This is a genomic window from Microbacterium telephonicum (assembly GCF_003651225.1).
Taxonomy (GTDB): domain Bacteria; phylum Actinomycetota; class Actinomycetes; order Actinomycetales; family Microbacteriaceae; genus Microbacterium; species Microbacterium telephonicum.
In genome coordinates this window covers 127,259-850,239 of the sequence record NZ_RCDB01000003.1, presented here as the reverse complement: position 1 = coordinate 850,239, position 722,981 = coordinate 127,259, and the positions used below count along the sequence as shown (strand labels likewise).

At 70.7% G+C, this 722,981-nt stretch carries 661 protein-coding genes, 5 tRNA genes, 1 other RNA gene, 7 pseudogenes and 2 riboswitches; of the genes and pseudogenes, 416 read left to right on the top strand and 258 right to left on the bottom strand.

From position 1 onward, the window contains the following. From C7474_RS13470 to C7474_RS13420, 11 genes are all read left to right on the top strand, one after another. On the top strand, window positions 1-988 hold a 988-nt coding region (locus C7474_RS13470), incomplete at its 5' end, for an HNH endonuclease signature motif containing protein (protein WP_241965250.1). Window positions 989-1,367: 379 nt separating this feature from the next. After that, a complete protein-coding gene (locus C7474_RS13465; RefSeq protein ID WP_121060666.1) occupies window positions 1,368-3,731 on the top strand; it encodes a glycoside hydrolase family 3 N-terminal domain-containing protein in 2,364 nt (787 codons plus the stop codon). A gap of 126 nt (window positions 3,732-3,857) precedes the next feature. Next, complete coding sequence (locus C7474_RS13460; RefSeq protein WP_121060664.1) at window positions 3,858-4,292, top strand: hypothetical protein; 435 nt, start codon at window positions 3,858-3,860, stop codon at window positions 4,290-4,292. Between the two features lie 135 nt (window positions 4,293-4,427). After that, window positions 4,428-7,391 (top strand): glycoside hydrolase family 3 protein, encoded by a 2,964-nt coding sequence (locus C7474_RS13455; protein WP_241965249.1) that lies wholly within the window; start codon window positions 4,428-4,430, stop codon window positions 7,389-7,391. 237 nt (window positions 7,392-7,628) lie between these two features. Continuing rightward, window positions 7,629-10,058, top strand: a complete 2,430-nt coding sequence (locus C7474_RS13450) for a glycoside hydrolase family 3 C-terminal domain-containing protein (RefSeq protein WP_241965248.1) — start codon at window positions 7,629-7,631, stop codon at window positions 10,056-10,058. Beyond that, on the top strand, window positions 10,058-10,705 hold the full coding sequence (locus C7474_RS13445; RefSeq protein WP_121060658.1) for a hypothetical protein: 648 nt from the start codon (window positions 10,058-10,060) through the stop codon (window positions 10,703-10,705). The genes C7474_RS13450 and C7474_RS13445 overlap by 1 nt, the downstream gene beginning before the upstream one ends. Before the next feature lie 17 nt (window positions 10,706-10,722). Then, complete coding sequence (locus tag C7474_RS13440; protein ID WP_121060798.1) at window positions 10,723-11,757, top strand: glycosyltransferase family 2 protein; 1,035 nt, start codon at window positions 10,723-10,725, stop codon at window positions 11,755-11,757. Window positions 11,758-11,775: 18 nt separating this feature from the next. Further along, on the top strand, window positions 11,776-12,498 hold the full coding sequence (locus C7474_RS13435) for a LytR/AlgR family response regulator transcription factor (RefSeq protein ID WP_121060656.1): 723 nt from the start codon (window positions 11,776-11,778) through the stop codon (window positions 12,496-12,498). Then, entirely contained in the window at window positions 12,495-13,847 is a 1,353-nt protein-coding gene (locus C7474_RS13430; RefSeq protein ID WP_121060654.1) for a sensor histidine kinase, read from the top strand. Before C7474_RS13435 ends, C7474_RS13430 begins: the two co-directional genes overlap by 4 nt. 96 nt (window positions 13,848-13,943) lie before the next feature. After that, window positions 13,944-14,246: a DUF1540 domain-containing protein gene (locus C7474_RS13425; RefSeq protein ID WP_121060652.1), complete on the top strand. Its 303-nt coding sequence runs from the start codon at window positions 13,944-13,946 to the stop codon at window positions 14,244-14,246. Between the two features lie 70 nt (window positions 14,247-14,316). Continuing rightward, on the top strand, window positions 14,317-15,048 hold the full coding sequence (locus C7474_RS13420; RefSeq protein ID WP_121060650.1) for an EI24 domain-containing protein: 732 nt from the start codon (window positions 14,317-14,319) through the stop codon (window positions 15,046-15,048). A gap of 141 nt (window positions 15,049-15,189) precedes the next feature. Here C7474_RS13420 and C7474_RS13415 read toward each other — a convergent pair whose 3' ends face one another. Genes C7474_RS13415 through C7474_RS13390 form a run of 6 tightly spaced genes read right to left on the bottom strand, consistent with a single transcriptional unit; the run spans window position 15,190 to window position 21,710 of the window. Further along, window positions 15,190-15,993, bottom strand: coding sequence for an HpcH/HpaI aldolase family protein (locus tag C7474_RS13415; protein ID WP_121060648.1), 804 nt, complete (start codon window positions 15,991-15,993; stop codon window positions 15,190-15,192). Next, window positions 15,978-16,763, bottom strand: a complete 786-nt coding sequence (locus C7474_RS13410; RefSeq protein ID WP_121060646.1) for a 2-keto-4-pentenoate hydratase — start codon at window positions 16,761-16,763, stop codon at window positions 15,978-15,980. Before C7474_RS13410 ends, C7474_RS13415 begins: the two co-directional genes overlap by 16 nt. Before the next feature lie 55 nt (window positions 16,764-16,818). Next, the gene (hpaD, locus tag C7474_RS13405; RefSeq protein ID WP_121060644.1) at window positions 16,819-17,988 is read right to left on the bottom strand and encodes a 3,4-dihydroxyphenylacetate 2,3-dioxygenase; all 1,170 of its coding nucleotides are present in this window, start codon (window positions 17,986-17,988) and stop codon (window positions 16,819-16,821) included. Between the two features lie 31 nt (window positions 17,989-18,019). Then, window positions 18,020-19,534, bottom strand: a complete 1,515-nt coding sequence (hpaE, locus tag C7474_RS13400) for a 5-carboxymethyl-2-hydroxymuconate semialdehyde dehydrogenase (RefSeq protein WP_121060642.1) — start codon at window positions 19,532-19,534, stop codon at window positions 18,020-18,022. After that, the gene (locus tag C7474_RS13395) at window positions 19,531-20,220 is read right to left on the bottom strand and encodes a GntR family transcriptional regulator (protein WP_121060640.1); all 690 of its coding nucleotides are present in this window, start codon (window positions 20,218-20,220) and stop codon (window positions 19,531-19,533) included. The genes hpaE and C7474_RS13395 overlap by 4 nt, the downstream gene beginning before the upstream one ends. Next, window positions 20,217-21,710: a fumarylacetoacetate hydrolase family protein gene (locus C7474_RS13390; protein ID WP_121060638.1), complete on the bottom strand. Its 1,494-nt coding sequence runs from the start codon at window positions 21,708-21,710 to the stop codon at window positions 20,217-20,219. The genes C7474_RS13395 and C7474_RS13390 overlap by 4 nt, the downstream gene beginning before the upstream one ends. Window positions 21,711-21,822: 112 nt before the next feature. On the opposite strand from C7474_RS13390, the gene C7474_RS13385 reads away from it, so the two are divergent. Both C7474_RS13385 and C7474_RS13380 read left to right on the top strand, forming a co-directional pair. Beyond that, a complete protein-coding gene (locus C7474_RS13385) occupies window positions 21,823-23,217 on the top strand; it encodes an MFS transporter (RefSeq protein WP_121060636.1) in 1,395 nt (464 codons plus the stop codon). A gap of 19 nt (window positions 23,218-23,236) precedes the next feature. After that, window positions 23,237-25,135: an FAD-dependent monooxygenase gene (locus C7474_RS13380; protein ID WP_121060634.1), complete on the top strand. Its 1,899-nt coding sequence runs from the start codon at window positions 23,237-23,239 to the stop codon at window positions 25,133-25,135. 200 nt (window positions 25,136-25,335) lie between these two features. Here the strand turns inward: C7474_RS13380 and C7474_RS13375 are convergent, their stop codons facing one another. Beyond that, window positions 25,336-27,084: a thiamine pyrophosphate-binding protein gene (locus tag C7474_RS13375; RefSeq protein ID WP_121060632.1), complete on the bottom strand. Its 1,749-nt coding sequence runs from the start codon at window positions 27,082-27,084 to the stop codon at window positions 25,336-25,338. A 278-nt stretch (window positions 27,085-27,362) separates the two neighbouring features. Here C7474_RS13375 and C7474_RS13370 point away from each other — a divergent pair, with 278 nt between their 5' ends. After that, complete coding sequence (locus tag C7474_RS13370; protein WP_121060796.1) at window positions 27,363-29,243, top strand: DEAD/DEAH box helicase; 1,881 nt, start codon at window positions 27,363-27,365, stop codon at window positions 29,241-29,243. Window positions 29,244-29,301: 58 nt separating this feature from the next. Here the strand turns inward: C7474_RS13370 and C7474_RS13365 are convergent, their stop codons facing one another. Next, window positions 29,302-30,690 (bottom strand): serine hydrolase domain-containing protein, encoded by a 1,389-nt coding sequence (locus C7474_RS13365; RefSeq protein WP_121060631.1) that lies wholly within the window; start codon window positions 30,688-30,690, stop codon window positions 29,302-29,304. A gap of 175 nt (window positions 30,691-30,865) precedes the next feature. On the opposite strand from C7474_RS13365, the gene C7474_RS13360 reads away from it, so the two are divergent. From C7474_RS13360 to C7474_RS13325, 8 genes are all read left to right on the top strand, one after another. Next, entirely contained in the window at window positions 30,866-32,416 is a 1,551-nt protein-coding gene (locus tag C7474_RS13360) for an APC family permease (RefSeq protein ID WP_121060629.1), read from the top strand. A gap of 87 nt (window positions 32,417-32,503) precedes the next feature. Beyond that, entirely contained in the window at window positions 32,504-33,199 is a 696-nt protein-coding gene (locus C7474_RS13355) for an SDR family oxidoreductase (protein WP_121060627.1), read from the top strand. Between the two features lie 63 nt (window positions 33,200-33,262). Then, window positions 33,263-34,453: a cation:proton antiporter gene (locus C7474_RS13350; protein ID WP_241965247.1), complete on the top strand. Its 1,191-nt coding sequence runs from the start codon at window positions 33,263-33,265 to the stop codon at window positions 34,451-34,453. Next, window positions 34,453-34,923: a glutaminase gene (locus C7474_RS13345; RefSeq protein ID WP_121060623.1), complete on the top strand. Its 471-nt coding sequence runs from the start codon at window positions 34,453-34,455 to the stop codon at window positions 34,921-34,923. Before C7474_RS13350 ends, C7474_RS13345 begins: the two co-directional genes overlap by 1 nt. A gap of 92 nt (window positions 34,924-35,015) precedes the next feature. Further along, on the top strand, window positions 35,016-37,220 hold the full coding sequence (gene glgX, locus C7474_RS13340) for a glycogen debranching protein GlgX (protein ID WP_121060621.1): 2,205 nt from the start codon (window positions 35,016-35,018) through the stop codon (window positions 37,218-37,220). Between the two features lies 1 nt (window position 37,221). Next, a complete protein-coding gene (treY, locus tag C7474_RS13335) occupies window positions 37,222-39,510 on the top strand; it encodes a malto-oligosyltrehalose synthase (RefSeq protein WP_121060619.1) in 2,289 nt (762 codons plus the stop codon). A 109-nt stretch (window positions 39,511-39,619) separates the two neighbouring features. Further along, window positions 39,620-41,404, top strand: a complete 1,785-nt coding sequence (treZ, locus tag C7474_RS13330) for a malto-oligosyltrehalose trehalohydrolase (protein WP_121060617.1) — start codon at window positions 39,620-39,622, stop codon at window positions 41,402-41,404. 4 nt (window positions 41,405-41,408) lie between these two features. Continuing rightward, on the top strand, window positions 41,409-42,242 hold the full coding sequence (locus C7474_RS13325) for a tryptophan-rich sensory protein (RefSeq protein ID WP_241965246.1): 834 nt from the start codon (window positions 41,409-41,411) through the stop codon (window positions 42,240-42,242). 44 nt (window positions 42,243-42,286) lie between these two features. Here the strand turns inward: C7474_RS13325 and C7474_RS13320 are convergent, their stop codons facing one another. Continuing rightward, entirely contained in the window at window positions 42,287-43,012 is a 726-nt protein-coding gene (locus C7474_RS13320) for a glutamine amidotransferase-related protein (RefSeq protein ID WP_121060615.1), read from the bottom strand. A gap of 118 nt (window positions 43,013-43,130) precedes the next feature. Here C7474_RS13320 and C7474_RS13315 point away from each other — a divergent pair, with 118 nt between their 5' ends. The 4 genes from C7474_RS13315 to C7474_RS13300 are packed head-to-tail and all read left to right on the top strand — an operon-like array spanning window position 43,131 to window position 48,517. Next, entirely contained in the window at window positions 43,131-43,781 is a 651-nt protein-coding gene (locus tag C7474_RS13315; RefSeq protein WP_121060613.1) for an RNA polymerase sigma factor, read from the top strand. Beyond that, window positions 43,771-44,241, top strand: a complete 471-nt coding sequence (locus C7474_RS13310; protein ID WP_121060611.1) for a hypothetical protein — start codon at window positions 43,771-43,773, stop codon at window positions 44,239-44,241. Before C7474_RS13315 ends, C7474_RS13310 begins: the two co-directional genes overlap by 11 nt. 53 nt (window positions 44,242-44,294) lie before the next feature. Continuing rightward, a complete protein-coding gene (locus C7474_RS13305; RefSeq protein WP_121060609.1) occupies window positions 44,295-45,971 on the top strand; it encodes a S8/S53 family peptidase in 1,677 nt (558 codons plus the stop codon). A gap of 44 nt (window positions 45,972-46,015) precedes the next feature. Then, window positions 46,016-48,517 (top strand): CHAT domain-containing protein, encoded by a 2,502-nt coding sequence (locus tag C7474_RS13300; protein ID WP_121060792.1) that lies wholly within the window; start codon window positions 46,016-46,018, stop codon window positions 48,515-48,517. 401 nt (window positions 48,518-48,918) lie between these two features. Here the strand turns inward: C7474_RS13300 and C7474_RS13295 are convergent, their stop codons facing one another. Beyond that, window positions 48,919-49,614: a LysR family substrate-binding domain-containing protein gene (locus C7474_RS13295; protein ID WP_121060607.1), complete on the bottom strand. Its 696-nt coding sequence runs from the start codon at window positions 49,612-49,614 to the stop codon at window positions 48,919-48,921. Between the two features lie 50 nt (window positions 49,615-49,664). After that, window positions 49,665-50,723 carry a tRNA-dihydrouridine synthase gene (locus C7474_RS13290; RefSeq protein ID WP_199692456.1) on the bottom strand — a complete coding sequence of 353 codons (1,059 nt, stop codon included), beginning with the start codon at window positions 50,721-50,723 and terminating at the stop codon, window positions 49,665-49,667. 71 nt (window positions 50,724-50,794) lie between these two features. Between C7474_RS13290 and C7474_RS13285 the strand changes: the two genes are divergently transcribed. After that, window positions 50,795-51,184, top strand: coding sequence for a DUF1304 domain-containing protein (locus C7474_RS13285; protein ID WP_199692455.1), 390 nt, complete (start codon window positions 50,795-50,797; stop codon window positions 51,182-51,184). A gap of 25 nt (window positions 51,185-51,209) precedes the next feature. Here C7474_RS13285 and C7474_RS13280 read toward each other — a convergent pair whose 3' ends face one another. After that, the gene (locus tag C7474_RS13280; protein ID WP_121060605.1) at window positions 51,210-51,617 is read right to left on the bottom strand and encodes a transferase; all 408 of its coding nucleotides are present in this window, start codon (window positions 51,615-51,617) and stop codon (window positions 51,210-51,212) included. A gap of 94 nt (window positions 51,618-51,711) precedes the next feature. Here C7474_RS13280 and C7474_RS13275 point away from each other — a divergent pair, with 94 nt between their 5' ends. Then, window positions 51,712-52,359, top strand: a complete 648-nt coding sequence (locus C7474_RS13275; protein ID WP_121060603.1) for a YitT family protein — start codon at window positions 51,712-51,714, stop codon at window positions 52,357-52,359. A 20-nt stretch (window positions 52,360-52,379) separates the two neighbouring features. On the opposite strand, the gene C7474_RS13270 is transcribed toward C7474_RS13275, so the two are convergent. From C7474_RS13270 to C7474_RS13255, 4 genes are read right to left on the bottom strand one after another with little or no spacing between them, the layout of a single operon-like run. Then, on the bottom strand, window positions 52,380-53,162 hold the full coding sequence (locus tag C7474_RS13270; protein WP_121060601.1) for a DNA-formamidopyrimidine glycosylase family protein: 783 nt from the start codon (window positions 53,160-53,162) through the stop codon (window positions 52,380-52,382). Beyond that, on the bottom strand, window positions 53,162-57,901 hold the full coding sequence (locus tag C7474_RS13265; RefSeq protein ID WP_121060599.1) for an ATP-dependent helicase: 4,740 nt from the start codon (window positions 57,899-57,901) through the stop codon (window positions 53,162-53,164). Before C7474_RS13265 ends, C7474_RS13270 begins: the two co-directional genes overlap by 1 nt. A gap of 55 nt (window positions 57,902-57,956) precedes the next feature. Next, complete coding sequence (locus tag C7474_RS13260) at window positions 57,957-59,399, bottom strand: outer membrane protein assembly factor BamB family protein (protein ID WP_121060597.1); 1,443 nt, start codon at window positions 59,397-59,399, stop codon at window positions 57,957-57,959. A gap of 48 nt (window positions 59,400-59,447) precedes the next feature. Then, on the bottom strand, window positions 59,448-61,148 hold the full coding sequence (locus tag C7474_RS13255; RefSeq protein ID WP_121060595.1) for an ABC-F family ATP-binding cassette domain-containing protein: 1,701 nt from the start codon (window positions 61,146-61,148) through the stop codon (window positions 59,448-59,450). A gap of 350 nt (window positions 61,149-61,498) precedes the next feature. On the opposite strand from C7474_RS13255, the gene C7474_RS13250 reads away from it, so the two are divergent. Continuing rightward, the gene (locus C7474_RS13250) at window positions 61,499-62,566 is read left to right on the top strand and encodes a heparan-alpha-glucosaminide N-acetyltransferase domain-containing protein (RefSeq protein ID WP_158597352.1); all 1,068 of its coding nucleotides are present in this window, start codon (window positions 61,499-61,501) and stop codon (window positions 62,564-62,566) included. A gap of 7 nt (window positions 62,567-62,573) precedes the next feature. Here C7474_RS13250 and C7474_RS13245 read toward each other — a convergent pair whose 3' ends face one another. Beyond that, the gene (locus C7474_RS13245; protein ID WP_121060590.1) at window positions 62,574-63,230 is read right to left on the bottom strand and encodes an alpha/beta hydrolase; all 657 of its coding nucleotides are present in this window, start codon (window positions 63,228-63,230) and stop codon (window positions 62,574-62,576) included. A 104-nt stretch (window positions 63,231-63,334) separates the two neighbouring features. Between C7474_RS13245 and C7474_RS13240 the strand changes: the two genes are divergently transcribed. The 4 genes from C7474_RS13240 to C7474_RS13225 all read left to right on the top strand — a co-directional run bounded on the left by C7474_RS13240 (window position 63,335) and on the right by C7474_RS13225 (window position 68,241). Then, on the top strand, window positions 63,335-64,009 hold the full coding sequence (locus C7474_RS13240) for a DUF4916 domain-containing protein (RefSeq protein ID WP_121060588.1): 675 nt from the start codon (window positions 63,335-63,337) through the stop codon (window positions 64,007-64,009). Beyond that, window positions 64,009-64,824 (top strand): AlbA family DNA-binding domain-containing protein, encoded by an 816-nt coding sequence (locus C7474_RS13235; RefSeq protein ID WP_121060586.1) that lies wholly within the window; start codon window positions 64,009-64,011, stop codon window positions 64,822-64,824. Before C7474_RS13240 ends, C7474_RS13235 begins: the two co-directional genes overlap by 1 nt. 66 nt (window positions 64,825-64,890) lie before the next feature. Continuing rightward, window positions 64,891-66,807: a M3 family metallopeptidase gene (locus C7474_RS13230; protein ID WP_121060584.1), complete on the top strand. Its 1,917-nt coding sequence runs from the start codon at window positions 64,891-64,893 to the stop codon at window positions 66,805-66,807. Between the two features lie 99 nt (window positions 66,808-66,906). After that, on the top strand, window positions 66,907-68,241 hold the full coding sequence (locus C7474_RS13225) for a coiled-coil domain-containing protein (protein ID WP_147436726.1): 1,335 nt from the start codon (window positions 66,907-66,909) through the stop codon (window positions 68,239-68,241). 147 nt (window positions 68,242-68,388) lie between these two features. On the opposite strand, the gene C7474_RS13220 is transcribed toward C7474_RS13225, so the two are convergent. Both C7474_RS13220 and C7474_RS13215 read right to left on the bottom strand, forming a co-directional pair. Next, complete coding sequence (locus tag C7474_RS13220) at window positions 68,389-69,459, bottom strand: threonine aldolase family protein (RefSeq protein WP_121060580.1); 1,071 nt, start codon at window positions 69,457-69,459, stop codon at window positions 68,389-68,391. An 11-nt stretch (window positions 69,460-69,470) separates the two neighbouring features. Then, complete coding sequence (locus tag C7474_RS13215) at window positions 69,471-70,175, bottom strand: SDR family NAD(P)-dependent oxidoreductase (protein WP_121060579.1); 705 nt, start codon at window positions 70,173-70,175, stop codon at window positions 69,471-69,473. A 56-nt stretch (window positions 70,176-70,231) separates the two neighbouring features. Here C7474_RS13215 and C7474_RS13210 point away from each other — a divergent pair, with 56 nt between their 5' ends. Next, the gene (locus C7474_RS13210) at window positions 70,232-71,701 is read left to right on the top strand and encodes an MFS transporter (RefSeq protein WP_121060576.1); all 1,470 of its coding nucleotides are present in this window, start codon (window positions 70,232-70,234) and stop codon (window positions 71,699-71,701) included. Window positions 71,702-71,713: 12 nt separating this feature from the next. Here C7474_RS13210 and C7474_RS13205 read toward each other — a convergent pair whose 3' ends face one another. Further along, on the bottom strand, window positions 71,714-73,141 hold the full coding sequence (locus C7474_RS13205; protein WP_121060574.1) for a DUF6421 family protein: 1,428 nt from the start codon (window positions 73,139-73,141) through the stop codon (window positions 71,714-71,716). Window positions 73,142-73,227: 86 nt separating this feature from the next. Here C7474_RS13205 and C7474_RS13200 point away from each other — a divergent pair, with 86 nt between their 5' ends. The 5 genes from C7474_RS13200 to C7474_RS13180 all read left to right on the top strand — a co-directional run bounded on the left by C7474_RS13200 (window position 73,228) and on the right by C7474_RS13180 (window position 78,086). Then, on the top strand, window positions 73,228-73,686 hold the full coding sequence (locus C7474_RS13200; protein ID WP_121060572.1) for an Lrp/AsnC family transcriptional regulator: 459 nt from the start codon (window positions 73,228-73,230) through the stop codon (window positions 73,684-73,686). A gap of 71 nt (window positions 73,687-73,757) precedes the next feature. Further along, window positions 73,758-74,921, top strand: coding sequence for a sensor histidine kinase (locus C7474_RS13195; protein ID WP_241965245.1), 1,164 nt, complete (start codon window positions 73,758-73,760; stop codon window positions 74,919-74,921). Further along, on the top strand, window positions 74,918-75,562 hold the full coding sequence (locus C7474_RS13190; RefSeq protein ID WP_121060570.1) for a response regulator: 645 nt from the start codon (window positions 74,918-74,920) through the stop codon (window positions 75,560-75,562). The genes C7474_RS13195 and C7474_RS13190 overlap by 4 nt, the downstream gene beginning before the upstream one ends. Window positions 75,563-75,798: 236 nt before the next feature. Beyond that, a complete protein-coding gene (locus tag C7474_RS13185) occupies window positions 75,799-76,599 on the top strand; it encodes an ABC transporter ATP-binding protein (RefSeq protein WP_121060568.1) in 801 nt (266 codons plus the stop codon). Next, on the top strand, window positions 76,596-78,086 hold the full coding sequence (locus C7474_RS13180; protein ID WP_121060566.1) for an ABC transporter permease: 1,491 nt from the start codon (window positions 76,596-76,598) through the stop codon (window positions 78,084-78,086). Before C7474_RS13185 ends, C7474_RS13180 begins: the two co-directional genes overlap by 4 nt. Window positions 78,087-78,272: 186 nt before the next feature. On the opposite strand, the gene C7474_RS13175 is transcribed toward C7474_RS13180, so the two are convergent. Then, on the bottom strand, window positions 78,273-78,797 hold the full coding sequence (locus tag C7474_RS13175; RefSeq protein WP_121060564.1) for a hypothetical protein: 525 nt from the start codon (window positions 78,795-78,797) through the stop codon (window positions 78,273-78,275). Between the two features lie 71 nt (window positions 78,798-78,868). On the opposite strand from C7474_RS13175, the gene C7474_RS13170 reads away from it, so the two are divergent. Continuing rightward, entirely contained in the window at window positions 78,869-81,373 is a 2,505-nt protein-coding gene (locus C7474_RS13170) for a glycoside hydrolase family 3 C-terminal domain-containing protein (protein WP_241965244.1), read from the top strand. A gap of 64 nt (window positions 81,374-81,437) precedes the next feature. Further along, window positions 81,438-82,073 (top strand): 2-phosphosulfolactate phosphatase, encoded by a 636-nt coding sequence (locus C7474_RS13165; protein ID WP_121060562.1) that lies wholly within the window; start codon window positions 81,438-81,440, stop codon window positions 82,071-82,073. A 62-nt stretch (window positions 82,074-82,135) separates the two neighbouring features. Here the strand turns inward: C7474_RS13165 and C7474_RS13160 are convergent, their stop codons facing one another. The 3 genes from C7474_RS13160 to C7474_RS13150 all read right to left on the bottom strand — a co-directional run bounded on the left by C7474_RS13160 (window position 82,136) and on the right by C7474_RS13150 (window position 84,141). Further along, a complete protein-coding gene (locus C7474_RS13160) occupies window positions 82,136-82,624 on the bottom strand; it encodes a SprT-like domain-containing protein (protein ID WP_121060560.1) in 489 nt (162 codons plus the stop codon). A gap of 30 nt (window positions 82,625-82,654) precedes the next feature. Next, on the bottom strand, window positions 82,655-83,176 hold the full coding sequence (locus C7474_RS13155) for a hypothetical protein (RefSeq protein ID WP_121060781.1): 522 nt from the start codon (window positions 83,174-83,176) through the stop codon (window positions 82,655-82,657). A 101-nt stretch (window positions 83,177-83,277) separates the two neighbouring features. Continuing rightward, complete coding sequence (locus C7474_RS13150) at window positions 83,278-84,141, bottom strand: spermidine synthase (protein WP_121060558.1); 864 nt, start codon at window positions 84,139-84,141, stop codon at window positions 83,278-83,280. Between the two features lie 242 nt (window positions 84,142-84,383). Here C7474_RS13150 and C7474_RS13145 point away from each other — a divergent pair, with 242 nt between their 5' ends. From C7474_RS13145 to C7474_RS13125, 5 genes are all read left to right on the top strand, one after another. After that, a complete protein-coding gene (locus tag C7474_RS13145; protein WP_121060556.1) occupies window positions 84,384-85,139 on the top strand; it encodes a 5-oxoprolinase subunit PxpA in 756 nt (251 codons plus the stop codon). Between the two features lie 5 nt (window positions 85,140-85,144). Beyond that, window positions 85,145-86,791, top strand: coding sequence for a 5-oxoprolinase subunit B/C family protein (locus C7474_RS13140; RefSeq protein WP_199692453.1), 1,647 nt, complete (start codon window positions 85,145-85,147; stop codon window positions 86,789-86,791). A 235-nt stretch (window positions 86,792-87,026) separates the two neighbouring features. Beyond that, a complete protein-coding gene (gene rpoB / locus C7474_RS13135; protein WP_121060554.1) occupies window positions 87,027-90,527 on the top strand; it encodes a DNA-directed RNA polymerase subunit beta in 3,501 nt (1,166 codons plus the stop codon). Between the two features lie 47 nt (window positions 90,528-90,574). Beyond that, window positions 90,575-94,444: a DNA-directed RNA polymerase subunit beta' gene (locus tag C7474_RS13130; RefSeq protein ID WP_121060552.1), complete on the top strand. Its 3,870-nt coding sequence runs from the start codon at window positions 90,575-90,577 to the stop codon at window positions 94,442-94,444. Between the two features lie 148 nt (window positions 94,445-94,592). Continuing rightward, window positions 94,593-95,186, top strand: a complete 594-nt coding sequence (locus tag C7474_RS13125; protein ID WP_121060550.1) for a hypothetical protein — start codon at window positions 94,593-94,595, stop codon at window positions 95,184-95,186. A gap of 33 nt (window positions 95,187-95,219) precedes the next feature. Here the strand turns inward: C7474_RS13125 and C7474_RS13120 are convergent, their stop codons facing one another. Then, a complete protein-coding gene (locus tag C7474_RS13120; RefSeq protein WP_121060548.1) occupies window positions 95,220-95,855 on the bottom strand; it encodes a hypothetical protein in 636 nt (211 codons plus the stop codon). A gap of 126 nt (window positions 95,856-95,981) precedes the next feature. Between C7474_RS13120 and C7474_RS13115 the strand changes: the two genes are divergently transcribed. From C7474_RS13115 to C7474_RS15325, 42 genes are all read left to right on the top strand, one after another. Beyond that, window positions 95,982-96,980, top strand: a complete 999-nt coding sequence (locus C7474_RS13115) for an ABC transporter (protein ID WP_121060546.1) — start codon at window positions 95,982-95,984, stop codon at window positions 96,978-96,980. Between the two features lie 31 nt (window positions 96,981-97,011). After that, the gene (locus C7474_RS13110; protein WP_241965243.1) at window positions 97,012-97,464 is read left to right on the top strand and encodes a DUF6121 family protein; all 453 of its coding nucleotides are present in this window, start codon (window positions 97,012-97,014) and stop codon (window positions 97,462-97,464) included. Between the two features lie 57 nt (window positions 97,465-97,521). Further along, window positions 97,522-98,187 carry a spermidine/putrescine ABC transporter substrate-binding protein gene (locus C7474_RS13105; RefSeq protein ID WP_121060542.1) on the top strand — a complete coding sequence of 222 codons (666 nt, stop codon included), beginning with the start codon at window positions 97,522-97,524 and terminating at the stop codon, window positions 98,185-98,187. 37 nt (window positions 98,188-98,224) lie between these two features. Next, complete coding sequence (locus tag C7474_RS13100; RefSeq protein WP_241965242.1) at window positions 98,225-99,772, top strand: DUF5684 domain-containing protein; 1,548 nt, start codon at window positions 98,225-98,227, stop codon at window positions 99,770-99,772. Window positions 99,773-100,027: 255 nt separating this feature from the next. After that, on the top strand, window positions 100,028-100,396 hold the full coding sequence (gene rpsL, locus C7474_RS13095) for a 30S ribosomal protein S12 (RefSeq protein WP_018187369.1): 369 nt from the start codon (window positions 100,028-100,030) through the stop codon (window positions 100,394-100,396). 5 nt (window positions 100,397-100,401) lie between these two features. Next, entirely contained in the window at window positions 100,402-100,872 is a 471-nt protein-coding gene (gene rpsG, locus C7474_RS13090) for a 30S ribosomal protein S7 (protein ID WP_018187368.1), read from the top strand. Between the two features lie 90 nt (window positions 100,873-100,962). Then, the gene (gene fusA, locus C7474_RS13085; RefSeq protein ID WP_121060540.1) at window positions 100,963-103,077 is read left to right on the top strand and encodes an elongation factor G; all 2,115 of its coding nucleotides are present in this window, start codon (window positions 100,963-100,965) and stop codon (window positions 103,075-103,077) included. Window positions 103,078-103,228: 151 nt separating this feature from the next. After that, on the top strand, window positions 103,229-104,422 hold the full coding sequence (gene tuf / locus C7474_RS13080; RefSeq protein WP_121060537.1) for an elongation factor Tu: 1,194 nt from the start codon (window positions 103,229-103,231) through the stop codon (window positions 104,420-104,422). Between the two features lie 107 nt (window positions 104,423-104,529). Beyond that, window positions 104,530-104,745 (top strand): Rv0909 family putative TA system antitoxin, encoded by a 216-nt coding sequence (locus C7474_RS13075; protein WP_121060535.1) that lies wholly within the window; start codon window positions 104,530-104,532, stop codon window positions 104,743-104,745. A gap of 200 nt (window positions 104,746-104,945) precedes the next feature. After that, entirely contained in the window at window positions 104,946-105,893 is a 948-nt protein-coding gene (locus tag C7474_RS13070) for a hypothetical protein (protein ID WP_121060533.1), read from the top strand. A 454-nt stretch (window positions 105,894-106,347) separates the two neighbouring features. Continuing rightward, window positions 106,348-106,656: a 30S ribosomal protein S10 gene (rpsJ, locus tag C7474_RS13065; protein ID WP_005050520.1), complete on the top strand. Its 309-nt coding sequence runs from the start codon at window positions 106,348-106,350 to the stop codon at window positions 106,654-106,656. Window positions 106,657-106,664: 8 nt separating this feature from the next. Beyond that, window positions 106,665-107,324 (top strand): 50S ribosomal protein L3, encoded by a 660-nt coding sequence (gene rplC / locus C7474_RS13060; RefSeq protein WP_121060531.1) that lies wholly within the window; start codon window positions 106,665-106,667, stop codon window positions 107,322-107,324. Window positions 107,325-107,326: 2 nt separating this feature from the next. Beyond that, window positions 107,327-107,986, top strand: coding sequence for a 50S ribosomal protein L4 (rplD, locus tag C7474_RS13055; protein ID WP_121060529.1), 660 nt, complete (start codon window positions 107,327-107,329; stop codon window positions 107,984-107,986). After that, window positions 107,983-108,294, top strand: coding sequence for a 50S ribosomal protein L23 (gene rplW, locus C7474_RS13050; protein WP_121060527.1), 312 nt, complete (start codon window positions 107,983-107,985; stop codon window positions 108,292-108,294). The genes rplD and rplW overlap by 4 nt, the downstream gene beginning before the upstream one ends. Before the next feature lie 24 nt (window positions 108,295-108,318). Further along, window positions 108,319-109,158, top strand: coding sequence for a 50S ribosomal protein L2 (gene rplB / locus C7474_RS13045; protein WP_121060525.1), 840 nt, complete (start codon window positions 108,319-108,321; stop codon window positions 109,156-109,158). 12 nt (window positions 109,159-109,170) lie between these two features. Beyond that, window positions 109,171-109,452 carry a 30S ribosomal protein S19 gene (gene rpsS / locus C7474_RS13040; RefSeq protein ID WP_045275479.1) on the top strand — a complete coding sequence of 94 codons (282 nt, stop codon included), beginning with the start codon at window positions 109,171-109,173 and terminating at the stop codon, window positions 109,450-109,452. Window positions 109,453-109,490: 38 nt separating this feature from the next. Then, complete coding sequence (gene rplV / locus C7474_RS13035) at window positions 109,491-109,886, top strand: 50S ribosomal protein L22 (RefSeq protein WP_121060523.1); 396 nt, start codon at window positions 109,491-109,493, stop codon at window positions 109,884-109,886. Further along, window positions 109,886-110,650, top strand: a complete 765-nt coding sequence (gene rpsC, locus C7474_RS13030) for a 30S ribosomal protein S3 (RefSeq protein ID WP_121060521.1) — start codon at window positions 109,886-109,888, stop codon at window positions 110,648-110,650. Before rplV ends, rpsC begins: the two co-directional genes overlap by 1 nt. Then, window positions 110,650-111,069: a 50S ribosomal protein L16 gene (gene rplP / locus C7474_RS13025; RefSeq protein WP_045275476.1), complete on the top strand. Its 420-nt coding sequence runs from the start codon at window positions 110,650-110,652 to the stop codon at window positions 111,067-111,069. The genes rpsC and rplP overlap by 1 nt, the downstream gene beginning before the upstream one ends. Beyond that, window positions 111,069-111,383 (top strand): 50S ribosomal protein L29, encoded by a 315-nt coding sequence (gene rpmC / locus C7474_RS13020; protein WP_121060519.1) that lies wholly within the window; start codon window positions 111,069-111,071, stop codon window positions 111,381-111,383. The genes rplP and rpmC overlap by 1 nt, the downstream gene beginning before the upstream one ends. Further along, window positions 111,383-111,700, top strand: a complete 318-nt coding sequence (rpsQ, locus tag C7474_RS13015) for a 30S ribosomal protein S17 (RefSeq protein WP_121060517.1) — start codon at window positions 111,383-111,385, stop codon at window positions 111,698-111,700. Before rpmC ends, rpsQ begins: the two co-directional genes overlap by 1 nt. Before the next feature lie 3 nt (window positions 111,701-111,703). Continuing rightward, on the top strand, window positions 111,704-112,072 hold the full coding sequence (gene rplN / locus C7474_RS13010) for a 50S ribosomal protein L14 (protein ID WP_121060515.1): 369 nt from the start codon (window positions 111,704-111,706) through the stop codon (window positions 112,070-112,072). A gap of 4 nt (window positions 112,073-112,076) precedes the next feature. After that, entirely contained in the window at window positions 112,077-112,436 is a 360-nt protein-coding gene (gene rplX / locus C7474_RS13005) for a 50S ribosomal protein L24 (RefSeq protein ID WP_121060512.1), read from the top strand. Between the two features lie 2 nt (window positions 112,437-112,438). Continuing rightward, window positions 112,439-113,026, top strand: a complete 588-nt coding sequence (rplE, locus tag C7474_RS13000; protein ID WP_121060510.1) for a 50S ribosomal protein L5 — start codon at window positions 112,439-112,441, stop codon at window positions 113,024-113,026. A 118-nt stretch (window positions 113,027-113,144) separates the two neighbouring features. Next, window positions 113,145-113,543: a 30S ribosomal protein S8 gene (gene rpsH, locus C7474_RS12995; protein ID WP_121060508.1), complete on the top strand. Its 399-nt coding sequence runs from the start codon at window positions 113,145-113,147 to the stop codon at window positions 113,541-113,543. A 6-nt stretch (window positions 113,544-113,549) separates the two neighbouring features. Then, the gene (gene rplF / locus C7474_RS12990; protein ID WP_121060506.1) at window positions 113,550-114,086 is read left to right on the top strand and encodes a 50S ribosomal protein L6; all 537 of its coding nucleotides are present in this window, start codon (window positions 113,550-113,552) and stop codon (window positions 114,084-114,086) included. A gap of 2 nt (window positions 114,087-114,088) precedes the next feature. Continuing rightward, a complete protein-coding gene (rplR, locus tag C7474_RS12985; RefSeq protein ID WP_121060504.1) occupies window positions 114,089-114,448 on the top strand; it encodes a 50S ribosomal protein L18 in 360 nt (119 codons plus the stop codon). Beyond that, window positions 114,445-115,128 (top strand): 30S ribosomal protein S5, encoded by a 684-nt coding sequence (gene rpsE / locus C7474_RS12980; protein ID WP_121060502.1) that lies wholly within the window; start codon window positions 114,445-114,447, stop codon window positions 115,126-115,128. Before rplR ends, rpsE begins: the two co-directional genes overlap by 4 nt. Next, window positions 115,128-115,313 (top strand): 50S ribosomal protein L30, encoded by a 186-nt coding sequence (rpmD, locus tag C7474_RS12975; RefSeq protein WP_023954062.1) that lies wholly within the window; start codon window positions 115,128-115,130, stop codon window positions 115,311-115,313. The genes rpsE and rpmD overlap by 1 nt, the downstream gene beginning before the upstream one ends. Next, on the top strand, window positions 115,313-115,876 hold the full coding sequence (gene rplO / locus C7474_RS12970) for a 50S ribosomal protein L15 (protein ID WP_121060500.1): 564 nt from the start codon (window positions 115,313-115,315) through the stop codon (window positions 115,874-115,876). Before rpmD ends, rplO begins: the two co-directional genes overlap by 1 nt. 100 nt (window positions 115,877-115,976) lie before the next feature. Beyond that, window positions 115,977-117,302 carry a preprotein translocase subunit SecY gene (gene secY / locus C7474_RS12965; RefSeq protein ID WP_121060498.1) on the top strand — a complete coding sequence of 442 codons (1,326 nt, stop codon included), beginning with the start codon at window positions 115,977-115,979 and terminating at the stop codon, window positions 117,300-117,302. After that, window positions 117,299-117,886 carry an adenylate kinase gene (locus C7474_RS12960; RefSeq protein ID WP_121060496.1) on the top strand — a complete coding sequence of 196 codons (588 nt, stop codon included), beginning with the start codon at window positions 117,299-117,301 and terminating at the stop codon, window positions 117,884-117,886. Before secY ends, C7474_RS12960 begins: the two co-directional genes overlap by 4 nt. Continuing rightward, window positions 117,886-118,719: a type I methionyl aminopeptidase gene (gene map / locus C7474_RS12955; RefSeq protein ID WP_121060494.1), complete on the top strand. Its 834-nt coding sequence runs from the start codon at window positions 117,886-117,888 to the stop codon at window positions 118,717-118,719. The genes C7474_RS12960 and map overlap by 1 nt, the downstream gene beginning before the upstream one ends. Before the next feature lie 90 nt (window positions 118,720-118,809). After that, window positions 118,810-119,490, top strand: coding sequence for a DsbA family protein (locus C7474_RS12950; RefSeq protein WP_121060493.1), 681 nt, complete (start codon window positions 118,810-118,812; stop codon window positions 119,488-119,490). A gap of 169 nt (window positions 119,491-119,659) precedes the next feature. Continuing rightward, window positions 119,660-119,881: a translation initiation factor IF-1 gene (gene infA / locus C7474_RS12945; RefSeq protein ID WP_028496510.1), complete on the top strand. Its 222-nt coding sequence runs from the start codon at window positions 119,660-119,662 to the stop codon at window positions 119,879-119,881. A gap of 66 nt (window positions 119,882-119,947) precedes the next feature. Next, on the top strand, window positions 119,948-120,064 hold the full coding sequence (rpmJ, locus tag C7474_RS12940; RefSeq protein WP_005050492.1) for a 50S ribosomal protein L36: 117 nt from the start codon (window positions 119,948-119,950) through the stop codon (window positions 120,062-120,064). 207 nt (window positions 120,065-120,271) lie between these two features. After that, window positions 120,272-120,646 carry a 30S ribosomal protein S13 gene (rpsM, locus tag C7474_RS12935; protein ID WP_121060491.1) on the top strand — a complete coding sequence of 125 codons (375 nt, stop codon included), beginning with the start codon at window positions 120,272-120,274 and terminating at the stop codon, window positions 120,644-120,646. Window positions 120,647-120,677: 31 nt separating this feature from the next. Continuing rightward, entirely contained in the window at window positions 120,678-121,076 is a 399-nt protein-coding gene (gene rpsK / locus C7474_RS12930; protein ID WP_047544506.1) for a 30S ribosomal protein S11, read from the top strand. Between the two features lie 126 nt (window positions 121,077-121,202). Then, window positions 121,203-122,192, top strand: coding sequence for a DNA-directed RNA polymerase subunit alpha (locus C7474_RS12925; RefSeq protein WP_121060489.1), 990 nt, complete (start codon window positions 121,203-121,205; stop codon window positions 122,190-122,192). Window positions 122,193-122,231: 39 nt separating this feature from the next. Further along, on the top strand, window positions 122,232-122,807 hold the full coding sequence (rplQ, locus tag C7474_RS12920; protein WP_121060487.1) for a 50S ribosomal protein L17: 576 nt from the start codon (window positions 122,232-122,234) through the stop codon (window positions 122,805-122,807). Between the two features lie 955 nt (window positions 122,808-123,762). After that, complete coding sequence (locus C7474_RS15330; protein WP_241965241.1) at window positions 123,763-124,302, top strand: GNAT family N-acetyltransferase; 540 nt, start codon at window positions 123,763-123,765, stop codon at window positions 124,300-124,302. Between the two features lie 21 nt (window positions 124,303-124,323). Beyond that, complete coding sequence (locus tag C7474_RS15325; RefSeq protein ID WP_241965240.1) at window positions 124,324-124,818, top strand: GNAT family N-acetyltransferase; 495 nt, start codon at window positions 124,324-124,326, stop codon at window positions 124,816-124,818. Between the two features lies 1 nt (window position 124,819). Here C7474_RS15325 and C7474_RS12910 read toward each other — a convergent pair whose 3' ends face one another. Further along, complete coding sequence (locus C7474_RS12910; RefSeq protein WP_121060485.1) at window positions 124,820-126,814, bottom strand: acyltransferase family protein; 1,995 nt, start codon at window positions 126,812-126,814, stop codon at window positions 124,820-124,822. Window positions 126,815-126,935: 121 nt separating this feature from the next. Here C7474_RS12910 and C7474_RS12905 point away from each other — a divergent pair, with 121 nt between their 5' ends. The 3 genes from C7474_RS12905 (at window position 126,936) to C7474_RS12895 (ending at window position 129,458) form a co-directional block, all read left to right on the top strand. Then, a complete protein-coding gene (locus C7474_RS12905) occupies window positions 126,936-127,838 on the top strand; it encodes a carbohydrate kinase family protein (RefSeq protein ID WP_121060483.1) in 903 nt (300 codons plus the stop codon). Window positions 127,839-127,847: 9 nt separating this feature from the next. Continuing rightward, a complete protein-coding gene (gene truA, locus C7474_RS12900) occupies window positions 127,848-128,690 on the top strand; it encodes a tRNA pseudouridine(38-40) synthase TruA (RefSeq protein WP_121060481.1) in 843 nt (280 codons plus the stop codon). A 72-nt stretch (window positions 128,691-128,762) separates the two neighbouring features. Next, a complete protein-coding gene (locus C7474_RS12895; protein WP_121060479.1) occupies window positions 128,763-129,458 on the top strand; it encodes an endonuclease/exonuclease/phosphatase family protein in 696 nt (231 codons plus the stop codon). Window positions 129,459-129,470: 12 nt separating this feature from the next. Here the strand turns inward: C7474_RS12895 and C7474_RS12890 are convergent, their stop codons facing one another. From C7474_RS12890 to C7474_RS12880, 3 genes are read right to left on the bottom strand one after another with little or no spacing between them, the layout of a single operon-like run. Beyond that, the gene (locus C7474_RS12890; RefSeq protein ID WP_121060477.1) at window positions 129,471-130,013 is read right to left on the bottom strand and encodes an LPXTG cell wall anchor domain-containing protein; all 543 of its coding nucleotides are present in this window, start codon (window positions 130,011-130,013) and stop codon (window positions 129,471-129,473) included. A gap of 58 nt (window positions 130,014-130,071) precedes the next feature. Continuing rightward, complete coding sequence (locus C7474_RS12885; RefSeq protein WP_241965239.1) at window positions 130,072-131,871, bottom strand: DUF4012 domain-containing protein; 1,800 nt, start codon at window positions 131,869-131,871, stop codon at window positions 130,072-130,074. A 9-nt stretch (window positions 131,872-131,880) separates the two neighbouring features. Next, window positions 131,881-133,362: a tyrosine-protein kinase domain-containing protein gene (locus tag C7474_RS12880; protein WP_121060475.1), complete on the bottom strand. Its 1,482-nt coding sequence runs from the start codon at window positions 133,360-133,362 to the stop codon at window positions 131,881-131,883. Window positions 133,363-133,404: 42 nt separating this feature from the next. Between C7474_RS12880 and C7474_RS12875 the strand changes: the two genes are divergently transcribed. Further along, window positions 133,405-134,721, top strand: coding sequence for a hypothetical protein (locus tag C7474_RS12875; protein WP_147436725.1), 1,317 nt, complete (start codon window positions 133,405-133,407; stop codon window positions 134,719-134,721). A 9-nt stretch (window positions 134,722-134,730) separates the two neighbouring features. Here C7474_RS12875 and C7474_RS12870 read toward each other — a convergent pair whose 3' ends face one another. The 8 genes from C7474_RS12870 to C7474_RS12835 all read right to left on the bottom strand — a co-directional run bounded on the left by C7474_RS12870 (window position 134,731) and on the right by C7474_RS12835 (window position 143,461). Continuing rightward, window positions 134,731-135,303: a hypothetical protein gene (locus tag C7474_RS12870; protein WP_121060470.1), complete on the bottom strand. Its 573-nt coding sequence runs from the start codon at window positions 135,301-135,303 to the stop codon at window positions 134,731-134,733. A gap of 195 nt (window positions 135,304-135,498) precedes the next feature. Next, a complete protein-coding gene (locus C7474_RS12865) occupies window positions 135,499-136,626 on the bottom strand; it encodes a hypothetical protein (RefSeq protein ID WP_121060468.1) in 1,128 nt (375 codons plus the stop codon). Further along, window positions 136,623-138,266, bottom strand: a complete 1,644-nt coding sequence (locus C7474_RS12860; RefSeq protein WP_121060465.1) for a sensor histidine kinase — start codon at window positions 138,264-138,266, stop codon at window positions 136,623-136,625. The genes C7474_RS12865 and C7474_RS12860 overlap by 4 nt, the downstream gene beginning before the upstream one ends. A gap of 4 nt (window positions 138,267-138,270) precedes the next feature. Beyond that, on the bottom strand, window positions 138,271-139,002 hold the full coding sequence (locus C7474_RS12855; protein WP_121060463.1) for a response regulator transcription factor: 732 nt from the start codon (window positions 139,000-139,002) through the stop codon (window positions 138,271-138,273). Window positions 139,003-139,080: 78 nt separating this feature from the next. Then, a complete protein-coding gene (locus C7474_RS12850) occupies window positions 139,081-139,998 on the bottom strand; it encodes a nucleotidyltransferase family protein (protein ID WP_158597351.1) in 918 nt (305 codons plus the stop codon). A gap of 5 nt (window positions 139,999-140,003) precedes the next feature. Beyond that, window positions 140,004-140,615 (bottom strand): hypothetical protein, encoded by a 612-nt coding sequence (locus tag C7474_RS12845; RefSeq protein WP_121060461.1) that lies wholly within the window; start codon window positions 140,613-140,615, stop codon window positions 140,004-140,006. A gap of 60 nt (window positions 140,616-140,675) precedes the next feature. Continuing rightward, on the bottom strand, window positions 140,676-141,779 hold the full coding sequence (locus C7474_RS12840) for a hypothetical protein (protein WP_121060459.1): 1,104 nt from the start codon (window positions 141,777-141,779) through the stop codon (window positions 140,676-140,678). Continuing rightward, the gene (locus C7474_RS12835; protein ID WP_121060457.1) at window positions 141,776-143,461 is read right to left on the bottom strand and encodes a sensor histidine kinase; all 1,686 of its coding nucleotides are present in this window, start codon (window positions 143,459-143,461) and stop codon (window positions 141,776-141,778) included. The genes C7474_RS12840 and C7474_RS12835 overlap by 4 nt, the downstream gene beginning before the upstream one ends. A 126-nt stretch (window positions 143,462-143,587) precedes the next feature. Here C7474_RS12835 and C7474_RS12830 point away from each other — a divergent pair, with 126 nt between their 5' ends. Then, a complete protein-coding gene (locus C7474_RS12830; protein WP_121060455.1) occupies window positions 143,588-145,045 on the top strand; it encodes a glycosyltransferase family 2 protein in 1,458 nt (485 codons plus the stop codon). A 187-nt stretch (window positions 145,046-145,232) separates the two neighbouring features. On the opposite strand, the gene C7474_RS12825 is transcribed toward C7474_RS12830, so the two are convergent. After that, window positions 145,233-146,156: a hypothetical protein gene (locus C7474_RS12825; protein ID WP_121060453.1), complete on the bottom strand. Its 924-nt coding sequence runs from the start codon at window positions 146,154-146,156 to the stop codon at window positions 145,233-145,235. A 174-nt stretch (window positions 146,157-146,330) separates the two neighbouring features. On the opposite strand from C7474_RS12825, the gene C7474_RS12820 reads away from it, so the two are divergent. The 3 genes from C7474_RS12820 (at window position 146,331) to C7474_RS12810 (ending at window position 149,355) form a co-directional block, all read left to right on the top strand. After that, entirely contained in the window at window positions 146,331-147,359 is a 1,029-nt protein-coding gene (locus C7474_RS12820) for a glycoside hydrolase family 6 protein (RefSeq protein ID WP_241965238.1), read from the top strand. A 53-nt stretch (window positions 147,360-147,412) separates the two neighbouring features. Further along, window positions 147,413-148,327, top strand: coding sequence for a response regulator transcription factor (locus tag C7474_RS12815; RefSeq protein ID WP_121060450.1), 915 nt, complete (start codon window positions 147,413-147,415; stop codon window positions 148,325-148,327). A 179-nt stretch (window positions 148,328-148,506) separates the two neighbouring features. Then, window positions 148,507-149,355: a universal stress protein gene (locus C7474_RS12810; RefSeq protein ID WP_121060448.1), complete on the top strand. Its 849-nt coding sequence runs from the start codon at window positions 148,507-148,509 to the stop codon at window positions 149,353-149,355. Window positions 149,356-149,365: 10 nt separating this feature from the next. On the opposite strand, the gene C7474_RS12805 is transcribed toward C7474_RS12810, so the two are convergent. Next, window positions 149,366-151,036, bottom strand: coding sequence for a sensor histidine kinase (locus tag C7474_RS12805; protein ID WP_158597350.1), 1,671 nt, complete (start codon window positions 151,034-151,036; stop codon window positions 149,366-149,368). Window positions 151,037-151,113: 77 nt separating this feature from the next. Between C7474_RS12805 and C7474_RS12800 the strand changes: the two genes are divergently transcribed. Beyond that, window positions 151,114-151,476: a response regulator transcription factor gene (locus tag C7474_RS12800; protein ID WP_121060769.1), complete on the top strand. Its 363-nt coding sequence runs from the start codon at window positions 151,114-151,116 to the stop codon at window positions 151,474-151,476. Window positions 151,477-151,541: 65 nt separating this feature from the next. Beyond that, window positions 151,542-151,976, top strand: coding sequence for a VanZ family protein (locus tag C7474_RS12795; protein ID WP_121060444.1), 435 nt, complete (start codon window positions 151,542-151,544; stop codon window positions 151,974-151,976). Here the strand turns inward: C7474_RS12795 and C7474_RS12790 are convergent. From C7474_RS12790 to C7474_RS12745, 10 genes are all read right to left on the bottom strand, one after another. Next, the gene (locus C7474_RS12790; RefSeq protein WP_121060442.1) at window positions 151,955-153,295 is read right to left on the bottom strand and encodes a UDP-glucose dehydrogenase family protein; all 1,341 of its coding nucleotides are present in this window, start codon (window positions 153,293-153,295) and stop codon (window positions 151,955-151,957) included. The genes C7474_RS12795 and C7474_RS12790 overlap by 22 nt on opposite strands. Before the next feature lie 186 nt (window positions 153,296-153,481). After that, entirely contained in the window at window positions 153,482-154,900 is a 1,419-nt protein-coding gene (locus C7474_RS12785) for a UDP-glucose dehydrogenase family protein (protein WP_277870605.1), read from the bottom strand. A 96-nt stretch (window positions 154,901-154,996) separates the two neighbouring features. Then, window positions 154,997-156,160 (bottom strand): right-handed parallel beta-helix repeat-containing protein, encoded by a 1,164-nt coding sequence (locus tag C7474_RS12780; RefSeq protein WP_199692452.1) that lies wholly within the window; start codon window positions 156,158-156,160, stop codon window positions 154,997-154,999. After that, window positions 156,157-158,019, bottom strand: a complete 1,863-nt coding sequence (locus tag C7474_RS12775) for a right-handed parallel beta-helix repeat-containing protein (RefSeq protein ID WP_158597349.1) — start codon at window positions 158,017-158,019, stop codon at window positions 156,157-156,159. The genes C7474_RS12780 and C7474_RS12775 overlap by 4 nt, the downstream gene beginning before the upstream one ends. A gap of 11 nt (window positions 158,020-158,030) precedes the next feature. Further along, a complete protein-coding gene (locus tag C7474_RS12770; protein WP_121060438.1) occupies window positions 158,031-159,329 on the bottom strand; it encodes a glycosyltransferase in 1,299 nt (432 codons plus the stop codon). A gap of 449 nt (window positions 159,330-159,778) precedes the next feature. Further along, window positions 159,779-161,119 carry an HNH endonuclease gene (locus tag C7474_RS12765; RefSeq protein WP_121060436.1) on the bottom strand — a complete coding sequence of 447 codons (1,341 nt, stop codon included), beginning with the start codon at window positions 161,117-161,119 and terminating at the stop codon, window positions 159,779-159,781. Between the two features lie 147 nt (window positions 161,120-161,266). After that, complete coding sequence (locus C7474_RS12760; protein ID WP_121060435.1) at window positions 161,267-161,491, bottom strand: hypothetical protein; 225 nt, start codon at window positions 161,489-161,491, stop codon at window positions 161,267-161,269. A gap of 98 nt (window positions 161,492-161,589) precedes the next feature. Then, a complete protein-coding gene (locus C7474_RS12755; RefSeq protein WP_121060433.1) occupies window positions 161,590-163,437 on the bottom strand; it encodes an amidase family protein in 1,848 nt (615 codons plus the stop codon). Next, window positions 163,434-164,213 carry a cohesin domain-containing protein gene (locus C7474_RS12750; RefSeq protein ID WP_158597348.1) on the bottom strand — a complete coding sequence of 260 codons (780 nt, stop codon included), beginning with the start codon at window positions 164,211-164,213 and terminating at the stop codon, window positions 163,434-163,436. The genes C7474_RS12755 and C7474_RS12750 overlap by 4 nt, the downstream gene beginning before the upstream one ends. Window positions 164,214-164,812: 599 nt before the next feature. After that, complete coding sequence (locus tag C7474_RS12745; protein WP_147436723.1) at window positions 164,813-166,138, bottom strand: hypothetical protein; 1,326 nt, start codon at window positions 166,136-166,138, stop codon at window positions 164,813-164,815. Between the two features lie 298 nt (window positions 166,139-166,436). Here C7474_RS12745 and C7474_RS15510 point away from each other — a divergent pair. The 4 genes and pseudogenes from C7474_RS15510 to C7474_RS15085 form a co-directional block, all read left to right on the top strand. Then, window positions 166,437-166,736: pseudogene (locus C7474_RS15510) on the top strand (acyltransferase family protein); the annotation flags it as partial. Between the two features lie 50 nt (window positions 166,737-166,786). Next, window positions 166,787-167,539 carry an acyltransferase family protein gene (locus C7474_RS12735; protein WP_121060426.1) on the top strand — a complete coding sequence of 251 codons (753 nt, stop codon included), beginning with the start codon at window positions 166,787-166,789 and terminating at the stop codon, window positions 167,537-167,539. A 101-nt stretch (window positions 167,540-167,640) separates the two neighbouring features. After that, window positions 167,641-167,955 carry a transposase gene (locus C7474_RS12730; RefSeq protein WP_158597347.1) on the top strand — a complete coding sequence of 105 codons (315 nt, stop codon included), beginning with the start codon at window positions 167,641-167,643 and terminating at the stop codon, window positions 167,953-167,955. A gap of 1 nt (window position 167,956) precedes the next feature. Beyond that, entirely contained in the window at window positions 167,957-168,169 is a 213-nt protein-coding gene (locus tag C7474_RS15085; RefSeq protein WP_158597346.1) for a hypothetical protein, read from the top strand. Between the two features lie 19 nt (window positions 168,170-168,188). Here C7474_RS15085 and C7474_RS12725 read toward each other — a convergent pair. From C7474_RS12725 to C7474_RS12710, 4 genes and pseudogenes are all read right to left on the bottom strand, one after another. Continuing rightward, window positions 168,189-168,455, bottom strand: a pseudogene (locus tag C7474_RS12725) (integrase core domain-containing protein); the annotation flags it as partial. Window positions 168,456-168,513: 58 nt separating this feature from the next. After that, window positions 168,514-169,863 carry an IS30 family transposase gene (locus tag C7474_RS12720; protein WP_422385806.1) on the bottom strand — a complete coding sequence of 450 codons (1,350 nt, stop codon included), beginning with the start codon at window positions 169,861-169,863 and terminating at the stop codon, window positions 168,514-168,516. Further along, window positions 169,841-170,614, bottom strand: a complete 774-nt coding sequence (locus tag C7474_RS12715) for an IS3 family transposase (protein ID WP_121060420.1) — start codon at window positions 170,612-170,614, stop codon at window positions 169,841-169,843. The genes C7474_RS12720 and C7474_RS12715 overlap by 23 nt, the downstream gene beginning before the upstream one ends. A 5-nt stretch (window positions 170,615-170,619) precedes the next feature. Further along, window positions 170,620-170,925, bottom strand: a complete 306-nt coding sequence (locus tag C7474_RS12710) for a transposase (protein ID WP_121060418.1) — start codon at window positions 170,923-170,925, stop codon at window positions 170,620-170,622. Window positions 170,926-171,149: 224 nt separating this feature from the next. Here C7474_RS12710 and C7474_RS15420 point away from each other — a divergent pair, with 224 nt between their 5' ends. From C7474_RS15420 to C7474_RS12695, 3 genes are read left to right on the top strand one after another with little or no spacing between them, the layout of a single operon-like run. Further along, a complete protein-coding gene (locus C7474_RS15420) occupies window positions 171,150-171,572 on the top strand; it encodes an acyltransferase (protein WP_277870604.1) in 423 nt (140 codons plus the stop codon). Between the two features lie 45 nt (window positions 171,573-171,617). Then, on the top strand, window positions 171,618-172,877 hold the full coding sequence (locus tag C7474_RS14940) for a lipopolysaccharide biosynthesis protein (RefSeq protein ID WP_147436721.1): 1,260 nt from the start codon (window positions 171,618-171,620) through the stop codon (window positions 172,875-172,877). 28 nt (window positions 172,878-172,905) lie between these two features. Next, window positions 172,906-173,718, top strand: coding sequence for a glycosyltransferase domain-containing protein (locus C7474_RS12695; RefSeq protein ID WP_158597345.1), 813 nt, complete (start codon window positions 172,906-172,908; stop codon window positions 173,716-173,718). A gap of 25 nt (window positions 173,719-173,743) precedes the next feature. Here C7474_RS12695 and C7474_RS15080 read toward each other — a convergent pair whose 3' ends face one another. The 8 genes from C7474_RS15080 to C7474_RS12660 form a co-directional block, all read right to left on the bottom strand. Next, entirely contained in the window at window positions 173,744-174,316 is a 573-nt protein-coding gene (locus tag C7474_RS15080) for a glycosyltransferase family 4 protein (protein WP_158597344.1), read from the bottom strand. 475 nt (window positions 174,317-174,791) lie between these two features. Beyond that, the gene (locus C7474_RS14935; RefSeq protein WP_147436720.1) at window positions 174,792-175,538 is read right to left on the bottom strand and encodes a hypothetical protein; all 747 of its coding nucleotides are present in this window, start codon (window positions 175,536-175,538) and stop codon (window positions 174,792-174,794) included. Between the two features lie 309 nt (window positions 175,539-175,847). Continuing rightward, complete coding sequence (locus C7474_RS12685) at window positions 175,848-176,711, bottom strand: glycosyltransferase family 2 protein (RefSeq protein WP_158597343.1); 864 nt, start codon at window positions 176,709-176,711, stop codon at window positions 175,848-175,850. 31 nt (window positions 176,712-176,742) lie between these two features. After that, window positions 176,743-177,864: a glycosyltransferase gene (locus C7474_RS12680; RefSeq protein ID WP_121060406.1), complete on the bottom strand. Its 1,122-nt coding sequence runs from the start codon at window positions 177,862-177,864 to the stop codon at window positions 176,743-176,745. 28 nt (window positions 177,865-177,892) lie between these two features. After that, the gene (locus C7474_RS12675; RefSeq protein ID WP_422385805.1) at window positions 177,893-179,395 is read right to left on the bottom strand and encodes a sugar transferase; all 1,503 of its coding nucleotides are present in this window, start codon (window positions 179,393-179,395) and stop codon (window positions 177,893-177,895) included. A gap of 352 nt (window positions 179,396-179,747) precedes the next feature. Further along, entirely contained in the window at window positions 179,748-180,641 is an 894-nt protein-coding gene (locus C7474_RS12670) for a hypothetical protein (protein ID WP_121060402.1), read from the bottom strand. Window positions 180,642-180,647: 6 nt separating this feature from the next. Further along, window positions 180,648-182,396, bottom strand: a complete 1,749-nt coding sequence (locus C7474_RS12665) for a tyrosine-protein kinase domain-containing protein (RefSeq protein ID WP_241965237.1) — start codon at window positions 182,394-182,396, stop codon at window positions 180,648-180,650. 91 nt (window positions 182,397-182,487) lie between these two features. Further along, window positions 182,488-183,078: an arsenate reductase/protein-tyrosine-phosphatase family protein gene (locus tag C7474_RS12660; RefSeq protein WP_121060400.1), complete on the bottom strand. Its 591-nt coding sequence runs from the start codon at window positions 183,076-183,078 to the stop codon at window positions 182,488-182,490. A 25-nt stretch (window positions 183,079-183,103) separates the two neighbouring features. Here C7474_RS12660 and C7474_RS12655 point away from each other — a divergent pair, with 25 nt between their 5' ends. The 7 genes from C7474_RS12655 (at window position 183,104) to C7474_RS15075 (ending at window position 189,456) form a co-directional block, all read left to right on the top strand. Then, entirely contained in the window at window positions 183,104-183,892 is a 789-nt protein-coding gene (locus C7474_RS12655; protein ID WP_121060398.1) for a CPBP family intramembrane glutamic endopeptidase, read from the top strand. A gap of 180 nt (window positions 183,893-184,072) precedes the next feature. Next, on the top strand, window positions 184,073-184,615 hold the full coding sequence (locus C7474_RS12650; RefSeq protein WP_121060397.1) for a hypothetical protein: 543 nt from the start codon (window positions 184,073-184,075) through the stop codon (window positions 184,613-184,615). Window positions 184,616-184,634: 19 nt separating this feature from the next. Then, the gene (locus tag C7474_RS12645) at window positions 184,635-185,369 is read left to right on the top strand and encodes a type II CAAX endopeptidase family protein (protein WP_121060396.1); all 735 of its coding nucleotides are present in this window, start codon (window positions 184,635-184,637) and stop codon (window positions 185,367-185,369) included. Between the two features lie 406 nt (window positions 185,370-185,775). Further along, a complete protein-coding gene (gene rplM, locus C7474_RS12640; protein WP_121060395.1) occupies window positions 185,776-186,222 on the top strand; it encodes a 50S ribosomal protein L13 in 447 nt (148 codons plus the stop codon). Between the two features lie 29 nt (window positions 186,223-186,251). Beyond that, window positions 186,252-186,737, top strand: a complete 486-nt coding sequence (gene rpsI, locus C7474_RS12635) for a 30S ribosomal protein S9 (RefSeq protein ID WP_121060394.1) — start codon at window positions 186,252-186,254, stop codon at window positions 186,735-186,737. A gap of 7 nt (window positions 186,738-186,744) precedes the next feature. Further along, window positions 186,745-188,103 (top strand): phosphoglucosamine mutase, encoded by a 1,359-nt coding sequence (gene glmM / locus C7474_RS12630; RefSeq protein ID WP_121060393.1) that lies wholly within the window; start codon window positions 186,745-186,747, stop codon window positions 188,101-188,103. Between the two features lie 60 nt (window positions 188,104-188,163). Next, a complete protein-coding gene (locus C7474_RS15075; protein WP_158597342.1) occupies window positions 188,164-189,456 on the top strand; it encodes a prealbumin-like fold domain-containing protein in 1,293 nt (430 codons plus the stop codon). Between the two features lie 129 nt (window positions 189,457-189,585). Here the strand turns inward: C7474_RS15075 and C7474_RS12620 are convergent, their stop codons facing one another. Continuing rightward, window positions 189,586-190,527: a Ppx/GppA phosphatase family protein gene (locus tag C7474_RS12620; protein WP_121060392.1), complete on the bottom strand. Its 942-nt coding sequence runs from the start codon at window positions 190,525-190,527 to the stop codon at window positions 189,586-189,588. A 167-nt stretch (window positions 190,528-190,694) separates the two neighbouring features. On the opposite strand from C7474_RS12620, the gene coaA reads away from it, so the two are divergent. After that, on the top strand, window positions 190,695-191,648 hold the full coding sequence (gene coaA / locus C7474_RS12615; protein WP_121060391.1) for a type I pantothenate kinase: 954 nt from the start codon (window positions 190,695-190,697) through the stop codon (window positions 191,646-191,648). 6 nt (window positions 191,649-191,654) lie between these two features. On the opposite strand, the gene C7474_RS12610 is transcribed toward coaA, so the two are convergent. Continuing rightward, a complete protein-coding gene (locus C7474_RS12610) occupies window positions 191,655-192,278 on the bottom strand; it encodes an acyltransferase (RefSeq protein ID WP_121060390.1) in 624 nt (207 codons plus the stop codon). Window positions 192,279-192,479: 201 nt separating this feature from the next. On the opposite strand from C7474_RS12610, the gene C7474_RS12605 reads away from it, so the two are divergent. The 9 genes from C7474_RS12605 (at window position 192,480) to C7474_RS12565 (ending at window position 206,972) form a co-directional block, all read left to right on the top strand. Then, window positions 192,480-198,167 carry a DUF4082 domain-containing protein gene (locus tag C7474_RS12605; RefSeq protein WP_121060389.1) on the top strand — a complete coding sequence of 1,896 codons (5,688 nt, stop codon included), beginning with the start codon at window positions 192,480-192,482 and terminating at the stop codon, window positions 198,165-198,167. A 41-nt stretch (window positions 198,168-198,208) separates the two neighbouring features. Continuing rightward, window positions 198,209-199,291 carry a Gfo/Idh/MocA family protein gene (locus C7474_RS12600; protein WP_241965236.1) on the top strand — a complete coding sequence of 361 codons (1,083 nt, stop codon included), beginning with the start codon at window positions 198,209-198,211 and terminating at the stop codon, window positions 199,289-199,291. Then, complete coding sequence (locus tag C7474_RS12595; protein ID WP_121060387.1) at window positions 199,288-200,286, top strand: NAD-dependent epimerase/dehydratase family protein; 999 nt, start codon at window positions 199,288-199,290, stop codon at window positions 200,284-200,286. The genes C7474_RS12600 and C7474_RS12595 overlap by 4 nt, the downstream gene beginning before the upstream one ends. Then, complete coding sequence (locus C7474_RS12590; RefSeq protein WP_241965235.1) at window positions 200,283-201,425, top strand: DegT/DnrJ/EryC1/StrS family aminotransferase; 1,143 nt, start codon at window positions 200,283-200,285, stop codon at window positions 201,423-201,425. Before C7474_RS12595 ends, C7474_RS12590 begins: the two co-directional genes overlap by 4 nt. Continuing rightward, window positions 201,422-202,084, top strand: coding sequence for a NeuD/PglB/VioB family sugar acetyltransferase (locus tag C7474_RS12585; protein WP_121060385.1), 663 nt, complete (start codon window positions 201,422-201,424; stop codon window positions 202,082-202,084). Before C7474_RS12590 ends, C7474_RS12585 begins: the two co-directional genes overlap by 4 nt. Further along, window positions 202,081-203,205 (top strand): DegT/DnrJ/EryC1/StrS family aminotransferase, encoded by a 1,125-nt coding sequence (locus tag C7474_RS12580; protein ID WP_121060384.1) that lies wholly within the window; start codon window positions 202,081-202,083, stop codon window positions 203,203-203,205. The genes C7474_RS12585 and C7474_RS12580 overlap by 4 nt, the downstream gene beginning before the upstream one ends. Window positions 203,206-203,275: 70 nt before the next feature. Beyond that, complete coding sequence (locus C7474_RS12575) at window positions 203,276-204,646, top strand: oligosaccharide flippase family protein (RefSeq protein WP_199692450.1); 1,371 nt, start codon at window positions 203,276-203,278, stop codon at window positions 204,644-204,646. Continuing rightward, window positions 204,643-205,896, top strand: a complete 1,254-nt coding sequence (locus C7474_RS12570; protein WP_121060382.1) for a glycosyltransferase — start codon at window positions 204,643-204,645, stop codon at window positions 205,894-205,896. Before C7474_RS12575 ends, C7474_RS12570 begins: the two co-directional genes overlap by 4 nt. Then, complete coding sequence (locus C7474_RS12565) at window positions 205,893-206,972, top strand: glycosyltransferase (RefSeq protein WP_121060381.1); 1,080 nt, start codon at window positions 205,893-205,895, stop codon at window positions 206,970-206,972. The genes C7474_RS12570 and C7474_RS12565 overlap by 4 nt, the downstream gene beginning before the upstream one ends. Before the next feature lie 10 nt (window positions 206,973-206,982). On the opposite strand, the gene C7474_RS12560 is transcribed toward C7474_RS12565, so the two are convergent. Then, entirely contained in the window at window positions 206,983-208,917 is a 1,935-nt protein-coding gene (locus C7474_RS12560) for a DUF4082 domain-containing protein (protein WP_158597341.1), read from the bottom strand. Window positions 208,918-209,044: 127 nt separating this feature from the next. Between C7474_RS12560 and C7474_RS12555 the strand changes: the two genes are divergently transcribed. From C7474_RS12555 to C7474_RS12545, 3 genes are read left to right on the top strand one after another with little or no spacing between them, the layout of a single operon-like run. Further along, on the top strand, window positions 209,045-209,863 hold the full coding sequence (locus C7474_RS12555) for a hypothetical protein (RefSeq protein WP_121060379.1): 819 nt from the start codon (window positions 209,045-209,047) through the stop codon (window positions 209,861-209,863). Continuing rightward, window positions 209,758-210,768 carry a YveK family protein gene (locus C7474_RS12550; RefSeq protein WP_147436719.1) on the top strand — a complete coding sequence of 337 codons (1,011 nt, stop codon included), beginning with the start codon at window positions 209,758-209,760 and terminating at the stop codon, window positions 210,766-210,768. The genes C7474_RS12555 and C7474_RS12550 overlap by 106 nt, the downstream gene beginning before the upstream one ends. Before the next feature lie 11 nt (window positions 210,769-210,779). Further along, complete coding sequence (locus tag C7474_RS12545) at window positions 210,780-212,150, top strand: O-antigen ligase family protein (RefSeq protein ID WP_121060377.1); 1,371 nt, start codon at window positions 210,780-210,782, stop codon at window positions 212,148-212,150. A 35-nt stretch (window positions 212,151-212,185) separates the two neighbouring features. Here C7474_RS12545 and C7474_RS12540 read toward each other — a convergent pair whose 3' ends face one another. Further along, window positions 212,186-214,879 carry a glycosyltransferase gene (locus C7474_RS12540; protein WP_121060376.1) on the bottom strand — a complete coding sequence of 898 codons (2,694 nt, stop codon included), beginning with the start codon at window positions 214,877-214,879 and terminating at the stop codon, window positions 212,186-212,188. A 45-nt stretch (window positions 214,880-214,924) separates the two neighbouring features. Between C7474_RS12540 and C7474_RS12535 the strand changes: the two genes are divergently transcribed. Then, entirely contained in the window at window positions 214,925-215,350 is a 426-nt protein-coding gene (locus C7474_RS12535) for a VanZ family protein (protein WP_158597340.1), read from the top strand. Here the strand turns inward: C7474_RS12535 and C7474_RS12530 are convergent. The 5 genes from C7474_RS12530 to C7474_RS12505 all read right to left on the bottom strand — a co-directional run bounded on the left by C7474_RS12530 (window position 215,295) and on the right by C7474_RS12505 (window position 220,843). Beyond that, window positions 215,295-216,332 (bottom strand): TolB-like translocation protein, encoded by a 1,038-nt coding sequence (locus tag C7474_RS12530; protein WP_121060374.1) that lies wholly within the window; start codon window positions 216,330-216,332, stop codon window positions 215,295-215,297. The two genes, C7474_RS12535 and C7474_RS12530, sit on opposite strands and share 56 nt — an antisense overlap. Beyond that, window positions 216,329-217,612, bottom strand: a complete 1,284-nt coding sequence (locus C7474_RS12525; protein ID WP_241965234.1) for an MFS transporter — start codon at window positions 217,610-217,612, stop codon at window positions 216,329-216,331. The genes C7474_RS12530 and C7474_RS12525 overlap by 4 nt, the downstream gene beginning before the upstream one ends. Window positions 217,613-217,615: 3 nt before the next feature. Continuing rightward, window positions 217,616-218,206 (bottom strand): hypothetical protein, encoded by a 591-nt coding sequence (locus C7474_RS15070; RefSeq protein WP_158597339.1) that lies wholly within the window; start codon window positions 218,204-218,206, stop codon window positions 217,616-217,618. Between the two features lie 286 nt (window positions 218,207-218,492). Then, complete coding sequence (locus C7474_RS12510; RefSeq protein ID WP_147436718.1) at window positions 218,493-219,377, bottom strand: WecB/TagA/CpsF family glycosyltransferase; 885 nt, start codon at window positions 219,375-219,377, stop codon at window positions 218,493-218,495. After that, window positions 219,377-220,843, bottom strand: a complete 1,467-nt coding sequence (locus C7474_RS12505; RefSeq protein ID WP_147436717.1) for a sugar transferase — start codon at window positions 220,841-220,843, stop codon at window positions 219,377-219,379. The genes C7474_RS12510 and C7474_RS12505 overlap by 1 nt, the downstream gene beginning before the upstream one ends. A gap of 582 nt (window positions 220,844-221,425) precedes the next feature. On the opposite strand from C7474_RS12505, the gene glmS reads away from it, so the two are divergent. The 8 genes from glmS to C7474_RS12465 all read left to right on the top strand — a co-directional run bounded on the left by glmS (window position 221,426) and on the right by C7474_RS12465 (window position 228,433). Then, on the top strand, window positions 221,426-223,276 hold the full coding sequence (gene glmS / locus C7474_RS12500; protein ID WP_121060369.1) for a glutamine--fructose-6-phosphate transaminase (isomerizing): 1,851 nt from the start codon (window positions 221,426-221,428) through the stop codon (window positions 223,274-223,276). A gap of 158 nt (window positions 223,277-223,434) precedes the next feature. Continuing rightward, window positions 223,435-223,845: a holo-ACP synthase gene (locus C7474_RS12495; RefSeq protein WP_121060368.1), complete on the top strand. Its 411-nt coding sequence runs from the start codon at window positions 223,435-223,437 to the stop codon at window positions 223,843-223,845. 5 nt (window positions 223,846-223,850) lie between these two features. After that, window positions 223,851-224,966, top strand: coding sequence for an alanine racemase (alr, locus tag C7474_RS12490; RefSeq protein WP_121060367.1), 1,116 nt, complete (start codon window positions 223,851-223,853; stop codon window positions 224,964-224,966). 124 nt (window positions 224,967-225,090) lie between these two features. Beyond that, window positions 225,091-225,594, top strand: a complete 504-nt coding sequence (gene tsaE / locus C7474_RS12485; RefSeq protein WP_121060366.1) for a tRNA (adenosine(37)-N6)-threonylcarbamoyltransferase complex ATPase subunit type 1 TsaE — start codon at window positions 225,091-225,093, stop codon at window positions 225,592-225,594. A gap of 64 nt (window positions 225,595-225,658) precedes the next feature. Beyond that, on the top strand, window positions 225,659-226,327 hold the full coding sequence (tsaB, locus tag C7474_RS12480; RefSeq protein ID WP_121060365.1) for a tRNA (adenosine(37)-N6)-threonylcarbamoyltransferase complex dimerization subunit type 1 TsaB: 669 nt from the start codon (window positions 225,659-225,661) through the stop codon (window positions 226,325-226,327). After that, window positions 226,324-226,812 (top strand): ribosomal protein S18-alanine N-acetyltransferase, encoded by a 489-nt coding sequence (gene rimI / locus C7474_RS12475; RefSeq protein ID WP_121060364.1) that lies wholly within the window; start codon window positions 226,324-226,326, stop codon window positions 226,810-226,812. The genes tsaB and rimI overlap by 4 nt, the downstream gene beginning before the upstream one ends. Continuing rightward, window positions 226,812-227,873, top strand: a complete 1,062-nt coding sequence (gene tsaD, locus C7474_RS12470) for a tRNA (adenosine(37)-N6)-threonylcarbamoyltransferase complex transferase subunit TsaD (RefSeq protein ID WP_121060363.1) — start codon at window positions 226,812-226,814, stop codon at window positions 227,871-227,873. Before rimI ends, tsaD begins: the two co-directional genes overlap by 1 nt. After that, complete coding sequence (locus tag C7474_RS12465; protein WP_241965233.1) at window positions 227,870-228,433, top strand: hypothetical protein; 564 nt, start codon at window positions 227,870-227,872, stop codon at window positions 228,431-228,433. Before tsaD ends, C7474_RS12465 begins: the two co-directional genes overlap by 4 nt. Before the next feature lie 32 nt (window positions 228,434-228,465). Here C7474_RS12465 and C7474_RS12460 read toward each other — a convergent pair whose 3' ends face one another. Continuing rightward, window positions 228,466-229,653, bottom strand: coding sequence for a THUMP-like domain-containing protein (locus C7474_RS12460; protein WP_121060362.1), 1,188 nt, complete (start codon window positions 229,651-229,653; stop codon window positions 228,466-228,468). A 165-nt stretch (window positions 229,654-229,818) separates the two neighbouring features. On the opposite strand from C7474_RS12460, the gene C7474_RS15180 reads away from it, so the two are divergent. The 3 genes from C7474_RS15180 to C7474_RS12445 all read left to right on the top strand — a co-directional run bounded on the left by C7474_RS15180 (window position 229,819) and on the right by C7474_RS12445 (window position 234,849). Beyond that, a complete protein-coding gene (locus tag C7474_RS15180) occupies window positions 229,819-231,048 on the top strand; it encodes a hypothetical protein (protein WP_199692449.1) in 1,230 nt (409 codons plus the stop codon). A gap of 145 nt (window positions 231,049-231,193) precedes the next feature. Continuing rightward, window positions 231,194-233,098, top strand: coding sequence for a dynamin family protein (locus tag C7474_RS12450; RefSeq protein ID WP_121060361.1), 1,905 nt, complete (start codon window positions 231,194-231,196; stop codon window positions 233,096-233,098). Continuing rightward, window positions 233,095-234,849, top strand: coding sequence for a dynamin family protein (locus tag C7474_RS12445; protein ID WP_121060360.1), 1,755 nt, complete (start codon window positions 233,095-233,097; stop codon window positions 234,847-234,849). Before C7474_RS12450 ends, C7474_RS12445 begins: the two co-directional genes overlap by 4 nt. Window positions 234,850-235,186: 337 nt before the next feature. Here the strand turns inward: C7474_RS12445 and C7474_RS12440 are convergent, their stop codons facing one another. From C7474_RS12440 to C7474_RS15065, 3 genes are all read right to left on the bottom strand, one after another. Further along, on the bottom strand, window positions 235,187-235,897 hold the full coding sequence (locus tag C7474_RS12440) for an IniB N-terminal domain-containing protein (RefSeq protein WP_121060359.1): 711 nt from the start codon (window positions 235,895-235,897) through the stop codon (window positions 235,187-235,189). 112 nt (window positions 235,898-236,009) lie between these two features. Next, the gene (locus C7474_RS12435; protein ID WP_147436716.1) at window positions 236,010-238,493 is read right to left on the bottom strand and encodes a helix-turn-helix transcriptional regulator; all 2,484 of its coding nucleotides are present in this window, start codon (window positions 238,491-238,493) and stop codon (window positions 236,010-236,012) included. 24 nt (window positions 238,494-238,517) lie between these two features. Beyond that, on the bottom strand, window positions 238,518-240,317 hold the full coding sequence (locus C7474_RS15065) for an Hsp70 family protein (protein WP_158597338.1): 1,800 nt from the start codon (window positions 240,315-240,317) through the stop codon (window positions 238,518-238,520). Window positions 240,318-240,692: 375 nt separating this feature from the next. On the opposite strand from C7474_RS15065, the gene groES reads away from it, so the two are divergent. From groES to C7474_RS12405, 3 genes are all read left to right on the top strand, one after another. Continuing rightward, window positions 240,693-240,989 (top strand): co-chaperone GroES, encoded by a 297-nt coding sequence (gene groES / locus C7474_RS12415; RefSeq protein ID WP_005050391.1) that lies wholly within the window; start codon window positions 240,693-240,695, stop codon window positions 240,987-240,989. Between the two features lie 160 nt (window positions 240,990-241,149). Then, window positions 241,150-242,073 (top strand): EamA family transporter RarD, encoded by a 924-nt coding sequence (rarD, locus tag C7474_RS12410; RefSeq protein WP_121060357.1) that lies wholly within the window; start codon window positions 241,150-241,152, stop codon window positions 242,071-242,073. 117 nt (window positions 242,074-242,190) lie between these two features. Beyond that, the gene (locus C7474_RS12405; RefSeq protein WP_121060356.1) at window positions 242,191-243,456 is read left to right on the top strand and encodes an ABC transporter substrate-binding protein; all 1,266 of its coding nucleotides are present in this window, start codon (window positions 242,191-242,193) and stop codon (window positions 243,454-243,456) included. A 260-nt stretch (window positions 243,457-243,716) separates the two neighbouring features. Here the strand turns inward: C7474_RS12405 and C7474_RS12400 are convergent, their stop codons facing one another. Genes C7474_RS12400 through C7474_RS12385 form a run of 4 tightly spaced genes read right to left on the bottom strand, consistent with a single transcriptional unit; the run spans window position 243,717 to window position 247,870 of the window. Next, a complete protein-coding gene (locus C7474_RS12400; protein ID WP_121060755.1) occupies window positions 243,717-244,436 on the bottom strand; it encodes an ABC transporter ATP-binding protein in 720 nt (239 codons plus the stop codon). A gap of 50 nt (window positions 244,437-244,486) precedes the next feature. Beyond that, window positions 244,487-245,527 carry an ABC transporter ATP-binding protein gene (locus C7474_RS12395; RefSeq protein WP_241965232.1) on the bottom strand — a complete coding sequence of 347 codons (1,041 nt, stop codon included), beginning with the start codon at window positions 245,525-245,527 and terminating at the stop codon, window positions 244,487-244,489. Further along, window positions 245,517-246,506, bottom strand: a complete 990-nt coding sequence (locus tag C7474_RS12390; protein ID WP_121060753.1) for a branched-chain amino acid ABC transporter permease — start codon at window positions 246,504-246,506, stop codon at window positions 245,517-245,519. Before C7474_RS12390 ends, C7474_RS12395 begins: the two co-directional genes overlap by 11 nt. 5 nt (window positions 246,507-246,511) lie before the next feature. Next, the gene (locus C7474_RS12385) at window positions 246,512-247,870 is read right to left on the bottom strand and encodes a branched-chain amino acid ABC transporter permease (RefSeq protein WP_241965231.1); all 1,359 of its coding nucleotides are present in this window, start codon (window positions 247,868-247,870) and stop codon (window positions 246,512-246,514) included. A 220-nt stretch (window positions 247,871-248,090) separates the two neighbouring features. Between C7474_RS12385 and guaB the strand changes: the two genes are divergently transcribed. Continuing rightward, complete coding sequence (gene guaB / locus C7474_RS12380) at window positions 248,091-249,593, top strand: IMP dehydrogenase (RefSeq protein WP_121060354.1); 1,503 nt, start codon at window positions 248,091-248,093, stop codon at window positions 249,591-249,593. A gap of 204 nt (window positions 249,594-249,797) precedes the next feature. Next, window positions 249,798-250,652 carry an endonuclease domain-containing protein gene (locus C7474_RS12375; protein WP_121060353.1) on the top strand — a complete coding sequence of 285 codons (855 nt, stop codon included), beginning with the start codon at window positions 249,798-249,800 and terminating at the stop codon, window positions 250,650-250,652. 210 nt (window positions 250,653-250,862) lie between these two features. Here C7474_RS12375 and C7474_RS15315 read toward each other — a convergent pair. The 3 genes and pseudogenes from C7474_RS15315 to C7474_RS14930 form a co-directional block, all read right to left on the bottom strand. Continuing rightward, window positions 250,863-250,907 (bottom strand): annotated as a pseudogene (locus C7474_RS15315) (hypothetical protein); the annotation flags it as partial. 103 nt (window positions 250,908-251,010) lie between these two features. After that, a complete protein-coding gene (locus C7474_RS12365; RefSeq protein ID WP_121060352.1) occupies window positions 251,011-252,156 on the bottom strand; it encodes an FAD-dependent oxidoreductase in 1,146 nt (381 codons plus the stop codon). Then, entirely contained in the window at window positions 252,153-254,048 is a 1,896-nt protein-coding gene (locus C7474_RS14930) for an FAD/NAD(P)-binding protein (protein WP_147436715.1), read from the bottom strand. The genes C7474_RS12365 and C7474_RS14930 overlap by 4 nt, the downstream gene beginning before the upstream one ends. 162 nt (window positions 254,049-254,210) lie before the next feature. On the opposite strand from C7474_RS14930, the gene C7474_RS12345 reads away from it, so the two are divergent. From C7474_RS12345 to guaA, 10 genes are all read left to right on the top strand, one after another. Then, a complete protein-coding gene (locus C7474_RS12345; RefSeq protein WP_158597337.1) occupies window positions 254,211-255,380 on the top strand; it encodes an ABC transporter substrate-binding protein in 1,170 nt (389 codons plus the stop codon). Window positions 255,381-255,453: 73 nt separating this feature from the next. Further along, the gene (locus C7474_RS12340; RefSeq protein ID WP_199692447.1) at window positions 255,454-257,319 is read left to right on the top strand and encodes an ABC transporter permease; all 1,866 of its coding nucleotides are present in this window, start codon (window positions 255,454-255,456) and stop codon (window positions 257,317-257,319) included. Then, window positions 257,316-258,167: an ABC transporter ATP-binding protein gene (locus C7474_RS15175; protein WP_199692446.1), complete on the top strand. Its 852-nt coding sequence runs from the start codon at window positions 257,316-257,318 to the stop codon at window positions 258,165-258,167. The genes C7474_RS12340 and C7474_RS15175 overlap by 4 nt, the downstream gene beginning before the upstream one ends. Beyond that, window positions 258,160-258,987 (top strand): ABC transporter ATP-binding protein, encoded by an 828-nt coding sequence (locus tag C7474_RS15170; RefSeq protein ID WP_199692445.1) that lies wholly within the window; start codon window positions 258,160-258,162, stop codon window positions 258,985-258,987. The genes C7474_RS15175 and C7474_RS15170 overlap by 8 nt, the downstream gene beginning before the upstream one ends. Continuing rightward, window positions 258,980-259,501 carry a hypothetical protein gene (locus tag C7474_RS12330; RefSeq protein WP_121060347.1) on the top strand — a complete coding sequence of 174 codons (522 nt, stop codon included), beginning with the start codon at window positions 258,980-258,982 and terminating at the stop codon, window positions 259,499-259,501. Before C7474_RS15170 ends, C7474_RS12330 begins: the two co-directional genes overlap by 8 nt. Beyond that, on the top strand, window positions 259,498-260,124 hold the full coding sequence (locus tag C7474_RS12325) for a peroxidase-related enzyme (protein ID WP_121060346.1): 627 nt from the start codon (window positions 259,498-259,500) through the stop codon (window positions 260,122-260,124). The genes C7474_RS12330 and C7474_RS12325 overlap by 4 nt, the downstream gene beginning before the upstream one ends. Window positions 260,125-260,211: 87 nt before the next feature. Beyond that, window positions 260,212-261,327 (top strand): GuaB3 family IMP dehydrogenase-related protein, encoded by a 1,116-nt coding sequence (locus tag C7474_RS12320; protein ID WP_121060345.1) that lies wholly within the window; start codon window positions 260,212-260,214, stop codon window positions 261,325-261,327. A 5-nt stretch (window positions 261,328-261,332) separates the two neighbouring features. Further along, complete coding sequence (locus C7474_RS12315) at window positions 261,333-262,178, top strand: SURF1 family cytochrome oxidase biogenesis protein (RefSeq protein WP_422385804.1); 846 nt, start codon at window positions 261,333-261,335, stop codon at window positions 262,176-262,178. Between the two features lie 10 nt (window positions 262,179-262,188). Then, window positions 262,189-262,677 (top strand): DUF3817 domain-containing protein, encoded by a 489-nt coding sequence (locus C7474_RS12310; RefSeq protein ID WP_121060344.1) that lies wholly within the window; start codon window positions 262,189-262,191, stop codon window positions 262,675-262,677. Then, window positions 262,674-264,254: a glutamine-hydrolyzing GMP synthase gene (gene guaA, locus C7474_RS12305; RefSeq protein WP_121060343.1), complete on the top strand. Its 1,581-nt coding sequence runs from the start codon at window positions 262,674-262,676 to the stop codon at window positions 264,252-264,254. The genes C7474_RS12310 and guaA overlap by 4 nt, the downstream gene beginning before the upstream one ends. 167 nt (window positions 264,255-264,421) lie before the next feature. Here guaA and C7474_RS12300 read toward each other — a convergent pair whose 3' ends face one another. After that, complete coding sequence (locus C7474_RS12300) at window positions 264,422-265,324, bottom strand: Bax inhibitor-1/YccA family protein (protein ID WP_121060342.1); 903 nt, start codon at window positions 265,322-265,324, stop codon at window positions 264,422-264,424. Between the two features lie 140 nt (window positions 265,325-265,464). Between C7474_RS12300 and C7474_RS12295 the strand changes: the two genes are divergently transcribed. The 3 genes from C7474_RS12295 (at window position 265,465) to C7474_RS12285 (ending at window position 268,593) form a co-directional block, all read left to right on the top strand. Then, window positions 265,465-266,472 (top strand): glycerophosphodiester phosphodiesterase family protein, encoded by a 1,008-nt coding sequence (locus tag C7474_RS12295; RefSeq protein WP_121060341.1) that lies wholly within the window; start codon window positions 265,465-265,467, stop codon window positions 266,470-266,472. 79 nt (window positions 266,473-266,551) lie between these two features. After that, window positions 266,552-267,514 (top strand): ABC transporter ATP-binding protein, encoded by a 963-nt coding sequence (locus tag C7474_RS12290; RefSeq protein WP_121060340.1) that lies wholly within the window; start codon window positions 266,552-266,554, stop codon window positions 267,512-267,514. Beyond that, the gene (locus C7474_RS12285; RefSeq protein ID WP_121060339.1) at window positions 267,511-268,593 is read left to right on the top strand and encodes an ABC transporter permease; all 1,083 of its coding nucleotides are present in this window, start codon (window positions 267,511-267,513) and stop codon (window positions 268,591-268,593) included. The genes C7474_RS12290 and C7474_RS12285 overlap by 4 nt, the downstream gene beginning before the upstream one ends. Before the next feature lie 15 nt (window positions 268,594-268,608). Here the strand turns inward: C7474_RS12285 and C7474_RS12280 are convergent, their stop codons facing one another. After that, window positions 268,609-269,751, bottom strand: coding sequence for an enterochelin esterase domain-containing protein (locus C7474_RS12280; RefSeq protein WP_121060338.1), 1,143 nt, complete (start codon window positions 269,749-269,751; stop codon window positions 268,609-268,611). A 153-nt stretch (window positions 269,752-269,904) separates the two neighbouring features. On the opposite strand from C7474_RS12280, the gene C7474_RS12275 reads away from it, so the two are divergent. Further along, window positions 269,905-273,030 (top strand): S8 family peptidase, encoded by a 3,126-nt coding sequence (locus C7474_RS12275; RefSeq protein ID WP_121060337.1) that lies wholly within the window; start codon window positions 269,905-269,907, stop codon window positions 273,028-273,030. Window positions 273,031-273,493: 463 nt separating this feature from the next. Here the strand turns inward: C7474_RS12275 and C7474_RS12270 are convergent, their stop codons facing one another. Then, the gene (locus tag C7474_RS12270; protein ID WP_121060336.1) at window positions 273,494-273,907 is read right to left on the bottom strand and encodes a hypothetical protein; all 414 of its coding nucleotides are present in this window, start codon (window positions 273,905-273,907) and stop codon (window positions 273,494-273,496) included. 86 nt (window positions 273,908-273,993) lie between these two features. Next, window positions 273,994-274,335 carry a phage baseplate assembly protein V gene (locus tag C7474_RS12265; protein WP_121060335.1) on the bottom strand — a complete coding sequence of 114 codons (342 nt, stop codon included), beginning with the start codon at window positions 274,333-274,335 and terminating at the stop codon, window positions 273,994-273,996. 92 nt (window positions 274,336-274,427) lie between these two features. On the opposite strand from C7474_RS12265, the gene C7474_RS12260 reads away from it, so the two are divergent. Continuing rightward, window positions 274,428-275,099, top strand: coding sequence for a Type 1 glutamine amidotransferase-like domain-containing protein (locus C7474_RS12260; RefSeq protein WP_121060334.1), 672 nt, complete (start codon window positions 274,428-274,430; stop codon window positions 275,097-275,099). A gap of 7 nt (window positions 275,100-275,106) precedes the next feature. Here C7474_RS12260 and C7474_RS15060 read toward each other — a convergent pair. Continuing rightward, window positions 275,107-275,182, bottom strand: a tRNA-Met gene (locus C7474_RS15060). Between the two features lie 320 nt (window positions 275,183-275,502). On the opposite strand from C7474_RS15060, the gene C7474_RS12255 reads away from it, so the two are divergent. The 3 genes from C7474_RS12255 to C7474_RS12245 all read left to right on the top strand — a co-directional run bounded on the left by C7474_RS12255 (window position 275,503) and on the right by C7474_RS12245 (window position 278,724). Continuing rightward, window positions 275,503-276,339: a shikimate 5-dehydrogenase gene (locus C7474_RS12255; RefSeq protein WP_422385803.1), complete on the top strand. Its 837-nt coding sequence runs from the start codon at window positions 275,503-275,505 to the stop codon at window positions 276,337-276,339. Between the two features lie 40 nt (window positions 276,340-276,379). Further along, window positions 276,380-277,141, top strand: a complete 762-nt coding sequence (locus C7474_RS12250; RefSeq protein WP_121060332.1) for a DeoR/GlpR family DNA-binding transcription regulator — start codon at window positions 276,380-276,382, stop codon at window positions 277,139-277,141. A 68-nt stretch (window positions 277,142-277,209) separates the two neighbouring features. Beyond that, a complete protein-coding gene (locus C7474_RS12245) occupies window positions 277,210-278,724 on the top strand; it encodes a PTS fructose transporter subunit IIC (protein ID WP_121060331.1) in 1,515 nt (504 codons plus the stop codon). Between the two features lie 61 nt (window positions 278,725-278,785). On the opposite strand, the gene C7474_RS12240 is transcribed toward C7474_RS12245, so the two are convergent. The 3 genes from C7474_RS12240 to C7474_RS12230 are packed head-to-tail and all read right to left on the bottom strand — an operon-like array spanning window position 278,786 to window position 281,178. After that, on the bottom strand, window positions 278,786-279,175 hold the full coding sequence (locus C7474_RS12240) for a YccF domain-containing protein (RefSeq protein WP_121060330.1): 390 nt from the start codon (window positions 279,173-279,175) through the stop codon (window positions 278,786-278,788). A 33-nt stretch (window positions 279,176-279,208) separates the two neighbouring features. After that, a complete protein-coding gene (locus tag C7474_RS12235) occupies window positions 279,209-279,571 on the bottom strand; it encodes a hypothetical protein (RefSeq protein ID WP_121060329.1) in 363 nt (120 codons plus the stop codon). After that, the gene (locus C7474_RS12230) at window positions 279,568-281,178 is read right to left on the bottom strand and encodes a PspC domain-containing protein (RefSeq protein WP_121060328.1); all 1,611 of its coding nucleotides are present in this window, start codon (window positions 281,176-281,178) and stop codon (window positions 279,568-279,570) included. Before C7474_RS12230 ends, C7474_RS12235 begins: the two co-directional genes overlap by 4 nt. A gap of 114 nt (window positions 281,179-281,292) precedes the next feature. On the opposite strand from C7474_RS12230, the gene C7474_RS12225 reads away from it, so the two are divergent. From C7474_RS12225 to ligD, 5 genes are all read left to right on the top strand, one after another. After that, the gene (locus C7474_RS12225; RefSeq protein ID WP_121060327.1) at window positions 281,293-282,597 is read left to right on the top strand and encodes an ATP-binding protein; all 1,305 of its coding nucleotides are present in this window, start codon (window positions 281,293-281,295) and stop codon (window positions 282,595-282,597) included. Further along, window positions 282,590-283,249, top strand: coding sequence for a LuxR C-terminal-related transcriptional regulator (locus C7474_RS12220; RefSeq protein ID WP_121060326.1), 660 nt, complete (start codon window positions 282,590-282,592; stop codon window positions 283,247-283,249). The genes C7474_RS12225 and C7474_RS12220 overlap by 8 nt, the downstream gene beginning before the upstream one ends. Window positions 283,250-283,295: 46 nt before the next feature. Further along, on the top strand, window positions 283,296-285,764 hold the full coding sequence (locus C7474_RS12215) for an ATP-dependent helicase (RefSeq protein WP_121060325.1): 2,469 nt from the start codon (window positions 283,296-283,298) through the stop codon (window positions 285,762-285,764). A 39-nt stretch (window positions 285,765-285,803) separates the two neighbouring features. After that, window positions 285,804-286,826, top strand: a complete 1,023-nt coding sequence (locus C7474_RS12210) for an SseB family protein (protein WP_121060324.1) — start codon at window positions 285,804-285,806, stop codon at window positions 286,824-286,826. A gap of 182 nt (window positions 286,827-287,008) precedes the next feature. Beyond that, complete coding sequence (gene ligD, locus C7474_RS12205) at window positions 287,009-288,022, top strand: non-homologous end-joining DNA ligase (RefSeq protein ID WP_121060323.1); 1,014 nt, start codon at window positions 287,009-287,011, stop codon at window positions 288,020-288,022. On the opposite strand, the gene C7474_RS12200 is transcribed toward ligD, so the two are convergent. The 6 genes from C7474_RS12200 to C7474_RS12175 form a co-directional block, all read right to left on the bottom strand. Continuing rightward, entirely contained in the window at window positions 288,023-289,339 is a 1,317-nt protein-coding gene (locus tag C7474_RS12200) for a threonine/serine exporter family protein (RefSeq protein ID WP_121060322.1), read from the bottom strand. Between the two features lie 229 nt (window positions 289,340-289,568). Then, window positions 289,569-290,600, bottom strand: a complete 1,032-nt coding sequence (locus C7474_RS12195; protein ID WP_121060321.1) for an ATP-dependent DNA ligase — start codon at window positions 290,598-290,600, stop codon at window positions 289,569-289,571. Between the two features lie 156 nt (window positions 290,601-290,756). Then, complete coding sequence (locus C7474_RS12190) at window positions 290,757-291,914, bottom strand: AI-2E family transporter (RefSeq protein ID WP_121060320.1); 1,158 nt, start codon at window positions 291,912-291,914, stop codon at window positions 290,757-290,759. Between the two features lie 89 nt (window positions 291,915-292,003). Further along, window positions 292,004-293,230, bottom strand: coding sequence for an acyl-CoA dehydrogenase family protein (locus tag C7474_RS12185; protein WP_121060319.1), 1,227 nt, complete (start codon window positions 293,228-293,230; stop codon window positions 292,004-292,006). A 264-nt stretch (window positions 293,231-293,494) separates the two neighbouring features. Beyond that, entirely contained in the window at window positions 293,495-294,163 is a 669-nt protein-coding gene (locus C7474_RS12180; protein ID WP_121060318.1) for a TetR/AcrR family transcriptional regulator, read from the bottom strand. A 20-nt stretch (window positions 294,164-294,183) separates the two neighbouring features. Next, a complete protein-coding gene (locus tag C7474_RS12175; protein ID WP_121060317.1) occupies window positions 294,184-294,702 on the bottom strand; it encodes a small multidrug efflux protein in 519 nt (172 codons plus the stop codon). Between the two features lie 145 nt (window positions 294,703-294,847). Here C7474_RS12175 and C7474_RS12170 point away from each other — a divergent pair, with 145 nt between their 5' ends. From C7474_RS12170 to sucD, 5 genes are all read left to right on the top strand, one after another. Continuing rightward, window positions 294,848-296,101, top strand: a complete 1,254-nt coding sequence (locus C7474_RS12170; protein WP_241965230.1) for a sensor histidine kinase — start codon at window positions 294,848-294,850, stop codon at window positions 296,099-296,101. Next, window positions 296,098-296,700 carry a response regulator transcription factor gene (locus tag C7474_RS12165; RefSeq protein ID WP_121060316.1) on the top strand — a complete coding sequence of 201 codons (603 nt, stop codon included), beginning with the start codon at window positions 296,098-296,100 and terminating at the stop codon, window positions 296,698-296,700. Before C7474_RS12170 ends, C7474_RS12165 begins: the two co-directional genes overlap by 4 nt. Before the next feature lie 91 nt (window positions 296,701-296,791). Further along, window positions 296,792-298,324 carry an FAD-dependent oxidoreductase gene (locus C7474_RS12160; protein WP_121060315.1) on the top strand — a complete coding sequence of 511 codons (1,533 nt, stop codon included), beginning with the start codon at window positions 296,792-296,794 and terminating at the stop codon, window positions 298,322-298,324. Window positions 298,325-298,439: 115 nt separating this feature from the next. Continuing rightward, window positions 298,440-299,606 carry an ADP-forming succinate--CoA ligase subunit beta gene (sucC, locus tag C7474_RS12155; RefSeq protein ID WP_121060314.1) on the top strand — a complete coding sequence of 389 codons (1,167 nt, stop codon included), beginning with the start codon at window positions 298,440-298,442 and terminating at the stop codon, window positions 299,604-299,606. 40 nt (window positions 299,607-299,646) lie between these two features. Next, on the top strand, window positions 299,647-300,549 hold the full coding sequence (gene sucD / locus C7474_RS12150) for a succinate--CoA ligase subunit alpha (protein WP_121060313.1): 903 nt from the start codon (window positions 299,647-299,649) through the stop codon (window positions 300,547-300,549). A gap of 67 nt (window positions 300,550-300,616) precedes the next feature. On the opposite strand, the gene C7474_RS12145 is transcribed toward sucD, so the two are convergent. Continuing rightward, the gene (locus tag C7474_RS12145; protein WP_121060312.1) at window positions 300,617-302,029 is read right to left on the bottom strand and encodes an NCS2 family permease; all 1,413 of its coding nucleotides are present in this window, start codon (window positions 302,027-302,029) and stop codon (window positions 300,617-300,619) included. Between the two features lie 35 nt (window positions 302,030-302,064). Here C7474_RS12145 and C7474_RS12140 point away from each other — a divergent pair, with 35 nt between their 5' ends. The 7 genes from C7474_RS12140 to C7474_RS12110 all read left to right on the top strand — a co-directional run bounded on the left by C7474_RS12140 (window position 302,065) and on the right by C7474_RS12110 (window position 312,173). Next, entirely contained in the window at window positions 302,065-303,582 is a 1,518-nt protein-coding gene (locus C7474_RS12140; RefSeq protein ID WP_199692443.1) for a cell division protein PerM, read from the top strand. An 87-nt stretch (window positions 303,583-303,669) separates the two neighbouring features. Next, window positions 303,670-304,275, top strand: a complete 606-nt coding sequence (gene purN, locus C7474_RS12135) for a phosphoribosylglycinamide formyltransferase (protein WP_121060311.1) — start codon at window positions 303,670-303,672, stop codon at window positions 304,273-304,275. Window positions 304,276-304,317: 42 nt separating this feature from the next. After that, window positions 304,318-305,925 carry a bifunctional phosphoribosylaminoimidazolecarboxamide formyltransferase/IMP cyclohydrolase gene (gene purH / locus C7474_RS12130; protein ID WP_121060310.1) on the top strand — a complete coding sequence of 536 codons (1,608 nt, stop codon included), beginning with the start codon at window positions 304,318-304,320 and terminating at the stop codon, window positions 305,923-305,925. A 190-nt stretch (window positions 305,926-306,115) separates the two neighbouring features. Next, the gene (locus C7474_RS12125) at window positions 306,116-307,720 is read left to right on the top strand and encodes an AlkA N-terminal domain-containing protein (RefSeq protein WP_121060309.1); all 1,605 of its coding nucleotides are present in this window, start codon (window positions 306,116-306,118) and stop codon (window positions 307,718-307,720) included. After that, window positions 307,717-308,214 (top strand): methylated-DNA--[protein]-cysteine S-methyltransferase, encoded by a 498-nt coding sequence (locus tag C7474_RS12120; RefSeq protein WP_121060308.1) that lies wholly within the window; start codon window positions 307,717-307,719, stop codon window positions 308,212-308,214. Before C7474_RS12125 ends, C7474_RS12120 begins: the two co-directional genes overlap by 4 nt. A gap of 318 nt (window positions 308,215-308,532) precedes the next feature. Beyond that, window positions 308,533-310,368, top strand: a complete 1,836-nt coding sequence (locus C7474_RS12115; protein WP_121060307.1) for an ABC transporter ATP-binding protein — start codon at window positions 308,533-308,535, stop codon at window positions 310,366-310,368. Then, the gene (locus C7474_RS12110; protein WP_121060306.1) at window positions 310,365-312,173 is read left to right on the top strand and encodes an ABC transporter ATP-binding protein; all 1,809 of its coding nucleotides are present in this window, start codon (window positions 310,365-310,367) and stop codon (window positions 312,171-312,173) included. Before C7474_RS12115 ends, C7474_RS12110 begins: the two co-directional genes overlap by 4 nt. A 140-nt stretch (window positions 312,174-312,313) precedes the next feature. Here C7474_RS12110 and C7474_RS12105 read toward each other — a convergent pair whose 3' ends face one another. From C7474_RS12105 to C7474_RS12065, 9 genes are all read right to left on the bottom strand, one after another. Continuing rightward, window positions 312,314-313,153, bottom strand: coding sequence for a type IV toxin-antitoxin system AbiEi family antitoxin domain-containing protein (locus tag C7474_RS12105; protein WP_121060305.1), 840 nt, complete (start codon window positions 313,151-313,153; stop codon window positions 312,314-312,316). 250 nt (window positions 313,154-313,403) lie between these two features. Next, on the bottom strand, window positions 313,404-313,856 hold the full coding sequence (locus C7474_RS12100) for a GNAT family N-acetyltransferase (protein WP_121060304.1): 453 nt from the start codon (window positions 313,854-313,856) through the stop codon (window positions 313,404-313,406). Window positions 313,857-313,907: 51 nt separating this feature from the next. Next, on the bottom strand, window positions 313,908-315,710 hold the full coding sequence (locus tag C7474_RS12095) for an ABC transporter ATP-binding protein (RefSeq protein WP_121060303.1): 1,803 nt from the start codon (window positions 315,708-315,710) through the stop codon (window positions 313,908-313,910). After that, the gene (locus tag C7474_RS12090) at window positions 315,710-316,642 is read right to left on the bottom strand and encodes an N-acetylglucosamine kinase (protein ID WP_121060302.1); all 933 of its coding nucleotides are present in this window, start codon (window positions 316,640-316,642) and stop codon (window positions 315,710-315,712) included. Before C7474_RS12090 ends, C7474_RS12095 begins: the two co-directional genes overlap by 1 nt. Then, a complete protein-coding gene (locus C7474_RS12085; protein WP_422385802.1) occupies window positions 316,639-317,598 on the bottom strand; it encodes a glycoside hydrolase family 113 in 960 nt (319 codons plus the stop codon). Before C7474_RS12085 ends, C7474_RS12090 begins: the two co-directional genes overlap by 4 nt. Then, window positions 317,595-320,105, bottom strand: a complete 2,511-nt coding sequence (locus C7474_RS12080) for a glycoside hydrolase family 2 protein (protein WP_121060301.1) — start codon at window positions 320,103-320,105, stop codon at window positions 317,595-317,597. Before C7474_RS12080 ends, C7474_RS12085 begins: the two co-directional genes overlap by 4 nt. Continuing rightward, entirely contained in the window at window positions 320,102-320,977 is an 876-nt protein-coding gene (locus C7474_RS12075) for a carbohydrate ABC transporter permease (protein WP_121060300.1), read from the bottom strand. The genes C7474_RS12080 and C7474_RS12075 overlap by 4 nt, the downstream gene beginning before the upstream one ends. Next, window positions 320,974-321,966, bottom strand: a complete 993-nt coding sequence (locus C7474_RS12070) for a carbohydrate ABC transporter permease (RefSeq protein ID WP_121060299.1) — start codon at window positions 321,964-321,966, stop codon at window positions 320,974-320,976. Before C7474_RS12070 ends, C7474_RS12075 begins: the two co-directional genes overlap by 4 nt. Window positions 321,967-321,997: 31 nt before the next feature. Then, window positions 321,998-323,317 (bottom strand): ABC transporter substrate-binding protein, encoded by a 1,320-nt coding sequence (locus tag C7474_RS12065; protein WP_121060298.1) that lies wholly within the window; start codon window positions 323,315-323,317, stop codon window positions 321,998-322,000. A gap of 287 nt (window positions 323,318-323,604) precedes the next feature. Here C7474_RS12065 and C7474_RS12060 point away from each other — a divergent pair, with 287 nt between their 5' ends. From C7474_RS12060 to C7474_RS12050, 3 genes are all read left to right on the top strand, one after another. Continuing rightward, window positions 323,605-324,633: a LacI family DNA-binding transcriptional regulator gene (locus tag C7474_RS12060; protein ID WP_121060297.1), complete on the top strand. Its 1,029-nt coding sequence runs from the start codon at window positions 323,605-323,607 to the stop codon at window positions 324,631-324,633. Beyond that, window positions 324,630-326,765, top strand: a complete 2,136-nt coding sequence (locus C7474_RS12055) for an alpha-galactosidase (RefSeq protein ID WP_121060296.1) — start codon at window positions 324,630-324,632, stop codon at window positions 326,763-326,765. Before C7474_RS12060 ends, C7474_RS12055 begins: the two co-directional genes overlap by 4 nt. Window positions 326,766-326,907: 142 nt before the next feature. Beyond that, window positions 326,908-329,130 carry an NADP-dependent isocitrate dehydrogenase gene (locus tag C7474_RS12050; RefSeq protein WP_121060295.1) on the top strand — a complete coding sequence of 741 codons (2,223 nt, stop codon included), beginning with the start codon at window positions 326,908-326,910 and terminating at the stop codon, window positions 329,128-329,130. 78 nt (window positions 329,131-329,208) lie between these two features. Here C7474_RS12050 and C7474_RS12045 read toward each other — a convergent pair whose 3' ends face one another. The 3 genes from C7474_RS12045 to C7474_RS12035 all read right to left on the bottom strand — a co-directional run bounded on the left by C7474_RS12045 (window position 329,209) and on the right by C7474_RS12035 (window position 332,337). Further along, complete coding sequence (locus C7474_RS12045) at window positions 329,209-330,177, bottom strand: acetylxylan esterase (protein WP_121060294.1); 969 nt, start codon at window positions 330,175-330,177, stop codon at window positions 329,209-329,211. Between the two features lie 123 nt (window positions 330,178-330,300). Then, on the bottom strand, window positions 330,301-331,743 hold the full coding sequence (locus C7474_RS12040; RefSeq protein ID WP_241965229.1) for a L,D-transpeptidase family protein: 1,443 nt from the start codon (window positions 331,741-331,743) through the stop codon (window positions 330,301-330,303). Between the two features lie 147 nt (window positions 331,744-331,890). Then, window positions 331,891-332,337: a hypothetical protein gene (locus tag C7474_RS12035; protein WP_121060292.1), complete on the bottom strand. Its 447-nt coding sequence runs from the start codon at window positions 332,335-332,337 to the stop codon at window positions 331,891-331,893. A 184-nt stretch (window positions 332,338-332,521) separates the two neighbouring features. Between C7474_RS12035 and C7474_RS12030 the strand changes: the two genes are divergently transcribed. The 3 genes from C7474_RS12030 to C7474_RS12020 are packed head-to-tail and all read left to right on the top strand — an operon-like array spanning window position 332,522 to window position 335,430. Further along, complete coding sequence (locus tag C7474_RS12030) at window positions 332,522-333,643, top strand: ROK family transcriptional regulator (RefSeq protein ID WP_121060291.1); 1,122 nt, start codon at window positions 332,522-332,524, stop codon at window positions 333,641-333,643. A gap of 58 nt (window positions 333,644-333,701) precedes the next feature. Further along, window positions 333,702-334,658 carry an ROK family protein gene (locus tag C7474_RS12025; RefSeq protein ID WP_241965228.1) on the top strand — a complete coding sequence of 319 codons (957 nt, stop codon included), beginning with the start codon at window positions 333,702-333,704 and terminating at the stop codon, window positions 334,656-334,658. Continuing rightward, window positions 334,651-335,430, top strand: a complete 780-nt coding sequence (locus C7474_RS12020; RefSeq protein ID WP_121060290.1) for a glucosamine-6-phosphate deaminase — start codon at window positions 334,651-334,653, stop codon at window positions 335,428-335,430. Before C7474_RS12025 ends, C7474_RS12020 begins: the two co-directional genes overlap by 8 nt. An 88-nt stretch (window positions 335,431-335,518) precedes the next feature. Here the strand turns inward: C7474_RS12020 and C7474_RS12015 are convergent, their stop codons facing one another. Genes C7474_RS12015 through C7474_RS12000 form a run of 4 tightly spaced genes read right to left on the bottom strand, consistent with a single transcriptional unit; the run spans window position 335,519 to window position 340,042 of the window. Then, window positions 335,519-336,883 carry an FAD-binding oxidoreductase gene (locus tag C7474_RS12015; protein ID WP_121060289.1) on the bottom strand — a complete coding sequence of 455 codons (1,365 nt, stop codon included), beginning with the start codon at window positions 336,881-336,883 and terminating at the stop codon, window positions 335,519-335,521. Window positions 336,884-336,887: 4 nt separating this feature from the next. Then, the gene (locus tag C7474_RS12010) at window positions 336,888-337,292 is read right to left on the bottom strand and encodes a YrdB family protein (protein ID WP_121060288.1); all 405 of its coding nucleotides are present in this window, start codon (window positions 337,290-337,292) and stop codon (window positions 336,888-336,890) included. A 33-nt stretch (window positions 337,293-337,325) separates the two neighbouring features. Next, complete coding sequence (nagA, locus tag C7474_RS12005; protein WP_121060287.1) at window positions 337,326-338,462, bottom strand: N-acetylglucosamine-6-phosphate deacetylase; 1,137 nt, start codon at window positions 338,460-338,462, stop codon at window positions 337,326-337,328. Between the two features lie 41 nt (window positions 338,463-338,503). Continuing rightward, a complete protein-coding gene (locus C7474_RS12000) occupies window positions 338,504-340,042 on the bottom strand; it encodes a beta-N-acetylhexosaminidase (RefSeq protein ID WP_121060286.1) in 1,539 nt (512 codons plus the stop codon). Between the two features lie 89 nt (window positions 340,043-340,131). Continuing rightward, a riboswitch (ZMP/ZTP riboswitch) is annotated at window positions 340,132-340,215 on the top strand. Window positions 340,216-340,271: 56 nt separating this feature from the next. On the opposite strand from C7474_RS12000, the gene glyA reads away from it, so the two are divergent. Continuing rightward, window positions 340,272-341,546 carry a serine hydroxymethyltransferase gene (gene glyA / locus C7474_RS11995; protein WP_121060285.1) on the top strand — a complete coding sequence of 425 codons (1,275 nt, stop codon included), beginning with the start codon at window positions 340,272-340,274 and terminating at the stop codon, window positions 341,544-341,546. A gap of 140 nt (window positions 341,547-341,686) precedes the next feature. Further along, window positions 341,687-342,568: a bifunctional methylenetetrahydrofolate dehydrogenase/methenyltetrahydrofolate cyclohydrolase gene (locus C7474_RS11990; protein WP_121060284.1), complete on the top strand. Its 882-nt coding sequence runs from the start codon at window positions 341,687-341,689 to the stop codon at window positions 342,566-342,568. Between the two features lie 154 nt (window positions 342,569-342,722). Here C7474_RS11990 and C7474_RS11985 read toward each other — a convergent pair whose 3' ends face one another. The 7 genes from C7474_RS11985 to C7474_RS11955 form a co-directional block, all read right to left on the bottom strand. Next, window positions 342,723-343,457: an amino acid ABC transporter ATP-binding protein gene (locus C7474_RS11985; protein ID WP_121060283.1), complete on the bottom strand. Its 735-nt coding sequence runs from the start codon at window positions 343,455-343,457 to the stop codon at window positions 342,723-342,725. Continuing rightward, the gene (locus C7474_RS11980; RefSeq protein ID WP_241965227.1) at window positions 343,454-344,329 is read right to left on the bottom strand and encodes an amino acid ABC transporter permease; all 876 of its coding nucleotides are present in this window, start codon (window positions 344,327-344,329) and stop codon (window positions 343,454-343,456) included. The genes C7474_RS11985 and C7474_RS11980 overlap by 4 nt, the downstream gene beginning before the upstream one ends. Window positions 344,330-344,387: 58 nt before the next feature. Next, the gene (locus C7474_RS11975; RefSeq protein WP_121060282.1) at window positions 344,388-345,239 is read right to left on the bottom strand and encodes an ABC transporter substrate-binding protein; all 852 of its coding nucleotides are present in this window, start codon (window positions 345,237-345,239) and stop codon (window positions 344,388-344,390) included. Between the two features lie 154 nt (window positions 345,240-345,393). After that, window positions 345,394-345,987, bottom strand: coding sequence for a hypothetical protein (locus C7474_RS11970; protein ID WP_121060281.1), 594 nt, complete (start codon window positions 345,985-345,987; stop codon window positions 345,394-345,396). A 38-nt stretch (window positions 345,988-346,025) separates the two neighbouring features. After that, window positions 346,026-346,664, bottom strand: a complete 639-nt coding sequence (locus tag C7474_RS11965; protein ID WP_121060280.1) for an NAD(P)H-dependent oxidoreductase — start codon at window positions 346,662-346,664, stop codon at window positions 346,026-346,028. Beyond that, window positions 346,661-347,107 (bottom strand): MarR family winged helix-turn-helix transcriptional regulator, encoded by a 447-nt coding sequence (locus C7474_RS11960; RefSeq protein WP_121060279.1) that lies wholly within the window; start codon window positions 347,105-347,107, stop codon window positions 346,661-346,663. The genes C7474_RS11965 and C7474_RS11960 overlap by 4 nt, the downstream gene beginning before the upstream one ends. Window positions 347,108-347,162: 55 nt before the next feature. Further along, entirely contained in the window at window positions 347,163-347,960 is a 798-nt protein-coding gene (locus tag C7474_RS11955) for a transglutaminase-like domain-containing protein (protein ID WP_121060278.1), read from the bottom strand. A 70-nt stretch (window positions 347,961-348,030) separates the two neighbouring features. On the opposite strand from C7474_RS11955, the gene C7474_RS11950 reads away from it, so the two are divergent. Next, window positions 348,031-349,116 carry a DNA glycosylase AlkZ-like family protein gene (locus C7474_RS11950; protein ID WP_121060277.1) on the top strand — a complete coding sequence of 362 codons (1,086 nt, stop codon included), beginning with the start codon at window positions 348,031-348,033 and terminating at the stop codon, window positions 349,114-349,116. A gap of 16 nt (window positions 349,117-349,132) precedes the next feature. On the opposite strand, the gene C7474_RS11945 is transcribed toward C7474_RS11950, so the two are convergent. Beyond that, window positions 349,133-350,578: an XRE family transcriptional regulator gene (locus C7474_RS11945; protein ID WP_121060276.1), complete on the bottom strand. Its 1,446-nt coding sequence runs from the start codon at window positions 350,576-350,578 to the stop codon at window positions 349,133-349,135. A gap of 119 nt (window positions 350,579-350,697) precedes the next feature. Here C7474_RS11945 and C7474_RS11940 point away from each other — a divergent pair, with 119 nt between their 5' ends. Continuing rightward, the gene (locus tag C7474_RS11940) at window positions 350,698-352,581 is read left to right on the top strand and encodes a phosphoenolpyruvate carboxykinase (GTP) (protein ID WP_121060275.1); all 1,884 of its coding nucleotides are present in this window, start codon (window positions 350,698-350,700) and stop codon (window positions 352,579-352,581) included. Window positions 352,582-352,750: 169 nt separating this feature from the next. Here C7474_RS11940 and C7474_RS11935 read toward each other — a convergent pair whose 3' ends face one another. Together C7474_RS11935 and C7474_RS15415 are read right to left on the bottom strand one after the other, a co-directional pair. Beyond that, window positions 352,751-354,700 carry an ABC transporter ATP-binding protein gene (locus C7474_RS11935; RefSeq protein WP_121060274.1) on the bottom strand — a complete coding sequence of 650 codons (1,950 nt, stop codon included), beginning with the start codon at window positions 354,698-354,700 and terminating at the stop codon, window positions 352,751-352,753. A gap of 48 nt (window positions 354,701-354,748) precedes the next feature. After that, on the bottom strand, window positions 354,749-354,883 hold the full coding sequence (locus C7474_RS15415) for a hypothetical protein (RefSeq protein WP_277870600.1): 135 nt from the start codon (window positions 354,881-354,883) through the stop codon (window positions 354,749-354,751). Window positions 354,884-354,923: 40 nt separating this feature from the next. On the opposite strand from C7474_RS15415, the gene C7474_RS11925 reads away from it, so the two are divergent. Genes C7474_RS11925 through C7474_RS11915 form a run of 3 tightly spaced genes read left to right on the top strand, consistent with a single transcriptional unit; the run spans window position 354,924 to window position 357,588 of the window. Further along, window positions 354,924-355,865 (top strand): ABC transporter ATP-binding protein, encoded by a 942-nt coding sequence (locus C7474_RS11925; protein WP_121060272.1) that lies wholly within the window; start codon window positions 354,924-354,926, stop codon window positions 355,863-355,865. Then, a complete protein-coding gene (locus tag C7474_RS11920) occupies window positions 355,862-356,752 on the top strand; it encodes an ABC transporter permease (protein ID WP_121060271.1) in 891 nt (296 codons plus the stop codon). Before C7474_RS11925 ends, C7474_RS11920 begins: the two co-directional genes overlap by 4 nt. Then, window positions 356,749-357,588: an ABC transporter permease gene (locus tag C7474_RS11915; RefSeq protein ID WP_241965226.1), complete on the top strand. Its 840-nt coding sequence runs from the start codon at window positions 356,749-356,751 to the stop codon at window positions 357,586-357,588. The genes C7474_RS11920 and C7474_RS11915 overlap by 4 nt, the downstream gene beginning before the upstream one ends. A gap of 190 nt (window positions 357,589-357,778) precedes the next feature. On the opposite strand, the gene C7474_RS11910 is transcribed toward C7474_RS11915, so the two are convergent. From C7474_RS11910 to ribD, 6 genes are all read right to left on the bottom strand, one after another. Then, the gene (locus tag C7474_RS11910; protein ID WP_121060270.1) at window positions 357,779-359,242 is read right to left on the bottom strand and encodes an MFS transporter; all 1,464 of its coding nucleotides are present in this window, start codon (window positions 359,240-359,242) and stop codon (window positions 357,779-357,781) included. A gap of 188 nt (window positions 359,243-359,430) precedes the next feature. Continuing rightward, window positions 359,431-359,781 (bottom strand): Fe-S protein, encoded by a 351-nt coding sequence (locus tag C7474_RS11905; protein WP_121060269.1) that lies wholly within the window; start codon window positions 359,779-359,781, stop codon window positions 359,431-359,433. A 164-nt stretch (window positions 359,782-359,945) separates the two neighbouring features. Beyond that, window positions 359,946-360,419 carry a 6,7-dimethyl-8-ribityllumazine synthase gene (gene ribH / locus C7474_RS11900; protein WP_121060268.1) on the bottom strand — a complete coding sequence of 158 codons (474 nt, stop codon included), beginning with the start codon at window positions 360,417-360,419 and terminating at the stop codon, window positions 359,946-359,948. Then, a complete protein-coding gene (gene ribA / locus C7474_RS11895; protein WP_121060267.1) occupies window positions 360,416-361,690 on the bottom strand; it encodes a GTP cyclohydrolase II in 1,275 nt (424 codons plus the stop codon). The genes ribH and ribA overlap by 4 nt, the downstream gene beginning before the upstream one ends. Continuing rightward, complete coding sequence (locus C7474_RS11890) at window positions 361,687-362,316, bottom strand: riboflavin synthase (RefSeq protein WP_121060266.1); 630 nt, start codon at window positions 362,314-362,316, stop codon at window positions 361,687-361,689. The genes ribA and C7474_RS11890 overlap by 4 nt, the downstream gene beginning before the upstream one ends. Beyond that, window positions 362,316-363,341 carry a bifunctional diaminohydroxyphosphoribosylaminopyrimidine deaminase/5-amino-6-(5-phosphoribosylamino)uracil reductase RibD gene (ribD, locus tag C7474_RS11885; RefSeq protein ID WP_121060265.1) on the bottom strand — a complete coding sequence of 342 codons (1,026 nt, stop codon included), beginning with the start codon at window positions 363,339-363,341 and terminating at the stop codon, window positions 362,316-362,318. The genes C7474_RS11890 and ribD overlap by 1 nt, the downstream gene beginning before the upstream one ends. Window positions 363,342-363,396: 55 nt before the next feature. Then, window positions 363,397-363,549: riboswitch (FMN riboswitch) on the bottom strand. 123 nt (window positions 363,550-363,672) lie between these two features. Between ribD and C7474_RS11880 the strand changes: the two genes are divergently transcribed. Beyond that, complete coding sequence (locus C7474_RS11880; RefSeq protein WP_121060264.1) at window positions 363,673-365,367, top strand: glycerol-3-phosphate dehydrogenase/oxidase; 1,695 nt, start codon at window positions 363,673-363,675, stop codon at window positions 365,365-365,367. Between the two features lie 52 nt (window positions 365,368-365,419). Next, window positions 365,420-366,955, top strand: coding sequence for a glycerol kinase GlpK (gene glpK, locus C7474_RS11875; protein WP_121060263.1), 1,536 nt, complete (start codon window positions 365,420-365,422; stop codon window positions 366,953-366,955). Between the two features lie 97 nt (window positions 366,956-367,052). Here the strand turns inward: glpK and C7474_RS11870 are convergent, their stop codons facing one another. The 9 genes from C7474_RS11870 to sdhC all read right to left on the bottom strand — a co-directional run bounded on the left by C7474_RS11870 (window position 367,053) and on the right by sdhC (window position 375,455). Next, the gene (locus tag C7474_RS11870; RefSeq protein ID WP_121060262.1) at window positions 367,053-367,916 is read right to left on the bottom strand and encodes an Fpg/Nei family DNA glycosylase; all 864 of its coding nucleotides are present in this window, start codon (window positions 367,914-367,916) and stop codon (window positions 367,053-367,055) included. Window positions 367,917-367,928: 12 nt separating this feature from the next. Continuing rightward, on the bottom strand, window positions 367,929-368,504 hold the full coding sequence (locus tag C7474_RS11865; protein ID WP_121060261.1) for a GNAT family N-acetyltransferase: 576 nt from the start codon (window positions 368,502-368,504) through the stop codon (window positions 367,929-367,931). Window positions 368,505-368,690: 186 nt separating this feature from the next. Next, window positions 368,691-369,695, bottom strand: a complete 1,005-nt coding sequence (gene trpS, locus C7474_RS11860; protein ID WP_121060260.1) for a tryptophan--tRNA ligase — start codon at window positions 369,693-369,695, stop codon at window positions 368,691-368,693. Between the two features lie 55 nt (window positions 369,696-369,750). Beyond that, entirely contained in the window at window positions 369,751-370,584 is an 834-nt protein-coding gene (locus C7474_RS11855) for an exodeoxyribonuclease III (RefSeq protein WP_121060259.1), read from the bottom strand. 53 nt (window positions 370,585-370,637) lie between these two features. Next, complete coding sequence (locus C7474_RS11850; RefSeq protein WP_199692442.1) at window positions 370,638-371,858, bottom strand: YihY/virulence factor BrkB family protein; 1,221 nt, start codon at window positions 371,856-371,858, stop codon at window positions 370,638-370,640. Between the two features lie 46 nt (window positions 371,859-371,904). Further along, window positions 371,905-372,675 (bottom strand): succinate dehydrogenase iron-sulfur subunit, encoded by a 771-nt coding sequence (locus C7474_RS11845; RefSeq protein WP_121060258.1) that lies wholly within the window; start codon window positions 372,673-372,675, stop codon window positions 371,905-371,907. Continuing rightward, window positions 372,675-374,498: a succinate dehydrogenase flavoprotein subunit gene (gene sdhA / locus C7474_RS11840; protein ID WP_121060257.1), complete on the bottom strand. Its 1,824-nt coding sequence runs from the start codon at window positions 374,496-374,498 to the stop codon at window positions 372,675-372,677. The genes C7474_RS11845 and sdhA overlap by 1 nt, the downstream gene beginning before the upstream one ends. A gap of 67 nt (window positions 374,499-374,565) precedes the next feature. Further along, window positions 374,566-375,021, bottom strand: coding sequence for a succinate dehydrogenase hydrophobic membrane anchor subunit (locus C7474_RS11835; protein ID WP_121060256.1), 456 nt, complete (start codon window positions 375,019-375,021; stop codon window positions 374,566-374,568). Then, window positions 375,021-375,455: a succinate dehydrogenase, cytochrome b556 subunit gene (gene sdhC, locus C7474_RS11830; RefSeq protein WP_121060254.1), complete on the bottom strand. Its 435-nt coding sequence runs from the start codon at window positions 375,453-375,455 to the stop codon at window positions 375,021-375,023. Before sdhC ends, C7474_RS11835 begins: the two co-directional genes overlap by 1 nt. A gap of 234 nt (window positions 375,456-375,689) precedes the next feature. Here sdhC and C7474_RS11825 point away from each other — a divergent pair, with 234 nt between their 5' ends. The 8 genes from C7474_RS11825 to C7474_RS11790 all read left to right on the top strand — a co-directional run bounded on the left by C7474_RS11825 (window position 375,690) and on the right by C7474_RS11790 (window position 385,154). After that, window positions 375,690-376,805 carry a mannose-1-phosphate guanylyltransferase gene (locus tag C7474_RS11825; RefSeq protein ID WP_121060253.1) on the top strand — a complete coding sequence of 372 codons (1,116 nt, stop codon included), beginning with the start codon at window positions 375,690-375,692 and terminating at the stop codon, window positions 376,803-376,805. A 175-nt stretch (window positions 376,806-376,980) separates the two neighbouring features. After that, entirely contained in the window at window positions 376,981-378,081 is a 1,101-nt protein-coding gene (locus C7474_RS11820; protein WP_241965225.1) for a BMP family lipoprotein, read from the top strand. Window positions 378,082-378,177: 96 nt separating this feature from the next. After that, window positions 378,178-379,698: an ABC transporter ATP-binding protein gene (locus C7474_RS11815; RefSeq protein ID WP_121060251.1), complete on the top strand. Its 1,521-nt coding sequence runs from the start codon at window positions 378,178-378,180 to the stop codon at window positions 379,696-379,698. Then, window positions 379,695-380,984, top strand: coding sequence for an ABC transporter permease (locus C7474_RS11810; RefSeq protein ID WP_422385801.1), 1,290 nt, complete (start codon window positions 379,695-379,697; stop codon window positions 380,982-380,984). The genes C7474_RS11815 and C7474_RS11810 overlap by 4 nt, the downstream gene beginning before the upstream one ends. Next, window positions 380,981-382,264, top strand: coding sequence for an ABC transporter permease (locus C7474_RS11805; protein WP_121060249.1), 1,284 nt, complete (start codon window positions 380,981-380,983; stop codon window positions 382,262-382,264). The genes C7474_RS11810 and C7474_RS11805 overlap by 4 nt, the downstream gene beginning before the upstream one ends. 42 nt (window positions 382,265-382,306) lie before the next feature. Then, entirely contained in the window at window positions 382,307-382,708 is a 402-nt protein-coding gene (locus C7474_RS11800) for a cytidine deaminase (protein ID WP_121060247.1), read from the top strand. Continuing rightward, window positions 382,705-384,012: a thymidine phosphorylase gene (locus C7474_RS11795; RefSeq protein WP_121060245.1), complete on the top strand. Its 1,308-nt coding sequence runs from the start codon at window positions 382,705-382,707 to the stop codon at window positions 384,010-384,012. Before C7474_RS11800 ends, C7474_RS11795 begins: the two co-directional genes overlap by 4 nt. A gap of 26 nt (window positions 384,013-384,038) precedes the next feature. Continuing rightward, on the top strand, window positions 384,039-385,154 hold the full coding sequence (locus C7474_RS11790) for an adenosine deaminase (protein ID WP_121060243.1): 1,116 nt from the start codon (window positions 384,039-384,041) through the stop codon (window positions 385,152-385,154). Window positions 385,155-385,417: 263 nt separating this feature from the next. Here C7474_RS11790 and C7474_RS11785 read toward each other — a convergent pair whose 3' ends face one another. From C7474_RS11785 to C7474_RS11745, 9 genes are all read right to left on the bottom strand, one after another. Further along, window positions 385,418-386,281, bottom strand: coding sequence for an endonuclease domain-containing protein (locus tag C7474_RS11785; protein ID WP_121060732.1), 864 nt, complete (start codon window positions 386,279-386,281; stop codon window positions 385,418-385,420). A 365-nt stretch (window positions 386,282-386,646) separates the two neighbouring features. After that, window positions 386,647-387,372, bottom strand: a complete 726-nt coding sequence (locus C7474_RS11780; RefSeq protein ID WP_121060241.1) for a TSUP family transporter — start codon at window positions 387,370-387,372, stop codon at window positions 386,647-386,649. Window positions 387,373-387,409: 37 nt separating this feature from the next. Then, on the bottom strand, window positions 387,410-388,192 hold the full coding sequence (locus tag C7474_RS11775; RefSeq protein WP_121060239.1) for an alpha/beta hydrolase: 783 nt from the start codon (window positions 388,190-388,192) through the stop codon (window positions 387,410-387,412). Window positions 388,193-388,201: 9 nt separating this feature from the next. After that, on the bottom strand, window positions 388,202-389,356 hold the full coding sequence (locus C7474_RS11770) for a mannitol-1-phosphate 5-dehydrogenase (protein WP_121060237.1): 1,155 nt from the start codon (window positions 389,354-389,356) through the stop codon (window positions 388,202-388,204). Next, a complete protein-coding gene (locus C7474_RS11765) occupies window positions 389,356-389,793 on the bottom strand; it encodes a PTS mannitol transporter subunit IIA (protein ID WP_121060235.1) in 438 nt (145 codons plus the stop codon). Before C7474_RS11765 ends, C7474_RS11770 begins: the two co-directional genes overlap by 1 nt. An 85-nt stretch (window positions 389,794-389,878) precedes the next feature. After that, complete coding sequence (locus C7474_RS11760; RefSeq protein WP_121060233.1) at window positions 389,879-391,564, bottom strand: PTS mannitol transporter subunit IIBC; 1,686 nt, start codon at window positions 391,562-391,564, stop codon at window positions 389,879-389,881. 34 nt (window positions 391,565-391,598) lie between these two features. Next, a complete protein-coding gene (gene ptsP, locus C7474_RS11755; RefSeq protein ID WP_121060231.1) occupies window positions 391,599-393,260 on the bottom strand; it encodes a phosphoenolpyruvate--protein phosphotransferase in 1,662 nt (553 codons plus the stop codon). Between the two features lie 43 nt (window positions 393,261-393,303). After that, window positions 393,304-393,576: an HPr family phosphocarrier protein gene (locus C7474_RS11750; RefSeq protein ID WP_121060229.1), complete on the bottom strand. Its 273-nt coding sequence runs from the start codon at window positions 393,574-393,576 to the stop codon at window positions 393,304-393,306. Further along, window positions 393,573-393,932 carry a PTS sugar transporter subunit IIB gene (locus C7474_RS11745; protein WP_121060227.1) on the bottom strand — a complete coding sequence of 120 codons (360 nt, stop codon included), beginning with the start codon at window positions 393,930-393,932 and terminating at the stop codon, window positions 393,573-393,575. The genes C7474_RS11750 and C7474_RS11745 overlap by 4 nt, the downstream gene beginning before the upstream one ends. A gap of 108 nt (window positions 393,933-394,040) precedes the next feature. Here C7474_RS11745 and C7474_RS11740 point away from each other — a divergent pair, with 108 nt between their 5' ends. Beyond that, window positions 394,041-395,969: a BglG family transcription antiterminator gene (locus C7474_RS11740; RefSeq protein WP_199692441.1), complete on the top strand. Its 1,929-nt coding sequence runs from the start codon at window positions 394,041-394,043 to the stop codon at window positions 395,967-395,969. A gap of 51 nt (window positions 395,970-396,020) precedes the next feature. Here C7474_RS11740 and C7474_RS11735 read toward each other — a convergent pair whose 3' ends face one another. The 3 genes from C7474_RS11735 to C7474_RS11725 all read right to left on the bottom strand — a co-directional run bounded on the left by C7474_RS11735 (window position 396,021) and on the right by C7474_RS11725 (window position 399,242). After that, the gene (locus C7474_RS11735) at window positions 396,021-396,593 is read right to left on the bottom strand and encodes a GNAT family N-acetyltransferase (RefSeq protein WP_121060225.1); all 573 of its coding nucleotides are present in this window, start codon (window positions 396,591-396,593) and stop codon (window positions 396,021-396,023) included. A gap of 154 nt (window positions 396,594-396,747) precedes the next feature. Continuing rightward, complete coding sequence (locus C7474_RS11730) at window positions 396,748-398,409, bottom strand: phospho-sugar mutase (RefSeq protein ID WP_121060224.1); 1,662 nt, start codon at window positions 398,407-398,409, stop codon at window positions 396,748-396,750. Beyond that, window positions 398,409-399,242 (bottom strand): purine-nucleoside phosphorylase, encoded by an 834-nt coding sequence (locus tag C7474_RS11725; RefSeq protein ID WP_121060223.1) that lies wholly within the window; start codon window positions 399,240-399,242, stop codon window positions 398,409-398,411. Before C7474_RS11725 ends, C7474_RS11730 begins: the two co-directional genes overlap by 1 nt. A 70-nt stretch (window positions 399,243-399,312) precedes the next feature. Here C7474_RS11725 and C7474_RS11720 point away from each other — a divergent pair, with 70 nt between their 5' ends. Next, window positions 399,313-400,767 carry an NAD(P)H-quinone dehydrogenase gene (locus C7474_RS11720; protein WP_422385800.1) on the top strand — a complete coding sequence of 485 codons (1,455 nt, stop codon included), beginning with the start codon at window positions 399,313-399,315 and terminating at the stop codon, window positions 400,765-400,767. A gap of 26 nt (window positions 400,768-400,793) precedes the next feature. On the opposite strand, the gene C7474_RS11715 is transcribed toward C7474_RS11720, so the two are convergent. Together C7474_RS11715 and C7474_RS11710 are read right to left on the bottom strand one after the other, a co-directional pair. Then, complete coding sequence (locus C7474_RS11715; protein ID WP_121060221.1) at window positions 400,794-402,575, bottom strand: acetyl/propionyl/methylcrotonyl-CoA carboxylase subunit alpha; 1,782 nt, start codon at window positions 402,573-402,575, stop codon at window positions 400,794-400,796. A 78-nt stretch (window positions 402,576-402,653) separates the two neighbouring features. Then, complete coding sequence (locus C7474_RS11710; RefSeq protein ID WP_121060220.1) at window positions 402,654-403,310, bottom strand: Maf family protein; 657 nt, start codon at window positions 403,308-403,310, stop codon at window positions 402,654-402,656. 164 nt (window positions 403,311-403,474) lie between these two features. Here C7474_RS11710 and C7474_RS11705 point away from each other — a divergent pair, with 164 nt between their 5' ends. Genes C7474_RS11705 through C7474_RS11690 form a run of 4 tightly spaced genes read left to right on the top strand, consistent with a single transcriptional unit; the run spans window position 403,475 to window position 407,834 of the window. Then, window positions 403,475-404,821, top strand: a complete 1,347-nt coding sequence (locus C7474_RS11705) for a class I SAM-dependent RNA methyltransferase (RefSeq protein ID WP_121060218.1) — start codon at window positions 403,475-403,477, stop codon at window positions 404,819-404,821. 10 nt (window positions 404,822-404,831) lie between these two features. Further along, the gene (locus C7474_RS11700) at window positions 404,832-405,488 is read left to right on the top strand and encodes a response regulator (protein ID WP_121060216.1); all 657 of its coding nucleotides are present in this window, start codon (window positions 404,832-404,834) and stop codon (window positions 405,486-405,488) included. Next, entirely contained in the window at window positions 405,478-406,713 is a 1,236-nt protein-coding gene (locus tag C7474_RS11695) for a sensor histidine kinase (RefSeq protein ID WP_121060213.1), read from the top strand. Before C7474_RS11700 ends, C7474_RS11695 begins: the two co-directional genes overlap by 11 nt. Continuing rightward, a complete protein-coding gene (locus tag C7474_RS11690) occupies window positions 406,710-407,834 on the top strand; it encodes a hypothetical protein (protein ID WP_241965224.1) in 1,125 nt (374 codons plus the stop codon). Before C7474_RS11695 ends, C7474_RS11690 begins: the two co-directional genes overlap by 4 nt. A 398-nt stretch (window positions 407,835-408,232) precedes the next feature. Here the strand turns inward: C7474_RS11690 and C7474_RS11685 are convergent, their stop codons facing one another. Both C7474_RS11685 and C7474_RS11680 read right to left on the bottom strand, forming a co-directional pair. Then, window positions 408,233-408,460: an acyl-CoA carboxylase epsilon subunit gene (locus C7474_RS11685; protein WP_147436714.1), complete on the bottom strand. Its 228-nt coding sequence runs from the start codon at window positions 408,458-408,460 to the stop codon at window positions 408,233-408,235. Next, window positions 408,457-410,028 (bottom strand): acyl-CoA carboxylase subunit beta, encoded by a 1,572-nt coding sequence (locus C7474_RS11680; RefSeq protein ID WP_121060730.1) that lies wholly within the window; start codon window positions 410,026-410,028, stop codon window positions 408,457-408,459. The genes C7474_RS11685 and C7474_RS11680 overlap by 4 nt, the downstream gene beginning before the upstream one ends. Before the next feature lie 300 nt (window positions 410,029-410,328). Between C7474_RS11680 and C7474_RS11675 the strand changes: the two genes are divergently transcribed. From C7474_RS11675 to C7474_RS11635, 9 genes are all read left to right on the top strand, one after another. After that, window positions 410,329-411,126, top strand: coding sequence for a biotin--[acetyl-CoA-carboxylase] ligase (locus tag C7474_RS11675; protein WP_121060209.1), 798 nt, complete (start codon window positions 410,329-410,331; stop codon window positions 411,124-411,126). A gap of 51 nt (window positions 411,127-411,177) precedes the next feature. Beyond that, a complete protein-coding gene (locus tag C7474_RS11670) occupies window positions 411,178-411,732 on the top strand; it encodes a PH domain-containing protein (RefSeq protein WP_121060207.1) in 555 nt (184 codons plus the stop codon). 140 nt (window positions 411,733-411,872) lie between these two features. After that, window positions 411,873-413,000 (top strand): 5-(carboxyamino)imidazole ribonucleotide synthase, encoded by a 1,128-nt coding sequence (locus C7474_RS11665; RefSeq protein ID WP_121060205.1) that lies wholly within the window; start codon window positions 411,873-411,875, stop codon window positions 412,998-413,000. A gap of 96 nt (window positions 413,001-413,096) precedes the next feature. Then, on the top strand, window positions 413,097-413,564 hold the full coding sequence (gene purE / locus C7474_RS11660) for a 5-(carboxyamino)imidazole ribonucleotide mutase (RefSeq protein WP_121060726.1): 468 nt from the start codon (window positions 413,097-413,099) through the stop codon (window positions 413,562-413,564). Continuing rightward, the gene (locus C7474_RS11655) at window positions 413,561-415,066 is read left to right on the top strand and encodes an LCP family protein (RefSeq protein ID WP_422385799.1); all 1,506 of its coding nucleotides are present in this window, start codon (window positions 413,561-413,563) and stop codon (window positions 415,064-415,066) included. Before purE ends, C7474_RS11655 begins: the two co-directional genes overlap by 4 nt. Further along, window positions 415,063-416,175 carry a glycosyltransferase gene (locus C7474_RS11650; protein ID WP_121060203.1) on the top strand — a complete coding sequence of 371 codons (1,113 nt, stop codon included), beginning with the start codon at window positions 415,063-415,065 and terminating at the stop codon, window positions 416,173-416,175. Before C7474_RS11655 ends, C7474_RS11650 begins: the two co-directional genes overlap by 4 nt. Before the next feature lie 83 nt (window positions 416,176-416,258). Then, a complete protein-coding gene (locus C7474_RS11645) occupies window positions 416,259-418,754 on the top strand; it encodes a hypothetical protein (RefSeq protein WP_147436713.1) in 2,496 nt (831 codons plus the stop codon). Between the two features lie 17 nt (window positions 418,755-418,771). Then, the gene (locus C7474_RS11640) at window positions 418,772-419,086 is read left to right on the top strand and encodes a DUF2142 domain-containing protein (protein WP_158597336.1); all 315 of its coding nucleotides are present in this window, start codon (window positions 418,772-418,774) and stop codon (window positions 419,084-419,086) included. Further along, a complete protein-coding gene (locus C7474_RS11635) occupies window positions 419,062-420,201 on the top strand; it encodes a DUF2142 domain-containing protein (RefSeq protein ID WP_158597335.1) in 1,140 nt (379 codons plus the stop codon). Before C7474_RS11640 ends, C7474_RS11635 begins: the two co-directional genes overlap by 25 nt. On the opposite strand, the gene C7474_RS11630 is transcribed toward C7474_RS11635, so the two are convergent. Together C7474_RS11630 and rfbB are read right to left on the bottom strand one after the other, a co-directional pair. Next, complete coding sequence (locus C7474_RS11630; protein WP_241965223.1) at window positions 420,198-421,610, bottom strand: sugar nucleotide-binding protein; 1,413 nt, start codon at window positions 421,608-421,610, stop codon at window positions 420,198-420,200. The genes C7474_RS11635 and C7474_RS11630 overlap by 4 nt on opposite strands. A gap of 4 nt (window positions 421,611-421,614) precedes the next feature. Continuing rightward, window positions 421,615-422,613, bottom strand: coding sequence for a dTDP-glucose 4,6-dehydratase (gene rfbB / locus C7474_RS11625; protein ID WP_121060193.1), 999 nt, complete (start codon window positions 422,611-422,613; stop codon window positions 421,615-421,617). Window positions 422,614-422,703: 90 nt separating this feature from the next. On the opposite strand from rfbB, the gene rfbA reads away from it, so the two are divergent. Then, complete coding sequence (gene rfbA / locus C7474_RS11620) at window positions 422,704-423,576, top strand: glucose-1-phosphate thymidylyltransferase RfbA (RefSeq protein ID WP_121060191.1); 873 nt, start codon at window positions 422,704-422,706, stop codon at window positions 423,574-423,576. 65 nt (window positions 423,577-423,641) lie between these two features. On the opposite strand, the gene C7474_RS11615 is transcribed toward rfbA, so the two are convergent. Both C7474_RS11615 and C7474_RS11610 read right to left on the bottom strand, forming a co-directional pair. Then, a complete protein-coding gene (locus C7474_RS11615; protein WP_121060189.1) occupies window positions 423,642-425,522 on the bottom strand; it encodes a DUF7657 domain-containing protein in 1,881 nt (626 codons plus the stop codon). A 67-nt stretch (window positions 425,523-425,589) separates the two neighbouring features. Beyond that, window positions 425,590-426,546: a glycosyltransferase gene (locus C7474_RS11610; RefSeq protein WP_241965222.1), complete on the bottom strand. Its 957-nt coding sequence runs from the start codon at window positions 426,544-426,546 to the stop codon at window positions 425,590-425,592. 44 nt (window positions 426,547-426,590) lie between these two features. On the opposite strand from C7474_RS11610, the gene C7474_RS11605 reads away from it, so the two are divergent. Continuing rightward, window positions 426,591-427,121: a GtrA family protein gene (locus tag C7474_RS11605; protein WP_121060185.1), complete on the top strand. Its 531-nt coding sequence runs from the start codon at window positions 426,591-426,593 to the stop codon at window positions 427,119-427,121. A gap of 6 nt (window positions 427,122-427,127) precedes the next feature. On the opposite strand, the gene C7474_RS15055 is transcribed toward C7474_RS11605, so the two are convergent. Beyond that, a complete protein-coding gene (locus C7474_RS15055) occupies window positions 427,128-427,922 on the bottom strand; it encodes a hypothetical protein (RefSeq protein ID WP_158597334.1) in 795 nt (264 codons plus the stop codon). Here C7474_RS15055 and C7474_RS11600 point away from each other — a divergent pair. The 8 genes from C7474_RS11600 (at window position 427,896) to C7474_RS11565 (ending at window position 440,529) form a co-directional block, all read left to right on the top strand. Continuing rightward, a complete protein-coding gene (locus tag C7474_RS11600; RefSeq protein WP_158597333.1) occupies window positions 427,896-430,157 on the top strand; it encodes a rhamnan synthesis F family protein in 2,262 nt (753 codons plus the stop codon). The genes C7474_RS15055 and C7474_RS11600 overlap by 27 nt on opposite strands. Further along, entirely contained in the window at window positions 430,144-432,114 is a 1,971-nt protein-coding gene (locus C7474_RS11595) for a rhamnan synthesis F family protein (protein ID WP_121060180.1), read from the top strand. The genes C7474_RS11600 and C7474_RS11595 overlap by 14 nt, the downstream gene beginning before the upstream one ends. Further along, the gene (gene glf / locus C7474_RS11590) at window positions 432,111-433,259 is read left to right on the top strand and encodes a UDP-galactopyranose mutase (protein WP_121060178.1); all 1,149 of its coding nucleotides are present in this window, start codon (window positions 432,111-432,113) and stop codon (window positions 433,257-433,259) included. The genes C7474_RS11595 and glf overlap by 4 nt, the downstream gene beginning before the upstream one ends. Window position 433,260: 1 nt before the next feature. Next, complete coding sequence (locus C7474_RS11585) at window positions 433,261-435,096, top strand: glycosyltransferase (protein WP_121060176.1); 1,836 nt, start codon at window positions 433,261-433,263, stop codon at window positions 435,094-435,096. Further along, window positions 435,093-437,111 (top strand): DUF6541 family protein, encoded by a 2,019-nt coding sequence (locus C7474_RS11580; RefSeq protein WP_121060174.1) that lies wholly within the window; start codon window positions 435,093-435,095, stop codon window positions 437,109-437,111. Before C7474_RS11585 ends, C7474_RS11580 begins: the two co-directional genes overlap by 4 nt. A gap of 220 nt (window positions 437,112-437,331) precedes the next feature. Then, window positions 437,332-438,123: an ABC transporter permease gene (locus tag C7474_RS11575; RefSeq protein ID WP_241965220.1), complete on the top strand. Its 792-nt coding sequence runs from the start codon at window positions 437,332-437,334 to the stop codon at window positions 438,121-438,123. Between the two features lie 32 nt (window positions 438,124-438,155). Further along, a complete protein-coding gene (locus C7474_RS11570; protein ID WP_158597331.1) occupies window positions 438,156-439,334 on the top strand; it encodes an ATP-binding cassette domain-containing protein in 1,179 nt (392 codons plus the stop codon). A gap of 37 nt (window positions 439,335-439,371) precedes the next feature. Next, window positions 439,372-440,529, top strand: coding sequence for a glycosyltransferase family 2 protein (locus tag C7474_RS11565; protein WP_121060170.1), 1,158 nt, complete (start codon window positions 439,372-439,374; stop codon window positions 440,527-440,529). A 5-nt stretch (window positions 440,530-440,534) separates the two neighbouring features. Here C7474_RS11565 and C7474_RS11560 read toward each other — a convergent pair whose 3' ends face one another. Continuing rightward, window positions 440,535-441,962 (bottom strand): glycosyltransferase family 4 protein, encoded by a 1,428-nt coding sequence (locus tag C7474_RS11560; RefSeq protein ID WP_241965219.1) that lies wholly within the window; start codon window positions 441,960-441,962, stop codon window positions 440,535-440,537. Between the two features lie 60 nt (window positions 441,963-442,022). Here C7474_RS11560 and C7474_RS11555 point away from each other — a divergent pair, with 60 nt between their 5' ends. Together C7474_RS11555 and C7474_RS11550 are read left to right on the top strand one after the other, a co-directional pair. After that, window positions 442,023-442,817, top strand: coding sequence for an ABC transporter permease (locus C7474_RS11555; protein WP_121060168.1), 795 nt, complete (start codon window positions 442,023-442,025; stop codon window positions 442,815-442,817). A gap of 2 nt (window positions 442,818-442,819) precedes the next feature. Further along, window positions 442,820-443,566: an ABC transporter ATP-binding protein gene (locus C7474_RS11550; RefSeq protein ID WP_422385798.1), complete on the top strand. Its 747-nt coding sequence runs from the start codon at window positions 442,820-442,822 to the stop codon at window positions 443,564-443,566. A gap of 19 nt (window positions 443,567-443,585) precedes the next feature. Here the strand turns inward: C7474_RS11550 and C7474_RS11545 are convergent, their stop codons facing one another. From C7474_RS11545 to C7474_RS11535, 3 genes are read right to left on the bottom strand one after another with little or no spacing between them, the layout of a single operon-like run. Then, entirely contained in the window at window positions 443,586-444,581 is a 996-nt protein-coding gene (locus C7474_RS11545) for a glycosyltransferase (protein WP_121060164.1), read from the bottom strand. 12 nt (window positions 444,582-444,593) lie between these two features. Continuing rightward, window positions 444,594-445,901, bottom strand: coding sequence for an O-antigen ligase family protein (locus C7474_RS11540; RefSeq protein ID WP_121060161.1), 1,308 nt, complete (start codon window positions 445,899-445,901; stop codon window positions 444,594-444,596). Continuing rightward, the gene (locus C7474_RS11535; RefSeq protein WP_121060159.1) at window positions 445,898-447,304 is read right to left on the bottom strand and encodes an O-antigen ligase family protein; all 1,407 of its coding nucleotides are present in this window, start codon (window positions 447,302-447,304) and stop codon (window positions 445,898-445,900) included. The genes C7474_RS11540 and C7474_RS11535 overlap by 4 nt, the downstream gene beginning before the upstream one ends. Window positions 447,305-447,398: 94 nt before the next feature. On the opposite strand from C7474_RS11535, the gene manA reads away from it, so the two are divergent. The 7 genes from manA (at window position 447,399) to ahcY (ending at window position 455,676) form a co-directional block, all read left to right on the top strand. Next, complete coding sequence (gene manA, locus C7474_RS11530; RefSeq protein ID WP_121060157.1) at window positions 447,399-448,547, top strand: mannose-6-phosphate isomerase, class I; 1,149 nt, start codon at window positions 447,399-447,401, stop codon at window positions 448,545-448,547. 127 nt (window positions 448,548-448,674) lie between these two features. Then, a complete protein-coding gene (locus C7474_RS11525; protein ID WP_121060155.1) occupies window positions 448,675-448,995 on the top strand; it encodes a WhiB family transcriptional regulator in 321 nt (106 codons plus the stop codon). A gap of 133 nt (window positions 448,996-449,128) precedes the next feature. Continuing rightward, entirely contained in the window at window positions 449,129-451,915 is a 2,787-nt protein-coding gene (locus tag C7474_RS11520) for a glycosyltransferase (RefSeq protein WP_121060153.1), read from the top strand. After that, window positions 451,912-453,306, top strand: a complete 1,395-nt coding sequence (locus C7474_RS11515) for a DUF5719 family protein (protein ID WP_121060151.1) — start codon at window positions 451,912-451,914, stop codon at window positions 453,304-453,306. Before C7474_RS11520 ends, C7474_RS11515 begins: the two co-directional genes overlap by 4 nt. Before the next feature lie 148 nt (window positions 453,307-453,454). After that, a complete protein-coding gene (locus tag C7474_RS11510) occupies window positions 453,455-453,886 on the top strand; it encodes a metallopeptidase family protein (RefSeq protein ID WP_199692439.1) in 432 nt (143 codons plus the stop codon). Between the two features lie 84 nt (window positions 453,887-453,970). Beyond that, complete coding sequence (locus C7474_RS11505) at window positions 453,971-454,177, top strand: DUF3499 family protein (protein ID WP_121060149.1); 207 nt, start codon at window positions 453,971-453,973, stop codon at window positions 454,175-454,177. Between the two features lie 41 nt (window positions 454,178-454,218). After that, window positions 454,219-455,676 (top strand): adenosylhomocysteinase, encoded by a 1,458-nt coding sequence (gene ahcY / locus C7474_RS11500; protein ID WP_121060147.1) that lies wholly within the window; start codon window positions 454,219-454,221, stop codon window positions 455,674-455,676. An 18-nt stretch (window positions 455,677-455,694) separates the two neighbouring features. Here ahcY and C7474_RS11495 read toward each other — a convergent pair whose 3' ends face one another. After that, window positions 455,695-456,567, bottom strand: coding sequence for an RDD family protein (locus C7474_RS11495; RefSeq protein WP_121060145.1), 873 nt, complete (start codon window positions 456,565-456,567; stop codon window positions 455,695-455,697). A 16-nt stretch (window positions 456,568-456,583) separates the two neighbouring features. Here C7474_RS11495 and C7474_RS11490 point away from each other — a divergent pair, with 16 nt between their 5' ends. From C7474_RS11490 to katG, 3 genes are all read left to right on the top strand, one after another. Then, window positions 456,584-457,579, top strand: a complete 996-nt coding sequence (locus C7474_RS11490) for a stage II sporulation protein M (protein WP_121060143.1) — start codon at window positions 456,584-456,586, stop codon at window positions 457,577-457,579. A 67-nt stretch (window positions 457,580-457,646) separates the two neighbouring features. After that, window positions 457,647-458,078 carry a Fur family transcriptional regulator gene (locus tag C7474_RS11485; protein WP_121060141.1) on the top strand — a complete coding sequence of 144 codons (432 nt, stop codon included), beginning with the start codon at window positions 457,647-457,649 and terminating at the stop codon, window positions 458,076-458,078. A gap of 48 nt (window positions 458,079-458,126) precedes the next feature. After that, window positions 458,127-460,448, top strand: coding sequence for a catalase/peroxidase HPI (gene katG, locus C7474_RS11480; RefSeq protein ID WP_121060139.1), 2,322 nt, complete (start codon window positions 458,127-458,129; stop codon window positions 460,446-460,448). Between the two features lie 69 nt (window positions 460,449-460,517). Here the strand turns inward: katG and C7474_RS11475 are convergent, their stop codons facing one another. The 6 genes from C7474_RS11475 to C7474_RS11450 form a co-directional block, all read right to left on the bottom strand. Beyond that, on the bottom strand, window positions 460,518-461,339 hold the full coding sequence (locus C7474_RS11475) for an aquaporin (RefSeq protein WP_121060137.1): 822 nt from the start codon (window positions 461,337-461,339) through the stop codon (window positions 460,518-460,520). Window positions 461,340-461,569: 230 nt separating this feature from the next. Beyond that, window positions 461,570-462,871 carry a DUF58 domain-containing protein gene (locus C7474_RS11470; RefSeq protein ID WP_121060135.1) on the bottom strand — a complete coding sequence of 434 codons (1,302 nt, stop codon included), beginning with the start codon at window positions 462,869-462,871 and terminating at the stop codon, window positions 461,570-461,572. A gap of 11 nt (window positions 462,872-462,882) precedes the next feature. Further along, entirely contained in the window at window positions 462,883-463,869 is a 987-nt protein-coding gene (locus C7474_RS11465) for an AAA family ATPase (RefSeq protein ID WP_121060133.1), read from the bottom strand. Next, complete coding sequence (locus C7474_RS11460) at window positions 463,866-465,017, bottom strand: DUF4350 domain-containing protein (protein ID WP_241965218.1); 1,152 nt, start codon at window positions 465,015-465,017, stop codon at window positions 463,866-463,868. Before C7474_RS11460 ends, C7474_RS11465 begins: the two co-directional genes overlap by 4 nt. Continuing rightward, window positions 465,014-465,673: a DUF4129 domain-containing protein gene (locus tag C7474_RS11455; RefSeq protein WP_147436710.1), complete on the bottom strand. Its 660-nt coding sequence runs from the start codon at window positions 465,671-465,673 to the stop codon at window positions 465,014-465,016. Before C7474_RS11455 ends, C7474_RS11460 begins: the two co-directional genes overlap by 4 nt. Continuing rightward, complete coding sequence (locus tag C7474_RS11450) at window positions 465,670-466,971, bottom strand: DUF7847 domain-containing protein (RefSeq protein ID WP_121060129.1); 1,302 nt, start codon at window positions 466,969-466,971, stop codon at window positions 465,670-465,672. Before C7474_RS11450 ends, C7474_RS11455 begins: the two co-directional genes overlap by 4 nt. Before the next feature lie 166 nt (window positions 466,972-467,137). Here C7474_RS11450 and mtrA point away from each other — a divergent pair, with 166 nt between their 5' ends. The 5 genes from mtrA to hpf all read left to right on the top strand — a co-directional run bounded on the left by mtrA (window position 467,138) and on the right by hpf (window position 472,738). Beyond that, on the top strand, window positions 467,138-467,818 hold the full coding sequence (gene mtrA / locus C7474_RS11445) for an MtrAB system response regulator MtrA (RefSeq protein WP_121060127.1): 681 nt from the start codon (window positions 467,138-467,140) through the stop codon (window positions 467,816-467,818). Window positions 467,819-467,824: 6 nt separating this feature from the next. After that, window positions 467,825-469,489 carry an MtrAB system histidine kinase MtrB gene (gene mtrB / locus C7474_RS11440; protein ID WP_121060125.1) on the top strand — a complete coding sequence of 555 codons (1,665 nt, stop codon included), beginning with the start codon at window positions 467,825-467,827 and terminating at the stop codon, window positions 469,487-469,489. Continuing rightward, a complete protein-coding gene (locus tag C7474_RS11435) occupies window positions 469,486-471,174 on the top strand; it encodes an LpqB family beta-propeller domain-containing protein (RefSeq protein WP_121060123.1) in 1,689 nt (562 codons plus the stop codon). Before mtrB ends, C7474_RS11435 begins: the two co-directional genes overlap by 4 nt. A 101-nt stretch (window positions 471,175-471,275) precedes the next feature. Then, window positions 471,276-471,986, top strand: coding sequence for a ComF family protein (locus C7474_RS11430; protein WP_121060121.1), 711 nt, complete (start codon window positions 471,276-471,278; stop codon window positions 471,984-471,986). A gap of 89 nt (window positions 471,987-472,075) precedes the next feature. Further along, the gene (hpf, locus tag C7474_RS11425; protein ID WP_121060119.1) at window positions 472,076-472,738 is read left to right on the top strand and encodes a ribosome hibernation-promoting factor, HPF/YfiA family; all 663 of its coding nucleotides are present in this window, start codon (window positions 472,076-472,078) and stop codon (window positions 472,736-472,738) included. Between the two features lie 55 nt (window positions 472,739-472,793). Here the strand turns inward: hpf and C7474_RS11420 are convergent, their stop codons facing one another. From C7474_RS11420 to C7474_RS11405, 4 genes are all read right to left on the bottom strand, one after another. Further along, complete coding sequence (locus tag C7474_RS11420; protein WP_121060117.1) at window positions 472,794-474,029, bottom strand: ABC transporter permease; 1,236 nt, start codon at window positions 474,027-474,029, stop codon at window positions 472,794-472,796. Next, entirely contained in the window at window positions 474,026-474,799 is a 774-nt protein-coding gene (locus C7474_RS11415) for an ABC transporter ATP-binding protein (protein ID WP_121060115.1), read from the bottom strand. Before C7474_RS11415 ends, C7474_RS11420 begins: the two co-directional genes overlap by 4 nt. After that, window positions 474,796-475,722 (bottom strand): efflux RND transporter periplasmic adaptor subunit, encoded by a 927-nt coding sequence (locus C7474_RS11410; protein ID WP_121060113.1) that lies wholly within the window; start codon window positions 475,720-475,722, stop codon window positions 474,796-474,798. Before C7474_RS11410 ends, C7474_RS11415 begins: the two co-directional genes overlap by 4 nt. A gap of 152 nt (window positions 475,723-475,874) precedes the next feature. Beyond that, window positions 475,875-477,212, bottom strand: coding sequence for a coiled-coil domain-containing protein (locus C7474_RS11405; RefSeq protein ID WP_121060111.1), 1,338 nt, complete (start codon window positions 477,210-477,212; stop codon window positions 475,875-475,877). A 160-nt stretch (window positions 477,213-477,372) separates the two neighbouring features. Between C7474_RS11405 and secA the strand changes: the two genes are divergently transcribed. Further along, window positions 477,373-480,171 carry a preprotein translocase subunit SecA gene (gene secA / locus C7474_RS11400; protein ID WP_121060109.1) on the top strand — a complete coding sequence of 933 codons (2,799 nt, stop codon included), beginning with the start codon at window positions 477,373-477,375 and terminating at the stop codon, window positions 480,169-480,171. Between the two features lie 148 nt (window positions 480,172-480,319). Next, window positions 480,320-481,543, top strand: a complete 1,224-nt coding sequence (locus C7474_RS11395; protein ID WP_121060107.1) for a pyridoxal phosphate-dependent aminotransferase — start codon at window positions 480,320-480,322, stop codon at window positions 481,541-481,543. 159 nt (window positions 481,544-481,702) lie between these two features. Here C7474_RS11395 and C7474_RS11390 read toward each other — a convergent pair whose 3' ends face one another. Further along, entirely contained in the window at window positions 481,703-482,089 is a 387-nt protein-coding gene (locus C7474_RS11390) for an Rv3235 family protein (protein ID WP_199692463.1), read from the bottom strand. 273 nt (window positions 482,090-482,362) lie between these two features. Between C7474_RS11390 and C7474_RS11385 the strand changes: the two genes are divergently transcribed. After that, the gene (locus C7474_RS11385) at window positions 482,363-482,953 is read left to right on the top strand and encodes a hypothetical protein (RefSeq protein WP_121060103.1); all 591 of its coding nucleotides are present in this window, start codon (window positions 482,363-482,365) and stop codon (window positions 482,951-482,953) included. Window positions 482,954-483,014: 61 nt separating this feature from the next. Here C7474_RS11385 and C7474_RS11380 read toward each other — a convergent pair whose 3' ends face one another. Next, window positions 483,015-483,296: a helix-turn-helix domain-containing protein gene (locus tag C7474_RS11380; protein WP_121060101.1), complete on the bottom strand. Its 282-nt coding sequence runs from the start codon at window positions 483,294-483,296 to the stop codon at window positions 483,015-483,017. A gap of 89 nt (window positions 483,297-483,385) precedes the next feature. Here C7474_RS11380 and C7474_RS11375 point away from each other — a divergent pair, with 89 nt between their 5' ends. From C7474_RS11375 to C7474_RS11365, 3 genes are read left to right on the top strand one after another with little or no spacing between them, the layout of a single operon-like run. After that, window positions 483,386-484,051: an SAF domain-containing protein gene (locus C7474_RS11375; RefSeq protein WP_121060099.1), complete on the top strand. Its 666-nt coding sequence runs from the start codon at window positions 483,386-483,388 to the stop codon at window positions 484,049-484,051. Next, window positions 484,048-485,286 carry a CpaE/TadZ family protein gene (locus C7474_RS11370; RefSeq protein ID WP_121060097.1) on the top strand — a complete coding sequence of 413 codons (1,239 nt, stop codon included), beginning with the start codon at window positions 484,048-484,050 and terminating at the stop codon, window positions 485,284-485,286. The genes C7474_RS11375 and C7474_RS11370 overlap by 4 nt, the downstream gene beginning before the upstream one ends. Before the next feature lie 24 nt (window positions 485,287-485,310). Next, window positions 485,311-486,804, top strand: coding sequence for a sensor histidine kinase (locus C7474_RS11365; RefSeq protein WP_121060095.1), 1,494 nt, complete (start codon window positions 485,311-485,313; stop codon window positions 486,802-486,804). 180 nt (window positions 486,805-486,984) lie between these two features. On the opposite strand, the gene C7474_RS11360 is transcribed toward C7474_RS11365, so the two are convergent. Next, a complete protein-coding gene (locus C7474_RS11360) occupies window positions 486,985-487,233 on the bottom strand; it encodes a WhiB family transcriptional regulator (RefSeq protein ID WP_121060093.1) in 249 nt (82 codons plus the stop codon). Window positions 487,234-487,487: 254 nt separating this feature from the next. Between C7474_RS11360 and C7474_RS11355 the strand changes: the two genes are divergently transcribed. Beyond that, window positions 487,488-487,886: a histidine kinase gene (locus C7474_RS11355; RefSeq protein ID WP_121060091.1), complete on the top strand. Its 399-nt coding sequence runs from the start codon at window positions 487,488-487,490 to the stop codon at window positions 487,884-487,886. A 9-nt stretch (window positions 487,887-487,895) separates the two neighbouring features. On the opposite strand, the gene bcp is transcribed toward C7474_RS11355, so the two are convergent. The 3 genes from bcp to aroA are packed head-to-tail and all read right to left on the bottom strand — an operon-like array spanning window position 487,896 to window position 490,816. Beyond that, entirely contained in the window at window positions 487,896-488,363 is a 468-nt protein-coding gene (bcp, locus tag C7474_RS11350) for a thioredoxin-dependent thiol peroxidase (RefSeq protein WP_121060089.1), read from the bottom strand. Window positions 488,364-488,412: 49 nt separating this feature from the next. Further along, window positions 488,413-489,453, bottom strand: coding sequence for a ribosome small subunit-dependent GTPase A (gene rsgA / locus C7474_RS11345; protein ID WP_121060087.1), 1,041 nt, complete (start codon window positions 489,451-489,453; stop codon window positions 488,413-488,415). Between the two features lie 25 nt (window positions 489,454-489,478). Next, window positions 489,479-490,816 (bottom strand): 3-phosphoshikimate 1-carboxyvinyltransferase, encoded by a 1,338-nt coding sequence (gene aroA, locus C7474_RS11340; protein ID WP_121060085.1) that lies wholly within the window; start codon window positions 490,814-490,816, stop codon window positions 489,479-489,481. Window positions 490,817-490,903: 87 nt separating this feature from the next. Here aroA and C7474_RS11335 point away from each other — a divergent pair, with 87 nt between their 5' ends. After that, window positions 490,904-491,581 (top strand): sigma-70 family RNA polymerase sigma factor, encoded by a 678-nt coding sequence (locus C7474_RS11335; RefSeq protein WP_121060083.1) that lies wholly within the window; start codon window positions 490,904-490,906, stop codon window positions 491,579-491,581. Then, a complete protein-coding gene (locus tag C7474_RS11330) occupies window positions 491,578-491,823 on the top strand; it encodes a zf-HC2 domain-containing protein (protein WP_121060081.1) in 246 nt (81 codons plus the stop codon). Before C7474_RS11335 ends, C7474_RS11330 begins: the two co-directional genes overlap by 4 nt. Before the next feature lie 34 nt (window positions 491,824-491,857). Here C7474_RS11330 and C7474_RS11325 read toward each other — a convergent pair whose 3' ends face one another. Together C7474_RS11325 and C7474_RS11320 are read right to left on the bottom strand one after the other, a co-directional pair. After that, on the bottom strand, window positions 491,858-492,787 hold the full coding sequence (locus C7474_RS11325) for a diacylglycerol kinase (protein WP_121060716.1): 930 nt from the start codon (window positions 492,785-492,787) through the stop codon (window positions 491,858-491,860). After that, a complete protein-coding gene (locus tag C7474_RS11320; RefSeq protein WP_199692462.1) occupies window positions 492,784-496,539 on the bottom strand; it encodes a multifunctional oxoglutarate decarboxylase/oxoglutarate dehydrogenase thiamine pyrophosphate-binding subunit/dihydrolipoyllysine-residue succinyltransferase subunit in 3,756 nt (1,251 codons plus the stop codon). The genes C7474_RS11325 and C7474_RS11320 overlap by 4 nt, the downstream gene beginning before the upstream one ends. A gap of 166 nt (window positions 496,540-496,705) precedes the next feature. Between C7474_RS11320 and guaB1 the strand changes: the two genes are divergently transcribed. The 3 genes from guaB1 to C7474_RS11305 all read left to right on the top strand — a co-directional run bounded on the left by guaB1 (window position 496,706) and on the right by C7474_RS11305 (window position 500,763). Beyond that, window positions 496,706-498,163: a GMP reductase gene (gene guaB1, locus C7474_RS11315; RefSeq protein ID WP_121060077.1), complete on the top strand. Its 1,458-nt coding sequence runs from the start codon at window positions 496,706-496,708 to the stop codon at window positions 498,161-498,163. A gap of 219 nt (window positions 498,164-498,382) precedes the next feature. Then, a complete protein-coding gene (locus C7474_RS11310) occupies window positions 498,383-499,711 on the top strand; it encodes a hemolysin family protein (RefSeq protein WP_121060075.1) in 1,329 nt (442 codons plus the stop codon). After that, window positions 499,708-500,763 carry a hemolysin family protein gene (locus C7474_RS11305; RefSeq protein WP_121060073.1) on the top strand — a complete coding sequence of 352 codons (1,056 nt, stop codon included), beginning with the start codon at window positions 499,708-499,710 and terminating at the stop codon, window positions 500,761-500,763. The genes C7474_RS11310 and C7474_RS11305 overlap by 4 nt, the downstream gene beginning before the upstream one ends. Before the next feature lie 81 nt (window positions 500,764-500,844). Here the strand turns inward: C7474_RS11305 and C7474_RS11300 are convergent, their stop codons facing one another. After that, window positions 500,845-501,921 carry an NADH:flavin oxidoreductase/NADH oxidase gene (locus tag C7474_RS11300; RefSeq protein ID WP_121060071.1) on the bottom strand — a complete coding sequence of 359 codons (1,077 nt, stop codon included), beginning with the start codon at window positions 501,919-501,921 and terminating at the stop codon, window positions 500,845-500,847. Window positions 501,922-502,011: 90 nt separating this feature from the next. Here C7474_RS11300 and C7474_RS11295 point away from each other — a divergent pair, with 90 nt between their 5' ends. Genes C7474_RS11295 through C7474_RS11280 form a run of 4 tightly spaced genes read left to right on the top strand, consistent with a single transcriptional unit; the run spans window position 502,012 to window position 505,735 of the window. Next, the gene (locus C7474_RS11295; protein ID WP_121060069.1) at window positions 502,012-502,866 is read left to right on the top strand and encodes an ADP-dependent NAD(P)H-hydrate dehydratase; all 855 of its coding nucleotides are present in this window, start codon (window positions 502,012-502,014) and stop codon (window positions 502,864-502,866) included. A gap of 41 nt (window positions 502,867-502,907) precedes the next feature. Then, complete coding sequence (locus tag C7474_RS11290) at window positions 502,908-504,164, top strand: hypothetical protein (protein WP_241965216.1); 1,257 nt, start codon at window positions 502,908-502,910, stop codon at window positions 504,162-504,164. Between the two features lie 11 nt (window positions 504,165-504,175). Then, the gene (locus tag C7474_RS11285) at window positions 504,176-504,499 is read left to right on the top strand and encodes a thiamine-binding protein (protein WP_121060067.1); all 324 of its coding nucleotides are present in this window, start codon (window positions 504,176-504,178) and stop codon (window positions 504,497-504,499) included. An 18-nt stretch (window positions 504,500-504,517) separates the two neighbouring features. Then, window positions 504,518-505,735 carry an MFS transporter gene (locus C7474_RS11280; RefSeq protein ID WP_422385797.1) on the top strand — a complete coding sequence of 406 codons (1,218 nt, stop codon included), beginning with the start codon at window positions 504,518-504,520 and terminating at the stop codon, window positions 505,733-505,735. A gap of 30 nt (window positions 505,736-505,765) precedes the next feature. Here C7474_RS11280 and metX read toward each other — a convergent pair whose 3' ends face one another. Beyond that, the gene (gene metX / locus C7474_RS11275; RefSeq protein ID WP_121060065.1) at window positions 505,766-506,968 is read right to left on the bottom strand and encodes a homoserine O-acetyltransferase MetX; all 1,203 of its coding nucleotides are present in this window, start codon (window positions 506,966-506,968) and stop codon (window positions 505,766-505,768) included. Window positions 506,969-507,121: 153 nt separating this feature from the next. Further along, complete coding sequence (locus tag C7474_RS11270; protein ID WP_121060710.1) at window positions 507,122-508,444, bottom strand: bifunctional o-acetylhomoserine/o-acetylserine sulfhydrylase; 1,323 nt, start codon at window positions 508,442-508,444, stop codon at window positions 507,122-507,124. Window positions 508,445-508,638: 194 nt separating this feature from the next. On the opposite strand from C7474_RS11270, the gene C7474_RS11265 reads away from it, so the two are divergent. Continuing rightward, a complete protein-coding gene (locus C7474_RS11265; protein WP_199692438.1) occupies window positions 508,639-509,418 on the top strand; it encodes an SDR family oxidoreductase in 780 nt (259 codons plus the stop codon). A gap of 16 nt (window positions 509,419-509,434) precedes the next feature. On the opposite strand, the gene C7474_RS11260 is transcribed toward C7474_RS11265, so the two are convergent. Continuing rightward, on the bottom strand, window positions 509,435-510,910 hold the full coding sequence (locus C7474_RS11260) for an MFS transporter (RefSeq protein ID WP_241965215.1): 1,476 nt from the start codon (window positions 510,908-510,910) through the stop codon (window positions 509,435-509,437). Window positions 510,911-511,028: 118 nt separating this feature from the next. Here C7474_RS11260 and C7474_RS11255 point away from each other — a divergent pair, with 118 nt between their 5' ends. The 3 genes from C7474_RS11255 to C7474_RS11245 are packed head-to-tail and all read left to right on the top strand — an operon-like array spanning window position 511,029 to window position 512,879. Further along, window positions 511,029-511,529, top strand: coding sequence for a phosphoribosyltransferase (locus C7474_RS11255; RefSeq protein ID WP_121060063.1), 501 nt, complete (start codon window positions 511,029-511,031; stop codon window positions 511,527-511,529). A gap of 32 nt (window positions 511,530-511,561) precedes the next feature. Further along, complete coding sequence (locus C7474_RS11250) at window positions 511,562-512,254, top strand: uracil-DNA glycosylase (RefSeq protein ID WP_121060061.1); 693 nt, start codon at window positions 511,562-511,564, stop codon at window positions 512,252-512,254. Between the two features lie 10 nt (window positions 512,255-512,264). Further along, entirely contained in the window at window positions 512,265-512,879 is a 615-nt protein-coding gene (locus C7474_RS11245) for a GNAT family N-acetyltransferase (RefSeq protein ID WP_121060059.1), read from the top strand. An 87-nt stretch (window positions 512,880-512,966) separates the two neighbouring features. Here the strand turns inward: C7474_RS11245 and C7474_RS11240 are convergent, their stop codons facing one another. The 8 genes from C7474_RS11240 to C7474_RS11205 all read right to left on the bottom strand — a co-directional run bounded on the left by C7474_RS11240 (window position 512,967) and on the right by C7474_RS11205 (window position 520,523). Further along, the gene (locus C7474_RS11240) at window positions 512,967-513,395 is read right to left on the bottom strand and encodes a hypothetical protein (RefSeq protein WP_121060057.1); all 429 of its coding nucleotides are present in this window, start codon (window positions 513,393-513,395) and stop codon (window positions 512,967-512,969) included. Next, window positions 513,379-514,437: a M4 family metallopeptidase gene (locus C7474_RS11235; protein WP_121060055.1), complete on the bottom strand. Its 1,059-nt coding sequence runs from the start codon at window positions 514,435-514,437 to the stop codon at window positions 513,379-513,381. Before C7474_RS11235 ends, C7474_RS11240 begins: the two co-directional genes overlap by 17 nt. A 64-nt stretch (window positions 514,438-514,501) precedes the next feature. Beyond that, the gene (locus C7474_RS11230; RefSeq protein ID WP_422385808.1) at window positions 514,502-515,299 is read right to left on the bottom strand and encodes an ABC transporter ATP-binding protein; all 798 of its coding nucleotides are present in this window, start codon (window positions 515,297-515,299) and stop codon (window positions 514,502-514,504) included. 5 nt (window positions 515,300-515,304) lie between these two features. Continuing rightward, a complete protein-coding gene (locus C7474_RS11225; protein WP_121060053.1) occupies window positions 515,305-516,093 on the bottom strand; it encodes an ABC transporter ATP-binding protein in 789 nt (262 codons plus the stop codon). Then, window positions 516,090-516,986, bottom strand: coding sequence for an ABC transporter permease (locus tag C7474_RS11220; protein ID WP_121060051.1), 897 nt, complete (start codon window positions 516,984-516,986; stop codon window positions 516,090-516,092). Before C7474_RS11220 ends, C7474_RS11225 begins: the two co-directional genes overlap by 4 nt. After that, entirely contained in the window at window positions 516,983-517,933 is a 951-nt protein-coding gene (locus C7474_RS11215) for an ABC transporter permease (RefSeq protein ID WP_121060049.1), read from the bottom strand. Before C7474_RS11215 ends, C7474_RS11220 begins: the two co-directional genes overlap by 4 nt. Further along, window positions 517,930-519,441: an ABC transporter substrate-binding protein gene (locus C7474_RS11210; RefSeq protein WP_121060047.1), complete on the bottom strand. Its 1,512-nt coding sequence runs from the start codon at window positions 519,439-519,441 to the stop codon at window positions 517,930-517,932. Before C7474_RS11210 ends, C7474_RS11215 begins: the two co-directional genes overlap by 4 nt. A gap of 164 nt (window positions 519,442-519,605) precedes the next feature. Further along, entirely contained in the window at window positions 519,606-520,523 is a 918-nt protein-coding gene (locus C7474_RS11205) for an alpha/beta fold hydrolase (RefSeq protein WP_121060045.1), read from the bottom strand. 48 nt (window positions 520,524-520,571) lie between these two features. On the opposite strand from C7474_RS11205, the gene C7474_RS11200 reads away from it, so the two are divergent. Genes C7474_RS11200 through C7474_RS11190 form a run of 3 tightly spaced genes read left to right on the top strand, consistent with a single transcriptional unit; the run spans window position 520,572 to window position 522,298 of the window. Continuing rightward, complete coding sequence (locus C7474_RS11200; protein WP_121060043.1) at window positions 520,572-521,045, top strand: carboxymuconolactone decarboxylase family protein; 474 nt, start codon at window positions 520,572-520,574, stop codon at window positions 521,043-521,045. Further along, window positions 521,042-521,779 (top strand): tyrosine-protein phosphatase, encoded by a 738-nt coding sequence (locus C7474_RS11195; protein ID WP_121060041.1) that lies wholly within the window; start codon window positions 521,042-521,044, stop codon window positions 521,777-521,779. The genes C7474_RS11200 and C7474_RS11195 overlap by 4 nt, the downstream gene beginning before the upstream one ends. Before the next feature lie 51 nt (window positions 521,780-521,830). Further along, entirely contained in the window at window positions 521,831-522,298 is a 468-nt protein-coding gene (locus C7474_RS11190; RefSeq protein WP_121060039.1) for an SIP domain-containing protein, read from the top strand. 21 nt (window positions 522,299-522,319) lie between these two features. On the opposite strand, the gene C7474_RS11185 is transcribed toward C7474_RS11190, so the two are convergent. The 4 genes from C7474_RS11185 to C7474_RS11170 form a co-directional block, all read right to left on the bottom strand. Then, window positions 522,320-522,760 (bottom strand): Fe-S oxidoreductase, encoded by a 441-nt coding sequence (locus C7474_RS11185; RefSeq protein WP_121060037.1) that lies wholly within the window; start codon window positions 522,758-522,760, stop codon window positions 522,320-522,322. Between the two features lie 46 nt (window positions 522,761-522,806). After that, window positions 522,807-523,616, bottom strand: a complete 810-nt coding sequence (locus tag C7474_RS11180; protein ID WP_121060035.1) for an arginase family protein — start codon at window positions 523,614-523,616, stop codon at window positions 522,807-522,809. A 124-nt stretch (window positions 523,617-523,740) separates the two neighbouring features. After that, the gene (locus tag C7474_RS11175) at window positions 523,741-524,475 is read right to left on the bottom strand and encodes a PspA/IM30 family protein (protein ID WP_121060033.1); all 735 of its coding nucleotides are present in this window, start codon (window positions 524,473-524,475) and stop codon (window positions 523,741-523,743) included. Between the two features lie 62 nt (window positions 524,476-524,537). After that, entirely contained in the window at window positions 524,538-526,556 is a 2,019-nt protein-coding gene (locus tag C7474_RS11170) for a TPM domain-containing protein (protein ID WP_121060031.1), read from the bottom strand. Between the two features lie 203 nt (window positions 526,557-526,759). Between C7474_RS11170 and C7474_RS11165 the strand changes: the two genes are divergently transcribed. The 4 genes from C7474_RS11165 (at window position 526,760) to C7474_RS11150 (ending at window position 530,927) form a co-directional block, all read left to right on the top strand. After that, window positions 526,760-527,599: a DUF3097 domain-containing protein gene (locus C7474_RS11165; RefSeq protein WP_121060029.1), complete on the top strand. Its 840-nt coding sequence runs from the start codon at window positions 526,760-526,762 to the stop codon at window positions 527,597-527,599. Window positions 527,600-527,706: 107 nt separating this feature from the next. Further along, entirely contained in the window at window positions 527,707-528,468 is a 762-nt protein-coding gene (trmB, locus tag C7474_RS11160; RefSeq protein ID WP_121060027.1) for a tRNA (guanosine(46)-N7)-methyltransferase TrmB, read from the top strand. Further along, window positions 528,465-529,316 (top strand): CPBP family intramembrane glutamic endopeptidase, encoded by an 852-nt coding sequence (locus C7474_RS11155; protein ID WP_121060025.1) that lies wholly within the window; start codon window positions 528,465-528,467, stop codon window positions 529,314-529,316. Before trmB ends, C7474_RS11155 begins: the two co-directional genes overlap by 4 nt. A 135-nt stretch (window positions 529,317-529,451) precedes the next feature. Next, window positions 529,452-530,927 (top strand): serine/threonine-protein kinase, encoded by a 1,476-nt coding sequence (locus C7474_RS11150; protein WP_121060023.1) that lies wholly within the window; start codon window positions 529,452-529,454, stop codon window positions 530,925-530,927. A gap of 45 nt (window positions 530,928-530,972) precedes the next feature. Here C7474_RS11150 and C7474_RS11145 read toward each other — a convergent pair whose 3' ends face one another. Further along, a complete protein-coding gene (locus C7474_RS11145; RefSeq protein WP_121060021.1) occupies window positions 530,973-531,179 on the bottom strand; it encodes a hypothetical protein in 207 nt (68 codons plus the stop codon). Window positions 531,180-531,305: 126 nt separating this feature from the next. Between C7474_RS11145 and C7474_RS11140 the strand changes: the two genes are divergently transcribed. Genes C7474_RS11140 through C7474_RS15445 form a run of 3 tightly spaced genes read left to right on the top strand, consistent with a single transcriptional unit; the run spans window position 531,306 to window position 533,353 of the window. Then, window positions 531,306-532,391 carry an FUSC family protein gene (locus tag C7474_RS11140; RefSeq protein WP_241965214.1) on the top strand — a complete coding sequence of 362 codons (1,086 nt, stop codon included), beginning with the start codon at window positions 531,306-531,308 and terminating at the stop codon, window positions 532,389-532,391. A 42-nt stretch (window positions 532,392-532,433) separates the two neighbouring features. Next, entirely contained in the window at window positions 532,434-533,144 is a 711-nt protein-coding gene (locus C7474_RS11135; protein ID WP_241965213.1) for a lysophospholipid acyltransferase family protein, read from the top strand. After that, a complete protein-coding gene (locus C7474_RS15445) occupies window positions 533,132-533,353 on the top strand; it encodes a VOC family protein (protein WP_338418405.1) in 222 nt (73 codons plus the stop codon). The genes C7474_RS11135 and C7474_RS15445 overlap by 13 nt, the downstream gene beginning before the upstream one ends. Before the next feature lie 6 nt (window positions 533,354-533,359). Here C7474_RS15445 and C7474_RS11130 read toward each other — a convergent pair whose 3' ends face one another. The 4 genes from C7474_RS11130 to C7474_RS15040 all read right to left on the bottom strand — a co-directional run bounded on the left by C7474_RS11130 (window position 533,360) and on the right by C7474_RS15040 (window position 534,879). Continuing rightward, window positions 533,360-533,779: a hypothetical protein gene (locus tag C7474_RS11130; RefSeq protein WP_121060018.1), complete on the bottom strand. Its 420-nt coding sequence runs from the start codon at window positions 533,777-533,779 to the stop codon at window positions 533,360-533,362. Window positions 533,780-533,876: 97 nt separating this feature from the next. Then, on the bottom strand, window positions 533,877-534,041 hold the full coding sequence (locus C7474_RS15045) for a hypothetical protein (RefSeq protein WP_158597329.1): 165 nt from the start codon (window positions 534,039-534,041) through the stop codon (window positions 533,877-533,879). Between the two features lie 122 nt (window positions 534,042-534,163). Next, window positions 534,164-534,544, bottom strand: a complete 381-nt coding sequence (locus C7474_RS11120; protein ID WP_121060014.1) for a DUF6345 domain-containing protein — start codon at window positions 534,542-534,544, stop codon at window positions 534,164-534,166. Between the two features lie 268 nt (window positions 534,545-534,812). Next, window positions 534,813-534,879, bottom strand: a tRNA-Arg gene (locus tag C7474_RS15040). 107 nt (window positions 534,880-534,986) lie between these two features. Between C7474_RS15040 and C7474_RS11115 the strand changes: the two genes are divergently transcribed. From C7474_RS11115 to C7474_RS11095, 6 genes are all read left to right on the top strand, one after another. After that, window positions 534,987-535,460: a hypothetical protein gene (locus C7474_RS11115; RefSeq protein ID WP_121060011.1), complete on the top strand. Its 474-nt coding sequence runs from the start codon at window positions 534,987-534,989 to the stop codon at window positions 535,458-535,460. Continuing rightward, a complete protein-coding gene (locus C7474_RS11110; protein ID WP_121060009.1) occupies window positions 535,457-535,681 on the top strand; it encodes a hypothetical protein in 225 nt (74 codons plus the stop codon). The genes C7474_RS11115 and C7474_RS11110 overlap by 4 nt, the downstream gene beginning before the upstream one ends. A 117-nt stretch (window positions 535,682-535,798) precedes the next feature. Continuing rightward, the gene (locus C7474_RS15035; RefSeq protein WP_158597328.1) at window positions 535,799-535,969 is read left to right on the top strand and encodes a hypothetical protein; all 171 of its coding nucleotides are present in this window, start codon (window positions 535,799-535,801) and stop codon (window positions 535,967-535,969) included. Beyond that, complete coding sequence (locus C7474_RS11105; protein ID WP_147436709.1) at window positions 535,969-536,325, top strand: hypothetical protein; 357 nt, start codon at window positions 535,969-535,971, stop codon at window positions 536,323-536,325. The genes C7474_RS15035 and C7474_RS11105 overlap by 1 nt, the downstream gene beginning before the upstream one ends. Before the next feature lie 12 nt (window positions 536,326-536,337). Then, window positions 536,338-536,739, top strand: a complete 402-nt coding sequence (locus tag C7474_RS11100) for a hypothetical protein (protein WP_147436708.1) — start codon at window positions 536,338-536,340, stop codon at window positions 536,737-536,739. Further along, complete coding sequence (locus C7474_RS11095) at window positions 536,740-538,008, top strand: tyrosine-type recombinase/integrase (RefSeq protein ID WP_121060003.1); 1,269 nt, start codon at window positions 536,740-536,742, stop codon at window positions 538,006-538,008. On the opposite strand, the gene C7474_RS15505 is transcribed toward C7474_RS11095, so the two are convergent. Next, window positions 537,974-538,357 (bottom strand): ImmA/IrrE family metallo-endopeptidase, encoded by a 384-nt coding sequence (locus C7474_RS15505; RefSeq protein ID WP_422385807.1) that lies wholly within the window; start codon window positions 538,355-538,357, stop codon window positions 537,974-537,976. The two genes, C7474_RS11095 and C7474_RS15505, sit on opposite strands and share 35 nt — an antisense overlap. Next, on the bottom strand, window positions 538,329-538,712 hold the full coding sequence (locus C7474_RS11085) for a helix-turn-helix domain-containing protein (RefSeq protein ID WP_147436707.1): 384 nt from the start codon (window positions 538,710-538,712) through the stop codon (window positions 538,329-538,331). Before C7474_RS11085 ends, C7474_RS15505 begins: the two co-directional genes overlap by 29 nt. A gap of 93 nt (window positions 538,713-538,805) precedes the next feature. Here C7474_RS11085 and C7474_RS11080 point away from each other — a divergent pair, with 93 nt between their 5' ends. From C7474_RS11080 to C7474_RS10930, 34 genes and pseudogenes are all read left to right on the top strand, one after another. Beyond that, window positions 538,806-539,021, top strand: coding sequence for a hypothetical protein (locus C7474_RS11080; protein WP_121059997.1), 216 nt, complete (start codon window positions 538,806-538,808; stop codon window positions 539,019-539,021). Continuing rightward, window positions 539,018-539,209, top strand: a complete 192-nt coding sequence (locus C7474_RS11075) for a helix-turn-helix transcriptional regulator (RefSeq protein ID WP_121059995.1) — start codon at window positions 539,018-539,020, stop codon at window positions 539,207-539,209. Before C7474_RS11080 ends, C7474_RS11075 begins: the two co-directional genes overlap by 4 nt. 60 nt (window positions 539,210-539,269) lie before the next feature. Further along, complete coding sequence (locus tag C7474_RS11070; RefSeq protein WP_121059993.1) at window positions 539,270-539,521, top strand: hypothetical protein; 252 nt, start codon at window positions 539,270-539,272, stop codon at window positions 539,519-539,521. A 328-nt stretch (window positions 539,522-539,849) separates the two neighbouring features. Continuing rightward, complete coding sequence (locus C7474_RS11065; RefSeq protein ID WP_121059991.1) at window positions 539,850-540,089, top strand: hypothetical protein; 240 nt, start codon at window positions 539,850-539,852, stop codon at window positions 540,087-540,089. Next, window positions 540,086-540,466 (top strand): hypothetical protein, encoded by a 381-nt coding sequence (locus tag C7474_RS11060; RefSeq protein ID WP_121059989.1) that lies wholly within the window; start codon window positions 540,086-540,088, stop codon window positions 540,464-540,466. The genes C7474_RS11065 and C7474_RS11060 overlap by 4 nt, the downstream gene beginning before the upstream one ends. 2 nt (window positions 540,467-540,468) lie before the next feature. Then, a complete protein-coding gene (locus C7474_RS11055; protein ID WP_121059987.1) occupies window positions 540,469-541,083 on the top strand; it encodes an ERF family protein in 615 nt (204 codons plus the stop codon). Beyond that, window positions 541,080-541,226: a hypothetical protein gene (locus C7474_RS15030; protein WP_158597327.1), complete on the top strand. Its 147-nt coding sequence runs from the start codon at window positions 541,080-541,082 to the stop codon at window positions 541,224-541,226. The genes C7474_RS11055 and C7474_RS15030 overlap by 4 nt, the downstream gene beginning before the upstream one ends. 145 nt (window positions 541,227-541,371) lie before the next feature. Further along, window positions 541,372-541,749 (top strand): hypothetical protein, encoded by a 378-nt coding sequence (locus C7474_RS11050; RefSeq protein ID WP_121059985.1) that lies wholly within the window; start codon window positions 541,372-541,374, stop codon window positions 541,747-541,749. Then, window positions 541,746-542,045 carry a glutaredoxin family protein gene (locus C7474_RS11045; protein WP_121059983.1) on the top strand — a complete coding sequence of 100 codons (300 nt, stop codon included), beginning with the start codon at window positions 541,746-541,748 and terminating at the stop codon, window positions 542,043-542,045. Before C7474_RS11050 ends, C7474_RS11045 begins: the two co-directional genes overlap by 4 nt. After that, window positions 542,042-542,176: a hypothetical protein gene (locus C7474_RS15410; RefSeq protein WP_277870599.1), complete on the top strand. Its 135-nt coding sequence runs from the start codon at window positions 542,042-542,044 to the stop codon at window positions 542,174-542,176. The genes C7474_RS11045 and C7474_RS15410 overlap by 4 nt, the downstream gene beginning before the upstream one ends. Continuing rightward, window positions 542,173-543,312: a DNA cytosine methyltransferase gene (locus C7474_RS11040; RefSeq protein ID WP_121059981.1), complete on the top strand. Its 1,140-nt coding sequence runs from the start codon at window positions 542,173-542,175 to the stop codon at window positions 543,310-543,312. Before C7474_RS15410 ends, C7474_RS11040 begins: the two co-directional genes overlap by 4 nt. 62 nt (window positions 543,313-543,374) lie before the next feature. After that, window positions 543,375-543,587, top strand: a pseudogene (locus C7474_RS11035) (WhiB family transcriptional regulator); the annotation flags it as partial. Next, window positions 543,584-543,994 carry a RusA family crossover junction endodeoxyribonuclease gene (locus C7474_RS11030; RefSeq protein WP_121059978.1) on the top strand — a complete coding sequence of 137 codons (411 nt, stop codon included), beginning with the start codon at window positions 543,584-543,586 and terminating at the stop codon, window positions 543,992-543,994. The pseudogene C7474_RS11035 and the gene C7474_RS11030, both read left to right, overlap by 4 nt. 64 nt (window positions 543,995-544,058) lie before the next feature. Continuing rightward, window positions 544,059-544,880 carry a hypothetical protein gene (locus C7474_RS11025; RefSeq protein ID WP_147436706.1) on the top strand — a complete coding sequence of 274 codons (822 nt, stop codon included), beginning with the start codon at window positions 544,059-544,061 and terminating at the stop codon, window positions 544,878-544,880. Then, window positions 544,877-545,158: a hypothetical protein gene (locus C7474_RS14925; RefSeq protein WP_147436705.1), complete on the top strand. Its 282-nt coding sequence runs from the start codon at window positions 544,877-544,879 to the stop codon at window positions 545,156-545,158. The genes C7474_RS11025 and C7474_RS14925 overlap by 4 nt, the downstream gene beginning before the upstream one ends. Beyond that, window positions 545,155-545,526 carry a hypothetical protein gene (locus C7474_RS11020; protein ID WP_121059974.1) on the top strand — a complete coding sequence of 124 codons (372 nt, stop codon included), beginning with the start codon at window positions 545,155-545,157 and terminating at the stop codon, window positions 545,524-545,526. The genes C7474_RS14925 and C7474_RS11020 overlap by 4 nt, the downstream gene beginning before the upstream one ends. Continuing rightward, window positions 545,519-545,995 (top strand): single-stranded DNA-binding protein, encoded by a 477-nt coding sequence (locus tag C7474_RS11015; RefSeq protein WP_121059972.1) that lies wholly within the window; start codon window positions 545,519-545,521, stop codon window positions 545,993-545,995. The genes C7474_RS11020 and C7474_RS11015 overlap by 8 nt, the downstream gene beginning before the upstream one ends. A 304-nt stretch (window positions 545,996-546,299) precedes the next feature. Continuing rightward, entirely contained in the window at window positions 546,300-546,968 is a 669-nt protein-coding gene (locus C7474_RS11010) for a DUF7341 domain-containing protein (RefSeq protein WP_121059970.1), read from the top strand. 30 nt (window positions 546,969-546,998) lie between these two features. Further along, window positions 546,999-547,367 (top strand): hypothetical protein, encoded by a 369-nt coding sequence (locus C7474_RS11005; RefSeq protein WP_121059968.1) that lies wholly within the window; start codon window positions 546,999-547,001, stop codon window positions 547,365-547,367. 26 nt (window positions 547,368-547,393) lie between these two features. Further along, complete coding sequence (locus C7474_RS11000; RefSeq protein WP_147436704.1) at window positions 547,394-547,585, top strand: hypothetical protein; 192 nt, start codon at window positions 547,394-547,396, stop codon at window positions 547,583-547,585. Between the two features lie 677 nt (window positions 547,586-548,262). Continuing rightward, entirely contained in the window at window positions 548,263-548,814 is a 552-nt protein-coding gene (locus tag C7474_RS15500) for an HNH endonuclease signature motif containing protein (RefSeq protein ID WP_422385796.1), read from the top strand. 1,288 nt (window positions 548,815-550,102) lie between these two features. Continuing rightward, window positions 550,103-550,585: a phage terminase small subunit gene (locus C7474_RS10985; protein WP_147436703.1), complete on the top strand. Its 483-nt coding sequence runs from the start codon at window positions 550,103-550,105 to the stop codon at window positions 550,583-550,585. A 62-nt stretch (window positions 550,586-550,647) separates the two neighbouring features. Then, a complete protein-coding gene (locus tag C7474_RS10980) occupies window positions 550,648-552,273 on the top strand; it encodes a terminase (protein WP_121059958.1) in 1,626 nt (541 codons plus the stop codon). Between the two features lie 9 nt (window positions 552,274-552,282). Beyond that, window positions 552,283-553,617, top strand: coding sequence for a phage portal protein (locus C7474_RS10975; RefSeq protein WP_121059956.1), 1,335 nt, complete (start codon window positions 552,283-552,285; stop codon window positions 553,615-553,617). After that, window positions 553,598-554,431 carry a hypothetical protein gene (locus tag C7474_RS10970; RefSeq protein ID WP_121059954.1) on the top strand — a complete coding sequence of 278 codons (834 nt, stop codon included), beginning with the start codon at window positions 553,598-553,600 and terminating at the stop codon, window positions 554,429-554,431. The genes C7474_RS10975 and C7474_RS10970 overlap by 20 nt, the downstream gene beginning before the upstream one ends. 73 nt (window positions 554,432-554,504) lie before the next feature. Further along, window positions 554,505-554,984, top strand: coding sequence for a hypothetical protein (locus C7474_RS10965; RefSeq protein WP_121059952.1), 480 nt, complete (start codon window positions 554,505-554,507; stop codon window positions 554,982-554,984). 64 nt (window positions 554,985-555,048) lie between these two features. Then, window positions 555,049-556,293: a hypothetical protein gene (locus C7474_RS10960; RefSeq protein ID WP_158597325.1), complete on the top strand. Its 1,245-nt coding sequence runs from the start codon at window positions 555,049-555,051 to the stop codon at window positions 556,291-556,293. A gap of 64 nt (window positions 556,294-556,357) precedes the next feature. Then, window positions 556,358-556,894, top strand: a complete 537-nt coding sequence (locus tag C7474_RS10955) for a hypothetical protein (protein WP_121059948.1) — start codon at window positions 556,358-556,360, stop codon at window positions 556,892-556,894. Then, entirely contained in the window at window positions 556,891-557,214 is a 324-nt protein-coding gene (locus C7474_RS10950) for a hypothetical protein (protein ID WP_121059946.1), read from the top strand. Before C7474_RS10955 ends, C7474_RS10950 begins: the two co-directional genes overlap by 4 nt. Next, the gene (locus C7474_RS14920) at window positions 557,207-557,449 is read left to right on the top strand and encodes a hypothetical protein (protein WP_147436702.1); all 243 of its coding nucleotides are present in this window, start codon (window positions 557,207-557,209) and stop codon (window positions 557,447-557,449) included. Before C7474_RS10950 ends, C7474_RS14920 begins: the two co-directional genes overlap by 8 nt. Next, window positions 557,446-557,814 (top strand): hypothetical protein, encoded by a 369-nt coding sequence (locus tag C7474_RS10945; protein WP_121059944.1) that lies wholly within the window; start codon window positions 557,446-557,448, stop codon window positions 557,812-557,814. The genes C7474_RS14920 and C7474_RS10945 overlap by 4 nt, the downstream gene beginning before the upstream one ends. Before the next feature lie 90 nt (window positions 557,815-557,904). After that, entirely contained in the window at window positions 557,905-558,468 is a 564-nt protein-coding gene (locus C7474_RS10940) for a phage tail tube protein (RefSeq protein ID WP_121059942.1), read from the top strand. A gap of 76 nt (window positions 558,469-558,544) precedes the next feature. Further along, a complete protein-coding gene (locus C7474_RS10935) occupies window positions 558,545-558,886 on the top strand; it encodes a hypothetical protein (RefSeq protein WP_121059940.1) in 342 nt (113 codons plus the stop codon). Window positions 558,887-558,894: 8 nt separating this feature from the next. Beyond that, complete coding sequence (locus C7474_RS10930) at window positions 558,895-559,248, top strand: hypothetical protein (protein ID WP_121059938.1); 354 nt, start codon at window positions 558,895-558,897, stop codon at window positions 559,246-559,248. Here C7474_RS10930 and C7474_RS10925 read toward each other — a convergent pair. Beyond that, window positions 559,232-559,576, bottom strand: a complete 345-nt coding sequence (locus C7474_RS10925) for a DUF4429 domain-containing protein (protein WP_121059936.1) — start codon at window positions 559,574-559,576, stop codon at window positions 559,232-559,234. The genes C7474_RS10930 and C7474_RS10925 overlap by 17 nt on opposite strands. Before the next feature lie 35 nt (window positions 559,577-559,611). On the opposite strand from C7474_RS10925, the gene C7474_RS10920 reads away from it, so the two are divergent. The 11 genes from C7474_RS10920 (at window position 559,612) to C7474_RS15405 (ending at window position 568,938) form a co-directional block, all read left to right on the top strand. Then, window positions 559,612-561,342 carry a tape measure protein gene (locus tag C7474_RS10920; protein ID WP_199692436.1) on the top strand — a complete coding sequence of 577 codons (1,731 nt, stop codon included), beginning with the start codon at window positions 559,612-559,614 and terminating at the stop codon, window positions 561,340-561,342. Continuing rightward, window positions 561,339-562,301: a hypothetical protein gene (locus C7474_RS10915; RefSeq protein ID WP_121059934.1), complete on the top strand. Its 963-nt coding sequence runs from the start codon at window positions 561,339-561,341 to the stop codon at window positions 562,299-562,301. The genes C7474_RS10920 and C7474_RS10915 overlap by 4 nt, the downstream gene beginning before the upstream one ends. A gap of 215 nt (window positions 562,302-562,516) precedes the next feature. After that, on the top strand, window positions 562,517-563,389 hold the full coding sequence (locus C7474_RS10910) for a hypothetical protein (RefSeq protein ID WP_147436701.1): 873 nt from the start codon (window positions 562,517-562,519) through the stop codon (window positions 563,387-563,389). 169 nt (window positions 563,390-563,558) lie between these two features. Continuing rightward, complete coding sequence (locus C7474_RS10905) at window positions 563,559-564,278, top strand: hypothetical protein (protein ID WP_147436700.1); 720 nt, start codon at window positions 563,559-563,561, stop codon at window positions 564,276-564,278. A 3-nt stretch (window positions 564,279-564,281) separates the two neighbouring features. Next, window positions 564,282-564,761: a hypothetical protein gene (locus tag C7474_RS10900; protein ID WP_121059928.1), complete on the top strand. Its 480-nt coding sequence runs from the start codon at window positions 564,282-564,284 to the stop codon at window positions 564,759-564,761. A 9-nt stretch (window positions 564,762-564,770) separates the two neighbouring features. Then, window positions 564,771-565,724, top strand: a complete 954-nt coding sequence (locus C7474_RS10895; protein ID WP_121059926.1) for a M23 family metallopeptidase — start codon at window positions 564,771-564,773, stop codon at window positions 565,722-565,724. Continuing rightward, entirely contained in the window at window positions 565,724-566,173 is a 450-nt protein-coding gene (locus C7474_RS10890; protein WP_121059924.1) for a hypothetical protein, read from the top strand. Before C7474_RS10895 ends, C7474_RS10890 begins: the two co-directional genes overlap by 1 nt. Beyond that, window positions 566,170-566,565 carry a DUF3450 domain-containing protein gene (locus tag C7474_RS10885; RefSeq protein WP_121059922.1) on the top strand — a complete coding sequence of 132 codons (396 nt, stop codon included), beginning with the start codon at window positions 566,170-566,172 and terminating at the stop codon, window positions 566,563-566,565. Before C7474_RS10890 ends, C7474_RS10885 begins: the two co-directional genes overlap by 4 nt. Next, complete coding sequence (locus C7474_RS10880; protein WP_121059920.1) at window positions 566,562-566,825, top strand: hypothetical protein; 264 nt, start codon at window positions 566,562-566,564, stop codon at window positions 566,823-566,825. Before C7474_RS10885 ends, C7474_RS10880 begins: the two co-directional genes overlap by 4 nt. A 32-nt stretch (window positions 566,826-566,857) precedes the next feature. Beyond that, window positions 566,858-568,810 carry a hyaluronate lyase N-terminal domain-containing protein gene (locus C7474_RS10875; protein ID WP_121059918.1) on the top strand — a complete coding sequence of 651 codons (1,953 nt, stop codon included), beginning with the start codon at window positions 566,858-566,860 and terminating at the stop codon, window positions 568,808-568,810. Next, window positions 568,810-568,938 (top strand): hypothetical protein, encoded by a 129-nt coding sequence (locus tag C7474_RS15405; RefSeq protein WP_277870598.1) that lies wholly within the window; start codon window positions 568,810-568,812, stop codon window positions 568,936-568,938. The genes C7474_RS10875 and C7474_RS15405 overlap by 1 nt, the downstream gene beginning before the upstream one ends. Here the strand turns inward: C7474_RS15405 and C7474_RS10870 are convergent. Next, window positions 568,910-570,022 carry an acyltransferase family protein gene (locus tag C7474_RS10870; protein WP_121059916.1) on the bottom strand — a complete coding sequence of 371 codons (1,113 nt, stop codon included), beginning with the start codon at window positions 570,020-570,022 and terminating at the stop codon, window positions 568,910-568,912. The genes C7474_RS15405 and C7474_RS10870 overlap by 29 nt on opposite strands. Window positions 570,023-570,384: 362 nt before the next feature. On the opposite strand from C7474_RS10870, the gene C7474_RS10865 reads away from it, so the two are divergent. Further along, window positions 570,385-570,666 carry a hypothetical protein gene (locus tag C7474_RS10865; protein WP_121059914.1) on the top strand — a complete coding sequence of 94 codons (282 nt, stop codon included), beginning with the start codon at window positions 570,385-570,387 and terminating at the stop codon, window positions 570,664-570,666. A gap of 60 nt (window positions 570,667-570,726) precedes the next feature. Here C7474_RS10865 and C7474_RS15025 read toward each other — a convergent pair whose 3' ends face one another. The 3 genes from C7474_RS15025 to C7474_RS10855 all read right to left on the bottom strand — a co-directional run bounded on the left by C7474_RS15025 (window position 570,727) and on the right by C7474_RS10855 (window position 571,748). Next, the gene (locus C7474_RS15025) at window positions 570,727-570,888 is read right to left on the bottom strand and encodes a hypothetical protein (RefSeq protein ID WP_158597324.1); all 162 of its coding nucleotides are present in this window, start codon (window positions 570,886-570,888) and stop codon (window positions 570,727-570,729) included. Window positions 570,889-571,075: 187 nt separating this feature from the next. Next, the gene (locus C7474_RS10860) at window positions 571,076-571,474 is read right to left on the bottom strand and encodes an HIT family protein (protein WP_121059912.1); all 399 of its coding nucleotides are present in this window, start codon (window positions 571,472-571,474) and stop codon (window positions 571,076-571,078) included. Between the two features lie 19 nt (window positions 571,475-571,493). Next, the gene (locus C7474_RS10855) at window positions 571,494-571,748 is read right to left on the bottom strand and encodes a hypothetical protein (RefSeq protein WP_147436698.1); all 255 of its coding nucleotides are present in this window, start codon (window positions 571,746-571,748) and stop codon (window positions 571,494-571,496) included. Between the two features lie 77 nt (window positions 571,749-571,825). Between C7474_RS10855 and C7474_RS10850 the strand changes: the two genes are divergently transcribed. Next, window positions 571,826-572,221, top strand: coding sequence for an HNH endonuclease signature motif containing protein (locus C7474_RS10850; protein ID WP_121059908.1), 396 nt, complete (start codon window positions 571,826-571,828; stop codon window positions 572,219-572,221). A 1-nt stretch (window position 572,222) separates the two neighbouring features. Here C7474_RS10850 and C7474_RS10845 read toward each other — a convergent pair. Both C7474_RS10845 and C7474_RS10840 read right to left on the bottom strand, forming a co-directional pair. Continuing rightward, window positions 572,223-572,295: transfer RNA gene (locus tag C7474_RS10845), tRNA-Arg, on the bottom strand. 129 nt (window positions 572,296-572,424) lie between these two features. Further along, a complete protein-coding gene (locus C7474_RS10840) occupies window positions 572,425-573,183 on the bottom strand; it encodes an SGNH/GDSL hydrolase family protein (RefSeq protein WP_121059906.1) in 759 nt (252 codons plus the stop codon). 138 nt (window positions 573,184-573,321) lie between these two features. Between C7474_RS10840 and C7474_RS10835 the strand changes: the two genes are divergently transcribed. The 10 genes from C7474_RS10835 (at window position 573,322) to C7474_RS10790 (ending at window position 585,291) form a co-directional block, all read left to right on the top strand. Continuing rightward, window positions 573,322-574,167, top strand: coding sequence for a transglutaminase-like domain-containing protein (locus C7474_RS10835; protein ID WP_121059904.1), 846 nt, complete (start codon window positions 573,322-573,324; stop codon window positions 574,165-574,167). 74 nt (window positions 574,168-574,241) lie between these two features. After that, window positions 574,242-575,909, top strand: coding sequence for an arginine--tRNA ligase (locus C7474_RS10830; RefSeq protein WP_121059902.1), 1,668 nt, complete (start codon window positions 574,242-574,244; stop codon window positions 575,907-575,909). A 6-nt stretch (window positions 575,910-575,915) separates the two neighbouring features. Then, window positions 575,916-576,746: a DUF2993 domain-containing protein gene (locus tag C7474_RS10825; RefSeq protein WP_241965212.1), complete on the top strand. Its 831-nt coding sequence runs from the start codon at window positions 575,916-575,918 to the stop codon at window positions 576,744-576,746. A 171-nt stretch (window positions 576,747-576,917) separates the two neighbouring features. After that, on the top strand, window positions 576,918-578,348 hold the full coding sequence (lysA, locus tag C7474_RS10820; RefSeq protein ID WP_121059900.1) for a diaminopimelate decarboxylase: 1,431 nt from the start codon (window positions 576,918-576,920) through the stop codon (window positions 578,346-578,348). Next, on the top strand, window positions 578,341-579,648 hold the full coding sequence (locus tag C7474_RS10815; RefSeq protein ID WP_121059898.1) for a homoserine dehydrogenase: 1,308 nt from the start codon (window positions 578,341-578,343) through the stop codon (window positions 579,646-579,648). Before lysA ends, C7474_RS10815 begins: the two co-directional genes overlap by 8 nt. 1 nt (window position 579,649) lies before the next feature. After that, window positions 579,650-580,729, top strand: coding sequence for a threonine synthase (gene thrC, locus C7474_RS10810; RefSeq protein WP_121059896.1), 1,080 nt, complete (start codon window positions 579,650-579,652; stop codon window positions 580,727-580,729). Next, window positions 580,726-581,655, top strand: coding sequence for a homoserine kinase (gene thrB, locus C7474_RS10805; RefSeq protein ID WP_121059894.1), 930 nt, complete (start codon window positions 580,726-580,728; stop codon window positions 581,653-581,655). Before thrC ends, thrB begins: the two co-directional genes overlap by 4 nt. Before the next feature lie 178 nt (window positions 581,656-581,833). Then, window positions 581,834-583,792: a transcription termination factor Rho gene (gene rho / locus C7474_RS10800; protein WP_241965211.1), complete on the top strand. Its 1,959-nt coding sequence runs from the start codon at window positions 581,834-581,836 to the stop codon at window positions 583,790-583,792. A gap of 7 nt (window positions 583,793-583,799) precedes the next feature. Beyond that, a complete protein-coding gene (gene prfA / locus C7474_RS10795; protein ID WP_121059892.1) occupies window positions 583,800-584,870 on the top strand; it encodes a peptide chain release factor 1 in 1,071 nt (356 codons plus the stop codon). Window positions 584,871-584,892: 22 nt separating this feature from the next. Next, on the top strand, window positions 584,893-585,291 hold the full coding sequence (locus C7474_RS10790) for a phage holin family protein (protein WP_121059890.1): 399 nt from the start codon (window positions 584,893-584,895) through the stop codon (window positions 585,289-585,291). A 124-nt stretch (window positions 585,292-585,415) separates the two neighbouring features. Here the strand turns inward: C7474_RS10790 and epsC are convergent, their stop codons facing one another. Beyond that, window positions 585,416-585,985, bottom strand: coding sequence for a serine O-acetyltransferase EpsC (gene epsC / locus C7474_RS10785; RefSeq protein WP_121059888.1), 570 nt, complete (start codon window positions 585,983-585,985; stop codon window positions 585,416-585,418). An 8-nt stretch (window positions 585,986-585,993) separates the two neighbouring features. Continuing rightward, window positions 585,994-586,944, bottom strand: a complete 951-nt coding sequence (cysK, locus tag C7474_RS10780; protein WP_121059886.1) for a cysteine synthase A — start codon at window positions 586,942-586,944, stop codon at window positions 585,994-585,996. Window positions 586,945-587,068: 124 nt separating this feature from the next. Here cysK and prmC point away from each other — a divergent pair, with 124 nt between their 5' ends. The 13 genes from prmC to C7474_RS10715 all read left to right on the top strand — a co-directional run bounded on the left by prmC (window position 587,069) and on the right by C7474_RS10715 (window position 598,186). After that, window positions 587,069-587,965, top strand: a complete 897-nt coding sequence (gene prmC / locus C7474_RS10775; protein WP_121059884.1) for a peptide chain release factor N(5)-glutamine methyltransferase — start codon at window positions 587,069-587,071, stop codon at window positions 587,963-587,965. Between the two features lie 39 nt (window positions 587,966-588,004). Beyond that, window positions 588,005-588,751 (top strand): L-threonylcarbamoyladenylate synthase, encoded by a 747-nt coding sequence (locus C7474_RS10770; protein ID WP_121059882.1) that lies wholly within the window; start codon window positions 588,005-588,007, stop codon window positions 588,749-588,751. After that, on the top strand, window positions 588,748-589,899 hold the full coding sequence (locus C7474_RS10765; protein ID WP_121059880.1) for an MraY family glycosyltransferase: 1,152 nt from the start codon (window positions 588,748-588,750) through the stop codon (window positions 589,897-589,899). Before C7474_RS10770 ends, C7474_RS10765 begins: the two co-directional genes overlap by 4 nt. Next, complete coding sequence (locus C7474_RS10760; protein ID WP_121059878.1) at window positions 589,896-590,402, top strand: Cg1360 family ATP-synthase-associated protein; 507 nt, start codon at window positions 589,896-589,898, stop codon at window positions 590,400-590,402. The genes C7474_RS10765 and C7474_RS10760 overlap by 4 nt, the downstream gene beginning before the upstream one ends. 93 nt (window positions 590,403-590,495) lie before the next feature. Next, window positions 590,496-591,320, top strand: coding sequence for a F0F1 ATP synthase subunit A (gene atpB / locus C7474_RS10755; protein WP_121059876.1), 825 nt, complete (start codon window positions 590,496-590,498; stop codon window positions 591,318-591,320). Between the two features lie 43 nt (window positions 591,321-591,363). Beyond that, entirely contained in the window at window positions 591,364-591,600 is a 237-nt protein-coding gene (gene atpE / locus C7474_RS10750; RefSeq protein WP_121059874.1) for an ATP synthase F0 subunit C, read from the top strand. A 28-nt stretch (window positions 591,601-591,628) separates the two neighbouring features. Continuing rightward, window positions 591,629-592,177: a F0F1 ATP synthase subunit B gene (locus tag C7474_RS10745; RefSeq protein WP_121059872.1), complete on the top strand. Its 549-nt coding sequence runs from the start codon at window positions 591,629-591,631 to the stop codon at window positions 592,175-592,177. Further along, window positions 592,177-592,968, top strand: a complete 792-nt coding sequence (locus tag C7474_RS10740; protein ID WP_121059870.1) for a F0F1 ATP synthase subunit delta — start codon at window positions 592,177-592,179, stop codon at window positions 592,966-592,968. Before C7474_RS10745 ends, C7474_RS10740 begins: the two co-directional genes overlap by 1 nt. A gap of 71 nt (window positions 592,969-593,039) precedes the next feature. Further along, complete coding sequence (gene atpA / locus C7474_RS10735) at window positions 593,040-594,680, top strand: F0F1 ATP synthase subunit alpha (protein WP_121059868.1); 1,641 nt, start codon at window positions 593,040-593,042, stop codon at window positions 594,678-594,680. Window positions 594,681-594,700: 20 nt separating this feature from the next. Continuing rightward, window positions 594,701-595,606: a F0F1 ATP synthase subunit gamma gene (locus C7474_RS10730; RefSeq protein ID WP_121059866.1), complete on the top strand. Its 906-nt coding sequence runs from the start codon at window positions 594,701-594,703 to the stop codon at window positions 595,604-595,606. A gap of 22 nt (window positions 595,607-595,628) precedes the next feature. Beyond that, window positions 595,629-597,077, top strand: a complete 1,449-nt coding sequence (gene atpD / locus C7474_RS10725) for a F0F1 ATP synthase subunit beta (protein ID WP_121059864.1) — start codon at window positions 595,629-595,631, stop codon at window positions 597,075-597,077. Between the two features lies 1 nt (window position 597,078). After that, on the top strand, window positions 597,079-597,339 hold the full coding sequence (locus tag C7474_RS10720; RefSeq protein WP_121059862.1) for a F0F1 ATP synthase subunit epsilon: 261 nt from the start codon (window positions 597,079-597,081) through the stop codon (window positions 597,337-597,339). Between the two features lie 97 nt (window positions 597,340-597,436). Further along, window positions 597,437-598,186 carry a YaaA family protein gene (locus tag C7474_RS10715; protein ID WP_121059860.1) on the top strand — a complete coding sequence of 250 codons (750 nt, stop codon included), beginning with the start codon at window positions 597,437-597,439 and terminating at the stop codon, window positions 598,184-598,186. A 9-nt stretch (window positions 598,187-598,195) separates the two neighbouring features. Here C7474_RS10715 and C7474_RS10710 read toward each other — a convergent pair whose 3' ends face one another. Beyond that, on the bottom strand, window positions 598,196-598,696 hold the full coding sequence (locus C7474_RS10710) for a DUF4282 domain-containing protein (protein WP_121059858.1): 501 nt from the start codon (window positions 598,694-598,696) through the stop codon (window positions 598,196-598,198). A gap of 121 nt (window positions 598,697-598,817) precedes the next feature. Here C7474_RS10710 and C7474_RS15310 point away from each other — a divergent pair. The 4 genes and pseudogenes from C7474_RS15310 to C7474_RS10695 form a co-directional block, all read left to right on the top strand. Continuing rightward, window positions 598,818-599,555 (top strand): annotated as a pseudogene (locus C7474_RS15310) (ABC transporter permease); the annotation flags it as partial. Between the two features lie 2 nt (window positions 599,556-599,557). Then, a pseudogene (locus tag C7474_RS15305) lies at window positions 599,558-600,073 on the top strand (ATP-binding cassette domain-containing protein); the annotation flags it as partial. A 62-nt stretch (window positions 600,074-600,135) separates the two neighbouring features. Beyond that, on the top strand, window positions 600,136-600,924 hold the full coding sequence (locus tag C7474_RS10700; RefSeq protein ID WP_121059856.1) for a PP2C family protein-serine/threonine phosphatase: 789 nt from the start codon (window positions 600,136-600,138) through the stop codon (window positions 600,922-600,924). A gap of 161 nt (window positions 600,925-601,085) precedes the next feature. Then, window positions 601,086-603,803 (top strand): FtsK/SpoIIIE domain-containing protein, encoded by a 2,718-nt coding sequence (locus C7474_RS10695; RefSeq protein ID WP_241965210.1) that lies wholly within the window; start codon window positions 601,086-601,088, stop codon window positions 603,801-603,803. A gap of 175 nt (window positions 603,804-603,978) precedes the next feature. Here the strand turns inward: C7474_RS10695 and C7474_RS10690 are convergent, their stop codons facing one another. Beyond that, window positions 603,979-604,968: an asparaginase gene (locus C7474_RS10690; RefSeq protein ID WP_121059852.1), complete on the bottom strand. Its 990-nt coding sequence runs from the start codon at window positions 604,966-604,968 to the stop codon at window positions 603,979-603,981. A gap of 63 nt (window positions 604,969-605,031) precedes the next feature. Between C7474_RS10690 and C7474_RS10685 the strand changes: the two genes are divergently transcribed. Then, window positions 605,032-605,508, top strand: a complete 477-nt coding sequence (locus C7474_RS10685) for an OsmC family protein (RefSeq protein WP_121059850.1) — start codon at window positions 605,032-605,034, stop codon at window positions 605,506-605,508. Between the two features lie 58 nt (window positions 605,509-605,566). Here C7474_RS10685 and C7474_RS10680 read toward each other — a convergent pair whose 3' ends face one another. Beyond that, window positions 605,567-606,346 (bottom strand): lysophospholipid acyltransferase family protein, encoded by a 780-nt coding sequence (locus C7474_RS10680; RefSeq protein WP_241965209.1) that lies wholly within the window; start codon window positions 606,344-606,346, stop codon window positions 605,567-605,569. Between the two features lie 131 nt (window positions 606,347-606,477). Here C7474_RS10680 and C7474_RS10675 point away from each other — a divergent pair, with 131 nt between their 5' ends. Together C7474_RS10675 and C7474_RS10670 are read left to right on the top strand one after the other, a co-directional pair. Beyond that, window positions 606,478-607,455 carry an FKBP-type peptidyl-prolyl cis-trans isomerase gene (locus C7474_RS10675; RefSeq protein WP_121059846.1) on the top strand — a complete coding sequence of 326 codons (978 nt, stop codon included), beginning with the start codon at window positions 606,478-606,480 and terminating at the stop codon, window positions 607,453-607,455. Between the two features lie 52 nt (window positions 607,456-607,507). Further along, entirely contained in the window at window positions 607,508-608,587 is a 1,080-nt protein-coding gene (locus tag C7474_RS10670; RefSeq protein ID WP_121059844.1) for a 1-deoxy-D-xylulose-5-phosphate reductoisomerase, read from the top strand. A gap of 108 nt (window positions 608,588-608,695) precedes the next feature. Here C7474_RS10670 and pflA read toward each other — a convergent pair whose 3' ends face one another. The 5 genes from pflA to C7474_RS10645 all read right to left on the bottom strand — a co-directional run bounded on the left by pflA (window position 608,696) and on the right by C7474_RS10645 (window position 615,258). Further along, complete coding sequence (gene pflA / locus C7474_RS10665) at window positions 608,696-609,622, bottom strand: pyruvate formate-lyase-activating protein (protein ID WP_121059842.1); 927 nt, start codon at window positions 609,620-609,622, stop codon at window positions 608,696-608,698. A 29-nt stretch (window positions 609,623-609,651) separates the two neighbouring features. Continuing rightward, window positions 609,652-611,913: a formate C-acetyltransferase gene (gene pflB / locus C7474_RS10660; RefSeq protein WP_121059840.1), complete on the bottom strand. Its 2,262-nt coding sequence runs from the start codon at window positions 611,911-611,913 to the stop codon at window positions 609,652-609,654. 155 nt (window positions 611,914-612,068) lie between these two features. Then, entirely contained in the window at window positions 612,069-613,712 is a 1,644-nt protein-coding gene (locus C7474_RS10655; RefSeq protein WP_121059838.1) for a Mur ligase family protein, read from the bottom strand. A 128-nt stretch (window positions 613,713-613,840) separates the two neighbouring features. Then, window positions 613,841-614,536: a DUF1775 domain-containing protein gene (locus C7474_RS10650; protein ID WP_121059836.1), complete on the bottom strand. Its 696-nt coding sequence runs from the start codon at window positions 614,534-614,536 to the stop codon at window positions 613,841-613,843. A gap of 122 nt (window positions 614,537-614,658) precedes the next feature. Continuing rightward, window positions 614,659-615,258, bottom strand: coding sequence for a hypothetical protein (locus C7474_RS10645; protein ID WP_241965208.1), 600 nt, complete (start codon window positions 615,256-615,258; stop codon window positions 614,659-614,661). A gap of 86 nt (window positions 615,259-615,344) precedes the next feature. On the opposite strand from C7474_RS10645, the gene C7474_RS10640 reads away from it, so the two are divergent. The 3 genes from C7474_RS10640 (at window position 615,345) to C7474_RS10630 (ending at window position 618,403) form a co-directional block, all read left to right on the top strand. Further along, on the top strand, window positions 615,345-616,679 hold the full coding sequence (locus tag C7474_RS10640; RefSeq protein ID WP_121059834.1) for a M50 family metallopeptidase: 1,335 nt from the start codon (window positions 615,345-615,347) through the stop codon (window positions 616,677-616,679). 106 nt (window positions 616,680-616,785) lie between these two features. After that, window positions 616,786-617,145 (top strand): YciI family protein, encoded by a 360-nt coding sequence (locus C7474_RS10635; protein WP_121059832.1) that lies wholly within the window; start codon window positions 616,786-616,788, stop codon window positions 617,143-617,145. A gap of 7 nt (window positions 617,146-617,152) precedes the next feature. Further along, window positions 617,153-618,403: an RNA polymerase sigma factor gene (locus C7474_RS10630; RefSeq protein WP_121059830.1), complete on the top strand. Its 1,251-nt coding sequence runs from the start codon at window positions 617,153-617,155 to the stop codon at window positions 618,401-618,403. Between the two features lie 14 nt (window positions 618,404-618,417). Here the strand turns inward: C7474_RS10630 and C7474_RS10625 are convergent, their stop codons facing one another. Further along, a complete protein-coding gene (locus tag C7474_RS10625; protein WP_121059828.1) occupies window positions 618,418-620,325 on the bottom strand; it encodes an anthranilate synthase family protein in 1,908 nt (635 codons plus the stop codon). A gap of 215 nt (window positions 620,326-620,540) precedes the next feature. Here C7474_RS10625 and ispG point away from each other — a divergent pair, with 215 nt between their 5' ends. Next, window positions 620,541-621,692: a flavodoxin-dependent (E)-4-hydroxy-3-methylbut-2-enyl-diphosphate synthase gene (ispG, locus tag C7474_RS10620; RefSeq protein WP_199692434.1), complete on the top strand. Its 1,152-nt coding sequence runs from the start codon at window positions 620,541-620,543 to the stop codon at window positions 621,690-621,692. A gap of 14 nt (window positions 621,693-621,706) precedes the next feature. Here the strand turns inward: ispG and C7474_RS10615 are convergent, their stop codons facing one another. From C7474_RS10615 to C7474_RS10590, 6 genes are all read right to left on the bottom strand, one after another. Continuing rightward, window positions 621,707-623,143: a maltokinase N-terminal cap-like domain-containing protein gene (locus C7474_RS10615; RefSeq protein ID WP_199692433.1), complete on the bottom strand. Its 1,437-nt coding sequence runs from the start codon at window positions 623,141-623,143 to the stop codon at window positions 621,707-621,709. Beyond that, complete coding sequence (gene treS / locus C7474_RS10610) at window positions 623,140-624,906, bottom strand: maltose alpha-D-glucosyltransferase (protein ID WP_121059824.1); 1,767 nt, start codon at window positions 624,904-624,906, stop codon at window positions 623,140-623,142. The genes C7474_RS10615 and treS overlap by 4 nt, the downstream gene beginning before the upstream one ends. A 67-nt stretch (window positions 624,907-624,973) precedes the next feature. Beyond that, entirely contained in the window at window positions 624,974-625,993 is a 1,020-nt protein-coding gene (locus tag C7474_RS10605; RefSeq protein ID WP_121059822.1) for a 1-aminocyclopropane-1-carboxylate deaminase, read from the bottom strand. Then, on the bottom strand, window positions 625,990-626,673 hold the full coding sequence (locus tag C7474_RS10600) for a GntR family transcriptional regulator (RefSeq protein ID WP_422385795.1): 684 nt from the start codon (window positions 626,671-626,673) through the stop codon (window positions 625,990-625,992). The genes C7474_RS10605 and C7474_RS10600 overlap by 4 nt, the downstream gene beginning before the upstream one ends. A 211-nt stretch (window positions 626,674-626,884) precedes the next feature. Next, the gene (gene pcp / locus C7474_RS10595; RefSeq protein ID WP_199692432.1) at window positions 626,885-627,520 is read right to left on the bottom strand and encodes a pyroglutamyl-peptidase I; all 636 of its coding nucleotides are present in this window, start codon (window positions 627,518-627,520) and stop codon (window positions 626,885-626,887) included. Between the two features lie 20 nt (window positions 627,521-627,540). Next, the gene (locus C7474_RS10590; RefSeq protein WP_199692431.1) at window positions 627,541-628,965 is read right to left on the bottom strand and encodes an RNB domain-containing ribonuclease; all 1,425 of its coding nucleotides are present in this window, start codon (window positions 628,963-628,965) and stop codon (window positions 627,541-627,543) included. A 72-nt stretch (window positions 628,966-629,037) separates the two neighbouring features. Between C7474_RS10590 and C7474_RS10585 the strand changes: the two genes are divergently transcribed. Then, window positions 629,038-630,807: a proline--tRNA ligase gene (locus C7474_RS10585; RefSeq protein WP_121059816.1), complete on the top strand. Its 1,770-nt coding sequence runs from the start codon at window positions 629,038-629,040 to the stop codon at window positions 630,805-630,807. A 25-nt stretch (window positions 630,808-630,832) separates the two neighbouring features. On the opposite strand, the gene C7474_RS10580 is transcribed toward C7474_RS10585, so the two are convergent. Continuing rightward, the gene (locus tag C7474_RS10580; RefSeq protein ID WP_121059814.1) at window positions 630,833-631,342 is read right to left on the bottom strand and encodes a pyridoxamine 5'-phosphate oxidase family protein; all 510 of its coding nucleotides are present in this window, start codon (window positions 631,340-631,342) and stop codon (window positions 630,833-630,835) included. 113 nt (window positions 631,343-631,455) lie between these two features. Between C7474_RS10580 and C7474_RS10575 the strand changes: the two genes are divergently transcribed. Then, the gene (locus C7474_RS10575; protein WP_121059812.1) at window positions 631,456-632,499 is read left to right on the top strand and encodes an LOG family protein; all 1,044 of its coding nucleotides are present in this window, start codon (window positions 631,456-631,458) and stop codon (window positions 632,497-632,499) included. 30 nt (window positions 632,500-632,529) lie between these two features. On the opposite strand, the gene C7474_RS10570 is transcribed toward C7474_RS10575, so the two are convergent. From C7474_RS10570 to C7474_RS10560, 3 genes are read right to left on the bottom strand one after another with little or no spacing between them, the layout of a single operon-like run. Then, window positions 632,530-633,330, bottom strand: coding sequence for a DUF1206 domain-containing protein (locus C7474_RS10570; protein WP_121059810.1), 801 nt, complete (start codon window positions 633,328-633,330; stop codon window positions 632,530-632,532). A 7-nt stretch (window positions 633,331-633,337) separates the two neighbouring features. Then, the gene (locus tag C7474_RS10565; RefSeq protein WP_121059808.1) at window positions 633,338-633,943 is read right to left on the bottom strand and encodes an acetate uptake transporter family protein; all 606 of its coding nucleotides are present in this window, start codon (window positions 633,941-633,943) and stop codon (window positions 633,338-633,340) included. Continuing rightward, the gene (locus C7474_RS10560) at window positions 633,940-635,442 is read right to left on the bottom strand and encodes an alanine/glycine:cation symporter family protein (RefSeq protein WP_121059806.1); all 1,503 of its coding nucleotides are present in this window, start codon (window positions 635,440-635,442) and stop codon (window positions 633,940-633,942) included. The genes C7474_RS10565 and C7474_RS10560 overlap by 4 nt, the downstream gene beginning before the upstream one ends. A 141-nt stretch (window positions 635,443-635,583) precedes the next feature. On the opposite strand from C7474_RS10560, the gene nusA reads away from it, so the two are divergent. The 4 genes from nusA to rbfA all read left to right on the top strand — a co-directional run bounded on the left by nusA (window position 635,584) and on the right by rbfA (window position 640,306). After that, window positions 635,584-636,570, top strand: a complete 987-nt coding sequence (nusA, locus tag C7474_RS10555) for a transcription termination factor NusA (RefSeq protein ID WP_121059804.1) — start codon at window positions 635,584-635,586, stop codon at window positions 636,568-636,570. 113 nt (window positions 636,571-636,683) lie between these two features. After that, window positions 636,684-636,935, top strand: coding sequence for a YlxR family protein (locus C7474_RS10550; protein ID WP_121059802.1), 252 nt, complete (start codon window positions 636,684-636,686; stop codon window positions 636,933-636,935). A gap of 92 nt (window positions 636,936-637,027) precedes the next feature. After that, window positions 637,028-639,787, top strand: a complete 2,760-nt coding sequence (gene infB / locus C7474_RS10545) for a translation initiation factor IF-2 (protein WP_199692429.1) — start codon at window positions 637,028-637,030, stop codon at window positions 639,785-639,787. A 69-nt stretch (window positions 639,788-639,856) separates the two neighbouring features. Beyond that, window positions 639,857-640,306: a 30S ribosome-binding factor RbfA gene (gene rbfA / locus C7474_RS10540; RefSeq protein ID WP_121059798.1), complete on the top strand. Its 450-nt coding sequence runs from the start codon at window positions 639,857-639,859 to the stop codon at window positions 640,304-640,306. A gap of 161 nt (window positions 640,307-640,467) precedes the next feature. Here rbfA and C7474_RS10535 read toward each other — a convergent pair whose 3' ends face one another. Beyond that, entirely contained in the window at window positions 640,468-641,334 is an 867-nt protein-coding gene (locus tag C7474_RS10535; RefSeq protein ID WP_121059796.1) for an HhH-GPD family protein, read from the bottom strand. Window positions 641,335-641,390: 56 nt separating this feature from the next. Here C7474_RS10535 and truB point away from each other — a divergent pair, with 56 nt between their 5' ends. The 4 genes from truB to C7474_RS10515 are packed head-to-tail and all read left to right on the top strand — an operon-like array spanning window position 641,391 to window position 644,067. After that, complete coding sequence (gene truB, locus C7474_RS10530; RefSeq protein ID WP_121059794.1) at window positions 641,391-642,272, top strand: tRNA pseudouridine(55) synthase TruB; 882 nt, start codon at window positions 641,391-641,393, stop codon at window positions 642,270-642,272. Then, on the top strand, window positions 642,269-642,637 hold the full coding sequence (locus tag C7474_RS10525; protein ID WP_121059792.1) for a hypothetical protein: 369 nt from the start codon (window positions 642,269-642,271) through the stop codon (window positions 642,635-642,637). The genes truB and C7474_RS10525 overlap by 4 nt, the downstream gene beginning before the upstream one ends. Window positions 642,638-642,649: 12 nt before the next feature. Next, on the top strand, window positions 642,650-643,114 hold the full coding sequence (locus tag C7474_RS10520; protein WP_121059790.1) for a hypothetical protein: 465 nt from the start codon (window positions 642,650-642,652) through the stop codon (window positions 643,112-643,114). Next, a complete protein-coding gene (locus tag C7474_RS10515; protein WP_121059788.1) occupies window positions 643,111-644,067 on the top strand; it encodes a bifunctional riboflavin kinase/FAD synthetase in 957 nt (318 codons plus the stop codon). The genes C7474_RS10520 and C7474_RS10515 overlap by 4 nt, the downstream gene beginning before the upstream one ends. Here C7474_RS10515 and C7474_RS10510 read toward each other — a convergent pair. Next, entirely contained in the window at window positions 644,064-645,065 is a 1,002-nt protein-coding gene (locus C7474_RS10510; RefSeq protein WP_121059786.1) for an IS481 family transposase, read from the bottom strand. The two genes, C7474_RS10515 and C7474_RS10510, sit on opposite strands and share 4 nt — an antisense overlap. 177 nt (window positions 645,066-645,242) lie before the next feature. Beyond that, the gene (gene deoC / locus C7474_RS10505) at window positions 645,243-645,959 is read right to left on the bottom strand and encodes a deoxyribose-phosphate aldolase (RefSeq protein ID WP_121059784.1); all 717 of its coding nucleotides are present in this window, start codon (window positions 645,957-645,959) and stop codon (window positions 645,243-645,245) included. A 120-nt stretch (window positions 645,960-646,079) separates the two neighbouring features. Between deoC and C7474_RS10500 the strand changes: the two genes are divergently transcribed. The 5 genes from C7474_RS10500 (at window position 646,080) to C7474_RS10480 (ending at window position 653,030) form a co-directional block, all read left to right on the top strand. Continuing rightward, complete coding sequence (locus C7474_RS10500) at window positions 646,080-646,964, top strand: glycerophosphodiester phosphodiesterase (RefSeq protein ID WP_121059782.1); 885 nt, start codon at window positions 646,080-646,082, stop codon at window positions 646,962-646,964. 82 nt (window positions 646,965-647,046) lie between these two features. After that, the gene (locus tag C7474_RS10495; protein WP_121059780.1) at window positions 647,047-647,259 is read left to right on the top strand and encodes a heavy-metal-associated domain-containing protein; all 213 of its coding nucleotides are present in this window, start codon (window positions 647,047-647,049) and stop codon (window positions 647,257-647,259) included. A 4-nt stretch (window positions 647,260-647,263) separates the two neighbouring features. Beyond that, the gene (locus C7474_RS10490) at window positions 647,264-649,519 is read left to right on the top strand and encodes a heavy metal translocating P-type ATPase (protein WP_121059777.1); all 2,256 of its coding nucleotides are present in this window, start codon (window positions 647,264-647,266) and stop codon (window positions 649,517-649,519) included. Window positions 649,520-649,690: 171 nt separating this feature from the next. Then, a complete protein-coding gene (locus C7474_RS10485) occupies window positions 649,691-651,844 on the top strand; it encodes a DEAD/DEAH box helicase (RefSeq protein ID WP_121059775.1) in 2,154 nt (717 codons plus the stop codon). A gap of 157 nt (window positions 651,845-652,001) precedes the next feature. Further along, the gene (locus tag C7474_RS10480; protein ID WP_121059774.1) at window positions 652,002-653,030 is read left to right on the top strand and encodes a 6-phosphofructokinase; all 1,029 of its coding nucleotides are present in this window, start codon (window positions 652,002-652,004) and stop codon (window positions 653,028-653,030) included. A 393-nt stretch (window positions 653,031-653,423) separates the two neighbouring features. Here C7474_RS10480 and C7474_RS10475 read toward each other — a convergent pair whose 3' ends face one another. Together C7474_RS10475 and C7474_RS10470 are read right to left on the bottom strand one after the other, a co-directional pair. Further along, window positions 653,424-654,395, bottom strand: coding sequence for a hypothetical protein (locus C7474_RS10475; protein WP_121059772.1), 972 nt, complete (start codon window positions 654,393-654,395; stop codon window positions 653,424-653,426). Between the two features lie 569 nt (window positions 654,396-654,964). Beyond that, window positions 654,965-657,076, bottom strand: a complete 2,112-nt coding sequence (locus C7474_RS10470) for a S9 family peptidase (protein ID WP_121059770.1) — start codon at window positions 657,074-657,076, stop codon at window positions 654,965-654,967. 204 nt (window positions 657,077-657,280) lie between these two features. On the opposite strand from C7474_RS10470, the gene C7474_RS10465 reads away from it, so the two are divergent. From C7474_RS10465 to C7474_RS10420, 10 genes are all read left to right on the top strand, one after another. Next, window positions 657,281-658,516, top strand: a complete 1,236-nt coding sequence (locus tag C7474_RS10465) for an inorganic phosphate transporter (protein ID WP_121059768.1) — start codon at window positions 657,281-657,283, stop codon at window positions 658,514-658,516. Further along, window positions 658,513-658,848, top strand: a complete 336-nt coding sequence (locus tag C7474_RS10460; RefSeq protein WP_121059766.1) for a peptidase — start codon at window positions 658,513-658,515, stop codon at window positions 658,846-658,848. The genes C7474_RS10465 and C7474_RS10460 overlap by 4 nt, the downstream gene beginning before the upstream one ends. A gap of 47 nt (window positions 658,849-658,895) precedes the next feature. Further along, the gene (locus C7474_RS10455) at window positions 658,896-659,804 is read left to right on the top strand and encodes a phosphodiesterase (protein ID WP_121059764.1); all 909 of its coding nucleotides are present in this window, start codon (window positions 658,896-658,898) and stop codon (window positions 659,802-659,804) included. Between the two features lie 56 nt (window positions 659,805-659,860). Continuing rightward, a complete protein-coding gene (locus C7474_RS10450; protein WP_121059761.1) occupies window positions 659,861-660,244 on the top strand; it encodes a MerR family transcriptional regulator in 384 nt (127 codons plus the stop codon). After that, window positions 660,241-661,239, top strand: coding sequence for an aldo/keto reductase (locus C7474_RS10445; RefSeq protein WP_121059759.1), 999 nt, complete (start codon window positions 660,241-660,243; stop codon window positions 661,237-661,239). Before C7474_RS10450 ends, C7474_RS10445 begins: the two co-directional genes overlap by 4 nt. 152 nt (window positions 661,240-661,391) lie before the next feature. Next, a complete protein-coding gene (locus C7474_RS10440; RefSeq protein WP_121059757.1) occupies window positions 661,392-662,849 on the top strand; it encodes an aspartate ammonia-lyase in 1,458 nt (485 codons plus the stop codon). Window positions 662,850-662,966: 117 nt separating this feature from the next. After that, complete coding sequence (locus C7474_RS10435) at window positions 662,967-663,515, top strand: DUF4190 domain-containing protein (RefSeq protein WP_241965207.1); 549 nt, start codon at window positions 662,967-662,969, stop codon at window positions 663,513-663,515. 102 nt (window positions 663,516-663,617) lie between these two features. Then, the gene (locus tag C7474_RS10430; protein ID WP_121059755.1) at window positions 663,618-664,763 is read left to right on the top strand and encodes a PrsW family intramembrane metalloprotease; all 1,146 of its coding nucleotides are present in this window, start codon (window positions 663,618-663,620) and stop codon (window positions 664,761-664,763) included. 170 nt (window positions 664,764-664,933) lie between these two features. Further along, window positions 664,934-665,302 carry an FKBP-type peptidyl-prolyl cis-trans isomerase gene (locus C7474_RS10425; RefSeq protein WP_121059753.1) on the top strand — a complete coding sequence of 123 codons (369 nt, stop codon included), beginning with the start codon at window positions 664,934-664,936 and terminating at the stop codon, window positions 665,300-665,302. Between the two features lie 138 nt (window positions 665,303-665,440). Continuing rightward, window positions 665,441-666,001 (top strand): YceI family protein, encoded by a 561-nt coding sequence (locus C7474_RS10420; protein WP_121059751.1) that lies wholly within the window; start codon window positions 665,441-665,443, stop codon window positions 665,999-666,001. A gap of 62 nt (window positions 666,002-666,063) precedes the next feature. Here C7474_RS10420 and C7474_RS10415 read toward each other — a convergent pair whose 3' ends face one another. Next, window positions 666,064-666,711 (bottom strand): NAD(P)-dependent oxidoreductase, encoded by a 648-nt coding sequence (locus tag C7474_RS10415; protein ID WP_121059749.1) that lies wholly within the window; start codon window positions 666,709-666,711, stop codon window positions 666,064-666,066. A gap of 100 nt (window positions 666,712-666,811) precedes the next feature. Between C7474_RS10415 and C7474_RS10410 the strand changes: the two genes are divergently transcribed. Beyond that, window positions 666,812-667,756, top strand: a complete 945-nt coding sequence (locus tag C7474_RS10410; RefSeq protein ID WP_121059747.1) for an AraC family transcriptional regulator — start codon at window positions 666,812-666,814, stop codon at window positions 667,754-667,756. A gap of 2 nt (window positions 667,757-667,758) precedes the next feature. Here C7474_RS10410 and C7474_RS10405 read toward each other — a convergent pair whose 3' ends face one another. Both C7474_RS10405 and C7474_RS10400 read right to left on the bottom strand, forming a co-directional pair. Beyond that, window positions 667,759-668,697 (bottom strand): DMT family transporter, encoded by a 939-nt coding sequence (locus C7474_RS10405; protein ID WP_121059745.1) that lies wholly within the window; start codon window positions 668,695-668,697, stop codon window positions 667,759-667,761. A gap of 132 nt (window positions 668,698-668,829) precedes the next feature. Continuing rightward, on the bottom strand, window positions 668,830-670,128 hold the full coding sequence (locus tag C7474_RS10400; protein WP_121060685.1) for an MFS transporter: 1,299 nt from the start codon (window positions 670,126-670,128) through the stop codon (window positions 668,830-668,832). A gap of 189 nt (window positions 670,129-670,317) precedes the next feature. On the opposite strand from C7474_RS10400, the gene rpsO reads away from it, so the two are divergent. Further along, complete coding sequence (rpsO, locus tag C7474_RS10395; RefSeq protein ID WP_018187174.1) at window positions 670,318-670,587, top strand: 30S ribosomal protein S15; 270 nt, start codon at window positions 670,318-670,320, stop codon at window positions 670,585-670,587. Window positions 670,588-670,685: 98 nt separating this feature from the next. On the opposite strand, the gene C7474_RS10390 is transcribed toward rpsO, so the two are convergent. The 3 genes from C7474_RS10390 to C7474_RS10380 form a co-directional block, all read right to left on the bottom strand. Continuing rightward, on the bottom strand, window positions 670,686-671,696 hold the full coding sequence (locus C7474_RS10390; RefSeq protein WP_121059743.1) for an isopenicillin N synthase family dioxygenase: 1,011 nt from the start codon (window positions 671,694-671,696) through the stop codon (window positions 670,686-670,688). 76 nt (window positions 671,697-671,772) lie between these two features. Further along, window positions 671,773-672,894 carry an acyltransferase family protein gene (locus C7474_RS10385; RefSeq protein WP_121059741.1) on the bottom strand — a complete coding sequence of 374 codons (1,122 nt, stop codon included), beginning with the start codon at window positions 672,892-672,894 and terminating at the stop codon, window positions 671,773-671,775. A gap of 88 nt (window positions 672,895-672,982) precedes the next feature. Further along, window positions 672,983-674,206, bottom strand: a complete 1,224-nt coding sequence (locus C7474_RS10380; RefSeq protein WP_121059739.1) for an oxygenase MpaB family protein — start codon at window positions 674,204-674,206, stop codon at window positions 672,983-672,985. A gap of 322 nt (window positions 674,207-674,528) precedes the next feature. Between C7474_RS10380 and C7474_RS10375 the strand changes: the two genes are divergently transcribed. The 3 genes from C7474_RS10375 (at window position 674,529) to C7474_RS10365 (ending at window position 677,904) form a co-directional block, all read left to right on the top strand. After that, a complete protein-coding gene (locus C7474_RS10375; protein ID WP_121060683.1) occupies window positions 674,529-675,725 on the top strand; it encodes an LLM class flavin-dependent oxidoreductase in 1,197 nt (398 codons plus the stop codon). Then, window positions 675,722-676,366, top strand: coding sequence for an FMN reductase (locus C7474_RS10370; protein WP_121059737.1), 645 nt, complete (start codon window positions 675,722-675,724; stop codon window positions 676,364-676,366). Before C7474_RS10375 ends, C7474_RS10370 begins: the two co-directional genes overlap by 4 nt. A 227-nt stretch (window positions 676,367-676,593) precedes the next feature. Then, a complete protein-coding gene (locus tag C7474_RS10365; protein ID WP_121059735.1) occupies window positions 676,594-677,904 on the top strand; it encodes an HNH endonuclease signature motif containing protein in 1,311 nt (436 codons plus the stop codon). A gap of 290 nt (window positions 677,905-678,194) precedes the next feature. Here C7474_RS10365 and C7474_RS10360 read toward each other — a convergent pair whose 3' ends face one another. After that, window positions 678,195-678,965 carry a siderophore-interacting protein gene (locus tag C7474_RS10360; RefSeq protein ID WP_121059733.1) on the bottom strand — a complete coding sequence of 257 codons (771 nt, stop codon included), beginning with the start codon at window positions 678,963-678,965 and terminating at the stop codon, window positions 678,195-678,197. 94 nt (window positions 678,966-679,059) lie between these two features. Here C7474_RS10360 and C7474_RS10355 point away from each other — a divergent pair, with 94 nt between their 5' ends. The 7 genes from C7474_RS10355 (at window position 679,060) to C7474_RS10325 (ending at window position 685,676) form a co-directional block, all read left to right on the top strand. Next, window positions 679,060-679,614, top strand: coding sequence for an NYN domain-containing protein (locus tag C7474_RS10355; protein WP_121059731.1), 555 nt, complete (start codon window positions 679,060-679,062; stop codon window positions 679,612-679,614). Continuing rightward, window positions 679,614-680,402 carry an SDR family NAD(P)-dependent oxidoreductase gene (locus tag C7474_RS10350; protein WP_121059729.1) on the top strand — a complete coding sequence of 263 codons (789 nt, stop codon included), beginning with the start codon at window positions 679,614-679,616 and terminating at the stop codon, window positions 680,400-680,402. The genes C7474_RS10355 and C7474_RS10350 overlap by 1 nt, the downstream gene beginning before the upstream one ends. Window positions 680,403-680,548: 146 nt before the next feature. After that, window positions 680,549-682,111, top strand: coding sequence for an ABC transporter substrate-binding protein (locus C7474_RS10345; RefSeq protein ID WP_121059727.1), 1,563 nt, complete (start codon window positions 680,549-680,551; stop codon window positions 682,109-682,111). A gap of 79 nt (window positions 682,112-682,190) precedes the next feature. Further along, window positions 682,191-683,150 (top strand): ABC transporter permease, encoded by a 960-nt coding sequence (locus C7474_RS10340; RefSeq protein ID WP_121059725.1) that lies wholly within the window; start codon window positions 682,191-682,193, stop codon window positions 683,148-683,150. Further along, window positions 683,147-684,013, top strand: a complete 867-nt coding sequence (locus tag C7474_RS10335) for an ABC transporter permease (RefSeq protein ID WP_121059723.1) — start codon at window positions 683,147-683,149, stop codon at window positions 684,011-684,013. Before C7474_RS10340 ends, C7474_RS10335 begins: the two co-directional genes overlap by 4 nt. Next, window positions 684,010-684,789 (top strand): ABC transporter ATP-binding protein, encoded by a 780-nt coding sequence (locus C7474_RS10330; protein ID WP_121059721.1) that lies wholly within the window; start codon window positions 684,010-684,012, stop codon window positions 684,787-684,789. Before C7474_RS10335 ends, C7474_RS10330 begins: the two co-directional genes overlap by 4 nt. After that, entirely contained in the window at window positions 684,786-685,676 is an 891-nt protein-coding gene (locus tag C7474_RS10325; RefSeq protein WP_121059719.1) for an ATP-binding cassette domain-containing protein, read from the top strand. The genes C7474_RS10330 and C7474_RS10325 overlap by 4 nt, the downstream gene beginning before the upstream one ends. 29 nt (window positions 685,677-685,705) lie before the next feature. On the opposite strand, the gene C7474_RS10320 is transcribed toward C7474_RS10325, so the two are convergent. Further along, window positions 685,706-686,443, bottom strand: coding sequence for a DUF1684 domain-containing protein (locus C7474_RS10320; RefSeq protein ID WP_121059717.1), 738 nt, complete (start codon window positions 686,441-686,443; stop codon window positions 685,706-685,708). A 37-nt stretch (window positions 686,444-686,480) separates the two neighbouring features. On the opposite strand from C7474_RS10320, the gene C7474_RS10315 reads away from it, so the two are divergent. Next, entirely contained in the window at window positions 686,481-686,663 is a 183-nt protein-coding gene (locus C7474_RS10315; protein ID WP_121059715.1) for a hypothetical protein, read from the top strand. Between the two features lie 14 nt (window positions 686,664-686,677). Continuing rightward, window positions 686,678-686,769, top strand: a tRNA-Ser gene (locus tag C7474_RS10310). 83 nt (window positions 686,770-686,852) lie between these two features. Here C7474_RS10310 and C7474_RS10305 read toward each other — a convergent pair. From C7474_RS10305 to C7474_RS10295, 3 genes are read right to left on the bottom strand one after another with little or no spacing between them, the layout of a single operon-like run. Further along, the gene (locus C7474_RS10305; RefSeq protein ID WP_121059713.1) at window positions 686,853-689,147 is read right to left on the bottom strand and encodes a transglutaminase TgpA family protein; all 2,295 of its coding nucleotides are present in this window, start codon (window positions 689,145-689,147) and stop codon (window positions 686,853-686,855) included. Beyond that, window positions 689,134-690,378 (bottom strand): DUF58 domain-containing protein, encoded by a 1,245-nt coding sequence (locus tag C7474_RS10300; RefSeq protein ID WP_121059711.1) that lies wholly within the window; start codon window positions 690,376-690,378, stop codon window positions 689,134-689,136. Before C7474_RS10300 ends, C7474_RS10305 begins: the two co-directional genes overlap by 14 nt. A 13-nt stretch (window positions 690,379-690,391) precedes the next feature. Next, window positions 690,392-691,384, bottom strand: a complete 993-nt coding sequence (locus tag C7474_RS10295) for an AAA family ATPase (protein WP_121059709.1) — start codon at window positions 691,382-691,384, stop codon at window positions 690,392-690,394. A gap of 114 nt (window positions 691,385-691,498) precedes the next feature. Here C7474_RS10295 and ffs point away from each other — a divergent pair. The 5 genes from ffs to C7474_RS10270 all read left to right on the top strand — a co-directional run bounded on the left by ffs (window position 691,499) and on the right by C7474_RS10270 (window position 698,435). Continuing rightward, an RNA gene (gene ffs / locus C7474_RS10290) (signal recognition particle sRNA small type) lies at window positions 691,499-691,595 on the top strand. A gap of 130 nt (window positions 691,596-691,725) precedes the next feature. Further along, a complete protein-coding gene (gene pta / locus C7474_RS10285; protein ID WP_121059707.1) occupies window positions 691,726-693,870 on the top strand; it encodes a phosphate acetyltransferase in 2,145 nt (714 codons plus the stop codon). Beyond that, window positions 693,867-695,066, top strand: a complete 1,200-nt coding sequence (locus C7474_RS10280; RefSeq protein ID WP_121059705.1) for an acetate/propionate family kinase — start codon at window positions 693,867-693,869, stop codon at window positions 695,064-695,066. The genes pta and C7474_RS10280 overlap by 4 nt, the downstream gene beginning before the upstream one ends. A gap of 61 nt (window positions 695,067-695,127) precedes the next feature. Then, window positions 695,128-695,856, top strand: coding sequence for an HAD family hydrolase (locus tag C7474_RS10275; protein WP_121059703.1), 729 nt, complete (start codon window positions 695,128-695,130; stop codon window positions 695,854-695,856). Between the two features lie 29 nt (window positions 695,857-695,885). After that, window positions 695,886-698,435, top strand: coding sequence for a glycoside hydrolase family 65 protein (locus tag C7474_RS10270; RefSeq protein WP_121059701.1), 2,550 nt, complete (start codon window positions 695,886-695,888; stop codon window positions 698,433-698,435). 21 nt (window positions 698,436-698,456) lie between these two features. Here the strand turns inward: C7474_RS10270 and C7474_RS10265 are convergent, their stop codons facing one another. Further along, window positions 698,457-699,542, bottom strand: coding sequence for an FAD-dependent oxidoreductase (locus C7474_RS10265; protein ID WP_121059699.1), 1,086 nt, complete (start codon window positions 699,540-699,542; stop codon window positions 698,457-698,459). Between the two features lie 92 nt (window positions 699,543-699,634). Here C7474_RS10265 and C7474_RS10260 point away from each other — a divergent pair, with 92 nt between their 5' ends. The 3 genes from C7474_RS10260 to C7474_RS10250 are packed head-to-tail and all read left to right on the top strand — an operon-like array spanning window position 699,635 to window position 703,402. Beyond that, window positions 699,635-701,785 carry a DNA polymerase III subunit gamma and tau gene (locus tag C7474_RS10260; RefSeq protein WP_199692428.1) on the top strand — a complete coding sequence of 717 codons (2,151 nt, stop codon included), beginning with the start codon at window positions 699,635-699,637 and terminating at the stop codon, window positions 701,783-701,785. A gap of 2 nt (window positions 701,786-701,787) precedes the next feature. Continuing rightward, entirely contained in the window at window positions 701,788-702,381 is a 594-nt protein-coding gene (gene recR / locus C7474_RS10255) for a recombination mediator RecR (RefSeq protein ID WP_121059695.1), read from the top strand. Window positions 702,382-702,385: 4 nt separating this feature from the next. Beyond that, a complete protein-coding gene (locus tag C7474_RS10250) occupies window positions 702,386-703,402 on the top strand; it encodes a DMT family transporter (RefSeq protein ID WP_241965206.1) in 1,017 nt (338 codons plus the stop codon). Between the two features lie 376 nt (window positions 703,403-703,778). Here the strand turns inward: C7474_RS10250 and C7474_RS10240 are convergent, their stop codons facing one another. Next, window positions 703,779-705,170, bottom strand: coding sequence for a threonine/serine exporter family protein (locus C7474_RS10240; protein WP_121059691.1), 1,392 nt, complete (start codon window positions 705,168-705,170; stop codon window positions 703,779-703,781). Between the two features lie 173 nt (window positions 705,171-705,343). Between C7474_RS10240 and C7474_RS10235 the strand changes: the two genes are divergently transcribed. Then, a complete protein-coding gene (locus C7474_RS10235; protein WP_121059689.1) occupies window positions 705,344-706,630 on the top strand; it encodes an aspartate kinase in 1,287 nt (428 codons plus the stop codon). Between the two features lie 18 nt (window positions 706,631-706,648). Here C7474_RS10235 and C7474_RS10230 read toward each other — a convergent pair whose 3' ends face one another. Further along, on the bottom strand, window positions 706,649-707,392 hold the full coding sequence (locus C7474_RS10230; RefSeq protein WP_121059687.1) for an SDR family oxidoreductase: 744 nt from the start codon (window positions 707,390-707,392) through the stop codon (window positions 706,649-706,651). A gap of 84 nt (window positions 707,393-707,476) precedes the next feature. Here C7474_RS10230 and sigJ point away from each other — a divergent pair, with 84 nt between their 5' ends. The 6 genes from sigJ to C7474_RS10200 all read left to right on the top strand — a co-directional run bounded on the left by sigJ (window position 707,477) and on the right by C7474_RS10200 (window position 713,823). Further along, window positions 707,477-708,361, top strand: coding sequence for an RNA polymerase sigma factor SigJ (gene sigJ / locus C7474_RS10225; protein ID WP_241965205.1), 885 nt, complete (start codon window positions 707,477-707,479; stop codon window positions 708,359-708,361). A gap of 113 nt (window positions 708,362-708,474) precedes the next feature. Further along, on the top strand, window positions 708,475-709,548 hold the full coding sequence (locus C7474_RS10220; protein WP_121059683.1) for an aspartate-semialdehyde dehydrogenase: 1,074 nt from the start codon (window positions 708,475-708,477) through the stop codon (window positions 709,546-709,548). A 110-nt stretch (window positions 709,549-709,658) separates the two neighbouring features. Then, window positions 709,659-711,134 carry a malate:quinone oxidoreductase gene (locus tag C7474_RS10215; protein WP_422385794.1) on the top strand — a complete coding sequence of 492 codons (1,476 nt, stop codon included), beginning with the start codon at window positions 709,659-709,661 and terminating at the stop codon, window positions 711,132-711,134. Window positions 711,135-711,149: 15 nt separating this feature from the next. Beyond that, window positions 711,150-711,749: a thymidine kinase gene (locus tag C7474_RS10210; RefSeq protein ID WP_121059681.1), complete on the top strand. Its 600-nt coding sequence runs from the start codon at window positions 711,150-711,152 to the stop codon at window positions 711,747-711,749. Between the two features lie 68 nt (window positions 711,750-711,817). Continuing rightward, complete coding sequence (locus C7474_RS10205; RefSeq protein WP_121059679.1) at window positions 711,818-712,540, top strand: FadR/GntR family transcriptional regulator; 723 nt, start codon at window positions 711,818-711,820, stop codon at window positions 712,538-712,540. 11 nt (window positions 712,541-712,551) lie between these two features. Continuing rightward, window positions 712,552-713,823, top strand: coding sequence for an alpha-hydroxy acid oxidase (locus C7474_RS10200; protein WP_121059677.1), 1,272 nt, complete (start codon window positions 712,552-712,554; stop codon window positions 713,821-713,823). Between the two features lie 31 nt (window positions 713,824-713,854). Here the strand turns inward: C7474_RS10200 and C7474_RS10195 are convergent, their stop codons facing one another. From C7474_RS10195 to C7474_RS10180, 4 genes are all read right to left on the bottom strand, one after another. Then, a complete protein-coding gene (locus tag C7474_RS10195; RefSeq protein WP_121059675.1) occupies window positions 713,855-714,622 on the bottom strand; it encodes an HAD-IIB family hydrolase in 768 nt (255 codons plus the stop codon). A 63-nt stretch (window positions 714,623-714,685) separates the two neighbouring features. Continuing rightward, a tRNA-Pro gene (locus tag C7474_RS10190) sits at window positions 714,686-714,759 on the bottom strand. A 55-nt stretch (window positions 714,760-714,814) separates the two neighbouring features. After that, window positions 714,815-715,774, bottom strand: coding sequence for a metallophosphoesterase (locus C7474_RS10185; protein WP_121059673.1), 960 nt, complete (start codon window positions 715,772-715,774; stop codon window positions 714,815-714,817). Between the two features lie 2 nt (window positions 715,775-715,776). Then, window positions 715,777-718,380: a transglycosylase domain-containing protein gene (locus C7474_RS10180; RefSeq protein ID WP_121059671.1), complete on the bottom strand. Its 2,604-nt coding sequence runs from the start codon at window positions 718,378-718,380 to the stop codon at window positions 715,777-715,779. A gap of 74 nt (window positions 718,381-718,454) precedes the next feature. On the opposite strand from C7474_RS10180, the gene C7474_RS10175 reads away from it, so the two are divergent. Both C7474_RS10175 and C7474_RS10170 read left to right on the top strand, forming a co-directional pair. After that, window positions 718,455-718,670, top strand: a complete 216-nt coding sequence (locus C7474_RS10175) for a Sp36 family protein (RefSeq protein ID WP_121059669.1) — start codon at window positions 718,455-718,457, stop codon at window positions 718,668-718,670. Next, the gene (locus C7474_RS10170) at window positions 718,670-719,143 is read left to right on the top strand and encodes a RidA family protein (RefSeq protein ID WP_121059667.1); all 474 of its coding nucleotides are present in this window, start codon (window positions 718,670-718,672) and stop codon (window positions 719,141-719,143) included. Before C7474_RS10175 ends, C7474_RS10170 begins: the two co-directional genes overlap by 1 nt. A gap of 107 nt (window positions 719,144-719,250) precedes the next feature. On the opposite strand, the pseudogene C7474_RS10165 reads toward C7474_RS10170, so the two are convergent. Beyond that, a pseudogene (locus C7474_RS10165) lies at window positions 719,251-719,535 on the bottom strand (AMP-binding enzyme); the annotation flags it as partial. Window positions 719,536-720,051: 516 nt separating this feature from the next. Further along, a complete protein-coding gene (locus C7474_RS15165; protein WP_199692427.1) occupies window positions 720,052-721,941 on the bottom strand; it encodes a hypothetical protein in 1,890 nt (629 codons plus the stop codon). A gap of 132 nt (window positions 721,942-722,073) precedes the next feature. On the opposite strand from C7474_RS15165, the gene C7474_RS10145 reads away from it, so the two are divergent. After that, entirely contained in the window at window positions 722,074-722,664 is a 591-nt protein-coding gene (locus C7474_RS10145) for a TetR family transcriptional regulator (RefSeq protein WP_158597323.1), read from the top strand. Window positions 722,665-722,707: 43 nt separating this feature from the next. Here the strand turns inward: C7474_RS10145 and C7474_RS10140 are convergent. After that, a partial coding sequence (locus tag C7474_RS10140; RefSeq protein ID WP_422385793.1) for an AMP-binding enzyme occupies window positions 722,708-722,981 on the bottom strand: 274 nt, incomplete at its 5' end.

Below are 722,981 nucleotides of genomic sequence, written 5' to 3'. Positions count from 1 at the left end.
TGGCCGGATCACGAAGGGCCAGGTTCAGGTCATCACGGATGCCGGTGACGTCGTCCCCACTCATCGTCGGGCCGAGTTCGAGGCTGAAGCGATCGAGAAGTGTGAGGGCCGCACCCCGAACCGGCTCCGCCCGATCCTGCAGCTCCTCGCGGAACGGTTCACCGACCGCAGCTTCACCGAACGCCATCAAGATGCGGCCGCCGGGCGGTGCGTGCGTGTGTTTCCGGGGCGGGATGGGATGTGCGACGTGGTCGCGACCGTCCCGACGGTGATCGGGGACGGGATCCTCGACCGGCTGACTCAGCAGGCGCAGGCCGTGATCGACGCCCGCGACCCGGAAGACGGGGATGAGCGCGGGATCGACGCGGTCCGCGCCGACGTGCTCACCGACCTGCTCCTCGCCGGGACGCCCGCCCTCGACCCGACCGCGACCGGTGATCAGCCCGGCACCCTCGGGTCGATCCGCGCCCAGGTGCAAGTGGTCGTCCCGGCGCTCACGTTGGTGGGTGTGGATGAGGGTCCGGCTGATCTGGTGGGTCGTTCCCCGATCGACGCAGACTCCGCCCGATGCCTCGCACAACAGTCCCCGTCGTTGACGCGGTTGTTGACGGACCCGGTGCGTGGGTCGGTGATCGCGATCGACGCGTACCGTCCCGCCTGGTCGCAACGCCGGTTCCTTCGGGCGAGGGATCAGCATTGCCGGTTCCCGGGGTGCCGGAGGGCGGCGATCCGGTGCGAGATCGACCACACCATCGACCACGCCCTCGGCGGCCCCACCACCCTCGGCAACCTCGCCCACCTGTGCCAACGACACCACTCGATGAAGCAATTCACGAGGTGGCGGGTCCGACAACACCCGGGTGGTGTCCTGGAATGGACCTCACCCCTCGGCAGGACCTACCGCGAAGACGCCCCCATGCCTCCCGTGACCTTCACCCCTGCCACCCCACCCGCCAGCGCAGAATCCCTCGAGCCGGCACCCTTCTGACGCCCCGCACCCAACGGTGGTTGAGTAGCGCGCACAGCGCGCGTATCGAAACCCGCGCACCCCACATCGGTGCCGGGCTCGGCGCGTTTCGACTCGTCGCTACGCTCCTCGCTCAACGACCGGGGGCGCGCGCAGCCTCCCTCTCGTGCAGGTCACGGAAAGGTCACGGAACCCGGGGATTTCCGGGTGCGGGTGACAGAACATGCGACGGAAACGACCGATCGTGCGGTCGGCCCGGAGCCGGATCGGCCCGGGCGGAACCATCGATTCAGCACCAACCGTCCCCCGTGGACGGTCGAGGCGACGGCCCCAGAGGCGGGGCCAGCATCCACACGCATGGCGCGTGCGGGTGTCACTCGATGAGGAAAGGGATAGGCCAATGAAGGCCCTGCCAAAGAAGTGGATCGCGGTCGTGACCGGCTTCGGTCTCGCGATCACCCTGGCCGGTTGCACCGGCGCGGATGAAGCAGCCACCTACACGACCCGCGACGCGTCGGACGGTTCGACCGACTTCGTGATCGTCGAGAACCCGAACGGCGGGGCGACGCTGTCCTACGCCGCCGACGGTGCGATGGAGGTCATCGAGGTCAAGGACGGGAACGACACGCTCGCGTTCAAGGACCTCGACGCCGACGGCGAACTCGACCCCTTCGAGGACTGGCGCCTGGAGGCGACCGAGCGTGCCGCCGCGTATGCGAAGACCCTCACTGCCGAGCAGATCTCCGGTCTCATGCTCTTCAGCTCCCACGAACGCTCGCCCGGCGACGGTCTCACCGACGCCCAGAAGACGTACCTCGACGAGTCGAACCTGCGCAACGTGCTCAACGCCGGCGGTTCCGACGTCGACGAGAACGTCACGTGGGTCAACGCGATGCAGGCCTACGTCGAGACGCTCGCGAGCGAGGACCGTCCCTACATCCCCGCGAACTTCTCCTCCGACCCGCGCTCCGAGGCCCAGTCCGGCTCGGACTACACGGGTGCGGCGTCGGGAGTGTCGCTCTGGCCGTCGGTGCTGGGCCTCGCCTCCACCTTCTCCGAGGAGACCGTCGAGGAGTTCGGTCGCGTCGCCTCCGAGGAGTACCGTGCCCTCGGCATCTCGAACGCCCTCAGCCCGCAGATCGACCTCGCGAGCGAGCCGCGCTGGCTGCGCGTCTCGGGCACACTCGGCGAGAACGCCGAGCTGGCCCAGAAGCTCGCCGCCGCGTACGTGACGGGCTTCCAGAGCACCTACGACGAGGACGGCAAGAACCTCGGTTGGGGCCTGGAATCGGTGCCGACGACCATCAAGCACGCGCCGGGTGACGGTGCGGGCGAAGGCGGCCGCGAGTCGCACACGGCCGTGGGCAAGTACGGTGTGTTCCCCGGCGACAACCTCGACGAGCACGCCTCGGTCTTCACGGCCGCGAAGGACTCGCTCGGCATGATGACGAACTACTCGATCCAGCTCGACGGCGAAGGCAACCCGCTCTTCGGCGACGAGGCGGTCGGCACGGCGTACAACGAGGAGACGCTCTCGTACATCCGCGACGAGATCGGCTTCGAAGGCGCCATCGTCACCGACTGGGGTGTCATGTCGGCTCCCGGCGACGAAGGAGCATTCATCGCGACCGGCTGGGGCGCCGAGGGAACCGACCCCGCCGAGCGCTACTACACCGTGCTCAAGAACGGCGTCGACATGTTCGGCGGCGTGAACGACGCGACCCACATCAACGAGGCGTACGCCCTGTGGAACGAGCGCTTCGCCGCCGGTGAGGTGGACGTGGATGCCGACACCCGCTGGCAGGAGTCCGGCGCCCGCATCCTGACCGCCTACTTCGCGCCGGGCCTGTTCGACAGCCCCTTCATCGACCTCGAGCACTCGAAGGAGGTCGTCGGCAGCGCGGAGAACGTGAAGGCGGGCTTCGACGCGCAGCTCGACTCGGTCGTGATGGTCAAGAACGACGGCACCGTGTCGGCCGACGCGGACTGGTCCGACAAGACCGTCTACATCCCGCACACCTTCGACGTGGGCACCTCGGGTCTGTTCGGCCCGCCGGAGTACACCGAGAACGACACGCTCAGCGTGGACGCCGCCAAGGAGATCTTCGGCGAGGTGCTCACCGACACCGTCGAGCTCGACGCGGACGGCAAGGTCGTCTCGATGACCGCGCCCGACCTCACCGGCGTCGACGCCGTGCTCGTCGGCCTGCGTTCGCCGAACAACGGCAACCCGTTCTCGGCGGCCGGCAAGGATGCGGACACGGGCCAGTGGTACCCGTTCTCGCTGCAGTGGGCTCCCTACACGGCCGACGGTGACAACGTCCGGAAGACCTCGATCGGCGGCGACACCCTCGCCGACGGCACGAAGGAGAACCGCTCGTACTTCGGCAACACCTCGCGCATCTCGAACGAAGCCGACATCGACGCCTTCAACCGGGCGATCGAGGCCGTCGAGGCCGCGGGCGGCGACATCCCCGTCATCACGATCGTCAAGGCCAACAACCCGGTCGTCCCGGCCGAGTTCGAGGCGAAGTCGAACGCCGTGCTCATCGGCTTCGGCGTGAGCGACCAGGCCACGCTGACCGTCGCCTCGGGCGCCCACGAGCCCCAGGGCCGTCTGCCCATCGGCTTCCCGCTCGACATGGATGCCGTCGAGGCGCAGCAGGAGGACGTCGGCGAGGACATGATCACGTGGGTCGACTCCGCCGGCAACGACTGGAAGTTCGGCTTCGGCCTCAACTTCTCGGGCGTGATCTCCGAGTGACCCCACCGGCCCGGTCGTGGTCGGCATCCGCCGCCACGACCGGGCCGCACCGGCGCCTCGTGCGCCGCCACCCCCCCGCACTTCGGTCGGCCGCGCCCGAACCGAGACAATAAAGGAGCAGAAACCATGAACAGCAACAAGATCCGCGCCGGCATCCTCGCCGCCGTCGTGTTCGCCTCGGGCACCTTCGGCCTCGCCGGGTGCGCATCCGACACCTCCGCGAACTCCGGCAGCTCGACCGGCTCGACAAGCTCGGAGGGCTCGAGCGTGCAGTCGAGCGAGAGCGACGTGACCACCGACCTCGAGGCCGCCCGCCAGGCCGTCGTCGACGGCCTCGAAGCCAAGCCCGGCTCCACGCAGATCATGCTCGCCGCCGACGTCAAGCAGCCCACCGAGAAGTACGGCATGCTCGTCATGCCGTTCGTCAAGTCGGATGCCGCCAAGCGCGTCACCGGCACCGTCAACATCGACGGCACCGCGTACGTCATCGAGGCGGAGTCGGCCGAGACCGGCCAGACCTGGCAGATCGACCAGGACGGGAACATCACCGAAGTCAAGTGACCCCGTGCCGCCGGATCGTGTGAGCGCACCGCGCCACGATCCGGCGGCTCCGCCTTCCCGGCATCCCGCCGCAGCAGCAGCACGCCGCCGCAGCATCCGCAGCACCTGCATTCACATCACCGAAGGAGACGAGACGTGAACGCCCGAAAGCCCAAGGACAGGGCCCGCGCCAAAGCGCCGATGTCCAACAAGAAGTACCTCGCGATCTGGATCCCCGTGCTCGCGCTCGTGACGGTCATCACCGTCGTCGCGAACGTCGCGATGAACGTCGCGACCGGGTGGATCGCCTCCCAGCTCGGCTCGGGCACGTACACGTTCACCAACTCCGAGGCGTCCGAGGACTGGGACACCGACTACTACGAGGCCGACTACGACAGCCTCGAAGACGTCGACGCGGCCTCGCTCGACCTCGTCGAGCAGATCGGCGCCGGCGGCATCGTCCTGGCGAAGAACACGGATGCGGCGCTGCCGCTGAGCTCCGGCGCGCAGCTGACGATGCTCGGTCGCGCCGCCGCCGACCCCGTCTACGGCGGCTCCGGTTCTGGCTCGGTCGACACCAACTCGGCCGTCACGGCCCGTGTCGGCCTGGAGAACGCCGGCTTCACGGTCAACGACCCGACCTACGCCGCGATCGAGGCGTTCGCCGCCGAGAACCCGCGCGGCTACATCGAGATGGACCGCCCCGACATCTCCACCTACAACATCGGCGAGATGCCCGTGGCCGGGTACGAGGCGCAGGCCTCGACGTTCTCGCAGTTCGGCGACGCCGCGGTGATCTTCATCGGCCGTCCCGGCGGCGAGGGCGGCGACCTGACGCAGGACATGACCGGCTGGGACGACAACGCCGCCCCCGGGCAGCACCAGCTCGAGCTCAACAAGGACGAGCGCGACCTGCTGGAGCTCGCGAAGCAGAACTTCGAGAAGGTCGTCGTCGTCATCAACGCGTCGACGACGCTCGAGCTCGGCGACCTGCAGAACGACGCCGGCGTCGACGCGATCCTGCTCGCGGGTTCCCCCGGTGCCACCGCGTTCAACGGGCTCGGCCGCATCCTCAACGGTGACGTGAACCCGTCGGGCCGCACCGTCGACACGTGGGCGGCGGACTTCACCGCCGACCCGACGTTCGTCAACTTCGGGAACTTCCTCTACGAGAACGTGAACCCGAGCTACCCGGTGGCCATCACCGAGTCGGCCACGTCGAACGCGACCGTCACCGACGAGGCGCCGTTCGTGAACTACGCCGAAGGCATCTACTTCGGCTACCGCTACTACGAGACGGCCGCCGTCGAGGGCTTCATCGACTACGACCAGGCCGTCGTGTACCCGTTCGGCTACGGCCTGAGCTACACCGACTTCGCCTGGGCGGTCTCGGACACGCAGCTCGGCGACACCGACGGCACGATCGCCGTCACGGTCGACGTCACCAACACCGGTGCCGTCGCAGGCCGCGACGTCGTGCAGCTGTACTACTCCGCCCCGTACACCCCCGGCGGCATCGAGAAGTCGGCCGTCGTGCTCGGCGGGTTCGCCAAGACCGGCGAGATCGCGCCCGGCGCGACCGAGTCGGTCACGATCGAGGTCGCCGTCGAGGACATGGCCTCGTACGACTACCTCGACGAGCAGGCGTACGTGCTCGAGGCCGGAGACTACGAACTGAGCGTCCGCGACGACTCGCACACGATCGCCGCCGGCACCGCCCCGATCACCTACACGGTGGCCGAGGACGTCGTCTACGCCGGCGACGACCACCGCGCGAGCGACGTCGAGGCCGTCACGAACCAGTTCGACGACGTGTCGGCGCAGTTCACGACGACCGATGAGGCGGGCAAGATCCCGGTGTTCTCCCGCGCCGACTTCGCCGGCACCTTCCCGACCGCGCCCACCGGCGACATGCTCGTCGCCGACGACGCGGTGGCCGAAGGCTTCGCGGTCTGGGACCACGAGGGGGAGGCCGCGGCGTTCGAGGGTGAGATGCCCACGACCGGCGCCGGCAGCGACCTGTCGCTCATCGACATGCGCGGCCTGCCGAAGGACGACCCGAAGTGGGACGAGATCCTCGACTCGCTCAGCGTCGGCGACATGACCGCGATGCTGCTCAACGGCGCCTACCAGACCGCCGCGATCGGGTCGATCGGCAAGCCGCAGACCCTCGAGCCGGACGGCCCCGCCGGGTTCTCGTCGTTCATCAACTCCGAGATCAACGGCACCGCCTACCCGTCCGAGGTGCTCATCGCGCAGACGTGGGATGTCGACCTCGGCACGCAGATGGGCATCATGCTCGGCAACGAGGCGATGTTCAAGAACATCAACGGCTGGTACGCCCCCGCGGTGAACCTGCACCGGTCGCCGTTCGCGGGCCGCAACTTCGAGTACTACTCGGAAGACCCGCTGCTGTCGGGCAAGATGCTCACCGCCGTCGCCAACGGCGTCGGAACCAAGGGCGTCTACACGATGATCAAGCACTATGCGCTCAACGAGCAGGAGACGAACCGCGTCAACAACGGCATCGCCACCTGGGCCACCGAGCAGACCCTCCGCGAGGTCTACCTGAAGCCCTTCGAGATCGCCGTCAAGAACATCTCGATGGATGTGAAGTACCTCTCGGACACCGAGGGCACCGTCTCGGAGACGACGATCGGCGCCGCCGGGATCATGAGCTCGTTCAACCGCATCGGTGCCACGTGGGCCGGTGGATCGGTCGCCCTCATGGACACCGTGCTGCGCGGCGAGTGGGGCTTCGAGGGCTTCGGCATCACCGACTTCAACCTGTACCCGTACATGAACCCCAACGAGGGCATCAACGCGGGTTCGGACCTGATGCTGACCTTCCAGCCGTCGAAGTCGTTCAACGACTCCTCCTCGGCCAAGGCGGTCACCGACATCCGCACCGCGACCCACAACATCCTGTTCACGGTCGCCAACTCCAACGCGATGGACGGGCTCGCCCCCGGCGCCACGGTCTCGTACACGCCCCCGGCATGGGTCGTGTGGCAGATCATCATCACCTCGGTGGTGGGACTGCTGATCGTCGGCGGCATCGTGATGGTGATCCTGCGCGTGCGACGTCACAACGCCCGCAGCACGGTCACCCTGCGGTAAGCCGTGGTCCCGGGCGGACGTCTGCTCGCCGGCCCGGGGTCCACATCGCGAGGCCCTCCCTGCTCCAACGAGCGGGGAGGGCCTCGCCCCTTCCGGGTCCGCAGAATGTCCAGGCAAACCGACAGGTTGCGCAGTCCGGCCATGCGGCCCCGCACGACCGGCTGGAATGAACATGACGATCGGAATGAGCCGAGTCGTCGGCCCCGATGGCGGGGCCCTCCCGCAGAGAGACCCATCGTGAAAGACACCCCCGCGATCGTCGCGAGCCTCAGCCTCATCGAGAAGGCGGCGCTGCTCAGTGGCGCGAACACCTGGCAGACGCGCGCCGTCGAGCGCGCCGGCATCCCCGCCGTCTGGCTCGCCGACGGTCCGCACGGCGTGCGCAAGCAGGTCGGCTCGGCCGACCACCTCGGCATCAACGGCTCGGAGCCGGCGACCTGCTTCCCGACCGCGGCCACCGTCGCCGGCAGCTGGGACGACGCACTCGCCGAGGAGATCGGCGCCGCCCTCGGCCGCGAGGCCTCCTCGCAGGGCGTCGGCGTGCTGCTCGGCCCCGGCCTGAACATCAAGCGCAGCCCGCTCGGCGGACGCAGCTTCGAGTACTTCTCCGAAGACCCCGAGCTGTCGGGCCGCCTCGCCGCCGCGTATGTGCGCGGCATCCAGTCGGAGGGCGTCGCCGCCACCCCCAAGCACTTCGCGGTCAACAGCCAGGAGCTGCGCCGCATGGTCAGCGACTCCGTCGTCGACGAGCGCACCCTGCGCGAGATCTACCTCACCGCCTTCGAGATCGTCGTACGCGAGGCGGCCCCGTGGGCGATCATGTCGTCGTACAACCTCGTCAACGGCACGTACGCCCACGAGCACCCGCACCTGCTGCTCGACATCCTGCGGGGCGAATGGGGCTTCGACGGCGCCGTCATCTCGGACTGGGGCGGCAGCAACGACGCCGTCGCGGCCGTCGCCGCCGGCGGCACGCTCGAGATGCCCTCGCCCGGATTCGACTCGGTGCGCCAGATCGTCGCCGCCGTCGAGTCGGGCGCGCTCGCCGTCGCCGACCTCGACGCCCGTGTGGCCGAGCTGGTCGACCTCGTCCGCCGTGTGACCGCCGCGCCGCGCGCGAGCGTCGACCTCGACGCCCACCACGCCCTCGCCCGCCGCGCGGCCGCCGAATCGGCCGTGCTGCTGCGCAACGAGGCCGACCTCCTGCCGCTGGCCGCCGGCACCTCCGTCGCGCTCATCGGCGCCTTCGCGACGGTGCCCCGGTTCCAGGGCGCCGGCTCGTCGCTGGTCAACGCGACCCGTGTGCCGACGCTCGAGGTCGCGGTGCGCGCCTCGGGCCTCACCCTCACCGGTGTCGCCGAGGGCTTCCGCCGCGACGGTGTGCGCGACGACACGCTCCACCTCGAGGCCGTCGCGCTCGCCGCCCGCGCCGACGTCGCCGTGCTCGCGCTGGGCTTGCCCGAGATCGCCGAGTCGGAGGGGCTCGATCGGTCCGACCTCGCCCTCCCCGCCGAGCAGGTGCGCCTGCTGCACGAGGTGCGCAAGGCCAACCCGCAGACCGTCGTCGTCCTCAGCGCCGGCGGCGTCGTCGAGACGCCCTGGGCGATGGATGCGGCCGCCCTCCTGCACGCGTACCTCGGCGGCCAGGCCGGTGCCGAGGCGATCGTCGACGTGCTCACCGGCGCCGTCGAGCCCGGCGGTCGCCTGGCAGAGACCATGCCGGTCGCCCTGGCCGACACCCCCGCCGCCGGCGTCTTCCCGAGCGTCGCGCGCACCGCCGAGTACCGCGAGGGCCCGTACGTCGGATACCGCTACTACGAGACCGCCGACGTACCCGTCGCCTTCCCCTTCGGCTTCGGCCTCGGGTACACGTCGTTCGCGTACTCCGACCTCGTCGTGGACGAGACCGGCGCCCACGTGACGGTGACCAACATCGGCGAGCGCGACGGCGCCGACGTCGTGCAGCTGTACATCGCCCGCGTCAGCCCCGCCGCGCTCGCCCGCCCGGTGCGCGAGCTCAAGGGCTACGCGAAGGTGCGACTCGCCGCCGGCGCCGCACAGCGCGTCACGCTGCCGTTCACCGATCGCACGTTCCGCTCCTTCGACACCGTCGCCGACGCCTGGCAGGTGGAGGCGGGCGACTACGAGGTCGTCATCGGCTCCGACGCCCGCACCGACCGCCTGCGGGCGGTCGTCACCCGAGACGGGGTCACCCTAGCCGAGACGTCCGACGCCGCCGCGGTCGCCGTGCCCGCGGCTGCGGTGGGGGACGCCGACTTCGCACGGATGCTGGGACGCGCCGTTCCGGCATCCGGATGGGGGAGTGGACCCCTCGGCGAGAACGACCCCATGGACAGGCTGTCGGAGGCGCGCAGCGCGCTCGCGCGGTTCGCGTTCCGCATCCTCGACGGCCGTCGCCGCAGGGCCGAGGCCGCCGGAAAGCCCGACCTGAACATCCTGTTCCTGCTGAACGGGCCGTTCCGGGTCATCTCGAAGATGAGCGGGGGGCTCGCCACGAGCCGGCTCACCGCCGCCGTCCTCACCCTCGTCAACGGCCGTACGTTCCGCGGGCTCGGCGCCGTCGTCGCCGCCTACTTCGGCGGCCGGCGCGAGGAGAAGGCGACCAAGAAGGCGTTCGACGCCGCTGCCACGAACAGGAGTGCCTGATGTTCACCAAGATCGCGACCTGGTGGGCCGGGTTCCAGCAGAAGCACCCCGAGCTCTCGAAGTTCGGCATGTTCTTCCTGCTCTCCAACGGCGTCACCGTGCTGCAGCTCGCGCTCATGCCGATCTTCCGCTGGGCGTTCGCGACCTTCACCGAGCTCACCGACGTCGGCTTCCAGGTGCTGCCGGTCGGCTCCAACGTCGACGGCAGCCAGTACTACATGTTCGACTACGCCGCCGGTCCCCTCCCCGGAGGCGGCGGCGGCCTGGCCTACTTCCTCGCGGTGCAGATCACGCTGCTGATCGCCCAGGTGATCAACTTCTTCCTGCAGCGCAACATCACGTTCAAGTCGAACACGTCGATCTGGGTCGCCGCCTTCTGGTACGCGATCGCCTACGTCGTGATCACCTTCATCGCCGCCGCCGCGCAGGGCTTCTACAAGGCGCCGATCTACGACTTCTTCATGGAGACCCTCGGCTGGGGCGCCACCGGCTCGGTCGTCGCCGACGTCATCACGATGATCATCAACTCGGCGATCTCGTTCTGGGTCTTCTACCCGATCTTCAAGGTCATCTTCCGGCAGGTCCCCGCCGCCCCGCTCGCCGAGGCGGAGGTCGCCGAATCCCCGGCCGAGAGCGCCGGGAAGTGACCGCCGTGCCTGCGACGATGGAGGACGTGCCCCTGCTGTCGATCGTCGTGCCCGCCTACAACGCCGAGGGGTACCTCGGCCGGGCGCTCGACGAGCTCGGTACGGTCGCGGGCGTCGAGGTGATCGTCGTCGACGACGGCTCGACCGACCGCACCCGCGAGGTCGCCGAACAGTGGGCGGCGCAGTCGCCCGAGCGCATCCGCGTCGTCCACCAGGACAACCGCGGCCACGGCGGTGCGATCAACACCGGCCTCGCCGCCGCCCGGGGCGAGTTCCTCAAGGTGCTCGACGCCGACGACTGGCTCGACATCCGCTCGCTGCGCGCGCTGCTCGCGCACCTGGGCATGCTGCGGCTGACCGGTCAGACGGCGGATGCGGTCTTCACCGACTTCGTCCACGAGCGTGCCGGCAAGACGCCGAAGATCGCGCGGTTCGACTCGGTCTTCCCCGAGGGGCGCGTCTTCGACTGGTCCGAGACCGAGCGCTTCGGCCGTCGGCAGGTGCTGATGATGCACGCGATCGTCTTCCGCACCCAGGTGCTGCGCGACGCCGACCTCGTGCTGCCCGAGCACACCTTCTACGTCGACAACCTGTTCGTCGTGCAGCCGCTCGCCCACGTGCGCCGGATGAGCTACCTGCCGGTGCCGCTGTACCGCTACTTCATCGGCCGCGACGGCCAGTCCGTCGCCCCCGAGGTGATGGTGCGCCGAGTCGACCAGCAGCTGCGCGTCAACCGGCTCGCCCTCGCGGCCCTCCCCGCCCAGGCCGACGTGGCCCGTGGCGATGTGCCCCGCCAGCTCGCCCGCGCGCTGCTGCACCACCTCGAGGGCGTGTGCGCCGTCACGAGCGCGACGCTCGCCCGCGGCGGCACGCCGATGCACCTGCGCCTGCGCGACGAGTTCTGGCGCGAGGTGCGCGCCGAGAACCCGTGGCTGTACACGCGGATGCGGCGGAGCCTGCTCGGAGCGACGAGCAATCTCCCGGGCCAGGCGGGAAGGCGGGCGACGAACCTCGCCTACCATGTCGCACGGAGAGTCGTCGGCTTCAGCTGACACCGAGAGGAGGCGGGGATGATCCGGATCGGGATCGTCGAGGATGACCAGGCCGCCATCGAGCGGCTGCTCTCGCACCTCGACCGCTTCCAGCGCGACCACGGCGAGCGCTTCCACATCGGCGCGTTCCGCGACGGCGCCGACGTGATCTCCGACTACCGTCCCGACTGGGACGTGCTGCTGCTGGATGTGCAGATGCCGCGGGTCGACGGGATGACGGCGGCGCGCCGCATCCGCGAGGTCGACTCCGAGGTGATCATCGTCTTCATCACGAGTTCGCCGCACTACGCCGTCAGCGGTTACGAAGTCGACGCGCTGAGCTACCTGCTCAAGCCCGTCGCCTACGCGTCGTTCGAGCAGGAGATGTCGCGTATCCTGCTGCGCCTGCAGCGCCGGCCGCGACGCGAGCTGCTGTTCACCGCCACCGACGGCGCCCATCACCGCATCGCCGTCGACGACATCCGCTACGTCGAGTCGGTGCGCCACCGCGTCGACCTCTACACGCTCGACGAGACCTTCAGCATCGCGACGACGCTGAAGGCCATGGATGCGGAACTCGCCGAGCAGGGATTCCTGCGCTGCCACAGCGGACTGCTCGTCAACCTGCGGCACGTCACCGGCATCGACGGCAACGACTGCCGCATCCGAGGCGGCGGGCGCCTGCCGATCAGCCGGCCCCGCAAGCGCGAGTTCTACGCGGCGCTCGCCGAGTACGTCGGCTCCCGCGGGATCTCCGCGTGAACGACGTCGCCGGACCCGTCCTCGCCGAGATCCCCCGCTACCTCACCGCGATCGCGGAGTGGGGCGCGTGCGTCGTGTACATCGTCGTCGCACGCCGCCGCTTCCGCGTGCCCGGCACCGTCGCGATCTGCCTGCTGGCCCTCGTCGCCCTGCTCGGCGTGCAGTGGTGGGCGGGCACGCTGCCGATCGCCTGGTGGATCCCCGGGATGCTGGTCGCCGCCGGCACGATGTACGGCTTCGTCTTCGCCGGGCTGGATGCCACCGCCCGCGGCGCCGGGTTCGTGCTCGCGCGCACCTTCGTGCTCGCCGAGCTCGCCGCATCCGGGTACTGGCAGATGGACCGGTTCTACAGCAGCCGCACCGAGCCGGTGACGGACCTGCTGTCGGCCGCCGCCCTGTACGCGGTGGTGTTCGCCGTCGTCGGGTACGCGGAGCGCCGGCAGTTCCGCCGCGACGAGCGCTTCGACGTCGGGGGCGCGCAGCTGGTGGGCGCCATGGCGATCGCGGCGGCGACCTTCGGCATCTCCAACCTCAGCTTCGTCAGTGCCGACACGCCCTTCAGCGGCCGGTTCGGCAGCGAGATCCTCTACATCCGCACGCTCGTCGACCTCTGCGGCTTCATCGCGCTGCACGTGCAGTTGCGCATCCACCGGGAGGCGGTGGCGCGCCGCGACACGGAGGCGATGGCGCAGCTGCTGCGCAGTCAGCACGACCAGTACGAGATCACGCGGCGCACGATCGACGAGGTCAACCGCAAGCACCACGACATGAAGCACCACCTCGATGCGATCCGCTCCGAGCAGGACGCGTCGGCCCGATCGCGCATGCTCGACGACCTCGAGGAGTCGATCCGTCGCTACGGCGCGGTCGTGCGCACCGGCAACCACGTGCTCGATGCGATCGTCACCGCGAAGCTCTCCCGCGCGCATGAGCGCGACATCGAGGTCTCGGTCGTCGCCGACGGCGCGCTGCTGTCGTTCATGCGGCCGCTCGAACTCACCTCGCTCGTCGGCAACGCCCTCGACAACGCCATCGAGGGGGCGGCGCGCGTGGCGACGGGCAAGCTGCGCATGATCAAGTTCGCGGTGTTCGCTCAGGACGACTTCGTGATGGTGCGCGTCGAGAACACCTTCGACGGCGTCGTGCTGCGCGACGGCGACCGCATCGTGACCCGACAGCAGGGGCCGGGCCACGGCTACGGTCTGCGCAACATCGAGACGGCGGCCGCCGCGTACGGCGGAGCCGTCTCGGTGCACTCCGACGAACGGTGGTTCTCGTTGCGCGTGCTGTTCCCGGTGCGTGAGGATGCGCGGGGCGGCGTGCATGCAGGGAAGGCAACCCTAACCTGATTTTCAGGTCTGACCAGGGATAAAACACGGCCGTAGGGGTTACGCCGACGCGTCGATCGGCGTACCGTCGGCGGCAGACGAACCCTGGAGGCTCCCATGAGCATGACCCTCGACGACCTGTCCCGCATCTCCGAGTGCTCGGTGGCGGGCTGCTCGTACAACGACCACTCGCACTGCCACGCCGCCGCCGTCACGATCGGCAAGGATGCCGGCGACGTCGAGTGTGCGACCTTCGTGCCGCTGGGCACCAAGGGTGGCCTCGACAAGGTCGTGACGCACGTGGGCGCCTGCAAGCGCGCCGACTGCGTGCACAACGAGTCGCTCGAGTGCACCGCCGCCGCCGTGCGCATCGGCCCCGGCGCCGACGCCGCCGACTGCCTCACCTTCGCCCAGGCCTGAGCCCGCCGCGCACGCTGAGGCCCCGGTCCACGGCTCCGGCGATCCCCTCCCGCGCCGTAGGCTGAGGGCGATGCGTGCGTTCGTCGGGGGGATGGCCGTGCTCGGCCGCGGCTTCGGCTACTGGCGGCGGCTGCCGGGGCCCATGGCGCTCGGGATCATCCCGGCCGCGATCGCCGGTGCGCTGCTGCTGACCGCCCTCGTCGCCCTCGGCGTCTCGCTGCCGGCGCTGACGGATGCCGTCACCCCGTTCGCCGACGGCTGGCCCGGATTCTGGGCCACGGTGCTGCGCGTCGCGATCGGCACCGCGATGCTCGGGGCGGCCATCGTGCTGGCGGCGGTCTCGTTCACGGCGCTCACCCTCATCATCGGCGACCCGTTCTACGAGCGCATCTGGCGCGCCGTCGAGGCCGACCTCGGCAGCCCCGACATCGCCGACATCTCCGGCTTCTGGCGCTCGGTGCGCGACGGGCTCGTGCTCGTCGTGCGCGGCATCGTGTTCGCCCTCATCGCCGCGCTGCTCGGGCTCATCCCCGTCGTCGGCGGCGCGGTCAGCGCGGTGGTCGCGGTGCTGTGCACGGGTTGGCTGCTCGCCGACGAGCTCACCGCGCGCGGGCTCGCCGCCCGAGGCGTACGGGCGCCCGAGCGGCGGCGCCTGCGCCGCGCGCACCGCGCCCGCGTGCTGGGGTTCGGCGTCGCCACGCAGCTGTGCTTCCTCGTGCCGCTCGGCGCCGTGATCACGATGCCGGCCGCCGTCGCCGGCGCCACCGTGCTCAGCCGCGAACTGCACGGCGACCCGGTGTGAGCCGCCTGCCTGTTCACTTCTCAGGACGGATGGCGGTCAGACGGCCCGGGGTGCGCGGGAATCCGGCGGCCGGCGGCCGGGACCGCGGGCAGCCATCCTGAGAACTGAACGGCGCGACAGCCCGCCCGACGTGCGCCGGCCTCAATACGAGGCGCGTCCCCCGTCGTCGGATGCGGGCACCCAGCGCTGCGCCAGGCTCTCCGTCGCCCGGGCGAGCAGGGCGACGTCCGCCCCGACGAGCAGGAACGACGCGCCCGCGTCGACGTAGGCCTGTGCGACGGCCGGGTCGAACGCGTTGACGCCGACGGGCTTGCCGGCCGTGCGGACGGCGGCAAACGCACGCAGCACCGCGGCGGTGACGTCGGGGTGCGTCTGCTGCCCGAGCACGCCCATCGACGCAGCGAGGTCGCTCGGTCCGACGAACACGCCGTCGACGCCGTCGACCGCCGCGATCGCGGCCGCGTTCTCGACGCCCTCGACGGTCTCGATCTGCACGAACAGCGACACGTGCGCGTCGGCGTTCTGCAGGTAGTCGTCGACGCGGTTCCAGCGTGCCGAGCGCGCCAGCGCCGATCCGACGCCGCGACGTCCGCGCGGCGGGTAGCGCACGGCCGCGACGACCTCTTCGGCCTGCGCCGCCGAGGAGACCATCGGCACGAGCAGGTTCTGCGCGCCCAGGTCGAGCACCTGCTTGATCGTCACGACATCGCCGAACGGCACCCGCACGACGGGGGTCGTGGGGTAGCCGGCCGCGACCTGCAGCTGCGCGAGCACCGACTCGAGGCCGAGCGGCGAATGCTCCATGTCGATCAGCAGCCAGTCCAGACCCGCACCCGCGACGATCTCGGTCACCAGCGGCGAGCCCGTGCACGCCCAGGCGCCGGCGAGCGGGCGGCCTGACGCCGCGAGCGCGTCACGGAAGGTGGGGGTCAGACGAATCGGCATGTGATGGTCCCCATCGGTCCGTAGTCGCAGTGGACGGTGTCGCCGCGCGAGACCCACATCGGCCGGGTGAACGACCCCGCCAGGATGATCTCGCCCGCCTCGAGTCTGTCACCGTGCTGGTGCAGCTTGTTCGCGAGCCACGCGACGCCACTCGCCGGGTGCCCGAGCACCCCGGCCGCGACGCCCGTCTCCTCGATCTCGCCGTTGCGGCTGAGCACGCCCGGCACCCACGGCAGGTCGACCTCGTCGACCCGTCGCCGCGTCGAGCCCAGCACCATCGCCCCGTAGGCCGCGTTGTCGCTGATGGTGTCGACGATCGTGCGGCCCTCCAGCTCGATGTGCGAGTTCAGCACCTCCAGCGCCGGCACGACCTGGTCGACGGCGGCGAGCACGTCCGCAAGCGTGCAGTCGGGCCCTTCGAGCGGGGAAGCGAGCACGAACGCGAGCTCCACCTCGATGCGCACGTTCGAGAACAGGTCGACCGGGATCTCGGCGCCGTCGTCGTACACGGTGTCGTCGAACATGACTCCGTAGTCGGGCTCGGTGATGCCCGTCGCCTGCTGCATCGCCTTCGAGGTGAGCCCGATCTTGCGACCGACCAGGCGCCTCCCGGATGCCGTCATCCGGTCGCGCCAGACCGCCTGGATCGCGTACGCATCCTCGACCGTGGCATCCGGGTGGCGTGCCGTGATGCGCGGGATGACGGTGTGCGCGCGATCGGCCTCGGCGAGCTCGTCGGCGAGGGAGGCGATCGCCTCGGGTGTCAGCATGGGGAGTCCATTCGGTCGTTGAGCGAGCGGAGCGAGTCGAAACGCGCGGGCAGGCTCACAGCTGGTGCCCGAGCTTGTACTCGCCCTGCTTGTACTCCGGCATCGACGACTCGCCCTCGTCGCGGCGCGTGTAGCTGAAACCGTCGGCGCCGATCGTCACGGCCATCTCCGACGCGTCGGTGCGGGCGCGCACCGGCTGCGGGTTGCCGTCGAGGTCGAGCACGAGCGAAGCTTCGGTGTACCACGACGGGACGACGGGGTTGCCCCACCAGTCGCGGCGCTGGTTGTCGTGCACGTCCCACGTGACGACCGGGTTGTCGGGATCGCCGGTGTAGTAGTCCTGCGTGTAGATCTCCACGCGGTGCCCGTCGGGGTCGCGCAGATACAGGTAGAACGCGTTCGAGACCCCGTGGCGGCCGGGGCCGCGCTCGATCGCGTCCGAGCGGCGCAGCGCCCCGAGCTTGTCGCAGATCGCGAGGATGTTGTGCTTCTCGTGCGTCGCGAAGGCGACGTGGTGCATCCGCGGCCCGTCGCCGCCGGTCGCCGCGGTGTCGTGCACGGTGGGCTTGCGCCGCATCCACGCCGCGTAGACGGTGCCGTCCTCGTCCTGGATGTCCTCGGTGACCCGGAACCCGAGATCCTGGTAGTGGCGCACGGCCCGCGGCACGTCGGGTGTGACCTGGTTGAAGTGGTCGAGACGCACGAGCTCGCCGGGGGTGTGCAGGTCGTAGCGCCAGCTCAGGCGCTCGACGTGCGTCGTCTCGAAGAAGAACTCGTACGGGAACCCGAGCGGGTCCTCGACGCGCACCGAATCGCCGATGCCCTTCACGAAGCCCTCCGCACGCCGTTCCACGCGGCAGCCGAGCTCGGTGTAGAACGCGACTGCGCGGTCGAGGTCCTCCGCCGAGCGGACGCGGTAGCTGAAGGCGGCGACGGCGGCGATCGGCCCGCGGCGCAGCACGAGATTGTGGTGGATGAACTCCTCGGTCGAGCGCAGGTAGACCGCGTCGTCGTCCTCGGCGGTGACGTACAGGCCGAGCACGTCGACGTAGAACTCCCGCGACGCGGCGAGGTCGGTGACGACGAGCTCCATGTAGGCGCAGCGCAGGATGTCGGGCGGCGCCGACTGCGGGGTGGCGACGGGGTTCTCGGCGTGGATCGGGGCCTCGGGGGAGACGTAGTAGCCCGAGGAGGTGAGGGTCATCTGATCGCGGTGGGAAGTCATGTCAGCGTCCTTGCTGGTCGGTCTGCGGAGGTCAGTGCTTGCCGAAGGTGGGGTTGTGCACCTCGCCGAGCGTGATGTGCACGGCCTGCTGGTCGGTGTAGAAGTCGATCGAGCGGTAGCCGCCCTCGTGCCCGAGGCCGGAGGCCTTGACGCCGCCGAACGGGGTGCGCAGGTCGCGCACGTTGTTCGAGTTGAGCCACACCATGCCCGCCTCGATCGCCTGCGAGAAGTTGTGCGCGCGCTTCAGGTCGTTCGTCCACACGTAGGCGGCCAGGCCGTACTTCGTGTCGTTGGCGAGCGCGAGCGCCTCGTCGTCGGTGTCGAACGGGGTGATGGCGACGACCGGGCCGAAGATCTCCTCCTGGAAGATCCTCGCGTCGGGAGAGACGTCGGCGAACACCGTCGGGGCGACGAAGTTGCCGAACGCGAAGCCGTCGGGCTGACCGCCGCCGGCGACCAGGCGTCCCTCGGTCTTGCCGATCTCGACGTACGACATGACCTTGGCGAAGTGCTCGGGGTGCACGAGCGCGCCGACCTCGGTCGCGGGGTCGTGCGGGTAGCCGACCCTCACGCGCCGCGCCTGCGCCGCGTAGCGCTCGACGAACTCGGCGTAGACCTCGCGCTGCACCAGGATGCGGCTGCCGGCCGTGCAGCGTTCGCCGTTGAGCGAGAACACCCCGAAGATCGTCGCGTCGATCGCCGCGTCGAGGTCGGCGTCGGCGAACACGATCGCGGGAGACTTCCCGCCCAGCTCCATCGACAGTCCCTTCAGGTGCGGGGCCGCGTTGGCGAAGATGAGCTTGCCGGTCGAGGATTCGCCGGTGAACGAGATGAGGGGCACGTCGGGATGCTTCACGAGCGCGTCGCCGGCCTCCTCGCCGAGGCCGTTGACGAGGTTGAACACGCCCTGAGGCAGCCCCGCCTCCTCGAAGATCTCCGCCCACAGCGACGCCGACAGCGGTGTGAACTCCGCCGGCTTGAGCACGACGGTGTTGCCGGTGGCCAGCGCCGGTCCGAGCTTCCACGACTCGAGCATGAACGGCGTGTTCCAGGGCGTGATGAGCCCCGCGACGCCGATGGGCTTGCGGTTGACGTAGTTGATCTGCCGACCCGGCACCTTGAAGGTGTCGTCGGCCTGCGCGACGACGAGATCGGCGAAGAAGCGGAAGTTCTCGGCGGCCCGGCGGGCCTGCCCGAGCGCCTGCGTGATCGGCAGCCCCGAGTCGAACGACTCGAGCTCGGCGAGGCGGGCATCGCGTGACTCGACGATGTCCGCGATGCGGTGCAGCACCCGGGAGCGCTCGCGCGGCAGCATCCGCGGCCACGGTCCGTCGGTGAACGCGTGACGTGCGGCGGCGACGGCGAGATCGATGTCGGCCTTCTTGCCGGCCGCGGCCTGCACGTACACCTCGTTGCTCACCGGCTCGAGCACGTCGAACGTGTCGCCGTCCTGCGAGTCGACGAAGGCGCCGTCGATGTAGTGGCGGATGCGGTCCGGCAGCGCTGCCGGAACATGACGCGCGTCGAGCGCGGGGGCGGTGGTCATGTCGTCTCCGATCGGTGGGCGGTCTCCGGATGCCGCGCGTCGAGGAACGCGTCGAGCGTGCGCAGTCGGTGGTTGCGGGTCGTGAGTTCGAGCTCGGTGGGGTCGGCGCCGTCGCGGATGAGGTCGAGGATGCGGTCGTGCTCCTCGACGGAGTGGCGGGGCCGGTGCGGGATGAGCGAGAACGACGTGTCACGCAGACCCGCCAGGCGCCCCCACGTGCGCTCGACCAGGTCCCGCACATCGGGATTCGGGCAGCGGTCGAACAGCACGGCGTGGAAGCGCTGGTTGAGCTGGGTGTACACGTGCGGGTCGAAGTCGTCGATCAGCCGGTGCATGCGGGCGTTGATCTCGGCGGCGTGGGCGAGGTCGTCGGCGGTCAGGTGGGGGGCCGCCAGCCGGGTCGCGTAGCCCTCGAGCAGTCCGAGGGTCTGCATCGTGTGGACGTACTGGTCTTCGTCGACGACCGAGACGCGGGCGCCGACGTTCTTCTCGAACGTCACCAGGTGTTCGGCTTCGAGACGCCGGATGGCCTCGCGGACGGGGACGACGCTCATGTCGAGCTCGGCGGCGATCGCCCCGAGTACGAGGCGGTAGCCGGGGCCGAACTCGTGGCGCGCGATGCGCTCGCGGATCCAGTCGTAGGCCACCTGCGACTTGCTGCCGGCCGCGACCTGGGGAGTGGTCATCGGCCGGTCTCCTCGATGTAGCGGGCGCGCCAGGCGGCGTCCATCGGGAAGAGCCCCTCGATCGGATGCCCCTCCGCTACGCGGGCGGCGACCCACGCGTCCTCGACCTCCTGCGCGAGCGCGGCATCCGCGACCTCGTCGGCGAGCGCGGGCGGGATGACGATGACGCCGTCGGCGTCGCCGACGATGATGTCGCCGGGCTGCACGGTGGCGCCGCCGCACGCGATCGTGAGGTCGTGGTCCCACGGCACGTGCCGCCGCCCGAGCACGGCCGGGTGGGCGCCGGTCGTGTAGACCGGGATGCCGACCGCCGCGACCGCGTCGAGGTCGCGCACGCCACCGTCGGTGACGATGCCGGCGGCGCCGCGGGCATGGGCACGGATGGCGAGGACGTCGCCGAGGGTGCCCGATCCGGCCTCGCCGCGGGCCTCGATGACGATGACCTCGCCCTCTGAGACGGCGTCGAAGGTGCGCTTCTGCGCGTTGTAGCCGCCGCCGTGGGAGGCGAACAGGTCTTCGCGGTTCGGCACGAACCGCAGGGTGCGGGCCGTGCCGACGAGCTTCGCGTCGGGGTGCAGCGGCCGCACGCCGTCGATGGAGACGTTGTCGAGGCCGCGCCTGCGCAGCTGCTGCGAGAGCCCGGCGACGGGCGCCTCGGCGAGCTTGGCACGCAGCGCGGGGGTGAGCGTGACGGGTTCGGACTCGGACTCCGGCGCCAGGCCCGCGGCGGCGCGGGATCCCCACGCCTCTTCGCGCTGCGTGTCGTCGACGGCGGGGAGCGATCCGAGGGCGGCATCGAAGCCGGCATCCGGACCCTCGACGACCGTCGTCACGAGACGTCCACTGGTGGCGCCGGTCGCGGGACTGTCGACTTCGACCTCGACGACGTCGCCGGGGACGACGACCGACGAGCCGGCGGGCGTGCCGGTGAGGATGACGTCGCCCGTCTCGAGCGTGAAGTGCTGCGACAGGTCTGCGACGATCCGGGCCAGCGGGAAGAGAAGCCCGGCGGTCGTGTCGTCCTGCGCGAGCGTGCCGTTGACCCACGTGCGCACGCGGAGCGCGCCCGGGTCGACCGTGCGCGCGTCGATGAGGTCGGGCCCGATCGGCGTGAAGCCGTCGCCGCCCTTGGACCGCACGTTCGAGCCCTTGTCGTTCGCCCGCAGGTCGTACAGACCGAGGTCGTCGGATGCCGTCACCCACGCGACGTGGTCCCACGCGGTGTCCTCGCCCACCCGACGCGCGGGCGCGCCGATCACGAGCGCGATCTCGCCCTCGAAGGCGAGCAGCTCGGTGCCGGCGGGGCGCTCCACGGTGCCGCCGGAGGCGGCGACCGAGCTCGACGCCTTGAAGAAGTACGACGGGGCCTCGGGGGTGCGACCGCGCTGGGCGGCGCGCGAGGCGTAGCTGAGGTGGACCGCGACGATCTTGCCCGGGCGGCCGGGAAGGCCGGCGAAGCGTGGATCGGCGCTGGTGTGGTCGATGGTCATGAGCTCCCTCGCTCTTGCGTCGTATCTGAAATCGTATATTATCGGTCTCGAGCGGGCAAGCGCCACCGTCCCGCTCGACGAAGACGTCGGATCGACATAGGAGTCAACGACCATGAGCGCACCCGCCTCCCGCAGAGTCCCGGAGGGCTTCACCCCCACCGGCACGATCGCCACCCACGCCGATCGCCGACGCGTCGTGTTCGCGACGGTCGTCGGCACCACCGTCGAGTGGTACGACTTCTTCATCTACGCCTCGGCCGCCGGCCTCGTGTTCGGTCAGCTGTTCTTCGCCCCGGCCGGCGAGGGATTCGCGCAGATCCTGTCGTTCATCACGGTCGGCATCAGCTTCCTCTTCCGCCCCTTCGGCGCCTTCCTCGCGGGGCACCTCGGCGACAAGTACGGCCGCCGCCTCGTGCTGATGCTCACCCTCGTCCTGATGGGCGTCGCGACGACGCTGGTCGGTCTGCTGCCGACGTATGCCGCGATCGGCATGGCCGCGCCGATCCTGCTGATCACGCTCCGCATCCTGCAGGGCATCTCCGCCGGCGGCGAGTGGGGCGGCGCCGTGCTGATGGCCGTCGAGCACGCCCCCAAGACCAAGCGTGGGCTGTTCGGCGCCTCGCCGCAGATCGGCGTGCCCCTCGGCCTGCTGCTGGCCTCCGGCGTCATGGGGCTGATGGCGCTCATCGCCCCCGGCGACGCGTTCCTCGCGTGGGGCTGGCGCGTGCCGTTCCTGCTGTCGGTCGTGCTCATCCTCGTCGGCTACTACATCCGCCGCCGCGTCGAGGAGAGCCCGGTGTTCACCGAGCTCGCCGAGCGCAAGGAAGAGACCCGGATGCCGATCGTGCAGCTGTTCCGTAAGCACGCGCTGCTGGTGGTCATCGCCGCGTTCGTCTTCGCCGGCAACAACGCCGTCGGCTACATGACCACCGGCGGCTACATCCAGCGCTACGCGACCGACCCGAACGGGCCGGTCGGTCTCACCACCGCCGACGTGCTCGGCGCCGTCACCCTCTCGGCCGTCTCGTGGCTCGTGTTCACGTGGATCGCCGGCTGGCTCTCCGACCGCATCGGCCGCCGCACCACCTACATCATCGGCTGGGTGCTGCAGCTGGCGGGCGTGTTCCTGCTGTTCCCGCTCGTCAACTCGGGCTCGATCGTGAACCTCACCCTGGGCCTGGTCGTGCTCACCGTCGGTCTCGGATTCACCTACGGGCCGCAGGCCGCGCTGTACTCCGAGCTCTTCCCCGCCTCGATCCGCTTCTCGGGCGTCTCGATCTCGTACGCGATCGGGGCGATCCTCGGCGGCGCCTTCGCGCCGACCATCGCCCAGGCGATCGTGCAGGCGACCGGCTCGACCATGGGCGTCACCTGGTACCTCGCGGGCATGACGGTGCTCGGCCTCGTCGCGACGCTGCTGCTCAAGGACCGCAGCGGCATCCCGCTCGGCCCCGACCACGAGGCCGAGCAGGAGAAGAGCCCCGTCTACGGGCTCGCCAAGGCCTGATCACCGGAAGGGCCACGCGATGCAGTTCCACCACCACGGCTACGTGTCGGGCGACCCGCGGGTGCTCCCGGCATCCGACACCGGCACGGAGCGCCCGGCCGACCTCCCCGACCGCACCGATGTGCTCATCGTCGGGTCGGGGCCGGCGGGGATGCTGCTGGCCGCGCAGATGTCGCAGTTCCCGCAGGTGACGACGCGCATCATCGAGCGGCGCGACGGACGACTTGTGCGCGGTCAGGCCGACGGCATCCAGCCGCGCAGCGTCGAGACGTTCCAGGCGTTCGGGTTCGCGGAGCGCATCGTCGCCGAGGCGTACAACATCGCGTACATGAACTTCTGGGGCCCCGACCCGGAGCACCCCGAGAACATCGTGCGCACCGCCCGCACGGAGGACTACGCGCTGCAGATCAGCGAGTTCCCGCACCTCATCGTCAACCAGGCGCGCGTGCTCGACTACTTCGCCGAAGCCGCGGCATACGGGCCCGGCCGCATCGAGCCGGACTACGGCGTCGAATTCCTGGGGCTCACCGTCGGCGAGGGCGAATACCCCGTCGCCGTGCGCGTGCGGCACGTCGCGGGGCCGCGCGCCGGCGAGGAGCGCACGATCCACGCGAAGTACGTCGCCGGCTGCGACGGGGCCCGCAGCGGCGTGCGCGAGGCGATCGGACGTGTGCACGTCGGCGGCGTCTCCCTGCACGCCTGGGGCGTGATGGACGTGCTCGTCGAGACCGACTTCCCCGACTGGCGCACCAAATGCGCCATCAACTCCTCGGCGGGCAACATCCTGCACATCCCGCGCGAAGGCGGCTACCTCAGCCGCATGTACATCGACCTCGGCGCCGTCGCCGAAGACGACGCGCACCGGGTGCGGCAGACCCCGCTCGACGAGGTCATCCGCCGCGCGAACGAGATCCTGCACCCCTACACGGTCGAGGTGAAGGAGGTGGCGTGGCACAGCGTGTACGAGGTCGGTCATCGGGTCACCGACGGCTTCGACGACGTCGATGCGGGGGAGCGCCGGCATCCGCGGGTCTTCCTCACCGGCGACGCCTGCCACACCCACAGTGCGAAGGCCGGTCAGGGCATGAACGTGTCGATGCAGGACGGGTTCAACCTCGGCTGGAAGCTCGGCCACGTGCTCACCGGCCTCGCCGATCCGGACCTGCTGGCGACCTACGCGGCCGAGCGCCGGCCCGTCGCACAGCAGCTCATCGACTTCGACCGCGAATGGTCGGCGCTCATGGCGCGCAAACCCGAGGAGATCTCCGATCCCGGCGAGCTCGCGACCTACTACCTCGCGACCGCCGAATTCCCGTCGGGATTCATGACGCAGTACGGGCCGTCGGCGATCGTCGGCGGTGCCGAGCATCAGCACCTCGCGGGAGGCTTCCCTCTCGGCAAGCGGTTCCAGAGCGCGACGGTGTCCCTGGTCGCCGACGGCAACGCCGTGCACCTCGGGCACCATGCGAAGGCCGACGGCCGCTGGCGGGTGTACGCGTTCGCCGACGCCGCCGCGCCCGGGGTGCCCTCGGCGCTCGCGGACTGGGCCGCGTGGGCGGGCTCCGAGGAGGGTTTCGTCGCGCGGCACACGCCGGCGGGCGCCGACGTCGACGCCGTCTTCGACGTCAAGGTCGTCTACCAGCAGGCGCACGAAGACGTCGACGTCGCGCGGGTGCCGGCCCTGTTCCGACCCCGCAGCGGTCCGCTCGGCCTCGTCGACTGGGAGAAGGTGTTCGCCGCCGCCCCGAGCGCCTGGAACCGCGTCGACATCTTCGACGAGCGCGCGCTGTCGCGGGACGGCGTGGTCGTCGTGGTGCGGCCCGACCAGTACGTGGCGGCCGTGCTGCCGCTGACGGCGACCGACGAGCTCGCCGCGTTCTTCGCCGGGGCGCTGCGCCCGGCATCCGCCGCCCGCTGAGCCCGGGGTGCGCGGGCCGGCGCGTTCACAACTCCGGAGATCCGGCCGGCGCCCGCGCCGCAACTCCTCCACTCCGTCGACCGCGCGGCCCGTCCTCCCCGGAATCACGGGCGTCGCCGGGCGGCCGCCACCCGAAGTGGAGGAGTTCGGTCGGGCCGTGCATCCGGCCCGACCTCGGAACTCCGGAGTTGTGAACGGCGTCAGGAGTTCACACGCAGGATCTCGTCCTGGTACGGGGCGCGCACGGCGCCGCTGATGCGGAGGTCCAGCAGCAGGAACCGGCGGTCGGACACGGGGGTCGCCGCCCAGCGCTCGAGCGCCGCGAGGTCGTCGAGGGTGCGCACGACGACGCCGTCGGCACCGACCGCGGCGGCGAGCCCTGCGAAGTCGACCTCGGGGATGAGCATCGGCTCGCGGGCGAGGCCCTGCGCGCCGTACAGGTGGATCTCGGCGCCGTAGGCGTTGTCGTTCCACACCACCGCGAGCCCGCGGCCGGCGGCCACCCGCACCGCCGTCTCGAGGTCGGCGAGCGCCATGAGCCCGCCGCCGTCGCCGGTGGTGAGCACGACCGTCGACTCCGGTCGGGCCAGCGCCGCACCGGCGACGGAGGGGAATCCGAGGCCGATCGACTGGTAGGCCGTGCCGATCATCATCATCCGGTCGGGCGAGGCGACCGGCCAGTACATGTTCGCCCAGCCGATGAAGTGACCACCGTCGGAGACGACCACCCGGTCGTCGGGGAGCAGCTGCCCGAGGCGTGCTGCCGCCGAGCGCGGGTCGAGGCGCCCGTCGGATGCCGCCCGCTCCCCGGCCGCGTAGCCGCGCGCCGTCGCCACGTCGTCGGCGCTGCACCACCGCTCGCGAGAAACCACTCCCGTCGCGAGACTCACGTCGTGCGTTGGTTTCTCGGTGCCGGAGTGGTTTCTCGAGGCCGACGCGTCCGAGGCCGACGCGCGCGCGGCGGCGAGGCGCGCGGCCAGGCGCTCGACGAGCGCGGCGGCGGCGACGGCGGCATCCGCCCGCAGGTAGGTGCCGACGTGCGGATGGGTCGCGGCGGGGGCGGTGTCGACCTGCACGATGCGCGTGCCGGGGGAGAAGAGCGCGCCGAAGCGCATCGTGAACTGGTTGAGCGAGGCGCCGAACACGACGGCGACGTCGGCGCGCGCGATGAGCTCCATGGCTCCGTCGGCGCCGAAGCCGCCGGTCACCCCGAGGTCGTACTCGCCGCGTGAGAAGACGCCGCGGCCGAGCGCGGTCGTGGCGGTGAGGGCGCCGGTCGCGTCGGCGAGGGCGTCGAGGGCGGAGCCCGCTCCGGCCAGCCATGCGCCGCGGCCGGCGATGAGCATCGGACGCCGCGCACTCGCGAGGGCGTCGGCGATGCCGTCGAGGGTCGCGACGGCGAAGGGCGAGACCGGGGTGAGCGGGGCCGGCACGCGCGGTTCGGGCGCCTCGGGCACCGCGCCCGCCTCGAGCTTCGCGACGTCGTAGGGGATCGCGAGCACCGTCGGCACGCGGTAGGCGAGGGCGTGCTCGATGGCGATGACCGTCGTCGCGGCGGCGTCGGCCCGGCCGACCGTGTAGGTGCGTGCGCCGACGGCCGACGCGAGCGCGATCTGGTCGACGTCCCACGGGCGCGGACCCGACGTCGGCTCGTCGCCGACGACGAGGATGAGCGGCACGTGCGCCTGCACCGCCTCGGCGAGGGCGGTCAGCGTGTTGGTGAAGCCGGCGCCGTAGGTGGCGGTCGCCGCCGCGAGCCCGCCGCCCGCGCGGAAGTGGGCGTCGGCGGCGACGACACCGCCGGCTTCGTGGCGCACGGCGGTGTAGTGCACGTCGGTGGCACGCTCGAGCGCGTCGAGGAAGTGGGCGTTGCCGTTGCCCATCACCCCGAAGACGTGGTCGATGTGACGGGCGAGGGTGAGGGCGACGTGTGCGGACACGGTGGGCATGGGGACTCCGAAACGGACGGGTGGACGGATGCCGTATGTGTCTCGCGTCCGCGGCGATGCGGTGGCTGCGTGCCCCTTTTGCGGGCACCGGCGGCGGTCGTCGCGGCCGGACGTCCTGAGTATACCCGCGGACGGCGCGATCGTATACGATCATCGCCCACGGATGCCGACCCCCGATTCTCAGGCGGGGCGGGCTACCCTGAGACGTGACTTCCGACGAATCCGCCCCGCAGGACCCGACGACCGACGACTTCGCAGACGACACCGCCGAGGCTCCCGTGGAGGCATCCGTCGATGCCCCGGTCGAGGAGCCGGCCGGCCCGACCTTCGCCGACCTGGGGCTCGAGGGCGCCGTGCTCAAGGCACTCGACGACGTCGGCTACGAGACGCCGTCGGCGATCCAGGCGGCGACGATCCCGCCGCTGCTGGCAGGTCGCGACGTCGTCGGCATGGCCCAGACCGGCACCGGAAAGACGGCGGCGTTCGCGCTGCCGGTGCTCGCGCAGCTCGACGTGACGCAGAAGACCCCGCAGGCCCTCGTGCTCGCCCCGACGCGCGAGCTCGCGCTGCAGGTGTGCGAGGCGTTCGAGAAGTACGCCTCGCGGATGAAGGGCGTGCACATCCTCCCCGTCTACGGTGGGCAGGGCTACGGCGTGCAGCTGTCGGCGCTGCGCCGCGGTGTGCACATCGTCGTCGGCACCCCCGGCCGCATCATGGACCACCTCGACAAGGGCACCCTCGACCTGTCGGAGCTGAAGTTCCTCGTGCTCGACGAGGCCGACGAGATGCTGCAGATGGGCTTCGCGGAGGACGTCGAGACGATCCTCGCCGACACCCCCGACACCAAGCAGGTCGCGCTGTTCTCCGCGACGATGCCGCCCGCCATCCGCCGCATGTCGCAGCAGTACCTGAACATGCCCGAGGAGATCACGGTCAAGGCGAAGACGCAGACCTCCGCGAACATCCGCCAGCGGTACCTCGTCGTCTCGTTCCAGCAGAAGGTCGACGCCCTCACCCGCATCCTCGAGGTCGAGAACTTCGAGGGGATGATCATCTTCGTGCGCACCAAGAGCATCACCGAGGAGCTCGCCGAGAAACTGCGCGCCCGCGGGTACTCGGCCGCCGCGATCAGCGGCGACGTCGCGCAGGCCCAGCGCGAGCGCACCGTCAACCAGCTGAAGTCGGGCAAGCTCGACATCCTCGTCGCGACCGACGTCGCCGCGCGCGGACTCGACGTCGACCGCATCAGCCACGTGGTCAACTTCGACATCCCCACCGACAGCGAGCCGTACGTGCACCGCATCGGCCGCACCGGGCGCGCCGGCCGCACCGGCGACGCGATCAGCTTCGTCACCCCGCGCGAGCGGGGGCTCCTCGCCCGCATCGAGAAGGCCACGCGCCAGCCGATGGAGCAGATGCAGCTGCCGACCGCGGATGACGTCAACGTCACGCGTCTGGCCCGCTTCGACGACCGCATCACCGAGGCGCTGTCGCAGACCGACCGCGTCGAGCGTTTCCGCGACATCATCGCCCACTACGTGCGTCACCACGACGTGCCCGAGGCCGACGTCGCCGCCGCGCTCGCCGTCGTCGCGCAGGGCGAGTCGCCGCTGCTGCTCGAGCCCGACCCCGAGCCCGCCGCGCGTGACCGGTTCGACCGCGGAGACCGCGGCGACCGCAGCGACCGCTTCGACCGGAACGACCGCAGTGACCGCGACGACCGTCCGCGTCGCCCGCGCGACAGCCGCCTCGCGACGTACCGCATCGCCGTGGGCCGCCGTCAGCGCGTCGAGCCGCGCCAGATCGTCGGCGCCCTCGCGAACGAGGGGGGTCTGCGCCGCGACGACTTCGGCGCGATCCAGATCCGCCCCGACTTCTCGCTCGTCGAGCTGCCCGCCGACCTGTCCGCCGAGACGCTCGAACGGCTGAAGGACACCCGCATCTCGGGTCAGCTCATCGACCTGCGCCTCGACACCGGGGCTCCCCGTCGCCGCGACCGCGACGGCGGCGGCTACCAGGGCCGTGACGACCGGCCGCGCCGGGACTACGGCGACCGTCCCCGCCGGGACCACGACGACCGTCCGCGTCGCGACTACGGCGACCGGCCGCGTCAGGACCGCGACGACCGGCCGCCGCGCAAGCCCCGCCACCGCGACTGACACCGCGACTGACACCGGGCCGGCCGGGCCGGCGACGGCCGCGACGGCGACCCGCCGATCAGGCGGGGACGCGCAGGATGCCGAGCCGCCGCTCCTGCAGCGGCACGGTGTGCCAGGCGGCGGTGATCGTGCCGTCGTCGGCGGCGTCCACGAGGATGCGGTGCGGTGAGGTCGTGCTCACGACGTGCACGCGCACGCCGCCGTCGGGGCGGCGCTCGCCGCGTGCGGCGACGTGCACGGCGCGCCCGGGCGCGGTCGCCGGGCCGGGCACCGGCTGCGGGCGGTCGTCGACCTCGGGACGGTCGTCTGTGAGCACGGTGCGGGCCCAGTCGTCGGGGGCGACGGCGATCGCGCCGAGCTCCGGCATCGTGAGCGTCCAGCCCACGGCGGCCTCATCGAGGCTCCAGCCGGCCGCCTCGGCCATCGCGCCGTCGGGCGCCGGCACGAGCCGGTCGCGGGACTCCCAGCTGTCGCGCACGACCTCGTCCGGACGCACGATCCCGGCCGCGGGATCGAACGCCGCGCCGGCAGCCGCGACCGCGTCCACCAGCTCCCAGAACGCGCGCAGTGTCGCCTGCGTCGTCATCGTCGCGCCCTGGTAGGCGATGACGAGGTCGAGGTCGGGTACGACGAGTCCGAACTGCCCGTACGCACCGTCGAGGCGGAATCCGTGGGTGCTCCGCCACACCTGGTAGCCGTAGCCGAGGGTCCAGTCGTCGTCGGGGGCGCGGTCCTCGTGCGCCGACGTGTCCGACCAGGCGTGCGCGAGTTCGTCGAGGAACTCCCGCGAGACCAGACGGCGACCGTCGCGGACACCGCCGTCGCACAGCAGCGTGCCGACCCGGGCGAGGTCGTGCACGGTGAGGTGGTACCCGGAGTACCCCTGCTCGAGGCCGCGCCACGGCGCCATCCAGCGCGCGCCGATGCCGAGCGGGTCGAGCAGGCGGGGGCGCAGCACGTCGGTCACGCGCTCTCCCGTGACGGCCGTGACGATGCACGACAGGGCGTAGGTGGCGTCGGAGTTGTACGCGAAGAACGACCCGGGCGCGTGCGCGGGCGGGGTCGACAGCAGGGTCGCCGGGTCCATCCCGAGGCCGTCGATCTGCTCGGGTGTGTGTCCCGTGTTCATCGTCAGCAGGTGTCGCACCGTGATGCCGTGCGGATTGGGCAGCCCCAGGATCGCGCCGGCGTCGTCCCCCACCTGCAGCAGGCCGTCGTCGACGAGCAGCCCGATCGCGAGGGCGGTCCACGTCTTCGACACCGAGTAGACGAGCGCCGGCTCGCCGCTGCGATACGGCGCCCAGGCGGCCTCGAACGCGATCGTCCCGCCGCGGGTGATCATCAGCGCGTGCGGGTCGAGCCCCTCGTCCTCGAGGCGCTGCACGAGCCGGTCCACCGCCTCGCGCGGGATGCCCAGGCGGTCGGAGGCAGCGTCGTCGCTCGTCATGGTGCGAGCCTAGCGAGGGCCACCGACCCCGATGCCGACGCCGGTGTACACCGCGTCCATCGGATGCCGCCACCATCGCCCTAGTGGCCGCATCGCGCTGTCGCACCCCGACGGTAGTCTGCCCCGCAGGTCGCCGACGGCGGCGACCGCCCGCCGCCCGAGCAGGAGACAGCCGATGAGCGACTTCGGATCCACCACCCCGGTCCGCCTCGAGAGGAGCGAGGGCAAAGGGCTCGCCGCCGGCACTCTGGGTCTGTGGGGCTCGACGGTCATCGGCCTCGCCTCGACGGCGCCCGTCTACTCGCTCGTCGCGACCCTCGGCTTCGTCGTGCTCGCCGTCGGCGCGCAGGCGCCGATCGCGTTCATCATCGCGTTCGTGCCGATGCTGTTCATCGCCTTCGCCTACCGCGAGCTCAACAACGACGTGCCCGACTGCGGCACCACCTTCACGTGGGGCACGAAGGCGTTCGGCCCGTGGGTAGGGTGGATGGGCGGCTGGGGAGTCGCCGTGGCCGGCATGGTCGTGCTCGCCAACCTCGCCCAGATCGCGTCGGTCTACTTCTGGGCCCTGTTCGGCATGGACCTCGACAACGACGACTGGCGCATCATCCTCGTGGCCGTCTTCTTCATCGCCGCGATGACGTGGGTGAGCTGGCGCGGGGTCGAGATCGGCGAGCGCCTCCAGAACGTGCTGCTCGGCATCCAGTACCTCGCGCTCGGCATCTTCGTCGTCGCCGCCCTGTGGCAGTACTTCACCGGCGCGGCGCCCGACGCGACGCCGTTCTCGTGGGAGTGGCTGAACCCGCTCGGATTCACCGACTTCCACGGCTTCACCGAGGCGATCCTGCTGGCCCTGTTCATCTACTGGGGCTGGGACACCTGCCTCGCCCTCAACGAGGAGACGAAGGACCCCAAGCGCATCCCGGGACGGGCCGCCCTGCTGACCACCGTCATCCTGCTGTTCACGTACGTCTCGGTGACGATCGCCGCGATGATGTACGCGGGCCTCGGCGCCGACGGTCCCGGCCTGGGCAACGAGGCCAACGCCGACGACTTCTTCCTCGCGATCAAGGACGGCCTGCTCGGCCCGTTCGGCTGGCTGCTCGTGGTCGCCGTGCTCATCTCGGCGGTCTCCTCGACGCAGACCACGATCCTGCCGACCGCCCGCGGCACGCTCGCGATGGGCGTCTACCGGGCACTGCCGGCCCGGTTCAAGACCGTGCACCCGCGCTACAAGACGCCGTCGTTCTCGACGATCGTCGGCGGCGTGGTCGCGATCAGCTACTACGTCGGCATGACCCTGATCAGCGACAACATCCTGCAGGACTCGATCCTGTCCCTCGGGCTCGCGATCGCGTTCTACTACGCCATCACCGGCTTCGCGTGCGTCTGGTACTTCCGCTCCTCGCTGTTCTCGTCGGCGCGCAACCTCTTCTACCGCGGCGTGATCCCGCTGCTGGGCGCCCTCATGCTGACGTTCGCGTTCGTGCAGTCGGCGATCGACATGTACGACGTCGACTACGGCTACTCGGTGCTGCTCGGCATCGGCGGCACGTTCGTCATCGGCATCGGCGCGCTGCTGCTCGGCGTGGTGCTGATGCTCGTCTGGTTCCTGTTCCCGCGGTCGAAGCCGTTCTTCGGCGGACGCAGCCTCAACCGCGAGACGCCCGTCATGGTCCCCGACGAACCCGGCGACTTCGTCCGCTCGATCGACGGCGGCATCTGAGCTCCTGTCCGCCGGCGGCATGGGGGTGAGCCGCCGGCGGCAGGATCGCCGGTGCGCGGCCGCGGCTGCGGCGGCGAGAATGGACGGATGCCGCAGACCCATCTCCTGACCGGCGCCGGCTCGGGCATCGGACGCCTGCTCGCCGAGCGCCTCGCCGCGCGCGGCGACCGCCTCGTGCTCGTCGCCCGCGACGCCGCCCGCGCCGCCGAACTGACCACCGACTTCCCGAGCGCGGCCCCGCTCATCGTCGACCTCGCCCACCCCGAGCGGATCGCCGACGCCGTGGCCGCCGCCGACTTCCCGGAAGGGCTCGACAGTGTCGTGCACGCCGCCGGAATCGTCGAGCTCGGCGACGTCGCCGACCTCCCCCTGGACGCGTGGACGAGCCAGGTCGCCGTCAACCTCGTCGCGCCGGCCGAGCTAACCCGACTCGTGCTGCCGCGCGTGCGCGCCGTCCGCGGCCAGGTGCTGTTCGTCAACTCCGGGGCGGGGCTCACCGCGCACCCGCAGTGGGCGGCGTACGCCGCGTCGAAGCACGGCCTCAAGGCACTCGCCGACGCGCTGCGCGGCGAGGAGGCGCCGCGCGGCGTGCGGGTGACGACCGTCTACCCGGGCCGCACCGCCACGCCCATGCAGGCGAAGGTGCACGAGCAGGAGGGCGCCGCCTACCACCCCGAGGCGTTCATCGACCCGGCATCCGTCGTCACGGCGATCCTCACCGCGCTCGACCTACCGCGCGACGCCGTCATCAGCGACCTCACGGTGCGCCCCGGCCCGCGCTGAGCGCGTCCGGCGGCGCGACGACCGTGCCGTGACGGCGCGCTCCGTCGCGCTACGCTGACCGGCGTGCGCTCGTCGCTGCTGCTGATCCCGCTCGTCGCCTTCCTCGCGCCGATCGCGGCCCGAGGGATCGGGCGCTGGGTGCGCATCCCGGTCGTGGTCTTCGAGCTCGTGCTCGGCATCGTGATCGGACCGAGCGTTCTCGGCTGGGCGCAGCCGAACGAGTTCATCGACCAGCTCGCCGAGCTCGGCCTCGTGCTGCTGTTCTTCGTCGCGGGCTCGGAGATCGAGCCAGCGAGCCTGCGCGGCCGCACCGGCCGCCGCGCCGTCGGCACCTGGCTCATCAGCCTCGCCCTCGGTGTCGCGGCCGGACTCACCGTGGCCGGTCCCGAGGTCGCGATCGTGATCGGCATCGCCCTGTGCTCGACCGCCGTCGGCACGATCCTGCCGATCCTGCGCGATGCCGGTGAGACCACCACCCCCTTCGGCAAGGCGGTGCTCGCGGTCGGCGCCGTCGGCGAGTTCGGCCCGCTCATCGCGATCTCGCTGTTCCTCGGCGCGCGTGATCTCGGCGCCTCGACGATCGTGCTCGTCCTGTTCGCGCTGCTCACGGCAGGGGCCATCATCCTCGCCAACCGCATCCCGAAGGGGGCCCTGCACGACTTCGTCGAGACGACCCTGCACACCTCGGCGCAGTTCGCGATCCGCGTGATCCTGCTCATCATCGGCGTGCTCGTCGCCCTCAGCTACGTGCTCGACCTCGACGTGCTGCTGGGGGCGTTCGCCGCCGGCATCGTGTGGTCGCTGCTCATCCGCGACGCCGACGAGAAGAGCCGGCACGCCGTGGAGAGCAAGATCGAGGGCGTCGCCTTCGGCTTCCTCGTGCCGGTGTTCTTCATCTACACCGGCGTGACGTTCGACCTGACCACGCTCCTGGAGACGCCGACGCTGTGGCTGGGCGTGCTCGTCGTCGCGGTGTGCCTGCTGATCGTGCGCGGCCTGCCGGCCGTGCTCGCGGCACCGCCCGGTGCGACGCCGCGCGACCGCGTCTCGTTCGGCCTGCTCAGCGCCACCGGGCTTCCGATCATCGTCGCCGTCACGGGCATCGCCGGCGACGAGGGCCTGTTCGACCCCTGGGTGACGCCCGTGCTCGTGGCGGGCGGCATGGTCTCGGTGCTGCTGTTCCCGCTCATCGCGCTCACCGTGCGCGGCGAACGCGTGAAGCGCGCGGCCGGGGCCATCGACGAGGAGGCCTGATGACGGCGACCCTCCCCGACCTCCTGGATGCCGCCCGCGCGCGCCTGGCCGGATCTCCCACCGAGCGGCTCGGGGTGACGGCCTCGTCGCGGCGGCTGCTCGGATTCGGACGCGCACCGCGCATCGTCCCGGTCGGGGACGCGTGGCATGTCGGGGTGCTGCTGATCGGGGCGGATGCCGTCTTCGCGACGGGCGGCATCCTCCGCGCCCGCGAGGAGGCGATCCGCGGTTACACCGCCGATGCGCAGCGCGCCCGCGCCGAGCTGGCGGCGGCCGCCTTCCGCGGCGGATTCGCCGAGGGTGAGACGGTGCATGTGGACTGGCAGCAGATCGACCCGGATGCCGTCGCCGCCGGCGGCCGCTCCGGACCGCTGCTGATGCAGGACGATGTGCCGAGCGTGGTCTGGAACGCGGCCGGCGGCATCCGCCCGCTCGCGGACTACCTCGACGATCAGCTGTCCCTTCGCTGAGCAGCTGCCATCAGCGGCGGGTCCGCTGTCAAGGGGTCATCGAGCGTTCGTGTCCGCGAAGTAGGGTGATCCCACCGACACTGGAGGATCACATGCAGGTTTGGCCCGGATCCGCGTATCCCCTCGGGGCGACCTTCGACGGCAACGGCACCAACTTCGCGCTGTTCAGCGAAGGCGCCGATCGGGTGGAGCTGTGCCTGTTCGGCGACCGCGGCAAGGAGACCCGCGTCGACCTCGTCGACGTCGACGCGCACGTCTGGCACGCCTACCTGCCGACGATCCAGCCGGGGCAGCGCTACGGCTACCGCGTGCACGGGCCGAACGACCCGGCCAACGGCCAGCGCTTCAACCCGAACAAGCTGCTGCTCGACCCGTACGCGAAGGCCGTCGAGGGCCAGGTCGCGTGGGGACAGTCGGTGTTCGGCTATGACTTCGGCGAGCCCGATTCCCGCAACGACGACGACTCCGCCGCCGCGATGATGAAGGGCGTCGTCGTCAACCCCTTCTTCGACTGGGCGGGCGACCGACTCCCCAAGACGCCGTACGCCGAATCGGTCATCTACGAGGCGCACGTCAAGGGCCTCACGGCGCTGCATCCGGAGATCCCCGAGGAGATCCGAGGCACCTACAGCGCGATCGCGCACCCGGTGATCATCGAGCACCTGAAGAAGATCGGCGCGACGGCGATCGAGCTCATGCCGGTGCACCAGTTCGTCAACGACTCCACCCTGCAGGACAAAGGACTGTCGAACTACTGGGGCTACAACACGATCGCCTTCCTCGCCCCGCAGAACACGTACGCCTCGACGGGGCAGCGCGGCCAGCAGGTGCAGGAGTTCAAGGGCATGGTGCGCGCCCTGCACGCCGCCGGCATCGAGGTGATCCTCGACGTCGTCTACAACCACACCGCCGAGGGCAACCACCTGGGACCGACGCTGTCGATGCGCGGCATCGACAACGAGGCCTACTACCGGCTCGAAGACAGCGACAAGCGGTACTACACCGACTACACCGGCACCGGAAACAGCATGAACGTGGGGAACCCCCACACGCTGCAGCTGATCATGGACTCGCTGCGGTACTGGGTGCTCGAGATGCACGTCGACGGGTTCCGCTTCGACCTCGCCGCGACCCTCGCACGCGAGTTCTACGAGGTCGACCGGCTCGCCGCCTTCTTCGAGATCGTGCAGCAGGACCCGGTGGTCTCGCAGGTCAAGCTCATCGCCGAGCCGTGGGACATCGGCCCCGGCGGGTACCAGGTGGGCAACTTCCCGCCGCAGTGGACGGAGTGGAACGGAAAGTACCGCGACACCGTCCGAGACTTCTGGCGCGGTGAGCCGTCGACCCTCGGCGAGTTCGCCTCCCGGCTCACCGGCTCCGCCGACCTCTACGAGCACGACGGGCGCCGCCCGGTGGCCTCGATCAACTTCGTCACCGCGCACGACGGGTTCACGCTGCGCGACCTCGTGTCGTACAACGAGAAGCACAACGACGCCAACGGCGAGGACGGCAACGACGGCGAGTCGCACAACCGCTCGTGGAACTGCGGCGTCGAAGGGCCGACCGACGACCCCGACGTGCTGGCGCTGCGCGCCCGGCAGCAGCGCAACTTCCTCGCGACGCTGCTGCTCAGCCAGGGCGTGCCGATGCTGAGCCACGGCGACGAGCTCGGCCGCACGCAGGGCGGCAACAACAACGGCTACGCGCAGGACAACGAGACGACGTGGGTGCACTGGGACTCCGTCGACCAGCCGCTCATCGAGTTCACGGCGGCCGTCGCGCGGCTGCGGCACGATCATCCGATCTTCCGCCGCAGCCGGTTCTTCGACGGCCGTCCGGTGCCCACCGAGGAAGGACAGCGGCTCCCCGACATCGCGTGGCTGCGCCCCGACGGCACCCAGATGAAGCCCGACGACTGGGATTCCGGCTTCGGCCGCGCGATCGGCGTCTTCCTCAACGGCGAAGGCATCCACGAACGCGATCGGCGCGGGCAGGAGATCGTCGACCGCAACTTCTTCGTGCTGTTCAACGGCGGCGACGAGACGCTCGACTTCACCATCCCGAGCGGCGGCGGAGACGTGCAGTGGGAGGTCATCATCGACACCGCGGGCCGCGTCGACGACATGGGCCTGGTCGACCATGGCACCTCCCTTCCGCTGACAGGCAAGTCGGTCGTGGTGCTGCGTGATCACCGCGAGGAGCCGACCGAGATCGACCACTCCGTCGCGGCATCGCTCGCGGCGCTGACGACGCCGATCGACATCGTCCCGTCGCCGGCGCCCAAGCCGGAGCTCTGACGTGCGCGTCCCGGCATCCACGTACCGTCTGCAGGTGCGGGCCGGATTCGACCTGGATGCCGCGGCCGACGTCACCGGCTACCTGCACACCCTCGGCGCCGACTGGGCCTACCTGTCGCCGATCCTGCAGGCGGCGACCGGCTCCGACCACGGCTACGACGTCGTCGACCCGACCCGCGTGGACGACTCCCGAGGCGGGCCCGAGGCGCTCGCCCGATTCTCGGCGGCGGCCCGGTCGCACGGTCTCGGCGTGCTCGTCGACATCGTGCCCAACCACCAGGGGGTCGCCGATCCCGCGCAGAATCCGTGGTGGTGGGATGTGCTCCGTCACGGTGCCGCTTCGGCGCACGCGGCGGCGTTCGACATCGACTGGGAGTACGGGGAGGGGCGCGTGCGCCTTCCCGTGCTCGGCCGTCCCGTGGCCGAGGCGATCGCGGAGGGCGAGATCACCGTCGACGCCGCGGCGGACCGGCTGAGGTACTACGACCTCGCGCTGCCGCTCGCGCCCGGGTCGCTCGACGGCGTCGAGACCGACGACGTCGAGACGGTGCTCGCCCGCCAGCACTTCGAACTCGTGTTCTGGCGTGACGACGTGCTGTTGAACTACCGCCGGTTCTTCACGGTCACCTCCCTCGCCGGCGTGCGGGTCGAGCTGCCCGAGGTGTTCGACGCGACGCACGCCGAGATCCTGCGGTGGCTGCGCGAGGGCCTCGTCGACGGCCTGCGCATCGACCACCCCGACGGCCTCGCCGACCCCGGTGCGTACCTCGCCCGCCTCGCGGATGCCACAGCCTCGGCCTACACCGTGGTGGAGAAGATCCTCGAGCACGGCGAGGCGCTGCCGGGCTGGTGGGCGACCGACGGCACCACCGGGTACGACGCGCTCGGCGAGATCGAGCGGGTGCTCATCGACCCCGTCGGCGTCGAGGCGCTCGCCGAATCCGAGTCGTGGTCCGAGCTCATCGCCGCCACGAAGCGGGACGTCGCCGACACCTCGCAGGCGGCAGAGGTCTCGCGACTGGCACGCTGCCTGCCGGCATCCGATCTCGACCCCGCCGTCGCCCGCGACGCGATCGCCGCGCTGCTGGCCGCCTTCCCCGTCTACCGCGCGTATCTCCCCGCCGGCGCCGAACTTCTGGATGCGGCCGTCCGGGATGCCGCCGCCCGCCGCCCCGACCTCGCCGACACGATCGCGATCGTCGCCGCGCACGTGGCCGAGGCCGGCACGGAGTTCTCGACGCGGTTCATGCAGACCACCGGACCGGTGACGGCCAAGGGCGTCGAGGACCGCGCGTTCTACCGCTACACCCGGCTGACCTCGCTCACCGAGGTCGGCGGTGACCCGTCGCATCCCGCGCTCGACGTCGCCGGCTTCCACGCCGCCCTCACCGCGCGCCAGGCCGCGTGGCCGCGCGCGCTCACCGCGCTGACCACGCACGACACGAAGCGCTCCGAAGACACCCGTGCGCGCATCGACGTGCTCGCCGAGGTCCCCGAGCGGTGGCGGGAGGTGCTCGCCGAGCTGCGCGGTCACGCCTCGTGCGGCGACGCGGTCTTCGACGACCTGCTGTGGCAGGCGATCGTCGGAGCCTGGCCGGCGAGCCCCGAGCGGCTGCACGCGTACGCCGAGAAGGCCGCGCGCGAAGCCGGCGTGCACACCAGCTGGACCGACCCCGACGAGGCCTTCGAGGCGCGCGTCGCCGGTGTCGTCGACGCCGCGCACGGCGCGGCGCGCCCCGTGCTCGAGGCGTTCGTGGCCGAGATCCGCGCGGCCGGACGGTCGAACGCGCTCGCCGCCAAGCTGCTGCAACTGGCCGGTCCGGGCGTGCCCGACGTGTACCAGGGCACCGAGCTGTGGGACCACTCGCTCGTCGACCCCGACAACCGCCGCCCCGTCGACTTCCGGGAGCGCCGCGACCTGCTCGAGCGGATCGACGGCGGGTGGATGCCGCCCGTCGACGACACCGGCGCCGCGAAGCTGCTCATCGTCTCGCGCACGCTGCGGCTGCGCCGCGACCGCCCCGACCTGTTCACCCGGTACACCCCCATGACGCTCGCCGGTGCCGCATCCGACCACGCGGTCGCGTTCGACCGCGGCGGGGCGCTGGCCGTCGCGACGCGGCTGCCGGTGTGCCTGGCCGCACACGGCTGGGGCGACACGGTGCTGCTGCGTCACGACGGCCCGACCGTCGACGCGTTCACGGGCCGGCGCTTCACCGGCGGCGAGGTGCCGCTGGCCGAACTGCTCGCCGACTACCCGGTCGCCCTGCTGGTGGCCGACCGACCATGATCCGCGAAACCTCATCTGCATGCCGAGACCGTGGGGTTCCACCGCGGTCTCGTCCGTCCGATGAGGTCTCACGGCGCAGTGACGGACCCACAGTGACGGAGGAGGCCGGATGATCGAGGTGTGGGCGCCGCGGGCGGCGCGGGTGCGGCTGCGCCGCCCCGGACAGGGCGACGTCGAGATGACGGCGGATGCGGGTGGGCGCTGGCACGCGGATGCGGCGCTCGCCCCGGGCGACCGGTACGGGTTCGTGCTCGGCGACGCCGACGACCTGCGCCCCGATCCGCGCTCGCGGCGCCAGCCGGACGGCGTGCATGCGGCATCCGCGTGGTTCGATCCGGCGGACTTCGCCTGGACCGACGCGGGCTGGACCGGACGCCAGCTCGCCGGCGGTCTCGTGTACGAACTGCACATCGGCACGTTCACGCCGGAGGGGACCCTCGACGCCGCGGCCGGCAAGCTCGACCACCTCGTCGCGCTCGGGGTCAGCCACATCGAGCTGCTGCCGGTGAACGGCTTCAACGGCACCCACAACTGGGGCTACGACGGCGTGCTCTGGTACACCGTGCAGGAGGACTACGGCGGCCCTGCCGCCTACCAGCGCTTCGTCGACGCCGCCCACGCGGCAGGGCTCGCTGTCATCCAGGACGTCGTCTACAACCACCTCGGGCCGAGCGGCAACTACCTGCCCGAGTTCGGTCCGTACCTGCGCGAGGGGCACTCGAACACGTGGGGGTCGAGCGTGAACCTCGACGAACCGGAGGTGCGCGCCTACATCCTCGACAACGCCCGACAGTGGCTGGTCGACTTCCACGTCGACGGGCTGCGGCTCGACGCCGTGCATGCCCTGCACGAGTCGGCGGAGCAGCCGGTGCACATCCTGCAGCAGCTCGCCGAGACGGCCGACGCCCTCAGCGCGCACCAGGGCAGGCCGCTCACCCTCATCGCCGAAAGCGACCTCAACGACCCCGTGATGTTCCTGCCGCGCGAGGCCGGCGGCTACGGGCTCGCGGCGCAGTGGTCGGACGACTGGCACCATGCCGTCCACGTCGCCCTCACCGGGGAGACGAGCGGCTACTACGCCGACTTCGCCGACCCGCAGGCGCTCGTGAAGACCTGGACGCGCGGTTTCTACCACGACGGCACCTTCTCGTCGTTCCGCGGTCGCGACCACGGCACGACGATCCCGGATGCCGCAGCGACCTGGCACCTGGTGACCTTCGCGCAGGATCACGACCAGATCGGCAACCGGGCCGCCGGCGATCGGCTGTCGCAGATGCTCTCACCCGCGCGTCTCGCGGTCGCCGCGGTGCTCACCCTCACCGCGCCCGGCACGCCGATGCTGTTCATGGGAGAGGAGTGGGGCGCGAACACCCCCTGGCAGTTCTTCACCTCGCATCCCGAACCCGAACTCGCCGCCGCGACCGACGCCGGCCGCAAGCGCGAATTCGCGCAGATGGGCTGGGACGAGTCGCTCGTACCGTCGCCGAACGATCCGCAGACGTTCGAGCGCTCGCGCCTGGACTGGGCCGAGGCGGATGCCGGCGCCCACGGCGAGCTGCTCGCCCTCTACCGGCGCCTGGCGGCGCTGCGCCGCGCTCGACCGCAGCTGACCGACCCGGCGTGGCCGAGCGGCACCGTCGAGGAAGGCCCGGGAGGTCTGCGCTACACGCTCGGGCGGGGCGACGCCCGCGTACTCGTGAACCTGTCGACGCAGCCGTGGGAGGTGCCCGCGCTCTCCGGCGAGGAGGTCTGGCTGTCGACGGCGCCGCCCGAGGTGCCCGCGGCATCCGGGGTGCACGTGATCGCCGCCGACGCCGCGATCGTCGTCGGTCCTAGCATCCGATCCGTCGCGGTCAAGGGGGCTGACGCCGACGCGCCTGCGCGGCTACCGTGACGCCATGTCCACCACGACCCCGCGCGCCCCGATGACCACGACGGCGACCGGCGGCGACCTGCTGCGGCAGATCGTCGTGATCAGCGCCGTCGTGTTCATGATCATCGCCGCGATGGTGGGGACGGGGCTGCTCGGCGGCACGAACGTGCGCGACCTGCAGGGCGGGGCGCTCGACGCCGATGCGACCGTGCTCGCACCCGGTCGGCCCGCGTTCTCCATCTGGAGCCTCATCTACCTGCTCATGATCGCGTACGCGATCTGGCAGGCGCTGCCCTCGCAGCGCGCGCGCACGCGGCAGCGCCGCGCGGGCTGGTGGGTCGCGCTGACGGCCGTGCTCAACGGCGGCTGGCTGCTGGCCGCACAGTTCACGACGCTGCCGCTCACGGTGGTCGCGATCGTCGTGCTGCTGGCGGCGCTCGGTCTCACGGTGCGGGTGCTCACCGTGTTCCGCACCGAGAGCTTCACCGACCGGCTGTTGTTGGACGGCACGGTCGGCTTGCATCTCGGGTGGGTGACCCTCGCGACGGTCGCGAACGTCACGGCGTGGCTGGCCGCCGAGGTCGCCCCGCCGATGGATGCGGGCGCTCAGGCCGCCTGGGGCGTGGCGGTGCTCGCGGTCGTCGCCGTCACCGGCATCCTGGTCGCCGTCGGCACTCGCGGCCAGCGCATCGCGCCCCCGCTCGCGATGGCCTGGGGGCTCGTGTGGATCGGCGTGGCGCGCCTGACGGGGGAGCCGCAGGCGCCGGCGGTCGCGATCGCGGCGTTCGCCGCGGCGGTCGTCGTGCTGGCCGCGCCCTTCGTCGTCACGGGTCTGCGACGCCGGCGCGAAGGAGTGTGAGTCCCGCTCCGGCCGCCGAATGCGCCGGCGTCGGAGCGGCGTCGTCAGAACGCGCGGGCGAACGCGCGCAGGATGCGGGGCGGCTCGGTGAGCGAGGCCGCCAGCACGCGGGAGGCGATGCGGTCGTAGTCGCGCGCGTCGAAGTAGCCGTCGTCGCGGTAGATCGCCATCCGCTCGGTGAACGCGGTGCCGGTCGGCTCGGGGTGGAACTGGGTCGCGTAGAGGCGATCGCCGACGCGGTACGCCTGCACGGGGCACGCGTCGTTGCCGGCCAGCAGCACCGCGCCCTCCGGGAGCCGCTGCGTGCCCTCCTTGTGCGCGGTGAGCGCGGTGAACGCATCGGCCAATGAGCCGAACAGCGGGTCGCGGGAGCCGTCGGCGGTCACCGTCACCGCGGTCGGACCGGTGTCCTCGGGGTACCCGCGGGTCACCTCGCCGCCCAGGGTGCGGGTCGCGACGCCGATGCCGTAGCAGGTGAACAGCGCCGCCGTGCGTCCCTCGGCGGCGGCGCGGGCGATCGCGGCGAGAGCGTGTTCGAGGCGGCGCTGCGCGTCGGTCTTGGTCGACTCGGGGTCGGTGACGTTGTACGGGCTGCCCCCGACGACGAAGCCGCGCCAGCGCGTGAACGCGTCGTCCGGCAGCGCGTCGCGCACGAGGTCCCACCGCTCCAGGCCCGTCTCGTCGAGGCGCATCGCATCGCGGAACGATGCGTACTCCGCGTGCGCGGCATCCTGCTGCGGGCGCACGCAGAGGTACACGAGCGGGGCCATGCGCCGAGTCTAGATCGGGCGCGAACACGCCCGCGACGCGGTTGCCGGAATTCAACACCGCGCGATGTATCACGCCGCGCCTGGCCGCGCTCCTTCAGATGTGGCCAGAATGGGCGCTATGAGCGACATCGACCCCACGTCCGCCGACCAAGCCCCCGGCGACGTGGGGCCGACGTCCGCGCCCGGCGTCTGGGAGCGGGCGTCCGAGAGCTTCGCGCGCTGGCGCGGCGGCGACCCGCGCGCCATGGACGACCTCGTGCGCCTGATGACACCCGTGCTGTGGCACGTCGTGCGCGCCTACGGGCTCGAGCGGATGCTGGCCGAAGACGTCGTGCAGTCGACCTGGCTCACCCTCGTGCGCCGGGCCGGCGACATCCACGAGCCGCGCGCCGTCGCCGGCTGGCTGACCACGACCGCCCGGCGCGAGGCGTGGCGCGTCGGACGCGCGCAGCAGCGTCAGCATCCCGTGGAGGACGCCGACCTCGAGCCGCGCCTTCCGCTGGCCGACTCCGCGGAGGATGCCGCGCAGCTGCGTCTCCGCGACGAGCGGCTGTGGAGCGCCGTCGCGTCCCTCGAGGAGCGTTGCCGCCGCCTGCTGCGGATCGTCGCGTTCGAGGAGCGCCCCGACTACGCGCGCATCGCCCAGGACCTCGCCATGCCGGTGGGGTCGATCGGACCCACGAGGCAGCGTTGCCTCGGCAAGCTGCGGACCGCACTCGCCCCCGGAGAAGCGGCCGCCGACGGGAAGGGAGATCCTCATGACCTCTGACGCCGCCTTCACCGATGACGCACTGTGGACGGGTCTGCGCGACATGTACGCCGCCGCCGATCCCGTCCCCGCGGGGCTCGCGACCGACGTGATCGTCGCCGTCGCCGCCGCCGATCTCGACCGGGAGTACGCCCTGCTCGCCCTCGTCGACAGCGACGCCGTCGCGGCGGTGCGCGGCGACGCCGACATGCTCACCCTGCAGTTCGGCGACGGGACGACGAGCGTGCTCGTGCATGTGACCGCCGACTCCGACGGCCGACGACGCCTCGACGGATGGGTCGACGGCGAGGCGACCGACGCACAGCTGATCACGGGGGACGTCGCACAGACCGCGCCGGTCGTCGAGGGGCGATTCGCGTTCGAGGATGTCGGGTCCGGCGTGGTGCGGCTGCGGTTCGCTCTCGCGGCCGACGACTCCGGGCGCGGCGCCGAGCTGCTGACTCCCCGCTTCGAGCTCTGACCCCTTCTTCGAAACTCTGATCCCTGCCCTCACCGCCGAGCCCTGGAGGATCCATGCCCGTTGAAGACGCCGCGAACCCCGCCGACCCGCAGCCGAAGGGCTGGACGTGGCGCGACCGCGCTCGGGGGTCGGTGACCCGTGCCGTCGTGCTCGACACGGGAACCGAGCCGCTGGACGGTATCCCCGCGTTCCCGACCGTCTACGTGCCCGACCGGCTGCTGATCGGCGGCGGCGAGGACGGCAGCCTCGTCGAGGGCAACTTCGACCGCGTGCGCGCCGCTGCGGAGGCCTTCGGATGGGGCGCGGTGCGGGAGCGCCTGGACGGCACCGAGCTGCGTGACGGAGAGCGCCCGGAACCCCGACTGCCGGGCGCGCCGGTCGTCGTGCGCGTGCGTCTGACCGCGCCCGACGACAAAGAGCGCGTCTCGCCGTCGCTTCCCGACGCGTGGCGCGTGCTGCAGCGCCTGCGGCGCGAGGTGCTCGGTCCCGACGCCCGCCTCGACGGCGTCGCCGCGGGCGAAGCGCTGAAGAAGGCGGGGCTCGACCGCGTCGGCCTCGACCACGTGCTGACCGTCGATCCCATCGGGATCAATCCGTTCACGGAGGCCAACCCGTACGGTCGCACCAATCCGTACGGTCGGACGAACCCCTACGGCCGCACGAACCCGTACGGTCGCACGAACCCGTACGGTCGCACCAACCCGGTCGGCGAGTACGCGGAAGCGGGCTCGGGCGGCAGGCAGCCGGTCGCGTGGATCGGCCCCGGGCCGGTGCGCTCCGAGCCTGCGGCCGGTCGTCGGCGCCCCGTCGTCGCCATCCTCGACACCGGAGCGGGAACACACTCGTGGCTGCCGGACGACGTCGTCGACCGCGACGTGACGATCGACGGCCGCCACGTCGGCTTCCACGATCAGGCGAACCCCGAGGTCTACCCCGACATGTACGGGCCGCTCGACGGCGAGATCGATCCGGTGGCGGGGCACGGCACGTTCATCGCGGGGATCGTCCGCCAGGCGGCGCCGGATGCCGACCTGCTCGCGATCCGCGTCGCCGACGCGCTCGGGGTGGTCGAGGAGTCGAACCTCCTGCAGGTGGTCGAAGACCTCGGCGTGCTCATGCAGCGCTGGGTCGACAGCGGCGGAGCGGACGGGCGGCCCGTCGACGTCGTCAACATGTCGCTCGGCTACTACCACGAGACCCCGCAGGACGGCCTGTATTCGCAAGACCTCTTCGACCTCCTCGCCACGATGCGCAGCCTCGGCACGACCGTCGTGGTGTCGGCGGGCAACGACGCTGTCGACCGTCCGACCTTCCCCGCATCGCTGTGGCCGTGGCCGGGTTCGGACAACGGGCTCCCGTCCGACGGCGGGGCGCCGCACCTCTCGGTCGGCGCGCTCAACCCCGATCGGCGCTCCACGGCACTGTTCTCGAACGTGGGGCCGTGGGTGCGCACCTACGCGCCCGGCGCCGGGGTGGTCAGCATCCTTCCCGACTTCGTCGGTGGGCTGCAGGCGTCGGCGCGTGACGACGAGTACGCGCGGCGGCGCCTGACGATCGCGCCGGAGGATTTCCGTGGCGGGTTCGCCGTGTGGAGCGGCACGTCGTTCGCCGCGCCGCTGGTCGCCGGACGGGTCGCCGCCCGGCTGCGTCCGTCGGAGGGTCCGGATGCGGGGGCCGCCGTGTCGGATGCGCTCGACGCGCTCGACGGGGTGCTCGGCGACGACGACTGACCGAGGAATCGCGGTGAGGGTACGCGACACGGCATGCTGTGAAGGTGGCCCTCACCACCGATCCTGCTGCGCGTGCGCTCGATCTCTACGCGCGTGCGCGTGAGCTGACCGATCAGCGTCGCTTCGACGAGGCGCGACGCCTGCTCGCCGATGCCGCTGCGGCGGCGCCCGACGTCGACCTCCGCGCCCGCATCGCCGGCACGACGGCGTACGTGATGGCCCAGACCGGCGCGCAGGACGAGGGCGAGCAGCTCGTGCGCGACACACTGGCGCTGCCGGGGATCAGCGCGCACACGTCGGGGGTGCTGGCCGGTCAGCTCGGCGCGACCCTGCTGTACCAGGGGCGACTCGACGAGGCCGCGCTGTGGCTGGGGCGCGGGATCGATGCGCTCGAGGACGACCCGATGGCGGCGGCGAACCTGCGGATGAACCGCAGCCTCGTCGGCATGCAGCTGCGCGACCTGTCGGCCGCGACGGCCGACCTCGAGCAGGCGCGCGACGTCTACCGCCGACACGGGGAACCGGTCGACGTCGCCGAAGCACAGCACAACCTCGGTTACGTCGCCCTGCTGGCCGGCGACCTCGTGCGCGCGATGCGCGAGATGGGCGACGCCCGCACGCTCGCCGGGGAGACGTCGGATGCGAGCGCGGCGATCGGCGACGTCGACATGGCCGAAGCGCTGCGCGACGCCGGTCTGACAGCGGAGGCCGAGACGCTGCTGCAGCGCGCGGCGCGCACGTTCGGGGCGAACGGGATGCCGCAGGCGCGCGCGGAAGCCGAGCTGCAGCTCGCCCGGTCGCTGCTGCGCCACGATCCGGTCGCCGCCGCGAAGGCGGCCGGCAGCGCGTCGCGGCGCTTCACGGCGCTCGGATCGCAGTCGTGGGCTGCGCGGGCCGACGGCATCCGCTTGCGGGCGCGGCTCGCTGCCGGCGCGATCGACCGGGTCGGGAAGGTCGTGCCCGAGCGCCCGGTCGACACGCGTGAAGTGGCGCCGGTCGCGCGCCGCCTCGCCGCGGCGGGGCTCGCGGGCGAGGCGACGGCGCTGCGGCTGTCGCTCGAGCTCTGGCGGGCGCGGCACGGCCACGCCGGAGGCCGGATGCCGGCGCTGCCCGCATCGGCCCCGCTGGAGGTGCGGCTGCTTGCCGCCGAGGTGCGTGCGGAGCGGTCGGCACGAGCCCGCCGGGACCGCAGTGTGCAGGCCGAGGCCGCGGCGGGGCTCGACGAGCTGTCGGCCTGGCGCTCCTCTTTCGGAAGCCTCGACCTGCAGACGTCGCTGTCGATGTACGGGATGGGGCTCGTGCTGTCGGGCCTCGGCGCCGCGGTGCGCACGGCGCAGCCCGAGTCGGTGTTCGACTGGTCTGAGCGCGCGCGGCATCTCAGTATCCAGGTGCTGCCGCTGCGGCCGCCCAGCGACCCGCAGCAGGCCGCCGAGCTCGGTGAGCTGCGCGCGCTGCGCGCCGACCTCGCCAGCGCCGACTGGGCCTCGGATCCGCGGGCGATCGAGCTCGCCGACACCCTGCGGCATCGTCAGTGGACAACGACGGGCGTCGCCGACGTCGAGCAACGCGTCGCTCTGGACGCCGCGGTCGCGGCGCTAGATGACGACATCGCGATCGTGTCGTTCGTCTTCAGCCCGCAGGGACTGACGTGCCTGGTCGTCACGACCACCGAGGCGCGTGTCGTGCCGCTACCGGGATGGTCCGATGTCCGCGCCGCCTTCGCGGGGCTGCGCTCCGACCTCGACATGTCGGCGATGGTGCGCACCGGACCGATGGTCGACGTCGTCGCGCGCTCGCTCGCCGGACGTGTGGAGCGGCTGTCGCGGATGCTGCTGGACGAGCCGCTGCGCGGCGTCGACGCGCGACGGATCGTGCTCACCGCCCCCGGTGTGCTCGCCGGCATGCCGTGGGCGATGCTGCCGGCATTGCGCGGACGGGCGTTCACGCTGGCGGGATCCGTCTCGCGTTGGGTGCACGCGCGCGAGGCGCGGCCTGCCGCGGCGCCGGGCGCCGAGCGCGTCGTCTTCGCCGTCGGTCCGCGGGTGCCGCGCGGCCGGGAGGAGGCGGCGGTCGGGGCGGCGGCCTGGACGGATCCCACCCTCCTGAGCGGTGCCGACGCGACGGTCGCCGCCGTGTCGGAGGCCGCGGCATCCGCCGACGTGCTCCACGTGGCCGCGCACGGACGGCATGCGGTCGACAACCCGATCTTCTCCGGTCTGCAGCTGGCCGACGGGGTGCTCTTCGGCTACGACATCGACCGGATGCCGCGGCTGCCGCGCACGGTCGTGCTGTCGGCGTGCGAGGCGGGACGATCGTCGGTGCGGTGGGGTGAGGAGGCGGTCGGCATGACGCGCGCCTGGCTGCACGCCGGTGCGGGCGCGGTGATCGCCGCGCCGGTCGTGGTCGCCGACGACGACGCGTGCGAGCTGCTGGGAGCCGTGCACGCCGAGCTCGCCCGCGGCCTCGAGCCGTCGCTCGCGCTCGCCGCGGCGACCGCGAGCACCGGGATCTCGGCGCCGTTCCAGGTGCACGGGAACGGATTCTGATTTTTCTTCCGCGCCGAGGTATCAGGGGCGGCGGAGGGTGCTCTTCTCATACGGAATGACCGCGCGGTGGGGGTCGGGGGACCCCGCCGATTCGCCGCGGAAGCCAGAGTCGCTGGGGAGCGGCGAACGCGCATTCCACTTGGACGGCTGACCGGGGGGTTTCCATGCCCGTCCGCGGGTCGGTGAGGAGTGGGGCCTCACCGACCCGTCCGCCCCGCCTCGCCCCCTCCCGGCCGTTGAGCGAGCGGAGCGAGTCGAAACGCCCCGAGCCCGGCCCTCCCCGGTCGTTGAGCGAGCGGAGCGAGTCGAAACGCCCCGAACCCGGCATCAACGGCTGGTGCGAGGGTTTCGATACGCCGGCTCCGCCGGCTACTCAACCACCGGGAGCCGGGGGCGCGGCGTCAGCGGCGGGAGGAGTTCGCGGTGCGACCGCGCACGATGCCGATGAACGCCTCGACGAGGGGCGTCGTGCGGTCGGTGGGCCAGGCGAGCGCGACGCCCGAGACGGGGCCATCGGCGAGCGGACGGTACTCGACGTCTTTGCGGTGGTGCAGGCGGGCCAGCGACATCGGCACGATGACGACGCCGACCCCGGTCGCGACCGTCGCGACGGCGTCCTCGGTCGTCTCCGGCGCTGTGAAGCGCGGGGCGACGGCATCCGGGACGTCGACGCCGAGCACATCGTCGACGGGACGGATCACGACCTCGCCGGCGAGGTCGGCGATCGTGAGTTCGTCGGCCGCGGTCAGGTGCGAATCGGCGGCGCACACGACGACGGGGACCTCGTCGTACAGGGCGATGACGCTGAGCCCCTCGCGCTCGACGGGCAATCGCACGAGCGCGGCGTCGACCGCTCCGGAGGAGACGGCCCCTCGCTGCCCGGCGACCTCCAGCGGCACGAGTTCGAGCGGCGTGCGCGGCATCCGCTCGTGCCACAGGTCGATCCATTTGCCGGGCGTCGCGCCGGGGATGGCGCCGAGCCGGAACGGTCCCGCGGGGATCGGGTCGACGGATGCCGGAACCGCAGCCTTCGGGTTCGGCGCGGGGCGCCCCTTGCGCGCGGGGGTCCCCCCGCGTCCGCGTGCCTGCCCAGCCATGCGCTCCAGCGTAACCGCGACCCCGCGCGTCCGCCCGCGGCGTGCCCCGGTCAGAGGACCGCGCGCACCTCGTGCCCGAGGTTCGGATTCCACATCGCCCCGGTCGCGCTCATGACGGCATCCGCCCCGGCAGCGCGCAGGGCGAGGACGTCGGCCGGTGTCGTGACGCCGCCGACGCCGACGATCGCGACGTCGTGGCCGAGGTCGTCGCGCGCCCGGGCGAGGCGCCGGACCATGTCGAGGCCCGCCCAGCGGATCGCCGCGCCGCAGACGCCGCTGACGTCGCGTCCGGGGAGCGCCTGCGCGCCGCCCGGTGTGACGAGGCGGGCGGGGATCGTGTTGATCGCCGAGTACCCCGCGACCAGCGTCGCGGTCGCGGCGACGAGTGTGCGCAGCGCGTCGTTGTCGGGGAAGTGCGCGAGCTTCACGAGCAGCGGCACGTCGCCGATCTCTTCCTTCACCGCTTCGAGGATGCGCCGCACACGCGGCACGTCGAAGCACAGCAGCGCCGATGTGCCCTCGTTGGGGCACGAGAGGTTGAGCTCGAGAACGGGGGCTCCGGTCTCGACGACCAGCCGCGCCGCGCGCACATGGTCGGCGACGTAGGCGCCTGCACCGCCGTCACCCTTCGTGCCCTGGAACCCGCCGACGAGCACCTGGCCGGTCGCCGCGGCCGCGACGGCCGCCGCCATGTCGGGCTGCCACCGGTCAGGGTCACGGGAGGGGACGCCGAACGAGTTGCTGATCGAGCGCGGCTCGGCGAAGTCGTCGTCGGCGACGAGGGGACGACGCGCACGCTCGGGCGTCAGATCGCCGTCGACGTGCACCGCGAGCACGTTCGGGAACGGGTGGCACGCGTGCGCGCGGGTGCGCACCGTCTTGTACACGCACACGTCGAATCCGTGCGCGAAAGCCGCCGCGGCGAACCGGGCGTTCAGCAGCGGACCGGCCGGGATGCCGAACGGCGTGCGCACCGGGATGCCGACGAACCGGTGCGCCGGGTCGCCCGCGAGCATCGGCCCGTCGGCAACGGGCTCGACGAAGACGCCGAACGGGCCACGGACGTAGTTCTGCTCGTAGCTCAGCGCGGGATCGTAGAAGGGGTCCACCGCGTGGCACTCTACGGCGCGGCGTGGATCGGCGACGGCGCGCCGGCCGGGGATATCGCTATCGTCGGAGCATGATCGCGACCCTGGCCACGCTCGTCGCCGCTCTCGCCGCCGCCCTGCACGTCTACATCTTCGCGATGGAGAGCATCACCTGGCGCACCCCGGCCACGTGGAAGCGGTTCGGCGTCGCCGACCAGGCCGCCGCCGACACGACGGCGCCCATGGCGTACAACCAGGGCTTCTACAACCTGTTCCTCGCGATCGGGACCATCGTCGGGCTCGTGCTCTTCGCCATTGGAGGCGATGTCGGTCTCGCCGGGCGTGTGCTCGCCATCTTCAGCGTCGGCTCGATGCTCGCCGCCGCGATCGTGCTCACCACATCGGGCCGCCGCTACCTGCGCGCCGCCGCGATCCAGGGCACGCTCCCGCTCATCGCGGTCGTCCTGCTCATCTTCGCCTGACGGCGCGGGCCGTCATGCGGAGCGATCAGGCCGCGAGTCGCAGTCCGCGACGGTCGGTGGCGACTCGCTCGCCGTCGGCGATCGTCTCGTCGTCGCCGATGAGCGAGCCGGTCGCGACCAGCGCGCCGCGGCCGACGACCGTGCGCACCCCGATCTTGGCGCCCCCGCCGATCGCGGCTCCCGAGCCGATGTGGGCGTGCGGCGCGATCTCGGCGTTCGGGCCGATGACGGCATCCGGTTCGATCCACACGCCGCGTCCGACGTGCGCGCCCGCGGCGATCTGCACGCCCGGTTCGACATAGGCACCCGCTTCGACGAGCGCGCTCGCGTGCACCTTCGCGCCGTTCGCGATGAGTCCGCGACCGTTGACGTGCTTGCGGTAGCGCAGCATCTCGCCGCGGTCGTTCTCGATGTCGACGTAGTTCTTTCCCAACAGAACCTCCTGTACACACCAACCGCGACGGGCCTCCGGGCATTCCCGGCGCCCCGCGTTCGGCACGGGCCCGGTGATTTGGCAGGATGTCGTGGTGACCGACCCCGCCGACCCGACCACGCAGCCGACGCTGGTCTTCGATTCGAAGGCCCACGCCCACTCGGTGCCCGAAGACGTACTCGGCATCCTGACCGGCACTTTCTTGGTCTCGCTCGGTCTGCATCTGCTCCACGCCGCCGGCGCCGTCACGGGCGGCACGGCGGGTCTCGCGCTGCTGGTCACGTACGCGACCGGGTGGGGCGTTCCGGTGCTGTTCTTCCTGATCAACGTGCCGTTCGCGCTGCTCGCGCTGTGGAAACGCGGCTGGAGCTTCACGCTGCGCACCATCGTGTGCATCGCCCTCGTGTCGGGGTTCGCGGTCGTGCACGACACGTTCTTCCCGATCACCGATCTGCAGCCGTTCTACGGCATCCTCGCCGGCAACCTCGTCGCCGGGGTCGGCGTGCTCATCCTGTTCCGCCATCGCGGCAGCGTGGGCGGATTCAACGTCGTCGGCCTCATCATCCAGGACGCGACCGGCTTCAGCGTCGGGTGGACGCTCATGATCTTCGACACCATCGTCATCGCGCTGTCGCTGCTGGTGGTGCCGTGGCCGATCGTGCTGCTCAGCGCCGTCGGCGCGGTGCTGCTGAACCTCGTGCTGGCCCTCAACCACCGACCGGGACGGTACCTCGGGCACTGAACCCCCGGCCGTCCCACCCGTCAGCTCTGACAGCGCGGGCACCAGAACACGATGCGCTCCGCGGTCGGGTCGGCGCCCAGCTCGGTCTTCTCGATGGCGGTGCCGCAGCGGCGGCACGGCTGCCGCTCCCGCCCGTACACCCAGGTGCGACGGCCCGGGCGATCCTCGCCCGTGAACGTGCGATGCGGACGGTCGCGGTTCGCGCGGATCATCCGCAGCCCGGTGTCGATGAGCTTCGCGGCGTCGACCTGCGCCGCCGGCGTGGTGGGGCGGATGCCGCGCACGAACAGCAGCTCGTTCGCGTAGACGTTCCCGAATCCGGCGACGTTGCGCTGGTCGAGCAGGGCGACGTGGGCTTCACGCGCGTCGGAACCGACACGGCGGGCGGCCTCGGCCGCGTCGGCCGCCGTCCACGCCGGGTCGAGCAGGTCGGGGCCCAGGTGGCCGACGACCCGGTCCTCCTCGCGGGTGGGCAGCACTTCGACCTGGGCGAGGTCGAAGCCGACGGCATCCGCCCGCGCGACGCCGACGATCGCCCGGGCGGTGTAGGCGGGTTTGCGCCACCGCTCTCCCGGGCGGTACACGTGCCACTCGCCCTCCATCTTCAGATGCGAGTGCAGGGTGTGCGCGCCGACCCGCAGCAGCAGATGCTTGCCGCGCGGGACGACCTCCCGCACCGTCTGCCCCGTGAGGTCGGCGGTGGCGCTGCCCGGCACCCGGATGTCGAAGCGCGTGACCTCCTGTCCCGCCAAGGCCTCGTGCAGTCGCCGCGCGGTGCGGAAGACGGTGTCGCCCTCGGGCATCAGCCGGTGACCCGCCGCAGGGTGAGGCCGCGGGCGGACTCGACGAAGCCCGCGCTCCGGAGCGCGGCGCCGAACGCGGTGCCGTAGACGAACTCGCCGCCGACCTGTTCGATCGTCAGGGTGTCGAGGCGGCGTCGGCGCGCCGTGTCGACGAGGCTGCGCGCCGCGGCCGCGAGCACCTCGGCGTCGGTGGCGGCCTCGCCGGCGGTGGCGGCCTCGTTGTCGCCGGGGAAGACGAGCGCCGTGCGGCCACCGCGTTCGAGGTACAGCACGAGTGCGCCGTCGACGAGCACGACGAGGCCCCCGGCCTTCCGGCCCGGGCGGTGACCGACGCCGTCGAGAGTCGGCCAGGCGAGCGCCGCGCCGTAGGGATTCGCCGGGTCGGTCGCCGCCAGGGTCACCGCGTGACGCGGCGGCGGGTCGGCCAGGCCCGCGTAGCCGCGCAGCCGGTCGACGGTGGCCGAGGTGGCGAACTGGGCGGCACCGAGCCTTTCGATGAAGTAGCCACGCCGGCAGTGTCCGGCATCCTCGAAGCCCGCGAGGGTGCGATACACCTGCGCGAAGCCGCCCGGCACGCTCTCGGCCTGCACGGCGCCGCGCGTGACGACACCGTGCCGCTCCAGCAGCAGGCTCGCCGCCGCCGCGGCGCGCAGCCCGGCATCCGCCACGGGTTCGGGAAGCAGCGACCACCGACCTCCGACGAGCGCGGGTCGCTGCGGGGCGGTGACCACCCCACCCGTCGCCGCCAGCGGCACCCCGCGGAACATGCGGGTGCGGGGCGTGCGGCGCTTCACGCGGTGCGCCTGGGACCCGCCGCCGAGCAGGGCGCGGATCGGCGCGAACGTGTCGCCCGTGACCCGCCCCGTCCAGGCCAGGTTCCACAGCGCGTCGACGACCTGCTGCTCGTTCTCGGCGCCGGCCCCGGCGACGAGCTGACCCGCGAAGAACGCGCCCCCACCGGCGAGGGCGTCGAGCACGCGCTGCTCGAGTTCGGACGGCGGCTCGTCGTCGTCGGCGGGGCGGAGCGTCAGCGGCGCGGTGTCGGCGGGGTGGAGGGCGATCCAGCCGTCCCGTCCCGGGAGCGACCCGTGCCCCGACCACACCACCTCGCCGGTCGACGCGAGCTCGTCGAGCATCGCCGGACTGTAGTCGGAGACGCGGGACGGGAGTACGAGCGACTCCCACGCGCTGGCGGGGATCGGCACGCCCGCGAGCTGCTCGATCACGGCGAGCACGCCGTCGACGCCCTCCAGCGGGCGCGCGAGGTGCTGCCATTCCGGCAGGAAGCGGGCGAACGCCTCGGGCGCGACGGGCTCGACCGACCCGCGGATCGCGGCGAGGGAACGCAAGCGCAGCCGGCGCAGCACTTCGCGGTCGCACCACTCGACCTCGTCCGAGCCGGTGCCGGTCGCGGGGAGGAAGAATCCGCTCGCGAGGCGTCCCTGCGACTCGAGACGCTGCAGCGTCTGACGGGCGACCGCCGCTCCCACGCCGAGGCGCTCGGCCACCTCCGAGGTGCGGAACGGCCCGTGGGTGCGGGCGTGGCGGGCGACGAGGTCGGCGAGCGGATCGGGCACCGGCTCGAGGAACGCGGTCGGGATGCCGACGGGCAGCGCGATGCCCAGTGCGTCGCGCAGGCGCGCCGCATCCTCGATCGCGGCGACGCGCGGCACCCCGCCGATCGTCACGGCGATCGCGCGGCGGGTGTCGACGAGGGTGTCGAGGGCGGACTGCGCCTCCGCGATCGTCGCGGCGGGAGCGGGCGGGGGGACGGCGCCCTCGACCGGTGTCGACCGGGCGCTGCCGTCGTCGGCCTCGAGCCGGTCGGCCACCTCATCAGGCGACAGCGGACCGAGCACGCGCAGCAGGTCGGCGACACCCTCCACCCCGCGGGCGCGGCGGGTGGGGTCCAGGCGCTGGGTCTCGCGTTCGAACTGGGCGATGACGTCGGGGTCGAGCAGCTCGCGCATCTCGACCTTGCCCAGCAGTTCGCTCAGCAGCGCCGGGTCGACCGAGAGTGCCGCCGCGCGGCGTTCGGCCAGCGGCGAATCGCCCTCGTACATGAACGCCCCGACGTACCCGAAAAGCAGGTCGCGCGCGAACGGCGACGGCTGGCTGGTCGTCGTCTCGACGAGGCGGATGCGGCGGTCGCCGATCGCCCGGGTGATGCGCAGGAGCGCGGGCAGGTCGTAGACGTCCTGCAGCACCTCGCGCAGTGTCTCCAGGATGATCGGGAAGGTCGGATGGTTCTTCGCGACCTCGAGGAGCTGTGCGGATTTCTGCCGCTGCTGCCACAGCGGCGATCGTCGGTTGGGATTCAGCCGGGGCAGCAGCAGGGCGCGCGCAGCGCACTCGCGGAACCGGGACGCGAACAGCGCCGACCCGCCCACCTCGTCGGTCACGATCTGCTCGAGTTCATCGGGGTCGAAGACGAACAACTCGGCACCGGGCGGCTCGGCCTCGGCATCCGGCACGCGGGCGATGATCCCGTCGTCGCTCGCGACCGCCGATCCTTCGACGCCCAGCCGCTCGCGGATGCGGGCGTTCACCGCCAGCGCCCAAGGGGAGTGCACATGCATGCCGTACGGGGAATGCAGGATGATCCGCCAGTCGCCCACCTCGTCGCGGGAGCGCTCCACCGTGAGCGTCTTGTCGGTCGGCAGCGTGCCGGTCGCCTCCTTCTGCTCGTCGAGGTAGCCGAGCAGGTTGCCGATCGCGTTGTCGTCGAGTCCCGATTCGCGCAGACGCGCGGTCGCCTTCTCCGCGCCGGAGGCGGCGACCTCCCGCGAGAACCTGCCGAGCGCCTCACCGAGCTCGGCGGGTCGACCCAGGCCGTCGCCGTGCCAGAACGGCACCTTTCCGGGCTGGCCGAACGCGGGCGTCACGTTCACGCGGTCGTGCGTGATCTCGGCGATGCGCCAGCTCGTCGTGCCGAGCGTGAACACGTCGCCCACGCGCGACTCGTAGACCATCTCCTCGTCGAGCTCGCCGACACGGGCGTTGCGGGTCTCGCCGGCGACGAAGACGCCGAACAGGCCGCGGTCGGGGATCGTGCCACCGCTCGTGACCGCGACGCGCTGCGCGCCCGGACGACCTGTCAGCACGCCCTGGTCTCGATCCCAGACGACCCGAGGCCGCAATTCCGCAAACTCGTCGGACGGGTACCGCCCGGCGAGCAGATCGAGTGTCGCCTCGTAGGCGGAGCGGGGCAGCGAGCGGAACGGCGCCGAGCGCTTCACGGTCTCGAACCAGCCTTCGACGTCGACCGGCCCGGTCGCGCACGCGGCGATCGTCTGCTGCGCGAGGATGTCGAGCGGGTTCTGCGGGATCGCGATCGCCTCGATGCTGCCCGCCAGCATCCGCTCGGTCACGACCGCCGTGTGCAGGACGTCGCCCCGGTGCTTCGGGAACAGAGCCGCTCGGCTGACCTCGCCGACCTGGTGTCCGGCCCGCCCCACGCGCTGCAGGCCGGATGCCGCCGACGGCGGTGCCTCGACTTGGATGACGAGGTCGACGGCGCCCATGTCGATGCCGAGTTCGAGCGAGCTCGTGGCGACGACGCAGCGCAGCACCCCCGACTTCAGTTCGTCCTCGACCTGCGCGCGCTGTTCTTTCGAGACCGAGCCGTGGTGCGCCTTCGCGAGGATCGGCGCGACGCCCGCAGTGGCCCCCGCCTGCGCCATCATGGCCGCCGGGACCGTCGGCTCGGGCACGTCGAGCCCCATCCGCTCCGCGTAGATCTCGTTGAGTCGCCCGGTGAGGCGCTCGGCCAGACGCCGGGCGTTGGCGAAGACGATCGTCGAGCGGTGCGCCAGGATGCGGTCGACGATCGCCTCCTCCACATGCGGCCACACCGACCCCGTGACCTCGGTCGGCGGCGGCGAGTACCACTCGCCCCCGGCGTCTGCGGCCGCGCCGTCCTCCGCCGGCGCCTCCGATCCGGGAGCGGGGGGCGGGTTCGACATGTCGTCGATCGGCACCACGACCGACAGGTCGAACGCCTTCGACGCCTTCGGCGCCACGATCTCGACCGGGGCGGCGCCGCCGAGGAAGCGGGCGACTTCGTCGATCGGACGTACCGTCGCCGACAGCCCGATGCGCTGCGCCGGCCGCTCGAGCAGCGCGTCGAGACGTTCGAGGCTGACCGCGAGATGCGCGCCGCGCTTCGTGGCGGCGACGGCGTGCACCTCGTCGATGATGACCGTGTGCACCCCGGTGAGCGTCTCCGCCGCCTGCGACGTGAGCATCAGGTACAGCGACTCGGGCGTGGTGATGAGGATGTCGGGAGGCTGGGAGACGAGGCGCCGCCGGTCGGCGGAGGCGGTGTCGCCGGAGCGCACGCCGACGGTGACCTCGGGAACGGCGACGCCGAGGCGCCTCGCCGACTGCCCGATGCCCACGAGGGGGGAGCGGAGGTTGCGTTCGACGTCGACGCCGAGCGCCTTCAGCGGCGAGATGTAGAGCACCTGGGTGCGGGGCGGCCGGGCCTCGCGGCCGCGCCCCTTCGTCGGCTTCTCCGCCGGCGCCGCGGGCTCGGCATCCTTGTCGTGGAAGATCCGGTCGATCGCCCACAGGAAGGCGGAGAGGGTCTTGCCCGACCCGGTCGGGGCGACCACGAGCGCATGCTTGCCGGCCGAGATCGCCGTCCAGGCACCCGCCTGCGCGTCGGTCGGGCTTGCGAAGGCCGAGCGGAACCAGTCCTGCGTGGCAGGACCGAACCTCTCGAGCACATCGGCCATCACACCATCTTCGTCCCCACCACCGACATCGGCGCCGGGTTGCGCGCGGGGGCGATCAATGCAGCAGGTCGAGGCGCATCCGGCCGTCGCCGAGATCGGTGGTGCGCAGCATCACGCCGCCGCCGACGCCGATGCCCGAAGAACGGTCCACAGGTGAGGTCTCGAGAGACCACGCGACCTCCCCGGTCGCGGCGTCGTACGCGGTCGTGATGCCCGCCGTCGAGACCGTCCCCCAGTCGGTGACGAGGATCTGCCCGTTCGAGGACTGCAACGGCTGCGAGGCGTATTCGGCGAGAGTCCAGCTGCCGCCGGAGGCCGGCTGCACCGTCGCGTCCGCGGGGTCCGCGTCATAGGTCCGTGGCGAGAGCACCAGGGCATCGGCGACCAGGCGCACGCTCATGTCGCCCACCTGTCCGCGGTCCTCGACGACGCTGCCGGCCTCGGGATCGATGCGCTGCAGCACACCGTCGGCGGTCACGACCCACAGCGTCTCGTCATCGGATGCCGCGCTGATCACCTGGTGGCTCCAGCACGCCTCGCCGGTGCGGATGTCGATGCCCGACAGCGGGTACGGGTCGAGCGAGTCGTACACGATCGGCGTCGCCATGACGCGCCCGGCCGCGACGAGGGGGCTGCCGTCGACCGACCAGCCGAGCGCCTCCCCGGTGTCGATGCTCACGGCATGTCCGCCGACGAACAGCACGTCACCTGCCACCCGGAAGGGGACGCCGCCTTCGAACTGGCCGACCCCGAACTGTTCGCCGGTGACGGCCCAGCGCGGCTCGAGCGTCTCGGCATCGAGGTAAGTTGCGGTCTCCCGCGTGGTCACCGCGAAGCCGTCGGCATCCGCGGGGGCGATGAGGCCGTAGCCGGTCACGCCCGCACCGGCGTGGATGCCGCCCGCCCAATCGCCGGCGAGCGTGCGCTCGGCCACCACTGCGCCAGACGTCAGGTCGTACATGGTCAGCACGCTCTCCGTATACGACGGCTCGACGCCGTGGGAGACGACGATGCGGTCGTCCAATCCGGCATTGGCCGGAGTCGCGACCGCGCTCGTGCCGTACGGGACCTCCGCCGACCATACGACCGTCGCGGCGTCGTGGTCGACGACCAGCAGTGTGCTCGGGCCTGCGCCGTACTCGCCCTGGACGAGTACGCCGGTGTGCGTGTCGTCGATCTCGAACGGCGATGCGTGGGCGCCGCGCGCCTCGCCCAGCGTCGTCTCGGTCACTCTGCCGTCGATCGGGAGATCGAGCTCGTACCCGTCGCGCCACGTCGCGTCGACGACCGTGACCGAGCAGGACGGTGTGGGTGACGCGGTGGGGATCGGCGCAGGCGGCGTCGAAGGTGCAGCCGACGGACTCGCCGGAGCCGCCAGGAGGCGCGGGGCCACGACGAACGCCGCGGCGATGACGACGGCGACAGCCGCAGCGCCGGCGATCGTCCAGGGCAGCCACGGGCGGGGGGTGCGGGCCGGATCCGGTTCGGTGTCGGTCATCGTCTCTCCTCGAGAGCGAGCCTATCGACCGGATCCGGCCCTCCCTGTTCAGGCCCGCGCGATGGCGGGCGCCGCGGTCAGCACCCCGTCCCGCAGCTCGAGGGTCAGGTCGGGTGCGAGCCGCTGCAGGAAGCCGGTGTCGTGGCTCACCACCAGCACCGCACCCCGATACGCGCCGAGGGCGTCGACGAGCTGATCGATCGTGTCGAGATCGAGATTGTTCGTCGGCTCGTCGAGCACGAGCAGCTGCGGTGCCGGGTCGGCCAGCAGGATGCGGGCCAGCGCGACGCGGAACCGCTCGCCGCCGGACAGCGCCGCCACCGGCCGCAGCACCGTGTCGCCCCGCACGAGGAACCGCGCGAGCCGGTTGCGCAGCAGTACGTCGCCGACGCCCGGTGCCGAGGCCCGCACGTTCTCGAGCACCGATGCCGTCTCGTCGAGCCCGTCGACGCGCTGCGACAGGTACCCGATGCGTTCGGTGTGCGCGGTCGCGTGCGCACAACTCCGGAGATCCGGCGACAAGCCGGCGTCCACGTCCGGATCGGGCGCCATCTGCACCGGATCTCCGGAGTTGTGAACGACCGGCGCCCCCGACCCAGCGCCCGCCCCCGCGAGCATCCGCTGCAGCAGCGTCGTCTTCCCGGCACCGTTCGGTCCGATGAGCGCCACGCGCTCGGGGCCCTGGACGGTCCAGGTCCGCTCGCCGTCGCCGATCGTCGCGATGCGGCGGCCCGCAGCGACGCCCGGGTCGGGCAGGTCGATGCGCACCGCCTCGTCGTCTCGCACCCGCCGCTCGGCGACGTCGAGCGCGGCGCGGGCGGCACCCTCCCGGTCGGAGGCGATCCCGCGCACGCGGCCGGCCGAGACCTGCGCCGCACGTTTGCGGGCGCCCGCGATGATCCCGGGCACGCGCTTCTCGACCTGCGCTTTGCGGCCCATCGCGGCCCGCGTCGCGATCACCTGGTCCTGCTGGATGCGGTCCCGCTTCTCGCGCTTGAGGTCGGCGCGCGCCGCGGTCTCGGCCTGCCGGGCCGCGGCCTGTTCGGCGTCGAGCCACTGGCGCCACTGCGAGTAGGGCCCGCCGTAGACGCTCAGCGTGTTGCCGTACAGCTCCGCCGTGTCGTCCATGAGCTCGAGCAGCGCCGTGTCGTGGCTCACCACGATCAGCGCCCCGCGCCATCCGCGCACCAGGTCGTACAGCCGCGCCCGGGCCTCGCCGTCGAGGTTGTTGGTCGGCTCGTCGAGCAGGGCGATCGGTGCGCGGCGCAGACGGATGCCGGTGAGAGCCGCCAAGACGGCCTCACCGCCCGAGAGCGAGCCGACGCGGCGGTCGAGGGCCCCGGCGGGGAGGCCGGCCTCGGCGAGGGCGGCGTTCGCGCGGGCTTCGATGTCCCAGTCGTCGCCGACCGTCTCGAAGTGCGCGGGGTCGACGTCGCCGGACTCGATCGCGCGCACGGCACGCAGCGCCGGGCCGACGCCGAGCAGGTCGGCGACGGGCCGGTCGACGTCGAGCGTCAGCTGCTGCGGCAGCCGGTCGACGGTCCCGACGCAGGCGACCGAGCCCGACGTCGGCTCGAGCTCGCCGGAGATCAGTCGCAGCAGCGTCGACTTGCCGGCGCCGTTGCGGCCGATGAGCCCGGTGCGACCGGAGCCGATCGCGCCCGAGACGGTGTCCAGGGCGGTCGAGCCGTCGGGCCAGGTGAAGGTGAGGCCGTCGAGGACGACGGCCGGAGATGAGGTGTGCAGCATGAGGGCCTCCCGGAGGGGTCGTGCGCATGCACGGGGACGCCGATCACCGGTCAGCCGGGAGAGGGGGTCTCGACGTGCCTGCGCGGATCGGTTTCGATGCGCGGACACGTCGAAGCGGCCTGGATGCGGGCGGCGAAGCCCGAGACCGGAGGTCGACGATCAGCGCGAGATCACAGCGCGGTCGCGTCGGTACCCTTCAACGGTCTTCCTCACACTCGGGACAAGGACCTTCCGAGAGTACCCCCGCCGGCTGGGAGAAGACAGGGTCGTCGCTAGGCTGGCCGCACCGCCGCCCCGCGCGGACCCGCACACCTCGCACGCCCGCATCCGCCGCACCCCAGAGGAGAGGCATGGCCGCGCTCCGTCCCGCGATCGCGCCGCGACGTCAGCCGCAGCGCCTGCTGATCCCGGACGTGCTGCGCGGCGTCGCGATCTTCGCGATGCTCGTTGCGCACGGCATCCCGCTGATGACCGACGTGCCGTGGGCGGTCTCGGTGGTCTCGGAGATGCTGAACGACGTCGCCTCGCCCCTGTTCGCCCTCGTCATGGGGATGTCGGCGCAGATCGTGCTGCAGCGTCCCGGGGCTTCCCGCGGCGTCGTCACCGCCCAGCAGCTCGCGCGGGGCGTCATCTTGATCGCGCTCGGAGTGTGGCTGACGTCGTGGGGGAGCTGGGTGGCGATCGTGCTCGCGTTCCTGGGGCTCACCCTCCTCGTCGGCGCGCCGCTCCTGCTGCTGTCCGGCCGGGTCGTGGCGGTCGTGCTCGTGCTCGTCGTCGCGGTCTCCGAGCCGCTCATCCTCGAACTGAACCGGATGCTGGTGCCGCTCGTCGCGCAGTATCCGGTGCTGATGCACCCGGCCGGATGGATCAGCCTGGATCCGTACTACCGGCTGATCAATCTGCTCCCGATGTTCCTCGCCGGCGCCCTGCTGCTGCGTGCGGGGATCCCGGCCTCATGGCGCGCCCTGTCGGTCACGGCGCTGATCGGTCTCGTGGCGTTCAGCGCGGAGCGCGCCGCCCTGGTGTTCCAGGGCTACCCGCCGGTGTCGGGCACGTGGGCCGACACCGCCGGCGACGTCGGGCTCGTCGCGTTCGCCTATGCCGGCGTGGGGGCGCTGGCCGGCATCCGCGCGCCCGCGGTGCGCCGCGTGGTCGACGTCGTCTTCGTGCCGTTCCGCGCGTGCGGGTCGGTCGCGCTCAGTCTCTACGTGCTGCAGATCGCGCTGATCGCGTCGTGGTCTTCGCAGGGACTGGGGTGGCACGGCAACGAGCCGCTGCCGTGGCTGGTGCTCGTCCCCGGACTCATGACGGTGGGTACCCTGTGGTGGCGGTTCGTCGGGATCGGTCCGATCGAGTGGCTGATGGGACTGGTCACCGGGCGGTACGCTTGGCCGCGCGTGCGCGCAACGCGGAACTGACCGGCCGTCAGCCCGCGGGGTCGTCGAGGCGCTTGCCGAGGAAGGCGACGACGTCGTCGAGTTCGTCCTGCGAGACGCTGTGCGCGAGGCCCGCGTAGACGCGCCCGCTCAGCTCGACGTGTTCGGGCAGCCACGCGACGGTGTGTTCCACGAGCGGCGCGGGGATGACCTCGTCGCGGGCACCCCTGCCCCAGAACACGGGCGGGCGCAGCTCTTTGAGGGCCGCGTCGGTCGGCAGGATGCCGGGGTCGGCGTACCCGGCGAGCGTCACCGCGAACGCGAACCCGTCGGGACGCAGGCGTAGCGCCTGGGTCGCGATGACCGCGCCCTGCGAGAACCCGAGCAGACCGATCGGCCCGTCGTGTCCGAGGGCGTCGACCCACGCGAGGAACCGCTCGGCGGCGCGCGTCGTCGTCTCGGAGTCGCGCTCGTAGAGACCCTCGATCGGGAACCACGACCAGCCGGGCGTCGGGAACGGCGGCGACAGCGGCGCGCGCACGGCCGCGAACGTGAACGCATCCGGCAGGAACGGCACGAGACCGAACAGGTCCTGCTCGTGCGAGCCGTAGCCGTGCAGCAGTACGAGCAACGGTCGGCCGTCGCGGTCGCCTTCGGGGTGCGACCACACGACCGCACCGGCATCCAGGTCGGGGATCTCGCTCACCCCGCCATCCAACCAGCCCCCACCGACACCGACCAGCCCCGACACCACCAGCCCTGACATCGCCCGTCCCCGCGCCCGCGGGGACGCTGGGGTATACATGGACCATGGCCGTCCGCACCCCCGACCCCGACCCGAACGAGCACGGCGACGACGACCCGCGCGACCCGTTGCGCGGTCTCGGCGGCGGCTTCGGCGGTCAGGGACGCCCCGGCCATCCGCTCGGCGACGGGTCTTTCGGCTCGCCCGCTCCGGGCAACGCGGCCAACCCCGCCTGGCTCACCGACATCGAGCTCGCCGAGGCTCGTCGCCGCCTGCCGATGCTCTACGTCGAGGCCGTTCCGGTGCGCACCGACGGGGTCGGCACGGTCACCGAGGTCGGCATCCTGCTCCGGGCGACCCCCGTCGGGGAGATCACCCGCACGATCGTGTCGGGTCGGGTGCGCTACGGCGAGACGATCCGCGACGCCCTGTTCCGCCACCTCGAGAACGACCTCGGCCCGATGGCGTTCCCCCTGCTGCCGCCGCAGCCCCTCCCGTTCACGGTCGCCGAGTACTTCCCCATCCCGGGGGTCAGCGCCTTCCACGACGACCGGCAGCATGCCGTCTCGCTGGCTTTCGTCGTGCCGGTCACCGGCACGTGCGAACCGCGGCAGGACGCGCTCGAGGTGACGTGGATGTCGCCCGAGGAGGCGGCGTCGGACTCGCTCGCCGACGAGATGGAGGGCGGCCGGGCGACGCTCATCCGACTCGCACTCGCCAGCGTCGGCGCACTGCGCTGATGACGCGCGCCGACACCCTGCTGCAGCTGGGCATCGCCCTCCCCATCGCGCTGCTGGTCGCCGCGGTCATCGCGTGGGTCGTGCGTCGCCTGTTCGGGCGGCGCCTCTCGTTGCCCCTCTCGGTGATGGTGATCGTCTCGGTGCTGGGCCTGTCGGGCGGCATCGTGCTCGCGAGCCTGTTCGCCGCCGGCGCCCGCGCCTGGATCGTGAACGTCGTCCTGCTCGCCTTCGGGTGCAGCGTCGGACTGTCGTTCCTCGTCGCCGGCATCGCGGCGGCCCTGGGCGCCGACGCCCGCGCGGTCGACGTGGCCGCCCTGCTGGCGGCGGGTGAGAACGACCGCGTCGAGTTCAAAGAGACGGCCCGCTGGAACGTGCGCGAGCAGCGCAAGGACGGGCGCATGGAGCAGGTGGTCGCCAAGACCGTGGCCGCCTTCCTCAACAGTCGCGGCGGCACACTCGTCATCGGCGCCGACGACGCCGGCACGCCGCTGGGCCTCGACCGCGACTTCGCCACCCTGCGCACCCCGGATGCCGACCGGTTCGAGCTCTGGCTGCGCGACATGCTCGCGACCTCCCTCGGCAAGAACGCCGCGGCGCTGCCCCGCATCCGTTTCGCCGAGATCGACGGGCAGACCCTGTGCGCCGTGCGGTGCCCGCGTTCGCCTGAGCCGGTGTTCCTCGGCAAGGGCGATTCGACCGACCTGTGGGTGCGCGTCGGAAACTCCACCCGCGCGTTCGGCGTCGACGAGGCCGTCTCCTACGTGTCGCGGCACTTCAAGCCGTCGCTGCGTACGCTGGTGCTCGGCCGCCCCTGACCGCCCGGTATCCCTGCCGGCGGCTCCGCCGACGGGCTGCACCCCCCGACCTCGTAGGCTCGGAGGATGACCGCGCCCGAGCCCGTCGCCTTCCCGTCCGCGCCCGCCGATTGGCCCGTCTTCCTCGCCGACACCCGCGCGCGGCTCGACACCGTCCGCGAGCTCGACGCCCGGCTGCGCGACGGTGCGGCGCGCACGACGGCCGAGAAGCTCGCGCTGTGGGACGCCGCCGAGACCGAACTCACCCGGGTTGGCAGCGTCGCCTCGGTCCTCTCCGAGGCGCACCCGGATGCCGCCGTGCGCGAGGCCGCCGAGGCGATCGTGCAGGCGGGCTCCGAACTCGCCGCCGAGCGCACCGCCGACCCGTCACTGTGGGCCGCGTTCGCGCAGGCCGCATCCGACGACCTCGATCCCCTCGCGGCGCGCTACCTCTCGGTCGTGCAGCGCGACTTCCGCCGCGGCGGCGTCGACCTGCCGGAGTGCGACCGCGACCGCGCCCGCGCGCTCGCCGACCGTGACACCACCCTCTCGCTCGCGTTCTCGCGCAACATCCGGGAGGGACGCCGCGAGATCCGCGTCGCGCCCGCCGCGCTCGCCGGGCTGCCGCAGGACTTCGTCGACGCGCACCCCGTCGGCGCCGACGGCCTCGTCGCGCTCTCGACCGACTACCCCGACCTCATGCCGGTGCGCGAATACGCGACCGACCGTGCCACGCGCGCCGCCCTCGTCGGCGCGTACAACGACCTCGCCTGGCCCGTGAACGACGCCGTGCTGGCCGAGCTGCTGGAGGTGCGCGCCGAACGCGCCGCGCTGCTCGGCTTCACCGACTGGGCCGATTACGAGGCCGACACCCGCATGATCGGGTCGGGCGCGGCGATCGCCGCGTTCCTCGAACGCCTCGACGACGCGTCGCGCGAGGCCGCCGACACGGAGTACCCGATCCTGCTCGATCGCCTTCGGCAGGACGACCCGGATGCCGGCGCCGTCACGATCGCGGATTTCTTCCACCTACTCGGGGTGCTGAAGCGGGAGCGGCACGACGTCGACGCACAGCTCGTCCGCTCGTACTTCACGTTCGACCGCGTGCGGCAGGGCCTGCTCGACACGACGGCCCGGCTGCTCGACATCGCCTACGTGCCCGTCGACGCGCCCGCGTGGCACCCGGACGTCGCCAGCTACGACGTCGTGCGCGGCGGCCGCACCCTCGGCCGCATCCACCTCGACCTGCATCCGCGCGAGGGCAAGTACTCCCACGCCGCGTGCTTCCCCGTCGCCCCGGGCCTGCGCGGTCGCGGGATGGCGGAGGCGGCGCTGCTGTGCAACTTCTCGCGCGGCGCGATGGAGCACGACGAGGTCGTCACCTTCTTCCACGAGTTCGGGCACCTCGTGCACTTCATCCTCGGCGGCGACCAGGAGTGGGTGCGCTTCACCGGGTTCGAGACCGAATGGGACTTCGTCGAGGCGCCGAGCCAGCTGCTGGAGGAGTGGGCGTGGGATCCCGACGTGCTCGCGACGTTCACCGCCGGCGCCGACGGCGCGCCCATCCCCCGGGAGCTCGTGGAGCGCATGAAGGTCGCCGACGCGTTCGGACGCGCCCTCGAGGTGCGGCGCCAACTCGGGCACGCGAGCGTGTCGTACCGCCTGCACGTCGACCGCCCCGCCGACCTGCAGGCGGCGACCGAGCGGCTCTACGCGCAGACGTCACCCGTGCAGCCGCTGCCCGGCCGGCATCCGTACGCCGGCTTCGGCCATCTCACCGGCTACGGGGCCTGCTATTACACGTACCAGTGGAGCCTCGTCATCGCGCGCGACCTGCTGTCGGCCTGGCACGGCGACCTCTCCGACGCCGAGGTCGCCGCCCGCTACCGCACCGAGATCCTGGAGCGCGGCGGCAGCCGCGACGCCGTCGACCTGGTCGCCGCGTTCCTCGGGCGGGAGGGCTCGTTCGACGCCTACCGGGAGTGGCTTTCGGTGGCCTCGTGAGGCGGTAGCATTCGTGCTGTCGGCGTGCCCGTGCCGGCATCCACTCGCGCCGCCGCATCCCCCGACACCGGCCGCGCCCGCGTGAACCGGAGTGCGCCCGTGTCCGACCAGCCCTCGTCCCGTGCCCACGACTCGTCGCCGTTCGACGAGCTGCTGAGCGGTTCGGCCGCTGCGGGCGGCACGTCGTTCACCACGGTGTTCCGTGGGTACGACAAGGCCGAGGTGGATGCCGCGATCACCGCCCTGTCGAGTCGGCAGAACGCGCACACCGGCGAGCTCAGCGGCGCCAAGAGCGAGGTCGACGCACTCGCCCGCGAGCTCGACGAGCTGAAGGACCGCTACCGCCGCGCCGTCGCGACGGCGAAGAGCCACGCGAAGAAGGTCGAGCAGCTCGAGGCCGACCTCGCGCTGGAGAGCGCGAAGGCCTCGAACGCCGAGGAGAAGGTGCAGACCCTCTCCGACGAACTCGTGGCCGCGCCGGGCGAGTCGGCGAACCGGCACCAGTTCGAAGAGGTGCTGCGCGTCGCCGAAGAGCAGGCGAGCGTCATCATCAAGAACGCGTCGATCCAGGCCGACCGGCTCATGGAGGCCGCGCACGAAGAGACGCAGAGCCGCCGGGTGCAGGCGCAGGCGGATGCCCACGCCATCCGCGCGCGGGCCGACCACGACGCCCAGCAGGTGCGGTTGCGCATCGACACCGAGCTGACCGCCCACCAGGCGCAGCTCGAGCGTCAGGCCGCGCACGCCGCCGAGAAGGTGTCGCAGGCGGAGCAGGAGGCGGCCACCATCCGCACCGAGGCCGAGAAGGGCGCCGCGTCGCTGCGCGCGCTTGTGGCCCGCGAGACCGAGCAGCAGCGTGCCGAGGCTGAAGACGCCGTGCGCGAGCTGCGGGTGCGCACCCTCGAGTTCGAGGAGTCGCTGACGCGCCGGCAGGACGACGCCCAGCAGGAGTTCCTCGTGCTGCACAACCAGGCCGTCGCCCACGCCGAGCGCATCACGCAGGATGCCAACGACCAGGTCGCCGCCTCGCTCGACCACGCGCAGCGCGTGTCGTCGAAGGCCGACGACTTCGACCGCCTCATGCGCGCGCAGGCGCTGCAGATCGAGGCCGACGCCGACGTGCGCGCCCGCGAGCACCTCGAGCGTGCGCGGGTGAAGGCGCAGAAGATCATCGACACCGTGACGGCGCATTCGCAGGGCGTGCTGCGCGACGCCGAGGACCGTGCCCGTCAGCTGCGCTGGCAGCAGCACCAGCTGACGAGCTTCATGTCCGAGGTCAAGGACCTCATGCGCTCCGACACCGTGGCCCCGGCATCCGCCGCCGCGGCGACGGACGCAGGCGCGACGGATGCCGACGCCCCCGGTTCGGACGAGGACGCGGCCGCCGTCATCGACGAGGCCGAGGCCATCGTCGAGGCCGCCGACAACGCCTGACGGGCCCGCCGATCGGCACGCCCGCGCGCCGACCTCGGCGCTCAGGCCGCGAGTTCGGCGCTTCCGCCGCGAGATCGCCGGCGATCTCGGCGCGGAGCCGGCGATCTCGGCGGGCAGCCGGCGAACTCGCGTGCCGGAGCGCCGCGGTCAGCGCGCGGTCGTGAGGCGGCCGAGCTCGGCGACGAACGCGTCGACGTCGGCGGGCTGCGTGTCGAACGAGCACATCCAGCGCACCTCGTTCTTCGCGGCATCCCAGTCGTAGAAGCGGAAGCTCTCGCGCAGGGCGTCGGCGATTCCGTCGGGCAGGCTCGCGAAGACGCCGTTGGACTGCGTCGGCTGCGTGAACGCGACGCCCGCGACCGAGCCGCTCGCAAGCCCCGCCTCGACGTCGGCACGCAGCTTGGCGGCCATCGCGTTGGCGTGGCGGGCATTGCGCAGGAACAGGTCGTCCTCGAGCAGTGCGATCAGCTGTGCCGAGATGAAGCGCATCTTGCTGCCCAACTGCATGTTGAGCTTGCGCAGGTAGGTGAGGCCGGTGGATGCCGCGGGCTCGAGCACGACGATCGCCTCGGCGCCGAGCGCCCCGTTCTTCGTGCCGCCGAAGCTCACGACGTCGACGCCGGCATCGCGTGTGAAGGCGCGCAGCGGCAGGTCGAGGGCCGCGGCGGCGTTGGAGATGCGGGCCCCGTCGAGGTGCAGTCGCATGCCGAGCGGGTGGATGTGGTCGGCGATCGCGCGGATCTCGTCGGGCGTGTAGAGGGTGCCGAGCTCGGTGGTCTGCGTGATCGAGACCACGAGCGGCTGGGCGCGGTGCTCGTCGCCCCAGCCCCACGCCTCCCGGTCGATGAGCTCCGGGGTGAGCTTGCCGTCGTCGGTGGGCACGCCGAGGATCTTGATGCCCGCCACGCGCTCGGGGGCGCCGCCCTCATCGACGTTGATGTGCGCCGTCGTCGCGGCCACGACCGCGCCCCAGCGGGGGAGCATCGACTGCAGGCCGACGACGTTGGCGCCGGTGCCGTTGAAGACCGGGAACGCCTCGACGCCTTCGCCGAACTGGCGGACGAACAGCTCCTGCAGGTGCGCCGTGTAGAGGTCGTCGCCGTACGCGACCTGGTGTCCGTCGTTGGCGGCCCCGATCGCGGCGAGCACCTCGGGGTGGACCCCCGAGTAGTTGTCGCTGGCGAAGCTGCGGATGCCGGTGTCATGCAGTGGGGTCACGAGTGTCCAGCCTAGTTCGGGGTGCCCGCGCCGAGTTCGACGGGCTCGGTTCCGAGGTCGGCCGCGGACGCCGACCACAGGCCCAGGAACGCGTCGGCGAGCGTCTGCTCGAGCCCCGCCAGCGCGCGCACGCGGAAGATGACCGCGGCGGCGCGCTGCGGCTCGTCGGCGTCGCGTGCGGCCTTCGCGAAGCCCTGCGCGACCGCCCTCGTCCACGCTTCGCACGCCGCCTTGACGGCCGCGTAGTTCGCACCGCCCGCGAGCGGCCGGGCGACCGCCGTCGACGAGACGATCGCCTCGCGGCCGGCATCCGATGCCCGCAGATCGGCGTCGAACGCGCGGCTCACCAGGCGCAGCGCGGTCAGCGAGGTCTCGAGCGCGCGGTAGTCGGTCTCGGTCTGGCCCGCGAGGCCCCCGCCGCCGCGCCATCCTCCGACGAGGTGCAGGATGCCGTCGACCGCGCCATGGGCGGCGTGCACGGCGGACCGGAGCGCGTCGACGTCGGCCTCGTCGGTGAGGTCGCACCGGAAGGTCGCGATCCCGGCGACTTCGGCGCGCAGCCGGTCGAGTTTGTGCGGGTCGCGACCGGCGACCAGGACGGTCGCACCGGCGGCGAGGCCCGCTGCGGCGACGACGGCACCGGCCCGGCTCGTGCCGCCGCTCAGCAGGATCGTTCGTCCGGGCAGGATCGTGCGTCCGGTCACGGGGTCGTCCATGGCGCCATCCTCCCATCGGGGTTACCGATGTCGGGGGACCGGGTTATCCTCGCCGCATGACCGACCACACCGGGGGGCGGTCGGCCGACCCGCCTCCGGGCGCCGCAGCGTCGACTCCCGACGCTGCGAGCGCCGACCTGGCGCCGCCGGGCGGTCAGCGCGTGTTCCTGCAGGTGCTGATCAACACCGCCGTGGCCAACGTGACGACGAGCTTCCTCTGGTTCGCCCTCACGTTCTGGGCGTACCTCCAGACGCAGTCGGTGCTCGCGACGGGCATCATCGGCGGCGCCTACATGCTGCTCATCGCGCTGTTCGGCATGGTCTTCGGCACCGTCGTCGACCGGCACCGCAAGCACCGGGTCATGCTGATGTCGGGGCTGGTCACCCTCGCGGCGTTCGTCGTCTGCGGGGGCATGTGGATCGCGCTCGGCGAGCAGGCGCTCAGCGACCTGGGTCAGCCGTGGTTCTGGCTGTTCTCGACGATCCTGCTCGCCGGTGCGGTCATCGAGAACCTCCGCAACATCGCGCTGTCGACGACGGTGACCCTGCTCGTGCCGGTGGAGCGGCACGCGAACGCCAACGGCCTCGTCGGCACGGTGCAGGGCCTCGCGTTCATGGTGACGAGCGTCTTCAGCGGACTGTCGGTGGGGCTGCTCGGCATGGGGTGGACGCTCGCCCTGGCGATCGCGTTCACCGTCCTCGCCTTCCTCCACCTGCTGTTCATCCGCATCCCCGAGCCCGAGCCGGCGGCTCCCGCCGAGAAGGCGCCGCTCGTCGACCTGCGCGGCAGCTGGCGCGCCGTGTCGGCCGTCGGCGGTCTGTTCGCCCTCATCCTCTTCTCGATGCTCAACAACCTCGTCGGCGGTGTCTACATGGCGCTGATGGACCCGTACGGGCTCGAGCTGTTCCCGGTGGAGTGGTGGGGCGTCATCCTCGGCGTGACGGCGACGGGCTTCATCATCGGCGGCGCGCTCATCGCCAAGTTCGGCCTCGGGCGCAATCCGATCCGCACCATGCTGCTGTTCGTCATGGTGATGGGCGCCCTCGGGTCGCTGTTCACGATCCGCGAGTGGGGCTGGCTGTACGTCGTCGGCATCTGGGCGTACATGTGCCTCATTCCGGTGATCGAGGCGAGCGAGCAGACCGTCATCCAGAAGATCGTGCCCTATGAGACGCAGGGGCGCGTGTTCGGGTTCGCGCAGGCCTTCGAGGCCGCCGCCGCCCCGGTCACGGCCTTCCTCATCGCGCCGCTCGCCCAGTTCTGGCTCATCCCCTTCATGGACTCGGATGCCGGAGCCCGCACCTGGGGATGGCTGCTCGGCGACGGCGAGGCCCGCGGGATCGCGCTCGTGTTCTTCTTCGCGGGCATCATCATGATCGCGATCGCGGCCCTGGCGTTCACGACGAAGGCCTACCGCACGTTGTCGGCCGAATACGCCGACCAGCCCGCATCCGTCCCGGTCGCCGAGGCGCCCGGCCCCGAGACGCGCACGCGTGCGGGAGTGACCGACGTCGAACACCGGTGAGGGCCCGGTGGGTCAGGCGGGTGCGACCGGGGTCGGTCCGCTCGGCGTGGCACCGGTGATCCCGGCCGTCGAGGAGATCACGGTGCGCATCTTCTTCTCGAGCGCCTCGTAGAACATCGACAGTGGGAACTCGTCGTCGAGCACGGCGTCGGTAAACCCCGACGGCGGCCCGGCGAGAACGTCGTCGGGCAGCCCGCGCGCCCAGCGCGAGGCGGGGTGCGGGGTCAGGACCGAGCGCACGAGGTCGTAGGCGGCGAGCCAGTGCGCCGTCTTCGGCCGGTCGATCGAGCGCCAGTACAGCTCGTCGATCGCGTCGGCGAGCACCACGACGGCATCCGGCACGGCGTCCCAGTCGAAGGCGAGCGCGGTGTCGGTCCAGTGCAGCACGCCGCGCTGGTGCAGCCACGCGAACAGCAGCTGCCCGCCGAGGCCGTCGTAGTTGCGTACGCGGGTGCCGGTGATCGCGAACCGGAAGATCCGATCGAACACGACGGCGTACTGCACCAGTGCCGCATGCTCGAGCATCTCCGCCTCGGCATCGTCGAGCGCGGTCCCGGCGTCGCGGGCGGCGGCGAGGCGCTCCCCGATGCGCACGCTCTCGCGGAACGCCGTCAGATCGCACCGCAGCTCCTCGAGCGAGTACAGGAAGAACGGCATGCGCTGCTTGATCATGAACGGGTCGAACGGCAGGTCGCCGCGCATGTGGGTGCGGTCGTGGATGAGATCCCACATCACGAACGTCTTCTCCGCGAGAGCCTGGTCGTCCAGCATCCGGGCCGCCGCCTCCGGTAGGTCGAGCTTGGTGATCGCGGATGCCGCGGCCACGACGCGCCGGTAGCGCGCGGCCTCGCGGTCCTGGAAGATCGCGCCCCACGTGAACGTCGGGACCTCGCGCATCGCGACGGTCTCGGGGAACAGCACGGCCGAGTCGGTGTCGTAGCCGGGGGTGAAGTCGATGAGCCGGAGCGAGACGAACAGGCCGTTGGTGTACTCGGTTTCGAGCCGGTCGATGAACTCCGGCCAGATGACCTCGCACAGCACCGCTTCGACGAGGCGGCGGCGGGAGCCGTTCTGCGTGTACATGGGGAACACGACGAGATGGGGGAGCCCGTCGACGCGATCGCGCTGCGGCTGGAACGCGACGAGGGAGTCGAGGAAGTCAGGCACCCCGAAACCCGCCGCCTCCCACCGGCGGAAGTCGGCGGTGAGCGCGGCGAGGTAGGCGGCGTCGTGCGGGAAGGTGGGGGCGAGGGCGTCGATCGCGGCGACGATCGTGGCGAGATGGCCGCCGGCCGCGGCGTGGTCGCCGGCGTCGGGCACGGAGCCGTCCTGAGCCTGCAGGTCCTGCAGGGCGGTGGCGGCCTCCTTCAGGGCGAGCCAGTCGGGGTGCTGTGCGAGATCGGCGCGGCGCGGTGCCGGGTGCGGAGCGGTGAGCGTCATCGTCGTATCCTTTCCTCGCCCGCGATTCTAGGAATTCCTGCGGATGCAAACCCCTAGCGCCGGAAGAATTCCGGTATCGTCCTGGTGTGCCCACCTCCGCTCCCGACGACCTCGACCTCTGCCTCCTGCGCCTGGTCGCCGACGACGGCCGGGCGACGCTCGCCCACCTCGCCGCGGCCACGGGGCTGTCGGTGTCGGCGGTGCAGGCGCGGGTGAAGCGGCTCGAGGCACGCGGCGCGATCGTCGGCTACCGCGCCGTCATCGATCCCGACGCCGTCGGAATGCCGCTGTCGGCGTTCGTCGAGATCACCCCGCTCGACCCCGCCCAACCCGACAACGCGCCGGAACTGCTCGTGCACCTGCCGCAGATCGAGGCCTGCCACTCGATCGCGGGGCAGGCGGCGTACATGCTCTTCGTGCGGGTCGCCTCGCCGCGCGACCTCGAGACCCTCATCCGCGACATCCGGCAGGCGGCATCCGTCAACACCCGCACCACGGTCGTCCTGCAGACCTTCTTCGAGGGGCGCGCCGCGATCCCCGCGTGAGCGCGTGCTCGGCGCCGCGGATACATCTCCGGGCGGATGCCGTCGACCGGCGTCTCGCGTAGCGTCGAAGCGTGTTCCGAGACGTCCCGCGCCGCAGCCTGATCGCGAGTGTCGTCTTCGCCGGGATCTTCGCGGTCATCGCGTTCTTCCCGGAGCTCGAAGCCGGCCGCATGCTCGCGTTCAACGGGCTGTCGACGACCCTGTTCGTGCTCGCGATGGCCACGAGCCTCGCGTTCACCTCGGTCTCACCGGCTCTGGCGCTGTCGGCCGCGTGGGCGGGCGCGATCGTGCAGATGGCCTTCGGTCGCGATCCGAGTCCCACGGACATCCCGGTGTTCGTCGCGCTGTTCGCGACCGCGGCCTACGGTGGCCGTCGCACCTTCTGGGCCGGATTCGCCTCGGTGTTCGTGGGTGCGATCGTCATCGTCGGCTACCTGTTCGCGCCGCTCGTGATCTGGTCCACGGGCCCCGCGCTGTCGGATGTCGCCACCGCGATCGCCGTGCTCATCGCGGCGCTGTTCGGTCTCGGCCTCGCCTGGACGATCGGCGCGCTGGTGCGCACCGGCATCCGGGCGCGCGCGAACCGGGCCGCCCAGGTGCGGGCCGAGGCGGATGCCGCGGCCGAACAGGAGCGGGTGCGCATCGCCCGCGACATGCACGACGTCGTCGCGCATTCGCTCGCGGTCGTCATCGCGCAGGCCGACGGGGCGCGGTACGCCGCCGCGGCCGATCCGGATGCGGCAACCCGCGCGCTCGGCACGATATCGTCGACGGCGCGGTCGGCGCTGTCGGATGTGCGTCTGCTGCTCACCCAGCTGCGGCATTCCCAGGCCGACGGGCCGCAGCCGACGCTCGCCGACCTCGAGGCCCTCTACGGTCAGGTGCGGGCGGCCGGCGTGGACCTGCGGGTCGACGTCGACCCCGCGCCACAGGGCGATCCGCCCGCGGCGGTGCAGCTGGCGGTGTACCGCATCCTGCAGGAGGCCCTGACCAATGCGCTGCGGCACGGCGGCCCGGGAACGGTGCGGGTGGGGCTGTCGTGGCATCCTGACCGGGTGGAACTCGATGTGCGCAACTCCTTGACGACGCGACCGGCGGCGGCCGCGAGCGGCCACGGTCACGGGCTGGTCGGGATGGGGGAGCGCGCCGCGCTCGTCGGGGGAGCGCTCACCGCCGCCCCGGATGGCTCGGATTTCGCCGTCGTGGCCACCCTGCCGATCCGGAGCGTCGCGTGAGCGCCCCGATCCGCGTCGTCCTCGTCGACGACCAGGCGCTGTTCCGCGCCGGCATCCGCATGGTGATCGACTCGCAGCCCGACCTCGAAGTGGTCGGTGAGGCCGGGGACGGCGCCGAGGGCCTGCGCGTGGTCGCCCAGACCGCGCCGGATGTCGTCCTCATGGACATTCGGATGCCGGTCATGGACGGACTGACCGCGACCGCCGCCCTGCTCGAGCAGCCCGACCCGCCGAGGGTCGTGATGCTGACGACTTTCGACCTCGACGAGGCCGCCGCGAAGGCGATCAGGCAGGGCGCGAGCGGCTTCCTGCTCAAGGATGCCGACCCCGAATTCCTGCTCGCGGCGGTGCGCACGGTGCACGCCGGCTCGTCGGTGATCGCCGCCGCGGCCACGCGGGACCTGTTCGCGCACTTCTCGGCCCCGACCCGCGAGGTGCCCGCCGACTACGAGACGCTGACGGAGCGGGAGCGGGAGATCTTCGCGCTCGCCGCCCGGGGCCTGTCCAACGGCGAGATCGCCGCACGCGAGTTCCTCTCCGAGGCGACCGTGAAGACGCACATCAGCCGCATCCTCATGAAGCTCGGGCTGCGCGACCGCGTGCAGCTCGTCGTCTTCGCGTTCGAGCACAACCTCGCCTGACGCTCGGGGCGTTTCGACTCGTCGCTGCGCTCCTCGCTCAACGACCGGACGCTGCACCCCGACCGGTCGTTGAGCGAGCGGAGCGAGTCGAAACGCCCCGACGCCGACCGGTCGTTGAGCGAGCGGAGCGAGTCGAAACGCCCGAACCCCGTCGGCACCGGGATCATCCTCGCGATGTATACGCCCGCGACCGCCGACGGATGGCGACGCCCCGCGCCGTCCGTAGCGTCGGACACATGGAGATCACGACGAGCGAAATGGGCCTCGCTGCCCGTGTGCAGCGACTGACGAAGACCTACGGCGGCGGCGAGAGCGGCGTGCGCGCGCTCGACGAGGTGACCGTGGGCATCCGCCGCGGCGAGTTCACCGCGATCATGGGACCGTCCGGCTCCGGCAAGTCGACGCTGATGCACATCATGGCCGGCCTCGACGCGCCGACCTCGGGACGCGCGTGGATCGGCGACACCGAGATCACGGGCCTGTCCGACCTCGAGCTGACCATCCTTCGCCGCCGCCGCGTCGGCTTCGTCTTCCAGTCGTTCAACCTGGTGCCCACCCTCGACGCGATCGGCAACATCCTGCTGCCTTTCGACCTCGACGGCCGGCGTCCGAGTGCGATCCAGCGCGGCCGCATCGACGGACTTATCGAGACGCTGGGGCTCGGCGCGCGTCTGGCGCATCGGCCGCACGAACTCTCGGGGGGTCAGCAGCAGCGCGTCGCGATCGCCCGGGCGCTCGCGACCGCCCCCGATCTCGTCTTCGCCGACGAGCCGACCGGCAACCTCGACTCCCGCAGCGGCCGCGAGGTGCTGTCGCTGCTGGCCGCCGCCAGCCGTGAGCACGGCCAGTCCATCGCGATGGTCACCCACGACCCGATCGCGGCGGCCGCCGCCGACCGTGTGCTGTTCCTCGGCGACGGACGCCTCGTCGCCGACAAGCCGCGGCAGAGCGCCGAGCAGATCTCGGCGCACATGCTCGCCGCCGAGACGATGGGTGCGGAAGCGGCCGCCGCCGCGGATGTCGAGGTCGGCGCATGAGCGCCGTCACGTCCGCATCCGCCGTCGACGCCGCCCGGCCCACGGGAATGTTGCGCCCGGCATCCGCCCGCCGCCGTCGCGGGCTCGACTGGATGCGGGAGCGCGGCATGGGGGCGACGGTGCTCGTCGCGGCCATCTCGACGGCCTTCGGCGTGCTGCTGCTGAGCGCGACCGGGTTCCTGGGAGCTTGGCTCCAGAGCGATCCGTACATCGGGGGCGGCGAGACCGTCGCGGCGGTGGTCGGCATCCTGAGCGTGCTGCTGCTCGGTGTGGCCGTGTACGTGGCCTCGATCGTGACCGCCAACACCTTCGCCACGATCGTCGCCGGGCGCACGCGGCGCATCGCGCTCCTGCGGCTCATCGGCGCCTCGGCGCGGTCGCAGCGGGCGGAGATCGCCCGACAGGGACTTGTCGTCGGTGTCGTCGGCGCCGTGCTGGGCTTGGTGCTCGGAACCGGGGCGGCGGCGCTGCTGGTCGCGGTGGTCGAAGCGGTCACCTCGCTCGATGTCGCCTTCGCCCTGGTGCAGCCGACGCTGCTCGCGCCCGCCGTCGTGGTCGCCGTGACGACGGGGCTGTCCGCGTGGGTGGGGTCGCGTCGGGTGCTCACCGTCACGCCGCTCCAGGCGCTCGCCGGTTCGACCCCCCGCACGCACGACGAGGTCACCGCCTCCCGCGGTCGCGCGATCGCTGCCGGCCTGCTCGTCGTCGCGGGCGTCGCACTGCTGGGAGTCGGCATCCTCGTGGGGCTGCTTTCGCCGCTCGGCGTGGTCGTCGCCTTCGCCGGAGGGTTGTTCTCGTTCACCGGGCTCACCCTGGGCGCCGTGCACGTCATGCCGCCGTTGCTGCGCTTCACCGGACGCGCGTTCGGTTCGTCGGTGCCCGCACGACTCGCGGCCGAGAACGCCCTGCGCTATCCCGAGCGCTCGAGCCGCATGGCGATCGGGGTGGTCATGGGCGTCGCGCTCGTGACGATGTTCGCGGTCGCGAACGAGAGCGTGAAGGGCGTCATCGCCGCGTCGGGCGGAGGTGAGCTGCCGGCGGAGATGGCGCAGATCCTCGACACCTTCACGGGCATCATGATGGGGCTCGTCGGCGTCTCGGCCGTCATCGCGGCGGTCGGCCTCGTCAACCTGCTCACGATCGGCGTCGTCCAGCGGCGCCGCGAACTCGGACTGCTGCGCGCGCTCGGACTCAGCTCCGGCCAGGTGCGGCGCGTCGTCCTGCTGGAGGCGGTCCACGTCACGGTGACCTCCCTCGCATTCGGGCTGGTGCTCGGTGTCGCCTACGGCTGGGCGGGCGCGCAGTCGCTGCTGGGCTCGGTCCAGATCCCGCCGGACTGGTCGTCGCCGACCTTCGTCGCCCCCGGGATGCCGTGGCTCACCATTCTGGGTGTCATGGTCGCCACGGCGCTGCTGACCGCACTGGCCGCCGTCACCCCGACGCGGCTCGCCACCCGCGTGACTCCCGTCGCCGCCCTCGCCGAGTAGTCAGGCAGCGGACCTGCCTGCCGCCGCCTGCACCCGCCGTGCCGAGCATGTCACGCGAAGTGTCGCCCCGGCGGCCCAGAAGGCGCCGTTCGCGTGACACGCCCCGCATCCGAGTCCCGCGAAGCGTCGCCTCCGAACCTGAGAACCGACCGTTCGTGTGACACCACCCCCAGCACCACACCTGCCTCACTCGGCAGCGGCGCCCTCCACCGCCTCAGCCGGCTCGGGATCGTGCGCCCACGTCGGGGCGAGCGTGCGGATGCGGGAGCCCCGCCACTGCCAGACGCCCCAGAGCACGGGCCACAGCGCGGGGGCCGTGGCGCCCCCGATCACGAGCCGTTCGCGCCACAGGGTGCGCGCGGGGTCACCCGGTGCCGGGGCGACGGCGAGCTGGTGGTCCCACACGTCGAGCGCCGCGAGCGGACCGGTGAGGGGGATGCCGCTGTCGCGCATGATCCGCACGGGACCGTCGGAGCTGTCGACATGGCGATCGCTCACGTGGATGAGCTGATCGCCGAGCGCCATTCCGGCCGCGCGCATGCGCACCGGGACATCGGCTCCCGGCTCCAGCCGGGTCGGCAGTCCGCCCGCGGCGAGCGGTTCGAGCTGCAGCAGCGGACCGTACAGCTCGGCGACGGCACGAGGCGAGTGCAGCGCGCGCCACGCGGCATCCGCATCGCAGTCGATCACCAGTTTCAGCATCACGCGCATGGGCCCAGTCTCACATCAGCTGCCGCCGCGCGGGAACCCGAGGAAACCCGCTCCCACTTCGAATCGTTTCGATGGCATACTTGTGGAACCGCTCCCACGACTGGATCCTCATGCCCCTTTCTCCCGCCATCGAATCCGGCGACCGCTCCCACTCCGTCGCTCCCGTCGAGTCCGTCGCGCAGATCTCGACCCTGCTGCTCGACACCGACCCCACGCTCGACCCCGCCCTCGCCGCCCTGGCGCGCGAGGCCGCGACGGAGGGCGTCGTGCTGCTGGCCAACGACGGCACGCTTCCCCTGGGCGGCGAGCAGGCCGTCGCCGTGTTCGGCCGTGTGCAGATCGACTGGTTCGCCGTCGGGTACGGCTCGGGCGGCGACGTCAAGGTCCCCTACATCTGGAATCTGCTGTCGGCGCTGCGGGATGCCGGGGTCCGCGTCGACGACGACCTCGCCGCCGTGTACTCCGCCTGGTCCGCCGAGAACCGTCCGAAGCTCGACGGCACCTGGGGTCAGTGGCCGCACCACTTCGCCGAGATGCCGCTGGCGTCCGAGGTCGTCTCCGCCGCCGCCTCGCGGGCACGCACCGCGGTCGTCGTGCTCGGACGGGCCGCGGGCGAGGCCCGCGAGTCGACGCTCGAGGACGGGAGCTTCCACCTCACCGCCGACGAGCGCGCGATGCTCGACGCCGTGACGTCCGCGTTCGCGCGGACGGTCGTCGTCATCGACGCCGGCAACGTCATGGACCTGTCGTGGGTCGCCGGCTACGGGGAGCGCATCGGGTCCGTGCTCTATGCGTGGCAGGGCGGCATGGAGGGCGCGCGCGCCGTCGCCGCGGTGCTCTCGGGTGAGGTCTCGCCCAGTGGCAAGCTCACCGACACCATCGCCTGGTCGTACGCGGACTATCCGAGCGCCGAGAACTTCGGTGACCCCGACCACAACCACTACCGCGAGGACATCTTCGTCGGCTACCGCTACTTCGAGACGTTCGCCCCCGACAAGGTGCAGTATCCGTTCGGATTCGGCCTGGGGTACTCGACGTTCGCCGTCGCGGTCGTCGACGCGGCGACGGATGCCGGTCGCGTGCGCATCGTCGCCGAGGTGACCAACACGGGCGCCGAACATGCGGGCAAGGAGACCGTGCAGGTCTACGTCGCCTCCCCGCAGGGCGCCTTGTCGCAGCCCGTGCGGCGCCTCGCCGGCTTCGCGAAGACGGGCCTGCTCGCGCCCGGCGAGAGCGAGCGCGTCACCGTCGAGTTCGCCCTCGACGACCTGGCCTCGTACGACGACTCCGGGGTCACCGGCCACCGCAGCGCATGGGTGCTGGAGGCGGGCGATCACGTCTTCCACGTCGGCACCGACGTGCGCTCGGCGGCGCCCGCATTTACCGTGACGCTGCCGGAGCTGCAGGTCGTCCGCGAGGTGACCGAGGCCGCCGCCGCCTCGCCCGCCCACCCGTTCACCCGCATGGTGCGCAGGGCGGATGCGGACGGTGCAGCCGTCGTCGCCTATGAGGACGTGCCCACCGCGACCGTCTCGCGGCGCGAGCGTATCCTCGACACCCTCCCCGCCGAGATCACCCCGACCGGCGATCTCGGCATCCGTCTCGATGACGTGGCGGCCGGCGCCGCGTCGCTCGACGCGTTCGTCGCACAGCTGAGCGTCGAGGAGCTGTCCCTGCTGGCCCGTGGCGACGTCACGATGCACAGCCCGCTCGGCGTGCCCGGCAATGCCGGCGTGCTCGGAGGCGTGTCGGAATCCCTGCGCGAGAAGGGCGTCCGCCCCGTCACGACCACCGACGGACCGTCCGGCATCCGCGTCTCCGCCTACGCGTCGCTGCTGCCGTGCGGCACGGCGCTGGCCTCGACGTGGAACCCGGCGCTCGTGCGTGAGCTCACCGCCCGCCACGGCGAGGAGATGGTGCGCAAGGGCTCCGACGTGCTGCTGAGCCCGGGCATGAACATCCACCGCGACCCGCTGTGCGGCCGCAACTTCGAGTACTTCTCGGAGGACCCGCTCGTCACCGGTCTCACCGCGGCCGCGGTCGTGCAAGGCGTGCAGTCGGTCGGCGTGGCTGCCTGCCCCAAGCACTTCGCCGTGAACAACCAGGAGACCAACCGCACCCGCAACGACTCGCGGCTGTCGGAGCGGGCGCTGCGGGAGATCTACCTGCGCGGCTTCGAGCTCTGCCTCCGCGAGGCGTCGCCGCGCGCGCTCATGACGTCGTACAACAAGGTCAACGGCGTCTGGTCGCACTACCACCACGATCTGGTCACCACGATCCTGCGCGGGGAGTGGGGTTACGAGGGTGCCGTCATCACCGACTGGTGGATGGAGGATGCCGTCGACCCGGACTTCCCGGCGCTCGCCGACAACGCGTACCGCGTGCGCGCGCAGGTGGATGTGCTCATGCCGGGCGGCGTGAAGACCGACGAGGGGCCCCAGGCGTACGCCGACGAGACGATCCTCGCGTCGTTCGCTCAGGAGGGCGGCATCACGCTCGGCGAGCTGCAGCGCACCGCCCGCAACGTGCTGCGACTCGTGCTGGCCCTCGCCCCCGTCGTCGACGCACGGGCGTGAGCGACGACGTCGGCGGGCCGTTTTCACCGGCGGCCCGCCGGCGGCCGGCGCGTACCCTGAACCGGTGACCTCCCCCTTCGACCAGTCCCGCTACCAGGTGCGCTTCGAGTGGGGGATCGACGGCCTCGCCCGACTCGCACCCGCCGACATCGTCGTCGTGGTCGACGTGCTGCGGTTCTCGACGAGCATCGCGGATGCCGTCGCCGCCGGCATCCCGGCCCGTCTCGACTCGGGTGCGCACGCGACGTCGCTCAACGGTGCGGCCATCACCGCGGCCGCTGCGGCACATGACGGCACGGTGGTGCTGCTCGGGAGTCTGCGCAACGCGTCCGCCGTCGCCAGGGCGGTACTCGCCGAGCAGACGCGGCGTGCGGCACGCACCTCGATCTCGGTCATCGCCGCGGGCGAGCGCGACGGCCGTGGGGGTCCCGTGCGCGTCGCCGTCGAGGATCAGCTCGGCGCCGGCGCGATCATCGACGCCCTCGGCGCGCTCGGCATCGACCACACCTCTCCCGAGGCGGCCGCCGCCTGCGAATCGTTCCGCGGACTGCGCGGCGCCGTCCGGCACCTGCTGACGGCATCCGCGTCGGGTCAGGAGCTCGTCGGACGCGACCTGCGCCACGAGGTGCTCGCCGCGGCCGAGATCGACGCCGTCGACGTCGCGCCGATGCTGCAGGGCGGCGCCTTCGTCGCCGCCTGAGCCGGAGTCGCCACCGGAGCCGTCCGTCGTCTGAGCCGGCCCCCGCGCCGACGTGTTCCCCGTCAGCGCGGGGTCATCGCCGACAGCCGTGTCGCCGTCGTGATCTCGCGCTTGGCCCACCGGAACAGGTAGCGGTCATCGAACCGCGGCGAGCACCTCGCGCATGAGGTCGCGCGTGTCGTGCGGCGATGTCGATACGCGACGTGGCCGTTCGGACACGTCCCCACCCAGGGGGCCAGCTCGGTCGCGGTCTCGCCGTGATGCGTGGTGCCGCCGGTGTAGCCGAGCGACAGGGCGATGCGCTTCCAGCGCGGACCGTGCGCGGCCTGGGCGCCCGCCAAAGCGTGGGCGACCTCGTGCAGCAGTGTCTGCCGGTTCGTCTCGTCGTCGTAGCGGGCCGACAGGTAGCGCGAGACCGTGATCCGCTGACGCGTGTAGTCGCACGCGCCGGCACGGCGCTTGGCGTTGTCGAACGCGAACGTCCACCCGGCATCCAGATGGGTCGCGATGAGCAGCTCCGCCTCCCGGCGGACGTGAGCAGGTTCTGACATGCCCGGAACGCTAGAACAAACCTACGACACTCAGCTCGCGACGCGGCTGCGCCGGTGGTCGGCGGCCTCGATCGCGAGGAGGGTCGACTCCAACTGGTCCTCCGGCGCCCCCGACTCCTGACGCAGGAACAGGGTGCGCTTGAAATCCGCGCGGGCCGCGTCGAAGTCGCCGGCGTCGAAGTGCACCTTGCCGCGATGCTGCAGCGCGAAGGCGGCCAGCGCCGCCCAGCCCTGCCCCTCGGCCTCGTCGGCGCAGGTGGTGAGCTCCTGCTCGGCGGCCGCGTACGCGCCGCGGAACTGCAGGACGGTGGCGTGCAGGATGCGCGCCCGCAGCAAGTCCTTGCGCGGACCCGCCATGCGCGCGACCCGCACCGACTGCTCCGACACGGCGAGGGCGTCGTCCAGTCGTCCCTGCACCTTCAGCAGCCATACGCGCTCGAGCAGCGCCGCGAGGCTGCGCTGGTCGCCGAGTTCCTCGAGTCGCTCGTGGCAGCGCGCCAGGTCGACCTGCTCCCGCAGGGTCTCCGGGTCGTAACCGAGGATGTAGCTCACCGTGACTCCCTTCGCCCCCACGAGGCTCGCCTCCCCAGTGTCACCCGGGGTGCCTCCGAATCGGCCGGGGGCACGCCGAGAGGCCGAGGTCCGGGCTGCGGTCAGACGTCGAAGATCGAGGATGCGGGCTTCGGCGACGCGAGGGCGTCGGCATCCGTCACCGGTCGCGCGCCCCGCACGAACTCGTCGATCTCGGCGCCCTGGGCGACTTTGGCGGGGTGGGGGCCGGCGGCCATCAGGCGAGGCAGCCACTCGGTGGGAAGGGGCGCCGCGGACGCCGCGATGACGAGGTTGCCGAAGCGGCGGCCTTTGAGGGTCTGCACCTCGGCGAGCACGATCACGTGGGGGAGCACGTCGCGGATCGTCGCGACCTCGCGGCGTGCGAAGGCGAGCCCGGCGCCGTCGGCGACGTTGACAAGCAGCATGCCGTCGGGGGCGAGCAGGCGGGTGAGCACGCGGAAGTACTCGACGCTCGTGAGGTGCGCCGGTGTCTGCGCGCCCGCGAACACGTCGGACACCACGAGGTCGACGACGCCGGTGAGCCCGGCGGGGAGCCGCCCGGCGACGTCCCTCGCGTCGCCGATCCGCACGCGTACCTGCGCGTCGCGCGGCAGCGGCAGGGCGCTGCGGACGAGGTCGACGAGCGGCTGCTCCAGCTCCACCACCTGCTGACGCGAGCCGGGGCGGGTGTGCGCGATGTAGCGGGGGAGGGTGAGGGCCCCCGCGCCCAGGTGCACCGCCGTCAGCGGCTGGCCCGGCATCCGCAGTCGGTCGATGACGGCGCCCATGCGCGCGACGTACTCGAAGTGCAGGTGCGTCGGGTCGTCGAGGTCGACGTGCGACTGCGGGGTGCCGTCGACGTCGAGCTCCCAGCCCGACGCGAACCGGCTCGGCACGACCTTCGCGATCGTGCCGTCGCCCAGCCGCACCTGAGGGGGTGGTTCTTCGACGTGCGCGCGGGCCATGCCTCCACGTTATCGGCGCCGCTCTGTCCATAATTCCGGAGATCTGGGCGCCGCAGTCTCGGATGCGGCCCCTTCGGGCATTTCCGCGCCAGATTCTCCGGAGTAGTGAACCCGCCCGCCGCCCCAACTCCTCCACTTCGGTCCGGAGAGGCGCGATCCGGCGCCGAAAGACCCCCTGCGGCCGCGATCTGGAGGAGTTGCGGCACGGTCCCCTCCCGCATCCGCCCCGCTACCGTGGACGCATGGCGGCCATCGACCTGAACGCGGACCTCGGCGAGTCCGTCGACGGCGTGCCGACGGCCGACGACGCGGCGATGTTCGCCGTCGTCTCCAGCGCCAGTGTCGCGTGCGGTGGGCACGCCGGCGACGCCGCGTCGATGGCGGATGCGGTCGCCCGCGCCGCCCACGCCGGCGTGACGATCGGCGCGCACCCGTCCTACCCCGACCGCGCCGGCTTCGGCCGCACCCGTCAGGCCCTCGACCCCGCCGACCTGCGGAGCAGCGTCTCGACGCAACTGTCCGCGCTCGCCGCCGCCGGTGCCGACATCCGCTACGTCAAGCCGCACGGAGCGCTCTACCACGCGGTGCGCGACGACCGGGCGCAGGCGGATGCGGTCGCCGCCGCCGTCGCCGACCTCTCGGCGCGCCTGGGTCGCCCGCTCCCGGTGCTCGGTCTTCCGGGCGAGATCGTCGCCGCGGCCGCCGCAGCCGGGCTGCCGTTCCGCGGCGAGGCCTTCCTCGATCGCGGCTATCTCCCGGACGGCGCCCTCGTGCCGCGCTCCGACCCGGGCGCGCTGCTGCACGACCCCGACGAAGTGGCGGCCCGCGCCGTCCGCCTCGTGCGCGAGCGCGTGGTCGCGGCGGTCGACGGCACGCTCGTCCCCGCCGACGCCGTCTCGCTGTGCGTCCACGGCGACTCGCCCGGCGCCGTCGCAATGGCCCGCGCGGTGCGCGCCGCGCTCGTCGCCGACGGCATCCGGATCGCCGCACCGTGGTGAGCCCCGTGCCCCGACGCGACACGGTGCGGATCCTGCCGTTCGGCGACCGCGCCGTCTTGGCCGAGGTCGACTCCCTCGCCGCGGTGATCGCCCTGCACGCGGCACTGGCCGCCGACCGTCCCGCCGGTGTGGTCGACCTCGTGCCCGCGGCCCGCACGGTTCTCGTGCACGTCGATCCCGTCCGTCTCTCCCTGGCCGCCGCGCGCGCCTGGATCGCCGCAACCGATCCGCACACCGCCGCCACCAGCGCGCCCGCTCCGACCGTCGAGCTGCCCGTCGTCTACGACGGCGCCGACCTCGGGGACCTCGCCGATCTACTGGGGCTGTCGCCGGAGGCACTCGTCGCCCGGCACGCCGCCGCCGTCTGGACCGTCGCGTTCACCGGATTCGCCCCCGGCTTCGGCTACCTCGTCAGCGACGACTGGCCCTTCGACGTTCCGCGCCTCGCCTCCCCGCGCACCCGCGTGCCGGCCGGCGCCGTCGGCCTCGCCGGACCGTTCGCCGGTGCCTACCCGCGCGAGACCCCGGGCGGCTGGCAGCTCATCGGCACGACCCCCGCCGCCTTGTTCGACCCGGATGCCGACCCGCCCGCCCTGCTGACGCCCGGCGCCCGCGTCCGCTTCGTCCCGATCGCCCCCGCACCTCCGGCGCCCGCCGCCCCCGCATCCGTGAGAGAACAACCCGCGGCCGAGGCGACGGGCGCCACCCGCGCCCTCGGCGCCGAGGTGCACTCTCACCGCCCCGACAGCCCCGACCCCGTGCCCATCCCCGACCCCACGCCCGCCCCCGCGTTCGAGGTGCTGACCACCGGGCCGCGCGCGACGGTCCAGGACCTCGGGCGGCCCGGCCGGCTCGCGGAGGGCATCGCCGTCTCGGGGGCGGCGGACCGCGCGGCCCTGCGCACCGCCCACCGCCTCGTCGGCAACCCCGAGGATGCGGCCGCACTCGAGATCACCCTGGGCGGATTCGCCGCCCGCGCCCGCACCGACCTCTGGGTCGCGGTCACCGGCGCGTGGGCGCCCATCCGCATCGACGGACATCCCGTCGACCCGTACACCGCCGCGCCCTGGCCCGCCGGTACCGACCTGCGCATCGACCTCGCGGCGCACGGCGCGCGGGTCTACCTCGCCGTCCGCGGCGGCGTCGACGCGCGCCCCGCGGTCGGCTCCCGGTCCGCCGACACGCTCTCCGGCCTCGGCCCCCCGCCGCTGGCTCCGGGCGCGGTCGTCGCCCTGGCCGGCGATCCCGTCGTCCCCGTCCCACCCCTCGACCTCCACCCCTGGGCGCCGCCCGAGGACGCCGTGCTCGAGGTGCCGCTGGCTCCGGGGCCGCGCGCCGCGTGGTTCACGGATGCCGCCCGCGGCGCCCTGTTCGAGCAGACGTGGACGGTCTCCGCCGCCGCCGACCGGGTCGGCATCCGCCTCGACGGCGCTCCGCTCGAACGGGCGCGTGACGGGGAGCTGCCGAGCGAGGGGATGCTGCCGGGCGCGATCCAGATCCCGCCGAGCGGGCTGCCCGTCATCCTCGGGCCCGACGGCCCGGTCACGGGTGGCTATCCCGTCATCGCGGTGGTGACGGATGCCGCGCGCGACGCCCTCGCGCAGGCGCGGCCGGGCACCCGCATCCGCTTCCGGCACGCCACCTTGAGGTAGGACCACAGGGTTATACCGCACCTCGCGGAACTCGTCAAGGATCGCGCTGGACATGGCGTGTCACGACACGTATAGTGGGTAGTTGCGCTCCCGTCCCCCTTGCCTTCATATGGTGGTCGGCTTGTGCCTGCGCCCCGTTCCGACGATGACGGGTGGTGCCGCAGGTGATGGACCAGGGAGCACTCCACCTGACGACAAGGAACCGGCCCGCCCCGGGCCCACGGAGGTAATCCCCTTGGCTGCTGCGCGCAACGCAACCAACCCCACCACCACCCCCAAGAACGGCCGCGGCGCATCGCGTCTGTCGTTCGCGAAGATCACCGACACGCTCACGGTCCCCGACCTGCTGGCGCTGCAGACCGAGTCGTTCGACTGGCTCGTCGGCAACGAGGCATGGAAGGCCCGTGTCGCCCAGGCGCAGGCCGACGGCCGCACCGACGTGCCCGGCACGAGCGGTCTCGAGGAGATCTTCGAGGAGATCTCGCCCATCGAGGACCTCGGCGAGACCATGCAGCTCTCGTTCACGAACCCCTACCTCGAGCCCGAGAAGTACTCGATCGAGGAGTGCAAGGAGCGCGGCAAGACCTACGCCGCCCCGCTGTACGTCGAGGCCGAGTTCATGAACCACCTCACCGGCGAGATCAAGACCCAGACGGTCTTCATGGGCGACTTCCCGCTCCAGACCGGCAAGGGCACCTTCATCATCAACGGCACCGAGCGCGTCGTCGTGTCGCAGCTCGTCCGTTCGCCCGGCGTCTACTTCGACAAGACGGCCGACAAGACCTCCGACAAGGACATCGTCTCGGCGCGCGTCATCCCCAGCCGCGGCGCCTGGCTCGAGTTCGAGATCGACAAGCGCGACCAGGTCGGCGTGCGCATCGACCGCAAGCGCAAGCAGTCGGTGACCGTGTTCCTCAAGGCCCTCGGCCTGTCCAGCGAGGACATCCTGAGCGAGTTCGCCGGCTACGAGTCGATCGAGGACACCCTCAGCAAGGACACGATCCTCACCAAGGAGGACGCGCTCCGCGACATCTACCGCAAGCTCCGTCCGGGCGAGCAGGTCGCCGCCGAGGCCGCCCGCGCGCTGCTGGACAACTTCTACTTCAACCCGAAGCGCTACGACCTCGCCAAGGTCGGCCGGTACAAGATCAACCAGAAGCTCGGCCTGGAGGGCCCTCTCTCCGACTCCGTGCTCACGGTCGAAGACATCGTCGCGACGATCAAGTACCTCGTCGCGCTGCACCGCGGCGACGCCAGCATCACCGGCACGCGCGACGGCAAGGCCGCCGAGATCCGTCTCGACGTCGACGACATCGACAACTTCGGCAACCGTCGCATCCGCGCCGTCGGCGAGCTCATCCAGAACCAGGTCCGCACCGGTCTGTCGCGCATGGAGCGCGTCGTCCGCGAGCGCATGACCACGCAGGACATCGAGGCGATCACGCCGCAGACCCTGATCAACGTGCGCCCCGTCGTGGCCGCGATCAAGGAGTTCTTCGGCACCTCGCAGCTGTCGCAGTTCATGGACCAGAACAACCCGCTCGCGGGTCTGACCCACAAGCGCCGCCTGTCGGCGCTCGGCCCCGGCGGTCTCTCGCGTGAGCGTGCCGGCGTCGAGGTCCGTGACGTCCACCCGTCGCACTACGGCCGCATGTGCCCGATCGAGACCCCGGAAGGCCCGAACATCGGCCTCATCGGCTCGCTCGCCTCGTTCGCGCGCATCAACGCGTTCGGCTTCATCGAGACGCCGTACCGCCGTGTCGAGAACGGCAAGGTCACCGACAACATCGACTACCTGACCGCCTCGCAGGAGGCCGACTACATCGTCGCCCAGGCCGGTGTCGAGCTCACCTCCGACGGCTCGTTCGCCAGCGACCGCGTGCTCGCCCGCCGCGGCCAGGGTGGCGAGGTCGACCTGTTCCACGCCGACGAGATCGGCTACATGGACGTCTCGCCGCGCCAGATGGTGTCGGTCGGCACGTCGCTCATCCCCTTCCTCGAGCACGACGACGCGAACCGCGCCCTCATGGGTGCGAACATGCAGCGTCAGGCCGTGCCGCTGCTGCGCAGCGACTCGCCGTTCGTGGGCACGGGTATGGAGGGCTACGCCGCCATCGACGCCGGTGACGTCGTCACCGCCGAGAAGGCCGGTGTCGTGCTCGAGGTCTCGGCCGACGTCGTGACCGTGCAGCTGGACGAGGGCGGCACGCAGGACTACTTCCTGCGCAAGTTCGACCGCTCCAACCAGGGCAACTCCTACAACCAGCGCGTCATCGTCTCGGCGGGCGACCGTGTCGAGGTCGGCGAGGTCCTCGCCGACGGCCCGGCCACCGAGAACGGCGAGCTGGCCATCGGCAAGAACCTCCTCGTCGCCTTCATGACGTGGGAGGGCCACAACTTCGAGGACGCCATCATCCTCAGCCAGGAGCTCGTCAAGAACGACACGCTCTCCTCGATCCACATCGAGGAGTACGAGGTCGACGCGCGCGACACCAAGCTCGGCAAGGAGGAGATCACCCGTGACCTCCCCAACGTCAGCCCCGACCTGCTGAAGGACCTCGACGAGCGCGGCATCATCCGCATCGGCGCCGAGGTGCGTCCCGGCGACATCCTCGTCGGCAAGGTCACGCCCAAGGGCGAGACCGAGCTGTCGGCCGAGGAGCGCCTGCTGCGCGCGATCTTCAACGAGAAGAGCCGCGAAGTCCGTGACACCTCGCTGAAGGTGCCCCACGGCGAGCAGGGCACGATCATCGCCGTCAAGGAGTTCAACGCCGAGGACGGCGACGACGAGCTCGGCTCGGGCGTCAACCGCCGCGTCGTGGTCTACATCGCCCAGAAGCGCAAGATCACCGAGGGCGACAAGCTCGCCGGCCGTCACGGCAACAAGGGCGTCATCGCGAAGATCCTCCCCGTCGAGGACATGCCCTTCCTCGCCGACGGCACCCCCGTCGACGTCGTGCTCAACCCGCTCGGCATCCCGGGTCGAATGAACTTCGGCCAGGTGCTCGAGACCCACCTCGGGTGGATCGCGAAGCAGGGCTGGAAGGTCGAGGGCGACCCGGAGTGGGCCAAGGACCTGCCCGAGGCCGCCCGCGAGGCCGTCCCCGGCACGAAGGTCGCCACCCCGGTGTTCGACGGTGCGCGCGAGGAGGAGATCGTCGGTCTGCTCGACTCGACGCTCCCCAACCGCGACGGCGACCGCCTCATCGGCGGCTCGGGCAAGACGATCCTCTTCGACGGCCGCACGGGCGACCCGTTCCCGGCTCCGATCTCGGTCGGCTACATGTACATCCTGAAGCTGCACCACCTCGTGGACGACAAGATCCACGCGCGCTCCACCGGCCCGTACTCGATGATCACCCAGCAGCCGCTCGGTGGTAAGGCGCAGTTCGGCGGCCAGCGCTTCGGTGAGATGGAGGTGTGGGCCCTCGAGGCCTACGGCGCCGCGTACGCGCTCCAGGAGCTCCTCACGATCAAGTCCGACGACATCGTGGGCCGCGTCAAGGTCTACGAGGCGATCGTCAAGGGCGAGAACATCCAGGAGCCCGGCATCCCCGAGTCCTTCAAGGTGCTCATGAAGGAGATGCAGTCGCTCTGCCTGAACGTCGAGGTCCTCGCGGCCGACGGCACCCAGGTCAACCTGCGCGACACCGACGACGAGGCCTTCCGCGCGGCGGAGGAGCTCGGCATCAACATCTCCAGCCGTTTCGAGTCCTCGTCGATCGACGAGATCTGACCCGGCCGGCCCTCTTAAGAATTTCGACACAGGAGAACTGAGAACTAGTGCTCGAGTCACACACCTTCGATCAGCTTCGCATCGGCCTCGCGACCGCCGACGACATCCGCAAGTGGTCCTACGGCGAGGTCAAGAAGCCCGAGACCATCAACTACCGCACCCTCAAGCCCGAGAAGGACGGTCTGTTCGGCGAGCAGATCTTCGGCCCTTCCCGTGACTGGGAGTGCGCCTGCGGCAAGTACAAGCGCGTGCGCTTCAAGGGCATCGTCTGCGAGCGCTGCGGCGTCGAGGTCACCAAGAGCTCGGTCCGTCGTGAGCGCATGGGCCACATCGAGCTCGCCGCCCCCGTCACCCACATCTGGTACTTCAAGGGCGTGCCCTCGCGCCTGGGCTACCTGCTCGACATGGCGCCGAAGGACCTCGAGAAGGTCATCTACTTCGCCGCCTACATGGTGATCTCGGTCGACGAGGAGGCGCGTCACCGCGACCTCCCGACGCACGAGGCCAACCTCCGCCTCGAGATCAAGAACCTCGGCGACCGCCGTGACGCGCGCATCGCGACGCGTCTGGCCAAGCTGGAGGAGGAGCTCGCCGCCCTCGAGGCGGAAGGCGCCAAGGCCGACCAGAAGAAGAAGGTCAAGGATGCCGCCGAGAAGGACATGGCATCCGTCCGCAAGAACATGGACGAGCAGATCGCCAAGCTCGAGCGCATGTGGGAGGAGTTCCGCACGCTCGAGGTCGGCCAGCTCAAGCAGGAGGACGACGTCTTCCACGAGCTGCAGGACCGCTTCGGCCAGTACTTCGAGGCCTACATGGGCGCGGAGTCGATCCAGCGTCGCCTGCAGGCGTTCGACCTGGCCGCCGAGGCCGAGAACCTGCACCTGCAGATCTCGGAGGGCAAGGGCCAGCGCAAGATCCGTGCGATCAAGCGCCTCAAGGTCGTCAACTCCTTCCTGTCGACCGGCATGACCCCGGCCTCGATGGTGCTCGACGTCGTCCCGGTGATCCCGCCGGAGCTGCGTCCGATGGTGCAGCTGGACGGTGGCCGCTTCGCGACCTCCGACCTCAACGACCTGTACCGCCGCGTGATCAACCGCAACAACCGCCTGCGTCGCCTGATCGACCTCGGTGCCCCCGAGATCATCGTCAACAACGAGAAGCGGATGCTGCAGGAGGCCGTCGACGCGCTGTTCGACAACGGCCGCCGCGGTCGCCCCGTCACGGGCACCGGCAACCGTGCGCTGAAGTCGCTGTCCGACATGCTCAAGGGCAAGCAGGGCCGGTTCCGCCAGAACCTGCTCGGCAAGCGCGTGGACTACTCGGGCCGTTCGGTCATCATCGTCGGCCCGCAGCTCAAGCTCCACCAGTGCGGTCTGCCCAAGCAGATGGCCCTCGAGCTGTTCAAGCCGTTCGTGATCAAGCGCCTCATCGACCTCGGTCACTCGCAGAACATCAAGGCCGCCAAGCGCGCCGTCGAGCGCACGCGTCCCGAGGTCTGGGACGTGCTCGAGGAGATCATCCGCGAGCGCCCGGTGCTGCTCAACCGTGCCCCCACCCTGCACCGCCTGGGCATCCAGGCCTTCGAGCCGCAGCTCGTCGAGGGCAAGGCCATCCAGCTGCACCCGCTCGTCTGCGCGGCGTTCAACGCCGACTTCGACGGTGACCAGATGGCCGTGCACCTGCCGCTGTCGGTCGAGGCCCAGGCCGAGGCCCGCGTGCTCATGCTCGCGTCGAACAACATCCTGAAGCCCTCGGACGGCCGTCCGGTCACCCTGCCCTCGCAGGACATGATCATCGGTCTGCACCACCTGACGACCCTCAAGGAGGGCGCCTCGGGTGAGGGCCGCGTGTTCGGCTCGGTCGGCGAGGCGATCCTGGCCAAGGACGAGGGCACCCTCGACCTGCAGGCCAAGGTCCGCATCCGCATCCCCGGTCTCACCTTCCTCGAGGGCGAAGCCCCCGAGGGCTACGAGCGCCACGGTCTCGTGGACGCCTCGCTCGGCCAGGCGATCTTCAACGACACGCTCCCCAAGGGCTACCCGTTCGTGCGCGAGCAGGCCGACAAGGGCAAGCTGTCGCAGATCGTCAACAAGCTGGCCGAGGAGTACACCAAGACCGAGACGGCCGCCTCGCTCGACCGCATCAAGGACGCCGGGTTCTACTGGGCCACGCGCTCGGGTGTGACCGTCGCCCTCAGCGACGTGCTCACCCCGCCCAACAAGGGCGAGATCGTCGCGGGCTACGAGAAGCAGGCCGCGAAGGTCCAGGGTCAGTTCGAGAAGGGTCTCACCACCGACGCCGAGCGTCGTCAGGAGCTCATCAAGATCTGGACCGAGGCGACCGACGAGATCCAGAAGGCGATGCGGGACAACTTCCCCGAGGACAACACCATCAACCGCATGGTGAGCTCCGGCGCCCGAGGCAACTGGCTGCAGATCCGCAACATCGCGGGTATGCGAGGCCTGGTGAACAACCCCAAGGGTGAGATCATCCCCCGTCCGATCATCTCCTCGTACCGCGAGGGTCTGTCGGTGGCGGAGTACTTCATCGCGACGCACGGTGCCCGCAAGGGTCTGGCCGACACGGCCCTCCGTACCGCCGACTCGGGTTACCTCACGCGTCGTCTCGTCGACGTCTCGCAGGATGTCATCATCCGCGAGGAGGACTGCGCCACGTCGAAGGGTCTCGAGTTCGTCATCGCGGCGCCCGACTCGACCGGCACGCTGGTGCGCGACGCGAACGTCGAGAACTCGGTGTTCGCCCGCACGCTGGCCGCCGACGTCGTCGACGCCGCCGGCACCGTGCTGGCGGATGCCGGCGACGACGTGGGCGACGTGCTCATCGACAAGCTGGTCGCGGCCGGTGTGGAGACCATCAAGGTGCGCTCCGTGCTCACCTGCGACTCGGCGGTCGGCGTCTGCGCGAAGTGCTACGGCCGTTCGCTCGCGACCGGCAAGCTCGTCGACATCGGCGAGGCCGTCGGCATCATCGCGGCCCAGTCGATCGGTGAGCCCGGCACCCAGCTGACGATGCGTACCTTCCACACCGGTGGTACCGCCGGCGCGGACGACATCACGCAGGGTCTGCCCCGTGTGCAGGAGCTCTTCGAGGCGCGTACCCCCAAGGGCGCGTCGCCGATCGCGGAGGCCGCCGGTCGCATCACGATCGACGAGACCGACAAGGCCAAGAAGGTCATCCTGACGCCCGACAACGGCGACGAGCCGCACGTCTACCCCGTGCTCAAGCGCGCGACGCTGCTGGTCGAGGACGGCCAGCACGTCGAGGTGGGCCAGCCCCTGCAGGTCGGCACGCTCGACCCCAAGGAGGTCATGCGCGTCATGGGTGCCCGCGAGGTGCAGAAGTACCTCGTCGGCGGTGTGCAGGGCGTGTACCGCTCGCAGGGAGTGCCGATCCACGACAAGCACATCGAGGTCATCGTGCGCCAGATGCTGCGCAAGGTCACCGTCGTCGACCACGGCGACACCGACCTGCTGCCCGGTGAGCTGGTGGACTTCAAGCGCTACCAGGAGATCAACCGCTCCGCGGTGGTCGAGGGGAAGCGCCCCGCGTCGGGTCGTCCCGAGCTGATGGGTATCACGAAGGCGTCGCTCGCGACGGAGTCGTGGCTGTCGGCCGCGTCGTTCCAGGAGACCACCCGCGTCCTGACGCAGGCGGCCATGGAGGGCAAGAGCGACCCGCTCGTCGGCCTCAAGGAGAACGTCATCATCGGAAAGCTCATCCCCGCCGGAACCGGTCTTGCGAAGTACCGCAACGTCACGGTCGAGGCGACGGAGGAGGCCAAGAGCGAGCGGTACCCCAACCGCATCTTCGCCTCGGACGGCGCCTACAGCGACGCCGACCTGAGCTACGTCGACTTCGACAGCTTCACCACCGACGACTTCACGTCGTACAACTGACGTCGAGATCTCCTCGACCGATCGACCGGAGGCCCCGGGTCCTGCTCCACGCAGCGACCCGGGGCCTCCGGCGTTCCCGGCGTCTCGTTTCGGTCTCGGCGCGGGTGTCGCGACCGGCCGTCGCGGGGCCACCACGTAGCGTGGAGGCATGGCTCGGGTCGGCGGCAGGAACGCGGCGTTCGCGTGGATCGTCGGCATCGTCTGCCTGGGCGTCGTCGCCGCGCTGGGGGTCATCGCCTGGCCGCTCGTGCAGCCTTCCCTCGCGTGGATGAACGATTCCGTCGCCCGTCCCGCGCCGTCGGATTCGGCATCCGCGGACGGGCCGGTCGGCCTCGTCGACTGCCGTGACCTCTACGACAACGCGCTGTGGGCCTCGCTCGTGTGGACGCCTGGCGCCGTGATGAGCCCGTCGACCGAGCCGCCGCGCACGGCCGCCGTCGACCTCGTGGCCGCCCTGCAGCCGCAGGTCATGTTCACGTGCGATTGGACCAGTGACGACGGCGCCATCTCGACGACCGTCGCCCATGTGCCGGCGGATGCCGGTGCCATCGCCGCGACGGCGCTCACGACCGCGGGCTACGGCTGCAGCGAGTCGGGCACGCGGGTCACGTGCACCCGTACCGAGGGTGAGACGACCGACACGATCGAGACCGGCGAGGGCCTGTGGGTCTCGACGGTGCGCACCACGTGGGCGCCGGTGGAGTACCAGTCGCGGGTCGCCGACCGGGTCTGGGCGGGCTGAGGCCCCGCGTCGCAGCCCGGTGGGCCCCCGGCGTCAGCCTGTGGGCCACAGGGCCGTGATGACGGCGTCGGTGTATCCCTTCGGTGCCAGGTTCGAGTACTGGGTGTCGACGATCACCCCGTCGCGGTAGAAAAGGGTGCGCCCCTGCTCGACGGGCAGCGACGGATGCTGCCACGTCTTCTCGCAGCGGACACCGCCCTTCGGCTCGTAGCAGGTGTACCCCTCGTTCCCGAGGGCGTAGAGCGCGTCGCGGGCCTCGCGGTCGGGGGAGTAGCCGATGACGGTCGCCAGCCAGGTGCCGATCGAGCCGGGCTCGCCCCAGACGCATACGCGGCTGCTGTCGGGGCGGATGCCGCCGCCCATCCCAGTCGCGTTCAGAGGCACTCCGTCGAGGGCGGTGAGCACGGATGCGGTCAGGATCGCCTTGCAGTCGTTCGGCAGTGCGGTGGTCGACGTCGACGGGCCGGTCGGGAACGGCAGCAGCTCCGGCGCCGCAGCGGCGGTCGACGGTGAGACGGTGACCGCTGCCGACGGGCTCTGCGACGAGGTCGGCGCCGCCTCGGGCGCGCAGGCCGTCGCTCCAACGGCCAGGCCCGCGCCGAGCAGGACGGCGGCGACCAGGTGCGCACGGCGGCGACGGATGCGGAGAGACGGGCGCGGGCGGGTCATCCCTCCACGATAGGCACGGGATCGCGATCGGCCCGGTGACACGTCGGCATGCCTCCCGGGAGAGAGGGCGGCCCGGCGTTACGCTCGGCATGCGGTGGCGTGCGCCCCGCGTGAGGAGCACCCGCCATGAGCGACCACAAGAACGGCGAGCCCGTCGAGGAGACCACCTCCACCGACGCGTCCACCGACGTCGCGGACGTCGTCAGCAGCGCGAACGCGGGCCTGGCCGACGCCGAGGCCGCCTCGCGCGAGGCCGTCACCCCCGAGACCGTCGAGCCGGCCGAGCCGGTCGTCGTCGAGGAGCGCGTCGTCGAGGAGCGCGTGGTGGAGAGCCCCGTCGCGGATGCCGAGACCGTCGCGGCGCCGGTCGCCGCGCCGCGCGTGGAGTCCGAGCCCACCGCCGTCTACGAGCCGTCGCACACCGCCGAGGCCGCCTACGCCGGCACGGCGGGCGACCTCGACCCCGCCATCTACGGTGCGGGCGCGGGCCTGGCGGGCGCTGCCGGCGCCACCGCCGTCACCGCGAGCGAGCCCACCGTCGTCGCCCCGGCGGCCCCGCAGCCGATCTTCGTGCAGGCGCCCGAAGCGCCGCGCCCCCGCGGCAACCGCGGCGCGGTCGGCGCGATCGGCCTGCTCGCGGCACTGTCGTTCGGCGTGCTCTATCTCATCGCCGCCCTCGTGATCCGCGTCGTCGACGGCGACGTGACCGCGACGAACCTCGCCACCGAGGCCGTCTCGGCGCTCACGTCGTGGTGGTTCTGGGTGCCGGTGGCCGTCTTCTTCCTCGCCTTCTGGCTGCTGGGCGCGATCATCAACCGCGGCCGTTGGGGCGCTTGGGTGATCTTCGGACTGCTCGTCGGACTCGCCGCCTACGGCGGGCACCTGCTCGGCCAGCTCTTCCAGGCGCAGTTCTGGACGCTCACCGCGCGCCAGGGCGCCGAGCTCGTCGAGGGTCAGCTGTTCGCACCGCTCGCGATCGTCGCCTTCGTGCTGGGCCGCGAGATCACGATCTGGTTCGGCGCCTGGGCCGCCGCGCGCGGCAAGCGCGTCACCGAGCTCAACGTCGAAGCGCGCCGCGAGTACGAGCGCACCCTCGAGGCGGGGCCGCAGCTGCACCGCGTCTGAGTTTCCGATGTCGACCGACGGTCGCGGGGGCGTGTCACCACCGGTGGCACTCGCCTTCGCGGCCGTCGGCTTCTTCGCTCTGCTGATCGCGGGGTTCGGCATCCTGAGCCTCATGAGCGGCGCCGAGGTCGTCGACGCGCCCGAGCTCGGCCAGCTGCCCGGCATCCTCGGCACGATCCTCGCCGTCGCCGGGTTCACCGTGACGCTGTGGGGAGTGCTGCGCCGGGCCCGGCCGTCGTACGTCGGGGTGATCGGCGTGATCGTCGCCGTCCTCGCCGGTTACCTGCTCGGACTGCTCGTCGGCGCGCTCGTGCAGGGTGCCGATCCGGCCCGCGCCGTCGGCGTCGCCGCGGGCTTCGCGGGCTCGTGGTTCGCGCTGCTGCTTGCCGCAGCGGCACTCGTCGGGGGGTGGGGCGGAGTCGCCCTCGTGCGCACGCGGGCGCGCCGGCCGCAGTGGCCGTGGGAGCACGACGACGAGGAATGACGCCCGCCGACCCGGAAATCCACCGCAAACGCCGGGGGACCGGGAACAATGGTCGTTGTGGAGCGCTCGCTCGAGACGCAGGTGAGCCAGGCCGTCGACGCCTGGCTGCGCTGGCTGCCCCGGTGGGAGCCGGCGACCCATCGCGGCCGCGTCGCCCCGTGCCGTCGCTGCCTCGGTTCGCCCGTGCTCTCGGCGGCCGGACTCGGATCCGACGTGCCGCACGGGGTGCAGCACGGTCTGTCGATCCGGATCAAGACGCTCGTCGACCACGCCGTCGCCGAGTACACCTCCGACAACCTGCCGATGCTGCAGGCCGAACTCGACCAGCAGGCCGCCCGCAACCGCGCCCGCAGTTACCGGCCGGCCGAGGGGCTCGAACCCGAATTCGAGGGACTGCCGCTGGACCCGGATCCGATCCCGGGCGCGCCGTTCCTGTTCACCGTCGCCGGCCTCGCCGACGAAGCGGATGCCGGGGTGCCCGCCCTGCCGCCGCTCAGCGACGAGGCCAAGGCGGCGCTGCGGCAGGAGGTCGGTCTCGCCGACGACTACGCGAACCTCGTCGGTCGGGAGGTGTGCGCGGTGCTGCTGCGCCACCGTCTGCGCATCCAGGCCGCCGTCGCGCAGTACGTCGAGCCGCAGATCTCCGCGATGCTCGACGAGCTGACGCGGTCGCTCGATGCGCCGTTCGATCCGAACGCCGAGCCGGGCCTTCCCGAGCTGTGACGGAGCCGCGCGCGCCCGGGGCCCTAGGGTGGAGAGCATGACCCTGTCCGTCATGACCGCCTCCGTCGACGGCTCGCTCCTGATCGTCACCGGCGTGCTGTCGACGGTGATCGGCGTCGCCCTGTACGTCTGGACCGCGCTGGCCCTCGGCGCCATGTTCCGCAAGATGGGCGAGGAGACGTGGAAGGGCTGGGTCCCGATCCTGAACCTCGCCACGGTGCTGCGGTGGGGCGGGCACAACCCGTGGCTCGTGCTGCTCGTGCTCGTTCCGGTCGTGGGTCCCCTCGTGGTCTGGGTGCTGCTGGTGATCTCGGCGCACCGCATCAACCCGGGGTACGGCTACGGCGCCGGGATGACGGTGCTCGCCGCGCTGCTGTTCGTCGTCTGGGCATCGATCCTCGGCTTCGGTCCCGCCCCGTGGCGCGGTGCACGCCCCGCCACCCTCGGCGAGACGCCGCCGGGTCCCGCCCGTCGCCCTGCGCCCGCCGACGGTGCCCCCGGCACCGAACCCGTGCTCGCCCCGGCCGTGGCGGCATCCTTTGCGCCGCGGGTCGCCCCCGCTCCCGCCGCACCGGAACCCGACGCCCCGATCGTCGGCCGTACCGCGGGCACCGGGCCCGTCTCGACCGTGCCGCAGGCCTGGGCTCCGCCCGGCGGCGCCGCGTCCCCCGCCGCCCCCAGCGTCCCCGCCGAAAGCGTTCCGCCCGCCGCGCCGGCGCCGATCGCCGCGGCATCCGACGCGGGGGAGTCCGACGACGACGGCTGGCCCGAGCCGGCCGCCGACGACGGCTGGCCCTCCGAAGTCGACGACGTCTCGGCGATCTCGCCGTCGCCGTTCCCGCCGAGCTCCGCCGCCGTCCCCGGAGCGCGGCACGTCTCGCCCCCGGTGTCGGAGGACGACGAGGTCATCTCCTTCGTGCCCGGTCGCCGCTCGACCGCCTCCGACGACGTCGCACGGATGCCGGCCGTGCCGCCCGTGTCCGTCCCCGACCCGGAGCCCGTCGCGGCGGAGCCTGCCCCGGCACCCGTCTCCGAGCCGCCGGCCTCGCGCGCCGCGACGCGCGCCCGCTGGACGGCGCCCGATCCCGACGCCTTCCCGGAGCTGTCCGGCGAGGTGTCGGCCGTCGTCGGCTCCCCGGCTGCCGGCGCACCGCGCTCCGCGCTCGGCGCGGTGTCGGCCCAGCAGCGGCGCGCCGAGGAGCGCGCGCACCCCGACGAGGACGACGTCGACCGCACGATCATGGTGCGCCGCAAGCTCCCGACGTGGCAGCTCGTCCCGTCGGCCGGGTCGCCCGTCGCCCTCTCCGGAGACGTCGTGATCCTCGGACGCCGGCCCTCCGCAGACCCGTCGTTCCCCGCCGCCCAGCTCGTCGTGGTCGAAGACCTCGCCCGCACCGTCTCGAAGACGCACGCGCGCATCGAGCTGCGGGGCGAGAAGTGGCTCATCACCGACCTCGGCTCCACCAACGGCGTGCTCGTGCGCACCCTGATGGGCGACGAAGTGGAGATCGAGCCCGGCACCGAACTCGCCGCGGGGGAGCGCTTCTTCCTCGGCGACGAAGAGTTCCGGCTGCAGCACGAGTGAGCCGCGCGGGCGGCATCCGTGCGCGTTTGACCGGCATCCGTAATCCCGCGTATCATTGATCGGGTGTGCGTACACGCGCGCCCTGTGTCGTGCCTCGGTGCGGGACGGGACGGGCGGTCGCACCTCAGGGAAGGTCCTGCGAACAGGGCACCCCCACGGCATATCCACCACCTGAAAGCCCGGCGAACAGCCGTGCCGGTGGATCTGTGGTGAAAACACCATCGCTGTCACCGTGCAGCACAACAAGGAGAGAACGTGCCAACCATTCAGCAGTTGGTTCGCAAGGGTCGCTCGCCGAAGGTCACCAAGACCAAGGCGCCCGCCCTGAAGGCGAACCCGCAGCAGGCGGGTGTCTGCACCCGCGTCTACACGACCACGCCCAAGAAGCCGAACTCGGCGATGCGCAAGGTCGCCCGTGTGAAGCTCCGCAACGGCACCGAGGTCACGGCCTACATCCCCGGCGAGGGCCACAACCTGCAGGAGCACTCGCTGGTGCTCGTCCGTGGAGGCCGTGTCAAGGACCTCCCCGGTGTCCGCTACAAGATCGTTCGCGGCGCCCTGGACACCCAGGCCGTCAAGAACCGCAAGCAGGCCCGTAGCCGCTACGGCGCCAAGAAGGGCTGAGTCAGATGCCTCGCAAGGGACCCGCACCCCGCCGCGTCGTCGTCAACGACCCGGTCTACGGTGCTCCGATCGTCACCCAGCTGGTGAACAAGATCCTCGTCGACGGCAAGAAGTCGATCGCCGAGGCCATCGTCTACAACGCCCTCAAGGGTGTCGAGGCCAAGAACGGCCAGGACGCCGTGGCGACGCTCAAGAAGGCGCTCGACAACGTCCGTCCGACCCTCGAGGTCAAGTCCCGCCGCGTCGGCGGCTCGACCTACCAGGTGCCCGTCGAGGTCAAGCCGCACCGCGCGAACACGCTCGCGCTGCGCTGGCTCGTCTCCTACGCGAAGGGTCGTCGTGAGAAGACGATGACCGAGCGTCTGCAGAACGAGATCCTCGACGCCTCGAACGGCCTGGGTGCCGCGGTCAAGCGCCGCGAAGACACCCACAAGATGGCCGAGTCGAACCGCGCCTTCGCGCACTACCGCTGGTGATTTCGATACGCGGCTGCGCCGCTACTCGATCACCGGAGTAGTCGCGCGGCCGCGTATCCCGCCGCCCAACACCACAAGTAAGGACACCCCGTGGCACAAGAAGTGCTCACCGACCTCAACAAGGTCCGCAACATCGGCATCATGGCGCACATCGATGCCGGCAAGACGACGACGACCGAGCGCATCCTGTTCTACACGGGTGTCAACCACAAGCTGGGCGAGACCCACGACGGCGCCTCGACGACCGACTGGATGGAGCAGGAGAAGGAGCGCGGCATCACGATCACGTCTGCCGCCGTCACCTGCTTCTGGAACAAGAACCAGATCAACATCATCGACACCCCCGGACACGTCGACTTCACGGTCGAGGTGGAGCGCTCGCTCCGCGTGCTCGACGGTGCCGTCGCCGTCTTCGACGGCAAGGAGGGCGTCGAGCCCCAGTCCGAGACCGTCTGGCGTCAGGCCGACAAGTACGACGTCCCCCGCATCTGCTTCGTCAACAAGATGGACAAGCTCGGCGCGGACTTCTACTTCACCGTCGACACCATCGTGAACCGCCTCGGTGCGCGCCCGCTCGTGCTGCAGCTGCCCATCGGTGCCGAGAACGACTTCGTCGGCGTCATCGACCTCGTCGAGATGCGCGCCCTGGTGTGGCCCGGCGACGCCAAGGGCGACGTGACCATGGGTGCCAAGTACGAGATCCAGGAGATCCCGGCCGACCTCGCCGACCGCGCCGCCGAGTACCGCGAGAAGCTGCTCGAGACGGTCGCCGAGTCCGACGAGGCGCTGCTCGAGAAGTACTTCGGCGGTGAGGAGCTCACGATCGCCGAGATCAAGGGCGCCATCCGCAAGATGACCGTCGCCGGCGAGCTCTACCCCGTGCTCTGCGGCTCCGCGTTCAAGAACCGCGGCGTGCAGCCCATGCTCGACGCCGTCATCGACTTCCTCCCGTCGCCCCTCGACGTGCCCGCCATCGAGGCGCACGACCCGAAGGACGAGGAGAAGGTCATCGAGCGTCACCCCGACGCGAACGACCCGTTCGCGGCGCTGGCGTTCAAGGTCGCGGTGCACCCGTTCTTCGGTCGCCTCACCTACATCCGCGTCTACTCCGGTCACCTCGACTCCGGTGCCCAGGTCATCAACTCGACCAAGGGCAAGAAGGAGCGCATCGGCAAGATCTTCCAGATGCACGCCAACAAGGAGAACCCGGTCGACTCGGTCACCGCGGGCAACATCTACGCGGTCATCGGCCTGAAGGACACCACCACCGGTGACACCCTCGCCGACCCGAACGCGCCCGTCGTCCTCGAGTCGATGACCTTCCCGGAGCCCGTCATCGAGGTCGCCATCGAGCCGAAGACCAAAGCCGACCAGGAGAAGCTCGGCGTCGCGATCCAGAAGCTCGCCGAAGAGGACCCGACCTTCCGCACCGAGCTCAACCCGGAGACCGGCCAGACGGTCATCAAGGGCATGGGCGAGCTGCACCTCGACATCCTCGTCGACCGCATGAAGCGCGAATTCCGCGTCGAGGCGAACGTCGGCAAGCCGCAGGTGGCGTACCGCGAGACGATCCGCAAGGTCGTCGAGCGTCACGACTACACCCACAAGAAGCAGACCGGTGGTTCGGGCCAGTTCGCGAAGATCCAGTTCGCGCTCGAGCCGCTCGAGGTCACGGCCGACAAGACGTACGAGTTCGAGAACAAGGTCACCGGTGGCCGCATCCCGCGCGAGTACATCGAGCCGACCAACCAGGGCTTCCAGGACGCCATGAACGTCGGCGTGCTCGCCGGCTACCCCATGGTGGGTGTCAAGGCGATCCTGCTCGACGGCGCGTCGCACGACGTCGACTCGTCCGAGATGGCGTTCAAGATCGCCGGCTCGATGGGCTTCAAGGAGGCCGTCCGCAAGGCGAACCCCGTCATCCTCGAGCCGCTCATGGCCGTCGAGGTGCGTACTCCCGAGGAGTACATGGGCGACGTCATCGGCGACCTGAACTCGCGTCGTGGCCAGATCCAGTCGATGGAGGACGGCTCGGGCATCAAGATCGTCCGCGCCCTCGTCCCGCTCTCCGAGATGTTCGGCTACATCGGCGACCTGCGTTCGAAGACGTCGGGCCGCGCCGTGTACGCGATGGAGTTCGACTCCTACTCCGAGGTCCCGCGCGCCGTGGCCGACGAGATCGTCCAGAAGAACAAGGGCGAGTAACCCGCTTCGGATGCCGGGGGTCCGGCCCCCGGCATCCGTTCTCAAACTGAATACAGACCCAGTCGTTTAGACTGACCCCCATCCCCGTAGAGCACCGGTCGCAATCCAGCGCCCGGAACCTCTACACGAAGAAAGTCCTGAGGAGGACCCAGTGGCCAAGGCCAAGTTCGAGCGGACCAAGCCGCACGTCAACATCGGAACGATCGGTCACGTCGACCACGGCAAGACGACGCTGACTGCCGCGATCTCGAAGGTGCTCGCCGACAAGTACCCGTCCGCGACCAACGTGCAGCGCGACTTCGCGTCGATCGACTCCGCTCCCGAGGAGCGTCAGCGCGGCATCACGATCAACATCTCGCACGTCGAGTACGAGACCCCGAAGCGTCACTACGCCCACGTCGACGCCCCGGGTCACGCCGACTACATCAAGAACATGATCACCGGTGCCGCTCAGATGGACGGCGCGATCCTCGTGGTCGCCGCCACCGACGGCCCGATGGCTCAGACGCGTGAGCACGTGCTGCTCGCCAAGCAGGTCGGCGTGCCCTACCTGCTCGTCGCGCTGAACAAGTCGGACATGGTCGACGACGAGGAGATCCTGGAGCTCGTCGAGCTCGAGGTTCGCGAGCTGCTGTCGTCGCAGGACTTCGACGGCGACAACGCCCCCGTCGTGCGCGTCTCGGGCCTGAAGGCTCTCGAGGGCGACCCCGAGTGGGTCGAGAAGATCGTCGAGCTCATGGACGCCGTCGACGAGTCGATCCCCGACCCGGTGCGCGACAAGGACAAGCCGTTCCTCATGCCCATCGAGGACGTCTTCACGATCACCGGTCGTGGCACGGTCGTCACGGGCCGCGCCGAGCGCGGTACCCTCGCGATCAACTCCGAGGTCGAGATCGTCGGCATCCGCCCGACGCAGAAGACCACGGTCACGGGTATCGAGATGTTCCACAAGCAGCTCGACGAGGCCTGGGCCGGCGAGAACTGTGGTCTGCTCCTGCGCGGCACCAAGCGTGACGACGTCGAGCGCGGCCAGGTCGTCGTGAAGCCCGGTTCGGTCACCCCGCACACCAACTTCGAGGGCCAGGCGTACATCCTGTCCAAGGAGGAGGGCGGCCGCCACAACCCGTTCTTCACGAACTACCGCCCGCAGTTCTACTTCCGCACCACGGACGTGACCGGCGTCATCACGCTGCCCGAGGGCACCGAGATGGTTATGCCCGGTGACACCACCGAGATGTCGGTCGAGCTCATCCAGCCGATCGCCATGGAAGAGGGCCTCGGCTTCGCGATCCGTGAGGGTGGCCGCACCGTCGGTGCCGGTACCGTCACCAAGATCAACAAGTAAGTCTCCGGACTCACCGAAAGGGGTCGGGCCTTCGGGCCCGGCCCCTTTCGCGTGCCCGGCGGCGTTGCCATGATGGTCGGGCAACCGATCCGAAGGGGGATCCCATCATGGGTGTCGACGACGTGGTGAACCAGGCCAAGCAGTTCCTGGAGCAGAACAAGGACAAGATCGACGAGACGTTGAAGTCCGAGCAGGCCGAGGGGGTCAGCGACAGCGTGCTCGACGCCGCCGCCGACTTCGTCAAGAAGATCGCCCCGGATGCGGTCGACGAACATGTCGACAACGTCCGCAGCACGATCGACTCGAAGATCGGCAACGAGTAGCCCTCCCCGAGTTCGCCGGTCCGCTGCCGAGTTCGCCGGTCTCCCGCCGAGCTCGCCGGCGATCTCGCTGCGGAACCGGCGAACTCGGCGCTGTACGAGTGCGAGGAGATGTTCCTCCCCCGGTCGAATCGAGTCGCTCGCCATCCCCAAAACGAGTACCGAGGGATCCGAGCCCCCGGCGGATGCCGCATGCTCGACGCATGCCGCACCGACCCGCCGCCTCGCTGACCTTCACCGCTGAGCGCCCGCTGCCGTTGACCGGACTCGATCGCGCCGAGACGGTGAGCATCGGACGCGGGGCTCTCGTCCTCGAGGAGGAGTGGGACCGCCTGTTCATCGGATCGCGACTGCGTACGCGCATCGAGGTCGTCGCGCGGCGGCTCGCGACGGATCGCGACGCGTTCGCCGGGGCCGCGGCCCTCGCTCTGCACGGACTTCCGGTGTTCGGGCTCGACGATCGCATCGACCTCATCGTCGGCGGTTCATGCACCCGTCACAACGCCGGCGACGTACGCCGTCATCACAGCCCGCTGCCGGACGATGACGTCTCAGTGCTCGACGGCGTGCGCGCCACGAACATCGAGCGCACGGTGTACGACGTGATCCGTCTCGGTTCGCTCGAGGCCGCGGTGGTCGCGTTCGACGCTGCTCTCCGGCGGGTGGCGTGGAACGAGGATGACAACACCTACGACGAGTCCGCGGCCGAGCACTTTCGCGACAGGATCAGGATGCGCATCTCCGCTCACACCGGAGCGCGCGGCATCCGGCAGGCGCGGTTCGTGGTCGAGTTCGCCGACGGGCGTGCGCAGTTGCCGGGTGAGTCGCTCCTGAGGCTGCGGATCTGGCAGGCGAGTCTCCCCGCGCCGTCACTGCAGCACCGGGTCGAGCTCGGTGGGGGCCGGTACGCCCTCCTCGACCTGGCCTTTCCCGAGCGGCGCCGGTGGCTCGAGTTCGACGGCGGCATCAAGTACACCGACGCCACGATGCTCGCCGGACGCACATCGGACGAGGTGCGACTCGCGCAGGCCGGCCGACAGGCGGCCGCCGAACGGGCGACGGGATGGCGATGCGACCGAGTGCAGTGGGCGCACGTCGTGTCGTCGTCCGCCTTCGCCGCGCTCGCGGAGGCGATCGCGTTCCACCGCTGATCGCGAGTTCGCCGCGTCGCCGCCGAGTTCGCCGCCTCGTTCCCGAGTTCGCCGGCGAACTCGCGCCGGAACCGGCGATCTCGGCGGGGAAGCGGCGAGCTCGGCGTGCTGGCTGGCAATACACCCAGCGCGACACGCCCGGGTTTGCGACACGCCCGGGCTGCACGTAGACTAGTCAGGTTCCACATTCCTGCGTGCGCGAAAGCGCGCAGCGGGATCACTGCCAGGGCAGTGCATAGGCGGCGCATCAGCGCAGGGTCCTAGGCCGCGGGCAGCAGAACGAAAACCCCACCGACACCCGGAAACGGGTTCCGCACGCGTGCGGAACGGCGGGATTGACACGAGAACAGCGGTGCAGCATCCCTCGCAACCGCGAGGTGAAGTGCCCGGCGCAACCGCGCCATGTGCGTCCGATGCCCCAGAGGTATGACGCGAGAAAGAGAGTGAGCAGACAATGGCGGGACAGAAGATCCGCATTCGCCTGAAGTCGTACGACCACGAGGTCATCGACACGTCGGCCCGGAAGATCGTCGACACCGTGACCCGTGCGGGCGCGACCGTCGTCGGCCCCGTGCCGCTTCCGACCGAGAAGAACGTCGTGTGCGTCATCCGGTCGCCCCACAAGTACAAGGACAGCCGCGAGCACTTCGAGATGCGCACCCACAAGCGCCTCATCGACATCATCGACCCGACGCCCAAGGCCGTCGACTCGCTGATGCGCCTCGACCTCCCGGCCGATGTCAACATCGAGATCAAGCTCTGAGGTTCGACATGGCTGACATCAACTCCAAGACTTCGAAGGGCCTCCTCGGCACCAAGCTCGGCATGACCCAGGTGTGGGACGCGAACGGCAAGCTCGTTCCCGTCACCGTCATCGAGATCGCGCCGAACGTCGTGACGCAGGTCCGCACGCCCGAGAAGGACGGCTACAAGGCCGTCCAGATCGCCTACGGCCAGATCGACCCCCGCAAGGTCAACCAGCCCCTGACGGCCCACTTCGAGGCCGCCGGTGTCACCCCGCGCCGTCACCTCACCGAGATCCGCACCGCGGATGCCGCTGACTACTCACTCGGTCAGGAGCTCACGGTGGACGGCACGTTCGAGGCCGGCCAGCTGGTCGACGTCGTCGGCACCAGCAAGGGCAAGGGCACCGCGGGTGTCATGAAGCGCCACAACTTCAAGGGCGTCTCCGCTTCGCACGGTGCGCACCGCAACCACCGCAAGCCCGGTTCGATCGGCGCCTCGTCGACCCCGAGCCGCGTCTTCAAGGGCATGCGCATGGCCGGCCGTATGGGTGGCGAGCGCGTGACCGTCCTCAACCTCACGGTGCACGCCGTCGACGCCGAGAAGGGTCTGCTGCTCGTCAAGGGCGCCGTCCCCGGTGCGCGCGGCCGCATCGTCTACGTCCGCAACGCAGTGAAGGGTGCCTGATCATGGCTGACTCGACTCTCGCGCTCGACGTCGTGAAGGCCGACGGCAAGAAGGCCGGTTCCGTGAACCTGCCCGCCTCGGTGTTCGACGTCAAGACGAACATCCCCCTCATCCACCAGGTCGTCGTCGCGCAGCTCGCGGCTGCTCGCCAGGGCACCCACTCGACCAAGCGTCGCGGTGAGGTCTCCGGTGCCGGCCGCAAGCCCTTCAAGCAGAAGGGCACGGGTAACGCCCGTCAGGGCTCGATCCGCGCGCCGCACATGACCGGTGGTGGCATCGTCCACGGCCCGAAGCCGCGCGACTACGCGCAGCGCACCCCCAAGAAGATGATCGCCGCCGCCCTGCTGGGCGCGCTCAGCGACCGTGCTCGTGGTGGCCGCCTGCACATCGTCGACTCCTTCGGCATCGACGGCGCCCCCTCGACGAAGGCCGCCGCCGCGGTCCTCACGCAGCTCGCCGCGGTCAAGAACGTCCTGGTCGTCATCGAGCGTGCCGACGAGCTGACCGTCAAGAGCGTGCGCAACCTGTCGTACGTCCACGTGCTGACGTTCGACCAGCTCAACGCCTACGACGTGCTCGTCTCCGACGACATCGTCTTCACCAAGGCCGCGTACGACGCGTTCGTCGCGTCCAAGGCCACCACCGAGGAGGTCTCGGCATGACCACGCTGCAGAACGCCCTGAACAAGGACCCGCGCGACATCATCCTGAAGCCGGTCGTCTCCGAGAAGAGCTACGGGCTCATCGACGAGGGCAAGTACACGTTCCTCGTGGACCCCCGCGCCTCGAAGACCGAGATCAAGCTCGCCATCGAGAAGATCTTCGGCGTCAAGGTGGCGTCGGTCAACACGCTCAACCGCGTCGGCAAGGCCCGCCGCACCCGCTTCGGCATCGGCAAGCGCAAGGACACCAAGCGCGCGATCGTCACCCTGAAGTCGGGCACCATCGACATCTTCACGGCCGTCGGCTGACAGTCGGGATAGAGGACTAGACACATGGCTATTCGCAAGTACAAGCCCACGACCCCGGGTCGTCGCGGTTCGTCGGTGGCCGACTTCGCCGAGATCACCCGATCGACGCCCGAGAAGTCGCTGCTGCGCCCGCTCTCGAAGACCGGTGGCCGCAACAACCAGGGCCGCATCACCACCCGCCACATCGGCGGTGGCCACAAGCGCCAGTACCGCGTCATCGACTTCCGTCGCAACGACAAGGACGGCGTGAACGCCAAGGTCGCTCACATCGAGTACGACCCCAACCGCACCGCGCGCATCGCGCTGCTGCACTACTTCGACGGCGAGAAGCGCTACATCCTCGCCCCGAACAAGCTGTCGCAGGGTGACATCGTCGAGTCGGGTGCCTCGGCCGACATCAAGCCGGGCAACAACCTGCCGCTGAAGAACATCCCCACGGGTACCGTGATCCACGCGATCGAGCTCCGCCCCGGCGGCGGCGCGAAGCTGGCTCGCTCGGCCGGCACGTCGGTGCGCCTCGTGGCGAAGGACGGCCCGTATGCCCAGCTGCGTCTGCCCTCGGGCGAGATCCGCAACGTCGATGCGCGCTGCCGCGCGACCATCGGCGAGGTCGGCAACGCCGAGCAGTCGAACATCAACTGGGGCAAGGCCGGCCGCAAGCGCTGGAAGGGCGTCCGCCCGACCGTCCGCGGTGTCGCGATGAACCCGGTCGACCACCCGCACGGTGGTGGTGAGGGTAAGACCTCCGGTGGTCGTCACCCCGTCACTCCTTGGGGCCAGGCTGAGGGTCGCACCCGCCACGCCAACAAGGAAAGCGACAAGTACATCGTCCGTCGTCGCAACGCCGGCAAGAAGCGCAAGTAGGAGTAGAGGAAGATGCCTCGCAGCCTGAAGAAGGGCCCCTTCGTCGACGAGCACCTGCTCCGCAAGGTCGTCGTACAGAACGAAGCCGGCACCAAGAACGTCATCAAGACCTGGTCGCGCCGCTCGATGATCATCCCGGCCATGCTGGGTCACACGATCGCCGTGCACGACGGACGCAAGCACATCCCCGTGTTCGTGTCCGAGACCATGGTCGGCCACAAGCTGGGCGAGTTCGCGCCCACCCGCACCTTCCGCGGCCACGTGAAGGACGACAAGAAGGGCCGCCGCCGCTGAGGCGGGGGCGTTCCAGAGAGGACTAGAGGAGGAGAGACATGGTGGAATCCATCGCACGCGTGAAGCACATCCGCGTGACCCCTCAGAAGGCTCGTCGTGTCGTCGCGCTCATCAAGGGCAAGCAGGCTCAGGAGGCTCTCGCCATCCTGAAGTTCGCGCCCCAGGGTGCCAGCGAGCCGATCTACAAGCTCGTCGCCGCTGCGGTCGCCAACGCCCGCGTGAAGGCGGACAAGGACGGCGAGTTCCTGGACGAGCAGGACCTGTACGTGCGCAACGCGTACGTGGACGAGGGCACGACGCTCAAGCGTTTCCAGCCCCGCGCCCAGGGTCGCGCGTTCCAGATCAAGAAGCGCACGAGCCACATCACCGTCGAGCTCGCGACCCCCGAGGTCGCAGGCGCCGCCGGTGCCAAGAACAAGAAGGCGAGCAAGTAATGGGACAGAAGGTCAACCCGTACGGCTTCCGCCTCGGCATCACGACGGACCACGTGTCGCGTTGGTTCTCGGACTCGACGAAGCCCGGCCAGCGTTACGCCGACTACGTCGCCGAGGACGTCAAGATCCGCAAGCTGCTGCAGACGCAGCTCGACCGCGCCGGCGTGTCCGGCATCGAGATCGAGCGCACCCGTGACCGCGTCCGCGTCGACATCCACACCGCCCGTCCGGGCATCGTGATCGGTCGTCGTGGCGCCGAGGCCGAGCGCATCCGCGCCGACCTCGAGAAGCTCACGGGCAAGCAGATCCAGCTGAACATCCTCGAGGTGAAGAACCCCGAGGCCGACGCCCAGCTCGTCGCGCAGGGCATCGCCGAGCAGCTCTCCGCCCGCGTGGCCTTCCGCCGCGCGATGCGCAAGGGTCTGCAGGGCGCGCAGCGCGCCGGTGCCAAGGGCATCCGCATCCAGGTCTCCGGCCGCCTCGGCGGCGCCGAGATGAGCCGCTCGGAGTTCTACCGCGAGGGTCGTGTGCCGCTGCACACGCTGCGCGCGAACATCGACTACGGCTTCTACGAGGCGAAGACCACCTTCGGCCGCATCGGCGTGAAGGTCTGGATCTACAAGGGCGACCTCACCAACAAGGAGCTCGCTCGCGAGCAGGCGAACGCGCCGAAGTCGCGCGACCGCGGCGACCGTCGCGGCCCCCGCGGCGACCGTGGCGACCGTCGCAACGAGGCCCCCGTGGCAGAAGGAGCGTCGGCCTGATGCTTATCCCCCGCAAGGTCAAGTACCGCAAGCAGCACCACCCCAAGCGCGATGGCCAGGCCACCGGCGGCACGAAGGTCTCCTTCGGCGAGTTCGGCATCCAGGCCCTCACGCCCGCGTACGTGACGAACCGTCAGATCGAGTCCGCTCGTATCGCGATGACCCGTCACATCAAGCGTGGCGGCAAGGTGTGGATCAACATCTACCCCGACCGTCCGCTCACCAAGAAGCCGGCCGAAACCCGCATGGGTTCCGGTAAGGGTTCGCCGGAGTGGTGGGTCGCCAACGTCAAGCCGGGTCGCGTCCTGTTCGAGGTCGCCGGTGTCAACGAGGAACTCGCTCGTGAGGCACTGACCCGTGCAATCCACAAGCTGCCCCTGAAGGCACGCATCATCAAGCGCGAGGAGGGCGACGCGTAATGGCTGTCGGAACCAAGACGCTCGCTCCCAGCGAGCTGGACACGTTCGAGGACCAGCGCCTCGTCGAGGAGCTGCGCAAGGCCAAGGAAGAGCTGTTCAACCTGCGCTTCCAGTCGGCCACCGGCCAGCTCGAGAGCCACGGCCGCATCCGTGCGGTCAAGCGCGACATCGCGCGGCTCTACACCGTGATCCGTGAGCGCGAGCTCGGCATCCGTGCCACGCCCGCGCCCGTCGAGACCACGAAGGCGAAGAAGAAGACGACCAAGAAGGCGGATGCCGCCGACGAGGCCGCCGCGAAGGAAGAGGCCGAGTGATGGCTGAGAAGAAGACGGCCGAGGCCGGGCACGAGTCGGCTGCGCACGACGTGCGCGAGGCCGGCGCCCGCGGCTACCGCAAGGAGCGTCGCGGCTACGTCGTCAGCGACAAGATGGACAAGACCATCGTCGTCGAGGTCGAGGACCGCGTGAAGCACCCCCTCTACGGCAAGGTCATCCGTCGCACGACCAAGGTCAAGGCGCACGACGAGCAGAACTCTGCCGGCATCGGCGACCTCGTCGTCATCAACGAGACCCGTCCGCTGAGCGCCACCAAGCGGTGGCGTCTGGTCGAGATCCTCGAGAAGGCGAAGTAAGAAATGATCCAGACTGAGTCCCGCCTCAAGGTCGCCGACAACACCGGCGCCAAGGAGCTGCTCACGATCCGCGTGCTCGGTGGTTCCAACCGCCGCTACGCGGGGCTGGGCGACATCATCGTGGCGACCGTCAAGGACGCGATCCCGGGCGGCAACGTCAAGAAGGGCGACGTGGTCAAGGCCGTCGTCGTCCGCACCAAGAAGCAGACCCGTCGTCCCGACGGTTCCTACATCAAGTTCGACGAGAACGCCGCCGTCATCCTGAAGAACGACGGGGAGCCCCGCGGCACCCGCATCTTCGGCCCGGTCGGCCGTGAGCTTCGCGACAAGAAGTTCATGAAGATCGTCTCGCTCGCACCGGAGGTGATCTGACCCCATGGCCAAGATCAAGAAGGGCGACCTGGTTCAGGTCATCTCGGGCGCCAAGCCCGAGCGCGGCGGCGACCGCGGTAAGCAGGGCAAGGTCCTCGAGGTCCTCGTCGAGCAGAACCGCGTCATCGTCGAGGGCGTGAACTACGTCACCAAGCACAACCGCGTCGGCCAGAGCCAGCGCGGCACGAAGACGGGCGGCATCGAGACCTTCGAGGCCCCCATCCACATCTCGAACGTCGCGCTGGTCGACCCCTCGACCAAGAAGCCGACCCGCATCGGCAAGCGCGTCGAGGAGCAGACGAAGGACGGCGTCAAGCGCACCGTCCGCGTCCGCTACGCGAAGAAGAGCGGCAAGGACCTCTGAACATGAGCAACGCAACTGCCGTGGAGGCTGGCAAGATCCAGCCCCGCCTGAAGCAGAAGTACCAGGGCGAGATCAAGAAGGCGCTGCAGGACGAGTTCGGCTACCCGAACGTCATGCAGATCCCCGGTCTCGTGAAGGTCGTCGTGAACACCGGTGTCGGCGAGGCTGCTCGCGACTCCAAGGTGATCGACGGCGCGGTCGACGATCTCACCAAGATCACCGGCCAGAAGCCCGTCGTCACCAAGGCCCGCAAGTCCATCGCGCAGTTCAAGCTGCGCGAGGGCCAGGCCATCGGCGCGCACGTCACCCTCCGCGGTGACCGCGCGTGGGAGTTCATCGACCGTCTCGTGAACCTCGCCCTGCCGCGCATCCGCGACTTCCGCGGCCTGTCGGCCGCGCAGTTCGACGGCAACGGGAACTACACCTTCGGTCTCCAGGAGCAGTCGGTGTTCCACGAGATCAACCAGGACAAGATCGACCGCGTCCGCGGTTTCGACATCACGATCGTCACCTCGGCGAAGACGGATGCCGAAGGCCGCTCGCTGCTGCGTCACCTGGGCTTCCCCTTCAAGACCGACGACGCCAAGTAAAGTGTCGTGGCCGGCGTCCTTCGGGGCGCCGGCACCCGGTCACCGTCCGGTGACCACTCATCCGGAAGGTCGGCTGTCGTGTAACGGCATCCGAAACCACTGAACAAAGGAACACATCATGACGATGACAGACCCGGTCGCAGACATGCTGACCCGTCTGCGCAACGCGAACTCGGCGCACCACGACTCCGTCGCGCTGCCGAGCTCGAAGCTCAAGACCCACATCGCCGAGATCCTCCAGCAGGAGGGCTACATCAGCGGCTGGGAGGTGTCCGACGCCCGCGTGGGTCAGACCCTCACCCTGACGCTCAAGTACGGCCCGAACCGCGAGCGGTCGATCGCCGGCATCAAGCGTGTCTCGAAGCCCGGTCTCCGCGTGTACGCGAAGTCCACCGAGATCCCCAAGGTCCTCGGCGGCCTGGGCGTCGCGATCCTGTCCACCTCCTCCGGTCTCCTGACGGACCGTCAGGCCGAGCAGAAGGGCGTGGGTGGGGAAGTCCTCGCCTACGTGTGGTGATCTGACATGTCGCGTATTGGACGTCTTCCCATCGACATCCCCGCCGGCGTGACCGTCTCGGTCGCCGGTCAGGACGTCACGGTCAAGGGCCCGAAGGGCGAGCTCGTGCTCCCCGTCTCCAAGCCCATCGAGGTCAAGGTCGAGGAGAACCAGGTTCTGGTCTCGCGTCCCGACGACGAGCGCGAGTCGCGTTCGCTGCACGGACTGACCCGCACCCTCATCAACAACAACATCATCGGCGTGACCCAGGGCTACACCAAGGGCCTCGAGGTCGTCGGCACCGGTTACCGCGTCGCGCAGAAGGGTGCGGCCATCGAGTTCGCGCTCGGCTTCTCGCACCCGGTCCTGGTCGAGCCGCCGGCGGGCATCACGCTGACCGTCGAGGGCAACAACAAGGTGACCGTGAGCGGCATCTCGAAGCAGGCCGTCGGCGAAGCCGCAGCGAACATCCGCAAGATCCGCAAGCCCGAGCCGTACAAGGGCAAGGGTGTGCGGTACGCCGGCGAGGTCGTCCGCCGCAAGGCCGGAAAGAGTGGTAAGTAATCATGGCTGTCAAGTCGAAGACCGACGCGCGTACGCGTCGTCACCTGCGCCTTCGCAAGAAGGTCGTCGGTACCGAGGCGCGCCCGCGCCTGGTCGTCACCCGCTCGGCCCGCCACGTTTTCGTCCAGGTCGTGGACGACAGCAAGGGTCACACCGTGGCATCCGCGTCGACGCTCGAAGCGGATCTGCGCACGTTCGACGGTGACAAGACCGCCAAGGCCCGCAAGGTCGGCGAGCTCGTCGCCGAGCGTGCGAAGGCCGCCGGCGTCGAGGACGTCGTGTTCGACCGCGGTGGCAACCGCTACGCGGGTCGTGTCGCCGCGATCGCCGACGGCGCTCGCGAAGGAGGTCTGAACCTGTGAGCGAAGCAACTCAGAATGTGGAGAACGAAGTGACCGAGCAGGCTCCTGCTGCTGCGGCCGAGGCGCCCGCCGAGCGCGAGCGCGAGCCGCGCCGCGGTGGCCGCGAGCGCAGCCAGACCCGCGACCGCGGTGGCCGTGACCGTGGCGAGAACCAGTTCCTCGAGCGCGTCGTGACCATCAACCGCGTGTCGAAGGTCGTCAAGGGCGGTCGCCGCTTCAGCTTCACGGCGCTCGTCGTCGTGGGCGACGGCAACGGCCTGGTCGGCGTCGGCTACGGCAAGGCCCGCGAGGTTCCCCTGGCGATCTCGAAGGGTGTCGAAGAGGCCAAGCGGAACTTCTTCCGTGTGCCCCGTGCCGGTTCCACCATCCCGCACCCGGTGCAGGGCGAGGCCGCTGCCGGCGTCGTGCTGCTGCGTCCGGCCGCTGCCGGTACCGGTGTCATCGCCGGTGGTCCGGTGCGTGCCGTGCTCGAGTGCGCCGGCATCCACGACGTCCTGTCGAAGTCGCTCGGCTCGTCGAACACGATCAACATCGTGCACGCGACCGTCGAGGCGCTGAAGCAGCTCGAGGAGCCGCGCGCCGTCGCCGCCCGTCGTGGTCTGGACTTCGACCAGGTCGCGCCGGCCCGTCTGATCCGTGCCGAGGCCGAGGCGCTCAAGGCACAGAAGGTAGGTGCCTGATGGCCGCCCGTCTGAAGGTCACGCAGGTCAAGTCCAAGGTGAGCGAGAAGCAGAATCAGCGCGACACGCTGCGTTCGCTGGGTCTCAAGCGGATCGGCGACTCGGTCGTCCGTCCCGACGACGCGCAGACGCGCGGCTACGTCAAGACCGTCGCCCACCTCGTGAAGGTTGAGGAGATCGACTGATGGCTGAGAAGGCCGACAAGACGACCGATGAGGTCGTCGAGAAGAAGGCGGCGGCCAAGAAGCCTGCTGCCAAGAAGGACACCGCCGCGAAGGCTGCGCCCAAGAAGGATGCACCGGCTTCGCGCCCGGGCGTGCTGAAGGTGCACCACCTGCGTCCGGTTCCGGGCGCCAACACCGCCAAGACCCGCGTGGGTCGTGGTGAGGGCTCCAAGGGCAAGACCGCCGGCCGCGGCACCAAGGGCACGAAGGCCCGTTACCAGGTGAAGGTCGGCTTCGAGGGCGGTCAGATGCCGCTGCACATGCGTACGCCGAAGCTGCGCGGGTTCAAGAACCCGTTCCGCGTCGAGTACCAGGTGGTCAACCTCGACAAGCTCGCCGAGCTGTACCCCCAGGGCGGCGACGTCACCGTGGGCGACCTGGTCGCCAAGGGTGCCGTCCGCAAGAACGAGAAGGTCAAGGTGCTCGGCACCGGCGACATCTCGGTCAAGCTCACCGTGTCGGTCGACAAGGTCTCCGGCTCGGCAGAGCAGAAGATCGTCGCCGCGGGCGGTTCGGTCAAGTAATCGCGTCGGCAGGGGCCGGAGGAGACTCCGGCCCCTGTTGCCGTATTCTGGGGAACGGTGCCTTTCGAGGCCCGGTCGTTCCCACTGGAGGATATCCACTTTGTTCAGCGCCATCGCGCGGGTCTTCCGCACACCGGACCTCCGGCGGAAGATCGCCTTCACCCTCGGCATCATCGCCATCTACCGCTTCGGTGCACACGTCCCGACGCCGTTCGTGAACTTCCCGAACGTGCAGGAGTGTCTCGCACAGTCCGGTTCCACCGACGGCCTGCTGTCGCTGGTGAACCTGTTCTCGGGCGGTGCGCTGCTGCAGCTGTCGATCTTCGCGCTCGGCGTCATGCCCTACATCACCGCGACGATCATCGTGCAGCTGCTGCGCGTGGTCATCCCGCACTTCGAGACCCTCTACAAGGAGGGTCAGGCGGGCCAGGCCAAGCTCACGCAGTACACGCGCTACCTCACGATCGCCCTGGCGCTGCTGCAGTCGACCACGCTGGTCACCGTCGCGCGCTCCGGCCAGCTGTTCGGCACGACGAACATCGCCGAGTGCAACACGCTGCTGACCAACGACGCCTGGTGGGCGCAGCTGCTGATGATCATCACGATGACCGCCGGCACGGGCCTGATCATGTGGTTCGCCGAGCTCGTCACCGAGCGCGGTGTCGGCAACGGCATGTCGATCCTCATCTTCACCTCGATCGCCGCGAGCTTCCCCGTCGCGATGTGGTCGATCTGGCAGGCGCGCGGCTTCGAGGTCTTCCTCCTCGTGCTCGCGGTCGGCATCGCGACCGTCGCGCTCGTCGTCTTCGTCGAGCAGTCGCAGCGCCGCATCCCGGTGCAGTACGCCAAGCGCATGGTGGGCCGCCGCACGCTCGGCGGCACGAACACGTACATCCCGATCAAGGTCAACATGGCCGGCGTCGTGCCCGTCATCTTCGCCTCGTCGCTGCTGTACATCCCCGCGCTCATCGCGCAGTTCAACCAGACCCCGGATGCCGACGGCAACGTCCCCGGCTGGGTCGCCTGGATCCAGGCGTACCTGACCAAGGGTGACCACCCGCTGTACATGCTGCTGTACTTCCTGCTCATCGTCGGGTTCACCTACTTCTACGTCGCGATCACGTTCAACCCGGTGGAGGTCGCCGACAACATGAAGAAGTACGGCGGCTTCATCCCCGGCATCCGCGCGGGTCGCCCCACGGCCGAGTACCTCGACTACGTGCTCACGCGCATCACGCTGCCCGGCTCGATCTACCTCGGTCTGATCGCCCTGCTGCCGCTCGTGGCTCTCGCGACGGTCGGCGCCAACCAGAACTTCCCGTTCGGCGGCGCGTCGATCCTCATCATCGTGGGTGTGGGTCTGGAGACCGTGAAGCAGATCGACGCGCAGCTGCAGCAGCGCCACTACGAAGGGCTTCTGCGATGACCGCGCCCCGTCTTCTCATCGTCGGGCCGCAGGGCTCCGGCAAGGGCACGCAGGGCGTGCGCATCGCCGAGGCGTTCGGCATCCCGGCCGTCTCGACCGGCGACGTGTTCCGCGCGAACGTCAAGGACGGCACCGAGCTCGGCCTGCAGGTCAAGGCGATCATCGACGCCGGCGACCTCGTCCCCGACGAGCTGACCGGGGCGATCGTGCGCGACCGTCTCGCGCAGGATGACGCCGCCGCCGGCTTCCTGCTCGACGGCTATCCCCGCAATCTCGGCCAGGTCGCCGACCTCGACGCCTTCCTCGACGGCCGTGACTCGCCGCTGACCGCCGTCATCGAGCTCGCCGTGCCGCGCGAGGAGTCGATCCAGCGCCTGTCGCGCCGCGCCGCCGAGCAGGGTCGCGCCGACGACAACGAAGAGGCGATCGCCAAGCGTCTGTCGATCTACGAGTCCGAGACGGCGCCGATCCTCGGCGTCTACCGCGAGCGGGGCATCGTCGACGCCGTCGACGGGGTCGGCACGCTCGACGAGGTCTTCGAGCGCATCGTCGTCGCCCTCGCCGCCCGCGGCATCACCGCCTGATGGGCCTGCGCCGCTCGATCTACAAGACCCCCGCGCAGCTGCGCGGGATGGTGGAGCCCGGACGCATCACCGCCGCCGCGCTCGACGCGGTGCGCGCCGTGATCGCGCCCGGCCTCACGACGCTCGACCTGGACGCCGCCGCCGCCGAGGTCGTGCGGGCCCGCGGCGCGGAGTCGAACTTCCAGATGGTCCGCGGGTACCGCCACACGACGTGCGTCTCGGTCAACGAGCAGGTCGTGCACGGCATCCCCGGTGGCCGCGTGCTCGAGCCGGGCGACATCGTCTCGATCGACGCCGGCGCCCAGTTCCAGGGCTGGAACGGCGACTCCGCGATCACCGTCGTCGTCCCCGACCCGTCGCGGCCCGACCTGGTGGCCGCGCGCGAGCGGCTGTCGTCGGTCACCGAGGCGTCGCTGTGGGCGGGGATCGCGGCGATGGCAACCGCGCGACGTGTCGGTGAGATCGGCGCCGCCGTGCAGGCCTCCATCGAGGCGTCGGGGGAGGGCTACGGCATCCTGCGCGACTACGTCGGCCACGGCATCGGTCGCAAGATGCACGAGGGGCCGACGGTTTTCAACTACCGCACGCCCGACCTCGGTCCGGAGATCAAGCCGGGTCTGTGCCTGGCCATCGAGCCCATGGTGGTCGGCGGCTCGCACGACACGTTCGTCGAGGACGACGACTGGACGGTCTCGACCGTCGACGGCACCGACGGCTCGCACTGGGAGCACAGTGTCGCCGTGCACGCGGGCGGCATCTGGGTTCTCACCGCCGCCGACGGCGGTGCGGCGGGTCTCGCGCCGTTCGGCGTGACGCCCACCCCCATCGCCTGAATGCACGGCGCTGCTCAGGGGAAACGCATAGCGCGGTTGCGCGAAGATGGAGACAGTGCGCCGAGAGGCGGCGTCACGAGAGGCGAGGACATGGCAGGCACACCGGCCCGCAAGACGAATTGGTTCGCGATCTGGACGAGCGTGGCGGTCGTGGCCGTCGTCGCCGTCGTGATCGGCGCGGTCGTCTGGATGAACAACTCCGCGACCGCCCCCGGCGAAGCGCCCCAGGCGTCGAACATCGACACCGAGACCGGCGCGATCGTCTTCGGCGACGGCCCCGACACCGTGGCCACCTACGTCGACTTCATGTGCCCCTATTGCAACCAGTTCGAGCAGACCGAGGGGGAGACCATCAAGGGTCTCGTCGACGACGGTTCCGTCACGCTCGAGCTGCACCCGGTCGCGATCCTCGACCGCCTCTCGCAGGGCACCGAGTTCTCGAGCCGCTCCGCCGCCGCGATGTATGCGGTCGCCGCATCCGACCCCGACAACGCCTACGCGTTCATGCAGGCGATGTACGAGAACCAGCCCGCCGAGAGCAGCACGGGTCTGACCGACGAGGAGATCATCCAGATCGCCAAGGATGCCGGCGTCGCCGTCACCGACCAGCTCGCCGACGACATCACCTCCCACAAGTACGTGAAGTTCGCTCAGGCGCAACAGCTGCCCGAGGGGGCCACCGGCACGCCGACGCTCGCGGTCAACGGCACCCTCGTGCCCATCACGATGAACCCGCAGACTGACATCGTCGCGAACCTCACGGGGCAGTGACCCACGGATCCTGAGCGGAGGGCCCCCGGTGGTTTGCCTCCGGGGGCCTTACCACGTACACTGGATCTTTGGTGCCTTGCGCCTTCATTGGCGTGTCGTCTTCCGACGCATCGGCACCGCAATCCCACCCACCGCAGATCGACCGGTCTGCACAACTGTAAGCGAGCGTATGGCCAAGAAAGACGGCGTCATCGAGATCGAAGGTGTGATCTCCGAGGCTCTGCCCAACGCGATGTTCCGCGTCGAGCTGACCAACGGGCACAAGGTCTTGGCCACGATCTCCGGCAAGATGCGGCAGAACTACATCCGCATCATCCCGGAGGACCGTGTCGTCGTCGAGCTTTCGCCCTACGACCTCACGCGCGGACGCATCGTCTACCGCTACCGCTGAGCCCCGGTCGAGAAGTAACACCCCACGCTCCGGCGTGCCCGGTGAAGACAGCGAATCAGGAAAATCATGAAGGTCAACCCCTCCGTCAAGCCCATCTGCGACCACTGCAAGGTCATCCGTCGCCACGGTCGCGTCATGGTCATCTGCAAGTCGAACCCGCGTCACAAGCAGCGCCAGGGTTGACGTGAGTCGTGTCAATGCCGCGCAGCGGCGTTGACACGCGAACGTCAAGGTTGAGCGAGGCCGCGCAGCGGCCGAGTCGAAACCCTCACAACTGAACACACAGACAGGCAGTCTCAGATCCCGTCCGCGAGGGCGGGGGACACCCCGGGGTGAAGGCCCGGGCACCGATTCTGCTCCACACCTTCACTCACTCCCAGGAGAACCCGCATGGCACGTCTTGCCGGCGTCGACATCCCGCGCGACAAGCGCGTGGTGATCGCCCTCACGTACATCTACGGCATCGGCCGTACCCGTTCGGCCGAGATCCTCAAGACCACCGAGATCGACGAGTCGATCCGCGTCAAGGACCTCACCGACGACCAGCTCGTCGCCCTGCGCGACTACATCGAAGGCAACTACAAGGTGGAGGGTGACCTGCGCCGCGAGGTCGCCGCCGACATCCGCCGCAAGGTCGAGATCGGCTCCTACGAGGGCCTGCGCCACCGCCGCGGCCTTCCGGTGCGCGGTCAGCGCACGAAGACGAACGCGCGTACCCGCAAGGGCCCGAAGCGCACCGTGGCCGGCAAGAAGAAGGCGCGCTAAGGCGCCGCCGCAGGTTTAGGAGAACAAGCACATGGCACAGGCCAAGTCCGCCGCGCGCAAGCCGCGCCGCAAGGAGAAGAAGAACATCGCGCTGGGCCAGGCCCACATCAAGTCGACGTTCAACAACACGATCGTCTCGATCACCGACCCGTCGGGCGCCGTCATCAGCTGGGCGTCCTCAGGTGGCGTGGGCTTCAAGGGCTCGCGCAAGTCGACCCCGTACGCGGCCGGCATGGCCGCCGAGTCGGCCGCCCGCCAGGCCGCCGAGCACGGTGTCAAGAAGGTCGACGTCTTCGTGAAGGGTCCGGGCTCGGGTCGCGAGACCGCGATCCGTTCGCTGCAGGCCGCCGGCCTCGAGGTGGGCTCCATCCAGGACGTCACCCCGCAGGCCCACAACGGCTGCCGTCCCCCGAAGCGCCGCCGCGTCTGATTTCCCGGGCCGGATCCCGCTTCCCTCCACGGGTTGCGGGATCCGGCATCCGTCGTTCTAGAAAAACTCAACACCTCAGAACATCCACGTGTCATATAGCGGGCACGTGACTGAAAGGAACACATAGTGCTCATCGCACAGCGTCCCACTCTGACCGAGGAGAAGGTCGGCGAGTTCCGCAGCCGGTTCGTCATCGAACCGCTCGAGCCCGGCTTCGGCTACACCATCGGCAACGCGCTGCGTCGCAGCCTCCTCTCGTCCATCCCCGGCGCCGCGGTCACCAGCATCCGCGTCGACGGTGTGCTGCACGAGTTCAGCACCATCCCCGGTGTCAAGGAGGATGCGACCGAGATCATCCTCAACATCAAGCAGCTCGTGGTCTCGTCGGAGCGCGACGAGCCCATCACCGCGTACCTGCGCAAGACCGGCGCCGGTGAGGTCACCGCCGCCGACATCTCCGCGCCGGCCGGTGTCGAGATCCACAACCCCGAGCTGGTCATCGCGACGCTCAACGACTCGGCGAAGTTCGAGCTCGAGCTGACGATCGAGCGCGGCCGCGGCTACGTCTCGGCGACGCAGAACCGCAACGAGTACGCCGAGGCCGGCCAGATTCCGGTCGACTCGATCTACTCGCCCGTCCTCAAGGTCTCGTACCGCGTGGACGCGACCCGTGCCGGTGAGCGCACCGACTTCGACAAGCTCATCCTGGACGTCGAGTCGAAGCCGTCGATCTCGCCGCGTGACGCCGTCGCGTCGGCCGGCCGCACCCTCACCGAGCTGTTCGGTCTGGCGCGCGAGCTGAACGTCGAGGCCGAGGGCATCGAGATCGGCCCCGCGCCGGTCGCCGAGGTGCTCACCAACGAGCTGTCGATGCCGATCGAGGACCTCGACCTGTCGGTGCGTTCGTACAACTGCCTCAAGCGCGAGGGCATCAACACCGTCTCCGAGCTGGTCGCCCTCTCGGAGACCCAGCTGATGAACATCCGCAACTTCGGTCAGAAGTCCGTCGACGAGGTGCGCGACAAGCTCATCTCGCTCGGCCTGTCGCTGAAGGACTCGGTCCCCGGGTTCGACGGCGCGCACTTCTACAGCGGCTACGACGACGAGACCGTCTGACCGGCCCGACCGCACTTTTTCACACTGGAGTAACTGAGAATGCCCAAGCCCACGAAGGGTCCCCGCCTCGGAGGCGGCCCCGCCCACGAGCGTCTGCTGCTCGCGAACCTCGCTGCCGCGCTGTTCACGCACAAGTCGATCACGACCACCGAGACCAAGGCCAAGCGCCTGCGTCCGCTGGCCGAGCGTCTCGTCACGTTCGCCAAGCGCGGCGACCTGCACGCGCGTCGTCGCGTGCTGTCGGTCATCGGTGACAAGGAAGTCGTGCACGTCCTGTTCACCGAGATCGCGCCGCTCGTCGCGGACCGTCCCGGCGGCTACACCCGCATCACCAAGGTCGGCAACCGCAAGGGCGACAACGCCCCCATGGCCGTGATCGAGCTCGTGCTCGAGCCCGTCACCCCGAAGGCCAAGGCCAAGAAGGCCGCTCCGGCCGCCGCCGCGCCCGTCGCCGAGGAGACCCCGGTGGAGGAGGCCCCCGAGGCCGAGGTCGCCGAGTCGACCGACGCCGAGGCCGGCGCCGAGTCGCAGGCCGAGGGTGCTGCCGCCGAGGCCGCCGCCGAGGAGGCCGTCGAGGCCCCCGCCGACGAGAAGGCCGAGGAGAAGTCGGAGTAATCCGCTTCCCGCACCGCCGAGAAGGCCCGCACCGGTTCGCCGGGGCGGGCCTTCCGCCGTTGCGGGGCGCGGCGCGCGCGTTCGCTTCTCAGGACGGATCGCCCGGGTGTCGTGCGGGATCAGCGTGATTGTGGCCCCGCACGGGGCGGCGGCATCCATCGGTCCTGAGAAACGCGCGAGGAGGCGGAGGTGCGTCTTCGGCGCCGTGGCGCGAAGTCTTCCTCCCCAACCTCGTAAGTCACGTCGGCCGCCCCTGAAGGCGGCCTCGTGCGACCAGCCGTGCAGGCGTCGGGGCCACGATGGCGCGCATGAACGACACGCCACAGCGGGTGATGACGCGAGCGGAGCTGCTCGATGCGGGACTGTCCGGGCGCGGGATCACGACGGCGATACGCGACGGTCGCCTGATCCGCTTGCGTCGGGATCGCTACGTGACGGCGGACAGGGCTCACGCGGATGCAGACGGCGCGGTAGCTGCCGGCGGACGGTTGACGTGTATCAGCCTGATGCGGGCGCTCGGTGTCTTCGCGCTGCGCGATGAGCGGTTGCACGTTCGCGTCGCGCACAATGCGGGCCGCCTGCGCGGACTCCGTACGGGCGACGCCACGTCGTCCTTGCGGGTGCATTGGATGGACGACGATAGCTCGAGCGCCCGAGATGCAGTGTCGATCGGGGCCGCAGTGTGCGACGTCGCGCGGTGCTGCCCACCGACCTACGTGGTCGCGACCCTCGACAGCCTGCTGCACCGCGGGGTGCTCGAGATGACGTCACCGTGGGCCGTCGCGGCTGACCCGTGCTGCGTGCCGGCCGTTCACTTCTCAGGATGCCGGGCCTCGGCGGGTGGCCGAGGCGCGGGGTTCCGTCATGGCGGGAGGCCGCGGGATGCGTTCATCCTGAGAAGTGCGCGGGCTGAGCGAGCCGACGCGGCGCGCGACGCCGACGGTAGGGTGGCGGGGTGGACGAGGCGAGCACGGTGGCGGAGTTGGGACGGCGACTGGGCGAGGTGCCGCCGCCGGAGGTGCCGCAGCATCCGTACGTCGCGGCCTGGCGTGCCCCGACCGAGGACGACATCGACGCCGTGCACGCGCTGATGGCGGCGGCGGATACCGTCGACCACCCGACCTGGATCACCCCACGCGATGAGGTCGCCGACACCTTCGACCTGCCGCACATCGACCACCGTCGCGACTCGATCATCGGCGTCGACGCGGGCGGCCGTGTGGTCGCGCTCGGAAGCGCGTTCCTCCACCCCTCCCGCGCGGGAGCCCTGACGGTCACGCTCGGCGGCTGCGTGCACCCGGAGGTCCGCGGTCGTGGCATCGGGACGGCGGTGCTCGCCTGGCAGCGAGCTCGGGGGCGGCAGCACATCGCCGAGGTGCTGCCGAGCCTCGACGGGACCACGGCCTGGACCGCCGACCTCAAGGTCTACGCCGAGGAGTCCAACGCCCCGCATCGACGGATCGCCGAGGCTGCCGGGATGGTGCCGGAGCGGTAGTTCGCGACGATGGTGCGGTCGATGGATGCCGGTGCACCCGCGGTCGAGGCTCCGAACGACATCCGCATCGTGCCGTACACGCGCGATCGGGATGAGGATGCCCGCGTCGCCCGCAACGACGCGTTCCGTGACCATTGGGGGTCGCTGCCGACCCAGTCGGAGAGCTGGGCGAAGTTCGTCGGCGGCGAGCACTTCCGCCCCGATCTGTCGCGCATCGCCGTCGACGCCGACGGTGCGATCGCGGCGTTCTGCCTCGCGTCGGTGAATGAGGACGACTGGGAGCTTCTCGGCGCCAGCCACGCGTACATCGACCTCATCGGCGTCGTGCGCGGCCACCGGCGGCGCGGTCTCGCCCCGGCCGTCATCGCGGGAGCGCTCGCGGCGATCGCGGATGCCGGGCTGCAGCAGACCGTGCTCGACGTCGACACCGCGAGCCCCACCGGGGCGAACACCCTCTACGAAGGACTCGGCTTCCGTGCGACCGAGCGTTCGGTCGCGTTCGTCGAGCGGCTCTGAGTCAGCCGCCCACCGAGGTCGGCCGACCGAACGCGCGGGCGCTCTGCCACTGCAGCAGCTCCACCTGATACGTCAGCTGTGCGCGACGGTTGTCGACGTCCTCTGCGACGGCGGCGACGGTGTCCGCGAACACGCGCCCGCCGGCGGCGCCGGGGTGGATGTGGTCTCCGGCCAGGAAGTCGGTGTGCGCGCCGATCGCGCTCGACCAGTCCGCGACGCTCACGCCGGGATGGGCGGCGGCGAAGGCGGACAACTCCGCGTTGACTCCGGGGATCCAGTCGCGCGGGGCGTACGCGTTGACGAGGATGAGGTGCCGCTTGGGCCCGACGGTGTCGAGGATAGACTGCAGTGCGTCCTCCGACACCGGACCGTTCGTGCCCAGGCCGACGACGACGAACTCCCGCAGTTGCCCGTTCGCCGCCAGTGACGAGATGATGCCGGTTCCGGCATACATCGACCGCGAGACCGCGGCGTCGACCTGGATGCCGGGGAACTCCGCCAGCAGGCCGGGCGCCGAAGCAAGCATGACCGAGTCGCCGACGGCCGTGATGCGCTCGCCGGCGACGGGCTGCGGCACCGGTGGGAGCGGCCGCCCGTCGGAGCCCGGCGGGCATTGGGCGTGCACACCGTCGGCGGGGTCGAGCGGCAGCTCGTCGGTCGGGCACGCCAGCCCCGACGGCGTTGGGGCCGGCTGCGGTGCGATCGGTGGGCCGTCGATCCCCGCCGCCGATGCGGTATCGGCTTCGTCCAGCGCCTTCTGACCCGCCGCGACGACCGCTTCGCTGGACGTGATCTCCGGCGCCGCGGCCACGGCGGCGGTGGTGCCGCCCACCACGAGCACGCCGGCGGCGAGCGTCGCGATGGCGCGGATGCGGCGTGCCGGCGTGGCGCGCAGCGCGTCGCCGAGCCACCGCAGCGAGCCGCGGAACCCGTGCCGGCGCACCGGCTGCTCGATGAACCGGTACGACAGGGCCGACAGCACCAGTGTGAGCGCGAGCACGACGAAACCCAGCCAGACGGGGATGGCGCCGTCGGCGGCGCCGCCGACGGTCGCGTCGACGAGCAGCACCATGAGCGGCCAATGCCACAGGTAGATGCCGTACGAGCGGGCGCCGATCCAGCGCAGCGGCGGGATGTCGAGTGCACGGCCGAGCCACGACCCCGGCCACACCGACACGAGGATGAGAAGGGCCGTCAGCAGCGATGCCGCGCCGAGCACCCACGTCTGCGCGCCGGCATCCGTCGCGGCGACGACGACGAGGGCGACGAGGGCGACGATGCCGGACAGGAGCTCCCAGACCGAGCGGACGCCGAGGATCGACGGTTTGCGGTCGCCGACGGGGTAGAGGGCGAACGCGAGCGCAACGCCGAGCAGCAGCCCGAAGGCGTGGGTGTCGGTGCCGTAGTAGACGCGGCTGGCGTCGGCGCCCTGGACGGTGAGGAACACGGCCCAGCCGGCGGAGGCGGCCGCGAGACCGAGGGCGGCGACGACGCTCGCCCAGCGGCGGCGGAGCAGCAGGAAGAGCGGGAAGACGAGGGGCCACAGCACGTAGAACTGCTCCTCGACCGCGAGCGACCACAGGTTGCGCAGCAGTTCGGGGGTGCCGGAGGCGAAGTAATCCGACCCGCCGGCGACGGCGAGCCAGTTGAACGAGAACGTCGCGGCGCCCACCACCTGCATCCCGAGGCCGACGAGCAGGTCGCCGCCGAGCAGGAACGCCATCGTGCAGCTGACGGTCACCACGACGAACAGGGCCGGCAGCAGGCGTCGGGCACGGCGCTTCCAGAACGGTCCGAGCGCGATCCGCCCCGTGGCGGCCTTCTCGCGCAGGAGGAGCGAGGTGATGAGGAATCCGGAGATCACGAAGAACACGTCGACGCCGACGAAGCCGGACGACAGTCCGGCGCCGGGGAAGAGGTGGTAGACCACGACGAGCAGGACTGCCACGGCACGGAGGCCGTCCAGTCCTGCGAAACGTCTCGTCTGCGTGCTCATCAGGTCGCGATCCCGGCGCTACCCCGGTGCGCCATCGGACGATTTTACGACCGTGAGCCTGAACGATCGGTGACCGCAGGACCGTGTCTAGGCTAGGGAGGGAAGTCGGAGAAGGAGGAGCATGGACGCTCGCACTCTCGTCATCGGCGAGGCGCTCATCGACATCGTCGAGACCGCCGACGGAACCCGTGAGGTCGTCGGTGGCAGCCCGGCGAATGTCGCCGTCGGACTCGCCCGACAGGGTCTCCCGGTGCGGTTGCTGACCCGGATCGGGCGGGATGCCCGGGGCGCTGCGATCGCCGAGCACGTCGCCTCCGCGGGGGTCGCGCTGGCCGCGGCGTCGTGGACGGATGCCGCGACCTCCACCGCGCGGGCACGCATCCAGGCCGACGGCTCGGCGCAGTACGACTTCGACATCGACTGGCGCGTGCCCGCTCCCGATGCGGGAGAGGTGGCTCTCGTCCACACCGGCTCGATCGCGCTGTTCCTGCAGCCGGGCGGCGCGACCGTGCTCGAAGCCCTCGAGCGCGCGGCCGGCCGATCGCTGGTCACCCTGGACCCCAACATCCGACCCGCCCTCGTGGGCCCGCACGACGCCGCACTCGCGCAGTTCGGCCGGGCGGCGGCATCCGCGGACCTCGTCAAGCTCAGCGACGAGGATGCCGCCTGGCTCTATCCCACGCTGAACCCGCTGGCGGTGCTCGACGAGGTGGCGGGCTTCGGGCCGCGACTGGTCGTCATCACGCGCGGCGGCGACGGGGTGCTCGCCCGCGGTCCCGGCGGCGTCGTCGCGGCCGAGGCGCTGCCCGTCGCAGTGGCCGACACGATCGGCGCGGGCGATGCGTACATGGCGAGCCTGCTGTACAGCGCGCTGACCGACACGGCGCTCTTCGACGACGCCGACGCGTTCGCCCTGGCGCTGCGGCGGGCGGCGGTCATGGCGGGGATCACCGTGTCGCGCGAGGGCGCCGACCCGCCGCGGCGCCGCGAGGTCGACGCGATGACGGCACCGCCCGCCGAATAGGCTGGACGGATGCGCCTGCGCCTGGACCTCGCCTACGACGGCACCGACTTCCGGGGCTGGGCGCGGCAGCCGGGTCTGCGCACCGTGCAGGGCACGCTCGAGGCCGCGATCTCCCGCATCCTGGGCGGCGACGCGCAGCTCGTGGTCGCGGGGCGGACGGATGCCGGGGTGCACGCGAGCGGTCAGGTGGCGCACCTGGACCTCACAGGCGCCCAGCAGGAGCGGCTCGCGAAGGGGCGCGACGCATCGCCGGAGGCGCTCGCCGGTCGGATCAACGGGGTGTTGCGCGCCTACTCAGACGTCGCCGTGCACAGCGTGCGGGTGGCGCCGGACGGCTTCGACGCGCGCTTCTCGGCCGTGTGGCGGCGATACGCGTACCGGATCGCCGACCGCGTCAGCGGATACGACCCGCTCGAGCGCGCACGGACGACCACGGTGCACGCCCCTCTCGATGTGACGGCGATGGATGCCGCCGCGCGCACGCTCATCGGACTGCACGACTTCGCCGCCTACTGCAAGGCGCGCGAGGAGGCGACGACGATCCGGACCCTCCTCGAGTTCGACTGGCATCGGGACGGCGAGGGCGTGCTGATCGCGAACGTGCGCGCCGATGCCTTCTGCCACTCGATGGTGCGTGCCCTCGTCGGGGCGTGCGTCGCCGTCGGCGAGGGGCGGCTGGGGGTCGACGACGTCGTGCGCCTGCGCGATGAGGCGACGCGCACGAGCGCGTTCCCGGTGCTCGCCGCGCGCGGGCTCACGCTCGCCGAGGTCGGCTACCCGCCCGACGACCTGTTGGCCTCGCGTGCGGAGCAGACCCGCGCGCGGCGCTCACTGTCGCCCGATGAGGACTGAGCGTTAACGTACGGCGACATCTGGCGCAAGGCACAGGCGGCACCGAACCTGCGGGCCTATGCTGGCACCGCCATGAAGGTCATCTCGTACAACCTCAACAAGCACAAGGCGGCGGGGGAGCTGGAGACGCTGGTCTCCGCCCACGACGCCGATGTGCTGTGCCTCCAGGAGGCGCGGTCGGCCGAGATCCCGGATGAGGTGGCGGGGCTGCGATTGGCGGACGCGACCGCGCGCAACCGTCTGGGGCTGGCCGTCTACTACCGCGAGAACCTCTTCGCGGCGCGTGAGGTGCGCACCCTGGCGCTCAAGAAGTCACTGCACGACATGGTGCTGAAGCCCGCCGAGGAGCGGCTGCTGGGGGTGCGCCTGTACGACATCGACCACGGGCGCGAGCTCATCGTGGCGAGCTTCCACGCCGCCCCGCTGACCGCGCTGAACTCGCTCCGCCGCAAGCAGATCGAGGCAGCGCTCGCCGAACTCGCCTCGCTCGGTGAGGAGCTGCCCATCCTCATGGTCGGCGACTACAACTATCCGGTGTTCAAGGAGAGCCTGAGTCAGAAAGTGCGCGCCGCCGGCTACGAGCTGAGCCTCAGCGACTCACGCACCTACACGCGCTACCGGTTCTTCAAGGGGCACTACGACTTCGCGACGAGCGTCGGCTTCGACATCGACACGATCACGACGCTTCCGCAGGGCGCGAGCGACCATCTGCCGATCCTGGTCACGGCCGAACTCAAGGAGCGTCGGGCGCAGGCCGCGACGGCGTAGACGCGGGCGGGGTCAGGCGCGCTGTGCGCGGCGACGGACGCCCGCGATGATGACCGCACCGGCGGCGACGGCCAGCAGGCCCGCACCGGTCCAGATCGCGACCGCGGTCGCGTCGCCACCGGTGGAGGGCAGGCCCGAGCCGTTCGTCGAGACGGTCGCGCTGGCGGCGCCGCCGGCGGACGAGGCCGAGACGGCGGCGATGTTGTACACGCCGGTCGCGTTGGCGGGCAGCGTGATCCGCATGGCGGGCAGTTCACCAGACGGACCCGACGTCGACCCGGTCGACCCGGTCGAGATCGCGAACTTCAGCATGCCCCAGGACACATCCGAGCCGCTCTCGCCGGTGATCGTGACCGTGACGGCCTCGTCGGCTCCGAACGTGCCGTCTGCGCACGAGAAGGTCAGCACCCCGTTGGGGGTGGAAGTCGTCGGTGTCACGGAGCACGCGTCGCTCGGCGGATAGATCGAGTTCGCCTGTGCGGCGGCGGGCGCACCGAAGACGGCGGCGGCGATCAGCGTCGCAGCGACGAGGACCTTGCGCGGAAGGTGCGGCATTCGGACATCCGGTCTCGAGGGGGTAGCCGGAGGGAGCCGTCCCCCCGACTCCCCGATTCTACGAACCCCGGCAGGAATCGCCAACTCGCGGTGCGAGCGCGGCATCCGCGGTGGGGGTGACCCAGGCGACCGCCTCGGCCGCCCCGGGAACCGTGGTGCGCACCGTCACCGTGGCGGATGCCGACTGGCCCGGCGTGAGGGAGGCGCCGAACGACATGACCTGACGGCCGTCGTGGAAGGCGCCGCCGAAGCCGCCGCCGTCGGACCGCGTCGATTCGACGAGCTCCGCGCCGGCCGGCAGGTACAGGTAGCTGACCGTCTTCGCGGTGCCGGCGGGCGTGCCGAAGCTGCCGCCGCCGGTGATGTACTCGGGCAGCGAGGTGGCGGCATCCGCGGGGGCGTTGTTGGTGAGCGTGAGCGTCAGCGTCACGGTGCCGCTGGCACGACCGGCGTCGTCGACGGTGCACTCCCCCCACGCAACCGTGGTCTCCGGGGTCACGTAGTAGTCCATTTTCGAGCCGGTGCCGTCGTTGAGGTACACGCCGAAACCGAGCTGCGTCGCGTCGGTGGGAGGGAGCGGACCGGCGAGCGTGGTGTCGGCCAGGACCGCCTGATCCTCGGGGATCGCCGACCACAGCAGCAGGCGACGCTCATCGCCGGCACGGGCCAGCGCCTCGACGAGCGCGGTGGGGTTCGCGGCGCCGCCGGCGAGCTTGTCGAACACCGCCGCGGCGGCCGCGGCGAAGAACGCATCCTGATCGGCCGGACGCTCGTAGCGCAGGTACACCTCGTTCAGCAGCAGGCTGACGGCGTTGTCGGCGGTCAGGGTGTCGCCGGTGGGAAGCGCGACCGGACCGGTCGCGGCCAGCAGGTAGGAGAGGGCGACCGGGTCGAGCGCGATGACGCCGTCGGGGCTGACGCCGAACTCGCGGCTCCACATCTCGCGCGCGAGCGGCGCCGCCACCGTGAAGTCGGGAACCTGGGTGACGTTCTGGATCCAGCGGGCCGGATGGGTGCCGAAGACCGCCGTCACCTCCGGTCCGAGGTCCATGACGGGGTCGTCGTACCGCGCGAAGTCCGAGCTCGATCCCTGTGTCGTCATCGACAGGCTGCCGCCGTCGGTGTGCACGAGCGCCATCGCACCGACGATGCCGCCCAGAGAGCGCCATTCGGCGTTGTTCTGGAAAACGATCAGGTAGTCGCGCGCGCCATCCTGGCCGAGCATCGCCGGCAGCAGCTGCATCGCGCGGGCGAGGGCGTCGGTGGCCTCCGACGTCGTGCCGAGCAGGGTGCTCACCTCGGTCACGGCGGAGCGGACCGGTCCGACGAGGGCCTGCTGCTCCAGGCCGTCGACCGACGAGCGCGCCGCGGAGAGGCCGCTCGCGCTGGTGCGCGCAGCATCCGCGATCGTCGTGAAGGGGGCGAGGTCGATTCGGCCGTCGACGGGGCGCAGCTGGTCGACCGAGAACGAGGACGCGACCTGGCTCAGCGGGGTGAGCGCGTTGGTGGCGACGTCGTCGGCCGCGGCGGCGACGGTCGACACGGCCGACAGCTGCGGACCGATCCACGGCAGCTGTTCCGCGGCGCGCCAGACCGGGTCGCTCGTGAGCTCGCGGGCGGCAGAGGTGTCGGCGGCGATCGCATCCACGAGCGCGGGTGCGGTGGCGGGGTCGCGCAGCGCATCGGTCGCGGTGGCCGCGGCGGATTGCACGTCCATCAGGTGGCCGTAGGCGGCGACGGCGCGCACGCCGATCCAGACGGATGCCGCCAGCAGCGCGACCAGGGCGGCTGCGAGCACCCACGCGAACACACGGCCGGCAGTGCGCGCGGACGCGGGCAGGGGGTGGGGGGAGCTCACCCGTCAACCCTACGGTGCCGAGGTGAGCTTCTCCTCCGCGAGCGCGTGCGTCTCGGCCTGCTCGCGTGCGCGGGTGCGGCGCAGCGCGCGCCGCGTGGGCGCGGGTTCGGCGGCGTAGTACCCGCCGCGGTAGCGGTACCCGTAATAACCCGACTCGGCACCGCGCTTGGGCACCTTGTTCAGCACGACGCCGAGCACGCGTCCGTTGGCCTTCGCGATGTTCTCGAGGGCCTTGAGCATCATGTCGTAGGTCGTGCGGCCGGCGGAGACCACCAGGAGCACGCCGTCCGCGGCGGCCCCGAGCACGGCGGCATCCGTCACCGGGATGGTCGGCGGGGAGTCGATGATCACGGTCGACGTGTTGCCGAGTTCGCGCACGAGATCGCGCATCCGCTGCGAACCGAGCACCTCGCTCGGGTTGGGTGGGATGCGGCCCGCGGTGAGCACCTGGAGGTTGCCGGAGGCATCGGGTTGGTGGGCGACATCCTCGAACCGTGCCCGCCCGGCGAGGACGTCGGTCAGCCCCGCGCCCTCGGGCAGGTCGAAGACCGTGCCGACGACGGGGCGGCGCAGGTCGGCGTCGATGAGGATCGTGCGCTGTCCGGCGGCGGCGAGGCTCAGGGCGAGGTTCGCGGCGCTCGTGGATTTGCCGTCGCCGGGAATGGGGCTCGTGACGACGATGACCCGTGGCGGATTGTCGACGTCCATGAATTGCAGGTTCGTGCGCAGCTCGCGCATCGCCTCGGTGATCGCCGCGCCGGTCGCCGACGACAGCGACGTGTCGAACCGGAACACCTTGCGGGCGTCGGTGAGCTGCTTCTCGAGCGGGATGGTGCCGACCACCGAGACGCCGGTCTCGCGTTCGATCGCCCGGGGATCGCGGACGCGACGGTCGAGCACGTGGCGGATGACGGCGTACCCGATGCCGAGGGCGAGGCCGATGAGGGTGCCCAGCGCGATGTTCAGGCGGGTGTTGGGCGACGAGGGTTCGGTCGGCAGTGACGCGGACTCCCCGGCGACCAGCGTGACCGCGCCGGCCTGACCCGGCGTGCCGTTCTCGAGCATGTTGATCTGCTCGACCATGCCGCGCACCCAGGCCTCGGCGAGGTCGCGCGCCTCCTCCGGTGAGGCGCCGTCGGCGGAGACGTTGATGATGACGGTGTTCAGCGGGTTCGACACCGTCACCCGCGTGACGAGCGCTTCCGGTGTCGTGTCGAGGTCGAGGTAGTCGATCGCCGACTCGGCGACCGAACGCCATCCGCCGATGTCGACGTACGACGAGACCTTGCTCTGCGCCAGTTGGTTGCCCACGAGGGCCGACCCGGTGTCGGTGCCGCCGCCGGTGGCCTGCACGATGCCGCTCGCGCTGGCCGTGTACACCTTCGGCTGCAGTGCCGAGTACCCGTAGCCGACCGCGGCACCGAGGATCGTGAGCAGCAGGATGCCGACCCAGTGCGCACGCAGAATGCGCAGGTAGTCCCGCAGTTCCATCGCCCGGCGCTCCTTCTCGTCCTCCGTACACTATCCCGTGTGGTGAGGCGGCTTCTGATCGAGGCGCTCGGCGTCGTCGTCGAGCTGGACCTCTCGGGCGTCGACGAGGCGCTGGCGGATGCGGTGCGCTCGGTGTGGCGCGATGCTGAGACGGATGCGGAGGAGCCCGTCGTCGTCGTGCCGGTGGCCGGGCTGGTGTCGGCCGGCGGCTCCGATGCGCAGGTGCTGTCGGATCTGTCGCAGCGCGTCACGCTCGAGGCGATCACCGCGCGCCGGGGCGAGCTGTGGATGCTGCACGCCGCGGGACTCGCGCTGCCGGATGGGCGGGTGATCGTGCTCGTCGGTCCGTCGGGCCGGGGCAAGACCACCGCCGCGCGGGCGCTCGGCGGTCTCTACGGCTACGTGTCGGACGAGACGGTGGGCATCGACCGCGACGGACGGGTCTACCCGTACCGCAAGCCGCTGTCGATCATCGAAGGCGATGCCGTGAAGACGCAGCGTGCGCCGTCGGATCTGGGGCTGCAGCCGCTGCCGGACGGGCCACTGACGTTGGCGGGCGTGGTGCTGCTCGACCGCGAGCCCGACGGTCCCGAGTCCCCGCGGGTCGAGCCCGTCGACCTCGGCGACGTGATCGACGAGCTCGTGACGCAGACGAGCTACCTCGCCGCGATGGACCGTCCGCTGCAGTGGATCGCCGAGACCCTCGGCCGGACCGGTGGGGTGCGGCGATGGCGGTACCGCGACGCGTCGGATCTCGCCGAGGCCGTGCCTGCGGTGACGGATGCTGTGCGCGCTGTTACCTGGGCCCCCGCACCGATCGCGGCGGCACCACCGGGGGAGGGTCGCTACTCGCGTGCCGCGGTGCTGGACGCTGTGCACCTCGAAGACCCCGACCGCGTCGTCGTGCTGCAGGCCGACGGTGAGAACGGCATGGTGCGCGTGCTCGGCGGCATCGCGCCCGCGCTGTGGGAGGCCGCCGACGACGTGGATGCTGAAGTGATGGTCGCCGCGACTGTCGGTCGCTTCGGTGCGCCGGAGGGTGTCGATGCGGAGGAGCTGGTGAGCGCCGCCATCGGGGAGCTCGTCGATGCCGGTGTGCTGGCCGTCGGCGAGGAGGCCGTCTGGCGCATCGCCGACAACGTGGCCTGGTACGGCGACGAGTCCCGCGTCGTCGTGCTGAACCTCGACGTGCCTACCACTGAAGTGCTCGCGCTCGGAGGTGCGGCGGCGCTGATCTGGACCATGCTCGCCGATGGCGGTTTGGCGGAACGTGATGTGGAGGGGCGTACTCAGGCTCTTGAGGAGGTACGAGAGTTCCTCCACTCGCTAGGCCGGGCACGCGTAATCAAGACCCTTTGATCGTCGCGATCACGCTGTCTTCACAAACAACTGAGTGCCAGAGTCCGTTCCCCACGATGGCATTAGGAAGTCCAGGCGCCATACGCCCTGAGTTGCGTTGAGGGGCTCATAGACGGCTGCCATCGATGAAAAGTTGCTCTGCGTCATCGACCACTCCCACTGCGATGGCTTCGGACGCGCGAGTGGGCCTGTCGAGTAGGGCACGTAGAAGTAGACCGAGACCGAGCGCGGCGTGCTGGCCTGGGGAATGCCTTCGATCCAGAGGTTCGTGCCCAAACGGTTCGGGTTTTGGAAGTCGATATAGCTGCCGTTGTCCCACCAAGGCTTGCCCGTCACCGAAGTCGCTCCGGAGACGTACCGGGGGAGCATCTCTGTGTCGCCGTTGGTTACCGCCACGACGTTCGGAGGGGTGTACGGTGCGGTCGTCGGCGGATCGGTCGACGCGGCGGCGGCGGGGGCGGCGGTGGCGAGCACGATGACGGGGGCGGCCCAGGCGCCCATCTTGAGCAGCTGACGACGGTCCATTCCGTTGCGCTTCGACCCGTCGAAGGCGTCGTCGAGGCGCGGCAGAGCGTCCTGCATGTCTCTCCCCAGAAACACTTCTCGGGAGAGCCCCCTGTCCCGTACCCAGTAAGTTGTGGGAGCAGCGCCACCGGATTTCGGGATCCGGGCCCCATGTGCGCTGCTCCGATACCGACGGTATGTCCCCCAAATGGGGGACTTCAGCTACTTGAGGGACTCTTCAGCCGACTTGAGCTATTCCTGAGGAATCGCGGGTCAGGACACCGGCGGGGTCGTGCGGTCCCAGCGATCGCCGCCCAGGGCGTGAGCGCGGAGCGCGGCGGCATCAGCAGCCTCGACCAGGTCGCCCAGGTCGTAACCGACGACCTCGACCTGGGCCCACCCGACGCTCGCCGAGGGGCGCACCCCCACGGCGGAGCCCTCGCCGGTCGCGGCGACGTCGGACAGCAGCCGGGCGAGCACCTGCCGTACGGCACCCTCCGGGCGCGGCAGCAGCACGACGAATTCGACGTCGCCCCGTCGCTCGAGATCGGCATCCGCCGGCAGTGACCGCACGACCGTGTCGCGGAACCGCGCGGACAGGTGGTCGAACGCGTTGGTGCTCGACGCGACGCGCAGGGCTTCGGGGTCGTCGAGACGCACGACGATCACCGACCACCAGCGATCGCCGACGGCCTCTGCGCGGGTGAGCCGATCGCGCGCGACCGACGCGAACGTGCGATCGACCGGCGGCGCCGCATCGCTGCCTCTCGTGAACAGCAACAGCGTGAAGGCCGCGCAGATGACGAACAGCTGCGACCCGAGGATGTTGAGGCTGCGCGTGTCGTCGAGGGCGACCTCGGCGGCCGCTCCGGTCGCCAGTCGCACGACCTCGTGGAACAGATTGAGCATGGCCAGGAACACGTACCCACCGCTGACGAGCCCCAGGGGGAGCGACTCGTCTCGCCACCGCGCGCCGCGACGGATCAGCTCGATGACGACGAGAGCCGCGAATGCGCCTCCGCCGGCGAACGTGACGCGCACGACCGTCAAGAACCATGGCTGGTCCGACGTCAGCAGCAGCGCGACGGGGGCGACTAGGGTCCATGCCGCGGCGGGCCACCACGCGCGGGCGCCGGGGTGCATTCCGCGGTCGATGCGCAGCCCCGCCCAGATGAGTCCCGGCGCGCCGAGCATGATGCCCGATGCGACGGCCCGCACGGCGGTCGAGCCCGTAGCGTCCGCGGCGATCCAGACATACCCGGCGAGCATGAAGACGATGAACGCCGACGACCACCACGCGGCGGCGCGGCTGGGCCGCGGAAGGAAACCGAGACCGATGTAGACGACGGTGCAGAGGGTGGCGATCGCAACGAGGGAGATCACGACGGCGTTGTCGATCATCGGACGGCCTCCCGGACGGCGCTCATCGGCAGATCGAGTTCGACGGTCGTCCCGCGCCCCAGCTCGCTCGTGATGTGCAGGGAGCCGCCGTGCTCGTCGACGACCTCACGCACCTGCGCCATCCCGAGTCCCGTGCCCGGGATGCCGCTGGCGCGCGCGGCCGCCGACCGGAAGCCTCGGTCGAAGATGCGGGCGACGTCGTCGGCCCCCATGCCGATGCCGGAGTCGCTGACCGTGAGTCGGGCACTGTCCTCGAGGGCGTGCAGGCTGACGCGCACCGCGCCTCCGCGCGCGGTGTACTTCACCGCGTTGCCGACCAGATTGTCGACGGCCTGGCGCAGGGCGAACGCATCGGCGACCACCGGGCAGTCGTCGGTCAGATCACTCGTCAGCTCGACCTGCGCGTTGCCGGCGCTCGCCGCGAAGGCCGTGAGGGAGGATTCCGTGATCGTGCGCAGCAGGACGGCCTCACGGTGCGGGGCTTCGGGGCGGTAGCGGTCGAGCGTCGAGGTGATGAGCCGCTCCATCCGCTGCCCGGCGTTGTCGACGACCGCCAGCTGGCGCAGCACATCGTCGGGGAGGTCGTCGCGCTCGAGCAGCAGCTCGACGTGGCCGGTGATCGCGGTGAGCGGGTTGCGCAACTCGTGCGAGACGATCGTCGCGACGGTCTGACGCTCGCGCTCGGAATCGGCGGCCACGGTGACGTCGCGGATGACCATGAGGGTGCCGCTGTACTCGTCGCCCTCGCCCGCGACGGATCGAGTCGAGACTTCGATCGCCCGCCATTGCCCGTCCCGCCCGTGCAGCCACGCGCGGCGGTCCTCCAGTCGGACACCGGCGATGGCGTGATCGACGATCGTCTCGCCCGGGGCGACGACCGTGCCGCGGTAATCGCTGTACTCGATCGCACCCGACGCCGAGAAATCCGGGATGGCGGTCGCGCCGTACATGCGCAGGAAGGCCGCGTTGGCATCCAGCAGAACGCCGTCCCGGTCGATCAGTGCGATGCCGGTGTCCAAGGTGTCGGCGAGCAGCTCGATCCGCCGGTTCTGCCGTTCGGAGCGCTGCCGCATCCGGTCGACCTGATCGAGCTGCCGTCCCAGCAGCTCCCGGTAGGCGCGGGCACGTCGCGCCCCCAACTGCACGGTCACGCCCATGAATCCGAAGCAGAGCAGGATGATGAGCGCTCGCTGCGACTGCGCGGCCGAGATGCCGGCCTGCAGCACGTCGACGGCGAGCATCCCCGCGATGACGCCCAGGAGGGCGAGCAGGGCAGGGAAGCCGTAGTACGTCGCGACCCAGGCGATGGGGAACACCCACAGCAGCGAGGCGCGGGACTCGCCGCTCTGCGACATCAGACCGACGGCGACGGCATCGGCGAGGGGGAGGACGAGCACGGCGGATGCCGGCATCCGGTGCCACGGCAGCACCAGCGACGCGCCCGAGAGCACCACGACCGCCGCGATGCCGCACACGAAGCCCACGTCGGCGAAGAGATGGGGCGACAGCAGCACGTAGATCACGACGGCCGTCACGGCGCTCGCCGCGAAGATGAGCTGCCAGCGCCAGATGGAGCGCGAGCGCACATCGCCCCACGCCCCGGTGCGGGGGGCGCGGATGGCGGCTTCCGGCCCCGTCACGAGGTCACACCTCGACGGGGCTCGTGATCGCCCGATAGCCCACGCCGCGCACGGTCTCGATGAACCGGGGCGTCGCCGCCGATTCACCGAGCTTGCGGCGCAGGTTCGCCATGTGCGTCTCGATCGCACGTTCGTCGGCGTCGCGCACCGGCAACAGCCGAGGATCGTCGCGCACCGAGTGCACGAGGTCGGCTTTGGAACGCACGTCGGGCGCCGACTCGAGGATGGTGGCGAGCAGGTCGAACTCGGTGCGGGTGAGGGAGACGGGTTCGTCGTCGACGGTGACGACGTGCGCGCCGCGGACGAGTTTGAGTCCGTTCCAGCCGAGCGTGTCGATGACGGGGGCGCCCACGGCGGGGGTGGCGGTGGAGACCTGCCGGCGCTGCGCGGCGAGCAGCCGGGCCCGCAGCTCCCGGGCGCGGAACGGTTTCACGACGACGTCGTCGGCGCCGACGCTGAAGCCGAGCACCGCGTCGGCCTCATCGGTGAGCGCCGTGATGATGACGATGTAGGTGCTGCTGCGCTCGCGGATGCGGCGGGCCGTCTCGTAGCCGTCGATGCCGGGCATGTTGACGTCGAGCGTCGTGATCACGGGGTCGTGGGAGAAGACCGCCTCGACGCCCTCGACGCCGTTGTCGGTCTCGATGACGTCGAACCCCGAGCTGGAGAGGATGTTGACGATCAATGCACGCACGTCGGGGTCGTCGTCGATCACGACCGCGGTGTTGCGCCCCATGGCGTGCACTCCTGGTTCTCGACGCTCGGGGGTGCGTCGGTTTTCGATGATTCTGCCAGAACGAGAAAGATGTTCCGGTCAGCGCCGGGCCCGCGACCGCGCCACGACGGGAAGCCGCCGGAATCCGCGGCCGAGCCGGGCCAGGCGCCCGTGCAGCTGCGGCCACACGCGATCGGGGATCTCGGGGTGGTTGATGGCGAAGTCGCGCCGACTCGGCCAGAGCGCTCGGGCGACGATCACCGGCTTCTCGCGCCAGGGGGCCCGGGCAACGAGGAGCAGCCAGGATGCGGCCGCGCCGTCGGCCTCGGCGACCTTGCGCCGCCACTCGCGGGCCGCTGCCCCGCGGGCGAGGTCGGGGTCCGTCGCCACCGCCACGCCGATGCCTTCGAGGAAGGCGGGGATCGCGGTCGCCGCTCCGGTGCGCTCGGCGACCTCGCCGATCGCCTGCCGCTCGTCGGCCGTGAACGACGCCGCCTGCAGGTGCTGCAGTTCGGCGCGATGCCGTTCCTGCGTGTGCGTGCCGCGCAGGGAATGCAACGCGAGCACGAGCACGTTCGCGGCCCGGCTCGGGATGTCGCACGGCTGATGTGCGAACGCCGCCTCACGCCGCCCGTCCCATAGGGCCTCGAACACCGCGACGCGGTCGCGCAGGAAGCCGGGGTACTCGCTGTGCACGTCGAACGAGTTCGGCCAGCCGTTCTTGCGGAACGAGCGAGAGTGCAGCGTGAAGTGCGCGCTCGCGAAGGTGCTCGGGAACTCCTCCCACCCGGCGTCGAGCACCACCGCGCAGTACTCGTCGAACCGTGCCGGCTCGACGAGCACGTCGACGTCGGCCGAGACGCGGGCCGCGCGCAGACCGTCATCCGAGAGAGGGCGCCCCTTGAGGACGAGCAGCCGGATGCCGCGCTCGCGGGCGCGGTGCTGCGCCCACGCCGTGAGCAGCTCGTTCGCCTCGTCGAGTCGCAGCGTCGTCGTCGGCGCGGCCGGCGTGGTCACGGCGCTCAGCCCTGGGCGATGGCCACGGTGAGGCTGTCGGTGGCCGTCTGCTTCGCGTACTCGTTCGAGGTCGGCGTGGTCTGGATGAGGAAGTCGTACGTGAACTGCAGCGTCACGAACGTCGCCGCATCCGGGACCGCGCCCACGTTGAACACCTGGGAGTAGCTGTACGGGTCGAGCACGAGGTAGCCCGGGGAGGTGGTCGCCTGGTCGACCTGCGCGCCCAGGGCCTCGAACGACTGCGTCGCGTTGCCGGGGACGGCCGTCATCGTGGCCTTCTGCAGGTACACCTTCTGGCCGTCGTTCGGCGTGATGGTGGTGACCATCGACAGCTGCACCGGCTTGACGGCCGACGGCGTCCACTTGTCCATGCGCAGATCCGACCAGTAGTTCACGTTCGCCGTCACGGCGCCGGCGGCGATGGTGCGCTGCGTCGATCCGGTCGACAGGTCGTTCGACACCGGCGTCGGCACGGTCGTCGGGGTGGTCGAGGCCGAAGGGCTGGCGCTCGCTCCGTCGCCGTCGGCCCACGGTGGGGCGCCGCATCCGGCGAGGGTGAGCGCGAGCGCACCCGCGGCGAAGGTCGCGGCGAGTCGTGCGGCCCGTCGTGTCGGCATGCGAATCCCCCTGGGGTGTGTGGTCCGCGTCAGTCTAGAGGCACCGCGAGACCGGCCCGGTCAGGCGAGGCCCGCGCGCACCCAGCGATCGCCGCCGGCGACGGCGGCCGCGACGGCGGCGGCGCGCGCGGCGGCGAGGGTGTCGTCGAGGCGGTATCCGTGCTCGGCGGGCGCGGCCCACCCGACCGACGCCGACACCGGGATGGCCTCGGTGCCCGCTCCGCCGGGAGTGGTGATGTCGTGCAGCAGGGTGCTGATCTGCTCCGAGAGCACCGCCGCCGGGCGGGCGATGAGGATCGCGCACGTCGACGCGTCGAGCCGCCCCACGTCGGCGTCGGTCGGCATCGCCTCGCGCACCTCCCGCACGAAGCGCGACGCGATGCCGGCGTAGCCCGCTTCGCCCGCGGCCAGCCGCAGATCCGCGCTGTCGTCGAGGGTGACCACCAGCAGCGCCCACGACCGCTCGCCGGCCGCCTGGGCGCGCTCGAGCCGGTCGGCCGCCACCGTCTCGAACTGCGACGCGGATGCCGCGGTGCGACCGCCGGCCGTGCCTCGCGCGAGGAAGAGGAGGGTGATCAGCGCGCACGTGATGTAGATGAGCATCCCGAGCAGGTTCACGTCGCGCAGCAGCCCGAGCCCCGACGCTTCGGCCGTCGGGGCGAAGATACCGGTGATGAGGCTCAGAGCCGCCATCGCGACGAAGGCCGCGGAGAACAGGCTCAAGGGGAACGACGTGCCGCCACCGCGCTCAGGTCGGCGGATGAGCTCCCACAGGGTCAGCCCCGCGAAGACCGCGGTCACCGTATAGGCCAGCCGGAACGTCCACGCGAACGCGGTCGTGTCGGAGGCCAAGGCGAACGCCGTCGCCGCTCCGCCGGCCACGAGGATCGTGGCCCACGGGACCGCGACGGCGCCGCGGAACGCGCGCAGACCCGACCAGATCAGGACGGGCGCCCCGAGGATGGCGCCGAGCGACGCGACGCGCAGGGTCTCGTTGTCCATGGAGACACCGGCCAGCTGTCCGTACGAGCTGACCATCGCCAGCACGAACGTCAGCGACCACAGTGCGGTCGCACGGCTCGGGCGGGCGAGGAATCCCAGCCCGATCATGATCATCGACGCGACCGTCGACAGGGCGACGTGGGCCAGTTCCAGCCCGATCACGTGGACTCCTTCGTGTCGCCGCCGCGCACGACGCGGATCTGCTGGGTGTCGGTGGGGCCGAGGTCGGCCTCGGTCACGTCGGTGAGGGGCATCCGCAGCGTGATGGTCGTGCCGACGCCGGGCGTGCTCTCGATGCCCAGGGTGCCCGAATGCTGCTCGACGATCGCGCGCGCGATACCCATCCCGAGGCCCGTGCCGGGGGTGCCGCTCTCCAGTGCCGTGCCGGCGCGGAAGTAGTCGGTGAACACGAGCGGCAGGTCGTCGGCGGCGATGCCGATCCCCGAGTCGCGGATGACGACGACGGCCTCACGGTCGTCGGCGCTCGCGGTCACCGACACTTCCCCGGTGGGCGGCGTGTACTTGACGGCATTGCTGATGAGGTTGTCGAAGACCTGGCGCACGCGGAACGCGTCGGCCATGACCGGCAGCGGGTCGCCGCCCGCCACCTCGAGGGCGACGTCGCCGAGGCGCGCGGCGGGGGAGAACGACTCCGCGGATGCCGTGAGCACCTCGCGCAGGTCGACGAGGCGGCGGGGGGCCTCGGCGGGCTGGGCCGTGCCTCCCGCGCGCAGCACGTCGGCGATGAGGCGCTCCATCCGCTGCCCGGCCGCCTCGACGAGCTCGAGCCGTTCTCGTTGCCGGTCGGTGAGTGCGTCGTCGTCGAGGAGCAGATCGGTGTAGCCGAGGATCGCCGTCAATGGGTTGGAGAGTTCGTGCGAGACGGTCCGCGCCATCGTGCGCGTCGCCTGCTGCGCCGCCTCGGCGGCGGTGACGTCGGTGACGATGAGCATCGTGACGTCGGGCTCGCCGGGCCCGCTCACGAGATCGACGGTGGAGGCGTTGACGGTGTGCCACTCGCCTTGGGCGTCGAACAGCCACATCCGCTCGTCGGTGAAGCGCTCGCCGCGTGCAGCGCGGGCACGGGGTCGCTCGGCCTCGCGCAGCGCGGTGCCGCCGTGGCCGTCATACTCGACCGAAGAGCCCGGCTGGGTCAGGTCGCGGCGGTCGAGGCCGTACAGGGCGATGTAGGAGTCGTTGGCGGCGAGCAGCTGTCCGTGCCGGTCGACGCGGGCGATGCCGGCCTCCAGCCCGTTGAGCATCTGATTGACGCGCCGCTCCTGGGCCCGGACGCGCCGGATCGTCTCCTCGAGCCGCGCGCTCTGGCGCCGCAGCAGGCGGGTGGCGGCGCCGGTCTTGCGCGACTCCATGTTGATCGTGATCGCGAGGAACGTCAGCGACAACAGCACGATCGTGAAGCGCAGGCTCGCGCTCGTGTTCGCCTGGTGGGTCACCGCGTCGAGCACGATGAGGGCGGCGACCAGCACCAGGCCGCCGATCCACGCGATGCGGTAATAGGTCGCGAGCCACGCGAGCGGGAAGACCCAGAGGAACCCCATGCGCAGGTCCGACCCCCACGCGAGCGCGCCGATCGAGACGATCCCCGAGAAGGGGATGAGGGCGACGATCCGCGTGCTGACGCGGTCCCACGGGACGAGCATGACGACCACGGTCGTCGCGATCACCATGCCGATCCCGAGCGGAATCGTGATCGTCGACAGCAGGTCGGGCGAGAGCACCAGCAGCACGAGCGTCAGCACGACCACCGCGGCCGTCAGCACGAGCTGCCACAGCCAGATGGACCGGGAGCGCGAACTGATGCGCGCCTCTCCTTCCCCTGACATGCCGCGAGTCTATCGACGCCGCCGTGACGGCATCCGAGGCGCGTTGCGCAAGCCTTGCGGAAACCTTGCGGGTCCGGGGTCGGGGCGCGTGCGGAATCTTGCGTTTCGCCCGCCATAGTTGATGCCATGACCACGAACGACGTCGCCCGCTACGAGCGCAGCAACGAGGACGAGCAGATCCACACGCTGGAGAACTCCTTCCCCGACGACTTCGCCGACGTGCTCGACGAGGGCACGACGCACCGCTCCACGATCGGCTGCGTCATCCCGGCGTACAACGAGGAGGAGTCGATCGCCGATGTGATCGCGAGCCTGCTGCGTCAGACGCGTGTGCCCGACGTCATCCACGTGGTCGTCAACAACACGACCGACGCGACCGTGAAGATCGCGTCGCAGTATGCCGGTCCGCACGAGCTCAGCACCGTGCTCGGCGACCAGTTCACCGAGGTCTTCGTCCACGACATCGGCAAGAACCCCGACAAGAAGGTCGGCGCGCTCAACTACGGCTACACGCTCGTCGAGGGCTACGACTACCTGCTCGGCGTCGACGGCGACACCGTCGCCGACGACCGCGCCGTCGAGTACCTCGAAGCGGAGGCCGTCGCCGACACCCGCATCGGCGGCATCTCGGCGATCTACTCGATCGACGAGAAGCCGATCACCGGGTTCCTCGCGAAGTTCCTCATCACCGGTCAGCGCTCGCAGTTCGCCGCGTTCAACCTGCACAACCTGCTGCGCGGTCGCAACATGGCCGTGCTCGGCGGGCAGTTCTCGATCTTCTCGACGCAGGCCCTGCGCGACGTGATGCGCGAGAACCGTCAGATGACGCCGTGGGTGAAGGACTCCGAGGTGGAGGACTCGCTACTGTCGCTGCAGATCAAGAGCGCCGGCTACCTCACCAAGATCAGCCCGTTCGCCCGCGCCGACGTGGGCGGCATGACGACCCTGCGCGCGCTCGACGCGCAGCAGGTCAAGTGGACCTACGGCGCCATCGAGCTCATGTGGCCCGGCCAGCGCGGCGACACGAAGGGGCAGCCGTTCCACCCGAACCTGCGCGTCCGGTGGCTGGAGCACTTCGACATGCTCATGAACATGTTCGTGCGCATCGCGTTCGTGACGCTGCTCGCGGCGTCGCTGTCGATCGGGGCCTTCGTCTTCTCGTTCTGGTGGCTGATCCCGCCAGTCGTGGCCATCGCGCTGAACACGCGCATGGCGATGACCATGAACAACCGCTCCACTCGCGACGTGCTGTTCGGCCTGACCCTGGCGCCCGCGGAGATCTACATGTGGATCCGCTGCTCGCACTTCCTGCGGTCGTGGACGCGCTTCCTTTCCCGCAAGAAGGTCGACAACTGGGCCATGCAGGCCAAAGCCGAGCGCGGTGGCGGCTTCGGGCACTGGACCCCGCTCATCTTCGCCGTCGCGATCGTCGCGGCCATGGTCGCGATCTGGATGATGCTGCCGATCATGGTGCAGTCCACGATCCTGTGGATCGGCTGGCCCATCGTCGGTGTCATCACCGTCATCCAGACCCTCTCGATGTTCTTCAAGCTCGTGCGTCGCCAGCACGGTTACAAGGTCTGACGCACTCCCACCCGTTTCGCGTCAGAACCAGCGCCCCGGTCGTGCCCCGCACGGCCGGGGCGCCTTTCTGGTTGCGGCCCGAGTTTTGCGCCGAACCCTCGGTCCCAGGCCGAACCCTCGGTCCCAGGCCGCCCCGGAACGGAGGGTTCGGCCCAGGGGTGAGGGTTCGGCAGGGGTGGGGCACGGGTCAGGGGCGCGGGCGGATGCCGAACGCGGCGAGGCGGGCGGCGAGCGTATCCGCGGAGGCGATGTGCTCCCAGTTCCAGCGGACCACACGGCGCCCGGTGGCGCCGCGGATCCAGTCCTCCCGCTCCTTCTCTCGCAGCACGACGTCGTCGGCCGACTCGCCCTGACGGCGGAACGCGTCGTCGACGTACTTGCCCAGCCCATCGAACTCGGCCCAGACATCGGCGTCGTCGAGGGAGAAGTCGAGCCAATACGGCGACCCGTGTGGCCCGGCGACGGGCACTTGCGGACGGATGTTCCGGAACCCGATCTCGTGCAGATACAGCCGGCTGATACTCTCACCCGGCCGATCGGCGCGACCGTCCGCGAGGGTGAGCAGGCGTCGTGCCTGCACCACGCCGCGCGCTCCGGTCCGCAGGTGAGCGAGCATCGCCGACCGGTACGCCTCGGCGGCATTGTCGTCGTAGACATGATCGTCGTGGTCCCAGGCGATCGCGCGCAGTGCCGCATCCGCCGCAGCCAAGGCTGTCTCGGGTCGTGCGAGGCGAGCGAGATCGGCGACCGTGCGTGTCACGGAGGTACAGCAGATGCCGTCTACCTCGACCACGTCGGCTTCTGCGACCTCGATCTCATGTCGCGCGACGAGCGGGTTGCGCGACCGCACTCGGCCGTTCGACCGGGCCGAGGCGATGTGGGCACCTCGGGCTGATGCGCGTGCCAGGGGGAGCCCGTGCAACGCGGCGGCCGAGGAGAGCACGAACAGCGGTCGCTCCAGACGCAGCCGCCGCTGGGCCGCAGCGACGTGCAGAAGCTCACGCTGCTCGGTGCGCGCGCTGCGCCAGTCCGCGGCGGAGACGTAGAGACCCCGCGATAGCCGGATGAGCGCACCGCCGTCGACCGCGTCGACGATGGCGCGCTGCGTCACGCCCGCCGTCCGGAGGCCTGCGTGTGTTTCGAGCCGGAGGCCCGTGCGATGCGGTGTCATGCGCCGAGTGTGCCGATGGCGGGCGCGGAGCAGGCGCCGGAGAGGCGGATTCGGGGACGGATGCGAGCCGCGGGCGACATGGGGAGGAAACCTCGACCCCGTACGATCGACCCCGTGTCCCCCACTTCCGCAGCCGCCGATGCGCACCGCGCCACGACGCGGCGCCGGCGTCGGCACACGCTCACCGCGACGCTGCTCGCGGTGCTGCTGCTCTTCGCGGCGGGGGCGACGGCCGTCGTGATCGCGCTGGTGACCCCGCACGATCCCGAGCCGCCGGGTGTCGGAACACGGTTCGCCGTCGCCGCCGATTCGAGCGCCGCGACCGCCACCGCATCCGCCACCGCCGGGACACCTGAAGCGGATGCCGCGGCCTACCTCGCCGAGCAGCCGACGGCGTGGTGGCTCACGCCCGAACGCGACCCGATCGGCGCGGCGGGGACGCGCATCGAGACCCTCGCGGCCGAGGCGCGCGAGCAGGATGCCGCGCTCGCCGTCGTGATCTACGGACTGCCCGAGCGCGACTGCGGCAACCACTCCGCGGGCGGACTCGACGGCCCCGACTACGACGTCTGGACGACCGAGATCGCCGACGCGCTCGCGGCTGCCGACGATCTGATGCGCGTCGTCGTGCTCGAGCCCGACTCGATCGCCCTCGCCGACGAGTGCGGCAATCTCGAGGACCGCGCGCTGCAGCTGCGTCAGGTGGTCGCGAAGCTGCAGCTTCCCGGCGTCTGGGTGTACCTCGACGGCGGACACTCGAACTGGCACAGCGCCGCCGACATGGCGTCGTACCTGCAGTACGTCGGACTCGACGGGGTGCGGGGCTTCTCGCTCAACGTCTCGAACTTCAACACGACCGCCGACGAGTTCGCGTACGCCCACCGGCTGTCCGATGCCCTCGGCGGCGGTGCGCACGCGATCATCGACACCTCCCGCAACGGCGCCGGCTCCGACGGACAGTGGTGCAATCCGCCGGGACGGCTCGTCGGCGACGCCCCCGGCACCTACGGCGATGACGTCGTCGACACGAACCTGTGGATCAAGGTGCCGGGCGAGAGCGACGGCACGTGCAACGGGGGTCCGGATGCCGGGAACTGGTGGCCGCAGGGTGCGGTGGATCTGACCCGCGACGCGGTCGGGTGACGGGCCGGTATATCGGCGCTGTGTAGCATGGCGACCAGGGTGAGGAGTGTGACATGAGTGACGACGCGACGGACAAGACCGCCGTCATCATCGAGGATGACCCCGAGGTCCGGCACATGCTCGCCGACGTTCTCGAGGCCGCAGGATTCTCGACGATCACCGTCGGAAACGGCATCGACGGCATCCGTGCGGTCGAGGCGTATCAGCCTCTCGTGACAACGCTCGACGTCAACATGCCGGGAATGGACGGGTTCGAGGCCGCGCGCCGCATCCGCCAGCGCAGCGACACCTACATCGTCATGATGACCGGACTCGGCGACGAGGCCGACGTCGTGCTGGGCCTTGCGGCCGGAGCCGACGAGTTCATCACGAAGCCGTTCCGTCCGCGGGAGCTGCGGGCCCGCATCGAGGCGCTGCTGCGGCGCCCGCGCGCCGGGTCGACCCCGGCCGCGGCTCCGACGCAGGACAGGGTGGGGCCGTCATTCCCGACCCGTTCGGTGCCGGTGCAGGCCGCATCCGATGCGTCGGTCGCCCACGCCCCTGCAGACGCGGGGGAGCAGATCGTCACCACCTCGGACGGCGCGATCGTGCTGCGTCCGGTCGCCGACGCTCCGGCCACGCAGGTCGTGCAGGCGCAGGAGTCGTGGCTCGTGCACCGCGATCTGCAGCTCGACCCCGATTCGCGGCTCGTCCGCCTCGGCAATCGTGAGCTCGAGTTGACGCGCACCGAGTTCGACCTGCTGAACGCGCTGATGGAGTCGAAGCGGCGCGTGCGCAGCAAGGCCGACCTCGCGCTCGTGCTGCGCGGTGAGTCGTACGTCACGACGTACTTCGTGGGGGATGCCGACAAGCGCGCGATCGAGGCGCACATGACGAATCTGCGCCGCAAGCTCGCCGACGACCCGAGCAACCCGCGCTACATCGAGACGGTGCGCGGCGTGGGCTACCGGCTGACCGCCGAGATCTGATCTGCTCTCCCGCCGAACCCTCGGTCCCGGGCCGAACCCTCGGTCCTGGGCCGCCCTGAGACCGAGGGTTCGCCCCAGAGGTGAGGGTTCGGCGAAATGCACGGCCCGCGCTCGTGCTCACCCCACCCGCGCCGCGTAACGTGGGAGAGACAGAGATGTACCCAAGGGAGGGGATGTCCATGTCGACCAACATCATCGTCGGAGTGACCGCGGCCCCGGCTGCGGCCCGGGCACTGGAGTGGGCGGTCGCGCGCGCAGCCGAACGTCGGCACGATCTCACGCTCATCTCGGTCGTCGGCGGGGCGATCGGCGCCGTCGGCGAGGGCGACGTGCTCGTGCAGGCGATGGATGCCGCCGCCGCGAACCTGGCCACCGCTGCGGAGCGGATCGCCGAGGCCCACCCGACGCTCACCGTCACGACCCGGGTCGAGGCGGGCAACCCGGTCGCGGTGCTGCTCGAGGCGTCGGAGTCGGCCGATCTGCTCGTCATCGGCAGCGACTACCGCGGCCAGGGTCAGGGCCCCGCGCGCGGCGCCCACGGTATCCGCCTCGCCGCGGGTGCGCACTGCCCGGTGGTCGTCGTGCCCGACATCGATCCCAAAGGCCGCCGCGGCGTGGTGGTCGGCGTCGACGGCGGTCAGGTCTCGGAGCACGCGCTGCGCTTCGCGGCGGCCGAGGCCGACCGGCTGGGCGAGCCGCTCACCGTCGTGAGCGTGTGGACGCCGTTGGCCGCGCCCCGCAACGACCTCGCCGTCTACCCCGAGCTGTACCTGACGAACATGCAGGCGACGACCGAGGAGATCCAGGCGCTCGCGCTCGCCGGCATCGCGAGCGACCATCCCGATCTCGAGGTGATCCGCCGCGTCGAGCAGGGGTTCCCGTCCCAGGTCATCGACGAGGCGGCGCAGACCGCGCGGATGGCCGTGGTCGGCACGCACGGGCGTGGGGCGATCGCGCGGTTCCTGCTCGGTTCGGTGAGCCACGAGGTGCTCTCGCGCCTCAGCACCGTCACCGCTGTCGTGCGCTGAACCGCCGGATTCAGGATGCCGTGCCCGCCGTCGCGGGCAGGGCGAAGCCCGCGCGCAGACCACCCCCGTCGGGGTGCTCGAGCCACACGCGTCCGCCGTTGCGCTCGATGAGCTCGCGCACGATGGACAGCCCGAGTCCCGTTCCCGGGGTGCTGAGCTGTTCGGCGTCGGCCCCGCGGTAGAAACGCTCGAAGGCGTGCGCGAACGTGTCGGCCGACATCCCGGGGCCGGTGTCGGTCACGGTGACGGTCGCCGTGTCGTCTCGGCGCACGACGCTGATCTCGATCACGCCGGATGCGGGGGTGAACTTGATCGCGTTCGTGACGAGGTTCGTGAGGGCGCGACGGATGTCGGACGGGCTGCCGTGCAGCACCGTGTCGTCGACGGATGCCGTCACGGTGATCGCCTTGGCGTCTGCTGAGGGGCGGTGGGTGGCGATCGTGTCGTCGACGAGTTCGCGGGCGGGCACCGGCTGCACCGCGCGTGACGGCACGGGTGAGGATGCGCGCCCCAGCGCGAGCAGGTCTTCGACGAGCTCGGTGAGGCGCGCGGTGTTGCGGTCGATCACATCGACCCAGTCGCGTTCGCGCGGGTCGAGGTGCGGGGACTCGCTCAGCAGTTCGGTGTAGCCGGCGATGCTCGTGATGGGGGTGCGCAGCTCGTGGCTGGTGGTGGCGACGAAGTCCTCGCGCTGGCGTTCGAGCTCGAGCTTGAGCCGCAGTACTTCGGTGCGTTCCCGCTCGGTGTCCAGCAGGTCCTGCGTGGTGCGCAACGAGATGGCATGCGCGCGCTCGATCTCATAGCGGGCCGTCACCATAAGCACGGTGAAGATGCCGAGCGTGCACAGGAATACCACCGTGGTGAGCACGACATCCGGTTTCGGAAGCGCCTGGCTTCCGAAGGATGTGGGATCGAAGCGGGTCAGGAGCAGGACCGCGATCGCGGTCACCAGGGTCTGTGCGTAGGCGATCACCACGCGCTGGCGCAGCAGTCCCCAGCCGAGGAAGGAGAAGACGACGAAGCTCAGCGGCAGGTCGGCACCGGGGCGGAAGGCCGCGGCCACGGCGGCGGCGAGCAGCGCTGCTTGGAGAAGGGCTTCCCAGAGCGGAACGCGCGAGCGCGCCGCGGCGGCGGGAGGCAGCGCGCCGAAGGGCCCGATGAGCAGGACCGCCGCGATGTGGGAGGCGGCCGCGGTGGAGCTGGTCGTCAGGAAGCTGACGCCGGTGAGCATCCACGCGGCGGATCCGACCAAGGACCCGAGCACGATGGCGGCGACGAGCGTCGCCATGATGAAGCGCACGGCCGCGCGCATCGTATCGAGGGTGAAGGGGCGTCGATGCAGACCGAGGATGCCGGCCAGGACGACCATCTCGACGGTGTTCGCGATGCAGTACAGCGCGGCCAGCAGCGGGGGGCGGCCGATGGTGAGGTTGGCTGCCAGCGTGACGATCAGGGTGAGGACGATCGGCGCCCACAGCTGCCGCTTCGGTGCCATCAGCAGCAGGATCGTGGTGAGGCCCGCGGCCGGCCACCACGGGGCGATCACGGCTCCGCTCGCGGTGATGCGGAGGGTCAGGACCGCCAGGGCATAGGCGGCAAGGCCGGCGGCGAGCCACCCCCACCAGGGCAGGTCGCGACGCGCCGTCGGGGCGGCGGTGAGCCGCGCGGCGACCTGTGGCATGAGAGGAATGTATCCCGTCGCGGATGGTGCTGCGCGCAGGGTACGGTTGATCAACTCTTTGTGTCGGTGGAGGCGCCGTGGCAGACATCCTTGTCGTCGATGACGATGTCGACGTCGCGCGTCTGCTCGAGCATGTGCTGTCGGCATCCGGCCATCACGTCGACGTCGCCTCCGACGGGGGCGCGGGCCTGGTCGCGGCTCGCGCGAGCCACCATCATCTCGTGATCCTCGACTGGATGATGCCGGTCAAGAGCGGCCTCGACGTGTGCACCGAGCTGCGCGCCGATGAGGGCTTCTCGACGACGAAGATCGTGATGCTGACCGCGCGTGCGACCGAGGCGGATGTCGAACGCGCCTACGCCGCCGGCGCCGACGAGTACCTGACGAAGCCGTTCTCCCCGCGGGCTCTGCGCGCCCGCATCGAAGAGCTCGTCGCCTGACGGCGGAGTACCGTCGTAGCAACCCGCACCGTCGCGGCGTCGTCTCGTCCGAGAGGAGGCCCGCGATGCCCACACCCGTCCGCCGTGCCCTGCGCGCGCCGGTGACGTGGTTGCTCGTCTACGTCGCCGTGCTCGCCCCGATCGCGTTCTGGCCATCGCCGGTCGACCGCGATGCAGGGCCGCTGCTGGCCTGGATCACGCGGATGCTGCCTGTGCTGACCTACGGGCGGATCGAGTTCCTGGCGAACATCGCCCTGTTCGTGCCGTTCGGGGTGCTCGTGGCGCTGATGCTTCGACGTGCGCTCCTGGCGATCCCGGTCGGGATGGCCGTGTCCCTGCTGGTCGAGGGCCTGCAGGGGCTGCTGCTCGCCGAACGCACGCCGAGCCTGCTCGATGTCGTCGCGAACACCACCGGGACGGCGATCGGCGTGCTGGTCGTGATCGTCGTCAAGAACGCCCCGTTCTCAGCGCGGTCGGCTTACGGCCGTCCCATGCCGTAGTAGGTCCAGCCGGCGGCGCGCCAGGCGGCGGCGTCGAGGCCGTTGCGTCCGTCGACGACGACGCGGCCGCGGGTGAGGGTGGACGCGTGCTCGGGGGGCAGTTCGCGGCGGTATTCGTCCCATTCGGTGACGAGGATGACGGCATCCGCGTCTCGGATGGTCTCGTCGCGTGAGGTCTCGTAGGTGAGCTGCGGATGCTTCGCGCGGGCGTTGTCGATGGCTTCGGGGTCGGTGACGACGACGCGGGCGCCGAGGCCGTGGAGGCGGACGGCGACGTCGAGGGCGGGGGAGTCGCGGATGTCGTCGGAGTGGGGTTTGAAGGCGGCGCCGAGGACGGCGATCTTCTTCTCGAAGACGGTTCCGCCGAGGCCGTCGACGACGAGTTGGACGGCGCGGTCGCGGCGGCGGAGGTTGATCTCGTCGACTTCGCGCAGGAACGCGACGGATTCGCCGCGGCCGAGTTCTTCGGCGCGGGCGGAGAAGGCGCGGATGTCTTTGGGGAGGCATCCGCCGCCGAAGCCGATGCCGGCGCCGAGGAAGCGGCGGCCGATGCGGGCGTCGTGGCCGATGGCGTCGGCGAGCTGGGTGACGTCGGCGCCGGTGACTTCGGCGATTTCGGCCATCGCGTTGATGAAGCTGATCTTGGTGGCGAGGAACGCGTTGGCGGCGACTTTGACGAGTTCGGCGGTGGCGAGGTCGGTGACGATGAACGGTGTCCCCTTGGCCACGGCCGGGTGGTAGACCTCGCGCAGCACGTCGGCCGCGGTCTCCCCGGTCGTTGAGCGAGCGGAGTGAGTCGAAACGTCCGAACCCCCCGGGACCCCGACGACGAGGCGGTCGGGGTCGATGGTGTCTTGCACGGCCCAGCCTTCGCGGAGGAACTCGGGGTTCCACACGAGCGTGGCGCCCGTGGCCTCGACGCGTTCGGCGAGTTCGGCGGCGGTGCCGACCGGGACGGTCGACTTGCCCGCGACGATGTCGCCGGCGGAGAGGTGGGGGAGGAGGGCGTCGACGGCGGCGTTGACGTAGGTGAGGTCGGCGGCGTACCCGTCGGCGCGCTGCGGGGTGCCGACGCCGATGAAGTGCACCTTCGCGCCGTGCGCGGCGGCCATGTCGGTGGTGAAGCTGAGCCGGCCGGACGCGACACCGTCGCGGAGGATCTCGGGCAGCCCGGGCTCGAAGAACGGCGCCTCGCCCTTCGACAGCGCGTCGATCTTGCGCGCGTCGACGTCGATGCCGACGACTTCGTGGCCGATAGATGCCATGGCCGCGGCATGCACGGCCCCGAGATAGCCACAGCCGATCACAGACATACGCATGAGCACGAGCCTAATGCGCGCAGAGAACTCCGCCGGAGCGGAGGCCCGATACCTCCACTCCGGCGGAGCAGTGTGTTCTGAGAGAGTGTCCGGCCCGATTCCATCGACCCCGTCAGAACGCGCGCGCGTCTGACCGCACGACCACCCGCGCGGTGCGCCGAGCGGCGCCCGCGATCACGGGAGTCGTCAGGCGGCGACGCTGTCCTTCTCGTGGGTGCCGAGCTCGAACGTCTCGGCGACGACGGGCCGTCCGAGCGCCCGGTACTCCCAACCCGCCCGCCGGTACGCCGACGCGTCGAGGGCGTGGCGCCCGTCGACGATCTTCTTCTGCGCGACGATCTCGCCGAGCAGCGTCGGGTCGGCCCGCCGAAACTGATCCCACTCGGTCAGCAGCACCGTGACGTCGGCGCCGCGGACGCACTTGCCGAGATTCTCGGCGTACTCCAGATCGGGGTACACCTTGTGCGCATTGATGTTCGCCTCCGGGTCGAACACCGACACGAGGGCGCCTTCGAGGTAGAGCTGGCGCGCCACGTCCAGCGCCGGCGCGTCGCGCACGTCGTCGGAGTTCGGCTTGAACGCGGCGCCCAGCGCGGCCACGCGCACACCGACCAGCGATCCGCCGGCGAGCTCACGGACCAGGTCGACGGTGCGGGAGCGGCGGCGCAGGTTGATCTGGTCGACCTCGTCGAGGAACTTCACCGCAGCGCCGACACCCAGCTCCTCGGCACGGTGGCGGAAGGCGCGGATGTCCTTCGGCAGGCATCCGCCGCCGAAGCCGAGCCCCGGCTTGAGGAACCGCCCGCCGATGCGGTCGTCGAACGACAGCGCCTTCGCCAGCAGATTCACGTCGGCACCCGTCGCCTCGCAGACCTCGGCCATCGCGTTGATGTAGGAGATCTTCGTCGCGAGGAAGGAGTTCGCCGCCACCTTGACGAGCTCGGCGGTGGCGGTGTCGGCGACCACGAGCGGAGTCCCCACCGCCAGGATCGGCGCGAATGCGTCCCGCAGCATCCGTTCGGCGTAGTCGGATGCCACCCCGAAGACGAGCCGGTCGGGCTGCAGCGTGTCTTCGACGGCGAATCCTTCGCGCAGGAACTCGGGGTTCCAGGCGACTTCGAGTGCGTCGCCGGCGGGCGAGACCGACTGCACCAGCGAGGTGAGGCGGGCGGCCGTGCCGATGGGCACGGTCGACTTGCCGACGAGGAGCGCCTTGCGATCGATGCGCCGCGCGAGCTCGGTGAACGCCGACTCGACGTAGCGCAGGTCTGCGGCGTGCGATCCCTTCTGCTGCGGCGTGCCGACGCAGATGAAGTGCACGTCGCCGAAGGCTGCGGCCTCGTCGAAGTCGGTCGTGAAGCGGATGCGACCGTAGTCGAGCGCTTCGCGGAGCTTCTCGGGCAGGCCGGGCTCGTAGAACGGCACCTCTCCCCTGGTGAGCTGCGCGACCTTGGCGGGATCGACGTCGACGCCGAGCACGTCGTAGCCGAGCACGGCCATGCAGATGGCGTGCGTGGCACCGAGGTATCCGGTGCCGATGACGGTGATACGGGGGAGCGTTCCGCTCAAGACGTTCTGAGCGGGCTCGAGGCGATGCAGGTTCACGACTTCCTCCAGTCATGTCGTCGGGTTGCATGACGCCGATCGGGACGGCGGTCCTGCGCGTGCACCCCAGTGGCACGCGAGGACATCGGGGAGCGGTCAGGAGCAGTCGACATTGGCGTACCCCTCCGCTGCGCTTTCGACGACGTTGTCGCACGTGACGACGTTGTCGTTGACGGGTGTGAACGAGAAGCCGAAGCCTGGTCCGTTGACGGTGGCCTTGTTGCCTCGGAACGTATTGTTGCTGCCGTAGCCTTCGTTGCCGATCTCATGGGTCTGGAACCCGTCGAGGGGCGAGTTCGTGCCGGTGTTCCCCTCGATGAGCCAGTTGTTCCCCTTGACGTCGACCCAGCTGTCGGCGCCGACGATCGACGAACCGTCGAAGGTGTTGCCGCGCAGGATGCCGTCGCGCGTGCCCTCTTTGATGTCGACGGCTTCCGAGCTCGTCCCGTGGATGTAGTTGCCTTCGATGATGTTGCCGTTGGACTCGTCGGGTTTGCAGTCGGTGATGTTGCACCAGTTGCTGTCGGCGGTGCCGATGTAGACGCCTTCGCCGAACTTGTCGCGGCGCAGGCCTGTCTCGCTGATGTCGTTGCCGACGACGCGGTTGTCGGTGGAGTGCTTGCGCAGGTGGATGGCCTCATCCCCGATGTGGAAGACGGTGAGACCTTCGATCGTGGTCCCGGTGGTGCCGTCGGCCATCACGCCCTTCTGCCCGTTGGTGACGGTGAAGCCGAGCAGATGCCAGTGCTGCGCGCCGTCGAGGTGGAAGACATACCCGCCCTTCACACCGTCGCCGTCGAGCACGGCGTCCTGCGGACCGCACAGGGTGATCGGATCGTCCGCGGTGCCCGAGGCGGTCGCGACGAACTTCCCCACGTACGTGCCCGGTGCCAGCGAGATCACGTCTCCGGGCTGGGCTTGGGCGAGGGCGGTGGAGAGCGCGTCGGCCGAAGCCACGGAAACGGTGGGGGTGGGGCACTCGGCCGACGCGGCCTGAGACGACGGCAGCTGCGCGGAGGGCATGCTTCCCGTCGAAGTCGGTGTGGGCTGCACGCTCGCGGTGCGACCGGGTGCGGACGTCGGCGCGGCGACGGTGGGCGCCGGTCCCGCGGCGAGTGCTCCGATGCCCCACATGAGCGAGGTCACGAGCGCGCCGGCGACGAACGCGACGGCGGCCAGGAGCCACGGCCGGGAGGTGAGCGCGGCGAACAGCGATCGGCTCGGCGGGGTGGGCAGCGGGGGCGGGGTGGGGTGGGTCATCGGGAGTTCCCCTCGTGGGCCGGCGGTCGTCCGAAGGCGGTCGGGTCGGCGATGCCGGAGGTGAGTTGAGACAGCGGAGTGTGCGAAGCGTACGGATGCCGGATACCGGCGTTCTTGCGCCGCGCTCGCACGCCGCTGATGGCGCTGAACACGACGAGCGCGCCGAGGATCAGCCACAGCACGGTGAGCGGCTGGAAGATGCTCCGCAGGATCACGTCGAGCGGTTTGGTCGACACCCAGGCGTCGACGTCGTTGGCTCGAGTGGTGGGGTCGATGGAGCCGGCGCGCGCGATGTCGATCGCGCTGGGACCACGACCGGAGACGTCGTTGTTGGTGATCTGTGTGGCACCGGTGGCGGCGATCAGTGTCACGGCGTGGTTGGAGACGCCGATGATCGTGTTCCGATCGACGCTGCCGGAGGCGTCGCGCAAGTAGATGCCGACTTCGCCGCCGTCGATGTCGTTGCCCTGCACCGTCGCCCCGGTCACCCCGCCGCGGAGTGCGATGGCGTGCTCGCTGGAGTGCTGCACGAGGTTGTCGGTGATCGTGACGTCGGAGACGGCATCCGCGACGACGATGCCCATATCGTGCCCGTCGACGGTGTTGGCGTCGACGGTGAGGTGCTCGCCGCCGAGGATCTCGATGCCGTAGCGGCCGTTGCCGCTGACCATGGAGTCCTCGACCTCGTTGTTGCCGTAGTCGCCGACGGAGGTGCCCATCGCGCTCGGGCCGTCGGCGAGGGGGCCGCCCTCGATGGTGATGCCGTTGCGGCCGTTCTGCTCGACGGTGAGCCGTGACAGCACGACTCCGGTGGCCGCGCGGGTGACGGCGACGCCGTCGACGGCGTTGTGCGAGACGGTGGTGTTGTGCACGACGGTGTTGGTCACGTCGCGGTGCAGCACGAGACCGTCGACCAGGTTGTGCTCGAAGCTCGAATTGCGGATGTCGACGCCCTGCGCGCTGGTGATGAACAGTCCGAAGGCGTTGTCGCGTACGGAGATGTCGTCGATGTCGGCGGCGACGTAGCTGTACGCGCCGAGGTCGGGCTCGGTGGTGAGCAGCTCGGCCCCGTCGGCGGGGAAGATCTCGGTGCCGTACACGGTGGTCGTGCCGGCGTCTTCGGTGTCGCGGCCGACACGGTTGAGGTCGTCGTATTCCTTGAGGGTGTCGGGTGCGGCGTTGCCGGTGAGCGCGACACCGCCGGTGGCGCCCGACCAGAATCCGAGGTCGTGGAAGTCGACGTGGGAGAAGCGGGCGACGCCGCCGGTGACGCGGAGGTAGGCGCGGCCGTCGGTGGTGTCGGTGTCGGCGGTCTGCGACACCGGGTCCCACGCGGCGACCTCGATCGGCTTCTCGGCGGTGCCCGCCAGTTCGATCGACCCTCCGATCGTGACGATGGAGACGAACGCGTCGGGTGTGCTGGCCAGGTGGAGCACGAGGCCCTCTTCGTCTTCGAGCTTCAGGGTGGCGCCCTGTTCGACGACGATGTTCTCGCTGAGCAGGTAGCTGCCGTCGGGCTGGCGCACGAAGGTGCTCGGCGCGTATTGCAGCAGGTCGGCGAGGGTGTACGGCGACTCGCGGGGGATGAGCACCAGCGTGTAGGTGTTTCCGGTGACGAGGCGGTAGGGGCGGCCTTGGTTGATGTTGGTCCATCCCGCGGCGTTGGCGATGGCGCGCACGTCGATGAGGCGGCGCTCCTCGGATGAGACGAGCATGGCTTCGACGTCGGGGTCGCCCGGGTATGCGTCGCCGGAGACGACTTCGGTCTCGTCGTAGGTGGTTCCTTCGAGGTCTTCCGCCCACGCCCCGGTCGGAAGGACGAGAGCGGCGAGCAGGCCCACGATGGCAGCGGTGGTCACGAGGGAGCGATTCACGCTGCCACCGCCCCGCGCTCGTCGAACGGCTCGACCTGCTTCTCGGGCACCGGCAGTTCCGCCACGAGGGTCTTCGCGGTCTGGCCGTCGCCGCCGATCTGGTCGGCGTGGCGGGTGAGCCATCCCTGCTTGTTCATGGTGACGAATGCGTAGAGCTTGATGGGCAGGGCGATGAACACGACCGTCAGCGCGACGATGGGCAGCAGGAAGATGTCGAGCGGGCGCCGGCGCAGGTGGGAGATGCCGCGGATCCCGCGGGTGAGCAGCACCCAGGCGACGACCGCCCAGATTCCGATGGTCGAGATCTCGAGCCGGCTGAAGGCGACGTAGAAGACCGTCAGGCCCATGGTGACCGGAGTGAGCAGGATCTGCAGCACGGTGATCTTGGTGACGAACGGGGTGCGCCACAGCCAGCCCTTGGCGATCGCGGTGAGGTAGGTGCGGTAGGAGTTGCGGCTCCAGCGGATGCGCTGCTTCACGAAGGCGCGGAAGCTGGACGGGAACATCGACAGCGCCTTCGCGGAACGCTGGTGCACGGTCTTGTAGCCGGAGGCCAACACGAGCCACGTGAGGCGGCCGTCGTCGCCGGCGATGCAGCGCCGGCCGAGGAAGTACTCGTTCTCGAGGTTTTCGAGCACGGGCAGCACGGCGTCGCGACGGTAGACGGCGGTGCGTCCCGAGATGCAGGCGACGGCTCCGTATCGGCCCATCGCGGGCACGTAGTTGTAGTAGCGCAGGTCGACGAGCCAGTCGGCGACGCGGCGCCAGATGCTCGTGCCCCGCTGGTACACGTTCTGCTGCGTCGACACCCCGCCGACCATGGGGTCGATGAACGGCTTCTGCACGTTGGCCAGCAGCCCGTGGGTCCACGAGGTGTCGCTGTCGACGAGCACGAGGATCTCGCCCTTCGCCAGCCGGATGCCGCATCCGAGTGCCGAGCGCTTGCCGGCGTGTTCGAACAGTACGGGCGTGATGATGGGGTCGTTCAGGGCGACGATGCGGTCGTACGCCTCGAGGTCCGCGACGTCGAGGACGATGATGATCTCGGTCGGATCCTGCGCGCGCCACGTGGTGAGACAGCGCATGAGGATGTCGGGATCTTCATGGAACGACGGCACGATGACCGAGGTCGTCGTGCGGAAGTCGCTCTCGATCGCGGGTGTGCGTGCCGAGAGGATCACGCGGTACAGCCACAGTGCCCAGACGATGGTGCCGGCGACGGCCAGCGGGAAGAACGGTGCGATGGTGGTCCAGAAGTCGGTGATCGACTGCCAGATGGTCGGAAAGTTCGGCATGTCCGTCGGTCGGATGCCGGAAAAAAGGTACGTCGAAGTACGGAGCATGGCGACTCCCCCAAGTCGTGCGCTGTCCCCAGAGCAGCGGATAGATGCAAGCCACCGTCGAACGCGAAACCAAGAAGTAAGGGTCGTCGCATATCCCAGGTCGTCGGTGGCCTTACGTCTCGGATCCGCGTAATCGGGGTTGCGGTCCAGCGTCGTCGGGAGGCGTGGTCGACTCTCCCATCGTGGATGCGGTCGGTCAAACGCTCAGCGCCCTTCGTCACGAGATGTTCACTTTGGGAGGGCCGTCGAAACATCGGCGAAATGCGCCCCTTGCGAGAGTTTTCGCCCACGCCGCTCAGGGGGTTCGGGCATTCGTGATTCGAACAAATGCTCGAAGGCGAAGGCGAAGGCGAAGGCGAGGGTGAAGGCGAAGGCGAAGGCGAAGGCGAATGCGAGGGCGTTCAGGCGGTGAGGGCGTAGCGGGCGTTGCCGCCGAGGCGGGGCGTGCGGGTGGGGTCGATCCACTGCGGTGGAATGAACCACACCTTCGCCGGGGTGCCGGCCCCGGGGTCGTCGACCCGGATCTCCCACCCGTCGTCGTGGACGGCGTGGTGACAGGGAGTGCACAGCAGCGCGCCGCGGGCGAGGTCGGTTCTTCCCCGATCTCGTTTCCACCAGTCGATGTGGTGCACCTGGGTGCGTTCGGGTGGGGCTCCGCAGCGTGCGCAGCCGCCGTCTCGTTCGACGAGGGCGAGCTTCTGGGCGGGGGTGAACAGGCGCTTCGCGCGACCCCAGTCGAGGATCTCGCTGCCTCCCCCGAGTACGCACGGGATGACCTGTGCGTCAGCGGCCATCCGTCGCACCGCTCCGGCGGGGATCGGGGCGTCGAATCCGTCGACGGATGCCGCGCCCACCCCGCTCTCGAGCTGCTCGAGCGTCATGCGCACGACGACGGTCGTGGTGACGCCGGTCGCGACCGTGTCGCATCCGAGCGCGTGGGCGCACAGTTCGGCGAGGGCGTCGAGCCGCATCTGCTTGACGCTGCGCTGGTCGCGCTCGGCATCGTCGGCGTGCTCGTTGCGATGGAGCACGCCCGTGACGATGCCCTCGACCACCGCGCGGATCGGGGCGGCGGACTCGAGGTCGCACACTCCCTGGAAGTGGAACCGGCCGTCCCGCTCCTGAAAGGTGAGAGACCGCTCCGCGCGCGCTTGCTCATGCCGGGGTTCGACGCCGTCGGGGTCGAGGTGCGCCTCGGCGCGCGCGAGCATGCGCGACAGCTCATCGGCGCGCAGGCCGGGTGCCATGGCCGCGAGCTCCCGCTCTGCGGCATCGAGCCGGTCGGGCTCGACGCGCGGCGCGACCCGGTCGAGCAGCGAGACGATCGCCGCGGCCGCGGTGACGCCCAGGTCGCCGGCGGCGACCCCGTCGGCGACCGCGGGATGCTTGGCGGGCAGCGTCTCGCCGGTGAGCGACATGCGCGGAGCGGTGGCCTCGCCGACCTGCACGAGCTTCATCGCCTCACCCACGCTGGAACCGGTGGTGGTCTGGATCAGCGCCACCGGCGTGCGGAAGCCCTGCTTCTTCGCGAGCGAGTCCTTTCCGAGTTCCGCCCGTGACTGGCGGGCGATCTCCGCAGCCAGTGGAGCGAAAGCCGCGTCGACCCGTCGCTTCAACGCGCCGAACGCCGCGTTCGCCTGCACCAGCTCGCCGGGCGTGAGCGCCTCGGCTGCGCGCTCGCCGACCACCGCGTCGAGCGCGTCCAGCGCCTCCGCGATTCGGTCGAGCAGCAGGTTCTTCATGCTTCGACTTTAGAACGTACCTCCGACACTGGCTCGAGTTGTCCACAGCAAGAGGGGCGGCAGACGACCCGTGCCGCCGGCATCCGACGCGCGGATGTCGGCCCGCCCGCACCCCAGCTCAGTCCGTCGCGAGAAGGTCCCCGAGCCTCAGCCCAGATCGATCAGCACCACGACGACGGTGAGTCCACACGCCAGCGCGAACCCTCCGACGGCCTTCCATGTGCGGCGGCTGCTGTGCGCTCCGACGACCTGGGCAAGCCCGATGAACTCGGGCTCGTCGCGGACCATGGTGTCGGTGTCGCGAAAGGCTCCGCGCAGGGAGACGACGGCGATGGCGAGACTCGCCACCGAGAGCAGAAGCGGAATCAGCATGGCCCCACTCTGGCCCAGCTCTCGCCCCCCGCCACAAACCAGCGGCCCCAGCATCCGTCGATCGGATGCCGGGGCCGCCGGCAGTGGGCCCGAACAGCTCAGCCGAGCGGCGTCACCGCCGAGCCGAGCGCCGGGTACAGCACCGGAGCGGTGCGGTAGTGCGTGGCCTGCTCGAAGTCGTACGCGAGGCCGAGCAGCGTGCCCTCGGCGAAGTCGCGTCCGAGCCATTCGAGGTTGACGCCGACCGACGATCCGCCCTGGCCGGCGCCCGTGGTGCCCATCGGCAGCGTCACGGCCGGCATGCCCGTGTTGGGGCTGAGGCGCATGTTGGTGCCGATGGTTCCGTACGCGTTCGTCGACGGGTAGATGATCGTGTCGAGGTCGTTGTCGTCCATGAGCTTCGTTACGAGCACCTTGCCGGCGGCGAGCTGCTTGGTGTGCGAGCCTTCGACTCCGGCCCAGTCCTGGTACACCTTGTCGGTGACGCCGTTGCGCTGCACGTACACGCTGCGGCGCGAGGTGACGTAGTTGCCGCCGTCGAGGATCTGCTGGATCGACCGCTGCGTCACCTTGGGTGAGAGGTGGGTCGCGACGTACTGGTCGAGGTCGTGCTTGAACTCGTTGGTCGAGCCCGACCCTTCGTTCAGCACTGCCGAGAACCCGGTGGGCGCGGTCAGCTCGACGAGGGTCGCCCCCTGCGCCTCGAGCGTCGCCTTCGCCTGATTCCAAAGCCCGACCGTCGCCGCGTTGTTGCCGATCATCGACGGGATGTACCCGATGCGGGCGCCCTGCAGCGCGGTGTCCGACAGCTCCGACGTGTACGACGACGGCACGAGTCCGGCCTGGCGGGAGGTGACGGCATCCGCGGGGTCGACGCCGACGACGGCGTCGAGCGCGACGGCCGCGTCGATCACCGAACGCGCGATGGGTCCGCCGGTGTCTTGCGACAAAGCGAGCGGGATGATCCCGTCACGGCTGGCAAGACCCACGGTGGGGCGGATGCCGACCAACTGGTTGTACGACGAGGGCACACGGATCGATCCACCGGTGTCGGTGCCGAAGCCGATGCCGGCGAGGTTCGCGGCGATCGCCGCGCCCGTGCCGCCGGAAGACCCGCCGGCCGTCTTCGACGTGTCGTACGGCGAGGCGACGAGCAGCGTCGACCCGACCGGCTGGAACGACGAGAACTCCGACGCGAACCCGTAGGCGAACTCGTCGAGCGATGCCTTGGCGAGGATGACGGCGCCGGCGTCGCGCAGGCCTTCGACCATGAACGCGTCGGTCGACGTCTGGTTGTCGTTCCAGCATCCGCACCCGCCGGTGGTGACCATGTCGACGGTGTCGTAGTTGTCTTTCAGCGCGATCGGCACGCCCAGCAGCAGGCTGGTCATGCCGTTCGCGGCGCGCTCGGCATCTGCATCCGCCGCCGCTTTCAGCGCGACGTCGCTGACGGTGATGATCGAGTTGAGTGCGCGCGTGGCGCCGGTGACGACGGTGCGGTCGTAGGCGGCGATGCGGTCGATGTAGCTCTGCGTGATCTCGACCGAGGTGGTGACCCCGGCGTTCATGGCGGCCTGCATGTCGAGCGTCGTGGCTTCGACGACGTCGAACGGTCCGTCGTCGTAGACCATCCGCTGCGACAGCGCGGCCAGATCGGCGACGGTGATCTCGCCGTCGACATCGAGGTCGATCAGCTTGACCGAGCCCCATGCGGCATCGGCCGAGGTGGTACCGAGCGCCGCCGATGCCACGTCGAGGTCGGCTGCGGTGACCAGTCCGTCGCCGGTGAGGTCGAGCTGCGTGTAGAACGGCGGCAGCGCGGCCGACACGGGTGCGTCGACCGGCTCTGCGTATGCGGCGGGCGCGCCGGTGACGCAGAGGGCGAGGATGCCGAGGGTCGCGGTGCCGGTGAGCACGCGGCGGCGGGTGAAGACGGGGCGGTTCATCGGACGACCTCCTGGCTGATGGTGCTGCTTCTGAAACCGCGGCGACGACGGATCACGAGCACGATGCCCAGGGCGAGCAGTGCCGCGGCGACGGAGCCGGCGACGAGAACGCCCGTCGGGTCGCCTCCGGTCGCGACGAGCGGGTCGGATGCTGCGGGCCCGCTGCCTGACGGTGCCGGCGTGGCGGTGGGGGAGGCCGTGGCGGTGGGCGACGGCGTGCCGGTCGCGCCCGGGGTCGGCGCGGTCGGCGCGGCGGTGACGGCCACGGTCGCGGTGACGGGTGCGGGGAGGGCGATGGTGCCGCCGGTCGAGTCGACGAACGTGGCGCCGGCGAGCTGGATCGCCGCGCTGCCGCCGCCGAGGGCGGTGAACGTGAAGGTCGCGAGCGTCTGCGCGCCCGTGAGTCCCGGCGACGATCCGAGGCGCGTGTGGGTGAGCTGCACGCTGCCGGCGGTCTCGGTGACGGTGTCGTGTCCGCCGGCCGGGAAGGTGGCCGAGGCGTCGTCGAAGTCGAGCAGGGCCGGGTCGAACGTCACGACGAGGTCGTAGGCGTACAGGTCGGTGCTGGCGTCGACCGGGATGGTGACGGTGACGGTGTCGCCTTCGTCGGCCGTGGCGGGCGCCGAGACGGTGACGGCGCCGATCGAGCCGCCGGCGGCGACGGCGGCCGGGGCGAGGGCGAGTGAGGCGCCGAAGAGCGCGACGGTCGCGGCGGCCAGGGCCGCCCATCGACCGCCGAGCCGGCGTGGGCTCGCCGCTGTGCGGAGTGCAGGCATGCGGATGCCATTCCTTTCGGGTGGGGAATGGACAGCCGACGCGCCGTGGTGCGTGAGTCGCATCGGCGCGTCCGGGGGGATACCCGGACTCTTTCAGCCGCAGATTTCTTGGTCGTTTCCGAATGTTGCTCGGTAATGAACGGGCAGCGTCAACGGCACAGCGGCCGCGAACTGCTAGCCACGAGATGCGGCACCTCCGAGGACGCCGCCCTCACTTGCCGGAAGGCAAGGTACGCGCAAGTTGAGACAGCGGATGCGCGGTCGCTGCTGGATGGGGTCACCAGTCGTCCGCGCGCGCTCGCTACACCGCACGACGTACACGAGCAACATCGCGACGCTCGTGAACAGCGCCGTCGCGGGCGACGCGTGCGTTCTACTCATGGGTGCCCCGCCGTGCAGAACGGAGAGACAGACTACGTGTTCTTGGGCAACGACAATCGGAACGCGCTCGCGGAGCAAGCAGCGGAATCAGCGAATGTGGCGTACGCCGACTTCAACGCCAGCTTCGGCGGCCGCGTCATCACGCAGTCAGCGGGGCTGCGGTGGTCACCGGTTACGTGCGCCTGTCGCGCAAGGCGCCGGTGCATGGCCGACCTCGTCTACGAGTTCGTCTTGCGCGGTGCGAGTATCTGACGAGTCGAGTGGGGTCGAACGATCTCTCGGCGAATCTGAGGGGTGTCGGTTCGCTCCTCTCGCGCTCGCTGAATCTCGGTAGATGCGATTCCCAGCACCGCGAAAATAAACATCTGCCACTGAGTGATCAGTGCGACGACATACAGACTCATGCCCATGGCGATGCTCGCCGCGAGGGCGGGGCCCTGCCGGTGGCGAAGGTACTGAAGCAGCGCTATCCCGAATACTGCAAGCAACGCCAACGCCGGCACCAACCCGCTCTCGAGCGCAACCCGCAAGTAGGCGTTGTCGACGCTGACGTACGCGCCGAACTGGAGGTTGGCAGGTCCGAACCATGCAGATTGCGGAACGGCTGTCGAGAAGACGTAGTCGCGGTAACCGTTCGAGCTCGCGAAGTCGTTAGCTGTCGCGCTGTCGACGTTTTGTCCGGTGATTACTGGTCCGACGGCAATCACTGCGGAAATGAAGGCGAGTGCGAGCGGAATACGGTAGCGCTGCGCGCGGAGGATGAGGGTTAGCCCGACGATCACGGCAGCCGCTAACGCTCCTGTCCTCGCGAACGTGCAAACCATCCCTCCGCCGAGCACAGCGAGCGAGAGGAGGAGCCACGGCAATCGCAGTTGAAGGGAGTACGGGATAGCGATGGCCAAGAACCCGGACAACGCAATAGAGGTACCGAATGACGCTTCGGACCGCGCGACACCGGCGCGCATTTGGATCGACTGCCAAACGGCCTGGAGATTGGGTAGGCTGCCGGGCAACTGCAGCGTCTCGAAGACGTGCAAGCCGAACACGAACTCGATGATCGCCCACGCAGCGCAAGCGAGGCCGACGCCGAGGATCATGCGAGCAAGAGCTTCAGGCGCAGCCCTCAACGATATGAGGCGGAGAAGTACATAGGGCAGCGCCCACTGGAACACGGAGTCCGCCGCTAGTCCACGCGATCCGCCTGTCAGGAATGCGAAGACCATGAGCGCGACGAGGGCGAACATGGCCCAATCCAAGGCATTAATCTTCACGCGCGTCCCGCTTGCGGCCATCACGCCGGGTACCAGAACGAGCGCGAGCGCTGACCCAAACACGAACTGCGAGTTCGCGACTCCGAATCCGATCCAAGTCGGGACGACGGCCACTGCGATCCACCACAAGTAGGCGGACACAAGCGGTTTTCGCCACGTGATGGCCAGCATCCAGAGCGCAACGACCAGAGCCATCGTGATTGTGGGACCCGCGACCATGACGCTGCCGAGGAGTGCTGCCACCGCAAACACCGCGGGGAGGATGCTACGCATCGTGCGACGGCCACGACCGATAGATGCCCACTGCAGAGACCGTTGACGCGGCCGGGAATCCCACCGTCTCGTACGCGCCCCTGCCGTCGCGATCTGAGAGCGGAGCAAGTAACGTCCGCGCAAACAGACCCTCGCTGATTCGCAAGTTTGCGGTGAGAAGCCCTGGCGTCCTATTCAGCTGCAGTGGTGGAATCTGAGGGCGCTTAGCCATGCCGATCATGATAACGGGACCGACCTGATTCGTGGCGAAGTCGATCAGCACCGCGACACCGACTCGCTACACTCCAACGGTGCCCGGGTGACCAGTTGCGAGGGCAGAAGGGTGGAGCGCGTGGCACGTAACCGAATCGAAGGGCTCGACGCTCTGCGCGGCCTCGCCATTTTGCTCGTCATGCTGCGTCACGCGTGGCCGAGCCTCTTCGGCGGCGGCGGAATCGTCGGGGTCGTGGTGTTCTTCACGCTTTCTGGCTACCTGATCACGGCCATTTTGCACGGCTCGATCACTCAATACGGGCGCGTTCGCTACGGGCGGTTCTATCGTGACAGGGCATTCCGCCTCATCCCCGCCTTGATGTTGATGCTGCTCGGGATTACCGTCATCGCGCTCTCAACAAACTTGCTCGGGGATCGGGGAGAGCTACTCCGTACATGGCTTGTCGCACTGACCTATACCGGCCCTATACCGGCAATCTACCCTTTGATCACGGTAGCCCCGCCATCAATCACATCTGGACACTCGCCACCGAGGAGCAGTTCTATCTCTTATGGCCGATCGTGCTGGTGCTTGGACTGCGATGGCGGAAGCTGTGGTGGGTGATCGGAGGATCCGCGATAGCGATCCTGGCTGTCTGCGTCGCCTCGCTGGCATACGTCGCCCCGAACTATGGCGACGCCTACACCCTTCCCTCCTCGTGGGCGGTGACGATTCTCATCGGAGCCGCCGCGTACTTTGCGCAGGACCGCATCTCAAGCTGGCTCCCGAAACGTGGTCGCTTGATCGCGCCTGCTGCGATCATCGCGCTCGTTGCCATGAGCCTCATTCCCAACTTCAAGGACTCGATCGCGGCCTACCTACTCGGCGGCCCCGCGATCGCAGTACTGACCGTGCTCGTTGTGAACTACGTGCGCCAGTGGCAGAGAGTCAATGGCATGATGCGCCCTATGCTGTGGCTCGGGACCATCTCATACGCTGCCTACCTCTGGAACTTGCCCGTCGCACTGTGGCTTGAAGTCGCAGGAGTTCCCTTTGGTGCGCTGCTGTCACTGCCTTTGACGATCGCGGCGGCGACGGTCAGTTGGTATGCCGTCGAGCGACCCATGCGCGAACTCAAACGCCGCATCGAACGGCGCGAGAGGGGCCTTGGAGACACCGCGGCCGTTGCCCCCAGGATCGTCGCCTGATCGCTCGTGTAGACCGGTTCGCCGATCGGCAGAACACCCTTATACGGATTGAAACGCCCGGGGTGTGATGGAGGCTCTCAAACCTGTGAAGGATGAGAGTTATGGCTGCACCACGAAAGTACACCGAGGAGATGAGGGAGCGTGCGACGCGGTTGGCGTTGGACGCCCGCCGCGACCCCGCGAGCAAAGTCGGGGCGATCAAGCGGATCGCTGACCAGCTCGGGATCCATCCCGAGGCGTTGCGCACTTGGGTGCGGCAGGCCGAGATCGACGGCGGGACCGCGCCAGGGACGACTACCGCGGACGCGCAGCGGATCGCGGACCTCGAGCGGGAGGTTCGGGACCTGCGCCGGGCGAACGAGATCCTGAAGGCTGCGTCAGCGTTTTCGCGGCGGCGGAGCTCGACCGCAAGCTGAAGTGGCCGAGGTGCCGACCGCGGTGCTCGTCGAGTACATCGACGGGCACCGCGACAGGTACGGGGTCGAGCCGATCTGCCAGGTCCTGCGCGAGAGCGGGATGCAGATCGCCCCGAGCACCTACTACGCCGCGAAGACCCGGCAGCCGTCCGCGAGAGCGGTCCAAGACGCAGAACTGGTCATCGACATCAAGACCGCGCACAAGGCGAACTGAATCGGCCTGACTTTCGTTCCTATCGGGAGCCTTGTCCGGCAGGTGCCGGCTGGCCTGATTCTTGGTCAGCGTAGTACGCGTGCTCGACCTCGAGTGGGGTGCGAATGTCGAGTTCGCCGTGGAGGCGCTGGTTGTTCCACCACCACACGTATTCGAGGGTCGCGAGCTCGACCTGCTCGACCGTCCTCCAGGGGCCGCGCTGACGGATCAGTTCGGTCTTGTAGAGGTTGTTGATCGCCTCGGCGAGGGCGTTGTCGTAGCTGTCGCCGATGGTCCCGGTGGAGGGGACGGCGCCGAGTTCGACGATGCGGTCGGTGTAGACCATCGCCATGTAGTTCCTGGGCTCAACCGGTCGTTGCAACACCGGGTTGTTGAAGCGAGCGTAGCTGCTCCTCGAAGACTTCCGCGGGAGTGCGCCAGTCCAGGCTTTTCCGTGGCCGGTTGTTGAGCGCGAGAGCGACGGCTTCGAGGTCCTCGGCTGACCACCGCGAGAGGTCCGTGCCCTTCGGGAAGTATTGACGCAGCAACCCGTTTGTGTTCTCGTTCGTCGGCCGCTGCCAGGGCGAGTGGGGGTCGGCGAAGAACACCTTCGTGCCCGTCTCAAGCGCGAACTGGGCATGCGCAGAGAGTTCCTTGCCGCGATCCCAGGTGAGTGTCTTGCGAAGCTGTTCTGGAAGCTTCGTCATGGTCGCGACGAGAGCAGCGTTCATCGCGACGGCGCCGTAGCCTCCCAGAGCAGGACCGTTCTTCACATATGGGTTCTCGCCCCAGCCCTCCAGGCGGGGCAGGTGCACCAGGAGAGTCGAGCGGCTCTTGCGCTCGACGACAGTGCCGATCGCCGATCGGCCCGTGCCGATGATCAGATCCCCCTCCCAGTGCCCAGGAACGGCGCGGTCCGCCGCCTCCGCAGGACGTTCGGAGAACACGACATCGGCGGTGACATGCCCTTGCGGACGGTTCTGCGCTCGAGCTCGTGGCTGCCGGAGTGCGCGACCGGTTCGCAGGCAGGTGACGAGTTCGCGTTTAAGCGCGCCACGGCCCTGGATGAACAGCGACTGGTAGATCGCCTCGTGGCTGATGCGCATGGACTCATCATCCGGGAAGTCGACCTTCAGGCGGTGTGAGATCTGCTCCGGGCTCCACGCGATCGCCCACCGCCGGTCCTGCCGATGCGGCTTGTTCCGCCCCTTCCATGCCAGCGGCTCAGGCCCGACGACCACGCTGCCATCGGATCGGCGGACGTTGCCGGCGAGACGGTCCTGGACGTACTCGCGCAGCCTAGCGTTGGTCACCAACCTCGCCTTCTTCGGCCGCTTCGCCGCCTGCTGCGCCTTCCACTGCGCCACCAGCGCCCGGTATTCCTGCTTGCCGCTGCGCGTGGCGGCATTGCGGCGCAGCTCGCGGGAGATCGTTCCCGGGTCGCGGCCAATCCTGCGGGCGATCTCACGCACGCCGACCTGTTTGGCGCGGAGAAGCGCGATCTCCTCGCGTTCCTCGAAGGACAGATAGCGACCCGTGGGCGGGGCGAGGCTGATCGGCGGCATGCCGCCAGCGTGACGAAACCAGCGGGTCCCGACCGGCACAGACACGCCCACCATCAGCGCCGCTTCGGCGGAGGTGATACCCGTCGCGATCAGACGCCAGAACTGCCGTTGCACCTCCCGCGAAGGCTCAGGCCGCCCGGGCGAGCGCATCGGCGGACGCAACGCCCGATCCGCACGCCACTGCCGACGCGCACTCACGGGCACTTCGCTGGTCTTCTTGCTCCAATCCGCCGTCACCATCGCTGAACACCTCTCGATCGAGGTGTTGCGACAACCAGTTGAATCCGCCGTTCGAACCGTGGTCCGAGTGATGCGTCAGGCCGGTGAGGTCGCCGCCGGCGCCCCAAGCGGCCATGTCGAGCGCCTGCAGGGGCAGGATCTCGGCGCGCAGCGTCGATGCGACGTTCCATCCGACGATGCGTCTCGAGTAGACGTCGGTGACGAACGCGACGTAAGCGAAACCGGACCAGGTCGCGACGTAGGTCACGTCGCTGACCCAGAGCCGCCTTGGCGCGGGCGCCTTGAAACGGCGGTTCACGAGATCACTCGGCAGCGCCGCCGTCTTGTCGGCGCGGGTCGTGAACACTCGCTTCGACTTCTTCACGCCCCGAACCCCGGCGAGGCGCATGAGGCGCTCGGTCTGGTCGCGGCCGATGTCCCACCCTTGCCGGCGCATGAGCGCATGCATCTTCCGGCGCCCGTAGACGCCGTAGTTCTCCGCATGCAACCTGGCGACCTCGGGCGCGAGGAGTTCGTCCTTCAGCTGCCGCGCCGAGGGCGCACGGCCGACGGCGGCGCGGTAGCCGCGCGCGGTGAGGAACCCCTGAACTGCCGGTCGGAGGACTCGACAGATGAGCTCGACCCCGAAACGATCCCGGTGTTCGCTGATGAACCGGATCATCTCGGTCAGGGGCGGTCGAGCTCCTTCGCGAAAAACACGCTCGCAGCCTTGAGGATCTCATTCGCCTTGCGCAGCTCGGCGTTCTCCTTCTGTAACCGCTTGATCTCCGCCGCCGCATCGCTCGTCAGCCCCGGCGTCACGCCAGCGTCGACCTCGTAACGGCGCTGCCACAACCGCAGCGTCTCCGGGCTCATCCCCAGCAGCCCGGCCACGTGACGGACCGCGCTCATCATGTTCGGGTGCGACGGCCGCGTCTCCGCGAGCATCCGCAAAGCCCGCTCACGCATCTCCGGCGAGTACTTCCTGTTCATCGAGTTCCATCCTTACTTGAAGAACGGAACGAAAGTCAGGCCGATTCACGCGTTCGAACGCGCCAAGCCGGTGGCGACGCTCCGCTAAATTGGCCCGTGTGAGATTCGTTCGTGGAGTACTGAACCGCGCCAGGGCGCAGATTCGCCGTTTTCGGATGTCGCGCGCAGGGGAGCTGGATCGTATTGCGTTCTATCCTGGGGTCATCAGAGGCCAGCGAGTCAGGTTGACTGGCGACGTGAATTTCGGGTCAGAACCATTTCTGATTTCGCTCGGCTCGGATGTCACGATCGCAGACGGCGTGCGTTTCCTCACCCACGACGGCGGGGTTCGGGTGTTTAGGACGGAGATCCCTGATCTTCACGTATACGCGCCAATCCGGGTCGGCGATCGTGTATTCATCGGCGTAGGCGCGATGATCATGCCAGGTGTCGAGATCGGTGACGATGTGGTTGTCGGCGCTGGCAGTATCGTCACGCGAAACATCCCATCGAACGAGGTGTGGGCAGGCGTGCCCGCCCGGCGTCTCAAGTCGCTCGAAGAGTATCGGGAGGGGGCGACGCGGAAGGCCACGTTTTGGCCGGTTGGGGAATACGGGGATCGGTGGAGGTCGCACCTCCTCGCTCAGTACGGCCAACGCGGATCCTGATGATTGCCTGCGCGACACCTTGGAATGGTTGAAGGAAGAATTTCGTTGATCATGCGCGCTAGAACGAGTTCGTTTTCGGCGCTGGCCAGGTCTCTCGGCGGGTTCACTGCGATTCAACTAGTGGGATTTGCGGCGCCTTTCATCGCGCTGCCAGTGATCGCGCGAATGGTCGGCGCGGCCGAGTGGGTGCACCTAGCGTCAGCGCAAGCAATCGGTTCGCTTACCGCGGCTGTCATCTTGTTTGGCTGGTGGACTGCCGGGCCCAGTGAATACTATCGGCGCAGCGGAAAAGCTGCACGAGCGCTCCTCTATCGACAAAGCGTACTTGAGCGGGCGATTGTTGCCTCGGTTGCCTTGCCGATTTCGTTCGTCGTGGTCGCGATGATCACTCCACCCGACTTTCTCTTGATCGCCGTTCTCGCGAACCTCGCAATGGCGAGCTACGGTTTCACGCCCGACTGGTACTTCATCGCCATGCGACGGCCCGCAAAACTTGCACTTTACGAGACCGGGCCCCGCGCGTTCGGTATCGTTGTCGGGGTTGGGGCAATATTGCTCACACGGGACATCATTTGGTATCCGCTAACCCAGTTAGTTGCCGCAGCAATTGCCTATCTGCTGATGATACATCTCGAAACTCCACGTTCTTCGGGGATGACCGTTTCGCTTAAGTCCGGGCTGCGCAATCTCAGGTCCAACATGCCGATTGCGGCCTCAAACATCTTGGGTGCGGCGTACGGGCAGTTGACCATACCAGTAGCTTCTGCGCTTGCGACCAATGGCGCGTTGGCGCCGTACGTAGCCGGTGACAAACTATATAAGGCCTCACGATTCACGATCGTCGCTCTAGGCAACACGTTGCAAGGCTGGGTGTTATCGGCGGAGACGTATCGTCGACAGATGTTCGCGATCAGTTTCCACATCGGCTGGGGCATCGTCGGAGGCTCGATGCTCGCTGTTCTCACCCCTTGGGCGACCCACTTGCTGTTCGGCAGCGAACTCCGGGTTGAGTATTCGACTAGCATCGCCTTCGGAGTTGCATTTCTGTTCGCTTCGATCACGACCCCGCTTGTGAGAAACGTTCTGATTCCTCACGGTCGACGTAGGCTCCCCCTAGTCGCGACCGCGCTCGCTCTTACGGTTGGGCTCGGTGGGATCTGGCCGTTCTACTCGGCTTTCGGTGTGTCGGGAATCGGGTTAGCGGTTGCCGCCAGCGAGTTCGTCAGCGCGGCCGTGAACGGACTCTCCTCCATTCAGGTTCTACGTGGCGTGCGGCGCGAGGGCCGTGCGCGCCCCGCCGCCTAGATGTGTAGCTCAGGAACGGATGATCAGGATGAACGACGAAGCTAGTGACCTGGTGGTCTATACCGCGCTTTTCGGGTCATACGAGACCCTCGTTGAGCAGCCGACAGCAATGTTGTCGGCCGCCAGATTCATTTGCTTTACGGACGACCCTTCGCTGCGCAGCGACACTTGGGAGGTTCGGCTCGTTGAATCAACGGTGAGTTGGGATCCGACCCGCATGGCGCGAAGCGCGAAGATCGCGGGGTACCGAGAATTGGGGGCGCGGGTATCGATATGGATTGATAACCGAGTAGTTCTGCGTGTGATTCCGGAGTTGATAGTCGAGCGATTTCTCGGCGATGCCGACATTGCATTGCCGATACATGATCACCGGGCGTCAGTCGACGATGAGTTCCGGGAAGTGCTCGCGGCTGGCATCGACCACCCGTGGCGGGTGCGAGAGCAAAGGTACTTTCTCGAACGCGCAACACCAGATGTCTTGGCGCAGATCCCATTTTGGACGGCCATCTTGATTCGCCGCGACACTGAGGATGTCAGTAGAGCGATGCAGATATGGCGAGATCTGGTCTTCTTACATTCCCGACGAGATCAGCTCTCGGTGAACTATGCGTTGCATGTCTCTGGGGTGACCGTCTCGCCAATGCGCCTCGTCAATGGCGAGTCCGAGATTCACACCTGGCTCCGAGCCGACGTCTTGCCGAAGAAGCGTGAGCTGTTGTATGGGCATGGGTATAGGTACAGGCTTGGAATGAAGCTGTGGGATTCGCTAATTGCCAGCAAGCTCTATATCCGCGTTCGCGGACGCGCACAACGATGGAAATGGGCGAGAGCGGCGTCGTGATCGATGGGGCAAATACGGCTGAAGTCTATCTAGGTGGCAGACCGTGGAGAATCTCGGCAATCTGGCCGATCATTTGCTCACTCGCGTTGCCGGCGCGTACTGCTCGCGCGCCGCTCAGTCCCATGTCCGCAGCCTTCTCAGGGGCATCGAGAAGACTCTTCACTGCGCTGGCCATGGCCATTGCGTCTTCCGGAGGTGTGAGAACGCCCGTCTCCCGGTCGTGAACGTAGTCTGACATTCCGGGGGTATCAGAAATCACAACCGGACGGCCAATCGCTTGTGCTTCGAGTGCGACCGTCGAACCAGACGTGTACAAGTTTGGCCGAGAGGCGACTACGATGACAGCGGCGCGCTGATAGTAGTTTCTCAATTCGGAGTGATCGCTAAAGCGCGTCACCTTTGTCACCCCACGGGGTGGTAGTTGCGGATCCTTGGTTTGTACGACGATTTCTATAGATGGGTCCATCGAAAGTAGTTCTTCAAACGAACCATACAACGTGCGACTATCTCGTGCCTGATCGTTCCCAACACTTAAGACTAGGCGAGAATCCGGGTAGGGCGTCTGGGCATAATACTCCGTATCTATGCCCAGGGGCACGTACTTAATCCGTTCACATGGGATCTCAAGCAGTTGTGACAACAAGCGAGGTGTCGCAGAACTGAATGTCAGAATCCGATCCATGCGGCGCAGAGAGTGAGCGAGAACGGCGCGCCGCGCTCGTACGCGAGTCGAAGGGCGACGCGCCATAAGTTGGTCGGTAATCCAGATAGTCCCGCATACCGATCGTTGCCGACCTCGCGCTACTTCCCGGGCAACCCCCTCATCGAAACCTAGTTTGATGTCAGTGCGGGGGCCGCTAGATGCGTCGGAGACAACTAACCCATGATCTGTAAGCTTGTCGAGGCCGTACGGCCACCGTCCAGGGACCTTGCCATCCTGCCACTGCTGCGACCAGGCATCTACCGACAAGCTCTTGCCGTAGTGTATGCCCACACTGCGGCGGGCCGGGTTTGGTGTTATTGCTGTCATTGCTAGAGCGAATGTATTCCGTATTCGACGGTGCGGGGCGTGGCTAGTTTTCGGTCTCAAAATATCGACGGGTTGTCGAGTCGACCAATGCTGTGTAGTTGACGCGTACAGTCGACAGTTGTTCCTCTGTAATGCTCAACGCATTGGCGATTCCTTTCCCCCAATCCTCATCCACGAGGCAAATAGCGTCTACGCCGAAAAGTGCTGCGAGACTCGAGCGTCGAGGGCCGACCACGGGCCGCCCAAGTTCGATGGCTCTGACGGCTATTCCGCTCTGGTAGAAACGGGTATATGGGATCACGATTGCCGCACTGTCGCTAATGAGGTGATCCAACTCTTGCTCGGCTACGAACTCTGGTGTTACTTTCCAGCCGCGAACGAGCGGCCAGCCTCGACCCACAATTTCAAACGAATGGCCACTTATGCGGTCGTCCGCTGCGATCGACTCCAGCGCTTCCACGTTCCGTGAGGGCTTGTACTGGCCCAAGACGCGCACGACGCGAGGCTCCCTTTCCGCACTGACGCGTCCGTCAATTGAGAGTATGGGGTGGTGGATCAGCCGTGTACGGCTCTCGCCAAGATGAGCCACAACTTCCTCGCGGGCGATTTGGCTGTGAGTGATTGCCGACCCTCGTCCAAGTACTCTTGCGAAAGCCCGTGCCCATGCACCATAACCCACCGCACGAACAAGTGGAGTCGGGTCATGGATCACGACGCTCGCGTTGGCAAGGCGCAGGAACCGCAGGACGATAAAGTCCAGATACCCAAGCACAGGCCACAGGATCACCACACAGCCAGCCCCCATACGTCGGGCGCGCCGCAGGTGAGCGATGTACTCACGTACCCACCTAATGCGTGAGGCCCCGCTGGCAGACGGCTCGAGGAATGCGGTGCTCGTCACCGAAGCGCCGTACCGCATGAGCGTCTGGCGCAACTCCTCCTGATAATGGGCGAGGGCGGCGCCGAGAGGATTGATCAGAACTGCGTCTGTCGTCTGGTTCAACTTAGCCTCATGTGTGTGCTCGTATCGGCGCTATTCGGGTATCACGTGTCATATTCGCGAGGCATGGGTCGCATAACTTCGGTCAGTCGGGCCATGTCATCGGGGACTACTCGCAAGATCATGCTCGCGCGTGCTTGAGTACTCAAGGCGCAACGCGCCGTTGAAGCCGTCTCGTAGCCCGGCGAGACGCGCGACTCTCTGGTCGCGCCTCCCTCTTGCGGTATCCAACAGTATCTTCACCGCTCCTTCGACGCTGGCCATGAATACCTTCGCGCCGCGACCGTACTTGCGCCACAAGAGAATGCGATTGCGCACCGCAAAGTAGATCGGTGCGGAAAGGGTTTTTTGTTCGGCGTGCGCGGTTGACACGACTCGGATCGTCCCCTTCATGGATAGTTGGAGCGATATGTCGACATCGTCCCAGTACAAGAAGAATCGGTCATCGAAAACATCGTTGATCGCATCACGGCGCACCATGGTGCAACATCCTTCGAGCCAGTCGGCATTGACAAGTTCATTGCCGGGGCGGACGACCCGGTGGAGCGCGCGACCGCGCCAATCGAGTCTTCCTCCCGCTGACCACACTTCCCCGTTTGGTGAAGAGACCAATGGTCCGGTCTGAGCGATGCTGGTATCTGCGACCATCGCGTCCAGCATCCGCTCCACGCATTGCTCGGCGAGTCGCACCTCGTGGGTCATCAGGAGGCAGTACTCCAAACCTCGGGGCAGCGACTCGACGCCAGCAGCCATGCCTCTGGAGTAGCCGACATTGGTCGAGAGATTCAAGACCTTGACCACGCCGTCGTATTCTCCCGACATCGCCTGCAATACGCCATCATCGGAATTGTTGTCGACGATCACGATGGCGATGGGAGGACGTGACTGCGCCAAGAGTGTGCTGACGGTCTCGAACACCTCCGCCCCGAGCCGGTAGTACAGGATGACTGCGCCATAGCTCACGTCGCGACGGTGGGAGTGAGTGTCAGAACGATCATGCGTCGGCAAGGTCCACTCCGCGCTCGGATGACACATATCGAAGCGATTCTAGGTAGCGTGCGTTGACCGCTTCCCAAGAGAAGGACTCGCGAGCGCGCTGCTTCAAGGCGCTGCTCGCATCCTCGACGTCCCGTGACGCTGCGAGACGGCTCACTGTCGCGACTATGTCGCCGATTGCCCCGTCGGTGAACGCTCCGGTTGCGCCCGTGACCTCGCGATTATACGGGGTGTCGCGGGCGACGACCGGGGCGCCCAGAGCCATCGCCTGCACGAGAGCGGGATTCGTTCCGCCGACGGTGTGACCGTGGAAGTAGACGGCGCAGTGCTGCCACAGGCTGAAGAGACGGCGGTCGTCGCTGACGTGCCCCAGCCAGTGTATGCGTGGATTGGTCGCAGCCAGGGCTCGCGCGTGATCATCGAGTTCCCCGCCGTAGCCCGACGAGCCGACGATCACGACCTCGGTGTGCTCAGCGATGTGCGGTGCCGCCTCGAGGAACTCGGGGATGGAATTCTCGGGAACGAATCGAGCTACGACCAGCGCGTAACCGCGGTGCGTCAGGCCGGGCTCGACCGGGAGATCCTGATCCACGGGATCGCCTCCATACGGGATGTACTCGCCGTCGAGACCGAACTCGTCTTTCCAGCGACGTGCGATTTCGTGCGAGTCGTACACCATGCGTGTTCCGTACTTGGCGGTCCACTTGCCGCCTTGATGGAAGACCCACTTCGCGAACCGTCCCCACTTGGCGCGGTCCCACTCGATGCCGTCGACATTCACCAAAGTGGGAATGCCGGCGCGCTTGAGGATCGGCAGCCAGAACCCGTTCGCCACGTTCATGACGAGCGCCACGTCCGGCTTCTCCTTCGCGGCGTGAAGAGCGGCGGTGAGACCATAGGTCAAGGTGCTCAGCGACTTCTTCTCGAGGCCCCTCGTCTCGATCACCCGGACGCGGGGGTCGCGTCCCGGGTCGTCGGCCCGCGTGCCCGCAGGGCGGCTATAGACGGTGACGTCCCAACCCTGCTCGACGAGATAGGGGGCGAGCTTGCGGACCGCAGTCTCAAACCCGCCGTAATAACTGGGGTAACCGCGAGTTCCGATGATTGCAACTGAAGGCACGAAATCTGTTCCGGATGTTAGGGGCGAGCTAGAGCGAGGTTCCGTTAGGGGCGAGAGTGGCTTTGGCGGTGCGCAGCAGGATGACGACGTCTCCGACGAGCGACCAGTTCTCGACGTAGCCGAGGTCAAGGCGCACGGAGTCCTCCCAAGACAGCGTGGAGCGGCCGCCAACTTGCCAGGCGCCCGTAATGCCGGGCTTCGCAAGGAATCGGCGGTGAACGTGCTCTGCATACGAGGCGACCTCGCTCACGAGCGGAGGGCGCGGACCAACGAGGCTCATCGAGCCGCCGAGAACGTTGAACAATTGGGGCAGCTCATCGAGGCTGTAACGGCGCATGAAGCGCCCGACGCGAGTGACGCGCGGATCGTTGGTCATCTTGAAAAGGACCTCGTTGCCGGCATCCTGCGCCAATCCTGCTTTGAGGTCGGCTAAGCGGTCCTCGGCGTCGACGACCATGGAGCGGAATTTGAGCATCTCAAACTCCTGTCCGTGGTGGCCCACGCGCGACTGGCGGAAGATCACAGGCCCAGGGCTGGAAAGCCGGACGACCAACGCCAGCACGAGTAGCAATGGGCTGATGATGACCACCCCGACGCCCGCGATCGTCAGGTCCATCATCCGCTTCGAGAAGCGCTGGCCCGAGGTGAAGCGCGGGGTCTCGACATGAATCAGGGGCAAACCCGACACGGGGCGCGTGTGTATGCGCGGGCCGGCGATATCGGTGATGCTCGGGGCGAGCACGAGGTGCTGCTGGCCACCCTCGAGCGACCACGAGATCTCCTTGACTTTGTTCGGAGGCAGATCGTCGGTGCTCGTCACGGCGATCGTGTCGGCGCCGGTGATCGCGATGGCGCGGTCGATCGCGTTGACGTTACCCATGATCGGGATGTCGGTGCCCGGGATCATCTCGGCCACCCGACCGCTCGGCACGCAAGCGCCGACGACGTGGTAGCCGGCGGTGGGGGTTCGGCCCAGTTCGTTAGCGATGTGCGCCACTGACTGGCGCGACCCGACCAGGAGAACCTGCGCCGAGTAGCGGCCCATTTGGCGCTGCGCGACTAGCCACTGACGCCAAAGCCATCGCGTGAAGACGAGTAGCAGTACACCCGCGGGTAGCGCGATGACCAGATAGCCTCGCGCGACGTCGACTCGAGTCAGAAAGGCGACGATGGCGATGCCACCGAACACGCCGAAGCTCGCGCGGACGACGCGGGTGTATTCGGTCGTTCCGGTGCCAACGACGCGATCACTTCGAGAATCCACGAGGGCGAGGGCTGCCATCCAGATGACGACCAGGATCGCTGAGAAGAGCCAGTAGGAGAACTCGTTGATGCGACTGTCTTCACGCACCGACACGTCTACACGTCCGAGGCCGAACCAGATGATCTGCGTGCCGTAGACAACCCAGATCAGCACGAGGAGGTCGGTTACTCGAAGCCGCATCGCGTATCGCCCGCGCCACGCATCAGGCTTCGGGAGAAGCGGCGTGGGGGAGGTCGACGGGGAGGCGTCGTCGACGGGCGCAGTCACCGTCATTCCACCTCCAGTCTTGATCTGAACCGCGACTTCTCTGTGGCGGTGGCCTTGAGGATCATACTTCCATGGTGTGGCGGGCGTGTTACGCGCGGGGCGTTGGAAACCACGTGTTGGGGGTGACCTTGAGGTGGTGGTTGCTTGGCCGGTGGGGCGTGCTTGCGCGCGGACTGATGCCTGTTCGGGGGATTTCGATACGCCCGCTGGCGCGGGCTACTCAATCACCGGTGGGGTGGGGCGGGGTGGGGTGGGCGCGGTTGCGGGCGGCTCGGGGCGTTTCGACTCGCTTTGCTCGCTCAACGACCGGGGAGCGTTTCGACTCGCTTCGCTCGCTCAACGACCGGAGAGGTCACGGGGTGGGGCGGAGGAGGGCGTCGGCGGTCCAGAGGACGGTGTCGGGGCCTAGCACTGACAGAGCGGCGGGAGTTGTGGGGGCGGCGTCGGGGATGCAGCCCTCGGGCGTCGGCTCAGTGCCGGTGTAGCGGGTGACGGTCACCCCGGTGAGGCAATCGGGGGAGGTGTGAGCCACCACGACGGCGCCGGAGACCGCGTCAAGCGCGATGGCGTCGGTTGTCAGCTCGGACCAGGTGTTGTCGAGGTAGGCGTAGGCGGTGTTGTTGCAGACGGTGCCGACGACGCCGCGGCTTGTGCGGACGCTGCGGGGCTCGGCGCACGGGGCGGCGACGGGCGAGCCGGAGACGATGATCGAGGCGGGGTCGGCGGGACTCGCGTACGTCGAGCCGGCAAGCACGTCGGGGTACGACTCCCATGCGACTCCGGCCGTGTAGGTGCGCAGGGCGGTGGGCTCGCAGGTGTCGCCGGTGGCGGCGATCACTTCGCCGTTGCCGTCGAACGTCGAGAGTCCGAGCACCTGCCGCGCGTCGGCCGGGGTGAGGTTGCGCCAGGTGGAACCGGCATCCGTCGACATCTCGACGACGGGAGCGGCGCCGCCGCACTGGCCGGCCGTCGCCCGCCACATCGTGTCGCCTTCGATCGCCAGGAAACGCTCGTCGGCCGCGGCCGTCGCGGGCGCTGATGTCTGAGTGGGACTCGCGTTCGGGGATGTGCGGTCGCCGAACGTGAAGGTCGGCGCCGGGCTCATCGTTTCGCCGGCGGGTGCGCCGCCGCGCGTGCTCTGCAGAGCGAACACCGCGAGCACGCCCACGATCGCTGCAAGCACGACGACGGCGACGATCGCGGCGATACGTGATCGTCCCGTGCCGGTCGAGAAGCCGCCGCGCATCGCAGGTCAGGGGCGGCGGCGCGTGGTTGAGTCAGCCTCGTCTGCGGCCTGGCCGGCCAGCAGCTCGTCGAACGCCTCCTGGGCCGACCGGGGGCGGGACTGCTGTTGCTCCTGCTGCTCGCGGGCCGCGCGCTGCGGCGCGGGCTCGTTCGACGAGCCGTCGGGAGCGATCACGGTGGGCTGAGGCTGCGCGGCGGGCGGCTGTATCGGCGCAGACTTCGGCGCCGCGGTGGGCGTCGTGCCGGTCACGGTGAACGTGCGGCGGGCGGCCGACGGAAGGGACGGTTCGGGTGCGACGACCGGGGCGGGGGGCGGCACCGTGCCTTCGCTCTTGGCCTTCTTCGCTGCCTTCTCGGCCGCCTTGGCGGCCTTCTTCGCTTCCTTGGGGTTGGCGCGGTAGCCGTAGCCGTATCCGTAGCCGCCGTACTGCGTGTAATACGCGTCGGGGCCGCGGGTCGGCACCATCGTGAGCACGAGGCCGGCGGTCTTCGCTCCGACGGTGTCGAGGGCCTCGACCGCGCCGGAGAGCTGGTGACGGGTCGTGCGGCCGGCGGCGATCGCGAGGATCGCGCCGCTGGTCGACTTCGCGAGGATCGCCGCATCCGTCACGGGCAGCAGCGGGGGAGCGTCGCACAGCACGACGTCGAAGTCGCGCTCGAGAATCTCGAGCAGGGTCTGCATCTGCTGCGACCCGAGCAGCTCGCTCGGGTTGGGTGGGATCTTGCCGGCCGGCAGCACGTAGAGCGAGCGGCCGCCCCACGGCAGCATCACATCGCCGACGCGCACACGCCCGATGAGCACATCGGTGAGACCGACGCCGCCCTCGATGCCGAGGTACTCGGCCACCTTCGGCTTGCGCAGATCGGTGTCGAGCAGAGCCACCTTCTTGCCGGCATCCGCCAGCGCGATGGCCAGGTTGATGGTCGTGGTCGACTTGCCCTCGCTCGGCACCGAGCTCGTGACCACGAAGCTCGCGCGGCCGCCCATGTCGAGGAACTGCAGGTTGGTGCGCAGCGCGCGGAACGACTCAGCCCGCGGGCTGAGCGGGTCGGCGTGCACGATGAGCGGGCGCTCCTTGGCCTTCTGATCGAACGCGATCGCGCCGATGAGGGGCACATCGGTGACCTGCTGCACATCGCGCTGCGTGCGCACGCGCGTGTCGAGCACGGTGCGCAGCACGGCCGCGCCCACGCCGAGGGCGAGGCCGATCAGAGCGCCGAGCGCGAGGTTGAGCGGCACGTTCGGGCTCGACGGACGCAGCGGCGGAAGCGCGTCGGACACGCGCGTCAAGCGCACCGGGCTCGCGCCCTCGGCCACGGTCGGCTCGATCTGCGGAACGACCTCCGACAGGCTCGCGGCCACGGCGTTCGCGATTTCGGCCGCCTTCACCGGGTCGGGGTCGGTCACGGTGATCGTGATGAGGGTCGTGTTCAGTGCAGCGGATGCCGCAACCTGCACGCCCAGCTCGGTCGAGGTCATGCCCATGTCGAGCGTCGCGATCACCGGGTTGAGCACGATGGGGGTCTTCACGAGACCCACGTACGTGTTGATGCGCGTCTGCGCGAAGCTCGACCCTTGCTGCAGCTCGGCCACCGAACCGCTGCCCTGCGTCGACACGGCCACCGTGCTCGACGCCTCGTACTCGGGCGCGCGCGTCAGCGAGTACGCCGCGGCGACCCCGATGCCGACGAGCAGCGCGATGATGATCAGCAGCCAGTTCTTCCGCAGAACGCGGATGTAGTCGCTCAGCTCCATGCTCGGTGGGCGCTACCTCTCAGAAGGGGAGTGTCACCGCGCGTCCGCGGCAGGTTCAGTCTGCCACAGGGGGTCTGCGGCGCCCGGCGGGTCAGGCGGCGGCGAGGCGCACGACGCGCTCGACCTGGTCGAGCGCCGGCAGCAACTGCTGCGCGGAGCGCTGGTACACGCTCCACTCCCGGCGGTAGGGGTCGATCACATCGTCGTCGGCGGGGTCGGCGGGCGGGATCGCCAGGCCGCGCTGACCGGCGACGGCGGCGGCCGCCGCGCGCAGACGCGCCGACGGATCTGAGCCGGCGGCGGCGGCCGATGAGGCGATCGTGGTGTCGTCGAGTGACGCGGCGAGGCGTGCGAACTCGCGCACGGTGAATGTGGAGCGCAGGCGCGCGGGGGCGAGCTCGGCGAGTTCGCGGCGGTGGTCGCGTGTCATCGCGAGGATGAGATCGGGTGCCGAGAGCATCGCCTCGGTGAGGTAGCGGGAGCGGTGGGCGTCGGCATCCGCTTCAGAGACGCCGCTTTCGAGCGCGAGATCGATTGCCTCCGGCGTCATGACGGCGGCAGGCAGTCCGCGCACCCCGGCGCTGTGCACGCTCGCACCCAGATCGCGCAGGCGCGTCGCGAGGATCAGCTGTGCGAGAGGGGAGCGGCAGATGTTGCCGGTGCAGACGGTCATCAGTTCCATGGCGCGCTCCGGGTAACGTGGGCGGGTGCCCGATCACTCTAGCGAGACCGTCGTCGCGCCCTCGCGCCGCTCCCAGGCCTCGCCGTCGGAGCCGTCGGGCGACGACCGTTCGTCGCGTCGACGCGAGCGCCGCAACGATTGGCGCCTCGGCGGATCCACCGTCACGCGGTGGCGCGAGAAGCTGCTCGCGATCGCCCTCCTCTCTCTGGGGGCGGGTGTCGTGCTCGGCGATCTCGTCGGCGTGGCCGTGCCGCTGCTGGGGCAGGTCGTGCTGTGGGTGTCGATGCTCGTGCCGGTCGTGCTCGCGCTCGTGTGGTCACGGCCCGTCGGGCTGCTGCGGTTCCGGGCGATCGACCTGTTGTGGGGAGTCGGGCTGGGGCTTCTCGTCTGGATGATTCAGGGGTGGACGGCCGGGCGCGAAGTCGAATTCCCGTCGCTGGTGCGCATCGACGGCGCGCTGCCGACGGGCTGGTGGTTCACGGATCTCATCGCGCCGGTGCTGATCGCGCCCGTGGTGGAGGAATTCTTCTTTCACGGAGTGCTGCTGGTCGCGTTCTACGCCTGGCTGCGGCGTCCGCTCGGTGGCTTCACGGCGGGCCTCACAGCGCTACTCGTCACCGCTGCCGTGTTCGTCGTGTTGCACACAGCGCTTGCTCCCGGTGCCGTCTCGGATGTCATTGCTCTCGCGGTGCTCGCGCTCACGACCGGACTCGCCGTACTGCTCACGGGGCGCATCTGGACCGCCGTGCTCGTGCACATCGTCTACAACGTTCTCGGTGCTGGTCTGCTGCTCGTGGGCACGTTCGTCGGCTGATACGCGTCGATTTTCCGTTCAGTGGCGGCGGGTCGAAGTCACCCAGACGTTACATAGTGGTAACCCAGGCGATTTTGAGGAAGCGGCCGCAGGCGCTAGCGTCGAACGTGGGTGGGGGACACGTGTCCGCCGAAATCCGTAGCTCAACTGAGAATACGTCGAGACCGAAGGACCGAAATCATGCTGAAGAAGACTCTCGCCGCGGCCGTCGTTGCCGGCGCTCTCATCTTCGGTGGCGCGTCTGCTGCCACCGCCGCCAACAACTACCCGCCGGTAACGCCTCCCGGTTCGACCATCACGGTGAGCGTGGGCGGCACGGCGACGATCACCTTCGACGCGAGCGGCCTCCCGACCATCGACACCTCGGTGATCTTCACCGTGACGGGTCCGGCGACGGTCAACTTCGCGTCGATCGTGTCCGCTGCGACGACGGTCACCTCGCAGACCACCGAGCCGATTCAGAATGGCACCGCCACGGTGTCCTTCACTACGACCGTTCCCGGTACGTACACCGTGAGCGCCGCCGGCGCGCAGTCGGGCACCGCGCTCGGCACGTCCACCGTGGCCGTCGCTGCGGCAGCTGCAGACCCGGCGGCCCCGGGCCTCGTCGCCACGGGTGGCGACTTCTCGCCGGCCGCCCTGTGGGTCGGTGCCGGTGCGCTCGGCCTCGGCGGTCTCGCCGTCGTCGCCGCCACGGCTCGCCGCCGCGCGGCGCAGCGCTGATCACTCAGCAAAGCTCTTCATGACGAAGGCCCCGGGCTCCGGCTCGGGGCCTTCGTCCGTTTCTGCCGCCGCTGACTGGGCGCGGCCGTGGGCGGCGCTCGCGGTCGTCGCCTTCACCCTCGTGGTCGACGGTGCGCTCGTGCTCACCTGGCCCGGTGCCCGCGCGAACCTCGGGATCGGCGCTGACGCGCTCGGGGCGCTGCTCGACATCGTCGTCATCGCCGGCCCGCTTGCGCTCGGTGCCGTCGTTGCCGCCCGCGTTGGTGGCCCCGGCATCCGTCGCGCACTCGGTCTGAGGTTTCGGGCGATCGATCTCGCCCTCGGACTCTTCGTCGCGCTGATCGCCCGCGCGGTGCTCGAGATCGTGCAGCCGACCGTCGGCAGTCTCGGGTCGCCGTTCGCCGACGGTGACCAGACGCTCGTGCTCGTGGTGATGGCGCTCGGCGCGGTGCTGCTCGTGCCGGTGTGCGAAGAGCTGCTGTTCCGCGGCGCCCTGCAGCGTGGGCTCGAGACTGCGTTGAGGGGGAGCGGACGGGCTGTCAGCGCGAGCATCGCCGTGATCGTCTCGACCGTCGTGTTCGTGCTGCTGCACGTGCTGCCGTACGGGGCGTCGGCTCCCATCGGTGCGGTGCTGTCGCCGGCTCTCGTCGGCGTGGCATCCGGCATACTCGTCGCCGTCACCGGACGGCTTGCGCCCGGCATCCTCGTGCACGTCTTCTTCAACCTCGGCGGGGTGCTGCTCCTGCTCTTCTGAACGCGGGCTTCGAGCCGTGTGACGATCAGGTGAAAAAGGTTCCTCTCGTGGTGCCGGGCGGCATCCGCGGTGATTAGGCTGGAGGCACGACATGTCGCGCCCCCCAATTGCGGCACGTCGCAGAGACTCACGCATCCCCATGTGGCGTCTCGCGCGGGGGGCTCGAGGCCTCGCCTCGCCCCCCGCTCCCTTTGGCTTTCGCCCGCGCATGCCGTATGCTTGCTCTTTGGTGTGCGGCTGTTGCTGGCCGACACCGCGAACGTGAGCCCTCCACTGGCGTGTTGGCTCGCCGCGTTTCGACTCGCTTCGCTCGCTCAACGAGCGGAGAAGGCGGGATCGGCGGCGGACAACCACCCCGGAGCGGGATTCACGAACCTCTCCGTTCGATCAAGAAAGCAGCACTACTGTGACGCGCACTTACACCCCCAAGGCTGGCGAAGCCCAGCGCGAGTGGCTGGTCATCGACGCGACTGACGTCGTCCTCGGCCGCCTCGCATCCCACGCTGCCGTGCTCCTGCGCGGCAAGCACAAGCCCACCTTCGCGAACCACATGGATGCCGGCGACTTCGTCATCGTCATCAACGCGGAGAAGGTGGCCCTCACCGGTCAGAAGCTGGCCCAGAAGAAGGCCTACCGCCACTCGGGCTACCCGGGCGGCCTCAGCTCGGTCACCTACGCGGAGCTTCTCGAGAAGAACCCCGTCCGCGCCATCGAGAAGGCCGTGCGCGGCATGCTCCCCAAGAACAGCCTGGGCGCCCAGCAGCTGTCGAAGCTCAAGGTGTACGCCGGTGCCGAGCACCCGCACGCCGCGCAGCAGCCCACCCCGTACGTCTTCGACCAGGTCGCCCAGTAAGCGCCGCCGAAAGAGATAAGGAACATCTGATGGCGAAGATCGCTGACTCCATCGACGAGACCCCCGAGTCCTACACCACCGAGAGCGCGCCCGTCGAGGCCGCCGCGGCTCCCCGCCCGGTGCTCACCGTCCCCGGCTCGGCCGTGGGCCGCCGCAAGCAGGCCATCGCCCGCGTGCGCCTGGTCCCCGGTTCGGGCACCATCACGGTCAACGGCCGCGAGTTCGAGGACTACTTCCCCAACAAGCTGCACCAGCAGCTGATCACCGACCCGTTCACGGTGCTCAACCTCACCGGCGCCTACGACGTCATCGTGCGCATCTCCGGCGGTGGCCCCTCGGGCCAGGCCGGCGCGCTGCGCCTCGGCATCGCCCGTGCGCTCAACGAGATCGACGCCGAGAACAACCGCCCGACCCTGAAGAAGGCCGGCTTCCTCTCGCGCGACGCCCGCGTCATCGAGCGCAAGAAGGCCGGTCTCAAGAAGGCCCGCAAGGCTCCGCAGTACTCCAAGCGCTGATCCGCGCATGGCGCTTTTCGGTACGGACGGTGTCCGTGGGCTTGCCAACGGCATCCTGACCGCCGATCTCGCGCTCTCCCTGGCCCAGGCGACAGCTGTCGTCCTGGGCCAGGGGCGTATCGCGGACGCGCGACGCGCCGGAGGCAAGCGCCTCACGGCCGTCATCGCCCGCGACCCGCGCGTGTCGGGCCAGTTCCTCTCCGCCGCCGTCGAGGCGGGCCTCGCCTCGTCCGGCGTCGACGTGCTCGACGCGGGCACGCTGCCCACCCCGGCGGCCGCGTTCCTCATCGGCGACATCGACGCCGACTTCGGCGTCATGATCTCGGCGTCGCACAACCCGGCACCCGACAACGGCATCAAGATCTTCGCCCGCGGCGGCGTGAAGCTGCCCGACTCGGTCGAGCAGCGCATCGAAGCCGCCATGGACGGCGAGAAGCTGCGCCCCACCGGCGGCGACGTCGGCCGCGTCACCCGGTTCTCGGATGCCGAGGACCGCTACGTGCTGCACCTGCTCGCGTCGCTGCCGCATCGCCTCGACGGCATCCACGTCGTGCTCGACTGCGCGCACGGCGCCGCATCCGGGGTCTCACCTGAGACGTTCCGCAACGCCGGCGCCAAGGTGACCGTCATCGGGGCCGACCCCGACGGCATGAACATCAACGACGGCGTCGGGTCGACCCACCTCGACAAGCTCGCCGCCGAGGTCGTGCGCGTGGGTGCCGACGTCGGCATCGCGCACGACGGCGATGCCGACCGCTGCCTCGCCGTGGATGCCGACGGCAACGTCGTCGACGGCGACCAGATCATGGCGATCCTCGCCGTCGCGATGAAGCAGCGCGGACGCCTGAACCAGAACACGCTCGTCGCCACCGTGATGAGCAACCTCGGCCTGCACCGTGCGATGTCGGAGCACGGCATCCACATCGAGACGACCGCCGTCGGCGACCGCTACGTGCTCGAGCGCATGACCGAAGCGGGCTACTCGCTCGGCGGCGAGCAGAGCGGCCACGTCATCATGAGCGACTTCGCCACCACCGGCGACGGACTGCTCACCGGACTGCACCTCGTGGCCGAGATGGCGCGGCAGCGCAAGACGCTGGCCGAACTCGCGTCGGTGATGACGGTGTTCCCGCAGGTGCTGATCAACGTGAAGGGCGTCGACCGCGACGGGGTCGACACCGATACCGTCGTGCAGGATGCGGTGGCTGCCGCATCCGCCCGCCTCGGCATGTCGGGACGAGTGCTGCTGCGCGCCTCGGGCACCGAGCCGCTCGTGCGCGTGATGGTGGAGGCTTCGACCGCCGACGTCGCCGCCGAGGTCGCCGAGCGCCTCGCCGACGTCGTGCGCGAGCGCCTCGCGCTGTAGTCCTTTCCCGCCGAACCCTCGCTCCTGGGTCGAACCCTTCGCCCCGGGCCCGGGCTCCGTTTGCTCGACACCGGCATCTCGAACAAACTCCGCCTCAGCGTCACCATCCCGCTGCAGACCCACGTGTTCCCCGCCACGACGACATTCGACGTCGTCAACAGCGCGAGCTTCACAGGGGCCGACAACGAGGTCGTCTACGTCTCGTCGGTCACGACGTCGGCCACGAGCTTCGGCAATGAGATGGAGGTGTCGAAGACCGTCTTCGACGCGCAGAACGACCGCTTCACGTCGAACCCGCGCGCCCCGATCGACGGGGCCGGCAGTCTCATCGACGACACGTTCGTCTACCGCGTCGAACTCATCCCGCACGGCACGTTCTCGACCATGGTCGCCGACGTCGACGACATCCTGCCGTCCGGGCTGGAGTTCTCCGGCTGGGTGGATGCCGCCCACATCGGCGACGGCACGACCGTCGGCACCGGGCCGTACACGATCCCCGGCACCGCGGTGACGGCCTCGTACGACGCGGGTACCCGAACGGTCACGGTCGAACGCGGTCGCTTCAGCGGCGGCGAGAGCATCGTGCTCTACTTCCAGGTGCGCGCCGCCGACGCGACGGCGAACGTCGGCATCGTCAACACGATCGGCGGCACGACGGCGACGATCACGCCGTCGGACGGATACCCGCTGGCGTTGCTCAAGCGCGACGCGACCGACCCGTCCCACGTGATCGACGACGCGGATGCCCGTTTCGACGTGCTCGCCGCCGACAAGGTCACCGTGGTGCTCGCCGACCTCCGGGTGGCAGGGGGCAGCCTCGTGACCGCCGACGGGAAGACGCCGACTGTGGAGGATGCGGGCACGTACTGGGTGCGCGAGCGCGTCGCACCGAAGGGCTACGCGCTCTCGGACGAGTTGATCCGCGTGACGGTGGATGCGGTCACGGGCGCCGAGGCGACCACGATCTTCAACACCCCCGCGCCGGTGGGGCCGATCGATCCGCAGCCGACGCCGGAGCCGACGCCGACGCCGGAGCCGACGCCGGAGCCGACGCCCACGCCGGAGCCGACCGCGACGCCGCAGCCGACGGTGACGCCCACGCCGGAGCCGACCGTGACGCCGACGCCGGAGCCGACCGCGACGCCCACGCCGGAGCCGACGCCGACCCCGACCCCCGCGCCGACGCAGACGGGCGCGCCGGTGGTCTCGCCGACGCCCGGTGCCACGGCCGCGCCGCTCGCCGGGGACACGCTGGTGCGCACCGGCGGAACGATCCCGTTCGCGCTGCTGCTCGGCGGAGTTCTGCTGGTGGCACTCGGATCGGCGTTCGTCGTCCGCCGCCGACGCGCCTGATCTGATTCCGGCGCATCGCCGAACCCACAGTCCCAGGCCGAACCCACACGTTCAGGACGGCCTGGGGCGGTGGGTTCGGCCCAGGCGTGTGGGTTCGGCGGGCGCGGGGACCGTTGCGTCAGGTCGACGTCAGGTCGGGTCGTTCCAGCTGAGCGACTCGATGTAGCGCAGCAGCACGCCCTCGCGGAGGGCCCACGGACTCACTTCGAGTTCGTCGACCTTCATCGCCGTCATCGCGGTATGCAGCACGACCGCGCCGGCGACGATCTGGAACGCGCGGTCGGCGGTGATCCCCGGCAGTTCCTGGCGGGCGGATGCGGGGATGCGCGCCAGGCGCGGGATCCACGAGCCGAGCGCGTGGCGGGGGAGCAGCATCCGGTCCGATCCGCTCCACCCCGGAACCGGATAGCCGGCCAGCTTCGCGAGCGACCGGATCGCCTTCGACGAGCCGACGACGTGATTGGGGTTCGGCTGGTCGCGCATGAGCTCGACGACCGGGGCGAGCGTTCCGTGGGCGTGGTCGCGGAGGGCGGCGACGGCATCATCCCCGGGCGGGTCGTCGGGCAGGAACTCGATCGTCATGCGTCCCGCGCCGAGCGGGACGGATGCCGCGACCTCCGGCAGCTCGTCGGCGCCGGCCGCGATCTCGAGCGACCCGCCGCCGATGTCGAAGAGCAGGATCTGACCCGCCGACCACCCGAACCAGCGGCGCACCGCGAGGAAGGTGAAGCGCGCCTCGGATTCGCCGCCGAGCACCTGCAGTTCCTGGCCGAGCGCCGCCTCGATGCGTGCGATCACCTCGGCACCGTTGGCGGCTTCCCGCACGGCGCTGGTCGCGGTGGCGAGCAGTTCGACGACGTTCTCGGTGCGGGCGACCTCGCGCGCCTGCGTGACGGCATCCACGAGGGCGGTCACGCCCGCCTCGCTGATCGATCCGTCCGGTTCGAGGTACCGCATGAGCCGCAACACCGTGCGGTTGCTCGTCGTCGCGAGCGGGCGGCCGCCCGGTCGCACGTCGGCGACGAGCAGGTGGACGGTGTTCGAACCGATGTCGAGGACTCCCAGGCGCACGAGGTCAGCGTAGCGGGGCGTTCACTTCTCAGGACGGATCGGGCGGGCGGGTGGATGCTGTCGCGTGTTCGCGCGGGGTGGTCACGTGTGCGGCGGCATCCGTCCTGAGAAGTGCGCAGCGGGGCGGCGGCGACCGCCGCGGCGGGCGGCGGATAGAGTGGTCGCCGATGGTCCCCGACGACACCGAGGCGCAGACGCCGATCGACTCCCTGTACCGCGAGATCCGTCGCGAGGAGTGGGCGCGGTTGGCGTCCGGCATCCGCAACCCGCTGACGGACGCGGAGATCGTGCAGCTGCGCGGCATCGGCGACCGCCTCGACCCCACCGAGGTGCGCGAGGTCTACCTGCCGCTCAGCCGGCTGCTGAGCACGTACGCCGAGAACACGAAACGGCTCGGCGTCGAGAGTGCCGAGTTCCTCGGCGAGCACGACTCCACGACGCCGTTCGTCGTCGGGGTCGCCGGCTCGGTCGCCGTCGGCAAGTCGACGATCGCGCGCCTGTTGCGCGAGCTCATGAGCCGCTGGCCCGGCACCCCGCGCGTCGAGCTCGTGACGACCGACGGCTTCCTCTACCCGAACGCGGAGCTCGAGCGCCGGGGAATCATGCACCGCAAGGGCTTCCCCGAGTCCTACGACCGGCGGGCGCTCGTGAAGTTCCTCATAGACGTGAAGTCCGGCGCCGCCGAGGCGCGCGCGCCCTTCTATTCGCACGTGCGGTACGACATCATGCCCGACGCGCAGGTCGTCGTCCGGCGTCCCGACGTCGTCATCGTCGAGGGTCTCAATGTGCTGCAGCCGCCGCCCTCGCCCAACGAGGTCGCCGTCAGCGACCTGTTCGACTTCTCGGTCTACATCGATGCGGATCCCGACCACATCCGGCAGTGGTTCGTCGACCGGTTCCTGGCCCTGCGCGAGAGCGCGTTCAGCAACCCGACGTCGTTCTTCAACCGTTTCGCCGACCTCTCGGACGAGGACGCCGTGCCGCGCGCGCTCGGATTCTGGAACGACATCAACCTCCCGAACCTGCGGGAGAACGTCGAGCCCACCAAGCACCGCGCGAACCTCGTGCTGCGCAAGGCCGCGAATCACGCCGTGGAGTCTGTGCTGCTGCGCAAGCTGTAGGGCGGCTCAGGCCAGGCGCAGCCCCTCGCCCTCGGTGACGTAGCGCTCGCCGGTCTCGGGGCAGACCCACCCGTCGCCGTCCGAGGTGAGCGGCCGACCCGTGCGTCCGACCCACCCGATGCGGCGCGCGGGCACGCCGGCGACGAGCGCGTGGGCGGGCACGTCCTTCGTCACCACGGCGCCGGCGGCGACCAGCGACCAGGCGCCGATCGTCACCGGAGCGATGCACACCGACCGTGCACCGATCGAGGCGCCGCGTTCGACGGTGACGCCGACGGCATGCCAGTCGTCGGCGCCCTTCAACGATCCATCCGGGTTGGCTGCCCGCGGGAACTCGTCGTTCGTGAAAACCACGGCCGGGCCGATGAACACGCCGTCGCCGACGACGGCGGGCTCGTAGACGAGCGCGTAGTTCTGCACCTTGCACGCGTCGCCGAGGACGACCCCTGGGCCGATGTACGCGCCCCGCCCGATGTTGCAGTCCGCGCCGATCCGGGCGCCCGTGCGCACCTGCGCGAGATGCCACACGCGCGTCCGCGCACCGAGCGAGACATCGTCGTCGATGTCGGCCGACGGCTGGACGACCGGGTCGTCGAGCGCAGCATCCGCCGCAGTCGTGTGATCGGTCATGACATCCTCCCCAGGGATCGATGACGCATCTGCGATTCAGTATTGTGCCTGCTCGGCGCATCTGGCTACACTGCCGAGCGGGGGACACTCCGATCGATCCTGCCTCTGGGGGGCGCGGATCTGGGGTCGAGCGATCGACGCCATTCGGAGTGCAATGACCCGCCTCGTCTACTCGCGAGGCGGGTGACTGGGGATTGAGTAATGGGGACGAACCGGGGGACCGGTGCATCTGTCGCACCGACCACGTCATGGCATCGACGCGCCGTCGCGCTGCTTGCCATCACCGCGGCGCTCGCCGCCACGCTCGTCGTGTCGGCGCTGCCGACGCGCGCGGACGCGGCGAGCGCCTGCGGGCCGGGGATCAACCCGATCGCGTGCGAGAACCAGCAGCAGGGCACCGACCCCGACGTGTGGGACATCTCCGGCGCGGGGGACGCATCCATCCAGGGCTTCGCGACCGACATCTCCGTCAATGCGGGATCGCGCATCGACTTCAAGATCGACACGGATGCCGCCGCCTACGACATCGACATCTACCGCACCGGGTGGTACCAGGGCCTGGGTGCCCGGTTCATCACCTCGGTGCCGGTGACGGCGACGCTGCCGCAGCACCAGCCCGAGTGCATCTCGGACGTCAGCACGGAGCTCTACGACTGCGGCACCTGGGGAGTGTCGGCGGGGTGGGACGTGCCGGCGACGGCCGTCTCGGGGGTGTATCTCGCCAAGCTCACCCGCGCGGACGACGGCGGCGCGAGCCACATTCTGTTCATCGTGCGCAATGACGGAAACACGTCGGACGTGGTGTTCCAGACGTCGGATCCGACCTGGCACGCCTACAACACCTACGGTGGGTCGGACTTCTACCAGGGTGCCGCGAACGGTCGCGCTTACAAGATCAGCTACAACAGGCCGTTCACGACGCGGGGGGTGAGCGACGGTCGCGACTTCTACTTCAGCTCCGAGTACGCGACCGTCCGCTTCCTCGAGCGCAACGGCTACGACGTGTCGTACATCGCCGGCGTCGACACCGATCGCCGCGGTGGCGAGCTGCGCAACCACAACGTCTTCCTCTCGGTCGGTCACGACGAGTACTGGTCGGGCGCGCAGCGGGCCAACATCGAGGCGGCACGCGACGCCGGCGTGAACCTGCAGTTCCTCACCGGCAACGAGGGCTACTGGCGCACCCGCTACGAGAACTCCGTCGACGGTGTGGGCACGCCCTACCGCACGCTCGTCTCGTACAAGGAGACCTGGTCGAACGCCAAGATCGACCCCAGCGCTGAGTGGACGGGCACGTGGCGCGATCCGCGCTTCGCCGATGCGGCGCAGGGCGGGCACTCGCCCGAGAACGCCCTCACCGGCACGATGTACATGATCAACGACGGCGACCTTCCCGTCACCGTGTCGGCGGAGGAGGGCAAGACGCGGCTGTGGCGCAACACGTCCCTCGCGTCGCTGGCCGCGGGGTCCAGCGCCGAACTCGCGCCGCACACGGTCGGGTACGAATCCAATGAAGACATCGACAACGGCTTCCGCCCTGCGGGGCTCATCCGTCTGTCCACCACGACCGGCGCCGTCCCGCAATACCTGACCGACTACGGCAACACCGTCGTCGCCGGTTCGACCACTCACCACGTCACCCTGTACCGCGCACCGAGCGGCGCTCTCGTCTTCTCGTCGGCAAGCATCCAGTGGGGCTGGGGTCTGGACCAGACCCACGACGGCAACGGAGCGCCGGCCGACCAGCGGATGCAGCAGGCGCAGGTCAACCTGCTCGCCGACATGGGGGCGCAGCCCGGAACGCTCATGTCTGGCCTCGTGCCGGCCTCGGCGAGCTCCGACACCGTCGCCCCCACCACGACGATCGCGACGCCGATCGAGGGGCAGCAGGTGGCGCACGGTTCGCGCGTCACGGTGACCGGCACGGCGGCGGATGCCGGGGGCGGGCGTGTGGCCGGGGTCGAAGTCTCGACCGACGGCGGCGACACCTGGCATCCGGCGACGGGCACGACCTCATGGACGTACTCGTACATCCAGCAGGGGGCGCCGCAGGCGACCGTGATGGCGCGCGCGATCGACGACAGTGCCAACTACTCCGCAACCGGGGTCACTCGCGCGGTGTCGGTCACCGGGGCCGCGTCGATCTTCGGCGAAGAGGTGCCCTCGCGCCCGTCCGCCGACGATCAGCAGGCCGTCGAACTCGGCATCACCTTCACGCCCGAGCAGGACGGCTTCGTCTCCGGCGTGCGCTTCTACAAAGGGCCGACCAACACCGGCACCCACACCGGCACGCTCTGGAGCGCCGCCGGCGAGGAGCTGGCGCGCGTGTCGTTCACCGGCGAGACGGCCACCGGGTGGCAGAGCGCGTTGTTCGCCCAGCCGGTCGCCGTCACCGCCGGCACCACCTACGTGGTCTCGTACACCGCGCCGAACGGCGGCTACGCGTACGTCGACGACTACTGGCCTTACCGCAACCGCGCGTCGTCGCCGCTGAGCGTCACCCCCGGCGTCGGAGCCGCCAGCCCCGGCGTCTACGGACAGCCCGGCACGTTCCCGACCCTCACGTGGGGCACGTCCAACTACTACGTGGACGCCGTGTTCGAGGCGACGGCCGACTCTCCGACCCGCCTCGCCGCGCGCACGCCCGCGCCCGGCGCGGCGTCGGTGCCGAACGACACCACGGTCGTGGCCGTCACCACACGGGACGTCACCGCCGCATCGATCACCGTGACCGGACCCGACGGACCGGTCGCGGGGACGGTCTCGTACACCGCGGCGACACGCACCATCCGCTTCGCTCCGACCGAGCCGTTCGCCGCGTCCACGTCGTACAGCGTGACCGTCGCCGCGACACCCGTCGACGGCTCGGCGTTCGACGGCGGCCCGGCGTGGACCTTCACCACGGCGGCCGAGCAGGTTCCCGAAGGCACGTGCCCGTGCTCGCTGTACACCGACCTCGACCGGCCGGCCGTCGCGGCCGACCCCGACGACGTGCCGGTGACGCTCGGCATGGCCTTCACCGTCGCAGAGCCGGGCGAGATCACCGGGGTGCGGTTCTTCAAGCACCTGCTCAACACCGGGGTCCACCGCGGTGCGCTCTGGACGGCGGACGGGCAGAAGCTCGCCGACGTGGAGTTCCAGAACGAGTCGGCGTCCGGCTGGCAGAGCGCCGCCTTCGCGACCCCCGTCGCCGTCACACCCGGCGTCGAGTACGTCGTCTCGTACGACGCACCTGTCGGCCGCTACTCGGCGACCCCCAACGCGTTCACCGCACCTGTCTCCCGCGGACCGCTGACGGCGGTCGCCGGCGGTGGCGCCTACTCCTACGCCGGCGGATTCCCCGGCAACCGGTCGAACACGAGCTACTTCGTCGATGTGATCTTCGAGCGAGCCGGTGACGGGCCGACGCTGGTCGCCACGAGCCCTGCCGCCGGAGCCACCGGCGTTGCACGCACCACCTCGATCACTGCGACATTCAGCGAACCGCTCGTCGGAACGCCGACGATCTCGGTCTCGGTCGGCGGGACGGCGGTCGCGGGAACCGCGACAGTGAACGGGGCGACGGTCTCCTTCGCGCCCGGCACGCTGCTTCCGTACGGCGCAGTCGTCGCGGTGCACGTGAGCGGAATCGCCGGTGCCGAGGGCACATCGGCCGACCGCTCGTGGACGTTCACCATCGTCCCCGACCCCGATACGGCCGCGCCCGTGACGCTGTTCGGAACGGCGGCTCCCGTCGCGACGAACGGTTCCGACGGCGCCTCGGTCGAGCTGGGCACGGTGTTCTCCGCGTCGGTCGCGGGCCGAGTGACCGCGCTGCGGTTCTTCAAGACCGCCGGTGACACCGGCGCCCACACCGGCACGCTCTGGGGGCCGTCCGGCCAGGCTCTCGCCGACGTCGTGTTCGAGAACGAATCGGCATCCGGATGGCAGACGGCCGCCCTGTCTGCGCCGGTGACGCTCACCGCGGGCACGAGCTACACCGTGTCGTTCCTCTCGCCGCAGGGTCGCTACCCGTACGCGACCGGATTCTTCGCGCAGCCGCACGCGAGCGGCCCGCTCACGGCCACTGCCGGAACCTATCGATACGGGTCTGGGGGTATTGCGCCCACGGAGTCGTGGCAGGGGTCGAACTACTTCGCCGACGTCGTGTTCGTCCCCGGCACCAGCGGTGAGCCGGCTCCGACCGTGACGGCGCACGCGCCGACGGGGACGGATGCCGCACTCGACGCCGCGATCACGGCGACGCTGTCGCAGGATGCCGCCGCGCCGACGCTCGGCGTGACCACCGGCGGCCAGGCGGTCGCCGGATCGTCGACCTACGACGCGCCGACGCGCACCGTGCGCTTCACGCCGGCCGCGCCGCTGACGGGGGCGACCACCTACACCGCCACGGTGCGCATCGGCGGGCAGGCGCTGCAGCAGTGGACGTTCTCGACGGTCGAGCCCGACGTGCCCGGATCGGTGGAGAACCTCTTCGGCAACGTGACGCCGTCGACCACCGCGGCGACCGACACGGATGCCGTGGAGCTGGGCACCGCGTTCAGCGTCGCCCGAGCCGGCACCGTCACCGCGATCCGTTTCTACAAGGGGGCGGCCAACGTCGGTGCGCACACCGGCAGCCTGTGGAGCTCGACCGGTGAGCGCCTCGCCACGGTGGCGTTCGCCGGAGAGACCAGCGCGGGGTGGCAGCGCGCCGCGCTGTCGACGCCGGTCGCCGTCGTCCCGGGCCAGACCTACGTCGTGTCGTACTTCGCCCCGTCGGGTCGCTACGCCATCGAGGCGAACTACTTCTCGAACGCGCGCACCAGCGGATCCATCACCGCACCCGCGGGGGCGAACGGACGGTTCCTCTACGGCAGCACCGGTGGATTCCCCACCGGTTCATGGAACTCGTCGTCGTACTTCGTGGACGCGGAGGTCACGTTCGGTACGGTCGCGCCTTCGGCGACGCCGACCGCGACGCCGACCGTCACGCCGACGCCGTCGCCGTCGCCGACAGTCACGCCGACGCCGACGCCGACGCCGACGCCTACGCCGACGCCGACGCCGACGCCGACTCCGACTCCGACTCCCACTCCGACCCCGACGCCCACTCCGACCCCGACGCCCGCGCCGACCCCGACGCCCGCGCCGGTAACCGTGACGACGGTCACGCCGTCGCCGGGAGCCACGGACGTGTCGCCGACGATCACCGTCACCGCGGCATTCGACACGGCGGCAACGGCGCCGGCCATGACACTGCGCGCGGGGGCAGCGAGCGTCCCCGGTGCGAGCACGTACGACGAGGCCACGCGCACACTCACGTTCACCCCGACCGACCCGCTCGCCTGGGCGACCGCCTACACGGCGACCGTCACCGTGGCCGCCGCCGCCGTCGCGGGCGGCGAGTGGACGTTCACCACCGGCGACGCACCGCCCGTGCTCGACGCGCAGACCATCTTCGGTGCGGCGACACCGCAGAACTCGGCCTGGAACGACCCCGACAGCGTGCAGGTCGCGACGCGGTTCAGCGTGAGCGTCGCCGGCCAGGCGACCAGCATCCGCTTCTACAAGGGCGACGCGAACACGGGCCTTCACACCGGGTACCTCTGGCGGGCTGACGGGACCAAGCTCGCGGAGGTCGCGTTCATCGGGGAGACGGCATCCGGGTGGCAGGAGATGGCGCTCACCCAGCCCGTCGACCTCGAACCGGGCGTCGAGTACCGCGTCGGGCTGCACAGCACGACCGGACGCTACGCCGTGGACCTGGGCACGCTCGCGCAGCCGACGACGACCGGGGTGTTCACCACGCCGGCATCCGGGGCGGCGTACACGTACTCGCAGAACTATCCGGACAACACGAGCAATCACAACTACTGGGTCGACGTGTCGTTCACGCCGCGCGACTAGCCGCTGGGGGGACAGCGCACATGCACAAGGGAGGGTGCACGGTGACAGAGACGAAGAAGAGGATCGTGGTCGTGGGGGCCGGCTACTGGGGGCCGAATCTCGCGCGCAATTTCCGCGCGAGCGCGGACTGGGAGCTCGCGGCGATCTGCGATCTCGACGAGACGCGCGCGCAGCTGCTCGCGGACAGCCTCGGCGGGGTGCCGGTCAGAACGAGTCTCGCCGACGTGCTCGCCGACGAGACGGTCGACGCGATCGCCGTCGCGACGCCGGCGCGCACCCACCACCCGATCGTGACGGCCGCGCTCGAGGCCGGCAAGCACGTCATGGTCGAAAAGCCCCTCGCCGACGACCGCATGCGCGGCGAGGACATGGTGGCGCTCGCCGCCGAACGCGGGCTCGTGCTCATGGCCGACCACACCTACTGCTACACGCCGGCGGTGCTGAAGATCCGCGAGATCATCGCGGAGGGCATGCTCGGCGACATCCTGTTCGTCGACAGCGTGCGCATCAACCTGGGGCTCATCCAGCCCGACGTGGACGTCTTCTGGGACCTCGCGCCCCACGACCTGTCGATCCTCGATTTCGTGCTGCCCGGTGGGCTCGACACGACATCCGTCTCGGCGCACGGGTCCGATCCTCTGCGCACCGGCAAGGCGTGCGTCGGGTACCTCGCGATGCCGCTCGCCGGCGGCGCGATGGCGCACGTCAACGTCAACTGGCTGAGCCCGACGAAGATCCGCCAGATGGTCATCGGCGGCACGCAGCGCACGCTCGTGTGGGACGACCTGAACCCGCAGCAGCGCATCAGCGTGTACGACCGCGGCGTCGACATCGACACCGTCTCGAAGGAGACGACGCTCGACCGACGCTCCGCGAACATCTCCTACCGGCTCGGCGACACGTGGTCGCCGGCGCTTCCCGAGCGGGAGGCCCTCGGCGGCGTCGTCGCCGAGTTCGCGGCCGCGATCCGGGAAGGCCGCCCCGCGCGCACGAGCGGCGACGCCGGGCTGCGGGTGCTCGCCGTGCTCGACGCCGCCCAGCGCAGCCTCGCCGCCGGTGGCGCCCCCGCGCCCATGACGCTCGACATCCAACCGCACCGCACGACCCGGGGGGCAGCCGCATGACCCGCATCGAAGGAAGCCGCATCCTCGTCACCGGCGGGGCCGGCACGATCGGATCCACCCTCGTCGACCAGCTGCTGGATGCCGGGGCCGCCCACGTCGACGTGCTCGACAACCTCGTGCGCGGTCGGCTCGCGAATCTCGACGATGCGATCGCGACCGGCCGTGCCACGCTCATCGACGGCGACATCCGCGATGCGCGCCTCGTCGACGACCTTGTCGCCGGCAAGGACCTCGTCTACCACCAGGCGGCGATCCGCATCACGCAGTGCGCCGAGGAGCCTCGGCTTGCCCTCGAGGTGCTCGTCGACGGCACGTTCAACGTCGTCGAAGCCGCCGCCCGGCACCGCGTCGGGAAGTTGATCGCGGCATCCAGTGCCTCGGTCTACGGGATGGCGGAGGTGTTCCCCACCGACGAGCGTCACCATCACGAGAACAACGACACGATCTACGGCGCCTCGAAGACGTTCAACGAAGGGCTCGTGCGCAGCTTCCGCGCGATGCAGGGCCTGGATTACGTGCTGCTGCGCTACTTCAACGTGTACGGGCCGCGCATGGACGTCCACGGGCTCTACACCGAAGTGCTGGTGCGGTGGATGGAACGGATCGCCGACGGCCGACCGCCGCTCATCTTCGGCGACGGGCAGCAGACGATGGACTTCGTCTGCGTCCCCGACATCGCCCGTGCCAACGTGCTCGCCGGGCAGAGCGCCGTCGTCGAAGGGACCTACAACGTCGCCAGCGGCACCGAGACGAGCCTGCTCGAACTCGCGCAGGCTCTGCTGAGGGTGATGGATGCCGAGGAGCTCGGTGTCGAGCACGGGCCCGAGCGCGCGGTCAACGGCGTGGTCCGACGGCTCGCCGACGTGGCCGCCGCCCGACGGGAGCTCGGCTTCGAAGCGACGATCGGCATTGAAGACGGCCTGCGGCAGCTCGTGGAATGGTGGGCGCCGCTGCGCGAGGAGATCGCGGCGGGACGGCAGGTGGTGGGCGCATGAGCGAACGACTAAACGTGATGATCCCGTGGCTCGGCCAGGATGAGGCGGATGCCGTGGCGGAGGTCATCGCGTCAGGCTGGGTGGCACAGGGTCCTCGCGTGGCACGGTTCGAGTCGGCGTTCGCCGAGGCCATGCAGGTGCCGTACGCCGTCGCCACGACGAGCTGCACCTCGGCGCTGCATCTCGCCCTCGTCGTCGCCGGGATCGGCACGGGTGACGAGGTGATCGTGCCCTCCTTCTCGTTCATCGCGACGACCAATGCGGTGCGGTACGTCGGTGCATCGCCGGTGTTCGCCGACGTCGATCCGATCACCGGGAATCTGACGGCCGCGGCGATCGAGCGTGTGCTGACCTCGGCCACGCGCGCAGTGATCGCCGTGGACCAAGGTGGCGTGCCCGTCGACCTCGACGAGATCCGCAGTGTCGCCGACCCGCTCGGCATCGTCGTGATCGAAGACGCCGCGTGCGGCGCGGGCTCCACGTACAAAGGGCGCCCCGTCGGCGCCGGCGCCGACATCGCCGCCTGGTCGTTCCACCCCCGCAAGCTGTTGACGACGGGGGAGGGTGGCATGCTCACCACCTCGCGCGCCGACTGGGCGGCACGCGCGCGCCGCCTGCGCGAGCACGCGATGAGCGTCTCGGCCGCCGACCGCCACCGCTCGGTGCTCCCGCCCGCCGAGGAGTACGGCGAAGTCGGCTTCAACTACCGGATGACGGATCTCCAGGCTGCCGTCGGGCTGGTGCAGCTGGGCAAGCTCCCCGCGATCGTGGAGCGCCGCCGGGAGATCGCACGGCACTACGCCGACTCGATCTCCCACATCCGAGGGCTGCGCGCCGTCGCCGATCCCGAGTACGGCACCTCGAACTTCCAGTCCTTCTGGGTCGAGGTGACGAACGGGTACCCCGTCGACCGGGACGGGCTGCTCGCCGCGCTCGCCCGCGCGGGTATATCCGCGCGCCGCGGAATCATGGCCGCACACCGGCAGCCGCCGTATCGCGACGTCGAGGCCGCGCTGCCTGTGACTGATCACCTCACGGACGCCACGCTGATCCTGCCGGTGTACCACTCGCTCACCGCCGAAGACCAGAACCGGGTCATCTCCGTGCTGTCGAAGCCGATCGGCGAGGTCGCGGCATGAGCGTGGGACTCCTACTCGTCGGGGCGAGCGGACTGGCCCGCGAGGTGCTGGCGGCCGGGATCTCGGGGGTGCGGGGCATCCTCGATGACGACCCGACGCTGCAGGGGCGCATCATCGGAGGAGTCCCCGTGGTGGGGACGATCGACTCCGCCGCGCGTCGACGTGAGCACCTGCTGGTCTGCGTGGGACCCAGTGCCACCCGCCGGTGCGTCGTCGAGCGGCTCCTCGACGCCGATGGCGACGAGGTGGGCGGCTTCGCGACGTTCGTCGCCCGCTCGGCCCGTGTCGGCAGCAGCAGCCACATCGAGACGGGGTCGATCGTGTTGGACGGCACCGTCATCACGGCCGACGTGCAGATCGGCCGCCACGTCGTCATCATGCCGCTCTGCACGGTGACCCACGACGACGTGATCGACGACGTCGCCACGCTGGCGGCAGGTGTATCGCTCGGCGGCGGTGTGCATATCGGGCACAGTGCGTACATCGGGATGAACGCGTCGATCAAACCCGGCGTGACCATCGGCTCGGGGGCGGTCGTCGGAATGGGGGCGGTCGTGTTGAACGATGTCCCCGCGGGTGAGACCTGGGCCGGCGTTCCCGCGCGGCCCATCGACGCGCGGAACACCGTTCCCGCCGGAGTGCTGGGGGAGCACGCATGACGAACGTCCCGTTCCTGGATCTGGCCGCGCAGCAGGCGGAGATCGTCGACGAGGTGATGCCGGTCTGGGAGCGGCAGCTTCGGGACGCCGCGTTCATCGGGGGCGACGAAGTCGCGGCCTTCGAGTCGGAGTACGCCGCCTACATCGGCGCCGACCACGTCATCGGCGTCTCCAACGGCACCGACGCCCTCGAACTCGCGTACCGCGCCGTCGGAGTCACTGCGGGCGACGAGGTCATCATGCCCGCCAACACGTTCATCGCCACCGCCGAAGCGGCGTCGCGCATCGGTGCGGTGCCGGTGTTCGTCGACGTCGACGACGAGTTCCTTCTGATCGATCCCGATGCCGTCGAGGCGGCGCTCACGCCCCGCACGCGCGCGATCGTCCCCGTGCACCTGTACGGGCAGACGGCCCCGCTCAGTCGGCTCCGCGCGCTCGCCGAACGCGCGGGCGTGCCGATCGTCGAAGACGCCGCCCAGGCGCAGGGTGCGTCGTCCCGCCTCGGACGCGCGGGCACGCTCGGGACGGTAGCCGCGACGAGCTTCTACCCCGGCAAGAATCTCGGCGCTGCCGGAGACGCGGGCGCGGTCATGACAGACGACCCCGGCATCGCGGAGATCGTCCGAAACCTCGCCGCGCACGGCAGCTCTGTCAAGTACGTGCACGACCGCGTCGGAATGAACGCGCGGCTCGATGCCGTGCAGGCGCCGGTCCTACGGGCCAAACTCCGCCGGCTCGAGGCGTGGAACGAGGCGCGTCGCGCCGCCGCCGCGCGATACGCCGACCTCCTCGGCGACATCGACGGGGTACGGCTACCGCAGTCGCGGGTGGCCAGCAGCGATGTATGGCACCTGTACGTGGTGCGCCTGGACGAGCGCGACCGGGTCGCCGCCGATCTGGCGTCGGCCGGCATCGGCGTCGGCATCCACTACCCCACCCTGGTGCCGTCGACCGACGCCTATCGGTCTCTCGGCCACCGAGCCGGGGAGTTCCCCGTCGCCGAGGCGGCCGCGGCCCGCATCCTCTCGCTGCCGATGTTCCCGCACTTGACCGCGCATCAGCAGGAGGCGGTCGCTGCGGCGCTGCGGGTGGCGGTCGCCGCGCCCCTCCGCGCGGGCTGAGATGGTCACGGCACTCAAGCGCCCGCCGGGCGCGAAGCGCGCTCTCGGGTGGAGCGTAATGAACACGGCGATGTCCAAGGTCGGGACATTGCTCATCGGCGTGGTCATCGCGCGTGTGCTCGGTCCAGAGGATTTCGGGACGTACGCCATCGCGCTCGTCGCCCTCACCGCGATCCTGAGCTTCAACGAGCTCGGCGTGAGTCTGGCGATCATCCGATGGCCAGGAGACCCGCGGACGATCGCGCCCACGGTCACGACGATCTCGGTCGCCGCGAGTGTGCTCATCGCCGTTCTGGCGTGGATCGCCGCACCCGCCTTCGCGGTTGCGATGGGCGACGAATCGGCTGCGGGCGTCGTGCAGCTGATGGTTGTCTGCGTGCCCCTCAACGGACTGGTCGCGACGGCGGCCGCCCTTCTCCAGCGCGACTTCCTGCAGGGGCGCCGCACGATCGCCGACCAAGTCAACACGTGGCTCGGTGCGGTGATCTCGGTGCTGCTGGCTCTCGGAGGCCTGGGTGCGATGAGCCTGGCGATCGGGCGCGTCGCCGCCTCGGTGGTCTTCGTGGTGCTCCTGCTGTGGTTCTCGCCCGCGCCGCTGCGGTTCGGCTGGGACCGCACGATCGTCGGAGCCCTGCTGCGATTCGGTTTGCCGCTCGCGGCGGCGAGCATCGTCGTGTTCCTGGTGGGCTACGCAGACCAGCTCGTGGTGGGTGCCGCCCTCGGAGCTCAAGCGCTCGGGTTCTACGTGCTGGCGGCCAATCTCGCCGGATGGCCGGTCTCGATGTTCTCTCAGCCCGTGCGTGCCATCACGCCCGCGGTGTTCGCACGGCTCCAATCCGACCCGACTCATCTGGATTCCGCCTTCCGGGCGACCTTCAGGCTGCTGACGGCGGCGGCGCTGCCGGTGTGCGGCTTCCTCGCCGGTGGCGCCCTCCCGATCATCACTTTCGTCTACGGGGAGGTGTGGGCGCCCGCGGCGCTCGCGTTGCAGTGGCTGGCCGTGACGGCCGCCGTGCGGATCTGCTTCGAGCTCGCCTACGACTTCCTGTCGGTCCGGCATCGCTCGATGACGCTGATGGGCATCCAGATCGCCTGGCTCGTTCTGCTGGTGCCCGCCGTCGTGCTCGGGTCACAGGTCGCCGGTATCGCCGGGGTCGCGTTCGCCCAGGCCATGGTCGGCGTGGTCATTCTGGTCGGAGGGTACGGCTGGGCGCTCGCGTCGACGGGAGTCGACGTGCGGAGGCTCGCGTCCAACGCGCTTCTGCCCGCGATCTCAGCGCTGGTGGTCGGCGTGGCCGCCTGGGTGTTCGCGCAGGTCGTCGAAGCCGGCGTCGTCGCGATCCTCGGGGGAGGCCTCGTGACGGTCGCCGTCGCCGCCGGCACGATCGCCCTGTCGCGTGGCAGCATCCGGGTGCTCTCGCGGGGGAGCGGCGGGTCATGAGGATCCTGGTCTATCCCCACGATCTCGAGCTCGGCGGCAGCCAGCTCAACGCGATCGAGATCGCAGCGGCGGTGCGTGATCGCGGTCACGACGTCATCGTCTTCGGTCGTCGGGGGGCCCTCAATGCGCGCATCGACGCGCTCGGTTTGGAGTTCGTCGACGCACCCGCGCCGGGGCGGCGCCCGTCGCCAACGACGGCACGCGCCCTCGTCGAGCTGGTGCGCCGGCGCGAGATCGATGTTCTCCACGGATACGAGTGGCCGCCGACGCTGGACGCGGTGCTCGCGGCGCGCAGCGTCCCGGATGTGCGTGTCGTCTCGACCGTCATGTCGATGTCGGTGCCGCCTTTCGTTCCGCGCTCGGTCGATCTGATCGTGGGCACCGAGCAGATCGCCGAGGCGGAGCGTCAGGCGGGGCGTGCAAGAGTAAGCGTTCTCGAGCCGCCCGTCGACCTGACCTTCAACGATGGCGACGCTGAAGTCGGCGCCGGCGCGTTCCGCGCGCGATGGGGTGTGCGTGACGACGAGGTGCTCGTCGTCGCCGTCACGCGACTGGCCCATGAGCTCAAACTCGAGGGCATCCTGACGGCGATCGACGCCATGCGCGATGTGCCCCGGAACGCGCCCGTCCGGCTCATCGTCGTCGGCGACGGCCCTGCGGCCGACACCGTCGGTGAGCGAGCGGCGGCTGTCAACGACGAGCTGGGACATGCCCGGGTGATCCTCACCGGCGGCATGCTCGACCCGCGACCGGCGTATGCTGCGGCGGATGTCGCGATCGGGATGGGCGGGTCTGCCCTGCGTGCGCTCGCGTACGGAGCCCCCCTGATCGTGCAGGGCGAGCGCGGATACTGGCGTACGCTGACCCCGGATTCGCTTCCCGAGTTCCTCTGGGCGGGGTGGTACGGGATCGGGGCCGAGACCGCGGCAGGCTCGGCGGCCTTCCACACAGAGCTGAGTCCGTTGTTGATCGACCCTGCGCTCCGCGAGCGGCTCGCCCGCTTCGGTCGTCGAGTTGTCGCGGAGCGGTTCTCCACCGAGGGTGCAGCCGACCGACAGCTCGCGCGGTACGAAGAGGCCATGGCGCGCCCGACGGCCACCGATACGGCAGCGGAGGCGGCTGCCCTCGCACGGTACGCGCGCTATTACGCGCTCAAGCGGATGCGTCGCCTCGTTAGGCGCGAGCGATCCGACGATTTCAACGCCCGCCCTGTCGCGTTGACCTCCGCGGGCCGGAGGGGGGACTCGTGACGCTGGTGTGGTTCGCCGGTGTGGGGTGGGAGGACGTGCCCGGCACCGACCGCCGGATGGTGGGCGCACTGGCCGAGGCGGGTGTCGACGTGGTGTGGATGGATGCCTCGCGCCCTGGTGTGTGGAGTGGATGGCGGGCGCGCAGCGAACCGGCTGTCACACACCCGCAGCCAGGCGTGACGCGGCTTCGTGTGCCGGCGCCACCCGGATTCAGCCGTCCGCCGATGCGCGTCGCAACGGGCGCGCTGCGTCGCGCGACGCTGCGGCGGAATGTGAGCCCGAACGCGATCCGCGCAGTCGTGGTGGCCAATCCGGTCGTGCGCTTTCCTCCACGCCACACCGGTAGACGCATCTACTACGTCACGGACGACTGGATCTCCGGCGCCCCACTGATGGGCTACTCCACGGCATGGGTGCGCGAGTGCATCCGACACAACATCGCAGAGGCCGACGTCGTCGTCGCGGTCAGCCCGGGGTTGCTGGACTCGCTCGATCTGGGCGGGACGCGAGCGATCGTGATTCCCAACGGTGCGCCCGATGCCCCCATCGTCGACTCCGTGCGCAGGGAGCCGGTAGCCGGTGTCGTCGGACAGCTGAACGAGCGCCTTGACCTCGAGTTGCTCGAGGCCGTCGTCGCGGCCGGCATCCGCCTTCGGCTGATCGGCCCACGCGCCGCGTGCGGCGATGCCTTCGCGTCGCGACTCGACGCGCTGTTGCGTATGCCCGGTGTCGAATGGACCGGACCCGTCGCTCCTACCGCAATCCCGGCGCACCTCGCGGCGCTCAGCGTCGGTCTCACCCCGTACGCCGACACCTCGTTCAATCGGGCGAGCTACCCGCTCAAGACGCTCGAGTACCTGGCTGCCGGACTGCCCGTCGTCTCGACCGATCTTCCCGCGTCGCGGGCGGTGAGGTCCGCGCACGTGCGGATCGCGGCCGATACCCCCGGCTTCGTCGCCTCGACGCGCGAGTTCATCGCGCATCCCGACGGGAAGGCCGCTGAGCGTCGTGCGGTCGCCGCCGAGCACAGTTGGACACGGCGGGCAGAGGATCTGCGCGCCCTGTCCGGGGTGTGATTGCCGAGTCCTAATCGAGCGCGATCCTGTACACGTGGTACGTCGATTCGGCCGCGAACCCGTCGCTGAACGTCGTGCCCTCGACGGCGAGGCTGCGATCCTCCCCGACGACCTCGACGCTCTTGCCGTCGATGCCCGGGGGCAGGGTGAAGGTGCGTGCGCCGGTCGTCCCGTCGGTCATGGCGAAGATGTACGCGTCACCGCCGTAGGTCTTCAACATCGTGTCCAGGCCGGTGCCGAACGTCCACGAGTACGACTGCGTGTTGATCACCGGCGCGAGCGACTGGATGAAGGTGTTGACCTGCCCCATCGCCTCCATCTGCGGGTACCCGCAGAAGCGTGCGCCTTGCGTCTGCGCCTGCCGCAGCGCGCTCGAGGCCTGGCAGGGTCCGGTGAAGGACTGGTTGAACCAGAACAGGCCGCGCGCCTCGTTGATGACTGAGCTCATCGCCGCCCCCTTCACCTGCGCGGGTGTGATGTATGCGACGTGTGACTGGCCCGACAGTCCGTTGAGGTTCTCCAGGAACATCCACCGAGGCTGAAGTGAGCCATCCGATGCGTCGCGCTGGGTGAGCCCGTTCATCGCCTTGCCGTAGCTGGACGCGGTGCGGCAGGTGGACTGCGGCACCGGGTCTGCGTAGAGGTTGCCCCGGTACGGGGTCCAATCGCAGAACGGGATCGTGTACCAATACATGTCGAGCGAAACCGCGTCGGGAAGATTGACGTAGGCCTGCTGGTCGGCAACGGCCATATCCGAGCCGATCACGAGTTGGGTGTAGTTGGCGTAGGTGAACTTTCCGCTGCCGGCGTGCGGGGCTGCGAGGTCTCTCAGGTGCTGCAGGCCCGCCGCCGGGGTGAAGCGACCGTCGACTTCATCGTCGAGGAGTACACCCGGCCAGTGAGGAGAGTCGTCTCGGAAGGTCGCGTTCAGCTTTCCACCGAGCCAGTAGACGTCGTTGCGCTCGAACAGCCCGAAATCGGTGCCTTCCCACATGCCGGCATAGGTGTTGATGCCGTGCTTCTTGTCCCACTGAACTTCGGCGTCCGAGCTGATCCCGTTGTACCAGATGGCGATCGGGAAGAACGCGGGATCGGTCCAGTCCTTCGCGTCCGAGAACTGGTTCCAATAGGACGGTCCGCCTTCCCAGGGAATACGCGGGAGATCCAGGCCCGCATCGCTACCCGTCCCGTCGGTCGGACGCGGTGTGGGGGTGGGCGGGGGCGTCGTCGGGTTCGCTGTCGGGATTGGTGTGGGTGTCGTCGGGTTCGCTGTCGGAGAGGGCGTCGGCGTGGTCGGACGGGGCGACGTGGTGGGGCGAGGTGAGGTCGTCGGCGCGGGCGTGACGGTCGGTCGTGGCATGGACGGCCGAGTGTCCGACGGTGCGAAGACGACGTCGACGAGGTAGTTCGATCCGGCGTGGGTGGATGACGGCATGCCACCGCCGTAGCGATACACCCCGCCGCCGCGCGGAACGATGAAGTCGGTCGTGCGCTTGCCGCGATGGAGCGCATCCTCGGTCACGGCGTAGGCGCCGCCTGTTGCCAGGTACGACGCCGTGTAGGTGCGGCCGGCCGCCACGGAGACGGTCGAAGGAAGCGAGACCGTCTGCCATCCCGTTCGCGTCGATGCGGGAAGCGTAGCCGTCGCGAGCTTGCGCCCGCGGGGATCCCACAGCGTCGCCGCGTAGGCGGACTTCTGCGCGGCACTACGGTAGAACTGCAACGCCGTCACCGTTCCGTCGGATCGCGGCGTGAACCGCACCCCCAGCTCGACGGTCCGCCGGTCGGGGTCGATGCCGATCGCCGGGGTGAGATCGTCGGCGAAGATGCCCCGCGTTGCTGGCTGCGCGGCGCTCGCGGGGAGTGCGACGCCGGCTGCCACGAGGGCGGCGATCGAGAGTGCGGTGAGGATGCGGGCTCGGCGGCCCGAGATTCGGCGTGACATGGGGGTGGGCCTCGTTCGGAGGTCGGCGCATCGGGTGTGCGGGCGAAGTCTTCGAGTCACGCTAACAACCGGAGATGCGCCGCCCCCGGCACATTCGAGGACTCTCACGTGGCGTGAGAGGAATCTCATGTTCGTCGGGTGCGGGCGCCGAGCACTCGCAGCCATCAGGAAATCGGCGGTCGATTCCAGGATCGATCAGTGGTTTAATCAGGAGGGGTCACTTTTCGTCTGGGGGGATGAGATGACACTGCGTGAGCTCTTGCGCTCGATGGGGACGCGTTGGTATGTGTTGGTCGCGATGCTCGTCGTCGCGGGTGCGGCCGGCGCCCTGCTCTTACGCGACGGCGGGATCTACGCAACGCGTACGGCGGTCGTGTTCACCCTTCCCGGCCAGACACTCCTTCTTCCTGACAGCGGTGCGCGCGATGCGAGCGTGATCGCGTTCGCCGATGGCGTCGCACAGGACATCAACGGTGGCGAACAGCCATTCCGGTACGCCGGCGCCGATGCGCCGTTCTACGGGGCGGGAGTGCGGGAGGGCATCGCGGTCTCGCTGCGCAACGAGGGCGGGCAATGGGTGACCAGCTTCGGGGCCGCGCAGATAGAGGTACAGATCGTCGGGCGCACGCGGGAGTGGGTCCAGGACAAGCAGGAGGAGCTCGTCGCCCAGGTCCTCTCGACGTCCGACGCACGCCAGGCTGAGGCCGGGATCGCGCCGGAAGAACGCATCGCGGCATCCGTGGTCCCTCTCACGTCCGCGATCGACGAGATCCACCCCTCCCGCAGCGCGATCGTGATCGCTTTCGCCGCGCTGGTCGCCGCCGCCGTCGCCATGGCGGCATGGGGCTCGACACTGCTCGACCGGATCGCTGCCCGTGGGGGAGTGCCTCCGCGTGCCGCACGCATCGCACCGCAACGGCGGCGCGTCGAGGAGATCGTCTCATGAATCTCGCAGAAACCCTTCGCGGACTCCGACGCAGGTGGTACATCGTCGTGCCCGGGATCGTGTTGGCGATCGCTATCGCCGGCGCCGCATGGGTGAGCATCGGACCGGCGTATGAGCGCAGCGCCCGCCAGCTGCTCATCCCAGGTGAGACAAGCGTGCCCGAGGGGGGCAACCCGTACCTGTACATCGGAGGGCTGTCACAGGCTGCGGATGTGGTGGTGCTCGCCGTCGGCTCCGCGAATACGCTCGCCGACGTGGCCGAACGCTACCCGGGAACCGACGTGCAGGTGACCCGGGACACCTCCACGGCGAGCCCGGTGATCGTCGTGACGGCAACCGGCCCATCGGACGCCGCCGTCGGCGCGGTGGTGGGCTGGCTCGTCGACGACACCGCCGCCGTCCTCGACCGACTCCAGGACGAGCAGGGGATCGCCGCCGACAACCGCATCTCCGTCAACACGATCACCGTCGACGATCACAGCACTGTGCAGCAGAAGAACCGGCTCACCATGACCGCACTCGTCGGTGCGGGCGTCGTCGTCGTGACGATCATTGCCGCATCGCTGATCGACGGGCTCCTGATCTCACGGGCGCGGCGTCGCCGTGTCGCGCCCGCATCGCCCACGACGGCCGCCGAACCTGCGGCAGATGCGGCTTCCGACGTCGACCAGGAAGCCGCCGACGCCGCTGATCTCCGACTGGATGCAGAAGCGGACGCGGATGCGGTCGAGCACGTTCGCGGCCGGCCCCCGCGCGCCGGCCGCTCGCGGTCGCGCGCCACGCGCGAAAAGCCCCCTGTCGGGGAGGCGGCCGACGACGGCTTCGGCGGGCCCCCCGGTGCCACGGATGAGGGCGTGGGCGAGATGGACGCCGTGGCCGCGGGCGCGCACCTGGCCTCGAGGTAGGGCGAGCGGCGATGGACGGGGTCACCGTGGCGCTCACGCGGCGATCCATCGCGCATCCGATGGCCGCGGCGCAGGCGACCTCGGTGCGGCGTCGCGGGATCGATGCGACCACGATGCTCACCGTCTACCTCGTGTTGCTGTTCGCGGTGCCCTCCAACGTGGGCATCGCGATACTCGGCTCGCTCGGACGACCGTCGTTCCTGTGGGGGCTGTGCCTGCTGGCGTGGTGGAGTCTCGCGCGACTGCAGGCGCCCAGCTTCTCGGTGCGGCCGGTGTGGCAACCGGCCAAGCTCGCGTACGGGGCGCTCATCGTCATCGCGCTGGTCAGTCTCGCGGCGTCCTTGCTGCGAGGACAGCCCTTCGACCAGATCAGCCCGGCCGTCACCGGCGTGCTGCGGCTGCTGTCGTGGGGCGGGGTCATGCTGGTGGCGATGGACGGCATCCGTACCGTACGTGAGTTGTCGCGAGTGCTGCGCCGGGTGGTCATCGCGGGTGCGCTCCTGGCCGCTCTAGGAATCGCACAGTTCGTGACGGGGCAGAACCTCATCGAGATCTTCGGTGCGTTACCGGGCATGACCGGCGTCGACGGCGGCGTCGATGCACGTGGCTCATTCACCCGTTCCTCGGGCACGGCGACGCACCCGCTCGAGTATGCGACGGCTCTCAGCGCCGTCCTCCCGCTCGCGGTCGCCGCGGCGATCGGTCACGGCTTTCATCCGGTCAGCGCAGCACGGCGCGTCCTCTGGTGGGTGCCGGTCGGGGCGATCGGGCTGGCGTCGTTCCTGGCGGTGTCACGGTCGGCCGTCGTCGGGATCGGCGTCGCGCTGATCGCGCTCATTCCCGGTCTTCCTCGGCGCACCCGCATGCCGGTCATCATCGGCGCCAGCGCATTGGCGGCGATCGTCGTGGTGGCGGTGCCCGGGCTGCTGGGAACGATGGTTGGGCTCTTCAGCAGCGCCGGAAGCGACGCGAGTACGACGTCACGAGTCAACGCGCTCGATCGTGCCCCGCTTTTCGTGTCGACGTCGCCGGTCTACGGCAACGGGTTCGGCACATTTCTGCCGAGGTACTACATCTTCGACAACCAGTGGGTGCTTCTCGCTGTGGAGCTCGGAGTCCTGGGAGTCCTGACAGTGGTCGCGCTGTTCGTCGCCGGTGTCTGGAGTTCGCTCCACGCGGCGCGCGTCTCCATCCACACCGACGTGCCGCTCATCGGGCATGCCCTCGTCGCATCGCTCGTGACGGTGGCCGTACTCTTCGGGTTCTTCGACGGCCTCTCATTCCCGATCGCGGCGGCCCTGCCGTTCCTGCTCGTCGGGCTCGCGGGTGCGGTGCGCACGGTCGGTGCGGCGGATCGGAGCATCGCCGCGCGAACTCGGTGAATGCGCCGACGGCATCCAGCCGGTACCGCGGATGCTCACCCCACCCGGGCCAGGCGTTCCTTCACCGAGTCGAGCCCGTCCTTGCCGGCGACGGCGAGCACCGTCGCCTTCGCCGCGCCGCGTGCCGTGTCGACAGCGGCGCGGAGGGGGCGCTGGAGGAGGCTGTCCGAGGCCAACTCGACTCGGCTCGGCACCGGGATGGTGTCGAGCAGGCCGGGGAAACGCGCGTCGTATCGTCGCGGCGAGACACGTCGCCCACGTGCGCGATTGCTCACGTTCTGGCCGTGGATGACCTGCAGCCAACCGGGCTCACCCGACACCGACACGGCGGGCAGATGTCGGTGCAACATGGTGTGCCAGTCCCGCCACGCCGTCAGCGGTTCGGCGCTCCAAGGTTCGGAAACGCTGCAGAACGCGTTGTCGGGATCGCGACGCAGGTAGACCTCGTCTCCGGCGATGACGAGTCCATCTCGCAGGTAGATCGCGGCCCGCGGCGTCGTCTGTGCAGCCTGTTGGATGCGGGCGATGAAGTCCGAGCCCACGGCGTCGTCGTTGTCGAGGTTGGTCGTGACCAGGAGGTCGCCGTGCGCTCCGCTGATCGCCCGCGCATCTGCCGCCGCATCGCGCCACGTGACGCTCTCGCGGGGGAGGACGTGCAGCACTCCCGCCGCTTCGTGTACGGCGAGCGAGTCGAGCAGCCATGTCGGGCTGAGCGGGTCGACGTAGACGACCCAGGTGAAGGCGTCTGTCGACTGCGCTTTCATGCTCGGCACTGTGTAGCGCTCGAAGAGTGCGATGCGGTTGCGCAGCCACCCCTCTTGCGCGCGGATGAGGCTCTCGGGCCCCGGCGTCGGCAGATTGAAGCGGGTGAGGACGACGTGGTCCATCCGCAGGGGAGGCGTGATCATCGGCGCGGCTGCGGCTGCGGCTGCGGCTGCGGCTGCGGTAGCGGTAGCGGTATGAAGCGGTATCCGCGTCGAATCGTCGCGCTCCCATACCGATGACGTGCGTCGCGCGCGAAGGCGGGCACGGCCAGCGAAGGCGAGGTAGGTCACTGCGTCCGCCGCGCTCGCCGGGCCGCGCACCGATCTGCCCAGCTCCCGCACCGTCTCGCGGCCTGAGTCGACACCCTGCTGTGCAGGGCCGCGCCGAGCTCGTGTGAGCACGCCGATCAGGCTCGCCGAGTCACGTGGCGCCTGGACGATGACCGGGTCGGTCGCGACGATCCGCTTCTCCTCGGGCGCGAACATCTCGTCGACGAACACATCGTCGGCGATCACCTTGGGGAACTCATCGAATCGCGCACGCGCAGCGGCGTTGAGGGCATAGATGCCCGCGCCCCACAGATGCGTGGACAGCGACGGCATCCGTTCGCGGGCGCGCTGGTAGCGGCGCACGGTGCGAGATGACGCTTCGGCGTCGACGACGGCGACAGGACGGCCCGCGAGGGGTTGCTCGTCGTCGAGCTCGGCCACGAGCGCCGCGAGGGCTCGCGGCGAGAGCACCACGTCGGCGTCGAGGTACACGCGCGGCCACATCGTCGCCACGCGCTCCGCCGCGTCGATCGCGGCGACCTTGGAGCCGATGGGAGACTCGATCACCCGCACCCCCGGACGGGCGGCAGCGCGCGCCGCCGTATCGTCGGAGCAGCCATTGCAGGAGACGATCACCTCGATTCGCCCAGCCGCGGCGAGATCGGACAGCGGGGCGAGAGTGCGATCGATGACCGCGGCCTCGTTGTGCGCCGGGATGATCACACACGCTTCCGGGAACGTGGGCACAGGGAGGGGGTCGTACGTGGCCCGCGGCAGGAGGGCCCACCGATCGACGCGGGCAAGCGCCCAGCGCGCGCGATCGTGGGTTCGGTCGGCGCGCCGCAACTGCTCGCCGGCGCGCACCAGTAGGCGATACATCCCCGCCGTCCGAGGGTGGTGCTTTTGCGCATACCTCACGCGATTGACGACCGTCAGCGCAGTGAGTTCATCCGACACACCCGAACCGCCACGTCGGTGCACGACGGTGGCCTCGGGCTCATAGCGCACCCGCCATCCGAGGACGCGGACACGCCGCAGGTAGTCCGTCTCCTCTGAGTAGAGGAAGAAGCGCTCATCCCACTCGCCGACCGCTTCCGCGACGCTCGCGCGCACCATGATCGCGGCACCCGTCGCCCAATCCACGTCGCGGGCTCGGACATAGTCTGAGGGAGTGCGCACGTACTCGGACAGCGGTGCCGGGCGACCAATCCATCGTCTTCCGAGCACCGCATCGGCTGCCGCACGCAACAACGTCGGCTCCCGCCGCAGCGAAAGGTAGAGGTTGCCATCGGCGTCGAGCATCCGCGGGACGACAGCCCCGATGGAAGCCTCGCCGCGCAGGGTGGTCAGCAGTCGCGCCACCGCGCCAGGCTCGATCCGCAGATCGGGGTTGAGGATCAGGATCGATTCGACGTCACCCATCCGGCGCATCGCTACGTTGATGCCGCCTGCGTAGCCGAGGTTGCCTCCCGTCGAGACGACGACGACGTCGGAATGGGCGCGAGCTCGCATGAGCGAGTCATCGCTGGAGGAGTTGTCGGCGATGATCAACCGGATGGAGACGTGACGCGCCTCTTCGCGCACCGAGGCGATCAGGCCGTCGAGGTCGGCGCAACTGTTGTAGGTGACGACGACGATCGCGACGTCCGCGCGACCCTCCGGCCGGAACTCCGGCGCTGATTCGGCAGTGTTCATCAGCAGACCCCGGGGCCGTGCGGGTCCGTGTGCGACAGTGTCGGTGTGCCCCAGTTCCGCCGTCGAATCGGCATCGCGCTCATCGTGTACGTCCTTCTTGCGGTCGCTCTCCTGCTCTCGCCCGTCGGACCGGGCGAGATCGTGGAACGGCTGACCACGCTGCTCCAATCGTTCCCGGGCGGAGGCGTCGTGCGACAGGGGTGGGTGGAGTTCGCGGCGAACATCCTTCTCTTCCTTCCCCTCGGGCTTCTGCTGACGATGCTGTCAGGGCGGCCATGGGTCGGGATGCTCCTTGCGGTCGGCCTGTCGGTGTCGGCGGAGCTGATCCAGACGTTGCTGCCGAATCGTGTCACGAGCCTTCGCGACATCGTCGCCAACGCCCTCGGCACTCTTCTCGGTGCGCTCATCGCCTGGCTCATCGTCCGCCGTCACCGCCCCGCACGACCGACGGAGACCACGCGTGCTCGATGAAGACCTCCGGCCCGCCTGACCCGTCTGCCGCCAGCGACCACACATCGGTGTCGCCGGCGACACCGACCCGCGGCATCCCGTAGAGGATCGTGTCGTCGTCGAGCCACTCGATCTGGTCGTCGATCGAGCGCTTCTCCGGCAGCAGCGACACGGCGCCCGTCGCGAGGTCGTAGATCGCCGGCGTCCAGTGCACCGTCGGGCCCGACCCGGCTGTCACCCGTTTGAAGGCGACACGGGTGCCGTCGGGCGACAGCGACGGGCACTCGACGTTCGTCGCGAGGGTCTCCATCGTCCGCGCCGCGATCGATCCGCGCACCAGGTACGTGACGCCCTGGGTAGTCATGCCGGCGGTGGCATAGAACGTGTCGTCGTCGGCGAACGTGATTCCCCAGTAGTTGCGATCGACCGGAGCGCTGACCTGTCCGTCGATCAGCAGGGTCCACTCCTCGAGGTTGCCGAGGTCGGCGCCGTCGGGGGAGTGGATCGTCGTCGCGGTCGAGAAGCCGATCGTCGCGTAGGAGTGGCCCGTGACGAAGGCAGTCGTCGCGATCATCGAGCCGTCATCGGAGAGGCGCGTGCGACTCGGGATTCCGGTCAGCGGCCAGGTGCCCCGCTCGTCGCCGTCGGCGCCGTAGAGCGTGCCTGTATATAGAGGAGTGATCCCGCGAACCGTGCGCAGGCAGGAGACCTCGTCCGCCGTCGCGTCGACACGGTCGCAGGCGATCACGGACACCTCGCGTTCGGCGCCGGGCGCGTCATGCGGCACGGATGCCACGTGCCCATACCCGGCGCCCGCTGCGGTGTTGCGGAACACCACCCGCCCCGCACCGGTGAGCTTCGCGGCATCCGTCGTCGACACGGAGCTCGGTGCGAGCTGGCGGGATTGATAGTCCGCCCACGCCGATGCGCCGACCGCGCCGGTGGCGCCGAGCGCGACGACCGAGAACCCGGCGATGACGAGCCAAGATGTGCGCGTCTTCACTCCGCCTCCCGTGACGCGGCGATACCGGCACCCGGCGCGCGGAGCAACGGGCGCAGCAGCAGCGCGACCAGCGGGATCGCGACAGCCAGCACGACGGCGACGACGAGCATCGCGGCGTCGCGGCCGAGGGCGAACCAGAGCACGCCGAATCCGGCGGCTGAGACGAAGCGGGCGATCGCGACGACCGTCTGCGCGCTCGCGATCGCGGTCGCGCGGCCGTCGGGCGACGACAGCTGCGAGGTGAGTGCCGAGAGCACCCCGTCGGTGGCGGCGTAGAAGCCGCCCAGAAATGCGAGGCATAGGATCGTCGCGGCGACGTCTGCCATCGGCAGCACGGCGACGACGTACGCGGCGAGCAGTCCCGCGTGACCCCAGACGAACACCCGAGCCCGACCGATGCGGTCGGCGAGTCGTCCGAGTGGGATCGCCAGCGCGAGGAACGCGACGTTCGTTCCCACGTACAGCAGCGGGAACCACATCGCGGCGAAGTCGCTGCGCGCCTGCAGCACCAGGTAGACGAAGCCGTCGCCGATCGTGACGAGTCCGAGCACACCGGCGGCGGCGAGTACGCGGCGCATCGGACCGCGCACCACATCGCGCCACGGCACCCTCACGCGAGAGGGGCCGGCGGCCCGGCGACGTCGTACGTTGGGCACGACGAGCGCGAGGATCGCGACGCCGATCGCCGCGAACGCGAGCGACGCCACGAACACGACGTGGAAGCCATCGGGCACCACGAGCAGGATGACGAACGCGAGGAACGGTCCGATCGCCGCGCCGATGTTGTCGAGCATCCGGTGCACGCCGAACGCCGAGGCGAGCCGGGCCGGGTCGCTCGTCGCGGTGATGAGCGCGTCACGCGGCGCGGTGCGGATGCCTTTGCCGATCCGGTCGGCCGTGATGACCGCGGTCAGCGCGGCAAACCCCGACCAGAACAGCAGCCCGACGCGGGCGACGGCGGCGAGCGCGTAGCCGACGAAGGCGACCCACTTCGGCTGGTCGAGCCGGTCCGACGCGTACCCGCCGGCGATCCGCACGACCGCGCTCGTGCCCTGGTAGAGCCCGTCGAGCACGCCGAACGCGATGGTCGACAGACCGAGGAACCCGGTGATGTACAGCGGCAGGATCGCCGAGACCGACTCCGACGAGATGTCGGTGAGCATCGAGACGATGCCGAGGGTGATCACCGTCGACGAGACGGTCCGGATACCGCGCGGTCCACGCTTCGCGGGCGGCGCGTCGGATGCAGGCGTGGGTGAGTTGGTCAGCGATATGTACACGCGTCACTCCGTCCGCAGTGTCGCGTACACCGTGTAGACGGTGCCGGTCCCGGTCGTCGAGACGGCGAGGCTGATCGCGGTGTAGCCGTCTGCGAAGGCGAGGGCGGCATCCGAGGCTGTCGCCGGCGCGAGTCCTGCCTCCGTCCATCGCGAGCGGAACGTCTCGATGACGGAATCTGGTGCCTCGTCGGTGCGAGCCGTCAGCGCGACCTGCGCCGTCGAGCCGTCGCTCGCGATCGAACTGTCGATCACGTCGGACGCGGGAGTCGGCCCGGCGAGCTCGGCCGGGAAGCCGTCGACGAGCCCGCCCGATGTTGCCGCGCTCGCGGGAAGTGGCACCGTGATCCGCGGGGTCGCCTGGGGCAGGGGCGGCAGGCGGTCCGAAGCCGTCTGCGCCCGCTGCGGCGGCAGCACCTCGCTGCCGTCCACCGGCGTCGGCTCGACGGTCTGCGCCGCGGGGGTTGCTGACGGCGCGGCCCCATCCGCGCCGTCAGCGACGTCCGCCGTGTCGGCCGAGCGGGTCAGGCCGAGCGTCATCGCCCAGCCGAGTCCGCCCGCGACGACGAGCGCGACGGCGGCGATGACCCACCGCATTCCGGGTGTCACCCCGCCGCGCTCTTTCGATTCCGCGCGCGCTCGCGCGCTCTGCCGTGTCCCCATGCACGTGCCCCCAGTGTGCGGCCGTCGAACATCGACGACCTTCCCCATGTGTACTGCAGTCGGCCGCCCCCGCGGCCTCGCCGTCGTCGTTTCCCCAGCGACGGCTCTGCGCCCGACTGTACTCCGCTCGGCGCTGATGCGGAACACCCGAATCGGACGGGATGGTGAACGACAAGTGACGCGCCCGCCCCGATGTGGGGGCATGAGGCGGGCGCGCCTCTCATGTGGCGGCTCGTCGCCCCCCGGGGTTCGAGCCCGACGCCCTCACGGCGAAATAGGCGGGAGGCCCCTCGATGAGGTACCGCCGTGCCAGCCGTCTCGGCTCGAGCATGAGCCGCCACATCCATTCCGCATGCGCGTCGCTGACCCACTGCGGCGCACGCGAGACCTTCCCCGCCAGAAAGTCGACAACCGCACCGAACGCGAGGAGCGCCTGCGCGCCGGACTCGCGGCCGTAGTCGGCGATCCAACGCTCCTGCCGGGGCTTGCCGAGGCAGACCAGAATCGCGTTGGCCTGCGCGTCCTGTAGGCGCGCGCAGAGCTCGCGGTTCTTCGCCGGTGAGGCGAGATCGTCACGACTCGGGGTGAAGTGACCGGCGAAGCGAAGACCGGGCCAGCCGGATGCCAGCCGCTGCCGCAACGGCTCAGTGACGGCGTCGGACCCGCCGACGACCGCCACCGACAGGCCGGAGGCTCCGAGATCGTCGAGGATCCCGGAGATGATGTCGCTGCCGGCGAGTCGCGGATAGGCGATACCGGTCATCTTCCGTGCCTGCACGGCGATCGGCGCCCCGTCGATGAGGTTCATCCAGCGCACGCGGTCATCGGAGGCGAACGAGTCGCCCGACTTCGCGAAGTGGTGGACGTGGTCGAGGTTCACCGAGCAGACGCCGAGCGGGGCGGCATCCGTCTCGTGCATCGCCCGAGCGATCACCCGGCGCGCCTGCCGTTCGTCGACAAGGTGCACCGGGCTGCCGCCGATCGCGATCGTCTGGCTCAGCACCGCCGCGTCGTCGGCGACGGTCGGCACCGCACGGGTGATCGGGCGCGCGCGGCGCCGCACTCCCGGAACGGGCGGGGTGAGGATGAGGCTGTTACGAGACATCAGTAGGCCCCCTTCGGCCGGACCATCACCGCGGCGGTGCGGGCGATGATCTGCAAGTCGGTCGCGAGCGACCAGTTCTCCACGTAGTGCAGGTCGAGGCGCACCGACTGCTCCCAGCTGAGGTCGCTGCGGCCGCTCACCTGCCAGAGCCCGGTGATGCCGGGCTGCACGTACAGGCGGCGGAACACCGGCCCGTCGTACTCGGTGACTTCCTTCGGGAGGGGAGGCCGCGGCCCCACCACGCTCATCTCGCCCATCAGCACGTTCCAGAACTGCGGCAGCTCGTCGAGCGAGAACCGGCGCAGCACGGCGCCCACGCGCGTCACGCGCGGGTCGTGCTTCAACTTGAACAGGGGCCCCGAACCCTCGTTCGCCGCTTCCAGCGCGGCCCGGTCGGCCTCGGCGGTGGCCGTCATCGTGCGGAATTTGAGGATGTCGAATTCACGCCCGCCGCGCCCGATCCGTCGCTGTCGGAAGAACACGCCCCCCGGAGTGTCCACAGCGATCATCAGCGCGATCACTGGGGTGATCAGCGCGATCGGAACGAGCGCGGCGAGCGCGACGACCACGTCGAGTGCGCGCTTGGCGCGCATGCTCGAGCGGTCGAACCTGGGGAGGCTCACATGGGTGAGAGCAAGCCCGTTCGATCGCTCGAAGGCGATGCGGGAACGGGCGACATCCGCCAGGCGGGTCGCGAGGACGAGATCGGTGGCAGCCCCTTCGAGGCTCCACGACAACTTCCTCAGGTAGTCGGGGTCGTCGGTGCCCCCGGCGACGACCACGGTCTCGATGCAGCATTGCCGGGCGATCTCGGCGACCTGCTCCGGCGTCCCCAGCACCGGATACGACTGCGCTCCGACACTGATCGTGCCGGCGTCGCTGCCCCGCAGCGCGGCCCCGACGATCCGATGTCCGATCTCGTTGTCGGTGGACAGCGAACGGATGAGCTCGGCGATGCCGTCCTCGTCCCCGACCACGAGGGTCCGCGGCGCGAGCGCGTCGGCATCCGTACGGCGGATGAACCATGCGCGCCGCACGGCCCGCACCGTCAGCAGACCGGCGGCGGCCACCGGCAGCGTCGCGTACAGATGCGGTGCCGCGATGTCCCCGCCCGCCGCGACCGCGGCGACGGCCAGTGCGGCGACGGCGATGACCGCGGAATGCGCGATCGGCATCAGCTCCAGTCGCCGTCCGGTGCCGTGCCGATGGGCGCGCGCACGCAGCACGACGAGCGCCGCAGCCCAGGTGAGGGCGAAGACGGCCGTCGTGACGGTGGTCACGATCCCCGGCGAGACGGCGAGGGTGGCGGTGATCGCCGCCGTGACGGCGATCACCGCCGTGTCCACGACCCCGGTGCGCGCACGCAGACGGCGCACCTCGGTCAGTCGCTGCTCGAGCAGCGGCATGACGCGAGGAGCTCCGACGGCATCCGCACCTGTCACCAGGGTCGGCGCCGCGGCGCTCACCGCGGTGCCCCGCGCCCGAGCGTCGCCGGGCTCGCGCCCGTGATCCGATGCACGGCGCAGCGCGCGTCAGCGCGTGCGCACAGGTCGAGACGTCTCCCCATGACAGTGTCCCCGTTGTCCCCAAGTCGCGGAGCGAACCCCGCTGTCCCCAATACGTACGGCTCCGAAGAGACGTACCCCCAACTGCGTCCGGACCTCCGACCGGGTCCCATCCCGATCGGATTCCGTCCCACGGATGCCGACCCCTCGGCTTCCGTCCCACCTCTCGGCGGCGGACGTGGCTCGAGTATGGCACAGGCCCTCGGTGGGCGGAAGAGCGGATTCGTTCCGCGTGGCGGCCACCGCCCTCCGGGTGCCGTCGAGGTCGATTCGATAGAATCCACCTGTCCGCGCCGTCCTCAGCTGCCCCCAAGCGGCGTTCCGGAATCAGACCACCCCAACGGTCCTCCGGGAGAAGCGTGGTAGGGGTCCTCTGAGTCCGACCGTCCCCAACGGCTCATTTCAGAGGGCCCCGTCTTTGTTCCGGCCCACCCGGCTTTTGTCAGGACGCCGCGCAAAAGCACGCGACCTACGATGGACCGCATGTGTGGAATCGTCGGATACGTCGGCCCCCGTCCCAGCCAGGACATCCTGCTCTCGGGCCTCGCCCGCCTCGAGTACCGGGGCTACGACTCGACGGGCATCGCGGTCATCTCCGACGACGGTGAACTGCAGATGCGCAAGCGTGCCGGCAAGCTGCAGGTGCTGCGCGACGACCTCACCGCCCACGGCATGCCCGACGGCACGACCGGCATCGGCCACACCCGCTGGGCGACGCACGGCGGCCCGACCGACGCGAACGCGCACCCGCACCTCGCCGATCACGACCGGCTCGCCGTCATCCACAACGGCATCATCGAGAACTTCGCCGAACTGAAGGCCGAGCTCGTCGCCGAGGGCTTCACGTTCCGCAGCGAGACCGACACCGAGGTCGCCGCCGTGCTGCTGGGCCGCGAGTTCACGGCATCCGGAGACCTCGTCGAGGCCTTCCGCGCCGTCGCCCGCCGCCTCGAGGGCGCGTTCACGTTGCTCGCGATGCACCGCGACCAGCCGGGAGTCGTCGTCGGCGCGCGGCGCAACTCGCCGCTCGTGATCGGCCTCGGCGAGGGGGAGAACTTCCTCGGCTCGGACGTCGCCGCCTTCGTCGAGCACACCCGCCGCGCCCTCGCGATCGGCCACGACCAGATCGTCACGATCACCCCGGGCGGGGTCGAGGTGACCGACTTCGACGGCGCCGCCGTCGAGGCCGAGCCGTTCGAGGTGCACTGGGACGCGTCGGCAGCCGAGAAGGGCGGCTGGTCGTCGTTCATGGCCAAGGAGGTCTCCGAGGAGCCCGAGGCCGTCGCCAACACGGTGCGCGGCCGCGTGCACGACGGCCAGGTCGTAATCCCCGAGCTCGAGGGTCTCGACGACCTGTTCACCGGCATCCGCCGCATCATCGTCGTCGCGTGCGGTACGGCCGCTTACGCCGGGCAGACCGGCAAGTACGCACTCGAGCAGTGGACCCGCATCCCGACCGACGTCGAACTCGCACACGAGTTCCGCTACCGCGACCCGGTGATCGGCGAGGACACGCTCGTCGTGTCGATCTCGCAGTCGGGCGAGACGATGGACACGCTCATGGCGGTCAAGTACGCCCGCGAGCAGGGCGCGAAGACCCTCTCGATCTGCAACACCCAGGGAGCGACGATCCCGCGCGAATCGGATGCCGTCGTCTACACGCACGCCGGCCCCGAGGTCGCGGTCGCCTCCACCAAGGCCTTCGTCGCCCAGATCACGGCGCTGTACCTGCTCGGACTCCACGTGGCGCGCCTGCGCGGATCGCTCGACGCGGATGCTGCGGCCCAGGCGGTCGCCGAGCTCGAAGCGGTGCCGGAGAAGATCCAGTTGGTGCTCGAGAACGAGCAGCAGCACATCGAGCAGTTCTCGCGCTGGATGGCCGACACCCAGTCGGTGCTGTTCCTCGGCCGCCACGTGGGCTACCCGATCGCGCTCGAGGGTGCGCTCAAGCTCAAGGAGATCTCGTACATCCACGCCGAGGGCTTCGCCGCCGGCGAGCTCAAGCACGGGCCGATCGCCCTCGTCGAGCCGGGCCAGCCGGTCTTTGTGATCGTGCCGTCGCCGCGTCACTCCGGCGAGCTGCACAAGAAGGTCGTCTCCAACATCCAGGAGATCCGCGCCCGCGGCGCACGCGTCATCGTCGTCGCCGAAGAGGGCGACGCCGCCGTGCTGCCGTTCGCCGACGAGGTGCTGCGCATCCCGCTCGCCGACCCCCTGTTCGAGCCGCTGCTCGCCGTCGTCCCGCTGCACATCTTCGCCATGGGTCTGTCGACGGCCAAGGGCCTCGACGTCGACAAGCCCCGCAACCTCGCGAAGTCCGTCACCGTCGAGTGACGGCATCCGCCCTGCCCGCCGGCGCGGGGTCCGAGTCGGCGAGACCTCAACGGACGGACGAGACCTCGGGTGCCACCCGCGGTCTCGGCGGACAGATGAGGTTTCGCGGACGGGCGGCACCGTGCCGGCGGTGCGGGCGCCGTCGGTAGGCTGAACGGATGATCGTGGGCATCGGGGTCGACCTCGTCGACATCCCCCGGTTCGAACGCGCCCTCTCCCGCACTCCGAAGCTGCTCGAGCGGCTCTTCGCGCCGGGCGAGCGGATGCTGAAACCCCACTCGCTGGCCGCGCGGTACGCCGCGAAGGAGGCGCTCATCAAGGCGCTCGGCGGCTCGGACGGCGTGCACTGGGCCGACATCGAGGTTGCCTCCGAGCCCAGCGGACGTCCGGTGTTCGCGCTGTCGGGGTCGACGGCGGCCGTCGTCACGGGCCGCGGCATCACCGCGGTGCACCTCTCACTGTCGCACGACGCCGGCCTCGCGACCGCGTATGTCGTCGCCGAAGCGGGTGATGCGGCATCCGCCGCACGCCCCGCCGAACACTCCGTGACCGAAGGGACCCCGACGTGACCCGGATGCCGCACGGCACGATGCGCGAGGCCGTCATCGACACCGACGCCATCGAGGACAACGTCCGCCACCTGCGGCGCCTGACCGCTTCCGAGGTGATCGCCGTCGTCAAGGCCGACGGCTACGGCCACGGCGCGGTGCGCTCCGCCCGGGCCGCGCTCGCCGGCGGCGCCGGCCGGGTCGCCGTCGCCGACATCGACGAAGCCCTCGCGCTGCGCCGCGGCGGGATCGACGCGCCGGTCCTCGCGTGGCTGCACGGCCCCGACGCCGACTTCGCCCAGGCGGCCTCACGCGGCATCGAACTCGGCATCTCGTCGCACGATCAGCTGCAGGCCGCGGCCGCCGCGTCGCGCGGCGACCACCCCGTCACGGTGCAGCTGAAGGTCGAAACGGGCCTCGGCCGCAACGGCATCGCCCCCGCCGACTACGCCCTCGTCTTCGCCGAGGCCGCGCGGCTCGAGCGCATCGGCAAGCTGCGGGTCGCCGGCATCTTCAGCCACCTGTCGAACACGTCCGAAGACGAGGATCGCGCCGCCCTCGCGCGTTTCCAGGTCGCCCTCGCCGGCGCCGGCAGCTACGGACTGCGGCCGCACCTGACCCACATCGCCGCCTCGCACGCGGCCATCGCGCTGCCCGAGGCCCGACTGAACTGCGTGCGCCTGGGCATCGCGATCTACGGGCTGTCGCCGTTCGCCGACAAGACCTCGGCCGACCTCGGACTGCGTCCCGCGATGACGCTCCGCGCTGCCGTCGCCGCGGTGCGGCGGGTGCCGGCCGGGCAGGGCGTGTCGTACGGGTACACGCATCGGACCGCGGGGGAGACGACGCTCGCCCTCGTGCCGCTCGGCTACGCCGATGGGGTGCCGCGCGCCGCCTCGAGCGGTGCGGCGGTGCGCATCGGCGGCCGCACGTTCCCGGTCGCGGGCCGCATCGCGATGGACCAGTTCGTCGTCGACGTCGGCGACACCCCGGTCGCGGTCGGCGATGAGGCGGTGCTCTTCGGCGACCCGACGCTCGGCGCCCCGCCCGTCGAGGCCTGGGCGGAGTCGGCCGGCACCATCAACTACGAGATCGTCACGCGCATCGGGCCGCGCGTGCCGCGCCGGGAGGCCGGGAAGTGAGCGCGGCGGCCGCCGTTCACTTCTCAGGACATTCGCGCGTGCGGCGGATGCCGGCCCGCGGGATCCCGCGGAATGCGCGCCGGGCGGCCCGCGTTCTTCCTGAGTTGTGGACAGGGAACAGACGGTGACGGGGCTCGACGCCTTCGTCGGGGAGCGGCAGATCGCGTCGCCCGAGGCCATGGAGCAGCTCGGACGCGAGATCGGCGCGGCGCTGGGAGCGGGTGATCTCGTCGTCCTGACCGGACCCCTCGGGGCGGGCAAGACGACGCTGACCCGCGGCATAGGTGCCGGACTCGGCATCCGGGGACCGGTGCAGAGCCCCACGTTCGTGCTCGCCCGCACCCACCCGTCACTCGTCGGCGGCCCCGCCCTCGTGCACGTCGACGCGTATCGGCTGGGCTCGCCCGCAGAGCTCGACGACCTCGACATCGACCTCGCGCACTCCGCCGTCATCGTCGAATGGGGGCGCGGGATGGTCGACGGCCTCGTCGACCACTGGTGGGAGATCGAGATCGCCCGCGGCTGGAGCGGCACCGGCATCGACAACGCGTGCGGCACCGCAGGACCCGCCTACGCCGAGATGGAGGACGCCGCGCCGCGCGAGGTCACCATCACCCGCCGCCCATAGCCCACGACGACGCCGAGTACCCCGCCCGAGAGCTGTCCCGGTGGGCGCGACTACCCTGGAGGGTGTGATCCTCGGCATCGACACCTCCCTCGGAACGGCGGTCGCGGTCGTCGACTCCGACGGCGCGGTGCGCGCCGAGGCGCAGAGTGCGAATCCGCTCGGCCACGCCGAAGTGATCGGTACGCTGCTCGCCGACGCCCTCCGCGACGCCGCCCGCGGACCCATCGGCTCGACCGCCGCTCCCGCGCCGGTCGAGCTGACGCATGTCGCGGCGGGAATGGGACCCGGCCCGTTCACCGGCCTGCGGGTCGGGATCGCGGCGGCCCGCGCCTTCGCGCTCGGGCGGGGCCTGCCGGTCGTCCCGGTGCCGAGCCACGACGCCGCAGCCCTGGCGATCCTCCTCGCCGACCCGTTCGCCGACCTGCCCCGCTTCGCCGTCGTCACCGACGCGCGCCGCCGCGAGTTCGCCTACACGGTCTACGACGGCCTCGACGACGACGGGCTGCCGATCCGTGCGACGGAGCCGGCGCTCGTGCCGCAGGTCGACCTCGACGACCGGCTCGCCGCCCTCGGCGCCGTGCGCCGCGATGTCACCGCGATCCCCGCCGCGATGATCGCCCTCGCCGCGGCCCGTGCCGTGGCCGCGGGACGCACGCTGGCCGAGGGTGAACCGCTCTACCTGCGCGCCCCCGACGTCACCCTGCCCGGCGCCCCGAAGAAGGTGACCGGATGACGCTGCGCCCCGCCACCCCCGCAGACCTCGCCGCCATCATGGCGATCGAGCACGCCTCGTTCCCGTCGGATGCCTGGAGCGAGCCGATGATGGCAGCCGAGCTCGCCTCGCCCCACAACCACTACCTGGTCGCCGAGGACGGTGGCCGCGTCGTCGGCTACGCGGGACTGCGGGCACCCGCCGGCGCGAACGACGGCGACATCCAGACGATCGCCCTCGCCGACAGCGCGCGTGGTCGCGGCGCCGGCCGCGCCCTGCTGGCGGCCCTCCTGGAGCAGGCGGCGCTGCGCGACGTGCGCCACGTCTTCCTCGACGTGCGCGCCGACAACGCCGTCGCGCAGAAGCTGTACGCCTCGGAGGGGTTCCGGGAGATCGGCATCCGCGCGAACTACTACGCCGCCGACGGTGTCGACGCGATCGTCATGCAGCTCGACGTGCCGGCGTGGAGCGCCGCTCGCACCCTCGATCAGACGGGAGCCTGCTGATGAATCGCGACGCACCCCTCGTGCTCGGCATCGAGACCAGTTGCGACGAGACCGGCATCGGCATCGTGCGCGGGCGGATGCTGCTGAGCAACACCATCGCCAGCTCGATGGACGAGCACGCCCGCTACGGCGGCGTCGTTCCCGAGGTCGCCGCCCGCGCCCATCTCGAGGCGCTGCAGCCGTCGATCGACGCCGCTGTGGCCGAGGCCGGTGTCCGCCTGGAGGACCTCGACGCGATCGCGGTCACGAGCGGGCCGGGTCTGGCCGGAGCGCTCATGGTCGGCATCGGTGCGGCCAAAGCGCTCGCCGTCAGCCTCGACAAGCCGTTGTACGCCGTGAACCATCTCGTCGGGCACATCGCCGCCGACATCCTGACGGGCGAAGAGGTCGAGTATCCGACCGTGGCGCTGCTGGTCAGCGGCGGCCACACCTCGTTGCTGCTCGTGCGCGACCTCGTCGGCGACGTCGAGCTGCTCGGCGAGACGATGGACGACGCGGCCGGCGAGGCGTTCGACAAGATCGCGCGCATCCTGGGGCTCCCCTACCCCGGCGGTCCCGAGATCGACCGGGCCGCGGCGGCGGGCGACCCGAACGCGATCCGCTTCCCGCGCGGCCTGTCGCGGGCCTCCGACATGGCCGAGCACCGCTACGACTTCTCGTTCTCCGGGCTGAAGACCGCCGTCGCCCGGTGGACCGAGCAGGCCGAGCGGGACGGTGCGGACCTTCCCGTCGCCGACGTCGCGGCATCCTTCCGCGAAGCGGTGGTCGACGTGCTCGTCACCAAGGCGCTCGACGCCTGCGCGCGCCACGATGTTCCGCGGCTGCTGCTCGGCGGCGGCGTCATCGCCAACCGTCGACTGCGCGAGGTCGCCCTGGAGCGCGCCGCGGCGGCCGGTGTCGCGGTGCGCATTCCGCCGCTGAGCCTGTGCACCGACAATGGAGCCATGATCGCCGCCCTCGCCGCCGAGCTCATCCGCTCGGGACGCCCCGCCTCGACCCTCGGGTTCGGTGCGGACTCGACGCTGCCGGTGACCGAGATCCAGGTGGCGGCGCCGGTATGAGCGGCGAGCGCACTCCGGGCCTCGAGCCGACGCCGATGGCCGACGCGGTTCGGGCGGCGGCCGCATCCCGTATCGATGTCACGGCGGATGCCGCCCCTGCGGCCGAGCCGGCATCCGCATCCGCCCCCACACCCGCTCCCGCGTCGCCGCGCATCGATGTGCCGGGGGAGGACGTCGACCTCGCCGTGGACGTGACCGCCCTGCCGGGCGCCCACCGCGGCGGCTACTCGCGTGCGATGACGGCGCCCGTCGACGTGCCGCTCACGGCGACCGAGCCGGTGCGCATCGACGCGGTGCAGGCGGAGATCGCGCAGAGTCGCCCGCTGCGGCTCGCGCCGTGGGCGCTGCTGTTCGCCGTGCTCGCCCTCGCGGTCGCGCTCGTGGTCGGGTGGGGCTTCCTCATCGGCATCCTCGGCGCGGTGCTGGCTCTCGTCGCGCTGCGCCGGCCCTGGGAGAGCCGCGGTCTCGCGGTCTGGGCGCTGTGCCTCAGCGTCGCATCCCTGCTGTACAGCGCCGGCTGGCTGTGGTGGGCCTCGACGCAGGGCCCGCTCTTCGGCTGAGTCGCGCCCGCGCGCGGTGCACGCTGCGCCGCTCAGACGCGGTCGGCGAGAATCGCCACCCGCCCCGCGGCGGTGCGCGTCAGGATCAGCGTCGCCGTCCGCGTGCCGCGGAGCTTCAGCTTGCGTCGGAACTGCGCCGGATCGATGTCGACGCCACGCTTCTTGATCTCGACGGTCCCGACGTCGGCGGCCACCAGCGCGGCGGTGATCGCCGGCACCTTGAGGGGCAGCACCTCGCGCACGCGGAACGTCTGCACGAACGGGCTCGTCAAGGCGGCATCCGAGGTCAGGTAGGCGATCCCCTCCGCCACCATCCCCGCCTGCAGCGTGCGGGCGACGTCGCCGATGAGCCGCGCCCGGATGACGGCCCCCTCCGGCTCGTGCACGAACGCGCCGAGCGGCCGCACCGGTTCGTCCTCGGTGTCGGCGGATGCCGTCAGCTCGGCGGCCGTGTCGCCGCGCACCACGAAGGCGGCGCGGGCGACGCCCGGCCGGGCGAGCGCGCCCGACCACAGCACGAGCTCGATCGTCGAGCCGTCGACGCTGATCCACTGCGCCTCGACACCGTCGGGGATGCGGTCGCGGTCCAGCCCCGGACCGAGCTTCACGCCCGTCGGCATGTGTTCGGCCAGGCCCAGGACCCAATCCAGCGACGGCGACCACGCGTCGGCGCCGAGACGGGCGGTCTCGGCGTGACCGGCGGTGCGGCGGGCGGGGTCGAGCCAGACGGCGTCGACGCCGCCGAGGTCGACGTCCTCGGCGCGGGCGTGACGTACGGTGACCGCGTCGCCGAACGGCGCGAGGTTGTAGGCGGCGATCGCCGCGGTGATCTCGTCGGCGTCGACGGCCAGCACATCCAGGCCGATGCCGGCGAGCCCCAGGGCGTCGCCGCCGATGCCGCAGCCGAGGTCGGCGACGCGGGCGAGTCCGGCGTCGCGGAAGCGTGCCGCGTGCCGCGCGGCGATCTCGAGCCGCGTCGCCTGTTCGAGCCCGGCGCGCGTGAACAGCATCCGATCGGCGAACGGCCCGAACTTGGTCGCCGCCTTCGCGCGCAGGCGCGCCTGCCCGACGACCGCCGAGACGAGGTCGGGGGAGTGTCCGTCGCGTCGTAGACGCGACACGATCCCGGCGACATCGTCGACGGCGGCGGGCGCGCCGAGCGTGTCGAGCAGCCGCAGCCCGTCGGGGGTCAGCAGTGCGGCGAGCTCGGCCATCTCCATCCGACCAGCCTAGGTGCCCGCATCCCCCACCCCCGGGCTGCGAACCCCCTACGGGTCCCCGAGGTCTCGGGGTGCACCGGGGGGATGCTCCCGGATGCCGTGGCGCGGCCTGCGGCGAAGACTCATCTCACTGGCGCGTGGGGCGCCCGATGAGAGGAACTCGAAATGGCTGACGGCAACATCCTCAGTGACGTGGACGAGACGAACGTCGGTGTCGACGTCGACGTGGCGCTGACGGACAACTCGGACAACTCGGACAACAGCGACAACTCCGACAACTCGACGAACGACTCGGTGAACGGGGTTGCGAACAACTCCGACAACTCCGACAACTCGGACAACAGCGACAATTCCGACAACTCGGACAACAGTGACAATTCCGACAACAGTGACAACTCCGACAACAGCGACAACTCCGACAACAGCGACAACTCCGACAACTCGGACAACAGTGACAGCAGCGTCAACGGCTGGGGTGTCGCCAACAACAGCGACAACAGTGACAACTCGGACAACTCCGACAACTCGACCGACGACTCAGTCAACGGCATCGCGAACAACAGCGACAACTCGGACAACAGCGACAACTCGGACAACAGCGACAACTCGGACAACAGCGACAACTCGGACAACTCCGACAACTCGGACAACTCCGACAACTCGATCAACACGTCGATCTCGGACTCGTTCAACGACAGCTCCGACAACTCGACGAACGACTCCGGCAACTTCGGGTCGTACAACCAGCACCTGGACTACGACGAGGACAACTCGATCCACGACTCCGCGAACGACAACTCCGTCAACGCGGGTGTGCGGGAGTACTCGACGGCGTTCGGCGGCTCGGCTGCTCCGCTTGCGGGTCTGGGGACCGTGGGCGGCTCGGTGACGGTCAACAACACGTCGACCAACATCGACCAGTCGCTGAACAACAACATCGATGCGGGAGGCGATGTCGCGGTCGGCTCGTCGGCGTCGGCACTGGCCGCCACCGGCACGGGCGCCAACGCGGCCGGCGGCGACATCACGTTCGACAGTTCGATCGACAACTCGGTGAACTACATGGTCGGCGGCGACGCGTGGATCGGCAACGAGACGAACACCACGATGAACCTCAACTCGTTCAACAGCGCGGTCGACAACTCGATGACCGACAACTCGCTGCAGACCACGATCACCGACTCGTTCACCAACGAGTGGAACTCCGCGGTCGACGAGAGCATCAACACGTCGATCTCCGACTCGCTCAACGACTCGTTCAACGAGGAGTTCTCGCCCACGGTGAGCAACGAGCAGAGCTGGACCGACGAGTCGAGCAACATGTGGCAGGTCGGCAACGACATCGCCGACAACGGGGGAACAAACATCGACGTCGAGGACGTGGATCTGTTCTGACCGCACACCGCACCCGGCGCCCCGGACGGCCCCTCGCCGTCCGGGGCGCCGGTCATGTGCGCCGGGCCTTGAGCGTCCCGGCCGCGCCCAGTACCGTGCCCAGTGGGGGACTCGCGCGACGGCGCGTGGGGGGATCGAGACATCGATGAGCAAGAAGACGACGGATGCGGGGCGGGCATCCGTGCCCACGGCGGACGAGCTGGTGGGGGCGGCTGACCGGCTGGCGCAGCTGAGCCGGGACGCGGGACGCGACGACCTCGCCGAACACCTCGTGCACACGCGGGCGCGGCTGCTCGACCCGTATGTGCGCGTGCTCGTGGTCGGGGAGTACAAACAGGGCAAGAGCAAGCTCATCAACGCCCTCGTCGGGGCCCCGGTGTGCCCGGTCGACGACGACATCGCCACGCGGGTCGCCACGGTGGTCGGGTACGGCGACCCGCCCGAGGCGGCGCTGCTCATGCAGGAGCGGGCGGATGCCGAACCGCAGCGGCGGCCCGTCCCGATCGACGAGGTGGCCGGTGTCGTGACGGCCGCGGAGCCGGCGCACGAGGGCGTGCCCGTGGTCGGCGCGGAGGTGATGCTGCCGCGCGAGATCCTCAAGGGCGGGCTGCGGCTGGTCGATTCGCCCGGGGTCTCCGACGTCGCGACGTTCCGCGAGCTGTCGACGCTGTCGTCGCTGGCCGGCGCGCACGCCATGCTGCTCGTCTCCGACGCTTCGCAGGAGTACACCGCGCCGGAGCTGCGACTGCTGCGCCAGGCGCTGCGGGTGACGCCGAACGTGTCGGCGGTCGTGTCGAAGACCGACGTCTATCCGGAATGGCGCCGCATCGAGCAGATCGACCGCGAGCACCTCGACGGGCTCGGCGACGTGCCGGTGTTCGCCGTCTCGAGCGACCTGCGCCTCACGGCCGCCGCCGAGCGCGATCGTGAGCTGAACGAGGAATCCGGATTCCCGGCGCTGGTCACCCACCTGCGCACGCACGTCGTCGGACGCACGGAGGAGCTGCAGCGCGAGGCGGCCTCCGCCGACCTGGGCGTCGTCGCCGAACAGCTCCTGCTGGTCGTCCAGGCGGAGCTGCGCGCACTCGAGCACCCGGAGCAGACGCCCGAGATCGTCGCGCGGCTCGAGGTCGCCAAGAGCCGTGCCGACGAGTTCCGCAGCCGGTCCTCGCGGTGGCAGACGACCCTCACCGACGGGATCGGCGACCTCATCGCCGACACCGAGCACGACCTGCGCGACCGCCTGCGCCGCGTGCAGCGGCAGGCGGAGGAGGCCATCGACGAGGGCGATCCGGCGCCCATCTGGGACCAGTTCTCCGGGTGGCTCGACGAGCGGGTCGGCGAAGCGGTGTCCGACACGTTCGTGTGGACCAACGAGCGGCAGCAGTGGCTGGCGCGCGAGGTCGCCGAGCAGTTCCTCGAGGGCGAGGACGACATCCCCGACATCGACGTCAGCGACATCACCGGCGTGCTCGACCCCGTCGACGAGATGACCGGGATGGACGCCGCGAGCATGTCGGCGGCCGAGAAGATCTACATCGGCGTGCGCGGCTCGTACGGCGGCGTGCTGATGGTGGGACTCGCCACCAGCGTGCTGGGGCTGTCGGTGCTCAACCCCCTCTCGCTGCTGGCCGGTGTGCTCGTCGGGCGCCGTGCGTACCGCGAAGACAAGCAGGCCCGCCTCTCCCGGCGGCAGTCCGAGGCGAAGACCCTCGTGCGCCGCTACATCGACGAGGTCGCCTTCCAGGTCGGCAAGCAGCTGCGCGACCGGCTGCGCGCGGTGCAGCGCGCGACGCGCGACCACTTCGGCGCCCGCGCCGACGAGATCCATCGGTCGCTGACCACCGCCGCCGATGCCGCGCGGCTGGCCGCCGGAACCTACGCGAAAGACCGCGACGGCCGCATCGCACAGCTGCGCGAGCACGCGCAACTGCTGACCGGGCTGCGCCGCGCGCTGCCGGCCGGCACGGCCCCGAGCCGCGAGGTGGCCGCGGTCGCCGTGGGGGCCGCATCCGCGGGACGGGCGCTCGGTGCCGCGGAGCCGGTGTGAACATCGGCGACGACGCGCGGGCGCTGCTCGACCTCGCCGCGGCCGCGTATGCCGACGATCCGACGGCCTCGGCGCGCATCACGCAATGGCGCGCCCGTCTGCACGATCCGCTGCGCCTCGGCATCGCCGGGATGGTCAAGGCGGGCAAGTCCACGCTACTGAACGCGATGCTCGGTGAGCGCGTCGCGCCGACGGATGCCGGCGAGTGCACACGCGCGGTCACCTGGTACCGCTACGGAGACACCCCGGCGGTGACGGCCCGCCTGCTCGGCGGCGGGACGCAGCGGCTCGCCCTGCGACGCACGCAGGGGCGCCTCGCGTTCGATCTGGGCGGCACCTCGGTCGACGATGTCGAGGCCATCGACGTGCGCTGGCCCTCTGTCGGACTGCGGTCGATGGTGCTGATCGACACCTCGGGGATCGAGTCGGTGTCGGAGCGCGTGTCCGAACGCACTCGCCGCTTCCTCCTCCCGCCCGACGACGGTCCTTCCGACGCCGATGCGATCGTCTACCTGCTGCGGCACCTGCACACCTCGGATCTCGCCTTCCTCGAGGCGTTCCGCGACACCGCGGCGGGGGCGGCGCGCGCCGTCAACGCCCTGGCGGTGCTCTCGCGGGCAGACGAGGTGGGAGCGGGCCGGCTCGATGCGATGCTGTCGGCTCGCACCATCGCCGAGCGCTACCGCGCCGATCCGCAGATGCGACGACTGTCGGTCACGGTGCTGCCGGTCGCCGGCCTGCTCGCCGAGACGGCCCGCACGCTGCGGGAGCGGGAGTTCCAGGCGCTGCGCGTGCTCGCGGAGCTCGACCGTGCCGAGCGCGAGCGGATGCTGCTGTCGGTCGACCGTTTCACCCGCGGCGGCGACACTCCGGTGACCGCGGAGGCCCGTGCCGGCCTCGTCGATCGGTTCGGCATCTCCGGCATCCGGCTCGCGATCGCGCTGCTGCGCGGTGGGGCCCGCTCGGCGCAGCAGCTGTCGGAACGCCTGCTGGAGCAGTCGGGCCTCGACGAGTTGCGCGGGGTGATCCGTCGTCAGTTCCGGGGACGTGAGGCGGCCCTGAAGGTGCGCAGCGTGCTCGGCGGACTCGAGATGCTCGTCCGCGACCGCCCGCGGGCGGATGCCGGTGCCCTCGAGGCGGGCATCGAGCGGCTCGCCGCCGAGTCGCACGAGCTGCGCGAGCTCGAACTGCTCGCCCGCGCCCGCGCGACCGGACTGGGCCTCGGGCCCGCGATGTCGCCGGACGCGCGGGAGGTGACCGTCTCGGACGCCGACGGCGCCCTCGACGTCGAGGCCGAGCGACTGCTGGGCGGCGAGGGCACCGACGTCGCGACGCGCCTCGGCCTTCCGCCCGGCGCGCATCAGGGCGTCGCACGCGAACGCGCCCTCGCACTCCTCGACCGTTGGCGGGCGGAAGCGGCATCCCCTCTGGGGTCGGCCGCGCGGGCCCGCGTGTGCGCCGCCGTCGTGCGGAGCCTCGAGGGCGTGGTCTCAGAAGTCGGGACCGGCGGCAGCGGCCGTGGGACCGCGGCGCACGTCGATCCCGCGGGCGGTCCAGCGGATGGCGGGGGGCAGCAGCCCCACGAGCAGCGCGAGCACGGCGAGGCCGGCCTGCAGCAGCAGGATCATGCGCATCGGGTCGGCGGTCGTGCCGACGCCGACGAACTCGACGCCGACCACCGCGATCGCCCCCAGCAGCAGCAGCGTCGCCAGCAGCCACCAGCGCGCGCGGCGGCGGCGGTTCATGAATGACACGAGGAACACCAGCTGCAGCAGCACGACCGCGACGAGGGCGCCGAACAGCGACCAGTAGAGGATGTCGGCGGTCGTCGTGACGGTCTCGTCGGCGCGGTTCGGGTTCACGGTGCGCACCCGGTCGGAGATCACCTCGAGCTGGTCCTCCCGGATGATGTACGCGTAGGCGACGGCGAACGCGCCGACGGCGAGGGCGAGGATCCACAGCAGCTGGCTGATGCGCACCGACACCGGCGGCGGCAGTTGCGCGACGACGGGCGCGTGGTTGGCGGTCGTCAGCGTCGGGCGCTCCGGCTGCGTCCGCGTCGTGCGCAGCTGCGGTGCCGCGCGGTCCTCAGAAGTCATCGTCGGCGTAGGCGTCGTCGAAGCCGTCGCCCTCGGGCAGCGTCGCCGTGTCCTGGTCGGCGTACGTCGCAGCCTCCGCCATCGGGTCGGGTGCGGGCTCGGGCGCCGGAGCGGCGATGGTCGAATCGGTGATCGTGGTCGTCGTCGAATTGTCGGTGGTCGGCGCGTCGGTGGTCTGGTTGTACGAGTCCTCGGTCGTGGTCACGTCGACGTCGTTGTCGACCACGGCGTCGCCGCCGGCGGTGATCGTCGTCGACGAGTCGGTGCTGCTGTCGTGGACGATGTCGCCACCGGCGGCCGCGGAGCCCTGGCCGCTCGCGATGATCGCCTCGTTGTCGAACAGCTGCATGACGTCGCCCTCGGCCCAGATGTTCTGGTTGACGGACTGGTCGACGAGGGTCGAGTTGTTCGTGATGTAGGCGTTGTTGTTGATGACGTCGCGCAGTTCCCGGATCACCTCCGGATCGGTCTGCCGCGGGGTCACGATCGCCGCCGGCTCTGCCCGCTGGGCGACCTGCGGATTGTCGTAGACCATCGGCAGCACGGCGCACAGGTCGTGGTACGAGACGCCCTGCATCCCGTTCGCGGCGAGCGTCGCCTCCGGTTCGGCGTCGAACTGCGCTTGCGCCTCCGGATCTCGCAGCAGGCTCAGGATGAAGTCGATCAGCGCATTGGCCATGGTCGAGATCGCGGTGCTCATGAGTCCTCCGTGCGTTCGCAGATCGGCATCCCGAGGTTAGGGGAGTCCGTGGGCCGCGGCATCGGGGAGTGCCCCCGTGCCCGGTGTCCCCCGGTAGGGGGGAAGTGGGTGGTCATGCGGCGCCCTCCCGGCCGGTCGGGTCGTCGGAGTGCAGCACGTCGCGCAGCTTTGTCAGCAGCTCCGAACGCGAGTTCGCGTCGAGTCGGCGGCGGATGCGGGCGATGTGGTGCTCGGCGGTGCGCGGCGAGATGAACAGCGTCTGCCCGATCTCGACGTAGGTCTTCCCCTGCACGACGAGACGGGCGACATCGAGTTCGCGGGCGCTCAGCGGGGTGCCGTCCCCGAGGGGCGCGGTCGCCTCGGGGCGCACCGCCTCGGGCTGCAGCACCTGCTTGGGATGCAGCTCCCGCGCGCACGCGAGCAGCTGCGCGTACGCCTGCCGGTCGCCGGTGCGGGCGGCGCCGTGGGCGGCCAGTCGGGCACCGTCCCACGCGAGGCCGTCGTGGGCGAGGGCGTGCGCGGCCGCCTCGACCCGCAGGGGCTCGACGGTGCCCCCCAGCACGTCGGTCCAGACGTGCCCGGCTTCGGCCAGACGCGCCGCGAACGGGCTGTGCGCGGCGGCGGCCAGCAGGGCGCGTGCGTGCGGCACGAGCAGCTCGGGACGATTGAGCAGGATCCCGCGTTGGATGCCGGCCCAGTGGAGCAGCGGCGACCACAGCGGCGGGTCTTCGAGGGCGGCGAGGCCCTCGACGGCGGCGTCGAAATGACGGTCGACGGCGTCGGCCGCACCGACGCGCACAGCCGCCAGCATCAGCTCGCCGAGGAACGGGAGCAGGTACGCGTCGAACCGCCGCCGCAGCAGGTGCGGTCGCGCGTCGCGGAAGACCGCCAGCAGGGTCGCCGTGTTGGCGTAGCGCCGGGCCAGGGCCGTCTCGCAGGCGGCCTCGATGAGCCGATCGCGCGGCTGCAGGGCGGTGGCCGTGTCGCGTGCCGCATCCAGGTGCGAGCGGGCCTCGTCGGGACGCGCGGCGGCGATCGCCACCCATGCGCGCCACAGGCGCAGCCGCGGGCGTGCCCACGCGCCCCCCTGACCGGCGTCGACGGCCGACTCGAGAACGGATGCCGCCACGCCGAGATCCCCGGTCGCCATCGCGGCGGCCGCGGCGACGACGGCCGGCGGCTCCACGAGCGGGAAGTCGCAGCGGCTCGCGCTGTAGAGCTCCGAGGCCAGCACGAGGTCGTCGACCGCGCGCGCGACGTCGAGGCCGAGCGAGCCGCGCAGCGCCGCGGTGAGGGCGTCCGAGGCGACCGTGAGTGTGTCCGCGACGGTGCCCGCGGGGGCGGTCTGGGGGCGGCGGCCGACGCCCAGATCGATGAGCGCGCGCCGGGCCGCGGACACCGCCGATACGGCGGGCGCCGCGGCCGGTGCGCCGGCGGCGAGAGCGCCGCGCGCAGCCCACACCGCGGCGGCGGCGCTCTGCGCGTCGTCGCGATCCGGATGCTCGGGGTGGGCGAGAAGCCGGTCGACGCCCGCGGCGGCGGTGTCGAGATCGCCCGTGCCGAACGCCGCGACGCCGAACCGCAGGGCGAGGTCGGAGGGTGCGGCGCCGGCCACGAGCGCCTCCCGGTACAGCTGCAGGGCGCGGGCGGGATCGTCCGCACGCACGGCATCGCCCCGTGTCTGCAGGCGGTCCGGCGCGCTCGCGGTGGCATCCTCGTCCCACTCGTCGTCGTCGCCGATGTGCGCGAGGGCGAGCAGACGCGTGATGCGGTGCACGGGAAGCGACGCACGCACCGCGGCGCGCACGATCGAGGGCGGGGAGCCGTTGACGGCCAGCAGGCCCACGGCGTGCCCGTGCTCGATCGCGTCGTCCCAGCCGATCTCCGGTGGATCCTGTGCGGCGATCTCGGCGGGCGGGAACAGGCACAGCGCCTCGACGGCGTCGCGTGCGGCGGCCGGCACCTGGGCCAGGCGATGGGCGATCCCTCCCCGGAGTCCGCGTGCGAGGTCGCGGTGCTCGGGGTCGAGCTCGCACGTTCCGGAGTCGTGGGCGTCGAGCGCGGCGAGGGTCAGCCACGTGAGACCCTGCGTGCGACGGATGATGGCGTGCGCGCAGGCGAGCGGCACGCGGGTCGCCTCGGCGATCTGCTCCACCTCGACCGTCCCCAGCAGCACCGGCGCGGTCGTCTTCTCGAGCCGTGCCGCGAGGGCGCGCAGGCGCGGCGGCGCCGCGTGATCGCGATAGGCGACGACGATGCTCCGGTCGGGGTCGTCGACGCACGCGCTGGCCGCCTCGAGTGCGGCATCGTCGAGCGCGTGCGCGTCGTCGAGGACGACGACGTGCTCCGCCGGCGCGTCCGCCCGGTCGGCGACGGTGAGTCCGCGGGCGCGCAGTTCGGCGCGCAGGGCGTCCAGTGCGGCCGTCTTGCCCGAGCCCGCGGGGCCGAGGACCACGCCGCGGACGGGGAGCGTCGCCCCGACCAGCGCGCTCGCCGCCGTGTCGCCGATCAGTCGGGCGAGATCCTCGCCGGGACCGCGCGTGGGTGCGATCGGTACCCCCAGGGCCAGCAGCGACCTCGGTGCTGTGCTCATCATGATGTCTTCCTCGCCCTTCACGGGTCAGATCGGAACAGGCGCCTCGGTCGGAGACGGTTCGGGACCCGGTGGAGGGGAAGGATCCGGTTCGGTGGGCTGCGGCTCGGGCGAGGGTTCCTGAGTCGGCTGGGGTTCGGGCTCGGTCGTGGGCTCGGGCTGCGGTTCCTGCGTGGGCTCCGGCTGCGGTTCCTGTGTCGGCTCCGGCTGCGGTTCCTGCGTCGGTTCGGGGTCGGACGTCGGCTGAGGCTCCGGCGGGGTCGTCGGCTCGGGCTCGCCCGCTGGCTCGGGCTCGGTCACCGGCGTGGGCGTCGGCGCCGGCGGTGCCGGCGGCACGGCGGGCGGCCGATCCGCAGAGGGTCGTGCCTCCGGCGGTCGGTTCTCCGGCGCCGCGCCCGGTGCTTGCGGTGCCGGAGAGGTCGGCGTCAGCAGACGCTCCACGGCCCGTGGCGCGGGAGGCGCCTTCGGCGTGACCCCCGGCTTGAGCGGAGGTCGCAGGACCGGGGTGTCTGCCTCGGCCGCGGGAGGTGCCGCGACCGGCGGCGCGACGGCCGGGGGAGCGGGCTCCGCGACGGCGGGATCCGCGCCCTCGGCGACTTCGCTGACCGGGAGGGGAAGGAACGGATTCTGCAGCGGCAGGGCGCTGTCGTCGGCGCCGGCGGCGACTGAGGTGTCCGGTGCGGCGACGACGCTCAGCGCCATCGCCGAGCCGCCGAATGTCGCGCCGCCCAGGAGGGCCGCCGCGGCCGCCGTGCTGGTCATCGCGACCCGCCACCGCGGGGGACGCGGCGCCAAGTGCAGCACGGCCGCATCGGCGTCGGCGGGCACCGAGGGGAGCGCGAGTACCGTCCGCCGCCGCGCCGCATCGGCGCCGAGGCGCGCGGCGCCGAGGGCGACGACGGCCTTGGGATCGGCATCCGCCTGCAACGGCACGTCGAAGGCCTCCGACAGCAGCTGCGCGACTCTCGGGATGCGGCTCGAGCCGCCCGAGAGCACGATCGCGTGGATGTCGTCAGGGCGCAGCCCCGCACGGTCCCGGGCCCGGCCGAACGCGTCGACGGTGCGCTCGATGTCGGCTTCGATCATGGCCTCGAACTCGCTGCGGACGATGCGCACCGACCGTCCCGATCCGTCGAGCAGCGGGATGAGGGCGTCGGCGTCGAACGAGAGCGCCTCCTTCGCCGCGACGCACTCGCGCCGCACTGCGGCGAGGGTGACGGCGGCGCCGGGAGCATGGTCGAGGTCGGCCGAGGAGAGCACGTGATCGACGACGGCGTCGTCGAAGTCGGCGCCGCCGAGGTCGTCGATGCCCTCGGAGTGGAGCACGACGGCGGGTTCGTCGGGCTCGCCGACGCGCACGAAGGCGAGGTCGAAGGTGCCGGCGCCGAGGTCGTAGACGGCCAGCACGGCACCCGGCGGGATGTCGTGCGTCGCGGCGTAGTGGGCGGCGGCCGCTTCAGGCTCGCTCGGCATCGCGGCCACGGTGATGCCGTGCCGTTCGATCGCGGCACGCACGCCGTCGCGGCGATGAGCGCCCCATGCGGCCGGCACCGTGACCGTGACGCCGCGGACGCCGAGTCCGACCTCGCCCGCCGCGGTGACGACCCAGCCGACGGTACGGGCGAACAGCTCCTCGGCGGTGAGGGTGCGTCCGGCGACCGTGAACGGCACCGGGTCGCCGACGCGGCGTTTGACGCCGCGGATCAGGCGTGTCGGCTCGCCGACGCCTCTGCGCTCGGCGGCGTCGCCGTGCAGCACGTCGTCCTCCGACACGAACACCGCCGACGACGCGGTGTCGCCGCCGCGGCCGAGGCGCAGCGCGCGCACGACCGTTCCGTCATCCCCCGCTGTCCCGATCGCCGCCGATGTGCTCGACGTCCCGACGTCCACCGCTACGTGCACGAACTCTTCTGACAATGCCTTCCCCCGGCCTCTTGCGCGTGTCCTCGGACACGGCAACCCCTGTCAGCCCCGTGACTTTCCTACTCCTCTCGATCGGGTTCCGACACCCCTCCTCGCGGATCGCCCCTCGAAACCGGGCATGGGGGGATCGGGGCCCCCGCGGCGTTAGGGGGATGGGGGATCGAGGGTGACGATGATTGGCACTCGCGTTGCATGAGTGCCAGCCGCACCCTACACTGGGCGTTAGCACTCGCCAGGTGGGAGTGCTGATCAGTCTTAGTTCTGAGAAAGAGGTAGACCGTGTCGGTTTCCATCAAGCCGCTCGAGGACCGCATCGTCATCAAGCAGGTCGAGGCCGAGCAGGTCACGTCCAGTGGCCTGGTCATCCCGGACACCGCGAAGGAGAAGCCCCAGGAGGGCGAGGTCGTCGCCGTGGGTCCGGGTCGCATCGACGACAACGGCAACCGCGTGCCGCTCGACGTCGCCGTCGGCGACCGCGTCATCTACAGCAAGTACGGCGGCACCGAGGTGAAGTTCGGCGGTGACGAGTTCCTCGTCCTGTCGGCTCGCGACGTCCTGGCGGTCGTCGTCCGCTGACGATCCCGTCGGAAGGGCCCGGATGCTTCGGCATTCGGGCCCTTCTGCATGTGCGCGGATGCGGCGGCCGCCGTCTCATGGCAGGAAGGTCGCCCCATTCGGCAGGATGCCGACGCTCGTCCGCGCCGGCATCCGTCATGACCGTCCTAGTCTTGGACTCATGACACCCGAGGAGAGCTCCCGCGAACAGGTCCTCGGCGGGGTCTACGCCTTCGCGGCCTACTTCCTCTGGGGGTTCATGCCCCTGTACTTCCTCACGCTCGCCCCGACCGGGCCGTGGGAGGTCGTGTCGTGGCGCATCCTGTTCTCGCTGCTGTTCTGCGCGATCCTGCTGACGGTCACCCGCAGCTGGGGCAAGCTCCTCGCGATCCTGCGCAACCGGCGCCTCGTGCTGTGGACGGTCGTGGCCGGCCTGCTCATCTACGTGAACTGGCAGGTCTTCCTCATCTCGACCCTCACCGGTCACGTCATCGAGGGCAGCCTCGGCTACTTCATCAATCCGATCGTGACGGTGCTGCTCGGCGTGCTGGTGCTGAAGGAGCGCCTGCGTCCCGCCCAGTGGGCGGCGATCGGCATCAGCGTCGTCGCGGTGCTCGTCATCGTGGTCGGCTACGGGGCGTTCCCGTGGATCGCGCTGCTGCTGGCCGGCAGCTTCGGCACCTACGGGCTCGTGAAGAAGCAGATCGGCCCGAGTGTGGATGCCGTCAGCGGCCTGACCCTGGAATCGCTCTGGCTTGCGCCGGTCGCCGCCATCCAGCTCGGCGTCGTCGCCGCGACCACGGGGATCACGCTGGGCACCGACGGGCCCGGCCACACGGTGCTGCTGCTGCTGGCGGGCGCCGTCACGGCGGTGCCGCTGCTGCTGTTCGCCGCCGGGGCGCGGCGGGCGAGCCTCACCGTCATCGGGCTGCTGCAGTTCGTCGCGCCCATCCTGCAGTTCGCGACCGGTGCGTGGCTGCTGCAGGAGCCCATGCCGCTGGAGCGCTGGATCGGCTTCGGCCTCGTCTGGCTCGCGCTGGTCGTGCTGATGGCGGACTCGGTGCACCACGCGCGCCGCTCGCGCGGGACCGTTATCGCACCGTGATGCACACGTGACACATCGTTAACGAGCCGCAACATTCGCGAGATCACGCTGCGATTAGGTTTGACGCACTGAGGCGGCACCCGAGGTCGCCTCTTGTTCACCTATACAAGGAGCAATATGAGCGTCTTCACGCGTTCAGGTGCCGGCAAGGTCGTCGGCGGCATCGCCGTCGCCGCTGTCAGCGCCGTCCTCCTCGCCGGCTGCGCCGGTGGGGGGACGACCTCGGAGCCGAGCGAGTCGGCTGCCCCCGCCGAGGATCTGACTCTCAAGATCGGCAGCGTGCTGCCCCAGACCGGCAGCCTCGCCTTCCTCGGCCCGCCCGAGGAGGCCGGCGTCCTGCTGGCCGTCAACGAGGTCAACGAAGCCGCGAAGGGCGTCACGATCGACTTCACGCCGGGTGACTCGGGCGACGCCGACAACAAGGCGTTCGAGACCACGGTCCCGAAGCTGCAGAGCGAGGGCGTCTCGGCCATGATCGGCGCCGCGGCGTCGGGCGTGACGAAGCTGTTCCTCGACTCCAACGTGTCGGCCGGCATCATCACCTTCTCGCCCGCCAACACCTCGCCCGACTTCACGACGTGGGACGACGACAACCTCTACTGGCGCACCGCTCCCAGCGACCTTCTCCAGGGTGAGGTGCTCGGCAACCTCGTCGCCGAGGACGGCCACAAGAACATCGGCATCATCTACCAGAACGACGCCTACGGCACGGGTCTCTACGGCGTTGTCAAGGACGTCTTCGAGTCCACCGGCGGCACGGTCGTCGCCGAGGCCTCGTACAACGACGGTGACAGCTCCTTCGACGCCCAGGTGGCCACGATCGCGGCAGCCCAGCCCGACGCGGTCGTCGTGATCTCGTTCGACCAGTTCGCGACCATCGCGCCGCTGCTGGTGAACGCGGGTATCGCGGCGGAGAACTTCTACCTCGTCGACGGCAACCTCAAGCAGTGGGGCTCGGACGTGTCCGTCTCGCTCGAGGGCGCCAAGGGCACCACGCCCGGCCCGGTGCTGGAGGACGACTTCCAGCAGCGTCTCAACGACGCGTGGACCGAGGGTGGCAACGCCGAGCTCGAGGACTACTCGTACTCGGCCGAGTCGTACGACGCGGTCGTGCTGCTCGCGCTGGCCTCGCTCGCGGCCGGCTCGACCGAGGGTGCCGACATCGCCGGCAAGCTGCAGGAGGTCTCCGGCGGCACGGGTGACGGCACGAAGTGCACCTCGTTCGCGGAGTGCGCCGACATCATCCTCGCCGGTGACGTCGCCGACTACGACGGCTACTCCGGCCCGGTCACGTTCGACGAGAACGGCGACCCGACCCAGGCGTCGATCGGTATCTTCCAGTACGCCGCCGACAACACCCACACCCGCATCGACACCCGCTGATCCCAGACCAGCTGATCTCGATCACCGAACGGCCCCGGAGCACCGCTCCGGGGCCGTTCCCCGTCTCCGGGGCTCCGCGGGTGCGAGCGTTTCGACTCGTCGCTGTGCTCCTCGCTCAACGACCGGTGGCCGGCACTCTTACCCACCCCGGTCGTTGAGCGAGCGCAGCGAGTCGAAACGCTCCGAGCCTCCCCGAAGCGCACAACAGAAAGAGGGGCGGATGCCGGAACCCGGCATCCGCCCCACCCGGGCGCGAGGACTCAGTCCTCGGCGCCCAGAGTGCCCAGGTACAGGCCGATGACCTGCGGGTCGTTCAGCAGCTCGCGGCCGGTGCCCTCGTAGGCGTCACGGCCCTGGTCGAGCACGTAGCCGCGGTCGCAGATCTGCAGGCAGCGCCGGGCGTTCTGCTCGACCATGATCGTCGTCACGCCCGCCTTGTTGATGTCGGAGACCCGGATGAAGGCGTCGTCCTGACGGACGGGCGACAGGCCCGCCGACGGCTCGTCGAGCAGCAGCACCGACGGGTCCATCATGAGGGCGCGGCTCATCGCGACCATCTGCCGCTCACCACCCGACAGCGATCCGGCGCGCTGCTTGAGGCGCTTGCCGAGCTCCGCGAAGATGCCGGTGACGAACTCGAGCCGCTCGGCGTAGATCTTGGGGTTCTGGTAGAGCCCCATCTGCAGGTTCTCCTCGATCGACAGCGAGGGGAAGACGTTGTTCGTCTGCGGCACGAACGCGACACCGCGCTGCACGAGCTTGTCAGCCTTCAAACCCACGATCGATTCGCCGTTGACGGTGATGTCGCCGCCGCGCACCTTCACGAGGCCGAAGATCGACTTCAGCAGTGTCGACTTGCCGGCGCCGTTCGGGCCGATGATGCCGATCAGCTCGCCCTTGCGGGCGACGAGGTTGGCGTTGTTGATGATGTTGATGCCGGGCAGGTAGCCGGCGAGCAGGTCGGTGACCTGCACGACGATCTCGCCCTCGGATGCGGGAGCCGGCGACGCGGGAGCCGTTGCGGGAGTGCTCACTTGTTCTCCTCCTCGGCGTCGGCGATCGCCGCCGCCTCGTCTTCCTTGATCTCCTCGAGCAGCTCCTTCGCCTCGGCGTCGAGCTCTCCGGCGACGCGGCCGGTGACGACGCCCAGGTCGACGTCCTGGTGGCTGCCGAGATACGCGTCGATGACCGCCTGGTCCTGCATGACGGTGTCCGGCGGGCCCTCGGCGACGACCTTGCCCTCGGCCATCACGATCACCCAGTCGGCGATGTGACGCACCATGTGCATGTCGTGCTCGACGAACAGCACGCTCACACCCAGATCCTTGAGGTCGAGGATGTGGTCCAGGAGCGACTGGGTGAGGGCCGGGTTGACGCCGGCCATCGGCTCGTCGAGCATGATGAGGTTCGGGTCGCTCATGAGCGCCCGCGCCATCTCGAGGAGCTTGCGCTGACCGCCCGACAGCGATGCGGCGAAGTCCTTCTCCTTCGCGTCGAGCTTGAAGCGCTTGAGCAGATCGCGCGCCTTGACCTCGTTGGCCTCCTCCTGCGAGCGCCACACACCCGGGACGAAGGCCTGCCAGAACTTCTCGCCGCGCTGGTCCGGGGCGCCGAGCTTCATGTTCTCGAGCACCGTCAGCAGCGAGAGCGCCTTGGTGAGCTGGAAGGTGCGCACCTGGCCCATGCGGGCCACCTTGAACGCCGGGATGCCGGAGAGGTTCTGCCCGTCGTACGACCACGTGCCCGAGTTCGGCTTGTCGAACCCGCACAGCAGGTTGAACAGCGTGGTCTTGCCGGCGCCGTTGGGGCCGATGAGGGCCGTGATGGCGTTGCGCGGGATCTCGATGTGGTCGACGTCGACGGCGGTGAGTCCGCCGAAGCGACGGGTGACGCCGTCGACGACCATGATCGGGTCGACCTTGGCCACGCCGGGGGCCGCGGGGCCCTTCGCGAGGCCGGTGGTCTTCGGACGCGGGACGCTGCCGGTCACCGGGGCGGGCTCGCCGCCGGCATCCGGAGTCTGCGGCTGCTCGCTGGGCGGCTGGTTACTTGGCGGCTGGTTATTTGACAAAGGTCATCTCCCTCTTGTCGCCGAGGATGCCCTGCGGCCTGAAGATCACGAGGAGCATGAGCGCGACGCCCACGAGGATGTAGCGGAGCGTGCCCGCCTGGATGTCGGTCATCGGCAGCCAGCCCTCCTGCGCCATCTCGGGCAGCAGGTTGCCGAGTAGGGCCATGACCATCCAGAAGATGACCGCGCCCAGGCTCGGGCCGAAGATCGTCGAGGCGCCGCCGAGCAGCAGGATCGTCCACAGGAAGAAGGTCAGTGCCGTGGTGTAGCTCGACGGGATGACCGCCGAGGGCAGCACGTAGACGACGCCGCCGAGTGCGCCGATCACGCCGCCGACGACGAGCGCCTGCATCTTGTAGGCGAACACGTTCTTGCCGAGCGAACGCACCGCGTCCTCGTCCTCGCGGATGCCCTTCAGCACGCGCCCCCACGGGCTGCGCATGAGCGCCCACACGACGAACAGCGAGATCGCCAGCAGGATGAGGCCGAACACGACGACCCACAGCTGCTGCGCCGTGAAGGTCCACGGTCCCCAGCCGTAGCGCTCGCCGCGCTCGAGCGTGGGGAACGGGTTCGCGGACTGGAACGAGCCGTTGTAGTTGCCGAGGCCGTCAGCCGAGTTGGTCCACTCGTCGAAGACCTGCGTCGTGAACAGCAGACGCACGATCTCGGCGGCCGCGATCGTCACGATGGCGAGGTAGTCGGCGCGCAGGCGCAGGGTCGGGATGCCGAGGATCACCGCGAAGACGGCCGCCAGCAGCAGGCCGACGATCATCGCCAGGTACCACGGCAGACCGAAGGTCAGCACCGAGATCGCGTAGCCGTAGGCGCCGAGGGCCATGAAGCCCGCCATGCCGAAGTTCAACAGTCCCGCATAGCCGAAGTGGACCGCGAGGCCCGTGGCCGCCAGCGCGTACGCGATGGTGACGGGGCTCAGGATGTACCCGAGCGTGTTGGAGAGGATGCCACCCCAATCCATGGCGGTCACCCGAGCCTTTCTTTACGACCGAGCAGACCCTGGGGTCTGACCAGCAGGATGAGGATCAGCACGACGAGGGCGCCCGCGTACTTGAGGTCGGACGGGATCCACAGCGTCGAGGTCTCTACGACGATGCCGACGATGAGCGAGCCCAGCAACGCGCCGAACGCGGTGCCGAGGCCGCCGAGCGTGATGGCCGCGAAGATGAGCAGCAGCATCTGCGTGCCCATGTCCCAGCGCACGCCGGGGCGGAAGTACGCCCACAGCACGCCCGAGATCGCCGCCAGCGTGCCGGCGAGCACCCAGACCGTGCGGATGACGCGGTCGACGTTGATGCCGGAGGCCGCCGCCAGCTGCGGGTTGTCGCTGATGGCGCGTGTGGCCTTTCCGACGCGGGTGCGCAGCAGGAAGAACGCGACGGCGACGATGACGACGATGCTCACGGCCATCGAGATGAGGTCGATGTAGGAGAGCTGGATCGGCCCCAGTTGGAAGGGCGCGGGGCTCGCGCCGGGCAACTGGTAGGTCTTGCCGCCGACGAAGAACTGGAACGTGTAGCGCAGCGCCAGCGACAGGCCGATGCTCACGATCATGAGCTGGACGACACCCAGCCCGCGCCGTCGCAGCGGCCGCCACAGTCCCGCATCCATCGCGAGGCCGAGCGCCGCACCGCCGAGGATGGCGGCGACGATGCCGAGCCACAGCGGCAGCGACCACGTCGTGGAGAACACGAGCGCGACGAGCGCGCCCCACGTCACCATTTCACCGTGGGCGAAGTTCGACAGTCCCGTCGTGCCGTAGATCAGCGCCGCACCCATCGCCGCGAGCGCGAGCAGCAGCCCGAAGTTCAGGCCGTTGACCAGGCGGATCGCCAACTGGTCGACGAACGACGTCGTCACCCGCTCGCCCGCACCGAGGAACAGGTTCACGATCTTCGTGTTCGTGAGGCCGAACTCGACTTCGAACTCGCCCGTGGTTCCGGACTTCGGCTGCAGGCCCTCCGGCAGCTGCGCCGGGTCGACGATCACGCCGTCGGGGAGGTCGGACTCCGTGATGACGAGTGTGTAGGTCTCCTTCTCGGGGACGTACAGGCGCCAGCGGCCCTCGGCATCCGTGATCGTCTCGGCCTCGAAGCCGTTGCCGGTGATCGAGACGGTCACGTCGGGGACGGGCTGGTCGGCGTTGGTGATGACGCCGCCGAAGTAGAACGGGGTCTGCTCCTGGTCGGCGCCGGGGGTGTCGGGTGCGGCGGCGTGCGCGGCGAGCGGACTGCCGGATATCAGCAGTACGGCCGCCAGCAGGGCGCCCAGCAGCAGCACGGTCCAGCGCAGAGGCCGGCGTGCCGCGACGGTCGTGGGACTCAAAGGTTCCTCCAGTCAGGGCGCACCCTCGGGTGGTGCGGTCGCATCGACATTGATGAACGACGGTACGAGCGTAATGTGTCGTCCTTGTTTCGGTGAGCAAGTGATGTGTTTCCGGTCGCCGGAAGCGCTGCTGCGGCGGCGTCCGCGGGAATGGATCTTCGGGTGCGCCGCTTAGAATTCTCAAGGGCCCACCGCACGCGACACGCAGGAGATTCAGCGCATGGAGTACAACGACCCGTTCGGTTTCGTCGGACTGACCTACGACGACGTGCTGCTGCTGCCGGGGCACACCGACGTCATCCCGTCGGAGGCCGACACGTCCTCGCGCGTCACCCGTCGCATCACGGTCGCGACGCCCCTGCTGTCGGCGGCCATGGACACCGTCACCGAGGCGCGGCTTGCCATCGCCGTCGCGCGCGAGGGCGGGCTCGGGATCATCCACCGCAACCTCTCGATCCAGGATCAGGCCGCGATGGTCGACCAGGTCAAGCGGTCCGAGTCGGGCATGATCACCGACCCGATCACGACGCACCCCGACGCCACGATCGACGAGGTCGACGCGCTGTGCGCCCAGTACCGCATCTCCGGCCTGCCGGTCGTCGACGAGGCGGGCAAGCTCGTGGGCATCATCACCAACCGCGACATGCGGTTCGTGTCGGGCTTCGAGCGTCAGACCACGAAGGTGCGCGACGTCATGACCAGCGAGGGCCTCGTCACCGGTCGCGTCGGCATCGGCGCGGGCGATGTCATCGCCCTGTTCGCGCAGCACCGCGTCGAGAAGCTGCCGCTCCTCGACGAGCACGGGGCACTGGCCGGCCTCATCACGATCAAGGACTTCGACAAGAGCGAGAAGTACCCGCTCGCGACCAAGGACGACCAGGGACGCCTGCGCGTCGGCGCCGCCATCGGCTTCTTCGGCGACGCGTGGGAGCGCGCCGAGGCGCTGCGCGACGCCGGCGTCGACGTGCTCGTCGTCGACACCGCCAACGGCCAGTCCGCCGGCGTGATCGACATGGTCGCGCGCATCAAGGCCGACCCCACGTTCGCCCACATCGACGTCATCGGCGGCAACGTTGCCACGCGCGAGGGCGCGCAGGCCCTCATCGACGCCGGTGCGGATGCCGTCAAGGTCGGCGTCGGCCCCGGCTCGATCTGCACGACCCGTATCATCGCCGGCGTCGGCGTGCCGCAGGTCACCGCGATCTACGAGGCCTCCCTCGCCGCCCGCGAGGCCGGTGTCCCCGTCATCGCCGACGGCGGTCTGCAGTACTCCGGCGACATCGCCAAGGCGCTCGTCGCCGGTGCCGACTCGGTCATGATCGGCTCGCTGCTCGCCGGTACCGACGAGTCGCCGGGCGAAGTCGTCTTCCAGGGCGGCAAGCAGTTCAAGCTCTACCGCGGCATGGGGTCGCTGGGCGCGCTGCAGACCCGCGGCAAGAAGACCTCGTACTCGAAGGACCGCTACTTCCAGGCCGACGTGCCCAGCGACGACAAGCTCATCCCCGAGGGCATCGAGGGTCAGGTCGCCTACCGGGGCCCCGTCTCGGCCGTCGCCTACCAGCTCATCGGCGGGCTGCGTCAGTCGATGTTCTACGTCGGCGCGCGCACGGTCGACGAGCTGAAGGCCAAGGGCAAGTTCGTGCGGATCACCGCCGCCGGCCTCAAGGAATCGCACCCCCACGACGTGCAGATCGTCGTCGAGGCGCCCAACTACAAGAAGTAGGCGCCGGGCCCGCTCTCAATCGGAATCTCGCGCACCAACTCCGCACGACCGCACGAACTCCGCACCCAGACGCTGGTTCGGGTGCGGAGTACGTGAAATTCTGCGGAGTTCGTAGCGCCCTCCCCAGCTCGCCTCCTCGTGGATCCGTCCACGGATCTGCGGCTCGCTCCGCCACGCCTCCGCGCGCGGCGGCAGGATGCCGAGATGCTGCTCCTCCCGCTCGCCGAACGCCTCGAGGGTTCCGCCCTCCACCGCTCCCAGCTGCGCGCCGAGGGGTACTCCGACGCCCGCCTGCGGGCGGAGGTGCGGGCGGGCGGCGTAGAGGTGTTCCGTCGTGCGTGGTTCGTCTCGGCATCCGCCCCCGACGACCTGCGCGAAGCGGCCCGTCTGGGAGGTCGGCTGACGTGCACGACCCTCGCTCCGCAGCGGGGGTGGTGGATGCCGGAGGGCATCGGCGACGAGCTGCACCTCCACTTCCCGCCCGGCAGCACCGGGCCGCGGGCACCGGCGGACTGGCCGGGTGTGCGGCACTGGACGCGCCCGCTCGCGCCGCTCGGCCGGACGCTCGTCGCGAGCATCGAGGACGCCCTGGCCCACATCGCGGTGTGCCAACCCCACGACGCGGCCCTCGTGCTGTGGGAGGCGGCGACCCGCGTCGAGAACCTGTCGCCCGAGGCGCTGCGCAACATCCGGTGGGACTCGCCGGCGGCGCGAGAGCTCGCCGCCGAAGTCAACGGTCTCGCCGACTCCGGGCTCGAGGTGCTCGTGTGCGCGCCGCTGCGGCGGCTGTGGGTTCAGGTGCGGCAGCAGGTCGTGCTCGCCGGCAAGCCGGTCGACGTGCTCGTCGGCCGGTGGCTCGTCGTCCAGATCGACGGGTGGGCGCACCACTCCAGCGCGGCGCAGCGAGGCAAAGACCTCGCGCACGACGCCGAGCTGCGCCTTCGGGGCTACACCGTGCTGCGCTTCTCGCACGCGCAGGTCGTGCACGACAAACGCGGCACGATGCGCCTCATCCAGCGGGCACTCGCCGCCGGGCTGCACATCAACTCCGCAGCATGACACCAACTCCGCATCGAGACGCGCGATCGGATGCGGAGTACGTGAGATTCTGCGGAGTTCGTGCCTCCGGCGGACGGGCGACGCCGGACGTGCGTCATCCACAGCAGGCAGAGGAGTAGAAAGCTCAGCACGAAGTTCAGCACGAGCGCGGCCCATCGCGCCGAGCGCCGCCCACATGTCGGCGTCGGAGTGGATCTCGCCGAGCGAGTGCGATGTGAGGTCGAGCACGAGCAGCGTCGCGGCGATCGCGAACACACCGTCGGTGAAGGCGTCGAGGCGGCGCGTCGAGACCGTCGCGTGGCTGCGCGTTCGGATCAGGCGCCCAGGCTGGCGGCCCCGACGGGGGTGCGCCCGCGGGTCAGCGTCCCAGGCGGAAAGCGGGCGCGACGGGGTGGTCGGCGTCGAGGGCGAGGCCCGCGAGGGTCGCCCCGACGCCGGGCGCGAACTTGAAGCCCTGCCCCGAGAAGCCGGCCCCCACGACGATGCGGTCGCGGCGATCGAGCACGAATGCCTCATCGGGTGTCGTCGTGTAGGTGCACGAGATCGGCGCGGCCGTGCCGGGGTCGAGCCCCGGGAACCACTCGCGCACATAGTCGCGCAGCTCGCGCTGGAGCACCGGCCGATGTGGGCGCGCGTCGGGATCGGTCTCGTCGCCGATGCCGTGGAATCCGACCTTGACGCCTTCGCCTGGGGTCGGCATGCCGTAGACGTTCGCCGGCTGGGAGCCCGGCGCGACGAAGTGGTTGAACGAGGGCCACGGTCCGGCGCCCGCGGCCGTCGCGCGCGGCGCGAAGTGGGCGGGGGTCTCCTCCGTGACGCGCAGGCGCGGCAGCCGGATGCCGAGACCGCTCGCCTCGATCAGCGGGCGGGTCCAAGCGCCCGCCGTCACGACGGCGACGTCGGCGCGGATCGTTCCGGCATCCGTCACCACGTCGAACCCGTCGGCACCGGGGACGACGCGGCGCGCGGGGGCGCTCCATCGCACGTCGCCGCCGGCGGCGACGATGCGACGCTCGAGTTCGCGAAGCGTCGCGGCAGCCCTCGCGACGCCGGCGTCGGGGGAGTGCAGCACGGTGCCGTCGAACCGCATGCCCGGCCACCGCCGCGCCGCTTCGGCGGGGTCGAGCAGCTCCGCCGGGATGCCCCGCGCGGCGAGCCCCGCCGCGATGGCCTCGAGCGCCGACCCGGTGCGCGGCGCGCTGCCCGCGCTGCCGAGGGAGGCGCCCGAGCCGTGCGAGACGAGGCCGTGCAGCCGCAGCAGCGGTTCGCCGTCGACCTCGCCCAGGTCATCCCACCCCTCGCGCGCGAGGGCGAGCAGGTCGAGGTAGTGCGTGTCGGCGTACGCGTTGTTGTAGTTGCGGGTCTCACCGTGCGAGGCGCCCTCGTGGTGTCCCCGGGCGAAGCGCTCCACGACGATCGGCCGCGCACCGCGGCGCGCCAGCTGCCACGCCGTCGCGAGCCCCATCACCCCACCGCCGATCACGACGATCCGCCGGTCGCTCATGCCGCTTCTCCCTCCGACTGCGCGTGCCGCTCACCGGTGACCGCCGCGTGCACGGCTGCCGCATGCGCGAGGGAGGCCCGCGCCGCGGCGTCGGTCTCGCGCAGCACGGACGAGTTCGTGCCCGGCACGGGAGCGATGATCGTGAAGACCCGGATGTCCTCATGCGGCACCCCGACCGAGAAGAGTCCCGGCACAACCTCGCCGTCGCCTCCGATGACGGCGCCGTCGGCAGGGCGGATGTCGAGGGCATCGCTCGTCACACCGTCGCCGTCGTCGACACGGTGTCGCCAGGCACGAGCGAAACCCGCGTCGCGGAGGCTCCGCAGCAACGGGTCGGCCGTGTGGGCGACCGTCGGCGTCGGCAGCCACGCCTCGACGAGCCTGCTCGCCTCGACCGGCGCAGGCAGGCCCGGCGCGGTGACCCGCACGCCGGTCGCGTGCGGCAGGACCGCCATCGCGGGCCCCGTGAACGTGACGATACCGGCATCGTGCAGCGCGAGCAGCTGTCGCGCCCGCCGTAGCGGCGGGCCCGACCCGAACGACGCCGCGACCGCGAGGAATCGCCGGTAGGCGGGGAAGGACGCCGCCGTCACCCCGCCGAACGCGACGAGGTCGATAAGCGCGCCCCGGGCGGCGGCGTAGGAGTGCAGGCCCAGCTTGACTGGGCTGTCGGCGCCGAGCGCCGCCTGTGCGGCATCCGCGCGGACGAACGCCGCGACCTCGGCATCGGCGTTCGCGCCGCGCCGCCCGCCGTCGTCTCCCCGTACTTCGAGCGGCGCAGCCGCGCGGTGCAGGTCGAGTCGGTCCGCCCCGTCGGGCACGAGCGTGTCGAGGTCGACGGGGTCACCGGCGACGAGCGCCGACTGCAGGGCGGCGAGGTCGGTGACGGCGCCGGGGCGCACCCGATCGAGCGCCGTGTAGTGGTCGTACTGCGCGTCGCGCTCGATGAGCGGCAGGACGTCGCGGGCGAAGTCGACGGGGCGCCGGGCGTGCAGCGCGGGCAGCGCGGCACGGAGGATCCGCTGCGCCGGGAAGAACGGCGGCGCGCCGAACGCCGGCTTCGCGCGGTAGGGCACCCCGCGCCGCGATCCTGCGACGATGCGCGGTTCGCGTCCTGAGGGTTCGTAGCGCGTCAGGTCGTCCGAGAATCGACCGCCTCGCCCCTCGGTGAGCAGGCTCAGAGTGTCGAAGAAGCCCATCCCGAGCCCGCGGATCGCGACCGTCTCACCGGGCGTGACGGCGCTGAGGTCCTGGTCGATCGGGTTTCCCGGCGGCACGATCCGCGGGTGCACGGCGACATCGTCCCGCTCGAGCCAGCCGACGGCGAGCACCACGGCATCCGCCGCGTACCGCGTGCCGTTCGCCGTGAGACGCCACCCGCGGCCTTCGCGCGCGAGCGCGTCGACCCGCGCCGGCACGACCGTGACGGTGACGGATGCCGGGGCGGCGGCGACGATGCGCGCGAACGCCCACCGCAGATAGTGCCCGTAGAGCAGCCGCGAGGGGCTGGAGTCGTCGCGCGTCCGCGCCGCTTCCGCCGCGACGGGTGCCGGGAGCGCAGCGGCCTCGGCCGCGGGGGCGGCGACGACGTCGGCGCACCACTGCGCGAGGGTCGGCCCGGCGATCCGCGGGCCCTCGACCTCGACGGAGTCGTCGAGGAACACCGTCGACTGCGCCGCGACGGTGTTCATGATGAGCGTCTGCGGCTGCCCGTCGCGCCAGATGCGCCCCGAGCCGGGGGGATGCGGATCGAAGACCGTGATCTCGACGGGGACGTCGCCGTGCATCTGTGCCGCATGCGACACGAGGCGCTCGACGAGAGAGGTGCCGCGCACGCTGCCGCCGACGACGGCGATCGTCACGCCCGGGGCGTCTGCGGAGTATTCGCTCATGCCTCCGTCAGTCTGCCATCCGCCGTGCGGGCGGTCGACGCTGTGTATCACTCTGTTTCATTCGAATGGAATACCGTGCGCCTGCTCGGGTTGGATCGGAGCACGCCCCGCGCACAGCACTCCGCACGGGCCGCCCCGCACCCTCTCTCACCAGGAGTCGACATGCCCACCCGTCCCACCGTCCTGATCGCCGGGACCGCCGCCCTCGCCCTCACGCTCGGTCTCGCCGCGTGCTCCGGAGACTCCGACCCCACCGTATCCGGCGGGGGTTCGTCGTCCGAGCCGATCCGCTTCGGCGTCGCGCTGCCGCAGACCGGCGACCAGGCGCAGTACGGCGAGTACTTCGAGCAGGGTCTCGACCTCGCACTCGCCCAGCTCAACGATGCCGGGGGTATCGACGGTCGCACGGTCGAGCTCGTCTACGAGGACACACAGGCCGACCCCGCGCAGGCACCCGCCGTCGCGCAGAAGTTCGTCGACGACGCGTCGATCCTCGCGGTGCTCGGCGACTTCGGCAGCCCGGCCACGGCCGCCGCGAGCCCGATCCTGCAGTCCGCGGGGCTCACGCAGTTCGCGTTCTCCGCCTCGGCATCCACCGTCACAGATCCGGGTGACTACATCTTCGCGACGTGGGTTTCGCAGGAGTACGAGGCGCCGCGACTCGCCCAGTTCGCCGCCGAGCAGGGCGAGAAGGCCGCGGTGTTCTACCACGACACCGATTGGGGTCTGAACACCCACGGCTTCTTCTCCGACGGCGCCGCGGACGCCGGACTCGACGAGGTGTACGCGACCGGCTACAACCCCGAGAGCACCGACTTCCGACCGCTGCTGCTCGCCGCGCAGGCCGCCGATCCCGAGGTCATCGTGCTGATCTCGTACGCGGCCGACGGTGCGCTCATCACGGCGCAGGCGCGCGAGCTCGGCATCGAGGTGCCGATCGTCGGCATCAGCTCGATCTACAACCAGCAGTTCATCGAGCTGGCCGGCGACGCCGCGGAGGGCGTGCAGACGCTGAGCTACTTCACGCCCGCCAACCCGGACGAGCGCGTGCAGCAGTTCATCGCTGACTTCGACGAGGCCTACGACGTCGAGACCCCCTCGGACTACGCGATCCGCGCGTACGACGCATTCACCGTCGTCGCGGCCGCCGCCGCCCAGGCTGCGGATGCCGGCGACCTCGACCGCTCGACGCTGCGCGACGCGCTCGACGATGGCAGCGACTTCGAGACGATCCTGTACGGTCCGATCACGTTCTCGGAGGACCGCCGCGTGACCGACGCCGAGCAGTACGCGCTCGTCGTCGAAGACGGCCAGTTCGTCCTGCGCGACTGATCACCGCACCGCGCGCTCCGGCCTGGGCGCCCCGTGACGGGGCGCCCAGGCCTGCGCCACGAGAGGCAACATCATGGACATTCTCCTCGCGGGGCTCGTCAGCGGCAGCACGTACGCCCTGCTCGCTGTCGGCGTCTCGCTGATCTTCGGCGTCTCGAACATCGTCAACTTCGCCCACGGGGCCGTCTTCGCAATCGGCGGCATGCTCGGGTGGTTCCTCGCGGCGGTGCTCGGCTGGCCGCTGTGGGCGGTGCTGACCGGCGTCGTCCTCGCGACGAGCGTGCTCGGCCTCGCGATCTACCTCGTCGCGGTGCGGCCGCTGCGGGCCGCGCCCGGCATCGCCGTGCTGCTCGCGACCTTCGCCGTCGGGATCATCCTCGACAACACGTCGCAGCGGACCTTCGGGGCCGAGACGCGCAGGTTCCCAGCGCTGCTCGAACGCAGCAACCTCGAGCTGTTCGGCTTCCGGTTCGGCACGATCGCGCTCGTCATCGTGGGCGTCAGCGTCGTGTGCGTGAGCGTGCTGGCGATCGTCCTCACCCGGACGCGGCTGGGTCGTGCGATCCGCGCCACGTCGCAGGATGCGGATGCCGCCGCGCAGATGGGCATCCCGGTGGCGCGCGTGCAGGCGCTGTCGTTCGTCATTGCGTCGGCCCTCGGCGGTGTCGCGGGCGTGCTCGTCGGCATGTACTTCTCGAACGTCGCGCCGTCGATGGGATTCACCGCGGGCGTGCAGGCCTTCGCCGCCGCGACGATCGGCGGGCTCGGATCGCTGCCCGGAGCCATCGTCGGCGGGCTCGTGCTCGGCGTCGCGGAGGCCTTCGGTGTCGCGCTCGGGGGCGACTCGGTGCGCCAGCTGATCACCTTCGGCTCGCTCATCCTGGTGCTGTGGATCCGGCCCGGCGGGATCCTCGGGAAGGTTCCGACGATCGCGAGCGAACCGATGACCGGCACGTTCTTCGGCGCCGGCCGGCCGCTGCGCCTACCGCCTTTGGTGGCGCTCGGGCTCATCGTCGTCGGCGCCCTCGTACCGCTCGTCGCGGGCGACTACCTGCTGCGGACGGGCTCCCTCGTATGGATCTACGCCCTCTTCGCCCTCTCGGTCACTCTCGCGGGCGGGTTCGCCGGTCAGATCGTGCTCGGACAGGCGGGGGCGCTCGCCGTCGGCGCCTACACCTCGGCGCTGCTCGTGACGAAGGCGGGCTGGGGGTTCTGGCCGGCCTTCCTCGCGGCGGGTCTGCTCGCTGCGGTCATCAGCGTCGTGCTCACAGCACCGACCTGGCGGCTGCGCGGACATTACGTGTCGATGGCGACCCTCGCGACCGGCGCGTTCATCGGCGCACTCGCGCTGAACCTGCCCGATCTCACGAACGGTGCGCGGGGCATCTTCGGCATCCCGCGGCCCGATCTGTTCGGTGTGCCGATCAGCTCGGCCACCGGGATGTACCTGCTCACCTTCGCGATCCTGGTCGTGGGCGTCGTCTTCGCCTCGCGTCTGGGCTCCTCGCACCTCGGACGGACGTGGGCCGCCGTCCGCGAGGACGAGGTCGCCGCCGCCGCCTCCGGCATCCACCCCGCGGCGTACAAGTCCCTCGCGTTTGGACTCGGGTCGACCCTCGCGGGCTTCGCGGGCGCGCTGTACGCCTCGCAGGTGACCTACATCGAGCCCGCGCAGTTCGGCATCTCGCTGTCGGTCCTCGCTGTCACGATCGTGATCCTCGGCGGACTGCGGGCGCCCATGGGAGCGGTCGTCGGCGCGATCGTGCTCGTGGGCATCCCCGAGCTGTTCCGCCCGCTCGCCGAATGGCGGCTGCTCTTCTACGGCATCGTGCTGCTCGTGCTGATCCTCGTGCGCCCGCAGGGGCTGTGGTCGCACGTCGAACCGGTCGCGCGCGTGTGGCGGAAAGCCACCGGGCGACGGAAGGAGGTGGCGTCATGACGGCGCTTCTCGAAGTGCGCGGACTCGTCAAGCGTTTCGGCGGCATGACGGTCGTCGACGATGTCACCTTCGACGTCGGGGAGGGTGAGGTCGTCTCGATCATCGGGCCGAACGGCAGCGGCAAGACGACGACGCTCAACATCATCTCCGGCACGTTGCCCGCATCGGCCGGATCGGTCCGTGTCGCCGGCCGGTCGATCATGGGCCGTCGGCCCGACCGCATCGCCGAGTTGGGCCTCGCACGCACCTTCCAGAACGGGCGGGTCATCGGCAACCTCACGGTCGCCGACAACGTGCTCGTCGGGCTGGAGCCGGTGCAGCGGGTGGGGCGCCCGTTCCCGCGGCTGCGCCACCTCGTGGGGCTCCGCTGGATCCCGCTGCTGGCGGAGACGGCATCCGCGCTCGTCCCGTCCCGTACCCGCCGGCAGCAGGACGCGGCCGACCGCGAACGCGTCGCTCGCGAACTCGACCGCTTCGGCACGCGACTCGCGCCCCGCATCGCGCAGTACGCGTACACCCTGTCGTATGCGAACCGCCGGCGCACCGAGATCGCGCGCGCCCTCGTGTCCGCTCCGCGGCTGCTCGTGCTCGACGAGCCGACGGCGGGGATGAACCAGACCGAGACCGCCGAAGTGCTGCAGCAGCTGCAGGAGCTCAAGCGGCGCGGCCAGACGATCCTGCTCGTGGAGCACAAGATCGACCTCGTGATGACGCTGTCCGATCGGGTGCTCGTGCTCGACGACGGCGTCGTGATCTCGCAGGGTCCGCCCGATCGGGTGCGACGCGATCCCCGCGTCGTCGAGGCCTACCTCGGAAAGGCGTTCGCGGAGGCGATGGACGATGAGTGAGCCGCTGCTGGAGTTCCGGGGCGTCAGCGTCGACTACGGCCCGAGCCGGGCCCTGAGCGACGTGTCGCTGACGCTGGATGCCGGGCACGTCGTGTGCCTGCTGGGCGGCAACGCGTCGGGCAAGTCGACGACGATGAAGACGATCCTGGGGCTCGTCCGCCCCGCGGCGGGGTCGGTGCACCTCGACGGGGCCGACATCACGAAGTGGTCGACGCCGCGGCGCGTGCAGGCGGGTCTCGCGTCCGTGCCCGAGGCGCGGAGGGTGTTCCCCGAGATGACCGTCGAGGACAACCTGCTCACCGGCGCGTACACCCGGCGTGATCGGGCGGTGCGTGCGACGCTCGACGAGGTCTACACCTTCTTCCCGCGGCTGCGCGAGCGGCGGCGACAGCTCGCCGGAACGATGTCGGGGGGCGAGCAGCAGATGCTCGCGTTCGGCCGCGCCCTGATGAGCCGCCCGCGACTGATCTGCATGGACGAGCCGACGATGGGGCTCGCCCCCATCGTGGTCGAGCGGGTGCTCGAGCACATCTCGCGCATCTCGCAGGAGCTCGGCGTCAGCGTGTTCCTCGTGGAGCAGAACGCCGAGCTCGCCCTGCAGGTCGCCGACCGCGGCTACGTGCTGCGCACGGGCGAGATCGCCGTCGCCGGCACGGCCCGCGAACTGCTCGCGAATCCGGGCGTCCGCGAGGCGTATCTCGGCGGCGGGGGTGCGGCCGGCGCGGGTGACGCCGCTCTCGACCCGATCGCGCTGGCCGACGGCATCCGCCCCGGCGACGAGCCGACGACCCGACCCGACCCGAGGAGGGCTCATGACTGACGTGATCCGCGACATCGCCGAGATCGACGACGATCGCCCACGCGACCACCGACCGGTGGTGCGCGAGGCGGCCCAGTCGGCCTACGACGCGCTGTTCGCCGTGCCGCTGGACGACCCCGTGCCCGGCGTCGGGCGGGATCTGCGCCACCTGATCGCGGCGCGCGCCGCGTGGCTCGAGGGCGACCGCTCCGCGGCGGACTGGTACCTCGCCCGGACCGGCGGTGTGGCGGACGCCGCGGACCTGGCCGTCGGGGGAGCCGACGGTGCCGCGGGGGTGCGCGCCGGGCGCAGGCTGCGCGCGGCACTGCGGCACGTCGACGCTCTCGTGACGAGGCCGGCTTCGACGACGGCCGACGACCTGGCGGGCCTCGTTGCCGCCGGCTGGAGTGCCGCCGAGATCGTCGTCCTCGGGCAGATCGTCGGACTCGTCAGCTACCAGGTGCGCGTCGCGCAGGCGCTGCGCGTGCAGGACGATCTGTTCGGCCACGAGATCCACGAGGAAGGCTCGCGATGAGCACACGATTCACGACGGCCGAGCGCGCCTGGCACGCGTGGGCCGAACCCGTCGGGCCCGAGACCGGTTCGCCCGAACAGATCCACGCCTACGAATCGAGCGTCTGGCCCGACTCGCCCTACTTCCGTCTGCTGGCATGGCACCCCGCCTCGCTCGAGGCGCGCACAGCGCTCGACCGGGCGATCTTCCTCGCGCGCCCCGGCCTCGGTCGCGGTGAGCGCGAGCTCGCGGCGACCGTCGCCTCGCGGGTCAACGGGTGCGAGCTGTGCGCGAGCGTCCACTCGCGTTTCACTGTGACGTTCACGAAGCGGGGGGACGAGGTCCGCCGCCTGCTCGAAGAGGGGGTAGAGACCGATCTCGACGAGCGGTGGCGTGTGATCGTCGACGCGTCGGCGGCGCTCACCGCCTCACCGCCCCGATTCGGCGCGCACCACGTCCGCGCCCTGCTCGATGCCGGGCTCACCCGCAGCGACGTCCAGGACGTCGTCGAGGCGGCGGCGTTCTTCGCCTGGGCGAACCGCCTCATGCTGTCGCTGGGCGAGCCGGCCGAGCCGGGCGAGGACGACGCCGACGCGCTCGCGAACCAGCGCGCGGCCGACGCGTCTGCTTCCGCATCTGCCTGAGCGCCGGCATCCGCCGACCGCGACGCGTGACGACGAGGGTGCCGCGGCATGAGTGAGAGGCACCCCGGGTAGGCTGAGACCGTGAGTATGGACATCGAGCTCGGCCGCGCCAAGCGCGCCCGCCGCGCGTACGCGTTCGACGACATCGCGGTCGTGCCCTCGCGGCGCACGCGCAACCCCGAGGACGTCTCGACGGCCTGGTCGATCGACGCGTTCGGTTTCGACATCCCCGTCCTCGGCGCGCCGATGGACTCGGTCATGAGCCCCGAGACGGCGATCATGCTCGGCCAGCTCGGCGGACTCGGCGTGCTCGATCTCGAGGGCGTCTGGACGCGCTACGACGACCCGGCGCCGCTGCTCGCCGAGATCGCGAGTCTGCCCGCCGTCGAGGCCACCCGCCGCATGCAGGAGCTCTACGCCGAGCCGATCAAGCCCGAGCTCGTCCGCGACCGTCTCGCCGAGATCCGCGCCGGCGGCGTGACCGTCGCGGGCGCCCTCACGCCGCAGCGCACGCAGGACCTGTACGAGACGGTCGTCGCCGCCGGTGTCGACCTGTTCGTCATCCGCGGCACGACGGTCTCCGCCGAGCATGTCTCCTCGGATGCCGCTCCCCTGAACCTGAAGAAGTTCATCTACGACCTCGACGTTCCCGTCATCGTCGGCGGCGCGTCGACGTACACGGCGGCGCTGCACCTCATGCGCACGGGCGCGGCCGGCGTGCTCGTCGGCTTCGGCGGCGGTGCCGCGTCGACGACCCGCGCGACCCTCGGCGTGCACGCGCCGATGGCGACCGCTGTCGCCGACGTCGCCGGCGCGCGCCGCGACTACCTGGACGAGTCGGGCGGCCGGTACGTGCATGTCATCGCCGACGGCGGAGTGGGCACGTCGGGCGACATCGTCAAGGCTCTCGCGATGGGCGCGGATGCCGTCATGCTCGGCGTCGCACTCGCCCGTGCGACCGACGCTCCCGGCCAGGGCTTCCATTGGGGCCCCGAGGCGCACCATTCGAAGCTCCCGCGCGGCAAGCGCGTCGAGGTGGGCCAGGTCGCGCCGCTCGAGGAGATCCTCTACGGTCCGGCGCCCGTCGCCGACGGCACCGCCAACCTCATCGGCGCGCTGCGCAAGTCCATGGCGACCACCGGCTACTCGGACCTCAAGGAGTTCCAGCGCGTCGAGGTCGTCGTCGCGCCGTACGACGTGTGAGCACCGTGAGCACGACCCCCGCGCCCGATCCGACCGCGCCCGCGGGGGAGTTCCCGCCGACGCTGCGCGAGGTGATGCTGCGGCCGTGGTGGATCGCGATGCTCGCCCTCGCCCTCGTGGTCGCCGCGGTCTTCGCGTGGCTGGGTCAGTGGCAGCTGTCGAGCGCCATCGACACCGACCCGCCGCCCGCGGGTGCGACCGAGCAGTTGCGTCCGCTCGCCGAGGTCGCCGAGCCGGGGGAGTACCTGGCGGAGCCGCTCGTCGGACAGAAGGTCGAGGTCACCGGCTCCTTCGTCCCGGGCGACTTCACGGTGATCTCCTCGCGGTACAACGACGGCGCGGAGGGCTTCTGGGTCGCCGGCCAGCTGCGGGTCGCCGGAACGGACACGCCCACCTCGCTCGCCGTCGCGGTGGGCTGGACCGCCGACCGCGCGCAGGCCGAGGCCGCGGCATCCGCGCTGACGGACGACCCGCCGCAGGACGTCTCGCTCACCGGCCGGATCATCTCCGACGAGGGCCCCGCCCTGCCGCCGCGCGATGACCCGACCGAGATGACGCGGATGTCGCCCGCCGCGCTGCTGGGGATCTGGCACGACATCGACGGCCTCGACGTCTATCGCTCCTACCTCACGAGCGCGGAGGCCTTCGGCGGCCTCGAGGCCATCCACTCCCCGGCGCCGAACGAGCGGTCCAGCGTCAACTGGCTCAACATCTTCTACGCGCTCGAGTGGGCGATCTTCGCGGGTTTCGCGTTCTACATGTGGTACCGGCTCGCCCGCGACGCGCGCGAGAAGGAGGTCGAGGCGTTCGAGGAGCGCCAGGCCGCCGGGGCGGCGCCCGCCGACAACTAGACTGGACCCCATGCCTCAGCCCAAGCTCGCCAGCTTTCCGGCGATCCGGGGCGCGCTGCGGTTCTACCAGATCGCCTCGGTGATCACCGGTGTCATGCTGCTGCTGCTGTGCGCCGAGATGATCATCAAGTACGCCTTCCACTACGAGTTGTTCCTCGGCGGGTCGGGCGGGTTCCTGTGGTTCGCCCAGGTCGACGCCTTCGGCGAGTCCACCGGCGACGGGGCCAACCTGTCGCTGGGCATCCTCATCGCGCACGGCTGGTTCTACGTCGTGTACCTGTTCGCGTGCTTCCGGGTGTGGAGCCTGATGCGCTGGAACTTCGTGCGCTTCATCATGCTCGCACTCGGCGGCATCGTTCCCCTCCTGTCGTTCTTCATGGAGGCGCGCGTCGGCCGCGAGGTGAAGGCCTACCTCGCCCAGCGCGAGGCCGACGAGCTGCACTCGCGTGCCGAGCACTCTTCCCTGACCCACGAGATCCCCACGGAGAACAAGCGGTGACCACCCAGACCGAGACGGATCAGCGACCCGTCCTCGTCGTCGACTTCGGAGCCCAGTACGCGCAGCTCATCGCGCGGCGCGTGCGCGAGGCCGGCGTCTACAGCGAGATCGTCCCCCACACCGCCACGGCCGCCGAGATCGCCGAGCGCAACCCCGTCGCCCTCGTGCTCTCGGGCGGACCGTCGTCGGTGTACGAAGAGGGCGCGCCGCGCCTGGACCCGGGCGTCTTCGACCTCGGCGTGCCGACGCTCGGCATCTGCTACGGCTTCCAGGTGATGGCCCAGACCCTCGGCGGCGAGGTCGCCAACACGGGTCTGCGCGAGTACGGCGCGACGGATGCCACGGTCATCACCGAGGGCACGCTCCTGGACGGCCAGCCCGCCGAGCAGAACGTCTGGATGAGCCACGGCGACCAGGTCTCGAAGGCCCCCGCCGGCTTCGAGGTGCTCGCCCGCACCTCCGCGACCCCCGTGGCCGCGTTCGCCGACGACGCCCGCAAGTTCTACGGCGTGCAGTGGCACCCCGAGGTCAAGCACTCCGACCACGGTCAGGCCGTGCTCGAGAACTTCCTGCACAAGGCCGCCGGTCTTCCCGCCGACTGGAACAGCGGCAACGTGATCGCCGAGCAGGTCGAGCGCATCCGCGCGCAGGTCGGCACCGGTCGCGTGCTGTCGGCGCTGTCCGGCGGCGTCGACTCGGCCGTCTCGACGGCGCTCGTGCACGAGGCGGTCGGCGACCAGCTCGTCGCCGTCTTCATCGACCACGGGCTGCTGCGCAAGGGCGAGCGCGAACAGGTCGAGAACGACTACGTCGCCTCCACCGGCGTGCGCCTGATCACCGTCGACGCCCGTGAGACGTTCCTGAACGCCCTCGCCGGCGTCAGCGACCCCGAGCAGAAGCGCAAGATCATAGGCCGCGAGTTCATCCGCGCCTTCGAGAAGGTGCAGCAGGAGCTCATCGCCGAGGCCGCGGCCGAGGGTGACCCCATCCGCTTCCTGGTGCAGGGCACGCTGTACCCCGACGTCGTCGAGTCCGGTGGCGGTGCCGGCACCGCCAACATCAAGAGCCACCATAACGTCGGCGGCCTTCCGGAAGACCTGCAGTTCGAGCTCGTCGAGCCGCTGCGCACCCTCTTCAAGGACGAGGTGCGCGCGATCGGCCGCGAACTGGGCCTTCCCGCCGAGATCGTCGGCCGCCAGCCGTTTCCGGGCCCCGGCCTCGGCATCCGGATCGTGGGTGAGGTCACCGCTGACCGTCTCGAGATCCTGCGTGACGCCGACGCCATCGCCCGCGCCGAGCTGACCAAGGCGGGCCTGGACGGCGAGATCTGGCAGTGCCCCGTCGTGCTGCTGGCCGACGTGCGCTCGGTGGGCGTGCAGGGCGACGGTCGCACCTACGGCCACCCGATCGTGCTGCGCCCGGTCTCGTCGGAAGACGCGATGACGGCGGACTGGACGCGCCTGCCCTACGACGTGCTGTCGAAGATCAGCAACCGCATCACCAACGAGGTGCGCGAGGTCAACCGCGTCGTGCTCGACGTCACCAGCAAGCCGCCGGGGACCATCGAATGGGAGTGAGCGCGCGCACGCGCTGAACGGATGCCGGGGCCCTTCGGGGTTCCGGCATCCGCCGTTCTCCGGGGTCTTCGGGCGGGGAACCCCGCAGAAAAGCACGGACTCCGCATCCAGACCGGGGAATGGATGCGGAGTCCGTGTGATGTTGCGGAGCTCGTGCTCCGCTCGACTCAGTTGCTGCCGCGGAGGATGGCGATGATGCGCAGGATCTCGATGTAGAGCCAGACGACCGTGACCATGATGCCGAAGGCACCCATCCAGGCGAACTGGCGGGGAGCGCCGTTGCGCACGCCCTGCTGGATCGAGTCGAAGTCGAGCACGAGCGAGTACGCGGCCATGATGACCACGAGCACGCCGATGATGAGACCCAGCGGGATGCCGGCGACCGTCTGGCTCAGCAGACCGAAGGGGCCGCCGCTGTCGGGGCCGAAGGCGCCGAACATCATCATCACGACGTTGATGAGCGAGAAGACGAGGTAACCGATCATCGCGATCATGAAGACCTTGGTGGCCTTCTTCGACGCGCGCACCTTGCCGCTGGCGAACAGGGCCAGGGTCACACCGACGACCGAGAGGGTCGCGAGGGTGGCCTGCAGCACGATGCCGGGCCAGATGAACTCGAAGTACGCCGAGATCGCGCCGACGAACAGGCCCTCGAAGGCCGCGTAGCCGAGGATGAGGCCCGGGCGCACCTTCTTGCGCGACGTGAAGATCACGATCATCGACAGCACGAAGCCGCCGAGCGCGCCGACCATCCACGGCACGAGGGTCGGGTTCGGGTTGGTGACCGACACCGTCGACATCGTCCAGATCCAGCCGGCGACGGCGGTGACGAGCAGCACCGCGAACAGGCCGAGGGTCTTGAAGACGGTGTCCTCGACGGTCATGCGACCGGTCTGCAACGACCCGGCGGCGGGGGCGGCGTAGGCGCCCTCGAGCTGGGCCTGGGTCGCGGCGTCGACCGACTGGTGCGACGTCGCGGAGAACTGGGTCTGCGCAGCCGGCGGGGTCAGCCCGGGCCGCTGCTCCTGGAACGCGGGGTTGCTGAAAGCGGGGTTGCTGCTGGAGGCCATCGTGGTCTCAACTCCAATACGAAGGGTGCCGCACTGAGTTACTGCGGATTTCCAGCGTAGCCCACGTGATTTCGGGCGTCTCGGGGCCTCGCTGTGAGCACTCTATGAACCGCGCGGAACCCGCCCCGTAGCCTGGTCGCATGCCCAGACGTCGCCCCCTCGTCATCGGCCACCGCGGAGCGCCCGGCTACCGTCCGGAGCACACCCGATCGGCTTACGATCTGGCGCTGGCAATGGGAGTGGATGCCGTCGAGCCCGACGTCGTGTGGACGAAGGATGCGGTCGCGGTCGTGCGGCATGAGAACGAGATCTCGACGACGACCGACGTCGCCGATCGTCCGGAGTTCGCCGACCGCCGCACGACGAAGACGATCGACGGTGTCGAGCAGACCGGCTGGTTCACCGAGGACTTCACGTGGGCCGAGCTGCAGACCGTGCGCTGCCGCGAGCGCATTCCGCAGACGCGCCCGTCGAGCGCGACCTTCGACGGCACGCAGCCGATGCTGCGGCTGGCCGACGTGCTCGACCTCGTGCGGCGTGCCGCGCTCGACCAGGGCCGCGAGATCGGCGCGGTCGTCGAGGTCAAGCACGCCACCTACTTCGCGTCCGCCGGGTTCGACGTCGCCAAGCTGCTGGCCGCCGAACTCCGCGCCGCGGGCTGGGGGGCGGGCGAGCTGCCGCTCGTGATCGAGTCGTTCGAGGCGACCGTGCTGGCCGAACTGCGGGACACCGGCATCCGCGGGACGTACGTGTACCTGCTCGAGTCCGCCGGCGCGCCCTACGACCTCGTCGCGCGGGACGGGAAGAGCGCGACCCCCTACGCGCGCGTCGTGTCGGATGCCGGGCTCGACGGGCTCGTCGGGGCGGTCGACGGGATCAGCGTCGACAAGAAGATGATCCTCGCGCCCGACCGGCTCGGTCGCGCGACCGGCCCCGCACCGTTCGTCGCCGCCGCGCGCGAACGCGGTCTGCGGGTGTACACGTGGACGGCGCGTCCGGAGAACCGGTTCCTGCTGCCGCAGTTCCGGCGCGGCCGCGACAAGGCCGCGCACGGGCATTGGCAGCAGGAGTGGGCGCTGCTGGCGGAGTCGGGCGTCGACGGCGTGTTCGTCGACCATCCCGACCTCGGGGTGTCGTTCTTCCGCTGAGCGCTGCGCTCCTGCGCGCACGCTGAGTGTTCACCCCGGGCTGCCCGACCTGTTCACAGCCACCCCATAGGGTGAGGGCATGACCACAGCAGGCATCGTCGCCCGGGATGTGCGCCGCTCGTTCGGCGAGGTGCATGCCGTCCGCGGCGTCACGCTCGAAGCCCGGGAGGGCGCCGTCACCGGACTCGTCGGCCCCAACGGCTCGGGCAAGACGACGCTGCTGCTCATGCTCGCCTCCCTGCTGGCACCGGATGCCGGTGAGGTGCGCATCGGCGGTGTCGATCCCGTCGCCGACCCCGGCGCGGCGCGGATGCTGCTGGGCTGGATGCCGGACTCGCTGGGCGCCTGGCCCAACCTCACCGCGCGCGAGACGATCGTCACGACGGCGCGCCTGTACGACCTCGACCGCGCCGTGGCCCAGGCCCGTGCGGCGCAGCTGCTCGTCGAGGTCGGACTGGCGGAGGTCGCCGACGCCCCCGCACGCGTGCTCTCGCGGGGGCAGAAGCAGCGCTTGGGTCTGGCACGCGCGCTCGTGCACGACCCGCGGGTGCTGCTGCTGGACGAGCCGGCGTCCGGTCTCGACCCGCAGGGGCGCATCGACCTGCGCCGGCTGCTGCGCCGGCTCGCCGCCGACGGGCGCACCGTGCTGCTGTCGAGCCACATCCTCTCCGAGCTCGAAGAGGTCGTCGACGACGCGGTCTTCCTCGTGCAGGGGCAGACGGTCACCTCCGAGCGGGTCGCGGCCGCCGCGAGCCGCACTCGGACGTGGCGGCTGCGCCTGGCCGACCGCGACGCACGCGCCGCCGTGCTGCCGGTGGCCGAGACGCTGGGGCTCGATGCCGGCCTGCTCCCGGTCGACCGCCGCGACCTGCTGCTCGCCTTCGCGTCCGACGCGGATGCCGCGGCCGCGCTCGCGTCGCTCGTCGGTGCGGGGCTCCCGGTGGCGGAGTACTCGGCGGCCACGGGCATGCTCGAGCACACGTTCCTGGATCTCGAGGGCGGCGGCGATCCGCGGCCGGGCGACGGGGGAGGAGTCCGATGAACGCGCAGCGCCTGTGGACGATCGCGCGGCTGGAGCTGCTCCAGCGCGTGCGGTCGGTGTCGTGGTATGTGCTGCTCGGCGTCTTCGCCGCGATCCTGGTCGGTGTCACCGCCCTGTCGTTCCTCGCGTTCGGGGGCTTCCGCGGCTCCGGCGGTCCGGGCGTCTACTCGACGGTCGTCTACATCACGCTGCTGCTGGTGGTGCTCGTCTCGCCGACGCTCAGCGGCAACAGCATCAACGGCGACCGCGACGCCGCGACGCTGGCGGGCGTGCAGGTGACGCTCGCCACGACCGGCGAGATCCTGTTCGGCAAGCTGCTCGCCGCCTGGATCACCGGCCTCGCGTTCGCGGGTGTCGCCGTGCCGTTCCTGCTGATCGCGACGCTCGCCGGCGATGTGCCTCCGCTCACCGTGCTGGTCTCGGCGCTCGTGCTCGTCGTCGAGATCGGGATCGTCGCCGCGATCGGCGTCGCGCTGTCCGGCATCCTCGCCCGCCCGCTGTTCTCCGTCGCGACGACGTACCTCGTCGTGGCCGCGCTCGCGATCGGCACGCTCATCGGGTTCGGCCTGGTCGGGGCGAGCTCGCAGTCGACGTTCACCTCCACGCAGCGGTACGCCGAATACGACGCCCGCGGGTACCCGCGGTGCATCGAGGGGGTCGAGAGCTGCGTCAACGCGCCGGAGAACTGGGAGTGCGGGCAGTGGCAGACGAGCACGTACACGGCACCGCGTTTCGATCGCGTGTGGTGGCTGCTCGCGGCGAACCCGTTCGTCATCCTCGCGGACGCCGTCCCGACCGCCTACGACTCGTACGGCAGCCCCGAGGACCTGTTCGGGCAGATCAAGTACGGCGTGCGGATGGCGCAGCAGACGCCCGAATTCGAATCCCGGTACGACGAGTGCGCCGTGCAGCCCGAGCAGACCTACCGGACGGCGCAGGAGGTCATCGATTCGACGGTGCCGAGCTGGTTCGTCGGTCTCGGGGTGCAGGTGGTGCTCGCCGGCGGGCTGCTGTGGTGGGCGTGGGCGCGCACCCGCACTCCCGCGCGCACGCTCGCGAAGGGCACCCGCATCGCCTGACCGGGCTGGGTCCGTTCAGGCCGATGCGTGCGACACGGGTGGCAGGCCGCGCAGCTCCTCGAGCGCGTCGAGTCCGTCGAGCAGTCCGGTGCGCCACCAGGCGTAGTCGTGCCCGCCGCGGTACTCCCGCTCGAGCACGGCGGCGCCGGCGTCACGGGCCGCGGCCGCGAACAGTGGCGCGACGCATGAGGCGACGGGTTCGAGTGAGCCGTGCTGCACGACGAACCGCGCTTGCGGCAGCGGCGTCGTCGCGAGCGCCTCGATGAGGTCGCCGGGCCGGTCGCCCTCCTCGCCCGCCGTCGTGTCGGCGCGCTGCTCGAACGACCCGGACTGGGCGATCGCGGCACCGGCGATGCCGTCGAGCACGAGCCCGACGGCGGCCAGCGCACCGTAGCTCTGCCCCGCCGCCGTGATCGCGGCGACCGGAGTCTCGCCGAACGCCCCGGCATCCTGGGCCCCGGCCAGAGCTCGCCGCGTCCAGTCGGCGACGGCGGCCCGGTCGGGCAGGGTAGCGAACCGGCGGTAGGGGTCGCCGGACGGCATCAGCAGCACAGCGGTGTCGCCGAGCGGATGCCGCGACAGGTCGTCGGCGAGGGGGAGTTGCGCCCAGTTCTCGGCGTCGAAGAGCACGAGCACGCGGACGGCCCCGGCGCCCGGCGCGGAATCCGGCACGAGCACCGTCGCGACGCCGTCGGCGCCGAGGTCGATCGGTGTGCGGACGTACCGGCGCAGGGATGCGGCATCCGGGAGCTCGGCGGGATGGCGTCGGGAACCCGGCATCCGCAGGACGGAGGCGGTTCCGCCGAGCTGGTCGGGGATGCGTTCGGCCACGGCCGGATCCGGCCTGGCCGACTGCAGCACCGCGATCCAGGCGAAGAAGTCGTCCGCCGCGTCGCGCGGGATGTGCTCGGCGGTGACGAATCCATACCCGGCGACGAGGTCGTCGGGCAGGTGCAGCGTGAGCGATGCCCCGTCGACGCCGTCGGGGCGCAGCAGCATCGCGTCGATCGCGCCGGGATCGGTGACGCCGATCAGCTGCAGCATCGTCTCGGCGCCCGGCGTGGGGGCGGTCGGCCGGCGGAACGTGACGGCGCGCAGTGGCACGCCGTCGGGCATCGGGATCGTGTCGCCGAAGCGTGGTGCGGAGGGCGCGGGCATCGCTCGTCACGATAGCGCGGGGCATGCGCGACAGCGGCCATAGCGCAGGTGGGACCGAGTGCCAATGAGAATGAAACTTTTCTCATGGTTCCCCTGTGAATCTCGGCGGATGCATAGCCTCCTGTCAGCCCCCGCACATCCCGCGGGTCGGTCATGCCCCTCACGAAAGGCGGTTCCCTCTTGCATCGACGCATCCTCGCGGCCGTCGGCGCCCTCGCGCTGACACTGCCCGCAACCGCGGCCTTCGCCGCAACCGACGAGGATCCCTCGTCGCGTCTGCCCCGCTCGGATTCCGCGGGTCAGATCGACTCGACGTTCCAGGCGTCGGCGATCTCCTCCGACGGCACGGTCAAAGTCATCATCGAGATGACCGGTGACCCCGTGGCCGTCGTCGAGGCCGAGCACGGACGAGAACTCTCCGACGGGGAGAAGGACCAGATCAAGGGCGATCTGGAGCAGAAGCAGGCGCCCGTCTCGGATGCCGTCGCCGACAAGGGCGGCGAGGTCGAAGCGGAGATGCAGTCGGCGTACAACGGCATCCAGGCCACCATCCCGGCCGACCAGGTCGACGCCGTCGCCACGCTGCCCAACGTCGTCGCGATCCACCCGGTGCGCACCTACGAACTCGAGAACGCCGTGTCTGTGCCCTACCTCGGCGTGCCCCAGGTGTGGGAGTCCACCGGCTACACCGGCCAGAACGTCAAGGTCGCCATCCTCGACACCGGCATCGACTACACGCACGCCACCTTCGGCGGCCCCGGCACGGTCGAAGCGTTCGAGGCGGCCGCGGCATCGTCGACCCAACCCGCCGACCCCGCGCTGTTCGGCCCCGACGCGCCGCGCGTGAAGGGCGGCATCGACCTCGTCGGCGACGCGTACGACGCGGGCGGCGAGGGCGACGCGCTCATCCCCGTGCCCGACGACAACCCGCTCGACTGCCAGGGCCACGGCTCCCACGTCGCCGGGACCACCGGCGGATCCGGCGTGACCGTCGACGGCGCCACCTATGCCGGCCCGTACGACACGACGACCCCGTCGAACGACTTCCTCGTCGGCCCGGGCGTCGCGCCGCAGGCCGACCTGTACGCTGTGCGCGTCTTCGGCTGCGACGGTTCGACCGACGTCGTCGTCCCCGCCCTGGACTGGGCCGTCGAGAACGGCATGGACGTCGTCAACATGTCGCTCGGCTCGTCGTTCGGCCGCGGGGACGACCCCGACGCCGTCGCGGCCGCCAACGCGGTCGGCGCGGGTGTGGTGGTCGTGGCATCCGCCGGCAACTCCGGCCCGAGTCCGTACCTCACCGGCTCACCGGGCACCGGCGACGGTGTCATCGCGGTGTCGGCGATCGACAGCTCCGAGACGTTCCCGGGTGCGAAGATCACGATCGCCGGTCAGGAGATCGAGGCCATCAACGCCAACGGCGAGTCGGTCGAGGGCCTGGGCGAGCTCACCGTCGTGCGACTGACCGGCGCGAACGCCCTGGGCTGCTCGGCGCAGGCGTTCACCGACGCCGGCATCGTGCCCGGCGGGGGCCAGCTCGCCGTCGTCGAACGCGGCACCTGCGCCCGCGTCGCCAAGGGTCTGTTCGGAGACCAGGCCGGCGCCGCCGCCGTGCTCATGGTCAACAACGCCGACACGCTGCCGCCCTACGAGGGACGCATCACGTCGAACCCCGACACGGGTGAGCGGTACACGGTCGACATCCCGTTCCTGGGTGTGCGGTCCTCGGACGGCGCGGTGTTCACCACCGGTGCCACGGCGACCTTCGAGGCCGCCCAGATCGGCAACCCCGGCTTCCGCTCCTACGCGTCGTTCAGCTCGTCGGGCCCCCGCTCGGGCGACAGCGCGATCAGCCCGGATGTCGCCGCCCCCGGCGTCTCGATCGCCTCGGCCGACGTCGGCTCCGGCAACGGCGCGGCCATCCTGTCGGGCACCTCGATGGCGGCCCCGCACGTCGCGGGCGTCGCGGCGCTGACCGTCGAGTCCCACCCGGACTGGTCGGCCCCACAGGTGTCGGCGGCGATCGTCTCCACCGCCGACCCCGACAAGGTCGCCGGTCAGTCGCTCACCCGTGGTGGCGTCGGCCTCGTCGACACCGCCCAGGCGGTCGCGACGAAGGTCACGGCGACCGGTGACGCGTTCCGCACCGAGAGTGGCTGGGCGCGCGAGTCGGCGCTGAGCTTCGGCTTCCAGGAGTCGGTGCTGGGCTTCGGCGGCGTCAAGACCGTCACGGTCAAGAACGAGGGCGACCAGCCCGTCACCTACCAGGTGTCGACCGCTCCGTCGGCGCAGTCGCAGAAGGCGTCGGTGAACGTCAGCAGCAAGAAGCTGACGGTGCGCCCGGGCGGCACGGCCAAGCTCATCGTCACGGTCGCCGCGGCTGCCAAGGACGTGCCGGGCTCGCTGTCGGCCGACGACCAGTTCTCGTTCTCCGAGATCTCCGGTGACGTCGTGCTGACCTCGGCGGACTCGACCCTGCGGGTGCCCTACCTGCTCGTACCCCGCTCGAACAGCAAGGTGACCACCGGGTCGTCCGCGCCGTGGTTCGGCAAGAAGCAGGCCGTCGCAGACGGCACCAAGTCTGTGACCCTGCGCAACACGCTGGGCGCGATCGACGCGGCCGCCGACGTGTACACGTGGGGCCTGTCCGACGACAAGGACGCGTCGAAGGCGCTCGCCGACACCGGCTACGACATCCGCGCCGCCGGTGTGCAGTCGTGGGCCGACGGCGACGACCAGGTGCTCGTGTTCGCGGTGAACACCCACAAGCGCTGGTCGAACGCGGCCGGCAACGAGTTCGACGTCGTCCTCGACGTGAACCGCGACGGTCAGGCCGACTGGGTCGTGTTCTCGTACGACTCCGGAGCGGTGCGCGCCGGTGACGTCAACGGCATCACCGAGGTGTTCGCGCAGAACATCTCGACCGGTGCCCTGTTCGCCACCGGGTTCCTCGCGCAGGCGCCCACCGACAGCAGCACCATCCTGCTGCCGGTCACGGCGAGCCAGCTGGGCCTCACGGGTGCGTTCGATTACACGGTGCAGGCGTTCAGCGTCACCTCCGGCGGCGAAGACACCGTCGACGGGTGGGCGACGTATGACCACACCGCGCCGGCGATCTCCAACGGTCAGTACGTCACCGTGCCCAAGCGCGGCAAGGCCGACGTCTCGCTCGCGGTGAACGGTGCCGCGTACGAGGCGCAGAAGCCGCTGGGCGCCATGATCGTCGTCCCCGACAACCAGTCGGGCTCCGACGAGGCGCTGCTGGTGAAGGTGAAGTAGACCTCTCCCCGATGCCGGAGGGGCGGTGCGCGCAAGCGCCCGCCCCTCCGGTGCTGTGTGGGGTTGGGTTGGGGGGCGGTAGCGGTGTTGCGGCGCGTGTCACACGATGTGCCGTGCCACGGATGCCGGGGAGGCCGTTCGTGTGACATGGCCCGGACGCGTGTCACGGGATGTGCCGTGCAGCCGATGCTGGAGGCGCCATTCGTGTGACACGCGTCGAGGAGCCCGCCTTGGCGCCGCAGATGCCGGGCGGGCCGTCCGCGTGACGCCGCGGGGGTGCGTGTCACACGATGCGCCGTGCCGCGGATGCCGGAGCGGCCGTTCGTGTGACATGGCCCTGACGCGTGTCACACGATGTGCCGCGCCGCGGATGCCGGAGGCACCATTCGTGTGACATACCGGCGCCGTGAGGCCCCGCGCGGTGCGGATGCCGTCACCCGGGGCCCGGCATCCGCCCGGGAGGTCAGCGGGTGCAGAGCTTGGGGGAGTCGCCGGCGCCGAAGCGGTAGTCGTAGGCGGTGCCGTCGACCTGCACGACCACGCGCATGCCCTCGACGATCGCCTGCGTGTAGGCCTGGCCCGGCTCGGCGCAGCCGAGCGACCCGTCGTTGAAGGTGACGTTCTCGGCCGAGACGAGCACCGGCTCACCGGCGACACCGCGCGCCACCAGGTCGTCTTCGATCGCGCTCCAGCGCGCGGCCGGGACGTCGGCGGGCGTGCCGGTCGGGGTGATCGGTCCGGGGGTGGTCGTCGCCAGCGGGGGCCGCGTGCTCGAGGTCGGAGTGGGCGTGGGGTCGGACATCGGAGCCTCCGTCGCGCAGGCGGTCAGGATGAGGGCGAGTCCGACGATCGCCGTCGCTGCCGTGATGCGTCGCATGGATCCTCCTCGGTCGCGGTCGGTCCGACGTGGTCGGATGCCGCCAGGCTAGGCCGCGCTCCTGCCAATCGCCAGGGAGTCCCGCGCTAGCGATACGGGTTCGTCGTGTCGCCGTCGGCGGCGGCGTCGGCGCTGCCGGCTGCATGGCCCCGGTCCCAGGCGTCGCCGAGCGCCTCTCGGTCGCGCGCCCGCGCGGGGGTGCGTGGTGGCGGCTCGACGAGGCCGAGCACGACGGGTCGATCGGGGTCGTCGGCTTCGAAGGCGACCCACACGTCCGCCCCGATCTCGGTGACGGCGGCGGTGAACGCCGCGAACGGCACGACAGTGGGCGCCCACAGTAGCGCATCCGTCGACGGCAGTGCGATCTGCACGCGCCCGCGCCCCTGCGGGTCGACGGTCTCGACGATGCGCGCGCGGTGCACTCCCATGACGACACCGTACTGGCGTCCTCCGTCACGGCGCGGTCTGTCGCGCGGCGCCGCCGACGGGGGAGGACGGGCGGACACGAGAAGGGACACCCGTGAAGCTGCTGCTGACCTCGGGCGGGATCACGAACGACACGATCCGCGCCGAGCTGACCCGCCTGCTCGGAAAGGACATCGCCGACAGCGACGCGCTCCTCATCCCCACGGCGCAGTGGGGCCAGCCCGCCTGCTCGCCGCAGTCGGTGTGGCGCACGACATCCGGCCGTTCGTCCGGAAGGGCCGGTCTCGTCGATCTCGGCTGGCGGTCGGTCGGCATCCTGGAGCTCACCGCCTTGCCCAGCATCGGGCCGGAGCGCTGGACTCCCTGGGTGCGGGACGCCGACGTGCTGCTCGTCGACGGCGGCGAGGCCGTCTACCTCGCCCATTGGATGCGGGAATCAGGGCTCGCCGACCTGCTCCCCGCGCTCGACGACACCGTCTGGGTGGGCGTCAGCGCGGGCAGCATGGTGCTGACGCCTCGCATCGGTGACGAGTTCGTCGACTGGCGGCCCGGCGACGGCGACCGGACGCTCGGCGTCGTGGACTTCGCGATCTTCCCCCACGTCGACTACCCCGGCTGGACGGAGAACACCCGGGAGAAGGCCCGGGAGTGGGCCGCGCGGATGCCGCACCGGGCGTACGCGATCGACGACGCGACCGCGATCAGCGTCGTCGGCGGCGCCGCGACGGTCGTGTCGGAGGGGCACTGGGAGAAGTTCCCGGGCTAGTCGGGAGTGGACGCGACGGCGGGAGTCGAACCCGCAACGCGACCGGGTATGAGCCGGTGCCCGGGACCGCCCGGATCGCCGCGATGACCCCACGCTAACGCGCCGGGCGCCGGACTGTCGCGCGCATTTCCTGTGGTTCCGCGATGTGTCGTTCGGTGACGTCCGCCGGTGGACCCGTCGGGTGGCGTCCGCGGCCGCAGGAGGAGTCCGCGCGGCCGTCGTTGCCTCACAACAGATGCCCGATGGATCTGCATTCTTGTGTGCTTTGCCGCCAAATCTGAGGAAAGAATCACAAGAGACTAGGCAAACAGACAGAAAGCAACGTAAAATCAATAAAAACAACGTCGGATTTGCAGAAGATACCGTCCGACTTCGAAGACGAAGGGAACGTCCAATGGTGAACATGGTCGACCGGGACACCGTCATGTGCATCTCGCTGGCCGCGCGGCCGGGCAACCACGGGAATCGCTTCCACAACTTCCTCTACGCCGAGCTCCGCCTGAACTACCTCTACAAGTCGTTCAGCTCGTCCGATATCGGGGCCACGATCGGCGGCATCCGCTCGCTCGGCATCCGAGGTGCGAGCGTGTCCATGCCGTACAAGGAGTCCTGCATCCCGTTCCTCGACGCGCTGGAGGACTCGGCCCGCGCGATCGACTCCGTCAACACCATCGTCAACGACGGGGGCCGGCTCACCGGGCTGAACACCGACTTCATCGCCGTGCGGACCCTCCTGGACGACTACGCGGTGCCGCCGACCACGACATTCGCCCTGTTCGGTGCGGGCGGCATGGCGAAGGCCGTGCTCGCCGCGCTCACCGACGCGGGCTTCCGCGACGGCGTCGTGCTCGCACCGACCGACCTCGAGCGAGGTCGGCTGCTCGCCGCGCGGTACGGTGTCGAGGCGGACTCCGAGCTCGGCGGACGCCGGCCGGGACTCCTGATCAACGCGACCCCGGTCGGGATGGCGGGCGGCCCCGAGGCCGATGCGCTCTCCTTCGACGCGGATGCCGTCCGCGCGGCCGACTACGTGTTCGACGTCGTCTATCTGCCCGCCGACACGCCGCTCGTGAAACTGGCGCGCAGCGAGGGCAAGACGGTCATCACCGGCGACCAGGTGATGGTGCGTCAGGCCAAGGAGCAGTTCGCGCTGTACACCGGCGTCACCCCGACGGACGAGCAGATCGATCGAGCGGAGCTCTTCTCCGCCGACCCCGACGCGTACCTCGCGTCACTGTAGCCGCCCCCACGGCCATCGAGCAGACACCGGAGTCACCACGATGAAGTCATCGATCCGACAGAGCCTCATCATCGACGCCGCCCGCGCCGACGGCCGCGTCGAGGTCGCCGCGCTCGCCGAGCGCTTCGACGTCACGGCCGAGACGATCCGGCGCGACCTGACCTCGCTCGAGCGCAAGGGGCTCGTGCACCGCGTGTACGGGGGAGCGATCCCGCTGGCTCGGCTCGGATACGAGCCGAGCCTCGCCGACCGTACCCACGCGCAGCAGGACGAGAAGGAGCGCATCGCGCGCGCTGCCCTTTCCGAGCTGCCCGACGGTGGGTCGGTGTCCTTCGACGCGGGCACGTCGGTGTCACGCATGGTGGATCTGCTGCCCGACGACGTCGCGCTCACGGTCATCACGCACGCGCCCGCGCTCATCCCCGCGCTCGCAGCCCGTTCGGGCATCACCCTGCACCTCGCCGGTGGTGAGATCCGCTCCCTCACCCTCGCCGCCGTCGGCTCCTGGGCCGAACGCGCCTACGCCGAGACGGCGATCGACGTCGCTTTCGTCGGGACGAACGCCGTGTCGGTCGGCAGAGGCCTGTGCGCCCCCGACCTGCGCGAGGCGGCCGTCAAGCGGGCCATGGTGCGCCACGCGGAGCGCGTGATCCTCCTCGCCGACCACACGAAACTCGGGCGCACCGACTTCGGAGTGATATGCCCGCTCGAGGACATCGACCTCCTGATCACCGACAGCGCCGCCGAGCCGGAGCTGGTCGACGAGATCCGTTCGGCCGGCGTCGATGTGCTCGTCGTGTGACCCGCCGACACCGCACCACCTGCACAGCACCACCCCACCACCCACCGCACAGCAAGGAGACGAAGACGATGAAGTTCGTCGCAGTGACGTCGTGCCCCACCGGCATCGCGCACACGTACATGGCCGCCGAGGCACTCGAACAGGCCGCCGCCGCGGCCGGGCACGAGATCTCGGTCGAGACGCAGGGCGCGATCGGCGCGACCCCACTCGATCCTGCCCTCATCGCAGGAGCAGACGGCGTCGTGTTCGCCGCCGACCTCGAAGTGAAGAACAAGGAGCGATTCGCCGGCAAGCCCACCGTCAGCGTCGGCGTCAAGCGCGGCGTCAGCGACGCGGCGCGCGTGCTCGACGAGGCGGTCGCCGCCGTCGAGGCCTTCTCGCCCGACGTGGCGGTGGAGGTCGTGCCGGCGCAGGACGTCCCCGTCCGTCGCGAGGGCCGGGGCAGCGGCATCCGCCGGGCCCTCATGACCGGCGTCTCGCACATGATCCCGTTCGTCGCCGCAGGAGGCATCCTCATCGCCATCGGGTTCCTCATCGCGACGGTCGCCTGGCCCAGCAACGGCGCCATCGAGGTCACCGGGGTCGTCGACGGCTCCGACCCCACGGCGCTCATGGCCTGGCTCTCCTCCGACTTCTCCTGGCTGTCCGCGCAGTCGTGGGCCGTGCTGCTGTTCTGGGTGGGCAAGTGGTCGTTCGCCTTCCTCGTCCCGGCGTTGTCGGGCTACATCGCCTACGGGATCGCCGACCGCCCCGGCATCGCGCCGGGCTTCGTCGGCGGCTTCGTCGCGGGCCTGGTCGGCGCGGGCTTCCTCGGCGGCATCGTCACGGGTTTCCTCGGCGGCTACCTGGCGCTGTGGATCTCGCGCTGGAAGGTGCCGGCGGGCGTCCGCGGGATCATGCCGGTCGTCGTCATCCCGCTCATCTCGGTCGCCGTCACGAGCGTCGCGACGGTGCTCGTCATCGGACCGCCGATGAAGTGGATCAACGACACGCTCACGGTCGCCCTGACCTCGCTCAGCGGAGGCAGCGCGATCCTGCTGGGCGTCATCCTCGGGCTGATGCAGTGCTTCGATCTGGGCGGCCCGGTCAACAAGGTCGCGTACGTGTTCGCCACGACGGGACTGGTCAATGCGGCCACCGCCGCCGATGCGCCGGCGCAGATCATGGCCGCCGTCATGGCGGCCGGGATGGTTCCGCCGCTGGCGATCGCGCTGGCGACCGTCGTGCGCCCGAAGCTGTGGACGAAGCAGGAGCGTGAGTCCGGCAAGTCCTGCTGGCTGCTGGGAGCCTCGTTCATCTCGGAGGGCGCGATCCCGTTCGCGGCATCCGATCCGCTCCGCATGATCCCGTCGTTCATGCTCGGCGGGGCCGTCGCCGGCGGACTCGTGATGGCGTTCGGCGTCGGGCAGCTGGCGCCGCACGGAGGCATCTGGGTGCTGCCGCTCATCGGCCACCCGCTGCTGTTCGTCGTCGCGCTGGTGGCGGGCTTCGCGGTCTCGGCGCTCGCGATCATCGGCGTCAAGGAGTACTCGGCGCGCAAGGCCGCGGCCGCCGCCGAGGTGGTCGTCGACGTCGTCGCGTGAGCGATGATGCCGGGGCTCGCCCGTCGCGGGCGCCCCGGCATCCGGCATCCGGCATCCGCCGTCAGGCGAAGGCACCCTCGCGGGTCGAGACGATGTCCTTGCCGAGCGGCATGAGCGAGATCGGGATCATCTTGAAGTCGGCGATGGCCATGGGGATGCCGATGATCGTGAGGCACAGCGCGATGCCGCTCGTCAGGTGGCCGAGCGCGAGCCACCAGCCCGCGAGGATCACCCAGACGACGTTCCCGAGGAACGAGCCGACGCCCGCCGTGGGCTTGGCGACGATCGTCCGGCCGAACGGCCAGATGACGTACCCCGCCGTGCGCAACGACGCGATCGCCCACGGGATCGTGATGATCGGGATGCACAGCAGCACGCCGGCCAGGACATAGCCGAGGAACAGCCAGAACCCCGCGAAGATGATCCAGATGATGTTCAGGAGCGTGCGCATGGTGCCATTCTCGCGCGTCCTGCTCTGCCTGAGTTATGCGCCCGTGGAGCGGGCGGCGATGGCGCGCTGCGCGCGGCGCAGCAGGCCGACGAGACCCGTGACGAGCACGAGGGCGCCGACGGCCAGCAGGCCGTAGCCGACGGCGGTCGCGACATCGAGCCCTGAGATCCATGCCGCCAGGTCGTCGGCCCTGCCGTCGGATGCGGTGAGCCACAGACCGGCGGCCGCGAGCCCGGCGAAGACGAGCCCCCAGACGATCCCCGCCCAGCGGGTGCGGGCACGGAGGGGTGCGGCGGAAGCCGTCTCGGCCTCAGCGGGTGCGGCATCTGACTCGAGTGAGAGCACGACGGTCTCGGCGGCGGTGTCGGCGTTCGTATCGGTGGTGGGGTCGCTCATCGGTTCTCTCCCTCGAGGGCGTCGGCGGTGCCCGCGGAGTCGGCGTCGGCGGCCGGCAGCAGACGGATCTGGATCGGGCCGACGTCCTGCGTGATGACGAGCGTCTGCCGGGTGGTGATCGGCGCATCGGCCGCGGCGAGGACGGCGGTCGAGCGCGTGCGCCCGTCGGAGAGCCGGTCGTTCTGGGTGCGGGCCTCGTCGGCCAGGCGACGCGTGTTGCCGTCGTCGTCGGAGAGGTAGAGCTCGCTCTCGTCGGTCGTGGTCGCCTCGACGACGAGTTCGACGCCCGGCTCGACGGTGATCCACGTCGTGCCCATGCCCTTGTCGATGTGCAGCGGGATGCTCGACCCGGTGTCGTCGAGGTAGACGCTCAGGTCGCCCCACGGCTGCCGGAACGGGGCATCCCGCGGATAAGGCTGCGCATCGCCGATGTTCGAGATCCCGTAGCTGCCCGCGTGCATCGCGAGCACGGTCGGAACGGCCGTCGCCACCAGCCCGCCGGCGAGGGTCAGCATCGTGGCGAAGGCGACGAATCCGCTGCGCCACCGCAGCGCCCCCGCGACGACCATCGCGGCGGCCAGCACGAGCGCGCCCCAGAACAGGCCCTGCGCGACGGCGAACATCCCGTCGGCCGCGAGCGCGGTGAGCGTGCCCACGAGCACAGCGAGACCGACGAGGGCGGCGACGTAGGCGAACGGCGTGCGGGGCTTGGTGAGTCGGCGGATGCGGCGACGCTCGGCGGCCTCCGCGGTGAACGCGGCTGCGTGGGCGTGCCGCTCGCGGCGCGCCTGATCGCGCGCGGTGCGGGCGAGATCCTGCTGCTCGCGTCGCCAGGCCTCCGACTCCACCTTCCACGCCGCGTGCTGCGCGCGCCACGCGGCCATCTCGTCGAACGGGGCGTCGTCGTCCGCAGCCGCGAGGGCGCCCGCGGACTCGACCGTTCCCGAATCGGTCGGCGCCGCGGACGCGTCCGAGTCCGCGGCGGAAGCCGTGCGCGGTGCGGTCTCAGAGGCCGGGATGGTGGGGGTGGAGGGAGCCGTCTCCGTGGCGGCGGACGCGTTCGACACGGGGCGTCCGGCGGCCACCGCGCCGCGGATCACGACGAACAGCAGGCCGCCGGCGAGGGCGACGAGCCCCAGCATCCACAGCACGCTCAGCGCCGTGAACACCCCGCCGGCACCCGCGAACGACCACCACGTCGGTGCACCGACGAACACGGCAAGCGGCGCCGGCAGCAGTCCCAGCAGCAGGCACGCGAGGATGCCGGCGTGCGCGGCGACGAACCGCCCGCGCAGCGCGTCCTGCAGCGGGATTCGTCCCTCCAGGTCGGGCAGCAGAGCCCACGCGATCGCATAGAGGAACAGCACGGGGAAGCCGAAGAGCCCCACGACGACGAGGATGCCGCGCACGATGAGCGGGTCGATCCGCAGCCGCGCGGCCGCGCCGGCGGCGACACCGCCGATCCAGCCGTCGCCGCGCACGACGCCGAGCCCGGCCGTCCACGCGAAGAACCCGTCGGACGCGCCCGGGCGCGTCGGGCGGGCCGGCGGCGGGGTCGGCGGTGCCGGCTGCGGCGCCCCGGGATCCTGGACGGAGGTGTCTGTCATACCTCGATCCTGCGTGGCGGCGCGCCCTGCCTGCCATGGGGTGATCCCCTGAGCGCCCCCTGATTCCCGCGTCCGTCCGTCGGCGTGCGCAGGTCGGGGTGATTGGATTGCGGCATGTCACCCTCCGCCGCGCCCCCGGCGCCGGCCCCGTCCGCGCCGACGTCCCGGCCTGCCGCCGGCCCGCGTCCCCGGCCGCCGGTGCGTCCGGCCGTGCCGCGCCCGGCGCTGCAGCTGCCGCGGGAATGCGTCGTCACCGGTGTCAGCGCGGGGCTCGCCCGCCACCTGGGCGTGCGCGTCGAGGTCGTGCGCACCCTGTTCGTCGTGCTCGGGCTGTGCTCGGGTGCCGGCGTGCTGCTCTACGTGTGGTGCTGGGCGCTCACGCCCCGAGAGGTCGGGCAGGCCGCCGTCACGCGCTCGGCTCCGGTCGCCTGGATCCTCGTGGCGGCCGCCGGCGCGGCGCTCGTTCCGATGGCCATCGCCTCCTCCGACCCGTGGGGACAGTGGTGGATCGTCGCGCCGCCCTTCCTGCAGGACGTGCCGGCCATGCTCGCGGTGACCACGCTGGCCGCCGTCGTCCTCGCCGTGGCGGCGGGGATGTGGGCGGCGCTCGTCGACCGCACCGACCCCGGGCGCGGCCCGCGCCACGCGGCGACGGTGCGCATCGCCGCATCCGTCGTGCTCGTCGTCGCCTTCCTCATTCCGCTGCGCCGCCTCGCCGTCGACGCGCTGCCGATCGTGTTCATCGCGCTGCTGCCGGTCGTCGGGCTCATCGCGCTGCTGTCGACGACGCTGATCGAGCGCTGGCGGGAGCTGTCGGGGGAGCGCGTGGGGCGCATCCGCGAGGAGCAGCGTGCCGAGATGGCCGCGCACCTGCACGACTCGGTGCTGCAGACGCTCGCCCTCATCCAGAACCGCAGCGGTGCCTCCAGCGAGGTCGCGCGGCTCGCCCGCGCGCAGGAGCGCGAGCTGCGCGCCTGGCTGTACGACGGCGACCAGCCCGCCGACAGCGATCTGCCCACCGACCTGCGCGACTACGCGGGCGCGCTCGAACTCGACTATCCGGTGCGCATCGACGTCGTCTCGGCCGGGCTGTCGACCGAACGCGCGAGCGGCGAGCTGGCCGCGGCGGCCCGCGAGGCCATGCTCAACGCGGCCCGTCACGCCGGCGGGGAGGTGTCGGTCTACATCGAGGGCGGCGCGGGCGGAGTCGACGTGTACATCCGCGACCGCGGCGACGGCTTCGACGTCGACGCCGTCCCGGACGACCGGCTCGGCGTGCGCCAGTCGATCCTCGGGCGGATGCGGCGGGCTGGGGGAACCGCCGCCGTGCGCTCCTCGGATGCCGGAACCGAGGTACACCTGCACTTCGGAACGGTGCCGGTCGGCACGGTCGGCGCGGAGGGTGGCACGCGTGGCTGACAGCATCCGCGTGGTCATCGTCGACGACCACTCCATCTTCCGTTCCGGTCTGCGCAGCGATCTCGACGCGACCGTCGCCGTGGTCGGCGAGGCCGCCGACGTCCCCTCGGCGGTCGCCGTCATCCGCGACACGCGTCCCGACGTCGTGCTGCTCGACGTGCACCTGCCCGGAGGCAGCGGCGTCGACGCGACCGGCGGCGAGGAGGTCATCCGCGGGAGCGCGGGCGTGCCGACGCGGTTCCTCGCGCTGAGCGTGTCGGATGCGGCCGAAGACGTCGTGCGCGTCATCCGCGCCGGCGCGCGGGGCTACATCACGAAGGGATCCTCGGGGGTCGAGGTCAGTCGCGCCGCGCACGCGGTGGCCGGCGGCGACGCCGTGTTCTCGCCGCGCCTGGCCGGCTTCGTGCTCGATGCGTTCGGCGCCGTCGCGGGCGAGACCGCGGCGATCGACGACGAGCTGGACCGGCTTTCGGCCCGCGAGCAGGAGGTCATGCGCCTCATCGCCCGCGGATACGCCTACAAGGAGGTGGCGTCGGAGCTGTTCATCTCCATCAAGACCGTCGAGACGCACGTCTCGTCGGTGCTGCGCAAGCTCCAGCTGTCGTCGCGTCACGAGCTGACGGCGTGGGCCTCGGAGCGTCGGCTGCTGTAGCCCCCGCGGAGGCGGTGTCGGTGCCCCGAACTACACTTGACGGGACATGAGCGACCCGATCAAACCCGTCATCGTCTCGGGATCCGCCCCCTCCGACCGTTCCGTCAACGCGGCCGCCGCCGGCGACCGCGCACGACCCGACGACGACCTGCTGCGCGGGCTCAACCCGCCCCAGCGCGAGGCCGTCACCTACCGCGGGCCCGCCCTGCTGATCGTCGCCGGCGCCGGCTCGGGGAAGACGAGCGTGCTGACCCGCCGCATCGCCTCGCTGCTGCGCTCGCGCGAAGCCTGGCCGAGCCAGATCCTCGCGATCACGTTCACCAACAAGGCGGCCGGCGAGATGCGCGAGCGCGTCGGGCAGCTCGTCGGCGACGTCGTGCGCGGCATGTGGATCTCGACGTTCCACTCCGCGTGCGTGCGCATCCTGCGGCGCGAGGCCGACCAGTTCGGATTCACCAAGAACTTCACGATCTACGACTCCGGCGACTCGCGGGCCCTCGTCAAGCGGCTCGTGAAAGAGCACGAGGCCGACGCCTACGGCATGACCCCGGCCTCCGTGCAGGGCCGCATCTCCAAGCTCAAGAACGAGCTCGCCGACGCCGAGTCGTTCGCGCGGCAGGCCAACATGAGCGACCCGGCCGAGCGTCTGTTCGCGGCCATCTTCGCCGACTACCAGCGCGCGCTGCAGCGGGCGAACGCCTTCGACTTCGACGACCTCATCGCGCAGACGGTGTACCTGTTCCGCGCGTTCCCGGCCGTCGCCGACACATACCGCCGCCGGTTCCGGCACATCCTCGTCGACGAGTACCAGGACACCAACCACGCGCAGTACGCGCTCATCCACGAGCTCACCCGCGCGCCCGGGTCGGATGCCGCCCCCACCGAGCACGGCGGGCTGATGATCTTCGACGCGCCGAGCGACGAGCCGGGGGCGTTGCTGACCGTCGTCGGCGACTCCGATCAGTCGATCTACGCCTTCCGCGGCGCCGACATCCGCAACATCAGCGAGTTCGAGCGCGACTTCCCGGGCGCGAAGGTCGTGCTGCTCGAACAGAACTACCGGTCGACGCAGAACATCCTGTCGGCGGCGAACGCCGTCATCAGCCACAACTTCGACCGCAAAGACAAGAAGCTGTGGACCGACGTCGGCGCCGGCGACGCGATCATCGGGTTCACCGGCTACTCGCAGCACGACGAGGCGCAGTTCGTCGCCGACGAGATCGAGGCGCTGCACCGCGCCGGGGCGCCGTACAGCGAGATGGCGGTGTTCTACCGCACCAACTCGCAGTCCCGCGCGCTGGAGGAGATCTTCATCCGCTCGGCCGTGCCCTACAAGATCATGGGCGGCACGAAGTTCTACGAGCGCGCCGAGATCAAAGACGCCATGGCGTACCTCATCGCCGTCGCCAACCCCGCCGACGAGCTCAGCGTGCGCCGCATCCTGAACAAGCCGCGGCGCGGCATCGGCGACGTCACCGAGACCGCGATCGCCCGGTATGCGGCCGAGGAGGGCATCACGTTCCGCGACGCGCTCGCGAACGCGTCGGCGCTCGGCGTCGGACCCAAGATCCAGCAGGCGATCGCGCAGCTCGATGCGGTGCTCGCCGAGGCGAGCGAGATCATGCTGCCGAGCTCGGGCGAGATCGCGCCGCCCACTTCGGTCGCCGAGGGCCTCACGCTGCTGCTCAACAAGTCGGGGTACGCCGACGCGCTGCGGCGCTCGAAAGACCCGCAGGACGAGGCGCGGGTCGAGAACCTCGACGAACTCGTCGCCGTCACCCGCGAGTTCGCGCGCAACAACCCGGAAGGGACCCTCCTCGACTTCCTCACCGAGGTCGCCCTCGTCTCCGACGCCGACGACCTCGACGACGCGTCGGGGTCGGTCTCGCTCATGACGATGCACACCGCGAAGGGCCTCGAGTACGACGCGGTGTTCGTCACCGGCGTCGAGGAAGACCTCATCCCGCACCGCATCTCGGCCGGCGAACCCGGCGGCCCGCAGGAGGAGCGCCGGCTGTTCTACGTCGCGATCACCCGGGCCCGCAAGCGCCTGCACCTGTCGCTCGCGATGACCCGCGCCCAATTCGGCGAGGTGTCGGTCGCGATGCCGAGCCGCTTCCTGCAGGAGATCCCGCACGAGCTCATCGACTGGCGTCAGTCGCCCGGCGACGTGAATTCCCGCGGCGGCATGCAGTCCCGCGCGCTCAACGCACGGCGGCCCGGCGGTGGGTTCGGCGGGGGCGGCTCCCGGTACGGCGACGACCTCGTGCCCCTGCCGCGGCGCGAGCGACCCGCCGGCGACGTCACGAAGTTCGCCAACCGCATCCCCGCGAAGATCCGCGACAACGGCGACCTCGAACTGGCCGCCGGCGACCGCATCCGCCACGACGACTTCGGTGAGGGACGCGTCGACATGGTCACCGGCGAGGGGGCCAAGCGCGTCGCCCACGTGCGCTTCGACAGCGCCGGCGCCAAAAAGCTGCTCATCAAGGTCGCCCCGATCACCAAACTCTGAGACGGCGGCAGGGCCGCGGTGAGCGCTTAGGCTCGGAGCATGGCCCTGTTCTCCCGTCGATCGTCCGCGTCCACTCCGGAGGAGCCCGAGTCGAACGCGGCGGATGCCGCCACCGCCGACGCCGAGGCCGACGCGACGCAGGCCCCCGCCGAACAGGTCCCGACGGTGAACATCTCGGTCTCGACGTACGGCGCCCCGCCGGTGACCGCGACCTCGGCCGCGGCGGCGCCCGCCGCACGCGCGGCCGGTCCCGAGACGCGCCCCGCCGCATCCGCCGAGCCGACGACGACCGTGCCCGGGCTTCCCGACAACGTGTACCTGCGGGCCGCGCTGCAGGCGCTGCCGACCGACATCGAGAACCTGCACATCCTCAACGTCATGCGGCAGACCCTGCAGGGACCGCTCTACCTGCGCGTGCAGGGCGACGCCCGGGCGCTCATGGCCGAGGGCAAGCCGCTCAACCTCGGCGTCGCCGAGCACGACGGACGCCGGTTCCTGCTCGCCTTCTCGGGCGGCGCGGCGCTGCAGGACAGCGTGCGCGCCGACGGCGACGCCGGCACGTCGACGATCGCGCAGCCGTTCCTCGCGGTGCTGCAGAACCTGCTCGCGGGGCCATACGACGGGCTGTGGCTCGATCACGCGACCTCGGGCGCACGGCTCGTGCTGCCGAAGGCCCTCGTGCAGAAGGCGGTCGAGGAGGGCGACCCGGCCTTCACGCTCAAGCGTCTGCTCTCGGGTGCGCGCACCGACGCGACGGCGGGCGAGGTCGTCGCCGCGCTTCCGACCGCCAAGCTCTGGGTCGCGGGCAACAGCGGCCCCGAGGGGCAGATGGGACTCGCCGAAGCGCGACGCGAGAGCGGGTCCCGTCATCTCGAGGTCTTCTCGCACCCGCTCGAGGTGCTGGCCCTCGGCCGCGGCGACCGCCCGCTGCCGCTGACCCCCGAGCAGCTCGCGAAGGCGGTCACCGCCGAGCCCGGGCTCACCGGCATCGTGATCGACCCCGCCGGTCCGTGGATCGAGCTCAGCCGCGCCGACCTCGCCCCGCTGCTCGCCCTGGCCTGACCCGGTCCGGCCTGACGCGTCTGAGCCGCGAGTTCGCCAGTCCGGCCGCGAGTTCGCCGGTCCTGCCGCGAGCTCGCCGGCGATCTCGGCGCGCGACCGGCGAACTCGGCGCGGGACCGGCGAGCTCGCGGGATGCGCACCAGGCCCTGACGCGCGCGGCCGCCAGCACCTAGGGTGAGCGCATGGCCTCCGAGCGCATCACCCTGACCGCCGGCGACCGTGAGGTGTCGCTGTCGAGCCCGAACCGCGTGATCTGGCCGGACCTCGGGATCACCAAGCGCGAGCTCGCCGAGTACGCGATCGCCGTCGCCGCGCCGTTCCTCGCCGCGAACGGGCACCGGCCCGTTTCGCTCGAACGCTTCCCCGACACCGTCGACGGCGAGAAGTTCTTCTCGAAGAACCCGCCCCGCGGCGCGCCCGACTACGTGCACGAGGTCATGTGCACCTACAACAGCGGCCGCCGGCATCCGCAGGTCGTGCTCGACGAGGTCGCCGCGATCGTGTGGGCGATCCAGATGAACACGGTCGTGTTCCATCCGTGGGCTTCCCTCGCCGCCGACACCGACAATCCCGTCGAACTGCGCATCGACCTCGACCCGCAGCCGGGCACCGACTTCGCCGACGCCGCCGCCGTCGCCCCGGCGCTGCGGGACGTGCTGCGCGAGGCAGGACTCGAGGCGTGGCTGAAGACGAGCGGCAACCGCGGCATCCACGTGTTCTGCCCCATCGAGCCGACGCACGAGTTCCTCGACGTCCGGCACGCCGTGATCGCGGCGGGACGCGAACTCGAACGGCGGATGCCGGACAAGGTGACCACGGCCTGGTGGAAGGAGGAGCGCGGCGAGCGGATCTTCGTCGACTTCAACCAGGCCAACCGCGACCGGACGATGGCCGGCGCATACAGTCCGCGCTCCCTGCCCGGGGCCACCGTGGCGACGCCGATCACCTGGGACGAGCTGGCCGCCGGCGTGGATCCGACCGCGTTCACCGTGCGCACGGTGCCGGAGCGTCTCGCCGACATCGGCGACCCGTGGGCGCAGCTGCAGGCCGACCCCGGGCGCATCGACACACTGCTGGAGTGGTGGCAGCGCGACCTCGACGCGGGCCTGGGCGAGCTCCCGTTCCCGCCCGAGTTCCCCAAGATGCCGGGGGAGCCCCCGCGCGTCCAGCCCAGCCGCGCGAAGAAGACCGAGTGATCACGCGCGCGGCGGGGGCGACCACTCCCGTTCGGTGACCACGCGGGCGACCGTCAGCCCGATCGCGAGGGCGACCACGACGAACACGGCGGTGAACCCGTTCTGGATCGCCGTGAGCGTGTCGCCTCCGATGACACCGGTGATGGCGCGGTATGCCGCCGCGCCGGGCACCATGATCAGCACCGCAGGCACCGTGATCGTCACCCGCGCCGCCCGCAGGCGCCCACCCACCAGTGCGGCGCCGAGGCCCACCGCCAGGGCCGCCGCGGCGGCGCCGACCGGCGGGGTGATCCCGGCGTCCACCATCGCGAGACGGCCCGCGTTCGCGACGGTTCCCAAGGTCGCCGCCGTCAGCGCGATCGCCGGCGGGGTGTCGAAGAGCACCGCGAACCCCAGCACGCCCACGAACCCTGCGAGAAGTCGCACGATCGTGAGCACCGGCTCGTCGAACAGCGGCCCCGCCGTCTGGGTGACCGTGGCCTGGAAGACGGCGGCGATGCCCCATACCGCTGTCCCCGTCGCCAGGAGGATGAGCGTCGCATAGACCACCCGCGCGATCCCGGAGTTCAGGTCGAGGCGCGCGAGGTCGAGCGCGCCGGTCACGAGGGGGAACCCGGGGACGAGGAACAGCACGGCGCTCGTGAGCGCCGCGTCGTGCTGTCCGCCGGGGACGCCCGCGAGAGTGAACAGTGCGGCCACGAGCAGATATCCCAGAAGGGCCGCGATCGCCGCGGTGAACACGACGAGATACTCGTTGGTGCGCAGTCGCGCGAGCCGCATCCGCACGAACTGCCCGGCGGCGGCGGCGAGCCCGACCGCGACGAACTCCTGCCACCCTCCGTTGTTGAGCAGGGCGAACGCGGCGCAGGCGAGGCCGGCACCGACCACGCGCACGACGGTCGGGTACCGGCGCGGCCGCGCCTCCACGTCGTCCAGTCGCTGCTGCAGCTCAGGTGCGGTCGTTCCGGGACGCAGCTGTTCGGTCAGACGCTTGAGTTCGGTGAGTCGGTCGGCGTCGATCGCGGGACGGGCGATCTCGGCGACCCGCGTGCGGAACATCTGACCGCGACTGGCCGTGGCGACGATGTCCTTCATCCCCACGCGGCAGTGCAGCTGTTCGATGCCGAGGGCGTGCGCGGCGCGTTCCATGCTGTCGCGCACCCGCGCCGAAGAGGCGCCGGCGCCGAGCATGAGCGCGCCCAGGCGCATGACGGCATCCGTGCGCGCGATGAACTGCACGGGCTCCAACCGCAGCTCCTGGGTGTGCGACAGCCAGGAATCGTCCTGAGCGCGGGGGTCGTCGGGAGGCTGCGACATGCCTCGATCCTGGCACCCTGGGACGGGTTTCGCCCATCGGCGTTTTTCACGGCCCACGACCCTCGGCGCGGGCACGACGGTCCCTAGAGTCGTACTCAAGAGCCGCGCCCCCCAAGGCGGCTCCACAGATCTCGGGCCCGCATGTCCGAGCCGCCGGCATCCGGCGCCGATGCGGGCCCGGACTGTGTTCCCCCGGGCCGATCCCGTTTTGCGGATGCCGCGACCGCCGCTACTGCAGCACGTCGCCCAGGTCGTAGGCGGCGACGGTCTCGAGCTGCGCATACGTGCACGACGCGGGATCGCGGTCGGGACGCCACCGCTCGAACTGCACGGTGTGGCGAAACCGGTGGCCCTCCAGCTGGTCGTAGCGCACTTCGAGCACGCGCTCCGGGCGCAGCTTGACGAACGAGACGTCCTTCGACGCGGTGAAGCGGGAGCGCTCCGTCTCGCCCGTGACCGCGTGCCCCTCCGCATCCGTCACGACGAGCGGGGCGAGCTCGTCGACGAGCTCGAGACGCTTCTTGTCGGACCAGGCGGCGACGCCGCCGACGTTGCGCAACTCGCCGGTGTCGTCGTACAGCCCGACGAGCAGCGAGCCGACGCCCTGTCCGCTCTTGTGCACGCGGTAGCCGATCGCGACGACGTCGGCGGTGCGGGCGTGCTTGATCTTGAACAGCGTGCGCTTGCCCGGGGCGTAGGGGGCGGCGAGCGGCTTGGCGACGACGCCGTCGAGCCCGGCGCCCTCGAACTCGGCGAGCCAGCGGCGTGCGGTGCCCGCATCCGTCGTCGTGCGGGTGAGGTGGATCGGATCGGGCACGGCCGCGAGCAGGTGCTCGAGCGCGGCGCGGCGGCTCGCGAACGGCTCGCCCTGCAGGTCGCGGTCGCCGCGGGCGAGCAGGTCGAACGCGATGAACATCGCCGGAAACTGGCCGCTCAGCAGGCTCACGCGCGACGCGGCGGGGTGGATGCGCTGCGACAGCACCTCCCACTGCAGCCGTCCGTCGACGGCGACGACGATCTCGCCGTCGAGCAGGCAGGGCTCCGGCAGCAACCGGGCGAACGCGTCGACGAGCTCGGGGAAGTAGCGGGTCAGCGGCTTCGCGCCGCGCGAGCCGATCTCGACGTCGGCGCCGTCCCACGACACGAGGGCGCGGAAGCCGTCCCACTTCGGCTCGTACAGCAGGCCGCCGGGGGTCTTGGCCGGGTCGGGCACGGCGGCGACGGCCTTGGTGAGCATCGGCGCGGGGATGTCATACGGCATGCGCCCATCCTGCCGCGCCGTGCTCCGGTCCGCGAGGGAACACCTGGGCGCCGAGGCGACGGCTGCCACCCGCGCTCTCGGCGGCGCGCTGTTCTCTCAGCGGAGGCGGGATGCGGGATGCGGGCTGCCGGGCGCGGCGGACGCGGACCGCCGGGGTCAGGTGGTGCGATGCTTCGGGCGCGCCCAGCGGGCGGGGGTCGCCTCGCCGTCCCACACTTGCACGATGCCCCACGCGACGGCGGCGATCGGCACGGCGAGCACGGCGCCGACGATGCCGCCCAGCACGGTGCCGACCGTCAGGGCGATGAGGATGACGAACGCGTGCAGCTTCATCGACCGGCCCATGAGGAAGGGCTGCAGGAAGTTGCCCTCGAGCTGGTTGACCAGCACGACGACGCCGACGACGAACAGCGCGTTGACCCAGCCGTTGGCGACGAGGGCGACGAGGGCGGCGAGGATGCCGGCGAGCGTCGCGCCGACGATCGGGATGAACGCCAGCAGGAACACGAGCACCGCGAGCGGGATGTACAGCGGCACCTGCAGGATGATCAACCCGATCAGGATGCCGAGCGCGTCGACGAGGGCCACCGTCGCGGTGCCGCGCACATACGAGCCGAGCACCGAGATCGTCTTGTCGCCGATGCGGCGGCCCCGCGCGTACTGCTCGCCCTCGAACGGACGCAGCACGAACGACCACATCTGCGGACCGTCCTTGAGGAAGAAGAACAGGATCGTCACCATGAGCACGAGCCCCGTGACGAAGTTCGCGACGGCGCCGACACCGGCCACCGCGCCCGACCCGAACTGCGCGCTCGTCACGAAGTCGAGGGCCGCATCCGTCCACTCCTCGATCTGATCCGACGTGGGGGCGAACGGGAGCGTCTGCACCCACGCCATCAGTTCGGTGAAGCCGTCGACGGCCTGCTCCGACAGCTCCGGCCACTGGTTGCGCACCGCCCAGACGATGAGCCAGCCGACGCCGGTCAGCAGCACCGCGATCACCAGCAGGGTCAGCAGGGTCGCGAGCAGCGACGGCACGCCGCGCGCCCGCATCCACGTCATCGCGGGGGCGAACGCGGCCGCGAAGATGAGGGCCAGGACGAGGGGGATCGTGACCAGGGTCAGCTGCTGGATGCCCCAGATCGCCGCCGCGGTGACCGCGACGACGAGCAGCACCTGCAGCGAGCGAGTCGCGGCGCGGCCCAGGCCGTCGGCCCACAGGCTCCACGGTGCGCGGCGCGTGCCGATGGCGACCGGCACGGACGCACCCGGCTCCAGGCGGACGGTGGTCGGCTGGCGTCGGAACAGTCCCATCGCCTCAGGCTATCCGCCGGCCGCGATCGCCCGCCGGGCCTTGACACGGCCGCCGGGCGCGTGCGGAGCCGCGTCGGGGGGCGGTCGCCTCAGGCGAAGGCGCTCATCCCGGTGATGTCGCGGCCGATCAGCAGCGCCTGCACGCTCTCGGTGCCCTCGTAGGTGTGGATCGCCTCGATGTCGGACATGTGCTGCATGACGCCGTACTCGAGCAGGATGCCGTTGCCGCCGAGCAGGTCGCGCGCGACCTGGGCGATCCGCCGCGCGGCCCGGGTGTTGTGGTACTTCGCGAGCGAGGCCTGCACCGGACGCAGCTGCCCGCGGGTCTCGAGGTCGGCCATCCACCGGCAGTACAGCTGCATCGCGGTGAGGTCTTCGAGCATGCCGGTCAAGCGCTCCTGCACCATCTGGAACTTCGCGAGCGGCTTGCCGAACTGCACGCGCTGCTGCGCGTACTGCAGGGCGGCCTCGTAGCAGGCGGTCGCGTGTCCGAGCGCGGACCACGCGACACCCGACCGCGTCGAGTACAGCACGGTCGACGCGTCCTTGAACGTGTGCGCCCCGGGAAGGAGCGCGTCGGCGTCGAGCTGCACGTCGTCGAGCGTGATGTGGGCCTGATGGATGCCGCGCAGCGACGCCTTGCCGGTGATCACCGTGCCGGTGTAGCCGGGGGTGTCCTGCGGCACGAGGAAGCACTGCACCGCGCCGTGGTGGTCGGCGCCCTCGTCGTCGACGCGCGCCCAGACGAAGGTGATGCCGCCCGAGGCGCCGTTGCCGATCCACTTCTTCGCGCCGCGCAGCATCCACCCCGTTTCGGTGCGGCGGGCGACGGTCTCCAGCGACACCGAGTCGGAACCGTGGTCGGGCTCGGTGAGGGCGAAGGAGGCCAGCACCTCGCCGCGCGCGACGGGCACGAGGTAGTCGTCCTGCTGCGCGGGGCTGCCGAAGAGGGCGAGGGTGCGCAGGGCCAGACCGCCCTGCACGGCCAGCACGGTGCCCAGCGACCCGTCGCCGCGCGACACCTCCATGTTGACCAGGCCCGCCGCGAGCGGGCTCATCCGCGTGAGGGCGGGGTGGTCGATGCCGTCGGTCAGCAGATCGAGCTCGCCGAAACGCCGCGCGACCTCGAGCGGGTACTGCGCCGTGTCCCAGGCCTCCCGCATCCGGTCGGCGACCTCGTCGACGAAGCGCTGCGCCCGCTCCCACACCTCGCGGTCGGCGTCGTCCAGGTCGGCGAACACGGCGTAGTAGTCGGTGCCGAGCCGACCGGTGACGTCGTAGCCGGTCGTGCGCTCGCCGGGGAACAGCTCTGTCATGTCCCCGATGATACTCGATGCCATGTCCCGTGAAACTGCGTATCGCTCGTGGTGGCGGCGGGGTGACGCGTCGCGCGACGCCGCCATGTGTGCAGTTCTCAGGACGGGTGAGCCGGAGGCCGAAGGAGGGCCGCGTGATCCCGGGGATCCCGTGGCGGACGGGGCCGTGGGGCGCCGATCCGTCCTGAGAAGTGCGCGGCCTCGGGCGTCGGGCGGACGGACGCGTGGGCCGGTGCACTGAGGGCGGCGCCGCGACCAGGTGGGTCAGGCCAGGTCGGAGCGCAGGCGCCGGGCGATCTCGGCCGTCGGCATGCGGCGGGGGAAAGCCGCGATGATGAGGTCGTCGGCCGCCGGGTCCTCGCCGTCGGGGTGCACGCCGAAGCGGTGCATGAGTCGGTCGTAGGCCTCCGACAGGACGGATGCCGGCACGTCGGCCGTGCCGCGCAGCAGCCGGCGCAGCACGTGGTTGTGCACCGCGGTGACGGCCGCGGCGTAGGCGACGGCGTCGACGGGGTCGAGTCCCGGCAGCGCGCCGCGCAGGTAGTCGTCGAACAGTCGCTCGTACTGGAAGACCGTGACGATCTCGCGCTCGCGCAGCGCAGGGACCTGACGCACCACGCCGTAGCGGCGGCGGGCCATCTCGGGATCGGCGGCGAAGTGGCGGAACACATCGACCGAGGCCGCGCACACGGCAGCCCACGGATTGTCGTTCGGCTCGGCCAGGCTCGCCCGCAGTTCGGCGAGCAGTTCGTCGTGGTCGGTGAAGACGACGTCGTCCTTGCCTCCGAACTGGCGGAAGAACGTGGACCGGGAGACGCCGGCGGCCTGCGCGATCTGCTCGACCGACGTCGCCTCGAAGCCTTGTGTCGCGAACAGCTCGAGCGCTGCGGCCACGACGGCGCCTCGGGTGGGAGGGGGAGCGGCGTCACTCATGACGCTGAGCCTACCGACCCTCAGGCGACGAAGCGGATGACGCCCGTGATGATGAGGGTCACCGCGGTCGTCCACAGCACGATCGCGAGGCCCTGCCACTGCAGCACGCGCCGGGCCGGCACGCCGGTGCCGACGAGGGCGGCGGCGGTGAACTGGGTCGGCAGCAGCAGGGGGCCGAGCAGGCTCACGCCGGGCGTGCCATAGCGGTGGTACGCGCGCTGGAACTTCTCGCGCCGAGGCGACGGCGCGTCGGAGGGGGCGTCGGCGTCGCCGCGACGGCCGACGCGGCTCGTCACCGCCGTGCGCACGCGGGAACTGACGAGCACGACGACGAGCACGCACAGAAAGTTGCCGATCGCGGCCGAGACCGCGGCGACCACGGGCGGCAGGCCGCCGATGATGCCGATCGCGGCGCCTCCCTCGCCCTCGACGAAGGGCACGGCGCCGGCGAGGGCGACGATGACGGGCTGCAGCAGGTCGGGGACCTGCGCGACGAGGTCCTGGAAGCCGGAGATGAGGCCGGGCTCGGTCGTGCTCATGGGGTGCTCCTCTGATCGATGGTGCGGGGTGCGGTATCCATCCCATCCGGAGGAGGGCGGCGGCGGCAGTGCCGCCCTGTCACCTGCTGCCGTGACGTCCGGCGCCGCGGGGCATGACGGATGTCATGGCCGTACTGTGGCGGGTGTGACCACCGCACCGCCCACCTCGCTCGCGCGCCGTGTCACCGCGACGGCCTGGTACATCGGCGTCTCCGTCGTGTTCCTCGTGGCCGGCGCGCTGCTGTTCTGGTCGCTCGTGGTGGTGTTCTCGTCGTCGGATGCCGCCGCCCCGCGCGCGGTCGGCTACGTGATCGGAAGCCTCGCGGTGCTCTCCGGACTGACGGTGCAGCTGGTGGCGTATCACCGCGACGGGCGGCTCGGCGAAGCCGAGCGGGCGCCGTTGCAGCGCCGCGTGTTCGCGTGGCAGCCCGGGCTGACCGCCCTCGGCGCGGTGCTCATCGGTGTCGCGACGGGCAGCATCCTGCTCGGCCTGTCGGTGGTCGTGACGGCGCTGTGCGTCATCCGCTGGCCGCGGGGTGTGCGGCTGTGGGGCGTCGTGCTGGCGACGGTCGCGCTCGTCTTCGGTGCGTTCGCGATGCCGATGCGGATCCCGATCGACGTCGACACCGCCCAGCTCGAGTTCGCCGGGCTGCTGTTCGCGGTGGGATTGCCGAGCATGACGGCGCTGTCGTTGTGGTCGTGGGACGTCGTCGCCGAACTCGACCGCGCCCGCACGACCGAGGCGCGTCTGGCCGCCACGCAGGAGCGGCTGCGCCTCGCGGCGGAGCTGCACGACCTGCAGGGGCACCACCTGCAGGTGATCGCCCTGCAGCTGGAGCTGGCCGAGCGGATGCTGGCGCGCGACCCCGCCGCCGCCGGCGAGCAGATCCGGCTCGCGCAGGCCTCCGTCGACGAGGCGCGTTCGGGCACCCGCGCGCTCGCCGGCCGGTTCCGCGGGGTGCCGCTGCCCGACGAGCTCGCCAATGCCGCCGACCTGCTGCGCGCCGCGGGCGTCGACGTACGCCTGGACGTCGCGCGCGAAGCCGGCTACGCCCCGGCCGACCTGCTCGGCCCCGTCGTGCGCGAGGTGACGACGAACATCCTCAAGCACGGCGGCGGGGCGTGGGCGCAGTTGCGCCTGGAGTGGATCGGCGCCGCCTGGCGCCTGTCCGCGGCCAACGACACGGCCGCGGGCGACGACGGGCTCCGGGACCTCGGCGCCGAGAGCGGCAGCGCGGGGCTCGCGGGCATCACCCATCGGGTGGGAGCCGTCGGCGGGTCGGTGCGCGCCGACCGCGCCGGAGGCCGGTTCGAGGTGACGGTCACCGTGCCGGGGGCGGTCCCCGCCGGGCCGTCCGAGAACGCACGCTCGTCCGTCCCGGGGGAGGAGACCCGATGATCCGCGTGCTGATCGCCGACGACGAGGACATGATCCGCTCCGCGCTCGCGTCGCTGCTGCGCCTGGAGGACGACCTCGAGATCGTCGCCGAATGCGCCGACGGCGAGAGCGCGGTCGACCAGGCGCTGGCCCTCCGCCCCGACGTGTGCCTGCTCGACCTCGAGATGCCCGGCATCGACGGGGTCGAGGCGGCCGCCCGCATCCGCCGTCACGTGCCCGCGCGCTGCATCGTCGTGACCCGCCACGCCCGTCCCGGCGTGCTGCGGCGGGCGCTGAGCGAGGGCGTCGACGGGTTCGTGCCGAAGTCGCGCCGCGCCGAGGACGTCGCCGCCGTCATCCGCGACGTCGCCGCGGGGCGCCGCTACGTCGACCCCGAGATCGCCGCCGACGCCCTGCGCGACGAGCGCAGTCCGCTCACCGACCGCGAGCTCGACGTGCTGCGCGTCGGGCAGCGCGGCGAGACGATCGCGCAGATCGCGGCGACCCTGCACCTGTCGGGCGGCACGGTGCGCAACCACGTCTCGTCGATCCTCGGAAAGCTGCACGTGCCCACGCGGCAGCAGGCTGCGATCGTCGCCCGCGAGCGCGGCTGGATCTGAGGATCCCCGCACCGGCGCCGTAGCCCGGCGCCGGTGGACGGCGCGTGTCAAGCGGGTTGTCCGGGCCGCTGTCGCCGCGTTGGCTGGCCGCATGCCCGCCTCGCGCCCGCCGCTCTGGAAGCTCTCCGCCCCTCCCGTCGAGACCGATCCCGGACTGCCGGCGGGCACGCCCGACGTCGTCGTGGTCGGGGCGGGACTGACCGGTCTCGTCACCGCACTCCGGCTCACCCGGGCCGGACGCCGCGTGGCCGTCGTCGAAGCGGGCACCGTGGGGGAGCTCGCCAGCGGCGGCAACACGGGCAAGGTGTCGCTGCTGCAGGGGAAGGTGCTCGGCACGCTGCGGCGCCACCATCCGGCCTCGCTCGTGCGCGCCTACGTCGAGGCGAACGCTGAGGGCGCCGCGTGGCTGCGCGCGTTCGCGGAGGCCGAGGGCGTGCCCATCACGACGCGCACCGCCGTGTCGTACGCGCAGACCGAGGCGGGGATGCGGCACGTCGAGGCCGAGGAGCGCGCCGCCGCCGAGGCGGGCCTCCCGGTGCACCGGCTCGTGCCCGACGGCTCCCTCCCGTTCCCCCTCGTGGGCGGCGTCGCGCTCGCGGGGCAGTCCGCGCTCGACCCGATGGCGGTGCTGCGCGCGCTCGCCCGCCGGCTGCGCGCCGAGGGCGGCACGGTCCACGCCGGCATCCGCGTGACCGGCGTGCGCACGCTCCCGCATCCGCGGCTGACGACGGATGCCGGTCCGATCGAGGCGGACAGCATCGTGCTGGCGACGGCGACACCGCTGCTGGACCGCGGCCTGTACTTCGCCAAGACCCGCGGCCTGCGCAGTCACGCCGTCGCGTTCGAGCTCGACGAGCCGGCGCCCGAGGGGATGTACCTTTCGGTCGACGGCGCGACCCGGTCGCTGCGTGCGGTCACGCCGGATGACGGCCCCGGCGACGTCGCGCGGCTCATCGTCGGCGGAAACGGAAGCCCCGTCGGGCGCGCGTACTCGGAGCGGGCGGCCGTCGACGACCTCGTGGCGTGGACCCGCACGCACTTCCCGTCGGCGCGTCCCGTCACCGCGTGGTCGGCGCAGGACTACGAATCCCACGATCTGATCCCCTTCATCGGTGTCATGCCCCGCACCGGCGGCGCGGTGCGTTTCGCCACCGGGTACGGCAAATGGGGCCTCACGCTCGCGCCGGCCGCCGCCGCGCGCATCACCGCCGAGATCACGGGTGTGCCGTGGGCCGAGCGTCCGGACTGGATGCGGACGATCGCGCGCCGGATGACGGTGCCGGCCGATCTCGGCCGCGGCGGGGTGGAGAACGTCGCGGTCGGGTGGGAGGCGGCATCCGGATGGGTCGACGCGCAACGACGACCCGTGCCCGTCCCGCGGCCTGCCGAGGGGGAGGGGGTCATCGCCCATCGGGGCCTCACGCCGGTGGGCGTCTCGACGGTCGACGGGATCACTCGCGGCGTGCGGGCGGTCTGCCCGCACCTGGGCGGTGTGCTGCGGTGGAACGACGCCGAATGCACGTGGGATTGCCCACTGCACGCCTCGCGGTTCCGCGCCGACGGCACGCGCATCGAGGGGCCGGCAGTGCACGATCTGGAGACGCTGCCGCGCACCCCGGACTGAGGATCGGACGGTCGGAGGCATCCAGCCGCGCGTATTAGGCTGGGCGCGTCGATATCTCGACATCGAGACTTCTTCGGCGCTTCACACCCCACAGTCGCCCAGCGAAGGATTGCACGTGGATCTGTACGAGTACCAGGCACGAGACCTGTTCGAGAAGTACGAGGTGCCGGTGCTCGCCGGTATCGTCGCGGACACCCCCGAGGAGGTGAAAGCGGCAGCCGAGAAGCTCGGCGGCGTCGTCGTGGTCAAGGCCCAGGTCAAGACCGGCGGACGCGGCAAGGCCGGCGGCGTGAAGGTCGCCAAGACCCCCGACGAGGCGTACGAGGCGGCCCAGGCCATCCTGGGCCTGGACATCAAGGGTCACGTCGTGCAGCGCGTCATGGTCGCCGCCGGCGCCCGGATCGAGAAGGAGTACTACTTCTCGGTGCTGCTGGACCGCGCCAACCGCTCGTACCTCAGCCTGTGCTCGGTCGAGGGTGGCATGGAGATCGAGCAGCTCGCGGTCGAGAAGCCCGAGGCGCTCGCGCGTGTCGAGGTCGACCCGCTCGGCGGCATCGACGAGGCCAAGGCGCTCGAGATCGCCAAGGCCGGCGGCTTCGACGACGAGACCGCCGCGAAGGTCGCTCCCGTCTTCGTCAAGCTCTACGACGTCTACAAGGGCGAGGGCGCGACCCTCGTCGAGGTCAACCCCCTCATCCAGGACGCCGACGGCAACATCATCGCCCTCGACGGCAAGGTGACCCTCGACGACAACGCCAGCGAGGTGCGCCACCCCGAGCACGAAGAGCTCGAGGACAAGGGCGCGACCGACCCGCTCGAGGCCAAGGCGAAGGCGTCGGGCCTCAACTACGTCAAGCTCGACGGCGAGGTCGGCATCATCGGAAACGGCGCGGGCCTGGTCATGTCGACGCTCGACGTCGTCGCGTACGCCGGCGAGAACCACGGCGGCGTGAAGCCCGCCAACTTCCTCGACATCGGCGGCGGCGCCTCGGCGACCGTCATGGCCGCGGGCCTGGACGTCATCCTGGGCGACGAGCAGGTCAAGTCGGTGTTCGTCAACGTCTTCGGCGGCATCACCTCGTGCGTCGCCGTCGCCGACGGCATCGTCAAGGCCCTCGAGATCCTCGGCGACACGGCGACCAAGCCGCTCGTCGTGCGCCTCGACGGCAACCAGGTCGAGGAGGGCCGTGCCATCCTCGCCGCCGCGAACCACCCGCTCGTGACCCTCGCCGCCGGTATGGACGAGGGCGCGGACAAGGCCGCCGAGCTGGCCGCCGCCTGATCCGCGGCCCTTCGACACGCTCAGGAACCAGGAAACAGACATGTCTATCTATCTGAACAAGGACTCCAAGGTCATCGTCCAGGGCATCACCGGCGGTGAAGGCACCAAGCACACCGCCCTGATGCTCAAGGCCGGCACCAACGTGGTCGGCGGCGTCAACGCGCGCAAGGCCGGCACGACCGTCTCGCACACGGATGCCGCCGGCAACGCCGTCGAGCTGCCCGTGTTCGCCTCGGTCGCCGAGGCGATCGAGGCCACCGGCGCCGACGTGTCGATCGCGTTCGTGCCGCCGGCGTTCACGAAGGACGCCATGGTCGAGGCCATCGACACCGACATCCCGCTGCTGGTCGTCATCACCGAGGGCGTGCCCGTCGGCGACACCGCCGAGGCGTGGGCGTACGCGAAGAGCCGCGGCAACAAGACCCGCATCATCGGCCCGAACTGCCCCGGCATCATCACCCCCGGTGAGGCGCTCGTGGGCATCACCCCCGCCAACATCACCGGCAAGGGCCCGATCGGCCTCGTCTCGAAGTCGGGCACCCTGACCTACCAGATGATGTTCGAGCTGCGCGACCTGGGCTTCTCGACGGCCATCGGCATCGGCGGCGACCCGGTCATCGGCACGACGCACATCGACGCGCTCGCCGCGTTCGAGGCCGACCCCGAGACCAAGGCGATCGTCATGATCGGCGAGATCGGCGGCGACGCCGAGGAGCGCGCCGCCGAGTTCATCAAGGCCAACGTCACCAAGCCGGTCGTCGGCTACGTCGCCGGCTTCACCGCTCCCGAGGGCAAGACGATGGGCCACGCCGGCGCGATCGTCTCCGGCTCGGCGGGCACCGCGCAGGCCAAGAAGGAAGCCCTCGAGGCCGCCGGCGTCAAGGTCGGGAAGACCCCGTCCGAGACCGCCGCCCTCATGCGCGAGATCATCGAGACGCTGTAACGCTGAACGACGAAGGGGACGGATGCCGCGGCATCCGTCCCCTTCGTCGTTCGTGCGCCGTCGCGCCTCAGGCGACGCCGAGCAGCGCCTCGAGCGGGCCGCGGGCGAAGAAGACGACGAAGCCGGCGCCCACGATCCACAGCAGCGGGTGGATCTGCTTCGCGCGGCCCGAGAAGGCGTGCAGCACGATCCACGACACGAAGCCCGCGCCGATGCCGTTGGCGATCGAGTAGGTCATCGGCATGACCGTCGCGGTCAGGAACACCGGCAGCAGCACTCGGAAGTCGGTGAAGTCGATGTTCTTGATCTGGGTGAGCATCATCGCGCCGACGAGCACGAGCGCCGCCGCGGCGACACCGCCCGGCACGAGCGAGGTCAGCGGCGTGAAGAACATCGCGAGCAGGAACAGCGCGCCGGTCACGACCGACGCGAGCCCCGTGCGGGCGCCCTCGCCGATGCCGGAGCCCGACTCGACGAACACCGTCGCCGACGAGGACGACGTGCCACCGCCGACGACGGCGCCGAGGCCCTCGACGACCAGCGCCGACTTGATGCGCGGGAAGTCGCCGTTGGCATCGGCGAGGTCGGCCTCCTTGGCGAGGCCGGTCATGGTGCCCATCGCGTCGAAGAAGTTCGAGAACAGCAGGGTGAACACGAACATGACGAGGGCGACGACGCTCACGCGCTGCAGGTCGAAGCCGAAGTCGACGGCGCCGATGAGGCTGAAGTCGGGGAGCGCGACGATGCCGTTCGCGAAGCCGAAGTCCAGACCGAACGGCCAGATCGCATTGACGATCGCCGACAGCACGGTTCCGCCGACGAGGGCGATGAGGATCGCGCCCTTGACCCGCAGCGCGATGAGGGTGCCGCCGATCAGCAGGGTGATGACGAACATCAGCGTCGGCAGCGACGCGACCGACCCGCCGATGCCGAGGTCGACCGGGGGTGACGCGTTGCCGGTCGCCGAGACGAAGCCGGCGTTGACGAAGCCGATGAACGCGATGAACAGGCCGATGCCGACCGTGATGGCGAGCTTCAACTGCACCGGGACGGCGTCGAAGATCATCTTCCGCAGGCCGGTCGCGGCGAGGACGACGATGATGAGGCCGTTGATCATGACGAGCGCCATCGCCTCGGGCCACGACACCGATCCGACGACCGAGAACGCGAGGAACGCGTTGATCCCCAGGCCCGCCGCGAACGCGAACGGCAGGCGGGTCACGAGGCCGAACAGCACCGTCATGACGCCGGCGGTGAGCGCCGTGGCCGCGGCGACGGCGTGGCCGTCGAGCACCGTCCCCTCGACGTCGGGGGTCGACAGGATCAGCGGGTTCAGGATGACGATGTAGGCCATCGTCACGAAGGTGACGAGGCCGCCGCGGATCTCGGTGCCGACGGTGGAGCCGCGACGGGTGATCTCGAAGAAGGAATCGAGGCGGCCGCGGGTGGTGGACGTCGGGGAAGGCGGAGTGGTGCTCATTCCGTCGACGGTACCGCGGATAGGGTCGAAGGCGCATGAACCGCCTCCTCGTCGTCATCCTCGCCGCCTTCGACGCCGCCATCGCCGCGGCCGTCGGTCTCGCCGCAGCCCTCGCTCCGCTCACCCTGCTGTGGGTGTTCGGCTTCGGGGGCGGCGCCGATTGGGGACTGCTCTGGCCGGCCTCGGCCCGCATCTGGCAGTTCGGTCTGCTCGTGCCCGTACAGGTCGACCTGCCCGACGCGTACCTCGTGTCCGCCGGGGTCCCCGTCGAGGGTGCCGCGTTCCTGCTCTCGCTCTCCCCGCTCGCGTTCGCCGTGTTCACGGCCCTGTTCGCCGCCCGTTCCGGCGCCCGGGCCGCGCACTCCGGTGCCGGCCTGATCGGCGTCCTGTCGGGGGGCGTCGTCTTCGCGGCGCTGGCGAGCCTCGTGACGCTCTCCGCGCACGCCCCGGTCGCGGCCGTCGAGACCTGGCAGGCGATCCTCCTCCCCGTGCTCGTCTACGCGCTGCCGGCGGCGGCCGGCGCGCTCGTCACCGCGTGGCGCGAAGGCGACGACGGCGTCGTCGACGCGGTGCACGACCTCGCCGACGACTCCGAGCTGTGGCGCGGCGCCGTGCCCGCCGCGGCGCGCGGGCTCGCGGCCGCGCTGGTCGGCATGATCGGAGTGGGGGCCGCCGTGCTGGCGGTCGCGCTCGCCGTAGGCGGCGGAGATGTCGTCGCCCTGTTCGAATCCGCGCACGTCGACCTCGTCGGGGCGGTCGCGATCGGACTCGCCCAGGTCGCCTATCTGCCGACGCTCGTCGTCTGGGGCCTCTCGTTCGCCGCGGGCCCCGGATTGCTGCTCGGCGACGGCGCCACGGTCTCCGCCGCCGGAACGGATGTCGGCGTACTGCCCGCGATCCCCGTGCTCGGCATCGTCCCCGAGGACCCGTCGCAGTGGCTGCTGCTCCTGGCCGTCGTCGTGGTCGCCGTCGGCGCGTTCGCCGGCTGGATCGCCCGCCGGCGCCTCGTCGACGAGCAGACGGATGCCGTCGCCACCCGTCTCGCCGTGCTCGGCATCCTCGTCGTCGGTGCCGGGGGAGCGGCGGCGCTGCTGGCCGTCGTCGCCTCCGGGTCGATCGGCCCGGGCCGGCTGGCCGTCGTCGGCACGCAGCCCGGGCCGCTCGCCCTCGCCGTCGGCGCCGAGATCGCGGTCGGCGCCGCGATCACGCTGTTCGGTCTGCGCGCGTCCACGCGCGAGCGCGGTGACGACGTCGACCGGTACGACACGATGCCCGACTCGGACGTCGCCCTCGTCCCGACGGTCGTGGCCGGCGGGGCCGCGACGTCGCTGCCGCAGCCGGACGGCGGGTGGTCATCGGCGACCGGCAACGCCCGTTCCGTCCCGGTGGTCGACGTCGACATGCAGGCCACCGAGGAGATCGCCCCGATCGCGTTCCTGTCCGACGACGCGGAGCCGGATACCGCACCCACCGCCTCGGCAGACCCCCCGGCGCCCGACGACAACCTCACCGAGCCGCTCGACCTCGACGACCCCACCGCCCCGCCGCGCTGAGCCCCTGCGGTGGGCGCCTGCGCCGAGCCCCCGCGCTGAGCCGCCAGCGCCCCGGTGGCGCGCACGGCGGCGCACTAGACTGGCCTGATGCTCACGGTCGCCGTCCTCATCTCGGGCACCGGCTCGAACCTGCGGGCACTGCTGGAGGCGGCGGCATCCGCCGACTTCCCCGCCCGCGTCGTCGTCGTCGGCGCCGACCGGCAGGCCGACGGATTCGCCCACGCCGAGCAGTTCGGCATCCCGACGTTCCTCGTGCCGTTCCGCGAATTCGAGTCGCGCGAGCACTGGGGCGAGGAGCTGCAGCGGCAGCTGGCGGTGTGGAACCCCGACCTCGTCGTGCTGAGCGGTCTCATGCGTCTGCTCCCGGCATCCGTCGTCGACGCGTGGGCGCCGCGGCTCATCAACACCCACCCCGCGTACCTGCCCGAGTTCCCCGGCGCGCACGGCGTGCGCGACGCGCTCGCCGCGGGCGCGACCGAGACCGGCGCGAGCGTCATCGTCGTCGACACCGGCGTGGACACCGGCCCGATCCTCGCGCAGGAGCGGGTGCCCGTGCTCGCCGATGACACCGAGCACAGCCTGCACGAGCGCATCAAGCCCGTCGAGCGACGGTTGCTGATCGACGTCGTGCGCCGCATCGCGACCGGCGAGCTCGACCTCTCCCGCGCCGGCGCGCCCGCGCCGACCCCCTGACCACCGCACGTCCCGCACTCCGACCCCGAGGAGCCCTCCGCCATGGCCGGTCCCACCATCGACCCCGCCCTCTACCGTCCGCGCGACGCCGTCGCCATCCGCCGTGCGCTGATCTCGGTCAGCGACAAGACGGGGCTGCTGCCGCTCGCCCAGGCCCTCGCCGCCGACGGCGTCGAGCTCGTCTCGACCGGAGGCTCGGCCGCGCTGCTGCGCGAGGCCGGTCTCGACGTGAAAGACGTCGCCGAGATCACCGGGTTCCCCGAGTCGCTCGGCGGCCGCGTGAAGACCCTGCACCCCAGCGTCCACGCAGGCCTGCTCGCCGACCTGCGGCTCGAAGACCACGAGGCCCAGCTCGCCGAGCTCGGCATCCGCCCCTTCGAGCTCGTCGTCGTGAACCTCTATCCGTTCGTCGAGACCGTCGCCTCCGGCGCGACGGGCGACGCCGTGGTCGAGCAGATCGACATCGGCGGACCCGCCATGGTGCGCGCGTCGGCCAAGAACTTCGCGAACGTCGCGATCGTCGTCTCGCCGGAGTCGTACCCCGCCATCATCGACGCGATCGGCCAGGGCGGCACGACGCTGTCGCAGCGGCGGGAGCTCGCCGCGCGCGCCTTCGCCCACACCGCCGCCTACGACCGGGCCGTCTCGACGTGGTTCGCCGACGAGACCCTCGCCGACGGCGTCGACCTGCCGCAGCACCTCACGATCCGCGCCGAGCGGCTCGAGACCCTGCGCTACGGCGAGAACTCGCACCAGCGCGCCGCGATCTACACCCGCACCGGCGGCCACGGCATCGCCCAGGCCACGCAGCTGCAGGGCAAGGAGATGTCGTACAACAACTACGTCGACGCGGATGCCGCCCTCCGCGCCGCGTTCGACATGGTCAAACCGGCGGTCGCCATCATCAAGCACGCCAACCCGTGCGGCATCGCGATCGCCGCGCCGCAGGCGCTCGACCCCATCGCCTCCGCGCACCTGCGCGCCCACGAGTGCGACCCGGTCTCGGCCTTCGGCGGCGTGATCGCGGCCAACCGCACCGTGACGCTGAAGATGGCCGAGAACCTGCGCGACATCTTCACCGAGGTCATCGTCGCCCCGGGCTTCGAGCCGGAGGCGCTGGAGGTGTTCAAGCTCAAGAAGAACCTGCGCGTGCTGCAGCTGCCCGACGACTGGCGGCAGGAGCCGATGGACGTCCGTCTCGTCTCGGGAGGCCTGCTGCTGCAGGATGCCGACCGCTTCCCGGCCGAGGTCGAGTCGCTCGTCGACGGCTGGGAGCTCGTCACGGGCGAGATGCCCGACGACGCCGCGAAGTCGAACCTCGCCTTCGCGTGGAAGGCGTGCCGCGCCGTCAAGAGCAACGCGATCGTGCTGGCCCAGGGGTCGGCGACGGTCGGCATCGGCATGGGCCAGGTGAACCGGGTCGACTCCTGCCGCCTCGCGGTGGAGCGCGCCGGTGACCGCGCGGCCGGCTCGGTCGCCGCTTCGGACGCGTTCTTCCCGTTCGCCGACGGACCGCAGGTGCTCATCGACGCCGGCATCCGCACGATCATCCAGCCCGGCGGATCGGTGCGCGACCAGGAGGTCGTCGACGCGGCCAAGGCCGCCGGCGTGACCATGTTCTTCACCGGCGAGCGTCACTTCTTCCACTGACCCGCTGGCGAGGTGCGGTGCTTCGAACTCCGCACGATCCCACGAACTCCGCATCCGAGCGTCGCTTCGGATGCGGAGTTCGTGCGTTTCTGCGGAGTTCGTGACCGGCGACGACCCTCACCGTCGTGTCCGATTTCCGCGAGCGCGGGGGATGCGGGAGTGGCAGGCTGAGGGGGTGACCATGAGCGGGATGACCACGGGCGGGATGACGTTCGACGAGCGTTACCGTGCGATCGACGCGCGCGACGCGCGGTTCGACGGACAGTTCGTCACGGCGGTGCGCTCCACCGGCATCTACTGCCGTCCGTCGTGCCCCGCCCGCACCCCGAAGCCCGCGAACGTCACCTTCTACCCCACGAGCGCCGCGGCGCACGAGGCCGGGTATCGCGCCTGCAGGCGGTGCCTCCCCGAGGCCGCGCCGGGATCGCCGGAGTGGAACCTGCGCGGCGACGTCGCCGGCCGCGCCATGCGCCTCATCGCCGACGGCGTCGTCGAGCGCGAGGGCGTGCCCGGTCTCGCCGCGCGCCTGGGGTACTCGCCGCGGCACCTCGGCCGCATCCTCACCGCCGAGCTCGGCGCCGGGCCCCTCGCCCTCGCGCGGGCGCAGCGCGCTCACACCGCCCGCATGCTGCTCGTCGGCACCGACCTGCCGGCATCCGACATCGCCTTCTCGGCGGGGTTCGCGAGCGTGCGGCAGTTCAACGACACCGTGCAGGAGGTGTTCGGCATGACGCCCGGCGCGCTGCGCGCGCTGCGACGGCCCTCCGGCGCGGCGGCGGCGTCGGGTGCGATCGACCTCGTGCTCCCGTACCGCGCGCCCCTCGATCTCGACGGGCTCTTCGCGTGGATGGCCGTGCGCGCCGTGCCCGGCGTGGAGGTCGCCGGGCGAACGAGCTTCGCCCGCACGCTGCGCCTGCCCGGCGGAGTGGCCTGGTTCGAGCTGCGTCGCGACGGCGCCGACCGCCTGCGCATGCGCGCCAGGCTGTCGCGTCTGGCCGACCTCGGCACGCTCGTCGCGCGGGCGCGGCGCCTCTTCGACCTGGATGCCGACCCCGCCGCCGTCGACGCCGCACTCGCCGCGCATCCCGAGATCGCCCCCCGCGTCGCGCGGATCCCCGGCATCCGCGTGCCCGGCGCCGCCGATCCGCACGAGATGCTCATCCGCGCGATGGTGGGCCAGCAGATCTCGGTGGCGTCGGCGCGCACCGCGCTGACGGCGCTGAGCGACGCGCTGGGGGAGTCGGCCCCCGAGGTCGAGGGAACGGCCCGGCTGTTCCCGACGATGGCGGCCATCGCCGAGCACGGGCACGAGGTGCTGCGCGGTCCGGGGGCGCGCATCCGCGCGATCACCGGTGCCGCGGCGGCCCTCGCCGACGGCTCGCTCCTGCTCACGTCGGGCGACGACGGCGCCCAGCAGCGCGCCGCCCTGCTGACGATGCCCGGGATCGGCCCGTGGACGGCCGATTACGTGCGGATGCGGGTGCTCGGCGACCCCGACATCACCCTTCCCGGCGACGTCGCCGTGCGCGCCGGCGCCGTCGCCCTCGGCATCCCGTCCGACCCGCGCGGGTTCGACGCGTGGGCCGCGCGCACGGCGCCGTGGCGCAGCTACCTCACCGCGCACCTGTGGGCGGCGGTGCCGCCGCGCGCTCCGGCGGGGCGCACGGGTCGCGCCGCCCGAGCGGCCGCGGCCGCGGCCGACGCCGGCCCCGCGGTCCGCGCACCGGGACGGAGCCGACCGGATGCCGCCCCGACGCCCCACGACGAGACACCTCACGACCAGGAGACGACATGACCGCGACCATCCAGACCGTCGAGACCCCCGACGGCGCCTTCACGATCCTGGCCGACGAGGGCGGGCGCGTGCTGGCCAGCGGGTGGACCGCCGACCCCGCCGCGATTCTCGGCCGCGTCCGGACCGCGCCGAGCGACGTGCGCGCGGGGGAGACGGATGCCGCCGCCGCCGTCGTGGCGTACTACGACGGCGACCTCGCCGCGATCGACGACGTCGCGGTGGCACAGCACGGCACGGCGATGCAGTTGGCCGGATGGGCCGCGCTGCGGCGCATCGCACCGGGACGGCCGCTCAGCTACAGCGCGTTCGCCGCGGAGCTCGGATCGCCGCGCGCGGTGCGGGCGGCGGCCTCCATCTGCGCCCGCAACGCGCCCGCGCTGTTCGTGCCGTGCCACCGGGTACTGCGCGGCGACGGCTCGCTCGGGGGCTTCGCGTGGGGCGAGCCGGTCAAGCGGTCACTGCTGGATCGCGAGTCCGGTCTTGCTTTCGGCTGATTCCCAGGTTTAGGCTGGAGGGCTGTCGCGCACGTCGCGGCAGCCCCCGTCCGCTGACCCGAGGAGGAAGCCATGTCACAGGCCATCGTCGCCACGAAGCCCGCCGTCCTCCGCGCCCCGATCACGGGCGCCCCGGGGTACGGCCGTCGACGGGGTCACGCTCGCGCGATTTCGCGCACCGCGGCATAAGCCGCCGCATCCGCAGCGTTCTCTCCGTCAGGGCCTCCCGCCCGGCGTCTCCCGTCGCGCCCGCCGCGACCTTTCCCTCTTCCCCTTTCCTTCCTCGAACCGATTCGATCCGCGACTGTGACGACAACGATGACCATGAACACGCACCCTCCGCAACGACTGTCCACCGCCAAAGCACTCCTCCGACTCCTGCCCCACGCGCGGCCCGTGCTGCCGCGCCTCATCCTGGGCGGGGTCTCCGCGCTCGTGGCGAGTCTGCTCGCCCTCGGCATCCCGCTCGTGCTCGAGCAGATCATCGCCGGGCCCATCACCTCCGGCGACCGCGCGATGCTCGTGTGGGGCGTCGTCGTGATCCTCGTGCTGGGCCTCGCCGAAGCCGCCATGGTGTGGCTGCGGCGCTGGTTCGTGCTCGGCCCCGCGACCCGCGTCGAGTACGAGCTGCGTCACGGCTTCTACGCGCGCCTGCAGCGATTGCCTGTCGCGTTCCACGACCGCTGGCAGTCCGGCCAGCTGCTCAGCCGCATGATGCAGGACATCGGCATGGTGCGCCGGTGGCTCGCGTTCGGCCTCGTGCTGCTCGTCGTCAACATGATCACGATCGTCGTCGGCGCCGTGCTGCTGTTCAACTGGCACTGGCTGCTCGGCACCGTCTTCCTCATCTCGTGCGCGCCGCTGTGGTACGCCGGGTACCACTTCGAGAAGACCTACGGCGTGCTCGCACGGCAGAGCCAAGACCAGGCCGGCGACCTCGCGACCGCCGTCGAGGAGAGTGTCCACGGCATCCGCGTGCTGAAGGCGTTCGGACGCGGCAAGCACGCGCTGCACAAGTTCACGCGTCAGGCCGAGACGCTGCGTGAGACCGAGATCCGCAAGGCGCGCGCCGTCGGCCTCATCTGGTTCTGGCTCATCATCCTGCCCGACATCGCCTTCGCGCTGTCGCTGCTGTCGGGCATCGTGCTCGTGCAGCTCGGCGAACTCGACGTCGCGGGCCTGCTCGCGTTCTTCGCGATGGCGACCGTGCTGCGCTGGCCGATGGAGTCGCTCGGCTTCCTCTTCTCGTTCCTGCTCGACGCCCGCACCGCGACCGACCGCATCTTCGAGGTGTTCGACGAGGAGAACACCATCACCGACCCCGCCGAGCCCACCCGCATCCGCGACCCGAAGGGACGCCTCGTGTTCGAGGGCGCCCGCTTCCGGTACCAGGATGCCGGCGAGCACGAGCGCGACCTGCTCGACGGCATCGACCTCGCCCTCGAACCGGGCGAGACGATGGCGCTCGTCGGCCTGACCGGATCCGGCAAGACGACCCTCACGACGCTGCCCGCACGGCTGTACGACGTCACCGGCGGCCGGGTCACACTCGACGGCGTCGACGTGCGCGCGCTCACGCTGAAAGAACTGCGCACGCACGTCGGCATGGCGTTCGAGGACTCGACCCTGTTCTCGCAGACCGTGCGCGAGAACGTGCTGCTCGGGCGAGAGGATCTCGCTCCGGGCAGCCCCGAGGCGGAGGCCGTGCTCCGCGAGGCGCTGCAGGTCGCCCAGGCCGGGTTCGTCGAGGACCTCCCCGAGGGCCTCGACACCGTCATCGGCGAAGAGGGGCTGAGCCTGTCCGGTGGTCAGCGTCAGCGACTCGCCCTGGCGCGGGCCGTCGCCGCCCGCCCGACCGTGCTCGTGCTCGACGACCCTCTGTCGGCGCTCGACGTCGACACCGAGGCACTCGTCGAGGACGCCCTGCGCGAGGTGATGGCCGACACGACGACCCTCGTCGTCGCGCACCGCCCGTCGACGGTCATGCTCGCCGACCGCGTCGCGCTGCTCGAGGCGGGCCGCGTCACGGCGGTCGGCACCCACACCGAACTGCTGCGCACGAGCGAACACTACCGCCACGTCATCTCGAGCCTCGAGGATGCCGAACGCGAAGCCCGAGATCTCGACCCCGCGAAAGAGGAGGTGACCCGATGAGCAGCGTCTCCGGAACCACCGGTGAAGACCGCACCGACTACACCAAGGCCGAGAGCCGCGAGATCCGGCGGCGTTCGCTGCGCCTGCTCGGCTCGCTCCTGAGCCCGCTGAAGGCGCAGGTCACCCTCGCCGCCGTCGTGCTCGTGGTCTCGACCGCCGCGCAGGTCGCCGGCCCCGCCCTGATCGCCTACGGCATCAACACCGCGCTGCCGCGTGTGATCGAGGACGGCGACTGGATGCCGTCGGCCATGGTCACCGCGGTCTACCTCGTCGCCGGCGCCACCGGCGCCGCCCTCATCGGCTGGTACGCCGTGATCTCGGCGCGACTCACCCAGGCGGTCATGTTCGACCTGCGCCGCAGGATCTTCTTGCACACGCAGCGACTGAGCCTCGAGTTCCACGAGTCGTACACCTCGGGCCGCATCATCTCGCGGCAGACGAGCGACCTGGAGTCGATCCGGGAACTGCTCGACGGCGGGCTGAACCAGTTGGTCAGCGGCATCCTGTACTGCTCGTTCACCCTCGTGGCCCTCGTGCTGTTGGACTGGGAGTCGGGTGTCATCCTGCTCGCGATGGCGGTGCCGATGTACCTCCTCATGCGCTGGTTCTACCTGCGCTCGCAGGTCGTCTACCGCGAGTCGCGCGTCGTGAGCGCCAAGGTGATCGTCAAGTTCGTCGAGACGATGACCGGCATCCGCGCCGTGAAGGCGTTCCGCACGGAGGAGCGGGGCGACAAGGAGTTCGGTGAGCTCGCCAGCCAGTACCGCGACAACAACATGCGCGCGATCCGCCTGTTCGGCACGTTCGAGCCGGCGCTCATGGTCGTCTCGGCGGTGGCCGTCTCGCTCGTGCTGCTGTGGGCCGGGTGGCGTCTCATCGACGGCGTCATCGGCATCGGCACGCTCGCGGTGGTGCTGTACGTGCGCAACTTCTTCGCCCCGCTGCAGGAGGTGGCGTTCTTCCTGAACTCCTACCAGGCGGCGACCGCGGCGCTCGAGAAGGTGTCGGGAGTGCTCGAGGAGCAGCCGACGGTGCCCGACCCCGACGCCCCCGTCGACCTCTGGGAGGCGAAGGGTCACGTCGAGTTCCGGGACGTCACGTTCGGCTACAGCGACGACCGCGTCATCCTGCCCGGGTTCTCGCTCGACCTGCCGGCCGGTCAGACGGTCGCGCTGGTCGGCACGACCGGCGCCGGCAAGTCGACGCTCGCCAAGCTCGTCTCGCGGTTCTACGACCCCTCGCGCGGCGCCGTCACCCTCGACGGCGTCGACCTGCGGGACATGCACCCGAAGGACCTGCGTCGCGCGATCGTCATGGTCACTCAAGAGGCGTACCTGTTCAGCGGGACCGTCGCCGACAACATCGCGCTCGGCAAGCCCGATGCCACCCTCGACGAGATCAAGGCCGCCGCGCGCGCGGTGGGGGCGGACGCCTTCATCTCGCAGCTCCCCGACGGCTATGCGACCGACGTGAACAAGCGCGGCGGGCGCGTGTCGGCGGGTCAGCGGCAGCTGATCTCGTTCGCCCGGGCCTTCTTGGCCAACCCCGCGGTGCTGATCCTCGACGAGGCGACGGCGTCGCTGGACATGCCCAGCGAGCGCCAGGTGCAGGAGGCGCTGCAGACGCTGCTGGCCGACCGCACGGCGATCATCATCGCGCACCGACTGTCGACGGTCGCGATCGCCGACCGGGTGCTCGTCATGGAGCACGGCCGCATCATCGAGGACGACCACCCCGACGCCCTCATCGCCGGCACCGGCAAGTTCGCCCAGCTGCACGCCGCCTGGAAGGAGTCGCTCGTCTGAGCCCCGTCCGGCGGCCCGGTGCGGCGGCATCCGACACGCTCGTCGGAGGAACGCATGCTTGTCGGAGGATGACACACGCATCCTCCGACAAGCGTTCCATCCTCCGACAACGGTGACGAGGGGCGGGCTCGAGCGGAGCCTCAGGCGGCGCGGTGCAGCCCCTGCGCCACGGCCAGCGCGATCGCCCGCTCGACCTCCGGCCACCCGTGCACGACGTCGGCGTAGGTGAAGCGCAGCACGGTGTAGCCCCGCGCGATGAGCTCGCGGTCGTGGCGCGTGTCACGCGTGCGTTCGGCCGACGAGGAGTGGAACGCGAAGCCGTCGAGCTGCGCGATCAGGCGCTCGCCGATGAGCGCGTCGACCTCGTGCCCTGCGATCTTGACCTGCACGCGCACGTCGATGCCGCGCCGCCTCAATCGCGAGGCGAAGATCGTCTCGAGACCCGAGTCCATCCGTCCGCTCACTTCCTCGGCGAGGGCGGCGGCGCGGCGGGAGCGCCAGTCGACCCGGCGCAAGGTCTCGACGGCGAGGCGCTCGTGCTGCGCGGCCGACTCCCAGACGATCAGCGCGTCCTCGCGGATCTGACAGACCGCGATGTGCTCGAGGGTGTCGATGACGGACTCGATGAGCGCCTGTCGTCCCACCGGCACGAGCGGAACCGACCAGTGCAGCACGGCGCCAGGGGCCGGCATCCGGGCGTGCGGGTGGAGGTGGAGGTGAAGCGCCGACGGATCGAGACCGGGCGGCATCCACCACCCGCGATGACGCGCCGCGCTCACACAGGCCAGCCGCCCGGAGGCGCCTGCCGCCGCGCGCAGCTGCGCGGGTGCCGTCGGTCCCGCGATCCACGACCGGCGGATGCGGGTGACGGCGCCGTCATCCACCGCGCGGCGCAGCGCCTGCGGTGACGCGCCGAGGTCGAGCAGCTCCTGACGGTGCACGATCCCGCCGCGGGCCTCCACGATTGCAGGGATGTCCATGCCGGAGAGTATGCGGACGCCGCGCCCCTCGTGGGTGCCGCCCGGCTCGATCCGTGGACTGTGCGCCGCTCCGTGCGGAGGGGGAGAAGGAGTGCGCGAAGCGCGTCGGCGCGATCTCTGTCGGAGGCACGCACCGAACTCGGAGGATGCGGGCCGCAGGGTCCGACAAAGGCGCAATCCTCCGACATCCGACGGTCCGCGCCGCCCGGCCGATCCCGGTGCGCCCGGCTGGCCTGATTTACGGCCGGGGCTAGAGCCGGATCTCGGCGATGACCTCGCCGTACTCGGTCTCGCCGACGGGCGTGAAGCCGACGCGGCGGAAGAAGGCCTCGGGGCCGCCCTCGCCGGCCTCGTAGATGACGTCGACGTGGTCCCAGCCGCGGCTGCGGGCCTCTTCGAGCAGCTGCGCGACCGCGAATCGGCCGACGCCGCGGCCCTGGTCGTCGGCGTCGACGTTGATGCGCCACAGCACGGAGCGGAAGTGCTCCTGCGCCGCATCCTCGTCGAAGTTCGCGCTGACGAACCCGACGACCTCGTTCTCGTCGAGCACGACCCGCTGCCACGCCGTCTTCGGGTTGGTGACCGCGCCGGCGACGGCATAGCTCGTGGGCGCGAGGTACTGCTCCTGCCCGGGCTTGAGCGACATCGCGTTCACTGCGACGATCGTCGCGGCCGACAGTTCCACCAGGCGCAGTTCGGTCATGGCACCAGGCTAGCGTCCGCCTCCGGGGCGCGGGCCGTGGATTTCAGAAGGTCAGGCGCCGCCGCCCTGCACGAGCGCGAGCCGCGAGTAGAGCCCGCCCGCGGCGAGCAGCTCGGTGTGCGTTCCGGTCTCCACGATGCGGCCGTGCTCGACGACGACGATCGTGTCGGCGCCGCGCACGGTCGACAGGCGGTGGGCGACGATAAGGGTCGTGCGGCCGTGCCGGGCCCGGTCGAGGGCATCCGTGACCCGTGCCTCCGACTCGGGGTCGAGAGCGCTGGTCGCCTCGTCGAGCACGAGGATGCGGGGATCGCGGATGAGGGCGCGGGCGATCGCGAGCCGCTGCCGCTGCCCGCCCGACAGGCGCGACCCGCGCTCGCCGACGACGGTGTCGAGTCCGTCGTCGCTGCCCTGCACGATGTCGAGGGCGTTGGCCTCGGCCAGGGCGGCGTAGATGTCGACGTCGGTGACGTCGGTGGCCCCGTAGGCGACGTTCTCGCGCACCGATCCCGCCAGCAGCACCGTCTCCTGCGGGACGATGGAGACGAATCGTCGCAGCGACCGCAGGTCGAGCCCGGCGAGGTCGCGTCCGTCGATGCGCACGGCTCCGGATGCCGGGACGACGAAGCCGAGGACGGTGTTGAGGATCGTGGACTTGCCCGAGCCGGACGGGCCGACGAAGGCGACCGTCCGGCCCGCGTCGATGTGCAGGTCCACACCGTCGAGTGCCGGGCGTTCGTCGCCCGGGTAGGTCACGACGACGTCGTCGAGGGTGATCTCGCCGCGCACGGCGCGCACCTCGTCCTTGCCGCGGCTGTCCTCGACGTCCAGTTCCTCGGCGACGTCGGCGATCGAGCGCACGGCATCCATGCCGCGGGTGAAGACGGGGGCGGCGTTCATGAGCATGACGATCGCGTTGGTCAGCATGCCGAAGTAGGTGCTCAGCAGCACGACCTGGCCGGGGGTGATGTCGACGAGCCCGGTGACGGCGAGTGTGGCCGCGCCGAGCAGGCAGAGCAGACCCAGCACCTGGTACGAGATCCAGGAGATCGCGCCGAACCGGCCGTTGAGCACATCGAGCGCGCGACCCGCCTGGCGCACCGAGTCGGCCCGCTCGGCGACGCGGGCCGTCGCGACGTCTTCGAGTCCGTGGCCGCGGGTGATGGGCATGAGTGCGGCCATCTCGCTCACCCGCGCCGAGAGCTGCTCCACCTCGACCCGGAACTGCTCGTTGCGCAGGGCGGCGCGTCGTCGGATGTAGACGATGAGGGAGGCGGCGATGGGGATCGCGACGGCGAACACCGCGACGAACATGGGCACGTTCAGTGCCGTGATCAGCACCGCTCCGACGAGCGTGGACAGCGCCGAGACGACCGTGGGGAACACCTGCGCGAGCATGAGCTCGAGGTTCTCGACGTCGCGGACGATCTTGGTCTGCACGATCGACTGGCTCTGCCGGTTGTGGAACCCGAGCGAGAGTCGCTGAAGACGGGCGGCGAGCCCCGCGCGCACGGTGTAGGCGAGCGTGCGGTTGGCCGAGCTCGTCAGCCGCACCACGATCATGTTGAACGGGTAGTTCACGGCGAGCACGACGAGGGCCAGCAACCCCCACCACGCGATGTTCACGAGCGGGCCGCCCGCGACGACGATGTCGACGACGGCCGCGGTGACCGGTGGCAGCACCCAGACGGCGCTGTCTTTGATGACGAAGGCGACGACGGCCAGCGACATGCCCCAGCGGTGCGGATGCAGCAGGCGCAACAGCGACCGCAGCGGCTGCGCGCGTCGCACCCCCGAGGTCAGCAGCAGCTCCGGGTCGACGGTGGGGATGACGCCGGTCTTCGGCGCGCTCATCACGCGATGCCGGCGCGGTGCACGGCGGCGGTCAGCGGATGCGACGGCGCGAGACCGGGTAGGGCCACCACCCCGTCGATGCCGGCGCCCCGCGGTGCGACGATCTCGACGTCGCCGCGGCGACCGCCGTCGGTGAGCGCGTCGGCGAAAGCGGCGCGCAGCGGGGCGGAGCGGAAGACTCCGCCCACCGTGCACACCGCGAACGTCTCGGTCTCCCCGCCGCGCACGCGCGCGATCGCGGTGGAGACGCTGTGCGCGAGCTCGCGTGCGGCTCGGGCGGTGATCGCGAGCGCGACCGCGTCGCCGGCGTCGGCGCACCGGGCGACGGAGGCGGCGAAACCGGCGACGATGCGCACGCGCCCCTCGTCGCCCTGCAGGGCGATGTAGGCCTGCGACAGGTCGGGCCAGAGCTCGCAGACGACGTCGGTCAGCGCCGTCGCGGGGCCGCGGCCGTCGTAGGCGCGCATGACGGCGTCGAGCGCCTCGCGTCCGATCCAGTAGCCGCTGCCGGCGTCGCCCATGATGTAGCCCCAGCCGTCGACCCGGGCGACGTCGCGGGCGCCGACGGCGAGGGTCACGACGCCGGTGCCGGACGCGACGACCGCGCCGTGACGGTCGCCGAGCGCGCCGAGGAACGAGGTGGTGGAATCGTGCGCGAGTGCGGCCGAGCGGATGCCGGTGCCGGCGACGAGGGCCAGCAGGGCGTCGGCGTCGGCGTCGCGGTCGGTGAGTCCGGAGATACCCGCGGCGACGACGTCGGGTGAGGCGTGCGTGCGGGTGAGCGAGGCGCGCACGACCTCTGCGAGCTGCGGCAGCAGCGGCTCATGGGTGTCGATGCCCCGGAACAGCAGCTCGTCTCGCCCGTCGGGCGTGTCGACCCGCACCTTCATGCCGGTCTGTCCCGCGTCGATCGCGAGAACGCTCCTCGTCATCGCGAGGTCTCCTTCGTGCTCAGAGCGGCGTACGTCGCGCGGAGGTACTCGCCGGCGGGCTTGCCGAACGGGCAGTAGTCGTCGTTCGTCGCCGCGTCGGCGGCGGCGTAGAGTCGGGGCGGCCAATCCCACAGGAAGAAGCCGCCGACCCAGTCGCGTCGGGCGCACGCCGCGAACATCGCCTCGTAGTAGGACAGCTGGGCGGCGCCCGAGGGCGCGCCCGGCAGACTCCAGTCGTTGGGACGCGCGGGGGAGCCCTCGCGCGACGGGCAGCCCGCCTCGAGGAAGACGAACGGGCGGTCGCTCGCCGTGACCACGCGTTCGATGCGGTCGAGGTTCTGCTCCCACTCGTCGATCGGGTAGTAGCCGCTCGACGAGATCACGTCGACCGCGTCCCACCACGTGATGCGGTCCTCCTGATACTTGTCGCAGTTGTAGGTCACCAGCCCCGAGTAGACCTCGCGGATCTCGGCGATGAGGGCGCGCCAGTGCTGCTCCTGACCGTCGGCGCGCACCATCTCGCATCCGACGCACAGCATCTCGCAGCCCTCCGCCTCGGCCAGCTGTGCGGCGTGGAGCAGGAAGCGGCGGTACGACGAGAACCATTCGGTCCAGCTCGGCTCGCCCGGCACGTCCCAGTCGAAGAAGCCGATGTGGGCGCGCCAGGTGCCGTCGGCGACGTTCACGACCGGCTTCAGGCACACCTTCATACCGAGCGCCTTCGCCTCGCGGATCGCCCACACGATCTCGTCGTCCGTGACCGTCGGCTCCGCCTCGAACGGGATGTCGGTGGAGAACGGCGTCTCCTGCACGGCCGCGTAGGCCAGCGCCGTCCAGGTGACGGCGTGATCGCGCATCGCACGCATCGACGCGGCAGCGTCCGGCGTCGCCCAGGTGCCGCGGACGCCCGTCCACCCCCAGGTCATTCCGCACACGGCGGCGTCGAGTGCGGTCACGGGGTCACCAGCTGATTCGCGCTGCGCAGCACCCGTGGGTCGGCGAGGGCGGCGGCGTCCAGCGCTTCGCCGTCGTGGCGCACGAGGATGCGGGCGGACTCTCCCGGGAGCAGCGTCACGAGGGCGTCCTCGGCGTGCGCCGTCGGGGAGAGCTTGTCGACGAGCAGCGTCACGTCGCGCGCCAGCGACCGCGCGGTGAGCGTCACCTCGGTCCCCTCGGACACGCCGCGCGCCGACAGGTCGACCTCGGCGGTGCCCAGCGCGGAGTCGCGCGGTTCGGCGAAGAACCAGAGGCCGCGCACCGCACCGACCTCCGCCACGAGCAGCTCGGATGCCGCGTCGCCCGGCGTCGCCACACCGGCATCCACCGTCACCGTCGCGGTGGATCGCGGCGCCACACTCACCTCGACCGAGATTCCGGCCAGTTCGCTGCCGTCGTAGGCGAGCCGCCGCAGGTCGAGCCGGCCCGTCCAGGTCTCGCCGGTGTCGTTGCCGATCACCGCGGCGAGCTCGTCGCCGCGCGGCTGCAGGGTCACCACGCGCGGCGCGAACGCGTTGCGCAGGGCGTGGAAGAGCGGCTTGGGGCGCTCCTCGCCGTCGATCGCGGCCCACGAGGTGACCGGCCAGCAGTCGTTCAGCTGCCACACGATCGCCCCCATCGTGTGAGGAGCCCAGGAGCGGAAGTGGTCGAGGGCGGCACCGACCGCGTTCGCCTGGTTGAGCTGCATCGCCCAGTGCCAGGTCTCCATGTCGTCCGGCAGCCGGAAGTGGGGGAGCAGACCGTTCGTGAGCTTGACGTTCCCCTCCGCGGCCTTCTGGTGCACGATCATCCCGGGCGATTCGGGGGTGAGCGGTGCGTCATCGAGCGACCCCGTGAGGGTCGACCAGGTCGGCGGACCCTGCCAGCCGAACTCCGCGACGAAGCGCGGGGTGTGCTCGCGGTAGGTCGTCCAGTCGCGGTCGTTCCACTGCCGCCACAGATGCACCGTGCCCGAGCCGGGATCGAGCGGATGCGGTCCCGTCTGCGTCCCGCTCGGCGATTCCGGGGTGGGGGTGGGATCCCAGCCCATGCCCTGGCTGAACGGGCTGCCCGGGATGTAGTGCAGGTGCGGGGCGAGTTCCCCGACGAGCCGCGGGAACAGGTCGTAGTAGTAGTACGCGCCCCACGTCCGGCCGTCCAGGCGCAGCTTCCAGCCCCAGTTCTCGAATCCCTCGAGGGCCTCGTTGTTGCCGGTCATGAGCACGAGCGACGGGTGCGAGGCGAGTCGGGCGATGTTCTCCCGTGCCTCCTGCTCGATCTCCGAGCGCAGCGGCTCCTCCTCGGCGTAGGCGGCGCAGGCGAAGAGGAAGTCCTGCCAGGTCAGCAGGCCCAGCTCGTCGGCGAGGTCGTAGAAGTCGTCGGACTCGTAGAGCCCGCCGCCCCAGACCCGCACGAGGTTGAGGTTCGCATCGAGGGCCTGGCGGAAGCGGCGCTCGAGGCGTGCGCGGTCCACGCGCACCGGGAGCGCGTCGTCGGGGATCCAGTTGACGCCCTTGACGAAGACGGGCTGGTCGTTGACGACGAGGGTGAACGCGTTCCCGGCCTCGTCGGCGGTGGTGTCCCAATGGACCGTGCGGAAGCCCACCGTGCGGTGCGCGCTGTCGGCATCGGCACCGGCCGCCGCAAGCGCGACGGTGACGTCGTAGCGCGGCTGCGCGCCGTAGCCGACCGGCCACCACCGCTGCACGGCCTCGAGCTCGACGGCGATGCGTGCCGTGTCGCCGGTGACGTCGACGCGCGCCTCCGCCGCGGCGCACTGTCCCGACACCGCCAGAGTGAGGGCCGCATCTGCATCCGACCGGCCGTCGCGCTCGATCACGACATCGGCGTGCACGCGCCCGCCGGTGCCGTCGGGCGTCGCGCTCACACGCACCTCGGCGATGCGCGCGCCCGACCACGACTCGAGCCGCACCGGCTTCCACGGCCCGCTCGTGAAGGTGGCGATGCCCCAGTCCCAGCCGAAGTTGCACGCCGACTTGCGGATCGCATCGTACGGGAGGGGATAAGGCCGCGGCCGTACACCCAGCTCCAGGCTCTGCGCGTTGGCGTACGGTACGGGTGCACGGAAGGCGAGCTCGACGACGTTCTCGCCCTCGACGAGCACCGCGCCGATGTCGAACCGGTACGAACGGTGCTGGTTGGCCGTCACGCCCAGCAGGGCGCCGTTGAGGCGGATCTCGGTGACGGTGTCGAGCCCGTCGAAGACGAGGTCCTGGCGTGCCTGCCCGTCGGGAGCCCACGTGAAGGTGGTCTCGTAGGTCCAGTCGACCAGGCCCACCCAGGCCACCGCCGCCTCGTTGACGCCGTGGAAGGGGTCGGGGATGAGTCCCGCGGCGAGCAAATCGACATGCACCGTACCGGGCACGGTCGCCGGGATCGCGCCGGCGGCGGCGACCTCGTGGGGAGCCGGGCCGGCCGCGACGCGCACGGTCCAGTCGTCGTGGAGGAATCGGGAGGAGAGGGTCACTTGACGGCTCCAGAGGTCAGGCCTCGGTAGATCCACCGCTGCAGCAGGATGAACGCGATGAGGGTCGGGATGATGACGACGATGGTGCCGGCCGCGATGACCTCCCACTGCGCACCGAACGGTCCCTTGAACCGGAACAGCGAGGTGGAGATGAGGCCCTCCGAGGGCAGGTAGAGGAACGGTGCGTAGAACTCGTTGTAGATCGCGATGCCCTTGATGATCACGACGGTGGCGATCGCCGGCTTCAGCAGCGGCAGCACGACGCGCCAGTAGACCGTCCAGCGGTTCGCGCCGTCGATCATAGCCGCCTCGTCGAGCGAGATCGGGATCGACTGCATGAACTGGATGAAGAGGTAGATCGCGATGATGTCGGTGCCCATGAACAGCAGCACGAGCGCCGTCTTGGTGTCGTAGAGACCGATCGCGTTGATGAGTTGGAAGGTCGCGACCTGGCTCGTGACGCTCGGGATGAGGGTCGCCACGAGGAACAGCCCCATGACGAGCTTCTTGCCGCGGAAGGCGAACCGGTCGAGGGCGTACGCGGCCATCGTGCCGATGAAGATCGTGCCGATGAGGGAGATCACGAGGACGACCGTCGTGTTGACGAAGCCCTCGAGCATCTTGCCGCTGTTCCACGCGGTCACGAAGTTGTCGAAGTTGACCCAGTTCGACGGCGGCGTGAGCGGGCCGGTGGAGCCGTACTCCTGCGAGGTCTTCAGGCTCGCGAACAGCACGACCGACAGCGGCAGCAGCGTGAAGAGGGCGCCGATGACGAGGCTCGTGTACTTCGCCGCGGTCGCGCTCATGCCGCGCAGGCGCAGCAGCGGAGTCATGCCCGGACGCACGGGGCGGGACGTCGTGGTGGCGGTCATGTCAGGTCGACCTTCTCGTCGGGGAAGACTTTGCGCTGCACCCAGGTGACCAGCAGCACGATGATCAGGAGCACGACCGCCATCGCGGAGGCCAGTCCCACCTGGCGGAAGTTGAAGGCGGTCTGCAGCGTTTGGATGACGAACGTCGCCGAGCCGTTGGCGCCTCCGGTCATGATGAACGGGATCTCGAACACGCTCAGCGCGCCGGCGACGGCGAGGATGAACGAGAGTCCGATGATGCGGCGGATGCCGGGGAAGATGAGCGCCCAGAACTGCTGCCACCTCGAGGCTCCGTCGAGTTCGGCCGCTTCGTACAGCTCGCGCGGGATGGATTGGATCGCGCCGAGGAAGAGCACGAAGTTCAGGCCGGTGTATCGCCAGACCGACGTCCCGGCGAGCGACCAGTTGACGATCGAGGGGTCGCCGAGCCACTGCGGCGGATCACTGACGCCGAACCACGACAGCACGGAGTCGAGTGTGCCGCCCGGCTGGAACAGGTAGAGGAACACGAAACCGATCGCGACGCCGTTGATGAGGTAGGGGAAGAAGAGGATGCCGCGGAACAGGTTCTGGAAGCGGGTCGAGAAGCTCAGGATCGTCGCGAAGTAGAGGGCGATCGCCATCTGCACGAAGGAGCCGAGGAAGTAGTAGAGGCTGACGCCGAAGACGCTGAAGATGCGCGGGTCGGTGAAGACCTCGACGTAGTTGGCGAGCCCGACGAACTCCTTCTCGAGGTCGATGCCGTCCCAGTCGGTGACCGAGAAGTAGAAGAGGTTGAGGGCCGGCCAGTAGGTGAACAGGAGGAGCAGCCCGACCGCCAGAGCCAGGAACAGCCACGGGGTGAGGGCTTGCAGTGTGCGCTGTCCTGCGGTGCGGCCGGGCCGCCGGCCGGCCCCGCGGCGGAAGCCGCGGAACCGACCGGCGCGCACCGGTGCCGAGAGGACGGCAGGGGCGTCCGCGGGCGCGGAGCCGGGTGCCGTGATCGCCATCGTCTGTCGTCCTTCCGACCGTGTGCGGGCCTCAGCCCGCGATCTTCTCCACCGAGGCGCCCCACGCCGTGTTGAGCTCGGCGAAGTAGCTCTCCTTGTCGCCGCCGGCGGCGCCGCGGGCGATGTCGATGAGCTTCTGGCGGTAGATCGGGCCGTACAGGTCGACCTTGGAGTCGTCGGCGATCTCGTTGATGAGGCCTTCCTTGCCGGCCGGGGCCGGGTTGATCTCCATCAGCTCGACGCCCGCGTCGGTGAAGCCCTGCAGGTTGGGCGGCAGGTCGGCGCTCTTGAGCGTCGAGATCATGCCCTGATCCTCGGTGTAGCCGGACTTCTCGACGAGGAACGTGATGAACGCCCACGCCGCGGCCTTGGCCTTGGAGTGCTTGCTCACCGCGAGGTTGTAGTCGCCGCCGATGACGGCGTACTGCTGGCCGTCGACGTTGGCGGGGAACGCCATGTAGCCGATGTCGTCGGCCGAGGCGCCGTTGTCCTCCGCGGCGGTCTGCATCTGCGAGATCGCCCACGAGCCGAGCGTCATGGTCGCGATCTTGCCGGTGCCGAGGTCGACCTTGGACTGCTCCCAGTTCGTGGTGAGCGGGTCTTCTTCGGTGAGGCCGGCGGCGACGGAGTCGAACAGCAGCGAGTCGATCGCGTAGACGTCGGTGCCCTCGGTCCACGGTGCCGGGTCCTCGGCCATCGTGACGGGGGCGTCGGGGTCGTTCGTGACGACGCCGAGGTTGCCGAAGCTCTGCGTGAGCGGCCAGCCGTCCTTGTAGTTCGTGTAGAGCGGGATGGCGTCGGTGTTGTCCTTGATCTTCTGCAGATCCTCGAGCCATTCCTCCTCGCTCGTGGGCGGGGTCGTGATGCCGGCCTCCTCCCAGATGCGCTTGTTGTAGACCACGCCGTTCGCGTTGCCGCCCCAGGCGATGCCGTACTGCGTGCCGTCGTAGCTGGCGGCGGGGAGGAAGCGGTACTTCTCCTCGAAGCTCGACGTGTCGCCGAGCGGCTCGAGGAACTGGTCGTACTGCTCGGGCTTGATCGCCGGGATGCCGATCACGTCGCCGTAGTTGCTCGTGCTCATGCGGGTCAGCATCTCGCCGGCGTAGTCGGTGATGCCCTCCACCGTGACGTTCACGTCGGGGTACTCCTCGTTGAACGCCGCGATCCAGGTGTCGTAGGTGCCGTCCTCGACGAGATCGGTGCGCCAGGTGACGACCTTGACGTCGCCCTTCACCTCGCCGTCGATCGTGTTGTCGGGGTCGGCCGAGCCGCCTCCGCCGCCGGCGCAGCCGGCCAGTGCGATGCCCGCGGCGACGAGCCCCGCGATGGCGACGAATGTCTTGCGTGCCATGTGTTCTTCTCCTTGTCAGGTTCACCCTTGAAACCGCCACGTGCCGCCCGCGCGTCATCGTCGAGGGGCTCGCGGGGCCCACCGTAGACCGCTTGCGAGGCCGCACACAAGGGTGGAATGTCAACGCTGTCTCTTCGTGTCCGATCGGAACTGGAAAGCATGGAACTAATTCTGATCGGGGATTTAGGGCGGCGCCGTCGCGTCGGCCCAGGCCGAGATGTCTCTGAAATGTCCATCGTCGTCATTCCGCATTCTTCCTGCTAACCTGACCACGGACGGGAGGACCGATGACGGTTCAGCAACGCGCGACACTCGACGACGTCGCACGACTGGCGGGGGTCAGTTCCAAGACGGTCTCGCGCGTGTTCACGCAGCGCGAGCTCGTGGCGCCGCAGACGGTGGAGCGGGTCCTGACGGCGGCCAAGCGTCTGCGCTTCCGGCCCAACACGCTCGCGCAGGGCCTGCGGCGCGGCGGCGGTACCAAGACGGTCGGCCTCATCATCGGCGAGCTGGGCAACCCGTTCTACTACAAGGTCGCCGCCGGCATCGAGAAAGAGCTCGCCGCCCACGGGTTCAGCCTCGTCGTGGCGACCACCGACGACACCGAGGAAGGTGAGGGTCGCGTCGCGGACGCCCTCCTGTCGCAGCGGGTGGGGGCGCTGCTGCTGATCCCGGTGAGCGAGGACCAGTCGTATCTCGAGGGCGAGCGCCAGCTCGGCACGCCCGTGATCGCGATCGACCGCCCCGCCCGCAGCCTCGTGGCCGATTCGATCGTGCTCGACAACCGGACGGGAGTGCTCGAGGCGACGCGTCGCCTCACCGCGCGCGGGCACCGCCGCATCGCCTATATCTGCAATCCCGCTTCGGTGTACACGCAGGCCGAGCGGCTCGCCGGCTACCGGCAGGCGATGGCCGAGGCGGGTGTGGTCGACACCTCGCCGTGGGAGGTGCTGCGCGATGACCTCGCGCTGGATCCCACCGTCATGGCGCGCTCCCTGTTCGACCGCCCCGACCGGCCGACCGCCCTCATCACGGGGAACAACCGGATGACCATCGGCGCTCTGCGCGCGCTGCGCGCGGCGGACGACGCGGGCCGCACCGCCGTCATCGGGTTCGACGACTTCGACACCGCAGACGTGCTCGGGGTCACCGTCGTCTCCTACGATCCGCTCGAACTGGGACGGCAGGCGGCGCGACTCGCGATCGAGCGGATCGCCGACCCGTCCGGATTCACCCGTCAGATCACGCTGCCCACCTGGATCGTCGAACGCGGTTCGGGGGAGCGTCCCCCTCTCGACACGCAGGAGAACGTATGACACCCACCGACGTCGTCCTCGAATCCGACGGTGTGGCACTCGTCGTGGAGGTGCCCGCCCGCGGGCTTCCGCGCGTGCTGCACTGGGGAGCGGGACTCGGCCCGCTGACGCCCGCGGACCTGCGCGCGCTCGCGCAGGGCTCGAGTCGGCAGACGCCGCCGGGCACGCTGGACGCCGCGTGGGAGGTCTCGGTCGTGCCCGCCGAGTCGGATGGATGGACGGGGCGTCCCGGCCTGCAGATGCGCGACAGCCGCGGCATCCTGGTGCCGGTCTGGGAGGTCGAATCCCTCGAGACGCAGCGTGACGCCCTGGCCGTCACCGCCCGCGACGCGAGGTCCGGTGTCGAGCTCACGTGGCGCGCCCGCATCGGCGCCGGCGGGGTGGTGTGGGTCGATGCCGCGCTGCGCAACGGCGGCGCGACGCCCGTCGAGGTCGAATGGCTGGAGGCGACCCTGCCGGTGCCGACGTCCACGACCCACCTCACGACCTTCGACGGCCGATGGACGAGGGAGAAGCGGCCCGTCACGACCGTCGTCCCCGCCGGAGCGGTCGCACGGCAGTCCCGGCGCGGCAGGCCCGGCCATGACGCGCCCACCGCCGGCATCCTCTCGGTCGGGGAGCCGCGCTGGGGGAGCGGCGCCCTGTGGGCGGTGCACACCGCCTGGTCCTCCGACGTCACATACCGCACCGACCGCGTCACCGACGCGGTCACCGTGCTCGGGGCCGGTGAACTGCTGCGCCCCGGCGAGATCGTGCTCGCAGCGGGCGAGGAGTACGCCGCGCCCTCGACCGCGTTCGTCCACAGTGCCGAGGGCCTCGACGGCATGGCGGCCCGCGTGCACGCCTTCCTGCGTGCGCGCCCCCGGCATCCGCGCGCCCCGCGACCGCTGACGCTGAACACGTGGGAGGCGGTGTACTTCGACCACGACCCCACGCGACTGATCGCGCTCGCCGAGCTCGCGGCATCCGTCGGGATCGAGCGGTTCGTGCTCGACGACGGCTGGTTCCAGGGGCGCCGCGACGACACCACGAGTCTCGGCGACTGGATCGTCGACCGCACCGTCTGGCCCGACGGTCTCGGTCCGCTCGCGACGCGGGTGCACGAGCTCGGCATGCAGTTCGGCCTGTGGTTCGAGCCCGAGATGGTCAGCCTCGACTCCGATCTCGCGCGTGCGCATCCGGACTGGCTCCTGCACGATGCGCCGTCGCTGCAGCACGATCCGGCGCTGTCGTGGCGGTCGCAGTACGTGCTCGATCTCGCGCATCCCGGCGCCTACGCACACGTGCGCGACCAGATCTCGGCGCTCGTCGCGGACGTCGGCATCGACTTCATCAAGTGGGATCACAATCGCGACCTCGTCGACAGTCGTCACGAGGGGCGGCCGGGCGGGCACGCCCAGATGACCGCCGTCTACCGGCTGTTCGCCGAGCTCACCGGCGCGCACCCCGGCCTCGAGATCGAGTCGTGCTCGAGCGGGGGTGCCCGCACCGACCTGGGGATCCTCGAGGTCGCCGACCGGGTCTGGGCGAGCGACTCGAACGATCCCGTCGAGCGCCAGGACATCCAGCGGTGGACGGGGCTGCTCCTGCCTCCCGAGCTCATCGGCGCCCACGTGGGGCCCGAGGCCTCCCACAGTTCGGGGCGGGTCACCGACCTCGCCTACCGGATGGCGACCAGCCTGCTGGGATCGGCCGGGTTCGAAACGGACCTCGCCGCCCTGTCGACGGATGACCTCGCCGTCGTGCGGCGCTTCGCCGCGCTGTACCGAGAGCTGCGACCCGTCGTGCACACCGGGACCGTCTCCCACCCCGACCTGCGCGACCCGGCGTGGCGCATCACCGCCTTCACCGCGCCGGACCGCGCCGAGGCCGTGGTCGTCGTCGCGACCGTGCGCAGCCTGGAAGATGCCCGCCCCGAACGTCTGCGGCTGCGGGGCCTCGACCCCGACGCCCGGTACCGCGTGCGGCTGCGCGACGAGATCGGCCCGGCCCGCAGCGCCTCGTGGATCACCCCGGAATGGTTCTCTGCCGGCGTGATCGACCTGCCCGGCGCGGTGCTGCGCGAAGTGGGCCTCCAGCTTCCCGCGCTGTGGCCGGCACAGGCGTTCGTGCTGCATCTCACCCGGCTCTGAGCGTCGGGGCGTGCGGCCGCCGCCGACCGGCCGCCGAGATATCTCGACATCAAGAGACTTTGCCTCGGTGCGTTAGGCTGGGACCCGACCCCGCGACGCTCGAACAGCGGCCGCTGCGACGCTCGAGACAGAGAGATCAGACGTGCCTGAGTCCACCATCATCTACACGTACACCGACGAGGCTCCGGCGCTGGCGACCGCCTCGTTCCTGCCCATCATCCAGGCCGTCACCGGTCAGGCGGGCGTCGAGATCGAGACCCGCGACATCTCCCTCGCCGGGCGCATCCTCGCCGCGTTCCCGCAGCGTCTCACGCCCGAGCAGCAGGTCGGCGACGCGCTCGCCGAGCTGGGCGGCCTCGCCACGCTCCCCGAAGCGAACATCATCAAGCTGCCCAACATCTCGGCGTCCATCCCGCAGCTGAAGGCGGCCATCGCCGAACTGCAGGCGCAGGGCTACGACATCCCCGACTACCCGGACGACGCCGCCTCGATCGAGGACAAGGACATCCGCGCCCGCTACGACCGCATCAAGGGTTCCGCCGTCAACCCGGTGCTGCGCGAGGGCAACAGCGACCGCCGCGCGCCGCTGTCGGTGAAGAACTACGCCCGTAAGCACCCGCACCGCAACAAGGCGTTCGCCGCCGGATCGAAGACGCGCGTGGCGACGATGGGTCACGACGACTTCAAGAGCAACGAGAAGTCGTGGGTCGCCGCCCACGACGACGTGCTCAGCATCCGCCACATCGCCCAGGACGGCACCGTCACGGTGCTCAAGGAGGGTCTGAAGGTGCTGCCGCGCGAGATCATCGACGCGACGTTCCTGTCGGCATCCGCCCTCGACGCCTTCCTCGCCGAGACGCTCGCCTCCGCGAAGGCCGACGACGTGCTCTACTCGGTGCACCTCAAGGCGACGATGATGAAGGTCAGTGACCCGATCATCTTCGGCCACGTCGTCAAGGCGTACTTCGCCGAGCTATTCCAGACACACGGCGCCGCGCTCGCCGCCGCCGGCCTCACCCCGAACAACGGTCTCGGCGCGATCCTGTCGGGCCTGGACGCCGTCGACGGCGGCGCCGCCATCCGCGACGAGGTCAACGCGGCGCTCGCCGCCGGTCCGCGACTGTCGTACGTCAACTCCGACAAGGGCATCACGAACCTGCACGTGCCCAGCGACGTCATCGTCGACGCGTCGATGCCGGCGCTCGTGCGCAACGGCGGCAAGCTGTGGGGTGTCGACGGCGGCGAGGACGACACGCTCGCCGTCATCCCCGACTCGTCGTACGCCGGCGTCTACCAGGCGGTCATCGACGACGTCATCGCCAACGGCCCGCTCGACCCGGCGACCATCGGCACGGTCCCCAACGTCGGCCTCATGGCGCAGGCGGCCGAGGAGTACGGCAGCCACGACAAGACCTTCGAGATCGCCGCGCCCGGCACGGTGCAGGTGCTCGACTCCGACGGCACCGTGCTCATCGAGCACGAGGTCGGCACCGGCGACATCTGGCGTGCGACGCAGACCAAGCACATCGCCGTCATGGACTGGGTGCGCCTGGCCGTCTCGCGGGCGAAGGCGACCGGCTCGCCGGCGGTGTTCTGGCTCGACCAGAACCGTGCCCACGACGCGCAGCTGATCGCGAAGCTGCACCAGGCGCTGGCGACCCTCGACACGACCGGCGTGCAGATCACGATCCTGCCGCCGGCCGAGGCCACGCGCTACTCGCTCGCGCGCATGCGTCAGGGCCTGGACACCATCTCGGTCACCGGCAACGTGCTGCGCGACTACCTGACCGACCTGTTCCCGATCCTCGAGGTGGGCACGTCGGCCAAGATGCTCTCCATCGTGCCGCTGCTCGCGGGCGGCGGTCTGTTCGAGACGGGCGCCGGCGGCTCGGCTCCCAAGCACGTGCAGCAGCTGCTCGAGGAGGACTACCTGCGCTGGGACTCGCTCGGCGAGTTCTTCGCCCTCGCCGCGTCGCTCGAGCACCTCGCCCAGCGCACCGGCAACGCCCGCGCGCAGATCCTCGCCGACACGCTCGATGCCGCGACCGGCACGTTCCTCGAGAACGACAAGTCGCCGGGTCGCGCCCTCGGCACGATCGACAACCGGGGCAGCCACTTCTACCTCGCGCTGTACTGGATGCAGGAACTCGCGAAGCAGACGGCCGACGCCGAGCTGGCGGCCGCCTTCGCGCCCGTCGCCGAGCAGCTCACCGCGCAGGAGCAGACCATCGTCGCCGAGCTGAACGCGGTGCAGGGCGAAGCCGTCGAGATCGGCGGGTACTACCACCCGGATGCCGCGCTCGTGGCCGCGGTCATGCGCCCGTCGCAGACGCTCAACGCGATCGTGGACGGCCTCCTGGCCTGACACTTCGTCGCACGGACAGGGGCCGGATGCTGTGGCATCCGGCCCCTGTCCCGTTCCTGCCCGCGCAGGTGCGCGGCGTCAGACGCGGGCGGCGAGGAAGGCGGCCTGGCGGAGGAACTGCACGGTCTGCCCGCCCTCGTGGTCGTTGTAGGGGTAGACCTCGATCTGCTTGTCGTCGGTGCGGTAGTGGTTGAAGGCCGCGTAGACGGTGGACGGCGGGCAGGTGAAGTCCATGAGGGCGACCGAGAACAGCGTCGCCGACGTCGCCCGCTTCGCGAAGTTCGCGCCGTCGAAGTACGAGAGCGTCTCGAACACCCGGTCTTCCGCGCCGCGGTGCACCGACAGGTAGCGCACGACCTCGTTGTACGGGTCGCGGTCGGTGAGGCCGATCGCGCGCTCGAAGTGGCAGAGGAACGGCACCTCGGGCAGCGAGGCGACCAGACCGTCACTGAGCCCGGCCGCGGCGATCGCGATGCCGCCGCCCTGGCTCGCGCCGACGACCGACACCCGGGCGGGGTCGATGCCCGGCAGCGTGCGCACGGCGTCGACGGCGCGCGCGGCATCCGTGAACACGCGGCGGTAGTAGTACGCGGCGGGGTCGTCGATGCCGCGGGTCATGTAGCCGGGGAAGGCGGCGCCGGAGCCGTGCGGATCGGGGGTGTCGCCGCCCGTTCCCCACGCCGAGCCCTGCCCGCGGGTGTCCATCACGAAGTGCGCGTACCCGGCGCTGGCCCAGCCGAGCTTCTCGCCGATGACGCCGCGGCCGCCGCCGTAGCCGATGTACTCGACGACGACGGGAAGCGGGCCGTCGACCCCGCGCGGGGTGATGAGCCAGGCCTTGACCGGGTCTCCGGCGAAACCGGGGAAGGTGACGTCGGAGACGTCGACGGTCGTGAACGGATGCGGCACCGGGGTGACGGTGACGCCGCCACCCGCGGCGCGCGACTGCGCGAGCGTGGACTGCCAGAATGCGTCGAAGTCGGCGGGCTCCCTCACCTCCGGGAGGTAGGCGGCGAGCTCGGCGGGGGACAGGTCGAAGCGGGGCATGCCCTCATGCTAGACCCGCGTGGCGAAGCGCTTCGACATTCGGATGCCGGCCGAAGCGCGACCTGCAGCCCGAGACTTCCAGGAGTCCGGGCGGCAGGTCGCAATTGGATGCGGGTCAGCGCGTCAGGAGTGGATCCAGACGTCGACGCCGTTGGGCGACCAGTCGTAGATCTGCTTCGCGCGCGCGTTGGGCATGCCGACGCAACCGTGGCTCATCGGCGTGCCGAAGTTGTTGTGCCAGTACACGCCGTGGAAGGCCTGGCTGCCGTTGAAGTACATGATCCAGCGGATGTTGGGGACCTCGTAGTTCCAGTACGGGTCGGTCGCCGAGGTCGAGCTCATTGTCTGCACCGTGTAGTGGCTGTTGACCTTGAAGTGCCCCGTGATCGTGGGGGAGCGCGACTCGCCGCTGGAGATGGCCCAGGAGTCGACGACGACGCCGTTCTCCTTCATGTAGAGGCGCTGCTCGCTGAGGTCGACCTCGAGCAGACGCGCGAGCGTCGTCGTGGTGACCGGCGTGACCTCGACCGGCAGCGAGTACACGCCGTTGCCGGAGGCGAGCTGGGTCGCGAAGTCCTGCGCGACGTTCGTGGTGTCGCCGAGCACCCGGCCGTCCGCGCCGGCGACCGTGGTCTCCAGCACCGTGCCGTCGGAGTCGGTGATGACGGTGCCGTTGACCGGCGCGCGGTCGACCAGCGGCTTCAGTCCGTCCACGGCGCCCTGGATCTTGGCGGGGTCGGCGGTGACGGCGAACTCGCCGTCGGCGCCGGCGGTGACCGTGATCCAGCTCGCGGCGGTGGCGGCGTCGACGGGGACGGTGCGCTCCTCGCCGACGTAGAAGCCGACGTTCGCGAGCATGCCGTTGAGCGACTGCGCGATGCCGTCGGCCTTCGCCGTGGTCGTCGTGGAGGGGACCGGCGCCATCTCGGGCTCGACGACGGCGGCGGTCGTACCGGCGTCGAAGGCCTGCTCGAACGAGGTGCGCAGCGCATCGACGTCGACGCCCTCACCGTCCACGGCGGGGGTCACGACGTAAGCGGCACCGTCGAAGGAGACGGCGGCGGGCGTGGCGTCGATGTACAGGTCGGGCGCGGCGGCCGTCAGCGCCGCCGTGGCCGCGTCGGCGTCGAGGGTGACCGGCGCGTCGATCGGGTCGCCGAACCACTGCGAGACGTTCCACAGCGGGCGGTCCTCGAAGGCGGTCTTGGCGAGGGCGTCGGCGTCGACCGTCGCGCCGAGGTCGCTCGCCGACACGGTCGAGCCGCCGTCGCCGAGCGTCACGGTGCTCGAGGCGAGGCGCTGCTGCACGGCGTCGGTCGCCGCTCCCGCAGTCATGAACCCGACCGGGACCCCGGCGATCGAGGTGCCGGGGGCGATGAGCACGGCCGACGCGACACCGGCACCGGCCAGGACCAGCGCGGAGGGGATGCCGATCCACAGCGCGAGGCGCAGCGTGCGGTTCTTCGGCTTCGGCTCGGCCGGCGCCCACTGCACGGGCTGGTCGCCGGAGCCGTTCGGCTCGTCGGCGTCTGCCCCGAACTCGGGCTTGGTGGTCAGGTCGGTCACGGCGTCTCCCCCCGGAATTGGCGCCACGGCGCTCCCTCATGGTAATGGATGCCGGCGCGCGCGCGATCCGGAGGGCGCCGGAGGTGACCGATCGTCACCGTCTCGTGACGTGGACGTGACGCGGTCCGACGCGGGCGCGACGCGGGATCAGCGGCAGAGGGCGGCGAACTCTCCGAAGGCGTCCTGGATGTCGGCGGTCGGCGCCTGCAGGTCGCCGACGCGTCCGAGGTCGCCGCCGGCGACGGCGCCCATCACCTCGGCGGCGGTGGCGAAGTCCTGCTGCAGGCGGGGGAGGAGGGCGCCCACCTCGCTGTCCGACACGGCGTCGGCGGCGGTGCCGAGTGAGGAGGCGAGATCGTCGAACGCCTGCGCCGCGGCCTGGGGGTCGGTCGGATCGACCTTCTGGAACGCGTCGACGGCGCCGGTGACGGCATCCTCGACGGCCGCGCACGCGTCGGCCGTCGTCTGCGTGTCGGGCGCGGTGGTGGACTGCGGTGCGGAGGTGCTCCCGGCCGTCGGGTCGGCGGTGCAGCCGGCCAGGAGTACGGCGCCCAGGGCGGCGGCGGTCAGTGCCAGCGGAAGTCGGCTGCTCACGGAAGTCCCTCCCTGCGCACCCGGACGGCCGCGCAGTGGCCCACGGTAGCAAGGCCGCCTGACCGGATGCCGACCCGCCGACATCCCGCATCCGTCGCCGCCCCGGACGCCACGCGGATGCTCCACGGATGCCGCGGGCGCGGCGCACTTGCGCGGAATCGATTCGTAAGGTTCACTAACAAATATGGACACGATCACCCCGCCCGCTCGCGACGCCGCGAAGGTCCTCCCCGAGCACGCGCGCACGCACAACCGGGCGCTGATCCTGCAGACGCTGTTCCATCAAGGGGCGATGAGCCGGGCCGATCTGTCCCGCGCGACCGGTCTCACGCGGGTCACGGTCTCCGACCTCGTCGCCGCGCTCATCGACGACGATCTCGTCGTCGAGGGCGGCCTGCGGCCCGCATCCGGCCCCGGCAAACCCGCCGTGCTCGTCGACATCGCCCGAGACGGCCACCGCATCATCGGGCTCGACCTGTCGCGCTCCGACCGGTTCGTCGGCGCGATCATGACCCTCGAGGGCGAGATCCTCACGCGGGAGGAGCGTCCCGTCCCGGCCGGCGCCGATGCGAGCCTCGCCGCGGCCACCGCGCTCGCCCGCGACCTCGCGGCGGCGGCCGACGCCCCCGTGCTCGGGATCGGGGTGGGCTCGCCCGGCATCGTCGATGATCAGGGCGTCGTGCTCGTCGCGCCCAACCTGGAGTGGACAGGGGTCGGCCTGCAGGAGGAGATCGCCCACGCGACCGCGCTTCCGGTGACGGTCGCCAACGACGCGGATGCCGCAGTGCTCGCCGAGTACACGCTCGGCGGTGCTGCCGGCGACGTGCTGCTCGTGCGCATCGGCCGCGGTGTCGGCTCCGGACTGCTCATGAACGGTCGGCCCATCCGCGGCAGCCACTTCGCCGCCGGTGAGATCGGTCACGTCACCGTCGGCACCGACGGCGGACCGCGCTGCGCGTGCGGCAAGACCGGCTGCCTCGAGGCGTGGCTCGCCGTTCCGCAGCTCACCGCCCGCATCGAGGCCGACCCCGCGGCGCGCGAGGAGATCCTGCGTGACGCGGGCGAGCGTCTCGGCATCGCGCTGGCGCCCGTCATCGGTGTGCTCGACCTCGCCGACATCGTGCTGTCCGGCCCGACCGATCTGCTGTCGGGCGTGCTGCTGGAGACCGCCGCGCTCACGGTGCGTGCCCGCTCGCTCGCCCGCTTCCACGACGCCGTGCGCATCGGGCTGAGCCCCCACGGTGAAGACGACGTGCTGCGCGGCGCCGCGGTGATGGTGCTCTCTGCGCGCCTCGGCGTCTCGTGACCGTCCTGCCGCCCGCCATCCCGCCTGCCGTCCCACCCGCCCCGCCGAGTATCTCCCCGTGACCTCCCCTGCCCCTGCCCTGCGTGTCCTCCGACTCGGGTTCGACGTCGGCGGCTCGAAGATCGACGCCGTCGCCGCGACCGACACCGGCGAGATCGTGCGCCGCGTGCGCCGCTCCACCGGCTGGGGCGCGGATGCCGTGGTCGGCGCCGTCGCCGAGACCGCGGTCGCGATGGCCGACGACCTCGGCGTGCCGACCTCGGCGTTCGCGTCGGTGGGCGTCGGCATCCCCGGGCAGGCCGACGCCGACCAGCGCACGATCAGCCACGCCGTCAACCTCGGCATCGAGCGGCTCGACCTCGCCGCGGCGCTGGAGCCTGTGCTCGGCACGCGCGTGCGCACCGAGAACGACGTCAAGGCCGCCGCCCTCGGCGCGGCGAAGCTGCACGGCCGCCCCGGCACGACCGCCTACCTCAACATCGGCACCGGCATCGCCGCGGGGTTCGTCACCGACGGCGTGCTGTGGCGTGGCGCACGCGGCACCTCGGGCGAGGTCGGCCACATCGTCGCCGACCCGAACGGTCCGCTCTGCCGCTGCGGTCAGCGCGGCTGCATCGAGATGTACGCCGGCGGCGGCGCGATCGCCCGGCGCTGGGGGAAGGACGTCGCCTTCCCGGTCGTCGACGTCTTCGACGCGGCGGATGCCGGCGACCCCGAGGCCGTCGTCCTGCGTGACGGGATCGCGTTCGGTGTGGCCTCCGCGCTGCGGTTGATCGCGCTGTCGATCGATCCGGATTTCATGGTGCTGGGGGGAGGCGTGACCGCCCTCGGCGACCGTATGCTGACTCGCGTGATGGCCGAGCTGGAGCGGGCGGCCGAGGCGTCGCCGTTCCTGGCGTCGCTCGATCTGTCCTCCCGCGTCTCGGTGCTGCCGGCGCGCTCTCCCGTCGCCGCGCTCGGGGCCGCGCTCATCGCCGTCCACCCCCACGAACAGGAGGCTCACGCCCATGGCTGAGATCGTCATCGTCCCGTCCCCCGCCGATGCCGGCATCCTCGTCGCCGACGAGATCGTGAAGCTCATCGCCTCGCGCCCCGACGCGGTGCTCGGTCTCGCGACCGGCTCGACCCCGCTCCCCGTCTACGAGGCGCTGCGGCCCCGGCTCGCCGGCGTCGACGTGTCGCAGGTGCGCGGCTTCGCCCTCGACGAGTACGTGGGCATCGACCCGCAGCATCCGGAGAGCTACCGGTCGGTCATCACCAAGGAGGTCGTCGAGCCGCTGGGCCTCGACCCCGCGCGGATCCACACGCCCAACGGTGCGCTCGAGACCATCTCGCACGCCGGTGAGGACTACGAGCAGGCGATCGCCGCCGCCGGCGGGGTGGATCTGCAGATCCTCGGCATCGGCACGTCGGGGCACATCGGCTTCAACGAGCCCGGCTCGTCGTTCGCATCGCGCACGCGCGTGAAGACGCTGATCCAGCAGACGCGCGAAGACAACGCGCGGTTCTTCGATTCGATCGACGAGGTGCCGATGCACTGCATCACGCAGGGCCTCGGCACGATCCTCTCGGCGCGGCACCTCTTCCTGCTCGCGTTCGGCGAGAGCAAGGCGCACGCCGTCGCCGGCGCGGTCGAGGGCCCGGTGTCGTCGTCGCTGCCGGGATCGGCGATCCAGCTGCATCCGCACGTCACGGTGGTCGTCGACGAGGCCGCCGCCTCGCAGCTGCAGAACGCCGACTACTACCGCTACGCGTACGCCAACAAGCCCGACTGGCAGGGTCTCTGACCCGCCGAGCTCGCCGCTTCCGCGCTGAGTTCGCCGGTCGCGCGCCGAGTTCGCCGGCGAGCTCGCGCGCGTACCGGCGAGCTCGCGCTCAGTCGGCGAAAACCTTGCCGGGGTTGAGGATGCCGGTCGGGTCGAACAGGCGCCGGATGCCGCGCTGCAGCTCCCACTGATCCTCGCCGAGCTCGTCGGCCAGCCAGCGCCGCTTGAGCACGCCGACGCCGTGCTCGCCGGTGAGCGTGCCGCCGAGGGCGAGCGCCGCGCGGAACAGGTCGCCCGCCGCCTCCCAGATCAGGGGCGGCACGTCGGGGCCGTCGAACACGAAGTTCGGATGCAGGTTGCCGTCGCCGGCGTGGCACACCGTCGGGATCCGGATGCCGTACGCCGCCTCGATCCGCGCGATCTCATCGAACATGTCGGGCAGAGCACTGCGCGGCACCGACACGTCCTCGATGAGCGTGGTCCCGAGCGTCTCCATCGCGGGGTGCATCGACCGGCGGATGCGCCACAGCAGCGCCGCCTCCGCCTCATCGGCGGCGACGCGCACCGTGCCGCCCGCGGCGGCGAGCACGTGCGCGATCTGCGTCGCTTCGGCATCCGCGCCCGGTCCGTCGGTCTGGATCGTCAGCTGCGCGGCGTCCGCGGCGGGCGCGGGCAGGCCGAGGAGCCGGTGGACGGCGGCGAGCGAGAGCGCGTCCATGAGCTCCATGATCGCCGGCTGCGCCCCGGATGCGGTGACCGCCGCCGAGGCCCTCGCGGCGGCGCGCACGTCGGGGAAGACGGCGGTGAGCGTGCGCGGGGTGAAGGGGCTGCGCCTGCGGAGCTTGAGCGTCGCGCCGACGATGACGCCCAGCGTCCCCTCCGACCCGATGACCAGGGAGGTGAGGTCGAGCCCCGTGACGCCCTTGACTGTGCGGTGGCCGAGCTTCAGCAGTCGCCCGTCGGAGAGCACGACGTCGACCGCGAGCACCGCGTCGCGCACGACGCCGTACTTCGCGCACAGCAGCCCGCCGGCGCCGGTCGCGATGTTCCCGCCGACGGTCGAGATCTCGCGGCTGGCGGGGTCGGGCGGCCACCACAGTCCGTAGGGCTCCAGCATCCGGTCGAGTTCGGCGTTGAGGATGCCGGGCTCGACCACGGCGAGCAGGTCGTCGGGGCACACCTCGACGAGCCGGTCCATCGCGCGCACCGACAGCGCGATCTCGCCAGGCCCGGCGTTCGCGCCGCCGGCGAGCCCGGTGCCGGCGCCCCGCGTGACGACGGGCGTGCCGGTGGCGTGGGCGATCCGCAGCGTCTCCTGCACGTCGGCGACGGAGGCCGCGTGCACGACCGCGAGCGGCGGGGCGGATGCCGCGTGGCCCGACTTGTCGGCCCGCGCGGCGTCGAGGGAGGCGGGGGAGGTGTCGATCCGCTCGCCGAGGCGCTCGCGCAGCCGGGCGACGACGTCGACGGTCATGCGGTCATGCCGCGAGGCGGCGGCGGCCGGCGATCACGCCGACGGTGACGGCGAACACGCCGTAGACGAGGCCGATCCAGGCTTGGCCGGCGGTCCACCACGCGATGGTCGCGGCCGCGTAGACCATGAGCTCGACGAGGGCGCGCGCGAACGGGTGCACCCGCACGACCGCCTTCGGCGACACGAACAGCGCCCACACGAGGATCGCGAGCACGGGCGCGCCGATGCCGGCGACGATGTTCCACGGGAACGCGAAGGCGAGGAATCCCCAGATCGCGAGCGACGCGAACGCGAACAGCTCGCTGAGGAAGGCGAGCACGTCCACGACCGTCAGCGCGGGGCGGGTGCCGGCGGGCTGCGCCTGCGGTGGCGCGGGCGGCTCGGGGCGCACGGTGGGGAGCTCGGACATGCCCTCCAGTCTACGGCGGGCGGTCCCCGTCGATCAGACGCGGGCGCCGTCGACCCACACGGCCTGCACGCGCAGGTCAGGGCTCAGCAGCACCGCGTCGGCGGACGCGCCGGGGCGCAGCGACCCGTACCGCCCCTCCCACCCGAAGACCCGCGCGGGCGTCGTCGTCAGCGCCGCGACAGCGTCGGGCAGCGGCAGTCCTCCCGCCACGACGAGCCGCAGGGCGGCATCCTGGGTCAGCGTCGACCCCGCGATCGCCCCGTCGGAGTCCAGCCGCGCCGTTCCGTCGATCACGGTCACGGCGAGGCCGCCGAGCTCGTACGCGCCGTCGGCGGCGCACGCGGCGGCCATCGCGTCGGTCACCAGCGCGATGCGGCCCGGCGCGCCCGCGAAGGCGAGCGCGACGACATCCGGATGCACGTGGATGCCGTCGGCGATGAGCTCGAGCGTCACCCGCTCGTCGGCCATCGCCGCCACGATCGGGCCCGGCTCGCGGTGGTGGATGCCGGGCATCGCGTTGAACGCATGTGTGACGAGGGTCGCGCCGACGTCGAAGGCGGCGCGCGCCTCGGCGTAGGTGGCGTTCGTGTGACCGACTGCGACGACGACCCCGGCCTCGACGAAGCGCGACACGGCGTCGATGCCGCCCGGCAGCTCGGGCGCGAGGGTGACCTGGCGCACCGTGCCGCGCCCGGCATCCACGAGACGCTCGATCGCGGCGGCGTCGAGCGCGCGCAGCAGGGAGGCGGTGTGCGCGCCCTTGTGCCCGACGTCGAGGAAGGGACCCTCCAGGTGCGAGCCGAGGATCGTGGCGTCGCGCTCGGCGGCGTCCGCGATGACCGCGACGCGCGCGGCGAGGTCGTCGACCGACGCGGTCACGAGCGAAAGCACGGCGCGTGTCGTGCCGTGGGCCCGGTGCGCGGCACGGGCCGTCACGATCGCCTCCGCGCCGTCGTCGTAGGCCGCGCCGCCGCCGCCGTGGTGATGGATGTCGAGGAAGCCGGGGGTGAGCACGCGCCCGCCGCCGTCGATCGCCTCGGCGACCGAGAGCGCGCGCCAGTCCTCGCCCGTGCCCCGACCGGCCACGACCCCGTCGGTGAACGCGATCCAGGCGTCTTCCTGCGCCGTGCCGTCGTCCACGAGGACGACGGAGTGGATGACGGTCGTCATGGGGCCTCCTGGGGTGAAGAGCGGTGCGGCCGGTGCTCGTCTCAGTCGGCGTCCTGCCAGGGGATCTCGGCGAGCGCGGTGTATCCGATGCCCAGACTCTTCCACAGCGGCGCCTGCGCGCCCACCCGGGCGCGGTGGGATTCCCACGTGCGCTCGGGGTGTGCGCCGACCGCCGGTGACCAGCCGGCCTCGGCGGCCGCCGTGATCCGGGGGAACGCGAGCGCGTCGATGTCGGCGAGGCTGCGCACCGTCTCGGTCCACAGCGGCGCCTCGACGCCGAGGATCTGCGCGTCGGCGACCCCCTCGATCACCGAGGCCGGGTCCCATTCGTAGGCGCGCTGCGCGGAGGTGACCCCGCGCGCCCAGGTGAGCCCGAGCGGGGAGTCGGCGTCGAACTTCATGTCGAGGTAGATCGCGTCGGCCGGGGAGAGCACGACCTTGCCGCCGCGCTCCACGAACGCGCGCGCCCTGGCGTCCATGCCGCCGACGGGGGACACGTACCCCCAGTACTGGCCGACGGTGCCGGCGGCAAGGCCCGCGGCGGAGCCCGCCTCGTGCCACGCCATCGGCGTCTTGCCCAGGCGCACGATGATCTCCGACGCGCGGGCGACGAAGACGTCGAAGTCTTCGGGCGACGTGCCCAGCGCCTCGTCGCCGCCGAGGTGCAGCCAGGGGCCCGGGGTGAGGGCGGCGAGCTCGCCGAACACGTCCTCGAGGAACGCGTAGGTGGCCTCGTCGTGGATCTTCAGCGACGAGAAGCCGACCGCCATCCCCTCGAACGCGGTGCCGTTGACCGGCAGCTCCCCGCCGTAGTCGCGGATGATCTCGCGGATGTGCTCGCTCAGCACCGGCTCCTCGCTGAGCTCCGGGTAGGCCAGGGACACGGCATGCGTGTGACCGGGGGTGTCGAACTCGGGCACGACCGTCATGTGCCGGGATGCCGCATAGGCGACGAGGTGCCGGTAGTCGTCCTGGGTGAAGAATCCGCCCGGGTCGCCGCCGACGGCGCTCGCCGACGCGCGCGCGGTGAGCTCGGGCCGGGAGCGGATCTGCAGACGCCAGCCCTGGTCGTCGCTCAGGTGCAGGTGCAGCACGTTGAGCTTGAGGGCCGCGGCGCGGTCGATGTACGCCTCGACGGTCGGCACTCCGTGGAAGTGGCGGGCGACGTCGAGCATGACGCCGCGGTAGGTGAACCGCGGGGTGTCGTCGATCTCGACGGCGGGCACCTGCCAGGTGCCGGCGTCGGAGGCCAGCAGCTGGCCGAGCGTCTGCACGCCGTAGAACAGGCCCGCGGCGTCGGCGCCCGTGACGGCCACCCCGCTCGCCGAGGCGGTCAGCCGGTACGACTCCGCGGGGCCTGACCCGGCGTCGACGGCGAGGGTGATGGCGGGGGTGGATGCCGGATCGGTGTCACCGTCGGCGCCGGCGAGGGTCAGCCCGGTGCGCGGCGCGACCAGCCGTCGCAGAGCGTCCGCCGCGTCGGTGTCGCCGAGGACGCGCGTGGCGGCATCCACGACGAACGGCGCCTCCGACAGCGTGCTCAGTGAAGAGGGCAGGGGGACGATCGCGGGGTCGGTCACGGGGTCTCCGGCTTCGTGGCATACGGTGTTGTAAAGAGTCCTAACAAATAGAACATCCCCAGCCTAGCGCGTGACGGCATCCGATAGGCTTTCCCCGTCGCGACTGGCGTTGAGGTGGGACACCACCGGGAAGCGACCACATGGGCAATCGACCGCACGCCTGGGCCGGCCTGGTTCCGTCGCCGCTGCGGCGTCGGCATTCCACGAACGGACAACCAGGAGAACACCGATGACCGATTCCGTCTTCAACGCCCCGCTCGCCGAGGTCGACCCCGAGATCGCCGAGGTGCTCGAGCGCGAGCTGAACCGCCAGCGCACGTTCCTCGAGATGATCGCCTCCGAGAACTTCGTGCCCGTCTCGGTGCTGCAGTCGCAGGGCTCCGTGCTCACGAACAAGTACGCCGAGGGCTACCCGGGCCGCCGCTACTACGGCGGCTGCGAAGAGGTCGACGTCGCCGAGGAGCTCGCGATCTCCCGCGCGAAGGAGCTGTTCGGCGCCGAGTTCGCCAACGTGCAGCCGCACTCCGGCGCATCGGCCAACGCCGCCGTGCTGCACGCCATCGCCCGCCCCGGCGACACGCTGCTCGGTCTCTCGCTCGACCACGGCGGGCACCTGACCCACGGCATGAAGATCAACTTCTCGGGCCGCCTCTACGACATCGTCGCCTACGGCGTCGACCCCGAGACCTCGATCATCGACATGGATGAGGTCGAGCGCCTCGCGGTCGAGCACTCGCCCAAGGTGATCATCGCCGGCTGGTCGGCCTACCCGCGTCAGCTCGACTTCGCACGGTTCCGCGAGATCGCCGACAAGGTCGGCGCCCTGCTGTGGGTCGACATGGCCCACTTCGCCGGCCTCGTCGCGGCCGGGCTGCACCCGAACCCCGTGCCGCACGCCCACGTCGTCTCCTCGACGGTGCACAAGACCATCGGCGGCCCGCGCTCGGGCTTCATCCTCACCAACGACGCCGACATCGCGAAAAAGATCAACACGGCCGTCTTCCCGGGGCAGCAGGGCGGCCCGCTCATGCACGTGATCGCCGCCAAGGCGACCGCGTTCAAGCTCGCCGCGACGCCCGAGTTCCGCGAGCGCCAGGAGCGCGTCGTTCGCGGCGCGGCGATCCTCGCCGAGCGTCTCTCGCAGCAGGATGTGACGGATGCCGGAATCGCCCTGCGCTCGGGCGGCACCGACGTGCACCTCGTGCTCGTCGACCTGCGCGACGCCGAGCTCGACGGCAAGCAGGCCGAAGACCTGCTGCACGAGATCCACATCACCGTCAACCGCAACGCGGTCCCCAACGACCCGCGTCCGCCGATGGTGACCTCGGGCCTGCGCATCGGCACGCCCGCCCTCGCGACCCGCGGCTTCGGCGACGCCGAATTCACCGAGGTGGCCGACGTCATCGCCCTCGCGCTGCAGCCCGGTGCCGACCTCGACGCCCTGCGCGCCCGCGTCGACGCCCTGGCCGCCGCCTTCCCGCTCTACCCCTCGCTGCAGCAGTAACCCCGCCCCGCGGCATCCGCCCGCCCCGACCGCGAGACCTCAACGGGCGGACGAGACCTGGGGGTCACCCCGCGGTCTCGTCGCGCAGATGAGGTCTCGCGGTCGGCGGATGGCGCGGACCGCACGACCTGGAGGACACCATGACCGCAACCAGACTGGACGGCAAGCTCGCGGCGGCCGAGATCAAGGCCGAGCTCGCCGAGCGCGTCGCGGCGCTCAAGGAGCGCGGCATCGTCCCGGGCATCGCGACGGTGCTCGTCGGCGCCGATCCCGCCTCGCAGCTGTACGTCGGGATGAAGCACCGGCAGTCCGAGGAGATCGGGATGAACTCGATCCAGCGCGAGCTGCCCGCCGATGCGACACAGGAGCAGGTCGAGGCGCTGATCGACGAGCTCAACCGCGACCCCGACTGCCACGGCTACATCGTGCAGCTGCCGCTGCCGAAGCACCTCGACACCGATGCGATCCTCGAGCGCATCGACCCCGACAAGGATGCCGACGGCCTGCATCCGACGAACCTCGGCCGCCTGGTGCTCAACGTCAACAGGCCCATCACCTCGCCGCTGCCGTGCACGCCGCGGGGAGTCATCGAGCTTCTCGTGCGGGGCGGGTACGACCTGAACGGCAAGCACGTCGTCGTCGTCGGGCGCGGCGTGACGATCGGCCGCTCGATCGGACTGCTGCTGACCCGCCGCGAGTACAACGCGACCGTCACCCTCACCCACACCGGCACCGTCGACCTCGCCGCGCACCTGCGGCAGGCCGACGTCGTGGTGGCCGCCGCGGGCGTGAAGCACATCGTGCGCGGCGCCGACCTGAAGCCCGGCGCTGCCGTGCTCGACGTCGGCGTCACCCGTGAGGACGATCCCGAGACCGGGAAGAGCCGCGTCTTCGGCGACGTGCACCCGGATGCGGCCGAGGTCGCCGGCTTCCTCTCCCCGAACCCCGGGGGCGTGGGCCCGATGACCGTGGCGCTGCTGATGACGAACGTCGTCGAGGCCGCCGAACGCTCGCGTCCCTGACCGTCGCGAGTTCGCCGGTCCGGCGCCGAGTTCGCCGGTCGCGCGCTGAGTTCGCCGGCGATCTCGCGACCGAACCGGCGATCTCGCGACCGAACCGGCGAACTCGCGGCCGAACCGGCGAACTCGCGGCCCCTGACCGGCCGCGAGCCACAGCTCAGGACGTGAAGCGGGACAGGAACGCGCGGGTGCGCGCCTCGCGCGGAGCGCCGAACAGCTGCGCGGGCGTGCCCTGCTCCACGATGACGCCGTCGTCGAGGAACACGACGCGGTCGGCGACGTCGCGCGCGAAGGCCATCTCGTGGGTGGCCATGAGGATCGTCGCGCCGCCCTCGGCCAGTTCCCGCACGAGTTCCAGCACCTCGCCGACGAGCTCGGGGTCGAGGGCCGAGGTGATCTCGTCGAGCAGCAGCACCTCGGGGTCGGTCGCCAGGGCGCGCACCAGCGCGACCCGCTGCTGCTGTCCGCCGGAGAGTCGATCCGGATGCTCCTTCGCCTTGTCGGCGAGGCCGATGCGCTCCAGCAGTGCCAGTGCGCGCTCCTCGGCCACGGCGCGGCGCTCTCGGTGCACCACCCGGGCGGCGAGGGTCACGTTGTCGAGCACCGACAGGTGCGGGAACAGGTTGTAGCTCTGGAAGACGATCCCGAAGCGCTGCCGCACAGCGTTGGCGTCCACGCGCGGATCGGAGATGTCGTCGCCGCCGAGCCACAGGCGGCCGTCGTCGATCGGTTCGAGCAGGTTGAGGCAGCGCAGCAGGGTCGACTTGCCCGAGCCCGAGGCACCGATGAGCGCGACGACCTCGTGCGCCGCGAGATCGAGCGAGACGCCCCGGAGCACGTCACGGTCGCCGAACGCCTTCCAGACGTCCTCGGCGCGCAGCAGCGCGGTCACAGGATCGACCCCGTCTGCTCGCGGCGGCGCAGCCGCTCCGTGTACCAGTCGGTCACCCGGATCGTCGGGATCGCGAGCAGGATGAACAGGATGCCGGCGACGACATACGGCGTGAAGTTGTAGGCGAGGGAGGTCTCGGCCTGCGCGGCGCGGACGGCATCCATCGCCCCGAGGATCGAGATGAGTCCCACGTCCTTCTGCATCGAGATGAAGTCGTTCATGAGCGGCGGGGTGATCTTGCGCAGCGCCTGCGGCAGCACGACGCGGCGCAGTGTCTGCACGTAGCCGAGGCCGAGCGCCCGGGCGGCGAGGCGCTGCGACGGGTGCACCGCCTCGATGCCGGCGCGGATGACCTCGGCGACGTATGCCGAATACGTGATGGTCACGGCAGTGACACCGAGGACGACCGGGGGGATGCGCTCGTTCAGCAGCGTCGGGATGCCGAATCCGACGAGGTAGAGCACGATGATGAACGGCAGCCCGCGGAAGACGTCGGTGTAGCCGGCGACGATCGCGCGCACCGGGAAGAACACCGGCCCCCGCAGCGTCCGCAGGATCGCGAGGACGAGCGCGGCGGCGCCCACCGTGACGACCGAGATCGCGAGCACCTGCAGGTTCAGCAGGAAGCCGTCCCAGATGCGGGGGAACGAGGCGATCGCGGTCGCGGGGTCGAAGAACGACTCCTGCACCTGCGCCCACCCGGGGGTGTTCAGCACCGTCACCCACACGATGGCCGCGAAGGCGAGCGTCGATGCGATCGCGACGACCACCGACCGCTGCGACCTGCGTCGCCGGTAAGCGCGTCGCTCGAGCTCGAGCGTGCTCACCGCGCGCGCGGGAGGCGCGCCGGGGGCGGGATCGTCGGAGGTCACAGGACGACGGTAGTCGACGCGGCCGCGCCGGGCCGACCCGGGGCGGCCGCGCACCAGGTCACTGCAGCAGCGTGACGCCCTGGCCCGACCCGAGCCACTCGTCGGTGATCTTCGCGAGGGTGCCGTCTTCGCGCAGGGCGTCGACGGCGGCGGTGACCTCGGCCGTCAGCGGGGAGTCCTTGCCCAGCAGCAGGCCCCACTCGTCGGGCACGCCGGCGGCGGGGAGTTCGCCCACGATGAACGAGTCCGCGATGTACTCGCTCGTCGCGTAGTACGCCGTCGGCGTGTCCAGCACGAGGCCGTCGATCTGGCCGGCCTCGAGCGCGGCGCGGGCGTCCTCGTTGGAGTTGTAGAGCTGCGCCGGGGTCGTGGGCTGCACGGCCTCCTCGATCGTCTGCGCGCTCGTGGATCCGGCCATGGCGCCCAGCAGCAGGTCTTTCGCGCCCGCGAGCGTGTCCACGCCCTCGGCCGCGGAGCCCTTGATCGCCACGATCGCCTGGCTGGCCTGGTAGTACGGCGACGAGAAGTCGACGGCCTGCTTGCGCTCGTCGGTGATCGAGTACTGCTGGATGTTGAAATCGAAGTCCTTCGGACCCGGCGCGATCGCCGACTCGAACGACGTGCGCACCCAGACGACGTCTTCCTTCGCGAATCCGAGCTTCTCCGCGACGGCGTACGCGATCGCGGCCTCGAATCCCTCACCCGACTCCGGGTCGTCGTCGACGACGTACGGGTAATAGGCGACCTCGCCGGTGGCGATGGTGAGCTTCCCGGGCGTGATGTAGTCGTCGGATGCGGCGTCGGCCGAGCCGGAGGCGGCCGGGGCCACACCGCCGGCGCAGCCGGCGAGGAGGAGGGCGGTGGCGGCCGCGGCGGAGGCGAGGGTGACGCGCAGGCGGGTCCGGGGCATGGCGGGTCCTTGGTGGTCGGAGGACGGGAGGGGCGGCGGATGCTGTGGTGCCGCGTCCTTCATCTTCCCCGAACCGGTGGCCCTCGGGGCCGTCCTGCGACGTTTCGTTACGCAGTCCAGATATTCGAACGGCCGGCACGGTCCGGCGTCCGGCTCAGCCGAGATCGTCGAGCATGCGGCGCTGCTCGGCCGTGAGACCGTCGTCGAGCTCCTGCCGGCCCTGCGCGCGGGCATCGTCCGCGCGGGCTTCGCCCGAGGCGGTGCCGACGGCATCCGTCCCGCGATCGGCGGTGCGGGAGCCGCGGATGCCGGTCTCGGCGCGGTCGTACACGGCACCCGCGTGCGTCTCGATCCGGCCGCTGATGCGCGCGTAGACGAGTCCGCCGAGCGCGATGATGACCGGCGGCACGATCCACGCGCCGAACCAGCCGAGGGGGTTCCAGCCGATCGAGACGTGGACGCCGGACAGCAGCAGCGTGAGCACCCACACGAGGGCGGCGACGATCAGCACGATCCCCGCCTGCACGAGTGCTTCGCCGGTGCGGGTGCGCGTGCCGGCCGACTTCGCGGCCGACGCCTGCATGCGCCGCTGCACGAACGGGCGCACCCACAGCTCGGCGAGCGTCATGATCAGCGCCGCCCAGATCACGGCGAAGCCCACCTTCGCCGGGGTGAGCAGCCCGATCAGCAGCAGCACGACGACGTTGAAGACGTACAGGGCGGCGAAGCGCACGATCCAGGACCTCATGGCTCCAGCGTCCCACGCCGCGCGCGGCCCCGCATCCGTCACGACGGTGCGCCGACGACCTCCCGCGCGGCCACGCCCCCGTCGCGAGTGCCGAGGGCGGCGATCCGGCTGAGCCAGCGGGCGCGCCGGGTCTCGTCGCCGAGTCGGATGGGGCTCAGCCGGGTGATCCCGATCGTGCGGATGCCGCAGTAGCCGAGGGTGGCGCGGGTGAGTCCCGCCTCCGCCGCCCCGCGGTACACGAACCGGTTCCACCATCGGGGTGAGTCCATGGTCATCACCATCCGGGCGGTGCGGCCCGTCAGCAGCCGCTCGGGGATCGGGGTGCCCTCACGGTAGCGGAAGGCGGCGCCGGAGAGGAACACCCGGTCGATGAACGCCTTCAGCGCCGCCGGCATCGTCCCCCACCACTGCGGGTGGAAGAAGACCAGGTGCTGGGCCCAGCGCACATCGTCGAGATAGGCGGCGACCTCGGGATCGAGCGGGGTGTCCGCGTCGGTGCGGGGCGCCCGCAGCTGAGCGCGGGAGCGCGGGTGGCCGGGGATCGGGTCGTTCGCGAGGTCGACGACGCGCACGTCGGCGCCGGCGGAGCGGGCTGCCTCGGTGTACGCCGCGGCAAGGGCATGCGTGTAGGTGTCGGGCAGCGGTGTGCCGATGACGACGAGGATGCGGGCGGTCATGCGGGCGTTCCCTTCTCGATGACGATCTGCGTGAGGGCGGTCAGGTGCCGGTTGAGCAGTTCCGATTCCACGGCGTCGGCGCCGGGTGCGAGGCGCGGGTCGGCGAGCATCTCGGCGAAGTGCGCCTCGAGCTCGCCGCCGGCGTGCTGCACGAGGGAGAGGGTCTTCTCGGTGGGGGCGATCATGATCTGCCGTCCCTGTCCGGGCGTCGTCTTCACCCAGCCGTCGGCCTCGAGCGCCGGGAGACGCTTGCTCACCGCAGCTTTCGTGACCCGCAGGCAGCGGGCGAGTCCGGAGATGTCGATCGGCGCCCGTTCGACGAGCACGTTGAGCAGCTCGAACAGGTTGAACGAGACGCCGTGGACGCGCTGCAAGTACGCGTCGGCGTAGATGTCGAGCTCGGCGACGAGTTCGTGGAGGGTGACGGTGAGGCGATCGGCCATGACGCCGAGTCAACCAGTTGACTCAGCGTCTGTCAACAGGTTGACTCGCGCCGTCTCAGCGGATCGAGACGAGCTCCGTGACGTCGTCGGCGGGGAGCGCGTCGGCGACGGCCGTCACCTCGATCGAGGTCAGGTCGGCGCGGCCGCTGAGCACGGTGAGGAACGCGGTGTCGGCTGCGTCGCGCCCTGTCGCGATCCGCAGGAGCGTCTGCCGAGGTGCGAGCGCGGTGGCGTCGACGACGCGCCATGCGCCGTCCACCCAGGCCTCGGCCACCGCGTGGAACTCCATGGGCGCGAGACCCGGTGCGTAGACCGAGGCGAAGCGCGCCGCCACGCCGCGCGCGCGCAGCAGCGCGATGCACAGGTGCGCGTAGTCGCGGCAGACCCCTTGGCGTCCGAGCAGCGTGCGGACCGCGCCGTCCGTGGGGCGGGAGGCACCCGGAACGTAGTCCAGGCGGGTGCCGACCCACGACGACACCGCCGCGAGCAGGTCCACCTCGTCGTCGATGCCGTCGAACTCCGCCAGCGCCGTCGGTGCGAGGGTGTCGGATTCGACGTAGCGGCTCGGCAGCCGGTAGGAGAAGAGATCGTAGTCGCGGCCGATCGTGTGCGCCCCCTCGCCCAGAATGCGGGCGTGGTACTCGGCGACGAACGTGCCCGGCGGGACGCTCACCCGGTGCAGACGGGTCCCGTTGTGGTCCTGGAACTCCGACGTCGCGATGCGCGCGCCGTCGAGCGTCGCGGCGAACGTCTCGTGGTCCGGCTCGTAGTGCGCCGACACCGCGACCGACAACACGAGGTCGGCCGTCTCGGTGACGTCGAGCTCGATCCTGCTGCGGACTTCTCTCTCCATCCGCACAGCATGTCATCCCTGCAAGCAATCTCTGCGGCGTCGTGTCGGTGCGGCGCGGCAGGATGGGGCCATGGATGCCGCCTCCGTGCGCCGGGCCCGCCTGCAGTCGCAGCTGCTCGATGTTCCCGCGCCCGACGTCGCCGGCGCCGCCGCGCACATCACGGCGACGCAGGCGCAGGAGTTCTGGGGCGGGCGGTGGGCGCTGGGTGTGCGCACCGGCGGGGAGCCGACGCTCTCGGAGGTCGATGCGGCGTTCGAGAGCGGGGCCCTCGTGCGCGCATGGACGCAGCGGGGCACGCTGCACATCGTCGCCGCGCGGGATCTGGCCTGGATCCTGCGGGTCACCCGCGACCGCCAGTTGCAGCAGTTCGCGAGCGTGCGGCGCGGACACGGCATCCCCGAGGAGCACGTCGAGGTCGCCGCGCGTGCGGTCGGCGCGGCGCTGGCCGGCGGCAACCGACTCACGCGGGCGGAGTTCGCCGCGGTGCTCACCGCCGCCGGGGTGGAGGCGACCGGGATGCGCGGCAATCTGCTGCTGACGGCGCTGGCGATCCGCGAAGACGTCGTGCTGGGGCCCGTGATCGCGCGGGAGGGCGGCCCCACCCGCGACCAGTACCTCGTCGCCCCGGCGGACTGGATCGCGGATGCGGCGGCCCCCGCCGACCCGCTCGCCGCGCTGTTCGTCGGCTACATCCGCTCCCACGGTCCCGCCGGTGTCGACGACTTCCGCTGGTGGGCGGGGCTGCCCGTCGGCGTCGCCCGGAGCGCGCGGGAGGCGGCATCCGATCGGGTGGTCGAGGTCGACGACGGGCTGTTCGTCGTGTCCGCGCCGCCCCCGGCCCAGGCTTTCCGGGAGCCGGTCGCAGCCGACCCCGCGGTACTGGCGTTGCCGCCCTTCGACGAGTATTACCTGTCGTACGCCGACCGCACGCTCGCGTGCTCCGACGCGTTCACCGCCCGCGTCGGACCGAGCATCCAGGGACTCGTGCGTCCGGTGCTCGTCGCCCGCGGCGAGGTCGTGGGCCTGTGGACCCACTCGATGGCGGTCGGCCGCCACCACCGGATGCCGGTGCCGGAGCTGTTCGGGCATGTCGACGTACCGGCATCCGCCGTCGACGCCGCACTCGCGCGGGTGTCGCGCTTCGTCACCGGCTGAGCGCGCCCCCTCGGGCTCAGTCGACCTCGGCGTGCCGGTCGAGGAACGCGTAGACCTCCCCGTCGTCGACGCCGGGGAACGCGCCGCGGGGGAGCGGGGTGAACATCTGCATGTGCACGCGCGCGCTCGGCCACGCCTTGCCCTCCCAGCGGCGGGTGAGGTCGGCGCCGGCGCTGCGGCAGCAGGCGTCGTCGGGGCACGTCGACGTCGCGCGCTTCTGCGTCTCGCGGCCGCGGAACCAGCGGGCGTCGTCGAAGGGCACGCCCACGGTGATCGAGAACTCGCCCGCCGACGTCGTGCCGGTCTGGCTCGAGCACCAGAAGGTGCCGGCGGGGGTGTCGGTGTACTGGTAGTGCTCGATCGTGCGGTTCTGCTCCCCGAAGGCGGCGCGCGCGGCGAAGCGGCGGCAGACGATCTGCCCCTCGACCGCGCCGGTCACGTCGGTGGGCAGCGGCAGCTCGTCGTTCTCGTAGACGCGGTTGATCGCGCCCGACCCGTCGACACGCAGGAAGTGCAGAGGGATGCCGAGGTGCACGGTCAGGAGGTTCGTCATCCGCATGCCCGCCGCCTCGTGCGTGACCCCGAACGCGTCGCGGAAGTCCTCGACGGCGAGGTCGCGGTCCTTCTTGGCCTGCTGCAGGAAGGCGACGGCGTTCGACTCCGGCATCAGGCAGCACGCCGCGAAGTAGTTGATCTCGAGCCGCTGCTGCAGGAAGTCGGCATAGTCGGTGGGCGGTGTGTGTCCGAGCAGCCGGTGCGCCATCGCCTGCAGCGCCATCGACCGCAGGCCGTGCCCGCCCGGGATGGAGGCGGGCGGAAGGTAGATGCGCCCGTTCTCGAGGTCGGTGACCGACCGCGCCGAATGCGGCAGGTCGTTGACGTAGATGAGCTCGAACCCGAGCTGCTCGGCCATGAGACTCACGGTGCGATGCGTGAGGGCGCCGGCGACGTGCCCCGCCGCCTTGAGCTGCTTCTCGGCGAGCTTCTCGATGTCGGGGAGGTAGTTGTCCTTCGCGCGCAGGGCCAGTCGCAGCTCGGTGTTGGCGCGGCGGGCTTCCTCCGGGGTGGCGATCGCTTCCCGCTCACGGCGCTGCAGTTCGCGGTGCAGCCCCAGCACGGAGGCGATCGTCTCGTCGGTCATCGTCTTGGTGACCTTCACCGGAGCGATGCCGAGACGGCGGAACACCGTGCTGGCCTGCGCCCTCTCCAGCTCCAGCTCGAGCGCCGCGCGGGCGTTCGGCGGCTCGGTCGACAGCAGATCGGTCACGTCGGTGCCGGTCGCGTGGGCGATCGCCTGCAGCAGCGACAGCTTCGGCTCGCGTTTGCCGTTCTCGATGAGGCTGAGCTGGCTGCCCGCGACGCCGACGAGCGCGCCCAGCTCGTCGAGCGTGTACCCCTGCGTCACCCGCTGATGGCGGATGCGGTGGCCCAGGGTCGACAGTTCTAGCGCGGTCGGTGTCATTCCTTGAGCATACGGAAAGAAGTCGGATTCTTGTGCCGCTCGGGGCCGGAAAGTCCAGCGGGATTGGGATGACAGTGGAAGGGCGGGCGCAGTCGCCCGCGACAGACGAAGGAGACGACATGGCCCTCGCGGACATCTTCACCCGACCGGTCCCCACCACGCAGGGCGGCGCGCTGGCCGCCGCGCCGGCGCAGACCCACGGTGCCCGTCCCGCCATGAGCGGCCCGGCCGCCGAAGCCCTCGTCGCGTGGGTCGACGAGGTGGCCGCGCTCACGCAGCCCGACCGCATCCACTGGGTCGACGGGTCGCGCGCCGAGAACGAGGCGCTCCTGCGCGAGATGGTCGACGAGGGCAAGCTCATCAAGCTCAACCCGGAGTGGCGGCCGGGCTCCTACCTCGCCCGCTCGCACCCGAGCGACGTCGCCCGCACCGAGGGGCGCACGTTCATCGCATCCGAGGATGAGGCGGACGCCGGCCCCACCAACAACTGGGTCGACCCCGCCGAGATCCGCGCGACCCTCACCCCGCTGTTCGAGGGGTCGATGCGCGGACGCACGATGTACGTCGTGCCGTTCTCGATGGGCGCGGTCGGCGGCCCGCTCAGCCACATCGGCGTGCAGGTCACCGACTCCGCGTACGCCGTCGCGTCGATCGGCATCATGACGCGCGTCGGAACGGCCGTGCTCGAGCAGATCGCCGCCGGCAAGCCGTGGGTGAAGACGGTGCACAGCGTGGGCGCGCCGCTGCGCCCCGGGCAAGCGGACGAGGCGTGGCCGTGCAACGACGAGAAGTACATCGTGCACTTCCCCGACACCCTCGAGGTGTGGTCGTTCGGCTCCGGCTACGGCGGCAACGCGATCCTCGCCAAGAAGTGCTTTGCGCTGCGGATCGCGTCGGTCATCGGCCGGGACGAGGGGTGGCTCGCCGAGCACATGCTCCTCATCCGCGTCATCGACCCCGCCGGCAAGGCCTTCCACATCGCCGCGGCGTTCCCGTCGGCATGCGGGAAGACGAACCTCGCGATGCTGCGTCCGACCATCCCCGGATGGCGCGTCGAGACCCTGGGCGACGACATCGCGTGGCTGCGTCCGGGGGAGGACGGCCGGCTGTGGGCGATCAACCCCGAGGCGGGCTTCTTCGGCGTCGCGCCGGGAACCGGCGAGTCGACCAATGTCACGGCCGTCGAGACCCTGTGGGGGAACACGATCTTCACGAACGTGGCGCTGCGCCCCGACGGCGACGTGTGGTGGGAGGGGCTCACCGACGACATCCCCGAGGAGCTCACCGACTGGCAGGGCAACGCGTGGACCCCGGCATCCGGCACGCCCGCCGCCCACCCGAACTCGCGCTTCACCGTCAGCGCCGGCCAGTGCCCGCAGATCGCCGGGGACTGGGCCGAAGCGGTGCCGCTGGATGCCATCTTGTTCGGCGGCCGGCGCGCCACCAACGTGCCGCTCGTCGTGGAGGCGACTGACTGGACGCACGGCGTCTTCCTCGGCTCGAACATCTCGTCCGAGCGCACCGCGGCGGCCGAGGGGACGGTCGGCGAACTGCGTCGCGACCCGTTCGCCATGCTGCCGTTCTGCGGATACAACATGGCCGACTACTTCGGTCACTGGTTGAAGGTCGGGCAGGCGCTGCGGTTCGACCGGGCGCCCCGCATCTTCCAGGTGAACTGGTTCCGCAAGGGGCAGGACGGTCGCTTCCTGTGGCCCGGATTCGGCGACAACGCCCGGGTCGTGGAGTGGATCGTGCGGCGTCTGCAGGGCCAGGTCGAGGCGGTTCCGAGCCCGATCGGACGCCTCCCGCGCATCGACGACCTGAACCTCGACGGCATCGAGGTGCCCGAGGCCGACCTGCAGGAGCTGTTCGCGATCGACCGCGAGACCTGGCTGCAGGAGACCGACCTCACCGCCGAGTTCTACGCCGGCTTCGAGGGCCGCATCCCCGCCGCCCTCAACGCCGAGCTCGCCGCCCTGCGCTACCGCCTCACCCGCGACTGACCCGCCCGCCGCCCCGGCCCCCGGTCGTTGAGCGAGCGGAGCGAGTCGAAACGCCTGTGCGTCGTTCGGGGCGTTTCGACTCGTCGCTGCGCTCCTCGCTCAACGACCGGAGGCCCCCCGGTCGTTGAGCGAGCGGAGCGAGTCGAAACGCCTCGAACCCGCCCGCGCTTCAGACCAGCAGTTGGTGGCGGGCGAGCTCGCGGTACAGCGGGGTCGTCGCCAGCAGCTCCTCGTGAGTGCCCTGGCCGACGACGCGGCCGCGGTCCATCACGACGATGAGGTCGCTGTCGACGACGGTCGACAGGCGGTGCGCGATCAGCACGAGCGTGCGCCCCGTGGCGACCGCGTCGATGGCCTCCCGCATCCGCTGTTCGTTGAGGCCGTCGAGCGACGACGTCGACTCGTCCAGCAGCAGGATGGGCGGCGCCGCCAGCAGTGCCCGGGCGATCGCGAGACGCTGGCGCTCGCCGCCGGAGAGCATGACGCCGGCCTCGCCCACCGGGGCCTCGAGGCCGAGCGGGCTGCGCTCGAGCACGTCGCCGAGGTTGACGGCGCGCAGCACGCGTTCGCACTCCTCGTCGTCGGCGTGGGGCGCGGCCAGGCGCAGGTTGTCGGCGAGGGTGCCGGCGAGGGTCGGGGCGTCCTGCTCGACGTAGCCCAGCTGCGCGCGCAGCCGCGTGCGGTCGATGCGGCGCACGTCGGTGCCGTCGAGCAGCACGGCGCCGGCATCCGGGTCGTAGAAGCGCTCGATGAGGGCGAGCGTCGTCGACTTGCCCGCGCCCGACGGGCCGACGAGGGCGACGCGCGCGCCGCGGGGGACGGCGAACGAGACGCCGCGCAGCACGTCGCCGTCCGCATCCGGCATGCTCACCGTGTCGGCGTGGACGTCGGCGAGGGTGCGGGCCACCTCGGCCTCGGCGTCGCGGCGGGCGCGCACGACGGCGGCCGGGTAGGCGAAGTGCACGTCGCGGAACTCGATCGCGGGCGCGTCGCGGGTGGCGAGCAGGTCGTCGAGCGTGTTGATCGGGCCGGTGAGGTCGGATGCCGGATCGGCCAGCCGGGCCTGCTGCACGGTCGTCGCGATCGCGTCGTCGTCGGCGGTCTCGGTCGGCAGGTCCAGCACCTCCTGGATGCGGCCGAGCGCGCCGAGTGCCTGGTTGACCGAGGTGATCGCCCCGAAGAACGAGCCGAGCGGCTGCACCAGGAAGAACAGGAACATGACGAACGTCACGAGCTGGGCGATCGAGATCGCCCCCGACGCGACGCGGAAGCCGCCGACGCCCAGCACCACCAGCAGCGAGAGCTGCAGCGCGATCCCGGCGATCGGCACGACGAGCGCGGACGACTTCGCGACCCGCACGCCCGCGTCGAACGCACCGCGCGCCGTGGTCTCGATCGCGGCCTGCTCGCGGCCCGACGCGCCCGCGGCGCGGATCGTGCGGATCGAGCCGACCGCCCGCTCGACGCCCGACGCGAGTTCTCCGACGGCCTCCTGCTGCGCGTGGGTGGCGCGGCGGATGCGGCCCGAGAGCACGCCGACGATCGCGACCGATGCGCCCACGACGACGAGGATCATCACGAGCAGGAGCGGGTCGATGACGAGCATCGCGATGACGGCGCCGACGAAGATGAGCGCGTTGCCGACCGAGTCGGCCAGGCCCTGGGTGAGCACGGCGTACAGCAGGGTCGTGTCGGTGCCCACGCGCGAGACGAGGTCGCCGGTGCGGCGCGCGTCGTACTCCTTGACCGGCAGATGCAGCAGCTGCGCGACGAGTCGACGCCTGCTCGAATAGACGACGGCGGTACCGGTGCGCTGCAGCAGGTAGTGCTGCACCCCGCTGATGACCGACGCGACCACGACGAGCGCGACGAGCACCCACACGAGGGTGCCGAGGGGGTCGCCGACCTGCACGAGGGCGATGACCTGACCGACCACGAGCGGCTGGGCGAGCGTCGCGGCGGCGGCCAGCACGCTCAGCACGGCGACGACGATCAGCACCGCCTTGTGCTCGAACAGGAACGGCAGCAGCTGGCGCAGGCTCGCCCGCGGGCCGGCATCCTCGCGGGGGCGGCGGGGGGAGCGGGAAGGTCGAGCGCTGCGGCGGGCGTCGGAAGACATGGTGGGGCGTCCTCGGTGTCGGGTGGTGATCGGGCGACGTTGCCGTCTCTATTGTCTCCCGTACTTCTTGTGCACTGCCCGTCGGCTGATGCCCATGGCGTCGGCGATCGCGACCCACGAGAAGCCGAGGGCGCGGGCACGACGCACCTGCTCGGCTTCGGCGCGGGCGAGGTCGGCGTGCAAGGCGCGCAGGAGTGTCCGAGGGCGGCGCTAGTGTGGTGCGGTGCCTGAACCCGTCATCTCCGCCCAGAACCTCGTGAAGGCGTACAAGACCAAGGGCAAGCCCGACTTCCTGGCCGTCGACGGCCTGTCGTTCGAGGTCGCTCCCGGTGAGTCGTTCGGGCTGCTCGGCCCCAACGGCGCCGGCAAGTCGACGACGATGAAGATGATCGGCGCCGTCTCGACGCGCACGAGCGGGTCGCTGTCGATCCTGGGTCTCGACCCCGACGGCTACGGGCCCGAGATCCGCTCGCGACTGGGCGTCGTCCCACAGCAGGACAACCTCGACGGCGAGCTCAACGCCCGCGAGAACCTCTACATCTACGGCCGCTACTTCGGGCTGCCCGGCAAGGTCTGCCACGAGAAGGCCGACGAGCTGCTCGCCTTCGCGCAGCTCGAAGACAAGGCGAAGAACAAGGTCGACCAGCTCTCGGGCGGCATGAAGCGGCGGCTCACGATCGCGCGCGGCCTCATCAACGACCCCCGCATCCTGCTGCTCGACGAGCCGACGACGGGCCTCGACCCGCAGGCGCGCCACGTGCTGTGGGATCGCCTCTTCCGGCTCAAGGAGCGGGGCACGACCCTCGTGCTCACGACCCACTACATGGACGAGGCCGAGCAGCTGTGCGACCGCCTCATCGTCGTCGACAAGGGCCGCATCATGGCCGAGGGCACGCCCGCGTCGCTCATCCGCGAGCACTCCAGCCGCGAGGTTCTCGAGGTGCGCTTCGGCTCCGACCGCAACGAGCAGGTCGCGGCCCAGCTTCAGGGGATCGGCGACCGTGTCGAGGTGCTGCCCGACCGCGTGCTCATCTACGCGGGTGACGGCGAGGCGGCCCTCGAGCGCGTGACGGCGGCCGGTCTGCAGCCGATCACGAGCCTCGTGCGGCGCTCGTCGCTGGAAGACGTGTTCCTGCGCCTCACGGGACGGTCGTTGATCGAATGAGCGGCACCACCCTCCCCTCGTCGCCGCCCGCCGCGCACCCCTCGCTCGACGAGCTGCGCGCGGAGGCCGTGGAATGGGGGCGCAAGCCCCGCGCCCGCGGCTCCTGGTACGTCACCGAGCACATGGTGCGCGCCATGCGCGCCTACGGCTGGACGATCGTCGTCGGCGCGCTCGGGCAGCCGGTCATGTACCTGCTGGGACTCGCGTTGGGACTGGCCGCCCTCATCCAGGCGCCGATCGTCGATCACGGTCGCGAGGTCGGCTACCTCATGTTCGTCGGGCCGGCGCTGCTGGCGACCGCGGCGATCTCGGTGGCGTCCGAGGAGATGACCTATCCGGTCATGGCCGGGTTCAAATGGCGCCGCTACTTCTACGGGTTCAACGCGTCGCCGCTGTCGAGCCCGCAGATCGCCAACGGTGTGATCGCCGGGGCGACGGCGCGCATGATCGTCGCCGCCGGGGCGTTCTACCTGTTCCTGTGGATCTTCGGGCTGTTCGGCCTCGAGACCGTGCCGCATCCCGAGACGGGCTGGCTGTCGGTCCTCGCCGGTGTCGCCGCGGGCCTGGCGTTCGGCATCCCGCTCATGGCCTACGCGGGATCGATCGAAGACGACAAGGGCCAGTTCGCGCTCGTGCAGCGGTTCCTGTTCATGCCGATGTTCCTGTTCTCGGGCACGTTCTATCCGCTGGACACCCTGCCCGTCTGGCTGCAGTGGATCGGGTGGATCTCGCCGCTGTGGCACGGCACCGAGCTCGGCCGCGTCGCGACCTACCACTCCGACGTCGCACCCGCGATGGTCGTGGTGCACATCGCCTACCTCGTGGTGCTGAGCGTGGCCGGATACCTGTGGGGCCGACGCGTGTTCATCGAAAGGCTCGCGAAGTGAGCGCCCCGCCGACCTCGCGCGCGGGGATCGCGGAGGCGCCGCGTCGCACCGGCGGCGTGCGGGCCCTGTGGGCGGGCAACCCCTGGTCGGTGCTGCAGCGGGGGCTCATCGCCGCGCGCTCGTCGAGCTGGATCATCGTCGTGTCGGGCTTCTTCGAGCCGGTGTTCTACCTGGCCTCGATGGGCATCGGGCTCGGCGCCCTCATCGGCGACGTCGAGACCGCGCAGGGCGTGACCGTCTCGTACGCCGCGTTCATCGCCCCGGCGCTGCTGGCCGTGTCGGCGATGAACGGCGCGATCTACGACTCGACGTGGAACGTCTTCTTCAAGCTGCACTACGGCAAGCTCTACGAGGGGATGCTGTCGACCTCGCTCGGTCCGCTCGACGTGGCCCTCGGCGAGATCCTCTACGCGCTGCTGCGGGGGCTGCTGTACGCGACCGGCTTCATGATCATCATGCAGATCGCCGGGCTCAACCTCGCCTGGACGGCCGTGCTCGCCATCCCTGCCGTGCTGCTGATCGCCTTCGGCTTCGCGAGCCTCGGTATGGCGGTCACGAGCTACATGAAGACCTTCCAGCACATGGACTGGATCAACTTCGTGCTGCTGCCGATGTTCCTGTTCTCGGCGACGTTCTACCCGATCACCGTCTACCCCGGGTGGGTGCAGCAGATCGTGATGGCCCTGCCGCTGTGGCACGGTGTCGAGATGGTGCGCCAGCTGACGACGGGAATCATCACGCCCGACATGGTCTGGCACGTGCTTTACTACGTCGTCATGATCGCGATCGGGCTCGTCTTCACGACCAAGCGCCTCCGCGCCCTGTTCCTCGACTGACGCGCGCGCCGCGAGGCACCGCACGTCGCCGCGCCCGCCGAGACCCGCTGTTCGCGCCGAAACTCGCGTTCCACACGCGGGTCTCGGCGCGTGGACCGGGTCTCGACGGGCGGGGGCGGATGCCGGGGCGCAGAACGGCGGATGCCGCGGAGCCGAAGCCCCGCGGCATCCGCCGTCCGGTGTGTGCGTGTCAGAGCGAGCCGGTCGCTCCGACGCCGATGTTCGTGTCGTAGTCGACGTCCTTCGTCTCCTTCGAGACGATGAGGGCGATGAGCGTGAGCACGCCCATCGCGGCGAGGTACACGCCCACCAGCCACGGTGAGCCGCCCGCGAGCGCCCACAGCGCGACCGCCACGATCGGGGCGAGTGCGGCGCCGAGGATCGACGACAGGTTGTACGAGATCGCCGAGCCGGTGTAACGGACGTTCGTCGGGAACAGCTCGGGCAGCACCGCGCCCATCGGGCCGAACGTCGCCCCCATGAGCATGAAGCCGAACACGAGGCCGGCCTGCACGAGCGCGCCGGTGAACTTCGGGTCGACGTGCGGGGAGAGGAAGACGTTGAACGCCAGGCCGAACACGATGATGCCCACCGTGACCCAGATGAGCAGCTTCCGGCGGCCGATCGAGTCGGCCAGCGGCCCCGACAGCATCGTGAAGATGCCGAAGAACACGACGCCGATGATCTGCATGATGACGAAGTCGGTGTAGCCGAAGCCGAGTCCGGGCACGTAGGCGGCGGCGTCGAACGCGGTGCCCGCGGCATCCGCGGCCGTCTGGGCGCCCTCGAGAGTCGGCTTGGTCGCGTACGACAGCGTGAAGCTCGTCATCAGGTAGAAGAGCACGTAGGTGGCCAGCATGATGAAGGTGCCGAGGATCAGCTCCTTCCAGTGGTGGCGGATGACGGAGCCCAGCGGGAACTTGCGCACGGCGCCGGTCTTCTCGACGCGCGCGAACGCGTCGGACTCGACGAGGCGCAGGCGCACCCAGAGCCCGACGATCACCATGACGGCCGAGAACAGGAACGGCACGCGCCAGCCCCACGACAGAAACTCCTCCGACCGCTGCGCCGTGCCGTCGGGGTGCGGCAGGGCGAAGTTGATGATGAGGAACACGCCGTTGGCGATGATGAAGCCGATCGGGGCGCCCAGCTGCGGGAACGTGCCGTACCAGGCACGCTTGCCCTTCGGGGCGTTCTCGGTGGCCACGAGGGCGGCACCCGACCACTCGCCGCCGAGCGCGAAGCCCTGGGCGAGGCGCATGACGAGCAGCAGCAGCGCGGCCCACCAGCCGATCTGGTCGAACGTGGGGAGCAGGCCGATGAGGAAGGTCGCGACACCCATCGTCAGCAGCGACGCGACGAGGGTCGCCTTGCGACCGAACCGGTCGCCGAAGTGGCCGAAGATGATCGCGCCGATGGGGCGGGCGACCATGGCGGCGCCGAAGACGCCGAACGAGGCGAGGAGGGCCGTGGTCTCGTTGCCGGTGGGGAAAAAGAGGATCGGGAAGACGAGCACGGCCGCCGTGGCGTACGCGTAGAAGTCGTAGAACTCGATCGTCGTGCCGATGAGGCTCGCGGTGATGACGCGGGAGCGCGGATTGGCCGGAGTGGGGGAGGAGGCGGACGCGGCGGGGGCCGCGGTGGCGGAGGACATGCGGTGGGGAACCTGTCTGAGGAGTGTGACAAGTCCGGGGTCGGACACGGCGGTGGCGGGCGTCCGGGGCAGGGGTGATGCGGCGGGCGCCACGACGATGGGCACCGCGGCGTCGGCGGGGTGGCCGACGCGCGATCGTCCAGTCTACGCGGCGAGGCGGATGCCGGCCGCGCGCGTGCGAGAGTCGGTCAGCGCCAGAGCACCGCGAGGGCGGCGTTGAGCAGCGTCAGGATGCCGATGAGCCAGAAGACCGCGGGCGGCACCGAGCCGGTGCGGCGCTGGCGGCCGGCACCGACTCCGAGCAGCGCGCCGATGATCAGCAGGACGACGAGCTTGGTGCCGAGCTTGACGTAGTTCAGGTCGTACTCGATGCCCCAGGGCGCGGCGAGGGCGAGACCGGCGACGGCGGCGATGGCCATGCCCCAGTGCTGCAGCCGCGTGACGCGACGCTGCCCGAACGCCTCGACGACCCAAGCGCCGAACAGCACGGCGAACCCGACGAGGTGGACGAGGACGACGGCGTGGCGCAGGATCTCCATACCCTCAGCCTAGCTGAAGGTGGGGGCGTGCCGCATCCGCCGAACCCTCGCTCCTGGGCCGAACCCTTCGCCCCGGGGCGGCCCAGGACCGAGGGTTCGGCCGGAGACCGAGGGTTCGGCCGGCGCAAGCGCGGCGCAAGCGACCCGGGCCCGAGCCCGGCAGTTCAGCGGCGCAGGTCGCGCAGCACCAGGGCTGTGCGCAGCGCGGCGTCGGCCGCTTCGGCGCCCTTGTCCTCCTTCGACCCCTCGAGCCCGGCTCGGTCGAGACCCTGCTGCTCGTCGTCGAGGGTCAGCACGCCGAAGCCGACCGGCTTGCCGGTGTCGAGGGCGACGCGGGTGAGCCCGTCGGTGGCCGCCGCCGAGACGTACTCGAAGTGCGGGGTGCCGCCGCGGATGATGACCCCGAGCGCCACGACGGCGTCGGCTCCGGCATCCAGCGCCGCCTTGCTCGCAACCGGCAGCTCGAACGACCCGGGCACCCGCACGAGGCGCCACGCGGCGCCGGAGGCCTCCAGCACGCGTTCGGCGCCGGCGATCAGACCGTCGGTGATGACATCGTGCCACTGACCGGCGACGACGACGACCTTCAGGTCGCTCGCGTCGATCGGGGCGGTGGCGGGGGCTCCGTGGCCGCTCATGCGTGCTCCTCCGTGCTGTGGGCGAGGGCGGCATCCAGCGCGCTCGCGTCGATGATGTGTCCCATGCGCTCGGCCTTCGTGGCGAGGTACTGGTGGTTGTTCGCGCCGACGCCGACCAGCAGCGGCACCTGCTCGACGATGTCGAGACCCAGGGCGCGCAGCTGGTGCACCTTGTCGGTGTTGTTGGTGAGCAGTCGCAGTTGCTCCACGCCGAGGTCGGCGAGGATGCCGGCCGCGGCGGCGTAGTCGCGGGCATCGGCGGGAAGGCCCAGCGCCAGGTTCGCGTCGACGGTGTCCAGGCCCCGCTCCTGCAGGCTGTATGCGCGCAGCTTGTTGATCAGGCCGATGCCGCGTCCCTCGTGACCGCGCATGTAGATGACGACGCCTCCGTCCTGCTCGATCGCGTCGAGGGCGGCATCCAGCTGGGGTCCGCACTCGCACTTGAGCGAGCCGAACGCCTCACCGGTGAGGCACTCCGAGTGCACGCGCACGAGCGGGGCCTTCTCGGTGAGGTCGCCCGAGACGACCGCGATGTGGTCGGTGCCGGTGGAGCGGTCCTTGTAGGCGAGAAAGCGGAACGAGCCGTGCGACGTGGGCACCTGGGCCTCGGCGCGCAGGCTCACCCGGCGACGGTTCGCGCCGCCGACGGCGATCTCGCGCGGGTCGGCCTCTTCGAGGTGGGCGATGATCTGCTCGATCGTGATCACCGGCACGCCGTCGCGCTCGCCGAGCTCGATGAGTCCGGGCAGGCGCATCATCGACCCGTCGTCGGCGACGACCTCGGCGATCGCGCCCACGGGCTGCAGCCCCGCGAGCTGCATGAGCTCGACGGCCGCCTCGGTGTGACCGGCGCGTTCGCGCACGCCCCCGTCGACCGCGCGCAGCGGCAGGATGTGGCCGGGACGGATGACCGACCCCGGCGTGCTCTCCGGGTTCGCGAGCACGTTGAGGGTGTGGGAGCGGTCGTGCGCGCTGATGCCGGTCGAGACGCGGTCGGCCGCGTCGACGCTGACGGTGTACGCGGTGCCGCGTGCATCCTCGTTCATCTCGACCATCGGCGGCAGGTCGAGGCGGTCGGCCCAGTCGGCCGGCATCGGCGCGCAGATGAAGCCGCTGGAGTGCCGCACGGTCCAGGCGATCCACTCGGGCGTCGCGAGCTCCGCGGAGAGGATGACGTCACCCTCGTTCTCGCGGTTCTCGTCGTCGGCGACGATGACGGGGCGGCCGGCGCGCAGGGCGTCGAGGGCGTCGGACAGGGATGAAAGGCTCATCGGGAGCCTCCTTCGGTGGTGGGGGTGAAGCTGAGCAGGCGCTGCACGTGCCGCGCCAGGATGTCGGTCTCGAGGTTGACGCGGTCGCCGACGGTGCGCGCGCCGAGGGTCGTGATCTCGAGGGTCTCGGGGATGAGCGACACCTCGAACCACGGCTCGGGGGTGGCCGCATCCGACACCGCCGAAACGGTGAGGGAGACGCCGTCGACGCAGATCGAGCCCTTGTCGACGACGAGGGGGGCGAGCTCCGCCGGCAGCGAGATGCGCAGCACGCGCCACTGGTCGCCGGGTCGCACCTCGAGCAGTTCGCCGGTGCCGTCGACGTGACCCTGCACGATGTGCCCGCCGAGGCGGGTGTGGGCGGCGAGGGCGCGCTCCAGGTTGACCGGGGCGCCGGCCTCCAGCGCGCCGATCGTCGTCATGTCGAGGGTCTGGCGCATGACGTCGGCGGTGAACCAGTCCGGGCCCTGGTCGGCGACGGTCAGGCACACGCCGCTGACCGAGATCGAGTCGCCGTGCTGCGCGTCGGAGACGGCGAGCGGTGCCTGCACGGTCAGGCGCACGCCGTCGCCGGAGGCGGTGACCGCGGTGACGGTGCCGCGTTCTTCGATGATCCCGGTGAACATCAGGGGGTCTCCTTCGCGGGGGTGGCGACGATCAGCAGATCGCGGCCGAGGGGAGTGACGGATGCCACGTCGAGGCGTCGCTGGGCGTCGATCGTGGCGACGCCGATGTCGCCGACGGCGAGGCGGTCGCCGCCGAGCAGTGTGGGGGCGAGGTAGACGAGCACCTCGTCGACCAGGCCGGCGCGCAGGAAGGAGCTCGCCAGGGCCGGCCCGCCCTCGACGAACACGCGCTGCACGCCCTCGCCGGCGAGGCGGCCCAGCAGCGCGGCCAGGTCGGTGCCGTCGTCCTGCAGCAGCGGGAGCGGATGCCGGGTGAGCGCAGCCCCGCTCGGGACGGCGCGGCGGCCCACGACAACCGGACGGGGCTGGTGGTCGAAGAGCGACCCGTCGGGGCGGCGGGCGGTGAGGGCGGGGTCGTCGGCCAGCACGGTGCCGGTGCCGACGACGATCGCGTCCGCGGCGGCGCGGCGCTCGTGCACGTCGGCGCGCGCGACAGGGCCGGTGATCCACTGGCTGGTGCCGTCGGCGGCGGCCGCGCGCCCGTCGAGGGACTGCGCCCATTTGACGCTCACGTGCGGACGGCCGAGCCGCTGCACGGTCAGCCAGGACTCGAGCAGGGCGGCCGCCTCGTCGGCGAGCACACCCGAGACGACCTCGACCCCTGCATCCCGCAGCCGTGCGCCGCCGCCGGACGAGCGCTCGCCCGGGTCGTCGATCGCGTACACGACCCGCGCCACTCCCGCGGCGATCAGCGCCTCGGCGCACGGGCCCGTCCGTCCGGTGTGGTTGCACGGTTCCAGCGTCACCACGGCGGTCGCGCCGCGCGCCGCGCCGGCGGGCAGCTGCGACAGGGCGTCGACCTCGGCGTGCGCGGTGCCGGCACCGCGGTGCCAGCCCTCGGCGAGCACCTCTCCGTCGGGGGAGAGGAGCACGGCGCCGACCTGCGGGTTCACTCCGCGGGGGCCGCGCAGCGCGAGCGCCAGCGCGGCGTGCATCGCGTCTCGTTCGCGGTCGGTCGCGGTCATCCTTCGGTCCTTCGATCCGGCTCCGGGAGGATGAGGGCGGGCGCACGCGACACCGCTCGTGCTTCCTCCCATCCGGACTAGCGACCCGCTTCCGCAGAAGCGTCTCGCATCACCGTCGGTCCCGGAATTCCACCGGATCGGCCCCTCACAGGAGGGGTTCGCGGACTGTCACCGCCGGTTCGGATTCCCACCGACCCCGGAGCACGTTGTGCTCACGAGTGTACTCAACGTGGCCGTGGGCGATTCATTCCTGTCGATCGACTGTGACGCCCGGTGTCGCGGCGCCCGCCCCCCACCGCGCGCCGTAGCCTTGAGGCGGGAGGTGCCAGGCATGCAGACACCGAACCGGGGACTGCGCGACCGGCCGTACGCCGACGTGCTCATCATCGGCGGGGGGATCAACGGGCTCGCGACGTTCCGCGATCTCGCCCTGCAGGGGGTGGACGTCGCCCTCGTCGAGCGCGGCGACATCGTCGGTGGGGCGTCGGCGGCATCCAGCCACATGATCCACGGCGGGATCCGCTATCTCGAGAACGGCGAGTTCCGGCTCGTGCACGAGGCGGTGACCGAGCGCAACGGGCTGTTGAAGATCGCGCCCCATTACGTGCGCCCGTTGCAGACGACCATCCCGATCTTCTCGACGTTCGCCGGTGTGCTGTCGGCGCCGCTGCGGTTCCTGCGGCACGGTGCGGGGCCGCGTCGCGGCCGCGGCGCCGTGCTCGTCAAGGTGGGGCTCGTCATCTACGACTCCTTCTCGCGGGGCGGCGGGCTGCTCGGCCACGGCGTCGTGCCGCGTCACGCTTTCCACGGCCGGCGTCGGTCGCTGCGGATGCTGCCCGAGCTCAACCCCGGCATCCGCTACACCGCGACCTATTGGGACGCATCCCTGCACGACCCGGAGCGGTTGGCCGTCGACGTGCTCCGCGACGCGCTCGCCGCCGGCGGCGAGCGGGCGCGCGCCGCGACGTACACGGCGGCGGTCGGTACGGATGACGGATCCGTGGTGTTGCGCGGCGAAGACGGCGAGGAGTTCGCGTTCGCGGCATCCGTCGTGGTGAACGCCTCGGGCCCGTGGACCGACCTCACCAACGCCGCCCTCGGCGACCCGACCCGCTACATGGGCGGGACGAAGGGGTCGCACATCGTGCTCGACCACCCGGAGCTGCTGGCGGCGACCGGCGGCCGCGAGCTGTTCTTCGAGCACTCCGACGGTCGCATCGTGCTGATCTATCCGCTGAAGGGCCGGGTGCTCGTGGGCACCACCGACCTCGAGCACGACATCGACGAGCCCATCGTGTGCACCGAGGCGGAGGTCGACTACTTCATCGACCTCGTCTCGCACGTGCTGCCCAGCATCCTCGTCACACGCGAGCAGATCGTGCACCGCTTCGCCGGTGTGCGGCCCCTGCCCGGACACGGCGACCTCGCGCCCGGCTTCGTCTCACGCGACTACCGCATCGAGCAGGCGCCGCTGCGAGGGGGCAGCGCCCACGTGCTGAGCCTCGTCGGCGGCAAGTGGACGACCTTCCGCGCCTCGGCGGCGCACCTCGCCGACCGGGCGCTGGCCCTGCTCGCCCGCCCGCGTCGCGTGAGCACGAAGGGGCTGCCGATCGGCGGCGGCGCCGGCTACCCGACGACGGATGCGGCGCGCGCCGCGTGGGTCCGCGCGCATGCGTCCGCCGTCGGCGCCGAACGCGCCGAGGTGCTGCTCGACCGGTACGGCACGATCGCGGCGGAGGTCATCGCCGCGCTCACAGGCGACGACGCCCCGCTGCGGACGCTGCCGTCGTACAGCACCGACGAGCTGCGGCATCTCGCGCGCACCGAGCGCGTTGTGCACCTCGACGACCTGCTGCTGCGCCGCACCGCCATCGCGTTCGTGGGCGCCGCGACCGAGGCCGTGGCCGCCGAGGTGGCCGCCGTCATCGCGCCGGTGCTCGGCTGGGACGACGACACGCAGCGCGCCGAGGTCGCACGGGGGCTCGCGGGTGTCCGCGCCGCCGAGCCGGCCACCACCGCGCGATAGCGTGGATCCCCGGGGCGTCCGTCCCATCCCGACGACTCGGTGAGGAGCCGCTGTGGCCGACTATGTGATCGCGCTCGATCAGGGCACCACCTCCACGCGGGCGATGCTCTTCGACCGCTCCGGCGTCCCCGGGCGCACCGCGCAGCTCGAGCACGCGCAGATCTTCCCGCGGGCGGGGCGGGTCGAGCACGACGCCGCGGAGATCTGGGCCCACACCGCGCGCGTGCTCGAGGAGGTCGTGCAGGATGCCGGCCTCGCCGCATCCGACATCGCCGCCGTCGGTGTCACCAACCAGCGCGAAACGGCGATCGTCTGGGACCGGCGCACCGGCGAGCCCGTGCACAACGCACTCGTCTGGCAGGACACCCGCACGCAGCCGCGGATCGACCGCCTGATCCGGGCGCGCGGCGTCTCCGCGTTCGTCGAGACCACCGGGCTGCCGCTGGCGACCTACTTCTCGGCCTCGAAGATCGCGTGGATCCTCGACCACGTCGACGGCGCGCGGGAGGCGGCCGCCCGCGGCGATCTGCTCTTCGGCACGCCCGACACGTGGGTCGTGTGGAACCTGACGGGGGGCCCGGACGGCGGCCTCCACGTCACCGACGTGACCAACGCGAGCCGCACCCTGCTCATGGACCTGCGCACCCTCGACTGGGCCGAGGAGCTGCTCGAGGTGTGGGACATCCCTCGGGCGATGCTCCCCGAAATCCGCTCGTCGATCGGCGACTTCGGGCAGGTGCGCACCCCGTCGGTGCTGGCCGGGGTGCCGATCGCCGGCATCCTCGGCGACCAGCAGGCCGCCACCTTCGGGCAGACGGCGTTCGAGGCGGGGGAGTCGAAGAACACCTACGGCACCGGCAACTTCCTCCTCGTCGGCACCGGCACCGAGATCGTCCGCTCGCGGGCGGGGCTGATCACCACCGTCGCCTACCGCCGGGGCGACGAGCCGGCGCGCTACGCATTGGAGGGGTCGATCGCCGTCACCGGATCCCTCGTGCAGTGGCTGCGCGACAACCTCGGCATCATCTCCAGGTCGGAAGAGGTCGAGACCCTCGCGGCGAGCGTCGACGACAACGGCGGCGCCTACTTCGTGCCGGCCTTCTCGGGACTGTTCGCGCCGTACTGGCGCCCTGACGCGCGGGGCACGCTCGTGGGGCTCACCCGCTACGTCACGAAGGCGCACATCGCGAAGGCGGCGCTGGAGGCGACGGCCTTCCAGACCCGCGACGTCATCGAGGCCGTCGTCGCCGACGCGGGGCGCACGCTCGACGAGCTGCGCGTCGACGGCGGGATGACACGCAACGACGCCCTGCTGCAGTTCCAGGCCGACATCCTCGGCATCCCCGTCGTCCGCCCCGCCGTGGTCGAGACGACGGCGCTCGGCGCAGCATACGCGGCGGGTCTGTCGGTCGGATTCTGGAAGGACCTCGACGAACTGCGGGGTCAGTGGCGTGAGGACGCCCGCTTCGAACCGCAGATGGCGCAGGACGAGCGGGCCCGTCGCTACCGGCTGTGGAAAAAGGCCGTCTCGAAGTCGATCGACTGGCTCGACGACGACGCCCGCATCCTCATGGGCACGACCGACTGACCTGCCCCGCGACTTCGCCGGTTCCCGCGCGACTTCGCCGGTTCCGCCGCGACGTCGCCGGCGAACTCGACGCGGAACCGGCGAACTCGAGGGAGGGCTACTTCAGCAGGCGCGACAGCCGACGGTCGGCGAGGATCCTCCCGCCGGTCTGACACGTCGGGCAGTACTCGAGGGAGTTGTCCGCGAAGAAGACGCTGCGCACCTCGTCGCCGCAGACCGGGCACGCCTGGCCGCGTCGACCGTGCACGGCCATGCCCCGCCGCTTCGCGTCCTTGAGTTCGGCCGGAGGCTTGCCGGATGCCGTGGCGACGGCATCCGCGAGGGTGTCGCGCATCGCGGCGTACAGCCGGTCGATCTCGGCGTCGTCGAGCGTGGCCGCGAGGGCGTACGGCGACATCCGCGCGGCGTGGAGGATCTCGTCGGAGTAGGCGTTGCCGATCCCGGCGACGACCGACTGGTCGCGCAGCACTCCTTTGATCTGCGTGCGGCGCCCCGCGAGCAGACCCGCGAGGGTGTCGCGGGTGAAGGAGGCCTCGAGCGGGTCGGGGCCGAGCCGTGCGATCCCGGGCACGTCGGCGGGGGAGCGGACGACGTAGATCGCGAGGGACTTCTTCGTGCCCGCCTCGGTGAGGTCGAACCCGCTGCCGTCGGCGAAGGCGACCCGCAGCGCGATGGGCGTCTTCCCCGGCTTGATGAGGGTCGCGGGGAGGGTGTCGGTGAAGCGCAGCCAGCCGGCCTTCGCCAGGTGGAAGACGAGGTGGATCCCGGCATCCGTCGAAAGGTCGACGAACTTGCCGTGACGCGAGGCGCCGGTGACCGTCGTGCCCTTCAGGGCGTCGATCGGCGGGTCGTAGGTCTTCAGCGCGGCGATGCCGGCGAGCATCATCCGGCTGATCTGCACGCCGCGCAGCCGCTCGTCGAGGAACGCGACGAGGCCCTGCACCTCCGGCATCTCGGGCATGCCGCCATCCTGTCAGACGTCGCCGAGCACCGGCCAGGCCTGCGGGGTGCGCTCGTCGGTGCGCAGCAGCCCCGCGACCCAGCCGTCGGCGCGCACGCCGGCACCGTTGACGAGCGCCTCACGCATCGTGCCCTCGTAGCGGAATCCGAGCCGGCGGGCCGCGCGCGCCGACGCCTCGTTGCCGGCCACCGCACGCCAGTCCAGGCGCACGAGGTCGAACCCGTCGGGCGAGAATCCGAAGTCGATGATCGGCCGGCACGCCTCGGTGAGGAATCCGCCGCGGCGGAACCCGGGCGCCATCCAGTAGCCGAGCTCGGCGGAGCCGGAGCCCGTGCCCATGCGGTGCAGGCCGACCATGCCGCCGAGCCGTCCGTCGACGCGCACCGCCCAGGTGGCCTCGCTCCCCGACTCCCACCATCCGCGGGTCTTCTCGACGAACCCCTCCGCGTGCGCGCGCTCGTAGGGCGACGGCACCGTGGTGTAGCGCTGGATGAGCGGATCCTGGCAGGCCTCGAAGATCGCGTCGACGTCGTCGTCCGCCGGCGGCGACAGCACGAGCCGCGCGGTGCGCAGCGTGACCGGTTCCATGCCGCGACACTACCCGCCCCGGCCGGTGCGGCACATGTCACACGGACGGCCGGTGCGAGGCGTCGTGACCGGCACTTCCTGTGACACGCGGATGCTGCATGTCACACGAACGGCCGCTGCGAGCGGCCGTGACCGGCACCTCGTGTGACACGCCGCGCCCAGGGCACCGCCCCGGCCCGCGGCAGCTCACACGCGGCGGAGGAGGCCCACCTTGTCGTAGACCGAGGCGAGGGTCGCGTCGGCGACCTCGTCGGCGCGGGCGGCGTTGGCGGCCAGCACGCGGTCGAGCTCGGCGGGGTCGGCGAGCAGCTCGAGGGCGCGCTCGCGCACCGGGCCGAACTCGTTCACGACGACCTCGGCCAGGCCCTTCTTGAAGTCTCCGTAGCCGCGGCCGGCGTACTCGTCCTCGATCGACGGGATCTGCCGTCCGGTGAGGGCCGCGTAGATCACGAGCAGGTTCGAGACGCCCGGCTTGTTCTCGCGGTCGTAGCGCACGGAGCCCTCGGAGTCGGTGACGGCGCGCATGACCTTCTTCGCCGACTTGGCCGGGTCGTCCAGCAGCCACAGCACGCCGGCATCCGACTCCGCCGACTTCGACATCTTCGCCGTCGGCACCTGCAGGTCGTAGATGCGGGCGGTCTCCTGCTGGATCACCGGCATCGGCACGCGGAACGTCTGGCCGTAGCGGCTGTTGAACCGCTCCGCGAGGTCGCGGGTCAGCTCGACGTGCTGCTTCTGGTCGTCTCCGACGGGCACGATGTCGGTCTGGTACAGCAGGATGTCGGCGGCCATCAGCACGGGGTAGGTGAACAGTCCCACCGACGTCGCGTCGCTGCCGTACCGCTGCGACTTGTCCTTGAACTGTGTCATGCGCCCGGCCTCGCCGAAGCCGGTGATCGTGGAGAGGATCCAGGCGAGCTCGGCGTGGGCGCGCACGTGCGACTGCACGTAGAGGGTCGAGCGCGCCGGCTCGATGCCGGCCGCGATGTACTGCGCGGCGGTGCGGCGGGTCTTCTCGCGCAGCTCGGCCGGGTCGTTCGGCTGCGTGAGGGCGTGCAGGTCGACGACGGAGAAGAACGCGTCGTACGCCTCCTGCAGGTCGCGCCACTGCATGAGCGCACCGATGTAGTTGCCGATCTGGAGGGAGTCGGCGGACGGCTGCATACCGGAGTACAGGCGGGGTTTGCTCACCCGACAATCCTACGAGCGGATGCCGCGGCCCCGAGCCGCGGCTGCAGGCCCCGCGTCAGAACGTGTAGTCGGCGACGACGGGGGCGTGGTCGCTCCAGCGCGTGTCCCACGACGGCGCGCGCACGATGCGGTAGTCCGCGACCCGCGCCGCGAGGGCCGGGGTGGCGAGGTGGTAGTCGATGCGCCAGCCGGTGTCGGTGTCGAAGGCTTTGCCGCGGTTCGACCACCACGAGTACGGGCCGTCGACCTCGCCCGCCCACGTGCGGCCCACATCGACCCATCCCAGGCCCGTGCCCGATCCGCCGTCGACCGTCGTGACCGTCTCGCCGGCGGCGCCCAGGAACCGGTCGAAGTACGCGCGCTCACGGGGGAGGAACCCGGCCTTCTTGAGGTTCCCCTTCCAGTTGCGGATGTCGAACTCCCGGTGTCCGACGTTCAGGTCGCCCGTGATGAGGGCGAGGTCGCCGAGCTGCGGCATCCGCGCCTCCATGGCGTCGAGGAACGCGTACTTGGCGACCTGCTTCTCGGTGCCGTCCTCACCGGTGAACACGTACGCGCTCACGACGGTGAGGGTCTCGTCGCCGACACGCACGTCGGCCTCGATCCAGCGGCCCTTCGAATCGAGCGTCTCGTCGCCGAGGTCGATGCGCCAGATCTCCAGGGGCTCGCGGGCGGCGATCGCGACCCCCGCGCGTCCCTTGGCGAGCGCCTCGTCGCCGACGACGTGCCAGCCGGGGAGCGCGGCGGCGAGGTCGGCCGCCTCGGCGCGCACCTCCTGCAGGGTCAGGATGTCGACATCCGCCGTCTCGAGCCAGGCGCCCATGCCCTTGCGGGCGGCGGCGCGGATGCCGTTGACGTTGACGGAGGCGATGCGAAGGTTCCGGGGCACCGTGACAGCCTAGCCAGCGCCCCCGACACGGACTCGCGCCGGCGCACGCGCCGTCAGTCCGGCAGCAGCCCGTGCGGCTTCGGGGGTGGGGGAGCACTCGCGCGCACCTGGGCGAGCTCCTCCTCCGCGTCGTGCAGCGCCCGCGCGGTGGGCCACCGGCGGAACCACGGCGCGGTGTCGTGCGCCTCGCGGGCCGTGCGCAGGCGCACGCGCGCGGCCAGCAGCAGCGCCTCATGTTCGGCGCGCAGCCGCTCGGCCTCGGTCGGCACCCGCAGCGGGATGTCGGCATCCGCGGCCGCCACCGCGATCCACGACGCCGCGACGAGGATGACGATGCCCACCAGCCGGAACCACACGAGGAACCCGATGAACACCGAGAACGTCGCCAGCAGCGGGTTCGAGGGAGTGTAGATCAGGAGCAGGCCCGCGCCGAGCTGCAGGATCGAGATGGCCCCGCCACCGAGGAGGGAGCCCGGCCACACCCGGCGCCAGGGGACCCGGGCGCCGGTGAGGAACTGGAACAGCGCTGCCAGCGCGGCCGCGTTGATGGCGAAGCCGACGGCGAACGAGAGCAGCTGCAGGCCGGCGTGCGTCCAGAACGAGTTCCCGGGCAGGCCGAGCACCTCGAGCACGGCGCGCACCGCGCCGCTCGCGATGGCACCGAGCACGACGCCGAGGATGAGTGAGATGCCGAACACCGCGGCGGCGAGGAAATCGCGCGCCTTGAGGAAGAAGTAGTTGCGGCGGTCGAAGGGCAGCCTGAAGATGTCGCGGACCGCGCGGCGTGTGAAGGTGACGAAACCGATCGCGGTCCAGATCGCGACGCCGAGCGCGATGGCACCGGTGATCGCCAGCACCCCGCTGCTGCCTTTCGCGACTTCGGCGACCGCTTCCGGGGTGACCAGGCCGTTCGCGCTGATGAGGTTGGGGATGTAGCTGTTGATGAGCCCGATGAGGCCGTCGATCGCGGCCTGGCTGCCGCCGAGCCACAGTCCGACGCCGGCGAAGGCGACGTAGATCACCGCGAACATCGCGAACAACGACTGGTAGCTGATGCTCGCCGCGAGGAGGAACCCGTTGCTCAGCAGGAAATGGCGCCACACCCGCACCGGGAACCACGCGAGGGTGCGGCGCGTCAGCTCGGTGGCGCGGCTGATGGGCGCGTCGAAACGCTCGCGCAGCTCGGCCTGGGTGGACTCCCACCGCTCGCGCAGGCTCTCCTCTTCGGCGCGCGCGACATCGGCCACGGCGCGCTTGGTGTGCGGAGAGGTCACGCCGTCAGCGTAGCGAGAACCGGCTCGACACCTGTGAAGCGGAGGATCAGCCGCGCAGGACGGCCTGCTTGACCTCGGCGATCGCCTTGGTCACCTCGATGCCGCGGGGGCACGCCTCGGTGCAGTTGAAGGTCGTGCGGCAGCGCCACACGCCCTCCTTGTCGTTGAGAATGTCGAGGCGTACGTCGCCCGCGTCGTCGCGCGAGTCGAAGATGAAGCGGTGCGCGTTGACGATCGCGGCGGGGCCGAAGTACTGGCCGTCGGTCCAGAATACGGGGCACGACGAGGTGCACGCGGCGCAGAGGATGCACTTGGTGGTGTCGTCGTAGATCGCGCGGTCCTTGATGGACTGCACGCGCTCCTTGCCGGGCTCCGGCTTCGAGTTCGCGATGAGGAAGGGCTGCACCTCGCGGTACGACGCGAAGAACGGCTCCATGTCGACGACGAGGTCCTTCTCCAGCGGGAGGCCCTTGATGGCCTCGACGTAGATCGGCTTCGAGATGTCGAGGTCCTTGATCAGCGTCTTGCACGCGAGACGGTTGCGGCCGTTGATGCGCATGGCGTCCGACCCGCAGATGCCGTGCGCGCACGAGCGGCGGAAGGTCAGCGAGCCGTCGACCTCCCACTTGATCTTGTGCAGGGCGTCGAGCACGCGGTCGGTGGAGTACAGCTCCACGTCGTAGTCGACCCAGCGGGGCTCGGCATCCACCTCGGGATCGAAGCGACGGATGATGAAGGTGACCAGGAACGACTGGATGCCGGTGTCGTTCGCGTCCGCCTCGGCGGACGAGGCGACGTCGGGGGCGACGAGCGTCATCAGTACTTCCTCTCCATCGGCGGGTAATTCAACTCGCCCTTCTCGTTCTTCGTGAACACGACGGGCTTCCAGCCGAGCTGGATGTGGTCTTCGGCGTTCGACGAAAGCGGGTCGCCGGTGAGGTAGGCCATCGTGTGCTGCATGTAGTTCTCGTCGTCGCGCGTCGGGAAGTCGTCGCGCATGTGACCGCCGCGGCTCTCCTTGCGGTTCTTCGCGGCGACGACGACGACCTCGGCGATGTCGAGCAGGAATCCGAGCTCGACGGCCTCGAGCAGATCGGTGTTGAACCGCTTGCCCTTGTCGTCGACGTGCACGTTCTTGTAGCGCTCGCGCAGCTCTTCGATGGTGACGAGCACCTCGCCGAGCGACTCGTCGGTGCGGAACACCTGGGCCTTGCGGTCCATCTCGTCCTGCAGCGTCTTGCGCAGCACCGCGATGCGCTCGCCGCCGGGGTTGTTCCGCAGCCCCTCGAGCATGTCGCGCACGTCCTTGGCGGGATCTTCGGGCAGCGGGACGAAGTCGGCGGTCTGCACGTACTCGACGGCGTTGCGGCCGGCGCGCTTGCCGAACACGTTGATGTCGAGCAGCGAGTTGGTGCCGAGGCGGTTCGAGCCGTGCACCGAGACGCATGCGCACTCGCCGGCGGCGTACAGGCCCGGCACGACGGTGTCGTTGTCCGAGAGGACCTCGGCCTTGACGTTGGTCGGGATGCCGCCCATCGCGTAGTGGGCGGTGGGCATCACCGGCACCGGCTCGACGACGGGGTCGACGCCGAGGTACGTGCGCGCGAACTCGGTGATGTCGGGGAGCTTGGTCTCGAGCACCTCGGCGCCCAGGTGCGTGCAGTCCAGCAGCACGTAGTCGCGGTGCGGGCCGGCGCCGCGGCCTTCCGCGACCTCCTGCACCATGCAGCGGCTCACGATGTCGCGCGGGGCGAGGTCCTTGATCGTCGGCGCGTACCGCTCCATGAACCGCTCGCCCGAGGCGTTGCGCAGGATCGCGCCCTCGCCGCGGGCGCCCTCCGTGAGCAGGATGCCGAGGCCGGCGAGTCCGGTCGGGTGGAACTGGAAGAACTCCATGTCCTCCAGCGGCAGCTTCTTGCGCCAGATGACGCCGACGCCGTCACCGGTGAGGGTGTGGGCGTTGGAGGTGGTCTTGAAGATCTTGCCGAAGCCGCCGGTCGCGAAGACGACGGCCTTCGACTGGAACACGTGCAGGTCGCCGGTGGCGAGCTCGTATGCGACGACACCCGCGACCTGGGTGTCCTTGCCCTCGCCGACGGTGACGAGGTCGAGCACGTAGAACTCGTTGAAGAAGTTGATGCCGAGCTTGACGCAGTTCTGGAACAGCGTCTGCAGGATCATGTGGCCGGTGCGGTCGGCGGCGTAGCAGGCGCGGCGCACGGGGGTCTTGCCGTGGTCGGCGGTGTGCCCGCCGAAGCGGCGCTGGTCGATCTTGCCGTCGGGCGTGCGGTTGAACGGCAGGCCCATGTTCTCGAGGTCGATGACGGCGTCGATCGCCTCCTTTGCGAGGATCTCCGCGGCATCCTGGTCGACGAGGTAGTCGCCGCCCTTGACGGTGTCGAAGGTGTGCCATTCCCACGAGTCCTCTTCGACATTGGCGAGCGCCGCGGCCATGCCGCCCTGTGCCGCACCGGTGTGCGAGCGCGTCGGGTAGAGCTTGGTGATCACGGCGGTCTTCGCGCCGGGGCCGGCCTCGATCGCCGCGCGCATGCCGGCGCCGCCGGCTCCCACGATGACGATGTCGAACTGGTGGTAGTGGACGCCGTCCTTCACGACGGTGTCTGCGGTCTGGGTGCTCACGTGTGGGATGCCTTCGTTTTTTCGCGTCGGATGCGTCGGGGTCTCGGGGAGTCGGTCGGCGGCGCGGTCACTGCGCCGCGCACACCTCGACCAGGACGCTGCCGTCGCTGAGGTTGGGGATGCAGGGATCGAAGGTGAACACGACCAGCGTGCCGAGCAGGATGAGCAGGGCGGCGGCCACCCAGATCGCCCAGACGAGCGCGGCGCGCACCTTCGGCCCGGTCACGTAGTCGTTGACGATCGTGCGCATGCCGTTGGCCCCGTGGATGAAGGCGAGCCACAGCATCAGCACGTCCCACCACTGCCAGAACGGCGAGGCGAACTTGCCGGCGACGAACGCGAAGTCGATCCCGTGGATGCCTTCGCCCAGCATCAGGTTGACGAAGAGGTGCCCGAAGATGAGCACGATCAGCAGCACGCCGGAGACGCGCATGTAGATCCAGCCCCACTTCTCGAGGTTCGGACCCTTCTTGCGGATGTCCGAGCGCGGCGAGCGGGGTGCGGCGAGGGTGTCGGTGGCCATCAGTGACCGCCTCCCATCGAGGAGAAGACGATCGGGAGGTGGCGGGCGGCGAAGCCTCCCACGGTCACCACCCAGAGCACGAGCACGGCCCACCACAGCTTGCGCTGGTTGCGCGTCGCCCACGGCCACAGGTCGACCGCGATGATGCGCAGGCCGTTGAACGCGTGGTAGACGATCGCGGCGACGAGCACCGTCTCGCCGAGACCCATGATCGGGTTCTTGTACGTGCTCATGACGGCGTCATACGCCTCGGGCGCGACGCGGATGAGCGCCGTGTCGAGCACGTGCACGAGCAGGAAGAAGAAGATGGCGACGCCGGTGATGCGGTGCAGTACCCACGACCACATGCCCTCGCGACCGCGGTACAGGGTTCCGCGCGGGGTCTTCGAGGTGGTCTGTGTGACCGACGGTGTGACACGTGCTGGTGCAGACACGGTCGTCCTCCCTTTGTGAAGTAGGACACCTCGAACGCGGCGATGTGGGCTGTCGATGCCCGCACGGGGAGATCCCCGGCGTCGCAGACGGGCGCTCGTCCATCTTATTCCCGGCCTGCGGGGGCGGCGACGAAGGCGACCCTAAGTTCTCTCGATGTCGAGATATCCGAAGGAAGCCCCGTTCTTACGGGGGTGATCCGGGCGGGCGGATGCCGCGCCGGTAGGCTCGTGGGCATGGCCGACGCGCTCCAGGACTTCTACGCCGTGATCCCCGCCGGAGGCGTCGGCAGCCGGCTGTGGCCGCTCTCGCGCGCCGACGCCCCGAAGTTCCTCCACGACCTCACCGGCTCGGGCCACTCGCTGCTGCGCGACACGTGGGAGCGCCTCGCGCCGCTGGCCGGCGAGGACCGCATCGCCGTCGTCACCGGGCGCGCGCACCGTGCCGCCGTCGAGGCCCAGCTGCCCGGCATCCCCGACCGCAACGTCTTCCTCGAGTCGGAGCCGCGCGACTCGGCCGCCGCCATCGGACTGGCCGCCGCGATCCTGCACCGTCGCGAGCCCGACGTCATCATCGGCTCGTTCGCCGCCGACCACGTGATCCGCGGTACGCGCGTGTTCGAGTTCGCCGTGCGCGACGCGGTCGCCGTGGCGCGCGAGGGCTACATCAGCACGATCGGCATCACCCCGTCCGAGCCGGCGATCGGATTCGGCTACATCCAGCGCGGCGGCGAGCTCATCGTCGACGGCGCCCGCGACGCGTCGCTCGTGGACCGCTTCGTCGAGAAGCCCGACCTCGAGACCGCGAAGGCCTACGTCGCCGACCGCTCCTACCTGTGGAACGCGGGCATGTTCATCTCCCGTGCCGACGTGCTGCTGGCCGAGATCGAGGCGAACAACCCCGCCCTGCATGCCGGACTCATGGAGCTCGCCGAGGCATGGGACGACCGCGACCGCCGTGGCCCCGTCGTCGACCGGGTATGGCCGACGCTGCCGAAGATCGCGATCGACTACGTCGTCGCCGAGCCCGCCGCCGAGAAGGGCAAGCTCGCCGTCGTCCCCGGCCATTTCGACTGGGACGACGTGGGCGACTTCGCGAGCCTCGCCAAGCTCAACTCCGGCGGGCGCAAGAACGACCTCGCGATCCTCGGCGAGAACGCCCGCATCCTCTCGGATGCCGCGAGCGGCATCGTGGTGAGCCACACCACCCGCGTCATCAGCCTCATCGGCGTGAAGGACATCGTCGTCGTCGACACCCCCGACGCGCTGCTGGTCACCACGAGCGAGAACGCGCAGCGGGTGAAGGGCGTCGTCGACGCGCTCAAGCTCACCGGTCGCGGCGACGTGCTCTGACCGGCGTCCGCCCGACCTCCCGCGGGGCTGCATGCCGCCCGCGTATCGGGATGATTGCGTCTTTGTAACCATTCCCGCCCACGGCCCCGATCCGGCCGCAAACGGCGCGTCACAGTAGGTAACTTCATGGGAAAACCCCCGCGAAATCCGCGGGTCTTCTTCCGTGGAGGCAGAGTTGACCATTTCCACCCGAAAGCGCGTGCTCGGCAGCCTCGTCGCCGCCAGCATGTTCGTCGCCCTCGCCGGCTGCGCATCCGCACCCGAGAGCTCCCCGTCCGGTTCGGCCGGCGGCGAGGCCGTCAGCGACTTCAAGCCCTGCATGGTCTCCGACGCCGGTGGCTTCGAGGACAAGTCGTTCAACCAGCTGGGCGCCGAGGGCCTCGAGGCCGCGGCCGCGACGCTCGGTGTCGAGTCCAAGAAGGTCGAGTCCGGCTCGGAGTCGGACTACGCGCCGAACATCCAGAGCCTCGTCGACGAGGGCTGCAAGCTCGTCATCACCGTCGGCTTCCTCCTCGCCTCGGCCGCCGGTGAGGCCGCCGTCGCCAACCCCGACGTCGAGTTCGTCTCGATCGACGACATGGTCGACAACGACTTCGACGGCAAGACCGACGCAGAGAACATCAAGCCGATCATCTTCGACACCGCCCAGGCCGCGTTCCTCGCCGGCTACGCCGCGGCGTCGTACTCGACCGCCGGCAAGGTGGGCACCTTCGGCGGCATGAACATCCCGACCGTCACCATCTTCATGGACGGCTTCAAGCAGGGTGTGGAGTACTTCAACGAGCAGAAGGGTGCGAGCGTCCAGGTCGTGGGCTGGGACGGCACCGACGGTGTCTTCACCGGTGGCTTCGAGGCCAACCAGGACGCGATCAACGCCGCGCAGGGCATCGTCGACCAGGGTGTCGACGTGCTGCTGCCCGTCGGTGGCCCGATCTACCAGTCGGCCGCCTCGGTGATCCGCGACTCGGGTCGTGAGATCGCGATGATCGGTGTCGACGCCGACGTCTTCGAGACCGACCCGTCGATCGGCGACCTGCTGCTCACCTCGATCCGCAAGGGCATCGACGTGGGTGTCGAGGAGGCCGTCACGGCCGCCGGCGAGGGCAACTTCGACGCGGCGCCGTTCGTCGGCACGCTCGAGAACGAGGGCGTGGGCCTGGCCCCGTTCCACGACTTCGAGTCGAAGGTCTCCGCCGACCTGCAGGGTGAGCTCGACACGATCAAGGCCGGCATCATCGACGGCTCGATCGAGGTCACCTCGTACCTCTCGGAGTAACACTCCTCCCGCGCGGGGAGGCCGGTCCGCCGGCCTCCCCGCGCGCTTGTTTGTCCCGGGTGCGTGCAGCGCACCCCCTCAGTAGGATCGGGATCCATGAAGCTCGAACTCCGCGGCATCACCAAGCGGTTCGGCAGTCTCGTCGCGAACGACCACATCGATCTGGTCGTCGAGCCCGGCGAGATCCACTGCCTTCTCGGCGAGAACGGCGCCGGCAAGTCGACCCTGATGAACGTGCTCTACGGCCTGTACACCGCTGACGACGGCATCATCCTGCTCGACGACCACCCGCAGGACTTCCGCGGACCCGGCGACGCGATGCGTGCCGGTATCGGCATGGTCCACCAGCACTTCATGCTCGTGCCGGTGTTCACCGTCGCCGAGAACGTCATGCTGGGGCACGAGCCGACCAAGGGCGGCGGGATGCTCGACCTCAAGACCGCGCGCGAGCGCGTCCGCGAGATCTCGGCGCGCTTCGGGTTCGACGTCGACCCCGACGCGATCGTCGAGGATCTGCCGGTCGGCGTGCAGCAGCGTGTGGAGATCATCAAGGCCCTCTCGCGCGACGCGCGGGTGCTCGTCTTCGACGAGCCGACCGCCGTGCTGACCCCGCAGGAGACCGACGAGCTCATGGCGATCATGCGCCAGCTCAAGGAGTCGGGCTCGTCCATCGTCTTCATCACCCACAAGCTGCGCGAGGTGCGCGAAGTCGCCGACCGCATCACCGTCATCCGGCTCGGCAAGGTCGTCGGCGAGGCGAGCCCCACCGCGTCCAACGCCGAACTCGCCTCCATGATGGTCGGCCGCGCCGTCGAGCTCACCGTGCACAAGGACGCGCCCAAGCTCGGTGACGAGGACCTCGTCGTCGAGAACCTCTCCGTCATCGACCCGCTCGGCCAGATCGTCGTCAACGACGTCAGCTTCAGCGTGCGCGGCGGCGAAGTGCTCGCGATCGCCGGCGTGCAGGGCAACGGGCAGACCGAGCTCACCGAGGCCCTCATCGGCATGCAGCCGCAGGTGCGCGGCTCCATCACGCTCGGCGGCGAGCAGCTCGTCGGGCGCAGCATCCGCCGCATCCTCGACGAGGGTGTCGGATTCGTGCCCGAGGACCGCAAGGTCGACGGCCTCGTCGGCGAGTTCTCGATCGCCGAGAACCTCATGCTCGACCGCGCCAACGGCGCGCCGTTCGTCAAGGGCGGCACCGTGCAGCGGCGCCAGCTCGACGAGTTCGCCCGCGAGAAGTTCGCGGAGTTCGACGTGCGCGCACCCGGCATCGACACGCCCGTGGGGCGGCTCTCCGGCGGCAACCAGCAGAAGGTGGTCCTCGCCCGGGAGCTCAGCCGCGACCTCGCGCTGTTCGTCGCCGCCCAGCCCACCCGCGGCGTCGACGTCGGCTCGATCGAATTCATCCACAAGCGCATCGTCGAGACGCGCGACTCCGGCATCCCGGTGATCGTCGTCTCGACCGAACTGGACGAGGTCTCCGCGCTCGCCGACCGGATCATGGTCATGTACCGCGGCCGGATCGTCGGGATCGTGCCCGGGGACACCCCCAGAGACGTGCTGGGCCTCATGATGGCGGGGGAGCACCCCGACGGGGAAGGGGTGGCCGCGTGAGCTCGCCGACCATCAACACCGGGGGCGACAAGATCACCGAGGTGGCGCCGCCCTCGAAATGGCACGACACGTTCGTGCGTATCACGCAGGGCAACTGGCTGATCTCGGTGCTCGCCGTCGTGCTCGCCCTCATCGTCGGCGGCATCATGATCGCCGCCACCGACGAGCGCGTGCAGTCCGCATCCGTCTACTTCTTCGCCCGCCCCGGCGACACGTTCGCCGCGATCTGGCAGTCCGTCAGCGGTGCCTACACGGCGCTGTTCCGCGGCTCGATCTACAACTTCAACGCGCCCGACTTCGCGCGCGGCATCCGCCCGTTCACCGAGACGCTCACCTTCGCGACCCCGCTGATCGCCGCCGGCCTCGGCGTCGCGCTCGCGTTCCGCATCGGCATGTTCAACATCGGCGGCCGCGGCCAGATGCTCATGGCCTCGGCCGGCGCCGGCTGGATCGCCTTCGGATTCGACCTGCCGTTCGGCCTGCACATGCTGCTCGCCGTCGTCGTCGGCATGCTGTGCGGCGCCGTGTGGGGCGGGATCGCGGGTCTGCTCAAGGCCCGCACCGGCGCCCACGAGGTGATCGTCACGATCATGCTGAACTACGTCGCGTTCTACCTGATCTCGTGGATGCTGCGCACCCCGGGTCTGCTGCAGGCCCCCGGGTCGAGCAACCCCAAGTCGCCCGCGATGAAGGAGACCGCGATCTTCCCGGGCCTGCTCGGACCGGGCTACAACCTGCACTTCGGCTTCATCCTGGTCATCATCGCGACGGTCGTCGTGTGGTGGCTGCTGACGCGCTCGAGCCTCGGGTTCAAGTTCCGCGCCGTCGGCGAGAACCCGAACGCGGCGCGCGTGGCCGGCATCGACGTCAAGAACATGTACGTGTACGGCATGCTCATCGCCGGCGCGCTCGCGGGCCTCGCGGGCGTCAACCAGGTGCTCGGCACGATCACCACCGGCTTCACCGCCGGCATCGACGCCGGCATCGGCTTCGACGCGATCACCGTCGCGCTGCTGGGACGCTCGACCCCCTGGGGCACGTTCGCCGCCGGCATCCTGTTCGGCGCGTTCAAGGCCGGCGGATTCGCGATGCAGGCCGGCGAGCAGATCCCGATCGAGATCGTCACCGTCGTGCAGTCGCTCATCGTGCTGTTCATCGCGGCCCCGCCGCTCGTGCGCACGATCTTCTTCCTGCCGTCCCCCGAGCGTGACAAGCGCCGGCGCGAGAAGGCGCGGGCCAAGGAGCTGAAAGCCGAAGTGAAGGCAGACGAGGAGGTGACGGCATGAGCGCCACCGTGCAGACGTCGACGGATGCCGTCCTCCCCGAGACGACGATCATCCGCAGCTGGAAGACGCCGATCGCGCTGCTGATCTTCACGGCGCTGTTCGCGATCCTGCTGCTCGCCGCGCCCCGCCCGGGTGGCGAGACGACCTTCCGCCTCGCGACCGGCACCGACCTGTTCCAGGTCGCCGACCTCGTCGCCCCGGTCACGGCGACCGCGTGGACGTGCCTCGTGCTCTCGCTCGTGCTCGCGGGCGTTTCCGCCTACTTCGTGCGCACGTTCGGGCGCTCGCCGCTGTGGGTCGTGATCGTCTACATCGTCGTGCTCGTCGTCGGCTTCCTCACGTGGGCCGCCGCCGGGGGCACGGTCCCCGTCGCGGGTCTGCTGGCGGGCTCCCTCGGCCTGGCCGTGCCGCTCATCTACGGCGCCCTCGCCGGCGTCATCGGCGAGCGGGCCGGTGTCGTCAACATCGCGATCGAGGGGCAGCTGCTCGCCGGTGCGTTCACGGCGGCGCTCGTGGCATCGATCACCGGTGCCCCGATCGCGGGTCTGATCGCGGCGGCCGTCGCCGGCATGCTCGTCGCGGCGGTGCTCGCGGCGTTCTCGATCAAGTACCTCGTCGACCAGGTCATCGTCGGTGTCGTGCTCAACGTGCTCGTCGCCGGTCTCACCAGCTTCCTGTTCTCGCAGGTGCTGCAGCCCAACAAGGCCACACTGAACACGCCGCCGCGCTTCGACCGCATCCCGATCCCGCTGCTGAGCGACATCCCCGTGATCGGGCCGGTGTTCTTCCGCCAGACGCTCATCGTGTACCTCATGTACATCGCGGTCGTCCTGGTGTGGATCGGCATGTTCAAGACCCGCTGGGGTCTGCGCCTGCGCGCCGTCGGCGAGCACCCGCAGGCCGCCGACACCGTCGGCATCAAGGTCAACGCGACCCGGTTCTGGAACGTGCTGCTCGCCGGCGCCCTCGCTGGCATCGGCGGCACCGTGTTCACGATCGGCAACGGCATCGCCTTCAACAAGGAGATGACCGCCGGCGCCGGCTTCATCGCCCTCGCCGCGGTGATCTTCGGACAATGGGACCCGATCAAGGCGACCCTCGCGGCACTGCTGTTCGGCTTCGCGTCGAACCTTCAGAACACCCTGAGCGTCATCGGCTCGCCGGTGCCGAGCGAGTTCATGCTCATGCTCCCGTACCTCGTCACGATCTTCGTCGTGGCCGGTGTCGTCGGGAAGTCGAGGGCCCCCGCCGCCGACGGCGTGCCCTACATCAAGGGCTGAGCGGCATCCGCCCGACGATCGAAGCCGAAGCGAAGGACTGACATGACCGATATCGACTGGGATGAGCTGCGCGCCGCCGCGGTCGACGCGATGGGCCGCGCCTACGCGCCGTACTCCCGCTACAAGGTGGGCGCCGCCGCGCTCGTGAGCGACGGACGCATCGTGTCGGGATGCAACGTCGAGAACGCGTCGTACGGCGTCGGACTGTGCGCCGAATGCGCCCTGGTCGGCGACCTGCACATGTCCGGCGGCGGTCAGCTCGTCGCGTTCGTGTGCGTCAACAGCGAGGGGCAGACGATCATGCCGTGCGGCCGTTGCCGCCAGCTGCTCAACGAGTTCGCCCTGCCCGGGATGCTGCTGGAGACCGTGTCCGGCATCCGCACGATCGACGAGGTGCTGCCCGACGCATTCGGTCCGCGCGATCTCGAGGACGTCGCCCGATGAGCGCCGACGGCACCGCGGGCGTCGAGCCGTTCGACGCCGTCCAGGTCATCAGCATCAAGCGCGACGGCGGCGCCGTGCCCGACGACGCGCTGCGCTGGATGGTCGACGCCTACACGCGCGGCTACGTCGCCGACGCGCAGATGTCCGCGTTCACGATGGCGGTGCTGCTCAACGGCATGACGCGCGACGAGATCCGCGTCATGACCGACGCGATGATCGCGTCGGGCGAGCGCATGAGCTTCGCCTCGCTCGGCAAGGCCACCGTCGACAAGCACTCGACCGGTGGCGTCGGCGACAAGATCACCCTGCCGCTGGCACCCCTCGTGGCCTCGTTCGGCGTCGCCGTGCCGCAGCTGTCGGGCCGCGGCCTCGGCCACACCGGCGGCACGCTCGACAAGCTCGAGTCGATCCCCGGCTGGCGGGCGGCGCTCAGCAACGACGAGATGTTCGCGCAGCTCGGCGGCGTCGGCGCCGTCATCTGCGCGGCGGGCTCGGGCCTCGCCCCGGCCGACAAGAAGCTGTACGCGCTGCGCGACGTCACCGGCACCGTCGAGGCGATCCCGCTGATCGCCTCGAGCATCATGTCGAAGAAGATCGCGGAGGGCACCGGTGCTCTCGTGCTCGACGTGAAGTTCGGGTCCGGCGCGTTCATGAAGGACGTCGACAAGGCGCGCGAGCTCGCCCGCACGATGGTCGCCCTCGGCACCGACTCGGGTGTGGCGACGACCGCGCTCCTGACCGACATGAACACGCCCCTCGGCCTCACGATCGGCAACGCCAACGAGGTGCGCGAGTCGGTCGAGGTGCTCGCCGGCGGAGGCCCCGCCGACGTCGTCGAACTCACCGTCGCCCTCGCCCGCGAGATGCTCACCCTCGCCGGGCACCCCGACGCCGACGTCGAGCAGGCGTTGCAGGACGGCCGCGCGATGGACGCCTGGCGCGAGATGATCCGCGCCCAGGACGGCGACCCGGATGCCGCGCTGCCCACGCCGCGCGAGACCCACACCGTCACGGCATCCGCCGACGGCGTCGTCACCCGCATGGAGGCCCTGCCGTTCGGCATCGCCGCGTGGCGCCTCGGCGCCGGGCGCGCCCGCGCGCAGGATCCCGTCATCCACGCCGCCGGCATCGACCTGCACGTCAAGCCCGGCGACACGGTGCGCGCCGGTCAGCCGCTGTTCACCCTTCTCGCCGACGATGAGTCGCGCTTCGCCCGTGGCCTCGACGCCCTCGAGGGCGCGTGGGAGGTCGGTGCGCAGGCACCGGCATCCGCCCCGCTCGTGCTCGAGCGCATCACCGCCTGACCCGAACCACCCCCGAAGGAGCCGTCATGGCCATCGACCCGCACGCCGACCCGAAGCTGCAGGGCGTCTCGATCCGCTCGCTCCCCAAGGTGTCGCTGCACGACCACCTCGACGGCGCGCTGCGGCCGGCGACGGTCATCGAGCTCGCCGACGCGATCGGTCTCGACGTGCCCGAGCAGAATGCCGCGGAGCTCGGCGACTGGTTCGCCGAGAAGAGCGACTCCGGGTCGCTCGTGGAGTACCTGAAGACGTTCGACGTCACGACGTCGGTCATGCAGACCGCCGACGGGCTGCGCCGGGTCGCGAAGGAGTTCGTCGAGGACCTCGCCGCGGACGGCGTGATCTACGGCGAAGTGCGGTGGGCGCCCGAGCAGCACCTCGCCCGCGGACTGTCGCTGGAAGATGCCGTCGAAGCCGTGCAGGACGGCATCGAGGAGGGCGAGGACGCCGCCGAGGCGGCGGGCCACGACATCCGCGTCGGCCAGCTCATCACCGCGATGCGCCACGCCGACCGCTCGCTCGAGATCGCGAAGCTCGCCGTCGCGTTCCGCGGACGCGGCGCCGTCGGGTTCGACATCGCGGGGGCGGAGGACGGCTTCCCGGCGTCGAACCACCGCGCGGCGTTCGACTACCTGGCATCCGAATTCTTCCCGGTGACGGTGCACGCCGGCGAGGCCGCCGGTCTCGACTCGATCCGCTCCGCCCTCATCGACGGGCGCGCGTTGCGGCTCGGCCACGGCGTGCGCATCGCGGAAGACCTCGAGGTCGTCTCGCAGAAGGGCGAGGAGACCTTCGTCACGTTCGGCGATCTGGCCCGCTGGGTGCGCGACCGCGAGATCCCACTCGAGCTGTCGCCGTCGTCGAACCTGCAGACCGGCGCGATCGCCGCGTGGGGCAGCGAGCTGGCCGACCACCCGTTCGACCTGCTGTACCAGCTCGGCTTCTCGGTGACCGTGAACGTCGACAACCGTCTCATGAGCCGCACGTCGTTGACCCGCGAGCTCGCACTGCTGGCCGACGCGTTCGAGTACGGCCTCGACGACCTCGAGGCCTTCCAGCTGAACGCCGCCGCCGCCGCGTTCCTGTCGGTCGAGGAGCGCGAGGAACTCATCGAGCTCATCGGCGACGGCTTCACCCGCTGACCCGCGCCCCCGCGGCGTCCGCCTCGTCCGTGTTCACAACTCCGGAGAAATCGGGGTGACGGCGAGCGAATCGCGGGAAGCCGTGCGCTCTGCCTCGGCTTCTCCGGAGTTGTGAACGGAGCGCTCGGGCGAGCCCCCGCACGGTTCGACTCGGGGACCGGCGCCCGGCCGCCGCGCACCCACACGGCCACAACTCCGGAGAATCGCGGCGTTCGCTTGCCGTACGAGGAGGCCGGCCGCCGCTAGCCCGCGCTCCTCCGGAGTTACGGACGTCGCGTCCGGGGCGCGCCGTGCGCCAGCGCGTCGCGGAGAGTCGCCGCGACCTCGTCGGGGCGGTGCAGGATGTCTTCGGCGAGCAGCCGCACGGTCGTGAAGCCGAGGCGCGCGGCCGCGGCGTCGCGACGGATGTCGCGCTTGCGCGCCGCCCAGTCGCCGTGGTGCGCCGCGCTGTCGCACTCGACGATGAGCCACCCGTCGACCACGAAGTCCACGCGACCGACGGTGCCGATCTCGACCTGGAGGTCGAACGAGCACCCGAGCGTGCGGAGGATCAGACGAACGAGGGTCTCGGTCCCCGACTCCGCTCGCGGGTCCAGCAGCGCACGCAGACGGCGGTAGCGTCGCGGCAGGCGGGTGAACACCTCGGCGATGCCGACCGCGTCGACGAATCCGAGATGCCAGGCGCTGTCCAGTGTGGCGATCGCCGCGCGCGGAGCCTGGCAGAGCACCGCCTGAGCGAGTGCTTCCACCGGATCGGTGAGAACCGCGGTGGGACCCGCGGCCGTCGGTCGCCAGTGGCGCACCACTGCCGGTCCGGGCGTCGGCACGCGCGTGCTGTCGGGGTCGAGCTGGAAATGCAGCGCATCTGCGGCCTGCACGAAGACGCCGCAGATCGCCAGCAATGAGACGCAGTCGAGGCGGCCGCCGAGTCGCACCGCCTCGTGCAGGTCCTGTCGTGTGCCGGCGGGCAGGTAGCGGCCACGGCGCGGGCGCAGCAGCATCCCGAGTCGAATCGCGGTCGTGATCGCACGTGGTGTGACACCCTGCGCGATCAGCTCCGATCTCTCGAGGCAGGCGGGTGGCACATCGGCGGGGAGGAAGGCGGAGAGCTTCGCGATGCGGAACATGGCGTCCACGGTGGTGCGTTGTGGGACGCGGCGGGACGGCGCGCGGCCGAGATGGGGACTGCGGCGGGACTGTCGCGGCTTGGGGAGGATGAGCAGAGACGTTCAGAAGTCCGGAGATGCGGGCCCGATCTTGCCGGAACCGTGCACCGGGCGCCATTCTGCACGCGAGATTCCGGAGTTGCGAACGCTGCCCGAGCACACCGTCCGTGTCCCACCCGGCGAGGGCAGCCCGACGATCTCGCTACCGGCGGCGGCGTCGTCGCGTCCGCAACTCCGGAAAACCGCCCGCGGACCGTGCGACTTCGGCGCTGAGCGTCGCACTGCGGCGCAGTTCTCCGGAGTTGTGAACGGCGACCGAGCGTGAGTCAGGTCCCGAGGAGGGCGACGACGCCGCGGGCGAGGACGACGACGGCGCCGGCCCACGCGATCGCGAGCATCGCGCGGCGCGCGAGCGGGGCGGGCACGCGGTGCGCCGCGAGCGTGCCGATCAGGATGCCGACCACCGTGACGCCGATCAGGATGCCGGTGTCCGAAAGCGGCAGGGCGGGGAGCCCGCGCAGCAGCACGCCGACGCCGCTGAAGACGACGAAGATCACCTGCACGCTCGCCGCGAACGACCGCTGCGGCCACCGGTCGCCGACGGCGTGGGCGGCCAGCGCCGGCCCGGACAGCCCGCTCGCCGTTTGCATGAACCCGGCCGCCGCGCCGGCGGCGATCGCCCCCGACCGTCCGCTGAGCGCCCGGGCGAGGGCGGGGAGGAACCCGGCGGTCAGCGCGAACACGGCCAAAGCCCCGATCAGCAGCAGCAGTGCCGGCTCGGGGAGCACGTGCGAGACCAGGATGCCGATCGGCGCCGTGATCAGGCCGGGCCAGACGAGCCACGACGAGCGGCGCCAGTCGACCTCCCGCCACACGAGCGGCACCGCGGCGACCGCGGCCACGAGGGCGAGCAGCACGGCGACGGTGACCCCCTCGCCGGGGCCGTACAGCAGCACGACGGGCCCGATCAGCACGAGCACGAAGCCGAGGCCGGTGATCCGCTGGATGACGGCGGCGACGAGCGTCGCGAAGCATGCAAGCAGGAGGGTCACGGGGCGACACCCTAGCGGGCGCGGGCGAACGGGCGGGTCAGGGGAGCGGGACGGAGGTCTCGAACACGGCCACCTCGTCGGTGATCCGCGCGATCATCTCGTCGTCGGGGATGCTGGGTGTTCCGTCGCCGTCCTGCAGGCCGTAGTCGCCGAACGAGGAGTGCGAGGCGCCGTCGATCTCGACGAACGTCGCGTCCGCCGGCAGCTTCGGCGCCGCATCCGCGATCTTCTGCGGCGTCGACAGGCCGTCTTCGCTGCCGGCGAGACTCAGTACGGGCAGGCCGGAGTCGGACAGGTCCTCGGCGCAGTACGACGCGAACAGCACGACCCCGTCGGCATCGCCGGCGAGCATGCACGCGCGCACGCCGCCCAGGGAATGGCCGCCGACGAGCCAGCGGTCGACGCCCGGCACGAGGTCGGTGAACGTCGACAGCGGCCGCATGTCGAAGAACGCGAGGTTCAGCCAGGGCTTGGTGATGACGACGGTGAGGCCGTCGTCGGCGACGAGCCCCGACAGTTTGCTCGCATACGCCCACGGGTCGACCTTGCCGCCGGGGATGAACACGAGACCGGTGTCGGACCCGCCGGATGCCGGTGCCATCACGATCGCGGCGCCGTCGTCGCTGAGGGCGATCGCGGGATCTGCCCGCACCGCCGCGAGCGGCGCGGGTTCGGCGGCGGCCACGTCGACCTGGCTCCACACGAACACGCCGACGGCCGCGAGGAGCACGAGGGCGCCGAGGGCGCCGAAGATCCACCCCACGATGCGACGTCCCCGTCTCTTCCGCGGCGGGGAGGGGACGGGGACGTCGGCGGTCATGGATCGAGTCTACGAAGCGAGCTCCGCCTGTCGCGCCGCCACGACCTCCTGCACCTGCCCGAACAGCGGATGCTGCGGCTCCAGGCCCGTGACGGACGCTGTGAACGCGGCGGGGTCCTCGTCGCGCAGGCGCTGCTGCAGCTCGACGGCCTGCGCGTCTTCGGCGTCGGTGAACCGCAGCGCGGCTGCGATCGCGGCCACCAGCGCCGTCGTCGACAGACCGCGCTCGGCGGCTTGGGCGGCGGGGCCGATGAAGCGCTCGTGGCGCGAGAGCTTGCGCAGCGGCTGACGGCCCACCCGGCCGACGGTGTCGGGCAGTTCCGGGTTCGCGAACCGGCGCAGGATCGTCGCGCGGTAGTCGGCGAGCTCGGCGGGGTCGAGGCCGTGTTTGGCCACGAGCAGCGCCGAGGTCTCCTCGAGCGTCGCGGCGACCTGCGCGGCCACCGACGGGTCGGCGAGGGCGTCGGAGATCTTGTCGGCCCCCGCCTGCGCCCCGAGGTACGCGGTGGTCGCGTGGCCGGTGTTGACGGTGAAGAGCTTGCGCTCGATGTACGGGGCGAGGTCGTCCACGAAGTGGGCGCCCGGGATGTGCGGGGGAGTGTCGCCGAACGGCGGCCGCTCGATGGCCCACTCGTAGAAGGGCTCGACGGTCACGTCCACGCCGGCACCGGCGGGCTGGGCGGGCACGATCCGGTCCACCGCGGTGTTGGCGAACACCGCTCGCCCGGACAGCGACTCCCACTCCGCGCCCGCCTGCGCGACGATCTCGGCGCGCAGCAGATCGGTGGCCCCGATCGCGTTCTCGCAGGCCATCACCTGCAGGGGTGCGGCATCCGCGGGTCGCGCACGGAGCGCGGCGAGGACGGGCGGCGCCACGAACTTCAGGATCGTGGGGCCGACGGCCGTCGTGACGACGTCGGCCGAGGCGATCTCGGCGACGAGCTCGTCGGGCTGGGCGGCGCTGTTGAGCGCCCGGAACCCGGTCACGACCTTGTCGGTGCCGCCTTCGCCGACCTCGTGCACGGTGTATTCGGATGCCGCGTTGATCGCGTCGACGAGGGGTGCGGCGACGTCGGAGAAGACGAGTTCGTACCCGCCTTCGTGCAGCAGCAGCCCGACGAACCCGCGACCGATGTTGCCGGCGCCGAAGTGGACGGCCTTCATCAGCTGTTGACCGACGACAGGCGCTGGAAGATCTCCTCGGGGCTCGAGGCGGCCTTGAGGGTCGCGACCTCGTCGTCGTCGGAGAAGATCAGGGCGATCTGGGAGAGGATCTCGAGGTGCTCGTCGCCCTTTCCGGCGATGCCGACGACGAAGGTCACCGGCTGCCCGCCCCAGTCGACTCCGCCGTCGTAGCGCACGAACGACAGCGCCGAGTCGAGGATGGTGTCCTTCGTCTCGTTCGTGCCGTGCGGGATGGCGAGCTCGTTGCCCATGTAGGTGGAGACGGTCTCCTCCCGCAACTGCATGGCGTCGTAGTAGGCGGCGGTGACGGCGCCGGCCTCCTGCAGGATGGCGGCGGCCTCGCGCATCGCGTCGTCCTTGCTGACGGAGCCGGAGTGGATGCGCACCTGCTCGAGCTTCAGAACCTGGTCGGACATGGGGTCTCCTTCTGTGTCGATGCCTCTGGGGATGCGGGCGGACGGATGCGGGGCGCAGCGACGTGTGCCGCTGCGCCCCGACCCGTCACGCGCCGTCTTCGTGCTGCTGGCGGATGAGGTCGACGACCTCGTCGTACTTCGGGGAGTTCATGAAGTTGTCCACCGACACGTGCAGCGCGCTGGGGGTGCGACCGCGGGCGCGGTCGGTCAGCTGCTGCTGCGTGATGACGAGGTCTTCGCTGCCGTCGAGGTTCGCGATGGCCTTGTTGGTCACCGAGACGTCGTCGTAGCCCGCCTTCTTGATCTTGTTGCGGAGCACGCTCGCGCCCATCGCCGACGAGCCCATGCCCGCGTCGCACGCGAACACGACACTCTTGATCGGGGCGACGGTGCCGACACCGCCGCCGGCGATCGCGTCGGCCGCGAAGTCGGCCTGGATCGGCATCTGACCGCCGCCGACGCCCGCGTTGGAGGCCGCACCGGACCGCAGACCGGCGAGCGTGTCGGACGACTTGCCCTTGTTGGCCTCGGTCTGCGCGATCGCGGCCTCGAAGTTCGCCGACGCCTCGGCCTCGGCGGCGAGGTCCCGCTTGCGCGAGGCGCGCAGGATCACGGCCGTGATGAGAAACGTGACGACCGCGGCGAGGATCACCGAGAGGTACACGACGAGCAGGTTTGCCACGCCGGGGCCGATCGCCGCGGCGGTGACCGCGATGATGCTGCCGGGCGCCGCGGGGAAGCCGAGGCCGCCGCCGAGGAGCATGTTCGTGGTGACACCGGTCGCGCCGCCCGCGATGAGGGCGAGGATCGTCATCGGCTTGCTGAGGGCGTACGGGAAGTAGATCTCGTGGATGCCGCCGACGAACTGGATGATCGCCGCACCGGGAGCCGAGGCCTTGGCCGCGCCGACGCCGAAGAACGTGAAGGCGAGCAGCAGACCCACACCGGGGCCGGGGTTGGCCTCGATGAGGAACAGGATCGACTTGCCGGTCTCGGTGGCCTGCTCGATGCCGAGCGGGGTGAACACGCCGTGGTTGATCGCGTTGTTGAGGAACAGCACCTTCGCCGGCTCGACGATGATCGAGACGATCGGCAGCAGGTTGAACGAGACGAGCCAGTCGACGACGCTGCCCAGCACCGTGCTGATCCCGAGGAAGAACGGACCGAAGGCGAAGAAGCCGACGATCGCGAGGATCATGCCGAGGATGCCGGCGGAGAAGTTGTTGACGAGCATCTCGAAGCCGGGCTTGATCTTGCCGTCCCACAGCTTGTCCATCTGCTTGGTGATCCAGGCCGCGAGGGGACCCATGATCATCGCGCCGAGGAACATCGGGATGTTGGTGCCGACGATGACACCCATCGTCGCGATGGTCGCCACGACGCCACCGCGGGCGTCGTAGACCATGCGGCCGGCGGTGTTGGCGATCAGAAGCGGAAGCAGGTAGGTGACCATCGCGCCGACGAGGCCGGTGTAGGCCTGGAAGGTGCCCGCGTCGCCCTCGGCGAGCTGGGTCATCGCACCCTGCCAGCCGATGGCCGCCGCGTCGCCGCCGCCGCCGATGATCTCGGCGACCGGGAACCAGTGCCAGCCGAAGGGGCTCTTGGCGCCGAAGAACCCGGCCGGGATGAAGAGCATCGTGATGAAGCCCCAGGCGATGAACGCCGCGATGTTCGGCATGATCATGCCGGACAGGAATGTGCCGAATCGCTGTACCGCGACTCGTGCACTGCCCTTCTTCGCTGAAGTGGCGGTGGTGGACGCCGTTGTCATTATCGGGTTTTCTCCTTTTCGGGTGTCGCCGGAGTTATCCGGCGGTCTCAGCCGCGTCCTGAGCGGCGGAACGGGCGGATGCCGCGTCATCGGCGGCGAGGGCGGCCGCGGCGATGCGCTCGGCATCTTCGCGGGTGTACTGCAGCAGCGATGCGCGCACGTCGGCCAGGGCCGTGGGCGCCATCGACAGGGTCGTCGCACCGAGGCCGACGAGCACGACCGCCAGCAGGGGGTCGGCGGCGGCCTCGCCGCAGATGCCGACCGGCTTGCCGTTGACGCGCCCGCCGTCGCCGGTCGCCTTGATGAGGCGGAGGACGGCGGGGTGCCACGGGTCCTGGAACGACGCGACCGAGCCGAGGAGGCGGTCGGCGGCGAGCGTGTACTGGGTGAGGTCGTTGGTGCCGATCGAGGCGAAGTCCGCGATCTGCAGCACGCGGTCGGCCAGGAGCGCCGACGAGGGGACCTCGACCATGACGCCGGCCGTCTTGATGCCGTACTCGCGGGCGAGCTCGGTGAAGTAGGTGGTCTCCTCGACGGTGGACACCATCGGCGCCATGACCCACAGGTCGGCCTCGGTCTCGGCGTCGGCCTGGGCGAGGGCGGTGAGCTGCTCGCGGAGGATGTCCTCGCTGGCGCGGAGGGCGCGCAGGCCACGCAGGCCGAGAGCGGGGTTCTCCTCGTGGGCGTCGTTGAGGAAGGCCAGCGGCTTGTCGGCACCGGCATCCAGGGCGCGCACGACGACCTTCTTGCCGGGGAAGGCGCTCAGCAGCTCGACGTACGACTTCTTCTGTTCCTCGACGGTCGGCGCCTGCGTGGCCGAGAGGAACAGGAACTCGGTGCGGAACAGGCCCACGCCTTCGGCGCCGAGCTCGACGGCCTCGGCGGCGCCGCCGGGCTTGCCGAGGTTCGCCAGCAGCGGGACGGCGGTGCCGTCCTTCAGGGCGCCCGGGGTGAGCGGGGCGGATGCGGCGGCCTTGCGGGCGTCGGCGCGGTTCTGCGCCTGCGCGAGCTCGTCGGCGGTCGGCTGGGTCGTGACGGCGCCCTTGGCGGCGTCGACGATCACCGTCTCGCCGTCGACGAGGCCCTTCGCGTCGACGGCGCCGACGACGGCGACGATCGACTTCTCGCGGGCGAGGATCGCGGTGTGCGAGGTCGGGCCGCCGTCGGTGGTGACCAGGGCCAGCACCTTGTCGAGGTCGAGCAGTGCGGTGTCGGCGGGCGCGAGGTCCTTCGCGACGAGCACGAACGGGTGACCGGGGTCGGGGACGCCGGGGGCGGCCACGCCGCGCAGGCGCGCGATGACGCGCTGGGCGACGTCGTCGAGGTCGGCCGCGCGCTCGCCGAGGTAGCCGCCCATCGCGGCCAGCTGGTCGCGGAACGAGGCGAACGCGTCGTAGACGGCGAACTCGCCGGTCTTGCCGGCGGCGGTGCGGGTGGAGACCTCGCTGTCGAGGGTGGGGTCCTCGGCCATCATGGCCTGCGCCTCGAGCACCTCCCGAGCCGCTCCGCCGGCGGTGGCCCCGCGCTCTTCGAGCTCACGGGCGACCGCGGCGACGGCCTCGCGCACCCGGGCCAGCTCTGCGTCGGCTCCCAGGGTGCTGGGGGCGTCGCTCGGGGCGGGCAGCGGCTCCGCCATCCGGGCCACGGGTCCCTGGGCCACGCCCAGTCCGATGCCGACTCCACGCAGTTCGCTCATTGTTCCTTCGTCTCCTTCGTCGTTGTCGGTGGTGGGGCGGCCGTCACTCGTCGTGATCGGTCGTCAGCAGTTCTGCGAGCGTGTCCAGCACGCTGTCGGCGTTGTCGCCCTCCGCCGTGAGGGTCACGTAGTCGCCCTTCTCGGCGCCCAGCGCGATGACACCCAGGATGCTGCCCGCGTTGGCGGGTGCACCGGCGCCCTTGGCGATCGTCACGGGGATGCCGGCATCCTTCACCGCCTGTGCGAAGAGCTTGGCGGGGCGCGCGTGCAGCCCGTTCGACGACCCGATGCGGATGGTGCGGGTGGCGGTGCTCATGGCATGGTCCCTTCGCTGGGGGTGGGGTGGTTCTCGGTGGCCGCGTCGGCCTCGGCGGTGAGGGCGGCGTCGACGAGCGCGAGGGTGCGCGACCCGTCGATGTCGCCGAACACGTCGGCCGGAAGGAGCACGACACGGGTGCCGCGCGGGCCGGCGGCACGGGTGATCTGATCGAGGACGTGCTCGAGGTGGGGTCCCACGAGCACGACGTCGGCGGCGTCCAGGTCGATCGGGAGCGACTGCTCGGTGCCGGCGACGGCACTCAGGTCGCGCCCGCGCGCGTGCGCCGCGTGTCGGACACGCTGCGCGACGAATGTGCTGGACGCTCCCGCGCCGCACACCACCAGGATCCTCATCGACCCGCCTCCTTCGGAGCCATTCTTGTGAAACCCCTGAACGCAGACAACCAGGGGAACTTCCGCCCGGGCGGAAACCGGGTCCGCACCGCATGGAAGACTGGGGCGGTGAGCAGAGCGCGACAGGACCGGCTGGTGACGCTGCTCTCCCGCGAGGACGACTGGATCACCGCCGCGGAGCTCGCCGACCTCATCGGTGTCACGCCGCGCAGCATCCGCAGCTACGTCACGGCGGTCAACGCCCGCGTCCGCGTCGGCACGGCGATCGAGTCCGGTCCGCTCGGCTATCGCGGCGGGCCGGAGCTGCCGACGGCGGCCCGAGCCGGGGGGATCGAGGAGGGCACCCCCCGCGAGCGGCTGCACCGACTCATCCGCGACATCCTCGCCGCGCCCGACGGGCTCGACGTCTACGAGACGGCCGACGCCTACTTCGTCAGCGCCGCGACGATCGAATCCGACTTGAGCCGGGTGCGGTCGCTGCTGACCGGCACGCGGCTGACGCTGGAACGCTCCGGCCCCCGCGCGCGACTGCGCGGCAGCGAGATGGACCAGCGGCGCCTGCTCAGCCGGCTCGCGCACGACGAGACCGACGACGGCGCGTTCGACCTCGTGACGCTGCGCCGCGCGCTCGGACGATCCACGGTCGGCGCCGGCGTCTTCGGTCCGCTCAAGCGCGACCTCGTCGCCGAGCTGTCGGGGCTCGGCTACTACGTCAACGAGTTCGGCATCGGCGACGTGCTCATGCACATCGCCATCGCCGCCGACCGCGTCACCCGCGACCGCGGACTCGACGAGGCCGTCAGCGCCCCCGTGGGGGACGCCGCCGCACGCATCTCGGACGTCGTCGACCGCCTTTCCCGGCGCCACCTCGACATCGGGTTCGGTGCCGGCGACCTCGCCCATCTCGCGGCGCTCGTGCAGAGCCGCGTCGTCGCGCCCGGTGCGACCGCGCCGATCGCGACGATCCGCAAGGGCCTCGATCCCGCCGTCGAGACGGCGGTGCGCGAGGCGGTGAGCCTGGCGGCATCCGAGTTCCTCGTCGACATCGACCACGAGGACTTCGTGCTGCGCCTCGCCCTGCACGTGCAGAACCTTCGCCAGCGCGCCGCCGAGCAGGCGTGGTCGCGCAACCCGCTCACCCGGTCGCTGAAGACGACGTATCCGATGATCTTCGAGGTGGCCGTCTTCATCGCCGACCGGCTGCGGGGGCTGCTCGGCATCGCGCTGCTCGACGACGAGATCGCCTACATCGCGATGCACGTCGGAGGCCGTCTCGAGCGCAGCCGCAGCGACGGCGGGCTGCTCACCGCCACGATCGTGTGCCCCGGCTACTACGAGCTGCACGAGCTGCTGCACTCGTCGATCTCGCGCTCGCTCGGTCAGGCGATCGACGTCGTCGGGGTCGACACGCACGTCGACCCCGACTGGGCGGCGATCGACACCGACCTCGTGCTCACCACGATCGACGCCCCCGTCGGCGGCGACCGGATCGTGCGCATCCAGCCGTTCCTCACCGAAGCCGACATCGAGCGGGTGCAGGCCGCGGCGGGGCGGGTGCGCCGGGCGCGGCGGCTCGCGCGACTGCGCGCCGAGCTGGAGCGCTACTTCTCGCCCGACGCGTTCGTGTTCGGGCTCGACCCGGACGCCGGCTCCGACGGGGCGATCGCCCGGCTGGGGGCGCTGCTGGTGGCCCAGGGCGTCATCGACGACGATTACGTCACGCGGGCGCTGGAGCGGGAGAAGCTGTCGTCGACGGCGTTCACCGACGCGCTCGCCGTCCCGCACGCGATCGGGATGACCGCGACGCGCACCGCGATCGCGGTCGGGATCGCCGACCCGTCGATGCCGTGGGGCGACGGCCGCGTGCAAGTGGTCGCGATGGTCGCTTTCTCGGAGTCGGACCGCGCCGCGTTCCAGACCGTGTTCGAGCAGCTCGTCGAGGTGTTCAGCGAGCGTGACAGCGTGCAGCGCATCGTGCGGCGCGGCACGACGTTCGGCGCGTTCCTCGACGAGCTCGTCGCCGTCGTCGACGGCTGAGCCGGCGGCATCCGGTCGCTCGGGACCCGACGGCACCGGAGGCGCGCGCGGTCAGCCGCGGGCGAGTCGCTCCTGCAGGCCGCGCTTGACGGCGGGCCACTCGTGCGGCAGCACCGAGTAGACCACGGTGTCGCGGAGCGTGCCGTCGGGACCGAGGCGGTGGTTGCGCAGCACGCCGTCGAGCTTGGCGCCGAGCCGCTCGATCGCGGCGCGGGACTGGCGGTTGTGCCAGTGGGTGCGGAACTCGACGGCGATGGCGTCGCACGTCTCGAACGCGTGGCCGAGCAGCAGGAGCTTGGCGGCGGTGTTGACCGCCGTGCGCTGCACGGTGGGCGAGAGCCACGTGTAGCCGATTTCGACGTGCCGGTTCGGCTGGTCGATGCTGCACAGCGTCGTCATGCCGACCGCGACCCCGGCGTGGACGACCGCGAACGGGTTCATCCGACCCGCCGCGTGCTCTGAACGCCGGTGCGCGATCTCGTCGGGCGCCGAAGCGGGCACCGACGTGTACCAGGCGTACGCGAGCCCCTCCGCCGCGCGGGTGAGGTCGGCGGCGTGGTCCGGGGAGAGCGGTTCGAGCCGCACGTGGGCGTTCTCGAGGACGACGGGGTCGGTCAGCAGCACACGTGCGAGCCTACGGCCGTTCACAACTCCGGAAGAACGGGGCACCGCCGGTCGGTGCCCCGCGTGATCGCGGGGGTCGCCGCACCGGCCGTGTGCGATCCTCCGGAGTTGTGAACGGTCGGCGCCGTTGCTTCGCCCGCCGGGTGCGTCTGTTTCAGCCCTGCGCCGCGGACACGAGCGCGCGGGCGCCCGCATCGAGCGCCGCCAGCCGCGCCTCGGCGTCGACGGCGGACTCGCCCCGCACGTCGAGGTACACCTTGAGCTTCGGCTCGGTGCCGCTGGGGCGCACGATGACACGCGAACCGTCGTCGAGCCAGTACCGCAGCACGTCGCCGGCGGGCGCGTCACCGCCGCCCTCGGCGAGGTCCTCGATCCGGGCCACCCCGACCTCGCCGACGGATGCCGGCGGGTCCAGGCGCAGGGCGGCCATGATGCGTCCGATGATCGCGACGTCGTCCACGCGCACCGAGACCTGCCCCGACGCGAACGCGCCGAACGTCTCGTCGAACTGCGCGAGCAGGTCGGCGAGCGTGCGTCCCTCTTCACGTGCTTCCGCGATCAGTCCGAGCATCGCGATCGCGGCCGAGATGCCGTCCTTGTCGCGCACGGTGCCGGGGTTCACGAGGTAGCCGAGGGCTTCCTCGAAGCCGTAGACGATGCCGGGGGCGCGCGAGATCCACTTGAAGCCGGTGAGGGTCGCGTGGAAGTCGAGGCCGTAGTGCTCGGCGACCGCCTGCAGGCCGGGCGACGACACGAGCGAGCACGCGAGCGACCCGCCCGACGTCGCCGTGCGCGCGGCGCGCCAGCCCAGCAGCAGCCCCACCTGGTTTCCGGTGAGCCGGCGCCAGCCGCCGTCGGCATCCGCGTCCGGGATCGCGACGGCCAGGCGATCGGCATCGGGGTCGTTCGCGAGGATGAACTCGGCCCCCGCCGCGCGTGCGGTCTCGTAGGAGAGGTCCATCGCCCCCGGCTCCTCCGGGTTCGGGAACGACACCGTCGGGAACGCGCCGTCCGGTTCGATCTGGGCGTCGACGACCGTCGGCTGCGGGTAGCCGGCGAGGTCGAGGATGCGGGCGAGCGTCTCGTGCCCGACCCCGTGCATCGCGGTGTAGACCCACCGCATCCCGGCGGCGCCCGCCGGGGCGGGGGCGACCGTGGCGGTCGCGGTGACGTAGGCGTCGACGACCTCCTCGTCGGCGATCTCGTATACGCCGCGGGGGAGCGTACCCAGGTCTTCGGCATCGGCGACGCGCTGGATGTGCGCGGCGATCTCGGCGTCGGCGGGCGAGACGATCTGCGAGCCGCCGTCCGCACCGCCCAGGTACACCTTGTATCCGTTGTCGTCGGGCGGGTTGTGCGAGGCGGTGACCATGACACCGGCATCCGCGCCCAGGTGCCGCACGGCGTAGGCGAGCACCGGGGTCGGCAGCAGCCGCGGCAGCAGGATCGCCCGCAGGCCGGCCCCGGCGAACAACTCGGCGCTGTCACGCGCGAACACGTCGGAGTTGCGCCGGCCGTCGTAGCCGATGACGACCGTCGGCGGCGCGTCGGGGCCGGCCTTGTCGTTCAGGTAGGCGGCGAGCCCCGCCGCGGCCTGCCCCACGAGCACGCGGTTCATGCGGTTCGACCCGGCGCCGAGCCGTCCTCGCAGTCCCGCCGTGCCGAACGCGAGTCGTCCGGCGAAGCGGTCGTCGAGGTCGGCCTGCGCGTCGGCGTCGCCGGCATCCGCCCGCTCGATCAGGTCGGCGAGCTCGGCGCGCGTGACCTCGTCGGGGTCCTGCGCGAGCCAGGCGCGCGCGGCCGCGAGGGCCGACATCACAGCTCTCCGATGACGCGGGCGAGCAGATCGGAGATGACCGGCTCGGCCTCGCGCCCGGCTTCGATGACCTCCTGGTGGCTGAGCGGGGTGGTCTGGATGCCGGCGGCCATGTTCGTGATGAGCGAGAAACCGAGGATCTCCATGCCCGCCTGACGGGCGGCGATCGCCTCGAGGGCGGTGGACATGCCGACGATGTGGCCGCCGATCGTCTTCGCCATCCGCACCTCGGCCGGCGTCTCGTACTGGGGGCCGCGGAACTGGCAGTAGACGCCCTCGTCGAGGCTCGGGTCCACGCGCCGTGCGACGTCGCGCAGCCGCGTCGAGTACAGGTCGGTGAGGTCGATGAAGGTCGCGCCCTCCAGCGGCGAGTCGCCGGTGAGGTTGATGTGGTCGCTGATGAGCACCGGCGTGCCGGCCTTCCACGTGCTCTTGATGCCGCCCGCGCCGTTGGTGAGCACCATCGTCTTCGCGCCGGTCGCGGCGGCCGTGCGCACACTGTGCACGACGCGACGCACACCGTGGCCCTCGTAGTAGTGGGTGCGGGCGCCGATGACGAGCACGCGCTTCCCCTTCGGGGTCAGGATGCTGCGCAGTGAGCCGACGTGCCCCGCCAGGGCGGGCGCGCTGAAGCCGGTGACCTCGGTGGCCGGGATGGTGACGGTGGTCTCGCCGACGAGGTCGGCGGCCTTGCCCCAGCCGCTGCCGAGCGTGAGGGCGATGTCGTGGTGGTCGACGCCGGAAAGGCGTGCGATGTCGGCGGCGGCGGCCGCGGCGATCTCGAACGGGTCGGCGGTCGGATCGTCGAGCGGGTTGCTGGTCGTGTGGGACATGATCCGAGTCTAGGAAATCGACCGCCCGGACGGCATCGGGACCTTCAGGGGACTTGAGACAATGGACATCATGACCTCGAGCTTCGTGAACACCCAGACCGTCGCCGTGCTCGGCGGCGGTCCCGGCGGCTACGAGGCGGCGCTGGCCGCCGCCCAGCTGGGCGCCGAGGTGACCCTCGTCGAGCGCGCCGGGGTCGGCGGGGCCGCGGTCATCACCGACGTGGTCCCGTCGAAGAGCCTCATCGCCACCGCCGACGCCGCCGTCGCGATCGCGGAGGCCTCCGAGCTCGGCGTGCAGCTGTATGCGAAGGGCGACACCGGAACGCCCCTGCGCCCCGAGATCGCGATCAACCTCGCCGCCGTCAACAAGCGCCTGCTGGCGCTGGCCCGGCAGCAGTCCGACGACATGCGGGCGCAGCTGGTCGAGGCGGGCGTGCGCATCGTCTCTGGCCACGGACGTCTCGACGGGCCGCGCGCGCTCGTCGTGTCGACCGGCCCCGGCGGCACCGATTTCGAGCGCGTCGAGGCGGACACGCTCGTCGTCTCGGTCGGCGCATCGCCGCGCGAACTGCCGTCGGCCCGCCCCGACGGGGAGCGGATCCTCACCTGGACGCAGCTCTACGACATGACGGCGCTGCCCGAGCACCTCATCGTGGTCGGCTCGGGCGTGACCGGTGCGGAGTTCGCGTCGGCGTACATGAACCTCGGCGCGAAGGTGACCCTCGTCTCCTCGCGCGACCAGGTGCTGCCCGGCGAGGATGCCGATGCCGCCGCCGTGCTGGAGAAGGTGTTCCGCCGCGGCGGGATGACGCTGCTGTCCCGATCGCGCGCCGAGAAGGTCGAGCGTGTCGGCGACGGCGTCGTCGTGACCCTCGCGGACGGGCGCACGATCGAGGGCAGCCACTGCCTCATGGCCGTGGGCGCGGTGCCGAACACCGCGGGGATCGGCCTCGAGGAGGCGGGCGTGCAGCTCGCGGCATCCGGACACATCCAGGTGAACCGCGTCGCGCGCACGTCGGTGTCGAACATCTACGCGGCGGGCGACTGCACGACCTTCGTGCCGCTGGCCTCGGTCGCCTCGATGCAGGGGCGGATGGCGGTCTTCCACGCCCTCGGCGACACCGTCATCCCGCTCGAGCAGCGCCGCATCACGGCCAACATCTTCACGGCGCCCGAGATCGCGACGGTGGGCTGGCAGGAGAAGGACCTGGAGGGCAGCGGCCTGAAGGGCTACGTGCACAAGCTGCCGTTGGCCGCGAACGCCCGCGCGAAGATGATGCGGGTCAAGGACGGCTTCGTGAAGATCCTCGCCCTGGAGGGATCCGGAACGGTGCTCGGCGCCGTCATCGTCGCGCCCCGCGCCTCGGAGCTCATCTACCCGCTCGCGATCGCCGTGGAGCGGCGGCTGACCGTCGACCAGGTCTCCCGCGTCTTCGCCGTGTTCCCGTCCCTCAGCGGTTCGATCACGGATGCCACCCGCGCGATGCACCAGGTGCACCGCGACGAGGAGGACGCCCTCGCCTGACCCGCACCGGAGTCGGCGGAGCCGGGTCAGTTGATCGTCAGGAGGCGGTGGCCGGCGGCGACGGTCGTGCCGGGCTGCGCGTCGATCCCGCCGATGACGCCGTCCTTGTGCGCCTGGATCGGCTGCTCCATCTTCATCGCCTCGAGTACGACGACGAGGTCGCCCTTGACGACCTGCTGCCCGTCCTCGACGGCGAGCTTCACGATCGTCGCCTGCATCGGCGAGGTCACCGCGTCGCCCGAGGCGCCGGCGACCGCGGTCGTGGCGTGCGAGCGGCGCGAAGGTGGCACCACGGTGGGGCGGCCGACCTTCGCGGGGGACTGGGTGATGCGCTCGGGCAGGCTCACCTCGAGGCGCTTGCCCGACACCTCCACCACGACGGTGTGCCGCGGGGCGCCGGCCTCGGGGGTCTCCGCCTCGCCGTCCCAGGCCGGGATGTCGTTGACGAACTCGGTCTCGATCCAGCGCGTGTACACGCCGAACACGCCGTCGTCGGCGGTGAAGGCGGGGTCGCGCACGACTTTGCGGTGGAAGGGCAGCACGGTCGGCATGCCGGCGACCTCGAACTCGTCGAGCGCGCGTCGCGACCGCTCGAGCGCCTCGGCGCGGTCGCGGCCGGTCACGATGATCTTGCCGAGCAGCGAGTCGAACGCGCCCGAGACCGAGTCGCCGGCGGTCACGCCGGAGTCCAGGCGGATGCCGGGACCGCCGAAGGTCTTGAACTGGTGGATGCGGCCCGGCTGCGGCAGGAAGTTCCGGCCCGGGTCCTCGCCGTTGATGCGGAACTCGAACGAGTGGCCGACGGGGGCCGGGTCGTCGTAGTCGAGCACGCCGCCCTCGGCGATGCGGAACTGCTCGCGGACGAGGTCGATGCCGGTGACCTCCTCGGAGACCGGATGCTCGACCTGCAGGCGCGTGTTCACCTCGAGGAACGAGATCGTGCCGTCGGCGCCGATGAGGAACTCGCACGTGCCCGCACCCTGGTAGCCGACCTCCTTGAGAATGGCCTTGGATGCGGTGTACAGCGTGCGGTTCTGCTCGTCGGTGAGGAACGGCGCGGGCGCCTCCTCGACGAGCTTCTGGTGGCGGCGCTGCAGCGAGCAGTCGCGTGTGGAGACGACGACGACGTTGCCCTCGGCATCCGCCAGGCACTGCGTCTCGACGTGGCGGGGCTGGTCGAGGTACTTCTCGACGAAGCACTCGCCGCGACCGAACGCCGTGATCGCCTCGCGGGTCGCGGATTCGAACAGTTCGGCGACCTCGTCGATTTCGCGCGCGACCTTGAGGCCGCGGCCGCCGCCGCCGTAGGCGGCCTTGATCGCGATGGGCAGGCCCACCTCCTGCGCGAAGGCGATGACCTCGTCGGCGCCGGCGACGGGGCCGGGGGTTCCGGGGGCGAGAGGCGCCCCGACCTTCTCGGCGACGGCCCGCGCGGTGACCTTGTCGCCGAGGGCCTCGATGGCCTCGGGCGACGGGCCCACCCACACCATTCCGGCGTCGACGACGGCGCGGGCGAACTCGGCGTTCTCGGCGAGGAAGCCGTATCCGGGGTGCACGGCGTCGGCGCCGGAGCGCCGGGCGACGGAGAGGATCTTCTCGATCGACAGGTACGTCTCGGCGCTCGTGGCGCCGTCGAGCGCGTAGGCCTCGTCGGCGAGGCGGACGTGCATCGCGTCGCGGTCCTGGTCGGCGTAGACGGCGACCGAGGCGCGGCCCGAATCGCGGGCGGCGCGGATGACGCGGACGGCGATCTCGCCCCGGTTCGCGACGAGAACCTTGGAGATGCGCCGAGTGGGGGTCTGAGGCATGAATGCCAGCCTACCGAGCCGGGAGAACCGCTCTTTGGATCAGGTGCACAAGATCAACCGCGAAACATGTGCGAACGCCTACGACGTTGTGGAGGTCCTCCAGAGGTCGGTCCAGACGATGTCCAGCTCGCGCGCGAGCGCCCGCACCGTCGACAGCGACATGCCGACCACCGTGGACGGGTCGCCCTCGACGCGTTCGATGAACGCGCCGCCGAGGCTGTCGACCGTGAACGCGCCGGCCACCTGCAGCGGCTCGCCGGTGGCCACGTAGGCGGCGATCTCGGCATCCGTCACGTCGGCGGCGAACGACACGGATGCGGCGGCCACGGCGTGCGCCTCGCTCGGCGCGGTTCCCGGAGCGAGCCGGAATACACTGTGGCCGGAATGAAGCACGCCGGTGCGGCCGCGCATCGCGCGCCACCGGGCGGTCGCCACCTCGGGCGTGTAGGGCTTGCCGAGGATCTCGCCGTCGAGTTCGAACATCGAGTCGCCGCCGACCACGATGCCGTCGAAGTCCGGCTGCTCGTCGGCCAGGCGCGCGGCGACGTCCGCGGCCTTGCGGCGGGCGAGGGTGAGCACGTGCTCCTCGGGGGAAAGGGTGCGTCCCTCGTGCACCTCGATCGCCGCGATGACCTCCTCCTCATCGACCTGGGGGGCCATCGTGAGCGGTTCGATCCCCGCCTGCCGCATGAGCATGAGGCGGGCGGGCGAAGTGGAGGCGAGGCACACGCGCATGCCCCCCACCGTACCGACGCGCCGGCGGAGGCACCGCACCACCGCGAGACCTCAACTGCCCGACGAGACCGCGGCGGAACCCCACGGTCTGGTCCTCCCGTTGAGGTCTCGCGGACGTCGACGCAGGGCCGTACCGAAGCCCCCGCGTGTGGGAGAGTCGAGGGATGGATGCCGGAGACACCCTCGACCTCGACGTGACCGCCGTCGCCCACGGCGGCGTGTTCGTCGCACGCGTGCCCGCCGAGGCGGACGGCGATGCAGCGGCGGAGGGACGCGGCGGCCGGGTCGTGTTCGTACCCGACACGATCCCCGGCGAGCGGGTGCGGGTGCGGCTCACCGATACCCGCAAGTCGTCGTTCTGGCGCGGCGAGGTGCTCGAAGTGCTGGATGCGTCGCCGCACCGGCGTCCGCACGTGTGGCGCGCCGCCGACGTCGACACCGCGCCCGAGCGGCGCCCCGGCGGCGCCGACTTCGGTCACATCGCGCTTGCGCACCAGCGCACCCTCAAGACCGACGTGATCCGCGACGCCCTGCAGCGGGTCGGCGACGTCGATGTGCCGGTGACGATGGAGCCCGCTCACGCCGGCCGCGGCGCCGACGGCGAGGCCGGCGAGGACGGCGACGGGCTCGGATGGCGCACCCGCGTGAGCCTGCACGTCGACGACGCGGGCCGCGTCGGGCCGTACGCCGCCCGCAGCCACCGCGTCATCGAGGTCGACGACCTGCCCCTCGCGACGCCCGAGATCGCCCGCGCGGCGCTGCACCGCCACGGCGGCGGCGCCGGCCGCATCGACCTCGTCCAGCCTGCCGACGGGCGCGTGCGCGTGATCACGCGGGCAGACGCGCCCACCGGCCGTGGCCGCGGACCGCGCCGCGGCGGACGCGCCCCCGGAGCCGTCGACCCCGCCGCGCGGGAGGTCGTGATCGAGACCGTCGGGTCGCGCGCGTTCCGCGTCGACGCCGGCGGCTTCTGGCAGGTGCACCGCCTCGCGGCGACCACCCTCACGGATGCCGTCACCGACGCCCTGGACGGGCTCGTCGACCCTGCGGCGGAGCACCTCGACCTGTACGGCGGTGTCGGGCTGCTCGCCGCGGCGGTCGCCGACCTCGGCGGCGCCGGCATCCGCATCACGACGGTCGAGTCCGATGCCCGCGCGACCGAGCACGCCGGGGAGAACCTCGCGTCGTGGGTGGGCGCGCGTGCGGAGACCGGCCGCGTCGACCGGTGGTTGGGCGCCCTGACCGCTTCCGCCTCGGCCGCGCAGCGCGCGCGACTGGCCGCCGGAACGGTCGTGCTCGACCCGCCGCGCGCGGGCGCCGGCGCCGACGTGGTCGACCTCGTCGCGGGGCTGCGTCCCGCGCACGTCGTCTACGTCGCGTGCGACCCCGTCGCCCTCGCCCGCGACCTCCGCACGTTCCGCGCCCACGGCTACGACACCGCGTCCGTGCGCGGACTCGATCTGTTCCCGCACTCGCATCACGTCGAGGCCGTCGCGGTGCTCTCCCGATAAAGTGAGCGCCATGACCCGCATCGCCCTCATCGACGACCACGAGTCGGTGCGGCTCGGGATCGAAGCCGCCTGCGCGCGCGTCGCCGCCACGGACGTCGTGTTCTCGGGATCGACCGTGCGCGAGTACCTCGCGTGGCGCACCTACGCGGCCGCGCCGCCCGCCGACGTCGTCGTGCTCGACCTCACCCTCGGCGACGGCACGACGCCGACCGAGAACGTGACGCGCGTCATCCGCGACGGCTCCCCGGTCATCATCCATTCCGTCGCCGACCGGCCCGCCTCGGTGCGCGAAGCGCTCGCCGCCGGCGCCGCCGGTGTCATCAGCAAGGCCTCCCGCACCGGCGACGTGCTCGCCGCGATCGGCGTCGTCGCGCGCGGCGAACCGCTCGACAACGTCGAATGGGCCAGCGCCGTCGAGGGCGACCGGGCATTCGCCGACGCGCAGCTGTCGGCCCGCGAGCGCGACGTGTTGCGGCTGTACGCCGCCGGGCTGCCGCTGAAGGCGGTCGCCGACCGCCTCGGCATCGCCTACTCGACGGCCAAGGAGAACATCACGCGCGTGCGCGTCAAGTACGTCGAGGTCGGCCGGCCCGCCCCGACGAAGGTCGATCTGCTGCGTCGGGCGATGGAAGACGGCCTCGTCGACGAGAGCACCGATGAGCACTGACGCGCCGGTCGGGCGCATCGACCCGGATGTGCGCCGCGCGCTCAGCGGCATCTCGGCGGGAGCGGCCAACTTCACCCGCGCACGCATGGAGCGCATCCTCGAGGTCGTCGTCGCGGGCGGCACCGCGCTGCTGGGCGTGCAGTCGCTGCTGAACGCCTTCGCCTCCACGCAGGAGTCGCCGACGTGGCACGGGATCCTGCTGATCACGGCCTTCGCGCCGTGGGCCGTCATGATCGCGGCCCTGCTCACCGGTCGCGGCGTGCGCGCGTCGACGCGGGTCTTCGCGATCGTGATGCCGCTCGTGCTCGTGTGCTGGCCCATCGCGACGGCGGGACGCGACCCCGGCGTCGGTTCGCCGTGGGTCTGGTACATGCTCAACGTCGTGTCGGCCGCGACGGTCTTCGCCTTCAGCGTCCCGCTGCAGATCGTGTGGGCCGCCGGTGTCCCCGTCGTCTACGTCGTGGCACGCCTCATCCAGCTCGGCTTCCCGGCCGGCGAGATCATCCTCGTCGTGCTCGACGGCATGTTCGCGATGATCCTGGGCGGCGTCATCGTCGCGCTCGGCATGATCCTGCGCTCCGTCGCGGCGCAGATCGACCTGTCCCGTCGTGAGACGGTCGCCTCCTACGCGGCTGCCGCGGCGGCGGAAGCGGCCGAGAAGGAGCGCGTGGCGGTGGCGGCGCTCATGCACGACAGCGTGCTCGCGGCCCTCATCTCCAGCGAGCGCGCCGCGACTGAGCGTGAGGAGACCCTCGCCGTGGCGATGGCCCGCGAGGCCCTCACCCGCCTCGCCAACGCCGACCGCGACGCGAACGAGGGCTCCGACGAGCCGATCGAGGCCGATCTCGTCATCGCGCGGCTGCAGAAGGCGATCGACGACTTCCACGTCGCGCTCACCGTCGACGTCACCGGTGACGCGTCGACGCTGCGCATTCCGGGACGCGTGGCCAGCGCCCTCGTGCTGGCCGCGACGCAGGCGATCGCCAACTCGGTGCAGCACGCCGGCGCCTCGGGCATGGAGGTGCAGGTGCGGGTGCAGCCGTGGGCCATCGGCATCCGCATCTCCGACCGCGGCCCCGGCTTCGACCCCACCGCCGTCCCCGACGACCGTCTCGGCATCCGCGGCTCGATCAACGCGCGGATGGCGGCTGTCGCCGGCCGTGCCCGCGTGCTGTCGGGCCCCGGTGGCACCGTCGTCGCCCTCGACTGGGGGCGGTCGTCGTGAGCGCCAGCATCCGCCCGTTCCTGTCGTGGCTGGCCGTCGCCTTCACCGTCTACCTGACGATCGGCGGGCTGCTGTGGACGACGCCCGGCGCCGTGCAGCAGCCGGTCGTCGCGGTCGCCTCCCTCGCGCTCTACCTGCTCACCGCCCTCGTCTGCATCTTCTGGCCGGCGCCCACCGCGACGGTAGGCGACGGCCCCGCCGGTGAGCTGACCCGGCCCTCCCCGCTGCCGCTGTGGACCACGGTCCTCGCGCTCGGGGTCGCCGTGATCGTCCCGAACGCGACCTGGCTGTCGGTCGAGGCGGCGTCGCGGTCGCAGAGCTTCGCGACGTGGGGCCTCGGCGGCATCGGCGCGCTCATGGCGATCCTCGTGGTGCGCGGCCGGGTCTGGTTCGCGTGGGCGGGCGTGGCCATCGTCGTCGGTGAGGCGATCTTCTGGATCGGCGTCGCCGACGCCGTCGCGCTCGGCGCCGTCGGCGCCGTGCTGTGGGTCGGCATCGCGCACCTCGTGACGGGGCTCGTCGGGCGCGCCGCGCGCGACACCGCCGAGCTCACGCAGCTGCAGCGGGCGGCATCCGAGTGGCTCGCCTCGCAGGAGGGCGGCCGGCGCGAGCGCCGCGCACAGGTGCAGCGCGCCCTCGCGATCGCCGGTCCCGTGCTCGCCCGTGTCGTCGAAGCCGACGGACGGCTCTCCGACGCCGAACGCGAGCAGGCGCACCTGGCCGAGGGAGCGTTGCGCGACGAGTTGCGCGCCTCCCGCCTGCTCGACGACGAGGTGCGCGCTCAGCTCGACGCGGCGCGCCGCCGCGGCGCGGTGGTCTCGGTCACCGACGAGGGCGGCCTCGACGACCTCGACGTCGAGACGCTCACCGAGATCCGCGCGCGGCTGGCCGCGGCGCTGACCGACACGTCGTCGGAGCAGGTGTTCGTGCGCACTTCGACGCACGGCGACACCGCCGTCACGGTCGTCGGTCGGTCGCGGGGCGGCGACGGCGAGGATGTCGTCGACCTCTGGCACGAAATCGAGCGCACGACCCCGGTGTTCCCAGGTCGGAACGCCGCCGGCGACGGCGCCGCCGCCGGCGCCGAGGAGCCTGCGGAGCCCGAGGCCCCTCGTCCGTAGCCGCGTGCGCTTCCGCAGTCACGAACGGTGGCTTGCGGATGTTGCGCCCCACCGTTTGTGGCTGGGGAGCGGGGCGGGTGTGCGCGCGGGTGCACGTCAGCGGTCACTTGCGGTGACTTGCGCGCACGCCAGGGCGCCGTTCCTGACTGGTGAGTCCGAGCCTGGAGGGCGAGGGGCGGCGAAGCCGCCCGCCCCTCGCCGCGCGAGTGGTTACCCGAAAACCGACTCGCAGTGGGTCGACGTCACCGTGAACGGTGGCCGACCGAACGCAGAAGCGTTCCAGCTCTCATAGTCTCGCCGGTGGGGCCACGGATTGTCTGTAGGTATTTTGGGGGACATCGCGGTGGACGAGTTCGGAACCCGTGCCCGCGGCATCCGCACGGCCGCAAACGCGGCACTCAGAGCGAGTGGGCGCTCCAGCCGAGATCGCGACGCAGCGGAGCACGCGGTGCGGTGGCCGTGATCTGCCACGCCGATCGTCGCGGCTGCTCCTCCGCGACGGCCGCCCGGGTTTCCTGCAGATAGGCGGCGGTCGCCACGGCGACCACCGCCGCGAGCTCGTCGTCATCCGCGTGCCCGCGGACGAGGTCCACGCGCACGACGCCGTCGGGGTCGGCCATGCTCACAGCGGGATGTTCCCGTGCTTCTTGGCCGGCAGGCTCGCGCGCTTGCCGCGGAGCGACCGCAGCGCCTTCGCGATCGCGACGCGGGTGGCCGCCGGCTCGATGATGCCGTCGAGCTCGCCGCGCTCGGCGGCGAGGAAGGGCGAGGCGACGTTGTAGGTGTACTCGCTCGCGAGGCGCGCGCGCACGGCGGCGACGTCCTCGCCCGCCTCCGCGGCGCGCTTGAGCTCGCCGCGGTAGAGGATGTTGACCGCGCCCTGGCCGCCCATCACGGCGATCTCGGCCGTCGGCCAGGCGAGGTTGATGTCGGCGCCGAGCTGCTTGGAGCCCATGACGATGTACGCGCCGCCGTACGCCTTGCGCAGGATCACGGTGACCAACGGCACGGTCGCTTCGGCGTACGCGTACAGCAGCTTCGCGCCGCGGCGGATGACGCCGGTCCACTCCTGGTCGGTGCCGGGCAGATAGCCGGGCACGTCGACAAGCGTGACGATCGGCACGCTGAACGCGTCGCAGAACCGCACGAACCGGCTCGCCTTCTCGCCCGCGTCGATGTTCAGCGTGCCGGCCATCTGCGACGGCTGGTTGGCGATGATGCCGACCGTGCGCCCCTCGATGCGGCCGAAGCCGATGACGATGTTCGGGGCGAACAGCGGCTGCACCTCGATGAACTCGCCGGCATCCACGACGTGCGAGATGACCTGGTGGATGTCGTACGGCTGGTTCGGCGAGTCCGGGATGACGGTGTTGAGCACCCGGTCGGAATCCGTCGTCTCGAACTCGAAGTCGGTGTCGTAGACGGGGATCTCGGACAGGTTGTTGTCGGGCAGGTAACCCAGCAGTGTGCGCACGTAGTCGATCGCGTCGTCCTCGTCTTCGGCGAGGTAGTGCGCGACGCCGGAGCGGGTGTTGTGCGTGTGCGCGCCGCCGAGCTCCTCCATGCCGACGTCCTCGCCGGTGACGGTCTTGATGACGTCGGGGCCGGTGACGAACATCTGGCTGGTCTTGTCGACCATGATGACGAAGTCGGTGAGGGCGGGGGAGTAGACGGCGCCGCCGGCGGCCGGGCCCATGATGATCGAGATCTGCGGGATGACACCGGATGCCGCGGTGTTCAGGCGGAAGATCTCGCCGTACTTGCCGAGGGCGACCACGCCCTCTTGGATGCGGGCGCCGCCGGAGTCGAGGATGCCGATGATCGGCATCCCGCCGCGGAGGGCGAACTCCATGACCTTGATGATCTTCTCGCCGGCGACCTCGCCGAGCGAACCGCCGAAGGTCGTGAAGTCCTGCGCGTACACCGCGACGGTGCGGCCGTGGATCGTGCCGGTGCCGGTGACGACCGAGTCGCCGTAGGGGCGGCTCTTGTCCATCCCGAAGGCGGTGGTGCGGTGGCGCACGTACTCGTCGAGCTCGACGAACGACCCCGGGTCGACGAGCAGCTCGATGCGCTCGCGGGCGGTGAGCTTGCCCTTCGCGTGCTGCTTCTCGAGGGCGACGGCTTCGGCGTCGACCACGGCCTGCTGGTAGCGGGCGCGGAGGTCGGCGATCTTGCCGGCGGTCGTGGACATGTCGGGCGCGTCGGTCACGCGTTCCACCCTAGCGAGCGGCTCCCGCGCGGCGTTGGCGGTCGGCGACAACACGCGGCCGCATCCGCTGTGGGATCCCGCCGGGACACGCCCGCGGCGCGCACCCCCCCAGCGCCGCCGCGTCCGCCCCCGCACGCCGAGTTCGCCGGTACGGCGGCGAGTTCGCCGGTTCGCGCGCGAGATCGCCGACGAGCTCGGCGCAGACCCGGCGAACTCGCGGCGTGACCGGCGAACTCGGGGCAGGCGCTCCGCCGGGACGGGCCCGCGGCTAGGGTGGGCGCCATGACGTTCCCGCCGCTCGGATACCCGCTCGCCGCCGCCGTCAGCCCGAGGCTGCACCTCATCGACTCTGTCGAATCCACCAACGCGAAATTGCTGCGCGACGTGCAGGACGACCCGGCCGGGCATCCGCATCTGGCGGCGCTCGTCACGACCGACCAGACCGCGGGGCGGGGCCGGCTCGACCGCACGTGGGTGACACCGCCCGGGTCCGCGCTCGCCGTCTCGGTCGTGCTGCTCGTCGAGGCCGTCGCCGACGCCGACCGCGGCTGGATCCCCCTCGTCGCCGGTGCGGCGATGGCGAAGGCCGTCGGGGCGCAGCTCGACGACGTGTCGCTCAAATGGCCCAACGACGTGCTCGTCGGCGGGGGGCCGACCGCGACGAACCCGGCCGCGAAGAAGATCTGCGGCATCCTCGCGGAAGTCGTGCCGGGCCATCCGCATGCGGTCGTCGTCGGGGCCGGTGTCAACACGGCGATGACGGCGGATCAATTGCCCGTTGCCACGGCCACCTCGTTCGCCGTGCTCGGGCGAGAAGCGGATGCCGACCGCCTGCTCGCCGACTACCTCACCGCCCTGCGCGACCTCGTCGCCGAGCTCGCCGTCGGCGGGGGCGAGGCCGTGCGCGGCGACGTCGAGGCGGTGTGCGGCACGATCGGTTCCGCCGTGACGGTGTCGCTTCCCGACGGGACGACCCGCGCCGGCACCGCCGTGCGCCTCGACCCCGCGGGACGCCTCGTGATCGCCCGCGAAGGCGTGGAGAGCGTCGTCTCGGCCGGCGACATCGTCCACGCCCGCTGATCCGGGCGCGCCGCGCGCGTGCGCGGGGGTGGCCTCGGTCACAATGGTGACGTGACGCAGCCGACCGCTTACCCGGGACGTCCGCTGACGCCCGGCCCCGGTCCGGCGCCCGCGGAACTGCGGCTCGTGCGCTTCCGCCGCCACGCGCGTCGGCTGTTCTGGTCGGCCCTCGTGCTCGTCGCGGTCGCCGGCGCCGTCGGCTTCTTCTCGGGGAATCTGCCCGACGGGTTCGAGGACTGGATGCTGTGGGCCGCCGCCGCAGCCGTCGTGCTGCTGCTGGTCGTCGTGCCGTTCGCGCGCTGGTACGCCCACACGTACACGATCACGACGCGGCGCGTCATCGAGCAGTCCGGACTGTTCGGACGCCACCGCACCGAGGTCGGCCACGCCCGCGGCTACACGATCGGCGAGCGGCGCGGCCCGCTGCAGCGGATGTGGGGCACCGGAACGCTGACGCTGTCGAACGGGCTCGACGCGCCGCTGCGGATGAAGGACGTGCCGTCGGTGCGCCTCGTGCACGAGGTGCTGGCCGATCAGGTCGAGGTCAACCAGATCCTCGCGCACCGCGACGCCCAGACCGGCACCACCACCGTCATCGACGACTGAGCCCGCATCCGATCGCGCCCTCGGCGCCGAGGTGTTCTCTCACGGCGGGCGGCGGTATCCGACCACTGGGGAATCCGGCCGCATCCGGGGGTCCGCGCGACGGCGGCGGGCTGAGAGGATGGAGGGCGGAAGGGAGCGGTATGGCTTTGCGTGTCGGAATCGTCGGGGGTGGGCAGCTGGCCCGCATGATGATCGCGCCCGCGGTCGAGCTGGGGCTCGAGGTGCGGGTGCTCGCCGAGGAGCCCGGCATGTCGGCACAGATCGCCGCGACCGCCGTCGGCGACTATCGCGACCTCGACACTCTCCGTGCGTTCGCGCAGGACGTCGACGTCGTCACCTTCGACCACGAGCACGTGCCGCAGGAGGTGCTGCGCGCGCTCGACGCCGAGGGCGTGCAGGTGCACCCCGGTCCCGACGCCCTGCAATTCGCGCAGGACAAGATCGCGATGCGCACCCGCCTGTCCGAGCTCGACGTGCCGCAGCCCGACTGGGCGGCGGTGACGGATGCCGCAGGCCTGCAGACGTTCCTCGACACCCACGGCGGCCGCGCGGTCGTGAAGACCCCGCGCGGCGGCTACGACGGGAAGGGCGTGCGCGTCGTCTCGGCGGCAGGCGACGCCGACGACTGGTTCGACCGGCTTGCGCCCGGTGGGCAGCTGCTCGTCGAGGAGCTCGTCGACTTCACCCGCGAGCTCGCCCAACAGGTCGCGCGGCGGCCGTCGGGGGAGCTGGCCGTCTATCCCGTCGTGGAGACCGTGCAGCGCGGCGGCGTGTGCGCCGAGGTCATCGCGCCCGCCCCGCGCGCCGGCGAGCGGCTCGTCGAGGTGGCCGCGGCCATCGGCACCGCGATCGCGGAGGGACTCGGCGTCACCGGCATGCTCGCCGTCGAGCTGTTCGAAACATCCGACGAGCGCCTGCTCATCAACGAGCTCGCCATGCGCCCGCACAACAGCGGCCACTGGAGCCAGGACGGCGCCGTGACCTCGCAGTTCGAGCAGCACGTGCGCGCCGCGCTCGACCTGCCGCTCGGAGACCCGTCGCCGCGGCAGCCGTGGGCGGTCATGGTCAACATCCTCGGCGGACCGGCATCCGACTCGCTCGAAGACCGGATGCCGGCGGCGTTCGCCGCCCACCCCGGCGTCAAGGTGCACACGTACGGCAAGGCGCCGCGCCCCGGTCGCAAGGTCGGACACGTCAACGCCGTCGGCGACGACCTCGACGCCGTCGTGTACGAAGCGCGGGCCGCGGCCGCCTTCTTCGGCGACTGACCGCGGCGCCTGCGGGCATCTTCCAGGCGCGCCGCCTACCCTGGACCGGTGACACGCGCTCTCCACTCCTCCTCCGAGCCGCTGGTCGGCGTCGTCATGGGCTCCGACTCGGACTGGCGCGTCATGAGCGACGCCTCGCAGATCCTCTCCGAGTTCGGCGTCCCGCACGAGGTCGAGGTCGTCTCGGCCCACCGCACCCCCGACAAGCTGCTGCGCTACGGGCGCGAGGCGCGGGGCCGCGGCATCCGGGTGATCATCGCCGGTGCCGGAGGCGCCGCGCACCTGCCGGGCATGCTAGCCTCGGTCACCGCGCTGCCGGTCGTCGGCGTGCCGGTGCAGCTGGCCACCCTCGACGGCATGGATTCGCTGCTGTCGATCGTGCAGATGCCCGCCGGCATCCCGGTCGCCACCGTGTCGATCAACGGCGCGAAGAACGCAGGGCTGCTCGCAGCCCGCATCCTCGGCGCGTCGGATGCCGCCCTCGGCGACCGCGTCGAGCAGTACGCCCGCGACCTCGAGGCGCAGGTCGAGGAGAAGAATCGGCGGCTGAAGGACTCCCTGTGAGCGTCGCCACCCCGCCGCGTCCGGCGTCTCCGGGCTCCGTCCCCGAAGCTCCCGCCCTGTCGTCGGCGGGAGCGCTCGACGACCGTCCGCTGCGTCATCCGAACACCCGTTCGCCGCAGGTGATGACCCGGCGCGCGTGGTGGCTGATCGCGCTCAACTTCCTGCTGCCCGGGTCGGCGCAGGTGCTCGCCGGCAACCGCAAGCTCGGCCGCGTCGGACTGACCGCGACGATCCTCGTCTGGGTCTTCGTCGTCGCCGCGGTCCTCGCGCTGCTGCTCGCGCCGACCGTGCTGTCCACGGTCTTCACGCAGGGCTGGGTGCTGCTTGCGCTGCAGATCCTGCTGCTCGCCTACGCCGTGCTGTGGGTCGTGCTCCTCATCGACACGCTGCGGCTCGTGCGACTGGTGCGCACCCGGCCCCGGGCGCGTGCCGGGATCGCGGTGCTCGCGATCGCCGGCACCGTGCTCGCCAGCGGCACCGCCGTCTACGGCGCGCAGCAGTTGCTGGGGCCCGCGCGCGAGGCGCTCGGGGCGATCTTCGCCAACAACGCGCCGCCGGTGCCGCCGTCCGACGGGTACTACAACTTCCTGCTGCTCGGCGCGGATTCCGGCCTCGGCCGCGACTCCATGCGCTTCGACAGCATCTCCGTCGTCTCGGTGAATGCGGCATCCGGCGCCGTCACGATCACCGGGATCCCGCGCGACCTGCAGAACGTGCCGTTCTCGGAGGGGCCGATGCAGGAGCTGTACCCGAACGGCCTCGAGGGTCACTCCTCGCAGACCTGTGGGTGGGGTGCCGGCATCAACCAGCTGATGAACGCCGTCGAGACGTGTCAGCCGAACCGCGGCGCCGACATCTACCCGGATGCCGCGACCTCCCACACGACGCCCGCCGTCGAGGCGACGCGCGATGCGGCGCAGGGCATCCTCGGCATCGAGATCCCGTACTACGTCTTCGTCGACATGAAGGGCTTCGCCGACATCGTCGACGCGCTCGGCGGCGTCGACATCACCGTGCAGGAGCGCCTGCCCGAAGGCGGCGGCCCGACCTACCACAACCAGCCCGCCGAGGAGTGGGCGACCGGCTGGATCGAGGCCGGCCCGCAGCACATGGACGGCGACACCGCGCAGTGGTACGCGCGGTCGCGGTACACGACGAGCGACTGGGACCGCATGCGCCGGCAGCGCGAGCTGCAGCAGGCGATCCTCGCGCAGGCGAACCCGCAGAACGTGCTCACGCATTTCGGTGAGATCGCGAAGGCCGGGCAGGACCTCGTGCAGACCGACATCCCCGACGCGCTGCTGCCGTTCCTGATCGACCTCGCGCTGAAGGCGAAGGAGCAGCCCGTGCAGACGATCGAGCTCACGCCCGAGGGGCTGCAGGTCTACGGCGTGCCGGGCTTCGACCCCGACGCGCCCGACGCCGACGACTGGGCCTTCATCCGCGATCTCGTGCAGACCACCCTGCACCCGCCGACTCCGACCCCCACGCCGCAGCCATGACCGCCATCCTCCGCGTCGTGCTCGACCAGGTCGTCTCGCCCGCCGACGCCGACCTCGCGATGGCATCCCGCGAGCTCGGGCGGGCGCTCGTCGCCGCCGCGCCGGCCGGATGCCGCGTCGAGGCGATCGTGCCCTCCGGCGGCACCGTCGAGGTCGCGGATGTCGTGAGCGGCGTGTCGGATGTCGTGCGCACCGCGTTCGCGCGGCGGGAGCTCGCCGCCGCATGGCAGCTGGGTGTTCCCGCCGGGACGTCGGGCGGCCTCATCCATTCACCCACTTTGATGGCGCCTCTCGTGCGACACGACCGGGTGCACGATGCGGACCAGACTGTCGTCACCGTGTGGGACCTGTCGCCGTGGCTGCATCCGGACGACCTGCCGAAGCCCGCCGTCATGTGGCACCGCGGGATGCTGCGCCGTGCCGCCAAGCACGCCGACGCCGTCGTCGTGCCGACCCACTCGATGGGGGAGCGGCTCGTGGAGATCGAGCCGCGCCTGCGCGACCGGGTGCGCGTGATCGCCGGCGCCGCGCCCCGCGGGTTCGCGGTGCCGACCGACGAGATCGGCCGCCGACGCGCGCTCGACCTGCCCGAAGGATTCTTGCTCGTCGCCGGGTCTGCTGCTGCGGTGGACGGCCTGTCCGCGGCGTTCGCGGCCGTCGTAGCTTCTGGGGTGGAGCTGCCGGTGGTGGTGTTGGATGCGCGAGAGGGTACCGAGCCGGCCGTGCTCGACCTGGCAGAGGCCGCGGGGTTGGGTGCCGCGTCGGTGCACGTGCGCGGGGTGCTCGACGACGCGGATAGGGGCGCGGTGCTCGGGGGAGCGGTGGCGTTCCTCGCGCCGGGGTCGCGGGTGACGTTCCCGTGGCGGTTGGTCGAGGCGCTGGTCGCGGGGGTGCCGGTTGTGGCGCTGGACACGCCTGTGCATCGGGATGTGCTCGTCGACGGGGGTCTGCTGGTGCCGTCGCCCGAGTTGTTGGGCGCGACCTTGTCGACCTCGCTCGAGTCGGCTGCATCCGTGGAACGCCTGGGCGTGCTCGCCGCAGACCGCGGCCGCGCCTTCTCGTGGCGCGGCGCCGCCGAGCAGGTCTGGCTGCTGCACGCGGACCTCTGAGAGAGGCGTGCGAAGCGCGTGTCGTGCTTGCGCGGCGGCGCGGCGTGGTGGTATCAGAAGGTGACTTCCGTCACAATGGTCACATGTCCCCCCGAAAGACATCCCCACGCGCACGCCTCGGCACACCGGGCGGTCGCCGCCTGATCACGGCGATGATCGGCGCGTGGGCCGTATTGTCGGCGGTTCTGGTGGCCCAGCCGGCGTTGGCCGTGCCGACGGCCGTCGGGGATGTCTCGTCGTCGGTCTCCGCGTCGCTGGACGCGTCTGTCGCCGATGCGGCCATCGTGAAGGCCGCACCGGTGGTCGGATTCGATCCCGGCAACATCATCTCTGACGCGCTCTTCTACGACAGTGGCGCCATGAGCGCCGCCGAGATCCAGACGTTCCTCGATCAGAAGATCGGCAGTTGCCAGAATGGGCGCTGCCTGAATGTGCTGACGGTCGAGTTCTCCGACCGCGCGCGATTCGTCTCCCAGACGACCGGGCAGCTTGTCTGCGATGCGATCAAGGGCGGGCGCATGCGCGCCTCGGAAGCGATCTACCGTGCACAGGTCGCGTGCGGCATCTCTGCGAAGGTCATCCTCGTGACGCTCCAGAAGGAGCAGGGCCTTGTGACGAGTAAAGCCCCGACTGACTGGAACCTCTCCGCTGCCATGGGTGCTTCATGCCCCGACAATGCTCCGTGCGACCCCGCGTTTTCCGGTACCGGGCCTCAGATCATGAAGGGCACCCAGCAGCTGAAGGCGTATAAGGCGACGGCGTTCGGTCGGCAGCCCGGAGTCCACTTCATCACCTACAGCCCGAAAGCGGCGTGCGCGGGTCAGGGCACCAACGTCAACGTCGTGAACTACGCGACGGCGGCGCTCTACAACTACACGCCATACCAACCGAACCCGTCGGCTTTGGCCGCGGGATTCGGCGAGGGCGACACCTGTGCGAGCTACGGCAACCGCAACTTCTACAACTACTACACGCTGTGGTTCGGGTCGACCCAGAATGTCGATGCCGATCGCGCGCCATTCGGCGGCTACAACATTGTGGTGGAACGCGGCCAGATCACCGTGCAGGGCTGGGCCATCGACCCGGACGAGCAGACGACGGCGCTCTCCGTTTCGCTGACCGTCGATGGCGTGGCGAACTGGGGCACGTTCACGGCGAACTCCTCTCGCCCCGATGTCGGAGCCGCCTATCCCGCCGCCGGGAACAACCACGGTATGAACGGTGTCTTCGAGATCGACGGGGGCGAACACACCGTCTGCGTGACGGTCAAGAACATCGGACGCGGGCAGGACGCCAATTTCGGTTGTTCGACGATCTCGGTCACAACCGCTTCGCCGTACGGCGGCACGTCAGCCGAGGCGGTGCCCGGCGGGGTTCGGGTCACCGGATGGACGCTCGACACGGACACCAAGGATGCGCTCGCCGTCCACATCTACCTCGACGACAGCGTGAGCGCGCACGTCGCAAATGCCTATCGTCCCGACGTGGCCAAAGTGTTCCCCGGATTCGGCGACTTCCACGGCCTCGATGTGACGATCCCTGCGGCCGTCGGCGACCACAAGGTTTGCGCCTACGGAATCAACGTCGGCCGCGGATCGAACGCTTTGATCGGCTGCCACGACGTCACAGTTGTCGCGAAGGGTGATCCCGTCGGCCGGATGACCGCCGTGGCGCAGGCGGGCGGCGTGCGGGTGACCGGCTGGGCCCATGATCCCAACGATGGAAGCAAGTCCGTCGGGGTCCACGTGTACGCGGATGGCAAGGCCGTCGCCAGCACGACCGCCGACCTGGCCCGCACCGACCTGACGGACGCGTACCCTGGCGTAGGCCCCAACCACGGCTACGACGTTTCGGCGAAACTCCCGGCAGGGACCAAACAGGTCTGCACCTACGGCATCAACATCGGACTCGGAACGAACGCCCTGCTGTCGTGCACGAGCGTCACGGTCATGTCGGGATCGCCCTTCGGAGGGATCGACACGACACTCGAGAGCGATGGGGTGCGCCTGCGCGGGTGGACAATCGACCCGGACACGCAGGAGCCGATCGCGGTGCATGTCTACATCGACGGTCAGGCGCAGGCGATCACCGCCAACACCTCGCGGCCCGACGTGGGCCGCGTCTACCCCGGTTATGGGGCGTTGCACGGCATCGATGCGCTCCTGAACGTCTCTCCGGGGTCGCACCAGCTCTGCGCCTACGGCATCAATGTCGGGGCAGGTTCGAACAACCTCTTGGGCTGTACGAATTTCGTCGTACCCTCGCGTTCGCCGTTCGGCGGCACCGACGTGACAGTCGTCCCCGGCGGCGTACAGCTGCGCGGTTGGACGATCGACCCTGACGTCGTAGAGCCGATCGACGTGCATGTATATGTCGACGGACGTGCAGTCGCGGTCCTCACCGCGAATTCCCCCCGTCCTGACGTGGCGCGAGCGTATCCGGGTTACGGGCCAAGCCACGGGATCGATGCGAAGATCTCGATGCCGCCCGGGTCCCATCAGATATGCAGTTATGGCATCAACCGAGGTCCCGGCGAGAACGCGTTGCTCGCGTGCCAGTCGATCACCACGACGAACTGATGAAGATGAGAGCTGGGGTGCAACGGCTGCGCGTCGGATTCTTGCGCCACGACCCGTTGATCTTTGTTGTTGCCGTTGCTGCGGTCGGTGCCGTTTTCATCGCGGCGTTCATCGCTGTGACGCCTGTCGGATTTGGGCTGGACGAGGAGCATCACACCTACCGAGCGTGGCAAGTCTCACGAGGCGAAATCGAGCCGCGAACGCTGACCGAGGGGAAGCAGTACGGGGGGCCGATCCCGGTCGCGCTCGTGAACTACGTCATCGCCGGCACGGATGCGGCGAATTCAGCCCGGGGGATCGGGCTACCGTGGGACGGAATGACTGGGCGATAGCCGCCGAAGTGAAGCCGCTGGGCTCCGCACACCCGGTGCCAGGTGAAGACAGCGTTGAGGAATTCACAAATGCCGGGGCCTCGAGCTTCATCCCCTGTGCTCTCGCTGCAATCGGTATGCGGCTTGCCACCGCCGCGGGCGCAGGGGTCGCAGGCATCGTCCTGAGTGGAAAGGCAATGAGCGGGCTGGTTTACCTCCTGCTGATCGTCCTTGCCTGCTACGCGCTTCGAAGATCGCGATGGCGCTGGGTGACCGCACTCGTCGCCCTGATTCCGCTGAGCGTGTTCCAAGCGGCAGTCCTCAGCGCCGACACCTTCTGCAACGCGGTTGCCATCCTCTTTGTCGCGCTTGTCTTGTCGTTGCAGGAGGCACGGGTACGGTCTCTCTGGAGGCTGATCGGTCTTGCCGTAGCTGCGTTTCTTCTCATTGCAGCTAAGCCGACCTACTTGCTACTGGTACCGCTTCTACTCCTGGTGCCGAACCGCGCAATCGGATTGAGGTCGCTCCATCGCAACTTCGCGAAGATTGGTTTGCTCGGGTTGCTCGGGGTATGGCTGCTGTTTTCGATGTCTCGCGTCGGCTCGATCGCGGATGCCATCCGATTCCAGGTCCCCAACGCGGATCGTATCGACCGTGCTCGACAGCTCGAGTTCCTGCTCGCGAATCCCGCGGAGATGTTCGCCGTGGTGGTGAGGACCTTTGTCCGATTCGGCGATTCGTGGCTTCCGGGTTCCTTGGCGATGTTCGGTACGAACATCGTCACGTTACCGCAGCCGCTACTCCTGATGATCGCGATCGCAATCGCGCTGGCGGCGTTTTACGGAGCGCGACGGAATCCTGGGTCTGGAACGGTCTACGTCGCCTGTGCAATAGTCACCGTATGCGCCGTCATCGGGACACTGTACTTGACGTTCACTCCTGTCGGCGCACCTGTGGCGCACGGTGTGCAGGGTCGCTACTGGATTCCCCTGCTTCTTCCCGCGGCGGCAGGAGCGGCGATGCTCATCTTCGCGAGACTCGTGATGAAGCCCGCCCTGGCGTGGGGAATGGTCGGAGGTAGTGCGCTTGTGGCATTGATCGCGTCCTTCGCAACCTGGTGCTGGGTCCTCTTCTAACTCGAGAGATAATCACGCAGAAGCACCCCTGAGGCAAGGGGAGTGAAACCGGTCTCTTGCACGCGTCGTAGGTCGAGGACACTATTGCGGGGGCGTGGTGCCACGCGGGTAGTTGCGGCGGCGAAGTAGTCTTCAGTGGACACGCCGGTAACACGCAGCGGGTCGTGTCCCGTGAGCGCGAAAACCTCCCGCGCGATCTCGAACCATGTCGCCGGCTCGCCGTCGCTCGTGACGTTGTACACACCGAACGGCGCCTCCGTCTCCAGAAGGTGACGTACCGCGGCGGCGATCGTGGGAGTGAACGTGAGCCGGCCGGTCTGGTCGTTCACGACCTTCGGGTCGATGCCGCGCTCCGCGAGGCTCGCCATTGTGCGGACGAAATTGTTACCCTCGCCGATCACCCAACTGGTGCGCAGGATGTAGTGCCGCGGCACGGTGGCCACGACCTGATCGCCGGCCGCTTTGGTCTGCCCGTAGACGCCGAGCGGGGTGAGCGGGTCCTGCTCGGTGTAAGCACCGTCTTTCGTGCCGTCGAACACGTAATCGCTTGAAATGTGCACGAGTGTGATGCCGTGAGCTGCGGCGATCCGTGCGAGCGTCGTCAGTGCCGTGACGTTGGCGCCCCAGGCCTCACTGCGGCCCTCCGCGGTCTCCGCCATGTCGACGGCGGTGTACGCCGCCGCGTTCACGATCGTCGCGTAATCGCGCCAGCGGCGGGCGGTCTCCAGTCCCGGGGCGGCGAGGTCGAGCTCTTCGCGACCGGCGAACTCGAGGCGCGGGTCGTCCACGTACTCGGCTCGAAGCGCCAGACCGAGCTGGCCGTTCGCGCCGACCACGAGGATCTTCTTCGCCGGTATCGGGGTGACATCTGCCAGTCGTGGGTGGTTCTTGTCTTTCTCGCTGATCTCCACGTCGGCGAGCGGGATCGGCCAGGCGATCGCCGCGGTCTCGTCGGCGAGGTTGAGGAACGAGTATGTCGCGGCGGCAGACCAGTGGTCGTTGACCAAGTAGGTGTACGCGGTGTCGGGCTCGAGCGTCTGATAGGAGTTTCCGACGCCGCGCGGCACGTAGATGGCGCGGGAGGGGTCGAGCTCGGTGGTGAACACGGCGCCGAACGTCGGCCCCTCGCGCAGATCGACCCAGGCTCCGAAGATGCGCCCGGTCGCGACGGAGACGTACTTGTCCCAGGGCTCCGCGTGAATGCCGCGGGTCGTGCCGACCGCGTCGTTGAACGAGATGTTGTTCTGCACCGGGCCGAAGTCCGGCAAGCCGGCGGGCACCATTTTCTCGAGCTGCCAGTTCTCCTTGAACCAGCCGCGAGAGTCGCCGTGAACGGGCAGCTCGAGGACGACCAGCCCTGGGATCGTGGTCTCGGTGACTGTCAGGTGCTTGCCGAACTCGATCGTCACCGGGTCACTGCCCCTTGGATGCATAGAACGCCTCGACGCCGTCCTTGGCGCCGGCCCACCATGCTTCGTGACCGCGGTACCAGTCGATCGTGTCGGTGAGGCCCTGTTCGAAGTTCTGGAACTGCGGGGTCCAGCCCAGCTCGCTACGCAGCTTCGTGGAGTCGATCGCGTAGCGCAGGTCGTGGCCGGCACGGTCGGTGACGTGGTCGTAGGCGTCGGTCGGCTGGCCCATGAGGCCCAGAATCAGCTCGACGACCTCCTTGTTGTTCTTCTCGCCGTCGGCGCCGATCAGGTAAGTCTCGCCGATTTCGCCCTTCTCCAGAATCGTCAGAACAGCGGAGGAGTGGTCGTCGGCGTGGATCCAGTCGCGCACGTTCTCTCCCGCGCCGTAGAGCTTGGGGCGGATGCCGCGGATGACGTTCGTGATCTGGCGTGGGATGAACTTCTCCACGTGTTGGTACGGGCCGTAGTTGTTCGAGCAGTTCGAGATCGTCGCCTGAACCCCGAACGAGCGCACCCAGGCGCGCACGAGGAGGTCCGAGCCTGCCTTCGTGCTGCTGTAAGGCGACGACGGGTTGTACGGCGTCGATTCGGTGAAGCGCGCCGGGTCATCGAGCTCCAGGTCCCCGTAGACCTCGTCCGTGGAGATGTGGTGAAGGCGGCGGTCGTGCTTGCGTGCCGCTTCCAGCAGCGTGTAGGTGCCGATGATGTTCGTGTCCAGGAACGGCCGCGGGTCGTTCAAGCTGTTGTCGTTGTGCGACTCGGCCGCGTAGTGCACGACGGCATCCACGTCGTCGAACAAGCCATCGATGAGCTCGGCGTCGGCGATGTCGCCCTCGACGAAGCGGAAGCGGTCGGCGGGCAGGCCATCCAGAGAGGCGAGGTTGCCGGCGTAGGTGAGCTTGTCGAGCACCGTGACGTGGTCGTCGGTGTGGCTCAGCACGTGGTGGACGAAGTTGGAACCGATGAAACCGGCGCCACCGGTCACGAGAAGCTTGCGCATGCCTTCCAGGGTATCGTCCGCGCGGGCGTGGACCTGTGCGCGCGGTCCGGGAGTTGGCGCCCGGCCCGGCCATCGGCGAGACTGGAGCCCATGCGTGGCATCATCCTCGCCGGCGGCACGGGCTCCCGGCTTCACCCGATCACCCTGGGCGTCTCGAAGCAGCTCGTTCCCGTCTACGACAAGCCGATGATCTACTACCCGCTGTCGACGCTGATCCTGGCGGGTATCCGGGACATCCTGGTGATCACGACGCCGCACGATGCGGATCAGTTCCAGCGACTGCTGGGTGACGGCAGCCAGTTCGGCGTGTCGATCACGTACAAGACGCAGCCCTCGCCCGACGGACTCGCGCAGGCGTTCACGCTCGGGGAGACGCACATCGGCGGCGACTCCGTCGCGCTGGTGCTGGGCGACAACATCTTCTACGGCCCCGGGATGGGGACGCGGCTGCGCCAGTACGCAGACCTCGACGGCGGCGTCGTTTTCGGCTACTGGGTCGACGACCCCACGGCCTACGGCGTGGTCGAGTTCGACGACGCCGGCCGCGTCGTCTCCCTCGAGGAGAAGCCGACCCAGCCCAAGAGCAATTACGCCGTGCCCGGTCTGTACTTCTACGACAACGACGTGGTCGAGATCGCCAAGGACCTGAAGCCGTCTCCGCGCGGCGAGCTGGAGATCACCGACGTCAACAAGAAATACCTCGAGCGCGGCGCGCTGCAGGTCGAGCTTCTGCCGCGCGGCACCGCTTGGCTCGACACCGGCACATTCGACTCGCTGAGCGAGGCGACCGAGTTCATCCGCACCGTCCAGAAGCGCCAGGGGCTCTCCATCGGCGCGCCCGAGGAGGTCGCCTGGCGGCTGGGCTTCCTCTCCGACGAGGAGCTGCGCCACCGAGCCGAGCCGTTGCGCAAGAGCGGCTATGGCGAGTACCTGCTTAAGGTCCTGGAGATCGGGCACCACTGACCCCTTGAGCGAGAGTACGGGCGCGGCGTTGGCCGTGCCCGCCCTCTCGTGTGCGGTGCCCCGGCTCAGCTGCGTGCGTCGTAGACGGTGTAGGTGTTGCCGCCCCAGTCGAAGGTGTCGAACTCGGTGAGGCAGGCGCCATCCAGGGGCTCGGCCGAAACGGCGTAGCGGAACGAAGGCACCCGCTCGGCGAGCGTGCAGGGCGAGGTGCTGATCACGACCGTATCGGCCACCGGCAGTGCGAAGTCGATGTCGTCGGAGTCGTTCCAGGCGAACATGACATGCAGGCCGCCGCGGTTCCACATGTCCTCGAAAGCGCCACTCGGATCGAGCTGGCGCCACGCCTCCGCGTCCGGGCCGACCTGTTGACGCCCGCTCAGCGTCGGGGTGCCTGTCGCCATCATGAGCGAGTCGACGTCCTGAGAGGTCGACGCCCAGGTCGTGCCGTCGGCGAGGCTGTCGGCTCCCCATGCGAGGAAGCTCCGGGCGCTCTCGCTGGCGCGCAGGTCGCCTACGCCCACCAGGATCGGCGTCGCCGCAAACGTCAGCGACGCCGCCGCGACGGCCATGGCGCTCCAGGCGAGCCATGAGTTGCTCCAGCGGACGACGGCGTAGACCACGGCGGCAGAGACCGCGGCGCAGAGCCAGATCATCCAGGTCGTCAGCTGGGGCAACTGCGATGACTGGAGCGACGAGCCGGCGTAGCCGGAAAGGAACCCCGCCGTCACGGCTGCCGTGAGCGGAACCGCTTGTCGTCGCGAGGTTTTCCACTGGGCCATGAAGAGGCAGAAAGCGAGGATCGCGAGGTACCCGACGCCGAGCATCGCGCGGGTGTTCGGCACGCGGTTCACAAGGGGCAGCGCTGCCCCCCACGAACCCCAGCTGATCGTGCACCAGCTCAACCAGAACGCCGCGACCGCGACGATGGGGATCAGCGCCGCGGCATGCGCCACGCCGCCGCGCCATCGGGACGCCGCCCAAAGCACCACCACGACCGGCAGCAGGAGGGTGAAAGCGCTCGAGAGTTCGGTTTGGTTCAGTGGTGCCTCGTAGCCGAAGGACTCGAGCCAGCCCAGGTTGGAGGCACCGAAGACCATGCCGGGGCTCAGCGCCGAGCCTGTGCTCTGGCGGTCTCCGGGATAGGCCGTCGTCAGTCCAGCGATGAGGGCCTCGCGGTTCTCCCACAGCAGCAGCCCCGTCCACAAGGCCCCGGATGCGGCGATGGCGCCGAGCGCGGTGAGCCGCGCCCGCCAACTGTCGCGCTGGCAGAGGAGGAACGCAGCCGTCGCGAGTACAAGCGGGATGCCGATGACGATCGCGAGCGGCTGGTAATAGCTCGGGAGGCGGGCGAGCAGGATCCCGGAGGCGAGGATCGCGACGGTCGCGCGCACCCACCGCCGGGCGCCGACGGCCTCGGCTCCCACGAGCGCCAGCGCGCACCCCGCAGCGACGAAGCCGAGCGTATTGACCGGACGACCCGACCACCACGCGCTGCCCGGCGCGATCGTGATGAGCACGGCGGCGAGATAGCCCCACCGCGCTGAACCGGCGACCCACCGGAACCAGAAGGGCAGGCCCAGGAAGAGCAGGAGCGTCGGCAACCACCACTTCGCGGCGAACAGAATCTCGGCGGGGATCCATTGGCCGGCGGCCAAAGCGGTGCCGTCGAAGAACACCACTGCCGAAGCGGGCCCGCTGGGCAACTGTGCGAAGAAGTCGTTCGAGACGCTCAACGGCGTCGGATCCGCAGCGCCGCCGCGCGCCATCTGTCCCAGCCACAGCGGCGACTCCGTGCCCCACTCGTCGGATCGGATGCCCTGCGACGATCCGATCTGCAGACCGGTCGGGTCGCTGGGATCCTGGCGGAGAGCGTCGATCCCGATGTTCGAGTTGGTGATGCCGAGCAGACACAGCAGCAGATACACGACGAGCGGTGCTGCGATCATGGCCCGCGTCGGGGGTAGAGCCGTGCGCAGTAGAACGCGAAACCTCGCCGCCGGCTTCGGGTGCGGATCAGCCGCGGTGATGCTCATCGGTGCCCGAGACCGCCGCGTGGGAGAGGTAGTTCAGCCTGCTGATCTCCCGGCGTGCTTTGAGGACGCCGTCGAGGACGAGCCCGATGGTCCACGAGAGGAAGGCGACGATGACGATGCCGACTGCGAGGATCGCCGTCGGCAGGCGTGGTACGAGACCGGTTGCGATGAAATCGACGATCACCGGCATCCCGATGATCAGGCCGAGCAGTGCCAACAGGGTGCCGGTGATCCCGTAGAAGAGCATGGGGCGCTCGTGTCGGATCAGGCCGACGATGAGCGACAGGATGCGGAACCCGTCATGATATGTGCGGAGTTTGCTTTCGCTGCCGACCGGGCGGTCCTTGAAACCGACGGGCACCTCGATCTGGGGGACGCGCAGGCTCATGGCGTGTACGGTGAGCTCGGTCTCGATCTCGAACTCGCGCGATAGTGCGGGGAAGCTCTTGACGAAACGGCGGGAGAAGACGCGGTATCCGCTGAGCATGTCGCTCACGGCCGAGCCGAAGACCCCGCTGACGAACCAGTTGAATCCCTTGTTGCCGAGTTCGTGCCCCGGGCGGTACGCGCCGACCTGGGTCTCGCGCCGCACCCCGAGCACGTGGTCGTACGGACCAGTGAGCAGCGCCTCGATCATCGCAGGCAGATCGGCGGTCGCATAGGTGTCATCGCCGTCGATCAGGACGTAGACGTCCGCGTCGATATCGGCGAAGGCGCGGCGCACAACGTTGCCCTTGCCCTTGGTGTACTCGTGGCGGACGATCGCTCCGGCCGCTTCCGCGACCCTGACCGTACGGTCCGTGCTCGCGTTGTCGAAGACGTAGACCGTCATCTCCGGGACCGCAGCGCGCAGATCGCTCACGACCTTGGCGATGGCCAGCTCCTCGTTGTGACACGGGACGATTGCGGCGATGCGCGGCGCCGTCGGCTCAGGCACGAATTCCACTCCTCGAGCGCGCGGGAAGACGTCGGCGCGCGGCGATGACCAAGTTATCATGGAGGCGGTGCGGGCCCGGCTCGCGGAGAGGCCGGTCGGTGAGTTCGTCCCACTCCCTCGTTTCCTACCTGCGCAAGGGGGGAGCCTTCCTTGTCGTCGGTGGCGTAGCGTTCGTCGTGGATGCCGTGACGTTCAACCTCCTGGCCTTCGGGTTCAGCGGTGCCGGCCCGCTCTACGACCTGCCGGTCGTTGCCAAGGTCATCGCGATCGCCGTCGCGACGGTGGTCACGTACATCGGCAACCGCTACTGGACCTTCGGATCGCGGCAGATCAAGCGGCGCCTGTCGCGGTACGTCGTATTCGTGCTCTTGAACCTGGTCGCGATGGGGCTGCAATTGGGCTGTCTGGCGTTCTCGCGTTACGTGCTGGGGTTGGAGGGCCCGGTGGCGGACAACATCTCCGGAACGCTGATCGGTCAGGCTCTCGCGACTGTCTTCCGCTTCTTCACCTACGACCGCTGGGTCTTTCCCGATGAAGACGGCGAAGGGCGTCGGATCGCTGTCGAGCAGGCCTGATCATCCTCAGCCCGGCCAGGCCCTGCCCTCGGTCGAGTTGCGGGCATCGGACCAGATGCGCGCGTATGACCGCGGGGTGTGCGTGTCGCGCAGCTGGGAGTCGTTCGCGTCCGCCCATACGTTCGATGAGTTGAGGGTGACGACCTGGGATCCCGGGACGAAGGCCCAATGCGCCGGGGCCACAGCCACCTGCGCCGTCGGATAGCCCGCTTCCGCCGCGACGAAGTCGATCCAAATGTCGTCGGCACGCGGCGCGTGCTGCAGGAACGTACGACCGCGCCGGCGCAGTTCGTGTTGGAGTCCCACCGGCAGCAATTGGCCGGACACCGACGTCGCGAAATGGTCGAATCCGGGCTCGTTCGTCAGGCAGGGCGCCCAGCCGCGATAGGGGCGGAAAGCCTGTGGCTCGTCCATGACGATGCGATGGGCGCGGTGGGCGACGACCGTGTTCTCATGTGCGACGGCGTGACCGCGGAGTCGCTCGAGCCACCACGGCGGATACACGATGTCGTCATCGCAGGTGACGAGCGGACCGTCCGGCTCGTGGGACTCCAGATACGGCCAGAACTTCGTGTACGGACCCAAACCGGGCTCGGCGGCCAGTATCTCGAGACCCCGCCGCTGCAGCCGACGCAACTTGCGACCGAGACGCGGCACGGGCGTCTCGAGCCAGAGGATGATGCGTCCGGGGAGGGCCGTGCCGCGACCGATGGATTCGATCGCGAGCCACGCCGTCGACACGCGGTCCCCGAAGCTCGTCAGGGTGACGGTCTCGTGCGCGGCCGGGTCGATCAGACGCACCCGGGACCGCAGGTTCCTGAGCCAGAGCGAGCGGACGTCCGCCGCTGTCTCCGGCGTCAGTGCATCCGGTCCCTTCTCGCTGTACGGAAGGCCGCCGAATCGGACGAGCGCGACACGGATGGCACGCCGGGCGGCACGTCGGACGCGGGCCAGAGCGTGCCGTGGGATGCTGTGCATTCGCTCACGATAGTCGGCGCGGTGACGGGCTTCGCATCATTCCGTGCGCGAGGGGCGGCTAGAATTCCAGGGCGGAAGCCGCGTGGCCGGCATCCCGTCTGCATCATCTCCACCGACGAAAGAGCCCCACGGATGACGGTTGTTCCCGAGGAAGCTCGACAGAACCTGGGGCGCGACATCGTCTATGCCGTGACCGCTCGTGGGGACGGGCTTCCCGCGGATGTACGCCTCGCGCTCACCGCCCTCGCAGGCGTCGCCCGCACGCTGGTCGTGCTCCTGCCCGCAACCTCGGGCGAGGCGATGCGGGCGCAGGCGAAGGCGCTCGGAGGGATTGTCGTCGTCGCGGATGCCGACACCTTTTCGCGCCGCTGGTATGCGAAGGCGCTTGCCGAGCTTGTTGACCGCGTCGGCGGCCGCCCGGTCCGTGTTGCTCTGACCGGTGACGTCGTGATCGGGCCCGTCGGACGGCTCGCCGACTTCATCGGGCGGATGGACGCCGGCGAGATCGACGCGTGGGACGGCGTGCAGAACGCGGATCACGTCCGCGAGAGCTTCGATTCTCAAGGATTCCCGGCTGTCGACCGACCGTTCGCCTGGTTCGACGTCTCGGCGAGCATCGCACGCTCCGCCGCTTGGTACGACTTCTGGGATCAGGGGGAGAGCCTGAGGGACCGCGACCGCGCTGCACTGTTGAGCGCGCTGGCTGCGGCGGGTGCCCGCACCGCCTATGCGTTCCCGGCGAGCGTGATCGGCTCGGCGGATCCGGCCCTGTTCGACGCGGTGCCGCTACTGGAGGCCGGTTGGCCGTTCGTGGACAAGGCTGTGTTCCAGTCCTACCCGCCATTCCTCGATCGCAAGGCCATCCTGGGTCGCGACATCGCCGAGGCGATGATCTCACGCGGGTATCCCGCGGAGGCACTGTGGGCCGGGCTCGCCCGCACGACTTCACCCAAGACGCTCAACACCAACGCCAGCATGCTCGAGGTGCTTCACGATGAGGTCGACGCGTACGACGAAGCGGCGCCGTTGCGCACCGTCGCCGTCGCGCACATGAGCGACCCGGAAGGCGCCGACGCCGTATTCGGTGGGATCGCTCACCTACCCGGGACGGTCGACGTCGTCGTCACGACGTCGAGCGGCTTCGCGGCATCCCGTTTGGAACGACTGATGGAGGACTGGGCGAACGGCCGGCCGGGGGCGGTCGAGGTGCGGGTCACCCCCACAAGTCGCGGTCGCGACATGGCCGACCTGTTCGTCGGGTGCCGCGACCTCATCCTGCCCGACCGTTACGATCTGCTGGTCAAGCTGCACGCCCGCCGCTCCGACCGCAAGACCGTCAATCGCCTGCGCTACTTCCGCCGGTACCAGCTCGAGAATCTCGTCGGGACGCCGGCGCACGCGCGCAACGTTGTCGCGATGTTCCAGCGCGAGCCCGGTCTCGGGCTGGTGTTCCCGCCGACGATGCACATCGGCTACGCGATGATGGGCCGGGCCTGGGCAGGGCTGCGGGGGTACGCCCTCCGCATGCTGGCGCGCGACAAAATCGACGTGCCGCTCGATGAGATCTCCCCATTGGCGCCGTTCGGCGGGATGTGGATCGCGCGCACCGCGGCCCTGCGTCCGCTCGCCGAGCACGGATGGTCACTCGCCGACTATGGGCATCGGGGAGCCGGCCGGTACGGCGACCTCGCGAAGCTCCAGGAGCGCGTCGTCGTGTCGTTCGCCGCGTCGCGCGGCTTCCACGTTCGGACGGTCCTCACGGCCGAGCACGCGGCCATCAGCCACACCGCTCTCGACTACAAGACCGACGAGCTGTTCTCGACGACCCGTGGCTACCCGGTGGAGCAGATCCAGCTGATGCAGCGCGCCGGGGCGGCCGGACACGGTGGTCCGGTCGCGCTCATGCGGATGTACGTGAACCTCAACCACCCGCACCTGTCCGCCGTGCTGCGCCCCCTCTACCGGGTCGCTTTCGCGGGGCTGCGGTTCGTGAGCAGTATCAAGCGGTTGCTGGGTCGCCTCGTCCACGTCGTCAGGAGGCACGATGAAGACCGCTGAGCTCGTCGTCGACGCTCCCCGGGCGCACACGGCGTTCCCCGTCGACGGCTCCCGTCTGCTGATCTACGTCGTCTACGACCCGCGCGGCGACGTCGAGGACTACATTCCACACGCGCTGAGCGCGCTCCGGGAACATTGCACGCGCATCGTCACCGTGGTCAACGGCGCCCTGACCGACCGTGGTCGCGAGCGGCTGGCCGTCGTCAGCGACGAGGTGATCGAGCGCGAGAACCGCGGGTACGACATCTGGGGCTACAAGGCGGGACTGGACTCCGTCGGCGACGGCATTGCCGCCTATGACGAGGTGCTGCTGGTCAACGACACCTGGTTCGGGCCGGTGCGTCCATTCGGCCCCGTCTTCGAGCGCATGGACCGACGCCCGCTGCACTTCTGGGGGATGACCGACCACATCCGCGTCGAGCCGCACCCCTTCACAGCTGACGCCTACCTGCCTTACCACTTGCAGTCGTACTGGGTCGCCGTGCGCCGAGAGATGTTCGAGAGCGAGGAATGGCGCGCCTATTGGCGCGACCTTCCCGAGATGACCTCCTACTCGGACGCGGTCTCCAAGCACGAGGGGGTCTTCACCGAGCACTTCACGTCGCAGCGATTCGTCGGGGAGGTCGCCTTCCCGACACTGACCGACAAGATCGAGAACCACGCGGTGCTCTACGCGGAGCAGCTGCTCGATGCGGGCTGCCCGACGCTGAAGCGTCGTCCATTTTTCCAGTGGCCGCCATTCCTGGACGCGCTCGCCGTTGTGGGACGCTGGACCCTGGACGCCGCGGAGCGCTACGGCTACCCGGTCGAGCTGATCTATGCGGACTTGGCCCGGAACGTTCCGCCCAAGGTGTTCAACGCCGACGCGGCCATGCTCTCGGTGCTCTCCGACGAGGCCGCGGGGTATGACCCGGATTCGCCGGTGCGCATCCTCGCCGTCGCGCACGTGTTCTACGTCGAAATGATCGACGAGATGGTCGACCGGCTCGACACGCTACCGGGCGCCTACGACCTGATCGTCACGACGCCCGACGAGGGGCGCGCCGTCGCCCTCCGCGAGCGGCTCGCCGAGCGCGTGGCGCGGGGCGCCGTCGACGTCCGAGTCGTCGCGTCGAACGACGGGCGCGACCAGTCGGCGTTCCTCATCGGATGCCGCGCGGAACTGCTGTCGGACGAATACGACCTCGTCGTCAAGATCCATTCCAAGAAGACGCCGCAGGACGGCCGCAATGTCGGTGCCCACTTCGTCGAACAACAGTTCGGCAACCTGCTGCCGTCGTCCGGCTACGCGGCGAACGTGGTCGGTCTGTTCCAGAAAGAACCAGGGCTGGGACTCGCCTTCCCACCGATGATCCATCTCGGCTACCCCACGCTCGGGCACGCATGGTGGGCGAACAAACCGAACTTCCTCGCCCTCGCGGGCCGGCTGGGGATCCGCGTGCCCGTCGACGAATCCTCGCCGCTGGCGCCGTACGGCTCCATGTTCTTCGCGCGCCCCGCCGCGCTGCGACTGCTGGTCAAGGCGGAGTGGTCGTACGCGGAGTTCGCGGGGGCATACGACGACGGCAGTCTCGCGCACGTGCTGGAGCGGCTCCCCGTCTATGCGGCCGGCGAGCTCGGCTACCACGCTCGCACAATCGCGCATCCGCGGTACCTGGCGGCCAGCCACACCGCCCTCGAGTACAACCTCGACCAGTTCTCCTCGACGCTCCCCGGCGATATCGCCTTCCAGATCGGGATGATGAAGCGGATCGGCCCGATCGGCGACGGACGTTTGCGCGATTTCCTCGCGATCGGGCTGCGAATGTATCGTCCGCAGGATGTGGAACGGGGGATGGGCGCCTTCGATAGGCTCGCTCGGGCCGCCCGCGCCGTCCGCCATCCGAGGCGAGCCTTTCATCGGGCGGGATCGCTGATACGGCGCTCGGTCGGTAACGGGAAGGAAGACAGAGCATGACCACCTCCCCGGATCTCCTCGTCGTCGGGTCGGGCTTCTTCGGTCTGACCGTCGCCGAACGCGCCGCCTCAGCGGGGCGGAAGGTCACCGTCATAGACCGGCGCTCCCACATCGGTGGCAACGCCTACACCGAGAACGAGCCGAGTACCGGCATCGAGGTGCACAAGTATGGCGCACACCTCTTCCACACCTCGAATGCGACGGTGTGGGAGTACGTCAACCGCTTCACAGCGTTCACCTCTTACGTTCACCGCGTCTACACGACGCACAAGGGTGTGGTGTTCCCGCTGCCTATCAACCTCGGCACGATCAACCAGTTCTTCCAGGCCGCATACACGCCGGACGAAGCGCGCGCGCTCGTACACGAGTTGGCGGGGGAGTTCGACCCCACGCGGGCCCAGAACCTCGAGGAACGCGCGATCGGACTGATCGGCCGCCCGCTGTACGAGGCGTTCATCCGCGACTACACCGCCAAGCAGTGGCAAACGGCGCCGACCGAGCTGCCCGCATCCGTGATTTCGCGTCTGCCGGTGCGCTATACCTACGACAACCGCTACTTCAACGACACCTGGGAGGGGCTGCCGGTCGACGGCTACACCGCCTGGCTGGAGCGGATGGCTGACCATCCGAACATCGAGGTCGCCCTCGATGTCGACTTCTTCGACGAGGCTCAGCCGCTCAACAAGGACGCGACGGTCGGCCAGCTGCCGATCGTCTATACCGGCCCGGTCGACCGCTACTTCGACTATGCCGCGGGAGAGCTGTCGTGGCGGACGCTCGACTTCGAGCAGGAAGTGCTCGAGATCGGCGACTTCCAGGGCACGAGCGTCATGAACTATGCGGACGCCGACGTGCCGTACACCCGCATCCACGAGTTCAAGCACTTCCACCCCGAGCGTGCCGACCGCTACCCCGCTGACCGCACCGTCATCGTGCGGGAGTACTCCCGCTTCGCCGAGCGCGCCGACGAGCCGTACTACCCGGTCAACACCACCGCCGACCGCACCGGGCTTCTGGCCTACCGCGACCTCCAACAGGGCGAAGTCGGCGTGCACTTCGGAGGCCGGCTGGGCACATATCAGTACCTCGACATGCACATGGCGATCGGCTCCGCGCTGAGCATGTGGAACAACACCCTCGCCTGACGTGACTGCAGCCGCCGTGCACCATCGCGTCGCCCGCGTCGTGCTCCCCGTCGATGGACGCGAGGCGACCGTGCCTCTGTACCTCGACGGCGGCGCCCCCGCCGGCGTGGTGATCACCGGCCGGCGCTCCGTCGATCTCCGGGCCGGCGCGACGGTCTCCTTCGGGTCATACTTCAACGCTTTTCCGGCCGCCTACTGGCAGCGCGACACCGGAGCGAGGACCGTGCGCCTGACGGTACGCGCGGCCGGCGGGGGTACGCTGCGCGTGTGGCGTTCGGACGCAGCCGCGCGGGCGACGACCGTGCGCACCGAGGGCCTCGGCTCCGAGCCGCTGGTCTTGGACCTGCCGCTGTCCGGGTTCGACGACGGCGGCGCCTACTGGTTCGATTTGACTGCCGGTGGTGGTGCCCTCCGTCTGGACGAAGCCGACTGGTCGCTTCCTGGTGACCCTCCGCGACGGTCGACCGTGTCGGTGGGGATGACGACGTTCAACCGTCCGGTCGAGTGTCTGTCCCAGCTCCGCCAACTCGCCGACGATGGCGAGCTGGAACGCGTCGTTCGTCGCATCTTCGTGATCGACCAGGGAGACGATCTCGTGGCGGACCAGCCGGGCTTCGCCGAGGTCGCGGCGCGGCTGGGCGATCGCCTCCACGTCCTTCGGCAGCGCAACATCGGCGGATCGGGCGGGTTCTCCCGAGCGATGTCCGAGGCCCTCGCCGAAGACGAGGACGCCTACGTCGTGCTGCTCGACGACGACGCCGTTTCCGAGCCCGAGTCACTACTGCGCGCCGTCGCCTACGCCGACAACGCCCGCGGCCCGCTCCTGGTCGGCGGCGGGATGCTCCACCTCGACGACCCCGGCGTGCTCTACACGCAGTCCGAACAGTGGGACAAGCGCATCGGGTGGGTATGCCTGGACCGCGACGACGCCTACGACCACGACTTCGCCCGCGCCCCGTTCCGGGATGCGCCGGCGTTCCATCAGCTGCAGCGCTCCGATTTCAACGGTTGGTGGATGTGCCTCATCCCGCTGCCGCTGCTGCGCGATCACGGCTTGTCGTGGCCGCTGTTCATCAAGGGCGACGATGTGGAGTTCGGACGGCGCGCCGCGGCGGCTGGCGTACCCACCGTGAGCGTCCCCGGCATCGCCGTCTGGCACCTCGGGTGGCGAGGCAAGGCACCCACCCGAAGCTGGGAGGCCTACTACTTGCATCGGAACAGGCTCATCGGCGAACTCCTGCACGCCGCTCCGCGGCGCCCGCTCGGCATCATGGTCCACTCGTTGCTGGGCGATCTGAAACCGCTGCTCGGCCTCCAGTACGGAGCAGTGCGATTGCGCGCGCTCGCGATTTCGGACGTGCTCGCCGGCCCCGACGTCCTGCCCGGATACCTCGACAGTCGCCTCAGCGAGGTGCGCGCGCTGCGCGCGCGATTCCCCGACGGCGCGGTCGTCGAGCCGCAGCCGGGACTGCCGCCGGCCCCCGAGGTCTCCGGTGGTGCGGTCGCGCTACTCCGTGCGGTCGTGCGCCAGTTCCTCCTGCCGGTATCCGTAGCCGCCCGGCGCGCTCCGCAGGCGCAGATGTCGGCCGAACGGGCGGGGTGGCCGGTGTTCTCCGTCCTGGATTCGGCACTCGTCCAGACGGCGGACGGGGAGGCGGTGAACTGGTTCCGGCGCAGTCGGCGGGCGAGTTGGCGCGGACTCGCTCGGAGCCTGCGTCTGCATGCGGTGCTGTGGTTGCGGTGGCCGGCCCTGGCCCGCGCATTCCGATCGGCTGCTCGGGTGCTCACCTCGGATGAGAGCTGGCGGGATGTGTTCGCGGGACGGCCCCGTCCGTGAGCTGGCTCGAGCTGCTACCCATCGTGGCGGCCGCGGTGCTCGTCGTGCTCGTTCCCGGACTCCTCGCGACAGCGCCGCTGCGTCTGGCGGTGGTGACCCGCATCGCGGTGTCCGGCATGATCGGGATCGCCGCCCTCGCCCTCGCCGGGGTGGTGTTCGGTGCGTTGAGAGTCCCGTTCGGTGCCTGGCAGAGCTTGGTCGTCGCCGCGGCGCTCGGCGGCGCCGCGTGGCTCTACAGCCGTCGAAGCCGAGGTGCATCGCCGTCCACACCCGTCGTGCGATCGTGGCGGCTGGGTGTCGCGTGGTTCGTGGCCGCCGTCATCGTCGCCGTCGTCGCGTTCGGCGAGATCCCGGCCGCGGATCGCATCAGTCAGACCTACGACAACGTCTTCCATCTCTCCGCAACCGCCCGCATCCTCGCGGACGGCAACGCTTCATCGCTGACCCTGCGCACCATCACCGAGACGGTCAAGACCTTCTCGTACTATCCAGCGGCCTGGCACACGCTCGTGGCCGCCGTAGTGCAGACAACAGGCGCGTCCATCGCCGCCGCAGCAAATGCCGCGTGGATCGCTGTGGCCGCTGCGGTCTGGCTCCCCGGTGCGGCCTGGCTCGCGCAGGTGCTGTTGCCGCGGTTCGCACCCGCTCGTGTGGCCGTCGTCGCTCTCCCCCTCGGCTCGGCGTTCGCGGCGATGCCTTACAGCCTGCTCACCTGGGGGACGCTCTATCCCACCTTCCTCGCCGCCGCGTTGTTGCCGGTCGCGGTCGCAGCGCCGGTGGCGGTGCTCGGCGGGCGCGGACGCGCGCGGCGACGCGGTGTGCGCCTCGGCTTCGGGCTCGGCGGGGCCGTGAGCATCCTCGCCCTGGGCGCCATCGGCGCTTCGCAGCCGCGTGTGCTCATGACTTGGGCCGTCATCGTCGCGCCCTTCGTCGCTGCTCGGGCCTGGGGTGCCTATCGGCGGGCACGGCGCGCCGGCGCCATCCGCCGCCGCCGCGCCGGTTGGTGGGCTGTCGCGACGGCGGCCGCGACATGCGTGGTCGTCGCCGGCGGTTTCGCCTTCCTCGTGCTCAGTCTCGGGCTTTTCGAGCGTCCGCTGAAGGATCGTCTCGGCGGCCCGCAGGCCCAGGCGACACAGAGCGTCGCGGACGGGTTGCTGCAGGTCGCGGCGCAGGCCTGGCCCACCGGGGTCGGGTCGGTCGTGGTGGTCCCCTCGCTGCTGCTCGCCCTCGCGGTCGGGCTGGGGCTGATTCTGGCGGCCCGGCGGCCGGAACTGCGGTGGGCAGTGCTGTCGTACGCGATCCTCGCCGTGCTCTTCGCGCTCGCCGCGGGCGCCGACGACGTGTTCGCGAAGCTTGCGACGGCGCTCTGGTATAAGGACCGCTACCGACTCAGCTCCGCTCTGCCGGTGCTGGGCGTCACCTTCGCCACCCTGGGCATCCTCTGGCTTTCGCGCCGGCTGAGCAGCCGTCGGCCCCGCTGGCGCCCCCTGATCACTCTGATTGCCGTGGTGGCGACGGTGCTCTCCAGCGCTGTCGGGATGCGCCTGGGCGGCGTCTCTGCATCGGCCGCCGTCGTCTTCCGCCTTCCGGACGTCCAGGCCGACTCGGCGGTGGTCTCTCGAACCCAGATCGACTTCATGCGTGACGAGGTAGCGCGAATCGTACCCGCCGGTCAACGACTGCTCGGCGACCCCTGGGACGGCTCAGCGTTGTCCGAGGTGTACTCCGGGCGCGAGCCCGTGTTCCCGCACGTCAATGGCCTTCTCGACCCGGATCGCACGCTCCTATCGACTGACCTGCGCGACATCGACGAGGATCCAGCGGTCTGCGCCGCCCTCGACTCGCTGCGGGTGCGGTACGTGCTCTATGACCCGCACGAGTTCGGCGGAGGGGATCCGGCCGGCAATCGGTATGCCGGTGTGCACGCTGCCGTGGAGGCGGGGCTGTTCACCGAGATCGAGTCTGCTGGAACGACCCGGCTGTACGCGATCGAGCAGTGCGGGCCGCTGCCGTGAACGCAGTATCGGGAACCGGCGCGCGACCCGGGGGATACGCAGGGTCGGCGGGTATAGTTGACGGCTGTTGTGAGCGAGAGGTAGAGGGCAGCACTTGAACGAGAGCGCGGCCGCACGGTTCGACCGATTGGCGTCCCTGTCCCTGCAACCGGTCACCCCGGCGCGAGCGGGAATCGGAGGGTTCTGGCGTACCGTCGCAGACATCTGGGCGCACCGACAGTTGCTGAGCCTCCTGGTGCGGCGCGACGTCAAGGCACGCTACAAGGACAGCGTCCTGGGCATGCTGTGGACGCTCATCAACCCGCTGGTGCAGCTGGCCGTGTACTACCTCGTGATGGGGCAGATTCTCGGCGCCGCCCGTGGCATCCCCGAGTTCGCCGTCTACATTTTCTCCGGGCTCACGATCTACGGCCTCTTCTCCGAGACGCTTTCGGGGTCGACGGGTTCGATCGTTGCCAACGGCGGACTGGTCAAGAAGGTCTATGTCCCGCGTGAGGTGTTCCCGCTTGCGTCCGTCGGATCGGCGCTGTTCACCTTCGGCGTGCAGACGCTCGTGCTCATCGTGGCGAGCTTCACACTGGGCACCCCGCCGCTGTCGTGGGACTTGCTGTACTTCTTCCCCTCCGTGATGTTGATCTTGATCTACGCGCTCGCCCTCGGGTTGCTGCTGTCAGCGCTGAACGTCTACTTGCGCGACGTGCAGTATCTCATCCAGGTGGTCCTGATGCTCGTGCTGTGGTCTTCTCCGATCGTCTACGCCTGGACGATGGTCACGACCGTGATCGCCAACTTCCACTTGCCGACCTGGTTGCTGGAGATCTACACCGCGAGCCCCGTCACTCTCGCCGTGCTCGGCTTCCACAAGGCATTCTGGAGCGGTGGCGGTGAGGGCGATTACCCCTCGGACCTGCTGCTGCGGATGGGGATCGCGGCGCTCATCGGACTCGTCCTGCTGGTGCTGTGCCAGCGCGTCTTCGCCCGTCTGCAGGGCAACTTCGCCCAGGAGCTGTGACCATGCCCGAGTACATCGCCGCTCCCGACGTCGTGGTCGTCGACCAGGTGTCCAAGCACTTCACGTTGCGCAAGGACAACTCTCTCAAGGAACGCGTCGTCACCTTCGGGCGCCGAGGGAAGGCTCACCAGGAACAGTTCCAGGCGCTCAAGGATGTGAGCTTCGCCATCCCTGCCGGATCTTCCATTGCACTGATGGGCCCGAACGGTTCGGGTAAGAGCACGATGCTGAAGGTCATCGGCGGCATCATCGATCCCAGCTCGGGAAGCGTCCTGCGCCGCGGGCGTCTCGCAGCGCTGCTGGAGCTCGGCGCGGGGTTCCATCCCGATCTGTCCGGGCGAGACAACGTCTATCTCAACGCTTCCATCTTGGGCCTGACGCGGGAGCAGACCGACGAGCGGTTCGACAGCATCGTGGCCTTCTCCGAGATCGGCGACTTCATCGACACGCAGGTGAAGTTCTATTCCTCGGGCATGTATGTGCGCCTCGCCTTCGCCGTCGCGATCCACACCGACCCCGACATCCTGCTCGTGGACGAGGTGCTGGCCGTCGGTGACGAGGCGTTCCAGCGCAAGTGCATGGACAAGATCCGCGAGTTCCAGCGCGAGGGACGCACGATCATCCTTGTCTCGCACTCCGCCGCGCAGGTCATGGACATCTGCGACCAGGGGGTGGTGCTCAGCCATGGTGAGGTCGCTTTCATCGGTGATGCCGCCGAGGCGACCAAGGTGCACCGCGAGATCCTCGAGGGCAAGCGCCAGTCCAACGGCGAGGTCGTCGCAGATGGCGACGAGAAGCGGGCCGCGAGCGTCACGGCGATCCGTGTGCTCAACGCCGCCGGTGATCCGATCCAGGATGCGAACCCGGGGGAGGACTTGATCATCCAGATCGACGTCGACCACGCTGCCGCGCACGATGTCTGGTACACCTCGTTCAGCATCGACACGCCCACCGGCCAGCAGGTCTTCGGAACCGGCGCACACAGGCTCGGCTCCGCGCACGATGCTGTCGCGTCGGGGGCGGTCACCGTGGAGTACCTGATCCCGCGTATCACCTTCGGTGGGGGCCAGTACTTCGTGAACGCCGACGTCTCCGACGGTGATCGCAATCGGATGGACGTCCTCTGGCAGGGTACGCACTTCTTCGTGCCCATGGTCGCGAGCCAGACAGGGACCGTCTACGCGGAGGCACGTCTTCTGCGCGAACGGTGAGTCAGCTTTCTCCCAGCGGATTGATAGGGTTCTGGCTATGACACTGGTCATGACGGTCATGGTCCGCGATGAGGCGGACATCATTGCGGCGATGGTCGAGTATCACCTCGCCTCCGGCGTCGACGTGCTGCTCATCACCGACAACGGCTCTGTCGACGGCACCCGCGAGATCCTTGCCGAGTACGAGGGGGATCCTCGTGTCTTCGTCGTCGACGACCCCGTGCAGGACAAGAATCAGGCCGCGAAGGTCACCGCGATGGCGCGGCGCGCGGCGACCGACTTCGGAGCGGACTGGGTCATCAATGCCGACGCTGACGAATTCTTCGTGCCGAAGGACCGTTCCCTGACCCTGGGCGAGTTGTTCTCACAGATGCCGAAGAGCATCGTCTCGGCTACCATCCCGGTCGTCGACATGACCGGCGCGCCGGGGCGCGACGGCACAGGATTGGCGCGGTTGCTGCACCGCGACGAGCGGGATGAGTTCACGTTGTACGGGCGCAGCGGCCTACACGCTCACGCGACACACGACGCGATCCACATCGGCGACCCAAACGTCGTAGTGGCACAGGGGAACCATTATGTGAGTCTGGCGAGTAACGGCCCCGTCCCGACGGGTCTCGAGCTCGAGAGCCTGCACTTCCCCTGGCGGTCGTTTCGTCAGTTCGAGCGGAAGGTGCGCAACGCCGGTGTCGCATACGAGGCGAACCCGCGGATCCGGCCCAGCCCGCGCCACCACGGTATGCGCGACTATCGGTTCCTTCGCGCCGGCGCTCTGGAGGAGTCATACGTGTTCCGACACCCGCTCGCCACAGAGCTCGGCAACGCTGAACTCCCTCGCGACGAGTGGCTGTCGCACCGGCTACGTGACCTCGCTGCAGAGCAGACGACGCGCTCGCCAGAGCGGTTGCTCGTCTCCCTCCGCTCCGGTCCCCCGGACTATGACGACGCGGATGTCGAACGTGCGAGGGCCGTCCTGGTGCCGCTTCTTGCCGTCGAGGACGAGCGGGTCGCGGCCGAACATCGCGCGCGCGACCTGGAGAAGCTCTCCGTCGAGCTCGAGACGAGCCGAGGAGAGCTCGCTGCCTGCCGAGAGGCGCTCGAGGATGCCGTCGGGCAGTTGCAGCGGATTAGGGCCGGCCGAATGCATCGATGGGCACATCAAGCGCGCCGGCTCGTTTCATCGCACGCTTCCTGAGTCGCTCACCGCTCACGATCCCGCCGGGTGCGTCGTTCGTCGAGCTTTTCGCGAACGAGTGCCCAGCCTCCACGGCGTAAGTAGTACGTGAGCAATGCGAAGTCGCGTCGCCGGCCGCGCGGCATGAGCAGTATCCTCTCGAACCGGCTCGCTGTGAGAGTTCGGCCGCTCGCGGCGAGCAGCGCACGATCGGCGGCGGGGCGCGGCGCGCGGCAGAAGTCGAGAAGCGGGCTTAGCGTTCGCTGCCAGGTGAAGTCACCACGCACACTCTCGGCGGCCGTCTTCGCCGCCCGGTAGGCGGCCTCGTCGGACAGGAGATGGCGGATGGCCTCCGCAAGTGCCGGCGCGTCCTTCGGCGGCACGACCCGCCCACAGCCGGTCGCCGCGATCACCTCCGCGAATGCATCGCCGTCGGAACTGACGACGGGCAACCCGGCCCAGAGATAGTCGAGGATGCGGGTGCGGAATGAGAACCGCGTCTCCGCGTGAATGGGGTGAGTACTGACGCCGAGGTCGGCATCGAGCAGATAGTTCACGCGATCTTCGTAGGCTACCCACTCGTCGTTGAAGAAGACCGTGCGGCCAGTCAGCCCCAGCCGGTCGGCGGCGGCGACGGTGTCGGCGATGGCCGCCATCTCGGGGACCTCGGGATTGAAGTGGCTCGCGCTGAGGAAGAACAGTTTGATGTCGGGACGCGCCGACGCGAGCAGGCCCATGGCCTCGACGAGTGTCACCGGGTCGAACCAGTTGTAGATGCCGCCACCCCAGATGAGCACCTTGTCGTCGAGGCCGATGCCGGGCACCGTACCTTTGATGGCGTGCCGTGATTGCCTAGGTGCCTCGGCGGGGAGCCCGAACGGCGCGATGCCGATCAGAGAGTCGAAAGTCGGGTCGGCACGATAGGTCGCCGGGTTCAGCCGCCCCAGGGCCGAAAGGTTGCCCAGCCACAGATCGCGCTGGCGCTCGGAGGCGCAGAGAAAGAAGTCGCCGCGTCCGAGTTGCTCATTGAGCAGGGACACCGCTTTACGGATCTCGTCGACGTATGGCGCCTCGGCCTCGTACTTGTTCTGTTCGAGTTGCTCCAGTTGGAACGGGTCGTAGAGGTCTGCCACGACGATCTTCTGCGTGCGGGCGACCGACGGGAAGATCCGTAGTGACATCCCCTGTACGACGATCACATCGGCCCACCGCTCGTGCGGTTCCATGGCCCGCTCATCCGCTTCATGTACGAAGTGCAACGCGAATCGAGGGCTATGGCGCTCAATGCGCTTCCAGGAGACGATGCGCACGTCGCAGTCATCTGAAAGCAACTCGGCCATGTTCCACACCCGGATCGCCGGTCCCGCCATGCGTTCCGTGATCGGGTCGCCCGTGATGATGAGCACCCGGGGGCGGGGCGACGTCGGCGAGGCAGAGAGAGAGTGCGTGACCACTTGCAAAACCCTACCGTCGTGCCCCGCGGGGAGCGGAGTGGGACGTTCTAGACTCGACTGGTGACCACAGCCGTCGTCGGCGCCCCTGGAACCCCTCGGCGCTACTTCCACTCGCTGTGGCTGCTGTCGGCGCGCGACCTCAAGGTGCGCTACTCGACGAGCGCGCTGGGCTACTTGTGGTCGATCCTCGACCCGCTCGTGATGAGCGGGATCTACTGGTTCGTCTTCACCCAGGTCTTCCACCGATCCGGAGTGGGGGAGGCGCCGTACATCGTCTTCCTCATCACCGCGTTGCTGCCGTGGGTGTGGTTCAACTCCGCGGTCATCGACTTCACGAAGGCGTTCACGAAGGACGCGAGGCTCGTCCGGTCGACGGCTATCCCGCGGTCGATCTGGGTCAACCGCATCGTGCTGAGCAAGGGGATCGAGTTCCTCTGCTCCCTCCCCGTGCTCGTCTTCTTCGCCGTGGTCGCGGGCGCGCACGTCGGCTGGGGGCTGCTCGCCTTCCCGCTCGCGATCCTCGTCCAAGCCGTGCTGCTCGTCGGCCTCGGACTGATCGTCGCCCCGCTGTGCGTGCTGTGGACCGATTTGGAGCGCACGACGCGCCTCGTGCTCCGCGCGCTCTTCTACGCCACCCCGATCATCTACGGCGTATCCGACCTGCCTGGCATCTTCCCGGAGCTGGCCGCGTTCAACCCCCTGTCGGGCATCTTCACGCTGTACCGGATTGGGTTCTTCCCGGGCCAGTGGGACACGCTGTCCGTGGTCGTGGGTGTCGCGTTCAGCCTGCTCGTGCTCGTGCTCGGCGTGCTGGTCTTCCGCCGGCTCGAGCCCGGCGTCCTGAAGGAGCTGTGAGCGTGACGACGACCGCGATCCGCGTCGAAAACCTCGGCGTCAATTTCCGTAGCAACCGCCGCGGGCGACGCAGTCTCAAGGATCTCTTCGGCGGCGCCACGCGTCGCACGAGACCTGGAACCTTCTGGGCGCTCCGCGGAGTGAGCTTCGACGTGCTGCCGGGCGAGGCCATCGGCGTCGTCGGGCGCAACGGCCAAGGCAAGAGCACGCTCCTCAAACTCGTGGCGGGCGTTCTCATCCCCGACGAGGGCCACGTGTCGGTGCACGGGGGAGTCGCGCCGCTCATCGAGATCACGGGCGGATTCGTCGGCGATCTGACCGTCCGCGAGAACGTCCGGCTCACGGCCGGACTCCACGGCATGACGAAGGCCGAGATCGCGCGCCGCTTCGATGACATCATCGCCTTCGCCGAGCTCGCCGACTTCGTCGACATGCCCTACAAGCACCTCTCGAGCGGGATGAAGGTGCGGCTCGCGTTCGCCGTGGTCTCGCAGCTCGACGAGCCGATCCTCCTGGTCGACGAGGTGCTCGCCGTGGGCGACAAGGCGTTCCGCGACAAGTGCTATCGACGCATCGACGAGATGCTCGCCTCGGGCCGCACGCTGTTCTTCGTGAGCCACAACGAGAAGGACCTGCGCCGCTTCTGCGCTCGCGGGCTCTATCTCGACAAGGGCGCGCTCAAGATGGATGCCGACATCGCCACCGTGTTGGCCGCGTACAACGCCGATTACGGCAAAGCCGCATCCTGAGCGCTCAGCAGAAGAACGCTCAGGACGCCGCAGCCACCAGCGGGGGCATCGGCCGCCACTGCCGGTCGCGGGCGATGGCGCGGCCGTCGCGCAGGCCGCGGAAGAGGTTCGACGTGCCGCGTACCTTGCGCTCGACGAAGAGGAGTCGGATGAGCTCCTTGCCGAAGGTCAGCGCGGTCCCGAACCCGAAGAGCACCGGGTTGTAGACGCCGAGGGCGCGGTGGTAGCGCTTGATGATCGCGCGGTTGCGCATGATGTAGTAGCGGTACGCGTCGCTCGACGCATTCATGTGGCGGATGCCCATGTCCCACTGCTTGATCTCGCGCGTGCGGCGCAGCACGAACTCGTCGACGATGACGGATGTCGTGATGCGCGAGGCGAGCCAGCCGTAGGTCTGGTCGTCCCAGTAGATGAAGAACCGCGGGTCGGGCAGGCCGATCTGCGCGACGATGTCGCGGTGGATGAACATGCCCTCGAAGCAGCCGGAGTTCATCTCCTTGTACCCGGAAGCGTCGAAACCCGACGGGGCGAAGGGGATCGGGATGCCCATCCGCTCGGCGACGCGGTACTGCCAGTAGAACTCGCTGCCGTCGTAGTCGTAGCGTCGTCCCTGGATCGACTTGAACCGGCCCGACCACTTCCCCATGCGCGCGAGGCCGTCGGGGAGCACCTCGACGTCGTCGTCCATGAGCCAGATCCACTGCGAACCGAGCTCGTAGGCGACCCGCATGCCCTCGCTGAACCCGCCGGACCCGCCGGTGTTCGTGTCGAGTCGTCGGTAGACGATCTCGGCGCCGATGCGCTCGCGGAAGGACTCGACGACGGCGGTCGTGTCATCGGTCGACGCGTTGTCGACGATGACGACGTGACCCGGATGCGGGTCCATCCGCTCGATGCTCTCGAGCAGGCGCGTGAGCAGCCCGGAGCGGTTGAACGTCACGACCGCGATGGTCGCCGTGGCGGGGTCGAAGGCGTCGGTGGACGCGGACTCGCGCTGCGTGCTGGGGGAGGTCATGGCCCCGAAAGTCTACCCCGGCGGCCTCTGCGTCCCGATGGCGTCCAACCGCTCCCGCCATGACCTCGACTGTCCCGCCCGCACGGCGCAGACGACCAGCAGCAGCCAGCCCGTGCCGTAGAGCGCGACGCTCTCGAACAGGCTCGTGACGCCGAGCGCGACGAGGGTGAGCGGCGTCCAGGCGTAGACGACCGAGCGTCGCTCGCCGGCGTCCAGCCACGAGCGCACGAGGGCCATGCCGGCGAACGCGACGAACAGCACGATCCCGACCCAGCCGAGCTGCACGAGCACGTCGACGAACGCGTTCAGGCCCGTCGTGTGCCGCTGGCGCAGCAGCATGTTGATCGTCGTGAACGGCTGCTCGGTGAGCTCCCACGGCCCGAAGAACCCCCACCCCTGCACGGGCTTCATCCGCACGTAGAAGTTCGCGAGCGTCCACAGGCTGTTGCGCATCGCGAGGTCGTCGGTCGCCCCCAGGAGCTCGAGGATGCGGCTGCGCTGCACCCACAGCACGACCCCGACCGTCGCGACCAACCCCGCCAGTCCCCACTGCACCCCCGCGCGGCTGCGCGCCGGGACGGCCCGCACGATGATGAGGGCGACCGTCGCGGCCCCGACGGATGCCGCGAGGATGTACACCGTGGGCGAGGCCGACAGCAGGGCGAGGGCGGTGGCGAGGGCGATCGAGAGGTACGACACCGCGGGCCGCACCGAATGGGTGCGCCACTCGACGAGGAAGGTGATCAGCGCGAGCACCGCGACGATCCCGAGCATGTTGCGCGTGCCGAAGATCCCCTGGATCGGGCCCCACTGCGCGATGTTGCCCTGGATGCCGATGATCTTCAGCGGAGTGTCGATCAGGATGCCGGACACCACCTCGAGGCCCAGCGAGAGCCACAGGGCCACTCGGGCGACGTCGGCGAAGGCGCGCACGGTCTGCAGCGTGTCGCGGACGTGGCCGATCGTGACGGCGAGCACGGCGACCCCGACCATCGCGATCCACCGGCCGAGGCTCGTGGCGGCATCCGAGCTCCAGAACACGCTCGCCCCGGCCCAGGCGACCAGCAGCACGAGCGAGGTCGGCACGAGCCGGACGAAGGAGATCTCCTCGCGCCGCGCGACGATGACGGCCACGCCGATGACGGCGAGGCCCGCGATCACGGTGCGCAGGGCCGTCTGCCCCATGAGCCGCTCGATGAGGTGCGTGCCGAGCATCGCGCCGATGACCGTGAGTGTGTAGGCGCGAGCGAACTCCGCCGAGCGCAGCAGCTCCCTCAGAGCGTCGCGCGGCGGCCGGCTCTCGCCCGCAGCGCCGGTCATGGACGCGCCGCGCCGAGGTGCTCGCCACGCTCGCCGGCGAGGCGTTCCTCCGAGGGGCCTCGGCCGATCAGCGGCGACTGCTTGATCTTGAAGGCGAGCAGCACGAGCAGCAGCCACCCCCATGCCAGCAGTGGGGAGGACTCCGCGATGCCCTGCACGAGCAGCTGCGCGGCGACGAGGGTCGGCAGCAGCGTCAGGGGCGAGTACGGGCGGTCGGAGACGAGATCCCAGCGGGGGCGGTCGACGGCGAAGAACCAGCCCCGCCACACGAAGGCGAGATAGGTGAGCGCGAGGAACACGACGCCGACGATGCCGAGCTGGAGCGAGACGTCGAGCCACATGTTGTGGGCCTGCATGACCGTGACGCCGTGGTCGACGATCCAGCCGTCGAAGGCGGGATCGGACGGCACCCAGGGCGTGGAGAAGCCCCAGCCGAGCACCGGGCGCTCGCCGGCCCGGGCGATCACCTGCTCCCAGATGCCCTCACGGCCGGTGAGGTCGGACGAGCGGCCGAGCAGCCCGAAGATCTGGTCGCGCAGCAGCCACAGCGCCGTCAGGCCCCCGACGGCGACGACCGCGTAGGCGATGTAGAACTTGCTGCGCTCGCCGGCGCGCCGCGTGGTGCGCATGAGCACGACCGTCACGAGCACGACGACCGATAACGCCGCCGACAGGTAGGCGGTCGCCGACCCGGCGCGCACGAAAAGGAACACGCCGAGCGCGATCCATCCCCACAGCAGCGTGCGTCGCGGCGCGCGCGCCGCGACGAGGATCGCGAACACCGTGACCGCGAGCAGCGACACGTACGCGAGCGAGTTGGCGTTGCCGAAGATCCCCTGGATGCGGCCGCCGTCGAACAGGTTGTCGCGCGACCACAGCACGATCGGGTCGGCGACCTTGCCCTCCGGGCGCACGAACCGCGGCAGGATCGGGCCGCCCCAGACGAGCGACACCCACAGCTCGAACAGGATCGACAGCCCCAGCACCCACTTGAGCGCCGACGCGAGGGCGCGCACGAGCTCGCGCCACGTGAGCACCGCGCCGACGAACATCGCCTGCACGCTCGTCGACACCAGCAGCACGAGGGTGAGCCCGGTCGCCGCGGGCCAGGCCGACCACAGGAGCGACGCGATCGCGAGCAGGACGTAGCCGACCGCGAACCAGGGGAGCCGCCGCCACTGCACCGCCGGACGCAGCACGATCCACAGGACGACCGACACGAGCGCGGTCCCGACCGCGACACCCGCCGAGACGGCCGTGCCGAACGCGAGCAGCCACGCGGTGCCCGCCAGTCCCGCGGCGAGCACGAAGATGCACCACCCGCGCAGCAGCAGGTGGCCCGTGGTCTCCCGCACCGGGGCTGCCGGAGGCGCCGCGATCGGGTGCTTCGTGTGAACCGTCATCCCGCGTTCAGGGTATCGCGCGCGGGCCGCGAGCCTTCGAGGCCGTGCGATTCCTCCGGCGTGCCACCACCGGCGCCGCTTCTATGCTGGTGGGGTGCTGCTCGCCCTCACCAACACCCCGCGCGACTACTCCTGGGGGTCGGCCATGCTGATCCCCGCCCTGCAGGGCCGGGAGCCCTCCGAGGTCCCCGAGGCCGAGATCTGGTACGGCGACCATCCCGGCAGCCCCGCGCGCACCGACGACGGGCGCACCCTGGACGCCGTCACGGCGGATGCCCCGCTGCCCTACCTGCTGAAGATCCTCGCCGCCGGCTCGTCGCTGTCGATCCAGGCGCACCCCTCCAAGGACGAGGCCGTCCGCGGGTTCGCCCGCGAGGAGGCGGCCGGCATCCCGCGGGACGCCGCGGAGCGGACCTATCGCGACGACAACCACAAGCCGGAGATCATCGTCGCCCTGAGCGAGCGATTCACGGCGCTCGTCGGTCTGCGCCCGCTCGACGGCAGCCGCCGGCTCGTCGCCGCCCTCGGCGAATCTTCGGGTGATGCCCCCGGCATCCGCGCCCTCGCCGCGCATCTGCAGGGCGACGACGCGTCCGCCGCCCTGCGCGAGACCCTCGCGTGGCTGTTCTCGGGCGAGGCCGCCGCCGCGATCGCCGACGTCGAAGCGGCGCTGCCGGATGCCGCCGCGCCCGGGTTCGAGCGCGAGCTCGAGAACCTGCGCCGCATCGCCGCCGACTTCCCCGGGGATCCGGGACTCGTCGTCGCGCTGCTCATGAACCTCGTCGACCTGCGCCGCGGCGAAGCACTGTTCGCCCCCGCCGGCGCCCTCCACGCCTATCAGGAGGGCCTCGGTGTGGAGCTCATGGCGGCCAGCGACAACGTGCTGCGCGGCGGCCTCACCCCCAAGCACATCGACGCTCCCGAGCTGCTGCGCCTCGTCGACACCACGCCCGGGCCCGCCCCGCGCGTGGCCGCCGCCGGCACCGACGGTGTGTCGGTCTACGACGCGGGCGTACCCGACTTCCGCCTCACCCGGGTCGAGCTGGGCGACGCCGCGCGCACCCTGCCCGTCACCGGACCGACGATCGTCTTGGCGACCGCGGGGGAGGTGTCGGTGGCCGCGGGTGCGGCCCGCCGTACGCTGCTGCCGGGGACGGCGGCCTACGTCACCGCCGACGAGTCCGAGATCGTCCTGACCGGCACCGGCGAGGCCTTCGTCGCGCAGCCGGGCGTGTCGCACTGATCCGACACGCCGGGACGCCCAACAACCTTCCATCACGGGTTGAGGGTTTACGATCTGCGACTTGACCTCCGGGAATGACACGGGTGTAATTAGTGCATCGCGCAGGCCATACACGGGGGAGAGTGAAATGACGGGTTACCGATCCGGCGTTCCCGAGAACTGGTTCGTCGACCCGGTCGACCTCGGCGTCCCCGGGGTGCGGCGACCGGCCGCCACCGAGGAAGACACCGCGCTCGCGTGGCAGACCGACGCGCTGTGCGCGCAGACCGACCCGGAGGCGTTCTTCCCCGAGAAGGGCGGCTCCACCCGCGACGCCAAGCGCATCTGCGGATCGTGCGACGTGCGCGACCACTGCCTCGAGTACGCGCTGCAGAACGATGAGCGCTTCGGCATCTGGGGTGGCCTCAGCGAGCGCGAGCGCCGCAAGCTCAAGCGCCGCGCCGGCTGAGCCCATCTCGCGCACGGCTCGACGCGCACGCCGCTTCCCCATCGGAGGAATGACGAGCCGATTCCCGGCCGATCTCCCGAATCGCCCCCGATCTCCCGGATCGCGTCGCCGACCCGCTTAGGCTTGCCGGGTCATGCCCGCCCGAGTCCATGCGCTTCTGGTCGTGCGTCCCGACGCGCGCGACTCCGCCGACATCCACCTGCGACGCACTCTCGCCGCCCTCGCGGCGCAGAAGCGTCCCGTCGACGCGCTCACGATCGTGCTGTGCGGCGACGACGCCGACGTGCGCGCCATCGCGGCCGCCTCCGGCGCGGAGGGCGTGATCGAGGCCGACCGCGGCACCCGGTACGCCGAGGCACTGCAGCTCGCGTCGCGACGCATCGACGGCGACGCCGTCTGGCTGCTCGCCCAGGACACCGCGCCCGAGCCCGACGCGCTCGCGCACCTCGCGGGTGCCCTCGAGACTGCGCCGTCGGTCGCGTTCGCGGTGCCCAAGCTCGTGCGGTGGGACGACCCGCACCGCATCGTCTCGCTCGGCGTCACGATGACGCGCGGCGGCGCGACGGTGGGGCTGGCCGGGGGCGAGCTCGACCAGGGTCAGCACGACGGACGGCAGGACGTGCTCGGCGCCGACGTGCGCGCGCTGCTCGTGCGCGCCGATCGCTGGACGCAACTGGCCGGCCTCGATCCCGCCCTCGCCGGCGCCGACGAAGGTCTCGACCTCGGCATCCGCGCGCGCCTCGCCGGTGATCGCGTCGCCCTCGCCCCCCGGGCGATCGTCGCCGTCGCGGGAGACGGCGTCGCGGGCCTGCCCGACGACCGTTCCCGCGCGAGCCGCACCCGCGCGCGGTTCGCGGTGCGCGCGGCGCAGCTGCACCGTCGCCTCGTCTATGCACCCGGCCCCGCCGTCTTCCTGCACTGGCTGACCCTCGTCCCCCTCGGGATCGTGCGCGCCCTCTTCCTGCTCGTCACGAAGCATCCCTCGCGCGTCGGTCCCGAGATCGCCGCCGCCGTCGTGGCGGCGGTTCGGCTGCCGTCCGTCGCGCGCGCCCGGGCCGGCATCCGCCGCACGCGCCGCGCCGGATGGCTGCAGCTCGCACCGCTGCGGATCACGCCCCGCGAACTGCGCGAACGCCACGAGATCGAGTCCGGCCCCGAGGCCCGCCACGAGCTCGGCTTCTTCACGGGCGGCGGCGCCTGGATCGTGCTGGCCGCGCTCGTGCTCGGCATCGCCGCCTTCCCCGCGCTGCTGGCCTGGCCGACGCTCGGCGGCGGCGCGCTGGCGCCGCTGCGCGCGACCGTCGCCCAGCTGTGGGCGGATGCCGCTCCCGCCGGCGACCGGATGCTCGGGTGGGCGACCGACGGGCCCGCCGATCCGTTCAGCGCCGTGGTCGCGACGCTCGGCTCGCTCTCGCCGCTCGCGCCGTCGCGCGCCATCGTGGTCCTGTGGATCATCGCCCTGCCGCTCGCGGCGCTCGGCGGCTGGTTCGCCGCGACCCGTGTCACCGACCGGCCGCTGCCGCGCGCCGCGGTTGCGATCGCCTGGACGCTCGCCCCGCCGCTCCTGGCCGCGCTCACCGACGGACGACCCGCCGCCGTCATCGCCCACCTGCTGCTGCCGTGGCTGCTGTTCACCGGCGCGGCCGCCCACCGCTCCTGGACGTATGCCGGCCTCGCGTCGGTCATCGGGGTCGCCCTGATCGCGTGCGCACCGTCGCTCGCCCCCGCACTGCTGGTGCTGTGGACCCTGCAGCTCGTGCTGGTGGCGACCACGCGCGGTACCGGCATCGGACGGGTGCTCTGGCTCGTTGTCCCCGCCCTCGCGGTGTTCCTGCCGATCGCGCTCGCCCGCATCCGCGACGGACAGTGGTGGGCTCTCGTCGCCGACCCCGGCGTGCCCGTCGCCGGAGCCACCGGCGGCGACGACCCGATCGCCCGCATCGCGTTGCTGGCCGGGTTCCCGACCGCCGACCCCGGCGGATGGGGAGCGTGGACCGGGGGAGCGACCTGGTGGGTGCCGATCCTGGTCGTCCCGTTCGTCGCCGCGGCCCTCGCCGCCCCGCTCGTCACCCGACTGATCCCCGCCGTCGTGACGCTGGTCATCGCCGCCGTCGGCATCGGGTCCGCGCTGCTGATCGCCGGCATCTCGGTGGCATCGACCGCAGCCCTCCCGTCGCCGCTGTGGCCGGGCACCGCGCTCAGCCTCGGCTGGGCGGGCCTGGCCGGTGCGGCCGCCCTCACCCTCGACCGCCTCGCGCCGCGGCCGCAGGGCCTCATCGCCCTCGTCATGCTCGGCGCGCTCGCCGTCGCCGCCGTCCCGGCGCTCACGGCATCCGCCCGCGGCGCGAGTGTGCTCACCAACGGGCCCGCGAGCACCCTCCCCGCGTACGTCGCCGCGGAGGGCCGCGGCGGCACGGGGGTCGCGACGCTCGTGCTCACGCCGTTGGACTCCGGCGCCTACGTCGCCCGCGTCGTGTGGGGCGGCAGTCAGACGCTCGGCGGACAGTCGACGCTCGTCTCGGTCCGCGGCGACGCCGATGCCGCGGATGACCAGCTCGCGACCGTCGTCGCCGACCTCGTCACGGGAAGTGCCGGTGACGTCGTCGACCGCCTCGGCGCGCACGGCGTCGGGTTCGTTCTCGTCGAGATCCCCGGGACGGATGCCGCCGCGGCGAGCGGCCGCTCGGCCGCGTCGGCACTCGACCTGCGCAACTCCCTCGAGAACGTCGGCGACACCGGCAAGGGGATCCTCTGGCGCGTCACGGCCGAGGTCGACCCGCGCGACCCGGGTGCACCCGGCGTCGGCTGGATCGCGATGCAGGGCGGCGCCGTGCTGTTGGCCCTGCTGCTGGCCGTCCCCACCGCCACCACGGCGCGGGCGGCCCGCCGCAGCCCGCGCGTGATCGGAGCCCGCCGATGAGCCTTCCCCGCACCACCGCGCGCCTGATCGTCGGCGCCGTCGTGACGGCGCTGTGCATCGGCGGGGGCGTCGCCGCCGTCGTGCTGCCGTGGCCCGGCGTGCAGCGCGCGCCCCTGTCGGTCAGCGCCGCGCCGGCACCGGCGGCAGCCCTGCTCGCCTGCGCGGGTCCCGTGCTCGCGACGGGCCGCGATGCGACCGACGCCGCCGCGGTGGCGGATGCGGCCGACTCCGATGTCGTGGCCGCCACCGTCGACGGGCAGTCCGAGGAGTCCGCGCGCCGCCTCGCCGCCCGCGACGTGCCGGGCGGCACCGGGCCCGACGCGATCGTCGCCGTCCCCACCGGACGCGGCGCCGCCGAGGTCGCCGCTGCGGGATCGTCCACTCTCGCCGACCCCGACCTGCGCGGCTTCACCGCCGCGGCCTGCGAGACCCCGCGCATGGTGTCGTGGCTGGCCGCCGGCAGCGGACAGACCGGCGCCTCCGACCTCGTGGTTCTCGCCAACCCGGGAGACGTCGCCGCGAGCGTCGACCTCACCGTCTTCGGATCGCAGGGCGAGCAGCATCCCGCGGCCGGCACCGACATCGTCGTGGCGCCCGGCACCCAGCGGGTGCTGACGATGGCCGCCCTCGCCCTCGGTGAGGACGCTCCCGTCATCCGCGTCGACGCGAGCGCGGCGCCGGTCACCGCGTCCGTGCAGACGAGCATCACCCGCACCCTCATCCCCGGCGGCGTCGACCAGACCGGCACCACCGCCGACCCCGCCGCCACGCAGGTGATCCCGTCCTTCACCGTCGCCGGCGGGGCGTCGGCCGACTCCGACGGCACGACGACGCTGCGCCTGCTCGCGCCCACCGACGCGGCATCGGCGACCGTGACCGTCACCCCGACCGGCGGCGGTGCGGCCTCCACCACCGACGTGACCCTCGTCGCCGGGCAGCCCCTCGGCCTCAACCTCGGCGGCCTCGCCGCCGGCACCTACACGCTGCGGGTCGAGGCGAGCGCGTCCGTCGTGGCGGGACTCTGGGAGACCACCGGCTACGGCGCCACCGACGACTTCGCGTGGTACGCGGCCGCCCCCGAACTGGGGGAGCGCAGCCTCGCCGTCGTCGCCGACGGCCCCTCGCCCGTGCTGACGCTCACCAACGACGGCGCCTCCGACGTGACCGTCACCGTCACCGCCGGGGCGGGCACCGACGCGCCCGTCGAGGTGACCGTGCCCGCCGGGGGCGCCGCGCAAGTGGATGCGACCGCCGGCGACGCGTACGTGCTGGAGACGTCTGCGTCCGGCATCCGCGCGAGTGTGACCTACGCCGGCGCCGGTGCGCTGGCCGGCTACCCCGTTGCCCCGTCGGATGCCGCCGCCGCCGACGTCGTCGTCTACCTGCAGTAGCGCCCGTCGGCCGTTCAGGGCGTTTCGACTCGTCACTTCGCTCCTCGCTCAACGACCGGGGGTGGTGCCCCCACCGGTCGTTGAGCGAGCGGAGCGAGTCGAAACGCCCCGGGCGTCCCCGGGAACGTGCGACGCATAGGATGGCGGCATGATCCGGCGCCGCGCCCGCACCCCGATCGCGCGGCCATCGCGCCACGGCCGCCACGGCCGCGAAGGCCGCAGCCCGGTCGTCCGCCCGCCGCTGCCGCCACTGGAGACCCGCCAGGACGCGTTCGACCTCGCCGTCGGCACGGCGGCGGAGTTCCTGCGCAGCGCCTGGCCGGAGCTGCGCGACGTGCGCTTCGAAGTCGCCGCGATGCCGCCCGCGACCGACGACGACGGCATCCCGCGGTGGGACGCCCGCCCCGACGAGCAGCGCATCGTGCTGTTCCGCCTGCCGATCGAGCGACTGAGTCACCTGCACCGCGACGACGACCTGCATCGGCGCATGCTCATCGAGTCCTACGTTTTCCGCGCCGCCGCCGAGTACCTCGACCGCGACCCGTGGGACCTGGGGCCGGAGCGCTTCCGCTTCTTCTGACCCGGGCGCCTGCGCGTCCACGGTCTCCCACCACGGCGGCGCGGCATCCGTCCGCCCGACCGTCGGGCGGATAGCGTGGACGCGATGCGCACCAGACTCTGCTCCAAGGTGGGCTGCGCCCGCGAGGCCGTCACGACCCTGACCTACGACTACGGCGACCAGATGGCGGCCCTCGGCCCGCTCGGGCTCGGGAACGACCCGCACGCGCACGACCTCTGCGCCATCCACACCGACCGCCTCTCGGTCCCCAAGGGGTGGATGGTCGTGCGGCACGAGACGCTGCGCGTCTGACGCACGCCGTGTCGCCGGCATCCGCGTGGAAGAATGGCCGGATGCCGACCCCCGTGCGCACCCTCGACCACGTCGTCGCCGACCTCGCCCTCGCCGGCGCCGGTCGTCACCAGATCCGCCTCGCCGAGAACGAGATGCCGGGCCTGATGGCCCTGCGTGAGGAGTTCGGTCCCTCGCAGCCGCTCGCCGGCGCCCGCATCGCCGGGTCGCTGCACATGACGGTGCAGACGGCGGTGCTCATCGAGACCCTCGTCGCCCTCGGCGCCCAGGTGCGGTGGGCGTCGTGCAACATCTTCTCGACGCAGGACGAGGCCGCGGCGGCGGTCGTCGTGGGTCCGACCGGTACGGTCGACGCTCCCGCAGGCGTGCCGGTGTTCGCCTTCAAGGGTGAGACCCTCGCCGAATACTGGGAGCTCGCGGACCGTATCTTCGACTGGTCGGCCGAGGGCTTCGACGGCCCGAACCTCATCCTCGACGACGGCGGCGACGCGACCCTGCTCGTGCACAAGGGCGTCGAGTTCGAGGCGGCCAGCGCCGTGCCGGAGCCCACGGCATCCGACTCGGCCGAATACCGCATCGTGCTCGACACGCTCCGCGCCTCGCTCTCCCGCGACCCGCAGCGGTTCACGCGCATGGCGGAGCAGATCCTCGGGGTCACCGAGGAGACCACGACCGGTGTTCACCGCCTGTACGAGCTGCACGCAGCCGGGAAGCTGCTGTTCCCCGCCATCAACGTCAACGACTCGGTCACGAAGTCGAAGTTCGACAACAAGTACGGCATCCGCCACTCGCTGCCCGACGGCATCAACCGCGCGACCGACGTGCTGATGGGCGGCAAGGTCGCCTTCGTCGTCGGCTACGGCGACGTCGGCAAGGGCGCGGCCGAGGCCCTCCGCGGTCAGGGCGCGCGCGTCATCATCGGCGAGATCGACCCGATCTGCGCCCTGCAGGCCGCGATGGACGGATTCCAGGTCGCCCGGCTCGAGTCGGTGATCGACCAGGTCGACATCCTCATCACCGGCACCGGCAACACCCGCGTCGTGACCGTCGAGCACCTGCTCGGCCTCAAGCACCTCGCGATCGTCGGCAACGTCGGCCACTTCGACGACGAGATCGACATGGCGGGTCTCGAAGCGGTCGCCGGCGTCGAGAAGGTCGAGATCAAGCCGCAGGTGCACGAGTTCCGGCTGCCCAGCGGGCGCTCGGTACTCGTCCTCAGTGAGGGGCGCCTGCTCAACCTCGGCAACGCGACCGGCCACCCCTCGTTCGTCATGAGCGCATCGTTCGCCAACCAGGTGCTCGCCCAGCTCGAGCTGTGGGTCGGCCGCGACCGGTACCCGACCGGCGTCTACACGCTGCCCAAGGTGCTCGACGAGAAGGTCGCCCGCCTGCACCTGGCCGCCCTCGGCGTCGAGCTCACCGAACTGACCGCCGAGCAGGCCGCCTACATCGGCGTGCCCGTCGAGGGCCCCTACAAGCTCGACCACTACCGGTACTGACCGCCCGCCGCCCGGGCGTCAGCGGCGCGGGAAGCCGGGGGGAGCGTCGGCGACGCCGGCGGTGAGCGCGGCGACGCGCTCCGACTCCAGGTGCAGCGCGCGGAACTCGCGCTCGCGGCGCACCGCGACGACGCCCCGCACGAACAGTTCCGGGTCGACGGGCGGCACGGGGGTCACGAACGGCGTCACATCGGCGGCGACGGATGCCGCGGCCCGCAGCCGTGCGGCGGGGTCGAGCGTGTCGGCGCTGCGCACGAACCGCGCGGCGCGCCGGGCCACCCGGTCGGGGAGCCGCGCGACGTCGGCGACGTGCGCCCAGCCCGCGAGCGGCGCCGGCACACCCTCGGCGGGATCCGGCAGGCGCGGCGCGCGCGTGCGCTCGGAGTAGGTGCCGGCCAGGAGGTCGCCCAGGCGCTGCGAGCGCGGCGACAGCGCACCGACGATACCGGCGACCGCGCCGACGGTGAACCACAGCTCGAAGACGCCGACGAGCGCGCGGATGAACGCGTGGCGGAAGCCGGCGGCTCCGCCGTCGAGGCGCACGATCCGCCCGCCGACGGCGAGCTTGCCGAGGCTGCGTCCGCGGGTCGCGGTCTCGACGGCGGTCGGGATGACGACGAGCACGAGAACGAGCGCGGTGACCGAGAGGATGGGGGACAGGGTCGCGGCGGCGGCGCCTGTGCCGGTGATCCACCCGGCGGCGGCCCACACGGCGATCAGCAGCGCGACGCCGGCGAGCATGTCGATCAGCGTGCCCACCGCACGCAGGAAGAACGCGAGCGGCTGCACGTCGAGGGCGACGGCCTCGCCGGTGAGCACCTCGTCCTGGCGGATGACGGCGATCCCGGGTCGGGCCTCGGGGCCGGCTGGCAGGGTCCCGGACGGCGGCATGGGTACAGTGAACCACATGGACCTCGACGCCCTCACGGCCGCGCGGCGCGCGGAGTGGGAGCGGCTCGATGAGCTGGGCAGGCTGCGCCGTCCCACCGCCGCCGAGGCCGATGAGCTCGTCGCACGCTACCGCGCGGCATCCGCCGATCTGGCCGAGATCAAGACGACCGCCGGGCGCAGCGTCGAAGGCGACCACCTCTCCACGTTGCTCGCCCGTGCGCGCCTGCGCCTGACTGGCGCACCCGATAACGTGCTGCGACAGGTGCCGAGGTTCTTCCTGCACCAGCTGCCCGCCGCGCTGTACCGGCTGCGGTGGACGACGCTCGTCGTCGCCCTCGGCTTCCTCCTCGTGGGCGCGCTCGTCGCCGTGTGGATCGCCCGCGACCCGGCCGTGCTCGCCGCCCTCGGCGACCCGGCCGACCTGCAGTACTACGCCGAGCACGAGTTCACCGACTACTACAGCGAGAATCCGGCCGCCGTCTTCGCGGGAACGGTCTGGACGAACAACGCGTGGATCGCCGCGCAGTGCGTGCTGTTCGGAGTGACGGGCTTCTGGCCCGTCATGGTCGTCATCCAGAACGCCGTCGGGGTCGGCACCGCCGCCGCCGTGATGTTCGCCCACGGTCGCGGCGACCTGTTCCTGCTGTTCATCGCACCGCACGGGCAGCTCGAGCTCACCAGCATCTTCGTGGCGGCCGCCGCGGGCCTGCACATCTTCTGGGCGTGGATCGCCCCGGGCGCCCGCAGCCGAGGGGAGGCGCTCGCTGCCGCCGGCCGGTCGCTCGCGACGGTCGCCGTCGGACTCGTGCTGGCCCTCGCGCTCTCGGGCCTCGTCGAGGGGTTCGTCACGCGCCAGCCGTGGCCGTGGCCGCTGAAGATCGGGATCGGCACCGCCGCGCTGGCGGTCTTCCTCGTGTACATGCTCGTCGTCGGTCGCCGCGCCGCACGGGCGGGGGAGACCGGCGACCTCACCGAGTACGAGGCCGGCACGACACGGCTCGTCGCGGGGTGACCGACGGCGTCGCCCCGGCCCGCGACGTTGTTTTGACAGAGTCAAAACAACGCGTACAGTGGATGCCGTGACCTCCCTCGCGCCCTCCGCCACCGACGCCCTGCGCGGTGTCGGCCTGCGGGTCACGGAGTCGCGCGCGGCGGTCTACGACGCGTTGCACGGCCACCCCCACGCGAGCGCGGACGACGTCTTCGACCGCATCCGCGAGGCCGTTCCCGGCACGAGCCGCCAGTCGGTGTACAACGCCCTCGGCGACTTCGCCGACGCCGGGCTGGTGCGCCGCATCGAACCGGCCGGTCGTCCGATGCTGTTCGAGCTGCGCGTCGACGACAACCACCACCACCTCGTGTGCACCGGATGCGGTGCCGTCGAAGACATCGACTGCACCGTCGGGCATGCGCCGTGTCTCGTGCCCTCCGACGACCACGGCTACCGCATCGCGGCCGCCGAGGTCACCTTCTGGGGCCTGTGCACCGCGTGCGCCGCCCTGCGCGACTGACACCTCCACCACCGACCACCCCACCATCTCCCCGAGGAAGGAACCCGCATGAGCAACCCGGACGAGACCGTCGCGCCCATCGGCGAGGACGTCACCGACACCGACCAGGCGGTCACCCCCATCGACACGCCCGTCGACGAGCGCGCCGACGGCGAGACCCGTCCTCGCCCCAACCCCGACGAGGCGGGCTCCTGCCCCGTCGTGCACACCGGCGGGCAGCCGCATCCGACCAGCGGCTCGGCCAACCACGTCTGGTGGCCCAACCAGCTGAACCTGCGCATCCTCAAGAAGAACCCGGTCGAGGGCAACCCCCTCGGCGGCGACTTCGACTACGCCGCCGCGTTCGCCGGGCTCGACCTCGCCGCCGTCAAGGCCGACATCGCCGAGGTGCTCACCACGTCGCAGGACTGGTGGCCCGCCGACTTCGGCAACTACGGCCCGCTCATGATCCGCATGGCCTGGCACAGCGCGGGCACCTACCGCGTCACCGACGGCCGCGGCGGTGGCGGAGCCGGTCAGCAGCGCTTCGCGCCGCTGAACAGCTGGCCCGACAACGTCAACCTCGACAAGGCCCGGCGTCTGCTGTGGCCCGTCAAGAAGAAGTACGGCCAGTCGATCTCGTGGGCCGACCTCATGATCCTCACCGGCAACGTCGCGCTCGAGAACATGGGCTTCTCCACCTTCGGCTTCGGCGGCGGACGCCCCGATGTGTGGGAGCCGGACGACGACGTGTACTGGGGTCCGGAGACCACGTGGCTCGCCGACGAGCGCTACACCGGCGACCGCGACCTCGAGAAGCCGCTCGCCGCCGTGCAGATGGGCCTCATCTATGTCAACCCCGAGGGCCCCAACGGCAACCCCGACCCGCTGTCGTCGGCCCGCGACATCCGCGAGACGTTCGGCCGCATGGGCATGGACGACGAGGAGACCGTCGCCCTCATCGCCGGTGGTCACACGTTCGGCAAGACCCACGGCGCCGCGCCCGACACGAACATCGAGGACAACCCCGAGGCCGCCGGCATCGAGCAGCAGGGACTCGGCTGGAAGAACAACCACGGCACCGGCCACGGCGACGACACCATCACCTCGGGCCTCGAGGTCACGTGGACCTACCACCCGACCCGCTGGGACAACGAGTTCTTCCACATCCTCTACGCGTACGAGTGGGAGCTCATGCGCAGCCCCGCCGGCGCGCACCAGTGGCGTCCCGTCAACGGCGGCGGCGCCGACATGGTGCCGATGGCGCACTCGAACGGACGTCGCGAGCCCCGCATGCTCACGAGCGACCTCGCCCTGCGCGTCGACCCCGCCTACGACGTCGTCAGCCGTCGCTTCAAGGAAGACCCCGAGGCGTTCGGCGACGCGTTCGCCCGTGCCTGGTTCAAGCTCACGCACCGCGACATGGGTCCGATCGCCCGCTACCTCGGCCCCGAGGTGCCCCAGGAGGAGCTCATCTGGCAGGACCCGGTGCCGGCCGTGACCCACGAGCTGATCAGCGACGCGGATGCCGCGACCCTCAAGGAGCGCATCCTCGCGTCGGGCCTCACGGTGTCCGAGCTCGTCGGAACCACGTGGGCGGCGGCGTCGACCTTCCGCGGCAGCGACAAGCGCGGCGGCGTCAACGGCGCCCGCATCCGCCTCGCGCCGCAGAAGGACTGGGAAGTCAACAACCCCACGCAGCTGCACCGCGTACTGAGCGTGCTCGGCGGCATCAAGGCCGACTTCGACGCGACCGGCAAGGTCGTCTCCCTGGCCGACCTCATCGTGCTCGCGGGCAACGCCGGTGTCGAGAAGGCCGCGGCGGATGCCGGGGTCGGCGTCGAGGTGCCGTTCCGCCCGGGACGCACCGACGCCTCGCAGGAGCAGACCGACGTGCACTCGTTCGGCTACCTCGAGCCCGCCGCCGACGGCTTCCGCAACTACCAGGGTCCGCTCGCGACGGCCGCCGGTCTCCCTGCGGAGCACCTGCTGATCGACCGCGCGAACCTGCTGACGCTCACCGCGCCGGAGATGACCGTGCTGGTCGGCGGACTGCGGGTGCTCGGCACCAACTGGGACGGCTCGGACCACGGCGTGTTCACCGAGCGTCCGGGGGTGCTCACGAACGACTTCTTCGTGAACCTGCTCGACCTCGGCACGACGTGGAAGCCGCTCGACCCGGGCAGCCACGCGTTCGCCGGCGCGAAGGACGGCTCGGGCGAGAAGGTCGGGATCGGCACGCGTGTCGACCTGCTGTTCGGCTCGAACTCCGAGCTTCGCGCCCTCGCAGAGGTGTATGCCTCGGACGACGCCCGTGAGAAGTTCGTGCACGACTTCGTCGCGGCCTGGGTGAAGGTCACCGAGCTCGACCGCTTCGACCTGCACCGCTGACCCGCGCGCCGCACGCAGCGAACGGCCCCGCCTGGATGCCAGGCGGGGCCGTTCCGCGTTCTCAGCGGGTCAGAGGTCGATGCCTTTCGTGCTGAACAGCGCGCGGTGCAGGAAGCCCGCCAGCAGCGCGCCGACGATGGGGAACACGAGGAACACCCACAACTGCAGCAGCGGCTCGGCGCCGCCGTAGATGGCGGTGGCGATCGAGCGCGCCGGGTTGACCGACGTGTTGTCGATCGGGATCGACGCGAGGTGGATGAGCGTGAGCGTCAGGCCGATCACGAGGCCCGCGAACTTGGTGCCCCGCGTCGCGTGCGTCGCGCCGAGGATCACGAGCACGAAGATGCCCGTGAACAGGATCTCGGCGACGATCGCCGCCCCGAGGCCGAAGCCGCCGGGCGAGCCGAACCCGTCGCCGTCGCCGTAGCCGTTGCTGGCGAAGCCGCCCGCCTGCGCGTCGGCGAGCCAGCTGCCCGGGCCGAACAGGCCGATGAGCACGATGAGGCTCGTGCCGACGGCGCCGCCGATGACCTGGGCGACGATGTAGCCCACCGAGTCCTTCCACGCGAAGCGTCCCGCGGCGGCGAGCCCGAGCGTGACGGCCGGGTTGAAGTGACCGCCCGAGATCGGACCCCATGCGTAGGCGCCTGCAACGACGGTGAGGCCGAACGCGAACGCGACGCCGACGAAGCCGATGCCGAGAGAGGAGCCGTTGGCGCCGACGCCGAAGTCGGAGGCGAACAGCGCGGCGCCGATCGAGCCGAAGACGAGCACGAACGTGCCGAGCGCCTCGGCGAGCAGCTTCTGGGTGGTGGTGGGTCCCGCCGGTGCCGGTGCGTGGTCCAGCGGGGTCGGGGCGACGGGCTTGTCGGGGATCGGATCGGGGCTCATGGTCGTTCCTTTCGCGAAGAATCGCCTGTTGCCGCTGATTCTGCCGCTGATCGCGGGTTTCGTGCAGTACCGACGTCGGAAGTCGTCACCGCGCGTCGCGGTGCGTCATCCGCACATGTCGCCCGGTGAGAAACCGACCGCGCGCCGAGACATCATCGCGCCGGTGATTTCTCGCGCGCGGGATGATGTCTCGACGCGTCCCGCCCGACGGGCGGATGGATGCGGCGGAGTCAGAGGCGGCCGGCGGCCTTGAGCGCGAGGTAGCGGTCGGCGATCGCGGGCGGCAGGTCCTCGGCGGAAGCGGTGAGGGCCTCGGCACCGGCGCGGCGGACGGCTGCAGAGACTTCCTCGGCTTCCCGCGCGGCGCGTTCGTAGGCGGCCTCCCGGTAGACGTCCTCGGCGGCCCGCCGGGCGACGGGGGCGTCGCGGTCGTCGGTCGCCGTGCCGACCAGCACGCGGCTGCGGGCCGTGAGGGCCGGCAGCGACCCGAGGAAGGCCCGCGCCGAGGCGACGGCATCCTGCGCCGTGAGGACGACCACGAGCGCGGGGCGCGTGGTGAGCAGTCGCACCTGCGCGAAGGCCGCATCCCAGTCGGTGTCGATGAGCTGCGGCTCGACGGGGGCCATCGCGTCGACGAGCGCCGGCAGCAGGGCCGCGCCGTCGACGCGGGTGACCCGGGCGCGCACGACGCGGTCGAACATGACGAGGTGCACGTGGTCGCCGGCGCGCGTCGCGAGCGCGCCGAGCAGGAGCGCGGCCTCCATGGCGGCGTCCAGGCGCACCCCGTCACCGACGCGCGCGGCCGCGGTGCGGCCGGTGTCGACGAGGATGACGACGTGCCTATCGCGTTCGGGGCGCCACGTGCGCAGCATCGTCGTCCCCGCCCGCGCGGTCGCGCGCCAGTCGATGGAGCGCACGTCGTCGCCGCGCACGTACTCGCGCAGGCTGTCGAACTCGGTGCCCTGCCCGCGCACCTGCACGCTCGTGTTGCCGTCGAGTTCACGCAGCCGCACGAGGCGCGACGGGAGGTGCCGGCGCGCCCGGAACGGCGGCAGCACGCGCAGCGCGGCCGGGGAGTCGATGCGCCGCTGCCGTCCGGCGAGCCCCAGCGGCCCCGCCCCGCGGAGCACGACGAAGGCGCTGCGCAGCTCGCCGCGGCGCCGCGGCCGCAGTGGCACGTCGACGGCGCGGCGCTCGCCGGCCGGCACGTCGACGCGCACCCGGGCCGCCGGCGCGCCGGCCGTCGGCTGCCACGCGTCGCGCAGGAGTCCCCGCAGTCGCCGGGCGCCGTCGTTGCACAGCACGACCGCGGTGGGCACGCGCTCGCCGCGGAGAGCTCGTGCGGGCACGCGCCGCTCCACCGCGATGCGGCGTAGGTCGGCGGCCGCGGCGACGTCCACGCCCACGGCGACGAGGCACAACAGCATCCACGCCGCCGCGACGAGCCACGGCGACAGCCCCGCCGAGCCCAGCAGCACGGTGGGGACGACGCCGATGCCCACGGCGAAGGCGAAACGGCCGGTGACGAACACGAGGGGACCGCTCAGACCGGAACGCGCGTCTGCTGCACGACGGCCGAGAGCACGGCATCCGCCGAGACGCCCTCGATCTCGGCCTCGGGCCGCAGCCGCAGCCGGTGACGCCAGGTCGGCACGAGCATCGTCTGCACGTGGTCGGGCGTGATCGCGGGGTACCCGCCCAGCCACGCCCACGTCTTCGCGGTCGCCAGCAACGCCGTCGCGGCGCGCGGGCTCGCGCCCAGCTGCACCGACGGGGCAGACCGGGTCGCGCGCGCCAGATCGACGACGTAGCCGAGCACGTCGTCGGAGACCTGCACCGCGGCGGCGGCGCGCTGCGCGGCGCGGATGCCGTCGGCGCCGACGACGGCGGCGAGGCCGGCCTCGGCGAGGCTGCGCGGCGAGAAGCCGTCGGCGTGGCGGCGCAGCACCGAGACCTCGTCGTCGCGCGCCGGCGCGTCGATCACGAGCTTGAGCAGGAACCGGTCGAGCTGGGCCTCCGGCAGGGAGTAGGTGCCCTCGTGCTCGACGGGGTTCTGGGTCGCGGCGACCAGGAACGGGTCGGGGAGGGCGCGCGAGACGCCGTCGGCGGAGACCTGCCGCTCCTCCATCGCCTCCAGCAGCGCCGCCTGGGTCTTGGGCGGGGTGCGGTTGATCTCGTCGGCCAGCAGCACGTTCGTGAACACCGGTCCGGCGCGGAACTCGAACGATCCGCTGCGGGCGTCGTACACGAGCGACCCGGTGACATCACCCGGCATGAGGTCGGGGGTGAACTGGATGCGGGTCGTCTCGAGCCCGATCGCGGTGCTGAAGGCCCGCACCAGCAGGGTCTTGGCGACACCCGGCACACCCTCCAGCAGCACGTGGCCGCGCGAGAGCAGGGCGATCAGCAGCCCGGTGACGGCGCCGTCCTGGCCGATCACGGCCTTGCCGACCTCGACGCGGACGCGGTTCATCGCCTCGCGCAGCTCGGCGTCGGCGACGCTGTCGGTGGGGGCGGGGGGCGTGCTCATGGCGTGTTCCTCTCGGGACGGATGGCGCGGGACAGACGCAGGTCGATCTCGCGCAGGCGGTCGGCGATCTCGACGAGTTCGCGGTCGTCGCGGACGACGCGGTCGACGAGGATGCCGCGCACGGCGGAGCGATCGGCTCCGAGCGCGGCGGCGACGGCGTCGCTGACGGCGTGCGCGGGAGTGGCCGGTCCGAGCCCGAGGGTGCGGGCGGCGCGGCGCAGCGTCGCGATGCGCAGCTCGTCGGCGGCGTGCGTGGGGTCGGCGGCGGCCGAGTACAGACGCGCGCGTCCCTCGGTGGTCTCGCCCGCGCGCACGGTGACGGGCAGGTTCTCGGCCACCAGCGGACCGAACCGGCGCCCCCGCCACAGGGCCGCAGCCCCCGCGGCGCACACGAGCAGCACCATCGCCGGCGTCACCCACGGGGGCGTGAGCTCGCCGAGGGTCGGGGCGGCGACGATGTCGCTGTCCGACAGCGACGGCAGGTACCAGACGACGCGCGGGTGGTGCGAGAGCAGGCCGATCCCGAGCGCGGCGTTGCCGTCGGTGGCGAGATGCGCGTTCGTGAACAGCACCGTTCCGTCGACCGCGACGCGCGTGCCGGTGCCGGCCTCGCCGTCGGCAGCGGTGGCCAGCAGACCGGCCGCGTCGCCCTCCGGGTAGCAGGCGATCGCGGCATCGGATGCGGCGAACAGCGCGCCGGGCGCGAGCGCGCCCGCGGCCTGTGCTTCGGGCAGGGCGCACGAAGGGGGCAGCACGTCCCACGCGACTCCGGCCGGTTCCGAGTCGAAGAGCAGGTCGAGGTCGCGGCTGCGGGGCTGCAGCAGGACGACGTCGGCGGCGCCCTCCACCACGGACTGCAGGTCGTCGTCCGAGAGCGGGGCGGTGTCGGTGATCACGAGCGTGGCAGAACCGGAGGAGGTGGCCGCGACGGCTTGCGCTCGGTCCCGCGCGACGACGACCTCGACCCCGTGGTCGGACAGGATGTGGGCGAGCGCCCGCGAGCCATCGGGTCCCGCCGCCTCCGGATCCAGCATCCCTTGAGCGGGGAGCTGGGAGATCCCGGCGATCGCGGCCAGCACACCGCCGACGACGAGCGCGCCGACGGCGATCGCGGCCCAGGTCCCGATCGCGCGGGTCCGTGTCGTCACGACGCGGCTCCGGCGAGGGCGTCAGGCAGCACGGGGCGGGCGGCGGTGACGCGGTCGTCGAGGGCGGCGAGGCGCGCATAGCCGTCGGGGGAGCCGGGGCGGCGGAGGTACCGCACGTCGTCGAAGAGGTCCGCCGCCTCGGCGAGCGCGTCCGCCTCGGCGGGGAAGGCGACCGCGGCCTGACGGGCGAACGCGTGCACCGTCGCCCCGGGCGCGGGATCGACGATCACCCGCTCCGACAGGCCGCGCGCGAGTGCACGCAGTCGCAGCACCATCGCGTCCTCCCAGCGGGCGGCGTCGGCGGCGGCCGCGGCGGCGCGGCGCAGTTCGGCGGCCGTGCGACCCTCGGGCTCGCCGAACAGATCGCCGCCGTCTCGGGAGCGCACGACGCGTCGCGGGCGCCCCCACACGATGAGGGCGACGACGACGAGCCCGGCGACCAGCACGAGCGCGCCGATCGCCAGCAGGGGCCCGGCGCCGGCGGGCAGCTGTCCGCTGAACAGACCGGTGACGAATTCGAGCACGCTCTGCGCGGCGCGGTCGAACCACGTCGGCTCGGCGGCGCGGTAGACCGGGTCGGCGAGTTCCTGCTCCGCCCACGACCGTGCCTCATCGGCGTCGGGGATGAGGGGAAAGGCGCCCAGGGAGACGATCACGGCCGCTCCGCGGGAGCGCCCGGTGCGGTCCACTGCGTCGCGGACGGGGTGTCCGCCTGCCCGGGCGCTGCCGGGCCGCGATCCGTCGTCTGCGGCGCACCGGGAGTGGGGACACCGGCGGGCGCCGGCACGGGAGCGGCGGGAGCGGGCGGCGGCGCGCCGAACGGCACCGGTGCGCGGGTCACGGGCGGCGACGGGGGAGCCGGCGCAGCGGCCGCGGCGTATGGCGAGGCCGCGACAGGCGGCGCCCACCGCGGCAGCGAGCGGCCGATGTGCAGGAGATACGGGTCGGCGAGGCCGGTCTCCCCGGCGTCGCGCCGCTCGACGTACGCGAGCAGGTCGAGATCGAGCCCCTCGTGACGCATCCGGCAGTCGACGTAGACGAGCGTCGTCGCCGTCGCGAGCACGACGAGCGAGATCGACTGGATGACGAAGGTCAACGCGTAGGTGATGAGCGTGACGATCACCAGCGTCACGAACGCGCCGACTTCGGGGTCGCCGGTCGGCGACAGGGCGGTGCTGATGCCGAGTGCGGCGAACGTGAGCGGCAGGCTCACGACCTGGGCGAGCGTGCCGAAGACGAGCGAGACGACCACCGTCACGCCCAGCCCCACCCAGAAGCGTCCCCGGATCAGACGCCACGAGCGCGCGATCGCGGCCCGGATGCCCGCCCCCTCGACGACGATGACGGCCGGCACCAGCATCAGTTTGGTGCTCAGCCACAGCCACAGCGGGATCGTCGCGATCACCAGCAGCAGCACCGGCACGATCGCGGCGGGGCCGATGGCGACGCTCAGCGCGAAGAACACGGCCGCGGCGATCACGACCGCGACGACGATCACCGCGAGCAGCAGCAGGGAATAGCCGATGAGGCGCCACAGCGCGGGACGCACCTGACGCCACAGCTGCCGCACCGTGAGCTTTTCGGCGACGACCGCGTGGGTGACCTCCAGCACGACGACGGCCTGCACGACGACCGTCAACGCGGTCGAGGCGACCGAGAGCACGATGCCCATCACGATCATCAGCGCCGTCGACCCGGTCATGACCGCCTCGAAGTCCTCGGACCCGGGCTGCAGGCTCGCCAGGCGCGAGAAGGTCAGCATCCCGAGCCCGAGCCCGGCGCCGGCGACGATCAGCACCGCGAGCAGCTGCACCCCCATCGCGAAGCCGAGAAGCACGCGCGGATTGTGGCGCAGCGCCGTGAAGGAGCGGCCCAGCACGGTGCCGAAGCCGAGCGGCTGCAGTGGGACGATGCCCGGCCGCGACGCAGGCGTCCACGACGGATAGGCGGTCACGGGCGGCCTCCTCGGGGGGACATCACGGGTCGTCCTATCGTGGCACAGCGCGGATGCCGCTCGGCGGCGCCCGGCGGGTGTTCAGCGACGCCGGATACACCGTCGGATACTGTGGGACTGCGCGTCGCGTCCGGCGCGCCCGAGTACCCGAAGGACGAATGGGTTCATGGCATCCCGCATCCTGGTCGTCGACGACGACACCGCCCTGGCCGAGATGATCGGCATCGTGCTGCGCACCGAGGGCTTCGAGCCGGCGTTCTGCGCGGACGGGGCGATCGCCGTGGACGTCTGGCGCGAGGAGCGTCCCGAGCTCGTGCTGCTCGATCTCATGCTCCCCGGGATGGACGGGATCGAGATCTGCACTCGCATCCGCAGCGAGTCGGGTGTGCCGATCATCATGCTGACCGCCCGCACCGACACCGCCGACGTGGTGCGCGGCCTCGAATCCGGCGCCGACGACTACATCGTCAAGCCCTTCAACCCGAAGGAGCTCGTCGCCCGCATCCGCACGCGCCTGCGCCCGGCCGCTCCGCCGACCGAGGAGGCGCTGCGTATCGGCGACCTCACCGTCGACGTCTCGGCGCACGAGGTGCGTCGCGGCGACGCCGTCATCGCCCTCACACCGCTCGAGTTCGAGCTGCTCGTGGCGCTCGCCTCGAAGCCGCAGCAGGTGTTCTCGCGCGAAATGCTGCTCGAGCAGGTGTGGGGCTACCACTACAAAGCCGACACGCGGCTCGTCAACGTGCACGTGCAGCGCCTGCGCGCCAAGGTCGAGCTCGACCCCGACAACCCCCGCATCGTCACGACGGTGCGCGGCGTCGGGTACCGCGCCGGCGCGGTGGTGTAACCGCCCATGGCGGTCTCGCGCGCCGCCCGCCGGGCGCTGTGGCGCGACTGGCGGTCGTGGCCGGACCGCATGGTCGAGTCGTGGCGCCGGTCGCTGCGGTTCCGCACGCTCACCGTGACCCTCGGTCTCACGGTGCTCACGATCCTCGTGGCGCTCGTGTGGATGGCGCTCGCGATCCAGAACGACCTCTTCGACTCGCGCGTGCGTCAGGCGGAGGCCGCGGCGTCGCGGGCGACGGAGGCGGCGCAGGAGAAGATGGACGCCGCCGTCGTCGAGGGCGACCCGCTCGTGCTGCAGAACCTCATGACCGACCTCCGCGACGTCGTGTCACGGCAGGCGGCCACCGACATGATGGTCGTCTCGCGGATCTCCGACGAGCCCTCCGTGCTGGCCCCGCAGGACTTCGACCGCGGCGGGCTGACCGCCCAGATGATCTCGCCGGAGCTGCGGGCGAGCGTGCAGGCGGCGCCCGACCAGCAGTGGTGGCAGTCGATCGGCCTGCCCGGTGACGACGGCGAGGTCGTCCCGGCGGTCGTCATCGGCCAGCAGCTGCAGGTGCCCGAGGCGGGCGCGTACGAGCTGTACTTCGGCTACGACCTGTCGGGGGAGCAGTCCACCCTCGGGTTCGTGCAGGTGACGCTGTGGATCGTCGGGCTCACACTCGTCGTGCTCATCGGCGCGATCGTGTGGATCGTGCTGCGCTCGGTGACCGTGCCGATCGCCCAGGCGGCCGAGACGAGTGCGAAGCTCGCCGGCGGCGACCTCGGGGTGCGCCTTCCGGTGACCGGCGAAGACGAGTTCGCGACCCTCGGCCGCTCGTTCAACGCGATGGCCGACAGCATCGAGAGTCAGATCAAGGAGCTCGCCGACCTCTCGCTCGTGCAGCAGCGCTTCGTCTCCGACGTCTCCCACGAGCTGCGCACGCCGCTGACGACGATCCGGCTCGCCTCCGACATGCTCAACGACCAGAAAGGCGAGTTCGACCCGACGACGGCGCGCACCGCGGAGTTGCTCCACGCGCAGGTGCAGCGCTTCGAGGTGCTGCTGGCCGACCTGCTCGAGATCAGCCGCTACGACGCCGGCTCGGTGCAGCTCGAGCACGAGGCCACGAGCCTCGCCCAGCTCGCCGAAGACGTCATCGAGTCGATGGCGCAGCTGGCCGAGCAGCACGGCAGCGATGTGCGCCTCGTCGCACCCGGGGGATATTCCCCGGTCGACATGGATGCCCGCCGCATCCGCCGCATCGTGCGCAACCTGCTCGGCAACGCGATCGAGCACGGGGAGGGGCGGCCGATCGTCGTCACCGTCGACAGCGATCAGCGCGCCGTGGCCCTCGGGGTGCGCGACTACGGTCTGGGCATGCGCCCCGAAGACACGGAGCGGGTCTTCGACCGGTTCTGGCGCGCCGACCCGTCGCGCAAGCGCACGATCGGCGGCACCGGGCTGGGCCTGTCGATCGCACTCGGCGACGCCAAGCTGCACGGCGGCATGCTGGGGGTGTGGTCGGAGCTCGGCCGCGGCACCCACTTCGTGCTCACTCTTCCGCGCCACGGCCAGAGCCTCGACGGGGTGAGCCCCATCCCGCTCGACCCGGGCGACGAGGGCGCCCCGCTCGGCGACCTCGGACTCACCCAGCCCATCACCCTCCCGGATGCCGGAGGCCGCCGATGACCGCTCGCCCGCTGCGCGCCGCCCTCGCCGCCGCCTCGCTCCTGATCGTGATGGCGCTCGCCGCCTGCGCCGGCCTGCCCACCTCCGGGCCCGTGCGCATCGGCCAGGCCGGTGTCGAAGACGGCGAGCCGCCGTTCGCGTACGTGCCGAACGGGCCCGCCGAGGGCATGACGCCGCAGCAGATCGTCGACGGGTTCATCGCGGCCGGTTCCGGCCCGCGCAGCGACTGGCAGACGGCGCAGTTGTTCCTCAGCGAGGAGGCCCGGGCGGTGTGGAAGCCGGCGGCATCCGTCACCGTCTACGCGCCCGGCGACCGCACCGTGACGACGGTCTCCGACGAGCGGATCGTCGTCGGCGTCATCCCGGAGGCGACCGTCGACGCGACCGGCGCGTACGTGATCGCCGAGGGCACCCAGCCCACCGAACTGACCTATCAGCTGGCGCAGCAGGCCGACGGGGAGTGGCGGATCACGCAGGCGCCCGACGGCATCGTGCTCGACACGACCCGCTTCCAGAGCGTCTTCCGGCCGTACTCGCTCATGTACTTCGATCCGGACTGGCGCTACCTCGTCCCCGAGCAGCGGTGGTTCCCCGTCGAGACGGCGGCGACCCGCATCACCGAGGCGCTCGTCGAGGGGGCGCCGAGCCCGTGGCTGGCCTCGGCGGTGCGCACGTCGTTCACCGAGAGCGCCGGCCTCGCGCAGCGTTCCGTCCCGGTGCGTCAGGGGGCCGCGGAGGTCACGCTGCGCAGCGCCGCCCGGGGCCTCGACCAGGGGACGCTCGACCGGATGCAGACGCAGCTGGAGATGAGCCTCGCGACCGCCGGGATCATGGACGTCGAGATGCTCGTCGACGGGCAGACGCTCGCCGCCAGTGTCGTGCCCGTGCGGGACACGCGTGTGGACGCACGCATGATCGTGCAGTCCGAGGGAGCGTTCGGCTTCCTCTCCGGAGACGAGATCACGCCGATCCCCGGCCTGTCGGGTGCCGTCGTCGCCGCCGACGCCGAGTCCGTCGAGGTCGCCGCCGATCGCGCGGTCGCCGCGGTGCGCACCCGCGACGGCGTCGTCGCCCGGGCGAGCGCCGACGGCACGGTCACGGTGCTCGACACCCGCGCCGGGGTGCTTGCGCCCACGATCGACCCCGACGGCTACATCTACGTCGTGCCGGCCGACGAGCCCGACGCGCTCGTCGCGTACGCCCCCGACGGCACCGCGTTCGAATTGACGGGGGCGTGGACGGGCGCCTCCCGCATCCTCTCGGTGCGGGTCTCCCGTGACGGCACGCGCATCGCGGCGGTCGTGCGCGAAGGGACGCAGTCGGCGGTGTGGATCGCCTCGATCATCCGCGACGACGACGGTGCCCCCGCCTCGCTCAGCGGCGAGCGCACGCCGCTGGCCGTGCTGGACGGGGACGGCATCTCCCTCACCTGGCTCGACGGGGTCACCACCGCGGTCGTGTACACCAGCGGCGAGGACCGGTACCTGCGCACGCAGCCGGTGGGCGGACCGGGCACCGTCATCCGGGCGCGCGAGGGCACGGTGAGCGTCGCCGGCGGAAACCAGTCCGGTTCGGCACGCCTGCGCGACGCGGACGGTGGGTTGTTCGTGCAGCGCGGGTCGACCTGGCAGCAGGTCGACACCGGCGTCGACCTGCTCGCCGTCCAGCAGGGCACGCCGCAGTAGCCTTCACGCGGTCTTCCTCCACAACGCGGTTCTGCAGGGCACCGGCCACGACTTCGCGATCCGCGCCCCCGACGTCGACCGGCGGAACGCACACTGGGCGGATGCCGCTCCCCGAGGCCTGGCGTCGCGCCCTCGACGAAGCGCTCGACGTCGTCTTCGCCTCCACGTGCGCCGGCTGCGACGAGCCGGGCGCCCTGCTGTGCGCCTCGTGTGCGGCCGAGATGACTGCGCGGCCCACCCTCCGCAGCGTGGACAGGGGAGCGGGCGCGCCGCTGCGTGTGTGCAGCGCGCTGCGGTTCGAGGGCGTCTGCGCCCGAGCCCTTAGGGCGTTCAAGGAGGACGGGCGCACACCCCTTGCGCGCCCGCTCGGCGCCGCGCTCGCCGTCGCCGTGTCCACAGTCGTGCCCGACGCGCTGCGGCGAGACGGGGCGTCGTTCGCGGTCGTACCGGTGCCGAGCTCGCGCGCGGCGATGCGGCGGCGCGGATTCGTCGCGCCCGAACTGCTCGTGCGGCGTGCCGGTGCGCGTCCGGTGCGCCTGCTGCGGATCGCGCGCGGCACTGCCGATCAGCGTGGCCTCGCGCGCGCCGAGCGGGCCGAGAACCTCGCCGGGGCCTTCACGGCCGAATCCGCGGCGGCCGATCTCCGGGTCGTCGTGGTCGACGACGTCGTGACGACGGGGTCGACGCTGCGGGAGGCCGCCCGCGTCCTCGAAGCGGCCGGCGCGGTCGTGCTGGGCGCGGCGACGGTCGCGTCCACTCCGCGACACGCCGATGGGGCTGCGGCATCCGTTAAACACGGGAACGAGAGGTGACATCACCGGCCCGCGCCAGTACGGTGGTGGGGACAAGGCGAACTCAGGGTCCGCCCTTGACCGGGAGGACCCGGAACAAGGAGGTCAGGATGGAAACCAGCATTGTCGGCGTCGGAGTGAGCGTGTCCGATCGGTTCCGCAGCGTTGCTGAAGAGAAGTCCGTTCGCATCGAGAACATCGCGCCGCGCGCCCAGCGCATGGACGTGAAGGTCACCCATCGCGCGTACCACAACGGCAGTCGCGAAGAGGAGACGGTGGAGCTCACCGTCACCGGCAAGGGCCCCGTGGTACGGGCCGAGGCCACCGACAGCGACAAGTTCACGGCGCTCGATCTCGCCGTCGACAAGCTCGCCGAGCAGCTGCGCCGCGCGAAGGACAAGCGCGTCGACGCCCGCAACCACCCGCGGGGCGCCAAGCTCGACAAGAACAGCGGCTCGCTGTCGGGGATCGACGTGCAGCCCGCGTCGGCCGACACGCTGCGCGCCGTCGCGACCGGCGAGGTGCCGGTCGTCTCCGACGGTCTCGACGACGAGGACTACACCCCGGTCGTCATCCGGCAGAAGAGCTTTGACGCCGAATGGATGACGGCCGAGGAGGCCGTCGACCGGATGGAGCTCGTCGGCCACGACTTCTTCCTGTTCATCGACGCACGCACCGATCGTCCCGCCGTCGTCTACCGCCGCAAGGGCTGGGACTACGGCGTGATCGCCCTCGACACGACGGCTGCCCCCGCCGCCGAGATCGCGTCCTGACGCACCGACATCGAACGGGGCGGGTGCCGACGGCATCCGCCCCGTTCGCGTGTCATCAGAACCGCAACGCGTCGATCACCTTCGCGCGCACGGCGGCGAGGGCGGGCAGGAACCCGGCGATCGCGCCGATGCCGACGGCCGCGCCGAGCGCGATCAGGGCTGCCCGCAGCGGGAACGCCGGGTTCTCCTGCAGCGGGGTCAGCACTTCCCACGCGAACAGGACCCGCATCGTGACGATCGCGAGCGCGATGCCGACGACACCGGCGACGGCGGTCGCCACGACGTTCTCGAGCAGCACGGTGGTGAAGATACGCCCGCCGGTGGCACCGAAGCTCCGGCGCACACCGATCTCGCGGATGCGCTGACGCATCGCGACGAGCTGGATGTTCACGAGGCCGAGCCCGCCCAGCAGCAGGACGAGACCGGCGATCAGTCCCGTGATCATCTCGAACATCTGCGCGCTCTGCTGCGTCTCCGGGCGTGAACCCCAGTCCGACCGCGACACCGTCACCTCGGTGCCGGGCCCCGCGGCGGCACGCAGCTGCGCGGCGAGCTCCGGTCCGATCGCATCGACCGCGTCCTCGGAGACCCACACCTCCCAGTTCAGCACGTCGCCTTCGCCGAGTGCCTCGGCGCGGTCGAGGTAGGTGTCGGGCATCAGGGTGACGACCTTCTGCGTGTCCCCCTGCCACTCCGCCGGGGTCACCCCGACGATGCGATAGGTGCCGGCGAGGACCCCGGTGAGCTCCAGGGTCGGCGACGGCCCCGCGGCGGCAGTGGTGTCCAGCGACGGCGATCCCAGCGCATGCCAGAGCGATTCCGAGACGACCGCCGGCGGCGCGAGCCAGTCGGAGTCCGCATCGTCGAACCAGCGTCCGGCCAGCAGCGCGGTGCGATGGATGACGGCGTAGTCCGCGTCGGCCAGGCGGGTCATGACCGGGCGCACGTAGTCCTGCATCTGCACCGTGACGCCGGTGCCGAGCTGGTCGGTGCGGCGCGTCACGTACTCGAGGTCGAACCGGTCCGCGGCGGAGCGGACGGCGGTGTCGAAAGCGTCCCAGTCCACCACGGCGCCGTCGGTGCGATACACCGAGATCGCCACGGTCGCCTCACGGCCGCCGTATCGATCGGACTGCTCGACGGTGCTCTGGCGCATGTAGTCGCCCAGGGCGAGAACCGCCGCGATCGCACCCACCGACACCGCGATGCCGATGAGGCTCAGCAGAACGCGCAGTTTGTGATGACGCAGCTCCGCCCACGCCTCGCTCAGCGCACCGACGAACGCGCTCATCCGGCGACCCCCGGGGCCGGCACCGACGCGCCGGCCAGCGCTCCGAGCGCGGTCTCGCGCGTCGCGGCGTCGAGGTCGACGTCGCCGAGCAGCCCGTTCTCGAGTCGGTAGTGCCGCCGGGCGCGCGCGGCGACGTGCAGATCGTGGGTGATCGTGACGAGCGCCGCCTCCGTCTCGGAGGCGACCTCATCGAGGAGGGCCATCACCGCGGCACCGGTCTCGACGTCGAGTGCGCCCGTCGGCTCATCGGCGAGGATCAGCGCGGGTCGGCGGACGAGGGCACGCGCGATCGCGACACGTTGCTGTTCGCCGCCGGAGAGCTGCTCGGGCGTCGAGTCGAGCCGGTGCCCGAGCCCGACGCGCTCCAGCATCTCCTCCGCGAGGCGCCGACGTCGCCAGAACTGCCGGCCGCGCGCGTAGCCCAGCGGCATCGCGACGTTCTCGGTGGCCGAGCGACCCGCCAGCAGATGGAACTGCTGGAAGACGAAGCCCACTTCACGCCCGCGCAGCCTGTCCAGTGCGCCGCGCCGCATCCGGGGTCCGCGCTCGCGGTAGATGCTCTGTCCGCGGAAGGCCACCTCGCCCGAGGACGGCAGGTCGAGCATGCCGAGGATGCCCAGGAGCGTCGACTTGCCCGATCCGCTCCGGCCGACGATCGCGACGTGGTCTCCGGCGCCGACCGACAGATCGATCCCGCGCAGGATGTCGAGCCGCGTGTCGTCGGGGAGGAGCACGTGGCGCGTGACCCCGCGGAGGTCGACGAGCGTCACCAGGTCATCCCGGGGTCTTCGCAGTACTGGCCGCCCATGCCGTCGTCATAGCAGACGGGCTCCGTCCCCGCGGTGGTCCCCGGGACGTACTGGCGGACGACGTCGCCTTCGGCGAGACCGCTCACCACCTGCACGAGCGTGCCGTCGGTGACGCCCAGTTCGACCTTCCGCTCTTCGGTCCCGCCGTCCGTGTCGATCCAGACGATGCCGCTGCCGGCGCCGCCGGTGACCGCCGTCGTCGGAACGACGAGCGCGTCCTCGACCGAGCCGACGGTGACGGCGAGTGTCGCCTTGAGTCCGGCGAAGACCTGTTGGTCGGTCGGCACGGCGCACACGACGCTCGTCGCACCGTCGTCCGAGACCTGGACGTTCAGTCCGGTGCACGTGAAGGGGGCGGGGCCGCCCTGGATGGTGACCTGCCCGTCGGTCGGGGCGCCGGCCAGGCGGTAGAGCAGCACCGGGTCCACGGTGCCGACCAGGTGGAACCGAGCGGGAGTGAGCGTGGCCACCTCGCTGCCGAGGGACACCGACTGCCCCTTCACGAGTTCGAACGAGGCGACCTCGCCGGCCTCGGGGGCGGTGACGTCGACGTTCTTCACGGGGGACGTCTGCTTCACGGTGAACAGCACCTGGCCCGCCGCGACCGACTGGCCCTGCGCGACGGCGACGCTCGTGATGACGCCCTCGACCTGTGCGCGCACCGTCACGTCGTCGTCGCGGGCGATCGTGCCGTCCACGCTGAGCTCGTCGGTGATGTCCCCCTTCTCGACCGTGACGACGGGGGCGTCGAGTGTTCCGCCGGCGGCGGGGGTCGCCGCATCCGCCTGGTCGGGGAAGAACGCCAGTTTGACGAGCGCGGCCGCGACCGCGGCGCACACGATGAGAAGGAGGATCGGGAAGATCCAGCGACGCCAGACGAGCATGGGCAGCCTCCGTGGTGGGGGATCGGTCTCCTCGAACCTAGGGGAGCGCGCCGCGCTGCCGCCTCGTTCTCAGGGATGACTCCGGGTTCACCCTGGTCGCCGCCGACCGCCGCCGCGGGCTGCCGATGTCCCGGTGTGACGGTCGCGGCTGCTCAGTCGAACATGCCGTCCAGCAGGCCGCCGATCACGAGGCCGCCGAGGATGCCGCCGACGAGGTCGCTCCCGCCGCCGCGCCGGCCGCCACCGCCCCAGCCGCCGGGGCCGCCCTGACCCCAACCGCCGTCGTTCGGGCGACCGGAGTCGATGTCGCGCTGGGCGAGCTGAAGCGCCTCGGCGGCGAGCGTGCCGCAGCGGCGGGCGACGGCCATCACCTGCTCGCGGTCGTCTTCCGGGATGGTCGGGCCGACGGTGTTCGCGAGCTCGAGGCGCACGCGTTCGGCCTCGGCCAGGCGCGTGCGCGCGTCGGCGCCGATCCACCCGCGGTGACCCGAGATCACGCTGCGGGCCACGCCCAGCTGCCGGTCGGCGTCGTCGATCGCGTGCCGTACGTGCGACTCCGGCGGCACCGGTCGCGCGGCGCGTTCGCGGGCTTTGTCGACGGCCGCATCCAGCGCCGCGTTCGCCCCGCGCAGGCGCGTGAGCTCGGTGAACGGGTCGGGCTTCTGGCCGGCGGGCGTCAGCTGGCCGAGCGCCGCGTCCAGGTCGGCCATCGCCGCCGACACGGCGGGGACAGCCGCGAACTCCCGCGCGACGGCGAGGTCCTCGCGGGAATCGAGCACGATCGCGTCGAGCGTGGATTCGGCGCGCAGCGCCTCCACCTCGAACTGGTCGACCGCCTCGATCAGGGTGCCGGCACGCCGGGCAGCCTCGATCGCGGTCTCCAGCGCCAGGTTCGCCTGTTCGCGCTGGTCGGCCTCGCGGCGCCGCTCCGACACCTCCGAACCGTGGAGGGCGAAATCGAGCAGCTGCTTGGCCTCGGCGGCGTTGCCCGACACCTTGCGCAGCGCGTCGTCGGAGTAGCGCGCCGCGAGGCGGTCGAGCGTCGCCTCGAGCTGGGGGAGTCGGGTGCGCAGCCGCTCGACGTCCTGACGGATGCCGGTGATGATCTCCGGGGCGCGGCGCGCGCGCTCGATGGGACCGGCCAGCGCCTCGGTGCGGTCGTCGAGCAGCTCCTCGGCCCACTCGCACAGCTGCAGGATGCGGGCGTGCCGCGTGCGCAGCTCCTCCGGGGTGTCGGGGATCTCGTCATGGTTGAGCTGGTGCAGGTGGAAGGCCTCGCCCAGGTGCTGGCGGACGGCGGTGAGGGCGTCGCGCAGCTCGGCGGTCGCCTCGGCGCCCAGCTCGATCTCGGCGTACATGAGCTCGTCGGCCGTCGTGCGGATGCGCTCGTCGGCGGCCACGAGCGCGGCACCGGCACGCCGGCCGAGTTCGGCATCCTTCGCCGCGAGCTCCTCGCGCTCCTTCTTACGGTTGCCCCAGAATCCGGCCATGCTCCGATCCTATGGCGGGGCGGAGGGGCGCCGCCTGAAGGGACGCCGTGCACAGCAACCGCAAAGGTCACGGGCGGATAACATGGGAAGTCGTGCCGTGCCTTCCGCGCGCGACCCGGGCGCGTCACTGGCGTCCGTACCCGACAGATGGAGACCCTCCGTGGCGAATCCCCTCGAGAAACTGCTCCGCGCCGGTGAGGGACGCATCCTCCGCCGGCTCCAGCAGGTCGTCAAGGCCGTCGGCGCCCTCGAAGAGGACTACGCGCAGCTCACCGATGAGGAGCTGCGCGGCGAGACCGCCGAGCTGCGCGCCCGCTACGAGGCCGGCGAGACGCTCGACAAGCTCATGCCCGAGGCGTTCGCCGCCGTCCGCGAGGCGGCCAAGCGCACGCTCGGCCAGCGCCCCTACGACGTGCAGATCATGGGCGGTGCGGCCCTGCACCTCGGCAACATCGCCGAGATGAAGACCGGTGAGGGCAAGACCCTGACGGCGACCTTCGCGGTGTACCTCAACGCGATCGCAGGCGAAGGCGTGCACGTCATCACGGTCAACGACTTCCTCGCGTCGTACCAGTCCGAGCTCATGGGCCGCGTCTACCGCGCGCTCGGCATGACGACCGGCACGATCATCGCCGGGCAGACCCCCGAGGTGCGCCGCGAGCAGTACAACGCGGACATCACCTACGGCACGAACAACGAGTTCGGCTTCGATTACCTGCGCGACAACATGGCGTGGCGCAAGGAGGACCTCGTCCAGCGCGGTCACTTCTTCGCGATCGTCGACGAGGTCGACTCGATCCTCATCGACGAGGCGCGCACCCCGCTGATCATCTCGGGTCCGTCCTCGGGCGAGGCCAACCGCTGGTTCGTGGAGTTCGCGAAGATCGCGAAGACCCTCGAGGCGGGCGTCGACTACGAGGTCGACGAGAAGAAGCGCACGATCGGCGTGCTCGAGCCGGGTATCGAGAAGGTCGAGGACTACCTCGGCATCGACAACCTGTACGAGTCGGCGAACACCCCGCTGATCTCGTTCCTCAACAATTCGATCAAGGCGCTCGCGCTGTTCAAGCGCGACACCGACTACGTCGTCATGAACGACGAGGTCATGATCGTCGACGAGCACACCGGCCGCATCCTGGTCGGACGTCGGTACAACGAGGGCATCCACCAGGCCATCGAGGCCAAGGAGGCCGTGCCCGTCAAGGCCGAGAACCAGACGCTCGCCACGGTCACGCTGCAGAACTACTTCCGCCTCTACGACAAGCTCGCCGGCATGACCGGAACCGCCGAGACCGAGGCGGCCGAGTTCATGTCGACCTACAAGCTCGGCGTCGTCCCCATCCCGACGAACAAGCCGATGATCCGCAAGGACCAGGCCGACCTCGTCTACAAGAACGAGACCGCGAAGTTCGCGCAGGTCGTCGAGGACATCGCCGAGCGTCACGCCGCCGGCCAGCCGGTGCTCGTCGGCACCGTCAGCGTCGAGAAGAGCGAATACCTCTCGCGCCTGCTCGCCAAGAAGGGCATCAAGCACGAGGTCCTCAACGCGAAGAACCACGCGCGCGAGGCGGAGATCGTCGCGCGCGCCGGTCGGCTGGGCGCCGTCACCGTCGCCACCAACATGGCCGGCCGCGGTACCGACATCATGCTCGGCGGCAACGCCGAGTTCATGGCGGTGCAGGAGATGAAGGCCAAGGGGCTCGACCCGGTCGAGACGGCCGACGAGTACGAAGCCGCATGGGACGAGGTGTACACCGCGACCCGCGACATCGTCGCCGAGGAGGCGACCAAGGTCGTCGAGGCGGGCGGCCTGTACGTGCTCGGCACGGAGCGCCACGAGTCGCGCCGCATCGACAACCAGCTGCGCGGACGCTCGGGACGTCAGGGCGACCCCGGCGAGAGCCGCTTCTACCTCTCGCTCACCGACGACCTCATGCGGCTGTTCCAGTCGGGCGCCGCCGAGGCGATCCTGGCGCGCACGAACTTCCCCGACGACGTCGCGATCGAGTCGACCATGGTCTCGCGCGCGATCAAGAGTGCGCAGAGCCAGGTCGAGGCCCGCAACGCCGAGATCCGCAAGAACGTCCTCAAGTACGACGACGTGCTCAACCGCCAGCGCGAGGCGATCTACTCCGACCGCCGCCACATCCTCGAGGGCGATGACATCGCCGGCCGCGTCGAGCACTTCATCGAAGACGCGATCGGCGCCGTCATCGACGACCACACCGGCACCGGCCACACCGAGAGCTGGGACTTCGACGCCCTGTGGACCGAGCTGAAGACCCTCTACCCCGTCGACGTCTCCATCGATGAGGTCGTGGCCGAGAGCGGCGCGAAGGGTCGCGTCACCTCCGACGTGCTCAAGCGCGAGATCCTCTCCGACGCGAAGATCGCCTACGCCAAGCGCGAGGAGACCCTCGGCAAGCCGGCGATGCGCGAACTCGAGCGCCGCGTCGTGCTGCAGGTGCTCGACCGCCGCTGGCGCGACCACCTCTACGAGATGGACTACCTCAAGGACGGCATCGGCCTGCGCGCGATGGCCCAGCGCGACCCGCTCATCGAGTACCAGCGCGAGGGCTACCAGATGTTCCAGGCGATGATGGGGCAGATCAAGGAGGAGTCGGTCGGATTCCTCTACAACCTCGAGGTCGAGGTGCGCGCCGCGGAAGGACAGGTCGAGGCCAAGGGTCTGGCCACCGCCCCCGCCGTCGACCAGCAGCGTCTCGAGTACACCGCCCCGGGTTCGGACGGCGAGGTCGAAGTGCGCAACGACCGCGGGCAGGTGCAGCAGGCGGCGACGTCGAAGCTGCGTCAGACCCAGTCCGCCGGGCAGGCGGCCCAGGCGCCGCAGCAGCAAGAGGCGCCGCGCGGCGCCTTCGGCCAGCGCACCGACGCCGCCGACGGTGCGGCCGCGCCGCTCAACCGCGCCCAGCGTCGCGCCGCCGACAAGAAGAAGTGACGCCGGCATCCGTCCCGCACCCTCGTCACCGGCAGGAATGACGACGGCGCGGGACGGCTGTCCGTGCGCCGCCGACCCGGCGCGAGGGCGGTGGGCGCAGGCCACGGGGCGGCGATTGGCCCGGCCGCGGCGCCAGTAGTCTGAAGCGATGACACCGCGCATCCTGGATCAGTCGTCGAAGCTCAAGGACGTCCTCTACGAGATCCGCGGTGCCGCCCTCGTCGAGGCCGATCGGCTCGAGGCCGACGGTCACACGATCCTCAAGCTCAACACCGGCAACCCCGCCGTTTTCGGGTTCGAGGCGCCGTTCCAGATCGTGCGCGACATGATCGAGGCCGTGCCGCACGCCCACGGCTACAGCGACAGCCGCGGCATCATGTCGGCGCGGCGCGCCGTCGTCTCCCGCTACGAGCAGGTGCCGGGGTTCCCGCAGTTCGACCCCGACCACGTGTACCTGGGCAACGGCGTGTCCGAGCTGATCACGATGACCATGCAGGCGCTGCTCGACACCGGCGACGAGGTGCTCATCCCGTCGCCGGACTACCCGTTGTGGACGGCGATGACGAGCCTCGCCGGCGGCACCCCGCTGCACTACCGCTGCGACAACGACAACGACTGGCAGCCCGACCTCGAGCACATCCGCTCGCTCATCACCGAGCGCACCAAGGCCATCGTCGTCATCAACCCGAACAACCCGACCGGTGCGGTGTACAGCCGCGAGGTGCTGCAGGGCATCGTCGACATCGCGCGCGAGCACGAGCTGCTGCTGCTCTCCGACGAGATCTACGACCGCATCCTCTTCGACGACGCGCAGCACATCCCGCTCGCGACGCTCGCGCCGGACCTGCTGTGCCTCACGTTCAACGGCCTGTCGAAGACGTACCGTGTCGCCGGCTACCGCTCCGGCTGGATGGTGATCACCGGTCCGCAGAAGCACGCGGAGGGCTTCCTCGAGGGCATCCAGCTGCTCGCCTCGACGCGTCTGTGTCCGAACGTGCCGGCGCAGCACGCCGTGCAGGCGGCGCTGTCGGGGGTGCAGTCGATCAACGCGCTCATCGCGCCGACCGGCCGGCTCCACGAACAGCGCGACGCCGCGTACGCCGCGCTCACTTCGATCCCCGGCATCGACTGCGCGAAGCCGAAGGGGGCGCTCTACGCGTTCCCGCGGCTCGACCCGAACGTGTACGAGATCCGCGACGACGCGAAGTTCGTCTATGACTTCCTCGTAGCCGAGCACGTGTTGCTCGTGCAGGGGACCGGATTCAACTGGCCCACGCCCGATCACTTCCGCATCGTGACGCTGCCCGAGGCGCGGGTGTTGACCGAGGCGATCGAGCGGCTCGGCAACTTCCTGAGCTCGTACAAGCAGTAGGCGGTGGCGGCCCGGGTCGCGGGGTGTGTCACGCGAGGTGCCGGGCGGATGCTGCGGGCGCGACCGTTCGTGTGACATGGTCGCGCATGGGGCGTGAGCGCCCATCACCCGATCACCGGCGGGCTGGGGTCCCGGCCGGCGATCGAGCGTACCCTCGCCTCAGAGGAGGGACAGCGACGTGGCGCGCCAGCGCCCGTCCCATCCCTCGAGGCGGATCGCGACGGCGCGCGTGCGCGCCGGTCCCGCCGCGATCACGACGCCTTCGACGACGCCGTCGGCCGGGGAGGAGGACCGGACCGTGAGGATCTGGTGCACGGGGCGCGCCGCGGTCACGCCGCGTGCGCTGCGGGCGCGCGCCGAGAGATTGGCGCGGGTCACGAGCACGCGGTACGCGTCCTCGCCCAGCCACCGAGCCAGCTGATCGACCTCGCGGACGCCGGCCAGCACCTCGAGCACCCCGATCGTGAGGTTCTTCAGGAGGGGGTCGGGGTCGGGGAGCCGATCGCCGGGAGTGCGCTGGGGTGCGAAATACTCCGCGACCTGCAGCGCGTTCGACCCGCGGCGGAGGGGCCGCTCGTCGGAACGTCCGGGGTGGTCATCCTGAGGGGCCACGGCGGCCTCCTTGACGTTCGACTCGGGCTGGCGGGCGACGCGCAGCGGATGGGATGCGATAGGCGATGTGGCACCGAGTAGAGCACAGCGACACGCGCGGCAGGATGAGAATGTTCCAACGTGTGGACAACCCCGCATCCTCGGGCGCGGCGGCACCCGCTGTGGACAAGTCGTCCGCGATCGACGTCGGCGTCGTAGCCTCGGCGGGTGCAGTGGGACAGGTTCTTCGAGGACCTCGAGGATCAGCTCGACTCCGAGTGGGAGGCCGAGCGGGCCGCGCTGGACACCGAGGCCGAGCGGCTGCGGGTCTCCCGGCTGGAGCTGCACGACCGTCTCGTCCCGCTCGTCGGCCAGCGTCTCGGCCTCGACCTGACCGGGGGCGTCGCGGTCGACGGGCGTCTGGCGGCCGTCGGTGCCGACTGGTGCGCGCTCGAGCCCGATATGCGGCGCGCGGGACCGCTGATCGTCCCGCTGCGGGCGCTCCTCGCCGTCACCGTTCCGCACGCGCAGCTGCTCTCCAGCGCGCGGGACGCCGCACCCGGCGAGGCGCTGCGGCGGCGGATGACCTTCGGATTCGTGCTGCGCGACCTCGCCCGGCGGCGCATCCCCGTCTCGGTGCACCTCGTCGACGGGCGCACGCTCGCCGGCACGATCGACCGCGCGGGTGCCGACCACCTCGACCTGGCACTGCACGACCCCGGCGCGCCACGGCATCCGCAGAGCGTCCCCGGGCATCGGATGCTGGTGCAGGGCGCCGTCGCGGCCGTCCGGGCCGACGCGCCCGCGGCCGTCCCCTGAACGGATGACGCCGTCCGCCCCCCCCGGCCGCCGGGGGCCTGCGGACACCCCGCACCGAGGTTCAGTCCGGGCGACGCACCTCGCCGCGCCCCCAGAGCTCGGGGAAGCTCGCCGCGTTCGACTCGCGCCACAGCGCCATCCGGCGCGCCTCCTCGGTCTGGTCGTCGAGGTAGGCCTCGACGCTCTGCGGCACAATACGCCACTGCGCGGGCGATCCGACGCGCATGCCCTCCAGGCGCCCGTCGAGGACGAGCGCCACCACCTCGTCGACGCTGAGCTGCAGCATCTCCGCGACCTGCGCGGGGGTGAGCACGCGCACGCCGGCAGAAGGATCTTCGGGCATGAGGCCATTATCCGTCTCCGTCGCCGCGCCGGGTCGGACCTGTGGATAACGGCTCGCGAGCTTCGCGCGCGTCGCCCATCATGGTGCCCATGACCGCCGTGGAGACCGTGCGACCCCGAGCCCGTGCGTTCTGGGCCGACACGCGGTTCGTGCTCGGCATCGTGCTCATCGTGGCCTCGATCGCCGGCGTCTGGGCGGTCGTCGCCGCGGCGCGCACCACCGTTCCGGTGTTCGCGGCGACCCGCACGATCGTGCCGGGCGAGGCGGTGTCGGGCGATGACCTGCGCGTCGTGGAAGTGGCTCTCGGGCAGGTCGGCGACGCGTACGCCGCGCCCGGCCTCCTCGCGCCGGGCGCGGTCGCGACGCGCACGATCGAATCGGGCGAGCTCGTTCCCCGCAGCGCGGTCGGCGACCCCGCCGCCGCGCGCACCACGACGGTCGTCGTCGACAGCGCCACCGACGTGCCCGCCGCGATCGCGCCGGGCGCGGTCGTCGAGCTCTGGGCGGCCGCGCCGCTGGACGGCGGCCGGTTCGACACGCCCCGCATCCTGGTCTCGGCGGCGACCGTCGCGGCCGTGGCCGTCGACGACGGCGTCGTCTCGAACGCGGGCGCGTCGCTCGAACTCGTCATCGACCGCGCCGACGTCGCCGACACGCTCGCCGCCGTCGCGGCCGGTTCGAGCCTCTCGGTCGTCCCGGTCGCGGGGGTGGACACGACGGCAGCCCGCGAGGCGCAGACGGGGACGTCGCCGTGAGGGTCCTCGTCGCGCTCGCCAGCGGCGGTGGCGCGCTCGCCGAGGCGTTGCGTCTCGAGGATGCCGGGGTCAACGTCGTCGCCGCCCGCGCACCCGCCGAGGCCGCCGGGGAGGCGGTGGCCGGTCCGCTCGCGGTGCAGGTATTGGCCACTGTGAGCCGCGCCGACGTGCTCGTCGTCGATGCGACGCGCGACGCCCTCACTGCCGATCTCGTGGCCGTCTGCGACCGGTTCGGGGTGCGCATCGTCGCGGTGTGCGCATCGAACGGCGGACGCCGACTCGCCGAGATGTTCGGCGTGACCGCGTGTGCGACAGACGTCGTGGCAGGCGACATCCTGAACTCCGCCGTCCCGGCGGCGACCGTGTCGACGGATGCCGGGCGCGGACGCGTGATCGTCGTGTGGGGACCGGCCGGCGCGCCGGGACGCACGACCGTCGCGACCGGCCTCGCGATGGAACTGGCACGGCTCGACCCGAGCGTCGGGCTCGTCGACGCCGACACGCACGCCGCCTCCCTGGCGCTGTCGGTGGGGATCGCCGACGAGGGGCCGGGGTTCCCGGCCGCGTGCCGGCAGGTCTCGCGCGGTGCCCTCACCGTCGCCGAGCTGCAGCGGATCGCGACGCCGCTCGGCGACGTCGACGTGCTCGCGGGCATCAACCGCCCCGCGCGCTGGCCCGAGCTCTCGCACGAACGGGTGACGGCGGCGGTGGAGGTCTGCCGCGACTGGAGGCGCACGACCGTGGTCGACGTCGCCGCGCCACTGGAACGGGACGAGGAGATCGTGAGCGACCTCGACGGCCCGAGGCGCAACGCGGCGACCCTCGCGGCGCTGCAGAGCGCCGACCTCGTCGTCGCCGTCTGCGCCGCCGACCCGGTGGGCGTCTCCCGCTTCGTGCGCGGCCATGCCGAGCTGCGCGCGGCGATCGGCGCGACGCCGGTGCGGGTGCTCGTGAACAAGACCCGCAGCGGTGCACTCGGGATCGATGCGCGCACCCAGGTGCGACGCACGCTAGAGCGCTTCGCCGGGATCTCCGAGATGTGGTTCGCGCCGTGGGATCAGAAGACGACGGATGCCGCGCTGCTCACGGCGCAGCCCGTCGGCCGCGCCTCCGGGCGGTCGCCGTTCGCGGTGGCGCTGCGGCGCTTCGCCGACGAGGCGATCCCGTCGCCGCGCGCGGCCCCTGCGCCGCCGGCATCCGACCGTCGCGTCCGGTCACTCGCGCGCACGGCGTGAGCCGCGGATCGGTAGCCTGGAGGCGTGTCGACACTCAGCGATCTCGTGTACGCCCAGGGCCGGTCCAGCGAGGCCGATGTCGAGTGGCTGCACCGCCTGGCCGGTGACGGCCAGCTGCTGGCCGACCTCGCCTTCGCCGACATCGTCATCTGGGTGCCGACCGCCGACGACTCCTTCGTCGCCGTCGCGCACACGCGCCCGAGCGGCGCGGCGACGCTGTTCTACCGCGACATCGTCGGGGACACGGTGCGGCCGCAGTGGCGCACGCAGGTCAACGACGCCTTCACGCAGCTGCGCATCGTCGACTCCGCCTCGCCGGACTGGTTCGAGGAGACCCCGACGCGCGTGCGCGCCGTGCCGATCGTGCGGATGCTGGGAACCGAGACCTCCGGGCCGGTCGTCGTCGGCGTGCTCACCCGGCACACCAACCTGGGGGAGGCGCGCACCCCGTCTCGGCAGCAGATCACCTTCAACGACTGCGCGGACGACCTGTTCGGCATGATCGCCACCGCCGATTTCCCCGACCTGACCGCGCCCACGTCGCCGCGCCGCGGTGCGCCGCGCGCATCCGACGGGCTCGTCCGCATCGACGTGGACGGCATCACGACCTTCGCGAGCCCCAACGCCCTCTCGGCGTTCAACCGGCTCGGCTTCGACGACGAGCTCGAGGGGGAGGACCTGCTGGCCGTGACCACGGCCATCCTCCCTGCGAAGCGGCAGTTCGACGAGTCGCTCCCGCTCGTGATGGCCGGCCGTGCTCCCTGGCGTGCCGACATCGAGGCGCGCGGTGTCACCGTGTCGCTGCGGACCATCCCGCTCAAAGACCACGGCACCCGCGTCGGGGCCGTCGTGCTCTGCCGCGACGTCACCGAGATCCGCCATCAGGAGCAGGAGCTCATCACCAAGGACGCGACGATCCGCGAGATCCACCACCGCGTCAAGAACAACCTGCAGACTGTCGCGTCGCTGCTGCGCATCCAGTCGCGCCGCACCCATTCCGACGAGGCGCGCGACGCCCTCACGCACGCGATGCGTCGGGTGTCGGCGATCGCCGTGGTGCACGACACCCTCTCGGAGGGGCTCGCCCAGAACGTCGACTTCGACGACGTCTTCAACCGCGTGCTCAAGCTCGTCGCCGAGGTCGCCGCAGCCCCCAGCACCCGCGCGCGCACCCGGAAGACGGGTACTTTCGGCACGCTGCCGAGCGAGTACGCCACGCCGCTCGCGCTCGCGCTGACCGAACTCGTCACCAACGCGGTCGAGCACGGGCTCGCCGACAAGGAGGGCGAGGTCGAGATCATCGCCCAGCGCAGCGAGGACCACCTCGAGGTGCGGGTGCGCGACGACGGCGTCGGCCTGCCCGAGGGTCAGGTCGGCCGGGGACTCGGAACCCAGATCGTGCGGACGCTCATCCAGGGCGAGCTCAGCGGCACGATCGACTGGCACACCCTCGTCGGCAGTGGCACCGAGGTGACCATCGACATCCCGATGCGCTACATCGGCCGCGGTCAGGGCTGAGTCGGCCCCGCCGCCGGACTCGTGTCACACGATCGGTCGGTGTGAGCGGTGGCAGCGGGCCGTTCGCGTGACATGCCTGGATGCTGTGTCACACGATCGGTCGGTCGCAGGGCCCGGAAACAGCAGTTCGCGTGACACGCCGGGAGGCGGTGTCACGCGAACTGTCGGTGCGCGGGTCCGTCAGGAGGCGCGGCGGGCGCGGGCGGCGCGACGCTTGAGAGCGCGACGCTCGTCTTCGGAGAGGCCGCCCCACACGCCCGAGTCCTGACCGGTCTCGAGGGCGTACTGCAGGCAGATCTCGGTCACGGTGCAGCGGGCGCAGACGCTCTTGGCCTTCTCGATCTGGTCGACGGCGGGGCCGGTGTTGCCGACGGGGAAGAACAGCTCGGGGTCGACGGTGAGGCAGGCAGACTTGTCGCGCCAGTCCATAGTGACGTGCTCCTATATTGCGGGGATGTGGAGAGTGAGATTCGGGTGAGGGACGTTCGGGACGTCGGCTACCCTGGTGGGTGTGCGAGCTTGTCGCTCGCCCCACCACGCTGTGGGAGCACACGCTTCCTCTATGGTTCCATGCCCCGTGAAGTGAATCAAGAGTGAATTTCCTGTTTCCTCAGTGTTTCGCCGCCTATTCTCAGGAATGAATCCACCGGCCCGGCGGCAGCCGCGCACGACGGAGTTCCCGCATGACGACCGCCCCCGCCGCCCGCTTCGCCGCCCTCCTGCTCGCTCTGGAGGCCCTGGGACTTCTGGTGCTCGCGGGCTGGGAGCTCGTCGCCCTGCTCGGCGGCGACACCGTCGACCCGATGAGCTCGATCGCCCTGCTGGTGCTCACGGTCGTCGGTGCGGCGGTCGTCGTCGCGTTCGCGATCGGGGTCGCCCGCGGCATGTCCTGGGGGCGTTCGGGTGGGATCGTCACACAGTTGCTGCTGTTGGCCGTCGCCCTCGGCGCGCTCACCGGTCCCGAGGGGGACCCGGCGCGGGCGGCCCTGATCGCTGCGCCCGGCATCCTGACCGGCGTTCTGCTCGTGCTCGCCGTCCGTGCGGCCGCGCCGCCGCGCGACGACGCGTCACGCGGCCAGTGACGCGGGCGCTCAGCCGATCTGCAGCAGGGTGCGCAGCCGTGCGACGTGCCCCGTCGCCTTGACGTTGTAGAGCGCGTGCTCGATGCGTCCGCGGGTGTCGAGCACGAAGGTCGAGCGGATGACGCCCTCGACGACCTTGCCGTAGTTCATCTTCTCGCCCCACGCGCCGTACGCGCTGTGGACGCGGTGGTCGGGGTCGCTGAGCAGCGGGTACGTGAGGCCGTCGCGCTCGCGGAACTCGCGCAGCTTCGCCGGCTCGTCGCGGGAGATGCCGACGACGGTGTACCCGGCCGCCTGCAGCGGGGCGAGGCTGTCGCGGAAGTCGCAGGCCTCCTTCGTGCAGCCCGGGGTCATCGCCGCCGGGTAGAAGAAGAGGATCACGCGCGTGCCTTTGAGGCTCGCCCGCGTAACCGTCTCCCCGTCCTGATCGATGAGCGAGAAGGCGGGGGCGAGGGTTCCGGGTTCGAGGCGCGGCATCCGTCCAGCCTAGACGCCGTCCCGTACGTGTGTCGGTGAGCTCCGGCGCTCAGGAGAAGGTGGCGAGCAGGCGCTGCAGCGAGTCGAGGCGGGCGGCGCCGCGTTCGCCCAGACGACCCTCGGCGACCGCCTCGATGATCGCGCAGTCGGGGGCGTCGGGCAGGTGCGTGCAGCCGCGGGGGCACTCCTCGGCGACGGCGGCGAGGTCGGTGAACGCGGCGAGGATGTTCGCCGGGTCGACGTGCCCGAGCCCGAACGAGCGCACGCCGGGGGTGTCGATGACCCATCCCTTCCCCGCGGGGCTCTCGTAGCGCAGCGACACCGTCGAGCTCGACGTGTGGCGCCCCCGCCCGGTCACCTCGTTGACGTGCCCGGTGGCGCGGGAGGCCCCGGGGACGAGGGCGTTGACGAGCGTCGACTTGCCGACGCCGGAGTGCCCGACGAACACCGTGGAGTGGCCGACGAGGCGCGCGCCGATCTCCGCCGTCGGCATCTGCCCACGTCCGGACGTGAACACCTCGAGGTCGTCGACGCCCTCGAAGTGGCCGAGGAAGTCGGCCGGGTCGGCGAGATCGGTCTTGGTGACGACCAGCATCGGGTGGATGCCCGCGTCGAGGGCGGCGATGAGGTACCGGTCGACGAGGCGCGGTCGCGGCTCCGGATCGGCGGCGGCGACGACCACGAGCATCTGGTCGGCGTTGGCGACGACGACGCGCTCCACCTGGTCGGTGTCGTCGGCGCTGCGGCGCAGCAGCGACGTCCGCTCGGTGATGCCGACGATCCGCGCGAGGGTGCCGTCGGTGCCGCTCGTGTCGCCCACCGTGCGCACGAGATCCCCCGTGACGATGGGCTGTTTGCGCAGCTCCCGCGCCCGCGAGGCGAGCACCTGATGCTCTTGCGGGCCGTCCTCGTCGACGAGCACCGTGTAGCGGCCGCGGTCGACGCCGAGCACGCGTGCGATCTCGGCATCCGCGTGCGCGGGTCGGCGCTTGGTGCGCGGGCGGTTCGCCTTCGGATTGGGGCGCACCCGCACGTCGGCCTCGTCGAAGAGCGGCTCGTCCTCGTCGTCGACGTCGTCGAACCAGCTCATCGATCGCCGCCGCAGGTCATGCGCGTCACTCCGGCGCGTCGCCGTCGAGGAGCCGCCGCCACAGCTCGGGGAACTCGGGCAGGGTCTTGGCGGTCGTGCCGATGTCGTCGACCTCGACCCCCGGAACGCGCAGGCCGATGATCGCCCCGGCCGTCGCCATCCGGTGGTCGTGGTGGGCGCGCCACAGGCCGCCGTGCAGCGGGCGGGGGAGGATGCGGATGCCGTCGGGCAGCTCCTCCGCCTCGCCGCCGAGCGCGCGCAGGTTGTCGATCAGTGCGGCGATGCGGTCGGTCTCGTGGCCGCGGATGTGTCCGATGCCGTGCAGCGTCGTGGGGGCGTCGGCGAAGGCGGCGATGGCGAACAGCGCGGGGGTCAGCTCGCTCGCCGCCGTGAGGTCGAGGTCGACGCCGGCGATGCGCGGTCCGCCCGTGACCGTGAGGGCGCCGCCGCGCCGGCTCGCGCGGGCGCCGAGCAGCGGCAGGATGTCGCTGAGCAGCGCGCCGGGCTGGGTCGACGAGGCCGGCCACCCCGGGATCGTGACGGCGCCGCCTGTCACGACGGCGGCGGCGAGGAACGGGGCGGCGTTGGACAGGTCGGGTTCGATCGTGGCATCGCGTCCGCGCGGCGCGCCGGCCGGGACGATCCACTCCGTCGGCGTCGGCCGCTCGACGTGCACGCCGCGACGGGCGAGCACCTCGACGGTCATGTCGATGTGCGGGATGCTGGGCAGGCGCTCGCCGGAGTGCACGAGGTGCAGTCCCACGTCGAAGCGCGGCGCCGCCAGCAGCAGGCCGGAGACGAACTGGCTCGACGTGCTCGCGTCGATCGTCAGTTCGCCACCGCGGACGTGACCGCGCCCCTTCACCGTGAACGGCAGCGACCAGGTGCCGCCGTCGTCGATGTCGACCCCGATCTCGCGCAGTGCCTTGACCATGACTCCCATGGGGCGGTGCAGCGCGCTCTCGTGCGCCGTGATCGTGACGTCGCCGTCGGCGAGCCCGGCCAGCGGGGCGATGAAGCGCATCACGGTGCCCGCCTGACCGCAGTCGACGGTGATCCCGCCGCGGAGGGACGAGGGAGGTGTGATGTAGAGGTCGGGACCGAACTCGCCCGTCCCCTCGACCTCGTCGATCTGCGTGCCCAGCGCCTGCAGCGCCTCCACCATCCGCGCGGAGTCGTCGGAGTGCAGCGGGGCGGACAGCGTCGAGGGCTGGTCGGCGATCGCGGCGAGCACGAGCTTGCGGTTGGTCAGCGACTTCGATCCGGGGATCGAGACGGTCGCATGGACCGGGGCCCCGGCCACGGGCGCCGCCCAGGACGAGTCCGGTGCGGACGGGGCTGGGGAATACCCGGTGGCGGTCATCGGGTTCTACCCTAACGAACCCGTCGACACCGCGACCCGAACCGATCGCGCGCCGTCGGCGGTGGCCGGACGCTCCGAAGGAGGCACATGCTCGCGACGCTCGATCGCGCACCACACCCCGAGGTGCCGGCGACCCCGGACGTAGACTGGGCGCTGATGGAACACGAGGCGGACGCCACGCCGCAGCCCCAGGATCCCCGGGACCAGTTCGAGCAGCAGGCGCTGCCGTTCATGGACCAGTTGTACGCCGCCGCCATGCGGATGACGCGCAACCCCGCCGACGCCGCCGACCTCGTCCAGGAGACGTTCGTCAAGGCGTTCTCGTCGTGGGCGTCGTTCACGCAGGGGACGAACCTCAAGGCGTGGCTGTACCGGATCCTCACCAACACCTACATCAACACGTACCGCAAGAAGCAGCGCGAGCCGTATCAGGGGACGATCGACGACCTCGAGGACTGGCAGCTGGGCGGTGCGGAATCGACGACGGCGACCAGCAGCCGCTCGGCCGAAGCCGAGGCGATCGACCACATGCCCGCGTCGGTCGTGAAGGACGCGCTGCAGTCGATCCCCGAGGACTTCCGGCTCGCGGTGTACCTCGCCGACGTCGAAGGCTTCGCGTATCAGGAGATCGCGGACATCATGAAAACCCCGATCGGCACGGTCATGAGCCGCCTGCACCGTGGCAGGCGGATGCTGCGTGACCTGCTGGCGGACTATGCGAAAGAGCGGGGCATCGAGGTGCCCGCCACGAGGAGCGCGAAATGAGCGACTGCGGCTGCGACAAAGCCCGGAAGGATCTCGAGGAGTATCTGCGGAACGAGGTGTGCAAGACCGAGCACACCGACATCCGCGAGCATCTGGAGAACTGCCCGTCGTGCCGGGACGAGGCCCTCGTCGCGACGACCCTCACGGCCGTCGTCGCGCGGGCGTGCAAGGAGTCGGCGCCCGAGGAGCTGCGCGATCTCGTGCTCAGCCGGCTGCGCGCCGAGCAGGCCACGCACCACTGAGCCGCTGAGTCACTGAGCCGCTGAGGCGCGCGCTTCAGGGCGCGAACACGCCGATCGCGGCCGGCACGACCTCGACGCGCACCGGCAGCGGCCCCTGCGGCTCGCCGTCGGCGTACGCGGTGACGCCGCGCGCCGTCAGGGTCGCCGCGCGCACGCGCAGCATCGTCACTTCGGGGATCGACCGATGCGTGCCGCGGTAGACGCGGGGCAGCAGCCGCAACACGCGCGGGCGTGAGACGGCGCGGACGATCACGGCGTCGAGCAGTCCGTCCTCGAGGTCGGCGTCGGGGCAGATCGGGATGCCGCCGCCGTAGGTGCGCCCGTTGCCGATCGTCGCCATCAGCAGGTCATCCTCGACGACACGGGTCGAGCCGTCGTCGAGTTCGAGGTCCAGGCGGTACCGGTCGGAGCCGAGGCGGAGGAACTCGACGAGGATCGCGATGTCGTAACGCGCGTGTCCGCGGGGCCACGGCATCCGGTTCGCCCGGTCGTTGACCTTAGAATCGAACCCGCTCGCGAGCACCGTGCCGTAGAGCGTCGAGGAGCCGTCGGCACGGGTGAGGCGCGCCAGGTCGACGGTGCGCACCCGTCCGCCGAGGACGGCGTCGGCGGCCGCATCGGCGTCGAGGTCGCGCAGTCCGAGGCTCGTGGCGAGGTCGTTGCCGGTCCCGGTCGGGATGATGCCGAGCGGGATGCCGGTGCCCGCCAGTGCCTGCAGCGCGAGGGAGACGGTCCCGTCGCCGCCCGCCACGACGACGCCGCCGACGTCGGTCGTGGCCGCCGCGGCGAGCGCGGTCGCAGCCTCGCCGGGTGTGCGCGCCGTCAGCATCCGCACATCGACACCGGCCGCGCGGAGCCGCTCGAGGGCACGCCGCGACGCCCCGGTACGCGCGCCGTGACGGGCGGTCGGGTTGTCGAGGAAGGCGAGCGCGGCCGGTGTCCCGGCCGCGCGCGGTGCGTTCAGAGAGTCAGCGCCTTCGCGAGGATCGCCTGCTGCTCGACGGCGTGCACCTTCGGCGACCCGGTGGCCGTCGAGGCGGCGGCCGGGCGGGAGACGCGGCGGATCGTGCGACCGTGCAGGTGCTTGACGACCTCGAGCGAGATGAACGGCCAGGCGCCCTGGTTCTCGGGCTCGTCCTGCACCCACACCAGCTGCGCGTTCGGGTAGGCGTCGATGACGGCGTTGAGCTCGTCGATCGGGGCCGGGTAGAACTGCTCGAGGCGCACGAGGGCGATCTCGGGGTTGGGGTTCTTGTCGAGCTCGGCCTTGAGGTCCCAGTGGATCTTGCCGGAGTGCAGCAGCACCCGCTTGACCTGGCTCTTGTCGACGCCGCGGTCGTCGTCGAGCACCGGCTCGAAGCGGCCCGACGTGAAGTCGGCGACCTGGCTGGTCGCACCGCGCAGACGGAGCATGGCCTTGGGCGTGAACACGATCAGCGGACGCCGCGGGCGGGCGTAGGCCTGACGGCGCAGCAGGTGGAAGTACGACGCCGGGGTCGAGGGGCGCGCGACGGTCATGTTGTCCTGCGCGCACATCTGCAGGTAGCGCTCGATACGCGCCGACGAGTGGTCGGGTCCCTGACCCTCGTAACCGTGGGGGAGCAGCAGCACGACGCTCGACTGCTGACCCCACTTCTGGTCGGCCGCCGAGATGTACTCGTCGATGACGGACTGGGCGCCGTTGGCGAAGTCGCCGAACTGCGCCTCCCAGAGGGTGAGGGTGTCGGGGCGCTCGACCGAGTAGCCGTACTCGAAGCCCATCGCCGCGTACTCGCTCAGCAGCGAGTCGTACACGTAGAAGCGGCCCTGGCCGTCGCCGATGTTCGCCAGCGGCAGCCATTCCTGGCCGTTGTCGCGGTCGTGCAGCACGGCGTGGCGCTGAACGAACGTGCCGCGGCGGGCATCCTGACCGGCGAGACGCACGTTCGTGCCCTCGGCCAGCAGCGAGCCGAACGCGAGCAGCTCGCCGAAGCCCCAGTCCACCGAGCCGTTGCGGCTCATGTCGCGGCGCTTGTCGAGCAGCTGCTGCAGCTTGGCGTGCACGGTGAAGCCGTCGGGCTTGTTGACGAACGCGTCGCCGATGCGGTGGATGAGCTCCTCGCCGACACCCGTCGTCTCGGGCTCGCCGGCGACCACTTCGAGGGATCCGGTCGTGGTCGGCACGACGGATGCCGCACCCGTCTCGGCCTCGTGCGTCTCGGCGAAGGCCACCTCCAGGCGGTTCTGGAAGTCCTGCTTCGCCTTCTCGTACTCCTCCTCGGTGATGTCGCCGCGGCCGACGAGGGCCTCGGTGTACAGGCGGCGCACCGAGCGCTTGGCCTCGATGAGGTTCGTCATGAGGGGCTGCGTCATCGACGGGTCGTCGCCCTCGTTGTGACCGCGGCGGCGGTAGCAGACGAGGTCGACGACGACGTCGCGCTGGAACTCCTGGCGGTAGCGGAAGGCGAGCTCGGCGACGCGGACGACCGCTTCGGGGTCGTCGCCGTTGACGTGGAAGATCGGCGCCTGGATCGTCTTGGCGACGTCGGTCGCGTACACCGAGGTGCGCCCGTCCTGGGGGAGCGTCGTGAAGCCGACCTGGTTGTTGACGACGATGTGCACGGTGCCGCCGGTGCGGTAGCCGCGCAGCTGCGACATCTGCAGCGTCTCGACCACGACACCCTGGCCCGAGAACGCGGCGTCGCCGTGCACGAGCACGGGCAGCCACGAGAACGTGCCGATCGGCTTGCGGTCCTGCTTGGCGCGGGTGATGCCCTCCAGCACGCCGTCGACCGTCTCGAGGTGCGAGGGGTTCGCGGCGAGGTAGACCGGAAGCTCGGAGCCGCCGTCGGAGACGAACGTGCCCTCGGTGCCGAGGTGGTACTTCACATCGCCCGAGCCGCGCTTGGAGCCGATCGCGACCGAGCCTTCGAACTCGCGGAAGATCTGGCTGTAGGTCTTGCCGGCGACGTTCGTGAGGACGTTGAGGCGACCGCGGTGCGCCATGCCGATCGTGGCGCCGTCGAGGCCCGCACCGGCTGCGCCCTGGAGGATCTCGTCGAGCAGCGGGATGAGCGATTCGCCGCCCTCGAGGCTGAAGCGCTTCTGTCCCACGTACTTCGTCTGCAGGAACGTCTCGAACGCCTCGGCCTGGTTGAGCTTGTCGAGGATGCGCAACTGCTCGTCGTGCGTCGGCTTCTGGTACTTGACCTCGACGTTGTCCTGGAACCACTTGCGCTGCGCCGGGTCCTGGATGTGCATGTACTCGATACCGATCGTGCGGCAGTACGAGTCGCGGAGCACGCCGAGGATCTCGCGCAGCTTCATCGTGCGCTTGCCGCCGAAGCCGCCCGTGACGAACTCGCGGTCGAGGTCCCAGAAGGTCAGCCCGTGGTTCTCGATCTCGAGGTCGGGGTGCGTGCGCTGCACGTACTCGAGCGGGTCGATGTCGGCCATCAGGTGGCCGCGCACGCGGAACGAGTTGATGAGCTCCTGCACGCGCGCGGCCTTGTCGACGCGCTCGGCGAGGTCGACGTTGATGTCGCTCGACCAGTGGATGGGAGCGTAGGGGATGCGCAGCGCGGCGAAGATGTCGTCGTAGAAGCCGTGGCCGCCGATGAGCATCTCGTGGACGATCTTGAGGAACTGGCCCGACCCGGCGCCCTGGATGACGCGGTGGTCGTAGGTGCTCGTCAGCGTGATCGTCTTGCCGATGCCGAGCTCGGTGAGGGTGCGCTCGCTGGAGCCCTGGAACTCCGCGGGGTACTCGAGGGCGCCCGCGCCGACGATGCAGCCCTGGCCCTTCATCAGGCGCGGCACGGAGTGCACCGTTCCGATGCCGCCCGGGTTGGTGAGCGAGATCGTCGTGTTCTGGAAGTCGGCGCCGGTCAGCTTTCCGGCGCGGGCCCGCTTGACGAGGTCCTCGTACGCGTTGAGGTACTCGTGGAACGACAGCGTCTCGGCGCGCTTGATGCTCGGCACCATGAGCGCACGGGTGCCGTCGGGCTTGGGGAGGTCGATCGCGATGCCGAGACCGACGTGCGCCGGCGCGACGACCGACGGCTTGCCGTCGACCTCGGCGTACGACACGTTCTGGCTCGGGAACTCCTTGAGCGCCTGGATGAGGGCCCAGCCGATGAGGTGGGTGAAGCTGATCTTGCCGCCGCGCGTGCGGGCCATGTGGTTGTTGATGACGATGCGGTTGTCGATCATCAGCTTCGCCGGGACGGTGCGCACCGAGGTGGCGGTCGGGACCGTCAGCGACTCGTCCATGTTGGCGGCGAGCGTCTTGGGCATGCCGCGCAGCGGCGTGACCACGTCGTCGTCGGGAGCCTCGGCGGGGGTCGTGGGCGCGGCCTTCGGCGCCTGCGCAGGCACCGGCTGGGCGGATGCCGGACGCGCCGTCGTGCGCGCCACCGGCTGGGCGCCCGCGACGGGCACCGCGGCGGTCACGGGACGCGGCTCGGCGGCCGTCGGCTGCGCGGCGGCCGGAGTCTGCTGCGCGGCGGCGGGGGTCTGCGGCGCGGCGGCGGGCCCCGCCGCCGGAGCGGCGTCACGCGCGGCGGGAGCGGCATCCGTCGCCGTGTTCGCCTTGTAGGCGTCGAGGATCGGCCACCAGGACTGGTCGACCGAGTTCCTGTCCTTCGCGTACTGCTCGTACATCTCGGCGACGAGCCATTCGTTGGCCCCGAAATCGCCGTCGCTCGAAGTTCCCACGCCGGTCACCTGGCTGGACACGAGTTCGCCTGCTTTCATCGATGAAGACTCGGATCGTGCGGGGGCGCGAAGCCCCACGCGCACAACAATCCAGGGTAGCCCAGGTTCACCTTCCGATCGGCTGATACCGCGGCATCGACGCGGTCCTCCCAGCCGGGCACCCGACTTCGGTGGGTACCGTGGACTCATGCAGTTCTCCGGCGCCCTCCCCACGGTCGATCTGACCTACTCCGACGTCTTCCTCGTGCCGCGTCGCTCGGCCGTCACGAGCCGGCTCGACGTCGACCTGTCGCCCGGCGACGGCACGAGCGCGACCCTGCCGCTGGTCGCCTCGAACATGAACTCGGTCACGGGGCCCCGCCTCGCGGCCACCCTCGCCCGGCGCGGCGGCCTCGGCGTGCTGCCGCAGGACATGCCCCTGCAGGACCTCGATGCCGCCATCCGATGGGTCAAGGATCAGCCCGTCGGCTGGGACACCCCCCTCGTGCTCGCGCCCGAGACGACGGTGGTGGAGGCCGCCGAGCTGCTGCCGGCGACGGTCGGTCACGGCATAGTCGTGTCGGAGAAGACCGACGGGCCCGTGCACGTCGACGACATCCTCGGCATCGTCCCCGCGACCCGGCTGGGCACGGCGCTGCCCGACGCCCGCCTCGGCGACCTCGCCCGCGGACGCAGCGCGTCGATCGACGCCGACGACGTCGACAGCCCGCGCGCCGCCTTCGACCTGCTCGTCGCCGCGGACGCCGAGATCGTCTGCGTGCTGCAGCATGGACACCTCGTCGGCACGCTCTCGCAGCGCACCGCGCTGCGCGGCTCGCTCTACCGGCCGGCCGTCGACGCCTCGGGCCGGCTGATCGTGGCCGCCGCCGTGGGGATCAACGGCGACGTCGCCGCGAAGGCGAAGGCGCTCGCCGCGGCCGGTGTCGACGTGCTCGTGGTCGACACCGCGCACGGGCACCAGGAGGGGATGCTGCGGGCGCTGCGCACCGTGAGCGGCCTGGGCCTGGGCATCCCGATCGTCGCCGGCAACATCGTCACCGCCGACGGCGTGCGCGACCTCGTGGATGCCGGTGCGTCGGTGCTGAAGGTCGGTGTCGGTCCGGGCGCGATGTGCACGACCCGCATGATGACGGCCGTCGGCCGCCCGCAGTTCTCCGCCGTGCTCGAGACGGCGCAGGCCGCCGCCGAGCTGGGCGCGCACGTGTGGGCCGACGGCGGGGTGCGCTACCCCCGCGACGTCGCCCTGGCCCTGGCGGCGGGCGCGGCATCCGTCATGATCGGCTCGTGGTTCGCCGGCACGATCGAAGCCCCCGGCCGGCTGCAGGTCGACGAGCTCGGACGGGTGTTCAAGGAGTCGTGGGGCATGGCCTCCACGAAGGCGGTACAGGGGCGGTTCGGTCGTCTGGACGCCTACGAGCGCGCCCGCAAGGAGCTGTTCGCCGAGGGTATCTCGTCGTCGAAGATCTACCTCGACCCGCTGCGGCCGTCGGTCGAGGACCTCGTGGACATGATCACCTCGGGTGTGCGCTCGTCCTTCACCTACGCCGGTGCGGCGACCGTGGCCGAATTCCACGACCGCGCGCTCGTCGGCCTGCAGTCCGCCGCCGGCTACGAAGAGGGCAAGGCGCTCCCCGTCAGCTGGTGACGCGGCCCGGGTGCGCGCGAGTTCGCCGCCTCCCCGCCGAGATCGCCCGCTCCGCGCCGAGATCGCCGGCGAACTCGGCGCGCGACCGGCGAACTCGGCGGACAGCGTTCACGGCCGCGGCGGGGCGGGGATCCCCTAGAATCTTCTGACTATGGATGACCCCCCTAATAGACGCTCGCCCCACCGACCCTGCTTCCGCCAGAGCGGAGGTGATGCGTGATGGATTACGTCATGTTGGGCGTGGGGCTGCTTCTGACGGTGGGCACCGGCCTGTTCGTGGCCAGCGAGTTCGCGCTGGTGAACCTCGACCGCGCGGATCTCGAAGCGCGGCGCGATGCCGGTGAGTCACGACTCGCGCTGACGATCAGCGCGCTGCGGATCACCTCGACGCACCTGTCGAGCGCGCAGCTGGGCATCACGCTCACGACGCTGCTGACCGGTTACACGATGGAACCGGCGATCACGAACCTGCTGAGTCCCGTCTTCACCGCGTGGGGATTGTCGGATGCCGCGGCCCGCCCGATCGCGGTGGTCGTGGCGATCACGATCGCGACGACCTTCTCGATGATCATCGGCGAGCTCGTGCCGAAGAACTTCGCCCTCGCGGTGCCGCGCCAGACCGCGAAGCTCGTGATGCCGTTCCAGGTCGCGTTCACGACGGTGTTCAAGCCGGCGATCACGGTGCTCAACGGCAGCGCCAACGGCGTGCTGCGCTCGATGGGCGTCGAGCCCAAGGAGGAGCTGTCGGGCGCGCGCACCGCGGAGGAACTGTCGAGCCTCGTGCGCCGCTCCGCGAGCGCCGGCGTGCTCGAGGAGGACACCGCGACGCTGCTGGATCGCACCCTCACCTTCGCCCGCCTCACGACCGCCGACGTCATGACCCCGCGGCCGAGCGTGCACGCGATCGCCGCCGGCGACAGCGTCGAAGACCTGATCCAGCTCGCCCGCCGCACCGGTCACAGCCGGTTCCCGGTGTACGACGAGTCCATGGACGACATCACCGGCATCGCGCACCTGAAGCAGGCCGTGAGCGTGCCGCGCGACCGTCGCGGCGACGTGCCGGCGGCGGCCATCGCCGAGGAGCCGCTGCGCGTGCCCGAGGCGGTGCAGCTGGACTCCGTCATGTCGGAGTTGCGCTCCCGCGGCTACCAGATGGCGATCGTCGTCGACGAGTACGGCGGCACGGCGGGCGTGGTCACCCTCGAAGACCTCGTGGAGGAGATCGTCGGCGAGGTGCTCGACGAGCACGACCGCAACCGCGCCGGGGTCGTCCGCATCGGCGGGGGCGTCGTCTTCGGCGGCGACCTGCGCCCCGACGAAGTGCTCGACCGCACCGGCATCCGCGTGCCCGAGGGCGACGTGTACGACACCGTCGGCGGGTTCCTCATGTCCACGCTCGAGCGCATCCCCGTCGTCGGCGACGTGGTCGAGCTCGAAGACGGCACCCTCACGGTGCAGCGCATGGACGGTCGCCGCGTCGACCGGGTGAAGTTCACACCGCATCCGCTGCCGGCCGGTGTCGACGGCGAGGGAGGTGAGCAGCGATGAACGACTGGGCGGGAATCGCATGGCTGGTCGTGCTGCTGGTCTTCAACGCGTTCTTCGTCGGCGCGGAGTTCGCCGTCATCTCGGCGCGCCGCTCGCAGATCGAGCCGCTCGCCGAGAAGGGGTCGAAGGCAGCCAAGACCGCGCTCTACGCCATGGAGCACGCGACGCTCATGCTCGCGACCAGCCAGCTGGGCATCACGATCTGCTCGCTGCTGATCCTGAACGTGTCGGAGCCGGCGATCCACCATCTGCTCGAGGGGCCGCTCGGACTCACCGGCTGGAGCGAGGCCGTCATCGGCGGCGTCGCGTTCGCGATCGCGCTGATCCTGGTGTCGTACCTGCACGTCGTGTTCGGCGAGATGGTGCCCAAGAACCTGGCGTTCTCGCTGCCCGACCGCGCGGTGCTGCTGCTGGCGACGCCGCTCGTGTGGGTCTCGAAGGTGTTCCACCCGCTGATCGTGGCGCTCAACTGGATCGCGAACCACGTCGTGCGGCTGTTCCGCGTCGAGCCGAAGGACGAGGCCGCCTCGACCTTCACCCTCGACGAGGTCGCCACGATCGTGAACCAGTCGCGGATCGAGGGGGTGCTCGACGACGCGTCGGGTGCCGTGGCCGCCGCCGTCGAGTTCACCGACAAGAAAGCCGCCGACATCGCGGTGCCGCTCACCGACCTCGTCACGCTGCCCGAGACGACGACGCCCGACGAGATCGAGCGCGCGGTCGCCAAGCACGGCTACTCGCGCTACGTGATCGTCGACGACCAGGGCGTGCCGCTGGGCTACGTGCACCTGAAGGACGTGCTGCGGGCGGCCGAGGGGGCGGATGCCGAGAACGACATCGCCGAGCCCATCAAGCCCAAGCGCATCCACCACATGGTCTCCGTCGCCGAATCGACCGACCTGGAGGACGCGCTGGCCCTCATGCGCCGCTCCAGCCGCCACCTCGCGCAGGTGCGCGGTCCCGGTGGCGAGGTCACCGGGGTGCTGTTCCTCGAGGACATCATCGAGGAGCTCGTCGGCGAGGTGCACGACGCGACGCGTCGCGGCTTCTGACCCGCGGCATCCGAGAGGCACGAGAGCCCGCTCCGACTGCGGTCGGGGCGGGCTCTCGCGTGCGTGGGGTGGGGCGCCGCGTCAGGCGCGGCGGCGGGCCCGCAGGTACTGTGCGGGCCACGGGGCGAGGTCGGCGTCGCCGAGCTCGCCTGCGGCGCGGAGGGCGAAGTGCGGATCGCGCAGCCATTCCCGCGCGGCGAGCACGACATCCGCCTCGCCGGAGGCGAGGATCGCCTCGGCCTGCGGGCCGGTTGTGATCTCGCCGACCGCGCCGACGGGCAGTCCCGTCGCCTCGCGGATGCCGGCGGCCAGGTGCACCTGGTATCCGGGACCGGTCGTGATCTTCTGGTGCGCCACGAGCCCGCCGCTGGAGACGTCGACGAAGGCGGCGCCGTGCGCGGCGGCCCAAGTCGCGACGGTCGCGGTCTGCGCGAGGTCCCAACCGCCGTCGGCCCAGTCCTGCGCCGAGAAGCGCACCATCAGCAGCGCCTCGGGCGCCGCCTCGCGCACGGCGTCGAGGATGCGCAGCAGCAGGCGCGCGCGGTTCTCGAGGCTGCCGCCGTACTCGTCGGTGCGGTGGTTGCTCAGCGGGGACAGGAATTCGTGCAGCAGGTAGCCGTGCGCGGCGTGCACCTCGAGCGCCTCGAACCCGGCGCCCCACGCGCGGGCGGCGGCGGCGCCGAACGCGTCGACGAGGGCGTCGATCTGGGCCGCATCGAGCTCGGCGGGCGTCGCGTACCCGTCGAAGGCGACGGCGGACGGGGCGAGCGTCGGCCAGCCGCCCTCGCCCTCGGGAACCGAGCCGTGACCGCGTCCGGCGAACGGCGACCACGTCGAGGCCTTGCGGCCGGCGTGGGCGAGCTGGATGGCCGGCACCGCGCCACGGGCACGGATCGCCGCGGTGATGGGGGCCCAGGCCTCGGCCTGCGCGTCGTTCCAGATCCCGGTGTCCTCGGGGGAGATACGTCCCTCGGGCACGACGGCAGTGGCCTCGGCGATCACCATGCCGGCCCCGCCGGCGGCGAACTGGGCGAGGTGCACGTGGTGCCAGTCGTTCGGCATCCCGTCGGTCGCGGAGTACATGCACATCGGTGCGACCCACAGGCGGTTGCGGACGGTGTGCCCGGCGAGCTCGATCGGGGTGAACAGCTGACTCATGCGGTGATGCTCCTGACGCGGCGCGGACGGGGATGCGGGACGCCCGGCACCGGGGCCGATCGGCGCGGGTGCCCCGACTAGGGTGGCGCCATGACCGACGACTGGACGGCCGCCGACGCGGCGTCCCTGCTCCGGAAGCCAACGGCGTCCGACGACAAGTATTCCCGCGGCGTGCTCGGTGTCCGAACCGGATCGGAGCGCTACCCCGGTGCCGCCGTGCTGGGCGTGGAGGCCGCGTGGCGCACGGGCATCGGCATGGTGCGCTACCTGGGCGGTGCCCGCCCGACCGCCCTCGTGCTCGCCCGGCGCCCCGAGACGGTCGCCGCCGACGGGCGCGTGCAGGCGTGGCTCGTCGGGTCGGGCACGGATGCCGCCGAGCGCAGCCCCGCCGAGACGGCGACGCTTCGGGGACTGCTGGCGGGCGAGCTGCCCGTCGTGGTCGACGCCGGTGCGCTCGATCTCGCCCCGGCGGCATCCGCGCCGCTGGTCGTCACCCCGCATGCCGGGGAGTTCGGTCGGCTGCGCGCGGCCCTCGGGCTCCCGGATGCCGACTCCGCCGACCCCGCCGATCCCGGGGCGGTCGCCGAGACGGCGGCGCGACTGGGCGGCACGGTGCTGCGCAAGGGGGCTCTCACCGTCGTCGCGACCCCCGACGGCGCGGTGCGCACGGTCGCCGCGCCGACGCCGTGGCTGGCCACCGCCGGCACCGGGGACGTGCTCGGCGGCGTGCTCGGCACCCTCGTGGCCGGTGCGGCCGCCGCGCGCGAGCGGGAGGGAGGCCGGCTCGACGCCGCCGATCTGGGGCCGCTCGCCGCCACCGCCGCGTGGCTGCACGGCCACGCCGCCGCCGCGGCCGTGGAGCGTGCGGGGGGCGGCCCGGTGACGGCGCTCGACGTCGCCGAGGCGCTGCCAGGGGTCGTCGGGGCGCTGCTGCGTCACGGCTGAGCGCCCCGGCTGCGGTGCACCGGCATCCGTATGATGGGCGGGTGTCGAGACGGGTGGTGCTGTGGGTGGCGTTCGCCCTCGTGCACCTCGGCGTCGCGTGGCTCGGGTGGGTCATGCCGAACCAGCCCATGGGCGACGTCTACAACGTGTACGAGCCGTGGTCGACCCAGGCGCTGCACGGGCTCGGCGTCGTCGGGATCGACACCCCCTGGGTCTACCCGCAGCTCGCGCTCGTGCCGATGCTGCTGGCGCATCTGTTCGCGGTGGTCGGGGGCGGCTACATCGTCGGCTGGGCGCTGCTGGTGACGGTGGCGGACGCGGCCGCGTTCGCCGTGCTCGTCGGGCGGGGCCGCTCGCAGTCCCGCACGGTCGCCGCCTGGTTCTGGCTCGTCGCGATCGCACTGCTCGGGCCGGTGGGCCTGTACCGCCTCGACGGGTTCACCGTCGCCCTCGCGGTGCCCGCCTGCCTGTGGCTCGTCGGCCGCCCCTGGGTCGCCTCGGTGCTGCTCGCGATCGCCACATGGATGAAGGTGTGGCCGGCGGCCCTGCTGGCGGCGGCGGTCGTCGCCGTGCGCCGACGGTTCGCGATCGTCGGCGGCGCGCTTGCGGTGAGCGCGCTCACGCTGCTGACCGTCGCGGCGATGGGGGGAGCTGCCCACGCGTTCGGGTTCCTGAGCGAGCAGACCTCCCGCGGCCTCCAGGTCGAGGCGCCCGTGAGCGGGTTCTACCTGTGGGGCGCCCTGCTGCAGATCCCCGGGTTCTGGGTGTACTACGACCCCGACATCCTCACCTTCCAGGTCACCGGCACGCAGATCGACCCCGTGATCGCCGCGATGACGCCCGTCCTGGTGCTGGCCGTCGGCGCCGTCGCCGTGCTCGGCGGCGTCAAGGCGTGGCGCGGCGCGACGTTCGCGGCCCTGTTCCCGACGCTGTCGCTCGCGCTCGTGGTCGCCTTCATCGCGTTCAACAAGGTCGGCTCACCGCAGTACATCTGCTGGCTGTTCCCGTCGGTGATCCTCGGGCTGGTGCTCGACCGCCGCCGCTGGTGGCGCCCCGCGCTGCTCGTGCTCGCCACCGCCCTGCTCACGCAGATCGTCTACCCGGTGCTCTACAACGGCATCCTCACGGCCCCGCCGGAGCCGGTCGCCGTCGTCACCCTCACGGTGCGCAACCTCCTACTGGTGGCACTGCTGGTCTGGATGACCGTACGCCTCGCGCGCGTGCGCACCCGCGTGAGGCGTCCCGCCGCCGCGGCCCGCCCCGACCTCTCCGTCCGTCCCACCCCCGACCCCGTCTGATCGGAGCCCCCATGCTCATCGCCTTCTCCGTCGCCCCGTCCGGCACCGGCAACGCCGACGGCTCGGTGCACGACGCCGTCGCCGCCGCCGTCGCCGTCGTGCGCGCGTCCGGCCTCCCGCACCGCACGACGTCGATGTTCACCGAGGTCGAGGGGGAGTGGGACGAGGTGTTCGCCGTCGTGAAGGCGGCCACCGACGCCGTCATGCCCTACGGCTCGCGCGTGTCGCTCGTGCTGAAGGCCGACATCCGCCCCGGCTACACGGGCGAGATCGACGGCAAGATCGAGCGCCTCGAACAGGCGATCGAGGATGCCGCGAATCCCGACCTCCGCTGAGGCCACTACGCTGATGCGGTGACCTCCTCGAACAGCACGAGGGGGGCGGCGACGTGGGCGCTCCTTTCCCTCGCCGTCGGCAGCTTCGGTATCGGCATGACCGAATTCGTGGTGATGGGACTGCTCCCCGGCATCGCCGAGAACCTGCTCCCGTCGCTCTACGCCGATGCTCCTGAAGACGCGATCGCCCGTGCCGGCTGGCTCATCACCGCCTACGCCCTCGGGGTCGTCGTGGGCGCCCCCACCATCGCCGGGTCCGTCGCGAAGTACCCGCGACACCGCGTCATGCTGGGGCTTGCGCTGGCCCTCACCGTCTTCAACGCGCTGACGTTCCTGCTCCCCACCTTCGAGACGGTGCTGGCCTCGCGGATGCTGGCGGGCCTCCCGCACGGAGCGTATTTCGGCATCGGCGCGCTCGTCGCCGCCGACGTGCTCGGCCCGGGGAAGCGCGCGCAGGGCGTCGCATTCGTGCTCACCGGTCTCACGATCGCCAATGTCGTCGGTGTGCCGCTGGGCACCTTCCTCGGCCAGCAGGTCGGCTGGCGGGCCGCGTTCGCGGTGGTCGCCGGCATCTTCGCCCTCGCGAGCCTGCTCATCTGGATGTTCGTCCCGGCCCATGCCGGCGATCCGGGGCGCACGCTGCGCGCCGAACTGGGCGTGTTCCGCGTCGGCCAGGTGTGGTTCACGCTCGCCTTCGGCGCCATCGGCTTCGGCGGGTTCTTCGCCTGCTACAGCTACATCGCGCCGGTCGTCACCGACGTCGCCGGCTCGCCGGAATGGGTGGTCCCGATCGTGCTGGTCGTGATGGGCCTGGGCATGACGGTCGGCAACCTCGTCGGCGGCCGGCTCGCCGACGGCGACCTCGTGCGGACCCTGCTGGGCGGCTTCGTCGTGCTGATCGCGGTGCAGGTGGCGCTCGCCCTCACCGCCCAGTGGGTGGTCGTGGCGGCCGTCTTCGTCTTCCTGGTCGGCTTCGCCTCCTCGGCGATCAGCCCCGCCATCCAGACGCGGCTCATGGACGTCGCCGGCGACAACCAGTCGATCGCCGCCGCGCTGAACCACTCCGCGCTGAACATCGGCAACGCCCTGGGCGCCTTCCTCGGGGGGCTCGTCATCTCGGCCGGCCTCGGCTTCGTCGCCCCGATCTGGCTCGGTGCGGGCCTCGCCGCGGCGGGACTCGCGATCGCGCTCATCGCCGTCGCGGTCGACCGGCGAAGAGTGCTCGTCGTCGCCTGAGACCCCGGCTGAGCCGCGGCAGCGACCCGCTCAGCTCGCGAGGAGGCGGGCGAGATGGCCGCCGACCTCGGCGGTCTCGATGAGGAATCCGTCGTGGCCGAAGTCGCTCGTCAGCACGACCAGCTCGTCGTCGATCGTGGAGCGGATGCCGCGGAAGACACGCTGCTGCCCCTCGAGCGGGAACAGCCGGTCGCTGTCGATGCCGAGCACGAGCGTGCGGGCCGTGACGAGGGCGAGGGCCTCTTCGACGCCGCCGCGGCCCCGACCGATGTCGTGCGAGTTCATCGCCTCGACGAGGGTGAGGTAGGTGTTCGCGTCGAAGCGGCGGGTGAACTTGTTGCCGTGGAAGTCGAGGTAGCTCTCCACCGCGAAGCGACCACCGTGGCCGAGCGGGCTCACGCCGGACTGCCACGAGCGCTGGAAGCGCTGGTTGAGCTCGATCATCGACCGGTAGTTCAGCATCGCCATGCGGCGGGCGAGGGCGAGGCCGCGGTGCGGGCCCTCGCCGTCGGCGGCGTCGTAGTACTCACCGCCGGAGAACCGCGGATCGATGCGGATGGCCTCCAGCTGTACCGAGTTCAGCGCGACCTGGTCGGCCGTCGAGTACGGGGGAGCGGCGATGACGGCGAGCCGCTCGACGCGCTCCGGCAGGCCTGCGCCCCACTCCAGCGCCTGCATGCCGCCCATCGAGCCGCCGACGACGGCGGCCCAGGTGCCGATGCCGAGGTGGTCGGCGAGCAGCGCCTGGGCGGCCACCTGGTCGCGGATCGACAGGTAGGGGAAGCGCGAGGCCCACTCGCGGCCGTCCGGCGCGATGGAGGATGCGCCCGTCGAGCCCTGGCATCCGCCCAGCATGTTCGGGGCCACGACGAACCACCGGTCGGTGTCGATCGCGCGCCCGGGGCCGACGACCTCGCTCCACCAGCCGTCGGTGGGGTGTCCGGGGCCCGCGTCGCCGACGACATGACTGTCGCCGGTGAGGGCGTGCAGGATGAGCACCGCGTTGTCGGCGGCGGGCGACAGCTCGCCCCACGTCTCGTACGCCAGCCGGATGCCGGGGAGCTCGCGGCCGCTCTCGGTGCGGAACGATCCGAGCCACGCGAAGTGCCGGTTCCCGACGGGGTCGCCGTCGCGCCAGGCGCCGGTGGCCGGGGGACGGGCGCGCAGCAGGCGCGCGTCGGCCTCCGTGATCGGCGCGCTCGGCACCGTGTCTTCGGAGGTCTGCCAGTCCATGGTGTCCATTCTCTCGGCTGGGTCGCGGCCGCCGCGTCGTGTTACGTCTGCGGCATCCGGCGGGCGCGAGCTCCGCAGAAACGCGCGAACTCCGCGTCCGATGCGGTGATCGGATGCGGAGTTCGCGGCGTTGTGCGGAGCCGGTGACCCCGGTCAGGCCCGGGCGGCCTCGGCGAACCGCCGCGCCGCGGCGAGCGCCTGCTCGAGGTCGGCCTTCAGGTCGTCGATGTTCTCGAGGCCGACCGACAGGCGCACGAGGCCGGGGGTGACACCGGTCGTGAGCTGCTGCTCGGGGGTCAGCTGGGAGTGGGTCGTGGATGCCGGGTGGATCACGAGCGAGCGCACGTCGCCGATGTTGGCGAGGTGGCTGAACAGGGTCAGTGAGTTGACGAACTCGCGGCCGGCTTCCACACCGCCCTTGAGCTCGAACGAGAGCACCGCGCCGACGCCCTTCGGCGCGTAGGAGTTCGCGGCGGCGTACCACGGCGAGCTCGGCAGGCCGGAGTAGTTGACCGAGGCGACGTCGGGGTGGTTCTCGAGCCACTCCGCGATCTCCTGCGCGTTCTGCACGTGACGCTCGATGCGCAGCGACAGCGTCTCGATGCCCTGGATGAGAAGCCACGCGCTCTGCGGCGAGATGGCGGCACCGAGGTCGCGCAGCAGCTGCACACGTGCCTTGATGATGTAGGCCAGACCGTCGCCGACGGCCGTCGTGTACGAGGCGCCGTGGTACGACGGGTCGGGCTCGGTGAGGCCCGGGAACTTCTCGACGTTCTGCGACCACGGGAACGATCCGCCGTCGACGATGACGCCGCCGATGACGGTGCCGTGGCCGCCGAGGAACTTCGTCGCCGAGTGCACGACGATGTCGGCGCCGTGCTCGAACGGGCGGATGAGGTACGGCGTCGCGATCGTGTTGTCGACGATCAGCGGCACGCCGGCGGCGTGGGCGACGTCGGCGACCGTGCGGATGTCGAGGATGTTGATCTTCGGGTTGCCGACCGTTTCGGCGAAGAACAGCTTCGTGTTGGGACGCACGGCGCGGCGCCACTCCTCGGCGTCGTCCTGGTTCTCGACGAACGTCGTCTCGATGCCGAGCTTGGCCAGCGTGTACTTGAAGAGGTTGTAGGTGCCGCCGTAGATCGAGCTCGACGAGACGATGTGGTCGCCCGCCTGCGCGATGTTGAGCACCGCGAAGGTCTCGGCCGCCTGGCCGGAGGCCACCAGCAGCGCCCCGGTACCGCCCTCGAGCGCGGCGACGCGCTGCTCGACGACATCCTGGGTCGGGTTCTGGATGCGCGTGTAGATGTTGCCGAACTCGGCCAGCGCGAACAGGTTCGCGGCGTGGTCGGCGTTGTCGAACACGTACGAGGTGGTCTGGTAGATCGGCGTCGCCCGCGCCTTGGTCACCGGGTCGGGCTGGGCGCCGGTGTGGATCTGCTTCGTCTCGAAGCGCCAGTTCTCGGATGCGGTCATGTCGGGCTCCCCGGTGTCGTGCTGGACGTGCTGGTTCGGTGACGGTCGGATGCCGTCGGTGCGCCGGCGCAACGCGTCGACGCGGGATCGGCGGATGCCGACATCCAGGACTGTATGCCCGCAGGGATCCGTGAGGCAAAGGCCCGGACACGGGGCGTAATCCAGGGCCGGCGGGCCACGGGTAGCGTGGGGGGATGACGACGCGACGTGCAGTGGTGACAGGGGCCAGTTCCGGGATCGGCGAGGCGGCGGTGCGCGCGCTGCGGGCGTCGGGCTGGGACGTCGTGGGCGTCGCGCGCCGCGCCGAGCGGCTCCAGACGCTGGATTCCGAGGTCGGGTCGGCCTCGTTCGCCGCCGACCTCACGCGCACCGCCGACGTCGCCGCGCTCGCCGAGCACCTGGCGGCGACCGGACCCGTGCACGCGCTCGTGCACGTCGCCGGCGGCGCGCGCGGAGCCGATCGCGTCGAGGACGGCCGCGCCGAGGACTGGCGCTGGATGTTCGAGGCCAACGTGCTGTCGACGCAGCTCGTGACGGCGGCGCTGCTGCCGCTGCTGCGCGAGGCGGCGGCATCCGACGGCCACGCCGACACGGTGTTCGTCACCTCGACGGCCGCGCAGATCGCCTACCCGGGCGGCGCGGGCTACAACGCGGCGAAGGCGGGGGAGGCGATGCTCGTGCATGCGTTGCGACTCGAACTCGGCGGGGAGCCGATCCGCGTCGTCGAGATCGCGCCCGGCATGGTGCACACGCCGGAGTTCACCCTGAACCGGCTCGGCGGCGACGCGAACGCCGCCGAGAAGGTCTACGAAGACGTCGAGAACCCGCTCACGGCGCACGATGTCGCCGACGTCATCGCGTACGCGCTGAACGCGCCCGGACACGTCAACCTCGACCTCGTGACGATGCGCCCCGTCGCCCAGTCGGCCGCGCACCAGCTCGCGCGCGGGCCGCTGCGCCCCCGCGGCCACTGACCTGGGGCGAAGCCTCTCAGGCGGGAGGAGCGTCGGCGAAGGCGACCTTCGGCACGAACAGCAGCAGCACGGCGGCGAGGAACCCTCCCGCCGCGCACACCGCCCACACCGTGATGTAGCCGCCGAGCGAGGCGGCGGTCTGGCTCGCGACCGCGCCCACGCCGGCGGCCAGCACGACGCCGAACACCGCCGAGGCGAACGTGCCGCCGATCGTCTTGGTCGTGTTGGTGAGGGCGGAGGCCACGCCCGTCTGACCGCGGGGCGCCGCCGCAGCGGCCGCCGCCGGCATCGCGCCGACGAGCGCGCCGCAGCCCAGGCCCGCGATCGACAGGTTCAGCAGCACCTGCCACAGCTCCAGGTGGAACGGCAGGAACAGGAGGTAGCCGATGCCGACCAGCAGCGAGGCGCCGATCAGCACGATGCGCGGACTCGCCTTGCGGGAGGTCACCGCGAACAGCACGGCGCCGACGATGAGCGAGACGAGGTAGACGCCGATGATGTTGGAGCGCTCTGTCGCGTCGAGTCCGAGTCCGTACCCGACGGCCGGGTCGGTGCCGGCGTAGGTCGACAGCGGCCCCTGGGCTCCGAGCAGGCTGATGCCGATGAGGAACGCGGTGGCCTGCACCGGCCACATCTCGGGCTTGCGCAGCACCCGGATGTCGATCGCTGGGTCGTCCTGGCGCAGCTCGTAGCGCACGAACCAGACGAACAGCAGGATGCCGCCCACCAGCAGCGCAGCCACCCACCACCAGGCGCCCGCGCCGAGGTCGAGCTCGCCGATCATCCGCATCCACGCGAGCGCGCCGGTCACCAGCAGCAGCGCCCAGGCGAGCAGGACGAAGCCGGCGGTGTCGAGGCGCCTGCCCGGCTCGGGCGTGGATTCGGGCACCCACAGCCAGATGACGACGGCGACGAGGGTGACGGCGACGGCGGGCACGATGAGGGTGGTCGTGAGGTCTCCGCCCGTCGCCGCGAACACGCGTCCCGCCGCCAGGGCTCCGATGATCGCCCCCGCCTGCAGGCCCACCACCAGCAGGCCCGCTGCCCGGCGGGTCTGCGACACGCCCCGCTGCTGCACGCGGCCGCGCTCGAAGATGAGCGCGATCTCCAGCGGCAGCCAGACGACGTAGAAGCCCTGCAAGGCCCATGCGATGAGGAACGTCCAGAACGATCCCGCGAAGGCGAGCCACCAGGTGGCCCCGGCGGTGAGGATCGCGGCGATCAGCAGGATCCGCTTGTGCCCGTACATGTCGCCGAGCTTCGCGAGCACCGGCACGACGAGCGCCGACAGCAGCAGTTGGGCCGCCTCGAACCAGTTGACGTCGGAGTCGTGGATGCCCAGGTGCACGACGATGTCGCTGAACAGCGGCACGTAGTACCCCTGCAGGATGCCGCTCACGAGCTCGACGAGGATGAACCAGCCGATGAGGCCGGCGGTGATCCCCAGTGCGGAGGAGGACAGCGGGGTGCGCAGTGCGGTTCGGGTCGCCACGCGGTGAGTCTAGGCCCACCGGACTCGGTCGCAGTGCGGACGGCACTCCGTGTCGCGCCGCGCGGAGTCCGCCTCGACGCGCCCCGAACCCCGCAGGCAGACGACCTAGGCTGGTGCGGTGACGAACGAGCGTGAAGTGCTGACGTGGGACGGATTCGGTGAGGCGACGCGGGAGCTGTCGCGCACGATCGTGGCGGACGGCTTCGTCCCCGATGTCGTGGTGGCCATCGCGCGCGGCGGCCTGCTGCCCGCCGGCGCCATCGCCTACGGGCTCGGCGTGAAGAGCTGCGGGGCCCTCAACGTCGAGTTCTACACCGGCATCGGCACGGTGCTCGAGGCGCCCGCGCTGCTGCCGCCCGACCTTGATCTCGGCTACCTGCCCGGCAAGCGTGTGCTGCTCGTCGACGACGTCGCCGACAGCGGGCGCACCCTCGCCCTCGCCGTCGCGATGCTGCGCGAGGCGGGCGCCGAGGTGCGCTCGGTCTGCATCTACACGAAGCCCGGCACGATCGCGACGCCCGACTACGCGTGGCGGGCCACCGGCCAGTGGATCGACTTCCCGTGGTCGGCGCAGGGCACCGTCCTCGAGGAGGACTCCGGCGCCGAGGCGAGCGCCTGAGCGGCGCGGATGCGGGCACCGGCGACGCGGCGATGGCGCTCACGCTGACGCAGCTCGCGGAGGCGGGGCTGATCGATCCGGCATGGGCGCACGCCCTCGCCCCGGTCGGTGCCGACATCGCCGCCCTCGGCGAGCGGCTGCGTGCCGAGACCGCCGCCGGACGCGGGTACCTGCCGGCGGGGGACCGCGTGCTGCGCGCCTTCGCCCGTCCGCTCGCCGATGTCCGGGTGCTCATCGTCGGGCAGGATCCGTACCCGACCCCGGGGCATCCGATCGGCCTGTCGTTCGCCGTCGACCGGCACGTGCGGCCGCTGCCGCGCAGTCTCGGCAACATCTACCGCGAGCTCGAGAGCGACCTCGGCATCCCGCCCGCCGCCCACGGCGACCTGTCGGCGTGGACCGAGCAGGGCGTCATGCTGCTCAACCGTGTGCTGACCGTCGCCCCCGGTGCGCCGGCCTCGCACCGCGGCTGGGGATGGGAGAAGGTCACCGAGCACGCCATCCGCACGCTCGTCGCCCGGGACCGCCCGCTCGTGGCGATCCTGTGGGGGAAGGATGCCGCGAACCTGCGGTCGCTGCTCGGGCAGACGCCGATCGTGGCCTCGGCGCACCCGTCTCCGCTGTCGGCGAGCCGGGGCTTCTTCGGGTCGGCGCCGTTCTCGCGCGCCAACGCGCTGCTGCAGGCGCAGGGGGCGGGCCCCGTCGACTGGCGTCTGCCCGCGTAGGCTGTCGCGCATGCTGGAAGAGGAGTACGAGAAGACGCGGCGCCGCCTGCCGCTGCATCTGCGGCGCACGGAGAGCGAGCGCCCGTTCTCGTACGAGATCCGTCCGGTGCGCGAGGGGGACATCCCCGACATCCGCGAGATCTACAACCACTACGTCACCAATTCGGTGGTGACCTTCGACGAGAAGAAGTGGTCGCTCGCGCAGTGGCGCGACAAGCTCGCCCACCTGCGGAAGCTTCAGATGCCGGTGCTCGTCGCGGAGGGGCCGACCGGCCAGATCCTCGGGTACGCCCTCGTGCAGCCGATGTCGTCGAAGTCGGCCTACCGCTACAGCGTCGAGAACTCGATATACCTGGGGCAGGCCGCCACCGGCAAGGGACTGGGCCGCGCGCTGCTCGTGGCGCTGATCGCCGCATCCGAGGAGGCCGGCATCCACCAGATGGTCGCCGTCATCAGCGACAAAGGCGCCGAGTCGTCGATCGCGCTGCACGAGAAGCTCGGTTTCGTCGAGGTGGGCCGGATGGGCCGCGTCGGCTTCAAGTTCGGGCGGTGGCTGGGCACGGTGTACCTGCAGAAGCAGCTGTCGCCGAAGAAGCGCAAGCGCTCGCTGTTCGGCCGCGGCTGACCCGCCGCCGCGGCGGACGTCGCGTCGGCCTGGGGCGCGCGTCGGACGGGGCGGCGTCGAGACCCGGGATTCGCGTCGAGACCCGGGTCAGGAACGCGGGTCTCGACGCGCGCCGCGGGTCTCGGCGGGGGTCTCGTCCCGCGTCTCGGCGGCGGCGTGGGCGTCGCGGACGGCATCCACGAGGGTGAGCCACGGGCCGAGCAGCGCCCCGTCGGCGACCTGCGCGCGGTGGTACACGGGCGGCACGGCCGCCTCGATGTCCCACTGGTACCGGTCGGCGCCCGGAGCGGTCGCGTCGTCCCAGTCGCACGCGTCGATCAGGGCGACCCACCGCGGCTCTGCGGCCGCGGGCGCGGCCACACGCCACGTGCGCACGAGCCCCGCGAGCCCGCCCGAGCGCACGACCGTGATCTCGACGGTCACGTCGACGTCGTCGGGGGCGCCACCGTCCGAGGCATCACGGTCACGGTCGTGCTCGCGGTCGCGGTCGCGCGGATCGTCAGCGGGGTGCGGCATCCTCGATCACGCCGACACCGATCCACGCGGCGTGGACGGCGTCGGCTTCCTCCGATCCCTCACCGTACTCGCCCACGGCGACCGCGTGGGTGGCGGCCGCGAACGCGGCGAAGTCCGCGGTGTCGCTGAGCGTGCCGCCGGTCATCGTCAGGTACCAGATGCGGCCGGCCCGCTCCCAGGCGGGGCCGCCGAGCGCGGTGGCGACGAGGTGGAAGGCCTTATTGGGGATGCCGGAGTTGATGTGCACACCGCCGTTGTCGGCCGACGTGTGCACGTAGTCGCGCATGTGGGCCGGCTGCGGGTCGGTGCCGAGCACGTCGTCGTCGTAGGCGGTGCCGGGCGCGCTCATCGAGCGCAGCGCCTCGCCCTGCACGGCATCCGTGAAGATCCCGGCGCCGATGAGCCACGACGCCTCGGCCGCGGTCTGCCCGCGCAGGTGCTGCTCGGTGAGGGCGCCGAACACGTCGGCCAGCGACTCGTTGAGCGCGCCGGACTGCCCGACGTACTGCAGGCCCCCGGAGTGCTCGACGACGCCGTGGGTGAGTTCGTGCCCGATGACCGAGACCGAGCGGGTGAAGCCGGTGAACACCTCGCCGTCGCCGTCGCCGAACACCATGCGCTCGCCGTTCCAGAACGCGTTGTCGTAGTCCTCGCCGTAGTGCACCGTCGCCTCGAGCGTGCCGCCGGCGCCGTCGATCGACGAGCGGCGGTAGGCGTCCCAATACAGCGCGAACGTCGCGCCGAGCCCGTCGAAGGCCTCGTCGACCGCCGCGTCGCCGGTCGCGCCGTCGTCTTCGCCGCGCACGCGCACCCCCGGAAGGTCTTCCCGGTTCTGCGCGTCGGAGATGACGCGGTCGGGGGCGGGCGAGGCCTCCAGGACGAGCGCGTCGCCCTCGACCGAGAGGTCGAGGCTCGCGCGCACGGGGGCGTAGACGCGGGGGGCGGCGAGGGTCTGCCGGGCCGCCGCGGCGGCGCGGGCGACGTGCGGCTGGTCGGATGCCGCGAGTCGGGCCAGCAGGTACGGAGGGATGATCGCGTGCATGCGCCCAGGCTAACCGGGGCCTCCGACGCCGACCACGCCCGCCGCGGTCACGCCCGCCGTGACGTCAGGCGGTCGGGCGGTGCGGGTCGATGACGGGGATCGAGGCCAGCAGGCGCCGTGTGTAGGCGACCTGCGGCTGCAGCAGCACCTTCTCGGTCGGCCCCTCCTCGACGATGCGGCCGTCGGTCATCACGACGACGTCGTCGCACAGGTTCTGCACGACGCCGATGTCGTGCGAGACCATGACGAGGGTGAGTCCGTCGCGACGGCGCAGGTCCCGCAGCAGGTCGAGGATCTGGGCGCGGACCGTGACATCCAGCGCCGACAGCGGCTCGTCCCCGACGAGGATCTTCGGCCGGTGCACGATCGCGCGGGCCAGCGCGATGCGCTGCCGCTGCCCGCCGGAGAACTCGTGCGGGAAGCGCTGCGCCATCGCCGCGTCGAGACCGACGTCCTCGAGCACCTCCCGCACGCGCGCGCGGCGGTCGCCCGGCACCCCGAGGGCCCACAGCGGCTCGCCGACGATGCGTCCGACGCTCATCCGCGGATCCAGTGAGGCGTACGGATCCTGGAACACGACCCCGGTGAGGGCGCGCAGCCAGTGCAGGCTGCGCGCCGAGGCCCCGGCCGCCACGGGACGGCCGTCGATCTCGACGGTGCCCGTCGTGGGGGTGTCCAGGCCCAGCAGCAGCCGGACGAGGGTGGATTTCCCCGACCCCGACTCCCCGATGATCCCCATCGCGGTGCCCTCCCGGACGTCGAGGTCGACGTCCTCGAGCGCGGTCGTCCAGCGCTTCGGGGCGAACAGGCCGCCGCGCGGCTGCGGGAAGCGCCGGCCGAGCCCGCGGGCGCGGATGAGGATGTCGCTCACGAGCGGCCTCCCGGGCGCCACACCGTCGCGGTCGCATCCCGCAGCAGACCCTGCGTCACGGGGGAGTGGGGTGCGCCCAGCAGCGTGGACAGCGGTCCCTGCTCGACGACGCGGCCGGCGTCGAGCACGACGGCATCCGTCGCGATCTGCGAGAGCACGGCGAGGTCGTGCGTGATGAACACGAGGGACATACCGTCGTCGACCACGAGGGCGCGCAGCAGGTCGAGGATCTCGGCCTGGATCGTGACGTCCAGGGCCGTCGTCGGTTCGTCGGCGATCAGCAGCCGGGGCCGGCAGGCGAGGGCGGCGGCGATCGCGACGCGCTGCCGCTGCCCGCCGGAGAGCTGATGGGGGTAGCGGCGCACGATCTGCGCGGGGTCGGGGAGGGCGACCCGCTCGGCTTCGGCGACGGCGCGGGCCAGCGCCTCCCGCCGGCCGGCGCCTTCGTGGATGCGGAAGGCCTCCCCGATCTGACGCCCCACGGTGCGGATCGGGTTGAGGGCGGTGCGCGGATCCTGGAAGACGATGCCGATCTCGTCGCCGCGGAGGGCGGCGAGGTCGCGGTCGGACAGGCTGAGCAGCTCTCGCCCGTCCCAGCGGATGCTGCCGGTCGCCGTCGCGCCCTCGGGAAGGAGCCCCAGGATCGCGAGGGCGGTCATGGACTTGCCCGACCCGGACTCGCCGATCAGGCCGACCCGCGCGCCGTCGGGCACATCGAACGAGACGCCGTCGACGACCCGCGTCCCGTCGATCTCGACGACGAGGTCGCGCACCTGCAGGCTCATGCGATCACCTCCGGCTGGTGCACCTCGGCGGCGCCGCGGCGGCGGCTGAGGGTGGGGTCGGTGGCTTCGCGCAGGCCGTCGCCGAGCAGGTTCAGCCCCAGCACCGTGAGGGTGATCGCGAGCCCGGGCCACAGGACGCTGCCCGGGTAGACCGTCAGATAGGCCTGCAGATCCTTCAGCAGCAGGCCCCACGACGGCTCGGTGACGGGGGCGCCGAAGCCGAGGTAGCTCAGGCCCGCCTCGGCGAGCACGGCCACCGCCATGCCCCACGACAGCTGCACGATGAACACCGGGGCGACGTTGGGCAGCAGATGCCGCCACAGATTCTGGAACGGGGTGAGACCGGCCGCACGGCCGGCGAGCACGAAGTCGGAGTGCAGCACGCGGCGCAGCTCCGGGCGGGTCACGCGCGCGATGTTCACGCCGAAGCCGATGCCGACGGCGACGACGACGACCCACAGCGACCCGCCCCACACGGCGGAGAGCATCATCGCGATCAGCAGCACCGGGAAGGCGACGAGGATGTCGACCGCCACGGCGACGCTCTCACGCAGCCAGCGCGCGGTGAGGGCGCCGAGCGCGGCCAGCAGCACGCCGATGACGGTCGCGACCAGGCCCGCGCCGACGGCGACCCACACCGTCGTCCGCGCACCGGCCATGAGCAGGCTCAGGATGTCGCGCCCGGAGTTGTCGGTGCCGAGCAGGTGCGGCCATCCGGGAGGGGACCAGCGCGCGGCGACGTCGACGCGTTGCGGGTCGAACGGGGTCCACACGAGTGAGACGAGAGCAGTGGCCGCCACGACGAGCACGACGATGATCCCGAAGCGGCCGGTCGAGAGGTGCCAGAGTCGGCGCAGCCACGAGGCGCGGGCGGATGCGGGGCGCGTGCTCATCCCGCCTCCCGCAGGCGCGGGTCGACCGCGCGGTGCAGCAGGTCGACGAGGAAGCCGATCACGAGTACGAACCCGGTGAGCACGAGCAGCTCGCCCTGCACTTTGGTGAGGTCGCGGTTGCCGACGTCGGCGACCAGCATCCGTCCGATGCCGGGCAGGCTGAACAGCTGCTCGATGACGACGGCGCCGACGATGATGCCGGCCACCTGCAGCCCCAGCACCGTGATGATCGACAGCCCCACGTTCGGCAGCCCGTGGCGCAGCAGCGCCTGCGACCGGGTGAGGCCGCGGGCGGCGGCGGTGCGCACGTAGTCCTGTCCCACCGCCTGCAGCGTCGCCGAGCGGACGAAGCGCAGGAGCATCGCGCCTTCGATGACGCCGATCGTGACGGCGGGCAGCAGCAGCGAGCGCAGGGCGAGCCCCGGGTCGGCCCAGCCGCCCCGCGGGAAGCCCTGAGCGGGGAGGAGCCCGAGCCACACGGCGACGACGACCACGAGCATCATCCCCGCCCACACGACCGGCACGGCCGCGACCGTCTGGGCGGCCACGCTCAGGGCCGTGCCGCCGAAGCGCCCGCGCCGCAGCGCCGACAGCACGCCGAACGGCAGGGCGATGAGGAGGGCGACGGTCATCGCCATGAGACCGAGCGGCACTGTCACGGCGGCCTTCTCGAGCAGTTCGTCGACGACGGGGGTTCCGGTCAGCTGCGAGACGCCGAGGTCGCCGGTGAGCACCCCGCCGATCCAGGTGAGGTACTGCACCGGCAGTGGGTCGTCCAGGCCCAGCCGCTCCCGGACGGCGGCGAGCTGGTCGGGTGTGGCGTTGATGCCGGCGATCAGCTGCGCCACGTCGCCCGGGAGCACGCGGAGCGTGAGGAAGATGAGCGCACTGGCCACGAACAGTCCCAGCACCAGCAGGGACAGTCGGGTCAGCGCGTAGCGGATCACCCCTTGCTCTTGGCCAGCTCGGCGAGGTCGAGACGCTCGTTGACGTTGGTCGTCGGCATCCCGGTGACGTTCGTGCCGACCGCGACGACCGACGCGCCGTTGTAGAGCCAGTCGGCGGCCTGGTCCTCGGCGACGAGGCGCGCGGCCTGGGCGAGCAGGTCGGCGGCGTCGGCGGGGTCGGTCGCGGCGACCGACTCGGCGTACAGGCGCTGCACCTCGGGGTTGTCGTACGTGAAGTAGTAGTCCGGGTCCGCCCAGTTCTCGAAGTCGCGCGCCTCGGTGTGCAGCACGAAGCTGAGGTCGTAGTCCTTGTTGACGTACACGTCGTTGATCCACGTCGGGAACTCGACCGGGTTCACCTTCAGCGTGATCCCCACATCGGCGAGGTTCGAGACGAGGATCTGCGAGACGGTCGTGCCGTACCCGCTGTAGAGGGTGAGGGTCAGCGTCAGGTCGTCGGCGCCGGCCTCGGCCAGCAGCTTCCGGGCGGCGGCGGGGTCGAACGGCGCGGTGTCGGAGAGGTCTTCGTAGCCGGGGTCCAGCTCCGGGATCGGACCGTACTGCGTCTGGCCGGCGCCGAGGGCCGCGACGATGGAGTCCTTGTCGATCGCCTGGCGGATCGCCTGGCGCACGCGGACGTCGTCGAGCGGGGCCTTCGTGGAGTTCATCGCGAGGGTGCCCTTGTCGGTCGACTTGCCGGTCTCGAGCGTGAACGCGCCGTCGGCCTCGATCTGCTCCTTGAGCGTCGCGTCGAACCCGGTGAGCACGTCGAGCTCGCCGGCGAGGGCGCCGGTGAGGGCGGCCTGCGTGTCGGGGATGTAGTCGAACACGACCTCGGCGACCTGGGCCTTGTCCCCCCAGTACGCGTCGTTGCGCTCGAACGTGATCGAGTCGCCCTGCTTCCAGCCCGCGAGACGGAACGGCCCGGTGCCGTTGGCGGCCGTCTTCCGGTCGATCGTGTCGTCCTTCTTCATGACGAGGCCGGCGCGGCCGGTGAGGTTCCACAGCAGGGTCGAGTCGGGCTGGTCGAGGGTGAGGGTGATCGTCTGCCCTTCGGCGGCGATCGTGGTCACGTGGGCGAGTCGGTCGGAGTCGGCGTAGGAGGCCGTGTCCTTCACCTGCTGCAGCGACCAGACGACGTCGTCGGGGGTGAGCTCCTCGCCGTTGTGGAAGGTGACGCCCTCCCGCAGTGTGAAGGTGTAGGTGAGTCCGTCGGTGGACACGTCGTAATCGCTCGCGAGGGCGGGCACGATCTCCTGGTCGGCCGTGCGCGAGACCAGGCCCTGGTACACGTTGTCGATCAGGATCTGGTCGAGCGCGGCGCCGGCCGTCTCGCGGATGTCGAGGTTCCCGGGCTCCAGCACCATGCGGATGGCGACCGACGCGTCCGCGTCGGGGGTGCCCGCACTGGCGGAGGGCGCCGTCTGTCCGCCGCCGGAGCAGCCGGTGAGGACGAGGGCGCTCGCCGCGACGACGGCCGCGGCGGCGAGGGTGAGACGACGGAACATGTCGGGGGATGGTCCTTTCGCAGGGGCAGGGGAGCGTCGGGATCGCGCCGGGTCTGCCGACTCTTGTGCGCGTCCCAGCCTAGGTGTCGCAGCGCAGGCGACGGTCATCAACCGTCATCAACACCGTCGACCCGCGATCGCTTCCCGGCGCCCGCCGGCGGCGCTCAGCGCTCCGCGACCTCGGCGACGATCCCGGCGAGCTCGACGGGCGCCTCCTCCTGCACGTTGTGCCCGGTGGGCAGGTCCACCACCTCGGCGGCCGGCACCCGCTCGCGGAACACCACGGCGTCGGCAGGCGTGACGAAGCCGCGCTCGCCGCGCACGAGCGTGATGGGCGCGGTGACGCGAGCGAGATCGTCCCAGCCGCTGTCGGCCAGCAGCCCCCGCATCGCCCCCTGCCGCGCGGATGCGGCGGCCGCGGCATCCGGGTCGGCGGCCAGAGCGTTGGCGATGCGCGCGAAGTGGTGCTTCCACTCCACGCGCCCGTCCGCGCGCACGCGCGAGTTCAGGAAGACGCCGCGGGCGGCGGCGTCGGGCGAGCCGCCCAGTCCGAACGACAGGGCGCGCGCGGTGAGCTCCTCGCGTGAGGCCCAGTCGGCGGGCCCGGCGAAGAACGCCGCGATCTGGGCGGCGTCGCCGTCCGGGTCGATGCCGGGGGTGATGTCGACGATCACCAGGCGGCGCGCGAGTTCGGGGTGGGCCGCGGCGACGGCGGCGGCGGTGAGGCCGCCCAGCGACTGCCCGACGAGCACCTGCGGCCGGTCGGTCCAGGCCGCCAGCGGTTCTGCGAGGTCGGCGGCGAGGATCCCGCCGGTGTAGGCGGCGTCCTCGCGCCACGAGGAGTCGCCGTGGCCGGGGAGGTCGACGCTGAGCGCCGGCATCCCGAGCGCGAGCACGGTCGTGTCCCACGTGTGCGCGTTCAACCCGGCGCCGTGCAGGAAGGTGACCACCGGGGGCGCGTCGCCGTAGCGCAGGGCGCTCACGGTGCGCCCGTCGGGCAGAGTGTGGGTCAGTCGTCGCACGGGCGGGGCGGCCACGCCCAGGGCGGCGGCCTGCTCGGGGAGGAACCGCAACTCGTCCATGCACGTCATTCTGCCCGCCCCGCGGGACGGTCGTGACAGAGTGAGGACATGACTGAGGAACGTCGCGTCCATCTCTCCCGCTCGGCGCGTCCCGCTTACGACGCGCTGGAGACGTTCTCGCAGACGGTGGGCGAGCTCGCGAAGACCGCCGGCATCGACGAGCGGCTCAAGGAGATCGCGCTCATCCACACCTCACAGCTCAACGGCTGCGCGTACTGCGTGCGCGTGCACGTGGACCGTGGCGTCGCGGCGGGTCTGAGCGCCGACGAGATCGCGCAGATCACCACCTGGCGGGAGTCCGGCGTCTTCTCGGCGCGCGAGCGGGCGGCGCTGCTGCTGGCGGAGTCGTACGTGCGCATCCACGAGGAGGGCGTTTCGGATGCCGTCTACGACCACGTCGGCGGCATCCTCTCCGAGCAGGAGTACGTCGCCCTCAGCTGGCTGCTCGTGTCGATCAACGCGTTCAACCGCATCACCATCGCCGGCAAATACCCGGTCCCGCCACGGCGCGGCGACGCGTGAGCGGGGTCTCCGGCGCGCTGAACTTCCGCGACGTCGGCGGGCTGCGCGCCGCCGGCGGCATCACCCGGCACGGCGTGCTGCTGCGGTCGGGGCACCTCGCCCGCCTCGACGCCGACGGGGGCGCGGCACTGCGTGCCCTCGGCATCCGTCGCATCGTCGACCTGCGGTCGGGGGAGGAGGTCGCCTTCGAACCGTCGCGGGTCGACCTCATCGGGCTCAGCGAGCTCGAAACCGTGCGCGCACCGCTGTTCGCCGGGTCCACGGCCTCGTTCTTCGACGCCGACGTGACGCTCGAGGACATGTACCGCACGATCCTCACCGAGGCCCCGCAGGCCATCGTCGCGGCGGTCGCCACGATTGCGCGACACGCGCCCGTGCTCGTGCACTGCACCGTCGGCAAGGACCGCACCGGGGTCACCGTCGCCCTGGCGCTCGCGGCGGCGGGCGTCGACGAGGACGAGATCGTGGCCGACTACGCCCGCACCGAGGCAGCCCTGCCGGCGGGGCGCAACGAGCGGGTGCTCGCCTATCTGCGCAGCGCGCACCCCGGCGCCGTCAACCTCGAGGCGCTCGCGACGCGCTCGCCCGCGCCGGTGATGCGGGGACTGCTGGCCGAGGTGACGCGGGACTTCGGCGGGGCGGCGGGATTCCTCACCGCGCACGGGCTCCCCGAGGACGACCTCGCGCGCCTGCGGGACGTGCTCATCGCGCCGGACGGGACCGCGGGGACCTAGGGCCGCCGAAGGTTAGGCATGCCTACCTTCCTGGCGTATAGTAGGGGCATCATGTCCGCACGCACCAGCCACGACCCGAGCGCCTGCAAGGCGTCGCGTCACGTGCGCGTGCAGCACCTCATCACCGCCGACGAGAACTCGCTGGCCGAACTGCAGGCGCTCATCGCGACGCTGCCGATCTGCTCGACCGGCCGCATCTTCGTCGAGGTGCCGGAAGCCGACTGGGCCTTCGACCTGGCCGCCCCGGCGCGGATGACGGTGACCTGGCTCGACCGTTCGCGGCGCACCGGCGCCCCCGGCTCGGGACGCGGATGCACTCCGGGGCAGGCGCTCAGCCGTGCGGTTGCGGGCTGGGCCGACGAGATGCTCTGCGGCGACGCGGCGCACGAGACCCGCATCCACCTGCTGGGCTCCTACCTCGGCACCGCCGACATCTTCGACCACCTCACCGACGCGCTCGGCATCGACGGGGCCGGTATCCACACCCCCGAGCGCTTCGGGCTGGCCGTCTCGCGCTGACGCGCGCCGCCGCGACCGGCGTCAGGACCCGCGCGGGACGTAGTTGCCGTCTTGGAGGCCGGCGAGGATCTCGAACCGGTTGGTGAGCGGATCCTGCCCCGCCAGCAGGTACAGCACCGGCATGAGGATGCCGTACCGCCGCCATTGCGCCGCGTGCACGGCTTCGTGCCGCAGCACCGCCGCGCTCACCGGCGCGTCGCCGGTGAGATAGCACGAGCCGACGCAGGTGCCGCCGCGACGGAACGTCCAGGCCGGCATCCCTCGGAACACCCACAGGCCCTCGTGCCGCTCGACGCGTCCGGTCGACCACAGGGTGCCCCACGTGAAGCCGACGGCAGTGCCCCACCACGACCCGACTCGGCTCAGCGGCGTGTCGAGGAACGGGATCGCGGCGTCGAGGCGCGCGCCGCGGGCGACGGCCCGCTCGGCCCGTTCCCGCCAGCCGGCCGGTGGCCGCCTCATCGGAGCGTCCCGAGCCGGCGGGACACGATCGGGTCGGTCGCTGTGCTCACGCGAGCGCGCCCACGACGCGCAGGATCGTGCCCATGTCCTCGACCGCGGCGGCGGGGGAGGCCGGTGCGAATCCGGCGATCGACGCGCCCGCCAGCGGCAACCGCGCGCGCAGCGCGGCGATCGCCGCGGTCAGCTGCGCCGCCGGCACGCCGAACGGTACAGGCAGGGCGAGGCCGCTGAGGTCGGCCGGGTCGATGACGTCGAGGTCGACGTGGATGTAGACGGCGGCGGCGCCGGTCGCGGCGACCGCGTCGGCCAGCACGTCGGCATCGCCGAACGCGTCCGCCGGGATGTGGCGCACGGTCCCGGCGCCGACGAGCTCCCATTCGACGTCGTCGAACTCGCGGGTGCCGGCCAGTACGACGCGGTCGGCGCCGACGGCGGCGGGGGCGAACGGCGTCTCCTCGAACACCGCGCGCAGCGCCATGCCCGAGAACGCCCCCGACGGCGACGAGGCGGGGGAGTTGAGGTCGCCGTGCGCGTCGAGCCACACGACGGCGAGGTCCGGATTCCGGCGCGCGGCGTCGCCGATGGCGGCGACGGCGACACCGCAGTCTCCGCCGACGACGATCGCCGGTTCCGGTGAGGCGGCGAGTGTCGCCGTCAGGGCGTCGCGCACGCGTCCGAGCGAACTGAACCTGCGGATGCCGGTGCCGAGCGATTCGCCGGCCTCCGAGGGCACCTCGACGACCGTGGTCGCCGACCGCGGCAGGTCGCCGGCGATCGCCTCGGCGCCGTCGATCAGCACCATCGCCCGCGAGGAGGGCGAGCCCTGCCACTGCGGGACCACGACGAACCGCGTCATGACGACATCCTTCCGTTCCGGCATCCGCGCGGGGCGGTGCCGACATCCGCGCGGGGCATCACGGCCGGCCGGGGACGGCGCGACGCGCGTGCCGTCCCCACCGGTGCGTGATGCCCCGCGGGTGTCACTGCTCGATCGCGCCCGCGGCGCCGCCGGTCTTCAGCGCGGCCAGTCGCGCCTCGACCTCGGTGAGCTCGCCCATGTCCTCGAGCTGGGTGAACTGGGCATCGAGCGACGAGGCCGCGATCTCGGCCTTGCCGGCCGCGAGCGCCTCCTGGCGGCGCACCTTGTCCTCGAAGCGGCCGAGCTCGCTGGTCGGGTCGAGCACGTCGATCGACTTCACGGCGTCGTGCACCTTGTTCTGCGCCTCGGCGGTCTTGGCGCGGGCCAGCAGCTCGGAGCGCTTCGACTTCAGCTCCACGAGCTTCTGCTTCATGCCGTTGAGGCCGTCCTTGAGCTTGTCGACGACCTCGGTCTGCGCGGCGATCGAGGGAGCGAGGGCGCTCGCCTCGTTCTCCTCGCTGATCTGACGCTGCAGCGCGATCTTGGCGAGGTTGTCGAACTTGTCGGCGTCGGTCGTGTTGCCGGACTGACGCAGCTGGTCGGCCTTGCGGCTCGCGGCGAGGGCCTTGCCGCCCCACTCCTGCGCCGCCTTGACGTCCTCGGCGTGGTCGCGCTCGAGCAGCCGCAGGTTGCCGATCGTCTCGGCGATCGCGGTCTCGGCGTCGGCGATGTTGTTGGTGTAGTCGCGCACGAGCTGGTCGAGCATCTTCTGCGGGTCTTCCGCGGAGTCGAGCATCGCGTTGATGTTCGCCTTCACGAGAGTCGAGATGCGGCCGAAGATGGACTGCTTTGCCATCGGTCTTTCCTTTCCTGGAGAAGGTCTCCTGCTGGTCCTGCGATGAGTGCGTGGGGGAGCTGTCAGAATCGCCCGCCGCCGCGTCGAGCCCGTGTCCCGCCGCCGCCGAAGCTGCCGGGGCTGAATCCGCCGCCGCGCGAGCCGCCGCGGGAGCCGCCGCCCAGCCCGCCGAAGCCGCCGCCGGATCGGCCGCGGGATCCGCCGCCGCTGAGGGCGTTGACGATGATGCCGCCGAGCACGGCGCCCATGACGTCCTGGCCGAGGCCGCCCCCGCCGCCGGTGTCGCCGAAGCCGCCGCCCGAGAAGCCGCCGACGTCCGACTGCGCGGCGCGCAGCGCCTGAGCGGCGAGATCGTTCGCGCGCTGCGCCGCGCCGAGTGCGGCGGCGGGATCGGATGCCGCGAGCTGGCGCGCCTGCACGAGCGAAGACCCCGCCTCGGCGAGCCGCGTGCGGGCGGTCGCGCCGACCGCGCCGCGCCGGGCGGTGATGAAGTCCTCGGCGGCCGACACCTGCGCCTGCGCCTGCGTCATCAGCTGCGTCAGCTGCTGCTGGGCGCGGCGGGATTTCTCCTGCGCGTCGCGGATGCCGTCCAGCAGAGCGTCGATCTGGGTGTTCGCGGCCTCGAGCTGTTCGAGCGCCGCGAGGGGGCGGCGTGCGTCACCGGCGAGGAGGGCGGAGGCGGCATCCACCTGCCGGCGGGTGCCGGCGAGCACGGGGGCGAGGCGGCCGTCGGGGTCGGGGACGGAGCTCGCGGTGGCGAGGTCGGTCTCGATGTCGGCGATGAGGGCCGCGGCTGCGGAGTCGGCCTTGGCCAGCTCGTCGCCGAGCGTCGCGACGGCGACCTGCAGCTGACGCGCCTGGGCGATCGCCTCCTCGGCGGCGCGGATGTGCACGGCGGCCTGCGAACCGTCGCCGGCACCGATCGCCTGCTGCGCCCCCGAGAGCTGCTGGTCGGCGAAGCCGAGGCGCTGCGTCGCCTGCGCCGGGTTGTCGGCGACGGGGGCCAGCGCCTCCGGCGCGTACGAGGTCTGCAGCGTCTCGAGCCGGGCGGATGCCGCATCGGTGCCGGCGGCGACCTCGACGCGCAGCGCCTGGGCGCGGGTGAGCGCCTCGGGCGCGTTCTGCTCGAGCGCGCGCAGGCGGTCGAAGGCGGCCGCCTTCTCGTCGAGCACCGCGTCGGCGTGCGCGCACAGCTGCAGGATCTGCTCGCACCACGCCCGCATCTGCTGCTCGGTGTCGGCGGTCTCGTCGTCGAGCTGCTGCTGCAGCGTGAACGCCTGCTCGATGTCGGTCTTGGCGGCCGCGAGGGCGTCGCTGAACTCGCGTGCCGTCTCGTCGCCGAACTGCGCGATCGCGAAGCCGAGCTCCTGCTCGCTGGTCTTGATGGCGTCGTCGGCCTGCACCAGGGCGGATGCCGCGTCGCGGCGCAGATCGGCCGTGCTCCTCGCCGGCGGGGCGGGCGCGGCGCCGCCGGAGGGTGCCTTCTTCCGCGAGCGCGCGATGATCACGGCCAGCAGGATGCCGATGCCCACGACCACGACGACCAGCAGCACGAGCCAGATCGGGAAGCCGCTTCCGCCGGCCGCGTCGGCCAGCCCGTCGGCGGCGGCCGTGGCCGCGCCCACCCAGTCGCCGGAACGCAGCGCCGGGGCGATGCGGTCCTGTTCGATCGCCGTCAGCTGCGTGTCCGAGACGGGGCCGCTGCTGTCGCCCGACAGGTAGTACGCGCGGCCCTCCGTCGCCACGGCGAGGAGGTACTGGTTCGGTCCGAGGTTGTTCGCGGCGGCGGTCGTGTTCGCCCAGTCGGCCGCGTCGGCCGGATCGGTGAAGGTGTCGACGTACGCGACCCACAGTTCGACGCCGTCGTCGGGCAGGGCCTGGAGGCGGTCCTCGAGCGCTTGCTCCTCGGCATCCGTGAGCACGTCGACCTGGTCGAGCACGTGGGCCGAGCCGAGGGCGACGGGCGCGGTCGCGGGGACCGCGGCGACGGCGGCCACGGACTCGGCGGCGACGGCAGCGGGCGCTGCGCCGAGCAGGACGGATCCGGCCGCGACGAGCGCGAGTACCAGACGCGAACGCATGGGGTCCCTTCCCGCGGGGCCTGGATTCCCGCCCCTCGTCGCCGATCCTATGCCCCGGCGCGCATGCGATTCCAGGTGGGGCGGACGCTCACAGAGAACACGTAGGTGCCGAGCGTCGCGCCGGTATCGGAGCGGGGAACGGTGCGCGTCGCTGGGCCCGGCGGACGCGGCCTCGGGTTAGGGTGACCGCTTCGGAGGACACCATGGACAGATACGGCGACGACGTGCTCGCCCCCGGCTGGCGCACCGCCGGGCGACCCACCGTGCAGAAGACGCCCGCGACCCGCGACCTCGTCGTCGAGGTCGCCGCCGACGGCTACTGCGGCGCGGTCGTCGGCGTGCGCGGCGGCAACGTCGAGCTCGAGGACCGGCACGGCCGCGTCCGCGTCTTCCCGCTCGGCCCCGGGTTCCTGGTGGACGGCGTGCTCGTCGACCTGGTGGCCCCCGCGGTCGCGGTGCCGAGTGGACCTCGGCGCACGGCATCGGGGTCGTTCGCAGCGCCTCAGCAGCGCGCGCGGGTGGCGCGGGCATCCCGCATCCTCGTCGAGGGCCGCCACGACGCGGAACTCGTCGAGAAGGTGTGGGGCGACGACCTGCGGGCCGAAGGCGTCGTCGTGGAGTACCTGCAGGGTGTCGACCTGCTCGGCGATCTGCTCCGCGACGAGCCGCCCGGCTCCGGACGTCGCTACGGCGTGCTCGTCGACCACCTCGTCGCGGGCTCGAAGGAGTCCCGGATCGCGGAGGCGACCATGCGCGGCCCGCACGGCGCGCACCTGAAGATCGTCGGCCACCCCCACATCGACGTGTGGCAGTGCGTGCGACCGGAGGTGCTCGGCATCCGGGCGTGGCCGCAGGTGCCGCGCGGGATCGAGTGGAAGGTCGGCGTCAGCCGCGCGCTCGGGTGGGCCGCCGACGACCAGGCCGACATCGCCCGCACCTGGCAGCGGATCCTCGGTGCCGTCCGCACCTACCGGGACCTCGACCCGGCGCTGCTCGGGCGCGTCGAGGAGCTCATCGACTTCGTGACCGACCCCGCCGCCTGAGGCACCGTTCGCAACTCCGGAGATCCGTGGCCCAGCGCCCCGCAGAGCACACGCGGCGGCCGCAGGCGCGCGATGTCTCCGGAGTTGTGCGCCGGTAGCCTGGGGGAGTGAGCGACCCGAGTCCCGCACCCGACGTCCCCGGCGCCGAGCCCGCGCGCCGCTTCCGCGAGAAGCCGGTCTCGTTCGTGCGGCGCAGCGGCCGGATGACCGACGCGCAGGAGGGGGCCTGGGAGCACCTCGCCCCGCACTACGTCATCGAGGTGCAGCGCGACGACGCGGCCACCAGCATCCTCCCCGGGAGCGCGATGGACCCCGCCGCCGTGTTCGGTCGGGAGGCGCGGCGCGTCGTGGAGATCGGCTCCGGCCAGGGGCACGCGATCGTGCACGCCGCCGCGTCGCACCCCGACACCGACTTCCTCGCCGTCGAGGTGTTCCGCGCGGGCCTGGCCCGCACCATGCTCGACGCCGATCGGGCCGGCGCCCGCAACCTCCGTCTCGTCGAGGCCAACGCCCCCGAGGTGCTCGAGCACCTGCTGCCGCCTGCATCCGTCGACGAGCTGTGGATCTTCTTCCCCGACCCGTGGCACAAGGCCAAGCACAACAAGCGCCGCCTCGTCGCCCCCGCCTTCCCCGGGATCGCCGCGCGTGCGCTGCGCGACGGCGGTGTGCTGCGGCTCGCGACCGACTGGGAGGACTACGCGCGGCAGATGCGGGACGTGCTCGGCGATGCGCCCGACTTCGCCCCCGCCTTCGACGGCGAGTGGGCGCCGCGTTTCGAGGGGCGCACGATGACGGCGTTCGAGCGCAAGGGCATCGCGAAGGGTCGCGACATCCGCGATCTGACGTACCGGCGCACGCCCCGCACATGAACGCCCACGCCGCAGCCGACGCGCGGCCGGTCCTTGCGGCCGGCACCGGTCCCGCGCTGCTGGTGTGTTTGGCCGCGCCCGCGTTCTTCGTGCTGCTGCTGCCGTGGCTGGGGTGGATGCTGCTCGCCGCGGGCCTCGGCTGGGCGCTCGCGCTCGAGCGCCGCGGCGTGACGGCATCCGCGCCGTCGCTGACCCGCGACCTGTCGCTGATCGCCGTGGGTCTGCTGATCGTCAGCGCCATCCCGCTGAAGGCCGAGCTCGACGACATGGCGATGCTGCGGTTCACGCTCGCGCTCGGCGGCGCTGTCGCCGTGCCCTACGCGATCTCGCGCTGGCTGTACCGCGATCGTGCGATCTCGTTCCCCTGGCGCGGCGGCGGGCGCTGGAAGCGGTGGCAGTGGCTGTGGCTGGGAGCCGTGCTGGTACTCGGCTGGCTGATCCTGCCGTTCTACTTCATCACGTCGGGCGTGTACCTCAACTGGCCCGTCGTCGACAGCCCCGACCTCATCGCGCGCCTGTTCGTCGGCGTCGGCGCGGTCGGCATCTGGGACGAGCTGTTCTTCATCTGCACGTGCTTCGCGCTGCTGCGTCGCCACTTCGCCGACGGCGCCGCGAACGTGCTCCAGGCGATCGTGTTCGTGTCGTTCCTGTGGGAGCTCGGCTATCAGGCGTGGGGGCCGGTCCTCACGATCCCGTTCGCGCTCCTGCAGGCCGTGATCTTCCTGCGCACGCGCTCGCTCGGCTACGTCGTCACCGTGCACCTGCTCTTCGACGCCGTCGTCTTCGCCGTGCTCGTGCACGCGCACAACCCGGGGCTCCTCGACGCGATCTTCTTCGTCTCGCCCTGAACCGGCGCGCGGTCCGGGCCGCAGGAGGAGCGAACCATCGCAGATCGCCCCCGTCCCGTCAACCCTCGTCGCCAGGTGCGTTCGGGCGGATAACGTCGCTCTTGCGTGACATCTGTCGCGCCGATGGAGGATGAGATGGCCCGCCCACCCGAAGGCGACGCCGAGCATCTGCTGGGCGGTCGGTACCGGGTCGGCGAATGCATCGGTGAAGGCGGGATGGCGCGCGTCCACCGCGGCGAGGACATCCTGCTGGGACGCACCGTCGCCATCAAGCTCATCCGCCCCGGAATCGACGGCGTCGGCACCCCGGAGAGGGTGCGGGGCGAGGTGTCGGCGCTCGCCTCGTTGAGTCATCCATCGCTCGTCACGCTCTTCGATGCGCACCTCGACGAGGGCGAGACCGAGTACCTGGTCATGGAGTTCGTCGACGGCCCGCCGCTCAGCCACCGGATGGACGGCGGCCCGCTGCCGCGAGAAGACGTCGCGCAGCTCGCCGCCGAGCTCGCCGAGGCGCTCCACGTCGTCCACGCTGCCGGCATCGTCCATCGCGACGTCAAGCCGTCGAACGTGCTGCTGTACCGATCGCACCTTCCCGGACGACCGTTCCGCGCGAAGCTCGCCGACTTCGGCATCGCCCGCCTCCTCGACGACACCCGCGTCACCGACACCGGTCAGGTCGTGGGGACGGCCGCCTATCTCGCGCCCGAGCAGGTGCGGGGTGCCGCCCCGGCGCCGCCCGCCGACGTCTATGCGCTCGGGCTGGTGCTGCTCGAAGCGCTCACGGGATGCCGCGCGTACCCGCACGCCGAGGGCATCGGCACGGCGCTGGCGCGCCTGAGCGCGCCGCCGGAGCTGCCGGTCTCGCTCGGGCCCCGGTGGACGTCGCTCCTGGCCCGCATGACCGCGATCGACCCCGACATGCGTCCCGCGGCGCTCGAGGTGGCCGTGGCCGCGGGCGACATCCTCGCGGGCTCTGGCGTCCCCTCGGTCAGCGGATCCGTCGCAACCGCCGCGCACACGATGACCGCGACAGCGCCGTTCCCGCTGCCGGCGCCCGTCGAGCCCACCCTCGCCGAGACGGTTCCGCCCCCGCTGCCGACGACGCCGCCCGAGGTCGCCGCCGCGTCGGCGGCGACGGGAACAGCCTCGGGGCCGCTGCGTTCGCGCGCCCGTCGGGTGCGACGCCGTCGCCGGCTCCCGATCGCCCTGATGACGGCCGCCACGGTGCTGATCGTCGTCGTGGGGGTCTGGGCGGTCGGCGCGCTGGGTGCTCCCGGGGGCGGCACGTCGCCGATCCCGCCGGTGACCGAGTCGACGCCGGATCCCGCACCCGCGGACGAGACCATCGTCGACCCGGGCGACGGGGCGACCGTCGACGTCGCGGTCGACGAGGCGCCGCTCACCGACGAGATCGGCGTCGAGGACCCGGGCGGCCAGCCTGCCGGCGTGAACCCGGCGCAGCAGAACTCCGACGAGAAGGCGCAGAAGGCTGCCGAGAAGGAAGCCGAGAGGGCCGCGCGGGACGCCGAGAAGGCGCAGCGCGACGCCGACAAGGCTGCGGAGAAGGCGCAGAAGGATGCCGAGAAAGCCGCCGAGCGCGCGGGGCGTTGACCCCGCGGCATCCGGTTCAGACGCGCGACGGATCGCCCGCGCAGGTCACAGGACCGACAGCAGCGCGGGGCCGAAGGCGAGCGCGGCGGCGACCGGGATGACGAGCGCGGCGAGTGCGGCGATGCCGATGAGGAGGATGTTGCCGAGGATCGAGAGAGCGATGTCGCGGCCGGCCGCGGCGCTGCGGGTGGCGGCGGAGCGCGCGGCGGGACGCGCCGTGAAGGCCGCGATCGAGAGGGTTGCTGTGGTCATGATCCGACGCTACGAAGCAGATGTCGCCGCCGCGTCGTCCGGTGGTCGCAGCGGCATCCGCCTGAGGGATGATCCTGGGTGTCTCCGCGGGTCGCGCAGAGCGCTGCACGGCACGAGGGAGACGGCATGAGCGCCGCTGCCGCGGCGTCGCGCCGTCGCCGCGCGACCGCTGCGCTCGCGGCAGCGGGCAGCCCGCCGCGACTGCTGCTGGCCGCGAAGACCGCCGTGGCCGCCGTCATCGCGTGGTACCTCGCGCCCCTCATTCCGTTCGCGCAGGACGAGTACTCGTACTACGCGCCGCTGGGCGTGCTCGTGACGATGTACCCCACGGTGGCGCGCACCGCCCGCGCGGGTGGTGAGGCGCTGCTCGGTCTCGGGCTCGGCATCGTGGTCGGCCTGGGTGGGCTCGCCCTCGTGTACGCCGGGGTCCGCGGCGGGGTGGCTCTCGCGCTCGTCGTGCTCGTCGGCGTGCTGGCCGGGGGCGTGCGGGCGCTCGGCGTGGGGAGCGACTGGGTCGCACTCGCGGGACTCTTCGTCCTCCTGCTGGGGGGCGGCAAGGCGGACGACTTCTCGATCTCCTACCTCGTGACGATGGCGTTCGGCGTCGCCGTCGGGCTCGTCGTCAACCTGGTCGTGTTCCCCCCGCTGTACGTGCGGCGCGCGCGCGTGCGGCTGAACGCCCTCCGCGACGCGGTCGCCGAGCAGCTGCGCGCGCTCGCCGCCGCCGTCGCCGACGGGGACGTCGACCCGGAGCGCATCGAAGCGGACATGTCGGGTCTCGCCGCGACGATGGACGCCGTCGAGACCGAGGTGCGGGAAGCCGCCGAGAGCAGCCGTGTGAACCCGAGAGGGCGACGCCACCGCGAGGAGATCAACGAGAACGACGCGCGGATGCAGGGGATCGCCGCCGCCTGGCGCGCCACGCGCGAACTCGCCGACACCGTCTGCCGACTGAAGGAGGAGGCCGATCCGTGGCTGGACGCCGAGGTGCGCGAGGGTCTCGCCCGCGCCATCGCCGACGCCGCGGAGCTGCTCGCCGCCCCGGTGGGTGCGGACGATGCGGTGGAGCGGCTCGAGGCGGCGTCCGCGTCACTCGATCGGCTCCGTCGCGTCCCCGGGCTGCGCCCGGATGCGGAGTCGGCCGTAGCCGAGCGCTTCGCGACGGTGCTGTTCCTGCAGCGCATCGTCGACGCGTGCCGCGTCTTCGTCTGAGCCGACGCGGATCGGCCTCGGAGCGGCGGATAAAGTGGCGGGGTGACCGCGCCCGCTCCGTCGAGCCCTCCTCCTGCGCCTCGACCGGGCGCCATCTACTTCGTCGGGCGGGCCCTGCTGCGGCCGCTGTTCCAGGTGCTCTACCGCCCGCGGATCGTGGGTCGCGAGAACATTCCCGCGCGCGGCGCGGTGCTGCTGGCGAGCAATCACCTCGGGGCCCTCGACACCGTCATCATTCCGACGTCGGCGCGGCGTCCCGTGCAGTTCCTCATCAAATCCGCGTACTTCACCGGCCCGGGGGTGATCGGTCGTCTGAAGCGCTGGTTCTTCCGGTCGATCGGCGGCGTGCCGGTGTACCGCGCGGCCGGCCGGGATGCGAGGGCGGCGCTCGACGCGGGCAGCGGCATCCTGCGGGCCGGGGGAGTGTTCGCGGTGTTCCCCGAGGGCACGCGCTCCCGCGACGGGAAGCTGCACGAGGGTCACGGCGGCGCGGCCTGGATGGCGCGGGCGACGGGCGCCGCGGTCGTACCGGTCGGACTGATCGGCACGGGCGCGCCGACGCCGTTCGGTCACCTGCGGCGTGGGCAGCCGCGTCTCGAGGTGCGCTTCGGCGAGCCGCTCGATCTCGCGGACCTCGAGGGGGTGCCCGACGGCAAGGCGCGGCGGGAGATCACCGAGCGGACGATGGCCGCCATCGCGCGACTCAGCGGGCAGGAGCGCTCCGGCATCGTCAACGCGACATCGCGCGACTGACACGTCGGTCCGTCGTCTCGTCAGCCCTTCCTCACGTTCGACGGCGGCGCGCTTTCTCCGTCGGGTCGGTGGAGGAGGTCGACGGGCTCACCGAGCGCCTCGCGCAGGCCGGACACCCCGTCGTGAGCGGACCGCGCACCACCGGAGCCGGCTACTACGAGAGCGTCGTCCGAGACACGGAGGCCGACCTCGTCGAGATCACCGTCTGAGCCGGCTCACCCGGCTTCGACAGCGGGCGTCCACGCGACCCAATGGTCCGCATCCCTCGCGAGTGCCCAGTCGCCGCAGACCAGGACGGAATCGACGGCGTACACGTCCACGTCGGTGTCGACGCTCATCGTCGGCGCGGACTGTCGCGCGGCTGCCTCGCACCCGTCGGGCGCGGAGGCGGAGTCGAACCCGACCGTCATCGTGTCGTCCGCGCGCGTCGAATCCACCACGGTGATCGACGTCGCGTCCGAGGGGAGCCAGCTCGCGACCTCCGGATGCTCCTTCGCCAGTCCGCTCGCCCCGGTATACGTGGTCTCCGCGCTGCCGTGGGCGGTGGCGTCGAAGGCGGAGCAGCCCGCGAGCAGGAGAACGATGGAGACGAGGCCGAGGGCCGAGATACCGGGAGTGGAGGCGCGGGAAGTCATGCCTCCACGCTAGAAACCCCATCACCGGCGGACGTCCGGCCGCGGGATGACCCGGCTCAGTCGCGGGGATGACATCCCGCGGCGGACGTCGCCGCGGTCACGTCTCGTCCGGTCCCTCGGTCTGCGCCTCGGCCAGGTCGTCCGCATTCCCGACCTGCCCGGTCTCGTCGACCTCGGAGCGCTTCACCTCGTCGGTCACGGCATCCGTCGGCGCCTCCTCGGGCGAGGTGTTCACCGCGTCGTCCTGCGGGTTCGGTTCCATGGCGTCCTCCTTCGACACTCCACCGTCACGCAGGAGCCGCTCGATCCGGAACGGGCTTGACAGCGACGGCTCGATGCCGAGATGCCGCGCCGACAAGGTGTGCCGGCGCGGCATCTCCGGAGTCAGGCCGCGCGGCGGGTGCGGGCTGCAGCTTCGCCCAGCTCCCAGGTGTCACCCCAGGTCAGCCAATCGTCGACGGGAGTGTCGTACAGCATGATGGGGACGCCGTTCACGTTGTTCCCGTGCGTCTCGATCCAGAAAAGGTCGACGTTGTCGACCCAGTTCGCATCATCCCCGCCGAGCGACGAGTCCTGCAGATCGTTCTCGAAGACGTCGCGCTCGGTCCAGTAGAACGCTCGCGCGTGATGCGCGTCGCGGAGCTCGCGATCGAACCCGTTGCTCCGATTGAAGGTGTATGTCAGGTCTGCGGCCTTGGAGTCCGGTCCGTGAGCGCGTGCGTTCGCGAAATGCCGGATGGCCTCGACGCCGAAGGTGGTCGTCATGGTTCGCTCTTTCATCCCTGGGCGACCGCCGTGGTCGCACAGGTGAAGAGGGCGGAGCGGACGCCGTGATACGGCATCGTCCGGCCGGGCGGCCGCCGAGCCGTCTCTCAGGCCCACCCGGTATGCCGGCCGGGATAGGCGAACTTCTCATTCGTCTCGCCCCGGCCGCGTGGTAACGGTCGGGGCTTTTTCTTCGCGTCGATCGGGTCGGGTCGATCGTCGTCCGAACGCAAACGAAAAGGTCCCGGGCGAACCCGGGACCCTGCTGTGCCCCCGACAGGAATCGAACCTGCGACCTTTGGTACCGGAAACCAAAGATTGGAACCTAAACTGGCTTGCCAACCGTCCGAATAGACGTGTAGAGTGTCGCTAGAGCCCGTGCAAACACGCGGGAATGTCTACACCAATCGGATGCACCGTTTCAGGCCGGAAGGAACAAGAAGTGACGAACGTCGAAAGCACGAGAAGAAGACCCGCGGACAACGGGGTCCGCGCCCCAGAAGAGTTGATCGGGAAGGCAGCAGAGTTCCGCAAGGCGCTCGCAGAGATCGACCAGGAGCAGAACCTCAATGACGGTTCGCTGGTCTCGCTCTGGCTGAACACGGCTGACGCGCTCGAACGTGCGATCAAGGATCTCGACGCCAGGTTCGCGGAGTCTGATCACCAGTCCGCGAAGTACTACCGGCGCATGCGAGACGCAGAGCGCGAGATGCACGCCCGCGAACTCCACCACTTCGAAGAAGAACAGCGTCGCGTGGAGGCTGAGACCGAGCGCAACCGCCTCGCCGCCGTCATCGGTGAGATAACGGATCTTCTGCCGCACGGTTCGTTTGAGCCGGCGTGTGAAGCGGACATCGGTTATTACGACGCGATGCAGGCCGTCCGTCGGATCTTGACCAAGGATGCCACGCCATGACCGCGTCTGATGCGCGTATGCAGGAGGCCGTGCACCTGACTCTCGCCGGTGTCGTGTGGCTACTCGCCCAGGACCCCGAGGTTCGGGCCATGGCTGAGGCGAACGACCTCGAGCACTTCACCCTCGGATGCCGTACGCCCGCGTTTGACCAGAAGGTGGCACGCGCGCTCGTCACCGTCCGAGACGCAGCCACTAACCACGAGAACGGGAGTGCGGAGTGATCACGATGACCTGTAAGCGTTGCGGTGCGGCGATCAAGACCGAAAACGTGGCCGAGGCGGTCGAGTGGGACGTCTCGCACGATGAGGTCTGCCCGCGTATCACGTACGGGAGCAACCATGCCTGACGGCGTGCAGCGGGCGATGACCCGACAGATTCGATGCGCGTGGGAAATCTACGCGACCACCAAGCGCGGCATGGAAGCGGGTGACGCTCTGACCGCGTTCGACAACTGGTTGGACAGCATCGCAGAGACCGCGATCAGGGACCACACGGACGGGAGTGAATGATGGCGCACACCGTCACGATCACGAGCCTGCCCGATGAGACGACCGACGACTACGGCTATGAGTTCGGCGGCACACACGGCTCCGACTGCCAGGTCTTCAACCGCTGCAAGCAGAAGGCGTGCCAGGCGATGGACCCGGAACACGTGGCGGGCGACGAGCGCACCCGGCACGGGCGCTACCACTTTCACCGCGACGGCGAGTGGCTGGTCGAGTCTGACGACTGCGCCCTCCGTTTCGTTTTCGAGTCCCGTGGCGACATTGAGACATTCGACGGCCTAGCGCTCGGCACCTACCCGGTGATCGTGTGCTGGGAGGACGAGGACTGGTGGATCGAAGTGCAGGAATCGACCGAATAGGAGCGTGCACACGTGGAAATTGGCTGTGATGCGCGCACTCCGGCAACCCAAGCGATCGCCACAATCACCGAGAAGATGGGTCATATGAACGAGAACACAGCCGCAACGCCAACAACCGACGATGTACGTCGCAACTTCGCATTCGGCGTCCACGCCGCGATCCAGAACCCCACCGTCGCAGGAAACATCGACTGGCCCGAGCCCGGTGCGCGCGATGCACAGAAAGCAGCGTTCGATAGGTGGCTCGCCGATCACGATCACACCGTGACCACCCACGCTTTCGACCGCATCCGCGCGCTCCTGCCCGTCTGGGTCGCTGAGCGGCCACGAACCGACGAGCACCGCGAGGCGGATGCCGCGCTCTACGCGATCCTCGACGCTCTAGACACTGGCAACAAGCAACAGGGAGATTGAATGCGTGGCAAAGGCGAAGGCGGACTCTCCCGCGTCCCCGCAGACCCCAACCAGCCCCTCAAATACTGGCAAGGAGTCGTCGAACTCCCACCCATCGACGGGCGCAAACGCCACCGGAAATACGTCCGCTCGAAGAACAAGCGTGAAGCGATCCGGAAGCTGAAGGAAGCGCAGGAAGAACTCCGCCGCAAAGGAACACTCCGCACCGACAACATCAACGTCCAGGAGTGGTTCGCGTACTGGGTGGAGAACTACGCCGCCCCCAACCTCCGCCCCGCGACACTCTCCTCTTACCGGTCCACCATCCGATCCCAGATCGTCCCGTCACTGGGGGAGAAGACACGCATCGACAAGGTCACGCCCGCGCTCGTGCAGCGTCTCCGCCGTGACATCCTCGCCGCGGGCCGTTCCTCCACCTACGCACGCAACGCACACCACATCCTCGCCGCGTCCCTCACCGACGCCGCGGGGGAGGGGCGGATCCCGTCGAACCCGACCGAGTACGTCACCCCACCCCGGAAAACGAACCGCACCCTCGACGTCATGTCCCTCGAAGAAGCGGTCGCGCTCATCGGCGCGATCCAACACCGACCCGACCGTGCACGCTGGGCCACATCCCTCCTCACCGGCGCCCGACGCGGCGAAGTCATCGGCATCGAACAAGACCGGGTCGGTGACGTCCTCGACCTGTCCTGGCAACTGCAACGCATCCTCTGGGCCCACGGATGCACCCCCACACCCGACCAGGACGGGCGCTACCTGTGCGGGTTCAAACGCGCCGCATCCTGCCCCGAGAAACACCTCAACGTGCCCGCCGACCACGAATACCGTCACATCGAAGGCGGCCTGTACTTCACCCGCCCCAAGTCACGTGCGGGCTGGCGGATCATCCCCCTCGTGTCACCCCTACGCGAAACCCTCGAAGCCCACATCGCCGAACACCCACCGGGACAGCACGGGCTCATCTTCACCACACCCGCCGGCGCACCACGCGACCCCGACTGGGACTCCAAACAGTGGATCCAACTCATGCGAGCCACGTTCGGCGACGACCGCGGCATCCGGCTCCATGACGTCCGCCACACGACCGTCGACCTGCTGTACGCGGCCGGCGTCCCCGAAGACGTCATTTCTGCCCTGGTGGGACACTCCACTATCGCGATGACGCGTGCGTATCAGTCGCGAGGAGATCGGGCGCGTCTCGTGAACGCGATGGAGCAGCTGTCCGCACTACTCACCCCAGAACGAACGCCCGAAATAGGCGCCTAGTCACCCCAAGCTCGCTTATCACCCGCTGCTCATCCGGACACCACTTATACAAGTCCTCGAGCTCGTCCGGACAGATCAGGTTCCGGGCCGCGTACACGTCCGCCTGACGTTCATGCTTCGGCCGGTCATCCACATGCCCGAGGTCCGCGTGCCCGATCTCATGCGCGAGCACATTCCGTTGCGCACCCACCCGTAGCCGTGAGTGCAGCAGGATCGTGCCCGCGTCGGGAAGCCACAACCCGTGAGCGGTCCGCAACGGGCGAACCACCACCTCGATACCCAGCTGCTCTGCGTGGGCCCACGGGTCGTAAGCGCGGCCTCTAGGGGGTGTCGGGTTCGTCCTGTTCATGCTCGGTGTCGAAGTTGGCGGCGTGACGCTGACCATGCGTGTCTTCCTGGGCCCCGTCCTTCGGGGATTGCTGAGGTCGGAATTCGATCACGTTACTGCCGGCTTCGGACACGGCCCGCGCCACCGCCCGGTCGATGCGTTCCATCACCTCTTCCGGGGTGAAGATCGACGCGTGCGCGAGCGCGAGCAGCTGGGGGAGCTTCACCGCCTGATTCCCGGATAGCAGTTTCTGCACGACGGTCAACGACATCCCCGACTTCTGCGCCCACGTCTTCTGCTGCAGCCCGGATTCCTCCATCACGCCTCGTAGGACACGGGACACGACGGGGTTGATGAGGCTGTCGGGGATATTCACGCCCACGAGTTTAGGCGGCGCAAACCCATATTGCGACACGCCACAAGTCTGTACGGGCTTGCACATGTCTGTTCCGACGTGTAGCGTTCACGTATGGACATCAACTCGGAGAGAAGAGTCGCGGCAAACGTCGCCGCCCTCATCTCCACCCACCCGCTGACGACGGTCGCACAAGCCGCCGACATGCGCGAGGAAGACCTGAACGCACGCCTCCACGGGCACGCGTCCTTCACGGTCAACGACCTCGTGCGTGTCGGCGGCTTTCTGCGTCTACCGGCAGCCCAATTCATGGAAGGACTCACCGCATGAGTGAGAAGAAGGCGTACTCGATCCCGGAAGTCGCCACCGCCGTCGGACTCTCGGTCACGTCCGTGCGTGAAGCGATCGACAAGGGCGACCTGAAGGTCAAGTACCCGAACCGGAAGCCGATCATCCTCAGCGCGGACGTTGACTCGTGGCTCGAATCGCTGTCCGACGAGAAGCCCGCCACCAGATGAACGAAGCCCCCGCCGGCCAGGGCGAGGGCTCCAAGCACTCGAATGAGAGGAACCAGACAGATGGTTCAGAACACGAAGATACCGGACATCCTCGCCAGCTTCGATGAAGCTATGGCTGCGTCGGAGCGGCTCCGGGACACGTTCGCCCGTATGGGCGAAACGAACCTGCAGGAGGTCGCGGAGCGCAACATCGCCTCGATCACGGACGCGCGTACGTCCTTCCTGTCGGTTTTCCAGCCCCGTGAGCTGCGTCGCCATGTCGACGTTCACCCGGCCGATGAGGATCTCGAGCCGGGAGTGTGCGATGAGTGACCTCAAGTGGGAGGAGCCCCCTTCGGCCCCAAATTCGGGACCGAATCGCAAGTGGGCTCCTGTCGTAGAGCAGTTGCGCGCAAACCCTGGGAGGTGGGCTTTTGTCGCTGAAGGCGGCGGGATGAGCATCGTTCAGACCCTGAAACGCTATGACGGCGTGGAGGTCACCACCCGAGGCCAGAAGAACGGTAAAGCCGACATCTACGCCCGATTCGTGGCTGGGGTGTCCGGTGAGTGACGTGGTGGATGAGGTCGAGTCGGCACCGTACGCACCCGTCCCCGCACCGACGGTGACCGTTTCGGATGAGGCGCCGCGGATGGTCCGGAAGTGGTGGCAGCGGTGATCTCCCGCCTGTTCGTGTTCGCCGGGGTCAGCCTCCTGATCCTCACCAGCCTCACCAACCCGACCATCGACGGTGCCGACGTCGCAGCCGCCTCCATCATCGGTGCCGGCTGGCTGATCAACGCTCTCCACGGACGCGGGCCCCTCATCGCCGACCGCGCCACGTCCGACCGGTACACCCGCGTCGACACCGAACTCAGAACCCTCGAAGGAAAACAACCATGAGCTGGGACGCCGCGATGACCGCGGAACAGAACCTCACCCAGATCCGCGAAGACCACGGCCTCGCCCAAGCCAACGCCGAAACCGTCGCCGTCCGGGCCATGGCCGAACGGTACGGGACCGTCTCCTACCGGCAGGGACACCGCCGCGGATGGTGGGACGGCATCGCATGGCTCCTCCACCAGCAGACGACCGGGTTCGACGCCCTCACCATCACCGAACTCGTCGTCGAACTGCGGAAGCAGGACGGGTCGATCTACTGGCCGATCAAGCACGGTGACCCCACGTTCTGGGCCGTGTGCGACCGCTGCAGAACCAACCAACTGTTCACCGCCGAGGGTGTTTGCCCCGGCTGCGGACAAGACCTCACGGAGTACTGACCATGACCGACCACAAGTCCCTGACCGCCGCGCTCGTCGCGTTCCAGGCCGAACTTCCCGACGTTTCCAAGGGCGGCACCAACCCTGCGTTCAAGTCGAAGTACGCCACCCTCCCCGACATCACCAAGGCCGTGTTCCCGGTCGCGTCGAAGCATGGGCTCGCGTTCGTCACCTACCCCGACGAGACCGAACACGGGCCCGTCCTCCGCTACGAGCTCCGCCACACCAGCGGGGAACAGATCTCCGGCGCTTTCGGTCTCCCCGACGGCGCGAAGGCGCAGGAGTATGGGTCTTGGATCACGTACTTCCGCCGCTACATCCTGTCCGCGATCACGGGGATCACACCGGATGAAGACGACGACGGGAACGCCGCTTCGACACCGCGGGTGAGACAGCAGCGGCAGACGCAGGACACTGTCGCCGCCGCGGTCACCGCGATCGACGCTGCGGCGACGCCGGAAGCGCTCGACAGTCTCGCGCAGCTCGCGAAGCAACGCGGCATCGACGGGGTCGCGACGGTGCGGACCGCGATCGAGAAGCGCCGCGCGACCCTTGGACACTCTGCGTCTGTTGAGGATGCGTGGGCTGCGGTGCCGGTCGCGGAGGTCCCGAAGTGATCCGCATCCGCCGGAAGGGCAACCCGTCCCGCCCGTGGTGCGTGCTCGCCGGACATGTCGTCCTCGCGAACTTCCCCACCTGGCACGACGCCCGCTACTTCACCACCCGATACCTCAACGCATTCCGCCACTACGGCGAATGAGCCGGGGCGGGTGGCCTGAGACCCAGTGGTGAGTGAGGGCAAACACACACCCAACCCGCCACCCGCCCCACACGAACGGGGCCGGTCCAGATAGCAGCTGGACCGGCCCACAACCCACCAACCATCCCTGACAGGAGACCCGCTGATGAGCACACCCATCATGCCCCACACCCTCCCCCCGATGCTCTACCCGGACGACGCACCCCGCGTCAGATCCACCGACCCCATCACGTCATCCGAAGCCGCCGACCGCTCCGTCGACCGGGCAACCGTCGCCCTCTGGGTCGAAGAAGCACTCGCATCCGAAGGCCACCCGATGACGGCTGACGCGATCTACCACCGCATCCACTCGTTCGGCCACATGTGCTCCAAGGAACGCGTCCGCACAGTGCTGAACGAGGGCGCCGGCCTGTCCGTCCGCGAGTCTGTCCGGTTCGACGCTTTCCGACGCCTTGACGAGTTCGGGCAGTCCGACCGTGGACGACGCGCCCACCTGTGGACCCTCGCAGGCGGTGCCGCATGACCATCGACGCCACCCGCCCCGCACCCACAGGTGACATCACCGTCTGGACGAAGCCGAACTGCGTCCAATGCCGCCTCGTGAAACACCGCCTCACCCAGGCCGGCGTCACCTACACGGAACGCGACATCACCGCACCAGAACACGCGGCCGACCTCGCCCACTTCAAGAGCCTCGGCTACATGTCAGCACCCATCACCGAATACGAGGACACCGCGTTTCCCGGATTCGTTCCCGCGGAGATCGACCGCATCGCTGCTGCGTGGAAGACCGCACACCCCGCCGAGGTGAACGCATGACCGACCGGTACATCGTCACCAACAGTCGCGGCGAACCCATCATCCACACCAACAGCCTCCAAACCGCCGAGAACGCACTCCGGTTCCTCCGCGGCGAACTCATCGACACCACGAAAGAGAACGCAGCATGAGCGCCCTCACCGTCGGGTCGCTGTTCTCCGGCATCGGGGGACTCGACCTCGCCGTCGAATCGTTCTTCGACGCACAGACTGCGTGGCACTGCGAGTGGGACGACGAGCCGTCAAAGGTGCTCGCCTCCCGCTGGCCCGGCGTCCCCAACTACCGCGACGTCCGCACGGTCAACTGGGACACCGTCGAACCCGTCGACATCATGTGCGGTGGCTTCCCCTGCCAGGACGTATCACTCGCCGGACGCCGCGCAGGAATGAAGGAAGGCACACGCTCCGGACTCTGGTCAGAGTTCGCCCGAGCAATCGACATCGTCCGACCCAGCGTGGTCGTCATCGAGAACGTGAGAGGACTACTCAGTGCAGACGCCGGTAGCAACGTGGAACCCTGCCCGTGGTGCATGGGAGACGGCGCAGATGAGTATCATCTGCGGGCACTCGATGCCGTACTCGCAGACCTTTCCGATCTCGGGTTCGATGCGGAATGGACAGGTCTTCGAGCAGCCGACGTCGGCGCGCCTCACGGACGATTCCGGTTCTTCCTACTTGCCTACGCCCGCGACTTCCGATACGAACGGCCCTGGCCGGCACGGGACCGGGGGACTCGACCTGCGGACGGCGATAGCCGTGGTGACAGGGACTTAGCGCTCTTCCCGACGCCGATGGTCGGGTCGAGCAATCCAGCGGCGCATGGGCAGATCAGCGGGGACTTCCGCAAGCGGATGGACGAGGCGCTCGCTCACGTCGCATTGCTCCCGACTCCGCAGGTCGCGGACGCATCAGGCGGGCACGCATCGCGCTCGGGCGATCGCTCCGATGAGCTCCTTCTCCCCGGAATAGCGCGGGAACGTGCCGCATCGGTCGACTGGGGGCAGTACGAAGCTGCCGTGCGCATTTGGGAGTCGATCACCCGCCCAGCGCCGGCCCCGACGCTCCCGGATGGGAAGAACGGCAACCACCGCCTCGCCGCAGTGTTCCCCGAATGGATGATGGGCTACCCCGCCGGATGGGTCACCGACATCCTCAACCGCAACCCCGCCATCAAGGCGTGCGGCAACGGAGTCGTCCCACAGCAGGCATTCGCAGCGCTCACCATCCTCTGGGCGCGCGTCCTCGCATTCCTGGCGGTGGCCGCATGAGCGCGTTCATCATCCCCACTCACACCGACACGCCCACCAACCTCGCCATCCACCCCGAACCGTGGACCCGCGAAGCCCTCTGCGCTCAAACCGACCCCGAAGCGTTCTTCCCCGAGAAGGGAGGCGACACCACCAGCGCCCGCAAAGTCTGCGCCGCCTGTCCTGTCGCCACCCAGTGCCTCGAATACGCGCTCCGAACCAACCAGGAACACGGGTTCTGGGGTGGTCTGTCCGCACGCTCCCGCCGCCAGCTCAGAAAGACCACCCAGCCATGACCGCCATCACGTTCACCGTCAACGGCACACCCGCACCCCAAGGCTCGAAGACACGCACCCGCTACGGGATGTTCGAGTCTTCCCGACGCGTGAAGCCATGGCGGGAAGTCGTCACCCAAGCAGCGAGCATCGCCGCAGACAACGCCTGCCTCCTCGGACCACTCCACCCCCCGTACCGAGTCGACATGTGGTTCTACATCAAGAAGCCCCGCACGACACGAGCCACGCACCCCGTCGCCCCCACAATCGGGGACCTCGACAAACTCGCCCGCGCCTGCGGTGACGCACTCACCACATCCGGGCTGATCCAGGACGACCGGTTCATCGTGTCGCTCCACGTCGACAAAGAGTGGGCCGGCGAAGACGGTCCCGGCGTCATCATCAGCGTCGAGGAGTTCGGCCGATGAAGTACGGCATCCACGCGCCCACAACCAGCGCACACGAACCAGCACCGTCGCCCTGCAGACGCGGGTGCTGCTGGACACCGCACGGCCACTCCACAGTCGTCGACAACTACCCCGACTGGCACACCAAAGCCTGCCGCTGCCACAAGGGAGGACGCTGATGCCTTGGTTTAAAGTCGACGACCAGTTCTGGTCCCACCCCAAGGTCGTGGAACTCTCCGCCGACGCCGTCGCACTGTGGGTGCGTGCCGGATCGTACGCGGCGCAACACCTCACGGACGGGAAGGTGACGACGGGCGCGTTGCGGATGCTTGGCGGCGCAAGAGAGATCGCTGACGAGCTCGTGCTCGGAGGGCTCTGGGACCAGGTCGACAACCGCACGTGGCAGTTCCGGGACTGGTTCGACTACCAGCCCACCGCAGAAGAAGTCGCCGACCGACGCGCGAAGCGATCCGCAGCAGGCAAGAAGGGCGCCGAATCACGGTGGCATGGCAAATCGGATGGCAACCCGATGGCAAACGCTATGGCCGATGGATCGCAAACCGATGCCCCGTCCCCGTCCCGTACCCGTGACTTCTACTCACCTTCTAAGAGTCAGTCACGAAATACACGCGCGAAGCTCACGACTGACGCGATTGAAGTGTCAGACATGACCAGGCGCCTCGCAGCACAGAAGGGCATCACCAGCCTCCGCGCGATCGTCGACGCCATCGCCCGACACACCGCAGTGAAGGTCACCGCGGACCAGGCGTTCCAGGTGTGCACCCACCTGCTCGAGAAGGCGAAGTACTGGCCTGACGCCCCGCAACGGTACGTCCTGTCGTGCATCGAGCAGTCGCCCGCGGAAGTGCAGAAGCACCTCTACGAACACATCGGAGTCGCGTCATGAAGGTGACCGTCGACCTCGACCCGAAAGACGTGTGGCGCATCCAAGACCGCGCTGAACGCGAAGGCATCACACCCGGTCAAGCGCTCCGCAACGAACTCGCCCCCCGCCGCACCACCCTCGAGTACCGCGACCGTGTACGCGCCCGTGTCCTCGCCGGCCTGTGCGACGCCGATATAGCCACCGAACTAAATCGCACCCCAGGGGAGATCGCACGCGTGAGGCGCGGCGAAGGACTCCCCGCGAACCCCAGATACCGAAACAGAAAGGCGACAGCATGAAAATCCTCGAAGGCGCCACCGAGCACTCAATCTGGCGCATCACAGGCAACTACCGGAACGGGGGCACGTTCCACGACTGCCTCGCAACCGTCATCCCGCAATACACCCACGGGACCGACGAGACCGCGCTCGTCATGCTTCCCCCGCTGAACGGGACGGGCGTCGACCGCGTCATCACGCCCGACCAGGTCACCCGCGCAGAGCTCGTCGTCGAAGACCCGTGGGCAGGGGGCCGGCTCTTCACCGCCGCAAAGATCATCCAGATCGCGAACGAGACTTCCGACAGCCAGGGAAACCTCTACCGGATCGACTTCATCAACCGCATCAATCACGAAGCCACCATCACAGAGGAGACAACCAATGGCTGAAGAAACCACCCTCACCGTCGTCGGCAACCTCACCAGCGACCCCGAGCTGCGGTACACGCAGAACGGCGTCCCGGTCGCGAACTTCACGATCGCGTCCACTCCCCGCACGTTCGACCGTCAGGCGAACGAGTGGAAGGACGGCGAGGCCCTGTTCCTGCGCGCGTCGGTGTGGCGGGAGTTCGCCGAGCACGTGGCCGGTTCGCTGACGAAGGGCTCCCGTGTCATCGCGACCGGTCGCCTGAAGCAGCGCTCCTACCAGGACCGCGAAGGCAACAACCGCACCTCGATCGAGCTGGAGGTCGACGAGATCGGCCCCTCGCTGCGTTACGCGACCGCTCAGGTCACGCGCGCGGCCTCGTCCGGTGGCGGACGGCAGCAGCAGCCCGCTGAGCAGACGTGGTCGACCGTGCAGCCCGGGCAGGACACGTGGGGAGGCGGGAACTATGGCGAAGCTGACGCCCCGTTCTAGCCCGCGTCGCGCCCACCGCGCGGAACTCGAGCGCAAGTTTCGTGACGAGATCACGGCCGACTTCCGTGCAGGAACCATCGGCATCGAGAACGGCTGGCTGGTCGAGTACCACGAGCCGTGCACCCGGCCCTGCACTGAGTACGGATGCCCGCCCGGATGTGGCGTCACACCAATAGCGGATCTCTGGGTGGGTGTGCGATGACCGCGCCTGTCTGCCCCGAATGCCGCGACGGTAAGCCGTGGAACTGCACCGGCTGGACCATCGACAACGACGACAACATGACCACCTGCGAAGGAACCAGTGATGACTGACATCGACACCCGCCCCCGGTTCGACGCACGCGACCTCCGCAACGCCGTCGACGACCTCACCCAGCCCACACGAACCCGCATCACCCAGCTCGTCAACGGAACCACCTACACCCGCAACCTCGAACAGGAACCCCTCCTCACCCAGCTCGAGGCCGCGATCCACGGGTCCATGCGATCCGGATCCGGTGCATCATCGAACCTCCCCGGCGAAACCATCCCTCTCGACGGAGACGCCCTCTACCGGTTCACGATCATCAGCACCCAGATCGTAGACTGGTGCCGCCTCGCCGGGCTCCCCAGACCAGCGCACCCCATCGACGGTCTCCGAGCATGGCAAGCCGCCACCCTCGCCACACTCACCGACCCCACCTGGCACGTCCACACCCTCCGCGGATGGGTAGGCGAGATCCGCAACGGCCTCCTCCCACCCCGAGAGAAGCAGCTCCTCGCCGCCTGCTACATGGACGAGTGCGGCGCGACCACGTACCTCGCGGACGACGACCAAGGGCGACCGGTCGAGATGCGGTGGCCGCTCCGGTTCCGGTGGCGCGACCGAGTCCAGGACGGTGTCCTCGTCTGCCTCGCGTGCGGGTCGCGGTGGGTCGGGGAACTCGCACTCCAAGCCGGCGCGTACGCCACCGCAGAAAGGGACGCATCATGACCACCACTAACCACGATAACGGGGGCCGAGGTGCCTGAGCGCGAGTACGTCATCACCGAGCATTTCGTCACGCACCACGTCATCTACGTTCGTGCAGGCAGCAAGGCTGAGGCGCTGGAAAAGGTCAAGGACGGCGAGGGCTACACCCAGAAGGGCGATGTCTACCCCAAGCGTGCGATGTCGATCCACGACGTCCGAGTGAGCAAGGCCGACATGACCTGCGAGGTGTGCGGCGTCGCGGCATGGCGCGGATACCTTTACGGTCAAGCCCGCGTCGCGGGGCTCTGTGGCGTTCATGCTTCCGGTTCGGCCGAACTGTCTCCAAGGGAGTCGGCATCCCAGTTGGAGCGTGGCGCCGACGCTCCAAGTCAAGACCACACGGACGGGGGCACGACGTGAAGAACGCCAACGAGGTTCGCGCGTACATGGAGGCGACGCGCCGAACGCAGGCCGCATTCATCACTCCCGATGGGCGGCACGTGCTCGTGCAGATCGACCGAGACGATGACATCGGACTCATCGACCCCGACTCGCTGATCTCGTGGATCTTCCTGAACCGCCGAGATCTCGACATCTGGCCACTGGCACCGCTGAACCAATCGGGTGATCCGTCATGAGCCGCGACATCGAGATCATCGAGACGTACGAAGCGCGGTGTCACACGTGCGGGTGGTCCGGTGAAAGCCACCCACGCCTCGGTGACGCGTGGGATGAAGGATATTCCCACGCCTGCCCGGGTGATCTGTCGTGAGCGTTGATGGATTCATGTTCGGCGATCGCGTGCGTCACCTTGTCACGCAGGAGCTTCTCGTCGTCGGGTCGACCGACCCGACGACCCACGGCCTTGTCGTGGTGCGCACTCGAGACAGCAAGACCAAGCGCGTCCACCCGCGCAATCTCGTACACGCAAGGTACGACCGGGGCTGGGACCAGGAACCGACCGAATAGGAGCCGACACGCCACAACAACACGAATGACAACCATGTCATTCATCCGCTACGATAGTCACGCCTCGGACATCCACGTCCAAACCCAGAACCCCCAGCCACACCGGCCGGGGGTTCTGCCGTTTAACTCCCCGCCAGATCAGGTGCCCCCAGCCCAGGCAAGCGCGGGTCGAGAGCCGCAACACACGCGGCACAACGACGCAACCCGAACGCGTCACCAACTCCATATGTCGCTGGCCTGGCGCGCATAGGCCCGACCAGCCCCCGTAAGAGGCCCCTCTTTGTAGAAAGACCCCGCAACGGCTGGCACCGTCCGGGGTCGTGACCGATCTGTTGAGGAGATCGACGTGACGATTGTTGCACAAACAGCCTGCCCCGAGGGGCACAACACTGGTCGCCGGAATGGGGGCTGCATCCAATGCCTCCGTGACAAGTCGCGAGCGTACGCAGCGAAACGACGAGCTGAGAACCGAGACCTAGTTGCACCAGAGACTCCCGAGGAGTTGGAGCGCTTCTGGGCGAAAGTCGACAAGTCGGGGTCGTGCTGGGTGTGGACTGCCGCTCAGAGCGGCCGAGGCTACGGCTCTTTCACACTTCGGTCGAAGCCACTCCTCGCGCACAGGATCGCCTACTACCTCGCAAAGGGTGCACACGATACAGGGCTCGAGCTTGACCATCTGTGCCGCAATCGCATTTGCTGCAACCCCGATCACCTAGAGGCTGTGACTCACACGGAGAACATGCGACGTTCCCCCCTTGCGACAAAGACCGGTGATGCACTCTGCCGTCGCGGCCACAACGACTGGGTGGAATACCCCGGAAGCCCAGGCAACCGGCATTGCCGCACGTGCAATGTCGAACGCAAACGTAACCTGCGCGCGCGAGCCACGTCACGGTGAGGCGCGCACCCCCAACGACGACGAGGACTGACCGTGGGTGCGTGTCGGACCCGAGTGAGAGAATGAGAACGGCCCGAACGAGTGCTACCAACACTCGCCGGGCCTAACCGAACACCTGCGTAGGAGGCAGATGATGGCTGGCAATCAGCGTACCTGTTCGTTCGATGGATGCGGCCGACCCAACCGCTCCAAGGGCCTCTGCGAGGCGCACTACAGACAACGACTGCGCGGCGTCCCCCTTGCCCCGCATGGTGCCTACCAGAAGTCGCGAGTGATCGATCTCACCGGACGCAGGTTCGGAAGATGGAGAGTGATCGAGAAGGTCACCGCCAAGGACACATCCGCGACCGGCGCTCACTGGCGATGCACCTGCGACTGCGGGAAAGAATCGATCATCCACGGAGCCGCACTTCGCAAAGGTGCGACTCGCGGGTGCCTCGCCTGTCGGCCTGGCCCCGCACGGGGAGAGATAGGCACCTACACCACCGCGCACAGCCGTCTCCACGCAGACCGCGGGCCGGCGTCACTGCAAGTCTGCGTCGAGTGCGGTGGACCAGCTGCGGAATGGGCGCTCAGTCCGGATTCCTCGGAGCGGATCGCGGGGCTGAACAAGGGCCGACGAGCCGAGTACTCCCGCAACCTTGACGACTATCAACCGATGTGCGCGCGCCACCACAGGCGCATGGACGCATGGATGCGCGGCGAAAGGTGCTCCCCGAGATGAGCGAGCAAGCCACCTACCACCCCGGCACCCGGCCCGAATGCACCACCTGCGGCAGCGAATACACCAGCGCGATGGCTGCCGCAGAGTGTTGCGACCCCGTCTGGGACGGCGCCCTCGGCTACAACTAGCCCCTCCTGCCATGCCTTGGGAAAACAGCCGCCCCACCCACGTCCCCACCCGCATCCGAGACGCCTGCCTCACACGCGACGGACACCAATGCACGGCCACCCTCAACACCGGGCAACGATGCCCCGCAACCACGAACCTCCAAGCCGCTCACACCACCCAATGGCAACCCGGCGAAACCACCACCATCAACAACGTGCGAACCCTCTGCCACTGGCACCACAACCGCGAGACGCAGACCCAAGCAAGCACAGCGCGACGCGCACGCCGACCGAGCGCGTACCGAACACGAGAACAACACCCAGGACGAACCTGACCCCTACCCCACCCCCTCCCCCCGACCCCCAGAATCGCGGAGAGGTGCTGTGATTCTCCCCACGTACATGTCTGGGGAATTTGCCCGAAACGGGCGCCGCTGACCCGAAACGGGGATGACCTATGGCTGGACGTGGCCCTGCTCCGAAGAATCCGAATCAGCGGGCGCGGCGTAACAAGGATGTCGTGCAACTGCGGGTGATTGAGGCGTCTCCTGTCGCTCAGCCGGAGTTGCCGGCGTTCACGGTCATGGTCACGGTCGAGAAGGAGCTTGTCGCTCAAGAGTTTGAGTGGCCGGCGATGACGCTCGACTGGTGGGCGATGCTGTCACGGCACCCGTTGGCCGGTGAGTTCATCGAGGCTGACTGGGCATTCCTGATGGAGACGGCGCGTATTCACGCGGAGTTCTGGACCGGCAAGATGTCCCTCGCGCCCGAGTTGCGGTTGCGTGAGGCGAAGTACGGTTTCACGCCGGAGGACCGGGCCCGCCTGCGTCTGCAGTTCGCCCAGGCGACGGGTGCCGAGGTCGATACGGCTGAGAAGGTTCAGCGTGTCGAGTCGTCGCGGGATCGGATGCGGGGGGTTACGCGGAAGGACTCGGCCTGATGCCGTGGGTCCCACAACATGAGGGTGACTTCCCCACACTGGGATGGCACGTCGCTGACCAGATGGCTGAGTACCTCGGCCGTCCGGATGCTGGCGACGATGACGTGTTCGACCCGTTCATCCTCACTCTTGAGCAGCAGGAGTTCCTGAACGAGCTGTACCGGATCGACCCATCGACCGGGCGGCGATTGATTCACCGCGCCGCGCTCATCAGGCCACGAGGCTGGGGAAAGTCGCCGTTCGTTGCCGGCATCATGATCTCCGAGGCGATCTTCGAGGTTGTTCCCGATGGGTGGGATTCTGAAGGACAGCCGGTAGGGAAGCCGTGGTCGAAGGTCCGCACCCCGTACGTCGCGATCGCGGCTGTCACCGAGGAGCAGACGAAGAACACGTGGGAGCCGCTGCTCGAGATGCTCCGCCAGGGTGACGCGGTCGATGAGTTCGACCTGGACCCGATGGATTCGTTCGTCTCGCTCCGACGCGGCCGCATCCAGCCGATTACGTCGTCTCCGAACTCGATCAAGGGCTTCAAGGCTGTTGCTGCGTCTCTCGACCAGACGGAAACGTGGGTGCGGGGTAACGGTGGGGTGAAGCTCGCGCAGACCCTCCGCAACAACGCCACGAAGCTCGGCGGCGTGACGATCGAAACGCCCAACGCGTACACGCTGGGTGAGCGGTCGGTCGCGGAGGCATCGTTCGGGTTCTGGGATGACATCCAGTCGGGGAAGTACAAGAACCTCGAGGATGTGCGGTCGATCTACTTCGACCATCGACCAGCGCCGGCCGATACCCGCATCGATGACATGGAGTCGCTGGTCTACGGTCTGAGGGTCGCGTTCGGGGACTCATCTGCTCACGCTGACGGCTGCCTTCTTCATGAGCCGCCATGCGCGCCGGGCTGGTCGGACGTGCATCGCACTGCGATGGACTTCTTCGACACGGCGAACGACCCCGCAGTGATGCGGGCGGACTTCCTCAACCAGGTGGACGCGGCGCGCGACGCGTACGTGTCAGACCCGGAGATGCGCGCCTGTGTGGATGCCGGCCGGGACAAGACGGTCTCCCGCACGGAGCCCGTGACGCTCGGCTTCGACGGTTCAGAAGGCCGCAAGGACAAGCACATCGCGGACGCGACCGTGCTGATCGGATACTCCGTCACGCAGCGGCACTTCTTCACTATCGGGATCTGGGAACAGCCGGACGGCCCCCAAGGCGAGGGCTGGCGCCCCCCGAAGCTCGAGATCGAGCAGGCGGTGGCGAAGGCGTTCAAGGAGTACAACGTCGTCGGCTTCTACGCGGACCCGTCCGCCGGCTGGGCCGGTGAGGTGAAGCAGTGGGAGGCCGCCCATCACAAGCGCCTCAAGGCGAAGATGAGCGTGCAGGAGCCGATCCGGTGGAAGCAGAAGGACATCGGCCGCACCTGCGACACTTTCGATCAGCTGTACTCGCAGATCCGGCAGGGCGAGGTCTCCTTCGACGGGAACCCGACCGTGCTCCGGCACTTCCTCAACGCGCGACGTGATCCGCGACGTGCGGGGTACGTGCTGAAGAAGGCCGACGACAACCAGGACTACGGCAAGATCGACGCGACCTACGGGGCGGCGTTCGCATTCGCGGCAGGCAACGACGCGCTCGGTAAGGGCGTTACGGCGAGCTCCACGACACGGATGCCGCGACAACTGAGGTAAGGGGGCACGATGGCGACCACGCCCGAGGAATGGCTCCCCATCCTGACGAAGCGCATGGACGCCCGGGCTCCGAAGATCGCGGAGCTCCGCCAGTACGCTTCGGGGAACGCGCCGCTTCCCGAGTTGGGGAAGAACACGCGTGCTTCGTGGGAGGCATTCCGCAAGAAGGCGCGCACGGACTACGCGGGCCTCGCGTGTCAGTCGATCGCGGGACGCATCGTGCCGATCGGCGTCGAGGTGGGGACGGACCGCAACAGCCCCGCGGTCGCCGCGCTCCGGATCGTTTGGCGTGACAACCGCCTGTCTGTGGTGTTTCGTGACGTGATCCGCACGATGCTTGCTGTCCGCGTCGGTTACCTCATCACGGGCATTCGCGACGGTGAGCCGGTGATCACGTCGGAGCCCCCGGAGCGGGTGATCACGGCGCCCGACCCGACGCAGCCGTGGCGTGCGCGAGCAGCGTTGAAGGCGTGGCGTGACAACGACGCTCAGAAGGACTACGCCCTTGTCTGGGTGCCCGGTGCCCGTCAGCGGTTCACTCGCAACGTGAAGACCGACAGTGGCACGATCCGCGGCACCGTGACCGGCGACTGGGTCTCGGATGGCGAGGTTGAGGAGTTCGACGGCCCCGTTCCCGTCTTCGCGGTGGAGAACGAGGATGGGCGGGCTGAGTTCGAGCCCCACATCGACGTCATCGACCGGATCAATCTCGGGAAGCTGCAACGTCTCGTCCTCACCGCCTATCAGGCGTTCAAGGCGCGGGCGCTGAAGGGGCTCCCGGATAAGGACGAAGAGGGCAACGACATCGACTGGGCGAAGCGACTCGACTTCGCCCCCGGTGCTCTCATCGACCTCCCGACCGAGATCGACGTGTGGGAATCCGACGCAGTCGACATCCGGCCCCTCCTCGAGGGCGAGAAGACCGACGCGAAGGACTTCGCCGCCGTCATGCAGCTGCCCGTCGCGACGTTCGTTCCCGACAACCAGTCTGCGGAGGGCGCGAAGGGCGCCCACAAGGGCGAGATACAGCGCGCGAAGGACCGGCGCGACCGCGTCAAAGCCCCGATGGAGGCGGCGCTCCTCGCGGCGCTGCGAATCCTCGGGATCGACGACGACGAGACCGTAGAGGTCAAGTTCGAGAACCCAGAGTACGTGTCGATGGCGGAGAAGGCCACGGCAGCAGCACAGGCGAAGGCCGGCGGTAAGTCCCAACGGTGGATCGATCAGAACATCTGGAACATGTCGCCCGGTGAGATCGACCGCGAAGAGACCGACCGTGCGGCGGAGCAACTGCAGACGCTCGCGCTGACAGGAGCGATCCCCAGTGGTGGAACTGACTCCTGACCGGCTCACAGCCGCGTACATGGCGCAGGTCGCCGCAGTCCGTGATCGTGTTCTCGCGTACGCGGTCGCGATGTGGGGTAGCGCGACATCGCTCCGTGATGCCGACGTGGAACGTCTCGTGGCACGGATCGTCCCTGTCGTTCAGGGCGGGCAGGTTCAGGTCGCGGGGTTGACGAACGCCTACGTCGGGCAACTCGCGAAGCTGGAGGGAGTGACTGTCGTCACACCCCCCGTCGATCGCGCGGCGGTCGTGGGTTACCGAGGCGTTCCTGCTGAGGAGGTCTACCGGCGACCGGCAGTCGAGACGTACACGGCCCTGAGAGACGGGAAGCCCTTCGGAGCGGCCCGCGAAGTGGGTCTGGGGCGACTTAAGTCGTTGGTGACCACCGACGTGCAACAGGCGCGGAACCGGCAATCCAGGGAGGCGTACAGCGGAACCGGCTTCGACTACACGATCCGCACCCTCTCCGGGTCGGAGAACTGTGCGCTGTGCGTCATCGCCTCGACGCAGCGCTACCACGCCGGGGGCCTCATGCCCATCCACCCGGGATGCGACTGCGGGGAACGCGGGGTGCGTGCGGGACGCGACCCGGGGCAGGTCGTCGATCAGCGTCTCCTCGATCTCACTTACGAGCAGGTCGACTCGAAACTCGCGTCTGGTGATCCCTCGCCGGAGTTGGGCGAGAAGAAGACATCAGCTGGGAAGCCGATCTCGGATCTCACGGACATGATCGTGACCCGCGAGCACGGCGAGCTCGGCGCAACCCTCGCGTGGCGCCAGGACCACTTCACCGGTCCCAGCGACATCCACTGAACTTCCCGCTCACGGGCGGGCAGCGGCACCCGAAACGGTGTGCCGTCCATCACTCCGAAACGGGGAAACCACCATGCCCGACACCGACACCACCACCGACACCACGCAGACCGAAACGGACGCGAAGAGCGACCTCGAGAAGGCGCTCGCGGACGTCGAGAAGTGGAAGGCACTGTCCCGCAAGAACGAGGAACAGGCCAAAGCCAACGCCGAGAAGGCCAAAAAGCACGACGAACTCGAAGAGGCGAACAAGACCGAGCAGGAGAAACTCCTCGCCCGGGCCGAGGCCGCAGAGAAGTGGCGTGCTGACCGCGAAGCGAAGGACGCCGCAGCCGCAACGGCAGCAGAGGTCGCGAAGGAGAAGGGCGTGCCCGTCTCCGCACTCCGCGGGTCGACCCGCGAGGAGCTCGAAGCTCACGCTGACGAACTCCTCACCATCCTCCCGAAGAAGCCCCCGGCACCGTCCGCTGACGGTCAGGGCAACGAAGGAGAGCCGATCAGCGACGGTGACATGTCGGCCGACGACATCGTCAACGCGGCAACGAGCCGCTGAGACACCCCCGTAGAAGTTCGCCACGAACTCTCACGGGTCACATCAATCAATCCAAGGAGGAACCGTGGCAAACATCTTCGTGAAGGGGCAGAAGTTCGCGCAGACCGCGCTCGCCCTGCTCCGCAAGCAGGTGAAGGCCCCCGGCCTGTTCACCTACAAGTTCGGCATCGCCGACTTCAAGGGCGCTGAGGGTGACGTCGTCAACATCAAGCGACCCGCCGTCCTCGTCGCGCGTGAGAAGCCGTGGCGCGGTGATGACGCGATCGTCGTCGACCGTCTCGCGAACTCCAAGATCCAGGTGACGCTCAACCGGCACATCTACAGCGCCGTCGCACTGTCGCCCGAGGAGGAGACCCTCGACGAGATCGACTACGTCCGCGACGTCCAGGCGCCGCAGGTCGCGGCCATCCTCGACTTCTTCGAGAACATCCTGGTCGGCGCGTTGCGCGCAGCGGCCTTCGTGTTCGGCGTCACCTACAACGTGGCGTCGTCGAACGAGAAGGAGAAGGATCCCCGCAAGGTCGCGATCCAGGCACGCAAGCTCGCGCAGAAGGCCCACTGGCCGCTGGGGGGGCGCTACTGGCTCGTCGGCGCGAACGTCTCCGCTGAGATCGCGTCGTACGAGAAGCTGCTCGACGTGGATACCTCGGGTGTCCCGGAGGCGCTTCGTGAGGGTGTCGTGGGTCGGCTCGCCGGGTTCACCATTATCGAACTCGACGCACTGGGTGACGACGAGTCCTACTTCGTACACGAGACCGCAATTGCCAGCGCGAATGTCGCGCCGGCAGTGCCCAACGGTGTCGCCAAGGGCGGTGGTGTCGCGGCCGGCAACGGTCTCGCCGTCACCCAGCTCTGGGACTACGACAGCACGTACATGAAGGACCGTTCCATCGTTCACGCTTTCGCGGGTGCGACCGCGGTCCTCGACCCGGAGCAGAACCCCGATGGATCGATCGTCCGTGACGAGAACGACGCTGTGGTTCTGAAGTTCCAGCGTGCGATCAAGGTCACGTTCGGTGCGGGCGGTTCGGAGAAGGCGTCCTACACGGTCACCATCACCGGCACCCCGACGGGTGGCACGTTCACCCTCACGATCGATGGCCAGACCACGGACGCCATCGCGTACAACGCGTCGAACGCGGACATCGCGAAGGAGATCAACGAGCTGACCGGTGTGTCCGGCGCTTCGGTCTCCGGCGGCACGTTCCCCGGCAACGCGAAGACCGTCACGTTCAACGAGCGCGTCGCAACGTTCACTGCGACCGGATCGTTCACGGGCGGCACCTCGCCGTCCATCGCGGTCGCCTGATCGCATCCCCTCTGAGAAAGGTCAGGTCATGGCTGAGCAAACCCCCCTCGCGTCCGTTGACGATGTGGAAGCGCTGCTCGGCCGTGACCTGACCTCCTCGGAGGCGGGTCAAGTCGATGCGCTGCTCGAGCAGGCATCGGCGCTGTTCCGCAAGGCGGCAGGGCGCGACTTCACCCCTGGACGGTATGCGAACCGTCTCAAAGTCAACGGCGGCGAGATCCGCCTCCCCAACTCTCCCGTGACCGTCATCCACAGCATCACTGACGACGACGGAAACGCGATCGACTACACGACGTTCGGATCGACGGTCACGACCTGCCTCCGCTCACACAAGTTCGTCCGCGTCGACTATGAGGGCGGCGGAGAAGTCCCCGACCTCGTCACGCACACGGTCGCCGGTATGGTCGCCCGCCTCTTCAACGTCGACGCGCGCGCAAAGGCGGGCATGAGCCAGTTTCAGGAGACCACGGGCCCGTTCAGCGAGGGTGGAACGTTCGCGTCGTGGGCTGTGGGCGGGCAGCTCATGCTCGCGCCCGCCGATGAGGCGGTGGCCTTGTCCTACCGCGCGCCCCGCCTCTCGAACACGGTCGTGCACCAGTGACCCGGATCATCACAGAGACGGTCAAGCTCTATCGGTTCGAGGCTGGCAGCGAGGACGCCTACGGGAACCCGTCAGAGGGCTACGCCGGCCCTTTCGATGTCGGAATCTGGCGATTCAGCCCGGGCACCTCAACAGACCCGATCCTCGCGGGACACGACCGCACGATCACGCAGCCAGTCATCTACGGGCCCACGGCGATGGGTCCACGCGATCGTGTCGAAGTGCGCGGCCTCGTGTATGAGGTCGATGGTGACCACCCCGAGTGGGTGAACGACACCGTCCGCGGGTACGAGATTCCCCTGAGGAGGGTCGATGGCTAAGCCGAAGGTGAAACTCAACCTCCGTGGTATCAACGCGCTCATGTCGTCGGGCACAGTGCAGGCAGAAGTCAACGCTCAGGGGCGACGACGCGCAGCCGCTGCAGGACAGAACTTCGAGTACGTCGAAAAGCCGCACCGATGGACCGCGCGCGGATTCATCCAGCCCGCGAACTATGAGGGCGTCAAAGAGCAGGCGAACGATGCCGTGCTTGAGCGCGTGCTGGGGTCGCGATGAGGTTCGCGGACGTCGAAGCGGCAGTCATCCCGTTCATCAAGGCGCGTGCCGGCGGTGTCACCGTGTCGACGAAGGTCCCCGCGACCCGGCCTGCCACGTTCGTGCGTGCGTGGGCGAATGGTGGCGCGGCGATCAACCGTGTCCTCGAAGATGTGCAGGTCACGGTGGACGTGTGGGCGCCGTCGCAGCCCGCAGCGTCCGCCCTCGCTGCGACGATCCGCACCGCGTTCCTGAACGACCTGCAGGCCGCTTTCCCGCTAGTGCGGGGTGTGTCTGAGGTGACGCGCCCGTACTCGCAGCCCGACGAAACGTCCGAACGGTACCGGGCTACCTACTCTCTCCGGGTCCGCGCGACCCGCACCTGAACCAGAGGCGCACGCCTCTCCACCCGCCACAACCGTGACGGGTCATCTAGTACGCCCGGAGCCCGGGCAACCCCCTCAGAAGGAGCTGTCATGGGACAGAATGCTGAGTTCGCCCGCATCTACGGAGGCGACTCCGACGCGATCTACCTCGCCCCGATCGGTTCGACGAAACCTACGACGATCAACGCGGACCCCGCGGCCGCGTACGAGGACGTCGGCTGGTTGCACTCCGACGGTGTCACTGAAGCCGCGACGGGATCGAAGACAGAGATCCGTGGGCACCAGGGCAACGGTGTCGTCCGTACCCGTGTCGAGGGTGGCGGGACGACGATCGCGTTCATCGCGCTCGAGGACAAGGCGCAGACCCGAGAGCTCCGCTACCACGTGAAGACCGACGCGACCGCCGCGGGTGTCCGCACCGAGACCCGCAGCCCCGGCCAGCGGGTCTCGCCGCGTGCCGCGGTGATCGACTTCTTCGACGCGGACGACGAGACGGTGAAGGAACGGTGGATCATCGACCGTCTCGAGATCGTCCCCGACGGTGACCGCGTGTACGTCAACAGCGACATCGCAGGGTTCCCGTTCATCGGGCAGATCATCGGCGACTACACGGTCCTGTCCACGGACCTCGAGAACCCCGCCGTCACCCCGTAGCCAGGTCCCGTGGGTGGGGTGCCCTCCGTCGCCCCACCCACGGTCACACACCCACGGAGACGAAACGGAGAAACCTATGACCACCCCGAAGCAGCCCCAGGATCACCTCCCGAAGGCGGAGAAGCCGAACGTCGAGACCACCGACAGCGGCTGGAAGATCACCCACCGCGGCATCACGATCGAGGTACAGAAGGAAGCGCTCGACGACTTCGAACTCCTCGACGACGTCGCCGCACTGCAGGCCGACGAAGTCAAGGGCGCGGCCCGTGTCCCGGGGATGCTCCGCCGCCTCGCCGGTGCGGACGGGTTCCGGGCCGTGACCGATGGGCTCCGCGACTCCGCCACTGGACGAGTGAAGGCATCCGAGGCCGTGCAGTTCGTCTTCCAGGTGTTCACGGCGATCAACCCAAACTCCTGACCCTCATCGTGGTCTACACGCATCACCGGGATGCGTTGCGGGCCGCGGTGAGGGCGGAATACAAGATCGGGCTCCGTGACGTCGGTGTCCTCGAGCTCGCCGATCTGACCGCATGGCTACCCGCCGGGTGCGTCCTGTGGCAGGCGTACGGGGGCCCGCTCGCACGGTCACGTGAAGAGCAAGCGCTGCTCCTCATCGACTACCGGTTGCGGCAGCAGATGTGGGTCAACGGCGGGAAGAAGGGCAAAGCGCCCGAGTACCCGAAAGACCCGCCGCTCGCCGGTGAGCGGGCGACCCGCGACGCGGTGAACGACCGGAAAGCGGACGCGTACCGTCGCCGTCAGGCTAAAGCTCTGCGATAGCCGCACGGACCGCGTCACGCAACGCGATGAACTCCGGTTCCGCCTTCTTCGCGAAAAGGACCGCGTTCTCGTCCTTCGCGGCATCCATCGTCCGGCCACCCTTCGACGTACGAGACGACTGCTCGCCCGGGACCGTGAACTGGATGAAACCGACCGTCGTGAGCGCGTTCGGCTTGAACTGCACGGCCGCGATCTGCCGGATCGGGATCGACTTCTCCCCGCGTCCATGCGATGCCCGCGCGGCGAACCCCTCGCGGGCGATCGTGACGGTCTTCCCGTCGAACGTGACCTGACCGTTTCGGCCGTTGGCCGTGACTGTCTCTGACATGGCGCTGAGCCTACCGCGCGCCGAACGGAGGGCCAGTGGCTAACGAGATCGCGTCCGCATATGTGGCCCTGTACACGAAGATGCCTGGCGTCAAGAAGGACATCGAGTCTGCGCTGGGTGAGGCTGACGCGGAGGGTGCCGGCGCGAAGCTGGGTGACGGGCTCGGTAAGGGCATCAGCACGAAGCAGGCTGCCGTGGCAGGTGCGGTCGGTGGCATCTTCGCTTCCGTCGCGAACATCGCCGCCGGTGCGATCGGTGACCTCGTCGGGGAAGCGGTCGCGGCGTCGGATGCGACTGACAAGTTCGCGCAGACGTTGACGTTCGCTGGTCTCGACACGTCCGCGATCGATTCGGCCATGTCGAAGTCTCGCGCGTACGCGGACGCGACGGTGTACGACCTGTCGACGATTCAGAACACGACCGCGCAGCTCGCGGCGAACGGGATCAGCAACTACACCGAGCTGACCGAAGCCGCCGGAAACCTGAACGCGGTCGCGGGCGGCAACCAGGACACGTTCTCGTCGGTCGCGATGATGCTCACCCAGACCGCCGGAGCGGGGAAACTCACGACGGAGAACTGGAACCAGCTCGCCGACGCGATCCCCGGTGCGTCCGGTCGGCTGCAGACGGCGCTCTCCGAGGCTGGGGCGTTCACTGGCAACTTCCGCGAAGCGATGCAAGAGGGCGAGATCACCGCGGACGAGTTCAACGCGGCGCTGCTGCAGCTCGGTACCGAGCCGGTAGCTCAGGAAGCCGCCACCTCCGTCTCCACGATGGAAGGCGCGGTCGGGAACCTGCAGGCCGCGATCGTCGGCGGACTGTCGGACGCGTTCACCACAATCAAACCCGTCCTCACCGACATCGTGAATGGGCTGGCCGGGTTCGTCACGTTCATCCAGGACAATATCTCTTGGATCGGTCCTCTCGCCGCCGGCATCGCGATCGTCGCGGGCGCCGTAGCCGCATGGGCCATCGCACAGTGGGCGCTCAACGCCGCCATGACCGCTAACCCCCTCGGCATCATCATAGTCGGCATCGGCCTCCTCATCGGCGCGATCATCCTCCTCGTCCAGAACTGGGACACGGTGGTGAAGTTCCTCACCGACGTGTGGGCCGGGTTCATCTCGTGGATCACGGGTGTAATCGATGGGTTCGTGGGTTGGTGGAACGGTGTCTGGTCTGCGGTGGGTCAGTGGATCTCGAGTGTGTGGAACGGGATCGTGTTCGCGATCCAGTACGCGTGGAACAGTGTGCAGACATGGCTCGTCGGGGTGATCTCGGGGCTCGTGAACTGGTGGAACGGTGTCTGGAAGGGCATCGGTGACGTCATCGCGAACGTGTTCGGTTCGATCGGGCGGATCATCGGCGGGATCTGGGACGGCATCATTTCCGGGATTCGGTCCGCGATCAACACGATCATCCGCCTCATCAACGGTGTCATCGACGGTGTCAACGTGCTCGTCGGCGGTGCGGGGTCGCTGATCGGTCTGGACATTGCGATCCCGAAGATCCCGATGCTCGCGACCGGTGGCACGATCACCCGCGCGGGGTCCGTGATCGTTGGTGAGCGTGGCCCCGAGCTGCTGAACCTGCCTGCGGGAGCGTCGGTAAACCCGAACATCGCGAACGCCGGCGGCCTGCGGCCGGGTGACCGGATCACGATTGAAGTCGAGGGCACTCCCTTGACGGGCGTCGTGAAGCGGCAGATGGCCGTGTCAGAGTACCGGTCCGCGGTGCGCCTGTCGGGAGGGGCGGTTTCGGCATGATCGTGACCCTCACCCCTCGGACGGACTTCTTCCCGGTGCCGCGTGTCGAGATCGGGTTCGACCCGTTCACCGCGTTCTCCGGTGGCACCGCGCCAGCCACCGGCCCGGACACGCTGTCGGGCGGGTCGGCGGGCGGCACCGGCCCGACGATCTACTCGGGCGGATCGGCGGCGACAGCGTCGGTCGACCTCCCCGCCGGGACAGACAGCGTCACCCTTTGGTGGCGTTCTGAGGGCCGCACTGGGAAGGTTCGCGGTGTCGTGTCGCGGTTCTTCACCGGAGCGGGCGGGTTCCTCGACCTCGAGGCCGGGCTGAACGCGCTCACCACGTACGAGCTCGAATGCTTCGATGGCGACACATCTCTCGGGCGCGTGTCTCTCGGGACGGTGTCATTGCCGTGGGATGGTGACGAGAACGCGGTCGTCATCCAGCAGCCGCTGAACCCGAACCTGAACGCGCAGGTCATCAATCTCGAGGGAGCCTGGCCGTCGTACTCGCGGACCGCGGTCGGCGAGCTCGTCACGGTCGAGGGCGCGACGCGTCCGGTAGTCGTCGGCGCAGGTCCCCGTCAAGGGCTCACGAATGTGGACATCGACTTCGGTGTCACGGATGCCGCCGAGTCCGCCGCCGTGTGGGCGACGCTCGGGACCGATGATGCCCCGCAGGTGCCTGTGTGGCTGATCCGCGCTCCCGCGGGGTTCATCCCGCGGCGCCTGTTCGCGCACATCGCCACGCTCAACGAGGTCGACATCGACTACCGGTACGGCGACGAATGGTCACGGTTCCAGGCGACCGTCACCGAGGTCTCGCCACCTGCCCCAGGTCTGGTGATTTCGCCACTGTCGTACGACGACCTCGATGTCTCGTATGCGTCGTATGACGCACGCGACGACGCGTACCCCTCGTACGACGATCAGGACACGGACTGGGCCCTCGCGGGTGCTGCTGGGGGGGCGTAATGCGTGCAGCGTCCGACACTGTCCGGCAGCTTGTCGCAGATGGTGTCCCGCAGGTCACGTGGGTCGCTGACCTCATGTACGACCGGGAGCGGCGTCTCGCGAACATCCCGATCGAGCGGCCGAGGGTGTCGTGGGACGCGGGCCAGTTCGTCGCCGGCGACGCGCAGGTGCGGGTGGTCTGGTCGGACGACTTCGGGACTTCGATGGTCCCGAAGGTGCTCGGCGACTGGTTCTCCCCGTTCGGCGCAGAGTTGCAGATTGATGTGATCCTCGGGGCGGGGGTGTTCTCGGAGCGGGTCCCGATGGGGCGGTTCGTGATCGAGTCGGTCCCGGACGCTACGGACAGGGAGATCCTGTTCGATGGGCGGCCGATCAGGGTGGGGCAGTCGTTCGGGCTGAACCTGAAGGACCCTCTCATGCGGGTTGCGCGGGACGAGTTCCCGTTCCCGACCGCGCCGCGGTCGACGTCGGCATGGCAGGAGATCCAGGCTGTGTCGGGGATGCCAGTGATCCGTAACGCGTCGGATGTGACTCTCGCGGGCGGCACCGTCTACGAGGGGGAGAAGGCCGCGCAACTGTCGAAGCTGTTCGATCTGCTGGACGCGTGGCCGCAGGTTGACGCGTCGGGGACGCTGACCGCCCGCCAGAAGACGTGGCCCGGACCCGTGGGCGCGGTGCGCGGAGTGGTCGACGCGCCGATCAGCATGGACTCGTCGAAGACGTACAACCGAGTCGTCGTCGAGGGGAAAACGGCAGGCGGCGACCCGATCTATGGTGTCGCCGACGTGACGGAGGGGTTCCTCCGCGTCTCGAACGTGGATGGCACGGCTTCTCCGTTCGGGGTGTCGGTGTACCGGTACGCGTCTGACCAGCTCTACACGCAGTCGCAGGTTGACGCGTACGCGCGCGGGCTGTTGCAGCGCGTGTCTCGTATCCGTGGCGTCACCCGTCAGATCGTGGAACCGTTCAACCCGCTCCGCGAACTCGGCGACGTCCTCACCTTCGAAGACGGTGTCGTGCGCGTCGCGTCGGTGACTCATGACACGGCGACGACTCAACTGGTCGTGGAGGTTCCCGATGCCGCTTGATGCTGACGCGATCCTCCGCCTCCTCGACGCGAAGACGTCGTACACGAGGCGCGCGGGCCGGTATGTCGGACATGAGGATGGATTCGCGCTCGTCGACATGGGCGACGAACGGTTCCAGGCGAGGTGGGCATCCGGCGGGTTCGTGCCGGTGGTGAACGACACGGTGTGGGTGGAGACGATCGCGAACGGTTCCGACCGTGTCGTGTTCATGACTGGCCCTGTCGGCCCCCGACCTGGTGTGGGGGTCGTGTCGACAGTTGCGGACCCGCTCGTGACGGTTACGACCGATTTCGGCGACTTCCAGATGCCGTTCGCCGGCGACACCCCGCCAACGTCCGGTGACACGGTCGGGATCTCGTGGTCGTCGGGCCCGTGGTGCTCGAAGCTTTCCACCTCTCCGGATGAGCCGGCACAACCGCCCGGTCCGATCGGTGGCGGAGGGCGCGTGCAGGTGGCCGAGTTCCGTGCGGTCGATGCCGGAACGACACACTCGAACGGCGACTGGTGGCAGGCACAGGTTTGGGCCGCTGACAACAACGACGGTGCATGGTTCTTCGGCTCGCAGGTGCGCGACACGATCCCCGCCGGCGCGACGTTCGAGTCACTGCAGGTGTTCATCAACCGCATCCAGAAGCAGGGCGCCGCACCGAACTGGGCGCTGCACAGCTCGGCGAGCAAGAGCGGCGTGCCGTCCTTCACGGGTCTCGGCGCATGGCACCCGGGCGGGAACGGGTGGCAGACGCCCCCGTTTGCCGCGGTCATGTTCGACGCACTCAAGGGCGGCGGTTCCGCGCTCGGCTTCGGGTTCCCGAACGGTGGCTACAACAAGTTCGCGTCCCTCGCGCAAGACGGAATGTCCGGCGCTCTGAAGATCTCTTGGAAGGGGTAGCCCATGGGGCACACACTCGCACCGACCGGTGAACCGACATACACGCCCACCCCGACGCAGACCGTCGCTGACCTGCAGGCCGCTGTCACGTTCGCGAAGAAGATCGGTGGTCTCCTGAAGGGCACCGCCGTCGAGCGTCAGGCGTTGACGACTGACGAGTCGGTGGACGGTTGGTTCTTCTCGGAGACGGACACTGGTCGGCTGTATCAGCGGGTCTCGGGTTCCTGGGTTCGACTCAACGCGGTCGCCCGCGGCACCTTCAACGCGGCGACGTCGGGCACAGGAACGGCAACCGTGACGCACGGGTTGGGGGTCACGCCATCACAGGTCGTCGCGACGGACCGATCCGGAGGTACCGCAGTCGCGACCCGCAAGATCGTTGTGAACGCGGTGAACGACACGCAGATCCAGTTCGTGGTCTACAACGGCGGGTCGGCGTTCGCGAGCAACCCGGTCCAGTTCGACTGGGTCGCGTACGCGTAGGAGGCGGCGATGCTTCCTCTCCCGTTCCCGGCGTCGACGATCAGTCTTCCCTACGGGGCGGTCGACGGGAAGTTCTACACGTTCGCGTCGCCACACAAGGGGGATGACTTCTCGTCGCGGTCGCAGGGTGTTGTCGCCGGCTCCGTGATCCGCGCGTCCGGTCCGGGCGTCGTCGTCCGTTCCGGTGTCGGCCCCGCGGGTGTGACTCCGACGATCGACCGACCCAACAGCCTCGCCGGCAACAGCATCGACGTCGACTACGGCGACTTCATCGCCCGATACATGCACCGCCCGCTCGGCTCGCCGTCGCCAGCTGTGGGTGCGGAGACGGTCGAAGGGACACTGCTCGGGCTCATCGGCGCGACCGGCCTCGTCGATGCGGCGCACCTGCACCTCGAGACGTGGGACAAGAAGACGGGGCGCCGGGTGGATCCGGCTAACTACTTCGACTTCACCCGCACCGTGACAACGGGCGCCGCCGCTGGCGACACGTCCCGACCTTTCGACCCGCCCGAGGAGGACGACATGTACGACGACGCTGCGCAGGAAGCGCTGTTCCAGAAGATCGAGTGGGAGTCCCGCCCGTACAAGACGTACCAGTGGGGTGGCGCGCTGATCCTGATGGGTCCCGGTGGCCGGAAGTACATCATCCCGTCGGGTGAGCACCGGAACCTGCTGATGGCACTCGGCCTCACCGGCAACAGCATCCAGCGGGTGCTGACGGACGTGGAGCTGAGCTACCTCGAGTCGGTGCATGGGGCGCTGTCCCCGGATCCGAAGGAAGCGCAGGTGCAGGCGGTCCTTGAACTGTCCGACGAGGACGCGAAGAAGATCGCCGCGGCTGTCGACGTGCCCGCGGTGGTGTTGTCGGCGGAGCAGCTCGCGCAGATCGCGGACGCGGCGAAGCAGGGCGGCATCGAGGGCGTGAAGGCGCTGAAGTTCATCGTCCAGGCCGGCTCGTGATGCGCGCCCTGTGGCAGGCGTCGATCTGGGCGCGCGGTGCGATATCGCCCGACGAGTGGAAGTACCGGAACCTGAAGCGGGTGTGGCTCCCGATCTACGACCTGATCGCGATCTTCTGCGGCGTGCAGGCCGTCTCGAACGGGTCCCCGTTGCTGAACGTCCTGTTCTCCGCATCGCTGGTCGACGCGCTCGGGACGGCCATGGCCGTGGTCGCGACCGTCTGCCTTCTCGGCGTCGCGTTTCCCGCGCTGTGGCGGTTCGAGATAGCGGGGAAGGTGGTCCTCGTCGGGCTGATCTCCGCGTACGTGACGACGATCCTGCTGCTGTCAGAGTCGGCCGGGTCGAACCTGTTCGTCGTGGGGATGCTGACCTTCGGCCTCCCGCTCGCGTTCTTTCGGCTGAACCTTCTCGGCGAGGAAGTGAAGGAGCGGCGGGTGATCGTCGCATGAGCCAGGAGGTCGTTGTCGCGCTCGTCGGTGCGATCGCGCTCGTCCTCGGCGGTCTCGCCACCCTCGCCGGCACACGTGGGAAGACGCGAGCGGACTCGCGGGCATCCCTCGACGCCAGGATCGACGGGCGTCTCACGAAGGAGATCGAGCGGCTTGATGCCCGAATCGACGAGCAGGACCAGAAACTCGAAGACCAGGAGCAGGAGATCGACGCGCTCCGCACGCAGGCGACGAACGCGGAACGCGTGAAGCATGCGGCGCTCCGCATCATCAAGTCGTTCGTCGCTCAGTGGCCCGCCGCCCCGTACCCCCGGTTCAACACGTACGACATCGCCGAGCTCGAGGAAGACACCATCCCGACCGCTTGGCTCACCCCGAAGGAGACATCATGAACGACAAGCTCATCCCCGCGGACGCGCAGCTCGCCGCCAAGCGCGGCTTCATCCGCACGACCGCGCAGGCGTACGGTACGTCCCTTGCGGGCGGCATCACGTCGACCGCGGTCCTCGCCGTCGTGACGGGCGAGGTCCCGCTCGTCGCGACCGCAGTGACATGGGGTGTCGCGCTCGTGTCGCCGCTGATCGCGGGCGCCGCGTCGTACTTCAGCATCCTCGCCCGCGGCATCCCCGGCGACTACGCCCCCGAAGCGTGACCGTCAGACCCACCCCTTGAGAGGAGCGCCGCATGGCGACTGAGATTGTGCAGCTGCGGGTCAGGCAGGACACGTCCGCGAACTGGGCGTCGGTGAACCCGGTCCTCGCTGTCGGCGAGCCTGCGGTCGACACGACCACGAAGCGGATGAAGGTCGGCGACGGGATCACATCGTGGTCCGGTCTCGGCTGGTCGTCGATGGACCCCGCCGAGGTGTCGGCGGTGTTGTCCGCTGCGACCGTGATCGCCGGCGCGACGACCGCGAACGACGCCGCCATGTCGGCCGTGTTCGCTGACGACAGCGCCCAGTTCACGCAGGACGTAAAGAACACCAATGTGGCGTTCGATGGCGGACCCCGGCCGCACTTCCTGAACAGCTACGACGGGTTCTTCACCCTCGGCGGGTTCGCCACAGGGCAGGCGAACGTCGCGACCACCACGCCCGGCGCGGCGTCCGGCGCGACGACGCTGCCGGTGGCCTCCGCGACGGGCATCGTCGTGAACACGATCCTGGTGGTGAACCCTGGCGCAGCGAACGCGTCGCAGCACAAGGTGACCGCGATCGCCGGGACCGATCTGACGATCACTCCCGCACTTCCCGCCGCTGCCCCCGCGGCGTCTGCGGTCGTGTCGCTGTGGTCTTCGGCGGGGCACCTGACGACGACGGGCGGCTACCAGCTGTTCTGGCGGTGGGTGCTGACCCGCACCGACGCGAAGGGCGCGCCGATCGTCAACCCGAAGGCGGGCGACAAGATCGTGTTGCTCGCGAACTCGTGGGGGGAGCAGTCGTCCGTCGTGTTTGGGCAGGTCGTCGCGGCGCTCTTCCCGACCGCTGTGTCCGTGAACGTCGGCGTCGGCGGCAACACGTCCGCGATGCTGCTCGCACGGTTCGACACGGACGTGCCCGCCGACGCGGACTACGTCATCTTCAACGAGCCGGGCGTGAATGACGCGGACGGCGTCACCAGCGCCGCGACGGCGACCGCGAACGTCGACGCGATCATCGCGAAGACGCGCGCACTGGGCGCGGTCCCGATCTACACCGGCCCCGTGAAGTACACGAACGGGTCGATCGGCTCGCAGGTGTCCGTGCAGCAGAACGCGCGCGCGAAGGCGCAGGCGGGCCAGTGGGACTTGAAAGGCCCCGGCGCGACCGTCGCGGATGCGCTGGCCGCGATCCTCACGTCAGCGAAGATCGCTCTGAACTCGGTAGCGTTCGGCAACCGCGCGCAGGAACAGGCCACCGGCATCGACAACTCCGCGTTCGGTGACCGCGCACAGTTCAACCTCACCACAGGCGCCGGGAACACCGCGGTCGGATCGTCGGCCCAGCGTGCCACGACCACGGGCGCGCAGAACACCTCCGTGGGTGCGTACGCGCACGATGGGCTCACCGCGGGCACAAATAACGTTGCGGTAGGTCACTACGCGCAGGCCGCGCTCACCACGGGCGGGCAGAACGTCTCAGCGGGACAGCGTGCGCTGCGTCAACTGACCACCGCGAGTAACGACACCGCCATCGGCCACGAGGCGGGTGCGGCGCTCACGACCGGGCAGAACAACGCCTACATGGGATCGGGCGCTGGCTACGCGCCTAACAACGTGACCGCGAACGCGACCACCACGGCGCAGGGGCAGACAGCGGTCGGGTTCCAGTCGGGTCAGGCGTCGGCGACACAGGTGGACTACATCACCGCCGTCGGCTACCGCGCGATCGCGGGAGACGCCAGCGCGACGGCGCTCGGCGCGCGGGCGAACGCCTCCCACGCGAACGCGGTCGCGCTCGGGGCTGACACGGCCACGTCGGGGCCGAACCAGGTGAATATGGGACAGAGGTACATGGAGATTTCCGAGATGGATGGAGAGCCGGCTAACCCCGGCGCGGACAAGGCGCGCCTGTTCGTAATCGACAACGGGGCGGGGAAGACGCGCCTTGGCGTGAAGTTTCCGTCCGGTGTGACGACGTGGCTGGCGACGGAGGCGTGATGAACAACGACACCGCGCTAATCCTGTTGCTCGCAGATCGGCAGCGCGAGATTGAGGCGCTCCGCACCACCGTCGCAGAGCTGCAAGCGCTGCTGGGCGCTACTCAGTCGCCGAGCGAAGGCGCCTGACACGCTGGGCGGGGAGCTTGCTCTGCGAGCTCTCCGCCGCGAGCGTCCCAGCGTGCGACCGCGGGTCGCGGTTCTTGAGGCGCAGGAATGGCGACTCAATCCAGCGGTACGAGGCCCACGCCAGGATGGCGGTCCCCGGGATCTGGATCAGCACCCACCAGAGGATCGAGTCGCCAAGCGTCTCAAGAATGAGTCGGTGGAGGGGCGAGGCATAGAGATAGATCCCGTAGGACCGCTTTCCAATCCACCGGACCCACGACAACTCGAGCGGCCAGAAGCCGCGTCCCTGCACGACCGCGAGGATCAGCCCGGCTGTAGCGAGCCCGACAACCGTCGGCATTATGAAGCTATTCACGGGGCCCGGGATCAGGCAGCAGGCCCCCATGGCGACGAAGAATGCCCACTGCACCCACTTCGGATAGACGACCGGCTTGCGCTGGTATAGCCACAACGCCACCGCAGCGCCAATCAGGAGACCGTCTGCGCGGGTGTCTGTTCCGACGTAGATGCGCCCTATTCCCTCGCCGCCGTCCCAGAGCAGCACCCGCAAGACGACAACGAGCAGTGAGACGACCGCGAGGCTCTTAACGATCCGGCTTCGAGGCATCCAGCGAAGAAGCGCGATCAGGATGAGAGGCCAGATCAAGTAGAACTGCTCCTCGACCGCCAGGGACCAGGTGTGGCCCAGCGTGGTTCGCTGATCGAACGCGTTCGCGGCGATGACCCAATTCGAGGTGTAGGTCAAGGTCCCGACGATGAGTGACCAATCGAATACCCCATGCCACACGATCAGGTCGACGAAGATGGCGAAGACGACGCACGCGACCATGGCTGGGACCAACCGAAGCAAGCGCCTCTTCCAGAACGAGCCGAGGCGGATCGATCCATACTCTGCCCGCTCGTCCAGCAGGAGGCTGGTGATGAGGAACCCACTTAGCGTGAAGAAGATCCCGACACCGACGCCACCGCCGTTCCCGACAAGTGGCAGGCCGCTGTGAGCTAGGACAACCAGCCCGACCGCCACTGCTCGTATTCCGTCCAGGCTGGCATGCCGGCCGAGACGCCAACCCTCCACGTCGCTCATAGGACAGGAGCATATAGGTCAGCCGTGGGCCTGGAACTCCGCGTCGACCCGAGCACATGCATCGGAGCAGTAGCGCGCGTCGACGCGGAGTTCCTTCCGGCAGACGACACAGAGCGTTCGCCGATGTGCGAACCACCCCACAAGTCGATAGATCGGCTCTCGGTCCCCCACGGGGGAATCTTAGACCCCCGCTCACCTGAGCACTACTTCACCGATAGTTCACTCTGAAGACCGGTTTACATCCGACAACTCGGGTTGCACCGTCGCGGTGAACTTGCAACGAAACGCCCCCTTGGCTTGCATCTTCGGATGCCGGCCGAGGGGGCTTTCGTCGTGTCCGGGGTCCGGCGCACACTGTCCCGGTGACATGGCGCCCGATCCTCGCCGCCGTCGAGGTCCAGCCGGCGGTGTGGTCGATGCGCGACCAGGCGGGCGAATACGGCCGCGTCGAGCTGCGCCGCGTCGCCGGCAACGAACTCCGCTACCGGTGCGAGTTCCGCGGCGTGCTCATCGGCTGGGCGACCACCCTCGACACCCTCGCGGACGGCACCGTTCCGCGGCTATCCCGACGTCAACCCCCGCTGATCCCGGGCAGGTCATCCCCGCCCCGCGGCCGCTCCACCCACGGCACATCCTCGCGGTGACCACACCACCGGCACTCGAGGCCACCGTCCACCGGATACATCACCGTGCCGCACACCTCGCTAGTCGAGCAAGTTGCGGTTACGCTTTACGTACCGTTCGAGGCCGGCGCGGATTTCGGCGCTGACGTCTTCACCGCGGGCTTTCGCGATCTTCTGGGCGTCTTCCCATAGTTCGTCGGGGACGCGTACGCCGCGGATCTTGGTCCGTGGCTTGTTGGGCATGGGCTCAAGTGTGCCAGTGTTCATGTTGCCTCCCCAACCATTTCGGACTCCGGTTCGCTCGGTTGTGGACATAGGTGCTGCTTCCCGTGGTAACCGAGGTCGATCAGCCCGCACCGCAGGCATTCGTCCTCGTCCCAGACGTGGTGACCGTGGCAGACGGCGTCGCCTCCCGGCATCGCTCCCGCCTTCATGACGGATCACCCGGTTCTGACCACGGCAGCATCAGGTTGTCTCCTGCGCGCCGAGGCACGATGTGGATGTGCAGATGGAACACCGTCTGCGTTGCCGGTGCGCCGACGCTGGTGATGAGATTGACACTCTTGTACGCAGGGTCGATCCGCCGCAGCATGTTCACACACGAGGCGGCATCCGACATCGTGGAGGCCGCGACCGCCGCATGCTCTACCGCATCTCGGACGTGCATCCTCGGTGCGACGAGCAAGTGCCCAGGGGTGACCGGGTTCAGTGGCTCGAAGATGATCGTCGAGATCCAGTCGCCGCGGTGCTTGGCCGGTGCGGTGCCCGCCGCGATCTCACAGAACACACAGCCCGGCTCCGGGTCGATCACCCCGGTTCCGACGCTCATGACGGATCACCCGATTCGGTCACCATGTGTCGAGCCGCCCTCGGGTCGCGCGCTCCATGCCCTCGCGGTATCCGTTGACGAATGCCCGCGCCACGCGATGCTCGGCAGGTTCCTCCGCCTCGGTAGCAAGGGCAGACTCGGCGGGCTCGCACATCGCGTCCAACCGGGCGATGATCCGCGGGAGTAATGCGCCGTCGCCGTGGTATGCGGGCTTGAAGAACGGGTGTCCTGCGATCGCTTCCCAAGCGACGATCCGCTCGTCTACTTCATCCATCATTCGCTCCTGTTCGTGTGGCTAGTGTTCATACACCCATCCTAGCGGGTGTTCATACACCGCGATACGATAGGTGTATGAACACCGCGAGAGAAGCCACCACTCCCTGCGTCATCTGGGAGGGAGCCATCCAGACGAACGGATACGGATCGACCAGCAACGGCCACGGGGGTTCGATGCTCGCTCATCGAGCAGCATGGGAGCGCGAGCAGGGGCCGATCCCAGCCAACATGACCGTCGACCACCTGTGTCGTCAGCGACTATGCGTCAACATCGAGCACATGGAGATTGTCACGCGCGGTGAGAACACACGAAGAGCCATGGCGGCGATCACGCACTGTGCCAAGGGTCACCCGCTGTCAGGCGACAACCTGAGGCTAAAGAGGCGGCGCGACGGCTACACGCAACGTGTATGCATTACGTGCGCGCGTGCGCAGTACCGCGCATGGTACGAGCGGCAAAAATCTGCCTGAGTGCCCCCGAGGAGAGTCGAACTCCTGACTTCCAGTACCGGAAACTGGCGCTCTATCCACTGAGCTACGGAGGCATAGGATGCACTTCCGGATGCACCCTGACTGTGATTCTGTTGTGACTGCTACTCTCCCGCAGGATGACCTTTGGTACCGGAAACCAACGCTCTATCCCCTGAGCTACGGAGGCGTACCGATCGAGGGTATCACCGCGACAGACGCGCCAACGCCGCGGCCAACCGCTCGGCGAGGTAGCGGTGCCCGGCCGTCGACGGGTGGTCGCGGCCGACCCCGGTGTCGATGACGTCGAGGTAGTTGGCCTCGGTGATCCACCCCTCCCGCACGGGGGAGATGTACCACCAGCCGCGCTCGGCGGCCAGGCCCGACAGGTCGCGGTCGATGCGCGCCGTGGCCGTCTCGACCGGCAGCACCTGCGGCGCAGGCCCCAGCACGACGATGCGGGCATCGGGGTAGGTCGCCGCCAGGCGGTCCCAGGCCGCGTCCACGGCGGCGGCGTATCCGTCGGCGGGCAGGCGACGGTCGTTGATCGACCCCTGGATGATGACGAGGTCGGGATCCAGGGCGGGGTCGAGGGCGGCGATGCGCGTACCGAAGTCGGGGCCGTCCAGGCCCGGTTTCAGGTAGCCGGACCCGCGCACGCCGTCGACGACGGTCGTCCAGCCGGTCAGCTCGCCCAGCACGTAGGCGTAGCCGAGGGTGGGGTCGGATGCCGCCGAGCCGTACGTCCAGGAGTCGCCGAAGACGAGCACCGTCGCATCGTCCGGCACGTCGAGGGCCGCGGGGATCCCGGTTCCGACCGCCTCGCCGTCACCCGCGGCGACCGTCGTGGCCGGCACCGCCCACGGGCGCCAGACGAGCGCGGTCACCGTCAGCGCGAGCGCCGTGACGAGGGCGCCCACGGCCCACGCGACACGGCGTCGGGGGCGGCTGTCGGCGCGGATCATGGGTTGAGGGTAGATCACGCGCGCGCGTGCGCCGAATCGTCGCGCGAACGGCGCTCGCCGGCGCCGGTGGGAGCGGTCCCGAAACCGCCGGCGCACGCCCGCGCCGAAGCACCCCGCGCGGCGTGCGAGGATACTTCGGTGCAGCGCAACGTGACCGCCGAACTCGACCTGGATCTGGGGTCCTCGGTCGACCTCATCTTCCAGATCACGGCGGCCCAGCCGGCCCCCGTCATCCGCGAGGAATTGACCTTCCTGCAGGGCGATCGCGTGTACACGCCGACCGAGATCGTCGACCAGTCCGGCAGTCGTCTGCACGTGCTGCACGGCGACGCCGGGCCCCTCCAGGTGCGTTACGAGGCGCTGCTGGACGGACCGGTCGCCGCGCGGGCGACGAGCGACCTCGAGGCCATCACGTACCTGCGTCCGAGCCGTTACTGCCAGTCCGACGAGGTGTTCTCGCAGGCGCGCCGTCAGTTCCGCGGTCTGCAGGGGCACGACCTCATCGCGGCCGTCGGCGAGTTCGTCGCGACGAGCACCACCTACACGCCGGGACTGAGCCAGGGCACCGACTCCGCCGTCACGACCCTCATGACGGGGCAGGGCGTCTGCCGTGACTACGCGCACGTGGTCATCGCGCTGCTGCGCGCCATGGACATGCCCGCCCGCTACGCCGCCTGCTTCGCGCCAGGCCTGCGCCCCATGGACTTCCACGCCGTCGCCGAGGCCTACCTCGACGGCAGCTGGTACGCGATCGACGCGACGCGCCTCGCCAACCGTCGCTCGCTCGTGCGCATCGCGACCGGTCGCGACGCGGCCGACTGCGCGTTCCTCAGCTACCACGGCGCGCACGTGGGCCTGCAGCGGATGCGGGTGGACGCGTGGGTCGTGCCGGATGACGCAGCCGATGTCGATGCCGTCGGCGCCGCCGCGGCGGTATCCGATCCGACGCTCGACGACCTGGCCGAGCTCGTCGCGATCGCCTGAGCGCGCACGGCACGCGTGCCCGACCGCCCCTCGCGCCGCAGACGTCCGGGGCGCGACCGTAGACTTGACGGGTTATGAACCCGGATGCCCTCTCTGAAGCCCTGCTCGCCGTCATCGTCCCGCTCGCCGAGGCGCGACGTGAGGGCTCGAGCGCGGGCCTGACCGCAGCAGATCTGCCGCTGGAGCGTCCGAAGAACCGCGACCACGGCGACTGGGCGTCCAACGCCGCCCTCAAGCTCGGCAAGGCCGTGGGCGGCAACCCGCGCGAGTTCGCGCAGCAGATCGCCGACGGCCTCGCCGCCGTCGACGGGGTCGCCTCCGTCGAGGTCGCCGGTCCGGGGTTCATCAACATCCGCCTGGATGCGGCCGCCGCCGGCGCCCTCGCGCAGCAGATCGTCGAGGCCGGTGCCGCCTTCGGCACCAACGAGACCCAGCGCGGCGCCACGATCAACCTCGAGTTCGTCAGCGCGAACCCGACCGGCCCCATGCACATCGGTCACACCCGCTGGGCGGCGCTCGGCGACGCGATGGCGCGCGTGCTGCTCGCCTCGGGCGCGACGCTCGTGCGCGAGTTCTACGTCAACGACGCCGGGGCGCAGATGGACCGTTTCGGCCGGTCCGTGCTCGCCTCGATCAAGGGGGAGCCGACGCCCGAGGACGGCTACCCCGGCTCGTACATCGATGACCTCGGCCGGCGCGTGCTGGCCGCGCACCCCGACCTGCTCGACCTCACGGCGGACGATCAGCTCGTCACCGCGCGCGACGCCGCCTATCAGCTGCAGCTCGGCGACCTGCAGGCGTCGCTGGAGAAGTTCAACGTGCACTTCGACGTGTTCTTCAGCGAGCGCGACCTGCACGCGAAGGGCCCGAACGGCGAGCCGAGCCTCGTCGACGAGGCCGTCGACCGCCTGCGCGCGCAGGGTCACGTCTTCGACCAGGACGACGCCGTGTGGGTGCGCACGACCGCGTTCGGCGACGACAAGGACCGCGTCATCCGCCGCTCCAACGGCGAGTACACCTACTTCGCCGCCGACGCCGCGTACTACCTGAACAAGGGCGACCGCGGCTTCGCGCACAAGATCTACCTGCTCGGCGCCGACCACCACGGCTACGTCCACCGCCTGAAGGCGCTCGCCGGTGCGGCGGGCGATGACCCGGAGAAGGACATCGAGGTGCTCATCGGGCAGCTCGTGTCGGTCAACGGCGCCCGGCTCTCCAAGCGCGCCGGCAACATCATCGAGCTCGACGACCTGCGCGACTGGCTCGGCACCGACGCGCTGCGCTACTCGCTCGCGCGCTACCCGGCCGACTCGCCGCTGACCCTCGACCCCGAGATCCTCACGAAGCGCACGAACGACAACCCCGTTTTCTACGTACAGTACGCGCACGCCCGCACCCATAACGTGGCCCGCAACGCGGCCGGCGTCGGCGTCACGCGCGAGGCGTTCGCGCCCGAACTGCTCGACCACGAGACCGAGTCCGCGCTGCTGGGGGCGCTGCAGGAGTTCCCCCGCATCGTCGCGTTCGCGGCCGAGCTGCGCGAGCCGCACCGGGTCGCCCGCTACCTCGAAGAGCTCGCGAGCCTCTACCACCGCTGGTACGACAACTGCCGGGTGACGCCGCTCGGCGACGAGCCGGTCACCGACCTGCACCGCACCCGCCTGTGGCTCAACGACGCCACCGGCCAGGTGCTGCGCAACGGCCTCGACCTGCTCGGCGTCAGCGCGCCGGAGCGGATGTAACGCGCCGTGAGCGACACGCAGCCCACCCTGCCGCTTCCCGACCCGCAGGCGCGGTGGGTGCTGTCGCAGCCGGATGCCGCCCCGCGGCGTCGTCGGGCATGGCCGTGGCTGCTGGCCGGCGCGATCGTGGTCGTGCTCGCCGTGGCGGCGTGGCTCATCGGCGAGCAGGTCGCGCGCGGCATCGTCGAGCGCACCATCCGCGAGCAGATCGTCACGCACCTGTCGCTTCCGGTCGACCAGCAGATCGACGTCGACGTGCCCGGCGCGATCCTGCCGCAGCTGATCGTCGGCTCCCTCGGCGAGGTCACCGTCGAATCCGACGACGTCACCCTCCAGGGCATCACGGGCGACGTCACCGTCACCGCCGCCGACGTCCCGATCCGCGGCGGCGCCGACTGGAGCTCGGGCCACGCGACCATCAGCCTCGACGAGGCCCAGATACAGCAGCTGCTCAGCCGCGTCGACGGGTTCCCGGCATCCTCGGTCACCCTCGACGCCCCCGACATCGCCTTCTCGACCGAGCTGAGCGTGCTGGGCGCCTCGGTCCCGGTCGGCGTGGGACTGTCGGTCGCGACCGAGGACGGATCGCTGCTGCTGACGCCCGACACCCTGCGCCTGGCCGGCGCCGAAGTGCCGGCGCAGGTGCTCGTCGACCAGTTCGGCGCCCTCGCCCGCACCGTCGTGCGCGACTGGGAGGTCTGCGTCGCGCAGTACCTGCCGCGGGCGCTCACCCTCACCTCGACGACCGTCGAATCGGATGCCGTCGTCGCCGTCTTCGACATCGACAGCGCCGTGCTCACCGATCCGGCCGCGCGCGAGACGGGCACCTGCGCCTGATCCGGGCGCGTGCCGCACGGCGGTCGAGGACGCCGCCGCCGCGGGGCGTCATCGACGCGGGCGCGCCTGCGACGGTGCCCTAGACTGCAAGCACTCGCGCGGGCGGCGTCCGCGCACCTCTTCTCCGGCGTGAACCGTCCGCCGGATCACCCACCGATTGGCTCCCGAACGTTGTCCGCCTCCGCCTCCCGTCCGCTCGTGCCCGAGTGGCTGACCGTCCCGGACGACGCCGACGCGCTCGCCCCTCTCGTCTGGCCCGAGTCGGCGACACGTGACGACGACGGCGTGCTGACGATCGCGGGCGTGTCGGCCGCGCAGCTGCGCGCCGAGTTCGGCACCCCGCTGTACGTGCTCGACGAACAGGCCGTGCGCGCCCGCGCGCGCGAGGTGCGCGAGGCGTTCGCGCAGGCCGCGGCCGCCCACGGGGCACAGGTGCGTGTGTACTACGCGGGGAAGGCGTTCCTCTCGACCGAGGTCGTGCGCTGGGTGACCGCCGAGGGCCTGGCCGTCGACGTCGCGACCGGGGGAGAGCTCGCCATCGCGCTCGCCGCCGGCGCCGATCCGGCCCGCCTCGGCCTGCACGGCAACAACAAGTCGGTCGCCGAGCTCGAGGCCGCCGTGCAGCACGGCGTCGGATCGGTCGTGCTCGACAGCGTGATCGAGCTCGAACGACTCGCCGTCATCGCCGAGCGCCGCGGCGTCGTCCAGCCGGTGCTCGTGCGCGTCAACAGCGGCGTGCACGCCGAGACGCACGACTTCCTCGCGACCGCCCACGAAGACCAGAAGTTCGGCTTCCCGCTGTCGTCGGCCCCCGAGATCGTCGCCCGCATCCGCGAGCTGCCGTCGCTGCGGTTCGTCGGCCTGCACTGCCACATCGGCTCGCAGATCTTCGGCACGGCCGGCTTCGCCGAGTCGGCCGCGCGCGTCGTCGACATGCACGCGCAGCTGCGCGAGGGCGGCGACGTGCCGGTGCTCAACCTCGGCGGCGGATTCGGCATCGCCTACACCTCCGTCGACGACCCCACGCCGATCGCCGAGCTCGCCGCCGGCATCGTCGAGGCCGTCGCCGCCGAATGCGCCGTGCGCGGCATCCCGGTGCCGAATCTCGCCTTCGAGCCCGGACGCACGATCGTCGGCCGCGCCGGGGTCACCCTCTACGAAGTCGGCACCGTCAAGCCCGTCCCCGTCTCCGACGACCTCACGCGCCTGTACGTGAGCGTCGACGGCGGCATGAGCGACAATGCCCGGCCCGCGCTCTACGGCGCCCAGTACTCCGCTCGCATCGCCTCCCGCACCTCCGATGCGGCCCCCGCCCTGGCCCGCGTCGTCGGCCGCCATTGCGAATCGGGCGACATCGTGGTCGACGCCGAATACCTGCCCGGCGACATCACTCCCGGCGACCTGCTGGCCGTCCCCGCGACCGGGGCGTACTGCCATTCCCTTTCGAACAACTACAACGCCGTCCCGCGTCCGCCCGTCGTCGCGATCGACGGCGGCCGCGCCCGCGTCATCGTGCGCGGCGAGACGATCGACGACCTGTTGGCGCGTGATGCCGGCATCGCGCACCCGAGCCAGGCACGAGTGAAGGAACCGAATGACTGACTACCGACGACTGCGGGTGGCGCTGCTGGGAGCGGGCTCCGTGGGCTCGCAGGTCGCGGCGCTGCTCCTCCAGCACGGACCCGAGCTCGCCGACCGCGCGGGAGCGCACCTCGACCTCGTGGGCGTCGCCGTGCGCGACCTCGACGCGAAGCGCGACACCGACATCCCGCGCGAACTGCTGACGACGGATGCCGAGCGCCTCCTCGTCGGCAGCGACATCGTCATCGAGCTCATGGGCGGCATCGAGCCGGCCCGCAGCTACCTGCTGCAGGCGCTGAACGCGGGCGCCGACGTGGTCACCGGCAACAAGGCGCTGCTGGCCACCCACGGTCCCGAGCTTTTCGAGGCCGCCGACCAGGTGGGCGCCTCGGTGCACTACGAGGCCGCCGCCGCCGGTGCCATCCCCATCATCCGGCCGCTGCGCGACTCCCTCGCCGGCGACCGCGTGCAGCGGATCATGGCGATCGTCAACGGCACGACCAACTACATCCTCGACCGCATGGACCAGGAGGGCGCCGACTACGCCGACGTGCTCGCCGACGCGCAGCGCCTCGGGTACGCGGAAGCCGACCCGACCGCCGACGTCGAAGGCTACGACGCCGCGCAGAAGGCGGCGATCCTCGCCTCCCTCGCCTTCCACACCACCGTCCCGCTCGACGCCGTGCACCGTGAGGGCATCACCGGCGTCGACGCCGCGATGATCGAGGCCGCGCGCAAGGTCGGCTACGTCGTCAAGCTCCTCGCCGTGTGCGAGCGACGCGACGACGCCGGCGTCGAGTCGATCTCGGTGCGCGTGCACCCGGCCCTCGTGCGTCGCGAGCACCCGCTCGCGAGCGTGCACGGCGCCAACAACGCCGTCTTCGTGCAGGCCGAGGCCGCCGGCAACCTCATGTTCTACGGCGCGGGCGCCGGCGGTGTGCAGACGGCATCCGCGGTGCTCGGCGACCTCGTCTCGGTCGCCCGCCGCCGCATCGCGGGCGGCGTCGGCGTCGGCGAGTCGACGCGGGCGAACCTGCCGATCCTGCCGATCGGCCGCGCCCGCACGCGCTATCAGATCACCCTCGAGGTCGACGACCGCTCCGGCGTGCTCGCGACCGTCGCCGGCACGCTCGCCGACGGCCACGTGTCGATCGCGACCGTCGAGCAGACGATCATCCCGAACGGCGAGCAGGCGCGCGCCCGCCTCGTCATCGGCACCCACATCGCACTCGAGCAGGACCTCGAGGACACGGTCGACGCGCTCGCCGCCAGCGGCGTCGTCGAACGGGTCGTCTCGGTGCTGCGGATGGAAGGAGACTGAAATGGCACATGTCTGGCGCGGGGTGCTCCGCGAATACGCCGACCGGCTCGGGGTCACCGACTCCTCGACGGTCGTCACCCTCGGCGAGGGCGGCACGCCGCTGATCCCCGCCCCGGCCCTGTCGAAGATCACGGGCGCCGACGTCCACATCAAGTTCGAGGGCATGAACCCGACCGGCTCCTTCAAGGACCGCGGCATGACCGTCGCGCTGTCGCGGGCCGTCGAGCACGGAGCGAAGGCCGTCATCTGCGCCTCGACAGGCAACACGTCGGCCTCGGCCGCGGCCTATGCCGCGCACGCGGGCATCACGGCGGCCGTGCTCGTGCCCGAGGGCAAGATCGCGATGGGCAAGCTCAGCCAGGCCGTCATCCACGGCGGCCGGCTCATCCAGATCCGCGGCAACTTCGACGACTGCCTCGAGATCGCCCGCGAGCTCGCCGACCACTACCCGGTGCACCTGGTCAACTCGGTCAACCCCGACCGCATCGAGGGCCAGAAGACCGCGGCGTACGAGGTCGTCTCGCAGCTCGGCGACGCCCCCGACTTCCACTTCATCCCGGTCGGCAACGCCGGCAACTACACCGCCTACTCCCGGGGTTACCGCGAGGAGGAGGGGCGCGGCGTCGCGACCCGCGTGCCGCGCATGTTCGGCTTCCAGGCCGAGGGTTCGGCGCCCATCGTGCGCGGCGAGGTCGTGAAGAACCCCGAGACGGTGGCCTCCGCCATCCGCATCGGCAATCCGGCGTCGTGGGAGCTCGCGCTCGAGCAGCGCGACGCGACCGACGGGTGGTTCGGCGCGATCAGCGACGACAAGATCCTCGCGGCGCAGAAGCTGCTCGCGGGCACCGTCGGCGTGTTCGTCGAGCCGGGCTCGGCCATCAGCGTCGCGGGCCTGCTCGACCGCGCTGAGGCGGGGGTCATCCCGGCCGGCGCGCGCGTGGTGCTCACCGTCACCGGACACGGCCTCAAGGACCCGCAGTGGGCCCTGCGCAACGCCGACGGCTCCGAGGTCGCCCCCACCGTCGTCGACGCGTCGACGTCGGAGGTCGCCTCGGTGCTCGAACTGGTTCCGTCGGCGTGACCACGCCCCGCACGGTGGCGGTGCGCGTGCCCGCCACCAGCGCCAACCTCGGACCGGGCTTCGACACGCTCGGACTCGCCCTCAGCGTCTACGACGAACTGACGGTCACGACGCTGCCCGCCGGTGACCTCGAGATCGTCGTCACGGGGGAGGGCGCCGAGGACGTGCCCACCGACGCGTCCCACCTGGTGGTGCGCGCCATCGCGTACGCGTACGAGGCGGTCGCCCGTCCGATGCCGGGGCTGCACCTCGAGGCCCACAACGCGATCCCGCACGGGCGCGGCATGGGCTCGTCCGGTGCCGCCGTCGTGGCGGGGCTGCTCGCCGCGAAGGGCCTGCTGGAGGGCGAGGTCCACCTCGACGACGCCACCCTGCTGCGCCTCGCGACCGAACTCGAAGGCCACCCCGACAACGTCGCGCCGGCCCTCTTCGGCGGTCTGACGATCGCGTGGATCGACGAGACCGGGCCGCAGCACAAGAAGCTGCTCGTGCACCGCGGCGTCTCGCCGCTCGTGTTCGTCCCCGACTTCCGCATGTCGACCTCGGTCGCCCGCAGCCTCGCCCCCGTGCAGGTGCCGCGGGAGGATGCCGTCTTCAACGTGTCGCGCTCGGCCCTGCTCATCGCGGCGCTGACGCAGAGTCCGGAGCTGCTGATCGCGGCGACCGAGGACAAGCTGCACCAGTCGTATCGGGCGCAGGCGATGCCGGCCACCGACGCCCTGGTGCGGGCGCTGCGCGCGGAAGGGTACGCGGCCGTCGTCTCGGGTGCCGGCCCCTCGGTGCTCGTCCTCGCCGACGGTCCGGGGCGACGCCTGGACGCGGTCGAGGTCGCGGCGCGCCAGGACACGCCCTGGGTTCCTCATCTGCTCGCCGTCGATGTGCGGGGTGGTACAGTGAGGGACTATACGGAGGGTGCCACGCCCTGAGCGTGAATCTGGCCTCCGTCGCAATTCTGCGAACCGCCGCATAAACCCCCCGCCTCGGCGACCGCCGTCCGTGATCGGACGCGCACCGCCGTGGGAGGGCCGGACGCCGCTGTGGACGGCACCGAGTGCGGACACGTCTTTCCACATGTTCCGACAACACGTTCACGAAGGAGAACTCGTGGAGTCCATCTCCGAGATCCAGACCGAAGACACCACCGGCGACGCTGCCGAGGTGACCACCGACCAGGCCGTCGAGGCCGCTCCCGCGGAGGCCGTCGAGGCGCCCGTGGAGGAGGCTCCCGTCGAGGAGGCCCCCGTCGAAGAGGCGCCCGTGGAGGAGGCCCCCGCGGATGCTGCGCCCTCCGACGACGCGACGCCCGAGGCTCCGGCCGAGGCGCCGGTCGAGGAGGCGCCCGTCGCCGAGAAGCCCGTGAAGGCGCCCCGCAAGCGCGCCCCCCGCCGGGCCAAGAGCACCGACGTCCCCGCCGAGGCGCCCGCCGCCGAGGCCGACGCTGCGGCCAAGCCCGCCGCCGAGGCACCCGTCGAGGCGACCGCAGCGGTGACCGAGGTCGCCGCCGACGCCACCGAGGGCGAGAAGGCCGGCGCCGACACGGGCGACGCCGAGAAGCCCGCCGAGGCCGACGCCGAGAAGTCCGACGCCGCCGCGGCCGAGGGTGAGAAGGCCGAGGGTGAGAAGGCCGAGGGTGAGAAGGCCGAAGGCGAGTCCACCGGCCGCAGCCGCTCGCGCAGCCGCAGCCGCAGCCGCAACCGCAACCGCGGCGAGGCCGCGCAGAACGGACAGGCCGCTCCCGCCGAGGAGAAGACCGACGAGGGCGACGAGTCCGCCGCATCCGAGGGTCAGGCGCAGGGCCAGAACGGCCGCGGCCGTCAGCGTCCGAAGCGTCGCGGCCAGAACGGCGGCGACGAGTTCGAGGCCGAGATCGGTGAGGACGACGTCCTCATCCCGGTCGCCGGCATCCTCGACGTGCTCGACAACTACGCGTTCGTGCGCACCACCGGCTACCTGCCCGGCCCGAGCGACGTGTACGTCTCGCTCGGCCAGGTGAAGAAGTACAACCTGCGCAAGGGCGACGCCGTCGTGGGCGCCATCAAGCAGCCGCGCGAGGGCGAGCAGTCCAGCCGCCAGAAGTACAACGCGCTCGTCAAGGTCGACGCCGTCAACGGCCTGTCCGTCGACGACGCCGCCACGCGCGTCGAGTTCGGCAAGCTCACGCCGCTGTACCCGCAGGAGCGCCTGCGCCTGGAGACCGCGCCCGAGAAGCTGACCCAGCGCATCATCGACCTCGTCGCCCCGATCGGCAAGGGCCAGCGCGGCCTCATCGTCGCGCCGCCCAAGGCCGGCAAGACGATCGTGCTGCAGCAGATCGCGAACGCGATCGCGCAGAACAACCCCGAGGTGCACCTCATGGTCGTGCTCGTCGACGAGCGCCCCGAAGAAGTCACCGACATGCAGCGCACGGTCAAGGGCGAGGTCATCGCCTCGACGTTCGACCGTCCCGCCGAGGACCACACGACTGTCGCCGAGCTCGCCATCGAGCGCGCCAAGCGTCTCGTCGAGCTCGGCCGCGACGTCGTCGTGCTGCTCGACTCGATCACCCGCCTCGGCCGCGCCTACAACGTGTCGGCGCCGACCTCGGGTCGCGTGCTCACCGGCGGTGTCGACGCCTCGGCGCTGTACCCGCCCAAGCGCTTCTTCGGCGCCGCGCGCAACATCGAGAACGGCGGATCGCTCACGATCCTCGCCACCGCGCTGGTCGAGACCGGCTCCAAAATGGACGAAGTCATCTTCGAGGAGTTCAAGGGCACCGGCAACAGCGAGCTGCGCCTGTCGCGTCAGCTGGCCGACAAGCGCATCTTCCCGGCCGTCGACGTCAACGCGTCGTCCACGCGCCGCGAGGAGATGCTGCTGAGCTCCGACGAGGTCAAGATCACCTGGAAGCTGCGTCGCGCTCTCGCCGGCCTCGACACCCAGCAGGCGCTGGAGGTCGTGCTCGGCAAGCTCAAGGAGACGAGCTCCAACGTCGAGTTCCTCGTGCAGATGCAGAAGTCGATCCCCGCGCCCACGAACGGGCACGGCGGCGGCCACAGCCACGGGCACGAGAACAACATCCGCTGAGCCTGCCGTGTTCGAGTCGGTCGCAGGGCTGATCCAGGAGCACCGCGCCGTCCAGGAGGAGCTCTCCGACCCCGCCGTGCACGCGGATGCGGCGCGCGCCAAACGCGTCAACCGCCGGTACGCCGAACTGTCGAAGATCGTCGCCGCCCACGATGCGTGGGCGGCGGCGGGCGACGATCTCGAGGCGGCGCGCGAGCTCGCCAAGGAGGACGACGCGTTCGCCGACGAGGTGCCCGCACTGCAGGAGCGTGTCGCCCAGGCGCAGGAGCGCCTGCGGCGCCTGCTCATCCCGCGCGACCCCGACGACGCGCGCGACGTCATCATGGAGATCAAGCAGGGCGAGGGCGGCGCCGAGTCGGCGCTGTTCGCCGCCGACCTGCTGCGCATGTACCTGCAGTACGCGGCGTCGAAGGGCTGGAAGACCGAGCTGCTCGAGCGCAACGAGTCCGACCTCGGCGGCTACAAGGATGTGCAGGTCGCGATCAAGGGCACCTCGACCGACCCCGCCCAGGGCGTCTGGGCGCACCTGAAATACGAGGGTGGCGTGCACCGCGTGCAGCGGGTGCCGGCGACCGAGTCGCAGGGCCGCATCCACACCTCGACGACGGGCGTGCTCGTCTTCCCCGAGGTCGACGAGCCCGAAGAGATCCACATCGACGCGAACGACCTGAAGATCGACGTCTTCCGCTCGTCGGGCCCCGGCGGCCAGTCGGTCAACACGACCGACTCCGCGGTGCGCATCACCCACCTGCCGACCGGCATCGTCGTGTCGATGCAGAACGAGAAGTCGCAGCTGCAGAACCGCGAGGCGGGCATGCGGGTGCTCCGGGCACGGCTGCTCGCCAAGCAGCAGGAGGAGCGGGATGCCGCGGCCTCCGACGCGCGGCGCTCGCAGATCCGCGGGATGGATCGCTCCGAGCGCATCCGCACCTACAACTTCCCCGAGAACCGCATCGCCGACCACCGCACCGGGTACAAGGCCTACAACCTCGACCAGGTGATGGACGGCGCGCTCGAGCCGATCGTCGAATCGGCGATCGCCGCCGACGAGGAAGCGCGTCTGGCGGCGCTGGGCTGACCCGCACCGCTACGCTCGGCGCATGATCGACTTCCTGCTGCGTGCGCTGGTGTTCCTCGCCTCGGCGGCGCTCGGCCTCATCGTCGCCGACCTCGCGCTGCCCGGCTTCCACATCTCGTGGCTGGACTGGTGGGGGTTCGTGCTGGCGATCGTGCTGTTCGCCCTGTTCCAGAGCATCCTGACGCCGATCGCGACGCGTCTCGGGCGTCGGCATGCGCCGGCCCTGCTCGGCGGCATCGGCATCCTGTCGACGTTCGTCGCGATCGTCATCGTCGTGCTGATCCCCGCGGCGGGCCTGTCGATCTCGGAGCCCCTCGCATGGTTCCTGGGGCCCGTGATCGTGTGGCTCGTGACGGCGCTCGCGACCTGGCTGCTGACGCCCCTGCTGATCAAGAAGCCGCAGGCGCGCGCCAAGGGCTGACCGCGGCGGCCCCGGAGCTTCGCGGGCACGGATGTCGGAGGTCGGCATCCGCGTCGGAGGACGGCGCCGGAATCCTCCGACGACGGGCACCTCCTCCGACGGCGGGGGCGACGCCCTCGACGACTCAGATGAAGTACTCGGGCGTGGTCAGCAGTGCGCGGCTGTCCTCGCCGGCACGGCGGTGGCGCGGCTTGGCGGGGATTCCGGTGAGCACCGAGTCCTCGGGGGCGTCGCGCGTGACGACGGCGTTCGAGCCGACGACCGAGCCCGCGCCGATCGTGATGGGGCCGAGGATCTTCGCGCCCGAGCCGACCGCGACACCGTCGCCGAGGGTCGGATGCCGCTTGCCGGCGTCGCGGGTGCGGCCGCCGAGCGTGACCCCGTGGTAGAGCATGACGTCGTCGCCGATCTCGGCGGTCTCGCCGATCACGACGCCCATGCCGTGGTCGATGAAGAACCGGCGGCCGATCGTCGCGCCGGGGTGGATCTCGATGCCCGTGAGCAGGCGCGTCAGCTGCGAACCGGCGCGCGCGAGGAAACGCGCGCGCCGGTTCCACAGCGCGTGCCAGACGCGGTGCGCCCAGATCGCGTGCAGGCCCGGGTACAGCAGCGCGATCTCCGCGGCCCCGCGCGCGGCGGGGTCGCGGAGCTTCGCGGAGGCGATGTCCTCGCGGATGCGGTGGAGCGGGCCCACGTGGTCGCTCAGATGCCGGCGGGCTCGTCGCGCAGGTGCTCGTAGAGCGCCGTCGACAGGTACCGCTCGCCGAACGACGGGATGATCACGACGATGTTCTTGCCCTCGGCCTCGGGGCGCGCGGCGACCTGCAGCGCCGCCCAGATCGCGGCACCCGAGGAGATGCCGACGAGGACGCCCTCGGTGGTCGCGACCTCGCGGGCGACGCGGATGGCGTCGTCGAACGCGACGTCCTGCACCTCGTCGATGACACCCTGGTCGAGGATCTCGGGGATGAAGTTCGGGCCGATGCCCTGGATCTTGTGGGGGCCGGGGGTGCCCTTGGTCAGCAGGGGGGAGTCGGCCGGCTCGACGGCGACGACCTTCGCGCCGGGGACGCGCTCCTTGAGCACCTGGCCGACGCCGGTGATGGTGCCGCCGGTGCCGATGCCGGCCACGAAGTAGCCGATCTCGCCGTCGGTGTCGCGGATGATCTCCTCGGCGGTGGTCTTGCGGTGGATGGCCGGGTTCGCCTCGTTGGCGAACTGCTTGGCCAGGATCGCGCCGGGGGTCGCGGCGGCGATCTCCTCGGCCTTGGCGACGGCGCCCTTCATGCCGAGGGCGGGCTCGGTGAGCACGAGCTCGGCGCCGTACGCCTTCAGCAGCAGGCGGCGCTCGACCGACATCGACGCCGGCATCGTGAGGATGACCTTGTAGCCGCGGGCCGCGCCCACCATCGCCAGCGCGATGCCGGTGTTCCCGCTCGTGCCCTCGACGATCGTGCCGCCGGGCTGGAGGTCGCCCGAGGCCTCGGCGGCGTCGACGATGGCGATGCCGAGACGGTCCTTGACCGACGATGCCGGGTTGTAGAACTCGAGCTTGGCGAGCACCGTGCCGGGGAGGCCCTCTGCGATGCGGTTGAGCTTGACGAGCGGGGTGTTGCCGAACGCGCTCGTGATGTCGGGGTGGATGCCGGACATGGCCTGCCTTTCGTGCGGGTCTGCGGCTCTCGTGCGGGTGCGAGAGTTCCTCGCCCCAGACTATGCACGCGCACGCATACGACGCCGAATATGACGTTTTCTCACAGCTACGCTTGATGTCCTGATGGTCAGCACTCCTCCCGACATCGATCGGCCCGCATCCGCCCCGCTCGCGCCGGCGATCCGCGCGGTCGCGACCCGCCTCGCGTCGTCGGGCGTGCCCACCCCCGACGCGGATGCCGAACTGCTCGCCGCGCACGTGCTCGGACTGTCCCGCGGCGAGCTCGCCGCGGCGGCGCTGCGCGGCGACGCGCTGGGGGAGCAGGATCAGGCACGCCTCGACGCCCTCGCCGCCCGCCGCGCCGCCCGCGAGCCGCTGCAGCACCTGACCGGCACCGCCCCGTTCCGTCACCTCGAGTTGCGGGTGGGGCCGGGCGTGTTCGTGCCGCGTCCCGAGACCGAGTCGGTCGCGCAGTTCGCGATCGATGCGCTGCGGGCCAGCGCCGAGCCGGAGCCGATCGGCGTCGACCTCGGAACCGGGTCGGGCGCCATCGCCCTCGCGATGGCCACCGAGGTGCCGCACGCCCGCATCCACGCCGCCGAGAACTCCGTCGACGCGTTCGTGTGGGCCAAGGAGAACTTCGCGCTCGTGGGCGCCGGCAACGCGCGCATCGCCTTCGTCGACCTCGCCGACGCCTTCCCCGAGCTCGACGGCGCCGTCTCGGTGCTCGTCTCCAACCCGCCCTACGTGCCCGACGACGCCATCCCGCGCGATCCCGAGGTGCGCCTCTGGGACCCGCCGGCCGCCCTCTACGGCGGTCCGGACGGGCTCGACGTCGTCCGGGTGCTCTCGGGCGTGGGGATGCGGCTGCTGCGGCCCGGCGGCACGCTCGTGATCGAGCACGGCGAGTGGCAGGGTGCACCGATCCGCGAACTGCTCGCGGCCGACGGCTGGCGGGCCACCGCGACGCACCCCGACCTGACGATGCGCGATCGCACCACGACGGCGCTGCGGCCCTGACCGGGGCCGACGGCGGCCCCGCCGTAGACTGGAGCGGCTATGACGAACGTCTTCGACTGCCGCGATCCGCAGCAGCTGCTCCCCGCCGTGCGCGCCACCCGGCAGGCCCTCAGCCGCGGTGAGCTGATCGTGCTCCCCACCGACACCGTCTACGGCGTCGGTGCCGATGCGTTCAACGCCGCCGCCGTCGCCGGTCTGCTCGCGGCGAAGGGGCGTGGCCGGCAGTCGCCGCCGCCCGTGCTCGTGGCGGGGATCACCACGATGCGCGCCCTCGTCGCCGAGGTGCCCGAGGCCGTGGAGCGCCTCGTCGAGGAGTTCTGGCCCGGCGGTCTGACGATCGTGCTCCCGTCGCAGCCGTCGCTGTCGTGGGACCTGGGCGACACGCACGGCACCGTCGCGGTGCGCATGCCCGCCGACGCCTTCACCCTCGAGCTGCTGGAGGAGGTCGGGCCGCTCGCGGTCTCCAGCGCCAACAAGACAGGCAAGCCCGCCGCGATCGGCATCGACGAGGCGATCACGATGCTCGGCGATTCGGTGGCGGTCTACCTCGACGGCGGACTGTCCGAGCACGGGATCTCCTCGACGATCGTGGACGCGACGGGACTCGTCGGCGGCGCCGAGCGCCCCGTGCGGGTGCTGCGCGAGGGCGCCGTGCCGCGTTCCGAGCTGCGACGCGTGCTCGGCGACCTGCTCGAACCCGACCCGGTGACCGAGGACGACGAGGCCGCCGACGGGCCGGCCGCCGGCGGCGCCGCCCCTGCCGCCGAGGCGACAGACGACGCGTGAAGTTCTACGTCCTCGCCGCGATCCTCACCGCCGTCGTCACCTTCGTGCTGGCGTGGCTGGTCTGGCGGTTCGCGCTGCGGTTCAAGCTGTACCCCGCGATCCGGGAGCGCGACGTGCACCGCACGCCGACGCCGCGGCTGGGCGGCGTGGCGATGTTCCTCGGCGTGCTCACGGCGTTCGCGCTGTCGTCGGTGGTGCCGTACTTCGCGATCTTCTGGGACAACCCGGCGCGCAACTGGGCGCTGCTGGGGGCGACGCTGCTCATCGTCGTCGTCGGCGTCGCCGACGACCTGTGGGACCTCGACTGGTTCCTCAAGCTGGGCGCGCAGTTCCTCGCGGCGTGGCTCGTGGTCGGGCCCGGCGGCATCCAGATCTTCTACCTGCCCATCGGCGGGATCACGGTCGTCTCGAGCTGGATCAGCGTCACCGTCTCGGTGCTGGCGATCGTCATCGTCATGAACGCGGTCAACTTCATCGACGGCCTCGACGGCCTCGTGGCCGGTGTCTGCCTCATCGCCAACGCGGTGTTCTTCGCCTACACGTACCTGCTCGCCCGGGACTTCGCCTTCTCGAGCTACTCGAGCCTGGCCGCCTTCATCGCCGTCGTGCTCGTCGCCGCGTGCGCGGGCTTCCTCCCGTTCAACTGGAGCCCGGCGAAGATGTTCATGGGGGATGCCGGCGCGCTCATGCTGGGTCTGCTCATGGCCTGCGCGGCGATCCTCGTCACCGGCTCCCTGCCGCCCCAGCTGCTGGCCGACAACGACGTGTTCGGGCGCTCGCAGTTGCTGGGTGCGTTCATCCCGATCATCCTCCCGGTCGTGGTCGTGCTGCTGCCGCTGCTGGATTTCGCGATGGCCGTCATCCGCCGGGTGGGCAAGGGCCGCTCGCCCTTCTCTCCCGACCGCAAGCACCTGCACCACCGCATGCTCGACATGGGGCACACCGACCGCGACGCCGTGCTGATCTTCTACGCATGGACGGCCGTGGTGAGCCTCGGGGTGCTGCTGATGTACATCGGCACCACCGCGGACTGGCCGGGCCTGTACCTGCCCGGCGCCGGCTTCCTCCTCCTCGGCGTGGTCGCCTGCATCGCCGTCACCCTCCTGCCCTCGCGGCGCCGCGCCGCCCCACCGAAGGTCTCCGCATGAACCGTCCCGTCGTCTCCAGCACCCCGCTGCTGCGCACCACCCTGATCTGGTCGGGGGTCGCCACCGCCGTGCTGGCCGTCGCCGGGGGAGTGGCCGGATATCTCACCTCCGGGACCGGCGGCATGTGGAGCGCCCTGGCCGCCGTGCTGCTGGCCGCGCTGTTCATGGGGCTGTCGGCCGCCACGATCCTCATCGCCAACCGCTGGTTCGGCGACCCCCTCTACGTGCCGATCTTCTTCGGCATGGTCATGGGTGGCTGGATCCTCAAGTTCGTCGTGTTCATCGTCGTGCTGCTCGTGCTGCGCGGGCAGCCCTGGCTCGACGGCACCGTGTTCTTCATCGCGCTCGTCGCGAGCGTGCTCGCCTCCCTCGCGATCGACGTCGTCGTCATGCTGCGCATGCGCGTGCCGACGGTCGACGCGAAACTCCCCACCCTCGCCGAGGTGGAAGACGGCGAGCGGGACGGATCATCCCCGACGGGCGAGAGCGCGCCGAGGGACTGATAGGCTTGCCTTCGAGCCCGCCCGTGTCCTTCGGGATGCGCGTGCGGAGTCCGCTCACCGACCATCGTCGCCCCGGTCCCGACCGGTGCCCCAATGCTGGAGCCAGCGCTGTTCACTCAAGCTGCGACCCTGATCGCCACATCTGCCGGAGACGCCCCGGAATTCCACGGTCCTTCGATCGACGAGTTCTTCCCCGCGGTGCTGTTCGACATCGCCGGCATCCCCGTCACGCGCATCCACCTGATCCAGTTCTTCGCGACGATCCTCCTCGTGGTGATCTTCGTGATGGGCACGCGCCGCATGAAGGTCGTCCCCGGACGCTTCCAGTCCGTCGTCGAGATGGGTCTGGACTTCGTGCGCGTCAACGTCGCCGAAGACCTCCTGGGCAAGAAGGACGGCCGCCGGTTCCTGCCGATCCTCACGACCATCTTCTTCATGGTCCTGTTCATGAACCTGACGGGCATCATCCCGTTCATGAACATCGCCGGCACGTCGATCATCGCGGTGCCGCTGCTGCTGGCCGTCGTCTCCTACGTCACGTTCATCTACGCGGGCATCAAGAAGAGCCCCAAGAACTTCTTCAAGAACGCGCTGTTCCCCTCGGGCGTCCCGCCGTTCCTGTACATCATCGTGACGCCCCTCGAGTTCATCTCGACGTTCATCATCCGTCCCGTCACCCTGACGCTGCGACTGCTGATGAACATGATGGTCGGGCACCTCATGCTCGTCCTCTTCTTCGCCGCGACGCAGTTCTTCCTGCTCGACCTCGGCGGCTGGTGGTCGGCACTGGCGGCGGGAACCCTCGCCTTCGGCTTCGCCTTCACCCTCTTCGAGATCCTGGTGGCCGTCCTCCAGGCCTACGTCTTCACCATCCTCACCGCGGTCTACATCCAGCTCGCGGTGGCAGAAGAGCACTGAATCGGGTCGGCGCCCGCCACCCACAACGAAAGGAAACACCCCCGTGGACGCAACTACGGTTCTCGCCTCCGTCTCCGGCTCCATCGCGACCGTCGGCTACGGCCTCGCCGCCATCGGCCCCGCCATCGGTGTGGGCATCGTCGTCGGCAAGACGATCGAGGGCACGGCTCGCCAGCCCGAGCTCGCCGGCCGCCTGCAGGTCCTCATGTGGATCGGTATCGCCTTCACCGAGGCGCTCGCCTTCATCGGCATCGCGACCGCCTTCATCTTCGGTTACTGATCCGCCTCACCAGTCCTAAGGAGACAGGATGCTGAACGCTCTTGTCACGTACGCCGCGGAAGAGGGTGCGGAGCACAACCCGCTCATCCCCGCGTGGTACGACATCATCTGGTCCGGCGTCTGCTTCGTCGTCATCCTCTTCGTCTTCTGGAAGGTCGCCCTTCCGAAGATGCGGGCGCTGCTCGACCAGCGTGCCGCCGCGATCGAGGGCAACATCGCGAAGGCTGACGAGGCCCAGCGCAAGGCCGAGGCCGCGCTCGAGGAGTACACGGCCCAGCTCGCCTCCGCTCGCAAGGAAGCCGGTGAGATCCGCGACGCCGCCCGTGAGGACGGCAAGAAGATCGTCGCCGAGGCGAAGGACACCGCGTCGGCCGAGGCCGCCCGCGTGACCGCCGCCGCGCAGACCCAGATCGAGGCCGAGCGTCAGTCGGCGCTCGTGTCGCTGCGCAGCGAGGTGGGCACCCTCGCCCTCGACCTCGCCGGCGGCGTGATCGGCGAGACCCTCACGGACGACCAGAAGGCCCAGGCCGTCGTCGACCGCTTCCTCGCCGAGCTCGAGTCGGAGCAGGCGAAGTAATGGGCAGCGCCACCACTCAGGCCCTCGCGGCGACGACGACGGCGCTGGACGCCGCCACCGGTGTCGACCTCGACGTCGCCCGCGAGCTGTTCGCAGCCGCGCGGGTGCTCGGCGAGTCGTCGCAGCTGAGCGGTGCGCTGTCGGATGCCGCGGCCTCGACCGCCGCGCGGGAGAAGGTCGTCGCCGACGTGTTCGGCCGCGCCTTCCACCCGGCGAGCGTCGCCGTGCTCACGGCGGCCGCGCAGCAGCGCTGGTCGTCGTCTGCCGACCTCATCGCCGGCATCGAGGAGCTCGCGATCCGCGCGACGGCCACCGCGGCTCCCCGCATCGACCTCGACGGCGAGCTGTTCGGCGTCTCACGCAACGTCGCGGCCAACCCGGAGCTCGAGCTCGCGCTCGGCAGTCGCCTCGGCGACGCCGGGGCGAAGGGGGCGCTCGTGGAGAAGCTGCTGGCCGGCCGCGCCAGCGAGGCGACGACGCTCATCGTGTCGCAGCTCGTGCAGCAGCCGCGCGACCGCCGGGTGCGTGCGCTCCTGTCGCGGGCGCTGCGCATCGTCGCCGACCAGCGCGGGCGCACCGTCGCCACAGTGGTCACCGCCGCCGCGCTCAGCGAGGCGCAGGCGACCCGTCTGCAGGCCTCCCTCGCGAAGCGCTACGGGACCGAGGTCTCCCTCAACGTCGTCGTCGACCCCACCGTGGTCGGCGGCGTGCGTGTCGAGATCGGCGATGACGTCATCGACGCCACCGTCTCGTCCCGACTCAACGACCTCCGTCAGCGCCTGGCGGGCTAGATCTTCCCGCTCCACCGGAGCGGACACGGGGAGCCGAGGCTCCCCACCAGACATCATCAAGAAGGAAGACCATGGCAGAACTGTCCATCAGCCCCGACGTCATCCGTGACGCGCTGAAAGACTTCGTCGCGGCCTACGAGCCCACGGCCGCTGCGGCGACCGAGGTCGGCACCGTCGTGGACGCCGCCGACGGCATCGCCCACGTCGAGGGCCTCCCCGGCGTGATGGCGAACGAGCTCGTCCGCTTCGAGAACGGCATCGAGGGCCTGGCCCTCAACCTCGACGAGCACGAGATCGGCGTGGTCGTCCTCGGCGACTTCTCCGGCATCGAGGCCGGTCAGAAGGTCACCCGCACCGGCGAGGTGCTCTCGGTCGCCGTCGGCGACGGCTACCTGGGCCGCGTCGTCGACCCGCTCGGCAACCCGATCGACGGACTCGGCGAGATCGCCACCGAAGGCCGCCGCGCCCTCGAGCTGCAGGCGCCGGGCGTCATGCAGCGCAAGAGCGTGCACGAGCCCATGCAGACCGGCATCAAGGCCATCGACGCGATGATCCCCGTCGGCCGCGGCCAGCGTCAGCTGATCATCGGCGACCGCCAGACCGGCAAGACGGCCATCGCGATCGACACGATCATCAACCAGAAGTCCAACTGGGACTCGGGCGACGTGAACAAGCAGGTCCGCTGCATCTACGTCGCGATCGGCCAGAAGGGCTCCACGATCGCCTCCGTCAAGGGTGCGCTCGAGGACGCCGGCGCGATGGAGTACACCACCATCGTCGCCGCCCCGGCATCCGACCCCGCCGGCTTCAAGTACCTCGCCCCCTACACCGGCTCGGCCATCGGCCAGCACTGGATGTACGGCGGCAAGCACGTGCTCATCATCTTCGACGACCTGTCGAAGCAGGCCGAGGCCTACCGCGCCGTCTCGCTGCTGCTGCGTCGTCCGCCGGGACGCGAGGCCTACCCCGGCGACGTGTTCTACCTGCACTCGCGTCTGCTGGAGCGTTGCGCGAAGCTCTCCGACGAGCTCGGCGCCGGTTCCATGACGGGTCTGCCGATCATCGAGACGAAGGCCAACGACGTGTCGGCCTACATCCCGACGAACGTCATCTCGATCACCGACGGTCAGATCTTCCTGCAGTCCGACCTGTTCAACGCCAACCAGCGCCCCGCCGTCGACGTCGGCATCTCGGTGTCCCGCGTCGGTGGTGACGCCCAGGTCAAGTCGATCAAGAAGGTCTCCGGCACGCTCAAGCTCGAGCTCGCCCAGTACCGCTCGCTCGAGGCGTTCGCGATGTTCGCCTCCGACCTCGACGCGGCCTCCCGCCGTCAGCTCGAGCGCGGTGCGCGTCTGACCGAGCTGCTCAAGCAGCCGCAGTACGACCCGTACCCCGTCGAAGAGCAGGTCGTCTCGATCTGGGCCGGCACCAACGGCAAGCTCGACTCGATCGAGGTCGAGGACGTGCTCCGCTTCGAGCGCGACCTGCTGGACTACCTCAAGCGCAACACGACGATCCTCGACACGCTCCGCGACACCAACGTCCTCGACGACGCCACCGTCGCCGAGCTCGAGAAGGTCACCGACGCGTTCATCCTGGAGTTCCAGGGCGGCAAGGGCCAGGCCATCAACAAGCCGGGCCACGAAGAGGTCGCCGCTGCCGAGGCCGACGACGTGAACCAGGAGAAGATCGTCAAGGGCCGTCGCTCCTGAGCGTCTGAGACGAAGAATCCATGGGCGCACAACTCCGGGTCTACAAGCAGAAGATCTCCTCTGCTCAGACGACCAAGAAGATCACGAAGGCGATGGAACTCATCGCGGCTTCGCGCATCCAGAAGGCGATGGCGCGCGTTCGCGCGTCGGCTCCCTTCGCGCGTGCCGTGACGCGGGCCGTCTCCGCCGTGGCGACGCACTCGAACGTGCAGCATCCGCTGACCACGGAGCGCGAGGTCATCCGCCGGTCGGCGGTCGTGATCTTCGCCTCCGACCGCGGCCTGGCGGGCGCGTTCAACTCGCAGATCCTCCGCGAGGGTCTGCAGCTGAGCGAGCTGCTCAAGTCGCAGGGCAAGGACGTGGAGTACTACCTCGTCGGCCGCAAGGCCGTCGGGTACTTCCAGTTCCGTCGCATGACGGCGGCCGGTGAGTGGGTCGGCGACACCGACACCCCGCACTTCAACACCGCGGAGCAGATCGCGGGCGCCCTGCTGGACGCCTACGACCGCGGCGGCGAAGACGGCGGCGTCGACGAGATCCACCTCGTCTACAACAAGTTCGTCAGCATGATGACGCAGAGCCCCGAATCGGTGCGCCTGCTTCCGCTCGAGGTCGTCGAGGCCTCCGAGGCGGAGGAGTCGAGCTCGCAGGCGGTCTACCCGCTGTACGAGTTCGAGCCGAGCCCCGAGGTGGTGCTCGACGCGCTGCTGCCGACCTACGTGCAGAGCCGCGTGTTCAACGCGCTCCTGCAGTCGTCGGCGGCCAAGCACGCCGCGACCCAGAAGGCCATGAAGTCGGCCTCCGACAACGCCGACAAGCTCATCACCGACTACACCCGTCTGCGCAACAACGCGCGTCAGGCGGAGATCACGCAGCAGATCGCCGAGATCGTCGGCGGCGCCGACGCCCTGGCATCGGGCAAGTAAGACCAACCGAAAGAGACAGACAATGACCAACGTCACTGCCGAAGCCGCCACCACGGTCGTCGGTCGCGTCGCGCGCGTCACCGGCCCCGTCGTCGACATCGAGTTCCCGCACGACTCGATCCCCGACATCTACAACGCGCTGAAGACCACCATCACCATCGAGGGCGAGTCCACCGAGATCACGCTCGAGGTCGCGCAGCACCTCGGCGACGACCTCGTGCGCGCCATCTCGCTCAAGCCCACCGACGGCATGGTCCGCGGCCAGGAGGTGCGCGACACCGGCGGCCCCATCACGGTCCCCGTCGGCGACGTCACCAAGGGCAAGGTCTTCAACGTCACCGGCGAGATCCTCAACCTCGAGCCGGGCGAGCAGGTCGAGATCACCGAGCGCTGGGGCATCCACCGCCAGGCGCCGAACTTCGACCAGCTCGAGTCGAAGACCGAGATGTTCGAGACCGGCATCAAGTCGATCGACCTGCTGACCCCGTACGTGCAGGGTGGCAAGATCGGCCTGTTCGGCGGCGCCGGTGTCGGCAAGACCGTCCTCATCCAGGAGATGATCCAGCGCGTCGCGCAGGACCACGGTGGTGTGTCGGTGTTTGCCGGTGTCGGCGAGCGCACCCGTGAGGGCAACGACCTCATCGGCGAGATGGAGGAGGCGGGCGTCTTCGACAAGACCGCCCTCGTCTTCGGCCAGATGGACGAGCCGCCGGGGACGCGTCTGCGCGTGGCCCTGTCGGCCCTCACGATGGCGGAGTACTTCCGCGACGTGCAGAAGCAGGACGTGCTGTTGTTCATCGACAACATCTTCCGCTTCACGCAGGCCGGCTCCGAGGTGTCCACGCTCCTCGGCCGCATGCCCTCCGCGGTCGGTTACCAGCCGAACCTCGCCGACGAGATGGGTGTGCTCCAGGAGCGCATCACCTCGACGCGCGGACACTCGATCACCTCGCTGCAGGCGATCTACGTCCCCGCCGACGACTACACCGACCCGGCCCCGGCCACGACCTTCGCGCACCTCGACGCGACGACCGAGCTCTCGCGTGAGATCGCGTCGAAGGGTCTGTACCCGGCCATCGACCCGCTCACCTCGACGAGCCGCATCCTCGACCCGCGTTACATCGGCGCCGACCACTACCGCGTGGCCATCGCCGTGAAGCAGATCCTGCAGAAGAACAAGGAGCTGCAGGAGATCATCGCGATCCTCGGTGTCGACGAGCTCTCCGAAGAGGACAAGGTCGTCGTCGCCCGCGCGCGCCGCATCCAGCAGTTCCTCTCGCAGAACACCTACATGGCGAAGAAGTTCACCGGCGTCGAGGGCTCCACGGTCCCGATCAAGGAGACCATCGAGTCGTTCGACGCGATCGTCAAGGGCGACTTCGACCACGTGGCCGAGCAGGCCTTCTTCAACGTCGGCGGCATCTCCGACGTCGAGGAGAAGTGGGCGAAGATCCAGAAGGAGAACGGCTGAGATGGCGCTGACCGTCACCCTCGTCTCCGCTGAGGCGGAGGTCTGGTCGGGCGAGGCGAACCTCGTCGTGGCCAAGACCGTCGAGGGCGAGATCGGCCTCATGAGCGGTCACGAGCCGGTGCTGGCGATCCTCGCCGAAGGTCAGGTGCGCATCACGCAGACCGACGGCACGAAGGTCACGGCCGCGGCTCAGGACGGCTTCCTCTCGATGGAGGGCGACGAGCTCACCATCGTGGCCGGCCACGCGACGCTCGACGCCTGACCGACACTCTCGCCGAGAAACCACTTCTCGCGCGGGGAACAGCCTCTGCACTGATTCCTCGCGCGGGGAGTGGTTTCTCGCGTTCCCGGAGACTTCCATGCTCATCCTGCTGCCGCCCTCGGAGACCAAGCGCCCCGGCGGACGCCCGCGCCCGCTCGACCTCGATGCGCTCGCCCTCCCGGACCTCGCGCCGCAGCGCATGCTCGTCGTCGACGCGCTCGTCGCGCTGAGCGCCGACCCGGATGCCGCCGCCCGCATCCTGAAGCTCTCCGAGCGGCAGCGCGGCGACATCGCCGACAACGCGGCGCTGCGCACCGGACCGACGCTCCCGGCCGTCGACCGCTACACCGGCGTGCTGTACGACGCGCTCGACGCCTCGACCCTCGCCGCCACGGAGCGGCGCTGGCTCGGCGCGCATGTGCTCGTGCACTCCGCCCCCTTCGGCCCGGTCGGCGCCCTCGACCCGATCCCCGCCTATCGCCTCGCCGCCGGCACGTCGCTCCCGGGTGTCCCCGCGCTGCGTCGGGTGTGGGCGGATGCCGTGACCGCCGCCGTCGCCGGCACGGGCGCGCCGTTCGTGCTCGACCTCCGCTCCGAGGCGTACGCCGCGCTCGGACCGCTGCCCGCCGGCATCCCCTCCGCGTATGTGCGCGTCGTCAGCGAGGGCGCGGACGGCGCGGTGCGCGCGCTCAACCACTTCAACAAGCACGCGAAGGGCGCGCTCGTGCGCGCCCTCGCGACGCAGCGCCCCCGCATCCGCAGTCTCGCGGCGTTCACCAACTGGGCAGACGGCGCCGGCATCCGTGTGCGCGGTGGCGCGCCGGGCGAGCTGGAGCTGTTCGCGTAGGGTCCGCGCTCAGACGCGGTCGGTGTTGCGGGCGGTGCGCTCGGTGTTCTCGGCCACGGCGACGAGGGCGACGACCGCCTCGATGACGAAGCGCAGCACGACCACCGCGAGGAACGCGAGGATCGGCGCGACGATCACGGTCGAGACGATCAGCGAGATCCCGCCGCCGAGGTTCCACCACAGCGCGCGGATGCCGCCGATGACCCCGCCGAAGAACGCGGCGATGAAGCCGATCCCGATCGCCACGAGTCCCACGACGTAGAACACGCTCGCCAGGCGGCGGGTGATGAACGTCGAGAACGTGATGTCGAAGAGGGCGCTGAGGAACCCGCGGCCGATGTCGTCGACCTCCCCGACCAGGCGGGGCACGCCGGTGTCGTCGACGCCGAGGCCCGCGTCCGCGGCGGGCGCGGACGGCGCGGCGGGTGCGGCGGCGGGTGCCGCGGACCGGGCGGCCTGCGCGGCGGGCTGATCGGGCAGCGGGGGAGGAGTCGATGTCTCGTCGGCCATGGCGGGTCCTTTCGGCGATGCTGGCCCCAGGCTAGCGATCCACCCGCCTCGCGCGCGCCCCGGCGACATGCACGGCCCCGCATGCGTGAAGCCCCGGCGCCTGCGGGCGTAGCGTCGAGCCGTGCTCGGCCGACTCCTCGTGCGATTCCTGCGACCCGCATGGCCGCTCATCCTGCTCGTCATCGTTTTCCAGCTGGCGCAGTCGATAGCCTCGCTGCTGCTGCCCACCCTCAACGCCGACATCATCGACGACGGCGTCGTCAAGGGCGACATCCCCTACATCTGGTCGACCGGCGCCGTCATGCTCGGCATCAGCCTCGTGCAGGTGGTGTGCTCGGTCGTGGCGGTGTACTTCGGCTCGCGCCTGGCCACGGCGACGGGCCGCGACCTGCGCGGTGCCCTGTTCCACCGCGTCGTCGCGTACTCGCAGCGGGAGGTCGGCCGCTTCGGCGCCCCGTCGCTGATCACCCGCAACACGAACGACGTGCAGCAGGTGCAGATGCTCGTGCAGATGTCGGCGACGATCATGGTCTCCGCCCCCATGCTCGCCATCGGCGGTGTCGTCATGGCGGTGCAGCAGGATGCCGGCCTGTCGTGGCTCATGGTCGTCGCGATCCCGGTGCTGCTGATCATCGTCTCGCTCATCGTCGTGCGGATGGTCCCGGCGTTCCGCCTCATGCAGGCGCGCATCGACCGCCTCAACCAGATCCTGCGCGAACAGCTGACCGGCATCCGCGTCGTGCGCGCCTTCGTGCGCGAACACCAGGAGCGGGCGCGGTTCCGCGCGGCGAGCGACGACGTCATGGTCACGGGGCTGCGCGCCGGCAACCTGATGGCGATCATGTTCCCCGCGGTCATGCCTGGCTGTTCGCCGGCACCATCCGCGAGAACATCGCCTACGGGCGGCCCGACGCCACCGAGGAGGACATCGTCGCGGCGGCCACCGATGCCTACGTCGACCGCTTCGTGCACGCCCTCCCCGACGGCTACGACACGGTCCTCGACGACGAGGCGACGAACCTCTCGGTCGGGGAGCGGCAGCTCGTCACGATCGCGCGCGCCTTCCTCGCCGATCCCCGCATCCTCATCCTCGACGAGGCGACGAGCTCGGTCGACACCCGCACCGAGCTGCTCATCCAGCGGGCGATGTCGCGGCTGCGGCGCGATCGCACCTCGTTCGTGATCGCGCACCGACTCTCGACGATCCGCGACGCCGACCTCATCCTCGTGATGGAGAACGGCGGCATCGTCGAGCAGGGGGCGCACGGCGAGCTGCTCGAGGCCCGCGGCGCCTACCGGCGGCTGTACGACGCGCAGTTCGAGGCCCCGGTGGGCGCGGACGACGAGGCCGGGAGCGAGCCGTCCACTAGAGTGTGAAGACGCTCCGTGCCGCGCGATCGCGCGCACGGACGCACTGCCGGCCAGGGAAAGAGAGCGCAGTGACCGAGACCACGACCTCGACGCGCACCGTCCCGATCGCGGGCGGCGCGCTGGAGCTGTCGTGGGCCGAAGCCACGCACACCGGCCGGCGGCGCGAGATCAACCAGGATGCCGTCCTCGCGGCGTACCCGCTGTTCGTCGTCGCCGACGGGATGGGCGGCCACGTCGGCGGCGAGATCGCCTCCTCGAGCGCGATCGAGCGGCTGCGTGCGGTCACCGCGAAGGGCGACGTCGGTCCCGCCACGATAGAGAAGGCCCTCGCCCGCGCCGTGAACGACATCGGGGCGCACCCGGAGGCCACCGACGAGGGCACCGGCACGACCGTCACGGGCGTCTTCCTCGACACCGACGACGACGAGCCGACCTGGGTGACCCTGAACATCGGAGACTCGCGCGTCTACCTGTTCCGGGACGGCGCGCTCGCGCAGATCACGACCGACCACTCCGTCGTGCAGGAGCTGATCGCTGCGGGACGACTCAGCCCCGAAGAGGCCGAGAACCACCCGTACGGCAACGTCATCACGCGTGCGGTCGGCCCGACCGACGGTGTCGAGCCCGACTACGTGCGCCTCGACGTCGTCGACGGCGACCGGTTCGTCGTGTGCAGTGACGGGCTCACCAAGGAGCTCACCGACTACGGCATCCTGCACTTCCTGCTGCAGAACGCCGACCCGGCCGACGCGGTGGACGCGATGCTCGAGGCGTCGCTGGAGAACGGCGGTCGCGACAACATCTCGATCATCGTGCTCGACGTCGCCCGTCGGGGTTCCTCCCCAACGACCGACTGAGGCGGGTTCTCCCCGATCCTCCGCCGATCCGCATCGTCGTCCGGCCGGGGTGCCGAGGGCGGTGCTCGAATGGGGCGATGGTCCGCCTCCGCCCCCTCGCATCCAGGCCGCCGGCGGATGCCGCACGGCCGACGTCGTCGCGGTCGGCGTCGGTGGCATCGGTGACTTCCGTGTCGTCGGTGCTGCCCGACGACGACACGCCGCTGACGCTGTCGTCGGCGCCGGCACCGTCGGCCCCGGCATCCTTCCCGCTCGCCTCGGCCCTCGTGCCCGTCGTCGGCGCCGTCGTGCTGTGGGCCGTGACGCAGTCGCCGTACGCGCTGTGGTTCGCCGCGCTCGGGCCGTTGATGGCGCTCGGCGCGGTGTGGGACGCACGGCGCACGCAGCGGCGCGGGCGGCGGCGGGCACGCACCGATGCCGCGGCGGAGCGCGTGCGCGTCACGGCGGAGGTCGCGCACCGGCACGCGGGGGAGCGGGCGCAGCGGTGGGCGCGGCACCCCGACCTGCAGCGCTACGCCGCCGACCCCGCCGAGATATGGCGAGCGGTGCCCGGCCGCGAAGAGATGATCGTCGTGGGATCCGGAGAGGCCGCCAGCACGCTTCGTGTCGGCGGGGGAGACGGCGATGCGGATGCCGGTGAGGTGCGCCGCGCCGCGCGGGTCATCGCGGAGGTGCCGGTCACCGTACCCGTCCGGGCCGGCATCGCCGTCGTCGGCCCGCCGATCGTCGCGGCCGCCGTGGTGCGCGCGCTGACGCTGCAGGTGCTGTGCATGCTCCCGCCCGCCGACGCGCGACTGCGCGTGGAGCCGGCGGGGCCGTGGGACGGGGCACCTCATCGTGACACGGTGGGCGGCCGCACGGTGTGGCTCGGCGAACCGGGCGACGCCGTCCCGGACGGCGCAGACATCCCGATCGTGCGGGTCGCGCCCGGGGCGCCGCCCCCGCCGCGGTGCGGTGCCGTGCTGACGATGCAGGCCGCCGGGCGCGCGAGGCTCGACCACGGCGGGACGACGACGGAGGTGCGGATCGAGGCGGCCTCGCGCGACCAGACGGTGCGGATGGTGGCGGCGCTCGCCGCACGGGCGGAGGCGTCGCTGGGCCGCCGTTCCGGCGCGGCGCCGACGCTGGCGGCGCTGCTGGACGAGGCGCCGGACGGCGCGGCGGGGCTGGCGGCGGCGATCGGCGTGGCCGAGCGCGGCACGGGGGTCGTAGACCTCGTCGCGGACGGTCCGCACGCCGTGGTCGTCGGCGTCACCGGGTCGGGCAAGAGCGAGCTGCTGACGTCGTGGATCGTCGCGCTGGCTGCGCACGCGCCGCCCTCCCGTGTGACGTTCCTGCTCGTCGACTTCAAGGGCGGACGCGCGTTCGACCCGTTGCGCGCCCTGCCGCACGTGACCGGTGTCGTCTCCGACCTCGACATGGCCGGCGCCGTCCGCGCCGTCGAGAGCCTGCGCGCCGAGCTGCTGCACCGCGAGCGCGTGCTGGCGGACGCCGGTGCGCGCGACCTCGCCGACCGGCCCGACCTGCTGCCGCGACTGGTGGTCGTCGTCGACGAGTTCGCCGCGCTCGCCGCCGCCCATCCGGCCGTGCACGATCTGTTCGCCGACATCGTCGCGCGCGGCCGGGCGCTGGGCGTGCACGCGGTGCTCGCCTCGCAGCGGGCGGCGGGCGCGTTCCGGGAGGGCGTCCTCGCCAACGCGCCGCTGCGCATCGCGCTGCGCGTCACCGACCCCGGCGATTCGCGCACCGTGCTCGGCTCCGACGCGGCGGCGCGGCTGTCGGGGCGCCCGGCCGACCTCGGGGTGGCGCTCGTGCGGCGCGCGGGCGACGACGCGCCCACCCCGGTGCGGATCGCGCGTGCGACTCCCGAGCTCATCGCCTCCGTCGCGGCACGAGAGCCCGATACCGTCGTGCGCCGACCCTGGCTGCCCGCGCTTCCGGCGCGCATCCCGCTCGCCCGGCTCGCCGTGCCGGGGCGGATCGTCCTGGGCGTAGCCGACGAGCCGGCGCGGCAGCGTCAGCCGATCGTCGACCTGCCGGAAGGGGCGGGCCTGGCGGTGCTCGGGCGCGCGGGCAGCGGGCGCAGCACGGTACTGCATGCCATCGCCGCGCAGGCCGCCGCCGTCCACCGCGTCGGGTCCGATCCGGAGACGGCCTGGGACGCGATCGCCGCGTTGGACGAGGCCGAGCCCGGCGGCGTGGTGCTCGTCGACGATCTCGACCTGCTGTTGGCGCGGCTCCCCGCCGACCATGCCGCGGCCGCCCGCGACCGGCTGGAGCTGCTGGCGCGCGACGGCCGCGCGCGCGGCATCCGTCTCGCCGTCACCGCGCAGCGCCCGACCGCCGCCGTCGCCCGCATCGTCGACCTGCTGCCCGAGCGCATCCTGCTGGCCCACGCGGGCCGTGCCGACCTCGTCGCCGCCGGAGGGGACGCCGCCGACCACGCGCCGGACGCCGGCCCGGGCCGGGCCGTGTGGGCGCGCCGCACCGTGCAACTCGCGTACGTGGACCCGCCGGCGCCGACGCGGACGCGCACGCCTTCGCCGTGGCATCCGCACGGCGAGGACCTCGTCGGGCTCGTCGTGCCGTCCGCGACCGCGGGCGCCGCCGTCCTGGCGGCCTGGGAGCGCGTCGCCGTCCTCGTCGCCGAGGCCGTCGCCGGCACGCGCGGGGTGCTCGTCGGCTCGGCGGAGCAGTGGGTCGCCCACTGGCGCACGCTGACCGAGACGCGCGACGCCGGCGTGCTGGTGATCGATGCCGCGTGCGCGGCGGATTTCCGAGCCGTCACCGGCATCCGGGACCTCCCGCCCTACGCCGCGCCCGGCTCCGGGTGGCTCGTGCGCGACGGCGCCGTGCGCCGCATCCGGCTGCCGCGCTGACCGCGGTCTCGAGGGCCGGCGTGTCACGCAAAGTGCCGGTGCGGGACGCCGGTGGGCGCCGTTCGTGGGACGTGGTCGCGAGACGTGTCACACGGAGTGCTGCCCCGAGAGGCAGGAACCGACCGTTCGCGTGACACACTCGGGGCGACGCGAAGGCGACCCGAGGCGCCCCGACTCACACGGTGGCGCGGATGGCGCCGACCTCGACGCCGCCGCCGAGGATCGACAGCGGCAGGGCGGCCAGGGTCGCCGAGACCTCGCCCGCGGCGAGGGCGCCGTGCTTCACGAGCAGGGCGAGCGCGATCGCGGTCGCGGCGCGTCCGCTGCCGTCGAGCACCTTGAGCGCCGTCGTGGTGCCGTTCGGGGCGACCATGATCATGACGCCCTCGGCGCCGCCCTTCGTGAACACCCCGAGGCGCTCGATCGCGATCGTGTCGGCACGGCCGGGGCCGTCGATCGTCCACGGGTTCTCGCGCACGGTGCGCACGAGGGCGCCGGCATGGCGGTGGAGGGCGAACGGCGACCGCTCCGACGCCGTGCCGATCCGGTGCGCCGCGCGCGCCAGTCCGGCGAGGCTCATGCCGTACACGGGGGCGCCGCATCCGTCGATCGCGGTGGCCGACACCTTCGCGCCGGTGAGTCGCTCGATCACCTCGCGGATGTGGGCCTGCAACGGATGCTCGGGGTCGAGGTAGGTGGCGGTGTCCCAGCCGTTGACGCTGCAGGTCAGCAGCATCGCCGCGTGCTTGCCCGAGCAGTTCATCCGCACCCGCTCCGGCTGCAGCCGCTCGCGCACGAGCTCGTCGCGTGTGGCGGTGTCGCCCGGCCAGGACGGCGGGCAGCGGAGGGCGTCTTCGCCGAGGCCCGCGGCGTCGAGGATGTCGCGCACGACGGCGACGTGCCGGTCGGTGCCGGAGTGGCTCGCGGTCGCCAGTCCCAGGGGCAGGCCCTCCAGCGGGGCGCCTGCGGTGAGGCAGCCCAGCGCCTGCAGCGGCTTCAGGCTCGAGCGGGGGAGGATCGGCTGATCGACGTCGCCGAGTGTGTCGATGACGACGCCCTCGGAGTCGAGCACGATCGCCGACCCGGCGTGCCGCGACTCGATGAAACCACTGCGCTCGACGACGGCGAGCTCGACCGAGGAGGACACGGAGAAGGTCTGCGGCACCCGCCCAGCCTAACGCCGCGGCCGGCCGCGACCCGAGTCGGACGGGCGTGCGAGACTGGCGGCATGATCGGCGAGCACCACTACGCCCTGCGCTCCGAATGGACCGGCAACCGCGGCACCGGCACGTCCGGTTACCGCGACTACGACCGGTCGGTGACCCTCTCCGTGGCCGGCAAGCCCGACGTCGCGGCATCCAGCGACAAGCCGTTCCGCGGCGACCCGTCGAAGTGGAACCCCGAAGACCTGCTGCTGGCCTCCCTCAGCGAATGCCACCTGCTGTCCTACCTGCACGCGTGCGTCACGGCCGGCGTCGTGGTCGTCTCCTACGAAGACGACGCGACTGGAACGATGGTGGAGGACGGCCGCGGTGGGGGCGCGTTCCGGGAAGTGGTGCTGCGCCCGCGTGTCGTCGTCGCGGAGTCGTCGATGGTGGATGCCGCCACGGCGGCGCACCGGCAGGCGCGCGAGTGGTGCTTCATCGCGAACAGCGTCAACTTCCCGGTGCGGCACGAGCCGCAGATCACCGTCGCGGCATCCTGACGCCGGGGTGGGCGCCCGGGGCGCCCGACGCGCGACGCCCGCAGTCACGCCACGCGCCTCAGCGGCGCTCGTGCGGGAGGACCTGCTTGATGCGCTCGACGGGGTTCTGCGCCGGAGCCTCGTTGTAGGTGCCCGCCAACTCCTGACCCGACAGCTCGTGGATCGCCGCCATGATCTCGTCGGTCGCGAGCCGCCGCGCGCGACCCGACGAGGCGGGGCCGTGGTGGGACAGATCGATGGGCTCGCCGTAGCGGATCGTGACGCGCGGCTTCGTCCGCGGCCACTTCGCCGTGACCGGCATCGCCTCGTTGGTGCCGACCAGACCCACCGGCACGACCTTCGCGCCCGTCTCGAGCGCGAGGAACGCGACACCGGTGCGGCCCTTGTAGAGCCGCCCGTCGAGGGAGCGCGTGCCTTCGGGGTAGAGCGCGACGGCCCGTCCCGACGCGAGGATGCGGCGCTGCTGGTCGAGCGCGTCCAAGGCCGCCTGGCCCGCACCGCGGCGCACCGAGGTGGCGCCGATCGCCGTGAAGAAGGTGCGGCTGACCCAGCCCGAGAAGCCCTTGCCCTCGAAGTACGACGACTTCGCGAGGAAGTACACCGGGCGGGGCGCGTACATCGGGATCACGAACGAGTCGATGAACGACAGATGGTTGCTCGCGAGGATCACCGGCCCGCGACGCGGGATGTTGCGCCGCCCCTCGATGCGCGGGCGGTAGACGAGCCGCGTGAGCGGGGCGAGACCCCAGCGGCCGAGGTAGTAGGTGAGACCGACGCCCCCGACCTCCTCGGGTTCCGGCGCCTGCTCGGCGGGCGACGGCCCCTGCTGTTCGGTCACCAGAAGAGGGTACTCCCGAATCCATTCCGCTCCCGCCATGCAAAAGGGCGGCGCCGATGCTCACAGGCGGGGCAGAAGAATATGGGGGAGGATGGCGGGGTCCCCTTCTGTCGATCCTGTGAGGTTCCGCCGTGCGCCTGCGCCGCATCACCGCCCTTTCCGCCGCCGCCGTGTCGATCGTCCTGCTGGCGGGCTGCTCCGGGAACGGAGGCGACGGCGCCTCGCCGTCGGCGTCGGGAGCGGCCGCCGATCTGTGCGGCGCCCAGGCCGCGACGGGTGCGGCATCCGAGGCCGTCACGGTGACGGGCGACCCCGGTACGCCCTCCGAGGCGACCTTCAGCGCGCCGCTGGACATCTCCGACCTGCAGACCACGGTCATCGACGAGGGAGCGGGTGACGCGGTCGCCGCCGGCGACTTCATCTCGTACGCGCTCACCGCCTACAGCGCCGACTCCGGCGAGAAGCTCGTCACGGTCGGCTACGAGCCGGGCGAGGTCATGCCCGCCCAGATCTCGCCCGACAACCCCCTCGGCCAGCTGCTCGGCTGCGGCAAGCCCGGTGAGCGCGTCGTCGCGACCTTCCCGGCCAGCGAGGCGACCGACACCACCCAGGCCTCCGGCGCCGAGGTGTACATCGTCGACCTGCTCGGCACCGTGCCGACCGCGGCGTGGGGCGCCCCGCAGGAGCCCACCGCCGGCATGCCCGCCGTCGAGCTCGCCGAGAACGGCGCCCCGACCATCACCATCCCGGATGCCGCCGCGCCGACCGAGACGCAGGTCGCGACGCTCAAGCAGGGCGACGGCTACGTCGTGCAGTCCGGCGACTACGTGCTGATCCAGTACTCCGGCGTGCGCTGGTCCAACGGCGAGGTCTTCGACGAGACGTGGAAGGAAGGCGGCACCCCCTACGCCGGCGCCACGACGAGCTTCGTCGCGGGATTCCAGAAGGCGCTCGAGGGCTTCCCCGTCGGTTCGCAGGTCGAGGTCGTCATCCCGCCGGCCGACGGCTACGGCGAGGGCGAGATCAACGACACCGACCTCAAGGGCGAGACGCTCGTGTTCGTCGTCGACATCCTCGGTGCCCAGAAGGTGAACGCCGGCCAGCAGTGACCTCCGGCCGTGGACCCGGGACGCACCCGGGTCCACGGCTAGGCTGAACGGCATGCGCCGCGTCCTCATCCTCGGCTCCACCGGATCGATCGGCACGCAGGCCCTCGACGTCATCCGCACCCGTCGCGACCGCTTCCAGGTCGTGGGGCTGGCCGCCGGATCCCAGCGCGACCTGCTCGCCGCGCAAGCGGCCGAGTTCGCCGTGACGCACACCGCGATCGGCGCCGCCGACGCGGAGCGGCTCGTGCGCGACGTCGACGCAGACGTCGTCCTCAACGGCATCACCGGTTCGGTCGGGCTCGGTCCCACGATCGCCGCGCTGGAGTGCGGGCGCACCCTCGCGCTGGCCAACAAGGAATCGCTCATCGTGGGCGGCGACCTCGTGACGGCGCTCGCCGCCCCGGGGCAGATCGTCCCGGTCGACTCGGAGCACTCCGCCATCGCGCAGGCGCTGCGCTCCGGAACGTCCGCGGAGGTGCGCCGGCTGGTGCTCACGGCATCCGGCGGCCCGTTCCGCGGCCGCAGCCGCGCCGACCTCGAGCGAGTCACCCCCGCCGAGGCGCTCGCGCACCCGACGTGGGACATGGGGCGGGTCGTCACGACCAACTCGGCGACGCTCGTCAACAAGGGCCTCGAAGTGATCGAGGCGCACCTGCTGTTCGGCGTCGACTACGACGCGATCGACGTCGTCGTGCACCCGCAGTCGATCGTGCACTCGATGGTCGAGTTCGTCGACGGGTCGACGATCGCGCAGGCCTCTCCTCCCGACATGCGGCTGCCCATCTCGCTCGGCCTCCAGTGGCCGGAGCGCGTCGCCGGCGTCGGCATGCCGCTGGACTGGACGGTTCCGGCATCCTGGACCTTCGAGCCGCTCGACGAGACGGCCTTCCCCGCCGTCGCCCTGGCCAAGCACGTGGGGCGCGCGGCAGGCACGTATCCCGCCGTGTTCAACGCCGCCAACGAGCAGGCCGTCGATGCGTTCCACGAGGGCGCCCTGCGCTTCCCGGACATCGTCGAGACGGTCGCACGCGTCGTCGACGCGCACGACGCGCCGGACGAGCTGACCCGGGAGAGCCTCGCCGAGGCGGAGCGCTGGGCGCGCGCCGAAGCCGACCGGATCATCGCCGCCTGACCGGAGGCGATCCGTCCCCGGACACGGCTCCAGCCCGCCCCGGAAGCGGGGGGACGGGCTGGTGCCGGACCCGTCGTGCGGGTCCCCAGTGATCGGTCGGGTAAACGATCAGTAGGTCGGAAGACCGTGGGCGCGGAACCGGTCGCGCACCCGTTCGGTCAGCTCGGGGGACGGGGGCTCGGTGTCGTCGAGTTCGTACTCGCGTCCCAGCGCCTGCCACTTGTCGCGGCCCATCTGGTGGAACGGCAGCACCTCGACGCGGGTGACCGTGCCCGGGCGGATGCTGTTGAGCTCGGCGGCGTAGGCGGCGACGGCCTCGACGTTGTCGGCGTCGTCGGTCAGACCCGGCACGAGCACGAACCGCACCCAGACCTCGGGTCCGTCGGCGCCTTCGGCCAGGCGTCGCCCGAAGGCGAGCGTCGGCTCGAGGTCGCGTCCCGTGACGCGGCGGTAGGTGGCGGGGTCGCCGCTCTTGACGTCGAGCAGCACGAGGTCGACGTCGTCCAGCAGGGCGTCGGACGCGTTCTGGCCGAGATAACCGGAGGTGTCGATGGCGGTGTGCACACCGAGCTCCTTCGCGCCCCGCAGCACACGGCCGGCGAATGCGGGCTGCATGAGCACCTCGCCGCCCGAGAGGGTCAGGCCGCCGCCGGTCGCGGCGAAGACCGCACGGTACCGGGCGACGCGTGCGAGCAGTTCGTCGCTGGTGACCGGCTGTCCGTCGCGCATCGCGAAGGTGTCGGGGTTGTGACAGTACAGGCACCGCAGCGGGCACCCGTTGAGGAACACCGTGAGGCGGGTGCCGGGGCCGTCGACCGCCGTCACGAGCTCCCACGAGTGCACCGAGCCGAGTCGGCCCTCCCGCATCGCCGTGAGCCGCTCGTGGTGGTCGACGTCCTCGACGTGCAGACCGTCGAGTCCGGCTCCGGCCCGCCGCGCGACGGCGGGCGCCTGGACGGGGACATCCAGGCGCACCGCGTCGGCGGGGAGGGGGAGCGGCGTGCACGGGTGCTGACGGAGCATCGTCGCAGCCATGTCGTCCTCTCCTTGCGTGGGGGCGTCGCTCAGAGCGCGCCGTGGAAGGTGCGCGAGAGCACGTCGAGCTGCTGCTCGCGGGTGAGCCGCACGAAGTTCACGGCGTAGCCCGAGACGCGGATCGTCAGCTGCGGGTAGTTCTCCGGGTTCTCCATGGCGTCCAGGAGCGTCTCGCGGTTGAGCACGTTCACGTTCATGTGGTAGCCCTCGGAGCCGATGTAAGCATCCAGGAGTCCGGCGAGGTTGCGCACCTGCTCGTCCTTCGTGCGGCCGAGACCGGCGGGCACGACGGTGTTGGTGAGCGAGATGCCGTCCTGCGCCTCGGAGTACGGCAGCTTCGCGACCGACAGGGCCGAGGCGAGCATGCCGTGCGTGTCGCGGCCGTTCATCGGGTTCGCGCCCGGTGCGAACGGCTCGCCGGCCCGGCGGCCGTCGGGGGTGTTGCCGGTGGCCTTGCCGTAGACGACGTTCGAGGTGATCGTGAGCACCGACTGCGTCGGCAGGGCGTCGCGATACATCGGGTGCTTGCGGATCTTCGCCATGAAACGCTCGACGAGGTCGACGGCGATGCCGTCGGCGCGGTCGTCGTCGTTGCCGTAGGTGGGGAAGTCGCCCTCGGTGGTGAAGTCGACCACGATACCGCGCTCGTCGCGCACCGGCGTGACGGTGGCGTACTTGATGGCCGACAGCGAGTCGGCGGCGACCGAGAGCCCGGCGATGCCGCAGGCCATCGTGCGCAGCACGTCCTTGTCGTGCAGGGCCATCTCGAGACGCTCGTACGCGTACTTGTCGTGCGACCAGTGGATGCAGTTCAGCGCCTCGACGTAGGTCTCGGCGAGCCAGTCCATCGTCCTGTCGAACTTGGCCATGACGTCGTCGTACGACATCGGGCCGTCGGCGACGGCGGGGGCGATCGGCGAGACCTGCTTGCCGGAGACCTCGTCGCGGCCGCCGTTGATGGCGTACAGCAGGGTCTTGGCGAGGTTGACGCGCGCGCCGAAGAACTGCATCTGCTTGCCGACGCGCATGGGGCTCACGCAGCACGCGATGGCGGCGTCGTCGCCCCAGGCCGGGCGGATGACCTCGTCGGACTCGTACTGCACGGCCGAGGTGTCGATCGACACCTGCGCGCAGTAGTCCTTGAACCCCTGCGGCAGCGACGGGCTCCAGAAGACCGTCATGTTCGGCTCCGGGGCCGGACCCAGGTTGTAGAGGGTCTGCAGGAAGCGGAACGAGTTCTTCGTCACGAGCGGACGACCGTCCTCGCCCATGCCGCCGATCGTCTCGGTGACCCACGTCGGGTCGCCCGAGAAGAGGGCGTCGTACTCGGGGGTGCGCAGGAACCGGACGATGCGCAGCTTGATGACGAAGTCGTCGATGATCTCCTGCGCCTCGGACTCGGTGATGAGGCCGGCCTCGAGGTCGCGCTGGATGAACACGTCGAGGAACGTGGAGGTGCGCCCGAGCGACATCGCCGCACCGTTCTGCTCCTTGACCGCGCCGAGGTAGGCGAAGTAGAGCCACTGCACGGCTTCCTTCGCGGTCGTGGCGGGGCCCGAGATGTCGATGCCGTACGAGGCCGCCATCTGCTTCAGCTCCTGCAGCGCACGGATCTGCTCGGCGTGCTCCTCGCGCTCGCGGGCGATCGTCTCGGTGAACGGCTGCGTGTCGAGGCCGAGCTTGTCGACCTTCTTCGCGGCGATGAGCTGGTCGACGCCGTAGAGGGCGACGCGGCGGTAGTCGCCGATGATGCGGCCGCGGCCGTAGGCGTCGGGCAGGCCCGTGATGATGTGCGAGCTGCGCGCGGCGCGGACGTTGGGGGAGTACACGTCGAAGACGGCCTGGTTGTGCGTCTTGCGGTACTCGGTGAAGACCGTCTTCAGGGTCTGGTCGACCTCGTAGCCGTAGGTCTCCAGTGCGCCCTCGACCATGCGCCAGCCGCCGTTGGGCATGATGGCGCGCTTGAGCGGCGCGTCTGTCTGGAGGCCGACGATGACCTCCTCGCCCTCGACGATGTACCCGGGGCCGTGGGAGGTGATGCCCGCCGGAGTGTGCGGGTCGACGTCGTAGATCCCCTTCTCGCGCTCGGCGGGGAACATCGCCGACAGGGTGTCCCAGATGCGCGTGGTGCGCGCGGTGGCGCCGGCGAGGAAGGCGGCGTCGCCCTCGTACGGCGTGTAGTTGCGCTGGATGAAGTCGCGCACGTCGATCTCGTCCTGCCACGGACCGGCGGTGAAGCCGTTCCAGGCGGCGGGCTGCGCGTCTTGTGCGGAGGGGGTGACGGTGGTCATGATTCGCTTCCTCGATCCTCGTGGGAACCTGTCTCCGCCAGGCTACTCCCGTGGTCCGACCACAGCGCCGGGTTTATTCGGAAGCGCAGGGAGAACCCGGAGAACGCCCTCGCCCCTTGTGGACTGACCACAAGGGGCGAGGGGAGTGGTGAGGATCAGCGCCAGTCGCGCGACGGGTCCGACAGCGGGGTCTCGTCGGCCGGGTACGGCACCGTCCATGAGGGCTCGGGCACGGGCCAGCCGGCATCCTGCAACGCGCGACGGGCGAGCTCGCGCGCGGAGTACGGGGTGCGCACGCCGCGGATGTCGCGGTAGTCCTGGTGTCCCGGTCCCGCCCACAGGATCGCGTCGCCCTCGCCGACCCGCGCGACGGCCTCGACGATCGCCCGCTCGGGCGGCGAGAACTCGAGGATCTCGGCATCCGGAGCGGCGGCGCGCGCACCCTCGAGCAGGGTCGCGCGGATGCTGTCGGCATCTTCGAAGCGCGGATGGTGGTCCGTGACGATGAGCAGATCGCTGCCGTCGATCGCGGTGCGGCCCATGTCGAGCCGCTTGGTCTTGTCGCGGTCGCCGTCGGCGCCGAAGAGCATCACGACCCGGCCCGGCGTGACGCGGCGGACGGCCGCGAGCGTCTTGACGAACGCGTCGGGGGTGTGGCCGAAGTCGACGTACACCGCCGGCCCGCGATCGCCCGAGACCCGCTGGGTGCGCCCCGGCAGGTGCGCGTCGATGCGCCGGCCGTCGAGGGCGGTGACGAGGCGCTCCCACGCGTAGCCGGCCTCGGCGAGCATGACGATGGCGAGACCCGCGTTGGCGGCCATGTGCGGTCCGATGACGGGGACCGTGGTCGTGAGCGTGCGCCCGCCGGGCCCCCGCAGCGCGAACTCGGTGCCGTCCTGACGCTCGTCGAGGATGTCGACGGTCCAGTCCGCGGCGGCGCCGGGGTCGGGGGCGATCGCGGGCGTGAGGATCGTGACGCTCGGAACGGCGCTGCGCGCGGCGACTTCGACACCGAACGGGGAGTCGAGGCTGATGACGCCGCGACGGGAGCGCTCCGGGCTGAACAGGGCCATCTTGGCCTCGAAGTACTCGCGCATGTCGGCGTAGTCGTCGAGGTGGTCGTGGCTGAGGTTGGTGAATCCGGCGACGTCGAACACGACGCCGTCGACGCGGTGACGCGACAGGGCCTGTGCGCTCACCTCGACGGCGACCGCCTCGACGCCGCGCTCGCGCATGAGGGCGAGGAGGGCGTGGAACTCGGACGCTTCGGGCGTCGTCAGGCGCGAGACGATCACCTCGCCGGCGATGTGCCGCTCGGCGGTGGAGGAGAGCCCCGCCGTCACGCCGAGCTGGCCGAGGATGCCGGCCAGCAGGTGTGTGACGCTCGTCTTGCCGTTCGTCCCGGTCGTCCCGAGCGTGAGCGGGATGTCGTCGGCCGTGTCGTAGACCCAGGCCGACAGCTCGCCGAGCAGCGCGCGCGGGTGGTCGACGACGACGATCGGCACGCCGGCATCCGCCGCGAGCCGTGCGCCGTCGGCATCGGTCACGATCGCCGCCGCGCCGGCGTCGACGGCCGTCTGCGCGAGTTCGGCGCCGTGGCGGTTGACCCCGCGCAGGGCGACGAAGGCCTCGCCGGGACGCAGGTCGGCGGTCGCGAGGGTGATGCCGGTGACGACGACGCCGGTCGCATCGCCGACGACCTCCCCGCCGAAGCGGGCCGCGAGATCGCCGAGCGCGCGGCGCGGGGGACGGGCGGGGCGCAGGACGGGCGGGAGGTTCGAACCGGTGGGCGTGCTCATAGCCTGACCATCCTCTCACCCCGCCCCGCCCGCAGCCCGGTGCCTGAACCGGCGAAAGGTCGCGACACGCCGTGCGCCGAGCGGAGTCGGCGGCGTGTCGCGACCTTTCGCGAGGGGTGGTGCGGGTGTCAGGCCCGGCGGCGGGCCGTGAGCGCGATGACGAGGGCGGCCACGGCCACGACGAGCGCGCCGCCCCCGAGCCAGAGACCGATCGGATCCGTCGTCGTCGCGGCGGCTTCGGTGTGGTCGTCGGATGCCGCCTCGTCGGCGTGGCCGTCGGATGCCGCGTGCCCGTGGCCGTCGGTCTCGACCACGTCGCCGACCGCGACGATCGGGGCGGGCGCCTCCAGCGACTCCGCATCCGCACCGTCCGCGGCCACCTCGCTCCAGTCGGTCGACCCCGTCTCGCACTGCTGCAGCACGGGGAAGGCGACATCGGTGCCGGCCGCGGAGGAGGCGAAGATCACATCCATGGCGACGGCGGCCGCGATGCCGGTCTCGACCGGCGTGACGGCGGTGTAGGTCACCTGCGTCGGGATGCCGTCGTCGCCGAGTTCGCGGGAGATGGTCCAGGCGCCGTCGAGCACCGGGGTGACGCCGTCGATGCCCTCGGGGACGTCGAAGACGAGCGCGGTGGTGGGGGAGTCGTCGCAGCCGTGGCTGAAGCTGAAGGACAGGCGGGTCGAGGCGCCGGCGCCGCTGTCCTCGGGGGTGACGTGCACGTGGGCGGAGGCGGCGAGGGGAGCGGCCAGCACGAGGGCGGCTCCGGCGATGACGCCGGCGGCGGCGAGGCGGGTGCGGCGGGCGGGGGTGCGAGTGGTCATGACGTCTCTTGTCTGTGTGTGCGCGGCGGGCGCGCGATGCTGTGCGACGCGGATGTCGCTTGTTCGGTGCCGATGGGGTTCCGGATGCGCCCGGCACCGCGCGATCAGGCAGCGGACGGTGCTCAGCGCGCGAGCGCGGGGGGTCCGCGACGGGACAGCGTCGACAGGAAGAGGACGGCGATGGGGGGCGCGGGCTCGGTGACGGCGACCGTGCGCGGCCGGACGATGCGGGGCGCGGCGATCGGCGGGCGCGTCAGCAGACGCCGGATCCCCCGCGCGACGGCGCGCAGCATCCGCTCGCCGCGGACGAGGAGGACCGTGGTGACGATCGCGGCGACCGCGTGTGCGAGCAGCATCGTCGGATCGAGATGGGGCATGGCCATCTCCGCCGCCGGCGACAGGGCCATCGCTGCGTGCGCGTGCGCGCTGTGCGCATCGTGGGCGAGATACGGCGCCCCGTCGCCGACCGCGGCGAACGCGACGTGCAGCAGCACCTGCGCGGCCGCGACGGCCGCGGACGTGCGCAGGACGGAGGGGCGGCGCCCGACGAGCGCCGTCGCGACGGGCCACGAGAGCAGGGCGACGGCCAGAACGAGCCACGGGGCGGGAGGCGTCCCGCCGCCGATCGTGTGGGAGACCGCGGCGATGACGACGGCGACGGCGGACGCCGCGGCGCCGCGCAGCGCGCGCACCTGTCGCATCGTCATCCGCCCCGAGATCACGCCTCGAGCCTACCGGGGCGCGGAGCCGCATCCCGCTGCGCGTCGGCACGGCGGATTCAAAGCCGACGGGGGTACCTTGTCCCTTCGTGACCGTCATCGCCTTCGTCGTCGGAGTCGTGCTGCTGGTCGTCGGCCTCGCCGTCTCGATCGCACTCCACGAGATCGGGCATCTGCTGCCCGCGAAGGCGTTCGGCGTGCGGGTCGGGCAGTACATGATCGGATTCGGTCCGACGCTGTGGTCGCGCACGTTCGGCGAGACCGAGTACGGCGTGAAGGCGCTGCCGCTCGGCGGCTACATCTCGATGGCCGGCATGTACCCGCCCTCGCCGAAGGACGTCGCCGCCGCGGCCGACGGCGGTGCCGCGGGCGGCACCGAGGGGCGTGCCGGCGGCGGTTTCTTCGCGACGATGGTGCAGGATGCCCGCACCGCCAACGACGAGACGCTCGCGGGATCGGACGGGAAGCGCGTCTTCTACGAGCTGCCCGTCCACAAGCGGATCATCATCATGCTCGGCGGGCCGATCATGAACTTCCTGCTCGCGATCGTGCTCATGACGATCGTGGTCAGCGGTATCGGCCTGCAGACGGCCACGACGACCGTGGCGGCCGTGAACGAGTGCGTGCTGCCCGCAGGCACGACGCAGACCGAGTGCGAGAGCGGCGACCCCGCCTCGCCCGCCGCCGCGGCCGGCATCCAGCCGGGCGACGTCATCGTGTCGGTCGACGGCACGCCGGTGGACACCTTCGCCGAGGCGTCGGCGATCATCCAGGCCTCGCCCGACGAGCCGCTCCCGATCGTCGTGGAGCGGGACGGGCGCGAGCAGACGCTCACTGTGACGCCGATGCTCGCCGAGCGGCAGGTGCAGGGCGAGGACGGCCAGGTGACGACGGCGGAGGTCGGCTTCGTCGGGATGACCGCGACCGTCGCCTACGTGCCGCAGCCGATCTGGGCGGGGCCCGAAGCGGCGATCGAGCAGACCGGTGCCGTGATGGGCATCATCTGGCAGCTGCCGGTGAAGGTGTACCAGACCGCGGTCGACATGTTCACCGGGCAGGAGCGCGACCGGAACGGCCCGCTGTCGGTCGTGGGTGCGGGGCGCCTGGCCGGCGAGGTCGCCGCCGTCGACGCTCCGGTGCTCGACCGTGTCGCGAGTTTGCTAGGCCTGCTCGCCTCGTTGAACATCGCGCTGTTCGTCTTCAACCTCATCCCGCTGCTGCCGCTGGACGGCGGCCATGTCGTCGTCGCCCTGTGGGACGGCCTCAAGCGCGCCTGGGCGAAGCTCTTCCGCCGGCCGCCGCCGAAGCCCGTCGACGCCACGAAGCTCGTGCCGGTGACTTTCGTCGTCGTCGTCGCGCTCGTGGTCATGGGCGCCGTGCTGATCCTCGCCGACATCGTCAACCCGGTGAAGCTCTTCGGCTGACGCCGGTCGGCGCGACGTCTGCGATCGGATGTCGGCGCGGTGTCGAAATCGGACTTGTCCGTTCGCTGTGGGGATGAAACGGTTCCCATGACGAAAGGACACGGCCGTGAAGTACGTCATCATGTTCACCTCGACCCCCGCGCTCGATGCGGAGGTCGACCCCGCCCGTGCCCAGCAGGTCTACGGGCGGGTCTACGAGTGGTTCCAGGAGCACGACGCCGAGATCATCGACTCCGGAGCGGAACTGCAGCCGGCCGACACCGCCACGACGGTGCGCGGCGGCGGTGTCGTCGTCGACGGCCCGTTCTCCGAGGCGAAGGAGGTCATCGGCGGATTCACGCTGATCGACGTCGCCGACATGGACGCGGCGATCGCGCTGGCGCGCACGTGGCCCATGCTCGAGCTGCCGGGCACGTCGGTGGAGATCCGTCCGACGGTCACCGACTACAGCCAGTTCGAGGAGTGATCCGGCGATGACCGGGTCGGATGCCGCCGCCGACACCTCCGCGGCGGCATCCGATCGCGCGCTCGCCGCGGTCTTCCGTGCCGAGGCCGCGCGCGTCACCGGCATCCTGACCGCGGCGACGGGGAGCCTCGACATCGCCGAAGAGGCGACCGCGGAGGCGATCGAGGAGGCGCTCGTCGCGTGGCGACGCCGCGGCGTTCCGCCGCGGCCGGGCGCGTGGCTGCTGCAGGCGGCGCGGCACAACGCCCTCGATCGTCTTCGTCGGCAGGCGACGCTGCGGGGGAAGCTGCCGCTGCTCGCCGCGGATGCCACGGTGGCGGCGATCGGCGACGAGGACGCGCCGGGACCGGACGAGCGCCTTCCGCTGCTGTTCGGATGCTGCCACCCGTCGCTCGCGCCCGAAGCGCAACTCGCCTTGACGCTGCGTGCCGTGCTCGGGGTCACGACCGAGCAGATCGCCCGCGCCACCCTCGAGCCGGTCGCGACCGTCGGCCAGCGCATCTCGCGCGCGAAGCGCAAGATCGGCGCGAGCGGCATTCCCGTGCGCGTGCCGACCGGCGCGGAGCGCGCCGAGCGACTCGACACGGTCCTCGCCGTCGTCTCGGTGATGTACAGCAGCGCGCATCTCGTGCCCGGCGCCGATGCCGCCGCCGACCGCGACCTCGCCGACGACGCGCTGTGGCTCGCCGGCGTCATCGCCCACGAGCTGCCGGACGAGCCCGAGGCCGCGGGGCTGCATTCGCTCCTCCTGTTGCACCGGGCGCGCGAGGGAGCCCGCGCCGTGGGCGGCGACCTCGTCCCCCTCGGCGAGCAGGACCGCTCCCGCTGGGACCGGCATCTGCTCACCCGCGGGCACGCCGAACTCGAGCGCGCGGCGCGGCGGCGACGCCCCGGCAGGTGGCAGCTGCACGCGGCGATCGCGGCCTGTCACAGTGACGCCGCCGGCGGCGACGACACGGACTGGCTGCAGTTGCTCGTGCTCTACGACATGCTGACGGCCTACGACCGTTCGCCGATCGTGCGGCTGAACCGTGCCGTCGTCCTCGCCGAGGTCGCCGGTCCCGGACCCGCGCTCGCCGAGGTCGACGAGCTCGCCGACCGCCTCGTCGACTACCACCTGTGGCATGCGGTGCGCGCCGGACTGCTGCGGGGAATCGGCCGCGACGACGAGGCGGACGACGCCGATCGCCGCGCCTGGACGCTGACTGCGAACGAGGCGGAGCGGCGGCTGCTGGAGCGACGCCTGCGTCTCGGCTGACTTGGGATGCGAACTCAGCGCAGGGCGTGCGCGACGAGACGCTCGAGCGTCTCGAGGCCGTCGCGCGAGAGGATCGACTCCAGGTGCCCCTGCACCGAGGCGAAGCCGTCGCCGCGCAGCGCGTAGACGTCGCCGCCGGCATCGGCCGCCGCCTCGACGCCGTCGGGGGCGCCGCCCTGCGGCATCCGCGCGGTGAACGTGTTGTAGAAGCCGATCGAGGCCGGCCGCCCGAACACGTCGACGGTCTTCTGCAGCCCCTGGTGCGGGGAGGCGAGCGGCCCCAGCTCGAAGCCGAGCCGGTCGGCGAGGATCTGGTGGCTCAGGCACACCGCGAGCAGCGGAGCGCCGGCGTCGAGGCGTGCGGCCACGACCTCGCGCAGGCGGGCGATGCGCGCGCTCGCGTCGTCGCGCGGATCGCCGGGGCCGGGCCCGGCGACGACCAACGCGGCCGCGGCGACCGCGTCGGCGGTCGCCTGCGACCAGTGCACGATCGTCACGTCGAAGCCGAGATGGCGCAGCTGGTGGGCGAGCATCGTCGTGAACCGGTCCTCGGCGTCGACGACGAGGGCGCCGACTCCGGCGTACGGTCGCGACCCCGCGGCATCGCCCGCGCCGTCCTGCGGGTTGAGCCAGAACGGGGCGAGCCGGTCGTTGCGGCGGGCGAGCAGGCTCGCGATCTCGGGGTCGTCGGCGAGCCGGCGCGGGGCGGATGCCGGGGCGTCCTCGTCGACGACGGGCGCATCGTCCCGCGCCACGGCGCCGATCGCGCCCAGCACTCCCGCGGCCTTGCCGTGGGTCTCGCCGACCTCGCCGTACGGGTCGGAGTGGCGCACGAGGGTGGCCCCGACGGGGACGCGCAGGCGGCCGTCCTGCAGGTACGCGGTGCGGATGAGGATGGGCGCGTCCAGGTCGTGCCCGCCGTCCGCACGCGGCGTGAACAGGGCGGCGACCCCGGAGTAGTAGCCGCGCGGGGTGAGCTCGTGCCGCGTGATGACCGTGCAGGCGTTCTGCATCGGCGACCCGGTGACGGTGGGGGCGAACATCGTCTCGCGCAGGACGTCGCGGGGATCCATCGTGCTCGACCCGCGCAGCATGTACTCGGTGTGGGTGAGGCGCGACATCTCCTTCAGATGCGGGCCGGTGATGCGGCCGCCGTCGCTGCACACCGCCGACATCATCTTGAGCTCTTCGTCGACGACCATGAACAGCTCCTCGGTCTCCTTCGTGGAGGAGAGGAATTCCGTGAGCGTCTCGGCCGTCGCGCCGCCGGCGGGGTGGCGGAACGTGCCCGAGATCGGATTCATCGTGACGACACCGTCCTGGGCGCTCACGTGCGCCTCGGGGCTCGCGCCGACGGCGACGTGCCCGGGGGTGGAGACGAGGAAGGTCCAGTATGCGCCGCGCTCGTGCTCCAGCAGCGCGCGGAACCAGGTGAGGCCGGCGGTGACCGGGTCGGTGTCGACGGACGCGGCGAAGTCGCGGCGGATGACGAAGTTGGCGCCTTCGCCGCGCCCGATCTCGTCGGCGATCACGCGGCGGACGATCTCGGCATAGTCCTCGTCGGCGATGTCGAAGCCCGGCTCGCCCAGCGCAACCGGGGCGTCGGGGAGGGCGGCGACGGTCGCGGCACGGGGGAGGGCGGTGTGCCCGTCGATCACGAGGCAGCGCAGCGGCGCCGCGTCGTCGTGGCACTCGAAGCCGCGCTCGACCACCTGGCGGAACGGGACGAGGGCGAGCACCTCGCGCGGCGTACCGGCGGCATCCGTCAGCGGGATGTCGGCGAGCAGGTTGACGTCGACGACAGGGCCGGTGAGCACCTCGACGGTGTCGCGGTCGCGCGCGAGGAGGGCGAACGGGGCGCCCGAGGAGATCAGGTCGTCGAGGACGGCGGCGGGGTCGGCGGGGACACCGGGGTCGGACATCGGTGGGCCTTCCGGGTTCGGCGGGCGATCGCCTGAAACAGCAAGACCGCCCGGGGTGAGGGGCGGTCTGTCGTTGCGCTCGTGACGTCCGCCTAGGAGGCGGGCCACCAGGTGCGGGTCGCGAGCATGGGGTCACGATATCAGCACGCGGCACGCGCCGCGCACCCCGGCCGGTTCCCAGCCCCGGCGCACGGGCGCGGCGTAGGCTGACACGCGTGCCTGCTGTGAATCTCGGGATGCCCCGTGTACCGGATCTTCTCGCCCCCCGCCGCAAGAGCCGCCAGATCAAGGTCGGCCGCGTGCTCGTGGGCGGCGACGCCCCCGTCAGCGTGCAGTCGATGACCACCACGCCCACGACCGACATCAACGCGACGCTGCAGCAGATCGCCGAGCTGACGGCATCCGGGTGCGAGATCGTGCGCGTGGCCGTGCCGTCGCAGGACGACGCCGACGTGCTGCACATCATCGCGAAGAAGAGTCAGATCCCGGTGATCGCCGACATCCACTTCCAGCCGAAGTACGTCTTCCAGGCCATCGACGCCGGCTGCGGCGCGGTGCGCGTGAACCCCGGCAACATCCGCAAGTTCGACGACCAGGTGGGCGCCATCGCGAAGGCGGCGAAGGACGCCGGAGTCTCGCTGCGCATCGGCGTGAACGCGGGCTCGCTCGACAAGCGGCTGCTCGAGAAGTACGGCAAGGCCACCCCGGAGGCGCTCGTGGAGAGCGCCGTGTGGGAGGCGTCGCTGTTCGAGGAGCACGACTTCCACGACTTCAAGATCTCGGTCAAGCACAACGACCCGATCGTGATGGTGAAGGCGTATCGACTGCTGGCGGAGCGGGGCGACTGGCCGCTGCACCTCGGCGTCACCGAAGCCGGCCCCGCCTTCCAGGGCACGATCAAGTCGGCCACCGCGTTCGGCATCCTGCTCGCCGAGGGGATCGGCGACACGATCCGCGTGTCCTTGTCGGCGCCGCCGGCGGAGGAGGTCAAGGTCGGCCACCAGATCCTCCAGTCGCTGAACCTTCGCGAGCGCAAGCTCGAGATCGTCTCCTGCCCGTCGTGCGGCCGCGCCCAGGTCGACGTCTACACGCTCGCGAACGACGTGACGGACGGCTTGAAGGACATGACGGTGCCGCTGCGCGTGGCCGTCATGGGCTGCGTCGTCAACGGCCCGGGCGAGGCCCGTGAGGCCGACCTCGGCGTCGCGTCCGGCAACGGCAAGGGCCAGATCTTCGTCAAGGGCGAGGTCATCAAGACGGTGCCCGAGGCCGAGATCGTCGCGACCCTGATCGAAGAGGCCAACCGCATCGCCGACGCGATGGGGCCGGACGCCCCGCTCGGCACCGCGCAGGTCGTCACCGCCTGAGGGGTGGGCGCCGCTCAGGTGCCTGCGACCTCCGCGACGGCGGCGAGCGGGATCGACACCCAGGCGGGGCGGTTGCGCTTCTCATACAGCACCTCGTAGACGGCCTTGTCGGCGACGTAGGCGTCGAGGAGGAGCCGGCGCGTCGCGCCGTCGGAGTCGGGGCGGTCGTCTCCGTCGGCATCGCCGAGCAGCGCGTCGACGTACGCCTCGACGAAGTGGGTGCGGGCCCGCTCGGCCCACTGCCGCGCCAGGTCGGTGCGCCGCGCATCGTCGTCGTCCGACGAGCCCGCCGCCGCCATCGCGACGACGCCCACGGCGTAGTCGAACGAGCGCAGCATCCCGGCGACATCGCGCCAAGGCGAGTCGGGGAGGGCGCGCTCGGCGATCGGGCGTCCCGGTTCGCCCTCGAAGTCGACGATGCGCCATCCGTGCGCGGTGCGCAGCGTCTGGCCCAGGTGCAGGTCGCCGTGGATGCGCTGAACGTCGAGCCCGCCGGCCTGCGCCACCGATCCGTACAGGGCGCGCAGCCGCTCTGCGTACGGCTCCAACTCGGGAGCCGTCAGCAGGACGCGTTCCAGACGCGCCGACATCGTCTCGGCGAGTGCGGTCGCCGCATCCGCCCCCCGGCGCTCGGCGGGGAAGCGCGAGCGCAGCATCGCGTGCACGTCGGCCAGCGCCGCACCCAGGCGCGCCGCCTCGCCGGCGAAGTCGCCGCCCGATCCGACGAGCTCCTGCTCGGGGTCGGCGAGCAGGGTGCGGATGCTGCCGGTCGCCAGCTCGAACCCGTCGGCGGCCGTGCGCAGGAACTCCTGCAGCATCGCCAGCTGCACGACCTCGCCGTCGATCGTGGCCTCCACCCAGCCGTAGAGGGCGGCGATGTGCTCGGATCCGCCGCGCGTGAGTTCGTCGTGGATCTCCACGTCGGGGTTCACGCCGCGCGTCACCTTGCGGAACAGCTTCATGATGGCGGTGTCGTCGAAGCGCGCCGAGGAGTTGGACTGCTCGCCCGTCATCGGCGACGAGCGCAGCGCGGGGTCGAGCGCCCCGCCGTTCGGGACGCGGTGGAACCGCAGTCCGCCGACCTCGGCGACACCGCCGTCCTCGGCGTCGACGAAGGCGTCCAGCCACAGCGCCATGGCGTCGGCATCGTGCACCGCGTCGTACAGGTGGAGCGTCCCGCGCTCGCTGTGGGCGAGTCCGACGTGCGCGTGCGCCAGGCGCTCCTGCGTCTCGGGGTAGGCGCTCAACGGCACCTGATAGGTCTCGCCGCCCCCCTCGTCGTCGTCGTAGGCCACGCTCACGAGGTGGATCGACACGACCGGCCGGCCGTCGCCGCCCGCCATCTCGGCGAGCACGCGGGACGTCGTCACCCGGAACGGCCGTCCCTTCGCAGCGAACCACCGGGTGCGCACGAGGTAGTCCTCCCACAGGGCCGGATCGATGTCGGTCACAGCAGGCCTCCCTCCAACGGCTGGGCGGGCTCGTGCAGCTGGAACCAGAAGAATCCGTGGCCGCCGAGGGTCAGCAGGTAGGGCAGCTCGCCGATGCGGGGGAACGGCACTCCGCCGACGAGCTCGACGGGGACGAGCCCCTCGAAGCGGCGCAGATCCAGCTCGACCGGCTGCGGGAACTGCGACAGGTTGTTGACACACAGGATGACGTCCACGGTGCCGTCGTCGTTGGTGTGCTCGCGCGAGTACGACAGCACCGACGGGTTCGATCCGCCGAGGTCGTTGAAGCTGCCGAGCCCGAACGCGGGGTGGCGCTTGCGGGCCTGGATCATCTGCCGCGTCCAGTGCAGCAGCGAGGAGCGGTCCTCCTGCTGCGCTTCGACGTTGACGGCGAGGTACCCGTAGACGGGATCCTGCACGAGGGGGAGGCTGAGCTTCCCGGGGGTCGCGGTGGAGAATCCCGCATTCCGGTCGCCCGTCCACTGCATCGGGGTGCGCACGCCGTCACGGTCGCCGAGCCAGATGTTGTCGCCCATCCCGATCTCGTCGCCGTAGTAGAGCACGGGGGAGCCCGGCAGCGAGAGCAGGAGGGCGGTGAACAGCTCGATGCGGTCGATGTCGTTGTCCAGCAGCGGCGCCAGGCGACGGCGGATGCCGATGTTCGCCTTCATGCGCGGATCCTGGGCGTACTCGTCCCACATGTAGTCGCGATCTTCGTCGGTCACCATCTCGAGGGTCAGCTCGTCGTGGTTGCGCAGGAAGATGCCCCACTGGCATCCCGACGGGATCGAGGGGGTCTCGGCGAGGATCTCGCTGATCGGGTAGCGCGACTCCCGCCGCACCGCCATGAAGATGCGCGGCATCACCGGGAAGTGGAAGCACATGTGGCACTCGTCGCCGCCGACATCCGGGTTCCCGAAGTAGTCGACGACATCGGCCGGCCACTGGTTCGCCTCGGCCAGCAGCACCCGACCGGGGTACTGCTCGTCGACGAAACGTCGCACCTCGCGCAGGAACCCGTGCGTCTCGGGGAGGTTCTCGCCGTTCGTGCCCGGCCGCTCGTAGAGATAGGGCACCGCGTCGAGACGGAACCCGTCGAGCCCCATGTCGAGCCAGAAGCGCATCGCGTCGATCATCGCCTCGCGCACGCGCGGGTTGTCGAAGTTGAGGTCGGGCTGGTGCGAGAAGAAGCGGTGCCAGAAGTACTGCTGGCGCACCGGGTCCCACGTCCAGTTGCTCGGTTCGGTGTCGACGAAGATGATGCGCGCATCCGAGTACAGGTCGTCGGTGTCGCTCCACACGTAGAAGTCGCCGTACGGCCCGGTGGGGTCGCTGCGACTCGCCTGAAACCACGGGTGCTCGTCGCTCGTGTGGTTCATGACGAAGTCGATGATCACCTTGATGTCCCGCGCGTGGGCGGCATCGAGGAACTCCTGGAAGTCCGCGATCGTCCCGAGCCCGGGCTGGATGCCGGTGTAGTCGGCCACGTCGTAGCCGCCGTCGCGCAGCGGCGACGGGAAGAACGGCGGCACCCACAGGCAGTCGACGCCCAGCCACTGCAGGTAGTCGAGCTTGTCGATGAGGCCCCGGAAGTCGCCGGTGCCGTCGCCGTCGGAGTCCTTGAACGACCTGACGAGCACTTCGTAGAAGACGGCGGTCTTGAACCATTCCGGCGCGGGGCTGCCCGGGGTGTCCGGGAACGGCTCCTGCGTCAGGATCGGGATGGATGCCGTGTACGGGGCGGGCTCGACGGGTTCGCTCATGCACTCATCCTTCGACTCGGATGAGACCCACTCTGCGTCAGATCGGTCTCGAGCGGGACGCCCTTGTTCAGCTCCAGAGCGAGTGGTAGGCGTTGATCGCCGGCTGGCCGCCGAGGTGCGCGTACAGCACGGTGGAATCGCGCGGGATGTCGCCGGATTCGACGAGGTCGATGAGGCCGGCCAGCGACTTGCCCTCGTAGACGGGGTCGGTGATCATCGCCTCGAGCTGCGCGCCGAGGGCCATCGCCTCCATGGTCGAGTCGACGGGGATGCCGTACAGGTCTCCCGCCCATCCCTCGAGCACCTGGATCTCGTCGTCGCGGAGGTCGCGGCCGAGCTCGATGAGCTGCGCTGTGTTCCGCGCGATCCGCGCGACCTGGTCCCGGGTCTTCTCGAGCGTCGCCGAGGCGTCGATGCCGAGCACCCGACGCTTCACGCCCGTGAGCTGCTCGAGTGCCGCGAACCCGGCGATCATGCCGGCGTGGGTCGAGCCCGTCACGGTGCACACCACGATGGTGTCGAAGAAGACTCCGAGCTGCTTCTCCTGCTCCGCGACCTCGAACGCCCAGTTCGCGAAGCCGAGGCCGCCGAGGCGGTGCTCCGAGGCGCCGGCGGGGATGGCGTACGGCGTGCCGCCGGCGGCCTCCACCTCTTCGAGTGCGAGCTTCCACGAATCGCGGATGCCGATGTCGAAGCCGGCGTCATCCAGACGCGAATCGGCGCCCATCATGCGCGAGAGGAGGATGTTGCCCACCTTGTCGTTGGTGGGGTCGTCCCACGGCACCCACTTCTCCTGCACGAGGCGGGCCTTGAGTCCGAGGTGGGCGGCGACGGCCGCGACCTGGCGCGTGTGGTTGGACTGGTAGCCGCCGATGGAGACGAGCGTGTCGGCGCCGGAGGCGAGCACGTCAGGGACGATGTATTCGAGCTTGCGCACCTTGTTGCCGCCGAAGGCGAGGCCGCTGTTGACGTCTTCGCGCTTGGCCCACACCTGCGCGCCGCCGAGGTGCTGGGTGAGACGCTTGAGGTGCTGCAACGGGCTCGGGCCGAAGGTGAGCGGGTGGCGGGGGAACTCGTGCAGCTTCATGCGGGGTGTCCTTCGGTCGCGGGTCGGGATGCGGGGCGGGGGTCGATGGTGAGGGTCTGCCAGGTGCGTTCGGCGAGTTCGGCGGCGCCGTCGGCGTCGCCGGCCGCGCACAGCCGGATGAGCTCGTCGTGGCGCGCGACCGAGGCGGCGCCTTCGTGCGAGGCGAACCGCAGCCGCTCCGCGCGGTGGAGTACGGGCTCGTACTGGGCGATGACCGCCGCGGCGGCGGTGTTGCCGGCGGCCGCGAGGGCCACGGCGTGGAACTCGGCGTCGGCGTGCAGCGCGGCATCCGCGTCGCCCGCGGCATGGGCGGCGGCGAAGGCGGCGTTCGCCGCGCGCATGCGGTCGAAGTCGGCGGACGTGAGCCGGGGGACCGCCGTGCGCACGACGAGCGCGTGCATCGCGGCGACGACGCCCTGGGCATCGCGGATCGCGGCGAGCTCGAGCGGGGCGACGACGGTGGAGCGTCCGGGGACGGCGCGCACCAGCCCGGCGCGGCCGAGTTCGAGCAGCGCCTCCCGCACGGGCGTGCGGCTCACGCCCAGCCAGGCGGCGAGGTCGGTGTCGCGCAGCTGCTCGTCGGGGGCGAAGGTGCCGTCGACGATGGCGTCGCGCAGGCGCGCGTAGACGTCGTCGCGCATCAGCGGACGGGGCGCGAGACGCTCGGTGGGTGTGGGCACGATATGCAATATATCGCACCTCAGAAGCCGAGCTTCGTCGCGCCGCAGGGCAGCTGCGGGTGGTTGCCTCGCCCGACGTTCGCAACTCCGGAGATCCGTGGGCTCACGGGGCTCAGAGAGCCTGGACGCTGTTGCGACGCGCGAAATCTCCGGAGTTGCGAACCGCTCGCGCGCGAGCGCTGCGACGGCGGGACCGCCCGGATGCCGCGGGTCAGTGCTCGGTGCCGGCGGCGACGCCCTGCAGATCGGCGTCGGCGGTCACGGCGACCTCGATCGCGACCTCGAGTGCACGCACGATGTCGCCCAGCGCAAGCTCGGGCTGACCGTCGCGGCCCTGACCGCTGGCCCACGGCACGTGCACGAACCCGGCGCGCACCCCCGCGGGAGCGGCGTCGAGGGCCGTGAACATGACGTGATTGCACACGAACGTGCCGGCCGTGTACGAGACCTCGGCGGGCACGCCCGCGTCGCGGATCGCCGCGGCGATCGCCTTGACGGGGAGCGTCGCGAACGCGGCGGCAGGGGCGCCGGGCACCGACGGCTCGTCGACGGGCTGTGCGCCGCCGTTGTCGGGGATCCGCGCGTCCTGCAGGTTGACCGCGACGCGCTCGACGCCGACGGCGGCGCGTCCGCCGGCGAGCCCCGTCGCGATCACGACGTCGGGGGAGTGCGCGTCGATGAGCGCGCGCAGCCGCGCTGCCGCACCGGCGAACGTCACCGGCAGCACCTCCGCGACGAGGGTCGCCGGACCCGTCCAGGATGCCGCGAGTGCGCGCACGGCCTCGCCCGACGGATTGGCCGGGTCGCCGGCGAACGGCTCGAATCCGGTGAGCAGCACGGTCGTCATGTCCCCACGCTACGCGCCGCTCAGGCCTCGGCGAACAGCACCGACCCGGCGGAGATGTCGGTGCCGAGCAGTCTCAGTCGCACGGTCGCGCCGGCTGCCGCATCGAGCCCCGGCACCTTCGCCTCGACGGGAGGATCCACCAGCTGCACGAGCGCGCCGTCGCCGCGCGCGGCGAGCACGACGCCGTCGAAGATCTCGCCGGCGCGCGTGGACAGCACGGCGGCCTCGACGCGATCGAGCGCGCCGGCGTCGAGCCGGCTCGCGAGCTGCGAGGTGCGTCCCATGATCGCGGGCAGGTCGCCGAGCGACGATCGTGCCCATTCCGGCACGGCGTGCCCGTTCGCCAGCGCGTCGCAGATCACGAGCACCCACCGGTCGACGAGCCGGCGCAGCGGTGCGGTCGTGTGGGCGTAGGGCGCGCCGATCGCCGACTGCACGGTCTCGGCGGGCGGCTCGCCGTCGAACGGCGCGTAGGCGGCGCCGCGGAAGAGGCCTGCCGCGAACTCGCGCACAGCCATCGCCGCGGGGGAGCGGTCGAGGGAGCGCAGGTAGTCGCCGTAGGCCCCCTCCGCCCGCCACGGCAGGCCGAGCGCGACCGTCTGCGCGCGGAACCTCTCGACATCGGCGGGCGGCGCCGGCGGCATCGTGCGGAGGATCCCCACCCCACCGCGCAGCATGATCTCGGCCGCCGCCATCCCCGTCAGCAGCGACACGTCGGCGTTCCAGTCCTCGAGCGGCACCCCTTCGGTGCGCTCGAGCCGGTATCCGCCGGCATCCGGCACGATCACCATCTCGGGCACGTTCAGGCTGGCGCCGCCGCGCTCGCGCTCCCGTTCGGCGCGCTCCCGTCCGAACCACGGCATCGCGGCGAGGGTCGGCGGCGCGGTGCCGTCGTCGATCGCGCGCTGCGCGGCCGGGTAGGACCACTGCGTCCGCGACCGCACGACCGCGCGGGTGAGGGTCGTCTCGATCGGACGCGCGCCCTCGTCGAGCACGAACCGCCACACGAATGCGCGCCGGTCGAGGCCCGGCAGCAGCGACGCGGCGCCCTCGCTGAGCACCTCCGGATGCAGCGGTACCCGGCCGTCGGGGGCGTACAGCGTCTGCCCGCGGCGCCGGGTCTCGGCATCCAGCGCGCCGCCCGGCGCGACGAAGGCGGGCACGTCCGCGATCGCGTAGTGCAACACGGCCCCGGATGCCGTCCGCTCCAGGTGCACGGCCTGGTCGAGGTCGGTGGACCCCTCGGGATCGATCGTCAGGAACTCGATGTCGCGCAGATCGGGTAGCCCCGCGACGGTCACCACGCGGGCGGCGGCCTTCGCCTCCGCGACCGCCTCGGGCGGGAACGCGGTCGGCACCTCCAGTTCGGTCCGCAGCGCCGCCAGCGCCGCCGCCAGCTCGCCGGCCACCTCCGTGGCGGCGAGGCGGGAGCGGCGTGCGGGCACGGCGCCAGTGTAGGCCGGGGCACGCATGGCGGCATCAGCCCCGCGACTGGGTAGCAACTAGGCTTGACGCTCGTGGTCACCCGTCTGTCGAACTTCTTCCTCCGCACGCTCCGCGAAGACCCCTCGGATGCCGAGGTCACGAGCCACCGCCTGCTCGTGCGCGCCGGCTACATCCGCCGCGCCGCGCCGGGCATCTTCACGTGGCTGCCGCTGGGGCTGCGGGTCAAGGCGAAGATCGAGGGGATCATCCGCGACGAGATGGCCGCCGCGGGTGCCTTCGAGGTGCACTTCCCCGCGCTGCTGCCCCGCGACCCGTACGAGCAGTCGGGCCGCTGGACGTCGTACGGCGACGGCATCTTCCGGCTGGAAGACCGCAAGGGCGCCGACTATCTCCTCGCCCCGACCCACGAGGAGATGTTCACCCTCCTCGTGAAGGACCTGTACTCGTCGTACAAGGACCTCCCGCTGACGATCTTCCAGATCCAGGACAAGTACCGCGACGAAGCGCGCCCCCGCGCGGGCCTGCTGCGCGGTCGCGAGTTCACGATGAAGGACGCCTACTCGTTCGACCACACCGACGAGGGCCTGGAGACGTCGTACATGTCGCAGCGCGACGCGTACGAGCGCATCTTCCAGCGGCTGGGGCTCGAGTACGTCATCGTCGCGGCCGACAACGGTCTCATGGGCGGCGCGCGCAGCGAGGAGTTCCTGCACCCCATCGCTGTCGGAGAGGACACGTTCGTCCGCTCGGCGGGCGGGTACGCGGCCAACGTCGAGGCGTTCACGACCGTCGTCCCCGAGCCCGTGCCGTTCGACGAGGCCGGCGCGCCGGTGATCTTCGACTCGCCCGACACCCCGACGATCGACACGCTCGTGGCGCACTCCAACGCCGTGCTGCCGGCGCCCGCGGGCGGCGCGTACACGGCCGCCGACACGCTCAAGAACGTCGTGCTCGCGCTGACGCACCTCGACGGCACGCGCGAGCTGGTCGTCGTTGGCCTGCCCGGCGACCGCGAGATCGACGACAAGCGCGCCGAGGTCGCCTTCGCGCCCGCCGCCGTCGAACCGGCCACCCCCGAAGACTTCGAGCGCCACCCGCTGCTGGTCAAGGGCTACATCGGACCGTGGTCGCCCGAGGGCGCCGTGCTCGGCGAGGAGTCGGCCACCGGCATCCGCTACCTGCTCGACCCGCGCGTCGTCGCCGGGACGAGCTGGATCACCGGTGCCAACATCGACCAGAAGCACGCGCACTCGGTCACCGCCGGCCGCGACTTCTTCGCGGACGGCGTGGTCGAGGTCTCGAACGTCGTCGCCGGCGACCCGGCGCCGGACGGGTCGGGTCCGGTCGAGCTCGCCCGCGGCATGGAGATCGGACACGTCTTCCAGCTCGGACGCTTCTTCGCCGAGACGCTCGGCCTCAAGGTGCTCGACGAGAACGGCAAGCTCGTCACCGTCACGATGGGGTCGTACGGCATCGGCGTCACCCGCATCCTCGCGATCCTCGCCGAGCTCAACAACGACGAGAAGGGCCTGGTCTGGCCGGCGTCGATCGCGCCGTTCGACGTGCACGTCGTCGCCGCCGGCCGCGATCAGGCGGCGTTCGACGTCGCCGAGGCGGTGTCGGCGCAGCTGGAGGCCGGGGGACTGGACGTGCTCTACGACGACCGTCCCAAGGTCTCGCCCGGCGTGAAGTTCGGCGACGCCGAGCTCGTCGGCGTGCCGCAGATCGTCATCGTCGGCCGCGGTGCCGCCGACGGTCAGGTCGAGCTGTGGGATCGCCGTTCGGGCGAGCGCGAGGTGCTGCCGGTCGCCGACGCGGTGGCGAAGCTCACCGCACACTGACCCGCGCGGGGCGCCGCGGGCGCGCTCAGCAGCTGGCGCGGCCGTGGCGCATGGTGTCGTCGGGGGTGTCGCGGGTCACGAGCGCCTTGAGCATGCCGGCAGCCATGGCCACCTTCCCGTGCGCGGGCTCCCAGAACTCGACCTCCTTCGGCGTCACCCGCAGCAGCGCGATGTCGGGGGTGTCGAGGCCGTCCTCGAACCAGATGTCCAGCGACGACGTGTACAGCTGCTCCATCTTGGCGCGGTCGTGGACCACCCGCGCGGTGCCGGCCACCGAGACGAAGCGCATGCCCTTCGCGTCGAGGTAGGACAGCCCCACCGTGCGGTCGGCCTCCACCTCATCGACTTTCTTCGTGTCGTCGGCGGTGAAGAACCAGATGTCGCCGGCCTCGTCCATCTCGCGCGTCGACATCGGCCGCGACACGAGGTTGTCGGCGTCGTCGTGGGTCGTCAGCATCGTGAAGTCGATGTCCTCCACGAGTTCCTTGACGCGGGCGATGGCGTCGGGTCCGGTCAGTTCGTTGCTCTCGCTCATGCCTCGACGCTCCCACCGCGACGGCCCGCATCCGAGGGGGTTGACACCGGCCGGGACACCGCCCGTTCAACGTCCGGTCCCCGGGCCGCATCCGTCCGTGACACGCTGGGGGCATGACCGACAGCGCCGCGATCCCACCCGAGGTCACCGAGCACATCCGCCGGGTCATCGCGGATGCCGGCATCGAGGCCAGTGCCGATCTCGTCGCCCGCATCCTCGCGACGGGTGTGGGCCTCGGTCTCGACGACACCGACCGACTCGACCTGAAGATCACATCTGCGGCCCTCACCGAGATGCGCGCCGCGTTCCGACTGTTCGCGCCGTACCGCGGCGTGCCGAAGGTCACGATCTTCGGCTCGGCCCGCACCCGTCCCGACGACGTGCTGTACCGTGCCGCGGCCGACGTCGCCGCGGCGCTCGCCGCGCGCGGCTGGATGGTCGTCACCGGTGCCGGGCCCGGCATCATGCAGGCCGCGGCCGAGGGGGCGGGACCGACGCACTCGCTCGGCGTGTCGATCCGGCTGCCGTTCGAGGAGAAGCCGAACGCCGTCATCGCCGAGGCCGAGAAGGTCGTCGCGATGAAGTACTTCTTCACGCGCAAGCTCATGCTCGTGAAGGAATCCAGCGGGTTCGTCTGCGTCCCGGGCGGCTTCGGCACCCTGGACGAGATGTTCGAGCTGCTCACGCTGCAGCAGACCGGCAAGGCCGAGCCGACCCCCATCGTGCTGCTGGATGCTCCCGGGGGCCGCTCTTGGGAGGGGCTGCGCCGCTTCGCCGACGAGCAGCTCGTGCCGTCCGGGGTGATCTCGCCCGACGACCTCGACCGCGTCGTCATCACGGATTCCGTCGATGACGCCGCCGCGGCGGTCACCGGCTTCTGGCGCAACTACGACTCGTTGCGCTGGGCGGGAGGCCGGCTCGTGCTGCGCCTGCGCGCCGAGCCGACGGATGCCGAGGTCGCCGCCCTGAACGAGCGCTTCGGCGGCCTGCTCGTCAGCGGCGGCATCGAGAAGACGCCGCCGCTGCGGGTGGAGGTCGAAGACGGCGACCGGCTCGACCTGCCGCGCCTGACGATGCGATTCGATCAGCGCCGCGTCGGCGACCTTTTCCACCTCATCCGCGCGGTCAACGCGCTGGCGTCGGCTCCGGCATCCTGACGCGCGGGGCCGAGTAGCGCCGCCCCGACGTCACAGCCGCGCGTAGCGCGCGCGGAATCCGCAGAAGACGCCGTACGCGATCAGTCCTGCCCCCACGATCCCCGCGAGCCACGGGCCCGCGGGCAGCGACAGGAGCGTCTGCACCGCCGCATCCAGGCCACCCGCCGCGCCGGGGTCGACCTTCACGGCCGCCACGACCAGCAGCACGCCGATGATGCCGAGTGCGACGCCCTTCGCGACGAAGCCGACGACACCGAGGACCGTCACGGTGCGGCCGAGCGCGCCCGACGGGATCGACATCTTCTTGCGGAACGACCTCAGCACGCCCATGACGACGAACGCGACTCCGGCGACGCCGATCCCGAGTCCGACGGCGCCGAGCAGGAAGACACCGCCGGGGATCGCGAGCACGCCGCGGCTGGCCGTCTCGGCGCTCTCGTCGGCATCCGGTCGCGCGCCGAGGGCGACCGAGGCGGCGATGACGCCGAGCGCGGCGAACACGAGTGCCTGTCCGCCCTCCGAGGCGCGCCGCCCCCATTTCTGCGCGCCGTCGCCGGGCGCGAGGAACGCGTCGAGCGTGTGCCAGGCGGCCAGTCCCCACAGCGCGATCGCAAGGACCCACAGCAGTGCGAACCCCAGCGGGGCGGCGGCGACGGCCTTGAACGCGCCCGCCTGATCGCTCTCGCCGTCGCCGCCGAACGCGACGACGAGGATCAGGATGCCGATGAGCACGTGCACGGCGCCGTTCGCGGCGAAGCCGCCCCGCGCGAGCGCGCGCAGGGCCGGTGTCGACTCGGCCTCGCGTGCCGCCGCGCGGATGGACTCGCCCACGCGGTCCTCAGGACTCGATGTCGGTGCGCGGGGTGACCCACGCCGGTCCGAGCGGCACGACGCGCCGCCCCATGGTCGTCCAGTAGAACTTCTCGACCAGCATGTAGGCCGCGAGGGCGGCGGCGAGGATGAGCACGTACGAGCCGGCGGTGCCGAACCCGGCGGGGCCGCCGAAGGCCGTGACCGACTGCAGGGCGAGTCCCGCGGAGACGGCGAGCAGGGTCGTCGGCAGGACCGAGTTGTGGGTGGCGCCCGCGGGGGCGAACATGAGCGCGATGATCGCGAAGGTCAGCACGAAGAAGCCGCGGCCCGACCCTTCGACCTCGAAGAAGCCGAGTTCCCCACCGAGCAGGAAGCCCGGCATGCACACCCAGTACCACCCGAACGCGTTGTAGACGATGAAGTGGAAGTTGTCGCCCTCCACGAACGACAGCATCCCGGCGATGACCTGCACGATGCCGCCGAAGACGGCGCCGACCCAGAAGACCGGGCTCTCGTTATGCACCCCGAGGTGGGCCAGCTGGGCGGTGATCGTCGCGATGACGAATCCGAGAAGGCCGATCAGGCCGGGATCGGCGAGTTTCGGCGTGGCGGTCGCGGCGGGGGCGTTCATCGTTCTCCTTGGTGAAGGTTGTCGCGGTGCTTCGCGGCCTGGCGATCCCGTGTCGGGAGATCGATCGGGCCGGTCACCGTCAGCTCGTCCTCCCAGCACGCGATCCCGGTGACATCCGGGAGCACGGCGCGGGTGAAGACGGGGTCGAGACCGGCGCGCCGTTGCGCCGTGTAGTCCTTGAGCAGGCGGAACGCGATGCCCGACAGCAGTGCGATCGCGATGAGGTTGGTGAGGGCCATCAGACCCATGACGCCGTCGGCGAGGTTCCAGACGAGGTCGGCGCCGACGACGGAGCCCGCGAAGACGGCGACCACGACGAGCGCCCGGTAGCCGGCGAGCACCGAGGGGCGACGCGTGATGAATTCGATGTTCGACTCGCCGTAGTAGTAGTTGCCGAGGATCGAGGAGAACGCGAGCAGGAAGATGATCACGCTCAGCGCGACCGACGACCACGCGCCCAGCGTCGAGGTCAGCGCCCCCTGGGTGAGCCCGATGCCGCGTTCGGCGCCGGCGAGGTCGGGCACCGACACGAGGATGATGAACGCGGTGATCGAGCACACCAGGAATGTGTCGAAATACACGCCGAGGGTCTGCACGAGCCCCTGCTTCACCGGGTGGGTGACGGCGGCGCTGGCCCCCGCGTTGGGAGCGGATCCGAGCCCCGCCTCGTTCGAGAACATGCCGCGCTTGACGCCCTGCATGATGATGACGCCGAGGGTGGCACCCAGCACCTCCTCGGTGCCCCAGGCATTGGTGAAGATCTCGGCGAACACCGGGCCGATGCGGTCGGCGTGGAGGGCGACGACGATGAGACCGAGCAGCAGGTAGCCCAGCGCCATGAGCGGCACCAGGAACTGCGTGACCGAGGCGATGCGGCGCACCCCGCCGAAGACGACGAGCCCGGTGAGCACGGCGACGGCGCCGCCGACCACCCAGGGCAGCCACGGCAGGTCGCCGCCGATCGTCGCGGTCACGGTCGCGGCGATCGTGTTGGCCTGCAGCGAGCTGAACGCGAAGGGGAAGCAGACGATCAGGATGACGGCGAAGACGATGCCCATCCAGCGGGCCTTCAGCCCTCGCTCCATGTAATAGGCCGGGCCACCGCGGAACGCCCCCTTCTCGCGCACCTTGAACAGCTGCGCGAGCGAGGATTCGATGAAGCTCGACGCGCCGCCCACGAACGCCATGAGCCACATCCAGAACACGGCACCGGGTCCGCCGACCGCGATCGCGGTGCCCACCCCGGCGATGTTGCCGACGCCGACGCGCGAGGCGGCCGAGATGGTGAACGCCTGGAACGCCGACACCGACTGCGGTTGCCCGGAGGCATCACGCGGGGTCTTGTCGGTAAGGGTGCGGAACATCTCGGGGATGAGGCGGAACTGCACGACCCCGGAGCGGAGCGTGAAGTACAGGCCGAGCAGCACGACGACGGGCAGCACCACCCAGGTCCACAGGTGGTCACCCCAGGTCAGCAGCCAGTCGTTGATCGCGTCCACCGCCCCAGTCTCCCGATCGACCCCGTCCCGGGCAAGGACCGACCGCGGGGCAAAACCCTCCGGGGTGCTCTCAGGCGTCATCGGGTAACGTTGTGTGGATGCCGGGGGAGACCGCCGGCGAGAGCTGAATAGGGAGGCATCGTGGACATCGATCTCGGACTGCTGCGGACGGTCGAGCGTGAGAAGGAGATCCCCTTCGACGAACTCGTCCGCATCATCGAACAGGCCATCCTCACCGCCTACGCGAAGCACACCTCCCCGACCGGTGAGCTGCCGCAGGGCGCCCGCGCCGAGCTCGACCGCAAGACCGGCCACGTCGCCGTGTTCGTGCCGCTGCTCGACGACGAGGGCGCCGTCATCGGCGAGGAGGAGTCGACTCCGGAGGACTTCGGCCGCATCGCCGCCTTCGCGGCCAAGCAGGTGATCGGCCAGCGTCTGCGCGACATCGCCGACGACGCGATCCTGGGCGAGTTCCGCGGCAGGGAGGGCGACATCGTCGCCGGCGTCATCCAGCAGGGTCCGAACCCCCGCATGGTCCACGTCGACCTCGGCTCGGTCGAGGCGATCCTTCCCCCCGAGGAGCAGGTGCCGGGTGAGGAGTACCCGCACGGCTCACGCATCCGCGTCTACGTCACCTCGGTGTCCAAGGGCACGAAGGGCCCGTCGATCACCGTGTCGCGCACCCACCCCGGACTCGTGCGCAAGCTCTTCGCGCTCGAGGTTCCCGAGATCGCGTCGGGCGTCGTCGAGATCGTCTCGCTCGCCCGCGAGGCCGGCCACCGCACGAAGATCGCCGTCAAGGCCAGCGACCCGGCCATCAACGCGAAGGGCGCCTGCATCGGCGAGCTCGGCCGCCGCGTGCGCGCGGTGACCGAGGAGCTCGGCGGCGAGAAGATCGACATCGTCGACTACGACGGCGAGCTCGCGAAGTTCGTCGCCAACGCGCTGTCGCCCGCCAAGGTCACCTCGAGCTTCATCCTCGACGCGAACACGAAGGCCGTCCGCGCCCTCGTGCCCGACTACCAGCTCTCGCTCGCGATCGGCAAGGAGGGGCAGAACGCCCGCCTCGCCGCCAAGCTCACCGGCGCGAAGATCGACATCCAGCCCGACTCGATCCTGGAGTCGTGACGTTTCGACTCGCTGCGCTCGCTCAACGACCGGGCGCGGCGGAGTCTCCGTCCGGTCGTTGAGCGAGCGCCCGAGGCGCGAGTCGAAACGCCAGAGCCCTCGAAGGGGGTAGGATGGAACCCGTCCGAACGTGCGTGGGATGCCGCGCGCGTGCCCCCCGATCCTCGCTCCTGAGGGTCGTCCAGCGGGACGGCGAGCTCGTCGCAGACGAGCGGGCCGCGCTGCCGGGTCGGGGCGCGTGGGTGCATGACACGGACACCTGTGTGGATGCCGCCCTGCGGCGCCGCGCATTCGGACGCGCACTGCGGGTGTCCGGCCCCCTGGACACGCAGACCTTTCAGAACACCCACCAGCGAAACGGCTGAACGGCTATGGACTCAAAGTGAACGGCTCGAAATGAGACCCGTCCGCAACTAACGGTCTGCCCTGTCCGGGTAGACCCCAGACAGGAGAATTTGTGGCAAACCCACGCGTGCACGAGATCGCTTCCGAGATCGGTGTCGACAGCAAAGTCGCCCTCGCGAAGCTGAAGGAGCTCGGCGAATACGTCAAGAGCCCCTCTTCCACCATCGCGCCCCCGGTGGCGCGCAAGCTCCGTGCGGCCCTCGAGGCCGACGGCGCAGGCAAGACGGATGCGGCACCCGCCGCGTCCGCCCCCGCGGCCCCCGGTGCGACCAAGCCCGGCGCTGCCAAGCCCGGTGCCGCAGCCAAGCCCGGTGGCCCGCGCCCCGGCCCGGCCAAGCCCGCCGCTCCGGCGGCCCCCGCCGCGGCCGAGGCTCCGTCCGCATCGGCTCCCGCCGCTCCCGCGACGGGTGCCCCGGCCGCGCCCGGCGCCCCGACGCCCGGTCCGAAGCCGGCCGCGTCGCCCGCTCCGGGCGCCCCGCGTCCCGGTGGCGGCGCTCCGCGTCCGGGCAACAACCCGTTCGCGTCGTCGCAGGGCATGGGTCAGCGTCCCGCCGGCCCCCGCCCCGGGAACAACCCCTTCGCGTCGGCGCAGGGCATGGGCCAGCGGCCCACCCCCGGCAACATCCCGCGCCCGCAGGCGCCGCGTCCCGGTGCACCCCGCCCGGGCGCCCCGCGTCCCGGCGGTGCCGGTCGCCCCGGTGGCGGCGGTCGTCCCGGCGCGCCCTTCCAGCAGCGTCCCGGCGGTCCCGGTCGTCCCGGCGGTGCCGGTGGCTTCCAGCGTCCCGGTGCACCCGGTGGCGCTCCCGGCGGCTTCGCCGGTCGCCCCGGTGGTGGTGGCGGCCGTGGCCGTGGCCCCGGCGGCGGCACCGCGGGTGCCTTCGGCAAGGGCGGCGGCAAGTCCAAGCAGCGCAAGTCGCGTCGGGCGAAGCGGCAGGAATTCGAGATGCGGTCGGCGCCTGTCGTCGGCGGCGTCAACGTCCAGAAGGGCAACGGCGAGATCATCCGCCTGCGCCGCGGCGCGTCGATCGCCGACTTCGCCGACAAGCTCGAGGCGCTGCGCGGCTACACCGTGCAGCCCGGCACGCTCGTGACGATCCTGTTCAACCTCGGCGAGATGGCGACGGCGACCGAGTCGCTCGACGAGGCCACCTTCGAGGTGCTCGGCGCCGAGCTCGGCTATACCATCCAGATGGTCTCGCCCGAGGACGAGGACAAAGAGCTCCTCGAGGGCTTCGGTCTCGACCTCGAGGCCGAGCTGGAGGCGGAGAGCGAGGACGACCTCGAGATCCGTCCTCCGGTGGTGACCGTCATGGGTCACGTCGACCACGGTAAGACGCGCCTCCTCGACGCGATCCGTCAGACCAACGTGGTCGCGGGTGAGGCCGGCGGCATCACCCAGCACATCGGTGCCTACCAGGTGTGGACCGAGCACGAGGGCATCGAGCGCGCCATCACCTTCATCGACACCCCGGGTCACGAGGCGTTCACCGCCATGCGTGCCCGTGGTGCGCAGGTGACCGACATCGCGATCCTCGTGGTCGCCGCCGACGACGGCATCATGCCGCAGACGGTGGAGGCCCTGAACCACGCCCAGGCGGCGAACGTGCCGATCGTGGTCGCGGTCAACAAGGTCGACAAGCCCGATGCCAACCCGGCCAAGGTGCGCCAGCAGCTGACCGAGTACGGTCTGGTCGCCGAGGAGTACGGCGGCGAGGTCATGTTCGTCGACGTCTCCGCGCGTCAGAACACCGGCATCCAGGACCTGCTCGACGCCGTGCTGCTCACCGCCGACGCGGGTCTGGACCTCACGGCCAACCCGAACAAGGCGGCGCGCGGTGTCGCGATCGAAGCCAAGCTCGACAAGGGCCGCGGCTCGGTGGCGACCGTGCTCATCCAGTCCGGAACGCTCCGCGTCGGCGACGCGATCGTCGCGGGAACGGCTTACGGCCGCGTCCGCGCCATGATCGACGAGAACGGCGATGCGGTCGACGAGGCCTTCCCGTCGCGTCCCGTGCAGGTGCAGGGTCTGAACTCGGTGCCGCGCGCCGGTGACATCTTCATCGTCACCGACGAGGACCGCATGGCCCGCCAGATCGCCGAGAAGCGCGAGGCCGCCGAGCGCAACGCCCAGCTGGCCAAGGCCCGCAAGCGCATCTCGCTCGAGGACTTCACCCGTGCGCTCGAAGAGGGCAAGGTCGAGTCGCTCAACCTCATCATCAAGGGTGACGTCTCCGGTGCCGTCGAGGCGCTCGAGGAGTCGCTGCTCAAGATCGAGGTCGACGACAGCGTCCAGCTGCGCATCATCCACCGCGGTGTGGGTGCGATCACCGAGTCCGACATCAACCTGGCGACGATCGACAACGCGATCGTCATCGGCTTCAACGTCCGCCCCGACACGAAGGCGCGCGAGCGCGCCGCCCGCGAGGGTGTGGACGTCCGGTTCTACTCGGTCATCTACAACGCGATCGACGATGTCGAGCAGTCGCTGAAGGGCCTGCTCAAGCCGGAGTACGAAGAGGTCCAGTCGGGCGTCGCCGAGATCCGCGAGGTGTTCCGCTCCTCGAAGTTCGGCAACATCGCCGGTGTCATCGTCCGCTCGGGCACGATCACGCGCAACGCCAAGGCGCGCGTCATCCGCGACGGCGTGGTGCTGGCCGACGGCCTGGCCATCGAGTCGCTGCGTCGCTTCAAGGACGACGTCACCGAGGTCCGCACCGACTTCGAGTGCGGTATCGGCCTGGGCAAGTACAACGACATCCAGGTCGGCGACGAGATCGAGACCACCGAGATGGTGGAGAAGCCGCGCGGCTGATCCGTTTGACGTGAGGGGCGCCCGTGGAGACTTGCGGGCGCCCTTCGCGCACACGTGAAGGAAGAGAAGATGGCAAACGAACGTCAGGCACGCCTGGGAGACCGCATCCGCGTCATCCTCGCGGAGCGCCTCGAGAAGGGTCTGCGCGACCCGCGACTCGGCTTCGTCACGATCACCGAGGTGCGCGTCACGGGTGACCTGCAGCACGCGTCGGTGTTCTACACGGTGTACGGCAGCGACCAGGAGCGCCAGGACTCGGCCGCCGCGCTGAAGGCGGCGACGGGGATGCTGCGCAGCGAGGTCGGCAAGCACCTCAACGTGCGTCTCACCCCGACGCTCGAGTTCATCCTCGACGCGCTGCCCGACAACGCCGGACACATCGAGGACCTGCTGCGCGAAGCGCGCGAGCGTGACGCCGCCGTGGCGGGGCTCGCGACCGGCGCCGCGTACGCGGGCGAGGCCGACCCCTACGTCAAGCCCCGCGAACAAGGCGACGACACCGAGGCCGCCGAGGCCTGACCCGCGTCCGTTCCGGGCGCGCGTCGCGTCGGCGCCCTGCGTGCGCGCACATCTCAGGATGAGCGCGCGCCGTCGCCTGCTCCCGCCGCATGATCGCGCGGTGCGGGCGGTGCGGGCGGTGCGTTCGTCCTGAGAAGTGAACGGCTTCGGCCCGTTGCGCGTCAGCGGGGGAGGCGCAACAGGCCGTCTTCCGCTTCGACGAGCCCGTCGGCGACGAGTGAGTCGATCGCCCGGTCGCGCTGGCGCGCGTCGGGCCAGTCCGGCAGCACCGCGTCCTGCGGCAGGGCGTGTGCGGTGTCCTCGCGCAGGCGCTTGAGCACCGCGCCCCTGGCCTGCCGGTCGCTGCCTTCGTAGCGCGCCTGCTTGCGACGTGCGTCGCCGGTGTCGGGGTAGCCGGCCGCGCGCCACGTGCAGCGGCCTGCGAGGGGACAGTCCTCGCAACGCGGGCTGCGCGCCGTGCACACGAGGGCCCCGAGTTCCATCGCGGCCGCGTTGACCACGGCGGCCGCGGCGTCGTCGGCGGGCAGCTGCGCCGCCATCGCGGCGAGGTCGCGTTTACCGGGGGCGCCCGGCTGCGCGCGGCCGTCGACGGCGCGCGCGAGCACCCGGCGCGTGTTCGTGTCGACCACGGGATGCCGGTCGCCGTACGCGAAGACCGCGACGGCGCGTGCGGTGTAGTCGCCGATGCCGGTGAGGGCGAGCAGCGCATCGACGTCGCGGGGGACGACCCCGTCGTGTCGGTCGCGGATCTCGACCGCCGCGCGGTGCAGCCACAGCGCACGCCGCGGATATCCGAGGTTCGCCCACTGCCGCACTGCGTCGGCCGGCGCGGCCGCGGCGAGGTCGGTCGGTGTCGGCCAGCGCATCAGCCACGCTTCCAGGTGCGGGATCACGCGGGCGACCGGCGTCTGCTGCAGCATGAACTCGCTCACAAGCGTGCCCCACGCACCGAAACCGGGGCGTCGCCAGGGCAGGTCGCGCGCCGCATCCGCGTACCACGCGATCAGCGGGTCGGCGAGGGCGGGCATCCGGCCAGCCTACGTCGCGGAGGAGGGGCGCAGCCCCGCCGCTTAGGCTGGAAGGCATGCCCAGCGGGATCCTCCTCGTCGACAAGCCCGGCGCGATCACGAGCCACGACGTCGTCGCACGCGCCCGCCGCGCGCTCGGCACGCGAAAGATCGGGCACGCCGGCACTCTCGACCCGATGGCGACGGGGCTGCTCGTGCTCGGCGTCGACGGCGCGACGCGCCTGCTGACGTACCTCGTCGGACTCGACAAGACGTATGAGGCGACGATCCGGCTCGGCGTCGCGACCGACTCCGACGACGCCGACGGGCAGCAGACGGCACGCACCGATGCGTCCGGCGTCGACGACGATGCGGTGCGCGCGGGCATCCGCGACCTCACCGGCGAGATCGATCAGGTGCCCAGCCGGGTGTCGGCGATCAAGGTCGCGGGGCGGCGTGCGTACGACCTCGCCCGCGCCGGCGAGCACGTCGAACTGAAGGCCCGGCGCGTGACGGTCAGCCGGTTCGACGTGCGGGAGATCCGCCGAACGGACGGGCTGCTCGACGTCGACGTCGTGGTGGACTGCACGAGCGGCACCTACATCCGCGCCCTCGCCCGCGACCTCGGCGACACGCTCGGGGTCGGCGGTCATCTCACGGCGCTGCGGCGCACCCGCATCGGTCCGTTCTCCGTCGCCGACGCCGTCACCGAGATCACCCCGGATGCCGCGCTGCACGCGCCCGCCGAGGTCGCCGCCGCGGTACTCGGCGTCTTCCCGGTCACTGCCGACGAAGCGCGGGACCTGCGTCACGGGAAGCGACTGATCGGCGCCGCCGAACGACTGACGGACCCCACTCCTGCGGCGATCGATCCGGACGGGGCGCTCGTCGGGATCGTCGAGCGGCGGGGTGCCGACGTGAAGAGCGCGATGAACATGCCGGAAGAGGCATCTTCGTGATCGAGTGGTTCGCGATCGCGCAGGTCGCCGTCGCGGCGGCCGCCGGCATCCTGTGCGTCACGCTCGGGCTCGTGGGTCGCCGGCCCAGCGATCTCAGTGTCGGCGCGCTCGCGCTCGTGCTCGTGCTGCTGCTCGCACAGGTCGTCGTCTCGATCGTCGCGCCGTTCGCCGGCAACCCACCGCAGGAGAGTGTGCTCGAGTTCTGGGTGTACCTCGTCTCGGCCGTGCTGCTGCCGCCGGCCGCGGTCTTCTGGGCCCTCATCGAACGCAGCCGGTGGAGCACCGTCATCATGGGCGTCGCCGCACTGTCGGTCGCGGTGATGGTGTGGCGCATGCAGGTCATCTGGACCGGTTCCGGCGCCTAAAATGGGTCGGTCATGACTGAGCGCACCGATCACGGGTCCACCGCCCGCATGACCGGCATCGGCCGGGTGCTCGTGGTCGTGTATGCCGTGATGGCCCTCGCGGCCACCGGCCGCTCGTTCGTGCAGATCGTCGAGGACTTCGCCGCCGCTCCGGTGGCATACACGCTGTCGGCCGTCGCTGCGCTCGTCTACATCCTCGCGACCGTCGCGCTCGTGAAGGCCGACTCGCGGGAGTGGTACGTCGTGGCCTGGGTCGCCATCGCCTTCGAGCTGCTCGGCGTGCTCGTCGTCGGCACGCTGAGTCTCACGCACCCGGAGCTGTTCGCCCACGACGCGACCGTGTGGTCGGGGTACGGCTACGGCTATTTCTGGATTCCGCTCGCGCTGCCCTGCGTCGGCCTGTGGTGGCTGTGGACCCACCGCGCCGGCGCGCCGGAGCCGCAGCCCGAGCCCGTCACGGAGGGATCCCGCTGGTGATCGTCTTCCACGACCCCGCCGAAGTCCCCGCCGGCTTCGGCCCGAGCATCGTCGCGATCGGCAAGTTCGACGGCGTGCACTCCGGCCATCGCGCCGTGATCGACCGTGCCCGCGTCGCGGCGACGGATGCCGGCGCCCGCGTCGTCGCCGTCACCTTCGACCGCAACCCGCTGAGTCTTCTGCGGCCCGAGCTGTGCCCTGAACCGGTGTGCAGCCTCGAGCAGAAGCTCGCGCTGCTCTCCGACGCCGGCGTCGACGCGACGCTCGTGCTGCGCTTCGACGCCGCGCTGGCGGGACTGGCGCCGCGGGAATTCGTGGAGCACGTGCTCGTGGACGCCCTCGCCGTCGTCCGCGTCATGGTCGGCGACGACTTCCGCTTCGGGCGCGGGGGCGCGGGTGATCCCGCCGCGCTCACCGAGCTGGGCGGCGAGTTCGGGTTCGCCGTCGACGTCGTCGGAGACGTCGAGGGCGCCGGCAGGCGGGTCTCGTCGACGTGGGTGCGCGACCTCCTCACCGCAGGGGACGTCGAGGGCGCCGCGCGACTGCTCGGCCGTCCGCACGCGATGCGCGGCGAGGTCGTGCACGGGCTCAAGCGGGGGCGTGAGCTGGGCTTCCCGACGGCGAACCTGGCTGCGGATGCCGAGGGTTTCATCCCCGCCGACGGCATCTACGCCGGGTGGCTCGTCGACGAGGGCGCGGCCGACGCGCCGGCGCACGCGATCACCCGCTATCCCGCGGCGATCTCGATCGGCACGAACCCGACCTTCGACGACGTCGACGCGCGCCAGGTGGAGGCGTACGTGCTCGACGAGACCGACCTCGACCTGTACGGCCATCGCGTGCAGGTGCAGTTCGTCGCCCGCATCCGCGGCATGGTGGCCTTCGAGGGCATCGAGACGCTCATCACGCAGATGGCGGGCGACGTCGCGCAGGTGCGCGCCGCGCTCGCCTAGATGTTCTTCCCCGTGAGGTTGTGAACGCGGGCTGAGGGAACGAGGCCGCCGATTCCGCTGTGGGGTCTGTGGTGATTGTAGTGATGCAGCCATGCGGGGTAGGCGGCTGCGCGCTCGGCTTCGGAGGCGTAGGGGCGGGCGTAGGCCCATTCGGTGGCGAGGGTGCGGTTGAAGCGCTCGACCTTGCCATTCGATTGCGGTCGGAAGGGGCGCGTTCGACGGTGCTTCACGGCGTCACCGAGAGCTGCCGCGAACACGTGTGAGCGGTAGCAGGCGCCGTTGTCGGTCATCACCGCGGTGACGGTGACGTCGTGGTCGGCGAAGAACGCGCGAGCACGGATCCAGAAGCTCGCTGCGGTCTCGCCGCGCTCGTCTCCGAGTCGTTCCGAGTAGGCGAGTCTGGAGTGATCATCGACGGCATGGTGCAGGAACACGTAGCCGCGTGATGCTGATGCGCCTCGGCGAGCGGCCCGGTCGCGTGCAATACCGGCTCGCCGATCCTGTGTGGAGCCGCGGCCGTGCATACGCCACCCACCGCCGTCCGGGATCGCACCGAGCTTCTTGATATCGACGTGAACGAGTTCGCCGGGGCGGCTCATTTCGTAACGGACGGCGCGGGGCTTGCGGACTGGTAGGCCGGTGGACTGATCCAGGTGGCGTAGCAACGGCATCCGATAGCGTGCCAGCACTCGACCGACCGTCGAGCGCGGGATGCCCAAGTGCCAGGCGATGCGATGCGGACCCCAACGGCGGGTAAAACGCAGCGCGATCACGCGCCGCTCGGCCCGTGTCGACAGCCGGTGCGGCGACGTCGTCGGCCGCGAGCTGCGGTCCGTCAACGGTAGTCCGGCGCGATAGCGACGCGACCAGCGCGACGCCGTCGCCGGCGAACACTGGAACCGCTGGGCGGCGACACGCACCGACCAACCGTGATCAACGATCGAGGAAGCAAGACGACGACGCCCTTCCGGCGTCAAGGGCGCATTAGCGTGAGTCACGAAGACCTCCGGTGAACGAAGTGAGGGTGGTACCCACATCGTCCCGGAGGTCTTCGCTACCTCAAACGTTCACAACGTGCCGGGGAAGAACACCTAGACGTCGCGCAGATGCGCGCCGTCGTCGCCTGAGACCGCCCGCAGGCGCTGCGCGACGGCATCCGCCCGCGGGTCGCGGGGTCAGTACGAGGAGTCGTCGACGGCGCCGGTGGCCTGCTCGCCGGCGTCGATGCGTCGCGCTTCGCCGAGGATCACGGCGCTGCCGCTCGTGCCGAGTCGGGTCGCGCCGGCCTCGAGCATCGCGACCGCGTCGGCGTGGCTGCGCACCCCGCCGGAGGCCTTGACCTGCACGCCGGGACCGACGCTGGCGCGCATCAGTTCGACGTGGGGCACCGTCGCGCCACCGCCGGCGAAACCGGTGGAGGTCTTCACGAACGCGGCGCCGCCGGCCTCGGTGAGGCGGCTGCCGCGGGCGATCTGCTCGTCGTCGAGCAGGGCCGTCTCGAGGATGACCTTCACGATGTGGCCGTCGGCGGCGTCGACGACGGCGCGGATGTCGTCCACGACCAGGTCGTCCAGGCCCGATCGCAGCCAGCCGATGTTGACGACCATGTCGAGCTCGACGGCGCCGTCGGCGAGGGCCTGACGCACCTCGGCCACCTTGCCGGCGGTCGAGGTGGTGCCGTGGGGGAAGCCGATGACGGTGCCGACGGCCACGCCCGTGCCCGCAAGGCGCTGCACGGCGTAGGCGATGTCGCTCGGTCGCACGCACACGCTGAACGGTTTCCATTCCGCGGCGACGTCGAGCTCGGCGTCGACGTCGGAGCGGGTCAGCTCGGGCTTGAGGATCGCGTGGTCGAGGGTCGCGGCGAGCTCGCGCTCGGTCAGTGTGGCCATGCCTCCAGCGTACGCCGCGACACGCCGTGGCCCTCGGCGCAGACCGGAGGTAACGGAAAGGTAACGGATGCGGCTACAGTGGGCGCACGACGACGACGTCACACCCGAAGGACCCCGACGATGCCCCACCCGAGGCGCACCGACGGACTGCCCGCACTGCTGACCCTGTGCGCGCTGGCCGCGGCGACCGTGCTCATCGCGACGCTCGGCGTCGCGCCCGCGCAGATCAGCGGCCGCGCGCTGCTGGGGGCGATGCGCGAGCCCGGCGAGAGCGCGTTCATCGCCGGGCATCGCGGGGGAGCGCAGGATGCTCCCGAGAACACGCTGCCGGCCGTGCGTGCGGCCCTGGATGCCGGTTACGACTACGTCGAGGTCGACCTGCAGCTCACCGCCGACCGGCACATCGTGCTGATGCACGACGCCACCGTCGACCGCACCACCGACGGGCGGGGCCGCGTGTCGGCGCTGACGCTCGCCGAAGTGCGGGAGCTGGATGCCGGATCGTCGTTCTCGGCTCGGTTCGCCGGCACCGCGGTGCCCACGGCCGACGAGTTCCTCGCCGTGCTCGCGGCGCACCACGGCCGGGCGATCCTCGATCTGAAGGGGCTGTGGGATTCCGAGGCCGCGGCGGCGTTGGTCGCGGCGGTGGAGGCGCACGGACTGCAGGACCGCGTCGTCGTCGCGAGCTTCGACGCGCGCACGCTCGCCGACATCGCCGCGCGCTCGGCGGTGATCGCGCGACTCGCGATCCTCAAGCGGCTGCCGGCCGACGTCGTCGCCGCCGCGCGCCAGGCGGGGGTGCGGGGCGTCGTCGTCGACCGCAAGGCGTTGCAGGCGCAACCCGACCTCGTCGACCGGCTGCACGCCGAAGACCTGCGCGTCGTCGTCTACACGCTCAACAGCGACGAGCAGTGGGGTGCTGCCACCGAGCTCGGCGTCGACGGCATCGTGACGGACGATCCGCGGATGCTCGCGGGCTGGCAACGCGCTGCCGCCGACGGCTGACGCCGCGGCATCCGGGGCGCGGGAATACCCCCAGGGGGTATCCTGTTATCGTCGTCGAGCCGCGATCCCCCGAGGAGACCCCATGAGCACCCAGACCTACACCGTCGACGGAATGACGTGCGGCCACTGCGCCGCCGCCGTCGGATCCGAGTTGCGCGCCCTCGCCGGCGTCACCGACGTGCGCGTCGACGTCGCCGCCGGGACCGCGACGGTCGACTCGTCGGCCCCGCTCGACGACGACGCCGTCGCCGCGGCCGTCGTGGAAGCCGGCTACACCCTCACCGGACGGCGCTGAGACCATGAGCACCCGCACCGACGACGTCATCCTCGAGGTGGAAGGGATGACCTGCGCGAGCTGTGTGGCGCGCGTCGAGCGCTCGCTCGGCACGCTCGACGGCGTGACGGCATCCGTGAACCTCGCGACGGAGTCCGCGCGGGTGAGCGCGCCGACGGGCACCGACCCCGAGGCCCTCGTGGCGGCCGTGCGGGCCGTCGGCTACGACGCGCGGGTGCGCGCGCCGTACTCCCCGCCGGCGGATGCCGCCGCCGGCACCGACGGCACGCACGGCGACCACGGCGACGGGGGTCACGTCCACGACGTCGAGGACCGCCCGGGCACGATCCCGCTGCGCACGCGGCTCATCGTCAGCGCCCTGCTCGCGCTCCCGGTCGTCGCCCTCGGGATGATCCCGGCGCTGCAGTTCCCCGGGTGGGAGGCGGTGAGTCTGCTGCTGACGACGCCCATCGTCTTCTGGGGCGGGGCCCCGTTCCACCGGGCGACGCTGCGCAACGCCCGGCACGGTGCGATGACGATGGACACGCTCATCACCCTCGGCACCTTCGCCGCCTACCTCTGGAGCGCGGCGGAACTGGTCTTCGGCGTGACGGCATCCGGCGCGACCCACGAGGCCATGGCGGGCGACGCGATGTCGCACGTCTACTTCGAGGTCGCCGCGGCCGTCACCGTCTTCCTGCTGCTGGGTCGCTTCGTCGAACAGCGCTCGAAGCGCCGCGCCGGCGCCGCACTGCACGCCCTGCTCGACCTCGCCGCGAAAGACGTCGAGCTCGTCGACGGGCGCCGCATCGACGCGCGACGACTCAGCGTGGGCGACCTGTTCGTCGTGCGTCCGGGCGAGAAGATCGCGACCGACGGCGTCGTGCGGGACGGCCGCGCGTCGGTCGACGAGAGCATGATCACGGGGGAGTCCGTGCCCGTCGACGCGGCCGCGGGATCCGTCGTCACCGGCGGCACGATCGCCGCCGACGGCCGACTGGTCGTCGAGGCGACCTCCGTCGGCGCCGACACCCGCCTCGCGCACCTGGCGCGCCTCGTCGAGGACGCGCAGACCGGCAAGAGCCGCGTGCAGCGGCTCGCGGACCGCATCTCCGGCGTGTTCGTCCCCGTCGTCATCGTGCTCGCCGTGCTCACCCTCGCCGGCTGGCTCGTGGCCGGGCAGCCTCTCGCCGCCGGCTTCACCGCCGCCGTCGCGGTGCTCATCATCGCCTGCCCGTGCGCGCTGGGGCTCGCCACGCCCATCGCGATCCTCGTCGGCACCGGCCGTGGCGCCCAGCTCGGGGTGCTCATCACCGGTCCCGAGGCCCTCGAGGTCGCCGAGCGCGTCGACACGATCGTGCTCGACAAGACCGGCACCCTCACCGAGGGACGCATGAGCGTCGCCGGCCGCACCGTGTTCGCCGATCCGGATGCGGATGCCGACCGCCTCGTCGCCTCGCTCGAGCACGCCTCCGAGCACCCCGTCGCGCGGGCCCTCGCGGGCCTCGTCGACGAACACGAGGACGTCACCGACTTCGCGGGCCTCGCCGGCCGCGGCGTCACCGGAACCGTCGCCGGCCGCGCCGTGTTCGCCGGCCGTCCCGCATTCGTCGCCGAGTACCTGGGCGCCGAGCTCGCGGACGACGTGCAGCAGGCCGTCGACGCGGCCGCGGTCTCCGGCGCCACCGCCGTCGTCGCCGGCTGGGACGGCGCGGTCCACGCGGTGTACGCGGTGGCAGACACCGTGCGCGGCGACAGCGCCGACACCGTCGCACGCCTGCGCGATCGCGGCCTCGACGTCATCCTGCTCACGGGCGACAACGAGGGCGCCGCCCGCGCCGCGGCCGATGCCGTCGGCATCCGCGAAGTCGTCGCCGGGGTGCTCCCCGAGCAGAAAGTCGACGAGATCGTCCGGCTGCAAGCGGCGGGGCGCCGCGTCGCCATGGTCGGCGACGGGGTCAACGACGCCGCCGCGCTGGCGACCGCCGACCTCGGCATCGCCATGGGAGGCGGGACGGATGCCGCGATGCACGCGTCGGACATCGCCCTCACCGGGCACGGGCTCGCCCCCGTCCTGACGGCGCTCGACCTCAGCAGGCGCACGATGCGCATCATCCGCGGCAACCTGTTCTGGGCGTTCGCGTACAACGTCGCCGCCCTGCCGCTGGCGGCGCTCGGACTGCTCAACCCGATGATCGCCGGCGCCGCGATGGCGTTCTCGAGCGTGTTCGTCGTGCTCAACAGCCTGCGCCTGCGGTCGGCGGGCACCGCGACGCGCTAGACTGCACGCGGGGGTCGCTCCCCGTCGTCGCCGCAGCTCGCCGAAGCGAGTACCCGCAGCCGCACGGATCGAGCCCCGCGCATTCCCCGCGGCTCGTGCCGCGACTCCGACCCGGCCGGTGTCCGCACCGGCACCCGCCGGTGAGCACCGGCATTCACGCTCAGGAGGAGCATGCCGCCCACGGCATCCACCGCCCCGACGGCGAACCGCCGTCGCCGTGGCTCTTCGGCACGTCGCGACGACGACGCGCCGCTCATCCCGATCCTCGCCCGCAAGGTGCGCGAGGTCGAAGCCAAGGCCCAGCGTGGGAAGCTCGGCCCCACCAACCGCGTCAAGTTCCAGGTGATCGCCTTCCTCGTGCGCGAGGAGCGCGCCCGCGTGAAGGCGGACACCGAGATCGCCGACGGCGCGCGCGTCGAGCTGCTCAAGCGCCTCGACGGCGTCGCGACGATCCTCGCCAAGACCGCCGCGCGCGACACCTCGCTCATCCAGCTGCTCGAGGTCGACCAGGCCACCTCGCCGGTCGCCCGCCGCATGCGCCGGGACTGGCTGCTCGAATCCGGTGCCGAGCTGCCGGAAGACGAGCTCATCATCACCGACGCCCCGCCCGTGCAGGCCACCGTCGTGCCCGCAGCCCTCGCCGAGCGTCAGGTGACGCCGCCGCAGATCGAGGCCCGCCGCGAGTCCAACCCGTTCCTCGCCCCCGACCTCACGATGCGCGCCCCCGCCACGACGCCGCGCCGTCGCCTCGACGGCTGGGAGCTCATGGGGCCGCTCTACAAGGCGTTCGAGACGGGAGCCGGCGGCGCGTCGGCCTCCATGGATCTGCCGCCCGTCCCCGAATTCGACCGGCTCTCGCCCAAGGGGCTCGAGGTCATGCCGCACCAGTCGCGCTTCCTCGAGGCGGTGCGCGCCGGCCACCGGTCGTTCCTGCTCGCCGACGAACCGGGACTCGGCAAGACGGCCCAGTCGGTGCTCGCGGCATCCGTCGCGGGTGCGTACCCGCTCCTCGCGGTCGTTCCCAACGTCGTCAAGATGAACTGGGCGCGCGAGGTCGAACGCTGGACGCCGCACCGCCGTGCCACCGTCATCCACGGCGACGGCGCCGCCGTCGACGCGTTCGCCGACGTGTTCATCGTCAACTACGAGGTGCTCGACCGGCACCTGTCCTGGCTCGGGTCGCTCGGGCTGAAGGGCATGGTCGTCGACGAGGCGCACTTCATCAAGAACCTCACCTCGCAGCGCTCCCAGAACGTGCTCGCGCTCGCTGCCCGCATCCGCGAGCAGGTGCGCGACCCGCTGATGCTCGCCCTCACCGGCACGCCGCTGATCAACGACGTCGAGGATTTCGACGCGATCTGGCGCTTCCTCGGCTGGACCAACGGCGAGAAGCCCGGCCCCGAGCTGATGGCGAAGCTCGACGCCACCGGACTCACCCCGGCCGACAAGGCGTTCTACCCGGAGGCGCGTGAGGCGGTCATCTCGCTCGGCATCGTCCGCCGAAAGAAGAAGGACGTCGCCGCCGACCTTCCCGACAAGCTCATCGCCGACCTCCCCGTGGAGCTCGACGACGAGTTCGGCCGGTCGATCCGCGCCGCCGAGCAGGAGCTCGGTCAGCGCCTCGCGGCGAAGTACCGCCGCATCATCGAGGCGCGCGGCGACAAGGTCATCCCGGGCGAGATCGACGACGACATCGCGCGCCTCGTCGCGCACGGCGAGCTCGAAGACGCCAAGAACGCCGGCGCCGGCTCCGACAACGTGTTCACGATGGTGCGCAAGATCGGCCAGGCCAAGGCGCTGCTCGCGGCGGACTACGCCGCGCAGCTGCAGCGGTCGGTCGGCAAGGTCGTGTTCTTCGCCAAGCACATCGACGTGATGGACGCCGCCGAGGCGCACTTCGCCGGTGTCGGGCTGCGCACCGTGTCGATCCGCGGTGACCAGTCCACGCCCGCGCGGCAGCAGGCGATCGACGCGTTCAACGGCGACCCGGATGTCGCGATCGCGGTGTGCTCGCTGACCGCCGCCGGCGTCGGCCTCAACATGCAGGCCGCCTCCAACGTCGTGCTCGCCGAGCTGTCGTGGACCGCCGCCGAGCAGACGCAGGCGATCGACCGCGTGCACCGCATCGGTCAGGACGAGCCCGTCACGGCGTGGCGCATCATCGCCGCGCACACGCTGGACACGAAGATCGCCGAGCTCATCGACGCGAAGCAGGGCCTCGCCCAGCGCGCCCTCGACGGCATCGCGGTCGACCCGTCCTCGAGCGACTCCGTGCAGCTGTCGGCGCTCCTGCACCTGCTGCGTCAGGCGCTCGGCGCGGCCTGACCGTCGCCACCGACGCCTCTTCAGACGCCCGCGGTCCGCTCCGGCGGCCGCGGGCGTTTCTGACGGCCGCTCCGGTGGCAGGGCGCCGCCGGTGGACGATAGTGTCGGACTCGGCAGTGTCGCCGGAAGCTCTCTCACCATCACAAAGGATCCCCACATGAAGATCGGCATCCTCACCAGCGGCGGCGACTGCCCCGGTCTGAACGCCGTCATCCGCGGTCTCGTGCTCAAGGGCACCACCAACTACAACATCGAGTTCGTCGGCATCCGCGACGGCTGGCGCGGCGTGGTCGAGGGCGACTTCTTCCCGCTGACGCGCCACGAGGTCAAGGGCCTGTCGAAGGTCGGCGGAACGATCCTCGGTACGAGCCGCACCAACCCGTATGAGGGCCCCCGCGGCGGCGCCGAGAACGTCAAGGCGACGCTCTACGGTCATCACATCGACGGCATCGTCGCGATCGGCGGCGAGGGCACCCTCGCGGCGGCCAACCGCCTCTACAACGACGGCGTGAACGTCATGGGCGTGCCGAAGACGATCGACAACGACCTCAAGGCGACCGACTACTCGTTCGGCTTCGACACCGCCGTCAACATCGCCACCGACGCGATGGACCGCCTGCGCACGACCGGTGACTCGCACCAGCGCTGCATGGTCGCCGAGGTCATGGGCCGCCACGTCGGCTGGATCGCCCTCCACTCCGGGATCGCCGCCGGCGCCCACGTCATCTGCATCCCCGAGGTGCCGATGTCGATCGCCGAGATCACCGCCCAGGTGCAGAAGGCCCACGACCGCGGCCGCGCGCCGCTCGTCGTCGTGTCGGAGGGCTTCACCCTCACCGGCATGGACGAGGCGTACAGCGACAAGGGCCTCGACGCCTTCAACCGTCCCCGCCTCGGCGGCATCGGCGAGGTGCTCGCGCCCGAGATCGAGCGCATCACGGGCATCGAGACCCGCGCGACCGTGCTCGGACACATCCAGCGCGGCGGCTCGCCGTCGGCCTTCGACCGCGTGCTCGCCACGCGTCTGGGCCTGCACGCCGCCGACGCCGTCGCCGAGAGCGCGTGGGGCCAGATGGTCTCGATGAAGGGCACCGACATCGTGCGCGTGGGCTTCGAGGAAGCCCTCGACGAGCTGCACACCGTGCCGCTGTACCGCTACGAGGAGGCGGCGGCCCTCTTCGGCTGACCCGCATCCGCCCGGCTGAGTCCGGCATCCGTCCGCAGCGCCCGAGGGAGACCCCGGGCGCTGTGTCGTCTCCGCGGGGTTGTGTCACGCGAATGGCCGGTGCGGCGGAGTCTCGGCGGCGATCCATGTGACATGCCCGCGGTGCGTGTCGCGCAGATGGTCGGTGCGGCGGGGTGCGGGCAGCACTTCGTGTGACATGGCTGCGGTGGTGACGGGCATCGGATGCGGCGGCGCGGGCTCCCGCGCGCATGTCACGCGGATGGTGGGTGCCCGCGGGACCGGCCGGCCGTTCGCGGGACACGGGTGTGACGGGTGTCACGCGAATGGCTGGTGCGGCGGCATCGGGGCGACACATCGTGTGACATGGGGCGCGGCAGTGGGCGGCGGGGCGGGTCAGCGGCGCGGTGGGCGCCAGCCGTGGCTCAGGAGCGCCGTCACGATGCGATCGAGCGCGACTGCGGGGTCGGGTCGCAGATGGTGACTCAGGATGCGGACATGCGTCCACCCCTGCGCGCGGACGTCGTCCCAGCGGTCCGCGTCGCGGGCGAACTGGCGCTCGTCGAACGCGTGCACGCGGCCGTCGTGCTCGATCGCGACCCGATACGCCGGGTAGGCGAGGTCCAGCCGCGCGACGAAACGACCCTCGCGCGTGTGCAACGTCCAATTCAGCTCCGGTTCCGGCAGCCCTGCGCGCGTGATCAGCAGCCGCACCGCCGTCTCCTCCGCTGTCTCCGCTCCCACGCGCACCTCCGCGAGGGCGCGCTGCAGGATGCCGCCCGGCAGATCGCCCAGCATCGCCACCTCCGCGCGGAGGTCGTCGACCGTTGCGAAGCGCACCCGCGGAGACACGAGGTGATCGGCTGCCGCGATGAGGTCGTCGAGCCCCCATGTCACAGCGACCTGGCGCCACGCGCGGACCGGATGCTCGACGCGTACGCCCGCGGCGATCCACTCGGCCACCGGTCGTGCCTGCAGGCGGTGCCCGACGACCTCCCTTCGGCGCGGCTGGCCGGCGGGCCGGTGCGCAGAGACGTGGATGGGCAGCGCCGCACCCGACCCGTAGGGGAGTGGCGCACCCAGAAGGGCGAGTGCCGTGTCGTGGCTGAAGAACTGATCGACCGTGAGCGCGGGAGCGAGGTGCTGGACGCGCAGCACAAGCTCCTCGCGCAGACGTGCGCGGCGCTCACTCGGTGTCTCGTCCGCGGGCGGAGCGACGCGAGCCACTCGTGCCACCCGGGCGCCGTGGGTCGGACTCTCGAGATCGCTGCGCCGGAGCCGTCCACGGTTCACCCCGGCGGCGCGCGCCTCGCCCACCGTGAAGGGACGGTCGAGGAGCGAATCGGGAAGCGGTGTCGTCCGGGTCATGTCCCCAGTGGACGCCCGTTGACCGCTCGGTGGGGTGCCGAACCCCGGATCCGTGGAGTGCGGCATCCGTAAGCCGGTTGGGGAGGAAGAGTCGTCGGGAGATCGGGCGCCCTCTGGGATGGAGCCGCTCCGCGTGCATGTCACACGTCCGGCCGCGTTCCGAGCCGCGGGACGACCGTTCGCGGGACATGAATGGTCGCTGTGTCACGCAGACGGTCGGATGTGCGGCCACGGAGCGGCATATCGCGTGACATGGCACGGACAGCATCCATCGAGAGCGCACCCCGCTCCCGTCGCGCGGTCGACCCGGGGCGCGTGTCGCGCGGACGGCGGTGCCGGCGCGGTCAAGGCGGCCGTTCGCGTGACACGGGCCGACGGCGTGTCACATGAATGGCCGGAGGAGCGACCCTCAGCCGGCACTTCGCGTGACACGGATGGTCGGCGTGTCACTCGAACGGCCGCGAGCTCCGCGCGGAGGCGGCGCATCGCGTGACATGCCCGCCGCGCCCTCGCCGCGCCCGGCCGCGCCCTCGACGCGGCGAGCCGCCGCGGACCCGGCAGACCCCCGACTACACCTCCGCGAGGCCGAGCACGTCGAGCAGCCACGCGAGCTCGTACGCGCGCTGGTGCCAGGCGTTGTAGCGGCCCGATACGCCGCCGTGGCCGGCGACCATCTCGCACTTCAGCAGCGCGTCGACGCCCTCCTCGCGCAGGCGCGCCACCCACTTGGCGGGCTCGACGTAGTAGACGCGGGTGTCGTTGAGCGAGGTGGTCGCGAGGATCCGCGGATACCGCACCCCGGGACGCACGTTCTCGTACGGCGTGTACGACTTCATGTACGCGTACACCTCGGCGTCGTGCAGCGGGTCGCCCCACTCGTCCCACTCGATGACCGTCAGCGGCAGTGACGGGTCGAGGATGGTGGTCAGGGCGTCGACGAACGGCACATCGGCGAGCACCCCGGCGAACAGCTCCGGTGCGAGGTTGGCGACGGCGCCCATGAGCAGGCCGCCCGCCGACCCGCCCTCGGCGACGAGGCGGGACGGCTCGGCGACGCCGGTGGCCACGAGATGCTCGGCGCAGGCGACGAAGTCGGTGAAGGTGTTGCGCTTGTGCTGCAGCTTGCCGTCCTCGTACCACTGCCGGCCCATCTCACCGCCGCCGCGCACGTGGGCGATCGCGAAGACGACGCCGCGGTCGAGCATCGACAGCCGCGCCACCGAGAATCCCGGTTCGATGGAGTGCTCGTAGGATCCGTAGCCGTAGAGGTGCACCGGGCGCACGCCGTCGCCGGGGTCCCCGAACGAACGCTTCCAGACGAGCGAGATCGGCACCTCGGCGCCGTCGGACGCGGTCGCCCACACGCGCTCCTGCCCGTATTCGGCGGGGTCGTATCCGCCCAGCACGGGCTGCTGCTTGCGCAGCAGCAGCTCGCCGGTGGCGACGACGTAGTCGTAAACGGTGCCCGGGGTGACGAACGAGCCGTATCCGACGCGCAGCACGGGCGGCGCCCATTCCGGGTTGCCGCCGAGGCCCGCCGCGTACAGCGGCTCGTCGAAGGTCATCTCGGCGACGGCGCCCGACGCGTAGTCGAGCATGCCCATGCGGGCCAGGCCCTCGCGGCGGTACGAGACGACACCCCAGTCGCGGAACGCCGACACGTCCAGCAGTCGGCGTCCGGGCGTGTGGGGCAGCACGACCTCGCGCGCGCCCTGCGGGTCGGACGCGGCCACGCGCACGAGCTCGAAGTCGAGCGCGTCCTGATTGTGCACGATGTACAGCACGTCCTCGCCGTCGACGACCGCGTGGGTCGCGGAGTATTCGACCCCCTCGCGCCGCGGCCAGATCGAGCGCGGCTCGGCGCGCAGGTCGTCGGCCGGGACCAGGTACTCCTCGGTCGTGATCGACGAGCCGACCTCGATGAACAGGAACCGGTCGCTGCGGCTGAACCCCGCACCGACCCAGTACCGCTCGTCGCTCTCGTGGAACAGCGTCGCGTCGCCGGCGGCATCCGTGCCCACCTCGTGCAGCCAGACGGTGTCGGGGCGCCAGGCGTCGTCGACGGTCGTGTAGACGACGTGCCGGCCGTCGGGGGAGAAGCACGCGCCCGCCGACGTCCCGGTCACGACGTCGGCCAGATCCTCGCCGGTGGCGAGGTCGCGGATGCGGAGCGTGTAGCGCTCGTCGCCTTCGGTGTCGACGCCGTAGAGCAGGCGCGTGCCGTCGGTGGAGACGTCGAAGCTGCCGAGGGAGAAGAACTCGTGGCCCTCCGCCTCGACGTTGCCGTCGAGCAGCACCTCCTCGCCGGGCACGGGCGCGTCGGGGGACAGCACCGGCGGAGTCCAGTCGTCGGGACCGGCCAGCGGCGCGCGGCAGTGGATGCCGTACTGCTTGCCCGCCACGGTGCGGCCGTAGTACCACCACGCCCCGTGGCGCGACGGCACCGACAGGTCGGTCTCGAGCGTGCGTCCCTTGATCTCGTCGAAGATCCGTCCGCGCAGGCCGGCGAGGTGCGCGGTGCGCGCGTCGGTGTAGGCGTTCTCGGCCTCGAGGTGCGCGATGACCTCCGGATCCTCCTTGGCGCGCAGCCACTCGTACGGATCGGCGACCTCGTCGCCGTGATGCGTGCGGACGGTCGGACGGGCGGCGGCGACGGGAGCCGCGGGCGGTGCGCTGGTCACCGCTCCAGCCTATGCGCGCGGGTCTCGGCCGGTCGCGACGGCATCCGCCGGGCAATTGATCCTGGCAGGACGTCGGCGGCTGTGCCGGGTGTGTGCGAGGATTCTTACGGTCCGGTTGCCGGATGCTGAACCCACGGTGAACTCTTCGTTCGCACCGCCGATCGTCTCGGCACTCCTCCCCACATCTCACACGGAAAGCGAACGGTGGAAACAGCAGTACTCATCGTCGTGCTGGTCGTCGGACTCGCGCTGTTCTTCGACTTCACGAACGGCTTCCACGACACCGCGAACGCCATGGCGACGCCGATCGCGACCGGCGCGCTCAAGCCCAAGGTCGCCGTCCTGCTGGCGGCCTGCCTCAATCTCGTCGGCGCGTTCCTGTCGACGGAGGTGTCCAAGACCATCTCGCACGGCATCATCCGCGAGGACGGGATCGACGCCGGCACGTTCCTGCCGATCATCTTCGCCGGGCTCATCGGCGCGATCACCTGGAACATGCTCACCTGGCTGCTGGGACTGCCGTCCAGCTCGTCGCACGCCCTCTTCGGCGGCCTCATCGGCGCGACGCTCGTGGGCGCCAGCGCCGCGGCCATCGACTTCGGCACCGTGCTCAGCAAGGTCGTGCTCCCCGCGCTCATCGCCCCGCTCACGGCCGGGCTCATCGCGTTCGCCGTCACGAAGCTCGCCTACGCCCTCACCCGCCGCTACGACGGCAAGCCCGACGGCCGCGACGGGTTCCGATGGGGACAGATCTTCACCTCGAGCCTCGTCGCCCTCGCCCACGGCACCAACGACGCGCAGAAGACGATGGGCGTCATCACCCTCGCCCTCATCACGGCGGGGCTGCAGGACGGCGCGCACTCCGAGCCGCAGCTGTGGGTCATCTTCACCTGCGCGTTCGCGATCGCCCTCGGCACCTACATGGGCGGCTGGCGCATCATCCGCACCCTCGGCAAGGGCCTCACCGACGTCAAGCCCGCCCAGGGCTTCTCCGCCGAGAGTTCGACGGCCGCGACGATCCTCGCCTCCTCCGCCCTCGGCTTCGCGCTGTCGACGACCCAGGTCGCCTCGGGCTCGGTCATCGGGTCGGGCCTCGGTCGCCGCGGCTCGCACGTGCGCTGGCGCACCGTCGGACGCATCGCGGTGGGCTGGATCCTCACCCTCCCCGCGGCGGGCGTCGTCGGCGCCTTCGCGGCACTGCTGGTCGTCTGGTTCGGCACGTGGGGCGTGCTCGTCGACGCGGTGCTGGCCGTCGCGATCATCCTCGGGCTGTTCCTGCGCTCCCGCAAGGACGCCGTGCACGCCGACAACGCCATGAGCGAGGTCGCCGACTCCGGGCTCGCCGTGAAGGTCAAGCGCAACCCGCCGCCCACCCGCCGCCAGCGCCGCCTGGAGCGCGCCGAGGCCGGGCAGGACAAGACCGGGGAGGGGGAGCGATGACCATCGAGATCGACTGGATCGCCTTCCTGCAGGTGTTCGCCGCCGCTCTGGCGGCCGCGGTGCTCGTCGTCGGCTTCTACGCGCTGGGGCTACGGATGCTGGTGCGCGCCGGTCGCGTGCCGGTCGTCGCCCCGGCAGAGTTCACCGACGCGATCGCGGTGATCACCGACAAGCAGCGCCGGCGGGCCGAGAAGGCGGCCGCGAAGGCCGCGAAGAAGAGCCCGCTGACCGACGGCCAGAAGCGGTTCGCTCTGGTGGCGGCGTACGGCGCGTTCGCCCTGTGCGCCCTCGCGGTGCTGGGCGGGCTGCTGCTCATCGTCTTCGGGCACTGACCTCGCGGGCCGTGCAGGGCGTCGGATGCGGCGCTTAGGCTGAGGCCATGACGACGACGCCCGGTCCCGTGCAGTTCGGCCGGTACGCCCCGGCGGCGCGCACGATCGTCCACCTCAGCGACACGCACCTCGTCGGCAGCGGCCTGCTCGGAGGCCGGTTCGACTCCGCAGCGAACCTGACCGTGACCCTCGCCGCCGTCGAGCGCACCGGCGTCCGCCCCGACGCGATCGTCGTCACGGGCGACCTCACCGACCTCGGCGAGCCCGACGCCTACCGAGCCCTGCGCGACGCCGTCGAGCCGGTCGCGGAGCGTCTCGGGGCGCCGATCGTGTGGGTCGCGGGAAACCACGACGAGCGTCCGGCGCTGCGCGCGGGGCTGCTGGGCGCCGCGGCCACCGAGCAGCCCGTGACCGGCGTGTGGGATCTCGGGGGGCTGCGCCTCATCGCGCTGGATTCGACCGTGCCCGGCTGGCACCACGGCGACCTCGACGCCGAGCAGCTCGCGTGGCTGCGCGACGAGCTGCGCACCCCCGCACCGGCGGGCACACTTCTCGCGCTGCACCATCCGCCGCTGCCGAGTCACGTCCCGCTGTTCGACATCCTCGAGCTGCGCCACCAGGACGAGCTCGCCGACATCGTCCGCGGCAGCGATGTGCGCGGCATCCTCGCCGGCCATCTGCACTACTCGACGCACGGGTCGTTCGCGGGGGTACCGGTGAGCGTCGCGGCCGCCACCTGCTACACGATGAACCTGCAGCGCCCGCCCGCCGAGGTGAACGGCATGGACGCGGGGCAGTCGTTCCATCTCGTGCACGTCTACGACGAGACGATCACGCACTCGGTCGTGCCGGTCGTCGCCGCCGAGACGGCGGACTTCTTCTCCGACGAGTGGGTCGCGCGGATGTCGGAGCTCACACCGCAGGAGAGGCTCGAGGCGTTCTCGCGCAAACGCTGATCTCGGTTTCGACCTCGGCTTGACTTCGAGCGCGCTCGAAGTTCTACCGTGAGGACATGACCGTTCTCGATGACACCCGCTCGATCGCCGAGGCGGCGGCGGAGACGGGTCTGTCGACCCACGCGTTGCGCTACTACGAGCGCTCCGGGCTGATGCTCACCCCCGTCGAACGCGCCTCCTCGTCGCACCGCCGGTACACGGATGCCGACATCTCGTGGGTGCGCTTCCTCACCCGGCTGCGGTCGACCGGAATGCCGATCGCCGTCATCCGCCGCTACACCGACCTTGTGCGGCGGGGCGATGCGACCGTCGCGGAACGGCGCGCCCTGCTGAGCGCCCATCGTGACGTCGTGCGTGCCCGCCTCGCCGACGTGACGGCGAGCCTCGCCGCCATCGACCACAAGATCCACCTCTACGACACGGAGATCGCCGCATCATGACCACCCCCTCCCTCCCCACCATCGCCCTCGGCTCCACCGGCCTGACCGTGAGCCGCATCGGCCTCGGGCTCATGGGCATCAGCGCCTTCTACACCGGCGCCGGCCAGGACGACGACGGCGGCGCCCGCACGATCCTCGGCGCGCTCGACCGCGGCGTCACGTTCCTCGACACCGCCGAGATCTACGGTCCGTACGCCAACGAGGAACTGCTCGGGCGTACGCTCTCGGGCAGCGGCCGGCGGGACGAGGTCGTGCTCGCGACCAAGTTCGGCACCATCCTCCACACGCAGGACGACACCCGCGGCCTCGACGGCAGCCCGGCCAACCTGCGCCTCTCGATCGAAGGGTCGCTGCGGCGCCTGCAGACCGACCGCATCGACCTCTACTACCAGCACCGCATGGACCCGGGTGTGCCGATCGAGGACACCGTCGGCGCGCTCGCCGACCTCGTCGCCGCGGGGAAGATCCGCGGCTACGGGCTGTCGGAGGCGTCGGCCGACACGATCCGCCGCGCGCACGCCGTGCACCCGGTGACCGCGGTGCAGACCGAGTACTCGCTGTGGTCGCGCGATCCCGAGGCACAGCTCCTTCCCACCCTGCGCGAGCTCGGCATCGGGTTCGTGCCGTACTCGCCGCTCGGGCGCGGCTTCCTCACCGGCGCCATCCGCTCGGTCGACACCCTCGCCGAATCCGACTTCCGCCGCCAGAACCCGCGGTTCGCCGGTGAGGCCCTCGAGCAGAACCTCGGCATCGTGACGGTCATCGAGAAGGTCGCCGGTGAGGTCGACGCGACGCCTGCCCAGGTCGCGCTGGCGTGGCTGCTCGCGCAGGGCGACGACATCGCTCCGATCCCCGGCACGCGCCGGATCGAACGGGTCGAGGAGAACATCGCCGCGGCGCACCTCTCGCTCTCGCCGGCTCAGCTCGCCGAGCTGGATGCCGTCGCGCCGGCGGTCGGCGACCGCTACGCGGACATGACGCCGCTCAACCGCTGAGCCGTCGAACCGCTGAGGGCAACGCGCGCGGCTTCGCCCTCGCGGTGATGCGGGGCCGCCGACTGTACATCGAGTCCAGTCGGCGGCACCGTCGCCGCGGTTAGGCTGGAGGCACCCCTTCACGATGATGTGACGACCCACGAGGACTGAACATGGCACTGGACGCCCCCACGCGCACCGAGACCGACTCCCTGGGATCCCTCGAGATCCCCGCCGACGCCTATTGGGGCATCCACACCGCCCGGGCGCTGGAGAACTTCCCGATCTCGCGTCGAGCCATCTCGGTCTACGCCGACCTCGTGAAGGCCCTCGCGATGGTCAAGCAGGCCTCGGCGCGCGCCAACCGCGAGATCGGCGTCCTCGATCCCGAGCGCGCCGACCTCATCGACCGGGCGTCGCAGCGCGTCATCGACGGTGAGTTCCACGATCAGTTCATCGTCGGCGTCATCCAGGGCGGCGCGGGCACCTCGACCAACATGAACGCGAACGAGGTGATCACCAACATCGCGTTGGAGATGGCGGGGCGGCCGAAGGGCGACTACGCCTACCTCTCGCCGATCGATCACACCAACCGCAGTCAGTCGACCAACGACGTCTACCCGACGGCCGTGAAGATCGGCCTCAGCCTCGACCTCATCAGCCTGCTCGAGGAGCTCGACCTCCTCCGCCGCTCGTTCCTGGGGAAGGCGGCGGAGTTCCACGACATGCTCAAGATCGGCCGCACGCAGCTGCAGGATGCCGTGCCGATGACGCTCGGTCAGGAGTTCCACGGCTTCGCCACGACGCTCGGGTACGACCACCAGCGCCTCACCGAGAACGCCTACCTGCTGTACGAGATCAACATGGGCGCGACGGCCATCGGCACCGGCATCACGACCCACTCGGACTACGCGCCCGCCGTCGTGCGCCACCTGCGCGAGATCACCGGGCTCGACCTCGTGACCGCCGACGACCTCGTCGAGGCGACGAGCGACACCGGCTCGTTCATGTCGTTCTCGTCGTCGCTCAAGCGCAACGCGATCAAGCTGTCGAAGATCTGCAACGATCTGCGACTGCTGTCGTCGGGGCCGCAGGCGGGGCTCGGGGAGATCAACCTCCCGGCACGCCAGGCCGGATCGTCGATCATGCCGGGCAAGGTCAATCCGGTCGTTCCCGAGGTGGTGAACCAGGTCGCCTTCGCGGTGGCCGGCGCCGATCTCACCGTCACGATGGCCGTCGAAGCTGGGCAGCTGCAGCTCAACGCGTTCGAGCCCGTGATCGCCCACTCGATCTTCCAGTCGATCACCTGGATGCGACGGGCGATGCGCACGCTCCGGGTCAACTGCGTCGACGGCATCACGGCCAACCGCGAGAGGCTGGGCGCGATGGTCGGGTCGTCGGTCGGCGTCGTGACCGCGCTGACGCCGTTCATCGGATACGCCGCCGCGGCGGCGCTCGCGAAGACGGCGCTGCTCACGCACCGCAACGTCGGCGACCTCGTCGTCGAGGCGGGGCTCATGAGCCGCGACGACGTCGATAAGCAGCTGTCGCCGGCCCGGCTGTCGGGCCTGCAGGCGGTGACCCAGGCGATCCCCGTCATCCAGCCTGCGGAGAATCTCGTCGAAGGCTGAATGCCGCCGCGGATCCTACACCGCGACGAGACACGCACTCCGACCCTTGGAGTCTCCTGAGAGGTCCACTACCGTGAGCGTGTCGGCGTCCCGCCGGCCGCGAACCCAGGAGGCCTCATGAGCGACCCCCAGAACCCCCAGAACGACCCGACCGGCGACGCCGCAAATGTGCCGCCCGCCCCGTCGCCACCGGCGTCGGACGTGCCGCCGGCCGCGTCGGAGCACGTGACGCCGCCGCCCGCCGCGGACGCGCCGCCGGCTTACACCCCGCCCGCCCCCGAGGCGGCGCCGGCGTACGCGGCGCCCGCCTACCAGGCCGCTCCCGCCTACCAAGCGCCGCCCGCGTACAACGGCGGCGGCGCTCCCGGCGCCCCCGTCCCCGGCAAGACGCTCGGCATCGTCGCGCTCGTGGTCGTCTTCTTCGCATCCCTCGTGGGTCTGATCCTCGGCTACGTCGCGAAGTCGCAGAGCAAGAAGGCGGGCGTGCCGAACACCCCCGCGACGGTCGCGATCATCCTCGGCTGGATCTTCCTCGTGCTGACGATCATCGGCGTGATCATCTTCTTCGTGTTCCTCGGCGTCGGGCTGAACGCGTACAACGAGATCTGCTCCGAGCTCGGCTCGGGCGTGTACGAGTCCAACGGCACCACCATCACGTGCCCGTGACCCGCTGACACCTGCGAAGCGCCCGTCCCGCCCGGGGCGGGCGCTTCGTCGTTCCGCGGGCGGGTCGGGGTGGGGGTCGCTCCGGACGCTACGCTGGCGGCCATGACGTTCCCGTCGCCGCTCGCGCAGCCTCCCCACGGCGACGGGGCCCTCGTCCCGCCTGCCGCGGGGGTGCCGGCCGTGCCGGTGCCGGCCCGACGGGGCCGACGCGCGCCGCTCTGGCTGTTCGCCCCGCTCATCCTGCTGCTCGCCGCGCTCGCCGCGTACCTCCTGACGTTCCTCGGCGCCGAGGCCGCGATCGTCGGCATGCTGCTCGCGCTGGTGCCGCTCGCAGCCGTGCTGCTGGCGATCCGTCTCGTCGACCGCTGGGAACCCGAACCGCGCAGCCTCGTCGCATTCGCCGTCGCGTGGGGCGCGGTGGCCGCGGTCGTGATCGCCCTGCTGGTCGACCTCGCCGTCGCGGCGACCGTCGGCGACATCGGTGCGGCATCCGCCGTCGTGCAGGCGCCGATCATCGAGGAGCTCGCGAAGGGGATCGGGGTGCTCATCGTGTTCGCCGTGGGCCGTCGTGCATTCGACGGACCCGTCGACGGCGTCGTGTACGGGGCACTCGTCGGCGCGGGGTTCGCCTTCACCGAGAACATCCTCTATTTCGCGACGAGTCTGCTCGAGGGCGGCGCGGCCGAGGCGTCGACGACGTTCTTCCTGCGCGGGATCCTCTCGCCGTTCGCCCACGTCATGTTCACCGCCGTCACCGGGTTCGCCGTCGGCGTCGCCGCGCGGCGCGGCCGGGCGGGGAGTGTCGCGGTGGCGTTCGCGTGGGGGCTCGCGGGTGCGATGCTGCTGCACGGTCTGTGGAACGCCGCGGCCGTCTACGGCGACTTCCTCGTGCTGTACGTCACGCTGCAGGTGCCGCTGTTCGTGCTGTTCGTCGTCGGGATCGCGATGCTCCGCCGCGAGGAGATGCGCCTCACCCGCACCCACCTCGGCGCCTACGCGGCCGCCGGGTGGTTCACCGCCGCCGAGGTGGACATGCTCGCCACACGGGGCGGGCGCGCCCGGGCGCTCGCCTGGTCGCGGGGCGCCCCGCCCGCCCGCCGCGACGCGATGCGCCGGCTCATCGCCGATGCCACCGCCCTCGCCGCGGCACGGCAGCGCGCCGTATCGGGACGCGATCCGCACGCTGCGGCGGAGGAGCGGATCTTCCTCGAGCGCACGGTGGCCGCGCGTCGCGCACTGGTGGGCTGAACCCGGCGGAACCCCGCCCGGACAGGAGCCCGGACAAAAGCTCAGCGCCCGGTGCTGCGGCGATGCCTGCGAGTCTTCCGGGCGCTGAGTTGATCTACGACCATGGTGCCGACCCCGGTCGCGACTGTCAAGAGCCCCCGCGCCGCCTCGGCCCGTGCTTGGATGGACGCATGAGCGACAACCGCACGAAGCCCGAGATCGACGCCCCCACCGAGCCGGCGCCCAGCCAGCTCGTCATCCGCGACATCATCGTCGGCGACGGTGCCGAGGCCAAGCCCGGCGACACCGTCACGGTCCACTACGCCGGCGTCGAGTACGAGTCCGGCGAGGAGTTCGACTCCTCCTGGGGGCGTGGCGAGAGCATCCAGTTCCCGCTGCGCGGCCTCATCCAGGGCTGGCAGGACGGCATCCCCGGCATGAAGGTCGGCGGCCGCCGCGAGCTCGTCATCCCGCCGCACCTGGCCTACGGTCCCGCCGGCGGGCACTTCCTCGGCGGCAAGACCCTCATCTTCGTGATCGACCTGCTGCAGGTCGGCTGACACACACCACGCGAAGGGCGGATGCCGCGGCATCCGCCCTTCGTGGTTCCCGGGAAGTTTTTACATTCTTGGGAATACATCCAGGATCCCCGTGTTGGATGGAGGCAGACCGTTCCCCTCACACGAAGGACAACTCTCATGACCGCTGCCACCACGATCGACGTCCCCGGCTACAAGGCGGGCACCTGGGTGCTCGACCCCTCCCACAGCGAGGTCACCTTCTCCGTCCGCCACATGATGATCTCGAAGGTGCGCGGCAACTTCGGTCTGAAGAGCGCCACGATCGAAGCTCCGGCCAACCCGCTCGAGGCGAAGGTCACCGCCTCGGTCGACGTCGCATCGGTCGACACCAAGGACGAGGCCCGCGACAACCACCTCCGTTCGGGCGACTTCTTCGACGCCGAGCAGTTCCCGACGCTCGAGTTCGCCTCCACCGGCGTGCGCTACGAGGGCGGCGACTTCCTCGTCGACGGTGACCTCACGATCCGCGGCATCACCAAGCCCGTCACCTTCGAGGTCGAGTTCGGCGGCTTCGGGACCGACCCGTGGGGCAACTACAAGGCCGGTGCGACGGCGACCACGGTCGTCAACCGCGAGGACTTCGGTCTCACGTGGAACGCCGCGCTCGAGACCGGAGGCGTGCTCGTCGGCAAGGACGTGACGATCACGCTCGACCTCCAGGGCGCCCTGCAGGCCTGATCCCCGCTTCCCCCGGATACGAGAGGGGCGGATGCCACGCGGCATCCGCCCCTCTCGCCGTCTCAGCCCGACACCGACACCGTCCGCCGGGCGAGATCCGCGCGCTCGACGAGGTCGGCGTGCACGGCCGCGACGCCGCGCCTTGAGACCGAGCGGCGCCGCGTCGTGCCGTCGAGGGTGACGAGGTGCGTCGGGTCGTCTCCGTCGGTGAGGTACACGGGCTGCACGATCGTCCAGTCGAGGTCCGACCCGCGCAGCACGCCCTCCTGGATCTCGGTGTCGGCGATCTGCGGCGCGATGAACATCGCGAACACGAGCCGATCGCGCAGCCGCAGCCGCGTCCTCGTCTCGCCGACGCCGTACGAGGACTGCACGATCACGCGGCGCACACCCGCCCGTCGCGCCGCTGCGACGAGGAGTGCGGTCGCGCGCGAGCGGACGTCGTCGGGCGTGCCCTGCGCGCCGCGCAGCCGTACGCGCAGCGTGGGCTCGGAGATGCCCAGGATCACGACGACCGCGTCGTGGCCGGGGAGCACGGCGTCGAGGTCGCGCGACGAGGTCGCGTCGCCGTCGACCGTCGTGAGCCCCGGCTGCCCGGGCAGGGCGGACGCGTGCCGTGAAAAGCCGGTCACACGGTGGCCGCGGGCGAGCAGGGCGGCGCAGGTGGCGCGTCCGGTGCCGCCGGTGGCGCCGATCACGAGGATGTTCATGGGAGTGCTCCATTCGTCGAGGTGCCACCACTCTGGCGTTGTCGATTCGGATGATCTATCGTCGGGCGTACCTGATTCTTGATCGAAAGTCCGAATTGACATGGATGTCCGCCCATGGGAGCACGCCGACGCCCTCACCGACGCGCTCTACGGGCTGCGGATGCGAGGCGCGTTCTATTCGTGGACGGAGGCGTCGGGGTCGGGATCGGTCGCGATGCCGGAGGTCGCCGAGACGCTCAGCTTCCATATCGTCGCGCAGGGCACCGCGTACCTCGAGGTGGAGGGCCGGGACGCCGTGGCGCTGCCGGCGGGTCACCTGGCGCTGGTGCCGCGGGGCATCGGCCACCGCGTCTCCACCGGCCCCGGGGCGCCTCTGCTCGGCCGCGCGGAGGACCTTCCGCAGACGATGCTCGGCGATGCGTTCTCCCTGCTGCGGATCGGCCCGGAGGCGATGGCGCCCGACCTCGCACTGCTGTGCGGGGTCGTCGCGTTCGACGCCCCGGTCGTGCAGGACATGCTCGCGGTGTTGCCGTCGATCCTGCAGGTCGACACGGCGCGGCACCCGGTCATGGCGGCGCTCGTCCCGCTGCTCTCCCGTGAACTCCGCGAGCCGCGACCGGGCGGCGACGCCGTCGCGACGCGGCTTGCCGACGTGCTCGTCGTCGAGACGGTGCGCGCGTGGCTGGCCGACGATCCGGATGCCGCCCAGGGATGGCTCGCGGCGCTCCGCGATGCGCAGCTCGGATCGGCGCTGGCCGCTGTGCACCGCGATCCCGGTGCGGACTGGTCGCTGTCCGAACTGGCGCGTCGTGCCCGGATGTCACGGTCCGCGTTCGCGGCACGTTTCGCGGCGGTCGTCGGCGTTCCGCCGATGACCTACGTGACGACCACGCGCATGCGCACCGCCCGGACGAGACTCGCGGCGGGGGAGACGGTCGCGGCTGTCGGCGCGTCGCTCGGCTACGGCTCGGAGGCCGCCTTCAGTCGTGCCTTCGCGCGGACCACGGGGGAGACTCCCGGACGGTTGCGCCGCCGCGTCGCGTGAGCTTAGCGCCGCCGTCGCGGACGCAGTCGGTTCTGCGCCAGCAGGATACCGAGGAAGACGAGCAGCGCACCGACAGGCTCGTTCCAGGTGAGCCGCTCGCCCAGCACGACCACGCCGAGCAGCACGCCCACCACCGGCGTGATGTACGTCACCGTCGAGGCGCGGGTGGGCCCCCACGCCCGCAGCACGTTCTGGTTCCAGATGTAGGCGACGCCGGTTCCGAGGCATCCGAGCAAGAGGAGGCTCGTGACGATCCAGCCGTCCAGCCGTACGGGGGTCGCCGCGACGAGCGGGGTGAGGGCGACGAGGATCGCGGCGCCGATGCCGATGTTCAGGAACGAGAAGGTGAGGGCCGACATGCCGCTGTCGGCCGTGAAGCGCCTCATGTACGCGAGCGAGAACCCGTAGCAGGCGGTCGCGCCGAGGATCGCGAGCTGGGCGACGACGCTCTGCGAGAGGTCGAGGCCCTGCCACGGGGCGATGATCGTCATCACCCCGGCGATGCCGACGAGGATGCCGGCGATCTGGAGCGCGCTGAGCTTCTCGACCCGGAACACCGCCCACGCCATGATCGCCGTCATGATCGGCGTCGTCGCGTTGTAGATGCTCGCGAGCCCCGAGGTGACGTACTGCTGCGCCCAGGAGAAGAGCAGGAAAGGCAGCACGCAGAAGGTCGTCGCGATGACGCTCATGTGCGCCCAGATGCGTGCGCCGCGGGGGAGGTGCTCGCGGCGCACCGCCACGAAGACGCCGAGGGTGAGCGCGCCGAGGACGAGGCGGGTCCACACCACCTGCCCCGGTGAGACGCCCTCGAGGGCCACCTTCATGAAGAGGAAGCTCGAGCCCCAGACGATGCCGCCCAGCACGAACTGCGCCGTGATCGACGACGTGCGGGAGGAGGGCCCGCGGGCGGGGGCGGGCGGGGCGGACGCGGTGGACACGGCGCGACTCTATGCCCGGGCGCCGACAGGCGGGGCATCACGCAGTGCCGCGTCCGGAATCCGCCGTCACTCGGCCGGATCCCGACGGTGGACGTCGCCGCCTGGGCGGCGCCGACGCCACGTCGGTGCGGGTCAGGGCTCCGGATGCAGCGCGTCGTAGTGGCGAAAGCGGGGGTTCAGACGCACGAGCAGGCCGACGAGGCCGATGATGACGAGGCCTCCCAGCAGCGGCGGGAACCACAGCGCCGCGAAGGTCGCGAGGGTGCCCGCGTACAGCGCGCCTACGCGCGGCCCGCCGGCGACCACGACGATGAAGATGCCCTGCAGCCTGCCGCGCACGGCATCCGGCACCGCCGCCTGCACCATCGTGTTGCGGAAGATCGAGCTCACGTTGTCGGCGGCGCCCGACACGGCCAGGCACACCGCCGCGGCGGCGATGAGCGCGAGGTTCGGCGTGTGCTCGTCGACGGTGGCGGGCGCGAACAGGCCGAACGCGGCACCCAGCAGCACGAGACCGAAGGCCGCGATCGCGGCGCCGTACACCTGGATGGCCCGCTCGATGCCGAGCCCCTGACGGCGGATGCGGCCCACGGGGCCGGAGAACACGCTCGAGACGAAGGCGCCGACGGCGACGGAGGCGGTGAGCACGCCGGTCGTGATCGGTCCGCCGCCCAGCAGCACCGCGCCGATCGCGGGGAGCAGCGACAGCGGCTGGCCGAAGGTCATCGCGATGATGTCGAGCAGGAACTGCAGTCGGATGTTGCCGGCGCGACGCAGGAAGCGGATGCCGTCGCGCAGCGACTGGAGGCCGGGCCGCACGACCGCGCCCTCGGGGCGGATGGCGGGCAGGGTCAGCAGCCCCAGGAACATCGCCGACATCAGCGCGACATCGAGCGTGTAGGTCCAGGCGTAGCCGGTGAACGCGACGAGCACGCCGGCCAGGGCGGGACCGGCCATGACCATGATGCCGACCGTGATGCCCTGCAGCGCCGACGCCGCCGGGAGCAGCTCGCGGGGGAGCAGGCGCGGCACGATCGACTGGCGCGCGGCCATGACGATGGAGTTCGCCGACGAGTTCACGACGCTCAGCACGTACAGCCACCACACCGTCTCCCACGCGTTCCACGCGAGGATCGCGAGCAGCAGTGTGGAGGCGAACGTCACGGTCGCCGCGATCAGCGCGACCCGGCGGCGGTCGAACGCGTCGGCCAGCATCCCTCCCCACAGCCCCGCGATCACCATCGGCACGAGGCCCGCGACGGCGATCATCGACACCGCGAACGTGTCGCCGGTGAGCTCGAACATGTGCAGCATGATCGCGACGATCGTGAGCTGACCGCCGAGGCCCGCGAGCGTCGAGCCGATCCACATCCGCGCGAACGCCGGGCTCGCCTTCAGTGGCGTGAGGTCGATGAGGTGGTCGCGGCTCAGCCGCGGCAGGCGCGGCCGGCCGGGCGGGGGAGGATCGGCAGACACTCGGTCCAGGGTAGTCCCGACCGCGTCGCGCCCGAGGCCGCGCGACTGGTAGACTCTTCAGGTTGCCGTTCGATCGGCCGCGGATAAAGAGAGCCCACGTATCAGGCGTCGGGCGCCGCGCAACGAAGAGGAAGGGGATCACCTATGGCACTGGAAGCAGACGTCAAGAAGGCGATCATCGAAGAGTACGCGACGCACCCCGGTGACACCGGATCCCCCGAGGTGCAGGTCGCGATGCTGACGCAGCGCATCAAGGACCTCACCGAGCACCTCAAGGAGCACAAGCACGACCACCACTCGCGTCGTGGCCTGTTCCTGCTCGTCGGTCAGCGCCGCCGTCTCCTGGGCTACCTCCAGGATGTCGACATCAACCGTTACCGCTCGCTCATCGAGCGCCTCGGTCTCCGTCGCTGAGCATCAGCGCACCAGCGTTCAATCGCGCGAAACATTCTTGAGAAGGCCGCCCACGGTGTGGGCGGCCTTCGTCGCGTTCACAGTGAGCGGCGCGGCGCTCAGGCGCGGGCGGCGAGCAGGTCGGCGTGCCACCGCTCGGCGACGTCGGGGTGCGCGCGCAGTCGTGATTTCAGTGCGTTCTCGCCGTAGCGAGCGTGGATGGGGTTGGACGGATCCTGCGTCACTCCGCGCGCCTTCGCCGCGAGCTCCGGCGGCAGCTCGATCAGCGGCAGGTTGGTGTCCAGCGCGGGGTTGAAGAAGAACGGCACCGAGATGCGGTCGTCGGGGAGCCGGGGCGACACCACGCGGTGGTTCGTCGCGATGAGGTATCCGCCGGTCGCGTACTCGAGCATCTCGCCGATGTTGACCACGAACGCGCCGGACACCGGCGGGGCGTCGACCCACGTGCCGTCGCGCTCGACCTGCAGTCCGCCCTTGCCCGGCTCCACCCACAGCAGGGTCAGCACGCCGGAGTCCTTGTGCGCGCCGACGCCCTGCCGGGGCTCGGGTGCGTCGGTGCCGGGGTAGCGGACGATCTTCAGCAGCGTCGAGGGTTCCCCGAAGTGCTCGTCGAAGAACGTCTCGGGAGCGCCGAGCGCGACCGCCCAGGCCCGCAGCAGCCGGCGGGCGACGCCGACGAGGTGTTCCTGCCAGGCGGATGCCACCTCGCGCAGTTCCGGCTGCGCCTCGGGCCAGATGTTCGGACCGATCAGGCGCGCGTAGTCGGGGGCGTCCGGGTCGTCGATCGCGGGACGCTCGGGGCCGATGTCGATCTGCTCCCGCCAGTCCACCTTCCCCTGCGTGCGCTCGCCGCCGATGCGGGTGTAGCCGCGGAAGTGCGGGCTGCGCACGTTCTCGATCGCGAGCTTGTCGGCCTCGGGGAGCGCGAAGAACGCCCGCGCCGTGCGATGCAGCCGCGACTCCAGGTCGGGCGGGAGACCCGTGCCGGTGAGGTAGAAGAACCCGACGTCGTGGGTCGCACGGCGAAGCTCGTCACGGAACCGCTCCGCCTCGGCGGGTCCCTGGTCCAGGAGCGACAGGTCGAGCACCGGCAGGTTCAGATCGGTCATGGTCCGACGCTAGGACGCCGGCGGAGCGGCATCCGCTTTGTTGCCGCGTATGACCGGCCGGCGGCCGGGAACGACGTCAGCGGGGGCGGCGCGAGCCCGTCGGGTCGTCGCGGCGCCCCTCGCGGCCGGCGAGTGTCGCATCGGCGAACAGCCATGCCGGGCGGGGCTCGACGAAGGGACGGAAGACGACGCGCACCGGCTTCGTCGCGAGCACCAGGGCGATCGCGACCGAGACCGCGATCACCGACGGCAGCCACAGCCACGTCGGCTCGGCGTGCCGCAGCAGGCCGTTCTCTCTGAACGGGTACAGCACGAACGAGTGGAGCAGGTAGACGTACATCGTGTACTGGCCGAAGTGGGTCCACCAGTACGAGCCGCGCGGCACGAGCGCGAAGAACGCAGCCGACAGCACGAGCGCGATCGCCATGAGCGACAGGCGCACTCCGCCCGACCACCACGGCCCGCCGAGGTCGCTGTAGCTGTCGTCGTAGAACAGCCATTCGCGCAGGTTCACCGCACGCCAGGTGTCGACGAAGAACCACGCCGCCCAGCCGGCCACCGCCAGCACGGCGCCCGCGAGTGCCCGCACCCACCAGCGTCGCCGGCGGATCAGGTCGAACCGCTCGAGCACCTTGTGATGGGCGAGCCACCAGCCGAGCGTGAAGAACGGCAGCAGGCCCAGGGTGCGCGACAGCGAGAGTGTCGAGTCGACGTTCTCCCAGTAGCCGACGAGCACCGAGATGAGGATCGTCCAGGCCAGCGGCCACCGCAGCAGCGCGAGATAGGGGAGGACGAGCCGGAACAGGGCGAGGGCGATGAGGAACCAGAGGGTCCACGACGGCTCGGTGAAGTTCGGCTCCGCCTGGCCCTCGACGAGCCACTTCGTGAGCGTCCACAGGCCCTCGAAGATGAGGTACGGCAGCACGATGTCGGTGATGACCCGCGCCATGCGGGTGCGCGTGGGGGAGTCCGACTTGGAGAAGTAGCCCGAGATGATCGCGAACGCGGGCATGTGGAACGCGTAGACGAGCAGGTAGAGGCCGAGCGCGACATCCGAGTCGTAGGTAAGCCGCTGGATCGCGTGTCCCAGCACCACCAGAACGATGCACGCGAACCGTGCGTTGTCCCACAGCGGCACACGGCGGCGCTTGGCAGTCGCGGGGACAGGTCCGGTGCGGGGAGGGGTGGGCGTGCTCATGCTGGAGCAACCCTACCCAGGTCGGCCGGGAACGACGGATGCCGGCGGCCCCGGGGAACGGGCCGCCGGCATCCGTGCGCGAGAGATGTCAGACGCCAGGACGGTTCATGTCCGGCACCTCGATCGCCGTGGTCGTGGGCGACGTGAACCGGTTGAGGAACGCCATCGCGACGCCCTCGATGAGCTGGTCGAACATCCAGAACGTGGCGGGCATGATCGGGAGGAACCCCTCGCGGTACCTGATGTAGGCCGGCCATCCCGTCTTGATGAGGGCGGCCGACGCGTAGTCGCGCTTGAGCGAGAGGGAGTCCGCCACGTAGTCGCCGAGCTGATACCGCACGAACTCGTTGAGGAAGCCGCGCGTCAGCCCGAGGTCGATCTGTGCCGTCAGCCCGAGCAGCACCTCGGCGAGGTCCTTGCCCTCGGGCGTGGACACCATGATCGGATCGAGCGTCTGCGCCGCCTGTGCGTGCGCGGCCGCCCACGTCGCCGGGATGAACTCGTCCCGCACGCCGAGCAGGTGCAGCGCGACCTGCCAGGAGTGCAGGAACGCCTCTTCGTCGGCCGCCGACATCCGCACGCCCCACTCCTTCAGCTTCTTGTGCACGAAGGTGCCCGTGGAGTGGAAGGTGACGAGGATGTCGTGGTTGCTGATGGGTATCGTCTCGTCGGCGACCGCGCGCCAGTAGGGCGACTGCGGCAGCAGGTGGCGCACCGAGGCGTGCACGATGCGCGTCTTGTTCGCCGTGACCAGGAACTGCCCCTGCGGCTCCATCGCCTTGAGGTCGCCCAGGTCGTAGCCGAACGTGAAGGTCTTCGCGGCGCGATCCTGCATGTCGGCGCCGCCCTTGGACCAGTACACCGAACGGGCCTCGCGGGGGATCATCGTGCTCATGATGCCGCCGCCGATGCCGTAGATGAAGAACATATACATGTCCTTGCGCCGGTTGAAGTCCGCGGCCAGCTTGAGCTTGTTCATGTCGGCCCACGGCGGCAGCTTCACGTGCTGGGTGAACCACGTGCCGAGCTCGGGCGGGAGGGTGTCGACCGGGATCGGGTCGTTGTTGTTGACCCAATTGCGCATCGCGTCGTTGATCTGGCGGGTCTGGCCCGCCTCGATCGCGCGCTTCATGATGCCGTCGATCTCGTCGTCCCAGACCCACTGCGGATCGGTGCCGGTGCCGGTGCCGACCGCGGCGATCGATCCGCTGGACGACCACGACCAGGCCGGCGAGGCGGCGCCCAGGGCGACGCCGGAGAAGCCCATCGCGGCGCCGAGGGTGAGTAACCCGCGTCTGCTCAGTTCGGGCATTGGGGGACCTGCCTTCCGAGGAGGGACGGACGGCGTCCGCGGCATCCGCATCGATGCCTCCACGATCGCAGCCCGTCCGGCGAACACTTGTGATTTGCCGTTAACATAGCCGTGCCTTCAGTCGAGCACAAGGATGCGGGGAAGTGAATGGGAATTCTCTAACGTGTGCTGCCCGGACGACGGATGCAGGCCCGACGGAGAGGTGCCGGGAATAATGTGGCCGTGCCGCTGTTCTCTCAGATACATGCAAATGAATAGACTGGGCCTGACGGAGTCCAGAGAAGGAGCAGAGACCGTGAGCGAGAACACCACCTGGCCGGGAATGCAGTTCGGCATCTTCACGGTCAGCGACATCACCCAGGATCCGACGACCGGGGAGACGCCCAGCGAGGCCGAGCGCATCCGCGCCACGCTGACGATCGCCAAGCACGCGGAGGAGGTCGGCCTCGACGTCTTCGCGCTCGGCGAGCACCACAACCCGCCGTTCTGGTCGAGTTCGCCGACGACGACCCTCGCGTACATCGCCGCGCAGACCGAACGCCTCGTCTTGTCGACCGCAACGACCCTCATCACGACGAACGACCCGGTGAAGATCGCCGAGGACTTCGCGATGCTGCAGCACGTCTCCGGCGGTCGCACCGATCTCATGCTCGGCCGCGGCAACACCGGACCGGTCTATCCGTGGTTCGGCAAGGACATCCGCCAGGGCCTGCCGCTGGCGATCGAGAACTACGCGCTGCTGCACAAGCTGTGGCGTGAGGACGTCGTGGACTGGGAGGGCAAGTTCCGCACGCCGTTGCAGGGCTTCACGTCGACGCCGCGCCCGCTCGACGGTGTCGCGCCGTTCGTGTGGCACGGCTCCATCCGCACGCCGGAGATCGCCGAGCAGGCCGCATATTACGGTGACGGATTCTTCGCGAACAACATCTTCTGGCCGGCCGAGCACTACCAGCGTCTCATCGCGCTCTACCGCCAGCGCTGGGAGCACTACGGACACGGCGCGCCCGAGACGGCCGTCGTCGGTCTCGGCGGGCAGGCGTTCATGGCGAAGAACTCGCAGGATGCCGTCACGCGGTTCCGTCCGTACTTCGACAACGCGCCCGTCTACGGGCACGGGCCCTCGCTCGAGGACTTCACCGAGATGACCCCCTTGACCGTCGGGTCGCCGCAGCAGGTCATCGACCGCTACGCCGGCATGCGCGAGCTGTTCGGCGACTACCAGCGTCAGCTCTTCCTCATGGACCACGCGGGTCTGCCGCTGAAGACGGTGCTCGAGCAGCTCGACATCCTCGGCGGCGAGGTCGTCCCGGTGCTGCGCCGCGAGTTCGCGAAGGACCGTCCGGCGAACGTGCCCGACGCGCCGACCCACGCGAACCTCGTGCGCGCGGCGTACGGCGACGGGCCGTCGCGGCAGGCGACGCCGCGAGCGAACCGCGGCGACAACCTCTCGGGCCCTTCGCCCTACCAGGACGCCCCCGCCCCCGCAGGTGCCGCGTTCGGCCTGGGTGGTGCACGATGACCGCCCGGCGCATCGCCGTCGTGTCGGCGGGACTGTCCAACCCCTCCTCGACCCGGATGCTGGCCGACCGGCTCGCCGCGGCCACTGTCGCGCAGCTCGCCGAGCGCGGTGTGGAGGCATCCGTCGACACGATCGAACTGCGCGACCTCGCGCACGACATCACCAACAACCTGCTGACCGGCTTCGCGCCGCCCGCGCTGGAGACGGCGATCAACACCGTCGTCTCCGCCGACGCGCTCATCGCGGTGACGCCGATCTTCTCGACGAGCTACTCGGGACTGTTCAAGTCGTTCATCGACGTGCTCGACCCCGATGCGCTCACCGGGATGCCGGTGCTCATCGGCGCGAACGCCGGCACCGCCCGACACTCGCTGGCGATCGACTACGCGATCCGTCCGCTGTTCGCGTACCTCCACGCCGAGGCGGTCTCGACGGGTGTGTTCGCCGCATCCGCCGACTGGGGCGCGCACGCCGACGAGGTGGCGCCGCTGAGCTCGCGCGTCGACCGGGGCGCCCGCGAGCTGGCCGACGCGGTGGCGCGCCGCGAGCCCGCCGGAAGCGCCGACCCGTTCGATCCGGCGAACTACCTGGGCGAGGGCCGCTCCTTCGGCCACCTCCTCGGCGGCCTCGCCGGCGACTAACCCGCCCGCCCCGGGGCCGGCCGCCCCGGCCCCGTCCCGGTTCCGCGCACCGTCCGATGGTTGAGCAGCCCCCGCCCGCGCCGTCCGGTGGTTGAGTAGCGCGCGCAGCGCGCGTATCGAAACCCACCGAACCCGGCATCGGTCGAGGGTGCTCAGGCGGGGTCGAGTTCTCCACACCCCCCTCGGACTTTCGAATCAATGTCCGAGGCCAGTGGGAGAATCAGAGCATGTCGACGTTCACGAAGATCACCACCCCGGAGGACGATCTCACCGTCCTGGGTGAGATCGTCGCGGGCTTCGAAGCGAACGCTGTCGAGCTGCGTGCCGCGCAAATCGCGGAAGTGCGACTTCTCGCCCGTGCCGGTCAGCTCGCCGACGCGCAGACCGCCGGTTCTCCTTTGCGGGTGCGTGAGCACGACATGGCGTTGCGGTCCATCGCCGCCGAGATCGGCGGCGTGCTGCACGTAACCGACCGCACCGTGCAGGCGCGGATCGGTGATGCCCGGTCGCTGGTGGAGATGTACCCGCTGACCCTCGCGGCATGGGAGTCAGGGCAGATCACCAAGGGTCAGGTTCAAGTGATCACGGATGCCGGTGACGTCGTCCCCGCGTCTCGACGCCCGGAGTTCGACGCGGAAGCGATCACCCAGTGTGAGGGCCGTACCCCGAACCGGCTGCGTCCGATCCTGCAGCTCCTCGCGGAACGATTCACCGACCGTTCGTTCACGGAACGCCACCAGGAAGCCGCCGCGGCCCGGTGCGTGCGGGTGTTCCCGGGGCGGGATGGGATGTGCGACGTGGTCGCGACGGTGCCGACGGTGATCGGGGACGGGATCCTCGACCGCCTGACTCAGCAAGCACAGGCCGTGATCGACGCGCGCGACCCGGACGAAGGTGACGAACGTGGGATCGACGCGGTCCGCACGGATGTGCTCACCGACCTCCTCCTCGCCGGCACGCCCGCCCTCGACCCGACCGCGACTGGTGATCAGCCCGGCACCCTCGGGTCGATTCGCGCGCAGGTGCAGGTGGTCGTCCCGGCGCTCACGTTGGTGGGTGCGGATGAGGGTCCGGCTGATCTGGTGGGGCGTTCCCCGATCGATGCCGACACGGCTCGGTGCCTCGCACAACAGTCCCCGTCGTTGACGAGGTTGCTCACCGATCCGGTGCGTGGGTCGGTGATCGCGATCGACGCGTACCGTCCCGTCTGGTCCCAGCGTCGGTTCCTTCGGGCGAGGGATCAGCATTGCCGGTTCCCGGGATGCCGGAGGGCAGCGATCCGGTGCGAGATCGACCACACCATCGACCACGCCCTCGGCGGCCCCACGACCCTCGGCAACCTCGCTCACCTGTGTCAGAGGCATCACTCGATGAAGCAGTTCACCCGGTGGCGGGTCCGACAACTCCCGGGTGGTGTCCTGGAATGGACCTCACCCCTTGGCAGAACCTACCGCGAAGACACCCCACAACCCCCGGTCGCCTTCACCCCTGCCACCCCACCCGCCAGCGCCGAGTCCCTCGAGCCGGCACCGTTCTGACGCCCCCGCACCCTCCGGTGGTTGAGTAGCGCGCGCAGCGCGCGTATCGAAACCCGCGCACCCACCAACACCGCCGAGGTCCGGCGCGTTTCGACTCGTCGCTTCGCTCCTCGCTCAACGACCGGGAGCCCCCGGTGGTTGAGTAGCCGGCGAAGCCGGCGTATCGAAACCCGTGCACGACCACCGATGCCAAGCCCGGCGCGTTTCGACTCGTCGCGGAGCTCCTCGCTCAACGACCGGGAGCTTCCGGTGGTTGAGTAGCCGGCGTATCGAAACCCGTGCGCCGGATGTCAGAGGATCTGGCCGATGGGCTCTCGCTTCTCAGCCTGGAAGCGGTCCTCCGTGCGGCCGCGCGCCCAGTAACCCGAGAGCGACACCTGTCCGCGCTCGAGCCCCCGCTCATCGAACAGCACACGCCGGATCGCCTTCATCGACTCGCGCTCCCCGTGGGCGAAGACCTGCACGCGCCCCTCGCGCCACTCGACATTGCGCAGCGCCGCAGCGAGATGCTCCGGATCGTGGGACGCGTCCACGAGCCAGACGACCGTGACACCGGCCGGCGCGGAGAGCGGGATCTCCCCCTCCGGCCCGTCGATCTCGATCACCGCGGTGCCGACCGCGTCGACGGGCAGCGCCTCGAGCGCGGCGGCGATCGCGGGCACCGCGGAAAGGTCGCCCGCGAGCAGGTGCCAATCGGCATCCGCATCGGGGGAGTAGCCGCCTCCCGGACCCATCAGACTGAGGCGCTCGCCGCCCTGCGCCGCCGCAGCCCACGGCCCCGCGAGTCCCTCGTCGCCGTGCACGACGAAATCGATCGTCAGCGTGCGCGCCTCGTGGTCGACACGACGGATGGTGTAGGTGCGCGTGACGGGGAGTCCGTCCGCTCCGGTGAACTTGAGCTTCGCGTACTTGTCGGTCTCGGGTCGGTCCTCGAACTGCGCGAACCCGTCGCCACCGAGGGTGATGCGCACGAGGTGCGGACTGAGCCGCTCGGACGCCACCACCTCGAACTCGAGCGTCGGACGCGGCGGACGGGCGGTCGTGCGTGAGGAGAGAGCCACCCGTCCACGCTATCGGCCGTGAGGCGGGGTGGCGCGAGCGGGACGTCGCCTGCTGATAGGTTGCGGACGACACTGTGCGAACACTGGAGGTTCCGTGGCGGAACGCAGCACCTGGATCCTCGTCGACGGCGAGAACATCGACGCGACGCTCGGCGGCTCGATCCTCGGCCGACGCCCGCAGTCCGACGAGCGTCCCCGCTGGGACCGCCTGCTGGGCTTCATCGAGGAGCGCTGGGACCAGCACGCGCAGGGGCTGTTCTTCCTGAACGCGTCGACCCACCTGCCGATGCCGTTCGTGCAGGCGTTGCTCGCCCTCGGGTACCGGCCCGTGCCGCTGTCGGGCCCCGCCGAGGCGAAGGTCGTCGACCTCGCCATACAGCGCACGCTGCGCGCACTCGAAGCGCGCGACGCCGACGTCGTGCTCGTCAGCCACGACCGCGACTTCGTCGACGAGGTCGGCGCGCTCGCCGACGGACGCCGCCGCGTCGGCGTGCTCGGCTTCCACGAGTTCCGCAGCTCCGAGTTCTCGGCGATCCCCGGCATCGAGCTGTTCGACATCGAGTACGACGCCCACGCGTTCGACGTCACCCTGCCGCGGGTGCGCGTCATCCCGATCGAGCAGTTCGACCCGGCAGAGTTCCTCGACTGATGCCCGCGACACCGGTCACCGCAGCCACCGCCCACCTGCTCGACGGTCGCGTCGTGCTCGTCACCGGCGCCGGCCGGGGCGCCGGCGTCGGCATCGCGCGCCGCCTCGCCGACCACGGCGCGTCGGTGGCCGTCAACTACGCCGCCAGCCGCGAGGGCGCGGATGCCCTCGTCGCCGAGATCCGCGCCGCCGGAGGCACGGCCGCCGCATTCGGCGCCGACGTCCGCGACCCGGCATCCGTCGCCGCGATGGTCGACGACATCGAGCGCACGCTCGGCCGGCTCGACGCCGTCGTCAACAACGCCATCGCCGGCGACCAGCAGAAGGACTTCGACGAGGCGACCCTCGCGCACTACGACCGCATGTACGACTTCGCGGTGCGCGCCGTCGTCACGACCACCCAGGCGGCGCTTCCGGCATTCGAACGCGCCGGCGGCGGCCGCATCGTCAACGTCGTCTCCGAGCTGTGGAACTCCTCGCCGGCGGGCTGGTCGCCCTACACCGCGGCGAAGGGCGCGATGGTGGGCCTGTCGCGCAGCCTCTCCGCGGAACTCGCGCCCCGCGGAGTCACCGTCAACATGGTGGCTCCCGGCTGGATGATCGCGGATGCCGCCGACGAGGCGTCGGAGGGCTCCCGGTCGTACACCCGCGAGCTGCCGCTCGGACAGCGCCCCCACCCCGAAGACATCGGCGACGTCATCGCGTTCTACCTGAGCGAGCTCGCCGCCGGCGTCACCGGCGCCTACCTGCTCGTCAACGGCGGCAAGTACACGCAGACGGGCGTGTGAGACGCCGCGGCACGGCCGCGCGACGTCACAGTTCGACACCGAAGGGAATGCCCGACTGGGCAATCCGCTTAGCCTTGGAGTGCGCCATCGCGCACATCACACAGCTTCGCGCACCACGCGGCACCCACACACAGCTGAGGACACCCATGCACAAGAGACGATTCGGACTGGCTGCGGTCATCGCCGCCGCCGCGCTGGCGGTCACCGCCTGCGCGCCGAGCGCCGGCACGACGACCGAGCCCTCGACCAGCGCCGCCACCGGCAGCTTCACCTACGCGATCGCGAGCGACCCGACGTCGCTGAACCCGATCAACGTCAGCGACCGCTGGGGCCTCACCGTCACGAACCTCGTCTACTCGCCGCTGGCCCGCGTCGAGGGCGACGGCACCGTCGTCAACGAGCTGGCCGACACGATCACCCCCGCCGAGGACGGCCTGTCGGTCACCGTCGTGCTCAAGGACGGCCTGCTGTGGTCTGACGGCGAGCCGGTCACCGCCGACGACGTCGTGTTCACCTACACGAACAAGGCGGTCAAGGAGAACGGCAACGCCGACCTGCTGTGGGTGGGCGACCAGCCGATCACCGCCGAGGCGACCGATGAGAAGACCGTCGTCTTCCACCTGCCGTCCATCAGCGCCGCCGCCCTCAGCAACATCGCGACGGAGACCTACATCATCCCGGAGCACGTCTACAAGGACGTCACCGACTTCTCCGCCGCCGAGCTCGACCCGGCCGCCGTCGGATCGGGCCCCTACAAGCTCACGAAGTACGAGCGCGGCCAGTACCTCACGTTCGAGGCGAACGAGAACTACTACGGCCCGAAGCCGAACATCCCCGAGCTGACGCTGCGCATCGTCGCCAACGCCGACACCGTCAAGACGGCGCTGCAGACCGGTGAGGCCGACGCCTCGTTCGTCACCGCCGACCAGATCGACGAGCTGACCGCATCCGGCGTCGACATCTACCCGTACGCGGAGGGGCGCGTGGCCTACCTGGGCCTGAACGCCGCGAAGCTGACCGACCCGAAGGTGCGCCAGGCCATCTTCTACGCCCTCGACCGCGAAGAGATCGACACCGCCGCATTCCTGTCCGACGAGTACTACCAGCCGGCGTACACGATCCTCCCGCCGAGCAACCCGTTCGCGACCGAAGACGTCGAGAAGTACGAGCAGGACACCGACGAGTCGGCGAAGCTGCTCACCGAGTCCGGCGTGCAGGACGTCGAGTTCACCCTCGCCTACGCCGGCGCCGACCCGGTGCAGACCACCCAGGCCACGATCATCCAGCAGCAGCTGCAGGCGATCGGCATCCGCGTGCAGCTGGCGGGCGTCGAGCCGCAGGCCGTCTACACCGAGATCGAGAAGGGCGCGGCGTCGCAGTATGACGCGTTCCTCGGCGGCTACATCATGGGTCAGGACCCCGACGCGTACAGCCTGCTGTACCGCTCGGGCGCCTCGGCGAACTACTTCGGCTACTCCAACCCGGCCACCGACGCGCTGTTCGACCAGGGGGCGACCGAGCTCGACCCCGACAAGCGCAAGGCCGTCTACGCCGATCTGCAGGCGCAGATCGCGCAGGATGCCGTCGTCTACCCGCTCGCGGACAACCTCAAGATCCTCGCCGTCAACTCCCGCATCGGCGGCGTCGACGAGGCCCGCACGGTGCCGATCTACACGCTCGAGAACTTCGGTCTGCTGACCGAGAAGTGATACACCGGATGCCGTGGGCGGGCCGAGCTCCCGCCCACGGCATCCGCCTGTCCCCACCCGCCCCACCCAGGAAACGCCCGTGACCCGCTTCATCCTCCGTCGCCTCGCGCAGGTGATCCCGATGCTGCTGGTGCTCACCTTCGTGGTGTTCTTCCTCATCCAGCTCGCCCCCTACGACGTCGTCGACTCGATCACGACGCCGAACATGTCCGACGAGACCGTCGAGATCATGCGGCAGCGCTACGGCCTGGACCAGCCCGTCATCGTGCAGTACCTGTCGTGGCTCGGCAACGTGCTGCAGGGCGACCTCGGCTACTCGCTCACGAGCCGTCAGCCCATCACCGCAGAACTCGCCGCCCGCATCCCCAACACGATCATCCTCGTCGCCCCCGCCTACCTCGCCGCCCTCGTGCTCGCCGTCGCGCTGGGCCTGATCGCCGGCTCCCGTCGCGGCAAGCTCGCCGACCGCGTCATCGACTCACTCGCCGGCATCGGCATCGCGACGCCGTCGTTCTGGTTCGCGCTCCTGCTCATCTACGTCTTCGGCTACGCGCTGCGCTGGTTCCCGATCATCGGCATGCACTCGGTCGGCAAGGAGGGCGACCCCGTCGACTTCCTGCTGCATTTCGTGCTGCCGTTCACGGTGCTCGTCGTCGCCTTCTTCCCCGAGCTGGCCCGCTACGTTCGCTCGGCGACCATCACCCAGACCGCGCAGGACTACGTGCTCGTCCAGCGCGCCTACGGCGCCTCGCGCGGCCGCATCCTCGGCTTCCACGTGAGCCGCAACGTGCTGCTGCCGATCATCACCCAGCTGGGACTGGCCCTGCCGCTGCTGGTCACCGGCGCGATCGTCACCGAGTCGGTGTTCGCCTGGCCGGGCATCGGACCGTACTTCCTCTCGGCGACCAAGAGCCTCGACTACCCGGTGATCCTCGCGGTGCTCATGCTCTCGGCGGTGCTCGTGATCGTCGGCAACCTCATCGCCGACATCCTCTACGTCGTCGTCGATCCGCGCATCCGCATCGGGGGTGCCTCATGACCCTGTCCGACACCACCGGCCCCGTCGCCCTCGCGTCGGTGCGCCAGCACGGCCGGTCGCTGCGCTCGCTGCCGGCGATCGCGGCCGCCGTCTTCCTCGCGGTGCTCGCCGCGGTGAGCCTGCTCGCCCCGCTCCTGCCGCTGGATCCGACGACGACCGACCTCGCCGCCCGCTGGCAGCCGCCCAGCGCCGAGCACCTGTTCGGCACCGACGACCTCGGCCGCGACTACTTCGCGCGGGTCGTCTACGGCGGACGCATCTCGCTCACCGTCGGCGTGCTCGCGATGCTCGCCGCGACCGGCATCGGCGTGCTCGTCGGCCTCGTCGCCGGTTACGCCCGCGGTTGGCTCGACGAGACGCTCATGCGCCTCGTCGACTTCCTGTCGTCGATCCCGTGGATGGTGCTCGTCATCGTGGCCTCGGTGTTCCTGCGGCCGGGACTGTGGACGATCATCCTCGTCATCGGCCTGTTCGCGTGGATGCCGACCGCGCGGCTCGTGCGCGCCGAGACGCTGTCGCTGCGCGAACGCACCTACGTCGGGTACGCCCGCTTCCTCGGTGAGAAGCCGCGTCGGGTGGTCTGGCGGCACGTGATGCCCGATGCTGCGCCCACCATCATCGTGGCCGCCGCCGCGACGATCTCCTCGGCGATGCTCACCGAATCCGCCCTCAGCTTCCTCGGCCTCGGCATCCAGCCGCCGATGGCCTCGTGGGGGTCGCTCCTGGAGAGCGCGCAGGGCGCGCTCGCCCGCAACCCGTGGCTCGCGCTGATCCCGGGTCTGCTGATCATGCTCACCGTGCTGTCGTTCAACGTGCTCGGCGACGCCCTGCGACGCGCGATCGTGGAGAGGGACGACGCATGAGCGCGCTGCTGAGCATCACCGACCTGACCGTCGACCTTCCCGCCCGCCGGGGCTCCTCGGGCGGCACATTCCGCGTACTCGACTCGCAGTCCCTCGACGTCGAGCGCGGCGCCATCCTCGGCATCGTCGGGGAATCGGGGTCGGGCAAGACGATGCTGCTGCGCGCGGTCATGGACATCCTCCCGGACGGTGCCACGCGGACGTGGACGGCGACCTTCGACGGCGCCCCGATCGACGCGAAGCGTCGGATGCCGGTCGCGATGGTCTTCCAGGACCCGATGACCTCGTTCGACCCGCTCGCGCGGATCGGCACCCACCTGGTCGAGGTCGCCCGGCGGCACCGCAAAGTGTCGCGGGCCGAGGCGAAGCGGCAGGCGATCGACGCGCTCGCCGCCGTGCGTGTGCCCGACCCGCAGCGCGTGTTCGGCCGCTATCCGCACGAGCTGTCGGGGGGCCTGCGCCAGCGCGCGATGATCGCGATGAGCCTGCTCGCCGACCCGCGGCTGCTGCTGGCCGATGAGCCGACGACCGCCCTCGACGCGACGGTGCAGGCCGAGATCCTCGCCCTGCTGCGTCAACTGCAGCGCGAACGCGACCTGACGATCGTCATCGTCACCCACGATCTCGGTGTCGTGGCGGCGCTGTGCGACGACGTCGCCGTCATGAAGGACGGCGCCATCGTGGAGCGCGGGACGGTGGAGACCGTGTTCGAGGCGCCGCAGCATCCGTACACGCGGTCGCTGCTGGCGGCCGCGCCCGATCGGGGGGAACTGTGAGCGACGTGCTCGTGTCCGTCTCGGGCGTCCGCAAGACGTACCCGGTGCGCAACGCCTGGGGGCGGGTCACCGGCTCGCTCGACGCCGTCGCCGGCGTCGACCTCGATGTGCACGCGGGGGAGACGCTCGGGGTCGTGGGGGAGTCCGGTTCGGGCAAGTCCACACTCGGTCGCCTCATCCTGCAGGTCGAGAAGCCGACGTCGGGCACCGTGACCGTCGCCGCCGCCGGTGCGGTCGACGCGCCCGGCGCGCTCGCACGGTCGGTGCAGGTGATCTACCAGGACCCGTTCTCGTCGCTGAATCCGCACCGCACCGCGCTGCAGAACGTGCTCGAGCCGCTGCAGGTCACTGCGGACCTCTCCGCCGATGCCGCGGCCGACCGTGCGCGGGAGTCGCTGGCCGCCGTCGGCATCGAGGGCGACGCGGTGCACAAGCGGCCCCGCGCGTTCAGCGGCGGGCAGCGCCAGCGCATCGCGATCGCCCGCGCCATCGCGCCGCGGCCGCGCTTCATCGTGTGCGACGAGCCGGTCTCGGCCCTCGACATGCAGGTGCAGGCGCAGGTGACGACTCTGCTGCAGGAGCTGCAGCGCGAGTTCGGCCTGACGTACCTGTTCATCTCGCACGACCTGGCGGTCGTCCGCGAGATCGCGACGCGCACCGCGGTCATGCGGCGCGGGCGCATCGTCGAGCTGGCGCCGACGGCGGCCCTGTTCGCCGAGCCCCGGCATCCGTACACGCAGCGCCTGCTGGAAGCGGTGCTCGTGCCCGACCCGGCGCGGGCCCGCGAGCGCCTCGCGCAGATCGCGACCCGCCCCGCCGAAGCGACGGACGTCCCGGAGGACGCCCCGCTGACCGAGGTCGCTTCCGGCCACTACGTCGCCCGCTGAGCTCCTTGAGCCCCCGAGAAAGTCCGCGCTCAGCCCTCGGCGTGCAGCGCGCGGCGCTCGCCGGCGGGGATCGCGAACGCGAAGCGGTTCTGCGCGGGCGGCAGCGGGCACACGTACTGGTCGCTGAAGGCGCACGGCGGCAGGTAGGCGCGCGCGAAGTCGACGGTGACCGCGCCGTCCGCACCCGGCAGATCGATCGGCAGGAACCGGAACCGGTACGCGCCGTCCTGCGCCGTCGCATCGGCGATCACGGCCTCGAACCCGGTGTCGTCGCCGGAGACCGACAGCTCCACGGGCGTGCCCCCGATCTCGAAGGCGACCGTGCCGGTCGCCGCGACGGCGCGCTCGTGCCCGTCGACGCTGCGGACCGTGATCTGCTCGCCGTCGGATGCCGGCACGAAGCGCCCGGCGAACCGCCACGCGCCCTCGCTCTCGGGAAACGTCTCGATCCCGGTGAGCGAGAGCCGCCCGGGCGCCTCGGGGTCGTAGACGCGCAGCGCGAACGCGCCGTCGCGGAAGAACGCGCGCAGCAGCAGCCGGCCCTCGTGCACCGTCTCGAACGGGGCCAGCGCGACGTCGCCGCGCTCGGGAAGCCCCGTCCCGCGCACCTCGCCGGCGTCCGCCGACCACCGGCCGGGAGCACCCTCGAACGCGCGCGGCGTCTGGTCGAGCCAGTGCGTGTGGCGCAGCGACGCAATGCCGTGCGGGGCCGACACCGCCTCCCAGCGTGCGGCGACGGCGGTCTTCTCGGGCGCGGTGGAGCTCATGCCTTCACGCTACCGGCCCGCGATCTAGGCTGGACGCGTGACCAAGAACACCGTCTGGACCGTCCTGGGAGTGATCCTCGCCGTCGTCATCGCCTGGTGGCTCGTGAACGTGCTGTTCGGGCTGCTCGCCTTCGTCTTCAAACTGCTCGTCGTCGCGGTCGTCGCCGTCATCGTGTTCTTCGTCATCCGGATGCTGGTCGGACGAGCCGGATCCGACTGATAAACTCTTCCGTTGGAAGTGTGTCCGAGCGGCCTAAGGAGCATGGCTGGAATCCATGTAGGCGGGGTAACTCGCCTCGCAGGTTCAAATCCTGTCACTTCCGCCACCTGAAGAGCGTCGCCCCCGAGCCGGGGCGGCGCTCTTCGCTTTCCGGGGCGCGACGCGGCGCGACCCGTCGTCAGCCTCGTGTCAGCCCGCAGCGAAGGCGGATCCCGGGCGCACGACGAGTGAGCGGGGGAGCAGGAGCGCGCGGGCGCGCACGCCGCCGTCGGCGGCGGCGAGCATCGCGGCACGAACCGCGACCGCATCCGCGAAGGCATCCGGGCCGTCCGCCGACGCACCCGACGCACCCGCCGCACCCGTCGCCGCGGCATAGCTCGCCCGTTCGATCACCGCCACGAGACGCCGCATCGCCGCCGCATCCGCCGACCCCTCGGCGACGAGCCGGGCGCCGAACGCCCTCGGCGACTCGGATGCCGGCACGTGCATGCCGAGGTCGATCGCCGCGTCCTGCAGGTAACGCCACGCCGAGGGTGCGTCACCTCGCGCCCGCAGCCAGCGGCGTCGTACGGCGCCCGCCAGCAGCGGCAGCATCGCGACCAGCAGCACCGTGCCCAGCGCGACGAAGTACGGGCCGAAGTCCACGGTCGCGGCCGACTCGCCGAGCGGACCCGCCTCGTCGTCGATCGGGCGGTCGGGCGCCGTCGAGGGCGCGGGCGACGCGGAAGTGGGCGCGGTGGACGGCGTCGGCCCGTCGGCGACGTCGGTGCCGCCGTCGTCGGGCACCGGCTCGGTCTCGGCGGGGAAGTCGGTCGCCACGCCCAGGCTCTTCGTCGGCTCGAACGGCACCCAGCCGATGCCGGTGAAGTACACCTCGGGCCACGCGTGCAGCTGGCTCGTCGTCACCTCGCCCACCCGCTCGTCGTCGACCCGCTCGCCCGTGTAGCTGCCGGGGAGGAAGCCGATCGCGATGCGGGAGGGCATGTCGAGCGCTCGGGCCATGAGGGCGAACGCGCCGGCGAAGTGCACGCAGTACCCCGACTTGACCTCCAGGAAGTCGGCGACGGCGTCCGACCCGGTGCCGTCGAAGCCCTCCGCGACGGGCGCGTTGAGCGAGTAGGAGAACTCCGGGCCGCGGAACCAGTCCTGCAGCGCGACGAGCTTGTCGTAGTCGGTGACGGCGCCGGCGGTCACCTCCTGCGCGGTGCGCACGATCGACAGGGGAGTGCCGGCGGGCAGTGCGTAGACGCCGACCCGCGACTCCGCCAGCCGTGCGTCGGCGGCCTGGATCTGCTCGAGCGTCGGCCGCGGCACATGCGTGACGATCTCGTACTCCTGGCCCTGCGTATTCGATTGCCCGGTGCGCACCGTGCGGCTGAACGGCACGGCGCGCCACTGGCCGTCGAGCCCGGTCACCGACACGGCCGGGAACGAGACCGGCAGGTAGACGGAGTTGAGCTGCTCGACCGTCACGTTCGTGCGGTACTCGGTGACGCGCACGCCCTCGGCCACCTCGACCGGACCGAACCCGCCCTCCTCGAGGGGGACCGAGCGCAGTCGGTCGGGCTGCCACACGGCGCCGTCGAAACCGGACAGCGTCGTCACGCGCAGGTAGGGGAGGGTCGGTGCGTCGGAGCGCACGCTCAGCACCGGCACGTCGCTGCGCTGGCGCAGGTCGTCGCCGAGCTCGAGGGTCGGGTCGATGCTGGCGGGCAGGCCCGCGCCCGCGGTCACCGTCGGCGGCGGCAGGGCCGAGCCCCCGACGAGCGCCGCGACGATCGCGACGACACCGATCGTGGCGGCGACGGCCGCGACGCCGGCCGAGCGCCGCTCCACCGCGGGCGCCTCGCGCGTGCGCGTCTCGGCACGGATGAGGAACAGCAGCGCCGCGGCCAGCAGGGCGAAGCCGATCGCGTTGACGGCCGACGGCACGGCGATGGCGGGGATCAGCCACACCGCGATGAGCGCCACGGCGCCCAGCAGCGGCATCCGCGCCGTCACCACGACGTGGTCGAGCGCGATCGTCAGCAGTCCCATCGCGGCGACGAGGACGAAGGTCACCGCCGACGTCGGCTCCAGCGGCGCCACCCCGACGAGGATCTCGTTCGAGGCCTGCTGCACCTGCAGCGTCGCCTCGTGCACGACGTCCCCGGTCGGGATCACCCAGAGCAGCGCGTCGTCGGTGAAGAAGAACAGCGTGGTGCCGAGCAGCCACAGGCCCGCCTGCACGGCCGTCGCGACCCCCGAGGCCAGCCCCGCCCGGCGGATGCCGTATCCGATGCCCAGTAGAACCGCGGCGCCGGTCGTCACCCCCAGCAGCCACGTTCCGGCCGCCACCACCGACAGCAGCGGCGCGACCGAGGCGACGATCGACAGCCACAGCGCGAGGGTCAGCACCCCGTCGCGGCGCGGCGCGGCGGCATCGCGCGCGAGGCGCGACCGGAGGCCGCGCCGGGATCGTCCCGGGCTCTCACGCGTCGACACGGCTCGCCCCCCGTTCGACGGCGGCGGCCCACGAGGCGGCGAGGTCGCCGTCCGGGTGCACGACCGCGGCGCGCCAGCCCGCCCGCGCAGCGCGCTCGAGCGCGTCGTGCTGCGGCGCCACCGCCAGCAGCACCGGCAGCGCGCTGTGCGCCGCCAACGGGGCGAGCACCTCGGCATCCGCCTCGTCGATGCGTCCGGTCACGAGCACGAGCGGTCCGGTCATCGTGGCCTGGAAGCGACGCACGAGCGGCTCGAGCGGCAGGTCCCGGCGTGCGACGGTCGTCGCCAGGTCGGCGGCGAGCACCTCGACGCCCGCGAGATCGTGTGCCTCGACGCGGTCGCCGAGCTCGGCGCCGTCGACGTCGAGAAGGTGCACCGTGAACCCCTCGTGCGCGAGGCGGGCGACGACCGAGATCGCCGCGCTCACCCCCTCCTCGAACCCGGGATCCTCGCCCGGCGCGCGGAAGGCCTCGGGCGACCACCGGTGGATGCCGCGGTCGAGCACGACGACGGCCTGCGGCGTCGTCTCCTGCTCCTCCTGACGCACCATGAGCTCATCGCGGTGCGCGCTCGCCCGCCAGTGGATGCGGCGCATCGAATCGCCCGGTACGTAGTGACGCGGCACGAGGTTGTCGGCGCCCTGGCCCAGCTGGTTCGTGGAGGTGTGCACACTGCCGCCCGCCTCGCCGGGCAGATCGCCGACTGCGCCGAGGTCGACGATCGCCGGCGCGACCGTCAACGACACCGGGCCGCCGACGACGTGGCGACGCCGGGCGAAGCCGAACGGATCGGTCGAGGTCACCGTCAGCGGCCCGACCGTGCGCACACCGCGCCGCTGGGCCTCGATCTCGTACTCGAGCGCGACCGCCTCCGACCGGGTGCCGGTCGCCGACGACAGCGCCGGGAACACGCCGCCGGCGTCGCCGTCGAGACCGGCGGGGAGCTGGTCGCGCCACGTCCCCTGTGCGGCCGGCAGCGCCGAGCGCACCGTCACGTCGAGCCGCACGCGCACCGTGCGGCCCACGGTGACGGAGTCGGGCAGGAAGGCGCGCGTCACCGACTCCGAACGACCGACCAGGTGCACGGTGAGCACGCTCGCCGCCACGACCGCCAGCAGCAGCACGCACACGTACAGCAGCTCCGGGATGGAGAACTCGTGGGCCAGGAAGAAGCACGCGACGGCGAGCAGCACCGCTCCCGTTCCCCGCACCGTCAGCGGCCAGCGAGACACGACGGCGCCGGCCTCAGCGGGTGGCGAGCGGCACGCGCACGGCGCCCGCGATCGACTGCAGCACCGACGCGATCGCCTCGGCGGAGGTGCGCCCGCGCGCTGCCGACGACCGGGCGGCGATGACGCGGTGCGCGAAGACGGGTTCGAGCAGCGTCGCGACGTCGTCGGGGATGACGAATTCGCGGCCGTCGAGGGCGGCCCACACCTTCGCGGCGCGCACCAGCTGCAGCGTCGCGCGCGGGCTCGCCCCCAGTCGCAGGTCGGGGTGCGAACGGGTCGCGCGCGAGAGGCCCACGGCGTACTCCTCGACGGCGGGGGAGACGTGCACGCTCCGCGCCCACCCGATCAGCTCCCGCACGCGGACGGCGTCGATCACCGGTGTGATCGCGTCGAGCGGGTTGACCGCGTCGCGCTGGCGGAGCATGAGCGCTTCGGCCGCGGCATCCGGATACCCCATCGAGATGCGCATCATGAAGCGGTCGCGCTGCGCCTCGGGCAGGGAGTACGTGCCCTCCATCTCGAGCGGGTTCTGGGTCGCGACCACGAGGAACGGGTCGGGGAGGGCGTGGGAGACGCCGTCGACGGTGACCTGGCGCTCCTCCATCGCCTCCAGCAGCGCCGACTGGGTCTTCGGCGATGAGCGGTTGATCTCGTCGGCGATCACCAGGTGGGCGAAGATCGCACCCGGCTTGAACTCGAAGAAGCGGTCGACCGGATTGAAGACGCTCACGCCGGTGACGTCACCGGGGAGCAGATCGGGGGTGAACTGGATGCGGCGCACCGTCGCGTCGACCGATCCCGCCAGCGCCCGGGCGAGCATCGTCTTGCCGACGCCGGGCACGTCCTCGATGAGCAGATGCCCCTCGGCGAGCAGGCACACCAGGGCGGCGCGGACGGCGGCGGGCTTGCCGTCGATGACGCGCGAGACCGACGAGACGATGGCCTCGGTCTCCTCGGCGAACACTTCGGCGGTGACGGGAGAAGACCCCGCGGCGGACTGCGTCATGCGACCCCCTCGTACGCGTCGGATGCGCGTGAATCGATGCTAACCCGCCGTCCGTACCGTGTCGCTGAGCATCTCCTGGCGGATCTCGCGCCCGGATCGATCGGCTAGACTGGGGTCAGCTCTCCGCGAGGCGGCACCCAGGCCAACTCCCCCAGGACGGAAACGTAGCAAGGGTAACCAGGCTCTGCCGGGTTCGCGGAGAGTCTTTTCTTTTCCCCGCCGACCGACGCCTCACCCTCCGCATCCGCATTCGCCTGGATGGAGCCGGTGCCGGGGGTGCGGCAGGTTTTCTCCCGGTCGCTCCCTGGTCGCCCACAGCGTGCCGACCCTAGGCTGAGCGGGTGGCTCAGAGCATCTACATCACGTCCGTGGAAGGCCTCTCGGGGAAGTCGACGATCGTGCTGGGGGTGCTGGACGCCCTCGGTCGCACGACGCCGCGGGTCGGCGTCTTCCGTGCGATCGCGCGGTCCACGTCGGAGCGCGACTACGTGCTCGAGATGCTGCTGGACCACGTCGGCGTCGACCTCGACTACGACGAGTGCATCGGCGTCACCTACGACGAGGTGCGACGCGACGCGGATGCCGCCCTGTCGAAGATCGTCGAGCGCTTCAAGGCCGTCGAGGCCAAGTGCGACGCGGTCGTCATCGTCGGCAGCGACTTCACCGACGTCGGCTCGACCTCGGAGCTCGGCTACAACGCGCGCATCGCCGCGAACCTCGGCGCCCCCGTGCTGCTCGTGGTCAACGGTCGGGCAGGACAGGGTGAGCGTCTCGGGATGAGCGTCGCGCGCACGCCCGAGCAGCTCGGCCAGCTGACGGCGCTGGCCCTTCCGGAGCTCGCGCACAACAAGGCGGAGCTGTTCGCGGTGATCACCAACCGCGCCGACCCGACGCGCCTCGACGAGATCACCGCCACGATCCGCTCGGTCGTGCAGGACGTCCCCGCCGCCGACGGCCACCGCGAGGCCGCGGTCGGGGTGTGGGCGCTGCCCGAAGACCTGTTCCTCGTCGCCCCGTCGGTGCGCGACATCATGCTGAACCTCGACGGGCGGCTGCTGCGCGGCGACGACGAGCTGCTCGACCGTGAGGTCGTCGACGTCGTGATCGCCGGCATGTCGCTGAACAACGTGCTGCCGCGCCTGAGCGACAGCGCGATCGTCATCGTCCCGGCCGACCGCACCGAGGTGCTGCTGGGGATCCTCCTGGCCCACTCCGCCGGCACCTTCCCGTCGATCGCCGCGATTGTGCTCAACGGCCCGTTCGACCTGCCGGATGCCGTGCAGCAACTCATGGCGGGCCTCGAGTCGACGCTGCCCATCGTGCGCACCGACCTCGACACCTACGACACCGCCGTGCGGGTCATGAGCACGAACGGACGGCTCGCCGCCGGGTCGCAGCGCCGCTTCGACACCGCCATCGCCCTGTTCGAGCAGAACGTCGACACCGCCGAACTCACCGCCTCGCTGGGCCTCGCCCGCTCCAGCGTCGTCACCCCGCTCATGTTCGAGTACCGCCTGCTCGAGCGCGCGCGCACGCACCGCAAGCGCATCGTGCTGCCCGAAGGGGGCGATGACCGTGTGCTGCGCGCCGCGGCCACCGTGCTCGCCCGCGGCATCGCCGACCTCGTCATCCTCGGCGACGAGGCGAGCGTGCGGGGTCGGGCCACCGAACTGGGCCTCGACATCTCCGCGGCGACCGTGCTGAGCCCGCACGACCCCGACCACGTGCACCGCTTCGCCACCGAGTACGCCGAACTGCGCAAGCACAAGGGCATCACCTACGAGCGCGCCGCCGACACCGTCACCGACGTGTCGTACTTCGGCACGATGATGGTGCACCTGGGCCTGGCCGATGGCATGGTCTCCGGTGCCGCCCACACGACGGCCCACACCATCCGCCCGGCGTTCGAGATCATCAAGACCCGTCCCGGCGTCTCGGTCGTCTCCAGCGTCTTCCTCATGGCGCTCGCCGACCGCGTGCTCGTCTACGGAGACTGCGCCGTCATCCCCGACCCGCGCGCCGAGCAGCTCGCCGACATCGCCGTCAGCTCCGCCGAGACGGCCCACCAGTTCGGCATCGACCCGCGCGTGGCGATGCTGTCGTACTCGACCGGCGAGTCCGGGTCGGGGGAGGACGTCGACAAGGTGCGCGCCGCGACCACCCTGGTGCGCGAGCGTGCGCCCGAGCTGCTCGTCGAGGGCCCGATCCAGTACGACGCCGCCGCCGACGCCGCCGTGGCGGCGACCAAGATGCCGGATTCGCAGGTGGCCGGACGGGCGACCGTGTTCGTCTTCCCCGACCTGAACACCGGCAACAACACGTACAAGGCCGTGCAGCGCTCGGCCGGAGCCGTGGCGATGGGGCCCGTGCTACAGGGTCTGAACAAGCCCATCAACGACCTGTCGCGCGGCGCCCTCGTCGACGACATCGTCAACACCATCGCCATCACCGCCATCCAGGCGCAGAACCAGGGAGCGTCCGCATGACCGTCGTCCTCGTCATCAACAGCGGCTCGTCGTCGTTCAAGTACCAGCTGATCGACGTCGAGACCCAGATGCCGCTGGCGTCGGGTCTGGTCGAGCGCATCGGCGAGAGCGTCGGGGCGGCGACTCACAAGAACGTCGAGGGCGACACGAAGAGCGAGGCGGAGCTGCCGATCCCCGACCACGCCGCCGGCTTCGCGGTCATGCTGCGCGCGTTCGAGGAGCACGGCCCCTCGCTCACCGAGAACCCGCCGACCGCGATCGGACACCGCGTCGTGCAGGGCGGGGCGCGATTCTTCCACCCGACGCTCATCAACGACCTCGTCGAGATCAACATCGACGAGCTGTCGGTGCTCGCGCCGTTGCACAACCCCGGCGCCGTGCAGGGCATCCGCGCGGCGCGGGCGGCGTTCCCCGAGCTGGCACACGTCGCGGTGTTCGACACCGCGTTCCACCAGACGCTGCCGCCCGCGGCCTACACCTACGCGATCGACCGCGACCTCGCCCGCAAGCACCGCATCCGCCGGTACGGGTTCCACGGCACGAGCCACAAGTTCGTCAGCGAGGCCGCCGCCGAGTACGTCGGCAAGCCGCTGCGCGAGCTCAAGCAGATCGTCCTGCACCTCGGCAACGGCGCGTCGGTGACCGCCGTGGACGGCGGACTGTCGGTCGAGACCTCGATGGGGCTCACCCCGCTCGAGGGCCTCGTCATGGGCACCCGCTCCGGCGACATCGATCCGTCGGTGCTGCTCGTGCTCGCCCGCCGCGAGGAGATGTCGCCCGGCGACCTGGACAGGTTCCTCAACAAGCGCTCGGGCGTCTACGGCCTGGCCGGCGTCTCCGACATGCGCGACATCGAAGACCGCCGCGAGGCCGGCGACGGGGCGGCGATGCTCGCCTTCGACGTCTACATCCACCGCCTGCGCGCCTACCTCGGGTCCTACATCGCCCAGCTCGGCGGCGTCGACGTCATCTCCTTCACCGCCGGCGTCGGCGAGAACTCGCCGCTCGTGCGCGCCGCGGCCCTCGAGACCCTCGGCTTCCTCGGGGTGCACGTGGACGCGGTCCGCAACGAGGAGCGCCGCCGCGACACCCGGGTCATCTCGACCGACGACTCCGCCGTGACCGTGCTCGTCGTCCCCACCAACGAAGAGCTCGAGATCGCCCGGCAGACCCTGTCGGTCGCGACCGCCGGCTGAGCGCCCCGCCTCGTCGCCGACGCTTCACCCGCTCGTAACAGCATCCGACTACGCTGGCCCAGTGGCGAACGATCTCCCCGACCTGACCGCTTACGACGCGGTGCTGTTCGATCTCGACGGCGTGCTGACCCCGACCGCCGAAGTGCACATGCACGCCTGGGCGAGCATGTTCACCGAGCTGTTCACGGCGTGGGGGATCGAGCCGCCCTACACCGAGGACGACTACTTCGTGCACCTCGACGGCAAGAAGCGCTACGACGGCGTCGCGAGCCTGCTGCGCTCGCGCGACGTCGAGGTGCCCTGGGGTGAGCCCGCCGACCCGCCGTCCGCCGACACCGTGTGCGGCATCGGCAACCGCAAGAACGAGGTGTTCTCCCGCGTCCTGCGCGAGGACGGCATCGCCCCGTATCCGGGCTCGCTCGCCCTCGTCGAGCGCCTGCAGGCGGCCGGTGTCCCGATCGCGGTCGTGTCGAGCTCGAAGAACGCCGAAGAGGTGCTGCGCGTCGCCGGCATCCGGGACCGCTTCCCGGTCGTGATGGACGGGGTCGTCGCCGAACGCGAGAACCTGCCGTCCAAGCCCGATCCCGCCGTGTTCGCCGAGGGGGCGCGGATGCTGGGGGTCGACCCCGCCCGCAGCGTCGCCGTCGAGGACGCCCACTCCGGCGTGCAGTCCGCCGCGGCGGCCGGCTACGCCCTCGTCGTTGGCGTCGACCGCGGCGCCGGCGCCGAGGCGCTGCGCGCCTGCGGCGCCCACGTCGTCGTCGACGACCTCGCCGAATTCCTCGCCTGACTTCTCCGCGATCTCCCCGAAAGGACCGCATGATCGACCGCGATCGTTTCCCCGTCGACCCCTGGCGTCTCGTCGAGAACCACACCTCACTCGAGGACACCGGCGTGACCGAGACGCTGTTCTCGCTCGGGAACGGCTACCTGGGGCTGCGCGGCAACCACCCGGAAGGGCGCCAGGCGCACGAGCACGGCACGTTCGTCAACGGCTTCCACGAGGTGTTCCCGATCCGCCACGCCGAGCAGGCGTTCGGCTTCGCCGAGACGGGGCAGACGATCATCAACGCGCCCGACGCGAAGGTGATGCGCGTGTACGTCGACGACGAGCCGCTCGCCCTCGACGTCGACGACGTGCGCGAGTACGAGCGCGCCCTCGACTTCCGCACCGGTGTGCTCACCCGCCACGTGCGCTGGATGACGCCCAGCGGCAAGGACGTCGTCATCGACGTGGACCGCATGGTCTCGTTCGAGGAGAAGCACCTCGCCGTCATGCGCCTGACCGTCACGGTGCTCAACTCCGACGCTCCCGTCACCGTCAACTGCCAGGTCATCAACCGGCAGGACGGCGAGGACGTCTACGGCGGCGCCTACGCGAAGAAGGCCGCCGGCGGCGGCTTCGACCCGCGTAAGTCCGACAAGATGCACGACCGCGTGCTGCAGCCGCAGGAGTACTGGCAGGACGGCGGTCGCGCAGCCCTGTCGTACCGGGTGACGGCATCCGGCATGACGATCGCGGTCGTCGCCGACCACCTCGTCGAGACCGACAACGAGTACTCGGCGCGCTCGCTCGTCGAACCCGACATCGCGAAGAACGTGTTCCGGGTGCAGGCCAAGCAGGGCGTGCCGGTGACCATCACGAAGCTGGTCAGCTACCACACGTCCCGGGGCGTGCCCGCCCGGGAGCTCGTCGACCGCGGTCGGCGCACGCTCGACCGGGTGCGCGCCGAGGGCGTGCAGCGCCAGTACGACCGCCAGGCGGCCTGGTGCACGGCGTTCTGGGAGCGCTCCGACGTCGAGATCGAGGGTCACGACGACCTGCAGCAGGCCACGCGCTGGTGCCTGTGGCAGCTCGCCCAGGCCGCCGCCCGCGCCGACGGGCAGGGCGTGCCGGCCAAGGGCGTGTCGGGGTCGGGGTACTCGGGCCACTACTTCTGGGACACCGAGATCTACGTGCTCCCGTTCCTCACCTACACGACGCCGCTGTGGGCCCGCAACGCGCTGCGGATGCGGTACCTCATGCTCCCCGCCGCGCGGCGCCGTGCCGGCCAGCTCAACGAGGCCGGGGCCCTCTTCCCGTGGCGCACGATCAACGGCGAGGAGGCGTCGGCGTATTACGCCGCCGGCACCGCGCAGTACCACATCAACGCCGACGTCAGCTTCGCCCTCGCCAAGTACGTGCGGGCCACGGGCGACGACGAGTTCCTCCGCCGCGAGGCGGTCGACATCGCCGTGGAGACGGCGCGCCTGTGGGCGACGCTCGGGTTCTGGCGCTTCACCGAGCACGGCGACCCCGAGGTCTTCCACATCCACGGCGTGACGGGCCCCGACGAGTACACGACGGTCGTCAACGACAACCTGTTCACGAACGTGATGGCGCGCTTCAACCTGCGCTTCGCGGCGCGGGTCGTGCGCGAGATGGCCCAGCAGGACGGGCCCGACTACGCGCAGATGGTCGACCGGCTCTCCCTCGACCCGGCCGAGGCCGACGCGTGGGAGGCGGCCGCCGAGGCGATGCACATCCCCTTCAGCGCGGGGCTCGGCATCCACCCGCAGGACGCCGTGTTCCTCGAGCGGGAGGTCTGGGACCTCGACAACACCCCGAGCGCGCAGCGGCCGCTGCTGCTGCACTTCCACCCGCTCGTCATCTACCGGTACCAGGTGCTCAAGCAGGCCGACGTCGTGCTCGCCCTCTTCCTGCAGGGCAACCACTTCACCGCCGAGGAGAAGCTCGCCGACTTCGACTACTACGACCCGCTGACGACCGGCGACTCGACGCTGTCGGCGGTCGTGCAGTCGATCCTCGCGGCCGAGGTCGGCTACCAGGACCTCGCCCTGGAGTACTTCCGGGAGTCGATCTTCGTCGACCTCGGCGACCTGCACAACAACGCGTCCGACGGCGTGCACGTCGCCTCCGCCGGTGGCGTGTGGACGGCGCTCGTCTCCGGCTTCGGCGGCATGCGCGACCACGTCGGCGACCTGAGCTTCGACCCGCGGCTCCCCGCCGACTGGCCGTCGCTCTCGTACACGCTGCACTGGCAGGGCACGCCGCTGAAGGTGCGCATCACCGCCGACGAGCTGCGGATCACCGCGGGCGAGGGCGACCCCGTGCCGTTCTCGGTGCGCGGTGACGGCTACACCGTCGCGGCGGGGGAGACGGTCGCCGTCGCACTCCGCGGGCAGGGCCCGCTGCGCGCCGGACGCCCCACGATCGGGGACATCGGCGAGCAGCTGCGCGAGGACGGCACCGTGCTGTCGGCGTCGGTGCCCGTCACGACGGCGACGACGTCGATCCCGATCATCACCGGCGCGGTGCCCGTCGCCGGGCATCCCGCCGACGGCGCGAACCTGGGCGTTGACAGCTGAGCCGGGGCGTCGACATCTGAGTCAGACGGCGACCGGTGCGCGTTCGGCGAGGATCGCGCGCACCGCGTCGCGTCCGGCGCGGTTGGCGCCGACCGTCGACTGCGACGGGCCGTAGCCGATGAGGAACAGGCGCGGCTCGTCGAGGGCGCGACCTGCCGCGACTCGGATGCCGCCCGCGGCGGTGCGCAGCCCCAACGGCGCGAGGTGCCCGATGTCGGCGCGGAACCCGGTGGCCCACAGGATGACGTCGGCGCGCTCGAGCGTGCCGTCCGGCATCCGCACGCCGTCCGGCTCGATGCGCGTGAACATCGGATGCCGCACGAGCACGCCGCGCTGCTGCGCGGCGCGTGCCCACGGCGTCCAGTGCTGGCCGGTGACGGAGATGACGCTGCCGGGTGGGAGCCCGAGGCGCACGCGCTCTTCGACGCCGGCGATCGCCGCGATGCGCGCGGCGGTGTCGAACTCGGCGGCGTCCCACCGCACCTCCCGGCGCGTGACCCAGAACGTCTCGGCGACGTGCGAGATCTCCTCGAGCAGCTGCACCGCCGACACTCCCGCCCCGACGATCACGACGCGCCGGCCGGCGAACTCCTCGGCCGACACGTAGTCGTGCACGTGCAGCTGGCGCCCACGGAACCCTGCCGCCCCGGCGACCGCCGGCCAGAACGGGCGACGCCAGGTTCCCGTCGCGTTGACGACGTACCGCGCCGCCCAGTCGCCGGCATCCGTCGCCACGAGCAGCCGGCCCCGCGGGTCGTCGTCGGCGCGGGTCACCGCGCGGACGCGCACGGGACGCCGCACGCGCAGGTCGAAGCGCTCCTCGTAGGCGGCGAAGTACGCGGGCAGCACGGCGCGCGCCTCGGCGGCGGGATCCGCGGCCGGCACCGGGAATCCGGGCAGCTCGTGGATGCCGTTCACCGTCGCCATGTGCAGCGACGCCCAGCGGTGCTGCCAGGCGCCGCCGGGAGCCGCGTCGGCGTCGAGCGCGATGAACGACGAGCCTGCGGCGGAGTCCGGCGCGAAGCCGCGACGGCGCAGATGGTAGGCGGCCGACAGGCCCGCCTGGCCCGCGCCGATCACGGCGACGTCGACGGGGGTGGCTGCCACGACAGGATGCAACCGCCGACCCCGGTGCGCTGTTCCCACCGGGGCGTCGACGGCGCGCCGCGATGTCGGACGCACGCCGTAGTCTGTTCTGCGTGACCACCGCCCTGTATCGCCGCTACCGGCCCGAGACGTTCGGCGAGATGATCGGGCAGTCGCAGGTCACCGACCCGCTCATGACGGCGCTGCGCGGCGACCGCGTCGGACATGCGTACCTGTTCTCGGGTCCGCGCGGATGCGGCAAGACGACCTCTGCCCGCATCCTCGCGCGCTGCCTCAACTGCGCCCAGGGTCCCACCGACACGCCCTGCGGCACGTGCGACAGCTGCGTCGAACTCAGCCGCGGCGGCGGGGGATCGCTCGACGTCGTCGAGATCGACGCGGCGTCGCACAACGGCGTCGACGACGCCCGCGACCTGCGCGAACGCGCCGTGTTCGCCCCGGCACGCGACCGCTTCAAGATCTTCATCCTCGACGAAGCCCACATGGTCACCGCGCAGGGCTTCAACGCCCTGCTCAAGCTCGTCGAAGAGCCGCCGGCGCACGTCAAGTTCATCTTCGCGACGACCGAGCCCGAGAAGGTCATCGGCACCATCCGCTCGCGCACCCACCACTACCCGTTCCGCCTCGTGGCGCCGGGACCCATGCTCGAATACGTCGAGCAGCTGTGCACGGCGGAGGGCGTGCAGGTCGAACCGGGAGTGCTCCCGCTCGTCGTGCGCGCGGGCGGCGGATCGCCCCGCGACACGCTCTCGCTGCTCGACCAGCTCATCGCGGGCTCCGAGGCCGGCGCCGTCACCTACGCCCGCGCCGTCGCCCTGCTCGGCTACACCCACGCGGAGCTGCTCGACGAGGTCGTCGACGCGTTCGGCACCGCCGACGCCTCCGCCGCGTTCGCGGCCGTCGACCGGGTCGTGCAGACCGGACAGGACCCGCGCCGCTTCGTCGACGACCTGCTGGAGCGGGTGCGCGATCTCATCATCGTGGCCGCCACCGGCGCCGGCGCCGCAGCGGTGCTGCGCGGGATCCCCGCCGACGAGCTCGAGCGGATGAACCGCCAGGCGGCGGTCTTCGGCGCCGCGCGCCTGTCGCACATCGCCGACATCGTCGCGAAGGCCCTCGACGACATGGGCGGCGCCACCTCGCCGCGCCTGCAGCTGGAACTGCTCGTCGCCCGCGTGCTCGCCTCCGCCGGTCAGATCGCCGCGGCAGCGCCCGCACCCGCGGTCGCCCCGGCGCCGGCTGCGGCCCCCGCGTCCGCCCCGACGCCGGCCCCGGCGTCCGCGCCGGCGTCGGCCCCTGCGGTCGTGCCCGCGGCGGCTGCCCCGTCCGGGGCGCCCGCGACCGCGGCGCCCGCCGCTCCGGTGCCGGCCGAGCCGGTCGCCCCGGCCCCCGTCGTCCCCGCCGGCCCGATCACGTTCGCGCAGCTGCGCGACGCCTGGCCCGAGGTCCTCCACCGACTCGAGCCCGTCAGTCGCTCGTCGTGGATGCTCGCGACGGCGGCACGCCCCGTCGCGTTCTCCGACGACGTGCTCACCCTCGCCTTCCAGAGCCAGGCCGACGTCGCGTCGTTCAAGAAGCTCGCCGGCGGCAAGGGACCCAGCGAAGACCTGCGCGGCGCGATCCTCGAGGTGCTCGGCGTGCGCGTCAAGTACGTCGCCCGGCACGACGCCGACCCCTCCGGCGGGGGTGGTCCGTCCTCCGGTCCGGGCGGCGGCGCCGGCCCGACCGGCGGCCCCGGCGCGACGGCCGCCGCAGCGGCAGCGCCGGCATCCGCGGTCGCCGCGCCGGTGCCCGCCTCCGCGCCCGTGCGCGGCGGTGGAGGTGCCGCCGTGGGCGGCGCGCCCACAGCGCGCCCGTCGGCATCCGCGGCCGCCCCGGTGACCGAGTGGGCCGTCGCCCCCATCCCCGGCGGCGACGCCTCCGTGCCGCCGCTGGCGATCGACGACGAACCCGAAGAGGCCGCCGCGGCGCCCGTGCTCACCGTCGCGCCCGCCCGTGACGGGGTCGTGCTGCCCGCCGAGCCGGCACCGCAGTACACCGACGCCGACGCGCCCGACGACGACGACGACGCCCCGCCGCCGATCGACGACGACGCGCCGATCCCGGCGCGCATCGTGATCGAGCCTCCGGCCGCGCCCCGCCGACCCGGCATCGAGCGGGTCGGCGAGTCGGTCGTGCGGCAGGTGCTCGGCGCGACCTTCGTGCGTGAAGAGCCGTACTCGGCTCCGACGAGGTTCGCCTGAGCATGTACGACGGCATCGTCCAAGACCTGATCGACGAGTTCGGCCGCCTTCCCGGCATCGGCCCGAAGTCGGCGCAGCGCATCGCCTTCCACATCCTGCAGACCCCGACCTTCGACGTCTCCAAACTCTCCCGGCTGCTGGGGGAGCTGCGTGAGCGCGTGCGGTTCTGCGACCTGTGCGGCAACGTGTCCGAGCAGGACCGGTGCGCCATCTGCCGCGACCCGCGCCGCGACCAGAGCTTCATCTGCGTCGTCGAAGACGCGAAGGACGTCTCGGCGATCGAGCGCACCCGCGAGTTCCGGGGTCTGTACCACGTGCTCGGCGGCGCGATCAGCCCGATCGCGGGCATCGGTCCCGACGATCTGCGCATCGCGCAGCTCATGCAGCGCCTCGCCGACGGCACGGTGACCGAAGTGATCCTCGCGACCAACCCGAACCTCGAAGGCGAAGCGACGGCCACCTACCTCAGCCGTCTGCTGCACACCCTCGAGATCCGCGTCACGCGCCTCGCGTCGGGTCTGCCGGTCGGCGGCGACCTCGAGTACGCCGACGAGGTCACCCTCGGCCGCGCGTTCGAGGGGCGACGGGTGCTCTGAGGCCATGTCCGGCTTCACCACGCGAGGCTGGATCCTCTTCGCCGTGATGGCGGTCGTGTGGGGCGTCCCGTACCTGTTCATCAAAGAGGCCGTCGACACGCTCACCCCGGCCACCGTCGTGGCGGGGCGCACGCTCCTGGGAGCGCTCGTGCTGCTGCCGATCGCGCTGCACCGCCGGGCGCTGCGCCCCGCGCTGAAGAAGTGGCCGTGGGTGCTCGCCTTCGGTGCGATCGAGATGGCCGGGCCCTTCCTCCTGCTGGGTCACGCCGAGCAGACGCTCCCGTCGGGACTCACGGGCCTGCTCGTGGCCACCGTCCCGCTCTTCGCCGCACTCATCGCCTTCGGCCGCGGTGACCGTTCGGCGCTGCGGCCGTCCCGGATCGCCGGGCTCGCCCTCGGCTTCGTCGGACTCGTCGTCATCGTCGCCGGTCCCGGACTCGCCGTCGCCGGCGCGCCGGGCCTCGTGGCCGTCGGGGAGGTGCTGCTGGTCGCGCTGCTGTACGCGATCGCACCGTTCATCGTCGCCACCAAGCTCGCCGACGTGCCGGCGATCGGCACGATCACCCTGGCACTGGTCGCCGTCGGACTCTTCTACCTGCCGCTGGCCGGCCTCACCCAGCATGAGATGCCCAGCATCCGCAGCGGGGTCGCTCTCATCCTGCTGGCGGTCCTGTGCACGGCGGTGGCGTTCGTCGCCTTCTTCGCACTCATCGCCGAGGTCGGTCCGGTGCGCGCCCCGCTGTTCACCTACGTCAACCCGGTCGTCGCGATCCTGCTCGGCGCGATCGTGCTGGGGGAGCACCTCAGCGTCGGGCTGCTGATCGGGTTCCCGATCGTGATCGTCGGATGCTGGTTGGCCGGTACCGGCGGCGTCATCCGATGGCGGGCTCAGCGCAGCACTTCGACGAGCACGACCCACGACACGAACAGCGACGTGACGATCGCCGCGATCGACCCGGCGGCCAGCCAGACGAGCCCGCCCACGTCTCCGACGACCAGCAGCACCCCGCCCACGGCGTAGACGGCCGGAGCGAGGAACGCCACCAGCGATTTCCCGGCGCGCAGCCGGTTCTCGGGGTGCCGGTTCTGGAAGATCCGCACGGTCGCATCGACGCCGAACAGCGCCGCGAGCACGGCGGCCGCCACCACGATCCAGCCGTAGGCCACGGCATCCAGCGAGGGGACGAGCCCGACGGCGCAGACGATGATCGCCAGCACGAGCCCCGCGATCGCCGACGCGAGCCGAGCCGTGAGCGAGGCGGCCTTGATGATGACCTCGATGTTCACGCTGGCGGCGACGATCACGAGTCCGGCGAGCGCCGCCGTGGCGCCCAGCATCGCGACGTCGAACTCGTGCCAGGCCTCCAGGGCGTCCATGCGCCGATGCTAGCGTCCGCTCACCCCCGCAGTCGCGCGCGCGAGCGCAGAACGGAATCCAGCGACGCGCGCATCGGCTGGCCCAGGTAGATGCCGAGCGAGGCGCCGACGGCCAGCGCCGCACCGATCGTCGCCGCGGCCGCGAGCGTGCCCGCCCCGGTCAGCAGTGCCGTCGTGTCGTCGCCCGACTCCACCACCGTCAGCAGCCCGCGGAAGACCGCGGCGCCCGGCACCATCGGCAGGATCGCCGCCGTCGTGATCGCGACGGACGGCACGTGCAGGCGGAACGCGAGGAGGATGCCGACCAGGCTCGCCGCGAACGCGCCGACCGCGGCACCGGCGGCGGGGTCGAGACCGGCCGCGACCACCGCGCTGTAGCCGGCCCAGCCGATGAGGCTCAGCACGACGCTCACCACGACGATGCGGATGCCGGCGCCGTTGAACACCGCGACGGCGATCGCGATGAGCGCGGCGCCCGCGAACTGCAGTGGTACCGGCCCCAGCGGCAGGGCGTCGCTCGGCGCCGCCATGCCGAGCCCGAGCACGCGTGCCGCCTCGAGGCCGGCGAGGATGCCCACCACGACGCCGAGGGTGTTCGTGGTCAGCTCGAGGATGCGGCCCATCGCGGTGAGCGCGAACCCGTCGATCGCGTCCTGCGCCGCACCGACGACGGTGAGGCCCGCGAGCATGAGGACGATACCGGCGGCGACGATCACCGACGGGCGCAGCCCCGCCGCCGCCTCCCAGCCGGTCGCCGCCAGCAGCGGCGCGGTCGCCGCGACCAGGGTGAGCACGAAGGCGCCCGCGATCTGGCTGAAGAAGTAGGGCACCGAGGCCTTCGCGAGGGCGAACTGCGTCACCGCGGCGAGCGCGGCCGCGACGAACGACATCGTCAGCACGAGCCAATTGCCGCCGAACATGACGGCCACGCCGACGGCGAGCAGCGCCTGCGCCGAGACGACGACGAGCGGACCGTACCGGAAGGGGGTGCGCCGGATACGGCGCGCCCGCTCGAGCGCGTCCTCCAGCGGCAGCCCCGCGGCGATCTCGGCGACGAGCGCCTGCAGCAGCTGCAGCTTCGTGTGGTCGGGGACCGCCCCGCGGACGACGCGCATCAGGGTGATGGGCCGGTCGGTGCCGGTGCGATGGTGTGCCACGGTGATGGAGTTGTACGTGACGTCGACGCTGACGGGCTTGACGCCATACGCGCCCGCGACGCGCACGATCGTGAGAGTCACCTCGCTCGCCGGGGCGCCGGCGACGAGCATCGTCTCGCCGATACGGATCGCGAGGTCGAGGATCTTCACGGTGAGGGCGTCGTCGACGACCGGCAGCATCTCGGTCGCCGCGGCATCCGGGCCCGCGTGGACGAGCCCCCGCAGCGACGAGAGAAGGCGATTCGGAGTCGGCATGAGGGGTCCACTCGGGGTGCTGTCCGCAGGGGGATGCGGCTGTCTCGATGGTAGTCGGCGCGTCGTCACATGGTCGGGTCGGAATGGGCGGCTCCGTAAGATGGGACGTCGGGTGCGGCATCCGCCGGCCCGCCGGTCGCTGCGCGGCCGCTCATCACCCGGGAGATCGAAACGTGGCGCTGATCGTCCAGAAGTACGGCGGGTCCTCCGTCTCCGACGCCGAGAGCATCAAGCGCGTCGCGAAGCGGATCGTCGATGCGCGGCGCGCCGGGCACGACGTGGTCGTCGCCGTCAGCGCCATGGGCGACACGACCGACGAGCTCGTCGACCTCGCCCACCAGGTGGCCCCGATCCCCGCCCCGCGCGAGCTCGACATGCTGCTCAGCTCGGGCGAGCGCATCTCGATGGCGCTGCTGGCGATGGCGATCCACTCCATGGGCTTCGAGGCGCGCTCGTTCACCGGCAGTCAGGCGGGCATGATCACCACCGCCGACCACGGCAGCGCCCGCATCGTCGACGTCACCCCGGTGCGCCTGCGTGAGGCGCTCGACGAGGGCGCGATCGTCATCGTCGCCGGATTCCAGGGTTTCAACCGCGACACCCGCGACATCACGACCCTCGGCCGTGGCGGATCGGACACGACGGCCGTCGCGCTCGCCGCCGCCCTCGAGGCCGACGTATGCGAGATCTACAGCGACGTCGACGGCATCTTCACCGCCGACCCCCGCGTCGTGCCGCAGGCCCGCAAGCTCCCGGTCGTCAGCGCCGAGGAGATGCTCGAACTCGCCGCCAACGGCGCCAAGGTCCTCTACATCCGCGCCGTCGAATACGCTCGCCGGCACGGCGTCATGATCCACGCCCGCTCCACCTTCAGCCCCGGCGTCGGCACGTACGTGCTGGGCCCGGGCATGACGGTGCCGGGCGATGCAGAAGGAGAGAAGATGGAAGAGCCGATCGTCGCCGGTGTGGCCACCGACCTCAGCCAGGCCAAGATCACGGTCGTCGGCGTCCCGGACGTGCCGGGCAAGGCCGCCGAGATCTTCAAGATCGTGTCCAAGAGCGGCGCGAACGTCGACATGATCGTGCAGAACGTGTCGGCCGCCGCCACCGGCCGCACCGACATCTCGTTCACGCTGCCCAAGACCGACGCCCCGTCGGCCCTGCGCGCCCTCGCGGCCGAGCAGTCCGAGGTCGGGTTCGAGAGCCTCATCCACGACGACCAGATCGGAAAGCTGTCGGTCGTCGGAGCGGGCATGCGCACCCACTCGGGCGTCTCGGCGACGCTGTTCGAGGCGCTGTCGACGGCGGGGGTCAACATCGAGATGATCTCGACCTCCGAGATCCGCATCTCGGTCGTCGTGCGCGGCGACGACCTCGCCGGCGCCGCCCGCGTGGTGCACACCGCGTACGGGCTCGACGGCGACACCGAAGCGGTCGTCTACGCCGGCACGGGACGCTGACGACCGCTCGGGCCCGCCTCACCCGCGTGCGCTGAGCCAGTCCGCGTATGTCGGGCCGAGCCGCAGCGCGTCGGCGCCGGGCAGTTGCGCGCCGCGGCGCATCCCGCGCATCTGCGCCGTCGGCAGCGGCACGGCGAGCACCGGGCCGCGCGCGCCGCGTCGGCGAACCCACGCCCGCACCATCTCGGCGAGCTCCTCCTCGCGGGGGCCGGTGATGTCGGTCGCCCGACCGATGGGCGCGTTCTCGGCGATGCCCACGAGGTGCCGGGCGACCTCGACGGCGGCGATCGGCTGCACACGCGCCCGCGGAGCCAGCTGCAGCGGTCCCGCCTTCGCCTGGGCGGCGACCTGCCCGGCGAACTCGTGGAACTGCGTCGCACGCACGATCGTCCAGGGCACCGGGCCGGTCGTGACGAGCTCCTCCTGCGCGACCTTGCCGGCGTAGTAGCCGTGCGGGTTCGCGTTGATCCCGACGATCGACAGCAGCACGGCATGCTGCGCGCCCGTCCGTCGCGCCTCGCGCAGCAGGTTGCCCGTGGCGGCCCGGAAGAACGTCGTCGACGCCTGCGCGCTCAGTGTCCCGACGCTTGCGACGTCGATCACCGTGTCGGCGCCGGCCAGCGCCGCGGCGACCCCGGCGCCGGTGACCAGGTCGACTCCGCGGCTGCGCGCCAGTTCCACGACGTCGTGCCCGCGTGTGCGCGCATGCGTGACGACCTCTCTCCCGACGGTTCCGGTGGCACCTGCGACGGCGATCCTCATGACGTCCTCTCTTCCGGCCGCCGCCTGTCGGCGCCCTCACCGATTCGACGACGCAGCGAGGCGGAATGTGAGATGTTCGTCGGGATGGACCCCCTCGAGACCCACCGCGCGGCGCTGACTGCGGTAGCCTTCGGCATGCTGGGGACCCTCGCCGACGCCGAGGACGCCGTGCAGGAGACGTACGTGCGATGGATGCGGCTGCCGGATGCCGATCGCGCCGACATCCGCTCGCCCGGTGCGTGGTTGACGCGTGTCACCGGTCGGATCTGCCTCGACGTGCTGGGGTCGGCGCGGGCGCGTCGCGAGAGGTATGTGGGGGAATGGCTGCCGGAGCCCGTCCCCGCCGACTCGTCGGTGGCCCACGCCGCGCTCGATCCCTACGAGCGGGTCGAGAGATCCGAGGCCGTCTCGACCGCGCTGCTGCTCGTGCTCGAGACCCTCACCCCCGCCGAACGCGTGGTCTTCGTGCTGCACGACGTGTTCGCGGTGTCCTTCGACGAGATCGCGGCGGTGATCGGCCGCTCGGCGGCGGCATGCCGCCAGCTCGCCTCGTCCGCCCGCCGCCGCGTGCGCGACGGCCGCCGCCGCGCGGCGGCCCGCGAACGTCACGACACACTCGTCGCCGCCTTCGTGGCGGCCTGCGCGACGGGGGAGCTCGCCGCCGTCGTGGCCGCGCTCGACCCCGATGCCGTGCTGCGCTCGGATGGCGGCGGTGTCGTCTCGGCCGCCCGTCGCCCGGTGCACGGCGCGGATGCCGTGGCGCGCTTCCTGCTGGGGCTCGCACGCAAGAACCCGACCGCGCGCCTCGAACCCGTCGTCACCGGCGACGGCGCGGGTGTCGCGATCCGCGACGGCGACGCGCTGCTGGGTGTCGTCACTGTGGGCGTCTCCGGCGAGGCGGACGCCGACGCGCGCATCACCGATGTCTGGATCATGCGCAACCCCGCCAAGCTGCGACTGTGGGCCTGAGGCACGGCGGGTGCCGCGGCGCGTCACACCGCGTCGCCCCCGGCGCGCGCGGCCGGTAGAATCGCGGCATCCGCCCGCTCGGGCCCCCTCCCGCACCATCGCAAGGATCCGTCATGACCCGCATCTCAGATTCCGGACTCTCCGTCGCCGTCGTCGGCGCCACCGGCCAGGTGGGGACGGTCATGCGCGAGATTCTGGCCGAGCGCGCATTCCCGATCCGCGAGCTGCGCCTGTTCGCCACGGCGCGCAGCGCGGGCCAGGCCGTCGAGTTCGGCGGTGCGACCATCGTCGTCGAAGACATCGCGACCGCCGACCCGGCCGGCATCGACATCGCCCTGTTCTCGGCCGGAGCCACCGGCTCGCGCGCGCACGCCCCGCGCTTCGCGGAGGCCGGCGCCGTCGTCGTCGACAACTCCAGCGCGTGGCGCATGGACCCCGAGGTTCCGCTCGTCGTGAGCGAGGTCAACCCGCATGCCATTGAGGATCTGCCCAAGGGCATCATCGCCAACCCGAACTGCACGACGATGGCCGCGATGCCCGTCCTCAAGCCCCTTCACGCGGCCGCGGGACTCGAGCGCCTGATCGTCTCGACGTACCAGGCCGTCTCCGGCTCGGGCCTGGCCGGCGCGCAGGAGCTGCTCGGCCAGGTCGAGGGCGTGCTCGCCCAGGGCCGCACGCTCGACCTCGTCCACGACGGCTCGGCCGTCGACTTCCCGCAGCCCGAGAAGTACGTCGCGCCGATCGCGTTCGACGTGATCCCGCTCGCCGGCAACCTCGTCGACGACGGCGACAACGAGACCGACGAGGAGAAGAAGCTCCGCAACGAGAGCCGCAAGATCCTCGAACTGCCGGACCTCCGCGTCGCGGGCACCTGCGTGCGCGTGCCGGTGTTCACCGGGCACTCGCTGTCGATCCACGCCGAGTTCCGTGACGACCTCACCCCCGAGCGGGCACGCGAGATCCTCGCATCCGCCCCCGGCGTGGTCCTCGAAGAGGTCCCGACGCCGCTGCAGGCCGCCGGCGCCGACCCGAGTTTCGTGGGCCGCATCCGTGCCGACCAGTCCGCACCCGAGGGCAAGGGCCTCGTGCTGTTCATCTCCAACGACAACCTGCGCAAGGGCGCCGCACTCAACGCCGTGCAGATCGCGGAGCTGGTCGCCGCACGCCTGGGGATCGACGCGGCCTGAGCGCAGCGCGGGGGGCGTGGTTGACAGCCGGGCAAGAACCGCGATCCTTGCCGGTGCGCGCGGCGCCGGACGGACGGGACACGGGTTTTCCCGGCCTAGACTGGACCATCGTGACCACCCAGACGTACGACGCGGTCCTCATCGGCGGCGGCATCATGAGCGCCACCCTCGGGACCCTCCTCACGCAGCTGCAGCCGGACTGGAAGATTCTCGTGCTCGAGCGGCTGAGCGACGTCGCCCAGGAGTCCTCCAACGCGTGGAACAATGCCGGCACCGGTCACGCGGCGCTGTGCGAGCTCAACTACATGCCCGAGGCGGCCGACGGCTCGGTCGATCCGGCGAAGGCGATCGCCATCAACGAGCAGTTCCAGCAGAGCCGTCAGCTGTGGTCCTCGCTCGTCGAGCGCGGCGTGCTCGACGAGCCCAGCTCCTTCATCAACACCGCGCCGCACATGACGTTCGTGCGCGGTGAGAAGGACGTCGCCTACCTCAAGAAGCGCTACGAGGCGCTCAAGGACCAGCCGCTGTTCGAGGGCATCGAATACTCCGAGGACTCGCGCGTCATCCACCAGTGGGCGCCGCTACTGATGAAGCAGCGCCGCGCGGGGGAGCCGTTCGCCGCGACGCGCGTGCCGGCCGGCACCGACGTCGACTTCGGCGCGCTCACGCGGCAGATGCTCGACCACCTGGTCGCGCAGGGCGTCGACGTGCGCACCAACACCGAGGTGCGGCGCCTGCGCAAGCAGGACGACGGCACCTGGAAGATCTCGTACCGGCGTACGCTGGGGCGCACGCCCGGCGCGATCCGCTCCCGCTTCGTCTTCGTCGGCGCCGGCGGGTGGGCGATCAAGCTGCTGCAGTCCTCGGGCATCCCGGAGATCGCCGGGTACGGCGTGTTCCCGATCGGCGGCCAGTTCCTGAAGACGACCAACCCTGCCGTCGTCGCCCAGCACAAGGCGAAGGTGTATTCGCAGGCCTCCGTCGGGGCGCCGCCGATGTCGGTGCCCCACCTCGACACGCGTGTCGTCGACGGGGAGACCTCGCTGCTGTTCGGTCCGTTCGCGACGTTCAGCCCCAAATTCCTCAAGACCGGCCGCATCACCGACATCGTCGCGCAGGTGCGCCCCGGCAACATCGGCCCCATGCTCAAGGTCGCCGTCACCAACGTCGACCTCGTGAAGTACCTCGTCGGCGAGCTCACGAAGACCCACCGCAAGAAGGTCGACTCGTTGCGCGTGTTCATGCCGACCGCGAAGGACGAGGACTGGGAGCTCATCCAGGCCGGCCAGCGCGCGCAGGTGATGAAGCGCGACCCCGAGAAGGGTGGCGTGCTGCAGTTCGGCACCGAGGTCGTCACCTCCGAGGACGGCACGATCGCCGGTCTGCTGGGCGCCTCGCCGGGCGCCTCGACGGCGGCGTCGATCATGCTGGGACTGCTCAAGACGTGCTTCCCCGACCGGATGGCCGCGTGGGAGCCGACGCTGCGGGGGCTCATCCCGAGCTACGGAACGACGCTGAACCCGGATGCGGCCGCGGCCGACGCGTCGATGACGCGCACCGCCGACGTGCTCTCGATCGCGCGCTGACGCGGGGGACCGACGGTGGCGAAGCTCTACTTCCGCTACGGCGCGATGAACTCGGGCAAGTCGACGGCGCTGCTGCAGGCCGCCTACAACTACGAGGAGCGCGGCCAGCACGTGCTGCTGGCCAAGCCGGAGATCGACACGAAGGGCGCCGACCAGATCGCGAGCCGGCTGGGGGTCTCGCGTCCGGTCGACTTCCTCATTGCGGCAGGCGACGATCTGCGCGCCCTGTTCGCCGAGCACCGCGCCCGAGTGCCGAACCTCGCCTGCCTGCTGATCGACGAGGCCCAGTTCCTGCAGCCGCACCAGGTCGACGACCTGCTGCGGATCGTCGTGGACGACGGCATTCCGGTGCTCGCCTACGGCATCCGCACCGATTTCCAGACCCGTGCCTTCCCCGGGTCGGCGCGCCTGCTCGAGCTCGCCCACAGCCTCGAGGAGCTGAAGACCATCTGCCGCTGCGGGCGCAAGGCGCTGTTCAACGCGCGGCTGGTCGGAGGGCGCTTCGTGTTCGACGGCGACCAGGTCGCGATCGACGAGCTCGCGGCCGACAAGGTGACGTACGAGTCGATGTGCGCGGAGTGCTACCTGCGCGAGTCGGGCGGACGTCTGGCGTAACACCGCCCTGCCGGGTTTGCAAGGTCTGACCACCGGAGTTAATGTGGTCTGACACCGAGAGGAACCCGATGGCGGAAACCGCGACCCCGCGCGCATGGCGCGTCGTGCTCGAGAAGATCGAGTCGGACCTGCTGGAGGGGCGCCTGGGCCCCGGAGACCGGCTGCAGCCCGAGCGCGAGCTCGCCGCCACCCTCGGGGTGGGGCGCTCCAGCGTCCGTGAAGCGCTCCGCGTGCTCGAGGTCATGGGCCTCATCCGCACGGCGACCGGGTCGGGCCCGACCTCCGGTGCCATCATCGTCGCGACGCCCCACGGCGGGCTCGCGCAGCTGTTGCGCCTGCAGGTGGCGGCGCAGGGCTTCCCCGTCCCCGACGTGTACGAGACGCGACTGCTGCTGGAGGAGTGGGCCGTGAGCCACCTCGCGGCCGCCGACGCGCCGGCCCTCGCCGACGCCCGGGCGACGCTGGCCGCGATGGACGCCGAGGGCCTCTCCGTCGAGGACTTCCTGGCCCTCGACGCCCAGTTCCACCTGCGCCTGACGGATGCCGCCGGCAACATCGTGGTCGCCGCGACGATGGCGGGGCTGCGTCCCACGATCGACGGCTACGTCCGCACCGGCGCGGCGAACATCCCCGACTGGGACGGCACGGCGCGGCGCCTGCGCCACGAGCACCACGAGGTGATCGACGCGATCGAGGCGGGCGACGTCGAGCGCGCCCGCGAACTCGTGCGCGAGCACATCTCCGGCTACTACCGCGACGCGGGTCTGGCAGACCCCGCCGCACAGAATTGAGGAACCCCCGCATGGTCCAGCGTCAACTCCCCAAGATCGGCGAGCTGCTCGAGCTGATGCAGTTCAAGAAGCCCGAACTCGACGCCACGAAGCGGCGGCTCGAGTCCGCGCTGACGATCGCCGACCTGCGGACGATCGCCAAACGCCGCACCCCGAAGGCGGCGTTCGACTACACCGACGGCGCGGCGGAGGGCGAGATCTCGTTGGCGCGGGCCCGGCAGGCGTTCGAAGACGTCGAGTTCCACCCCGACATCCTCCGCCCCGCCGCCCACGTCGACACCTCCACGCAGATCCTCGGCGGACCCTCGGCGCTGCCGTTCGGCATCGCGCCGACCGGCTTCACGCGGCTCATGCAGACCGAGGGCGAGGTCGCCGGAGCGGGCGCGGCGGCGGCGGCCGGCATCCCGTTCACCCTGTCGACGCTGGGCACGACCTCGATCGAGAACGTGCGCGCCGCCAACCCCCACGGCCGCAACTGGTTCCAGCTGTACGTGATGCGCGAGCGCGAGGTGTCCTACGGGCTCGTGACGCGGGCCGCGGATGCCGGATTCGACACGCTCATGTTCACCGTCGACACCCCGATCGCCGGCGCCCGCCTGCGCGACAAGCGCAACGGCTTCTCCATCCCGCCGCAGCTGACCGTCGGCACGATCGTCAACGCGATCCCGCGCCCCTGGTGGTGGATCGACTTCCTCACGACCCCCAAGCTGGAGTTCGCGTCGCTGACGACGACGGGCGGCACCGTGGGAGAGCTGCTCAACGCCGCGATGGACCCGACGATCAGCTACGAGGACCTCGAGATCATCCGCTCGATGTGGCCGGGGAAGATCGTCGTCAAGGGCGTGCAGAACGTCGTCGACAGCAAGCGGCTCATCGACCTGGGCGTCGACGGCATCGTGCTGTCCAACCACGGCGGACGACAGCTCGACCGTGCGCCGATCCCGTTCCACCTGCTGCCGCAGGTCGTGCGCGAAGTCGGCAAGGACGCGACGATCATGGTCGACACCGGCATCATGAACGGCGCCGACATCGTCGCCTCCGTCGCGCTGGGGGCGAAGTTCACGCTCATCGGCCGCGCCTACCTGTACGGCCTCATGGCCGGCGGGCGCCGCGGGGTCGACCGCACGATCACCATCCTGCGCACCGAGATCGAGCGCACCATGGCGCTGCTGGGCGTCTCGTCGCTGGCCGAGCTCGAGCCGCGTCACGTCACGCAGCTGCAGCGCCTCGCGCCGATCGCGCGGCCGGCGGCGCGTCGCGCGCCCGCCCGGGCGAAGGCCTGAGCCGGTAGGCGGTCTCCGACGCCGTCCGCGCTCAGCGCGTGGGCAGCGTCGGGATGAGCGCGTCGAGGTACCCGGCGGTGTCTTCCCAGCCCTCGACGGCATGGCAGGTGACGCCCATCGCGAGCACCGGGTAGTCGTTGCCGTGCTCGTCGAGTCGGTCGCCGACGAACAGCATGTCGTCGAGGGCGATGCCCGTCTGGTCGGCGAGCTGACGCATGCCGTAGGCCTTGTCGATGCCCTGCCGCGTGATGTCGACCGACGTGGATCCGCCGGAGCGCACCTCGAGGTCGGGGATGCGGGCGGCGACGGCGTCGCGCAGCGCGTTCTTCTTCGCGCCCGTCGGATCCCACGCGGTCTTGGCGGCGACCGGCGCCGCCTGGCCGAGCGCGGAGAAGGTGATCTGCGAGCCGCGGTCTTCGAGGATGGGGCCCCAGGTCTGCGCCTCCCACAGGTCGAGGCGGCGAGCCTCCTCTTCGACGGCGGTCAGGGCGCGCTGCTTCTCGTCGTCGGTGAGTGCGTGGGCGTACACCGTCTGCGCACCGTCGGCGTTGAGGCGGTAGTACTGCGTGCCGCACGTGGGCATGAGGTGGAAGCGGTCCAGGAGGCCGGTATCGGTCCCCTCCGGCAGCCGCTCGACGACCTGCATCTGGAACTGCTGCAGCTGGCCGCCCGAGATGATGGCGACCTCGACGCGCTCGGCGAGGGCCACCAGCAAGGCGCCCATCCGGGCGTCGATCGGGCTCTTCGAGGGGGCGAGGGTGTCGTCGAGGTCGAAGGCGACGAGACGGGGCGCGGTCATGCGATCTCCGGTTCTGCGGGGGATATGCGAGAGGCTCCACCCGCGGGTGGAGCCTCTCGGTTGTCGGGGTGACAGGATTTGAACCTGCGGCCTCTTCGTCCCGAACGAAGCGCGCTACCAAGCTGCGCCACACCCCGGAGACAACCCCATGAGTCTACCCTGTCGGCGCCGCAGAACCGAATCGGGGCGGGGTCACGCCGCGGCGACCGGATGCAGGGTCAGCACGCTCGCCTCGGGGCGGCATCCGAAGCGCACCGGCGCGTAGATCGAGTGGCCGAGACCGGCGCTGACGTTCAGTGGGACGCGGCGCGCGTCGTGCTCCCACGTCGACAGGCCGCGCGCTTGGTCGAGCGGGATGTCGCAGTTGGCGACGAGGGCGGAGCGGCTGAACGGGACGCGCACCTGGCCGCCGTGCGTGTGCCCGGCGATGAGCACATCGGCGCCGAGCTCGGTGAACCGGTCGAGCACGCGACGGTACGGCGCATGGGTGACGCCGAGCGTCAGCGCCGCCGCGGGGGCGCCGCGCCACCACGTGCCGCGCCGCATCCGATCGATCGCGGACGGCAGCGCGTCGAGGTCGTCCCAGTCCCGGTGCGCGTCGGACACGCCGAACGTGTCGAGCGTGAGCCCGGCGACGCCGAGGCGCGTCGCGGCATTGTTGATGTCGGCCCAGCCGAGCTCGTCGGTGAAGTAAGAGTTCATCGCGGCGGTGTCGAGCACGTCGCCGCGCTTGGGACGCGCCGACGGCCCCTGGAAGTACCGCAGCGGGTTGCGGGCCGAGGGGCCCACGACGTCGTTGGAGCCGTGCACGAAGACACCGGGCACGCCGCGCAGCGGGGCGAAGGCGGCGCGGATGCCGACGAGGCCCTCGGGGTGCCCCAGGTTGTCGCCGGTGTTCACGACGAGGTCGGGTTGCACGTGCTCGGCGATCCGCGCGATCCACTCCTGTTTGCGGTGCTGCCACGGCGCCATGTGTGCGTCGGACAGGTGCAGCAGCGTCAGGCTGGGGGAGCCGGCGGGGAGGACGGCGAGGTCGTGGCGGCGCAGCGTGAACAGGAACCGCTCGATCCCGACGCCCCACACCGCGCACCCCGCGCCGACCGCCCCCACCACGCCGAGCGCGGTGAGGGCGGTGCGTGTCGCATGGTGCACGATCAGCCGTTGCCGCGGCCGCCGCCACCACCGGCGCGGCTGCAGTCCTTGGCCTGGTACTGGATCGTGATCGCCGTGCCACGGTTCGTGATCGTGCCGGCGGCCGGGTTGGTGCCCGTCACGACGCCCTGGTCGGAGTCGCCGCCCTGCGTGCACTCCGCAGAGACCGACGCGAATCCGGCCTGCGCGAGCTGTCGGGCGGCATCCTGCGGGGTTCCGCTGACGCCCGGCACCGCGACACCCGAGCCGTTGCTCGGCGTGATCGTGACCGTCGCCCCACCCGGCGCCTTCCCGGCGCCCGGGTCCTGCGCGATGATCGTGCCGGCGGCCTCGACCCCGTCGGCGGCGTCGGCGACGTTCACCGAGAAGCCGGCGGCCTGGAGCGTGCTCCTCGCCTGCTCGACCGTCTGACCGATCACCGACGGCAGGTCGGTGAGCACGCGCTTGGTGAGCTCTGCGGCCGGCTCGGGGAAGCGGTCGCCGCCGTACTTGGAGTTCGCGGCGCCCTGCATCTTGGGCCAGATCGAGTTGCGGATGCGGGAGAGCTGATAGCCGCTCTCGCGGTACTCGTTGAGGCGCGCCTCGCCCTTGACGTTGCCGACCCACACGACCGTCGTCACCTTGGTCGACGACCCGTCCATCCAGGTGTGGAAGTACTCGTGGATACCGGTCTTGCCGAACACCGGGGTGCCGTCGCCGATGCGGGCGCCGATACCGGTGCCGCTCATGACGCCGACCAGGGTGTCGGCCGCGGTGGCCGCGACGGCCTCACTGATGACGCGGTCGCAGGTGCGCTCCGGGGTGAACTCGGTGCCGTCACGATCGACGACGCGGTCGATCGCCTTCGGCTGGCACAGCACGCCGTTGGCCGCGACGGTCGCATAGGCGGCGGCCATGTCGATCGGAGCGACGTACTGGTCGCCGAGCACGTTGTAGGGCAGGTTCGTCTGATCCAGCGCGCCGCCGTCGTTGCCGAGGACGACGCCCATCTTCATGGCGACCCGGTTCGTCGAGCAGACCGAGATCTTCTCCGCCATCGCGAAGAAGCCGGAGTTCAGCGAGTCGCGCGTGAAGTTGTACGGCGTGCCGCTGTAGCCCGAGTTGTTTTCGAAGTTGCCGATGTGGCCGGGCTGGCCGGAGTTGTCCGCGTCGACGGTCTGGGTCGCGCCGTCGCAGGTCTGCACCTTCTTCTTGCCGACGCGTCCGTTGATGACCTCGTTGACCGAGTGACCCTGTTCGAGCCAGTTGACGAGGCTGAAGAGCTTGTACGTCGAACCGGCCGCGTGACCGCCACCGCCGTTGATTCCGCGCACGTTGTAGTTGACGGCGGTCGTGGGGGCGTTCTCCTCCGTCGCGGCCGGGTCGTAGCCGCGGTTCTGGACCATCGAGAGCACACGTCCGGTGCCGACCTCCAGCTGGATGCCGGAGGCGCCGAGGTTCATGTAGCCGACACTGGCGGGCACGACGCTGATCGCGTCGACGGCCGCGGCCTGCAGGTCGGAGTCGAGGGTCGTGTAGACCTTGAGCCCGCCGCGGCGCAGGGCGGCCGCGCGGTCGGCGTCGGTCTCGCCGAACGCCGGGTCGGTCGTGATGATCGAGCGCACGTAGTCGCAGAAGAACTCGGCACCGACGGCCTGCGTGCAGCCGACCGGGCGCGTCGTGACGTTGGGGGTGACCGGGGTGGCGATCGCCTCGTCGTACTCCGCCTGGGTGATCTTGCCGTCGGTGAGCATGCGGCCGAGCACGTAGTCGCGGCGCTCCTTGGTGACGGAATAGCCGTCGGCGGCACCGTTGACCGCTTCGCCGGCCTTGTTGGTCATCGTGCCGTCGGGCAGGTCGATGCGCAGCGTGTTCGGCTCTTGCACCATGCCGGCGATCGTCGCGGCCTGCACGATCGTGAGGTCCTTCGCGGCGACGCCGAAGTAGCGCTCGGCTGCGGCGCCGATGCCGTAGGTCGTGCCGCCGAAGGCGGCGATGTTGAGGTAGCCGAGAAGGATGTCGTCCTTGGAGACCTCCTGCTCGAGCTGGATGGCGTAGCGCATCTCCTGCAGCTTGCGCTCGTAGCCTTCGACACCGCTGGAGACGGTGGTCTCGCGGTAGCAGTCCTGCACTTCCTCCTGGCTCTTCGCCGTGACCTCGCAGTTCTGCTGGAGCACGTTCTTCACGTACTGCTGCGTGATCGAGGAGCCACCGCGGTTCGAGCCCGAACTCGCGTTGCCGACGAGCGCCTTCATCGTCCCGAGCAGGTCGACGCCGCCGTGAGAGTAGAAGTTCTTGTCCTCACTGGAGAGGATCGCGTCGTACATGACGGGCGCGACCTCCTCCCACGTGACGGGGATGCGGTTCTGGTCGTAGAACTCCGCCATCAGCACGTCGGAGCCGTCCGAGGCCTTCTTGTAGATCTCGGTCGGCATCATGAGCTTCTCCGGCTGGAGGTAGCTCGGCATGTTGTCGAACATCGTGATCGCCGACGAGGCCGCGTACCCCGACACGGCGATGGCGGGGGTGACCGTCGCGGTGATGAGGAGGCCGGCGACGGCGCTCAGGCCGACGAGGCCGAGCAGTCCGCCGAGCACGCCGGTGGCCGTGCGTTTCGAGTGAGGCATAGGCTTGATGCTAGGGGAGATAGCTGAGAGGAACCCTCGGCGCCCCGCGCCGTGTCGACCTCCAGGAGCCTGTCATGACCACGTGGGAATACCTCACGACCCCCCTGCTGATCCACAACACCGCCGCCATCCTCAACAACTGGGGAAAGAAGGGGTGGGAGCTCGTGCAGATCGTCCCCGGCCCCGAGGGTGGCCTCGTCGCGTACTTCAAGCGCCCCATCGGCGCCGGCGATGCGAACGCCGGTCTCGGCGCCGCCGCGCAGGCCGCGCAGCAGTTCGAGGAGGCGTGATGAGCGTCTCCGCGCGTCTGGCCGAGCTCGGCATCGACCTTCCCGCCGTCGTCCCGCCGGTTGCGGCCTACATCCCCGCGACAGTGCACGGCGACCTCGTCTACACGTCCGGTCAGCTCCCCATGGTGTCGGGATCCCTGCCCGCGACGGGCAAGGTCGGCGACGGCCACGGCCTCGTGCCCGCCGCCGACGCCCAGGCCTACGCCCGGCAGTGCGCGCTGAACGCCCTCGCCGCCGCAGCCGCCGTCGCGGGCGGTGTCGACCGCATCGCGAAGGTCGTCAAGGTCACCGGATTCGTGGCATCCGTCCCCGAGTTCACGGGGCAGCCCGGGGTGATCAACGGCGCGAGCGAGGTGCTCGGCGAGATCTTCGGCGAGGCCGGCCGCCACGCCCGCTCCGCCGTCGGGGTGCCCGTGCTCCCGCTGGACTCGCCCGTCGAGGTCGAGGTCGTCTTCGCGCTCGCGCTCGACTGACCCCGCGAGTTCGCCGGTCCGTCGCCGAGTTCGCCGGTCCGACCGCGAGTTCGCCGGCGAACTCGCGGCGCGACCGGCGAACTCGCGTGAATGTGGCTACTTGGCGGCTACTTGACCTGCGCGGAGATGACGCTCATCACCATCGTGTCGGCGAGCGTCGTCGTGTCGCCCACCTCGCGACCCTCGGCGACGTCGCGCAGCAGACGCCGCATGATCTTGCCGGAGCGGGTCTTGGGCAGCTCGCCCACGATGTAGACGTCGCGCGGGCGGGCGATCGGGCCGATCTGCTCGCCGACCCAGGCGCGCAGCGTGCCCGCCAGGCCCTCCGGCGAGTGCGCGTCGAGGTAGCTCTGCTTGATGATGACGAACGCGACCACGCCCTGACCGGTTGTTGTCAAAGTATGCGTCAGTGATCGGTTCGTTGGGGTTGAGCGGAGAAGGGCGACGTTGTCATTCTTCGTCGGGGCGAAGATCGACACCGACGTCGCCCCCTCGACATCCCGGCGCGGGCGCGGATCCGCCAGCCTAGGGGGAGATGTTCGCGCGGGCGCGGGCGACGTCGGGGAGTCCTCGCACATCATCGCTTATCCGAACTTTCGCATCCCACGACGAGTGCTTGAGCTCGAAGACTCGATCAGGTTGAACCCTCACGCGCGTGAGGACCTGGTACTAACCCGAGGTGGCTTGCGGTGGTGCAACGCCGCCCAAGCGAGCGAACCCGACCGCGTCGCGGCATCGCCCGGCGTGAGACCAGGACATGAGGATCTGCGCGGCGTCGAGAGTGGCGATGCCCGCTCCGGTGAGGAGACCGCGACAGGTCTCGCGGACGATCGGGAGCATCGCCAGCTCGAGCTCGCCCGAGCCCGCCCGCGCCGAGGGCGCCGGCGGGCTCCGCGCGGGTCACCGCATCAGACGCGCGTGCGGCGTCGCGTCCGCAGCGATGAGCCGATCAGTGCGCCCGCTCCGAGCACGAGCAGTACTGCCCCGCCCCAGAGCGCCGGGCTCAACTCGCCTCCGGTCGCGGCGAGTTCATTGCGCTGCACGGTCACCGCGGCAACGACGGTGAGGCCGATGTCGTCGAAGCTGAGGATGAGGTGGTGCTCCCCGTTCGTGACGCCGGTGAGGTCGAAACTGCCGGTGATGGCGGCGCGGTCCCACTGGACAGTGCCGAGCGATATCGGGGTCGATCGCATGTTGCCGATGATCGACGACTGCGAACCCTGCATCTTCGTCAGGAATGAGGACATCAGGTCGAACGCTTCACTGCGCTTGTCGGTCAAGCTGGACAGCCGCAACATATCCATCTGCTGAGTGTTCGTGACGGCGTCGAGTTCTCCGCGCAGCGTTGCGACGAGGTCGGCGGCGGCCGTTCTCACCTCGGTGGAGTCCGACGTCGCCGAAAGGAGAATGTGCGACTCCACGGCCGGGTGTGCGGCCGCGATCGCTGTGGCCAGCGACTCATCAGTCGGCCCGGCGACGTATGCGTTCAGGGCCGTGATGGCCGCGTTGAGCGTGAGCACGCGGGCGTTGCGTTTCTGCACAGCTGTGACCTGAGAGGACAGCTGCTGGTCGAGCAGCCGGACACGCTGATCCTGGACAGCGCGCAGAGCCCCTTCGAGATCGAACGCGGTGAGCGAGATTTCGTTCACGGTCACACCCGGCAGCCTGGAGACCACCGGCGACAGCAGCTGGGCTGCGGCGGCCGCCTCGCTCGTAGACGGCCGCTCCGCCAGGCCGAGCGCCTGTCCCGAGCCGTTGAGGAGAGGGAATGTGACATTCGGTGTGCCTGCCGCGGCCGCGAGCAGGTCGGCAAGCTCGGGCTCCGAGATGCCGCTGAAAGCGCCGGTGAGGCCGACATCCTCCGGGCGCTGGAAGACCGCGATGTAGGCCTGCTGCACCGGGTCGGTGGAGGGCGTGGGCGTCGGTGTCGGGGTGGAGGTGGGCGTGGGCGTCGGTGTCGGGGTGGAGGTGGGCGTGGGTGTCGGGGTGGCGGTGGGCGTGGGTGTCGGGGTGGCGGTGGGCGTGGGCGTGGGGGTGTCTGTGGGAGTGGGTGAGGGGGTCGGTGCCGCGGTATCCGAGATGAGCGCGAAGGAGCGGGCCACATCGACGAGGCTGGGACTCTCTTCGCCTCGGGGAAGCGCGAAGGCGGGATTGTCCGACGGCTGCGCATCCGCGAGCGTGAATCCCGTGGCCGGCTCGAAGCGGATGCTGTAATCGTCGGTGGATGTCGTCGGCAATGAGCCTGATCGGAATGTTCCGTTTGCGGCGACGGCGACGCGCTGCACTGCCGTGCCGCCACTGAGGATGGTGACGCTCGCGCCCGAGAGGTCGGCGAGAGGGGAGGCATCCGACGTCGCGGTCACCGCGCCGCTGATCTCACCGAAGGAGCCCTCCAGTGGGAGGGTGACGGCATCTCCCAGCGTGGGGTTGAACTCCCTCCTCACCGCGGGTTCGAGGAGGTCGCCGACAGCACCGGGCCAGGATGCCTCGGCGATGAAGCTGGTGTCCGTCGCGGGTATGCGCACCGACACGGTTCCGTCTGCCGAGGTGGTGCCGGTGGCGATGACCTGGTCGAGCTCGCCGGTGGAGAGCACGGTCACCGTCGCGCCGCCGAGCGGAGCGGATGCCGTCCCGTCGGAGAGAGTCGTTGTGATGAGTATGTGGCCTGCCTCGGACTCCGCGGCGCTGGCGACCGCGGGCAGCCCCACCAAGACAAGGCCGGTGGCTACGGACAGCACACCTGCGGTGCGTAGCGGGGAGAGCAGATTCCGACGTCGTCGTGCGACGTTGTGAGGCATGGCGATCCCTTCTGGTGGTTCATGGCTAAGTATGGACTCAGTCCAAACTTATACGCAATCCAGGAAGAATGACCTAGGGTGGATGAAGGGAGAGGAGGGACGGCGATGACGGAAGGGCTCCGCGAGAAGAAGATGCGCGTCGCGCGTCGGGGCATGGAGGAGGCCGCAGTCGGAATCGCCTATGAGGAGGGCGTTCGCGCCGTGACGGTCGACCGCATCTGCGAAGCGGCGATGGTGTCGCGCAGCACGTTCTTCAACTACTTCCCCTCGCTCGAGCATGCGATCTTCGGATCCGCCCTGGTCTACGACCCTGTGCTCACCGAGCGCATCTTGGGCGCGCACCGAGACGACCTCGTGATCGCCGCCTCGCGGATCGTGATGGAGACGGTCCGTGGGCAGGGTGGCGACGAACTCATGCGCAAGCGGTTCGCGCTTTTTGCCCGGGAGCCGGGCACGACGACGACGGTGTCGTGGGCGGCCGGGACGAGTCGCGCCGGACTGCAGGACGTGATCGAGAACTGGCTCGATGCACATCCGGCATCGGCTCGCCTGGCGGACGCCGATCACGCCACCGAGGCGCGGATGATCGTGAACTTCTCCATCACGCTCGGCGACGAGGTTATGCGGCTGGTGGGTGAGGACGGCGGGGACTTCCCGTTCGACCCCGCCGTGTTTCGCAGGGTGCGCGAGCGGATGAGGGCGCTGAGCGTACCCGCACGGTGACCCCGGCACCGCGATCAGCGGCACGAGGTGTTCGGGACCGCCGCTACTTGACCTGCGCGGAGATGACGCTCATCACCATCGTGTCGGCGAGCGTCGTCGTGTCGCCCACCTCGCGACCCTCGGCGACGTCGCGCAGCAGACGCCGCATGATCTTGCCGGAGCGGGTCTTGGGCAGCTCGCCCACGATGTAGACGTCGCGCGGGCGGGCGATCGGGCCGATCTGCTCGCCGACCCAGGCGCGCAGCGTGCCCGCCAGGCCCTCCGGCGAGTGCGCGTCGAGGTAGCTCTGCTTGATGATGACGAACGCGACCACGGCC

Bases quoted from the DNA above. Each gene is read 5' to 3' on its own strand.
- C7474_RS10925 (WP_121059936.1), bottom strand. From the start codon at position 559,576: ATGTCAGAGACAGTCACGGCCAACGGCCGAAACGGTCAGGTCACGTTC.
- C7474_RS10270 (WP_121059701.1), top strand. From the start codon at position 695,886: ATGATCGACCGCGATCGTTTCCCCGTCGACCCCTGGCGTCTCGTCGAG.
- C7474_RS10855 (WP_147436698.1), bottom strand. From the start codon at position 571,748: ATGGATGAAGTAGACGAGCGGATCGTCGCTTGGGAAGCGATCGCAGGA.
- pcp (WP_199692432.1), bottom strand. From the start codon at position 627,520: ATGACGACCGTGCTGCTCACCGGATTCGAGCCGTTCGCCGGCGACCCG.
- C7474_RS10390 (WP_121059743.1), bottom strand. From the start codon at position 671,696: ATGACCGATCTGAACCTGCCGGTGCTCGACCTGTCGCTCCTGGACCAG.
- C7474_RS11990 (WP_121060284.1), top strand. From the start codon at position 341,687: ATGACCGCAACCAGACTGGACGGCAAGCTCGCGGCGGCCGAGATCAAG.
- C7474_RS10435 (WP_241965207.1), top strand. From the start codon at position 662,967: ATGAGCGACCCCCAGAACCCCCAGAACGACCCGACCGGCGACGCCGCA.
- C7474_RS11975 (WP_121060282.1), bottom strand. From the start codon at position 345,239: ATGCCCCGGACCCGCCTGCGCGTCACCCTCGCCTCCGCCGCGGCCGCC.
- C7474_RS12185 (WP_121060319.1), bottom strand. From the start codon at position 293,230: ATGACAGAGCTGTTCCCCGGCGAGCGCACGACCGGCTACGACGTCACC.
- C7474_RS12510 (WP_147436718.1), bottom strand. From the start codon at position 219,377: ATGTCTCGTAACAGCCTCATCCTCACCCCGCCCGTTCCGGGAGTGCGG.
- C7474_RS15410 (WP_277870599.1), top strand. From the start codon at position 542,042: ATGACCGACCGGTACATCGTCACCAACAGTCGCGGCGAACCCATCATC.
- C7474_RS12710 (WP_121060418.1), bottom strand. From the start codon at position 170,925: ATGAACAGGAAGTACTCGCCGGAGATGCGTGAGCGGGCTTTGCGGATG.
- C7474_RS10460 (WP_121059766.1), top strand. From the start codon at position 658,513: ATGACCATCGAGATCGACTGGATCGCCTTCCTGCAGGTGTTCGCCGCC.
- C7474_RS10815 (WP_121059898.1), top strand. From the start codon at position 578,341: ATGACTGACTACCGACGACTGCGGGTGGCGCTGCTGGGAGCGGGCTCC.
- C7474_RS10440 (WP_121059757.1), top strand. From the start codon at position 661,392: ATGGCACTGGACGCCCCCACGCGCACCGAGACCGACTCCCTGGGATCC.
- C7474_RS10770 (WP_121059882.1), top strand. From the start codon at position 588,005: ATGACGAACGTCTTCGACTGCCGCGATCCGCAGCAGCTGCTCCCCGCC.
- C7474_RS11265 (WP_199692438.1), top strand. From the start codon at position 508,639: ATGACGACGCGACGTGCAGTGGTGACAGGGGCCAGTTCCGGGATCGGC.
- prmC (WP_121059884.1), top strand. From the start codon at position 587,069: ATGGTCAGCACTCCTCCCGACATCGATCGGCCCGCATCCGCCCCGCTC.
- C7474_RS11505 (WP_121060149.1), top strand. From the start codon at position 453,971: ATGCGCACCAGACTCTGCTCCAAGGTGGGCTGCGCCCGCGAGGCCGTC.
- C7474_RS12805 (WP_158597350.1), bottom strand. From the start codon at position 151,036: ATGCCACAGGTCGCCGCGCGGCTCACCGCCGCCCCGACGGCGCGTCGC.
- C7474_RS10430 (WP_121059755.1), top strand. From the start codon at position 663,618: ATGACGTTCCCGTCGCCGCTCGCGCAGCCTCCCCACGGCGACGGGGCC.
- C7474_RS12440 (WP_121060359.1), bottom strand. From the start codon at position 235,897: ATGAGCACCGCGATCTCGACCATGGCCAATGCGCTGATCGACTTCATC.
- C7474_RS10520 (WP_121059790.1), top strand. From the start codon at position 642,650: ATGACTGAGCGCACCGATCACGGGTCCACCGCCCGCATGACCGGCATC.
- C7474_RS10745 (WP_121059872.1), top strand. From the start codon at position 591,629: ATGCTGAACGCTCTTGTCACGTACGCCGCGGAAGAGGGTGCGGAGCAC.
- C7474_RS12495 (WP_121060368.1), top strand. From the start codon at position 223,435: ATGATCGTGGGCATCGGGGTCGACCTCGTCGACATCCCCCGGTTCGAA.
- C7474_RS12275 (WP_121060337.1), top strand. From the start codon at position 269,905: ATGCCCCTCACGAAAGGCGGTTCCCTCTTGCATCGACGCATCCTCGCG.
- rplE (WP_121060510.1), top strand. From the start codon at position 112,439: ATGAGCAACGCAACTGCCGTGGAGGCTGGCAAGATCCAGCCCCGCCTG.
- C7474_RS12265 (WP_121060335.1), bottom strand. From the start codon at position 274,335: ATGGGAGTGCACCGCGCGCGCATCGTCGAGACCGTCGACCCGCAGGGG.
- C7474_RS12060 (WP_121060297.1), top strand. From the start codon at position 323,605: ATGACGGTTCAGCAACGCGCGACACTCGACGACGTCGCACGACTGGCG.
- C7474_RS11120 (WP_121060014.1), bottom strand. From the start codon at position 534,544: ATGACGACCACCTTCGGCGTCGAGGCCATCCGGCATTTCGCGAACGCA.
- C7474_RS13320 (WP_121060615.1), bottom strand. From the start codon at position 43,012: ATGGCCCCGCTCGTGTACCTCTGCGTGCGCCCGCAGCAGGATGCCGCG.
- C7474_RS15325 (WP_241965240.1), top strand. From the start codon at position 124,324: ATGGATGCCGGTGCACCCGCGGTCGAGGCTCCGAACGACATCCGCATC.
- C7474_RS10250 (WP_241965206.1), top strand. From the start codon at position 702,386: ATGTCCGGCTTCACCACGCGAGGCTGGATCCTCTTCGCCGTGATGGCG.
- C7474_RS10565 (WP_121059808.1), bottom strand. From the start codon at position 633,943: ATGAACGCCCCCGCCGCGACCGCCACGCCGAAACTCGCCGATCCCGGC.
- rplD (WP_121060529.1), top strand. From the start codon at position 107,327: ATGGCTGACTCGACTCTCGCGCTCGACGTCGTGAAGGCCGACGGCAAG.
- tsaD (WP_121060363.1), top strand. From the start codon at position 226,812: ATGAATCGCGACGCACCCCTCGTGCTCGGCATCGAGACCAGTTGCGAC.
- C7474_RS11920 (WP_121060271.1), top strand. From the start codon at position 355,862: ATGAGCGGCACCACCCTCCCCTCGTCGCCGCCCGCCGCGCACCCCTCG.
- rarD (WP_121060357.1), top strand. From the start codon at position 241,150: ATGACACCCGAGGAGAGCTCCCGCGAACAGGTCCTCGGCGGGGTCTAC.
- C7474_RS12250 (WP_121060332.1), top strand. From the start codon at position 276,380: ATGAAGTCATCGATCCGACAGAGCCTCATCATCGACGCCGCCCGCGCC.
- C7474_RS12815 (WP_121060450.1), top strand. From the start codon at position 147,413: ATGAGTGACGACGCGACGGACAAGACCGCCGTCATCATCGAGGATGAC.
- C7474_RS13175 (WP_121060564.1), bottom strand. From the start codon at position 78,797: ATGCGCGTGATGCTGAAACTGGTGATCGACTGCGATGCGGATGCCGCG.
- C7474_RS11705 (WP_121060218.1), top strand. From the start codon at position 403,475: ATGGATGCCGGAGACACCCTCGACCTCGACGTGACCGCCGTCGCCCAC.
- C7474_RS11405 (WP_121060111.1), bottom strand. From the start codon at position 477,212: ATGGCCGGATTCTGGGGCAACCGTAAGAAGGAGCGCGAGGAGCTCGCG.
- C7474_RS12290 (WP_121060340.1), top strand. From the start codon at position 266,552: ATGACCACAGCAGGCATCGTCGCCCGGGATGTGCGCCGCTCGTTCGGC.
- C7474_RS12295 (WP_121060341.1), top strand. From the start codon at position 265,465: ATGCCCAGACGTCGCCCCCTCGTCATCGGCCACCGCGGAGCGCCCGGC.
- C7474_RS10495 (WP_121059780.1), top strand. From the start codon at position 647,047: ATGAGCACCCAGACCTACACCGTCGACGGAATGACGTGCGGCCACTGC.
- C7474_RS12160 (WP_121060315.1), top strand. From the start codon at position 296,792: ATGCCCGCCTCGCGCCCGCCGCTCTGGAAGCTCTCCGCCCCTCCCGTC.
- C7474_RS11375 (WP_121060099.1), top strand. From the start codon at position 483,386: ATGACCGCCGTGGAGACCGTGCGACCCCGAGCCCGTGCGTTCTGGGCC.
- C7474_RS12045 (WP_121060294.1), bottom strand. From the start codon at position 330,177: ATGCCCCGCTTCGACCTGTCCCCCGCCGAGCTCGCCGCCTACCTCCCG.
- alr (WP_121060367.1), top strand. From the start codon at position 223,851: ATGCCGCACGGCACGATGCGCGAGGCCGTCATCGACACCGACGCCATC.
- atpD (WP_121059864.1), top strand. From the start codon at position 595,629: ATGACCAACGTCACTGCCGAAGCCGCCACCACGGTCGTCGGTCGCGTC.
- C7474_RS10850 (WP_121059908.1), top strand. From the start codon at position 571,826: ATGAACACCGCGAGAGAAGCCACCACTCCCTGCGTCATCTGGGAGGGA.
- C7474_RS12125 (WP_121060309.1), top strand. From the start codon at position 306,116: ATGACCACGGGCGGGATGACGTTCGACGAGCGTTACCGTGCGATCGAC.
- C7474_RS15175 (WP_199692446.1), top strand. From the start codon at position 257,316: ATGACGGCGCTTCTCGAAGTGCGCGGACTCGTCAAGCGTTTCGGCGGC.
- C7474_RS11720 (WP_422385800.1), top strand. From the start codon at position 399,313: ATGACCTCGAGCTTCGTGAACACCCAGACCGTCGCCGTGCTCGGCGGC.
- C7474_RS11210 (WP_121060047.1), bottom strand. From the start codon at position 519,441: ATGTTCCGTCGTCTCACCCTCGCCGCCGCGGCCGTCGTCGCGGCGAGC.
- C7474_RS13360 (WP_121060629.1), top strand. From the start codon at position 30,866: ATGAGCGACTTCGGATCCACCACCCCGGTCCGCCTCGAGAGGAGCGAG.
- C7474_RS10500 (WP_121059782.1), top strand. From the start codon at position 646,080: ATGCCCCACCCGAGGCGCACCGACGGACTGCCCGCACTGCTGACCCTG.
- hpaD (WP_121060644.1), bottom strand. From the start codon at position 17,988: ATGACTTCCCACCGCGATCAGATGACCCTCACCTCCTCGGGCTACTAC.
- C7474_RS11745 (WP_121060227.1), bottom strand. From the start codon at position 393,932: ATGAGGATCCTGGTGGTGTGCGGCGCGGGAGCGTCCAGCACATTCGTC.
- C7474_RS11520 (WP_121060153.1), top strand. From the start codon at position 449,129: ATGCCCGCCCGAGTCCATGCGCTTCTGGTCGTGCGTCCCGACGCGCGC.
- rpmD (WP_023954062.1), top strand. From the start codon at position 115,128: ATGGCCGCCCGTCTGAAGGTCACGCAGGTCAAGTCCAAGGTGAGCGAG.
- C7474_RS11360 (WP_121060093.1), bottom strand. From the start codon at position 487,233: ATGGACTGGCGCGACAAGTCTGCCTGCCTCACCGTCGACCCCGAGCTG.
- C7474_RS11710 (WP_121060220.1), bottom strand. From the start codon at position 403,310: ATGCGCGTGTGCCTCGCCTCCACTTCGCCCGCCCGCCTCATGCTCATG.
- guaB1 (WP_121060077.1), top strand. From the start codon at position 496,706: ATGCAGTTCTCCGGCGCCCTCCCCACGGTCGATCTGACCTACTCCGAC.
- rpsJ (WP_005050520.1), top strand. From the start codon at position 106,348: ATGGCGGGACAGAAGATCCGCATTCGCCTGAAGTCGTACGACCACGAG.
- C7474_RS11140 (WP_241965214.1), top strand. From the start codon at position 531,306: ATGAGCGCCGCTGCCGCGGCGTCGCGCCGTCGCCGCGCGACCGCTGCG.
- C7474_RS10975 (WP_121059956.1), top strand. From the start codon at position 552,283: ATGGCGACCACGCCCGAGGAATGGCTCCCCATCCTGACGAAGCGCATG.
- rplQ (WP_121060487.1), top strand. From the start codon at position 122,232: ATGCCCAAGCCCACGAAGGGTCCCCGCCTCGGAGGCGGCCCCGCCCAC.
- C7474_RS10605 (WP_121059822.1), bottom strand. From the start codon at position 625,993: ATGAAGCTGCACGAGTTCCCCCGCCACCCGCTCACCTTCGGCCCGAGC.
- C7474_RS13230 (WP_121060584.1), top strand. From the start codon at position 64,891: ATGACCGCGCCCGAGCCCGTCGCCTTCCCGTCCGCGCCCGCCGATTGG.
- C7474_RS13310 (WP_121060611.1), top strand. From the start codon at position 43,771: ATGACCTCTGACGCCGCCTTCACCGATGACGCACTGTGGACGGGTCTG.
- C7474_RS12605 (WP_121060389.1), top strand. From the start codon at position 192,480: ATGGGGACGAACCGGGGGACCGGTGCATCTGTCGCACCGACCACGTCA.
- mtrB (WP_121060125.1), top strand. From the start codon at position 467,825: ATGGCGGTCTCGCGCGCCGCCCGCCGGGCGCTGTGGCGCGACTGGCGG.
- C7474_RS12330 (WP_121060347.1), top strand. From the start codon at position 258,980: ATGACTGACGTGATCCGCGACATCGCCGAGATCGACGACGATCGCCCA.
- C7474_RS13240 (WP_121060588.1), top strand. From the start codon at position 63,335: ATGGCCGTCCGCACCCCCGACCCCGACCCGAACGAGCACGGCGACGAC.
- rpsC (WP_121060521.1), top strand. From the start codon at position 109,886: ATGGGACAGAAGGTCAACCCGTACGGCTTCCGCCTCGGCATCACGACG.
- rpsS (WP_045275479.1), top strand. From the start codon at position 109,171: ATGCCTCGCAGCCTGAAGAAGGGCCCCTTCGTCGACGAGCACCTGCTC.
- C7474_RS10345 (WP_121059727.1), top strand. From the start codon at position 680,549: ATGCACAAGAGACGATTCGGACTGGCTGCGGTCATCGCCGCCGCCGCG.
- C7474_RS11170 (WP_121060031.1), bottom strand. From the start codon at position 526,556: ATGCGTTCGCGTCTGGTACTCGCGCTCGTCGCGGCCGGATCCGTCCTG.
- C7474_RS13160 (WP_121060560.1), bottom strand. From the start codon at position 82,624: ATGTCAGAACCTGCTCACGTCCGCCGGGAGGCGGAGCTGCTCATCGCG.
- C7474_RS12320 (WP_121060345.1), top strand. From the start codon at position 260,212: ATGGACATCGAGCTCGGCCGCGCCAAGCGCGCCCGCCGCGCGTACGCG.
- C7474_RS11105 (WP_147436709.1), top strand. From the start codon at position 535,969: ATGGCGCACACCGTCACGATCACGAGCCTGCCCGATGAGACGACCGAC.
- C7474_RS11715 (WP_121060221.1), bottom strand. From the start codon at position 402,575: ATGCCTCAGACCCCCACTCGGCGCATCTCCAAGGTTCTCGTCGCGAAC.
- C7474_RS13440 (WP_121060798.1), top strand. From the start codon at position 10,723: ATGGAGGACGTGCCCCTGCTGTCGATCGTCGTGCCCGCCTACAACGCC.
- C7474_RS12610 (WP_121060390.1), bottom strand. From the start codon at position 192,278: ATGACCGATCACACGACTGCGGCGGATGCTGCGCTCGACGACCCGGTC.
- C7474_RS12695 (WP_158597345.1), top strand. From the start codon at position 172,906: ATGAACGACGAAGCTAGTGACCTGGTGGTCTATACCGCGCTTTTCGGG.
- C7474_RS13120 (WP_121060548.1), bottom strand. From the start codon at position 95,855: ATGACCCGCCCGCGCCCGTCTCTCCGCATCCGTCGCCGCCGTGCGCAC.
- C7474_RS13435 (WP_121060656.1), top strand. From the start codon at position 11,776: ATGATCCGGATCGGGATCGTCGAGGATGACCAGGCCGCCATCGAGCGG.
- C7474_RS12960 (WP_121060496.1), top strand. From the start codon at position 117,299: ATGACCGCGCCCCGTCTTCTCATCGTCGGGCCGCAGGGCTCCGGCAAG.
- C7474_RS12795 (WP_121060444.1), top strand. From the start codon at position 151,542: ATGCCCACACCCGTCCGCCGTGCCCTGCGCGCGCCGGTGACGTGGTTG.
- C7474_RS12065 (WP_121060298.1), bottom strand. From the start codon at position 323,317: ATGGCACGCAAGACATTCGTCGCCATCGCGGGGCTCGTCGCCGCGGGC.
- C7474_RS13445 (WP_121060658.1), top strand. From the start codon at position 10,058: ATGTTCACCAAGATCGCGACCTGGTGGGCCGGGTTCCAGCAGAAGCAC.
- rplV (WP_121060523.1), top strand. From the start codon at position 109,491: ATGGTGGAATCCATCGCACGCGTGAAGCACATCCGCGTGACCCCTCAG.
- C7474_RS10410 (WP_121059747.1), top strand. From the start codon at position 666,812: ATGGATGTCCGCCCATGGGAGCACGCCGACGCCCTCACCGACGCGCTC.
- C7474_RS10370 (WP_121059737.1), top strand. From the start codon at position 675,722: ATGACCGCCCGGCGCATCGCCGTCGTGTCGGCGGGACTGTCCAACCCC.
- ahcY (WP_121060147.1), top strand. From the start codon at position 454,219: ATGCCGACCCCCGTGCGCACCCTCGACCACGTCGTCGCCGACCTCGCC.
- C7474_RS10965 (WP_121059952.1), top strand. From the start codon at position 554,505: ATGCCCGACACCGACACCACCACCGACACCACGCAGACCGAAACGGAC.
- C7474_RS13070 (WP_121060533.1), top strand. From the start codon at position 104,946: ATGCCGCACCGACCCGCCGCCTCGCTGACCTTCACCGCTGAGCGCCCG.
- atpB (WP_121059876.1), top strand. From the start codon at position 590,496: ATGCTGGAGCCAGCGCTGTTCACTCAAGCTGCGACCCTGATCGCCACA.
- C7474_RS12715 (WP_121060420.1), bottom strand. From the start codon at position 170,614: ATGATCCGGTTCATCAGCGAACACCGGGATCGTTTCGGGGTCGAGCTC.
- C7474_RS12055 (WP_121060296.1), top strand. From the start codon at position 324,630: ATGACACCCACCGACGTCGTCCTCGAATCCGACGGTGTGGCACTCGTC.
- purN (WP_121060311.1), top strand. From the start codon at position 303,670: ATGCTCACGGTCGCCGTCCTCATCTCGGGCACCGGCTCGAACCTGCGG.
- C7474_RS10320 (WP_121059717.1), bottom strand. From the start codon at position 686,443: ATGAGCTCCACCGCGCCCGAGAAGACCGCCGTCGCCGCACGCTGGGAG.
- ptsP (WP_121060231.1), bottom strand. From the start codon at position 393,260: ATGAGCGAACTGCGTGGAGTCGGCATCGGACTGGGCGTGGCCCAGGGA.
- C7474_RS12280 (WP_121060338.1), bottom strand. From the start codon at position 269,751: ATGCCCGCGCCCTCCGCACCACGCTTCGGCGACACGATCCCGATGCCC.
- C7474_RS10170 (WP_121059667.1), top strand. From the start codon at position 718,670: ATGAGCGTCTCCGCGCGTCTGGCCGAGCTCGGCATCGACCTTCCCGCC.
- C7474_RS10220 (WP_121059683.1), top strand. From the start codon at position 708,475: ATGACCCGCATCTCAGATTCCGGACTCTCCGTCGCCGTCGTCGGCGCC.
- C7474_RS10375 (WP_121060683.1), top strand. From the start codon at position 674,529: ATGCAGTTCGGCATCTTCACGGTCAGCGACATCACCCAGGATCCGACG.
- rplX (WP_121060512.1), top strand. From the start codon at position 112,077: ATGGCCAAGATCAAGAAGGGCGACCTGGTTCAGGTCATCTCGGGCGCC.
- rpsH (WP_121060508.1), top strand. From the start codon at position 113,145: ATGACGATGACAGACCCGGTCGCAGACATGCTGACCCGTCTGCGCAAC.
- C7474_RS11765 (WP_121060235.1), bottom strand. From the start codon at position 389,793: ATGTCCGACCAGGTTCTGAAGCTCGAGCAGGTGCGCATCCACTCCGGC.
- C7474_RS12865 (WP_121060468.1), bottom strand. From the start codon at position 136,626: ATGATCGACAACGCCGTCGTGATCTCCCTCGTTGCGATCGCCACCCTC.
- C7474_RS11535 (WP_121060159.1), bottom strand. From the start codon at position 447,304: ATGACGGTTCACACGAAGCACCCGATCGCGGCGCCTCCGGCAGCCCCG.
- C7474_RS10670 (WP_121059844.1), top strand. From the start codon at position 607,508: ATGCGCCGCGTCCTCATCCTCGGCTCCACCGGATCGATCGGCACGCAG.
- C7474_RS12310 (WP_121060344.1), top strand. From the start codon at position 262,189: ATGCCTCAGCCCAAGCTCGCCAGCTTTCCGGCGATCCGGGGCGCGCTG.
- C7474_RS11880 (WP_121060264.1), top strand. From the start codon at position 363,673: ATGCAGACACCGAACCGGGGACTGCGCGACCGGCCGTACGCCGACGTG.
- C7474_RS13170 (WP_241965244.1), top strand. From the start codon at position 78,869: ATGGCATACTTGTGGAACCGCTCCCACGACTGGATCCTCATGCCCCTT.
- C7474_RS12555 (WP_121060379.1), top strand. From the start codon at position 209,045: ATGTTCGTCGGGTGCGGGCGCCGAGCACTCGCAGCCATCAGGAAATCG.
- C7474_RS12765 (WP_121060436.1), bottom strand. From the start codon at position 161,119: ATGAAGAACCTGCTGCTCGACCGAATCGCGGAGGCGCTGGACGCGCTC.
- rbfA (WP_121059798.1), top strand. From the start codon at position 639,857: ATGGCAAACGAACGTCAGGCACGCCTGGGAGACCGCATCCGCGTCATC.
- ligD (WP_121060323.1), top strand. From the start codon at position 287,009: ATGGCCTCCGAGCGCATCACCCTGACCGCCGGCGACCGTGAGGTGTCG.
- C7474_RS12830 (WP_121060455.1), top strand. From the start codon at position 143,588: ATGACCACGAACGACGTCGCCCGCTACGAGCGCAGCAACGAGGACGAG.
- C7474_RS12255 (WP_422385803.1), top strand. From the start codon at position 275,503: ATGGTCGACCGGGACACCGTCATGTGCATCTCGCTGGCCGCGCGGCCG.
- C7474_RS12175 (WP_121060317.1), bottom strand. From the start codon at position 294,702: ATGAGCACGACCGAGCCCGGCCTCATCTCCGGCTTCCAGGACCTCGTC.
- C7474_RS10455 (WP_121059764.1), top strand. From the start codon at position 658,896: ATGACGACGACGCCCGGTCCCGTGCAGTTCGGCCGGTACGCCCCGGCG.
- C7474_RS12200 (WP_121060322.1), bottom strand. From the start codon at position 289,339: ATGTCGCAGCCTCCCGACGACCCCCGCGCTCAGGACGATTCCTGGCTG.
- C7474_RS12270 (WP_121060336.1), bottom strand. From the start codon at position 273,907: ATGCGACGCATCACGGCAGCGACGGCGATCGTCGGACTCGCCCTCATC.
- C7474_RS11760 (WP_121060233.1), bottom strand. From the start codon at position 391,564: ATGACAACGGCGTCCACCACCGCCACTTCAGCGAAGAAGGGCAGTGCA.
- C7474_RS11305 (WP_121060073.1), top strand. From the start codon at position 499,708: ATGAACGACTGGGCGGGAATCGCATGGCTGGTCGTGCTGCTGGTCTTC.
- C7474_RS10380 (WP_121059739.1), bottom strand. From the start codon at position 674,206: ATGCCCGAACTGAGCAGACGCGGGTTACTCACCCTCGGCGCCGCGATG.
- C7474_RS11200 (WP_121060043.1), top strand. From the start codon at position 520,572: ATGACTGAGGAACGTCGCGTCCATCTCTCCCGCTCGGCGCGTCCCGCT.
- C7474_RS11180 (WP_121060035.1), bottom strand. From the start codon at position 523,616: ATGACGCGGTTCGTCGTGGTCCCGCAGTGGCAGGGCTCGCCCTCCTCG.
- C7474_RS11790 (WP_121060243.1), top strand. From the start codon at position 384,039: ATGGCCATCGACCCGCACGCCGACCCGAAGCTGCAGGGCGTCTCGATC.
- C7474_RS11220 (WP_121060051.1), bottom strand. From the start codon at position 516,986: ATGAGCACGCGCCCCGCATCCGCCCGCGCCTCGTGGCTGCGCCGACTC.
- C7474_RS11935 (WP_121060274.1), bottom strand. From the start codon at position 354,700: ATGTCTTCCGACGCCCGCCGCAGCGCTCGACCTTCCCGCTCCCCCCGC.
- C7474_RS11675 (WP_121060209.1), top strand. From the start codon at position 410,329: ATGACGTTCCCGCCGCTCGGATACCCGCTCGCCGCCGCCGTCAGCCCG.
- C7474_RS11770 (WP_121060237.1), bottom strand. From the start codon at position 389,356: ATGAAGGCCGTCCACTTCGGCGCCGGCAACATCGGTCGCGGGTTCGTC.
- C7474_RS13460 (WP_121060664.1), top strand. From the start codon at position 3,858: ATGAACAGCAACAAGATCCGCGCCGGCATCCTCGCCGCCGTCGTGTTC.
- C7474_RS12545 (WP_121060377.1), top strand. From the start codon at position 210,780: ATGGACGGGGTCACCGTGGCGCTCACGCGGCGATCCATCGCGCATCCG.
- C7474_RS11540 (WP_121060161.1), bottom strand. From the start codon at position 445,901: ATGACCGGCGCTGCGGGCGAGAGCCGGCCGCCGCGCGACGCTCTGAGG.
- C7474_RS13265 (WP_121060599.1), bottom strand. From the start codon at position 57,901: ATGGCCGATGTGCTCGAGAGGTTCGGTCCTGCCACGCAGGACTGGTTC.
- rplB (WP_121060525.1), top strand. From the start codon at position 108,319: ATGGCTATTCGCAAGTACAAGCCCACGACCCCGGGTCGTCGCGGTTCG.
- C7474_RS11890 (WP_121060266.1), bottom strand. From the start codon at position 362,316: ATGTTCACCGGGATCATCGAAGAACGCGGCACCGTCACCGCGGTCACC.
- C7474_RS12365 (WP_121060352.1), bottom strand. From the start codon at position 252,156: ATGAGCGACCGGCGGATCGTCGTGATCGGCGGTGGGGTGATGGGGCTC.
- C7474_RS10625 (WP_121059828.1), bottom strand. From the start codon at position 620,325: ATGTCCGACCCCGGTGTCCCCGCCGACCCCGCCGCCGTCCTCGACGAC.
- C7474_RS12750 (WP_158597348.1), bottom strand. From the start codon at position 164,213: ATGCCTGCACTCCGCACAGCGGCGAGCCCACGCCGGCTCGGCGGTCGA.
- C7474_RS12910 (WP_121060485.1), bottom strand. From the start codon at position 126,814: ATGAGCACGCAGACGAGACGTTTCGCAGGACTGGACGGCCTCCGTGCC.
- hpaE (WP_121060642.1), bottom strand. From the start codon at position 19,534: ATGACCACCGCCCCCGCGCTCGACGCGCGTCATGTTCCGGCAGCGCTG.
- C7474_RS15405 (WP_277870598.1), top strand. From the start codon at position 568,810: ATGAACAACGACACCGCGCTAATCCTGTTGCTCGCAGATCGGCAGCGC.
- rfbA (WP_121060191.1), top strand. From the start codon at position 422,704: ATGCGTGGCATCATCCTCGCCGGCGGCACGGGCTCCCGGCTTCACCCG.
- C7474_RS10490 (WP_121059777.1), top strand. From the start codon at position 647,264: ATGAGCACCCGCACCGACGACGTCATCCTCGAGGTGGAAGGGATGACC.
- C7474_RS10450 (WP_121059761.1), top strand. From the start codon at position 659,861: ATGACCGTTCTCGATGACACCCGCTCGATCGCCGAGGCGGCGGCGGAG.
- ribH (WP_121060268.1), bottom strand. From the start codon at position 360,419: ATGAGCGGCCACGGAGCCCCCGCCACCGCCCCGATCGACGCGAGCGAC.
- metX (WP_121060065.1), bottom strand. From the start codon at position 506,968: ATGGACTGGCAGACCTCCGAAGACACGGTGCCGAGCGCGCCGATCACG.
- C7474_RS10195 (WP_121059675.1), bottom strand. From the start codon at position 714,622: ATGACCGCGCCCCGTCTCGTCGCCTTCGACCTCGACGACACCCTCGCC.
- C7474_RS10205 (WP_121059679.1), top strand. From the start codon at position 711,818: ATGGCGGAAACCGCGACCCCGCGCGCATGGCGCGTCGTGCTCGAGAAG.
- rplN (WP_121060515.1), top strand. From the start codon at position 111,704: ATGATCCAGACTGAGTCCCGCCTCAAGGTCGCCGACAACACCGGCGCC.
- C7474_RS11270 (WP_121060710.1), bottom strand. From the start codon at position 508,444: ATGACCGCATCCGAGAACTGGCGCTTCGAGACGAAGCAGATCCACACC.
- C7474_RS10175 (WP_121059669.1), top strand. From the start codon at position 718,455: ATGACCACGTGGGAATACCTCACGACCCCCCTGCTGATCCACAACACC.
- C7474_RS12835 (WP_121060457.1), bottom strand. From the start codon at position 143,461: ATGTCAGGGGAAGGAGAGGCGCGCATCAGTTCGCGCTCCCGGTCCATC.
- C7474_RS12895 (WP_121060479.1), top strand. From the start codon at position 128,763: ATGAAGGTCATCTCGTACAACCTCAACAAGCACAAGGCGGCGGGGGAG.
- C7474_RS11075 (WP_121059995.1), top strand. From the start codon at position 539,018: ATGAGTGAGAAGAAGGCGTACTCGATCCCGGAAGTCGCCACCGCCGTC.
- C7474_RS12345 (WP_158597337.1), top strand. From the start codon at position 254,211: ATGCCCACCCGTCCCACCGTCCTGATCGCCGGGACCGCCGCCCTCGCC.
- C7474_RS11945 (WP_121060276.1), bottom strand. From the start codon at position 350,578: ATGACACCGACCGCGCTAGAACTGTCGACCCTGGGCCACCGCATCCGC.
- C7474_RS15165 (WP_199692427.1), bottom strand. From the start codon at position 721,941: ATGCCTCACAACGTCGCACGACGACGTCGGAATCTGCTCTCCCCGCTA.
- C7474_RS12300 (WP_121060342.1), bottom strand. From the start codon at position 265,324: ATGGCCTCCAGCAGCAACCCCGCTTTCAGCAACCCCGCGTTCCAGGAG.
- C7474_RS11205 (WP_121060045.1), bottom strand. From the start codon at position 520,523: ATGGACGAGTTGCGGTTCCTCCCCGAGCAGGCCGCCGCCCTGGGCGTG.
- C7474_RS12230 (WP_121060328.1), bottom strand. From the start codon at position 281,178: ATGACAGACACCTCCGTCCAGGATCCCGGGGCGCCGCAGCCGGCACCG.
- C7474_RS10685 (WP_121059850.1), top strand. From the start codon at position 605,032: ATGATCGGCGAGCACCACTACGCCCTGCGCTCCGAATGGACCGGCAAC.
- C7474_RS12095 (WP_121060303.1), bottom strand. From the start codon at position 315,710: ATGAGCGCGCCGAAGACCGGCGTCATCCCCACCGTCGACCCGGAGCTG.
- C7474_RS13380 (WP_121060634.1), top strand. From the start codon at position 23,237: ATGCAGTTCCACCACCACGGCTACGTGTCGGGCGACCCGCGGGTGCTC.
- pflB (WP_121059840.1), bottom strand. From the start codon at position 611,913: ATGACCACCGTCACCCCCTCCGCACAAGACGCGCAGCCCGCCGCCTGG.
- C7474_RS12165 (WP_121060316.1), top strand. From the start codon at position 296,098: ATGATCCGCGTGCTGATCGCCGACGACGAGGACATGATCCGCTCCGCG.
- C7474_RS12460 (WP_121060362.1), bottom strand. From the start codon at position 229,653: ATGGAGATGGCCGAGCTCGCCGCACTGCTGACCCCCGACGGGCTGCGG.
- C7474_RS11300 (WP_121060071.1), bottom strand. From the start codon at position 501,921: ATGAGTCAGCTGTTCACCCCGATCGAGCTCGCCGGGCACACCGTCCGC.
- C7474_RS13365 (WP_121060631.1), bottom strand. From the start codon at position 30,690: ATGACGAGCGACGACGCTGCCTCCGACCGCCTGGGCATCCCGCGCGAG.
- rplO (WP_121060500.1), top strand. From the start codon at position 115,313: ATGGCTGAGAAGGCCGACAAGACGACCGATGAGGTCGTCGAGAAGAAG.
- glmM (WP_121060393.1), top strand. From the start codon at position 186,745: ATGGCGCTTTTCGGTACGGACGGTGTCCGTGGGCTTGCCAACGGCATC.
- C7474_RS11330 (WP_121060081.1), top strand. From the start codon at position 491,578: ATGAGCGACTGCGGCTGCGACAAAGCCCGGAAGGATCTCGAGGAGTAT.
- C7474_RS11235 (WP_121060055.1), bottom strand. From the start codon at position 514,437: ATGCACGCGATCATCCCTCCGTACCTGCTGGCCCGACTCGCGGCATCC.
- rplF (WP_121060506.1), top strand. From the start codon at position 113,550: ATGTCGCGTATTGGACGTCTTCCCATCGACATCCCCGCCGGCGTGACC.
- hpf (WP_121060119.1), top strand. From the start codon at position 472,076: ATGGAAACCAGCATTGTCGGCGTCGGAGTGAGCGTGTCCGATCGGTTC.
- C7474_RS10145 (WP_158597323.1), top strand. From the start codon at position 722,074: ATGCGCGTCGCGCGTCGGGGCATGGAGGAGGCCGCAGTCGGAATCGCC.
- C7474_RS13215 (WP_121060579.1), bottom strand. From the start codon at position 70,175: ATGGACGACCCCGTGACCGGACGCACGATCCTGCCCGGACGAACGATC.
- C7474_RS12650 (WP_121060397.1), top strand. From the start codon at position 184,073: ATGCTGAAGAAGACTCTCGCCGCGGCCGTCGTTGCCGGCGCTCTCATC.
- C7474_RS10940 (WP_121059942.1), top strand. From the start codon at position 557,905: ATGGGACAGAATGCTGAGTTCGCCCGCATCTACGGAGGCGACTCCGAC.
- C7474_RS12450 (WP_121060361.1), top strand. From the start codon at position 231,194: ATGAGCAAGAAGACGACGGATGCGGGGCGGGCATCCGTGCCCACGGCG.
- C7474_RS15170 (WP_199692445.1), top strand. From the start codon at position 258,160: ATGAGTGAGCCGCTGCTGGAGTTCCGGGGCGTCAGCGTCGACTACGGC.
- C7474_RS10880 (WP_121059920.1), top strand. From the start codon at position 566,562: ATGAACGACAAGCTCATCCCCGCGGACGCGCAGCTCGCCGCCAAGCGC.
- C7474_RS11475 (WP_121060137.1), bottom strand. From the start codon at position 461,339: ATGAGCCCCGATCCGATCCCCGACAAGCCCGTCGCCCCGACCCCGCTG.
- C7474_RS12325 (WP_121060346.1), top strand. From the start codon at position 259,498: ATGAGCACACGATTCACGACGGCCGAGCGCGCCTGGCACGCGTGGGCC.
- C7474_RS14920 (WP_147436702.1), top strand. From the start codon at position 557,207: ATGGCTAAGCCGAAGGTGAAACTCAACCTCCGTGGTATCAACGCGCTC.
- C7474_RS10330 (WP_121059721.1), top strand. From the start codon at position 684,010: ATGAGCGCGCTGCTGAGCATCACCGACCTGACCGTCGACCTTCCCGCC.
- C7474_RS12375 (WP_121060353.1), top strand. From the start codon at position 249,798: ATGCTGCTCCTCCCGCTCGCCGAACGCCTCGAGGGTTCCGCCCTCCAC.
- C7474_RS12870 (WP_121060470.1), bottom strand. From the start codon at position 135,303: ATGCAGGACGCTCTGCCGCGCCTCGACGACGCCTTCGACGGGTCGAAG.
- C7474_RS11000 (WP_147436704.1), top strand. From the start codon at position 547,394: ATGGAGGCGACGCGCCGAACGCAGGCCGCATTCATCACTCCCGATGGG.
- C7474_RS13385 (WP_121060636.1), top strand. From the start codon at position 21,823: ATGAGCGCACCCGCCTCCCGCAGAGTCCCGGAGGGCTTCACCCCCACC.
- C7474_RS13255 (WP_121060595.1), bottom strand. From the start codon at position 61,148: ATGCTGCACACCTCATCTCCGGCCGTCGTCCTCGACGGCCTCACCTTC.
- C7474_RS13075 (WP_121060535.1), top strand. From the start codon at position 104,530: ATGGGTGTCGACGACGTGGTGAACCAGGCCAAGCAGTTCCTGGAGCAG.
- C7474_RS11870 (WP_121060262.1), bottom strand. From the start codon at position 367,916: ATGCCCGAGATGCCGGAGGTGCAGGGCCTCGTCGCGTTCCTCGACGAG.
- C7474_RS11155 (WP_121060025.1), top strand. From the start codon at position 528,465: ATGAACGCCCACGCCGCAGCCGACGCGCGGCCGGTCCTTGCGGCCGGC.
- rpsG (WP_018187368.1), top strand. From the start codon at position 100,402: ATGCCTCGCAAGGGACCCGCACCCCGCCGCGTCGTCGTCAACGACCCG.
- C7474_RS10900 (WP_121059928.1), top strand. From the start codon at position 564,282: ATGGGGCACACACTCGCACCGACCGGTGAACCGACATACACGCCCACC.
- C7474_RS12340 (WP_199692447.1), top strand. From the start codon at position 255,454: ATGGACATTCTCCTCGCGGGGCTCGTCAGCGGCAGCACGTACGCCCTG.
- C7474_RS14930 (WP_147436715.1), bottom strand. From the start codon at position 254,048: ATGAGCGAATACTCCGCAGACGCCCCGGGCGTGACGATCGCCGTCGTC.
- C7474_RS11190 (WP_121060039.1), top strand. From the start codon at position 521,831: ATGTCCGCACGCACCAGCCACGACCCGAGCGCCTGCAAGGCGTCGCGT.
- C7474_RS10710 (WP_121059858.1), bottom strand. From the start codon at position 598,696: ATGGCCGACGAGACATCGACTCCTCCCCCGCTGCCCGATCAGCCCGCC.
- rpsQ (WP_121060517.1), top strand. From the start codon at position 111,383: ATGGCTGAGAAGAAGACGGCCGAGGCCGGGCACGAGTCGGCTGCGCAC.
- C7474_RS11825 (WP_121060253.1), top strand. From the start codon at position 375,690: ATGGCCGACGCGCTCCAGGACTTCTACGCCGTGATCCCCGCCGGAGGC.
- sigJ (WP_241965205.1), top strand. From the start codon at position 707,477: ATGGACCCCCTCGAGACCCACCGCGCGGCGCTGACTGCGGTAGCCTTC.
- C7474_RS15180 (WP_199692449.1), top strand. From the start codon at position 229,819: ATGGCTGACGGCAACATCCTCAGTGACGTGGACGAGACGAACGTCGGT.
- glmS (WP_121060369.1), top strand. From the start codon at position 221,426: ATGTGTGGAATCGTCGGATACGTCGGCCCCCGTCCCAGCCAGGACATC.
- C7474_RS11225 (WP_121060053.1), bottom strand. From the start codon at position 516,093: ATGAGCCTGCAGGTGCGCGACCTCGTCGTCGAGATCGACGGGACGCGG.
- ribA (WP_121060267.1), bottom strand. From the start codon at position 361,690: ATGAGCCTTTCATCCCTGTCCGACGCCCTCGACGCCCTGCGCGCCGGC.
- C7474_RS11380 (WP_121060101.1), bottom strand. From the start codon at position 483,296: ATGCCCGAAGATCCTTCTGCCGGCGTGCGCGTGCTCACCCCCGCGCAG.
- C7474_RS11490 (WP_121060143.1), top strand. From the start codon at position 456,584: ATGGACCTCGACGCCCTCACGGCCGCGCGGCGCGCGGAGTGGGAGCGG.
- C7474_RS10425 (WP_121059753.1), top strand. From the start codon at position 664,934: ATGAGCGACAACCGCACGAAGCCCGAGATCGACGCCCCCACCGAGCCG.
- C7474_RS10915 (WP_121059934.1), top strand. From the start codon at position 561,339: ATGATCGTGACCCTCACCCCTCGGACGGACTTCTTCCCGGTGCCGCGT.
- C7474_RS10895 (WP_121059926.1), top strand. From the start codon at position 564,771: ATGCTTCCTCTCCCGTTCCCGGCGTCGACGATCAGTCTTCCCTACGGG.
- rfbB (WP_121060193.1), bottom strand. From the start codon at position 422,613: ATGCGCAAGCTTCTCGTGACCGGTGGCGCCGGTTTCATCGGTTCCAAC.
- C7474_RS13410 (WP_121060646.1), bottom strand. From the start codon at position 16,763: ATGCTGACACCCGAGGCGATCGCCTCCCTCGCCGACGAGCTCGCCGAG.
- C7474_RS11730 (WP_121060224.1), bottom strand. From the start codon at position 398,409: ATGTCGGCCCTCGCGGCCGCGCGCGCCTGGCTCGCGCAGGACCCCGAC.
- C7474_RS12190 (WP_121060320.1), bottom strand. From the start codon at position 291,914: ATGGGACTGTTCCGACGCCAGCCGACCACCGTCCGCCTGGAGCCGGGT.
- C7474_RS11150 (WP_121060023.1), top strand. From the start codon at position 529,452: ATGGCCCGCCCACCCGAAGGCGACGCCGAGCATCTGCTGGGCGGTCGG.
- C7474_RS11145 (WP_121060021.1), bottom strand. From the start codon at position 531,179: ATGACCACAGCAACCCTCTCGATCGCGGCCTTCACGGCGCGTCCCGCC.
- C7474_RS12120 (WP_121060308.1), top strand. From the start codon at position 307,717: ATGACCGCGACCATCCAGACCGTCGAGACCCCCGACGGCGCCTTCACG.
- C7474_RS12755 (WP_121060433.1), bottom strand. From the start codon at position 163,437: ATGAACCGCCCCGTCTTCACCCGCCGCCGCGTGCTCACCGGCACCGCG.
- C7474_RS12720 (WP_422385806.1), bottom strand. From the start codon at position 169,863: ATGCGCTCGCCCGGGCGGCCTGAGCCTTCGCGGGAGGTGCAACGGCAG.
- C7474_RS11525 (WP_121060155.1), top strand. From the start codon at position 448,675: ATGACGGGTTACCGATCCGGCGTTCCCGAGAACTGGTTCGTCGACCCG.
- rpmC (WP_121060519.1), top strand. From the start codon at position 111,069: ATGGCTGTCGGAACCAAGACGCTCGCTCCCAGCGAGCTGGACACGTTC.
- thrC (WP_121059896.1), top strand. From the start codon at position 579,650: ATGGCACATGTCTGGCGCGGGGTGCTCCGCGAATACGCCGACCGGCTC.
- C7474_RS10860 (WP_121059912.1), bottom strand. From the start codon at position 571,474: ATGAGCGTCGGAACCGGGGTGATCGACCCGGAGCCGGGCTGTGTGTTC.
- C7474_RS13210 (WP_121060576.1), top strand. From the start codon at position 70,232: ATGACCGACCACACCGGGGGGCGGTCGGCCGACCCGCCTCCGGGCGCC.
- C7474_RS11430 (WP_121060121.1), top strand. From the start codon at position 471,276: ATGCCGCTCCCCGAGGCCTGGCGTCGCGCCCTCGACGAAGCGCTCGAC.
- C7474_RS10980 (WP_121059958.1), top strand. From the start codon at position 550,648: ATGGCTGAGTACCTCGGCCGTCCGGATGCTGGCGACGATGACGTGTTC.
- C7474_RS13100 (WP_241965242.1), top strand. From the start codon at position 98,225: ATGACCCTGTCCGTCATGACCGCCTCCGTCGACGGCTCGCTCCTGATC.
- C7474_RS12110 (WP_121060306.1), top strand. From the start codon at position 310,365: ATGAGCAGCGTCTCCGGAACCACCGGTGAAGACCGCACCGACTACACC.
- C7474_RS10475 (WP_121059772.1), bottom strand. From the start codon at position 654,395: ATGACCCGGACGACACCGCTTCCCGATTCGCTCCTCGACCGTCCCTTC.
- C7474_RS11565 (WP_121060170.1), top strand. From the start codon at position 439,372: ATGACACTGGTCATGACGGTCATGGTCCGCGATGAGGCGGACATCATT.
- C7474_RS12210 (WP_121060324.1), top strand. From the start codon at position 285,804: ATGGCCCTGTTCTCCCGTCGATCGTCCGCGTCCACTCCGGAGGAGCCC.
- C7474_RS13390 (WP_121060638.1), bottom strand. From the start codon at position 21,710: ATGACCATCGACCACACCAGCGCCGATCCACGCTTCGCCGGCCTTCCC.
- C7474_RS12465 (WP_241965233.1), top strand. From the start codon at position 227,870: ATGAGCGGCGAGCGCACTCCGGGCCTCGAGCCGACGCCGATGGCCGAC.
- C7474_RS10945 (WP_121059944.1), top strand. From the start codon at position 557,446: ATGAGGTTCGCGGACGTCGAAGCGGCAGTCATCCCGTTCATCAAGGCG.
- C7474_RS12405 (WP_121060356.1), top strand. From the start codon at position 242,191: ATGAGCGTCTTCACGCGTTCAGGTGCCGGCAAGGTCGTCGGCGGCATC.
- C7474_RS10420 (WP_121059751.1), top strand. From the start codon at position 665,441: ATGACCGCTGCCACCACGATCGACGTCCCCGGCTACAAGGCGGGCACC.
- C7474_RS11030 (WP_121059978.1), top strand. From the start codon at position 543,584: ATGACCGCCATCACGTTCACCGTCAACGGCACACCCGCACCCCAAGGC.
- C7474_RS15045 (WP_158597329.1), bottom strand. From the start codon at position 534,041: ATGGAACCGAACCCGCAGGACGACGCGGTGAACACCTCGCCCGAGGAG.
- C7474_RS12235 (WP_121060329.1), bottom strand. From the start codon at position 279,571: ATGAGCGACCCCACCACCGATACGAACGCCGACACCGCCGCCGAGACC.
- C7474_RS11645 (WP_147436713.1), top strand. From the start codon at position 416,259: ATGTCCCCCCGAAAGACATCCCCACGCGCACGCCTCGGCACACCGGGC.
- C7474_RS13115 (WP_121060546.1), top strand. From the start codon at position 95,982: ATGAGCGACCACAAGAACGGCGAGCCCGTCGAGGAGACCACCTCCACC.
- C7474_RS10935 (WP_121059940.1), top strand. From the start codon at position 558,545: ATGACCACCCCGAAGCAGCCCCAGGATCACCTCCCGAAGGCGGAGAAG.
- C7474_RS10350 (WP_121059729.1), top strand. From the start codon at position 679,614: ATGCCCGCGACACCGGTCACCGCAGCCACCGCCCACCTGCTCGACGGT.
- C7474_RS13235 (WP_121060586.1), top strand. From the start codon at position 64,009: ATGACGCGCGCCGACACCCTGCTGCAGCTGGGCATCGCCCTCCCCATC.
- C7474_RS11650 (WP_121060203.1), top strand. From the start codon at position 415,063: ATGACCGCCATCCTCCGCGTCGTGCTCGACCAGGTCGTCTCGCCCGCC.
- rsgA (WP_121060087.1), bottom strand. From the start codon at position 489,453: ATGAGCTGGTTCGACGACGTCGACGACGAGGACGAGCCGCTCTTCGAC.
- C7474_RS12070 (WP_121060299.1), bottom strand. From the start codon at position 321,966: ATGGCGATCACGGCACCCGGCTCCGCGCCCGCGGACGCCCCTGCCGTC.
- C7474_RS13145 (WP_121060556.1), top strand. From the start codon at position 84,384: ATGGCGGCCATCGACCTGAACGCGGACCTCGGCGAGTCCGTCGACGGC.
- C7474_RS11965 (WP_121060280.1), bottom strand. From the start codon at position 346,664: ATGACCGCCCGCATCCTCGTCGTCATCGGCACACCGCTGCCCGACACC.
- C7474_RS12225 (WP_121060327.1), top strand. From the start codon at position 281,293: ATGTCACCCTCCGCCGCGCCCCCGGCGCCGGCCCCGTCCGCGCCGACG.
- C7474_RS13185 (WP_121060568.1), top strand. From the start codon at position 75,799: ATGGAGATCACGACGAGCGAAATGGGCCTCGCTGCCCGTGTGCAGCGA.
- rpsM (WP_121060491.1), top strand. From the start codon at position 120,272: ATGGCACGTCTTGCCGGCGTCGACATCCCGCGCGACAAGCGCGTGGTG.
- C7474_RS13305 (WP_121060609.1), top strand. From the start codon at position 44,295: ATGCCCGTTGAAGACGCCGCGAACCCCGCCGACCCGCAGCCGAAGGGC.
- C7474_RS12090 (WP_121060302.1), bottom strand. From the start codon at position 316,642: ATGACGAGGAGCGTTCTCGCGATCGACGCGGGACAGACCGGCATGAAG.
- C7474_RS10870 (WP_121059916.1), bottom strand. From the start codon at position 570,022: ATGAGCGACGTGGAGGGTTGGCGTCTCGGCCGGCATGCCAGCCTGGAC.
- C7474_RS10280 (WP_121059705.1), top strand. From the start codon at position 693,867: ATGACCGTCGTCCTCGTCATCAACAGCGGCTCGTCGTCGTTCAAGTAC.
- C7474_RS10740 (WP_121059870.1), top strand. From the start codon at position 592,177: ATGGGCAGCGCCACCACTCAGGCCCTCGCGGCGACGACGACGGCGCTG.
- C7474_RS11010 (WP_121059970.1), top strand. From the start codon at position 546,300: ATGACTGACATCGACACCCGCCCCCGGTTCGACGCACGCGACCTCCGC.
- purE (WP_121060726.1), top strand. From the start codon at position 413,097: ATGGGCTCCGACTCGGACTGGCGCGTCATGAGCGACGCCTCGCAGATC.
- C7474_RS12810 (WP_121060448.1), top strand. From the start codon at position 148,507: ATGTCGACCAACATCATCGTCGGAGTGACCGCGGCCCCGGCTGCGGCC.
- C7474_RS12030 (WP_121060291.1), top strand. From the start codon at position 332,522: ATGGACACGATCACCCCGCCCGCTCGCGACGCCGCGAAGGTCCTCCCC.
- C7474_RS13295 (WP_121060607.1), bottom strand. From the start codon at position 49,614: ATGGCTGGGCAGGCACGCGGACGCGGGGGGACCCCCGCGCGCAAGGGG.
- C7474_RS11245 (WP_121060059.1), top strand. From the start codon at position 512,265: ATGCTGGAAGAGGAGTACGAGAAGACGCGGCGCCGCCTGCCGCTGCAT.
- mtrA (WP_121060127.1), top strand. From the start codon at position 467,138: ATGGCATCCCGCATCCTGGTCGTCGACGACGACACCGCCCTGGCCGAG.
- C7474_RS12195 (WP_121060321.1), bottom strand. From the start codon at position 290,600: ATGCCGTATGACATCCCCGCGCCGATGCTCACCAAGGCCGTCGCCGCC.
- C7474_RS11020 (WP_121059974.1), top strand. From the start codon at position 545,155: ATGAAAATCCTCGAAGGCGCCACCGAGCACTCAATCTGGCGCATCACA.
- C7474_RS11110 (WP_121060009.1), top strand. From the start codon at position 535,457: ATGACCGCGTCTGATGCGCGTATGCAGGAGGCCGTGCACCTGACTCTC.
- C7474_RS11410 (WP_121060113.1), bottom strand. From the start codon at position 475,722: ATGCTCGTCTGGCGTCGCTGGATCTTCCCGATCCTCCTTCTCATCGTG.
- C7474_RS11045 (WP_121059983.1), top strand. From the start codon at position 541,746: ATGACCATCGACGCCACCCGCCCCGCACCCACAGGTGACATCACCGTC.
- C7474_RS13270 (WP_121060601.1), bottom strand. From the start codon at position 53,162: ATGCCCGAGGGCGACACCGTCTTCCGCACCGCGCGGCGACTGCACGAG.
- C7474_RS10445 (WP_121059759.1), top strand. From the start codon at position 660,241: ATGACCACCCCCTCCCTCCCCACCATCGCCCTCGGCTCCACCGGCCTG.
- C7474_RS11605 (WP_121060185.1), top strand. From the start codon at position 426,591: ATGACCAAGTTATCATGGAGGCGGTGCGGGCCCGGCTCGCGGAGAGGC.
- treZ (WP_121060617.1), top strand. From the start codon at position 39,620: ATGATCGAGGTGTGGGCGCCGCGGGCGGCGCGGGTGCGGCTGCGCCGC.
- C7474_RS11395 (WP_121060107.1), top strand. From the start codon at position 480,320: ATGACACCGCGCATCCTGGATCAGTCGTCGAAGCTCAAGGACGTCCTC.
- C7474_RS10760 (WP_121059878.1), top strand. From the start codon at position 589,896: ATGAACCGTCCCGTCGTCTCCAGCACCCCGCTGCTGCGCACCACCCTG.
- rplW (WP_121060527.1), top strand. From the start codon at position 107,983: ATGACCACGCTGCAGAACGCCCTGAACAAGGACCCGCGCGACATCATC.
- C7474_RS11545 (WP_121060164.1), bottom strand. From the start codon at position 444,581: ATGACCTCCCCCAGCACGCAGCGCGAGTCCGCGTCCACCGACGCCTTC.
- C7474_RS12595 (WP_121060387.1), top strand. From the start codon at position 199,288: ATGACCCGCATCGAAGGAAGCCGCATCCTCGTCACCGGCGGGGCCGGC.
- C7474_RS11805 (WP_121060249.1), top strand. From the start codon at position 380,981: ATGAGCGCCACCGTGCAGACGTCGACGGATGCCGTCCTCCCCGAGACG.
- C7474_RS15035 (WP_158597328.1), top strand. From the start codon at position 535,799: ATGCCTGACGGCGTGCAGCGGGCGATGACCCGACAGATTCGATGCGCG.
- C7474_RS12245 (WP_121060331.1), top strand. From the start codon at position 277,210: ATGAAGTTCGTCGCAGTGACGTCGTGCCCCACCGGCATCGCGCACACG.
- C7474_RS13415 (WP_121060648.1), bottom strand. From the start codon at position 15,993: ATGCCGATTCGTCTGACCCCCACCTTCCGTGACGCGCTCGCGGCGTCA.
- C7474_RS11595 (WP_121060180.1), top strand. From the start codon at position 430,144: ATGAAGACCGCTGAGCTCGTCGTCGACGCTCCCCGGGCGCACACGGCG.
- C7474_RS12575 (WP_199692450.1), top strand. From the start codon at position 203,276: ATGTCCAAGGTCGGGACATTGCTCATCGGCGTGGTCATCGCGCGTGTG.
- C7474_RS12845 (WP_121060461.1), bottom strand. From the start codon at position 140,615: ATGCCGACACGACGGGCCGCACGACTCGCCGCGACCTTCGCCGCGGGT.
- C7474_RS12585 (WP_121060385.1), top strand. From the start codon at position 201,422: ATGAGCGTGGGACTCCTACTCGTCGGGGCGAGCGGACTGGCCCGCGAG.
- C7474_RS10790 (WP_121059890.1), top strand. From the start codon at position 584,893: ATGATCGACTTCCTGCTGCGTGCGCTGGTGTTCCTCGCCTCGGCGGCG.
- C7474_RS11285 (WP_121060067.1), top strand. From the start codon at position 504,176: ATGCTCATCGCCTTCTCCGTCGCCCCGTCCGGCACCGGCAACGCCGAC.
- rplP (WP_045275476.1), top strand. From the start codon at position 110,650: ATGCTTATCCCCCGCAAGGTCAAGTACCGCAAGCAGCACCACCCCAAG.
- C7474_RS12770 (WP_121060438.1), bottom strand. From the start codon at position 159,329: ATGCCGAACTTTCCGACCATCTGGCAGTCGATCACCGACTTCTGGACC.
- C7474_RS11015 (WP_121059972.1), top strand. From the start codon at position 545,519: ATGGCTGAAGAAACCACCCTCACCGTCGTCGGCAACCTCACCAGCGAC.
- C7474_RS11750 (WP_121060229.1), bottom strand. From the start codon at position 393,576: ATGAGCACCGCCACCCGCACCATCCGCATCGGGTCGTCGAACGGGCTG.
- C7474_RS10535 (WP_121059796.1), bottom strand. From the start codon at position 641,334: ATGCCCGCCCTCGCCGACCCGCTGATCGCGTGGTACGCGGATGCGGCG.
- C7474_RS10830 (WP_121059902.1), top strand. From the start codon at position 574,242: ATGAACCCGGATGCCCTCTCTGAAGCCCTGCTCGCCGTCATCGTCCCG.
- rpsI (WP_121060394.1), top strand. From the start codon at position 186,252: ATGGCGAAGATCGCTGACTCCATCGACGAGACCCCCGAGTCCTACACC.
- C7474_RS11835 (WP_121060256.1), bottom strand. From the start codon at position 375,021: ATGGCCACCGACACCCTCGCCGCACCCCGCTCGCCGCGCTCGGACATC.
- katG (WP_121060139.1), top strand. From the start codon at position 458,127: ATGAGCAACCCGGACGAGACCGTCGCGCCCATCGGCGAGGACGTCACC.
- C7474_RS11250 (WP_121060061.1), top strand. From the start codon at position 511,562: ATGGCGCTCACGCTGACGCAGCTCGCGGAGGCGGGGCTGATCGATCCG.
- C7474_RS12240 (WP_121060330.1), bottom strand. From the start codon at position 279,175: ATGCGCACGCTCCTGAACATCATCTGGATCATCTTCGCGGGGTTCTGG.
- C7474_RS11955 (WP_121060278.1), bottom strand. From the start codon at position 347,960: ATGGAGAGAGAAGTCCGCAGCAGGATCGAGCTCGACGTCACCGAGACG.
- rpsK (WP_047544506.1), top strand. From the start codon at position 120,678: ATGGCACAGGCCAAGTCCGCCGCGCGCAAGCCGCGCCGCAAGGAGAAG.
- C7474_RS11815 (WP_121060251.1), top strand. From the start codon at position 378,178: ATGAAGCTCGAACTCCGCGGCATCACCAAGCGGTTCGGCAGTCTCGTC.
- C7474_RS11665 (WP_121060205.1), top strand. From the start codon at position 411,873: ATGGCTTTGCGTGTCGGAATCGTCGGGGGTGGGCAGCTGGCCCGCATG.
- C7474_RS10335 (WP_121059723.1), top strand. From the start codon at position 683,147: ATGACCCTGTCCGACACCACCGGCCCCGTCGCCCTCGCGTCGGTGCGC.
- C7474_RS11495 (WP_121060145.1), bottom strand. From the start codon at position 456,567: ATGCCGCCGTCCGGGACCCTGCCAGCCGGCCCCGAGGCCCGACCCGGG.
- C7474_RS11865 (WP_121060261.1), bottom strand. From the start codon at position 368,504: ATGGAACCGGTCACGCTGCGCACCGCGCGGCTCGTGCTGTCGCCGCCG.
- C7474_RS13315 (WP_121060613.1), top strand. From the start codon at position 43,131: ATGAGCGACATCGACCCCACGTCCGCCGACCAAGCCCCCGGCGACGTG.
- C7474_RS10885 (WP_121059922.1), top strand. From the start codon at position 566,170: ATGAGCCAGGAGGTCGTTGTCGCGCTCGTCGGTGCGATCGCGCTCGTC.
- C7474_RS11060 (WP_121059989.1), top strand. From the start codon at position 540,086: ATGAGCTGGGACGCCGCGATGACCGCGGAACAGAACCTCACCCAGATC.
- C7474_RS12100 (WP_121060304.1), bottom strand. From the start codon at position 313,856: ATGACCGAACTGCGCCTGGTGGAACTGTCGGCCGCGACGATCGTCGCA.
- C7474_RS10415 (WP_121059749.1), bottom strand. From the start codon at position 666,711: ATGAACATCCTCGTGATCGGCGCCACCGGCGGCACCGGACGCGCCACC.
- C7474_RS11165 (WP_121060029.1), top strand. From the start codon at position 526,760: ATGGACAGATACGGCGACGACGTGCTCGCCCCCGGCTGGCGCACCGCC.
- C7474_RS13150 (WP_121060558.1), bottom strand. From the start codon at position 84,141: ATGGCCCGCGCGCACGTCGAAGAACCACCCCCTCAGGTGCGGCTGGGC.
- C7474_RS10715 (WP_121059860.1), top strand. From the start codon at position 597,437: ATGCTCATCCTGCTGCCGCCCTCGGAGACCAAGCGCCCCGGCGGACGC.
- C7474_RS10730 (WP_121059866.1), top strand. From the start codon at position 594,701: ATGGGCGCACAACTCCGGGTCTACAAGCAGAAGATCTCCTCTGCTCAG.
- C7474_RS10840 (WP_121059906.1), bottom strand. From the start codon at position 573,183: ATGATCCGCGCCGACAGCCGCCCCCGACGCCGTGTCGCGTGGGCCGTG.
- nagA (WP_121060287.1), bottom strand. From the start codon at position 338,462: ATGACGACCGTCATCCACTCCGTCGTCCTCGTGGACGACGGCACGGCG.
- C7474_RS11910 (WP_121060270.1), bottom strand. From the start codon at position 359,242: ATGTCCTCCGCCACCGCGGCCCCCGCCGCGTCCGCCTCCTCCCCCACT.
- C7474_RS15505 (WP_422385807.1), bottom strand. From the start codon at position 538,357: ATGAACAGGACGAACCCGACACCCCCTAGAGGCCGCGCTTACGACCCG.
- C7474_RS11725 (WP_121060223.1), bottom strand. From the start codon at position 399,242: ATGTCCCACACGACCAGCAACCCGCTCGACGATCCGACCGCCGACCCG.
- C7474_RS12670 (WP_121060402.1), bottom strand. From the start codon at position 180,641: ATGCGCGGCGGCTTCTCGACCGGCACGGGACGATCACGTATCGCCGCG.
- C7474_RS12580 (WP_121060384.1), top strand. From the start codon at position 202,081: ATGACGAACGTCCCGTTCCTGGATCTGGCCGCGCAGCAGGCGGAGATC.
- deoC (WP_121059784.1), bottom strand. From the start codon at position 645,959: ATGGCCACACTGACCGAGCGCGAGCTCGCCGCGACCCTCGACCACGCG.
- C7474_RS12760 (WP_121060435.1), bottom strand. From the start codon at position 161,491: ATGCTGATTCCGCTTCTGCTCTCGGTGGCGAGTCTCGCCATCGCCGTC.
- sucD (WP_121060313.1), top strand. From the start codon at position 299,647: ATGTCTATCTATCTGAACAAGGACTCCAAGGTCATCGTCCAGGGCATC.
- C7474_RS12745 (WP_147436723.1), bottom strand. From the start codon at position 166,138: ATGCGTAGCATCCTCCCCGCGGTGTTTGCGGTGGCAGCACTCCTCGGC.
- guaB (WP_121060354.1), top strand. From the start codon at position 248,091: ATGGAGTACAACGACCCGTTCGGTTTCGTCGGACTGACCTACGACGAC.
- C7474_RS11040 (WP_121059981.1), top strand. From the start codon at position 542,173: ATGAGCGCCCTCACCGTCGGGTCGCTGTTCTCCGGCATCGGGGGACTC.
- C7474_RS13345 (WP_121060623.1), top strand. From the start codon at position 34,453: ATGACGGCGACCCTCCCCGACCTCCTGGATGCCGCCCGCGCGCGCCTG.
- map (WP_121060494.1), top strand. From the start codon at position 117,886: ATGGGCCTGCGCCGCTCGATCTACAAGACCCCCGCGCAGCTGCGCGGG.
- C7474_RS12890 (WP_121060477.1), bottom strand. From the start codon at position 130,013: ATGCCGCACCTTCCGCGCAAGGTCCTCGTCGCTGCGACGCTGATCGCC.
- C7474_RS10240 (WP_121059691.1), bottom strand. From the start codon at position 705,170: ATGCCGACTCCGAATCGCCTTCTCTCGTCGCTGCGGGGGCTCGTCCAC.
- C7474_RS13420 (WP_121060650.1), top strand. From the start codon at position 14,317: ATGCGTGCGTTCGTCGGGGGGATGGCCGTGCTCGGCCGCGGCTTCGGC.
- C7474_RS14925 (WP_147436705.1), top strand. From the start codon at position 544,877: ATGAAGGTGACCGTCGACCTCGACCCGAAAGACGTGTGGCGCATCCAA.
- C7474_RS15070 (WP_158597339.1), bottom strand. From the start codon at position 218,206: ATGCGGTGGGTCATCGCCGCCGTCGCGCTCGTCGTCGCGGGCGGACTC.
- rplR (WP_121060504.1), top strand. From the start codon at position 114,089: ATGGCTGTCAAGTCGAAGACCGACGCGCGTACGCGTCGTCACCTGCGC.
- C7474_RS10575 (WP_121059812.1), top strand. From the start codon at position 631,456: ATGACCGACAGCGCCGCGATCCCACCCGAGGTCACCGAGCACATCCGC.
- C7474_RS11355 (WP_121060091.1), top strand. From the start codon at position 487,488: ATGACGACCGCCCCCGCCGCCCGCTTCGCCGCCCTCCTGCTCGCTCTG.
- C7474_RS12550 (WP_147436719.1), top strand. From the start codon at position 209,758: ATGGGGCTCGACACTGCTCGACCGGATCGCTGCCCGTGGGGGAGTGCC.
- C7474_RS13465 (WP_121060666.1), top strand. From the start codon at position 1,368: ATGAAGGCCCTGCCAAAGAAGTGGATCGCGGTCGTGACCGGCTTCGGT.
- C7474_RS13375 (WP_121060632.1), bottom strand. From the start codon at position 27,084: ATGCCCACCGTGTCCGCACACGTCGCCCTCACCCTCGCCCGTCACATC.
- C7474_RS12735 (WP_121060426.1), top strand. From the start codon at position 166,787: ATGGCTTGTCGCACTGACCTATACCGGCCCTATACCGGCAATCTACCC.
- C7474_RS10890 (WP_121059924.1), top strand. From the start codon at position 565,724: ATGCGCGCCCTGTGGCAGGCGTCGATCTGGGCGCGCGGTGCGATATCG.
- C7474_RS11800 (WP_121060247.1), top strand. From the start codon at position 382,307: ATGACCGATATCGACTGGGATGAGCTGCGCGCCGCCGCGGTCGACGCG.
- C7474_RS11515 (WP_121060151.1), top strand. From the start codon at position 451,912: ATGAGCCTTCCCCGCACCACCGCGCGCCTGATCGTCGGCGCCGTCGTG.
- C7474_RS10985 (WP_147436703.1), top strand. From the start codon at position 550,103: ATGGCTGGACGTGGCCCTGCTCCGAAGAATCCGAATCAGCGGGCGCGG.
- rimI (WP_121060364.1), top strand. From the start codon at position 226,324: ATGACGCTGCGCCCCGCCACCCCCGCAGACCTCGCCGCCATCATGGCG.
- C7474_RS11240 (WP_121060057.1), bottom strand. From the start codon at position 513,395: ATGCCGCACCCCGCTGACGATCCGCGCGACCGCGACCGCGAGCACGAC.
- C7474_RS10295 (WP_121059709.1), bottom strand. From the start codon at position 691,384: ATGACGCAGTCCGCCGCGGGGTCTTCTCCCGTCACCGCCGAAGTGTTC.
- C7474_RS12540 (WP_121060376.1), bottom strand. From the start codon at position 214,879: ATGAACACTGCCGAATCAGCGCCGGAGTTCCGGCCGGAGGGTCGCGCG.
- C7474_RS12645 (WP_121060396.1), top strand. From the start codon at position 184,635: ATGACGAAGGCCCCGGGCTCCGGCTCGGGGCCTTCGTCCGTTTCTGCC.
- C7474_RS11785 (WP_121060732.1), bottom strand. From the start codon at position 386,281: ATGTTCCGCATCGCGAAGCTCTCCGCCTTCCTCCCCGCCGATGTGCCA.
- C7474_RS12950 (WP_121060493.1), top strand. From the start codon at position 118,810: ATGGCAGGCACACCGGCCCGCAAGACGAATTGGTTCGCGATCTGGACG.
- treS (WP_121059824.1), bottom strand. From the start codon at position 624,906: ATGAGCGAACCCGTCGAGCCCGCCCCGTACACGGCATCCATCCCGATC.
- C7474_RS12790 (WP_121060442.1), bottom strand. From the start codon at position 153,295: ATGCGTATGTCTGTGATCGGCTGTGGCTATCTCGGGGCCGTGCATGCC.
- C7474_RS10480 (WP_121059774.1), top strand. From the start codon at position 652,002: ATGAAGATCGGCATCCTCACCAGCGGCGGCGACTGCCCCGGTCTGAAC.
- rplC (WP_121060531.1), top strand. From the start codon at position 106,665: ATGGCTGACATCAACTCCAAGACTTCGAAGGGCCTCCTCGGCACCAAG.
- truB (WP_121059794.1), top strand. From the start codon at position 641,391: ATGCCCAGCGGGATCCTCCTCGTCGACAAGCCCGGCGCGATCACGAGC.
- C7474_RS10650 (WP_121059836.1), bottom strand. From the start codon at position 614,536: ATGACCACTCGCACCCCCGCCCGCCGCACCCGCCTCGCCGCCGCCGGC.
- C7474_RS12215 (WP_121060325.1), top strand. From the start codon at position 283,296: ATGAGCGACCCGATCAAACCCGTCATCGTCTCGGGATCCGCCCCCTCC.
- C7474_RS11905 (WP_121060269.1), bottom strand. From the start codon at position 359,781: ATGGAGATCCTGCGCCACGCCGTCGTCCTCGTCCACCTCGTCGGGTTC.
- C7474_RS11335 (WP_121060083.1), top strand. From the start codon at position 490,904: ATGCTCGCGACGCTCGATCGCGCACCACACCCCGAGGTGCCGGCGACC.
- C7474_RS11795 (WP_121060245.1), top strand. From the start codon at position 382,705: ATGAGCGCCGACGGCACCGCGGGCGTCGAGCCGTTCGACGCCGTCCAG.
- C7474_RS11775 (WP_121060239.1), bottom strand. From the start codon at position 388,192: ATGACCGCCGACGTCCCCGTCCCCTCCCCGCCGCGGAAGAGACGGGGA.
- C7474_RS10550 (WP_121059802.1), top strand. From the start codon at position 636,684: ATGGAACCCGTCCGAACGTGCGTGGGATGCCGCGCGCGTGCCCCCCGA.
- aroA (WP_121060085.1), bottom strand. From the start codon at position 490,816: ATGACCGCCACCGGGTATTCCCCAGCCCCGTCCGCACCGGACTCGTCC.
- C7474_RS13425 (WP_121060652.1), top strand. From the start codon at position 13,944: ATGAGCATGACCCTCGACGACCTGTCCCGCATCTCCGAGTGCTCGGTG.
- C7474_RS11970 (WP_121060281.1), bottom strand. From the start codon at position 345,987: ATGAGGTCCTGGATCGTGCGCTTCGCCGCCCTGTACGTCTTCAACGTC.
- C7474_RS13395 (WP_121060640.1), bottom strand. From the start codon at position 20,220: ATGACCACTCCCCAGGTCGCGGCCGGCAGCAAGTCGCAGGTGGCCTAC.
- bcp (WP_121060089.1), bottom strand. From the start codon at position 488,363: ATGCCGCGCCTCGAACCCGGAACCCTCGCCCCCGCCTTCTCGCTCATC.
- C7474_RS13355 (WP_121060627.1), top strand. From the start codon at position 32,504: ATGCCGCAGACCCATCTCCTGACCGGCGCCGGCTCGGGCATCGGACGC.
- C7474_RS11050 (WP_121059985.1), top strand. From the start codon at position 541,372: ATGAGCACACCCATCATGCCCCACACCCTCCCCCCGATGCTCTACCCG.
- C7474_RS10485 (WP_121059775.1), top strand. From the start codon at position 649,691: ATGCCGCCCACGGCATCCACCGCCCCGACGGCGAACCGCCGTCGCCGT.
- C7474_RS11845 (WP_121060258.1), bottom strand. From the start codon at position 372,675: ATGACGCTCGTCGCCCCCGACGTCGCCTCGTCCGCCGAGGCGGACGCG.
- C7474_RS12115 (WP_121060307.1), top strand. From the start codon at position 308,533: ATGACCATGAACACGCACCCTCCGCAACGACTGTCCACCGCCAAAGCA.
- C7474_RS10200 (WP_121059677.1), top strand. From the start codon at position 712,552: ATGGTCCAGCGTCAACTCCCCAAGATCGGCGAGCTGCTCGAGCTGATG.
- C7474_RS11310 (WP_121060075.1), top strand. From the start codon at position 498,383: ATGGATTACGTCATGTTGGGCGTGGGGCTGCTTCTGACGGTGGGCACC.
- atpA (WP_121059868.1), top strand. From the start codon at position 593,040: ATGGCAGAACTGTCCATCAGCCCCGACGTCATCCGTGACGCGCTGAAA.
- C7474_RS11175 (WP_121060033.1), bottom strand. From the start codon at position 524,475: ATGGCAAAGCAGTCCATCTTCGGCCGCATCTCGACTCTCGTGAAGGCG.
- C7474_RS15025 (WP_158597324.1), bottom strand. From the start codon at position 570,888: ATGCCCAACAAGCCACGGACCAAGATCCGCGGCGTACGCGTCCCCGAC.
- C7474_RS11960 (WP_121060279.1), bottom strand. From the start codon at position 347,107: ATGGCCGATCGCCTCACCGTCACCCTCCACGAACTCGTCGCCGAGCTC.
- C7474_RS12665 (WP_241965237.1), bottom strand. From the start codon at position 182,396: ATGGAGCTGAGCGACTACATCCGCGTTCTGCGGAAGAACTGGCTGCTG.
- C7474_RS12075 (WP_121060300.1), bottom strand. From the start codon at position 320,977: ATGACCGCCACCACGACGTCCCGCCCCGTGCGTCCGGGCATGACTCCG.
- C7474_RS12390 (WP_121060753.1), bottom strand. From the start codon at position 246,506: ATGGATTGGGGTGGCATCCTCTCCAACACGCTCGGGTACATCCTGAGC.
- C7474_RS10875 (WP_121059918.1), top strand. From the start codon at position 566,858: ATGGCGACTGAGATTGTGCAGCTGCGGGTCAGGCAGGACACGTCCGCG.
- C7474_RS12145 (WP_121060312.1), bottom strand. From the start codon at position 302,029: ATGAGCACCACTCCGCCTTCCCCGACGTCCACCACCCGCGGCCGCCTC.
- C7474_RS11435 (WP_121060123.1), top strand. From the start codon at position 469,486: ATGACCGCTCGCCCGCTGCGCGCCGCCCTCGCCGCCGCCTCGCTCCTG.
- C7474_RS10630 (WP_121059830.1), top strand. From the start codon at position 617,153: ATGACCGGGTCGGATGCCGCCGCCGACACCTCCGCGGCGGCATCCGAT.
- C7474_RS10655 (WP_121059838.1), bottom strand. From the start codon at position 613,712: ATGAGCACGCCCACCGGTTCGAACCTCCCGCCCGTCCTGCGCCCCGCC.
- C7474_RS11130 (WP_121060018.1), bottom strand. From the start codon at position 533,779: ATGACTTCCCGCGCCTCCACTCCCGGTATCTCGGCCCTCGGCCTCGTC.
- C7474_RS12590 (WP_241965235.1), top strand. From the start codon at position 200,283: ATGAGCGAACGACTAAACGTGATGATCCCGTGGCTCGGCCAGGATGAG.
- C7474_RS12780 (WP_199692452.1), bottom strand. From the start codon at position 156,160: ATGACCCACCCCACCCCGCCCCCGCTGCCCACCCCGCCGAGCCGATCG.
- C7474_RS13260 (WP_121060597.1), bottom strand. From the start codon at position 59,399: ATGACCGACACCGAACCGGATCCGGCCCGCACCCCCCGCCCGTGGCTG.
- C7474_RS11080 (WP_121059997.1), top strand. From the start codon at position 538,806: ATGGACATCAACTCGGAGAGAAGAGTCGCGGCAAACGTCGCCGCCCTC.
- C7474_RS11940 (WP_121060275.1), top strand. From the start codon at position 350,698: ATGGCCCTCGCGGACATCTTCACCCGACCGGTCCCCACCACGCAGGGC.
- C7474_RS11185 (WP_121060037.1), bottom strand. From the start codon at position 522,760: ATGAGGCGGCCACCGGCCGGCTGGCGGGAACGGGCCGAGCGGGCCGTC.
- C7474_RS12180 (WP_121060318.1), bottom strand. From the start codon at position 294,163: ATGAGTGACGCCGCTCCCCCTCCCACCCGAGGCGCCGTCGTGGCCGCA.
- C7474_RS11615 (WP_121060189.1), bottom strand. From the start codon at position 425,522: ATGATCGCAGCACCGCTCGTCGTGTATCTGCTGCTGTGTCTGCTCGGC.
- C7474_RS13250 (WP_158597352.1), top strand. From the start codon at position 61,499: ATGGCCGCGCTCCGTCCCGCGATCGCGCCGCGACGTCAGCCGCAGCGC.
- C7474_RS13285 (WP_199692455.1), top strand. From the start codon at position 50,795: ATGATCGCGACCCTGGCCACGCTCGTCGCCGCTCTCGCCGCCGCCCTG.
- C7474_RS11700 (WP_121060216.1), top strand. From the start codon at position 404,832: ATGACCCGCATCGCCCTCATCGACGACCACGAGTCGGTGCGGCTCGGG.
- glyA (WP_121060285.1), top strand. From the start codon at position 340,272: ATGACCGATTCCGTCTTCAACGCCCCGCTCGCCGAGGTCGACCCCGAG.
- C7474_RS10180 (WP_121059671.1), bottom strand. From the start codon at position 718,380: ATGCCTCACTCGAAACGCACGGCCACCGGCGTGCTCGGCGGACTGCTC.
- C7474_RS10720 (WP_121059862.1), top strand. From the start codon at position 597,079: ATGGCGCTGACCGTCACCCTCGTCTCCGCTGAGGCGGAGGTCTGGTCG.
- C7474_RS12880 (WP_121060475.1), bottom strand. From the start codon at position 133,362: ATGGAACTGCGGGACTACCTGCGCATTCTGCGTGCGCACTGGGTCGGC.
- C7474_RS12010 (WP_121060288.1), bottom strand. From the start codon at position 337,292: ATGTCCGAGCTCCCCACCGTGCGCCCCGAGCCGCCCGCGCCACCGCAG.
- cysK (WP_121059886.1), bottom strand. From the start codon at position 586,944: ATGTCCGGCATCCACCCCGACATCACGAGCGCGTTCGGCAACACCCCG.
- C7474_RS10385 (WP_121059741.1), bottom strand. From the start codon at position 672,894: ATGAGCACGCCCACCCCTCCCCGCACCGGACCTGTCCCCGCGACTGCC.
- C7474_RS12570 (WP_121060382.1), top strand. From the start codon at position 204,643: ATGAGGATCCTGGTCTATCCCCACGATCTCGAGCTCGGCGGCAGCCAG.
- C7474_RS12855 (WP_121060463.1), bottom strand. From the start codon at position 139,002: ATGGGGCGCAACACCGCGGTCGTGATCGACGACGACCCCGACGTGCGT.
- C7474_RS12435 (WP_147436716.1), bottom strand. From the start codon at position 238,493: ATGATGAGCACAGCACCGAGGTCGCTGCTGGCCCTGGGGGTACCGATC.
- C7474_RS11070 (WP_121059993.1), top strand. From the start codon at position 539,270: ATGGTTCAGAACACGAAGATACCGGACATCCTCGCCAGCTTCGATGAA.
- C7474_RS12015 (WP_121060289.1), bottom strand. From the start codon at position 336,883: ATGACCGTCGACGTCGTCGCCCGGCTGCGCGAGCGCCTCGGCGAGCGG.
- C7474_RS12285 (WP_121060339.1), top strand. From the start codon at position 267,511: ATGAACGCGCAGCGCCTGTGGACGATCGCGCGGCTGGAGCTGCTCCAG.
- C7474_RS13205 (WP_121060574.1), bottom strand. From the start codon at position 73,141: ATGACGCTCACCGCTCCGCACCCGGCACCGCGCCGCGCCGATCTCGCA.
- C7474_RS12905 (WP_121060483.1), top strand. From the start codon at position 126,936: ATGGACGCTCGCACTCTCGTCATCGGCGAGGCGCTCATCGACATCGTC.
- C7474_RS12020 (WP_121060290.1), top strand. From the start codon at position 334,651: ATGGCTGAGATCGTCATCGTCCCGTCCCCCGCCGATGCCGGCATCCTC.
- C7474_RS11680 (WP_121060730.1), bottom strand. From the start codon at position 410,028: ATGTCCACGACCGCCGGCAAGATCGCCGACCTCCGCGCCCGCTACCAG.
- glf (WP_121060178.1), top strand. From the start codon at position 432,111: ATGACCACCTCCCCGGATCTCCTCGTCGTCGGGTCGGGCTTCTTCGGT.
- infA (WP_028496510.1), top strand. From the start codon at position 119,660: ATGGCCAAGAAAGACGGCGTCATCGAGATCGAAGGTGTGATCTCCGAG.
- C7474_RS12730 (WP_158597347.1), top strand. From the start codon at position 167,641: ATGGCTGCACCACGAAAGTACACCGAGGAGATGAGGGAGCGTGCGACG.
- purH (WP_121060310.1), top strand. From the start codon at position 304,318: ATGGCCGGTCCCACCATCGACCCCGCCCTCTACCGTCCGCGCGACGCC.
- C7474_RS11295 (WP_121060069.1), top strand. From the start codon at position 502,012: ATGACCGACGACTGGACGGCCGCCGACGCGGCGTCCCTGCTCCGGAAG.
- C7474_RS11420 (WP_121060117.1), bottom strand. From the start codon at position 474,029: ATGAGCGCGTTCGTCGGTGCGCTGAGCGAGGCGTGGGCGGAGCTGCGT.
- glgX (WP_121060621.1), top strand. From the start codon at position 35,016: ATGCAGGTTTGGCCCGGATCCGCGTATCCCCTCGGGGCGACCTTCGAC.
- C7474_RS12660 (WP_121060400.1), bottom strand. From the start codon at position 183,078: ATGGAACTGATGACCGTCTGCACCGGCAACATCTGCCGCTCCCCTCTC.
- C7474_RS13125 (WP_121060550.1), top strand. From the start codon at position 94,593: ATGGCTCGGGTCGGCGGCAGGAACGCGGCGTTCGCGTGGATCGTCGGC.
- C7474_RS11465 (WP_121060133.1), bottom strand. From the start codon at position 463,869: ATGAGCACGCCCCCCGCCCCCACCGACAGCGTCGCCGACGCCGAGCTG.
- C7474_RS11055 (WP_121059987.1), top strand. From the start codon at position 540,469: ATGACCGACCACAAGTCCCTGACCGCCGCGCTCGTCGCGTTCCAGGCC.
- C7474_RS11950 (WP_121060277.1), top strand. From the start codon at position 348,031: ATGGATGCCGCCTCCGTGCGCCGGGCCCGCCTGCAGTCGCAGCTGCTC.
- C7474_RS11695 (WP_121060213.1), top strand. From the start codon at position 405,478: ATGAGCACTGACGCGCCGGTCGGGCGCATCGACCCGGATGTGCGCCGC.
- C7474_RS10580 (WP_121059814.1), bottom strand. From the start codon at position 631,342: ATGAGCGAGAGCAACGAACTGACCGGACCCGACGCCATCGCCCGCGTC.
- ribD (WP_121060265.1), bottom strand. From the start codon at position 363,341: ATGACCGCGACCGACCGCGAACGAGACGCGATGCACGCCGCGCTGGCG.
- C7474_RS12105 (WP_121060305.1), bottom strand. From the start codon at position 313,153: ATGGACATCCCTGCAATCGTGGAGGCCCGCGGCGGGATCGTGCACCGT.
- C7474_RS13180 (WP_121060566.1), top strand. From the start codon at position 76,596: ATGAGCGCCGTCACGTCCGCATCCGCCGTCGACGCCGCCCGGCCCACG.
- rpsO (WP_018187174.1), top strand. From the start codon at position 670,318: ATGGCACTGGAAGCAGACGTCAAGAAGGCGATCATCGAAGAGTACGCG.
- recR (WP_121059695.1), top strand. From the start codon at position 701,788: ATGTACGACGGCATCGTCCAAGACCTGATCGACGAGTTCGGCCGCCTT.
- C7474_RS12560 (WP_158597341.1), bottom strand. From the start codon at position 208,917: ATGTCACGCCGAATCTCGGGCCGCCGAGCCCGCATCCTCACCGCACTC.
- C7474_RS11510 (WP_199692439.1), top strand. From the start codon at position 453,455: ATGATCCGGCGCCGCGCCCGCACCCCGATCGCGCGGCCATCGCGCCAC.
- pflA (WP_121059842.1), bottom strand. From the start codon at position 609,622: ATGGCTGCGACGATGCTCCGTCAGCACCCGTGCACGCCGCTCCCCCTC.
- C7474_RS13325 (WP_241965246.1), top strand. From the start codon at position 41,409: ATGTCCACCACGACCCCGCGCGCCCCGATGACCACGACGGCGACCGGC.
- truA (WP_121060481.1), top strand. From the start codon at position 127,848: ATGCGCCTGCGCCTGGACCTCGCCTACGACGGCACCGACTTCCGGGGC.
- coaA (WP_121060391.1), top strand. From the start codon at position 190,695: ATGGTCCCCGACGACACCGAGGCGCAGACGCCGATCGACTCCCTGTAC.
- C7474_RS10230 (WP_121059687.1), bottom strand. From the start codon at position 707,392: ATGAGGATCGCCGTCGCAGGTGCCACCGGAACCGTCGGGAGAGAGGTC.
- C7474_RS12140 (WP_199692443.1), top strand. From the start codon at position 302,065: ATGAACCGCCTCCTCGTCGTCATCCTCGCCGCCTTCGACGCCGCCATC.
- C7474_RS11095 (WP_121060003.1), top strand. From the start codon at position 536,740: ATGCGTGGCAAAGGCGAAGGCGGACTCTCCCGCGTCCCCGCAGACCCC.
- rpmJ (WP_005050492.1), top strand. From the start codon at position 119,948: ATGAAGGTCAACCCCTCCGTCAAGCCCATCTGCGACCACTGCAAGGTC.
- C7474_RS10365 (WP_121059735.1), top strand. From the start codon at position 676,594: ATGTCGACGTTCACGAAGATCACCACCCCGGAGGACGATCTCACCGTC.